Genomic DNA, 807,331 nt, shown 5'->3' with positions numbered 1-807,331 from the left:
CCCGACCATCGAGGACGATTTCAAGGCGCTGATTTCGGCCTTGAAATAAGGGTTTGACCTTTTGAAGAAAATCTTGAGGCCTGGCATCTGCCGGGCCTCAATTCATTTGAGCCGGTGACTTGGGTTTAAGCGAAGGCGGTGTTCAGCGTTTTACGGTCAAGCCCAGGCCGGCCTGGAACTGGCGGGTGCTGTCGCCCACATCCCTCGTCGTCAGCTGATAGCCGACATTGCTGGTGAGATCGAGGTAACGGTTGATGCCCCAGGTCAGCCCGAAAGCGGCGTCGTATTCGACCTCGTCGGCGGCACTGCCATTGGAGGGGTAATTGCGCCAGGTCGGGCCTCCCGTCAGCTTGGCGGTGAGATCGTCGCGCAGCTGATGGCTTACGGTGCTCGTGAGCTGATAGGCGGTGTAGCCGCTGAGGCCGGCCGTGGTGGAGGGCTGGACCGTAGTCGAAAGGCCGACGCTGATATCGGTGCCGCGCTGCGGCGACCAGGCGAGACTGCCGTCGATCGTCGGCGAGTCGACCGAGGCGAGGCGCGAATCGTCGAATTGCGTGTGCTGGTAACCGAATCCGAGCTCGCCCTTGAATTTTTCGCCGAGGTCGAATTCGACGCCGCCCTTGCCGCCATAGCTCTGATTCGAGCGGGCATAGCCGTTGCTGTCGCGCGTCTGGTCGTAGACGGCACGGCCGAGATCGACTTCGACGAAGGGAATGATCGCCGGCGATAGTTCGTAGCCGATGCGTCCGCGCCAGGTTCCGGCCGTCTGGTTGCGGTCGCTGAGGGTGACCGTCGTCCCGTCGGAGAGTACGGCATTGGAATAGACACTGCGTGTCAGCGCCACGGCCGTCGTGCCGCGCAGCAGGCCGAAATCGCGCTCCAGCGAGAGCCCGGCCGTGTACTGGTTGACGGCGGATTGCTTCGAGGCGCCGGCGATCGCATTGGGATCGCTCGTATCCTCGCGATAGAATTGATAGCCGGCGGTGACATGCGCCGTCGTGTCGGCGGGAAGATCCAGACGCAGGTCGGCATTGAGATTGACGGTCGGTTTTTCCTCGCCGGTGCCGCTGATGTTCTTCTGCCAGACGCCTTCGCCGGTGACGGTCAGAGCATGCCGGTCCCAGTCCGAAGTCAGGGTGCTGCGCAAGTCGGTCTGCAGGAAGCCGCGATTGTCCTTGGTGTCGCCGGTGCGATCCCGTTCGACATTGATCGACTGGTTGATCGAAGGCTTCAGAGTGAAGGTGCCGAGCGGGATGCCCTGGACGTCTGCCCGATCCGGATACTGGCGGGCTCTCAAGTCATCAACGCCTGGTTCGCGCAGATTTACGCGGCGCAGATCGTTATCCAGTGTCGAGCCGGTGGTTCTGGGGTCGATACCACCGAGCCGGAGGCGCATATTCGGCGCCGTATCACTGCCGGTCGATGTCTGGTTCGCCGATTGAGCTGCCTGGGTATCGGCCGCAGGCGCGGCATTCGGATCGGTTGGGGATGCCGATGTCGGGGCAGGCAACGTATCGTCGAGGTTCTGGTCGGCTGACAGCGATTGGGCGTTGGCCGGCAGCGGAGCGGCGAATGCGATACCCCAGCCGAGCATGGCGGAACCCGCCCATGCCGCCAGCCGGAAGGCACCATGACCCGCCTTGTCCTTGCCGATGCCCATGTTGTTTATATCTGACCCTGCTGGAAATGACCTAAATTCTTACCCAAGTGTAAAGCTGCGTGGTTAACGCTTGGTTGCCAAGCGATGGCGACAAGAAAGGGTTCGACAATATTTGTCGGGAAGGCGTTGCAGGTTGTCGCATCGCCATAAGTCGATCTTTGGTGGACAGATTTGCAGAAAAGCGTTAGGCCTCGCTCATGAATAAGAGAGCTGTAAGACTCATCGAGAACGGTGCGATCGAATCCGCAATGCGAACGATCGAGACCGAGAGACGGGGCATGGAGGCGCTGGAACGCGCGCTGACCAACGGCTTGGCCGAGCCCTTCAGCCGCGCTGTCGAGCTTATCGGCGATATCAGCGGCCGTGTCGTCATCACCGGCGTCGGCAAGAGCGGCCATATCGGCAACAAACTCGCCGCAAGCCTGGCTTCCACGGGTACACCGGCTTTCTTCGTACATCCGGTCGAAGCCAATCATGGCGATCTCGGCATGATCACGCAGGCTGATGTCATCATCGCCATCTCCTGGGGCGGTGAGAGCGCTGAGCTGCGCGGCATCATCAGCTATTCCCGCCGCTTTTCGATTCCGATGATCGCCATCACCGCGGGGGAGACTTCCACGCTTGCTCGCGAGTCGGATGTCGTCCTGCTGCTGCCCAAGGAGCAGGAAGCCTGCCCGCACGGGCTGGCGCCGACGACGTCTACGCTGCTGCAGCTTGCCATTGGCGATGCGCTGACCGTGGCGTTGCTGGAGGCACGTGGCTTTACGGCCGAGGATTTCCGCACCTTTCATCCGGGCGGCAAACTCGGCGCCAGCCTGTCGCATGTGGCCGATATCATGCACAAGGGCGACCGCGTGCCTTTGGTGAAACTTGGAACCGGCATGCCGGAAGCGGCAATGACGCTATCGAAAATGCGTTTCGGCTGTGTCGGTGTGATCGATGATGATGGCTGCCTGTGCGGCATCGTCACCGACGGCGACATCGCTCGCAATCTCGGCACCAGCCTTGCCGAGATGCGCGTCGACGAGGTGATGACCCGTAATCCGAAGACGGTGAAGGAAACGACGCTGGCGACGAGCGCAATGGCCGTGCTCAACCGTCACAATATCTCGGCACTCATGGTCATAGACGAAGCGCGCCGACCGATCGGCGTCGTGCATTTCCACGATCTGCTGCGGATCGGCGTCGCCTGATCAGACCGGTTCGACGGTGAGGTCGCGACCGTTGCTTGCGACCACCTTGACGCGGGTGCCGACCGGCAGGTCCGGCCCGCTGACAGTCCAATAGGTATCGTTCAGGCGAATGCGTCCCCGGCCTTCGGCGATCGGCTGGTCGAGTGTTGCCGTGCGCCCGACGAGGCTGGCGCTGCGCTGGTTCAGGAACGGTTCGTCGGTCACCTGGTTGTTGTTGTAGAGATAACGGCGGCCAATGAGGGTGACGATGACCGCTGTGGCCGCGAAGACCAATCCCTGTACCTGCCAGATCCAGAAGCTGTTCTCCCAGAAGAGGAGTGACAAGGCGCCGACGATGATGCCGGCGAGCCCGATCCACACGAGGAAGAAGCCCGGCAGGACGAGCTCGGCGGCAAGCAGCACCAGACCCACGAGCCACCAGCTCCAGGGGCCGAGTTCGACGATGAGATTGTCGAACATGTCAGCTCTCCTTCGGCGTCAACGGATTGATCGAGGGTGTCGTGCGGGCGGAGGCGGGGCGCGGGCGGGGCGGCTGCGGCGCGCCATTGCCGTCGCCATTGTCGCCGAAGACTTCGCGAGCGATGGCGCCGATGCCGCCGAGCGAGCCGATGATGGAGCTCGCCTCCATCGGCATCAGTACGATCTTCGAATTGCCGGCAGAGCCGATCGCCGCCAGCGCTTCGGTGTATTTCTGCGCGACGAAGTAGTTGATCGCCTGCACGTTGCCCTCGGCGATCGCCTCGGACACGACGCGGGTCGCTTTCGCTTCGGCTTCGGCCAGGCGTTCGCGCGCCTCGGCATTGCGGAAGGCTGCCTCGCGCTGACCTTCTGCCTGGAGCACGGCGGCCTGTTTGGCGCCTTCGGCACGCAGGATCTGCGCGTTGCGCATGCCTTCCGCCTCGAGAACCTGGGCACGCTTTTCGCGCTCTGCCTTCATCTGCCGCGCCATGGCGTCGACGAGATCCTTCGGCGGCTGGATATCCTTGATTTCAACGCGCGTTACCTTGATGCCCCAGGGCTCGGCCGCCTCGTCAACCACGCGTAGCAGCCGCTCGTTGATGGCGTCGCGGTTCGACAGTAGCTCGTCGAGATCCATCGAGCCCATGACCGAGCGGATGTTGGTCTTGGTGAGGTTGAGGATCGCGCTTTCGAGATTGGTGATCTGATAGGCGGCCTGGGCTGCATTCAGCACCTGGAAGAAGGCAACCGCATCGGCCGAGATGCTGGCATTGTCCTTGGTGATGACCTCCTGGGTCGGCACCGCGAGGACCTGTTCCATCACATTCATGCGCGCGCCGACCGTCTCGATGAAGGGCACGATCAGATTGAGCCCCGGCTCCAGCGTGCGGATATAGCGACCGAAGCGCTGGACCGTGTATCGATAACCCTGCGGTACGGTCTTGATGCCTGCAAACAGCACCAGGATGACCAAGACCACCAGGGCAATCACAACGATGCTGAAACCACCGACGACCATCGAACTCCTCCATGGACGCGCCTGCCTGAGCAGGCTCGCGTCGCGTAAACCGCTACCGTTCGGCCTCCCTATGCTCGGTCGAGCTCATGAGGCGGCAGCTCAATCAGATGTGGTGGGTTAGCATGTTCTCGGCAAGTGAGGAATGGGGCTGCAGCAGGCGTTTTGCTATGAGACAGGTCAACCAATCGTCGTCTGGGTCTTGCGCCCGGCGATTGATATTCATACTTTATATGGAGATTTCCGGCTCCGCTGCCAAGCAGCCTTTCGGGCCAAGCCATCGCGCATCATCAGGGTGAAGCTATGAACTTAGATAGGACCTTGCGGTCGGTTGTGGCCGTGCACGCCTCAATTCCGGAAGACGCCTTTACGGCCGCAACGCTTGGCACCCGCAGGGAGGGCAGTGGCGTTGTCATTCGCGGAAATGGCCTGGTATTGACGATCGGTTATCTGATTACCGAAGCCGACGAGGTTTGGCTGACGACCAATAGCGGCCGTGTCGTGCCCGGCCATGCGCTTGCCTATGATCAGGAGACAGGCTTCGGCCTCGTGCAGGCGCTCGGGCCTCTCGACGTGCCCGCCCTCGAATTCGGCGATACCAACAAGGCAGAGATCGGCGATGAAGTCGTCGTGGCCGACGGGATCGGCCAGTTCGTCGAGGCGAAGATCGTCGCCAAGCAGGAGTTTGCCGGCTATTGGGAATATCTGCTCGACGAAGCGATCTTCACGGCACCGGCCCATCCCTCCTGGGGCGGAGCGGCGCTTGTCGATGAAGATGGAAAGCTTCTCGGCATCGGCTCGCTGCATCTGCAGATGGCGACCCAGAACGGCGACAGTGCCGACATCAACATGATCGTGCCGATCAACCTTCTGATGCCGATCCTGGATGATCTGATCAAGCGCGGCCATGTCAACAAGCCGCCGCGGCCCTGGCTTGGCGCCTTCTCCGCCGAAAGCAACGGCGAGGTCGTCGTCATGAGCGTCACCGAAGGTGGTCCGGCCGCCAAGGCGGGCTTGCGTCGTGGTGACGTCATCTCCGAAATCCGCGACGGCGAGGTCGATGGGCTTGCCGATTTCTACCGCAAGATCTGGCAGAGCGGCCCCGCCGGCTCCGAGATTCCCATGCGGGTGCTGCGCGACGGCCGCGAGGCCTGGATCCGAATCAAGTCCGCCGATCGCGGCAGTTTCCTCAGAAAGCCGCAGCTGCAATAGAGCCGTGTCGCCGGCATCGCTGCCGGCGGTCTGTCACGCCCAGCCGAGCAGCTCCCGCCGCACGACCTTTTCCAGCACGTTCATGCCGTCTTCGCTGTCGTTGAGACAGGGAATATGGGTGAATTTGTCGCCACCGTTGTGATGGAAGGATTCCGCCGCCTGCTCGGCGATCTCTTCGAGCGTCTCGAGGCAGTCCGAGACGAAGCCAGGATTGAGTACGGCAATCCGCTTGGTGCCATCCTTGGCGAGCTGCTCCACGGTCTTGTCGGTATAAGGCTGCAACCATTCCTCCGGGCCGAAGCGCGATTGGAACGTGACCATGAACTGGTCTTCGGAGAGCCCAAGTTTCTCCCGTAGCAGGCGGCCCGTCTTCTGACAGAAACAGTAATAGGGATCGCCCAGCTTGAAGTAGGACATCGGTATGCCGTGGAAGGACACAAGGATCTTTTCGGGCTGCCAGTCGAGCGTCGCAAGGTGCCGGGTGACGGAATTGGCTAGCGCCTCGATATAGGTCTCGTCGTCGTGGTATTGCGGCACGGTGCGGATGGCCGGCTGCCAGCGCATCTTCTGGAGCTTCTCGAACGCCTTGTCGTTGACGGTAGCCGTCGTGGCCGCCGCATATTGCGGATAGAGCGGAAAGAGCACGATGCGCTCGCAGCCATCGTCCTTCAGTGCCTGGATTCGATCCGCGATCGACGGCTGGCCATAGCGCATGGCCCAGTCGACCTTGACGTTGGGCAGGTCGCGCAGCCGCTCGGCCATCAGGTCGGACTGGTTGCGGGTATAGGTGCGCAGATAGCTTTCGTCCTTCTCCTTGTTCCAGATCGTCGCATAGGCCTTGCCGACTTTCCCCGGACGAGTGTTGAGCACGATGCCGAACAGGATCGGATACCATTTCCAGCGCGACCATTCGATGACGCGGCGGTCGGTCAGGAATTCTTTCAGATAGCGACGCATCGAGGAGTAGTCGGTGCCGTCGGGTGTTCCGAGATTGACGAGCAGCACGCCGACCTTGCCGTATTTCACGCTCGGGTGATTGGGCGCAAGCGCGGTCAGGTCTGCTGTCATCGATCGAATTCCTCTCAAGATACGAAGCACTTCACATAAGAACAAAAGCCGGTCCGGGGAAGCCCGGACCGGCTGGTGTAAGCGAGACAAATCGTCCTTACTTGGCCGGAATCCTCAACTTTTCGCCGACCGTCAGGTGATGCGGCTTGATGTTGTGGTTGGCGGCCACGAGTTTGTGCCATTGCTTGGCGTTGCCGTAGTAGGTCTTGGCAATATCCCACAGCGTGTCGCCGGCGATGACGACGTGGGTCGTCGGTGTCTTCGGCGGTTCGCTTGCCTTGGCCTCGGGCGCTGCCGTTGCCGGAGCCGTGGTCGCGGGTGCGGAGGTGGCCGGAGTTTGCGCCGCTGGAGCCGAGGCGGCGGGTGTCGAGGCTGCCGGATCCGAATTTGCCGGAACGGTCGGCGTGGGCGTCGGGTTGACCGGGGTCGTCGTGCTCGGCGTGGCCACGGCGGGAGCCGTCGAGGTCGGCGGCGTTGCGGTTGGCGCTGCGGTGCCGCTGTTGGCGGCGGCCGGTGCCGGCTTTTGCTCGGTTCCGGCCTGCGGCGCCGTTGCGGCGGGCTTCGCCGGCTCCGGCTGAACGGTTGTCGCCGTTGCGGCAACCTGGGTTATGCGGCCATCCGTATAGGGTTTATAGGGATTGTGCGCGCCGAGATAATCGGCGACCACCGATTCCAGATTGGGTCCGAAGTCATAGGCGTTCTTGCCGTCCTTGGCGAAGACCGCATAGCCGTCGCCACCCGCACGCATGTAGTTGTTGCTGACGACGCCGTAGGTCTTTTCCGGGTCGATCGGCTTGAATTCCGTGCCTTCCTGCACGTCGACCGATACGAGGCGGCTGCCTGGCGGCTTCGATTTGTCGAAGCTGTATTTGAGGCCGGCAACCTGCGGGAAGCGGCCAGCGCCGTCGTCGATCTGGCTGAGGCCGTTTTCGAGTGCCGCCTTCACCTCGGCTCCGGTCAGCTGGAAGGTCGCGACCGTGTTCTGGAAGGGCAACACGGTCAGCACGTCGCCCATGCTGACATCACCGGCGCCGATGGACGCGCGCAAGCCGCCGCCATTCTGGATGGCGATGGAAATGCCCTGCGCCTTGGTGCGGTCGAGCATCGCATCGGCGACAAGATTGCCCATTGAGCATTCCTGAACGCGGCAGATTTCACGTGCGCCTTCGATTGGCCCTTGCGAATTGCCGATGATCTTCTTGCGTAGTTCCTGGATCGGCTTTGCCATCTCCTGCACGCGTGCGAGGATCGTCGGATCGGGCTTGATGGAGGCATCGAGCAGGATCGGATCGCCCTTGGCGTCCTTGACAGCGCCGTTGTCGTCGAAGGTGATGACGAGATCGCCAAGATATTTGCTATAGGACGCGGCCTGGACGACGGGGACTTTATAGCCGGCCGGATTGTCAACCATGGTCGGGTAAGGGCCGGCTGCCTTCGGGTCGGTATTCGACAAGAGCGTATGCGAGTGCCCGCCGACAACGACGCTGACACCGGCGATCTTGGCGATCTTCTCGACATCGCGGGGATAGCCGACATGGGTGAGAGCAATGATCTTGTTGACGCCTTGCGACTTCAACGCGTCGACTTCGGCGCTGATAGCGGCGGCATCGTCGGTGATTTTCACATGCGGACCGGGCGAAGCAAGCTCCGGCGTTTCGGTCGTCACGGCACCGACGATGCCGATCTTCTGGCCGCCGATATCGAGCACGATCGACTTCTTGATGCGGTTGCCGAGCTTCGACTGGTCGTCGACCACCAGATTGGCCGTTACGACCGGGAACTGCGCCTTGTCGAGGAAGGCGGCAAGCGGGCCTTCGCCATCGTCGAATTCGTGGTTGCCGACCGTCATGGCGTCGATCTTCATGTCGTTGAGGAATTCGACTTCGGCGGCACCCTTGTAGGTGGTGTAGAACAAGGAGCCCTGGAAATTATCGCCGGCATCGAGGACGACGACGTTCTGGCCAGCAAGGGCGGCACGCCTCTGGTCGATGGCTGCCTTCAGCCGCGCGGCACCGCCAAAGCACTCGTTCTTGGCCTCTTCTGCAGCGGAGCAGGTCGCGTCGAACTTGTTGATCGACTCCACGCGCGAATGGAAATCGTTGAAGTGCAGGATGTTGAGCTGATAGTCCGCGAAGGCGGCGCTGGTGCTCAGCGCCAGCAGCGTTGCGGCCAAAAGACCCACTCCGAAGGGCTGCTTCATCTGTCTCTCCTGTTGGTCATTGCAATCCGGCCCGCCTGTGCCCCCACGGCGGTCCCCCGCGCCGATGTTTTCATTCCGGCGGAGCGAGCGCAAGCAAAAGCTGTTGGCTTCATTAGGATTTTACAAAGCGGCGGAACAGGTCGCCGGATCAGGCGCAGGCCTCGACCGAGGATGCACCGTAGGATTCGCGCAGCGCCGCAACGGCATTCCAGCCGACAGAGCAGAAGACGAGGACACAGCAAAGAGAGGCGACAAGATGAAGGCGCCTATTCCGCCTTCGGTAGAGCAGGATAGTGCCGGCACCGTAGATGAGCAAAGCCGGTACGGCGAAAAGAAGGACGCTCGCCGGGCCGTCGCAATCGAGTGCTTCGATACCCTGCGCACGATAGACGTTGGCTGGAAGGACCGTCGCCAGGATCGCGACGGGGAGGGCTGCAACGAGGATCAGATAGAGAATCAGCAGACCGCGCATGATGCCTTATCCGCCCATCTGGCTTCTATCAGCCCTGGCGATTGAGCGAGAAGTGCCCACCGGTTTCGGAGGTGCAATTGAGCTGGCTGGGATTGGCCAGGAAGCAATTGACCTTAGATGAGGTGCGCTTGATGTTCGAATAGAGATTGATCTGGATCACGCCCGACGGATCGGTCGTGTAGGTTCCCGAGGCCATCTGTTGGTTCGTGCCGTCCGTGGTGTGCGTTTCGAAGCGACCGCCGTTGAAGGTCGAATTCAGGCCATTCGAATCGGCCCAGCTTCCTTCCACGGAATTCATGCGCGGCTGGGAGCCGCCTGGGTTCATTGCCATCGGCGGCGGTCTGGAGCCGCCGAAATCGACGCAGGCAGATAGAGCTGCCGCGGCAGCGAGGAGGGCAAGAACGGTTCTCATCTTCATAATTATCTCCCGCGAATAGAGGCGGTCTAAAGGCGTATCGGTTGCAAGAAAGATGGCGCGACCCTTGAGCTAAAGCAAGACGTCACAGGCGATCTGCTTGATTTATCTGGCTTGCGTAACAAAAATGCCCGCACGACCTGTGCGGGCATTCGGGTCTTGGATCAAGCTAACGCTATACTCTTAGCGAACCAGAATGTTGCGGAACTGCCAGGGATCCTTGGTGTCGATGTCTTCCGGGAACAGGCCCGGGCGACCGTCGAGCGGGGTCCAGTCGGTGTAGTGGCCTTCGACCGGGCCGAGATAGGGCAGCTGCACTTCGAGGCAGCGCTTGTAGTCGACTTCGTCGGCTTCGACGATGCCGGCCTTCGGGTTTTCCAGTGCCCAGACCATGCCGGCGAGCACGGCGGATGTCACCTGCAGGCCGGTGGCGTTCTGGTAGGGAGCGATGCGGCGGGTCTCTTCGAGAGACAGGCGCGAACCGTACCAGTAGGCATTCTTGGCATGGCCATAGAGCAGCACGCCGAGTTCGTCGATACCGTCTTCCAGCTCGTCCTCGTCGAGGACGTGATGAACCGGCTGCGGCGTGCCGCCATTGCCGAACATCTCGTGCAGCGAGAGTATGGCGTCGTTGGCCGGATGATAGGCGTAGTGGCAGGTCGGGCGGAAGGTGACTTCGCCGTCCTTGTCGCGCACGGTGAAATAGTCGGCGATCGAGATCGACTCGTTGTGGGTCACCAGGAAGCCGTATTGCGGGCCGGGGGTCGGGCACCAGGTGCGCACACGGGTGTTGGCGCCCGGCTGTTCCAGATAGATGGCAGCCTTGCAGCCCTTCTTGTGCTTCTTGGCATTCTTCGGCATCCATTCTTCATGGGTGCCCCAGCCGAGTTCGGCCGGCTGCAGGCCTTCGGAGATGAAGCCTTCGACGGACCAGGTGTTCCAGAAGACGTTGAGCGGCTTCGGATGCTTGGTGCGCTGCGTGTCGCGCTCGGCAATGTGAACGCCCTTGACGCCGACCTTCTTCATCAGCTTGGCCCAGCCCTCGCGGTCATGCTGATCCGGCTCTTCGAACTTGAGGCCGATATCCTTGGCAAGGTTGACGAGCGCCTGCTTGACGAACCAGGAGACCATGCCCGGATTGGCGCCGCAGGTGGAAACGGCCGTCGTGCCGCCCGGGTTCTTTTCCTTCTCCTTGCGCATGGTTTCGCGGAGCGCATAGTTGGTGCGGTCGGCATTCTTCAGGTTCTTGTCGAAATAGAAGCCGAGCCAAGGCTCGACGACGGTGTCGATATAGAGCACGTCGAGCTTGCGGCAGAGCTTGACCAGGTCGAGCGAGCCGGTATCGACCGAAAGGTTGACGCAGAAGCCCTGGCCGCCGCCTTCCGTCAGGAGCGGCTTCAGCAGATCCTTGTAATTGTCCTTGGTGACATGCGCCTTGATATGACGGACGCCGTGCTTTGCCAGGATTTCCATATCGGCTGGCTCTTCACGCGGGTCGATGACGACCATCCGGCTCTTGTCGAATTTGAAATGGCGCTCGATCAGGGGCAGGGTGCCACGGCCAATGGAGCCAAAGCCGATCATCACGATCGGACCGGTAATTTCGGCATATACCGGATAGTTGTGTTTCGTCATTCTTTTCTCCTTCGAAAGGCAGGACGCCGTTCGGTTCACGAAATCTAGTTAGAGTTTGCGCGTAAGCGCTGGCAGAGTTTGCGCGAAAACGCGAGGTGAGCGGCTCTAATCATAATTTGATGTCACAATAAAGAGCTGTTCAGGGTTAGCCGGACAAAGTCAAGTGGAGGCCAACATACACGCCTTATGCGACGAGTTTGTTGCCTTCAAGGTTGGTTTTCGCTGACATAACGAAATCGGATGATGCGACGATCGTCCGTCGATCAGGCTTTCAAGCCTTCCAATCCATCCGTGACGGTGGTCAGGGCGATTTCCTGGATCTCGTAGGTTGCGACGCCATGGATAGTGAAGGGGTCGGCAGCGACATAGGCCTCCAGCTCGGCCTTTTCACCGCGGGCGAAGACGACGCCACCGGTGCGCGGCACCTTGCGCCCGGAAGCAAGGAACCAGCCCCTGGCATAGCCTTCCTTCACCCAGGCCATGTGTGGCTCCATGTGCTTGTCGGCTTCGTCATTGCCCTTGAGGTAGGTGAGCGAGAGGATGAACATCAATCAATTCCATAGAAGTTGCGCGCGGATCAGGCCACGCAGGGAGTTTCCAACGTAAAGGGTGCGATCTTTCAGGTCGTCGAGCTGGATGCGACCGACACGGGCCTTGCGCTGGCAGATGAGCTCGGTGCGCAGGACTCCGGCGAGGAGACCGGCAGAAATGGGCGGGGTCCGCAGCAAGTCTGCACTGTCCTCAAGGAAGACCGAGGTGATCGTGCCTTCGCAAATCTCGTCCTTCTCATTGAGCAGCAGCACCTCGTCAGCCTCATCGGGCCGATATTCCGCGCGGGCTGCTTCATAGACCGCGCGGCGCGTCGTCTTGACACGCAGCAGCTTGTCGGAAGAATCGAGCCTTGTCGCGGCGATGCGGACGCGCCAGACGGTGTCGGGCAGCAGCGAGACAAACGGTGCCGTCGTCACCTCCGTTTGGCCTTCCCGGTCCAGCGTCAATCGAACCCTTAATGGTGCGCCGGCGCCGGCAACCGCCTGTTCCAGCTTTCCAAGCACATTCTTCGGGGCTGAAAAGCCGAGGCGGCGGGCTGAGCGCTGCAGCCGGGCGAGATGCAGGCGCAGGCGGACGAAGCCGGTTTCCGGCTCGTAGCGCAGAGTCTCGATGAGGGAAAAATCCTCTAGCGGTCGATCCATCTGTCCCCCACGGCGAAGCGCGCCTTCAGGAGGCATTCCTCGTATTCCGCTTCCGCCGTCGAATCGAAGACGATGCCTCCGCCGACATTGAACACCGCGCGGCCGTCTTGGAAAAGCGTGATCGTGCGGATCGCCACCGAAAAACGCATGGCTCCATCAGGCGAGATCATGCCGATCGCGCCGCAATAGGCATCGCGCGGACTGTCTTCGAGGTCATGCAGGATTTCCATCGCCCGCATTTTCGGCGCGCCCGTTATCGAACCGCAAGGAAAGAGCGCAGCAAGAATGTCGCGGATCGATATGCCGGGAAGCAATTTCGCCTGCACATGGCTGACCATTTGGTGCAGGGTAGGGTAGGTCTCGATTTCGAAGAGTTTCGGCACATCCAGAGTGCCGACTTCGGTGATGCGCGAGATGTCGTTGCGAAGCAAGTCGACGATCATGCGGTTTTCGGCCTGTGTCTTTTCGTCCGCAAGCATGGCGGTGATGATCTCTTTATCCTCGGCGGCGCTAGAGCCGCGCTTGGCCGTGCCTTTCATCGGATGCGTCTCGATCCAGCCGTCCGCGTCCGTGTGGAAGAAAAGCTCCGGCGAGCGCGACAGGATGATCGGGCCGCCGAGATCGACGAGCGCGCCGTATTTCACCGGTTGCCGCTCGATCAGTGACCAGAAGGCGGCGCGCGGATCGCCGTTCCAGCGGGCATGGATCGGCATGGTGAGGTTGGCCTGATAGCAGTCGCCCAGGCGCAGATGCTGGTGCAGCCGGTCGAAGCGCTCGCGATAGGTCTCGAAATTCCACGCGGCTTTCAGCTCCGTCAGGAACTCCTGGTTTTCCTGCCGCTGTGCGGGTTGAGCAAGCGGATGGCCGTCGCCGGCGGGGGCATCGAAAACGCCGAAGCTGAGCAAGGGCGTTTCCCTGTTTTCCTCGGCGAAGGGCGCGAGTTTTTCCTCGAAGAGATGGCCGGCCTCATAGGCCATGTAGCCGGCAAGCCACTGTCCCCGCCGCCTGGCTTCTTCCATGCGATCGAGCGCATCGAAGAATTGTTCGCGCGTATGGGCGACGATGATCTCGGCCGGTTCGGCAAAGAGCATCACCTGTCCTGTGCTGTCGTCCCTGAAGAGGACGTAGGGTATGGCGTCGGCCATGCGCAAGTATCTATCGGGTCGTTGTTATGTCGATTGTCAGGCATGTCCGCCGTTGCTGCAGCTTTGTGCATGGCCCCTCACCCCAACCCTCTCCCCGCCAATGCGGGGAGAGGGAGTTACCACAGCCGCTACACCGTCGTTTGCAAAGACCGATGCGGTGAATGCTGAGCCAATCCCCTCTCCCCGCAAGCGGGGAGAGGGCTAGGGTGAGGGGCCATGCACAAAGCTGCAGCAACGGCGGAGGTGCCTGTCCTGCTTCTCGTCAGTTCAGTTCTTATCTAACGCTTCCAGCTCGTCGATCAGCCCTTCGATCATCGACAGACCCTTGCTCCAGAACGACGGATCGGTCGCATCGAGGCCGAAAGGCTTCAAAAGTTCGGAGTGATGCTTGGTGCCGCCGGCCTTCAAGAGCTCGAAATACTTCTCCTGGAAGCCCTTTTCGGCGTTGCGATAGACGGCATAGAGCGAGTTCACCAGGCAGTCGCCGAAGGCATAGGCATAGACATAGAAGGGCGAGTGGATGAAATGGGGGATATAGGCCCAGTAAGTCTCATAGCCCTCGGAGATCTTGATCGCCGGGCCTAAACTTTCCTCCTGTACGGAGAGCCACAGCTCGCCAATATTGTCCGGTGTCAGCTCGCCATTCTTGCGGGCGGTATGCACCTTGCGCTCGAATTCGTAGAAAGCGATCTGGCGCACGACCGTGTTGATCATGTCCTCGACCTTCTGGGCGAGCATCGCCTTGCGCTCGCGCTTGTCGGTGGTCTTGTCGAGGAGCGCGCGGAAGGTCAGCATCTCGCCGAAGACGGAAGCCGTTTCGGCCAATGTCAGCGGCGTCTGGCACATCAGCGCGCCCTGGCCGCCGGCCAGCACCTGATGCACGCCATGGCCAAGCTCGTGGGCGAGCGTCATCACGTCGCGCGGCTTGCCCGTGTAATTGACCAGTACGTAAGGATGAGCCGAAGGGACGGTCGGATGCGCGAAAGCGCCCGGCGCCTTGCCGGGGCGCACCGGCGCGTCGATCCATTCCTCATCGAAGAAGCGCTTGGCGATCGCGGCCATCTCCGGCGCGAAATTGCCGTAGGCCGAAAGAACCGTGTCTTTCGCATCGGTCCATGGGATCAGCGCATTGGGCGTTTCCGGCAGCGGTGCGTTGCGGTCCCAGAAATTCATCTGGTCCATGCCGAGCCACTTGGCCTTCATCTTGTAATAGCGATGTGACAGGCGCGGATAGGCGTCGCGCACGGCCGCCGCGAGTGCATCAACCACTTCGCGCTCGACGCGGTTGGCCAGATGCCTTGAGTCGGCGATATCTTCGAAGCCGCGCCAGCGGTCGGCGATTTCCTTGTCCTTGGCGAGCGTATTGGTGATCAGTGTGAAGGTGCGCAGATTGGCCTTGAAGGTTTCGGCAAGGGCCATGGCGGCCTTGCGGCGCGCTTCCGGGTCCTGCTCCTGCAGCATGTTCAAGGCGACTTCCAGAGGCTGTTTCTCGCCGTCGATCTCGAAGCGCAGCTCCGCCATCGTCTCGTCGAACAGCCGGTTGAAGGCGGCAGCACTCGTCATGGATTTTTCCAGGAACAGCTGCTCGAGCTTATCGTCCAGCTGGTGCGGCTTGTCCTTGCGCAGGTCGACGATCCAGGGCCGATAGTGGCCGGCGGCGGGATCGTTCGCCATGCAGGCATCCATGACGGCATCGTCGATCCGGTTCAGCTCCAGCGGGAAGAACAGCAGGTGCGCGGCATAGTCCGTCAGCTTTGCCTGGACGTCGCCATAAAGCTTGCCGTTGGCCGGATCGATGGTGTTCGAGAAATAAGTGAGCCCGGCATAGGAGCCCAGACGGCCCATGATATCGTCGAGCGCCTCATATTCCCTGATGGCTGCCCCGAGGCCGGCATCGCCTGTTTTGCTGGCTGCATCGGTAAGCTTGCCCTTCCATTTCTCCTCGAAGGCGACGGACATCTTGCCGGCCTTTTCCATGTCTCCAAGGAACTCCGACGAGGTCGCCGACGGGTAGAGATCGCTGAGCTTCCAGGTGGGAAGGTCGCCAAGCGCCTGGCCGGTCGCCTGGCTTGCCGAGAAATTAATGAGGGAGTGGAGCGAGGTCGGGCTCATGGGCGAAATTTCCTCTGCTTTTATTTTTCGGATCGTCCGATCCGTTCGTGTCTATTCGGCTGGAAAGCCCGCTGCAAGGCCTGATTTTCCTGCACCGAAGGTTGAATCATGGACGGCGTTACATTCGTCACAATGATTAAAATGCGAGGTTTTGGCAAAACTTCATGTTCAAGCCTTTCTGCGAATGTCCGTGTCAGGTTTCGCATGAAGTGAGGCACCAATGACTGTTTATAATAGCGCCAAGGGGGGCGCGCAGATTCTCGTTGTTGAGGATGATCCGATTCAACGCCGTCTGCTGAAGAATGCCATCGAGCGGCACGGACACGTTGCCCATTTGGCAGAAAATGGCCGTCTCGGCCTGGAATTCTTGAAGCGTGGCAACGATCAGATCAATGTGATCGTGCTCGATCTCATGATGCCGGAAATGAACGGCATCGAGTTCCTGGGCGCGCTCAACGATATGGGCATCGACCTGCCCGTCATCGTGCAGACCGGGCAGGGCGGTATCGATACCGTGGTGCAGGCGATGCGCGCCGGCGCCTTCGATTTCGTCGTCAAGCCTGTGTCGCCGGAGCGTATCGCGGCGTCGATCGCCAATGCTCTGAAGCTCGATCAACGCGAGGCGAAGGCCCGCGCCGGGCGCAAGTCGCGCTCGAGCAGCATCACCTTCGACGACATCGTTTCGGCAAGCCCGGCGATGATGCGGGTGATCGATCTCGCTCATCGCGCCGCGCAATCGAACATTCCGGTGGTGCTGGAGGGTGAGTCGGGCGTCGGCAAGGAACTGGTGGCCCGCGCCATCCAGGCCGCCAGCGATCGAGCCGGCAAGCCGTTCGTCACCGTCAACTGTGGCGCCATCCCGCACAATCTCGTGGAGAGCATCCTTTTCGGCCATGAGAAGGGAGCGTTTACGGGGGCGGCCGAGCGTCATGTCGGCAAATTCATGGAGGCCGATGGCGGCACGCTGTTTCTCGACGAGATCGGCGATCTGCCGCTCGAGGTCCAGGTCAAGCTTTTGCGTGCCGTGCAGCAGGGCGAAATCGAGACCGTCGGTGCGCGCGTCGCACAGAAGGTTAATGTCCGGCTGATCTCGGCCACCAACAAGGATCTGATCGAAGAGGTCAAGGCGGGGCGGTTCCGCGAGGATCTCTACTATCGCCTTAACGTCTTTCCGATCACCATGCCGGCTTTGCGCCGCCGCAAGGAAGACATCCCGCATCTGGCACGGGCCTTTGCCGACCGGTTTGCACTGGAGCAGAAGCTCGATCATTCGCTCGGGATCAGCAACGATGCCCTTGCGCTGTTGACCGCCTACGACTGGCCAGGCAATATCCGCCAGCTCGAAAACGCTGTTTTCCGCGCGGTCGTGCTGTCCGAAGGCCCTGAGCTGCTCGACACGGATTTCCCGCAGATCGCCGCGCAGCTGCCCGGCTATTTCGCCGCCGAGCATCCGACCTTGGTTGTGGATAATTCGCATGCCTCTTCGGCCGATCTTCTCGCGGCTGAACGAAGCGAACGGGCCTCTTACGGGGGCGCGCTCGGATCGACTGCAACCACTCCGCTTGCTTCAGTCGATACGTCGGCCGGTGCTTCCGACAATGTCATCGTCAGCACGAACACGTCAGGCGATGTCAGGAAACTGGCGGATGTCGAGGAAGAATTGATCCGATTTGCCCTCAAATTCTATCGCGGGCAGATGAGTCAGGTCGCGAGAAAGCTCGGTATCGGCCGGTCAACTCTCTACCGTAAGTTGAAAGACTACGGCATAGACCCGGATGACCCGCAAAAAAACGCTGCATGAGGGAAAGCTTAACGTTTAGGCAAGCATATTTTGTTACCCGTCGTAAAGCACTTGTTAGTGCATCGTTCACCATGTATGAAGGGGTCGATCATGTGTGGCATTTTTGCCATCGTGTCACCGCAATTGACAGCCATTTGGAACACGATGCGACATTGTCTGTCGGACGGGGATCGAATTGCCGAATTTGAGTGCAAATACCAAGCCTAATAGCTTGAGCTGGCATTCTGCGTGCTCTCACCTATTTAGCAAGGTGGCCAAGGTTGTAGCCGTTGGTCTCCTTGCTTTGGCCGTTTCTACCCCTGTTTTCGTTGGCACTCCCTCTCAGGCAGGCGGTGAAACCCGCAGCCTCAAGATCTACTACGTCCATACTGGCGAAAAGGCCGTCATTACCTACAAGCGCAACGGCAAGTTCGATCCGGACGGTCTGGAGAAGCTGAACCGCATCCTGCGCGACTGGCGCAAGAATCAGCCCACCAAGATGAATCCGCGCCTGTTCGACCTGATCTGGGAAGTCTACCGCGAAAGCGGTTCGCATGAATTCATCTATGTAATCTGCGGTTTCCGTTCGCCCGGCACCAACGAGATGCTGCGCACGCGTTCCGCCCATACCGGCGTTGCCAAGAAGAGCCAGCACATGCTCGGCAACGCGATGGATTTCTATATTCCTGACGTCAAGCTCACCAAGCTGCGCGAAATCGGCATGAAGCTGCAGGTGGGCGGCGTCGGCTACTATCCGACCTCCGGCTCGCCCTTCGTCCATATGGACGTCGGCGGCGTACGCGCTTGGCCGCGCATGGATCGCCAGGATCTCGTCCGTCTCTTCCCGGACGGCAAGACGATGCATATTCCTGCTGATGGCCGGCCGCTGCCGGGCTATCAGCAGGCGGTCGCCGATTACAAGCGCCGCATGTCGTCCGACGATATCCAGATCGCTAGCTCCTCTTCGCCGCGCCGAGGCTTCTTTGCCCGCCTGTTCGGGGGCGGCGGTGCGGATGAGGAAGAGGACAATGCAGATAGCGGAACGACCGCGGCACCGGTGGCTGTCGCTTCGTCTGCGCGTAAAGGCCAGCCGGCTCCGGCTGCGAGTGATGATGGTGACGATAGCGCCGCTCCGGCTCCTGCCCAGGTTCAGGTCGCCAGCGTAAACGCGCCCGTTCCCCAGGTTCGCCCGGCATTTGGCAATCAGCCTGCCGGCAGCGATGTGGCTTCCGCTCTCGTCTCGCCGTCTCGTAACGCTGCTCAGGATGCGCTTGCCGCCGCCATGCCGGATACGGGCGATCAGCCGCAATATGCCGATCTTCGCTCCTATCATGTGCCCGTGCCGGCCTTGCTTGATCGGCGTTCGCCTGGGGATGCCGAAGTTGCATCGGCCGAGGCTGACATGAAAGGTCAGCTGGCTGCTGTTCCGGTGCCGGCGCAACGTCCGGAAGTGGCCGAGAGCCTCCTCGCTGCTGCCGACGCGGATCAGGAAGCCGCCGACGACCAGGCTGACGCAGGCGTGCTTTCGCCCTCGGTCATTGCGGCTCTGGAGCAAAGCCGTCCTGATCGATCGGATGCCGACAATGCGGTTCCGGTGATGCAGCCGTCGAACAACGTCGCCTCCAAGGATCAACTGGCGCCCGCAAGCAACGGTAATGATGCCGCGCAGGCAATTGCTGCCGTCCTGCCGCAGCAGAGACCGGCTCAGCAAATGCCGATGCAGGTGGCTGCGCTCGCGCCGATCCGCAACGAGGTCAAGGCCAGCAGCCGTCGCTTCAACGACGGTTTCGAGCCGACAACGCCGCAGGAACGCCCGATTGCCGCCGGTATTGCGACCAAGGGCGGTCGGCCGAACAAACAGGATGCTGTCGAGGCTGATTCAGGCCGGGCAACGCTGACGACTGCGCCGACGCTGACGGAGAAGATGATCTCGCAATGGGCGATTGCAAAGGCCCGGGTCGAGATCGTGAACCGCCCGGTCAAGGCGCCGCGTTTCGTAAGCCCGACGCTCCGTGCCCAGCCGACCGCCGTTTACACGGATGGTTTCAAGGTGCAGACGGCATCGATCGATCCCGAGCGCTTCAGCGGAACTGCAGTGAACTTCCTTCAGGTGAAGAAGTTCAATTCGGTCGAATAGGCCAGGTATCAACGTCAGCAGCGTTTGAGGGAGCCCTTTTGGGCTCCTTTTTGATTCGGCAGGATGCTATCCGCTTGCCATTACAATCGGGCTTGTTACGCGACCCGCGGGCTGCATGCAAATTTGAGCTGAAGCGCGGGTTTCAGGCACCGCTGTTGCTTGTAAGTGACATTGCGACGGCTTTCAGGTTCGTGTCAGGATTTATGCATCCTTCCCTGATCCGTCATTCAGTTTGGCTTCATTTGGCTCCGTTAGGTCGGCGATTTCAGACCTGATGGATATTCATATTTGACGCGTAAGACGGCAATCATCATTGGCAATGGCAAGCTGGAGCGCGACCTCTCGCAGGTCGTGGACACTGCAGAGTTTGCAATGCGTTTCAACGAGCCGAAAGCCTCGATCGGCATGAGCGGTTCACGCACCGATATTCTCATGCTTGCGGCTTCCAGCAAGCCGATGCAACGCCGATTGACGGACCCGACCTTCCTGACCAGTGCGACGTTCGTGGCGGCCAAGGAGGTCGTGCTTGCCTACCATCCCGACATCATCCGCAAATATCACCCCAAGCCCAATCTTCTCTCGCGCCTGAAAGGCAGAAGAAGCGATTGGACGATGCGGACGATCGAACTGGTCGGTGCTGCCGGCAAGGAAATCCGCATCATGCCGCCGCAGTTCTACATCGAGGGCTGTGAGGAGCTGGGCGTGACCCAATGTCGGATGCGCCAGCTCTTCCCGAGCACCGGCTTCTTCGGCATCCGATACATGCTGTCACGATTGCCTGCTGACGAATGGAACGTGAAGCTGTGCGGTTTCAGCTGGGAGGGATGGAAGCGCCACGCCTGGCTGGATGAACGCCGCTGGGTCGAAGACAAGATGGCGGCCGGCCGCATCAGCATGCTCGTCTAGCCTTCTTTCAGTTGTTCAGACCAGTTGAAAACAACCATTTTCAGTTTCGCCTCAGGTTTGCCTAAGCTCGCTTTCATTCAGGGTTGCTAGAGCCTCGCGAAATATGACCTCGAGGTATCCATTCATGCAAGCCCACGAATTCAACCCGTCTTCGGCGATGCCGCTCGAAAGATCTCATACGGGATTCGAGTTCGCTCCTGCGTCCAATCCGGTCGGTGTTGTTCGGGACGCACCGGGCCAACCTGTCATTCGTGGCTTCATCATCCATCTGGCTCGCGCCCGTGACCGCATGCCGCAGGTCGAAAGGCTTGCTGCGAAGCTTCCGGTGCAAAGCGAGATCATCGAGGCGGTTGATGGCCGCACTCTGAGTGCCGGCGAGATCGACAGCGTCTACCGTCCTCGGCTGCAGAAGCCATATTACCCGTTTGCCATGAGCACGGGCGAAATCGCCTGCTTTCTGTCGCACCGCAAGGCTTGGGCTGCCATCGTCGAGCAGGGGATCGACGCAGGCCTTGTCTTCGAGGATGACGTCGAGATCGACGATGCGTTCCATGCGGCCTTTGCGGCGGCCAAGACCTGCCTCAAGCCGGGTTCGTTCATTCGCTTCCCGTTCCGCATGGGCAAGGAACACGGCCGATGCATTCTCTCCCAGGGGGAGGCTAATGTCATTCAGCCGACGCGGATCGGCCTCGGCATGGTGGCGCAGCTCGTCAGCCGCGACGCCGCCATCCGTCTGCTGGAGGCGACCTCGGTCTTCGACAGGCCTGTCGATACCACCGTGCAGATGAGCTGGTTCACCCGTGTGTCGCCGCTGGCGGTGCTACCGGGTGGCGTGCGCGAAATTTCTCCGCAGCTCGGCGGCAGCACGATCAAGAGCCGCAAGACATTGGCCGAGCGGCTCTCTAGAGAGGTGTTGCGGCCGCTCTATCGCGCGAAGATTGCCCTTCGCTCGCGCCGCGCCGTCTGAGACGATCCACGTGGCTGTTCCGATCCTCGCATATCATCAGATTGCGGCGCCGCCGTCACGCAAGGCGCCGTTTAGAAGCATGGTCGTCCACCCGGAAGCTTTCCGTCGTCAGATGGAATGGCTGAAAAAGCTTGGAATTCAGGGTGTCTCGCTGCGTGAGGCAATGCCTTACATCCGGGGCGAGAAGACCGGCAAAGTCGCTGCCATTACCTTCGATGACAGCTACGCCAATGTCTATGAAAACGCCTTGCCGGTGCTGCAGGAGTTCGGCTTCACCGCCACGAATTTCGTTGTGGCGAACCAGATTGGCGGCAGCAATATCTGGGATGCCCCCCTCGGCGTGGCGCAGGCGTCTTGCATGTCGGTCGAACAGCTGAAGCATTGGCACAGTCTGGGGCATGAGGTGGGATCGCATACGCTCGATCATGTTCGCCTGCCGCAATTGCCCATGGAAGAGGCGCGCCGTCAGATTACGCATTCGCGCGAGCTGCTAGAAGATTTGCTCGACGAGGGCGTCTCGTCCTTCTGCTTTCCCTATGGCGACGAAACGCCGCTCGATCGTGTGCTTGCCTATGAAGCCGGTTACAGCGCCGCGACGACGACGCGCCGCGGTCGAGCGCGGCCGGGTGACGATCCTTTCGGCCTGCCGCGCGCGACCATACGGCGCAACGATAGCTGGCTGCATTTCGTCAAGAAGTGCGTCGTCGGATAGGCAGCGGTTGCCTCATCTGATCAGGGTGCGATTGTGAAGCTGTAGCTGCCGTTGGTCTTGTGGCCATCCGTTGAGAGCACATGCCATTTGACGGTGTATTTGCCGGGTGCGAGCATGTCGACCACGGGTACTGTCAGCGTTTTGTCGCCGTCCGTCAGAGCCGTCCCGCCAGTCTTGATCGTCTTCTTGTTCTCTCCGGTGACTGTCGCGCCGCTGAACTTCAGATTGAGGCTTTCGGTGAAGCTGAGATCGAGCACTGAAGGTGCCTGCTTGACGGTGCTATCGGCGGCAGGCGTGGAGGTTTTCAGGTGAGCGTGTGCAAGGGCCTGGCCTGCGAGAGCGATCGTCATCGTGACTGTGGCGAGAAGCAGCGTCTTCATCCGAGGCATTTTCGTCTCCGTTTCTGGCTTGTCGGCTGCAGCTATTGCTGCTTCTTCGGCGCGGGATCGGCAGTCGGATGACCAAGGCCGTCGTTGAGCGTGAAGGGACCGCCGACCTGATTCTGTGCCGTCGCTGCCGGCGGCATAAGGGTCCAGGTGAAATATGCGATCAGACCGCAGACGCCGAGCAGAAAGACGGTGAGGATCGCCGGAATGGCCCACTCCTTTGTGAACATCGGTGTTTCCGGACGCGATTTGAAAGAGGCACGACGTCCGGTCGCCGTCTTATTGAGCTCTGTCGGCATGGTCGCCTCCATTACTATGCGTCTCGGCTGAAAAATGAGTGTCGATGCCGGCTGTGTCGGCACGATGGGGGCCGAAGGCTGCACGATGGCATATCAATCGGATCATGATCGGTTTCCTTGGGAGAGGTCTGCGCCTCCTGGCAGAGGCTGCCCGCGAGGCTTTCATGGCAAGCTGCTTGCCTGCGTGGCGCGGAGGACGATCCGCCGTCGACACGAAGGCTTGCCGGCCAGGCGACTGCGGCATTGGTCGCAGCGCTGGCTCAGGCAAGTGTTTGGAATGCTGGCGGGGCGCGTGGTCCGCAATTAGGCGGATGGAGCTGGCGGCGGAATGCCGCGGTTTTGGATGGAACCGGACCCTCTCGCACAGACGCGAGATTGCCGCACATTTCGGCCGGCGGACGGGGCAGGAGCGCTACGGCTGAAATTCGGCAGGCTTCGCAGCCCGGCATATGGGCTTTGCCGTGCTGTTTGCCATCAGCGGTCTTCTCGGTCGTGCAGATGATGGGCAGGCTTCCATCCGGCAAGCGGTACTGCGAGAGCTCCAGGGGAGGCAGTTCGGCGGCGCTGGCAAGGGCTGGATGATGCGCGAAACCGACCGACATCAACGCGACGGCGCATAGAATGCGCATCAGTCCTTGCGTTGTCGCGAAGATCCGCTTCTGCACGATCTTTCCTCACTATCTGCCTGGATGAAGCACGTACGACATTCGCCGTTTCAGCTCAATGCGGCAATTTGGTATCCCCGTCGCTGCGCCCGTTTACAGGCTGCGCCGAGGTCGGCTACAGATGGTGGCAAGGGTTCGCGTCGGCGGATTGGCGAACCTCATATCACCAAGTCGCGCGGCTGGACTATTCTCCGGCATTTGCGCGAAAAGGAATTGGAATGCCCATCGAATCCTGGAGAGGCGGCGAGGTCGACGTTGTCGTGATTGGTGCCGGAGCGGCCGGTGTTGGTGCGGCACGGCAACTGCAATTGCTTCGGCCGGATCTCTCGATTGTCCTGCTCGAAGCGTCCGATCGTGTCGGTGGCCGCGCCCGCTCAGTCCATCCGTTCGGGGCCGCTGCCGCCGCGCTGGATCTCGGCTGCGGCTGGCTGCATGGCGCACGCACCAACGCCTGGACGAAGATTGCCGAGGAAGTGGGCCTGACCGTCGATCGCACGCCCGCGCCTTGGAGCGACGGCGGCCATCGGCTGGAGCAGAACGATCCCGATGCAAAGGCTGCGGCTGTCGCCATCAACGACTTCTTCGAGCGGGTCTATAATTATGAGGGCGATGCAGACGCAGATCTCTCGACCATGTTGTCCCCTGATGATCCGTGGGGTGAAAGGATTTACGCCGTCGGCGCCTTCATGACCGGAGGAGAGCTCGACAAGTCCTCGGTGATCGATCTTGGCCGCTACGATCCCGGTCCCGGTCCTGATTGGCGCGTGCGGCAAGGCTACGGCAGTTTGGTTGCGACCTACGGCTTGCCGGTGCCGACCGTTCTCGGAGCCGAGGTCAGTCGCATCGACCACAGCGGCGCCGACCGGGTAGTGCTTGCGACGAGCAAAGGCGAGCTGCGAGCGAGGGCCGTCGTCACCACGGTTTCGACCAATGTGCTCGCGGCCGAACGCATCGCCTTCTGGCCGCCTTTGCCGGAAAAGATCGAGGCGGCGTCTCGCTTGCCGCTCGGCCTGGCAAACAAGCTTTTCATACGTGTCGCCGAGCCTCGGATGTTTCCGGACGATACCCATGTGATGGGATCACAGCATAGCCGCCGGACGGGAGCCTATCAGCTGAAGCCGTTCGGCATGCCAGTCATCGAGGCCTATTTCGCCGCCGATCTCGCGCTCGATCTGGAGCGGGAGGGCATCGATGCCATGTTTGATTTTTCGGTCGAGCAGTTGAAGCGTGTCTTCGGCGCGGATGTCGGCAGGAAACTGTCGCCGCTGGCTGCGTCGGCCTGGGCGGGGGAGCTCTTCTTCGGTGGCTCCTATTCCTATGCGACGCCGGGTGCTTCCGATCTCCGCGACGTTCTGTGCGCGCCCCGTGACGGGCGCTTGTTCTTCGCTGGAGAGGCCTGCTCGAAGGCGCGTTATTCTACTGCACACGGGGCCTATGAAACCGGCGCCGCCGCCGCCGAGGCCATTGCGAAATCGCTCTGATGGAAGCCCGATGAGACCGATAGCCAGCTTGCAAGCGAGAAATAGCGATTCGCCTCATAATTTTATGCAAATCGCTCTTAAACTTGCGTGAGAACAGGCGTAAACGCAATCAAATACCACCCGATTTGATTTACACCATCCTTCGGGAGATGGGCGGCGAAAGCCGCGACAAAAGAAGCATTGGAGGAGCCATGAGCAACAGCGAAACATTAACCTTCGACATCCAGAAAAACCCCAATCCCGCGACGGCAAGCGAGCGGGAAGCGCTGCTGCAGAACCCGGGCTTCGGCCGCATCTTCACCGACCACATGGTGACGATCCGCTATTCGCAGGATCGCGGTTGGCACAGTCCCAAGATCGAGCCGCGCAAGGCGCTTGCTCTCGATCCGGCGACCGTCGTGCTTCACTATGCCCAGGAAATTTTCGAGGGTATGAAGGCCTATCACCTGCCCGACGGCGGGGCGGCACTCTTCCGTCCGAGCGCCAACGCGCGCCGTTTCCACAATTCGGCCGAACGGCTGGCGATGCCAACCCTGCCTGAGAACATGTTCGTCGAGTCGGTTCGCGAGCTGGTCAAGATCGATCGTGAATGGATTCCGACCGCTGAGGGCTCATCGCTCTATCTGCGACCATTCATGATCGGCACCGAAGTCGCGCTCGGCACGAGGCCTGCGACCGATTACGTCTTCTGTGTCATCGCCTCTCCCGTTGCGTCTTTCTTCAAGGGTGGCGGGTCGGCCGTTACGCTTTGGCTTTCCGAGAATTACACGCGCGCAGCTCCCGGCGGCACCGGTGCTGCCAAGTGTGGCGGCAATTATGCCGCAAGCTTGTCCGCGCTTGCCGAAGGCCAGCGTGAGGGCTGCGATCAGGTCGTCTTCCTCGATGCCGTCGAAAAGCGCTGGATCGAAGAGCTTGGCGGCATGAACATCTTCTTCGTCTTCAAGGATGGCTCGCTCCAGACGCCGCCGCTGACGGGCACGATCCTGCCGGGCATCACACGCGACTCCCTCATCAAGCTCGGACGCGACATGGGGCTGACCGTTCGCGAAGAGCCCTATTCGATCGAGCAGTGGCAGGCCGATGCCGAGAGCGGACGCCTGAGCGAAGCCTTTGCTTGCGGCACGGCAGCTGTCGTGACGCCGATCGGCAAGCTGAAGGGCCACAAGCACGGTTTCACCATCGGTGATGGTGAAGCTGGTCCTACGACCCTGCGCCTGAAGGCGGCGCTGACGGACATCCAGTTCGGCCGCGCGCCGGACAAGAATGAGTGGCTGGACCGCCTGTTCTAAGCGGACCATGAACCGATACCCGGCGGGAAAGGCATGTGAGCGCTCCTGCCGGCTCTGACACGAGAGATCGCATCGTCACCCGAAATATCGGAGTTGTTATGATGACCAACGTCAGCGAACGTCCCGGCGCCGCGCCGGGCGAGGGGATCGGCTTTGTCGGTCTCGGCGTCATGGGCCAGCCGATGGCCCTCAATCTGGCGAAGGCCGGCACCAAGCTCGTGGTCTGGAACCGCTCGGCAACCGCCAGCGATCCGCTGCGGGAGGCTGGCGCGACTGTTGCTGTAAGCATTGAGGACGTGTTCGAGCGCGCCCGCATCGTCATCCTCATGCTCGTCAACGAAATGGTACTGGACGAGGTGCTGCGGCGCGGGACGCCGGATTTCGCCAGGCTGGTCTCCGGGCATATCGTGGTGTCGATGGGCTCCAATCCGCCCGACTATTCGCGCGGGCTCGCCGCCGATATCGCCGCCGCCGGTGGACGCTATGTCGAAGCCCCTGTTTCGGGCTCGCGAAAGCCCGCCGAGATGGGACAGCTCGTGGCCCTGCTCGGCGGCGATGCGGATGCTGTTTCCGAGGTGCGGCCGCTGCTTGCGCTCATGTGCCGCGAAACGATCCTGTGCGGGCCGGTCGGCAATGCGCTCCTGATGAAGCTGACCGTCAATCTCTATCTCTGCACGATGCTGGCAGGGCTCACCGAAGCGGCGCATTTTGCCGAGAGCAATGGGCTCGATCTCAAGACCTTCCAGGCCGCCATCGATTCCGGTCCGATGGCCAGCGATCTGACGCGCGTGAAAATTCCGAAGCTTATCTCGCGAGATTTTTCAGTTCAGGCGGCAACGGCTGACGCGTTCAACAGTACGAAACTGATTGCCGAGGCGGCCCGCGCCGCCGGCATGGCGTCGCCGATTCTCGATCTTTGCCGGACCCTTTATGGCGAGAGCGTCGAGCTCGGCAATGGTCGACTCGACATGGTGTCGGTGGTTGCCGCCATCGAGGCCCGTACCGCAGCACTCAGGCGGAGCTGACTAAAGTATAAATTTCCCCGAGCTTATACTTGGGAAGCCGCTGCGCGGCGCCTATGTTGCATGGAGACCTGAACAGACATTTCTGAAAGGAAGCCGGACATGTCTGCCCTTACGGACAGCAATCTTTTTCAACAGCTCGGTTTGAAGCATCCGTTGATCGTCGCGCCGATGGCCGGTGGCCCTTCGTCGGCGGAACTCGCGGCGGCCGCTTCGGCTGCGGGCGCTCTTGGCGCCATGGGCGGTGCCTATTCCAACGCCGCGGCCATCGAAACCTTTGCAACCCAGGTGCGGCAGCGAACCGACAAACCGTTTTCTATCAATCTCTTCATTCCGCATTCGATCCCGGAGGTTGCTGCCGATCGGGTCGAGCGCGCAGTGGAGGCGACCGCACGATATCGCCAGGAACTGGAGCTGCCGTCGCCGCAGCTTGCTCTTCCCTATGAGGAGGATTTCGACGCGCAGTTCGAAGCGGTTTTGCGCCTCAAGCCGGCTTGTTTCAGCTTCGTCTTCGGATTGCTGCCTGCCGATCATGTCCGCGAGGCGAAAAGGGCCGGTATCCCGTTGATCGGCACGGCGACGACGCTCGAGGAGGCGAGGGCGCTGGAAGAAAGCGGCGTGGATGCGATCACCTTGCAAGGCTACGAGGCTGGCGGCCATCGCGGCATTTTTGATGCGAAGGCGGAAGATCCGGAAATCGATCTCCGCGATCTGCTAGCGCAATGCGCCGGCACCATCCGCGTGCCGCTGATCGCAGCCGGCGGCATCATGACCTCAGGCGACATCCGGGCGGCGCTACAGGCGGGCGCGCAGGCCGTGCAGATGGGAACGGCCTTCCTCGCCTGCACGGAAGCCGGGACATCGTCACCTTATCGCAAGAAGCTTCTCGAAATGCCGGAGCGCCGCACGCGGACGACACGCGCCTTTTCGGGCCGTTTCGCACGCGGCATCGAGAACCGTTTCATGGATGAGATGGATGGGAAGCCCGACGCCATTCTTCCGTTTCCGGCGCAGAACAAGTTCACGCGAGACATACGCGGCGCATCGACGGCGAAAGGATCGCCGGATTTCCTGTCTCTCTGGTCGGGAGCCGGCAAGGGTGAGCTCTGGCAGGGCAGTGCTGCTGGTCTGATCGGTCGCCTTTTCGCAGAGTAATGCGCTCAAAAGAAAGGAGCCGGCAAGCCGGCTCCTGATCATCTCGCAAGGCTAAGAGGCCTCGATTATTCCATGCCGAGTGCAGCCATGTAGGTCTGCAGGATGGATTCTTCTTCCAGGCGTTCGTTCGCATCCTTCTTGCGAAGGCGGATGATGGTACGGATCGCCTTGGTGTCGTAGCCGCGGCCCTTGGCTTCGCCCATGACGTCCTTGATGTCGCTTCCAATCGCGGCCTTTTCTTCTTCGAGGCGCTCGATGCGCTCGATGAATTGACGCAGTTCGGCCGCGGCCACGTTCTCGACGCTGTTCTCTTCCATGCACTTCTCCTAAAGGGTCTCAAGGGGTCGCTTGCGGCCGGTCGCGGATGAGATCGGTGGATCACCGATACGGCACATCGCTTCAGGGCTTGCGCGGTATTTCGAATTCGATCGGGCAGATGACGTGCCGCGAATGGCGCGCAAGGTCAAGCCGGATTGGTGAAGGGAGCGTTAATCTTTCGGCTTGTTCTGCTCGAAAGCGGCTTTTTGCACAGGCGAGGCTTCCTTCTGGTGCAGGTTTTTCCAATCCTCGTAGGGCATGCCGTAGATCATTTCGCGCGACTCGTCCTTGCTGACGGGCAGGCCCTTCTCTTCGGCTGCTTCGCGATACCAGTTGGAGAGACAGTTGCGGCAGAAGCCAGCCAGGTTCATCAGGTCAATGTTCTGAACGTCGCTGCGGTCGCGCAAATGTGCGACGAGGCGGCGGAAGGCAGCGGCCTCAAGCTCGGTCTCTTGTTCCTTGGTGAGTGTTGTCATCTCTTTCTCCTCAATTCGCTTCCGGCTCACGCCTCATAAGGGCCGGTGCGCGAAGGATATCGCTTATATTCATGGAGCGCCGGATCGGCATTGATCTCGGCGAAAATCGGTGTCAGCCGGTCGGCCCATTCGGCAACCCCGGCCTTGTCGCCGATCAGATCCTGACGAACCTCCAGCAATGCGTGCGGAATGCCCTTCATCATGCAATGGCGAAACATCGTGTCGTTGCGCAAGGCGCCGTCATAGGGCTCGTTGTCGCCTACTACGAGATTGGTATCGGCGCCGAGCTTTGCAAGAAGCGGCACGACGGCACGGTCGTCGCTGTCCCAGAGCACGCTCGCATGCCAGGGACGCGGCACACCCTTCCACGCCGGCGTGAAGGAGTGCATCGAGAAGATCAGAGGTGCTTTGCCCGTCGCCTCAGCTACCGCGGAAATCGTCTCGTCGACCGCCTTGTGATAGGGCCTGTGGAAAGCCTCGATGCGGTGGTTCCATTCTTCATCCGTGATCGGGTGATTGCCTGGGATAATCGCGCCGTCCGAGATCTTCATAATGAGCGTCGGGTCGTCCTCGCCGCGGTTCGGATCGATCAGCAGGCGGGAAAAGCCGCCGAGCACGCCCGGCACGCCCAGCCGTTCGCAGAGAGAGCGGCAGAGGCTTTCGATGCCGATGTCATAGGCGATATGGCGGGAAAACGCGGCCTCCGGCAGACCTAAGCTGCCATAAGATGCGGGCAGATGCCGCATGGCGTGGTCGCCGAGAATGACCATGCCTTTGTCACGATTACCGGGTATGAATTCAAATGGTCTGAAATCGGTCATACGGATTGTCGGTTATTAAAATTTTCAACTCTTTGTTTGATTGCATGTGCGGATGGAAGGTGCAAGGTTCGCAACTTCGATCGGATGAAGAGCGGCACATGGTGCCGTCACCGTCCCGTGAAGAAAATATAATCGATTAGAGTTGCGTTGACATTCATAGGATGGCGGCGCAAGAAGCAACAACAACGAATAACCGGGAGCCAATTGGAAGCCGTGTCCAGCCAAGTCGCGCCACGTTTCGTTAAGCGGTCAGGCCCGCTCGCCCGAATCGCCTTCCTCATTCTCGCTGCAGCAGCGCCGTTCTTTTTCATGCCGAATGCGGCCCATGCCGATTTCCGAACGTGCAACGGTACGCAGAACCTCGTTGGCGTGGCGATCGGCTATCGCGCAAAGGACGGCTGGGTGACGGAAGGCTGGTGGCAGATTCCGGCCAATACCTGCGCGACCTTGATCGAGGGGCCGCTACAATCCCGCTATTATTACCTCTACGCAGAAGATGCGGCCCGCGGCGGCCGCTGGACGGGCGACGTCGAAATGTGCGTGGCGGAAAATGAATTCAAAATCCCAGGTGTCAAGGACTGCTACGCGCGTGGCTACCAGAAGATGGGATTCAAGGAATACGACACCGGGCGCCAGGCGAGCTGGATGGTTCAGCTTTCCGAGCCCTCGGGCAGCCAAGAAAGCCAGAATTGATGAGACGCAACAGAAAAGTCAAAATCCTCGCAACGCTCGGTCCGGCCTCCTCCTCGGAGGAAATGATCCAGAAGCTTCATGAGGCCGGGGCGGACCTGTTCCGCATCAACATGAGCCATGCCAGCCATGACGTGATGCGCACGCTGATCCAGCGCATTCGCGCCGTCGAAGCGCGCTGTGGTCGTCCGATCGGCATTCTCGCCGACTTGCAGGGTCCCAAGCTGCGCGTCGGCAAGTTTGCTGAAACCAAGGTCGATTTGAAGCCTGGCCAGACTTTCACGCTCGACAATCAGGATATCCCCGGCGACAACACGCGCGTCTACCTGCCGCATCCGGAGATCTTGGAATCGGTTCAGCCCGGCCATCGTCTGCTGATCGATGACGGCAAGCTGGCGCTGCGTGCCGAAAAGTGCGACGGCAAGAGTATCGTCACAACAGTCATTTCCGGCACGAAGATTTCCGACCGCAAGGGTGTGAGCCTGCCCGACACGCTGCTCGGCGTCGGTGCGTTGACCGACAAGGACCGCACCGACCTCGATGCCGTTCTCGCCACCAATGAAGTCGACTGGGTGGCGCTTTCCTTCATCCAGCGCCCGGAAGATCTGACGGAAGTCCGCAAGATCTCGCATGGCCGCGTCGGCCTGATGTCGAAGATCGAAAAGCCGCAGGCTGTCGAGCGCATCGAAGAAATCATCGAACTCTCGGACGCGCTGATGGTGGCTCGTGGCGACCTCGGCGTGGAAATGCCGCTGGAAGCCGTTCCCGGCATTCAGAAACAGCTGATCCGCGCCTGCCGCCGTTCTGGCAAGCCGGTGGTCGTCGCCACGCAGATGCTGGAATCGATGATCTCCGCACCGGTCCCGACCCGCGCCGAAGTCTCCGACGTCGCGACCGCCGTCTTTGAAGGCGCCGATGCCGTCATGCTCTCGGCAGAATCTGCTTCCGGCGACTATCCGGTGGAAGCCGTTTCCATGATGGCCTCGATTGCCGGCACGATCGAGCGCGAGCCGCACTATCCGGGCATCATCTATGCCCAGCGCGCTCTTCCGGAAGCGACCGGCGCCGATGCGATTTCGCTCGCCGCCCGCCAGATCGCCGAGACGCTGAAGCTTGCCGCCATCGTCTGCTACACCTCTTCCGGCACGACCGGTTTGCGCGCCTCGCGCGAGCGTCCGCAGGTTCCGATCCTGGCGCTGTCGCCGATCATTCAGACGGCGCGCCGTCTGTCCGTCGTCTGGGGCATGCACTGTGTCGTTACCCACGATGCGACCGACCTCGACGACATGGTCAATAATGCCTGCCGTATCGTTGCGGAGGAAGGCTTCGGCAAGCCGGGCGACCGCATCATCATTTCGGCAGGCGTTCCGCTCGGTACGCCAGGCGCTACCAACATGCTGCGTATTGCCTATATCGGTTCGGACGGCCAGTCCGGCGTGTGATTGCCGACATCTGACTGCGGCAGCACCCTGAAATATTCGAAACCCGCTGTCGAAAGACGGCGGGTTTTTTCTTTGAAGCGAAGCGCCTGCAATCCCCCAGGCAGGCGGATTGAGAAGGAGATATGCCAATGAAAGTCGGATTTATCGGATTGGGCCAGATGGGCAGCGCCATGGCCGTCAATCTCATCAAGGCCGGGCATGAGGTGACTGTCTACAATCGTTCACGCGACAAGGCAGAGGCCTTGGTCGGCGAGGGCGCGAAGGTCGCCGCAACGGTGGCGGAAGCCTGCGGCGGCGAGGCCGTCTTCACCATGCTTGCCCATGATGATGCGCTGTCGGCGGTCGTGCATGGCGATGGTGGTGTTCTGGCAAGTCTCGGCAAGGGTGCGGTTCATATCTCCACAAGCACGATCAGCGTCGCCATGTCCGAAAGGCTGACGAGGGAACATGCCGCGGCACGCCAGCGCTTCGTTGCCGCACCCGTCTTTGGCCGTCCGGAAGCAGCTGCCGCGGCGAAGCTCTTCGTTGCTGCGGCAGGTGCGCCCGATGCTATCCGGTCGGTCACGCCGCTCTTCGACGCCATCGGTCAGCGAACCTTCGTGCTTGGCGAGGAGCCGAAGTCAGCCAATCTCGTCAAGCTCAGCGGCAACTTCCTCATCGCTTCGGTGATCGAGTCGCTCGGCGAGGCGATGGCTCTGGTCGAGAAGGGTGGCGTCGACCGGCACGCCTATCTCGATCTCCTGACCTCGACGCTGTTCAACGCTCCCGTCTACAAGACCTATGGTGGGTTGATCGCGGACCGCAAGTTCCAGCCGGCCGGTTTCAGCGCGCCGCTCGGCCAGAAGGATGTTCGCCTGGCGCTTGCCGCTGGCGAGGCGCTGAACGTGCCGTTGCCGCTGGCGAGCCTGCTGCGTGATCGGTTCCTGACTTTGCTTGCGCATGGCGGCGAGGAGCTGGACTGGTCGGCGATTGGCGCGCTGGCGGCCAAGGATGCGGGGTTGGTGGGGTAATTATGCAATCATTGGCGATTGCGTTTGTGGAGAGGCACCTCCCTCTGTCACTTCGTGACATCTCCCCCACAAGGGGGGAGATTGGTAACTCGCGGCGCGGATGCCCATCAAACGAATATTGAGTGCGCAGAAACTTTAGTCTGTTGGTTGGAAAAGTGGGAGCGACAAGCTCCAAACGATCTCCCCCCTTGTGGGGGAGATGTCGCGACAGCGACAGAGGGGGTATCAGCGGTTCGGCATAGTGGAAGCTTTGCCAACCAACCAGCCCCTTGCTAACCACTCCGCCACATGCAACCTTCCTCCCTTCGAGAGGAGGGACCCCAATGCATTTCACCACGCTGCTCGCCTTTGCCGCTGTTTCCTTCATCGGTATCGCAACGCCGGGGCCGACCGTGCTTCTGGCGCTCACCAACGGCTCGCGCTTCGGCGTCAGGCGCGCCTTGCCAGGCATGGTTGGTGCGGTCCTCTCCGATGCGGTGCTGATCAGCGCCGTCGCCATCGGTCTTGGTGCTCTGCTGGCGGCCTCCGAATTCTGGTTCTCGGCCCTGAAATGGGTGGGTGCGGCCTATCTCGCTTTTCTTGGCATCATGATGCTGCGTTCGAAGGGAACGATTGACGGCGCCCTGCAGGCGAGCGCAAGCCAATCGAGGGGAACCACCTTTTCCATTGGCCTGAAGAGCTTCATGGTCGCCGTCACCAATCCCAAGGGCTATCTCTTCTTCTCGGCTTTCCTGCCGCAGTTCATTGATCCCTCGGCGCCGCAGATGCAGCAATATGTCGTTCTGGGCGCGATCTTCGCGGCGCTCGATTTCACGATCATGTTTGGCTATGCGGTGTTCGGTTCGCAGGCCGTGCGCGTCCTGAAGTCGGAAGGGGCGAAATGGCTTGAACGCGCCTGTGGCGGCGCGCTTTTGGCACTTGCCGGATCGCTTGCGCTCTATCGTCGCGCCGTCAACTGAAGGCGGAGCGGGCGCTCCGCTCCGCCCCGCCCCTGTGTCTTGCCGAATTCGGGATGGAAAACCGCTCCGCGCTTGTCCTGAAATTGCTTTAGTGGCGGCTTAGCGCCGCTTCGAAAACTTCCCTGTCGACATTGCCGCCTGAGGTGACGGCGATCACGGTATCGCCGTCGATGTCCTTGCCGTGGAAGAGTGCCGCGGCGAGCGCGACGGCGCCGCCCGGCTCCAGCACGATCTTCAGGCGAGTGAAGGCGAGCGCCATGGCCCTTTGTGCCTCCTCATCCGAGACGACGAGGCCGGGGCCGCAGAGGCGCTTCAGGATCGGGAAGGTGAGGTTGCCCGGCTGCGGCGTGATGATGGCGTCGCAGATCGAGCCTTGCAGCGCGGCATTGCGCTCGATCTTGCCAGAGGCCAGTGAGCGGGTGGTGTCGTCGAAATTTTCCGGCTCGCACGGGCGCGCCTTCAGGCCCGGCGCGCGGGATTCGAGTGCGAGAGCGATACCCGAGGTCAGGCCGCCGCCGCCGCAGGGGACAAGGACGCTTGCGGCCGTAATGCCTTCCTCTGCCGCCTGTTCGGCGATCTCCAGCCCCGTCGTTCCCTGGCCGGCAATAACCTGCGGCTCGTCGAAGGGCTTTATGAGGGTCAGGCCGCGCTCCCTGGAAATACGGGCACCAATCTCGTCGCGATCTTCCTTGATGCGGTCATAGAGCACGACCTCGGCGCCGAAGGCGCGGGTATTGGCGATCTTCAGCTTCGGCGCGTCCGTCGGCATGATGATGACCGAGGGCACGCCGTGCAGCTTTGCGGCCAATGCCACGCCCTGCGCATGGTTGCCGGAAGAGAAGGCGATGACGCCTCTGGCACGCACGGTCGGCTCCAGCGCGGAGACGGCAGACCAGCCGCCGCGAAACTTGAAGGAGCCGGAATGCTGCAAGCATTCGGCCTTCACGAACAGGCGGCGGCCGGCAATTTCATCGAGAAAGGGCGAGGACAGAAGCGGCGTGCGGCGCGCCCGGCCGCCGAGGCGAGCGCGGGCGGCTTCGATCATTGCGATATCGACCATGGGGGATCACTCTTCGGATTCAGGAAGACTTTCCATCCATAAAGCGCCCGCCTTTCCTTTAAAACAAGGAGATTGTCTCCATGACATTTCAGGCGACGCCTGGCAGCGAGAGGTGTCCGACATTGTAGGTCTGCAGACCGGATCGGGCCGGATCTTTCGGCGGCTCGGCCAGCAGACGGAAACGCACCAGCGTCCAGTGGGTCGGCTCGAAGGCAGCGACCGAGGCGAGCGCTTCGCCGTTCGGTATGGCCTGTGCCGCTGCCTCGGTCTCCTTCGCGCGGAGTTCGGCAAGCGATGTTTCCGTGTCGATTGCGACCACCTCGCGTGTGGCGAATTTGGCGCGGCGAATGTCCGCAGATGTCTCCGCGTGCCAGGCGATCCAGGTATTGATCTGAGGACGGCCGAAGTTCTCGGTCAGGGCGAGGAAGCCGGGGCCGCAAACGAAGTCGCTGAGGCCTTCCTCCTGCTGCCAGACGTAGAAGGGGGAATAGAAATTCTGCCGGCTCCCTGTGATGGCGTCGCCCTTTCTTGCCGTGAGGTAGGCCTTGAACTTCAGGCCTGGGAGATTGTCGAGCAGCGGGCCTTTTTCGCGGATGCGGCGATCAATGATCGCCATGTCGTAATCCGCGGGGAGGGGGAAATTATATTGCATGGCGATCATCGGTCATTCCTCCAGCCACGTTACGGCGCTTCCATCCTGCGCCGCCTGGATGCTGATATAGGAAAAGGCATTCTCCGGCGCCGCACCGTGCCGATGGCGCTCGTTCGGTGCGAAGCTGATGCAGTCGCCGGCACGCAACTCCTCCGCCGTGCCGCCGAAGCGTTCGGCAAGCCCGACACCGGACAGAACATAGAGGATCTGTCCATGCGGATGTGTATGCCAGCGCGTCATCACGCCGGGTTCCAGCGCACAGCGCATGGCTGTGAGGTCGCCGTTTTCAGTGCTTTCCACGAGCGACTCCACCAGGAAAGAGGCAGTTGCGATGCCTTCCGGCGATGGCCGCATGTTCGTGCCGGCGCGATGTATGGCCGGCGTTCGGGTCGATGTGGTCTGTGGCATCGCTCTCAGACCTGTTCGATCATCTGCGCGCGACCGTCGGAGAAGGACCAGTCCTCGCGTGTCGCCGTAGTGATGGTGATCATGATGTCTTCGGGGCGGACACCGGGGGCGTCTGCAAGAAGCTCGGCAACCCGACGATAGAAAGTCTTCTTGACTTCCGTGCTGCGCGGCTTGCCAATCGTGACGTCGAAGAAAACATAATCGTCCGAACGCGGCTTGCTGGCGAAATAGGTGCGATCGAAGATAAGCTCATGCGGCTCCAACTGGTGAATGGACTGGAAGCGATCTGTCGGCGGCACCTCGAAGGCTTCGACCAGGGCGCGGTGAAAGTTGTCGGACAGTGCCTTCAGATATTCCGGTGACTTGCCGCGCAGAAGGGTGATGCGGGTGAATGGCATGGGATTGCTCCTGTTTTCGTGTCTCTTGACGATCATAGAATGCCAGCAGATAATCATCCTGAAAATCAGATAATTCAGGATAAATAGTCCTAAAAATATGGATGATTACCTATGCGAAAGGTCATCTTCGATCTCGATGTGCTGCGCAGCTTCGTTACCGGCATGGATCTCGGCAGCTATGCCAAGGCGGCCGACAGGCTCGGGCGTTCGACCTCTGCGATCAGCGCTCAGCTCAAGAAGCTTGAAGAACAGGCGGGCATGCCGATCTTCCGCAAGGCGGGGCGGGGGCTGGCACTGACGGAGGCCGGCGAGACCATGCTTGGCTATGCCAGGCGGCTGCTGGACCTGAATGACGAGGCGGCGACCGCGCTGCACGGGGCGGAGCTGGAAGGTTGGGTGCGCCTCGGCTTGCAGGAGGATTTCGGGGAGACGCTGTTGCCGGAAGTATTGGGTCGCTTCGCCCGCGCGCATCCCAAGGTGCGTATCGAGGCGCGCGTGGTGCGCAACGTGGAGCTTGTGGAGAGGGTGACGTCAGGCAAGCTCGATCTCGCGCTTGCCTGGAGCGATGGTTTCCGCACGGCGCATACGGATCGCATCGCCGAGGTGCCGCTTTGCTGGGTTGGCCCGGCGAATAGCGCGGTGCAATGGCACGCCGATAGCGGCGAGGTCATGCCTTTGGCCTCGCTCGAGGCGCCGTGCCTGCTGCGCAACATTGCCACGAAAACGCTCGATCGCGCCGGCATCGGCTGGCGCATATCCTTTGTCAGCCCGAGCCTTGGAGGCCTTTGGGCGGCGACGGCCGCCGGCCTCGGCCTGGCGCTGCGAACGCCACTCGGCCTGCCGCCAAAGGTACGGCAGATGACGCCGGGCGAGGCCGGTCTGCCGGCCTTGCCGAAGCTCGATCTCGTGCTGCATCGCGCCGAGGCGGACGCAAGCCCGGCGACGGAACGCTTGGCTTCGATCATGCTGCAGGCGGTGCGACAGACGATCGAGACCGTGCCGAAGAGCCGGGTATTCGAGGGCGTGCCCGACTACGATGTCGTGACCGTCTGAGAGACGGTACCGGACTCGACTGGCTTTTCCGTCAGGCTGGCGATGCGGATTTCCGCCTGTGCCGCAAGCACTTGCAGATCGCGCGGATGGCCTGCCAGTTGCTCCATGGCTGCAATCGCAACATCCGTCGTCACATAATCCGGCTTGTGACCGAGATTGCGGATGGTAACGAGTTCGGCGTCTGCGATATCCCGTGCAAGTCCGCGCGAGTGCAGTTTCTCCAGCACGACATCGTCGCTGTCGCCGGTGATGATGATCGTGGGGGCTTTGATCTCGCTGTAGCGCGGCGCATGGGCGGAGACATAGGCAAAGAGATTGACCACGTCGATGGCGTTGTTGCGGAAGGTCTGCGGCCGCAGCACCAGTTCCGGTGCTGTCTTCATGATGTAGTCCGCCGGTCGCGCATTCGGGTGGAAGATGCTGAGCGTGCCGGTCTCGACCCGGCGCAAGCCGAGCGGGATGACGAAGAGCTGGGTGAAGAGCCAGCCGAAGACGGGCGTGGCGGCCAGCGTATAGTACCAGTCGACGCCACCGGGCCAGGGATGAGTGGCCGGTGCGAGAAAGAGCAAGCCCTTGGTCTTATCGGGATGGCGCATGCCGAAGGCGGCCGCAATCGCGCCGCCGAAGGAGTGGCCGACGATAATGGCGTGCTTGATGCCGCGCTTGTCCATCAGCCGGGCAATGGCGTCGGCCTGACCGGAGGGAAGGGCGTTTTCGGCAGCCCCGCGTTCGGAATAGCCGTGACCGGGACGATCGACGAACAGCATTTCGGCGCGGCCGCTTAAAGGTGCTGCGAAGGCTGCGAGCTGATCGCGCAGATTGCCGCTGGCGCCGTGGATGAAAACCAGCGTGGGTAGATCCGCGGTCCTGGGGCGCGGCAGATGCACGGCGTTGAGGCGATAGCCGCCGATATCGGTAAGTTCGCCAATATTGGGATAGGCCTGCTCGATGGCACGGGTCTTATAGGCGGAAAAGCCTGCGGCGAGAATGACAAGGAGAGCGACGACGGCGAACAGAGAATCGATCATTGCGGCACGGATCAAATATCTTAAGCCACTAATCTAGCGCATTGTTGTGACTTTTCACCCCATGGGGTGCGGTTTCTGCGTTGTGGGAAGCGGCGGTTGCAAAAATCAGGTGCGGCTGCCGGCAATCTTTTCCGACAGCTTGGCCGCCTCCTCCTGAGCCGATCGATTCGCCGGGTAGACTTCCAGAAAGCGGTCCCAGACCCTGAGAGCCTGTGCGTCGTTGCCGCTTTCGGTCAGGATCGCCGCCATGCCGGCCAGCGCGCCGAAATGGCGCGGCTCGATTCGCAGAACCTGATTGATGTCTTCCATCGACTTGCGATAGTCACCAATGGCGAAATTGAGCGTAGCGCGCCGGTTCCAGCCTTCGACATAGTCGGGCTTCAGCGAGATCACTTGATCGAGATAGTCCATGGCGGCGGCATTGCGCTTGTCCTGAATGGCCTTGTCGGCCCATTGCATCAGGAGATTGATGGTGGCGCTGCCGGAATCGCCGAGCTGGGCATTGATCTGATCCGCAATCAGGCTTGCCTGGTCGGGATCACGCTGCCGTTTCAGCGCGGTGAACAGATTGTCGAGCTGCTGCTTGGGCGACAGGGTGCCCGAGGAATCGCCGGGACTCTGCTTTTCCACAGGGTTCGGCTCATCAGCCAGTGCCGCATGGGGTGCGGAGGCAGTCAGAGCAAGCAGAATCGGCAGGGCTATATATGACAAAGCAAAAACGCGCATGGCGGGCATAGTAGCCCGCCAATGTCGAAGATCAAACCAAATTTGATGCGATCAACTAAAACTGAGGCCCGATCCATGGGATCTGAGCCGCGCGCTATATCAGCCCTGACGAGCCTTGTAGCGCGGGTTCAGCTTGTTGATGATGTAGATGCGGCCCTTGCGGCGGACGAGACGGTTGTCACGGTGGCGCGCCTTGAGCGACTTGAGCGAATTCTTGATCTTCATTTTTCTGATCCGCGATCTCTGAGGGGGAATGTCACATTCGCCCGGGTCTTTAACAATCAAAAGCGCGCTCAGGGCGCGCTCTTTAGGGTGGGGAGCAAATACCCTGTCGACCGTGCGCTGTCAACCATGTCAGGGCTTTTTCCCGCTGCTCTCAGCGTAGAAGCTGTGTAACATGGCCCATCTTGCGGCCTGATCGTGCTTCGGTCTTGCCATAAAGATGCACCAGCGTGTCGTCAAGGCGCAGCCACTCCGGCAGCGCCAGGATGTCGTCGCCGATCAGATTCGTCATGACACAATCCGAATGGCGATCAGGATTTCCGAGCGGCAGGCCGGCGACGGCGCGGATATGCTGCTCGAATTGCGAGATGACGCAGGCGGCTTCCGTCCAGTGACCGGAATTATGGACGCGCGGCGCCATTTCGTTGGCGATCAGGCTGCCATCGGCAAGCACGAAGAACTCGATGCCGATGACGCCGACATAGCCGAGCGCCGTCAATATCTTTTCCGCAGCTTTCCTGGCCTCGGTGGCAGTCTGCTCCGAAATGCTCGCCGGCAGCGTCGATGTGTGGAGAATGCCGTTGCGATGGACGTTCTCTGCCGGATCGTAGCAGGCGACCTTCCCGTCGCTTCCTCGCGCAGCGATGATCGAAATCTCGCGCTCGAAGGATATGAAGCTTTCGAGAATGAGGGGCACGCTTCCCAAGGCTGCATAGCCGCCCTCGGCGCTGTCGGCGGCGGAGCGATAAACGCGCTGGCCTTTGCCGTCATAGCCGAGGCGGCGGGTCTTCAGCACGCCTTGCCCACCGAAATCGGCAAGCGCCGTTTCGAGATCGGTCTGGCTGTCGACGGCATGGAAGCGGGCCGTCGGAATGCTACAGCCGTTGATGAAGCTCTTTTCGGTCAGCCGGTCCTGCGCCATTTCCAGCGCCTTGGGTGGCGGATAGACCGTTACCTGCAAGGCAAGATCCTCAGCGGCGGCCACGGGGACGTTTTCGAACTCGTAGGTCACGACATCGCAGCGCTTCGCCAGCTCGGCAAGCGCAGCTGCATCATCATAGGTGGCGGCGATCTGCGCGTTGGCGACATGGGCGGCCGGGCAATCGACCTGCGGTTCGAGGATGATGGTGCGGAAGTTCAGGCGTGCAGCCGCCATGGCCAGCATGCGCCCGAGTTGGCCGCCGCCGATGATGCCGATCGTCTTCACGTTCATAGGTCGTCCATCGGATATTCGGCGACTGCCGCGCTCTGGCGCGCGCGCCATTCATCGAGCCGGTCGGCGATCTCTTCGTCGCCAAGAGCGAGGACGGCAGCGGCAAGAAGGGCGGCGTTGACCGCGCCGGCCTTGCCGATCGCAAGCGTGCCGACAGGAATGCCCGCCGGCATCTGCACGATCGAGAGAAGGCTGTCCTGCCCGGAGAGCGCGCGGGATTGCACCGGCACGCCGAAGACCGGCAGCGGCGTCATCGAAGCCGCCATGCCCGGCAGGTGCGCTGCGCCGCCGGCGCCGGCGATGATGACCTTGAAGCCCTCGTCCTTTGCGCCCTTGGCGAAGTTCATCAGCCTGTCCGGCGTACGATGAGCGGAAATGATGCGCGCATCATAGGTGATTTCAAGCGCTTCCAAGGTGTCCGCGGCATTCTTCATGGTCTCCCAGTCGGACTGGCTTCCCATGATGATGGCGACAGGCGGTCTTTCGGTCATCATCGTTGCCTTGTGCTCCTCAGGCTATGATATCGGGGATGATCTGGTCTTCCAGCTTGGTCAGCTTGTCCTTGATGACGAGCTTCTTCTTCTTCATGCGCTGGATACGAAGGGCATCGCAGCCCGTCTGGATCATGGCATTGATTGCGGCATCATAATCCTCGTGTTCCTGGCGCAGCCGCGCCACGATCAGCCTGATTTCCGCCTGTTCCTGATCGGCCATGTTCATTTCCCCAGCATATCGCGGAATCGTGTTCGTTCCGCCTCCTGAATTCCGCAAGCTCCTATCACCAAATGGCGGTAACGGGAAGTTATCCTTCATCACGAATTTGCCGCCTATAGGCCACGTTTTCGCCTTCGACAATGGCCGGATATTGTGGCACAGTGGGAGGGTTGACACCTAGGGCCTTGGCGAATGGATGGTCAGGGCCCTTAAAGAGGAAGGAAGGGTCATATGACTGTTCAAGCTCATCTTGAATCGCTCGAAAAGAAACATGTCGCGCTCGAGGAGGCGCTGCATCTGGCAATGTCATCTCCCTCTAGCAATGATACGGAAATAGCCGACATCAAACGCAGGAAACTGCGCGTCAAGGACGAAATCCAGCGTCTGCGTTCCTCCGTTCACTGAGGCAACGCTTCCAAAGTTCAAAAAAGCCATCGATCTTGGGGGCAAGAGAGGCAGATCGAAAGGTCTTGAGGCAATTTCCCAGCCAGGATCAATGAGCATTTCCGTCAAAACGGATGCGCCAGCGTCATAGCGTCGAAAGTAGGGGTTGGCGCAATTTTCCCCATCTTATGCTAGTATCGTCGAAGATGACTCTCGGCTCGCCGTGGTCACCCGGCAAATCTTGCAAGGTGCCGAAATTCGAGGTGCCGGGATGATATCATGACGACAATCGTGCTGGCGGCGTTCATCGAGAGCGGCCGGGTTTTGATGGCGCGTCGCGCCGCAAACAAGCAGCATTATCCGGGACATTGGGATTTGGTTGGCGGCCATGTCGAGGCGGATGAGCCTATCGTTGCCACGTTGATCAGAGAGGCCCGCGAAGAGGTCGGCGTTACACCTGTCATCTTCCGCTATTTGGGCTTCTTCAAAGATAGCCGATACGAAACCACCTATCATTTATATGAAGTCACAGGCTGGTCCGATGGATTGCCCAGATTGATCGGAGACGAACATACCGATTTGGCATGGGTGGCATTGGACGGTGCTAGTCTCGTCGCGCCATTGGCCCATCCAGAAGTCATGTCGTTTTTATCACCGGATTAGAGCCTTTCCGCTTTTCTTTGAATCGCGAAAACGCTCTATCCTTTTGTTTCTACGTAATTCCGGACGGAAAACCGCTACGCACTTTTCCTGGAATTGCTCTAGCTTGAGGAGCGGCAGGCCAAAACCGCCGTTCGTGCTGTCATGCCGTCGCCATTTCCAGAATGCCGCAAAGGCGAAGGGCCTGTTCAGGACCAGAACTGATCCAGCCACAAATTCAGCTTGTCGAAGCCGCGGCTGTTGACCGCGTAGATGCGCTTCGTGCCTTCATTGGTGACGGAAACGAGGTTGCTGTCGAGCAGCGCCTTGAGATGCTGCGAAACCGCCGGGCGGCTGATTGGCAGGCCCTGCGCCAGTTCGTTGACCGTCTTGGGTGCGCGGCGCAACTCTTCCAGCAAATGACGCCGGTTCGGGTCCGCGATGGCTGCGAAAGGGTCCATGGTCGACATGGCGGAAAGCTACGTCAAAGACCAAAGAGCGGCAAGTTAATTGTGCGCTGCATGATAACTAGCGTCCGTTACATCCTATTTTTGTAGCTGCGGAGGCAAGACATTGGAAAAATCGGTCATGTTCTCGTCGGATTTCTTTTTCCAATAGGCGGCTTGCGGTGGGTCTTTGGGCACTCCCTGTCCCTGTTCATATAGCTTGCCGAGCCAAAATGCGGAAAGTGGCTCGCCTTGCGCCGCAGCACTGCGGAACAATTGGGCAGCTCTCGTGTAATCCTGGGGCACGCCGCGACCGGTGAGATACATTTCCCCAAGGGCGAATTGCCCTTTCGCAATGCCCTGATCTGCAAGTTTCTGAAACCAATAGACTGCCTGCGCGTCGTCCTGTTTTACTCCACGTCCGTAAGCATAGAGGCTTCCGAGCATGCCTTGCGCGGCCACGTCGCCGTTGAGCGCTCTATCATGATAGAGTTTGAAGGCTGTTGCGTAGTCGGATTTCAGATAGGCGGTAAACGCTTCATCCGGATCGGCCGAGGCCGCGGTGTGAGCAGTGCAAAGTGCAATGCTCATTACCAATGCCGCTATCATGCGCCCTGATTTCATTTGGTTCATCGCAATTTTTCCTCGCGAGCCATCAGCAGTTCCTCAGCTTTATTTGGGTTGGATTGCGAACGCCACCCTCAGGGTTGCGTCGGCGGCAGTCTTCAACTTTCGGACAGGCCGTGCGTGGGTCAGCGTCTGTTTCCTCTTGTCAGCGAGTTCTAACGGATTTACTCACAAGCATCGAATGGGTGCGCCATCCCTGATAAATGAACGCAAATATGGAAGCTCGCATGACCGTGCCCGAAGACCGTTGCCGCCTCGTTCTCATCGTTCCCGACGTTGCCGATATCGAGCAGCGGGTGACGGCGGTGGCCGATGCCTTAAGGGGTGGGGACGTCGCTTCGGTGATCATTCCCCAGTATGGCCTTGACGACGGGACCTTTCAGAAACATGCCGAAAAGCTTGTGCCGGTCATTCAGGCCGCCGGTGCGGCAGCGTTGATTGCCGGCGACAGCCGCGTGGCGGGCCGTGCCAAGGCCGATGGGCTGCATATTGCCGGCAATATCACCGAGCTTACCGAAGCCGTGGAAAAATTCGTGCCGAAGCTGATCGTTGGCGGCGGCAGCGCAGCCGACAGGCATGGCGCGCTGGAGATAGGCGAACTGCGGCCGGACTATATCTTCTTCGGCAAGCTCGATGGCGACATCAAGCCCGAGGCGCATCCGAAAAACCTGGCGCTCGGCGAATGGTGGGCCTCGATGATCGAAATTCCTTGCATCGTCATGGGCGGCACCGATCCGAAGTCGGCGCTGGACGTCGCGTTGACGGGTGCCGAGTTCGTCGCGCTGCACAAGGCGGTCTTTGCCGATCCTGCGGCAGCCCCCTCGATCGTTGCGGAAGTGAATGCGCTTCTGGACGAAAAAGCGCCACGGTTTGAGGATTGATAGCGATTCATGTCGTCAGCGCCTCGATTCCGCCATCGATCCTTCCTTGCCGTGCTTGCAGCCGGGCTTGCCGCATTTCCATTGCTGGCTGCAGCGCAATCGGGCAGCGGCGATACAGCGTTGCCGGGTGTTTCGCGGCCGGCGGACAAGGGTGCGCGGCCTGATGACAACGCACAATCCGATGACGATACAACTGTGCCGGATGCGCCGCAGCACAACGATAATGTCATGACGCGTCCCCTGGGGGCCGATGCCGGCACCTTCAAGACCGAAAAGATCCAGCCGGGCGCGGAGCCGAAAGCCGATAGTGACATCAAGCCATCCCAGGGTGTCGGCGTTTTCGAGCGCATGGGGGCGAACCTGCCCGACCTGCCGCCGGAAAAGCCCTTCGCCGGCAAGGTGGACGATGCCTATGGCGCCTTCCAGCGCGGCTATTACCTGACCGCTTTTCAGAAGGCATTGCCGCGGGCGCAGCTTGGCGATCCGGCCGCGCAGACCCTGATTGCGGAGTTGATGGCGCAGGGACTGGGGGTCAAGCGCGATACCAAGGATGCGGCCTTCTGGTACAGCAAGGCGGCAGAGGGCGGCGATCCCACGTCGATGTTCAAATATGCGCTGATCCTGATGGAAGGGCGCGATGTGCCCCGCGATCAGAAGAAGGCCGACGAATGGATGAAGAAGGCGGCCGAAGCCGGGCAGCCTTCGGCGGAATTCAACGTGGCTCAGATGCTGACGGCCGAAAATCCCGGTCTGAAGGGCCTGCAGATGGCACTTCCTTATTATGAGAAGTCCGCCGAGCAGGGCATTGCCGACGCGCAGTACGCCGTGTCGCAGCTCTATCTGAACCTTCCCGACTTGCCGCCGGAAAAGAAGGCGCGTGCGCGGGAATGGCTGTCGCGTGCCGCCAATGCCGGCTTCGATACCGCACAGCTCGATATGGGCATCTGGCTGATCAACGGCACCGGCGGCGATCAGGATTTGGAAAACGGCTTCAACTGGATGCGAGTTGCCGCCTATCGCGGCAATGTCGTTGCACAAAACAAGCTGGCGCACCTTTACATCAATGCCATTGGTACGAAGCAGGACCCGGTGGCTGCAGCCACTTGGTACGTCATTTCCCGCCGCGCCGGCCTGAAAGATCCCGAGCTTGAGGACTTTTATCAGGGGATCGAGGATTATCAGCAGAAGGCGGCCATCGACGCCGCCAACAAGTATCGGCGCGCGCGCTAATAGAGAGTCGAATTCAACCCGATCAGAGCGGATCTGACGTCAGTTTGCGCCTGCCATAGCCTCACCACTTGAAATTCCCGCGATTTTATGGTCTTGAGGCCGCCAATCTTTATTTCCGCTGACGCTCCCGCTCCGTCGGGGCCTGCTTTCAGGCCCGATCAGCGCTTTCTGCATTATCCAAGGAAACCCGATGGCCCGTTCTGCTCTTCTCAATGTCATGGTTCAGGCTGCCCTCAAGGCAGGCAAGTCGCTCAGCCGCGATTTCGGCGAAGTGCAGAACCTGCAGGTTTCGGTGAAGGGACCGGGCGATTTCGTCAGCCAGGCGGATCTTAAGGCGCAGAAGATCATCCGCGACGAGCTGATGAAGGCGCGCCCTACCTACGGTTTCCTCGGCGAGGAGGGCGAAGAGGTTAAAGGCACGGACGGCGCGCATCGCTGGATCGTCGATCCGCTCGACGGCACCACCAACTTCCTGCACGGCATTCCGCTGTTCTCCGTCTCGATCGCGCTCGAGCGCAATGACGAGATCGTTGCCGGCGTCATCTTCAATCCGGCGACCGACGAACTCTATACGACCGAGCGTGGCGGCGGCGCATTCCTCAACGATCGCCGCCTGCGTGTCGCCTCGCGCCGCGTGCTGTCGGATAGCGTCATCGGCTGCGGCGTTCCGCATCTTGGCCGCGGCAATCACGGCAAGTTCCTTGTCGAGCTGCGCCATGTCATGGGTGAAGTTGCCGGTGTGCGCCGTCTCGGCTCCGCATCGCTCGATCTAGCTTATGTCGCCGCCGGTCGCTTCGACGGCTTCTGGGAAACTGGCCTGTTTCCCTGGGACATCGCAGCCGGCATTCTGCTGATCCGCGAAGCCGGTGGTTTCGTTTCGGATTTCCATGGCGGTACCGACATGCTCGGCACCAATTCGATCATCTGCGGCAACGAGCATATTCAGAAGGCACTCGCCGAAGTGGTTAAGCGGCCGATCCCGACGAAGTAAGCCATTCCTCCGTTCGCTTTTTCGAATGACAAAACAGTCTGTTGCCAATGGACTGTTTTGTGCTTTCCGTCTCTTCAATTCGGCACAATGTTGCTCTAGTCTCCGCCTGCGGAAGATGCGGTGTCGGAGCGTGTGATGGAAAATGTGAATCTGTCGGATCTCGGATCGACCGACAACGTATCGGGCAATTATGCCTATAAGCTTTCAAGCCCGATGGCCTTCTTCTGGACGATGGTTCTCTTCCTGGTCATCGTCGGCTTCATCGTGGCCATTCTGTTCCGCCAGGCGCAGGTCGCCTTCCTGCACAATCCCGGCCTCAACGGTCTGATCGTCGGCGTTCTGGTCGTCGGCATCCTGCTCGTCTTCAATCACGTGCTGATGCTGAGGCCGGAGGTTCGCTGGTTCAATCATTTCCGTGCCGTCGGCAATGCGGACAAGGTCGGTCGCAATCCGCGGCTCTTGGCGCCGATGCGGGCGCTGCTCGGCAACCGCCGCGCCATGCAGCTTTCCACGGCGACGCTGCGCTCGATCCTCGATTCAATTGCAACGCGCCTCGACGAATCGCGCGATACGTCGCGCTATCTCATCGGGCTTCTCGTCTTTCTCGGCCTGCTCGGCACCTTCTGGGGCCTGATCGGCACCATCGGCTCGATCAATGACGTCATCCAGGGCCTCGATGCCGGCACCGGCGATAGCGGCGATATTCTGAGCGCCCTCAAATCCGGTCTTTCCGGCCCGCTGGTCGGCATGGGCACGGCCTTCTCCTCCTCGCTGCTCGGTCTTTCCGGGTCCCTGATTCTCGGCTTTCTCGATCTGCAGGCCGGCCGCGCTCAGAACCGCTTCTATACTGAGCTCGAAAACTGGCTTTCCTCGGTGACGGATGTGGGTTCCGACATCGCCCCGGTCATTGAAGGCGCGGCGGGCGCCTCCTCGGAAGACGTGCGGGCATTGTCGGACTATCTGCGCAAGATTGCCGACGAGGGCGGCGGTCAGCGCTCGGTGACGGCCATGGCGAACCTTGCGGAAGGCATTCAGGGCCTCGTCAAGAACATGCGTAACGAACAGCAGATGCTGCGCGACTGGATCGAAGCGCAGCAGGAAGAGGCCAAATCGATGCGCCGCACGCTCGATCGTCTTGCGGACCGGATCGGCCACACCGAGAAGACCGGGAGCAAGTAAGCCATGGCGCTCGCCCGCAACCGACGCCATCAGAGAAGCGTCGACTATTGGCCAGGCTTCGTGGATGCGCTGTCCACGCTGCTGATGGCGATCATGTTCCTGCTGACGGTATTCGTCGTCGGCCAGTTCATTCTCAGCCGCGAAATTTCCGGGCGTGACGAGGTGCTCAATCGCCTCAACAGCCGCATCAACGACCTGGTGCAGCAGCTGGCGCTGGAAAAGAGCGGCAAGCAGGACCTGGAAGACGCGGTTGCAAATCTGCAGGCGTCGCTGTCATCGGCGGAAAGCGAACGCTCGCGGCTGCAGGCATTGCTCGCCGCGGGTTCCGGCAACAGCCAGGCGGCGGAACAGCGCGCCGGCTCGCTTTCGCAGGAGCTCGACGCGCAGAAGCAGGTGAGCGCGCGGGCAATGAGCCAGGTTGATCTCCTCAACCAGCAGATTGCCGCCTTGCGCAGCCAGATTGCCGCCGTGGAGGCTGCTCTTCAGGCATCGGAGGCCAAGGACCAGTCCTCACAGGTGAAGATCGCCGATCTCGGGCGCCGGCTGAACGTCGCGCTGGCGCAGCGGGTGCAGGAGCTGAACCGCTATCGTTCCGACTTCTTCGGTCGCTTGCGCGAAATCCTTTCGGACCGCGACAATATCCGCATCGTTGGCGACCGCTTCGTCTTCCAGTCCGAAGTGCTGTTTCCTTCCGGCGCTGCCGATCTCAATCCGGCGGGACAGGCGGAGATGACCAAGCTTGCGGCGGCTCTCATTGATCTCGCCAAGGAAATTCCGCCTGAGATCAATTGGGTGCTGCGCGTCGACGGCCATACGGACAATGTTCCGCTTTCGGGAACTGGCCGTTATCCCGACAACTGGGCGCTGTCATCCGCACGCGCCATCGCTGTCGTCAAATTCCTGATCTCACAGGGCGTTCCCGCCGACAGGCTCGTTGCCGCCGGCTTCGGTGAATTCCAGCCGATCGCCCCCGGCGATACGCCGGATGCCCGCGCCACCAATCGCCGTATCGAGCTGAAACTGACTGAAAAGTAGTCGCTCAACCGATCTTCGGCGAGATGAGATCGAGACGGTGCTGCAGGAATTGCCGCACGGCCTCGCTGTCACTGAGGCCGATTGCGGTTCGATAGGCACTGGAGGCGCTTTCTGCATCTCCAGCCTCGGCGAGCAGGTGGGCGCGCACGGCCCAATAAGGCTGATAGTTGACAGTTTCGCGCTCGGCCATCCGCTCAAGGAGAGCCAACCCCGCAGCAGAACCTTCCACTTTGCCCGTCACCGCCGCGTGGCCGACGCGCGCGCCGGCCGTCGGTTTCATGATCACAAGTGCTTCATAGAGCTTGGCCAGAGCGGCCCAGTCGGTCGCGCCGGAGCGTCGCCGGTCGGCATGCACGGATTGGATCGCAGCCTGGCACTGGAACGGACCGAAACGCCCGAACGCGCCAGCCTTTCGCAACAGATTATCGGCTTCCACGATCATTTCGGCATCCCAAAGGGCCATTTCCTGTTGGTCGAGAGGGACATATCGTCCATTCGCGTCGCGCCGTGCTTCACGACGGGACTGGCTGTAGAGCATCAGCGACAACAAGCCCGCCGCCTCCGGCTCCTGGGGCAGGGTCGCAAGCAGAGTGCGGCCGAGCCAGATGGCCTCATCCGCCAGGGATCTCTGCTTGCCGATCTCTCCGTCGACCCCGTCCCAGCCGAGGCCATAGGCGGCATATATCGCCGAGAGCACGCTTTCCAATCGGTCCGGCAACGCGGATCGCTCGGGAACGATAAAAGGAATATGTGCGTCGCGGATCTTGATTTTCGCCCGCACCAGCCGCTGGCTCATGGCCTGCGGCGAAACGAGGAAGGCCTTTGCGATGGTTGCGGCATCGACGGCCAGTACGGATTGCAGCATCAGCGGGGTGTGAGCCGAACGATCCAAAGCCGGATGAGCGCAGACGAAGAGGAGCTTCAAGCGCTCATCCGGAAAAGTGGAATTGTCGGCATTCATGCGTTCCTCCGCTTCTTCGAAGGCCATCATGATCCTGTCGCGCGCTCCGGCCCTGACATTTTCGTGCCTGAACCCGCGAAGGAGGTTGCGCTTGGCTGCAACCAGCAGCCAGGCTTCCGGATTGTCGGGGATGCCGCGTTCCGGCCAGGTACTCAACGCTGCCGCGATCGCATCGGACAAAGCGTCCTCGGCCGCCGGCACGTCGCGGAAGCGCGCGGCGAGAAAAGCAATCAGCTTGCCGTAGGATTGACGCGCCGCTTGCTCGGCAGCGCGTCGGGCATCCAATGCCATGATGTTACATCTGCAATCGCGGCCGTATCTCGACCGAGCCTTGCTGGGAGATCGGTATGCGCAGAGCCCATTCCAGTGCGGCATCGAGATCCGGCACGTCGATCAGATAGAAGCCGCCAAGCTGCTCCTTACCGTCAGGGAAGGGACCGTCCTTTACCTCATGGTCCTCACCCTGGCGACGAACGACCGTTGCCGTTTCTGGCGCGGTCAATCCCGCGCCTCCCGTCATGATGCCGGCCTGGATGAGCGCTTGCGTGTAGGCGATCCAACCGTTCTTATAGGTCGGATCGGCGCGACGTTCAAAATCCTCGGCTGATTCACGGATGATCAAAGCATATTGCATGAGATAGATCTCCCATTTGCAGTTTTGACGATGGCCGGACGGCGTGCCTGCAAAGCTGAATGCCGGAATATACAACACCGCTGGCAAAACGGCTTCCTGCCGCTTCGACATAATGAGCCTCGAGCCGAGGCGCATTCGACATTCGCGAAAAGATTTTTGAAATTCGCTGCCCAAAAATCAAAACGGCCGGCATACCCAAGGGCAGCCGGCCGGAAATGGCTTTACAGCGGATACTTGACGCGAAGTCTTAGGCCGTTGCGATGGTCTGGTCGTCGATGACGGCGCCGCCGACGTGAGCCTTGATCGATTCGATGGCATGCAGGGCCGAGGCTTTCGCCTTATAGCCTTCCGAACCGAACATGGTTTCGCCGTTCGAGGCCTTGAAGCGGAAGCGAAACTCGCCGGCCTTGTCCTTGTAGACTTCAAATTTATACATGGTTCTCGTCTCCTAGAATCGCGTCAGCGCGGGATAACGCTGAAAATCTAGCTCAACTTTGAAACTATTTCCACAAGGTTGTATTTGGCGCGATTTGCCCGGTTATCGCTATCTCGCGATCAGCATATGTTCCTCGATGCCGGCGTCGAATTGCAGGCGCGCAAGCTTGGCGTAGATACCGCCGTGGCGGATCAGGCTTTGATGCGTGCCTTCCTCGACGATGCGGCCCTGATCGAGCACCAGAATGCGGTCGGCCTTGAGCACGGTCGCCAGGCGGTGGGCGATGACGAGGGTCGTACGCGCCTCCATCAAGCCTTCCAGCGCCTTCTGCACCAGCGTCTCGCTCTCGGCGTCGAGTGCGGAGGTCGCCTCGTCAAGCAGGAGGATCGGCGCATTCTTCAGGATGGCGCGGGCAATGGCAACGCGCTGGCGCTGGCCGCCTGACAGCGTCACGCCGCGCTCGCCGACCTGAGTGTCATATCCTTCTTCCAGGCGCGAGATGAATTCATCCGCCTGTGCGGCCATCGCGGCGGCACGCACTTCGTCGCGCGAGGCGCCAGGGCGGCCGAAGGCGATGTTGTCATGAATGGAGGCGGCAAAGATCGTGGTGTCCTGAGGCACGATGGCGATGCGCTCGCGCAGTGCATCCGGCAGGACGTCGCGCGCATCGACGCTGTCGATAGCGACGCGACCTTTCTGCGGATCGTAGAAGCGCAGCAGCAGCGAAAAGATGGTGCTCTTGCCGGCACCAGACGCGCCGACGATCGCGACTGTCTCCCCCGGTTTCACAGAGAAGGAGAGCCCATGCAGAGCCGATCTATTTGGTCGCGACGGGTAGGAGAAGTGGACATCGGAGAATTCGACGCGGCCCTGTGGCGGCTGCGGCAAGGGCAGGGGATTGACGGGGGCGGCAATGGGGGACACTTCGGCAAGCAGCTCGCCCAGGCGGTCGGCAGCACCCGCGGCCTGGGACAGTTCGCCCCAGACTTCCGACAGGGAGCCGAGCGAAGAGCCGGCGATGACGGAGTAAAGCAGGAACTGGCCGAGCGTGCCGGCCGACATGGTGCCGGCGAGAACATTCTGCGCGCCGACCCAGAGAACCGCGACAATGCTGCCGAAGACCATGGCGATGGCGAAGCCCGTCAGCAGCGAGCGGGATCTGATCGCCGCGCGCGCCGCCCGATATGCATCCTCGACGGCGCTGCCATAGCGCTGAGCGGCGGCGTCCTCGCCGTTATAGGCCTGAATGGTGCGGTTGGCCGCGATGGTCTCGTTGGCATAGGCCGATGCCTGCGCCAGCGTCTCCTGCGCGGCGCGCGAGCGTTTGCGCACCGAGCGGCCGAAACTGACCAGCGGCAGGACGATGATCGGAATGGCGATCAGAACGATGCTCGACAGCTTCGGGCTGGTGACGATCATCATGATGACGGCGCCGAGACAGAGGATGAGGTTGCGCAGCGCGACGGAGGCAGTAGCGCCGACCGCGGACTTGATCTGTGTCGTGTCGGCCGTCAGCCGCGAGACGATCTCGCCCGACTGGTTGACGTCGAAGAAGGAGGGCGACAGCCGCGTGACATGATCGAAGACTTCGCGGCGCATGTCGGAGACGATGCGCTCGCCGATGGAGATGACGAAATAGTAGCGCAGCGCGCTCGCGGCGGCGAGCAGCAGGGCCATGATCATGATTGCGACGAAATAGCTGTCGATCAGGCCACGGTCGGCCTCATCGAAGCCGTGATCGATCATGCGACGGACGGCGACCGGCAGAGCAAGCGAGGTGACGGCGGCGATGACGAGCGATATGATTGCGCCTGCCACCATGCCCCGATATCGCCTGAGATAGGGTGCCAGTCGTCCGAGAGGACGGATTGAACGGTTTTTCTTTTCCTCAGCCTGGCCAGTCTCTGACAAGTCGTCTCCAATCCCCATATCAGCAAGGGACTTGACGTTTCGCCCCTTGTTATCGCCGCTGCCTTCATGTATAGGCACGCCATCTTAATTGGAAGCCGTGGCCTTTAACGGACTGCGGCTTCATTTATTCAATCGGTTCGGTTGCCGCAATGCCTTGCGACAAATGGACCCTGGCATGACAGGAAGATTGTTATGAAGGCCAACATTCATCCCGACTACCACACGATCAAGGTAGTCATGACCGACGGCACCGAATATGAAACCCGCTCGACCTGGGGTTCTGAAGGCGCTGTCATGAACCTCGAAATCGACTCCAAGTCCCATCCGGCTTGGACCGGCGGCAACCAGCAGATGATGGACCGTGCCGGCCGCGTTTCGAAGTTCAACAAGCGCTTCGGCGGTCTCGGCATCTAATCGCATTGCGATTTGCTGTTTGAAAAGAGCCCGGCTTGGCCGGGCTTTTTTGCGTTGATATAATTGTGCGGCGCCTCATCTCGCGCGCCGCAGATAATCGGCCCGATCGAACGGGTTTGCGCCTGCGCGCTCGCGCACATGCCGTAGGCCCGACAGCGGTGCATAATGGTCGAAGGCGTGATCCAGGACGCCGGCTCCTGCCGACAATCCCGGCAATTGCCTTTGGATGGCCTGGATCATCGATGATGACACCGTACCTTCCAGCCGCGCCAATCCATCGTCGATCAGCGATCTTCTCATCGATGCGCCGGATTTCGCGAGCAGGCTGTGCACGGCGGCGAGCGCCGTTGCCGGTATCTCGATGTGAAAATGCTCGATGGGCTCGCAGAGGATGGTTTGGGCTGACAGCAGTGCGGAAGCGAGCACCAGCGGCGTCAGCTTGCGAAAATCCACCGCCGTGCTCGCCGGCGAACTCTGTCGCGCCGCCGTCATGGCGACATGGCAATCGATGATCTGCCATCCCAGGAGACCCTCCTTCAGCGTTTCGAACGTGGCTTCCTCGACAGCGCGATAGAAGCTTGCGGGCATCTGGCCGACCTCCACCTCCAGGGCGAAACTGTTGCCGGCGCCGTCCAGCCGAGGCTCGATGCGCAAGCCGACCGTTGCGAGAAACGGATTGGGCTCCTTGAAGATCAATTCGACGGCGCTTCCGGTTCCAGCCAGCCTTTCGACATAGATGACGGTGCTTTCCTCGAAAGCGATGTCCAGGCCGAACTCGGTTAAGAGGGTTGCCTGGATGACCTCTTTCTGCACCTCGCCGTAAAGCGAGACATAGATGTCGCCCGTCTCCTCATTGCTGCGCAGGTTAATGAGCGGGTCCTGCTCTGCAAGTTGACCGAGAGCCAGCCAGAGTGCGGCATTCTCTGACGGGCGCATGGCGCGGATGCGGGTTTCCAAGGTGGGTGGCGCGAAGTGACGAAGCGTGCCGGGCGGTCTTTCGATGCCGATCCAATCGCCGATCCGGGCATTCGGGAGGCCGCCGACCTTGGAGATCTGTCCCGCGCTGATCTGCGCAACCTTGTCTGTCCGGCCATCGCGGAAAAGCTGAAGGCTGCTGACCTTTGCGGAGCCGTTCGCCGTCTCGATATCGTCGCGAAGACCGATCGTGCCCGATGCCATGTAGAGATAGGCGAGCTTCTCGCCACCCCATCCGCGTTCGATCTTGAAGATTGTCCCGGAAACCGGGCTGTCGGGGTTCGGCTGCCGGCTGGGCAACAGGGTTTCGATCGCCGAGATCAGGGCAGGGATGCCGAGGCCCCGTGTCGCTGCACCGGCAAATGCCGGATGGATCAGAGACTTCGCCACCTGATCGGCAAGGGCCTGTTCCAGCCTCTGCCGCGTCAGGCGCTCCGCGGCCAGAACGTAATCCTCCAGCAAAGCCTCATCGTCGGCTGAAAGCGTTTCGCATAGGCGCGAGAAATGGGGATCGCTTCCGATATCGGCAGCCTCCACGGTGGCGAGCCTGCTGCTACCGGCGTTGCTGACATCAGACATGGCGACCGGACGAACCGCCAACTGGCTCGCAATATCCTCAAGAACCTCATCATAGCGGGCGCCGAGGCGATCGACTTTGTTGATGAAGAACACGAAGGGGATGCCGAGGCGCCGCAATGCTCTGACGAGCACGCGGGTCTGCGATTGCACGCCTTCGACCGCCGAAACCACGACCACGGCGGCATCGAGCAATTGCAGGATCCGTTCGATCTCGGCGATGAAATCCGGGTGGCCCGGCGTGTCGATGAGATTGACAGTCACGTCACCGATGGTGAACGACACCACCGCCGCTGCGATGGTGATGCCGCGTTGTCTTTCGAGTTCGAGACTATCGGTCTGTGTGCTGCCGGCGTCGACGCTGCCGAGTTTGTCGATTATGCCGATGTCGAAAAGGAGCCGTTCCGTAAGGCTAGTCTTGCCCGCGTCTACATGGGCGAGAATGCCCAGATTCAATGTGCGCATGGTCCATCATCTTCTCAGAATTTCGGATGTGATTTTCGTGAGAAGTGAGTCGGCGCATTGGGTCCTCCACGCGGATTCGATGTTGGCTCGCCGTCTCCCGTTTGAGAGGCAGGCGCTCTTTTTTACAGATGTTTCGCGGAATCCGTCAAGCTTTGCCCGATTTCTACTCAGGGCTTAACTCTGTGTGCGGCTTGTTCGGAGTTTGGGATGATTGCCCAAAACAAAACCGGCCGCGCCAGGCACGACCGGTTCGAATTCATTATTTGTAGCGTGGGGCTCAGTTGCCGCCGAAGGCGGTCTGCAACAGGGTCAGCTGCGCCTTGACGCTGTTCTGGTTGTCCGGAACGATTGCGGGTTCCGTCGGACGGTAGATTTCGCGGTCGAGGATGGCGACGCGGTTCTGGAGGCGCAGCGAGCGCTCGACGAGATCGCGGAAGGATTCCGGAAGATCGTTCCAGCCCGGAGCGTTGCGGTCGACATTGAAGCCATCGAGGCGAACCTTGTTCTTTTCGGCAAGTACCTGATCGCGCGACATTTCGCCGTTGTTGACGGCGCGCTGCAGCAGCAGCCAGGAAGCCATCTGCATGAGGCGGGTGGTCAGCCGCATGGATTCGGCGGCGTAGAGTACGGAGGCCATGCGCGGCAGAACCTTGGAAGCGGCGCGGCCCTGGCCATCGAGATAGCCAGCGGTTTCCTCGACCAGCGACATGCCTTCAGAATAGAGTGCCCTGAACTGTGCCGACGATGCGGCGTGGCCAGCAAAGCTGATCGTGTTCAACCCAAGTTCCGACATCGAATAAATCCCTGCTTCACGCAACACTTTTGTTCAGGAAAAGCCGGTCAAGTCCCTAAGAGCTTTCGGCATCCGCTTTTATGACTTTAAGATGGTCATTTTAACTGAAATTCGCAAGGCGATTCTTAAGAAAGGGTTAATCTCCACAGTTTCGGCGAGGTCCGTGATACAGGACAAAAAAGAAGAGCCGCAGAAGCGGCTCTCAAGGTAAAACAGGGAGAAAAATCAGACCAATTCGCCAAGTGGAGGAACTGTCTGAGTCCAGAGCGAATCTGGATGGTCATAGTAATATGTCGTAAAGCTTAATATTCAGTTGAGCATGCATTAATCCTGGACTGCACCGCACAGATTTTGAGCTACAGCCAAGCGCCTTGGAGCACAGTATCAGAAGCGGAAAAGACTATCCGCCGCCTTGCGGCCGGAGGCCTTGGTGGCGATTTCCTCTTCCAGCCGGGCTATCTCGCCCTGGAGCAATGCGACGCGGTTCTTCAGCTCGTCCACGGATAGCAGCGATAGATCGCTACCGATCTCGTGGGCGGACGGCGGCTTGGGACGATCATCATCGAAAATGCTCATTTCGGCTCCTCCTTCCCTCTGCGAGGGGGTCAGGTGCCGTAATTTACAGTTATATCGTCCTTTTTTGAAGTCTCGCTTCGCGCGAGCGCCATGCTCTCCGGCGTGATCATCTGTGCGTTGGCCGACGGCATGGTCGTATAGGCGTCACGATCGCCCGCCGGCTTGGCGGCGCGGCGGCGGCTGCGGAAGATCGAATAGGAGGTAATCAGCACGTGGGCGATGGCGGTGACGAAGAACAGCGAGTAGGGGCCGATGGAAGACATGACCGGGCCGCTCAGCGTCGGGCCGATGATCGTGCCGATGCCATAGAGCAGCAGCAGCCCGCCTGAAACCTTGACGAAATCCTCCGGCGCGGCGAAGTCGTTGGCATGGGCAACGGCGATCGGATAGAGCGTGTTGGCGACGGCGCCATAGACGACGACCATGCCAATAAGGAAGAAGGGGCTGCCGGGCTTCAGCAGGAAGAGCAGAATGCCATCGATCGCGGCGATTGCAGCCATGCCCGCCAGCACGTAACGGCGGTCGATGCGATCGGACAGGCGGCCGGCCGGCAGTTGCATGACGGCGCCGGCAAAGATGGTCAAGCTCATCATCAGCGCGATGTCGCTCTCGGAGAGGCCGGCATTGGCGCCGAAGACGGCGCCGAGCGTGCCATAGGCGCCGTTGGCGATGCCGACGAGCAGAATGCCGATCGAGGCGACGGGGGAGTTGCGATAGAGCGCCTTGAGGTCAAGGCTGACGGCCTTCAGCGGCTGGGGCGAGGCGGCGGTCGACAGCGTCGTCGGCAGCATGGCGACGCAATAGCAGATGCCGCACATCATGAAGAGGATGGGCGTGTGGATATCGGCGAAGGGCACCATCATCTGGCCGGCGACGGCGCCGATCAGCGTGATGCCGATATAGAGCGAGAAGATCGCGCCGCGGCTTTCGTTGGTGGCGCGCTCGTTGAGCCAGCTCTCGATAATCATCGAGGTGCCGGCGGTGCAGAAGCCGGTCACGGCGCGAAGCACCACCCACGAGGTCGCATCGACGACGATGCCTGTCAAAAGCGCGATGATGGCGATGACCGAGATGAAGCCCGAAAAGGCACGGACATGGCCGATGCGCCTGACCAGCTTCGGGGCCGTCAGGCAGCCGAGCACGAAGCCGGTCGCCCAGGTGGTGCCGAGCAGGCCGAGCGTCGTCGTCGCATAGCCTTCGGCCGTACCGCGCACCGGCAGCAGCAGGCTGTGCAGGCCGTTGCCCGTAAACAGGAATAGCGTGCCGAACAGCAGAGCGAGTACCGGCAATATGTTTCTTTTCATGCTCCCCACCTTCATGCGGCTCCATTTTTGGGAGCCGATAAGACAGGATCCCGCCCTGCCTGTTTTCGCTATTGATTGTGTCCCGGATTGCCGCTATCGGCCTGTAGAAACAGTCTGTTGGCGCGGAAAAATGTCCGTCCTATGACGATTAGAGCATGATCGCGAAAGCCGTGCAGCGGTTTTTGGTCGCGGCTGCCCTCACTCTTGCATAAACGGGGGAAAAATAGCGTGACAAAAGCCATAGCGCTGCTGCTCCTGCTCGCCATGGCGGTGCATATCATCAAGCCCTTGGGGCTGCCGGGCCTGAAGCGCAGGGCAGATTTCTGGAAGATCGCGATCTTCGCCTTTGCGATCTGGACGGTGGCACTGCTGATCAACGAGGCGTTTTAGCGCATTTCAGGCCGGGATTCGGGCTCCTGGCCAATCGCACGCCGCTCCCTTAGAGCAGGATCTCGCCGCGCATGACCGAGACGCAGCTGCCTGACAGCAAGACTTCATTTACCGTGCCAGCAGATTTCCTGGCATCAACGCCGATGACGCTGCGTCTTCCCATCTCCACGCCCTGCTCGATGGTGATTTTTATTTCCGCATCCCGTGCCGGCAGCAGCGAAGTCAGATAGGCGCCGAGTGCGGCCGATGCGCTGCCGGTCGCCGGGTCTTCCGTCACATTGTCGAGCGGGGCAAACATGCGGGCACGGATAGCCCACGGGTTTTTGGAGGAACGCACGTAGAGAAAGAGCGAGAAGCCGGTCTTGTCTTCCTTGTGCCGCGCGGCTGCCTCGGCAAAGACGGCCGCATTCGGCCATGCCTTGCCAAGCGTTTCGAGGCTGTCCAGTTCCGCAAAGGCGAAGGGCAGACCGACGGACGCGAAGACTGGCGCGTGGGTCGTGTGGCGGATCGATTGCGGATCGATCTGCACGCAAGCGGCAATCAGCTCGTCAGCAACGGTTTCGCCGATCGTGAGCTTGCCCGGCGCGCGAATGCTTGCGCCTGAGACATCGCCGGCATTACGCAACAAAGTGACCTCCACGAGCCCGGCTTCCTCTTCGAAGATCAGCCTGTCGCCTGTCGGTTTTCCGAAGATCGCTTGCTGCTGGCCGAGAACGAAAGCGGTGCCGACATTGGGATGACCGGCAAACGGGATTTCGGCCGTGGGCGTGAAGATGCGAACACGTGCCGTGTGGCTGGGATTTTCCGGCGGTAGCACGAAAGTCGTTTCCGAATAGCAGAACTCGGTCGCGATCTTCTGCATCGCATCGCTGCTCAGGCCGCGCGCATCCGGGATGACCGCCAGCGGATTGCCGACGAAGCGTTCGGACGTGAAGACGTCGACGGTGACATAGGCAACGGTGTTCATGGCAGCCCCCAGAGCTTCGGTAGATCTGCAAGGATTTAGCCGTTGCTCGGCCAAGCCTGAAAGCTGGAACTTGTGCCCGTGACAAGTTCACTGGAGCAATTCCAGTAAAAGTGCGCAGCGGTTTTCCGTCCGGAATTGCGTAAAAGCAAAAGGCTATAGCGACCTTTTCAGGAGAGGCGCCCTTCACCCCCGACTTGCAAGTTTGCGGCGTGGATGAAGATCGCGTCAATTGCTCTGGAACTGCTTGAGCACGCTGGACCAGAGCTCGACCAGTTCTGCACTGCCTGTGTCGCCGGGCTTCGCACGCACTGCGGTGTGGACGAGAACCAGATGCGTTGTCGGATCGACAAGGATGCGCTGGCCTGCCCGACCATCCAGAAAGAACGTTCGGCGAGGACCGGGCATGAGCCAGGTCTGATAGCCATAGCCCCATGGGTTCGTCTCGTGATTGACCGCAAGGAACGAGCCTTGCTTGACCGGCTGCGTCGCATCCAGCAGCCATTGGCGCGGGATGATCTGCCGGCCGTTCAAGGCGCCATAATGGGCAAGCAGCATGCCAAAGCGGGCGTAGTCCCGAAGCGTCGCACTGAAGCAGCAGTAGCCGACTTCCTGGCCCGTTTTGTCGACCTGCCAGTTCGCGCTGGCTTCAGCGCCCATCGGCTGCCATATGCGGGTCTGAAGGTAGTCCGCCATGCTCATATGGGTGGCGTGGGTGAGGACGAGGCTCAGGCCCTCGGTGTCGAGATTGCTGTAGTGCCAGACTGTATCCGGAGGGGCGACCCGCTTGTTGAACCGTGATACGGCCGTAATGGGGTCGAGCTTTTCCGGACCGAGCAATGAGTTGCTGAGATGAACATTGTCGTCTGGATTGCCGAAATTTTCGGTGAAGGCGATGCCGGAGGCCATATGCAGCAAGGCGCGGATCGGCGTGCTGCCCATCTCGGTGCCCTTCAACTCGGGCACATAGGTCTGCACGGTATCGTCAATGGAGTGAATGGCACCCTCGGAAATCGCAATCCCGATCATCATGCCGGTCAATGTTTTCGCCATGGATTGCGAGACAAGGCGGTCGCGGTCGGTGCGGCCATATTGGTAATGCTCGAACAGGATCGTATCGTTGTGGGCAATCAGCAATCCCGTGGTGGGATTGGTGTCGAGATACTTCGACAAGGAGGCGGTTTCGGTGCCGAAGGTGAACTTGACCGAAATCTCGGATGCGGCGCGTAAGAGCGGCAGTGGATGTTCGGCGGCGGCGATGGTGTGCGTTGGCGCAAGCTTATCGGCGTGACTGAAGTTGCCGATCATGTTGCGTTGCTCGCCGAGCGGCAGACCAACGGGATAGCCGAGTTTCTCACCATACGCCTCTGCGTCTGGTCCGGTCGGGGAAAAGACGGGAACGGCCGTCTGCAACTGTTGGGCGCGAGCAATGTCTATTTGAGCAACTAAGACTACGGCAAGAACAGCAACAAAACTGCGCCAAGCAAGCATATGGCAACCCCTCTATTCGGCCCCTTTATTATAAGTGGGGCAACCTAGTGCCGTGCTTTCGTAACATCCATTTGACATGGTTTGTTTTCCGATATCACAGCAAACCTATTCTTGCCATTGTTGCAGTTTTGACTTGCTCTGTCCTGAACGCTCCGCTGGCTATTGCCGCAAAGCAAAAGCCCCGATCGCATCGCGACCGGGGCTTTTGATTCATTCAAATACTGGCTTGATTACTTACCGGCCTGCAGAACGGCGACGCCCGGCAGGACCTTGCCTTCCATCCATTCGAGGAATGCGCCGCCAGCCGTCGAGACATAGGTGAAGTCGTCGGCAACGCCGGCGTGGTTGAGCGCCGAAACCGTATCGCCGCCGCCGGCGACCGAGGTCAGCTTGCCGGCCTTCGTGCATTCGGCGGCATATTTGGCAACCGCGACGGTCGCCGCGTCGAAGGGGGCGATTTCGAAGGCGCCGAGCGGGCCGTTCCAGACCAGCGTCGTGGCGCGACCGATCCAGCTGTTGATCGCTTCGACCGACTTCGGGCCGACATCAAGCACCATGGCATCGGCGGGGATTGCTTCAATCGCGACCACTTCATTATCGGCGCCAGCCTTGAATTCACGGGCGACGACACCGTCTTCCGGAAGCACGATGGCGCAGCCGGCGGTGGCAGCTTCGATCATGATCTGCTTGGCGGTATCGGCCAGATCATGCTCGCAGAGCGACTTGCCGACATTGGTGCCGCGAGCGGCGAGGAAGGTATTGGCCATGCCACCGCCGATGACAAGCGCATCGACCTTCTTCACGAGATTCATCAGAAGGTCGATCTTGGTGGAAACCTTGGCGCCGCCGACGATGGCGACGACCGGACGGACCGGATTGCCGAGGCCCTTTTCCAGGGCCTCAAGCTCGGCCTGCATCGTGCGGCCAGCATAGGCCGGCAGCAACTGGGCAAGGCCTTCTGTGGAGGAGTGGGCGCGATGGGCGGCCGAGAAGGCGTCGTTGACATAGACGTCGCCATTGGCGGCGAGCGCCTTGGTGAAGGCTGCGTCGTTTTTCTCTTCTTCCTTATGGAAGCGGGTGTTTTCAAGCAGCAGGATGTCGCCATTGTTCATCTTGGCAACAGCGTCGGCTGCCGGGGCGCCGATGCAATCGGACGCGAACAGAACGGCGTGATCCAGCACTTCCTCGACGGCCGGCACGATGAGGCCGAGGGAAAGATCCGGCGAAGGGCCATCCTTCGGGCGGCCGAAATGGGCGAGCAGGATGACCTTGGCGCCCTTTTCCGACAATTCGAGAATCGTCGGGGCGACACGTTCGATGCGGGTCGCATCGGTGACCTTGCCATCCTTGACCGGCACGTTGAGGTCGACGCGCACGAGCACGCGCTTGCCGGTGATGTCGGTGAGATCGTCGAGAGTTTTGAAGGCTGCCATGGGAGGATCCAATATTGTTGGTGGCGAAAAGCGCGCCGACCATACTACGGATGATCGGAGACGCAAGAACCGTTCGGCGTTTCATGGGATCGCTGAACGGTTCTATCTCCTTAGTTTTTTGCAATTTTGAACGGAAAACCGCTGCACAGTTTTCCTGGAATTGCTCAAGCGGTTCAGGCGTCGTTTTTGCCTGTACTCGAATCGTCTGAAACAGCTTCATTCGCGCGCTCGCGCCGCTTCTGCAGATAGGCGCGGATGCTGTTCAGAATATCATGGAAATTGATGAAGATCGGCATGATGGCGGGCGGTTCCACCGCTTCGAGCGACATGCCGACCGATTGGATATGATCGTTCTCGTCGAGATCCCTGACGATGAGTATGATCTCGCCGAGACGAACACGGTCCGCATAGTCGGCCTTGCCGCCGAGACGATGGCGCATGAGCTCCGCGATAGTAAGGCCCTTTTCCTGCTCGCTCAAAAGCCCCGGTCCGTAAGCCGCATCGAGATCTGCGGCCGGGCGCAGCGGGGAGATCGAGAAGGCGCCGAAGAATTCGGCGTCCTCGGGATCGACCGGTGCGCGGCTGGCGAAAAGGCGGTCGAGCAGGCGCGAGTAGTTGGGAGAGACGAAAAGATAGACGATATCGCTTTCGCGCAGGCGGCCGGCATATTGATAGCGCATGGATTTGCCGTCGCGCACGATGAGCGATGGGGTCGCCCAGCGCGGGATGCGCTCGCCGCGAAGGACGGGGCTGTCTTTCACGACACGATAGGAGAGGAGTTCGTGGTTGACCGTGCCGGGCAGGTCGACCTCGACCTTGTCGATTGCTCCCATGCGCGGGGGAACGATGAGGCCAAGCCGGCGCGCCATCGGCTTGATGGTCCAGCCCTGGACGAGCAGCGATACCAGCACGACGATGAAGGCGACGTTGAAATAGGTCTGACCCGCCTGCAGGCCGCCGAGGATCGGCATGATCGCCAGAAGAATGGAGACTGCGCCGCGCAGGCCCACCCATGAGACGAAGCCGGTCTCGCGCTGGGTATAGTCGAAAGGCAGCAGGCAGAGCCAGACGGCGATCGGGCGGGCAATGAAGATCAGGAACAGCGCCAGCGCCACGGCAGGGATGGCGATTGCCGGAAATTCCGATGGGGTCGCTAGCAGGCCGAGAACAAGAAACATGATGATCTGTGCGAGCCAGGTCATGCCGTCCTGGAAACGCTTGATCGAGGCGGATGCCGGCAGCTTGCGATTGCCGGCATAGATGCCGGCGACATAGACGGCCAGGAAGCCGCTGCCGCCGACGGCGCCGGTAAAGGAGAAGACGAGCAGCGCCAGCGCCAGCACGAAGATGGGGGTCAGGCCACGATCGGTTTCCAGGCGGCTGATGATGAGGACGATCATCATGCCGCCGAGCAGGCCGAGGATGACGCCAAGCCCCATCTGCTGGACGAAGGTTGCGAGCATGGCGAGGTTGATGCCGGCGTAGCCTTCGCCACTTGCGAGCAGCTCGACTAAGGCAAGCGTCAGGAAGATCGCCATCGGGTCGTTGGTGCCGGATTCGACTTCCAGCGTCGAGCGCACCTTGTCACGGATATTGATGCCGCCGATGCGCAGCAGGAAGAAGACGGCGGCCGCATCCGTCGAGGCAACGATGGAACCGAGCAGCAGGCCTTGCAGCCAGGTGAAGCCGAGCAGCCAGGTGGTGGCGAGGCCGAACAATGCGGCGGTTACGATGACGCCAACGGAAGCGATGGTCAGCGCCGGCGCTGCGGCGAGCTTGAAGGCCTGGATCGGCGTGCCGTAACCGGAGTCAAAAAGAATGATGGCAAGCGCCAGAGAGCCGAGGATATAGGCGAGATAATTATTGGAGAACTCGATGCCGAGCCCGTCCGTACCGGCGGCAAGGCCGATCATCAGGAAGAGCAGCAGCAAGGGGGCGCCGAAACGGAAGGCGAGGAGGCTGGAGAAGGCCGCAATGAGAATGAGAACCGTGCTGATCAGCACGATGACGTAAAATGCCTCCACCTTGTCTTCCCCTTTCCGTGCGCCACTGCTGGGGCCAAAAGCCCGGAATGCCGGAGGTCTTCCCAGTTTCCATCATGTCGCCGTGCCTGGCAAATTGGCAAACACGGAATTCGTTCGGAGGAGAGTTCATGGATCGAAACTCTTTCCGACGACTGCATCGTCATGATGTGATGCGCCTTGCCAGAACGGCAAAGCGGCTCGAAACGCCCTAGGAGACTTCCAGCTTCGAAATTTACTGGTAAATCTGGACCATAGCAGGGCAGGGGATGAAAAATCGAAATGTTTTTAAGAGGATGCGTGAGCGCGCCTTGTCGGCCGCTCAGACGGCTGTGCGCCTGAAATAGATCGGATAATCGATCACCAGCCCATCCTCGTCGACCGGAAGATCGACAGTGAAATTCCTGTCTTCGGCGGCGTAGCGATAAAGTTTTTCCGGCACGATGCAGGTATAGTGCTGGCCGTCGCGCATCGGCTCGAAGGTGTCGAACGGGATATAGAGCATGGAGAGCCTGGCTGTCCCGCTTTCCGGCGTCATGTCAAGCCGACGGATCGGCAGGCTGTTGGTGAAGGGCGAGCCATAGAGATCGATATCGACGCAGCCGTCGAATTGCGTCAGCGCCGCGCCATCCTCGGTGCGCCAATGTCCCTTGCCGTCCGAGATCAGCGCCAGACGGCGGCCATCGGTGGTTTCGACGGAGAAGGAAAGAACGGCCCAATCGGCGGCGCAGTCGATGCGGTAGGAGACGCCATAGGGCGTGCCGCCACGGCCACCAATGACAATGCCGGCGGCGCGGATAACCGCAGCGCCGGCATTGTCGATAGGAGCGATCGTCAGGTGCTCCAGCCCGTCTCCTTCCATGGGACGCCAGCGGACTGTCGTCGGAAGGAGCGGGCGGAAGGCCATGATCAGATCAGCTTTGCGAAGGCGACGGCCGTGTCGGACATGCGGCTGGAGAAGCCCCACTCGTTGTCGTACCAGGACAGGACGCGCACGAAGTTGCCTTCCATGACCTTGGTCTGGTCGGTCGCGAAGATCGACGAGTGGCTGTCATGGTTGAAGTCGCGGGAAACCAGCGGCTCGTCGGTGTAGCCGAGGATGCCCTTCAGCTTGCCATTCGATGCAGCCTTGATGGCTTCGTTGATTTCGCCGACCGTCGTTGCCTTCTTGGACACGAACTTGAAGTCGACGACCGAGACGTTCGGCGTGGGAACGCGGATCGACGTGCCGTCGAGCTTGCCCTTCAGGTGCGGCAGCACGAGACCAACGGCCTTGGCGGCGCCCGTCGAGGTCGGGATCATGGACAGGGCTGCGGCGCGTGCGCGGTACAGGTCCTTGTGCATGGTGTCGAGCGTCGGCTGGTCACCAGTGTAGGAATGGATCGTCGTCATGAAGCCGTGGTCGATGCCGACGGCGTCGTCGAGTACCTTCACGACCGGCACCAGGCAGTTCGTGGTGCAGGAGGCGTTGGAGATGACCAGATGCTCCTTGGTGAGCTGGTCGTGGTTGACGCCGAAAACGACGGTGAGGTCGGCGCCGTCAGCAGGAGCCGAAACGATGACGCGCTTGGCGCCGGCCGTCAGATGCGCGGCGGCCTTGTCGCGGGCGGTGAAGATGCCCGTGCATTCCATCGCGATGTCGACGCCGAGATCGCGGTGCGGCAGGGTTGCCGGGTCCTTGATCGCCGTGACCTTGATCGGCTTGCCGCCGCCAACGATGATCGTGTCGCCTTCGACCTTCACGTCGGCGGGGAATTTGCCGTGGATGGAGTCGTAACGCAGCAGGTGTGCGTTGGTTTCAACCGGGCCGAGGTCGTTGATGGCAACGACTTCGATATCGGTGCGGCCGGATTCGACGATTGCGCGCAGAACGTTACGGCCGATACGGCCAAAGCCATTGATGGCAACTTTTACAGTCATGAATGTCACTCCCTTTCACTCAGGGTGTTTATCTATTGGATTTGAGAGCGCTTGTCAGCGCCCTCAGGAAAGCTTTGCTTCAGCGGCGGCGACAACGGCTTCCGTCGTGATGCCGAAGTGCTTGTAAACGTCCTTGTACGGAGCGGAAGCGCCGAAGCCCTTCATGCCGATGAAGGCGCCTTCCGGTCCGATGAAGGCATCCCAGCCTTCGCGAACGCCGGCTTCGACGGCGACCTTGACCGGCGAGTTACCGATGACTTCCTTGCGGTAGGCGTCCGGCTGCTCGAAGAAGAGCTCGGTGCAGGGAACGGAAACGACGCGCGTGGAGACGCCCTTGCCTTCAAGAGCCGTGCGGGCGGCAACGGCAAGCTCGACTTCCGAACCGGAAGCGAAGATCGTCACCTTGGCGTCGGCATTGCCGGCCAGCGTGTAGGCGCCGAGTTCGCAGAGGTTCTTCTCGCTGTACTCGGTACGAGCGGCCAGCAGGTTCTGACGGGTCAGCGCGAGGCCGGACGGGCGGTTGGTCGTCTTGATGGCGATCTGCCAGCACTCGGCCGTTTCCGTTGCGTCCGCCGGGCGGAAGAGCTGGAAGTTCGGGATGGCGCGCAAGCTTGCGACCTGCTCGACCGGCTGGTGGGTCGGGCCGTCTTCGCCGACGCCGATGGAATCATGCGTCAGGACGTGGATGGCGCGGATGCCCATCAGGGCGGCGAGGCGGAGCGGCGGACGGCAATAATCCGAGAAGATCAGGAAGCCGCCGCTATAGGGGATGAGACCGCCGTGCAGGGAAATGCCGTTCATCGCGGCAGCCATGCCGTGTTCGCGGATGCCCCAGTGCATGTAACGGCCGGAGAAATCGGTCGGGGTGATCGACTTCATCTGGCTGGTCTTGGTGTTGTTCGACGGCGTCAAGTCGGCGGAGCCGCCGATCGTTTCCGGAATGAAGCCGTTGATGACTTCGAGCGCGTCTTCCGATGCCTTACGGGTTGCGACCGTCGGCTTGGTTTCGGCGAGCTTCTTCTTGTAGTCGCTGATGGCGGCGTCGAAACCGGCCGGCAGCTTGTGATCGAAGCGGCGGGTGAATTCGGCCTTCTTGGCAGCGTCGGCTGCGGCAAGGCGGCCTTCCCAGGCTTCGCGAGTGCCGACGGAGCGTTCGCCGGCAGCGCGCCATTCACCGAGGACGTCGTTCGGGATGACGAAGGGCTCGTAAGGCCAGTTGAGCGCAACGCGGGTGGCGGCAATTTCCTCGGCGCCGAGCGGCGAGCCGTGGACCTTGTGCGTGCCCTGCTTGTTCGGAGCGCCGAAGCCGATGATCGTCTTGCAGGCGATGAGCGTCGGGCGGTCGGACTTGTGAGCGGCTTCGATGGCAGCGCTGATGGCGGCCTGGTCGTGACCGTCGACTTCGATCGTGTTCCAGTGAACGGCCTTGAAGCGCATGATCTGGTCGGTCGAATCCGAGAGAGAGACGGCGCCGTCGATGGTGATGGAGTTGTTGTCCCAGAACAGGATCAGCTTGTTGAGCTTGAGATGGCCGGCCAGCGCGATGGCTTCATGGCTGATGCCTTCCATCAGGCAGCCGTCGCCGCACATGGCGTAGGTGTAGTGATCCTGAAGCTCCGAACCGAATTCTTCGCGCAGCTTGCGCTCGGCGATCGCCATGCCGACGGCATTGGCAATGCCCTGGCCAAGCGGGCCGGTGGTGGTTTCGATGCCGGTGGCGTGACCGTATTCCGGGTGACCGGCGGTCTTGGAGCCGAGCTGGCGGAAGCGCGTCAGCTCTTCGACCGTCATGTCCGGATAGCCGGTGAGATAGAGAACCGAGTAAAGCAGCATCGAGCCGTGGCCGGCCGACAGGACGAAACGGTCACGGTCCGGCCAAAGCGGGTTCTTCGGATCGAAGCGCAGATATTTGCTAAAGAGAACGGTGGCGACATCAGCCATCCCCATCGGCAAACCGGGGTGACCGGAATTGGCCTTCTCGACAGCATCCATGGCAAGGAAACGGATCGCATTTGCCATCCGGTCGTGTTGTTCGCGAGAGTTCATGGGTTTTTCCGCAGTTTTCCGGGTTCGGGGGATGGCCACACGCCTGGGAGGGAGGGCCATCGGTTGAAAGGCGGGTGAAGGGGAGGCGCTCTTTCGAACGCCATTTTCAACGTCGCCTCAGGCGGTCGAGACATAGCAGTTGGGGCGAGCAAGTCAATAAATCGAGGACCCAATCCGGCCCTCTCGGGGCAATTTTTTGACATTTGCCCGTTCACTTTTACAAAAGACGACAATCATGCGACAAGGCCTGTGTAGGCGGCAAAGGCGGCATTCATCCACAGAATAGGGGGGCTGCCACATGACAGCCTTTATTGACGTGCTGTTGCCGAGTTGAATATTGTTGCGAAATCAGACAAGTGGCCGGATGTTTTGATTCGGGCCTTGCGCGGAGATGCGAAGGGTATGACACCTTCAGGCAAAACGGTGGACGCGGCGCTCGCCCAATTGCGCCAGGCGCTTTCGACTTTGGAAAGCGCGGTTGACGGACGGTTCGAGCGGGAACGGGCGCAGAGCGATGTAGAAGGCGAGGTCCGCAGGGTTCACGCCGACCGGTCTCGCCTTGCCCAGGAGTTGGACCAGGCCGAGTTCCGGGCGAACCGGCTCGAGGAGGTCAATCGCGAAGTGTCGCGCCGGCTTGTCACGGCGATGGAAACCATAAGAGCCGTGCTGGACCGCTGATCCCTCGGGAGGCAGCCGTCGCAGTACGGCAATGATCGGAAAGTCGAATGGCACAAGTAACGGTAACGATCGACGGCAAAGCATACCGGATGGCCTGCGAAGAGGGCCAGGAAGACCATCTGACGGATCTTGCCAATCGCTTCGACCGTTATGTCATGCACTTGAAGAGCCAGTTCGGCGAAATCGGTGATCTGCGGGTGACCGTCATGGCCGGCATCATGATCATGGACGAGGTAAGCGAATTGACGCGGCGAGTGTCTTCGCTGGAGGCCGAGCTGGAGACCCTGGCCAGCAGCCGGGATACGACCGTAGCTGCCAATGCGCGGGCCGAGGAGACGCTGGCAAGCGTCATCGATGAGGTGACGACGCGTATTCACGGCATTACCGAGAAGCTTCTGGAGCGGCCGGGCGTCGAGCAGGCCTAAAGCGCTCGCGGCCTACAGCCTCGCTTCTTGCGCTTTAGATTTTTGATTTTGCGTATGTCGTTATCGCAAAATCGCTGCACAGTTTTGCGCGACGTGCTTTGAGTTTATTTCTGCGGATGTCGGCTACCGGCCTCTGGTACAAGACCCGAAACCTCTTTATATAGTTCAAGCGGTCTGCGCTTCCCGACAGGAACCACAATCCCTGGGGCCATACTCGATCCAAAGGGAGCTGTCCCTGACCAGGCCCGTGGGCCTGGACACACGGTGCCCACCTACGTTTGTAGGCACCCAGGATCGTAAACATCCATCGGTCGTCGTGGATCGCTCTTAAATCTTCCCAGCCGATGGCCAAGGAAGGCGCCGCGCAGTTCTTTCGCCGCGCTGACGCCACTCCTCCTCCCCTTAACTTTTCGATCGCAAATAGGCACCACGCTCGAGTTCGGCGCGGTTGGTCGCGCTGCGCAGACGCAGCAGATCCTTGCGGGCGATGAGGCCGACGAGGCGGCCGGTCTGCGGTTCAACGACGGGAACGCGTCCCGTATCGGCATGGATCATGATATCGGCGACGCGACCGACGGTGTCCTCCGCATGGGCGACCGGCAGCGACGTATCCGAGATCACATCATAGAGCGACTGATCCATGAGTTCAGGCTCGCTCTGCCAGCGCAGGGCGTCGGCGCGCGAGATCATGCCCACGAGGCGGTCATTCTCTCCGACGACGGGATAGAAGCGATGCGCATCCGGCTGCTCCGTCATCTGCGTCAGTGCTTCCGACAGGCGCATGGATGCGGGGAGGGTATCCACCTTGGCGATCATGATGTCGCGGGCGCGCGTCAGCTCGAACGGGTCTATGCCGTATTCGCGGGTAATGTGCTGGCCGCGCCGCGCGATCTTTTCCGTCAGAATTGATCGTTTCAGCAGCAGGACGGTGACGGCATAGGCCGCGACCGTTGCGGCGAGCAGGGGCACCAGCGCGCTCGTATCCCCCGTCAGCTCGACGGCGAAGAAGGTGCCCGTCAGCGGCGCACGCATCGTGCCGCCCATCATGGCAGCCATGCCGAGCATCGCCCAGAAGCCGGGGTCACCGGGCAGGACGAGGCCGACGAGCCAACCCAGCGCACCGCCAAGGATGAGCAGCGGCGCCAGAACGCCGCCCGAGGTGCCAGAGGATAGTGCCACCAGCCAGATGCCCGCCTTGACCAGCAGGATTGCCAGGACGGCACCGATGGCGATGCGGCTGTGCAGGAGATCGGCGATGATGTCGTAGCCGACGCCAAGGGCGCGCGGCTCGATCAAGCCGCCAAGCCCGACGATAAGACCGCCGAGCGCCGGCCACCACATCCAGTGAATCGGCAGCTTCTCGAAGGCATCCTCGATCTTATAGAGCAGCGTTGTCAGCAGGCCGGATTGCAAGCCGGAGACAATGCCGAGGCCGGCGGCGAGCACGATGCCCCACCAGGAGAGCGACATGTCGAAATGGGCGGGGAAGAGCGCGCCGCTGCCGATCAGGAACGGCCGCCAGACGACTGAGACGCAGGCTGCGACGGCGACGGGAATGAAGCTGCGCGGCTTCCATTCGAAGAGCAGCAATTCAACGGCAAGCATGACGGCCGCGATCGGTGTGCCGAACACCGCCGTCATGCCGGCGGCAGCGCCGGCAACCAGCAGCGTCTTTCTCTCGGCGGCACTCATATGAAAGAACTGCGCAAAGAGCGAACCGATGGCGCCGCCCGTCATGATGATCGGACCTTCCGCACCGAAGGGGCCGCCGGAGCCGATCGAGATTGCCGATGACAGGGGTTTCAGCACCGCTACCTTCGGCGACATGCGGCTGCCGCCGATCAGGATCGCCTCGATGGCCTCGGGAATACCGTGGCCGCGGATCTTTTCCGAGCCGTACCGCGCCATGAGACCGATGACGAGACCGCCGAGAATGGGGGCAGCCACCATCCAGGGCGAACGCGCCACCATGGCGAAGGAGAGCGGCTCGGTGCTGATCTTGAATAGCCAGACGGCGTTGCTGACGAGCGCGATGAGATTGATGAGCACCCAGGCGGCGAATGCGCCGCCGGTGCCGACGACGAGCGCCATGGCAATCAGTACCAGGACGCGCTTGTCCGTGGTGAAATCGCCATTGTCCTTGCGGGAGGCCCCGCCGGAAAAATCGTGGCCGTGACTTTGTGAGGTGGGTATGTCCTGCATGGGAGGCCTTCTGTGCCAGAGCGCTTTCGCTTTTCTTCGAACGGCGAAAGCGCTCCATCTTCCTGTTTTACGCATTCCGGACGGAAAACCGCTGCGCACTTTTCCTGGAAATGCTCTAAGCGCGCGGCCGCCCTTCAGCCGCTCTCCGCTTCGAGATGGCAAATATATCGTAATGCGATATAAATCAACTGAGCGTATCAGGATCTTTCGGATTCGCTTCCGGCGCTTTAGGTCCTTGATCTTGAGCCTGTCGTTGCCGCAAAACCGCTGAAGATTTTGCGCGACATGCTTTAGGACCGCGAACCGCGGCAATGAGGATAATTTGATGGTGCGACGTTTGGACGAAACCCTTTCTCAGGCGGATTATGAAGCGCTGGCGACGTTGCGCTATACGCTGCGCAAATTCATGGATTTCAGTACCTCGGCGGCGCATGAGGCGGGCCTGCCGCCGCAGCAGCATCAGGCGCTGCTTGCCATCAAGGGAAACGGTGCCGGTGAGGCGATGACGATCGGCATGCTCGCGGAAAAGCTGCTGATCGCCCCGCATACGGCAACGGAACTTGTGGGACGGTTGATTGACGGCGGCTATGTCACCCGCCACCCCGATCCCACGGACAAACGCCGCCAGACGCTGCAATTGACGGAAAAGTCCGAAGAGGTTCTTCAAACGCTGAGCTCGATCCATCTGGTCGAAATCCGAGAAATGGCTCCCAAGCTGATCGAGATCCTCACGCAGCTTCAGGCTGGTGTCCGCAATGATTGAGAGCGCCATTGCCTGATGATACCGGCAATGGCGCGGGGATTATTGACCCAGGCGGATACCGCCGTCGCAGATCAGCGTATGGCCGCTGGTGAAGCCGTTGCCGATCAGGAAGGCGATGGCTTCGGCGATCTCCAGCGGGCTGCCGACGCGGCCGACTGGCGTGCGTGCCGCGAAGCTGGCGAAGGTCAGCTCCTTCTGTTCTTCGTTTAGGAAATCCCACCAGGGCGTGTCGACGACGCCTGGGGAGACACAGTTCACCCGGATGGGCTCGAGTTCCACGGCGAGGATCGGTGCCAAGGCGGCAATGGCGGCATTGATGGCTCCGAGCCCAGCGGTTCCGGGCATGGCCGCCTGCGCCGAGACGGCGGAGACGAAGGTGATGCTGCCCTGTTTCGAAAGATGAGGAAGGCAAGCCTGCGCACAGGCGAAATGCGCCATCGTCTTCTGTTCGAAACCTTTTCTGACATCGGCAAGATCGACGGAGGCAAAGGGGCCAGCCCCGTTTCCACCGCCCAATGCCAGGACGAGATGATCGAGGGGACCGATTGCCTGGAAGGCGGCGGGAAGACCCGTGAGGTCGGCTGCATCCATGGTGCTTGTGGCAACATCGCCCTTCAGGCCCTGCGTTGCTGTTTGCAGTTTCGTGGTGTTGCGGCCTGTGATCGTGACCCGATATCCTTTTTCGAGAAGATGGGCTGCGGTTGCAAGGCCGATGCCGGATGAGCCACCGACAATAACGACGTGTTGAGACGACACGAGTGTCTCCTTTCATGAGACCTAGGGAGTGGTGGGAAGGTTGTGGTTCAAGCCAGGTCGGTGAGGCTGCGGCTGAGCTTTCGCAGCTCGTGGCGAGCAGTCAGGTCATAGGCTTGCGCACTGGCGCGGGAGGGGCGCAATCCGTCGAAATAGAGGCCTGTACGCCCCTTCAGATCACGGCCTGCCGCAAGGTTGAGGATCGCATCGGCGCCTTGTTCGACGGTACTTATCGGTGCAACGCCTGCCTGGCGCACCATGGTCGTATCCATATAGGTCGCCGGATGCAGGCAGTTGGCTGTGACGCCGGAGCCGGCAAGTTCCTCTGCAAGATCGAAGGTCAACATGATCTGCGCCAGCTTGCTCTGGCAGTAGGCACGTACGCCGCTATAGCCGCGCGTCAGCATGACGTCGGAGAAGTCGATGGGCTGCTGACCGGCGGAGGATACATTGACGATGCGGGCAGGGTGGCCAGTCTTCAAGAATGGCAGAAGACGGCGCGTCAGCAGGAAGCCGGCGAGATAATTCACCGCAAAGCGCAGCTCGTATCCGTCCTGGCTCACCTGGCGCCCGGCGCCGTCGCTGGTGCCGATGCCTGCATTGTTGATCAGACCATCGAGGCGGTCATAGTCGCGTTCGATGGTATCTGCCAAGATCCGGACCTCGTTCAGTGACGAGAGATCGCTGATATGGATGGCCGCTTTGCCGCCCGCACCGCGAATCCCGGAAGCGACTTCTTCTGCGCGTGCCACGTTGCGGCCATGTATCAGCACAGTGGCACCGGCAGCGGCCAGCCTTTCCGCAACCCGGCGACCGACTCCGTCCGTCGAGCCCGTGATCAGGATCGTCTTGGCGCTCATGTCCATCATTACTGCCTCCATAATGTCTTCGATTTGATATTTGGCAGCTTGCGGCAAGGGTAAACAGTTCTGACTTTATCCTGGTATCAATACTGCTATGATGAACAATGACCATCAATCAGAGTCAAACCATTCTCGAAGCCAGACGTCGCGAGTTTGGCGCCTTCCTGCGCTCTCGTCGGGAAAAGCTGACGCCTGCAGGCGTTGGACTTCCGGAAGGATTTCGCCGGCGCACGCCGGGGCTCAGGCGCGAGGAGGTGGCGCTTCTGGCCGGTGTCGGCACTACCTGGTACACATGGCTGGAACAGGGCAGGGATGTCCGCCCCTCCGCAGAGGTTCTATCGGCGCTCGCCGACGCGCTGCGCCTCGATCCGGCCGAACGCCGGCATCTCTTTACGCTGAGCGACCGGCCGTCTGCGGAAGTTCCGTCGCGCGGACCTGAGGATGTGCCGGATGCTCTGCGGCGCATGCTTGCGAGCCTTACAGGCCAGCCTGCCTATGTTCTCGGCCGGCGTTGGGACGTGCTGGCCTGGAATGCCGCTGCGGTCGCGCTTTTCGGCGATTATGCCCTGCTGCAGGGCGATGCGCGCAACAGCGTCCATCGGGTATTCACCGATCCGGCTCATCGGCAGCTTCTCGTCGATTGGGAGATCGTGGCGGCGAATTCGCTGGCGATGTTTCGCGCGGACAGTGCTCGTTACGCCGGCGATCCCGATTTCGAGCGGCTGATCACCACCTTGACGCAGGCAAGCCCCGAGTTTCGCGCGTGGTGGCCGAGGCAGGATGTGCTGCGGCCGCTGACAGGTCACAAGCGTCTGCGCCATCCGGAAGGCGGGTTGATGACATTCGAATATACCGCGCTTGCCGTCATGGATCGCGCCGACATGAAGCTGGTGGTCTATACGCCGCTTGACGAGGACGGGACGAACGACCGGCTGAAGAGACTGTTGAGCCGAACTGGTGCTGCCTAAATCCGGGTTCCTTCGGCGGCACTCCTCCCTTTCTTCTTAATCCCCCAGATCCTTTTTCAACTGATCGAGGATGGAGAGGGCATGGCCGGCATAGGCGCTGATCCAGCGATCATGGATCTGCTTGATCGGCAAGCTGTTCAGATGGTTCCAGCGCTCGCGTCCTTCCTTTTTGGCGATCACGAGATCGGCATCTTCCAGCACTTTCAGATGCTGCATCACGGTGCAGCGATCCATATCGGTGAATGCCTCGCAGAGCATGCCGGTGGTTCGCGGCGCATCCCTGAGCATATCGAGTATTTCGCGCCGGCGACGATGCGCAAGGGCCTTGAAAATCAGGTCGCTATCCGATTCGTTTGACATGTTATATTTTTATAACATAATGGAGCTGCTCGCAATGGAGCGATAACGACAAACGGACAACGGAGGAGATGCCATGACATTGAATGTTCGGATTTCAGGACGGATCGGCCGCCAGGTCGGTGAAGTCTTCGATGCTGTCGTCAATCCGAAGAAGCTCTCGAGCTATTTCACGACAGTCGGCGGCGCCAGCGCGCCGCTCGTGGCGGGAACGACGGTCATCTGGTGGAAGAACGCTCCCGTCGAGGTCAATGAGGTCGAGGACAACAAGCGCATCGTCTTTCACTGGGAGGGCGGCACGGGCGAGGATGGCGTCCGCTACAGAACGAAGGTCGAGATGACGTTCGACGCCTTGGACGATGGCGGTACGCTCGTCATCATCGAGGAAACCGGCTGGCGCGAAGACGAGGCCGGTCGCCGCGGCACCTATCTGAATTGCGAGGGCTGGACGCAGATGCTCTGCTGCATGAAGGCTTTCGTCGAATACGGCATCAACCTGCGCGAAGGGTTCTTCCTGAGCGAAATGCGCGGAGAGCCGGCGGAGGCGCCGGATCGCTAAGTTCCGGCAAGCCGTATCGACGGTCATCGCCTTCCTGATCCCCTTTCTGGCCATCGGTCAGCGGCCCGGTGCTGATTTCGGCGCCGGGCCTGACTGTTTCCAGCTTCAGTGGATTCCCTATATTCAGGCTCATCGAGCCTGCGCTCAAGGAAATCGGTTGATGCGGTGAGATGGATATCCATCTCACGTTGTAGTAGGCTTTGGGCAATCGGAAGAAGAGCGGCTTCCGTGCCTGGGGCGTTGAAGATGGGATGGAAAGATCACTTTTGTGTGTGGATAAGCTCAAAAGCCGGGTGAATGACAAAATCCTTTAAATAATAACAGATTCATTGCTGGCGGGACGGGGCCTGCGCCAAAATTGCCAAAATTCAGAATGATGGGAGCGCGCGTCACAACGGGCCTGTCGAAAGAAGTGTATACGGCAACTCGAAGACGCGTCGTCGATATTACTGGATATCCGAACAGTCGGAGCCGGCGAAGATCACTATGAACAGGTAGAGCATGTCGAGCCCAATCGATCTGGAAAATGCCGATGAGGAATTGGAAGAACGTGGCGGTATCGTCGGTCTGCTGAACCGCTATCGGGCGCTGATCGTCGCTCTCCTGACCGTCGCCGTCTTCTGCATAGCCGCCTATGCGATCTACGATCTGACCACGGAAGTGCGTTATGACGACGTCGTCCACGCCTTGACGACGACGAAGATCTCTTCGGTGCTGCTTGCACTGCTGTTTACCGGCCTGAGCTTCGCCTCGCTGATCTTCTATGACCAGAATGCGCTCGAATATATCGGCAAGCGGCTGCCGTTTCCGCATGTGGCGCTGACTTCCTTCAGTGCCTACGCTGTCGGCAACACGGCCGGTTTCGGCGCGCTCAGCGCCGGCGCGATCCGCTATCGCGCCTATACCCGGCTCGGGCTGTCGCCCGACGACATCACCCGCGTCATCGCTTTCGTCACGCTTGCCTTTGGCCTGGGGCTGGCGGCCGTCGGCGCTATCGCGCTTCTGGTCATCGCCGACGAGATCGGCCCGCTGATCGATGTTGACGGCCTGTGGTTGCGGCTGATCGCCATCGTCATTCTTGCAGCGCTTGCTTTCGTCGTCTATGCCGGCCGCAACGGCCGTGAGGTGCGCATCGGGCCAGTCGAAGTTCGGCTGCCGGATTCGCGCACCTGGTCGCGGCAGTTCCTGGTCACCGCATTCGATATCGCAGCCTCTGCCTCCGTGCTCTATGTGCTGCTGCCGGAAACCTCGATCGGATGGCCGGGCTTCTTCGCCATCTATGCGATCGCCGTCGGCCTTGGCGTGCTCAGCCATGTTCCGGCAGGCTTCGGCATCTTCGAGACGATCATCATCGCCTGGCTCGGCAGCTCGGTGAATGAAGACGCCGTTCTGAGCTCTCTGGTCCTTTATCGCGTCATTTACAACGTCATCCCGCTCGTTATCGCGATCGCCGCGATCTCGGTGGCGGAGCTGCGTCGTTTCGTCGATCATCCGGTCGCCTCGAGCATGCGCCGCATCGGCGCCCGCGTCATGCCGCAGCTGCTCTCGGCCTTCGCATTGCTCCTCGGCATGATGCTGGTCTTCTCGAGTGTGACGCCGACGCCGGATCAGAACCTGATCGTGCTGTCCGATTATCTGCCGCTATCGCTGGTCGAAAGTGCGCATTTTCTCTCCAGCCTTCTTGGGCTGGCGATCATCGTGGCCGCGCGCGGCCTTAGCCAGCGCCTGGACGGCGCCTGGTGGGTATCGAGCTTTTCGGCACTGCTCGCCCTGTTCCTGTCGCTGCTGAAGGCCATCGCCATCGTCGAGGCCGGACTGCTGGCTTTCTTCGTCTTCAGCCTCGTCGTCAGCCGCCGCCTGTTCAAGCGACCGGCCTCGTTGCTCAACCAGACGCTGACGGCCGGATGGCTGACGGCCATTGCCGTCATCTGCATCGGCGCGATCGTAGTGCTGTTCTTCGTCTATCGCGATGTCGGATACAGCAATCAGCTGTGGTGGCAGTTCGAATTCGCCGACGAGGCGCCGCGCGGACTTCGCGCGGCCCTTGGCATTTCCATCCTGTCTTCGGCGATCGCGATCTTCAGCCTTCTGCGCCCGGCGACGAAACGCCTGGAGCCGGTATCCGACGATGCGGTGACACGCGCCGTCGAAATCGTCCGCAAGCAGGGCATCGCCGACGCCAATCTGGTGCGCATGGGCGATAAGAACATCATGTTCTCGGAAAAGGGCGACGCCTTTATCATGTACGGCAAGCAGGGCCGCTCGTGGATCGCCTTGTTCGACCCCGTCGGCCCGCGTCAGGCGCTGCCCGATCTGATCTGGCGTTTTGTCGAGGCTGCGCGTGCGGCGGGTTGCCGCTCCGTGTTTTACCAGATCTCGCCCGCACTTCTGTCCTATTGTGCCGATGCGGGCCTGCGTGCCTACAAGCTCGGCGAACTGGCCGTGGTCAATCTTGCCAATTTCGAGCTCAAGGGCGGAAAATGGGCCAACCTCAGACAGACGGCCAGCCGCGCGGTTCGCGATGGACTAGAATTTGCCGTTATCGAACCCCAAGATATACCTGAAGTCATGGATCAGCTTGCCCATGTGTCCGACACATGGCTTGCCGATCACAATGCCAAGGAAAAGAGCTTCTCGCTTGGCGCGTTCGATCCGGACTACGTGTGCTCGCAGCCGATCGGCGTGTTGAAAAAGGATGGTAATATCGTCGCTTTTGCGAATATCCTGATGACGGAGACCAAGGAGGAGGGGTCCGTCGACCTGATGCGTTTTTCGCCCGATGCCCCGAAGGGTTCGATGGATTTTCTGTTCGTGCAGATCCTCGAATACCTAAAGGGCCAGGGCTTTCAGCGTTTCAACCTTGGCATGGCACCGCTATCGGGCATGTCGAGACGGGAATCGGCGCCGGTTTGGGACAGGGTCGGTGGGACTGTCTTCGAGCATGGCGAGCGCTTCTATAATTTCAAAGGGCTTCGTGCCTTCAAATCCAAGTTCCATCCCGAATGGCAGCCGCGCTACCTGGCTGTTTCGGGAGGTGTAAGTCCAATGATCGCGTTGATGGATGCCACATTCCTCATCGGGGGCGGACTTAAGGGGGTCGTGAGGAAATGATCTTGAAATACGCAATGTCATTGGCTTTCGCATGCATGCTGTCGGTGGGCCTGCTGGTGTCGGGTCCGGCACGGGCGGAAGCCGACGATGCCAAATACGATCTGGGCATGATCCCGGCGCCGCACATCATGCGCCCGCAGGGAAAAGTGACAAGCGAAGTCGTACTGATTTCCGATCTTGCTGGCTGGGGCGACAAGGAAAAGGCGGTTGCCGACAAGCTGGTCGCCAACGGTTCGCTTGTGATCGGCATCGATTATCCCTCCTTCCTGGCTTCGCTCAACAAATACGATGTCAAGCAGAATGACGGCTGCATCTATATCGTTTCGGATCTGGAATCGCTCAGCCAGCAGGTGCAGCGTTCCTTTGCCGACAGCACCTATCAGCTGCCCATCATCGCCGGTGTCGGTGCCGGCGGCGCCATGGCGCTGACGATTGCCGCCCAGACCCCGGATGCGACGGTCGCGGGTACGCTGGCCGTCGATCCGACCGCCGGCATCGGGCTGAAGCAGGAACTCTGCACGCCGGCCGAGAAGAAGACCGATGGCGACATGGTCTCCTTCGGCCTGCAGGAAGGCGCCTTGCCGAACCCGATCCTCGTCACCTTCACGGCCAATGCGCCGAAGGATGGACGCGACCACGTCGAGGAGATCCAGAAGGACCATCCCGAAGTCCAGACCACGGATTCGGACAATGCCGACACCTATGCGACGCTTGAGGCATCGCTCGCAGACCTGATGAAGACTATCGACAGCTCCAAGTCGCCGCTTGGGCTGCCCGTCGACATCATGGAGACGACGCCGACCGAGGATACGCTTGCGATCGTCTATTCGGGTGACGGCGGCTGGCGCGACATCGACAAGGAAGTCGGCAGCTATCTGCAGGACCAGGGCATTCCGGTCGTGGGCGTCGATACGCTGCATTATTTCTGGACCGAGAAGGATCCTCAGCAGACTGCAAACGACCTCGGCCGGATCATCGACTTCTACACCAAGCGCTTCAAGGTCAAGCATGTGGTGCTGGTTGGCTATTCTTTTGGCGCCGATGTGCTGCCGGCGAGCTACAATCGCCTGCCGCAGTCTGAAAAAGACAAGATCGTGCAGATGTCGCTGCTGTCGCTGTCGCAGAAGGTCGACTACGTGATCTCGGTCATGGGCTGGCTCGGCGCTTCGAGCGAGGGTAAGGGCGGCGATCCCGTTAACGACCTGAAGTCGATCAATCCGAAGATGGTGCAATGCGTCTATGGCAAGGACGATGACGAGGATGTCGCATGCCCGCTGCTGAAGGGCACGGGAGCCGAAGTCATTGCCATGGATGGCGGCCACCATTTCGACGACGACTATGAGGCGTTGGCGAACCATATCATCAATGGCCTGAAGAGCCGCCTCGGCGAATAATTGCAAGTGGCGCGCGGCACATTGCTGCCGCGCGTCGTTCATCCCCTGCCATCGGCGCAATGTCTTTTCCCCGCAGTCAAACTCAGCATTCGTTTGCTTCTTGTCGCAGCTGCCGCTAGTCGGGGGAGGACTCGCATCGTGAGGCTGCGTTTTGCGGCTGATCACCGTCTATCCAGAAAGGTTCTTCCTTGTCCGCTGCATCGTCTTCTGCCTTCACCAAGACCTATTCCGGCTTCCTGTTCGACATGGATGGCACGATCATCAATTCGATCGCCGCCGCCGAGCGTGTCTGGGGCAACTGGGCGCGCGCTCAGGGTCTTGATGTCGAGAAGTTCATGCCGACCATGCATGGCAAGCGCGGTGTGGATACGATCGGCCAGTTGAATCTGCCTGGCGTCGATCCGGTCGCGGAGGCGCTGAAGATCACCGAAGCCGAGATTGCCGATGTCGAGGGCGTGATCGCGCTGCCGGGTGCTGCCGACTTCCTTGCTTCGCTGCCGCCGGAGCGCTGGGCGGTCGTCACGTCGTCACCCTATCGGCTGGCGCTAGCGCGGCTGGACGCTGCCGGGATCCCGGTGCCGCGTTTCATCGTCACAGCCGAGGACGTCAAGGTCGGCAAGCCTGATCCGCAGGGCTATATCCTCGGCGCGCAGCGCCTCGGCCTCAGCCCTTCGGAATGCCTGGTGTTTGAAGACGTCATGGCTGGTGTCAAGGCGGGCGAGGCGGCCGGTGCCGATGTGGTGGTCATCACCGCGACGCATTCGCATCCGGTCGAGACCAATCATACGACGCTGCAGAATTATGAAAACGTTCGCGCGCATGTGGATGGCAACGGAAAATTGTCGATCGCCCACAAAGGCTGATAGGGCTGGCTCCTTTCTGCGACGATCATATGTCGCTTTCGCGCTTTGCAATGGGCTGCCGGCTCATTATGTTTTCGTGAGATTGTAAATTTTCGCGAAGATCCGATGACCCCCAAAGAGCTGAAAGCCCGATATCGCAATGACTGCCTGGCGGCGCGTGATGCCATTCCGGCGGTAGACCGCATCGAAAAGGGCCTCGCCATGGTCACGCATGGCGGCGATACCATCGATATCAGGCCGGGAGACATCGTCTCCGGCTTCCTGCCGATCCGCTCCGAAGTGGACATAAGGCCGTTGATGGCGCGGCTGCGGGAGCGGGGTGCAAGGCTTTGCGTGCCCATCATCCTCGATCGCAGCACGATCGTCTTCCGGGAACTCGTTGCGGGGGCGCCATTGGTTCCGGTCGGATTTGGGACTTCTGGCCCGGGGCCTGAAGCGGCCGTGCTCGATCCCGATATCATGCTCGTGCCGCTTTCGGCCTTCGATAGAAGTGGCCATCGCATCGGCTACGGCGCCGGCCATTATGACCGCGCGATCGAGCGATTGCAGCAAAAAGGCCTGAATCCGCGGCTGATCGGCATTGCATTCGATTGCCAAGAAGTGCCATCAGTACCCGCTGAGCCGCATGATGTCCGTCTTGACGCGATTTTGACCGAGAGCGGACTCAATTTCGTTTCGGAAGTGATTGGATAGCGAATGCGGCTGCTTTTTCTGGGTGACATGGTCGGCAAGACGGGACGGACCGCGGTATGGGACCGCCTGCCGGGGCTGGTGTCCGACCTCAAGCTCGATTTCGTCATCGTCAACGGCGAGAATGCTGCCGGCGGTTTCGGCATTACCGAAGATATCTTCCTCGAGACGATCAATGCCGGCGCCGATGTCGTGACGACGGGCAATCATGTCTGGGATCAGAAGGAAGCCGTCGTTTTCTGCGAGCGCCACGACCAGTTCCTGCGCCCCGCGAATTATCCGGCCGGCACGCCCGGCCGTGGATCCGGCCTTTACTATGCACGCAACGGTGCCCGCGTCCTCGTGGCCAACATCATGGGCCGCGTCTTCATGCATCCGGAGCTCGACGATCCCTTCAAGTCGGCCGAAGCCATCCTCGATGCCTGCCCGCTGAAGGAGCAGGCCGATGCGATCGTCTTCGATTTCCATGCGGAAGCGACCAGCGAAAAGCAGTGCTTCGGTCATTTCGTCGATGGTCGCGCGAGCTTCGTCGTCGGCACGCATACGCATGTGCCGACCGCCGACGCGCAGATCCTGAATGGCGGCACGGCCTATATGTCGGATGCCGGCATGTGCGGCGATTATGATTCTTCGCTCGGCATGGAGAAGGAGGAGCCGCTCAACCGGTTCATTTCGAAAATGCCGAAGGGACGCTTTGAGGCCGCTTCCGGTCCGGCCACCATCTGCGGCGTCGGCGTCGAGATTTCCGACGCGACGGGCCTGGCCGAAAAGATCGCGCCGCTGCGGCTCGGACCGCGCCTTGCAGAAACCATTCCGGACTTCTGGCGCTGATCGCTGCACGATAATTCATCATCGCCGTATGATGACGCGATTGTGAGCAATCGCGTTTGATTGTTGCTGGACCCGTTTCGGGTCATGCCGCATCCTTCCGGCACAATCAGGCTCGAGGGGATGGCATGATGCCGCGATTTCCTGTCCTTGCCGTATTCTTTCTATCGATGATTTTCGGCGGGAGCGCCGCTGACGCCGAGCAGAGTCCGGTTCGCCCGCAGCCGAGCCAGTGTCAGGCGATTGCGCAATCCCTGCCCAAGGCGACATTCGCCAGCTTTTCTCCTCCCGGTCCGACGCTTGCCAATGACCCTGTCAATGGCCCTAATAGCGGCGACGTGAAGATCACCTTCCTCGGTCACGCAACGCTTTTCATTGAAACGCCCGGCGGCGTTTCCATCGCCACGGACTACAGCGGAGCCTATCCGCCGCCCTATACGCCCGAAGTCGTGACGATGAACAAGGCGCATCCAAGCCACTATACGCTGACGCCCGATCCCGCGATCAAATATGTGCTGCACGGCTGGAGCGATACGCCTGGAGAGCCGGCGAAGATCCGCATGACGGTCGGTGATACGCTGATCCGCAATGTCGTCAGTGACATTCGCACCTGGGGCGGCGGCGTCGAGCCCAATGGCAATTCGATCTTCATCTTCGAGGTGGCGGGCCTCTGCATCGGTCACCTGGGACATCTGCATTTCGAGCTCACCAACCAGCAATATGCCGAGATCGGCAGGCTGGATGTGGTGATGGTGCCGGTCGATGGCGGCCTGACCATGGGAGCCGACAGCATGAGCCGCGTGGTCAAGCGGCTGCGTTCGTCGCTAATCCTGCCCATGCACCGCTGGGGTCCGCCGATCGATCAGTTTCTCGCTTTGTTCGGTCCTGATTTCGATGTTGCCTATGCGCCGACACCAAGCGTCACGGTGTCGCTGAAAACCCTGCCGCGCAAGCCGCTGATCTATGTGCTCAAGGGGCTTTGATCCGGAGGAGCGCCTTTTTGCTCTTCCTGGCGGCTGGTGTCTCGCATGCCCCATTATCCGGCTTTTCACTTGAATGAAGGCCGCTTCGCTCTTATAAGGCAGCCATTCCCAACAAAAGACGTGAACAGGGGTGCCATGGCTGGCCATTCACAGTTTAAAAACATCATGCATCGCAAGGGTCGTCAGGACTCCGTGCGTTCGAAAATGTTCTCGAAGCTGGCGCGCGAAATCACCGTCGCTGCCAAAACGGGCCTGCCCGACCCGACGATGAACGCGAGCCTGCGCCTGGCGATCCAGAACGCCAAGGCCCAGTCCATGCCGAAGGACAATATCGATCGCGCCATCAAGAAGGCGTCCGGTGCCGACACCGAGAATTACGACGCGATTCGCTATGAGGGTTACGGCCCGGGCGGTACGGCGATCATCGTCGAAGCGTTGACCGACAACCGCAACCGTACGGCGTCCAACGTCCGCTCGATCTTCACCAAGGCCGGCGGTGCGCTCGGCGAAACCGGCTCGGTGTCCTTCTCCTTCGACCACGTCGGCGAAATCACCTACAAGCCGACCGCTGGCGATGCCGACAAGGTGATGGAAGCGGCGATCGAAGCGGGCGCCGACGATGTCGAAAGCGATGAAGAAGGCCATGTGATCATCTGCGCCTTCGAGTCCCTCGGCGAAGTTGCCAAGGCGCTAGAAGCGACGCTCGGCGAAGCTGAAACCGTCAAGGCGATCTGGCGCGCGCAGAACAACGTGCCGGTCGACGAAGAAAAGGCCCAGTCGCTGCTGAAGCTCATCGACAACCTCGAAGACGACGACGACGTTCAGAATGTCTATTCGAACTTCGAAGTTTCGGAAGAAGTGCTGGCCAAGCTTTCGGCCTGATCCTTTGAGATCCATCAAAAAGGCCGGTTGCAGCGATGCAGCCGGCCTTTTTGCTTTATGGGTTTGTCGCGCGAGTAAAATCGTCGCGAAAGGTGGAGAGATCCGGTGCGGCGACATCGGATACCGCCCAGAAGACCAGTCCGTCCGCATGCCATTCGACGAAATTATAGCCATCTTTCTCGGCACTGCCGTGAGCACCTGACGCGCCCGGCCAGATGAAGAGATTGATGACATGGCCGTGCCGGCGATAGATCAACGCCGCGACCACCCGGCCGTCGAGATAATCCACTCTGCCGCCGACGAGCGGAAAGCCCTGGGCCGCCAGATCGACCACGGGCGGGGAGAAATCGATCTTGCCGTTGAACCATGGTTTGACGGTATGCTGGTCGGAGGTCAGCACATCGGTCAGATGGTCGGCGAGCATCGAGCGGACGTGGCTGGCAAGAAGCTGATCCTCGATCGTCTGGCTCTGCTGCGGCACGTTCAGCACCAGCATGAGGCTTGCGGCAAGGACGGCAAGAGACGGCACGAAGCTCCATTCGCGAAGCAATCGCCAAGCGCGCTGCCATCGGTTTTCAGTCTGGTTCCTCGCCACGGCGGCGCGCGCCATCATGGCTTGCTCCAGCGAAAGCGCCGCCTGCACGCGGGCATGGACGGCGTCCGGTGCTTGCCATTTCACGCCTTCGCGCGCGGACAGGCGCTTGACCATCAGCGCGTTCTCCATCTCGTCGGCGCATTCCCGGCAAGTGGCCAAGTGCGCCTCGAAGCGGGCAGCATTGGCTGTATCCAGTTCGCCATCGATGAAGCCGTGCAGCAGATCGTTCCATTCGCGGTGTTCATTTTGCTCTCCGCCGCTCATCGTGTCGCCTCTCGTCCTTCGAGGCTGCGCCAGACCTCGCCGAAATCGCGGCGCGCGCGGGCAAGGCGCGACATGACGGTGCCGATCGGCGCGTCGATGATCTCGGCGATTTCCTTGTAGGAGAGATCCTCAAGCTCGCGCAGGACCAGGACTTCGCGCATGGCATCGGGTAGCCGGTTGATCACCTCGCGCACCCGCTGCGTTTCCGACTTGCGGATGAAGGCTGCTTCCGGCGTGTCCTCTTCAGAAGCGGGATCGGTGGAAGGCGAGCCTTCGTCCGTCTCCCTTTCGTCGTTCATCGGCTGTTCGTAGCGCGTCTTGCGCCGGCCCTCCTGCAGCCAGGCATGATAGCAGTTGCGGACGATGGTGAAGGTCCAGGCGCGGGCATCGCCATCGCGAAAGCCGCCAAAGCCGCGATAGGCGCGCAGATACGCTTCCTGCACGATATCCTGCGCAGCATCGGCATCCCGGCACAGGAAGCGCGCGAAATTATAGGCGGCGTCCAGATGGGGGATGATGGTGCGCTGGAAGCGGCGCATCGTCTCATCGGGGGATGATATCGCGCGCTGCGAAGGCGTGGCATTTGCCGTCGGTTCCGCCATCGCCGCGAGGACGGCGTAATCGACCGCTTTCGCCTGTGCAACGAAAGCGCGCAGGCGAGCCAGAAACCGCGCCAGCCTGCGTATCGCCGTGGTTTGCGGCCAATTCCATGCCCATGCGTGGAGTGGGTCGCCAAGCGTCATCGAAGTCATAAATCGGGCGTCTGTCATCATGATCCCCGCAAAACGCCGATGCCGACTGTAAGCCTCGGATAGGGCGCTTGCAATGTTGCCTGAAAGGCTAGATCGCGCTCGCGTGGGTTTTATTCCCGATCGGGTGCAAAAAATCTTAGACGCGGAGTGCGGATGGTCACGATCCTGCTCTCTCAATCCGCGCTCGTCAAAATAATCTGATAAATTTCAAAGCCTTGCTAGAAATCTTCCTGCGGTGGGGAATAAGCGCCCATCGCCATCGATCTTCTTCCTCAGTGGATGGCCGCGATCGCTTGCGACCTCCGCTTGGCCCAAAAGCCATAAACCTGAGGAGATATTGCGATGTTTGACATGACCCGCCGCGCCGTGCTCGGCACGGCCGTAGCTGCGGCAGCCTTCGGCCTGTCGTCGAAGCTCGAATTCATCCCGCAAGCCTTTGCCGCAACACCGCTGGAGCCGACGGTCGGCTTCTATAAATACAAGGTCGGTTCGATCGAAGTCACGGCCATCTATGACGGCATCTGGCGCAAACCGCACGATCCGGCCTTCATCAAGAACGCTTCCGTCGAAGATACCAAGGACGCGCTCTCCAAGGCCGGCCTGACGACGGATTTCATGCCCATTCCGCTGACCGTCGTCGTTCTCGATATTGGCGGACGCAAGATCATGATGGATGCCGGCTCGGGTGTCGGCCAATGGCAGACCAATGCCACGCATCTGCCGGCCAACATGGCCGCCGCCGGCATAGACTACAAGAAGATCGATACGATCATGATCTCGCATTTCCATCCGGACCACGTCTGGGGCCTGATGGAGAAGGGAACGAATGCGGCCGTCTTCCCGAATGCCGAGCTGATCGTCAACGCTGCCGAATATAATTGGTGGACCGATCCCGGCCGCGTCGACAAGCTGGCGGAAGGCCGTAAGGAAGCCGGCCGGCGCATCGCCTCCGTTTTCCCGACGTGGAAGAACTGGAAGCTGGTCCAGGATAATGCCGAAGTGGCGCCCGGCGTACACATGCTGGCCGCCTACGGTCATACGCCCGGTCATTCCGTCTTTCTCATCGATGGCGGTAGCGAACAGCTGATGGTTTCGGCCGACATCATGTATGTGCCGGCGCTGCTCGCGCCTCATCCCGAATGGGAAGGCGCCTACGACCAGGACGGTCCGATGGCCGTCACGACCCGCCGCAGGCTGATCGATCGCGTCATTGCCGACAAGATCAGGATCTGCGGCTCGCATTTCCCATTCCCGGGCTCCGGCACCTTCGTCAAGGACGGCAATGCCTACGGATTCACCCCCACCATCCAGGCCTGAACGGCCAGAAAGAGGAGCAAGTACCATGTTTAGACATGCCATTTTCGGGATCGCCGGCCTCTGCGCCGTCGCCATCCTGCCTGCTACGGCAGGCGTTGCCTTTGCCGTCGACAATATGGAATCGACCGATGCGCCGGACCTCACTTCCGTGCGTGCCAAGATCGATGCGAAGGACTATGCCGGCGCGCTCGCCGAGCTCCGCGACATCGCCGAGGAACACCAGCAGGCCGACGTCTACAATCTGATGGGCTTCACCCTGCGCAAGACCGGCGATTTCAAGACATCGCTGACCTACTACACGAAGGCCCTCGAACTGCAGCCGGATCACAAGGGCGCGCATGAATATCTCGGCGAACTCTATGTCGAGACCGGCGACATGCCCAAGGCTCGAGAGCAGCTTGCGACACTTACCAAGCTTTGCCCGGCGGGATGCGAGGAACTTGAGGATCTGACCAAGGCGATCGCCGCCAAAGGTACCAACTAACCCGCGGCCTCAACCGATCCGGCGGCATTCCACGCGATCAAATCGTAGGGATGCCGCCGCACAGGATCGGAGAGCGCGCGGATATCAACGGGAAGGAGACAAGCCATGGAATTCGAAGAGGAGAGTGCCGTCCTTGTGAATATCGCCGATATGGCACTGCTGTTCGGCCGCGTGCTGCTGTCGCTGCTCTTTCTGGAGGAAGGCATCGAACTTGCCAGCAATCTCGACACAACATTGGAGGCCATGGCGAGGCTCGGCGTCACCGCCCCGATCGCGATTGCCACCATCGTGCTGCAGCTTGGTGCCGGCCTTGCCATTGCGTTCGGGCTGATGACGCGGCTGGCAGCATTGGGACTCGGCCTGTTCTGTTTGTTGACGGCGATGCTCTTTCACACGAACTTCGCCAGCCACAATGAGCTGCTGCATTTCGAAAAGGATTTGGCGATCTCCGGTGGCATGTTCGCGCTGATCGTTGCCGGCGCCGGCAAGCTGTCGCTCGACATGCTCATCCGACGCCATTGGAACACGAGGCTCGTGGCATGAGCCCGTCGGTCGTCCGGTGAACCCGCCCGAAATCGGCTCACCGGAAACCTTTCCATAAACGTCAGGACACTTTTTGGAAGCTTGGAAGCGTTGCGAACAGCTCCACGGACTTCAAGCGCGCCTCGATATCGTGGATCGGCATGGAAATGATGACTTCATCGGCCTCGGTATCCTTGATGAATTGCGAAAGCTTCGCCTCCGCCGTTGCCGGCGAGCCGACTACCGCATAGCGCAGCGTATTTTCCACATTCAGCTTTTCCATCGGCGTCCAGAAATCGTCCATGTCGCTGCGTGGGCGCGGGAAGGGGCCGCGCACGTTGCGGCGGAGATTGACGAATTGCTGTTGTGCGGAGGTGAAGTGATATTGCGCTTCCCCGTCGGTTTCCGCCACCGCTCCCATGACGCCGACCATGACATAGGGCTCGTCGAGCGTGGCCGAAGGCGTGAAGCGCTCGCGGTAGATGACGATTGCATCCATCAAAGCTTCCGGCGCGAAATGCGAGGCGAAGGCATAGGGCAGGCCTAGCATGGCGGCGAGATGGGCGCTGTAGAGGCTGGAGCCGAGGAGCCAGATCGGTACATTGGCGCCATGGCCGGGTACGGCGAGGATGATCTGACCCTCGTCGGCGGGGCTGAAGAGATGCTGCAGCTCGACGATATCCTGCGGGAAGTTTTGCGCGCCAGCCTCGATGTTGCGACGCAGGGCCTGGGCGGTGCGCATGTCGGTGCCGGGCGCACGGCCGAGGCCGAGATCGACGCGACCTGGAAACAGAGCTTCCAGCGTGCCGAACTGCTCGGCAATGACAAGCGGCGAATGGTTCGGCAGCATGACGCCGCCCGAACCGATGCGGATGCGTGAGGTTGCGGCGCCGATATGGCCGATGACGACCGATGTCGCGGCACTGGCGACGCCCGGCATGCCGTGATGTTCGGCGAGCCAGAACCTGTTGTAGCCCAGTTCTTCCGCCTTCTGCGCCATGCGCTTCGAACTGTCGAAGGACTGACGGATGTTGCTGCCTTCGGCAACGGGCGAAAGATCGAGGATGGAAAAGGGAACCATGGCAAGAAACCTGCGTGGTGAAAGGGAGGGTCGCTTGCACATGTAGGAGTGCAGCGCGCCTATTCCAAACCCTGTCGCCGCAATTTCGTCACGATGTTTTCAGCATGGCATCGGCGGTCCAATCTGTGTCTTGTTTTTGTTTTGTTCACATTTTGCTGGCACATGTCAGGCCTGAAAGATAGGTTGGCTTATGCAGAATACGATTCGCATCATCGGCATCGATCCGGGCCTGCGCCGCACCGGTTGGGGTATCATCGATACGCTCGGCAACTCCCTGCGTTTCGTTGCGTCGGGAACCGTGACCTCGGATGGCGACATGGATCTCGCCTCTCGGCTCTGCCAGCTGCACGACGGGCTTGCCGATGTCGTTCACAGCTACAAGCCGGATGAGGCCGCTGTCGAGCAGACCTTCGTCAACAAGGATGCCGTGGCGACGCTGAAGCTTGGCCAGGCGCGTGGTGTCGTGATGCTCGTTCCGGCGCGCGCCGGCCTGCCGGTGTCGGAATATGCTCCGAATGCCGTCAAGAAGGCCGTCATCGGTGTCGGCCACGGCGAGAAGCAGCAGATCCACATGATGCTGAAGATCCTGATGCCCAAGGTCGAGTTCAAGGGCAATGACGCGGCCGATGCGCTCGCGATTGCCGTCTGTCATGCCCATAACCGCGGCGCCAGCCGGCTGCGGCAGGCGGCATTGGCAGGGTAATTTGTTCTTGACTTGTTCCTATGGTAATGATAATTCTTACTGCAGGATCGGAGAGTAAGAATGCGCGTGACATCCAAAGGGCAGGTGACCATCCCCCGTGATTTGCGTGAGTTGGCTGGCATAGAGCTCAACAGTGAAGTCATATTTTCCGTCGAGGATGGAAAGCTGGTTGTTTCGCCCAAGAACGGTAAGCGGGAAATGGAAGATCGGCAGCGGCTCGATCGGTTCATGGCCACTCTCAAGCGCTTGGAAGGTACCGGCGATCAGGATATCGACGCCGAAGCGCTGATGTCGATGACGCGTGACCGGTGAACATGGTCACCATCGTCGATACGAATGTGCTGGTTGATTTGGCGATATCCAATTCAACTTGGCATGGCTGGTCCAGCGGACAGGTTCTTTCCGCTTTCAAACGAGGACCGGTCGTCATCAACCCCATTATCTATGCGGAATTTTCGGTGCGTTACAGCGGTGTGGACCAGGTGGACGAACTGTTGCCGCAAAGCGAATTTCGTCGCGAAAACCTGCCTTGGGCCGCTGCATTTGCCGCTGCTGCGGCTTTCAAGATTTATCGCCAGAGTGGTGGGGGACGCGAGCGTGTTCTTCCCGACTTTCTGATCGGCGCACATGCCGCCATTCGCGGCTACTCGATACTGACACGAGATTCCAAAGGCTATCGATCTTATTTCCCAGCCGTTGACCTCATCACCCCCGAAACCCATCCCTGACGGACTTTATCCATGATCGGCAAGCTGAAAGGCACAATCGAAGAGATCGGCGAAGACTATGTGCTCGTGGATGTGCATGGCGTCTGCTATGTCGCCTATTGCTCGGCCCGAACATTGTCGAAGCTCGGCTCCGTCGGCGAGGCCTGCATTCTCTTCATCGAGACCTATGTCCGTGAGGATCAGATCCGGCTTTTCGGCTTCATGACAGCGCTGGAACGCGAATGGTTCAACATCGTGCAGACGGTTCAGGGCGTGGGCGCCAAGGTGGCCCTGGCGCTGCTGTCGACGCTGACGCCGGCCGAGCTTGCCAACGCAATCGCGCTTCAGGATCGTGCCGCTGTTTCGCGGGCACCGGGCGTCGGCCCGAAGGTCGCCATGCGCATCGTCACGGAACTGAAGAACAAGGCGCCGGCCTTTGCCGGTGATGCGGCCAATATCGGGCTCAAGCAGGAGCTGGGCGAAGGCGTCGCCGCAGCGCCGGTCGCCGACGCCGTTTCGGCGTTGACCAATCTCGGCTATTCGCGCGATCAGGCCGCTAATGCCGTTGCTGCGGCCCTGAAAGCGGCCGGCGAGGGCGCCGACAGTGCCAAGCTGATCCGTCTCGGCCTCAAGGAACTTGCGCGGTGAGGCTTTGCACCTCCCGCAATCCTTACTATTGTCGCAAAGTCGAGAGATCGAGCTTCCGCACCCCTTCGTCGAAGAATGTTTTTGATGCGGCAGATGTGATACTGCCTTCGGTGCTGGAGCTGCGAAACGCATACCGGGAATGGAACTTCTGACATGAGTGAAGCCGCACGTCTGATATCGCCGGAAAAGCGGGGCGAAGACATCGATGCGACGCTCAGACCGCAATCGCTGGACGAGTTTACCGGCCAGGCGGAAGCCCGCGCCAATCTGAAGGTCTTCATCGAAGCGGCCAAGGGGCGCGGCGAAGCTCTAGATCATGTGCTGTTCGTCGGGCCTCCCGGCCTGGGCAAGACGACGCTGGCGCAGATCATGGCCAAGGAACTCGGCGTCAATTTCCGCTCGACGTCTGGTCCTGTCATCGCCAAGGCAGGCGATCTTGCGGCGCTGCTGACCAATCTCGAGGAGCGCGACGTGCTCTTCATCGACGAGATCCATCGCCTCAATCCGGCCGTCGAAGAAATCCTCTATCCGGCCATGGAAGATTTCCAGCTCGATCTCATCATCGGCGAGGGGCCGGCGGCGCGTTCGGTGAAGATCGATCTCGCCAAGTTTACGCTGGTTGCCGCCACCACCCGTCTCGGCCTGCTGACGACGCCGCTGCGCGACCGTTTCGGCATTCCGGTGCGGTTGAGCTTCTATACCGTCGAGGAGCTCGAGCTGATCGTCCGGCGCGGCGCCAGGCTGATGGGTCTCGGCATGACCGACGAGGGTGCGCGCGAAATTGCAAGGCGTGCCCGCGGCACGCCACGCATCGCCGGCCGCCTGCTCCGTCGCGTGCGCGATTTCGCTGAGGTCGCCAAGGTTGAGGCGGTGACGCGGGAGATTGCCGACGAGGCGCTGACGCGGCTTCTCGTCGATAATGTCGGCTTCGACCAACTCGATAAGCGTTATCTCAACATGATCGCAGTCAATTTCGGCGGCGGTCCTGTTGGCATCGAAACCATTGCAGCCGGGCTTTCCGAGCCACGCGATGCGATCGAAGATATTATTGAGCCCTATATGATCCAGCAGGGCTTCATCCAACGCACGCCCCGCGGCCGTGTTTTGACCGCGATTGCCTGGAAACATCTCGGCTTGCAGCCGCCCAAGGACCTGGAGGCCGCGCAGTTCGGGTTGTTCCGGGAGGAAGATTGAATGCTCGGCCGTCGTGCCTTTTTGAAGCTTTTCGGCGGCAGCATATTCGGATTGATGGCACTCGGGGGATATGCCCTCGGATATGAACCGGTCGTCCGTCTGAATGTCACCCGCTATGCCTTGAACCCGCCGGGATGGGCGCCGGGGCTCAAGCTCAGGATTGTCGCGCTTGCCGACTTCCATGCCTGCGAGCCGTGGATGGCCCGCGACCGTATTGCCTCTATCTGCACACGCGCCAACGAGCTTGGTGGCGATATCATCGTTTTGCTCGGCGATTACACCTCGGGGACGGATCTGATCACTGCGCGCGTCGATCATCGCATCTGGGCGGCGGAACTCGCAAAGCTGAAAGCGCCGCTCGGCGTCCACGCCATCATCGGCAATCACGACTGGTGGCATGATTCCGCGGCACAAAGAACTGGCCACGGACCGACCTTCAGCCACCGGGCGCTGGAGGCTGTCGGCATCGAGGTCTATTCCAACCGCGCGGCGCGTCTAGAGAAGGATGGGCAGGGGTTCTGGCTTGCCGGTGTCGAGGATCAGCTTGCCCTGCGCCGGAGCATGCGGTGGAAGCGTCCCTTTACAAGAGGACTCGATGATCTCGGCGGTACGCTGGCACAGGTCAGCGATGCCGCGCCGGTGATCCTTCTTGCCCATGAGCCAGACATCTTTCCTGCCGTGCCGTCGCGGGTGTCGCTCACCCTGTCGGGGCACACCCATGGCGGGCAGGTCAGGATTTTCGGCTGGTCGCCCTATTCGCCTTCGCGGTATGGTGACAGGTATGTCTACGGCCATATCGTGGAGGAGGAGCGCCACATCATCGTTTCCGGTGGCCTCGGCTGCTCCATCGCGCCGGTGCGCTTCGGTGTGCCGCCCGAGATCGTTGTTATCGATGTAGGATAGAGGATCGTGGCGAAACGCAAGCTTATCAGATTGAATGCGGGCAATTCGCGGTTCCAGATGCGGGTGGCGGGCCTTGGATTTCGGGATGGACACGTGCTGGTGCATCGCGCCGTGCATGAGAATTTCTGGACCTTTCCCGGCGGTCGGGCGGAGATCGGCGAGACCTCCGAAGAGACGCTGCGGCGGGAGATGGTGGAGGAGATCGGTGTCGCTGTCGCGGTCGGGCGCCTGCTCTGGTCGGTCGAGAACTTCTTCCATTACGAGGAGATGGACTGGCATGAGCTCGGCCTCTACTACCTGATGGATATTCCAGTGGACTTCCCCTTCGATCCCGATGAGATCGTGCATCGCATCCAGGACGGCGACAACGATCTGGAGTTCAAATGGGTACGGGCGACGCGGGAGGCGCTGGTTGCGCTTGATATCCCGCCCTATTTCATTGCCGAGGAGATCGAGAACCTGCCGACGACTTCGCGCCATCTCGTCTGGCGTGACGGTGATCTCGATAAGGCCTAGGGAGGAGGCTTTATGCCCGCTTTTGATCCGGTTCGCAGCTTTCGCAAGCTGGCATACAACAATGCGTTGGCGAATGTCAGGCTCTATCAGGCCTGTGCAGCGCTCAAGCCTGGCGAATTCGAGGCGAAGCGGGTCAGCTTCTTTCCCTCGATCAAGGCGACCCTCAATCATATCCTGACGGTCGACTGGTTCTATGTCGATGCACTGGAAGGCGGGACGCTGGGCCTGAAGGCCTTCGACATCGAGGAGCCCTATGATCGACTGGATGAATTGAGCCGGGAGCAGGCAGATGTCGATCGCCGCCTGGTGGCGTTCTGCGAAAACGTGACGCCGGAGACGGCCTTGGCGATCATCGATATCCAACGCAGCGGCCGCGTCCAGCGCGAGAGGGCTGATGATGTGCTGAACCATGTGTTCCAGCATCAGACGCATCACCGTGGTCAGGTGCATGCCATGCTGGCGGGAACAAGCGTCGCGCCGCCGCAGCTGGATGAGTTCATCGTCGCCGACGATGCGCGATTCAGGGGCGAGGAATTGGCGGTGCTCGGCTGGGACGAGACGAAACTGATGAGATAGAGCGTTTCCGCTTCTCTTCGAAGTGCAGAAAAGCTCTATCTTATTGTTCCCTCGCGCATTCCGGACGGAAAACCGCTACGCACTTTTCCTGGAAATGCTCTAACTCGCGCGGCGTCGATCAGCCAGTGTCTCTATCGTTTGCCTGAACAGGGCCTTTCCGCCGCCCCGCCATCCCAGGGCCTGGATCTTTGACGTATCCATGGCGTTGACAGCGTCCTGCGGCGCAGATGCGGGCAGGACATGGGGACAGTGTGTCGCCTTTTGGAGATGCCCGAGGATTTCGTGCGTATCCGTCAGAATATCCGAAAGGTTGAAAACCTCGCGGTCGATGCGGCCCGCTTCCGTTTCCAACAATAGGCGGACGGCGCGGCCGAGGTCGCGACCGTGAACTTCCGTTCCGGCGCGGGACGGAACCGGTCTGCCGTTCAGGTAGTCGTCGAACAACTCGTCCCACTTATTGGGCCGCAGGTCGCCATAGATGCCTGTCGCTCTCAGGCTCACGGTCGCAAAGCCGGGCGCGGACAGGGAAAACAGGGCATGCTCCGCGTCGCGCTTGACTTCGCCATAGAGCGTGGTCGGCGTTGGTTCGGTTGCCTCGGTCAACGTCTCTCCGGCGACCCTCTCGCCATAGACGGCGCGTGAAGAGAGAAAGATGCAACGCCGGATGCCGGCCTTTTTCGCTGTTTCGAACAGCTTCACCGTGCCGTCGAGATTGAGGCGGCGAAAGCCGTCCGGATCTTCGCCTTCGCCGCCGCGATATTTGCCGGCGACATGGCTGAAGGCCGCGTGCACGAAGAAATAGGCGTCGTCGAAGGCGCAGCTTTGGTTTTCCGCCGGGTCGAGGCTCAGAGGCACGAAGGAGGTTGGCAGCGGGAAGAGGCCCGATGGAGGCGGGTTGCGTCCGCCGATCGCAACCTTGTATCCGGCCGACAGCAGCTCTTCCACGATATATCGACCGACGAGGCCCGTTCCGCCTGATATGAGGACTTTCATGCCGCGGCTCGCGGATTCGCGAGCGTAGCGATATCGGGCATGTTCCGGCCGGTATGGAAGCTATGCCACAGCTCGATCAGCGGTCTCAGCTGCTCGGCCTTGGGATGGTTTTCCTCCCAGGGCTTTTCATACTGATAGTGCAGGATGGAGACGCTGTTCCAGTTCCAGAGTTCGGGCATGCTGAACCAGACATATTGCAGCATGTTCATGAATACAGGCAGCCCGTGCCAATCCGGGAAAAAAGCTTCGAGGAAGGACTGATCGGTGCGGCGCCAGAAGACGTCGGGACGATCGAGATGCTCCAGCATGTGCTGAAAAGTCGCAAGCGAAGGCTTGGCGACGAAGACGCCGGAATTCAGCCGGTGGAAATCGGCAAGGCTCTCATAGACATTCGGGGCGGCGGAAAATTCCGGATAGTCGAAGAGCCGGTCGACATTGCGCAGCACCAGCGCATCCGCATCGATGAAGACGCAGGTGTCGTATTCGATCAGCTGCCAGAGCCGGAGCTTGCAGAAATTGTCGAGCGGCGTGTGGAAGGAGGGCTTGCGGCCCTTGGTGAAGGGAGCGGCGGCGTGGAGGTTGCTGCGGGCATGCCGCTCGTTGAAGGCGTCCGACAGGGGAAGATGTTCGACTTCGACCAGCCGACAGTCGAGCGCCGCCAATGGGGCAAGGTCGTCTTCGCCGACCCCTTCCGTATGCAGCACGACGATGTCGGCCTTCGTGCCGCTGCGCGCGATGGAGCGTGCCAGCGCAAGAGCGCCCATGGCATAATCGGCATTCGTAACCAGCGTCACGAACGCCTGGCCGGCACGGGGCCGGCTCTGCGCACGCAAGCCCTGCAGCATTTCGCTTCCCGGCATCATGACACGGATTTCAACCTCTTGCCCTCGGGATCGTGATTGACCGTCGCGGCGAGGTCCTTGGTCCAGGCGGAGACGGCCGGAACGCGCGAGCGATCGACGCGATAGGCATATTTCTTGGCGACATCGACGATTTCACCGAGGAGGCCCGCCTCAAGCGTGATCGGCGCCAGCCCGAGATCAAGGAACTTGTCGTTCTTGACGATCAGCTCGTTTTCCGGGGCTTCCTTGCGCGGATTGGGCAGGCGCACGACTTCGGCGCCGCTCATCCTGGCGATCATGTCGGCGAGATCGCGCACGCGATGCGTTTCCGTCATCTGATTGAAGATTTCGACGCGGGCGCCGCGGGCCGGCGGGTTCTTCAGTGCCAGCTCAATGCAGCGCACGGAATCCTGGATATGGATAAAGGCGCGGGTCTGGCCACCGGTGCCGTGCACGGTCAGGGGATAGCCGATCGCCGCCTGGATCAGGAAGCGGTTGAGCACTGTGCCATAGTCGCCGTCATAGTCGAAACGGTTGATCAGTTGCGTGTGCCGGCGCGTCTGTTCCGTATGTGTGCCCCAGACGATGCCCTGATGCAGATCGGTGATCCTCAGCCCGTCATTCTTGGCATAGAACTGGAAGAGCAGTTGATCGAGGCATTTCGTCATGTGGTAGATCGAGCCGGGATTGGCCGGATAGAGGATCTCCTGGCTGACGGTGCGGCCTTCGGTCGTCTCGATGCCGACGGGCAGGTAACCTTCGGGGATGGCTGCGCCGATGGTGGAATAGCCGTAGACGCCCATGGTGCCGAGATGCACGAGATGCGCATCGAGATTGAGATCGACCAGCGCGTTCAGGAGGTTGTGCGTGGCGTTGACGTTGTTGTTGACCGTGTAGTTCTTGTGGCGGTCGCTCTTCATCGAATAGGGCGCGGCGCGCTGCTCAGCGAAATGCACGATGGCATCGGGGCGATGCTCGGCCAGCCACTTCTTCAGAAGTTCATAGTCCTTGGCGAGATCGATAAGGTTGAAATGGATGCGGCGGCCGGTTTCGGCGTGCCAGATGCGGGTGCGTTCCTGGATCGAATCCATCGGCGTCAGCGACTGGACACCCAGTTCGGTATCGATCCAGCGGCGGGAAAGATTGTCGAGGATATGGATCTCATGACCAGCGTCGGAGAGATGGAGCGAGGTTGGCCAACCGATGAAACCGTCGCCGCCCATAACCGCTATTTTCATGAGATGTTTCCTTCTGCGCCGATCCGCGATCCGGCACCATCCCGGATAGTCGGAGTTTATGACAACTGTTCAAAGCTTGCTTGATGGCGGAAGTTCGGCCAAAGAGATGCCGGACATTCAAGGAGATGCGGCAACGATGAACAGCCCCTTTCTGATAGCTGGGGAACTGGAAGCCGGAAGCCACCGGCTGGTGCAGCGAGTCTACTATGAGGATACGGATTTTTCCGGCCTCGTCTATCACGCGCGCTACCTGCATTTCCTCGAGCGGGGCCGTACGGACTATCTGCGCTGTCTCGGTGTGGAACAGCGCGAACTCCTGAATGCCGATGAGGAAGGGCTGGTCTTTGTCGTCCATCGCATGGAAATCGACTTCAAGGGACCGGCACGCATGGATGACGTGCTGACGATCCGCACGGTCACCGAAAAGGCTGGCGGTGCCAAGATGGTATTGTCCCAGGAGATCCGGCGCGACGATACGTTGCTGATCGCAGCCAAGGTCATCATCGCCGTCATCAATGCCAAGGGGCGCCCGCGTCGACTGCCGGAAAGGCTCGCCGTGCAGATGCTGGCGGCATCGGAAAGTGCCAGCTGATCCGGAGTTCGGCTTGTTCCGGGCGGTAGGTGATTACGCCCAGGGAGACGACCGTCTGCAACAGGCAGCTTGCAATAACTTGAGTTTTATGTGAAGGAATTCGCCGCGCAAGCTTTGTCTGCGTTTGCCGCCGGTTTCGCCCGGTCAGTTCTTCCCTGGAGCTAGAATAACCTTCGCCGCCGTTAAATCCTTCATGTTTCGACGCTAACATTCTTTTAACCATAATAGTGTCTTACTGTTTTAGTCGGAGTTTGTGCGGTGCACGCCTTCCTTTGACCAAATTTGACGGCAAGAAGGCAGTTGTAAGCTTGGAAGGCTTGACCAGGGCGTTCAGCGGCGGCTGCCAAACAATTCTTGTGAGATCACTTTTAGCCGCCCGGTCTAGCGCCGGGCGTTTGGATTCGGGGATTTTGGATCAATGGAACAAGTAGCATTGGCAGCGGCCACCACACCGGACATCACCCTCTGGTCGCTCTTCATGCAGGCAGGCTTGGTCGTCAAGCTCGTCATGATCGGCCTGCTGGCAGCGTCCGTATGGACCTGGGCGATCGTCATCGACAAATATCTGAGCTACGCGCGGGCACGCCGGCAGTTCGATCACTTCGAACAGGTCTTCTGGTCTGGCCAGTCGCTCGAGGAGCTCTACCGCACGCTTTCGGAGCGTAACAATACGGGCCTCAGCGCCATCTTCGTCGCGGCCATGCGCGAATGGAAGAAGTCGTTCGAGCGCGGCGCCCGCTCGCCGATCGGCCTGCAGATGCGTATCGACCGCGCCATGGACGTGACGCTGGCGCGCGAATCGGAGCATCTGATCGCCCGTCTCGGCTCGCTCGCGACCATCGGTTCGGCCGGTCCGTTCATCGGCCTCTTCGGTACGGTCGTCGGTATCATGACCTCGTTCCAGGCGATCGCCGGTTCGAAGTCGACGAACCTTGCAGTCGTTGCTCCGGGTATCGCCGAAGCGCTGCTTGCGACCGCCATCGGTCTGGTCGCCGCTATTCCCGCGGTTATCGCCTACAACAAGTTCTCGGCCGATGCCGGCAAGCTCTCGGGTCGCATGGAAGGCTTCGCGGATGAATTCTCCGCCATCCTTTCGCGCCAGATCGATGAGAAGCTGCAGCCGCGTCAGGCAGCACAGTAAGTCGCGGACAGAACCGGAGTAATTCACATGGCAATGTCTGTTGGAGGCAAGGGTGGCGGCGGTGGCCGCCGGGGCGGTCGTCGCGGCGGAGGCCGTGGCGGCCCGATCGCCGATATTAACGTGACGCCGCTCGTCGACGTCATGCTCGTGCTGCTCATCATCTTCATGGTGGCGGCACCGATGATGACGTCGGGCGTTCCGATCGACCTGCCGCAGACGCAGGCAGGCGCGCTCAACGCCCAGACCCAGCCGATCACCATTTCGATCAAGGCCGATGGCCAGGTGTTCATCGGCGAGTCGCAAATTCAGACCACCGAAATCGCGGACAAGCTGAAGGCGATCGCCACCACCGGCTACAGTGAACGCATTTTCGTGCGTGGCGACGGCAAGGCACCCTATGGCGTCATCGCCGACGTCATGTCGCGCATTCAGGAAGCCGGTTACAAGAATATCGGTCTGGTTACGCAGCAGCAGACAACGGATCACTGACGAACCGACATGAAGCGCAGTATTGCTACATCTGCTGTCATTCACATCCTGGTGCTGATCGGCGCCATGGTGACACTGAGTGCGCCGGCGCCTTTGGAGACGCCGGAAAGCACGGCGATGGATGTCGATATCGTGCAGGCGGATCAGTTGCAGCAGGGCGAGAAGAAGGCGCCGGTGACGGACCACGTCTCGCGCAAGCAGACGACGAAGCAAGACCAGGTCGCTAACGCCCAGAATGTCGGCGAGAACAAGGTCGATATCAAAAATCCGGTCATCCCCACGCAGCGGCCGGAAAGTGATACCGCGGCATTGGCGCCGAAGAAGGTGGATGCCCCGGTTCCGCAGGATGATCCGCGGCCGAACGACGTCAAGACCATAGAGCAGAAGGAAACGGAGGCTGCGCCCAAGGAAGTGGCTGCCATTCCGCAGCAGAAGCCGGATGTGACGCCAACGCCGAAGCCCGATCCCACACCGCCGACGCCGAAGGCCGATGCAACGCCGACACCGCCGCCCACGCAGCAACCGACCGAGCAGGCCGAAATCCCGGTGCCGAACAATGTTCCCGTACCGGATGTGAAGCCGCAGCCGACGCCGCCGAAGGCCGTCGAACAGAAGCCCGAGACCAAGCCGACGCCGAAGCCGGATACGAAGGTGGCAGACGCCAAGCCGACCGACAAGACGACGACGCAGAGCACGAGCAAGACCACCTCGGCCGATGACGGCAAGAAGGAGGCCGACAAGAAGCGTCAGACTCCAAAGGCCTCCAGCAAGGGCCTCGACGATGGTCTTGCCGATCAGATCAACGACCTTCTAAACAACACCTCGTCGAAGGGCGGCGCGAAGCGTTCGTCCCAGCAGGCTTCCGCCGGCGCCGACACGCAGGTCGCCTCGCGTGGTGGGATGAAGTCGCTCGGTGCCGGCAAGCTCAGCCAGAGCCAGCAGGACGGTTTGCGTGATCTGATCCAGAAGTACTGGAATCTCCCGCCCGGTCTTGAAGGCGCCGGCGACGTGCGAATCAAGGTGCACTTCAAGCTCGACAAGTCCGGGCAGATCGTCGGTCAGCCGGAAGCGACGACGAACGGTGGACCGGCTTCGACACAAGGTGCCATGCAGTCCGCCGCTGTACGCGCGGTCCTTCGGGCGCAATCGGAGTTCATGACGATCCTTCCGGCGGACAAATATGAGGACTGGCAGGAAGTCGTCGTCAACTTCAGCGCAGCGGATCTGGGGATGTGATGCGGGGAGTGCGGCTTTTGACAAATCACTGTCCCCGTATCGGCATGAGCTTGCTTGTAGCCTTGGGCGTGATGTCGGCTGGTTTCGTGTCGGCGCAGGCTGCAAGCGCTACGCAGCAGCATGGAAATTCGACTGAGGGCCGCATCCGCGAAGATGTCGCGAAGAATTGGAACATGATTCCGGGGCTCCAGGGAGCGAAAGATGTCCGCGTCGGGGTGCATCTTAGGCTCAGCCGAAGCGGAGAGATTGTAGGCGAACCGAAGGTTACCGTGACCGGCGGTCCCAAGGCAACGCAGCAAGCAATGGCTGCTGCCGCGATGCGAGCCGTACTTCGGGCTGCTCCGTTCAATAACCTGCCAATAGATCAATATGACGACTGGAAAGAAGTGACGATTAACTTCGATGCCAGTGATCCAGCGAATTAATGCTGAAAGGCTTGATACATATGATCAGAAACTCCCTCGTCCGTCTCCTGCTGGTGCTAGCAGGCCTGATGGCTGTGGCATCCACCCCGGCCTATGCCGTGGTCGAGCTCAACATCAACAAGGGCAATGTCCAGCCCATGCCGATCGCCATCACCGACCTTCTGTCGAACGATACGCTCGGTCCGCAGATTTCGAGCGTGATCTCCGCCGACCTGCAGCGCTCCGGATTGTTCGCTCCGATCAACAAGCAGGCCTTCATCGAGAAGATCACCAATCCGGACTCGACTCCGCGGTTCCAGGACTGGACGTCGATCAATGCGCAGGCGCTGGTGACCGGCCGCGTGACCCAGGAAGGCGGCCGCCTTCGCGCCGAGTTCCGCCTGTGGGATACGTTCGGCAACAGCCAGATGATCGGACAGCAGTTCTATGCCCAGCCGGACAACTGGCGCCGCGTCGCGCATATCATCGCAGACGCGATCTATGAAAAGATCACCGGCGAGAAGGGCTATTTCGATACCCGTGTCGTCTTCGTCGCGGAAAGTGGCCCGAAGACGGCGCGCAAGACGCAGCTCGGCATCATGGATCAGGACGGCGCCAATGTACGCATGCTGACCGACGGCAGCGACCTCGTGCTGACGCCGCGCTTCTCGCCCAATCGGCAGGAAGTGACCTATATGTCCTTCGCCAACCAGCAGCCGCGCGTCTACCTGTTGCAGCTGCAGACGGGCCAGCGCGAACTGGTCGGCAATTTCCCCGGCATGACCTTCTCGCCGCGCTTCTCGCCGGACGGGCAGCGTGTGATCATGAGCCTTCAGCAGGAAGGCAATGCCAATATCTACACGATGGACCTGCGCTCGCGCACCACGACGCGCCTGACCTCGACCGCTGCGATCGACACCTCGCCGTCCTATTCGCCTGATGGTACGCAGGTTGCCTTCGAAAGCGACCGCGGTGGCCAGCCGCAGATTTATGTGATGAATGCCGACGGCTCAAACCAGCGTCGCATCTCGTTCGGTAACGGCTCCTACTCCACGCCGGTCTGGTCGCCGCGCGGCGATCTGATCGCCTTCACCAAGCGGGCCGGCGGCAATTTTTCCATCGGCGTCATGAAGCCGGACGGTTCCGGCGAGCGGATCCTGACCTCCGGCTCTTACAGTGAGGGGCCGACCTGGGCGCCGAACGGCCGCGTCATCATGTTCTTCCGTGCGCCGTCCGGTGCGAGCGGACCGCAAATCTATTCGATCGACCTGACCGGCTATAACGAACAGAAGATTCCGACGCCGGGCTTCGCTTCTGACCCCGCATGGTCGCCGCTTCTCGAGTAGTGAAGGGCTTGCCACTTTATCGCCGCAAAGTCCTGTGACTGGACCGTTTGGCGACAATTTTAGGACATCATTAACCATACTTGTTGGAAGCGGATTAACCGAACCCGGTTACAGTCTGGCAACCCTGATAGAGACTTAAGGAGAGACCGGCTATGAGCCGCATCGCAACCCCGGCCGTTGGCCATATGCAAAACCTCGCCCGCAACCCGATCATGATCGCGCTTTTCGTTGGCCTTTCTCTGGCTGGCTGCGCTTCCAAGAAGGGGCTGCCGAACGATGCCAACGGTCTTGGCCTGAACGGTGCCGGCAATGCTACTCCAGGCTCGCCGCAGGACTTCACGGTCAATGTCGGCGACCGCGTTTTCTTCGTTGTCGACAGTTCCTCCATCAGCTCCGAGGCAGCACAGACGCTCGATCGTCAGGCCCAATGGCTCGCTCGCTATCCGAACTATTCCATCACGGTCGAAGGTCATGCCGACGAGACCGGTACTCGCGAGTACAACCTTGCTCTCGGCGCGCGCCGCGCTGCAGCAGCGAAAAGCTACCTCGCTTCGCGCGGCGTTCCCGCGAACCGCATGAAGACGATTTCCTACGGCAAGGAACGCCCGGTCGCTACCTGCGACAACGAGTCCTGCTGGTCGCAGAACCGCCGCGCTGTCACCGTGCTCAACGGCGCCGGTTCCTGATAGTCGAAAGACTGATCGAAATGCAAAAGGCGGCCTCGTGGCCGCCTTTACTTTTTTGACCACACTTTGGCCGAACTCCGTTGCTTTTTGAGAGTAATTGTAAAAATCTCCTGTTCGAGCCCTCCGGCCCGAAGAATCAATAGGACAGGAAGATCCATATGAGAAAACTTGTCGTGGCGAGCATGCTTTGTCTCGCTGCCGTTGTGGGCAGCGAGCGCGATGCTTCTGCCTTGTCATTGTTTGGAATCCATCTCGGAGGCCGCGATGCCTCCGCGCAATCGACTTCCGGCAATTCTCAAAGACAAGCGCAATACGGCCAGGCGCCGGTCATCAACGTTCAAAACAGCGATGCCGAAGTACGCCTGCAGCAGCTTGAAGACCAGATGCGCCAGCTGAACGGCCGCGTCGAGGAAATGAGCTATCAGCTGCTTCAGATGCAGGAGACGATCCGCAAGGCGCAGGAAGACAACGAATTCCGCTTCCAGCAGCTTGAAAAGCGCGGTGGCGGCGGTGCTGCTGCGCCGGCAGCCGGCGGCACGATGAAGAAGAGCGAAGCCGATGTACCCGCGCAGAGCAGCGGCGGTCAGCAGGACGATGTTGCCGGCGTTATCACCGATTCGCAGAATGGCAATGGCGCTTCACCGCGCGGCGGCGGCTCGGGCAAACCGCCGAGCGAGCTTGGCTCGATCCAGTTCGACCAGAGCGGCGGCCAGATCGGTTCCTCGATAACGGGGGCCAACAATGGTTCGGGTGCGCCGCCTAGTGCTGGTTCCGGCACGCAGACGGCTTCGCTCGGCAGCGAGAACGACCAATATAGGGCGGCTTATGGCCACGTCCTGTCCGGCGACTATAGCGTCGCCGAACAGGAGTTCCGCCAATATCTCGACAGCTATCCGAGCAGTTCGCGGGCTGCGGACGCGAATTTCTGGCTCGGCGAAGCGCTTTATTCGCAAGGCAAGTATAATGAGGCCGCCAAGACCTTTCTGAATGCGCATCAGAAATATAGCACGTCAGAAAAGGCACCCGAGATGCTCCTGAAGCTCGGGATGTCGCTTGCGGCACTCGACAACAAGGATACGGCCTGCGCCACGCTTCGCGAGGTGGGCAAGCGTTATCCGAAGGCCTCCAAGGCGGTGACTGGCAAGGTTGCCAGCGAAGAGAAGCGGCTTGCCTGCTGATTGCCATGTCGAGTGACGCTGTGACCGGCGGTGCCACAGCTCCCATGCCTGAACGCGCCTTAAGCGAATTTCTGCATTCTCTCTCGAAGCCTGCTCATATTCTGGTCGCCGTTTCGGGCGGCAGCGATTCCACCGGGCTTTTGATCGCCCTTGCCGAGCGGCTGAAATCTCATCCTCACGAAGATATTACCCTCACCGCGGCAACCATCGATCATGGATTGCGCGCTGCGGCAGCGGACGAAGCGCTGGAGGTCGCCGCACTCTGCGCTTCGCGCGGAATTTCCCATTTTGTCCGATGCTGGGAGGGGGAAAAGCCCGAGACCGGCATCATGGCCGCAGCGCGCGAGGCGCGCTACGCATTGCTTGCGGACCTAGCCTCCGACATCTCAGCCGATGTGATCGTGACAGCTCATACGCTCGATGATCAGCATGAGACGATGGCCATGCGCAGCGCGCGCCGTGGGCAGGACGGCCACGGCACAGGTATTGCCGACGCGGTGTTGTTTGACGGGCGGATCTGGATCGTGAGGCCGTTTCTCGCCTGTCGGCGGGCGGATATCAGGGCCTTTCTCGCGGTGCATGGCGTTTCCTGGCTCGATGACCCGAGCAACGAAGACATGAAGTACGAGCGCGTACGCACGCGCATGAATCTTGCGAGCGAGCCGGCGACCGAACCGCCGGCAGATGGTGCCGCCGATCGTGCCGCACTTTCCAGGCGAGCGGCCGCATGGCTGGACGCGCATGTCGCAATCCACGCGAATGCGCTCTGCGTCATAGATCGATCCGCTCTCTCGGCCAATGAGGCGGTCGTTGCCTATGCCCTGTCTTATCTAGCCGCCGCCTTCGGCGGCAGACCCTATGCGCCGGGCCGAGCGCAGATGGAACGCGTTCTCGAATTTGTGAACGGGGCGAATCCGGGCCGGCGTACGGCCGGAGGAGTGGTCTTCGACCTGCGCCGCAATGCGCTCTACCTTATGCGAGAAAGCCGCAACATCACTCCAATTTCCGTTTCTCCTGGCGAGAAAGGCAATTGGGATGGCCGCTTTGAAATAGAGAATTCCGGCTCGACGGTCGTCTGCATCAGTGCCTGCGGAACGGAAAATGCGGCGATTTTTCCACAGACTCTGCCAAAAGGTGTGGTGCGGCGCGCCAGGGCAGCGATGCCATTGGTTGTGGCGCAAGATGGGGCAGGGACGACAAAGGTTGCGCTTCGGCCCCATCTTGCGCCCTTCGACCGCTTTTTGACACGATTCGATCTCACATTTGCCGATCACCTATCGGTCGCTTTTGGACGCGAAACCTATAGGCGGCTGCCGCTTTCGGTCCTATAGACGGAAAAAACATGCGGTAATGCGGTTTGCCTTGGCAACGGCTTGGCGCAACCCTATGTTAGGGATCAAGTAATGCCGTCGCTTAAGCGGCGGAAGTTTCAGTGCTGGGGAGTTCGATGAACCCTAATTTTCGTAATTTCGCTCTGTGGGCAATCATAGCTCTGCTATTGATTGCCCTGTTCAGCATGTTTCAGAACGCGCCGGCACAAACAGGCTCCAGGGAAATACCGTATTCGCAGTTCCTTCGGGAAGTTGATTCCGGCCGTGTTCGTGACGTGACCGTCACGGGCAACCGCGTCGTCGGCAGCTATGTCGAAAACGGCACGCCCTTCCAGACCTATGCTCCGGTCATCGATGACAGCCTGCTTGAACGCCTGCAGACCAAGAACGTCAATATCGTCGCCCGTCCGGAATCGGATGGCTCTTCGAGCTTCCTGAGCTATCTCGGCACGCTGCTGCCGATGCTCCTGATTCTCGGCGTCTGGCTGTTCTTCATGCGTCAGATGCAGGGTGGCTCGCGCGGCGCCATGGGCTTCGGCAAGTCGAAGGCAAAGCTTTTGACGGAAGCGCACGGCCGCGTCACTTTCGATGACGTCGCCGGTGTCGATGAAGCCAAGCAGGATCTGGAAGAAATCGTCGAATTCCTGCGCGATCCGCAGAAATTCCAGCGTCTCGGCGGTCGTATCCCGCGCGGCGTGCTGCTCGTTGGCCCTCCCGGCACGGGTAAGACGCTTCTCGCGCGCGCCATCGCCGGCGAAGCCAATGTGCCGTTCTTCACCATTTCCGGTTCCGACTTCGTCGAAATGTTCGTCGGCGTCGGCGCAAGCCGTGTCCGCGACATGTTCGAGCAGGCAAAGAAGAATGCGCCCTGCATCATCTTCATCGACGAAATCGACGCCGTCGGCCGCCATCGTGGCGCCGGTCTCGGCGGCGGTAACGACGAACGCGAACAGACGCTCAACCAGTTGCTGGTCGAGATGGACGGTTTCGAGGCCAATGAAGGCATCATCCTAATCGCCGCGACGAACCGCCCCGACGTTCTCGACCCCGCGCTGCTGCGTCCGGGTCGTTTCGACCGCCAGGTCGTCGTGCCGAACCCGGATATTGTCGGGCGCGAGCGCATCCTGAAGGTCCATGCGCGCAATGTGCCGCTGGCTCCGAACGTCGATCTCAAGACGCTTGCCCGCGGTACGCCAGGCTTCTCCGGTGCCGACCTCATGAACCTCGTCAACGAAGCCGCCCTCATGGCTGCCCGCCGCAACAAGCGCCTGGTGACGATGCAGGAATTCGAAGACGCCAAGGACAAGATCATGATGGGCGCCGAGCGCCGCTCCTCGGCCATGACCGAGGCGGAAAAGAAGCTTACGGCCTATCACGAAGCCGGCCATGCGATCACGGCGCTCAAGGTTGCCGTCGCTGATCCGCTGCACAAGGCGACGATCATTCCACGCGGCCGCGCACTTGGAATGGTCATGCAGCTGCCGGAGGGCGACCGTTACTCCATGAGCTATACGTGGATGGTGTCGCGCCTTTGCATCATGATGGGCGGCCGCGTTGCCGAAGAACTAACTTTTGGTAAAGAGAACATCACTTCCGGGGCATCCTCGGATATCGAGCAAGCCACCAAGCTTGCCCGCGCCATGGTCACGCAATGGGGCTTCTCCGATCAGCTTGGTCAGGTCGCCTACGGCGAGAACCAGCAGGAAGTGTTCCTCGGCCACTCGGTTTCGCAGTCGAAGAACGTGTCCGAGGCGACCGCGCAGACGATCGACAATGAAGTCCGCCGTCTGATCGATCAGGCCTATCAACAGGCCAAGGATATCCTTACGGAGCATCACGATGGCTTCGTAGCGATCGCCGAAGGCTTGCTCGAATACGAGACGTTGACGGGCGAGGAGATCAAGGCCCTGCTTCGTGGTGAGAAGCCGGCACGTGATCTCGGTGACGATACACCGCCGAGCCGCGGTTCGGCCGTTCCGAAGACCGGCACCAAGAAGGACGGCTCGCTCGGTGCCAAGGGTGATGAGCCTGAAGGCGGTTTCGAGCCGCAGCCACGCTAAGGGCGCAAGGTATTCAATATCGGTTGAGAGGCCAGCCACCTGTTCTAGGTGGCTGGCCTTTTGCTTAGGAGATGGCAGAAGGCGGTAACTCTTCTGATGTTGACCGGCGCCTATGGCAACCGCCGGGTCGGGCAAAGTAATGCGAACGCAGTAGGCTGTGAATTGGACTATTGTCGGTCTCGACCTGGTGCAGTTTTTTAGTGCTTATTAATGGTAACGCGTTGTAATAGGCGTTCTCGGTAATTTAAGTGCCGAGTTTTACAATCTGTGGCATGAGCCACAAGCATCGATGTTTGCAGTGTCGCTTGCCTTGGAGCGGCGATATCGATGCCGCTGCAGTCCCAGTGAGGATGCGGCAACGACAGGAGTGCATATGAAACGTCGTTATTTCGGAACTGACGGAATTCGCGGTCAATCCAACATCTATCCGATGACGCCGGATCTTGCCATGCGCGTAGGTATCGCTGCCGGCACGATCTTCCATCGAGGCAGTCATCGCCATCGTGTCGTCATCGGCAAGGACACGCGCCTTTCCGGCTATATGCTGGAAAATGCCATGGTGGCGGGCTTCACCGCGGCCGGTGTCGATGCCTTCGTTCTCGGCCCGATCCCGACGCCTGCTGTCGCCATGCTGACGCGCTCGCTGCGCGCCGATATCGGTGTCATGATTTCGGCCTCGCATAACCCTTATGAAGACAACGGCATCAAGCTTTTCGGCCCGGATGGCTACAAGCTCTCCGACGATCTGGAAATGAAGATCGAGGACATGCTCGACAAGGACATGTCGGAGCATCTTGCCAAGTCTGAGAATATCGGCCGCGCCAAGCGTATCGACGGCGTGCATGACCGCTATATCGAGCATGCCAAGCGCACGTTGCCGCGCGACGTGACGCTGCAGGGACTGCGGATCGCCATCGATTGCGCCAATGGCGCTGCCTACAAGGTCGCCCCAGCAGCTCTTTGGGAGCTTGGCGCCGATGTTGTGACCATCGGCAACGAACCGAACGGCACGAATATCAATCTGAATTGCGGCTCCACCAGCCCTATCGCCCTGCAGAAGAAGGTGGACGAAGTGCGCGCCGATATCGGCATTGCACTGGACGGGGATGCCGACCGCGTCATCATCGTGGATGAAACCGGCACGATCATCGATGGCGACCAGCTCATGGCCGTCATTGCCGAAAGCTGGGCCGATAGCCAGACGTTGCGCGGTAACGGTATCGTTGCGACGGTCATGTCAAATCTCGGCCTGGAGCGCTTCCTGGATGATCGTGGCATGTCGCTTGCGCGTACGGCCGTCGGCGATCGCTACGTCGTCGAGCATATGCGCCAGCATGATTACAATGTCGGCGGCGAGCAGTCCGGTCACATCGTATTGTCCGACTATGGCACGACGGGCGACGGTCTCGTTGCTGCGCTGCAGATCCTTGCTGCGGTGAAACGTACGGGCAAGCCGGTCAGCGAAGTCTGTCGCCGTTTCGAGCCGGTGCCACAGTTGCTGCGCAATGTCCGTATTTCCGGCGGCAAGCCGCTGGAGGACATTCAGGTGCGACAGGCAATTGCAGATGCAGAAAGCGAGCTTTCCCGTAACGGTCGCCTGGTGATCCGCCCATCCGGCACCGAGCCTTTGATCCGCGTCATGGCGGAAGGCGACGATCGTGGTCAGATCGAACGTATTGTCGGCGGGTTGATCGACGTGATTTCGAGCGTGCGTTCGGCTGCCTGAGCAAACGAAAGAAGTAATTCTGGAATAATACTATAGCCGCCTCATCGAGGCGGCTATAGTATTTTCAGCTCAAGAATGACAGTCAGCCTACTGGAACATTTCTCCAGGATAGGCGCCCCAAAGCTTTTCCTGCCTGACATAGCCTTTGGCGGAATGCTCTCGGACCGAAACTCGGCACCATGTTCCGGTGCAGGATTGCAGCGAAACCAGCACGCGCGGCTGCAGTTCCGCGATCGCCCTGGCGGCGAGATTTGGATCGGTGCGCAGCATGGCGTTCTTCGTCAGCCAGGGGGCGATTACGGCCGTACGTGTTCCAGAGAGCAAGGCGCTGTGCATCCAGCCGGTCACTCCGGTATCATCGCGGACCTGTCGCCAATGGCCGTATTCGTCGATGATTTCCAAGGGAAGACCCGGCTTTGTATAGATCCATTTCGTGGCATAGATCGTCGACGGACCGACGCGCATGCGCGCCTTTTGGGCTCGGAGCGAAACATAACGGGGGATCGGCAAGCCCGTCTCGCGCCCCTTGTTCCACGCAGTAGCCGTGGCGACTACCGGTTCGACAGGCATCGCGCCTGCCAGGGCGGCGGAGCTCAGGAAGATAAGAGCAAGGCCCAGGCCGGCCAATATTGTTCGACGGTAAGTCAACGACTTCCTCCTGAGTTATCTCCCGGCCGAAGTACTGTAATGGCTCGATTCTTGCCAATTGGTTTAGAGAGCCGGGCTTCGGTTCATGCCCAGACATAGCGCTTTTGTGATGAAATGAAGGAAGCAGATAGTCGTATCCCATTCTCTTTATTTAAAAATCAACGTTCTCTAATATATAAAATAAAGTATAATTCCTGAATAAACAGGGTAAATATTCGTAGTTAATCAGGTTTTAACTCCTTTTCATCATTATCCCTGTCATGTCTTTTCAGTTGGCAAGCATTTGCTGTGCCAAGGGCAAGAAATTTGGAGCCAAAGCCATGATGAAAACCCTGATGGGGGCACTTGCCACTTTGCTTGTCGGCACGTCGGCCTTTTCTGCTGATCTTTATACACCGGAACCGGTCCAGCCGGCGCCGGAAGTGACCGTTGCCCAATCCAGCGGCTGGTATCTGCGCGGCGATGTCGGCTATGCCTTCACCAACCTGCGCGGTGCCAACTACTTCCAGGGCTCCAACTCCAGCCTCGTTGATTTCGATCGCGCGAAGCTCGATGGCAATGTCACGCTCGGTGGCGGTGTCGGTTACCAGATCAACAATTACCTGCGCACGGACTTGACGCTTGACTATCTTTTCAAGTCCGACTTCAAGGGCTCCACGAAGGGCGATTGCGGTGCCTGCGGCCCGGGCTTTACTCCGACTGCGGCAACCTCGCGCGACCTTGCCTCGCTGACGGCCTACAGCTTGCTTGCCAACGCTTATGTCGATCTCGGCACCTACGGCATCTTCACCCCCTATGTCGGCGGTGGTCTCGGCGGCACCTACGTCAAGTGGAGCAACCTGAAGAACACTTCCTGCTCTGATGCGAACCCGGATTCCTGCGACGGAACGGTCACGCACAACGGCCGCGGCAGCTGGCGCTTCACCTATGCGCTGATGGCCGGTACAGCCATCGACCTGACCTGCAATCTCAAGGCCGATGTCGGCTATCGCTATCGCCACGTCCAGGGCGGCGACATGTTCGGTTACAATGAGAATGGTGGTCCCGGTTACGACAAGGGTCTGAACCTGCACGAAGCCCGCATCGGTGCCCGCTACACCTTCGGCGGCTGCCAGACCGCAAGCTATATGCCGCCGGCCGATATCCCGGTTCAGCCGCCTGTCTACAAGTAAGCAATATCCATTCCACGTTACTGAAAAGCCGCCCGGTTTCTCTCGGGCGGCTTTTTCTTTTCCCATTCCGTTAAGTAATTCTCCGCCACTTTAAAGCTTCATTAACCATGAATTCCCTATGGTTAATGAAATGAGAATGGCGGCTTCCCGGCATCGGGTCCTCTTTTGAGGGATATCGCAAGGAAGCGCAGGCCAGCCGATTCGACGCGCGGGCGTCACAGCCCGAGGATGGAAGGCGAGGGGTAATGATCCGTTTTGATGCTTTGGCGCTGGCCGCAGCGATGGCAAGCGCATCGGCGGGTATTGCCTTTGCGGCCGATGCAACACCGCCGGAAATCAAGATGCCGGAGGTCAGCGTCAAGGATGCCAAGGGATGGTATGTGCGCGGCGATGTTGGCTATGCGGTCAACGCCAGCCGCACGGATACGAGATTTCGTGCCTATAATCCTGCCGGCAGCGATTACAGCTCGAACAGCTTCGATTCGACGCGCTTTGGCGGCGATTTTTCCGGTAGCCTCGGTGTCGGTTATCAGTTCAATGATCTGTTTCGTGCCGATGTCACCGGCGATTTCTTCAGCGGTGATTTCGACGGCCGCATGTCGAGCAATTCGCCTTGTTCTGGCGGGCCTGGCGGCACGGGCTGCTCCACGAAGGCACATTCATCCTTCAGGGCCGGGAGCCTGATGGTCAACGGCTATGTCGATCTCGGGACCCTGGCGGGTTTCACACCCTATGTCGGTGCCGGTCTCGGTGCCACGCGGGTTTCCTGGAGCAACGTCAATACCATCGGTTCGTGCTCCAACGGCGCATCGAGCTGCGGCGGTGCTGCGTCGGTCAGCGCACGCTATTCCGGTGACAGCGACTGGCGCTTGACCTATGCCCTGATGGCGGGTGTCGCCTATGAGGTCGCGCCGAACGTCAAAGTCGATCTCGGCTATCGCTTCTCCCATATCGCCGGCGGCGAGATGTTTGGCGATTCGGCGGCCAGCACCGGCGGCACCACAGGGCGCGACGGCGCGCTGTCGCGCCATGAAATTCGCGTCGGCTTGCGGATCACCACCTGGTAAGGCCCGATGCCTACGGCGTCGCCAGTACGTAGGCGATGCGCCGAAAGAAATCCAGGGTTCGGAAGATATGGGCGGGAATGCGCTGCCAGGCGGGGGATTTGGCGGCGCGGTAGTCTCGACGCCAGCCGATCATGGTCGTTCTCTGCAGCCGGCTGAAACCGGCAATATTCGTGCGTGTGCTGACGATTGATATCTGCATATCCCAGCCTCGCTCCACGGCGACATCCCAGGGCAGCGACATGATTGCCAGCGATCTTACGATCTTTTCTGCGGCCTCACGCGTGACGAGATAGCAGGCCGTCGAGCCTTGCGGGCCGAAGAGGCAGCGACCGACGATATCTCCCTTCGCGCTGCGCGTCAGGGGGCGGAAACCATTCCAGCGATGATTGACGAGTTTGATCAGGCCGGCCGTGGGTGCGGCTGTCTTTGCCGCCATGGCGCGGGCCAGGAACTCGGTGTCGAGGGCAACATCGTCCTCGATGACGATGGCCATCTCGTCGCCGCTCGCCAGAAATCGCTGCAGCGCCAGCAGATGGCTGCGGTAGCAGCCATACTCGCCGGGCAGGATGGTGCGGCCGTGCCGGCGCTGGAAGCGATCGTGGTCGACATCGATCCATTGATCGCGCGGGATGAGGGCGCCGTCGACGCCGTCAACGCGCTCGAATCGAAAGCCGAACTCATCACTCTGTCGCTGGATCTCCGTCAGCCGTTCCGCTGCCCGGTCGATATTGATAAGATAGACCTGCATGGTCTGTGCAGGCGTGAAAGAGGTTTCGGCGAGTGCAGTAAGAGACATCGAGCACACTTATCATTTCCATCGGCGCAAATCAGCAGGCACCGAGCCTTATATGTTTACGCATCGGCACAGAAACCAGCTTTTGTGAGGCTAATTTTGGCCTAGTTCCATTGCGCGTGCCTTGCATCCCATCAAAACTTTCGCACGAATTCGTGATGAGGGCATCTGCAATTTTTGCTATTGCGCTCTTCGGCAGCTTCCAATATATCCGGCGGCGGGACACTCCTCCCCAACGAGGAGCTTTCTATCTGAGAGGATAGCATCATGACTAAGCTCGCCAAGCCGGACAACCGTCCGAATAATACTCATTTCTCTTCTGGTCCATGCTCGAAGCGTCCCGGTTGGACGCTTAACGCTCTTTCCGACGCGGCCCTTGGCCGTTCGCACCGCGCGAAGGTCGGCAAGGCAAAGCTGAAGCAGGCCATTGATCTTACCCGCGAAATTCTGGAAGTGCCGGCGGATTACCGCATTGGCATCGTCCCGGCTTCCGACACCGGTGCTGTCGAAATGGCACTTTGGTCGCTGCTCGGCGAACGCGGCGTCGACATGCTTGCCTGGGAAAGCTTTGGCGCAGGCTGGGTGACCGACGTCGTCAAGCAGCTGAAGCTCAAGGACGTTCGCAAGCTTGAAGCCGGCTACGGCGAGCTTCCCGATCTTTCCACGATCGATTTTGATCGTGACGTGGTCTTCACTTGGAACGGCACCACCTCGGGTGTCCGCGTTCCGAACGGCGATTTCATCCCTGCCGACCGCAAGGGTCTGACGATCTGCGACGCCACCTCGGCCGCTTTCGCTCAGAAGCTCGATTTTGCCAAGCTCGACGTCGTCACCTTCTCCTGGCAGAAGGTTCTGGGCGGCGAGGGCGCACATGGCGTCATCATTCTGTCGCCGCGCGCCGTCGAGCGTCTGACCACCTACGTCCCGGCCTGGCCGTTGCCGAAGATCTTCCGCATGACCAGCGGCGGCAAGCTGATCGAAGGCATCTTCTCCGGCGAGACGATCAACACGCCTTCGATGCTCTGCGTCGAGGATTACATCGACGCTCTCCTCTGGGCCAAGGATCTCGGTGGCCTGAAGGCGCTGATCGGCCGCGCCGATGCCAATGCCAAGGTCATCCACGACTTCGTTGCCGCCAATGACTGGATTGCCAATCTCGCCGTCAAGGCCGAGACGGAATCGAACACCTCTGTCTGCCTGAAGATCGTCGACAAGGATGTCGTCGCTCTCGATGCCGATGGTCAGGCGAATTTCGCCAAGGGTCTGGTTACGCTCCTCGAAAAGGAAGCGGTTGCTTTCGATGTCGGCCATTATCGCGACGCGCCGTCCGGCCTGCGTATCTGGGCAGGTGCGACGATCGAAGCTTCCGACATGCAGAAGCTGATGCCTTGGCTCGCCTGGGCGTTCGAAACGCAGAAGGCGACGCTCTCCCAGGCTGCTGCCTGAGGTTTGAAGCGTTTATGGCTCCGCCCCGGCGGCGGAGCCCAGCATCCCGAAATTCTCGTGTTTTCATGTAATTCCGACCGGAAAGCTGTTTCACATTTTTCGTGGAATTGCTCGTCTTAGCTGACCCATTTCAGGAGGCCTCCATGGCACCTCGCGTTCTCGTATCCGACGAACTGTCGGAAACCGCCGTCCAGATCTTCCGTGATCGCGGCGTCGAAGTCGATTTCCAGCCGCAGCTTGGCAAGGACAAGGACAAGCTGTTCGAAATCATCGGTAATTATGATGGTCTCGCCATCCGTTCCGCCACCAAGGTGACGGAGAAGATCATCGAAGCGGCGAAGAACCTCAAGGTCGTTGGCCGCGCCGGCATCGGCGTTGACAATGTCGATATTCCGGCCGCTTCACGCCGCGGTATCATTGTCATGAACACGCCGTTCGGCAATTCGATCACCACGGCCGAGCACGCTATTGCGCTGATGTTTGCCGTTGCCCGTCAGCTTCCGTCTGCCGACGCCTCCACCCAGGCCGGCAAGTGGGAAAAGTCGAAGTTCATGGGTGTTGAAATCACCGGCAAGACGCTCGGGATCATCGGCGCCGGCAATATTGGCACCATTGTCATTGCCCGCGCCCTCGGCCTGAAGATGCACGTTCTTGCTTACGACCCCTTCCTGTCGAAGGAGCGCGCCGAGGAAATGGGCGTCACCAAGGTCGAACTCGACGAGCTCTTCGCCCGCGCCGACTTCATCACGCTGCACGTGCCGCTGACCGACAAGACCCGCAACATCATCGACGCCACTGCGATCGCCAAGATGAAGCAGGGTGTCCGCATCATCAACTGCGCCCGTGGTGGACTGGTCGATGAGGCAGCCCTTGCTGCCGCCATCAAGTCGGGTCATGTCGCCGGCGCTGCTTTCGACGTCTTCGAAGTGGAGCCTGCCAAGGAAAGCCCGCTGTTCGGCCTGCCGAACGTCGTCTGCACGCCGCATCTCGGTGCCTCCACGACCGAAGCGCAGGAAAACGTCGCTCTGCAGGTCGCCGAGCAGATGGCCGACTACCTCGTCAAGGGCGCGGTTTCGAACGCCATCAACATGCCCTCGATCACCGCTGAAGAAGCGCCGATCCTGAAGCCCTTCATCAAGCTTGCCGATGTTCTCGGCGCCTTTGTCGGTCAGGTCACGGACGATCCGATCAAGGAAATCGAGATCCTTTATGATGGCGTCACCGCCGGTATGAATACGAAGGCTCTCACGAGCGCCTTGCTCGCCGGCCTGATCCGCAATCAGGTTGCCGACGTCAACATGGTTTCGGCGCCGATCATGATCAAGGAAAAGGGCATCGTGCTCGCCGAAGTCAAGCGCGACAAGACCGGCGTCTATGACGGCTATATCAAGCTGACGGTCACTACCGACAGTATGACGCGCTCCGTTGCCGGTACTGTCTTCTCGGACGGCAAGCCGCGTTTCATCCAGATCAAGGGCATCAACCTCGATGCCGATGTCGGCAACCACATGGTCTATATCGCCAACACCGACGTTCCCGGCATGATCGGCTTCATCGGCACGACGCTTGGCTCAGCCGGCGTCAACATCGCGAATTTCCAGCTCGGCCGCGACAAGCAGGGCGGTGATGCCATCGCGCTTCTCTATGTCGACGGCCCGATCAGCGATGATGTGCTTGCCAAGCTGACGGCGCATCACGCGATCCGACAGGCCAAGCCGCTGGTCTTTGCGGTCGACTGACCTGCCTGTTCCGAGGGGCGGTTGAGCTATCCAGTTTGCTCCTCCCAAGAGCCAAACCCGAAACCCGGCGCGACGCGAGTTGCGCCGGGTTTCCTTTGTGATTGCAAGGGTTGTGGATAAGCTAGGCAGATAGGCTATCGAGCTTCGCCAAACGAGCCTATCTCTTTGCCATGGAGGCATTGCGGAAGACTATTCTCGGGGAAGGGATGGGCACGCCGATCGAATGGCTGGCAAAGCCTGCCTCCGTGGCGATCGTGCTGTTTGCCCGCGCCATCACCGCCGTTCGGGCGATCTGGCCGGAGAGCGGCATGCGCACCCGCCGTTGCGTCTATTTCGCCAACCATTCCAGCCATGGTGATTTCATCTTGATCTGGACTGTCCTGCCGCCGCGTTTGCGCCGGCGTGTCCGGCCGGTAGCGGGCGCCGATTACTGGCTGAAATCGCCGCTGAACAGCTTCATCGGGCGCGATGTCTTCAATGCCGTGCTGATCGAGAGGGATCGCGAGGCACGCAAGGAGGACCCGGTTACGCAGATGACGCAGGCGCTCGATGCCGGTTCGTCGCTGATCCTGTTTCCGGAAGGCACCCGCAATCTCACCGACCAGCCGTTGCAGCCGTTTAAGAGCGGACTCTTTCATCTTGCCCAGGCGCGTCCGGACATTGATCTCGTTCCCGTCTGGATCGACAACCTCAATCGCGTCATGCCCAAGGGCGAGTTCGTGCCGATTCCGCTGATCTGCACCGTGACCTTCGGTGAGGCGCTGCATATCGGCGAGGCGGAGGAGAAGGCGGATTTCCTGAAGAGAGCCGAAGCGGCGCTGCTGGCGCTTGCGCCCAAGCGGGCGGGAGACTGAGCATGGAAGCGGCCAGCGCTGATCTCATTCATCTCGTCCTTGGCATTTTCGGCGTTCTGATCGTCGCCTCGATCATCGGCTATGTGCTGCAACAGCGGCTCTCGCCCGACGGATCGAACGCCGCGATCGAAAACCTGAATGCACGCATCAAGGCCTGGTGGGTGATGGTGGTGCTGATCGGCATCGCCTTCGTTGCCGGGCGTGCCGGCGTCATCCTGCTCTTTGCCTTCTGCTCCTTTGCGGCGTTGCGGGAGTTCGTGACGCTGATCAACACGAAGCGGGCGGACCATTGGGCGCTCGCCGCTGCCTTCTTCGTCGCGCTGCCGGTGCAATATTACCTGCTCTGGGCTGAGCAATACGGCATCTATTCGATCTTCATTCCGGTCTACGCCTTCCTCTTCATGCCGATCATCGCCGTGCTGCGCGGCGACACCGAGCGCTTTCTGGTGCGGATTGCCGAGGTGCAATGGGCGCTGATGATCTGCGTCTTCTGCGCCTCGCATGTGCCGGCGCTACTCACCCTGCATATTCCCGGCTATGAAGGCCGCAACGTGCTGCTGATCGCCTTCCTGGTGATCGTTGTCCAGCTCAGCGACGTCCTGCAATATGTCTGGGGCAAGCTCTTCGGGAAAACGAAGATTGCACCGCGGCTGTCGCCATCGAAGACGGTGGAGGGTTTTGTCGGCGGCGTCATCAGCGCCTCTTTGATCGGGGCGGCGCTCTGGTGGGTGACGCCGTTCACGCCGCTGCAGGCCGGTCTGCTCGCCTTCGTCATCACGCTCATGGGCTTTTTCGGCGGGCTCGTGATGTCAGCGATCAAGCGGGATCGCGGCGTCAAGGATTGGGGGCACCTGATCGAGGGGCATGGCGGGTTGATCGACCGGCTGGACTCGGTCGTCTTCTCTGCGCCGATCTTCTTTCATCTCGTGCGCTACTGGTGGTCGCTGTCATGAGCGGAAAGCTGAAAGCGCTTGCCGGCAGCAGCATCGTGCATGTGCTTTTCGCCTTCCTCGCCATGGGCGGCTGGGCCGTCTTTGCCAATCGCATGCACCCGATGCCGCGGCCGCTGATTGCGGGTTTCGTGCAAGGCGCGCTTTCAGGCTGCCTGACGCTGTTTCTGAAATCCGTGGTCGAAGCTTTGTCGCGGCGATTCAGCGGCCTTACACGCCTTTGGGCGCCGCCGCTGATCGCCTGTCTGGGCTCGGCAACCATCCTGATCGTCATCCATGCGCTGAGCGGCACGCCGGAAATTCTGAGGACCATCGCCGTGCCGTTGCTGGTCTCTTCCAGCTATGCGGTGATCTATAATTATTCGATATCGAGCGGAAGGCTGCGAAACCATGAGAGGTGAGGGGCCATGAGAGAAGAGGGCCAGGCAGGCAAGGGAACCGGCGACAGGCGGCCGCTGGCGAGCCGCAACACGCGATGGGCTCAGACGCTGGCGCGGGGCATGACTACGCTTTCAGTAACGCCGAACCAGATATCGCAGGCGAGCATGGCCATGGCGGCGCTGGCGGGAGCCTCGTTCTGGCTCTCCGGCGTGGCCGGCAGCGTCGGCATGCGCGTAGTCTTGCTGCTCCTTGCCGCCTTGTTCTGCCAGTTGCGCCTGCTCTGCAACCTGCTTGATGGCATGGTGGCGGTTGAGGGCGGTAAGGGCGAAGCCGATGGGCCGTTCTGGAACGAGTTTCCGGACCGCGTCGCCGATATCCTCATCTTCGCTGGCGTTGGCTATGGCATCGCAATGCCCGGGCTTGGCTGGGCTGCCGCCGCTCTTGCGGTGCTGACGGCCTATGTCCGCGAACTCGGGCGTGCCACCGGCAACCCCAGCGATTTCGGCGGCCCGATGGCCAAGCAGCATCGCATGGCGGTCGCGACGGCGGCGGCTTTGCTCTCGATCGTCGAGGCGCTGTGGAGCGGCGGCAGCTGGGTTTTGACCATCGCGCTCTGGGTCGTCGCCATCGGGTCTGCGGTGACCGTCATGCGGCGTGCGGGCAATCTGATCGGACATTTGAAGGCAAAGGGATGATTCGCGATTTCGCCGACCCCTTGCATGGCTTGGCAATCCTTTCTATATCCGTCCACAATTGAGGCTGGCCGCAAAGAGCGACCGAAGGCCCCGCATCATGAAAATTCGCCGCTTTTGCATGGCATGCGGCGGTCAGAAGCATGATCCCGAAAAGTGTGCAGCGGTTTTTGGATCAGATCGTGCGAAATCAAATCGTGAGAGCGTGAAGACTTCTCGAAAAAAGTCATCCCGCTCGGCAGCATCGAAGATCGTTCAAGACTGGCGGCAACGACCGTGAATACACTGGATTTTGATAAGAGGCCGGAAGATACCCGCGTCGTCGTCGCCATGTCGGGCGGTGTCGACAGCTCCGTCGTCGCCGGCATTTTGAAGCGGCAGGGTTATGATGTGCTCGGCATCACGCTGCAGCTCTATGACCATGGTGCGGCCGTGCATCGCGCTGGCTCCTGTTGCGCCGGCCAGGATATCGACGATGCGCGCCGCGTCTGCGAGACGCTCGGCATCCCGCATTACGTGCTCGACTATGAAAAGCGCTTCCGCGAAACGGTCATCAATCCCTTCGCTGAAAGCTATGTCGCCGGCGAAACGCCGATCCCCTGCGTTGCCTGCAACCAGACCGTCAAGTTCGCCGACCTTCTGTTGACCGCCAAGGAGCTCGGCGCCGATGCGCTGGCAACCGGGCATTACATCCGCTCGCGTCCGAATCCATCGCCAGAGCATCCGCACCGCCGCGCGCTCTATCGCCCGGCCGATGCCGATCGCGACCAGAGCTATTTCCTCTTTGCCACGACGCAGGAGCAGATCGATTATCTGCGCTTCCCGCTCGGCGGCATGCCGAAGGCGGAGACCCGCGCGCTTGCCGAGGAGATGGGCCTCGTCGTCGCCAAGAAGGCCGACAGCCAGGACATCTGTTTCGTGCCGCAGGGCAAATATTCCGATGTGATCGCGAAGCTGAAGCCGAATGCGGCGCTTGCCGGCGAAATCGTCCATCTCGACGGCCGTGTGCTCGGCCAGCACGAGGGCATCCTGCATTATACGATCGGCCAGCGCCGCGGCATTGGTGTTGCGACCGGCGAGCCGCTCTATGTCGTCTATCTCGACGCCCGCTCACGCCGCGTCATCGTCGGTCCGAAGGAGGCGCTGGAAACGCATCGCGTCTATTTGCGTGACGTCAACTGGCTGGGTGACGAGCCGCTGCTGCAGGCGGCTTCCGGCGAGGGCTTTGCCTGCTTTGCCAAGGTACGCTCGACCCGCGCGCCGTCCCCGGCCGTGCTGCATGCTGACGCCAGCGGCATCTATGTCGATCTCACGGTCGGCGAGGCCGGTGTCGCGCCTGGCCAGGCCTGCGCGCTCTATTCGGCACCCGGTGACGACGCCCGCGTCTACGGCGGCGGCTTCATCGAACGCTCGGAACGCGAGCCGATGGCAGAGGCTTCTCTGAAGGCACTGCTGGCAAGCCCGGTCGCGGCTTGAAGGGCGGATCATCTTGGTTTGGAGAAACCACTGATTTTTCCAAATCATCCGCTTGACACCAAGCCGAACCGCACCTTATAAGCCGCTCAACCGACGGGCTAGTGCTTTCGAGCGACGGTTCGTTTGACCTTTGCATTTGATGTTCAACATCAAGTGTGGCATGGCGGAGTAGCTCAGTAGGTCAGAGCAGAGGAATCATAATCCTTGTGTCGGGGGTTCAAATCCCTCCTCCGCTACCATATTTTCCTAATGAAATCAAATGCTTACCTCATTTACTGGGTAGGCCGCCGGCTATTTTCTGTTGTGCCTTGCCGAGCGCTATTTCCGTTGATTTTCACGCTTTTCGCCTTCATCTCCCGAAAGACGCTGCGCATCAGAAGCTCTTAGCGATCTGCATGGGTGCATTGGTCCGCGGGGAAGGCGGAAGGTAGACCACTTCAAACAATGGAGGGGACTGCATTCAAGAACCGGATGCTCCAATCCCCTTGGGGCCATCGAGACGGGCTACGTCGTCATCCAAGGTGCGTACCGCCGCTGCCAAGGTTGCCAGTGCCGACATCATGAGGGCATGGTCCTGGCCTTCCTGGGATTGCGACTGGGACAGAGCAAGAGCTCGATCGTGAAGCTGCTGGCTGATTGTATCAAGCCGATCGATAGTGTCTTGGTTCATAGCCGTCTCCTTCGCAGACCAATTCGGCAGAGCGCCATATGCATTGGGAATGCACGGTGCGGCTTGTTTGTTCCGGACGAACTTGATCGAGAGGGCGGTGACTGTGATCCGGGATATCACCGACAAGTCCATATCGATCAGGTTTGATTGGTAGCTCTTCTGGCGTCCATGTTTTGCAGACGCCCATAAGTATTGGTCGGCGAGGGATGCCCTTACACGAACTCGACGCCCATACTGTTGATTTTTCGCCAGCGCACTGCGCAGGCCAATAATCTCTCGTCCGAAAGTTGCAGATTGAAGGCGTTGGGTGCGGCGAGAGGGTTTTCGATTTGGATCATGGCGCCGGTATCGGACAGGTTTCGGACGAGGCAATCGAAGACCGAATGGCCGTCGTTGAATATGATTTTCGCGCCGAGAAGCGTTCGCTTTCGGGTGGCTACCCGGCCTTCGGGTGAGAATGCCGTCATCGCGTCGGCTCCTTGGTTTGTATTTTTTACTAATATGGCATGTTCTAATATCGAAGACGTTAACGGGAAGCGACGAATTGAGCGCTTTCCGTCTATCGGGGTGACGAAGGGGTTGGCCGATATCGGCATATTGCCGGCTGGATGAGGCGAGCGCAGCCCTGTGCATCGGCACCACCATGTCTTCGGGAGGTTGTCCTCGCGGCGTCATCGCAGGCGGAATATCTCAGCAGAGCCGGATGAAGGCAGCCATTGGCGAACAAGTCGCCGTCAATTGCGTTGTATTTTCAAACAGCCAATGGAAATCCATGCAACATGTCTTGCAAGACGAAACACGCTCTGGCACCGTGCCCCCATAGGGGATCGGGATTTTCAATGAGACTGTTTTTGGCAGCGGCCACCATGCTGGTGATCGCCAATTCCGCGATGGCTGCAGACGATGCCGTGAGCAATGCGTTCCGGGTCTGCAAGATGATCGACAATACCGGCTTGTTTACCGCGCCGTGCCAGGTTTCCAGCCGGAGGTACGCCGTCATGGCGACCATAGATCTGCCGAGCGCCGATGCCAGAAAGGCCTGTGCGCAGATTACCGGCGTGGTTACGTCAAAAGGTCTTCATTTCCCAGGTGGAGAATGGACCGTGCAGATCAAATCACCGACCAGCGGCGACAAGTCCATCGCATTTTGCAGATTGCCGAAATAGCCCGGTCAAGCCGAGGCGTTGAGTTCTTCTTCGGCATAGGCGAGCTGCAGTTCCATCTGGACCGCATGCATGAAGAGGCCGGCTTGCCGCGAGATTTCGCCGTCTTCCATTCCCTGTTCGCGCAAGTTGTTGGCAAAGATTGCCATTTCCGAACGCCAGAAGCGGTTTGCCGCCTCGCCGTGTAGCTGCTGAAGGGCTGTGGCACACCGCCTGACATCACTGGTACGCCTGTCGGCCGGGAATGGTAGAAGCGACATATTCTCTCCGTCATCGGCAGGGCGAATCGCCTGCCTCTGTTGGCAAGATCGCCGGCACTCGTTCATAAAAAGTGAATAATGTCAGAGAGATCCCACGTGGCGCGGGAAGGATGGGGTGATTTCACTGCATTACAGATATGCCCGCTTCCCGTGCTGCCTTGATCAAGGCCTCTCTTACGGCTTCGGCGGGGACGGCGCCAAGCATCGCTTCGAGGCAGATCCGCACTGCCGCGACGTAGTCTTCGCCATTTGCCACCGGCCAATGTTCCAGCAGCAGCTCTGCAACCTGGTGCACCGAATTGACGCGGCGGGTTCCGCCGTTCTCTCCCATGACAAGTGTAACAGCTGGAAATGGTCGTAAAGTGTTTCGTTTCAAAACGCATTACCTCCGAAACGTTCATGCTTCGGTAACACTGCAAGAAGCGTTCCGGATCGAACGCTCTCTGGCAGGTATCATCAAGGCTGGTTTCGTCCCCTGTCGTCAGGCGAGCGGTCGCAGATCATTCACTCCCGTAGCGGTCGCTCCAGCGCCGGATTATTGCACAAATCTCGTAGAGCTGGATGGGGCCTGCGTAAGCTTTGCAGGCACGCGGGCGTGGCGGCTTGATGGTCCTAGCCGAGCGGATTTTCATGACAAAGACGTCGGCTCTGCTCTCTGCAGCGGACGCCAATATTGAAGGAACCTGCGGACCAGGAATGCTTCGCGCGTATGAGGATCGACAGCGGAGTCGATATCGCAAGGGCGATCTAATCCAGTACACTGGCTTCGATACAGGCCTCGATGAACACCTTCCTGGCGTATTCGCAAAGAAAGGGGTCGGTCTCGGCTTCGAGGCAAAGGCTTCGGGCCGAATTATATTTTTCGCCTCTGACGGCCGGCCAGCGGAAAAGGAGGTGATTGCGGGCTTCCTTCGGGCTTCGGATTGCCTCCGGCATGCCATAGCCGATGCGCAGATAGACCGGCTCAGGCCAGCGACTGGCGCCGGCACTAAAGATCATTTTCATTTCGACGATGCTCCGACACTGCGACTGAAACTCCTGCCACGGCAAAAAGTTTCGCAATTTCCGGAAAATCGGTCCTCACCACTCTGTGAGAGCGGCGGGGCGCTAAGCGCGGTTAGTCCGCGGGACTATATGGCACCAACAGGAGAAGCACGAGAAGGCGCGCCAAGCCTGCGAAAACGATGCGCAGCACGCCTCGAAACAGGACGGCGAGGAGGATGGCTGCCAATAAAGCGACGATGATGGAGGTTTTACTGGGCAGATGGCCAAGCCTCCCGGGATGGGACCAGGAACCGTTTCATTCGCGAATGGGGTAGGGAAAAAGTAGTATAGCCTACTGGACCACCGGCATCTCGAGGGGGACACCAGCCTCCGACGCTGCGGCGACAAAGCTGTTGCGGGCCTCCAGAGGCTGTCCCTGACCTCTTTCGACGTCGGCACAGACCTGCAGAGCCATCATGAAGGCCTTACCCTCCGCGACAGGCCATGCGTTCAGCAGCATGTCCAACGCTTCTTTCGTGTTGGCGACCGTATAGACTTTTCCGGTGCGCTTGCAGATGACCATGATGGGATAATTCCAGTCTTTATTGTTCATGGCAGAAGGCTCCGATCCGACGCCGCCGAAATTAACGCTACGGTGTGCGAAATCTCAAGTTAATTTCAAGACGATATCTGGAGCAGTTCGGAACTGTTTCAATCGTCGGGAAATCAATTCGAGCGCCGGCGCGATCAACTTTCGCGTCATGACTTTCGACTGCGTGCTTTTCACAGGAAATCATTGCGCGGAGATTACTTGCACGGGGCGATGAGATCATAAAAGACTTGTCGCACAGCGCGGCCGACGGGAGAGGATTATGGGAAGCTTTGCGGAGATCAAGGAGCGCGCCGAGAAGCGCAAAGGTGGCGTCGACGGGCTGAGGGCGCTGATGCCCAAAGCGCCGAACCATGAGACCCTGCGTGCTCTGTCCGATGATCGGATCTTGTCGGAAATGACGTGCTACATTTTCTATGCGGGCTTTGTGCGCAACGTCATCGATTCCAAATGGCCGGGTTTCGAAGCTGCGTTCTCCGGCTTCGATCCCGTCTTCTTGAATCTTGCTCCAGATGACTATTGGCATGATCTGACCTCCGACACGCGGGTCATCCGCAACGGAGCCAAGATCATGTCCGTGCGGGCCAATGCGCAGTTCATCCGCCAGCTTGCCGACGCGCATGGCAGCGCTGGCCGCTTCTTTGCCGATTGGCCGCTTGCGGATCAGATCGGCCTTCTTGCCGTTCTGGACAAGCAGGCGAACCGGCTCGGCGGCATGACGGGTCAATACCTCCTGCGGGCGATCGGTCGCGACAGTTTCGTCATGAGCCACGATGTTCTTGTCTGCCTGCGGCTTTCTGGCGTGCCGATTTCGGAGACCAAGCCGACCAAGAAAGACCTGCGGCTGATCCAGGACCAGTTCAATGCCTGGCATGCCGAGACCGGTCTGCCGCTCACCTATATCTCGCGCATCTGCGCCTTCTCCGTCGGAATGCCGGGAGAAGAGGACGAGGCCTGATTGATCTCATCCATCGAATGATATTGGATCGGCGTCGCAAGACAGGAGGAGCAGAATGACGACCGACAGCAGACCCTTGGCCATCAGCGCGCCGGAGCCGCGCTCGCTCGAGCTGATTTTCACCAGGGATGCGTTGTCGCTCCTTCACGCGAAATATCGCATCATCGAGGCAGACCCGGACAATATCGCCGGACTGGGTGACGCGGTTCTCGGCGAGGCGCGTTACATCATTGGCCAGCCGCCCCTGTCGAAGGAGACGCTCGACCGTATGCCGCAGTTGCGCTGCATCCTGAACGTCGAGAGCAATCTCATCAACAACATGCCCTATGAGGTGCTCTTCGAGCGCGGCATCCACGTCGTCACCACCGGCCAGGTGTTTGCCGAGCCGGTCGCCGAAATCGGCCTGGGATTTGCGTTGAGTCTGGCCCGCGGGATCGTCGATGCCGATCTCGCTTTCCGTGAGGGCAGGGAGCTTTGGGGCGGTGATGGCAATGCGAAGGCGCGGCTCGTTGCCGGCAGCGATATCGGCATTATTGGCTTCGGCGATCTCGGCAAGGCGCTGAACCGCGTGCTTTCCGGCTTCAGGGCCAATATCAAGGTGTTCGATCCCTGGATGCCAGCATCGATCCTGAGGGAGCACGGTGTTCAGCCCGCCGGGTTGGACGAGGTGCTGTCGGGCAGCGATTTCGTTTTCGTGGTTGCCTCGGTCACCAGCGAGAACAAGGGCTTTCTCGGTGCCGATGCCTTCGCGAAAATGCGCAAGGGGGCGGCCTTCATACTGCTTAGCCGCGCGGATGTCGTCGATTTCGATGGGCTGATGGCGGCGGTCGCATCCGGCCATATCGTGGCGGCGAGCGACGTCTATCCCGAGGAGCCGCTCGGCAAGGATCATCCGGTGCGTAAGCTCAAGGGTTTCCTCCGCTCGGCGCATCGTGCCGGCGCACTCGACAGTGCCTTCAAGAAGATGGGCGACATGGTGCTGGAGGATATGGATCTGATGGATCGCGGATTGCCGCCGATGTGCTGCAAGCGCGCCGAACGTGAGACGGTATCGCGCATGCGCTCGAAGCCGGTCACGCGCAACTGATCTTCGGTCTTCACTCCCGGCGCAGTGTCTTGCTGCACCGGGAGTGAATTTATGTCGTCAGGGCTAGCGGCGATCAAGCCGGGTGGCCAGGCGATCGCCCAGCCACTGCATGCCCCAGACCAGAACGATCAGGATGATGACGACGGCGATCATGACGTTCGTCTCATAGCGTTGGTAGCCGTAGCGGATGGCAAGGTCGCCGAGGCCGCCCCCGCCGATCGTGCCGGCCATGGCGGAAGCGCCGATCAGCGTCACCATGGTTACGGTGAAGCCGGCGACGATACCTGGCATGGCTTCCGGTATCAGCACCTCGCGGATGATGGTCCAGCGATTGCCGCCCATGGCGCGTACGGCATCGATCAGGCCGCGATCGACATCGCGCAGCGAGACTTCTGCGACGCGTGCATAATAGGGAATTGCGGCAATGGTCAGCGGCACGATGGCGGCCGTCGTGCCCAATGCCGTACCGACGATCAGGCGCGTCAGCGGAATCAAGGCGATCAGCAGAATGATGAAGGGCACGGCGCGGAAGCCGTCGACCAGGATGCCGAGAACGCGGTTGATCGCGCCTTGCTCGGCGATGCCGCCGCGGCTGGTGACGACGAGGGCGAGGCCAAGTGGCAGGCCAATGATGAGGGAGAGAAGGCCGGAGGCACCCGTCATCCAGACGGTTTGCCAGAAGGAGCGCCAGAGCAGGCCGAGGATTACGTCAGTTGTCATAGCCTAGAACCTCCACCCGGGCGGAGCGGGCTTTCAGAAAATCGCTGACCTGAGTCGGCAGGGTCGCATCGCGCGTCGGGACCGCGACGAAGAAGCGGGCCACTGGCTGGTTCTGGATATGGTCGATGCCGCCATGGACCAGCCGGAAGGAGCGGGGTAGGGCGGCCGAAAGCTCGGCAAAGAGCGCGCCTTGGGCGGCTGGGCCGGCTAGATCGACGCTGAGGATGGCTTCGGTCCCCGATGTCGGTGAAAGGCGGGCGGCGATATGCTCCGGAAGCTGCGGGCGGGCGCCGCTGAGCAGGCTTGCCGCGATCTCCGTTTGCGGATTGGCGAAAACAGTCCATACAGAACCCTCTTCGACAATCCGGCCAGCGTCGATGACCGCGACGCGATCGGCGATCGAGCGGATCACTTCCATCTCATGAGTGATGAGCAGGATCGTCAGGCCAAGCTTGCGGTTGATGTCCTTCAACAGTGCCAGGATGGACCGGGTCGTTTCCGGGTCGAGTGCCGATGTCGCTTCGTCCGACAGGAGAATGGCAGGCCGGGCGGCAAGAGCGCGAGCAATACCGACGCGCTGCTTCTGGCCGCCTGATAGCGCAGACGGGTAGGCCTTTGCCTTGTCGGCGAGGCCGACGAGTTCAAGCAGTTCTCGGGCGCGCTGCAATCGTTCCTGTTTGGCGACGCCCTCGATCTTCAGCGGCAGCGCGATGTTTTCCTCGACCGTCCGGGAGGACAGCAGATTGAAATGCTGAAACACCATGCCGATGCGACGGCGTAGCGGCTGCAATTCCTGTTCCGAAAGGGGGGCGATGTCGCGGCCCTCGATGTGGATCTCGCCGCTATCTGCGCGCTCCAGCCCGTTCAGGCAGCGGATCAACGTCGATTTGCCGGCGCCGCTGCGGCCGATGATGCCAACGATCTCGCCGCGTCGTGCGGTCAGCGATATGCCATCCAGTGCCGGTGTCGTGTCAAACCGGCGGCGGACATCGACCAGCCGGACGATCTCGTCGCCCGTCGATCGTTCAGGCGGGGCCTGTCCGTCTATGGCAGTGGCTGGGGTGAATGAATTCATGATCGTCTCTTCTTAAAAGGCGGACTTCCAGATTGTGGAGGCTATTATACCCCCCTCTGTCACTTTCGTGACATCTCTCCCACGAGGGGGGAGATTGGTAATATTTGGTGAGCCATCACCAGGGAACACGGATCGCATACGCGGATGCTTCGCTGATCTGTTTTGCGGAATGTGCAGCGTACTCCCAACGATCCCCCCTTTTGGGAGAGATGTCACGAAAGTGACAGAGGGGGGTGCACACTCTCCACGAGTTCCATAACCAACGGTAAACTTCATCGCATCCTAACAGGAAAACGCTAAAGGCGGCCTGGGCAAGATGCCCCGGCCGCCCATCGCTCAGCGCTGTCCCCCGCGCCGTCCTGCTATCAATAGGCGCTCTGGCCGGTTCCCTTGTAGACCTTGTCGAATTCCGTCTTGACGGTATCGTTCTGGTAGGAGGCGACCAGCGTCTTAACCCAGGCTTCATTCTCGCTGCCCTGCTTGACGGCGATGAAGTTGCGGTACGGGTTGTCGTTGGTCTGCTCCTGCGCGATGCGATCTTTCGCCGAGAGGCCCGCCTTCAGCGCCCAGTCGGTGTTGACGACGGCTGCGTCAAGATCGTCGATCGAACGGCCGACGATGCCGGCATCGAGTTCCTTGATGTCGACGTTTTTCGGGTTCTCGGCAATGTCGGCGACGGTGGCGAGGATGCCGGTGCCGTCCTTGAGCTTGATGATCCCTTCATGCTGCAGAACGAGAAGGGCGCGGCCTTCGTTGGAGGGATCGTTCGGCACGCCGATGGCGGCACCCTTCGGCAGCTCGGCCACCGTCTTGTACTTCTTCGTGTAGAGGCCGATCGGCCAGATGCCCGTGTAGCCGGCAATGACGATGTGGTAGCCATGCTGCTTGATCTGGTTGTCGAGGTAGGGCTTGTGCTGGAAAGCGTTGGCGTCGATTTCGCCACGCTCCAGAGCTTCGTTCGGCTGGGTGTAGTCGTTGAAGACGACCGGCTCGACCGTCAGGCCCTTCTTGGCGGCTTCAGCGACCACGACGCGCCATACGTCTTCGTCCTCACCGCTCATGATGCCGACCTTGATCGTCTTGTCTGCGGCGTAGGATGGCGTGGCGGTTGCCGTCAAGCCGAACACGGCGACAGCGGAGGCAAGGATGGCGGCAAGGCCGGCGCGGCGGGAAAGGCGCAGCGCGTCGAAACCTTTGGAAAGCTTTTCAGTCATGGGAAATCCTGTTCCAGATGATCGAGATCGTTCTCTCGTTGACGGCTTAATCATCTCAGACGCGTATTCGCGCTGCGAAGCAGGATCATGCGTTGTGCGTTGCAGTTCTGAAAAACTCTTTTCAGTGCAGCGCAAAAGCGCAAACTAATTTTCTATAAATACGGTAGATTATTTATGCGGCAAAATAGGCATTTGCCCAAAAATTAATCGCATCAGCGATGAATGGGGTCCTTCCAAAGGACTTCCTCCGGCTTTTCCACCGGTTCGATGTCGAGATTTACAACCACTGGCTCCTGCCCGGAGCGAACCAAAACGCATTCCAGTGTCTCGTCGCGGCTGGCATTGATCTCCTGGTGCGGCACGTAGGGCGGTACGAAGATGAAATCGCCGGGGCCGGCTTCGGCGACGAATTCCAGGTTCTCGCCCCAGCGCATCCGCGCCCGGCCCTTGACGACATAGATGATGCTTTCGAGATCGCCATGGTGGTGGGCGCCGGTCTTGGCGTTGGCGTGGATGGTCACGGTTCCGGCCCAGATCTTTTCCGCGCCGGCGCGGGCGTGGTTGATTGCGGTCGCGCGGTTCATGCCCGGCGTCTGCGCGGTATTCGGGTCGAGGGCATTGCCCGGTATGATCTTGATGCCATGTTCGCGCCAATCGACGTGTTGGCGCTCGTGATCGTGACCGTCCTGATGATCGTGTTCATGATCGCCGCACATGGTCGTCCTTTCGCCGCTGGAGGGAGATTCGCATGCCTTCCACAGATTCACTTCCATTTCACTCTACGCGAAGCCATTCAAAAATAAAGAGAATTGCAGAAAGTTATCATTGAGGCTTTTCAAGTCGAGATTAATCTATAGACTTGATCAAGTTACATGACCGGTGGGAACATTTCGTGTGCGTCCCGCGTTGCGCCGGTCACAAGATGGTTTGCCGCGCCGTTCCCCCCCAATCAAGGCGCGCCAAACTGGAGAAGCAGCGCTTGGGTCTCGGAGAAGAGACCATCGACTTTCATATATGCGCCGGACTTCCAATTGAAAGGAGACAGACATGTCGAATGCCTTGCCGCCCCTTCATGAGGGTCATGCCCCCATCACTCTGCAGCAGCTTTTCCGCGAAGCGCTCTATGCCTTCGAGGAATGGGACAGCGAAGTGACCGAACCGATCGTAACGTTCGAGGGACGTATCCATCCCATCAGCGTCGTGTTCGAAACCATGCGCGAATGCACCGACATCGTGCCCAACAATATCGTCTCGGCCGTGACCGAGCGGCTGACCAAGCCCTGGGAGGGCGAAGGTCCGCTTGACACGATGACCTTTTCGACAGCCGCCCGCGTGATGGGCGTTCTGGTCCGCAAAAGGTTGCTGGTCGTGAATAACGGCGTCAACGTTGCTGCCATTGCGGCAGAAACCCAGACGGCGGAAACGTCGGATCGCTAATAGCGAAGATTGTTTATGGAAGGCCCGCTGGCATGCACCAGTGGGCCTTTTGGCATTTTATCGGTTGCCCACATCGAATTCGGGATCGACGGGAATCTGCATCGCCGTCACGAGGTGATTGGTCTGTCCGGCCAGTCCGATAACCGCCAGCAGCTCCCCATGCTGGGCGTCAGTCATGCCCTTCGCCTTGGCGGCGGCCGTGTGCGAATGGACGCAATAGCTGCAGCCGTTGGCCGTGGAGACGGCTATGTAAATCATCTCGCGCACGAGCGGGTCGAGCGCGCCCTCCGCCATCATGACCGCTTTCAGCCCTTCCCAGGTGCGCTTCAGCAGGGCGGGATCGTTTGCCAGGCCGCGCCAGAAATTATTGACGAAGTCGGACTTTCTCACCGCGCGAATGTCGTCGAACACCGCCTTGACCGCCGGGATTGCCTCGGCTTCCGCATCGTCGAGCAATTTGACCGTTGCCATTCTCTTCTTCCTTTCAGCAACTCTCATTATGTGGAACCATAATGCATTTCCTGGTGAGATGGGTGGGCGGAGCCTCCATTATCCTCCCTCTTTTCGTTTGCAAAAATCATCCATATGTGAAAATACTATTTACATAAGAAGATTGAGGCTGACGCAGAAACCGGTGACGAGGATAGTCCTCAAGGCGGAGAGGCGCTTTGAGCCGGAGCGATGTCAGGGGAGCTGGAGTATCGATGGCGTTGAAGAAGGACTTGCCGCTGGCCGGGCTTGTCGTCGTCGACATGAGCCAGTTTCTGTCGGGTCCCTATTGCACCCTACGACTGATGGATCTGGGTGCCAGGGTCATCAAGATCGAGCGTCCCGGCGGCGGCGATCTCTCGCGCGGGCTCTATCTCAGCGACGATGAAAGCGGTGATTCGACGATCTTCCACGCGATCAACCGCTCCAAGGAGAGCCTGGCGATCGACCTGAAGAACGACCGCGACATGAGCGCGCTGCGGAAGCTCATCTCCAAAGCCGATGTCCTCGTGCAGAATTTCCGCCCCGGCGTGATCGAGCGGCTGGGTCTGGATCATGAGGCTGCGTGCAAGGTCAATCCGCGCCTCGTTTATTGCTCGATCAGTGGTTACGGCGAAGAGGGGCCTTGGGTCTCACGGCCAGGTCAGGATCTTCTCGCGCAGTCGCGCTCCGGTGTCATGTGGCTGAACGGCGACGAGGGGCAGGGGCCTGTGCCTTTCGGTCTTGCGATCGGCGATATGCTGGCCGGTGCGGCCGCGGCCCAGGGCATTCTTGCGGCGCTGGTGCGGCGCGGGGTGACGGGTGAGGGCGGACTGGTGGAGACTAGTCTGCTCGAGGCGCTGGTCGATCTGCAGGTCGAGGTGCTGAGCGTGCACATGAACAGCGGCAACAAGCTGCCGGAGCGCTCGCATGTCCGCAGCGCCCATGCCTATCTTTCCGCCCCCTATGGCGTCTATCCCGCGTCCGACGGCTATCTCGCCATTGCCATGACGCCGATTTCCAAACTTGCCGATCTGCTCGGCATGGACGAACTCGCGCCCTATCGCGATGATCCGAAAAGCTGGTTTACGGCGCGTGACGAGATCAAGGCGCTGATCGCGGCGCGCATTGCCGCCCGCAATGTCGATGACTGGCTCGCGATCCTCGAACCTGCCGATATCTGGTGCGCGAAAGTGCTGAACTGGCCGGAGCTTTTAGGCAGCGAGGGCTTCCGCGTTCTCGACATGCTGCAGACGGTCGGCCGCGATGATGGCGTCAGCCTGCATACCACCCGCTCGCCCATTCGTATCGACGGGCAGCGGCCGAAATTCGAGCGTGCGGCCCCGCACGTTGGCGAGCATAATGCGGCACTCTGGGAGGAGTTCGACCTTGGCTGAAGGGGTCGAGAGGTCGCGATGGATATAGAAGGAGTTTTCCAATGACGCGCATCACCAATCTTCGCGTTTTCGATTTGCGCTTCCCGACATCGCAGAGCCTCGACGGTTCGGACGCGATGAATCCGGATCCGGATTATTCGGCAGCCTATGTCATCCTCGACACCGACAAGCCGGGCCTCGCCGGCCATGGCCTGACCTTCACCATCGGCCGTGGCAACGACATCTGCTGCATGGCGATCGAGGCGATGCGCCATCTGGTCGTCGGCACGGAACTGGCGACAGTTCTGGAAAACCCCGGCAAATACTGGCGGCATCTGACCAGCGACAGCCAGCTGCGCTGGATCGGCCCGGAAAAGGGCGCGATGCACCTGGCAACCGGCGCCGTCGTCAACGCCGTCTGGGATCTGCTGGCCAAGGAAGCCGGCAAGCCGGTCTGGCGGCTGGTGGCCGAGATGGATGCCGAGCAAATCGCCGATATCGTCGACTATCGCTATCTGACCGACGTTCTCACCCGCGACGAGGCCGTTGCCATCCTGAAGAAGGCGGAGGCCGGCAAGGCCGACCGCATCGCCACGCTCGAACGGGAGGGCTATGCCTGCTACACGACATCAGCCGGCTGGCTCGGCTATGATGACGCCAAGCTGCGCCGCCTGTGCCAGGAGGCGATCGACGCCGGCTTCAACCATGTGAAGATGAAGGTCGGCCGCGATCTCGAAGACGATATCCGCCGTCTGACGATTGCCCGCGAGGTCATCGGCCCCGATCGTTATCTGATGATCGACGCCAACCAGGTCTGGGAAGTCAATCAGGCGATCGACTGGGTGCGCAAGCTCGCCTTCGCCAAGCCCTTTTTCATCGAAGAACCCACAAGCCCGGACGATGTCGCCGGACACCGCAAGATCCGCCAGGCTATCGGCCCGGTGAAGGTCGCGACCGGTGAGATGTGCCAGAACCGCATCATGTTCAAGCAATTCATCGCCGAGGGCGCGATCGACATCGTGCAGATCGATTCCTGCCGCATGGGCGGTCTCAACGAAGTGCTGGCCGTGTTGCTGATTGCCGCCAAGTACGGGCTGCCGGTCTGGCCGCATGCCGGCGGCGTCGGGCTGTGCGAATATGTGCAGCACCTGTCGATGATCGATTACATCGCCGTCTCCGGCACCAAGGATGGCCGCGTCATCGAATATGTCGATCACCTGCACGAGCATTTCATCGACCCCTGCATCATCCGCGACGCAGCCTACATGCCGCCGAGCCTGCCGGGTTTCTCGATCGAGATGAAGCCAGAATCGATTAAGGAATATACGTTCAAGGGCTGATCTGAGACCCGGATCGACCGCTTTATTCCTTGGCAAAAGCTGTGCAATATCTGCGCAATTCTGCCAGGGAATCGATCGATGCGAGTGACTTTTGCTTTTGTCCTGACGCTTCTGTCACTCCTTGCCTATGGAAACGCTCGGGCCGGCGAGCGGGAGCAATTCACCGTTGCGACGGCTGCCGGCAATGTTCTGATCGAAGGTTTTGCCAGTAGTTCAGATAGGTCACGTCCGGCCGTCATCATTCTGAGCGGCAGCAAAGGCTTTGCCTCGCCCGCCTATGATGACCTTGGACGCAGCTTCGATACGGCCGGTATCGACGCTTATCTTGTTCACCTGCTTTCACCCGCCGATGAGCAGGCTATCGTCAGCGCCGACAGCGCACGCGCGCGCATCAACTACTATGTGGCGCGCCGGCCAGATTGGATCGAAACGACCCGCAAGGTGGTTTCCTATTTCAAAAGCCGGCCGCATCATACTGGGCGGGTTGGCGTGCTCGGCATATCGCTTGGAGCGCAAACCGCTGCTGCCGCTTCGGCTGACACCACCGATATCAGTGCGCTTGTACTTGTCGACGGCGCCTTCCCGGAGGGCTATTCGAGGCCTGTGCGCTCCTTGCCGCCACTGCTCATCGTTTGGGGTGACGCCGATCGCACTTTCCCCGTCTCGACAGCACAAAAACTGCGCCAGGTGGCCCAAGGCGTGGGTGGGCCTGTCAGCCTCGACGTCCACAAGGGCGGTGCGCATGACTTCTTTCTGAAGCCGGGGGCGCAAGCGACTGCGGCTCATCGGGGCGTCATTGATTTCTTCCTATCGCAGCTGTCGAAGTGACCTTCGCGGATGCCGCAGGGCGTATGCCCGTGAAAGGCTGCGACGAATTGGTGGAGTGCAATAGATGTGCTTTGGTTGTGCAAGCTGATACCGTTGAAGCGCTCAACTTGAGCGCTTCAACCACTCTTGAACGACCCATACATCTCCATCGTCAAACTCGTGGCCGGCAGGAACCGTTGCAAGTTCGACCTTGGCGCCGCCATCGCGGAGCCGTTCGGCGAGCGGCTGAGCGTATGGGCCGTACAGGTCCTTCTCACCGGCAATCACAAGCACCTCGACATCGGACATATCAACTACCGGCGGATTTTCGAGCGTAGCCATGGAGCGCAGCAGCACAGCCCGGCGGATGAGATGCGGGTGCAGCGACAGCATGGCGTTCAGCAGATTGGCGCCGTTCGAATAACCGATATAGACGATGCGATCTGGATCGATCCCGTAGGCATGCACTGCGCCATCGATAAAGGCGGCAAAGGCTTCGGCTTCGCTGGCGATATCGGCCTGATCGAACGTCATCGGCCCATTGCGGCGGAACCAACGTGGCGCACCTTCCTCGAGCGCGCGGCCGCGCACGCTAAGCAAGGTCGCGTCGGGGTCGATCTTGTGACCGAGCGGCAGCATCGTCGTTTCGTTGGCACCGGAGCCATGCAGCAGGACAAAGACATTGCCGTTCGGCTGCTCCGGCGTGAAGAAGCGATGGATGAAGGGCAGATCGCGATAGATGACGCGCGGTTCGCCGGGCATGGAGAACTGCGGCAGGATCACGTTCAGCTCAGCCAAAAGCTTCGGGCTGTCGCCGGGGGCGAAGAGGCGCGTGCCAAGCGTTGCCTCGTCCTCGTCGATCAACATGCCGGGTGCATCCGTCGCGAGTTCGAACAGGATGCGGCCGGGCTCGCGCACGTAGAGCGAGCGGAAATATTTGCGGTCATGCATCGTCGTTGGCCCGGAATCGATTGCCTGTAGCGCGGTATGGACCGACTGCAATTCCCCGTCGTCGCTGGCGCGAAAGGCGACGTGATCGACCGTGCCCGTGCCCGGAGCACTGGCCCAGAAGCCGCGTGCATCGCGAATGTCGAGGATATCGCCCGATACGGAGATGAGCCGGCTGATCGCTCCGCTGGTGGCAAGCCGCCGGTAGTCGAAATGATCGACCAAAATCGCCCGCGTCTCCTCGGGCGTTTCGCTGAATAGCGTCGCGCCGCGGATGCGGCGGATCGCATGCTCCTGCGGAATGGTATCGCTCGTCCATGGAGCCGGTGCCTGCAGAGCATTGGTCCCCACAAGCTTGACGATGACGCCGTCCGGATCCTTCAGCCGCAGGACAGGTTCGCCGAATTCCTCGGAGGGACCTTCCGGCTTGAGACCGGCGCTTAACGCACGCGTCAGCCAGAAGCCGATACTGGCCGGATCGATGGCAAGCGAGATTTCGCCCACCTGACCGACGCCGGCGCGGCCGGGCGAACCGTCTTCCCAGACGAGAAAGGTAACCAGCGAGCCGGGCGATCCCGTGGCGTCGCCATAGATGAGATGAAGCTGCGTGGCGTCCTCGAAGCCGCCGGTGCGCTTGACGAGACGCAGGCCGAGGAAGCCGACGTAGAAATCGACATTCGCCTGGACCTTGCGGGTGATCAGCGTGATGTGATGGATGCCGGCGACCATGGGATGCTCCAGACTGTTATTTCGTTCTGGTCGCTATTTAGGACGCAGCCACTGTTCAATGCAATGCGCTGTCCGTGGAGGCACTGTTCACAAAAGATGCTATTGCCTGGGTTTGCCAGCGGCGAGCCTCAATGCTCGCCGAGGCTGTCTTCGGGCGGTTTGCGGCGATGGCCGCTGATCTCGGAGCCGGCGGTGCGTGAGAAGCTGGCGTTCCAGATGACTGCTAGCAGCGCGATGGCGGTGACGACGATGAAGGCGACGGAGAAATCGATCATCTGGGCTTTCTCAGCGCCGCGGAATTGCATCGAGCCATGTAAAGCAAGGGCGGCGACGCAAATGCCGAGGGACAGCATCAGCTGCTGGAAGGTCGAGTAGAAGCTGGTTGCAATGCTCATGCGGTCACGTTCGATCTCGTCATAGGCGATCGTGTTGTAGGCCGTGAACTGGAACGACATGAAGAAGCCGCAGAAGAACAGGATCACGAAGATGACGGGCAACGGCCAGTCCGGCTTGAAGATGGCGCACATGCCATAGCCGAGCGTGCCGATCAGGCCGAAGATGATAAGGGCGTTCCGGAAGCCGAGTGTACGCAGGATGCGAACTTGGAAAGGCTTCATCACCATGGAGCCGAGCGCGGTTGCAATGGCGATCTGGCCGGCGGCGGCGGCCGAAAGGCCGAAGCCGAGCTGCAGCATCAGCGGGATCAGGAAGGGATGGGCGCCCTGACTGATGCGCGTCAGTGAACCGGCAATGACGGAAGTGCGGAATGTCGGCACCTTCATCAAAGAGAAGTCCATGATCGGCGATGGATGCTTGCGGGCATGGCGCAGATAGGCGATGCCGAAGAGCAGGCCGATGGAGATCAGGAAGACGGCAAGGTAGCCTTCGCCCTCGCGGCTCGACATTTCGAAGCCGAAGAGCAACGAGCCGAGCGAAATCCCCGAGAGAATGAAGCCTGATAGATCGAAGCGGCCGGTGCGAGGACCCTTTACCTCCTCGATGAACATGCTCACGAGGATGAAGCCGATGATACCGATCGGCACGTTGATGTAGAAGATCCAACGCCAGTCGAGGTAGGTGACGAACAGGCCGCCGACCGGCGGGCCGAGGATAGGGCCGACGAGCGCCGGGATCAGCAGCCAGGACATGGCGTTGACCATGTCCTTGCGTGCGACGCTGCGCATCAGCACGAGACGGCCGATCGGTAGCATCATGGCGCCGCCGAGACCCTGCAGAAGCCGGGCAAGGACAAGGAAGAAGAGGTTTGGCGCCTGTGCGCAGAGAAGCGAGCCAAGAACGAAAACCGCGATGGCGGATCGGAAGACGGTGCGCGACCCGAAGCGGTCTGCGATGGCGCCGCTCGCAGGAATGAAGATTGCGAGGCTGAGGAGGTAGGATGTCAGCGAGATACTCATGGCCGGCGCGCTGACGCCGAAGTCTCTCGCCATGGTCGGAAGGGCTGTTGCGAGCACGGTCGCGTCAAGCTGTTCCATGAACATCGCACTTGCTACGATAAGTGCTACTACACGAAAATTCGGTGCGGCCCGCCGGGTGGGGGCGGCCTGGAATATCTGGTCCGACATTGTCGGGGATCGCTCTCGATGGTGCGGAGGGGTCCTAAGACAGAACCGCAAGTCTGGTCATGGCGCGAAGGCCTATTTGAACGGCGGCTTGTATACTCCCGCTTGCGTGCGATTACCATATGAGAAATCGCAAATCTGATTGATGGGATGAAAAAAATGACGCGCATGCAGGGGCAAACGGCATCAAATGAACGTGAGGTGAATGAATAGGCGCGATATCGCGCCGAAATGCTCACGCTTGGTTTTTTCGCGTAAGATAATGTGCGCGTTTTGGCGGCCGGCTGGCCTAAAGAAGACCGGCGCCGACGATGGCGGCACCGGTCTGATTTATCGGTATTGAGGGGTAGCAATCAATAGCCAGCTGCCAACCCGGAGCCGGCGCGACTGTCTATGGCGCCGTTGTAGCGGGCGCCTCCGCCCTTGGCGATGTCGCTGAGGCTCTTGCCGCCGACAAGGATGCCTGCTGCCTGGCCCCAGATCGGCCAGCTATTGTCGACCTGAACCGTGTAGCCCATGCCGGTCAAAAGCTTGATCGTATCGGGCGAGAGCGCACGCGGCTCCATATAGACCTTGTCCGGCAGCCATTGGTGATGGATGCGCGGCGCGTCGATCGCTTCCTGAATATTCATGCCGAAATCAATGACGTTGATGATCGCTTCGAGCGTGATGGTGATGATGCGCGAGCCACCGGGGCTGCCGATCACCATGAAGGGCTTGCCGTCCTTGGCGATGATCGTCGGGCTCATGGAGGACAGCGGCGTCTTCTTCGGCTGGATGGCATTGGCTTCGCCCTGCACCAGGCCGTAAAGGTTGGGCACGCCGGGCTTGGAGGTGAAATCGTCCATCTCGTTGTTCAAGAGGATGCCCGTGCCGGGCGCGACGACGCCGGCGCCGAACGAGCCGTTCAGCGTATAGGTGACGGCGACGGCATTGCCGTCATTGTCGATGATCGAATAATGCGTCGTCTCGTGGCTTTCGCCGAGGCCCTTCGGCATCAGATCCTTGGAAACGCCAGCCTTATAGGGCGAGATGCCGTCGCGGATCTTCTGGGCATAGGCCTTGTCCAGCAGCTTGCTGACAGGATTGTCGACGAAGTCGGGGTCGCCAAGCGCCGAGTTGCGGTCGACATAGGCGTAGCGCATGGCTTCGACCATGTAATGCACCGTGTCTGCCGAGGCGTAACCAGTATAGGAGAGCGGATAGCCTTCCAGCACATTGAGGATTTCGCAGATGATAACACCGCCCGACGAGGGCGGTGGCGAGGAAACGATCTCATAGCCACGATAATTGCATTTCACGGGCTCGAGTTCGCGAACCTTGTATTGTTCGAAATCCTGGTTTGCGAGAATGCCGCCCCTGTCCTGGCTTGCCTTGACGATGGCATTGGCGACAGGTCCCTTGTAGAAGCCGTCCGGCCCCTGATCCGAAATGCCTGATAGGGCGTTGGCGAGATCCGGCTGTATCAGCTTGTCGCCCGTCGCGAAGGGTTTTCCATCCGCTTTGGTGAAGATCGCTGCGGTGGCCGGATCGCGCGACAGCCACGCCTTGCCCTCATTCAGCTCGGCGGCATCAGCCTGGTTCAGCGTGAAGCCTTCCTTGGCGTAGCGAATGGCTGGCGCCATCAGATCCTGGCGGGATTTCGTGCCGTATTTCTCGCGCGCGGTCTCGAAGCCCATGACCGAGCCGGGGACGCCGACGGCGAGATAGCCATCCGTGCTTGCGCCTTTGACGATATTGCCCTTGTCGTCGAGATACATGCCCTTGGTAGCGGCCAGCGGCGCGCGCTCGCGGAAATCCAGGAAGGTCGTCTTTCCGTCGCGCATGCGGATGGTCATGAAACCGCCGCCGCCGATATTGCCGGCTGTGGGATAAACGACGGCCAGCGCATAGCCGACTGCAACGGCTGCATCGACGGCATTGCCGCCATTTTTCAGCACCTCGACGCCGACATCGGTGGCGAGATGCTGAGCCGTGACTACCATGCCATGCTCTGCCTCGACCGGTGGCGGCGCGGCAGCTCTGGCGGTGACGGAAAAGAGAGCAAATGTGACCAGGGTTACCGACGAAATCGCCCGCTGGCGGAAGTGGCGCATGATGAATGTGTCTCCCATTATTATCTTGGTGGAAATCGCCCTGAGATGACATGGTGTCACGCGCGAAAATGGCGATATCCGCTGTCACAATTTTTTAACGGAGCGATCGGGCCACAGGCCGGAATCCGAAGCACTATGTCTTTCGTGCACTACTGCGAATAATTTCGACCTTCTCACCGCGCAGAAGCGTGCTTCGCACTTGCAAGATTTATTTTATTAGTTGAGCCTATTTTAGATTTTTGCTTGTCGAGGCGAGTATTGCGTGGAGGGTAATCATGGCCGTGACGAAGCTCGATCAATGGAAGAGCGAGCGCAGGATCAAGACGAGGCCGTTGATCGTCGGCGAAAGGACGCATGTCGTCGAAATCGAGTGCGATCATTGCAGCCGGCATTTCCTCCGGTGGGTATCGACTGCAGCCGCCTATTGGCGCTGTGACGATTGCACCGCCATCGTCTAAGTCACGACCGCTTCCGATGGTTACACGATCAGGATGGCGCGAAAGTCGTTGACGTTCGTTCCGGTCGGACCGGGAACGAAGAGATCGCCGATCGCGTTGAAGGCTGTCCAGGCATCATTGTTTGTGAGCATTTCGGCCGGCGCCATTCCCGCCTCGCGCAGTCGCGCCACCGTACCCGCATCGGCAAAGGCGCCGGCATTGTCTTCGCTGCCGTCGATACCATCCGTGTCGGCGGCCATGGCATAAATCCCGGTGTGGCGGTCGATGTCGATCGCCAGCGACAGCAGGAATTCCGAGTTTCGCCCGCCCTTACCCCTGCCTTTCAGCGTCACCGTCGTTTCTCCGCCGGACAAAAGCACGATCGGCTTGGCGAAGGGACGGTTGCGATGAAGCACTTCGCGGGCGATGGCGGCATGTACATGCGCGGCCTCGCGCGCTTCGCCCTCGATGGCATCGGAGAGTATGGCGGCTTCGATACCGGCAGCACGCGCCACCTCGGCAGCGGCCTCCAGAGAGACGCCGGCGGATGCAATGAGATGGACCTCATTGCCGGCAAAGCGCGGATCGTCCGGGCGGGGAGCATCGGCTTCGGTTTTCTCGATATGGGCGAGAACGGCCGCAGGCAGTTCGATGCGGTAGAGGCGGATAAGGTCGAGCGCGTCGGCGCGCGTGCCCGCACCCGGAACGGTGGGGCCGGAGGCCACCAAAGCAGGATCGTCGCCGGGGATATCCGAAACGACGAGAGAGACGACCTTGGCAGGATGGGCAGCGGCTGCCAGGCGGCCTCCCTTGATGGTCGACAGGTGCTTGCGAATGACATTCATTGCCGAAATCGGTGCGCCTGAGGCAAGCAGCGCCTTGTTGACGGCGATCTCGTCCGCAAGGCTCAGCGCACCGGCCGGCGAGGGCAGCAGCGCCGAGCCACCGCCTGATATCAGGGCGATCACCAGATCATCCTCCGTCAGGCCCTCGACGAGTTTCAACAATCGGCGGGAGGCAACGAGACCTGCTTCATCCGGCACCGGATGGGCAGCTTCGATAATCTCGATCTGGCGGCAGGGGGCGGAAAAGCCATATCGCGTCACCACCAGACCTTCCAGCGGACCATCCCAGCATTGTTCCAGCGCGGCCGCCATCTGGGCTGAACCCTTGCCGGCACCGATGACGATCGTCCGGCCCTTCGGCTTTTTCGGCAGATGCGCACGGATGCCGGTCAGCGGATCGGCGGCGCGAACGGCGGCATCGAACAGCGAGGTCAGGAAGGCGCGGGGATCGGAAACGGTCATGTCGAACTGCCTGTCTGCTAGAGCGTTTGTACGCAATTCCGGACGGAAAACCGCTACGCACTTTTCCTGGAATTGCTCTAAGAGCCTGTAACCATTTGGTGGCTTAACTGGCTGGAAGACGCAAGGGGCGGGAACTGCAATTGTGTCCCGCGCGATGAATCCCTATGTAGAGGGAGAGAGTTTCCCGCTTTTATTTCAAGGATTTTCGACATGGCCGAACTGAAAGTGAAGACGAGGCAGACGGGTGCTACCGCCACGGTCGGCCGCACTGGTTTTCCGCATGTGACCTCGGTGACGGGCGGCGAGATCGACATCGTGACCTCACCGTCGCAGCCCGGTTTCAACCCGCTCGATCTGCTCTATTCTTCGCTGTCGGCCTGCCTGGTTCTTAGCGCCCGCATGGCGGCGAGCAGCCTCGGCGTGCTCGACAAGCTTACCGAAGTCACCGCTGTCGTCACAGGCGAAAAGGCCACAGAAGGCCTGTCCCGCGTCGAGAAATTCAACATCGCCTTCACCATCAAGGGCGATTTCGGCGATGAAATCCGCAACGCGATCGCGCACGCCGCCGAGGATGAGATCTGCACGGTGAGCAACACGATCCGCGGCAATCCGCAGTTTTCGACGACGATTTCTGGGTGAGTTTTGGATTGGGTGGTGAAAGCCCCTCATCCGCCCTGTCGGGCACCTTCTCCCCGTTTTGACGGGGAGAAGGGGATAGCTGCACCAGCGCCGTCCCTCTTTTGCTGCAGAGTTAAGCGAGTTACCGGAATAGTCCCCTCTCCCCGCGTGCGGGGAGAGGGCTAGGGTGAGGGGCTACTTCGTCACTTCGCCGGAAACTCAAATCCTTCAAGATAAGGCCCAAGCTCTGGATCGATATCCACCTTCACGGCATTGTTGTAGATCGCCGTCGCGATCATGATGCCGGCGAAAGCCACGAGATTCGCGAGCGTCGGCTCGTCGTAGCGCGCCTTCAACCGCGTCCAGATTTCTTCGGGAATCGCGTTCGAATCCCTGACGATCGCCTTGCCGAATTCGATCAGCAGGGCTTCGTCTTCTGTCGGGACGATCGCTTCCGGCGTCAGGCCGGCATTGATGAGTGCCCGCCGGAAGAAACCGACCGGGATGATCGAGCGGCATTCGATCGCGATGGCATGGCAAAGCAGCCAGACGGCGCGATCGTCGAGCGCCGGGCGCAGCTCTTCGCGCAGGGGAAACCATTCCGCATAGATCCGATGCGCGACAGGCGAGTGCAGCAATGTCCGCTTCATGTTGGTCATGCGGCCGCGCAGTTGTACTTCGCGATCGTGCTCGGCGCGCACGGCGTCGGAAGCGGTCTCATAGTCGATCGGCGTGATATGGCTCATGTCAGTCTCTTTTACTGGGCTCTCTTACTGCGCGGCGTCGGCGGCAGCCTTGAAGAAGCGGTTTTCCGGGCGCGGCAGGCCGAGGTGTTCGCGCAATGTCGTGCCTTCGTAGTCGCGACGGAAGATGCCGCGGCGCTGCAGCTCTGGAACAACGCGGGTGGTCACGTCAAGCAGACCTTGAGGCAGGAAGGGGAAGACGACGTTGAAACCGTCGGAGCCTTCCTCATGCAGCCACCGTTCCATCTCGTCGGCAATGCTCTCAGGCGTGCCGACGAAGGCGAGGCCGGCATAGCCGCCGAGACGCTGGGCAAGCTGGCGTACGGTGAGTTTTTCGGCTTCGGCAAGCGCGATGACGCGTTCGCGGCCGCTCTTGCTGGCATTGGTCTCCGGAATCTCTGGCAGCGGGCCGTCCGGATCGAATTTGGATGCATCGTGTCCCAGCGCGATCGATAGGGATGCAATCGCGCTATCGTAATGCACGAGGCTGTCGAGCTTTGCTCGTTTCGCCTTCGCTTCCTCGATCGTGTCGCCGACGACGATGAAGGCGGCGGGCAGGATCTTCAGATGATCCGGGTTGCGGCCGATCGCCTTCATTCGTCCCTTGATATCGGCGAAGATCGACTTGCCGTCCGCCAAATTGCGGGGCGCTGCGAAGACCGCTTCTGCGGTTTCGGCGGCGAGCTGGCGGCCGGCATCCGATTGCCCGGCCTGCACGATCACGGGCCAGCCCTGCGGCGGGCGGGCGATGTTGAGCGGGCCGCGAACACTCAGTTCCTCGCCCTTGTGCCCAAGCACATGCATCCGCTCCGGATCGAAGAAGATGCCGCTTTCGGCGTCGTGGAGGAAAGCGTCATCGGCAAAACTGTCCCAGAGGCCGGTGACGACATCGTAGAATTCGCGGGCGCGATGGTAGCGCTCGCCATGTTCCATATGCTCTTCCAGGCCGAAATTGAGGGCGGCATCGGGATTGGAGGTGGTGACGATGTTCCAGCCGGCACGACCGCCGCTGATGTGGTCGAGCGAGGCGAAGCGGCGGGCGATATGATAGGGCAGGTCGAAGGTGGTGGAGGCGGTGGCGACGAGGCCGATCCGGTCGGTGACGGCAGCGAGCGCCGAAAGCAGGGTGAAGGGCTCGAAGGAGGTCACGGTGTGGCTGCGCTTCAGAGCCTCGATCGGCATATTGAGGACAGCCAGGTGATCGGCCATGAAGAAGGCGTCGAATTTCGCCTTTTCCAGTTCCTGCGCGAAGCTCTTGATATGCTGGAAATTGAAGTTGGCGTCCGGATAGGCGCCAGGATAACGCCAGGCACCGGTATGCAGGCTGACGGGACGCATGAAGGCCCCGAGCTTCAATTGCTTCTGTTCGGTCATCGGCTCTCTCTCGAAAATCGTCAGGCTGTCACGACGTCCAAACGGCATCGCCAGCGCAATGATGCATTACGACGTAGGCGTGCCGGCCGCACATTCAAAGAGCCGATTTCGTTTATTTGATCGCTTTCGCAGAATATTCATCCGGCCAGCATTTCCGGGCTGTTCTGCCTGGCGAAAACCTTGGTGAGCCAATCTATGAACACCCGAACCCGTGGCGAAAGCTGGCGGCTGCGCGGATAGAGCATCGAGACAGGCGTTTGCGTCGGCGGATAGTCCTGAAGAACATGCAGCAGCTCACGTGATCGCAATGCTTCCTCGGCGTGGTAGCGCGGGACCTGGATCAGGCCGAGGCCGAGCTTGGCGGCGGCGAAATAGCTCTCGGCCGCGTTGACGGAAATGGTCGCCGGCAGGGTGATTTCGCGCACGGCGCCGTCGATCTGGAATTCCAGCGGCAGCAGCCCGCCCGTTGCGGACGAACGGAACCCGACCATGCGATGGCCGTCGAGTGTGTCGGGATGGGCTGGCATGCCGAAACGTTCAATATAGGTAGGTGCCGCCAGCGTCACTTCCTCCAGCATGGCAACGCGGCGGCCGATCATGTCGCTATCCTGCAGCGTGCCGACGCGCAACACGCAGTCGATCCCCTCGCGGATGAGATCGACGAACCGGTCGCCCTCGGTGATCTGCAATTCGATATCGGGGTAGGTTTCGAGGAAGGACGGCAGATTCGGCAGGACGAAATGCCGGGCGAGCGTTCCATGCACGTCGACGCGCAGCACACCCTTCGGCTTCGCACCGGCAAAGGCGCCTTCGGCATCCTCGATATCCGAAAGGATACGCAGGCAGCGCTGGTAATAGGCCTCGCCGTCGAGCGTCGGGCTGACATGCCGCGTCGTTCGCTGCAGCAGGCGTATGCCGAGCCGAGACTCGAGCTGCTTGATGGCATCCGTCACCGTCGAGCGGGGTAGGCCGGTATCCTCAGCCGCCAAGGTGAAGCTGCGCCGCTCCACGACCCGACAGAACACGCGCATGGCATCGAACCGGTCCATATTATTTGTTCGCCAATTTCGGATAGTGATGCCGATTAATGGCCGATTATCCGCCCCGTGAAAAGGGGCATCTTCTCCTCATCGAAACGCGCTGCGGCGCAACCCAACGAAGGATGAGGAAAATGAGCAGCAATTCCAAAAAGGTAGCGATCGTCACCGGCGCATCCCGCGGCATTGGCGCCGCGATCGCCGAGCGCCTGGTCGAGGATGGCTTCACCGTCGTCATCAACTATTCCGGCAGCGAGGCCGCCGCCGAGGAACTGGCCCGCAAGATCGAGGAAAAGGGCGGCAAGGCGCTGACGGCGAAAGCCGATGTTTCCGATGTCGAGGCCGTGCGTCGCATGTTCGATGCGGCCGAAGCAGCCTTCGGCGGCGTCGACGTCCTCGTCAACAATGCCGGCATCATGCAGCTTGCCAAGATTGCCGATGCTGACGACGCACATTTCGACCGTCACATCGCGATCAACCTCAAGGGTACGTTCAACACCCTGCGCGAAGCCGGCAAGCGCCTGCGCGACGGCGGCCGCATCGTCAACTTCTCGACCAGCATCGTCGGCCTCAAGCTCGAAACCTATGGCGTCTATGCTGCGACGAAGGCGGCGGTCGAGCTCATGACCGGCATCATGGCGAAGGAGATGCGCGGCCGCTCGATCACGGTCAATGCGGTTGCTCCCGGCCCGACGGCCACGGATCTGTTCCTGAACGGCAAGAGCGATGAGCTCATCGACCGCATGGCTAAAATGAACCCGCTGGAGCGTCTGGGCACGCCGCAGGATATCGCCGCTGCCGTCTCCTTCCTCGTCGGCCCGGACGGCGGCTGGATCAACGGTCAGACGCTGCGCGCCAATGGCGGCATGATCTGAGCCAACGAGGCGGCAGGTAGTACCTGCCGCCGACCTCCCATCGCATCAATCGTCAACAACGGCCAATCCAGTAAAGGAACACGACCATGAGCAAGCAGGTCATCGTAATCACTGGCGCGTCGAGCGGTTTCGGCGCTCTGACGGCACGCGCTCTCGCCAAGGCAGGGCATACGGTCTATGCGGGCATTCGCGAAACCAAGGGGCGCAATGCGGCGCAGGTCGAGGCGGCAGCGGCATTTGCAAAGGAGAACGGCGTCGATCTTAGAACCGTCGAGCTCGATGTCGCATCGGATGCGTCGGTGGAGGCTGGCATTGCCGCCGTCATCGCCGAGCAGGGCCGCATCGACACTATCATCCACAATGCCGGCCATATGTCCTTCGGCCCGGCCGAGGCCTTCACGCCGGAGCAGTTCGCTGAACTCTACGACATCAACGTGCTCAGCACCCAGCGCGTCAATTGCGCCGTGCTGCCCCACATGCGCAGGCAAGGGAAGGGGCTGGTCGTGTGGGTCTCCTCGTCCAGCACGCGCGGCGGCACGCCGCCCTACCTCTCGCCTTATTTCGCAGCCAAGGCCGCCATGGACTCGCTTGCCGTTTCCTATGCGTCCGAGCTGACCCGCTGGGGCATCGAGACCGCCATCATCGTTCCCGGCGCCTTCACGAAGGGCACGAACCACTTTGCCCATTCCGGCTCACCGGCCGACAAGGTGCGCGCCGCCGAATATGACAACGGTCCCTATGCCGGCGTTCCCGACCTGGCGTTGAAGGGGCTGGCCTCGCTGGAACCGGCCGATGCCGATGCAGCCTCGGTTGCCGCCGCAATCGTCGATGTCATCGATATGCCGTTTGGCACTCGGCCATTCCGTACCCATATAGATCCTTCAGAGGATGGCGCAGAGATCGTCAACGGTGTTGCCGACCGGGTTCGCGCAGAGCTCTTCCGGCGCATCGGTCTGGAGGATCTCTTGAAGCCACACGCAAAGGCCTGAGGCTCGCGCTCGTCCCTCGAACGTGTCAAATCGCCGCTTCTGTGCCACAGAAGCGGCGATCTCTTGCGTGCATCAGGGCTATTTTGCGTTGTACAGCATTCCAAGCCTTAGATTTTCGTACTAAAGCGATTCCTTCAGAGGGTCGGGAGATATCCATGGACGCGAAGGACATTGGCGAAATTGCCAGCTGGCTCATGCAGGCCGGCCTCAAGGGTATGACGGAAGTCGATATCCTCTCGGGTTTCTGCGAGCAGTGCTGTCTGCATGGCCTCAAGCTTGATCGGGCCATGGCGCTGATGGATACGCTGCACCCGGTCTATGAGGGCCGTGCCTTCCGCTGGGACGGCAATCAGGTGATCGAGCGCGAGTTCGAATATGGCCCGTCTCATCAGGGGATCGCCTCCGAAAACTGGCAGCGTTCCGCCTTCTATCACATGCTGACGACCGGTGACGACGAGGTGCGCCGGCGGATCGGCTTCGGAGAACCGACGGATTTCTACGGGCTCGACACGCTGCTGGCTGACGGCCACACCGACTACATCGCCATGATCCACCGTTTCGAAGAGGGCGGTACGATCGGTGAGATGGATTGCTTCTATTCCAACTTTGCCACGGCAGCCGAAGTGGGTTTCCCGGAGGAGGATTTACGCGTGCTGCACAAGCTGACGCCGGCGCTGGCGTTGGCAATTAAATGTACTGGCATGAGCCGCATCGCCCGTACCATTGCCGAAGTCTATCTCGGCGAGGATGCGGCTCGACATGTGCTTGAAGGCAAGATAACCCGAGGTAAGACGGAGCGTATCTCGGCTGCCCTCTGGTTTTCCGATCTCGCCAACTACACGCGCATCTCGGATACGGCGGAGCCGGACGAAATCATCCCGATGTTGAATGCTTATGCGGATGCAGTCATCTCCTCGATCCACGAGGCGGGCGGCAATGTGTTGAAGCTGATCGGCGACGGTACGCTGGCGATCTTCAAGGCCCGGAATTCCGCCGATGCCTGTGCTGCTGCGCTGATGGCGGAATCGCTGCTGCGTCAACGGCTGCGCGATCTCAATTCGCAGCGTCAGATCGAAGGCAGGCCCGTGACCGAGGTCTATCTCGGCCTGCACATCGGCGATGTCTTCTATGGCAATATCGGCAGTATGGACCGGCTGGATTTCACCGTCATCGGTCCTGCGGTCAACGAGGTCAGCCGCATCGCCTCGATGTGCCGGTCGGCCGACCGCAACATTCTGATGTCGGCGAATTTCGTCGAGGCATTGTCAGGTCAGCAGAGCAATGATCTTGTCTCCGTCGGCCGTTACGCGCTGCGCGGCGTCAAGCGGCCGCAGGAACTGTTTACACTGCTCTCTTCGGCCGCCTGATAGTCTGAGCAGCCGTTTTCAGCGACGTCCTGCTGCAAACATCGGTCCGCCCTTGCTTGAGGGGAAGCCATAACCGTTGATCATGACGAGGTCGATATCGCTCGCGCGTGCGGCGATGCCTCGCGAAAGCAGGGCGCTGCCTTCATCGACCATGGCCTTCAGCAGGCGGCTGACGATTTCGTCTGCGGTGAAGCGCTTCGGCACGATGTCCTTCTCGGCGCGGGCGGCGTCGATCATCTCGGTCACCGTTGGATCGACGGTACGCTTGCCGTCGGGATAGGCGTACCAGCCAAGGCCGGTCTTCTGGCCGAAGCGGCCGGCTTCGCAGAGCCGGTCGGCGATGACGACGTAGCGCTCGGCCGGATCGCGGGTTGCGGCCTGCCGTTTGCGGCGCGCCCAGGCGATTTCCAGACCCGCCATGTCGAAGACGGCGAACGGCCCCATCGGAAAGCCATAGGCTTCCAGAGCTGCATCGATCTCCTGCGGTAACGCGCCATCCTCGACCATGTATTCCGCCTCGCGGCGATAGGCGGAGAAGATGCTGTTGCCGATGAAGCCTTCCGCGACGCCGGAGACGATCGGCAGCTTGCCGAGCCGTTTTGCGAGGCCAAGAGCTGTTACCAGCACGTCCGGCGCGGTCTCTCTGCAGTTCACCACTTCCAGCAGCCGCATGATATGCGCCGGCGAGAAGAAATGCAGGCCGACAATCCGTTCGGGCCGCTGTGTTGCGGCGGCGATAACATCTGGGTCGAGATAGCTGGTATTGGTCGCAAGGATCGCATCGGCGCGAACGATCGTATCGAGGCGCTGGAACAGTTCGGTCTTGACGGCGAGATCGTCGAAGACAGCTTCGATAATTATGTCGGCCTGCGCCAGTTGCTGCATGTCTGCTGTGACGGTCAACCGGCTCACGCGGTCCTCACGACCGGCAGCGTCGAGACGGCCGGATTGCACGGCCTTGTCGAGCAGACCTGCGATCCGGTCGCGGCCCTTTGCTGCCGCTTCGGCATTCTGCTCGACGCCGATGACGCGGTAGCCGCCGTTGAGTGCTGAGACGGCGATGCCCGAGCCCATCAGGCCGGTGCCGACGATGCCGATGGTTTCGATCTTGCGCGGGGCAACTGCCTCCAGTCCCTCAACCTTGCCGGCGGCGCGCTCCGCGAAAAAGACATGGCGCAATGCTGCGGCCTCTTCGCTGTCGCGAAGCGCGATGAAGGTACGGCGTTCCTCCGCCAGCCCCTCCGACAATGGAGCGGTTGCGGCGAAACGGACGAGACGGACGGCCTCGGCGGGTGCGCGCTGGCCGCGCGCCTTGCGCAATGCGTCCGCTGCGGCCTTGTCGACGGCTTCGAGCGTTTCCGAAGGGACGGACAAAAGGCCGGTACGGCGCAAGCTGGAGGCGTCTATTGCCTTGATATCCGCAAAGGCATCAGGGAGCAAAGTATCGCCCGATACGCCATCGATGATGCCGAGTTTCAGCGCCTCGGCGGCGGATATGATGCGGCCATTGGCGATCATATCGATGGCGGCGGCGATGCCGGTGAGCCGGGGCAGGCGCTGCGTGCCGCCGGCACCCGGCACGATGCCGAGCTTGACTTCGGGAAGGCCGAGCTTCGCAGTCGGCGCGGCAAGGCGGCGATGGCAGGCAAGCGCCACTTCCAGGCCACCACCGAGCGCCACCCCATTGATCGCGGCAACAACCGGCTTCCCAAGGGCTTCGATGCGGGAGATGACATCAGGAAGATGCGGCTCGATCGGCGGCTTGCCGAATTCCTTGATGTCGGCGCCGCCGATGAAGCTGCTGCCTGCTCCGGTCAGGACGACGCCGGCGACATCCACACTCTGTTCGGCATGATCGAACGCGGCCATCAGGCCGGCCCGGACATCCGCCGAGAGCGCGTTGACGGGCGGGTTGTCGATGGTGACGATAAGGATCCCGTCGGCCAGCGCCGCCGAGATGGTGTCCGAAAAGCGCAATGCCGACATGATATGCCCTGCCTGTCCGATGTTATTCCGGGATCACCGCGGTCGCCTGGATCTCGATCTTGGCGCGATCCTCGACGAGAGCGACCACCTGCACCGCAGCCATGGCCGGGAAGTGCCGGCCGATGATCTCGCGATAGGCCTGGCCGAGCCCCTTCAGGTTGCCGAGATATTCCTGCTTGTCGGTGAAATACCAGGTCATCGATGTGATGTGCTTCGGCTCGGCGCCCCCTTCGGCGAGGATGGCGACGACATTCTTCAATGTCTGGCGCACCTGTTCGACGAAATCGTCACTTTCGAATTCGCAGGCGGCATTCCAGCCGATCTGACCGCCGACGAACACCGTGCGGCCCGTCGCCGCTACGCCATTGGCATAGCCGATCGGCTTGGCCCAGCCTTCAGGTTGCAGGATGGTGTGCATCGGTCGTCTCCAGATGAGAGGTCAGCGCAGCGCGGATGTCATCCGGCCATTCCATTGATGTATGCGTATCGAGCGAGGTGGCGACGACACGGTGTCTGGCCGTCCACAGCACATGGCCGTTTGCCGAGACCTGGTGTTGCAGATCGAGCGAAGAGCGGCCGACGCCGTGCACTGAAAGCACGAATTCGAGGTCGTCGCCCTGCAGGCCGGGTTTCACGAAGGTCAGGTCGAGCCGCACGGTGGGGACACCGATGCGGCGGTCGTCGATCAGCTTTCGCCAGGGAAAGCCGATCGAGGCGAAATAGTCTTCCAGCACCCCGACGAGGATGTTCAGATAGGAGGGGAAATAGGCGATCCCGGAGGGATCGCAATCTCCAAAACGCAGGGGTCTGGTGGTCTTGAACGCCAAGGCGGGCCTCAGTTCGAAAAAGCGGCAATGCCGGTGATGGCGCGGCCGAGGATGAGGGCGTGGATATCGTGCGTGCCCTCATAGGTGTTGACCACTTCGAGGTTGACGAGATGGCGCGCAATGCCGAACTCATCCGAGATACCGTTACCACCCAGCATGTCGCGGGCGGCGCGAGCGATATCCAGCGCCTTGCCGCAGCTGTTACGCTTGAGGATGGAGGTGAGTTCCACCGGCGGATGACCTTCTTCCTTCATGCGGCCGAGACGCAGGCAGCCCTGCAGGCCGAGCGTGATCTCGGTCACCATGTCGGCAAGCTTCTTCTGGATCAGCTGGTTGGCGGCAAGGGGGCGGCCGAACTGCTTGCGGTCGAGCACATACTGGCGCGCCTTGGCGTAGCAATCCTCTGCAGCGCCGAGCGCACCCCAGGCAATGCCGAAACGTGCGGAGTTGAGGCAGGTGAACGGACCCTTGAGGCCGGATACGTTCGGCATCAGGTTTTCTTCCGGCACGAAGACATTATCCATCACGACTTCGCCGGTGATAGATGCGCGCAGGCCCACCTTGCCGTGGATGGCGGGGGCGGACAGGCCCTTCCAGCCCTTTTCGAGGATGAAGCCGCGGATGAGGCCATCCTCGGTCTTGGCCCAGACGACGAAGACATCGGCGATCGGTGCGTTCGAGATCCAGGTCTTGGCGCCGGTCAGGCTGTAGCCGCCGTCGACCTTCTTTGCGCGCGTGACCATCGAGCCGGGATCGGAGCCGTGGTTCGGCTCAGTGAGGCCGAAGCAGCCGATCCATTCGCCGGTTGCGAGTTTCGGCAGGTACTTCTGCTTTTGCGCTTCCGAGCCGAAGGTTTCGATCGGCACCATGACGAGCGACGACTGAACGCTCATCATCGAGCGGTAGCCGCTGTCGACGCGTTCGACTTCGCGGGCTATCAGGCCGTAGGCGACATAGCTGAGGCCGGCGCCGCCATATTCCGGGGAGATCGTCGGACCAAGCAAGCCGAGCTCACCCATTTCGCGGAAGATCGCCGGATCGGTCTTTTCGTGGCGGAAAGCATCAAGGACGCGGGGCGCGAGCTTTTCCTGTGCGTAGGAATGCGCGGTATCCAGCACCATGCGTTCGTCGTCGCTCAGCTGCTCGGTCAGCCGGAACGGGTCTGCCCAGTCAAAAATCTCGCGGCTCATGTGCATATCTCCCATCAATTTGTTTTAAGAAGTTCGCGCGCAACGATGAGTTTTTGAACTTCAGTCGCACCTTCATAGATGCGAAGCGCGCGGATCTCCCGATAGAGTTTTTCCGTTATCTCGCCCGATTTCACGCCGCGTCCGCCAAAGAGCTGGACGGCGCGGTCGATGACGCTTTGCGCGGTTTCCGTCGCCGTCATCTTGGCCATGGCCGCCTCGCGCGTCGTCGGCAAGCGCTGCACGTCGCGACGCCAGGCCGCCCGATAGGTGAGCAGTGCCGCCGCGTCGATGCCGGTCGCCATATCGCCGAGGGCGGCCTGCGTCAACTGAAGGTCGGCCAGGGCGGCGCCGAACATCGGACGTGCGCGTGCGTGCGCCAGCGATTCATCCAATGCCCGGCGGGCAAAGCCGAGGCCTGCAGCGGCGACCGAGGCGCGGAAGATATCGAGCGTGCGCATGGCGATCTTGAAGCCTTCGCCAGCTGCGCCGAGACGGCGCGACGCGGGAATGCGGCAGTTCTCAAAACGGATCGTTGCCAGCGGATGCGGCGCGATCACCTCGATGCGTTCGGCAATCGAGAAGCCGGGATCGTCGGCAAAGACGACGAAGGCGGAAATGCCGCGAGTGCCCGGCGCTTCGCCGGTGCGGGCGAAGACCGTGTAGACGTCGGCAATGCCGCCATTGGAAATCCAGGTCTTCTCGCCATCGAGGACATAGTGGTCGCCGTTAAGACGGGCGGCGCAGCTCATCGCGGCCACGTCGGAGCCGGCATCCTTTTCCGACAATGCGAAAGCGGCAAGCCAATCGCCGGAGCGCACCTTGGGCAGAACCGCCGAACGCAGCTCGGGCGAGCCGGAGAGGCCGATCGCGCCGGTTCCAAGCCCCTGCATGGCAAAGGCGAAATCGGCAAGGCCGTCATGCCAGGCGAGCGTTTCGCGGGCGAGGCAGACCATGCGGGAATCGATCAGCGGTTCGCTGTCCGACGAGCCGGTCGCGGCGGTCAGAAGTCCGGCTTCGCCCAGCGCCTTGACCAACTTGCGGCACGCGCCATCGACATCGGCGTGATCGATCGAAGCCATGAGGCCGGACTTTGCGAAGGCATCGACCTCGGCGGCGAAATGGTGATGGCGTTCCTCGAAGAAGGGCCAATCCAGATGATCGCGGGTTGGGCCGGCGAGGCTGCTTGCTGTCGACATCGCCTCAGTCCCCCTGAAATTCCGGGCGGCGCTTGGCGGCGAAGGCTTCGAAGGCACGACGGAAATCCTGCGTCGCCATGCAGATCGCCTGTGCCTGCGCTTCGGATTCGATCATCTCCTCGATGCCCATCGCCCATTCCTGGTTCAGCATCGTCTTGGTCATGCCATGGGCGAACCAGGGACCATCGGCCAGCGAGCGGGCGAGCCTGACCGCTTCAGCTTCCAGATCGGTGCTGGAGTGCAAGCCGTTATAGAAGCCCCAGGCCTGTCCTTCCGCTGCCGTCATCGAGCGGCCGGTAAAGAGAAGCTCGGCGGCGCGGCCCTGGCCGATGATGCGGGGCAGGATGCCGCAGGCGCCCATATCGGCACCGGCCAGACCGACACGGGTGAAGAGGAACGCAGTCTTTGCTTCCGGCGTCGCGAGCCTCAGGTCGGAGGCCATGGCGAGAATTGCGCCGGCGCCGGCGCAGATGCCGTCCACTGCCGTGATGATTGGCTGCGGGCATTTGCGCATCGCCTTGACGAGGTCGCCGGTCATGCGCGTGAAGGCCAGGAGCTCCGGCATCGCCATGCGGGTCAGCGGCTCGATGATCTCGAAGACGTCGCCGCCGGAGGAGAAATTGCCGCCCGCACCTGTCAGCACGATGGCGCGGATATCCGATGCGTAGGCGAGATCGCGGAAGAGATCGCGCAGCTCGGCATAGCTGTCGAAGGTCAGCGGGTTCTTACGCTCCGGGCGGTTCAGGCGGATGGTGGCGACGCGGCCGTCTTCGCTGACATCCCAGAGGAAGTGCTCCGGCTTATAATCCTTGAAGGGCTTCAGGTGTCCCCGCATCGTCATGTCCCGATCGCTCATCGCGTTCAAATCTCCCCACCGGCAACTGCGATTGCCTGCCCATTGATCGATGCCGCGGCCGGTGAGGCGAGCCAAAGCACGGTGTCGGCGACCTCTTCCGGCTTGACGAGCCGTCCCTGCGGATTGGATTTCGTGAACTCGCCGAGTGCCTGCTCGGCCGTGCGCCCGGTCTTGGCGACGATCGTCTCGATCGAGCGCTGGATGATCGGCGTATCGGTAAAACCGGGGCAGACGGCATTGACCGTGATGCCGGTTTTCGCCAGTTCCAGCGCCAGCGAGCGGGTCAGCCCGACGACGCCATGCTTGGCGGCCACGTAAGCCGAGACGTAGCCATATCCCTTCAGACCAGCCGTCGAGGCGATGTTGATGATGCGCGCGCCGTGGCCGCGGGCTTTCAGGTCGGGAAGGGCTGCCTGCGTCACCACGAAAACACCCGTCAGGTCCACCGAGAGGACGTGGTTCCAGGCCTCAAGACTTGTCTTCTCGAAAGGCGCGCTCGGCGCTTCGCCGGCGTTGTTGATGAGAATATCGACGGGGCCGAATTTTTCGCGCGCTTTGGCAAGACCTTGGGCTACGGCTTCGGGGTTGGTGACATCGAAGCCATCGATCACGAAAGCATGCGCGCCGATCTCGGCGGCAACCGCTTCCAGCGGCTCTCTGCGACGACCGGCGAGGCTGACATGCGCACCTTCAGCGGCAAGCGCCCTGGTGATCGCGGCACCAATGCCGCTGCCGGCCCCGGTGACGAGGGCGTGACGGCCGGCGAGTTTGCCCAAAGTCGTCATCTCATCCTCATTTCGCCGGTGCTGCCGTGGCGGCGCGGGCGAGGTTTGTTTCATACTGAGTCTTGCCGGAAAGATATTGCTTCGGCCAGGGAATGGAAGTCAGGCCGATCTTGGCGGCTTCATGCAGCGACCAGGCCGGGTCCGCCAGATGCGGGCGGGCGACGGCGCAGAGATCGGCGCGGCCGGCGGCAATGATCGAATTGGCATGATCGGCCTCGGAGATCGCACCGACTGCAATCGTCGGGATGCCGATTTCGTTGCGGATCTTGTCGGAGAAGGGCGTCTGGAACAGGCGGCCGTAAACGGGCTTTTCCTGCTTGGAGACCTGGCCCGAAGAGCAGTCGATCAGGTCGGCGCCGGCTTCCTTGAACATGCGCGCGAAGATCGCCGCATCTTCCGGCGTGTTGCCGCCGTCTGTCCAGTCATGGCAGGAGAGGCGGATCGAGATCGGCTTGTCCGCCGGCCAGATGGCACGCATCGCATGGAAGATTTCAAGGGGGTACCGGGCGCGGTTTTCATGGCTGCCGCCATACTCGTCGTCGCGCAGATTGGTCAGCGGTGAGAGAAAACTCGACAGCAGATAGCCGTGGGCGCAATGCAGCTCCAGCCAGTCGGCGCCGGTCTCGACCGCCAGCTCCGTCGAACGGATGAAGTCGGCCTTCACGCGCTCCATATCGGCGCGATCCATGGCCTTCGGCACCTGGCTGTTCTTGAGGTAGGGAACTGATGATGCGGAGATCAGCGGCCATTCACCTTCGGCTAATGGCTGGTCGATGCCTTCCCAGGCGAGTTTCGTCGCGCCCTTGCGACCGGCATGGCCGATCTGGATGCCGACCTTGGCGGCACTGCTCGTATGGACGAAGTCGACGAGCCGCTTCCACTGTGCCGCCTGCTCTTCGTTCCAGAGCCCGAGGCAGCCGGGGGTGATGCGGGCGTCCGGCGTGACGCAGGTCATTTCTGCGAAGATCAGGCCGGCGCCGCCGAGGGCGCGCGAGCCGAGATGGATGATGTGGAAATCGTTCATCACACCGTCGGTAGCCGAATACATTGCCATCGGCGAGACGACGATGCGGTTGACGAGCTTGATATCGCGCAGCTGGTAAGGCGTGAACATCGGCGGCAGGCAGCGATCGTTGCCGACGGCAAGGCCGGATTTCTCGGCGAACCAGCGCTCATAGCCTTCGAGCCAGGTCTTGTCGCGCAGCCGCAGATTTTCGTGGCTGATGCGCTGCGAGCGGGTCAGCATCGAATACATGAATTGCGGCGGCTCAAGCGTATCCGCGTAACGGCGGCCGACGACCTCGAACCATTCCATTGCGTTGCGGGCGGCATTCTGGATGCGGGCGACGTCGACGCGGCGGATTTCCTCATAGGTTTCAAGGACCGCCGGAATCTTGTCCTTCTCGTGGCCGTGGATCTGGAATTGCCGGGTCAGTTCGATCGCATCGTCGATGGCGAGCTTGGTGCCGGAGCCGATGGCGAAATGGGCGGTATGGGCTGCATCGCCCATCAGCACGACATGGGAGTTGCCGTTGAAATGGCTCCACTTGCCGCAGATCAGGCGGTTGAAGTTCAACCAGGCCGAGCCACGGATATGGCGGGCGTTGGTCATCAGCGAGGCGCCTTCGAGCACTTCGGAGAACAGGTTTTCGCAGAAGGCGATGGAGCCGTCCTGGTCGATCTTGTCCAGCCCGTGGGCGAGATAGGCTTCTTCCGTCGTCTCGACGATGAAGGTCGAGGTCTTGTCGTCGAACTTGTAGATATGCGCCTGGAACCAGCCGTGATCGGTGCGGCGGAAATCAAAGGTGAAGGCGTCGAACAGCTTGTTGGTACCGAGCCAGATATAGCGGTTCGGCCGGGTGATCATATCCGGCTGGAAGATCTCGGGATAATGATTGCGGATCCTCGAATTGAGGCCGTCCGAACCGATCACGAGATCGGCGTCCGGATAATCGAGATCGGAATTGACGTCGGTTTCGAAGATCAATTCGACATCCAGCGCCTCACAGCGCTTCTGCAGGATGTTCAGAAGCTTCTTGCGGCCGATGCCGACGAAGCCGTGGCCCGATGTGCGCTGGCGCGTGCCCTTGAACAGGACTTCGATATCATCCCAATGGTTGAAGGCGTCTTCTATTTCGGCCGCGCTCTCCGGGTCCCATTCGCGCATCGAAACCATGGTCGCGTCGGAGAAGACGACGCCCCAGCCGAAGGTGTCATAGGGACGGTTGCGCTCGACGACGCGGATCGAATGTTCCGGATGGAGCTTCTTCATCAGAAGCGCGAAGTAGAGCCCTGCGGGGCCGCCGCCGATACAGACGATGCGCATCGCTTTTCCCTCCTCTTCAGGCCGGAGCCGATCTCGAAATCATTTAAACTTAAAATATCTCGTCACGGCCATTCGTCAAGGGTTTTTCCGCCGGCATAGACGGCCGACCGATGGCCACATTACCACGAAAAATGGAAATTATCTTTTTGAATCAATGGAAAATCAAAAATATTTTAGGCTTAAAATTTCTTGCTTGAACATTGACCGCGTCAGTGCGATCTTTTTCGCAACGCTACAGGCGCTGCGGGGGAAACCAGCCATGATGGCGATTTGATCGATAAGAATGTGGGAGCAAGGCAATGCTTGGACCGACCGGTCATACCGATACATTCACGCGAGACAATCTGCCGCCATTCGACGAATGGCCCGAACTGCTGATGGATGGTTTCGACTATCCGGAATGGCTGAATGCCGGGTTCGAACTCAGCGACCGGATGGTCGAAAAGGGGTTCGGCGACAATGTAGCCCTGATCGGCAATGGCCGACGCCGCACCTATAAGGAGCTGGCAGACTGGACCAACCGCATCGCCCATGCGCTCATCGAGAATTTCGGCGTGCAGCCCGGCAATCGCGTTCTCATCCGCTCCGGAAACAACCCCGCCATGATCGCTTGCTGGTTGGCGGTAACAAAGGTCGGTGCCGTTGCGGTCAACACCATGCCGATGCTCAGAGCAGGCGAGCTTTCCAAGGTTATCGACAAGGCGGAAATTTCGTTTGCGCTCTGTGATACAAGGCTGCTGGAGGAACTCGTCACGGCGGCCAAAGATAGTCAGTTCCTGAAGCAGGTCGTCGGCTTCGACGGCACCGCCAATCACGATGCCGAATTGGACCGCATTGCGCTGAATAAGCCGGTTCGTTTTGAGGCGGTCAAAACCGGTCGGGACGATGTGGCGCTGCTCGGCTTTACCTCGGGATCGACGGGCGTGCCGAAGGCGACGATGCACTTCCATCGCGATATCCTGATCATAGCCGATGCTTATGCCAGGGAGGTGCTGCAGGTGACGCCCGATGACGTCTTCATCGGTTCGCCGCCGATCGCCTTCACCTTCGGTCTTGGCGGTCTGGTCGTCTTCCCGCTTCGCTTCGGCGCATCGACGGCCTTGCTGGAAAACGCCTCGCCGAAGAACATGGTCGAGATCATTCAGGAATATGGCGCGACCATCAGCTTCACCGCACCGACGGCCTATCGCGCCATGCTGGCGGCCATGGAGGAGGGGGCGGATCTTTCCTCGCTGCGCATCGCGGTTTCCGCCGGCGAGACGCTGCCGGGGCCGATCTTCGAGGAGTGGACGCGCAAGACGGGCAAGCCGATCCTTGATGGCATCGGTTCGACGGAGATGCTGCATATCTTCATCTCCAACCGACTGTCGGACGCCAAGCCGAAGAGCACGGGCAAGCCGCTGACGGGCTATGAAGCCCGTATCGTCGATGATGAGATGAACGAGGTTCCGCGCGGCACGATCGGCAAGCTTGTCGTTCGCGGCCCGATCGGCTGCCGATATCTCGCCGACCACAGGCAGGCCGACTACGTGCGTAACGGCTGGAACCTGACGGGTGACAGCTTCATTCAGGACGAGGACGGTTACTTCCATTTCGCCGCGCGTTCCGACGACATCATCCTTTCGGCCGGCTACAATATTGCCGGGCCGGAAGTGGAGGCCGCACTTCTCTCCCATGCCGCCGTGCTGGAATGCGCAGTCATCGGCAAGCCGGACGAGGAGCGGGGCCATATCGTGCAGGCGCATGTGGTGTTGGCTGCTGGCGTCATCGGATCGGATCTGCTGGTCAAGGCACTACAGGACCACGTGAAGGCCCTAATCGCACCCTATAAATATCCGCGATCCGTCGTTTTCGTCGAAGCCTTGCCAAAGACGGAGTCGGGCAAGATACAGCGTTTCCGCCTCAAGTAGCGGAAAAGCCTTTTCAGGCGGCATCCTCTTGTCCTGCATCGCGACCGAGCCAGTTTGGGTCGATCTCCGGCAAGGGAATGGCATCGAGCAGCATGCGCGTATAGGCGGAGGCGGGTGCGGTGAAGACGCGCTCGCAATCGCCTTCCTCTTCGACGCGGCCGTGACGCAGGACATAGACGCGGTCGCAGACGGCGCGGATGACCGAGAGGTCGTGGCTGATGAAGGCCATGGACAGGCCGAGATCGCGCGAAAGTTCTTTCAGGAGATTAAGCACCTGCGCCTGGGTCGAGACATCGAGGCCAGAAACGATTTCGTCTGCCAGCACGAAATCCGGCTTCAGCAGGGCAGCCCGGGCGATGCCGATGCGCTGACGCTGGCCGCCGGACAGTTCATGCGGATTGCGGTTGAGACATGCTTGTGGCAGCGTCACCCGCTCGAGGATTTCGGCGACGCTGCGTTCGGCGTCTTTTCGATCCGAAGCGAGTTTGTGCAGAAGCAGCGGCTCGACGAGGATGCGGCGGATGGTGTGGCGTGGATTGAGCGAGGCCATCGGGTCCTGGAAGATCATCTGCATGCGGCGACGCAACGGCCGCATCTCGGCATCCGGCAGATGGGTGACGTCCCTGCCGTCGAAATGGATAGTGCCCGCATTTACATCGATCAGTCGCAACAAGGCGCGGCCGAGCGTCGTCTTGCCCGAGCCGCTCTCACCGACGATACCGATCGTTTCACCGCGGCGGATATCGATATCGACGCCGTGCAGCACCTTGATGCCATGGCCCGGCGGTCCGAAAAGATGCGGCTTGGCGCCGTAGGTCACCTCGATTCCACGAGCTGACAGGAGATTGTCGGAAACACTCATCGGCCGCCCTCCGGAATGCCGATCTCGCGGCGCAGTTGCTCGAAGACGGCTTGTGGAACCGGCGTCAGCCCGGCATCCGGCCGGTCGTAGCGTGGGCCGGCGGCAACGAGCGATTTCGTGTAGATATGTTTGGGGTGGGCGAGCACCTCGCTCGTGCGGCCCGCTTCGATGACCTTGCCAGCGTATAGCAGGGTCACGCTGTCGCAGATCTGCGCGACGACACCGAGATCATGGGTGACGAAGATAACGGCGGTGCCATGTGCTTCCTGCAGGCCGCGGATCAGCCGTAGGATCTGCTTCTGCACGGTAACGTCGAGCGCCGTGGTCGGCTCGTCGGCAACGACCATTTTCGGCTCGAGTGCGAAGGCGGCGGCAATGAGGATGCGCTGCCGCATCCCCCCGGACAATTCATGGGGATAGGCGCGCAGCACGCGTTCGGGATCGCGGATGTGGACTTCTTCCAGCAGTTTCAGCGCCCGCTGGCGGGCGGCGCTCGATGACATGCCTCGTTTCAGCCGCAGGCCGTCTGTCAGTTGCGCCTCGATGCGGCGGCCGGGGTTGAGTGCCGTTTGCGGATCCTGCGGGATCAGCGAGATATCGCTACCCATGATACCGCGCAACTCCTTCGGCGAGAGAGTGAGGAGATCTCGGTCTTCGAACAGGATTGATCCGCTCGTGATACGGACGCTGCGCGGCAGGATGCCGAGCAGGGCCTTTGCGATGGTCGATTTTCCGGCGCCGCTTTCGCCGACGAGCCCGCGCACTTCGCCACGCTCCAGCGTCAGAGAAACGTCGCGCAGGATCGGCGCGCCGCCGTCGCGGTCGGATACGGCGCTGAGGCCGGCAATGGAGAGGAGTGGAGATGTCATCGGCGCATCACCGGATCGAGGGCGCGGCGCAGGCCGTCACCAAGTTGATTGAAGGCAAGCACCGTCGCAAAGAGCGCGATCAGCGGCACGACCAGCACCCACCAGCCCTGATAGATCATCTGCCGCCCCTCGGCGATCATGCCGCCCCAGGTCGGCGTATCGGAGGCGACCGAGAGGCCGACGAAGGACAAGATCGCTTCGACGATGACGGCGATCCCCATTTCCAGGCTGACGAGGGCAATCAGCACCGGCGTCACGTTGGGCAGGATTTCGCTGAAGAGGATTCTGGCCCGCGAAAAGCCGATCGTATGGGCAGCTGTCACATAATCCATCCGCGCCTGCGCCTGCGTTTCCGAGCGCACGACACGACAGAAGCGTGTCCAGTCGATGATGACGATGGCGGCGATGACCGAGTGTACGCCGGAGCCGAAGACGGCGACGAGCAAGATCGACAGCAGCACCGGCGGAAAGGCCATCCAGATATCGACGAGGCGGGAGATCACCTTGTCGATCCAGCCTCCGTACCAGCCGGCGAGGAGGCCGAGCAATGTGCCGATCAATGCCGCAAGCCCGGCCGCGACGAAGGCGACGGTCAGAGCGATGCGCGTGCCGAAGATGGCGCGGGACAGCACATCGCGGCCAAGATCATCCGTGCCCAGCAGGAAGCCGGGGTCGTACCCCTCGATCCATGCCGGCGGTAGGGTGCCGGACATCAGATCCTGCTCCAGCGGGTCCTTCGGCGCGATGTAAGGCGCGAAGATCGCGAGGATCAGGAGGATGAGAATGAAGCCGCCGCCGAAGATCACCTTGGGTTCGGACAGCAGCGCGCGGATGCGTTTCGTCATTCTGGAGGGCGAGCGCGGCATGGCGGGCGAGGTGACGTCAGCCATGGGCGAGCCTCGGATTGAAGGCCGCGACCAGAAGATCGACCGCCAGATTGACGACAATGAAGAGGGCGCCGAAGACCAATACCAATCCTTGGATGAGCGGCAGGTCGCGGTTGATGACGGCGTCGATCGCCATATTGCCGATGCCGGGATAGGCGAAGATGCGTTCGACGATGACGGTGCCGCCGATCAGGAAGGTGAATTGCACGCCGGTCAGCGCGATGGTCGGGCCGACGGCATTGCGCAGCGCTTCCTGCAGCACGAGACGCAGCTCGGACATGCCCTTCAGCTTTGCGAGCAGGATATAGTCCTGCACCATGGCCTCGGAGAGCGCGGCTTTCAGCACGCGGGCGATGATGGCGGCGAGCGGCAGACCGAGCGCCAGAACCGGCATGACCATATGCGCGCAGATATCGGCGAAGATCGCAAAGCGAAGCGTCAGCAAGCTTTCGAGGAGATAGAAGGGGGTCACAAACTGCGCGTCGATGCTCGGATCGATGCGGCCGGAGAGCGGGAAAAGCGGAAAGAGAACGCCGAGGACGAGAACCAGTGCGAGAGCCCAGACGAAATCCGGCACGGCCAGGAAAAGACCGTTCAGGCTGTCAATGACAGGCTCGAAAATCGTGCGGCGCGCAAGCGTGCCGACGATGGCGACGGCGCCGCCGAGCAGAACCGCCAGCGCCAATGCAGCGAAAGCCAGTTCCAGCGTTGCGGGGAGACGCTCTCCCAGCAGGGACAGCACATCCCGTTTCAGGGAGATCGATGTCCCGAAATCCCCCGTCAGAACCGCTTTCAGCCACAGCCAGAATTGCGTGGTCAGACTGGCATCAAGGCCATAGTGGGCGCGGAGTGCTGCGATGTCAGCCGGGCTTGCGCCCGGAGAGATCATCATCGCGATCGGATCGCCCGGCACGACGCGCAGCAGGACGAAGACGATCACCGCCACTCCGAAGAGGGTGACGGCGGCCATGACCAGCCGGTTGAGAATGGAGACTGCTATCATGCGTTATAAGTTCCGATCGCACGGCTATGGCGATAACGAGTCCTAAGCCCCTCATCCGCCCTGCTGAGCGTGTCGAAGGGCGGACACCTTCTCCCCGTTTTGACGGGGAGAAGAGGATAGACGCACCCGCAGCCTTCCTTCCAGCCGCCTTTCCAGACGAGGATACAGAGGTAGTCCCCTCTCCCCGTCAAAACGGGGAGAGGGCTAGGGTGAGGGGCAAGGCTACGCGCTCAAACCCCGCCGCATCAACTCTTCGACACGAGTGTCGGCTGCAGGGCGCCGGAGACGTTCGGCGTGACCTTCAGGCTCGATTTGTAGACGATCGGCTGGGCATATTGCAGCAGCGGGATCACATAGCCTTGTTCGGCGATGTACTTGATCGCAGCCTTCCAGCCGGCAATGCGCTTTGCCTCGTCCTTTTCGACCCAGAGCGGCCCCAGCATGTCGTCGACATCCTTGGTCTTCCAGGCGGAATGCGGCGAGGGGCCGAACATGGCAAAGCCGGTCGACGTCGTCGGATCGCCGATGGCGTTGCCCCAATTATAGAAGGCGGCCGGGCCAAGCTGGTGCGCGGCGCGCAGCTCGTAGTGCTTGGCGATTTCGTAGACTTCGATTTCAGCCTGGATGCCGACCTTGCGCCACATGCCGACGATCGCCTGGATCATCTCATAGTCTTTTGGCTTGAAGCCTCGGGTCGTCTTGATGCCGAATTTCACCGGCTTTTCCGGCGAGTAGCCGCTGGCGGCCAGAAGCTTCTTGGCCTGTTCCGGATCGTAGGGAATCTTGACCGAAGCGTCGTAAGCCTCGTATTCGGGCGCTTCCAGCGTCGACAGGGCGTTGCCATAGCCGCGCAGGAGCCGCTTGATGATCGCTTCCTTGTCGATCGCCATATTGGCGGCGAGGCGGACGTTCTTGTCGAGCATCGGATCGACATTGCTGATGAAGATCATGCCGATGTCGGAGATCGGGGTCGCAACGCCTGATAGCCCTGACTTCTTCTTCAGTCGGTCGAAATCCTCGTAGGGGATTTCCAGCGTCACATCGGACGAGCCGGATTCGATTTCCGCCACACGGCTCGTCGTATCCGGCACGAATTTGAAGATGACGGTGTCGAAGGCCGGCGTGCCGCCGAAATAGTTCGGATTTGCCTTCAGGCGCAGATAGGAATTGCCCTCGTAGGCATCGACCATATAGGGGCCGGTGCCGATCGGCTTCTTCTCGAAGCCTTGCGCCCCCACCTTGGTATAATAGTCTTTCGGCAGGATATAGCCGGTGAGGAAGGCCATCCACTTGAAATAGGTCGGCTCGAAGCGGACGACGTCGCCGGTGATGCGGTTGCCTTCGACCTTGTAATTGTTGGCGGTCGACCAGATGAACTGGATCGGGTTGCCCGTATCCTGCTTGGCGGCGCGCTCCAGCGACCAGACGACATCGTCCGGTGTGAACTTGGAGCCGTCGTGCCAGGTCACGCCTTCGCGGACGTCCATCCAGACCTTGGTCTTGTCGTCGTTCCAGCCCCAGGCCGTCAGCAGGCCCGGCTGGAATTTCAGATCCGGTCCCTGGCCGATATACTGATCGAAGATCGAGCGATAGATCGCCTGGATCGTCGGGTTGACGGCGGACGGACCGGTCGTCGGGTCGAAGGATGGCAGGTTGACGTTGAAGGCAATGGTCAGCGTGCCGGCTTCGGCAGCTTCCACAGGCGTTCTGCCAGCCAGAATCCCAGTCATGAATGCGGCTGCGCCAAGGCTCAGGGCCTCGCGCCGAGTAAGCGTTGTCATGGTCACTCCGTTCCCCTGTTAAGCGACAGAAAAGCGTGACGCTCAACTGCCGCTGGCGATTTATTGTCGGAATGTTTTAATCTTAAAATACATATTTTGGAGCGGCAAGCGCTTTCTCTGGTGCTTCCGCAAAATCCCGGCCTCCATTCCTCGACCGACTTTGCAGGTTCGCACAAATTTTATGCATACACATATATCTAGCTGTTGAACCTATGCAGCGACCAACGATGTCTCACCGTCGCGCAATGTGCTCGTGCAGCCGATATCGCAAACTGCGGCGGTAAAATCGCATAATTGTTCGTTGACAGTTCAAGGAAGTTCAAAATATGATTTTGCAAATGATTTAAAACAAGCCCACAAGGGCAAAGGGGTAACGTCATGGCCGAGCGATCGTTTGCGCGCGAGGTCGAGGATCTGAAGCTCGGGGAAGGTGATATCTTCCGCGGCGAGGGTATTCTCGCGATCACCAAGGCACTTCTACAGTCCGGTGTCTCTTATGTCGGCGGCTATCAGGGCTCGCCGATTTCGCATCTCATGGACGTGCTGGCCGATGCCAAGGACGTGATGCAGGATTTGGGCGTTCATTTCGAGACATCGGCATCGGAAGCGGCTGCCGCCGCCATGCTGTCCGCCTCCGTCATGTATCCGGTGCGCGGCGCCGTTACCTGGAAATCGACGGCCGGCACGAACGTCGCCTCGGATGCACTTTCCAACCTGTCTTCGGGCGGGGTGACGGGCGGCGCGCTCATCATCATCGGCGAGGACTATGGCGAGGGTTCCTCGATCATGCAGGAGCGCAGTCATGCCTATGCGATGAAATCGCAGATGTGGCTGCTCAATCCGCGCCCGAACCTGCCCTCGATCGTTCAGGCGGTTGAGGAAGGGTTCGAGCTTTCGGAAGTATCCAACACGCCGGTCATGCTGCAGGTGGGTATTCGCAGCTGTCATGTGCACGGTCAGTTCGTTGCCAAGGACAACAAGCGGCCTGCCTATACGCTGAAGCAGGCGCTTGAAAATCCGATTCGCGACGTCAATCGCATCGTGCTGCCGCCAGCCTCCTTCATGCACGAGAAGGAGAAGCTGGAGAAGCGCTGGCCGGCGGCGGTCGACTTCATCAGGAAGCGTCAGCTCAACGAGTATTTCGGTCCTTCGGAAGGCGAAGTCGGCATCATCCTGCTTGGCGGCATGTATAACGGCGTGCTGCGCGCGCTGCAGCAGCTCGGGCTTGCCGATGTCTACGGCAATTCAGCCGTGCCGCTTTACGTCCTCAATGTCGCCTATCCGCTTGTTGATGACCAGATCGCCGAATTCTGCACCAACAAGAAGGCGGTGCTGATGGTGGAGGAGGGGGCGCCTGAGTATATCGAGCAGTCCCTCAATACCATCCTGCGCCGCCGCGACATCCAGACCAAGGTCGCGGGCAAGGATGTCCTGCCCATGGGCGGCGAATATACCGCCCCCGTATTGATGAAGGGCATCAAGAATTTCCTGGAAGTTCACCAGCGCGTGCTGCTCGGCAATCAGCCGCCTCTGCCGGACCCGACGCCGATCCTCAACGATCCGAAGATCAAGGCGTTGGCCGAAGTCGTGCCACCGCGTCCACCCGGTTTCTGCATCGGCTGTCCCGAGCGGCCGATTTTCGCTGCCATGAAGATGGTCGAGAGCGAGCTTGGCCAGCACCACATATCAGGTGATATCGGCTGTCACCTCTTCTCGATCCTGCCGCCCTTTAACATCGGCAGCACGACCATGGGCTACGGGCTCGGGCCGGCAGCGGCCTCGGCCTTTAATGTCGAGGCCGACAAGCGGGTGATCTCGGTCATGGGCGATGGCGGCTTCTGGCACAACGGCCTTGCAACGTCAGTCGGCAATGCCGTCTTTAACAAGCAGGATGGCGTTATCCTCGTCGTCGACAACTACTATTCGGCGGCGACCGGCGGCCAGGACATACCGTCCTCACGTGCGCTCAATCCGCGCCGCAAGACAAACAATTCCATCGTCAATGCTGTCAAGGGCATCGGCGCCACCTGGGTGCGCCAGATCGACAGGACCTATGATGTCGCCAAGATGCGCGATACGCTGCGCGAGGCGCTGACATCGAAGGAACCGGGGCCCAAGATCATCGTCGCTTCCTCGGAGTGCATGCTCAACAAGCAGCGTCGCGTGAAGCCGCAATTCGCCAAGGCCGTCAAGGACGGCAAGCGCATGGTCAAAGAGCGCTTCGGCGTGGACGAAGACGTCTGCACCGGCGATCACGCCTGCATACGCCTTTCCGGCTGTCCGTCGCTGTCGGTCAAGCATACCGACGACCCGCTGAAGGACGATCCGGTGGCGGCGATCGACAATAATTGCGTCGGCTGCGGCAATTGCGGCGAAGTCTCGGAGGCGGCGGTGCTCTGTCCCTCCTTCTACCGCGCCGATATCATCCATAATCCAACGGGGTGGGATCGCTTCGTCGCACGCATGCGCTCGGGCATTATCGGCTGGCTGCAGGCGCGTCGCCGTGCCGGTCGCATCGTCTTTTCGGATTGAGAGGGCGATATGAACGAGCATGTGAGCATGAGTGATCTTGGGACCAACAGGCTTTCGACGGACAAGCCGCTGTCGCTTGCCATTCTCGCCATGGGCGGGCAGGGTGGCGGCGTGCTGGCCGACTGGATCGTCGGCCTTGCCGAAGCCGAAGGCTGGATGGCGCAGACGACGTCCGTGCCCGGCGTTGCACAGCGTACGGGCGCGACGATCTACTATATCGAGATGCTGCCGGCTCGCGACGGGCACGAGCCGATCTTCTCGCTGATGCCGACGCCGGGTGATGTCGATGTCGTCATGGCCGCCGAGTTGATGGAGGCTGGCCGCTCGGTGCTGCGCGGCCTCGTCACGCCGGACAAGACGCTGCTGATTGCCTCGACGCACCGCTCCTTTGCGGTTGCGGAAAAGGAAAAGCCGGGTGACGGCATCGGCAATGCCGAGGTGGTGGTCGATGCCACGGATTTTGCCGCCAAGCGCACCATTGCTTTCGACATGGAGACCATGGCTGTCAGGAATGGCAGCGTGATTTCCGCTTCCATGTTCGGTGCTCTGGCCGGCTCCGGTGCGCTGCCCTTCGGCAAACAGGCCTTTGAGGCGATGATCCGCGCCGGCGGCAAGGGCATCGAGCCCAGCCTCAAGGCTTTCAATGCCGCCTTCGACAGGGTTAAGGAAAAGCCGCGCGATGCGGTTTCGGCGACGCCGCCGAAGCATTTCGATGCGCTGCCTGAGACGGCCGGTCATCCGGCACTCGACCGGCTGGTCAATCGTATTCGCTCCGAATTTCCGGAAGTTGCATGGCCGCTGCTCTTTGCCGGTGTCAAGAAGCTGACCGACTATCAGGACCCGGCCTATGCCGACGAATATCTGAGCCGCGTCGCGGCACTCCATGCGCTTGATCGTAAGGCCGGCGGCGCCAGCAAGGATTTCGCCTTCACCGTGCAGGCGGCGAAATACGTCGCGGTGGCCATGGCTTATGACGATGTCATCCGCGTTGCCGATCTGAAGGTGCGTGGCTCGCGCTTCGAGCGGGTGCGCAAGGAGGTCGGCGCCAAGGACGACCAGATCGTCTACATGACCGAATACATGCATCCGCGCATGGATGAGGTCTGCGGCACGATGCCGAAAGGCATAGGCCTCTGGATCGAAAACCGTCCGAGCCTGTTTGCCCGGCTCGACCGCTTCGTCAACAAGGGCCGGCGCGTTCAGACCGGTACGCTGTTCTGGTTCCTCGGCCTCTACATGGTCTCGGGGCTGCGGCGCATCCGCCGGGGTACGCTGCGGCATGCCCGCGAGGTGGAGCATCGCGAAGCCTGGCTTACAGCGGCATCCAATCTGCTGGCCGCCAATTACGATCTTGCTGTCGAAGTGCTCGGCAACCGCCGGCTCGTCAAGGGCTATTCCGATACGCATGCGCGCGGGCTTTCCAAGTTCGATCGCGTCATGTCCGCCTTGCCGCTTCTTCGCGATCGGGAGGACGGAGCCATCTGGATGAAGCGGCTGCGGCAGGCGGCATTGCTGGACGAGCAGGGTACGGCGCTCGATGGTGCGCTGAAAACGGTCGGCACACTCTGATCCGATCAGGTCAAACGGTCGGGGCGGTTCTTCCGCCCTGCGCGTCCTCGGGACGCAAATAATATCGGCCAAGACCGATAAATCCAAAGGGAACAGTCGCATGGACAACATTCGAAATGGCGCTGCGGAGGCCCTTACAAGTCCCCGCGGCAGAGAAATCTCGCATGCCAAAAGCCTTGTCGTCGTTCTCATATGCTGGCTGGCGATCTTTGCGGAAGGCTATGACGTCGGCGTTCTCGGAGCCATTCTGCCGGCGCTCTCCACCGACAATGTCTGGCATCTTACGCCACTCCAGCTCGGCGCGATGGGCAGCTACACCGTTTTCGGCATGCTTGTCGGCGGTATCGTCGTCGGTACGCTCAGCGAGCTCTACGGCCGCAAACCGATGTTTCTCGCCTGTCTCTCGCTCTTTGCCGTCTGCACGGCGGTCACCGCTTGGTCTCCGACGCCGACTTGGTTCGGTGTTAGCCGCTTTGCGGCCGGTCTTGGACTCGGCGGTATCATTCCTCTGGCGGCGGCGCTGACCATCGAATATTCGCCGACAGCGAAGAAGAACCTCAACTACGGCATCATGTATTCAGGCTATTCGCTTGGGCTGTTCGCCGCCGCGCTCGTCGGCAGGTGGCTGCTGCCGGATCATGGATGGCGGCCGGTCGTCCTCGTCGGCGCTCTGCCGGTGCTGTTCGTGCCCGTCATGGCATGGCTACTGCCCGAGTCGCTTGATTTCCTTGTCGCGAAGGGGAAAGACGAGAGCGCGAGGCGGCTTGCTGCCCGGCTTGGCGTTCGCGTTCCTGCAGGAAGCGCGCCGCGGGAAACGGAGCTCGGCTGGCGAGCCGTTCTGGTCGAGATCTTTTCGCCGAGAAATGCTTTTGCCACCGCTTGCTTCTGGATTGCCCTGTTCATGGGATTGCTCCTTGTCTATGGGCTGGCGCAGTGGTTGCCACAGATCATGCGCAAGAGCGGCTATGATCTCGGCGACAGCCTGCTGTTTCTGGCCGTCTTCAGCTTCACCTCGGCGATTGGCGGCATCGTGCTCGGTCAGTGGGCTGATCGTTTCGGCGTGCGGTTGACCGTGACGCTGTCCTATCTACTTGGAGCAGTCGGTATCGCGCTCCTCGCCTTCAAGGGCTCCATCTGGCTGAACTATACGGTCGTCGCCATCGCCGGTTTCGGCACGGTATCGGCCTCGCTGATCCTCACCGGCTATCTTGCCGCCTACCTGCAGCCCTTCGTGCGGGCCGCCGGCACCGGCTGGGCGCTGAGCTTTTCGCGCATCGGCGCGCTCTCCGGACCGCTGATGGGCGGATACATCGCCAGCCTGAATGTCGGTCCGGAGTGGAATTTCTATGTCTTTGCCATCGTCGCCGCCATCGCGGCACTGGCGACGGCATTCATTCCGAACAAGCGGTGATCCGATCTGAGCGGTGCCAGCCGGGACCGCTCAGATCTCATGCTTCCTGATATTGTGCAGCACCTTGTGCAAGGTCGAGATGAAGCTGCGATACTCGGCTTCATCGACACCGTCGAACATCTGCAGGAACAGATCGTACATGGTTGGCCACACCTTCTCGAAAGCGGCGCGGCCTTCCTCGGTGATGGTGACATCGCGGATGCGCATGTCTTCGGCGCGCGGCTGGCGGCGGATATAGCCCTGCTGTTCGAGTGAGTCCAAGGTGCGGCTCATCGTCGACTGTTCGGTGACGGCAAAGACCGAGAGCTCGTTGATGGTGACGCTCGAGGAAACGCTGAGAACGGCGAGCGCCCGCATCTTCGCGGTCGTCATGTCATATTCGCGCAGTTCTTCCGATAGATTGGCGTTCCAGCGCGCCATCAGCCGGTTCATCAGATAGGGCGCGAAGTGATTGAGGCCGATTTCGCCCATGGTCGGGCGCTTCGCGTTCTCATCCCGCTTGCGCCTCAAAACGGTGCCTGAAAACCGTTCCTCCATCGGCGATCCTCCCTAGGAAACGTATTACTTCAGCGATGATGCGAGCAGGAAGCCGGAGCCCCCACCAAGGCCTGGACCGGGATGCGCGGAAGCGCCGATGTGGTACAGGCCCGATATGTGGGTGCGGTGGTTAACAGATGACTTGAATGGACGCCAGATGAAAAACTGGTCGAGGCCGCAATAGCCACCATAGGGGTCGCCGCCGACGAGGTTCATGTTCATCGCCTCCAGATCACCGGGAGAATAGGCGCGGCGAGCCAGTTTTATGCCGGAGAAGTTCTCGATATGGCTCGATAGCAGCGCCTCTATGCGGTCTGCATAGCGCTCGCGGACCTCTTCCGTCCAGCGGCCGTCCTTCGGCGTTTCGATCTCGCCCGCGGCATCGCCCTTGATATGGCGCGGCGCCTCGGGAAGCTGCAGCCAGAGGATGGATTTGCCTTCCGGCGCGCGGCTGGGATCGAGCGCGACGGGCTGGCCGACGCAGACGGTGGGCTCAGCCGGCAGGAGCCCGCGTTCGCATTCGTTGGCGGCGCGCGAGACGCCGTCGAGGCCGGCTGTCAGGTGCAGCAGCGCCACCTTGCCGAGTTCGGTATTGGCCTTCCAACGCGGCGGCTCGGAAAGCGCGTAGTGGATTTGCATGTCGCCCTTGCCATAGCGGTAGCTGGCAACGCCCGATTTGACCTCCGCCGGCAGTGGATCCGGCCAATCCTTCATCAACCGCTCGTAAAGCTGGTTGGGTGTTGTCGAGCAGATTACCCCGGCCTTCGCCTTCAGCGTTTCACCATTCGCAAGACGCACGCCATCGGCACTGCGATTGTGGTCTGGAATGATGGCCGCGACGTCGGCGTTCACACGAATTTCACCGCCATTGTCGGCAATCAATCGTTCGAAGGCCGCCAGCAGTTTGTCGGCACCGCCCTTGACGATCGGCGCGCCGCCCAGCTCCAGCGCGAAGCCGATTACCTTCAGCATCTCGGCGGAATAGGCGCTTTCTGGCCCAAGGCCGCAATGAAGCACCCAGGGCGCCCAAAGCGCGTGAATATCCTCGGATCTGTAGTTGGTTTCGAGATAGCCGCGTGCCGGCGTCAGGGCGTCGCCAAACCAGGCCGCGAGCTTGCGCAACCCGCGATTCCAGCCCTGTTTTGCAACGGTCTTCAGGGTCGAGCCCGACCATAGCGCGCCGCCGAGCAGGGAAAACAGGAATGGCGCATCGGCGGCAAGCGCGTCCATCTCACGGGAAAAGGTCTGCCCGTCGCCGAGCGACAATTCGTCGAAGGTGGCGATGTTTCGCCGCCGGTCCTTGGAGAAGATCACATGCGAACCGTTGGGCCGCAGCACGCCGGTCGGAAGGTCGGCATGAGCGAATTCCAAACCCCGCGCCTCGAGATCCTTGCCGATGGCGCCATAGGCGGGCGAGGTGAGGAACAGCACCATGGTCGTCGCCATGACGTCGTGGATGAAGCCGGGCTCGGTGATCTCCTCGGTGCGCAGACAGCCGCCGATGCGGTCATTACGCTCGAGAACGAGCACCTTGTGGCCCTTTTTTCCAAGCATCGCGGCAGCGACAAGCGCATTTATGCCACTGCCGACGATGATGTAGTCATGATCGCCCATTGCTGCCGCCCCTCACTGGCAAGATGAACGGAAAGGAGGAACCTGCCCCCAGGCTCCCGCCTTTCCAACCTGTCATGCAATCAATGCCAGTGCGCGAACCGGGGAGCCGGTGCCCTTGACGAACTTCAGCGGAGCGGCGATCAGCACGGCGCCCTTGGCCGGGAGCTGGTCGAGGTTCGAGAGGCTGGCGAGGCCATAGCGATTGGCCTTGTGCATGAGGTTGTGCGCCGGGAAGGGCGGGTTCATGCCACCGGCCGAACCTGCGTCGGTGCCGATCGTTTCCGAACCCCAGCCGATAATGCCCTTGGTGAGCAGATATTCGATCGCCTCAGCCGTCGGACCGGGAGAATGCGGGCCGTTCTCATCGGCATTCAGGAAGGTCTCGGTCGAGCCGTTGCGCTTGTACCAGTCGGTGCGCAAGAGCACCCAGCTGCCGGGCTCGATCGCGCCGTTCTGGGCTTCCCATTCCTTGATGCTGTCGACCGTCAGCAGATAGTCGGGATTGGCAGCGGCCTCCCTCGATCGGTCGATGACATTGACCGGCGCCACGAAATTCTGCGGCGGGATGGTGTCGGTCGTGTTGTTCGGGTTGTCCTTGCCGGTGATCCAGTGACAGGGCGCATCGAAATGCGTGCCGGTGTGCTCGCCGAGTTCCAGCCAGTTCCAGGCCCAGAAGGGGCCATCCTGATTGTATTCGGAAATCGTATGGACCTTGACGTTCGGCGTGTTTTTGCCGAACTGTGGCGGCAGGTAGAGCACCGGCGTATCCGGACCGAGCGGCGCGGTGAGATCGACGACCTTGACGGAGCCCGAAAGCAGGGCCGAGGCGAGGCTAGCGAGTGTGGTAGCGGTCATATTTTTGAGTTCCCCTTGTTGGCGCATGATCCTATGCAAAGAGCCTTTTTGCGGATCTTTTGTTCGGGATCAGGCATGAAGTCGGTATCGCCAGGCGCGGGGTGCCTTTCCTCCTGGCACCAGTTCCGCGCGGCGGCGGAAATGGAGCGAGCCTATGTCACAATATATGATATTGCAAGCATTCTGACGCACTTCCGAGAGCGAAAATGGGTGCTTCTGTCAGTGATGCGAAGATGCCCGTAGTTCGCTGAAAATAAACGTAAAATCGTGATGAAACCTAAGAGAATTCTATTTTCGACTGTGCTTGTTGGCAGCCGTCGGCGTCCATAGGTGCTTGAAGCTTAAAGCTTAAGATGTATGCATGTGACAATAATAATAGTCGACGAAAGAGGGGCAAGCGATGAGTTATGATGCGATCATAGTGGGAGCCGGCCATAATGGCCTGGCAACAGCGGTGCATTTGGCCGCCAAGGGCTGGAAAGTTGCCGTCATCGAGGGCAATGCGGAGCCTGGCGGCGCGGTCAAGACGCGTGAGGTGACGCTGCCCGGCTTCAGGCACGATCTTTGCGCCATGAACCTTTCTATGTTTGCCGGTTCGGCTTTCTTTGCGCAGTATAAAAGCGAGCTGCAGGCCGAGGGGCTGGACTTCGTGCCTGCTGCGGATTGCTTCGCCAGCGTCTTCCGTGACAACACCTATCTCGGCGTCAGCACCGATCTGGAAAAGACCGCCGGTGCGATCGCCGATATCTCGCCGCAGGATGCGGCTGCCTGGCGTCACATGCTCTCTGAGTTCGGTGCAGATGCCCCGCATATATTCGGTCTGCTCGGCTCGCCCATGCCCTCTATGGCCGCTGCCAAGGTCGTCTGGAAAGCCTGGCGTGAGAAAGGGATGGGCTGGGTCTACGATACCGCCCGCATGCTCTTTGCCTCGCCGCGCGATTTTCTTGATGCCCGCTTTCAGAACACCAAGCTCAAGACGATGATGGCCGCCTGGGGGCTGCATCTCGACTTTGCCCCCGATGTCGCCGGTGGCGCGCTGTTTCCCTATCTCGAATCCATGGCCAATCAGGCCTTCGGCATGGTGATCGGCAAGGGCGGAGCAGATACGATCATCAAGGCCATGGCCGCCGTGCTGAAAAGCAAAGGCGGTGAGCTGATGCTCGGCACGCGCGTCGACAAGATCGTCACGTCGGGCGGCAAAGCGACGGGCGTGGTCCTTGCCGATGGCCGCCGCTATGAGGCGAAGCGCGCCGTCATCGCCAACGTCCATCCGCAGATCCTGTTCGGCAAGCTCCTGGATCAGGACCCGGTGCGCCGAGAGTTCGACGGCAAGGTCAAGCGCTTCCGCGCCGGACCGGGCACGATGATGATCCATCTGGCATTGTCGGGCCTTCCGGACTGGACGGCGGGCAAGGCACTGCAGAATTTCGCCTATGTGCATATCGCGCCCGATCTCGAGATGATGTCGCGCGTCTATGCCGAGGCGATGGGCGGCCTGCTGCCGGCCGAGCCTGCTCTGGTGGTCGGGCAGCCTACGGCCATCGATCCATCACGCGCGCCAGACGGCCAGCATGTGCTCTGGATACAGGTGCGTGTTCTGCCGGCTGAATTCCATGGGGATGCCGCCGGCCAAATCAGCGGTGCGAGCTGGGACGAGATCAAGGATACCTATGCCGAGCGCGTCCTCGACATCGTCGAGCGTTACGCTCCCGGCCTGCGCGGCAAGATTTTGAGCCGCTCGGTCTTTTCGCCTGCCGATCTCGAACGCGAGAACCCGAATCTCGTTGGCGGCGATAACCTTTCGGGCAGCCATCATCTCGACCAGAATTTCCTGTTCCGCCCCGTTGCCGGCTATTCGCGATACAAGACGCCCGTGGCATCGCTCTATATGTGCGGGGCTTCGACATGGCCGGGCGCGGGAACGGGGGCCGGTTCCGGCTTCATGTTGGGGAAAATGCTCGCCAAGTGACGGTCCCGTGACTTGACGTTGGAACCTTTGACATTTCAAATATCGTTCCCTAGATCGCTTAGATTGATGATGCGGAACGATAGGCCGAGGCGACGTCATGACAGAGGCAGAGAGTGCAAGCGTTGATTTGGAGATCATCGTTCAGGGAGCGCAGGAAGGCAAAAAGCTCGAACTGCGGCTCTGGCTGCGGATGCTGTCGACAACCAAGTTGATCTCGCAGGAAATCCGCCGTCGCCTGCGCAACGAATTCGGCGCGACCCTGCCGCAATTCGACCTGATGGCGCAGCTCTATCGCGAACGCGAGGGTTTGCGGCTCGGAGAGCTGTCGAAGCGCACCATGGTCACCAACGGCAATGTCACCGGGCTTGTCGAACGGCTCGAAGCGGACGGCCTCGTGCTGCGCGTCACGCCCGATGGTGACCGGCGGGTGACGGTCGCGAAGCTGACGGAGAAGGGTGAGACGTCGTTCAGCGCCATGGCTGCGGCGCATGAGGGCTGGCTGCGCGACATGATGGCGGATGTCGATCCCGCCATCGTCAGCGAACTGTGGCGGGATATCGGCGCGGTGAAGTCATCGGTGAGCAACCATCTTTCAGGCACCGACTTCGATTGATGCTAAAGCATGTCGCGCAAAAGTGTATAGCGGTTTTACGCGACATGCTTCAACGAGGGCCTATCTCGCCCGTTCGCTCTTGAACTTCTTCTCGAGCACGCTGACGAGACGCACCATCGGCCAGAGCAGGATGATGTAGATCAGCGCGGCCATGATGAGCGGCGAAGGATTGGCATAGAATCCTTGCGCATTCTGGCCCTCTTTCAACAACTCCGGCAGCGCCACGGTCGAGGCGAGCGACGTATCCTTGAACATCGACACGCAGTTGCTCGTCGTCGGCGGAATGACGATGCGGACCGCCTGCGGCAGCACGACCTTGTAAAGCGTGATCAGGAAGGGAATGCCGAGGGCTGCGGCAGCTTCGAACTGGCCGCGGGGCACGCTTTCGATGCCCGAGCGAAAGACTTCGGCCGAATAGGCGGCAAGCACGATCGAGAAGCCGAGGATTGCCGACCACCAGGCGGAAAAGCTGATGCCGACGAAGGGCAGCGCGTAATAGATCAGGATCAGCACCACCAGCATCGGCATGGCGCGCATGATGTCGATATAGGCGATCATCAAAAGCTGCAGCGGCTTCGGGGCATAGAGGCGGATCAGGCTGACGATGAGGCCGCCGGTGACGCCGATCAGGATGCTGACCACGCCGAGCGCGATGGTCATCCAAAGCCCGCGCAGCAGCTGCGGGAATGCCGAGATCATGACGTCGGAATTGAGGAAGGTATCGACGAAAGACATTGGCGCTCCCGTGTGCGAGACGAAGATGAGATTTCATTACATTTACGCCGGCCGCAATGGCCGGCGTAAGCTCATGTCAACAATGATCTTTTGATCACGCCTTGGGGATGGGTAATTCGGTAACGGTGGAGGAACCCGCCGGTGCCTTGCCGCCGAACCACTTCTCGTGGATCTTTTCGAGCGTACCGTCCTTCTTCATCGCGGTAATGGCGTCGTTGATCTTGGCAACGAGCGGCGAATCCTTCGTCATCATCAGGCCGTATTGCTCGCCGGTCTTGATGCGATCCTTGATGGCGAAGCCCTTGGTCTTGACGAAGAGATACTGCATGCCGGGAATGTCGCTAACGACAGCATCGATGCGGCCGGCGCCGAGATCGAGGAACATGTCCTGCTGCGAGTTGTAGCCCTTGACGTCGGCAAAGCCCTGCGCTGCCTTGTTGTCATTGACCCATTTTTCACCCGTCGAACCCGACAAGACACCGACGACCGTGCCCTTGAGATCGGCAAGCACCTTGACCGAGCTGCTTTCCTTCGTAGCGACGCCCATGTCGGAATCGTAGTAGGGCTGCGTGAAGGACTGCGACTTCAGGCGCTCCGGTGTGATCGTGATGGACGAGATCGCCACGTCGATGCGCTTGGAGCTGGTTGCCGCGAACAGGGCCTGGAAGCCGTAATCGGCGATGTTAGTGGTCATGCCGGCGCGCTTGGCCGCTTCGTTGACGATATCGACCTCGAAACCTTCGAAGCCGCCATTTGCGGTCTTGTATTCGAAGGGCGGGTTGTTCGGATAGGAACCGACGTTCAAGACATCGGCGGCATAGGCAAAGTGGCTTCCGCCGGCCAGGCCGACGGCGGTCGCAAGGACCAGCAGACTACGACGAGTAATGGGCATTTTCTTGGTCTCCCTCTGGTTATGGCTGCGGGCTTTTCCTCTCACCCGCGGTATTCCCCGTCCGCCCGCTCGGGCGGCCGTATCATGTCATCGCATCGACCATGCGATCGAGCGCGATACGCATCTGTTCGGTTTCGCGGAACGTGCACATGCGCAGGAAGGCACGGGACGCATCGCCGAAGTGATATCCGGGCGCCAGGCCGACGCGGGCCGTCTCGAGGATACGCTCGCACAGCGCCGTCGCATCGGGTTCGCCCTGCAGCGCGAAGAAGGCATACATGCCGCCGCGCGGTTTCTCCGGCAGGATCATGCCCGGTATCTTAGGCAGCTTCTCATAGGCCAGATCGAGGCCGGTCTTGATGCGTCCGCGGATCTCTGAAACCAGCGGCTCGCCTTCGCGTAAGGCGGCGGCAGCACCGGCCTGAACCATGGCCGAGGTGCCGCTGTTGATATACTGCGTCATGGCGCCGAGTTGGTCGGCAATGGCAGACGGGTGCGTCAGCCAGCCGACGCGCCAACCGGTCATTGCCCAGGCTTTCGAGAAGCTGTTGATCGCAATCACGCGATCGCCGTCCTCGGCGACCTGCAGGATCGATGGCGCGATCTCTCCATCGAAATAGAGGCGGGCATAGACCTCGTCGGAGATGATCCAGATGCCGGTGCGGCGGCTGAAATCGAGAAGCGCCTGCATTTCCTCGCGCGACGCCGTCCAGCCCGTCGGGTTGGACGGCGTCGACAGGAAGATGGCGCGCGTGCGGGCGTCGCAGCGGGCGAAAAGCTTGTCGAGGTCGAGGCGCCAGTCGGTATCGAAATCGAGCGATACGGCGCGGGGCTCGCCGCCGATCAGATGGATGGCGTTATGGATGTTCGGCCATTGCGGCGCGACGTAGACGACGTTGGTGCCGACATCGACGAGCAGTTCGAGCGCCATATAGAGCGCCTGCATGCCGCCGGGCGCGACCGTCGTGCGCTCGATCGGGATGGGGCGGCCGTGCCAGTGCGTCTGATAGTCCGACAGCGCTTCGTTCAGGGTCGCGAGACCACGCATGTTGGGAACGTAGAAGGTGGCGCCGTCGTCGAGCGTCTTCTTCGCAGCATCGCGGATGAACTCCGGCGTCACGATATCGCCTTCGCCGAACCAGAGCGGGATGACGCCGCCGAGTTCGCGGGCGCGCTTGGCAAGCACAGCGATATTGTCGGTGCGCATGTCGCGGATCTGAGCGCGGATGCCTTCGAGGGCATCGCGGCCTGATATCGCGTTCGGCAGGTTATGCTGCGGTAGAAGAGACAAGGAATTTCCCCTGGGAATTCGGTATTGAAGGGTTCAAACGGCTGCGGCAGCTTTCACTTGAGCAACCCCTCAATTTCGAATGGTTATCCAAAAACAACTGCATTTCAAGGACAAATTTTAAGCTTAAAAAGTCTACCTTCCTGCTCGATTCCGTGTTGCTCAGCCATGCGGTAACGCTCTGATAAAAATCAGCTTTATTTCTTCTCTCCGCCGTGCCCGCCGGCTCTTGCGGCGCTAACGCCGGCAGCCAGGCTTGCACCGAGAAACATCGTATCGCTTGCGAGCATGAAGAAGCTGATGCCGACTTCCGACCATGCGCCGATATCATCTGCCGAAGGGCGGAAGATGCCGACTGCGCGGCCGGCAGACAAAGCAGCCTTTGTGATTGTGCTGATCGCTGCGTCGAGCCTGTCCTTGCCGGTCGGTCCCATCGCATCGATCGAGACGGAGAGGTCGCCGGGGCCGATGAAGATCAGATCGACGCCGTCGACGGCAGCAATCTCGGCAATATTGGCAAGCCCCTCGGCGGTTTCGACCTGGATGGCCAGCACGAGTTCCACATTGGCCTTGGCGAGGTAATCCGGTATCCGGTAGCCATAGGCCGCCGCGCGGCCCGGGCCGACGCCGCGCGCGCCGAGCGGGGGATAGCGCATGGCCTTGACGGCAGCGTGCGCCTGTTCCGCAGTCGAAACCCGCGGGACGAGGACGCCCGCCGCACCCGCATCCAGAACGGCCGCGATATCTTCAGCCGCATGTCCGGGTACGCGGACCATGGCGGGAACGCGATGAACATCGGCAGCGCGGATCAGATCCTCGATGCGCTCGCGGCTGATCTGCGAATGCTCCCAGTCGATGCAGAGGAAATCGACACCAGAGGCCGCCGTGACCTCGATGGCGACCGGATGCGGGATAGCCGCAAACGTACCGACGAGCAGCTTCTGCTCGATACAGTTCCGGCGGAAATCGCTCATCGGCATCCTCCCATTTCAGCGGTCCTCCGGGCGAGGGATAGACCGAAAAGATACAACTACGAAGCGGCAATCTGCCCTGAACTCAGGGCACCTTCCGTGCCGATCACGCGCCGGCACGAAGGCATTGCGGTGGCGGAGTTGTTCGGGCGCCGCCACCGCTCACAGGCACGGCTTACTTGCGCCGCGCCATGATCTCGGTCAGGACCGCGTCGAACCGAGCGATCTCCTCGACCTTGTTATAATGCACCAGCGACACGCGGATGGCACCCGTTTCCATGGAAAGGCCCAGGCGCTTCATCAGGCGCGGTGCGAACATGTGACCGTCGCGCAGGCCGATGCGCTGCTTGCCCATCTCATCGGCGAATTCCTGCGGCGTGATGCCTGGCATGTTGAAGCAGATCGTGGGAACGCGCTGCTCCAGGCGGTTTTCGTCAGAGATCCCGTAGATGACCGCGCCATGGCGCTTGAGAACGGCGATCATCTCGCGCGAGAGCATCAGCTCGTACTGGCGGATCGCGCCCATGGCGGCGGCAAGCGCCTCGCGGCGGCTGTGATTGCCGGTCGACAGGAAGCGACGGCCAAGGCCTTCGAGATATTTGACCGCGGCATTCATGCCGGCAACGTTCTCGTAGGTGAATGTGCCGACTTCGATCTTGTAGGGCGGTACGTCCGGAATGAAGTCTTCCTTGAAGGTTGGCAGCTTGACCAGCGCGTCGTAACGACCCCAGAGGAAGCCCATGTGCGGCGAGAAATTCTTGTAGCCAGAGCACACAAGGTAGTCGCAGCCCCAGGCCTGCACGTCGATCAGGCCATGCGGGCCGTAATGTACGCAATCGAGGAAGGTTTCGGCACCGGCGGCTTGTGCCAGTTTGCAGACTGCGGCGACGTCGACGATCGTGCCGATCGAATGCGCTGTGACGGTGCAGGCGACGAGGCGGGTCTTGTCGTTGAGCAGCGGCTTCAGATCTTCCACATGCAGTGTGCCGTCCTCGCGCATGCGCCACCAGACGATCTTCGCGCCATCGGCTTCCAGCGCCATCCAGGTGGCAATGTTGGCGTCGTGGTCCATGTCGGTGACGACGATTTCGTTGCGCTCGCCGAGCAACTTGGCAATGCCGAGGCTCACAAGCCGAATGAACGAGGTGGCGTTCTGGCCGAAGGAAATTTCTTCCGGGCGATAGGCGTTCACCAGCATGGCAACGCTTTCGCGCGCTTCTTCCAGATTGCGGTCGACGCCCTGGCTGTGCTGGTATTTCGCCATGCGCTGGACGTTGAAATCGATGAGGTGGTTGGCAACAGCGTCGACCACTGTCTGCGGCACCTGCGCCCCGCCCGCATTGTCGAGAAAGACGAAATCGCCGGCCTTCTGAATGGCCGGGAACATGGCGCGGACCTCGTCGACCGGGAAGCTGTTGTGGCCGGCGAATTGCGATGCGGAAGCGGCGGAGCTCATGGGGATCTCGCTCTGGATGTTGGGATTGAAACCTCAATTTTGATCATTTGATCACAAAATACTTTAAGGTTCAACCAAATTTCTAGATCTCTTTGGGGATGCTTAGCGGCGGCCGGAGCCGGAGCCCTTGCGCGGCTCATCCTGGGTGGCCGGGCAATAATCCTGCAGGATTTCATGGGTGCGTCTGATATCGGCGACGACGCCATCGCGGGCAGCGGCAAAGTCTCCTGCCTTCAGCGCCTTGACGATGGACACATGCTCGCCGGCGGGATCGAGTTCGCCGCTGCGCATCAACGGCTCGACCGAGGCGGAGAGCATGCGCATGTAGGGGCCGAAGCGCAGCCACAAGGTCTCGATGAGCTGCAGCAGCACCTCGGAGCCGGAGGCGCGATAGATGGTGAAGTGGAACTGCTGGTTCTTGGCCATCAGGTCGTAGACGTTGGCGCCGAGGCCGATCACGTGCTGCTCGCCGGCGATGTGCTCAAGTGACTCAATGTCTGTCGGGGTGAGGTTCGGCGCGCCGAGTTCGGCGGCTAGGCCCTCCACGGCGATGCGGGCGCGGCAGAGATCGTTGAGCCGGCCGAGGGTGACGATCGGGATGCGGGCCGAGCCGTTGGCTGCGACTTCGAGCGCATTTTCAGCAGCCAGCCGGCGCAGGGCCTCGCGCACCGGCATGTTGCTGGTTCCGAAGGTTTCGGCGAGCGAGGCGATGGTCAGTGTCTGGCCGGGATCGAAATTGCCGGCCATGAGCGCGTTTCGGAGCTGCTGATAGACGCTCTCCTGGATCGTCGTTCTGGAGGACACCGGTTCCAGGGCTATGCGCACGCTCGCTTCCTTTTCGCTTCGCAGGACCCGTTCATGGTAGAACGAAGGGCAGCCGAAAGGAAAGGGGCCTTTCCGAGCAGCGCTCAGGCTTCCTCTACCTCCCAGCTTGCCTCATCGGCCGGCTCGTCTCTTGCCGGCGCCTTGCGTAAGCCGAGGCCGACGCCGATGAGGGCAAGAGCACCGCCGATGGCGTGGTAGGAATGCAGCTGCTCGCCGAGGAGTGCCCAGGCCAGAGCCGCGACAATGATCGGCAGGAGGTTGATCAACAGCGAGGTACGGCTGGCTCCAAGCTTGTGAATGCCGATCATCCAGCAGAAGGGGGCGATCAATGAGGTCGGGATCGCCGCATAGAGGATCAGCGGCAGGTTTGTCGTCGTAATCGGTGAGATATCGCCCATCAGGAAAACAGGAATCAGCAAAAGGGTCGAAAAGCCGATCTGCCAGAAGAGCTGCTGCCACATCGAAAGCGGCATCGCCCAGCGTCTCAGCATGACGCCGTAGAGCGCATTCGAGAGAACCGCGATAATCATCAGGCCGTCGCCGATGTGGAAGCCGCCGTTGATCAGCCGGACAGGATCGCCTTGAGAGGTCAGATAGATGAGCCCGATCAAAGAGATGGCGCCGCCTGCGATGCTTGGCGCCGTCAATTTTTCAGAGGCCAGCAGGCTTGCGAAAAATGTCGACAGCAACGGCATCAGGGCGAGCATGACGCCCATGTTGACGGCGGAGGTGGTCTTGGCTGCCTCGTAGGCGAGACTCTGATAGATCACCATGCCGAGCGCGCCAAGAATGGCGAGTTTCAGCCAGTGCTGCCGGAGCAGGGCGCGGTTGCGCCACGCCTCCCGGCCGACGAAGGGCAGGAGCACGAGGAAGGCAAGCAGCCAACGATAAAAGGAGATGGAGCCCGGCGAAATCACGCCGGCGGATGCCTTGGTGACGACGGTATTGCCGGACCAGATCAGCACCGTCAGCAGCGGCGCAAGTCCGGCCGCACTGATCATGGATGCGGAAGCGTTCGGCTGGGTGCTCATGTGAATGATCTCTCGTCGTCTTCTGGCTTGGGGCGAAACGAAGGAGGGCGGATAGAGTTCGCCATCCCAAAGACTTTGTACTACCTGTCCGAATTCTGGTATATAGCGAGAATAAGACAAGCAGTAGCGAAATGAGGACATGTCCAGCAGGCCTCCACGCATCGAGGGCGATCCGCCGAATCCGGTTTCCTTCCGCACCGAGAATTATAGAGCGGGCACGGTTTTCCCCAAAAAGAGCCAGCCTTGGGGCGAGCTCAATTATGCGATTACCGGCGTTGCCGACTTCGATATCGAGGGCGTGCGCTATCTGTCGCCGCCGCATTATGCCATCTGGCTGCCGCCGGAGACGATGCACGGCGCCGCGATCCAGCACGATCTGCGCTATGCGACCGTCTATGTCGAACGCGCTCTTTGTGCGAACCTGCCCGATAAGCCTTCCACGCTCAGTATCAGTCCGCTGCTGAAGGCGATCCTGGCGGATTTCGCGGCGCGCGATGTCACCATGCCGGAAACGGCGGAAGACCTGCGGCTCGCGCAGGTACTGGTCGACCAGATCCGACTGGCGCCGCGCTGCGAGAGCTATCTGCCGATTTCTGACGACCCGCTGCTCGGCCCGGTGCTCAATGCCCTGCAGTCCGCTCCCGGCGACCGGCACTCCCTTGCGGAGTGGGCACGCAGGATGGGAACGACCGAGCGTACGCTTTCGCGCCGGTGCCAGGACGATCTCGGCCTTTCCTTCAACGAATGGCGGCAGCGATTGAAGCTCGTTGCTGCACTGTCGATGGTCGAGGCGGGCGAGCCCGTGCATCGGATTGCAGCGCAGTTGGGCTACAGCAACGCGTCGGCCTTCATCGCTATGTTTCGCCGGATGACCGGCACGAGCCCGACGCAGATGCGGTAGGTCTCGGAGCGTTTCCAGGAAAAGTGCGCAGCGGTTTTCCGTCCGGAATGCTCAAAGAAACAGGAAGATAGAACGTTTTCGCGGTTCGGAGAAAAGCGGAAATGTTCTACGGCTCGATCAAAACGATCTCCAGCTTGCGCAGCTCTTCCGGATCGGCCATCGCGTCGATGGCAGTAATCATGCCATCTGCATTGAGGGTGCAGCGAAGGGCGACGCGCAGCTGCCCGCCGATAACAACGATGGCACCGACTGCGCCGTTGATAACCGCCAGCCGCGCTCCTTGTGCGCGACCCTGGAAGGTCTTGGCAATGTCGACGCGGCCGCGGATTTCTCTGGCCGATCCCATGCGAGCCGCAACCGCATCCGGCCGGAAGACGGCTTCGGGATCGAGGACGGCGAGCAGCGCCTGGAGGTCGCCGTCACGCGAGGCGGTGAAGAAGGCGTCGACGACGTGACGCTGGCGGGTGAGATCGGCCTCCGCTGTCGATGGCGTTTCCTGCACGCGGCGGCGGGCGCGGCTTGCAAGCTGGCGTGTTGCGACTGTCGAGCGTCCTAGAATCGGGGAGATGTCATCGAAAGACACGTCGAACATATCGTGCAAGACAAAAGCAAGCCGTTCGGCCGGATTGAGCTTTTCCAGGACCACCAGCAGGGCGAGGCCGACGGAGTCTGCCAGCAAGGCATCCTGTTCCGGGTCGGTGCCGTTGCCGGCCTCATGCACCACCATCGGTTCGGGAACATGGACGGTCAGCGGCTCTTCGCGACGGGATTTGCGCGACCGCAGCAGATCGAGGCAGATGCGGGCGGTGACCGTCGTCAGCCAGCCGCTTAGATTTTCGATGTCGGACGCGTCGCTCTTCATCAGGCGCAGCCACGTCTCCTGAACCGCGTCTTCCGCCTCCGTGCGCGAGCCGAGCATGCGGTAGGCGACGGCGCGCAGATGCGGCCGGTTCGCCTCGAATTTTTCCGCCAGCCATTTTTTCTCGTCCATCGGTCACATCTCCTCACCCTGTTTCGTCAGACCTATGACGAACGAAATCCGGCCGGTGTGACATCGGATCGGCCGGAAATTGCCTCGTCAGGACATGAGCGGCAACAGCGCTCTCACAATCAGAGGAAAGAAATATGCAAGCTCGTATGAAAAATCCCGCCCTCATTCTGCCCGAAACGCTGCAGGCGCTTCTGGCCGTCAGCAATTCGATCAAGGATCGTGGCCTGTCGGAAAACATCATGGACCTCGTGCATCTGCGCGTCAGCCAGATCAACGGCTGCAGCGTCTGCACCGACATGGGCTTTCGCAAGCTCCAGAAAGATGGGGAGACGATGGAGCGTATCGTCGGTGTCTCCGCCTGGCGCGAGATGCCTTATTTTTCGGATGCCGAGCGTGCTGCTATGGCTCTCGGGGAAGCAGCTACCCGGCTCGCCGACCGGCCCGATGCCGTCAGCGACGAGATCTGGAACGAAGCAGCAAAACATTTCGACGAAAAGGCACTATCGGCGCTGATCGTCGCGATTGCGATCGACAATGTCTGGAACCGGCTGAACTCGACGGTTCGGCAGCCGGCGGGGGCTTCCTGGAACTGATTATTCGCAATTGGCGCCACCTTCTTCCCACTGTATGGGGAAGAAGGTGGCCCGCATCCTCAAGCCTCGCCTACTCGCGAGGTCACCAGCAATTTCGCCATCCAGTCCACGAAGACACGCACCTTGTTGCTGAGGTGCCGGTTGGGCGGATAGACGATATGCAGGGGCAGCGATGGTCGGGTCCAGCCGGAAAGAATGGGAACGAGCTCGCCGCTTGCAAGTGCGTCCCGAGCCATGAAGCTCGGAACTTGCGCGATTCCGAGCCCCATCAACGCCGCCTGGAGATAGCTGCGGCTGTCATTCACCGAAAGGATATAGCGCGGGCTGATTTCCAATGCCTCGTTGCCGTGTTCGAACAGGAACGGAATCGTACGACCCGTTTGCGCGCGGAAATAGCTGACCGCATAGTGGCTGGTTTCCAGATCCTCCGGCCGTTCCGGGAAACCATGCTTCTCGATGTAAAGCGGTGCCGCGCAGGTGACGAGGTGGATCTCGCCGACGCGGCGGGCGATCAGCGACTGGTCGCTCGGCATGCCGGCGCGCAGCGCGCAATCGACATTCTCGGCCAGATAGTCGACCAACCGGTCGCCGACGCCAAGGTCAATATGGATATCCGGATAGCGCTGGTGGAAATCGCAGAGCGCCGGCATGACAATCTTCTCGGCAAAGGCGCCGGCCATTTCCACGCGCAGGCGCCCGCTCGGCAGGCTCTGCGAATTGCTGATGCTGCCGTCCAGTTCCTCTATTTCCGAGAGGATCTGAATGGCGCGCTCGTAGTAAAGCGCGCCGTCGGTCGTCACCATGACGCGGCGTGTCGTGCGGTTGAGAAGCTTGGCATGCAGATGCGCCTCGAGCGACTGGATGAGCGTCGTCACCGTCGCCTTCGGCATGGAGAGGGCCGCAGCGGCGCGGGTAAAGTTACCCGTCTCCACCACGCGCGCGAATGCCCGCATTGCTGATAACTGGTCCATTCCATGATGTCCCTCGACCTTCGAAAAAGAGGTCGATTGTTTGTAATCGTGAATAGTCTGATCGAATATAGGCTACTTATTCTCGAAGCGGAATAACAATATGCTGTTTCATAAGTTGTTGCAATGCGGCACGGGGGCGCTGAACCGCATAATCGGGAATATGGTTGCAAAGCACGTCAAACGGCTTTTGGATTGGGTCATATTCACTGGAACAGACGGGATTTGGGTCGATGAGTGCGCCGTGGAAAGATGTTGTGCTGGAAAACGTGCCTACGGGGCCGGTGGAAGCGCGGATCTACAACGGTGAAGGTTTGAAGAAGGCGGCACCCCTTGTGCTCTATCTGCACGGCGGCGCCTTTCTCGATACCTGCCATGCGACCGAGAGACCGGTGGCGGCAAGCCTCGCCGAGGCCGGTGCCATCGTGGTTGCAGCGGATTATACGAGCTGTAATCAGAATGCTTTTCCGAAGGTGCTGGAATGCGCCTACGGACTTCTCGCCTACCTCAGCAACAAGCGGAACATGCTTGCGCTGGGCGGGGCGAAGAAATCGCTGCTGTTTGTCGCCGGTGAGGAATCGGGTGGCAATGTTGCAGCGGGTGTCGCTTTAAAGGCGCGCGATCAAATACCCGGTTCGTTGGACGGACAGGTGTTGATATCGCCTTTGCTCGATCCCTTCATGGGATCAAAATCTTTCCTCCAGGCGGAGGAAAGCGGCATGCGCGAGCGTTGGACGGAGGGTTGGAACCGATACCTGGGTTTCCTGGGCGGTGTCTGTCACCCCTATGCAGCGCCTCGATACTGTTCGCGGCTTTCGGGCCTCGCGCCGGCATTGGTGCTCACGGCCGAGGACGACCCGCTCCGCGACGAGAGCATGGAATACGGCAGCCGGCTGAAAGCGGCTGGCGTCCGTGTTCGCCAGCAAGTCCTCCCCGCCGGGACAGGCTGGCCCACTCTCTATGGCGGGCAGTCGAAGGACAGGGCTTCGTGGCAGCAGGACATCTGCTGCTGTTTCAAGGGCTTTGTCGAAGACGTGCAGGCTTGATCGACTAGGGTATCCCGTTCGCAAGGTATGAGCGCGGATTGGATTGATGTCGAAGGCACGAGACCGGAGCGGTGGTCACGCGGATGCGCGGCGCTTCGGCCCCCGATTTTTTGAGACGATAGGAAGTTTCGGTCCCGTATCCCAAGACGGGGCCAAAGGAGAGACTAACATGAAGTCCAACGATAAGCGCTGGGCCCTGTGGGGCGCCGGCATGGGTGTTGCTGCGGCTGTTGCAGGCGCGGCCTTCTATCTGGAGCTGCCGCGCGGCGCGCAGGCAACCGAGGCCGCCAGCCAGGCGGCGCCGCCGGCTGTCCCCGTCACGGTTGCTGCCGTCGAGCCGCGCGACATCACGTCCTGGCAGGAATTTTCCGGCCGGCTCGAGGCTATCGACCGTGTCGAAATCCGGCCGCGCGTGGCTGGCGCAATCCAGTCCGTGCATTTCCGCGAAGGAGCCCTGGTCAAGCAGGGCGACCTGCTTGTCACGATCGATCCCGCTCCCTATGAGGCGGCCGTCGCCCAGGCACAGGCGCAGGTTGGCGCGGCGAAGGCCACCCTTAATCTGACCAAAGTCGAGGTCGATCGCGGCCAGAAGCTCTTCGACAACAAGACGATCTCGCAGAGCGATATGGACACGCGCGCCAGCAATTACGCTGCGGCGGAAGCCAACCTGAAGGCGGCGCAAGCGACCCTGCAGACGGCGCAGTTAAATCTCGATTACACGCAGGTCCGCGCCCCGATTGCCGGTCGCGTCGGTAAAATCGCTGTAACTGTAGGTAACCTTGTTGCCGCCGGCGCGTCCTCTTCAGCATTGACGACGCTCGTTTCGGTCGATCCGATCTATGCCAGCTTCAGTGCCAACGAACAGACCGTTACCCAGGCGCTGTCTGAACTACCAGCTACCGGGGGTACCGTTCCGCCAGTCGAGCAGATCCCGGTTCAGATCGGCACGGCCAGCGATAACGGCACGCCGATCAAGGGCAAGCTGCAGCTGATCGACAATGAAGTCGATGCGGCAAGCGGCACCGTCAGCGTTCGCGCCGTCTTCGACAATCCCGGCGGTCGTCTCATCCCCGGTCAGTTCGTGCGGGTTCGCATGGGACAGCCGAAGGCCGAGACCAAGCTGCTGATCAGCGAGCGGGCAATCGGCACCGATCAGGACAAGAAGTTCGTGTTCGTCGTCGGGGCTGACAACAAGGTCGAATATCGCCCGATCAATCTCGGCGATACCTCGGACGGCTTGCGTATCGTTACATCCGGCCTGAACGCCGGTGACCGGATCATCGTCAACGGCCTGCAGCGGGTTCGCCCGGGCGCCGTGGTCGATCCGAAGCCGGAAGAAAAGGTCGCCGCCAAGTAATTCATACGGCCGGAGGGCTTAGCTCCCGGCCGCTGTTCCAAGTCTCGATTTTGTAATGCTCGTGGCGCCTCCTGGGCCGCGGGCGCGGACTTCGTGTCCCTTGATTCACTCGTGGAGAGGGTTCTGCCATGAACATCTCAAGATTTTTCGTCGACCGTCCGGTGTTTGCCGGAGTGCTATCGATCCTCATCGTGGTCGCCGGCCTGATCGGTCTGAAGCTGCTGCCGATTTCCGAATATCCGGAAGTCGTGCCGCCGTCGATCGTCGTCACCGCGCAATATCCGGGCGCCAACCCGAAGGTCATCGCCGAAACGGTGGCAACACCGATCGAAGAGCAGATCAACGGTGTCGAAGGCATGCTCTACATGAGCAGCCAGGCGACATCGGACGGTCTGTTGACGCTGACCGTCACCTTCAAGCTCGGCACCGATCCGGACAAGGCACAGCAGCTCGTGCAGAACCGCGTCTCTCAGGCGGAACCCCGTCTGCCGCAGAACGTGCGTGACCTCGGTATCACGACGGTCAAAAGCTCGCCCGACCTGATGATGGTGGTCAACCTCATCTCACCGGACAATCGTTACGACATCACCTATCTGCGCAACTACGCCACCCTGAACATCAAGGACCGGCTTGCCCGTATCGACGGCGTCGGCCAGGTTCGCGTGTTCGGCTCGGGTGACTATTCGATGCGCGTGTGGGTCGATCCGCAGAAGGCGGCCGAACGCGGTCTTGCCGCAAGCGATATCGCCAATGCCATTCGCGCTCAGAACATTCAGGCTGCTGCCGGTATCATCGGCCAGTCGCCGAGTGTCCCCGGCATCGACGTGCAGCTTAACGTCAACGCCCAGGGCCGTCTGACGACGCCGGAGGAATTCGGCAACATCATCGTCAAGAGCGGCACCAACGGTGAAATCACGCGCCTGCGTGACGTCGCCCGCATCGAACTCGGCGCCGCCGATTATTCGCTGCGTTCGCTGCTCGACGGCAAGCCTGCTGTCGCTATCCCGGTCTTCCAGTCCCCGGGCTCCAACGCGATCACCATCTCGGACAACGTCGTCAAGACGATGAACGAGCTGCAAACCGCAATGCCCGACGGCGTGAAGTACGAAATCGTCTATGACACCACGCAGTTCGTGCGCGCGTCGATCGACAAGGTCGTGCATACGCTGCTCGAAGCCATCGTGCTCGTCGTTATCGTCGTCATCCTGTTCCTGCAGACATGGCGTGCCTCGATCATCCCGCTGATCGCCGTTCCGGTGTCGATCATCGGTACTTTCGCGGTGATGTATATCTGCGGGTTCTCGATCAACGCACTCAGCCTCTTCGGCCTGGTGCTGGCGATCGGTATCGTGGTGGACGACGCGATCGTGGTCGTCGAAAACGTCGAGCGCAATATCGAGAACGGGCTCAGCCCGCGTGAAGCGACCTATCGCGCCATGAAGGAAGTGTCCGGCCCGATCATCGCGATCGCGCTGGTGCTGGTTGCCGTCTTCGTGCCGCTGGCCTTCATCTCAGGCCTGTCGGGTCAGTTCTATCGCCAGTTCGCGCTGACGATCGCGATCTCCACAGTCATATCCGCCTTCAACTCGCTGACCCTGTCTCCGGCACTGGCTGCGATGCTCCTGAAGGATCATCATGCACCGAAGGACATGCTGACGCGCGTGATGGATTTCGGGCTTGGCTGGTTCTTCCGCGGCTTCAACAAGGTCTTCCATCGTGGTTCGTCTGCTTACGGCAAGGGCGTCGGCGGCATCCTGTCGGTCAAGAGCCTGGTCATGGTCGTCTATCTCGCCCTCATCGGCGCGACCTACTACCTGTTCCAGGCCGTTCCCGGCGGCTTCGTTCCGCAGCAGGACAAGCAGTATCTGATCGGCTTTGCCCAGCTGCCCGATGGCGCGACCCTCGACCGTACGGATGATGTCATCCAGCGGATGAGCAAGATCGCGCTGGAACAGCCTGGTGTCGAACATGCGATTGCCTTCCCGGGCCTGTCGATCAACGGCTTCACCAACTCCTCCAATGCCGGTATCGTCTTCGTGACGCTGAAGGCTTTCGAGGAGCGCACGACGCCCAATCTGTCGGGCGGGGCGATTGCCATGCAGCTGAACCACAAGTTCGGCGCGATCCAGGATGCCTTCATTGCCATGTTCCCGCCGCCGCCCGTCCAGGGTCTCGGCACGACCGGCGGCTTCAAGCTGCAGATCGAGGACCGCGCCGGTCTCGGCTATCAGGCGCTCGATGAGGCCAACAAGGCGTTCCTCGCCAAGGCCTACCAGACGCCGGAACTGACGGGTATTTTCTCGAGCTACCAGATCAACGTGCCGCAGCTCTTTGCCGATCTCGATCGCGCCAAGGCCGAACAGCTTGGCGTCTCGGTAACCGATGTCTTCGATACGCTGCAGATTTATCTGGGTTCGCTCTACGTCAACGACTTCAACGCATTCGGCCGTACCTACAGCGTGCGTGTGCAGGCGGACGCCCAGTTCCGTTCGCATGCGAGCGATATCGGCCAGTTGAAGGTTCGCTCGGCGTCGGGCCAGATGATCCCGCTGTCCGCCCTGTTGAAGGTCGAGGCCAGCACCGGGCCGGAACGGACGACGCGCTACAACGGCTTCCTTGCCGCCGACATCAATGGCGGGCCGGCGCAGGGCTTCTCGTCCGGTCAGGCACAGGCTGCCGTCGAGAGGATCGCCAGCGAGACGTTGCCTCCGGGCATCGGCTTCGAATGGACTGACCTGACCTACCAGCAGATCCTGGCCGGCAGCTCGGGCATCATCATCTTCCCGCTCGCTCTGCTGCTCGTCTATCTCGTGCTGGCTGCCCAGTATGAGAGCATCAGCCTGCCGCTTGCGATCGTCATGATCGTGCCGATGGGTGTGCTTGCCGCCTTGACCGGCGTCTGGCTGACGGGTGGCGACAACAACATCTTCACGCAGATCGGCTTGATGGTGTTGGTGGGCTTGTCGGCGAAGAACGCGATCCTGATCGTGGAATTCGCCCGCGAGCTGGAATTCGACGGCCGCAAGCCGGTTCAGGCCGCGATCGAGGCCAGCCGGTTGCGTCTGCGCCCGATCCTGATGACCTCCATGGCCTTCATCATGGGTGTCGTGCCGCTCGTCACCTCGACCGGTGCCGGTGCCGAAATGCGCGCTGCCATGGGTGTCGCTGTGTTTGCGGGTATGATCGGCGTCACCTTCTTCGGCATCTTCATGACGCCGGTGTTCTACGTGCTGATCCGCAGCGTCACGGGCAACCGTCCGCTGAAGCAGCATCCGCACAACGACAACGAACATTCGGCGGAGGTACTCCCGATCGCCGCCGAATAAGGGCCGTGCCGAACAGTACTCCAGTGCTCGACAGGCCAAGGCGGGACCGAAAGGTCCCGCCTTTTCACTATCTACGGCCTGTTCCGGATTTGGCCTTTGAAGAATTTGCCGCAAGGCCGCGGATTTCCTTTGCATGCTGGCACCATAGGTTTATCAAGCTCTTGGGTGAATTGATTGACGTACATCGGGCATGAGGAGTGGCTCGTTGGCGCAAGGACCTAAAGGGCGATAGCATACCGCAGGGTCCGCGCGTTCCATTCGGAGGATAGTCTATGAGCGGCAGGAAGATCGCTTTTCTCGGTACCGGTTTGATGGGTGCGCCGATGGCACGACGTCTATTGGCTGCCGGTTTCGCCGTAACCGTCTGGAATCGCGATCATAGCAAGGCGGAGCCTCTGACTGCCGATGGCGCGACCGTCGCGGATACGGCGGCGGAGGCGGCACGGGGAGCCGCAGTGGTTTTTACCATGCTGACGAATGGTGGGGCTGTCGGTGAGGTTCTGTTCGGCAGCGGTGTGGCCGACGTGCTGGAATCTGGAACGATCGTTATCGACAACAGCTCGATATCGCCAGCTGTTGCCCGCGAACATGCCTTCAAACTTGCCGAGCGCGGCATTCGGCACATCGATGCGCCGGTTTCCGGCGGCGTAGTCGGGGCGACTGCCGGAACGCTGGCAATCATGGCCGGCGGCGATGCCGAGGTCATCGACAGTGTTCGCGATATCATGGCGCCGCTCGGGCGCGTAACCAGAGTTGGTCCGAGCGGCACCGGGCAGCTCGCAAAACTCGGCAATCAGCAGATCGTTGCCGTGACCATCGGCGCCGTCGCGGAAGCGATGCTGCTGGTCGAGGCCGGCGGGGGCTCGCGCGAGGCGTTTCGTGACGCCATTCGCGGCGGCTTTGCCGAAAGCCGGATCCTGGAGCTGCATGGCCAGCGCATGATCGAGCGTAATTTTGAGCCGGGTGGAACCGCTCGCAACCAATTGAAGGATCTCGATACGGTGCTGGCGGCGGCGCAGAACCTGTCGCTTCATCTGCCGTTGACCGAAGTCGTTCGGGCCGAGTTTGCCGAATTCGTCGAGAATGGCGGCGGCGAGCAGGATCACAGCGGTTTGCTGCAGCATCTGGAAGACAAGAATGCCCAGGGAAAGGCTTGAGGAAGAGATGAGCGACAAGGGTGCATCCAAGCGTCGTCTGCGTTCGCAGGACTGGTTCGACAATCCCGATCATATCGACATGACGGCGCTCTATCTCGAGCGCTTCATGAACTACGGCATCACACCGGAGGAGCTGCGGTCGGGAAAGCCGATCATCGGCATTGCCCAGAGCGGCAGCGATCTGACACCCTGCAACCGCCATCACCTCGATCTCGCCAAGCGCGTGCGCGACGGCATTCGTGACGCCGGCGGCATTCCGATCGAGTTTCCGACCCATCCGATCTTCGAGAACTGCAAGCGCCCGACGGCAGCACTCGACCGTAATCTCGCCTATCTCGGTCTCGTCGAAGTGCTTTACGGCTATCCGCTCGATGGCGTCGTGCTGACGACCGGCTGCGACAAGACCACGCCGTCAGCGCTGATGGCGGCCTCTACCGTCAATATTCCGGCGATCGTCCTTTCCGGGGGCCCGATGCTCGATGGCTGGCATGAGGGCGAGCTTGCGGGCTCCGGCACGGTGATATGGCGTTCGCGCCGCAAGCTGGCGGCCGGCGAGATCGACGAGGAAGAGTTCATGGAGGCGTCGCTCGCCTCGGCGCCATCGATCGGTCATTGCAACACCATGGGAACGGCCTCGACCATGAACGCCATGGCGGAAGCGCTTGGCATGTCGCTGACCGGCTGCGCGGCCATTCCCGGCGCCTATCGCGAGCGCGGTCAGATGGCCTATCGTACGGGGCGGCGCGCAGTCGAGCTGGTGCTGGAGGATATCAAGCCCTCGGATGTCTTGACGCGCGAGGCCTTCCTCAATGCGATAAGGGTCAATTCCGCGATTGGCGGCTCGACCAATGCGCAGCCGCATCTGGCCGCCATGGCCAAACACGCCGGCGTCGAGCTTTATCCCGACGACTGGCAGGTGCATGGCTTCGACATTCCGCTGCTTGCCAATGTGCAGCCGGCGGGCGCCTATCTCGGCGAGCGTTTCCACCGCGCCGGTGGCGTTCCGGCTGTCATGTGGGAGCTGCTGCAGGTCGGCAAGCTGGATGGCAGCTGTCCGACTGTGACGGGCCGGACGATGGCGGATAACCTGAAAGGCCGCGAGGCGACTGATCGCGAGGTCATCCGCCCCTTCGCCGATCCGCTGAAGGAGCGTGCCGGCTTCCTGGTGCTGAAGGGCAATCTGTTCGACTTCGCCATCATGAAGATGAGCGTGGTCTCGGAGGAGTTCCGCGGCCGCTATCTGCAGGAGCCGGGCCATGAAGGCGTGTTTCAGGGCAGGGCGGTCGTCTTCGACGGATCGGAGGATTATCACAAGCGCATCAATCATCCCGATCTCGGCATCGACGAAAAGACCATTCTCGTTATCCGCGGCGCCGGACCGATCGGCTGGCCGGGATCGGCCGAAGTCGTGAACATGCAGCCGCCAGATGCGCTTCTAAAGCGGGGCATTCGCAGTCTACCGACGATCGGCGATGGCCGTCAGTCCGGCACGGCCGACAGCCCTTCGATCCTTAACGCTTCGCCCGAAAGTGCTGCGGGCGGTGGGCTTGCATGGCTCAGGACCGGTGACATCATCCGCATCGATTTCAATCAGGGGCGTTGCGACATGCTGGTGGAGGAGACGGAAATCGCGCGTCGCAAGGGCGACGGTATCCCGTCAGTGCCGCCGGATGCGACGCCGTGGCAGCGCATCTATCGTCGTTCGGTCACGCAGCTTTCCGACGGAGCTGTGCTGGATGGCGCCGCCGATTTTCGCGACATCGCTGCCAATCCGCCGAGGCACAACCATTGACAGGTGTCGGCGGCCGGCAAGGATTGGAGCGGTGCTGTTAATTTGGGTAGCTTGCGCAGCCATTAAAGTTCGCGAAAGGGAGTAGTGCAACTATAATTGGCTGCGTTAGTTAGTCTCTTCAAGTTTCCGAAGGGGGTGGTGCTCTTTGGCAGGGACGACATCAGGGCGAAGCGAAGAAGAGTTCCAGGACCTTTTGAGGAGGCTGGAGCTGGCGCTGGAGGCGTCTCAAATCGGTGTCTGGCAGCATAATGTCAACGAGCAGGAGCTGCTCTGGGACTCGCAGATGCACAAGCTCTACGGGACCGGGCTTCAGGAGCGCAGGGTTTCTTCCGACGTCTGGATGAACGCGCTGCATCCCGAGGATGTCGAAGGGGCGATCCACGATTTCGATGTCGCGCTGGCCAGGAAGGGTTTCTACAATTCCCAGTTCCGCATCATCCTGCCCGGAGGCGAGGTACGCCATCTGCGTTCGCGCGCGCATTACTATGAGGATGCGGACGGGGCACCTTCCTTCATCGGCGCGGAATGGGACGTCACCGCTGACGTCCTGCTCAATCGGGAGCTGAGCGGTCAAAAGGCCATCGCCGAAGCGCGCGCCATTGCATTGGAGCACAGTCGTGCGCGAATAGAGCATGCCGCCGATCACGATTATCTCACAGGCCTCCCAAACCGCCGCTATTTCGACCGGCGTCTGGCTGAGTTGCACAACGATACGTCTATCGGAACCTTGGCGATCCTCCATATCGATCTCGATGGATTCAAGGAGATCAACGACAAATGGGGCCATGCCGCTGGTGATGCCACGCTGCAGAGCGCTGCCGCCCGCATCTCCGGAGCGATCACTGCCAACGACATCGTCGCCCGAATTGGCGGTGACGAGTTCGTGGCCGTGCTGGTCAATATCGGCAGTGTCGAAAGGCTTCAGGCGATCGCCGACGATATTTTATCGCGATTGCGCCGCGAAGTACGTTTCGGCAACGAGATGCTGAGGATCGGCGCGTCCATCGGCGTGGCGATAGGCGAGACGAGCGGCGCTGGCAATTTGCTGGCAGAATCCGATGTCGCCCTTTTTCAGGCCAAGAAACTCGGCCGCAACCGGGTGGAGTTCTTCACGCCGCAGCTCCAGTCCGATCTGCATGCAGAACGCCGCCTGGCCGACGAGTTGCGATTGGCGCCGGTGCTGCGGCAGATCGAGCCCTTCTATCAGATTCAAGTCGATGCGCAGAGCCGCCGCATCGTCGGACTGGAGGCGCTGGCACGCTGGCGGCATCCGGGAAGGGGATTGCTGAGCCCCGTGGCCTTCCTCAAGGTCGCCGATGAATATGGATTTACCGCGGAGATCGATGCGGCCGTGCTGAAGCGCGCACTGGCGGATCGGGCAGCCTGGGTTTCGCAGGGTCTTTCACCGCCGCGCATCGCTGTCAATATCTCCGGTCGCCGGCTTGCCGATCCCGACCTGATCGATGGATTGCGGGCGCTCAGAATACCGCGCCACGCCATCGCCTTCGAGCTGGTGGAGACCATCTTTCTGGATGAGCCCGACGAGGCAGTGCTTGCCAATATCGCTGGCATCAAGGAGATGGGGATCGATATCGAGATCGACGATTTCGGCTCCGGTCACGCTTCGCTGATCGGCCTCGTCAAGTTGAAGCCGAAGCGGTTGAAGATAGACCGGCAACTGGTAACTGCCGTAACGGTTTCTGAGGAGCAGCGTCGTCTTGTCGGCTCTATCATCGAAATCGCACGCACATTGAATGTCGAGGTGGTCGCCGAAGGGGTCGAGACCGAGGATCACGCGCGCGTTCTGGCCGAGGTCGGCTGCGATGAACTTCAGGGCTACGCTATCGGCTATCCTTCCTGCGAAAGCGAGACTGCGGCTTTGCTGAAATCAGCCGAGGCATCGAGCCCGAGCTGATCGTCAGCCAATCTTGCGGCGTATGCTACTGAATCTGCAGAGCGAGGATCAGGCCGTAGCTGATGGCGCCAAGCGTTAAAAGCGATAGCGTCGCTGCGGCAATCACCCTGCCGCCGGCATGGGCAACGGAGCGGATGTTTACCGACAGGCCGAGCGCTGCCATGGCGATGACGGTCAAAATGCCGGAAACAGTCTCCATCGGTGTCACCAGCGCATCCGGAATAAGTCCGAAAGAACGCAGCGCCATAAGCCCGAGAAAGCCGCAGATGAACCAGGGGACTAGAGAATGGTGATGGCCGTTGCGTTCATCGCTGCCTGAGGCTTCAGCCTTGGTGAGGATGCCGAGCAGGAAGATGACCGGACCCAGCATCAGGACACGGACGAGCTTGACGAGCGTGCCGGTCTGGACGGCGAGCAGGCCAACGGGAGCGGTCGCCGCCAGTACCTGCGGCACCGCATAGACCGTCAGTCCGGCGAGGGTCCCGTATTGCGGCACGCTCATGCCGAAGTGGAAATAGAAAAGCGGCAGCAGGAACACGGCGGCAATGCCGAGGACGGCGGTGAAGGCGAGTGCTGCGGCGATCTCCTGCGAGTCGGCCTCGATCACGGGCGCAACGGCGACGATTGCCGAATTGCCGCATATCGAGTTGCCGCAGGCGATCAGCGTTGCGAGCTTCGGCGGCAGGCCGAGCGCCCGGCCGATGAGATAGGTAGCCGCGATCGACAGCACGACGACGATGGCGATGCCGGCAATCAGCCAGACGCCGGCGCCGCGGATCGCCGAAAGGCTGATGGACGCGCCGAGAAGGACGATGGCGATTTCCAGAAGAAACTTGGCGCTGAAATCGATGCCCGGCTTCATGGACGGCTTCAGCGGCTTGATCGTGCAGACTGCGATGCCGAGGGCGATGGCAAGCACCAGGCTTTCGATCCACCGGCCACCGAGGAGGCCTACTTCAACATGCTCTGCGGCATAGGCCAGAAGGGCTACCGCCGCGGTGAGTGCTAGGCCGGGAAGGATCTCGTTTGCGCGTCGAGCTGGGGACATGGCGTGCCGTCATTCGTTTCTTGTGATTTGGTGACGGCTGGAAAGTCTCATCTGCCGATGTCGACATCCATCGAATATTATCCTATGTTTTGTTCGATAAATTAGAATGATTTCCCATGACCTTTGAACAGCTCGCCATTTTCGTCGCTGTCGCGGAGCGAGAGCATCTGACGAATGCCGCCGAAGCGATCCATCTGACGCCTTCCGCCGTCAGCTCTGCGATCAAGAACCTCGAAGCCTATTACGGCGTCGAGCTTTTCCATCGCGTCGGGCGGAGGATCGAATTGACGGAGACGGGCCGTTCCTTCCTGGGCGAAGCCAAGGCGACGCTGGCGCGCGTTCGCTCAGCCGAGCTCATGCTTTCGGAATTGGGCGGCCTGCAGCGCGGCCGCCTCAGCCTCTATGCAAGCCAGACCATCGCCAGCTACTGGCTGCCACCCTTGCTGATGCGGTTTCACAGCGAGTATCCCGGCATCGAGCTCGATCTGACGATCGGCAATACCCGCACCGTCACCGAGGCCGTCATCGATGGTGCGGCCGAACTGGGTTTCATCGAGGGCGAAGTGGATGCGCCGGCGCTGTCGATGAAGGTCGTGGCACAGGACGCGCTCGTCATCGTCGTGCCGCCGTATCACCCCTGGGCGGACGGACGGCAACTGACCGCTGATGACCTAACCACCGGCACGTCCTGGGTGATGCGGGAGGAGGGGTCGGGCACACGCTCGGAATTCGAGAACGCAGTCGCCAGGCTCGGCGCTTCGCCGCGCGATCTCGACGTGGCGCTCGTTTTGCCTTCGAATGAAGCTGTTCTCTCCGCTGTCGGCGCCGGGAAAAGCGCTGCGGCCATTTCGAGTGCCGCGGCAAGAGCCTATCTCGGGCAGGGGCTGCTGGTTCAGGCCAGTTTCGATCTGCCCGCCCGCAGCTTCCGGCTGCTGCGCCACAAGGAGCGCCATGCGAGCAAAGCTGCACAGACGCTTGAGGTTATGTGCAAGGGCTAAGCTCGCGAGTGATTTGCTTTAAACGAGCACATCGCTCAATTTCATCTGCCTCGGTCCGGCCTTTGGACGCATTAGCGTCGCTAGCCCCGTTGCCGGTTGGCGATGACGAGCTCGATCTCGTTGCGTTCCAGCATGGCGCGAATATCGTCCGGCGGCATGTCGTCGGTGACCAGTACGTCGTAGGTTGTGGGTTCGCTCAGGACGATCGGTGCGCTGCGGCCAAACTTGGCGCTGTCGGCGACGACGATGCGGTTTTCGGCGCGGCTTGCCGCTTCCCGTGAATATTCCGCTTCCTCGAGATCGTGCAGCATGAAGCCCGAGGCCGCGTTGATGGCGCCGACCGAGAGGATGGCGTGGCGCACGTTGAAGCGACGCAGGAAATTGGCGGCTTCCATGCCGAAGGTGCCGCCGTCGTGACCGCGCAATTCGCCGCCTGCAAAGAAGACGCGATTGCCGTTGCGGGTGGCGAGCGCGTGGGCGACGGCGACGGCATTGGTGACGACGAAAAGGTTCTGGTGCTTCTGCAACGCGACGGCGATGAAGGCGGTGGTCGAGCCGACGTCGAGGAAGAGGGCATCGCCATCCTCGATCATGGCGGCGACGGTTGCGGCGATCATCCGCTTGGCTTCGGCGTTCTCGTTCATGCGCAGGTGCAGCGGCGGCTCGTTCATGGAGTCCTTGATATGGACCCCACCGTGTACCTTGGTGACCAGCCCATTAGCCTCGAGGCTGCGGATGTTGCGACGGATGGTTTCTTCGGAAACGCCGAGCCGCTCGGCCAGGAACTGGATGCGGCTTGCGCCGCCGGCCAGGCGCAACTCCTCCAGAATCTCGCGCTCGCGATGATTGGAGTGAAGTGGTGGCTGGGATATGCCCGACATGGTTCCTGATCCTACAAAGGGTATTGATCCCAAAACTTGCATGGCTTTCGAAATGGCCGGCCCATTGTCGCCAAAGGCGTCAACGCACGCGGTCTCGATCCGGTTGCCTCGCGCCTGAGTTTTTAAGACAAATCTCACCTACGGTGAAGCGCGTCTTTCGGATATCCATAGCTGATCTGATTTGAGTTTTGTGCAATAAATCAACAAAAAGCCAAATATTCGTTTCTTTTTGTGGGAGACCCTTGACAGCCTTGCTTTTTGTGGGGAACCTTCAGTCCAAAGGATGCTGAGCAGTAGCACCGGAGGGGGAATGACTGCGACGCCGGAAGACAGGATACATTCTCTCGGCATTTGGCGCGGGCCGATCGAGATCGCCCCGCTTGTCGGTGGCATCACCAATCGCAACTATCTGGTCGGCGATGCAGGCCGCCGTTTCGTCGTGCGGCTGGGTGAGGATATCCCCGTTCACCACATCAGCCGCGCAAACGAAGTTGCTGCAAGCAGGGCGGCCCATGCGGCCGGGCTTTCGCCTGCCGTCATCCATCATGAGCCCGGCATATTGGTGCTTGACTATATCGATGCCAAGCCGCTGTCCGCCGAGGATGTAAGTCATCCTGCATTCATGGAGCGGGTCGTTTCGCTTGTCCGCTCATGTCATCGCGATGTCGCCAGGTATTTTCGTGGGCCGGCGGCGATCTTCTGGGTCTTCCATGTGCTCCGAGACTATGCAGCCGTCCTGAACGCTGGCGATAGCCGGCACAAGCCGCTCTTGCCCTCCTTTCTGGAGATTGCCGAGCGACTGGAACGCGAAGCTGGTCCCTTCGAGATCGCATTCGGTCACAACGATCTGCTGGCCGCGAATTTCCTCGATGACGGCAAACGGCTGTGGCTGATCGATTGGGACTATGCGGGTTTCAACACGCCGCTTTTCGATCTCGGCGGCCTTGCCTCCAACAATGAATTCTCGGAAGCGCAGGAAGAAGCGATGCTGGAGGCCTATTTCGAGGCTGGCGTCAGCGACGACCTGCGGCGACGCTATCAGGCGATGAAATGCGCGTCGCTTCTGCGTGAGACGATGTGGAGCATGGTCTCTGAAATCCATTCCGACATCGAATTCGATTATTCTTCTTATACAGCTGAAAATCTGCGGCGCTTCGAGAGCGCCTGGCAGGATTTTCGCAATTCTTGAGGTGACACGATGAAGGAACTGCCTGCTACCGCAAAAACCGTCGTCATCGGCGGCGGCATCATCGGCTGCTCGACCGCCTATCATCTCGGCAAGCTCGGCTTCACCGATACCGTGCTTCTGGAGCGCAAGAAGCTGACCTCGGGCACGACGTTCCATGCGGCCGGTCTCGTCGGCCAACTGCGCACCAGCGCCAACATCACGCAGATGCTCGGCTACTCTGTCGATCTCTACAAGAAGCTCGAGGCGGAGACGGGGCTTGCCACCGGCTGGAAGATGAATGGCGGCCTGCGCCTCGCCTGCAACGAGGAGCGCTGGACGGAGGTGAAGCGGCAGGCGACGACGGCGCAATCCTTCGGCCTGCAAATGCATCTCCTGACGCCGCAGGAGGCGCTCGATCTCTGGCCGCTGATGGATGTGGACGATCTCGTCGGCGCCGCCTTCCTGCCGACGGACGGGCAGGCCAATCCCTCCGATATCACCCAGGCGCTGGCGAAGGGCGCCCGCATGAGCGGCGTGTCAATCTTCGAGGATACCGAGGTTCTCGATCTGGAGATCGACAAGGGCCGGATCCGCGCCGTCATCACCGAGAGAGGCCGCATCGAATGCGAGCGCGTCGTCGTCTGCGCGGGGCAATGGACGCGGACCTTCGCCGGACGTTTCGGCGTCAATGTCCCGCTCGTCTCGGTCGAGCATCAATATCTCATCACCGAATCCTTCGGCGTGCCATCCAACCTGCTGACGCTGCGCGATCCCGACCGGCTGACCTATTACAAGGAGGAGGTCGGCGGGCTGGTCATGGGCGGCTATGAGCCCAATCCTATCCCCTGGGCGCTCGACGGCATCCCCAAGGATTTCCACTACACGCTGCTCGACAGCAATTTCGATCATTTCGAGCAGATCATGGAACAGGCGCTCGTGCGCGTGCCGGCACTGCAGACGGCCGGCGTCAAGCAGCTGCTGTGCGGTCCGGAGAGCTTTACGCCCGACGGCAACTTCATTCTCGGCGAGGCGCCGGAATTGAAGAACTTCTTCGTCGGCGCCGGCTTCAACGCCTTCGGCATCGCCTCGGCCGGTGGGGCAGGTATGGCGCTCGCCGAATGGGTCGCCAAGGGCGAGCCGCCCTATGACCTCTGGCCTGTCGATATCAGGCGTTTCGGCCGCCCGCATTTCGATACCGACTGGGTTCGCACCCGAACGCTGGAAGCCTATGGCAAGCACTACACCATGGCATGGCCTTTCGAGGAGCATTCCAGCGGCCGGCCCTGCCGCAAGTCACCGCTTTACGACCGGCTGAAGGCGCAGGGCGCTTGCTTCGGCGAAAAGCTCGGCTGGGAGCGGCCGAACTGGTTTGCTGATCTTTTTGCCGGCGAGGAGCCGAAGGATGTCTACACCTACAGCCGGCAGAACTGGTTCGATGCCGTCGGCCGCGAGCACAAGGCGGTGCGCGAAGCGGCCGTGATCTTCGACCAGACCTCCTTTGCCAAATTCGTGCTGAAGGGCAGGGATGCCGAAGCGGCAATCTCTTGGATCGCCTCCAATGACGTTGCCAAGCCCGTGGGTGCCTTGACCTATACCCAGATGCTGAACGACCGGGGCGGCATCGAATGCGATGTCACCGTTGCCCGCATTGCCGAAAACGAATTCTACATCACTACAGGCACCGGCTTCGCCACCCATGATTTCGACTGGATCGCTCGCAATATTCCGCCCGAGATGCATGCGGAACTGGTGGATGTGACGTCTGCCTATTCCGTGTTGTCGCTGATGGGGCCGAAATCGCGCGCAATCTTGCAGGTAGTGACTTCGGCCGACGTTTCGAATGTCGCATTCCCCTTCGGCAAGGTGAGGACCGTTGGCATTGCCGGTTGCCCGGTGCGGGCGTTGCGCATCACCTATGTCGGCGAGCTCGGCTATGAACTGCATGTGCCGGTGGAATATGCCGCGACCGTCTATGACGTGCTGATGGCGGCCGGGCGCGAGCACGGCCTCGTCAATGCCGGCTATCGCGCTATCGAAAGCTGCCGCCTGGAAAAGGGCTATCGTGCCTGGGGTTCGGATATCGGGCCGGACCATACGCCGGTCGAGGCCGGGCTTGCCTGGGCGGTGAAGACGAAGAAAGACGTCGCCTTCCGCGGCCGCGAGGCGGTCGAGCTGCAACTGGCATCCGGCGTGAAGAAGATGCTCGCCTGCTTCGTGCCTGACGATCCCGAGATCGTGCTTCTCGGCCGCGAAACGATCTATCGCGATGGACAACGCGTCGGCTGGCTGTCGAGCGGCGGCTACGGCTACACGATCGGCAAGGCGATCGGCTACGGCTATGTCCGCAATCCCAACGGCGTCACGGAGGATTTCGTGCTGTCCGGCCGCTACGAACTCGATGTCGCGCAGAGCCGCGTACCGTGTCAGGTGGTGCTGAAGCCGCTTTATGATCCTCAGATGGCACGGATCAAGGGGTGATAGCGGAAGGTGGGAATGAGTTATTCCCTCATTGTTGTTCCGGCGTGTTTCCACCGTGGAAATTGCCGAAGTGACGTGCGGCAAACAAAGCGAGTGCGAGCGCGCCGAGACCAACGGCGAGCGCGTCCAATCCGTCATCCAAATGCAGGGAACCAGCCCGGACGAGAAGCAGGTATGCGACCACGAGATTGGCGAAACCCCACAGGACATTGACGGTGGATGACGAAAGTCCCACGCCGCGAGGCTTGGCGAAGGGCGATTGAAAGGGTCTACCGAGAACTCCGCTCACCAGATGCGGAACCGCGTTCATGAGAAAGGCGCCGCCAGCGAATAGAAGCAGGTAGTGCAGCAGGTTCATCTTGAGGATTCCGTTTGGCGAGTTCGTGGTGATAGTATTGGTTACCGCGATATTGGCCGGTCGGCGTTAGTTGCCGGCCGGCAGTCCTCGAACGTTTGCTGAAACGGCCTTATGCGGCAGAATGTTGTGAGGCCGGCTCGATCGGCAGATCGGTGCCGGAGACATCAGCGCCGGGACCCATGACAACGATGCCTTCACCAACGATCCGCCCTGCAAGCTGACCGTTGAAAACCAGATTCCCGTTATTGATGACATTGCGGCCGATCTGGCCGGAAACGACGGCGTTTCCCCCAGCTTCAATAATCAATCCGCCGAGCAGGCCTCCGGATGCAATCAGTTTCCCACCTCGTTTGACATGGGTAACTCCGGTGACGGTGTTGCCGACAACCATAATCTTGGTCACAACTAAATCACCAATATGCTGGACCACTTTCAGCTACTCCCTCGATGTTTCGAATAGATAGTCAGTGCAGCTTACGGTTTTTCTTGGCTCTCGCAATGGGCTTCGATTGGCCGTCATCGCACGTAAGCTTGCCAAATCAAGCGCGGCCTCAGATCGACCCGAAGTTTCTGCGCCTATCGTCTCTCCGGCAAATCCCAAACCTGATAAAGGCTATTGAGCGCCTCCGCCGTATGGCATTCCACCGTCGGCAACTCGGATTCCTGGAGAATTTTTGCATATTTGGCGCCGCTGTTGCGGGTCTTCACCAGTATCCAGTGAATCATCTCCCATTTGATGCTGTCCTTAGCGCCCTCGAGATGTCCCGCGCGGTTCGCGCTGTTGATGAGCGTGCGCTTGAGATAGCGCGAAAAGCGTAGCCAGTGATTGGAGGTGATGAGGATCGCCCCGGTGGCTCGGGCAAAGCGCTGCGGCATGAGGCGCGTATAATTGCCTTCCATAATCCATTGCTCGCCAAGAATGGCCGCATCGTGCAGCGCGGCGAATTCTGCTTCGGGACGCTGCTTCCAATCGGTGTGAGGCAGGTGATGAAGCTGATCGAGATGGATCGTTGGAAAGCCAAGCTTTTTGGAGAGCGCAACCGCAAGGGTTGACTTGCCAGCATTGGACGGGCCGAGCACGACGATGCGCTCGCCAAGGGAATGCAAGGGAAGCATGGGGCACCGGTCGAAAAATTGGGATGGCCTCCAATGGCTGAACCAAGTGCGGTTGTCAACGATCTGCAAACTTGTCGCTGCCATTGATCGCAATCGTCGAGCACGATCGAACCCAAGCCGGTTCGTCCGCCAGAAATTGTGATCTCGCCATTTCCGTATCAGCCATTCCTGACCATATCGCTGCTCCCCCTCAGTCGACATGCCGACAACAGGCCGAGCCGAGAGATGAGGGCGGAAGCGGGCAGCAAGCTGGAGAAGGGCTGGAAAGAGGCGCTGCCTGACGTCAAGCCGTAGCGTGGTCTTGTCCCTGTGCTGAGAGTGATCCCGTGGACATCCTTGATCGAGGCAATCCGGTGCTCTATGAATTTTACCCCTGTCGCAATGAGAGCCAGGGTGCAGTGAGAAGCTTTTTCGATGCAGCCAGGCTGCTGCTTGCCGATCTGGCCTCCAGCCTGTTGTTCGTCATCCTGCTGTCGTTGACGCACAATGCCACGCTTTCGACATGTCTGGCGATTGCGCTTGGTCTTCTCCAGATCGGAATTCAGTTCATTCGCCGCAAGCCCATCGAGGTCATGGAGTGGCTCAGTCTTTTTCTGGTCATCGCCGCCGGCGTGGCGACGCTGCTGACAAATGATCCGCGTTTCGTGCTGTTCAAGCCGAGTGTGATCTATGCGATCATCGGTATCGTGATGTTGAAGCCCGGTTGGATGAACCGATATCTGCCGGCGATCGCGCGCACGGTTGCGCCCGATGTCGCCATTTATGTGGGGTTTGCCTGGGCCGGCCTGATGTTCCTGTCCGCTGCGCTCAATGCAGTTATTGCCCTCATGTTTGATCTATCGACATGGGCGGCTGTCATGCCGGCCTTCGGTATCGGCAGCAAAGTGGTGTTGATGCTGGCCGGGTTTGCTGCGATCCGTCTCACGGTGCGGCGACGCGTGCGCGCCATGCCCGAGGCCGAACGTGACGCCTTGCTGATCTCGACAGGCGAAAGGGCTTAATCGCCGTTGCCGGCAACGGCCATTGCCGGAAAGCTGTGATCTGCCTGCTGCAATGGACGTCCTTTCCTTGACTTGCCGGCGCTTTCGCCCTCAATCGGACTGCTGACGAAAATGGAGGCGTGATCAATGGCCGAAGCGAACATCAAGCTCGAAGACAGCTGGAAAGAGGCATTGTCGCCTGAGTTTGCCAGTCCGTATATGGATGAACTCAAGGCTTTCCTCGTCGAGGAGAAGCAGCGCGGCAAGGTGATCTTTCCCCGTGGCAGCGAGTATTTCCGGGCACTGGATTTAACCCCGCTCGACGAGGTACAGGTCGTCATTCTCGGCCAGGACCCCTATCACGGCTTCGGTCAGGCGCACGGGCTCTGCTTCAGCGTGCGCCCCGGCGTGCGCATCCCGCCGTCGCTGGTCAATATCTACAAGGAACTGGAAACCGATCTCGGCATTCCGCCGGCCCGCCACGGCTTTCTGGAGAGCTGGGCGAAGCAGGGTGTGCTGCTGCTCAACAGCGTGCTGACGGTCGAGGAATCGCAGGCCGCCTCGCATCAGGGCAAGGGCTGGGAGCGCTTTACCGACGCCGTCATCCGCAGGGTCAACGACGAATGCGACGGCGTCGTCTTCATGCTCTGGGGCTCCTATGCGCAGAAGAAGGCCGCTTTCGTCGATACCGAGCGCCATCTCGTGTTGAAATCCGTCCATCCCTCGCCGCTGTCGGCCCATAACGGCTTCTTCGGCTGCCGGCATTTTTCCAAGGCCAACGCCTATCTGGCCGAACATGGCAGGGATCCGATCGACTGGGCGCTGCCGAGCAATCCTGAGGCTTAGCGAGGCGGCACGTCTCGATTGCCCTATGCATCAGTGAACGATCTGATTTTATCGTTCACTCTTTGAAGACAATCCGTTTGGCCATTCGGGGCTATCGAAACACGGCTCACGAGACCATCTTCTGCCCATGAGAAACGCCTGCCGGTGCAGGCGAGACAAGGGGTTTAAGATGCTTAACCAGATCAAAGGTCTTCACCACGTTACCTCGATGGCGGAAGACGCCCGCACCAACAACAAGTTCTTCACGGATACGCTCGGCCTGCGGCGGGTGAAGAAGACCGTGAATTTCGATGCTCCCGATGTCTATCACCTCTACTATGGTGACGAGGTCGGTACGCCCGGCACGATCATGACTTACTTCCCGTTCCCGAAGATGGCGCGCGGTCGCCCGGGCACCGGTGAGGTCGGCAATACTGTTTACTCCGTTCCGGAAGGCGCGCTTGGTTATTGGACCGAGCGGCTCGGGCAGCATGGGGTCGAAGGCCTGAAGGCCGACGAATCCTTCGGCCAGAAGCGCCTGCATTTCGCAGGTCCCGATGGCGATGGCTTCGCTCTTGTCGAGGTCAAGGACGACAAGCGTTTGCCCTGGACGCATAACGGCGTCGATGCCGAACATGCCATCCGCGGTTTCCATTCCGTCGCCATGCGGCTCAGGGATGAAGGCGCTACGGCCGAACTGCTGAAGTATATGGGCTACGAAGTTGTCGATACGCATGAGGGCGTCAAGCGGCTTGCCATTCCCGGCGGCAACGGTGCCGACTATGTCGACCTCGAAACCATGCCGAACATCAATCGCGCGCTTCCGGGTGCCGGCTCCGTCCACCATGTCGCCTTTGCCGTCGAGAACCGCGCAAAGCAGCTCGAAGTGCGCAAGGCGCTGATGGATACGGGCTATCAGGTCACTCCGGTCATCGACCGCGATTACTTTTGGGCGATCTATTTCCGTACGCCGAGCGGCGTGCTGTTCGAAGTCGCCACTAATGAACCAGGCTTCAACCGCGACGAGGATACGGCCCATCTCGGCGAGGCGCTGAAACTGCCCGAGCAGCATGCGCATCTGCGCGGATTGATCGAGCAGCATCTCGAACCGCTGGAAGGCTAATCCGGGAGAAAAGACGATGACGGACAAGAGTTATGTGCACCGGCTGAAGGCCGGTGCATCCGGAAAGCCGATTTTCTTCACCTTCCACGGCACCGGCGGCGACGAGAACCAGTTCTTCGATTTTGCTGCCCGGCTGCTGCCGGATGCGACGATTGTCTCGCCGCGCGGCGATGTTTCGGAATATGGCGCGGCGCGCTTCTTCCGCCGGACGGGCGAGGGTGTCTACGACATGGCCGACCTTGCTCGGGCGACGGACAAGATGGCGGCTTATGTCTCGGAGCTGGCGGCGGAACACGGTGCCTCCCAGGTGCTTGGCCTCGGCTTTTCCAATGGCGCGAACATTCTCGCCAATGTTCTGATCGAGCATGGCTATCTCTTCGATGCGGCCGTGCTGATGCATCCGCTGATCCCGTTCCAGCCGAAGGACAATGCAAGGCTGGAGGGTAAGCGCGTGCTGATCACGGCAGGAGAGCATGATCCGATCGCGCCTGCTCCAGTCACCAAGTCGCTGGCGGAGTACTTTGCGCGGCAGAGCGCCGAGGTCACGCTCGAATGGCATCCGGGTGGCCACGATATTCGTCCCAACGAGATCGAGGCAATCCGTAGTTTCCTCGCGCCTTACGCTTAGAACCTGTGCAAAACATTGGGCCGCGCGGCAGAAGACCTCTGATGCGCGGCCTGCTATTTGCCGATTAGACCTACCATGGCCTTCGCTTGCGAGGCGGCCGCCAGTTTTCCCTTCTGGTCGATGTAGTCTGTTCCGCAGAAGCGGTTGAGATTGGCGAAATCCATGCTGTCCGATTGCGCATGCCTTGCTTCGGCAATAACCATGCGCCAGGCGCAGCCGAGCATCTTATCAGGCTGGATTGCCTGATCGCAGCCTGTACTAAGACATAGGGCGACATGTTTCTGTGCTCGATATCCGCCTGCTATGGCCTCCTCGTAGTCGGCCTTCCAGCTATCGCGGGTATGTTCGCAGCGGGCGGGATTGCTGCTCTGGCTGCACTGCACCGTCTTGTCGACATAGGTTTGCGCCGGCGGCCATAGCGGACCGTCGACCAGGCTGACACAGCCGCACGCGAACAAGGTGGCTGACAGCAGGCGCAATTGATTCTCCTTCGACGAAGTCGCCAGAACCCTAGAGCGATCGTAAATATGTGCAAGATCAATGTGATCTTGCCAACAGCGACGGCGAGACGGCGCTCCCTTGACTACCGGTAGCAACGTGTGGCGTGACCTTCCTGCAACCCCTGACATCTTCCGGCATCCGCGACACGCAACGGCGCAAGCTTTGCTTGTGAGTATCATTGCCGCCCGCTAATGCTCTGCCGCTATAGGGCGGGGGATTTCATCGTGACGCTGGCGGAACAGCAACAATACAGGCTCGGTGTGATCTATGTGGCGCTCTCGGCGCTCGCATGGTCGACCTCCGGTCTCTTCGTGCGAGCGATCCATGCCGATCTCATGACCATCTTGTTCTGCCGCGGTATCGTCTCCGGCCTCGGCGTCTTCGCGCTGTTTTTCTATATCGAGCGCCGCAATGCCTTTCGCATCCTGCGCTCCATGCGCGGCCCGTCGCTGGCGGCGACGATCTTTTCCACCGCTTCCATGATTAGCGGCATCGGCTCGATCTATTATACCTCGGTCGCGGATGCCATGGTCATCTATGCGACCGTGCCCTTCGTTACCGCCGGCGTCGCCTTCCTCTTCATCGGCGAGCGTCCGAATGTGAGGACGCTGGTTGCCAGCGGCATTGCCTTCATCGGCGTACTCGTCATGCTGTCCGGGCACGGGAGCGATGGTGGCAGCTGGCTTGGCAAGGGGCTCGCCGCCATCATGACGCTGACAGTCGCGGCCCTTGCGGTTGTCATGCGCCAGCATCGCAATGTGCCGATGCTGCCGGCCATGGCACTGTCGGCCTGGCTCTGCTCCTTCGTTACCTTCTGGTTCGCTTCGCCGCTTTCGATCTCTGGCCAGGATCTTGGCCTGATCATTGCCTTCGGCATCATCCAGAATGCCATGGGCCTTAGCCTCTACACCTTCGGCTCGCGGCTGGTGCCGGCCTCGGATGCCGCCCTGCTGACGGCGCTTGAAGTGCCGCTGACGCCGCTCTGGGTCTGGATGGTTTTCGCCGAGCGCCCTTCAACGGCGACGCTCATCGGCGGGCCAATCGTGCTTGCCGCGCTGTTCGGACATATCCTGTTGGAAGTACGGCGAAATCGCGCGGTGAAATCGATACGGGCGCACTGACCGTCTTGCCCCTTTCATCACAAAATGCTGATATCGGCCCGGTCATCAGGAGTCGGAATCGATGAAAAAGGTCTTCAATCCCGCATCTGTCCGCCGCCCTTTCGGCAATTACAATCACGGCCTGCTGGTGCCGCCGGGCGCCAGCCTTCTCGTCACCTCAGGCCAGCTCGGAATCGGTCTTGACGACCGGATTCCAGCCGACGTGACGGCCCAGGCCGAGTTGTGCTTCAAGGCTATCGGCGCCATTCTGGATGAGGCCGGCATGAGCTTTGCCGATGTCATCCGCATTGCCGGGTTCGTTACCACGCGCGAGGATTTTCCCGCCTATATGGCCGTGCGGGACCGCTATATTCAGGATCCCAAGCCGGTTTCGACATTGCTGATCGTCGGCGGGTTTACCCGGGCCGAGTTCCTGGTTGAGGTAGAGGTCACGGCGGCGAAGGTGATGTGATGACGATCGGTCCCGAGCATTCGGCCGATCCATCCATGCCGCGCATTCTGGGACTTTACGAGACGCATCTGACGGTTGCCGATCTCCAACGCTCGATCGCATTCTATCGCGATGTGCTGAAGCTCGAGGTCGCGACCGTCATCGAAAGCAGGAATGTCGCCTTCCTGTGGATCGACGACAAAAGGATGGGCATGCTTGGCCTCTGGGAAACGGGCAGCGCTCCGCTTAGAATGCGTCTCCACATTGCGTTCAGAATCTCTCTTGACGATGTCCTTCGTTCCGCTGCCGCTTTGAAGGCTCATGGCGTTCAGCCGAAAGGCTTTAATGGCGAGCCGCTCGATGAGCCGGTCGTTCTGGGCTGGGTGCCGGCAGTTTCGCAGTATTTTTCCGATCCCGACGGGCATTCGATCGAGTTCATCCATGTGCTTGAGGATGCGGCTGATCCGGGTTTCGGTGTGAAGCCCTATTCGCAATGGTTGTCCCGGCCGAAACCGACCGCTTGACGGGCAGCGGCTGAAGCCCCTGGCAATCGGCTTTTCGCCGGCCTCCTTATGGTCTATGCGGGAATACGAGCAATACTGCCGACACGGCCAATGGCAGGCCGCGAAGAGGCGTGAAAGACGCGCATGACACAGAATATCTACGACGATCCGGGTTTCTTCGAAGGTTATAGCCGCCTGCAGCGCTCCGTTGACGGGCTGGCTGGTGCGGCCGAATGGCCTGCCATCCGCGCCTTGATGCCAGATATGAAAGGCCTCGATGTCGCCGATCTCGGGTGTGGTTTCGGCTGGTTCTGCCGTTGGGCGGCCGAACACGGCGCCGCCAGCGTGTTGGGGCTCGATGTCTCGGAAAACATGCTTGAGCGCGCGCGGGCGGAAACTGCGGATGCGCGTGTTCGTTATGATCTGGCCGATCTCGAGAAGCTCCAGCTTCCAATGGCCGGCTTCGATCTCGTCTACAGCTCGCTCGCCTTCCACTATATCGAGGGTTTCGCCGGCCTTCTGGCGACCATTCGCCAAGCACTTAAACCGGGTGGCCGGCTGCTCTTTTCGATCGAGCATCCGATCTACATGGCGCCGCGGCAACCGAAATGGCTCGATGATGCCGAGGATGGCAAGATCTGGCCCCTCAGTGCCTATCAGATCGAAGGGCCGCGGGTGACGAACTGGCTCGCCGAGGGCGTCGTCAAGCAGCACCGCACCATGGGCACGACACTCAACCTCCTGATCAGATCCGGCTTTGCCATCGTCCATGTCGAGGAATGGTCGCCAAGCGATGAGGATCTCGCGGCCCATCCGGATTGGGCGATCGAGCGCGAACGGCCGATGTTTCTCCTGATCTCGACACGGACCTGAGGCCGGCTTCGGCATGTTTGCGCGGCACCCCCGGAAGGCGGTTGTTTTTCCTTTTGTTGATAGATTTTATAGAGAACTAATTGCTCGCGAAGGCCGACTCTCTAAAATGTCGTTTCTTGAGGCGCTTTCATCCTCTCGATAGTGTGTGCTGACCGGCGCAAGTTAGGGGACAGCGGAATGAACATGAAAACCTCCGTGGCGATCGAGAAGGCGGTGCCTGTTGCCGATCCTGATATTGCGCGCACCGAGTTTCGCAACGCCATGGCGCGAATGGCCGCTGCGGTCAACATCGTCACGACCGATGGCCCGGCCGGGCTCGCCGGCTTTGCTGCGACCGCCGTCTGCAGCGTCACGGATAGCCCGCCGACCTTGCTCGTCTGTCTCAACCGCGGCGCTTCGGTTCACCCTGCCGTGACACAAAACGGCGTGCTCTGCGTCAACGTCCTTTCGGAAGCGCACCAGGATCTGTCGCGGCTTTTCGGTGGCAAGACGCCGGTTGCCGAGCGCTTCGCCGCTGCATCCTGGTCGGAGTTATCGACCGGTGCGCCGGTACTGGAAGATGCTCTTGTCTCGTTTGACTGCCGCATCGTGCGGCAGGCAGATGGCGGCACGCACGATATCCTGCTTTGCGAAGTCGATGCCATCCGCCAGCGTGACAACGGTCAGGGGCTTGTCTATTTCGACCGGGACTATCATCCCGCAGGCCAGGCCGAATAGGTCCGTTCGCGTCGTCACGCCAGAAAGTCTTCGATCGCCTTTATGACCAGGGCAGGGTGCTCGCGATGCGGCACGTGCCCGGTGTCCGGCATGATATAGACCGGGCCGCGGCCGGCCGCGATCCGGCGTGGATGCGCTTCGGAGCCATATTCGTCGCGGTCTCCGTGGATGGCGAGTACCGGGCAAGGCAGGCTCTCAAGTGCTGCATCGAGGGTCCATCCGGCCCTTGCCGGATCAAGCCAGGTGTCGATCCATGCATGCAGCACCCAATCGGCCTTGGCGCCGTGATATTTGGCAAGCCTTGCGAAGGTCTCGGCCGACTTGAATTCCTGCTGCGCGATCCGGATGCCCTGCAGGGTCCTGTCCTCCACGAAGGCCTGGGCTGCGATGGTGATCACGGCACGGCAGCGTTCGCCAAACCTTACTCCCGTCTCAACGGCCATGCCGCCGCCTACGCTGTGTCCACAGGCAACGAATTCCCGAATGGACAATTGCTCGCAAAGAAGCGGCACGAAATCCTTCGCCTCCGATGCAATGAAATCCTGCGTCAGAAGGTCGTTGCGGGCATTGGAACGACCAAAGCCCAACCGGTCATAGGCAATGACCCGACGGCCGAGGGAACGGGCGAGTTGCTGCGGAAAATCCCGCCAGAGCATGATACATCCGAGGGAATCGTGAAACAGGATTATCGGTTGCTGTGACCTCAGGACGGCCGGCGTCCATGATCTGGCATAGAGGCGCCCGTGGGAGCTCTCGATCCAATGTTCCGTTTCTGCGATCTCGGTCATTTGCTCAGTAATTTTCCTGATACCACTCGACGAAGCGTTTCACGCCCTCGTCGACTTCGATCTGCGGCTTGAAGCCCGTCAGCGCCACGAGCAGGTCCGGAACGGCGTAGGTATTGTGGACGTCGCCGGGCTGCATCGGCAGCATCTTGCGGATCGCCTTCTTGCCGAGCATTGTCTCGATGGTTTCGACGAAGGTCATTAGCCCGACAGGCTGGCCGCCGCCGATGTTGACGACGCGGAAGGGGGCGTTCTTCGACAGGGTGTCGATGATCGTCTCCGATGCGACCCGGTTTTCCTCCGACGGCACGACGTCGATCAAGCGCACGATGCCTTCGACGAGATCGTCGATATAGGTGAAATCGCGGCTCATCTTGCCTTCGCCGTAAATCTCGATCGGCCTGTCATTCTTGATGGCATCGACGAACTTGAAGAGCGCCATGTCCGGCCGGCCCCACGGGCCATAGACGGTGAAGAAACGGAAAGCGGTCGTGGGCACGTTGAAGAGATGCGCGTAGCTGTGGGCCATCAGCTCCATGCTCTTCTTGGTCGCCGCATAGATCGTCATCTGCTCGTCGGCCTTGTCGCTTTCGGCAAAGGGGATCTTTTCGTTGGCGCCGTAGACGGACGAGGTCGATGCCAAAAGCAGGTGCTTCGGCTGCAGGTTTCTCGCCAGTTCCAGGATATTGAACGAACCGACGAGGTTGGAATCGACATAGGAACGTGGATTTTCGAGGCTGTAGCGCACGCCGGCCTGCGCGGCGAGATGGACGATCACATCAGGTTCGGCGAGCTCAGCCGCGTGCTCTAGTGCCGTCTTGTCCTCCAGCATGCCCGTGACGGCCTTGAAGCCGTTGGAGCGCGCGAGGATGGCGGTGCGCTTCTCCTTGAGCTTGACGTCGTAATAGGGCGTCATGCCGTCGAAGCCGACGACGAAATGGCCCTCGTCGAGCAGGCGCTTGGCAAGATGGAATCCGATAAAGCCGGCGGTGCCGGTGATGAGATAACGCATTGATCGGCCTTTGCTTGAAGCATTTCCAGGAAAAGTGCGTAGCGATTTTCCGCTCGGAATGCGTAAACGCTCTAAAGTGTGGCGTCGCTCGAGGGTCTGCCGACGCTTGTATAGGCAAAGCCGTGCTTTGTGACCTCGTCATGGCGATAGATGTTTCTAAGGTCGACGAGAACCGGTGCCTTCATCACGGATTTGAGCCTAGCGAAGTCGAGTGCGCGGAACTGGTTCCATTCCGTCACGATGACGAGCGCATCGGCGTCGCGTGCTGCGCCATAGGCATCCTCGGCATAGGCGATGTTGTCGATGACCAGGCGGGCATTCTCCATGCCTTCCGGGTCGTAGCCTGTTACCGTGGCGCCGGCATCCTGCAGCGTCTGGATGATCGAGATCGCCGGGCTGTCTCGCATGTCGTCGGTATTCGGCTTGAAGGTGAGGCCGAGGACTGCGATCGACTTGCCCCTGATATCGCCGCCCATGGCCGCGATCACCTTGCGGCCCATGGCGCGCTTGCGATTGTCGTTGATCGATACGGTCGTTTCGATCAGGCGCACGGGGCTGTCGTAGTCCTGAGCCGTCTTGGCAAGCGCCAGCGTGTCCTTCGGGAAGCACGAGCCGCCATAGCCGGGGCCGGCATGCAGGAACTTCGAGCCGATGCGGCCGTCGAGGCCAATGCCGCGCGATACCTCCTGCACATTGGCGCCGACCTTCTCGCAAAGATCGGCCATCTCGTTGATGAAGGTAATCTTCATCGCAAGGAAGGCATTGGCGGCGTACTTAATCAGCTCCGAGGTGCGGCGGGAGGTAAAGAGCAGCGGTGCCTGGTTGAGATAGAGCGGCCGATAGACTTCGGTCATGACGCCGCGGGCGCGCTCGTCGTTAAGGCCGATGACGATGCGGTCGGGCCGCTTGAAGTCCTCGATGGCGGCACCTTCGCGCAGGAATTCCGGATTGGAGACGACGGCGACATCGGCTTGCGGATTGGTTTCGCGCACGATGCGCTCGACCTCGTCGCCGGTACCGACGGGGACGGTCGATTTGGTGACGATGACGGTGAACCCCTTGACGTGCTCGGCGATCTCGCGGGCGGCGGCATAGACGTAAGAGAGGTCGGCGTGGCCATCGCCGCGCCGGGAAGGCGTGCCCACGGCGATAAAGACGACGTCGCTTGCGGCAACGCTCGCCTCTACTTCCGTTGTGAAGGAGAGGCGACCGGCGCGAACATTGTCTGCCACAAGCTGCTCGAGGCCCGGCTCGAAGATCGGTATCTCGCCGCGTCGCAGCGCCTCGATCTTGCTCGTGTCCTTGTCGACGCAGATGACGTCATGGCCGAAATCGGCAAAGCAAACACCCGACACAAGCCCCACATAACCCGAGCCGATCATCGTGATGCGCATGAAATTTCAATCCTTTTGCTGGCGCCAGGCTTCGCGTCGAAACGTAAGGGCGACATGGGCGATTGTCTGCGCTTATACACAGGATCGCGGGTGACGCCTATATGCGATGCCCGGTTTAGGAGAATTGCGACAGAAGTGTCACAAAAGTTTGTTGGTTTTCCTGTTGTCCTATTCGAGTGCTTGCCTTGCTTTCCAAGTGAAACGAAGCCTTTGTACTTTAAGCTTATCATCGCCTATTGCTTGTGATTGGTAGCATGTTGCCACATGATGAATTGGGCGCGGTCGCTCTACAGGGGCGGCGGTGTAATGGGCGGTTCGGGACTATTGCATGAAATCGACTTTTGCCGTGCGGACAATGCGGGCTGGCGAGCTGGAGCTTGCTCTGGAATGGGCTCGGCAAGAAGGGTGGAATCCCGGTATTGACGATGCCCCGGCATTCTGGGAGGCCGATCCATCCGGCTTTCTGATCGGTGCGATCGGCGAGGTGCCGGTCGGCTGTATCTCCGTTGTCCGTTACGGCGAGGCTTTCGCGTTCCTTGGCCTTTACATATTGCATCCCGAGCTTCGAGGCAGGGGATATGGGAAACAGCTCTGGAACAAGGGCATGACGCTTGCCGGCAATCGCATCGTCGGCCTGGATGGGGTCGTCGCGCAGCAGGAAAACTACCGGCGGCACGGTTTTGAGACAGCCTATCGGACACTCCGTTATGGCGGCATCCCCAAGATACCCGAGGTGGATGAACAGCAGGCAAGACAGGTGGTGCCAGTCGTGGATGGCAAGCTTGATGGACTGGTGCATTATGATGCGGAAATCTTCCCCGGACTGCGTCATTCCTTCATCCGGGCCTGGTGCGGTGCTCCCGAGAGGCGTGCATCCTTCATCGTAGGCGGCGGCAGCAGGGTTCGCGGCTACGGCACGATCCGCCGCTGTTTCGAGGGTTACAAGATCGGTCCGCTATTTGCCAACAAGCCGGAGGTCGCATTGGCTTTGCTGAGCAAGCTGCTGGCAAAGGCCAAGGGCGGGCCGGTCTACCTGGATGTGCCTGTCGATAACGCTCAGGCGATCAGGCTTGCTGAAGATTGTGGCTTGTCACCGGTCTTCGAGACGGCGCGCATGTATCGCGGCACAGCGCCGGCAATCCCGCTCGATCGCGTGTTCGGCGTGACGACGCTGGAACTCGGATAGCGGCACACGGCCGGCTCAGTCAGGGCGGCGCCAAGATTAACCTTAACAAACGATTACTCGCGAAACGGCAGGTTTGCACAACCTGAACGGCTGCATGTTCCATGTGGCTGATGTATAGATTTCTCGGGGCGCCAAGGGGGAACTGAACAATGAATGTTCATTTTCTTGTTGGAGTCCGGCTATGCATGTCATGGAAAGTATTAACCGGCAGACCTGGCGTAATCCCTGGGCCTTGCGCGACTATCGCCGCAGTAGTGGCTATCTGAACGAAGGCGAGCGTGCCGCCTTTACTATTGCTGCCCCTCGGATGGGCCGGGGGCGTATTCTCGATATCGGTGTCGGCGGGGGCCGCACCGCGCAGCTCTTGCGAGACTTCGCAAGCGACTATGTCGGCGTCGATTATACGCCCGAGATGGTTGCACTTTGCCGAAAGAACCACTCAGGCCTCCGTTTCGAGCACATGGATGCGCGCGATCTGTCGGCGTTCCGAGATGCCAGTTTCGATATGGTCGTCTTCAGTTATAACGGCATCGATTCCGTCGATGCGGCGGGAAGGCTGGCCATCCTGCGGGAGGCGGCACGCGTCCTTGCTTCCGGCGGCGCCTTCGTCTTTTCGACATTCCACCGCGGCTGGCGTGGCTTCGATGACCGCGTCGACTATCGCCGGCTGGAATGGACGTCCAACCCGGTGCGGCTCGGTTTGCGAACCCTGCGCTATGTCGAGGGCCGCATTTCCGGCACGCTGCGCCAGCGTCGGCTGAGGCCGCTCGAGGAGCGGGCCGGCGAACATGCGATCCTGTTGCATGGCGCCCATGATTTCGGCGTGATGGTCTATGCGACGACGCCGGCGCAAGTCCGGTCGCAACTGGCCGATGCCGGCTTTGCCATGCCGGTGCTGCTGCTCGATCTTGAAGGAAAGCCGATCGGTGCAGTGGCGTCGCCAGAACAGGAATATTTTCATGTCGTCGCCCACAAGCCGGGCCTTTGACAGTCAAGGCCATCGGCCGGATAAGGGTACACTGGAGGCCCCGTCCGGCCGATAGCCGGGAAAATTCCTGTTGGAGGCGCTGATTCGTCATGCAAAAAGCCGAATCTCCTGAGACAACAGGGTCGCTTTCCCAAAAACAAAGCTTTATAGATGCGCGGGTTTGAGCAAGGCGCGCCGCCGCGCGCAGGAAGCGGGAATGGATAAATGACGAATGTTGTAGTGATCGGCTCGCAATGGGGTGACGAAGGCAAGGGCAAGATTGTCGACTGGCTTTCGGAACGCGCCGATGTGATTGTACGCTTTCAGGGCGGCCACAATGCCGGTCATACGCTTGTCGTCGATGGCGTCAGCTACAAGCTCGCGCTGCTGCCCTCCGGGCTCGTGCGCGGCAAGCTCAGCGTCATCGGCAACGGCGTCGTCGTCGATCCCCATCACTTCGTCGCCGAAGTCGACAAGCTGCGCGCTCAGGGCATTGCCGTTACGCCTGACGTGCTGCGCATTGCCGAGAACGCGCCGCTGATCCTGTCGCTGCATCGCGATCTGGATGCCATGCGCGAAGATGCCGCTTCCAACAGCGGTACGAAGATCGGAACGACCCGCCGCGGCATCGGCCCGGCCTATGAAGACAAGGTCGGCCGTCGCGCCATTCGCGTCATCGACCTCGCCGAGCCGGAAACGCTGCCGGCCAAGATCGACCGGCTGCTGACGCATCACAATGCGCTTCGGCGCGGCATGGGCGTCGACGAAATTTCCTTCGATGCCCTGCACACTGAGCTGAGCTCCGTTGCGGAGCATATCCTTCCCTATATCGATCAGGTCTGGCGGTTGCTCGACGAGCAGCGCAAGGCTGGCGCCCGCATCCTTTTCGAAGGTGCGCAGGGTGCGTTGCTGGACAATGACCACGGCACCTATCCCTTCGTGACCTCCTCCAACACGGTTGCCGGCCAGGCAGCCGCCGGCTCTGGTCTCGGCCCGACGGCGCTCGGCTACGTGCTGGGGATCACCAAGGCCTATACGACGCGCGTCGGCGAAGGGCCGTTCCCTTGCGAACTGCATGATGAGATCGGCAAGCACCTGTCGACCGTCGGCCGCGAAGTGGGCGTCAACACCGGCCGTCCGCGCCGTTGCGGCTGGTTCGATGCCGTGCTGGTGCGCCAGACGGTGAAGACCTCGGGCATTACGGGCATCGCGCTCACCAAGCTCGACGTTCTCGACGGCCTCGACGAACTGAAGATCTGCGTCGGCTATAAGCTCGACGGCAAGGAAATCGATTATCTGCCGGCAAGCCAGGCAGCACAGGCCCGCGTCGAGCCGATCTACATCACGCTCGAGGGCTGGAAGGAATCGACCGTGGGCGCCCGTAAGTGGGCCGATCTGCCGGCACAGGCGATCAAGTATGTGCGTCAGGTGGAAGAGCTGATCGGTGCGCCGGTGGCGCTGCTTTCGACCAGCCCCGAGCGCGAAGACACCATACTTGTGACTGACCCCTTTGAGGGCTAAAGTTGCGTATCTATGACGAATCCCGGCCCGGCTGCACACCGGGCATCATGAGAAAGTACTGATGGCGGATTTTGTAGCAGTTATTCGACGGGCCGTTGACGGCCTGACGGACAATACTCCCGAGATGCGGGTCAAGGTTTACGATAGAGCTCGTGGTGCCGTGCAACGGCAGCTCGAGAGCATGAAGCCGCGCCCGCCCGAGGAAATGCTGCGCCGCCAGCTCGACAAGCTTGAGGCCGCGATCGTCGAGGTCGAGGCCGAACATGCCGAGGCATTGCCGGGCGGCGAGGAGCCGCCGGTCGCCGAAGCGCCCGCACTGCGTGAAGAGGTCGCTGTCGAGCCCGTTCAGGACCATCACGCGGCCGAGGACGTGCATTCGGAGCCGCATGCGGAGGAGCCTGAACCAGCTCCCGCCGAAGCGCATGCTCATGAAGAACCCGGTGTCGCACAAGCCGACCACGAGCAACATGCCCATGACGAGCCGGCTGCACATGACGAGCCGGATCACGCGCGTGAGCACCAGCCCGTAGAGGAATGGCGCGAACCGCATCACGAAGAAGAGCCCTATGCTCCGGCCGCCGAACATGCTGGCGTCGAGCACCATGCCGAGCTTCACGAAGAACCGACCCAGGAACCGGTTTATCACGAAGAGCCGCAGGGCCATGCGGGCGAGCCGCAGCATCATGCTGAAGAGGTGTCGGCAGTCGCTGTCGAGCCTGCGTCTGCGCCATCGAAGCAGGCTGACGACGTCATAAGCCAGGTCGAGCAGATTTGGGCGGAAGTGGATGCATCGACCTCCCATGTAGCACCCGAGCCGGCTGCCTCCCGCCACAATGACCCGGTCATGCCGGCCGCGGCTTTTGCGGAAGCACCCTTTGGCCAACCCGTCGAGGGACCCGTCAACGCGAAGGCAGCAGCCACCAACACGGGCTTTGCCTGGGACGCGGATGTCTTCGAGGAAATGCAGCCCGCACCGGGTGCTTCGAAGCCGGTGCAGCAGGCAGCTCGGCAAATGCCGGAAAATGCCTTTGACGATGTCGATCTCTTTGCGGATGTACATCCGTCCCGCAAGCCAGCCTCCGAAGCCGATGCCGCCAATGACGGCTGGCGCGAGCTTAAGGAGCTTGCGGGTTTCGACAAGCGCGCTGAAGACGAACGAGGCGGTGGTGCTGCTGTTCCGCCCGATCTCGACCAGGCGATGGCGGCGAAGCTGCAGGGACGCAGCTTCCGTATGGAGCCGAAGCGCCGTCGTATCAATGTCACCGGTATCATCGTCACGCTCGTCGGCCTTGCGGTCGTCGGAGGCGGCGGCTACGCAGCCTGGCTGAACCGGGATGCGCTCAATAACATGGTGACGAAGCTCGTCAGTTCCGCTCCGAAGAATGCGGCAACTCCCGCGACATCGGATACGGCAAGCAGCAATGCACCGAGCAAAGGCAATGCCGCAACTCCTGCCCCGCAGGCGGCGGCGCCACAGCAGACCAACATGGCCGCTCAGCAGCCGCAGAGTGCCGGTAACACGGATGTTGCTGCATTGGGTGGCGACCCGAACACGGTCAACACCAAGTTCACGCAACGTCTTCTGGCCAACGGCACGGAAGAGGACGAAGGGCCTGCTCCGAACGGGCAGCCCGGCGTCGTGGAAGGCAAGTCCGTAGCCGAACAGAACGTTGCTTCTGCGGCGCCCTCTGCCACAGCAACGCCTGCCGCCAACAATGCCGGCGCCGCCGCTCCGCAGAGCCAGGCGCCCGCGACTGCCGCGCCGAATACGCCATCTGCTTCGACGGATCAGCAGGCGCCTGCCGCCAATCAGCAGCAGCAACAGGCCTCCGCCAATCAGCCGCCGGCCGTGGCGCAGCAGACGCCGCCTGCCACTGACGGGCAGAAGGTTTTCCTCTATGAGGAGCGCCTCGGCCAGACGTCGCCTACCGCCTTCCAGGGCACAGTCACCTGGTCGCTGCAGGAAGGCAAAGGGGCTGACGGCCGGCCGGAGCCTTCGGTGCAGGGTCTCATCACCGTTCCGGATCGTGGCCTGACGGCGACAATCACAGTCTCGCGGAACTCCGACTCTTCGTTGCCTGCCAGCCACCTGATCGAGCTTGCCTTCCAGGTGCCGCCGAATTTCGAGGGCGGAGCGATCGACAACGTCCAGCGCGTTGCATTGAAGGCGACCGAGCAGGATCGTGGCGATGCCCTGATCGCGGTTCCGGCCAAGGTGACCGATGACGTCTACATGGTCGCGCTCAACGACTTCCCGGATGCGCGCAAGACCAATCTCGATCTCTTGAAGAGCCGCAACTGGATCGATATCCCGGTCGTCTATCGCAACGGCCGACGGGCTCTCCTGACCATGGAGAAAGGCCCGACGGGCACCGATGCCTTCAACAAGGCGATTGCGGAGTGGCAGGCACTCGGCGGCGTTGCCTCGAGCGGCCAGTAAGCTCTTCCTAAATCGATGGATATGGAAAAGGCGGGCTTTTGGCCCGCCTTTCTTTTTTCCGTTAAGCCTGCCGAGCAGGAAGTGTTATGCGGTCGCTTCGACCACGCGCAGAGCCTTGGCGCGCTCCAGCGCGTCCTTCTGCACGGCTTCCTGAACCTTTTCGAAGGCGCGAACCTCAATCTGGCGCACGCGTTCGCGGCTGATGTCGAATTCGGACGACAGGTCCTCCAGCGTTACCGGTTCTTCTGCAAGGCGGCGTGCCTCGAAGATGCGACGTTCACGGTCGTTCAGAACGCCCATGGCGCGCGCCAGCATGCGGCGGCGGGTATCGAGCTCGTCCTGTTCGATCAATACGTCTTCCTGGCTGTCGTGATCATCGACAAGCCAATCCTGCCACTGGCCGGAATCGCCTTCGGAAGCCTTGATCGGCGCATTCAGCGAAGCGTCGCCAGAGAGGCGGCGGTTCATCGAAACGACCTCTTCTTCCGAGACATTCAGCTTGGTGGCGATCTCGGTCACGTGCTCCGGTTTCAGGTCGCCGTCGTCGATAGCCTGGATGCGGCCCTTCAGGCGGCGCAGGTTGAAGAATAGGCGCTTCTGGTTGGCAGTCGTGCCCATCTTTACGAGCGACCACGAGCGCAGGATATATTCCTGGATCGAGGCCTTGATCCACCACATGGCATACGTCGCTAAACGGAAACCGCGTTCCGGGTCGAACTTCTTGACGGCCTGCATCAGGCCGACATTGCCTTCCGACACGACTTCGCCGATCGGCAGGCCATAGCCGCGATAGCCCATGGCGATCTTCGCCACGAGGCGCAGATGGCTTGTGACGAGCCTATGCGCGGCCTGGCGGTCGGCATGTTCCGCATAGCGCTTGGCGAGCATGTACTCTTCCTGCGGTTCCAGCATGGGGAACTTGCGGATCTCGTCGAGATAACGATTGAGGCCGGCTTCTCCGGCGGCAATGGACGGTAAGGTATTACGGGCCATGATTGTGCACCCTCCTATTCGAGATTTGGTTCCTTCTGGGGGCGTATTTTGCGCGCCTTCTGCGAAGCGGACCAAGGCGTACGGGTCCTGGGACCCCGCACTGAACCAAGGTAAAGATAAGTACGGCGAAACGGTGATTCAAGGAGGTGGTCACGCAAGTGTTATAGCAGCGTGACCGCAGGTCTCGCCGTGACATCGCCCTTTGGATTACCTTCCCGAATAGTCCGGTGCCATGTGGCGTGACCATATCGACCTCCCAAACGCGGTCGCGTTTTCGGTCAGCACAGGCGCTCGGACTTCGGTCCTTCATAATCGCTATTATAGGGCCGCAGGTTGCAGTCGTCCAGCGGTGGCGCTGCAGAGCCTGTCGCTATCCCCTGAGTGCAGCCGCCAGCTCTTCCATGTCGTCAGGAAGGGGTGCTTCGAAATGCATGACTTCGCCGGTGCGCGGATGCTCGAATTGCAGCATATAGGCATGGAGCGCCTGACGCGTGAAGCGATGGACGGCCTGCTTTGCAGCTTCAGGCAGGAGATTGGCTTTGGTCTTGAAGCCGCCGCCATAAACGGCGTCGCCGAGCAGCGGGTGGCCTATATGGGCCATGTGCACGCGAATCTGGTGCGTGCGGCCCGTTTCGAGATGGCACTCGATCAATGAGGCAAGCGCGGTCGCATCCGGCGTCTCGTGAAAACGCTCCAGCACCTCGTAATGCGTAATCGCCTCGTCGGCATCCTGCGAATCCGGACGCTTGACGGCGCGGCGCGTGCGGTCACTGCTCGACCGGCCGAGAGGGGCGTCGATGGTGCCGACGAGCTGGCGGGGGCGACCCCAGACGATCGCCTGATAGGCGCGTTCGAGCGAGGTCGTCCGGCCGTGATCGGCAAATTGCTGTGAGAGATGCCGGTGGGCGACATCATTTTTGGCAACGACCATCACGCCCGTCGTATCCTTGTCCAATCGGTGGACGATCCCCGGCCGGCGTACGCCACCGATGCCTGAAAGGCTGTCGCCGCAATGGTGGATCAACGCATTGACCAGGGTTCCGGTCCAATTGCCCGCAGCCGGATGGACGACCAGCCCGGCGGGCTTGGAAATGACGATGACGTCCTCGTCCTCGTAAAGCACGTCGAGCGGGATATCCTCGCCCTGAGGCGTCGGATCTTCCGGCTCGGGCAGGGTGATCTCATAGACATCGCCGGGGCGCACCTTGCGCTTGGCATCCGTCACCGGGGCGCCGTTGAGTGTGACGGCGCCGTCCTTGATAAGGCCCTGCACACGGCTGCGGGAAAATTCCTCGCCAATCTCGGCCGTCAGCCATGAATCGAGCCGTCCTTCGGCACTTTCATCGGCGGTTAGGACTTTTCTATTGCCCGCGGCTTCTTTAAAGGGGTCGCTCAAACGTATTTCTCCGGCGCACAAAGCGCTCTATTGAAAGCAAGGACGCATCGATGACGAATCTCGAGCCAGACGATCAAGAGGAAAAGCCCCTCGATCCGGCCCTGGAGAAAGTCCGACGCAAGATGATCCGCCTGCAGATCGTCTCTGCGGCCGTCATGGTGGTGAGCCTTATGGCCGTCTTCGGCGCCGTTGTCTACAAGACGATGAAGCCATCGGCCAAGCCTGCGGGGCAGGTGGCTTCCGGCATCCCCTCCGATGCTCCTGTTGCCGTCACGGCTCTGCTGCCGGCAGGCTTTACGGTGCAGTCCACGGCGCTGTCGGGCAATCAGGTGCTGTTCTACGGAACGCTTGCCAGCGGCCAGCGCCAGGCCATCGTCTTCGACTACAGCGTCGGCCGTATCGTGTCGACCATATCGCTGTCCAACTGACGGCCCGACGATGACGAGCGAGCGGCTCATCGAGATCACGCATCCCGACGATCCGCGTATCGCCGAATTCCGCAATATTCGCGAACGCGATCTGACAGGCCGAGAGAACCGTTTCATCGCGGAAGGGACCGTCGTGCTGCGGCTTCTCGCCGGCGCGCATGCGGCGGCTGGCGATTTCATCGCCGAGAAAGTGCTGCTGCTCAAAAACCGGGTTGCCGGCTTGAGCGACATTACCGACACCATTCCGTCGAATGTTCCGATCTATGTCGCCGAAGCCGAGGTGCTCGACGGCATTGTCGGCTTCCATCTCCATCGCGGTGTTCTGGCACTGGGGCGTAGAACAGCTGAAGGCGGGCTGGACGCCTTTCTGGCCCGCCTCCCGAGACAGGCGCTGGTGCTTGCCGGCTGCGGCATTTCCAATCACGACAATATGGGCTCGATGTTCCGCAATGCCGCGGCCTTCGGCGCGGCGGCGGTGCTGCTGGACGAAAGCTGCTGCGATCCGCTTTATCGCAAGGCGCTGCGGGTTTCCGTCGGCTCGATCCTGACCGTGCCCTATCGCCGGCAATCAAGCGGCGTCGAGCTGCTTGCGGCGCTTGCCGAGCGCGGCTTTGCGATCTGGAGCCTGTCGCCGCGAGGTGCGGTCGATATTCGTGATGTCCCGGCTTCGGAGCGCATGGCGCTTGTGGTCGGCACGGAAGGGGACGGTTTGCCCGACAACATACTTTCTGCCTTCGGCAGCGTACGGATTCCGCAGGCGCCGGGGTTGGACAGTCTCAATGTCGCGACAGCGAGCGGTATTGCCTTGTTCGAGATGGCCGCGAAGAACGGGCTGCGCTTTAGCGCTTAGGGGTGCTTCGGCACTATGGCGGCGACGCGGTCGGCGAGGCTGACACGCGAGCCGGGTTCGGCAGGATCTCGATCCTTGGGTAGGAGATTGAAGATCGGCGAGTCGTCGCCCTCCTTGAGTGCCGTCAGCGCAACCATGTTGGCGGCGATCTTGGCGATCTCTTCGCGCATGGCATCGTCATGCGCCGGCGTGCGGGCCTTCAGCAGGCGATCCGATAGGGCGGCGGCCCGGTTGCGAACCTCTTCCGTCATTTGGGCGATTTCGTCTTCCACTGTTCGTTCCGGTTCCGCCACCCGTGGCGGCTCGGTTATGGTCCCTTGCTCGTCGGCGCTGCCGGCGATTATCGATGCGGCAGCGAGCTTCGGCGTTCTTGCCGGCTTTTTCGGTGGCGTGAGGCCAGCGGCACGCAACGCCTTACCGGCTTCTTTCGATTCCTTGACGGCAGCCTCCAGCCGTTCCCTGAGGCGAATGACATCCTGGGCATGGCGTTCGATCGCGGTTTCCTTGTCGGCGCTGCCGGCAATCTCGCGGTTGAGGCGCTCCTCGAGCCGCTTGTTCTTGTCATTTTCCTGACGCAGCGATTGCTCGGCATCCGTGGCGCGCAGGCTTGCGGCGTTCAAATCCTGGCGCAATGTGTCGCGCTCGTCCCGCAATGTGTTGATGCGCAGCTTGAGGCTTTCGATCTCGGTTTCGCGCGTTGCGAGATCGATCCTGAGATTATCTGCGTCGGCACCCATTTTCGTCATCCGTTTGCGCAAGCCGTCTATATCGGCTTCTTTCTCGGCGCTGGCCTGCTCGGCCGTATGGATGCTCGATTTCAGCTGGCTGATATAGCTCTCTTCGTGGCGCAGGCGCGAGCGCAGTTCGCCTGCTTCCACCTCCAGATCGTCGATGCGCGTCTGCAGCTCCGCGCCACCAGCGGAAAGGCGGCTCGCCTCCTGCTGAAGCTTGCCGTTATGGATCTGCAGCGCGACGGTCTTGTCGCGCTCCTGCGTCAGAGCGTGTTCGGTCCGAGCGTTTTCCGCTGCGAAGAGCGCGCGCGCCATGTCTTTCTGTGCACGCACTTCCTGCGGGCTCAAGGGCATGGTTGCCTTCAGGCGCTTTTCGGTGAACCAGACGATGCGACGATGGATTGCCGGCGCGATGAGAAAGACCAGTAGAGCGGCCGTCAGAAAGCCCAATCCGAACAAGAGAGCAAATTGAATCACGACGCGGCCAGTATCCTGGAGTTATGTTCGATGTCGATAGAATGATTAATCATGGGTTAGCCATGCGGGCAAGCGTTTAACGTGGATATGGTTTATCCGTGCGGAGCGAAATTTACGGAAAGAAAAGGCCCGCAACTGAAGCGGGCCAAGGCGTGCGCTGCTTGGGAGTTCGTATCGAAAGATCGGTTCAGAAGGGATTCCAGGTCGGGTTCGGCGTGACCTTCAGATAACCCATGTTGATGCCGAGGCGTGCGCCGAGGCCGGTGCGGATCGGAACGAGCACGATATTGTTGTTCTTCAGCACTGTCATGCCGAAGCCGGCGACCACGAAGGCCTGGCCGCTGACGCCGCCGAAGCGCGTGTAGACGCTGTTGATGCTCGGCAGATCGTAGACCAGCATCATGACGCGGGTGCCCTGGCCGCCATAGTCGAGGCCGAGAGACGGCCCCTGCCAGTAGAGCGGATGTTCGCCGGCATTCTTGGTGTTGAGCTGGCCTTCGCCATAGGTCAGGCCCGCCAGGAACGCGCCGGAGCCTTCCTGGCCGAGGATGTAGCCGTTCGGCAGGCCATATTGCTGGAACGCCCGCTCGATCACCTTGGCAAGGCCGCCGCTGGTGGAGCCGAAGAAGGAGTGGCCGGCATCGACGATTTCCTGCGCCGAATACTGATTGGTGGGCGCGGCAGAGGCCTGACGGACCGGCAAGGCGAAGCTCACGAATGCGACAATGGCCAGGATCAGGCCGAGGCCGAGCGTCCTGGTGCCGGGGCTTGGCATTCTCTTGAGGAATTCATAGCGCATGAAAGTCATCCGTTCATCATGGTCGGTGCAACAGAGATGAGCGACCGACGCATTCGCCTTGAATGCGTCAAGCATGGCACATCCCCATTTTCAGACCATTCCGCCCATCTATCGCAGCCCGAATCGCGTGCGAAAAAGTCTGATGGTGATGAATGCATTTTGCGTCGATGGTCTTAACAATCGGTTTACCAAATATGGTGTCATTATGGCGCGCGGTACACTGGCTGCGAAACCCTCGGGCAACCTTACCGTGGCAAGGTGGAACTTCTCGCTTTGCCCTGTCAGCATTCAGGAGACAATGAATGTCGAAAAATCCCAATCTCACTCTGACCGGACCGGATCTGGCCGCGCTGCTGTGCAGCCGCGTCTGCCATGACGTGATCTCGCCGGTCGGGGCGATCAACAATGGCCTGGAGCTGCTCGACGAGGGTGGTGCCGACGCCGACGCGATGGACCTGATCCGCACCAGTGCGCTCAACGCTTCCGTCCGGCTGAAATTCGCGCGCCTTGCCTTCGGCGCGTCGGGTTCGGTCGGCGCCTCGATCGACACCGGCGAAGCGGAGCGGGCGGCCAAGGATTTCGCCGCCGCCGAGAAAAAGACCGAGGTCAACTGGGTCGGTCCGCGCGCGATCATCGCAAAGAACCGCGTAAAGCTGCTGCTCAATCTCTTCCTCGTTGCCTACGGCGCCATTCCGCGCGGCGGCAATATCGAAGTGACACTCGAAAATCCGGAATTCGAGGCGAAGTTCACGATCACCGCCAAGGGGCGGCTGATGCGCATACCGCCGAAATTCGCCGAGATTTGCGCCGGCACGCTGGAAGAAGCTGTCGACGCTCATTCGATCCAGCCCTACTACACGGTGCTTCTTGCCGAGGAGAGTGGCATGGAGCTTTCCTACAATGCGACGCCGGAGGAACTGACCTTCGTGGCGACCATGGTTGCCCAATAACGGTCGATCCATCCGCGTTTTCGCCCGCAGTCGGCTGTCGGCTGCGGGTTTATTTTTTCGTGTATCGAAAATTCTGTGCAATCTTTGGGTTGTCCGCTCAATTGACAATGTAGCGGTAACGAATCCTTAGCTTGCTGCTCCTATCGTTTCAATTTGAAGCTGATATCGGACGATGGAGGCTGATGCCAGGGAGCTCACACATGCAGCGGTTCATGATAACGGATACATCGGATGTCGTACGCAAGGTCGGCAAACGAATCCTGTCCGAGCTGGATTTTCTCGTGAGCGAAGCCGGGGACGCCCGCGAAGCGCTGATGCGCTGCCAGGCTGAAATCCCGGATTATCTGATCGTCGATGCCGGCATGGAAGGGGCACTCGATCTCATCACCAGCATTCGTGCCATGCCGAATGGCAAGGACGTGAAGATCTATTATTGCGTTGTCGAGGCCGACCTTCGCAAGCTGATGGCCGGAAAGCGCGCGGGCGCCACGGATTTTCTGCTGAAGCCCTTCGATCGCAAGATCCTGACGGCCATCTTCGGCAATCGCGCCGCAGCCGCCTGATTTGAACGAGATATATCGATGCAAAGCTAGCCGCCCTTTCGAGGCGGCTACTCTTTTGCGCTCCATTTTGGGGCGAATAAAAAATCCCGCCTGAAGAGGCGGGATTTCTGTGTGTCGGCGGTAAAGACGGGAGGCGGCTCAGGCGCTTTCGGCGAAATCGCTGCTGTCGGGCTCGCGCAGCACATAGCCGCGGCCCCAGACGGTTTCGATGTAGTTGGCGCCGCCGGCAGCGTTTGCCAGCTTCTTGCGGAGCTTGCAGATGAAGACGTCGATGATCTTCAGTTCCGGCTCGTCCATGCCGCCATAGAGGTGGTTGAGGAACATTTCCTTGGTGAGCGTCGTGCCCTTGCGCAGCGAGAGCAGCTCCAGCATCTGGTATTCCTTGCCGGTCAGATGCACGCGCTGACCGCCGACTTCGACGGTCTTGGCGTCGAGGTTGACGATGAGCTCGCCGGTCATGATGACAGACTGGGCATGGCCCTTGGAACGGCGGACGATGGCGTGAATGCGGGCGACCAGCTCGTCCTTATGGAAAGGCTTGGTCATATAGTCGTCGGCGCCGAAGCCGAGGCCGCGAACCTTGTCCTCGATGCCGGCCATGCCGGAGAGGATGAGGATCGGCGTCTTGACCTTCGAAAGGCGCAGGGTGCGCAGCACTTCGTAGCCAGACATATCTGGAAGATTGAGATCGAGAAGGATGATGTCGTAGTCGTACAGCTTTCCGAGATCGACGCCTTCTTCACCGAGATCGGTGGTGTAGACGTTGAAACTTTCGGATTTGAGCATCAGCTCGATGCTCTGCGCTGTCGCGCTATCGTCTTCAATTAATAGAACCCGCATAATTGTCCCCTTTACCGCCGCCGAAAGGTCGTCAGCCCCTTAACGCGATACCGATCAAATCACTGCTTGATTTGGAAGCTGCCATGTAATGGTTAACAAATTCTGATTCACTCTGGCAAGTCGTATCGAATTTATTAAATAATTTTTCCATTGCACTGTTTTCCAACGACAATCAGTAAAATCGACTCCTAAAGTATTGCATTAACAACCAACGCCAAGTGATTCATCTGACTCACCAATGCCGATATGCCGAATTCCGACCACAACATTTACCGAGCCTTAAATCATTGCGCCTATCATTAACGATGCCCGTAAACGAAAGGTTACCAGCGGTAGGCTTTTATTAAGATCGCTGGAAATTTTTTTAACCAAGCCGTCTCAAAGCGGTTCGGCGGGTGGGAATATCGAGAGCCGGGGTCTCGCATCACGGGAGTAATGCGTATGAAGTCACGTGAGAGCCTTGTTCGCCTGAAAGAGTTTCAGGTGAACGAAAAACGCCGTCAGCTGCAGCAGTTGCAGATGATGATGGCGGAGTTTGACCGCATGACGAAGGAACTGGAAAGCCAGATCGTCGTCGAAGAGAAGAAGTCCGGCATTTCCGATCCGAGCCACTTTGCCTACCCGACCTTTGCCAAGGCTGCCCGCCAGCGTGCGGACAATCTGCAGGTGTCGATCCGGGAACTGCAGGTTCAGGAAGAGGCGCTGGAAAATTCGCTCGAGGAAATGCAGGCCGAATATGCCAAGGCCGCAGCGCTCGAAGAGCGTGATGGTTCGGGTCCGGCGCGGGCACGCGCCTGAGATCGCAATTCCGTCTCCTCCTTCGGATCAAGCGTTATTGCGTTCCGGTACGGGGTCCATCTTCGGAATGCGGGGAGTATGATGGAAGCGCATGAAAGCTGCGCATGACTGGCCGTGACGGGGCCGGCCATGCGCAGCTTTTGCGTTTTCAAAGACCAATCCGACCGAACGGACGGATTATTGCCCGCTCACTCGTGCATTGCGTGCAACGGGTGACGTCGCGACTAAAACGCTGCATTTCAGAGATTGACGACGTCGCGCCAGTCATCATGACGTTGCGCCTGGGCCTTGAAAAAGGGGCAGAGCGGGATGATCTTCCAGCCGCCAAGCCGCGCTTCTTCGACGGCGTGAAGCGCCAGCGCCTGGCCGACCCCCTTGCCACGCAGGGCATCCGGCACGCCGGTATGATCGATAATGATCAGCTTGGGAGATGTGCGGGAAAAGGTCATCTCCGCCTCATGGCCTTCGACGGTCGCGACATAACGGCCGCCTGATGTGTTGTTTTCGTTGCGGATATCCATGATTTTCTCCCTTGTCGCGTTTGATGCAACAAGGATTGCATGCGCTATGCCGTCTGCCAACCGTCTAGATTGTTAACGGATCGTCTCCGTTTAAGCCGGTGCCAGACATACGGACCGGCTGAGTTTTTACCGCTAGGCGGCTGGACGCTGAGCGGGCTTTTGCTTCGAAATCTGTTCTTTGACAGGTCATCGGAATATGACGGCGCGCATTCGAAATGCGTTGCTCCAAATAATTCGGGCCTCTTTTCAGAAAAGAGGCCCGAACACAAAGTCAAATTAAGGTGGTGCTGTCGCTGCTGTCAGTGGCGATACTGCTGTATGCGGGTCGTCCGGAGGCCAGCCAGGCCATGGGTATTGATGGACGACTGCCAGGAGAGGAACTCTTCGACGGTCAACGTATAACGTTCGCAGGCTTCTTCCAAGCTGAGCAGACCACCACGCACGGCGGCGACAACCTCTGCCTTACGACGAATGACCCAGCGGCGCGTATTCGGCGGCGGCAGGTCTGCTATCGTCAGCGGGCTGCCATCGGGGCCGATGACATACTTCACTCGGGGACGTATCATTTCGGTCATTGGACTCTCTACACACACTCAAGACCACGTGTGGCACTCTAGCTTGCCACATTTAAAAATTGCCTAAGCACATGGTAAGACTTTGCTAATAATTTTAATGAATGTGGCGGAGGGCTGATTTGCGTATGTCCTGCCTGAGCAAAATGCCCAAAAGCCCCTGTTATTTCAGGGTAAATCACATTCATTCTATGATTTTTCGTCAGTAAAAACTTACGCTTCCGGGTCGAAATTGCAGGGACCGGCCTACTGCTTTCAGGCGCGGGAGCAGGCGCAAGAATTGTTTTTTACTTGCAAAAATAAACTTACGCCGACACGCCGTGCTTCTGTCCGCCCCAGCAGATGAAGTGCGGATTGGCAAAGTCGGCATCCTCATTCTGGTCGGTCTTGCCATAGGTCAGAAGGCCACCCTCGACGGTGACGGTCTTGCCGCCTGCCGCCCGCAGCACGGCATCGCCGGCTGCCGTATCCCATTCCATGGTACGGCCGAAACGCGGATAAACATCGGCCTTGCCTTCGGCGAGCAGGCAGAATTTCAGCGACGACCCGATCGACGTGCAGCCGGAAACCGCGTTGTCGGTCAGGAAGCTTTCGGTTGTCGCGTTGCTATTGCAACGGCTGGCAAGCGCCGTCAGCTTGGCAGGGCGCTCTCGCACTGCAATGTTGATGCGGCCGGTAACGGCAAAATGCTTGTCGACCATCAACTTGCGCGCCCTGCCGGGTTCGCCGGTAAACGCTATTCCGAGTGCCGGCGCGTAGACGATGCCGATCACGGGAACGCCGTCCTCGACGTAGGCGATGTTGACGGTGAATTCATCGCGATGCTCGATGAACTCGCGCGTACCGTCGAGCGGATCGACGAGAAAGAAGGCGCGGCCGTGGATATCCGGAACCTTGCCGGCGGACACCTGCTCCTCGGCAATGGCCGGGATATGTGGAAAATCGCGTTCGAGGTGCCTGAGAATGATGTGTTCGGCGCGCTCGTCGGCCAGCGTGACGGGGCTCATGTCCTGCTTCAAGGCAACCGCGTAGCCAGCACGATAGACCTCCAGAATGGCCTTTCCTGCGTCGAGCGCCGCCTTTTCGAATGTTGCAAGCATTTGCTTTTCGTCTTCCGCGCGCCATGCGCGCCTGAATGATCCGAACACTATATATAGGAAGTTGCGATTGCGAAGTTTAGACTTCCGATGTTCCGGCTTTCTTCGCCTTACCGCTTGATCCGGGGTTTAGCAACAGAGCATCGATCACTTTCGTTATGGCCGAGGCTATGGGCGCGCCGGGCCACCTGATTTCCACTCGGCGGACATCTATTGCCACTGCGCATTCGGAAAAGATCTTGTTCTGTTTGCGAAGCTTTTTCGTCCTTTCGGGACTTGTCGTTTTTATTGCATGTGCGAATGTGCCGCCGGGTAGTATCGGGATGAAGGCATGCGATATTCGGCATATCAGCTTCTAAAACAGGCGTTTTCGGGCAATCGTCATTGGCAGCCAGTGTGGCGGACGCCGGAGCCGAAGCCGCATTACGACGTCATTATCGTCGGCGGTGGCGGTCACGGGCTGGCAACGGCCTATTATCTCGCCAAGGAATTCGGCATTACCAATGTCGCCGTGCTCGAAAAGAGCTATATCGGCTCTGGCAATGTCGGCCGCAACACGACGATCATCCGCTCCAACTACCTGCTGCCCGGCAACGAGCCCTTCTACGAATTCTCGATGAAGCTCTGGGAAGGGCTGGAGCAGGATTTCAACTATAATGCCATGGTATCCCAGCGCGGCATCGTCAATCTGTTCCATTCCGATGGCCAGCGCGATGCTTATGCGCGGCGCGGCAATGCGATGCGCATGCACGGCGTCGATGCGGAGCTTCTGAACCGCGAGCAGGTTCGGCGGATGATGCCTTACCTGAATTTCGACCATGCCCGCTTTCCGATCCTTGGCGGTCTCTTGCAGCGGCGCGGCGGCACGGCGCGGCACGATGCGGTCGCCTGGGGCTATGCGCGCGGCGCCGACAGCCGCGGCGTCGATCTGATCCAGCAATGCGAGGTGATCGGCATCCGCCGCGAGAACGGCATCGTCACCGGCGTCGAGACCAATCGCGGCTTCATCGGCTGCAACAAACTGGCGCTTGCGGCTGCCGGCCACACGTCGATTCTCGGCAATATGGCCGATCTTGAGCTGCCGATCGAAACGCATGTCCTGCAGGCGTTCGTGTCCGAGGGGTTGAAACCCGTTATCGACAACGTCATCACCTATGGCGCGGGACACTTCTATATCTCGCAGTCCGACAAGGGCGGTTTGGTGTTCGGCGCCGATATCGATTATTACAGTTCCTACGCGCAGCGCGGCAATCTCGCCACCGTCGAGCACACGATGGAGGAGGGGGTGGCACTCATTCCCGGCCTGTCGCGCGTGCGCGTGCTGCGCACCTGGGGCGGCGTCATGGATATGAGCATGGACGGCTCGCCGATCATCGATCGCACCCCCATCGAAAACCTTTATCTGAACTGCGGCTGGAACTATGGCGGCTTCAAAGCGACGCCGGCCTCGGGCTTCTGCTTTGCGCATCTGATCGCCAAGAACGAGAGCCACGATGTCAGTCGCCTTCTGCGTCTCGACCGCTTCGAGCGCGGCTTTGCGATCGACGAAGGCGGCAAGGGTCCGCAGCCGAACCTGCATTGAGGGCACAATACCAATGGCAAGCTTGATCAACTGCCCGCATTGCGGCGTGCGACCCAAGGAAGAATTCTCCATTCGCGGCGCCTCCGTCGCCCGTCCGGCAGCGACTGCGCCGGACGAGGACTGGAATCGCTACGTCTTCATCCGCGACAACGAGCGCGGCCGGATTGAGGAATATTGGCATCATAGCGCCGGGTGTCGCCGCTGGCTGGTCGTCGAGCGCAGCAATGTCACCCATGAGGTCTTTTCCGTCACCGACGCCGAGGATAAGGCGAAGGAGGCGGCGCGATGACTGCTTATCGTTTGTCGACCGGCGGCCTCGTCAATCGCAGCCGGCCGCTTTCCTTCCAGTTCGACGGCAAGGAGATGAAGGGACTGGAGGGTGATACGCTCGCCGCCGCTCTGCTCGCCAACGACCAGCTGCTGGTCGGGCGCAGCTTCAAATATCATCGGCCGCGCGGCATCCTGACAGCTGGGTCGGCGGAGCCCAACGCGCTCGTCACCATCGGCAAGGATGGCCGCACCGAGGCGAATACACGTGCTACCGTCGCCGAGCTCTATCAGGGTATGGCGGCTGTTAGCCAGAACCGCTGGCCGTCGCTGAAGCACGATTTCGGCTCGGTCAATAGCTTGCTCTCGCCCTTCCTGGGCGCCGGCTTCTACTACAAGACCTTCATGTGGCCGGCGGCCTTCTGGGAGAAGGTCTATGAACCAATCATCCGGCGCGCCGCCGGCCTCGGCAAGGCGGTCATGCAGGCCGATCCGGACCGCTATGAAAAGGCCTGGGCGCATTGCGATCTGCTCGTCATCGGCTCCGGTCCGGCGGGCCTGATGGCGGCTCTGACCGCCGCTCGCGCGGGCTTGCGCGTCGTACTTGCCGACGAGGGTTTCCGGTTCGGCGGCTCGCTGCTTTCGGAAAGGCTGACGATCGGCGGCGCTTCCTCCGATGTCTTCGTCCAGGCGACGCTCGAGGAGCTGCAGAGCTTCGACAATGTAACCTTGATGCCGCGCACGACCGTGTTCGGCTGGTATGATGGCAATGTTTTCGGCGCCGTCGAGAAGGTTCAGAAGCATGTGGCGATGCCATCCCCGGATCTTCCGATCGAGCGCCTCTGGCGCATCGCCGCCAAGCGCGCCATTCTCGCTTCGGGAGCGGAAGAGCGGCCGCTGGTGTTCGGCGGCAATGACCGTCCGGGCGTGATCATGGCCGGCGCCATGCGCAGCTATCTCAACCGCTACGGCGTCGTTGCGGGGCAGAAGGTCGCCGTCTTCACCAATGGTGGCTCGGGCTACCGCACAGCGGCCGACCTTGCCGCTGCAGGCGTCGATATTTCGGCGATCCTCGATACGCGCGCCGCATCGGCGGATGCCGCTCCTCAGGGTGTCCGTGTGGTGCATGGGGCAAGCGTGCATGCGACCAAGGGCAAATATCGCATCAGCGGTGTCATTGCCGATCGCGGCGGCCTGGACGAATTGATTGACTGTGATGCGCTCGCCATGTCGGGCGGCTGGTCGCCGATCATCCATCTTGCCTGCCAGCGCGGCGCCAAGCCGGTCTGGTCGGACGAAAAGCAGGCCTTCATGGCGCCGATCGTCGGCGGCGAGCTGGAGATTGCCGGCTCGGCAGCCGGCATCGAGAGCGTTTCGGGCTGCCTTGCCGATGGTGCGCAAAAGGCAGGGCTGGTCATCGAAAGCCTCGGCGGTGTGGCTCACGCTGTCGATCTGCCTGAGGTCGAGGGCGAGTATGATGCGTCCTTCGCGGCGATCTGGCATGTGCCGGGCGCAAAGGATAAGGCGTTCGTCGACTTCCAGAACGACGTCCATGCCAAGGATCTCGGCCTCGCGCTGCGCGAAGGCTTCGGCCATGTGGAACATGCCAAGCGCTATACGACGAGCGGCATGGCGACGGATCAAGGCAAGCTCGGCAATGTCAACGCCGCCGGCATCATCGCCGGCATGCGCGGCGTCAGCCCGGCTGCCGTCGGCACGACGACCTTCCGACCGTTCTATACGCCTGTCTCCTTCGGTGCGCTCGCGGGCACGGCGCGCGACAAGCATGCGCAGCCAGTCCGGGAATCGCCGCTGCATGGCTGGGCGAAGAAGAATGGCGCGAGCTTCGTCGAGGCCGGTCTCTGGTATCGTTCGTCCTGGTTCGCCCGGCCGGGCGAGAAGGGCTGGCGCGACAGTGTCGACCGCGAAGTCCTGAACATCCGCAATAATGTCGGGATCTGCGACGTGTCGACGCTCGGCAAGATCGAGATCTTTGGCAAGGATGCGGCGGAGTTTCTCAACCGCCTCTATTCCAACGCCTTCCTGAAGCTGCCGATCGGCAAGGCCCGTTACGGCCTGATGCTGCGCGAAGACGGTATGGTCTTCGATGACGGCACGACGAGCCGGCTGACACCAGATCATTTCTTCATGACGACCACGACGGCGATGGCCGGCGAGGTGATGACGCATATGGAATTCTGTGCCCAGACGCTCTGGCCGCAGCTCGACGTTCGTTTTGTCTCGTCTTCTGATCAATGGGCGCAGATGGCGATTGCCGGCCCGAAGGCACGGCTGGTGCTGGAGCAGATCGTCGAGGACGATATTTCCGACGCGTTCTTTCCGTTCCTCGCCGCTGCCGAAGTCATGCTCAAGGGCGGCCTGCGGGCACGTTTGTTCCGCATCTCCTTCTCGGGTGAACTTGCTTATGAGCTTGCTGTGCCTGCCGGCTATGGCGAGGCGGTGGCCGATGCGATCATGGAAGTCGGTAAGGCGCACGGCATCTGCCCCTATGGCGTCGAAGCGCTGAACGTGCTGCGCATCGAGAAGGGGCATATCACCCATAGCGAGCTGGATGGCCGCACCACGCCCGACGATGTCGGACTTGGCCGCATGATGTCGACGCAGAAGCATGATTTCATCGGCAAGAGGCTGTCGACCCGCTTCGGTCTGACCGCCGCCGACCGCGGCCAGCTTGTCGGCTTGAAGCCGATCGACACCACGAAGGAGTTTCATGCCGGCGCGCATATTCTGAAGGAGGGCGCCCGACCTTCGACGGTGAACGATCAGGGCCACGTCTCTTCGGTCTGCTTCTCGCCCACTCTCGGTCATTCGATCGCGCTTGCTTTCCTGAAGTCGGGCCGCGAGCGCATCGGCGAGCGCGTGGTCGTCTGGGACGGATTGCGCGGCGAGGAAGTGGCGGCAGAGGTCTGCAGCCCGGTCTTCGTCGATCCGGACAACAAGAAGCTTCAGGGATGAGGGATCGATGAGCGTCGCGTTTCAGAACAGGCATGTGCTGGAGGATCATATTTCCGGCTTCGAGGCTGCCGCCAATCCGAATCATCTCGCTGTCGTGCGCCGCCCGGCCATCTTCTCCGTGCTTGGCAGGGCGGGAGATCAGGACGACGTTCTGGCAAGCCTGAAGGCGTTGAAGGACGTATCGGTTCGCGATGCCGGACCTAGGGAATGGTTCGTTGTGTCGGAGACGCTCGGCGCCGATAGCGTGGCGCGGGATCTCTTCACGCTCGATCCGGCTCGTGCCTCCTTCTTCGAGCAGAGTGACGGTCGCGTACTGCTTTGCATTTCCGGCCCCAGTGTCCGTCGCATCCTCGCCAAATGCGTGGCCGTCGATCTGCACCCGAAGGTTTTTGCCGAGGGACAATCGGCCAATATGCTGTGCTGCCATGTCGGCGCCAATCTCGCGCGCACTGGCCCCGATCGCTTCGAAATCATCGTGCCGCGTTTCTATGCCGGCAGCGTGTTCGAGGAGATCATGGAGATGGGGCGGGAATTCGCTCTGACGGCCGGTTTCGCGGATTGAAAAGCCTGGCGCCGTCGGACCTTGGATGCCTTGCCGGACGGCTTGCCCTTCTGACGCCCGATGGCGCGATCCGAACAATTGCGATGGCGCAAACAGACATATCGGTTTCGCAGTTCGGGCTATTTGGCCTCCCGGATAGCCTCTAGGTTTCCTCTCAAATACGGCCGGTCGCGCGGGAAGACACCCGGCGGCTTCGTGCCGAAAACAGGGGATTCCCAGATGAAAAGCCATGCCAAGGTCGTCGTCATCGGTGGCGGTGTCGTCGGATGTTCGGTGCTCTATCACCTCACCAAGTTCGGCTGGACGGATGTGGTGCTGCTGGAGCGCTCAGAACTGACATCCGGCTCGACCTGGCATGCGGCCGGCGGCATGCATACGATCAACGGCGATCCGAATGTGGCCAAGCTGCAGAAATATACGGTCGAGCTCTACAAGGAGATCGAGGAATATTCCGGTCAGGACATTGGCCTGCACCTGACCTCCGGCTTGATGCTGGCCGCCACGCCGCAGCGCTTCGACTGGCTGAAGTCCATTCTCGCCAAGGGCCGCTACAATGGTCTTGAAGCGACGCTACTGACGCCGAAGGAAGCGCATGAGATGATGCCGCTTCTCGACCCCGATCAGTTCGTCGGCGCGCTTTACGATCCCGTCGAAGGCCATCTCGACCCCTATGGTACGACGCATGCCTATGCCCGCTCCGCCAAGAAGAACGGTGCCGAAATCTACCTTCACACCAAAGTGGAGGAACTGGTGCAGCGCGAGGATGGCTCCTGGCGCGTCATCACCAATCAGGGTGAGATCATCGCCGAACATGTCGTCAACGCCGCCGGTCTCTGGGCGCGCGAAGTCGGCCGCATGGTGGGGCTGGAACTGCCGGTGCTTGCGATGGAGCATATGTATCTGATCACCGAAGACATGCCCGAGGTCATCGACTTCAACAAGACCACGGGCAAGGAGCTGATGCACTGCGTCGACTTCGATGGCGAGATCTATCTGCGCCAGGAGCGGCAGGGCATGCTGATGGGCACCTATGAAAAGGCATGTCGCCCGTGGTCGCCGGTGACGACGCCCTGGGATTTCGGCCACGAGCTGCTGGCCGAGGACATCGAGCGCATCACGCCGGAGCTGGAAGTCGGCTTCCGCCACTTCCCGGCCTTTAACAATGCCGGCATCAAGCGGATCATCAACGGCCCGTTCACTTTCTCGCCGGATGGCAACCCGCTCGTCGGCCCCGTACGCGGCCTTCGCAACTACTGGTCGGCCTGCGCCGTCATGGCCGGCTTCAGTCAGGGCGGCGGTGTGGGTCTCGCGCTTGCCAACTGGATGATCTACGGCGATCCGGGCTTCGACGTCTTCGCCATGGACGTTTCCCGCTACGGCGACTATGCAACGCTCGCCTATACGAATGCCAAGGTGCGCGAGAACTATGCCCGCCGCTTCTCCATCCGTTATCCGAACGAAGAGCTGCCGGCCGCACGTCCGCTGCTGACCACGCCGATCTACGACAAGCTGAAGGAGGCCGGCGGCGTCTTTGGCGCCTACTACGGTTTGGAGCAAGCCCTGTGGTTCGCGCCGAAGGGTGAGGTCGATCAATTCTCCTGGCGCCGTTCCAACGATTTCGATGTCGTCGGCGCCGAAGCCAAGGCGGTGCGCGAGAGCGTTGGCCTGATGGAAACTTCGGGCTTTGCCAAATATTCGGTCAAGGGACCGGGCGCGGAAGCGTTTCTCGATAGGCTGCTGACCTGCCGTATCCCGGCGATCGGTCGCATGACGCTGGCGCCGATGCTGAAGCATGATGGTAAGCTCATCGGCGATTTCACGCTGGCGAAGTTCGGCGAGGGGGATTTCCTTCTCATCGGCTCCGGTATCGCCGAAGCCTACCATATGCGCTGGTTCGAAAGCCTTCTGCCGAAGGATGGCTCCGTTGAGCTCAAGGCCCTCGGCCTTTCGCTTCTTGGCCTTTCGATCGCCGGTCCGAATGCCCGCAAACTGCTGCAGAAATTGACCCACCAGGATCTCTCCACGGCTGCCTTCCCCTTCATGTCGATCCGCCGCATGGATATCGGCATGGCGCCCGCAATCGTCGGCCGCGTCTCCTATACGGGCGACCTCGGCTATGAAATCTGGATGAAGCCGGAGCATCAGCGCTACATTTTCGACCTTCTGATGGAGGAGGGGGCTGAATTCGGCATCCGGCTCTTTGGCCTGAGGGCGCTAAACGCACTGCGCCTCGACAAATCCTATGGCAGCTGGGCGCGCGAATACAGGCCGCTCTATGGGCCGTTCGAGGCTGGTCTCAACCGATTTGTGGCGCTGTCCAAGGAGGCCGATTTCATCGGCAAGGCGGCAGCCGCGAAGGAGAAGGCGGAAGGCGGCACGCTGCGTCTGCGCACTTTCATCTTGAGTGCAAGAGATGCCGACGTCATCGGTGATGAGCCGATCTATCACAACGGCGCGGTCTGCGGCTGGGTGACGTCAGGCGGCTATGCTCATGCTTCCGGTCTTTCCGTCGCCGTGGGCTACGTGCCGAAGGAAATCGCCGACGAGGCGCAGGGCTGGTCGATCGAATTGCTCGGCGAGCTTTTGCCGGCAAAGCTGCAGGCCGAGCCGCTGTTCGATGCGGATGGCGCCAGGATGCGCGCGTAAAGTCGCGGTCCAGACGACTATTATGGCGGGCCTGACGAGGCCCGTCTCTGACAAAAGCTCTTCAAAGCGCAGGCGTCGTTTGACGGTTTTGGCTAATTTTGAGCCACGACCTGCCGCTTTCGTGTCATTTTTGGTCGGATTCGCATCAGCGCACGGCGATTTGAAAAGAATTTGTCAATTTCTTGCCTTTTTGGCTTCACATTTCCTTCGAAACCAGTATGGAATCGCGGCCATAGGCCTCTAGAAGGAACCTAAAAAAGTAATAAGAGATGTGGTCGTATGACGCCGCATCCAGGGGAAATGATATATGGATTATTTTATCCAGCAGCTCTTAAACGGGCTGACTCTCGGGTCGATCTACGGCCTGATCGCCATTGGTTACACCATGGTTTACGGCATCATCGGCATGATCAATTTTGCCCACGGTGACGTTTTCATGCTTGGCGGCTTCGCCGCTCTCATCACCTATCTGGTCCTCGTTTCGCTCTTTGCCGGCCTGCCAGTTGCGATCATGCTGCTTGTCATGCTGATCGTTGCCATGCTGATGACGAGCCTGTGGAACTGGGTGATCGAGCGGGTGGCTTATCGGCCGCTGCGCGGTTCGTTCCGCCTCGCGCCGCTGATCACGGCGATCGGCATGTCGATCGTTCTGTCGAACTTCATTCAGGTCGCACAAGGCCCGCGCAACAAGCCGATCCCGACGCTTGTGGGTGATGTCTACAACTTCGGCGGCGTTTCGCTGTCCCTGAAGCAGATTATCATCTTCATCGTTACCGTCGTGTTGCTGGCCGCCTTCTGGTATATCGTCAACAAGACGGCGCTTGGGCGTGCTCAGCGGGCGACCGAACAGGACCGCAAGATGGCGGCGCTGCTCGGCATCAATGTCGATCGTACCATCTCGATCACCTTCATCATGGGTGCGGCATTGGCTGCCGTCGCCGGCACGATGTATCTGATGTATTATGGCGTCGCCAACTTCACGGACGGCTTCGTGCCGGGTGTCAAGGCCTTCACGGCTGCGGTTCTGGGCGGCATCGGCTCGCTTCCTGGCGCTGTTCTCGGCGGCCTGATGATCGGCTTCATCGAGTCGTTCTGGTCTGGCAATTTTCCCATCGCGTATAAGGATGTCGCGACATACGGCATCCTTGCTTTCGTTCTGATCTTCAAGCCGACGGGCATCCTCGGGCGGCCGGAAGTCGAAAAGGTATAACGCCATGGCAAATTCAAACTTCGTTGCAGGCAAGACCGCACCCGGCCTTGTCCAGAAGGGGATTACGGACGCCCTCTGGACCGCTGTCATCGCCTTCGGCATGTTCGTCCTCTATATCGGTCTCAAGACCGATCAGAACATGGACAACAAGCTGATCATCGTGCAGCGCTGGGGCCTTCTGGCGATCATCGTTGCAATCGCTGCCGTCGGCCGCTTTATCATGACGGTCTTCGTTCAGCCTTACCTGGCCGCGCGAAAGGCCGCCAAGGCCAAGGTGGTTGAGGTGGAGGGCGAACCCAGCTTCGCCGCCAGGCATTTCAACAAGATCGCGCTCGTGCTCCTGCTCATCTATCCGTTGGCGGCAGTGGCGATCTTGGGTCCGCAGGGGTCGCTGACCTATGTCGACAATTTCGGCATTCAGATCCTCATCTACGTGATGCTCGCCTGGGGTCTGAACATCGTCGTCGGCCTCGCCGGCCTGCTCGACCTCGGTTATGTCGCCTTCTACGCGGTCGGTGCCTATTCCTACGCGCTGTTATCGATGCATTTCGGCCTGTCCTTCTGGCTGCTTCTGCCGATATCGGGCCTTCTTGCAGGGCTCTGGGGCATGATCCTGGGCTTTCCGGTCCTGCGTCTGCGAGGTGACTATCTGGCGATCGTCACGCTGGCCTTCGGCGAAATCATCCGCATCGTGCTGACCAACTGGACCGATGTGACGCAGGGCAGCTTCGGCATCTCCAACATCACCAAGGCGTCGCTGTTCGGCATCTATACCTTCGATATGAAGGATCCGCACAACTTCGTCCGTAGCTTCGGCCTGCCGATCTCGTCGGCCTGGTACAAGATTTTCCTGTTCTACGTCATCTTGTTGCTCTGCATGCTGACCGCCTATGTCACCATCAGGCTGCGCCGCATGCCGATCGGACGTGCGTGGGAAGCGCTGCGCGAGGATGAAATCGCCTGCCGTTCGCTCGGCATCAATACGGTGACGACGAAGCTCACGGCTTTTGCCACCGGCGCGATGTTCGGCGGCTTTGCCGGCTCCTTCTTTGCGGCACGCCAGGGCTTCGTTTCGCCGGAATCCTTCGTGTTCCTCGAATCCGCCGTGATCCTGGCGATCGTCGTTCTCGGTGGCATGGGGTCGCTGAAGGGCATCGCGATTGCCGCAATTGCCATGGTCGGCGGCACCGAGCTGCTGCGCGACATGGATTTCCTCAAGCTGTTCTTCGGTCAGGATTTTACGCCGGAACTCTACCGCATGCTGATCTTCGGCCTTGCCATGGTGGTCGTAATGATCTTCAAGCCGCGCGGCTTCGTCGGTACGCGTGAGCCGACCGCGTTCCTCAAGGAGCGAAAAGCGGTCTCCGGCAGCTTTACCAAGGAGGGCCACGGCTGATGAACGCTGTGACCGCAACCCCCAACGACATCCTGCTGAAGGTCGATCACCTGTCGATGAAGTTCGGCGGCCTGATGGCGATCAACGACTTCTCCTTCGAGGCGAAGCGCGGCGACATCACGGCGCTTATCGGCCCGAACGGCGCCGGCAAGACCACCGTGTTCAACTGCATCACCGGCTTCTACAAGCCGACGATGGGTATGATTACCCTCCATCAGAAGGCCGGCAAGGAATACCTCCTGGAGCGGCTTCCGGATTTCCGGATCACGCGCGAAGCGAAGGTTGCACGTACCTTCCAGAACATTCGCCTGTTTTCCGGTCTTACCGTGCTCGAGAACCTGCTGGTCGCGCAGCACAACAAGCTGATGCGCGCCTCCGGCTACACGATCCTCGGTCTGCTTGGCGTAGGCCCTTATCGGAGCGAGGCGAAGAACGCGATCGAGCTGGCGCGCTTCTGGCTGGAAAAGGCTGATCTCATCGATCGCGCCGACGATCCCGCCGGCGACCTTCCTTATGGAGCGCAACGCCGCCTGGAAATTGCTCGCGCCATGTGCACGGGTCCGGAACTTCTTTGCCTGGACGAGCCGGCCGCCGGTCTCAATCCTCGCGAGTCTCTGGTCCTTAACGAATTCCTTCGCAGCATCCGCAAGGACATCGGCACATCGATCCTGCTGATCGAACACGACATGTCCGTGGTCATGGAAATTTCCGACCATGTCATCGTGCTCGAATATGGGCAGAAGATCGCCGATGGCACGCCGGATGAGGTCAAGAACGATCCTCGCGTGATCGCCGCCTATCTGGGCGTCGAGGATGAGGAAGTGGAAGAGGTGATTGCCGAAGTCGAACACCTCCAAGAGGGTGAACATTGATGGCGGGGCAACCACTTCTGAAAGTCGCGGGTGTCGAAACCTATTACGGCAACATCCGCGCCCTTGCCGGTGTCGATATCGAAGTCAACAGCGGCGAGATTGTCAGCCTGATCGGTGCCAACGGCGCCGGTAAATCGACGCTGATGATGACAATCTGCGGCAGCCCACAGGCGCGCACCGGCTCGGTCACCTTCGACGGCCGCGATATCACGCGCATGCCGACGCATGAGATTGCCCGCCTCCGCATCGCGCAGTCGCCCGAGGGTCGGCGTATCTTTCCGCGCATGACCGTCTACGAAAACCTGCAGATGGGCGCGAGCCTCGACAAGCTCAAATATTTCAACGAGGACGTCGAGAAGATCTTCACGCTCTTCCCGCGTCTGAAGGAACGCCAGTCGCAGCGCGGCGGAACGCTTTCGGGCGGCGAGCAGCAGATGCTGTCGATCGGCCGCGCGCTGATGGCGCGTCCCAAGCTGCTGCTTCTGGACGAGCCGTCGCTCGGTCTCGCGCCGTTGATCGTCAAGGGCATTTTCGAGGCGATCAAGGTCCTGAACCAGACCCAGGGGCTGACCGTGTTCCTCGTCGAGCAGAACGCCTTTGCAGCGCTGAAGCTTTCCGACCGCGCCTATGTGATGGTCAACGGCCGGGTGACGATGAGCGGTTCCGGCAAGGAACTGCTTGCCAATCCGGAAGTGCGCGCCGCCTATCTCGAAGGCGGACATCATTGAGTTTCGTTTCGCGGAGAATTTGAGATGCAGGGACTTCTCTTCGACACCGATACCGGCGGCCGCATGGTCATCCGCGCTGTCATCGTCATCCTCGGTTTCTGGACCGCATGGCGCGCTGGCCGCGCCGTCGCGTCCAACTGGGAAACCTATCCGCTTGTCGTCATCTATAGCTTTCTGATCGGCCTTGGCCTGCAGTTTCTGCACCATGCGCTGTTCAATGGCCCGGTGTTCGACGTCACCATCTACATCATCGATGTCGCGCTTCTACTGATCTTTGCGACGGCAGGATACCGGTATCGACGTACCGATCAGATGGTGAATAATTATTATTGGCTCTATGAAAAGACCTCGGCCTTTTCTTGGAAGAAGAAGAATTGACAGTGCGCCTAAACTAGGCACAGTCTGCGTACAACCAAGAGCGTCACCCAGCCCATAAAAACAGACGGGAACGGGCCGGGTCATGCTTCCAGAGTTCGAAATGTAAGCGTTACCGGCGTGATGATTGGTGGGTATCGCGCAGGGCAGATCAAACGGAACCCGCTTAAAAATTGGGAGTAATAATATGAAGAAGTATCTTCTGTCGGCGGTGGCTTTGTCGGCGATGATCGCTTTTGGCGGCGTTGCGAAGGCCGACATCATTGTTGGCGTTGGCGGTCCGTTGACGGGCCCGAATGCTGCGTTTGGCGCGCAGCTTCAGAAGGGTGCAGAGCAGGCAGCTGCTGACATCAATGCGGCAGGTGGCATCAACGGGGAAAAGATCAAGATCGAACTCGGCGACGATGTCTCCGATGCCAAGCAGGGCGTTTCGGTTGCCAACAAGTTCGTCGCTGACGGCGTCAAGTTCGTTGTCGGTCACTTCAACTCGGGTGTTTCCATTCCGGCTTCGGAAGTTTACGCTGAAAACGGCATCCTGCAGATCACTCCCGCTTCGACCAACCCGCAGTTCACCGAGCGCGGTCTGTGGAACACCTTCCGTACTTGCGGTCGCGACGACCAGCAGGGCGAGGTTGCCGGCAAGTATATCGCCGACAATTTCAAGGGCGCCAAGGTTGCCGTCGTTCATGACAAGACCCCGTATGGCCAGGGTCTTGCCGACGAAACCAAGAAGAACCTCAACGCCGACGGCGTGAAGGAAGTTCTTTATGAAGGCATCACCCCCGGCGACAAGGACTACTCGGCTCTCATCGCCAAGATGAAGCAGGCTGGCGTCGACTTCGTCTACTACGGCGGTTTGCACACCGAAGCCGGCCTTATCATGCGCCAGATGGCCGACCAGGGCGTGAAGGCTCACTTCATGTCGGGTGACGGTATCGTTTCGAACGAGTTGGCTTCGATCGCCGGCGACGCCGTCGACGGTACGTTGATGACCTTCGCTCCGGACCCGCGCAAGAACCCGGCTTCTGCCGATCTCGTTGCCAAGTTCCGTGCTGCCGGCTATGAGCCGGAAGGCTATACGCTGTACTCCTACTCTGCCCTGCAGGTCATCGCTGCTGCTGCCAAGGCTGCCGGCTCCAACGACCCCATGGCCGTTGCCGACGCAATTAAGGCAAAGGGTCCGTTCAAGACGGCTATCGGCGACCTCGGCTTCAACGCCAAGGGCGACATCACCCGTCCGGACTACGTCATGTACAAGTGGTCCAAGGGTTCCGACGGCAAGTACAACTACGCCGAAATCGCGAAGTAAGCTTTGCGATGCCGGTTTTCCGGCATAGGCAAAATCTGGGAAGCCCGGCCATTGGTCGGGCTTTTTCATATTCGCGATAGCGGTTCGCCATTTCCTTCACGCCGAAGCTGCTTTAAGTCTCGCCTGTATCGGCAGGAGGATCGCAGCATGAACAAACCCCGTATTCTCGTGACCCGACGCTGGCCATCGGCGGTCGAGGCGGTGCTTTCGGAGCGTTTCGACACCACTCTGAACCAGGATGACGAGGCGCTCGATGCCGGGCAGCTGCGCGAGGCGCTGCTTACCCATGATGCCGTTCTGCCGACCGTTTCCGATAGACTTCCGGCCGCGCTCTTCGAGGGAGAGGTGATCCGCGCGAAGATCCTCGGCAATTTCGGCGTCGGCTTCAATCACATCGATATCAAGGCTGCCAAGGAAAAGGGCGTGGTCGTCACCAACACGCCTGGCGTGCTGACGGACTGCACGGCCGATATCGCCATGCTGCTGCTTCTTTCGGTTGCCCGGCGCGGCGGCGAAGGCGAGCGCGAAGTGCGGGCCGGTGCATGGACCGGCTGGCGACCCACGCACCTCGTTGGTACCAAAGTGACGGGCAAGACCGTCGGCATTATCGGTTTTGGCCGTATCGGTCGGGCCTTCGCGCAGCGCTGTCACTTCGGCTTCGGCATGGATGTCGTCTTCTACAATCGCTCCGCCATCGATCCCATGGAAGCCGCACGCTATGGCGCCGTGCAATTGCAGACGGTCGAGGATGTTCTGGAAATTGCTGATTTCGTCTCATTGCATTGCCCTGGAGGAGCCGAGAACCGCCATCTGATGAATGCGGATCGCTTTGCCGCCATGAAGCCCGGCGCCTTCCTGATCAATACTGCAAGGGGTGATGTCGTCGACGAGACGGCGCTGATATCAGCATTGGAGCAGGGAACGATCCGCGGCGCCGGTCTCGATGTCTACGAGGCGGAGCCGCATCTTCCCGAGCGGTTGCGGGCAATGGACAATGTCGTGCTTCTGCCGCACCTCGGCAGTGCCACGGAGGAGACGCGCACGGCCATGGGCATGAAGGTGGTGGACAATGTCACCGCCTTCTTTGCCGGACAAGAGCCGCCGGATCGTGTGGCTTAGGCGGGAAAGCAGGGGTATCGATTGTGATACGACGTCGCTGAAGAGACGCGTATCCATAGGGTGAAGGCGTCAACCATTTAAAGTGCTGCTGTGTGTGCCGTTTTCCGGCAAGGAGGGACAGTGTCTGAGAATGACTATGATGCGTTCGCAGCCGCCTATCAGACCGACAACGAGAACAATGCCTGGAATGCCTATTGCGAGCGGCCGGCAATTCTCTCGCTCGCCGGCGACGTTGCCGGATTTCGCGTTCTCGATGCGGGTTGTGGAGGCGGGGCTCATGCTGCCGCTCTCGTCGATCGGGGAGCGATCCTGACCGGTGTCGATGCGAGCGCGGGCTTGCTCGAAATCGCGCGGCATTGCCTGGAAGGGCGGGCGCGATTCTTGCTGGCGGATTTGAACGAGCGCTTACCTTTCGAAAACGGCGCCTTCGATTTGGTCATGGCCTCATTGGTCATGCATTACCTGCGCGATTGGTCGCGGCCTCTTTCGGAGTTCAGGCGCGTCCTGTCCGATGGCGGCCGCCTGATTTTTTCGACGCATCACCCGTTCATGGATCATGATCCGGCCAGCGGTGAAAGCTATTTCGAGACCTATAATTTCAGCGAGACGTGGCGCCGTGGCGGCAAGGACATCACCATGCGATTTTGGCACCGGCCGCTGCATGCCATGTTCGATGCGCTGAAATCGGCCGGGTTTCGGATCGATGTCGTGAGCGAACCGCGGCCGGATCCCAAGGTTAGCACTCTTTTCCCGGAAGCCTACAAGAGCCTGACGACCAAGCCACGTTTCCTCTTCTTCTCGGCGGTGAAAGGGTAATACGCTTCACAGGTAGAGCTTTCCACAGATCTGCTTCTGATACCTGTTCGGCTCACTGAAGCCCACTGCCTTTCTTTTCGGCGTTTGACGAAAAATGCGGCTGATGTGGCCAGCGTCAGGCCGATGTTGCGGGAGATCACATAAGGCACAGGAATTGCTTGCATTTATTCCTTGCCGGGCTTCAATGTCCGGGCTTTGGCATGATGTGATATGTGGAGAGGCTGATGGCAATGACGGCGGCAGGCACGAGACCGCAGAGGGCGCGAGGTCGCGGCCATCTGGCGGCGAAGTCGCTTGGCGGCTGCACGCGTCTGGCTGAGCTCTTTCAGGAAGGGGCGGCCAAGATCAGGCTGCCGGAAACCTTCGATCATTCCATGGAGGCAGTCATCATTAACACCGCCGGCGGTCTGACGGGCGGCGACCGGATGGACTGGAGCATTGCCGCCGCGCCGGGCACGCGCATCGATGTGACGACACAGGCCTGCGAGAAGATCTACAAGGCCTCCGCCGGGACGGCGGAGGTTGAGACGTCCATCAAGGTCGGTAGTGGCGCGCGCGTCGATTGGCTGCCGCAGGAGACTATCCTGTTCGATCGCGCCTCGCTTTCGCGTGCGTTGAATGTCGAGCTTGACGACGCGGCCGAATTCCTTGCCGTCGAGGCGATCCTTCTCGGGCGGAAAGCCATGGGCGAGGCAATGGAGCGGGGGCTGTTTCGCGATCGCTGGCGTATCCGTCGCGGCGGACGGCTGGTTCATGCCGAGGAGTTGCGGCTGGATGGTGATGTGGCCGCATTGACGGCGAAAATGGCGGTGCTTGACGGTCAGGTGGCCTTTGCGACCTTGCTCTATGTCGGTCCGCTGGCCGAAACCTATCTCGGCCGGATCAGGCCGCTCCTTGAAGCACATATGGGAGGCGCCAGCCACTGGGGCGAGAAGCTCGTCGTGCGTCTGGTTGCTGCCGACGGTTTCGCGCTCAGAAAAATCCTCATTCCGATCATTTCCGCCTTGCGCAACGGAGCGCCTGTGCCGAAAGTCTGGAACCTATAGTCTCCGGAGCCGGATGATTTTAGGCCTGCTTGACTAAAATCATCCGGCTCCAAAATCAAAGAAGTAGAGCATGATGCTGTCCGAAATCCCCTGACACTTTTCGGCATCATGCTCTGACAACAGCAATCACATAGGTAGGCGATGAACCTTACTCCGAGAGAAAAAGACAAGCTGCTGATTTCCATGGCGGCGATGGTGGCGCGGCGGCGGCTGGAACGCGGCGTCAAGCTCAATCATCCCGAAGCCATTGCGCTGATCACGGACTTCGTGGTCGAAGGCGCGCGGGACGGCCGCCCGGTTGCCGAGCTCATGGAGGCCGGTGCCCATGTCATCACGCGCGATCAGGTGATGGAAGGCATTGCCGAGATGATCCATGATGTTCAGGTCGAGGCGACATTTCCCGACGGCACCAAGCTCGTGACCGTCCACGAACCCATCCGGTGAGGTTGCCATGCTGGAGCTGAGGCCCAATTGCGAATGCTGCGACAGGAATTTGCCGCCGGAGAGCAAGGAAGCGATGATCTGCACCTTCGAGTGCACGTTCTGCGCCGATTGTGTCGATACCGTATTGAGCGGCGTCTGCCCGAATTGCGGCGGTGATTTCGTCCAGCGCCCCATCCGTCCAGCAGCCTTGCTTGCCAAATATCCCGCTTCGACCAAGCGTGTTCTGAAAGCTGAGGGATGTGCGCCCGTTCGGGCCGCATGAGGAGAAAACCATGATCCCAGGTGAAATCATCGCCGCAGGCGGCGACATCGAACTCAATGCCGGAGCGCCGACCGTGACGCTCGAGGTTTCCAATACCGGCGATCGGCCAGTTCAGGTCGGAAGCCATTATCACTTTGCCGAGACCAATGCCGGGCTTTCATTCGACCGCGACAAGGCAAGGGGCATGCGGCTCGACATTCCCGCCGGAACCGCCGTGCGTTTCGAGCCAGGACAGACACGCTCGGTCACGCTGATCCCGCTATCGGGCAAGCGCGAAGTCTACGGCTTCCGTCAGCAGGTCATGGGCAAGCTGTAGCCTTTGGGGGATTTGATGTTGATGAAATTGCTTGTACCCGCTGCGGCTCTCGCTGCAGCCTTGATCTGTAATCCTGCCTTCGCGCAGAACAATCCGGATGAACCGAAGATCGATTGCGCCAAAGCGGAGGCGCAGACGGACCTGAATATTTGCGCCGCGCTTGATTTCGACACGGCCGACAAGGCGCTGAACGCGCAATACAAGAAGACACGCGCGGCGATGGTTGCCATCGATGCGGATCTCGACAACGACATGAAGGGCGCCGAAAAGGCACTTATCAAGGCGCAGCGTGCCTGGGTGGATTATCGAGACGGCGAGTGCGAGGCGCAAGGATTTCAGGCACGTGGCGGCTCGATGGAGCCGATGCTCGTTTCCGGCTGCAAAGCTGATTTGACCAAGACGCGAACCAAGGAACTGAAGGACCTCGCCGATGGACCGGAGGGCAATCAGTGAGTTCCAGGCGCAGCGTGATGATCGTCGGGAATGGTGAGGTTGCGGCAGGTGCCGCAGCTGTCATCGATGCCGCCGATCTCGTGATCCGTTTCAACGATTGCCGCTCGATGGGGGCCGGCGGCAGCCGGACCGATGTCGTTGCCGTTTGCAACACCGGCCGGCCGGCGCGCGCCATGCTCGGTTCGGCCGAGTGGCGCAAGAGCCCTGCCGTTGCTTCCGCATCCGAGATCTGGAGCGTGCGTGATCCGATCAAATTCGCGGCGCTGCGTGCGCCGCTGGCGATCTCACATCCAGAGCTGGACGATTTCTGCGACGATTATACCGACCAGTTCACCGCCTTCTGTCAGGCAACCGGCAAGCAGCATGTCGTGATCGGTCAATCCATTCACGAAGGTGTCGATGCGGCACTCGCAGAGCATGATCCCGGCTCCTACGTGGTGCCGAGCAGCGGCCTGATCGTGATTGCCGAGGTGATGGCGCGCCATCCCGACGACGATATCGCTATTACCGGCTTCAGCCACACCGGCTGGGAAGAGCATCCCTTTGCCGCCGAGAAACGGCTGGTAGACGCCTACATATCCCTCGGCCGCCTGAGGCGACTTGCCGACACGAACCTCCTCTCTGCCTCCCAAGGAGATTGATTGATGCCCTACAGGATTTCTCGCGCCGCTTATGCCAGCATGTTCGGACCGACCGTCGGCGACAAAGTGCGTCTGGCCGATACCGAATTGTTCATCGAGGTGGAGAAGGATTTCACCACCTATGGCGAGGAGGTGAAGTTCGGCGGCGGCAAGGTCATTCGCGATGGTATGGGTCAGAGCCAGGTGACGCGGGCAAATGGTGCCGTCGATACTGTCATCACCAATGCGTTGATCCTCGATCATTGGGGGATCGTGAAGGCAGATATCGGCTTGAAGGATGGCCGCATCGTCGCGATCGGCAAGGCCGGCAATCCGGATACGCAACCCGATGTCAACATCATCGTCGGGCCGGGCACGGAAGCGATTGCAGGTGAGGGCAAGATCGTGACCGCCGGCGGCATGGATAGCCATATCCATTTCATCTGCCCGCAGCAGATCGAGGAAGCCCTGATGTCGGGCATGACAACCATGCTCGGCGGCGGTACCGGACCGGCACACGGGACGCTGGCGACGACCTGCACGCCGGGACCCTGGCATCTGGCGCGCATGATCGAATCCTTCGATGCCTTTCCGATGAATATCGGCCTGTCGGCCAAGGGCAATGCGTCCGTTCCCGCAGCCCTGGAAGAGATGGTGCTCGGCGGTGCCTGCTCGCTCAAGCTGCACGAGGATTGGGGCACGACGCCGGCGGCGATTGATTGCTGCCTCAGCGTTGCCGACGAATACGACGTGCAGGTGATGATCCACACGGATACGTTGAATGAAAGCGGTTTCGTCGAAGATACGATCGGCGCCATCAAGGGTCGCACGATCCATGCCTTCCACACGGAAGGGGCGGGTGGCGGCCATGCGCCCGACATTATCAAGATCTGCGGCCAGTCGAACGTCATTCCATCTTCGACCAACCCGACGCGGCCCTATACGGTTAATACGATCGCCGAACATCTGGACATGCTGATGGTCTGCCATCACCTGTCGCCCTCCATTCCCGAGGATATCGCCTTTGCCGAAAGCCGCATCCGCAAGGAGACGATCGCGGCGGAGGATATTCTCCACGATATCGGCGCCTTCTCGATCATTTCATCCGACAGCCAGGCGATGGGCCGTGTCGGCGAAGTGGCGATCCGCACCTGGCAGACCGCCGACAAGATGAAGCGCCAGCGCGGCCGCCTGGCACAGGAGACCGGCGACAACGACAATTTCCGTGCGAAGCGCTACATCGCTAAATATACGATCAACCCGGCCATTGCGCACGGCGTCAGCCATGAGGTCGGTTCGATCGAAGTCGGGAAGCGTGCCGATCTGGTACTCTGGAATCCGGCCTTCTTCGGTGTGAAGCCGGAAATGGTTTTGCTTGGTGGCTCCATTGCGGCTGCTCCCATGGGCGACCCGAATGCCTCCATCCCGACGCCGCAGCCGATGCATTACCGGCCGATGTTCGGCGCCTATGGCAAAAACCGGACGAATTCCTCGGTGACGTTCGTTTCGCAGGCCGCTTTTGATGCCGGGCTTGCCGGCAAGCTCGGTATCGCCAAGACGCTGCTGCCCGTCAGGAACACGCGTGGCGGCATTTCCAAGGCATCGATGATCCACAACAGCCTGACGCCGCATATCGAGGTGGACCCCGAAACCTATGAAGTGCGGGCCGACGGCGAGCTCCTGACCTGCGAACCGGCGACGCTTCTGCCGATGGCGCAACGCTACTTCCTCTTCTGAGGGCGTTTCACGGCGCAATGATCGGCCCAATCGGCTGCACATGTAAAAGCCCCGGTTTTACCGGGGTTTTCTTATGCCGTGCACCGAATACAGCATTATCGAAGCAACGATGCAGCAGGGCTGAGGTTAGACCTCACTGTTGCAATTCAGCTTTTTCGGGTGGGCGCCGTTGGCTGTTCACAACTTGGGAAATGCATCGCATTTTAATTGTTACATTAAAGACCTGGAAGCGTCTTCACCCCTATCTCACATGATCGAAATAGTGGGCTGAGGAAGGTGAATCGCATGAAGCACTGGATTTCGCTGCAGGCCGAACTCGGTAGTTTTCAGCAGCGACGTGCGATTTTTATTTTCGCGCTTAAGATGAGTTTCGTCGCGGTCATCATGTCGCTGGGGATCATCCTGGTGCTGCTTTTTGTGCTGCAATGGCTCGATCTTCTACCGCTGCCGATCTTTGAGGCGATGCGCTTTGGTGTTCTGCTGGCATGGATCATCGGAGGCACCGTGTCCGGCGCGCTCGCGGTGCTGGCAGGCTTTTCCATCCATAGGCTCGCGGTTTCCCGTGCCGAGTTCGAGCGGTTGAGCCGCACCGATATGCTGTCCGGTCTGCTCAATCGCCGTGCCTTTACCGAGGCGTTGAATATGGCGGGAGACGGTGCTTCGCTGGCGATTTTCGACCTGGATCGGTTCAAGACGATCAACGATCGTTTCGGGCATGCATCCGGTGATGCGGTAATCGTTGCCGTATCGCGGCTATTTTCCGATGCCTTCACCGGAGAAGACGTGATTGCAAGGCTTGGTGGCGAGGAGTTCGGCGTCATCATCCATGGCGGCGATACGGCCGAGCACATCGCGCGTGTTGAGGAAATCAAGGAGCAGATCGCCGAACATCCGATCGCCATTGAAGGCGGGTCGGTGAAGATCACCATTTCCGCCGGGATTGCCGACATCGGCAAGGATCGCAAGACGGAAGCGGTCTACGCCGCTGCCGACAAGGCGCTTTATCTTGCCAAGACGCTCGGCCGCAACCGCGTCATGCACGAGCGCGAGCGGCTGTCGCAAGTCTGGCATCGCTGCGCCACCGAACACGAGCAGGAGGCGACGACAGATGTCAGGGAGTTGCAACGCTACGTGCAGCGGATGTGAGGCTGCCGCGCATCATTGATGCTTGCGCGGGAGTCGACTATTTTGCATGGTCTGAAAAAGTATTTATTTGGAACAGCCATGCTACGTGTCACCTCTTATCTGCCGGCCGGCACCCCTTCCTCCAATCCGATCGATCGCGTCGTGCTGCCGCATGATCTCAGGCATCTGCGCCGCAAGCTGCTGCATCTCGAAAATGGCGAGATGGTCATGCTCGATCTCAAGGAGCCGGTGCTATTTGCTAGCGGCGATCTGCTGGTGCGCGAGGATGGCGAGCTGATCGAGATCGTTGCGGCAGACGAAAAGCTTTTCGAGATTCGTCCGCGCGACCGCAGGCATCTGATCGAGCTTGCCTGGCATCTCGGCAACCGCCATCTTTCCGCGCAGATCGAGGACGAGCGCATTCTGATCCTGCGCGACCATGTGATCCGCTCCATGCTTGAGGGGCTGGGTGCGACGGTGACCGAAGTCAGCGAGCCTTTCCAGCCCGCGCGCGGCGCCTATCACTCCCATGGCGGTCATTCGCATGGCCACGACCATCATCATGACCATGGGCAAGATCATCATCACCACTCGCACGATTGAACCGTGATGATCGATAGGGCAGTTTCGGATAATGGCGATCTGCAGGCGCTCCTGCGGCTGATGGCCTGGTTGTCGCCGGCGTTTCCTGTGGGATCGTTCGCCTATTCCGGCGGTCTCGAGCGCGCTGTGCATGACAATCTGGTACGCGACAGCATCGGGCTCGAAGGCTGGATTTCCACGCTGATCCGGAACGGTTCGGTGTGGAATGATGCGGTGCTGCTGGTCGAGGCGCATCGGGCAAGCTCGGATATAAAGCGGCTTGCGGCCGTTGCAGAGCTTGCGGAGGCACTGGCCGGCTCGAAGGAGCGCCATAACGAAACCATGTTGCTTGGAGATGCCTTTCTCTCGGCAGCTGCCGCCTGGCCGCACGAGATCTTTTCCACGCTCCCGGCAAGAATGGCCTATCCGGTTGCGGTCGGCGTCATTGCCGGCGCACATGGCATTTCAGTGGAAAAGGCGGCTGCCGCCTTCCTGCACGCGCTGGCCTCGCAGATGGTATCTGCCGGCATTCGCCTTGGCGTCAGCGGGCAGAAAGATGGCGTTGCCGTCCTTGCGAGGCTGGAAGGTCTCTTTGCAGATGTTGCGCGACGGGCTGCCCAATCCAGCCTGGATGATCTTGGAGCTGCGACGGTGCAGGCGGATATTGCGAGCTTGCGCCATGAGATCCAGCGTACGCGGCTCTTCCGCTCATGATGCGTACGAAAATACTGCAACCGAGGCACCATCTACGTCATTCGCCGCTGTGCGGCGGTCGGGTGCTTCGCTATTCTAGAGCCATTCCGCTTTTCTTCGAAAGGCGAAAACGCTCTATCCCTTTACGCAATTCCGGACGGAAAACCGCTACGCACTTTTCCTGGAATTGCTCTGTTGCTTTATCGGAGTTGCGAGCATGAAATCGAGACATGGACCCTTGCGCGTCGGCATCGGCGGCCCGGTCGGTTCCGGCAAGACGGCATTGACGGAGAAACTGTGCAAGGCGATGCGTGACGATTATTCCGTCGCCGTTGTTACCAACGACATCTATACGACCGAGGACGCGGAAGCGCTGGTGCGCATGCAGGCATTGCCTTCGGATCGCATCGTCGGCGTCGAGACGGGTGGATGCCCTCATACGGCGATCCGCGAGGATGCGACGATCAATCTGCAGGCCATTGCCGGTCTGAACGAGCGGCTGCCCGATCTCGACGTTGTCTTCATCGAGTCCGGCGGCGACAATCTGGCCGCGACTTTCTCGCCCGATCTTGCCGATATCACCATCTATGTGATCTCGGTGTGCCAGGGGGAGGAAATCCCGCGCAAGGGCGGCCCCGGTATCACCAAATCCGACCTTCTGGTCATCAACAAGAAGGATCTGGCGCCCTTCGTCGAAGTGGATCTCGACGTGATGGACCGCGACGCTACGCGTATGCGCCAGGCGCGTCCCTTCGTCTTTTCCGACATGAAACGGGGCGAGGGCGTCAGCAAGATCGTCGATTTCCTGAAGGAACAGGGCGGCCTTTGAGCCGCCCAGTCGTTCATTTCATCCGCTAAAGCCGCTCTATTCTGCTGCGAAGGGCGGCAGCTTTAGGACATTCGTGCCCACGGGCCTGCTTCTGCCATCCTTGTTCTCGATGGCCTCAAGCCGCTCCTCCAGGCTGGTGAGCGATAGGCGGTTTTCATTGACGGCGACGGCAAGGCCTTCCTTCGTCACGACTTCATCATCCGCATCCTTCCTGCCGACAAGCCTGCCGAAGAGGAAGCCGAGCAGGCGGGACAGGTCGTCCATGATCAGGAAGAAGGACGGCACGACCACCAGGCTGAGCACGGTGGAAACGATGATGCCGCCGATGACAGCAATTGCCATCGGCGCGCGGAACGAGCCGCCTTCGCCGACACCCAGAGCCGATGGCAACATACCGGCGGACATGGCGATCGAGGTCATGATGATCGGGCGGGCACGCTTGCGGCCGGCTTCGACGACCGCTTCCAGCCGCGGCATGCCCTGGTGCATCATCTCGATGGCGAAATCGACGAGCAGGATGGCGTTCTTCGTGACGATACCCATCAGCATCAGGATGCCGATCATGACGGGCATGGACAGTGCGTTGCCGGTCAGGATCAGGGCCAGCGCCACGCCACCGATCGCCAGGGGCAGCGACAGCAGAATGGTGAAGGGCTGGATCACATCTTTGAACAGCAGGATCAGCACGGTCAGAACGAGCATGAGGCCGAGCAGCATCGCATTGCCGAAGCTCTGCTCCATTTCCTTCTGCACCTTGGTATCGCCGCTTTCGGCCAGATGCACGGTTGCCGGGATCTTGGCGTTGTTGACGATCTCGAGGAAGTGGTCGGACGCCGTATCCAGCGCCACGCCCTGCGGCAGGTCGGCGCCGATGGCGACGACACGGAAGCGGTTGTTGCGCTTGATGGAGGATAGGCCCTCCGAATAGTCGATGTCGGCGACGCTCGACAAGGGCACGGTGGTGCCCGTCGATGTCTTGATGCGCAGGGCACGGATCGCCGCCAGATCGCGGCGCATACCGAGCGAAGCCTGAACGCGGATTGGGATCTGACGATCGTCGAGCGAGATCTTCGCAAGCGAAGCGTCGATATCGCCGATGGTCGCCACGCGGATCGTGTCGGAGATCATCTGCGGCGTGATGCCGAGACGGGCCGCCTCGTCCTTGCGCGGATGGATCTGCAGTTCTGGGCGTGGCAGCGCGCCGTCGGCGCTGACATTGGCGAGCGCCGGATCAGTGCGCAGCTTGGCTTCCAGAATGCCGACCGCCTGGTTCAGATCCTTTTCGCTGCGCGAGAGGAAGTTATAGGTCAGGTCGCGGTCGCCGCGGTCGTTCAGTTTGGTGATGCGGACGTCGGGGATCGAGCGCAGCTTCGCGAAGACTTCCTTTTCGATTTCCCATTGCGGACGCACGCGGCCATGGACGGTGACCTTCGGCAGGTGAGGGCCGATGACGGGTAGCGAGCCGAGGACGTCGTTTACCAGCTTTTTCGCGAGCGACTGGTCGAGCTTGCCGAGCGTCAGCGTCACGGTTGCGCGGCGCAGCTCGAGATCACCCTTCGGTGAAGCGCCGCCGAGCACGAAGACGCTGTCGACGCCGTCGATATCCTTGACGCGGCGATAGATCTCGTTGGTGGCCTGTTCCGTATCATCGAGGCGGGCGTTCGGCGGCAGTTCGGCCGACAGAACGATGCGCGAGGAATCTTCCGGCGGAATGAAGCTGCCTGGGACGAACATGATGAGCGCGAAGACCGAAGCGACCGAGAAGGCGAAGGCGGCAATCAGCGTCGGATAGCGCGTGTACCAGCGTTTCGTCGTCGCCCGCACGAGCCAGCTGTAGCCACGCATGAAATGGCCGTCATTGTCATGATGGTCGTCGACGCCATCTTCGGCGCGCATCAGATAGGCGGCCATCATCGGGGTGATCAGGCGTGCCACAAGCAGCGAAAAGAACACCGAGAAGGCGACCGTCAGGCCGAACTGGATGAAGTATTGGCCCGGAATGCCCGGCATGAAGGAGACGGGCACGAAGACCGCGATGATGGTGAAGGTGGTCGCGATGACGGCGAGCCCGATTTCGTCGGCAGCATCGATGGCGGCGCGATAAGGCGTCTTGCCCATCTTGATGTGGCGGGCGATGTTCTCGATTTCGACGATGGCGTCGTCGACGAGGATGCCTGTTGCCAGCGTCAATGCCAGGAAGCTCACGAGGTTCAGCGAGAAGCCGATCTGGTTCATGATCCAGAATGTCGGGATCGCCGAGAGCGGCAGGGCAACCGCCGATATCAGCGTTGCCCGCCAGTTCCGCAGGAACAGGAACACTACGATGACAGCCAGTATGGCGCCTTCGATCAGCGTGTGCATCGCGGATTCGTAGTTGCCATAGGTGTAGTAGACGGCGTCGTCGATCTTCTCGATCGAGACGTTCGGGTTCTCTGCGCGTACCTTGTCGAGTGTATCGGCCACCAGCTGGGCGACGGTCACTTCGCTGGCCCCCTTGGCGCGGAATACACCGAAGGTGACGACGGGCGCGCTGTTGAAGCGTGAGAAGGACTTCGGCTCCTGGTAGGTATCCTTGATGGCGCCGAGATCGGAAAGCTTGACGAAGCGCCCGTTGGTCAGCGCGATCGTGGTGTCGGCGAGCTGAGCGACGTTGCGGGCATCGCCAAGCACGCGGATTGCCTGCTCGCTGCCGGCAACCTGGCCACGGCCGGAGCCGAGGTCGATATTGGTACTGCGCAGCTGCTGGCTCACCGAGAGCGCCGTTATGCCATAGGCATTGAGCTTGTTGGGGTCGAGCTCGATGCGCACCTCGCGGTCGGCACCGCCATAGCGGTCGACGCGGCCGATGCCGGCTTTGCCCTGCAGGGCGCGCTTGACCGTATCGTCCACGAACCAGGACAGCTCTTCGAGCGACATGTTCGGTGAGGAAACGGCGAAGCTCTGGATCGCCTGGCCGACCACATCGACCTTGGAGACGATGGGTTCGTCGATGGTCGACGGCAGGTTGCCACGGATGCGGTCTATGGCGTCCTTGGTATCCTGAACCGCCTGCGCCGTCGGCACTTCCAGGCGGAAAACGACGACGGTCTGCGATTGACCATCCGTGACGGTCGACTGGATTTCATCGATGCCATTGATGCTGGCGACGGCGTCTTCTATCTCCTTCGTCACCTGCATTTCCAGCTCGGCGGGCGAAGCGCCGCTCTGGGTCACGGTGACGTTGACGATGGGCACGTCGATGTTCGGAAAGCGGGTAATGGGCAGATTGAAGAAGGCGTGTGCGCCCACCACCATCAGCAGAAAGAAGCCGAGGAGCGGGGCGACCGGATTTCGGATGGACCAGGCGGAGAAGTTCATCTTGCCGTTCTCGCTCAGTTGGAAGCTTGCGACGCGTCGCGCACGGGCGTGATGTGGTCGCCGTCGCGAACATAGGCACCGGCCTTGGCGACGACCTCATCACCGGCTTTCAAACCCTTGACGATCTCGACGTAGCCTGCGTCCTGAATGCCGGTCTCGACACTCACGAACTTGACCACGCCGTTTTCAACCTTGCGGGCGGAAGAGCCGTTTTCCTCGCTGTTGACGGCCGTCAACGGCAGCGCGACGCCATCTTCCTGGCGAATGATGATCTCGGCGCTGCCATACATGCCGGCACGGGCCTTCTCGCCATCGTCGATCGTGATATGCACCGCGCCGAGGCGGGTGACGGAATCGACGATCGGGGCGACGAGACGAACGGTTCCGGCAAGCTTTTCGCGGCTGCCTGAAAGCGCGATCAAGGCCTTCTGTCCGGTCGAGATCCTGGTGATGTCGCTTTCGGAGGCATCGACCACCAGTTCGAGCTGGCTGTCGCGGATGATGGTGAAAAGTGGATCGCCATTGCCATTGGCGATGGCGCCGACGCGAGCGTTGCGCGAGGCGACGGTGCCTGCGACCGGCGTCTTGATGCCGGTGCGGGCAAGCTTGAGGTCGGTGTCGGCGATCTGGCTGTCGGTGACCTTGAGGTCGGCTTCGGCGACGGCGATTGCTTGCTCGGCGGAGATCACGCGCGCCTTGTTGGCGGCCGCCGATGCATTGGCCTGTTCGACTGAAGAGGTCGACATCGTGCCTTTGGCACCCATGGTGACGGCGCGGACACGCTGCAACTCGGCCTCTTCCGCGTTGGCGCGGGCTTCGGCGAGCTGTGCGTGCAGCTGTGCAAGGCTTGCCTCGCCCTTCGCCCGCGTTGCCTGCATCTGGCTTTTCTGCAGGATCAGCGCGTCATCGTTCAGCGTCGCGAGCGTGCTGTCCGCCGCGACCTTGTCGCCGACATCGGCGTTGAGCGACCGGATCGAGAGACCGTCCACCTGCGGCTGAATATAGACCTCCTCGACGGCCTTCACCGTGCCGGTCGCAACGACTTTGTCGGTGAGGTGGCGCATCGCGGCCGTGGTGATGACGATTGCGGGCAGGTTCTGCTTAGGTGTCGTAACCGCAGGCTGCTCCGCCTGGGCAGCGGGTGCGGCCAGCAGAGCAAGCAAGATTGCAGTCGTGCTCAGAAGTCTAAACGGCGTGTGGGCCATGCGTCCGGTTCCAGTTCGGCGTTTGGTCAATGGGATTTCGCTGTTGTCCGTCGCGAACACGGGGATCACTGCATGCGAGCCGGCTTCCCCGGCGGATTAACATCCGTCTGTCATGCCTGCAGGTTCCTCATCCTAAAATCGCTTCTGTACATGGGAACGGTTTTCAACTCTCGCAAGATCACGAGAAAATGATTTCGCGGGCATTTCTATCCTTCGCAACCCTGCGAAGCAATCACGGCATTGTGATGTCAGCATTCGAATAGTTGATGGCCGAGGGCTTTTCAGGCAATTGCTGCGAGAAAGCCAGCCTTTTGTTGCTGCTGTTACAAAATGAAAAAAAACGCGCGAGACCGGAAGCCCCGCGCGTTTCCGTGATTCGACGTGCCCTGAGGCTATTTCAGAGCGGCGTCGGTGATTTCGTGCGTGTAGGCGCCAGCCGGCTTCTTGTTGATGATCTTCTGATCGAGCAAGGCTTCGACCGTACGGTCATAGGTCTTCATGTCGAGCTTGCCGTTGCCGATCAGCTTGGCGACCTCGCCTGCCATGCGCTTCTGGTGGTTTTCGTCCTGACCGCCATTGTCCATGACGATTTCGGCGGCTTCGTCCGGATGCTCGACGGCATATTTCCAGCCCTTTAGCGAAGCGCGGACGAACTTGACCATGTCCGCCTTGAACTTCGCATCCTTCAGCTTGTCTTCCTTGACGTAGAGGCCGTCTTCCAGAAGGTCGTTGCCGAGCTTGGTGTAGTTGAAGACGGTCAGGTCTTCAGCCTTGAAGCCGGCATCGATCGCCTGCCAATACTCGTTATAGGTCATGACGGAGATGCAGTCGGCCTGCTTCTGGACGAGGGGCTGCACGTCGAAGCTCTGCTTGAGAACATTGACGCCATCCTTGCCGCCGTCGGTCTTCAAGCCGAGTTTGTGCATCCAGGCGAAGAAGGGATATTCGTTGCCGTAGAACCAGACGCCGAGGGTGTGACCCTTGAAATCCTTCTCCGTCTTGACCGGGCCATCCTTCGGGCAGATCAGTTCCAGGCCGGATTTTTCGAAGGGCTGGGCGATGTTGATGAGCGGCACGCCCTTTTCGCGGGCAACCAGCGCACCACCCATCCAGTCGACGATCACGTCGGCGCCGCCACCGGCGATCACCTGCTCCGGAGCGATATCAGGCCCGCCCGCCTTGATATCGACATCGAGGCCTTCGTCCTTGTAGAAGCCCTTGTCCTTGGCGACGAAGTAGCCGCCGAACTGAGCCTGGGCCACCCATTTCAGCTGCAGGGTCACCTTGTCCGCCGCCATTGCGGCCTGGGTGGCGGCAAGCGTCATGGCACTTGCCATCAATGCGAACATTATTTTTTTCATGTCTTCACCCTTTTCCCTCTGGAGTTATGCCTCGATCCCTTGGAAGGGATCCTGGATTACGTCTGCCCACCGCGGATAGACGGATGCCAGAACGTCACCATTCGTTCGATGATGGCGACGATACCGTAGAAAACGGAACCTGCAACCGCGGCAACCGCGATCTCGGCCCAGACCATGTCGAGGTTCAACCGACCGTTTTCGGTTGAAATGCGAAAGCCCATGCCCGACATGGGCGTGCCGAAGAACTCGGCCACGATGGCACCAATCATCGCCAGGGTCGAGTTGATCTTCAGCGCATTGAAAATAAAGGGAGCGGCAGCCGGCAGGCGCAGTTTGAACAGTGTCTGCCAGTAGCTCGATGCGTAGGTCCGCATCAGGTCGCGCTCCATGTTGCCGGCGGCGGCAAGACCAGTCACCGTATTCACCAGCATCGGGAAGAAGGTCATGATGACGACGACGGCGGCCTTGGACTGCCAGTCGAAGCCGAACCACATGACCATGATTGGTGCGACGCCGATGATCGGCAGGGCGGACACTAGATTGCCGATCGGCAGCAGGCCGCGGCGCAGAAAGGCGAAGCGGTCCGCGAGGATAGCGACGATGAAGCCACTGGCGCAACCGATGATGTAGCCGATCAGAACCGCAGTGAAGATCGTCTGGCGCACATCGATCCAGAGCGTCGGCAGCGAGTTGGCAATCCTTGTGCCGATGGCGCTTGGTGGAGGCAGGAGAACCAGCGAGACGCCGGCGCCACGGGTGACGGCTTCCCAGATGATCAATATCCATATGCCGAAGATCGCCGGGATCAACAGCCGCAGCGAATAGCTGCCGGCGGTCGAGTGCGAACGCATCGACGACAGGACGGTCACGCATCGCCAGGCCAGCAGCCACGCGGCGGCAATCAGAATGAAGAAGGACGCTTGCGCCTTGCCCTCATTGCCGGAAATACCCGCAAGCAGCAGCCATGCCGCCGCATGCGCGCCGAAGAAGAGGGTTGCCGCGCTCAACTCATCGGAGAGACGCATGAAGGAGAGGGCGGCGGCCGCGGCGATGAGAATGAAGATGACGAAGTTTGTACCGCTGCTGACGGGTGCCGTGGCATCCGCTGCCAGCAACGGCAAGGCAGGGATCGCCAGAAGACAGAGGAGAATGGCAAGCACGCCCTGCCAGGAGAACTGAAAGGATCTCATGCCGTTCTGCCTCCCATCGAGCGCTCGACGATGCGGGCGGCGACGCTGACGATGCCGACGAGAATTGCCGCGAGGACGGAGCCTGCGACCAGCGCTGCCCATATGTCGATCGTCTGGCTATAATAGGAGCCTGCCAAGAGCTTTGCGCCGATGCCGGCGACCGCGCCCGTCGGCAGTTCGCCGACGATCGTTCCGACGAGACTTGCGGCGATCGCGACCTTCATCGAGGTGAAGAGGAAGGGGATCGAGGCCGGCACACGCAGCTTCCAGAAGGTTTGCCAGCTGCTGGCATTATAGGTGCGCATCAGGTCGAGATGCATGATTTCAGGCGAGCGCAGGCCCTTCGTCATGCCGACCGTGACCGGGAAGAACGACAGATAGGTGGAAATCAGCGCTTTGGGGATCAGCCCGTCTATCCCAAGAGCACTGAAGACGACGATGATCGTCGGCGCAATGGCGAGGATCGGTATCGTCTGCGACGCGATGATCCAGGGCATGAGGCTGCGGTCGAGCGCGACGAGGTGAACGATGCCGACGGCAAAGAGTACGCCGAGTATGGTCCCGAAGCCGAAGCCGAGGGCGGTCGGAGCCAGCGTCACCCAGGCGTTGTAGACTAGGCTGCGATTGCTTGTCGGCACCCGCAGGAAGGTGTTTTCGAAGACATTCTGCGCCACCTGATGCGGCGTAGGCAAGGTCGGCTTCGGCTGGGACAGCGTCTTGCCGATGAATTCCATCGTCGTCGGGCTGACATTGCCGCGCCGATCCATATCGCGCTGAAACGGTGCGTTGAGGACGACGGCGAAGACGTACCAGAGCAGGATGATCGCCAGGACGATCGTCGTGACCGGCAGGAACTTGTGCTTGAAGAACTGTTCTTTCTCCATGCTCATGCCCTTCCTTGCGTCGGAAGCAGCATGAGGATCATGGCGACGATGCCAAGGCCTACGCCGGCAAGCTGCTGTAGGCTCAGCCGTTCGCCAAAGACGATGAAGGCGATGACGTTGACGACAACGAGCTGCGCGATGGAGGAGGCAGAGATCGCAAGGCCAAGCCCGCCTTCGCGCATCAGCCGCACCATCATCAGATTGCCGATGCAATAGAGCGCGAGCGACAGGATCAGCACCAACATGTTGTTGTTGGTGATATAGGCGCGTGAAGCGGTTGCACCACTGATGAAGATCGCCATTGCGCCGACAAGCCACAGGAGGAATTGAGGGTTCATGATGCTCCTCCGGCCATGGCGCGGCCCCTTATCCGGCCTGTCGGCCACCTTCTCCTCGCTTTGACGGGGAGAAGGGGATGGAGGCGCGTGCGGCCTTCGCAGCGGCGGGTGAGATTGGCGGTCGTGTCCAGGTCGTTCCCTCTCCCCGTGCACGGGGAGAGGGCTAGGGTGAGGGGCCGCCATGCGACGGAGCTATCCATCATCCTATTCCTCATAGCTGTGCCCCGCTCTCAGTCCTTCCCGGACACGGTGGGCGATTTCGAGGAATTCCGGCGTTTCGCGAATGCCAAGCGGCCGCTCCGCGGGAAGCGTCGATTCGATGACGTCGGTGACGCGGCCCGGGCGCGGCGACATGACCACGATCTTGGTGGAGAGGTACACTGCCTCGGGGATGGAGTGGGTGACGAAACAGATGGTCTTGTTCGTCTGCTTCCAGAGCTTCAGAAGCTGTTCGTTCAGATGGTCGCGGACGATTTCGTCAAGCGCGCCGAAGGGCTCGTCCATCAGCAGCAGATCGGCATCGAAGGCCAGCGCGCGGGCGATCGAGGCACGCTGCTGCATGCCGCCCGAAAGCTGCCAGGGAAATTTATGTTCGAAGCCGTTGAGATTGACGAGTTCCAGCGTCCGGGCGATGCGCTTGGCCTGCTCTTGCTTGTCATAGCCCATGATCTCAAGCGGCAGGGCGATGTTCTTCTCGATTGTGCGCCAGGGATAGAGGGCCGCGGCCTGGAAGACATAGCCATAGGCACGAGCCTTGCGAGCATCTTCCGGCGACATGCCATTGACGCTGATGTCGCCCGATGTCTTGCGCTCGAGATCGGCGATGACGCGCAGGAACGTGGTCTTGCCGCAGCCGGAAGGACCGATGAAGGAGACGAAATCGCCCTTGCGAACATCGAGATCGACATTGCTCAGCGCATGCACCGGCCCGTCATTCGTATTGTAGGTGAGACAGAGATTCCGCGCGGAGACGACGGAGGAAGCGGATGACGTCATTAACACCTACCAGTCCTGTTTTCGCCGCACGGTTGGGGCGGATTGCGTGTTATCCTGTTTGGCATTGCCGCAGTCCGGAAAGGCGAGAGCGCCTTGTGGCTGCTGGATCGAGGGGAGCAATGCCATGAGTGTCTCATCGAAGCCCACCTGCCGTATCGTGCGGCCCGGCAGCACCTATGCCGGAAAACAGGGCCTCAGCTATTTCGAAGGGATTGCCGCCGAGACAGTGGGCTCGACGGGGATCTGCATGCACCTTTTGACCATCCCGCCGGGCGCTCGTGCCAAGGCGCATCTTCACGCCTCGCATGAGACAGCGATCTATGCGATTTCCGGGGAGACGCATTGCTGGTTCGGCGAGCGGCTGGAGGAGCACGTCATCGTGCGTGAGGGCGAGATGTTCTATATTCCGGCCGGCGTTCCGCATCTTCCAGCTAATCTCAGCGACCGTCCGGCGACAGCGGTCATCGCCCGCACCGATCCGAACGAGCAGGAAAGCGTGGTCCTGCTGCCGGATCTGGAGCGGTATGTGCCGCGCTGAGCGGTGGATGAGCCGAGGCGCTGATCCCAAGCGTCATACCCCGCTGGCGGGAATGCCGCTGCGCTGAACCTTGCGCGGCGCGGTGACTTCTTTCCAGGTCGAAAGTGCCCGGTTGACAGCGGTAAAGGGGTCGCGCTTGACGAACTCGCCGTGGCCTTCCCTGGTCTTGACCGTGCCTTCCTCGATGGCGACGACGCCGCGCGTCAGCGTATAGCGCGGCATACCCGTCACTTCCTTGCCCTCGAAGACATTGTAGTCGATCGCCGACTGCTGGGTCTTGGCGGCGATGGTCTTCGACCGCTTCGGATCCCAGACGACGATATCGGCATCGGCGCCGACGAGGATCGCGCCCTTCTTCGGATAGACGTTGAGAATCTTGGCGATGTTGGTTGAGGTGACGGCGACGAATTCGTTCATCGTCAGGCGGCCGGTGTTGACGCCATAGGTCCAGAGCATCGGCATGCGATCCTCGAGGCCACCGGTGCCGTTCGGGATCTTGGTGAAGTCGTTGAGGCCGAAGCGCTTCTGCTCGGTCGTAAACGCGCAGTGGTCGGTCGCGACCACCTGCAGCGAGCCGGAGGCAAGGCCGGCCCAGAGGCTGTCCTGATGCTGCTTGTTGCGGAAGGGCGGCGACATGACGCGGCGGGCGGCGTGATCCCAATCCGCGTTGGCATATTCGCTTTCGTCAAGCGTCAGGTGCTGGATCAGGGGCTCGCCATAGACGCGCATGCCCTTCTGGCGGGCGCGACGGATGGCTTCGTGCGCCTGTTCGCAGGAGGTATGGACGATATAGACGGGCGAACCCGCCATGTCGGCGATCATGATGGCGCGGTTCGTCGCTTCGCCCTCGACCTCGGCCGGGCGGGAATAGGCGTGCGCCTCCGGCCCGTTATTGCCTTCGGCGAGCAGCTTTGCCTGCATCTGCGCGACCACATCGCCGTTTTCGGCATGGACCAGCGGCAGTGCGCCCAGCTCGGCGCAGCGCTGGAACGAGGAGAACATCTCATCGTCATCCACCATCAGCGCGCCCTTATAGGCCATGAAGTGCTTGAAGGTGTTGATGCCCTTGTCGCGGACGATGGCCTCCATCTCGTTGAAGACCTGCTCGCCCCACCAGGTGATCGCCATGTGGAAGGAATAGTCGCAGGTGGCGCGGGTGGACTTGTTGTCCCACATGGTCAGGGCTTCGAGCAGCGACTGGCCGGGCGAGGGGAGCGCGAAATCCACCACCATCGTCGTGCCGCCTGCAAGAGCTGCTCGCGTGCCGCTCTCGAAATCGTCCGAGGAGTAGGTACCCATGAATGGCATTTCGAGATGCGTATGCGGATCGATGCCGCCGGGCATGACGTAGCAGCCGGAGGCATCCAGCACCTCGTTGCCCGATAGATTCTGCCCGATTTCGACGATCTTGCCGCCTTCGACCTTGACGTCTGCCTTATAGGTCAGATCGGCCGTGACGATGGTTCCACCCTTGATGACTGTGCTCATGGTGCATGCTCCAGATTTGTGAAGTTCCGATGCTGGGAATCGCGGCCGTCAGGCCACGATCTCCGCCGTCTCGACGACTGCGTGGAACAGCACATCCGCGCCGGCGGCTGCCCATTCCTTGGAGATTTCTTCCGCCTCGTTATGCGAGAGGCCGCCGACGCAGGGGCACATGACCATCGTGGCGGGCGCGACCTTGGCCGCCCAGCAGGCATCATGACCCGCGCCCGAGATGATGTTCATGTGGCTGTAGCCGAGTTTCTCGGCTGCATTGCGCACGGAGGTGACAAGCTTTGGATCGAAAGTCACGGGCTCGAAATGGCCGATGGCTTCCACCGAGCAGCCGACGCCGAGAGCATCCGCGATCTTTTTCGCTTCCGCTTCGATCTTGGCGCGCATGCGGTCGAGCTTTTCCTTGTCGGGCGTACGGATGTCGACTGTGAAGACCACCTTGCCGGGCAGGACGTTGCGCGAATTCGGCGAGAAGAAGACCTGGCCGACACCGCCGACGGCGCCCGGCTGATTCTCCATCGCCACGCTCTGCACCATCTCGACGATCCGTGACATGGCAAGGCCGGCATTGACACGCATCGCCATGGGCGTCGAGCCGGTATGGGCTTCCTTGCCGGTGAGCGTGAATTCCAGCCACCACAAGCCCTGACAGTGGGTGACGACGCCAATTGTCTTGTTTTCGGCTTCGAGGATCGGTCCCTGTTCGATATGATATTCAAAATAGGCGTGCATCTTGCGCGCGCCGACCTCTTCGTCGCCGAGCCAGCCGATGCGCTTCAGCTCGTCGCCATAGGTCTTGCCGTCCGGGTCCTTGCGGCCATAGGCATAATCAAGCGTATGCACGCCGGCAAAGACGCCGGATGCCAGCATGGCGGGCGCAAAGCGTGCACCTTCCTCGTTCGCCCAATTGGTGACGACGATCGGATGCTTCGTCTTGATGCCGAGGTCGTTCATCGTGCGGACGACTTCAAGAGCTGCAAGTACGCCGAGTACGCCGTCATATTTGCCGCCCGTCGGCTGGGTATCGAGATGCGAGCCGACATAGACGGGCAGCGCATTCGGATCGGTACCGGCACGGGTCGCGAACATCGTGCCCATCTTGTCGACGCCGACGGTCATGCCCGCCTTGTCGCACCAGGTCTTGAAAAGGCTGCGTCCCTCGGCGTCGGCATCGGTCAGCGTTTGACGATTGTTACCACCGGCAATACCGGGGCCGATCTTCGCCATGTCCATCAGCGTATCCCAAAGGCGATCGCCATTGATACGCATGTTTTCCCCTGGCGCTGCCACCATGATGCAATCCTCACCTGTTTGTCCTCGGGCATGCAAGGCGCATGCCCGAAATTGTTCCCGTTGGTCTTATTCCAAATTCCCGAGCGTCGTCTTGTTTTTCTTGCCCGGAAAATCGCCAGTTGCCTTTAAGAAACATCTGACGGATAATTTGACCGATTGGTAAACATTACAACTTCCGTGGCGCGGCTCAAGACGAAAAGCACGAAAATTTCCGATAAAATTTCAGGCGATTGCCTAAATGCGATGCATCGACAGGGTGAATGAGGGCACTGCCGAAAGGCTTGGATTTCAAGGAGAAACAGAGCAGACATGGCCATCCCGAGAGCCGCCAAGACACAGCGCCGCACCCGAATCCAGGAAGAGAAAGAGGAAATCATACTGGAAGCCGCGCTCGACGTATTTTCCGTCAGCGGTTTTCGCGGCTCGACCATCGATCAGATCGCTGAAGTGGCCGGGATGTCCAAGCCCAATCTGCTCTACTATTTCCGCACCAAGGAAGCGATGCATCGGGCCTTGATCGACCGGGTGCTGTTTACCTGGTTGGAGCCGCTGCGCGCTTTCGATGCCAACGGCAATCCCGAGAGTGAAATCCGCTCTTATATCCGCCGTAAGCTTGAGATGGCCCGCGATTTTCCGCGCGAAAGCCGGCTCTTTGCCAATGAGATGCTGCAGGGTGCGCCGCATGTGGAAGACGAGCTGCGTGGACCTCTAAAGGCCCTCGTCGATGAGAAGGTGGAGGTCATCCGCGCCTGGGCGCAGGCCGGTAAGATCGCCAAATGCGACCCCTATCACCTGATCTTCTCGATCTGGTCGACCACGCAGCATTATGCGGATTTCGACGTGCAGGTGCGCGCCGTGCTCGGCGACGAGCATTCGGGCGAGGGGCGTTTCGAGGATGCCGCCCGCTATCTGGAGCAGCTTTTCGTCGACGGGCTTCGGATTCGGGGACCCCGCGCTTAGAGCGCCACATGTTTGCAAGGACGCCTATTTTATTGAATTTTCCCAAGTCCCTCGAATTTTATCGCGTTAAGGGTGTGGTATCGATTCGTGCTCTATTCGGTTGATCTACGTATAGTATAGATATTGATTTTAGTCGGTCATTGGCCTATGAAAAAGATATGGACGAAGAAGGATGTTGCCTTTCATTTTGTGAATGAAGCCACATCTCATCCCGTATGCACGGTCGAAATTCAAACGCCGGATGGTGTGATTTCGGTGATGGCTGAGCCTCAGATGATCGGGAACACATTCTATCTTCGCGGCTTCCATATCCAGGGTGAGGACATTTCAATGAACGACCTTGGAGCGCATCGGCTCAGAAATCTGGCGGAGATCGCCATGGAGGAAATGGAGTGCCATGAACTCGTCGTTGAAGGAGCGGTTCGAACGACTGGGGCCGGTCGAGGACGTAAGCCGCGGCCAGTCCGGTTCACCCGTCGCGATATCCCTGCATTTTGACCAGCCGGTAAAGGGTTTCCGGTCCATTTCCGCGGTCCGTGCCTTGGTGAAAGGCGGGATGTCCATGCTGACGGCGAAGAAGGCTATCGAACGAGCGATGGAAAAGGGACAGGTAACCATGCTCGTCCCACATGTAGAAAGCCAGGCCGATCTCGCACGCGAACTGGAGAAAACCGGGCTCGTTGTCAAGGCGGTCGCTGTACGTCCGATCGACGTCAGGGAAATTCGCCAGAAAATCGGTCTGACCCAGGAGCAGTTCGCGCTCCGCTTTGGCATCGATCTGGAAACGCTCCGCAATTGGGAGCAGGGTAAACGTTCGCCGGACAAAACAGCGCAAAGCTATCTGCGCGCCATAGAACGGATGCCGGAAGAAATCCAGGCAGCTCAGGAAGACCCTATTCTCAAGTTTTAATAATGAAAACATCCGCCCGGACGTGCCGGGCGGATTTGCTTTTCATATCCGCGCTGTTACTCCGCAGCCTGCCGCGCCATCGGATTGTTCGGATGGGTCGTCCAGTTGGCGTAGTTCGGGTCGACGACCTTGCCGGTGCGCTTGTCGAGCGAACCTGCCGGCAGTTCTTCCATGGTGATGCAGTTCTCGACGGGACAGACGTTGACGCAGAGATTGCAGCCAACGCATTCCTCTTCAATCACCTCGAAGCGCCTGACGCCATCGACGAAATTGGTGATCGCCTGGTGCGAGGTGTCCTCGCAGGCGATGTGACAGCGGCCGCACTTGATGCAGGCATCCTGGTCGATCTTCGCCTTGGCGATGTAGTTGAGGTTGAGATACTGCCAGTCGGAGACGTTCGGCACGGCGCGGCCGGTGATGTCGTCCAGGCTGCGGTGACCCTTCTCGTCCATCCAGTCGGAAAGGCCCGTAATCATCTCTTCGACGATCTTGAAGCCGTAGGTCATTGCTGCCGTGCAGACCTGCACGTTGCCAGCGCCGAGCACCAGGAATTCCGCCGCATCGCGCCAGGTGGTGATGCCGCCGATGCCTGAGATCGGCAGGCCGTAGGTTTCGGGATCGCGGGCGATCTCGGCCACCATGTTAAGCGCGATCGGCTTGACCGCCGGGCCGCAGTAGCCGCCATGGCTGCCCTTGCCGCCGACGGTCGGGTTCGGGGCGAAGCTGTCGAGGTCGACAGACACGATGGAGTTGATCGTGTTGATCAGCGATACCGCGTCCGTGCCACCGGCCTTGGCGGCGCGGGCGGGCTTGCGGATATCGGTGATATTCGGCGTCAGCTTGGTGATGACGGGCATGCGCGTGTACTGCTTGCACCAGCGCACGACCATTTCGATATATTCGGGCACCTGTCCGACCGCGGAACCCATGCCGCGCTCGGACATGCCGTGCGGACAGCCGAAATTGAGTTCGATGCCGTCGGCGCCGGTCTCTTCGACCAGCGGCAGGATTGCCTTCCAGGCCTGTTCCTCACAGGGCACCATGATCGAGGCGATCAGCGCTCGGTCCGGCCAGTTCATCTTCACCTGCTTCATTTCGCGCAGGTTGGTGTAGAGGTCGCGGTCGGTGATCAGCTCGATGTTGTTGAGGCCGAGCAGGCGGCGGTCGGCGCCCCAGATCGCGCCGTAGCGCGGGCCGTTGACGTTGACAACAGGCGGTCCTTCCTCGCCGAGCGTCTTCCAGACCACGCCGCCCCAGCCCGCCTTGAAGGCGCGCTCGACATTGTAGGCCTTGTCGGTCGGCGGCGCGGAAGCCAGCCAGAACGGGTTCGGGGACTTGATGCCAACGAAATTATTGCGGAGATCTGCCATGTCGGTTCTCCCTTCAGGCGACGGCAGCGGCCGACTTCACGGCAGCGAGCGCACGGTTGATGGATTCGGCCGCGTCGCGACCCTGTGCCACGGCCGAGACCGTCAGGTCATCGCCGCCAAGCACGCAGTCGCCGCCGGCCCATACGCCTTCGATCGAGGTCCGGCCTTCGCCATCGATGGCGATGCGGCCGGATTCCATGCGCAATGCGCCGAGGCCCGAAGCTTCGAACGTCTGGCCGATCGCCTTGAAGATCTGATCGGCGGCAATGATGCCGACATCGCCGGTGGCGATGAGCTTGCCGTCGCGCAGTTCGGTATATTCGACTTCGATGCCGGCGACCTTGCCGTCCTTGTCGACGATACGCTTCGGAGCCAGCCAATGGCGGATGATGACGCCCTTGGAGGTGGCCAAGTCCTGCTCGAACTCGGAGGCGTTCATATGCTCTTTGCCGCGGCGATAGCAGATCGTCACTTCTTCGGCGCCAAGCAGCTTGGCCTGCACGGCCGCGTCGATCGCGGTCATGCCGCCGCCGAGGACGACGACGCGGCGGCCGATGGCTATATCGGCCTTGCTGCCGGCCTGGCGAAGCTCGGCGATATAGGCGACGGCATCGGCAACGCCATCGAGGTCTTCGCCTTCGGCGCGCAGCGCGTTGACGCCGGCAAGACCGAGGCCGAGGAAGACCGCATCATATTGCTGGGAAAGGTCGGAAAGGCTGAAATCTCGGCCGAGCGCCTGGCCGTTCTTCACCTCGATGCCGCCGATGGCGAGTACGTAATCGACTTCCTTCTGGGCGAAATCGTCGACTGCCTTGTAAGTGGCGATACCGTATTCGTTCAGGCCGCCGGCCTTTTCGCGGGCGTCGAAGATGGTGACGTCATGGCCGTTGACGGCGAGACGATGGGCGCAGGCAAGACCGGCCGGGCCGGCGCCGATGACGGCGATCTTCTTGCCGGTGGAAGCGGCGCGCGAATAGAACTGCTTGTTTTCGGCCATGGCGACATCGGTCGCATAGCGCTGCAGCCGGCCGATCTCGACCGGGCGCTCTTCGGCAGTGTTGCGCACGCAAGCCTGCTCGCAGAGCTGTTCGGTGGGACAGACGCGGGCGCACATGCCGCCGAGGATGTTCTGATCGAAGATCGTCTTGGCCGAGCCGATGGGATTACCCGTCGAGATCTGGCGGATGAACATCGGAATGTCGATGGAGGTGGGACAGGCCGTCATGCACGGCGCGTCGTAGCAGAAATAACAGCGGTCGGATGCGACCAGCGCCTCATGCTTGTTGAGGCGCGGATGAAGATCGGAAAAGTTTGCATCATATTCGGCGGGCGTGAGCCTGCCTTTATGAATCCCAGTTTCCAGTCGTCCCATTGAAGTTCCCTCTTATAGTAAACGGCTAGTACTGGAACGGTAACTCAGCTTAAAAAATTTATCAAACGGTAAAATTTTGATCGCAAAGCGTGCCGCAATAGGCATTCTTGCTCGGGAATGAGAACATTTTCGATCACTGGGTCTTGCGTTCTAACATTATGATTTAAATTGATTTTCATCTCCCATGGAGAAGGCGCTTTACGAGCTTTAGGCCTCGGGATGGTCGCGAGCGCCCGCCAGTGATTCGAGAGCAGTCATGCCTGCGGCCGCGCTGAAATGTGAAAAGCTGATGAATTTTTTTAGCTCTGCGTGGAACCAAGGCTCTGCAGCATCGTTATGCCGGTGTCCTGATGATGATCGCATCTCCTGATGCACGCCCAATACGTCTCAGGACTCTACTCACGGTCCCCTCCCGATGAGTGCAAAGCAGCCAGTGCGCCGCCCTCGCACTGGCTGTTTTATTTTGGCCCTGCCGTCCGCCTTAACGGCGTCTCAGGATTTCATATTCAGTTTCGGGAATGGTGAGCCGATAGCCGATGCTGCCGTCGTCAATGGCGAAGTCGGCGCGACCGTTCATGGAGGTCGGCACGACGCGCTCGAGCACCGTGCGGCTGAAGCTATTGTCCTCGAATTCATGATCCGTGGGCGCATAGAAACGCTCAGACCAGGCGACCTCAATCGCCTTCTTGCCGTCGAGCTCGGCTTCCTTGCAATTCAGCGTGATGCTCGTGGCGCCCGTCGAGATGGCGCCATGCGACGCGGAATTGACGATGAGTTCATGCAAGGCAAGCCCCAGATGCACGGCGGCATTGGGCGTCAGATGGGCATTGATGCCATAGATCGGCATGGGCACGCCGGCATCGGGCCAATAGGGGGCAAACTGCTTTTCCGCGAGTTCGAACAAATATGCGCCGCGCCAGCTGGAATCAGTGATGAGATCCTGCGAATTCGACAGGGATTGCAGGCGGCCGCGGAATTTGATGAGGAAATTGTCGACGGAAAGTGTGTGGCGGGCGGTCTGCGTGGCGATACCCTGAATGATGGCGAGCAGGTTCTTGGAGCGATGCGACAGTTCGCGCAGCAGCGACTTCAGCACTTTTTCGCGGTGGCGGCTCTCGGTAATTTCGGAGATGACAGACAGCACGCCCTGCGGCTTGCGCCCGCCGATCCGTTCCATTTTCAGCTCGTAGACGCGTGCGCCGTCGCCACTGGCGATCTCAACCTCGGCGGTGGCTGGCTTGCCGCTTTCAAGCACGCCCCGCTTCAAACGCAAAAGGTGCTCGCCATCCTTTTCTCCAAAGAGATGCGAGTCATTGCCGCCTATGATGACAGACGACTGCAGATGGTCCGGCAGATTGTCGGCATAACGGATCGACAGATTTACATCCTGGAACAGGATGGACACATTGGCGCTCGCAAGCGCCCGCTCCATCAGAGCGGCTTTGCCTTCCAAACTCAAAGGCGCGCCGGGTAATGGTTCAGACGTATTCACCGGCTTGCCTTTCACACGCAATTCGAGAACCCCGCCGATAGGGCATTCTCACTCGTAACAACTTGAACCGACCTATAGAATCGCCGCGGATAACAGTCGGTAAACCGGCCGTTTCGAACACAAACGCCCGGTTATGGTCTTTGTTCCGCCGGAGGGTTTTCACTTGGATCAGGCGGCCACCTTTGTGGTTTCGTTAAAGAAGAGCGCCTGGCTGATGAGCGCCTTCACCATGTCTGGATTGAAAGGCTTGGTCACGAGGAAGGTCGGCTCCGGCCGCTCGCCGGTCAAAAGCCGCTCCGGGAAGGCGGTGATGAAGATCACCGGGATGCTCGCCGTCTTGAGGATGTCGTTGACGGCATCGATGCCCGAGCTGCCATCTGCAAGCTGAATGTCGGCAAGCACCATGCTCGGCTTTGTCGCATTGTAGAGCGCGACCGCTTCGGCATGCGTCCGCGCGATACCGGTAACGCGATGGCCGAGGCTTTCCACCATCTGCTCGATATCCATTGCGATCAGCGGCTCGTCCTCGATGATCATGATATCCGTTGCCACCTGGCGCGAGATTTCCTGGGAGGCGGTATCGAGCAGGTGCATGGCGTCGCTTTCCGAAACGTCGAGGATATCGGCGATCTCGCCGAGGCGGAAACTTTCGACCGATGCAAGCAGGAAGGCCTGGCGCGCAAGTGGCGAGACCTTGGAAAGGTTTACGGATGCCCGCTGTTCCCAGGCGAAAGGAGAGGCTGGCTCGGGAATCTGAAGTGTCACGGAACCGAACAGCTTTGTGAACAGTTTATAGAGGGCGACACGGTCGCTGTCCGTGTCCGGAAAGATGGAGATGTCAGCAATGATGGCTTCCAAAACCGCAGCAACATAGGCGTCCCCCGACGTCTGCGTTCCGGTCAAAGCACGTGAATAACGCCGCAAATATGGAAGATGCGGCGCAATGCGTGTGGAAAGTGTCATCAATGGCTCCCGCCTTTATCAAATTCTCATTAAATACAGCCCAGAGGCCGCAATGACTAACAAACGTCAGTTGAGTAAAAAAGTTCCTCTTTGTCGGAACTTTTTTTAGGCAGTCGCATTACAATGCTTACAATCGGTGGACCTCAACCTTTACGATTCGTTAGGCAACTGTTTTGAGTGAGGTCAACTGCTCCCGGGCGGGGAGGCAAGGGCGCGCCTTATTCATGAACGCGAGACAATTGAGAAGCGAGCAGGCTAAATGACCATCCAGAATCACGAGGACGCAGACAAGAAGGCATCGGACCTGCGTGCGATGGATATCCTCGATCCCAATAATCAGATCGGCAACCGGCTGCGTTCGTTCTATGCTGCCATGCAGGACGAAGCCATTCCTGATCGCTTCCTGGATCTTTTGGAGAAGCTCGATCATGCCGAACGCTTGGCTTCCGCAAAGGTCTCCGAATAGGAGGTGGGCGCCATGGAAACGCAAACGAGCTTCAAGCGCGAACTTCTCGCCGCCCTGCCGAGCCTCAGAGCCTTCGCCATTTCTCTGACCGGTCGCCACGATCGGGCCGACGATCTCGTCCAGGACACGATCATGAAGGCCTGGGCGAAGCAGGACCATTTCGAGATGGGCACCAACATGAAGGCCTGGCTCTTCACCATCCTGCGCAACGAGCTCTACAGCCAGATGCGCAAGAGCGGCCGTGAGGTGCAGGACAGCGACGGCGTATTCACCGAATCGATGGCGACGCATCCCTCGCAATATGGCGCCGTCGACCTGCAGGACTTTCGCAAGGCACTGGACCAGTTACCGCCGGATCAGCGCGAAGCCATCATCCTGGTGGGCGCTTCCGGCTTTTCCTATGAAGAAGCCGCCGAGATTTGCGGCTGCGCAGTCGGCACCATCAAGAGCCGCGTTAACCGTGCGCGCCAGCGTCTCCAGGAATTGCTGGATATTTCCGGCGAGGCGGACTTCGGCCCGGATGCCACCTCGGCACCACTGACCTCCAAGGCATTTGCCTTCTGACAAAAAAAGCCCGGTCTTTCGACCGGGCTTTTTCATTTGATACTCCGGACAACTTCTCTTCTTTCGTTCGCGGCTTGGCGCAACGGGGCCATTCGGTCCTTGCCCGGCACCTCCGTGCCCTGCGAGCAGCCGGCTCAATCGTCTTCGTCGCTCGATCCGAACAGGTTGCCGAAGATGAGCGCGGCGGCAATGGCCGCAGTCATCAGCGGCTGTTTGCGGACCAGGCCTAGAACTGCTGCTGCCGCGGACTCCATAGCCAGCCGACGCTCGCGGGCTCGCCGTTTCTCCTGCTGGTTCATGATGGCCATGATGACAAGCACGATCAGCCCGAGCAGTAAGGCGCCTGCTGCAATCAGCAGGGCCGAAACCGCAGCGCCGTAGATTGTCGCAAGCCAGATGGCTGCTGCAATCAGGGCGAAGGCATAGGCCGTCAAAAGAAGGAGAACGGCAATGGCAATGAAAATACCGTTGCGCTTGGTCCGCGCAACGGTACGGTTGAATGTGCCTGACAGAAGCAGGCCGAGGATCGGAGCGATCATTCCGCCACCCTAGCGGCGAGACAGAAGCAGAGCGACGGCAAGTCCGAACGCAGCTGCCGCTCCAATAGTGGCGACGGGATGCTGGCGCACTGTTCTGCGCACTTCGCGCGACCCCCTTGCATAACCGCGCTGCAGATCGTGCAGGAGTTCCTCGCCTCGAACCGTCAGGTCATCAAAACCGGACTCGGCGCTTGCACGCCATTTCTTGCCTTGCTTGGCGCCGTTCTCGCCGATCAGCTTGGCGAAGGCTGCAACTTCTTCGCGCAGCGATGCGATCTGATCCTCGATACTTGCTTCGACATCCTGCAGGCTGCTGCCATTGCGCTTGCCGCGCCCCGAATGGAGAATGGATGTAGCCATGTTCAGCTCCCTTTCGCTTTGCTTGGGCGCCAACGGCGCCTGTTACCCGCATTCGCCGGAAACGATCCGGCACACTAAGCTATCCTGCGTTCGAAACATTGATTTCGATCACTTGATCTCAACGCGCGGATGCAACAAAAAGTTCCGAGACGTGCGGGGCAAGGGACGATCAGTCGATCAGCGCGCTATGGGCGAGGACGAAGGGGGAGCCGTCGGCGGGAACGCGGTTGACACGCAGATTGCAGCCGAAAACGTCCTGAAGATGCCGGTCCGTCAGTACGTCCCCGACCGGACCCTTTGCCTGCAATCGGCCGTTCTTGAGCAACACCATCCGGTCGGCGAAAAGCGCGGTCAGGTTGAGATCGTGCATGACGGCGATGACGCCGCCGCCGCGCCGGCAGAATTGCCGGGCAAGCGTCATGATGGTGAGCTGGTGGCTGATATCGAGGCTGGAGACCGGCTCGTCGAGAAGCAGCCAGCAGGGCTTGCCGTCGATGACAGGTTCGGAAATCTGGCAAAGCACACGCGCGAGCTGGACGCGCTGCTGTTCGCCACCGGAGAGCTCCTGGTAGAGACGGCCCTCGAAGCCGCCCAGATCGACGACGGCAAGTGCCTCAGTCGCGGTGCGGTCAGCCTCCTCCGGATGACGGTTGCGCCCGCTCGTCAGGCCCATGCGGACGATCTCGCGGACGGTAAAGGGGAAGGATATCGAGCTTGCCTGCGGCAGGACACCGCGCATTTCGGCAAGCTGCCATGGCTCCAAGGCCTTGATTTCAGCACCGTTCATGTGGACGGCGCCGTTATAGGCAAGCTCGCCGGAGATGGCTTTCATCGTGGTGGTCTTGCCGGAGCCGTTCGGCCCGCAGATTGCCGTCAGCGTGCCGGCCTCGGCTGTGAAGGAGACATCCTCTACGACCGGCTTGCCGGCAAGCCGCACACTCAGATTGGAGACATCGATCATTCCAGGCTCACAGGCTGAGGCGCGAGCGCTGCCGCAGCAACATCCACAGGAAGAAGGGACCGCCGACGCCGGCGGTCAGAATGCCGATCGGCAGTTCGGCCGGAGAAACGATGGTGCGGGCGACCACGTCGGCTACGACCAGCAACGAGCCGCCGAGCAGCGCCGAGGCAGGCAGGAGGAAGCGATGGTCGGGGCCGATCACCATGCGCAGGATATGCGGGACGATGATGCCGACGAAGCCGATGCCGCCGCTGACGGCGACGGAGGCGCCGACCACCGCGGCGACGCTGACGATGGCGATATTCTTCAGCCGCTGCACTGATATCCCCATGTGAAAGGCTGCTGCTTCACCGAGTGTCAAGGCGTTCAGCCCACGGGCCATGAAGGGAAGGGGCAGGAGGGAAAGGATGATTATGGGGCCGGCGCCCGTGACCTTGCTCCAGGTCGAGCCCGCCAGTGAGCCCATGCTCCAGAAAGTGAGGTCGCGCAATTGCCGGTCGTCGGCCATGTAGATGAGGATTCCCGTCGCCGCAAGGGCGAGCGAGCCGAGTGCAATACCGGCCAGTAGCATGGTCGCGATGGATGTTTGCCCGTACCGGGTCGCGACTTTGTAAAGCAGTATCGTTGTTGCCAGACCGCCGATGAAGGCGGCGATGGGCAGAGCGAAGATGCCGAGGAGATGCGCGACGGGGGCAAGCACGCCGCCGCCGAGGACGATCATCGCAACTGCACCGAGACTGGCGCCTGCTGAAACGCCGATCAGGCCGGGATCGGCGAGCGGATTGCGGAAGAGGCCCTGCATGACCGCACCCGACACCGCAAGCCCGCCGCCGATCAGGAAGCCGAGCACGGCGCGGGGCAGACGGATATCGAAAATGACGATGCGATCGCGGATGCTGAGCGTACTTTCCGCGCTGCCGCTCACCATGCCCGCGATCACGTCGACGACTGAAGCATTCGATGCGCCCGTGGTGATCGAGAAGAGAAAGGCAACGGTCGAGACGAAGACGAGGCCGGCGATGACGAGGATCGCAAGTGCGGTGCGATCCCCTTGGCGACGGCGTGCCGTGGTTTGCGACATCTGCTTCAGCCCCGCCATGGCATCGTTGAATGCCACGTCAGCCCCCGTAGATCGCTGCGTTCAGCTCACGAATGGCGCTGGCCGTGCGCGGTCCGAAGCCGAGCAGGTGCAGTCCGTCCATACGCACGATTGCCTTGTGGCTCGCGGCCGGCGTCAGTGAGATGGCCGGCTGCTTCAGCAGGTCTTCGTTCGACATCGACAGCGGCCCCTCGCGATCCATGATCAGGATGACGTCGGGCTTGGCTTCGATGATCGCCTCGTCCGTCACCGACTTGTAGCCGGAGAAGCCGCTGATCGCATTGATGGCGCCTGTCAGCTTGATGATGCCATCGGCAGCCGTATCGCTGCCCGAAGCCATGATCTTGCCGTTCTGGTTGCTCAGCACGAAAAGCACGCGCTTGCGCTCGGCCTCCGGGCGTTTGGCGGAATCTTTGATCGCGGCGTCGAGATCGGCGGCGACCTTGGCCTCCAGTGTCTTTGCCTTGTCCGGCACGCCGAGCAGCGCGCCGACGACGTCGATCTTCTTCAGAATGCCGTCGCGATCGTAATGCTGCGGCACGGTTTCGAAAGGAAGGCTAGCATTGCGAAGCACGGCCAAGGCTTCCGGCGGGCCGGAGCCTTCGACGGCGATGATGGCAGTCGGATTGACGGCCAGGATGCCTTCCGGCGACAAAGCGCGCATGTAGCCGACATCGGGAAGCTTGGTCGCTTCCTTTGGATAAAGGCTGGTGGAATCGCGGGCGATGAGCCGCTTTTCTTCGCCAAGCGCATAGACGATTTCGGTGACATCGCCGCCGATGGAGACGAGGCGCGAAGTATCCGGCGTCTTGGTCGTTTCGGCGGCGCGTGCGTGACGCACGAAGCTGCCGAGCCCGGCGATCGGATTGGCCGGCACGAGCGGCAAAGTCATCACCACTATGGTCAGCGCGATTTCCCACGGCCTGATGCGCTTGAGGTTCTTAAACATCGTCATGGACCATCTCTCATGCAGCGACACTGGCGCCGGCTCTCGTCAGGCTTTCAAGGATGGCGCGCCAATCGGGGCGCTCATCGAAGCCTTCTTTCCGCTTGCCGAAGAACTGGATGATCATCTCGCCCTTGGCGTTATAGGCTTCGAGCGAGGTGACATGGCCGTCCTTGGTCGGCTTGCGCACGACCCATGCCTCGGCGATGTGGTCCTGACGCAGGTGCAGGTGGAAAGTCGGGTCCATGACGTTGATCCAGGGACCCATGGTCTGCACATTGACGATCGGGCCGGAATGGATCTGCACGGTGCCCTCGTTGGCAACGAAGCACATGATCGGCAGGCCTTCGCGCACGCAAGCGTGCATCATCTCGGCGACCGCGCCGCCATCCAGCTTCCACGCGTAATCGTCGCCGACAGCGCGGATCGCGTCCTGGCGGCCGATCTTCAGCTTCTTCAGCATGCCGAAGAATTCATGCGTGTCGGTCATGCGGTTCCAGTGGTCGCGCAGTTCGTCACGGCTGACGTCACCGTCAGTCGCGCCGTTGTCGTAACCCGAGCGATCCTCGGAGAATTCCTGTGACTGGTCTTCGATGCGCAGCTCGGCGACCATGGCGTGATAGGCCTCGACATTCGAGGCAGGGCGCAGATGCACCTTGTGGACGGCATCGCCGGCCTTGTCGAAGAACTGCAGGCTCAGCCTCCTCTGATCACCATCGGCCTTGGTGACGGCAAAGCCATGTACCCAGCGCTTCGGGAAGATGCGCAGGTCGATATTTTCGCCAAGCACGATCGCCGCCTGGGCGCCGAACTTCATGTTCTCGTAGACGCCGATCTTTTCGTGTACGGCGCTTTCGTTGCGCGACAAAGCCATGATTTCGCCGAGCGAGGCGATCCGCTCCAGGAAGCGATCGACGCTGGCATCGATGCGGACGGCGGTAATGCCGACTTCAGCCGCGACAAGGGCAGCTTCGGAAATCTCGAGGCGGGCAGCGATGTCGCGCTCGCGCATCTTCGGGTTATCGGCGCGGAAGGCGCGGATTTCGGCGGGGGTCGGGCGAGTCGTCTTAGTCATCTGTCATGCCTATTTGTTGAGTATCAGCTTGCCTTGGCGCGTAATCTTCATGCGGTAGATGACGCCTTCATGCTTGATCATGATTTCGGTCTGGCCCCGGAAAATATCCGTGCTGTCGACAATTCTTACCTGCGGTGCGGCCGCGTATTGCTCCGGCGGCGTAGGGGTCTTCTCAGCAATCATCCTGTTTAGTTTTGCCTGAAAATTCATCGGGGGCCGAACCGCTGTCCGGCCAAATTTATCTTGACTCTCATACTCATGGTTTCATAAAGACGCAATAGGAGACTTATAAAGTCAAGTTTAAAAATTTCGACGCTACACGCCAGGGCCGTTGGCCAAGCAGACACGCGTCAAAACATATTCAGGAGAGATGTCGATGCTGACGAAAACCATCTTGGCGCTCGCTGCTGCGGGTGTATTCGCCGCGGCATCTTCCGTCCCTGCCTTCTCCCAGGATACGAATGCGGCGCCTGCTCCTGCGTCGGCAACTCCAGCGCCAACAGCCTCTCACAAGCTGAATGTCGAGCTCAATGCGCTCGCTCCCTCGCAGAAGGGCTGCATGATGACCTTCGTTGCCGAAAACGACATGGCGACGCCGATCAACAAGATCTCCTTCGAGCTCGCTTTCTTCAATGACAAGAACGCCGTCGATCGCGTCACCGTTCTCGATTTCCGTGACCTGCCGCTCGGCAAGAAGCGGGTGCGGCAATTCGACATGCCGGGCGTGAAGTGCGAGACGGTCTCGCGCATCATCATCAACGACACGCCGGTCTGCGACGGACCGGCGGCGGGTGAGTGCAAGGCCGCATTGACGACCCGCTCGCAGACTTCGGTTCCTTTCGAGGGCTGATGCGATGGCAATGCGCTCGGCCAAGGTTTCCATGGAGCGCCGCGCCAACGGCGGCTTGAATGACAACTATCCGAGCGTACTGCCCGGCCACGAACTTGCCGGTCTTGAAGGCGTGCCGCGACCGCCGGCTGCCGAAGCCGTGGCGCATTACAGCCGTTTCACGCAGATCAGCTCCTATCCAGATCATCCAAGCGAGGCCGCACCGGTTGAGACGGCAGAGCATTTGCCTATGGACGCGCAACCTGAAAGGTTGCGAGAGGCCTCGACAGGACGCAAGGCATCGTTGCTTTTCTCCGGCATAGGTTCATGCCTGTTCCATGCCGCCATCGTTACAGTGCTGTTGTTTGCCTTCGTCGCGGCGCCTGAAGATGCGCAGGAGGAGGCGGGCGATACTGTCAGCGTTATCATGATCGGCAATTCCGATGCGGATCAGATGGCGATGGGTGAGGAAAACCCACAGACGGAGCCGGAGCAAGTGACGGCCGAGGCCGTACAGCCGCAGACGGTTCAACCTACCGAGGTGACGCCTGAACAGGCGCAGCCGCCTCAGCCCGATGTTGTCCAGCCGCAGGAGGTGGAAACGCAGCAGGTGCAAGCCGCTGAAACCGTCCAGCCTGTCGAGCAGACCCAACCGCCGGAAGTCGCGCCGGAACAGCCGCAAATCTTGGCGACGCAGGCACCGGCCGAGACGACGGTGATCCAGCCCGCCGAACCGGTGCAGCCCGTCCAGAATGACGTCGTCGAAGTACAGCCCGTAGAGACGCAGCCCGAGGTCGTGAAGCCCGTCGAAAGACCGAAGCCTGTGGAAAAGCCGAAGGTCGTCAAGAAGCCTGTCCCGAAAATCGCGAAGATGAAGTCGGGTTCGCGCGGCGAGAACGAGCAGGATTCAAAGAGGGGATCGGTTGACGGTGCGGAGACCGCTCAATCCGATACCAATTCGCAGCTGAATGCTCGCAAGACCGGCTCAGGTGATGCGGCAATTGCAAACTATACCGGCAAGGTTCAAGCTCGCATCAAACGCTACGTGCAGCGAGTACCATCAACGTATGGGAAGGGCCTGACGCTTGTTGTGCGTTTGACCATTGGTTCGAACGGCGAGCTTCGATCTCTTTCCGCAGTGCGCAGTTCGGGGGATTCTGGCTTGGACCAAGCCGTGCTTGAACAAGTGCGGAACGCGGCGCCGTTTCCGTCGTTGCCTTCCGAATGGGGTAAGCCGACTTGGACATTCACACAGCCGGTTCAGGTCGGAGGGCGATAACGGTCGCGGCTCCTGCCTTAAAATATGATGAAAACTCTCAACTTTATACTTTACTATAAAACTCATGTTTACTAAGGTCGCGTCACGCTTGGTGGAATCGAGCGTGCAAGAGCAACCAGCAAACGGGTGATGTATGGCGCGTAAGGGGAAGAAGGATTTTGGCCGCGAGAGCCGTGAAGCGCAGACGACGGCGCAGGTTTCCGGAAAATCCACTCTCGATGTACGCAGCTTCCTCTATGTAGGCGGCCGTGATTGCCAGGTGGCGCATTTGCGCCAGATCGCCAGCAACTTTGGTGCCGAACTGATCCATCATGACGGCGGCCTGCGCGAGGCGGTATCCCGCATCGACACCGTGCTGCCATCCGTCGACTGCGTCTTCTGCCCGATCGATTGCATCAGCCATGATGCCTGCCTGCGCGTGAAGACGGGCTGTAAGAAGTTTGGCAAGGCCTTCATCCCCTTGCGCAATGGCAGCAAGTCCAGCCTCGAACGGGCACTGCAGACGATGAAAGAACGAGACGCTTCCAGATGATCGATAATGGCCCTGAGGGGTTTATGCTGATCGGCCTGCACAAACTGGCCGCACAGAATGGCGACGGGCTTGTGCCCGAACTCTACGAATTGCTGATGCGTCGCGCCGAGGAGCAGCGACGCGCGGCGAATGTCGCGACATTTCCTGCCTGGAAGACGCGGCAGCCTGGAGAGGCGCTGGATCAACCCTTGGACGAAGTAAGCCGCGATGGCGCGAATGTCATTGCCTTTGCGTCTGACGTGGATAAGACTGTCGCCCGCCGCAAGAAGGTCTGATCGTCGAACGAGGTTGCCATGTACATCGCCATGAACCGCTTCAAGGTCGTCATCGGTTTGGAGGGCGAATTCGAAGAGGTGTGGAGAGGGCGGGACTCACGGCTGTCGGACGTGCCCGGCTTTCTCGAGTTCCGACTGCTGCGCGGCAAGGCGAATGTCGAGGAGGGCTATACGCTGTTTTCCTCGCACACCATCTGGCACAGCGAAGATGCTTTCATCGACTGGACGAAATCCGAGCATTTTCGCGCGGCGCATCGCAATGCCGGCGACAACAAGCGGCTCTATTGGGGGCCGCCGCAATTCGAAGGCTTTGCGGTCGTTCCCGGCATTTGAGCCGGGATTATCACCGATATAAGTGCCCCTGAGGGCTGGCGTCACGCCTTTGCCGGGCTCGTCCTGAAGAAGGCGCCGAGCGCTATCACGGCCCAGCCGGCGATCATGCCCATTCCGCCTGTCGGGGCGGCCATCGGAAACAGCGAGCTTCCGCCGAAATGCCTGCTGATGAGATCGCCGGCGAAAATCAGCGTTCCCAATCCCAATAGGACGGCAGCGATCGGCGCAATGCGGATGCGGTCGTAGCCGGCGTAGAGTGCCAAGAGGGCAGGGGCGTGGGCGAGGCTCATGGTCGAGGCCGCGCCGAGGAAATGCGTGTCGCCGCCATGGGTCGCGGCCGCGGCTAGCGCAACGCCACTGGCGCCGAGGATTCCAGCGATAAACAGGGTGGCCGGACGGATTATGGTGCCGATGGTCATATCTTCCTCATTCCCTGTTTTGCATGTGAAAGGCCAGACGTTCGACTGGCTCCCAGATGATGGCCCGCAGTTTTTCGTTCTCGATGGTTTCGTCCATGGCGCGGCGGAAGCATAGCAGCCATTCGTCGCGCTCTTTCGGGCCGATGGCGGCAACGAAGTGACGGCTGCGTAGGCGCGGATGGCCGCGCTTCTCGATATAGAGCTGCGGCCCGCCGAGATAGCCGGTCAGATATTCGTAGAATTTCTCCTGCGAACCTTCGAGGCTTGACGGGTGCACGGCGCGGCAATTGGCTGCTTCAGGCAAAGTATCCATCAGCTCGTAAAAGCGTGATGTCAGCGCTCGCACGGTTCGGTCGCCGCCGATCGCTTCGTAAAGTGTGATGGTTTCTTCGCTCAAGCCCCAGGCCTCTGTTTGCGATGTCCTACATGGCAACTCACGGGCGATGCCGCAACCGTCGGAATGGCCGGTGCGGCGTTTCGGCGCTGCTTATTTTGCTGGTCTCAGCTGGAAAGCGTCGCTTTCTCCCGGAATGAGTTCGAGCGGCCACACGCTCTGGCGCGATGTCCTCGGGTATTCCTCGCTGTAGGCTGGCATGCTGGAAAGCAGGATTTCGGCCAGTTCGACGCCAAGGTCGTGCAGCGAGGTCCGAAAGCAGGTCAGCGCCGGCTGCAGGAATTTGGCGCGCGGCGCCTCGCGAAAGCTGACCACGGCGATGTCCTGCCCCGGAATGATGCCGGCCTCCATGACGCGCCGGTAAAGGCCGATCGCCATCAATTCATAGATAAGGATTACTGCGGTTGGCCGGCTTTCAAGACGCAGCAATTCGTCGCCTACCTGATAACCGCCCTGTTCGCTCGATTTGGCACGGATGACCAAGGCTGGGTCATAGGGGATGCCATGCCGCTCGAGGGCATGGCGATAGCCATCCACGAAGACGAAGCCGAGATTGATCTCGCTCGCGGGCGCGCTGATGGCGATACGGCGATGCCCGTGCGCCACGAGCCGGTCGACGGCGCAATTGACGACACCGTCGAAATCGAGGTCGGCCCAAGGATGCTGTGCGCCCGAGAGGCTGCGGCCGAGCGCTGCAAACGGGATTTTCGCCTTGGCGAGCAGATCGAAGCGTTTGTCGACCCGCTGCGTCTCCGAAATGATCATCGCATCGGCAATACGCCGCGCCACCATGCGCTTGAGATATTCATAAGGGTCTTCGTCATGGGGGCAGGGGAGCATGATCAAATCGAGATTGTGCCGCGAGAACACGCTCTGCAGGCCGCCCGTCACGGTCAGGAAGAAATTGTCGCTGTTTTCGACCGTTTCCCGGCTGGACTGGATCATCAGGCCGATGACGTTGGTGGTGCCCTGTCTCAGGCTGCGCCCGGATTGGTTGGCCACATAACCCAGTTGCTCAGCGGCGGCGAGCACGCGCTTGCGGGTCTCCTCGTTCACATCCGGCTTGCCGTTCAATGCGCGTGATACTGTGCCGATCGAGATATCGAGATGCTCGGCAAGCTGGCGAATTCCCTTCATCGGCCGCGGTTTTCCTCCATGCGCCATTTTCCGTGGTCCTCCTCTATTGACACAGGAAAATCTTTTCGCATAGTATCGTAAACGTTTACGGAGCGCGTGTCATGAGGGGTAATGCACGGCCCGCTGGAGGACATCGTGAAATTTAATGCCATTTTGTGCGGGTGCGGAGCTATGTCCAAAGGCTGGCTCAGGGCCATCGCCTCGACGCCGGCGCTTGCCGAATCCATTCAGGTTGTCGGCCTGGTCGATCTCAATCGAGCGACCGCCGAAAACCTTGCGAAAGAATTCTCTCTCGAAGGCGCTGTAGTCGGCTCCGACCTTGCCGAGGTCATCGCTGCGACCAAGGCGGACCTGGTCTTCGACATTGTCATTCCAGCCGCGCGTTTCGGTGTGGTTTCGACGGCGCTGAAGGCTGGCTGCCATGTCCTGAGCGAAAAGCCGATGGCGACGTCGCTGGCTGAGGGTGCCGCCCTGATCGACCTTGCCGCCAAGGCCGGCAAGATCCATGCGATCATCCAGAACCGTCGCTACATCTCCGGTATCCGTCGCTTGCGACGTTTCGTGGAGGAGGGGGCAATCGGCGAGCTGACCGGTGTCCATTGCGACTTCTTCCTCGGTCCGCATTTCGGCGGTTTCCGCGAGGAAATGGACAATGTGCTGCTGCTCGACATGGCGATCCATACCTTCGATGCTGCCCGCTTCGTGTCCGGCAAGGTGCCGCTCTCGGTCTATTGCGTCGAAAAGAACCCTGTCGGCTCCTGGTACAAGCATGGCTCATCGGCGCACGCGCTCTTCGATTTTTCCGACGACGTCGTCTTCAGCTATCGCGGCTCATGGTGCGCCGAGGGACGGCGCACGAGCTGGGAAAGCCAATGGCGGCTCACCGGCAGTAAGGGCATGCTGACCTGGGACGGAGAAGAGAATTTCGAGGCTGGCGTTGCCGGCAACGAGCCGGGCCTGCTGCACGGCTTCACCCTGATCGAAGTTCCCGGGCCGAAGCATGAGGAAGAAACGCATGGCCATGCCAGCGTCATCGCCTCCTTCATCGAAGCAATCAAGACAGGCAAGCCGCCCGAGACGGCAAGCGGTGACAATATTCGCAGCCTTGCCATGGTTTTAGGCGCTATCGAGAGCGCCAAGACGGGCCGGCGCGTCGATATCTCAGCACAAGGACAGTGACATCATGACAAATCCGGCAAAAGCCATCCGTATCGGCACGATGGTCAGAGCTACAAACGAGGACGCCGCCAAGAACATCGCCAAGATCGCTGATCTCGGCTTCGAAAGCTTCGAACCCTTCTTCTGGCAAACCACCAACGGCCAGAACCTTGCGGATCTCGGCAAGCGCTGCCGCGATGCCATCGGCGACCGCGACATCACCATTTCGACTATCGGCATGTTCGGCAATCCGCTCGAAGAGCGAGAGATGGATCTGCAGACGCTGCAGGGTTGGAAGGACTGCATCGACAACGCCCATCATTTCGGCGCAACTTGTGTTGCCGGCTTCACCGGCCGCATCCGTAACCAACCGCTCACCGACAGCCTGCCGCGCTACAAGCAGGTCTGGAGCGAGCTTGCCAAGCGCGCTGCCGACAAGGGCATCAAGATCGCCTTCGAAAACTGCGCCATGGATGGCAACTGGGCGACCGGCGACTGGAACATCGCGCATAACCCGGATGCCTGGGAGCTGATGTTCAACGAGACCCCGGACGACAATCTGGGTCTGGAATGGGAGCCGTGCCATCAGATGGTCTATCTGATCGAGCCGCTGCCGCAGATCCGCAAATGGGCGAAAAAGATTTTTCACGTCCATGGCAAGGATGCGACGATCCGTTGGGATGTCATCAAGGAGCACGGTATCTTCGGCAAGGAGAAGTTCGTCTTCATGCGCACGCCGGGCTTCGGCGACAGCAATTGGACCGACATCATCTCCGAGTTGCGCCTTGCCGGCTGGTCCGGTTCCATCGATATCGAAGGCTGGCATGATCCGGTCTATCGCGATGCGCTCGAAATGACTGGCCAGGTTCACGGCCTGAACTATCTCAAGAGAAGCCGGGGTGGTGAATTCGTCGAGTAAGGCGCGCATTTGCGAATCTGCATCGATTTAGGAGGCAAGTTGTGCGTTAATGAAGTGCCCGGAGCGGCTGACGTTTCGGGCAGGACGGGTACCCAAACGGAGGAACTGCCGAGCGTCCGCTCCTTGTCCCATGCGACAGGCGGGCGCTTGGTGCAGGTAAGAGGAAAACGCCGATGGCAGCGCGGGCCATGTCATCGGACAGATACCGTCACGGTTCGCATGGTGGAGGAGAATATATGAGTATTTTTTCGAAGCTGGCGATAACAGCCGGCATGTCGCTTCTGTTGGCTGCCGGTGTAGCGCAAGCCCAGAACAAGACATTTAACGTCTGGTGGTACGAACTGCCCGACACGCCTCAGGCCGTGGCCTGGACGAAGGCACTCGGCGTATTCAAGACCAAGCATCCCGATGTAACAGTCAATTTCGAACAGAAGACCTTCGATCAATTGCAGAAGGCCGGCAGTCTCATTCTCAATTCCGATCAGGCTCCCGACGTACTCGAATACAACAAGGGCAACGCCACGGCGGGCCTCGTCGCGTCACAGGGCCTGCTGACGCCGCTCGACGACCAGTTCAAGGCACGCGGTTGGGACAAGGTCCTCAACGAAACGAACACGCAGCTCAGCAAATATGACGCGAACGGTGTCTATGGCTCGGGTCCGATCATCGGTATTCCGGCTCTCGGCGAGTTCGTCTCGGTCTTCTACAACATCGACATGTTTCAGGCCGACGGCTTGAAGGTGCCGACGACGTTGGCTGAGTTCGAGGCGACTCTCGACCACTTCAAGCAGAAGGGCATTACGCCGCTTGCCTACGGCACGGTGGATTCGAACGCGCAGCATCTGCTGTATACGCTGGCGCTCACTCAGGCAGACGATACCTGGGTCAAGAATTATCAAGGCCTCAAGGCGCCGCTCGACACCAAGCCCTTCCTCTTCGCCGCTCAGAAGATCGCCGACTGGGTAAACAAGGGCTACATTTCCAAGGATTCGACCGGTCTCAAGGGGACGGATGCGGCCAACGTCTTCTCTTCCGGCAAGGCCCCGATGTTCGTCAGCGGCACCTGGAATAACGGCAATTTTGCCAACACCATCAAGACGTTCAAATGGAGCCAGTTCCTTTTCCCGACGCCGAAGTACACCGTCGGCTCGACTGGCAGCATGTTTATGGTGCCGAAGAGCGCCAAGAACAAGGATCTTGCCTATGACTTCATCGATCTGGTGCTCAGCAAGGAAAACCAGAACGAACAGGCAAATCTTGGCGGTGTGGCCATTGATGCAGATCCGGCTGCCATCACCGATGAGGTCGGCAAGCGCAACGTCGAGCTCTTCAAGCAGATTTCCGGCAAGGGTGGCCTCGGCTTCTACCCGGACTGGCCGGTGCCTGGTTATTACGAACTCCTGATCCAGGCGACCACCGGCCTGGTGAACGGCTCCACGACGCCTGATCAATTGGCTGCCCGGCTGAAGAAGGCCTACGACGACGTGCAGGCAGCCCAGTAACCCATCGGCGACAATCACAACGGCGGGACGGCTCCAAACGCCGCCTCGCCGTATCGGACTGGAGGAATTCGATGGATAAGTCGAGGAGCGCCGGCAGGGCGGGATACTATTTCTACATGATCCCCGGCATGCTGGGGTTTGCGGTCATAGTGCTCATTCCGCTGATCGCCAATTTTGCGATCAGCTTCACGACATGGAAGGGCGGCGTCATCCCACCCCGTTATGTCGGTTTTGATAATTATGAGAGGCTGCTGCAGGATGCCGCCTTCTGGGGCTCCATCCAGCATACGCTGCTGTTCATCATCTCGATGACGATCGTGCCCATTCTTTTGGGGTTGGTGCTGGCGGCAGTGCTGTTCGACTATATCAGCGCACAGTTCAGCGAGACATGGTCGAGCTTCTTTCGCGCAGGCTTCTACCTGCCGCAGATCCTGCCGCTGACCGCAGCCGGCGTCCTTTGGGGATGGATACTCAACCCGATCGGCATCATCAATGCGGTGCTGAAGGCGATCGGCCTCGATTTCATGGCGAAGAACTGGCTGGGAGATGCGAGCTACGCGCTCTGGGCGGTTTCGGCCGTCATTGTCTGGGTGCAGGTCGGCTATTGCCTGGTGGTCTTCATGTCCGGATTGGCGCGCGTCGATCCTTCGCTCTATGAGGCCGCCGAGCTCGACAATGCGAGCTGGTTCGGCCGTTTCCGCTCCATTACGATCCCCATGCTCATGCCTGAGATTTTCGTGGTTGCGCTGACGACGCTGATTGCGGCGCTGAAAGTCTTCGCGCCGATCTACGTGCTGACCTCAGGCGGCCCGGACAATGCGACGACGGTGCCGTCCTATCTGTCCTATTATCATTTCTTCACGACGAACCGCGTCGGCTATGCGGCAGCGATTGCGACCCTGCAGACGATCATGACCATCATACTCGGTGTGGTTTTCCTGCGCATGCAATCGAGACAAACCGAGGGAGGGCACTGATATGGCGGTCACATCTTCGATTTCCGCTTCGGTCGCCTCGGCGGATCATCGCCAAAAGAGAGGGTTTGGCCGCTGGGTCGTTTTGGCCATCCTGATCGTTTTCCTTGCTGGGACGCTGTTTCCGTTCTTCCTGGCGGCTTTCAACGCCATCAAGACACCGACCGACTATGCCGCCAATGGTCCGCTTGCCTTCCCGCAGACGTTCGACCTGACGGCGCTCAAGAATTTCTGGGTGACGGTCAATTTTCCGCTCAAGCTCTTCAACAGCATCCTCATCAGCGGATGTACGGCGATTCTGGCCGTCGTTCTCAGCCTCCTCAACGCCTATGCCATCGGCATCGGCCGGGTGCGCGGTGGACAGGCCATGCTGGTAATCCTGCTGATTTCCATCATGGCGCCGCAGGAGGCGCTGGTCTATCCGCTCTATTACATGGCCAAGCAGGTCGGCCTGTTCGACTCGATGCTGTCGGTGATCCTGATCATCGGCGTCCTGCATACGGCTTTCGGCACCTACCTTCTTTCGTCCGTCATGTCGACATTCCCGCGCGAGATCATCGAAGCGGCGCAGATCGACAATGCCAGCCGCTGGCAGATCCTCTGGATGGTCATCGTGCCGGTGCTCAGGCCGACGCTTGCGGTACTTGCGACCTTCTTCTTTATCTGGACCTGGAACGAGTTCCTGATTCCTCTGGTGTTCCTGGTCTCCAACAACAACCAGACGGTCTCCGTCGCCATGGGCGTGCTGTCGGGTGCCAATACGCAGGAGCCGACCGCGATTGCGGCAGCCTCGTTGCTCGGTATCCTACCGACGGTGATCTTCTTCCTTATTTTCCAACGGACCCTCACGCGCGGCGTTGCGGTAGGTGCCGTCAAATAACCAATGCGGAAGTCCCGTTCCGGCGATAACAGCCGGCGGGGCACGATGAATGGCAGGTCCAACGCAGTTCTAATTTTCCGCAGGAGGCGTAAAGTGGCAGGTATCAATATCAAATCCCTCACCAAGCATTTCGGTGCCGTGCAAGTTCTGAACGACATCGACCTGACGATCGAGCGGGGGGAATTCGTCGTCTTCCTCGGTGGTTCCGGCTGCGGCAAGTCGACCTTGCTGCGCATGATCGCAGGTCTGGAATCGATCACCAGTGGCGAAATCTGGATTGGTGGAAAGCGGGTCGACCAGCTGCCGCCCGGCGAGCGCGGCGTGTCGATGGTCTTCCAGTCCTATGCGCTTTATCCGCACATGACGGTTCGCGACAACATGTCCTTCGGCCTGCGCAATATCAAGACGCCGAAGCACGAGATTGCCAGGCGCATCGAGGAGGCTGCGAAGATCCTGGAAATGCCGCATCTGCTTGATCGCAAACCTTCGGCGCTCTCGGGCGGCCAGCGCCAGCGCGTCGCCATCGGCCGCGCCATCGTGCGTGAGCCCGATGTTTTCCTGTTCGACGAGCCGCTGTCGAACCTCGATGCCGGCTTGCGTACCCGCACCCGCGTCGAGCTTGCCCAACTGCATGAGCGGCTGGGTGCGACGATGGTGTTCGTCACCCACGATCAGGTGGAGGCGATGACGCTTGCCGACCGTATCGTGCTGCTCAACAACAAGAAGATCGAACAGGTGGCGTCGCCGGTCGAAATCTACACGCGCCCGGCGACACGCTATGTCGCCCAGTTCGTCGGCTCACCCGGCATGAACTTTATCAACATAGCCGGTCTCAGCGAGGCAAGCGGGCTGGCGACGGCGACGTTGCCGGATGGCTCGGTCATCAAGACGGCTGTCGCGCTCAACGGCCTTGCGAATTCCGGGCTGACGCTCGGCATCCGTCCGGAGCATCTGGTCGTCACGACGGCCGAGAAAGGCGATATTGGCGGCCAGGTCGAGACCGTGGAGCGCTTGGGCGACCGCTCGCTCGTCCACGTCCGGCTCAAGGACGGCTCTAAGATCATCGGCACCGATCCCGGCATGACGACGATTGCGACCGGCTCGCCGATCGCCTTCGCCGTCGAGGCAGCCAAGGTCAGTATCTTCGATGAGAAGGACGCTGCTCATCATTCCGTAAACTGAGGAGGACGCAACACGAAATCATCCGTAAACAATTAGGTCTAGATGTCGCCGATTAGAGCGTTGACGAAACCGTCCAACTGGTATGTTATGTCGCCATGTCCACTGCGCACCATAGGAAGAAGCAGCCTTTGTTCGTCCGCCAGCAGTTGCTGGAGGTGGCGGCGCGTCTAGCTTCCGAAAAAGGGATGACGGCGGTGACGCTGGATGCCGTTTCCGGCGCCTCCGGTGTCAGCAAGGGTGGTTTGCTGCATCATTTCCCCAGCAAGAACATGCTTCTGGAAGCACTGTTTGATAGCCTGCTGGAGCGGCTGGATGCCGCGATCGAGGAAGCGATGCGCGCCGATCCGTTGCCGCATGGTCGTTTTACTCGCGGTTACCTGCATGCCTGCCTGGCCCTGCGCGATCAGCCTGAGGGTACGAAGGATTGGGCACAGGTGACGATGGTGCTGCTCACCGAGCCGCAATTGCGGCAGCGGTGGCACGAGTGGGTGCGCGAGCGCAGCGAAGAATATGTCGGCACGGATTCCTCGGTGGATGCAGCAATCGTCAGGTTGGCGGCCGACGGGATATGGCTTGCCGACCTGCTCGGCAGCCACGACATGGACGAGCGCGCCCGTCAAAGGCTGATCGACCGGCTGATCGAGCTCACACAGCTCTAACCCTATCGGAGATAATGGAATGGCGAACGCATCGGTCTATGCAATGCTGCTGGTCGCGATCGTGCTTGAAGTGATCGGCACGACGGCATTGCAGATGTCGCAGCAGTTCACGCGGCTTGCTCCGACGATCGTTGTGATGATCTGCTATGCGGCGGCTTTCTATTGCCTTTCGGTAACGTTGCGGGTCATTCCGGTGGGCATCGCCTATGCCATCTGGAGCGCGCTCGGAATCGTGCTGATTTCGATTGTGGGTGTGGTGCTTTTTCGCCAGAAACTCGATCTCGCCGCCATCATCGGTCTTGCCTTGATCATCGCCGGCGTGCTCGTCGTCAACCTCTTTTCAAAATCCGTGTCGCACTGAAAACAGAGGTGTTGTTCATGGTTGTTTTTGCCTTTGTCAAATCGCTTTGGACGCATTATGTCTTGCGTCACATGGGCTGACAGAGGCTTGGAATACGGCGCTTTCCCAAAGCGCTTTGGATCGCATAACCTATTCAATTCTAATGGTATCAGAGGAGTGCCGTAATGACTATTCGTGCCGTCGTTTGGGGCGAGAACATTCATGAGCAAACAAACAAGGTCGTCGCCGAGATCTATCCGGAAGGCATGCACAACACCATCGCCAAGGCGTTGAACGCCGATGCCGGTATTCAGGCAACCACTGCAACGTTGCAGGAGCCAGAGCACGGCCTCAGCGAGGCCCGCCTGAAGGAAACCGACGTCCTTTTGTGGTGGGGCCACAAGGATCACGGCGCCGTCCAGGATGAGATCGTCGAGCGGGTGGCAAAGCGCGTGTGGGAGGGCATGGGCCTCATCGTCCTGCATTCGGGCCATTTCTCCAAGGTCTTCAAGCGCTTGATGGGCACGCCCTGCGCGCTGAAGTGGCGCGAAGCCGGCGAGCGCGAGCGCCTGTGGGTCATCAACCCCCGCCATCCGATCGCAGCCGGCCTCGGCGAGCATTTCGAGCTCGAGAACGAGGAAATGTACGGCGAGCAGTTCTCCGTTCCAGAGCCGCTGGAAACCGTGTTCATCTCCTGGTTCCAGGGCGGCGAAGTCTTCCGTTCAGGCATGACCTGGCGCCGTGGTGCCGGCAACATCTTCTATTTCCGCCCCGGTCACGAGACCTATCCGACCTATCATAATGGCACGGTCCAAAAGGTTCTGATCAATTCCGTAAAGTGGGCTCATAACCCGCTCGGCACCCAGACCAGCATTCATGATGCGCCGAACGTGCCGGTCGAAAAGGCACTGGAGCCGATCGTCGAACGCGGCCCGAAACTGCACCAAGCCGGCGAAGCCGGTTATCGCTGAGGTATCAGATGCGTCTCATAGTAGTTGGCACGGGCGGCATGGCGAAGAACCATGTGGAGCATTTCGCCCGCATTCCTGGCGTCGAAATCGTCGGCGCCGTCGATACGGATGCGACGAGGCTCACCGCCTTTTGCGATACGTTCGATATCAAGCAGCGCTTTCTGTCTCTGGACGAGGCGCTGGCCTGGGGCGAGTTCGATTCCGTGACGAATGTCACGCCGGACAAGGCTCACAATCCGACGACGCTGCCGCTGCTTGCCGCCGGCAAGCATGTTCTCTGCGAGAAGCCTCTCGCGGAGAATTATGAAAAGGCACTCGAGATGACGGAAGCTGCCGAAAGGGCAGGGGTCGTCAATATGGTCAACCTGACCTATCGCAACGTCGCGCAGCTGCAAAAGGCGCGCGAGATGGTGATCTCGGGCGAGATCGGCACGGTCAAGCATGTGGAGGCGTCCTACCTGCAGAGCTGGCTCGTCTCGAAGGCCTGGGGTGATTGGCGCAGCGAGTCCAAGTGGTTGTGGCGCCTGTCGACCGGGCACGGCTCGAACGGCGTTCTTGGCGATATCGGCATCCATATCCTCGACTTCGCCGCCTATGGCGCGGCCACCGACATCGATCATGTCTTCGCCCGCCTGAAGACCTTTGCGAAGGCTCCCGGCGAGCGCATCGGCGAATACACCCTCGATGCGAACGACAGTTTCTCTATGTCGGTCGACTTCGCAAACGGTGCGCTCGGCGTTGTGCATGCGAGCCGCTGGGCAACGGGACATCTGAACGAGCTGAAGCTTCGCATTTATGGCGAGCGTGGCGGCCTGGAAGTGAACCACAGCCCGAACGGTTCAGAGCTGCGTGGTTGCCTGGGCGATGACACGGAAACGGCGACGTGGAGGGTCATCGAGGTGCCGCCGGTCCCGACCAATTATCAGCGCTTCGCGGATGCCGTCATGAATGGCAGCAGTCAGGACCCAAGCTTCCGGCACGCTGCCAACTTGCAGCGCGTGCTGGATCTTGCCATGGTAACGGAAATCGAACGGCGCGAACTGAAGGTCTGATCCCCCAGGCCATCTTCAGGCACAGCCTTGGGAGTGCACGCATGTCGACCGAGGAAAAAGTTGCCAACCACTATACGCATGGATCGCTGGAAACGGCGATCCTGCAAAGCCTTGCGGCCGATGGCAAGGATATCGACAATTTGCGCATCCGCGACCTAGCGGGTGTGGATGAATTTCATCTGGGCCGTCATGCGGCAACGGTGGATTTCGCCAGGGACCTCGATCTTTCCGCCGGTCTGCGGCTTGCCGATATCGGCTCTGGGCTCGGCGGGCCTGCCCGCCATTTTGCGGACTCCTACGGATGCATCGTATCGGGCATCGATCTCACGGAGGAGTTCGTTCAGGTTGCCAATTCGCTGACGGCTCGTTGCGGCCTGGCGGATCAGGTCTCCTTTCGCCAAGGGAGCGCCTTGGCGCTACCCTTCGAAAGCGGCAGCTTCGACCGTACGACGCTCATCCATGTCGGCATGAACATCGAAGACAAGGCGCGACTGTTTGCGGAGATCCGGCGCATCCTGACGCCGGGCGGACGTTTCGGCCTTTATGAGATCATGCAGATGCGCGATGGTACCTTGCCCTTTCCGATGCCCTGGGCGATGGAGCTGGAGACAAGCTTCGTGCGCAGCCCCGATGAATATCGTCTTTTGCTGGAGGGGGCTGGTTTCGCGGTGGAACTGGAGCAGGACCGTAGTGCTCTGGCTATCCGGCTGGCACATGAGGCGCGCGCCAAGGCTGCGGCGGGCGGACAGCGGGATCAGGGTTTCCGCACGCTGATGGGGCCGCGGGCAGGGGAGCGAAGCAGCAATGTCAACACATCGGTCGAAGCCGGTCTGCTTGCGCCAATCGAGATGATTGCGCGGGCGGTGTGACAGAATGCGTCCGGAGTGTCCGGCGGGGCTCATTGACAGCGGGGTGGCTGTTTCTATATTGAAAATCCAACGGTAATGGATTTCTGCCGGGCCATGGTGGCCGAACCGCTGCTCTGATCTTCCCAGGGAAGCTGATGACTCCTACTCAAAGCGCCTGAAAGGCGAAGGAGTAGAGTCGTGCCTGTTTTCTTGCCGTTATCTCACCCATGTGTCTTATTCACTGTCCCCGGAAGACCGCCCGTCGGCTTCGCGGGAGGGGCAAGCTGATGTCCGCATCCGCCTATTTTCACCATCGCTTTCAGCAGTTTCGCAGCCTGTTCAAATGGATCCTTCTGGTCGTGCCGATGGCTGTTGTCGTCGGCTCGCTCTGCGCCCTGTTCCTGTGGAGCCTCGACAAGGCGACGGCAACGCGTTTTGACCATCCCTGGCTGATCTTCCTGATGCCGGTTGCCGGCTTCCTGATGGTGCTGGTTTACCAACGTTTCGGCCGCGGCTCGGAAGGCGGCAACAATCTGATCGTCGATCAGATTCATGAGCCTGGCGGCGGCGTGCCGCTGCGTATGGCACCTTTCATTCTTGTCTCGACGGTCCTGACGCACCTCGTCGGTGGTTCGGCCGGGCGTGAAGGGACGGCCGTGCAGCTGGGTGGCAGCATTGCCAGCGCCTTTGCCAAAATCTTCCGGCTCAGCCACGCCGAGATCCGCATTCTCCTGATGGCGGGCATAGCAGCGGGTTTCGGCGCGGTTTTCGGCACGCCGATCGCCGGTGCGGTCTTCGCTCTTGAAGTCCTGACGATCGGGCGCATGCAATATGAAGCGCTGATCCCGAGCCTTGCGGCGGCAATCGCCGCCGACTGGACCTGCCATGCCTGGGGCATTGAGCATATCCAGTATCAGATAGGCTATCTCGCCGGCACGCCGGCCAGCACATTCCATCTCGATGCACTGCTGCTCATCAAGGTCGGTATCGCCGGCGTGATCTTTGGCTTGATGGCGCGCTCATTCAGCGAGGTCTCGCATGGAGCGTCGGCGGTGTTCAAACGCTTCTGTGCCTATGCGCCGCTGAGGCCGGTCATTGCCAGCGTGATTCTGATTGGTCTCGTCTATCTTCTCGGCACGCGCGAGTATCTCGGGCTCGGCGTATGGTCACCCAATCCCGGAGATGCGACGATCCTTGGCTTCTTCGATCAGTCCCATATCGATTATTGGAGTTGGTTCTGGAAAGCGGTCTTCACGATCGTGACATTAAGTGCCGGCTTCAAGGGCGGAGAAGTGACGCCCTTGTTCTTCATCGGTGCCGCGCTCGGCAATGCACTTGCGGCCATTCTCGGCGCGCCGGCCGATCTTTTCGCGGGATTGGGTTTTGTCGCCGTCTTTGCTGGTGCCACCAATACGCCGCTTGCCTGTATGATCATGGGTATCGAGCTCTTCGGCGCTACGCATACCGTCTATCTCGCGGTCGCCTGCTTCCTCGCCTATATCTGCAGCGGTCATACCAGCATCTATCTGTCGCAGCGGCTTGGTATCGCCAAGAGTGCAGCCTCCGGACAGATCCTCGGCGATGTGCCGCTTCGCCACATTCGCGAACGCGGCTTGCAGGCGCGCAGAGAAAACATTCATAAGATCGAAAAGGTTTGACGCAAGGACGGCTGGAGGTTGTCGTGCTCTATCTTGTCGTGTTTCTCGGAGCTGGATTGGGCGGCGCATTCCGTCTCGGTATCAACGAGCTTGCTGCACGTCTACTCGGGATCGAATTTCCGTTCGGCACGCTCATCATCAATGTGCTCGGAGCGTTCATCATGGGGCTGCTGACGGAATACTTCACCTTTCGCGGCGGTATGTCGCAGGAGGTGCGATTGTTTCTGACAACGGGCGTGCTAGGTGGATTCACGACGTTCTCGACCTTTGCGCTGGAAAGCGTCACGCTCTGGGAGCGTGGCCAATGGATGCCGTCCGTTGCCTATGTCGCCCTGTCTGTTTCCCTGTCGATAGGGGCTTTGATAGCAGGGCTTGCAATTGTCCGGCTAATAATTCAGGCTCAAACGGCATAGCGATGAAGCGTCGGCAAATTTCGCCGCATTTTTGCCGATTCTGGGGTGAATCCCTCTCGAGAATCGTCGGAGTTTCTGTCCACGACAAACCACCGCTCGTTGCGAACGGACTCTCTTGCGAAATTCGACTAATCAACTCATATAATCGGCTATTGTGATCACCGCATAACAAAGGAGTCGGGCGTCAATCGGGAAGTAACGGACGAATATCCCAAGATTCGATCCTGTTGCCCCACCGGGATTTGTATGCAAATTCCCTCGGCCAAGACTTCCTCCCTGGACAGCCCTTAAAGATAGACATGACGGAGAGTCCCTTGAGCGCACCTGCTCCCACTTCCAACCAATCTCCTGCTCCGGAACAGACTTTCGGCACGGCTGGCATCGCGCCGATGGATCGCCCGAGCGCCATGACGCGCTTTTTCATGGGCATCGTCGCCTGGGCCGAAAGCCTCAATCTGAAATACGCCAAGCTCGGCAACCCGCCCGTTTACGACACCGCGACGTTCCCCTGGGCGGCGGAGATCGAGAAGGATTTTCCGGCCATTCGCGCCGAGCTTGAGAAGGTGCTGCTGCGCCAGAGCGAGCTGCCGACCTTCCAGGACATCTCCACCGACGTGAAGACCATCTCCACGGATACCCGCTGGAAGACCTTCTTTCTCCTCGGCTTCGGCGTGAAGTCCGAGCAGAACATCAAGGCATGCCCGAATACCTGGAAGGCCGTTCAGAAGATCCCCGGCCTGACGACGGCGATGTTCTCGATCTTCGAGCCCGGCAAGCATCTTCCCGCCCATCGTGGCCCCTATAATGGCGTGCTACGCCTGCATCTTGGCCTGATCGTGCCGGAACCGAACGAGAAGCTCGCCATCCGCGTCGACAAACAGGTTTGCCATTGGCAGGAAGGCAAGGCGCTGATCTTCGACGACGCCTATGAGCATGAAGCCTGGAACCATTCCGACAAGACCCGCGTGGTGCTCTTCGTCGATTTCGTCAAGCCGCTGAAATTCCCGGCCCGCTTCGTCAACTGGGCCTTGATGAACCTGGCAATCTTCACACCCTTCATCAAGGAAGGCCTCGACAATCACAAGGAATGGGAAAAGAAGTTCTACGCCGAAGCAGAGGCATTCAGAAATCGTCCGAAGCCCTGACCTGATTGGCTGCCTAATATAATAAAACCCCGGAATCCGTGAGGGATTCCGGGGTTTTATTTTTTATTGATCACGGACAGTCGTCAGGCAGGCTTATCCGTCTCTTCGGTGTCGTCGTAATATTCTTCTTCCTCGGGCTGGTTGGCATTGGTCTTGCCATCCAGATTGCCGAGCAGCGCCGAGATGGCATTGTCGCCATCGAAGCCGGCTTCCTTCAGCAGGCGGTCGAGGATCGGCTTGTTGGCCTGGTAGGAGAGCAGTTGGCCGGCCAGACCTTCGCCAAGGCCGACGCCGCTGCCGCCGGTCGTGCCGCCAGCGTTGCGGCCGAGCATGCCGCCTGTGTCGAAGATGCGGATATCCGAGATTTTCTCGATTGGCTTCACCGCTTCGGCGAGGGCGGCGGGCACGATGCGGATGCGCTCGCGGGTGATCTCGAACTCGATGATGGCGGGGCTCAGCTTGTTGCGCGCTTCGTTGAGCAGTGCCTCGCTTTCGGCCGTCGCCTTGCCGGTTTCGAGAATACCCTTGGCCTTGATGATGGCGGCATCGGCTTCTGCTGTTGCCAGCGTCTTGATGGCGTCGGCCTGGTCGGTCGCGGCCTGCTTTTCAGCTTCAGCGGCGATGGTGACGGCGGTTGCCTGGGTCTGGGCGCGCTTTTGCGCGTCGATCACGGCAATCTGCTTTTCACGCTCGGCGATCTCGACGGCCTTGGCGGTGCCGACCTTTTCTTCCGCGGCGATGGCAAGTGCGCGGGCTGCTTCAGCCTTTGCCTTGGCTTCCGACTCCTCGCGGCTCTTGTTAGCGACCGCGATGGCGCTTTCCTGCGCGACGATCTGAATATCGCGGCGGGCTTCAGTATCGCGCTGCTGCACGGCGCGGGTCGAGTCGATGTTGGCGGATTCGCGGGCCTGCTTTGCCGTCGCCTCGCGTTCGGCGATCGCCTGCTCGGCGGCAATGCGGGCTTCTTCTTCCGCACGCTTGGCGGCCTGTTCCTGCTGCGCGGTTTCTGCGCGGGTCGCGGCAGACTTGTTGGCGATATCGCGTTGCTGGTTCAGCTCGGCCTCGCGCTTGGTCCGCTCGATGGCCAGCGATTGCTGACGGGCCTCCAGGTCCTTTTGTGCGATCGCGACTTCGGTATCGCGAACCACTTCGTTGCGCTCCTTCTTGCGGGCTTCGGTGACGCGAGTGAGCGCGGCAAGACCATGGGCGTCGAAGAAGTTGTTGGCATTGAAGTGTTTGATATCGGTCTGGTCGAGGCGCGTCAGCGACACGGATTCCAGTTCGAGACCGTTGGACTGCAGGTCGGAACCGACCGCATCCTGCACCGCCTTGACGAAATCCATGCGCTGCTCCTGCAGGGCGTCGAGGCTCATCGTGGCCGCAACCGAGCGCAAGCTGTCGACGAACTTCGCCTCGATCAGCTGACGCAACTGCTCGCTGTCGTTGGTGCGGTTGCCGAGCGTCTGGGCGGCAAGAGCGATGGAGGAACTGTCCGGCTTGACGCGAACATAGAACTCGGCGCCGATATCGACGCGCATGCGGTCCTTGGTGATCAGCGCGTCATTCTCGCCGCGCTGGACTTCCAGGCGCAGAGTTTTCAGATTGACGCGGGCGATCGAGTGGAAGATCGGCAGGACGACGGAGCCGCCGTCGAGCACGACTTTCTGGCCGCCGAGGCCGGTGCGCACATAGGCTTCATCGCGGCTCGAGCGGACATAGAGCGAGGCAAGGACGAAGCCGATCCCGAGGATCAGAACGAGGCCGATGCCTGCGGGAAGAAGAAGGTCGTAAAGGCCGTTCATGGATGTTGCTCCGTAGAGGATTTGTCGTCGGACCTTACAAGATCCGAGGGGGCGGAAACTGCGATGAAGATGTCGGCCTTGCGGTCGACAAGCAGAACTTGGGCGCCGATCGGCAAGGGGCTTTCACCCTTGGCGGCGCAGGCGCGCAGCTGATGCCAGTTGCCATGCGCATCCTTGACGCTGACGCGGCCGGGCAGCCCCTGATCCAGAGGTCCGATGGAGACCGTGCCCGTGCGGCCGACGAGGTCACCGGTGTCGACGGCATAAGTCTCATCGCGCGGCACGATCCTGGCGATCGTACGTGTCGATCGTCGGACAAGCGGGATCGTGACCAGGAGCGCCGGCACTGTAGCGACGATCGCCGGCAGCGGCGTCCAGATCATGTCGGCCACTGTCTGAATGGCAAAGCCCGTCACGGCGAAGATGCCCAAGGCCAGCATAATGAGGATCAGCAGCGGCACGCCGCCGATATTGATCCAGGACAGCAGGCCGGCGAGGACACCATCATGACCTTCGAAATGCGGCTTGCCGATGAGTTCGCTCAGCGAGAAGCCGAGCAACATCGACAGGATTTCGATGACGGTCAGTCCAACCAGGATCATTGCCGCAATGGCAAAGGGCGCACATTCGGGTGCGAGAAAGAGGTGCATCGTTTACTGGCCATTGGCCTTGAAACGGGCAAGGCGTGCTTCGATGGCCTGCTCCCGATGCAGGCGGTCTAACTCATCGAGTTCGGCGCTGGTAGCGGGCTCACCAGAGGGAACACCGGTCAGCCGCGAGACGGCAGCAGCAGCGCGTGCCGCACCGGCGGTTGGCGTCGGCCGCGGATGTCCGCCCGTTGCTTCCTCCGGCGTATGGCGCGCGACGCTGCGCTTGAAGTCAATCAGGCGTGCCTCCGCCTCACGGCGGGTGGCAAGGACAGCCTGGAGCGCCTTCTGACCCTCATCGATCTGTGCATTAGCATCCGCCAACGCCTTGTCGAGCGCGGCGGTTTGGGCTTCGAGATCGATCTGGCGCGCAACGCCGGCCTTGGCGAGGTCCTCGCGATCGGCCGTGATCGCAAGCCGGATCTTTGCTTCAAGTGCATCGAGGTCTTCGACAATCTCGTTGCGTCGCGCCTGGATGCGGTATTCCTCGGCGCGCGCCTTGCCGAGATCGGCGCGCGCTTCATCGGCGGCCGCATCGATCTCGCGCAGCGCCTGCTCGATGACGGCAACCTTGTTGGCGCCTTCTACGGTGTCGACTGCTGCATTGGCGAGGCCTGCGATCAGTCGTCCCATGCGGGAAAGAATGCCTTCATGCATCGTCATGTTATCCTCCGTTCGGGGAGAGTTTGGTGTTACCCCGATGTAAATCGCGTAGTGGCCGCCATCGGCGATCAGATAGGCAGGGATATTGCTGTCCCAGCCTTTGAAATAGCCGGCCACGTCGAAGGGCACGGCAATGCGGCCGCGCACCGTCGAGATTGTTAGGTCTGACGGACCCTTGATGGCAAAGAGCTTTTCATCGAGCGGCAGCCTGTTCCAATCGGCAACCCCGCCTCGATTGGCCGCAAAATCACGCAGGCCGAGCGTTACGAGGCGCGCGGGCAAGGCGGTGCGTTCGCGGATCGTTTCATAGGCGAGATCATGAAGGGTGACGAGATTCGCGCCGGCTCTGTCCGGAACGATTTCCGCCAGGAGTTTCATCATCTGCCCGTATGCGGCAAAGGTCTCGTCCAGAGCCTGTCGCGCTGCGTCATCGGGAGCGAGATCGTATCGCAGACGAGAGCGGTGCGTTGGTGCGTGTGCCTTAGCCATGCATTTAAGTAAAGCACCGCTCCGGTGCTTTTCAAGGGAGCTGCGTGGGAAATATGAATGAATTGTAATGAAGGATTGGCCGTATAGGTTGCGAAAATTTGATGCTTCGCGCCGCCTATTGGCGATAACTCAGCTCCAAGCTTCGCGCATACGTAGTGATGATGATCGGGAAATACCATATGCAAAGCGCGGCCGATTGACCGCGCTGCACAGAATTTAAGATGGACCGCTTGGGGTCGAGTTTTGGTTACTTCACGGTCCGCACGATCGCAGCGCCTGCCGTCATGCCGCCGCCGAAGGCCACGAGACCGAGGTTGAGCGGTTCGGAACGCTCATGGGCGACATGCAGCATGGCAAGCGGAATGCTTGACGAGCTGGTGTTGCCGTAGGTCTCGATGACGCTGAGGGCCGGGCGGCCGCTGCGCTTGGCAATCGTATCGATGATGCGCTGGTTGGCCTGATGCGGCACCAGGAGATCGAGATTGGCAAGCTCGATGCCGGCGTCGACGCAGGCATTTTCGATCGAGCGTGTCATCGAATGCACGGCTTCGGTGAAGACCGAACGGCCGTTCATGGCGATGACGCCATCGTCAGGCAGCGGAACGTAGAGCAGATCGCCCGGCTCCGGACGGCCGCTGACGATCGGACGGCTGGCGGTGAAGAGCGGGTTGCGCGCCATGTCACGGCTCGTCACGAGGCTGGCCGTCGCGGCGTCGCCGAAAAGGATCGCTGTCGAGAAATCATTCATGTCGAGCAGCGGCGACAGGACTTCCGAGGTGATGATCAGCACCTTGGCGTCGTTCTGCTGCGCAATGAAATCATAGGCTTGTTGCAGGGCGTAGAGATAGCCGGAGCAGGCCGCGCCCATGTCATAGGCGGCCAGCGAGGGGCGTACGCCGTCTTCGGCAACGGCAACCGCGACGCGGCTTGCAAGAGACGGCGTGGCGATGTCAGGCGTTCCGGTGGCGGCAATCACCAGATCAATATCGTGGATCGAGATCTGGTTCTGCTTGAGGAGATCGCGCGCGGCCTTTGTCGCAAGGCTCAGCGTGCCTTCCTCAGGTCCGACCCAGAAGCGGCTCTTGATGCCGGTCAGCGCGAGAATTTCGTCGGCGCGGCGGTTCGGCCAATTGTGGATGATTTCTTCGTTGGTAACGCAGCGCGCGCCCGTTGCAAAACCGATGCCGTTGATGGCGACTTCAGAGAAGCTGCCGGTATGGCGGCGCAGGGTCGGGATGACATGCGACTTCAGGCGCCGCAGCACGAACTTGTTCTGGATTTCGGAGGCGAGCGCGAAGTTCTGCTCGCTCAGATCGCGGTTGGCATCAACAGTCAGAAGCGGGCTGTCCGTGGCGATCTGGTCGCCGATCTTGGCGAAGACTTCCTGCACGACACCGCCGATATTGGCGCAGATTTCGACCGAGGCCTTCGTCGCTTCGACGACGGCAACGAGCTGGCCAACTTCGATCTTGTCGCCGGGCTTGACGAGCATATCGGTCACCAGAACGTTTTCGTCGGCCGGGCCGGAGCCGATCGCCTTGATGGCTGCCGTCGGGCCGCTATCGTCCTCCTCGTGCCAGGTCACCTCGCATTCGAGGACCTCGGCCATCAGGTCGACGAGCTTGCGGTAAGACGGCAAGGTTTCGAGCTGATTGCGGAAGTTGAAGGGGATGTGTGCGTCAGAGCGGGCAAGCCTGCGTACGACGACAGGCACGTCGGTCTTTTCGGTGACGGTCGCGATGATTTCGGCACCCATGCCGACGGTGCGGTTGTCTTCATGGACGACGATCAAGCGGCGGGTTCGGCGTGCGCTCGCCAGCACTTCCTTTTCGTCCCATGGCGAAATCGAGCGGAGATCGATCACCTCGACCGAGAAGCCCTGGGCCTCGAAAGCACTTGCTGCATTGGCGCAGAGCGAAACGGTATTGCCGTAGCTGACGAGCGTGATGTCACGACCGCGCGCGACGTGGCGCGACAGGCCGGGATGGACGAAATGCTTGTCCAGATCCTCGGAAGTGCGGCCGTCGGAATTGTTGAGAACGGCCTTCGGATAGAGGAAAACCGTCGGGCGCCGCGATTCGAAGGCGGCATTGAGCAGGCCGGCCGCATCGCCGGCGCTGGAGGGCATGACGACGTCGATGCCGGGCGTATGCGCCAGCATCCCCTCGAAGCTCTGCGCATGGAACGGGCCGAGGCCGGGCTTGTAGCCGCCGCAGCTCACCATCAGGATGACGGGCGCTTCCCAGGCGCCATTGCTGCGCCAGAACATGCTACCCATTTCCGAGACGATCTGGTTATAGGCGAGCGGCAGGAAATCGGCGAACTGCAGGAAGGCGACGGGGCGCTGGCCAGCCAGTGCGCGGCCAACCGCCGTGCCGACGATCGTCGACTCGGTGAGGGCGGCGTTGCGCACGCGGTCGGGATATTTCGTGCTGAGGCCGCGGGTGACGCCGAAAACGTCCCCCTTCGGGTCCTCGATATCCTGGCCGAACAGGACGACATCGGGATTGGCGGCCAGCTGCTTGTCGAGGACGACATTGAGCGCCTCGCGCATCGTCAGCGTCGACGCATTTTCATTGCCGCGATATTCCGCCTTGCCATTGAACGAGGCGGGGTAGGGAGCCTTTGCATCCGGCTCGACCTTCGGGGCGTCTTCCTTGCGTGCAAGGGCAGCTTCCGCCTGCACTTCGGCAATCAGTTCCTGTTCGATTTTCTGCAGGGCATCGGCGTCGACACCCGCCTTCTGCAGCATTGCTCGCAGGTTCGGCAGCGGATCACGCGAAGAGCCTGCCTCGATTTCGAGCAGCGTGCGATAGGTCTTCTGATCGTCGGCGTTGGTGTGATCGGAAAGGCGCTCGACGTTCAGAAGCACGATGCTCGGCGTGCGGTTGTTGCGGCTATGGCGGACAGCCTTGCGGAAGGCCTCGCGCGATGCGGTCAGGTCGTCGCCATCCGTGCGGATGATATCGACACCATAGAAAGAGGAGGCCGGGCCAGCTGGCAGGTCGAAGAATGTCTGCTTGCTCGTGCGCGTCGAGATGGAGAAGCTGTTGTCCTCGATGACGAAGACAACAGGGTACTGGCTGCGCACGGCTTCGGCGACGGCTTCGAGGAATTCGCCCTGCTGCGTGGTGCCGTCGCCGGCGCAACAGATGGCGATCGGCATGCCGGGCTTATGCTTCAAGGAGGCGGCAACGCCGACGGCGTGCAGCGCATTGTTGCCGACGGGGCCGACGATCGACGTAATATTGAGAGCGCGGGAGGAAAGATGCGCGCTCATCTGCCGGCCGGCGGAATGGGAATTGGCTGTCGCAAGCAGGCTGGAAAAGAACTCACGAATGGGCATGCCGCGCGCCAGCATCAGGGCCTTGTCGCGATAATGCAGATGCAGCCAGTCGTCGTCCTGAAGGAATTCGTTGAGAAGCGCCGTGGACTCGTGGCCGGCGCCGGAAACATGGAAATGTGCTATGCCTTGCTTGATGAATTCTCGCTCAAGGCGATCTATTTCTCTGGAAATGAAAAATATTCTGTGAAGTTGCTTAAGGTATTCTGTGGCAAACCTCCCTTCCATCTCAATGATTTTCCTGATCTTTCGTCTGAATTAAATGCTCGGAGTTAGGTAAACCCCCAGCCTGCCTTTTTCAATACACGTTAAATGACAAGATCTTCTCAGTTTGAAACCGAAATACGCATATTGCGGGGCTGCAATTTTTCACGATGTTTCTGTCCACAAGGCATGCGCGACAAAGCACCCGTCCAAACGCGAAACTGGTGCGCCTTTCGCGCGTTTTGTCAGCCTGATTTGCGCATAGAGGCGGCTTCACGTTGCCTTTCAGCGGCAGCTTTTGCGGCCTGTTCTTCCTTGAGAATCAGTTCCTTGGGCTTCTTGCCGATAATCTCCTTGCGGCCCTTCCTGGAGAAGGGCTGGGCAAGCTGGGCGAGGAAACCCTTGGCGACCTTCCCCGTGATGCCGATATCGGTCGAGGATGGACGCGGCGGGTTGTAGAAGGTGCCGAGAAGCTGATCCCAGATCACGAGGTTTTCCCCATAATTCGTATTTCCCTCGGCAAGAATCTTGGAATGATGCCAGCGATGAAGGCGCGGCGTCGAGAATATGAGGTCGAGTGGGCCGGTGCGCATGTCGACATTGCAATGGGTCAAAAGACCAATGAAAGCCGTGACCGCGCCGATCCAGAGAAAGACCGGCAGCGGTGCGCCGAGCAGGTAAAGCGGAATCTGGCCGAGGGCTATCTTGAACAACGTGTCGATGACGTGGAAGCGGCCGGTGTTGATGACCCAAAGGCGTTCGACGCTGTGATGCAGCGCGTGGAAGCGCCATAATGACAGATGCTCATGCGCCAGGCGATGCGCCATATAGAGGCCGAATTCGGCAACGACGAGGCCGAGTACCACCTGGAACGCCATAGGCCATTGATCCGGCCAAAAATGCGAATGATAGCTCAGCGCCGGCTGCGCGACCGTTGCAACGGCCATCGGAAAAGAGGTGCCGATCGCAGCGGCGATCTGCACGCCGCCCTTGTTCAGCAGCGTATGGGCAATATCGTTGAAGGTCTCGCCATCGCGCTTCTGCCAGGTTTTCTCGTAGGGCATCAACCGCTCGAAAAGGGCAATCACCGCCACTGTCGACAGATAGACGACGTTAAACCAGAGCAGATGCATATTCGACTCGAAGGCGAAATATGCACCGGTCAATCCGGCGCAGAAGATGGCGGGCCACAGCAGGGAGGAAACAGCAGCGTAAAGACGCGAACTGCTTTGAAATGTCATTCCATCATCCTCAGATTCTAGTCGGCGGAAAATTTGCGCCTGAGTATGCGTGATATGTAGCGCGATGATTGTGGAGTCGAAAGCGAAATTTTTCCGTTCGCCGGGGATAGACAGCTCCATGGGAGATCAAGACATGCGGATAGAGCAGGCGGCGGACGAGCATCTGGAGGCGTGGGTGCGATTGCGCACCGAGCTTTGGCCCGATAGTTCGTTCGAACGTCATCGTGCGGAACTGGCGCAATTTCGCGCTAATGAAAATGCCGTTGCGTTTCTTGCGATCGATCGTGCCGGTCATGTCGTCGGTTTTGCTGAAGCGACATTGCGGCACGATTACGTCAATGGCTGCGAGACCTCGCCAGTCCTGTTCCTGGAAGGCATCTATGTGCGGCCGGAACATCGACGGGAGGGGGTGGCGCAGGCGCTTTGCCAGGCGGTCGCCGCCTGGGGACGTTCGGCCGATTGCACGGAATTCGCGTCGGATGCCCTGATCGACAATCTTGCGAGCCACGCCTTCCATACGGCGCTCGGCTTCGTCGAAACCAGGCGCGTCATCTATTTTCGTAAGCTCCTATAGATCGGGGCCACAGGAACTGAGCCTAGGCGAATGTCAGCTTCGTCTTCTGCTGGCCGGCTTCGTCAAAATTCTCCGGGGCCAGCCAGCGTTCGTAGCCAGCCTTCAGACGCGGCCAATCGGCATCGATCATGGCAAACCAGGCGGTATCGCGGTTCTTCCCCTTGGCGACCATGTGCTGGCGGAAAATGCCTTCGTAAACGAAGCCGAAACGTTCGGCTGCCTGCTTCGACGGTTCGTTGAGGTTGTTGCACTTCCATTCGAAGCGGCGATAGCCGAGCGTGTCAAATACATAGGATGCGAAAAGATAGAGCGTTTCCGTCGTCACGCGGCTGCGGGCGATGGCGGGTCCCCAAAGGATGTTGCCGATCTCGATGACGCCATGCGTGTTGTCGATGCGCATCAGCGCCTGTCGGCCCTCGGCGTGTCCCGTCCGTTTGTCGATCGTCGCGAAGAAGAGCGGATCGGCGCTGGATGCGGCTTTCTCGAGCCAGGGCGAGAAAGCAGCTTGGTCGGCCGGCGCATCCTCGAAGAGATAGCGAAAGCGATCTTCCGCGCCGGGAGCTCGTGCCGAGGCAAAGAGGTCGTCGCCATGACGGGCCGCATCGAGCGGCTCGATCCGAGTGTAGCGGCCTTCAAGGGTGATACGCTCGGGGCGGGCTACGCCCTTCCAGTTCGTCAGATCCATGTCAAAATCCTTTGGTCATCAAATGCAGCTTAGAGCAATTCCAGCAAAAGCGCGAAGCGGTTTTGTGCTCGGAATTGCGTAAAAACAATGCTCTAGCGAAGTCGGCCCGATTGTATCAGCTCCGCCACGGATGGTGGCAGTTCTATCTCGTAGGGCAAGCCGGGCGCCGGCTGCGGCGATACCAGACGGCTTTCGATCGGCAGGACGCCGGCCCAGACCGGATGATTTGCCTCGTCGATATCGCCAGGCGGGCCGTTGCGGACCTTGGCCGAAGCCTCCTCGATTTTCATCCACATCACGGAGGTTGCCTTGACCTCCTGTTTGGTCATCGGCCGCAAGCTGTCCCAACGACCGGGAAACAGGTCTTCGACGAAACGGCGCAGCGCATCCGTCTTCTCCTCGACATCATCGATCAAGCGAGCCGTGCCGAAGACCATGGCAGAGCGATAGTTGACGGAGTGATTGAAGGCGGAACGGGCCATCACATAGCCGTCCATGATGCTGCACGTCAGGCAGACAGGCATATCTTCGGCGGCGCGCAGGAAGCGGCTCGCCGACGAGCCGTGCCAATAGACATGATCGCCTTCGCGCCAGTGCAGGGTCGGCGTTACATAGGGCGCGCCATTGATAACATAGCCGACGTGACAGAGCGGGGCCGCATCCAGAATGGCGTGAACATCGGCATGGGCGTGGCTGCCGCGCTTCGGGCTGCGCCGGACGCGAGTGCGCTCGGTCGTTGGGTAGTCGTTGGTGTCGGGCGGATAGAGATCGGCCATGTCATCCTCGTCGATTGAGCGTTGATCTCTGTCAGCAAAGAGGTAGGCTATAAACGACCAGTTTTTTGATTTTTAGCAGACCAGTTGAGGTTTCATGGTAGCGGTGGCGCAATGGCCGGCACTCGACCGGAGTTCGGGTGACCTGGAGGGACAGGTCTATCGCTTGATGCGCTATCGTATCCTGCATGGTCAGATGCCGGCAGGGCAGCGTGTTCCTTCAACCCGGACGATGGCCGTCTCGCTCGGCGTGGCGCGCTCGACCGTCGTCAACGCCTATGATCGCCTGAAGGCTGAGGGCTATCTGCAGTCCGCGACTGGTGCGGCAACGCGCGTCGCAGCCTTTCCGTCGGCCCCCTTGTCCGGGCAGGCTGCTGCACCACTGCCGAACCAGCCCCGCATTACGGAGTTCAAGACCGGGGGATTGTTCGAGCCTGGCGTACCTGACGTTTCGGCTTTTCCCCATGCCGCCTGGGCGCGCTGTCTCGGCGCTCGGGGCCGTTCTTTGCGAGTGCATGATCTCGGCTACAGCGATCATGGCGGTGTGCGCGAGCTACGCGAAGCCATCCTTGAACATATCGCGGCGACGCGCGGCGTGATTGCCCGTCCCGAACAGGTTGTCATCGTCCCGTCGACGGGCGCTGCGATCGGGCTTCTCGCGAGCGTGCTGATCTCTCCCGGGGATCCGGCCAGCGAGGTCGTCTGGATGGAGGAGCCCGGTTATGCCAGCGCGCAGGCGATCCTGCGGATGGCGGGAGCCAATCTCGTGCCGGTGCCTTGCGATGTGGAGGGTCTCGACATCGCGCAAGGTGCCGGGCCATCGCCGCGTCTGATCTACGTTACCCCTTCGCACCAATATCCGACCGGCGTCACCATGAGCCTGCCGCGCCGTCTCGCCCTGCTCGAATTCGCCCGCGCCAACGGTGCTATCGTGCTGGAGGACGATTACGATAGCGAGTTCCAGTATGCCTCGCGCCCGATCGCCGCCTTGCAGGGCATCGATCGCGGCGAAGTCGTCGCCTATGTCGGCACCTTTTCGAAAACGCTCGCGCCGGGGCTGCGTGTCGCCTATGCCGTCGTGCCTTCCAGGCTTCTGGCGGCAACCGAGGCGGTGCAGCGGCTCAGAGGCACCATCGTGCCTGTTCATATCCAGGCGGCCCTTGCCGATTTCATGCGCGAGGGACGGTTTCGTGCGCATCTGAGGCACATGAATGCCATTTATGCCGAGCGCATGGCGGCGACCGTCGAGGCACTCAATCGTCATTGCGGCACCTGGCTGGAGATTGGAGCGGGTGGCGGCGGACTGCAGCTCGCGAGCTGGTTCCGCAATACCAAGACCGATGATGTCGCTGTCGTACGGACCATCAATTCCAACGGTTTCGCGGTGCGACCGATATCGGCGCTGTATCTCGGCGATGCGCGACCCGGACTACTGCTCGGCATCGCCCGCATGGAGGCGGAGGCCGCCGATGCGGCAGCAGCCAAAATTGCCAAGCTGCTTGCGATTGTGACTGTCAGCGCCTGAGAAACATCGCTCTGTATTCACGTGGGGTCATGTCCTTCAGCGCCTTGAACTGCCTGTTGAAATTGGCGAGCGAGCTGTAGCCGACGGCATCGCTGATGTGGTGGATGGCCTGATCGGTGGAGGAGAGGCGGGCGCAGGCGTCGCCGATGCGCATGCGCATGAGATAGTCCGATATCGTCCCGCCGGTATGGCGGCGAAACATGCGGTGCAGGCCGGAGACGCTGAGTGCCGCGATATCGGAAAGCTCGTCGAGGTTGATCGCACGCGCATAGTGAAGGTGCATATGGGTCAGGACGCGGTCGATACGCTCGCGGCTTTCCTTGAGATCCGGAGCCTGGGCCGGCGCGCTTGCAAGCGGTGTCGCCTGCCGATCTTCCGCGACCCTCACCAGAATGCCGAGCAAAGCCAGAAGGCGTTCCACGGGCGGCTTTTCGAAAATGGTTTCGAAGGCGGAGCGGACGGCTGCGGCGGTCGCCTCCGAAAAGCGCAGGCCGTTGTCTCCACGCTGCAGCATTGCCTCGATCGAGCGGAATTCGACGGCGCCGCCCGTCATCTGCAAAAGCCATTCGCGATTGAACCAGAGCACCAGCGCGACATGCGGCTTTTCCTCCTCGATCTTGGCGCGCGAAACCCAGCTGTGCGGCAGGTTGGGTCCGACAAGAACGAGATCGCCGTCGGCATAGTCGCCGCTGTGATCGCCGATGAAGCGCTGCCCGATGGAGTTCAACGTCAGCGTCAGCTCGAATTCCGGATGGTGGTGCCACTGGAAGGGGATGCAGTCGTCGAGCCTACGGTTCAGCATGCTCCAGGATGCTTCCGGCGAACGGGGCAGGACTTCGAGATAGGGCCTCATGGGGCGTCCATGGTATTATTGAGGCCAGAATAGTATCAGAATTCGCCAGAGCCGGGCAACATCAAAACTCCGGTTCAAGCTACAACTTCTTCCGTCACCCGAGAACAAAGGGGCCAGCGAGATGGAGGAAACCGATGCAGCCTGCCTTGAAACGAGACGCTCACCCGACCGCATCTTCGGTCACGACGCAACTGAAGGACATCCAGAAGGCGTTGCCGCTCAGAGTGCTGTCAAAGGACGACTGGCAGCATTGGATCACGAGGGGCTATGTGATCGTGCGCCAGGCGGTGCCGGCGGCGAATGTCGAGCGGCTTGCCGACGTTTTGTGGCGTTTTGACGAGAAGGACCCGAACGATCCCACCACCTGGTATGCGCCGCAGCGGCGCGAGCACAAGATGAAGGAACTCAACAACACCGGCATGCTGGAGATCTACAATCACCAGTATCTCTGGGACAACCGGATGGAAAAGCGCATCTACGATGTCTTCGTCGACATCTGGGATCGGGAGGATCTCTGGGTCACCATCGATCGTGCCAACCTCAACCCGCCGAAGAAGGTGAAGGGCAATCCGAACGGCTTCATCCACTGGGATGTCGATACCTCGATCCGTCCTCTACCGATCGGCGTCCAGGGCGTTCTGAGCCTGAAGAAGCAGGATGGCGATGTCGGCGGGTTTCAGTGCGTTCCGGAGCTTTTCGAGCATTTCTACGAATGGGAAAAGATGCAGCCGGCCGATCGCGATCCGATGCACCCCGACATGACAGGTCTTTCGGTCGTCAATATCGACATGGAACCCGGCGATCTCATGATCTTTAACTCGCTGCTGGCGCATGGCGTCCGCCCCAACCATTCCGACAGCCGCGTCCGCATGGCGCAATATGTCTCCATGCATCCGGCGGAATACGACAATGTCGCCGAGCGCGAGGAACGCATCCGCCTGTGGCGGGAGCTGGACTCGCCGAAGCGCGACGCCTTTCCCGGCGATCCCCGCGAATGGGAAAGGCACAATGCGACGACGGCCGAACTGACGCCGCTCGGCGAGAAGCTGCTAGGCCTCAAGCCCTGGTAAGCGGCTGAAGGCCGACCTCTTTAAAAACATCGAGCGGCTACAGGCCGCTCGAAACGCTTGTAAAGTCTGGCGGATTGTGCGTTGGTCAGACTTCGTTCCAGCGGCGGATGACCGGCTCGGTCAGATCGTGCTCGTAGCCGAGCACGCTGATGCTCGTGGTGTCGAGGACAAGATGCTCACCGCCTTCAGGCGGCAGGCCGACCCAGCGGGCGGCGAAGACGCGCAGGAAATGGGCGCTGGAAAAGATCAGGACGGAGCCGTTGATGGCGCGAAGTTCGCCGATGATCCGATCAGCGCGCGCACCGACATCAGCGGCTGATTCACCGTTCGGGCAGCCATCGCGAAAGACCTGCCAGCCCGGGCGTTCGGCAAGGATCGCCTTGGTGGTTATGCCCTCATAGGCGCCGTAATCCCATTCCGTCAGGTCGTCCTTGACGACGCGCCGGTCACCGAAGCCTGCCAATGCGCAGGTGTTTTGCGCGCGCTGCGACGGGCTGGACCAGACGGCTGCGAAATCGATCGCGGGCAGGCGGCCCGCGACCTTGCGGGCGGCTTCCTCGCCGGCAGCTGTCAGGGGAATATCGGTCCGGCCGGTGTGCCTGCCGGAAAGGCTCCACTCCGTCTGCCCGTGCCGTACGAGATAGACTTCGGGATAGGCGCTGCTCATGCCGTTTCTCCTTTTCGCTGGGCGTGCGGGATTCTTCGCATCTGCGAAAGCTTCTGTCGAGAGCTAAACCAGAGTGGCAGCTGACGCGGCAACCCGCTGCAAATCAGCTGCATAATTCCTTAAATCGGCATCGATTTAAGATGAAATTATGCAGCAGTTTTAAAGTGCTACAGCGTCCTTTGCGCGTCATATATGACGCGCGGCGCCGTAGAGCCTTGCAGAGGGTTGTGAATCTCAACGTTTCACGGCGCGGCGGACGCTATAGAGCAGGATGGCGAGACAACCGACCAGCAGGAGAAGGCCGCCTGCGAGCGGCGGCATGGCGAGAAACTCCACCGCGCCGGCAATGATGAGAATGAGGATGAGGCAGAGGGTTGCGAGGCTGCCATCATCGATGAACATGCCGATAAGCTCGGACAGGGCGATGCGCAAAACGGTCATTGGGCTGCCTTTGCTGCTGGGTTGCCGCGCAAGCCGCGGATGATGGCGTAGGAGGCGAGCGAGACGATCGCGAAGATGGCGATCAAGGCGAGATCTTCTCCCGGCCAGTGCGCGCCGATGCCTTCACCGGTCCAGAAGATGCCGAAGCTGGTGAGCATCAGGCCGACGACGAATTTGAGGGTGTTTTCGGGCACGGTGGCGAGCGGACGATGCACCAGAAGCCCGATCAGCATGACGAGCACGAAGGCGGCAAGGGCGCCGAGGCCGGCATAGAGCGTGAGGCCATGCGCGCCGCCGACGGCGATGACGATGAAGACCACTTCGACACCTTCGAGCAGCACCGCCTTGAAGGCGGCGAGGCCGGCGAGATAATCGGCGCGGCGATCCGTGGACTGTGCCTGCAATGCAGCCGTCTCCTTCGAGAAGGCTGCTTCCTCGTCGTGCAGGGCGATGACGCCAAGCGAGCGGAGGATGGCTTTTCGCAGCCAGCGCATGCCGAACAGGATGAGGAGAACGCCGACGACGAATTGCAGCGTCTCGATCGGTATCAGCGCCAGCAGTGGCCCGAAGATGAGAACGAGGGCGGCCAGCACGGCAAGAGCAAGCGCGGCGCCAGTGAGCGCCGGCCGCCAGCTTCGCGTGACGCCGACCGCAAGGACGATGGTGAAGGCCTCCACGACCTCGACGAAGGAGCCGAGGAAGGATGCCGTCACGGTGGAGAGAATGGGTGTGAGGCTGTTCATGAATTGATTCCCGAATGACGGTTAGGGCTTTGAATGTGAATGGTATTTTCCGGACGTTTGTTCTTCATGTCTTGGATGAGTTGTGGCTTGGCCAAACGCCGATGTGGCGTGCGCGCTGTACTTTGGCGTCGTTCATCTGCGTTTCCTCGTGCCGCGCTTGCTCCATGTCTTGTCGATGGCGCCTCGTAGCTGGCTGAGCCGGTCAAGGCTGTCGATGGCGACGTCCCTGCCCTTGGCGGCGAGTGCGACGATCAGGGATTCGATCAGCACCATCGTGCCGCCATGCATGGCGAGGTGACCGGCATTGCCGCGCGGGACGGGCAGGACTTCAGCTACCCTATCGGCAATCAGCAGGCCGAGATCATCGCTGATCAGGATGACCGGCACATCATGCTTGCCGGCCTGCTCGAGCAGCACTTCGACTTCGCGATAGAGCGGCGCATAGGCGATCATCAGCACCACGTCGCCCTTGCCGATCCAGAGCAGGCGATCCGCAAGTGCGATGCCGGAGGCCGAGAGTGCGTTGGTCGGCAGGCCGATGCGGTTGAACTGCAGGCTGGCATAGTCCGCCACTGCACCCGAAGGGCCAATGCCGAAGACATGGCGTCGCGCGGCGTTCGCGAGATTATCGACGCAACGCTCGAAGCTTGCGGCAAATTCCTCGCGTCGCAGAACCTCCAAAGCCTGCTCGTGCATGCCGATGACGTGGTGAAGCGCATCGCTGGCCTGGCTGCCGGTTTCAGCCAGCGTGCGTTGCATCCGCGTTCCGGGGGACGGTGCTCCCGTCAATTCCTCGAGCAGGGCGGCTCGCAGCGTCGACAGGCTTTCGAAGCCAAGGGCGCGCGCGGTGCGGACAACCGTCGCGTCGCTGGTGCCGGCGAGCTGCGCGATCTGGGCGGCTGAGTTCAGCAGGACAGCCTGCTTCTGATCGACGAAAAAGCGGGCGATGCGCTGCTCTGCTGGAGCGAGTGTCTCGATCACGCCGAGAACGCGATCTTCGAAAGTGCGAGGTTTCTGCGTCTTCTCTACCATCTGATATCTTTATGTAGTAAATGCTACCAATTAGATTATCTGTAGCATTTACTTCGAAAAGATGACAGAGCAAAAGAAAGAGCGCTTCGCCGTGTTGCGAAGCGCCCGCTGATTTGATCGAACGACGAGAAGGAATATCCGGCCGGGATTACGCTGCGAGCGCAGCGCGCACTGCCGGGATCACCTTCTGTCCATAGAGCTCGATACAGCGCAGCATCTTCTCGTGGCCGAGTGCGCCGGCGCTGTACTTCAGCTGGAAGCGGTTGATGCCGAGCGTCTTCACGACCGGGGCGAGTTTGGCGGCGACCGTTTCCGGCGAGCCGACATAGAGCGAGCCCTTCTCGATCTCGTTGTCGAATTCCGCGCGCGTCATCGGCGGCCAGCCACGTTCGCGGCCGATGCGGTCGCGCATTGCCTTGAAGCAAGGCCACAGCTCCTCGCGCGCCTGTTCGTCCGTTTCGGCGATGTAGCCCGGCGAATGGATGCCGATCGGCTGCACAGGCTTGCCGAGCTGTTCGAAGGCGCGGTGATAGAGGTCGACATAGGGCTGGAAGCGATAGGGGCTACCGCCGATGATCGCTAGCATCAGCGGTAGATCGTAATGGGCGGCGCGCACCACCGATTCCGGGCTGCCGCCGACGCCGATCCAGGTCTTCAGCTGGCCGCTCTCGATGGTCGGGAAGACCTTCTGATTGCGTAGCGGCGGCCGGATGCTGCCCTGCCAGTTCACCGGCTCGTTCTTGAGCAAGGCCGCGAACAGATCGAGCTTTTCCTCGAAGAGCTGCTCGTACTGCGACAGCTCGAAGCCGAACAGAGGGAAGGACTCCGTGAACGAACCGCGGCCGAGAATGACTTCGGCACGGCCGTTTGAGACAGCGTTCAGGCTGGAGAAGCGCTGAAACACGCGGATCGGGTCGTCCGAGCTCAGCACGGTTACAGCCGATCCCAGATGAATTTTCGATGTGCGACTGGCGATGGCCGCGAGGATGGTCTCGGGCGAGGAGACGGCAAAGTCCTCGCGGTGGTGTTCGCCGATGCCGAAGAAGTCTATCCCGAGCTGATCGGCGAGAACGCCTTCCTCGACGACGTTGCGCAGCACCTGCGCATGCGGCAGCGGCGTGCCCTTGTCGTCAAAGGTCACGTCGCCGAAAGTATCTAGGCCGAATTCGACATTATTTGTCGTCATGATTTTTCCTGTCATATGTCGAAATGATAATGTTGAGACAGCATGTAGTGCCGTTGCTGCTCATCAACTACCCGGAAAGTTTCGGCGGAAATCTTCGAGGAATTCGATATGCGAAGGTGGCGGCCGGCGTTGTCTTCGGCCCGGCTGCCGCCAATATTAGCCTTGGCGACATCACGTCGTTTGGGCGCAAATGGAGGAAGCAAATGGTCGTGCTGAAAAAGATCAACCTTACCAAAGCTTTTGCAGCATTCGATGAGACGTGGAGTCCGCATATTGGCGGTGACATCAATGATTTCCAGATCAAGCTTACGAAACTTGATGGCGCCTTCCATTGGCACCATCATGAAGAGGAAGATGAGCTGTTTCTGGTCGTCAAGGGTACGCTGCGCATGAAGCTGCGCGAAGAAAACGGCGGTGACATCGTCCTTGGACCCGGCGAATACATCATCGTTCCGCATGGCGTGGAGCATTGCCCGGTCGCCGAACCGACCTGCGAAGTCGTGCTGTTCGAGCGCAATACGACGCTCAATACCGGCAATTTGGAAAACGAGCGGACGATCCGCGAGCCCAAGCGTCTTTGAATGATCCCGATGGTCCGGCGGCCTCCCATCACGAGGGGCCGCCGGACATCATTCAGTCTGTCAGTTCAGCGCCAGCTTGTTCGACGGCGTGCGGCAGGCGGCAAAGACGTCGAGCGAGGGATCATACACCTTCGTCGACACATCCATCATGCCGAGAACGCTGTGGAAGATATTGTCATGGGAGTAGGTGCCCTCGGCAGCACGCTTCGAGAGACATGCCATATCGAAACCGGCAGCCTTGGCGAGATCGTCGGCCATCCACACCAGCATCGGCACATGCGTCTGCTGCGACGGTGCGATGATATAGGGCGTGCCGTGCAGATAGATGCCGTTTTCGCCCAGTGACTCGCCGTGGTCGGAGAAATAGAGCACCGAGCCGGATACCGAATCGGAGCGCTGCTTCAGCTTGTCGATGACCATGGAGACGATGTGATCCGTGTAGAGGATCGTATTGTCATAGGCATTGGTAATTTCCTCCTGCGAGCAGGAGCTGAAGTCGTTGGAGCGGCAATCCGGCTGGAAGCGACGGAATTCTTCCGGATAACGCTGATAGTAGGCCGGGCCGTGGCTGCCGAGCTGGTGCAGCACCAGCACGCTGTCGCCCTTCACCTTGTCGAGCCAGCCGTCGACCTTGTCGACGAGGATCTCGTCTTTGCACTCGCCATCCTTGCAGAAGCGCGGATCGGCAGAGGGCGGCAGATAGGTATAGGAGACGCGATTGGTCACGTCGTAGCTGCCGGTGTCGTTATCCAGCCAGGTGATATCGACCTTGGCATGGGTCAGCACATCGAGCAGGTTCTCCGTCTCAAGTCCCTTGCGATGCGAGTACTGTGCTCGCGTGTACACCGAGAACAGGCAGGGTATGGAGGTGGCCGTTGCCGTTCCGCAGCTGCTTGTATTCGGGAAATAGACGACGTTGCGCTTTGCCAATTCCGGATTGGTCATCTTGGCGTAGCCGCCGAGCGAAAAGTTCTGTGCGCGGGCCGTCTCTCCGGCGACGATGATCGTCACGCGCGGCTTGCCCTTGTCGACGACACCGACCCGGTGGGCATCCGTGCCGAGCGGCTGCGCGACGACATTTGCGTTCCTCTGCGTATCGATGACGTAACGCACCGCGCTGGTGATCGGGATCACCGGATTAAGCGTATCCATCAGGTCGCGATGCGCACGGCCAACACCGGCGTAAGTCTTATAGAAGGTCGTCCCGGCGATGACGAAGATCGTCGAGCAGGCGAGGATGACTGCGGTATTGTAGGCGAGCTTCTTGAGGATGGGGCGGTGGACGATCCGGACCCACGCGACGACAAGCGACGGCAAGACGCCCGTCAGCAAAACATAGGTGATGAAGCGCGTCGTGATCAGGTGGCCGCTTTCCGCGCCCGTCGAAACGGCCGCATTGCGGATCATTTCCTTGTCGATGATGACGCCGAACTGGTCATTGAACCAGGAAGATACCGATGCCACCAGAATGAAGAAGATCAGGACCGGCTTCGTGACGTACTTAGCGGAGAAGAGCGTGAAGAGCGCCATGATCGCCGCAGAGATGCCAATGACGAAGGCGGCGAAGGCTGCGGGCTCGGCGATGAAATAGCCGTAAGCCTTGGTCCAGAACATCCGATTTGTCACAAGAAGTACATAAAGCGTGGCTATAAGACATAGTGTGATACTGCCGATTGCTGGCCTGAACTTCTGTTGGCCAGATAATGCTTTTTCGTTAGTCAATGGTCGTCTCCGAGGCATGGGCTATCGGCTGGGCGCCGGGAAACCCATCGCTGCAGGGTGTGCTTTGGCTGTTAAAGCCGGCCACCATGGTCACCAATCCTGACATTTACCTGAATGACAAGTTCTTGTGCAGGGCTATTTCGAGCCTGAATTTCGGTTGTCATTCCTTTTTACCGGCTTCATATCCAAGGTTCAGGTCGCCGTCAGAAATAGGCATCATAGCTGCTTGATTGCAACTGGGGATGCAATCGTGCGGCTTCTACTGGTCGAAGACAATATACTCATAGGCAATGCCGTGCACGATCATCTGCGCGCGGACGGGTGGTCCGTCGACTGGTCAATGGAGTTGGAATCCGCCAAGGTCGCCATCGCCGCCGAAGCTCACGACGTGATGCTCCTTGATCTTCGATTGCCCGATGGTAGCGGCCTCGACCTGCTCAAGCTCATGGTAGCGCGCGGGGAAACGACCCCGGTCATCGTCATGTCGGCCTATGATCAGCTGTCGGACCAGATGATGGCTATGAATATTGGCGCCGTCGACTATCTCGTGAAGCCCTTTGCGTTGAGCGAGATGGCAGTTCGTGTGCGCAAGGCGGCGAGGCGCAGCCGCCTGATCCGTATGCGCAATGCCGGCTGAGCCGATTGCTTTCAGGACCGGGCTGACGTTCCCGACCGCAGGAGATCGATGACCGCAATGGCTGCGGCAAAGACCACCAAGGACAAGAGCCAGCCGAGGACCGCGTCGGATAGATAGTGGGCTCCTGTCATCACGCGCATCATCGGCATCATGATCGAGACGACAGCAAGGGGAATGCCGAGCGGAAAACGCAGGCGCGGCGGTAGCAGCAGGACAAGGCAAAGCAACCAGCCACCGGACGACGCCTCGCCGGAGACGAAGGAACAGTTTCCAAGACACCGGCCGGCAAACGAACCCGCCTGGACGAAATCCAGCGAGCCGCCGAAGAGATCCGTGCTGCGCGGCCTCGGCCTGCCGCTGTAGCTCTTGAGCAGCGTGTTGACGATAAGACCGCAGCCGATGGCGAGCGATATCAGTGCAGCGATGTACCGATCCGTTTTCAGCGTCCGCCAGCCTGTGCCGTATTTGCGCCAGGACGAAATCAAGATGGCAATCAGAACGACGATGGCGATGTAGGGTAGGGCGAGCGTCACATCTCGCACGATCTCGAAGATAGGGTTCTTGGCCAGGTCGAAGACGCCGCAGACTTCATTCGGAATTGCAGTCGACGCACAGGGCGTAGCGGTGAAGACACTCTTGGCAACGACGAGATCGATGCTGGGAAAATGATAGAAGACAAACAACAGCGCCCACCAGAGCGCGAAGAGCGCGAGAAACACAAAAGAGGATCTGCTGACAGGCGCGTTCCGTTTTGTGTAAGCAATGGAGTTGTCGTACATCAGAGACGCCGGCCACTGTCTGAACAGGTTCAAAATGAGTGCTCGCCCGCGTTGTGAGAATGTCAAACGACCACTATCGGGCGTCTATTATGACAGAAGCCTGACAACAGCCTGAAAGTCAAATGGTCGCGAAAATCGGCCGGAGCTCCACAGGCTCGCCGGATTGATTCCGGCGAGATGATCGGGCCTTTATTTTACCTTGTGCAGCGAGCTATTCGCCCGTCTTGAAATAGGCTTCCAGCCGGTAGCCATCGGGGTCGATAACGAAGGCGGCGTAGTAGAACTGGCTGTAGTCGGGCCGGATGCCCGGCTTGCCATTGTCTTCACCGCCATTGGCGATCCCGGCGGCATAGAAGGCGTCGACCGCTTCCTGGCTTGGCGCCACGAAGCAGAAATGCAGGCCGGAGCCACGATCAGCTGGTACGGGGCGCTCCACCTCGCTGACCCAGAACTGCGCGCGCTCCGCACCATATCCGACAGTGCCGTCGAAATTGGTCACGCGTTCGTAGCCAAGAGGAGAAAGGGCTGCGTCATAAAATTTTTGCGCACGCGCCAAGTCTTTGACGCCGATCGAAATATGGTCGAACATGAAAACAAGCTCCCGCCGTGTTGTCTGCGAAAGGTTCCTCAAAGCCGCGCTTCTGGGGAAGCGCCAACCTTCGAAAGTCCGCAGGTCGAATTCGCCTCACCATCTTGCAACGGTTATGGGAAGTCAACAAAACGAAGCGATAGGCTGTCGGCTCGCTCGATCCAGGTGTTTCGTCTATAAGGCGGTCGGAGGAATGCCGTTGCCGATGAGATGAACGGGCCGGGAGTGGAATTTGCCGATATTCGGCCGTGATCCGAATTTTTTCGAAACGACTGTCGATTTCCAGAGGGCTGCTTCGTCGTCAATATGAGCGGGCTTGTTGAGCGGCAATGGTGCCGCACCTCGCTTCCGGAGGACACTTCCCATGCGTTTCATGTCTATCGTCACCTCTCGCGACCACATGCATCCGACGCCGGAGCTTTTAGAAGCCATGCACAAGCTCGCCGACCGGGAAATCAAGGCTGGCCGCATGATCGATACGGCGGGGCTGATGCCGCTTGCGACCGGCGCCCGCGTCACGATCAAGGATCGTAAGCTCAGCGTTATCGACGGTCCCTTCGTCGAGGCCAAGGAGGTCGTCGGCGGTTATGCCATCTTCGAGCTGCAGAGCAAGGAGGAGGCCGTCGCACTGGCGGTCGAATTCATGCAGCTGCACAAGGATTTCATGCCCAGCTGGGAAGGCACATGTGAAGTACGCGCCTATTTTGACCCGAGTGCTGAGGATGTATGCGATCCGCTCGCCGAAGCAAGGGCATGATGCCCTCTGTTCGTAACCGGGGCGGGCGGCCTTGACGGCCGCCGGCACTCATCGAGCGATACTGGCCGTCTGGCGGATCGAACAACCGCGGCTCATCACCAGCTTGGCGCGATTGTTGCGCGACGTGCCGCTGGCGGAGGATCTCACTCAAGAAGCACTGATCGTGGCTTTGGAGCGATGGCCGCAGACCAGCATCCCCGAGCGGCCGGGAGCTTGGCTAATGACCACGGCCAGGCGTCGGGCGCTGGACCATTTGCGTCGTCGGCGAATGCTCGATCAGAAGCACGAGATGATCGTTCGAGAGATGGAGGAGGAAGAGCAGATCATGCCCGATCTTGATACCCCTCTCGATGACGATATCGGCGATGAAATGCTGCGCTTGATCTTCACGGCATGTCACCCACTGATCTCGCGCGAGGCACGGGTGGCGCTGGCTTTGCGGATGATCTGCGGCCTGACGACCGAGGAAATCGCCAGAGCGTTTCTCGTATCGGAAGCGACGATCGCGCAGCGGATCGTCCGCGCCAAGAAAACATTGTCGGAATCGGGGCTTTCCTATGAGACGCCGCACGGTGAGGAGCTGTCGCAGCGCCTGGCCTCGGTGCTGGAGGTCGTCTACCTGATCTTCAACGAGGGCTATACGGCTGCACGCGGCGAGGATTGGCTGCGGCTGCAACTATGCAACGAGGCGCTACGGCTGGGGCGAATATTGACGTCCGTGGCGCCGCAGGAGCCGGAAGCACATGCGCTGCTGGCTTTGATGGAGCTGAATGCGTCCCGCGCGGCGGCAAGGGCCGATACTGACGGCAATCCGATTCTACTGCTCGATCAAAACCGCGACCGCTGGGATCGACTGCAGATCCAGCGGGGTCTGCAGGCCTTGCGACGGGTGCAGGAGCTTGGAGGTGTTGGCGGGGCCTACGCCTTGCAAGCCGCGATCGTCGCCTGTCACGCAAGAGCGGGAACGGCCGATGAAACCGATTGGACGCGGATTGCCGATCTTTATGCAGAACTTGCCGGGCTTGTTCCATCCCCGATCGTCGAACTCAATCGCGCCGTCGCCGTCGGCATGGCCGAAGGTCCTGAGGCGGCATTGGAGATCATTGAAAGCCTCCGCGATGAGCCTGCATTGAAGGACTATCATCTTCTGCCGAGCGTTCGCGGCGATCTTCTTTTCAAGCTCTGTCGATACGACGAAGCGCGGCGAGCCTTTGAGACGGCAGCCGCGCTTGCTGAAAATCAGAGGGAGCGTGATTTCCTGATGCGCCGTGCCGTCGAAGCTGCAGGCGCCGGAAAGGATTGACCCGCCCGCGAGGCGGGTCATCTTGCTTTGAGCTATTCTGCAGCCTGATAATTCGCGGCCCTTGCAGCGGATGAACGCGGACCGACCGCGGCCAGCAGGGTGATGGCAGCGGCAAGGATCGTCACGAAGCCGATGCCGGCGATGTAAGGGTTCCAGCCGAAGTTTGGAGCTGCACTGAAGACGGCTGATGCCGCCGCCAGGATGATGCCGCCGCCGATCTGGAAGGAAGCAAACAGCATGCCCGAAGCCAGGCCTGATTCATCGTCACCAACGTCGGAGAGGGCCGCGACCTGGATTGAGGGATAGGTCATGGCATAGCCGACGCCGAGCAGGAGCTGTGAGATGGCGACAAGCACTATCGTATCGATATGCCCGGCCGACAGTACCCAGAAGAGATAGCTGATGGCCTGCAATCCCACGCCGAAGGTCATGAGAAGGGTCGTGCCGCGGTTTTGGCCGATCGTCGCAAAGCGCGGTGCCAGGAACATGACACAGGTGCCGCCAATGGCGAAGGCAAAGCCGGTGGCAAAGGCCGACCAGCCGACGACGGTCTGGTAATAGAGCGTCGCAATGAACTGGAAGCCGACATAGGCTCCCTGGTACAGCGCAGCGACGGCATTGGCATGGCTGAGCTTGGTGCGACGGAACATGGCAAGCGGCACCATCGGATCGTGATGACGCGATTCCACGACCAGGAACAGCACGATCAGGATCAACGCGGCAAGGAGCGAGCCCCAGGTCGCGAAGGCCTGCCAGCCATCGGCGGCGGCATTGGTGACGCCAAAGACGAAGAGCAGCAGGCCAGGCGTGATCGTCAAGGCACCCGCCCAGTCGAAGCGGGCGTGCGGGCCGTTTCGTTTGTGGTCGGCCGGCAGGACGAGCGGGGCGACGATCAGCGCCAGGATGGCGACGGGTGCGCCCATGACGAGCGTCGCGCGCCAGCTGATGAGGGTCGCCGCTCCACCCAGCACCATGCCGAGCACGAAGCCGGCGGCACCGGTGGAGGAGAAGACGCCGAGCGCCTTGGCGCGAGCATTGCCTTCGCCGAACACGGAGAGAAGGAGAGCGAGGGCGGCCGGAGCTGTGAAGGCGGCAGCGATGCCCTTGATCAGGCGTGCGGCGATCAGGGTCGGGGCGCTATCGACGAAACCACCAGCAATGCTGGCCGCGGCAAATACGGCGAGCGACCATAGGAAGACGCGGCGGTGGCCGAAGAGATCGGCGACGCGGCCGCCGAGCAGCAGGAAGCCGCCATAGCCGAGCACATAGGCACTGACGGCCCATTGCAGCGAGGTCGCCTGCATGCCGAGTTCTTTCTGGATTGCGGGCAGGGCCACCCCAATGGTGGAGACGTCCATGGCGTCGAGGAAATTGGCGGCGCATAGCAGCAGCAACGCCAATCCCGCCCCGCTTCGAGTTTGGGAAGAAGTCATCGGGATCGTTCCTTTCTAGGCTGCCACCTCTTGGGAGGTTGAAAGCGGCAGGGAACGAGAAAATGTACATCTTCAAACCCTATTGCAAATTGATAGTAACCATGTCAGGTATTACTGGTGATGATGAATGATGCGACACTTCGAAAAATCGATCTCAATCTGCTGCTCGCCTTCTCCGTGCTGATGCAGGAGCGGAATGTGAGCCGTGCGGCCGAGCGGTTGCTGCTCGGTCAGCCGGGCCTTTCTGCAGCGCTCCGCCGGCTGCGCGAGACGCTGGGCGACGAATTGTTCGTGCGCGTCGGGCGCGGTTTGCAGCCGACACCACGGGCGCTTTCGATCGCGCCGGCAATCGAGGATGCGCTGTCCGGCATCGAGCGCGCCATTCGCCCGCCGGCAGCTTTCGACCCGGCAAACTGGCACGGCGAGTTCCGCGTCGGGCTCTGCGATAATCTCGAATCGTCCTTCTTCGGACCGCTGGTGGCGCGGTTGCGTCAGCTCGCACCGCACGCGCGGCTGACCAGCGTGGCGTTCGACCGGCGTGACGCCGTGCGGCTGCTGGACGAGGGCGCCTTCGACTTCAGCATCTCGGTGCATGACGAGCCAGCTTCCTGGCATGTTCGGGCTCCCCTGTTCGACCAGGCTTCGCTCTGCATCTACGATGGTCGGCATCTGAAATGTGCCACACCGCTGAGCCTGAAGCACTTCGCGACCGCGCCGCATGTCACCGTTTCGCTGGAAGGCGCCACATCGACGGGCGTCGATGTCACTCTTGCACGCCTCGGCCATCGTCGTCAGGTCGTGGCGACGGTTCCCCGTTTTTCCGCGCTGCCGACGACGCTGCGGGCCATTCCGGCCATTGCGACGGTTCCCGAAGCCATTGCCCGCTGCATGGCGCAATTGCACGATCTGACGATTTCGGAGCCGCCGTTCGAACTGCCCGCTGATCCCGTGACCATGCTTTATCGGCGTGTCGATCAAGCCGACAGCCGCTCGGTGTGGTTCCGCCGCCTTTTCGTTGATGTCGTGAAGGAAGCGCTTGAGGCGAGTGGGTGCCGCATGGGTGTTTCCACGGATGCCTGCTGTTATGAGCCGCTACCTCTGGCCGAAGCCGTCTGATCCCCAAGGAAAGCAATCGCCATGATCCGGCAAACCCAGCGTCTGGTCCTGCGCATGCCGGAGGAGCGGGATCTGGATTTCGTGGCCGCACTCTTTGCCCGGCCAGAACTTGTTGCTCACCGGCCCGATCCGACGCCGGATTCTCCGACGGAAAGTGCGCGAAGGCTGGCCCGTGATCGCGCGCACTGGCGCTTGAATGGATTCGGGCGTTGGGCGATCGAAACGGATGACCGGCTGATCGGCTTTGGCGGCGTTACCGTTTCGACGGAATTCGACGGGCTCAATCTCTCCTACCACCTGCACCCCGATTATTGGGGAAGCGGCTATGCGACTGAACTGGTGCGGGAGGCTTTGGCCTTCGCCTGTCACGACCTGCAAGCAAAGCGCGTCGTCGGCCTTGTGCGTCCTGTCAATGTCGCCTCCCGGCGCGTGCTGGAAAAATGCGGCTTCGGTTTCGAGCGCGAAATCATGCTGCATGGCGCGCCGACGCATCTTCTTTCGTACCGGATCACTGCGGCTGATGCGGACGAACCGGTTTAGCCGTCGGGGTAGGGCATGCCGTCCTTGTGTACGAAACGCCCATCCGTGCTGGAGCTCATCATGTCAACGTCCGAACAGGTGATGAGGTCCGTCGGCGAACGCGAGCCGGCCTCGAGATAGATGGCTGTGGTACTCGACTTGTTGATCATGTGATGGCCGTTGTCGGAACCCTTCGGGAAGGCGGCGCAATCGCCCGCGCGTAATATGGTTTCGCCATCGTCCTCGACCAGCGTCAGCTCACCTTCCAGCACGTAGACGAATTCATCCTCCTCCGAATGCCAGTGTCGTTGGCTCGACCAGTTGCCCGGCGGCAGCCGCATGAGATTGACGCCGAAATCCTTGAGGCCGCCGGCATTGCCCAGCCGCTGCCGGATGCGCTCTGTGCAAGGGTCGTTGAATGGAGCGGGATAACGCGTGCCTTTGATTTCCGGCACGGCTGCAACATCGATCTTCGGCATGATGATCCTGCCTCGATTTGCCATGGGTGGATATGCTGTCTGCGTAGCTCGAATTCTACCAAGATTTATCTCGGTCAGTCCAGCATCCTATCTGGCATTATATTCTCGCGATATCCTCGCGAAGTGCCTGGCAAACCACCTCTATTTGCTGCCTTTTGTCATGTATCTGTCATCGTTCATACACATGTGCGTCGTTTAGGCAACACAGTATATGTACATGCTGTCACATACGTTCGGCCCCTCATTTCGATCCTTGTAAAAGCGAGATCTCAGTCACAACTTCCTGCTCGGAAGCGAAGCGTCGTGCTTCGGACTAGCCACTGAAACTTGACCTCGAACGGCCCCCAGGTTCGTCTGTCGCGCAAGTTCATTTGAAGAATGGAGTTACCATGAACATCAAGAGCTTGCTTATCGGCTCGGCTGCGGCCCTCTGTGTCGTATCCGGCGCTCACGCGGCTGACGCCATCGTTGCCGCCGAACCGGAGCCGCTGGAATATGTGCGCATCTGCGACGCGTTCGGCGCTGGCTATTTCTTCATACCCGGCACGGAGACCTGCTTGCGGGTCGGCGGCAAGGTTCGCACCGAAGGCCAGTGGAAAGATCCTTACAATCGCGACAGCAACTTCGGCACCAAGTGGCATACCCGCGCCGAACTCAATCTCAATACCGCGACCGACACCGAATATGGTCCGCTGAAGACCGAAACCATCGTTCGTTGGGACTGGAACGACGGCGGTTCGACCTCCACGAACCTGCTGTGGGCCTACATCACTCTCGGCGGTTTCACTGTCGGCAAGACGGACTCGCAATATAACCAGTTCGTCGGCTATGCCGGCGACGTGATCCAGGACGACGTCATCTATGACGGTCCGTATGAATTGAACCAGCTGACCTATAATTATGACAGCGGCACCGGCTTCACGGGCGTCATCTCGCTCGAAGACAGCAACTCCGGCACCACCACCAGCGCCTACGGAGGCAGCTGGCAGCTTTCGAAGGCCGACCACTACGCTCCGAACGTTGTCGCGGGCCTCGGCTACAAGGCCGGCATGTTCGGTTTCAAGGTCGTCGGCGGCTATGACTCGATCGTCGAGGAAGGCGCCATCAAGGCTCGTGTCGACGCCGACTTCGGCTTTCTCACGGCCTTCTTGATGGGCGGCTGGAACACCGATGGTGACAAGCTCAACCAGTATGCCGGCTCGAACCAGAACGTGTCTGCCTGCACGACCTCCGATGGCGTCGTTCACGGTGCGAAGTGCGGCTGGGGCGACTGGGCCGTCTGGGGCGGCGTCGGCGTTCCGATCAACGACAAGCTGAAGTGGAATGTTCAGCTTGCCTATACCGACTCGAAGATTTTCGAAGCCACGACCAACGTCAAGTTCAACCCGGTCAAGAACCTGCTGGTCGAGCCGGAATTCACCTACGTTCACTATGATCTGCCAGGCGACGATACCTTCTCGGGTATCCTGCGCTTCGAGCGGACCTTCTAAGACTTTCGGCTCAGGCTGACCTTCACAGAAATGAGGCCCGGTCTTCATATCGGGCCTTATCTATCTTGACGGACGATTTTTAAATCTCCGTTCGGCCCGCATCCTGCCGACAGGCACCATGCGGTGCATCGTGACCTCCAGCGCATTCGTCCCCAAACGGGCGCCGGGTCACGCTTGGCAGTGGTCAAACAGCCGATAAAGGGAAGTCGGCTCATTGTCATAAATCCAATGCTAATCAACGACTATCTCATTTTCGATAGCGCCCTTCAGCGCGACCAAAGGAAGCCCCATGAAGACGATCATCATACTTGCCGCAATTGGAATGTTCTCCACGAATGCGATGGCCATGTCGGCCTATAATTCCAAGTCGATGACCTGCGCCGCCGTGCATGAAAAGGTGGCTCAGGAGGGATCGATCGTGCTGAGATACCCCTCACACCATCCGGGCCTGATGATGTACAACCGGACGGTGTCCAATTCGATGGCTTGCCTCGGACAGGGTTCGATGGCCAGCGCCAGTGTGCCGACGAGCGACGATCCCAGCTGCAAGATCAAGACCTGCAGCTTTTCTACGGGCAAGGGCCCGAACAAGAACCACTGAGCTGGAAGCAGGCTGATTATCATTACAAATCAGCCGCCAGGCCTCTTCGGATCGCAATATCGTTACGGAAGGAAAGCTCCTGCCGTAACGATATTCTTGTCAAGTTTTCAGGCCGAAACTGGCGGGCAAGGAGCATTTCATCGCGCATCCGGCAGGATGAAAGCGAGAACGCGTATGTTATTATCGCACCCATGAATGGCTGATATGATCAGCGTTGCGGCCCGCGCGCTCTGTAAGCTGACAGCAGATCGCTCCGCCGAAAAGATATCGGCGTTCCTGCCAGGCATATGCGACAGCATCTTGAGTCTCGCGGGAGTTACTTCTTCGCGAAAATCACTCAGACAAACATGATGTTGCCCTTGGCCGTCTGGCATAGCTGGACCAGCTCGTTCGTTGGTCGAGCAGATAAACCTCTAAATATCCATGGCCCTGAACTCGTTGCAGTGGCAGCAGCGATCTGCATTAGCTCAGCATGTGGGCGTGAATAAAAATGGTGCACAGGAGAGGATGAAACTGAGCATCGCTATGTCGTCACTATGCCTACTCATTTCTGAGATCAGCTTCGGATGTTGAAGCCCGCCTTGTAGCCCACACCGGCCCTACGCGGATTTTCGATAACCCGATTTCTTGGCGCCCGGTAGACAATTCATGGTTGCGCTAATGATCCAAATGGATATTCTTAAAAGAAAAGGTAATAGGTACGAGGCGATGGCCAAAACACTAGGTCACAGGGGTTCAAAGCGTGCTTCTCAATCCAAACTGCCGCCTCGAATAAAACTGTTCCGCCCGATTAGCTGGTACGACGGGATAACAGCTAGATCTGTCGGCGCGTACGTTTCCCATATGTTAATGGAACTCGGCCGCCTCGGTCTAGATATCGATGACATTGAGAGCTGCTCCAGACCGCCAAACAGGGAGACCGTTCTTTCCGACCTGATCGAGTGGCTGAGCGACCACCCGGGCAAGGCCTTTGCGCAACTCGCCAATTGGCAAACCTTAGATCTTGCGCAAATTCGATCGCGTCTTGAACAGGATCGATCTACCAAGCCGCGCATCGAGCTGTCAGCGCATATTACCAAGATGAACAATTTGTCTGTGCGGTGGCATCCAGGTGGCTGGAGAGACACGGAATTTGATTGGCATCGAACCAATCATAGCTACTTCAATCTGATTACCCATAGAAAATGGCACCAGCCGCCAGATTTTCATTGGTTCACCGGTGATGAAGAGCCGACGTTCTACAGCCGCCCTTCCAATGAGCTCATGTACATCCGAGGAGTGGGGAATCTTCGGCCGGAGCCATGCGACAGTTATGGCCCCTATGCGATTTACAATGCCGATGTTGTCGACTCCATCCTGATTTGTGCTGTGCGCGCAGCCTATGAGGGTCTACTCGAACAGCTTGCACGCAACTTCGAAGTCACTGCAGTCAACGCCTTTGATTTTAAAGTCCAAGATGAGGTGGATGACGCTGATTCCTCTCCGTACCGGCGTGAACTTCATCGTGTCGTGGCCTGGAGCATCCAGGATGCTGCCGAACTCAATGCTCGCCGTGAGCGGGATGCAGCGGTCGCGCAGGATAGGCGCGACCGGGCTGAGTTTGCCGGTATGGCTGAGATCTACGGCTTTTCGCTCGAGATGTTCGTCGCGGCACTTTTACACGCCTCTTCGAAGAAGCCGTCTGGGCCGGTCCCCTCCAGAGAGCACATAAATCGGAATACCGCCAAAAACCTGCGCAATGCTGGCTTTTCCATAGACGCTGGAGGTGTGCGTCGCGTTCGCCAACTCATCGATCGTTACAACCCTAAAGCTCTGTCGGAGTTGTTGCGCCCTGAGGAGACATCGCCAGCTGCGCCGTTGCCCAGCGTCAGTTCTCGCCTCCACGAAAACGAAAGATGAGCCTGAAGCAATTTACAGATATCCGCACGGAGAAACGATTGAATCTCGACCGAACTACGCAGATCGCTGGGCTATCAATCAAGATTGTGCGGGACGCAATCCGAGAGATGAACCGCCACGATATTAACGATCATGGATGGAGCGTCGAGCGATTGGGAGATCATCTCAAGATTTCTGCAACCCATGCCGAATGGCTATGCGATACTCTGCAGCAGCAAGGGATTCTCGAGCGTGCTCCTCAGCCGGATACGCGCTGGCACTCGCTCGGCATGTATTATCGCTTAGGTCCCGTAGGTACCCGCTTTACGAATGCTAGTCTGCTCAAACGCATTGATCGCACCCGGGTTGACAGGCTCCTGGCTGAGCTTTTAGAGCGAGTGAGAGAGATCAACGCCAATGGCGATCTTTGCTACTTCGTCAACGAAATTAGATTATTTGGCAGCGCTCTCGACAAAAAGGGTATGAGCTTCTCGGATGTCGACATTTGTTATGTATTGGAGCGCCGCAAAACGCCACCCCAGTACAAGGAATGGACGGACTGGAATATCGCGCGGGCAGAGCAAAGTCATCGGCAAAGTATTCAGTATTTTGAGATGCTTAACTACGGCGAGACGGAGGTAAAGCGGCTACTCAAGAATCGTAGTCCTTACATCTCGCTGCATAGTCTTGATGATGTGGTGGGTATCGGAGCAGATAGCGTCCGCGTTTACGTCGCGCCGGAAGGTGCTATCGAGGCGGAAGGTGCTCGTATGTCGGGGGAGGTGTTGTCGCAAGCTTCAATGAAGGCCGCCATCAAGAACGCTGCTACGAGAAACAAAGGAAAGTCTACCTCGACCATCATTACCGCTGAAAAGCCGAGGGATCGCTTAATCCGAGCAATTAAGTCGTTAGCCTTCGATATATTGTGCACCATTGATGAATCGGCGCCGCTGGAGGCTCTTGAGCGCAGCGTTGAGGTCGCGCATGAGCGCATTCAAGCATATCGTCGAGAAGGTGGGGCGGAGCAGGTAGAGGACATTTTACATAAGGCTTTGTCGATCGATATCACTGAGCAAGAAAACGTCGCCGAAACTGGAAGATTCGTATTTTCCGAAGATCGCGAACGATGGGCTAATGACGGTACCGATGCCAAGTTAGCAGCCAAGCGCGGCATGAAGCATGCCGTTATCGAGCAGCTCAAATGCACTATAACAGATCGGCAAAATTCGGATCTCGGCAATGGCATGATTGGCCAGTTCGAAGCTTACCGGCTCGCCCAATACGACGCATGGAAATATCAGCAAGAGCACGGCTATGATTGGTATGGCCCGGAACGCCTGTCCGAGCGAGCGGTCGCGACGATCCGAAGAATAGCAAACGGTACAGACGAGAAGCTCGACAAGCAGGCGCTCAAGACGCTGAGCAAAAATGGCTTCATCAAGCTGTTCCGCAAAACAAAATGGCGTCTAACCGCCAAAGGCGAGAGAGCGATTAAATACCACTATGAGCGCGATGCATGGTTGAAGGAGCGAAACGAGATTGGGGACGACAGTCGAACTTAGTGACACCGTTAGCTCTGGGTTCGAATCCTGCATGGTGTGCAGATCCTGCAGGCTATTGAAATTACTAGGAAAAAATGGCGCACCCGACAGGATTCGAACCTGTGACCTTTGGAATCGGAATCCAACACTCTATCCAGCTGAGCTACGGGTGCATGCCGTGGCGGTTTTGAATCGCCTGTCCGATGGCTGGTTCTTAGCCTAGGAAGCGCTTGGCTTCAATGCGGAAAATTCAGGAAAGCGTGAGATCGGACGTTTTGGTGGGGAAGGCCGCGGGCTTTTGGCGCGCGGCCTTGTCGTCATCGGCGATTTCGGCTCATTCCTTCATGGCGCCGGGGCCGGGGGTGGCCTTTGGCGGCACCTTGCCGAGGATGATCATGCCGAGGACTTCGTCCTTGGTGACGTCTTCGGTGCGGGCGTGGCCGACGACCTGGCCGTTCTTCATGACCGAGACGCGGTCGGCGAGGTCGAAGACGTCGTGTATGTCGTGGCTGATGAGGAAGATGCCGATGCCTTCCTTCTTCAGCTGCTTGATCAGCTCACCGACCTGCGCCGTCTCCTGGGGGCCGAGTGCCGCCGTCGGCTCGTCCATGATCAGGATGCGGGCATCGAAGAGGATGGCGCGGGCGATCGCGACCGACTGGCGCTGGCCGCCGGAGAGTGCCTTCACCGGCTCCTTGAAGCGCTTGAAGTTGGGGTTGAGGCGTCCCATCACTTCGCGTGCCTTGGCCTCCATCGCGACGTCGTCGAGCGTGCCCCAGCGGGTCTGCAGCTCGCGGCCGAGATAGAGGTTGGCGGCGGCGTCGACATTGTCGGCGACGGCGAGCGTCTGGTAGATCGTCTCGATGCCGTATTTCTTGGCATCGCGCGGGCTGCGGATATCGGCGGGTTCACCGTTGATCAGGATATCGCCGCTGTCGCGCTTGTAGGCGCCGGAGAGGATCTTGATCAGCGTCGACTTGCCGGCGCCGTTATGGCCGAGGAGTGCCACGACTTCGCCGGGATAGAGGTCTACCGAGGCGTTGTCGACCGCGTGGATGCCGCCGAAGGAGATGGAAATGTTCTTCATTTCCACAAGCGGAGTGGTTTGATCCGTCATGGTTCAGAATTCCTTTTACTTGGCGCGCGAGCGATAGACGATGTCGAGCCAGACGGCGATGACGAGCACGACGCCGACGACGACGTTCTGGATCGGCGTGTCGACATTGGCGAGACCCATGCCCGATTGCAGCGATTGCATGACCAATGCGCCGAGCATGGCGCCGGCGATGGTGCCGCTGCCGCCGGCCAGCGACGTGCCGCCGATGACGGCCGCAGCGATGGTGAAGAGTTCGTAGGTCGTGCCCTGCGAATTGGCGGCGGCATTCAGGCGGGCCGTGGAGATAGCTGCAGCGACGGCTGCAAGCAAGCCCATCAGCGCGAAGATCCGCACCGTCACCCAGCGGGTCTTGATGCCTGCGAGTTCCGCTGCTTCCGGATTGCCGCCGATCGCGAAGACATAGCGGCCGAAGCGCAGGCGGGTGGCGATGAAGGTCATGATGATACCGATGCCAACGGCGATCAGCACGGGTACCGCGATGCCGTAGGGGATATCGAGCCCGGTTTCCGGCCAGGGGATATTGTGTTCTGTCGCATATTTCTTGGCGATGCCGACCGGCCAGTAATAGATGTTGAAGACGTAGATCGTGACGAGGACGAGGGCGGAGCCGAGGATGGCGAGGAAATATTCGGCCCAGAGCGGTCGGCGCGGGAAGTTGAAGCGCTTGCGCTGATGGCGTCCGCCGATAATGCCGAGAACGATGAACACGCAGGCGAGCGCGCCGAGTATCCAGCTCCACGTTGCGCCGATCGAGCCTTCGGCGCCGCCGCCCATGATGCGGAATGTGGCATCGAGCGGCGCAACAGTCTGGCCGCTGGTGACGTACCAGGCAAGGCCGCGCCAGGCGAGAAGGCCGCCGAGCGTGACGATGAAGGAGGGGACATTCAGGAAAGCGATGATGACGCCCTGGAAGGTGCCGATCAGCGTGCCGACGACGAGGCCGCAGATCAGCGTGATGACCCAGGTCCAGGAGCTGTCGAAGCCGAGATAGGTGGGAAGGTACTTCGCCTGGATGACACCCATGATCATGGCGACGAAACCGAGCAGGGAGCCGACGGAAAGGTCGATGTTGCGGGTGACGATGACGAGCACCATGCCGGTCGCCAGCACCGCGATCTCGCAGGTCTGGACGGAAAGGTTCCAGAGGTTTCTGGGGGTCAGAAAGAGGCCGCCCGTATAGACGTCGAAGCCGATCCAGATGATCAGCAGCGCGCCGATCATGCCAAGCAGGCGCGTATCGATTTCGGTCGCGCGCAGGAAGCGCGTAAACGCACCTTCCTCTGCCTTGCGCGGACCGCTCGATGTTGTGGAATGTGTCATGTCGGCCATCGCTTTGCCGTTCTCCCACTTGTTGGGCGCAGGCCCGCGAATGCTCTTTCTTGATCGCTGGGCAGTATCCGCGCTGGTCACAATAGACGTCATCGCTCGCCCATCCGGTTTCTCCCGGTTCCACGACCGCCGTCCGGCAGGTCGATCGGATATGCGATGACGCAACACATGCGGGAGGCCTTCATTCCCATTCTGGGCTTGGTTGCGGGCCTCTCATCCGCATTCGACGCCGCAACGGAGAGCCCCTTGCGGCGTCGGCATTATCTTCGGGTCAACCCTTCAACCCGGGTGCTTACTTGCAGGCAGCGACGCTGCCGGCCTTGACGCCCTGGCAGGCTTCAGCCTTGGAGATCCAGCCTGCGTCGATGACGACATTCAGGTTGTCCTTGGTGATCGGGATCGGGGTCAGGAAGACCGACTTCATTGCGACATGCTTCGGGCCGCCGTTGAAGGTCTGGACGCCGTCGATCTGGTCCTGGGTCTTGCCGCCGGCAAGAGCAAGGGCGATTTCAGCGGCGCGCTTGCCGAGTTCACGCGAGTCCTTCCAGACCGAAACGGTCTGCGTGCCGAGCGCGATGCGGTTCAGGGCTGCCTTGTCGGCATCCTGGCCGGAAACCGGTACGGAGCCTGCGAGGCCCTGGGCATCGAGGGCAGCAACAGCGCCGCCGGCGGTGCCGTCGTTGGAGGCGACGACCGCGTCAACCTTGTTGTTGTTGGCGGTCAGGAACTGCTCCATGTTGCGCTGTGCGTTCTGCGGCAGCCAGCCGTCCGTGTAGGCTTCGCCGACGTTCTTGATCTTGCCGGCGTCGATGGCGGACTTCAGCACTTCGATCTGACCGGAGAAGAGGAAGTCGGCGTTCGGATCAGACGACGAGCCCTTGATGAAGACGTAGTTGCCTTCCGGCTTTGCCTTCAGAACTTCGCGAGCCTGCATGCGGCCCACTTCCTTGTTGTCGAAGGTGATGTAGAAGGCGGCCGGATTTTCGATCAGGCGGTCGTAGCCGACAACCGGAATGCCTTCGTCGGCAGCCTTTTCAACGGCGGGGCCGATGGCGTCGGAATCCTGCGCCAGGATGATGAGGGCATTGGCGCCCTGCGAAATCAGCGACTCGACGTCCGTCAGCTGCTTGGAAGCGGACGACTGGGCGTCGGCGGAAATGTACTTGGCGCCGGCTGCTGCGAGCGCCTTCTTGATGGCTGCTTCATCCGTCTTCCAACGCTCTTCCTGGAAGTTCGACCAGGAAACGCCGACGACGAGATCCTTGGCGAAGGCAGCCGTCTGCATGGTCAAAACGATGGCCGCGCCCGCAGCCAGCTTGATGAAAGCTTTCATGTGATCCTCCCGATTGAATGCGACCGCACGTATCCTGAACTCCCGTCGGCCGCGGCGAAAATGCTGACAAGAAAAGCTTTGGACTTTTTTCTCGACAGTCGAGAAATTTAGTGTCAGAGATTTTTTCAGCTGTCAACACCCGCACTGCCAGGTTTCATCGGTCATCCGAAAAAGCTATTACGGGCTGCGGAGGAGGAGGGTTGAATGAGCAGGGAGTTTGCCAATGCTGGCCAAATCGAGCACCGAATTGGTCCGTCAAAAGAACAGCGCTTTGGTCTTGTCGGCGCTGCGTCGGCATGGCCCGCTCGCCCATACCGAGCTTTCTGATTTCACCAAGCTTTCCTCCGCGACCGTATCGGTCATCACGGCGGATCTGGAGCGGGCGCAGATCATCGAAAAGGCGGAACAACAGGCTGGCAGCGGCCGCGGCCGGCCACGCGTACTGTTTTCGCAGCGGCGCGATTGCGGCTATCTGATCGTCGTCGTCATTTCGTCGGATGCCGTGCAATATTCCCTCGTCGACTATACCGGCCGGCTGATAGACCGCTTTACCGAGGACAGGCAGCAGAACGCCACGGGCGTCGAGCGCTTCGTGGCCGGATTGCGCGATGCCTTGAGCCGCATCGTCACCCGCTCGCAATTGCCGCGCGACAAGGTGCTGATGATCTCGATCAGCAGCAAGGGGCTCGTCGATGCGTCCGAGCCGGTGCTGCGCTGGTCGCCGATCTTCGGGCGTGAGGAAATCGATTTCGCCGCCGTGCTTCGCGACGAATGGTCGGCGCAAATCATTCTCGGCAACGAGACCCTGCTGGTGGCTGCGGCCCTGGGGCGGCAGGAGGAGACCAATAAGCATGGTGATTTCCGCGCGATGGCGGCGCTGTCACTCGGTCACAGCATCGGGCTTGGCATCGTGCGGCGAGACCACGAAGGCAATCACCAAATATCGGCGCCGAATTTCGGGCATATGATGCATGTGCCGGGCGGCGGTCTTTGTCGCTGTGGCGCGCGGGGATGTATCGAGGCCTATGCCGGTTTCTACGCCATGCTGCGCACGGCCTTCGACGTGCCGCTTGACACGATCCCCGCGAAGTTTGTGCCAATCGCCGAGCTCGACAAGATCGCGGCTAGTGCACGCCAGGGCGGGCGTCGCAACGTGCTGGCTTTTCGCCAGGCCGGCCTGGCGCTCGGCAATGGCCTTTCGCGTGTCTTGAGCCTGCATGAGCGGATGCCGATCGTCATCACGGGTCCGGGCGTACGCTACTACGATCTGCTGATCGAGGGCATAACGGAAGGTTTGGCGGAATCGCATGTCGTGCGCATGGAGGGCATGCCGGAGCTGCGCGTTATCGTCGACGAGCCGACGCTCGTCTTCGAAGGACATCTGAACCGCGCATTTTCGATCATCGACAATGATATCGTGAAGAGGGGAGCTTCGGTCGTGGAGTTGCGCGATCAGGCGGGTTGAGAGGCGATAAAGGCAGGACGTGGGCATGTGCCCGACCGCTGCTTCGCCAGCTCGATCAATCCGTCAAGCCCAGAGGCTGATCATCCTCGCGGACCTGCAGGATGCGATCGATCAGGCCCCATTCCAAAGCCTCCTCCGCCGTCATGAAATGGTCGCGGTCCATGGCACGTTCGAACTCTTCATAGGAACGACCGCAATGCTCGGCATAAAGCCGCGTCATGCGATGCTTCGTTCGTCTCATTTCTTCAGCGTGGATAAAGATGTCCGATGCCTGTCCCTGGAAGCCGCCCAATGGCTGGTGAATATGGATGCTGGCGTTTGGAAGTGCGCTGCGCTCGCCCGGCTGGCCCGACATCAAGAGGAACGAGCCCATGGAACGAGCCGTGCCCATGCACAGTGTATACACCGGCGCACGAATGTAGCGCATGGTATCGTACATCGCGAGACCACTGGTCACCACGCCACCGGGGGAGTTGATGTAGAGATGGATCGGTCTCTTGGGATTTTCGGCCTCAAGAAACAGTAGTTGCGCGCAGACGAGGGCCGAGACGTCATCGTTCACCTCGCCATTCAGGAAGATGATCCTCTCGCGCAGCAGGCGGGAATAGATGTCGAAGGACCGCTCTCCTCTGCTGGATTGTTCCACGACCATAGGGACGAGTTGCATCGCTTCGCGCATCGGCGACCTCCAATGTTCTTGAAATTGTTGCTAGATTTGGCGCGTCAGGCGGCGCGCATGACGGTCAGGCTGTTGTTGTTTGCCGCAGTCCTCTCGGCTTCGCGAAGCCGCACATCATCAAGTTCATGGATGATCCGCAGGCTCGTGCCGCCGTTTGCATTCGAAGATATTTTGAAAGTCACGGTGCTTTCGAGGAAAGGCGGCGTGTCGTCCCGCAGTCTGTAGCGGACCTCTTCGCCCGGTGTGATCGATATTGCCTCGGGCTCAGCCAAAGCTTCCTTCGGCAGCCAGTTTTCCCGAAGCTCGGGGGTGCTGATTGCACGCCAGACCTTCTGTGGCGGCTCGCTGAATTCATATTGCAGTTCGATGGCGTTTTTCCGCGAGGGGATATTCGGATGGTTCATTGGTCCATATCCTTCAACAAGACCTCGAGAGCTTCGATGCGGGCGGGCCAGTAGGCGCGGTATTTCGCCAACCATTGGGCAATGAGGGTAAGCCCCTCCGGATCGACTTCGTAATTCACGAAACGCCCCTGTCGTTCTTCCCTGACCAGTCCGGCACTCCGCAGGACAGCAAGATGCTGGGACATTGCCGGCTGGCTAATATCAACACCTTCGCGCAGGGCGCTGGCGTTCATGCCGCCTGTCGCCAGCTTCTCGAAGATGGCGCGGCGGGTCGGATCGGCCAAAGCCCGGAATATCTCATTCTCTATCATGAGGACAGATAAGCATAGACTTATGTGATTCGCAAGATGTTTCCGCAGGAGTACCATCGAACTCCGAGGCGAAGCGGGCATAAAAAAGTCCGCCGCGAAGCGATTCGCGGCGGACTTCTTGGGAGAACCGTATTCCCTGCGGGAACCGGGATTGCTTAGTCGATCTTTACCAGGCGGCCTTCCTTGACCGACTGCAGAGCGGCATCCGCCAGCTTCAACGCGGCCAGGCCATCGGTGCCCGACGGCGTGATGGCGCCGCCCTTTTCGACTGCAGCGATGAAGCTTGCGATCTCGTTGGCATAGGCTTCCGTGTAGCGCGTCATGAAGAAATCATGCAGCGGCGGGCGGGTGTAGCCATCGCCATTGGCGACTTCGATGGAGAAGGGGCGCTGGTTTTCGGCTGATACCATGCCCTTCGAGCCGTGGATTTCGATGCGCTGATCGTAGCCATAGGTGGCGCGGCGCGAGTTGGAGATGATCGCCTGCTTGCCGGATGCCGTCTGGAGGATGACGGAAACGCTGTCGTAATCGCCGGCTTCGCCGATCGCCTTGTCGACCAGTACGGCGGCGGTTGCGGTCACGGCCACCGGCTCTTCGCCGAGCAGGAAGCGCGCCATGTCGAAATCATGGATCGTCATGTCGCGGAAGATGCCGCCGGAGCGCTTGATGTAGTCAACCGGCGGGGCACCGGGGTCGCGCGAGGTGATCGTCACCATCTCCACGATGCCGATGCGGCCTTCGTCGATGGCCTTCTTCACCGCCATGAAATGTGGGTCGAAGCGGCGGTTGAAGCCGACCATCAGCTTGCCCTTGGTTTCCTCGACGACCTTGATGCAGGCCTTGACGCGGGCGACGTCGAGATCGACAGGCTTTTCGCAGAAGACGGCCTTGCCGGCACGGGTGAAGCGCTCGATGAGATCGGCATGGGTATCGGTCGGCGTGCAGATGACGACGGCATCGATATCCTTGGCAGCTTCGATCGCCTCGATGGTGCGCACTTCGCAGCCATAGGCGGCCGAGATCGCTTCCGCAGCCGCGGGGAACGCATCCGCGACGGCGACCAGCTTGGCGTTGGCATCACCGCTGACGGCTTTCGCATGCACCTTGCCGATGCGTCCAGCACCGAGCAGACCAAATCTGACAGTCATTTCTACCTCCCTGGATTCGGAATAAATGGACCGAATATAAATTTCTATGGAATTTTCATTCCATTTTCCGGCGGCGACGTCAAGCCGCATGGACTTCACAATTCTCAAAATCGCTGTTCGATATCGGCTTAGCCGAAATCCACCTGCGAAACCTTATTTTATCCGGACGGCTTCACAATTTTCCTGATGATGCGCTAAAGACATGTCTTCTTGAACAGGCAAAAGAGACCCATGCAACTGATTGATCCCAGCCATCCGCTCTACAAGCCACTTTGGGTGCGCATCCTCATCGTGGCCGTCTGCTTTGGTTGGGCAGCCGTCGAAACCCTCGGTTCGCAGCCATTCTGGGCGATGCTGTCGGGTGCGCTCGGCGCCTATTCGGCCTGGATGCTGCTCTTGAATTTCAAGCCGCAACCGCCCGAAGCGGCAAGCGAAGCAAACCCACAGGACGATGCCGGCGAAGATGATGAGCCACCATCGGAGGACAAGAAATAATCACCGCCTGAGGCGGCGTATGGCTTCGTCGATCAGTTGGTTGGCGAGCGTCATGCGCGTCGTCGCTTGTTCGCGGAAAAGGGCGGCGACGCTGTCTGGATGATTGGCCTTGGCGAAGCTGCGGCGTTTTTCCTGCAGGGCTTCGCGCGTGAGGTCGGTGGTGATTGCGAGCTCGGCAGCGACCTCTTCCCGCGACGTTCGGGCCAGATGTTCTGGCATGACCGGCGGCTGTGGTGCCTGCGGCGCAGGTTCGGGCTCCGGCTCAATTTCAGGCAAAATGATGGGATCGCCAAGGTTATCACGATAGGCTTCGTCGGGCCGTTGCGTCTCGGGCGTCTCGCCACCCAGCACCGTTGCTGCAAAGCTGACATTCAGGCCGCGGATGCGATGCGCGGCCTCTTCCTGTTCTGAAACCTCCTCTTCGCTGTCGAGGCGGTCGAGCACGGATTGAAACAATGATTGCTTGAACAGCATGCGTGATCTCCACGCCAAGCTTCATAGGAGTGGAAGTTGGCGCGGAGCTTATGGCTTGCATTTATGTCGGCGAGAGATGGCGGCTCTCTTCCAGGATCATGTCATGCAGCAGGCGCGCGCTCGGCGGCATGGCGCGTTCGCGGGCTGTAATCAGGCTGTAGGGCCTGACGTCGATATCGAAATCGATCGGCAGGATAGAGGATTCTCCGGCCTGAGACGTTTGTCCGCAGATGAATTGCGCCATGTCGAGCGCGATCGGCGCGATCGCATCGGTCTTGCAGACCACCGCAAGCGTCAGAAGCAGGGACGAGGTATTGACGACATTTTCCGGCAGCGGCACGCCGGCGGCGAGGAAAATATCCTCCACCTTGCGTCGCAGCAATGTTCCTGGCGGCTGGAACACCCAGTCGTAACCGGCCAGATCATGCAGGCCGGCAACACCCTTTTCAAGCAGCGGATGTCCGTTGCGAACCACCAGACAGGCTTTTTCAACGCCGATCTCATGGGCGGTGAACAGGCGCGGATCGAGATCATCCGGGATGCGGCTGATAATGAAGTCGTGACGGGCGGCGAGCAGTTCGCGCGCGAGCACATTGCTGTTCTCGACCTCGATATTGATCTCTATGCCGGGATAGGTGCGCGTCACGCGCTGGATGGCCGGGACGACAAGGCTGATCGCCGGCGCAGTCACCGCTCCCAGAAAGACCGAGCCGCCCTTGCCGGTCCGCAAGGCGCCAAGCTCCCGACCTGCCTCGCGCAGCTCCAGCAGGATCTTGCGTGCCCGCTTGGCGAGCGCGAGGCCGAAAGGGGTCAGCATGACGCCTCTGGCGACCCGCTCGTACAGCGGGCTTTTGACAATCGACTCCATTTCTGAGAGCATGCGTGAAGCCGCAGGTTGTGACATGTTCATGGACTCAGCGGCCGCGGAGATTTGCCCGTGATCCTCGATCGTGACGATCATGCGCAGGTGATTGAGCTTCAAACCGGCTTTCAGCAGTGCATCATCGCGAAAACTGTCGGAATGAATCTCAATGCCATCGCTCACATAATCGTTATATATTTTCTCCATAGCGGCCAAATTTCCCATTCATCGGCAAAAAAGTACTATTTTTTAACATTATACCAAACTTGGTATATGTTTAGCCAGTTATTCTATTTGACAGTTATACGAAATCGTACGAGTTTGCCGATTGTGCGCTGGGTACAGCTCATAAACCGTGAGAGCGTGGAGGAGACCTACTTCGTTTCTCACAATTAGAAGTAAATCATTCCTTCTACGGAACCTGCCGCAGTTTCGGGCGGGCATTTTTTGTCCGCCACATTATCAACAAGGGAGAGAGTAATGAAATCCATTATCTCATTGATGGCCGGCGCTGCGTTCGGCGTCGCTACGCTGGTGGTACCTGCCTTCGCGGCGGACAAGGGCACGGTAGGCATCGCTATGCCGACCAAGGCTTCGGCTCGCTGGATCGATGACGGCAACAACATCGTCAAGCAGCTCCAGGCTGCCGGCTACGGCACCGACCTGCAGTATGGCGACGACGACATCCCGAACCAGCTCTCGCAGATCGAGAACATGGTCACCAAGGGCGACAAGGTCCTCGTCATCGCTTCGATCGACGGCACCACGCTGTCCGACGTTCTTCAGAAGGCTCACGATGCCGGCATCAAGGTCATCGCCTATGACCGCCTGATCCGCAACAGCGGCAACGTCGACTACTACGCCACGTTCGACAACTTCAAGGTTGGCGTTCTTCAGGCTGGCTCGATCGTCGATGCCCTGGGCCTCAAGGATGGCAAGGGTCCGTTCAACATCGAGCTGTTCGGCGGTTCTCCGGACGACAACAACGCCTTCTTCTTCTATGACGGCGCAATGTCGGTCCTGAAGCCTTACATCGACAGCGGCAAGCTGGTCGTAAAGTCCGGCCAGATGGGCATGGACAAGGTCGGTACGCTGCGTTGGGACCCGGCAACGGCCCAGGCTCGTATGGATAACCTGCTGTCGGCCTACTACACCGACTCTCACGTCGATGCCGTTCTGTCTCCGTACGACGGTCTGTCGATCGGCATCCTCTCCTCGCTCAAGGGCGTCGGTTACGGTTCCGGCGGTGTGAAGCTCCCGATCGTTACCGGTCAGGACTCCGAAATTCCGTCGGTCAAGTCGATCATCGCTGGTGAGCAGCACTCCACGATCTTCAAGGACACCCGTGACCTCGCCAAGGTCACCGTCAACATGGTCAACGCCCTGATGGAAGGCAAGACGCCGGAAGTCAACGACACCAAGACCTACGACAACGGCGTCAAGGTTGTTCCGTCCTACCTGCTGACCCCGGTCGCAGTCGACAAGACCAACTACGAGAAGATCCTCGTCGAAGGCGGTTACTACAAGGCTGATCAGCTGAAGTAATCTTCCGACATAGCGGTCAGGGCTCGCCGAAAATGCGAGCCCTGGCTTTGATATTTAAGACGATCGCGCGGTCTGCTATGTTCGGTCGCGGCGTTGGATACGGACAATGGACAATACCATCCTCGAAATGCGGAGCATCACCAAGTCGTTCCCCGGTGTGAACGCCCTGGAAAATGTCAATCTGAAAGTCCGTCAGGGCGAGATTCATGCTTTGGTCGGCGAAAACGGAGCCGGCAAGTCCACTCTCATGAAGGTGCTCTCGGGTGTTTACCCGGCCGGCACCTACGACGGCGACATCTACTATGATGGCGCGGTCCGCCAGTTCAGGACCATCAAGGACTCCGAAGAAATCGGCATCATCATCATCCATCAGGAGCTGGCGCTCGTTCCGCTTCTGTCGATTGCCGAAAATATCTTCCTGGGCAACGAAGTCGTCGCCAATGGCATGATCAATTGGCAGGAAACCTTCACCCGCACCAAGCAACTCCTTGCCAAGGTCGGCCTCAGGGAATCTCCGAATACGCTCGTGACCGACATCGGCGTCGGCAAGCAGCAGCTCGTCGAGATCGCCAAGGCCTTGTCGAAAAGCGTCAAGCTTCTCATTCTCGACGAGCCGACGGCATCGCTCAACGAAAGCGATTCCGATGCTCTCCTCAATCTCCTCATGGAGTTCCGCAACCAGGGCATCACCTCGATCATCATCACGCACAAGCTCAACGAAGTGCGCAAGGTGGCCGATCAGATTACGGTATTGCGCGACGGCATGACGGTGAAGGCGCTGAACTGCCACGAGGAAGAGATCAGCGAAGACATCATCATTCGCAACATGGTCGGCCGCGAGCTCGCTGACCGCTATCCGCCGCGCTCGGTGCCGGTCGGCGAGACGATCTTCGAAGTCAAGAACTGGAATGCGTTCCATCAGCAGCACCGCGATCGTCAGGTTCTGCACAATATCAACGTCAATGTGCGCAAGGGCGAAGTGGTCGGCATTGCCGGTCTGATGGGTGCGGGGCGCACCGAATTCGCGATGAGCGTCTTTGGCAAGTCCTATGGCCACAAGATCAGCGGCGAGGTGTTCGTAGACGGCAAGCAGGTCGATACCAGCACCGTTCGCAAGGCGATCGACGCCGGTCTTGCCTATGTGACGGAAGACCGCAAGCAGCTCGGCCTCGTTCTGACGAACAATATCTTGCACAATACGACGCTTGCCAATCTGATGGGCGTCTCCAAGGCAACGGTCATCGACGACGTACGCGAGCTGCAGGTGGCGACGAACTATCGCGCCAAGCTGCGCATCCGTTCGTCCGGTGTTTTCCAGGAGGCAGGCAACCTATCCGGCGGCAACCAACAGAAGGTGGTGCTGTCGAAGTGGCTGTTCTCGGATCCGGACGTCCTGATCCTCGACGAACCGACGCGCGGCATCGACGTCGGCGCCAAGTACGAAATCTATTCCATCATCAACCAGCTTGCCGCCGACGGAAAGGGCGTTCTGATGATCTCATCGGAAATGCCTGAGCTTCTCGGTACCTGCGACCGCATCTACGTCATGAACGAAGGTCGAATCGTTGCCGAACTGCCGAAGGCAGAGGCAAGCCAGGAGAGCATCATGCGCGCTATCATGCGCTCAGGGGAGAAACAACAATGAGTTCGGCCAACCCAGCCACAGAAAGCAGCCACGTCGTTTCGATCGGCGATCATATCCGCAACAACATCCGCGAATACGGCATGTTGATCGCGCTCGTCGTCATCATGCTGCTGTTTCAGTATCTCACCAACGGCGTTCTGTTCAGGCCGCAAAACCTGACCAACATCGTGCTGCAGAACTCGTTCATCGTCATCATGGCGCTTGGCATGCTGCTGGTCATCGTGGCCGGCCATATCGACCTGTCGGTCGGTTCGGTGGTTGGCTTCGTTGGCGCGGTTGCAGGCGTATTGGTCGTGCAGATGCATATGAACCTGGCGCTCGCGACGGTCATTTGTCTTCTGATGGGGGCCGCGGTCGGCGCCTGGCACGGATATTTCATCGCCTATCATCGCATTCCATCGTTTATCGTCACGCTTTCCGGCATGCTGGTCTTCCGCGGCCTGACCTATGCCATCATCAACACGACGGGCAACGGCAGCAGTATCGGCCCGTTCCCGCCGGCGTTCCAGATCGTCGCGACCGGCTTCCTTCCCGATTTCATGGACATGGGCGGCATCCATTCGACATCGATCTTCCTGACCATTGCCATCCCGATTGTGATGTTCCTCCTTGCGTGGCGCGGTCGCAGCGTGAACGAGAAACATGGCATCGATGTCGAGCCTTTCAGCTTCTTTATCGGCCAGAATCTTGTAATCGCCGCCGCGACCATTTTCATCGGCTACCAGATCTCTTCCTACAGAGGCCTGCCGAACGTTCTTGTTCTCATGCTGCTGTTGATCGCCCTCTACGGTTTCGCCACGCAGCGCACGACGATCGGCCGCCGCATCTATGCCATGGGTGGCAATGAAAAGGCGACGAAGCTTTCGGGTATCGATACCCGAAAGCTGACCTTCTACACCTTCATCAACATGGGTATCCTCGCCAGTATCGCCGGCATCATCATCGCGACGCGCCTGAACTCGGCCACCGCCAAGGGCGGCGACGGTCTCGAGCTTGACGTGATCGCGGCCTGCTTCATCGGTGGTGCTTCGGCTTCCGGCGGCGTCGGCAAGGTAACGGGTGCGGTTATCGGCGCCTTGATCATGGGCGTGCTGAACCAGGGCATGTCGATCCTCGGCTACCAGACGGACTCCCAGAAGATGATCAAGGGTGCAGTGTTGCTCGCTGCCGTGTTCATCGACGTCTACAACAAGAACAAGGGTTGATCGCTCAAGCGATCAACCGAGGCTTTTAAAACCAAATCCATGACAGAGCCGGCTCTCGATGAGAGCCGGAACGGGATCCTGCATCCGATCTCTGTCTGTTAGGAAAGGATGAAAGACATGCTCATCTCGCAGATAAAGGGTTCGAACGGCGAGATCGTCGTCGCCGTCCGCAACGATCCCGGCGAAACTGCCAAGGCCGTCGTCAACGGCGGCAGCGTCTACAAGCTTGCAATGGAAGCCGCCGACAGCGGCAAGTCGCTGGCGTCGGTCATCGAGGCCCATGGTCTCGGCGAGGCGATCAATCTCGACAAAGTCTACGCCGAAGGCCGTTTCCTGCCGCCGATCACGCATCCCGACGCCGCGCATCTGCACCTGACCGGCACCGGCCTAACACATCTCGGCTCGGCTGCAACGCGCGATTCCATGCACAAGAAGACGACGGAAGCCGCCGAAGAGACGCTGACCGACTCCATGAAGATGTTCAAGATGGGCATCGAGGGCGGCAAGCCGAAGGCGGGCGAAAAGGGCGTGCAGCCCGAGTGGTTCTACAAGGGCAATGGCTATGGCGCTGCGGCTCCGGGTGCCGCGCTGGTGTCGCCTTCCTTCGCGCTCGATGGCGGCGAAGAGCCTGAAATGGCCGGCATCTACGTCATCGCCAAGGATGGCACGCCATTCCGCATCGGCTTTGCCCTGTCGAACGAATTTTCCGATCACGTCACCGAGCGGATCAACTATCTCTACCTCGCCCATTCCAAGCTGCGCCCGGCGAGCTTCGGTCCGGAAATCCGCGTCGGCGTAGCGCCGGAGGATATTCGCGGCACGTCCCGTATCAAGCGCGGCGACAAGGTGATCTTCGAAAAGCCGTTCCTGTCGGGCGAGGCGAACATGTCGCACACCTTCGCGAACCTTGAATACCACCACTTCAAGTACGGCATCTTCCGCGTTCCCGGCGATGTGCATGTGCACATGTTCGGTACCGCGACGCTTTCGTTTGCCGAAGGCATCAAGCCGGAAGTCGGCGATGTCTTCGAAATCGAGGTTGGCGAATTCGGCCTGCCGCTGCGCAATCCGCTGGCAGTCGATGCCGAGGAGGACGTGGCTGTTCGCCAGCTGTAATTTGTCGAGCCCGGCCGCTAGGGATCGGCCGGGCAGTTTCAATACGATCCAGGAAGGCATGACGCCATGAGCATTCATCAGAACTTGATCGCCGGGGAGTGGACTGGGACGACGGGGAGCGAGAACATCAATCCGTCGGATACGAACGAGGTCGTCGGTCTTTATGCGAGCGCGAGCACGCAGGATGTTGCCGATGCGATTGCAGCTGCCAAGGCCGCCTTTCCGGCCTGGTCGCGCTCCGGTATTCTCGAGCGTCACACGATCCTGAAGAAAGCTGGCGAAGAGATCCTGGCCCGCAAGGACGAACTTGGCGCGCTGCTGGCTCGCGAAGAGGGCAAGACCCTGCCAGAGGCGATCGGCGAGACCATCCGCGCCGCGCAGATCTTCGAATTCTTCGCCGGCGAGGCGCTGCGCCTGGCGGGTGAGGTATTGCCGTCCGTGCGTCCGAACATCGGTGTCGAGATCACCCGTGAGCCGCTCGGCGTCATCGGTGTCATCACGCCCTGGAACTTTCCGATCGCCATTCCGGCCTGGAAGATCGCGCCGGCGCTCTGCTACGGCAACACCGTCGTCTTCAAGCCGGCCGATCTCGTGCCCGGCTGCTCCTGGGCGATCGTCGATATCCTCAATCGCGCCGGCCTGCCGAAGGGCGTCCTGAACCTCGTCATGGGCAAGGGTTCGGTCGTCGGCCAGGCGATGCTCGATAGCCCGGTTCTCTCGGGCATCACCTTTACCGGCTCGGTCGGCACGGGCAAGCGCGTGGCGCTGTCTTCGGTCGAGCATGGCCGCAAGTACCAGCTGGAAATGGGCGGCAAGAACCCGATGGTCGTGCTTGACGACGCCGACCTGACGGTTGCCGTCGAAGCGGCTGCCAACTCCGCCTTCTTCTCGACCGGCCAGCGCTGCACGGCCTCGTCGCGCCTGATCGTCACCGAGGGCATTCACGACCGGTTCGTGGCGGCGCTGACGGAGAAGCTGAAGACACTCAACGTCGACAACGCCATGAAGTCTGGCACGCATATCGGCCCGGTCGTCGATGCCAAGCAGCTGAAGACGGATACCGACTATATCGAGATCGGCCGGCAGGAAGGCGCCAAGCTTGCCTTCGGTGGCGAGCTCGTCAACCGCGACACGCCCGGCTTCTACCTGCAGCCGACGCTGTTCACCGAGGCGACGAACCAGATGCGCATCAGCCGCGAAGAGATCTTCGGGCCGGTTGCCTCGGTCATCCGGGTCAAGGATTACGAGGAAGCCTTGGCCGTCGCCAACGACACGCCGTTCGGGCTTTCCTCTGGCATTGCGACGACGAGCCTGAAGCATGCGACGCATTTCAAGCGCAATGCGGAAGCGGGCATGGTGATGGTCAACCTGCCGACGGCGGGTGTCGATTTCCACGTGCCGTTCGGCGGCCGCAAGGGCTCGTCCTTCGGACCGCGCGAGCAGGGCAAGTATGCCGCCGAGTTCTTCACAACCGTCAAGACCGCCTACACGCTGGCCTGACCATCGAATTCAAAGCCCGGGCGCGAACGAGGCGGCTCGGGCGACACAAAAGGTACCGAGACTATGAAAAAGAAAGCTGAATGGCCGCGCAGACTGCGCTCCTACGACTGGTTCGGCGGCACCGGCAAGAACGCGATCATGCATCGCTCCTGGATGAAGAACCAGGGCCTGCCGGCCGATACGTTCGACGGTCGTCCGATCATTGGCATCTGTAACACCTGGTCGGAGCTGACGCCCTGCAACGCGCATCTGCGCGACCTTGCAGAGCGCGTAAAGCGCGGCGTTTACGAAGCGGGCGGCTTTCCTGTCGAATTCCCGGTTTTCTCCGTTGGCGAAAGCACGCTGCGTCCGACGGCGATGATGTTCCGCAACCTGGCGGCCATGGACGTCGAAGAAGCGATCCGCGGCAATCCGGTCGATGGCGTCGTGCTGCTCGGCGGCTGTGACAAGACCACGCCGAGCCTGCTGATGGGTGCGGCTTCCGTCGACATTCCGGTCATCCTCGTTTCCGGTGGTCCGATGCTGAACGGCAAGTGGCGCGGCAAGGATGTCGGCTCCGGCACGGCGATCTGGCAGTTTTCGGAAATGGTCAAGTCCGGCGAGATGTCGCTGGATGAATTCATGGATGCGGAGCAGGGCATGGCCCGCTCGGCCGGCAGCTGTATGACCATGGGTACGGCCTCGACCATGGCGTCTATGGCCGAAGCGCTTGGCATGACCTTGCCCGGCAACGCCGCTATCCCGGCCGTCGATGCACGCCGCCGCGTCATCTCGCAGCTTTCTGGCCGTCGCATCGTCGACATGGTCAAGGAAGATCTGAAACCATCAGACATCCTGACCAAGGAAGCCTTTGAAAACGCGATCCGCGTCAACGGCGCCGTCGGGGGTTCCACCAATGCCGTTCTGCACCTCTTGGCACTTGCCGGCCGCATCGGCGTCGATCTGTCGCTGGATGATTGGGATCGCCTCGGCCGCGAAGTGCCGACGATCGTCAACCTGCAGCCGTCGGGCAAGCATCTGATGGAAGAGTTCTACTATGCCGGCGGTCTGCCCGTCGTCATCAAGGCGGTCGGCGAGATGGGCCTCTTGCACAAGGACGCCATCACCGTCACCGGCGACACGATCTGGGCTGGGGTCAAGGATGTCGTCAACTACAATGACGACGTGATCGTGCCTCGTGAGAAGGCGCTGACCCAGTCGGGCGGCATCGCCGTTCTGCGCGGCAATCTCGCGCCGAAGGGCGCTGTCCTGAAGCCGTCGGCCGCTTCGCCGCATCTGATGCAGCACAAGGGCCGTGCCGTTGTCTTCGAAAGCATCGAAGACTACCACGCTCGTATCAACCGCGACGATCTCGACATCGACGAAAACTGCGTCATGGTGCTGAAGTATTGCGGCCCGAAGGGTTATCCGGGCATGGCCGAAGTCGGCAACATGGGCTTGCCGCCGAAGGTGCTGAAGAAGGGCATCACCGACATGATCCGCATTTCGGATGCGCGCATGTCCGGCACGGCCTACGGCACCGTCATCCTGCACACCGCGCCGGAAGCTGCCGATGGCGGCCCGCTGGCGCTGGTTCAGAATGGCGACATCATCGCCGTCGACGTTCCCGCCCGCACCATCCAGCTCGAAGTGTCGGACGAGGAACTGGCAAAGCGTCGCGCCGCCTGGGTTTCCCCGGTCAAGCCGCTCAACGGCGGTTACGGCGGTCTCTATGTGAAGTCGGTCATGCAGGCCGACACCGGCGCCGACCTCGACTTCCTCGTCGGCCCGCGCGGCTCGGAAATTCCGAACAACCGCGACAGCCACTAGGCCTTGAACTGGTAAATTCGTTACGCATAATTAATCCCGGCACTCACAAGGAGTGCCGGGATCGCTATTATACTTGAGCCCAGCCGCCATCGACGCACAGTTCGCTGCCCGTCACGTAAGACGAGTCATCGGAGGCGAGAAACAGGACGGCTTTCGCGATCTCGTCGACTGTGCCACTGCGGTGCATCGGAATTTGGGCGTGCACCTGGGTCTTCGTCTGCTCGATCATCTCCTCGCTCACTCCTGCTTTCCGCGCTTGATCGGTATCGATATAGCCAGGTGCCACGGCATTCACGCGGATACCCTTTCCGGTCAGTTCGACGGTGAGCGACCGTGCCAACGAGCGGATGGCGGCTTTCCCGGCCGAATAGACGCTGACATACGGACGACCCTGCGTGCTCAGGGTTGATGTGTTCAGGATTATCGAGCCGCCGGAGGTCATGAGCGGCAGAAGCTTCTGCACCGTAAAATAAGTCCCTTTGAACGTGTTAACGACCGTGAAATCGAATTCCTCCTCCGACATGTATTCAAACATGTTTGGTCGTGCGCCGCCGGCATTCGCAAAGACGATATCGACCCGACCATGCTTGTTCTCGACATAGTCGCGAAGTGCTTCGATATCCGACATCCTGGAAATATCGCTGCGGATCGCGTCGGCACCATGCCCGATGCTTTGTGCCGCGGCATCGAGCGTCACCTGATCGCGGCCGGTAATGACGACCTTTGCGCCTTCGCGTGCAAATAGCTTGGCGGTCGCCAGCCCTATTCCTGAATTGCCGCCGGTGATAACAGCGATCTTATCGTCCAATTTACCCATATTCGTCTCCAATACGTCTCTGAATGCGCCCGACGTAAACCGCACTATTGCTGGAGTAGCGGGGCCGGAAGTTATATATGAAGCATCATTCAGGTTTTGGATTCGCTTATGGAAAACGGCCTCCGACCACTGCTAAACCCCCGGAAATCCCCGCGTCAGGGCCGCTCCATCGCAACCGTGGACGCGATTTTCGAAGCAACCATTCAGGTTTTGTTGAGTGATGGTCTAATTCGTTTCAACACCACGCGTGTGGCACGTCGTGCGGGCGTTTCGGTAGGGACGCTCTATCAGTATTTCCCCAATAAGCAGGCTTTGCTTTTTGCCGTGCTGGAGCGGCATCTTGTGATGCTTGCCGAAGCGATAGAAAAGGCGTGTGACGAAACTCGTCATGCTACCGTCGAGACGATAGCTGAAGCCATGGTAAAAGCTTACCTCCAGGTGCAAATAGCGCGGGCCGAGGTTTCTCCGGCGCTCTACCGTATCGGTTTGGAACTCGATGCTCGAAAGCTAATTGAGTCGGCGATCCAGCGCAGTACAGGGGCTATCGAGGCAACCCTGTCCGGTGCCGTTGATGGCCGCTTTGCCGATGCGGGTTTGATTGCACAAACACTGATCGCAACCCTTTATGGAACCGTTCCGGCCTTTTGCCATAAAGTCTTGAGCCCTGGTGATGGCATCGAAGCGGAAAGGCAACTGACCATCATGTTTCGTTCCTACCTTGTCGCGCACAGGGTAGAATAGAGAAAATCAACTGTAGTTCCGGCGTCGGGATGCCTGGCTAACGATAGAGACGTCCGGCTTTTCTTCCCGGAGATGCCGGTATCAGCTCTGGCTCTGACTCTGCCCCTGGCTCGCGACCGTCACCTTGACGATAAGGGTCTCACCCGGCGTGCCGACGCGCATGCCGGAAACCGGCGCCGCGTCGCGATAGCAGAGGCCGGTCGCGATGCGGACATAGCGAGCATCGGGGCAGACGTCGTTCGCCGGATCGAAACCGACCCAGCCGAGGCCGGGAATATGTGCTTCCGCCCAGGCATGCGTGGCTGCCTGCTCGTTCTTGCCTTCCATCATCAGATAGCCGGAGACATAGCGGGCCGGGATCTGCAATGCCCGGGCGCCGGCGAGGAAGATATGAGCGTGATCCTGGCAGACGCCGCTCTTTGCCTCCAGTGCCTGTTCCGCCGTCGTCTCGGTGTCGCTGGTGCCCGGCTTGTATTCCACGGTTTCGTGGATCGCCTTCATCAGCGCATGCATCTTGCCGAGCTCATTGTCGCCGGAAACGCTGCGCAGCAGTTCCTTCGTCAGCTTTCCTGCCTTCGTGCGCGGCGATTCCCGCAGGAAAAGCCAGAGCGGGCTAAAGCTTTGATGTAGCCCGATAACGCCGTTGAGATCCTGCGTCTCGATTTCGCCTGTCGCGATGATCTTCGTTGCGTCCTGCTGTCCATCGAGAGAAACGAGCGTGGTGCGGTTGCCGAACTGGTCGTCATACTCCACTTCCGGCTTGGCGCCTTCGACCGTCAGCTTCCAATCGATGACCGTCTGTCCGACGCCGGTCAGCGGCGTCAAGTGCAGCCGCTGCAGCGAGAATTGGGCCGGCTCGTCGTAGCGATATTCCGTGATATGGTTGATCGTCAATCTCATGATATCGCCCGCCTACTCGTAGAACCGATAGCCGTCGGAAATCTCGGCGCCCAGCTTGTTGTTGCGGGCAACGAAATCTTCGAGGAACTCATGCAGGCCCTGATCCATGATGCGCTTGATCGTCAGCTTCTGCAGCGACTGGCGGATGGCCTCGGCGGTATCGTGCGCCGGCAGCTGCTTTTTGTATTCGGCGCTGAGGTAACCCAGATTGCTGACAATCTTGTCGTAGCAATAGGCGAGCGAACGCGGCATCTGGCCGTTCAGGATCAGGAAGTCGGCAATATTGGCCGGCTTGTATTCGGGATCGTAGGCCCATTTATAGGCCCGATGGGCCGAGACCGATCGCAGGATCGATTCCCATTGCGCATTGTCGAGCGAGGAGCCGACATGCGAGACGGATGGCAATAGCACGTAATATTTCACGTCGAGGATGCGGGCCGTATTGTCGGCGCGCTCAATGAAGGTGCCGATGCGGGCGAAGTTATAGAGCTCGTTGCGCAGCATCGAGCCATGGAAGGCGCCGCGGATTAAGCCGGCACGCTGCTTGATGACATCGATTGTTTCGGGCAGTTCGGCCGTCTTCAGCTTCTTGCCGAGGAGCGACTTCAGCTCGATCCAGCACTCGTTGGTTGCTTCCCAAGTGTCGCGGGTCAGCGCGGTGCGCACCATGCGGGCATTGTTGCGGCCGTATTCGATGCAGGACATGACGCTCGACGGATTGGAGCGGTCGCGCATCAGATAATCGATCGCGTCGGCACCCGTCAGCTTGTTATGCACTTCGTCATAGGCTTCGCGCACGCCGGCGCTTTGCAGGACGCCATCCCAGTCGTCATCGACGGCGTCGCTGCGGGTCAGCGACATGCGCTGGCCGGCATCGACCAGGCGGGCTATGTTTTCGGCACGCTCGATGTAACGGAACATCCAGTAGAGGCCATTCGCGGTTCTTCCCAGCATGTCCGATCAGTCCTCCAGAACCCAGGTGTCTTTGGTGCCGCCGCCCTGGCTGGAATTGACCACCAGCGAGCCTTCCTTCAGCGCCACGCGGGTCAGCCCGCCGGGGATGATCCGTACCTTGTCGGAGACAAGGACATAGGGCCGCAGATCGACATGCCGAGGCGCAATGCCCTTGTTGACGAGGATCGGCACGGTCGACAGCGAAAGGGTCGGCTGCGCGATGTAGTTGTTCGGCTTGCTCTTGAGCTTCTCGGCAAAGGCCGTCCGCTCCTTCTTCGTTGCAGTCGGTCCCACGAGCATGCCGTAGCCGCCGGAGCCATGGACTTCCTTGACGACGAGATCGGCGAGGTTATCGAGCACATATTGCAGGCTGTCGGGCTCCGAACAGCGCCAGGTCGGCACGTTCTCGAGGATCGGCTTGCGGCCGGTGTAGAATTCGACGATCTCGGGCATGTAGGAATAGATCGCCTTGTCGTCGGAAATGCCGGTGCCGGGCGCGTTGGCGATGGTGATATTGCCGGCGCGGTAGACATCCATGATGCCGGGAATGCCGAGCGCGGAGTCCGGGCGGAAGGTGAGGGGATCGAGGAAATCGTCGTCGACGCGGCGATAGAGCACGTCGATCGCCTCATAGCCCCGCGTCGTACGCATCTTCACCTTGCCGTCGATGACGCGCAGATCCGAGCCTTCCACAAGCTCGACACCCATCATGTCGGCGAGGAAGGAATGCTCGTAATAGGCGGAGTTGTAGATGCCGGGCGTCAGCACGGCGACGCGTGGCTTGCCTTTGCAGCCGGGAGGGGCGAGTGACGCCAGGCTCTGGCGCAGCAACAGCGGATAATCCTCGACGCGCTGCACCTTGTTCTGGTGAAACAGCTCGGGGAACATCTGCATCATCGTTTCGCGGTTTTCCAGCATGTAGCTGACACCGGACGGTGTGCGGGCGTTATCCTCGAGTACATAGAACTGGTCTTCGCCGGTACGCACGATATCGGTGCCGACGATGTGGGTGTAGACGCCGCCGGGCGGGCGGAAGCCGATCATCTCCGGCAGGAACGCGTCGTTCTTCTCGATCAGCTCGCGCGGAATACGGCCGGCGCGAATGATTTCCTGCTTGTGATAGATGTCGTGGAGGAAGGCGTTAAGAGCAACGACCCGCTGTTCGATGCCCTGGGCCAGTTTGCGCCATTCGCGGCCGGATATGATGCGGGGGATGATGTCGAAGGGGATGAGCTTTTCGGAGGAGTCTGCGTGTCCGTAGACCGCGAAGGTAATGCCCGTTTTTCGGAAGATGGTTTCCGCATCGCGGGATTTGGCAATGAGGTGGCCTCTGTCCTGGCCTGAGTACCACTCGAAGTATTTCTCGTAAGGCGCGCGCGGACTTTCATCCGCAGTAATCATTTCATCAAATGCCAAAGGTGCGGTCCCCGTGTTTTTACCCATTTGAATACAACGGTTTTTACAATGCAAGAACTATGCGCAGTTGCCATCGCGAATTTCGCAATATCGAAAAATGCCGGATTTACAGGCATTTAAGAGTAAGGTGGCTGTTGCTTGCCGGGTCTTGTCGCAATGTTTGGATCAAAATTTGAGCATCTGCTTCTTTTGCGGACTGAACGCCTGGGTAGTGGCGGAAGTTTCTGAAACCAGGGCGGTGGTTCGCCGGACATGAAGAAAAATTGATTACTGTTTTCAGCAGATCGATTTTGACCGCTCAACCGCCATCGGCTATCAGCCTTCAGTCCCTCCGCGCGACACCCTGAGTTCGACCAGGATTCCGGCTCCGAAGCGCCAAACATATCGGTCCGATTTCCATGTCCCTCGATAAACTTGCACCGGCGATTTTCGTTTTGCTATGGTCCACCGGCTGGATCGTTGCCAAATATGCCTCGTTGCATGCAGGCCCTTTCACCTTCCTGATGATCCGCTACAGCCTGTCGGCGCTTGCTTTCGTGCTGCTCTGTTCGATCGCCGGCGCCAAATGGCCGCGCGACTGGTCGAGCGTGTTTCGGGCCGTCTATTCCGGGATCTTCCTTCATGGCATCTATCTCGCAGGCCTCTGGTGGGCGATTGCCGAGGGCGTGCCGGCCGGCATTTCCGGCATCATTGCAGCGCTGCAGCCGCTGATGACCGCCATGGCGGCGCCGCTCCTCGTCGGCGAGCGGCTGCAGCCGGTCCAGAAGCTCGGCCTGCTGCTTGGTTTCCTCGGCATTGCCATCGCGATCTCGCCGAAGCTCCTGGCGACGGATACGGCCAATCTCTGGCAATCGGCGGTGCCGCTCGTCGTCAACTTGCTGGCTATGGTCTCGGTGACTTACGGCACGCTCTACCAGAAGCGGCACCTGCAGACCGGCGACCTCAGAACCATCGCAACCTTGCAATATGTCGGCGCGTTGATTGTCACCGTGCCGCTCGCCTTCATCATCGAAGGTCTGCGTTTCGACGGCACGCAGGAGGCCATTTTCGCGATGCTCTGGTCGGTCTTCGGTCTGTCGATGGGCGCTGTCGGTCTGCTGCTCTATCTCATCCGTCGGGGGCAGGTTTCGCGCGCGGCATCGCTGATCTACCTGATGCCGCCGGCCGTCGCCATCGAGGCTGCGATCGCTTTCGGCGAGCCGCTGACGCTGCCGATCATCATCGGCACCGTCATCGTGGTCATCGGCGTCTATCTGACCAACCGGCGTACTGCGGAAGTGGTGCCGGAATAGGTTCGTATCATCTTTAAAAAGAAAGGGGGCCGTTCGGCCCCCTTTTTATTACATCAAGCACGCTCGCGGCGCTGACCGCCGTTGCCGGGGCCGCGGCGGCGCATGCGGCCGTTGCCGCCATTGCGCTGTTCACCCTGGGCGCCGCGCTCTTCGTTGTGGCGGCCTGCGGGGCGGCCATGGGAATGGCGCTGTCCGCGATGGGCACCGCCCTCATGCGAGGCGCCGTTGCCGTTGGACTGGCCGTTGTGCTGCTTGCGAGCGGGACGGAAGTCCGAGGTGGAGGCGAGATCGTTGTCGGGTTCCGGGCGCGGCGTCGGCTCGTTGCGGCGCTGGCCGCGGAAATCGGCGTTGCGATTGTTTTCGCGCTGCGGCCGGTCTTCGCGCGGGCGGCGTTCCTGGCGCTCGCCGTTCTGGCCACGGGCTTCGCCACCTTCCTTGTCGAAGAACGGACGACGGGCCGGACGTTGCGGGCGGCCTTCGCCGCGCTCCCGTCCCTGGCCGCCCTGGCCTCTGCCTTGACCGCCATTGCCCTGAGCGCCGCGGCCCTTGCCGCGAACGGGGCGACCGCGATCGGCCGGAGCCTCGCCGCTGGCAACCGCAATCTCGATGCCCATCAGGCGCTCGATGTCGCGCAGCAGGCGGATTTCATCCGGGGCACAGAAGGCGATGGCGATACCATCGCGGCCGGCGCGCGCCGTGCGGCCGATGCGGTGAACATAGGCGTCAGGAACTTCGGGCAGATCGAAATTGTAGACATGCGAAACGCCGGGAATATCGATGCCGCGGGCGGCAACGTCGGTCGCGACGAGAACGCGGACTTCACCATCACGGAAGCCCTTGAGCGCGCGTTCGCGCTGGCCCTGGCTCTTGTTGCCATGGATGGAGGCGGCGGCAAAGCCGACGTGATCCAGATGCTTCATCAGCTTCTCGGCGCCATGCTTGGTGCGCAGGAAGACGATGGCGCGGCCATCCGGATTGGCCGAAATCGTTTCCTTGAGAATCTCGGTCTTGTGGTTCTGGCCGGCTACGAAGTGGACATATTGCTCCACCTTGTCGGCCGCCTTGCCCGGAGGCGAGACTTCGACCTTGACCGGATTGGTCAGGTAGTCGGAAGCGAGATCGGCGATTGCCTTCGGCATGGTGGCCGAAAACAGCAGGGTCTGGCGCTTGGCCGGAACAAGCTTGGCGATCTTGCGGAGATCATGGATGAAGCCGAGATCGAGCATCTGATCGGCCTCGTCGAGGACGAGGTGAGTGACATGGCCGAGCGAGAGGGCACGGCGATTGATGAGGTCGAGAAGGCGGCCGGGCGTCGCGACGAGGATGTCGGTGCCGCGCTCGAGCTGAAGCTGCTGCTTGTTGATCGACGCGCCGCCGACGACGAGGTTGATCCGCAGCGGCGACTTGCGCACGAAGAGGCGGAGGTTATCGGCGATCTGGTTCACCAGTTCGCGGGTCGGGGCGAGGATCAGCGTGCGGACGGTGCGGTTGTCGGGGCGCTTGGCCTCCTTCAGCAGCATTTCGATGATGGGCAGGCCGAAAGCGGCCGTCTTGCCGGTGCCGGTCTGGGCGAGGCCGATGAGATCGCGGCCCTCAAGAACGAGCGGGATCGCCTGCGCCTGGATCGGCGTCGGCGTAGCGAAGTTGTTCTGCGACAGCGTATCGACGATCTGCTTGGAGAGACCAAGCGAGTGAAAATCGGTCAATTCAATACCTTTCGGGGGCGCCAAAGCAAATAGGCCGGGTCGCACCATGCGGTCCGGTCTGTCTCTGGCGTCAAGAACCCCGCGTGAAGTGGGAACTTGTAAGTTGGAAATAGCTTTCCAGCGCATCCGGCCGCAGCGCATTGGCGCGGCCTCATTCATAAAGCGCTTTTGTCCTTCTCTTGCGTACAGACTGTCCCGCAGGGCACGCTCACGCGGCGGCCGGAAGGTGAAAGCTGGAGCGCATTTGGTCTTAAATGCCGCCAATGTCAAGGGGTGTGGGCGAAAGCTTTTCAACAGACAGACGAAAATGCCGCCGGAAGTCCGGCGGCATCGAAGATCGGAGGCGACTGATGGGGAACTTCGTTGGCACCTTGCGGCGCCATCAGGCTTTAACGGCAAACCTCGACGCGATAGGGCCGGCCCCAGCCGTCGTGGCGCCATGCCCAGTAGCAGCTGGGGTAGGGGCGCACATAGACCCGCTCGTAGACCGGACCGTCATAGTAGGCCGGATAGGCCGGATAATAAGCCGGGTAGGCCGGCCGGGCGGCCCCGGCCACCAAGGCGCCGCCGACGACACCCGCGGCGAGACCGCCGAAGAAGGCGCCACGATCGGAGGCGCTGGCAGTGGTGGTGGTTACCGTGGCGGCGCTGCCAAGCGTCAGCGCGATCAAACTGGCCGTCGTTAATGTGCGAAGCACAGACATTGACATCCCTTTCCCAAAAAACACGGGGCTCCCAGCCGAAGCCGAGTTGGACGTTGCGTGCGAAAGGGGGCGAAGTCGCGGCCAAAAAATGGGTCGCGACATTAAATTTCGTTCATGATTTGAGGCGTAAAAGCTCTTTGTTTTCAACTAGAAATCGGTGGGAACGCCACCCTCTGCCTTGCGTCTGGCGACAAAGGCGTCGAGCTCTTCCTCGATTGCCGGATCGAGCGGGGGGCGTTCATAACGCGCCAGCGTTTCCTTATAGACGCGGTTGGCGTGATCGTAAGTTGTAGGCCGGCCGGCTTCCGCCCAGGTTTCGTTGTTTCGCCAGTCCGACAGGATCGGCGAATAGAAGGCGGTTTCGTAGCGGGCGAGCGTGTGCGCCGTGCCGAAATAATGGCCGCCGGGACCGACATCGCGCACGGCATCCAGCGCCAGAGCATCGGCGCTGACATCGAGCGGCGTCAGGAATTCGGCGACCATCTGCAGCATGTCGACATCGAGGATGAATTTCTCGAAAGAGGCGGTAAGCCCGCCCTCGCTCCAGCCGGCTGCATGCAGGACGAAATTGCCGCCGCCCTGGGTCAGCGCCCACAGCGACAGCGCCGATTCGTAGGCTGCCTGGGCATCGAGCGTATTCGAAGCATTCGTGTTGGAGGTGCGGTAGGGGATGCCGTAGCGGCGGGCGAGCTGGCCGCCTGATATCACCGCCTTCATATATTCCGGCGTGCCGAAGGCGGGCGCGCCCGTCTTCATGTCGACGTTCGAGGTAAAGCCGCCATACATGACCGGCGTCCCCTTGCGCACCATCTGTGTGAAGGCGATGCCGCAGAGCGCCTCGGCATTCTGCTGCACCAGCGCGCCGGCGATCGTCACCGGTGCCATGGCGCCTGCCAGCGTGAATGGCGTGACCACCACGACCTGGCCGCGCGACGACATTTCGATGATGCCCTGCAGCATCGGCCCGTCGAGGCGCAGCGGCGAGGAGGAATTGATGATGGTGAAGAGCGAGGGTTCGCGTTCCATCTGCTCCATGCTGATGCCGCGGCCGATGCGAGCGATCTCGATCGCGTCGAGATTGCGCTGCTTGCCGAGCGAATAGCAGTGGAAGGCCTTGTCGGTAAGCTTCACGATATCGGAGAGGCAGTCGAGATGGCGCACCGAGGCATGGATATCGATGGGTTCGACCGGATAGCCGCCGGTCATGTGGATGACGTCGAAGGATTGGGCGAGCTTGATGAGCTTGCGGAAATCCTCCTGATTGCCAGCTCTCCTGCCGCCTTCGCGGTCGGCGACAAATGGGGCGGAGGCAACCTGCGCGAAAACGAGATTGCGGCCACCGATTTCAACATTTCTCAGCGGATTGCGGGCATGCAGGGTGAAGTTCGATGGGACGGAAGCGATGAGCTCCATGATCATATTGCGGTCGAAACGTACGCGTTCCGTGCCTGACGTGACATCGGCGCCGGCAGCCTTCATGCGCTCGCGCGCTTCCGGCAGGATGATATCCATGCCGATTTCTTCGAGGATCGTCAGCGAGGCGTTGTGAATGTCGTCGAGCGCTTCGGGCGACAGGAGTTCGGTGCGCGCGAGATTGTTGACAAGATTGAGATATTTCGTGCCACTCGGTTTGCGGCTGCGTTCGGCTCCGCGCCCTCCGGCCCGCCGCCGCCGTTCGCCCGTCGCCGTTGCGATCTGGGCTTCGTTCAAGGTCAGGCTTTCTTCGTCGCTCATGGCGCTCGCTCCCAATGATCCGTTGACGGATTCTTGGCAGAGTTTCCCCCGGCGTGCCGCCGTCGTTTGCGACCAAGGCATGACCGTTATAGGATAGCGCGTGGTCTGAACGCGACGTCGGCGCGACGGTTAAACATGGTTAAGGCTTTGTTAAAGCCAATCATGCTAGAGCGTCGTTTCATGAACTATCATGCGCGGTGAAAAGAGAGGCTCCGTTTGACCTTGGACGGTGAACTGCTTGACATAGCGTGCCGCCGGATCGCCCATCTGGACAGGCCCGCCTACATCAAGAACAGCGAGCTTCGTTACGTCGCGGTCAACGATGCCTATGCGCGGTTTTTCGGGCACGACGTTTCCGATTTCATTGGCAATCGCAGCCATGATCTTCTCGATGCCGGCGAAAGCGCCGACAGAGAAGACAGGGAGCGCCGAGCTCTGGTCTTCGGCTCTGAAGAGGTGGCGCTGTGCTTTGATGGATCGGGTCGTCAGCGCTCGCGAATCCAGATCGAGAGTTTCTCCCCTTCGGAAGACCGCGTCTACATTTTCGGCGTGTTTCTTGAAGCGCCCGCCAAGACGCTGCATCACGACCTTGACAATATTCTTCGCTCGATGCCGATCGGCGTCCTGATCCATGACAGCAATTATATCGTGGAATACGTCAATGACGCCTTCTACGATATCTGGGAATTCTCGAAGGAGGATCGCTTCGAAGGCCGTCCCTATCGGGACCTCATCGCAAAGCACTACGAACTGGCGCGTTTCGGCTTCGACGGCCGCAGCATCGACGACATCTATCAGGCACGTCTGGCGGCATTGCGCAAGGCGGGCGAGCATCTGCAGACGGAGATGAATTTTGCCGACGGCAAGTCGGTCATCATCGATGCCCGCCGCATTTCCAACGGCCGGACGCTCATGTCCTATACGGATATTTCCTCCGTCAAGCGGCAATTCCAGGAGATCACTGAGACACGGCTGGCGCTGGAGCGCCTCGGCGAGCTTATGGCCGATGCCATGCAGGCCATGTCCCAAGGGCTGCTGATCGTCCAGGACGGTACGATCATGCTGGCCAACGATCGGCTGAAGGACATGCTGAAGCTGCCGGCAGAGCTTCTCGAGGTCGGCAAAGGCTGGTCTGCGGCCTTCGACTATTGTGCGGAGCGCGGCGACTTTGGCGATGACGCCGAGGCTGTGCGGACATCTTGGGGGGAAAGCATTGCTGTCGGCAAGCCGATCTCCTGCGTGTTCCAGATCACAGGCGGGCGCTGGATGCAGCTCGGCGCCGCAATCGGCGAGCATCGCCGCTGGACGGTGGTGCTGACCGATGTCACCGAAATGAAGGAGCGCGAGGCGGATTTGCAGCTGCTCCTGGCGCGCAGCAATGCCGCGGATCGGGCGAAATCGGAGTTCCTGACCCATATGAGCCATGAAATCCGCACGCCGATGAATGGCGTCCTTGGCATGGCGGAACTGCTCGGCAAGACGGATCTCGATGCGCGGCAGAAGACCTTCGTCGATATCATCGTCAAATCGGGCAATGCGCTGCTGACCATCATCAACGATATTCTCGATTTTTCCCGCATCGATACCGGCGAAATGCATCTGCGCAAGATGGCATTCGATCCTGCCGAGGCCGTCGAGGACATTGCGACGTTGTTGGCCGCGGCCGCATCGGAAAAGAATGTCGAGCTGATGGTGCGCATCGCTCCCGGCATGCCGGCGGCGATGCTCGGCGATGCCGGCCGTTTTCGACAAATCGTGACCAATCTCGTCGGCAATGCGATCAAGTTCACCGAGCGCGGTCATGTGCTGGTGGAGCTGGACAGCCAGCCGGCGCCGGGCGACACCGTATTGCTTGTCCTCCGTGTCGAAGATACGGGCATCGGCATTCCCGACGAAAAGCTCGATACGATCTTCGACAAGTTCTCGCTGGCGGATTCATCCTTTGCGCGCCGGCTTGAGGGATCGGGCCTGGGGCTCGCCATCACGGCCGGTCTTGTCGATCTTTTCGGGGGCTCTCTGTCGGTGGAGAGCGAATGGGGCAGAGGATCGGTTTTCACGGTCCATCTGCCGATGCCGCTGGTTGTCGCACGCGGCAAAGTCGCGGAGCTGCCGGCCAATGTGAGGGATGCCAGAGTCCTGATCGTGGAAGACGACGCGATCCATCGGGGCATCTTGACCGAACAGTTGACGCAATGGGGTTTCGACGGGCATGTCGCCGAGGACGGCAAGACTGCGCTCGCCATTCTGGATGCTGCCTTCGATATGGGCATATCGGTCGATGCGATGATCGTCGATTACAGTATGCCCGGTATGAATGGCTATCAGGTCGCAAGCGCCGTGCGTGCCGATCCGCGTTTCTGCGCGCTGCCGATCGTGTTCCTGACATCGATGGGCGCCGCCGGTTGCGATAGGGAGTTCGCCGCCGTCAATGGCCAGGCACATCTGATGAAGCCCGTGCGCGCCAATGTGTTGCGCGGCACGATTATCGATGTCGTGCGCGCATCGCGACGGAAGAAACTGGGGGAGCGATCGGCTCCCGTTGAACGTCGGCTCCCGATAGAGGCAGAAGCCGCAGCCGCGATCGAAGCCACCGATCAGATAACGTCGGCCAAACCCGGCAACGCCATCGACGTCCTTGTTGCCGAGGACAATGAAGTGAACCAGATCGTCTTCACGCAGATCCTGCAGCCGACCGGGCTGCGGTTCCTCGTCGTGGAGAACGGCCAGGCGGCCGTGGACGCATGGCGCCAGTTGCGGCCGTCGCTGATCCTCATGGATGTGTCCATGCCGGTCATGAACGGTCATCAGGCGACCCGCATGATCCGGCAGTTTGAGACCCAGGCCGGGCATGGATGGCATGTACCCATCGTCGGGGTCACGGCGCAGGCGCTGGATGTCGATCGCATCGCATGCATGCAGTCAGGCATGGATGATTGCATGTCCAAGCCGATCAGCCCCGAACTTCTCGAAACGAAGATCCAGCGCTATCTGGGCGATACCGCCTTCCAGGCTGATCGCTCCAAGAACTAGAGTTCAAGTCGATAGACAGGACGCAAGGCTGGACGACAGCTTCCCGCCATTGCGAAGGCCGGCACTTTCAGCCGTCGGTCGAAGTGGTAACGGACTCCCATGCTTCGATCTCCTGTTTGAGGCGCTCGATCCTCTCGGACACAAGTGCAAGGGCATCGCTGCCGAGCAGGAGTTGCGGCGGAGGAGCGTCGGATTCGATCAATTTCAGAACGGCTGCCGCGAGCTTGTCAGGATCGCCGAGTTGCCTGCCGCTCTTGGACTGTCGTGCCTGCCGGATCGGATCGAACAAGGTGTCATAATCCGCGATTGATCGCTCAGTCCGGATCATCGATCGTCCGGCCCAATCGGTCCGGAAGGAGCCGGGGCAAAGGGCGGTCACTCGGACGCCGAATGGCGCCATCTCAGCACGCATGACTTCCGAGATGCCCTGGAGGGCAAACTTGCTTCCGCAATAATAGGCGATGCCGGGCATGGTGATCATGCCGCCCATCGAGGTGACGTTGACGATGAAGCCGCGACGTCTTTCACGAAACCTCGGCAGGAAGGCTTTGGCGACCGCAACTGCGCCGAAGACATTCACGTCGAACTGCCGCCGCATTTCCTCAAGGGGCGACTCTTCGAGGATTCCCTCGTGACCGTAGCCGGCATTGTTGATCAGTACGTCAACCGGCCCGTGATCTTCTTCGACCTTACGAACCACGTCGGCCATCCGGTCGAATTCGGTTACGTCGCAACGGACGGACCGAGCCGCCGGCAAGCGTTCTGCAAAGGCTGCTCGCGAATCTTCGGAGCGGACGGTACCGATGACCCTATGGCCCTGGCGGCTCGCAGCGGCCGCAATCGCGAAGCCAAAGCCTGAATTCGCCCCGGTGATGAAGAAGGTCTTCTGTGACATGATTGGTATTCTCTTCTTGATTGATCGATGCCATGACTAATAATCTTCAAAGACGCCAGTAACGATCGCGAAAACTATGAGTATCTTGCCAAATCCTATGAAGATGACGGATGGAGGGGCGAAGCGCCAGGAGTTGGTGGAGCTGGCGGGGCTTCTTGCTCCCAGCCAAGGATACAATCCAACGGCGTTTGCCGGCGTCCGCATTCTCAGGACCGAGGCGATCCTTCATGACGTCCCCGTGCTCTATAAGCCGGGTGCGGTATTCGTTCTGCAAGGCCGAAAGCAGGGCATGCTTGAAGGCGAGGTCTATCTCTACGATGAGGAACACTATCTGGCCGTGTCGGTGCCCGTTCCATTTCGGATGGAATCGTCAGCCAGTGCAGAACGTCCCTTGCTTGCCGTCTATGTCGAGTTCGACATGCTGCTGGCTGCCGAAATCGCCTCGGAAATGGAGACGCGGCGTCCTGAGCCGACAGCTGGCCGAGCGAGAAGTCTGATATCGAGCAGAATGGAGCCGATGATCGAGGATGTCGTGCTGCGTCTGCTGCGGGCATTGCGCGATCCCGTCGAGCTTGCGGTTCTGGGAGCGGGCACCCTGCGCGAGCTGCATTACCGGGTGCTCGTCGGTCCGCAAGGCGGCGCGATGATCTCGGCGCTTCAACAGCAGGGCATTTCCGGGAAGATCGTTGGAAGCCTTACCCGATTGCGCGAGACCTACAGTTCCGAGATCTCGGTTGCGGCGCTGGCGCGAGAGGCGGGCATGAGCGTTCCCTCCTATCACGTCCATTTCAAGGCCCTGACGGGAAGCAGTCCGATACAATATGTGAAGGCGATGCGGCTCCATGAGGCACGGTTGATGATTGCGCGTCAGGACAAGACGATCGCAGAGGTGGCGGCATCGGTCGGCTATGCCAGCCCCGCTCAGTTCAGCCGAGATTTCAAACGACACTTCCGGCGTACCGCCTCGCAGGAGGCCAGCTGGGTTCGCCAGCATCTTGGCGAGTTGGTATGAGCCCTCAATGGTCGTCTTCCGGCCCGGCGACTGAAATCCGGCCTCAGGCAGGCTTGGTGCCGCAGAGCATTTCGCGCTTGCCGGCAAAGCCCTTGCGCCGCTCCACGACAAATCCCGCCGCCTGCAGGTTTCGCCGCACGAAGCCGGCGGCTGCATAGGTGGCGAAAGTGCCGTTCGGAACGGTCTTGTCGTGGAGCATCCGCATGAGTTCCGGCGACCACATGTCGGCGTTGCGCGACGGTGCGAAGCCGTCGAGATACCAGGCATCGAAGCCCTGCTGGGCGTCGCGCACGCCTTCAAGGGCCGGTCCGCAGACGACGCTGAGGCGCGTATTCGCATCGAGCTCGAGCGACACGACACCCTCGGGATGGTCCGGCCAGGCGGCGACGAGCGCTTGGCGCTCCCGGTCGATTTCAGGCCAATGCGACAGCGCGCGGTCAATCTCCTCGGCCCGCATCGGGTAGAGCTCGAAGGACATGAAATGCAGCTCCGAACCGGGGAGCGCCCATTGCCGCCACTGGCGCCAGGTCTCGCAGAAATTCAGGCCGGTGCCGAAACCGAGTTCGCCAATGAGGAAATTCTGTCGTCCCTGCCAACGGTCGGGCAGACCATTGCCGGCCAGGAAGACGTGGCCGCATTCCAGCCGCCCGTCCGTCTGGCAATAAAAATGGTCGCCAAAGGCCGTCGAATAGGGCATATCGCCGTCGCGCCATTCGAGCTCCGGGCTTGCCGCATTGGTTTCGGATGCTTCTGTCCGATCGGAAACTGGATCTGTCATGGAAAGAGCCGATAATCTTCTCAGACCCGCCGGTCAATCGTCCGTCGATCTACTGATCGTCGGCGGCGGGATCATGGGGCTGTGGGCGGCCGTTCATGCCGAGCGTCTCGGTATCCAAGCATTGCTCGTGGAAGCCGGCCGCGTCGGACAGGGAGCGAGCGGCGGCCTGCTTGGCGCGCTGATGCCGCATATGCCGGATAAATGGTCCGAGAAGAAGCAGTTTCAGTTCGATGCCCTTGTCGCGCTGGAACAAGAAATTGCCGGCCTGGAGGCCGAGACCGGGCTTTCGGCGGGTTACTGTCGCGCCGGTCGCCTGATCCCGCTGCCGAAGCCGCATCTGCGGCAGATCGCACTCGGTCATTCCCGGGATGCGGAAGCGCATTGGCGGCATGGGGAGCGCCGGTTTCATTGGCACGTGCTCGATGCAGCGCCCGTTGAAGGCTGGATCGAAGCTTCCTTCGCGGAAAGCGGATTTGTGTACGATACCCTGGCCGCGCGCGTCGCGCCCCGCGCCTTGCTGGAGGTGCTTTGCAAATCTCTGGCTGGGGCAAGGCATGTCCGGCTCGCCGAGGGCGTTGCCGTGGAGAGCATCGATCCTGACAAGGGTCTCGCACGCACGAATGAGGGCGACATTCGCTTCGGCCGTTGCATCCTTTCTGCCGGCTATCGTTCGTTTCCAATCCTTGATGAATTGACGGAGGGACGCAAAACCTCGCTCGGCCAACCGGTCAAGGGCCAGGCGGCGATGCTGAAGGCCGATGTCGACGGTGGCTTGCCCGTTATCTTCCGTGATGGCCTTTATATCGTCCCGCATGAGAATGGTTTGGTCGCGGTCGGCAGCACGAGCGAGAATCGGTTTGGCGACCCGTTGACGACGGATGGGCAGCTCGACGATCTGCTTGTGGGCGCGCGCGCCATGGCGCCGGTGCTCGCCGGCGCGGAGGTGGTTGAGCGTTGGGCTGGCCTGCGTCCGAAGGCCGTGGATCGCGACCCGATGGTGGGCGCTCATCCCGATCATCCCTCGTTGATCGCATTGACAGGTGGCTTCAAGGTGAGCTTCGGGCTGGCGCATCGGCTGGCGGAGGCGGCCGTGCGGGAAGCGGTTGGGGCGCCCGCTTGCTTCAAGTTGCCGCAGAGTTTCACTTTAGCGAGTCATATTTCAGTCATATCACATAAAACGTGAATTTACGCCTCTTTCGGGTCGTCAATCTGTCACGCAAATCACCTATCTCCTTGGCCATCGGTGCCGGTTCGGCCTACCTGATGTTACGCGCCTTGGAGGAATTTTATGCGGTACGCCATTTGCTTCACACCGTCTGCGAGTGATCCGCTGACGCTTGTGGCGGCGAATTGGCTCGGCCGCAATGTCTATTCCGGCGAGATGGTTGATCCACCTGCGATCCGCGGGCTCGGCATTCACGAGATCGCCTTCTACACCGCTGTTCCGCGCCGCTATGGCTTCATGGGGCTTCTGAAGGCGCCGTTCCGGCTGGCGGAGGACATGTCAGAGGCTGGGTTGCTGCGCGATCTGATGCGGTTTTCCGGCACGGTTGCGCCCTTCGAAATTCCAAGGCTCGAGGTTGCGCGGCTCGGCGGTGCGCTGGGTCTCGTTCCTTCCGTGCCAAGCCAACAGATGCATTTCCTGGCGGCGTCGCTGGTGCAGACCTTCGATCAATACAGGGCTCCCTTGAGCGAAGCGGAAATCGAGCGCATCGATCCCGATGGCCTGTCAGCGACGCAATTTGCCAATCTGCATCGTTGGGGGCATCCCCACGTCATGGATGAGTTCCGCTTTCAGATGATGCTGACGGGCACAGTGAGCCCCGCCGATATGGCGCGTATCGAGCGTGCTTTGCGCGAGTTTTTCGAACCGTCCCTGGCTGCGCCCGTTCCCATAGCCAACATCGCGCTTATGATGGAAGACGGGGCGGGCGGTCCCTTCCGCGTGCACTCTCTGCATCCAATGGGAAAGGTCAGTGCGCGCAAGATCGCTTAAAGCGCGTTGCGATCTTTTAGATTCGCTTCCCGCGCTTCAGGCGATCTTGCGCATGTCGTTATCGCAAAACCGCTGCACATTTTTGCGCGACATGCTTTAGATTAGCGACTGGCGCGTGCCAATACCCCGCTTTGACGCGAAAGTGATTTTCCGAGTTTCCGTCTCGACTTTCCCGGCATGGATGCTACCGTTCCGCGATCAGAGAAGGTGCATCCAATGTCGGAAATCTATCCCCGTAATCTCATCGGCTACGGCCGCAATACGCCGGACCCTAAATGGCCTGGCGATGCCCGCGTAGCAGTGCAATTCGTGATCAACTATGAAGAGGGTGGGGAAAGCTGCATTCTCGACGGCGATCCGGGTTCCGAAAACCTGCTCTCCGAGATTGTCGGAGCTGCTTCCTGGCCAAACCAGCGCAATCTCAACATGGAATCGATCTACGAATACGGCTCGCGCGCCGGATTCTGGCGGCTGTGGCGCATGTTCACCGAACTCAAGGTTCAGGCGACGGTCTATGGCGTGACGCTCGCCATGGCCCGCAACCCGGAAGCGGTCGCCGCCATGAAGGAAGCCGGCTGGGAAATCGCCAGCCACGGCTATCGCTGGCTGGAGTATAAGGACTTTTCAGAGGATCTGGAGCGCAAGCACATTCTCGAGGCCGTGCGGTTGCATACCGAACTCACCGGCGAGCGGCCCTACGGCATGTACCAGGGCAAGCCGTCCGATAATACGCTGCGGCTCGTGATGGAGGAAGGCGGTTTCCTCTATTCCTCCGATTCCTATGCCGACGATCTACCCTTCTGGGTCGATGGTCTGAACGGCAAGCCGTTCCTGATCATCCCCTATACACTCGAAACCAACGATATGCGCTTTGCGACGCCGCAGGGTTTCAATTCGGGCGACCAGTTCTTCACCTACCTCAAGGATGCCTTCGACACGCTCTATGAAGAGGGCAAGCAAGGCAGCCCGAAGATGATGTCCGTGGGCTTGCATTGCCGCCTTGTCGGTCGCCCCGGCCGCGCCGCTGCGTTGCGGCGGTTCATCGAATATGTGCAGAAGCATGACAAGGTCTGGATCCCGAAGCGCGTTGAGATCGCCAACCACTGGTATGAGAATCATCTTCCAGGGGGAGCGCGCTGACATGATATCGCGGGACGATTTTATCGGCCGCTTCGGCGGCGTCTTCGAACATTCGCCTTTCGTGGCCGAGCGCGCCTATGATGCTGGTGCGATCGCCGAGCCGCTAACCTCCGGCGGCGTGCATTCCGCGCTGGTGCGGGTTTTCCGTGCCGCAAGCGAGGCGGAGCGGCTTGGCGTGCTGCGGGCGCACCCGGATCTTGCCGGCCGGCTGGCGATTGCCGGCGAGCTGACCGAGGACAGCCGCAAGGAGCAGGCCGGCGCCGGGCTCGATCGGCTGAGCCCTGAGGAGCACGCCCGGTTTACCGAGCTCAATGCCGCCTATGTGACGAAGTTTGGCTTTCCCTTCATCATCGCGGTCAAGGGGCTCGGCAAGGACGATATCCTGGCTGCCTTCGAAACCCGGATCGACAATGGTCGGGATGCGGAACTCGCGACGGCGGCAGCGCAGGTCGAAAAGATCGCGCTGCTGCGCCTGCAGTCCATGCTTCCCGAAGCGTGACGGGCGGCCCTCGGGCCGCCATCCTCTCCCATACTTGCTTCCGCATAGGTTTTTTCGCAGAAAGTACGAGCTATTTTTCAGTTCGTTCATGGCCTAGTATCCACGGGTAGGATGCTGCGGTGAGGCCATGAAAGCATTGTCCAGAGATAGAAGAGAGCAGGTGGTCGGCGATGCCGAGCGGCGTTTCAGCGCGCAGAGATTGCATACTGTCTGCGAAGTGAAGCCCGCATGAGTCTGGATCCGCTGATCACCTATCTCGAGCGCATGCAGCTTACTGCATCCGAAATCGGCCAATTCCTTCGGGGGATCGATCAGGCCACATTTTCCAACAATGTCGAGAAACAGCGTGCCATCGGCATGGATCTTCTGCTGATCGGCGAGGCCGCCACACGCATAGCAGAAGAATATCCGGAGTTTGTCGTTGACCATCCGGAGCTGCCTTGGCATGTGATGCAGGACTTCCGGAATCGGATTGTGCAAGGGTATGTCGACATCGAGTTGGCGACCCTTTGGGGCATCGCCCACAAATCAGTTCCGGAGTTGCTCCTGCAATTGGACTCCATTCGCCACTGGCGAGCGGAAGGCGAATAATCAGTCAATGACACAGCATCTCGACATCAATCCTTTGACAAAGGCCGCGTTCGCACCCTTCGGTGATGTGATCGAGGCCGATCCGGCAACCATGCGATACATCAACGGTGGCACGACAGAGCGCTTTCATGCGTTGTCCAATGCCGAAGCTGCCGGGGATGGGGCTCGGGTTATCCTGAACCTCTTTCGCGGCCAGCCGCGCGCGTTTCCTTTCTCGATCGACATGATGGAGCGGCATCCTTTCGGCAGCCAGTGTTTCGTGCCGCTGAACGGCCGGCCGTTTCTCGTCGTTGTTGCAGAGGATGAGGGTGGCAAGCCCGGCAGGCCGCAGGTCTTCCTGGCGCGGGGTGAGCAGGGCGTGAACTATCGGGTCAATGTCTGGCACTATCCGCTGATGGCGCTGGACGAACAGAGCGATTTTCTTATCGTGGATCGCGACGGACCGGGAAACAATCTGGAAGAATACTTCTTCGATACGCCCTTTACCATTGGAGCACCGACGCTATGACCGGATTGACCACCCATGTGCTCGATACTGCCCTTGGCAAGCCGGCTGAAGGTCTGGTGATCGATCTTTTCAGGGTTGAGGGCGAGGCGCGCACGCATCTGAAGACGGTTGTGACCAACTCCGACGGGCGCGTGGACGGTGGTCCCATCCTGATCGGTGACAGCTTCGTTGCCGGCACCTATGAATTGCTGTTCCGCGCTGGAGACTATCTGCGTGTCAGCGGCTCCAAGCTGCCGGAGCCGGCTTTTCTCGATCTCGTGCCGATCCGGTTTGGTATCGCCGATACGACGGCGCATTATCATGTGCCGCTGCTGATCTCCCCCTACGGCTATTCCACCTATCGCGGGAGTTGAGATTTGCGCTTTGCAGCCATAGCGGACATTCACGGCAACCACCTTGCGCTCGAAGCGGTGCTTGCGGATATCTGCAGCCAGGGCATCAGCGATATCGTCAATCTCGGCGATTGCTTCAGCGGGCCACTGACGGCGGGGAAAACGGCGGATCTCCTGCTTGGGCTCGATGCCATAACCATACGCGGCAATCATGATCGGTATCTGATCGATCGGGTGCCGGAGGCGATGCATGTCTCGGACAGGGCCGCGCATTCGCAACTGACGGAACGCCATCTCGATTGGCTGCGTGGCTTATCCTTCAGCGCAGTTCATCTAGGTGAAGTCTATCTCTGCCATGCGACGCCGGCCAATGATAATGTTTACTGGCTCGAATCCGTCTCCGCGGACGGTCAGGTCTATTTGAGGCCTTTGGAAGAGATTGAGGCGTTAGCCGCCGGTATCGATTTTCCGCTGATCTTGTGCGGGCATACCCATATTCCGCGTGCCGTCAGGCTTTCCGATGGCCGCCTGATCGTCAATCCCGGCAGCGTCGGCTGCCCGGCCTATGACGACGATCTGCCCTTTTACCACAAGGTAGAGGCTGGCCATCCTTTCGCCTCCTACGCAATTTTGGAGAAGGTGGGGGATCATTGGCTGCCGGTTTTCCGGCAGGTCGCCTATGATCACATGGCGATGGCGAAGCTCGCGGCGCAGAATGGCCGTGAGGAGTGGGCGAGCGGTCTGGCTACGGGCTGGCTGCGTTAGAAATCAGCCAAAATCGACCGATCCACCGCTCTGATATCCCGCTTGCCGCAGAGCGCCATGGAAATATCCAGCTCTTTGCGGATGATTTCGAGCGCGAGCGTCACGCCTTCCTTGCCCATGGCGCCGAGGCCGTAGAGGAAGGGGCGGCCGATGAAGGTGCCCTTGGCGCCGAGTGCTACGGCCTTCAGCACATCCTGGCCGGAGCGGATGCCGCCATCCATATGCACCTCGATCCTGTCGCCGACGGCATCGACGATGTGAGGCAGCATGTTGATGGAGGAATGCGCGCCATCGAGCTGCCTGCCGCCATGATTGGAGACGATGATGGCGTCGGCGCCGGTATCGACGGCCGCTTTCGCATCCTCGACATCGAGGATGCCCTTGATGACCAGCGGGCCGCCCCATTGCTCTTTGATCCAGGCGACATCGTTCCAGGAAAGTTTGGGATCGAACTGCGAGTGCGTCCAGTGCGACAGCGTCGTCATGTCGGATATATCCTTGGCATGACCGATGATATTGCCGAAGGAGCGGCGCCTGGTCTTCAGCATGCCCATGCACCAGCCCGGCCGCGTCGCCATCTGCCACAGGTTCTTTGCCGTCATTTTCGGCGGTGCCGAAAGCCCGTTGCGAATGTCGTTATGGCGCTGGCCGAGGATCTGCAGGTCGGCCGTCAGCACGAGCGCCGAGCATTTCGCCGCCTTGGCGCGCTGGATCAGGTTCAGAACGAAATCGCGGTCTTTCATCACGTAGAGCTGGAACCAGAAGGGCTGCTTCGTCACTGAGGCGATGTCCTCGATCGAGCAGATGCTCATCGTCGAGAGCGTGAAGGGAATGCCGAATTCCTCGGCGGCACGCGCCGCCAGCATCTCGCCATCGGCGTGCTGCATACCAGTGAGGCCGGTCGGCGCCAGCGCCACCGGCATGGAGGCTTTTTGCCCGACCATGGTGGTTGCGAGTGACCGATCGGACATGTCGACGAGGACGCGCTGGCGCAACTTGATCTTGGCAAAATCCGCCTCGTTCGCCTGATATGTCGACTCGGTCCAGGAGCCGGAATCGGCATATTGGAAGAACATTTTCGGCACGCGCCGCTGAGCAAGCGTTTTCAGTTCTGCGATGGTAAGCGGCGCGGTCATGGCTCTTTGCCTTCTGGATGGTTACATGGGGGCAGGTTCGGATTGCCTCATTGCAGGATCGATTTCATCGGCTTTCCGGCGACATAGGTTTCCACGACGGCGCGGTCGTCGCCCATGGTCTGCAGCAGGAACAGCTCTTCGGTGAGGCTCTTCGTCACTTCCATCTTCAGCGCCATGGCCGGCGTTGCAGCGGCGTTAAGGACGATCAGATCGGCTTCGGTACCGGCATCGAGCGTGCCGATCTTGTCGACGAGGGAGAGGGATTCAGCATTCCCTCGCGTCATGTAATAGTAGCTTTCCAGCGGATTCAGGCGCTCGCCGAGCAGCTGCTGGATCTTGTAGGCCTCATCCATGGTGCGCAGCATGGAATAGCTGGAGCCGCCGCCGATATCGGTGGCGACACCGATACGCACGGGTTTTTCGCGGCGTGCCAGCGCCTTCAGCGGGAAGAGGCCAGAGCCGAGGAACAGGTTCGAGGTCGGGCAATGCACCGCAACGGCGCCGGCATCGCTCATGGCATCGGCTTCGCGCTCCGAGAGGTGAATCGCATGGCCGAACAGGCTTTTAGGGCCAAGCAGCCCGTAGCGCGCGTAGATATCGGTGTAGTCGATCGCTTCCGGATAGAGCTCGCAGGTGAACGTGATCTCGTCGTGGTTCTCGGAGAGATGCGTCTGAATGTGCAGATCGGGGAATTCGCGGGCGAGAGTGGCAGTCGCTTCCATCTGCGCCGGCGTCGAGGTAATGGCGAAGCGCGGCGTGATGGCGACGTGGTTGCGGCCCTTGCCGTGCCAGTCTGATATCACCTGGCGGGTCTCGTCATAGCCCATTTCCGGCGTGTCGAGCAGGCCCTGCGGCGCATGGCGATCCATCATCACCTTGCCGCCGACCATGCGCATGTTGCGCCGCATGGCTTCGGCAAAATAGGCATCGGCGGAGGTCTTGTGCACCGAGCAATAGGCGACGGCCGTCGTCGTGCCGTGGCGGATCATCTCGTCATAGAAATGCTTGGCGATCCGCTCCGCATGGGCGCTTTCGACAAAGCGGCATTCCTCGGGGAAGGTATAGGTGTTCAGCCATTCCAAGAGGTTGGCGGCATAAGAGGCAATCACCTGCATTTGCGGGAAATGCAGGTGCATGTCGATGAAACCGGGCAGGATCAGATGCGGGCGATGGTCGATTTCGACCACGCCTTCCGGTGCCTGCGCCTTGATATCGGCATAAGGGCCGGTCGCGACGATCATGCCGCTCTCGATCAGCAGGCCGCCGTCGCTTTCATAAGCGTAGCTGTCGGTATCATCGAGGCTTTGCGGCAGGCGCTTGAAGGAAAGCAGTCGGCCGCGCAGAAGGGTGGTCATTGGCTTTTTTCTCCGATGGAGCTTTCGAACCAGGCGACCAGCAATTTGCGTTCCTCGGGCGTCACCTCGGTGACATTGGCGGGAGGCATGGCGTGGCTGCGGCCGGCCTGGATATAGATCTCCCGGGCATGCATAGCGATTTGCTCGTCATTTTCCAGCATCACACCCTTTGGCGGCCGGACAATCCCCTCATAAACGGGTTCGGCTGAATGGCACATGGTGCAGCGCGTCGAAACTATCTCTTTGACGGACGAGAAATGTATATCCGAGGCAAACGGCTGGAAGGCGGGAGGGATTGCATTGGCCTCCTTCTCGCCGGTCAACACTTTGGGAACGGTCGAAAGCCACATGATGACAATGAATAGGATGACGGTGACGATCCAGGTCCAGGTTGGATGACCCTTGCGGGCATGCGTCGTGTTGAACCAGTGACGGATGGTGACCCCCATGAGGAAAACCAGCGCCGCAATCACCCAATTATAGGCTGTGCCGAAAGCCAACGGATAGTGGTTCGACAGCATGAAAAAGATGACAGGCAGCGTCAGATAGTTGTTGTGCAGCGAGCGCTGCTTGGCGATACGGCCATATTTAGGGTCGGGCGTGCGGCCGGCAATGAGGTCTGCGACGACGATCTTCTGGTTGGGAATGATGATCATGAAGACGTTCGCCGACATGATCGTCGCGGTGAAGGCGCCGAGATGCAGGAAGGCGGCGCGACCGGTGAAAAGGTGCGTGTAGCCCCAGGCCATGAAGACCAGCACGGCATAAAGCACGATCATCAGCCCCCAGGTGTTGTTGCCAAGCGGGGACTTGCAGAGCAGATCATAGACGATCCAGCCGCCGGCAAGCGAAGCCAGCGAAATCAGGATCGCGACGGGAACGCTGACATCGAGCACATGTCGGTCGATGAGGAAGAGGTTGGCACCGACGTAGTAGACGATGCACAGCATCAGGAAGCCGGAAATCCAGGTGAAATAGCTCTCGTATTTGAACCAGGTCAGATGCTCCGGCATCTGTGCCGGGGCGACGAGATATTTCTGGATATGATAGAAGCCGCCGCCATGAACCTGCCATTCCTCGCCATGGGCGCCGGGCGGAAGATGCGGGCGCTTCACCAGCCCGAGATCGAGCGCGATGAAGTAGAAAGACGAACCGATCCAGGCAATGGCGGTTATGACGTGGAACCAGCGGGCGGCAAAGGCCAGCCATTCCCACGCTATGGCGTATTCATACATTCAGTTCCCCTTTTTCTTCCTCCGACTCCGCACCTTGCAAAATGTTGGCGGCGGAGGGAAGGGGAGAGTTTGATGCGCCAGCAAAAAGCCTGACCTTGTTTAGTGCACGGACCGCATTAGATCAGATTATGGCAGTTTTTAATAAAATGCCCTCGGCTGCTTGGAGCGGGCCGTGTCCGCGGCGGCCGTCAATTTTTCGACGGAGAATTGCCCATGCGTGGTGTTCTGGCCTTCGTCTTTTTTGCCTTTGCAAGCTCCGCCCTGGCGCATGATGCGCCCTCCGGATGGTCCTATGATCCCTATTGCTGTAATGGCGACAGCACGACCGGCGACTGCGAGATGATCCCGTCGCGCACGGTCACCATCGTGCCGGGTGGCTATCGCGTGACGCTCAATCCCGGCGACCATCGCTACATCACGCACGCGCATATTTTCAATCTGCCGCAGAGCAAGGCGATGCATTCGCCGGATGGCGCTTATCATCTCTGTCTGTTTCCGGACGAGAATACCCCGCGCTGTTTCTATGCGCCCGATATGTCCGATTGAGTGTTATTGCAGCGGCATGCCGAATTCGCTGAGGAGCCAATCCCTGAAGGCGCGGATACGCGGCGTATGACGCCTGTTTTCCGGATAGGCGATCCAATAGTCCGTATTGTCGGACGAAAGAATGTTGAAGGGCTGGATCAACCGACCGGAAGCCAGATCATCCGCATAGAATTCCGGGGTCAGGATGGCGACGCCCTGACCGGCCAACGCCGCGCTCGCCTCGAAGGACTGGGCGCCGAGCCTGCTTCGCGGCCGACCCTGAAGACCGGGGTCGGGAACGCCTGCCTCCTTAAACCATTGGACCCACCATGGGTCGCCCGCGTCGATGATGCGGAGCTTCAGGAGATCGGCCGGTTCATGTATGCCGCCGACCGTCTCGGCAAGCGCCGGGCTCAGCATCGGCGTGAAATAGACCTTCATCAGCAGGTGCGCACGCAATCCCGGCCACTGGCCACGCCCGGCGCGGATGGCGATATCGGAGGGCTCACGGGCGAAGTCGATGATCGAGCCGGATGTATCCAGCCGAACGGCGATATTGGGATGCTTCAGCTGAAACGACCCGATATGGCGGGCCAGCCACTGCGAGGCAAAGGTCGGGGTCGAATGGATGCGCAGCGTCGTTTCGGCATCGCCGCTGATCGAGGCCATGGCCTCCTGCAGCAAGGCAAAGGCTTCAGCCACTTTCGGTGCAAGCTGCTCTCCGGCCTCGGTCAACAGGATCTGTCGCGGACGACGCAGGAATAACGGCTCGCCCACGGTCTCTTCCAGCAGCTTGATCTGATAGCTGACCGCGGTCTGGGTCATGCCAAGCTCTTCGCCGGCCCGCGTGAAACTGCCGTGCCGGGCGGCGGCCTCGAAGACGCGGAGCGCATTCAGCGGGAAGCGCTTGGAGAGCTTCATGGATAAGTTCTCTTTATGTATGCAGACGATAGTTCGATTGGAATTTCAGCATTTTTCGCGACAAACTGCAATCCATATCGTTGATTGGATTGAGGTGTTGCCATGGATTGTTATGTCGTGGAGTCGGTGAATGCGGTCAAGCCCACGCTCTTGGCGCGTCTTTTGGAGTCGGTGACGCAGGTCTTCCTGAAGCATGGTGAGCCATCGCCGAATCTGGATCTTGACGAGATGCCGGACCGGCTGAAGCGCGATCTTGGATTTCTCGATGGGCGCGAGCCGCATTATGACGACAGGCGGGTGTTGTAGGCAGAATTGACCTCCGGATACTGGCGCTTTCAGCGCCGATCTGGATGAGCGTCGCGTGCAGTGCTCGCATGTGAGGCTTTGAGGAACGAGGTCAAAAAGTGAGAAAGCCAGGGTGTGGAGAGTGCCTACCCCCTGCTGTCACTTCGTGACATCTCCCCACAAGGGGGAGATTGGCAGCCCGTGGCTTATACGAGCATCAAACGCGGTCCTTTGTTTCGTGGCAGATTCATGCCGTGACAAAAGCCCCTGGCCAAAGAATCACATCCCTTTCAGCCTTTCGACCGCCATCAGCACCCGTTCCGGTGTCGCGGGGGCATCGAGGCGCGGGCAGACGCGATAATCTGCAACGCTGGCGACCGCCATCGAAAGAGCCTCTAGTACCGATATGCTGAGCATGAAGGGCGGCTCGCCGACGGCCTTCGAGCGGCCGATGGTGGCTTCCGTATTCTCCGACCATTCGGCAAGACGAACGTTGAAGATCTTTGGACGGTCGGAGGCGAGCGGGATCTTGTAGGTCGAGGGTGCGTGCGTGCGCAACCGGCCCTCGGCATCCCACCAGAGCTCCTCGGTCGTCAGCCAGCCCATGCCCTGCACGAAGGCGCCCTCGACCTGGCCGATATCGATCGCCGGATTGAGGGAGTGACCGACATCATGGAGGATGTCGGTGCGGTCGATCAGGTACTCGCCGGTGAGCATGTCAATCGACACTTCTGAGCAGGCGGCACCATAGGAGAAATAGTAGAAGGGTGTGCCGCGGCCGGCCTTGCGGTCCCAATGGATCTTCGGCGTCTTGTAGAAGCCGGAAGCCGAGAGCTGGACGCGGGCGAAATAGGCCTGCTTGACAAAATCCGGGAAGGGGATTTCCTCTTCGCCGACGCGCACGCGGTTCGGCAGGAACTGCACTTCCTCAGCGCCGACACCCCATTTTTCAGCCGCGAAGGCGGTCAGCCGCTCTTTGATCTGCCGCGCGGCGTCATAGGCTGCCATGCCGTTCAGATCCGAACCGGAAGACGCGGCCGTCGCGGATGTGTTCGGCACCTTGCCTGTCGTCGTTGCGGTGATCTTCACGCGGTCGATATCGACCTGGAAGCTGTCGGCCAGAACCTGCGCTACCTTGGTATAGAGGCCCTGGCCCATTTCAGTGCCGCCATGGTTCAGGTGAATGGAGCCATCCTGATAGATATGCACCAGCGCGCCCGCCTGGTTGAAGGCGGTCATCGTGAAGGAGATACCGAATTTCACCGGCGTCAGCGCAATGCCCTTGCGGATGAAGCGGCTGGAGCGGTTGAACGCGATGATGGCGTTGCGGCGCGCCTGATAGTCGGCGGTCTGTTCCAGCTCATCGACGACGCGGTTGATGATGTTGTCGGTGACCTCCTGATGATAGGGGGTCAGCGTCCGGCCGGAGCCTGGCTGGCCGTAGAAATTGGCGCGACGGATTTCGAGCGGGTCCTTGCCGAGCGCATAGGCGATCTCCTCGATCATGCGCTCGCCGCCAACCATCCCTTGCGGGCCGCCGAAGCCGCGGAAGGCGGTGTTGGAAACGGTATGCGTCTTCAGCGGTTTCGAGACCAGATGCACATGCGGGTAGAAATAGCTGGAATCCGCGTGGAACAGCGCGCGGTCGGTGACCGGGCCTGAAAGATCGGAGGAGAAGCCGCAGCGCGCGGCATAGGTGGCGTCGACGGCATGGATGCGGCCTTCGTCGTCGAAGCCGACTTCGTAATCCACCAGGAAGTCGTGGCGCTTGCCGGTCGCGCTCATGTCCTCGTCGCGGTCGGGCCGGAATTTCACGGCGCGTCCGAGCTTCTTGGCGGCGACGGCTGCGAGCGCCGCAAACTGGTTACCCTGCGTTTCCTTGCCGCCGAAGCCGCCGCCCATGCGGCGCACGTTGACCGTGACGGCATTGGACGGAATGCCGAGGACATGGCCAACGATATGCTGGATTTCGCTCGGATGCTGCGTAGAGGACCAGACCGCGACCTCGTCGTCCTCGCCGGGGATCGCCATGGCGATATGGCTCTCGAGGTAGAAGTGTTCCTGGCCGCCGATGCGCATCTGCGCCTTGATGCGATTGACGGCATTGGCCATCTCGGTTTCGGGTTCGCCGCGCTTCAGCGTCATCGGCTCGTAGACGAGCGGCGCGCCGTTGGCGAGCGCGCCGTCGATATCGCTCCAATGCGGCAGGTCGCGATAATCGATCCTGGCGAGGCGGGCCGCGCGACGGGCGGCATCGCGGGTCTCGGCGATGACGGCAAAGATCGGCTGACCGTGGAATTCGACCTTCTTTTCGGCAAGCAGCGGTTCGTCATGCATGCCGTTGGAACTGGTGTCATTGACGCCTGGAATATCGGCGCCGGTGAAGACCCAGACGACGCCGGGATAGGCTTTGACGGCGGCGAGATCGATGCCGGCGATCTCGGCGTGGGCGCGGTCGGAAAGGCCAAGCGCGCCGTGCAGCAATCCCGTGGGCTCGGGGATATCGTCGATGTAATCGGCGGCTCCGGTGACGTGCTTGTGCGCGGAATCATGTTTCAGCGAGCCGTGCATGGAGCCGTTGATGACCTTGCGCTCTTCGAAGGTGGATTTGTCCATGGCTCAGGCCTCTTCAGCCGCAAAACGCTTCAGTTCCTGCGGCGCACCGGCCGTTTCCAGGTAGAAGCGAAGGAGAAGATTTTTCGCGGTCAGCTGCCTGTATTCGGCGGAAGCGCGCCAATCGGTCAAAGGTTTATAGTCCGCATCGAAAGCGGGGCGGACGGCGGTAACGGTCGCCTCCGTCCATGGCTTGCCGACCAACTCGGCTTCGACCGTGCGGGCGCGCTTCGGCGTGCCGGCCATGCCGCCGAAGGCGATACGGATATCGGTGACATTGCCGGCATCGTCCAGCTTCAGATGAAAGGCACCGAGCACGGCGGTAATGTCCTCATCGCGGCGCTTGGTGATCTTGTAGACGGCAAAATGCACATCGTCGGCCGGGTAGGGGACAAAGATGCTTTCGACGAATTCGCCGGGATTGCGGTCCTGCTTGCCGTAGTCGATGAAGAAATCTTCCAGCGGCAGGCTGCGGGTGCCGGCTGCCGAACGAAGCTTGACGGTAGCGCCAAGGGCGATCAGCGGCGGCGGGCTATCACCGATCGGCGAGCCGTTGGCGATATTGCCGCCGATGGTGCCCATGTTGCGTACCTGCTCGCCGCCGATGCGGTTGATGAGGTTGGCAAGAGCCGGGATTTTTTCCGCGATCACGGTAAAGGCACGGCTGTAGCTGGCGCCGGCGCCGATGGTCAGGCCTGTATCTTCAACCGTGATTTTCTGCAGATCCGTCAGATGATTGATGAAGACCACAGGATTGAGCCGGCGCATCTGCTTGGTAACCCACAGGCCGACATCTGTGGAGCCGGCGACGACGGTTGCATTCGGCTCTTCGGCCATCACCTGCGCCAATGCGGCAACGGAGTTGGGTACGATGAGGCGATCCTCGCCTTCGGCAATCTCGATGGTATCGCCGCCCTGCATCGCCCAGAGGCGAGCGATGATATCGGCTCTGGTCTTTTCGAGGGGGTCGAAGAGCGCGCTCGGCCGCTTCTGGCTGACCTGCTCTGCCGCCTTGACGATGGGCTCGTAGCCAGTGCAACGACAGAGATTGCCTTGGAGCGATTTTTCGATCTGCGCCCGGCTCGGCTTTTCCGTGGTCAGCCAGAGGCCATAGAGCGACATGACAAAGCCCGGCGTGCAGAAACCGCATTGCGAGCCGTGGCAATCGACCATCGCCTGCTGCACCGGATGGAGGGTGCCGTTTTGCGCGGCAAGATGCTCGACGGTGACGACATGGGTCGCATGCAGCGAGCCAACGAAGCGGATGCAGGCATTGACGGATTCATAGTGCAGCCCGCCATCGATCAGGCGTCCCACAAGCACCGTGCAGGCGCCGCAGTCGCCTTCCGCGCATCCTTCCTTCGTTCCCGTCAGGCGCCGCTGGAGGCGCAGGAAGTCGAGCAGCGTCTCGGTGGGGCGCAGGTTGGATAGCGTGATATCCTCTCCGTTGAGGATAAAGCGAATGCTGTCGCTCATGTCGTTCCCGTTTTTTTCTATAGGTCCGGGCCGGACGCGCGAACGAATCCGGCCCTAACCGTCAATGGTTATTCCGCGGTCCAGCCACCGTCAATCGAGACATGCGTGCCGGTCACCTGGCGTGCCTCGTCGCTCGCAAGGTAGAGCGACAGGGCGCCGATTTCTTCGGCCTTGACGAACTCATGCGTGGGCTGGGCCTTAAGGATGACCTCGTTCTTGACCTGCTCCTCGGTCATGCCGCGGGCCTTGGCCGTGTCCGGGATCTGCTTTTCGACAAGCGGGGTCAGGACGTAGCCGGGGCAAATGGCGTTCACCGTGACGCCGAATTCGGCAAGCTCGAGCGCCGCCGTCTTGGTCAGACCCAATATACCATGTTTTGCCGCGACATAGGCGGATTTGAAGGGCGAGGCGACCAGGCCATGGGCTGAGGCGATGTTGATGATGCGGCCGTATTTCTTCGCCTTCATCAGCGGAATAGCGGCGCGGATGGTGTGGAAGGAGCTGGAGAGATTGATTGCGATGATCTGGTCCCACTTCTCGATCGGGAAATCCTCGATCTTCTCGACATGCTGGATGCCGGCATTGTTGACGAGAACATCGACGCTGCCGAAGGTGGAGTTGGCCGTTGCAATCATGTCGGCGATCTCGGCGGGCTTCGTCATGTCGGCGGGATGATAGATCACTTTGCCGCCGCCGGAGGCTTCCAGCTTGGTCTTGATCGCGTCGATCTCCTCCGGCTTTCCGAAGCCGTTGATGACGACGTTATCGCCCTTGGCGGCGAAGGCCGTTGCGATGGCGAGGCCGATACCGCTCGTGGAACCGGTGACGACAACTGTTCTAGCCATGATCTTCTCCTTGGACAGCGCAGCTTTCTGCTGCAATGCAAAACGGACTGAGCTTACTGCATAATTCCTTAAATCGGGATCGATTTAAGGATAAAATTATGCAGCAGCTTTAAAGTGCTACAGCGACCTTTGCGCGTCACATGTGACGCGCGGCGCTGTAGTCCCAAACAGTCGGATCTGGCAATCGCATTGCTGCCAGTCGCTTTTGCGGCGCTTTGACCCACGGCGTTGCACCGCAAAGCGCGTCCTTCAGCGAAAAATTTCGTTTTGCTTTCTTTTCACATTCGTTTTGCTCGCGTATCTGTTGTTTCGGGATACAACAGGCGGGAGGACTGTATGAGCGGTTATGTCTTGGCGATCGATCAGGGAACGACGTCGACGCGAGCCATCGTTTTCGACGGCAAGATGAAGGTTGCCGGTGTCGGACAGAAGGAATTCACCCAACATTATCCGAAACCCGGCTGGGTCGAACACGATCCGGAAGAGATCTGGTCGTCCGTCCTCGCCACCGTCCGCAAGGCGATCGAAGCTGCCGGCATCACCGCCAAGGATATTGCAGCGCTCGGCATCACCAATCAGCGCGAGACCGTCGTCGTCTGGGATCGCGAGACCGGCAAGCCGATCCACAATGCCATCGTCTGGCAGGACCGCCGCACGGCGAGCTATTGCGAAAAGCTCAAGCGGCAGGATCTGGAAAAACTCTTCACACGCCGCACCGGCCTGCTGCTCGATCCCTATTTCTCCGGCACCAAGCTCTCCTGGCTTTTGGCCAGTGTTAAGGGTGCTCGTGCCCGCGCCGCCAAGGGCGAGCTTTGCTTCGGCACCGTCGATACCTTCCTGATCTGGCGGCTGACTGGGGGCAAGAGCTTCGTCACCGATGCCACCAATGCCTCGCGGACGCTGATGTACAATATCGGCTCCAATGAATGGGAAGGGGAGTTGCTGGATATTCTTCGCGTTCCCTCGGCGATGCTACCCGAGGTGAAGGATTGTGCCGCTGATTTCGGTGTTGCCGATCCTTCGCACTTCGGTGCCGCAATCCCGATCCTCGGCGTTGCCGGCGATCAGCAGGCGGCGACGATCGGCCAGGCCTGCTTCGAACGCGGCATGATGAAATCCACCTATGGCACGGGCTGCTTCGCGCTTCTCAATACCGGCACGGACATGGTGCGCTCCAAGAATCGCTTGCTGACCACCATCGCCTACCGGCTGAACGGCGAGACGACCTACGCGCTTGAGGGATCGATCTTCATCGCGGGCGCCGCCGTGCAATGGCTGCGCGACGGGCTGAAGGCCATCCAGCGTGCCTCGGATTCCGGTGAACTGGCAGCCAAGGCCGATCCGCTGCAGGAGGTCTATCTCGTGCCGGCCTTCACCGGCCTCGGCGCACCGCATTGGGACCCGGATGCGCGCGGCGCGATCTTCGGGTTGACGCGCAATACCGGACCTGAAGAAATCGTCCGGGCAGCGCTGGAGGCTGTTTGCTACCAGTCGCGCGACCTGTTGGATGCCATGCACAAGGATTGGCGCAATGGCAGTGGGCAGCATACGGTGCTGCGCGTCGACGGCGGCATGGTCGCATCCGACTGGACGATGCAGCGGCTTGCCGACCTGCTCAATGCGCCGGTCGATCGTCCGACGATCCTCGAAACGACAGCGCTTGGGGCTGCCTGGCTTGCGGGCAGCCGGGCCGGCGTCTGGCCGGATCGCGCCGGTTTTGCCAAGGCCTGGGCGCGCGACAAGCGTTTCGAGCCCGACATGGATGACAAGACCCGAAATGCGAAGCTCAAAGGCTGGAAAAATGCGGTCTCGCGCACCTTGAGTACACGGCAGGGATGATCAGCCTTCGTTGGCTGCTCACCCTAGGTTATATTCTGTAAGATTTCTTTATTTTGCTTATATAAGTGCGCGCAGCGATACTCGTCTTATTCGTGGTTCGGGGAGGGTTCCGGGCCGCGCTTCGCCGGACAGAGCCGTTTGAGGACGGACGCCTTCTTAAGAGACGATAAAGCGAATAATGGCTGCTCAATTTTCTGAACTGAAAAAACATTACTATCGGCAGATCAAGTATCATCTGACCCGGCCGAAACCGCCGATCCTGGCGGAACGCTTCAGTGGGCCTGTTCTCGTCGTTGGTTCAGCGCCCGTCTCGAACAAGCCCATGGATTTCGATGAGAGCTTCCGGGTCATCACCATCAATGGCTCGCAGACGGTGACGAAGGGCTGGGGCATAAAGGTCCCCGACGTGACGCTCGTCCAGTTCAATCAGATCGAGGGAACGAATACCAATGCCGTTGAGGTGCGCCGCGTGCTGAACGGCGAGCGCACGAAGATGCTCTATGTTCTGCTGTGGCGGAAGGAGCTTCAGCGGCTGGAAGATGGGCTAAAGGCTTTCAATTACGGCTACGACAAGCTTGAGATCGTCGATCGCTACAAGCGCATGGCGCTGCTCGACCGGGTCGGCGGGGTGAAGTGCAGCGAGCTTGGTGCGGACGACAAATGCTCCAACGGTATCAACGCGGTGCTCTTCGCGCTCTATAACGGCGCGACCGAAGTCATCATCACCGGCATCAATCCTGATTCCGGCGGGCATGTCTACAACACGGAAAACCTCGCCCGATTGCATGTCCGCAAGGACCGCGAGGTTCTCGAACGGCTTCTCGAGCGCGGCTATCCGGTGTTCACTAGCGATCCGGCTGTGTCGCGATCGATCGGCCTTCCTTTATGGAAGGGCAAGGCAGAGGTAGGGCGCGTCCAGGGAGCGGCCGCTCAGAAGACGAGAGCGGAACTGAAGCAGACGGTTGTCGCGAATCCCTCGCTGGGTTGATGCCCATGCAGCTTAACGACGGCTGACGGTTGTCGACGATTCATGCCAAGATCACGGTATAGAATCACTCGATTGCACAGAGGTCAGTCCAATGCTGATGCCGCCGCCACTCCGGCCGGGCGATAAGGTGCGTTTTGTGTCGCCCGCAAGTTCGCCCGAGAAGGACAGAGTTCTGCGGAATGCCGAAATACTGAAAGGCTGGGGGCTGGACGTCGATTTCGGTGAACATGCCTTTAGCAAGTGGAGCTATCTCGCCGGCACCGACGAGGAGCGGCTGGCGGATCTCAACGCTGCATTTCGAGATCCCGAGGTTCGGGCGATCTTCACCACGCGTGGTGGCAAGGGATCTTACCGGATCGCCGATCAAGTGGATTTTGCCGCAGCCCGGCGCGACCCCAAGTTCGTTATCGGCTTCAGCGACATCACCGCATTGCATTTGAGCCTGCTGAAACACTGCGATCAGGTCAGCATTCATGGCGCGCTTTTCATCGGGCCGAATGAAGAGAGTGTTAGTCCCTACACGCACGACGCGCTGCGGCAGGCAGTGATGACAACGCAGGACATCGTGATGGCCGCGCGTCCGGAAGAGCCGACCTCGCGGCTGACCACAAGCGGAACGGCCAGAGGCCGGCTGATCGGCGGCAATCTCGACATGGTGGCGACATCCGCCGGTTGGGCGCTGCCGGACATGAACGGCGCAATCCTCCTGCTTGAAGCCATCGGCCTGTATATCGGCCAAGTCGATCGGCAGATGACGATGCTGCGCAAGGCAGGATACCTCAATGGGCTGGCAGGCGTTGTCATCGGACAGTTTACCGATTTCGAATTCGATCGTCCTCATTCGGTGATCGATATTCTGCGCGAACATCTTGCCGAACTCGACGTGCCGGTGCTCGGCGGCTTGCCACTCGGACATGGCGATAGCCCGGCAAGCGTTTTCATCGGCTCCATCGCGGAGTTCGATGCAAAGGCGGGGACGTTGGCGATCCGGCGCGGCAATGTCTGATTACCCGCTGAATATTTTTTGACGCAGCCTGTCGGTGCGGATGATACTCCTTCGTCTTTACAGGAGAAGGAGGTCCTCATGCTCTATGCGATCCTATGCTACAACGACGAAGATACCGTGTTCGCCTGGTCCAAGGAGCAGGAGGAGGCAACCATGGCGCGGCTGATTGCCGTGCAGGAGCCACTCAGGGAGGCCGGCAAGCTTGGGCCGGTCGCGCGACTGATGCCGACAACGGCGGCAACGACCCTGCGCAAGGGCAAGAACGAGCCGCTCGTCATCGATGGTCCGTTCGCAGAGACCAAAGAGCAGTTGCTGGGCTTCTATGTCATCGACTTCGAAACACTTGACGAGGCGATTGAGTTCTCGAAGGAGCTGGCCGCGGCCAATCCCGGCGTCGGCTCCTATGAAATTCGTCCGCTCTACGTCTTTCGACCCGGAACGGTTGCCACATGACGGATATTGCCTGGATCGACATCACACTTACCAATGCCCGGCCGCAGGTGCTGGGTGCGCTGCTGCGCTATTTCCGCAATCTCGATACCGCCGAGGAGGCCTTTCAGGAGGCCTGCCTTCGGGCGTTGAAGACTTGGCCCGAGAAGGGGCCGCCGCGCGATCCCGTCGCCTGGCTGATCTTCGTCGGGCGCAATAGTGGTATCGATACGGTGCGCAAGCAGGCGAAGCTGCAGAGCCTGCCGGACGAGGAGGCGATCTCCGATACGAGCGATGTCGAAGGCGACCTGGCCGAACGGCTCGACGGTTCCGGATATCGCGACGATATTCTCCGGCTGCTGTTCATTTGCTGCCATCCGGATCTACCGGCGACGCAACAGATCGCGCTGGCGCTGCGCATCGTTTCTGGCCTCTCGGTGCAGCAGATCGCCCGTGCTTTCCTGGTCAGCGAGAGCGCAATGGAGCAGCGAATCACCCGGGCGAAAGCGCGTGTAGCCGCAGCCGGCGTTCCCTTCGAAACGCCTGGCGCCATCGAGCGGAGCGAGCGGCTCGCGCTCGTCAGCGCGATGATCTATCTCATCTACAATGAAGGCTATTCGGCCGGCGGTACGCATCGCGAAGCCGCTGCCTTCGCCGACGAGGCGATCCGGCTTGGTCGGCTGCTGTTGCGGATCTTTCCCTCCGAACCGGAAACCATGGCGCTGCTGGCGCTGATGCTTCTGCAGCAATCGCGCAAGGCGGCGCGGTTCGATGCCGACGGGCAGATCATCCTTCTGGAAGATCAGGATCGTTCGCTCTGGGATCGGACATCGATAGACGAGGCTCTTGCCCTTCTCGACAAGGCACTCCGCCATCGCCAGCCCGGCCCCTATCAGGTGCAGGCGGCAATCGCGGCTCTGCATTCCCGAGCAAAGCGGGCTGAGGATACGGATTGGGAAGAGATCAATCTTCTATACCAGATGCTGGAACGGCTGACGCCATCTCCCGTCGTCACGCTTAATCGCGCGGTCGCGTTCTCAAAGCTCAAGGGGCCGGAAGCGGCTCTGGCGCTGATTGCGACGCTGGAAGCGCAGCTCGACAGCTACTTCTATTTTCATGGCGTCAGGGGTGGCCTGCTCGTGCAGCTCGGCCGCTCGCAGGAAGCGCGCGTTGCTTTTGACAGGGCGATTGCGCTTGCCCGTTCGCCCGCCGAGGCGGCCCATATCCGCCATCAGCTTGATCGCCTGAGCGCGGATGCCGTTGCAGCTGCAAAATAATTGAAAAATCTGCGTCTGCGTTGTCGGGAATCGACGGTCGCGAACGTCATTAGAGTATAGGCCGAGCAGGCCGCGTCAAACAGCAAAGAGGAACAGAACCATGAGTGAGCAGACCGAGCGCCACGAGCTTTCCTTGACCCGTGTCATCGATGCGCCGCGCGAGAAGATTTTCCGCTGCTGGACCGAAGTGGAGCTGATCAAGCAATGGTTCGCGCCGCTGCCGTGGACGGTATCGGCTGCCAGCGTGGATGTGCGTGCCGGCGGTTCGAGCTCGATCACCATGCGCAGCCCCGAGGGCGAGGATTACCCAGGCAATGGTGTCTATCTGGAAGTCGTTCCGAATGAGCGGATCGTCTTCACCGATGCCTTCACCAGCGCCTGGGTGCCGTCGGCGAAGCCCTTCATGGTGGTGACAATCCAGCTCGACGATCTCGGCAGCGGCAAGACCCGTTACACCGCCACGGTTCTGCATTGGTCGGCCGAGGATCGCGAAGCGCACGAGAAGATGGGCTTCCATCAGGGATGGGCGCAGTGCGCCGATCAGCTCGCCGCGCTGGCAGCGAAGATCTGAATTTCCGATAGAATTCCGGGGGATATCGCAATGTCTTATGCAGTCGATTCATCTGTGCCTTCGGTCACGCGCGCCCAGCGCGTGGCCGGCATGATCCTCAGTGGGTTGGTCATCGCCTTTCTCGTGTTCGATGGCGTCATCAAGCTCGTTCCGCTTTCCGTCGTCACGGAAACGATGGCGGGGCTTGGCTATTCCGCCGATCCGGCGCTGGCGCGGCTTCTCGGCGTCATTACGCTTAGCTGCGCCATTCTCTATGCGATCCCGAGGACTTCGGTCCTCGGCGCCATCCTTCTGACAGGTCTTCTCGGCGGGGCGATCGCGACGCATCTGAGGGTCGGCAGCCCGATCTTCTCGCATCTGTTGTTTGGCGTTTATCTCGGCGTGATCGCCTGGGGCGGACTTTATCTTCGCTATGAAGCCGTTCGGAAAATGATTCCGTTCTTTCAGCGAAGCTTTTGATTTCGGATTCAATTTGCTAAGGCTCGCCCATCTAGAGCACCTCGACATTTCAATGAAATGTCGAGGTGCTCTATCTATTTGTCTCTGCGCAATTCCGGACGGAAAACCGCTGTTCACTTTTCCTGGAATTGCTCTGGCGAGGGGAGCGAGCCATGCCGCAAGTGATCATCGCACCGGTCAGGCAATCGGATGCGGACGAGCTGATTGCCGCCAATATTGCCAGCCGCGCTCACCATGTGCCATGGGCCTATCCCTTCCTCGATCGCGACGGTTTTGACACCTGGTTCGGTCAGACGGTGACGGGGCCGAATATCGGTCTGGTGGCGCGCGATCCCGGCTCCGGCGGCATCGTCGGCGTCGTCAATATCAGCCAGATGGTCTGGGGCGGCTTTCGCAGCGCCTTTCTTGGCTATCATGGCATGGTGGGCTTTGCCGGCCAGGGGTTCATGACTGAAGCGGTACGTCTTGCCGTCGCGCACGCTTTCGATGCGGTCGGCCTGCATCGGGTAGAGGCCAATATCCAGCCGGGCAACCATCCTTCCATCGCGCTGGTCACGCGGATCGGTTTCCGCAAGGAAGGGTTTTCGCCCAAATATCTGAAGATTGGTGGCGTGTGGTGCGATCATGAGCGCTGGGCATTGCTCGCGGACGATCCGCGTTCCTGACTTCTTTCGGATTTCGAAAGCCGCGCCATCTGGCAGAAATCCTCAGAAAGACATTGACTGTGCAGAGTGAAGGGGCGAAAGCCACATAAAGCCTCTCGCGAACCGTTGCGCAGGGCGTCGGAGTGCCGGAAGCCGTAAATGATCGTTTCGACCGAAGAAGAACTGACCAAACTGAAAGATATCGGTCGCATCTGCGCCAATGCTTTGCAGGCCATGGCTGCGGCTCTGGAGCCGGGCATCACCACGCTGGAACTGGATGCCATCGGTCGCAAGGTCTTGGAGGATGCCGGCGCACAGTCAGCGCCGGAACTGGTCTACAAGTTTCCTGGCGCGACATGCATCAGCGTCAACGAGGAAGTGGCGCATGGCATTCCCGGCCCGCGCGTGATCAAGGCGGGGGATCTGGTCAATCTCGATGTCTCGGCGGAGAAGGATGGCTTCTTTTCCGACACGGGTGCATCCTTTACCGTGCCGCCGGTCAAGCCTAAGATCGAGCGCCTGTGCCGTGACGGCAAGAGGGCGCTCTGGGTCGGCCTCAATCAGGTGAAGAGCGGTTCGCCGCTTGCGAAGATCGGACAGGCCGTCGGCGCCTTCGCGCAGAAGAACCGCTACACGTTGATCGCCAATCTCGCCAGCCACGGTATTGGCCGCTCTCTGCACGAAGAGCCCGCCGAGGTTTCTACCTGGGCGGACCCTTCCGAGACCCGGATCATGGAAGACGGCCTGGTTTTCACCGTCGAGCCGTTTCTCTCGCTCGGTGCGACCTGGGCTGAGGGCGGTGACGATGCGTGGACGCTCTATGCCGATCCGCAGGCACCCACGGTCCAGTACGAGCATACGATCATTGCCACTCGCAACGGGCCTATCATCCTGACATTGCCAGACAAGTGATGTCCTAAAGCGCGTCGCGAATCTTTCAGATTCGTTTCCTGCGCTTCAGGTCCTTGATTTTGCGCATGCCGCGCAAAACCGCTGTGCACTTTTGCGCGGCATGCTGTAGCTCAATCGTCGGACTTCGGCTCGCCCTCGGTTTTGGTTTCGCCGCGGATGATGTCGGCGGCGGCGCGCTCGAGGATATCAGCGATGCGCGCACCTTCGGCCTTGCTCCACGGGAACTTCGAGCGAAGAGCCGAGCGCAGCAGATGGCGAGCGCGATGAACGTCGCCAGCGCCGTGGCGATCGAATGGATTGTCGCGGCCGTCCTCATCGCCGCCGTCGAAAACCTCGCGGACGCGGGCCATCTTCTCACCGATGGAGGTGAGCTTGGCGAGCGTTACCTCGACCAGATCACGATTGTCATCGACGCGCTTCTGGCCGCTTTCGGTTATGCGGTAGAGCTTCTTCGTGCCGCTGACCTCGACTTCGGCCTGGCCGGTTTCTTCGAGATAGGTCAGCGCGGGATAGATGACGCCTGGGCTTGGCACATAAAAGCCGCCGGAGCGCTCTTCGAAGGTCTTGATCAGTTCATAGCCGTGGCGTGGCTGCTCGGAGAGCAGGGCGAGAATGATAAGCTGCAGATCGGCTGCATCGAACTTGCGGCCGGTGCGAAATCCGCCGCCGAACATGCCGCCCTTGAAGCCTCTCATGAAGTCTCTCCTGTGCTCGCCGCGCGATTCACGGCCTCGACCCTGTCGTAGGATATATGCCTCGACGATGTCAAAGCCGTCTCCGAACATGTTGCGATCTCTAAAGCCTCTCATGTCGTTTCTCCTTGAAGTGTGAGAGTTTATATCGTTAGTCATGTCGTAAGATATATATCGTAAGATAGCATTCTGCAAGAGGGGCGATGTGCGGATGGGGTGATCGGCGAAAGGAGACGTGCTCTTAAGGAGGAGGCGCTCATCCGATGGGTGAAAATTCGCTGCTGAACAACTGCATCACGATCGTGGGATAAGCGGTTACATCTACGTAAGAATAGGGCTCTGCCGGTTGCCGCCCCCGGCGAACTGTCTTAGGCTCGCCGCAAATTGACGCCATTGCGGTCGTTCGAACAAACAGGAAGCCTAACCGTCGTGTTTCATTCTTTCTTCCCGAATCCGAGATTGTTTTTTTCCTCATCGGTCGTTTGGGCGCTCGTCTGCGTCTTCCTATGGTATTTTGTCGGCGCGCATGTTGTGGCGTCCATGGGCTATCCGCCGCTGCAGGAAGAACAGCAGCCGGTCGGAGCGGCTTTCTTTGTTACTCCCACTAATTTCTTGTTTTACCTTTACTTTATTCTCTGCGCCGCGGTCTTTTGCAGTTTTTGGCATGTGGTTTCGAAGAGCAATCCCTGGATCGCCTGGTCCGTGTGGGGCTCTGCTTTCATCGTCTTCATCACCTATTTCGGTGTTCAGATCGACGTAGCGGTAAACGTATGGCGCCGGCCTTTCTTTGACCTCCTGCAAAATGCGCTCGGCGGAAAGCCCGGCGTTACGGATGGGGATTTCTACGGATTGCTCTGGGCGTTCACGCAACTCGGTCTGGTGGGCGTCGCGGTGAGCGTCGTTTCATCGTTCTTCCTGAGCCACTATCTCTTCCGTTGGCGTTGGGCGATGAACAATTTCTACATGTCGAAGTGGGAAAAGCTCCGGCACATCGAAGGTGCATCGCAGCGCGTCCAGGAAGACACGATGCGCTTTGCGACCAATCTCGAAGGGCTTGGTGTCAGCCTGATCGGCTCCGTCATGACACTCATCGTCTTCCTGCCGATCCTGCTGGAACTGTCGAAATATGTGACTGATCTGCCGATCATTGGCGCAATTCCATATTCGCTCGTCTGGCTGGCGCTGATTTGGTCGGTATTCGGCACGTTCCTGCTGGCGCTCTTCGGGATCAAGCTTCCCGGGTTGAATTTCCGCAATCAGCGTGTCGAGGCCGCCTATCGAAAGGAACTTGTCTACGGCGAGGATCGCGACGATCGCGCGCAGCCACCCACCGTGAAGGAACTCTTCTCCAACGTCCGCCGCAACTATTTCCGCATGTATTTCCACTATGCGTATTTCAATGTGGCTCGTTATTCTTACGGCCAGCTCGATGCGATCTTCCTTTACTTCGTGCTCGTGCCGACCTTCGTGGCGCACAAGATCACGCTCGGCATCTGGCAGCAGATTGCGACGGCCTTCGGCCAGGTGAGCAACTCATTCCAATATCTCGTCAGCTCCTGGACGACGATTATCGAGCTTCTGTCGATCCACAAGCGTCTGAAGGCCTTCGAGGCAGCGATCGACGATGCGCCGCTGCCGCCGATCGATCAGCGCTACTTGGAGCGTGAAGCAGGTGTCATTCACGCGGATGGCTGACGACAAAAGGCCCCGGGAACGGGGCCTTTTTTAATGGGAGAACTGGGATGTTAGGCTTGCAAGGTACGGCGGGGCCTCTCCTTGCCGCACCGCCGGCCCTTCGCTTCGGCTCAGGGCGTTCGTCGCTGCAATCGATCCACTGGATCGATTGCTCGGCCTCTGCCCGACCGTTCCTCACCCCTGCTGCGGCCTGCCTCTTGCCGCGATCAGCGGGATCGCTTCGGAATAGCTGACGCAGGCGACATCTTGTCTATGGCAGACATCGCTGACGAAGCGGTCGAGGGCGCGCCAATAGGCGCCGTCGTTCATTTCGACGAAATGGAAGCCGAGCTGCAGCGGAATGCGCTCGCCGTCATATTGCTTGCTGAAGGCAGCCTCGAAAGCCTGGAAGGTGCGGTCCTCGTAGGTCTTGGCGTTTGCCTTGTCCTCGACGCCCTTGGAATGGCGGACATAGAGATTGTAGTCCATGCCGATGACCAGGCGCTGCTCGGGACCTTCGGGGATCAGTGGCAGGCCGAAGCGATAGATGCCGTCGACCACCTGCGGCAGGGCAGGTCCCTTGGTGACAAGGCTTGCATCATATTGGAAGCCCATTTGCTTCTCAGCCGGCACAAGGCCATCGCTGGTGGAAAGGTAGGGTGCGCGGAATCCCTTGACGTCGTTGGTGGCGAAATCTTCCCAGCCCTGGGGCTCCTTGTCGGCGAGGCCGACATTCTTCCAGGCGTCGCGAAGGGCGACGCGCGCATTCATGAATTCTTGGCTCCAATCGGCGGCACTCCAACCCTTGCCATCGAAATGGCCGCAGGCATGGCTTGAGATGTCGTGGCCTTCCTGATGGGCGCCCCAGATGTTGGCGATGCGAGTGCGGACATCGTCCTCGCTCTTGGCGAAGCCGACATTCGATTTGCCTGGCCGCTGCTTCGGCCCCTGATAGGCTTTTGCTTGCGCCTTGTTCATCAGGAAGGTGCAGGACAGAAAGTAGGTGAAATGCGCGCCGTTGCGCGAAGCGATCTCGCGGCTCTTGGTCCAGAGCGCATTATCATGAGCGCCATCGAAGGAGATCATCACGAGCTGCTTGGGCTTGCCATCGGCTTGGGCGGCTGCGGGCAGGCCTAAGGAAATGGCGAGAGAGAGACAGATAGCTAAGCGAAACATGGGCACCGAACACTGATTGGATCGAGCACGGCTTGCCAGGCTCATCTGGCGATATCGGGTGGCGTGCTCCGGGTCGCTTCCTTCCTTTCGCGCAAATGCGGCGAAGCTGCGGTGATGCTGGCATTTTTTTACGGCAGCCGATAAGGATGTCACTACAAGACCATAGAGGATTTTATCCATGGCATTGCTCATTCTCGGCATTGTTCTTTTTCTCGGCCTCCATCTGATACGCGTCGTGGCGCCCGGCCTGCGGACATCGTTGATCGCAAGCCTCGGCGAAGGCGGCTGGAAGATCGCCTATTCGATCGCAAGCATCATCGCACTGATCGTTCTGATTTACGGCTTCGGCCAGGCGCGAGACATGACGCCGATCTGGTCGCCACCGTTCTGGATGAGCCACATAACCATCCTGTTGATGCTGTTTGCCATGATCTGTCTCATCGCCTCGCTGCTGCCGGCGGGGCATATCGCAGTCAGAACGAAGCATCCGATGGTGCTATCGGTGAAGATCTGGGCGCTGGCGCATCTTCTGTCGAACGGCGACGGCGCGGCCATCCTGCTCTTTGCCGCCTTCCTCGCCTGGGGTGTGATCCTGCGCATTTCGCTCAAAAGACGCGAGCGGGCCGGCGAAATCACCCTGCGTCCCTTCGTCTCGGCGAAATACGATCTCTATGCCGTTGTCATCGGCGTCATCGTCTGGGCCTTGATCATTTGGAAGCTTCATGCGTGGATTATCGGGGTTTCGCCGCTCGTTATGTGACGATTTCTGCCATTCCCCCTTACATCAGCCGCAAAATGGAGTAGAAGGCCCAACTAACCCCTAAGCTTTTTTGGAACTACTTGGCCTGGGCCGGAGACGAGAATGGCATTTAATGACGATAGCTTCATCCGCGAGGTGAACGAGGAACTGCGCTCGGACCAGTTGCGGTTCATATGGCGCCGTTTCGGCAAGCTCATCATCGGTTTGGCCGTGCTCATCGTTCTCGCCACCGCGGCCTATAGCGGCTATCGCTATTGGGCCGGCAATCAGGCCGGCAGCGGCGGCGATCAGTTCCTCGCCGCGCTGACGCTTGCCGATCAGAACAAGACGGATGAGGCGCTCGCCGCATTCGCCGCCATCGAAAAGACTGGCCCTGGTTCCTATCCGGTGCTGGCCCGCCTGCGCGCCGCGACATTGCAGGCACAGAAGGGCGACAAGGCTGCGGCCATCGCCACGTTCTCGGCGGTCGGCAAGCAGACGGACCTCCCGGTCGTTATCCGCGATGCGGCCCGCCTGCGCGCTGCCTACCTGCTCGTCGATACCGGCACTTACGATCAGGTCGCCGCCGAAGCGCAGGAGCTCGCCGTCCCGGCTGACGCGTTCCGCCATTCGGCGCGCGACGTTCTCGGCCTTGCCGCTTACAAGGCCGGCGATTTCGCCAAGGCCCGGCAGTGGTTCCAGGCGATCGTCGACGATCCGCAGAGCCCGCGCAATGTTGCCAACCGTGCCCAGATGCTGCTCGATCTCATCACTGCATCCGGCAAGGCTCAGGTCGCAAAAGGCTGAAGGATCGCTAAATGAGCTTTACGGTCGCGATCGTCGGTCGCCCGAATGTCGGCAAGTCCACGCTGTTCAACCGTCTGGTTGGCAAGAAGCTGGCGCTCGTCGACGATACGCCGGGTGTCACGCGTGACCGTCGCCCCGGTGACGCCAAGCTGATCGACCTGCGCTTCCGCATCGTCGATACTGCCGGTCTCGAAGAAGCCGGCGAAGAGACGCTGGAAGGCCGCATGCGCGCCCAGACGGAAGCGGCGATCGACGAAGCCGACCTGACGTTGTTCGTCGTCGATGCAAAGATGGGCCTGACCCATGTCGACAAGACGCTCGCCGAAATGCTGCGCAAGCGCGGTCGGCCCGTGGTGCTCGTCGCCAACAAATCCGAAGCGCGCGGTTCCGACAGTGGCTTTTATGATGCCTATACGCTCGGGCTTGGCGAACCTTGCCCGATCTCGGCGGAACACGGCCAGGGGATGATGGACCTGCGCGACGCGATCGTCGAGGCAATCGGTCCCGAGCGTGCCTTCCCGGAAGAGGAGGACGAGGCGGAGACGAATGTCAGCATTCCACGTCCGGCTGTCGGCGAAGACGGCGAGGAGATCGACGAGGAACCGGCTTATGACGAAACGCGCCCGTTGCGAGTTGCGATCGTCGGCCGTCCGAATGCCGGCAAGTCGACGCTCATCAACCGCTTCCTTGGCGAGGACCGACTGCTGACCGGCCCGGAAGCCGGCATCACCCGCGATTCCATTTCCGTCGACTGGAGCTGGCGCGGGCGAACGGTGAAGATGTTCGACACCGCCGGCATGCGCCGCAAGGCGAAGGTCACGGAAAAGCTCGAGAAGCTTTCCGTTGCGGATACGCTGCGCGCCATTCGCTTCGCCGAAACCGTCGTCATCGTCTTCGACGCGACCATTCCCTTCGAGAAGCAGGATCTGCAGATCGTCGATCTCGTGATCCGCGAGGGACGTGCTGCCGTGCTCGCCTTCAACAAGTGGGACATGATCGAGGATCGTCAGGCCGTGCTTGCCGATCTGCGCGAGAAGACCGAGCGGCTATTGCCGCAGGCGCGCGGCATTCGCGCCATCCCGATTGCTGGCCAGACAGGTGAGGGGCTTGACCGCCTGATGCAGGCAATTGTCGATACCGACAAGGTCTGGAACAAGCGCGTTTCAACCGCTCGTCTCAACCGCTGGCTCGAGACGCAGCAAGTGCAGCATCCGCCACCGGCGGTGTCCGGCCGTCGTATCAAGCTGAAGTATATGACGCAGGTGAAGGCGAGGCCGCCGGCTTTCATGATTTCCTGCACGCGCTCGGATGCGCTGCCGGAGTCCTATGTGCGCTATCTGATCAACGGTCTGCGTGCAGACTTCGCGATGCCCGGCGTGCCGATCCGCATCCATTTCCGCTCGTCGGAAAATCCATACGAAAACAAGAAGAAGCGGTAATTCGCCGAAGCGCCCTATCGGGAGATAGGCGCGCTTCAAATCAGGCGGCGTTCCGGCTGAGCGCCTCACGCAGCGTCGTGATTTCCGCCTTCAGTCGTGCCAGTTCGTCGACCGTTTGCTCGGTGGCATCGAGAATGCACGGAGGAACGCTTGCCGCCTTTTTCTTCAGCGCCCTACCTTCGCTGGTCAGCTGAATCAGCACCTGGCGCTCATCTTCCTTGCTCCGGATGCGTTTGATGAAGCCAGCGGCCTCCAGACGCTTCAATAGCGGTGTCAGCGTGCTTGATTCCAGGAACAGCTTTTCACCGATGCCGCCGACGGTCTGGCCATCTTGTTCCCATAGCGTCACCATGACGAGATATTGCGGATAGGTGAGATTGAGCGCGTCCAGCATAGGTTTGTATAGCCGATTCATCGCATGGTTCGCCGAATAGAGCGCGAAGCAGATGAAGTTATCCAGCTTTAGGTGGTCGTCGGTCATCCCAAGTCCTCCCTGAGAGGTCTAATGTAAGTCGTGCGATAAATAATTGTACACCCAAATTTTTGCTTGGGCTACGGCTTTCTTCCGTTTTTTGGAAAGGCGGCTTGCAGGAGAGTAGGTTCCCGCAACCTCTCGACTATCATCTGTACCTTTGAAGATAGTCATCCCTGCAGTTCTCAAATTCGATCCACATGGACGTCAGCTGTACAGAATATCCAGCAGCTGAGGACATATTATGTCTCATTCATACCGAACGCGCCGATGTTGCGATCAATCAAAAGTTGTTCTTGTCAAACATAGACTTAGTGGTCACTCTCCCGCCACACCGAAGTCCGACGGGGTCTTGTTTGCCAATGAGACGCCCGCTTTTGTCTCCGTCGTTGAGAAGGAAACTGACTTTGCTTTATTCTGAGATCGGGCAGCTTGAGAAGATACATGGAGATGAGCGCGTATCTGCGAAGAAGGGGGAGGCGGGATGGATGCTCTATGGTCCCTATGCAATCCTTTCCCCAGGCCGTTACGTCGTCGAGTTTGAGATCGAGGGTGATCCGTCCACGCCGCCGGAAGCGGTATGTTGCAGCATCGATGTCGCGACCGAATTCGGTACTCGGCTGCTGGCACAAAAGGAGCTGACCGAAGCTGATTTGCGGCGATCGGGCAAACGCGTTGCCCTGGAGTTCGATGTGGATGCGGAAGATGTCTTCGAATTCCGGATCGCTTCAACCGGGATCGGAGCGCTCGCCGCGCGGGCCTACCGTCCACTCAAGCGAATTGATCGCCAAAGCGGCCGGATGCTGGATATCATTCTGCCGGAGATGGCCAATCCGTTCTTTCTTGCTCATCTCGACGAGTTCAATTTCTTCGAGAAGAACGGCTTTACCTTTCAGGTCACGGCGCAGAAGGTTATTGCTGAATTCTCCGGAACCCGCTTCCATGTCAATAATGCCGAAGACTTCCAGGTTCTGAACGAGATTTTCATTCACAACGAATATAATTTCATCACCGGGCGCGACAAGCTTGTCATTGATATCGGCATGAACGCCGGTCTGGCGTCGCTCTTCCTGGCGAGGGTCCCCTCTGTGCGGGAGGTACATGCATTCGAGCCGTTTTCGCTGCCCTATGCTCGAGCGCTGAAGAATTTTGCGCTGAACCCGATGACTGCCGCCAAGATCAGGCCGAACCAATTCGGACTGGGCGAAAAAGACGATCAGATGGAGGTCATGGTCCGCCCCGATGCGACGATCGGTATCTCCGTGAGAGGGGCGGATACGGGCAGGCCGGAGACGATCCATATCAAGGAAGCGGCCGGCGTCATCGGGCCGCTTGCCGAGCATGCTCGAAGCGCCAACATGGATCTCGTCATCAAAATGGATTGCGAGGGATCGGAGTTTGGAATTTTCGAGGCTCTGGCGAGGCACGGTCTTTTCGGATCGATCAATGCCATGGTGATCGAATGGCACAAATGGTGGTCCAAAGATAAGAACCAAATGACACTCATCGCTCCGTTGCTGGATGCGGGCTTCATCGTGCTGGATAAGACGCAGCTATCCAATCCTCATGCCGGGTTATGCTATGCCGTCAGGGCAGCGCGGTGATCGTTGATGGCATGCGAGGATTGAGCGGCAATTTCACCGGCGATGCCGATTGTCCGGGAGTTCAATGCTTGTCGTGGACGTGCAACCGACCTCGATGGTTGGCAATCCGGACGTTGCCGATGAATTGCGCCGTAGCCGCCTCCCAGGAATAGTTGAGTGCCAGCGAGCGGGCGGCATCGCGAGAGCAGGAGAGTGCGGCAAGGCAGGCTGTTGCCAGATCCGCATCCACGACGCCGGCTGTCCTGTCGGCCCCCAGAATGTCCGCGGGGCCGGTGACCGGGTAGGCCGCGACCGGAACGCCGCTTGCCAGTGCCTCCAGAATGGCATTGCCGAAGGTGTCGGTCTTCGATGGGAAGACGAAGACGTCGGCCTGCGAATAGGCGTGCGCCAGTTCCTCGCCGAATTTCGCGCCCAGGAAATGAACATCCGGATAGAGCTTCTGCAGTTCCGCCCGCGCGGGACCATCACCCACCACCACTTTCGATCCAGGCAGGTCGAGATCGAGGAAAGCGGGCAGGTTCTTTTCCAGCGCCACGCGACCGACAGTCATGAAGATCGGGCGGGGTAAGCCGAAGGGATTGTCCTCCAGCGGGTGCGGCCGAAAAAGGTGGGAATCTATGCCACGGCTCCAGGGCAGCAGATTGCGGATGCCGCGCAACTTGAGCTCACCTGCAAGGCTGGGCGTTGCCACCATGCAGCCGTAACCCGCATTGTGAAACCATTTGACGAAGGCGTAGAGCCAGCTTTCCGGTATCGGCAGGCGTGCGGCCACATATTCGGGAAAGCGGGTGTGATAGCTCGTGGAAAAAGGCATACCGTTTCTTAAGCACCAGCGCCTTGCCGTGAGTCCGAGCGGACCTTCGGTGGCAATGTGGACATAAGTCGGCCGAAGTGCCTCTATTCTTGCGGCGATCTTGCGATAGCTGGCGATCGAAAGCCGGATTTCTGGATAGGTCGGGCAGGGGATGTTGCGAAAGCCGTCCGGCGTGATCATCGAAACCTCGACGCCGATGCGCGTCAGTTCCCGATTGGTGTTTTCGATCGAGCGGACGACGCCGTTGACCTGCGGATGCCAGGCGTCGCTGACAATGAGCAGCCGTTCGGGTACCGCGACAGGAGTCGCCGCCTGCGCCCAGGTGGTTTGATCAATGTCTGACAAGCGTTGCAACATGCCCAAAACAGTCCATCCGCACCGCATCCTCATGATGACGGTGCCAGCGATTGCGGTGTTTCAAACATGATTCCCGCGCCCACTCTATTGTGGGGGGTGTCCATGATGGAAATATTACAGTGCTTATTTGACTGATTTCAGCTTTTCGGGTGAGACGAGCGCACCGTATTCCTGAATGACCTTTGCCGCGATCTTGGCGGCGAAGCCGGCCGCGGCAACGGCATCCTTGTGCTGCAGATAGTGAGCCAGAAAAGCGCCATTGAAGCTGTCGCCGGCGCTGGTCGTGTCGATCACCTTGACAACCTTGACCGCTGGGACGAGCGTCTCGTCTGTGCCATCGCCAATGGTCGCGCCGTCGGGGCCATTCTTGACGACGACCATGGCGGCTCCGTATTGCCGGTAGCGGCGTATGGTGGCGCTGATCGAATCGTCGCCGAAATGGGCGGCTTCATCATCGAAGCTCGGCATGACGAGCGTCGCGGCGCGCCCACCCTCCGCGATCATCGTGTGCATCGCGTCGAGGCTGGACCAGAGGCGCGGCCGCAGGTTGGGATCGAAAGCGACCAGCTTGCCGGCGGCCTTGGCGCGGCGCAGTTCCGCAAGCAGGGTGAAGGCGTCTTCGCGCGACAGGATTGCCAGCGTGATGCCAGAGAAGTAGAGCACGTCGGAGGCTTCGATCGCAGTGCGCAGCGCATCGCCATCGGCGGCAAGCTGGCGGGCCGCAGAACTGTCGCGCCAATAGCTGAAGGAGCGTTCGCCGTCCTTCAGATTGATCATGTAGAGGCCTGGCGTCTTGCCGCGGAGGCGGCGGATGCTTTCCGTGCCGATGCCGGCGCCGCCCATGAAGGCGACCATCTCTTCGGACATGGCGTCGTCGCCGAGTGCAGTGAAATAATCGATCGACCAGTCTGCGGGCAGGCAGGCGCGGGCATACCAGGCTGTGTTGAACGTGTCGCCGGCGAAGCCCTTGCGCAGGTGTCCGTCATCGGCCTGCGACAGTTCCACCATGCATTCGCCGATCGATAGAAAACGCCCGCCCAAGACTGCCTCCTGCATTTTGTCTTGGTGCTGCATACGCGCAAGCGGCAGCTGGGGCAAGGTGGACGGCGGCAGCCGCCGTCCACTTTTCCTGGAACTGCTCTATGGCCGATCCATGTGATAGCAGGCCGCCGTCTGACCCGGACGCACCTGCTCGGTCGGGGGCATTTTCGTGCGGCAGACATCGGTCGCCTTCCAGCAGCGGGGCGAGAAGACGCAGCCCGGCGGCGGGTTGAGCGGCGAGGGCGGATCGCCCTGCAGGCGGATGCGCTCGCGGCCGCGTGCAAGCTTCGGATCGGGGATCGGCGCAGCGGAGAACAGCGCCTGCGTATAGGGATGCGCCGGATGGTCGAAGACCGTCGCGGCTTCGCCGGCTTCCACCACCTTGCCGAGATAGAGCACCAGCACGTCGTCCGAGATCAGGCGTACGACGGAAAGGTCGTGGCTGATGAAGATCAGGGTCAGACCGAACTCCTTGCGCAGGCGGCGCAGAAGCGTGATGACCTGGCCCTGGATCGAGACGTCGAGGGCCGAGACCGGCTCATCGCAGATGATGAGCTTCGGCCGGGTGATGACGGCACGGGCGATGCCGATGCGCTGTGCCTGGCCGCCCGAGAACTCGTGTGGGTAACGGTTGATCATCTCGGGGACGAGACCGACGGCCGCCATGATCTCGCGAACGCGATCCTGACGCTGCGCGCGGCTTAGTTTCGGTTCGAAGACGGTCAGTGGCTCGGCGATGATGTCACCGACGGTCATGCGCGGATCGAGCGAGGCGATCGGATCCTGGAAAATGATCTGCATGTCGCGGCGGGCGGCGCGCATCTCTTCCTCGGTGAGATCGAGCAGGTTGCCGCCCTGCCACATGATACGACCCTTCTGCGCCTTGATGAGCCGCAGGATCGAGCGGCCGAGCGTGGACTTGCCGCAGCCGGACTCGCCGACGATACCGAGTGTGCGTCCGGTCTTCAGCTCGAAGCTGACATCGTTGACAGCCGTCAGGATCATCGGCGGCTTGAAGAGGGATTTCGATGGTAGCTCGAATTCGGTCGTCAGATGCTCGACCTTCAGAAGCGTTTGCTCAGCCATGGACGAGGCTCCGTTCCTGATTAGCCGAAAGGGGATGGAAGCAGGCCGTGCAGCGTCGCGACGCAAGTTGAGCGAGCGGCGGCGCCGCATCCAGACAGTCGTCCTGCACATGGGCGCAGCGCGGCGAGAAAGCACAGCCGCGCGGCAGGTGCATCAGGTTCGGTGGCCGTCCGGGGATGACGGTGAGATCGTCGACATCCTGGTCGGGGCGCGGAATCGCCGAATGGAGCGCCGCCGTATAGGGATGGGCCGGGCTTTCGAACAGTTCCTCCACCGGCGCTTCCTCGACGATGCGGCCGGCATACATGACGGCAACGCGATCGGCGAGGCCGGCGACGACGCCGAGGTCATGGGTAATCATGATAAGCGCCGTGTGCATTTCCGCCGTCAACTCGTTGAAAAGATCGAGGATTTGCGCCTGGATCGTCACGTCGAGCGCTGTTGTCGGTTCGTCGGCGATGAGCAGCTTCGGTTTGGTCAGCAGCGCCATGGCGATGACGATGCGCTGGCGCATGCCGCCGGAAAGCTCGTGCGGATAGAGATTGAAGCGGCGTGTGGGGTCGGGAATGCCGACCCGCTTCAGCATATCGAGCGCCGCTGCCGAGGCGGCGCGCGCAGTCAGGCCACCATGAACCTCGAGCTGTTCCGTCAGCTGCCGCGAAATGCGCAGTGACGGATTAAGGGCGGTCATCGGGTCCTGGAAGACCATGGCCATGTCCTTGCCGCGGACATGGTCGAGTTCACGCGGTTTCAAGGTCAAGAGGTCCTTGCCGTCGAGCAGTGCCTGGCCGCTGGTGCGGCCGTTTTTGGCGAGCAGGCCCATCAGGCCAAGGAAGGTCTGGCTCTTGCCGGAGCCGGATTCGCCGACGACGGCGACACGCTCGCCGCGGCCGATCTTGAGGTTCATCTTCGAGACCGCCGCCACTTCGCCTTCTGGCGTGCGGAAGGTGATCGAATAGTCTTTGAGTTCGAGAAGTGTGTCTGTCATGTCAGCGATCCTTTGGATCGAATGCGTCGCGCAGACCGTCGCCGATGAAGAGCAGGCTCATCAGCAGCGCAACCAGGAAGCCGGCCGGGAAGAACAGCAGCCAGGGCGTCGTTTCCATGCCGGCAGAGCCTTCGGCAATCAGCGTACCGAGAGACGTCAGCGGTTCCTGAACGCCGAAGCCGAGATAGGAGAGGAAGCTCTCCGTCGCGATGATTTCCGGGATGGTCAGCGTCGCATAGATGACGACCGGGCCGACGAGGTTCGGCACGATGTGCTTGAGGATGATCTTGAACGACCGCTGCCCTGAGGCGCGAGCGGCCTCGATGAATTCGCGCTGCTTGATCGACAGGGTCTGGCCGCGCACGATGCGGGCCATGGTCAGCCATTCCAGCGCACCGATCGCCGCAAACAGCAGGTAGACGTTACGGCCGAAGATCACCATCAGCAGGATGACGAAAAGCACGTAGGGCAGGGCGTACATGATGTCGACGAAGCGCATCATGATCGCATCGACGCGGCCGCCGAAATAGCCAGCGACTGCGCCGTAGAGCACGCCGATGACGACCGAAACGAGGGTTGCCACCAGGGCGACGGTCAGCGAAACGCGCGTGCCGTAGAGCGTGCGCGCCAGCAGGTCACGGCCGTTGCCGTCTGTGCCGAAATAGTGGCCGGCGGCGAAGTCCGGAGCGCCGCGGAACGAATTCCAGTCCGGATCTTCATAGTTGAAAGGCAGGAAATACGGGCCGAATATGGCGACCAGAACCAGCACTGCCAGCACGATCAGCGACAGAGCCGCAGCCTTGTTGCGCAGCAGGCGACGCATGGCGTCGCCGGTGAGGGAACGCCCCTTGGGTGCGAGCCCCTCTGCCGAAAGCAATTCCGCTTCCAGCAATTCTCTCTTGGCGGAATTGAGGATCATCGCATTCTCACTTTCGGATCGAGCCAGGCATAGGCGATGTCGACCAGCAGGTTGAGGACCACGATCAGGACCATGTAGAAAATGACCGTACCGAGGACCATGCCGTAGTCGCGGTTCAGTGCCGCGCCGACGAAGTAGCGGCCGACGCCGGGCAGGCCGAAGATACTCTCGACAACCAGCGAACCGGTGAGGAGGTAGCTTGCCGCGGGTCCGAGATAGGACACGACGGGCATCATGGCCGGCTTCAATGCGTGGCGCATGATCGTCAGCCGCGGGCCGATGCCCTTGGCCTTGGCGGTGCGGATGAAGTTCTGGCTCATCACCTCGATCATCGAACCGCGCATCAGGCGTGAGATGCGGGCCGCATGCGGCAGCGTCAGGACGATGATGGGCAGGATCAGGAACCTGATCGAACCGTCGCCCCAGCCGCCGACGGGCAGCCAACCGAGCGTATTGCCGAAGACGAGCTGCAGGATCGGAGCGATGAGGAAGCTCGGCATGACCAGGCCGATGAGGAGGCCGCCGCCCAGCCAGTAGTCGGCCGCGCGGTTCTGATAGAGCGCCCCAAGACAGCCTATGAAGACGCCGACGACAGTCGCGAGCACGAAGGCGACGCCGCCGATAGTCAGCGTATAGGGGAAGCCGGACATGATCTGCTGGGTGACGGTGAAGTCCTGATTGGCGAAGGAGGGGCCAAGGTCGCCCTTCATGACGTCGCCGACATAGATCAGGTATTGCTCAACCAGGGGCTTATCGAGGTTGTAATGAGCCGCGAGGTTGGCTTTGACTTCCGGCGGCAATGGCCTTTCGCCATCGAAGGGGCCGCCGGGAGCGAGGCGCAGAATGAAAAAGCACACTGTCACGGCAATCCACAAGACGGGAATTGTCGACAGCAAACGACGGAGAGCGTAGCCAAACATGGTCTTAGACGGCTCCCTCCCGGTTGTGTCCGGGAGGGAGCCTGTTCCCAATTATTCTTTGATCGACAGCCAGCGCGTGCGGTGGATGTCCTGAATGTTGTCGACGAAGCCCTGGACCTTCGGGGCGACGATGTTCTGGGAAACGTAGTAGTAGATCGGGATTGCGGCGCTATCGTCGAGGGCCAGCTGTTCGGCCTTCTTGTAGATTTCGGCGCGCTTCTTCAGATCTATCTCTTCATTGCCTTGCTTGATGAGGGCATCGTAATCCTTGTTGCTCCAGCGGCCGTAGTTCATCTCGACGCCGGTCGACAGAAGGTTCAGGAAGTTGATCGGGTCGTTGTAGTCAGCGAGCCAGCCGGCACGGCCGATCTGCACTTCACCGCGCTGCATTTCATCGTAATGCACCTTGGTTTCGGTGTTGTAGAGCTCGATATCGACGCCGAGCGGCTTCCACATGGCGGCGATCGCAACGGCGATGCGCTTGTGGTTGTCGTTGGTATTGTAGCGCAGCTGCGCCTTCAGCGGATGGTCAGGGCCGAAGCCGGCTTCCTTCAGAAGCTTCTTGGCCTCTTCAACCTTCTGCTTGTAGGGCTCGTCCTTCCAGCTGACATAGGCGGGGTCGCCATAATTGGCGGTGCCCGGCGGCACCCATGAGTAGGATGGCAGTTCACCGGTGCCGAGGATCTTCGGGCCAATAACTTCGCGGTTGACGGCCATGGAAAGCGCCTGGCGGACACGCTTGTCGCTGAAGGGCGGCTTGGTGGAGTTCAAGACGTAGTAGTAGGTGCCAAGGAACGGAACCACATGCGCCTGGCCGGGAAGATTCTTCTGAATCCACTCGAACTGGTCTGCGGGGAACGACGTCAGGATATCGAACTCGCCGGCACGGTAGCGCTTCAGCGCGGCTGCCTGGTCTTCCAGCGTGTAATAGTTGACGTTGTCGATCTTCACATCCTTGGCGTCGTAATACTGGTCACTCTTGACCATGCTGACGTGCGAACCAGGCACCCATTCGGTGGGCTTGTACGGACCGTTGGTGACGATATTGCCGATCTTGACCCATTGGTCGCCCTTGGCTTCAACCACATGCTTCGGCAGCGGATAGGCCGTGTAGTGCATCAAGGCGTTGAGGAAGTAGGGAGTGGGGTTCTCAAGCGTGATTTCCAGCGTCTTGTCGTCGATCGCCTTGACGCCGAGCTGGGTCGGATCCTTGATTTCGCCCTTGTTGATCTTTTCCGCGTTCAGGATCGTGTACTGGAGATAGGCGTATTGGGCGGCGGTCTTCGGGTCCATCAGGCGCTGGAAAGCAAAGACGAAGTCCTGTGCCGTCACCGGCTGGCCGTCGGACCACTTGATGCCGTCACGCAGCTTGAAGGTATAGACCTTCTGATCGGGCGAAATGGTCCAGCTTGCAGCCTGGCCGGGGATTGGATTGTCCTTGGGATCTTCGGTCACCAGTCCTTCGAAGATATCGCCGTCGATGCGGTTTTCCCAGTCGCCGGAAATTTTTTGCGGATCGAGCGAAGTCGGGTCGCCGCCGTTGTGGATATTGAGGGTCGCGGCATGCGCTGACACGCTCAATATCGTGCTGACGAACGCCGCAGCGATAAATTTCCTGGTCAAATGAGCCATATGTTTTCCCACCTTTCTGGAGTTATTGTCCTTGTTTTACAAGGGTGTTTTTGATCCGCAGGTGACCCGTACGTGCAGGTCAATGCGCGAAGTTATCGAAAGCGACGTCGCTTTCAAGTCAAAAAAAGTCGGACATGTTTAGCGTGTGAACTTTCATAGTGATAATTCTCTAAAATTGATACTGCGAATTTATCCGCCCGCTGGTTGAACTTCCTGGATGGCCGATTGCAGCTTGCCGCCTGCGCCCGAGTGTGCAAACTGAGGAACCTTGTGCGATATCGAGGCGGTTTGATGAAATCGACGAGTAAAGCGGCGGGAGCCGACTGGTGGCGCGGGGCAGTGATCTATCAGGTCTATCCGCGGTCGTTTCAAGACACGGATGCCAACGGGCTTGGCGATATCAAGGGGATCACCCGACGCCTGCCTCACATTGCCGCACTCGGGGTCGATGCGATCTGGCTGGCGCCGTTCTTCACCTCACCCATGGCCGATATGGGTTATGACGTCGCCGATTACTGCGACGTCGATCCGATCTTCGGCACGCTTGCTGATTTCGACGAGATGATGGCGGCAGCGCATGAGCTGGGGCTCAAGGTCATCATCGATCAGGTGATCTCGCACACGTCGGACCGCCACCCATGGTTCGTGGAGAGCCGCGCAAGTCGCGACAATCCCAAGGCGGACTGGTATGTCTGGGCCGATCCGAAGCCGGATGGCACGGCGCCAAACAACTGGCTGTCGATCTTCGGCGGTCCCGGCTGGGAATGGGACGGCGTGCGCCGGCAATATTACCAGCACAACTTCCTCACCTCGCAGCCGGACCTGAACTTCCATAATCCGGAGGTCCAGGATGCCGTGCTGGCGGCGGTGAAATTCTGGCTCGATCGCGGCGTCGACGGCTTCCGCCTGGATACGGTCAACTACTATTTCTGCGACAAGAAGCTTCGCGACAATCCGCCGGCGCTTGTCGCAACGGGTGGGCTCGATGCGCCCGAAAGTAATCCCTACGGGATGCAGAACCATCTCCACGACAAGACGCAGCCTGAGAATATCGGTTTCCTGAAGCGGTTCCGAGCCTTGCTCGACCAGTACGAGAACCGTACGACCGTCGGCGAAGTGGGCGACGGAGCACGCTCGCTGGAGACGGTCGCGGCCTATACCAGCGGCGGCGACAAGCTGCATATGTGCTATACGTTCGACCTTTTGGGACCGGATTTCACGCCAGCGCATTTTCGCCGCTGCGTCAGCGATTTCCAGGACAATGTCGTCGACGGCTGGGTCTGCTGGGCCTTTTCCAACCACGACGTCCAACGCCATGTCAGCCGTTTTGCCAAGACGGAAGAAGAGCAGCCGCGTGTCGCGAAGCTTGCCATCTCGCTGCTATCGACGCTGCGCGGCTCGATCTGTCTCTATCAGGGGGAAGAGCTTGGCCTGCCCGAGGCGGAGCTTGCCTTCGAGGATCTGCGCGATCCCTATGGCATTCGCTTCTGGCCGGCCTTCAAGGGGCGTGACGGATGCCGCACGCCGATGCCCTGGGAGGCGAGCCGCGCCCATGCCGGCTTTACGACCGCCGACAAGTCATGGCTGCCGGTTCCCTACCAGCATGCGGCGCTCGCCGTCGACAAGCAGGAAGCGGACGAGGATTCGGTGCTGCATCACTACCAGCGGACGTTGGCCTTCCGTGCCGAGCATGCGGCCTTGCGCGATGGCGACATGACCTTCCTTGACACGGAGGAAGACGTTCTCGCCTTCACGCGCTCCAAGGGAGGGGAGACGCTGCTGTTCGTCTTCAATCTTTCCCGCAAGCCGGTGAAGGTCGCACTTCCCAAGGATATCAAGCTTGCCAAGACGATCGCCATGCCAGGGTTTGGCACGGCGGATGCCGGAGCGACAGTGGCGCTTGCCGCACTGGATGTCTATTGTGGCAAGCTTGCCTGATCAGCCGATCAGCATGAACTTGTCGACATCGACAAGGCCCCGGTCCGATATCTTCAGATGCGGGATGACGGGCAGGGGCAGGAAGGCGAGCTGCAGGAAAGGTTCCTCCAGCGTTGCGCCGAGCGCATAGGCCGCCTGGCGCAGGTGATGCAGCGTATCGCGCACGCTCTCATAGGGTTTGAGGCTCATCAGGCCTGCGACCGGCAGGGCAATTTCGCCTGTCACGACGCCATCCTCGACAACGACGAAACCGCCGTTGATATCGCTCAGGCGATTGGCGGCAAGCGCCATGTCATCCTCGTTGACGCCAACGACGCAGATATTGTGGCTGTCATGACCGACGGTCGAGGCGATGGCGCCTTTCTTCAATCCAAACCCCTGGACGAAACCGTTTGCATGGTTGCCGTTCTTGCCGTGCCGCTCGACGACGGCGACCTTGATGATGTCGTTGCCGAGATCGATATCGGTCTGGTTGCCCTTGGTCGGCAGGCGATAGCGGCGATGTTCGGTGATGATCTTGCCGGGTGTCACGCCGATGACGGAGCTTTCGCCTTCGGTGACCGGCACGCCGAAATCGGCGGCATTGATCGGGCGGGCCTTGACGCTATCAAGGCCGACCGGAGCAATGGCATTGCGGGTCGCGAAGAGTTCGGCCGTCACCTGTCTGCCAGCGGAGAAGACGATCTCGGCCTTGCAGTTCTCAAGGCTGTCGATGACGACGAGATCGGCACGCCAGCCGGGCGCCACGAGGCCGCGATCGCGCAGGCCGAAGGCGCGGGCAGCCGAGATGGAGGCGGCGCGATAGATCGCCAGCGGTTCAACGCCATGGGCGATCGCCGTGCGGATCATGTAATCGAGATGGCCCTGTTCGGCGATGTCGAGCGGATTGCGGTCGTCGGTGCAGAGTGCCAGATGCGGCGACAGGCGCTCGGTGATGATCGGCATCAGCGCATGCAGATCCTTGGAAACGGAGCCCTCGCGCACCAGCACGTGCATGCCTTTGCGGATCTTCTCCAGCGCCTCTTCTGCCGTGGTCGATTCATGCTCCGTGCGAATGCCGGCCGAGAGATAGCCGTTAAGGTCGTTGCCGCGCAGCAGCGGCGCATGGCCGTCGATATGGCCGCCCTGGAAGGCTTCAAGCTTCGCCATGCAGACGGGATCCTTGTAGACCACGCCGGGGAAATTCATGAATTCGGCAAGGCCGATCACCTGCGGATGATTGCGGAAGGGCAGGAGAGCTTCGATCGGCAGATCGGCGCCCGAGGTTTCCAGATGCGTCGCCGGCACGCAGGAGGAAAGCTGGACGCGGATATCCATGATGGTTTCCAGCGAACAGTCCAGGAAGTAGCGGATGCCTTCGGTGCCGAGGACATTGGCGATCTCATGTGGATCGCAGATGACGGTGGTGACGCCATAGGGCAGGACGCAGCGATCGAATTCGAGCGGAGTCACCAGCGAGGATTCGATATGAAGATGGGTATCGATGAAGCCCGGCACGACGATGCGACCGGAAATGTCGATCTCTTCACGGCCCCTATAGTCTCCGCATGTGCCGACGATACGATCGCCGCAAATGGCGATATCCGAGGCGACCAGCTCGCCCGTCACCAGATCGAAGAAGCGGCCGTTTTTCAAAACGATATCCGCGGGTTCCCGGCCGACGCCTTGGTCGATATAGCGTTCGAGTTTGGTGGTCATGATGCTTTCCTGCATTCGGTGTGATTCCGTATTGCCTCTCACCCTAACCCTCTCCTCGTTCTACGAGGAGAGGGGATCTGCCCGAATGTGTTGATAGAGCTGTGTTTCGAGCATTCGATAGAACCCCCTCTCCCCGCTTGCGGGGAGAGGGCCGGGGTGAGGGGCTATTTCAGAGGCACGGTCGGAAGAAACTTGAAGTCACGAGCCGCTACGGCTTCTGTCAATCTGCCTTCGCAGATGGCCACGATGGTTTCGAGAACGGATGGCATGGCTCTAAGCACATCAACATTCCAGAAGCGCGCGACAGACCAGCCCTCTGTAGTCATGAATTCATCGCGAATGGCGTCGCGCTTACTATTTGCATGTTGGCTACCATCAATCTCGATGACCAAGGTTCGCTCACGGCAGGCAAAATCGGCAAAATAGGGACCGATCGGAAACTGCCGAACGAATTTGAAACCATTCAGTCGTCGGCTACGAAGTTCCGTCCAAAGTTTTGCTTCGGCATCATTATCCGCTTGCCGAAGGCTGCGTGCGCGATTTGTTGTTTTAGGTTCTGGGCCGCGCATCTCATGGTCCGTTGGGAAAAGCCCCTCACCCTAACCCTCTCCCCGCAGGCGGGGAGAGGGGACGCCCTCGAATTCACCGATACACTTTGCCTTATTAAGGCGAGGTGCTGCGATATGAGCCTCAGATATTATTCTGCAAGATCTCGCGAAGCTTGCCGAACAGCTCGTCGATATGGTGCTTTTCGATGATCAGCGGCGGCGAAAGGGCGATGATGTCGCCGGTGGTGCGGATCAGCAGGCCTTTCTCGTAGGCTTTCAGGAAGGCGGTGAAGGCGCGCTTGGTGGGTTCGCCGGCGATCGGGTCGAGCTCGATGGCGCCAATCAGGCCGGTGTTTCTGATGTCGATGACGTTCGGGCAGTCTTTCAGGGAGTGCAGAGCGTCGGCCCAGTAGTCGGAAAGCTCGGCTGCGCGGGTGAGCAGGCCTTCTTCCTTGTAGGTGTCGAGCGTCGCAAGCGCCGCAGCTGACGCGATCGGATTGCCGGAATAGGTATAGCCGTGGAAGAACTCGATCATGTGCTCGGGTCCCTGCATGAAGGCGTCATGGATTTCCGAGGTGACGAAAACCGCACCCATCGGGATGACGCCGTTGGTCAGGCCCTTGGCCGTGGTGATCATGTCCGGCTTGACGTCGTAATACTGGGCAGCAAAGGGGGTTCCGAGGCGGCCGAAGCCGGTGATGACTTCATCGAAGATCAACAGGATGCCGTGCTTGGTGCAGATTTCACGCAGCTTCTGCAGGTAGCCCTTCGGCGGGATGAGGACGCCGGTGGAGCCGGCAACCGGCTCGACGATGACGGCAGCGATGGTCGAGGCGTCATGCAGCGTGACGATACGCTCCAGCTCGCTGGCGATATCGCCGCCATGCTCGGGCTCGCCGCGCGTGAAGGCATTCTTGCCGGGAAGATGCGTATGCGGCATGTGATCGACGCCCGTCAGCAGCGTGCCGAACATCTTGCGGTTCGTGACGATGCCGCCGACGGAAATGCCGCCGAAGTTGACGCCGTGATAGCCGCGCTCGCGGCCGATGAGACGGAAGCGCGAGCCGTTACCCTTTACGCGATGGTAGGCAAGCGCAATCTTCAGAGCCGTCTCAACCGATTCCGAGCCGGAATTCGTGTAAAGAACGTGGTCGAGCCCCTCAGGGGCAATATCCACCAGGCGGTTCGCCAGCTCGAAAGCCTTCGGGTGGCCGAGCTGAAAGGCGGGAGCATAGTCGAGCTCACCTGCCTGCTGGCCGATCGCTTCGGTAATCTTCGGGCGGCAGTGCCCGGCGTTGACGCACCACAGGCCCGCAGTTCCGTCCAGTACCTGCCGGCCGTCATGGGTGGTGTAGTACATATCCTTGGCGCTGACGAAGAGGCGCGGTTCCTTCTTGAATTGGCGGTTGGCCGTAAACGGCATCCAGAAGGCGCGCAAATCGTTAGGGGTGGCATTCAAACGGTCCGACATGCTGTTCTCCAATGGCCATTCGGGGGCTCATTTCCCGACCGCGGCGGCGCGCCGCGCGATTATATTTACTGCTTGGTCAAATTATCAGCCGACCTATTGGCGTCAAGGCAAAGATGGGGTCGGAGAAGGGAGGCAAGCGGTCCGGCAGGGATTGGATTGTTGCGTATTCACGCACTGGGCGAGGACGTGTCGGCAGGCGGGCCATGGGCTCGTCTGGACATGAAAAAACTGGCAAATCCGAAGATTTGCCAGTTAAAGCAGTAAAACACCTGGTAATGAAAGCAAGTCGATCTTTCAGGGTCTAAAGTGTCCCCCACGGATCGTCTGTCGACAGGCCTTGAGCTATTTAAGGCTCTTAAGCAGCCGATCTACTTTTTTCCGGCTCGCAATAAATGTCTTCCAGCGTTTCGAGAACACGGATCACGGATTCCGATGTGCTGGAGTAGTAAATCGTTTGAGCGTCACGACGCGTCTTGACCAGCTTCTGAGCGCGAAGCTTCGAAAGATGCTGCGAAAGCGCTGATTGGCTCAGTCCGACCTGATTGGCAAGAACGCCAACAGGAACTTCACCCTTAACAAGACTGCAAAGGATCAAAAGACGCTTCGGGTTCGCCATTGCTGATAATAATGCTGCCGCAACATTAGAGTGTTCGGCCAAATCTCTTGTCTTCATCTGTTAATCTTCCCAATGCGGAGCGTACATCAGAAACTGTGCTATTTCCAACCCGGCCCTAACCGATATCTAACAATACCAAGAGGGGTCGAAGATTGTATATACCTAAATTTAAGGTATCGAGTATGCTGTTTTAGGTATGTACGTATGACGCATCGGCGATAACGTGAAGGTCCCCAACGTCCCATCCGGGGGCTTAATTAGACCAAAATAGGTCGATTCTTATCGTTTCGGAGCCGCAAATATGCCAATTTTGGTCACAGCGGATTTGCAACCTGCCTATATTGGCCGTTTCTACGTCAGGCTGTCGACCTACTAATTCTCGCACTATTGTATGATTTTATTGCAGCCGGATTTTGGTTTCGGTTTAAAGCATCCTCAGGTCTTCTGAGGACAAGATATAAGCCCTTCCGAAGCCTCCGTTCAGGCTGGCATCGAGCGGAACGAGGCGGAAGAAGCAGAAATCCGGGAAGTCGATATAGAGCTTGGATTTCGGGTGACGATCCAGAAAGAGCGTTCGAATGCGATCGTGAGCTTGACTTTGCCGATCGATGCGCTCCGCGCTGCAGCGCAAGGTCAGTCGCGGATGAGCGAGAGGGTCGCCCTTGCCCGGATCGCCAAAGAGCGTCGAAGCACGGCTGTCCTTCATCAAAGCCTTGGTATGTGAGGAGAGACCGGAGACCAGAATGACCGGAGCGCCGTCGGCATCCATGGCGACCAGGACGCGGCTGACGGAGGGAAAGCCGGTTTCGGGGTCTATGACGGCCAAAGCCGCATGTGCGGCTTTGTTCATGAGGTTGCGCGCCTGAATGCGCGCATCCCCATCCGTTTCCCTGATCACCGATGGTTTATCGTTCATTCGCTGCTCCATGAATTGCGGAGCAGTTGCGAACGACTACTCCCTTCGCCGATGGCTGGTCAGGCCCGATACCACGTCTTGCGCCGAGATCGTTCCGATAATCGTGCCATTGTCAACAACGCCGATATTACCCGGCTGGCGTGTCAGAGCGTCAAGAATATCGACAAGCGGTGTCGCGGCGGTTGCCGTGGCGGTGACGGAACCGGCATTGGCCGAATGTCCGACACCTTGCTGCATGACGTCCCGTGCCGTCAGCATGCTGATCGGGTTCATGTGCTGTACGAAGTCGGCCACATATTGGTCTGCCGGATTCTTGACGATCTCCTGTGGCGTTCCGCACTGGATGATGTGGCCGCTTTCCATGATGGCGATGCGGTTGCCGATGCGGAAAGCCTCGTCCAGATCGTGGCTGACGAAGAGGATCGTCCGCTTCAGGCGACGCTGGAACTCCAGAAGCTCGTCCTGCAGGCGGGTGCGGATCAGCGGGTCGAGGGCGGAGAACGGCTCGTCCATGAGCAGGATCGGCGCTCCGGTCGCAAAAGCGCGCGCAAGGCCGACGCGCTGCTGCATGCCGCCCGAAAGCTCGTTGACCTTGCGATTGGCCCATTGCGTGAGGTTGACGAGCTGAAGCTGCTCGTCGACCCGCTTCTTACGCTCGGCGTCCGGCATGCCGGCAAGCTCAAGCCCGAAGCCGACATTGTCGGCAACCGTGCGCCAGGGCAGAAGCGCGAACTGCTGGAAGACCATCGAGACGGTATGCATGCGCAGATCGCGCAGCGCCTTGGGGCTGCAGGAATAGGGGCTGACGGGACCGTTGTTGGTGTTGACGACCACATTGCCGCGTACGACGGGCGCAAGGCCGTTGACGGCGCGCAGCAGCGTTGATTTGCCGGAGCCGGACAGGCCCATGAGCACCAGGATTTCGCCTTCCTCGATTTGTAGCGAGGCATTTGCGACGCCGAGCACCATGCCCGTCGATTTGCCAATATCGTCGCGCGACTTGCCTTCGTCTACGAGTTTCAGTGCGGCATCGGGACGATCGCCAAAAATGATGCTGACGTTTTTGAAATCGACGGCGACGGTCATGAGCGGTCTCCTTCGCCGGGCGCGCGGAACATACGGTCGAGAATGATCGCCAGAATGACGATACAGGCGCCGGAATCGAAGCTCTTGGCGACGTTGACGCTATTCAGTGCGCGCAGAACAGGCACACCGAGACCGGGAGCGCCGACGAGAGCGGCGATCGAGACCATCGAGAGCGACAGCATGATCGTCTGCGTCAAGCCGGCCATGATCTGTGGCGTCGCAAAGGGAAGCTCGACCTTGCGCAGAACCTGGCGTGGCGTCGCGCCGAAGGATTCGGCCGCTTCCACCAGTGAAGGGGGAGTAGAGATGATGCCGAGGCGCGTCATGCGGATTGGTGCGGGAAGGGCAAAGACGACGGTGGCGACCAGGCCCGGGACCATGCCAAGGCCGAGCAGGATCATCGCCGGCACGAGATAAACGAAGGTCGGGATGGTTTGCATCAGATCGAGGATCGGCCGCATGATGGCATAAAGCCAAGGGCGTCGGGCTGCCGCGATGCCGAGAGGGACGCCCACCAGCATGCACACGAAGGTAGAGGCCAACACCAGCGCCAGCGTCTCGGTCGTTTCTTTCCAGTAGCCCTGGTTGATGGTGATCAGCAGGCCGATCAAGGTGAGGACGGTGATCGTCACGCTCCGGCGCATCCAGTAGGCGATTGCCGTGAAGACAACGACGACGATCAGCGGATGCGGTGCCTGCAAGAGGAACAGCAGTCCGTTGATTCCGTGCGCGACAACGAAGGAAAGGCCGTCGAAGAACCATGTGACATTGCTCGTCAGCCAGTCGACGACGGCTTTGGCCCATGGCCCGATGGGGATGCGGTAATCGGTTAACCAGTTCACGTCTTTGCCCACGATTGGGGGCGGCGTTTCCGATTGTTACATATGCTGCCGGAGGTGCCGCCGAAGAATAACGGTCTGTCACGCCACACGGATCATTGTCCGGGTCGATGGCGGGACGCGAAAGCAAGCAGTCCGTTCAAGGAAGAGAAAGGGGCGGTTTGGCCGCCCCTCCATCCGTCCTCGTGTTACAGGCCGAGCTTGGCCTTGACCGCCGCCAGGCCGTCACCGCCATCCTTGGTAGCGACACCGGCGAGCCACGGCGTGATTGCTGCCGGGTTGGCCTTCAGCCATTCCGTCGCTGCGACTTCCGGATCCTTGCCGTCATTCAGGATCTTGCCCATGATTTCGTTTTCCATCGGCAGCGAGAAGACGAGATTCTTGACGAAGGCGCCGACGTTCGGGCATTCCTGCAGATAGCCGGCCCGGACGTTGGTGTAGACGGTCGCACCACCGAAGTTCGGTCCGAACACGTCGTCGCCGCCGGTGAGATAGGTCATCTTGTAGGTGTTGTTCATCGGGTGCGGAGCCCAGCCGAGGAAGACGATCGGCTTGCCTTCCTTGTCGGCGCGGGCGACCTGCGCGAGCATGCCTTGTTCGGAGGATTCGACCACCTCGAAGCCCTTGAGGCCAAAGGTATTCTTGTCGACCATGTCGATCACTAGACGATTGCCATCATTGCCCGGCTCGATGCCGTAGATCTTGCCGTCGAGATCGTCCTTATGGGTGGCGATATCCTTGAAGTCCTTGATGCCGAGATCTGCGCCCTTTTGGTTGGTCGCCAGCGTATACTTGGCGCCTTCCAGATTGGCGCGGACGGTCTCGACCGATTTGTCCGCAGCGAAAGGTTTGATGTTTTCGGCCATGGAGGGCATCCAGTTGCCGAGGAAGACATCGATGTCCTTGTTCTTCAGCGACTGATAGGTCACCGGCACGGCGAGTACCTTGACATCTGTGTCGTAGCCAAGCGCCTTCAGGAGAATGGAGGCGGTTGCGGTGGTCGAGGTGATATCGGTCCAGCCAACATCGGCAAAATGTATCGTGCTACAGCTTGCCGGTTCTGCTGCGGAGGCCGTGGTGGCGCCCAATGTCAGTGCGGAGAGAGTTGAGGCGAAAGCGAATGCAGTAAGGGTCATTTTTATCATTGCGTGACTCCCAGTCTAACGTTCCCAAGCAACCATCAATAACTGACATTTTCAAGCGACCACAGTGTATTTGCGGCGGTTTGAGGGGGCTGAATGCGACGCCCGTCTTTTTCTGTCCGCCGATGGCCAAGGCTTTTGCCCTTGGGCGAGGTACGCCGGAATCCTGTGGTTTTCGCTGAGACGATCTTTCCTTATCGCCGCGCAGCACCCATGAAGCATTCAAGGAGAATGTCATGGCCAAGCTCTACTTCCATTATTCGACGATGAATGCCGGCAAATCGACGATGCTGTTGCAGGCTGCCTATAATTATCAGGAGCGCGGCATGCGCACCGCAGCCTTCATCGCGGCGCTGGACGATCGCGCCGGGCGTGGCACGATCGCCTCGCGCATCGGCCTGACGATGGATGCCTTGCCCTTCGAAACCAGCGATGATCTCTATGCGATGGTCGATGAAATGCATGCGAGCGAGCCGCTTGCCTGCGTCTTCGTTGACGAGGCGCAATTTCTGACACGCGAGCAGGTCTGGCAGCTTGCCCATGTCGTTGATCGCCTCGGCCTTCCGGTCATGACCTACGGGCTGCGCACGGATTTCCATGGGCGCTTGTTTCCGGGGTCGCAGGAGCTGCTGACCATCGCCGACGAATTGCGTGAGGTGCGCACCATTTGCCATTGCGGGCGCAAGGCGACGATGGTCGTGCGCCTGGATGCCGCTGGCAAGGTTGTTCACGAAGGGGCACAAATCGAGATCGGCGGCAGCGACAAATATGTCTCGCTTTGCCGTCGCCATTGGGAAGAGGCGATCACCTGCGAGTGAAGCGCGGCCCGCGGGCTTTCGATAGCGCTGCTGGCTCTTTTCAGCATATGGTCATCTCTCGAGATCGAGCTGACCGGGTGGGATGATGAAATTGCTATGTCTGATGTCGATGGCCGTCTTGCTTGCCTCGACCTCTTCCGTGCTTGCGGATGGCGATGCGATTGCAGGTGCCGTCGTTTTCAAGAAATGCGGTGCCTGTCACACGGCGACCGGGCCAGACAATCGCGTCGGCCCCTCGTTGATGGGGGTTGTCGGACGACCCGTCGCAAGCAAGCCGGATTATGCCTATTCGCCGGCGATGAAGGCATTCGGGGCGGATGGCAAGGTCTGGGATGAAGCGCTGCTGCGGAAATATCTGCCGGCGCCGCAATTCCTCGTCAAAGGCACCCGGATGTCGTTCCCAGGTCTGAAAAGTGACAGGGACCTCGACAATCTTATCGCCTATTTGAAGAATCCTGCCGCCGCCCAATAGTTTTCGAGCATTTCCTTCGCCTCAGGAAGCGGCTAGTCTCGCGTCCAAGGTAGGGGAGGGAATGCTTTCATGGTCAGGCCTCATTCCTTCGATGGCATGCTCGATAAGGCGCGAACGACGCTTGATGACGCCATGAACGACGCGAATTCGGCCGTGGCGACGCTCGCTGGCCATGCCAGGGGCGGCGAGCGCATCGAAGTCGTCAATTTTTCCGTCGAAGAAGCCTCTGTCCGCGAAGCGGTCGAACTCCTCGACCGCTGGAAATCAGTCGCCCTGTCGCTGGTCAAGGAGCTGGATCGCGCGACCGAGGAGGCGGATCTGCAGCATCGGCGATTGTTCAATGAGAAGGTCGGTCTTGAAAATGCCAGCCTGCTCAGCCGGACACTGGCGCGGGGACCCATGAAACCAGAGGCTATCATCGCCGATCTCGATGCGGTCCTGGCTGCATCAGCCGAACTCGATCTTCTTTTCAAGCAGGCAAAGCCCGTATTCTCCCGATGCTTTCATGACTGCGAACTTCAACTCGAAGGCGTGATCGAACGTCGGCGGAAACTCGATTTCGATATAGAGGAAATGCAGCGCCGGGCCGATGGCCTGGCGGAAAGGCTCATGTATCAGCGGCGCAACCGCCCATCCTCGCGTCATGCCGATCTGCAGTCCGAACTCGAGGCTGATTATCGTGCTCTGCTGGCGGAGCAGGATGATATTCGGCGGCAAGAACAGGAGCTTCAATCCCGCCGGACGGTGCGACAGCGCCTCATAGACATTTATGAAGGCCTGGCGGTTGCTCTGAATGGGCAGATCGCCGCCATTGGCGCCATGGCCGCCAAGCTGACCATCGATATCGAGCAGCGGATCGCCTTGCTCAAGGCGTTGGCGATAGAAGCGGAGCCAGCATCGACCACGGTTTCGCGAACGGCAGCCGTTGAGAGCCTGATCCAGGCGTTCGAGGCAAATGTGCTGGCGGGGCATGATCTCGCCGCGCGCAAGGCTCATGTCGATGCCGTCTTCAAAAGACGACTGGAGCCGCATCTGTTACCGGTGGCCACGGACTTGCGCGGGGTGACGGAAGAGGCGCAACCTGAGGGTTGATTGCCGCCCGGCACTGAAAATTCCATGCGGACGGTTGTTGTTTTTCCCAAGAACACATATTTGCTGGAACGTGAATGGCGATAAGGACTTAATGATCCGAGGACCGCGGCGATTTTCGCGACGTCCATTGCGCATGTTTGGTGTGGTGCGTCCTTAGCGTGTCGGCGGGATGCGCGGTACGGTTTAGGAGGCGTGTCCATGCTTGACTCGATCACGGCGTTCTTCAAGCGGATCTGGGCCGCAATCGTGCGATGGCTGGGATTGGTTTTCGTTGGGCTTAGCTGGCCATTTCTTGCCGCGCATGGCTGGTATCGGCAGCGCAACTGGCTGATCAAGCTGCCGGTCGCCGCCTTCGTGACGCTGATGGCGCTGCTTTATATCTATTTCGTTTGGCAAACGCAGGTCTGGACCGGGTTCAATCCGGCCTATCCGGACGTCTACAAATTCTCCGAGCGCAAATATTCCGCCGGGCAGGAGTTGCCTGCAACCGATGGCCAGCAGGCGGCCGCGACAGCGCCCAAGACCTGCCAAACCTCGGCTGTCGTCGATGTTGCCACTGACCTGATCGACTTCAACGTCAACCAAAATGCCTGGATCTCGTCGATGCTGCTCTACAAGCTCGGCTTCTTCGGCATATCTTGGGATGACACGCCTTTCCTTGACAACAAGGCTTCGTTTCAGCGCGGCATCAACTCCGTGGTTCGCCGCACCTCGGCGGAGCTGGTGGATACGCTCGGCCGTGTGCGTGGGACCTCCGGGATAAACGGCGACTTGCAGAAGGCGCGGGGCAACCTGCAGTTCGACGAGTCGAGCTGGTATTTCGGCCTGCATCCCTTCGGACCGAAGACGCCGAGCCCGAGCTATTATCGTGCCGCAATGACCAATCTGCGCAGTTTCAATAGCGACCTTGGTAACTGCAAGGCGATTTTCGACGGGCGCGCCGACAATCTTCTGCAGTTCGTCGACCATATTGCCAACGATCTCGGCAGCACGGCAGACATATTGGCGAAGCGTGCCGGGGATCACAGCTATGGCTGGCTGGACATGCGGGCCGACGATCGTTTCTGGTTCGCCTATGGTCAGCTCTACGCGAGCTACGGCATTCTGACCGCAGCTCGCTCGGATTTCCAGCAGGTGATCGCCGAGCGCAATGTCGGCACGCTTTGGGCTGACGTCACGACGCAATTGCAGACGGCCTTGCGCATTCAGCCCTTCATCATTTCCAATGGGCCGGAAGACAGCTCCTTCATGCCGAGCCATCTCGCGACCATGGGCTTTCATATTCTGCGGGTACGTTCGAGCCTTGTGGAAATCCGCACGGTTCTGGGCGGTCGCTAAACAAGGGTAGATCGTCTGCCCATCCCGGCGCGAGAGGCACGCATCGACGCTGAGCCCGGTCTTTGGGCTCAGTCTGGAGATCGCTTGAATGAGGGCTCGCTTAGCTGATCAGCTTCAGGCGGATGGCTTTTGCGACGAGCTGCGTGCGGTTGACGCAATCGAGCTTCTTGATCGCGTTCATCATATAGGCATTGACCGTGTGGTCGGAGAGGGTGAGGATCTGACCGATCTCCACCGAAGTCTTCCCTTGAGCGGTCCAGCGAACCACTTCCAGCTCACGTGCCGAAAGCGAGTGTGGCGCGGCACTATCGTTTCGCTTGAGGCAATTATAAGCATCGAGCGCCTGCAGCATGATCAGAGTGAGCTCGTTGATCTCACTCTGGCCGAGACTGTTGCGATTGCCCATGAACCAGAAGACGAGGCGTTGACCATCCGGAGCATTGACCGGAATGATGACGCTCATCGGGCAATTGTAGTTGATCAGGAGCGCGCGTAGTTCGCGTGGCAGATCGGCGTCGGGTTCGACATCTTTTTCCAGCAGATGCCAGGAGCGCGGCATCACCGAATCGCGTGTGCGCAATAGCATTGGACAGCGGCGAACGAGCTGGTGGCGATCGAATTCGCGTACGAACTGGGCTGGCACTGTCCCTTCGATGAGCAACGGCGTCATCATCGTGTCGTCGGGAACCGGGGCGTTCATGAGAGCCATATGGCTGAAGCCAAAAGCTGACCCCGTTCGTTCCAGGGCCAGTGCAAAGGCCGCTTGTGTCCGAGCAGCAGCCAACTCGGCAGAAAGCAGCAATTGTCTCTCGGCAGTAATGATATAGGACATATGAGTTGAAGCGCCCACAGCGTGTTATCGTTATCAAATACCGGATTTATGAGTGAATGCTAGACGCAAAAATACCACAGGACCAGAAATAATTTCATTTTCATATATTTTAATATTCGGACATGTAAAATTACACAAATCTTCGCCCAAAATGGTCATTAATCGTAAAAATAGCGTTTCCACTGGCCTAATTTCGACGGAATCATATATTTTGCGTCGCTCTCGGCAGTTAAGGAGCAGCCTGGCGGAGGTGCATTTGCGAGATCAAAATGAGGTCTGAATATGCATTTTGGACCGGGTGGTCCGGGGCGTCGGAGGGGCAGGACTTGATCCAAAACTGTCTCACGCCTAGCGTTAGGATTAACGGTTTATAACGAACATCAGTTCGGTTCCATCGCATGTTCCTGAGATCCGACGGCGGCCATTTTCTTGTCGCCAGTTTTTGGATGCGTGCAAGCAGTCAGGAGTTTCATCAAATGATGCGTTGCCGCGTCGGCGCGCCTTGCGAAGGCCCAAAGCGGTTGCTATCGGTCTTGCCAAAGTAATCGCTTGCAGGCGTATGGCTCATGAATTCTCGCTTCTTCCCGCAGCTTGCGGCGCGCTGCTGTCAAACGCTGTTGTGGTTCGTCACCAGCGTTTCGCTTCTGCTTGTTTCGCCTGCGCTTGCCGAGGCGGCTGGCGTCGCCGGTGGTACGCCGATGCGGTTTTTGCTCGTTCACGGCGAGATGGGTCAGTGCCGAGCCGATAACTCCTGTCCGGACTGGATCTCCGCCGAAGGGCAGATCATGGCGGATACGCCGAGGAAGTTGCAGAAAATCCTGAAGCAGGTCGGCAATCGCAAATTGCCGATCGTCGTCAGCTCGCCAGGCGGCGATGTCAAGGCGGCGATGGAGATGGCTCGCATCATTCGCAAGCAGAAGCTTTCGATCGCAATCGGTCGCACCCGCTCGCGGGCATGTCCCTATGCCGAGCCGATCTGCTCGGCAGCCTTTGCCAAGGACGGCTCGATCACAGGTCAGCCGTTTTCCTATGGCGCAATCTGCTTTTCGGCCTGCCCGTTGTTTTTTGCAGGCGGCGTTCAGCGTGTTTCCAGCCCCTTTGCGCTCCTGGGCGTTCATCAGATCACCACGACCTACAGCGAGGTGCGCGTCCAGTACCGCACCGAATATGAGATGGTGGACGGCAAGCGCAAGGTCATCTCCAAGAAGGAGATCGGCCGCAAATTCGTCGGCAAATACGATACGACGAAGCTCGACAAGGCGCAAAGAGCCAGGCTGGTCAGCTTCCTCGACAAGATGGGCATAGACCGGGGACTTGTCGATCTGATGCTTGGAACCGACCCGAACGGCATTCATCTGATTTCGCAGATGGATGCGTTGAGGCTGAAGCTGACGACGGAGCTTGCCGATGCCGATGCCCTGGTCTCGGCTCGCAACTGCAAGGAAAATCAATCGATTTCCGATTGTGTCGCGCCGACCCCGCCGACGACCGATACGCCGATGACCAGCGCATCGGCAATGGCCGGCAAGTAGCTGCCGGTTCGGCCTCAGCTATCCTTGGCTTTGGCTTTTGCCATGATTTTCTCCAGGAAGCCCAGGAGCAGCGCCGAGATGACGAAGGCCAGATGGATGATCGTGAACCACATCAGCTTGGCGTTGTCGTATTGAGTGGCGTTGAGGAAGATCTGCAGCAGGTGGATCGAGGAAATCGCGACGATCGAGGAGGCGACCTTGATCTTGAGGCTGCCTGAATCGAGCTTGCCGATGAAGGAAACCTCGCCTCCATTTTCGGCTTCGTCGAAGCGGCTGACGAAATTCTCGTAGCCCGAAATCATCACCATGACAATCAGGCTTGCCACCAGCGCGGCGTCGATGAGACCGAGAATGGCGAGGATCATGTCAGCTTCGTCATATACAAAAACGTTGATCGCAACCTTGTAGAACTTATAGGCAAACGAAACGGCGTAGACGGCGAGCGAGGCGGCAAGGCCGAGATAGAAGATCACCAGGAGCCAGCGACTGGAGAGGATGATGCGCTCGACCAGCAATTCCAGGGACTTCATATCTTTTTCTTTCCTTCTCTGTTTTCATCGGATGCCGAAAATAGGCATGCTGCCGTCTTGAGACAAGGCGTTACGTTTCGGCAGGGAGAGTGCTTTGCCACTATTCACACCCGATACATATTGGTTTATCCCGACAGGGAAATGACCGTATGTTTGGGGGCGAGACTTATGGCGACGATCGTGGCATCCGATATAGAGATTGCGCGCGCGGCAAAGAAGCTGCCGATTATGGAGATCGGCGCAAAGCTCGGTATTCCTGCGGAAGATCTCGCACCTTACGGCTACGACAAGGCGAAGATTGGTGCCCAGTTCATTGCGGCGCAGGCCGGCAAGAAGGATGGTAAGCTGATCCTCGTCACGGCGATCAATCCGACGCCGGCGGGCGAGGGCAAGACCACCACGACGGTCGGCCTCGGCGACGGCCTGAACCGGATCGGCAAGAAGGCGGTGGTTTGTGTGCGCGAGGCGTCGCTCGGTCCCTGCTTCGGCGTGAAGGGCGGGGCGGCCGGCGGCGGCTACGCGCAAGTCATTCCGATGGAGGACATCAACCTCCACTTCACCGGCGATTTCCATGCGATCACGTCGGCCCATAATCTGCTCGCAGCGCTGATCGACAATCATATCTACTGGGGTAACGAGCAGAATATCGACATCAGGCGCATCAGCTGGCGCCGCGCGATGGACATGAACGACAGGGCGCTACGCGATATTGTGTCGTCGCTCGGCGGTGTTTCGAATGGCTTTCCGCGCGAAGGCGGCTTCGACATCACTGTCGCCTCGGAGGTGATGGCGATCCTCTGTCTGTCGTCCGATCTCACGGATCTGGAAAAGCGGCTCGGTAATATCATCATCGGCTATCGCCGCGACCGCACGCCGGTTTATGCCCGCGATCTGAAGGCTGACGGTGCCATGGCCGTGCTCCTGAAGGATGCGATGCAGCCGAACCTCGTGCAGACACTGGAGAACAATCCGGCGCTGGTGCATGGCGGCCCCTTCGCCAATATCGCCCATGGCTGTAACTCAGTAATCGCGACGCGCACCGCTCTCAAGCTTGCCGATTACGTGGTGACGGAAGCAGGCTTCGGCGCCGATCTCGGTGCGGAGAAGTTCTTTGACATCAAATGCCGCAAGGCAGGACTCTCGCCGGATGCTGCCGTCATCGTCGCGACCGTGCGGGCCTTGAAGATGAATGGTGGCGTCAAGAAGGACGATCTCGGCAAGGAGAATGTCGAGGCTCTGGTCAAGGGTTGCGCCAATCTCGGCCGGCACGTCGCCAATGTCCGCAAGTTCGGCGTGCCTGTCGTGGTCGCCATCAATCATTTCGTTTCGGACACGGAAGCCGAAATCGAGGCGCTGAAGAATTATGTGGCACGCCTTGGCGCCGAGGCGATCCTCTGCCGTCACTGGGCGGAGGGCTCGGCTGGTATCGTCGACCTCGCGCACAAGGTGGTGGAGCTTGCCGAATCCGGCCAGGCAAAGTTCCAGCCGCTCTATCCGGACAATCTGCCGCTGCTGGAGAAGATCGAGATCGTTGCCTCGAAGATCTACCACGCAGGCGAGGTCACGGCCGACAAGTCCGTGCGCGATCAGCTCAGATCCTGGGAGGACCAGGGCTACGGACATCTGCCCGTCTGCATGGCGAAGACGCAATATTCCTTTTCGACCGATCCGAATGTCCGTGGCGCGCCCGAGGGCCACATCGTGCCCATTCGCGAGGTGCGGCTTTCGGCAGGGGCCGGCTTCGTCGTCGTCATTACCGGCGAGATCATGACCATGCCGGGCCTGCCGAAATCGCCGGCAGCCGAGAGGATTTTCCTCAATGATCAGGGATACATCGAGGGACTGTTTTAAGTTCAGAATCTGATTCAACGCACCTCCTTGCGGCCGCTGGCTTTCGCCGACGTAAATGTTGGCGAGTGATTTTCGTTGTCTGCCGGCATTGCGATATTTCGCCCATTGACGCTGTCGAGTTTCGAAACAAATCTGTAGCGGATGACCACCGACGCATGCCGGGATGGAGGCAGATCGTGACGGCAGACAATCGCGCCAGCCTGGACGAAATACGGTCCTTTCACGCCCAGATGATGATGGCGGCCACCAATTCGTCCGATGAGCGGCTGGAGCAGGCATTCCATCTCATTCGGCGCGAGGCCTTCATGGGGCCGGGACCCTGGCATATCCGTGTGAACAGGGGCTATCTGCGGACGCCAAGCGACGATCCCATCTATCTCTACCAGAATGTTCTGGTCGCTCTGGACAAATCCAAGGGCATCAACAACGGCGAGCCCTTTCTCCATGCCGCTTTCCTGGGTGCCGTGGCTGCCAAGCCCGGCGAGACCGTTGTGCACATTGGTACGGGAACGGGATACTACACCGCGATCCTGTCGACGCTTGTCACGCCCGGCGGCCACGTCCATGCCGTCGAGATCGACGAGGCGCTGGCCGAGCGCACGCGTGATAATCTCTCGTCGTTCGAGAATGTTTCTGTCATCTGCGCCGATGCGACGGCGCTGGAGCTGCCGGAGACCGATCTGATCTATGTGAATGCCGGTGCCGTCGCGCCGCCGGTGTCATGGCTTCAGGCATTGCGGGCGGAAGGCCGGATCATTCTGCCCTGGCAGGCAAACGACAAGGTCGGGCTCGCCGTCCTGATCTCGCGCAAGGAGCAGGGTTTCAGCGCCCGTGCCTTGATGCCGGCCTATTTCATTCCCTGCATCGGCGCGTCCGATCGAGCACAATCCACGAGAACGCCAAATGGCGGCGAGGCTCGCTCGATCCAGTCGATCTGGCTGACGCGCGACCGCGAACCGGATGAGACGGCTGTTGCGGTCTATCGCGATCTCTGGTTTTCGAATGCGGCGCTCGGAGCTTGATCGGCGTGCGATGACACCAGCGATGCGTTGCTAGTGACAGTAGCGGAAGCCGCCATTCCTTGCGATGACATCGAGATGGAAATGGGTTTCGTGCGCGGCGTCACTCTCGGGGTCGAGAACGGTTGTGAAATAAAGGCAGGCCGAGGCACTCGCCGCCCTCTGGAATGCGCCCGTCAGCGTCGGATCTTCGCGCCGGGGTTCGATTGCAATGGTCTTGCCGTTTTCGAAGGTGAAGCTTGCGACATCGATGGCATTGCCGCGGGCATGTTCGGAAATCTTGCCGGTGGAGGCATTGTTGCGCAGCCGGCAGACATAGGTCGAGGCCTGGTTGATGGTGACGATCTTGCCATTGTCCAGGGCGGCGGCGGAGGGGATGACACTTTCCTTCACCCATTGGGCTAGGGCGAGAGCGGCTTCGCAGCGCATTTTCCCTTCCGGCTTGAACTCTATTCCCGGCAATGGGGAGCTCAGCGTAATCGGCTTGTCGATGCCGCAGCCATTGCCGTCGTCGATGCGGGCGATCTCGTTGAAGGTTGCTCCGATGGCGGTCAGCTCCTTCAGACAGGCCTGGTGCTCGCTGTCCGGTTCGGAAGCGATGGTCAGAGGCGGACGGGGAGGGCCTTGCATCCGTTGGCCGCTTGTCTCCTCTTCCGCCTGCGGCGCCGGCTTGTCTTCCGGTTGAGCTGTTGGCTTTTCCGTTGGAACAATAGTTTTGTCCGGTGATGCAGCGGGTTTTTCTGCCGGAATCGGTGCTTTGCCATCCGGCTCGACTTGTTCCTTGTCCGGTTTTTGTTCTGGTATCGGCCCGGTTTGCGGGAGAGAGGCGGCCATGAGAAAGATGGCGACAGAAGCTAATGAAACGATTCTAAACAGCATCAAGTAATTCAGCCAATTCTAATGATGATGCCAATAGAACGCGCGAGGCTGTCATTTCGTTGCAATTCAGCAACGTTCGTCTCTTGTCTTAAAAGATGACAATTTTATTCATGATTATGGGTGCCCTATATATTGACAATAATACTCATGTTTTTTATGCGGCAGAAAGAAGGCGGAATGTTTCCCGTCCGTTAACAAAACTAACCTAGCCAGCCCCTTGCCTGCTTTCGACGCAGCAACCAGCCAGCCCGGTGAAGCAATTCGAAAGGAATGGTTATGGTTGTCCGGCGCTCACGCTCGGTCCTCTTGGCATGCACGGCGTTTCTGGCCCTTGGGCTGGCCACGACATCTTTTGCGCAGACCGCAGCTCAGAATGAAGAGGCGACGAGCGATGCCGCCAAGGGCGATCGCGTCACCAATCTGAAACCGATTGTCGTGAAGGGCAAAGGCAAGGCAAGCAAGGATGTGCTTGCCGACTCCCCGACCGCCAGCGAAACGACGGCCAAGGAAATCGACGAAAAGCAGATCACGCGCATCGAGGATCTCGGCCGCAGCACCGAGGTCGGCGTCGGCTTCAACCGCACCACCGGCGGCGTCAACATTCGCGGTCTCGGCGACAGCCGCGTGCTGACGACGGTCGACGGTATCCAGATCCCTTTCCTTCTCGATGCATCTCGTGAATCCGACGGCGGCATCAACAGCTTCGATTTCAATGCGCTTTCTAGCGCCGACGTCGTGCGCGGTGCCGATTCGAGCCGCGCCGGTTCGGGCGCCCTCGGTGGAGCCTTCGTGCTGCGCACGCTGGAACCGGAAGATCTGATCACTCCCGGCTCCACCTGGGGTGGCGTCTTCAAGTTCGGCTATAATGGTGATGACCGGAGCATCGGCGGTGCCGCAGCCGTCGCCAAGCGCATCGACAACACCGCCGTTCTCTTCCAGGGCGGCTACACGCACGGTCACGAGCTTGAGAACAATGGTGACGTCGGCGGCTATTCGACCAAGCGTACCGAGGCGAACCCGGCCGATTACAATCAGAAGAGCGGCCTCTTCAAGATCCGCCAATACACTGACGTCGGCACCTTCGGCATTACGGCCGAGCACTACAACAAGGATAAAGACACTGACCTGATGACCCTGCAGAGCCCGACCGGAAACTTCCGGCCCGGCAATTACAATGGGACAGACAATATCGAGCGCAATCGCGTTTCGCTCGATTACAAGTATGAAGCCGATAGCGCCGATTCGCTGCTTGATACGGCCAATGCCGTTTTCTACTGGCAGAACCTGGTGCGCGAAACCGGTACCTCAGGCTACCGCTACACGTCCGTTATCGGCGACTATTCACGCCTTAACGAAATGGAAGACCGCAGCATCGGCTTTAGCGGCAACGCATCGAAGTCTTTCGACACTGGCAGCCTGCATCACCAGGTCACGTTCGGTCTCGATGTCGCCTTCGACAAGGTTCATCAGTATTCGGCCGGTAAGGATAGCTGCAGCAACCCGCGTTGGCGCGCCACGTGTGCGTTCCTGCACACCAACCAGTCCGATATGCCCGATGTCGACGGCAAGCGCGTCGGCGCCTTTATCGACGACAAGATCGAGCTGGGCTCCAGCAACTTCTACCTGACGCCGGGCCTGCGCTTTGACTGGTATGACTATTCTCCGAAGAACACGGCCGCCTATCGCGATAGCGCCAACTACAATGGTCTGCCGTCAGGCCAGTCCGACAGCCGTATCTCGCCGAAGCTGCGCGCCTCCTATCAGCCGCAGGACAATGTCGAGATCTATGCACAGTGGGCGATGGCCTTCCGTGCGCCTAACGTCAGCGAACTCTACGTGAACTACGGCGTCCCTGGCGGCTATGTCAGCTATGGCAATCCTAACCTGAAGCCCGAAACGAGCAACGGCATCGAAATCGGCACCAATCTCGGCGACGACGATTTCGGCGGCCATGTCGGCGCCTTCTACAACAAGTACAAGAACTTCATCGATACGCTGAACTATCGCGATCCCACAGGCACTTATCCGCTCGGGATCACCGAATACTTCAACCGTGCCAACGTCCGCATGTTCGGCGTCGAGGTCAACGCGCATAAGAAGTTCGACAACGGCATCCACGTCAAGGGCGCGCTTGCCTACGTGAACGGCAAGGATTCCGATACGGACCAGTGGATCAACTCGGTTGCTCCGGCAAAGGCGGCCTTCACGGTTGGCTACGCCACGGAAGTCTGGGGTACGGACCTGACCTTCATCACCGCGGCTCGCGAGGCGAAGAAGACGGGCGATACCCTGCAGACCCCCGCCTACGGCATCTTCGATCTGACCGCCTGGTGGGAGCCGGAACAGGTGAAGGGCCTCAGCATTCGCGGCGGCGTCTACAACATCTTCAACAAGACCTACTACGATGCGCTGAACGCGCCGTCCTACAGCGGCACGCTGACCCAACCCGCATCCTATTATTCCGAGCCTGGCCGGACCTTCAAGCTGACGCTGACCCAGCGGTTCTAAGCCACCTCATCGATGCAGCAAACTCGGGCGGTGCGTCGGCATCGCCCTCTTTTTTGCCCTCTTGCGTGGCATCGGGAAAATTGCGCAATTGTAAATCGCAGGCTTCGATGCTATTTGACGCCCACAGTCTTCAACCCGTCGAGAGAAAAGAGAGGAGGACCATATGACCAAGATAGTCTGGCATATTCGCCAGTTCGGTCCGACTCGTGCCCTGCAGATGCGTTTGCAGGGCTGATCAGAGGCTGTTACTCACTCATTCCTTCTGGTCTGCCCCCTTGGGCGACGTGAGCCTCTGCATCTGCGCGGCCGCGTCATGACATGTTTTCGAGCATTGGCCTGCTAGTGGCTATCGACATCGGCGTAACGCGGCAAAAGGAGCCGCCGGCGATGTCTCGGGATGCTCGATCGAGACCGGAAAAGACCATGACTCTGATCAATCTCCGCAATCTGGGCGTCACGATGAGTGCGCCGCTGTTTTCTAACCTCAACATCACTGTGGATGCGGGTGATCGCATCGGCATCGTCGCCGCGAACGGGCGCGGGAAAACGACGTTGCTCAACTGCCTGGCCGGCAGGCTGGAGCCGACGATGGGCGATATCACCCGTGCCCGCGGCTTGCGTGTCGGCTATGTCGAGCAGAACGTGCCGGCGAGCTTACTTGCTGTTTCCTTCTATGATGCTGTCCTTCAAGCCTTGCCGAAAGAACAGGTGGAAAGCGAAAGCTGGCGCGTCGATGTCACCCTCGACTCGCTTGATGTACCTGCGGCGATGCGGGAGAGGACGCTTGCCCAGCTCAGCGGCGGCTGGCAGCGGCTTGCCATGCTTGCTCGCGTTTGGGTCACTGAGCCGGACGTATTGCTGCTCGATGAGCCGACCAACCATCTCGATCTCGACAAGATCGCGTTGCTGGAAGATTGGCTGAATGCCTTGCCACGAGACGTGCCCGTCATCATCGCCAGCCACGATCGCGCCTTCCTCGATGCGGTCTGCAATCGGACTTTGTTTTTGCGCCAGGACCAGTCACAGACCTATGCTTTGCCGTATAGCCTGGCGAGGGCGGCGCTAGATGAGGTCGATGCGTCGGACGAGCGTCGCTACCAGAAGGAGATGAAGACGGCACAGCAGCTGCGCAAGCAGGCGGCCAAGCTCTACAATCTCGGCGTCAATTCCGGCAGCGATCTTCTGACCGTGAAGACGAAACAGCTGAAGGCGCGGGCCGAGAAGCTGGAGGACAGCGCGAGGCCGGGCTATCGTGAGCGCTCTTCCGGCTCCATCAAGCTCGCCAATCGCGGCATCCACGCCAAGGTGCTTTTGACGCTCGAGGATGCCTCGGTGACGACGCCTGACGGCACACTGCTGTTCAAGACGGGCCAGCAGTGGATTTGCCAGGGCGATCGCATCGTGCTGCTTGGACAGAATGGCGCGGGCAAGACGCGGTTCGTTGAAATGATCCGCAAGGCCATTGCCGATCCATCGAGCGGCGGTGCGATCAAGCCGACGCCGTCTCTTGTGCTCGGCTATAGCGATCAGGCGCTCTCGAATCTCGGCCAGAAGGACACGCCGCTCGGCATGGTCACTCGCCTGTTCGAGTTGGGCGAGCAGCGTGCCCGCACGCTGCTGGTCGGTGTCGGCATCAACATCGACATGCAGGGCAAGGAGATCGGCCGTCTGTCCGGCGGGCAGAAGGCGCGGCTTGCCATGCTGGTGCTGCGGCTGACCAATCCCAATTTCTACCTGCTGGACGAGCCGACCAACCATCTGGATATCGATGGGCAGGAGGCGCTGGAGGGCGAGCTGACGGCAAACGAGGCAAGCTGCCTTCTCGTTTCGCATGATCGCAGCTTCGTGCGTTCGGTCGGCAATCGCTTCTGGCTGATCGACCGGAAACGATTGGTCGAAGTGGATGGGCCGGAAGAGTTCTTCGAAGTGGCCAGAGGGCAGGAATAGGAAGGCCAGAAGTCCCTTCAGACGGCCAACTGACCCGAAAACAGATTGGCCGCCATGAAGTCTACGAAAACGCGGATCTTCGGGGACAGGTAGCGGCTCGTGGGCCACAATACACGGAAGATGCCTGTTTTCGCGATGTGGTTTTCGAGCAGCGGCACAAGTCGGCCGTTGGCGATTTGCGTCCCGACGGCAAAGGGCGGCAGGCATGTGATGCCAAAACCGTTTTCGGCGAGGTGGATGAGCGGCTCGATGGTGCTTGCGATTGTCGTCGTCGGCAAGGCGAGCCTCAACTCCTCCCCATCCCGCATCAGGGGCCACGGCTCCAGTCTGCCTGTGCTGGGATAGCGGTGATGCAGGCATTTGTGCCGAAGCAGATCTTCAGGTGTCAGTGGCGTGCCTTCCGCCTTCAGATAGTCCGGTGAGGCGACGATCCGGAAGCGGAATGTGCCGAGCTTGCGGCTCATCAGTCTCGTATCCCTGACATCGCCAGTCCGGATGACCGCATCGAATCCTTCCTCGATCACATCGACTAGCCGGTCGGTAAAATCCAGATCCAGCGTGATATCGGGATAGGCGAGCATGAAGGCTGATATGGCCGGCATCAACAGCATCCCTGCGAGAGGAAGGCTGACGCGAAGATGGCCGCGAGGCGCTGTATGCGATTTCGAAAGTTCCGCCTGAGCCGTGTCGAGCTCGGATATGATCCGCCGGCAGGTATCGAGAAAGAAACTGCCTTCCTCGGTCAAGGTCATGCTGCGGGTCGAGCGGTGGAAAAGGCGGACCCCCATCTCCTGTTCGAGCCGTGCGATTGCCTTGCCGACGGCGGAGCTGGAGAGACCAAGTCTTCTGGCGCCGGCAACGAAGCTGCCGCCCTCCGCCGTCTGTACGAAGATGCCGAGCGTTCCAAGCCTGTCCATCATTCCTCCGATTGCGGAAATTAATTCCGGTCTCATGCGAATATCGGATTGTTTATCCGCTATCTCGATCCCGATATCCAGTACCCGCACGGCAAACGAAGCCGCTTTTCGAAAAGGAACCGCAATGGATACGATCTCCACCCAATTCACCGTTCAACCGGAGCCGACCATCTTCGTGGTCAATGTCATTCACGCTCATCCCGGTAAGCAGGAGGAAGCCTTCCGGGTGATCCAGGATGTCGTCCACTATGTCGCTGAACGGAAGGAAGGATTCCTCTGGAGCAATCTTGCCAAGAGCACGGATGGTCTGACGGTTGTGAATATCGAAGCCATCAAAGGCGCCGGCAATGTCGACGAATTCTTCTCCGATCCCGTCTTTGTCGAGAAATTCCGCAGGCTCGATGACGTTTCGACGAGCGAATTCCATACTTACACCGTTGGCGATCTGGTCCTGCCGAAGCTCGGCCACCCCGAAGGTATTTCACCTGGGCAGCCATGATTGATAGCGGGCGGATGCCGCCTTTTCGTTGCTGGAAACTTTCCTGCCATCTTCCGCTTGCGCATCGAGGCATCTCACGCTAACAATTCCCGCCATGAACATGTCCTTGAACAACATTGCAGTTTGGTGGTGGGCACGCTGAGGCGGCCTCGACCAATCGTGTTCAAAGACGACGAGTGAGCCGCCCGAGATTTCGAGGCGGCTTTTTTGTTATACTGGCCGCCTGTCATCCGGGCCTGACAACGGAGTGAGGAACAATGGTAACGATCCTTCGGGATGATGGTGCGGAAATCTATGAGACGAAGGGCGGGATCACCGTTACCCGGCAGCGCCGGCCGACGCCCTATGCGGATGCCGTGTCGTCATACATCGACAAGCTCGACGAACGCCGCGGCGCGGTCTTTTCGTCGAACTACGAATATCCCGGCCGCTATACGCGTTGGGATACCGCTGTCGTCGATCCCCCGCTCGGTCTTTCCTGCAATGGGCGCGATGTCTGGATCGACGCCTATAACGAGCGCGGCGAGGTCATTCTCGGCTTCATCACCGAAAAGCTGAAGACGGTTTCCGAGGTTGTGCTCGGCACTTCGACGTCCCGCCGGCTCGATCTCACGGTCAAGACGCCAGATCGTGTCTTCACCGAGGAAGAGCGCTCGAAGATGCCGACGGTCTTCACCGTGTTGCGCGCTGTGACCGATCTCTTCTATTCGCAGGCCGATGCCAGCATCGGCTTCTATGGCGCCTTCGGTTATGATCTGGCCTTCCAGTTCGACGCGATCAACCTGAAGCTCAAGCGCCCTGATGACCAGCGCGACATGGTGCTCTACCTGCCGGACGAAATTCTGGTGGTCGACAACTACTCCGCCAAGGCGTGGATCGATCGCTACGACTTCGCAAAGGACGGCCAATCGACGGAAGGCAAGTCCGGCGAGATCGCTCCCGAACCGTTCCGCCACACAGACGCCATTCCGCCCAAGAGCGATCATCGTCCGGGCGAATATGCCGAACTGGTGGTCAAGGCGAAGGAGAGCTTCCGCAAGGGTGATCTTTTCGAAGTGGTGCCCGGCCAGAAGTTCATGGAACGGTGCGACAGCAAGCCCTCCGATATTTCGAAGCGCCTGAAGGCGATCAACCCTTCGCCCTATTCCTTCTTCATCAATCTCGGCAATCAGGAATATCTGATCGGCGCGTCGCCGGAAATGTTCGTGCGCGTGTCCGGCCGCCGCATCGAGACCTGCCCGATTTCGGGCACGATCAAGCGCGGCGACGATCCGATCGCCGATAGCGAGCAGATCCTGAAGCTGCTGAACTCCAAGAAGGACGAATCCGAGCTGACGATGTGCTCCGACGTCGACCGCAACGACAAGAGCCGCGTCTGTGAGCCGGGTTCGGTCAAGGTCATCGGCCGCAGGCAGATCGAGATGTATTCGCGCCTGATCCACACGGTCGACCATATAGAAGGCCGTCTGCGTGACGATATGGACGCCTTTGATGGCTTCCTCAGCCACGCCTGGGCCGTCACCGTCACCGGTGCGCCGAAGCTCTGGGCCATGCGCTTCATCGAGAGCCACGAGAAGAGCCCCCGCGCCTGGTATGGCGGCGCGATCGGCATGGTCGGCTTCAATGGCGACATGAACACCGGCCTGACGCTGCGTACCGTCCGCATCAAGGACGGCATTGCCGAGGTGCGGGCCGGCGCGACGCTGCTCAACGACTCGATCCCCGAGGAAGAAGAAGCCGAAACCGAACTGAAGGCCTCCGCCATGCTTTCCGCTATCCGTGATGCCAAGACCGGCAATTCCGGCAAACAGCAACGCGACGTCGCTTCCGTCGGCAAGGGTGTGAAGATCCTGCTCGTCGACCACGAGGACAGCTTCGTCCATACGCTTGCCAATTACTTCCGCCAGACGGGTGCCACGGTCTCGACGGTGCGTACGCCGGTGCCGGAAGAGGTCTTCGACCGGCTCGATCCGGATCTCGTCGTGCTGTCGCCGGGTCCCGGCAATCCGAAGGATTTCGATTGCAAGGCGACGATCAAGAAGGCGAGGGCGCGCAACCTGCCGATCTTCGGCGTCTGCCTGGGCTTGCAGGCACTCGCCGAAGCCTATGGCGGCGAGTTGCGCCATCTGGCGATCCCGATGCATGGCAAGCCCTCGCGCATCCGCGTGCTGGAGCCGGGCCTGGTCTTCTCCGGCCTCGGCCGCGAGGTGACGGTTGGCCGCTATCACTCGATCTTTGCCGATCCGTCGAGCCTGCCTCGCGAGTTCATGATCACGGCCGAGAGCGAGGATGGCACGATCATGGGGATAGAGCATGTGAAGGAGCCGATCGCGGCCGTGCAGTTCCACCCTGAATCGATCATGACGCTCGGCGGCGATGCCGGCATGCGGATGATCGAGAATGTCGTGGCGCATCTGGCGCGGCGGGTGAAGACAAAGGCCGCCTGAGGCCAGCGTTTAGAGCTGGAACATTTGATAGCCCCATGCACTCGGGAAAAGTGCATGGGGCTATTTCATGCCTTGAAAGAGCCAACAAACCGCTGAAGAGATTGATTGTTGGCGGGGGCTTTCAGTCGGTGATCCCAAGGATATTCAAAGGCGTTTTCTTCGCCGTGCTTACCGTCGTGGCGCTCGTTTGCCTCGGCATCGCCGTGCCGCGTCCGTTCTGGCATGATCCGCCGGCTGTGAAAGCCGAACGATCCCTGCAAATCCTCATGCTCAGCAACCCGATCCATACGGATATTGCCATTCCCGTCGACGGCGATCTCCTCACCCGTTTCGCCTTCCTGCGGACAGCCGGGCTTGATCTCGACAATCCCAACCTGCGCTATCTCGTCTTCGGCTGGGGCGGCCGGAGCTTCTATACGGAGACGCCGACCTGGGCCGATTTGAAGCCCGGACCTGTGCTTAAAAGCTTCGGTCTCGACCGCTCCGTCATTCATGCGGAACTGGCGGGCGATATTCCGTTGGATGCGCCTGTTGTGACGGCGATCAACATCGATCCGGAAGGCCTTGAGCGGCTGAAGCAGTTCATCCTTGCCAGCTTCGAACGGGCCGACAGCAAACCGGTTGCCCTGCCTGGCAGCAACTACGGCCCGAACGATGCTTTCTTCGAGGCGCGGGGATATTTCAACGCGTTGATGGGATGCAATACATGGACAGCCGCCGCGCTCCGGCAGGCGGGTTTGACCTCTGGCCTGTGGACATCGTTGCCGTGGATGCTGCGAATGTCCCTGCACCTGTATAATGAAGACGAGCGGTTTGCGGCCAGCCGCACTTTGCCCTGAGGCGGTTTGACTTGCCGCAGGTTGTACCCTAGTCTCCGCATCGTTCCTGTGGGGCACATCGGCATTCGGCCGAAAGGGCTAGGCCTGCCCGCTGATATCACTCAGCAGGAGTCCGCCTATGCCAACCCTCGATACCTATCGCAAACAAGCCAAGCTCTTGATGCGCTGGCACCGTGAGCGCGACTATTCCATCGGCGGAAGAGTTCGAACGCTCGACCGTTTCAAGACAATGACGGATCGCGAAATCCTGGCGATGAAATTTCCTTTGACGCTGGCGCAGGAGATTGTTGCGGTCGAAGCCGGTCACAAGAGCTGGGCCGAGTTGAAGACCGTCGCGGTGGATGCGCCGAAGGTGCCGGCCGTCAGAGCGGAGCCGCCGATCTTCAAGAGCGTCATCCCGATCCTTTTCGTGCGGGATGTGACCGTCAGTGCTGCCTTCTTCCGGGAGAAGCTGGGTTTCGAGCTAGATTTCCTGCACGGCTCACCGCCATTCTACGGGGCGGTGTCGCGCAATGGCATCTGGATTCATCTGCGACTTGTTCAGGAGCCGTATTTCGCAGTGGCTGTGGCAAAGGAGAAATCGCTGATTCTCGCTTCGATCGAGGTCTCGAATGTTCAGGGACTGTTCGAGGAGTTCAAGGCGAGGGGTGTGGAGTTCGCGCAGCCGCTGACCAAACAAGCTTGGGGCGGCACGGATTTCCATGTACGCGACCCGGATGGCAACGTCATTTCTTTCGTCGCGTTCCGATCCTGACGTTTGAATTTGGCGAGGGCCGCCGGAAATTGGCGGCCCTTACATATCCTCGCAGTCCTGCCAGCCTTCCTCGAAGACGAGCTTTTCAAGCGGCAGACGCTCGCGCCATCCTTTCACGGCAAGCTCCGGCATGTCGTAGAGCTCGTCGACATAGCCGATACAGAGCCATGCAACGATCTTAACATGCTCGGGTATGCCGAGGATCGTCTTGATGGCATCCTCGTGGAAGATGCTGACCCAGCCGACACCAACGCCTTCGGCCCTTGCGGCAAGCCAGAGGTTCTGGACGGCGCAAACGGTCGAATAGACATCGGTATCCGGATTATGCGTGCGGCCGAGTACGACCGGGCCGCCGCGCCTGGTGTCGCAGGTGATGCAGATGCTGAGCGGCGCCTTGCGGATGCCCTCCAATTTCAGCCGCTGATATTGCGCGCGGCGGTCGCCCTCGAACATCGCGCAGGCTTCCTCATTGGCCTGATGAAAGGCCTGCCAGACGCGTTCGCGCGTCTCGCCCTGACGGATGAGGATGAAATTCCACGGCTGCATGAAGCCGACGGATGGTGCGGAATGGGCCGCCTCGAGCAGACGCCTGACGAGATCGTCGGGCAGGGGATCAGGCCGGAACTGGTCGCGCACATCTCGCCGGGTCTCGATCGCGCGATAGACGGCGTTGCGCTCCACCTCCGAAAACGCGCCGGCTGCGACCAGGTGATCCGACACGCCTGCGGGAGCGTCGGCGATGGAGGGTGCGGCATCGGCAGTCTTTTCAAGAGCGGACATGTTCAACCATGATTTTTATAAGAGGCGGCGCGCCGGCCGATATTGTCGACCCTTGCACGCCAGGCTGAAGCACAGCTTAGTGCTGGATTGCAAGCCAAACTACCAGTACGATTTTTCGCAGGCGAGCGCATTATCGGCTTCCAATTGTCGCGGAACGGCGATCTGCGCAAAGTCTTCCTCATGTTCCGCGAGTGGACTGCCCAAATTGCATCTCGTTCGATCCGCAAGTCGAGGATGGATTGTCGTGCGAAAGGACATGTCTCCTTTGACAAATGCGACACGGTGATCCATATGAGCGGTCAATGAACCGCCTGCGCGAAAATTCGCGCGGGCGGTTTTGCATTTCAACGGCGCCTTTTTTGCAATTCATTCGCATAAGCACGGCGCGGGACACTGGAGAAGGGCATGAGCGCTCAAGGAAACGATACGATCAGGCGGCTCGCCCTTTGGGGCATTCCGCTGTCGCTCGGCGTCATGGGGCTGAAGATGCTGGCCTGGTGGCTGACGGGCTCTGTGGCGCTTCTGTCCGATGGCCTGGAATCGCTGACCAATGTCGTCGCGGCCTTCATCGCCTTCTTCGTCATCCGCTATGCCCAGAAGCCGGCCGACCACGATCACCCCTTCGGCCATCACAAGGCGGAATATCTTTCCGCCGTTACGGAAGGCGTCATGATTGTCGTCGCCGCGCTGATGATCGTGCAGGAAGCCGTTGGGCACCTCGGTAATCCGCAGCCGATGCAGGCGCCGGTGCTAGGCCTCGCCATCAACTTCGTCGCCGGCGTCATCAATGCAGTCTGGGCCGTCACGTTGATCCGCGCCGGCCGGGCGTATCGCTCGCCGGCACTGACGGCAGATGGCCAGCATATCATGTCCGATGTCTATACCTCGGTCGGCGTGCTGATCGGCCTGCTGCTTGCGATCGGCAGCGGCTATCCGATCTTCGACCCCGTGCTCGCCATACTCGTCGCCATCAACATTCTCTATCAAGGCTGGAAGGTCATCTCCCATTCCATCGATGGGCTGATGGATAAGGCCGTCTTGCCGGCGGAGGAGGCGGTCATCAAGGATGCGATCGCGGGGAATGCCGAGGGCTCGCTTGGCGTGCACGACCTGAAGACGCGCAGGGCGGGGGCCGTGACCTTCGTCGATTTCCATATGGTCGTGCCCGCCGCCATGCCGGTACGTGAGGCGCATCGCATCTGCGATCGCCTTGAAGATGCCATACGGGCGATCCATGCGGGCGCCGAAATAACCATTCATGTGGAGCCGGAGGGCGAGAAGGCCCATGGTATCCGCGTCAAAGTGATCAAGGAGACCTGAGATGCCAAAGACCGATGTGTCCGGCCTGTCGATGCTCGGCAACCAGACGAAGACCGCCAGCAATCCGGAAGAAGCCGTTCTGGAAAAGGTGCCGTCCGGCCATGCCGGCACGGATTATGTCGTGCGCTTTACCGCGCCCGAATTCACCTCGCTCTGCCCGATGACGGGACAGCCGGATTTCGCCCATATCGTCATCGATTACATCCCGAACGAATGGCTTGTCGAATCGAAGTCGCTTAAGCTCTTCCTGCATTCCTTCCGCAATCACGGCGCATTCCACGAGGATTGCTCTATCTATATCGCCAAGCGCCTGGTGGATCTGCTGCAGCCGAAGTGGCTGCGCATCGGCGCCTACTGGTATCCGCGCGGCGGCATTCCGATCGACGTCTTCTGGCAGACCGGCAAGCCGCCGGAGGGCGTCTGGCTGCCCGACCAGGGCGTCCAGCCCTACCGTGGCCGAGGCTGAATAAAAAAGCCGCCATCTGGGGATGGCGGCTTTTTTCTAATGTCGTTGCGGCACGCGCTCAGGCAAACGAGCTGTCGTCACCGTTGTCGGACGAATCGTCATAGTCGTCGTCCTGAGCGTCCTGCGCAGCATCCTGGGCGTAATCGGCTGCGCTCTGGTCATTCTGATCGCTACTATCGTCATTGCCGAAATAGTTGTTGTTGATGATCGTCTCCTGCACCGGCTGTTCGGCTGCGTTGGCTGCCGTGCCTCCGAACAGGCCGCTGCCAGCATTGCCGCCGAAGAGACCGCCGCCTGTGCCGCCGAGATGCGGGCTGAAGAGGCTGGAGAGCGATTCCGCCAGCATCACGCCGCCAGCCACGCCGGCCGCCGTGCCAAGCGCACCGCGCAGGAAGCTCCCGCCGGCCGAGGGAGCTGCTGCCTGCTGGCTCCACGGGCCTGACGGCTGTGGTTGCGGCTGCCCGGCCCACGGGCCGGGCTGAGGTGCATTGCGGGCATAGTCGTCATAAAGGCGACCCTGCTGCGGATTGCCACTCTGTGGCGCTGCGGCGCGCTGCTGTTGCTGGCCGCCGCCAAAAAGCGAGCCAATTCCGCCGAGGAAACCGCCGCTCTGGCCCTGCTGGTGATTGTCGGCGCCTTGCTGCTCGAGCTCGTGTACACGGGCCTCGAGCAGCTGGATGCGATCGGCCGCAGCCTTCATGCCCTGTTCCTGCATGATGACGGCCTGCGCCAGGAAATAAGGCGCATAGGGCTGGTCACGGACCGACTGGTTGATGAATGTCTCCGCATCGGCGTCGCGCTGGGTATTGGATGCACCGCGCACGCGATCGAAGAGAGAGGCGAGTAATTGACGTTCTTCTGGCGACATGATGGCCTCCTTGGCTATCTGTGCTGTAAATTGGGGGCGCGATCTCTAACCGCGCCAACCTGACGTAGGATCCAATCTCGGCTTTTCAAAGCCATTCAAGTTACATTTCGGTAATCCGCAACCATAACACCATGTTGTCAGTCGCTATTCCCGCCTTGTCTTTTTCCGGCATTGTTTTACGCATTGAGTCGCACTATGTGCGGTGAACGACGCATCATGCTGGAGAGTTGAATGAACGACGAAGACGAACAGGAAGACAAGAAGACCGAGCAGCCCTTGGGCAAGGACGCGGAGGCGAATCTTTTCAAGTCGCGTTCGATCTTCATCTATGGCGGCATCACGCAGGAACTGGCGCAGAAGGTCTGCTCGCAGCTCGTGGCGCTTTCCGCCGCCAGCGACGATGATATCCGCATCTACGTGAATTCGCCCGGCGGCCACGTCGAATCAGGCGATTCCATCCACGACATGATCAAGTTCATCAAGCCGAAGGTCTGGATGATCGGCACGGGCTGGGTCGCCTCTGCAGGAGCGCTGATCTATGTTTCCGCTCCCAAGGAGCGCCGTATTTGCCTGCCGAACACGCGCTTCCTGCTGCACCAACCGTCCGGCGGCACGCGCGGCATGGCCTCTGACATCGAGATCCAGGCACGCGAAATCATCAAGATGAACGAGCGTCTGAACAAGATCTTCTCGGAAGCCACCGGCCAGCCGATCGAAAAGATCGCCAAGGACACCGACCGCGACTACTGGCTTTCCGCCGAGGAAGCCAAGGCCTACGGCCTGGTCTCGCGTATCGTGACCTCGCAGGCGGAAATCTGATCTAGCTGGTTTTCCCGATTGAATTGAGCGCCCTCGCTTGCCGGAAGGCTGGCGGGGGCTTTGTTTTGGGATGATGGATTGCTTACTGCTACCGGAAAAGGGAGCTGGCGGCGAGAGAACCCACCGCCAGCCTTCGCCACCAGAGGATTGCAACGTTTCCGGGATGGCGAATTGGAAGGTTGGAGCTACGACCTTGCGGGAATTTGCTGATCGCCGCCTAGGGGGTGATCTCTACTGGTGTTCCGTCAGGCATTGTGACAACAGCTTCGTAGAAGCCGTCGCCGGTGATCCGGGGGCCGGATTTCAGGCAACCGTCTGCCCTGCATCGCTCCGCCAGCACATCGACGGCGGCCTTTGTGCCCAGCGCCAGGGCGATATGGTCCCAGCCGATGCGCTCGTCACATGCATCGGCTGAAAGCCAAGGCCCGGTCATCAGTTCGATCTGATCGCCGCCCGCAGGCAGAGAGACGAAGCGGGAGGTGAAGCCCGGGCGGCGCTGGCTGTGATACGGCTCGCCAACGGTCGCATCGAAGTACTTGATCCAGAACGCTGCGGCGGCATCGATATCACGTGTCCATAGAGCTGTATGAGCGATGCGCATCAGTCTCCTCCCGATCCTGAGTGCGGGTCACGATGCCGGCGCAAAGAGGTGCGGCGCAGAGGAGGAGAGCGAGCCCCCAGAAAGAGCCGGGCAGGCCGATGTGATCCGCCACGAAACCGACGCTCGCAGGCCCGATAAGAACGCCCGCATATCCGCATGTCGTGATTGCCGCGACGGCAAGACCAGATGGCATGACCGTTTGTGTGCCGGCCTTTCGAAATAGCACCGGCACGATGTTGGAGGCGCCAAGGCCGATCAGCAGGAAGCCGCTCATGGCAAGAATTGAGAAAGGGCTCAGCAACAGAGCGACGAAGCCGGCGATTGCGACGAGTCCGCCCCAGAGCATGATCGCCCTGTCGCCAATTCTTGCCGTGACCGCATCGCCGGCAAATCGTCCAATCGTCATGGCGATGGCAAACAGCATGTAGCCGAGGCCGCCATGGCTGGCGTCGACCCGGCCCTGCGTGGTCAGAAGCAGGGCGCTCCAGTCAAGGATTGCACCTTCGACGAGGAAAGTGATGGCGGCGAGGGCAGCCAGCAGCAGCACGAAGCCGCGGGGCATGACGAAGAACGGTGCGTCGTCCGCTTGAACGGTGCGCAGCAACCGCGGCCAGGCGATGATCATGGCGATCACCATCACCGCCGAGCTGAGAAGCGTGGCGACGAGCGGCCCGGCCTTGACGGACAGAAGCAGGGTGACGAGCAGAGAGCCGATGAAGCCGCCGATGCTGAAGAGCGCATGGAAACCGGACATCAGCGGCCGGTCCGCGCCTTTCTCCACCTCGACGGCGTGAATATTCATGGCGACGTCGAGCGATCCGAGGCAGGCGCCGAAGGCGGCGAGCGCAATGCCGAGGGTGAATGGTGTGCTTGCTACAGCGAGCGTCGGCAGGATGGCGGCAAGACCGAGACCACCTGCGATGATGATCGGCTTGCTGCCGTACCGCGCGCTCAGCATGCCGGTCGCAAGCATCGCTGCCACCGAGCCGAGACCGAGGCACAGCAACAGCATGCCGAGAACGCCGTCATCGACGCCGAGGCGCTCCTTGGCAAAAGGGACCAGGGGAGCCCAGCAGGCGAGGGCAAAACCCGCGACCAGAAAGGCAAGTCGGGTTGCCAGCCGGGTTTCCGGCCGATCGGTGGTTTGCATGGTCATTCCTTGTCTTTCGAGATCAGGAGGATGAGGCGACGTCGCTCGCTTTCACGAGCGAAAAGCCGACATCGGCAGCCGCTTTTTCGTCAGTGGCGGGCAGGTCATCCTCGACAACAAGCCAGTCGATATCGTCGGCGCCACCGATACGGTGCGGCGCACGTTCGTGAAATTTCTCCGAGGTAATCAGGGCGATGCGGGCTGCGCTTCTCTTCAGCAGCGTCCGTTTGAAGATCGCATCTGCATGTTCGTACACGCTGATGCCGTTTCTTGCCGAAACGGCGCAGACACCGAGGAAACAGCGGTCGATATTCATGGCTTCAATAGCCGCAACGGCGGATGCATCGACACTGCCGCCGACGACCGGATCGACCGCGCCGCCGATCAGGACGAGCGGGATATCGCCGCGCTTCATGACGGCGCTGGCGATGTCGATGGAATTCGTCGCGATCGTCACGTCAAGGTCCTTCGGCAGAAGATCGACCATCGCAAGATTGGTGCTGCTGCTATCGATGAACAGAAATTCGCCCGGCTCGATCATCGCGACGGCGGCCTTGGCCAAGGCTCTCTTGCGGCCGGATTCCCGTCCGACGCGTGCGGCCATGGGCTGTGACGGTGTCAGCAGGGGGAGCGCACCACCATAGACGCGGCGGCATTTACCCTCGGCGGCGAGCGCCCGCAGATCGCGACGCACGGCGTCTTCGGACACGTTGAATTCGGCTGCCAGAGCTGCGGCAACGATTTGCCGCCCCTCTGCAAGCCGCGCTTCGATGACGTCCCGGCGGGACAATGGAAGTGAATTGCTCATGAATTTGCAATAACGTGCATAAATAAGATAGTAAATATGCATGTTTATGCACGATTTGACTCCGCGGCGACACATTCCGCGAGGGATTTGCCCAATGAGACTGCCATTTTGCTCGAAAACAGCACTTGCACGCCCGATGCTTGTGATGCTCCATGCGCGTTCAATCGATCCTCGTGAACTCTTCGAGTCTCCATCGCCATGCTCAAAGATTTTTCCGTTCAAAGCCTGTTCATGGGATGCCTTACGGCTTTTGTCGGCTTTGCCAGCTCGTTTGCCGTCGTCTTCCATGGCCTGCAGGTGGTGGGCGCTTCGGATGCACAGGCGGCGTCCGGCCTGACGGCGCTCTCCGTCGCGATGGGCGTCTGCGCCATCGTGCTCAGCATGGCGACAAGACTTCCGATCAGTATTGCCTGGTCGACGCCGGGAGCCGCATTGCTCGCAAGTGCAGGGGCGATCGAGGGCGGCTTTCCGGCGGCAGTCGGTGCGTTCTTCATCTGCGGCATATTGATCGTCATCGCCGGGCTGTTCCGCCCGTTCGGCCGGGCGGTCGCCTCGATCCCGGCGCCGCTCGCCAATGCGATGCTCGCGGGCGTGCTGATCGGCCTTTGTTTCGCGCCGGTGAAGGCGATCGCCTTCAATCCCGCCTTTGGTCTGCCGATCATCCTCGCCTGGATCGTCGTTGGCTCGTTCAAGCGGCTATGGGCGGTGCCGGCGGCCCTTGCGGCCTTTGCCCTGGTGCTGGCCTTCGGCGTCAAGATACCGGATGGCGCCTTCGCTTCGCTCGAACATTCGCTGTTGCCGACGGTCGAGTTCGTGAAGCCTGTCTTCACGCTTGCCGGCATCGTGTCCATTGCGTTGCCGCTGTTCATCGTGACCATGGCATCGCAGAATATTCCCGGCATCGCGGTGCTGAAGGTGCATGACTACGATCCCAAGCCCGGTCCGTTATTTGCAGTTACCGGCGTGTTCTCGCTTCTTGCTGTTCCCTTCGGCGGCCACGCCGTCAATCTCGCGGCGATCACCGCGGCCATGTGTGCCGGGCAGGATGCGCATGCCGATCCGAACCGCCGTTATTGGGCGGCGATCATCGCCGGCATCGGTTATGTCATCCTTGGATTGCTGGCGAGTGCCGTCACGGCTTTCGTGGCGCTCGCGCCGCCGATCCTCATCGAGGCGGTTGCCGGTCTGGCGCTGGTCGGCGCGCTCTCCAACTCCGCCCTGAACGCCTTCCAGCAGCCGGAATCGCGTGAGGCCGCCGCTATCACTTTTCTGGTGACCGCATCGGGCGTTTCCTTCGGCGGGATCTCCGGCGCTTTCTGGGGCTTGATCGCCGGCGGGCTGATGCTGGCGCTGTCGCGCGGCGTGCAGATGCTGAAGAAATGAGCGAGGGGTTGCTTCTTTCCGATCCGGCGGCTATAAGCGCGGCCATGAAGATGACTGGCGCAAAGATTTCCGAACAGATTGCACGTGGGCGCGTTGCCCTGCGTGACAATACGCGCGCCCTTACTTCGCTTCTTCTCCTCGGCCTTACGCGCGGTTGCCGGGTCCTTTGAGGAGCGCCCGGCGGCCGAAAAGCCCGCTGGCCATCGCTCCTCGCGACTTACCCTAAAATCGACAGCTTACCCGCAAAGGGTCCGCATTTATCATCGCCAAGCCGCATCCGATCGGCTAAGACGCGGGATAAAATGACGGGAAAGGAAGAGACGAGACCATGGACGCGAACAGCCATTCCCCCAAAGGCATGCCCGAAGCGACGGTGAAATACCGCGCCTATCCCCAGATCAACATTCCCGACCGGACCTGGCCGTCCAAGGTCATCACCAAGGCGCCGGTCTGGTGTTCGGTGGACTTGCGTGACGGCAACCAGGCGCTCGTCGATCCGATGGGCCACGATCGCAAGGCGCGCATGTTCCAGCTGCTGCTGGACATGGGCTTCAAGGAAATCGAGATCGGCTTCCCCTCGGCTTCGCAGACCGACTTTGACTTTGCCCGCTGGTGCATCGAGCAGGGCAATGTGCCCGCCGACGTATCGCTGCAGGTTCTCGTCCAGTGCCGCCCGGAATTGATCACCCGCACCTTTGAAGCGCTGGAAGGCGCCAATAAGCCGATCGTGCATTTCTACAATTCCACCAGCGAATTGCAGCGCCGCGTGGTGTTTGCCAAGGATGTGCAGGGCATCAAGCAGATCGCCGTCGATGCGGCCAAGATGATCAGCGACATGGCCGCCAAGGCCGGTGGTGGCTATCGCTTCGAATATTCGCCGGAGAGCTTCACCGGCACCGAGCTGGATGTTGCTCTGGAGATCTGCAACGCCGTCATCGACGTCATGAAGCCGACGCCTGATAACAAGCTGATCATCAACCTGCCATCGACCGTCGAAATGGCAACGCCGAACATCTATGCCGACCAGATCGAATGGATGTGCCGCAATCTCGATAACAGAGAAAACCTGATCATCTCCCTGCATCCGCACAACGACCGTGGTACGGGCATTGCTGCCGCTGAACTGGCGCTGATGGCCGGCGCCGATCGCGTCGAAGGCACGCTGTTCGGCAATGGCGAGCGTACCGGCAATGTCGACGTCGTCACCATGGCGCTGAACATGTTCACGCAGGGCGTCGATCCGGAGCTGGATTGCTCGAATATCGAGCGCATGAAGGAAGTCTTCGAATATTCCAACCAGATGGCGATCGGCGAGCGTCACCCTTATGTCGGCGAGCTGGTCTACACCGCTTTCTCCGGCTCGCATCAGGATGCGATCAACAAGGGCATGAAGGCCGCCAAGGTCGCCAATGATCCGGTCTGGGAAGTGCCCTATCTGCCGATCGACCCGCAGGATGTCGGCCGCACCTATGAGGCGATCATCCGCATCAACTCACAGTCCGGCAAGGGCGGCATCGCCTACATCATGCAGCAGGATTACGGCCTGAACCTGCCGCGCAATCTCCAGGTGGAATATCGTGAGGAAATCCAGCGCATCACCGACGAGGAAGGCAAGGAATTGCCCTCCAAGCGCATCTACGAGCATTTCATCGAGCGTTATGTGACGCAGCCGGACGCGCGGATCCGCTTCGTCGATCACCACACCTTCGCCGATCCCGAGCACAAGGGGCAGCGCATCGTCGCGGCAGAGATCACCGATAAGGGCGAGGTAAAGCGCATCGAGGGCAGGGGCAACGGCCCGATTGACGGCTTTATCAACGCGCTCTCGATCTATCTCGGCGTGCCGATGTCGGTGGAGGATTATTCCGAGCACTCGCTCCAGCACGGCTCCAATGCCGCGGCGATCTCCTATGTCGAGGTCTCCTATCCGGGCGGCAAGCTCTTCGGCGCCGGCATCAACACCAATATCGTTGCCGCATCTCTAGAAGCGATCGTTTCGGCGGCGAACCGGGTGCTTGCCATCAAGGCAGCATAAGGCTCAAGTTTAGCTGCAGCTCTGATTTGAAAAGCTCCCTCGATTGTCGAGGGGGCTTTTTGTTGCGCGTCAGTCGGCTGCCGGCTCGTCGTCTTCGATGAATCCGCCGGATTGATGCGACCAGAGCGTCGCGTAGATACCGTTTCGGGCGATCAGCTCCGCATGTGTGCCGTCCTCGACGATGCGGCCGTGGTCGAGCACGACGATGCGGTCCATGCGCGCGATGGTCGACAGGCGATGTGCGACGGCGATCACGGTCTTGTCTTCCATGATGCCGTAAAGCGTATCCTGGATTTCAGCTTCGACTTCCGAATCGAGGGCCGAGGTTGCCTCATCGAGCACCAGGATCGGAGCGCCCTTGAGGATGGCACGGGCGATCGCCACGCGTTGCCTCTGGCCGCCGGAAAGCTGGACGCCACGTTCGCCGGCATGGGCATCGAGGCCCGTGCGTCCCTCCTGATCCCGCAATTTTGCGATGAAGTCGCTTGCGGCAGCCTTCTCGGCCGCAGCGAGAATCGCATCCTCCGAAAAGCGGGGATTGCCATGGGCGATATTATCGCGAATGGAGCGGTGAAGAAGCGACGCCTCCTGGCCGACCACGGCAATCTGCCGGCGCAGGCTGTCCTGCGTCACTCGGCGAATATCCTGCCCGTCGATTTCAATGATGCCTGCCTCTGGATCGAAGAAGCGTAGCAGCAGGTTGACCAGGGTCGATTTGCCGGTGCCGGAGCGACCGACGAGGCCGACTTTTTGGCCGGCTGCAATTCGAAGCGAAACGTCGTCCAGCCCGCCATCCCCCTTGCCGTAGTGATGCGTGACCTGCCGGAAGACGATCTCGCCGTTGGTGACGGCAAGCGGCGTTGCGTCAGGCGCGTCGGTAATCGCAAGTGGCTGCGAGACGGTCAACAGTGATTGCCGCATGGCGCCGAGATGGGCAAAGAGCGAGGAAACGGCATCCAGCATCCATTCGGCCATGCCGGTTATGCGAAAGCTCAGTGCCAGGGATGCCGCGATCAGCCCCAGCGGTGCGCCGCCGGACTGCCACAGCACGACCGCATAGCCGACGAGCGCGACGATCAGGAAGCTGCCGAGGAACAGCATGCTCGAGTTAACAAGTACTTCGAGCTTCTGCACTCGAACGAATGTTTCGCGCGTTTGAGAGAAACGACGACGGGCTTCCCCGTCTTCCGCCTTTGCATCGGCGAAGAGCTTGATGAGGTCGATGTTGGCATAACGGTCCACCAGCATGCCCGTCAGTTCGGCATAGGCTCCCTGGTATTGCGCGGAAGCTTTCTGAAGGCGAGGGATGACATAGGCCATCAGGCCGAGATAGCAGAGGAGCCAGACCGCCAGCGGCCAGATGAGGCGCGGGTCGATCGCGGCCATCAGCCAGAGTGAGCCGGCTACATAAATCGCGACAAAGGAGAGCGTGTGCAGGACCTGATAGGCCGCACCAGTCGCTGCCGTACCTATGTCGCGCACCTGGCTGGCGATGCGCCCGGAAAAATCCTGACGAAACCAGCCGACTGATTGTCGAAGGACATGACGGTGAGCCCGCCAGCGGAACAGGGTCTCGGCATTGGGTCGGAATGCGATGTCATCCAGGCTTTCGCGGAGATAGCCGGCGAGCGGCCGGCCGATCAGGACGAGGGCTGCTGCAGCGAGCAGGCTCAACCCCTCGGATGCCCAAAAATCCTCCCGCCGGGCTGCCGCAAGATTATCTACCAGCCGGCTGGAATAGCCGATGAGCCAAATCTCGATGATGGCGCCGATTACAGTCAAGCCGAGGCTCATCGCCATGACTGTGCGAAACGGGCGAAGATTGATTAGGAGATAGCGCCAGGTCTTTGATGATGGTTGCGGCTCGTCATGATCCTGAAATGGATCGGCAAGCTCTTCGAAGCGACGAAACATGAGTGCCCTCCACGGGCGAATGATAGCAATCTGATGGTCGGGCCGATTAAGCAGCCCTTCACGGCACTGCTTTTCAGCGGTGGTTTCCTGTGCCGTGATTTTTCATCAGAGTGCTCTCCTCATTGGTCGCTGCAACCTCTATAGCGTGTACAGGCGCCGATGTCAGCAGGCAATTCTACCATGATCGTTCGACATAGGGGGCGAGCGCCGTCTGTGCTTACGCGGCCCGCGTCGAGGTCGTCCGACGATGTGTGTCTTAACGGTGTATTTTGCTCAGGCTTTGCCCTTGGCAAGCGCATCGCGCTGCTTCGTCAGACGCTCGAGCTCCTCTTCCTGCTCGGCTATCCGTTCAGACGTCCGCTCTTCGTCGGCGGCGCCGGAAAAGGCTGCTGCCTGCTCGATCAGTTCGCGAAGATTTTCCCTTATCGCCGCGATACGCCGGTCGATTTCCGGAATGGTCAGCAGAACGTCGGACATGTCGAAACTCCAGCAAGAATATCGGACTCGTGCGATTGCCACCGCCCATTATCCATCGACCGGCTGGTAGCCGCAAGCGGCAAAGCGCATGGAAGACCTGTCAGATTTCCGAGGATACCCGGTTGGCGATCTGGTCGAGCATCGCATCCGAGGAGGGGCCGACGATCGCATAGGTCGCGCCGTTGCGATGCCAGGATACGATGCTGATATCGTCCTTGATGGTTTCGCTGAAATCATCGTCGGCAACGCCGTCCGTCTTGGTAAAGCAGATGGCGACGACATCGCCGTCGAGATTCTTGTAGATCAGCTGGCCGACCGGCTTGCCGCCTGCGATGAACATACGCGCGCCCTGGAAGACGAGGCCATCGGGGGCAAGGTCCGGAAAATTGAATTTGACCCCGACCGTGCTCGCCAGCCATTTGGCGATCTCGTCCAGCTGGCTTGCCTGAAGTTCAACCATATGCTGCGGCTGGCGCGAATAGATGCGGTGATAGGCGGCGATATCATCCAGCCAGTTGCGCGTCATAACCTGTGTCGGGATCGCCGGAGGACTTGCCGGGACGTCGGCTGGCTGCATGCCGAAAAGATAACCGATGCCGCCGCCGACGGCGAACAGGATGAGGGCAGCGGCCAGCGATTGCTTGCCCGTAGGCGCGAGCTTCAATGATTGCCGGGTAAGGCGCGGAGAGGGGTCCCGGGTCTTCGGAGGCTGCGCACTCTTGATGGAGCGAACGAGCGCCAACGGCACCGGCTCCTTCAGAACCTCTTCGAAAGCCTTGCGGCCGACATCGGAGCCGTGCTTCAGCTCATCGAAAATACGCCGTGCATCCGCGTCGGAAGCAATGAGCTTTTCCAGCTCTTCCTTTTCTTCGCGGCTCATCTCACCATCTATGAAGGCGGACAAGCGGACTTCGAGCGGCGTTTTCTTCATGTCTTGCAATGCTTAAAACCTTCGAGGCGAGCGACTATGACCCTGGGAGGCAAGGTAAAGGCGTGCGCTGGAGAGCCTTGACATCACTGCCGACAAAGGGATGCCGAGGACGTCGGCGGCCTGCTTGTAGCTGTGCCCCTCGACATCGACCAGCAGGAAGACACTGGCAAGTCCTTCTGGCAAAGATGTGACGAGGCGATGCGCTTCACCGGCTTCTACAAGATTTAAATGGGTGCCGGATACCGGCTCACCCTGTTCCAGTGCGTTGCCCTTTGCAGCCGGGCGCAGCTTGTGACGTCGTGTTTCGTCGACCCATTGGTGCCGGGCCATGGTATAGAGCCAGCTTTCCAACTTGCCGCCGCTGTTCCAGAGATGGAACTTGGCTATGCCGCGCTGACAGACGTTTTGGACAAGCTCGTCTGCCTCTGCCAGATCACCGGTCAGCGTCACGGCAAAGCGGCGAAGCTTCGGAAGAAGGCCGACCAGATCGCGTCTGATATCAATGGCTGCTACCGGCGTTGGCATGATCGTTCCAGGAAGGCGTTGGAGGTTGTTACATCGACAATTTGCTTCCGCGATGGGCAGCCTTCCCCGTAAGAAAGGTGATGCGAGCGGAATAATCGTCCTGTGTTGGTATGAACCATTTCTGTGCCGTTTCGCAAGTCTTCAAAAAGCGCCTGCGCGTTTGACTGTCATTCTTACCGCGGTGATCCCACAATGTATCGAGCTGCACTGTCCCGATGCTGGCCCAAGCCTTCCGAGATGCAGCAACCAGGCTGGATACAAGCCCCGAAAGCCGACATGCGGCGCTCCCTGTCACGACCTCAAAATCCGTCCCGCACCTCGGGATTTCAACGGTTCGATTGTAGCTCCGTATCTTAGAAAACGCTATCGAAACGATGCGGACCGCGACGCTAAAAGGCTCATCATGTCGCCAAAATATCGAAGCCTTCGGGATCGACGCCGCTGCCATTATCGTTGAGGCTGTAGCGTTCCGCCTTCAGTTCCCAGGCCCCAGGACGGCCGGCGATGGTGAAGAGATTATAGGCAGCGCGCGGCTTCAATCCACCGACGCCTTGCGATGCGGAGGCGATCCCGACGACGGGAACTGCACCCATGTGGCCGCGCAGCCAATGCAAGGTGTTGAGGTGTGTATGGCCATGTAGGACAAGTTCGGCGCCGCCGGTCGAGATGACGGCTGCAAAACGGCGAATGCCGATCATCCGCTTGTAGAAGCTGGTTGCACCCCGAATCGGCGGGTGATGGATCATGACGACGCGAAAGAGCCCGGCATTCCCGGCTGCACGCAGGATGTTCACCGTCTCGCGCGCCTGGCGCGAGGAGTAGAAGCCGCTTGCAGCAAAGGGCGGGGTGGCGACGGCTGTGGAGCATCCCACAAGCGCGACCTGCCCGCGGATACGCAGATAGGGAAAAATGCGCTGGTCTTCCTGCCATTCGGCGGGCGCACGATCGCCTTTGACATACGGATACCAGGAGCGCATGGCCTTTTCGTAGGCGCCGGGCACATAGGCATCGTGATTGCCGGGTACGACTGAGGTGTGGAGGGGATCGCCGACGGTCTTCAACCATTCGGCTGCTGTCTGGATCTCCATGCCGCTTGCAAGATTGACGAGATCGCCAGTTACGGCCAGATGATCGGCCTGTTTCGCCCTGATGTCGTCAAGAAGCAGGTCGAGCGTATCGCCAAAAAGATGCTTGCGCCGGTTCCGGTGCCAGTTCACAAATCCGGTAATGCGTTTGGAGGCGAGTTCTCTGATCGAAAGACGTGGCAGCGGACCAAGATGAACATCGGAAATATGCGCGAGCTTGAACATGGGATGAGACATAGCCCACTCTATTGTCAAAACAAATACATCCCCAGCCCGATTGCAGATCGAGATGCCGGGGTTCAGGCATGAGCGAAGACAACCGACGCGATGAAAGGCAAAGTTTAGCCGTGCGTTTGTTCGGTCGCGCGCTGCATGTCTATTTCGTGCTGACCCGCAGCATGACAATCGGTGTGCGCGCTGCCTGCTTCGATCGCGAAGGGCGGATTTTTCTGGTGCGGCATTCCTATATCGCTGGCTGGCACATGCCCGGCGGCGGCGTCGAACGCCATGAGACGGTGGAGCAGGCGCTCGAAAAGGAGCTGCGCGAGGAGGGCAATCTGGTGATCTCGGGCAAGCCGCAGCTCTTCCACGTCTATTTCAACAATCGCACCAGCAGGCGCGACCATGTGGTTTTCTTCCGAGTCGAGGTCACGCAAACCAGCCCGCGCAAGCCGGACCGTGAAATCGTCGAGAGCGGGTTCTTCGCGATCGATGCGTTGCCGCCGGGTACGACGAAAGCAACTTACCGTCGGCTTAGAGAGCTGGAAGGAGCGGAGGCTCCCTCCAGCTATTGGTAGCTGCTGGCCTCTGGATCAAGCCGCCTTTGCCAGCTGCTCCCGGCCATGCGGGCGATCGAAGTCGAGTTTGGGGCCGGCCGGCACAATCCCCGTGGGATTGATGGTCTTGTGGCTGCCATAGTAGTGTTTCTTGATGTGCTCGATATCGACCGTCTCGGCAACGCCGGCGATCTGATAGAGATCCCCGAGATAGGCCGAGAGGTTGGCATAGTCGGCGATGCGGCGGATGTTGCATTTGAAATGGCCGACATAGACCGCGTCGAAGCGGACGAGCGTCGTGAACAGGCGCCAGTCGGCCTCCGTCAGCCGATCTCCAAGCAGGTAACGTTGCGTCGCCAGCCGGTCGTCCAGCATATCGAGGGTTTCGAAGACTCGAAGTGCATTTTCCGCATAGGCTTCCTGCGTCGTGGCAAAGCCCGCCTTGTAGACGCCGTTGTTGACCGTGTCGTAGATGCGTTCATTCAGAGCATCGATCTCGCCGCGAAGGTCGGCGGGATAAAAATCGGCCTTTGAGCCGGTCAGGCCATCGAAGGCGGTATTGAACATGCGGATGATTTCGGCGGATTCGTTGCTGACGATCGTGCCGGTCTGCTTGTCCCATAGAACCGGAACGGTCACTCGGCCGGAATAATGCGGATCGGCCTTGACGTAGATTTCCCAGAGCGCCTTGGCACCGAAAAGATGGTCGCTGGTGCCGCCGTCCTTCCCGTTGAGCTCCCAACCATTTTCCAGCATCAGCGGATCGACGATCGAGACCGAGATCAGATCCTCGAGCTTCTTCAGCTTGCGGAAGATGAGAGTCCGATGCGCCCAGGGGCAGGCGAGCGAGACGTAAAGATGGTAGCGTCCGGCCTCCGCCTTGAAGCCGCCCGTACCAGTCGGGCCGGGGCTGCCATCTGCAGTCACCCAGTTTCGAAATTGCGACGCGGCGCGCTTGAAATGGCCCTTCGTCTCTTTGGTGTCGTACCAGACGTCATGCCAGACGCCGTCTACCAATATGCCCATTGCTCGATCCTTTCGGAGGTGCTGGCGAAAACTGGTTGTGAACATACGGCATGCCGGCCGGATTTCGAGGCGGCAAATGATGAACACTGCGTTGCATCCGTTGCGGAAGGCTCACCCCTTGGCACCGGCGCTGGAATAGACATGATGCGGACATGATCGTGCATCAATAGATGGCAGGATGCATTTTGCATTGGACGCGCCGAATATTTCCTGCTATCCGGCTTTTCACACTTTAAGGACCCCTTGGCATGAAAGTAACCAGAAGCCTGCGACGACGCCGATGATCTTGAACGCTCGATGAGCGCTTTCGGGAATAATATCGTCCGTCTATCTGGTTTTCTTGGGCTAATGTACAAGCACGATCTGGTCTACCTCACCGAGGATGCGTCGCACGACGCTGCTATCGAACTCATCAACGAAGAAGCTTTCGGTCCGGGGCGGTTTACCCGCGCCGCTGCTCGTATTCGCGAACAGGGGCCGCATGATCGGTCGCTGTCCTTCATCTGCGCCGACGACGGCGAGACGATCGCCTCCGTGCGGATGACGCCGGTGCTGGCCGGATCGGTCAAGGGACATCTGCTCGGCCCGCTTGCGGTACGCCCCTCGCACAAGAACAAGGGCATAGGCCGCGAGCTCGTGCGGATCGCGGTGGCTGCTGCCAAGCGCAAGGGATCGGAAGCCGTCATCCTCATCGGCGACCCGCCTTATTATTGCCCGCTCGGTTTCGAGAAGGTCGCCTATAACGCGCTGACTTTCCCAGGCCCCGTCGATCCCAACCGGGTGCTGGTCGTGCCGATTGCCGGGGATACGCATGCGCGGCTGCACGGTTCGATCATCTGGCGCGATGATTCCGCTTCGGCGAGCGAAGCCGAAGACGACGATCTGGACGATGTCGTGCAGCTCACCGCGATTGCCGTCTAGAGCGGTTTCGCGGAAACGCAAAACCGCTGCGCACTTTTCCTGGAATTGCTCTAAGGCGCTATCACCGAAAGATTGCCCCGCTTGAATTTCAGCGGGGCGACAACTTCTTCTGCAGAAAGAAACGGCTTCGACCGACTGGGAAATCCGGCAGTTCGCCGAAGACCACATAGCCTTGCCGCTGATAGGCTTTCAACGCCTGGGGGTTGAAAGTATCGATCCAGGCACCGAAGCAGCCGCGCGTGCTTGCCTCCGTTTCCGCCGCATCCAGCAGCTTTCCGGCCATGCCTTGGCCACGCAGGGTTTCCGGCACGAAGAGCCATTGCGTAAACAGCCATCCCCAAGCGGTGTAGCCGGAGATGCCGCCTATGGTTTTGCCGGCATCGTCGCAGATCAAAACCGCGAGGGATTGCCGACCGGACGGGCCGACGTCTTCGGTGTTGAAAGCCGTCAAGCCTGCGCTGATGGCCGCGAGTTCGCTTTCCGATGGTGTATCGGTCACTTCGATCTTCATCATATTCACCGTCCTTCGCGCCACCATGTGGCGGAGAAGGCAAAGAGGAGGGCGGCGACGCCGGCAAAGCCCGCAAAGAGCGGCAGGGTATTGATCCCCTTCAGCACGGTTTCGTCAGTCATGCGGATTGTCAGGCGCTGCCCATCGGCGACACGCACGGCACCGCGCACCGGCAGGACCTGCGGCACCACGACGCTGCCGTTAGTGCCGGCAACGCGAGTTACGAGACCCTTGGTCTTCTGTGCCAGCGGCTTCAGCGTCTCGGTGGTCGAGATCATCGCCTTGAATTCCGGAGCGTCGATGGCGCCGATATGAACCAGTGTCGACAGATTGCCGTTGGCGATCTGGTAGAGGCCGATCTCATTCATATGTTTCTCGGCCTGATAGAGACCCGGTTGCGTCTGCTTCAGCGGTAAGGTCTCGCTCTGGCCCGATGGCGTTTTGATCGTGACCGGGCCGGGATCGTCGCCGATCGTCTGGCGCGTCACCTGCAGTGTGCGTCCGGCGGCATTCGCGGTCAGGGCTTCTTCTTCCAGCGCCGGCTCCTTCAGCAGCCAGTGGGCAATACGGCGGTAGAGTGACACATGCGGGCCGCCGCCCTCGAAGCCGCGCGCCCACAGCCAGCCTTCATCCGAGAGCAGCATGGCGACACGGCCCTGACCGACGCGGTTCAGCACCAGCAGCGGACTATTGTTGGCGCCGACCATCACGGTCTGGCCTTGCGGCTTCTCGACATCGACACTGCGGAACCAGCGGCCCCAATGCGGCGGCTCGGTGTCGGAACCATCCAGGCCGCGTGTCACAGGGTGCTTTTTGCCCTGATCCGAGAGGCGCGGATAAAAGGCCTTTTCAATCATCTGACCGGTCGGCTCCGCTGGCAGCACCGAGGCAAGCGGCGTCAACGCGATTGAGCTACCGCCGGCATGTTCGGGACCGGCCGCGACCAGCAGAGCGCCGCCGTTTTCGACATACTGCGCCATGTAATCATAATAGATCGTCGGCAGGACGTTCTGACGGTCCTGATAGCGATCGAAGATGATCAGGTCGAACGAGCTGATCTTGTCGACGAAAAGCTCGCGTGTCGGGAAGGCGATCAGCGACAGTTCGTTGATCGGCGTGCCGTCCTGCTTGTCCGGCGGGCGCAGGATGGTGAAATGCACGAGATCGACGGATGCGTCCGATTTCAGAAGATTGCGCCAGGCGCGCTCGCCGGCATGCGGTTCACCCGAAACAAGGAGGACGCGCATGTTCTGGCGTATGCCTTCGATCAACTGGACCGTTTGATTATTGATGGCCGTGACTTCGCCCGGCACCTCGGCGACGGCGAATTCGAGAACGTTGTTGCCGGCGCGGGGCACCTTGAAGCTGAAGGGGGTGTCCTGACCGGGCGTTGCCTGCAGGCTTGCGATCTCGTCGCCATTCATCTTGACCGTCACCGCTGCGGTGCCGCCCGGGCTCTTGCCATCATCGACGACCCGGAAGACGAGCTGTTGTTCATCGTTGACGATACCGAAGCGAGGCGCGCGCACGATCTCGATGCGGCGGTCGAATTCATCCGGCTTCCCCGTGATCAGCCCGTGGATCGGCGCGTCGAAACCGAGCTGCTGATTGACGCCGGGGATATCGTGAATCTGGCCGTCGGTCAGGAAGATGGCGCCGCCGATGCGGGCTGGCGGCACGTCCGCGATGGCGGAGGAGAGGGCAGAGAAAAGCCGTGTCGACGGCGAATCCGATTCCGCGGGATCGCGGAACTCGACGATGCGGGGCTCGATGCGCGGGAATTGCGCGAGCCGATCCTTGAGCATTGCCAGGGCTTGATCCGTCATCTTAGCGCGTTCAGGCGTCTGCTGGCTGAGGCTGCGATCGACGACGACAGGAACGATCGTCGTCAGCGGATCGCGATCCTCCTGCATCAGCACCGGATTGGCGAGTGCCGTCAGCAAGGCTATGCCCGCCAAGGCACGAATCCAGCCGCCGCGCAGGCGCCTGTAGATGGCAAGCGTCGCGATGGCGAGCGTCAGCACCGCCAAAGCGGCAAGCACGGGCCAAGGAAGGAAAGGGGCAAAACCGATATTCATATTATTGCCCCAAGCGCTGCAGGATATCGGGAACGTGGACCTGATCGGACTTATAGTTTCCGGTCAGCATGTACATCATGATGTTGACGCCCGTGCGGTAGGCATATTCGCGTTGGGTCTCGTCCGAGGGCACGGTCGGCAGCAGCGGCGAACCATTGTCATCCACGGCCCAGGCGCCAGCAAAATCATTGCCCGTGATCATGATCGGCGTCACGCCATCGGACGTGGCGACGGCATTTGCGTCGCGACGCGCATCCTGACGCGCCTCCACCCAGAGCGGGCTGTCGGCATAGCGGCCGGGGAAGCTTGACAGCAGGTAAAAGGATTTGGTCAGCACATGCCCGGCCGGCACCGGCTCCAGGGGAGGGATATCGAGATTGGCGAGAATCTGCTGCAGGCGCTGACCATTCGGGCTCGGCGACGAAGTGTCGCCCATCGTGTCGATCGCGTCGCGCGTGTCGAAGAGCACGGTGCCGCCATTGCGCATATAGGCATCGATGCGGTTGATGGCGTCGCTGGACGGCATCGGCGCGGTTGCGGAAATCGGCCAGTAGATCAGTGGGTAAAAGGCAAGCTCATCCTTGGCAGGATCCACGCCCACCGGCGGGCCGGGCTCGAGCGTCGTGCGATAGGTGAGGTAGTCGGATAGGCCGGCAAGCCCGCGTTCCGAAACGTGATCGACGTCCGTTTCGCCAGTGACGACATAGGCAAGATGTGTCTTGTCCAACCGCGAGAAGATGGCGTCATCGCCCGGTTTGGAATCGTCGGCGGACGCACCTGTCGGATGAAGGAACACGGCAAGCGAGGCGGCCAGCATCAGCATCGCTGCGCCGCCCGCAATCGTCTTGGCTGATCTGCCCAGGCGTGGGAAGGCGCCGTTCATGAACAACACGATGATGCTGTCGGCCAGCAGGATGAGGAAGGCGAGGGTGAAGAGAATCGGCTTTGCCGACCATGCTTCGCCGCCGATAAGGCCCTCGTGTGCGACCGCACCGGCTGCGGAAGCATCCAGCGGCTTGAGTGCTGTGCCGCTCGGCAAGGTGTTGAGCGCGCTGAAGCCCTCTTCGGAGCCATAGAGGCCGGGCGGGTTGTCGAAGCTGGCGACTGCGGCTCCATTGCTGCGCGGCTCCAGCGGGCGGGCGCTGCCGATCTCGCTGGTGAGCACGCCCTTGGCGGTCAAAAGCCGAAAAGGCGGCATGGCTTCACTGGCCTTCGCTGCAGCCCCTTCCGCCGAGGCGACGCCGCCGGCACGCGATAGCTGCACGATCCGGCGCAGCATTTCGACGAAATCACCCGATATGGGCAGATCGGACCATTGTGGCTCGGCGCTGACATGGAAGAGCACGATGCGGCCGGCCTGCATCTGCTTTTCGGTCACCAGCGGCGTGCCGTCGGCAAGGCTTGCCCAGGTGCGCTCGGCCAGATCCGGCGTCGGCTCGGCCAGGACCTGCCGCTTGATCAGCACATCCTTCGGCTTCGGCATGCCGGCGAAGGGGCCGAAGGACGGGAAATCGGCGAGCGGTTGTGGCTCGGCCCAGGAAAGGGCGCCGCCGAAGGTGCGCTCGCCCTGCCGCAACGTCACGGGAACCAAGGGGTCATCGGCAGGTGCGCCCGCCAGGCGTGGTCCGGCGAAGCGGACGAGCGTGCCGCCATTCTGGATCCACTTCTCCAGCGGCGCATAGGTTTCCTGCGGCAGGCGGCCGACATCGGCCATGATGATGACCGAGGGATTGCCGGCGAGCAGTTCGGGAATCGATCTTGCCAGATCGGCGCTGTTTGGCTGCGTCAGGTCGGCATAAGGCTGAAGCGCGCGCTGGATATAGTAGAGCGGCGACAGGATCGGCTGGAATTCGTCCGCGGCCTGACCGGAGAGGAGCGCCACGCGGCGGCGGCGGAAACCATCGTCGAGCAGATAGACGCTGCCGGCGCTTGCCTGGCGGTCTACGCTGATGCGGGCGAAATCATTGCGCATTTCGAAAGGGGCGGCTATCGAACCGGTCGCAACCGTCTGCCCGCCCGCGAAGTCAAGCGAACCGGCGGCAAGCGGCCGTCCTTGATTGTCCTGCGCGGTCAGGCCAAGGCGCATCGGGCCGGTGCCGTTCAGCCGCGTTGCCGTGACGGTCATGTTGCTGGCGGTATTGGCAGCGCCGGTGAGCGCGACAATGTCCTGGCCATTGCCTTCGATCAGCCGCAGCTCGCTTGGCTGCAGAGCGGCGAGCCGGCTGATAATATCGTCGTTGTCCTTGCTCTCGATGCCATCGGAGATGAAGGCGACCGTGCCGGGCTTGCTGCCGTTGAGTGCCGCCTTCATGGCATCCGCAGCGCGCCCACGATCCGGCACCAGCGGCCTCGGGTTCATCGCATGCAGCTTGTCGCGGGCCGATGTTGCCGCGCCCGGTGTCGCGTCATTGCCCTGTTCGGCGGTGAAGGCGATAGAGACCGGAATCCCCTTGGCGTCGGCATCGTCGATCAGCGCGTCGGCGGTGCGCACCCGGCGCTCCCAGTCAGAGACGCTCGCCCAGCTATTGTCGATCATCAGCACCAGCGGACCGCTGCTCGACAGCGTGTTGGTGCGCGGGTTGAACATCGGATTGGCAATGGCGAGAATGACCAGCGCGGCTAGCAGCATGCGCAGCAGCGTCAGCCACCAGGGGCTTCGCGCCGGCGTTTCCTCGCGCTTCAGGATGCTCGCCAGGATGCGGAGCGGCGGGAAGACTTCCGTCCGCGGCTGCGGCGGGGTCAATCGCAGCAGCCACCAGATCGCCGGGAGCAGAATGAGCGCCGCGAGAATGGCCGGCGATGCGAAGGCGAAGGAAAGACCGCTCATGGCTGCCCTCCGGACGCGACCCTGGCAGGCATGCCTGAGAGATACATGTGCACGGCGACCAGCGCTTCCGAAGCCAGCCGGTCGGTGCGGTGGCTGACGAAGGTCCAGCCGAGATGGCGCAGCGACTGGCCGAGATTTTCGCGGCGGGCGAGATAGGCGCGCTGATAGTCGTCCCGCAGGTTTTCCGCGCGGCCGGCGATCAGCTTCGAGCCCGTTTCGGGATCGCTGAATTCGGTGCGTCCGCTATAGGGAAAGAGTTCTTCGGCGGGGTCGGCAATTTCGATCACATGACCGCGTAGCCCCCGGCGGGCCAGTGGTCCGATCCTGCCCATGACGCTGTCGGCATCATCAAGAAAATCGCCAATCAGCACGATATCGCTCCAGCCGCGGATCATCGCCGTCTGTGGCAGGCCGCCTTCGAGCGGCGTGTGCATGAGGGCGGCGGCGAGACGTTCGGCTGCGTTGCGGGTCGATACCGGTTCCATGACGCCGGGGCAGCCGATGCGCTCCCCCGAGCGGGACAGGATTTCCGCCAGCGCCAGCATGATGACAAGCGCGCGGCCTTCCTTGGAGGCATGGCCATAAGTCGATTTATACATCATGGATGGCGACAGATCGGCCCAGAGCCAGATCGTGTGCGCGGCTTCCCATTCATGATCGCGGATATAGGTATGATCGTCGCGGGCAGAGCGGCGCCAGTCGATGCGCGACAGGCTCTCGCCTTCGGTATAGGGGCGGAATTGCCAGAAATTCTCGCCGATGCCGCGCTTGCGGCGGCCGTGCCATCCGGCAATGACCGTGTTGGCGATGCGCTTGGCTTCGACGAGGCAATCCGGCACGAGGGCGGCACGACTACGGGCTCGGGAGAGGGCATCATTGCCTGAGGTCGGTCTGACGGTCTGTCCGATGGATGCCACGCGCTATACTCTCCTCGACATCCGGGTCACGACTTCGACTGCTTGACCAGCCCTGCAATGACATCGCGCACGGACATGCCTTCGGCGCGGGCTGCGAAAGTCAGCGCCATGCGGTGTTCCAGTACTGGCTCGGCAAGCGCGTGAACATCGTCGATCGACGGCGCGAGCCGGCCTTCATAGAGGGCGCGGGCGCGGGCGCAGAGCATCATCGCCTGGCCGGCGCGCGGGCCTGGACCCCAGGCGACGTGCTTGTCCGTCGAGGCGTTGCCCTGGCCGGGGCGGGCGGAACGCACCAGGGACAGGATCGCGTCGACGACGCCGTCGCTGACGGGCATCTGGCGGATGAGCTGCTGGATTTCCAGAAGGCGCTCGGCATCGATGACCGCTTGCGGCGTCGCTTCGCTCAGACCCGTGGTTTCGAGCAGGATGCGGCGCTCGTCGGCAAGTTCCGGATAATCGACGTCGACCTGCAGCAGGAAGCGGTCGAGCTGGGCTTCCGGCAGCGGATAGGTGCCTTCCTGTTCCAGCGGGTTCTGGGTTGCGAGAACGTGGAACGGAGCGGGCAGGTCGTAGCGCTGGCCGGCGATGGTGACGTGATATTCCTGCATGGACTGCAGCAGGGCCGATTGCGTGCGTGGTGAGGCGCGGTTGATTTCGTCGGCCATCAGCAACTGCGCGAAGACCGGGCCTTTCACAAAACGGAACGAGCGACGGCCGGTCTCATCCTGGTCCATCACTTCGGAGCCGAGAATATCCGAGGGCATCAGGTCCGGCGTGAACTGTACGCGATTGGAGGCAAGGCCGAGGACCGCACCGAGCGTGGTGACGAGCTTCGTCTTCGCGAGACCCGGCACGCCGACCAGCAAGGCATGACCGCCGGCGAGCACCGCGAGCAGCGTGTTCTCCACGACGCTTTCCTGGCCGAAAATGACCTTCGCTACCTCTTCGCGGACGCGGGCTATATCGCTGAGCGCCTTTTCGGCAGATGCGATGATGGCCTGTTCGTCGAGGCTCGTTTCGGTCGATTTGATCATGCCCATTTGAGTCTCCAATGGCAGAAAACGGTGCGCGCGATTCGCAGACGTTACACATTTCCCTCATAATCAATACAACTTATCGCCAGCAAGATAGCTGACAAGCACGTTTCAAATGACTATCTCGTGAGAACTGTCATATTCCTGACTAACGACCAACCGGGACAGAAGAATGGCAACCGAGGAAATCAGGTCAACGGGCGACGCCGCAAGCCTCGCGGCGCTGATTTCGCGCGCGGCCAGCGATAGCGGCGCCTCCAAGAAGGGGTTGCCGCCCGTCGATCGCTGGAATCCACCGTTCTGCGGCGATATCGACATGGAGATCCGAGCAGACGGCACCTGGTTCTATCTCGGGACGCCGATCGGCCGCGCGCCGCTGGTGCGGCTGTTTTCCACAGTTCTGCGCAAGGACGCCGACGAAAAGACCTATCTCGTCACGCCTGTGGAAAAGGTCGGCATCCGTGTCGTCGATGCGCCCTTCGTGGCTGTCGAGATGAGCGTGACGGAGCGCGACGGCAAGCGCGTCCTGACATTCCGTACCAATGTCGGCGATGTCGTCGAGGCGGGCAGGGATCATCCGATCCGTTTCGTCATTCGTGGCGAGAACGATGAGCTGAAGCCCTATCTGCATGTCCGCGGGCGCCTGGAGGCCCTGGTGACGCGTGCGGTCATGTATGATCTCGTCGAACTGGGTGAACCCGTTGAGATTGCCGGCCGCGAGATCTTCTGCGTGCGTTCCGGCAGCTCTATCTTCCCCGTCATGCCGGTTGCCGAACTGGATGCGCTCACTCGATGAATGAATTCCCTCTTTATTCCGCGGACGAGTTCCGCCGTCGCGCCCTCCATCAGAGCGGAGCGCCGGTGGAGCTTGCATGGCGTGACCATGGCGATCACATCCTCAATCCCGAGACCATATCGCAGGTGGCGGACTTGAAGCTGAAGGATGCCGCCGTGCTCGTGCCCGTTGTCGACAGCGGCGACGATGCCAAGGTGATCTTCACGCTCAGGACATCGACGCTGCGCAAGCATTCCGGCCAGATCGCCTTTCCGGGCGGCGCCATCGATCCGGAGGATACGTCGCCGGAAATGGCGGCAGTACGCGAAGCGGGCGAGGAAATCGGGCTTGCCGACATATTCATCGAGCCGGTCGCGCGGTTGCCGCATTATCTGGCGGCGACCGGCTTTCGCATCACCCCTATTCTCGCCGTGGTGAAGCCGGGCTTTCGTCTGGCTCTTAATCCGACCGAGGTGGAGGACGCCTTCGAGGTGCCGCTCTCGTTCCTGATGGACCCCGATCACCATGTCACCGACACGATGCTCTGGCAGGGCACCGAACGCCATTTCTATCGCATGCCCTATGGGCAGCGCATGATCTGGGGCATTACCGCGGGTATCGTCCGCACGCTTTATGAAAGGCTCTATACATGACGTCCGTTGCCGATCATGCTTGGTTTCGCGATGAGGCATTGCAGCGGGTGCTGGCGCTGCTCGATGCCGATGGCGGCGAGGGGCGTGTGGTTGGTGGTGCCGTACGCAATAGCCTGATGGGATTGCCTGTCGCCGATATCGATATCGCAACGACGCTGTTGCCTGAAGCCGTTGTCGAAAGGGCCGAGGCGGCGGGTATCAAGGCGGTGCCGACTGGTATCGCGCATGGTACCGTCACTCTGGTTATTGACGGGAAGCCATTTGAAATCACGACCTTGCGACGTGACGTTGAGACGGACGGGCGCCGGGCCGTGGTCGCCTTCAGCCAGGATTGGCAGGCGGATGCCGAGCGGCGCGACCTGACGATCAATGCACTCTATGCGTCTGCCGATGGCGAGGTCGTTGATCTCGTGGGTGGGCTTGCCGATCTGGAGCGGCGCAATATTCGCTTCATCGGCGATGCGGCAACACGGATTGCCGAGGATCACCTGCGCATCCTGCGTTTCTTCCGCTTCTTCGCCTATTATGGCAGCGGCCGCCCCGATGCTGATGGCTTACGCGCCTGTGCGGCCGCGAAGTCGAAGATTTCGACACTCTCGGCCGAGCGCGTCTGGTCCGAAATGAAGAAGCTGCTGGCGGCTCAGGACCCGGGCAGGGCGCTACTCTGGATGCGCCAGATCGGCATATTGACCGAGGTGCTGCAGGAAACCGAGAAGTGGGGGATCGACGCCATTCCCGGGCTTGTCTCCACCGAGCAGGCCCTCAAATGGCCAGCGGAGCCTCTGCTTCGTCTTGCCGCCATCGTGCCGCCTGATGCGGAAAGGCTCGCCAGACTTGCGGAGCGGCTGCGCCTCTCGAAAGCCGAAGGCGCCTATCTCCAGGCCTGGGCGAATTCGCCGATCATCAAGGATGATATCGCGGAAGCGGCCTTCGATCGCCTGCTTTATCGTCATGATCCATCCGGCGTGGCCGTTCGCCTGAAGCTGGCGCTGGCAGTTGCCCGCACCAAGGCGGAGGATGATTTCGAGGAGATGGCTCGCGTTGCGCGGCTTGGGAGATTGCTGGAACGTATTGCCAAATGGAAAAAGCCCGGTTTCCCGCTCAATGGCGCAGATGCGCTCGCTGCCGGTGTCAGCGCCGGGCCGCGCGTAGGCGAGCTTCTAGGCAAACTCGAGCAGGAATGGCTCGACGGGAATTTTACGATGAGCCGAGCAAACCTTCTCGCCCGACTCAAGGATCTGGCCAACGCCTGATAATGAGGCCTGATCTGCGGCACTGACTGGGCGAACCGCCAATCAGGCCGCGTTGGCCTCGTCGCGAATCCGTGCCTTGATATTGTCCACCATGTTTTCGCGGATGATGGTTTCGCCATGCGCTTCCCGCATGTGCTCGACGGCTCGGCGAACCACCTCGGAGTCGTCCTTGGCGCGGGTATGCCAGGCGCAGCCGGGCACGAGCGTACCACATTCGAACAGTCGCATATCTTCCTCCTCATTTCTCAATAATTTCGCATCCCTTCATGCGAAGTGCATGAAGGCCTTAACGCAACGGATGAGAAAAGGTTTCTGCCGTCCGGCAAGTCTCTCGCTTGCCGGAGGCGGTGTTCCGGACATCAGTCCGGCATTGCCCAGGATTTGAAGCAGTCCGACGATTGATATCGGGTGATGGGTACTTGCTTGGCAGAACGATCGGCCGCGAAGCGGGCGATATCGCTTGATGATTTGCCTGCCAATTGCATCCTCACCTGCTCTATAAAGCAGGAAAGCGGTAAATCGGACCCACTGCGGGTCCGCATATCCTCGGCCAGTCGGATAATGAACTCAGGACTATCGACTGTGCGCGAAAGTTTCTGTTCTTTCGAAGCTTCCGTGACTTGTTTCTCTGCTGCCATTACAACCTCCTCCGATTGAAACGAGCATTAGATCACTTAGGCACTCCTCCCGCTGATTTCAGGGCGTTGTCCGATCATTTAATGTTGAACGTCTCAAGCGCATCGCGACCTTTCAGATCCGTTCGCCGCGCTTGAGGTTTCTCGCATACTGTGATCACAAAGTTGCCGCCCAACTTTGCGCGACGTGTCTCAGGGCCAACGCACCACCGGCGGCAGGGACGATAGGATCGACTCCACGTTGCCGCCTGTCTTCAGCCCGAATATTGTACCCCTATCGTAGAGCAAATTGAACTCTACATAGCGTCCGCGGCGAATTAATTGTTCGTCGCGATCCTCTTCCGTCCATGCTTCGTTGAAATTGGAGCGGACGATCCGTGGATAGACCATTGCGAAGGCGCGACCGACGTCACGGGTGAAGGCAAAATCCGCGTTCCAGCCGCCGGCTTCTTCGGTTGAGTGCAGCCAATCGAAGAAGATGCCGCCGATTCCGCGCGGCTCATTGCGGTGCTTGAGGAAGAAATATTCGTCGCACCAGCTTTTGTAGTGCTGGTAGTCGGCGACGGCGTGGCGGTCGCAGACGATCTGCATGGCACGGTGGAAGAGGGCGCTGTCGGGATCTTCCTGGGTGCGCCGGCGGTCGAGCACCGGCGTCAGGTCGGCGCCGCCGCCAAACCATTGGCTCGTCGTCACCACCATGCGGGTATTCATGTGTACGGTCGGCACATTCGGATTGACGGGATGGGCAATCAGCGACAGTCCCGAGGCCCAGAAGCGGGGATCTTCTTCGGCGCCCGGAATCTGGCTGCGAAAATCGGGAGAGAATTCGCCATAGACGGTCGAAGTGTGGACGCCGACCTTTTCGAAGACGCGGCCTTCCATCATCGACATGCGGCCACCGCCGCCCTGGCCTTTGTCCCTCTGCCAGTCCTTGGCGATGAAACGGCCCGGTTCCTGGTCGGAAAGCGGGCCAGTCAGCTCGTTCTCCAGCTGCTCGAATTCCGCGCAGATCGTATCGCGCAGGCCTTCGAACCAGTGTCGCGCTGCCTCTTTCTTTTCTTCAATATCCTCAGGTAATCCCTTGGGAAGATTGGGTCGTTCCATTCATGCTCTCCGACGGTGCGAGCAGCCGGCGGCCCGCGATTCGCACTGTATGTATCGTGAGTTGGAATATCAGCAAGATTGCGGCGCAGCCAGTGCAGCAACGTCGCAGGAGAATCGACTCGCAAATTTCACAATGCGGTATTATGTTCCCTCTCTCAAAGGCGAGGTTTTATCATGAGGATACCTGGACCGCCGCCCCTGGATGGGTTGAGAAACAGAATATTCCGTTACCGGCAGGAACACCCTGCAGGCGGAAAGAGCGAATTCGTTCGCGAGACCTTTTGTCTGAGCCGCCCCGAAGCGCGTGAAAAGGCGCGCGAATGGTTCGATGAATTCCCGAAAGCCGCCTACTGGACCGAAGTTGAAAGCTGGCGTCAGGTCGACGGAGATCGCATCGAATTCACCATGCGGCGCTTGCCATCGGCGGATTGAAACCGAACGACATGGCATCCGCATCGACGGGTCATGGGCCAGAAGTGCCTTCGCGCTTTCTCGCGGCTGGCTGGCGATGTGTCGCCAGCTCAATGCGGCTTGGGTGATTGTGGATCATCCGACGGGCCGGATGCGGGCGGCTGAGCGCTTGTCATGGGGCCTGCGGAGAAAGCTTTCTTGACCTTCTCGATCGTGGCGGTGCCGCCAGCCGGAGGTGAGGGGAATTTTGTCTCTGGCGTTGCCGGCGGTTCGGCTATGGCACCGAGCTTTGCAGCTTGATGTTCTTCTGCCTTCTGATCTTCGACGATCGGCGATGCTGCCAGGATCTCCATCAGCGTGATGGTTACCGGTAGGTGGCCGCCCAAATCCGTGTTCGTGTGGTGCCATGCGTGCTCGACGCGCCGATCGGCATGAATGAACGCTCGGGAGTTGATCTCGCCGAACCAGTCCCATTCGCCCATCACATCGACGACATCGGTGAAGACAGGCGGCATGGCGATGCGCGTGCCGATCGTCACGATCTTCGTATGTCGAGCCAGTTCGGCGATCCGCCCTTCATCCTGCTTCCAGAGATTATGCAGTGCGGCCGATAGTACGAGATTGCCCTTGGAATGGCCGGTCAGCAGGCGGAAGGAAAGGCGGGGATCGGCGAGAAGCGCCTGCACGGTTCTCGTGTCGAGACTATTGCGGGCGGCCGTTGCCTTCCCCTGTGCTCCGACCTTGGGACGGCCGGCAAGGTCGTCCAGGCTTTCGAGAAAGGGCCGCAGGCCTTTCAGATGCCCGAAGAAAAACAATCCGCCGAGGGCTTCAGTGATGACATCGGCTATGCCGTAGCCAGAGACGACGACTGCGACCGGCGCGTCCACCGCATCGGCCACGTTGCGGGCGAAGGCGGCGGCACCGAGCGCCGAGCCGCCGATGCCTGCAACCGCAAGCGCCCGGGCATCGCCGCCACCGCGCAGGACGAATTCATCGATGGTTTCGCAGAGGGTAAGCGTCCCGAGACCGCTCGGCGGAACGAGCATGATCGCGCCTTCGGCAGCCAGGGAGTCGCTGATATAGAAGGCCTCCTCCGGCGTGATCACCGTGACGTCATAGAAGAGCGCATCGAGCGCAAGATTGCGCTGGCGCAGGCCTTCGAGAGCGAGGTTACGGGCGGGAGAGCGCTGGAGCCGTTCGGGGAGGCTCATGCTGCGTGCGAACTGCGTAAGGGAAAGCGTGAATGCCGTCTGGAACATGGGTCACCTCGCCAAGGCTGCCTGAGTTAGAGCATTCCAAGACCAAGCTTCTCACACTTTATTCGGCGTGCCAACGGCTATTCGGGTGCGACATTCAGGCTCGGGCCGAGAGCGGCGACCATTCTATCTGCCGCAGCGCTTCACCTGAAATCATGGCGGCGGACATTGCGACATTGATGGAGCGTTGGCCCTCGATCATCGGGATCAGGATACGACCGTCCGCTCTTTCGTGCACATGGTCCGGCACGCCGGCGCTCTCACGGCCGAAGAGAAGAATGTCGTCGTCGCAGTAGGTAAAATCGGTATAGCGCTGTGCCGCCTTCGTCGAAGCCAGCACCAGCCGTCGCCCGCTTTCTTGCCTCCACGCCTCGAAGCGCTCCCAACTGACATGTCTGGTCAGCGTGACGGCGGCAAGATAGTCCATGCCGGCACGCTTCAGATTGCGGTCGGATATGTCGAAGCCGGCCGGCTCGATGATGTCGACGCCGAGGCCGAGGCAAGCGGCGAGCCGCAGGATCGTGCCGGTGTTGCCGGGAATATCGGGCTGGTAAAGGGCGATGCGCAGTTTTGTCATGTGCTGCAACTAACGAAATCGCCTGGATTTGTCTTCGGTTTTTCGCGAGCCCTTCATTTCCGTGATGCCTCCCATAAACAGAATTGAAGGATTTAGCCCATTTTTCAGGCATATTTCGCTTTTCAAACAGGAAAAGTCGCGCTAAAAGACGGGCGCTCTACAACTTGCGAAAGAAGGAGGCTCAGATGGATATCTTGTTTGTGATGATGCGCCTCCGTGCCGTGAACCCACGGATTTGACGAGCGCTACAAGGCGCGTATTCGCAAGTACCCCCCTTCTTTAAGTCATCGCGCGGCCGGCATGGCCTCGTTGTTTTATCACCCGACCACCATATGAGTCTGCGATCTTTCAGCGCAGTGGGTGGTCGAAGGGTCGAGTCTCTGGAGCATTTCAATGTTTAGCTGGTTCGAACGCCGACTAAATCCATTTCCGACCGAGGTGCCGGATACTCCGCCGCGTGGCCTCTTCGCATTCTGCTGGCACTATTCCAAGCCGGCGCTGCCATGGCTGATCGCCATGAGCATCCTCACCATGTCGATCGCGATCGGCGAAGTCGCGCTGTTCCAGTTCCTCGGCGATATCGTCGACTGGCTGACGCATGCGGATAAGGCGACCTTCCTGCAGACAGAATGGCACAAGCTGTTCTGGATGGGGGCAATGGTGCTGATCGGCTTGCCGGCTGCGGCGATCCTCGACAGCTTCATCATGCATCAGGTGCTGCTCGGCAACTATCCGATGATCGCGCGCTGGCAGATGCACCGCTTCCTGCTGCGCCACAGCATGACCTTTTTCGCCAATGAGTTCGCCGGCCGCGTCGCCACCAAGGTGATGCAGACCTCGCTTGCCGTGCGTGAAACGGTCATGAAGATCCTCGACGTCTTCGTCTACGTGTTCACCTATTTCCTGTCGATGATCCTCGTCATCGCGGCGGCTGACTGGCGGCTGATGATCCCGATCCTGGTCTGGCTTGGCGTCTATGTCGCCATCGTCGCCTATTTCGTGCCGGTACTGCGCAAGATTGCCGCGCAGCAGGCCGATGCGCGCTCCACGATGACGGGCCGCGTGGTCGACAGCTACACCAACATCGCGACGGTGAAGCTGTTTTCACATGCGGGCCGAGAAGAGAAATACGCCAAGGCCGGCATGGAGGAATTCCTCGATACCGTGCACAAGCAGATGCGCAAGGTGACGCTGTTCCACGCCTCGGTCTATTTCAACAACTGCGCGGCGCTGTTCATCGTCTCGGCATTGTCGATCTGGTTCTGGCTCAGCGGTTCGATCTCGGTCGGCTCCATCGCCATTGCCATCGGCCTTGCCATGCGCGTCAACGGCATGTCGCAGTGGGTGATGTGGGAAGTCTCGGCGCTGTTCGAAAACATCGGCACCGTCTATGACGGCATGGAGATGATGACGAAGCCGCACGATATCGTCGACAAGCCGGCGGCATCGTCGATCGCTGCCAAGCAGGGTGCGATCCGCTTCGACCACATTCGCTTCCACTACGGCAAGGCGAAGGGTGTCATGGAGGATCTGAGCCTCGATATCCGCGCGGGCGAAAAGGTCGGCCTTGTCGGCCGGTCCGGTGCCGGCAAGACGACGCTGATGAACCTGCTGCTGCGCTTCTACGATTTGGAGAGCGGCCGCATCACCATCGACGGCCACGATATCGCGGGGGTCACGCAGGACAGCCTTCGCTCGATGATCGGCGTGGTGACACAGGATACGTCGCTGCTGCACCGCTCCATCCGTGACAATATCGCTTACGGCCGTCCGGACGCGACCGATGAGGAAATCATCCAGGCAGCCAAGCGCGCCAATGCCTGGGATTTCATCGAAGGTCTAGTCGATATGCATGGCCGCACCGGGCTAGATGCGCAGGTCGGCGAGCGCGGTGTCAAACTGTCAGGCGGCCAGCGCCAGCGTATCGCGATCGCCCGCGTCTTCCTGAAGGATGCACCGATCCTGGTACTCGACGAGGCAACCTCGGCGCTCGATTCCGAAGTGGAAGCGGCGATCCAGGAAAACCTCTTCGCGCTGATGCACGGCAAGACGGTGATTGCGATTGCGCACCGCCTGTCGACACTGACCGAGATGGATCGCCTTGTCGTCCTCGATAAGGGCCGGATCATCGAGATGGGCACGCATCAGGAGCTGGTCCAGGAGGGCGGCATCTATGCCGAGCTCTGGAGCCGGCAGTCCGGTGGGTTCCTCGCCGACCACGAAGAGGTCGAGGCGGCAGCGCAATAATGAACTGGGCAACTGGGGTGCTGTGGCCCCCAGTTGCTATTTTCCCGAGCGACTATTTTCAAGAAATCCAAAACGCAACGAAGAAGTCTGGAAGACGACGCTGCGAGCTAGAGCGCGTTGTGATCTTTCAGATCCACTTCCCGCACTTTCAGTCGTCGATTTTGCGCATGTCGTTATCGCAAAACTGCTGCACACTTTTACGTGACATGCTCTAACGGCTCGCCAGAGCAAGCTGCACTGCGAGCACTCCGAAGGCGGTTGCGAAGCTTCGGCGCATCCACGACTGAACAGTCGGATTTGAGACGATATGGCGGCGCAGGTAGGCCGCAAACACACCATACGCTGCGAAAATGAAGAAGGTGAGCGCCATGAAGACCAGGCTGAGCTGCAGCATCAGCATGATCCGATTTGTCTTATCCGGCGTCACGAATTGAGGCAGGAAGGCGAAGAAGAAGATCGACAATTTTGGATTGAGCAAATTGATCAGGACTGCCGAGCCAATCACCTGCTGCGTACTCTTGTCGGTCGGTGCGCCGTCGATACGCAAAACACCTCGTTCCCGAAACATCGACCAGGCCATGTAAAGCAGATAGGCGACCCCGAGCCATTTGAGGCCTTGAAACGCCGCAGCGCTGGCATGCAGAAGCGCGGCAAGGCCGCTTATCGCGGCGAGCAAATGCGGGATGATGCCAAGTGTGCAGCCGAACGCGGCGACTACGCTCGCCCTCATGCCACCCGATAATCCGGCCGCAAGCGTGTAGATTGCGCCGGTGCCGGGGGACGCGACGATGATGAGGGTCGTTATCAGGAACTCCATGCTCATGCGTTGGCCCCCATGGAAGGTTGGCACATCGGCGGCAAGGCTTGAGCCGATGTGTTTCCTTCAAGCGGCGATCCACGCAAGACGTCCGGGCGGTTCGTCGGAGGTCCGATGCGCGTTGACGATGGATGCAGTGGATGCGTCGCGTCGGTCTTAACGGAAATAGGAGGCATGAATTTCACTCGGTGATGACTTCGAGCAATATCGCCTCGTCGTCTTCGTCGGTCTTGAATGAAATTGCAGGTCAATCGCCAGCTCGCGCACACCTCTCAAATCATAAGGCACCGTATTCTAACGAAAATGTAACCTTCTCAATGACACACCTTTACTTTCCGGATCTCCGGAAATTCCCTATATCGCTTCCATGTTCATCCGTTCCGTGTTCCGTCTGTTCGAGACGTGGATTGACCCCTATTACCGCAGCGGCGATCTTCGACCGCCGCGGTCGCTCAGTGCCTTCATCTGGTACTATGTCGGCCAGGCCAAGGGACCCTTCCTGGCGATGGCAGCGCTTGGCGGCGCGGTTGCTATGCTTGAAGCCGCGCTCTTCTGGTTCGTCGGGCATCTTGTCGACATCCTCGACAAGGTGAAGCCGGGCGAGGGGTGGAGTGGACTGCTCGCCGGTCATGGTGCGGCGCTGCTCGGCATGGTCTTCGTCGTGCTTGTCGTGCGTTTCGTCGTCGTCAGCCTCGGCGCATTGGTCGAGGAACAGGTCGTTGTCCCGGGTTTTCTCAACCTCGTGCGCTGGCAGGCCTATCGGCATGTCGCCAGGCAATCGGTCGAGTTTTTTCAGAACGATTTTTCCGGTCGCGTCGTCACCAAGGTCTGGTCAGCCGGGCAGGCGACCGGCGATCTGGTCGTATCGCTGCTGCAGGTGGTCTGGTTCATCATCATTTATGCCGCCTCGACCATTGCGCTGGTCGGCGGGCTCGACTGGCGGCTGGCGCTCGTCATCGCGGTCTGGATAGGCATCTTCTCCTTGCTTGCCCGCCACTTCGTGCCGCGCATCCGACAGCATGCCCGCAACGCGGCCGAGGCATCCTCGATGCTGAACGGCCGCATGGTCGATGCCTATGCCAATATCCAGACGCTGAAGCTCTTCGGTCGGGAAGAGCGGAACGATCATTACATCCGCAACGGCTTCGACCGCTTCCAGGCGGCCGTCATGCCGTTCACGCGGTTATTGACCGGTGTGCGTTCGTCGCTGGCGCTGCTTTCAGGCGTGATGATTACGACCATCGGTGCGCTGGCCGTTCATCTCTGGCTGATGGGCGAGATTTCCACCGGCGGCGTCGCCTTCACGCTCAGCATGGTGCTGCGACTGAACATGCTCTTCGGCCGCATGATGTCGCAGTTCAACGCCATCATGCGCAATCTCGGCACGATCCAGAATTCGGCCGAAATGATCTCGGAGCCGATCGGCCTGGTCGACCGGCCGGAGGCCAGGGATCTGAGGATCGCCGGGCCTGAAATTCGCTTCGACAACGTCACCTTTCACTATGGGCGCGGCGGCGGCATCATCGACAATTTCTCCCTCAACGTGCGCCCAGGGGAGAAGGTCGGCATCGTCGGTCGCTCTGGGGCAGGCAAGACGACGCTCGTCAATCTGCTGTTGCGCTTCTACGATCTCGAAGGCGGCCGCATCCTGATCGATGGCCAGGATATCGCTGCCGTCAGGCAGGAGTCGCTGCGTGGCGCCATTGGCATGGTGACGCAGGATACGGCGCTCCTCAATCGTTCCATTCGCGACAACATTCTCTTTGGCCGGCCCGATGCCAGCGACGAGCAGATGGTGGAGGCGGCAAGGCAGGCGGAGGCGGATCGCTTCATTACCGCTCTCGAAGATCAGAAGGGGCGTACCGCCTATGCTGCCCATGTCGGCGAGCGTGGCGTCAAGCTTTCGGGCGGCCAGCGCCAGCGCATCGCGATTGCGCGCGTAATGCTGAAGGATGCGCCGATCCTGGTGCTCGATGAGGCCACATCGGCGCTGGATTCGGAAGCCGAGGCCGTGCTGCAGTCCAATCTCGACGCACTGATGAAGGGCAAGACCGTTCTTGCGATCGCACACCGGCTGTCGACCATCGCCAAGCTCGACCGGCTGATCGTCATCGACAAGGGCGAGATCATCGAAGACGGCACGCATGACGAGCTGATCGCGCGGGGCGGCCTCTATTCCGAACTCTGGGCACGCCAATCCGGTGGCTTCATCGCCGCGGATGCCGACTGATCCACGCCGAGACCCGCCGGATTATTGGTGCCGAGGCACGCTGAACTCGGTCATCAAGCCGAAATGGTTCGAGCCCATCGCGTCGCGGATCTGCTTTACGGATATCAACCGAAGCGGCGCGCGGGCAAAGACGTGATCGATGGTGATGCCGTAAGCGCCAGCCGCGATCGGCCAGGTGGCAGGTTCGGGGAAGGCGTGGCGAAGGCCGGTTGCTGCCAGGAAGTCGCGCATGTCGGGTGTGATGACCGAGGCATTGAAATCTCCTGCGAGGATCAACGGCCCTTTCACCTCGTCGAGGGCGGGGGCGAGGAGACCAAGCTCGATCTGGTGGAACGCATCGAAATAGGGCTTGCTCAGATGAACGGAGGCGAAGTTCACGGGCTGGCCGTCCATGTCGATGGTGGCGAGAATGAAGCGATTGTCCCAGAGGCTGCCGAGGCTGCGCATCAGCTGGGTCTGCAAGGGTCTTTTCGAGAGCAGCAGGGAATCGCAATCGGTGGTCATCACGCCGCAGCCGATACGGTTGGGATAGACTTTCAAGATGCGGTCCATCTCGGAAAAGATCGGTCCCGCCTCGAAGATTTCGACGACGTCGGCCTTCGAGGCGATGATGAGATCGGCGATGCGGGGACCGTTTTCGAAATTGCTGTCCTCGATGTTGAAGGAGAGCAATCTGAAATGGTCGCCACTCGCCTCCGCCGAAGCGACGAGCGAAGACGTCGTGTATTCCTGTAGCATGAGGACCGAGTGAACCAGCAGGATGCTTCCGGCCGCGGCCAGGAAGAGCGCATACCAGTGGCGCTTGAAGGCGAATGCGATCAAGGCAAGCAGGATCGCAAACAGGCTGATATGGGTCTGCAGACTTTCGAAAAAGGCCAGCACCCAGGAATCCACGACGTAACGCGCCGCAAGGATGCCGACCGCCAGTGTGGCGAGAACGCATAGAACGCAATAAATCGTGTGTCTCATGAGAAGTTCTCGTGCTTCATTCCCGCTGCGTTGTACGCGCAAGACAACGAATGCAATCCTCCATAAATCGTGAGGGAAATCCACTTGGATTTAAGAGGTAAAGCGTAAGTCCTGTGAGGGTGCGAACGTGCTGATACTATGTCATCTTTTGCAATGCAGCATTGAAATCATTGTCTATTTTGCCCTGCAATATGAGAAAATACTATAGAAATCCCCAGTTTTTTCATGGGCTTAACTTTTCGCGTTATTGCAGGAGGAGTGTAGGCTCCGGCCTTGCGACGCAATAGCGCAGTTTTGCCGCGACATTGTGCCCTTACCCCTTGCCAAGACTGGACATAATTTGCGATCAAGCTTAGAACGCAGCGGGTTACGGAGGAATCTATGGCGGAATTATGGTCGCATTGATTCGCCGTTAGTGAGAGGGGTACCACGGTTTTGCCGTGGTTTGCGGGAAGAGGATGTGCAGCGTTGAGCGAGCATAGTACGACAGTTGAGTCCACCGGCGAGCCGACTCGTCGCGATTTCCTTTATTTGACGACAGGTATGGCCGGCGCCGTTGGTGCAGTCGCCGTCGCATGGCCGTTTATCGACCAGATGCGGCCGGACGCATCGACGCTCGCTCTTGCATCCATCGAAGTCGATGTGTCGAGCCTTGAGCCCGGCATGTCGCTGACGGTGAAATGGCGCGGTAAACCCGTCTTCATCCGTAACCGCACGCAGAAAGAAATCGACGACGCCAAGGGCACGCAGCTTTCGGACCTGAAGGATCCGGTTGCTCGCAACGCCAATCTGCCGGCTGATGCACAGGCAACCGATCTTGCCCGTTCGGCTGGCGACGGTAAGGAAAACTGGCTCGTCATGATCGGCGTCTGCACCCATCTCGGCTGCATTCCGCTCGGTCAGGCAGGGGAATATGGCGGGTGGTTCTGTCCCTGCCATGGCTCGGTCTACGATACCGCCGGCCGCATCCGCCATGGGCCTGCACCGATGAATCTTGCGATTCCGCAATATGCGTTTACGTCGGAAAAGAAGATCAAGGTCGGTTGAGGGGGAGCTGAAACATGAGTGGTCATTCGTCTTACGAGCCATCGACAGGGCTCGAAAAATGGGTCGACGCGCGGCTTCCACTGCCGCGCATGGTCTATGATAGTTTCATCGCCTACCCGGTCCCGCGCAACCTGAACTATGCCTACACGTTCGGCGCCATGCTGGCCGTGATGCTGGTCCTGCAGATCCTGACCGGTGTCGTGCTCGCCATGCACTATGCGGCCAACACCGCAATTGCCTTCAATTCGGTCGAAAAGATCGTCCGTGACGTCAACCACGGCTGGCTGCTGCGCTACATGCACGCCAACGGCGCGTCCTTCTTCTTCGTGGCCGTCTACCTGCACATCGCCCGCGGCCTTTACTACGGCTCCTACAAGGCGCCACGCGAAATCCTCTGGATCCTCGGCGTGATCATCTACCTCCTGATGATGGCGACCGCCTTCATGGGTTATGTTCTGCCCTGGGGCCAGATGTCCTTCTGGGGTGCGACCGTTATCACCGGCTTCTTCTCGGCCTTCCCATGGGTCGGCGATTGGATCCAGACCTTCCTGCTCGGCGGCTTCGCCGTCGACGATCCCACGCTCAATCGCTTCTTCTCGCTGCACTATCTGCTGCCGTTCATGATCGCAGGCGTCGTCATCCTGCACATCTGGGCACTGCATGTGACCGGCCAGACGAACCCGACCGGCGTCGAAGTCAAGCTGAAGACCGATACCGTACCCTTCACGCCCTATGCGACGCTGAAGGATGCGCTTGGCGTTTCCATCTTCCTGCTGGTTTTCGCCTACTTCGTCTTCTACCTGCCGAACTTCCTCGGTCACGCCGACAACTACATCCCGGCCAACCCGCTGAAGACGCCGGCCCACATCGTTCCGGAATGGTACTTCCTGCCGTTCTACGCGATGCTGCGTTCGATCACCTTCAACATCGGCCCGATCGACTCCAAGCTCGGCGGCGTTCTGACGATGTTCGGCGCGATCATCGTGCTGTTCTTCCTGCCCTGGCTCGATACGTCGAAGATCCGTTCGGCCGTCTATCGTCCCTGGTACAAGCTGTTCTTCTGGCTGTTCATCGCTGATGCCATCCTCCTCGGCTGGCTGGGCTCGCAGCCGGCGGAAGGCATCTATACCACGGCCGCGCAGTTCGCGACGCTGTTCTACTTCCTGTTCTTCCTCGTCATCATGCCGGTGCTCGGCATCGTCGAGACTCCGAGGCGCATTCCAAATTCGATTACGGAAGCGGTTCTTGAGAAGCAGGGCGGTAAAGTTGCCGCTCCGGTTCAAGCATAACCGGCGATAGAGGAAGAAAACGATGAAGAAGATTATTGTCGGCCTTCTATCCCTGACGCTCATCGGCGGCTTCCCGACTGCCGCGGTGATCGCCGCGGAAACGAAGCCCGCCGCCGAAGCCGAAACGCCGCATTACCCGCTGAAGGAGCCGCGCGAGCAGCATTGGACCTTCTCCGGCCCGTTCGGCTATTATGACAAGGCGCAGCTGCAGCGTGGCCTCAAGGTCTATACGGAAGTCTGTTCCGCCTGCCATTCGATGAAGCTGGTGGCTTATCGCACGCTGGAAGACCTCGGTTATACGGAAGCACAGGTAAAGGCCTTTGCTGCCAATTACGAAGTGCAGGACGGCCCGAACCCGCAGGGTGAGATGTTCACCCGCAAGGCGCTTCCGTCTGACCATTTCAACTCGCCGTTCCCGAACGACGAGGCTGCCGCTGCCTCCAACAACGGAGCAGTCCCGCCCGACATGTCGCTGCTTGCCAAGGCACGCGAAATCGAGCGCGGCTTCCCGCAGTTCATCTTCGATATCTTCACGCAGTATCAGGAAGGTGGACCGGACTACATCTACTCGCTGCTGACAGGCTATGAAGAGCCGCCGGCCGGCTTTAAGGTGCCGCAGAGCTCGCATTACAATCCGTATTTCGATGCGGCCGCGACCTTTGCGATGCCGAAGCCGCTTTCGGACGGTCAGGTGACTTACGACGACGGCTCGCCGCAGACGGTGGACCAGTATGCGCGTGACGTCTCCGCCTTCCTGATGTGGACATCCGAGCCGCATCTGGAAGATCGCAAGCACCTCGGCTTCATGGTCATGGTGTTCCTGCTGATCTTCTCGACGCTGATCTATCTCACGAAGCGCTCCGTCTATGCCAAGGCCGGTGCTCACTGAGTATTGCGATGTTTCAATGAAAAGGCGGCCCGTCGGGGCCGCCTTTTTTGTTGGTATAGCGCCCCGGTCTTGATAGGGTGCGGCCGGCCCTATCATAGCCTGAGAGTACATATTTCATGAACACTATCGCTTCGGAGCTCGCCGCCAGCATCCGTTCCATTCCGGACTATCCCAAGCCCGGCATCATCTTCCGTGACATCACGACGATGCTTGGCGATGCCAGGGCGTTCCGACGCGCCGTCGATGCGCTGGTGCATCCCTATGCCGGTTCCAAGATCGACAAGGTCGCCGGCATGGAAGCGCGCGGCTTCATTCTCGGCGGTGCGGTGGCGCATCAGCTGTCGTCCGGCTTCGTGCCGATCCGCAAGAAGGGCAAGCTGCCGCACGATATCGTCCGCATCGCCTACAGCCTGGAATATGGCGTCGACGAGATGGAGATGCACCGCGATGCGGTCAATCCTGGCGAAAAGGTCATTCTGGTGGACGACCTGATCGCGACGGGCGGTACGGCGGTCGGCGCCACGAAGCTTCTGCGCCAGATCGGCGCCGAAGTGGTCGCAGCTTGCTTCGTGATCGACCTGCCTGACCTTGGTGGCCGCAGGAAGCTCGAAGAGCTCGACGTGCCCGTGCATACGCTGGTGGAATTCGCCGGTCACTGACCGGCCTGGAAGATGGGCGGGGTCATCACGAGCGGTCCCGCGGATTTTTATTCAAAAGCCAGCACTGTGCTTTCGAAGCGCAAAGCCGGCAGGCTATCCTGGTTCACCCCGTCACAGGCGAGCGTATAGAGCGTCCAGCCAGGGCGCGAGGCAAGAGGGCGGCTGCCGAGGATTGCCACGCCATAGGTGATCGTATCGCCGGCAAAGACCGGCCTCAGCCATTGCAGGTTCTTGAAGCCGGGCGAGGGGCCAAGATTGGGTGGCGTCTTGCCTTCGGCGATCAGTCTTGCCGTTTCGGACTTCCAGAAATCGACGAAGCTGCGCATCCACATGGAGCAGCTGTGCCAACCGGAGGCGCAGAGGCCGCCGAACAAGGAATGTTTGGCCGCTTCCGCATCCATGTGGAAGATCTGCGGATCGAAGCGCGAGGCAAAGTGGACGATGGCTTCGGGTGTGAAGGTGTGGCTGCCGATCTCGATGCGTTCACCGATGGCATAGAGGTCGCTCATTTTCATGCCGAAACCTCCGCGCCGGCGCGCATGCGGATCATGGTCGCGTTTTCTCCAAGGCAGACGAGCTCGCCGCGCTGGTTTTCGACTTCATGACGGAATTTGACGATGCCGATGCCGGGGCGGGAGCGCATGGCGCGCGCCTCGACCACGATGGATCGGCCCGACAGTGTATCCCCGGCCAGAACCGGCTTCTTCCATTCCATGAAATCGATGCCCGGTGCGCCTTGCGCGTCGGCGGCGAGAATGTAGGAATCGCACATCATGCGCATGAACACCGCCGAGGTATGCCAGCCGGAAGCGGCAAGGCCGCCGAGAATGCTGGCGCGGCCGGCTTCTTCATCCAGATGCATCGGTTGCGGATCGAATTCACTGGCGAATTCAATGATCTCCGCCGCGGTCATATGCTTCGGGCCGAGGGCAAATTCTCGTCCTGGCTGGAAGTCTTCGTAGACGAGTTTCGTCATGTCTTCTGTCGTCCTCCACGTCTCGTTCATCGGCAATCGCATAGCCTGCAGTGGCGGTGCAAGCATTTTCATGCTCGTGACAAGGTGTGGCCAAAGATGATTGTCCATCGACGACTGACAGCCCTTGATTGTGGGTCAACGATATGTTGAGGCTTGGCGGTGATGAAATGAAGCGAGAGCGAGAATGAGCGAACTCAAGGTCGCACTGGAAGATGCTGCCGGCGAAGGGATTATTTCCTCGGGCCAGGCCGAACGATTGCTGCCCTACCTCACCACGAGGAATATCGGCATCCTGCCGGCGCAGGCTCTTTCATCGCAGCACGGGCAGGACGATCCCAATCCGCTGGAAGATACGGAAGCGCCGCGTTTCGTGCGTGGCTTTCACGATGTACTCATCACCATCGGCGTCATCGTGCTGCTCATCGGGCTATGGGGATTGGCAAACCGCTATGCACCCATACTGGCGATTGTCGTGCTTGCCGAGATCCTGGTGCGCCGCCAGCGACTGGCGCTTCCGGCCGTGGTCTTGACCGTCGCCCTCGCCGTCTGGGTTTTCTATACGGTGGTGACCTATGTCAGCTCGACACCGGCGCTCAGCAATAATTTCACGATCGGCGCAATCGTGCTGGTGGCGCCATTCCCGCTGTCTCTGGCCTTGTTTTACTGGCGCTATCGGGTGCCGCTGTCGCTGGCACTCTTCCTATTTTCGTTGTTCGGCCTGTTTCTCGCCGCGGTCTTCTATGTCGCCGGTACGGTGACGGGGTCTTCGAATGTGCCGGCTGATTACCCGATCCAGACAATGATAATCTTGCTGATAACCGCTCTCGGCAGCTTTGCATTGGCAATGCGCTACGATCTCAGCGACCCGCAGAGAGTGACGCGCCGCTCCGACGTAGCCTTCTGGCTGCATCTCGCAACGGCGCCGGCCTTGCTTTATTCCACGATCCTGTTGGCATTGCGCCTTGAGCTTGCCAGCAGCGGTACCGTCTTCACCAATCTCACCGACGCCCTCTTTGGGGGGTATCTGCAAGCGGTGACCGTCCTCGTGGCGGTGCTGGTGATGATGCTGATCGGCCTGGTCATCGATCGCCGCGCTTTCGTGACCGCAGGTCTCGTGTCGCTGGGCCTCGCGACCGCGGCCATTCTCCGGCACAACAATGCCGGCCTCGACAAGGTGGGCTTCCTGGTGCTGATGATTGTCGGTCTAGTCGTGCTTGTGATCGGCATCGGCTGGACCGATCTGCGCCGCATCGTCGTGCGGCGCCTGCCTGCCGGCGTGCAGGCCAGATTGCCGACGCTGAGATGAGCGTCGGCAACAAGGAGACGATCAGGTGTTGAAGCGGAAGTGGATGACGTCGCCGTCCTGGACGACGTATTCCTTGCCTTCGTCGCGCGCCTTGCCCGCTTCCTTCGCACCGGTTTCGCCGTTGTAGGCGATGTAATCGTCATAGGCGATGGTGTTGGCGCGGATGAAGCCGCGCTCGAAATCCGAATGGATGACGCCGGCCGCCTGCGGCGCCTTGGTGCCCTGTTCGATCGTCCAGGCGCGCGTTTCCTTCGGACCTACGGTGAAGTAGGTGATGAGGTGCAAGAGCTTGTAGCCGGCGCGGATCAGACGGTCGAGACCAGCTTCGTCGAGACCAAGCGCGGAGAGGAATTCCTTCGCCTCTTCGTCCGGCAGCTGCGCCACCTCTGCCTCGATGGCAGCGGAGATGATGACGACTTCCGAATTCTGCTCCTTGGCCATGGCGGCGACGGCTGCCGTGTGCTCGTTGCCGGTCGCGGCATCGCCCTCGGCGACGTTGCAGACGTAGAGCACCGGGTGCGAGGTCAACAGGTTCAGGCCCTTGAGGATGCGGGTCTCTTCGGCGTCGAGCTTCGACAGCAGCGTGCGAACCGGCTTGCCTTCCTGCAGCAATGCGAGCGACGCATCCATGATCGGCAGCATCGCCATGGATTCCTTGTCCTTGCCGGTGGCGCGCTTGCGCGTCTGCTCGGTGCGGCGCTCAAGGCTCTCCAGGTCGGCGAGCATCAGCTCGGTCTCGATCGTTTCCGCGTCGGCGACCGGATTGATGCGGCCTTCGACGTGGGTAATGTCGCTATCTTCGAAGCAGCGCAACACGTGCACGATGGCATCGACTTCGCGGATGTTGGCGAGGAACTGGTTGCCGAGGCCTTCACCCTTCGACGCGCCGCGCACGAGGCCGGCGATGTCGACGAAGGAGATGCGCGTCGGGATCAATTCCTTCGACTTGGCGATGTCGGCAAGCTTGCGCATGCGCGGATCGGGAACCGCGACTTCACCCGTGTTCGGCTCGATGGTGCAGAACGGATAGTTTGCCGCCTGTGCTGCCGCCGTCTTGGTCAGCGCGTTGAACAGAGTGGACTTGCCGACATTCGGCAGGCCGACGATACCGCATTTGAAACCCATGGCACCTTGTCCATATCTTGAAAATCTTTGCTGTGCCTATGGGGGAAGGGCCGTTGCGGGTCAAGTCTTGTGCGGGCAAAGAGCCGCTTTTCTGCTAATGGAAGGGCTGAGAGCGGGAAACGGCCACATTGTCTCCCTCACACGACCATCCTTGAAGGATGTGGTGCGCTGCACTATAATCTCCCCATTAGCCCAAAACCCTTTCCCCTGTCGTCAACGGTGATGCCGATGAGTGACAATGATGTTGTCCTGAAACCAAAGCCTAAAACAAAGCCGAAGGTCGAGAGGCCGAAGCTCTACAAGATCATTCTCGTGAACGACGATTACACGCCGCGGGAATTCGTCATCATGGTGCTCAAAGCCGTCTTCCGCATGAGCGAGGAGACCGGCTATCGCGTGATGATGACGGCGCACAAGCTCGGGACCTGCGTCGTCATGGTCTGCGCGCGCGACATTGCCGAGACGAAGGCTCAGGAAGCGGTCGATCTTGCCAAGAGTGCCGGCTTCCCGCTGATGTTCACGACAGAGCCGGAAGAATAGGCGCAGTCATAGTCGCTAGGTGGGCCGGCGGATCTGGAAGCCGGTCTTGTCCTGCGTGAAGCCGCAATTGGCATAGAAGCGCAGCGTCGCGGGATTTTTCGAGCCGGTCAGCAGCATGATCTTATAACAGTTCCTCTCCCAGGCGCTTGCAAACGCTTTGCGGAGGACCGTGCCGGCAAGGCCGCGCCGGCGGTAGTCGGCGTGGGTCACCACATTCTCGATCAAAGCATAGGGCGCGCCGCCGCGTGTGAGATTTGGGATGACGATCAGTGTCACGGAAGAGACGGCCTTGTCGCCGTCAAAGGCGGCGAAGATCGTCATGCCGGGATGGGCGAGGATTTCTGCAAGGCGGGTCGCCGCCAGCTGTAGATCCAATATCGGATCTTCCACGTTCAGATGCCGGTAAAGTGCAAGCAGCGTCGGCAGGTTCGCCATCGCGATCGGCCGGATGACGATATCTGCGGTATCTTCGACTGCTGCGTCCGACATCTCAATTGTCCTTCTTGCCGAACATCCTCTTCAGCATTTCCGCCATGGGACCGGTTTCCGGGATCTTCGGCTGGCTGTGATTGCGCGCCTGATGGATATGGGACTTCGCCGGCGCCTTCTTTTCCTGCTTCGGGGTGTCGTCTTCCGCCTTGCCGCCGAGGGCAAGCGCGATCTTGTTCATCAGCTGCGAATCCTCGCCACGCACCAGCATGTCGGCATTGTCGGCAAGTGCGTCGAAAAGGGGCTCGAGCCAGCTTTGATCCACCTTGGCGAAATCGCCGAGAACGTGATTGTGCACGAGCTCCTTGGCGCCGGGATGACCGATACCAAGCCGCAGGCGGCGATACTCCTTGCCGCAGTGGGCATCGATGGACTTGATGCCGTTATGGCCGCCATGACCGCCGCCGGTCTTCAGCCGCGCCTTGCCAGCGGGCAAATCGAGTTCGTCGTAGATCACGACGAGATCCGACGGCTGGAGCTTATAGAAGCGCATGGCTTCGCCGACGGATTCACCTGAGAGGTTCATGAAGGTCTGCGGCTTGATGAGCAACACCTTCTGGCCGCCGAGTTCGCCTTCGGCAATCTCCGCCTTGAATTTCTTCGACCAGGGCGAAAAGCTGTGGCGACGATAGATCGCGTCCACGGCCATGAAGCCGATATTGTGGCGGTTGCCCTGATATTTGGCGCCGGGATTGCCGAGACCCGCGATGAGAAGCATGTGCTTCACCCTTCGAAAATGCCGATGCCCTTCACCACAGCGATTTGACGGCAAAGTCAAGGTGGGATGCGGTCAGTCGCCGAGGTGCAGGCCGTACTTCAGGAAAATCTGCTTCTGCGTTCCGTCGGCGACCAGCGCATTCAGCGCCGCCTGCATCCTGTTGAGGAGTTCGGCCGGGAAATCCTTATGGCAGGCGATTCCCATCGGCTGTTGCGAGAGAAGGGTCACCTTCTCCACGGCATTGCCCTCTTTTTTCAGCTTGTCGAAATAGAATTCCGAGATCGGCATCAGGTCGATGCGGTCGCTCATCAGCTTCTTGAGCGCGGCCTTGAAATCGCTGCCGACATCGATGCGCGGAAAATCATTTCGGCGCAAGATAGTCTCCGTGTAGTCGTCCCGCCATGTGCCGACGAGATATTTCCTTGCCTCGTCGATGGTCGTCGCGACAACCTTCGAACCACTGTGCTTGATCAGGATATTTCGATCGATCAACAATGGTTGCACCCATTTGAAGAGCAGATCGCGTTCTTCGTTGTGCGCCGTGGCGAAGACGCAGGTCATGGGTTCGGCCAGCGCCTGATTGTAGGCACGAGCCCAGGGCATGACGGTAATCGTGTAATCGACCCCGATATCGGCCATGATCTTTTCCACCTGCTCGGTGGTCGCGCCGACAGGCGTCTTGCCTTCGCGGTAGTTGAAGGGCGGATATTCCTCGGTGGTGAAATGAACGGTTTCGGCGTGGACGGAGGAGAGAAGGGTGAGCGAAAACAGGCCGGTAGCAATCATGAGCAGCAGTTTTCGCATGCGGTTCCTCATCGCTATGACGCTTGCGCTACGGGGGAAGGGTGATGTTGCTGCGAGCCGACCAGCGCCCTCACCAGATGGTCTGGATGCAGCGGCCGATAGAACAGATAGCCCTGGCCATAGTCGATACCCATGGCACGCAGGGTAGCGCATTCCTCCTCGGTTTCCACGCCTTCCGCAATCACCGTGCAATTCATCTTGTGCGACAGTGTGGTGATGCTTTCGACCAGCATGCGGCTCTTGGCGCTGACATCGGAGGCAGTATCGTTGATGGCGCGGATGAAAGATTGGTCGATCTTGATAATGTCGACCGGGAAGCGATTGATATAGCTCAGTGACGAATAACCTGTGCCGAAATCGTCGAGCGCGATGCGGCAGCCGTAGCGGCAGATCTCGTTGATCACCATGCGCGTCTCCGGATTGTCATCCATGAGCACAGCCTCGGTGATTTCGACGACGATGCGCCGGGCAGCAATTTCGTAGCGTGATAGCAGGGCGGCAATGCGCAGCGGCAATTCCTGCTCGAACTGCAGCGGCGAGAAGTTGATGGCGAGATAGGTATCCTGCATGCCCTCGATCCGTGAGAGGCGAGCAAAATCGGCGATGGCCTTCTCCATGATGCGGTTGCCGATGCGAATGATCGAACCGGTTTCTTCGGCGACCTCGATGATGCGGCCAGGGGGCAGGATGCCTTTTTGTGGATGGTGCAGACGCATCAGCGCCTCGAAGCCGGCGATCGAGCGGTCGTCTATATTCACGACGGGTTGCAGGTAGGCTTCGAACCAGTCTTCGTTGAGGCCGGTTTCGATATGGTTCTCCAGTTCGGCGCGGCGGCGGGAATCGTCCAGCATGCCGTTGTCGAAAATCTGTGCGCCGTTCTTGCCATCGCGCTTCTTGGCATACATGGCGATATCGGACTTCAACAGCAGTTCAGCCGCATTGGCGGCCTGACGCGGGTAGATTGCAATGCCGATGCTGGCGCTAAGGCGGGCATCGCCGATGAAGGGTGCCTCGAAGACCTCCGCGATGAGGGCCGCCATGTCGATCGCTCTCGCTTCCGCATTCTCGGCCAGCAGCAGCATGGCAAATTCGTCGCCGCCGAGGCGCGCGGCAATGTCACCCGGCTTCAGGCATTTCTGCAGGCGCGATACCAATTCGCGCAGTGCCGCATCGCCGGCGGCGTGGCCCATATTGTCATTGATCCATTTGAAGCGATCGAGATCGATGAAGAGGCAGGCGAGTTCGCGCCTGCGCAGATCGGCTTCATTGATCTTTGCGTCCAGCGCACTCTCGAAGCCCTGGCGGTTGAGAAGGCCGGTCAGGTGGTCGGTAATCGCCTGTCGCAGATTACGGTCTTCCGACTGCTTGAGTTCGGTGACGTCGGTCATGACGGAGAGCGACAGGCCATCCTGGATCGCGGTTGTTTCGAGGATCAGGACATCCATGACCCGCTCATCTCGGCAAAGGAATTTCACCGTCACGGCGAGGCGGGCGGCACTGTCGGGGTTGCCGCGTTTGCGCTCGATATATTGTACGCGCGAATCCGGCAGGATCAGACTTGCAAACTCGCGGCCGATCACGTCGGCGCGATCGTAGCCCGTGGTGGCGAGCCAATAGTCGCTAACGGCAGCGATGCAATCATTCTTGTCGAGCGAGAAAAGCATGGCGGGTGTCAGATTATAGGTATCGGTCGCCCGGCGATGAGCGAACTTCAGCTCGGTTTCCTCGCGCTGCAACTTGCTCTGCATGTCATTGAAGCTGCTGGCAAGGCGGCCCATTTCGTCGTTCGACTGCCAGTCGACGTGGTGACGCGAGCCGAGCCTCCGTGTGGCCTCGATGGCATGCGTCAACCGCATCAGCGGTTGGATAACGAAGATGCGGTTACCGATCAGCGCCGCGCCGAAGACCGTCAGTACGGCGAAGATGAAGATGGAGATGAAGACGATCTCCTCACTCTTCAGGCCGTCGAAGAGGCCTAGCTGGGGATAATAGACCGTGATGGTGCCGAGCCGTTTCGCACCATCGACGCCGTTGTAGATAATCGGCCGATCAACCGACTCCAGATTGCCCTTGTAGGATTTCGGGATGGTCGATTGCGTGACGTCGAGCTGGCCGGAAAGATCGCGGACGTTGACGCGGACGATCGCGCCTTCGGCGACTGTCGTCGCGCTGATCTGGGTCACGCTGTCTTCGTCCAGGTCCCATAGCGGCTTTGCGAGGGCCTGGGCATTGGCCACGAGGAGAACGGTTATGTGATCCTTGATTTCCTTTTCAGCGCGTTCGGACGACAGAAAAAGGAAAAGGATGAAGAGCGGCGCTACGAAAACCAGCAGCGCACCGCAAACGATCGCGAAAAACCTGTTTTCGACCGAATGGCTCATAGTTCCGTTAGCTCCCCAGTCATAGACCAGCGGATTTAGGGGGCACCGCTTTCTACAACTCTTTCGCGCAGATTTTCATGAATCCGTTAAATGTTGCTGAAACTCTGGGGTTAATGGAAATCAACTATAGTATAGATTCCAAGACATTCTTATTTTTACTTTCTCTAATATTTGTTTCCGGACATGAAAAAACCCGCCGTCCCGAAGGGGAGGCGGGTCTCAATGCTTCAGGTCGAAGATGCCAATCAGGCGCTGGCTTCTTCGCCGCCTTCTGCTTCTTCTTCAGCAAGGCCAGCTGCCGGAGCAACGATCGTTGCGATCGTGAAGTCGCGGTCGGCGATGACCGGGGTCACGTTCTTCGGCAGCTTGACGGCCGAGATGTGGATGCTGTCGCCGCTCTTCAGGCCGGTGAGGTCAACGGTGAAGAATTCCGGGATCGCGTCAGCCGGGCAATGAACTTCGACTTCGTGGCGAACGATGTTCAGCACGCCGCCAGCCTTGAGGCCCGGGGACTTCTCGTGGTTTTCGAAGTGAACCGGGATTTCAACGGTGACCGCGGTGTTGCCGGAAACGCGCAGGAAGTCGACGTGGACCGTGAAGTCACGGACCGGATCGAGCTGGTAGTCCTTCGGCAGAACCTTGATCTTCTTGCCGTCGACGTCGATCGTTGCGATCGTCGTGAGGAAACCGCCGGCGTGGATGCGCTTCGTCACCTCATTGGTGTTGAGAGCGATGGAAATGGGGGCCTGCTTGTCACCATAGATGACAGCGGGGATCAGACCATTGCGGCGAAGTTCACGGGCGGACCCCTTACCAACCCGTTCGCGCGCCTCGGCCTTGAGCTCGTAGCTTTCGTGGCTCATAGCTATTCCTTTCGAGGTTATTTGGAGAGTTCATTCGCTCGGTCATACGCCGTATCGACTGAACTGGAGGAGGGCATGCCCTGCCTCATCCGCGTTGCCTCCAAGGGTGTCTACGCGGACGCGTGGCGTATAATACAAAGTGCTCAAAGGTGCAAGCACCTCCGGAATGCGAAGCTTTGTGGTGACATTGCAACTGCCGCGAACAAGCCTGCAGCGCCATTTCTATCAACGTCTTGACATATACCCTCAGCCCCATCAACAGTCGAATCCAATCGATTAGGGTCAGAAGGAGAGGTCGGGCATGCGTTCCAGGACAATCGCCGCCGCGGTTTTTTCCATGGGTCTTGCCGGCGCATCACAGGCAGCCGACGTCAATGAGCAAGGCGCCAAGGAACTCCGCAACATCCTGACCCATTCGCTTTCGCAGGACCTTGCCCGCAGCGATTTCGTAACCGTCAAACCGGCCGGCGATCAATATCAGATTACCTACGATCTCGCGAAGTTCTTCGACAAGATCAATTCGAGCGCGTTTTCGGTAACGGGTTTCAAGCCGCTCTCCCTTTTTGCGCAGCCCGTCGAACAGGGAAGGTGGCATCTGACAGGCGACAATAGCCTCGATGTCGCGCTCCATTCGCCGACCTCGGACATTGCCTATTCGATCGCCTCCAGTTCCTTCGACGGCATTTTCGATCCTGCCATCGAAATGATGCGGTCGATGGGTATCAAGAGCAGCGGCGTGAAATTCTCAAGCGCCGGCAGCGGCCCGAAAAGCGGGCGCAAGATCGATGCCACCATCGACAGCGCCTCATTTGCCCATACGGTCACCGACAGCAGCGAGGCAGGCAAGGTCGATCTGCAATTGCAAGGCACGCTGCAACGCTTGCGCGAGCAGTTTACGGTGCGACCGGACGCTGCTCCCATCACTTTCAGCGCGGATAGCGTCGATACCAACGTCACTGCAACGAGCTTGCCGGTGAAGGATCTGCGCGCGCTCATTCGTTTCTTCGTTCAACACGTCAAGGCCAAGCAGCTGTCGCAAAGCGGCAGCGAGAAGTTCGAGCAGTTGGTGCATCAAGCCCTGCCGGTTTTCGGTTCGCTCGGCAAGACCGTGACCGTGAATAACGCGCTGGTGGCGACGGAGAAGGGCAAGGTCGGCGTCAAGCGCATCGACTATAGTTTCAAGATGGACGGTCTCACCAAGGCGTCGAACGTCAATCTGGAACTGAGGGCTGAGCAGTTCACGCCGGATGCCGATCTCGTGCCGGCTGCCTTTACGCCTTTCCTGCCCGCGACGCTGGATGTTCAACTCGGCGTGCCCAATATCAACTTCGCCGGCCTCATCGATGCCGGGCTCGATTCGATTGCCACACGGGCGACGCCGGTTTCCGGTGAGGCGCTGAAGCGCACGATGTTTCCGAGCGGCTACGGAACGCTGGAGTTCCCGAAGATCAGCGCAAGGTCTGACGTCTACGATGTCGAGGTTTCCGGCGAGCTGAAGGGTTCGACCAAGGCGCATTCCAGCATCTCGCTGCAGGCGACGATCCTCGCGCGCGATTTCGACAAGACGGTAGCCGCCATTCAGGAGGCCGCCAAAGCCCAGCCTCGCTTGAACAGCGTTTCCTTTAGCCTGCTGGCTGCCAAGGGTTTTGCCAAGACCGACCCGGACGGCCGTCTGCGCTGGGACGTCACGATAGATGAAGACCGGACGGTGACGGTCAACGGACAGGTGATGAAGAAGCCTTGAGGTTTGAGGATAAGCCCATGTACCAGGGCGATGACAAAGTTCCATGCGAAGGGCCGGTCGGTCTTTTCCAGATTTCCACGTTTCTTTTCCATCACATTTGGGGGTGAATTATGCGTTTCAAAGCGGTTGCCACGGCGGCTGTTCTCGCTGCCGGCGTGGCCGGCGTTGTGCAGGCTGCCGACGTCAGCGAACAAGGCGCCAAGGATCTTTACGGCAATCTGACCTATTTCCTGCCCGATGATATCGCAAAGAGCGGCGCGATTTCGGTGAAGCCGGTCAGCGCGCACTATGAAGTGACCTATGATGTACAGAAGCTCCTCGACAAGCTGAATGTCAGCGGTTTCGACATCAATGGCCTCAAGCCGTTGCTGATGCTGGCGACGCCGCTCGATAGCGGCCTCTGGAACATCGAAGGCAACAATGCCTTCGATGTGACGGCCCGTTCGAAGCCCGGAAGCGGTTCCGACAGCGAGTTTCGCTATGCCTTGGCGTCGTCGACCTTCCAGGGTGTTTTCGATCCGGCACTTCATTATCTGCGCTCCATGGATATGAAGGGCAGCGGCTTCACGTTGTCGACAAAGACCACTGACGAAAACAAAAGCGTCCAGAAGAATGACGCTACGGCCGACAGCGTCGTCTATACGCTGTCATCGGCCGACAGCGGTGAGCCGGGCAGGCTCGATCTCAAGATGAACGGCAGCCTGCAATCGCTCTACGACAAGATTTCGTCCGACGACGCGACGCTCGGGGAAATCAAGATCGCGGCGATCGATTTCAATGTGGGGGCGACGAAACTGCCTTTGAAGGCCGTGAACTCCCTGCTGCAGTTCGTCTCCGAGCACAAGGATCAAAAGACGCTTTCCGATGCCGACAGCAAGGCGGTCAAGGCCTTGTTGATGAATGCCATGCCGATCATCGGTTCCTTCGAAGAGTCCGTCGCCATCAAGGATATCGCGGTCACGACGCCTTTCGGCAACGGCGGCCTGCAGAAAATGGGCTATTTCTTCAAGGTAGCCGGGCCAGCCAATGCCATGAATGCCGATTTCGGATTGGACGCCGAAAAGCTTGATCTGGAAACGGGCCTGGTCCCTGAGGACTATATCGCCTTCATCCCTGATGCGGCCGATATCCAGGTACAGGTGCCGAACCTGAATTTCTCGGCTTTGGCGGACGTTTTCCAGCAGGTCGATTTCAAGAATCCGGAGAGCGACCCGGCAATGGACGAGAAGCTGCAGAAGGCCATGTTTCCCGATGGAACGATGACCATCAACTTCCCGAAGATCAGCGCCGTCTCGGGTCTCTATGATGTCGAAGCTTCCGGCAGCATGCGTGGCTGGCTGAACGAGAAGGACCGCGTCGCCATGAAGATGACGGTTCTTGCCCGTGATCTCGACAAGACGATTGCTGCCATCCAGGAAGCTGCAAAGACGAAGGCCGATCTTTCTCAGCTCTCTTTCGGTCTGATGATGGCCAAGGGCTTTGCCAAGACGGATACCGACGGACGCTCGCGCTGGGATATCGATCTTTCCGATGACGGTCACGTGACGGTCAACGGCCAGGTCATGAAGTAAATCACTCCGAAGTCAGAATGCGATCATGTTTGTCCTGAAGCCGCTGAGCCAACGCTCGATCTCTCTTCTATGGGCCGGCCAGGTGCTGGCGGCGACAGGCTCCGAATTCTACATGGTCGCAGTCGTCTGGATTGCCGCTGACTTCATTGGCAGCAATGCGGGATATGTTTCCGCATTGCAGTCCGGAGCGCTGCTGTTTGGCAGCCTGTTCGGCGGTATCGTCACGGATCGCTGGCGGCACAGCACGACGATGATATCAGCCGATCTGCTGCGTGCGGCTTTATTGCTGACACTATCGCTGGCGGGGATCTTGCATCTGATGAGCCTGCCGCTGTTGATCGTGCTTGCCGGAAGCATCGCGTTGCTGACGTCGACTTTCGATCCGTCGCTGCAGGCGACCTTGCCAACGATTGCGGTCGATGCCGAGGTTCGACATGCAACCAATGGCCTTTTCGACGCTACGCGTCGCATGGCGCGCATTCTCGGTCCAAGCCTGATCGCGCTCGTGAACGGGCTCCTGCCGAAATCCCAGTTCTTCACGGTCACGGCCGCCACCTTCATGCTCTCGGCGCTTGCCGTGTGGTTGGCGGTGGCGAAACTCCCCACGGCGCCGCGGCGTCGCGATTTCTCCGGAATGGCGGCTGTCGTGGACGGCATTCTCGGCGGGTGGCGCGCAGCGCGCGGCCATGCGGCAATTCTCTACGGCCTCTTCACTAACCTGATGGGAAACGTCGCCTGGGCGATGGGGATCCTGCTCGGCATGATCCTGCATTTGCGCGAAACCAGCGCCGATCCGCTGACCGACTACAGCCTGATGATGACGGCTTACGGCGTCGGCAACCTGGCCACCAATCTGATCCTCGGCAGCGTCAAGCCGCGCCGGCCGGTCGTCTGGATCATCGTGGCGAAGCTCATCTTCGGATCGGGGGTTTTCCTGTTGCCGCTGATGCATGATCGGATATCGCTGATGCTCGTGGCGTGCTTCGCGGCGATCAACGGCCCTTTCGAGAACCTTGCCATGCTGCATCTGATGCAGACGCGCAGCGAGCCGCATCGTCTGGCGCAGGTCTATCGTCTATTGATGTGCGCGATCTTCACCGGCTTGCTTCTGGCCTATCTGATGTCGCCGACCCTGTTTGCATGGTTCGGCATCGGGCCTTCGATCATGGGCTCGGGTGCGGCCGTCTTCATCTCGGGTCTGGTGGGGATAGGCCTGCTCGCATGGAAACAGGCGCATCCCGCGCGAGCAAAGGCCACCTGAGGCGGCCACAAGCTTCAGTCGAACAGGCTCGAAACCGATTCTTCCTGGCTGGTGCGGTTGATGGCTTCGCCGATGAGGCTCGCCGTCGTGATCACGCGGATATTCGGCGCTGACAGCACGGCGGTCGTCGGCTGGATGGAATCGGTGATCACCAATTCCTTCAGTTTCGAATTTGCCACGCGGGTCACCGCGCCGCCGGAGAGAACGCCGTGTGTGATATAGGCAGTGACACTTGCCGCACCCTGAGCAAGCAATGCCTCAGCAGCATTGCAGAGCGTGCCGCCGGAATCGACGATATCGTCAATCAGGATGCAATCCTTCCCAGCCACCTCGCCGATGATATTCATCACTTCGGACTCACCCGGGCGGTCGCGGCGCTTGTCCACGATCGCCAACAGACAGTCGAGACGTTTTGCCAGGGCGCGAGCGCGCACGACACCGCCGACGTCGGGTGAGACAACCATGACGTTGCTGATATCGTAGTTGGCCTTGATGTCGCGGGTCAGAACCGGAATCGCATAAAGATTGTCCGTGGGTATATCGAAGAAGCCCTGGATCTGTCCGGCGTGGAGGTCGAGCGTAAGGACACGGTCGGCGCCAGCCTCGGTGATCAGATTGGCGACCAGCTTGGCCGAGATCGGCGTGCGCCCCGAGGCGCGGCGATCCTGGCGGGCATAGCCGAAATAGGGGATGACCGCGGTTATGCGCCGCGCCGACGAGCGGCGCATCGCATCGATCATGATCAACAGTTCCATAAGATGATCGTTGGTCGGAAACGATGTCGGCTGGACGAGAAACACATCCTCGCCGCGTACGTTTTCCTGGATCTCTACGAAAATCTCCTGGTCGGCGAACCGACGGACGCTAGCTCTTCCCAAGGGAACGTTGAGATAATTGCAGATCGCTTCGGCAAGATGCCGGTTCGAATTGCCTGCGAAAACCTTCATTGTGGCCCGCCTATTACCAACCTGATAGCCGCGCTTTTAACCGCCTTGCTCTCGAATGCAAGGGGGAGAGGCGCGTTACCTTTCATATTTCTGAAAAGCTTGTGGCTATCCACCGTTGGATTCGCGCCAGGAATTGAATTCCGACATGGTTTTGGTGGCAATTTTCTGCATGACCGTCGGGGGAACGGCCGACCAGGGGTCGCCGCGCTTCAGGGGCGCGCTTTCCGAACCCTGGATGCGGTGGACGCGGTTGCCGTTACTATCCAGCACGTCCCAGACATAGGTTACAGAAATCTGCGGCCCATCTTCAAAGGCGGAAAGATAGCCTTTGAGGATATAGGCGGCGCTGGAATCGCTTGAACTCTTGATCGTCAGGCCGAGCGAGCGGGCATCGGCACCAAGCTGGCGCGACAGCGGCGTAACGGCTTCCACGGGCGCGCCGATGATCGGCAGGAAGCGGACGCTGTTGCCGCCGGCCGCGGTTGGGGGTGGCAGCGATGCCTGTTGCTGATCCGGCTGCTGTTGTTCCGGCTGAGGATCGTCGGCAGTCTGTTGCTGCTGAGGTTGTGGATCGTCCGACAGACGCCGGTCGGCCTCGCGTTGCTCGTCGGCTTCCGAAAACTGATTGTTAGATGGAGCGATGGAGGCGGTCCGGGAACCATCGAGCGGGCGAGAGGCGTAAGGATTGCTGCCACTCGACCTTAGCGCCGATGCCTGGTCATCGAGCGTGCCGCTTCCGCCGTAGCTTTGCTGCTGATAGGCCTGCTGGGAGGTTTGCTGCTGATAACCGTAACTATCCTGCGTGTCCTGATAGACCTGGCGGCGCTGCGGCGCTGAAGCCATTCGTTCGACATCCCGCTGGGTGACCGGGCTGGAGCCGACATCGCCGATGGCTTCGGGCGGCGTCAGGGCGTCCGTGGTATTGCAGGCGGAGAGCGCGAGGCAAAAGCCGGCGACAGTCAACGTTATCCTGACCAGTCCCATTGACGCGATCCTTTCTCCCGACGTCTTACCGTCCAGGATCGCTATCTTACGCCCCTAACGGTTAAGAAATTCGAGAGGGTGGCGCGAAAGGGCCTTCGGCGCCTGCGAGGTGGTCAGATAGGTCTGTCCAAGGGTCATGGCGGTACCGCTGTCGGAATCCATGATGATCATGTGCACGAAGAGCGACATGTTCTCCTGGATCTCCTGCGGATTGCCCATATGGAACATCTCGTGCTCCATCCAGGAGGGTGAGAAGCGGGCGCCGAGGGAGTAGCCGCAGGCATTCAGCCGGTGGCGGGCAAGGCCGCGTTCGTCCATGATCCTGGCGTGCATGTCGAAGACGTCGCCGAAGGTGTGTCCCGGCATCAGGATCGTTTCGATCGCCTGCAGGGTTTCCAGGCAGGCACTGAAGAGCTCGCGATGGCGGTGGCTGGGAGTGCCGATGACGACGGTGCGCATCATGGCGGCATGGTAATGGGCATCGACACCGGCCCATTCGAGCGTCAGCTGGTCGTTGGCGTCGAGCTTTCGGCGGCCGGACTTGTAGCGGCAGAGCAGGGCTTCCACACCGGAGCCGATGATGAATTCGTTGGCGGGATAATCGCCACCACCTGAAAAGACTGCGCCCTGCATGGCTGCGAGGATATCTGATTCATCAGCACTCGGCTTGGCTAAAGAGAGGGCGGCATCTAAGGCATCGTCGGCCAGCGCGGCAGCGCGTTCGACATGAGCGATTTCCGCCGGGCTCTTGGTCAGGCGCAGACGGCTTACAAGATAGGAGGCGTCGATGATCTGTCCGAAGCTCGCAAGCTGATGATCGAGCAGGCGAGCGATGCGGCCCGTCATGCCATGGGTGTCATATTCGATGCCGATACGGGCGCCGAGAAGATCGAGGTCGGACAAAAGCTCCTTGAGATCGAGCGTCGGATCGGCGTTGACGCGATCGACCCAGATACGGATGTCGGTAATGACAGAGGTAAGTTGCGCCTGGCGCAGATCAGCCGAGCGCGTCAGGAGCGTCAGCGATCCATCCGCCTTGACGACCAGCGTCTGGAAAAAGCAAAAGCCGAACGTATCGTAGCCGGTCAGCCAATACATGCTCTCCTGTGCAAAGAGCAGCATGGCATCGAGCTTTTCTTCCTGCATCCTCGCAAGCAGCCGCGCCAGACGAGCCTCGAATTCACTGCGTTCGAAATGCAGGGCCATGTCAAGCTGCCTCCCCGATGGCGATGGCGGAAATCTGGCGCCCATAATCCGGCTCCTTGGCATGCGTCGTGCGCCGATAGGAGAAAAAGCGCTCCGGGTCCGGATAGGTGCAGAGGTTCAGGCTTTCAGCGGTGACGCCGGCCTTGCGCAGCCGATCGACCGTGAGGGACGGCAGATCGAACATGGCATGGCCGTCGCGCTCCGAAGGAGCGAAATATTGGGCATAGTCGGGATCGTGGGCGAGGAAGCGTTCGACGAATTCGGGACCGACTTCATAGCTTGCCTGGCTGATCGAGGGGCCGAGGCAGGCGATGATTGCCTCGCGTTTCGCGCCGAGTGCTTCCATCGCAACGATCGTGTTCTCGATCACGCCCGTCAGCGCGCCCTTCCAGCCGGCATGGGCGGCGCCGATGACCCGATTTTCCGGATCGGCGAAAAGGATGGGGCCACAATCGGCGGCAAGCACACCAAGCGCGATGCCCGGCGAGGCCGTCACCATCGCGTCGGCCTGCGGTCGGCTGCCGTCATAATGGGCGTCGATGGTCACGACGTCGGGTGAATGGATCTGATGCACGGTGGCAAGCCGCTCGACGGGCAAGCCGAACCAGCCGGCGACACGACGGCGGTTTTCCTGCACGTGCGCGCGTTCGTCATGCGAACCGAGGCCGACGTTCAATCCGCGATAGAGACCTTCCGAAACGCCGCCGACGCGGGTGAAATAGCCATGACGAATGCCGGAAGTCTCGGCGGCGCTCAGCAGCGTGCTTGCAAGTGGTGTCGGCAACGAGAGTGTTCCTTAGATATCTTGGTTCAGCCTGTCGTGCGATGAATAACGCAGCCGCGGCGAAGCAGTTCGATCGTCGGGGAATGTTGGCCCAGGCCGCCGCGCCCTGTCAATCCGCAAGGATTGTTGGCCGAACTATCAGCTGATGGGCCGAAAGGGCAGGAGGTCGATCGCCGGGCTGGAGACCGCCAGCACCTTGAAAAGCTCTCCCATCTTGCCTTCGCCGGCACCCGCAAGCCGCTCCACGGCGACGCGAATATTCTCCTGCGTTGCCGCATCCTGGTCGCGGCCGAGAGCGGCGGCGCGCTCCAGCAGGCCGAGCCCGACGAGGAAATCGCCCTGATGACAGCAGCCGTTGATATGCAGGCCCGACGCGAGCGCCGTTTGCGCCAGATGCTGGAAATCGACGTGGCTGGTGAGATCCGCCTCGCCCGGATGTTCCAGCGGCGGGTCGTATTCGTGCATACGCACGGCCTGCAGCGTGTCGCCGAAACCCGTCGTCATGTGACCGTAGTCGATGGCAAGCGCGGTGCCGCCATGGGATGCCAGCCGGTCGCAGATTGCCGTCATGACGGCCTGGCGAGCGGGGGCGATTTCGAAAATCGTGCCGATCGGCGGCGGGTCGCCCTCCGGAAGAAGAGCCGGATCGAGCGCGGCCACGCCCGCCGTGAAACTCAGTTCGTCATTGACGTCGAGGCCGACCGTGCGCTCGCGGAAGCCATTGGCGGTGCGGACGAACTGACGGATCGGAATGGCGTCGAAGAGTTCGTTGGCGGCGAGCAGGGTGAAACCTTCAGGCACTTCGCCAAAGTCCGTATGCCAGGAGATTTTTGCGCCATAGGCTTCGAGGGTCTGGCGCTGGAAGCCTTGCAGGCGCTCGCTGGTCTCGACGAGATGCACCGTCATGACATCGTAGAGCGGCGGCGCGAGCTTGCCGATGACACGCAGCATGTCCGACATCATCGTGCCGCGGCCAGGTCCGATTTCGACGAGGCGCACATCGGCAGGCGTTCCGTGCCGCTGCCAGGCATGCACCATGAAGACGCCGATCATCTCGCCGAATAGCTGGCTGACTTCCGGCGCTGTGACGAAATCGCCGGACTGGCCGAAGGGTTCACGCGTCTTGTAATAACCATGCACCGGATCGGCGAGGCACAGCGAAAAATAATCCGTGATGCTCAATGGCCCGTTTGTGCGGATGATGGCTTTGATTTTTTCCCCGAGCGCCGTCGTCATTCTCTGCTTTCGCTAATGCGTGGCCCAGACAGACTGGGAGCCGTTCCTACAAGGACCACGCGATATTGAACCCTACCTCAAGCCATCTGCCTTGCAGCTGCCTGCCGTGCACGGATGACTGCCCACAGGCCGATGGCGACCATCGGAAGCGACAGCACCATACCCATCGTCAGCCAGTTCGTGCCGAGAAGATAGCCGAGCTGCTCGTCAGGCTGACGGAAGAATTCGACAAAAATACGCGAGAAGGCATAGCCGATCACAAAAATACCGCTGACTGTGCCCGGCTTTTTCAGCGCCAGCGCCCAGCGCGTGAGGATGAAGAGCACGAGGAACAGTATAATGCCTTCGATGCCGGCCTCGTAAAGCTGGCTGGGGTGGCGCGGATCGGGACCTGCAGGGCAGACGCCGTTATGGGCGGCGATCACATGCGGGCTGCAGAAGACCATCGCCCAGGGAACGTCGCTCACCCGGCCCCAAAGCTCGCCGTTGATGAAATTGGCGATGCGGCCGAAGAACAGGCCGATCGGCGCGACGGCGGCGACGATATCGAACAGGCTCCAGGCTGGGATCTGGTTGCGTCTTGCAAACAAGATCATGGCGATAGTCGTGCCTATTAATCCACCGTGGAAGGACATGCCGCCATTCCAGACCTCGATGGCGCGGATCGGATTGGCCAGCACCGGATCGAGATCGTAGAAGAGGATATAGCCGATGCGACCGCCGAGAACGATGCCGAAGGCGACCCAGAGGATGAAGTCATCCAGGTGCTGGCGCGTCATCGGCGCGGTATCGCTCAGCCAGAGCTTGCCGTTATCGACCAGCCGCCTTGCGTAGAACCAGCCGAGCAGAATGCCAGCGACATAGGCAAGTCCATACCAATGAACTGAAATCGGACCGAGGGAGACGGCGACCGGGTCGATGTCCGGAAACGGCAGGATGGCGGCGAGATTGGCGGATGTCAGCAAGATCGTCAGGCCCGTTGCAGCATGTTCCCGAAAGCACCGTGCCATTTCGGGGCAGGATCATGCTAAATATCCAAAATGTGCGCGGAACATGGCGTTCGCTGTCGAAACGGTCAAGTCGATTGTTGATCCGGCCGAGATCGGGGCTCCGGTTGTCCAGTCCTATCTCAATTTGCTTGCATCGGCCCCTTGGAAATCTTACCTCAGCACTATCTGGCCCGTATCGATGCCTGACCGTTGAGGGCCGACGGCCGCAAGGAGATTGCCATGAGCACTGGACCGAACCGAATCTTGGATGAATTCGCCAAGCTGATGACCGATGCCGCCGGTGCTGCCCAGGGCGTGCGCCGCGAAATCGAGACCGCCTTCAATGCCCATGCCGAGCGCTGGCTGAACAGCATGGATATCGTCAAGCGCGAGGAATTCGAAGCCGTTCGCGAGATGGCGATCAAGGCGCGCGACGAAAACGAGGCGCTGCTCGCGAGAATCGAAGCGCTCGAAACCAAGCTTGCTTCCAAGGGCAAATAAGCCTGGACTTCCGTTTGCAGATCGGCGCGGCACTCGTTTGCCGTGCCTTTTTCCTCTGAAAATTTCCGTCTGTTTTTCCACCTGTGGACATAGGCAAAAAAGCCAATTGCCAGAGTCGGTTATGACTCCCTTCTGAATAGACGTCGGAAGAGCTTTCCACAGTGCCGTTTCCAAAATCACCACTCAGGGGCTGGCATGCCGGGCATGCCACTATACACTGATTTTAAATGATGATTCGAAACGGACTTGGTAAGCCCCGGGCATGGTGGAAGCGTTAGTCTGGCAGCCGTTCAACATCATCCCGAGTATGTTTCCGGAGTAAAATTGTTTGCGTTCTTTCAGTGTTGAGCCACGGGAAAACTGCAACCGATCCGGTCAAGAAGGTGCTGCATGAGCCTTATGGAAATGGAAGCCGAACGACAATCAAATCCGGTCGACATGATCGAATTCGTTGCTGCCAACAACGACTGGTCGTTCGAACGGTCCGGCGAGGACGAAATCGCCATGACCGTCGAAGGGCGATGGACCGACTATCACGTCTCGTTCTCCTGGATGGAGGAATTCGAGGCGCTGCACATAGCCTGCGCGTTCGATGTCAAGGTTCCGGACCCGCGCGTCAATGAGGTGATCAAGCTCTTGTCCTGCATCAACGGGCAGGTGCTGATGGGCCACTTCGATCTGTGGCGCCAGGAGGACATCGTCATCTTCCGCCAATCGCTGCTCCTGTCGGGCGGGGCGGAGCCTACCAACCGGCAGGTGGAGGTGCTGCTTTCCAACGCGCTTGACACCTGTGAGGCTTACTATCAGGCTTTCCAATTTGTTGTATGGTCCGGGCTCGATGCAAACCGCGCCATGGAAGCCGTACTTTTTGAAACGGTAGGCGAAGCGTGACATGACAGGTGAACAATCCGCCAATGCATTTGCATCCTTCGGGCCGATCGTCCTGATCGGCGCGGGCAATATGGGTGGCGCATTGTTGACGGGGTGGCTGAAAAGCGGCGTGCCGGGATCGTCCGTCATCGTCGTCGACCCAAATCCGGCCGAAGCGATGCGCAAAATGATTGCGGATGCCGGCGCAAGTCATGTCACTGAGGTTCCGAAAGGCGTGGCGGCGGGAGTTCTCTTCATCGCCGTCAAGCCGCAACTGATGGACGCGGTTCTGCCGCCGTTCAAGCCGCTTGTGGGGGAGACGACGGTCGTCGTCTCGATCGCGGCCGGCAAAACTCTCTCTGCGCTTGAAACGCATCTAGGCGAAGCGGCGATGGTGCGCGCCATGCCGAACACGCCCGCCATGGTTGGGCGTGGCGTGACGGGTGCTTTTGCCAATGAGCGCGTGAGTGATCGCCAGCGGCAGCTGGTCCAAAACCTGTTGAAAGTGTCCGGTCCGGTCGAGTGGGTGCCCGGTGAGGCCGATATTGATTCGGTGACTGCAGTTTCGGGCAGTGGGCCTGCCTATGTTTTCTATCTCGTGGAATGCATGGCGGAGGCGGGCCGGAAGCTCGGCCTGCAGGCGGACCTCGCCATGCGCCTTGCACGGGAAACCGTCGCGGGGGCTGGTGAATTGTTGCACCAGTCTCCCGACGACGCTTCGCGCTTGCGCCAGAACGTGACGTCTCCAGGTGGGACGACGGCGGCGGCGTTGAGTGTTTTGATGGCAGAGGACGGCATGCAGCCCTTGTTCGATGCGGCTCTCGAAGCGGCGCGCAAACGGGCGCAGGAACTGGCCGGCTAGCAATTTCAGGAAAAGTGCATAGCGGTTTTCCGTCCGGAATTGCGTAAAAGCGAAGAGCTGGAACGGTTCAGCAGTTCCACGAAACGCTGAACCGTTCCAGGTTTTCGATAAAGGGCAGGATATGACGGAAGAGATCACCTATGGCGATTTCGAGCGGGTGGATATCCGTGTCGGGACGATCATCGAAGCGGAAATTTTTCCGGAAGCGCGCAAGCCCGCTTACAAGCTCAGGATCGATTTCGGGCCGGAGATCGGCATCAAGCGCTCCTCTGCGCAGATTACCGTACATTATACGCCTGAAACCCTTGTCGGCCGGCAGGTGCTGGCTGTCGTCAATTTTCCGCCACGCCAGATCGGGCCGGTTCGCTCCGAAGTGCTGACCCTCGGTTTCGAGGACGAGTCCGGCGCGATCGTTCTGGCCGCCGTGACCCAACCGGTGCCGAACGGCAAGAGGATGATGTGAGCGGCGCCCCTTTCGCAGTCGAAAGGGAAGGGTTCAGTGAATATCCCTTGAGACCGGGTCAGTCAGGCTGAAATCGAGAAATTCCGCCTCGAAGCCTTCACGTTGCGGCGAGCAGAAGGCTGGACCTGCCAGCACCTCTTCCAGTGTGGGATCGAACCAGGCAAGCCTCGCCATGCGCCACTCGCTCATCCGGTCGGTGCGATACTGGATGAAGAGGGCGTCCCCGTTGCGTGTGACGCGTGCGGACAAGGCATCGAACTCATGATCGAGCCGGAAGGCAGACCAATCGGAGTTGCCATTGGTAACCACGACGCTGAAATGCTTGGCGCCGTCGGTATATTCTATCCCGCATTTCATCCAGTGCCTGGCATCGTGGCGGATCATCAGGCCGGCCTGATCGTAAAGCGCGCGATAATGCCCGATGAAGGTTACTTCGGCGGTGAAATCGCCGCGGCGGGGCATTCCGAGAAAATGACCGTCATCGCGGTGGAAACCGTAGTAGGTTTCCTGCCAGAAATCGGTCTTGTTGCCGGATTGGACGAACAGGCGTCCCTGGTTCACCTCCCACATCGGCGGCGCATTCAGCCAGTGCATGCCATCGATATCGATCGGCATATGATCTCTCCTTCAGGCAGGAATGCGGATGGTGGCACGCAGGCCGCCGAGCGGGCTATCGCCGAGCGTGACATTGCCGCCATGGCTGCGGGCGATGTCGCGTGCGATGGCAAGGCCGAGGCCTGTACCTGACTTGTCGAGATTGCGGGCCGAATCCAGCCGGAAGAACGGTTTGAAGACATCATCCCGCGCCGCGACAGGAATGCCGGGGCCATCATCATCGAAGATGATCGTCAGCCATTTGGCGCTGTGTCTGGCTTCGATGCGGAGGCTGTTGGCGTAGCGCCGGGCGTTGGTGGCGAGGTTCGTCACCAGGCGGGTAAATGCATTCGGCCGGACGGAGATTTGATTGTCACCGTCGATGGAGAAGCTCATGGACTTACCGTGCAGCGTGAAGTCCTGCTGGATCTTCTCGAAGATATCGCTGAGCTTGAATTGCCCGACGTCTTCTTCGGCCTCGCCGCGTGCGAAGGCCATATAGCCCTCAAGCATGCTTTGCATGTCCTCCACATCTTCGCTGAGGTCGACAAGATCCGGATTTTCACCGACAAGGGCGAGCTGCAGCTTGAAGCGGGTGAGGACCGTGCGCAGATCGTGGCTGACGCCGGACAGCATCGCCGTGCGCTGCTCGATCTGCCGTTCGATGCGTTCGCGCATCAGGATGAAGGCAAGGCCCGCGCGGCGTATTTCGTCGGCGCCGCGGGGAGAGTAGTTTTCCAGCCGCTGTCCCTTGCCGAAGCTTTCGGCCGCTTGCGCCAGTGCCAGGATCGGGCGGATCTGGCCTCGCAGGAACAGGACGGCGATACCGATCAACACCAGCGAGGTGCCGACCATCCAGAGGATGAAGATATGCGTATTCGATGCATAGGTCTGGCTACGCTTGGCAAAGACGCGCAGCACCTTGTCAGGAAGTTTGATGCGGATCTCGACCAGACTGGAGTTGCCGACGGTATCGATCCAGAACGGCAGATTGATCTGATCGCGGATTTCGTCGCTCAGAATGCCATCGAGGATCGAAAAGAAGGGTTTTTCGCCCGGTGGCGGCAGCTCGCCACCGGGCTCGATCGAAATGGCGAGATCGAGCTTCTGGCGCGCCATCTGGGTGATGGCTGAATAGTCGGCATCCTGCGGATAGGTCTGAATGATAGTGATGATGGCGGCGATGTCGCGTGTGGTCGCCATCGACAGGCGCTGCGTCACCATCTGCCAGTGGCGCTCCATGAAGACGATGGTGACGACCGCCTGCAGGATGATCATCGGCAGGATGAAGATCAGCAATGACCGGGCATAAAGGCCGGTCGGCAGGACATAGCGACGCATCCAGCGCGAAAGCCACCGTAATCCGTTGGACGGCGTATGATCCTGGTCGCGTCTGATCGAATCGAATGTCACCATCACCTGGTCCCGCGGAGCCGATCTCAGTCTATGCTAAGGCGGTAGCCGATGCCACGCACCGTCTGCAGCCAGATTGGGTTGGCCGGGTCATCTTCAATCTTGCGGCGCAGCCGGTTGATCTGCACGTCGATCGTCCGCTCGCCCACTTCTGCATCATTGCCGATGAGCTCGTGGCGCGGGATCGTCTCGCCGGCGCGCTTGGCAAACAGCAGCATGATTTCCTGCTCACGATCGGTTAGCCGGATGAGTTCCGCCGCCTTCTTGAGCTCCTTGCGGGTGAGCGAAAACGTGTAAGGTCCGAACATCACAAGCTCGATCTTCGGGGAATCGGCGGGCGCGTTGCGACGCAGGATATTGTTGACGCGCAGCACCAGTTCGCGCGGGTCGAAGGGCTTTGGCAGATAATCGTCCGCGCCAGCCTCGAGGCCTGCTATGCGGGAGTCGGCTTCGGCAAGTGCTGTCAGCATGATGATCGGAATGTTCTTGATCGCACGCAGGCTCGCCGTCAGCGCAATGCCGGATTCGCCGGGCATCATCACATCCATGATGATGAGATCGAAGTCCAGCCCTTCCAGCTTGCGACGGGCTTCGGCGCCATCGGCGGCAGCCGTGACGCGAAAACCCTTCTCCATGAGATAACGGTTGAGGAGGGCACGGATACGCGTGTCGTCGTCCACCACCAGAAGATGTGCTGCGTCATCCGAGATTACTGCTTTTGTCGTCATTCGGTCCGTCTCGATCCTGTCCTACCCATCGATTGAGTTGACGCATTCCGCACCGGCCCCACGGGCAGGAGTGCCATCATTTCTCGGTCTGCATTCCCCTCAGGAAACGCTTCACGCTTTCGCGCGTCGCTTCAGATGCGCCTTCGAATGCCCTTTCAATGCGGCGCGATTGCGGCTCGGCAAGCGCCAGCGCCAGATCGCGACCCGCTTGGGTCGGGTACAGTTTGCGCTGCCGCCGATCCTCCGGACCTGCGACCTGGCGAATATAACCCGAATCGATCAATTGTTTGAGAACCCGCGCCAAACTCTGTTTGGTGATCTGCAATGTTTCCAGCAGGTCCGCAACCGTCATGCCGGGTTCGCGGTTAACGAAATGGACGACGCGATGATGAGCCCGGCCGAAACCACTCTTGACGAGGATCTGGTCCGGATCGGAGACAAAGTCGCGGTAGGCGAAGAAAAGCAGCTCGATAATTTCGAAATCAATGCTTCCTGCGTTCTGCATCGGTGTGCCCAGCAGTTCCGTCTTTGCCGCATTCTGGCTCATCTGTCGTGGCACCGTGGCATTTCCTTTCCTATAATGGAGCATTCGGGAAACTTCCGTAAAAATATGTCAGCTCTATTGACGCATTTTTACGCCGTCACCCGCCTTCGCACAATGCCGCGTGGCTCGAACGGGACTGCTCTATCGGGAAATTAAGCGCGCTCCCGCAAAAACTCCAACATATCCTGCATTTTTATCTATCCCACTCGCGCATAAGGGGTGGTGAATATAACGGATGGCAACCCAAGGGCATTGCGGCGGGATCGTCTGAGGACAATAGGACGAGAGACAGGCGCCCTGGCTTATAAGAGCCGCGCATATCCGACCGTCGAAGACGGCAAAGATCGTGAAGGCAGCATCTTTTCCGTGCCACCTACGTCAAGGCACGGGCGAGGTGCGCCTGTTGCCAAACAGAATTGCGTATCGATCCGCACAAGCCGGGTAATTGCTAGGCCCGGCTTGTGCGATCCGATCTAGTTACGACTTGCGGCCGAGAACGGCGCCGACGATCCCGGAGAGCACGCCACCAGCCACCAACGACGATATGCCTTGCGCGATGAGGCCGGTAAGAGCTTCGCTGCCGATCAGGTTCAGGATCAGGCCGCCGCCAAGGCCACCCACGGCCCCGGCGATCGTTCTCGCAACGAGATTGATCCCGTCCTGCTTCAAAACGGCGCTCGCGGCGTTGCCACCGATCGCACCGGCAATCAATTGCGTGATGATAGGCCCTAGACTTTCCATGACTGCCCTTCTCCCATAGTTCCGGAGACGCTTCCGGATGCCCTCTCGCGGCGTCCCGGATCGATACCAGGGAGCGGCGATAATCCTCATCGATATTAGGATTACATCATGCACGGATCGCTGGAAATAGAAGGGCAACTCAAACGGGAGAATTTCCTAATAATTTCAGGGGAAATCCGTGGTTTGGACATGCGGCCGTCCAGCCGCATGTCAATTTCGCCATCTTGCGCGGTCTTGGCGGGCGAATCAGCGATAGACGTACACGATGCGGCGTGTGCCCGGATCGACCAGTACGGGTTGGTGGTTCACCTCGACGTAGCTGTATTGGTAATCTGGGATGCGGTGAACTTCCACGCTTTGCGGAACCATGGCGCCGACCGTCAGATCGCCGCTCAACTGAACCGTATCGACCGGGTTTTCGTCGATATAGGTCCGGACTTCCTCAGGAGGGGTTACTGCCGCGATATCGCCGTCGTTCTGGTCGACGGGACCCAGCAATTGATCGTTCGGACCGGGTTGAACGCGCTGGACGCTGCCGGTCCGGACCGGATCGGTCTGTTCATAGGTGATGGTGGGGATGCCCAGATCATCCCGATGGTCCTGGACGACGACCGAGGTGCCATTCTGTTCGACGCTTAGATATTGCGCATAGACCCAGCCGCGCATGCCATTGACGTCGACCCGGCACCAGCGGCTACCTTCGACGCATCCGTCCAGCGTTGCTTCCGATCCTCGTGTGGCGACGCCGACCGTCGGGAATTCCGCACCCGGCCCGGAACGAACTTCTATATCCGTGGCGGTGGTTGCGGCCATCTCGGCCTGGGCGAGACCCGCACTGCCGAGAAGGACAAAGCCGGCCAGCAATAGATTTCTTTTCAAGGACATTGGTTTTCTCCTTCTGTCTTGAAAGACTTATCTTCAACGTTTCGAGTGCCTGAGTGTTCCGGTTTGCCGGACGCCAACGGACTATCGTTCGACGAGGAGGGGAAATAACCATTTGAAGTAGATGGGTATTCTCGGATATCAAGCTTCGCTTGCAGGCGTTCGCACGACTTTAAAGGTTCGGGGGCTGTTTTGCGTGATGTTTGCCGCTATACCGGCAGTACGACGATCAAACAGACGAGGCGCTCTATGGGCATGCTCCAGGCCGGCATCATTCCGGTGACCCCTTTCGAACAGAATTGCACCATCCTGTTCGATCCGGAGACGAAGGAGGGCGTGGTGGTCGATCCGGGCGGCGATGTTGATATCATCCTGCAGACGGTGCGCGAGAACGGTATCACCCTGAAGGCCATCTGGCTGACACACGGCCATATCGATCATGCTGGCGGTGCCGACGAGGTGCGCGAGGCACTCGGCATCGAGGTGATCGGCCCGCATGAGGATGATCGCTTCCTGCTTGAAGATATCGAAGCCAAGGGCAAGATGTTCAACATCAGTGGCGTGCGCAACGTCACGCCGGACCGCTTCCTGAAGGAGGGTGACAAGGTCTCCTTCGGCGAGCATGAATTCGAGGTTTTCCATTGCCCCGGCCACGCGCCCGGCCATGTCATCTATGTCAACCGGAAGCAGGGCTTTGCCCATCTCGGCGACGTACTGTTCAACGGCTCGATCGGCAGAACCGATCTGCCCGGTGGCAATCACCAGCAGCTTTTGGAATCGATCCGCGACAAGGTCTTCCCGTTGGGCGATGAAGTCGGTTTCATCTGTGGCCATGGGCCGGGCAGCCGCATCGGCGACGAGCGTCGCAGCAATCCCTTCCTGCGCGGGCTATAAAGAAAGCGCCGCTCGAAAGCGGCGCTTCGGTTCCTCGTCTTATGATTCTGGTGCGGCCGGAAATCAGTCGGCCGTGCAGAAGTGGCGCATGCCGTCATAGCCGACATAGGTGCCGGAACGGCTGTCGAAGCTTCTGTAACGGTCGTAGCAATAGCGCATCCAGGCGGGCGACCAGGGACGCAGGCCGTATGCCGGGGGCGGCGCGTAATAGCTGACGTCACGCTCGACATAGACGCGGCGCGGTGCTGGGCGATAATAGTAACCGGGGGGAGGTGCGTCATAGCCCGGATCGACATAGGCCGGGGCCGGTTCAACATAGCGGGGCTGGCTGGCAATGGCGGAGCCGACGATCAGGCCGGTTGCGAGCCCGGCAGCACCGAGCGCCCAACCATCACGGTTGCGGTGGCGCCAATATTCATCAGCGGAAGCAGCGCTGATGGAGGTGACCGTCAATGCTGCGGCGACGGCGGACATGACGAGCGTTTTGCCGAGTATGGTCATTGGCCTATCCTCTAACGGAAGCGGGACAAAAGTCATTCCCGCTCTTTCATGGGAGGCAAATTATACGTGGCAAACTGAATGCAGACTGAATGACAAAACCCGGCATTGCTGCCGGGCCTCAACTCGAATTTGAAAGCCGTAAGGTGTCTTAGCCAGCAATCTGCAGATTGACGGCCTTCGGTCCCTTGCCGCGGCGATCCGGTTCCGTGTCGAAGCTTACCTTCTGGTTTTCCGACAATCCTGCCAGACCAGAAGCCTGAACTGCAGAAATGTGTACAAAGATGTCCGCACCACCCTTGTCCGGTTTGATGAAACCGAAGCCCTTATCGGTATTGAAAAACTTTACAGTGCCAGTCTCGGCCATGCCTCAGGTCCTTTTCTCTCTGCCCACCATCCACACGGGCAGCATTACTTGTATTGCCCTTGCGGGCGCTTGCAGGCAGTTCTCGAAATTTGAAGGAAAAGGTCCCCGTAACTCGGCGTGATCTCGATGCGATGTTTGCCACCCCGCTTCTTGATCAAGCTGACCGGAATATTAGCGTTTCCGGCGCGCAATTCTATTAGGACTTCCCATGCTCTAAAAATGCCCGAACACCATTGAGAGTGCTGTGTTTATGGGAAATTGGCAAGCAAAAGTTTTTTAACGTGGCACAACAGGCACAATACCGTAACGCGAATATGTTAAGGCGATTCGCAAATTTTCCCACTTTGAAACAAGTTTCTAAGGGTTTTGCATCGCTCGCGATATAGTTTTGGCGAAATTTCCCCAAATCCGCTGGTGTGAACGACCGTTTTCGATCGTTCGAAAAATTTTGGCAAGCCGCATGGAGGAGCGGCTAAAACCGCGCATTTCCGGCGCTTTTTACGCAGTTGCGTCGCGCCGGCGAGCCAATTCCGGCACCAGTTCCACCGCCAGCATCGCTGTAAACATCAAGGCGCAGCCGGCATAGCCGAGCGGGCCGATGGTTTCGCCGAGAAGCAAGGCGCCGAGCGAAGCGCCGAACAGTGCCTCCGAAGACAGGAAGATCGCGGCCTGCGGCGCGGTCGTATAACGCTGGCCGATGATCTGCAGCGCAAAAGCCAGGCCGGAGGAAAAGATGCCGACATAAAGGATTTCGCCGAGTGTGGCACTTATATCGGCGAGACTGATCGGCTCGATGGCGACGGCAACCGCAAGAGCAAGGACAGCGGTGACGGCAAATTGCGTGGCGGAAATGCCGAGCGGCCGGCCGGTTTCGTTGACGGCAGAGCCGGCAAGCGTGATTTGAGCTGCCCAGAAGAGGGCACAGATGACGGTCAGGAAGTCGCCGATGGTCAGGCGCGAGAAGGAGCCACCCGAGAGCAGGTAGATCCCGCAAAGCGCCATCAAGGCTGCGGGCCAGATGACCCAATGCGGCGAACGGCGCAAGAAGATAACGGCAATCAGCGGCACGAAGACCACGTAAAGGCCGGTTATGAAGCTGGAATTCGTGACCGTCGTCGTCAGAAGGCCGAGCTGCTGTGTTGCCGCGCCGCCAAAGAGCGCGATCCCGATCAGCACGAAGGAGAGCCAGTTACGTTGCGTCAACGGCCTAGCGGCTTTCCTGTTTTCCATCCACACGAAAGGCAGGACCACGAGGGTTGCTACCGCAAATCGCAGGCCGATGAACCAGAAGGGTCCGATCGACTTCATCGCTGTCGATTGCGCAACGAAACCGCCGCCCCAGATCGCGGCGGCAAGCAACAACAACAAATTCGCCTGTATGCGAGACATCTGCATCCTGCGGGAAGGGGAGGAAGGGTGAGGCGACCGTTAGCAGCTGCTTTTGCTTGCGGCAAGGCCGAAAGATGACCGAAGCGAAGCGCTGACGGCTAGCTTGCAGCCCTTGAAACCCTCAGAAGCGAGCCGTTGTCTTCATCGGTTGTGATCAGCAGCGCGCCATCGGGCGCGACCGTGATATCACGCGGGCGCCCGAATTTACCGTCAAACATGCGCTCCTGTTCAGTGATCTTGCCTTTGCCATCCTGGCTCAGCCGCGATAGCAGCTCGAACTTCAGCGCGGTCACCAGGAAGTCGCCGTTCCATTCGGGAAACATCTTGCCGCGATAGACGACACCAGCACCTGGCGCGATCGAAGGGTCCCAATAGAAGCGAGGCTGTTCCATGCCCGCTTTGGCGGTCCCGATGCCGATCTTGGTGCCGTTATAGTTGACGCCGTAGGAGATGATGGGCCAGCCGTAGTTCTTGCCGGCCTCGGGCGTGTTGATTTCATCGCCACCCCTGGCGCCGTGTTCGACCGTATAGAGCCTGTTCATCGCACTGTCGAAAGTAATGCCCTGCGGGTTGCGGTGGCCCTTCGACCAGATTTCAGGCAAAGCGCTCCTGCCATCTTTGAACGGATTGTTGGCGGGGATGCTGCCATCGGCTTCTATGTGGATGATGGAGCCGGCGTCGTCGTGAAAGTCCTGGGCGCGGTCCTGCTGGCCACGATCGCCGAGGCTGACAAAGAGGCTGCCGTCGCGATCAATCGCAATGCGCGAGCCATATTGGATGTTGCCGCGCGACAGCTTGTTCATCACGAAGATGCGCTTCACATCCGTCAGCTGCTTTTCGTCCGGCGATAATTTGGCGCGAAAGACGGCCGTGCCGCTTCCGCCTTCGCCTGCCACGGAGGCAGTGAAATAGAGGGTACGATTGCTGGAGAATTTAAGATCAAGGGCTATGTCGAGCAGACCGCCCTGGTCGTGCGCATAGACCTCGGGGACACCGGAAATCGGGGCTGAAACCTTTCCATCGCGGACAAGGCGCATGCGGCCCGGCCGCTCGGTCACGAGGTAGGCGCCATCCGGCAGCACTTCCACCGCCCAGGGGTGTTCAAGCCCTGTCGCTATCCTCTCGACCTTGACGGTCACCTTTTGCGTTTTGATGGTCTGCGCCGGCTCGGCAAGAGCCGATGTTGCCGACAGTATGGCGCAAGCGATCAAGGCGATCGAAAATCCCGTTCTTCCCGGCTCCGTTCTCGTAGCGCGCATCTATCCGACCTCCCCAATAGCCTTGTTTTCGCAAGGTGGGACCTATCGATTGCCATTCAAGGTCGATTACGGAGCCGATAACGTCTTTGTGTTCTTGCTTGCGGCGGAGGCAGGCCCTTTGGGCCTCTCTAGCCCTTCTGCAAATCGAAGCGCTCGCCATGCAAGGAGCGCACGGCTTGTGTCTCCAGAAGCGCATGTCAGGGAAGTATTTGATCTGCATTGGCAATTTGCATGGTCTTCAGAATCTGATTCAGGCGCTTCACGTGATGATTCAAGTTCGCATGGATTGCCGGAGTCTGCCCGCAATCGATCAAGCCCGGGCGAAAGAGGCGTATCGTTTTCCCAGGCAGGCTTCCAGAGCGTGATGCCGAAAAGTGTGGGCGGTTTTCGGGCGACATCACGCTCTATTTCTTTGATTCTAGAGTGGATTCAGATTTTAGGTCGAACAGACCTAAAATCATCCGGCTCTAGCCGGATAAGAGAAGCTACGGCGTATGGCCCGGAAAGCCATGAAATAAAGCCACTGTGACGCCTTTGTGCTTGAAACGTCGGCCCATATTCGACATAGAGCTTAGCGCAGAAATCTGGTCCGCAGGCTTTCTGCCATTTTCAACCGAATAGGACCGATCACCATGGCCTTTCTTGCCGACGCTCTTTCCCGTGTAAAGCCTTCTGCCACCATCGCCGTTTCCCAGAAAGCGCGCGAGCTGAAAGCAAAAGGACGCGACGTGATCGGCCTCGGTGCCGGTGAGCCGGATTTCGATACGCCCGACAATATCAAGAAGGCCGCCATCGACGCGATCAATCGCGGCGAAACGAAGTACACGCCGGTTTCCGGCATCCCGGAACTGCGCAAGGCGATCGCCGCCAAGTTCAAGCGCGAGAACAATCTCGACTATACCTGGGAGCAGACGATCGTCGGCACGGGTGGCAAGCAGATCCTGTTCAACGCCTTCATGGCGACGCTGAACCCAGGCGATGAAGTCATCATCCCGACGCCTTACTGGGTTTCCTACCCGGAAATGGTTGCGCTGTGCGGCGGTACGCCTGTTTTCGTCGCGACGACGCAGGCCAACAACTTCAAGCTCCAGCCCGCCGATCTCGAGAAGGCGATCACGCCGAAGACCAAGTGGTTCATGTTCAACTCGCCGTCCAACCCGTCGGGCGCTGCCTATTCGCATGCCGAGCTGAAGGCGCTGACGGACGTGCTGGTCAAGCATCCGCATGTCTGGATCCTGACCGACGACATGTATGAGCACCTGACCTATGGCGAGTTCAAATTCGCCACACCGGTCGAAGTCGAGCCGAGCCTCTATGACCGCACGCTGACGATGAATGGTGTTTCCAAGGCCTACGCGATGACCGGCTGGCGTATCGGCTACGCTGCCGGCCCGCTGCAGCTCATCAAGGCCATGGACATGATCCAGGGTCAGCAGACCTCAGGCGCGACCTCGATCGCCCAGTGGGCTGCCGTTGAGGCGCTGAACGGGACGCAGGACTTCATTCCACAGAACAAGAAGATCTTCGAAGGTCGCCGCGACCTCGTCGTATCGATGCTGAACCAGGCGAAGGGCATTTCGTGTCCGGTTCCGGAAGGTGCCTTCTACGTCTATCCGTCCTGCGCTGGCCTGATCGGCAAGACGGCGCCGACCGGCAAGGTCATCGAGACGGACGAGGACTTCGTCTCCGAGCTGCTGGAATCGGAAGGCGTTGCCGTCGTTCACGGCTCCGCCTTCGGCCTCGGCCCGAACTTCCGCATCTCCTATGCGACTTCGGAAGAGCTGCTCGAAGAAGCTTGCCGCCGCATCCAGCGCTTCTGCGGCGCCTGCAAGTAAGCAATCCATAATCGTTCAATTGAAAAGCCCGCCAGAGATGGCGGGCTTTTTCGTATTCAGGTTGCCGGTTTCATCTTCATTCGTTGATTCAAGCGTTTCGCAATTTGAATCCGCCGGTCGTCGCAAGTCCTTGAAATCGGGATCAAAGACCGAGTGCCGTCAGCATGATGAAGGTGGCGAACAGGATGAAATGGGTCATGCCTTCGATGGCGTTGGTTTCGCCGTCGTTGAGGTTGATGGCGGCGACGATCAGCGTGATCATCACCATGACCGTCTGTACCGGCGACATGGCCATGATGAAGGGCTGGCCGGTATAGAGCGCGATCGCCTCCATGACGGGCACCGTCAGGATAACGGTCGAAAGAGACGCGCCCAGGGCGATATTGACTGTCGCCTGCATGCGGTTTCTGAGGGCTGCGCGCAGTGCCGTCAGAATTTCCGGTGCTGCCGAGATGGCGGCGACGACGATGGCCGCGATGGCGGGCGGTGCGCCGGTGCCCTTTAGGCCGGTATCCATGAAAGCAGACATGAATTCCGCCAGCACGCCGATCAGGACGACGCCGATCAGGATTGTTACGATCGACGTCGTCGTGGATTCCTCTTCGTGATGCTCTTCAGCATCGGCGACTGCGAGTTTCTTTTCCGTGCGCGGATAGCTGTAGCTGAAGAAATAGCTGTGCCGGCCGACCTGCATGCGCAGGAAAAGAGCGTAAAGCGCGATCATCGCGGCGATGGTGAAGGCGGAATAATAGTGCCATTTCGCGTCGGGGATGAATTCCGGCACGATCATCGAAATGCCCATGGCAGTCAGGATCATCACGCCATAGGTCCGGCTGGAATCGTCATTATAGGGCTGTTCGCCATGCTTTAGCCCGCCGAGAAGGGCGGCGAGGCCCAGGATGCCGTTGATATCCAGCATGACGGCGGCGTAGATCGTGTCGCGCACCAATGTCGGCGAACTCTCGCCGCTCATCATGATGGCGAGGATGATGACCTCGACCGCAACGGCCGAAAGGGTGAGGATCATCGTGCCGTAGGGATCGCCGACCTTGACGGCAAGGGTTTCGGCATGATGGGCGACGCGCATGGAGGCCAGTACAATCGTTGCGATCAATGCCGCGGCTGCCAGCATCGCCGCGCCTTGGCCAATTTCCAGTACGGAATGCTCGCCGATATAGGCGACAACGGCAATTGCCAATGCCACCAACAGGTTTTTCTCCTGCTTAAACCACTTCGCTGTGATCACTTTCCCCACCTTTGCGCCGATTCACGGTTGCACTCTAAAGCAAGGATTTCGCACATCAAGCTTGCGGGGAAGAGGGCGAAATTTGCAGTTAACGCAGTTTAATGGAATACTGCGCGGATAGGTCTGCCCAACGACAATGCCGCGGCATCCTCGAACCCGTCTCAGATGCACGCGATCCTGTCGGCAACGTCCGGTTCGAAGGTCTTGGCAGATGAGAAGGAGGGTCTGAATGATCAAGGTCGTTTACGAAATCGTGCCACATGACGGTGGATGGGCCTATCGTTTCCGCGATGTTTATTCGGAGGCGTTTCCGACGCATTCCGAAGCTGTGGAGGCCGCGCGCATCGTTGCGGCTGAGCAGCAAATCGGTGGGGATTCAGCCGAAATCAGCTGGCAGGACGAGAGTGGCAAATGGCATGAGGAATATGCCGATGGCGGTGACCGCCCGGAAACGGAAGTCATCGATGGCCAGATGCATTTTCCGCCGGTCGATACTGCCCCTGGCGCTTAGCCCTTCGGTTTGTCTGATGCCTTTTCCATGATCGCGTCGACGAAGTGACGTTTGTCGGCGGTGTAGCGATCGCCATCATGCCGATGGATCTCGGCGAGCTCCAGTTTCAGCGCGGCATAGGCAGACGCCTCTGCCGGATGTGTCCGAAGATAATCGCGGAAGATCACCCTGCGCTGGTGTGTCCGGTTGTTGGGTGGGCAGAGATAGATGCGCTCCGGCGGTCTGCCGTCCCGCCGCATGAAAGCCCATACGTCGTCATCATAGCGATTACCGCGGGGTTCGTAATGCTCCTCCAGAAGAATCTGTGTCGCCGCAGGGACGTCGGCTGAGCCGCGCAGGATAATGTCGATGTCGATGAGCGGTTTTGCGGCGATGCCGGGAATGGATGTGCTGCCGATATGCTCGATCGTCACGATGTAGGGCGCCAGCAATCGTTCGAGCTTTTCGCGGATACGTTCGTAATCTTCCGGCCATCGTGGGTCGTACGGCACTAATTCCACCGCTGTTCCCATGGTCAAGATCCGTTCCCAGCGCTGTTTTCCTTTGTGTAATCAAGCAATCCCGTCACCAGGGCATCGAATGTCACGCGGCAGCGTGGCGATGTCTTCAGGTTTTCATGCATGACGATCCAGGTGTCGATCTGCACCTCGATCTCGGGCAGCAGCTGCACGAGGTTCGGATCGCGGTTTGCCAAGGGGATTTGAAGGAAGCCAATGCCGATGCCGGCACGCAGCGCATTGTGAAGCGCGATACTGTGGTCGGAGCGAAAACTGAAAAGAGCACCTTCGAGCATCGGATAACGCTTAGTCATCATGCGTATATAGGCAGTCTGACGATCGAAGCCGATGAGCTTGTGCCGATGCAATTCCTCGATCGTTGTCGGTTTGCCGTACCGCTCGATATAGGTGCGGTGGGCGAAGAGGCCGAGTGAAATGATGCCGATATGCCGGGCGAGCAATGCTTCTTGCGCCGGCGCGATCATGCGCACGGCGATGTCGGCCTCGCGCTGTAGCAGATCTTCCACCGTATCGGAGGCCGAAAGCTCCACGATCAGATCGGGGTATCGTGCCTGCAGCCTGGCAAGGATCGGTGGCAGGACTTCCGTGCCGATGACCTCGCTGGCGCTGATGCGCACCGTGCCGCTGACCTTGTCCCTCGAGCCGGACGCTGCCCGCAACAGGGCGGCGGTCGTGCTCGCCAGTGTTTCGGCATAGGGTTTCAGAACGAGCGCGGCATCGGTCGGCAAGAGGCCCTGTTGGGAACGTGTGAACAGCTCCGCGCCGACCGATTGCTCCAATGCGTCGATATGACGGCCGACTGTCGGCTGCGTCAGACCGAGTTCACGCGCAGCAGCCGACAATGAGCCATGCTCCAGCACGGCGAGAAAGGTGCGATAGAAATCCCAGCTTGGTTCAGATGATGATGCCATACATTTATGTATATCATGTGCAGATTTTTCGGCAATTTCGTTTACAGACAGTTGGAAGCATAGTCAGCCCATCGAAACAGATGGAGATGACCATGAGCAACCAGACAGAAAATACCAAAACGGCCCTGATACTCGGCGCTACCGGCGGCATCGGCGGTGCTGTCGCGGACGGGCTCGCCCTTCGCGGCTGGCGTATCCGGGCGCTGAACCGCAATGCCGCCGAGGCGGCTCGCCGCCAGCCGGAATTCGACTGGTTTCAGGGCGATGCCATGCAGGCGGAGGATGTTCTGAAGGCGGCGCAAGGTGCCGATGTCATCGTGCATGCGGTCAATCCTCCCGGCTACCGCAATTGGGGCAAGGTTGTCCTGCCGATGCTCGATAATACCATTGCCGCCGCCAAGGCCGTCGGCGCCCGCATCGTGCTGCCCGGCACGGTCTATAATTTCGGTCCGGATGTGTTCCCGAATGTGACCGAGGACAGCGCGCAACGGCCGAAGACCCACAAGGGCGCCATTCGCGTGCAGATGGAGCGGCGTCTACGGACGGCTGCGGAGCAGGGCGATACCCCGGTTATCATCGTTCGCGCCGGCGATTTCTTTGGCGGTGCGCGCGCCAATAGCTGGTTCTCGCAGGCGATGGTGACGCCGGGCAAGCCGATTAGTTCCATGACCTATCCGGGCAAGCGCGGTGTCGGTCACCAATGGGCCTATCTGCCCGATGTCGCCGAGACCATGATCCGGCTGATCGAGAAGGGTGACGAGCTGCCGGCCTTTGCAGTCTATCACATGCGCGGCCACTGGGATGGCGACGGCAGGCAGATGATCGAAGCCGTGCAGCGCGTGCTTGGACATAAGGTGAAGGTGAGGGCATTTCCCTGGTGGATGGTGCCGCTGGCGGCCCCCTTCGTGACGTTGATGCGGGAACTGCGTGAAATGAGCTATCTTTGGGACGTACCGCTCGAGATGCGCAACGACAAGCTGCTGGCCGTGCTGGGAGAAGAGCCGCATACGCCGATCGATGAGGCCGTGCGTAGCAGCCTGGCCTCGATCGGGTGCCTGCAGGCCGCGTAAGCTTGCCCCGGCCGAGCCCTTGCCTCGTCAGTCCGACCTATTCGCCGATTTCAAACGCCGATATGGAAAGCCCTCGCAACCCAGGTTGCGAGGGCTCCTTGCTGATATCAGAATCTGGCTGAAAGATCCGAATCAGGCTGCTTCGTCGAGCGTCGGATAATCGGCATAGCCCTTTGCGCCGCCGCCATAGAGCGTCGCCTGGTCCCACTGGCTGAGCTGTGCGTTTTCCCTCAGGCGGCGAACGAAATCCGGATTTGAGATGAACGGCTTGCCGAAGGCAACGACATCGGCCTTGCCGCTTTCGACGGCTTCGATCGCCATTTCGCGGGTATAGGCATTGTTGACCATCCAGCCAGCCGTGCCGCCTGCGGCCTTATAGGCTGCGTGCAGGGCGTCGTAGTCGAAGGGCAGGGAGTCGCGCTTGCCGCCCGTCTGGCCTTCGATGACGTGGATATAGGCGAGGCCGTACTTCGCCAAACCTTCGACGACATAGGTGAAGAGCTGCTGCGGAGCCGGATCGCTAGCATCGCCGGATGACGTTACCGGCGAGAGGCGGATCGCGGTGCGGCCGGCGCCGACTTCCTTGGTGACAACATCGACCACTTCGAACAGGAAGCGGGCACGGTTTTCGATCGAGCCGCCATATTGGTCGGTGCGGTCGTTGACATCGCCACGCAGGAACTGGTCGATCAGATAGCCGTTGGCACCGTGGATTTCCACGCCGTCAAAGCCGGCATCGATCGCGGCGCGAGCCGCCTTGCGGTAATCCTCGATGATACCGGGGATTTCCGAGGTTTCGAGCGCACGCGGCTCGGAGACGTCGGCAAAGGCGCCTGTGCCGTCGCTGTTGACCAGATAGGTCTTCGAGTTTTCAGCGCGCCTGGAGGTCGACGAGACCGGCTTGCCGCCATTCGGCTGCAGAGTCGTGTGGGAGATGCGGCCGACATGCCACATCTGCACGACGATCTTGCCGCCGTTGGCATGCACGGCATCAGTCACCTTCTTCCAGCCGTCCAGCGCTTCCTTGCTGTAAAGACCGGGAACGTCGGCATAGCCCTGACCCTGATGGGTGATCGCCGTTGCCTCGGTGATGATGAGGCCTGCGCTGGCGCGCTGGGCGTAATACTTGACGTTCAGGTCGTTCGGCACGGCATTTGGCGAGCGGTTGCGCGTGAGCGGCGCCATGACGATGCGGTTGGCAAGGGAGATATCGCCAAGCTTCGTCGGTTCGAACAATTTGGTCATGGGTCGTCCTTTCTATATTGGGGGAGGAGAAGGAGGGAGGGAAAGTATCAGGACGAGGCGAGCGCTTCGCCCTTGGGACGTACGGCCGCGAATGTCAGCAAGACGGTCAGGAAGCCGAGGATTGCCATAGCCGAGCCAGCGAGCGGCACCTGAGCCAGAGAAAAGCCTTCGTCGATGACAACGCCGCCGATCCAGGCGCCAAGCGCATTGCCGGTGTTGAAGGCGCCGATATTGATCGTGGATACGAGATTCGGGGCATCCTTGCCGAAGTTGACGACATTGATCTGCAGTGCCGGCACGGCTGCGAAAGCTGCGGCAGCCCACAGGAAAAGCGTGATCTCGGCGCCGATGAGCGAGTGGATGGTGACGCTGAAGATCGCCGAGGTCACCGCGATCGCCAGGAAGACGCCGGCAAGCGCGGTGCCAAGACGCCAGTCCGCCAGCTTGCCGCCGATCAGATTGCCAATCGTCAGACCGACGCCAATCGAAAGCAGCGTCCAGGTGACTGTTTCGGGCGAGACACCGGTGACATCACGCAGCATCGGAGCGATGTAGGTGAAAAGCGCGAACATGGCGGCCGAGAAGAACACGGTCGTCAGCAATGCCAGCCAGAGGCCAAGGCCACGTAGCGCTGCAATTTCGCGGCCAAGGCTGCCCTTGCGAGCCTCCTCATTCCTGGGCAGCACGGCGATGAGACCGGCGATCGAGGCGACGCCGAGCAGCGTGACGATCCAGAACGGTGCGCGCCAGCCAAAAGCCTGGCCGAACGCGGTGCCGAGCGGTACGCCAAGCACGTTGGCGAGTGTCAGGCCGGTGAACATCAGAGCGACCGCACGGGCCTTGCGGTCTTCCGGCACCAGGCTGGCGGCAACCACCGAACCGATGCCGAAGAAGGCTCCGTGGCAAAGCGCAGTGACGATGCGGGCGACCATCAGGACCCAGTAATTGGGTGCGATGGCGCAAAGGAGATTGCCGAGAATGAAGAAACCCATCAGCATGATGAGTGCCGAGCGCCGGCGCAGATGCGCGGTCGAGACCGCCATGATCGGCGCGCCGATCGCGACGGCCAGAGCATAGCCGGTGACGAGCCAGCCCGCCTGCGGAATCGTCACGGCAAGGTCCGAAGCCACTTCGGGCAGCAGCCCCATGATGACGAATTCGGTTGTGCCGATGGCGAAGGAGCTGAGGGCGAGTACGAGAAGCGCAAGAGGCATCTTCAGAGTTCCTTCTGCATGGCTGCGAGGAATTCGGCGATCGTTTCCTCGTTGCGCTTGTAGAAAATCCACTGGCCGAGGCGCCGCGTCGTCACCAGGCCGGCGCGATGCAGCGTGCTCAGATGGGCCGATACGGTCGACTGCGACAGGCCGCAGCGCTCGAACTGGCTCGCACAGACGCCCAGCTCGAGAGGATGTTCCTGAGTCGGGAAATGGGCGTATGGATCTTTCAGATGATTGAGGATTTCGAGCCGGGCCGGGTTGGCCAGCGCTTTCAATATCTCGTTCTTGTCCATGGCGTTCACCGCATGAATATCGAATAATTTCGATTTATGTATCGATTGTTTTCGATATATCAAGGGCGGCGCAAGATATTATTTTCTGCAAGGCAGCCGGAGCGCGTGGTTAGAAATTGGGCAAAAAAAGAGGGCCACCGGAATAAACCAGGGCCCTTATAGGTGTGAAGGTCAAAACCTCCAGAGGGGAACAGCCAATGCGGTGGAACTGGGAGGAAAAGCCACCGTGTGCATCAGCTGTGTGCGTTATGATGCTAATTTGTGCAGTGCGCAATGCTTTTTTGTGCATGGCAGTTATGCGTTTGCAACGTCAGGGGCAAAAGGGCAAAAAAAAGGGCCGCCGGAGTAAACCAGGGCCCTATAGGTATGAAGGTCAAAAACCTCCAGAGGGGAACAGCCAATGCGGTGGAACTGGGAGGAAAAGCCACCGTGTGCATCAGCTATGTGCGATATGGTAGTTAAATGTGCAGGCTTCAACTCTCATTTGTGCATATCAGCTATGCGTCATATGCGTGGCTGATATACTAGCCATAAAAAGAGTTCGTTATCAGTGACTTACCTTCGTCAGAAATTCCAGTTACGGGCTTTCGCTACGATAAAATCGCGAAAAACCTTGAGCTTGGCCGCGTTCTTCATTTCGTCGGGATAGCAGAAGTATGTGTCGAAGGATGGGACGTCTGCATTGATTGCCAGCTGAATGAGGCCAGGGTCACGGCCGACGATATAATCCGGCAGCACGGCGATACCAATACCGAGCAGGCAGGCGCGCTTAATCGACGTCTGGCTGTTGATCTGCAGATGCGGCATGCGCTTGTTGTCGGATGATCGGCCGGCGATCTCCAGCCAGTTGACGTCGAGCAGATAGTTCGGTGCCGGCTCGCCGAAGCTGATGATGCGATGTTCGTCCAGATCTTCCACCGACTGCGGCTCGCCGTAGCGGTTGATGTAGGAGGGGGCTGCATAGACGTGCATATGCACGGTGAAGAGCTTGCGTTGGATGAGATCCGACTGCTGCGGCTGGCGCAGCCGGATGGCACAATCCGCATGGCGCATGTTCACATCCAGCTCCTCGTTATCGAGGATGAGCTGGATCGACATATCGGGATAGAGCTGCAAGAATTCCTGGATCTTGTCGGTGAGCCAGCCCTGGCCGAGGCCGACTGTCGTCGTGACACGCAGCTTGCCGCTCGGTTTGTCGGTCGTCTCGGTCAATTGCATCTTGACCGTTTCGAGCTTCAAGAGAACGTCATGGGCCGTGCGATAAAGCAGCTCACCCTGTTCCGTCAGGATGAGGCCGCGCGCATGGCGATGGAAGAGTTTTATGCCGACGTCCTGCTCGAGAGCGCTGACCTGTCGGCTGATGGCTGATTGGGACAAGTGCAGCTTATCGGCCGCGTGCGTGAACGAACCCGCTTCGGCAGCCGCGTGAAAGATACGCAGCTTATCCCAGTCCAATGGCATGCCGTTTCCCCTCATCGGCTGCATCACTCCGCAGCCACGGCGACGGGCATGTGCCCGGTCAGATAACGTTCCGCCTCAAGTGCGGCCATGCAGCCCATTCCCGCTGCCGTGATCGCCTGCCGGAACGTATCGTCGGTCACGTCACCGGCGGCATAGATGCCTTCGACGCTGGTTGCGGTCGAATCCGGAGCGGTCCAGAGATAGCCATTATCCTTGAGCCTCAGCTTGCCCTTGAAGAGCTCAGTCGCCGGCGCGTGGCCGATGGCAACGAAGACACCATCGATCGACGTTTCGGTGATCGCGCCGGTGCGAACATCACGAAGGCGTGCGCCGGTAACGGATGGCGGCATCGGCGGCTTGGCCGGCGTGCCGGTGATCTCGGCAACCTCGGAATTCCAGAGGATCTTGACGTTTGTCTTGGCGAACAGGCGTTCCTGCAGGATCTTTTCCGAACGGAAAGTATCGCGGCGATGCACCACAGTTACCGATTTGGCAATGTTCGAGAGATAAAGTGCTTCCTCGACGGCGCTGTTGCCGCCGCCGACCACGATGACGTCCTTGTTGCGATAGAAGAAGCCGTCGCAGGTGGCGCAGGCGGAGACGCCGAAGCCCTGAAAATGCTGTTCGCTTTCGATGCCGAGCCACTTCGCCTTGGCGCCGGTCGCAATGATGAGGGTGTCGGCCGTCCAGATCTGTCCGCTATCGGTATGGGCAACGAAAGGACGCTTGGTGGTATCGACTTCGGTCACGAGGTCGTTGACGATCTCGGCGCCGACATGCTGTGCCTGCTGAAGCATCTGCTCCATCAGCCATGGTCCCTGGATCGGATCGGCAAAGCCCGGATAATTCTCGACATCGGTCGTGATCATCAGCTGGCCGCCCTGTTCGAGACCAGCGATCAGAACCGGCTGCAGCATCGCGCGCGCGGCATAAACCGCGGCGGTGTAGCCGGCTGGGCCGGAACCGATGATGAGCACCTTTGTGTGGCGGGCAGGCATAGTCAGTCCTTTCAATTTCGGCGATTGGGAAACCGCGGCTTCAAGCGCGCAAAGCAGGCGATTTCGCGATCTGCCGCTTCATTTATGATTGCCTTATGCATTTATTCAAGGGCAGCCTTGCATTACACACAGAGCAAATCTGCTTTGTGTAAGAATCAACTACGCGAGAGAAACTTTCTTGCGTATTTTCCTGCCTTATATAGAAGCTGGCGAGGGGGAATTAAAGAAAGGCAAAAAAGTGCTTCGCGCTGAGCTCGATGCCATCGATATCAAGATTCTGCGGGAACTCCAGCGGGACGGACGCATGACCAACGTCGAGCTCGCAGACCGAGTTGGCATTTCGGCACCGCCATGTCTGCGCCGCGTGCGCAAGCTGGAAGAGGCTGGCATCATCGAAGGTTATCACGCCATGCTGAACAGCCCGAAACTGGGCTTCGATCTCGTGGCTTTCTGCATGGTCGGCCTGAAGCATCAGTCGGAAGCGAACCTCAAGGCCTTTGCCAGCGCAACCTCGGCATGGCCGCTGGTTCGGCAGGCATGGATGGTTTCGGGCGACAGCGATTTTCTGCTGCACTGCGTTGCGGAAAACCTCACGCGTTTCCAGGATTTCGTCATCGAGGTTCTGACGGCGAATGAACATGTGGACACCGTGCGCACCATGCTGACCATCCGGCAAGTTAAGAAGCTCGGCCTGGTGGAGCTTTAGGCGAATGGCAGATCGCCCCTGGCATCGATCGCTGATCAAGTCCGGCGTGCGCCTTTTTTTGGGTGGCTCGCGGGCTCATGTGCAGGACTGGTTTCCGGGGCTCAGCATCGTCCGCAGCCAGAATGTCAGCGAAGTGCTTTATCGGGGCATCAAGGTTGCGAGCCTTGCTGGCATGGACCGTCTGCGCGAACGTTGCGGCGATGCGGTTTACATCGTCGGCTCAGGCCCATCAATTCGCGATTGCGATCTCAGTGGTCTCGAATTTCGCAGCGCGATTCTTCTGAACGGGGCTATTGGCCTGTCAGGAGATCGGATCGCCGAGCCATTGGCGATCGCTGTCGAAGATGAGCGTTTTGTCTGGCGGCATCTCGACATGCTGCGCGAGAAGGTTGCTCCAGGCTCGCTTTGCCTGTTTTCCGTGGCGGTGCTGCGCGCGCTTTGCGAGATCGACAAAAGCTGGCTGGCGGACAAGACCATCATTCTGATCGATGATATCCGCAAGCCTTATGGTGCGCGCCGCCGCTCGGTCGACGATCTCAAGAAGCTGCAATATGTCAGGCTGGATGCCGAGGGTTCGGCAGGTTTTTCGCTTTCTCCGGACCGTGGGGTCTTTCTTGGAGGCTCCGTCGCCGTCTCGGCTTTGCAATTTGCTCTTTATTGTGCGCAGCAGCAGGTCGGCTTCCTGGGGATCGATATATCCAATGCCGGCGAGCCCCGCTTTTATGAGACTCCCAGTGAGATGGCGTTCTCCGGCATTGCCCGGGCCGAGGGGCGTATCATCGAGCATCTGGTGCTTGCGCGGCAGATTGCCGCTGAACGCGGCGTCTCCTTCGTCAACTATTCCCGCGTTTCGGCGTTGCGCAAATATGATTTTGGCTACGACGACAGGTTTGCATTGAAGTCGCAGGCTTGATCTTTGCCGGAGCCGGCAGGACCGGCGAGCCCGATTGAAATTAAGGTTGATGGAATGAAGCTTATGCGCTGGCTGAAACCCAAGGCGTCCGACGCCAAGAAGCTGTCCATCGATCCGCCGGAACCAAGGGCAGGGCGCCACGGCATCGCCATCGCCGCCTGCGTCAAGAACGAAGCACGCTACATCGAGGAGTGGGTGCGCTTCCACAAGGCGGTCGGCATTCGTCATTTCTATATCTATGACAACGGTTCGACGGACGAGACCTGCGCATTTCTTCGAAGCCTGCTCTCTGAAGACGCATTGACCATCATTCCCTGGGCTGGGCGTATGCGCGACGCTGCGACGTCGGCGATGCTGAACGGTCAGGTCATCACTTTTGCTCACGCGATCCTGAATTTCGGCGGCGACTATCGCTGGATGGCGTTCATCGATGTCGACGAGTTCCTTCTTCCGAAGGATGCGAAGACCGTCGAGCAGGCGCTGGAGGCGGTCGGCAATTTTCCGAATGTCTCGCTGCCCTGGCACATGTTTGCCACCAGCGGTCATGAGACGCCGCCAGACGGGCCTTTGGCGCTGAACTATACGATGCGCGGCGCCGATCCGATGACAACGAAAGAAAATGTCAGCAATTTCAAATGTATCGTCGATCCGTGCGAGGTGAGCGAAGTCAGCGTCCATCAGTTCCAGACACGGGCGTACGGCGATCTGACGGCCAACGACGCCGGGAAGCGGTTTACGCGGCGGGCGCGGAAGTCGCCCGAGTTCTATTCGAACCGCTTCCTGCAGCTTAACCACTATTATACGAAATCCCGGCAGGAACTGATGGAGAAGCTGGCGCGGGGATGGGCCTATGACAGCAGTACGACGAAATATCGGGACAAGGTCCTGTCCATCGTCAAAAGCATCGAGGAAGATATGGTGGAGGATCGTTCGATGATCGATTTCATCGGGCGCAACCGCATCGATCTCGGTCGCTGACCAAGCCGCTCACTTGTTGGCGACGAGCAGCCGCTTGTAGACGTCGCCGATGGCGTTCGCTTCCTTTTCCAGCGCGAACTCGCTGCGCACATGGCGCACGGCATTCTCACCCTGGCGCAGCGCTTCCTCTGGATTGGCGAGATAGAAGGCGATCGCCCTAGTCAGGGCTTCGCCATCGCCTGCCGGCACGACGGCACCGGTTTCGCCCGGAACGATCATCTCGGCATAGGCGCCCGCATCCGATGCGACAACGGCGGTGCGCGAAGCCATGGCTTCGAGCGGCGTTAGGCCGAAACCCTCGTTGCGGGAGGGGGCGACATAGAGAGTAGCGCGGCGGTACCAGGGCTTGATGTCGTCGACTTCGCCCATGAAGCGGATGCGATCGGTAAGGCCCGCATCTGCCACCATTTTTTCCAGTTGCTCGCCAAAGCCGCGATGCTCTGATGTCACGCGGCCGCAGACGACGGCGGTCCAGTCGGAATAGCGCGGCAGGAGCTCGATCATCGCCTTGACGAATAGATCCGTGCCCTTCTGATGGCGGACGCGACCGAAGCAGCCGATCAGATAGGTGCCGGGCAGGCCGGTTGCAGCCATGCGGTCGTCGGGTTTTTCCGGCGGATGGAAGCTGTTGAGGTCGACACCGTGCTGGATGACGGTGTGCGGCACTTCAAGAAAGCTGCCGGAGCGGGTACTGGTGGCGATCACGGAATCCATGCGGCGGATGAGCCAGCGCGTATAACCGGTATGGCGGCGCTGGGCCGCCGAGGTGAAGACCAGCTTCAGGCGCATGCGCAGCACGGAGCGCAGCAGCAGACCGACAAGCATTTCATTGTTGCGGCGGGCGTGCCAGATGCGCACGCGATAGCGGCGTGGCTTCGTCCAAAGGCCGGGAAGCCGGCGCCAGCCGAGCCTCGGCAGGTCCTCCGGCAGGCCGGGGCCGAGCGTGGCGATATGGTAACCGAGCTCGACCTGCTTGGGGATGAGCTGCACGATCGTCGAGGTAACGCCAGAAAGCCGGCGTTTGAAATTCGTTGCTATGATTTCGATCTCGCGGAGATCGCCCGCATGCGCTGACTCGCGATCGCGCACGGGCAATCAGCCCCAGGTGATGGAGAGAATTTCGTAGCCCTTGGCGCCGCCAGGGGCATTGACCTCGATGGAATCGCCGACTTCCTTGCCGATCAGGGCGCGGGCGATCGGGGAGGAGATGGAGATGCGGCCTGCCTTCACATCGGCTTCCTGATCGCCGACGATCTGGTAGATCTTCTCTTCTTCTGTATCTTCGTCGACAAGCTTCACCTTAGCGCCGAACTTGATCTTCGAGCCGGACATCTTGGTGAGGTCGATGACTTCGGCGCGCGCCGTCAGGTCTTCAAGCTCGGTGATGCGGCCTTCGTTGTGGCTCTGAGCTTCCTTGGCTGCATGGTACTCGGCATTTTCGGACAGGTCGCCATGGGCGCGTGCTTCCGCAATTGCCTCGATGATCCGCGGGCGCTCTTCCTGCTGACGCCAGCGCAGTTCTTCCTGCAGCTTGACGAACCCGTTCTGTGTCATCGGTACCTTTTCAACCATTTTTCTTGTCCTTCACTCCCTGTGTTGCTCTGCTGCAGACACAAAAGAAAACAGGTCCCGAAGCGGTACTTCGGAACCATCCAGAGTCATTATTCTTTCACCTATAGCAGATTGCGACAGACGAAAGCCAGAAAATTCGAAGGTTTAAGGAAAGCTCCCGTTGAAGCTCCTTGCCCGCTCGATCGCCTGATTGCGCAATTATGAACGTGAGCCGGCTATCCCGCCCACGTCCTTTGCAGCTGATTTATGCGCCTCAAAAATAGCTCTGCAGCGGTTGTACTTCGAGGTTGCCGGCCTTCAGTGCCTTGATCGCCATGGCGGCTGCTTCGGCGCCGGCCATAGTGGTGTAGTAGGGCACCTTCTGCATCAGCGTGGCGCGACGAAGCGACTTCGAATCCGAGATCGCCTTGTTGCTGTCCGTCGTGTTGATGACGAGTTGGACCTGGCGGTTGCGGATGGCATCCTCGATATGCGGCCGACCTTCCAGAACCTTGTTGATCTTGGTCGCCTCGATGCCGTTTTCGGCCAGGAAGCGCTGGGTTCCGCCGGTTGCGAGCACCTTGAAACCCTGTTCGGCCAGCATGCGGATGGCGGGCAGTACGCGCGGCTTGTCGTCGTCGCGGACCGAGACGAACACCGTTCCGTCGCGCGGCAGTTCGACGCCGGCGCCGAGCTGCGACTTGGCGAAAGCGAGCGCGAAATCGGTGTCGAGGCCGATGACTTCGCCCGTCGAACGCATTTCCGGTCCGAGCAGGGTGTCGACGCCGGGGAAGCGGGCGAAGGGGAAGACGGCTTCCTTGACCGCGATGTGCTTCAGCTTGCGCGGATCGGGCTTTTCGCCATAGGCGGCGAATGTCGCGTCCAGCTTCCCGCCGGCCATGACGCGGGCGGCGATCTTGGCGATCGGCGCGCCGATGGTCTTGGCGACGAAGGGGACCGTGCGCGAGGCGCGCGGGTTGACTTCGAGCACGTAGACCGTACCGTCCTTGATGGCGAACTGGACGTTCATCAGGCCACCGACGTTGAGAGCCTTGGCCATGGCCTTCGCCTGGCGTTCAAGCTCGTCGATCATCGCGGCGGAGAGCGTGCGAGGGGGGAGCGAGCAGGCGGAGTCGCCGGAATGAATACCAGCTTCCTCGATATGCTCCATGATGCCCGCGACATAGACGTCGGTGCCGTCGGAGAGGCAATCGACATCGACTTCGATGGCGTTGGCAAGGTAGCTGTCGAACAGAAGCGGGTTCTTGCCGAGCAGCGTGTTGATCTGGCCGGTCTTGTCGTTCGGATAGCGCTGCTTGATGTCCTCAGGCACCAGTTCCGGAACCGTGTCGAGCAGGTAGGTCTGGAGCTGTCCTTCCGAATGCAGGATCTGCATGGCGCGGCCGCCGAGAACGTAGGACGGGCGCACGACCAGCGGGAAGCCGATTTCGGAGGCGACGAGGCGAGCCTGCTCGACCGAATAGGCGATACCGTTGTTCGGCTGGTTGAGATCGAGCTTCATCAGGAGCTTCTGGAAGCGGTCGCGGTCTTCGGCAAGGTCGATCGCGTCTGGCGCGGTGCCGAGGATCGGGATGCCATTCTTTTCCAGCGCTTCGGCGAGCTTCAGCGGGGTCTGGCCGCCGAACTGGACGATGACGCCGACGACTTCGCCCTTTTCCTGTTCGGCGCGCAGGATTTCGATGACGTCTTCCGCCGTCAGCGGCTCGAAATAGAGCCGATCCGACGTGTCGTAGTCGGTCGAAACCGTTTCCGGGTTGCAGTTGATCATGATCGCTTCATAGCCTGCATCCTTCAGCGCGAAGGCGGCGTGGCAGCAGCAATAGTCGAATTCGATGCCCTGGCCGATCCGGTTCGGGCCGCCGCCGAGGATGACGACCTTCTTGCGGTCGGAAACCTGCGCTTCGGAACGGGCAGCGCCGACGAAAGGCGTCTCGTAGGTCGAATACATATAGGCGGTCGGCGAGGCGAATTCGGCGGCGCAAGTATCGATGCGCTTGAAGACCGGGCGGACACTCAGCGAATTGCGGAGTTCTGCGACTTCCTTCGGGCGCTTGCCGGTGAGGGTCGCGAGACGCGCATCGGAGAAGCCCATGGCCTTCAGCATGCGCAGGTTGGCGGCATCCTGTGGCAAGCCGTGCTCACGGATACGGACTTCCATGTCGACGATGTTCTTCAGCTGCTCAAGGAACCAAGGGTCGATCTTGCAGCCTTCATGCACCTCTTCGATGCTCATGCCCTGGCGCAGGGCCTGCGCGACCATGCGCAGGCGGTCCGGCGTCGGCGTGCCGATGGCGGCGCGGATGGCGTTCTGGCTGCCTTCGCCTTCCTCGATGCCGGGGATTTCGATCTCGTCGAGACCGGTCAGACCGGTTTCGAGACCGCGCAGTGCTTTCTGCAGCGATTCCGCGAAGGTGCGGCCGATCGCCATGACTTCGCCGACCGACTTCATCGCGGTCGTCAGAACCGGAGAGGCGCCGGGGAACTTCTCGAAGGCGAAGCGCGGGATCTTGGTGACGACATAGTCGATCGACGGTTCGAAGGAGGCAGGCGTCGCGCCGCCGGTGATATCGTTTTCCAGTTCGTCCAGCGTGTAGCCGACGGCGAGCTTGGCCGCGACCTTGGCGATCGGGAAGCCGGTTGCCTTCGATGCCAGTGCGGACGAGCGCGACACGCGCGGGTTCATTTCGATGACGACGAGGCGGCCATCCTTCGGATTGACGGCGAACTGCACGTTCGAGCCGCCCGTTTCGACGCCGATCTCGCGCAGGACCGCGATCGAGGCGTTACGCATGATCTGGTATTCTTTATCCGTCAGCGTCAGCGCCGGGGCGACGGTGATCGAGTCGCCGGTGTGGACGCCCATCGGATCGATGTTTTCGATCGAGCAGATGATGATGCAATTGTCCGCGGTGTCGCGGACGACTTCCATCTCGAACTCCTTCCAGCCGAGTACTGATTCCTCAACCAGCACTTCCGTGGTCGGGGAGGCATCGAGGCCTCCGCCGACGATTTCGAAGAATTCCGAGCGGTTGTAGGCGATACCGCCGCCCGTGCCGCCGAGGGTGAAGGACGGGCGGATGATGGCGGGCAGGCCGACGTGGTCGAGCGCCTGCGCGGCAACGGCCATGGCATGGCTCATATAGCGCTGCTTGCGGTCGCTTTCGCCGAGGTTCCACTGATTTTCGAGCGCGTCGAGGGCCTTGTCGAGCTCGGCACCGGACAGCTGTGCCTTGAGCTTGCTGCGCTCGGCCTCATGCGTCTTGCGGTCGGCATCCTTGATGTCGGTGGCGTTGGCCAGCATGGAGCGTGGCGTTTCAAGGCCGATGCGGGCCATGGCCTCGCGGAAGAGGGCGCGGTCTTCGGCCATGTCGATGGCTGCGGGCTTCGCACCAATCATCTCGACATTGTAACGGTCGAGCACACCCATGCGCTTCAGCGACAGCGCGGTGTTGAGTGCCGTCTGGCCGCCCATGGTGGGCAGCAGCGCATCCGGGCGTTCCTTGGCGATGATCTTGGCGACGACTTCAGGCGTGATCGGCTCGACATAGGTCGCATCCGCCAGGCCCGGATCGGTCATGATCGTTGCCGGATTGGAATTGACGAGGATGACCCGGTAGCCTTCCTCTCGCAGTGCCTTGCAGGCCTGAGTGCCCGAATAGTCGAATTCGCAAGCCTGTCCGATAACGATCGGTCCTGCACCGATAATGAGGATCGATTTGATATCTTGGCGCTTCGGCATGGGCTCTCATCCGTTTTTTCGTTGCGCAAAAAGCCGGCCAGGGTGGGAGATCACCGGTCGGGGCGCATGGGCAATATTTTCAGGCTAGAAGCGGCTTATAGGCAAATGTATTTGCAAACGGAACCCCATAAATGGCGGAATCGACATGAATTCTGCCGACTTTGTCGCCATTAGCCGAAACGACGCCGGACATCTTCGGCATAAGAGCGGCTGACGGGCATCTCCGCGCCGTCGCGCGCGATCACGAAAAGCTTGCCATTGTCGCGTTTCAGGCTCGCGATATGGTCCGTCGCGACCCAATGCGATCGGTGCAGGCGGATACCTTCTATGTTGCCGATTTCCATCAGGGCGTCGCCGAAGCGCAAGAGGATGAGTTCGCGGCCGCGTGTTGTCACGACCTCGGTGTAATGGTCGCGAACGGTGAGCCTTATCAGCGCTCCGCGGTTTTCCGGCTTCAAACGCAAGAGAATCGGCGGCTGAGGTGTCCGGGGCCGAATCTCGGGTGCAGAGGTGGACATTGTCTTCGCTTCCGCGAGATCCGTTCCCGCAGCTGCCATCGCGATCTGCCGATGCATGGTCAAATAGGTGAGGATACAGAAGAGGGCGCAAAGCGGTATGGAGCCCAGCGATTGACGTAGGCTGCCGCTCACCGTGGGCAGCGTGCCGAAGAAGGCGAAGTCGACAAGCGTGATGCCGAAGCCGATCGGCAATGCGGCGGCGACGGAGCCGATCATCATCCGGGCGAACATGCCCGCCACATGTCTCCGTAGCAGGATTTCGGCGACGACGGAAAATACGATTGCGATGGACCATGCCATGGCATGAAGGGCGAGCCAGTAGCCGAGCCGGGCTCCCGGCATGAGCCGGTCAAGGGTGCCGTACGGTCCGGTCAAGGCGAAGATCAGGACGATGGTGACAAAGGTCGCCCAGAAGCGCGGCGAACGCTGGATGACCTGCAATTCACGAAGCGTGGACTGCAGAAAGGTGTGATCCACGAAGATTTCCCGTTCTCTTGCGCAATTTCGATTGAGAGAACAACACTATCGCGGAAAGGCTCTATAAACTCAACCGGATATAGATGATGACCTTTGAGCCGCTTCTTGATGCCCCAATCGCGATCCAGATCCATGTCGCGGCGGCCGTTCCGGCCGCCTTGCTCGGAGCCTATCTCCTTCTCAGGCCCAAGGGGACGCCAAGGCATCGCCTGCTCGGCAAGATATGGTTGGTCCTGATGGTCGTGACCGCACTATCGAGCTTCTTCATTCATCAGATCAATATGTTCTATGGCTTCAGTCCGATTCACATGCTCTCGATACTCGTTCTCTTCGGTTGTTGGGGAGCGATCGCCAATGCGCGCAGGCACAATATCGAGGCGCATAAGCGCATCGTCAGAAGCCTTTACTTCGGTGGCATCGTTGGTGCCGGAGCTTTTACCTTTCTTCCGGGGCGGATCATGAACAGGGTGGCTTTCGATGGCGACGAAACGGCGCCGTTTCTGGTCGCGATAGCTATAGCCATTGCGCTTTTATGGTCCGCGTCCAAAGAAATATGGCGGCGGCGGCGTTTAAGCTAATGTTCTGTCGATAGCCAACTGGCTTTGTTACACTTCCTGGATATATAAATGCCTCAAGGGACTTTGATTTTAGGCATCGCCAGGAGGTGCACTATGGATTGGAAGGGGCGTCGGCAATCCGACAATATCGAGGACGAACGCGGCTCATCGCCTATGAGCGGCGGCGGCGGTGGCGGCTTCCGGTTTCCCGGCGGGGGGATTGGCGGCGGCGGTTTGAGCTTCCGTACCATTATCGTGCTCATCGTGATCTTCCTGATCCTGAGAGCCATGGGCGTCGACGTTATCGGCCTGCTGCAGCAAAGTGGCATGCTGGAGGGCGGCGGCTCCGGATATCAGCAAAGCACCTCCAATAGCAGCGGCGGCGGTCAGCCGGCCAATGACGAGATGAAGCAGTTCGTTGCGACTGTTCTTGCCGATACGGAAGACACCTGGACCGGTATCTTCAAGTCGATGGGGCAGACCTATACGGATCCGAAGTTGGTGCTGTTCTCCGGCAGCTTCCCTTCGGCTTGCGGCCAAGCTTCGGCGGCAACCGGCCCCTTCTATTGCCCGAGCGATCAGAAGGTCTATCTCGACATGGCCTTCTTCCAGCAGATGAAGGATCAGTTCGGCGCATCCGGCGATTTCGCGCAAGCCTATGTGATCGCACATGAGATCGGCCATCATGTCCAGGACCTGCTCGGTATCCTGCCGAAGTTCAATCAGGCCCGCCGCAACATGAGCGAAGTCGACGCCAACAAGATGTCCGTGCGCATCGAACTGCAAGCCGATTGCTTTGCCGGCATCTGGGGCAAGTTCACGCAGCAGAAGGGCATCCTGCAGACCGGCGATCTTGAAGAGGCGCTGAATGCTGCGCAGCAGATCGGCGACGATACGCTGCAGAAGCGCACGCAGGGTTATGTCGTTCCCGACAGTTTCAACCACGGCACCTCGGCGCAACGCGTGAAGTGGTTCAAGCAGGGTTTCGATTCCGGCAAGCTCTCGGATTGCGATACTCTCAACAATCCGGTCTGATCTTGCTTGTCCGCTCGCTGAGCATCGGCTAGCGGGCAAGTCGTTTTCCGCATTATTTCTCGCTGTCGAGATGTGTCAGCTGTGCTTCCGGATAGCGGCCGCCGGCCGCGGCATCTTTCGGGATCGCGCGTTCGATCGCAGCCATGTCGGCCTCAGACAATTCAACCGAAAGCGCTCCCAAGGCTTCCGTAAGGCGATCACGGCGGCGGGCGCCGATAACAGGGACGATCTCCGTGCCCTGGGCTGCGACCCAGGCGATGGCGATCTGGGCGATGCTGGCACCCTTCGCCTCAGCGATTCCTCGTAGCGCTTCCACCAATTCCAGGTTCTTTTCGACGTTTCCTGCCTGAAAGCGCGGGCTCATCGTGCGGAAATCGCCCTTTTGGACATTATCCTTCTGCCAGTGGCCGCTGATAAGGCCGCGGGAAAGAACACCATAAGCAGTGATACCGATGCCAAGTTCGCGGCAGGTTGGCAGGATCTTGTCCTCGATGCCGCGCGAGATCAGCGAATATTCGATCTGTAGATCGACGATCGGATGCACGGCGGCGGCGCGGCGTATGGTGTCAGCGCCGACCTCGGACAGGCCGATGTGCCTGATGTAGCCTGCCTTGATGAGATCCGATATCGCGCCGATCTGGTCTTCGATCGGTACATTTGGATCTAGACGGGCGGGGCGGTAAATGTCGATATGGTCGACGCCGAGGCGCTGCAGCGAATAGGCGACGAAATTCCGGATCGCCGCCGGGCGGGCGTCGTAGCCGAGCCATGCACCGGAAGGATCGCGCAGGGCGCCGAACTTGACGCTGAGCAGGAGATCGTCTCGGTTCAGCCCCTTGATGGCTTCGCCGATCAGCATCTCATTGTGGCCCATGCCATAGAAATCGCCCGTATCGAGCAAGTTGATGCCGGCATCGAGCGCGGCGCGGATGGTGGCGATGCTCTCGGCGCGGTCGGACGGGCCGTACATGCCGGACATGCCCATGCAACCAAGGCCGAGCGCGGATACCTGCGGCCCCGTCTTTCCCAATTGATGCTTTTTCATCGTTAGTCTCCTTGGTCGAAGGCGCGCCCATTTTCTTGCAGGCCTCTGTCGATGCTGTTTTACTCGATCGTGCTCTGTGCGATAATCCGGGTAAATTGAAACAGGTTGTTTGGAATTTCGCACAATGGATGACTTGCCGCTGGCCGATCTGGTTGCCTTTACCGCCGTTGCCCGCGAGCGCAGCTTCCGGGAAGCGGCACGCAGGCGCGGCGTTTCCGCCTCGTCGTTAAGCGAAGCGGTGCGGCGTCTGGAGGAACGGCTGGCGGTGCGCCTGCTCAATCGCACGACCCGAAGTGTGACGCCGACGGAGGCGGGAGAGCGGCTGATGGAGCGCCTGACGCCGGCCATGAGCGAGATTGCCGTCGCCCTCGACGACATCAACAGCTTTCGCGATAGCGTCGGTGGGACATTGCGGCTGAATGTGCCGACAGTCGCCGCCACGGTTGTCATGCCCGACATTATAAGCCGCTTCCTGAAGGAATACCCGGCAATATCAGTGGAAATCGTCGCCGAGGACACGTTCATCGATGTGGTGGCCGCCGGCTACGATGCCGGCATCCGCTACGACGAGAGACTGGAAAAGGATATGATCGCCGTACCGATCGGGCCGCGGCGCCAGCATTATGTTACGGCCGCTTCGTCAGACTACCTTGCGACCCATGGCACGCCTAAGCATCCGCGCGACATACTTGAGCATCGCTGCATCCGCCATCGGTTCCTGAGCGGCACGGTGGCGCCGTGGGAATTCGAAAGGAAAGGGGAGACGATCTTCATCGCGCCGCCGATGGTCGTCTCGACCAATTCGATCGAGATCGAGCGCAATGCGGCTGCCGCGGGGTTGGGCATCATCCGCACTTTTCGGGAGTTCCTCGCGCCGCAGATCGCCAGTGGAGAACTGGTGCCCATCCTCGAAGAGTGGGACACGGAGTTCTCCGGCCCGTTTCTTTATTACGCGAGCCGCAGGCATATGCCGACGCCGCTTCGGGCCTTCGTCGACTTTCTGAATCGCGAGCAACGGCGGGGTCGCGGCACATAGTCGCTTTTCTGCCAAGGATCAAAAAAAGCGGTCAATAAATCAATAAGATTGAAGCGTTCACGGATTGTTTCTGCCAAAATCTTTATGTATGGGGGACACTCCGGTTTTTCGTTCACGTTCTGTCTCTTTCATCGAGGCGGAGCCGCCCAAAGGCATCTCCATGATCGATCAGAAATTCGCCCGCCGAGGCCTGTTCCTCGTCTTCCTCATTCTCTTCCTGGACGTCATCGGCATCGCCATCATCATGCCGGTCATGCCGAAATATCTGGAAGAGCTGACGGGCGCGTCGGTCAGTGCCGCGGCGACCGAGGGTGGCTGGTTGCTGCTGGCCTATGCCGCCATGCAGTTCCTATTTTCGCCGTTGATCGGCAATCTGAGCGATCGTTATGGTCGCCGGCCGCTTCTGCTTGCTTCCGTGCTGACATTTGCGATCGACAATTTCATCTGCGCGATCGCCGGCACCTACTGGATGCTGTTCGTCGGCCGCATTCTTGCCGGCATCAGCGGCGCAAGCTTTTCGACCTGCTCGGCCTATATCGCCGACATCAGCAATGACGAGAACCGCGCGAAGAATTTCGGCCTGATCGGCATGGCCTTCGGCGTCGGCTTCGTCCTTGGTCCGGTCATCGGCGGCTTTCTTGGCGAATTCGGGCCGCGCGTGCCTTTCTATGGCGCTGCGGCTCTGGCGTTCCTGAATTTCGTCGGCGCCTATTTCCTGCTGCCGGAAACGCTGGATGCCAAGCATCGCCGACCCTTTGAGATTGCGCGAGCCAATCCGTTTGGCGCGCTCCGGCAGATGCGGCGCTATCAGGGCATCGGCTGGGTCTGTGTCGTGATGTTCCTGAACTGGCTGGCGCACGGCGTCTATCCGGCCGTCTGGGCCTTCGTCACCTCTTATCGTTACGACTGGAGCGAAGGACAGATCGGTTTCTCGCTCGCTGTCTATGGGATCGGTGCGGCAATCGCCATGGGTCTGGCGCTGCCGCGGCTGGTGCCGGTGCTCGGCGAATGGAAAACGGCGCTGCTCGGGCTGATGTTCTCCTGCCTTGGCCTGTTGGGCTATGCCTTTGCATGGCAGGGATGGATGGTCTACGCGGTCGTTGTTCTGACCGTGATCGAAAATGTCGCGGATGCGCCTTTGCGGTCGATTGCCGCCAGCAAGGTGCCGCCCTCGGCGCAGGGCGAGCTGCAAGGCGCACTCGGCAGCCTGACGAGCATCACCGCGATCATCGGCCCCGTGCTGTTCCCCTATCTTTTCCAATACTACACAGCGCCGACAGCGCCCGTCGTCTTTGCCGGCGCACCGTTCATCATGGGAGCGATCCTGGTTGCCACGGCGCTGATCGTGCTTCTGACCAAGGTCCGCAAGACCGAACCGGCTGTCGTTTCGCAGTCGCAAGCAGGTGAGGCGGCCTAAAAATTCATCAGATATTTTGATGTTCTGATGAATTCTTTAGCATCATAGGCCTGCCTGCTGGCTTTTTGAGCCAAGTTGCGGTAATGCGGCAGGCTCGCGCACCCTTGGGTAGGGCGGTTCGCGCGGTTCTAAAGATCGAGTCTTCGCTATGGATATGCCGGTACCTGCGCGCCCGCTCGCGCATGACAATGATAATTCGTGGTCTGCACATGTCCGCGCAACGCTCGCGCTGGGCATTCCGCTAATCGGAGCGCAATTGGCGCAGCTCGGGATCAACACCACCGACGTGATGATCGTGGGCCGGCTCGGTGCCGAGCAGCTGGCGGCGATGGTGCTTTCCGCGCAATTTCTGTTCACGATCCTGGTTTTCGGTTCGGGTTTTTCCATCGCGGTCATGCCGCTGGTGGCGCAGGCCTATGGCAGAGGCGACGTTACCTCGGTACGCCGTGCGCTGCGCATGGGCCTATGGGTCGTAACAACCTATTGGCTGTTGGCACAGCCGGCCTTCTTCTATTCCGAAGAGATTCTGCTCGCGGCCGGACAAAAACCCGACGTCGCGAAATTGGCGAGCGGCTATATCGACATCGGCCACTTCGCCGTGTTGCCGGGGCTGCTCTATAATGTCATCCGGGCGCTGGTGAGCGCCATTGGCCGCGCCGGCATCATCCTCAAGGTCACCATTGCCATGCTCGTCATGAATGCGGTGCTCGCCTACATTCTGGTGCTTGGCCATTTCGGCCTGCCGGCGATGGGCCTGCATGGTGCGGCCATTGTTTCCGTCGCCGTGCAGACCGCCGGCTTCCTCTTCATCGTCGGTTACGTTCAGGCCCACCAGGAAACGCGTCGCTATGAGATCTTCGTCCGGTTCTGGCGGCCCGACTGGAATGCCTTGTGGGATGTCATCCGACTTGGCTTTCCGATCGGTGTGACGGTTCTGGCTGAGGTCAGCCTCTTCACGGCTGCCTCGTTGTTGATGGGTCAGATCGGCACGATCGAGCTTGCCGCTCATGGTATCGCTCTGCAGTGGGCGTCCATCGCCTTCATGATCCCGCTCGGCCTCAGCCAGGCGGCGACCGTACGCGTCGGTGTCGCCCACGGACAGGGCGATCATCTCGGCCTTAAGCGCGCGGCCATCGTGGTGCTCGTCGTTTCGTGCTGCATCGCGCTTTGCGGCAGCATCCTGTTTGCGACTGTGCCATCCTGGCTGGCAAGCTGGTTCCTTGACATCCACTCGGCCGAAGCGTCGCAGGTGCTGGCTTTTGCCGCTCCGCTGATCGTCGTGGCCGGGCTGTTCCAACTCGTCGATGGGCTGCAGGCGATCGCAAGCGGTCTGCTGCGCGGTCTGAAGGATGCGCGCGTGCCGATGATCATGGCGCTGATCGCCTATTGGCCGATCGGCTTCTTCCTGGCCTGGCTGCTGGCATTTCCGGTCGGCTTCGGCGGCATCGGTATCTGGTTCGGCTTCCTGATTGGCCTTGCCTCCGCGGCGGCGATGCTTTGCGCGCGGTTCTATATTCTGGTGCGCTCGGACAAGGCGGCCAGCTGATTGCGGCAGCCTGCCTTGCACTACAAGACTACTGACAAAAATTGACAGCATGATCGTCTATATCTGTCTCATACCAGAGACGGGAGACGACCATGATATTCAAGGCAAGCAATCATAGTGATGCCGCGCTTTTCCCGCGGGAAGATCAGATCAATCGGGGGGCGGCCGTACGCCTCCTGCCACACGCCAACAGCTCGTCCCGGCGACGGGAGCCGGAGCAGAAATCCTACTGGCTGGCGGTGGCCAGCGCCGAGCACGTTCGCATTGGGCGCCAGCATGGCTTCATGCAGGTGAACCACGGCAAACGAGCCCCCTTGCAGCGCATCAAGCCGGGCGACGGCATCGTCTACTACTCCCCATCCGTCAAAATGGGCGAGAGGGACGGCTTTCAGAGCTTCACCGCTATCGGCTTTGTCCGTGAGGGTGAGCCTTATCTTGGCGAAATGGGTTGCGGAAAAGCCTATCGCAAGGATGTGGACTGGCTGGACGCGCCCGAACAACCGCTTCGGCCATTGCTGGGCTGGCTCGATTTCACCCAGGACAAGAATTGGGGCTACAAGCTCAGATTCGGTCTCGTTGAATTCGGACAATCCGACTTCGAGTTCCTCGAGGAAATCTTGATGAGCGAGCTTGAAGTGGTGAAGCAGCGCCGCCTACAAGCCTGAGTTTCGACAAGCATGAACCAATGTGACGGCAGACCTCCCAAGTTGACGCGCAAAAAGAAAAGCCCCGGATTGATGATCAATCCGGGGCTTTTCTTATGCGATTGGGTCGTCGACGTTATCAGGCTCGTTCTGCCAGAGCGGACTCGCCCTTCTTTTCGCGCACCAGATTGATGAAGCGGCGGAAAAGATAATGGCTGTCCTGCGGGCCGGGAGAAGCTTCCGGGTGATGCTGGACGGAGAAGACCGGCTTGCCGGCGACGCGCAGGCCGCAATTGCTGCCGTCGAAGAGCGAAATATGAGTCTCCTCAACGCCTTCCGGCAGCGACTTCGAGTCGACCGCGAAGCCATGGTTCATCGAGACGATCTCGACCTTGCCCGTCGTGTGGTCCTTCACCGGATGGTTGGCGCCGTGATGGCCCTGGTGCATCTTTGCCGTCTTGGCGCCGAGTGCGAGGCCTAGCATCTGGTGACCGAGGCAGATGCCAAAGAGCGGGATTTCCGCCTTCAGCAGATCCTTGATGACAGGTACGGCATATTCGCCGGTTGCAGCCGGATCGCCGGGGCCGTTGGAGAGGAAGATGCCGTCCGGCTTCAGGCCGAGGACTTCGTCCGTCGATGCTGTCGCCGGCAGGACGGTGACCTTGCAATCGAGGCCGGCGAACAGGCGCAGGATGTTACGCTTGACGCCATAATCGAGGCAGACGACGTGATATTTTGCGTTGTCGGCGCCGAGTTCGCCATAGCCTTCGTTCCAGACCCAGGGCGTCTGCGACCATTGCGAAGACTGGCCGGAGGAGGCGACCTTGGCAAGGTCGAGACCTTCGAGGCCACTCCAGGCCTTGGCGTCCGCCTTCAGCTGATCGATATCGAAGACGCCGGTCACGTCATGGGCGATCACGCCGTTCGGCATGCCGTTTTCGCGGATCCAGGCGGTCAGCGCGCGCGTGTCGATGCCGCAAAGACCGATGATGCCGCGCGCCTTCAGCCATTGGTCGAGATGTTTGGCGGCGCGGTAGTTCGAAGGGTCGGTGATATCGGCCTTGAAGATGACGCCGACTGCGCCGTGGCGGGCGGCGGGCGTCAGGTCTTCGATATCTTCGTCGTTGGTGCCGACATTGCCGATATGAGGGAAAGTGAAGGTGACGATCTGACCGAGATAGGAGGGATCGGTCAGGATCTCCTCGTAACCCGTCAGCGCCGTGTTGAAGCAGACTTCGGCCTGGACCTTGCCGGTCGCGCCGATGCCCTTGCCCTCGATCACGGTGCCGTCGGCAAGAACGAGCAGGGCGGTCGGCTTTTCAGTGGTCCATGGGGCTGTCGCGGTCATAGTCATCCCGTTTCCGGCGTCGAGCGCGGCCTTGAACAGACCGTCGGCTTCCGCCATGTTTGTAGCAAGGTACAGCCGGCGACCCAGGTCGCGGCTTGAGATCTTCCTATCGATCTAATGTGCAGGTGATGGACATAGCTAAACAAGGCGAGCCGGTCAATGCGCGCTTTTGCTTTCCTATCAAGGAATTCGGGCTCCGGGCCACAATTGCATTGATCGACACTGTTGGTCTAAGAGACAGGCAAGATGATATAGGTGGCCGGGTCGATCGTTGCCGGCCTGCTTCAAGGAGTTAAAGACATGATCCGCGAGACCCTTTCCAACGCCCAGAAGGATGCCATGAGGGCAAAGGATACGGCGAAGCTTTCGACCGTTCGTCTGATCCTCGCTGCCATCAAGGACAAGGATATCGCCAATCGCGGTCTCGGCAAGGAACAGGCGAGCGAGGATGAAATCCTGCAGCTGCTCGCCAAGATGATCAAGCAGCGCGAAGAATCGGTGAAGATCTACATCGACGGCGGCCGCCCGGAGCTCGCCGACAAGGAACGTGAAGAAATCACCGTCATCCAGGGTTTCATGCCCGAGCAGCTTTCCGAAGAGAAGGTGCGCGAGATTTGCGTTGCGATCGTCGCGGAACTCGGCGCGCAGGGCCTGAAGGATATGGGCAAGTGCGTTGCCGCCCTGCGCGAGCGGTATGCCGGCCAGATGGATTTCGCAAAGGCCTCGGCTATCCTGAAGGAACTGCTGAAGTAAAACTCTGCTTCACCTTCGGCATACGGACCGGCCGTGTGCCGAAGGTATTTTGCCAGGCGGCGTCTATGATGGCGAGTTTCCCCGCCTGATAGTTCCGATATTCCTCGATGAACGCGGTGGAGAGCCAAAGCTGGCTCCGTCCCGGCGATCCGGTCCATCCGACGCTTTGCATTTTTATGGCCTTGTTCATGAGCCGCTTTGCGTTGGTTCTTGAGATGAGAAACCGGCTACAGATATCCGTAAAGGCTACCGGCCCGATGATCGCTTTCCGAGTCGTCGGGTTGATCGTGCCGATGCGGGAGATCAGATAATCCATGATGATGCCGCCTGAATTTGCCCAGGTGAACAGATCGAACGTTTCTCCCGGATGGCGCAGGTCGCCACTCTCTATTATGCCGACCGAGATGGGGGGCTGTAGCAGGCCGATGAGTTCCGGTTTTTTGCTAAATAGGGCGTTGCGCTTGCCGCCATCCAATCGATCCAGCACCGAAAGATGGATACCCATCCATTTGGCAAGCTGTTTTGCAGCCTCTTCCGTGGGCTGCATTGGCCGCGCGCGTCGATCGCTTGCAACAGGCAGGTAACGCAGAAAACCGAGAGCCAGCATCTCCTGAATGAAGCTGAGCGCGGTGTTGTGGCTGGCGATTTCGTGTTCGACGATATAGTTGGCGAAGCGATTGGCATGGATGCCGGGCGGTTCTCCGTCGATGCCGCCGCTATAAAGGGCGAAGCCGGCGAGCGCCATCAGCCAGCGTTGTTGTGAAGCAAAGACAGAGCATACGCTCTGATTCTCATCATAAGTGGATATAATCTCTCGTGTATAACCGAGGATTTCTGTGAAAAATTTGGGGTCCTGAGCAAGTTCCTTCGCGGATAAAGACATGCAACCGTCTCCGATCAACTGAACAAATTTTCAAATTGTCTGACGAGATAATTACTAAGATCGCATATACGTAGATAATAAAAGATATCGATCGATATCGTTGCGTCAAGATACTCGCGGCGATGAACCAAAGATGTTCCGCAGCATATCTTGGATACTCGTACTGTCGCGAAATTGAGATGGCCCGAAATTAGAGAAGGCAGGAGCTGGGGGAGCTCCTGCCTTCTTGCGCTTTGCTGACGTTTGATTACGCAGGGTGGGGCCCAAAAATCAAACGTCTTTTGCAAAGGCACTCAGGTGGGGCGGCGCCGGGGGTAGGGATGGTGCCCCACCTGAGTATCTGCTGAACTTATCTGAAAATCCTGATCTGCTGGGGCAAAGCCAACGCCTGCGGCGGCAGTTCGGACATTTGAACCTTTACGCCTGCCGTAAGGGCAGGAACTTTCATATTCGCCGGCAACTGATATCCCGCACCGGCATAGAGCACATTCTTTTCGCTGGCGCCGCTATCCATCGTGGCCGAGCTATAGGTAGCCGTGGCGAAGATGGCTGCTGCTGCCAAGGGTACGATAAGAACGCGCATTTCCCTCTCCTAAACTGAAAGCCCGTACCTGGTGGCTTCCGGTTCGTCAGGGCGTCTCGGCATGTCGCGTCGCAAAGAAGTTTCTTCGCCGGCTTGTCTCGCCCTGTGAGAAGAACGCTATTGCGGCGCACACCAACAATCAAATTACAAAAAAATAATGTTTGGCTTACGAACCTTGCCGCAAATGCGCCTTCAGAGAGTGTCCCCAGGGCGTGATCGCTTTGCAGCCGTTGATTGTCTATGGTGCCGAGCTTGTTCGCGTTTATCGACTGCAGGCTGTGCAAGCCTTTGCTTTTTTGCAGATTTTTGCGTACGAAATAGTTACTTTCGTGCGCGCGATTACGCCAGTTCCGGTCATGGTGAAGGGATTTTGGGGCGCTTCGGGCCTGTCAAACGCAGCCTGGGATTTCGACGCGAATGCGGATGAATGCGCTGTTGTGTTCACGGAGTTGTGATCGTAGGGCGAAAATGCAATCGCCGACAAAGGGCTGTGAATAGCGTGGGAGGCGGCCGGGTCGTCGTGGCAATGCCCTCCATTCCTGTTTATATGGGATGAGCCAGAGGTAGCCATGCGATTTTCCAATACGTTTCTCGACGAGATTCGCGACCGCGTTTTGATTTCGGACGTGATCGGTCGTCGTGTGACCTGGGATCGGCGCAAGACGAATGTGCCGCGTGGCGATTACTGGGCCTGCTGCCCATTCCACGGCGAGAAATCGCCGAGCTTCCACTGCGAGGATCGCAAGGGGCGCTATCATTGCTTCGGTTGTGGCGTGACGGGCGATCATTTCCGCTTTCTCACCGAATTGGAGGGCTTGAGCTTTCCGGAAGCGGTGCAGCAGATCGCCGATATGGCCGGCGTTCCGATGCCGGTTGCCGACCCGATGGAGGCGAAAAGGGAGAAGGAACGCACGTCGCTGCTCGATGTCATGGAGATGGCGACTCAGTTCTTTCAGGATCAGCTGCAGACCGCCAATGGCGCGAAAGCACGTGCCTATCTGCGTGACCGCGGGCTCAGCGGCCGCACGATCGAAACCTTCCGCTTGGGATATTCGCCCGATAGCCGCAACGCTTTGAAAGAACACCTCGCCAGCAAGGGCGTGCTGAAGGAGCAGATTGAAGCTTGCGGGCTCGTTGTCCATGAGAACGTGCCGGTCTCCTATGACCGCTTCCGCGACCGCATCATGTTTCCGATCCTGTCGTCGCGCGAGAAGGTGATTGCCTTCGGCGGCCGCGCCATGTCGCCGGATGCGCCGGCGAAATATCTGAATTCCAACGAGACGGAGCTCTTTCACAAAGGCAACGTGCTCTACAATTTCACCCGTGCGCGCCGCGCTGCCCAAGGTGCCGATGGCGCCGGCACCATTATCGCGGTCGAAGGCTATATGGATGTCATCGCGCTGCATCAGGCCGGCGTCGAGAATGCGGTCGCGCCGCTCGGCACGGCCCTGACAGAGAGCCAGCTCGATCTCCTCTGGAAGATGACGCCGGAGCCGGTGCTCTGCTTCGATGGCGACGGTGCCGGTATCCGTGCAGCCAATCGCGCCGCCGATCTGGCGCTGCCGCATATCAAGCCGAACCGGACCGTGCGCTTTGCTCTGTTGCCCGATGGCAAGGATCCAGACGATCTCGTGCGGCAAGACGGACGTGCGCCCTTCGACAAGGTGCTGGCGCAGGCAAAGCCGCTGGCCGACCTGATATGGACGAGAGAGGCCGGCAGCGGCGCTTTCGAGACGCCGGAGGCGCGGGCGGAGCTGGAAGCGCGGTTGCGACGCATCGTGTCCGTCATTACGGATGAAGATGTAAAGCGCCAATATCAGCAGCTAATACGCGACAAACTATTTTCATTCTTTCAGGCAAAGCGCGGGCCTCGAAGTCCTCAAGATTCTAAGGAAAAGATAAAAAACTCGCATAAAATGGAAACTCGTGGCGGGGCTCCTTTGGAGCCGGGGAAATTTGCAAGCCAAAAGCTACAACAAAATGCGACGTACAACACAGTTCGATTGCTTTTGCGTGAGTCTGTTCTGGCGTTAACATTGGTCAACCACCCCCAGCTCTTGCTGGAAGAATATGACGAAGTTGCCGCTATTGATTTTGATAATCGTGATCTTCAGCGCCTATTGTCAGAAGCGCTCGCTTTTGCGGCAATCACAACAGGTCCTCATTTCAACCGGGAGCGGTTAGGTGAACGGCTCGACGAGGGCGGGTTCTCCTCGCTGCTGGCGAATATGAATCAGCAGGTACGCAATGCCCGTCTGTGGACGGCAACCGAGGAAGCCGCCATGGAGGACGCGCGTGAGGGCTATCGTCAGGCGCTGGCGCTCCACAAACGTTCGAAAGCATTGCGCTGGCACAAGATCGAGCTGGAAGGCGCTATTGCAGAGGCGACCGAAGAAGGCGACGGTGAAGCGATCGAGCCGTTGATTCGCGCCCTGCAAGAAGTGCAGCTCGAGGCGCTGCGTCTGGAAAATCAGGAAGCGATCATCGATGGCTTCGGCGTGCTTTCCGGTCGTGTCAAAGGTGCCGCTGGAAAATAGGGAATAGATGCCTCAATCTGAGAGACAAGAGCCGCGATTTTCCGCGGGCGACGCATTATTCGATGAGCGCATGGGTGCGTTGGCGCCGCTCGATATCCTCAAGCGCGTCTACGGCTACTCGGCCTTTCGCGGCAAGCAGCAGCAGGTAGTCGAGCATGTCGTCGCTGGAGGCGATGCGGTCGTGTTGTTTCCGACCGGTGCTGGCAAATCGCTCTGCTTTCAGATCCCTGCGCTTTGCCGCGACGGTATCGGTATCGTCGTCTCGCCGCTGATTGCCCTGATGCGGGATCAGGTGGAGGCGATGAAGCAGCTCGGCATCCGCGCGGCTGCCTTGAATTCGTCGCTGTCGCGCGAGGAGGCGAGCGATGTCTATCGCACCATTTCCGCAGGCAAGCTCGATCTGCTTTATGTGACGCCGGAACGCATCGTGACGGAAGGCTTCTGCCAGATGCTCGGCAGGACGAAGATCGCGCTTTTCGCGATCGACGAGGCGCACTGCGTCTCTCAATGGGGGCATGATTTCAGGCCGGAATATCGCGATCTCGGCAGGCTTGCCGAGCTTTTTCCCGGCGTTCCGCGCATCGCGCTGACGGCGACGGCCGACCCGCACACCCGCGACGACATCATCGAGCGGCTGGGTCTCGACGATGCCAAGGTCTTCACAACGAGTTTCGATCGTCCGAACATCACCTATGAAATCGTCGAGCGCGATCAGCCGCGCCAGCAATTGCTGCGTTTTCTCGAGGGTCATCGCGGCGACAGCGGCATCGTTTATTGCCTCTCGCGTGCCAAGGTCGAGGACACGGCGGAGTGGCTGAACGGGCAGGGTGTTCGCGCGCTACCCTATCATGCCGGCATGGATCGGTCGCTTCGCGACACCAATCAGGACGCCTTCCTGAAGGAAGAAGATCTGTGCCTCGTGGCAACGGTCGCCTTCGGCATGGGCATCGACAAGCCGAACGTGCGCTATGTTGCCCATCTCGATCTGCCGGGTTCTGTCGAAGCCTATTATCAGGAGACGGGTCGTGCCGGGCGCGACGGTCTCTCCTCCAATGTCTGGATGGCCTATGGCATGGCCGATGTCATCCAGCGGCGTCGAATGATCGACGAGGGTGGTGCATCCGAGGAAATCAAGCGGGTGGAACGGGCAAAGCTCAATGCGCTGCTTGCGATCTGCGAAACCGCAGGATGCCGGCGACAGTCGATCCTCGCGCATTTCGGCGAGGCGCATGGCGGCGGTTGCGGCAATTGCGATACGTGCCTGAAGCCTGTCGAGACCTGGGACGGCACGGAAGCGGCCATCAAGGCGCTCGCCGCGGTCTATCGTACCGGCGAGCGTTTCGGCACCGGCCACGTCATCGATGTGCTGATCGGTACGATCAACGAGAAGACCGAACGCTTCGGCCATGTCGATATGCCTGTCTTCGGCGCAGGAAAGGATATTCCTTCCCGCACCTGGCAATCGATCTTCCGGCAATTATTGGCAAACGGTTTCATCAGCATCGATCACACGGCCTTTGGCGCCATGAAGCTGGAAGAGCAGGCGAGGGCGGTGTTCAAGCGCGAGCGGCAGGTCTTCTTTCGCAAGGACCGGCCCGAGCCCGGCCGTCGCGGCAAGAAGGCGGGGCGACCGGAGAAGCAGGCGCACGGTCTGGCCGGCGAGGACCAGCTCCTCTTCGATGCGCTGCGTGCCGAGCGCACTCGGATTGCCAAGGAATTGGGCGTGCCGCCCTATGTCGTCTTCCCGGATACGACTCTGATCGCCTTTGCGACGGAGCGGCCGGGCAGCCGCAAGGCTCTGCTTGAGATTTCCGGTGTCGGGCAGTCGAAGCTTGAACGCTACGGCGATGCATTCCTCGCTGTAATTTCGGAATTCAGCAGCCGATGACATGCTGAAGCCCGACGGTCGATGCGCTACATCCGCACCGTCATGCCGCCATCGACGGTCAGGACGTGGCCGTTGACGAAGGAGGCGGCGTCGCTGGCAAGGAATAGCGCAGCCCCCGCAATTTCGTCCGGACGCCCCCAGCGCTGAACCGGGATACGTTGGCGCACGAAGGGGATCAGTTCTTCGTTCGCGGCCATTGCGGCATTGGTTTCCGTTGCGAACCAGCCTGGAGCGATGGCGTTGCTGGTGATGCCGTAAGGACCGAATTCCACCGCCATGCCGCGCATGAGGCCCGCCAACCCCTGCTTGGCAGCGGGATAGACACAATCACCCGGCATGACGACCTGTCCGCTGATCGAGGTGACCGAGATCAGCCGCCCATGACTGTTTCGCTTCATCAGGCGGGCGGCGTCGCGGGAGAGCATGATCGAGGCGGCGAGATCGGTGTTCAGCAAGGTGAGGATCGCCTCGTCGTCGAAATCGGCCAGAGCGCGCCTGTCGCGGGCGCCGACATTGTTGATCAATATGTCGAGCCGGCCGTGGCTCTTCTCGATGTCATTCATTGCCTCACGCTGTGCGTCGCGGTCGGAAATGTCGAAGGCGGCAGCTTCTGCCGAGCCATCTCTTGCTCGGATGATCTCGACGGCCGTATCCAACGTAGCCGCGGTCCGCCCGTTGATGATGACGTGCGCGCCGGCATCGGCGAGCGCCTTTGCCATCTCAAATCCGAGTCCGCGTCCGCCTCCGGTAACAAGGGCAATTCGCCCTGCGAGGGAGAATCTGTGAAATATGTTCATAGCGCTCTCTTATCTTGAGACCGATGGCAATCTGGCGCAAAATATTGGACTCAGTCAAGTAATTTTTGCGATGGAAGCTGATGAAGTTTGACCAGGAAGTTGCGCGCAAGCGGGTCGGTTTGACAGATAATATCGAAACTGCGCCCTATCGCGCCGACGTCACCGTGTTGCGCATTTTTGCCGCTGCTGGGTGCAGCAAGCGGCCGGATCCTATGTTATTTCTTGATTAATTAGGCACTTTGACCAGCATCGGAATGCGACCATGACTTCAGCGTTCATATCCCATTTGCGCAATGAACTTCTCGGCCTGAAAGAAGCCGGCCTCTACAAGGCCGAGCGTGTCATCACCTCCAAGCAGGCCGGCGAGATCGCCGTGCTTGGCGGCGCGCGCGTTCTCAATTTCTGTGCCAACAACTATCTCGGCCTTGCCGATAACGAGGAGCTCGCCGAGGCCGCGAAGAGGGCACTCGATCGCTATGGCTATGGTATGGCCTCGGTTCGTTTCATCTGCGGCACGCAGGAGGAGCATAAGCAGCTCGAGGCGCGGATTTCGGCCTTCCTCGGAATGGAAGCGACGATCCTCTACTCCTCGTGTTTCGATGCCAACGGCGGGTTGTTCGAGACGCTGCTGTCGGAAGAGGATGCCATCATTTCGGATGCCCTTAATCATGCCTCGATCATCGATGGTGTGCGGCTCTCCAAGGCAAAGCGCTTCCGCTATGCCAACAACGACATGGCGGCCTTGGAAGAGGAACTGAAGAAGGCCGAAGGGAGCCGCTTCAAGCTGATCGCCACGGACGGTGTCTTTTCCATGGACGGTATCATCGCCAATCTCGGCGGCGTCTGCGATCTGGCGGAAAAATATGGCGCAATGGTCATGGTCGATGACAGCCATGCGGTCGGCTTCGTCGGCGAGCATGGCCGGGGATCGGCAGAATATTGCGGCGTCGAAGGCCGGGTGGATATCATCACCGGCACGCTCGGCAAGGCGCTCGGAGGCGCATCCGGTGGTTATACGTCGGCCAGGGGCGAGATCGTCGAATGGCTGCGGCAGCGCTCGCGTCCTTACCTCTTCTCCAATACTCTGGCGCCGGTCATCGCGGCTGCATCGCTGAAGGTCTTCGATCTGATCGAGAACGGCAGCGAGTTGCGTGCGCGGCTCCGAGGCAATGCGGAACTCTTCCGCAGCGAGATGACGAAGCTCGGCTTCACGCTGGCCGGCGCTGATCACCCGATCATCCCCGTCATGCTCGGCGACGCGAAGCTCGCGCAGGACATGGCGGCGCTGATGCTGCAGAAGGGCGTCTATGTCATCGGCTTCTCCTTCCCTGTCGTGCCGAAGGGCCAGGCGCGCATCCGTACGCAGATGTCGGCCGCCCATTCCAAGGCTGATGTCGAAAAGGCGATCGCAGCCTTTGCGGAGGCCGGAAAAGAACTTGGAATCATTTGAATTGGTTGGAGAGAACCGATCATGTCGAACATGATGAAAGCGCTGGTCAAAGCCAAGCCCGAAGTCGGGCTGTGGATGGAGCATGTCCCGGTGCCCGAGGTCGGGCCGAACGATGTTCTGATCCGGGTCAAGAAGTCGGCGATTTGCGGGACCGATGTCCATATTTGGAACTGGGATCAATGGGCGCAGAAGACCATTCCTGTACCGATGGTCGTCGGCCACGAGTTCTGCGGCGAGATTGCCGAGATTGGTTCTGCCGTGACGAAGTATCATGTCGGCGAGCGGGTCTCGGGCGAAGGCCATATCGTCTGCGGCAAGTGTCGCAATTGCCGGGCGGGCAGGGGTCATCTCTGCCGCAACACGCTCGGCGTCGGTGTCAACCGCCCAGGCTCCTTCGGCGAATTCGTCTGCATTCCCGAATCCAACGTCGTGCCGATCCCGGACGATATTCCGGATGAGATCGCGGCGATCTTCGACCCCTTCGGCAATGCGGTCCATACCGCGCTTTCCTTCGATCTGGTCGGCGAGGATGTGCTTGTGACCGGCGCAGGGCCGATCGGCATCATGGGGGCGATGGTTGCCAAGCGCTCCGGCGCCCGCAAGGTCGTCATCACCGATATCAATCCAACCCGGTTGGCGCTTGCCCGCAAGGTCGGCATCGATCATGTCGTCGATGCTTCCAAGGAGAACCTTGCCGATGTGATGAAATCCGTCGGCATGACCGAAGGTTTCGACGTCGGCCTGGAAATGTCGGGTGCTGCACCTGCCTTTCGCGACATGATCGACAAGATGAACAATGGCGGCAAAATCGCCATTCTCGGTATTGCGCCGGCCGGCTTCGAGATCGACTGGAACAAGGTCATCTTCAAGATGCTGAACCTGAAAGGCATCTATGGCCGCGAGATGTTCGAGACCTGGTACAAGATGATCGCCTTCGTTCAGGGCGGCCTCGATGTATCGCCGGTCATTACCCACCGCATCGGCATCGATGATTTCCGCGATGGCTTCGAAGCCATGCGTTCCGGCAACTCCGGCAAGGTGGTTATGGACTGGAATTGATGCCATTTGGACACACTTCCGGCCTCGGCAATACCTGCCGATGCTGGAAATGTGCGGCTTTGTTTAGAATCCTCTTGTCATCGCGCGGGGACTTCCTAAATACGGGAAGCAATAAATTGCGGCGTGCGAAGCCTGTGGATAAGGCTTTTTCGCGTATTTAACGGGCTTTTTTGCTGGAAAAGCTTGACGAGAACTAAAATTCTGGGAATCACCGTTTGTCTTCGGAAAGAACGGTAAACTGGATCGAGCGGATCACCTAATATCATGGCCGGAAATCCAAACGCAATCCAGCTTTGCACTCCGGTGGCGGTGATCGTGGTTAATCGGGCATTAAAGGTCATTCCGTTAGGTGTTCGTCGGTGAGTCGCGGCTGGTGCAGGGCGCGCCAGTCAGTGTGAATGTTTCACCGCGTGTAAGTTTGCAGCGTCAGGGAAAGCGACGATATAGAGATGGCAACAAAGGTCAAAGAGAACGAAGAAGCTGAAGTCGAACGCGACGGCACCTCCGACGGCCCGCTTCTCGATCTTTCCGATGACGCGGTCAAGAAGATGATCAAGGCCGCGAAGAAGCGCGGCTACGTGACGATGGACGAGCTCAATGCCGTTCTTCCGTCCGAAGAAGTGACGTCCGAACAGATCGAAGACACGATGGCCATGCTTTCGGACATGGGCATCAACGTCATCGAGGACGAAGACGTCGAAGAGGCAGGTGCTGCCTCGAACGACGACGACGATGCCGGCGGCGACGATGAAAGTGAAGGCGGCGAGCTGGCCCCCTCCACCGGTTCCGCGCTTGCGACGGCCAAGAAGAAAGAGCCGACCGACCGTACGGACGACCCGGTGCGCATGTATCTGCGCGAAATGGGTTCCGTCGAGCTTTTGTCGCGCGAAGGCGAAATCGCGATTGCCAAGCGCATCGAGGCTGGCCGCGAAACCATGATCGGCGGCCTCTGTGAGAGCCCGTTGACGTTCCAGGCGCTGATTATCTGGCGCGACGAACTCAACGAAGGCACGACGCTGCTGCGCGAGATCATCGACCTCGAAACCACCTACTCCGGTCCTGAGGCCAAGGCTGCACCGCAGTTCCAGAGCCCGGAAAAGATCGAGGCCGACCGCAAGGCTGCCGAAGAGAAGGAAAAGGCACGCCGCGGCCGCGCTCCTTCCGGTGACGACGACATCACCAATGTCGGCGGCGAAGGCCTGCCGATCGAGGAAGAGGAAGAGGACGAAGACGAATCCAACCTCTCTCTCGCCGCGATGGAAGCCGAGCTTCGCCCGCAGGTGATGACGACGCTCGACATTATCGCCGAAACCTACAAGAAGCTGCGCAAGCTGCAGGACCAGCAGGTCGAGCAGCGCCTGTCGGCTTCCGGCACGCTGTCCTCCGCCCAGGAGCGCCGCTACAAGGAACTCAAGGATGAGCTGGTCAAGTCGGTCAAGTCTCTGTCGCTGAACCAGAACCGCATCGACGCTCTGGTCGAGCAGCTCTATGACATCAACAAGCGTCTCGTTCAGAACGAAGGCCGCCTGCTGCGTCTCGCTGAATCCTATGGCGTCAAGCGCGACAGCTTCCTGGAACAGTACCAGGGCGCCGAACTCGACCCGAACTGGATGAAGTCGATCGGCAATCTGGCTGCTCGCGGCTGGAAGGAATTCGCCAAGAGCGAAAACACGACGATCCGCGACATCCGCCAGGAAATCCAGAACCTTGCGACCGAAACCGGTATTTCGATCTCAGAATTCCGCCGCATCGTTCACATGGTGCAGAAGGGCGAACGCGAAGCACGTATCGCCAAGAAGGAAATGGTCGAAGCCAACCTGCGCCTCGTCATTTCCATCGCCAAGAAGTACACGAACCGCGGTCTGCAGTTCCTCGACCTCATTCAGGAAGGCAATATCGGCCTGATGAAGGCGGTCGATAAGTTCGAATATCGCCGCGGCTACAAGTTCTCGACCTATGCCACCTGGTGGATTCGTCAGGCGATCACCCGCTCGATCGCCGACCAGGCACGCACGATCCGTATTCCGGTGCACATGATCGAAACGATCAACAAGATCGTTCGCACGTCGCGCCAGATGCTGCACGAAATCGGCCGCGAACCGACACCGGAAGAACTCGCCGAAAAGCTCGCAATGCCGCTCGAGAAGGTGCGCAAGGTGCTGAAGATCGCCAAGGAGCCGATCTCGCTCGAAACCCCTGTCGGTGACGAAGAGGATTCGCATCTCGGCGATTTCATCGAGGACAAGAACGCGCTTCTGCCGATCGACGCCGCTATCCAGGCGAACCTGCGTGAAACGACGACCCGCGTTCTGGCATCGCTGACGCCGCGCGAAGAGCGCGTTCTGCGCATGCGCTTCGGCATCGGCATGAATACCGACCACACACTCGAAGAAGTGGGCCAGCAATTCTCGGTGACGCGCGAACGTATCCGTCAGATCGAAGCCAAGGCGCTTCGCAAGCTCAAGCATCCGAGCCGCTCGCGCAAGCTCAGAAGCTTCCTCGACAGTTGAGGTCTGGCGCAAGCCAGTATCGGTAGTTTACGAAACAAGGCCCGGCTCGCGAAAGCGAGCCGGGCTTTTCATTGACGATATGGGCATCAGGGGGTGAACATGACAAGCAAGCCGCAATTCATGGAAACATCCATCCCGGTCCGGCTCCGCGATGCGTTGGCTGGATACGAATGGCGGCAGGATGGGCTTGGCCGCTCCTCGGCCCATGTCTTCCGGCTTGAAGCCGATGGACGCGCGCCGGTCTATCTCAAGACCGAGCCGCTCGATCCCCTGGGCGAGCTGGTCGGCGAGGTTGAGAGATTGCGATGGCTGGCCTCGCAGGGTCTTGCCTGCCCGGATGTCATTGCCCATGAGAGGGACGGCGAACGTGAATGGCTTTTGATGAGCGCTCTTCCCGGCAGCGATCTCGTCAGCGCGGAGTGGTTACAGCCGCTCGATCGGGTACGGCTTTTGGCGGGTGCTTTGCGGCGATTGCACGCCGTCGATATCGCTGCATGTCCCTTCGATCATCGGCTGGAGAATAGAATTGGTGCTGCAAGGGCGCGCTTGCTTGCCGGCCGCGTCGACGAGGACGACTTCGATGAGACCCGGTTGGGAAGGTCGGCAGAGGATCTTTTCCGTGAGCTTGAGGCCAAGAGACCGTCAACGGAGGATTTCGTCGTCACCCATGGCGATGCATGCCTTCCGAATTTCGTAGTCGATGGCGATAGATTCAGCGGCTATATCGATTGCGGCCGTCTCGGCATTGCCGATCGTCATCAGGATATTGCGCTTGCCTGCGGCAGCATCGCATACAATTTCGGGAAGGAATTGGTTGCCGAGTTTTTGAAGGCTTATGGCGATTTTGAACCGAAGGCTGAAAAGATGGCATACTATCAGCTGCTGGATGAGTTCTTCTAGCGATGGAAGCGGTCGTCCTTGCGCCGCGATCACGCAGGTTTGTTTTTGCGCCATTGCGGATCGCGCGCAGGCCTGACAAGTTCGATTTCGACAGATGCCTCTTTCGCGGTGCGTGGTCGTGTACCATATGTCAGCGACCGAGAAGTCCTCTGATCTTTTAGCCGGCAAGGATCGAATGAATCGATGCGTTGTTTTCGCCTGATTGCTTTCTCTTCGCGAGCCATCCGCTGAACGATGGAAAAGGTTGCGGAAAAACGGGATAGGGAGATAAGGCCGGGCTTTGTCCTGTCGATCCTTCTGCACGTCCTGTTTGTCGCGATTTTTCTGCTGCCACTATTGCCGGCGCCGCCGGAGGCAAAGCCCGAGCAGAGCGTCAATGTCGAGCTGGTGCCGCAGCAGGAGGAAAAGCAGGAGCTTGCGACGAAGGCGAACGAGAAGCCCGACCAACCTCCCACGCCCACGCCGAGACCCGACGAGAAGCCGGCGCAGCAGACGGCTGAAGCTCAACAGGAGCCGCAGCAGCCTCAGGGAAAAAAGTCGGATGAGCAGCCGCCAAAGCAATCCGACCCTCAGGGCAAGGAGCCGGCTGAGAAGCCTCCGGCCAAACCCGATGAGGCCAAGGCTGATAAGCCGGTAGAGCAGGCCGAAAAGCCCGCAGCCAAACCAGACGATCCCGGCGCTGAGAAGCCGGTCGAAAAGGCTGAGCAGAAACCCCCTGTTGTAGACGTGCCTGTTCCAGACATGGACGGCGATCAGAAGAATCCAACCACTACACAGCAGGCCGACGCTTCGGAGCAGCGGAACGATATGCCTCCAACGCAACCAAGCAATGCCGCGGCGGAGCAACAGGCAGCTGCACAAGCGCCAGCAATACAACAGGCGCAGGATGCCCAGCGGCAGGCTGATGCCAAAGACCAGACGGTCAATGCGGCTAAGCCACCGGCGAGCGATTCGACCAACACGGCCCCATCATCGGTGCCTGATGTTCTTGCGACCAGCGAGCCTTCGGATTTTCAGGTGCAGCAGCGGCAGGCGGCGGCGTCTGACCTGAAACAGCGGGTGCCTTCCGAGCAGGTCGAGAATGAAGCGAAAGACCTGCCGCAGATTGTCGTTCCGGCGGTAAAACCTTCTCCCTCTCAGCAAGCTTCTCAAGGTCAGACCACTTCGAGCACTCAGAGCGATCAGACCGAGGGCGCTGCTTTGGTAACTGAAGCGCAGCCTAAATCAGACGCGATCAAGATGGCTGTCCGCGCGGAAAAGCTTTATTCAGGGGCCGAGATGGCTCGACTGTCGAAGAGCAATTATGATGCCTGGAAGAAGATGCCACGTAGAGAGCGCGTTTCGTATCTTTGTCGCAGTGAAGCGCTAGCTCAATTTGGGCATGAATTTAACGCGCCAAATTATGTCAATTCGGCATTCTCGCCTACTATGCTAAGTGACACTGGTGTCTCCGCGGACGGGTTAGCGGTTCCGACCTCGAAAGGTTGGTATAGAATTGCCTTCAGGTGCAAAGTTGATGATGCCGCTTTGAAGGTCACGGCTTTCTCATACACGAACGATGGACGTGTCCCCAGAAATCAGCTTGAGAGGCTCGGTTTGCCTGTATTTTGACGAAGCTGACAATCACGCTTCCAACTGAAACAATAGTTTATTCCCGACCCAATCGAAATCTCGCTCATTTCATCATACAATTGCCTGTATCTCACTGATTCAGTGTCCTCCCATCGCATTTGTCTCAAGATTCCGATGTCCTCGATTACAGCCGATTCCAGTTCCGCGGCCGCGGGCCGCTCCGCCCTGCGTGGTGTCCTTGTGGCATTTGCGTCCTATGCCGTCTTTGCCTTCAGTGACGCCTCGATCAAGATCCTGCATGGGGTGATCCCCTCCTATCAGGTCGCCTTCATCGGCGCGTTGTTTGGCCTTGCCGCCGTGCCGTTTCTGAAGAAGCGGGAGGATGGCTGGCTCGATATGGTGAGGACATCGAACCGTCCCCTGTGGCTGCTGCGCTTCGTTTGCGGCGCGACCGGCGCCATCTGCTCCGTCATTGCCTTCACCATGCTGCCGATGGCGGAAGCCTTTGCGCTGCTCTTCCTGCTGCCGTCCTTCGTGACCATTCTTTCCGTGATCTTTCTCAAGGAGGATGTGCGCTGGCAGCGCTGGACAGCCGTCATTCTCGGTTTTGTCGGTGTGCTGATCGTTCTGAGGCCTGGCTTTCGCGAGCTTTCGGTCGGGCACCTCTGCGCGGCGATCGGCGGTCTTGCGGCGGCAATCTCCATCGTCATCAACCGCGCGCTTGGCTCGAAGGAAAAGCGCATTTCGCTCTATGGGGCGGGCCTTTTCGGAACGCTCATCGTGAGCGGCTTTCTCATGCTCTCCGAAGTCACCATGCCGACGCCGACGCAGTGGATATTCCTCGCGAGCTATGGCCTGCTTGGCGCGTTCGGCAATGTTCTGCTGCTGACCGCTGCACAGATGGCGCCGGCCAATCTGGTCGCGCCGCCGCAATATAGCCAGATGCTCTGGGCGATCGCCTTCGGCTACCTGTTGTTCAACGACAGCATCGACACGCCGATGGCTCTCGGCATCGTTCTCATCATCTTTTCCGGCCTGCTGACGCTGGCGCGGGAGCGCAAGCGCGGCACGCCGCTGCCGACCGCAGTTGCCGGCAATACGCAGGCGGCATTGGCGACGGCAGAGGATGAAAAAGTGGGCGGAAGCGCTTAAAGCGTTGATTCCAGATTGCGGGCGAGCAACATTGCCCCATTGGAGGCGATGCCATTGCTGGCGCGGCGATACTGGCGGTATGGAAGGCGATATTGATGAAGTCAGGCCAATTCCGAATATACCGCTCTCGGCTTGCCGGCATCGAGGCAGTCCGGGCCGAAACCGGCCACAGCTTCCCCAAGCATACGCATGATCAGTTCGGCATTGGGGTTATCGAGGCTGGCGCGCAGGTTTCACTCAGCGGGCGAGGGATGGTGCAGGCCGAGGCCGGGGACGTCATCAGTGTCAACCCGAACGAGGTGCATGACGGCATGCCTGTTGGCGAAAGCCGCGCCTGGTCCATGCTCTATTTCGATCCCCGGCTGATTGGCGATCTGTTGCGTGATGTCAGTGAAGGCAAGTTCGGTGCGATGGAATTCCCGTCGCCTATCATGCGTGATTGCAAGATGGCCGGGCATTTCAAGACCCTGTTTTCGCTTGTGATCGACGACACGACTGAGGGTTCCCTCTTGCGGGATGGGCTGCTGCTGTCGCTCCTCGCTGCCGTGATGCGTGAAGGAACGGGCGGTTTGCGTGCGGATGCCGTTCCGGCTGATATCAACCGGGCGTGTGAGCTGATCGATGACGATCCTGCTGCTCCCCTGACCCTTGCCGAGCTGGCGGAGTTGTGCGGCTTGAGCCACTTCCGGTTCCTGCGTGCTTTCACCAGGGCGACGGGTCTGACGCCCCATGCCTACCTCATGCAGCGCCGCATTCACGAAGCACGGCGGCTGATTGCGGCGGGCACATCCCTCGCGGAAGCGGCCTTTGCCAGCGGCTTTTCCGACCAGAGCCACATGACGCGCCTTTTCGTCCGCAATTTCGGCGTTTCGCCCGGCGCCTATGCGGCCGCCATCGGCTGAAGCTTCTGCAATTTTATTCAAGACCGGAGGACGATGACGGGGTTTTCTGCTGCGCCAAGCAGATACCCATAAGGAGATGCCATGTTTTTCCGCCATTCGAACGAGATGTGGAGCGAGTTTCCCGAGCTGGTTCCCGGCGTGTTGTTCGCCGAAGGGATTACCTCGACTGTTGATGTCGGCGATCGGATCGCCGGATATCATGCGATCGCCGCAGATCGGCTGATGCAAGGCCCTGAGGGCGAGATGGCTGAAATCCAGGCTTGGCGGCGAAGTTTCTCCAAGATGGGACTGAAGCCGACGCAATATCGCTGCGCATCCGAAGCTCTGCTTCGCCGTTTTCGCCAGGAAGGGTCGTTACCGCGGCTGCATCCGCTTGTCGACCTCTGCAATGCCATCTCGATCGCTTTCGCCATTCCCATCGCTGTTTTCGATCTCGCGAAAATATCTGGCGATCTCGAGGTGCGGCATGCGAGCGGCAGCGAATCCTATTTGACTTTTTCCGGTGAGACGGAGCATCCCGAGGCGAGGGAGGTGATCTTTGCCGATGGAGCAGGGCAGGCGCATGCCCGACGCTGGACCAATCGCCAGAGTGGCTTGTCCGCGGTACGCAATGATACACATTCGGTGCTGATCATCGCTGAGGCACTGCACGAATCGGCAGGCAGCGATGTTGCGACGCTGATGAATGCGATCGCGGCGGAGCTAACTGCCCTCTGGTCGGTCGAGGCCAAGCGGGCCATCCTCAGCCCGTCCTCACCGCGATTTGATCTGTCGCCCGCGATGAATTTGCAACTGCAGCAAAAACGAGATTGACAGAAGGCGTGTTCAGGCAGAGCACGGACTATAGAATTTCCGACTGTTGAGAAGCATGTCTGCGAGCGTCCGTGCCGGCAGACGAAGAAGGCTCATGGATACCCTGCAGAACCTTGACCGGCCAAGTGTGCTCGGTCACCCCGGCTATCGTTCATTCGCCGCATCGCGCGTCTTTTCCTCGATAGGTTTTCAGTCGGTGACTGTCGCCATGGGCTGGATGATCTACGACCAGACCCATAGCGCCTTCTTTCTTGGCCTTGTCGGCTTCTGCCAGTTTTTGCCGATGGTCGTCCTGACCTTTGTCGTCGGGCATGTCGCCGATCGGTTCGACCGGCGCCGCATCGGCCTTGCCTGCCAGCTGATCGAAGCGCTGACCGCGCTGGTATTGGCTGTCGCCGTCTGGCAGCATTGGATAGGACCTGCCGGCATCCTAGCCGCCGTTGCCGTCATGGGTGCGGCGACGGCCTTCGAGCGTCCGACCATGGCGGCGCTGCTGCCCAATATCGTGCCGTCTTCCCTGCTTCAGGTCGCCATCGCCACGTCGACTTCGATGATGCAGACCGCTTTCATCATCGGGCCGTCGCTTGGCGGTCTGCTCTATGGCATCAGCCCTGTTGCGCCGTTTGCCGTTTCGGCGGTGCTCTATGTGATTGCCAGTTTGAACGTCATTTCGATCCGGGTCGAACGAGAGCAGCCGTCATCGCGGGAGCCGGTGACGCTGAGCTCCGTCTTTGCCGGCGTTTCCTTTATCAAGAGCCGCCCGGTCATGCTGGGAACGATCTCGCTTGATCTCTTCGCCGTGCTGCTGGGCGGCGCCACGGCGCTGCTGCCGATGTTTGCGCGCGATATTCTGCATGCCGGACCTTGGGGATTGGGCTTGCTGCGCGCCGCGCCTGCGATCGGTGCGCTTGTGATGTCGATCTGGCTGGCACGTCGGCCGCTGCAGAGCGATGTCGGCAAGAAGATGCTGTTTGCCGTGCTCATCTTCGGGGTCGCGACTATCATCTTCTCGCTGTCGAGCAACATCGTCCTTTCGGTCGTCGCGCTCTTCGTTGTCGGCGCTTCCGATACCGTCAGCGTCGTTGTGCGCAGTTCGCTCGTGCAGCTCTTGACGCCCGATGCCATGCGCGGCCGCGTCAACGCCGTGAATTCGCTCTTCATCGGCACATCCAACCAGCTCGGTGAATTCGAGTCGGGGATGCTTGCCAGTGCACTTGGACCTGTGTTGACCGGCATTGTTGGCGGCGTCGGGACCATTGTCGTGGTGCTGCTCTGGATGCGTCTCTTTCCGGACCTGACCAGAGTAAAGACGCTCAGAGGCTAGCGACGTCCATCATTGGGGCGCTCTTCCATAGGGTTGCTCATCCCTACATCCCGCAGCAGATGTTGGTTTGCCTGAGATAGCATGTCTCGCTTCCGGCCGCCTTCGATATGCGATCGTCGTTCCGTGCCGCCTTGTCGGATCAGGAGCCGCATGACCCAGTGTTGCAAGCTGTTAATATGAAGAATGTTCATCTATCTCTGACCTCGAAGTATTTCGTCAATAGAGAGATGCGCCCCCAATATGGTGATGTACAATGAAGCCTTGCGCTATGAAGCATGAGGGATTTTCATGGGAAAGAGACCGCTACCACCGCTCTCGGTGCTTCAGACATTCTGCGCCATTGCCGAGACCGGCGGCTTCGGTCGCGCCGCTGAGCGGATCGGGCAGACGCAGACGGCCGTCAGCTATCAGCTCGCGCAGCTCGAAGGATGGATCGGAGGGCGATTGTTCGACAGAGGCCGAAACGGCGCGCGGCTGACGCCCCTGGGCGCCCGCCTGCATCCCGCAGTTGCCGGTACGATTTTCGAATTGGAAACGGCGCTCTATCATGCGCGTGCGAGTATTTCGGTTCGCAGCGTTGCGGTCTCCGTCTCACCAGAATTTTCCAGCCAGTGGCTGGCGGCGCGCTTGCCGGATTTCTGCCAGCATCATCCGGAGATCGAGATGAAGATGGTCGTGGGTTATCAGCGTCCGGATTTCCAGCCTGGCGGCGCCGATCTGGCGATCTGGCTTGGCCGCGCCGAAACTGGTCTCATGCAGGAGGAGTTGCTGACGGACGAGGAGCTTGTCGTCAGTTCACCCGATTTATCCGCGCGACTGCCGCCGCGCCAAGCCATAAGCGCTGCTCCGCTTCTGCGATATGCCGGAATGCGGCATACGAGCCTCGACTGGCAGCGCTGGTACGAGCAGATCACCAGTGGGCCGGATGGCGAAGCGAATCCGCATTTCGACATTGCACGGGCAGTCGAGGAGGCGCCCTTGTTCAATTCCTTCACCGAGATGCTGGAGGCTTGCCGGCAGAGCCGCGGCTTCGCTCTCGTCCGAAGCTCGTTGGTGGCACGCGATCTTGCCGAGAAAAAGCTGGTCAGGTGTTTTGTCGAGGTGCAGCCGGCGGCCGTCAGCTACAATCTGGTCTATCCGCCGAATGCCCTGTTGAACCCGGCCGCGGCTCTGTTCCGCAGCTGGCTGCTCTCACAGATCCGGTCGCCGAGCTAGCACAGGATGCCCCTCAATCGCGCAGCCGGATGAGACCGGCCTCGGTGGGAGCAAAACCGAGCCCTCGATAGAAGCCGGCGAGATGCGGTTCGAAGTCGACATGCAACCATTCTGCGCCGCGTTCGCGGGCCAGAATTCTCGCGCGCTCGACCAGAGCGCTTGCGATACCTCTTCGCCGAAAATCCGGATCGACGCAGGTGTCGAGAATGAAAGCATGAATGCCACCGTCCCACGCGACATTGACGAAACCCACTAGCCTTGCGCCCGCGAATGCACCCACATGCGCGAGGTTTCGGGAGAGAATGGGCTGAAAATCCCGCGGAGAGGGGTTGTTCCATGCGGCTGCCCACAGGGCATTGAGCACCTCATTTTCGAGCTTCGGATCATTCTGGTATTCTATCGTCATTGGCAATCCTCCGCGGGATCGTTCAGTGAATTCGGTACCGTTTCGGACCGGCGAGATGGTGTGCGGGAAATATCCACAGCCAATGTCGGATCTGGTTGCCGTCAATCGTCCTTTAAAAGTGAACATAGAACAGAGGAGGCAGAAATGTCCTATGTCGATGGTTTCATCGTTGCCGTGCCCAAAGACAAAATCGAGGCCTACAAGGCACTCGCGCAAAGGGCCGGGGAGGTCTGGCGTGAATATGGTGCTCTCAACTACGTCGAGGCCATAGGTGACGATGTGCCCTATGGCGAACTTACCTCTTTTCCGCGTGCGGTGCAGGCAACGGAAGATGAGGTCGTGGTGTTCTCATGGATCACCTATGAATCACGGGAGAGCCGTGATGCGATATTGGCGAAGGTCATGGCCGATCCGCGTTTGAAGGACGACATGGAAAACATGCCCTTTGATGGCAAACGCATGATCTACGGCGGCTTCAAGATCGCTATTGAGCTATAATCGGGAACAGTGGCCGGACTTGACATTCCGGCCACTGCGCCCGACCTGATGCGGATCGCAATCGCCATGCTCGGGGAATGCCATGCCACAAACTGTTGTCACGCTCTCGACCCATGGCCAGGGGCTCTACGAATTCACCGATAAGGCGACGGAATTTGTTCGTACCGCGGCGCCCGGTGGCAAAGGGCTTCTGACTGTTTTCGTCCGCCACACTTCCTGTTCCCTCCTTATTCAGGAAAACGCCGATCCTGATGTGAAGACTGATCTCAAGGCCTTCTTCAGCCGACTCGTGCCGCCATCGTCCGATCCCTCGATGCGCTGGATCGTGCACACGATGGAGGGACCGGACGATATGCCGGCGCATATCAAGGCGGCGCTGATGCAGGTCTCGATCGGCATTCCGGTGATGCACGGCCGGCTGGTGCTCGGCACCTGGCAGGGCATCTATCTCTTCGAGCATCGCGACCGGCCACATCGGCGCGAAATCGTGCTGCACCTTTCCAGCTGATCTCCGGTATTTTTGCGTCAACCGGTTGTTAACTGTCATGAATACAATCTGAACGGACAATTCGCGTTCGGTTCAGCTTGGCCGACCTTACGTGGCCTCAATCCCAAAGGTATTGGCCGATACGGGATTGTAACGATCCGTAGCAAGGATTTGAAGGAGAAGCACCATGACCAATCTTTTCGCCAAGGCAGGTATTGCAGCCATCATCGCGCTCGGCGCCATTTCCGCAACGGCCGTCACGGCCTCCGCCAACGATTTCCATCCGGGTATCCAGGAGGCTCGTTATGACCATGGACATGGACGCGGTCGCATGTGCTCGCCGCGCCTCGCCGTCGAGAAAGCACGCGACATGGGTCTGCGCCGTGCCCGCATCGACAATGTCACGCCGCGCCGCGTTGTTGTCGAAGGGTTCGGTCGTCGGGGTCCTGATCGGGTTGTCTTCGCCAATGCACCGGGTTGCCCACTGATCCGCCGCTGATCGCAGCGCTCCCCCAAGTTTTCCACATCTATTCGATGGATTCGAAGCCGCTTCCGAAAGGGAGGCGGCTTTATTTTTTATGTTGTGCTATTATTGGACGTCTGGTTTCCCTTTAGCGTTCAATGTAGCTGAATAGTGGATGAATGCCTGATTCTGGGCTCATTCAGCATAGCGCCGTTACCTCTCGGGCACTCGCTCAGCAAATATTGCAGGCATGAGAGAGAAGCCTTCTGCTTCATGGAGAACATAATGAAACAAATGTTGGCAAGGTTGGGGGTCGCCGCCTGCGTCGCAGTGACTGCGTTGTCGGGCACGGTGGATTTTGCCGCCGCACAGGGTGTGGATATCTATGTCAACCCGGGCCGTCATCGCCCCCCACCGCCGGATTATGATCGCCCGCCGCCGCGCTTTGATCGTCGTGGCTGTGATCCTCGGCAGGCCGTGGATGTTGCTCGCAGCTATGGTCTGCGCCGCGCCCGCGTCGTGGACGTGACGCCGCGCCGCGTCGTCGTTGATGGTTTCGGCCGGCGCGGGCCGGATACGATGATGTTTGCCAATGTTCGCGGTTGCCCGCTGCTAGGCCGCTGATAGGCAAAGCGGGCGCCTGAGGCGCCCGCTTTTCATTTTCTGACCTTTTCGCCTTTTTGGCGGGGGCCGCGGAACCGCTCTTTGCTCGACCTTATTGGATTTGAGCGAAGGGCGGTTTTGTTTTGGCTATTGCTGGATCGCGTAGGTGATGCTCACCGATGCGTTATATTCGTTCTCGCCGGTTGCGACGGGAACGGCTTTGTCCATCGGCGCGGATGCGGCCATGGCGCGCATGTAGGGCTGCGGCGGCGTTGCAACGCCACCCTCGTGGATGGCAACGACGCGACCAAGCTTGACGCCGGCGGCATCGGTCAGGGTTTTCGCCTTGGCCGCAGCATCGGCGACCGCCTTCTTGCGCGCTTCTTCAAGCGCGGTATCCGGCTTGTCGTTGGTGAACTCGATATTGCCGCCCTGATTGATGCCGAGCTTGACGGCCTGATCGAGCAAGCTACCGAGCTTGGAGAGGTCACGCACACGAATGGTCAGGCCGTTGGTCACCTGATAGCCGGTCAGAACCGGTGGCTGGTTATGGCCGTCCTTGTCGTTCGGATAGGTATATTGCGGCTGAATGGAAAAGCCGGAGGTCTGCAGGTCGCGCTCGGCGATGCCGCTCTCCTTCAACGTCGCCAAAACGGCGCCCATGGCCTTGTTGTTCTGATCGAGCGCATCCTGGGCCGCCTTCGCCTGCTGGACGACCGACAGCGTCACCACGGCCATGTTGGGTGCAATGGTTGCATGTCCCTCGCCGGTGACGGTGATGACCGCCTCGCGCGGCTTGGCATCTTCGGCAAAGGCTGTAGCCGCAGGCACGAAGAAAGTGGCGCTGACAAGAGCGGCAAGAGCAAAATCTCTGGTTTTCGTCAGAAGCATGGTTCGTTCCTTGGTTGATAATCCCTCAAGATCCGCTTTTGCGGATTGATTGTGAAGGTATTACGGCAGTCCCTTGTCGGAAAACAGAAATTGGGTTAGAGCCAAGTCGTCTTCGGGGAACCATTGCTCCGGAGTCGCGAGCGCGGAGTCTTTTCTTGCGCCGGGCCTGTAGCTCAATGGTTAGAGCCGGCGGCTCATAACCGCTTGGTTGGGGGTTCGAGTCCCTCCGGGCCCACCATTTCCCCTATATATTTAGCCGGCATCAAACCCTGGGTGATATGCGACTGCGCCAATGGGCGGTGTTCCCTTGAATACGATCCGTTGAAAATATTCGGGCGGCACGTCGGCGTATCGCAGAGCGGGATCACTCACGAAACCGAAGCGGATGTAATAAAGCGGATCGCCGAGAACGACGCAGCCGCTTGCGCCCCGTTCTCTGAGCTGCGCCAGCCCGCTTTCGATCAGCTGCTTTCCGATACCTTGTCCGTGCCGGTTAGGTCGGACCGATACAGGCCCGAGGCCGAACCATCCCGGAATTCCAGACCCGATCGTGACAGGGGAAAATGCCAGGTGGCCGACGATCTCGCCACTGCTATTATCGAGAGCGACGAGGGAATGGGTCAGCGCGCCGGCAGTTCGCAGAGCGTCAACGATCGCTGCCTCCGTGCCGGAGCTATGCGCCGCGCCCTTGAATGCGGCGGTGATGATTTGGCGAATGGCATCGATGTCCTCAGGCTTTTCCGCACGTAAAGTAATCAAGACTATCGACCTTCCGCATGAATGAGTTCGGATTGGCTCTTCGGTAGCACAGTCATGCATCTCTAGAGCAGGCTGCAAAGCGGTTTACGAGATCAAGCTATAATTGTCGCTTGGTCTCGCAATTACTGTGATCAAGCCCAGGTGTTTGCTCGGTCGATTGATGAAGGGTGCGGTGCCACAGATATAGCAGAAACTCGGAGTGTCATCGCCGCGTATATCCCGAAGAGCCTACCTGAAACGGGTCTGGAGATAGAACATGTGCCTCTATTCAACCCGCCGCCTTTTCAGACCTTCGCGATATGGATCCCTGTGCCATTGCTCCTTGCTTGGAACGAGCGACAGCCATCTATCCATATCGAGAGCGGGATCGGCCTCGCGGATGCGGCGTACGAGCATGCGTGCCTCGTCCTGATGGCCCAGCATCGCCAAGCTTGCCGCCGCGAGCCTGGGATCGATCATCTGGCTGATATAATCAAACGCGGTCTGGAATTGGCGAGAGCATAATTTGCCCCGGTGGCCGTCCAAAGGTAGGAATCCGGATTGATGGGGTGGAGTTCCATCGCGCGCTGGATTTCTTCCAGAGCCAGACCGGGGCGGGAGACGTGGATCAGCGTGTCCACATGGTCGGCGACGACATCAGCGTGATACGGGCCGAGGACTTCTGCCATTTCCAACGCTTCCACGCTTTCTTCGATAGCTACGAGGAAGAGCTTGGCAATACCAAGTTCGCGATAGCCGTCCGGCAAGTCGTTGCGAATTGAGACAGCGCGCGCGGCAAAATCCTCTGCCGATTTCAGCAATTCGTCATCACCGCCCGCAGTCAGCAGCCATTCCTACGACTAGGTACGGGCAACAGAGCTGAGTGCCGGTGCGAAGTCGACACTCTCGCTCAGCGCGGTTTTCAGCTCCTCGCGGGCGCGCCGCATGTTCGGCAGGGGCAAGCGATGGAGATATTGCTGTCCAACAAGATACTGACGGTAAGCGAGGGGGTTATCTTCGAAATGAGCACGTGCCATCTCATGACGCTCGACTTCCGCCGCGGCGGCGAGCACGATCTGTCGCGAGATTTCGTGCTTGTTGCGGGCAAGATCCAGCGTGGCGAAATTGAAGCGCTCCGCCCACAGGATCTCGCTGCCTGGCAGGGAGATGAGTCGTGTGAAAAGCGACAGCTCGTCATCCGGCCCGCTCAATTGGGTTTCCAGGACATAATTGATGTCATATCGCTCAGAAAGCGCAGTTTGGTCATCGGTCTGGCGGCTGATCTGGGTAGCGGAATAGGGGGCAATCACGCGCAGGCTGTGTAGGGCGCAAAAGCCGAGCGTGATGTCTTCGATGAGAGAAGAGGCGATCATGGGCGCAGCGCCGTCGGGGCTGTCGTTGCCTGGCGGCAGCAAGGCGAGGCGAGGTATGCGCAAGATGGGCTGGGTGGCGGCATCCTGCTCGGATACAGCGGTCGAATGCGAGGGAACGGCTGGTGTCGGAGCGCTAGGCCATGCCGCGAGGGCTGCTGACCATGGTGAGACGAGATCCTTACGCCGCGCGAATATACGTTTGAGCTGTTCGACGCCACCTTCTGCGTCAAATGCCTTCAGCAATATACGATGTGTGGCCTCGTCTTGCGGCTCGGCTTCGAAAAGAAGGAGAGCAGCCTCCTTGATGAGCGCGATATCGCCAGACGCGACCGGAAGCTTTACAGCGGCATGCAGCGTTTCCTTCAACGCGGTGAGGTGGCGTCTTCTTGCGCCCTCTCGCCAATCGATGAACGCTCTGGTTTGACAGTTGGCTCTTTCCAGAAATTTTAATTGCGCGCGCTCCGTTAAGGAGGCGAGGTGCTCGGCCGGATTCTTGGCCGGGCTTACGCTCATTGGGACAATATCGCTCGCGATCGAGCCATCTGCTAGGTGGATGTCGGTATCGTCAAAGGTCAGAAGTTCGATGTTCAAGTCCGATTGCCGGCTCTTGATACGAGAAACGAGCTTGCGAAGGTTCGTCAGCAAATTCGCCAAGTCGCCTTCACCCCAGAGAAATCGCGCCATGCTTGTTCTGCTGACGGATTTGTTATCGTTCGCGAGCAGATAGGCAATAATCAGAAGCGCCTTCTTCGGAAACGCTATTTGGTGTTCGTCGCTGTCCAAAAGAGCGATTTCACCAAAAGTTCTGAGTAAAAATTTCATCGCGCCTTCTATATTGCTTTAGATATATAATGGCCGTCGTCTTTCGAGGCTCCGCCTGGATAAACGCCGAAACGAAAGTGGAGTCGGTTATATATTTCTGATGCAAGGCATGAATATTTGCAAATTAACTATTCTCTTGCCTCTATTTTGAAAATTATTGTTGCATAAAAGCTTAGCTTTTCGGCTCCATTTCTCATGGAGCACGGCAGGCCGTTTCGCATATGAGCTCGCGGGGAAACCCTTCTGGCTGATTGAAGGATACCTTCCTTGATGCGGTTGGCCGATCGGAAAATTGATTGCCGCAGCAAGGCCTGGAGATTTATGGACTTCCGCATGCGCGCTGGCGGCAAACCCGTTAAACCAGGGTTTCCGTTGCTCGCCACCGGGCTGTCCACTATCGAGATCGCGCGGCATATACTTTGGTATAATGGCGGTGCACCATCGCCTGATTGACCGCTCTCGGTGGTTGTGACAATACGGCGATGTCTTCGCAACGTGATGCGAAGGCTAACGAAACCAACAGATCAAGAAACCAATGGACAGCTACCCTAGTCGCTGTCCGGTTGTGGCGTCATGCCGCATCCGGACGGTCATCACAACAACCTGGACCGCTGCCGGCATCCGCCGGGCGAGCGCCGGTCGGGCCTAGCCTGTTCGGCTCGCCCTTCGGATCCGCCGTCAGGCGGGCCGAGGAGGTGAGCCATGAACAACATCGTTCTTTTTCGTGGACGCAAGTTCGCACCCAAGTTTTCCGCCCCGCATGTTTTTGCCGCTTCGACCGGCATCCGTCCGGCTGAACGCTCCGTATCGTCGCATCGTCCGCGTCTGATCGCCGTCTGGCACACCAACTCCCAGACCGGGAAGCTGGAGTGTTTCTGGACGACCGAGGACGAGCCTGTCCTCGATGAGGACGGCAGCCGTCGCGCGGCTTAAGCGTCCACCTCAAACAAGCGCACCGATGGTGTCGCGGATGCGGCGCCATATGGTTCGCCCAAGCTGATAACATCCTGTTCTCAAAGGGTTATTATATGGTTTTCCTTGCTAACGATCGACGCGAGCGTAGTGCCGTTGCTGCGTTGGCTGGCGCACGTATCCTGCCAAATGGCTATGATCTCGCCGCATTCGCTTTCATTGCTGCCATCGCCTATCTTACGCTTCACGGCATAGCTGAAATGCGCGCGCCGCTGGCCGGCCTTTCCACGACACCCTTGTCGCTCGACCCGGCCTATCTGCCCGAATACGCCCTGCGCACGACTTTGCGGATGATGGCAGCCATCGTCGCTTCGCTCATCTTCACATTCGTCGTCGCAACGCTTGCAGCAAAAAGCCGTCGTGCCGAAAAGATCATCATTCCTGCTCTCGATATTCTGCAATCGGTACCGGTGCTCGGCTTTCTGACCTTCACCGTCACCTTCTTCATGGGGCTTTTCCCCGGAAGCCAGCTTGGTGCGGAATGCGCTTCGATCTTTGCGATCTTCACCAGCCAGGCATGGAACATGGCCTTCTCCTTCTATCAGTCGCTGCGGACGGTTCCGCGCGATCTTGACGAGGTCAGCCGTGGTTTCCGTCTGTCGAGCTGGCAACGTTTCTGGCGGCTCGAGGCTCCTTTTGCAGCACCCGGTCTCGTCTGGAACACGATGATGTCGATGTCCGGCGGCTGGTTCTTTGTGGTTGCGTCCGAAGCGATTACGGTTGGCGATACCACCGTGCAGCTTCCGGGTCTCGGTTCGTGGCTTGCTGTTGCGATCGACACGCAGGATTTTGCCGCCGTAAGCTGGGCAGTGCTCGCCATGGCGGTCGTCATCCTTCTTTACGATCAGCTGCTCTTCCGCCCGATCGTCGCCTGGGCAGACAAGTTTCGCTTCGAGCAGACGGCAGGACAGCAGAAGCCGCGTTCCTGGGTCTATTCGTTGATCCGCCGTACGCGCCTCCTGAAGCATGTCACCACACCTTTGGCTGCTGTATGGGGCCGATTGATGCTCGTGCGGCTGTTGCCGGTGTCGCGTGCGGTTGCAAGAGAGCGAGACGGACAGCGTGCCGTCAGCTGGGCTATCGATATTGCCTGGTATGCCGTGATCGCAGTCATCGGCGCCTGGAGTGTCTGGGATGCGGTTTCCTATCTCAGCCAGACGCTCTCCTGGGGCGATGTCTGGATCGCTTTTGCCGGCGGGTTCGTGACGCTCATTCGCGTTGTCGTTCTTATTGCGGTTGCCAGCGTCATATGGGTTCCGGTCGGCGTCTGGATCGGTCTGCGTCCTGCTGTTGCGGAGCGCGTCCAGCCTCTGGCGCAGTTCCTGGCAGCCTTTCCCGCAAATGTGCTCTTTCCCGTTGCTGTGGTTGCTATTGTTGCGACGGGCGTCAGCCCGAACATCTGGCTCTCGCCGCTGATGGTGCTGGGCACACAATGGTACATCCTGTTCAACGTGATCGCCGGTGCGAGTGCGTTTCCAACCGATCTGCGGGAAGCATCCTCGGTCTACCGGTTGCGCTCATGGACCTGGTGGCGGCGAGTGATGCTGCCGGGGATATTCCCTTATTACATCACGGGAGCATTGACGGCTTCCGGCGGCTCATGGAACGCGAGCATCGTCGCTGAATTGGCGAGCTGGGGCAACACGAAACTCGAAGCCTTCGGACTGGGATCATACATCGCGAAAGCGACGGAAGCGGGCGATTTTCCGCGAGTCATCCTCGGTATCGTCGTGATGTCGATCTTCGTCACGCTCTTCAACAGAACGCTCTGGCGGCCGCTCTACGTCTTCGCCGAACGCCGCATGCGCCTCGATTAATTCAAGATCGGAGAACCGAATATGGAAAACGTTGTCATCTCCAAGAAGACCGATATTGCAAGGAATGCGCCGCTGGTTCTCGCCAAGCAGGTGTGCCAGGCCTACGACAAGGGGGCGTCCGGCTCGCTCGTCGTGCTCGAAAATGTCGATCTGCAACTCTATCCCAATGAGATCGTTGGGCTGCTCGGTCGTTCTGGTTCCGGCAAGTCTACGCTGCTGCGTGCGATTGCCGGCCTGATCCGCCCAAGCAAGGGCGACATCACTTTCGAGGGCCGGCCGGTCGTCGGCCCCAACTCCGATGTTGCCGTGGTTTTCCAGAGCTTTGCGCTCTTTCCCTGGCTGACCGTATTGCAAAACGTCGAACTCGGTTTGGAGGCGCAAGGCGTTGCGCCGTCCGAGCGACGCAAGCGTGCGCTCGCCGCCATTGACCTCATCGGCCTCGATGGTTTCGAAAGCGCCTATCCGAAAGAGCTGTCTGGCGGCATGCGCCAGCGTGTCGGTCTTGCACGGGCGCTCGTCGTCCGGCCGAAGGTTCTGCTGATGGACGAACCCTTTTCGGCGCTCGACGTGCTGACGGCAGAAACGCTTCGCACGGATCTGCTCGATCTGTGGTGCGAGGGCCGCATGCCGATCGAGTCGGTCCTGATGGTTACCCACAATATCGAAGAGGCCGTGCTGATGTGCGACCGCATTTTGATCTTCGGATCGAATCCCGGCCGGGTAATCGCCGAGATCCATGTGGATCTGCCGCAGCCGCGCAACCGGCTCGATCCGGCCTTTCGTATGCTTGTCGAAGACATCTATGCTCGCATGACGGTGAAGACTGGCGCACCGACGCGCGAGGGGCTTTTCCCTGGCACAGGCATTGCCATGGCGCTGCCCCGCGTATCGACCAACCTAATGTCAGGTCTGATCGAGACGGTTGCCGCGGAGCCCTATCGCGGACAGGCCGACCTGCCGCCGCTGGCCACCCATCTGCATCTCGGCATCGATGACCTCTTTCCGGTTGCGGAAACGCTTCAGCTGCTGCGTTTCGCCGATCTGGAGGGGGGCGACATCAAGTTGACCGCGCCAAGTTTACGTTTCTCCGACAGCGATGTCGATGAACGCAAGAAGCTCTTCGAGCAGCATTTGGCAACCTACGTGCCGCTGGCTGCGCACATCCGCCGCGTGCTCGACGAGCGACCCACCCACCGCGCGCCCGCACGGCGCTTCCGCGATGAGTTGGAGGATTACATGTCCGAGGATTATGCCGACATCACTCTCAAGGCCGTCACGAACTGGGCTCGTTATGCGGAATATTTCGCCTACGACGAAAACGCCGATCTGTTCACGCTAGAGAACCCGAGTTGAAACCTTCAGCTGGAACGAATGCGAAAGGGTCACCGCCGGCTGAGGCGGTGACCGGCCCCCTTGTATTTCTGGATTTGATAGGCCGCCAAGGCAGGACTTAGCGCATGAGATCCGGCAGATCGCCAGTTTTGGCGGTCTGAGGTCGCGCGGCCTGTCTGGCTGCGGGACGGATTGACATGCCCAGAGACAACGAAGAATTCGGCCGTTTCCTGGAAGCGCTCAACAGGAACAAGTTAAATGGACTGGATAAGGGAAAGCGCCGCCAATCCCGCGCCCATACGCGCTTCGGCGCACGAATGGTGCGGCTGAAGGACCTTACCAGTTTGGTATATATGATAGCGCTTCTCTGGAGCGCACATTGGCTTATGCGGTCGGCTACACGCTTGTTCTTCAACGGATTTTTGTCCGCCAGCAAGACGCGCACGCTGCTCCGCTGGGCAGCACGCCTCAACAGGGCGAGTCTAGCCGTTCTCCGGCGGAGCCAGCAACGGCGTCTCGTCAGCCGTTATGCCGGAAACGATAACAATGACCGCCGTGCTTGATCAGGCCGTCATCTCATCAAGTGCGCTACCGGTATCTGGCGCTGTTTGCGATAGCCGGGCGTGTGCGGGCCTAAGCTCGCGTCAGGTGCAGGGGATGCTATACGAGAGGCAGGCCAAAGAATGCGGCAGTTGTCTTGAGGCTCAGGGTCAGGCAGTTTGCAGCTTCTGCACGCAACGCTGCGGGAACGGTGATGCAGGGATGCAAGGGATGAGGCGCGAATTTCTGAAATATCTTTTCGAGATGCCCTTGCTTTGGCTTGGCATTGCGATCCTCGCCGGCCTCATTTTCATCGGTGATACGATCACGGATCTGGAGATTGCCTTCGCCGTTCTCTACGTTTCGGTGATCTTGCTGGCGGTATATTCCGGTCGAACCGGAGCTATAGCGATGGTCGGGATTGCATGTGCGGCTTTGACGATCATCAGCTATTTTTTGACGAGCCATGGCGCTTCGCAAGCAGGCCTGATCAACAGTACTCTTAGCCTGGTCGCGATCGGCGCGACCACTTACCTCGCAATCAGGATTGAAATGCTCGACGCCAGGGCGAGACAGGCACAATCGGAACTTGCACGCATGTCGCGTCTCATGATCGTCGGCGAGTTGGGTACATCGATAGCCCACGAAGTGAGCCAGCCGATCACCGCAATTGCCGCCAATGGCAGTGCTGCACTTCGATGGCTTTCTGCAACACCGGCTGATCAAGATGAAGCCCGCCGCGCTATCGAGCGAATTGTAGCGGATGCCGGGCGCGCAGGCGATGTCATTGCCCGTGTCCGGGGGCTCGTGGCGCGCTCGTCGCCGTCTAGCGACACGATCGATCTGGTCGAGGCGATCAATGATGTACTGGAACTCGTCCGCAGCGAGATCCGCCGGAATCAGATCCTGTTCCGCACCGAATTGGCTGGCGATCTGCCATTGGTGGCTGGCGATCGTGTCCAGCTTCAACAGGTGATCCTCAATCTCATCATGAATGCGATCGAAGCTCTGGCGGAGGTCGATGTGGAAATCCGTGAGCTGCTCGTCAGCGCCGCGGCAGACGAACGGAAAGTGACCGTCAGCGTGCGCGATACTGGCGGCGGCATGCCGGCCGAAATGCTCGACAGGATATTCGAAGCCTTCTACACGACGAAGCCGAAGGGCATGGGAATGGGGCTTGCTATCAGCCGGTCCATTATCGAGGCGCATGGCGGGACGATCTATGCGGCGCCGAATTTTCCGCACGGAGCCGTCTTCGGTTTTACCTTGCCGCTCGGTGGAAAGGCAAAGGGGTAGGGAATGCAGGGGCAGCAGTCGACCGTTTATGTAATTGACGACGACCCATCCGTGCGCGATGGGCTGGACAGCTTATTGCGCTCCGTCGGCTATGATACGCGTGGCTTTGTATCGCCCCGGGATTTCTTGGCGTCTCCCCGGTCTGAAAGACCAGCCTGCATCGTGCTTGATGTTAGGATGCCGGATGCGAGCGGTCTTGATTTTCAGGATGAACTTGCGCGAATGGGTTATGTGATCCCGATCATTTTCCTTACCGGTCACGGCGACGTGCCGATGTCCGTCAGGGCGATGAAAGCGGGCGCGGTTGAGTTTCTTCTAAAGCCGTTCCGTGAGCAGGATCTGCTCGATGCTATCAGGCAGGCGCTTGAAATCGATCGCGCCCGGCTGCGCAAGCAGGCGGCGGAGGTCGACCTTCACGAGCGGTTTTCGACGCTCACGCCGCGCGAACGCGAGGTCATGGCGCTCGTCGCGCGAGGCCTCCTCAACAAGCAAATCGCCGCCGAGATCGGCCTCAGCGAAATAACCGTGAAAGTCCATCGCGGTCAGGCTATGCGCAAGATGCGGGCTGATTCCGTCGCCGACCTTATCCGTATGGCCGATAGCTTGGGGCTGACAGATGGTAAAGCCAACGATGCAGCGCCTGGGCTCCGCTAATCTTACCGCGTTTGTCCCAGTCGCAAGCATTTCATGGCTTACGAGTGCGGTGTCGCCCGTGTCGTGAGTTCAGTTTTGCGGAGTGGTGAGCGTTCCCTGATGAAAGATCATCTGCCATCGTCCATCGATACGCTGCCAGATCGAGCTCCTTAGAGTGTGTCGCTCCAGGTCCTTCTCTCCGGCCTGTCGGATGCTTCGATAGGTGACGAGGACGGCATCCGGCGAGATCGGTCGGAAGGCATAGTCGCGGGAAATAATGGATGGAGCGGCTTCTTCCGACTTTTCTGCAGCCAGAAGGGCGATGTGTTCATCTCTATCGTCATAGACCGTTCCGGAGCTGCCGAATTCAATGAAGCCTTCCGCCAGCAGCTCCGCCACGATCGCCGGCGATTGCCGGATTTCAGGGAGATGCAACTTCTGTTCCAGTAGGCGGATCTCTTCAAGCTCGTATTGGGGGAGGTTCATAGTTTTAGCGACCTCCTATGAGTATTGATGTTTGCATGTCGTGAACCTCAATATGGCGTTGCGAACGCCTCCAGTTTTTTCTCCTGTTCGAGCTTGCAGTTTTGATCATGGTCGGTCTCCCTAGATTGCTCCAATGCAGAGACGAAAAGTTCTGCGGCGTGGCAACCTGCCTGTGTCTTGTCGTCTTCGATGACGGCAGCTATCCGCCGAAACAATTCTGACTCGAAGCCGCCGGCATTGTGCGAGGCATTCGGCCGCACCAGCCTGGCACCGCCATCCAATCTGATTGCCGATACGTAGAATTCATCCTCGTAATCGGCTCCCGCCGATGTCAGTTCAGCGCGCCCGTATAATAGCAATCCGGTTTCCCAACGATCGCATAGGCGGATGCTGAGCTCATCGAACGAATATTCGCAGGAAAACTCCAGAGCGTACACCATCATTCTCCCGTCTTAGCGATCGACGATATCCTGGCAATACCGGTTTCCCTCAAGGTATCTGCCAGCGCGATGATGAAAGCATTCGGCTTTCTTGGCATGAATGACACTCTCCCTTCGACGGCCCTGCAGCCCTTTCAGTCGTTGCGCCTGGCGTGTCCGGTTTCGCTGACTTCAAGCGAGATCCTAAGCTTGCCCGGGCTCATTCCATTCAGGACCAATGGCTCCTATCGATGAGATTGGCATTCAACATAATATATGTCAACACTATTTATGTTTATTTGAGCGATTGGAACACCAAAGGTGTTTGCGGCCTATATTGCTTTCTATTTGCGGGCGATGTGGCCGCAGATTCGGCCGATGATGGTCAGTCGATCCAGCTCGACGGTGAAGGTCTCTAGCGCTGGATTGTCGGAAATGATCTTGACTTGGCCCGGATGGGTGAAGGGAACTCGCTGCAGGCGCTTGATCTGTGGTTCGGTATAGCCGTCGCTGATCGCGTAGACGGTATCGGTGGTCATTTGGTTCTGCGAGAGATCGACGATAACGCGATCGCCCGGCATATAGGTGGGCTGCATGGAATCGCCGACGACTTCCATGATGATCGTATGGTTCGGTGAAGCCTTTGCCTCGTTTCGGAGATAGCCAGTGGGGATAAGCCATTCCGCGACGATCTTGTGCCCGGCGACATTGCCCGAGCCGACGGGGAGATTGATGACTTCGCCGACAATGCCACTACCGGCGCCAAGTTTGACATCCACTTCCGGTGTTGCGCCTTCGATCTGCGGCTTCCAGTGCTCACGGCTGTAACTGAGTTCGTCGCCACTCTCGGCAAATCCATCCTGATCCTGCTCGTCAGGGTCGAATGACATGACGATATTCGGTGTCGGGCGTGCGGTTTTGCGCAGGCCTTCGCCAGTCAACAGATAGGCCGCAGTCGTACCGAATTTCTTGGCGTAGCGATTGGCGACCTCGGCGCTGAATTCGTTCTGACCGTTTTCATGCGCGCGATAGGTGGACAGACTCACGCCCAGCGCTTCTGCCGCCTTCGTGGCTGATGGATAATTTGCGGCTTCGCGGGCCGCTCTTAGTCGTTCGCCCATAGATTTCTGCATCTCTAGACCCTTGCAAAATTTTTGACATAAATCATGTTGACATCGCTATTATTATCAACATAATTTGTGTCTATCAAGATGCTGATGCGCAAATTGCAACTTGGCAGATGAGTGGATTGACGCTGCGTACGGTGACTAATGTTTTTAGAGGTGAAGTCATGATCACAAACGGCGGGAGTAGGAGGGCTGGATATTTCGATCGTTTCTGGGGATGTCCTGGCTGCCTCCGAACTCTGTCGATCGCGGAGATTATCGAGCTGCATTGCGAGGATTGCCATGCGGCCGTCGAACCTCAGGAAATGGTGGAGACCAGGTCCTTTTCGAAGGCAATCGATGAGGAGATGCTGTCATGATCGAAATGCTTCAGGGCTTTCTCGCTTGCATCGGCGCGTCGTTGTTTTTCGTCGCCATGATGATCGCGATAAAGTCGGTCATTTGGAGATCGCCGGTGTTACCCTTTGAGGATGAAGATACTGGTGCGCCGGAAGGGGATCAAATCCACTTTCGGATCGCGGAAGATCCGCGCGTTCGCTGAAAAACTACCCAGTGAAGGTTCGCGGCCAATAGCGAGCACTGAAACCTTAAACCCAATCGGAAACTCTACACGAAAACCTGGTCTCGTCGGCCGGGGGAGGTTGTTATGAACGAATTTCAAATCGGAACAGAGACCGTAGCCGGCGGCCATCTCGGCTGGATCCGCAAGGTTCACCGAGCGACAAATGAGATCCTCCGGGATAATCGAGGTGAGCCGATCGTCTTTGCGACGCAGGATGCAGCGAAGGCTGCGGCCGGCGAGGCGATGGTTGCTTATCTCAATACGCCGATGCTGCGCGATGGAGCGCGGGTCGAGGCCCTTTCCAAGGCGGAGGCCTTCTTCAAACCCAGATCGGCCAAGGTTGCCGACGCCACCCAGGGCGTCGTCTGATCTTCCCGATGACATGGATGAGGTCTCAAATTCACCGACGAAAGGAGTTGAGCGGCTATGACCAAAGGTAGGCTAGATCTTCTTCTCGATGGGCTGGGCATCAAGCTGGTTCCGGTCCATCGGCGCCGCGCTCCGGCGGAGAGCCACGCGCGCGGCACGATGCAGGAAATCCGCGGCCGTTACGGCGATGGTCATCTGGTCTTCGTCTTGCGGTGTATCCGGCAGACCGGGAGCAATCGCGACGAACTCTGGTCGGACACGATCGGTGCGGTATCCGATGTTCTCGCGCAGCGCCAGGATTGGGCGCTGCAGCGTCCCGGCGATCTTTTGGGTGCCTTTGACGATATTGCGCTTGCCACATTGCGCACGGATGCGGTGGCGCGGCGGCCTTGGCCCGTTCGGGCGACATTGCGCACGCTAATCTATCAGGAATTGGAGAAACGACTTGATGCACCACTCCGCCTTGCAGTTTGACGATCTATCCCAGCGCGCGGCCGAGATCGCTGACTTGAGCCTGATTATCCGTGCACGTTTCATCGAGGCTGCCGATACGATGGTTCATCTCGATGTGCGCGGCGTCCGGCCCGACAGGATGCGGACGCTCTGGCCGGAGGTTTTGCCCGAATCGACGGATCATGCCGATATCCGGATTCGCTATCGTCCGAGCGCTGCGGCGATCAGCCGGGCAGAAGAGGTTTTACAGGAATGGCTACGCGTTCATGTCGGGGACGAGGAGCGGCGTATCCTGCTTTCGCGATGGTCTATTTGCCTTGCTGCGCCTCATATTGCCGGCTCGTTTCGAGATTTCTGCGCTCGAACCGGGCGCGTGCGGCGCACGGCCGAACGACGCATTCAGAGCGAATTCCAGAAGCTTGCCGGCATGCTTTTCGCTGCCTCACCCATGCTACAGGAGCCGGATTGGTCGCGCATATCACCGATGATGCCGAACGCGCCCGGTGGGTTTGATCGGGTAAAGCCTAAGGCGCCGACACATGAAACACATTGGTTGCCGGATGATGCACGGCCCGTTTTCGATGCAGCAAGTCCCGAACTTGCCGAGTTGGCCAAACGATTGGAGCGCGGGAACCGTAGGCGCGCCAGGATGAAAGCCTAACGCGACGTAGCGACGATTACGGTCCGAACCCGAATAATCGCTACGCCTTGCCAATATCCCCGCTTGGTGACTTGTTTCACTCAAATGCAAAGATGCCGGCCGGCCGTGCCCTCGTGGTCTCTTCGCCAAAGTCTGGGACAGCATATTCTGCAAGAAGCCGAAGTCGCGATTTCGGCAAATGCGCGCGCCATGGATCGCCGATCAGGATCACGATTCCTTCTGCCAGGCAGCGATCCAGAAATACTGCAACCTTTTCCGCAAGCTCGGCTTCATAGAAGAGATCTCCGACGCATATGACATCGACCTCTGGCGGGTCGCCTGTTGTCAAATCGGCGAGTATCAAGTCGACTCTCATTCCGTTGAGTGCCGCATTCAGCTCGGTCGCTGCGATTGCGTAAGGGTCGATGTCGGTGGCATGGACCGTCGCGGCACCTGCCTTTGCGGCTGCAATTGCAACAATTCCCGAACCCGTACCAAGATCTAGCACGCGGCGACCGGCCACGTCTTTCGGCCGGTCCAAAAGATAACGGGCCAGGACCAGGCCTCCTCCCCAATAGTGCGCCCAGTAGGGCGAGCCGAATTGCGGATCCCGTTCCGCGAGGCGTCGCAGGCCGCTTTGTGAGCCTGCTTTATGCAGGCGAATATCCGGAATGCCGGGAACGGGCAGGACCGGGAGATTGACGGCGATAAACCGCCGAACCCAATCATTATTCACCAGATCATCCGAACCGCGATCCTGCGGCGCCAGCGGGCTCATGCGGATCAACTTGGAGTTTCCCTTTACGGAAATTCTATCGCCCATGGCAACGGTTCCTTGAGGCCTAAGCTGTGAATCGAGGTTTATCTGGTCCAGTTCGTCGGACTGTACGGTTATGTATTTGCAAGTAGTTTCAAACCCTTATTCGCATTCCTCGTCAAGGTTCTCATTCCTTGCACGGCAAGAGCTCTTCAAGGGTGTCGCCAACTGCGCCGAAATGGGGTATCTATTTTGGCATGATGAGAACAGTTGCAGCGACGCACTGACGATCGCAAGTGTTGTTTTGAACCGCTTGTTTTCTTTCAAAATTCCATCGGAAATCTGAAGCATGACCAATGCCGACAAGCCAGTCGCGCCGCGCAAACCGCGTGCGCGCCGTCGCAAGGCCGTTTCCGCCGAAGACACGCCGCTTGATTACATGCTGAAAGTGATGCGTGACGATGAGGCGGATCAGAAGCGGCGCGATGAAATGGCAAAGATAGCGGCCTCCTATGTCCATCGGAAACCTAGCGAACGCTCTGGCGCCGGGGCCAAGGGAGGCCACGGCGTTACCATCGACTTAACCAATGCCACGGATGAGCAGCTTGCGATACTCGAGTCCCTCTTCGGTCCGCTTGTCGGATCCGGCGACGATGATGGCGGCGATCCAGGAGGAGAAGGCGAGGCGGAGCGCTGAGCGCGAACGGGTCGAGGTTGCCGCCCAGATTGCCTTGGATGCTGAACGAATTCGCGCCAATTGCCAATCATTGACCGGCTTCGTGCGGGAAGCCTGGCACGTTGTCGAGCCCTCCGTCGAGTATGTCCATGGCTGGCACATCGATGCTATCTGCCGACATCTCGAGGCGGTTACGTCGGGCGAGATTACGCGTCTCCTGATCAACGTGCCTCCGGGTACGATGAAGTCGCTCCTGTGCGGTGTCTTCTGGCCTGCTTGGGAGTGGGGTCCGAAGGGCAAGCCGCAGATGCGTTATCTCGGCGCTTCCTATTCGGAGCACTATGCCAAACGTGACAACAGGCGCATGCGCGACCTCGTTGCCTCCGAATGGTATCAGGCGCTCTGGGGCGATCGGGTCAAGTTGACGAGAACCAGCGAGATGGCTTTCGCCAATACCCGTACGGGCTCACGTCAGGGTGTGCCGTTTTCGAGGCTGACCGGTGGTCGCGGTGATCGCGTCATTGTCGACGATCCTCATTCAGTGGATGGAGCGGAATCCGAGGCAGAGCGTTTGTCCACGGTTCGTACATTTCGTGAATCCGTGCCGACGCGACTTAACGATCCCCAGCGTTCGGCGATCGTCGTCGTGATGCAGCGACTGCATGAGGCAGATGTCTCCGGAACCATTTTAGCACTCGGGCTTGGCTATGAGCACCTGATGCTGCCGATGGAGTTCGAGCCGGAGCGGCGTTGCCGCACTTCGATCGGATTTGTCGATCCGAGGGCGGAGGAGGGCGAACTGCTCTTCCCGGAGCGTTTTCCTCAAGCGGTCGTCGAGCGCGACAAGATACCGTTGGGTAGCTACGCCGTAGCCGGTCAGTTCCAGCAGCGGCCAGCTCCGCGTTCCGGTGGTCTGTTCCAGCGCGGCGATTTTGAAATCGTGGAGGTACTGCCCTCCGGTGCAAAGCGCTGTCGTGCCTGGGACTTCGCCGCTTCGAAGGCGCGTCCGGGTCGCAAGCTGGACTGGACCGTAGGTCTGCGGATGGCCTTGGTCGGTGGCGTTTTCTACGTCGAAACTATTACGCGGGGGCGCTGGTCGCCCGCCGAGGTGGAGCGCAATCTCAAGAACGTTGCGTCGCAAGATGGGCCGACGGTGACGATCCGGATGCCGCAGGACCCAGGTGCGGCCGGCAAGGCCGATGCGGAAACCAAGATCAAGCTGCTCGCGGGTTTTCCGGTAAAAGTCATATCTCCGACCGGTGATAAGGCGACACGCGCCAAGCCGGCCTCGGCGCAGGCGGAGGCGGGGAACGTCAAGCTTTTGCGTGGGGACTGGAACGAGGCATTTCTCGACGAGATCTGCGCTTTTCCGAATGGGCAGTTCGACGACCAAGTCGATGCCTTCGCCGACGCCTTGAACGAGCTCGCGCTGAGTTCATCCTTCAGCTTCACGAATTTCTAGGCTCGCGGCGCGGGTCTTTCATCACATCGCTATCAAAGGACAATCCATGGGGCAGGTATTCTCGATGGTTCGCGACGGCTTGGTGAGCCTTGCATCCCGCATGGGCACCGAACGCGACAAGGCGGCATCGGTTTTCTACACGCAGCCGATCCTGACGGACGAGCAGATCATCGCCGCCTATCGCGGCTCCTGGCTGCCGCGCAAGATCGTCGATATCCCGGCGCTGGATAGCTGCCGGAAATGGCGAAACTGGCAGGCTGCAAGTGATCAGATCGGCTTGATTGATGCCGAAGAGCGGCGGCTCAATCTGCGCGGCAAAGTGCTGGAAGCATCAACGAAGGCACGACTATTCGGCGGTGCTGCTCTTTTCATCGGCTCCGAAGATGCCGATCCGGCATTGCCGCTCGAGGCGGAGCGGATCGGTAAGGGCGGTATCAGGCACCTCACCGTGCTGACACGCCGCCAACTCGCCGCTGGAGACATCGACAGTGATCCCGCGTCGGAATGGTATGGCAAGCCGAGATACTACACGCTGACTGGCGCCAATGGCATGCAGGTGACAATCCACCCATCACGCCTTGTCATTTTCAAGGGTGCCATGACGCCCAATGAAGAGTTCGGCGGGATAGGCCACCATGTCTGGGGTGAAAGCGTGCTGGCCGCGACCTTCGACGCGATCAAGAACGCCGACAGCACGGCGGCCAACATCGCCAGCCTCGTCTTCGAGGCGAAGATCGATATCATCAAGGTCCCGCAGTTCTCAGCCAATATCGGCAACCAGGCTTATGAAGATGCAGTGCTGCGTCGCTATGCGCTAGCCAATACCATCAAGGGGGTCAATGGGACGCTGATCCTCGATGCCGAGGAGGAGTACGACAGCAAGAGTGCGCCGCTTTCCGGTCTCACGGATATTCTGATGGCTTTCCTGCAGATCGTAGCCGGCGCGGCCGACATTCCGGTCACGCGATTGCTTGGTCAATCGCCAGCGGGGATGAATGCGACAGGCACTGCCGACATGAAGAAAATTGGTTCGATCTGCTGCCGGGGCCGGCGGAGGTCAATCGGATTCTTGACGCTCTACGCAGCAAAGTTGGCCTCAACGGAGATTTCGGCAACTGGGAGCGAGCCGGTAAATACGAGGATCTCGCAAAGATCATGGGCCGTGCTGAACTTTGCCATGCAAAGGGACGTTATTCAGCAACAGGTCTCGATGCAGAGGATTATGTTCGTTGCATCAAGCTTTCCAACGCGGCCGGTTATCAAGGTCCTTTCACGCTGATCTACGACTCGACATATCATGGGGATGAATGGTCAGGGATTCTCGAAGAGCGAGACTGCATCGCCAATGTCTTCAAAGAGAAGTCGGCATAAAATAGCGGTCGCTACCGCCACGTTTTGCAGATGCACTAACTGGGCAAATTGTGTCCGGGTTTTAGAGTCAAAGCTGGATGTCTGGGCGAGGCATCAATGAAAATCGTAGTTATGCAAGGCGCCAAGCAATCGATCTTGTGTTTGATAGCCGGCGTTGTAGAGGTCAATGGCTACATTGGCTGCCGACAGACCCTCCTGACTTTGTAATGTGATGCTACGTTCAGCACACCAGGCAAAGAGGGCGCCTGCGAGGACATCGATGTCATCGGCGTAAAGCGGCGCATTGACCATCATAGACATTCGCTACACCATTCATTGTTGGAGCTTGGTATCGGCGGGGTGAAGCGAACACTGCTTTGGTTTTGAAAATTTGCAACCGAGTTCATCGCGCGACGTTAACGGCAGCCTGATATGGGACAGACTGTGTGTGTCTTAACAAGACACAGGCCTATTTCTCGGCACATCATTGATGATTTTGATGCCCGCCGGGCGCCACAGAATGAGTAAGTCTGTCACCTGTATCGTGTGGTGCAACAAGCAAGAGGGCGCCGAGCGTAATTGCTAGCGCCACCAAGAGGTATAACACGAGTCTTGGCCTGGAAGGCATCACTGATGGATGGGGTGCGACGCCTTAACAGCTGCCTCGATCAACTCTTCGGCGTATAAAAGCGCCGATGCCGTATCTTCTCCGTCGAGTTTCAAATCCTTGCATTTGTGATGCATGGCTCTGCGAATCTGGGCTAGCAACGCTGCATCGATATCGACTTCGCCTTCGTCGAACACATGCGTTAGTGCGGACTGAGCGACAATTTCCAGGACCGCAACCCGCCCTTCAATTTCACCCAGAGAGGGTATCGCGTTCCTCTTCACATGCTGCTTGCAATCGCGATGGGTAGTAAGCATTTCGGTCACCTCCTTCACGAAAGAGGATAACTATCGAGAAAGGAAAAAGTTCGGCCATTTCTCAAAAAAAACGCACTATCGCAGAGCGCCTAGCCCTCTAGATCTAGAGGCAATATATCCTCGGCTGCCTGGTCACTTCATGGGGCAAAGGCTGAGGTCCGACAATACATCGGCACAGTGGGGCGAACGACGAAAATCATCGTAGTAAAGGGTCCACACGGTGGTGTCGGCGGCGCGGTAGGGGCCGAATTTGAAATATTGATTCTTTCCCAGTCCGTGATCGGCATGTCCTATATGGCCGGTAACCGTAACGATCCATTTGTTGTTGGCGAATATCTCAATATGGCCCGAGCCATCCGGGCCTGGTTTGCTGTAAATGGCGAAGTCGATCCAGCCTGATGCCGGGGTCGGCAGCTTGTTACCACGATTTATTACTTTGATAGCGTTTGTGCAGCCGGTAAATTCTTGCCCGTCGGATTCGGCCCAATTGTCATCGGTGGCCACCAGTGCACGCATTTGGTTTGTATCGGGACGGAACCAGACCGGCGCTTCGTCGTCGCTACAGGCCTTGCCGTTATTTTCGGGCTCGTGTTTCTTGATAGGTGCAACGTAGTTGGTTTCAACGGTTGCGAAGAGTTTGCCATTATTGAGCCGCAGTGCGAGGAAGGGGCTGAAGTCCCCCTTGGCGTTCGGCCCGATTTCCCGTTTCCACTGCGCGATAAGGTAGCGATGGTCGCCTGAGGGTATGGGATCGGCGAATTTTACGGCGAAGCCGTACCAAACGCCCTGGTCGTATGGCACGCGATACTTGGTGCGCTCCCAGATTTCCGCCCTCTCGCTGCAGTTTGCTTTACCTGGCGGGCAGAATGGCTTGACGCTCAACTTCAACGCGCCCGCTCCGGTACGTTTTACTTCCGACTGAAATTCGACCGTTCCCGCCTTTTGTTCGAAATTATCGCGATAGTAGAGGTGGCCAGTGGGAGCGAAATCTGTGCCGTCGAAACCGTCATGCAGCACCATTTGCGACGGGCTATCAGCCAGAACCGGCGTTGCGGCACAGGTGCAGGCCAGGATGGCGGGCAGTGCGTATTTTGCATTCATGCGGGAGTGTTCCTGTGACGTGACTTTCGTAAAGCTTTATCAATGACCTGTTCGCTTCTCGCAGGCAAGCGAGAGCAGCGTTACTTCAACGCCGGATTGATGGCCCTCAAGTCAATTCCAATTATTTCCGGGAGAGCTACAGCCTGTGAATGTGATGATTGATGGTGCAACTTTAACCGCATGTTAGACGCTTTGCGGTTCATATCCCCGCGCAATTGGGCTTTGGTTGCGGCTATCAACGCCCCGGACATGACTGTTCGTCGCTGCGACCTCATCGACGTTTGGATGTCGGTCATGACATAAACCGGCTGAGGGTCGCTGTTGGGGACCGCCTTTGGCAAATGGGGAACTAGAGCTGGCCAGTCGAGAGGCTCAGCTACGACGAAAAATCGTGATCTTGACATCGCATGCGTTTTTGCGCGGCTATCGTAAAGCGTCAATCCACTTCATTGCATCCTGCTGGGCCGAGCAGGGGCATGAAGTTCATTTTCTCACTATCGGCCACAGCTGGCTCACCTTGCTCAAGGATCGCCGGCGCTTTCGTGCTTTGTCTCAAGATCAGGCGAATCGGTTTCAGACTATCGCTGCCAATTTGAGAGCCGGCGCCTATCTCCCCCCACTGCATGCTTTCAGTTCCGGCAACCGCTTTCTCAATGCAGCTAGCCCGGTGCTCTTTTGGCTCTATGGCAGCTATTTCCCGCCCTTTGCGCACCGCGTTATAGCCCACGCAGATCTGGTGCTGGTTGAGAGCGGCTCCGCGCTCGCTTTCTTAGCCAAGGTCAAGAAACTAAATCCAAAGGCGCGGATTTTGTATTTTTGTCGCGACCTGCTGAGAACCATCGGGGCCACGTCGGCGCTGCAGGATATCGAAGCTCGGCAGATCGCCCACTTTGATGCGATTTGCGTTCCTTCGCAGCGGCTTGGGGCCATGCTTCCCCCGGGCGGACGTGTACGGGTTATCCCGCAGGGCGTTGATGCAGCCCTGTTCGATCGCAAGCAGCCATCTCCTTACATACCCGGCAGCCGGAATGCGGTTTCCATCGGCAATATGCTTTTTGACCAGACTTCCGTCGCTGCGATGGCTGCTGCCGCGCCGGATGTGAATTTCCATGTTTTTGGCGCCACATGGAATGGTTGGGCTCGACCGAATATCACGATCTATGGCGAAAGGGATTTCGAGAGCATCATCCCTTACCTGCAACATGCTGATTTTGGCATTGCTCCATATCGCTTGACCGCGGATGAGGTCTATCTCGCAGAGTCAAGCTTGAAACTCGCGCAATATAGCTATTGCGGCCTGCCGATCCTGTTACCCGATCTCGTTCCTTTTACCCGCGCCAATTGCATTGCCTATAGATTGGATGGCGAGGCCGCATGGCGAGAGAAGATCGATGCAGCGCTGGCCATGCCGCGCTCGGCGGCTTTCCGCGACGGAATCATTACCTGGGACGAAGTTGCGCGGCAAACCCTGGCTGCCGTATATGAAGCCCAATGATCGCTCAGCCGGGTGCAAGGAAGCTCAGCAGTCTGCCAGCGAAGGGACGTGATCCGATCGGCAATTTTCCGCCGGCCGTCGCCATCAGAATTTCTATGTCTTCGGGCGTAATCAAGCGCAAGAAACGAATGGCCAGCAGATAGGTGATTGCTCCGGCGGGAATGGCGCTTAAAAGTGCCGGCAGCCCGTCGAGGCTGTAAACGCCAAAGCTTGCTGCGCCCGCACAGAGAGCTGCTGCAAGAACCGTTTTCGCCAACGCGGTTAAAGGGACAGAGACTCGAACATGTTTCCAGGCCATCCAGCCAAGCAACACAAACGTCAATGTCACCGTCATCGCGCGAGCTAGAGCCGCACCTTCCAAGCCGAGGGACGGCACGAGAGCGGTTAGTAAGGATATCGTTGCAGCAGCGCTTGTAACCTGCACGCGTAGCAAAATGGCGCTGCGCCCAGATGCGCTGATGATACCCCAGGGGATCACGGATATGCCGGCAATCCATACGAAGGCTAACAGTGTGGCTGCGGCCGGCACGGCGGGCTCGAAAGCATCGCCAAAGATCAACGGTAAAAGTTCAGGCATGATGGTTGCGCCACCCATGCTGATCGGTAGCATGACCAGGGCGACTATCCGGATGACGCGCCTATAAGCTGCATTAAGAGATTGCTGATCGCTTTTTGCATGGGCTTCGGTGAAATGGACGATTAATGCCGGCGATATCTGGAGCATGATCTGTTCGATGAGGCCAGCTAGACCGAGCCCGGCAGCGAAGTAGCCGATACTGGCTGGAGAGAGAAAAACGCCGAGAAAGACGAACTCAATGCGGGAGAGAATAAGGATCTCGACGAGATCGCTGAACCAGATGTATCGGCCATAGCGCAACATTTCCGGGGATAGCGTTTCCCGCGAGTATTTTGCGGTGGGGTCGACATAGTCGCGCAATTTCAATGCTTGCGGCAGATAGCGGGCGACATAGCCGATCAAGGCTCCCGTCGGGCCGAGCAACCAGGCCCCGATGAATACAAATGGGATCTGCATAGCTCCGCCCAACAGGGTGGTTCGGGCGGTTTGACCGAACCGATTTCTTCCGCGTGCCACGGCTGTAGAGAACACGTAGAACGCATAGCTAAGGAAGAGGAGTCCCGTGACCAGCCAGAACCAGGCATGCCGCGCATCGTGATAAGCGTAGGTGATCGCGGCAAAGAGAAGAATGCCCGCGCCGATCATGCTGACCGATATAAGGAAACTTCGGAGCGCAGTCCGGACCAGCACTTTCCACCCATCATCATTGCCCGCGAGACCGCCTGTATTACGCAGCAGGGTCTGAGGCAGGCCCATATCAGCCAATGCGGCGGCTGAGGTGGCGATCCATAATGCGTAGGCGACTTTGCCGGACCCCTCGGGGCCGAGCAGCCGGGCTGCGATAATGCTGCTCGCAAAGCCTGCGGCAAGGGAGATGGATGTTGCTGCCAGGCTAATCAACGAGCTTTTGAGGAGATTGGATACGAACGCGCTCATGGCCATCTATCTTGAAGGCTTACGCATAACCTTGTGTTAAAGGGCGGCTGATAGTTTTCACTTGCTTTCTAGTTGAAATTCGAGACCGTCACCATGACAGATCGAGCCGCCGACCGAGATGGATTTCTCATTCCGGGATATCTGCAGAAGGGATTGCGCGAGCGAGCGCACAACCTGCTCTGGCGGCTTATGTCGCCTTTGCCCGATAAGCCCTATTGCGCACTTAAGTATCGCGCCATTCGCGGCAAGTTTCCGAATTTGTCATCCCCTCAAACCTTTACCGATAAGGTTCAGGCACGCAAACTATATGATCGCAACCCTCTCTTTCCGCGTTTCGTGGACAAAGCCGACGCCAAAGTCCTGATTGGAGAAAGGGTTGGCAGCCAATATGTTATCCCGACGCTTTGGGTTGGGAGCGATCTGACGGCCGTGGATTGGGCAGAGATATCATTGCCGGCTGTTGTCAAGCCGACCCATGCGAGCGGTGTCGGGCGATTTCTCTACAACGAGGCTGATGTGGATCGGCTCCTCAAGAATGATCCATCGGTCGATTGGCTGGCAATTGATCATGCGTCCTACAACAGAGAATGGGCTTACAGCCAGCTGAAGCCTCGTATTCTCATCGAAAGCATGCTGCTCGTCGATGGACGGGTTCCGTGGGATTACCGGCTCTTTACGTTCGGCGGGAAGGTCTCGCATATTGAGATCGACATACGCGAAAATGGTCGAGGCTATTCGTGCAACTATACGCCCGACTGGCAGAAGCTGCCATTCTATGATCGGGATTATCTCGGTCTCTATCCAGGCGAAATAGCACGTCCGCCGCGACTCGAGGAGATGATCCACGTCGCTGAAACGGTCGCTTGCGATATCGATTTCGTGCGCGTCGATCTCTATGCATCGGCGGAGTGGGTGCGCGTCGGGGAGCTGACCTTCTACCCGGGTGGAGGTTTCGAGGCGTTCGAGCCGGAAGAGTATGATTTCTCGATTGGCCAGAAGTGGCAGCTCGGCTTCGAAATACCGAAGAGATAGGTGGACAAATCATTCTCTCCGCGTTTCATAGGCCGATCTATTTTCTAGAGAAGGTTTTCCATGACGATCGACCAGGACCTTGTTCGTATCGAGCTGCAAGAGGAAACGCTGCGTTTCGATGCTTTTGACCTTTCGACCGCCTGGGTGCTTGGCAAGCTGTTGCGCGACCTCGCCAGCGAGCGCAACATGGGCGTTGCGATCGATATCACACTGCATTCCATGCCGGTTTTCTATATAGCCTTGCCCGGCTCGACACCTGACAATTCCAACTGGATTCGCCGGAAGCGTAATATGGTGCTGCGTTACTTCCGCAGCAGCTATGCGAGCACGTTGCGGCTGCAGCAGCAGGGCAAGACGATTGAGGACAACGGGCTCTCAAGCACCGAATACGCTGCATCTGGTGGCAGCTTTCCGATCTTCGTCAACGGCACGGGCTGTATCGGTGCCGTCACGGTTTCCGGGCTACCACAGCGAGAAGACCACAATCTCGTTGTTGAAGCCCTTGCTCTGACCCTCGGTCACGAACTTCACAATCTCAGCCTCACTTAGAGGGTTGAGGCGGCGCCAGCCTTGGAGCGGGCGCCGCTCCGAATTTTAGATTTTGCCGCCAGCCTCGGCGATGACCTTGGTCAGGCTGCCCGTTGCCGGGAAGAGAGGGATCAGGCATGCCTGCAAGGCATGATAGATATCGCCTTTGCCAGGGAACAGCGTATGAGCAGGAGCGAGATTTTCCGTCAGTTCCTCGTGCCAGCCGCCATTGGTGCGATCGATGAAGGCTTGGCCAATAACGCTCCAGATCTTGCGGTAGCTTTCTTCGTGGAAATCGCTCGGGACGTGTTCGTTCAGATAGTGAGCGGCACCGGCTCCTTCGCAAGCGGGCCACCAGAGTTTGTTGCGTTTTGCAGGCACATCTTCCCAGTCGAGCGTGTAGAAGAACCCGTTCTTCTCGCTGTCCCAGCCGAGTGACATGGATTGAGAGAAGAGGCCCTTGGCCGCTTCCGGCATCCAGCCATGACGCTTTTCCCCCAACGACCATAGCTGCAGGATGAGGCGTGCCCATTCCAGCCAGTGTCCCGGTGTCGTGCCCGATGGGCGAAACATCTCGTTGCCGCGGTAATTCTTATCCAGGACCCAATCGGCGTTGAAATGCTCTGCGACACGCCAGCCGACAGAGCCTGCCGAGCGGCGGATGACGAGATCGGCGATGCTTTCCGCCTTTTCGAGATATGCCTTGTCGCCCGTTGCCTCGAAAGCGGCCATCAACGCTTCCGTCAGATGCATGTTGGAGTTCTGGCCGCGATAGGTGCCGCCGTCGATCAACGACCAATCCCGATTAAATTCCTCGGCAATCGCTCCGTGCTTTGCCTCCCAGAACTTCGTGTTCAGGATCTCGGTGATATCGGCGAGCATGCCATCGGCCAACGGATGGCCGATCGTCTTTGCGGAAGAGGCTGCAAGCAGCACGAAAGCATGACCGTAGCCCTGCTTGCTGGAATCGACAGGGCCGTCATTGTTCAGCGACCAAAAGTAGCCGCCATGCTTCGTGTCTCGATGATTGTTCCACAGATAGGTCATGCCGTGATCGACAATCTCGTTTGCGCCGGGACGGCCGAGCAGAGATCCGATCGAGAAGCAATGCACCATTCGGGCAGTCGAATGAATGCCGCGCACGGGATTTACTGAATCCAGCGGTTTGCCGGCATCATTCATGTCGTAAAAGCCACCCTTGGGATTGACGGCGCGATACTGGAAGAAGTCAAAAAGCGCATCGGCTTGGTCTAGCAGCCAACGCCTATGGTAGGCGCGCGTGCTCCAGTTTCCGAGCGTTGCGGGTTCAACCTGTATGTTCATGCCGTCCTCCTGGGATTCTTTCTTCAAGCCTATAGCTCTGCCCGATAGTGCTGTCATCGCATAACGGATGAAACTGTGTCGCTGTCCTCATCTTGTCCATGGGGCATGCCGACGATCGGTTCCGATCGCTCTTATTTTCCGAAAACACCTCGAACTGTGGAAGCATTGTCCTTGCGTTGACGCCGCTTAAAGCATAGATATGTTGACATAAAGATATCTTTATGTGATCTGAGTGCGGAGTCGCAATCAGGCCAGAGGAATTCGCTTATGTTTGACAATCTTTTTGGTTCGGAAACGGCGAAGCGCGACGGCAGCGAGGTGTTCAAGGCCCTGCGAGAGGCGGCGAGCGAGCGAATCCTCGTGCTTGATGGTGCCATGGGCACGCAGATTCAGGGCCTTGGCTTTGATGAAGACCAGTTTCGCGGCCATCGGTTCATCGGCTGCGCCTGTCATCAGAAGGGTAACAACGACCTCCTCATTCTGACGCAGCCCGATGCCATCGAAGAGATCCATTATCGCTATGCTAAAGCTGGAGCCGATATCCTCGAAACCAACACCTTCTCTTCCACTAGCATTGCGCAGGCGGACTATCAGATGGAAGGTGCGGTTTACGACCTCAACAAGGAGGGCGCGGAAATCGTGCGCCGCGCGGCGATCCGCGCCGAGCGCGAGGATGGCAGGCGCCGGTTCGTCGCGGGCGCAATCGGTCCCACCAATCGAACCGCCTCCATTTCCCCCGATGTCAACAATCCCGGCTATCGTGCTGTCAGCTTTGATGATTTGCGTCTCGCCTATGGAGAGCAGATCGACGGCCTGATCGATGGTGGCGCCGACATCATTCTGATCGAGACGATCTTCGATACGTTGAACGCGAAGGCCGCGATTTTCGCTTGCGAGGAGCGCTTCGAGGCCAAGGGCATCCATTTGCCCGTCATGATTTCCGGCACGATCACGGATCTCTCCGGCCGCACGCTGTCGGGGCAGACGCCGTCGGCATTCTGGAATTCCGTGCGCCATGCCAGCCCGTTTACGATCGGCCTCAATTGTGCGCTCGGCGCCAACGCGATGCGGCCGCATTTGCAGGAGCTTTCGGCTGCTGCGGATACCTTCATCTGCGCCTATCCGAATGCCGGTCTGCCGAACGAATTCGGCCAATATGACGAAACGCCCGAGATGATGGCGGCGCAGGTGGAGGAGTTCGCTCGCGAAGGTCTGGTCAATATCGTTGGCGGCTGCTGCGGCTCCACGCCCGAGCATATTGCCGCTATCGCTCAGGCCGTTTCCAAATATCCGCCGCGTCAGCTTGCCGAACATCGCCCCTTCATGTCGCTCTCCGGGCTGGAACCGTTCGAGCTCACCAAGGACATTCCGTTCGTCAATGTCGGCGAGCGCACGAACGTTACCGGCTCGGCGAAATTCCGCAAGCTGATCACCAATGCCGATTATACTGCTGCCCTTGCCGTGGCGCGCGACCAGGTCGAGAATGGCGCGCAGGTCATCGACATCAACATGGATGAGGGCCTGATCGATTCGGAAAAGGCCATGGTGGAATTCCTGAACCTCATCGCCGCTGAACCGGACATCGCCCGTGTTCCGGTCATGATCGACAGCTCGAAGTTCTCGATCATCGAGGCAGGATTGAAATGCGTTCAGGGCAAGCCGATCGTCAATTCCATATCCTTGAAGGAAGGCGAGGAGAACTTCCTCAAGCAGGCTCGCTTGATGCGCATGTATGGTGCGGCTGTCGTCGTCATGGCGTTTGACGAGCAGGGGCAGGCGGACAGCTATGAGCGCAAGGTGGAAATCTGCTCGCGCGCTTATAAGTTGCTGACGGAAGTAGCAGGCCTGCCACCGGAAGATATCATCTTCGATCCGAATATCTTTGCGGTCGCAACGGGGATCGAAGAGCACAATAATTACGGTGTCGACTTTATCGAGGCGACCCGGACGATCCGGAAGACCATGCCACTGGTCCATATTTCCGGCGGCGTCTCAAACCTGTCCTTCTCGTTCCGCGGCAATGAACCCGTCCGCGAGGCCATGCACGCCGTGTTCCTCTATCACGCCATCCAGGCGGGCATGGACATGGGTATCGTCAATGCCGGGCAATTGGCTGTCTATGACAATATCGACCCGGATTTGCGGGAGGCTTGCGAGGATGTCGTGCTTAACCGCCGCTCGGACAGCACGGAGCGTCTGCTTGAGATCGCTGAACGCTTCCGCGGTGCCGGCAGCAAGGAGGCGAAGGCGCAGGATCTTTCCTGGCGCGAATGGTCGGTCGAGAAGCGGCTCGAACATGCGCTGGTCAACGGCATTACCGAATATATCGAAGCCGATACCGAGGAAGCGCGTCAGGTTGCCGAGCGGCCGCTGCATGTCATCGAAGGCCCGCTGATGGCCGGCATGAATGTCGTTGGCGATCTCTTTGGTTCGGGGAAGATGTTCCTGCCGCAAGTCGTGAAGTCCGCCCGTGTCATGAAGCAGGCCGTCGCCGTTTTGCTGCCCTACATGGAAGCCGAGAAGCTTGCCAATGGCGATGATAGCGAGCGGAAGTCCGCCGGCAGGATTCTGATGGCGACTGTCAAGGGTGACGTGCACGACATCGGCAAGAACATCGTTGGCGTTGTTCTCGCCTGCAACAATTACGAGATCATCGATCTCGGCGTCATGGTGCCGGCGACGAAGATCCTGGAGACAGCCGTCGCCGAAAAGGTCGATATTATCGGCCTGTCAGGGTTGATCACACCATCTCTCGACGAAATGGTGCATGTTGCTTCCGAGATGGAGCGGCAGGGCTTCGACATTCCCTTGCTGATCGGTGGTGCCACGACCAGCCGCGTCCATACCGCGGTGAAAATCCATCCAGGCTATCACCGAGGGCAAACCGTCTACGTTACGGATGCGAGCCGGGCCGTTGGCGTCGTATCAGCGCTGCTGTCGCCCGATGCGCGGCAGGGCTATATCGACACCGTTCGGGCTGAGTATTCCAAGGTCGCTGCTGCCCACGCACGCAGCGAAGCGGAGAAGGTACGGTTACCGATCGCAAGGGCACGTGAAAATGCGGAGAAAGTGGATTGGTCGAGCTACAAGCCGGTCAAGCCGCAGTTCTTCGGGACCAAGGTATTCGAGAGTTACGATCTTGCCGAACTTGCGAAATATATCGACTGGACTCCGTTCTTCCAGACCTGGGAATTGAAGGGGCGTTTCCCGGCAATTCTCGAAGACGAGAAGCAGGGCGAGGCGGCGCGGCAGCTCTATGGCGATGCGCAGGCGATGCTGGAAAAGATCATTGCGGAAAACTGGTTCCGCCCGCGTGCGGTCATCGGCTTCTGGCCGGCGGGTGCCGTCGGCGATGACATAAGGTTGTTCACGGATGAAAGCCGCAGCGAAGAACTCGCCACTTTCTATACGTTGCGCCAGCAGCTGTCGAAGCGTGATGGCCGGCCGAATGTCGCCCTGTCGGACTTCGTGGCGCCGGCTTCCAGCGGTGTCGGTGATTATGTCGGCGGCTTCGTCGTCACGGCCGGCATTGAAGAAGTCGCTATCGCCGAGCGCTTCGAGCGTGCCAATGACGATTACTCCTCGATCCTGGTGAAAGCACTGGCCGACCGCTTCGCGGAAGCCTTTGCCGAGCGGATGCACGAGCGGGTGCGGCGGGAGTTCTGGGGTTATGCTCCGGACGAGACTTTCTCAAGCGAGGAACTCGTTCTCGAAGCCTATGCCGGTATTCGTCCGGCGCCAGGTTATCCGGCTCAACCTGACCATACCGAAAAGGACACGCTTTTCCGCCTTCTGGACGCCGAAGCAGCAGCCGGCGTGAAACTCACGGAAAGCTATGCGATGTGGCCAGGTTCGTCCGTCTCGGGCATCTACATAGCTCACCCGTCCTCCTACTACTTCGGCGTTGCCAAGGTCGAGCGCGATCAGGTGGAGGACTATGCCGGTCGTAAGGGCATGCCGGTGGCCGAGGTAGAGCGCTGGCTCGGCCCGGTCCTCAATTATGTGCCGGAGAAGCGCGAGGCCGCGGTCGACGACGCAGCCTGATTGCGAGTCGTTTCAACGGCTTGCAGTGCTTAGCTTAGAATTTGATTCTGCATGCAAAAGCCGCCCCAGTCATCTTGGCTGGGGCGGCTTTTTTTGATTCCGGCATTTTTCGGTCTCGCGGATCTGAGCTAGTTCGCGCCGATGGTCAGTTCTGCGACGAAATCATAGGCATCGCCGCGATAGAGCGATCGTGTGAATTCGACGGCCCGGCCAGAGCCGAGATAGGAGATGCGCTCGATCGAGAGGCCGGCAGCGCCGACGGGAACGCCGAGCAATCCGGCGTCCGCCTCTTTCATGTTGGTCGCCGATATGCGCTGAACGGCGCGGACGGGGCGCACCTGACGCTTTTCCAGTTCCGCATAGAGCGATGTCGTGACCACCGATGGATCCGGCAGAAATTCGCCGGAGACACTGGCGTGCTCGATCGCCAATGGCTGATCGTCGGCGATGCGGAGGCGGCTGAGCCGCGATACCTTGGTGTCGGCTGCAAGACCGAGAATCATCATTTCATCCGGGGAGGGCGTATGGATACCCTTGTGCAGCCATTCGGAACGAGCCGTCATCCCGCGTCGGGCCATGTCCTCCGTAAACGATGTCAGCTGCGACAGCCGCTGTTCCACCTTGGAAACAGGTTTTGCGACGAATGTTCCCGAGCCGTGGCGACGGACAAGAATGCCTTCGGCCACGAGGTCGTCGATCGCCTTGCGTACCGTGACGCGGCTGACCGCTGCAAACTCCGCGATGTCACGCTCCGGTGGAAGTGCGTCTCCATGTTTCAGCCTACCGACCTTTACGGCCTCTTCGAGCGTACGCCGGAGCTTGACGTAAAGCGGACCCGTGCCGCCTCCAGAAAGGCGCTCCGGCGAGAAGATCGCGCTCAAATCTTCGGTCATGCCTTGTTTTCCTCTCCACCCCGCAGCAATTTCGCCGCCAGTTCTACGGCGCCGCGCAGAACATCTCCTCTTGGTTCAGCGAGAATCGCCTTGTGGCGCTCATCAAGCCAGGGACGATAAGCTTGGGCAAGGCCGCCGAGAAGGCAGATCGAAGGGCATTCCGGCCAAAGCAGTGCATCCAGGCTCTCAGCTATCGATCTTGCCGCCGTCTTGACGATATCGATGGCGACCACATCCTCCATTCCGGCATATTCGAACACGATCGGTGCATATCGGGCGAAATCCTTGGGCTTGGATGCATGCGCAAATTCGACGATACGTTCCGGATCGTTGCCGTATTCGGCCATGATCGATGCTGTAAGCGCTGAACCCGCCCTCACTTTGTCATGGGCCAAGACAGCTCTCTCGAGCAGGTCACGCCCGAGACGGGCGCCGCTCGCCTGGTCGCCAATGACAAAACCCCAGCCACCGATACCCCAAATCCTGCCATCGCGACGGGCGTTGTAGACGGAGCCGGTGCCGAAGGCGCCGATGATCCCATCGGCGTCGCCAAGCGCGCCCTGAAGCGCTGTCGTCGCATCTGTGACGACACGCGTGCTTTTAAAGGGCAGGGCGCTTTCGACCTGCTTGCCGTAGTTGCCGACATTGGCTCCGGCGGTTCCGATGACGGCAGGCAGTGTTTGCAGCAGTTCAGGGGCGAGCCCGGCATCAATCAATGCCTGCTTTGCCGAGGCGACGATATGGATCAGCGAGTTTTCCAGATCGGAGAGGATGTTTGCCGCACCGGCCTTGCCGGTGCCGAGCACCTGCCCGCGGTCATCTATAACCGCTGCCCGGCAACTCGTGCCGCCGCCATCGATACCAATTGCAAACTGCCCCATCATGCCTCCGGATGCCGCCTATTCCCTGTTTTTTCATACAATACCAAAAAAATACCATTTACCAATAGGCAAGGCAGGCATTTTTGTCTGATAATATCCTATTGAATTATCTAAATAAATTAATCGGCCTACATCTTTTTGCTCCTGAAAGTTAAATTCGGCTGGACAATTGGTATTTTTTTGGACTTAATTCGGAGCAAGGGAACAGTATGAACGGACATCGGCAAGGCTGGCGGAAAAACAACAGCCGGTAGATGAAGCAGAATGGTGTGCATCTCGTCGTTGCGCCAGGCCGCTGGGATCAGGAGGATCTCGATTCGACGTTTGTCATAGTTTCCCACGCGGTTCTTGCTGTGTCTCCGTCCGGTGGCGGCGGACGGCAATTGATCGGGCCGATCGGGCGCGAAGCCTTTGAAGCCTTTTGCATGGGGGATCGGCAATTCTGGCGGTTCCCATGGGGCGCTGACCGTTTCCTCGGACAGGCCAGCGGATTTTCAGATCGAGAACAGCGCCTTGCCATGGCGCGGAAAACAGGAGAGGGAAATGAAAACCAATATTCTGAAAGGCTTGCTTCTTGCATCGAGCCTGCTGACCTCAGTCAGCCTCGCGCATGCGGCCGACGTGACGCTGACGGTTGAAAGCTGGCGTAACGACGACCTGCAGATCTGGCAGGAAAAGATCATCCCGGCTTTTGAAGCGAAGAACCCGGGCATCAAGATCGTCTTCTCGCCGACGGCGCCTACCGAATACAACGCATCGCTGAACGCCAAGCTCGATGCCGGTTCCGCAGGCGACATCATCACCTGCCGTCCGTTCGATGCTTCGCTCGACCTCTTCAACAAGAAGCATCTTGCCGATCTGACCAAGCTTAAGGGTTTGGAAAACTTCTCGGCTGTCGCCAAGGCCGCGTGGTCGACCGACGACGGCAAGTCGACCTTCTGCGTGCCGATGGCTTCGGTCATCCACGGCTTCATCTACAACAAGGACGCCTTCGACAAGCTCGGCCTCAAGGTGCCGACGACGCGCGATGAGTTCTTCGCCGTTCTCGACAAGATCAAGGCCGATGGCACCTACATCCCGATGGCCATGGGCACGAAGGACCTCTGGGAAGCCGCAACCATGGGCTACCAGAACATCGGCCCGAACTACTGGAAGGGTGAGGAAGGCCGAAAGGCTCTGATTTCTGGCAAGGAAAAGCTGACGGACGCGCCGTGGGTCGATCCTTACAAGGAACTGGCCAAGTGGAAGCCCTATCTCGGTGACGGCTTCGAAGCTCAAGGTTACGCTGACAGTCAGAACCTCTTCACGCTCGGCAAGGCTGCGATCTATCCGGCTGGCTCCTGGGAAATTGCTCTCTTCAACACCCAGGCGCAGTTCAAGATGGGCGCATTCCCGCCGCCGGTCGCAAAGGCTGGCGACACCGCCTATATCTCCGACCATCCGGATATCGGCGTCGGCTTGAACACGAAGAGCAAGCATCAGGAAGAAGCCAAGAAGTTCCTCGACTGGGTCGCTTCCGACGAATTCGCTACCATCTACGCCAACTCTCTGCCGGGCTTCTTCAGCCTGAACTCGCATCCGGTGAAGATGACCGATCCGCTTGCGCAGGAATTCGTTTCCTGGCGCGACAATCACAAGTCGACCGTTCGTTCGACCTATCAGATCCTGTCGCGCGGCACGCCGAACCTTGAAAACGAGACCTGGACCGAATCCGCAAACGTGATCAACGGCACGGATACCCCGGAGCAGGCCGGCGCGAAGCTCCAGAAGGGCCTCGACAGCTGGTACAAGCCGGGCAAGTAATGACTGCATAATACGGGCGAGGGGTCTTCAAGGCTCCTCGCCCTTTTCGTTATCTTGAGTAATTGGATCGGCGATCATCTCGCCTTTGCATTCGACACGCCCGATGTCGCTTCCATCCGGCTTAAGAGCCGGGGCAACGGACGGATTTGAACCTTTGAGCTGCCGTCTCATCAAGCAGCCAAGAAAAACAGGCAGAAAGCCATGAGCGACGCTGCGACATCAGATGCCCTTGAGGTCATGCCGATCAGGCGCTCCAAGCGCTGGCATATCCTCGTTTTCCTTTTCCCGGCCTTCGTCGTCTATACGGCGGTCATGATCCTGCCGCTGATCGAGACATTGCGGCTGTCGCTTTACAACGTCGTCGACAACCAGTCCGTCTTCGTCGGCCTGAACAATTTCAAGGTGCTGTTCGGCGATGACCGCTGGTCGCATGATTTCTGGAATGCGCTGCGCAACAACCTGATCTTCTTCGCCATTCACATGTGCGTGCAGAATCCGATCGGTGTCGCTTTGGCTGCACTCCTGTCCTTGCCGAAGCTGCGCTTTGTCGCCTTCTACCGCACAGCCATCTTCCTGCCGACGCTGCTCTCCTTCGTCGTCGTCGGCTTCATCTGGAAGCTGATCCTCTCGCCGCTCTGGGGTGTTGCGCCCGAGCTTCTGAATTTCATCGGCCTGAAATCGTTCTTCGCTCCATGGCTCGGCAGGCCGAGCACGGCGCTGATTACCGTCGCGCTGATTTCGGTCTGGCAATATGTCGGCATTCCGATGATGCTGATCTATGCCGCGCTGCTCAACATCCCCGAAGAGGTAATCGAAGCCGCCGAATGCGATGGCATCACCGGCTGGAGCCAGTTCTGGAAGATCAAGCTGCCGCTGGTGCTGCCCGCTATCGGCATCATCTCGATCCTGACCTTCGTCGGCAATTTCAACGCGTTCGATCTGGTTTATACCGTGCAGGGCGCCTTGGCGGGGCCGGATGGTTCGACCGATATTCTCGGCACGCTGCTCTACCGCGTCTTCTTCGGCTTCCAGCTGCAGTTGGGCGACCGCTCGATGGGCGCGACGATCGCGACGGTGATGTTCCTCATCATCCTGGCCGGCGTGTCCTTCTATCTTTTCATCGTCCAGCGGCGCATCCGCCGCTACCAGTTCTGAGGAGCGCGATCCATGTCCAAGGCACGCACTTCCCTTGTCCGCACCGGCTTTGTCCATCTGGCGCTCATCGCCTATACGCTCGTCGCCATCTTCCCGGTATTCCTGACCGTCATCAACTCCTTCAAGGATCGCGCCTCGATCTTCCGCGCGCCCTTGAGCGTTCCGACACCATCCTCCTTCAGCATGATCGGCTATGATACCGTTCTGAAGCAGGGGGACTTCCTCACCTATTTCCAGAACAGCTTCGTCGTGACGATCGTCTCGATCATTCTCACGCTGCTGTTCGGAGCGATGGCGGCCTTTGCGCTGTCGGAATATCGTTTCCGCGGCAATACGGTGATGGGTCTTTATCTGGCCATCGGCATCATGATCCCGATCCGTCTCGGTACTGTCGCGATCCTGCAGGGCATGGTCGCCGCCGGCCTCGTCAACACGCTGACGGCCCTGATCCTGGTCTATACCGCGCAGGGCCTGCCGCTGGCGATCTTCATCCTGTCCGAGTTCATGCGGACGGTTTCCGACGACCTGAAGAATGCCGGCCGCATCGACGGTCTCAGCGAATATGCGATCTTCTTCCGACTGGTGCTGCCATTGGTCCGTCCGGCCATGGCGACGGTCGCCGTCTTCACCATGATCCCGATCTGGAATGACCTGTGGTTCCCGCTGATCCTTGCCCCGAGCGAGGCGACCAAGACGGTGACGCTCGGATCTCAGATCTTCATCGGCCAGTTCGTCACCAACTGGAATGCGGTGCTGGCGGCACTGACGCTCGCCATCCTGCCAATCCTCATCCTTTACGTCATCTTTTCGCGTCAACTCATTCGCGGCATTACATCCGGAGCAGTCAAGTGAGCGTATCTGAAAAGCCGATCCGCGTTCTCGTTGCCGGCCTTGGCAATATGGGTCGCAGCCATGCGCTGGCCTATCACCACAATCCGGGCTTCGAGATCGTCGGCCTCGTCAACCGCTCCAAGCGTGAACTGCCTGAGGAGTTGCAGGGATATACGGTCCATCCGGATTTCGAGACCGCGTTGAAGGAGCTGAAGCCGGACCTCTGCTCCATCAATACCTATTCCGACAGCCATGCCGATTTCGCCATCATGGCCTTCGAAGCCGGTTGCCACGTCTTCGTCGAGAAGCCGCTGGCCACGACGGTCGAAGATGCCGAGCGTGCGGTCGCGGCTGCGAAGAAGGCCGGCAAGAAGCTGACGATCGGCTACATCCTTCGCCATCATCCCTCGTGGATGCGGTTGATTGCCGAAGCGCGTAAGCTCGGCGGCCCCTATGTGTTCCGCATGAACCTCAATCAGCAATCGAGCGGCCCGACCTGGGAGACGCATAAGGCGCTAATGCAGAACACTTCGCCGATCGTCGATTGCGGCGTGCATTATGTCGACGTCATGTGCCAGATCACCGATGCCAAGCCCGTCGAAGTACGCGGCATGGGCCTGCGGCTGACGCAGGAGATCAAGCCGGACATGTATAATTACGGCCATCTGCAGGTGATATTCGAAGACGGTTCCGTCGGCTGGTACGAAGCCGCCTGGGGTCCGATGATTTCGGAGACGGCGTTCTTCGTGAAGGACGTGATGTCGCCGAACGGTTCGGTCTCGATCGCCATGGATCAGAATGCCAAGTCTGACGATATCGACATGCACACGAAGACGTCGGTCATCCGGCTGCATAGCGCCGAGACTGGTCCGAACGGCCAGTTCATTCCGCCGGATCAGGATCTGCATATGGATGGCGAACCGGGCCATCAGGAGCTCTGCGACTTCGAGCAGGCCTTCATGCTGAAGGCCATCCGCGAGGATATCGACCTCAATCGCCATATGGACGATGCCGTTCAATCGCTGCGCATATGCCTTGCCGCCGATGAGAGCGTGCGCACCGGCAAGCCCGTTTATCTATAAGGACAAAAGACTGTGGGATCGCTTCAACTGAAATCCATCCGCAAGGCCTATGGTACGCATGACGTGCTGAAGGGCATCGACCTCGAGGTAAAGGATGGTGAGTTCGTCATCTTCGTGGGTCCTTCCGGCTGCGGCAAGTCGACCCTCCTGCGCAGCATCGCCGGTCTCGAGGACGTGACCTCCGGCGCCGTGCTGATCAACGGCCAGGATGTGACCGTCACTCCTCCGGCAAAGCGCGGCATCTCGATGGTCTTCCAGTCCTATGCGCTCTATCCGCATCTGACCGTCAAGGACAATATGGGTCTGGGCCTCAAGCAGGCCGGCACGCCGAAGGCCGAAATCGACAGCCGGGTCGAGAAGGCGTCCGGGATGCTGTCGCTTGCGCCCTATCTCGGCCGCCGCCCATCGGAGCTCTCCGGTGGCCAGCGTCAGCGTGTCGCAATCGGCCGTGCCATCGTGCGCGAACCCGAGCTTTTCCTTTTCGATGAGCCGCTCTCGAACCTCGATGCGGCGCTGCGCGTCCAGACCCGCCTGGAGATCGCCCGGCTGCATCGCAGCCTGAAGGCGACGATGATCTACGTCACCCACGACCAGGTCGAGGCGATGACGCTTGCCGACAAGATCGTCGTGCTCAATGCCGGTGCGATCGAGCAGATCGGTTCGCCGATGGAGCTTTATAACCGTCCGGCCAATACCTTCGTTGCCGGCTTCATCGGCTCGCCGCAGATGAATTTCATCCCTTCAGAACGACTCGGCGAAAGCGGTGCCAAGACCGTTGGCATCCGCCCCGAACATATCACGCTGTCGCGCGATCAGGGCACATGGGCAGCCAAGGTCATCCATGTCGAGCATCTCGGTGCCGATACGATCATCTATCTCGAATCCGAGGCCACCGGTCTTCTGACTGCGCGTCTTTTCGGCGAACATAAATATGAGCCGGACGAGATGGTCTATGCGACGCCGGATGCGAGCCAGATGCATCGTTTCGATGCGGATGACAAGGCGATCCGAGCGTAAACGGCCCCGCCGAGACGAAGTGACGAACTTCGTCTCGGCTATCCCGTCATTGTGTGACCTGTATCGTCATTTGCCTTGCGGCTGCGAGGGATTGTCTGCCGCCAGAGCGGCCCGCTCGATGGCTTTGGCTATTTGGGCGGAAAGGGCGGGATCGGAGACGGCGCGGGCAAGCGTTAGGCCGCCGCTCAGCGTTGCGAGAAGAACGATGGCACGATCTTCCGCCGTTGTTTCTCCGGAGCTTGTGCTCTCCGGCAGGCCGGCGGCGACATCCGCGATCAACTTTCTCAACTCTACCGTATAGACGCGGCGTGTTTCCTCATCGGCCCGCATCACGTCGGGGGAAAGGCTCGGCAGCGTGCAGCTGTCGCCGAGATCGCAGGTCCGCTTGTAGCCGAGATAGAAGCCGGCAAGCGCCTTCAACCAGTCTTTCGGCTGGTTTTGCCTGAGTGTCAGGATCGCTTGACGCAATTCCTCCAACCCTTCCACGACCGCGGTGCGAAACGCTTCGCTCTTGGACTTGAAGTGTCCGTAGAATGCGCCGTTGGTAACGCCGGCCGCTTTCGTCAGCGCGTCGATGCCCGCGCCGCCATAGCCTTCCTTGCGAAAGACTTGCCCCGCCGCCGCGACGACCCGCGTCCGGGTTTCTTCCTTATGTTCGGCGCTGTAGCGCACTGCCGCCTCCATTAAGAGTGATCTCTCTTTATCTGTTGCATAGAGAGTGATCGATGTGTATCGTTAAAGAGTGATCGGTATATATCATTTGCCGGCGCAGGTCCAACAAGGAGATATCCCATGCCTATTACACTTACCGTATCCGAAGGGCTGCTTTCCTCCGAAGCGCAGGCGCAAGCTTTCGCCGGATTGACAGATGCCGTCCTCGACGTTGCCGGATTGACCGGGAATGAATTCATGACGGCCAATGTCATCGGTTCGATCAATGTGCTTCCGGCAGAACATGTGCTGGCGGCCGGAAAGCCCGTTGCCGCGGCCTTTATCGAACTCAAACTGCCCGAAATCGCACTCGCGACTGCCGACGCCAAACGTGCTTTCATTGCAAGGGCGACCGATGTCGTCGAGCGGGCCGCGGAGGGGCGGATCAAGCGCGAGCACATCTGGTCGAATATCGTCTATGCGCCCGAGGGTGCCTGGGGCATTGCGGGACAAAGCTACAGCAATGCCGATCTTGTCGGCGCCATTGCGAGCGCCGCAGCGCCCGCAGTCGACGCTCATCGCGCCTGAGATGAGTTAATCGGTAACAATACCGGGCGGCCGCGTGGGCCGCTCGTTCGGCAACAAGGGGAGGCAGGAGATGCAACTCGCCAATTATCTGTTTTTCACGACGCATTGTGAGGACGCGCTTGTCTTCTATACGACCTGCGGGCTTGGCCAGGTGACGCTGTTGATCCGGCACGGTGCGGATGGGATACCGCTTGCCCACGAGGCAATGCGGGGCAGGGTAATGCATGCTCGCTTTGAAGGACCAGGCGTCATGTTCTTCGCTTCGGACAATCACGACGCAGAGCCGATGCGAGGTTCCGCCCATATGCTCATGACGGATGACTGGGAGAGCACTGAAAGGATGTTTGCCCGATTGGCTGAAGGCGGCACAGTGACGACGCCGCTCGCCGTCCAGCCTTGGGGTAGCTATTACGGCAAGCTGACGGATCGGTTCGGCGTGCAATGGATGGTGGATTGCGTGCAGTAGGCGAGGGCCGATCACGATTAGAAGATTGTCGCCACTAGTCCGGTCGTCCGGACGAATTCATACGGCTGTCATGGGACTTCGCTATCAAGGGTTCAGTCAACTCCAACAGCGAGCCCATCATGACAAACGCAGCCTCCACTTACGCAACCTGGCACAAGGATCCGCAGGGCGATACCGCAATGGCGGAATCGCACAGCCCCTATTGGCGGCATTTCATCGAGACGGTGCCAGAGCGGGATTTCTCCTCGAAGACTGTCCTGGACTTCGGCTGTAACCGGGGCGGCTTTCTGCGGCTGCTTTATGCCATGCGGCCGTTCCGACGCGGCGTCGGCATCGATATCGCTTCGGAGTCCGTGGCTGCCGCTGTGGAAGCTGTCGGCAACATGCCGCTGCAGTTTCATGTGACGACTGATTTATCGCCTTTTGCCGACAGCTTCGACGTTGCCTTCAGCTATGAGGTGATCTATCTGCTGCCGCAACTGAAAGAGCATGCCGAGGGGATGTTCCGTGCCATGCGCAATGGGGGCGTCTACTACGCTGTGACCGGCTGCCACAATGAAATGCCGCTTTGGCCGAAATGGCTTGAGCTTATCGGCAACAACAGTAATGCGCCGATGCAGGATCGCTCTCCGCAGGACTATATCGAGGCGTTCACGGCTGCCGGCTTCGATGTTTCTGTCAGGCGTTTCGGCTATGACGGTTTCGTGCGCGCAACCAAGGACCGCAAATATTATCCGAGCATTCTCGACGCCTTGAGCTATCCGGCCGAATACAAGCTGTTGTTCCGGCTCGAGAAGCGCATCTGACATGGAGACGATCGACCGCAAGGGCGGCAGCGCCCTCTGGCATCAGATCGGCGAGATCCTGGCGGCTGATATTGCCGCCGGGACTTTCGCGCCCGGAGAGAAATTGCCGACCGAGCCCGAGATGATGCAGCGCTTCGGCGTCAGTCGATTCACCGTGCGTCAGGCGCTGGGCCATCTGGAACAGCGTGGGCTGGTACGTGCCGAGCAGGGACGGGGAACCTTCGTTCACAGGGGCGTGCTCGACTATACGCTGTCGAAGCGCACGCGCTTTCACAAGAACCTGATCGAGCAGGGTTTCGAGCCGGGTGGCGAGTTGCTCGTCCATGAGATCGTGCCGGCGACGGAACGTATTGCCAGCTATCTGAAGCTGGCGGTTGGGGTAATGGTCATCCATCGTCGCGGCGTCATGACGGCTGATGGCATTCCGGTCGAATTGGGCGATTCCTATTATCCGGCCGAACGTTTTCCCGACTTCGACAAGGCCAGATTGCAGCATGCGACGATCTCGGCGGCACTCGCCAGCTATGGCGTCACCGACTATGAGCGCTTGTCAACGGAGATCGAGGCGCGCATGCCGACGGCGGACGAGGCACGGATCCTGCGCCAGCCGAAATCCGCGCCGCTGCTGGTGACGCGCAAGGTGGATGCGGATACCGACAGGGTGCCGATCACCTATTCGGAATCGGTCTGGCCGGCTGAACGCACCACATTCAATCTCGATCTGCGATAGCAAGGTTGCGGCGGGTCTGCCCATTTGGAGCGCCGCGCTCCGTATCAGCGATGGGACAGGATATTGACGACCTTGCCGAAGGGATCGCGGACATAGAACCGGCGGACACCCCAGGGTTCGTCTGTCAGGTCATACAATATTCCGAAGCCCATGGAGGTGGCGCGCTGATAGAGCGCGTCGACATTATCGACTTCGATGGAGAGATCGGGGACGAGCGTTCCCGAACCGCCTTCGCTGGCAACGCTGATCTGCGGTACTGTTGCCGCTTCGGACGCGAAGGTGACGATCCAGCCGTGATCCATGACGATATCGAGGCCGAGCAGGTCTTGGTAGAAAAGACGGGCCGTGGCGGGATCGGCGGTAGGCAGGTTCGGGATGATGCGTAGGACGGTCACTGACGTTTCTCCCTTTTAAAGGTGGAGGCGGGCTTTCGCTGCGCCTCCACCATGCTGGTCAGACCGTGACGGCCGGCAGCAGCTTGGCGCGCTCCGAAAGGATATGGCGGCAGGCGCTGGCCACTTCACGGCCCTTGATGATGAAATGTTCCTTGAAGAACTGGATATGGGCTTCCGACTCCTGGAAGTGATGCGGCGTCAGGACTGCAGAAAGGATAGGCACACCGGTATCCAGCTGCACGCGCATCATCGCATCGAGAACGGTATTGGCGACGAATTCATGGCGATAGATGCCGCCGTCGACAACGAAAGCGGTGGCAACGATTGCGGAATAACGGCCATTGCGGGCGAGCGTCTGTGCATGCAGCGGAATCTCAAGCGCGCCGGGTACATCGAAGATATCGATCGGCGATGCGCCTTCCACCGTCTGCCATTCGGCAACGAAGGAGTCGACCGAGCGATCGACGATGTCGGCATGCCAGCGAGCCCGAATGATCGCAATGCGGCTCGGCTGGGTAGAAATCGAAATGGTCATGAATTTTGCCTTTCAAGGGTTGTTGTCAATTATCCCTTGGGCGAACACGCATGAACGCGGCACTCCCCGTACGGAGGAGGTGCGACCCTGCTTGCTCTCTTCCATCCGGACTATACCGTCGGCTCCGGTATTTCACCGGATCTGCTGACCCTTCCGAAAGCTCGGAAGGCGCTCGCGGGCTCGGGGAAGATCCCCATACCGCCGGTGGGGAATTGCACCCCGCCCTGAGAACGCGTGGACTATAGATGCTTTCCCTCATGGAAATCAAAGAAAAACGCCGGGCTTTTGACCCGGCGTTTGCGAATAATTTTTCAAAGTTTACCTGCGGCGCAGGGGCCATTCTCAATCCTGAATGACGAGCAGGTCGGACGAGGCGAAGCGCAGCGTCACCTTCTCGCCAACGCTCGGAGGCATCATCCCCGGGCTGTTGAACATGTCGAAGGAAATCGTGTTGCCAGCGACATTCATGCGGGTGCGAATGACCGAACCCAGGAAGTGCGCCGACGAGACTTCGCCGGTCAGCGCCGTGTCGCCCTTGGCCGATTCCGCCAGAGAGCCGGCTTCCGGACGCAGGGCGAGCGATACGGTATCGCCCGGCTTGTAGGCCGTGACCGACTGCTTCAGGGTGACGCCCTGATCGCCAATCATGATGCGATTGCTGTCCGGATCGATGACCTTGCCTTCGATCAGGTTCAGCGTGCCGACGAAGGACGCGACAAAGCGGGTTGCCGGCGTGTTGTAGATTTCGAAAGGCGTGCCGATCTGGTCGGCACGGCCGGCATTCATGACGACGATACGGTCGGAGATGGACAGAGCTTCTTCCTGATCGTGTGTGACGAAAACCGTGGTGATGCCGAGCTGCTGCTGGATGGCGCGGATTTCCTCGCGCAGCGAGATGCGGATCTTGGCGTCGAGGGCCGAAAGCGGCTCGTCAAGCAGGAGGACCTGCGGCTTGACGGCGATGGCGCGGGCGAGCGCCACGCGCTGCTGCTGGCCGCCGGACATCTGGTAGGGGTAGCGGCCGGCGAGATGATCGAGCTTGATGAGGGCAAGCATCTCCTTGACGCGCTTGTCGATGTCGGGCTTCGCCATGCCGGCGACCTTGAGGCCGAAGGCGACGTTGTCATGCACCGTCATGTTCGGAAACAGAGCATAGGCCTGGAATACCATGCCGATATTGCGCTGGTTCGGTTTCAACGCCCGTTGATCCTTGCCGTTGATCGACAGGGTGCCGGCGGTAGGATTTTCGAAACCGGCGATCATCCGCAGCACGGTCGTCTTGCCGCAGCCCGATGGTCCGAGGAAGGAGATGAATTCTCCTTTTTCGATGTTCATGTTGAAATCGTGAACGACGTGGACGTCGCCGAAGGACTTCTTGATGTGGGTGAGTTCGAGAAAAGCCATGGTGAGAAGCCTTACGCCTTAACCGGAGCCAATTTGGAGAAGCGGGAAACGAGCTGCAGAAAGCCCATGCTGAGCCAGGTCACTGCAAGCGCGATGATGGCCAGTGCCGAGGACTGGTAAGCCTGGTTGGCGCCGACGAGCTGCATGTAAGGGCCGAAAGCCGGCCGATTGAGCAATGACGCCATCGTGAATTCGCCCATGACGATCGCCAGTGTGATGAAGGCGCCGGAGAGAACGCCGCTCATGACATTGGGGAAGATGCAGCGGAACATGATGGTCGTCCACTTCGCGCCAAGGCTTTCCGCCGCTTCCGTCAGGGTGCCGACATCGATCGTGCGCATCGCCGTATCAACCGAACGATACATATAGGGGAGCGACAAGACAATATAGGAGCAAACGAGAAGGAAGTTCGTGGTCTGCTCGAAGCCTGTCAGGGGCAGGATGGACGACGAATTGTAGAGGCGCAGATAGCCGAAGACGATGACGATTGCCGGGATGACGAGCGGCATCAGCGTGATGAATTCGACGATCGGGCGCAGCTGCGGCAGGCGAAGCCGGACCCAATAGGCCGTGGGCACGACGAGCAGCATGCCGACGATGATGGTCAGCACGGCCATGAGCATGGAATAGCCGAACGCATAGAGGAAGTGCGCATCGGAAAAGACCGATGCGTAGGCGTCGAAACTATAGGCGTCGCGGCGCATGCGCAGCGAGAATTCCAGCGTGCCGATGAGCGGAACGATGAAATAGATGGCGCCGATGACGACCGCGATCCAGGCGAAGAATTTCTGCAGCTTCATTTCTGCCACCGTTCTGCGCGCATGCGCATGATGATGTAAATGACGTTGGAAATACCGGTGATGACGATCATGCCGAGGGCCATCGCATAGCCGAGATTGGCGTTGTGCAGGACGTCACCGCGGATCTGCGCGTAGAGCTGGATCGGGATGATGTTCAGCGAGCTGCCGGTCAGGGCGATTGCAGTCGCGATCGCGCCGAAGGCGTTGGCGAAGAGCAGTAGGGTCGTGCCAAGCAAGCTCGGCCAGAGGATGGGGAATGCCACCATGAGCCAATATTGCCGATTGGTTGCTCCAAGGATGGAGGCGGCTTCGCGCCATTCCTTCTTCATGCCGTCCAGAGCGGGCGTGATGATCAGCACCATCAGCGGGATCTGAAAATACATGTAGGTGACGGTCAGGCCGATGAAGCTGTAGAGATTGAAGCCCGTCGCATAGAGATTGAAGCCCAACCAGTCTCTCATCAACACGGTCACGAGGCCGAGGCGGCCGATCGTGGCGATGAATGCGAATGCCAGTGGCACGCCGGCAAAGTTGGAGGCGACGCCGGAAAAGGTCAGGAACGTATGGCGTACCCAGTTCGGCAAGCCGCCCATGACCAAGGCCCATGCAAGGTAGAAGCCGATCAGCGCGCCACCAAGAGAAGATGCGACCGAGACCTTGATGCTGATCCAGTATGAATCCCAGATCGATTTGGTGAAAAGATCGCCGATATTCTTCAGCGTCAGGCTGCCGTCGGGCGTTAGAAAGGCGCCCGCGATCAGATAGATCGTCGGGAGAATCAGGAACAGCAGCGCGAAGATCAGGAAGGGCGCTATGCCCAGCCAGTCGACAACCACGCGCTTGTTGATCATGGGAGTGGAACTGACTGTCGATGTTGTGACGATGCTCATGATTGGCCCAATCCGCGGCGTCAGAAAACGGAAAACCTCCCCGCCGAAGCGGGGAGGTCATGTTGGCTGAAATTACTGCACGTTCGAACCGACGACAGAGTCCCACTTGGTGGTGATGGCGGCCTTGCCGGCATCCTGCTCGTCGAGCGTCGGGAATACAGCCTTTTCATAGGCGGCAGCCGGCGGCAGCTTGTCGAGAAGCTCCTGGGGGACCTTCTTGTTCTTCGCCAGGTCGTTGAAGCGGATCGGGTGGCAATAGCCCTTCAGCCAGCCGATCTGTCCTTCGTCGGAATAGAGGAACTCCATCCAGAGCTTGGCAGCGTTCGGATGCGGAGCAAAAGCCGAGATCGCCTGAACGTAGACACCGGCGATAACGCCCGAAGCCGGAACGGTGACGTCAACCGGCGGGTTGCCGTTCAGGCTGTCGCGCCAGGAAAGACCGTTGTAGTCCCATGCGACAACGATCGGTGTTGCGCCCTGTGCGAGCGAAGCCGACTTGCCGATAACCGGAACGAAGTTGCCGGCCTTGTTCAGCTTGGCGAAATAGCCGAGGCCGGCTTCACCGACCTTGGTGGCATCCTTCTCGCCGGCAGCGAGGCCAGCGGCGTAGACTGCCTGAACGGCCTGGTTCGACGTGCGCGGGTCACCTGCGAGCGAAACGGTGTTGGCATATTCCGGCTTCAGGAGGTCAGCCCAGTCCTTCGGCGGGTTCTTCACGACGTCCTTGTTGGTGACGAAGGAGAGAACGCCGTAGTAATCGCCATACCAATAGCCTTCGGCATCCTTGGCGCTGTCCGGAATGGAATCCCAGGTGGAAACCTTGTACGGCTGCAGCAGGCCTTCCTTCTTGGCGGTCGGGCCGAAGGAGAGACCGACGTCGATCACGTCCGGAGCCTGCGGGCCGGTGTTGCCCTTGTTGGCGCGGATTGCTTCGACTTCATCGCCCGAACCGGCATCCGGGTTCAGTTCGTTCACTTCGATGCCGTACTTCGCCTTGAAAGCAGCGATCAGGTCACCATAACCGCACCAGTTGTGGGGCAGGGCGATGGTGGTCAGCGTGCCTTCCTTCTTGGCGGCAGCGATGAGATCAGCGCTCGGTTCTGCGGCCGCAATAGCCGTCGAAGCGACGAGCATCGCGGTGGAGATTGTCAGAAGACGATGAATTTTCGAGATCACTGCATTTCCTCCTTTTGGGTTTTCAGTGTCTGGCGTTGCTGTTAATGACGTTACATGAAGGTTGTGTGACGACTTCAAAGCGTTGCGTTTGCTGAAAACGCAGTCGATTTTTGCTTCTAGTCGACAAGTATGACAGTCGCTGTATTTCACCATGCTCAATGCATCGTTATTTTGTGTTTTCATTCCCCTTCAGCTTAGCTTGCGAAACAACTTTGTTTGTTCGAAAAGACCTTCCAGTGTCTTCATGCGCTCGCTTGTCTCGTCCCATGTCGAGCTTTGTACGGCTTCGATCAGGGCTTCGACGATGAAGAGGGTGACAACCGACGAATCCCAGGCGGATGGCGCCTCGATCTGCACGCGAAACGTGTATTTCGCATGCTTGGCGGCGGGCGTTGCCCACTGGTCGGTGAAGACGATGATTTCGGCGCCGCGCCGGCGGGCGGCGGCGGCCAGATTGACCATTTCCTGCTCGTAGCGCCTGATATCGAATATGACGAGCAGATCACCCGGATTCATGTTCAGGACATATTGCGGCCAGGCGCTCGAATTGGAAGAAAGCAGCGTCGTATTGGGCCGAATGACCTGCATATGGGTGAAGAAATACTCGGCAAGCGCCCCTGTGATGCGCCCACCCACGAAATAAAGCCCGCGTTTTCTTTCCGACAGCAGCGCTGCAACGCCGTCGAACGTCGCCACATCGATATCGGACAAGGTCTGCCGCAGGTTCCCCATGATGGCATCGGCGAAACGATTGAGGATATGTGTACCTGGCGCGTTGGATGCCCAACGATCGTGCTTTGTCAGTGGGTTGGAGATTGTCGCCTCAACCTCTTGATGAAGATGGGCCTGGAAGTCTGGATAGCCCTTATATCCAAGTTTCTGCACCATGCGCGCAACTGTCGGGGTCGAGACCCGCGCATTCTCGGCAACAGTGGTGATGCTGCCCAGCCCGGAAACTGGGTAGTTGTCTAACAGGCTCTTGGCGAGCTGCTTTTCGGCGCGCGTCAGCGTGTCAAAGCGCGCGTTGATCACGTCCGAAACTGTCTTCGACGCATTGTTCACTCGATTTTTGCTCCCCGGGACGGTCTGATGCCGCTTTCCTCGCAGGATATAACAACGCTGTCACAATTCGAGTCAATGTCACAAATGAAGAAATAATTTCAGTTTCCAGTTGACAGCGACGAAAACCTGAAGAATTCTTTTCTTATAAACATTTTATTAATCGGCAATGGGGCGTCTCCGATGCTTGCGCAGCAAGGCATTTTGACGAAGGCGGATGGCGATTGTGTTGCGGTCGAAAGACCGGACGGAAGCAGTGCGGTTCTGCTCGTCTGCGAGCATGCCTCCCGCGCCCTTCCGGAGCGGTTCGGCGATCTTGGGCTTTCCGTCGAGGCGCTTTCCAGCCATATCGCCTGGGATCCGGGTGCACTCGCGGTTGCAAGAGGAATTTCCGCCGGCTTGAATGCTACTTTGGTTTTTCAGCGTTTCTCCCGACTGATTTATGATTGCAACCGGCCGCCGGAAAGCGCTGGCGCCATGCCGGAGACGAGCGAGATCTATACGATCCCCGGCAATCAGCATCTGGGCGAGGCGGATAGGAAGGCGCGCACGGAAGGGCTCTACATCCCGTTTCACGATCGTATTCGGGCGCTCTTGAAGGAGCGGGCGGCGCGCGGACAAAAAACCGTGATCGTGACAATCCACAGCTTCACGCCGATCTATAATGGCAAACCACGGGCGGTGGAGCTCGGCATTCTGCATGACGAAGACCATTGGCTGGCCGATCGCATGCTGGATGCAGCGGCTGAAGCGCCGCTCTATCAGACAGAGCGCAACCAGCCTTACGGACCTGAAGATGGCGTCACCCATACCTTGAAGCTGCATGGGCTTGCCAATGGTCTGCATAACGTAATGATCGAGGTCCGCAACGACCTCATTCGAGATGACGTCGGCCAAGGGGTCATGGCCGATTATCTGACGGGGCTTCTCCAGAGCAGTCTGGAAGCCTGAGCATAAAAGAAAAAGACCCCGGGGAGCAGTTCAACCGCGATCAGGCCGCATGGCGAAAAGCCGGTGGTCAATGTGACACATGGTTCTCCGCAATCCCGCGGACGACCGGGCTTTAGGGGGAATGGCATGTCTGATTATTCAGAGTTAGACAAGAAGCAGGATGTTCACATCCTGCACTCCATGGGCTACGCCCAGGAGCTGGAACGGCGCATGAGTTCATTCTCGAATTTCGCCATTTCCTTCTCCATCATCTGCATTCTATCCGGCGGCATCAACTCGCTCGCACAGGCAACGTCGGGTGCAGGCGGTGCAGCGATCGGTATCGGATGGCCGCTCGGCTGCCTGATTTCGGGTGTTTTCGCGCTCTCCATGGCGCAGATTTCCTCGGCCTATCCCACGGCGGGCGGCCTCTATCACTGGGGTTCGATCCTCGGCAACCGGTTCACCGGCTGGTTGACGGCCTGGCTCAATCTTCTCGGCCTGATCACCGTGCTCGGCGCGATCAATGTGGGTACCTGGGGCTTCTTCAGCGGTTCCATCGCCCCCTGGTTCGGCATCGCCGTCGACACCAACACTTCGGCCGGTTTTGCCAACCAGATCATTTTCGTCGCCATCATCACCGGCGTGCAAGCCTTGATCAATCACTTCGGCATCAGGCTCACGGCAAAACTGACCGACATGTCCGGCTATCTGATCTTTGCCGCTGCAATCGCGTTGACCATCGTCTGCCTGATTGGCGTGAAGAGCTGGGACATCAGCCGCATTTGGACTTTCACCAACTATTCCGGCACGCCGGAAGGTGATGCTTCCGTTTGGCCGAAGATGGACAATATCTGGTATGTCTTCGCCCTTGGTCTGTTGCTGCCGATCTACACGATCACGGGGTATGACGCGTCGGCGCATACGTCCGAAGAGACCGTAAAGGCCTCCAGCTCCGTGCCGCGCGGCATGGTGTCCTCGGTCTGGTGGTCGTCGTTGTTCGGCTACATCATGCTGCTGGCCTTCCTTCTGGCCATTCCGGACATGAACGAGGCATCGAAGCAGGGCTGGAACGTCTTCTTCTGGACGATCAACAGCATCACCAATCCCGTCGTCGCCAATATCCTCTACGTTGCGATCTTCATCTCGCAACTGCTGTGCGGCCTTGCGACCGTGACATCCGCGTCGCGCATGATCTATGCCTTCTCGCGTGACGGCGGCCTGCCATTTTCGAAGTCGCTCGCCAGTGTCAGCCCGAGGTTCCGCACGCCCTCCATCGCCATCTGGACGGCTGCGATCCTCGCGGTCCTGTTCGTCTGGGGCGCTTCGCTCGTGACCATCGCCGGCTCTTCGGCCTATACCATCGTCGTGTCGTGCACCGTCATCTTCCTGTTCCTTTCCTTCACCGTGCCGATCGTCCTCGGCATCAAGGCGATCGGAACTGCGAAATGGCCGAAGATGGGGCCTTGGAACATGGGTATCGGCGCCTATAAACTGGTCTCGGTTCTGGTGGTCATTGCCATGGCGATCATCTTCATCATCGGTGTGCAGCCGCCGAATGAATGGGCCCTCTACATCACGATCGGCTTCCTGGTGCTGACAGCAATCATCTGGTTCGCCTTTGAGAAGCGCCGTTTCCAGGGGCCGCCGATTGGTGACACGATCACCAAGCGTCAGGCCGATATCGCCGCAGCCGAACGTGCTGTCGGCGAGGTGTGATCCTCATACAACAATCAATCCGGCAGGGGCCGCAGCCGCGGCCCCATCCAACTTGACGAGCGGCTCCGGCAATTGATCCGGCAACGCCGCCGGCCGACCCACTTCTATCTTTCAGGCGGACCAAATCATGAGCAGCTATACGTTCGACGACCTCAAGCGAGATGTGGCCGAAGGGCGCATCGACACGGTTCTGGCATGTCAGGTCGACATGCAGGGCCGGTTGATGGGCAAACGCTTCCAGGCGGAATTCTTCATCGAAAGCGCCTGGAGGGAAACGCATAGCTGCAACTATCTACAGGCGACCGATATCGAGATGGAAACGGTCTCCGGCTACAAGTCGACCAGCTGGGAGAAGGGCTATGGCGACTATACGATGAAGCCGGATCTCGCGACGCTGCGTCGCATTCCCTGGCTCGAGGGCACGGTGCTCGTTCTCTGCGACGTGCTTGATCACCACACCCACGAGGAAGTCGCGCATTCTCCGCGCGCCATCCTGAAGAAGCAGGTGAAGCGATTGGAGGCCATGGGGCTAAAGGCCTACATGGCCTCGGAGCTCGAATTTTTCCTGTTCGACCAGAGCTATGATAGCGCCCGCGAGTCCGGCTATCGCAACATGAAGCTCGCCAGCGGCTATAATGAAGACTACCACATCTTCCAGACCACCAAGGAGGAAGAGGTGATGCGGGCAATCCGCACCGGCCTCCAGGGGGCTGGCATCCCGGTTGAGAATTCCAAGGGCGAGGCATCCGCCGGCCAGGAGGAAATCAACGTTCGCTACGCCGATGCGCTCACCATGGCCGACCGCCATGCGATCATCAAGAACGGCTGCAAGGAGATCGCCTGGTCGAAGGGTAAGGCGATCACCTTCCTCGCCAAGTGGAACTACGGAGCCGCCGGCAGCTCCTCGCATATCCACCAGTCGCTCTGGAGCCTCGACGGCAAGAGCCCGAAGTTCTTCGAAGAAGGCGGCAAATACGGCATGTCGCCGATGATGAAGCACTATGTCGCCGGCCTTCTGACCCATGCCAGCGAGATCACCTACTTCCTGGCGCCCTATATCAATTCCTACAAGCGCTTCATGGCCGGCACGTTTGCGCCGACCAAGGCGATCTGGAGCAAGGATAACCGCACGGCCGGCTATCGTCTCTGCGGCGAGGATACCAAGTCGATCCGTATCGAGTGCCGCGTCGGCGGCTCGGACCTAAATCCGTATCTCGCTTTCGCGGCTCTGATCGCCGCCGGTATCGACGGCATCGAAAACAAGCTTGAGCTCGAAGCGCCCTTCGTCGGCGACGCCTATGGCGCGCGCGAAGTTCGCGAGATACCGCGCACCTTGCGTGATGCCGCGACGGCGCTGACGACATCGAAGATGCTGCGCGCCGCCTTTGGCGACGATGTCGTCGATCACTATACCCGCGCTGCCGAATGGGAGCAGGAAGAGTACGATCGTCGTGTCACCGATTGGGAAGTGGCGCGCGGATTCGAAAGAGCGTAAGGCTTTTGCGATCTGCCTCTTGCCCGATTTTCATTTTATGATCGGGCGGGGGCGCTGGGATGTTTTGTCTGTCCGCCGTTTCTCCTTTGAATGCTGCTGCTTGTGCAACATCCCGGCAATCAATTGGATGACCAAGAAAACAGGAATTCGATCATGACCATGATCACATGCGTCTCCCCGGTAAACGGAGAGGTTTATGCCGAGCGTCCGGCGCTATCGCTGGATGCCGCCAAGGACGTCGTGGCACGCGCCCGCAAGGCGCAGAAGGATTGGGCGCGCCGCCCGTTGGAGGATCGTGTCCAGCTGGTGCTCAAAGGTGTTGCCCGGCTTAACGAGATGGCCGATGTGGTCGTGCCGGAACTCTCCTGGCAGATGGGGCGCCCGATCAAGTATGGCGGCGAATATCGCGGTTTCAACGAGCGCTCCAACTATGTCGCCTCGATCGCTGCCGATGCAATGGCGCCGCTGGTCGTGGAAGACAGCGCCAATTTTGCCCGCCGTATCGAGCGCGAACCGCATGGTGTCGTCTTCGTGATCGCGCCTTGGAACTATCCTTATATGACGGCGATCAACACAGTCGCTCCGGCCCTGATGGCCGGCAATACCGTCATTCTCAAGCACGCAAGCCAGACGCTCCTTGTCGGTGAGCGGCTCGTTCAGGCTTTCGTCGAGGCCGGAGTTCCTGCCGACGTCTTCCAGAATGTCTTCCTTGACCACGATACGACCTCGGCGCTGATCGCTGCCGGTAGCTTCAACTTCGTCAATTTCACCGGTTCCGTCGAAGGCGGTCGGTCGATCGAGCGTGCCGCTGCCGGCACCTTCACCAGCCTCGGGCTGGAGCTTGGCGGCAAGGATCCGGGCTATGTCATGGAAGATGCCGATCTCGACGCTGCCGTCGATACGCTGATGGACGGCGCCACCTTCAATTCCGGTCAGTGCTGCTGCGGCATCGAGCGCATCTATGTGCATGAATCGCTCTACGACAGCTTCGTCGAGAAGTCGGTCGCCTGGGTTTCGAACTACAAGCTCGGCAATCCCCTCGATCCCGAGACGTCGCTCGGCCCGATGGCGCATAAGCGCTTCGCCAAGGTGGTGCGTGAACAGATCGCCGATGCGGTTGCCAAGGGCGCCAAGGCGCTGGTCGATCCCAAGCTCTTCCCGGCCGATGATGGCGGCGCCTATCTCGCGCCGCAGATCCTCGTCAACGTCGATCATTCCATGGCTTTCATGCGCGAAGAGACCTTTGGCCCGGCCGTCGGCATCATGAAAGTGAAGAGCGATGCGGAAGCGCTGGAACTCATGAACGACAGCCCCTATGGCCTGACGGCCTCGCTGTGGACGAAGGATGTCGAACGCGCCTCGCGCATCGGCCGTGAGATCGAAACCGGCACCGTCTTCATGAACCGCGCTGATTATCTCGATCCTGCTCTGTGCTGGACCGGCGTCAAGGAAACCGGCCGCGGCGGTTCGCTGTCGATCATCGGCTTCCATAACCTGACGCGCCCGAAATCCTATCACCTGAAGAAAGTAACAGCATGAGCACTATCTCAGCCAATTGGAGCTATCCGAACGCTTTCAAGCTCGGACGCGGCCGCATCAAGGAACTGGCGGACGCCTGCAAGAGCCTGGGCATGAAGAAGCCGCTCCTGGTCACCGACCGGGGGCTTGCCTCGATGGCGATCACCAAGACGGCCTTGGACATCCTGGAGGACGCAGGTCTCGGACGGGCTCTGTTTGCCGATGTCGATCCGAACCCGAACGAGAAGAACCTCGAAGCTGGCGTGAAGGCTTTCAAGGATGGCGGGCATGACGGCGTCGTCGCCTTCGGCGGCGGTTCCGGCCTCGATCTCGGCAAGTGCGTCGCCTTCATGGCGGGCCAGACGCGGCCGGTCTGGGATTTCGAAGATATCGGCGACTGGTGGACACGCGCCAGCGTCGAAGGCATCGCGCCGATCGTCGCTGTACCGACAACGGCTGGTACCGGCTCGGAAGTCGGCCGCGCCAGCGTCATCACCAATTCCGCCACCCATGTTAAGAAGATCATCTTCCATCCGAAGTTCCTGCCCGGCGTCGTCATCGCCGATCCTGAGCTGACGGTCGGCATGCCGAAGGTCATCACGGCGGGCACGGGCATGGATGCTTTCGCCCATTGCCTGGAAGCCTATTCCTCGCCCTTTTATCATCCGATGTCCGCCGGTATCGCGCTGGAAGGCATGAGGCTCGTCAAGGAATTCCTGCCGCGCGCCTATCGTGAAGGAACGGATCTCGAAGCCCGCGCCAATATGATGAGTGCCGCCGCCATGGGCGCCGTCGCTTTCCAGAAAGGCCTTGGCGCCATCCACGCGCTCTCCCATCCGATCGGCGCCGTCTACAATACGCATCACGGCATGACCAATGCCGTCGTCATGCCGGCCGTCCTGCGTTTCAACCGCAAGGCCATCGAAGAGAAGATCGCACGTGCCGCAGCCTATCTCGGCATTTCGGGCGGTTTCGACGGCTTCTATGATTATGTGCTGCAGCTCCGTGCGGAACTCGGCGTGCCGGAGAACCTTTCGGCCATGGGCATTGCGCCCGATCGGATTGACGAGCTCTCCGCTATGGCCATCGAAGATCCGAGCGCCGGCGGCAATCCGGTGGCGATGACGTTGGAAAACACCAAGGCTTTGTTCCGGGATTGCTTCTGATACGGTCCTAGGTATTTCCTGGCGCGCCGGACGAAAGTAGTGGTGCGTGAGGCACATCAAGGCAAAGAAAAAGCCGCCGAGGGAGCTCGGCGGCTTTTTTGTGAAATCATGCCTGCAGATCAATCTACGAATTCGACGACGACGCCCGGCTTGACCATCTTGGCGAGCTCGGTTGCATCCCAGTTCGTCAGACGCACGCAGCCATGGCTCTGCGTCTTGCCGATCCTCGATGGGTCCGGCGTGCCGTGAATGCCGTAGGTCGGCTTCGACAGAGCCATCCAGACCGTACCGACCGGGCCGTTCGGGCCTGGCGGGATGTTGAGAACCTTGTCGTTTCCGGCTTGTTGGAAGTTGATCTTTGGATTGTAGGTATAGCCCGGATTGAAGGCGACGCGCTCAACCGTGACCGTGCCGGACGGTGAAGGCGTGTCGGCGGAGCCGATGCTGGCCGGGTAGGCTGCGATCAGCGTGCCGTTGGCATCATAGGCGAAAACCTGCTTGCGTCCCTTGTCCGCCAGGATCTTGGCGACCGTGCCGGTCTTGCTGGGACCTGTATTGACAACCTTGATGGTGCTGCCGGGAACGGTGAAATCGACACCGGGATTGAGCGCCTTCAGATAGCCCTCATCCATGTGAAAGCGCTCGGCCAGCATTTCCGTCGTCGAGGTGTAGCCGAGCGACGGCATCTGTGCCTTCGCCGCATAGTCTTCAGGGATCGAGGCGACATAAGGGCCAGCGGCGTCAGCGGCCGTGATCGTATAGTTGACGATCGGCATGCCGCCGGACATGCGCAGCTGCTCGAGGATCGCGTCTGTGTTGTTCGGATCGAGCGTCTGGCCGGTCATCTGCTGATAGGCATAAATCGCCTTGGTGACATTCGCACCCATGCGGCCGTCGATAGCGCCCGGCGAAATACCCTGCCGCGCGAGGAAGATCTCCAGCGCGGTGATCTCCATCTTCGACTTGCCCTTGAGCGTGATGACGGGTTCGGCTGCCGGTTTGTTGACGATGTCAGGCGTGCTCTGCTGCGGATCGATCGATGCGTAATCGTTGCCGTTCTGGTTTGCCTGGCCTTGCTTCGTGGCGGGCAATGGCTGATTGTCGAGCGGCTGGCGCTGGATATCGTTGTCACGCGGAATGCCGCCGGTGACTACGCTGCGATCCTGCTGATCGTACCCATTGTTGGGAGCGCCGTCGTAGTTTCCGTAGCTGTCGGTACGATACTGACGATAATCTTGATAGTCGCCATTGTTGGAAAGCTGCGTATCGCCATAGCGGCCGCCATTATTGCCATAGGTATCGCGCGCAGGGGCGCGGGGATAATAGGTGCTCGCCTTCATCTCGGTGGCGACGACATTGCCATAGGCATCGATCAGAACCCGGCGGCCGCGTCCGTCGCGCGCCATGGAGTATCCACCACCATAAGGATACTGGTCGAGGATCCGGCCGTCAGGAGTGACGAGAACCGTGTTACCGTTGCCGCTGCGATAATATTGTGCCTGTGCGTCCGTGAGCGCGAGCGAGGACACAGTGGCAGTCAATGCCAGGGCAAAACTCAATTTTACGAACCGGTTCACGTCTGTCGAATCCTCGGGATAGTCGTTCGGCTGACACACACATGGCAATTTTGACGCCAGTATGGAGATTTAGATTATCATGCTGAATAAAATATAAAAATTTATGTGATCAAGGCTTCAAGTTAACATTTGGTAAGCCAAATAACCGTTTATTTCAGCCGCGCGCCACCTTGGGACAACGCTCGCCGCGCGGAGCCGATCAGGGAGGACTTTAGAGATGATCGATTTTTCTGCGGCCAAGGGGCCGAAATTGATGCTGGACGAAGGCTCCGTCATGGACATCGGCGCCTGCATCGTCGAGGGCAACAATCTTGCGCCCGGAAGCGCCGTTCCCGATGATGGCGATCCGCGTATCAGTCATTCCGTGCAAGGCTTCCTCTTCACCTGCGGACCGGATCATATCCGCCATCCCGAGCCGATGTCCGGCGCATATGAGGGCAAGCGCTATCCGCTGCATGGTTCCTTCTCGTCTCATCCAGCCAAAATTCTCTGGACCAAATTCGAAAATGGCAACGCGGAATGCCGCGCGGATATCGATGTCATCACCGCCGAACGCCGCACCGCAAGGCTGGAACGTCTTTGGCAGATCGATGGCGCAACCGGCGAGGTCTCGCTTGCCGATCGCATCGTCAATACAAGCACCGAGGCGATGCCGGTCTTCCTGATGTATCACATGAATATCGGCGGCAAATGGTTCGACAATGGCACGCGCCTTGCCGGACAGATGCTGGAGAATGGCGGCTTTCCCTGGACCTTCGGTGAGGAGGGAGGCGATATCTTCTGCGTGCCGGCGCAGGATAAGGGAGAGGATTGGGCGGAGATCAACCTTGGCCCAATCGCGGCCATCGGCGGCAAGACTTTGAGGGTGCGCTTCGGTACCGATACGCTGCCGTTCCTGCAGGTCTGGCGCAATCAGCGCGCGCCTGCGCATGTGCTTGGCATCGAGCCGGTTTCGCATCGCTGGGTCTCCCGTGCGGAACTCGAGGAGGCGGGTGAATTCAATATTCTCCAGCCCGGTGAAGCCCGCAATTTCATGCTCAACTTTGCCTTTGTTTGAGAGCGGGCCGTGGTTGACGCTCGCCCTGTCGCGGCGTAGATCAAGGCCACGGTTTTAGAGAGGACATGAACCATGGATATCCGCCCGATCGACGATGAATACTCGGTGTCCGGCCAGATTGCCGTAGAAGATCTCGACCAGATCAAGGCCCTGGGTTTCAAGTCCATCGTCTGCCATCGTCCGGATGGCGAGAGCCCGGATCAGACGCCGTTTGGCGTCATCGAAGCCCGTGCCAAGGAACTCGGCCTGGAGATCACCCATGTGCCTGTAGGCCCGATGGGCGTGACCGAGGAGGCCGTGCAGGGCATGGTCGATGCGCTGGACGAGTTTCCGCGACCGATGCTCGGTTATTGCCGTTCCGGCGCACGCTCGACGGCAATTTATCAGAAGACGCACCACATTCGCGGCTGAACGGCTGTTTCCTCGGCCCTTTAGATTGCAGGGCAGGCTATGGGCCGTGCCCTGTGTACCTGTCGAAAACAACATCAGGAGAAGACCATGAGCATCAAGCGTATCGACGTCGGCGCCCGCATGAGCGGCGCAGTCATCCACGGCAACACTGTTTATCTCGCCGGTCAGGTTGGCGAAGGCGAAAGCGTCACCGATCAGTGCAAGTCTGCGCTGGCTGAAGTCGATCGTCTGCTTGCTGCAGCCGGCTCCAGCAAGTCGAAGATCCTGCAGACGCTCATCTATCTCTCCGACATTTCCTACTTCGCCGAAATGAACGCTGCGTGGGAAGCCTGGGTCGATCCGGCCAACACGCCGGCCCGTGCGACCAGCGAAGCCAAGCTCGCAGCGCCGAAGTACAAGGTCGAATTCATCGTGACCGCAGCGATCGACTAAGTCGGCTCAGCCTAATTTATGAAAGGCCGTTGGGCTCGCGCTCAACGGCCTTTTGTTTGAGCGATTTCCGTCAGGGTTCGGGAAGGCGTGATCGCTTCCGGATCGAGCGCGATCTCGATGATCGCCGGCTTGCCGCTGGCACGCGCCCGCGCGAAGGCCGGGCCAAACTCTTCCGTTGCCTTCACCGTCTCGCCATGGCCGCCATAGGCGCGTGCCAAGGCCGCGAAATCCGGATTGTCGAGTGCCGTGGCGCTGACGCGGCCGGGATATTCCCGCTCCTGATGCATGCGGATGGTGCCGTACATGCCGTTGTTGATGACCAGGGCGATCAGCGGCAGGTCATACTGGACGGCAGTCGCGAATTCTTGCCCATGCATCATGAAACAGCCGTCGCCGGCAAAGCAGATCACTTCACGCTCGGGAAAGAGCTGTTTCGCAGCGACCGCTGCCGGCAGGCCATAGCCCATCGAGCCGGAAGCCGGAGCTGACTGCGTGTTGAAACGGCGGAAGCGATGGAAGCGGTGCAGCCAGGTCGCGTAGTTGCCAGCGCCATTGGTGAAGATCGTATCGTCAGCGGTATTGGCTTCGATCCAGTCCATGATGCGGCCCATATGGACCGCGCCGGGGCTCTTTTCCGGTGTCTTCGACCACGCAAGATAGGCGGCGTGCATGCGCTCAGTGCGCTCGGCCCATGGCGTCTCGTGCAGTGGGGCCAAATCCGCGAGCGCCGCGACGAAATCCGCCGGGCTGGCACAGATGGCCAGGTCAGGCCGATAGACGCGCCCAAGCTCGGACGGGTCCGGGTGGATGTGGACTAGCTTTTGCTGCGGGTAGGGGATGTCGACCAGCGTATAGCCGGAGGACGGCATTTCCGAGAGGCGGCCGCCAAGGAGGATCAGCAGATCGGCTTCCTTGATTTCCTTTGCCAGCGCCGGATTGATGCCGATGCCGACATCACCGGAATAGTTCGGGTGCAGATGGTCGAACAGCATCTGGCGGCGGAAGGAGCAGCCGACCGGCAGCCTGAAACGCTCCGCAAACTGCCTGATGCCGGCAACGGCTTCCTCGGTCCAGCGCGTGCCGCCGAGAATGACCATCGGCCGCTCCGCCGCCGCAAGGCGCTTGTGAAAGTCAGCAAGCTGGTTGCGGCTCGGATGAGCTGCAACAGGGACATAGGGCAGCGCCTCCGGCGCCTCGACCTCATCGCGCAGCATATCCTCGGGCAGGGTCAGCACGACCGGGCCGGGACGCCCTGATGTGGCCACCGCGAAGGCTCGGGTGACGAATTCCGGAATGCGGGCGGCGTCATCGATCTCGCCGACCCATTTGGCGAACTCGGTAAAGGCGCGGCGGAATTCCACTTCCTGAAAGGCCTCGCGTTCGCGGGCATCGCGCTGGACCTGGCCGATAAACAGGATCATCGGGATCGAATCCTGCCGTGCGATATGAAGGCCGGCGGAGGCGTTCGTGGCGCCGGGACCGCGGGTGACCATGCAGATGCCTGGTTCGCCGGTCAATCGGCCCCAGGTGTCCGCCATCATCGCCGCGCCGCCCTCCTGGCGGCAGACGAGCACCTTGATATCGCTATCATGCAGGGCATCGAGCACGGCGAGAAAGCTCTCGCCCGGCACGCAGGAAATGCGCTGCACGCCATTTGCCTTCAAAGCTTCGACGATGAGTTGGCCGCCCGTTCGTTTCATGTCCTCGCCTTTCCCTCCAGTTTCGCCAATTCGGCGAGAACCTCCTCCTGATGCTCCCCAAGGCGCGGGCTCGGCCGCGTATAGGTCAATGGTGTCTCCGACAGCACGATCGGCGTGCGTACGCTCGGGATTATCGTGCCGGCACCGTCTTCAAGATCGATCCTCAAGCCGCGCGCCTTAATCTGCGGGTCGGCGAACATATCCTCGATCGTATTGATCGCGCCGGCCGGGACGGCATTGTCCTCGCAGGCTTTCAGCAGATCCGCCTTGTTCCACTTCAGCGTCTCCGCCGAGATGAAAGCCCGAACCTCGTTGCGGTTTGCGACGCGGGCCTTGTTGGTCGCATAGCGCTCGTCGTCGGCATGGAACCCTATGCCGAGGATGGTGCAGAGGCGCCGGAACTGACCGTCATTGCCGACGGCGAGAATGAGATAGCCGTCGGCCGTCGGCACGACTTCATAGGGGGAGATATTTGGGTGGGCGTTGCCGAGCCGCACTGGTGGCTTGCCCGAGATCAGGTAGTTCATGTTCTGATTGGCAAGCACTGCCGATTGCACATCGAGCAGCGCCATGTCGATGAGCTGTCCTTCGCCGGTCTTCAGCGCGTGGATCAGGGCGGCCTCGATTGCCGAGACGGCATAGATGCCGGTGAAGATATCGGCGATCGCCACGCCCGCCTTCACAGGCTGTCCTTCCGGCTCGCCTGTGATCGACATGAAACCGGACATGCCCTGGACGATATAGTCGTAGCCTGCGAGGTTGGCATAGGGGCCAGTCTGCCCGAAGCCGGTAATCGAGCAGTAGACGATGCGGGGGTTGATCTTCCTCAGGCTCTCGTAGTCCAGCCCATATTTGACAAGGCCGCCGAGCTTGAAGTTCTCAATCACCACGTCGGCCGTCTTTACCAGCCGGCGCACCAGATCCTGTCCTTCCTCGGTCTTGAGATCTGCCGTGATGGAGCGCTTGCCGCGATTGGCGGAATGGTAATAGGCGGCCGAGAGATTTTCGCCATCCTTGCCTTCGACGAAGGGAGGCCCCCATTGCCGGGTGTCGTCGCCGCCATCGGGATTTTCCACCTTGATGACATCGGCGCCGAGATCAGCCAGCATCTGCCCGGCCCAGGGGCCGGCGAGAACGCGGGCAAGCTCAATGACACGAATACCGGACAGCGGAGGTTTCTTGGTCGTTTTCTCTGTCATGTCCGTCCGCTCTCCCGCTTAGGGCGTGAATGCTGTTTCAGATGTATCGGATACGGGCCTGGAAGCAAAGCGTCGCTCGCGCCAGAGGATGTAGAGGCCGGAGCCGATGATGATGAGGATGCCGAGCCATTTGATCGCATCGGGGAAATTGTCAAAGACGAGCCAGCCGAAGATCGTTGCCGAGACGATCTCGAAATATTGCAGCGGTGCGAGCGTGGAGGCCGGCACGGCGCGATAGGCGTATACCGTCAGGATACCGGCGGCGGCTGCAGTGGCCCCGACACCGAAGAGATAGAGCGTGGCTGTCAGATCCGGCATGACCGGATCGAGGACTACAGCCCCGGTCGCCCGGCCGATGGCAAGCAGGGCGACGCTGAAGCCGGTGCCCCATAAGGCGGTCTGGAACTGCATCGACCAGGCATCCTCGCTATGAGAGACGACGCGCGTGATCATGACGTAGACGGCGATGCAGAGTGCTGTAACGACGGGGAGCAGGGCGACGAATCCGACCTCCTGAAAGCTTGGCTGGATAATCAGCATCGCGCCGAAAAAGCCGACGGCGCAGGCCGTGTAGCGGCGCCAACCGATAGTTTCCTTCAGGAAGATGCTGCTCAGGATGGTGAGCATCATCGGCTCGACGAAGAAGATGGCGATGGCATCGGCGACCTCCATCACCTGCAACGTGGTGACGAACGACACCATGGACAGCGTCAGCACGGCGGCACGGATGGCATGAACGCCGCTGCGGCGCCATGTCCAGACGCCCCATTGCCAGCGCATCGCCATCATCGGCAAGGCGAAGAGGCCCTGAAAGATGAAGCGGGCGGCAGTGACTTCGCCAGGCGGGATTGTGGCTGCGGCGAGCTTGGAGAAGATGTCGATGATCGGCGAGAGGATGACGGAGAGAAACATCATCGCCAAACCGAAGGTCAGCTCCGATTGCGGCAATCGGACCGAGGAGCCGCTGGAGGTATTCATTGCGGAATTTCCTTGAGAATCAGGTCCTTGCAGTCGCGGTTCTGCACCAGTCGGCAAAGCGTGCGATGGCCTGGTCGGCACCGATTTCGTTGAGCGTCTCGTGCCGCATGTCGGGATAGATCTCGGTTGTGATACGAGAGAATCCGGCTCTTTTCAAATGGTTTGACAGCCAGGAAATTGCTTTGCCGTTATCAGTCGCCGGATCCTTGCCGCCGCCGACGAGATGGATCGGCATGTCGCGCCCGAGACGGTCGAGATGGGTCTTCTGCGGCGCGCGGAAAGTCAACTCGAATAGATCGAGCCAGAGCGAAACGGAGGCATCGAAGCCGCAAAGCGGATCGGCGATATATTTGTCGACCTGCTCGGGAATGCGCGAGAGCCAGTCGAACTCGGTGCGCCGGTTGGCGATCGATTTACCCCAGGCGCCGAAAGTCAATTTCGGCAGTGGCCCGCTCGGCACGTCCGATCCCTTGAACATGCGCTCGGTCTTGAGAATGAGTTGAGCTGCGCGGCCGGCAAGACCCGGATTGAAATTGGAGTTCCAGACGGTAACGGCATCGAACTTGTCCGGATGCGTGACGACTGTGTTCAGGCTGATCAATCCGCCCATGGAATGACCGAACAGGATGATCGGCAAGCCGGGATAGTTGCTTACGGCAAACTCGCGCATGGCGAGCACATCGGTGATGACCTGTGTGCCCCCATCTCTTCGAGCAAAGCGGCCGATGGGGGCATCGGGGGCGGTCGTCTCGCCATGGCCGCGATGGTCATGGGCATAGACATGAAAGCCGTGGGCGGCCATCGCACCCGCAAAGGCCTCATAGCGACGGGAGTGCTCGGCAAGGCCATGCGATATCAGCAGGATACCACGAGCATCGGTCGCCGCCGGCAAATGATGATAGGCAAGGGTCGCGCCCGTCGGGCTATTCAGGCGCTGTGTCTCGGCGAACATATATTCGGTCCTCCCCAGTTGGACGAGAGGTTATCATCGGCCCGATTGCAATGGATAGGTGCCGAAGCTCACAGAAATAAATCTTTCCGAGCGCTGCGATTCAGGATTGCGCGCTTTCGAGCAAACTGCTTATTTGTTCCCATAATGTTCTAGTTGGAGGCAGGGAATGAAGCATTGGCTTCGGGTATTCGCGGTTGCAATCCTTTCGATCGGCACCGTGACGGGCGCCATGGCGCAGGAACATAGCCGTGGGCGGACACGCTTTATCCTGGCGGCAAGCTGGGAGCCGGCGTTTTGCGAGACGAACCAGAAGAAGGCGGAATGCCGGAACCAGTCGTCGGATAATCATGATGCGACGAATTTCTCGCTGCACGGTCTCTGGCCGATGCGGCAGGAATATTGCGATGTTTCCGAGGATCTGAAGCAGGCGGATCGTGGCCGCGACTGGAAGGACCTGCCTTCCGTGCAGCTTTCCCAGGACGTGAAAGCGAAGCTCGACAAGGTGATGCCGGGCACGCAATCCGGCCTCGAGCGGCATGAATGGATCAAGCACGGCACCTGCACGAAGCTCAGCGCCGACCAGTATTTTGCCATCGCTGCCGGCTTGATTGCCGAGCTCAATACGTCTGCCGTGCGTGATCTTTTCGCGCAGAGTATCGGCAAGGAACTGGATGCCGAAAGCATCAAGGCCGCCTTCGACCAGAGCTTCGGCGAAGGCGCCAATGCGCGCATCAAGATGAGCTGCCGCCGGGTCGGCAATGTCAGGATGATTTCGGAGCTGACCATCGGTCTCTCGGAAGATGCGATCGATCCCCTGCAAGGCAACGAGCCACGGCTCGGCAAATTGATCCAGGGCGCCGGCAGCACTTCCTTCGGCTGTGATCGCGGCGTGGTGGACGCGGCTGGTTTCTAGCCTAATCCGCTCTTTGCGACGCGGATAAATGCCCTCGGACAAGGTTTCGCCGTTGCCCGAGGGCCGGGTTTCGCCTACATAGCGGCACAATTCGCAATGTTATCCGCCCGTGGAGTAACCCAAGCTATGGCACGTCAGTTTATTTATCATATGGCCGGACTGAATAAGTCCTATGGCGCCAAGAAGATCCTCGAGAATATCCATCTCTCCTTCTACCCCGACGCCAAGATCGGTATCCTTGGTCCGAACGGGGCGGGTAAGTCGACGGTGCTGCGCATCATGGCCGGCCTCGATAAGGAATATACCGGCGAAGCTTGGCTGGCCGAAGGCGCGACCATTGGTTACCTGGCGCAGGAGCCTCAGCTAGATCCCAACAAGACGGTTTTCGAAAACGTTATGGAAGGCGTTGCCAAGAAAACCGAAATCCTCAATCGCTACAACGAATTGATGATGAACTATTCCGACGAGACTGCGGAAGAGGGCGCCAAGCTCCAGGACATCATCGACAGCCAGAATCTCTGGGATCTGGAAAGTCAGGTCGAGATGGCGATGGAAGCGTTGTGCTGCCCGCCGCGCGATGCCGAAATCACCAGCCTTTCCGGCGGTGAGCGCCGCCGTATCGCGCTTTGCCGCCTGCTTCTCGCTCAGCCGGACCTGCTGCTGCTCGACGAACCGACCAACCATCTCGACGCCGAGACCATCGCCTGGCTGGAAAAGCACCTGCGCGACTATCCGGGTGCCGTGATGATGATCACCCACGACCGCTACTTCCTCGACAATGTTACCGGCTGGATTCTCGAACTCGATCGCGGCCGTGGCATTCCCTACGAAGGCAACTATTCCGCCTATCTGCGGGCCAAGGCCAAGCGCATGCAGCAGGAAGCCCGTGAAGAAGCTGGCCGTCAGAAGGCTATCAGCCGCGAACAGGAATGGATCGCCTCCAGCCCCAAGGCCCGTCAGGCCAAGTCCAAGGCGCGTATCAACGCCTACGAACAGCTGGTCGATGCTGCCGAAAATCAGCGTCCCGGCGATGCGCAGATCATCATTCCGGTCAGCGAGCGTCTCGGCCAGGTGGTGATCGAGATGGAGGGCATCACCAAGGGTTTCGAAGGCCGCACGCTGGTCAACGATCTATCGATCAAGCTGCCGCCCGGCGGCATCGTCGGCATCATCGGTCCGAACGGCGCCGGCAAGACGACGCTGTTCAAGATGATCACGGGGCAGGAAAAGCCGGATTCCGGCTCGGTCCGTATCGGCGAGACGGTGCATCTCAGCTATGTCGACCAGAGCCGCGACGCACTTGACGGCAATAAGACGGTCTGGGAGGAAATCTCTGGCGGCGCCGAAGTCATCAAGCTCGGCAAGTTCGACATGAATTCGCGCGCCTATTGCGGCGCCTTTAACTTCAAGGGCGGCGACCAGCAGCAGAAGGTCGGCAATCTCTCTGGCGGTCAGCGCAACCGTGTTCACCTGGCCAAGATGCTGAAGGCTGGCGGCAACGTGCTTCTGCTCGACGAACCCACCAACGACCTCGATACGGAAACGCTGGGGGCGTTGGAAAGCGCGCTCGAAAACTTCGCCGGCTGCGCCATCATCATTAGCCATGATCGCATGTTCCTCGACCGTCTGGCCACGCATATCCTGGCCTTTGAAGGCGAAGGCCATGTCGAATGGTTCGAGGGCAATTTCGAAGATTACGAGCAGGACAAGATCCGCCGCCTCGGCCCCGATGCCCTCAATCCGGGCAGCCAGGCACACAAGCGACTGACGCGCTAGGCTCTCGGTTTCGCTCTTCGAAAACCCCGGCTTGTCCGGGGTTTTTGTTTGCCTATCGGCGTAACCGGATATTCCGTTTTCGTCAGAAACTAACAGATTTCCGACGTCGAAATAGCGTCGCGAGCGATTGGCTCTTGCAGATCGCGCCCAAATCACATAAAGATATCTTTATATCTTGATTGGGTGTGGAATGACGGATCTGGTTAAACTCGGCTTGGATGATGTGGTGGATGTGCTGAAGGCGGTCGGCGAGCCGACGCGGCTGCGTCTCCTGGCACTCCTCGCGGCCGGCGATCTCACTGTCACCGATCTTACCGAAATTCTCGGCCAGTCGCAGCCGCGTATTTCCCGACATTTGAAACTGCTCGGCGAAGCCGGCCTGATCGATCGTTATCAGGAGGGTGCCTGGGCTTATTTCCGTTTGAAGCAAGAGGGCAAAGCCGTCACGCTGGCGCGCGCTCTGCTGCGCCACACCGCCGAGAGAGATACGGTGCTGCTGCGCGATGGCGAGCGGCTTACCTCGGTGAAGCGTGTTCGGGCTGAACGTGCGCAGGCCTATTTCAGCCGGAACGCCGCTGAGTGGGACGAGTTGCGTCGCCTCCATGTCGCGGATGAGGATGTCGATAAGGCGTTGATCGATCTGATCGGTCCGCAGCCGATCGACTCCTTCCTCGATCTCGGCACGGGCACGGGCCGGATGCTGCAGCTTCTGACCGGCCATTACCGCCGCGCTATCGGCATCGATGCCAGCCGTGACATGCTGGCGGTTGCGCGTGCCAATCTCGACCGGGCCAACATCACAAGCGCCTCCGTACGTCATGGCGATATTTTCAACCTGCCGCTCGAACAGCAGGATTTCGACCTCATTACCATCCATCAGGTGCTGCATTTCCTCGATCAGCCTGAGATCGCCATCAACGAGGCGGCGCGAATGCTGCGGCCCGGCGGCCGGCTTGTCATTATCGACCTCGCGCCGCACGGGCTTGAATATTTGCGTGACGAGCATGCGCATCTGCGCCTCGGCTTCTCGCATCAGACCATGTCGGATTGGCTGAAACTGGCGGGGTTGGATGTCGAGCGCGTACAGGACCTTCATTCGGGGAAGGAAGGCGGTCAAGCGCTGACCGTCACCATCTGGCTGGCGCGCGACCCGCGGTTGCTGATTGCGTCCGACCAGGGCCACCAGTCATCCCCCATTCTTGCCGGGAGAGTTTGACATGTCTTCGAGATCAGAAAGCCGTAATGACGGTATCCGCATCTCCTTCGAGTTCTTTCCGCCGAAGTCGGAAGAGGCCGAGCAGCAGCTGTGGAACACCGTTGAGGAGCTCAGCGATTGGGAGGCTGAGTTCGTTTCAGTCACATATGGGGCAGGCGGCTCGACCAAGGCGCCGACGCTTTCCGCTGTACGCAAAATGATCCATGAGACGCCGTTCACGACAGCATCGCATCTGACCTGCGTCGGTGCCACGCGCGAGGATACGCATCGGGTGATCGACGAGTTTCTCGCCGCGGGGGTTCGCCGTTTCGTCGCCCTGCGCGGGGATCCGCCTGGCGGTGTCGGCGCGGCCTATCAGCCGCATCCGGGCGGCTATGCCAATGCCGCTGAACTGGTGGGGGCTTTGCGCGAGCGCGGCGATTTCGATATTTCCGTCTCCGCCTATCCGGAAAAGCATCCGGAAAGCCGCGATACGGCAGCTGATATCGACATGCTGAAGCGCAAGGCGGAGAACGGTGCCGACAGGGCGCTGACCCAGTTCTTCTTCGATAATGATGCTTTTGAGCGGTATCATGATCGCGTCCGTGCGGCTGGCATCGAGATTCCGGTCGTGCCGGGTATCATGCCGATCCAGAATCTGACTCAACTGAAGCGCTTCGCCGGCGCCTGCGGCACGAATATTCCGTCCTGGCTCGACGAGCGTTTCGATGGTCTGGAAGAGAATACCGAAGAGCGTGCCAGAGTTGCCGCCGACGTTGCTGCCGAGCAGATTCAGGACCTGATGCGCCGTGGTATTCACGAATTTCATCTCTACACGATGAACCGTTCAGCGCTGGTTTCTGCCGTGCTCGAACGGCTGGGTCTTGAGCGTAAGGTGGACGCACGGGCCGGGGCCGCCGCCTAAAGTGTGCCGCGCACGCTAATAAAAAAGCGCATGTCCGGCCGGGACATGCGCTTTTCTAGTGAAACAGGCGTTTTGTTAGCTTTTCGGAGTTTGGTCGTCTGCAAATTTCACTAAAGCCATCAGATGAAAAGCATCGTCACGACGAAAGCGAAGGCCGCACCGACCACAAGGACGTTGATGGATCGCGTTAATCCCATGTCTTCCTCCTCAGTCAGCCGTTAAATTTTATGTCGAAAATGTGTTGTTTGGAAAGAACATTCGATGCTGCGGCGCGGCATGGAGTTCGCGACGTGATTCATGAACTTGCGGCAACGATTTGATATTAATTTATAAATGTCGATTGTTGGCTCAATGACGGGCTGTGAATAAATATTAATATGCTGTGACTGCGGACCATCCGAGTGGAGCACGAGATCATGTTTCGTGCGTCCTGGCGCCGCGTTTCATCCACATGAAAAGCCGTCCATCGAGGACGAGCAGACCTGCTGCTATGAGCAGCATGCCGGCGATTTCCGCAGGACCCATCCGCTCGCCGAGAAAGAGGAAGCCGAGCAATAGTGCGCTTGGTGGCACCAGCAGTGTGACGAGCGAGGTATTGGTGGCGCCGGCAAGCTTGATGATGCGAAAGTAGAGAATATAGGCGAAGGCGGTCGATAGCAGCGCCAGGCCGAGAATGGCGGCAATCGCCGCCAGCGGAGGGGTGGCGAGCGTCCAAGGCTGGTCGATCACCAACGCGACCGGCAGCATGATGAGCGAGGAGCCCGTCAACTGGCCCGCTGCCACAACCGGCGGCGCTATACCTTTGAACTGTTTGGCATAAATCGCTGCAAATCCGTAGGAGATCGCCGCGAGGATCGGCAATGATAGCGCCCAGAAGGGAACGGAGCCGCTGCTTGTAACGCTCGGGCCGAGCAACACGATCGTTCCGAGTAGACCGGTGAGGCAGCCAACCAGCTTGGCCGATGTCAGGCGCTCGTCCGTTGTCAGCTGATTGCCGATCAACACGGTCCACATCGGCGTCGTCGCGTTCAGGATGGATGCAAGCCCGGCGCCCATCTGCGTCTGGCCGCAGAAGATCAGCGCATGTGGTATCGCGTTGTTGATCAAGCCCAACAGCAGAAATTGCCGCCAGTGCTGCCGCAGCGACTGATAGATGCCAAGGCGACCGGCAAGGTAGACGTGCAGCGCCACCGCCGCCAAGAACAGACGCAGCAGGACGAGCGTGAAAGGCGGCACATGGTGAACCGCGATGCGTGCGAAAAAGAACGAGCCGCCCCAGATCAGTCCAAGCAACAATAGAAGGCCCCAGGTCGAAGCGCTCATTCGATGTTCGCCATTCATGACATCTCTCCTCTCTTTCGATGCATCTAAACCGGAAGAGTGCGGGCTCTCCACCCGTTTCTTGCTGCTTTGAGGTTGTGGATGCTCACGGTTACGAGGGGGCAGATACAAAAAAGGCGGCCAGGAGCCGCCTTTTCGATCGATCTATGGGAGAAATCAGAGCGCGTTGAGCAGCGCCGCCGTCGCCCAGCCGTCTGCCGGCAACCCCAGACGGAACTGTTCCTTCTGGATGGCGACACGCGTGCCGGAACCCAGAATGCCGTCGATCTTGCCGACATCGTAGCCGCGGGCGACGAGCTTGGTCTGAAGCGCCTTCATGTCGACATCGTTGAGGCCTGCCTCGGGGTTGCCCTTGTTATAGGGCGGAGCGCCAGCAAAGCGGGTGGCGAAATAGGCTGCCGAGGTCGTGTAGATGAAGGACTGGTTCCAGCCGAGAAAGGCATTGTAGTTCGGATAGGTCAGGAAGGTGGGGCCTTTGCGGCCCTGCGGCATGATAAGCGCGGCCGGCAGCGAGGCGAAATTCGTATTGCCGTCACGCGGCTTGACGCCGAGCTTGAACCAGTCACCGGCCGTCAACGTGCCGCCGATGCCGGATTTTTCCCAAGGCAGGTTGTCTGGTACTGAAACTTCCTGCAGCCAGGGTTGATCGCGAACGAAGCCGAGACTTTGGAGAAATTTTGCCGTGGTCAGAATCACGTCAGGCGCGCTGGTCTTCAAGTTGACGTGGCCATCGCCATCGCCATCGGTGCCGTAAGCAATGATCGAGGGCGGGAGCATCTGCGTTTGGCCAATTTCCCCAGCCCACGCGCCGGTCGTCGTTGCCGGATCAGCGTCGCCGTCCTGCACCATCTTGATCAGGGCGATCAGTCGCGGGCGGAAAGAATCCGGCCGGCGGCAATCATGAGCGAGGGTGACCAAGGCGTTGCGGGTGTTGAAATTGCCCTGAACAGCGCCGAAATCTGTTTCCATTGCCCAATAGGTTGTGATTACGGCCGGAGGAATACCATAATCCTGTTCAGCCTTTGCGAAGACGTCGGCATATTGCTTCATCTTTTGACGGCCGATGTCTAGGCGGCCCTGGCTGACGGTGCGTTGCGAGAATTCCAGGAAGGTCTGGCGGAAGACGCCCTGATTACGGTCCATGGCAAGGACCTTAGGGTCGATCTGCGCGCCGGCGAGGGCCTTGTCGGCGGCGGCTGCATCCGTGCCACCGGCAATCGCCTCAGCCTTTACGCCGGCCAGAAAAGCCGCGAGATCGCCGCCGCAGGCTGCTTTTGGCGTTGCGTCGCTGCTCGCCGGCGGCACTGCGGCTGGAGCCGCGCTTTGAGCCAATGCCGTACCGGTCATGGCGGAAGCGAAGAGCAACGCAAGAGCGCCGCGTCGAATGGTGTGACGATCCATGAGCGATCCTTCCTAGTGATAGAATAGGGTCGCTTTCACAGAAGATTGTGACATAAGCAAGAGTGAAATGGGCTCAGTATTAAGAATTTCCCTGCTTCTCTACTGCAGCCACCCAGTTTTGCCAGTTCTGCTCGGAACCGGCAAAAACATTGATGTCCGTCGGGCCTTTGATGCCGGGGATAACGCCGGTCGAGGTATATTGCCAGAAGGCCCAGCTGCGGTCTGCATAGGTCTCTTTCGGATGCTTGGCGACCGAGCGGACCCAGAAGTGATAATCCTTGAAATAGCCGGCAAGATTCTCGCGGTGGAAGTCGACCGAAGTATAGATGATCGGGCGCTTGCCGTAATAAGCCTGCAGGCGATCCATGAACCGCTTGATTTCCGTTCGCACCGTTTCGGGAGCCGGCCTGGTCTTGCAGGTCGGGGAGCCAGGGTTCCATTCAACGTCGACGACGGGAGGAAGCGCCATGGCATCCTTCGGTACGTTGCGGATGAACCAATCGGCCTGCTCGTCGGCCGTGGAGCAGAAATAGAAGAAATGATAGGGCGCGTGCAGCAATCCCGCAGCGCTGGCCTCATTCCAATACTCGGTGAAACGAGGATCGATCCGATCCTTGCCTTCCGTCGCCTTGATAAAAACGAAGGCGACACCGGAACCCTTGACGGCTTTCCAATCGATATCGCCCTGCCATTTGGAAATATCGATGCCATGGATGGGGTGACGCTCGGGATGATCGCGGCCGAAATCCTGGGGTTTCGTATCGGCGAACCTGGTCTTGGGAAGAGCCGCCGTCGATAGGGCATCATAGCCCGTCGTGCAGCCATTCAAGAAAAGGGCGAGCGGCAGTAGGCATGCCAGAAGCCGGCGCATGGATATCCTGTTATGGCGCGAGTGATCTTGCTGCCCCAAGACTTGGCTTCCGTAATATGGTCCCCGATAATCCGAAAGAGCGGCAGACCAGACTGTTGCCAGCTGATCTTGCCAGTTTATTCACCATATCAACGTAAAAAATGCGTTATCTTCAAGCAAATTCTTATGCCTGGTGCCTTCAGAGGCCGGATTTTGCGCTGGAATCTGTCGCCGCTCAAGCGCCGTGCCGGGTTGCCACCGCCCGCCAGGCATATCCGCGGCCGATCCTTTCGGTTCTCACCGACATGCCTCGCGCTGCAGCTTTTTCTTCGAGCACCGTCAGAAGATCGGCGCGGGGAGTGACGTGGAATTTCTTCAGCCAGCCTTTGAGTATGGCACGGAACCAACCAGGCAATCCTTCCTGCTGGCCGAAATCGACGATATGAAGCTCGCCGCCGGGTGCGACCGCATCGAGCGAAGCGTCGATGGCATTCTTCCAGTCCGGGATCATCGAGAGCGCGTAGGAAATCATCACGCGATCAAACCCGCCTACGCTGAAATCGGCTGGCGAAAAGGCTGTGGCATCGGCGACGCGGAAATCCGGCATCTGCTTCAAGCTGCGGAAATTGGCACGCGCCGAGATCAGCATTTCCTGCGAGATATCAAGGCCATAGAGCCGAGAGGAGGGGAAGCGTCGATAGGCGAGCAGCATATTGCGACCCGTGCCGCAGCCCACTTCCAGAAGCGAGCCGCCGACTGGCACATTCAGCTGTTCGATCGTTCGATCACGTCCGAACAGGTAATATTTGCGGGTAAGGTCATAGATGTGACGCTGATAGCGGTACATGCCGTCCATCAGCTTGGCGTGGTTGTTTGCGCTGGTTTCTATGCCTGTATCCGCCTGGCTCACGCTTTTTTCCCGTAGATGTGGAAGCCGCCGTAGATGGCCGAGCGGTCACGAGCATTGAGCTCCTGCGAACGCTCTTCGAAATAGACCCACTGGTCGCGGATCGCTGGAGAAAGACGACCCTCAATGATGCTCTTTTCCGCAGCCGTGCGGAAGATGACGCGGGCGTGCTCGCGCGCCGTGCGGGTGATCTCCGCCCAGAGGCCATTGAGCTGCTCGTCGGTCATCCAGTCCTGCGCATCAAGCAAGATGTAGCGATCGCGCGAGGCTGCCGGTTTGGAAGCGAGAAGCTCGGTGAAATTGGCGTGATGCACGTCGACACGATCGGCATTGGCGCGGATCGCGGCATAGTGTTCCGGCTTGAGATAGGTGGGCAGGGGACCCTGGTGCTGGGCAGCGTAGCGGCGCGAGAATGCCTGCCAGGCAAAGTAATTGTCGCGCATCGGGAAGTGACAGGCGAGCTTTTCCAGGCGGTGTTTCAGCACGGCCGAAATGGAATCGTCGCCCGCAAGGCTTGCAAGCTCATCATACTGCTGCGGCGGGATGCCGAGGCCGAAGAGCGAGCTCTTGCGACCGAGCAGCCAGCGAACCGCCCGCTTGTCGAAGATCGGTGCGATTTCCTCTTCGAAGAACTGACGCTGCTCGCGCATGGTGCGGGCTTCCGTCATCTTGGCGAGGCGAACGCCGTGCAGGCGTGCCAATATGTGGGCGGCGCCGATAAAGCGGCCGAGAAGGCCGGTCTTGTAGATGTTGCGGTTGAAGACCGTGATGCGCCTACGGCCATAGAGATCGCGGCCGTCCCAGTAGTTGGCGGTTGCCGTGTCGAGGCGCGGCGCGATGAATTGGTCGTAGGCCTGGCTATTGGCCGCGATGTCAGGCGTTCCGAAGAAGCGCACCAGGTCCGCATGGCCGGGAAGCAGACGGAAAGCCGCAAGCTTCAGCTTGTTCAGTGCGATGTGGTGGCGATTGAGATCGACGACATCGATGGATGCAGGATTTTGCGAGAGGTAGGCGAGCATGTTGCAGCCGCCCGAACCGATGGTGACGATGCGATGATGCGCCTGCAGCTCCATCGCCTCCATATCGATATCCGGATCTTCCCAGATCTGCGGATAGACGAGGCCGGAAAACAACATCCCGAACAGGCGCTCGGAGAGGCCAGCTTTAGACAGTGCCTTGTGCTGCAGCAGAGCGTCCTTGAGTTTCCGGTTCTTTTGGAGACCGGCATCCGGGGCGAATTCCGTCATCTGAGTCTTGTCACCGATTTGTGAAGTTCAGGGCGTGTAACCCGGCAATGCTACAGTCTGATGACGCGGGCTGTTGGCAGATTTCGCGGAAATGGACCGTTACGCAGATTTAACGGGCTGCCATCACGATAGGCCTTTCATCTTGTTACGTTTCCTGATTGTCTCCGCCTACCTTTTTGGAGGGTATGCAACATGCGTTTGATATCGAGAGTGATCGGGGCTCTTATTGTTTTGCTGCTGATCATTGTCGCCGGCGGGGCCATTTGGCTGTCTGTTTATCCGCCGGAATTGCTCAAGGTCGGCGATGGCTATGCCGCAAAGATTGTCTGCTCCAACACGTTCGTCGCCAAGCGAGACCCGGACAAGGTACTGGAAGAGGATGTGCAGGCTCCCGGCAATCCCGCATTGAAACTCATTCGAGTCTATGTGGACCGAGAGGAAGGAGTTGTCACGGCCCGCTTCCTCGGATTGTTTGCGCCGAACCGTGCGCTCTATCGCGGTGCGCTTGGCTGTGCGCTGGTGCCGGACGGCGATCTGCAGGCGGCTCGCAGCGCCGTCTTTCTCAACAAGGTCAAGGCGCCGAAGAGTGATGCCGTGTGGCCGGATGGGGATACGGTAAACCTTGGCCAGGGCGACGAAGGGACGAAGCTTGCCAATATCGTATCGAATTCTGACCTCGCCGGGCCTGCCATGCGCGCAATCGTCGTCGTCAAGGATGGCCGCATCGTCGCCGAGACTTATGGCGACGGGTTCGGCAAGGGAACGCCGTTGATCGGCTGGTCCATGACGAAGACCGTCAATGCAGCCATCATCGGTCGTTTGATGCTGGCTGGCCGCATGTCCTTCGACGATCAGAATCTTCTGCCGCAATGGAGCGTGGACCCACGCAAGGATATCAAACTCAGCGATCTTCTCGCCATGGAGAGCGGCCTTGCCTTCAACGAGTCATATGGCACCGTGTCGGACGTGACGCGTATGCTCTACCTCGACCCGGACGTGACCAGTATCGCAGCCGACGCGCATCAGTTGGCTGCCCCTGGCGAACGTTTCAGCTATTCCAGCGGCACGGCAGCGCTGCTTTCGCGCCTCTGGATGAACCGGCTGCCCAATCTGAGCGCTGCCATCTCCTATCCGCGTGAAGCACTTTTCGGGCCGCTCGGCATGTACAGCGCCGTTTTCGAGGCCGACGAGCGCGGCACCTTCGTCGGCAGTTCCTATCTTTACGCCAACGCCCGCGATTGGGCACGTTTTGGTCTCTTTCTGCTGCAGGATGGGGTTTGGAATGGGCACCGCCTGCTGCCGGAAGGTTTTGTCGGCGCCATGCGCACGCCAACGAAGGCTTCCGAGGGCGTTTACTCGCAGGCTCAAGCCTGGCTTGCCGGCCCCGGCGGCTCCAATGCGCAATTTGGCCTGCCTGCGGATACCTTCTGGATGACCGGTCACGACGGCCAGACGATCGCAATCGTGCCGTCTGCCAATCTTGTTGTCGTGCGGATGGGGTTGACGCCGACCTGGGCGGATTATCGGCCGCAAATCCTGGTAAAGCGGATCATGGATGTGATAAAGCCGGCCTCCACGTAGGCCGGCTTTCACAATATCCCGATAGATCAGTAATTGCCGTTGGCGACGTCCGTCAGGCCCTTGCGTTTGGCATCGTAGTAGTAGCCGCGAGCGTAGAGCTGGACCGCATTGGCTTCCTTGTTTTCTGCCTTGCTGTCGGCCGTCATCCATGCGCCGCGCAGATATTTGGCGGCGTATTTGATGTTGGTTTCGGCATCAAGGAGGCCGGACGCCGGGCCTTCATAGCCCATCGACTTGGCCGTATTGTACTTGATCTGCATGAGGCCGAAATATCCGGCGCGGTTATAGGCCTTCGGATTGTAGCGGCTTTCGCGGTGAACGACGCGATGGATAAGGGATTCCGGAATTTCGTAGAGCTTGGCGTATTTCTGGATGAGCTTCGAAACGTAGCTCTTTTCCGCAGCCGGAACATCGGAATCGTAATTCGGCGTGTTGGTGGTGGTCATGACAGCCGGAACGACCGTCGGGCCGCTGCTGTCGAAATTGAAGTCGTAATGCATGCGGTTGTCCGCATAGCGCTGAACGCCGATCTGAGCGGGGGTGGCGAAGGCGACTTCTGCCTGTGCCATCGAATCTGGACGCGGCGTCGGCACTGCGACTTGAATGGCTGCCACATCCGATGTCATCGGAATGGTCGGCTCGCCCTGGGCCGTGGATGCGGAAACCGGCGTGAGCGCGGCATCGCCGGGGCGTGCCGGATTGGGCATGGGAATTGCAACCACGGAAGGCACCAGGGGCACATCGGATGCCGCGTAGGCCGCAGCCGTCGATGTACCGGCGGCAGGCGCACCCGTCGCAGCTGCGATTGCGGCCGTGCCCTGATTGGCAGCATTTGCTACCGGCGCGCCGAAGCGCCCCTGTGCCGCGTCCATCTGCTGCTGGCTTACCGCTGCAGCAGCAACATTTGCCGTACCCGGAACAACACGACCGGACTTTACCATTGCCGTCTGTTGCGGCCGCTGCGGACCGATGAAGGTCGGCGATACTGCCGCTATTGCGACGCCGCCTGCGGGCGCGGCTGTGCCAGTTGCGGTTAGGGTCGTATTCGGATGCGGCACGTTGGTGTGTGCCGACGGGAGTTCTGCCTGAGACGTCTGTTGCTGCTGAGTGCTTGCGCACCCGGCAAGAGCGCCGCACATCATTGCCGATAAGGCAACGCTGCGCTTCAGGCTGGGAAATCCGATCGTTACCATTCTGTCACTTTCGAAAAAACCAAACCTAATTTCGATGCAATTCGGCCACAGGACCGCCAAATTCGGTCACAGGATCGATAAAATTATGAATCCCCATTAACCTATCCGTGATCGCCCCGCAACCCTGCACCGCCTCAGGCGGCCATCCGACGGTATCCGGCGGTCACTGCGCCGGCTGCAATCAACAGGGTTCCGCCCGTTCTGTTAACGGCGCGTTGCACGCTTGCCTTGCGAATGAAGCCGCGTGCCATGTCGGCGACGAACACGTAAATGAGCGAGTTCAAGGCCGCCAAAGTCAGAAAAGTTGCCTCTAGAATAAGCGTTTGCTCAAGAAATGGTTTTGACATGTCGAGAAATTGCGGAACGAACGCAATGAAAAAGACGATGCTCTTCGGGTTGAGGGCCGTCACAACATATGCGTGTAAGAGAATTTTTAACGGTTTTTCCTCTGGGAGATTGTCATTGTCGCCCAGCGGACCCTTCACAATCGGGGCTCTCCAGAGCTTGATTCCGAGGAAAACGAGGTAGGCTGCGCCGATCAGCTTAAGAATCGTGAATAGTGTCGCTGATGTGGCAAGAAGGGCGCCGAGACCGGCAAGCGATGCGGTCATCGCGGTGAAATCGCCAAGCGTGACGCCAGTCACCGTTGCCAGCGCCGTCTTGCGGCCGTGGCCAAGCGCATAGGATATGACAAGGAGAATGGTCGGACCCGGTATGGCCAGCATGATGCAGGACGCGGCGGCGAAAGCGAGCCAGGTTTCGATGGACATAGAATCCTCCTCAATTCCTCTTCCGCCGCCAGCAAAGACATCGGATTTGCGATCCGTCAATCCGCTTGATTGTCAATCAGGCCGCTTGATTATCAATCATACCGTTTGATCACAGATCAGTCCGGTTGGTCACCGATGAGTCAGACCTGTGTGTATTTCTGCCCGATATGGTCCATGACTTTAGCGAACCAGGGAGCGGAAATATCGAAGGCCTTGCCGCCCTTGATGCGCGGGAATTCGATGACGCGAAGCTTGCCGCCCTGACCTTCATCATGTCCGGTGACGCCCGATACCTTATTCAGCGCACTTTCCACGGCAAGATCGACCATGCCCTGGATCAGGCGAAGGTCTTCGCCGTTTGCCGGCGCCGAGCGTGCGAAATAGCCTGACTTCTGTACCATGGAGCGTTCTGCGCCGATGATCGCTGCGAACTGTTTCTGGAACCAGCCGCCGACATTGATCGTATCGATCTTCACATGGCCGAAGGCATCGCGCTTGACGGCTTCGCCTGAGGCTTCGCGTTCTGCGACGATCGCGTCGAGGCCTGCGCCTTCTGAAACAAACAACGTCACCTGGCCGGTCTTTTCCATGATCGCGCGCAGACGTTCGCCTTCCGCCTCGATGTCGAAGACCATTTCCGGCAGATAGAGGCCGTCGATACGCTTAAGTTCGGCATTCATCATGAAGCCGTCGACATATTCATTGGCGCTGGTCTTCTGGATGTAGGCGCGTGCGGTCGCTGCCGTCAGCCAGCCACAGTGGCGGCCCATCACTTCATGAATGACGAGCGTTTTCGGTGCCGCGGTCTGTTCGTTGCTGACATTGTCGAAGAAGTCAGCGCCGACTTCGGCGGCCGTCCAGGCGCCGAGCGACTGGCGGATCGGCACGACGTCATTGTCGACGGTCTTCGGCAGGCCGACGACGGTCAGATCATAGCCGTTGGCGCCGAGATAGGCGGCAAGATCCGCGGCAGTCGTGTTGGTGTCGTCGCCGCCGATCGTGTGAAGGATGGTCACGCCATCGGAAGCCAGTCGCTCGGCTGCGACGCGCAGCGGGTTTTCGCCTTCCTTGACCAGGCCACGCTTGACGCAGTCTGCGATGTTGGTCAGCTTGACGCGGCTGTTGCCGATCGGCGAGCCGCCATAGCGATGCAGCAGATAGGCGCGTTCGCGCATGGCCGGCGTCACCTCGATGCTGTCTCCCAGCAGAACTCCCTGGTAGCCAGAACGATATGCGATGATGTCGAGATCAGGCGCCACGTCGCTATAGCGCTGGATCAGCCCGCCAACGGCAGACGAAAGGCAGGGCGCCAATCCACCGGCAGTGAGCATTGCGACTTTCTGTTTGGCCATGGGGATCCTCCTTGCAGTCAAGCTGCTTCATTTCAATGGTTGCGGTGGAAATGGATGCGACAGGCGGGCAGGGGTGTAAAGTAAAGAATTTAAGAAAACAGCGGTTTGTTTCGTCTTCAAAAGCCGGGCGAGGGCGATTGAGCGACAGTTCGCATCTGCAGCATCATTACCAAATTGTGAAAAGTGTTTTCGGACTTGCGACGAATGGACTGCTTGCATTGATAGGCATTATTTGATCAAGGTGTTCTACTGTTTCAGTAGGATATAGAGACCGGCATGTCGTTCTGGGAAAAATTGCTGAATGCTATCGGTAGCACTGCCGGCAATGCCCTGTCGGCGGTCGTCGAAGCTATTCGCACCGTCTTTGAAGGCGATCCGGAAACGCGCCGTAAGGTGGCATTTTCCGTTGCGATAATCGCTCTTTCCGCCAAGATGGCGAAAGCGGACGGCGTTGTGACGGAAAACGAGGTCAATGCGTTTCGCGAGATCTTCGAATTTCCGCCCGATCAAGCGAAAAACGTCGTCCGTCTTTATAATCTGGCGCGTCAAGATGTGGCCGGTTACGAAGCCTATGCGGAGCGGCTGTCCTCTCTTTGCGAAACCTGCACGAAGAATTGTCCTGTGCTGGAAGACGTGCTCGATGGTCTCTTCCATATCGCCAAGGCAGATGGTCTGATCCATGAGAAGGAAATGGACTTCCTTCAGCATGTCGCCGAGATCTTTCACATGAGCGAAGAGCGGTTCGAGCAGATCATGGCCCGTCATGTCAACGTTGGCGGTCGCGATCCATACAAGGTGCTCGGTGTGTCGCGCCAGGACGATTTCCCGACGATCCGTCGTCGCTACCATGGCCTCGTCTACGAGAACCATCCGGATCGCCTTGTGTCGCGTGGGGTGCCGGAAGAGTTCCATGCCATCGCCAATGAGCGTATGGCGGCTCTGAATGCGGCTTATGCCGAGATCGAGAAAGAACGCCGCGCAGCATGAGTGCATTCAAGGCCGATTTCGCTCGCGCCCATGTGCAGCCTTCGCCGAACCATGGCGAGAGGCGGGATGGGCGTCGGCCAGATATCATCCTCCTGCATTATACCGGTATGGGTACGGCCGAGGGTGGGCTCGATTGGCTCTGTCGTCCGGAGAGCCAGGTTTCGAGCCACTATTTCGTCTTCGAGGATGGGCGCGTCATGCAGCTTGTTCCCGAAGAGCGCCGAGCCTGGCATGCGGGCAAGAGCTCGTGGCATGGCGAGACCGATATCAATTCATCGTCGATCGGCATCGAGATCGCCAATGCCGGCCATCCCGGCGGACTGCCTGAATTCCCTGATGCGCAGATCGAAGCAGTGATCGAACTGTGTCGCGATTGCGGCCAACGCTGGGCAATCGCGCCAGAACGTGTGCTTGGACACTCCGATGTTGCGCCTGTGCGCAAGGTCGATCCGGGTGAAAAATTCCCGTGGGCGCGGCTGGCTGCGGCAGGTGTCGGGCATTGGGTTGAGCCGGCTTCGATCACCGGCGGACGGTTCTTCCAGAAGGGCGATGTAGGTCAGCCGATCGAGGCTTTGCAGTCCATGCTGTCCCTTTATGGTTACGGCACTGAAATAAATGGCGAATTCTCAGAAAAGCTGAAAGGGGAGGTCGAAGCCTTCCAACGGCATTTCCGGCCTGAGCGTATCGATGGTATCGCCGATTTTTCGACGATTGATACGCTGCATCGTCTCCTGTCGGCGCTACCCCGTTATTCCTAGCTCTTGCAGCTTTGTCGTCCGTCTTTATAGCCGGCTATTGATGCAAAAAAGCGTAACTCCCTGCTACGCCACATCTTTTCCCTATTATCTCCGCATTGCATTGGTCTAACGACGCTCGCTGAACGGCGGTCGCGCCGTCTGGGTTTGTGTGTCGCGCGGCCGTAGACGACTAATGGGGACTGTGCATTCCGGCGGCTCTTTTTGCCTCCAGCCGGACGTGACGGCTTGTGCCGTCCGCGGTCCCGCCCCTGGAGACAAAAGACTACATGAAAAATTTGATTGTTGCGGCTGCAGCATGCGTGGGCGTGCTGCTGGCGGGATATGATTGTGCCTTTGCGGGCCAGCGTCATGCAAAGCAGAAAACGGTTCCTCTCAAGATCGTCAGCCGCACTACCGGCTTTCCGGTTCCCAATGTTCCCGCCGAATTGCGCGATGCAGACACCTCCTTCGCACGGCAAAATCGTTATTCCGCATTGATTGCCAAATATGCCAAGCAGAATGGCGTTGCCGTTGAACTGGCGACCGCCGTCGTCAAGATCGAAAGCAATTTCAATCCGAAAACCCGGGGCAGTGCCGGTGAGATCGGACTTATGCAGATCAAGCCGGCAACCGCCCGGCTGATGGGATATACCGGAGGGGCCAAGGGGCTCTACGATCCCGAGACGAATATCAGATTCGGCATGAAATACCTGGCCATGGCGCAGGATCTCGGTGGCGGTCCGACCTGCAACACCATCCTCAAATACAATGCCGGGCATGGTGCCACGCGCATGAACCCGATCTCGAAGCGCTATTGCGGCAAGGTACTGGCGCTTCTGGACTGACGTCCGCTGCGTCAGGAATTACGGGGTAGGGCGGAATCGTCTTCCATGCTATCGAACCACTATTGTTTGCGAGGATCATAGCATGGCAGCGGATTTCAGGTTCATCGTCGTTGGCCGGGGCATGATGGGGGCAGCGGCTGCCCGTCACCTGGCAAATCAAACGGACGGCATCGCCGTCATCGGGCCGGATGAACCTGAAGATCGCGCCAGCCATCAGGGCGTATTCGGCAGCCATTACGACGAGGGCCGCATCACCCGGACGATCGATCCCGATGCCGATTGGGCCCGCCTAGCGAACCGTTCGATCAGCCGCTATGCGGAAATCGAACGGGATAGCGGCATCCAGTTCTATGCGCCGGTCGGTTGCCTCGTCACCGGTCCGAAACGGGGCGGGGAAACCACCTATGTCGGCGACGTCCTCGAAGCCGCCGACCGGCTCGGCGTTCAAACGGAAATCCTCGGCGATGCGGAGCTTGGGAATAAGTTTCCCTTCTTCTCCTTCGCATCGGGAAGCGAAGGTGTCTTTGAACCGCGTGGGGCAGGTCATATCAGTCCTCGCCGGTTGGTGAAGGCGCAGTCTCTGCTGGCGGAAAAAGCCGGCGCGCGCGTCATCAAGCAGACGGTGCTGTCGATCCGCGACGAGGGCGGCCTTGCAGTCGTGACGACCGCCGAGGGCGAGACATTCAGCGCCGAAAAGATATTGCTCGCAGCCGGCGGTTTCTCCATTGCCGAGAATCTCTTGCGGCAGCCGGTTGAGATGAAGGTTTATGGCCGAACGGTTACTTTCTTCGAGGTCAGCGAGACGGAGGCTGAAGCGCTTTCCGGCATGCCGTCGCTGATATCTAAATCAGCTGATGATGTGGACAGCATCTATATGCTGCCGCCGATCCGCTATCCGGACGGCAAATATTACATGAAGATCGGCGGCGATCCCGACGATCTGCAATTCACGACCGAGGCGGAGCTGCGCGCATGGTTCCGCACAGCCGGCCGCGACAAGGCGCGCGAGCATCTGGTGCGGATATTCCACCGGCTCGTTCCTGGCGTAAAACGACCTCCGGCTTTTACCAATTCCTGCGCTGTCTCCTATTCGCCGAGCGGCTACCCCATGATCGGATACACCTCTTCGCCGCGCGTTGCGGTTCTGACGGGCGGCTGCGGCACGGCTGCCAAGAGTTCGGATGAAATCGGCAGGCTCGGGGCGGAGCTGCTGCTCGCAGGTCGAATCAAGGACGAAGGCTACAGCACGGATTTCTCAGCGCATTTCCGCAACTGACATCCGCTCTTCACAAATCAGCATATTTCGATGGCAATTACGGGCGGTCTCGGTTAATGAGCCTGTGCCAGTTGGCCGGGCAGCCGCGCTTCATCAATGCCGAAAGGCGATGAGGTGAGGAAAGTCCGGGCTCCACGGAAACACGGTGCCGGATAACGTCCGGCGGGGGCAACCTCAGGGAAAGTGCCACAGAAAGCAAACCGCCCGGTCTCAGGATCGGGTAAGGGTGAAAGGGTGGGGTAAGAGCCCACCGCGTCTCTGGAAACAGCGGCGGCACGGAAAACCCCACCGGGAGCAAAACCGAATAGGGATGACACGGAGCGCGCAAGCGCTCCAGCCTGTTTCCGGGCCGGTCATCCGGGTGGGTTGCAAGAGGCGTCGCGCAAGCGCCGTCCCAGATGAATGGCTGCCACGTTCCGGCTTCGGTCGGAGCCATACAGAACCCGGCTTACAGGCCAACTGGCAAATCATCGCGTCACTTCGAAAGGCGCGTCCGACGCTTCCGCGAAATAATTTTGGACGCTGCCGAATGCCCTGAGTTTCTGGGGTTCTCGGCCTCGGTGGGCGAGGGTTTTCGCTTGTGAAAACAATCCGTTTCGGGACGTCTCCTGAAGCCGATCCTAACCTTTCGTTAAACTTAACGTCTTATGAATATTCAGGCTGCGGCCACGTCTGACGTGGCTTCATCCCATTGACGCCCATATGGTCCCATGGTATCCCAAAACAACACTGCACAAGGGCAAATCAGAGCCCAATCATCGCAAAGCCATGATTGCTCCCGTTCTGGGGGTGTCGGAAGGGCGTCGGCTCTTTCGGCTTGCGAAGCTGTGTCCGATTTTGGCTGTGCCTGCGAGCGAGTAGCGGCTTGCGGGTCATGGGGGACGGGTGTTTCGCGTCATGAGCCGCTTCCTGTCAAATGCGACCAACCGGATCGATTCCAAGGGGCGGGTTTCCGTGCCTGCGGCGTTTCGTTCCGTGCTGGCCGAGCGCAATATCCAGGAGTTGTACTGCTTCCAGGATTTTGTGTTTCCGGCGATCAGTGTCGGCGGTCTCGATCTGCTCGATCGCTTCGAGCGGCAGATTGCGGCGGACGATCCGTTTTCGCCGGCGGCGAACCAGATGTCGCTCCTCATTCACGGGGGCGGGGTCTTCATGAAGCTCGACGCCGAAGGGCGGTTGATGGTCACGGATTTCATTCGCGACTTCACCGGAATTGCAGGCGAAGTGACCTTCGTCGGGCGAGCGGATCATTTTCAATTGTGGCGACCGGAGGCTTTTCTGGCCTTGCAGTCGCAGGCACGAGAGGAGCGCAGGCTGGCGGGCAGGCGCTCGGAATAGAGCGAGGAAGCGGAATGGCGGCGAATTCAGGCGGAGGTTCTTCTGACGCCGGTGGCGGACCAGTTCGTCACATTCCGGTTCTTCTTTCGGAGGTGATCGAGGCGCTGGCTCCGGCGCCCGGCAAAATCATTCTCGATGGAACGTTCGGAGCTGGCGGCTATACATCGGCCATCCTCAAGGCCGGTGCCAATGTGATCGCGCTCGATCGCGATCCGACGGCGATCGCTGCAGGGCAGGCGCTCGTTTCGGCCCACGCCGGCCACCTCAATCTTATTCAATCGCAGTTTTCCGAGTTGGCCGATCATGCGCCGGATGGCGGCCTTGACGGTATCGTGCTCGATATCGGCGTCTCGTCCATGCAGATCGACGAGGCCGAGCGCGGCTTTTCCTTCAGCAAGAACGGCCCGCTCGATATGCGGATGTCGGCAAGCGGCGTGTCGGCTGCCGATGTCGTCAATCGCGCAAAGCTTGCCGATCTCATTCGCATCTTCGTGTTTCTGGGCGAGGAAAAGCAGGCGCCGCGCATCGCGCATGCAATCGAGAAGCGCCGTGCGGAGGCTCCTTTCGTGACCACCCGCGATCTGGCCGGGTTGATCGAGGTCGTGACGCCGCGAAAGGCGAAGGACAAGATCCATCCGGCTACACGCGTCTTTCAGGCCTTGCGCATTTTCGTCAATGACGAGCTCGGCGAACTGGCCCAGGCATTGTTTGCGGCAGAGCGCGCCCTCAAGCCGGGCGGCCGCCTGGTTGTCGTCACCTTCCATTCGCTGGAGGACCGGATCGTCAAGAAGTTCTTCGCCGATCGCTCGGGTCGTGCTGCCGGGTCGCGGCACATGCCGATCGTGAACGAGCGGCCTGCCACCTTCGAGCCGGTCGGCAAGTCGATGATTTCTGCGAGTGACGCTGAGGCGGAGGTCAATCCGCGCGCTCGTTCGGCCAAGTTGCGTGCGGGGGTTCGCACCTTGGCTCCGGCGGAGGCGGCAGATCTTTCGATCTTCGATCTGCCCAATCTCGCCAGTCTTGGAAAGCTTGGGGGCTGAAATGCTGAAGACCTTTGACATCGTGCTGATCGGCGTCATGACGGCCATGGCCAGCGTGACCTATACGATCAAGCATCGTGCCGAGCTGAAGCTGGAAGAGGTTCATCGCCTCGAATCCGAAATCAAGCTTGAGAGGGATACGATCGATCTCCTCAAGGCGGACTGGGCGCTGGTTTCCCAGCCGAACCGGCTTGAGCGCCTCGTCAATAACTATAATAGCGAACTTCAGCTGCAGCCGACGCTCTCGACGGCGATCGTTCAGCCGAGCGAATTGCCGATGCTGCGCTCGCAGCTTCCGCCGCCAACGGTAACAGCCTCCAACGATCCGAAAAGCGGCAAGGCGGGTGGCGCCAAGAGCGGCGCATCGACCGCCTCGAGCAATGGCGATACGACGGATGCGCAGATCAGGAAGGCGATTGCCGATGTGGCCGCCGCTCCGGCGCCACGACCGAAACCGCCGGCTCTTGCCAAGCGTAAGAAGCCGGATGTCGACAACATGGCAACGGGATCGGTGAGGGAATAATGTCTTTTCTTTCTCGCATCATGGTTCTGAAGAGCAAGGCCCACTTCTCCACCGACGGCAACAACCGCCCAAGCGATGGATTCTCCCGTTCGAGCTTCGAGGGCGTGCGCAAACGCAAGTCCAATCAGGCAAAAAGCCGCGTCGTCCTGCTAGTGGCAAGCTTCGTTGCCGTCTACTGCGTGATCGGCGGTCGGCTCGCCCAGTTCGCCATGACATTGCCGGATATGACATCAAGCATTCTGCCGCCGGATCGTCTGATGGCCTCGCGTCCAGACATCGTCGACCGCAACGGCGCGCTGCTTGCAACAGACATCCGTACCGTCTCGCTGTTTGCCGAGCCGAACAAGATCATCGACGTAGATGAGGCCGTCGAGGAGCTGCGCAAGGTCTTGCCAGATCTCGATACCAAGTCGACCTATAAGAAGCTTTCAGCAAAATCCTCGCACTTTGCCTGGCTTCGCCGCCAGCTGACGCCGAAGCAGCAGAGCCAGATTCTGGCGCTCGGCATTCCCGGCATCGGCTTCCGCCCCGAGAAGCGTCGCTTCTATCCGGGCGGTACGACCGCTCCTCACATCCTGGGTTACGTCAATATCGACAATCGCGGCGTTGCCGGAATGGAGAAATATATCGACGATCAGGGGCTTGCCGATCTCGCTGCTGCTGGCATGACCAACGATCAGCCGCTGCAGCCGGTGAAGCTTTCGATCGATCTGCGTGTGCAAGGCATTGTCCGCGATGCGGTCGTCAACGCCGTCAAGAATTTTCAGGCCAAGGGCGCAGGTGCCGCGGTCCTCGACGTCCACACTGGCGAGGTTCTCGGCATGGCCTCTGCTCCCGACTTCGATCCCAACTATCCGAACGAGGGCGCTACCGAAGGCTGGCTCAACCGCATGACGAACGGCACGTTCGAAATGGGGTCGACCTTCAAGACCTTCACCATGGCCATGGCGCTCGATGATGGCAAGGTGACGTTGCGTGATGCCTTCGATGCCACTAATCCGATCCGCATCGGTGGTTTTACCATCAAGGATTTCCACGGCCAGCGTCGCGTTTTGACCGTTCCTGAAATCTTCCAGTACTCCTCGAACATCGGCACGGCCAAGATCGCCGATATCGTCGGTATCGAAGGCCATAAGGAATTCCTCACCCGTATCGGTCTGCTCTCGAAGATGCAGACCGAATTGCCCGAGGTGAAAATGCCGTCGCAGCCGCGCGTCTGGAAGAAGATCAATTCTATCACGATCTCCTTCGGTCACGGTGTCTCGACGACACCGCTGCAGACAGCTGTCGCGGGAGCGGCGCTCGTCAATGGCGGTAAGCTGATCGAGCCGACCTTCCTGCCGCGCACGCGCGACCAGGCCGACGCCATCGCCAAGATGGTCGTCAAAAAGAGTACCAGCGATGACGTGCGCTTCCTGCTCGAGTTCAACGGCACCAGGGGCTCGGGTCGCAACGCCCGCGTTCCCGGCTACAATGTCGGCAGCAAGACCGGCACGGCCGATAAGGTGGTCAACGGCCGGTATTCCAATACGCTGAACTTCAACACCTTCATGGCCGTGTTTCCGATCGACAATCCGCAATACATCGTCATGACCTTCATCGACGAGCCGAAGAGCGGCGAGCGCGGCGGCGGGACGATTTCGGCCTTCACGGCCTTGCCGATCGCCCGTGATATCGTCGCCCGCGCGGCGCCGATTCTCGGGGTGCAGCCCAGTTTTGGAAAAGATGACTCGGCCTTGCTGGCGTCTTATTAAGCGTGAAAGAATACACACGTCGATTCGCGAGGGGCGGACTGATCGAGAAGGCGAAAAGTACATTCGATGAACTTGCGGGATATTGCCGGAAATACGTTTCCGGAACTCAACACACAAATTGGCGGGGCGCTTGGCGATCTTGAGATAAGCGGGATCTCCGCGGACAGCCGAAAGGTGGCGCCGGGGATGGCATTTGTCGCCGTTGCCGGGACGAAGGCCGACGGCGCAAGTTTCATCGCCGATGCCGTTGCGCGCGGTGCCTCCGTCATCGTTGCAAGCCACGACGCCGGTGCCGGCAATGTGCCATTGCTGCAGGTTGGCGAGCCGCGCCGGTTTCTCTCAGTTGCCGCTTCCCGCTTCTACGGACGCCAGCCTGAAACGATGGTGGCGGTGACGGGAACGGCCGGGAAGACCTCGGTTGCTTCCTTTACACGCCAGATCTGGGCCTATGCCGGTCATCCGGCCGCGATGATCGGCACGACCGGTGTCGTTTCGCCGACCCGTAACGAATATGGTGCGTTGACGACGCCCGACCCGGTGTCGCTGCATAAGCTGCTGGCCGAACTTGCTGACGAGGGTGTCACGCATGCGGCCATGGAAGCATCCAGCCACGGCCTCGACCAGTTCCGGCTCGATGGCGTGAAGCTCGCCGCTGCTGCCTTCACCAATCTTGGCCGTGACCACATGGACTACCATCCGACGGTCGAGGACTATATGGCCGCCAAGATGCGGTTGTTTCGGGATTTGCTGCCAAAGGGCTCGCCGGCCGTCATTTTTGCCGATGATGCCTGGTCCCCTCAGGCAATCGCCGCCGCCCGCGATGCGGGGCATGATGTCCGCACTGTCGGGCGCAAGGGCGATTTTTTGACGTTGAAGCGCGTCGAGCACTTCCGCCACAAGCAGATCGCCGAGGTTCATGTCGGCGACGACATCTTTGAAGTTCATATCCCACTGGCCGGCGATTTTCAGATCGCCAATGCGTTGGTTGCAGCTGGTCTTGCCATCTCGACCGGCGTTGCTGCACCAGTCGCCATGGCGGCACTTGAGAAGCTCGTCGGTGCGTCGGGCCGGCTGGAGCTGGTCGGGCATACGCATGACGGCGCGCTTGCCTATGTCGACTATGCCCACAAGCCGGATGCGCTTGAGAACGTTCTGAATTCAGTACGGCCGTTCACGACGGGCCGCGTCATCGTCGTCTTCGGCTGTGGCGGCGACCGCGATCGCGGCAAGCGTCCGATCATGGGCGAGATCGCCTGCCGTCTTGCTGATGTCGTCGTCGTTACCGACGATAATCCACGCTCGGAAGATCCGGCAACGATCCGTGAGGAAATCATGACGGCTGCAGCCTGCGCGACCGAGATCGGTGATCGCGCCGAAGCGATCCGCAAGGCAGTCGGGCTGCTGAAATCCGGCGACACGCTGATCGTCGCCGGCAAGGGGCATGAGGAAGGTCAGACGATCGGCGGCGTGACGCTGCCGTTCTCCGACCATGCCGAATTGCGCAAAGCATTGGAGGATTTGAAGTCTTGAGCTGGTTATGGACAACTGAGGATTTGATCGCTGCAATCTCTGGCCGCTCCTTCGGAGCATTGCCCGAGGGCATTACGGGCATTTCCATAGACAGTCGTTCCATCCAGCCGGGCGAGGCTTTTTTCGCCATCAAGGGTGATCGCGTCGACGGTCACGACTATGCCAATATCGCCATGGCGAACGGCGCAGCCTTCATCGTCATCAGCGAGGCGCGCCTGCCGGCAATGGGCAGTCTGACCGTGCCGAAGGTGGTCGTGGATGATGTCCTGGCGGCGCTTGCACGGCTCGGTGTTGCCGCCCGCAAGCGTACGCGGGCGAAGATTATCGCCGTCACCGGTTCGGTCGGCAAGACGACGACCAAGGAGATGCTGCGCCGTGCGCTGACGCCATCAGGCAAGGTGCACGCCTCCGTTGCCTCCTTCAACAATCATTGGGGTGTTCCGCTGACTTTGGCGCGCATGCCCGAGGACACCGATTTCGGCGTTTTCGAGATCGGCATGAACCATCCCGAAGAGATCAGGCCGCTTGTCAAGATGGTGCAGCCTCATGTGGCGATCATCACCACGATCGCGCCGGCCCATCTCGGCAATTTCAATAGCATCACCGAAATTGCCGCCGCGAAGGCGGAAATTTTCGACGGTGTCGTGCCGGGCGGCCATGCCATTCTCAATCATGACAACGATCAGTTCGAGATGCTGGAAAAGGCTGCGGTGGCGGCCGGCATCGAGCATGTGCATAGCTTCGGCCAGCACGCGAAGGCCGATGTGCGCCTCGCGGAGTTCAATGCTTCGGAGGAAAATTCGACGCTTTGGCTGACGATCGGCGGCGAGACGATGGAAGTGGCGCTTGGCGCACCTGGCCGCCATATCGCGGAAAATGCACTTGCCGTGCTCGGCGCGGTCATGCTCGTGGAAGCCGATCTCGATCAGGCGGTCGATGCGCTGGCCGACCTGCAGCCCGAAAAGGGCAGGGGTCAACGCCACAAGCGCGCGATCGGCAACGGCTACTTCACGGTGATCGACGAGAGCTACAACGCCAATCCGGCATCAATGCGCGCGGCCATCGCGCTGCTGGCGACGACATCGCCGCATGCAGGGCCAGGCGGACGGCCGGGCAAGCGAGTCGCCATGCTCGGCGACATGCTGGAAATGGGGGATTACGCTCAGCGCGTGCATGCCAACCTTGCCGGGCCGCTACTTGCGGCCGGCATCGAGCATGTCTGGCTGGCGGGTCCGGAGATGGCGGCTTTGAGGGATGAGCTGCCGGAAAGTGTTCATGTCGAATATCACGAGACGACTGAGGAGCTCTCGGAATTCGCGCTCAATTCTGTCGCCCCCGGCGATGTCTTGATGGTGAAATCGTCGCTGGGAATGGGGTTTGGAAAGATCATTGCGGGTTTGCTTGACAAGTTTCCCGCATTTTCCGACACGGGCCTCCACACCCATCAGGGGCTTTAGAAAGGGCTCTTATGCTGATCTGGCTTGCCGAACTGTCGGACCATATTCATTTTTTCAGTACCCACTTCAGATTCCTCAATCTGTTCAGATACATCACGTTCCGTACCGGCGGTGCCCTGTTCACGTCAGCGTTGATCGTTTTTCTCTTCGGGCCGCGAATCATCGCCTCCTTGCGCGTACGTCAGGGTAAGGGGCAGCCGATCCGCGCCGATGGTCCGCAGACGCATTTCAAGAAGGCCGGCACCCCGACCATGGGCGGCCTGATGATCCTCGCCGGCATCGTCGTCTCGTCGCTGCTTTGGGCTGATCTCGCCAATGTCTATGTCGTTGCCACCCTGCTAGTGACGCTCGGCTTCGGCGCGATCGGCTTCTATGACGACTATCTCAAGGTGACCAAGCAGAGCGACAAGGGTTTTTCCGGCCGCGCGCGTCTTGGCATTGAATTCGTGATTGCCGCGATTGCCGTCTATTTCATGATGACGACCGCGCTGTCCTCCGGCCCGGCCGGTTCGACCTTCGGCTCGTCTGTCGCCTTCCCCTTCTTCAAGAGCCTGCTGCTCAATCTCGGCATGTTCTTCGTGTTCTTCGGTGCATTCGTCATCGTTGCCGCCGGCAATGCCGTCAACCTGACGGACGGTCTCGACGGGCTCGCGATCGTGCCTGTGATGATTGCGGCCGCTTCGTTCGGCATCATCTCCTATCTCGCGGGCAACTTCGTCTTTGCCGACTATCTGGCGATCAATTTCGTGCCTGGCACGGGTGAGCTTGCCGTTGTTCTCGGTGCTGTCATCGGGGCGGGTCTTGGCTTTCTCTGGTTCAATGCGCCCCCGGCCGCCATCTTCATGGGCGACACGGGCTCTCTGGCACTCGGCGGAATGATCGGCTCGGTTGCGGTTGCCACCAAGCACGAGATCGTCATGGCGATCATCGGCGGCCTCTTCGTGCTTGAGGCGCTTTCCGTCATCATCCAGGTCGGCTTCTTCAAGATGACCAAGCGCCGTGTCTTCCTGATGGCGCCGATCCACCATCACTTCGAAAAGAAGGGTTGGACGGAAAGCCAGGTCGTCGTGCGGTTCTGGATCGTCGCCGTCATCCTGGCGATGATCGGCCTCTCCACTCTGAAGCTGCGGTGAGGCAAGAATGATCCCCGTCACCACGCTGAACGGAAAGAAGGTCGCTCTCTTCGGCCTCGGCGGCTCCGGCTTTGCCACGGCGCGCGCGCTTGTCGCCGGTGGCGCTGATGTGACTGCCTGGGACGACAATCCGGACAGTGTGGCCAAGGCGGCTGCGGAGGGAATAAAGGTCGCCGATCTCAGGACGATCGACTGGAATGGTCTTTCGGTCTTCGTTCTGTCGCCCGGCGTGCCTCTGACGCATCCGAAGCCCCATTGGACCGTCGATCTTGCCCACGCAGCCGGTGTTGAGATTATCGGCGATGTCGAGCTTTTCGTGAGGGAGCGGCGGGCGCATGCGCCGGATTGCCCGTTCATCGCCATTACCGGAACGAACGGCAAATCGACGACGACGGCGCTGATCGCCCACATCCTGCAATCGAGCGGTCGCGACACGCAGCTCGGCGGTAATATCGGTACCGCAGTGCTGACGCTCGATCCGCCAAAGGCGGGCCGTTTTTATGTCGTCGAGTGCTCGTCCTATCAGATCGATCTGGCGCCGACGCTCAACCCGTCTGCCGGCATTCTGCTGAACCTGACGCCCGATCATCTCGATCGCCATGGCACGATGCAGCATTATGCCGATATCAAGGAGCGTCTCGTCGCCGGCAGCGACATTGCCGTCGTTGGCATCGATGATAGCTATTCCTCCCTGATCGCCGACCGTATCGAACGGGCGGGCGGCAAAGTGATGCGGATTTCGCGCAGGCATGCTTTGGCGGATGGCCTTTATGCAGAGGGCAGCCGCATCCTGCGGGCATCGAACGGTGCGGCGAGCGAGATCGTCAATCTCGACGGCATCCAGACCCTGCGCGGCAGCCACAACGCGCAGAATGCGGCGGCGGCCATAGCGGCCTGCCTTGCCGTCGGCGTTTCGGCCGAGGAGATCCGAGCCGGGCTGAAATCGTTCCCCGGCCTCAAGCATCGCATGCAGCCGGTCGGAAAGCGCGGCCGTGTAGTCTTCGTCAATGATTCCAAGGCGACCAATGCGGATGCGGCCGCACCCGCACTTTCAAGCTATGAGAATATCTACTGGATCGCTGGCGGCCTGCCGAAAGAGGGCGGGATCACCAGCCTTGCGCCGCTCTTTTCGCGCATAACCAAGGCCTATCTGATCGGTGAGGCGGCACCTGCCTTCGCCGCGACGCTCGGCGATCAGGTGCCCTATGAAATTTCGGGCACGCTGGAGCGCGCCGTTGCGCATGCTGCCGCGGACGCAGACAGGGACGAACATGAGTCGGCTGCGGTGATGTTGTCACCGGCTTGCGCAAGCTTCGATCAGTATAAGAATTTCGAGGTCAGGGGCGACGCCTTCGTCAGCCATGTCGCTGCGATCGATGGTGTCACCATGCTGATCGGTTCAGCAGCTGGAGGCAAATGATATGGTAAGCCGCGTTGAACGTGGGGCCTTGGCCGAGTGGTTCTGGACCATCGACCGCGTATTTCTCGCCCTTTTCATCCTCTTGATCGGGATCGGTTTCATGCTGTCCTTCGCGGCGTCGCCCGCGGTGGCGGAGCGCATCGGGCTCGAGCCGTTCCACTTCGTCAAACGTCACGCCTTGTTCCTCGTCCCGGCGATCGCGGCGATGATCGGCATTTCCTTCATGACGCCCAGACAGGTGCGAAGGACTGCCGTCATTCTGCTGATCGTGTCGCTGGCGATGATGCTTTTCGCGCTTTTCTTCGGTATCGAAGTCAAGGGCTCGCGGCGTTGGGTCAATATTGCGGCCTTGTCGATCCAGCCTTCGGAATTCATGAAGCCTGCTTTCGTCGTCGTCTGCGCCTGGCTGTTTTCCGAACATGCGCGCCAGCCCGAGATTCCTGGCAATCTCTTCGCCATCATTCTTTTCGGCATTGTCGTTGCCTTGCTTGTCGCGCAACCTGACCTTGGCCAGACGATCCTGACGACCGCCGTCTGGGGCGGCATGTTCTTCATGGCCGGCATGCCCTGGCTGTGGATCATCGTGCTCGGCGGTCTCGGCGCGGGCGGTTTCGTCACCGCTTACTACGTCTTCGATCACGTCGCGCAGCGTGTGAACAAGTTCCTGACGGGGGAGGGTGATACATTCCAGGTCGACACCGCCAAGGAAGCGATCGTTCACGGCACCTGGTTCGGCGTCGGTCCTGGTGAAGGTACCGTCAAGCGCATCATCCCGGATGCCCATACCGACTTTATCTTCTCGGTTGCGGCCGAGGAGTTCGGCGCCATCTTCTGTATGGTACTCGTGCTGATCTTCGCCTTCCTCGTGCTGCGCGGCCTGTCGCACGCCTATAAGGAAAAGAACGACTTCAACCGCTTCGCCGTCGCCGGCCTCGTGCTGCAGATCGGTATCCAGTCGATCATCAACATCGGCGTGAACCTGCAGCTGCTACCGGCCAAGGGCATGACCCTGCCGCTGATTTCCTATGGTGGCTCGTCGATGACCGCGATCTGCGTGACAGCAGGCTTCATCCTGGCGCTGACGCGTCACAGGCCGGAAAAACGGGCGCAGGATCGTACCATGTTCCGCGTGACGCATGGTTTGCCGGCGGAGTGATCGTCTTGGAGTTGCCGTTTATTTGCTCTTCATATCTCCCGCCTGCTCCTCATTCTGCGGTCGCTTTTCACAAAGCGTCAGTCTATGAGGAAGGTTTGGCCCGCGCCGATGACGCGGTCGAGGCAGCTTCCTATATTAGGGAGATGCCCCGAGTAGTGGGGTATTCGCGGGAGCGAAAATTATGAGTAAAGGCATTGTCCTTCTTGCCGCCGGCGGAACCGGCGGTCACGTTTTTCCGGCCGAGGCGCTGGCCTACAAGCTGAAGGAGCGCGGCTATTCCGTGCACCTCGTCACCGACAGCCGTGCCGAGCGCTATGCCGGCAAGTTTCCGGCCGATGAGATCCATGTCGTGCCCTCGGCAACGATCGGTTCGAAGAACCCCGTGAAGGTCGCGAGCGCCCTCTGGACGCTGTGGACCGGCATGCGCGCAGCGCGCAAACTGATCCAGCGCCTCAAGCCCGTCTGCGTCGTCGGATTCGGCGGTTATCCCACGGTTCCGCCGCTTCTGGCCGCGACGCGCATGGGCGTACCGTCCATGCTGCACGAGCAGAATGCTGTGATGGGCCGCGCCAACAAGATGCTGGCGACGCGCGTGCGTGCGATTGCGGGCGGCTTCCTCACGGACAACGGCGCGTTTGCCGAGAAGACGGTGACTACGGGCAATCCTGTGCGCCCGGCTGTCATCGAAGCTGCAAAACGCCCCTATGTGCCGTCCGGCCCGGAAGATCCGTTCAATCTCGTCGTCTTTGGCGGCAGCCAGGGCGCTCAGTATTTCTCGAAGGCCGTTCCGACCGCGATCAGCCTGCTTGAAGAGCCGCTGCGCAAGCGCCTGCGGATCACCCAGCAGGTGCGCCCCGAGGACATGGAGACGGTCAACAGCTGTGCAAGAAAGCTCGACATGGGTGCCGATGTCGCGCCGTTCTTCAATGATATGGCCGAGCGTATCGGCGCTGCGCATCTGGTTCTCTGCCGCTCCGGTGCCTCTACGGTCTCCGAGCTTGCGGTCATCGGGCGCCCGGCGATCCTGGTTCCCTATCCGCATGCGCTCGATCACGATCAGGCGGCCAATGCCGCGGCATTGGCTGCAACCGGCGGCGTGAAAGTTATCGCGCAGTCGGAACTGACGTCGGAGAAACTTTCCACCATTCTGCGCGGCGCCATGACCATGCCGGAAAAGCTCGCAAAGATGGCTGCATCAGCCAAGCAGGCGGGCAAGCCGGATGCGGCAAACTTGCTTGCCGACATGGTTGAGGCTATTGCCGCGGGACGTTCAATTCAGCAATTCAAGGGGGCAGGCGCATGAAGCTGCCGAAGGCAATCGGCCTTGTGCATTTTATCGGTATTGGTGGCATCGGAATGAGCGGCATTGCCGAGGTGTTGCATAACCTCGGCCATCGCGTGCAGGGTTCCGATCAATCGGAGAGCGCCAACGTGCAGCGGCTGCGCGACAAGGGCATTCCGGTCCATATCGGCCACAAGGCTGAGAACCTCGGCGATGCCGAAGTCGTTGTTGTCTCTACGGCCATCAAGAAGAGCAATCCCGAGCTCGTCGCCGCGCGTGAAAAGCTGCTGCCGGTCGTGCGCCGTGCCGAAATGCTGGCCGAGTTGATGCGTTTCCGCAATGCCATCGCCATTGGCGGCACGCATGGCAAGACGACAACGACCTCGCTCGTGGCGACGCTGCTCGAAGCCGGCGGCCTTGACCCCACAGTCATCAATGGCGGCATCATCAACGCTTACGGCACCAATGCACGCATGGGCGCTGGCGAGTGGATGGTGGTCGAGGCCGATGAATCCGATGGCACCTTCCTGAAGTTGCCTGCCGACGTCGCCGTCGTCACCAATATCGATCCGGAACATCTGGATCATTACGGCAATTTCGATGCCGTGCGTGCCGCCTTCCGGCAGTTCGTCGAGAATGTGCCATTTTACGGTTTCGGCGTGATGTGCATCGACCATCCGGAAGTGCAGTCGCTGGTTGGCCGCATCGAGGACCGCAAGGTCATCACCTACGGCGAAAATCCGCAGGCGGACGTGCGTTTCTCGAATGTGCGCATTGATGGCACGCGCTCGCTATTCGATATCGAAATCCGAAGGCGCCGCACGGGCAAAGTGATCCAGATCAAGGATCTCGTCATGCCGATGCCGGGCCGTCACAACATTTCCAATGCAACGGCTGCAGTTGCCGTCGCCAACCGGCTCGGGATTTCGAGCGAGGCGATCGCCAAGGGGCTAGCGTCCTTCGGCGGTGTCAAACGCCGCTTCACGCTGACCGGCGAATGGAACGGGGTCAAGGTCTTCGATGACTATGGCCATCACCCCGTCGAAATCAAAGCGGTGCTGAAGGCGGCGCGTGAAGCCTGCAAGGGCCGCATCATCGCCGTTCATCAACCACACCGCTATACGCGCCTGTCGAGCCTCTTCGAAGAATTCGCCGCCTGCTTCAACGATGCCGACAGCATTTTCCTGGCGCCTGTCTATGCCGCCGGCGAAGATCCGATCGAGGGCGTAGATTCGCAGACGCTGGTTTCGCGCATCAAGGCCAGTGGTCATCGCGATGCACGCTATCTGCAGTCACAGGAAGATCTTGCCGTCATGGTTGCAGAGATTGCGCGACCAGGTGATTTTGTGGTTCTCTTGGGAGCTGGCAGCATCACATATTGGGCAGCATCATTGCCAAAGGAATTGGAAGGCCTCTCGGGTAAGTCCGCATGAAACAGGTAGATGGGGAAAAGCTTCTGGCGTCGCTCGGCGACGGCGTAAAGGACATCAGGGGACGGCTGACGCCGGATGCTCCGATGGATCGTGTGACGTGGTTCCGCGCCGGTGGGCTGGCGGAACTGATGTTCCAGCCGCATGATACGGACGATCTCATCGCATTTCTGAAGATCCTGCCGGAAGACGTGCCGCTGACGGTCGTCGGCGTGGGCTCGAACATATTGGTGCGTGATGGCGGCATTCCCGGCGTTGTCCTCAGGCTTTCGGCCAAGGGTTTCGGTTCCGTCGAGCTTGCTGGCGAGAACCGCATCCTGGCCGGCGCGATATGCCCGGACAAGCATGTCGCAGCCATGGCGATGGACAACAGCATAGGCGGTTTCCATTTTTACTATGGCATTCCGGGGAGTATCGGCGGTGCTGCACGGATGAATGCAGGCGCCAATGGCGCCGAAACCCGCGAGCGTGTCATTGAGGTCCATGCGGTCGACCGTAAGGGTAACAAGCACGTCCTGACCAACGCCGAGATGGGCTACTCCTATCGTCACTCCGATGCTTCCGAAGATCTGATCTTCACGCATGTCCTTTTCGAAGGCTACCCGGAAGATCGAGCCAAGATTCGCGCGGAGATGGATGCGGTGCGCGCTCATCGCGAAACGGTGCAGCCGGTACGTGAAAAGACTGGCGGCTCAACCTTCAAGAATCCGGACGGTCTTTCTGCCTGGAAGCTGATCGACGAGGCGGGTTGCCGCGGTCTGGTTATCGGTGGCGCGCAGATGTCGTCGCTGCACTGCAACTTCATGATCAACATGGAGCAAGCCACAGGCTACGATCTGGAGTATCTCGGCGAGCAGGTGCGTCGCGAGGTTTTCGAAAAATCCGGTGTCAAGCTGGAATGGGAAATCAAGCGCCTCGGCCACTTCATGCCGGGCCGGGAAGTCCGTCCGTTCCAAGGTGTGACGACGGAGTAGGTCCGGGCTGCAATTGGCGCCAACCTGATAAAATGAATCAAGAAAAAGGCCGGGTTTTCACCCGGCCTTTTCAATTGCTTATGCTTGTTTGCTCAGATTTCGTCATTGCCCGAGAGCAGGATGCCGATCAGCGAGAGCATTGCTGCGCCGGCGAGGTAATAGCCGACATAGACCAGGCCATAGTTGGTCGCGAGCCAGGTGGCGATATAGGGCGCCAGCGACGCGCCTACGATGCCGCCAAGATTGAAGGTCATCGACGCGCCGGTATAGCGCACGGTGGTCGGGAAGGGGGCCGCCAGCGCGGCGCCGATCGGACCATAGGTGAAGCCCATCAGAGCGAGACCGATGATCGAGCAGGCGAAGGCACCGGCAAGGCCAGCCGTCAGCAGCGACGAATAGAACAGGCCGAAGATCAGGATGCCGATCGTCGTCAGGATGAGAACCAGACGGCGTGAATAGCGATCCGACAACAGGCCCGAGAGCGGGATCATCAGGCCGAAGAAGACGACGCCGACGAGCTGGACGACGAGGAACTGACCCTGCGAATAGCCGAGACCGGCCGGCAGCGGACCGTTGCCCGGAGGCCTGGTGCCCCAGCTGAGCGTAAACGCCGTCATCAGATAGAACAGCACGAAGGTAGCGACCGCGATGATCGTGCCGAGAATCAAGCTGCGGAAATGCGAGCGGAAGATGACTGCGATCGGAACGGAAACCCGCTCTTCCTTCTCGATAGCCCGCTGGAATTCCGGGGTTTCGGTGATCTTCAGGCGGACATAGAGACCGACGGCAACCAGCACGATGCTGATCAGGAAGGGAACGCGCCAGCCATAGCTCAAAAAGTCCGCATCGGCCATGGTTTCGCGCAGGATGAGGAACAGGCCGGCCGAGAGGATGAAGCCGATCGGTGCGCCGAGCTGCGGGAACATGGCATACCAGCTGCGCTTGCCTTCCGGAGCGTTTTCCGTGGCGAGCAGCACCGCGCCGCCCCATTCGCCGCCGAGGCCGAGACCCTGACCGAGGCGGCAAAGCGCCAGCAGAATCGGTGCGAGAACGCCGATCGATTCATAGGTCGGCAGCAGGCCGATCACGATCGTCGACAGGCCCATGGTCATCAAAGCTGCGACCAGCGTTGCCTTGCGGCCGATTCTGTCGCCGAAATGGCCGAAGATCATCGCGCCGATCGGGCGCGCGAAGAAGGCGATGGAGAAGGTTGCGAAGGACTGCAGCGTTGCAGATGTCGGATCGCTTGCCGGGAAGAACAGCTTCGGGAAGACGATAACCGCCGCCGTTGCATAAACATAGAAATCGAAAAATTCGATCGTTGTGCCGATGAGGCTCGCGATCAGAACACGTGCCGGGGAATTCGCAACAGCATTGTTCGATGACGAGGGGGTCGGCGATAAGGGAGATATCGCGTCAGTCATGTTCCCACCAATTCAGATGATGCTAAGGCGCGCTTAGCGGATAAAAATTGTCCTTAGCGTAATTTTTGTTCAACGCAAACGCTAACTGCGCAAGAAATCAGCGGTTGCGTGCTATTATTTTGCCGTAATTGTTGATTCGTGAGCAATCAGTCGGGCGTTTGTTATTGGAGAGGCGTGCTCCGGCGAGTCCTTGCCGGAATCTTTTTCACCAATGGCCGATTCTCGCTTGGATTGCGGGCTGAGGAGAAGGGTTTCATGCAGAAAAAACTCATTGCTGAGTTTCTTGGGACGTTTTGGCTCGTATTTGGCGGCTGCGGCAGTGCAATCTTTGCAGCGGCATTTCCGAGCCTTGGTATCGGTTTTCTAGGTGTTGCCTTTGCGTTTGGTCTGACCGTGCTGACTATGGCTTTTGCCGTCGGCCGCATATCGGGAGGACACTTCAATCCGGCTGTTTCGGTCGGCCTGACCGTCGCTGGCCGCTTTCCCGGCGGGCAGCTCATTCCTTATATCATCGCGCAAGTGATCGGTGCGATCGTCGCGGCGGCGGTGCTCTATCTGATTGCCAGCGGCAAGGCTGATTTCCAGCTCGGCGGCTTTGCGGCGAATGGCTACGGGGAACATTCCCCTGGTGGTTATTCCATGGTGTCGGCATTGGTGGCCGAGATCGTGCTGACCCTATTCTTCCTGGTCGTGATTCTCGGCTCGACGAGCAGCAAGGTCCCGGCCGGCTTCGCGCCGATCGCCATCGGTCTGGCGCTGACGCTGATCCATCTGATCTCGATTCCGATCACCAACACGTCGGTCAATCCGGCCCGTTCGACGGGGCAGGCCCTGTTCGTCGGTGGTTGGGCTCTGCAGCAGCTTTGGCTGTTCTGGGTCGCGCCCATCGTCGGCGGAGCGTTGGGTGGACTCGTCTGGAAACTGGTCGACGACAGCGAGTGATATCGGTGTCATTTTAAAGCCTTGCGCCCCGCATCGATCCCTTGATGCGGGGCTTATTGTTTAAAAAAATCTAAATGTAGCAATTTCAAAAGTAGCAACTCCATGATTCCAATGGCAGAATTCTTTAAGTCGGTTTGATTCGAACCATTCGGCCATCGCCAGGACGGCGGAAAGTTAACGAAAGTAAACGCTTCATTAACCTTAATGTCGTTCTAATCGGCCTATTGAAAGCGGGGCGAGAATCGCGGTTAGGCGAAGCCCTGCAAACGCAAAGTAGAGACCGTGGAGTCGGGGGTATTGATGGGTGGCAAGCATGTGGCTGTCCTTTTGGGCGGATTTTCCTCGGAGAGGCCCGTCAGCCTTTCTTCGGGAAAGGCATGTGCCGATGCCCTCGAAGCGGAAGGCTTTCAGGTTACTCGTGTCGATGTCGATCATGACGTCGCGAGCCGTCTGGCCGAGCTGAAGCCCGATGTCGTCTTCAATGCGCTGCATGGGCCTTTCGGTGAGGATGGCACCATTCAGGGCATTCTGGAGTATCTGCAGATCCCCTATACGCATTCCGGCGTGCTTGCCTCCGCTCTTGCGATGGACAAGTCCCGTGCGAAAACGGTTGCGGCGGCGGCGGGCATTCCGGTCGCCAGCTCAATCGTCATGGACCGCTTCGCTATTGTCGGTGAACATCCGATGAAGCCGCCTTATGTCGTCAAGCCGGTGCGCGAGGGTTCGAGCTTCGGTGTTGTTATCGTCAAGGAAGATCAGGCGCATCCACCGCAGATCGTCACGTCCTCCGAATGGCGTTATGGCGACGAGGTGCTTGTGGAGCGCTATATTTACGGGCGTGAGCTGACTTGCGGTGTCATGGATGGCAAGGTTCTCGGCGTTACGGAGATCGTGCCGCTCGGCCACAGCTTCTATGATTACGACGCCAAGTACGCCAAGGGTGGGTCAAAACATGTCTTGCCGGCGGAAATTTCACCGAATCTTTACCAAAACATACAAACATTATCGTTAAGGGCGCATGAAGCTATCGGCTGCCGCGGTGTTAGTCGATCTGACTTCCGTTTTGACGATCGCTTTTCCGAAGAGGGCGAACTTGTCTGGTTGGAGATCAATACTCAGCCCGGCATGACTCCTACCTCCCTGGTGCCTGAAATGGCCGCGCATGCCGGCTACTCTTTTGGTGAATTTCTCCGGTGGATGGTGGAGGACGCGTCTTGTTTGCGCTGACGGTCAAAAATATGAGGCGGTCCCGTCATCGCGTCCCGCTCGCCATCGACGACGTCGAGGACGCGTTCGTCCTGCCGCGTCCGCTGCGTCGCGCTGTTCGTTTCCTGGTGAGCCTCGGCTCGGGTCGCATCAATATTCCGGCTCACACGGGTACGGTTTCCGCCCTGGTCCTCCTCGCGGCGACCGGCCTTTACGGCATGTCCGTCGGCGGTCATACCCAGGCCGTGGCGGAGGCAACGACCTCTGCCGCGGGTTTCGCGATCGAGGATGTGAAAGTCTCCGGCAATGACGAGACCTCCGAAATCGAAATCCTGCAGCTGCTCGGTCTCGACGGCACGACCTCGCTCGTCGCCCTAAATGCCGATGCGGCCCGCCAGAAGATTGCGAATCTGCCGTGGGTTCAGAATGTCGAGGTTCGCAAGGTCTATCCGCGGACCGTCGAGGTGAAGCTGAAGGAGCGCAAGGCCTATGCGATCTGGCAGCACGGTTCAGAGCTTTCGCTGATCCAGAAGGACGGTAGCGTGATTGCGCCGCTGCGCGACAACAAATTTGCAAAGCTGCCACTCTTCGTCGGTCGCGATGCCGAAACCGCAGCTGCCTCCATCGACGACCAGTTTGCAAAATGGCCCGATGTTCGCAGTCATGTGAAGGCTTTCGTGCGCGTCGCCGGCCGTCGCTGGGATCTCTATCTGGATAGCGGCGTGATCATCAAATTGCCGGAAGACAATATCGATGGTGCGCTCGCGCGGCTGACCAAGCTCGACAAGGACGAAAACCTTCTCGAGCGCGATATCGCTGCCATCGATCTTCGTATCGATGATCGTACCGCCATTGAGTTAACTCCGGATGCCGCAGTTCGTCGCCAGGCCGCAGTCGATGCAAGAAACAAGGCTTTGAAGAAAGCAGGTCAGGATACATGAGCTTATTCGGTTCGTCCCATTTCGGCCTGCCTCGGTTGAAACCGCTATCTTCGAAGCGGTCGCATATCGTGTCGGTCCTCGACATCGGCTCGACGAAGGTCGTCTGCATGATCGGCCGGCTGACACCGCGCGAGGAGAGCCAGGTTCTCCCGAACCGCACACACAATATCGAGATCATCGGTATCGGCCATCAGCGCTCCCGCGGCATCAAGACCGGCGTGATTGCCGATCTCGACGCCCTGGAAGGGGTTGTCCGGCTTGCAGTCGATGCCGCAGAGCGTATGGCTGGCCTCACTGTCGACAGCCTGATCGTCAATGTCTCGGCCGGCCGCCTCGGCAGCGATATCTACACCGCGACCATCGATCTCGGCGGTCAGGAAGTCGAAGCCAATGACCTGAAGAAGGTTCTGGCCGCGGCCTGCCAGCAGTCGGTTCGCCAGGAGCGCGCCGTGCTGCATTCGCTGGCGACGGGTTACTCCCTTGATGGCGAGCGCGGCATCCGCGATCCGTTGGCGATGTTCGGCGATGCACTTGGTGTCGACATGCATGTGGTGACGGCAGAGCGTGCAGCGCTTCGCAATCTCGAGCTCTGCATCAACCGCGCGCATCTTTCGGTCGAAGGCATGGTGGCAACGCCTTATGCCAGTGGCCTTGCGGCCCTCGTCGACGACGAAGTCGAACTCGGCTGCGCCGCGATCGACATGGGCGGCGGCACGACGACGATCTCGGTCTTTGCCGAAGGTAAGCTGGTGCATACCGATGCCGTCAGCCTCGGCGGCCACCATGTCACCACGGACCTTGCCCGCGGCCTATCCACCCGCATCGAGGATGCGGAGCGTCTGAAGGTCGTTCATGCCTCGGCGCTCGCGAATTCTTCGGAAGAGCGAGAACTGATTTCCATCCCGCCGATCGGCGAAGATGAGCGTGACCAGCCGACGCAGGTGCCGAAGGCGCTTGTATCGCGCATCGTCAAGGCTCGCATCGAGGAAACCCTCGAGCTCATTCGCGATCGCATCCAGCGTTCGGGCTTCAGCCCGATCGTCGGCAAGCGCGTCGTCCTGACCGGCGGTGCCAGCCAGCTGACCGGCTTGCCCGATGTGGCGCGTCGGGTTCTTGCCCGCAATGTCCGCATCGGTCGTCCGATGGGCGTGTCTGGTCTGCCGACGGCAGCCAAGGGGCCGGCTTTTTCGACAGCGGTCGGTCTGATGATCTATCCGCAGGTCGCAGACATGGAAACACATGCGCCGAGCAGCGGTCTGCTCTCGTCGTTTGGGGGTAACAACAGCCGGATCGGCCGCGTCGGCCAATGGCTGAAAGAGAGTTTCTGAGTGCCTGATCCCGGAAATTCATTCCGGGGCAAGCATCAGGCAAGTGAAATCGAGTGAATTGGCCGGCGTGGCGATGCGGCCATAAAGAGAAGGAACGGGTACAATGACTATCAAGCTGCATAAGCCAGATATCACCGAGCTTAAGCCGCGAATCACCGTGTTCGGTGTTGGTGGCGGTGGCGGCAATGCCGTCAACAACATGATCACGGCAGGCTTGCAGGGCGTCGATTTCGTCGTCGCCAACACCGACGCGCAGGCGCTGACCATGACGAAGGCGGAGCGGATCATCCAGCTCGGCGTCAACGTCACGGAAGGTCTCGGCGCCGGCTCGCAGCCGGAAGTCGGTCGTGCAGCTGCCGAAGAGTGCATCGATGAGATCATCGATCACCTGAACGGTACTCATATGTGCTTCGTGACCGCCGGCATGGGCGGTGGCACGGGTACGGGTGCTGCACCGGTCGTTGCGCAGGCCGCTCGCAACAAGGGCATCCTGACCGTTGGCGTCGTTACCAAGCCGTTCCACTTCGAAGGCGGTCGCCGCATGCGTCTCGCCGAAATGGGCATCCAGGAACTGCAGAAGTCGGTCGACACGCTGATCGTCATTCCGAACCAGAACCTCTTCCGCATCGCAAACGACAAGACGACTTTCGCCGACGCGTTCTCGATGGCCGACCAGGTTCTCTATTCGGGCGTTGCCTGCATCACCGACCTGATGGTGAAGGAAGGTCTCATCAACCTCGACTTCGCCGACGTCCGTTCGGTCATGCGCGAAATGGGCCGCGCCATGATGGGTACCGGCGAAGCTTCCGGCCAGGGCCGTGCAATGCAGGCTGCCGAAGCCGCAATTGCCAACCCGCTGCTCGACGAAACCTCGATGAAGGGCGCACAGGGTCTGCTGATCTCGATCACTGGTGGTCGCGATCTGACCCTGTTCGAAGTCGACGAAGCCGCGACCCGCATCCGCGAAGAAGTCGATCCCGACGCCAACATCATCCTCGGCGCCACCTTCGACGAATCGCTTGAGGGCATCATCCGCGTTTCCGTCGTCGCAACGGGCATCGACCGCGCGATGAACGAAGCTGCCGACCGGGGTATGGAATTCCGCCCGGCCGCAAAGCCCGCTATGCGTCCTTCCGCGGCCGCCGCTCCGGTAGCGGCCGCAGCTCAGCCTGCCCATGTCGCGCAGGCCCCGATCGCACAGGCTGCCGCTCCGGCTCCTCGTACCGTGGATCCGGTTGCTCAGACCATTCGTGCGGCAGAGGCCGATCTGGAGCGCGAACTGGAATTCCAGATGGGCCGCCAGGCGCAGGTCCAGCAGCAGCCGGTCATGCCGCAGGCCGCAGCGCCGGAAGATAATTTCCGTCCGCAGAGCCGCATCTTCGCAGCCGCTCCGGAAGCTCAGCCGGTCCGTCAGGCCCCGGTTCAGCCGCAGCAGCAGGCGCCTGTCATGCATCAGCAGCCGGTCATTCGCCAGGCTCCCGAGCAGGTCCGCATGCCGAAGGTCGAGGATTTCCCGCCGGTCGTTAAGGCCGAAATGGAACACCGCGCCCAGCCGGCCGTCGCCCAGGCGACCGAAGAGCGTGGTCCGATGGGTCTGCTGAAGCGAATCACCAATTCGCTCGGCCGCCGCGAAGAAGATCCGGCTTTCGACGACATGATGGCTCCAACGAACAACGCCGCTCCGCAGCAGCGTCGTGCACCGTCGCCGGAAGCAAGCCTCTATGCTCCGCGTCGCGGCAATCTCGACGATCACGGTCGCCAGGCTCCGCAGGCGCGCATGGCAAGCCATGAGGACGATCAGCTCGAGATTCCGGCCTTCCTGCGCCGCCAGTCGAACTGACCCGCAATGGGCAGCCTTTTAATAGGTTGCTAACCATCCTGATAAAATCCGGGGCCGCAAGACCCCGGATTTCCTTATTTTATACCTGTTGTCATATTTAAAATTATCCAATGAATTCAATCGGCTGCTTTCGTAACAAAACGAAAGAAACAGTGATTTGGAATGCGATGCCCTGGCGCGTATGTAGATACCAAGCAAGCCCGCTGAATCACATTCGATGACGAATGTATGTGAGGTGCGTGGCATAGTTAACAGACTGAACCGGCGATAAGGGTAAGTGTCCGAAGATGACCGCCCGGCCTGGATCAGATAGACGAAGGCAGAATTACATGGCAATTGGATTGCTTGGTTTTCAGACCACCATTGCAAACCCTGTGACACTTTCCGGTATTGGCGTTCATTCCGGTGCCAACGTGTCGATTACCTTCTATCCCGCCGAAGCCGGCACCGGTGTCGTTTTCCAGCGCCTGCACGATAATGGCGATGTGACCGAACTTCGCGCCGTTTCCTCGCAGGTCGGCAATACGGATCTCTGCACGGTTCTCGGTTTTTCTCCGGCGCGCTCTGTCGCAACGGTCGAGCACGTCATGGCAGCGATCTACGCGATCGGCCTCGATAACGTCGTCGTCGAGGTGTCCGGTGCGGAAATGCCAATCATGGACGGCAGCTCTTATCCCTTCATCGAGGCGATCGAGCAGGTGGGCATCGTCTCGCTCGGCGTCAAGCGTCGCTACATCCGCGTCATCAAGCCGGTGCGGATCGAAGCCGGCGGCTCCTGGTGCGAGTTCCGCCCCTATGACGGCACGCGCTTCGAAGTCGAGATCGATTTCGAATGCCCGCTGATCGGCCGCCAGAAGTGGGAAGGCGATCTGACCGCCGAGACCTTCAAGGCAGAACTGTCGCGCGCTCGTACCTTCGGCTTCATGCGCGATGTCGAGCCGCTCTGGGCCTCGGGCCATGCGCTGGGTTCGTCGCTGGAAAATTCCGTCGTCATCTCGGATGACAACACTGTCATCAACGTTGAAGGCCTGCGTTACCCCAAGGATGAATTCGTCCGCCACAAGACGCTTGATGCCGTCGGCGATCTGGCTCTGGCCGGCGCACAGTTCATCGGTTGCTACCGTTCCTATCGTGGCGGTCATCGCATGAATGCGAATGCCCTGAAAGCATTGCTTAGCGACGCTTCGGCTTACGAGGTCGTCGAAACCTCTGCACCGCGTCAGCGTGGTCACGGTCGCGAGTTCATCGCAGTCAACGCTCCTGAATTCGCTCCCTGGTCGGCGTGATTTTTTCGGGATTGGAATGAGAAAAAGCAGCCGCTCTGATGAAGGGCGGCTCTTTTTTTGACGGACGACTCATTGGGTTCGTCTTCGGTCGCGAGGTGGCGGCAGGATGGTGCGGGCCGATATGGGAAATGCCTGTCAAAACAGTGATTAAAGGCTGCGGATATGCAGTCTTTGCCACAAAAATGCGTTAATGCACCATCAATGCGTTGCCCTGATGGTGTTTTTGCGGCTAGAAACGCCAGCGAGAGAGAACGCCGTCTCCGCAACGACGGCTATGGGACAGTCATCCGATGGGTTTTGCAAGGTCTGAACGCATGAATATCACAGCACGGGCTTTGCTCGTATCGCTCCTTCTGGCCGGTACCGGTGCGGTGGTGACGGGGTGTAATACGAAAAAGGATATCGACATCACCAAGCTCGGTGTCGAGACCGATCCGCCGGAGATGCTCTACAATCAGGGTCTGGCCAATATCAAGGCTGGCAACATGACGGAAGCCGGCAAGAAGTTCGATGCCATCAACCAGCAGCAGCCCTTCTCCGAGTGGGCGCGCAAGGCACTGGTGATGAGCACCTTCGTGAAGTACCGTACAGGTCGCTATGATGACGCGGTGCAGACCGGCAATACCTATCTCAAGCAATATCCGGGCTCGGAAGACGCCGATTACGTGCAGTACCTGGTCGGTTCGTCCTATGCCAAGCAGATCGTCGACGTCACGCAGGACCAGCGTGCGGCACAGCAGACGATCGAGGCGATGACCAAGCTGGTCAATACCTATCCGAAGTCGCAATATGTCAGTGACGCTCAGGAAAAGATCCGCTTCGCCCGCGACCAGCTCGCCGGCAAGGAAATGCAGATCGGCCGTTATTATCTGGAGCGCAAGGATTACCTCGCAGCAATCTCGCGCTTCCGTATTGTGGTGGAGCAGTATCCGACGACGAACCAGATCGAAGAAGCTCTGGCGCGACTCGTCGAGGCCTATTATGCGATGGGTATCGTACCCGAAGCGCAAACGGCAGCTGCCGTTCTCGGACACAACTATCCGGACAGCCGCTGGTATAAGGACTCTTATCAGCTGCTGCAGAAGGGTGGCGTGGAGCCGAGCGAAAATTCGGGCTCGTGGATTTCCAGAGCGGGCAAGAAACTTCTTCTTGGGACGTGAGATTGAGCGAAGATGCTGATCCAGCTTTCGATCCGCGATATCGTTTTGATCGAGCGGCTGGATCTTGCCTTCGAGTCCGGACTTTCGGTGTTGACCGGCGAGACGGGTGCGGGCAAATCCATCCTGCTTGACAGTCTGTCGCTGGCCCTTGGCGGGCGCGGCGATGGCGGGCTTGTGCGCCATGGCGAAGATCGCGGTCAGGTGACAGCGGTTTTTGATGTCGATACGCAGCATCCCGCCCGCAAACTCCTGCGCGAAAACGACATCGACGATGACGGGGACCTGATTTTCCGCCGGGTCCAGTCGGCAGACGGCCGAACCAAGGCTTTTGTCAATGATCAGGCGCTCAGCGTTCAGCTCATGCGCCAGGTCGGGCAGCTCCTCGTCGAAATTCATGGTCAACACGATGATCGTGCACTCGTCGACACGGATGCGCATCGCACTTTGCTCGATGCCTTCGCCAATCTCGCCGATGAAGCGCAGGACGTCGGCAGGCTCCACAAGGTCTGGCGCGATACCGATCGCACGCTGAAAAAGCACAGGGAGCAGGTGGAGCGGGCCGCTCGCGAGGCGGATTATCTCCGCGCCTCCGTCGAGGAGCTGGAAAAGCTCTCGCCACAGGATGGCGAAGAGGACGAACTTGCCGAGAAGCGCTCGCGAATGATGAAGGCCGAGCGCATTGCCGGCGATATCGCCGAGGCTTCCGAGTTCCTCAATGGCAACGCGTCGCCCGTGCCGCATATCGCTTCGCTGGTGCGCCGGCTGGAGCGCAAGAGCCATGAAGCGCCCGGCCTGCTGGAAGATACCGTCGCACTGCTCGACGCCGCTCTCGACCAGCTTTCCAACGCGCAGATGGAAGTCGAGACTGCGCTGCGCAAGACGGAATACGATCCGCGCGAACTGGAGCGCGTTGAGGAGCGTCTGTTCGCGTTGCGCGCAGCCTCGCGCAAATATTCGGTGCCTGTCATCGAATTGCCGGCATTGGCGCAGCGCATGATTTCTGATCTTGCCGATGTCGACGCTGGCGAAGAGCGGCTGGCCCGGCTCGATGCCGAGCTTGCCGCCGCCAAGACGGAATACGATGTTGCCGCTCGCAGCCTGTCGGAGAAGCGCCGTCATGCTGGCGAGGCGCTTGCTGCGGCTGTCATGGCGGAATTGCCGGCCCTGAAGCTTGAGCGCGCGCGTTTCATGGTGGAGATAACAAGCGATCCCGAAGCCGGAACGGCCGATGGCATCGATGTCGTCGAATTCCACGTGCAGACCAACCCCGGTACGCGTCCAGGCCCGATCACCAAGGTCGCTTCCGGAGGCGAGCTGTCGCGTTTCCTTCTGGCGTTGAAGGTTGCGCTTGCCGATCGCGGCTCGGCGCCGACCCTTGTCTTCGACGAAATCGACACCGGCGTCGGCGGTGCGGTCGCGGATGCGATCGGCCAGCGGCTGAAACGGCTGTCCGATCGCGTGCAGGTGCTGTCGGTCACCCACGCACCTCAGGTCGCAGCCCGCGCTGCAACGCATCTGCTGATCTCCAAGGGACCGGTCGCGGATGGCTCGGAAAAGATTTCCACGCGCGTTGCCACCATGGAACCGAAGGATCGTACCGAGGAAATCGCCCGCATGCTCGCAGGCGCTTCGGTGACCGAAGAGGCGAGGGCGGCTGCCAAGCGCCTATTGGCAGGCAACGGTTGATCGTTTCCTGCGGTGCTGTCCATGCAGCAAATGCCAGCGACTACCTGCCCGAAGCGGATATAGCAGCCAGGCCAGCTGCTATGGCTGCGACGCGCCTGAACTGCGTCGTCTGTCGCTGACATCTCGCTTCGGTCTTTCGACGATCTTGCGTCATATATCCTTCATCGTCCCCGGTTAGGCAGGCCAGAATCCGGAGACTGCCAATGCACTCGACTGCACAGCCAAATCGCCCCAAAATCGCGGAAACCGTCATTCACTCGACGGCGAGCATAAGGGATTCGAGCATCGGCAGATGCTGTGAGATTTTGGCGGACACATCTCTGCACACGGCAGAGCTCGGGGATTTCTCCTATTTGGGGCCGCGCTGCATTGTCGGTGATGCAACGATTGGAAAGTTCTGCGCCATCGCGGCAGAGGTCAGGATTGGCGCTCCCAATCACCCGATGGACCGCCCGTCCATGCACCGCTTCACCTACTGTCCGGAATATTACTCGGCGGACGCCGTGCGGGACCATGCCTTTTTCGATCGGCGAAAGGAAGATCGTGCTGTCATCGGCAATGATGTCTGGATCGGTCACGGCGTGATTGTTTTGCCGGGCGTCAAGGTTGGAAACGGTGCCGTGCTCGCGGCAGGTGCGGTCGTCACCAAAGATGTCCAACCATATACGATTGTCGGTGGTATTCCCGCCAAATTCATTCGAGAGCGGTTCACGCGAAGCGTCGCAGAGAGACTTATTTCCATCGCCTGGTGGGATTGGTCTTTCGAAACCATCATGGAGCGGCTCGCCGATTTTCAGTCAAGCGACATCGAAGCCTTTTGCGAGCGCTGGTCCTGATCCGCTCCTGGCGACTTTGCTGTCAGCGTTTGGCCCGGTTGCTTTGCGGAAACGGGTACAGTGCCCTTACAATGAGGGATGAAGGACAGCGGCACGACACAGCTTGCCACTGCGGTTCCGTAAGATTCCGGGACGGTTGACGGACGAACTTTTGCGCGACATGCACTAGAGCTGGCACTTGGGATCGATCATATCCTCGGCCGACCCGCGGGATTTGTGTGCTTCGTTTATTCTTGCGAGAATATAGAAACCATGCTGTCCGTCCGGCAATATCGAGCCAAAGACGCCAACCACGACGTTTTCCATATTTGAGCGGGCGCCATCAACGCCGTCTGCGACGAGCTTCAATGGGTTTAAATTCGTGAGGTCGTCGGCCGCATGGAAGGTTGCCCACCAACCTGCTTTGGTCTTCAGGTTTGTAAATCGGCCGCTTTCAATCTCCGTCGCATGACTCTTCAACAGAGCCGTAAAGCGAGGCGTCTCGCAGCCCATGTGGATATGAAGCCGATCTTGCGTGCGCCAACTGGCAGCGTTTATCGCCAGTGCAAAATTCTGTGGCGAAGCCTTCATTACACGCGGATCGATTGCTGACAATTCTCTCCACGCTTCGCCGAAATAGTTCGGCGCTCCCGCAGCCAGAAGGCGTGGATCTTCGATACCGGGCACGTCGGCGAGCGGTGCAAGAATGGTTCGCTCTTTGTCCGCCGGCTCACGAAGAACAACATACGAAGACATCGGGTCCTGCGACTGGACTATCTTGAGGCACGGATATGGTGAGCCTGTCAGGGTGGAGTTGATCTCGCACGCTCTAACGACCAGCCCCAAAGCAGAGCGGCTGACGAATGAGCTCATGATCATAACTGCAATAACGAGAGAAATAGAGAGAAGGGTAAGACGATGCTTCATGCGTGATGTCGAATTTCCGCTGATGATCCAATCATTTCCAGAGATCTGGTTCTCATAATAGTCTACCTTAAATCCCCTGCGATAGACACGGAAGAGCCCCAGTCTCAGGAATTGGATGGAGAACTCCACTAAGGCTGTCTGAACGCCGATATTTCCCGCATCTGTAACACCAAGGACGACCGATCATGGCGTAAAGTTGTCGTGAACTCCACCGTCACCGTTGTTGGTCGGCGATTGAACGGCGGATTTTTTCCCTTTGTTTTTACGTGCGCCGGGCTGAAAACCGCTTCGCACTTTTCGCGGAAGTGCTCTAAAACATCTTCGAAATCGGGAGTGTAGATTCATGAGCACCGAACAGAAGCCCGTGGAAGATTTGAGCGAAGAGGAGGCGGCCGCGGCGCTTGCTTACTTGGCTGCGGAGATCGCGCGCAACGACGCGCTTTATCATGGCAAGGATGCGCCGGAGATTTCGGATGCGGACTACGATGCACTGAAGCGGCGCAATGATGCGATCGAGGCTCGGTTTCCCGCATTGATTCGAGCCGACAGCCCCTCGCGCAGGGTAGGGGCCGCGCCGTCGGAGACCTTTGCGCCGGTTATCCATGCAAGGCCGATGCTCTCGCTCGACAATACGTTCTCGCAGGAGGACGTGGAGGATTTCGTCGCCAGCGTCTATCGTTTCCTCGGTCGCCTGCCGGACAATTCGATCGCCTTTACCGTCGAGCCGAAGATCGACGGTCTTTCCATGTCCATTCGCTACGAGAACGGCCGGATGGTCAGCGCTGCGACGCGTGGTGACGGCACGACGGGCGAGAATGTCACCGCCAATATCAGGACCATCCAGGAAATCCCGCAGACTCTGCCGGCAGGCGCACCCTCGGTTGTCGAGGTGCGCGGCGAGGTCTACATGGCCAAGAGCGATTTTCTGGCGCTCAACGCGCAGATGGAGGCGGAGGGGAAGCAGACCTATGTCAATCCGCGCAATACGGCTGCCGGCTCGCTGCGTCAGCTCGACGCGAAGGTGACGGCCAGCCGCAAACTGAAATTCTTCGCCTATGCCTGGGGCGAGATGTCCGATATGCCCGCCGACACGCAATATGGCATGGTGCAGATCTTCAAATCCTGGGGCTTCCCGGTCAATCCGCTGATGGAGCGGCTAAGCTCGGTCGCTGACATTCTCGGTCATTACGAAGAGATCGGCCTGCAGCGCCCAGATCTCGACTATGATATCGACGGCGTTGTCTACAAAGTCGACAGCTTGGAACTGCAGGCCCGCCTTGGCTTCCGTTCGCGCTCGCCGCGCTGGGCGACGGCGCATAAATTCCCCGCGGAACAGGCGTTCACGCGTCTGGTCGGCATCGATATCCAGGTTGGCCGCACCGGCGCGCTGACGCCGGTCGCCCGCCTCGAGCCGATCACGGTCGGCGGTGTTGTCGTGACCAATGCGACGCTGCACAATGCCGATTACATCAAGGGTATCGGCAACAAGGACGAGCTGATCCGCGACGGCCGCGATATCCGCGTCGGCGACATGGTGATCGTGCAGCGCGCGGGCGATGTCATCCCGCAGATCGTCGATATCGTCATGGAGAAGCGCGAGCCGTCGAGCACGCCTTACGAGTTCCCGAAAGTGTGTCCGGTCTGCGGCAGCCATGCGGTGCGCGATATCAATGAGAAGACCGGCAAGGTCGATGCAGTTACGCGCTGCACAGGCGGTTTCATCTGCCGGGCGCAGGCGACCGAGCATCTCAAGCATTTCGTCTCGCGCAATGCCTATGACATAGAGGGCCTGGGCTCGAAGCAGATCGATTTCTTCTTCGAGAGCGAGGACCCGGCGCTGCAGGTGCGGATCGCGCCGGATATTTTCACTTTGGAGAGACGTCAGCAGACGTCGCTTGCGAAGCTGGAGAATATCGACGGCTTCGGCAAGGTCAGTGTCGGCAAGCTCTATGCCGCGATCAACGAGCGGCGGCAGATCGCCTTGCATCGCTTCATCTTCGCGCTGGGCATCCGCCATGTCGGCGAGACGACAGCCAAGCTGCTGGCGCGCTCCTATGGCACTTATGCGGCCTTCGAGGCAGGGATGAAAGAAGCGGCACCCCTTAGCGGCGATGCCTGGAACGATCTCAACAATATCGAGGGTATCGGCGAAGTGGTGGCGCGAGCCATCGTCGAATTCTACAAGGAGCCGCGCAATATCGAAGTTATCGCCAAGCTCCTGGAGGAAGTTCAGCCGCAAGAGGCAGAGCAGCCGGTGACTTCTGGCAGTCCAGTCGCCGGCAAGACGGTCGTCTTTACGGGCTCGCTGGAAAAGTTCACCCGCGACGAGGCCAAGGCGAAGGCGGAGAGCCTTGGAGCCAAAGTTTCCGGTTCGGTGTCGAAGAAGACGGATATCGTCGTGGCCGGGCCGGGTGCGGGCTCGAAGCTCGACAAGGCGCGCGAGTTCAACGTCCAGGTCATGACTGAGGACGAGTGGCTGGATTTGATCGGCTGATGATAGCAGGCGGCGGAAACACAATCCGCCGCCTCTCTATTGTTCAGAATTTCAGGCGCGCCATCGTGAATGCATCGACATATTTGCCGTTGCGGAAACCGAAAGCGCGCAGACGCCCCTCGGTTTCGAACCCGAATTTTTCGTAGAGGGCGATCGCCCGCGCATTGTCGACATAGACGGTCAGTTCCAGGCGCTTGATCGCCAGCCAGTTGTCGGCGGTATCGACGAGGGCGCCCAACAGCGCGGAGCCGATGCCGCAGCCCGTAAAATCGTCATGCACGCCCATGCCGATGTTGGCGCTATGAATCCGCCGGCCGACAAGTCGGTTCATGCCTGCATTGCCGACGATCTGCCCGTCAAGCACGGCGACAAGGCCGGTCGAGTTGGGCGACGACTTCTCCAACCATTGCCGTGTTTCCTCGACGCTTTGAAAGGGCAGGCGAAGCGTACCGGCGCGGAAGCCGGGGAGGTTAGCGATTGTCGCGATCCCTTCTGCGTCGGACGGGCGCGAGGCACGAATCTCGACTGCGCCGATTTTGCCTGATCGTCGTTTGGCGGGTTCTTGCTCTTCGAAAGACATGGGCTCTCCTTGATATTCATGAGGAGAGCAAGGAAACTTCAACCCTGCTCGCCTCGGCAGGGTTGAGATGGATCGCAGTCAGCTCAGCGCAACGCAGCTTCCACTCCCCCTGCAGGGGGAGAGATGGTGTGAAGGTGCATCACTGTGGCGCGGTTTGCGATCATGGGCGGATGATCTGATGCGATCTGAAGGTTGTCAATCGTTCGTTGCACGAATTCTTGATCGCTGTGTCACCGAAGCGGAACGGAATTGCCTCGTCTTACGTATGGCTTGACAGGTAACTATTTGGTTGCCTATAAATAAGAAAAGGCAACCAAATGGTTTCATATCAGTGAATGATGATGCAGTCTTCAAGGCGCTGGCGGATGCCAGCCGGCGACAATTGCTCGACAGGCTCCATGAGCAGAACGGGCAGACCTTGAATGCGCTCTGCGAGGATCTGGATATGAGCCGCCAGGCGGTCGCCAAGCATCTTGCCATTCTAGAGGAGGCCAATCTGGTTTCCTCGGAGAAGCATGGACGGGAGAAGCTGCATTTCATCAATGCGGTCCCGATCAACGGCATCGCCGAACGCTGGATCAACAAGTTCGAACGCCAGCATCTGAGCGCGCTTTCGGCCTTGAAGAAGGCGCTGGAAGACGAGGGCGGTCAGTGAGATCAAGAAGCAATAAAATTCAAACAAGGAGAAATGACATGACCGGAAGCAAATTCGTCTACGTCACCTTCATCCGCACCACGCCGGAAAAGCTCTGGTCGGCGCTGACCACGCCGGAATTCATTAAGCAATACTGGTTCGACATGGTCCACGACACCGAGTGGAAGGTTGGATCGCCCTGGAAAATGCTCTTTCCGGATGGCAGGGTCGCCGACATGGGCGAAATCGCTGAGTTCGACCCGCCACGGCGGTTCGCCATCAACTGGCGCAACGAGTGGCGCCCGGAATTGAAGGCCGAAGGCTGGTCACGTTGCGTGATGGAGCTGGAGCCGGCGGATGGCGTCGTGAAGTTGACCGTCACCCATACGATCAAGGTCGAAAACTCCAAGTTCATCGAGGCGGTTTCCGGCGGTTGGCCGAAGATCCTGTCCAACCTCAAATCGCTGCTGGAAACCGGAACGGTCGCAATCAGCCAGAAATGAGATGATGCGTTACCTGAGTGTGTTCGGACGTCGTTGCTTTGGCGGCGGCGTCCACCGTGCAGATTGCCGCGTATCGATCGTAAGGCGTTGCTGCGCGGATATAAGCCGTCCCACCTTGCATCGCTCATGGGCCATCTTACCTTAGCCAAGCCGCTCTTGCTCCCGGCGGCTGTTGTTGGAGGATGATCGATGCGTTCACCCAAATTCTTTGCCGCCGTTGCCGCGTCTTTTTTGGCTCTGGCGCCCGTTTCCGCTTCCGCCGAAGTTGTCGGCAAGGTCGGTGTGGACTGGACGGGCAATGATATTCTGATCGATGCCGTGCCGGATCCCGAAGTCACCGGCGTCACGTGCCATGTGACCTATTTCGACCGCAGCGTGATCGACCGGCTGCGCAAGGGCAACTGGTTCGAAGATCCTTCCAACAATTCCATCGCCTGCCGTCAGACTGGCCCAATCGAGATCGGCAATATCAATCTGTCCGAGAGCGGTGAAGAGGTGTTTCGCGCCGGGTTGTCGCTCATCTGGAAGAAGCTGGTCGTCACCCGTATCTATGACAAGAAGAACGATACGCTGGTCTATCTCATCCATTCGCGGCAGTTGACGGATGGTTCCGCCAAGATGGCCATTTCGACAATCCCCTTGTTCGGCCAGCAGGTTACGTGGAAGAATGGCAAGCCGAAATGACGGTATTTCCATACCTCTAAAATAACTCGTAGAAAGATAATACCAAAAAAAGTCATACTCTTGGGTTGTCGAATTCCTTCTAGTTGCTTTCGGTTTGCACCTTTTTGATGCAATTTCGAAGGCGAACAGCGAGGCGACTCTCGCCCCTGTTCACGGCCTGCAAGACCGTGTCGTTGGCTACACCCCTGCCAAAACCGGTTACATAAAAAGCGATCGCCCTGGAGCTTGGCTTCAGGGCGATCTTCTTTTTGGTGAGCTAACTTATTGAAATCAGGCTGCCTGCGCCAACTGATCCGCAATGACCGTATCGAGGTTGAGGAAGCAGACCATGGTCTTTTCCAGCGCCACGATGCCGCGGCAGAAGGCGCGCTGTGCCTCGGGGATGATTTCCGGAGCCGGCTGGAGATCTTCGCTCTTGATCGACATCATATCCGACACCTGTTCGACCAGCAGACCGACCAGCTTGCCGGCAATATCCGTGACGATGATCGCCGAGCGCTCCGAAGGTTCCGTCATCTTCATGCCGAGACGGCAGGCCATATCGATGACCGGGATGACCGCGCCGCGCAGGTTGATGAGACCGAGGACGTAAGGCGGCGTGTGCGGCATCGGCGTCACTGGCGCCCAGCCGCGGATTTCGCGGATAGCCATGATGTCGATGCAGAATTCCTGATCGCCAAGGTGAAAAGAGACGATTTCCAGATAGGTGCCCGATTGCTTGATGGCGTTCGTCATGTTCGAGAACTTCCCGTTTGGCATCGCCGCAAGCGACGCTCGCGATTGAAAAGAGAGATCGGCTGGAGCGGCTTGGGCAGCGGCAGCGTCCGGTGCTTTGGCAAAAAATACGCCTGGCGTTCCGGCGGGCGTCATGCCCTTCTGGGATAAAGAGGTTTGCCGCGCTTTCGGGCGGCGGGCGAAGTCGAGTTCGACCTTTGACGCAGATGTTGGCGCGGACTGGTTAGGATTGGTTTAACATGAATGCAGATTTCGCCTTACCGGACCGAGAAGAGCGGGAAAGCGGACCGAACGGGGCTTGAAAGATCTCCATTTCCACCCTGCGACGATTTCGGCCTCTTCTGAACATCTTCTTGAATTGCGTCCTCCACTTCGAGCCGTTACATCGGCAGGTGAGTTGGCCGTGCGCATCTGGGCGCGGTTGCCGGGGGTTGGTGAGGAATGGCAGACATGAGAAGCGTGCGGATTGCAGTTTGGGTGGCCGTGTTGATCGTGGCGGGACTATTGGGCTGGTTTAGCTTTGGTGGCGGCAAGTCACCTGAGGTAGCCGCGTCCGGGCCTTATGGCGTGCCCTTTACGCTCGTTTCCCAGAGCGGCCAGCCGATCAGCGATCAGGCGTTCCGCGGCAAGCCGTCGGCCGTTTTCTTCGGCTATACGCATTGCCCCGATGTCTGCCCGACGACGCTGTTCGAGCTGAACGCCTGGCTGCAGAAGGTCGATCCTGATGGTAGCAAGCTCAATGCCTATTTCGTGACCGTCGACCCTGAGCGCGATACGCCTGCCATCATGGACCAATACGTCTCTAACGTTTCCAAGCGCATCACCGGAATTTCCGGCGATCCCGCCAAGGTGATGGATATGGTCAAGGGATTCCGTGTCTATGCCAAGAAGGTGCCGGCCGACGACAAGCAACCGAATGGTGACTACACCATGGATCACACCGCTTCCGTCTTCCTGCTGGATTCGCAGGGCCGCTTTGCCGGTACCATCGCCTATGAAGAGGACCCGGACGTGGCGGTGAAGAAATTGGAGAACCTGGTCAAGAAGGGATAGGGCCTGCATGGGCGAGGGGATTGGCGGAGAGGGAAAGTCGAGATCGATCCTGATCGTAGGGGCTGGGCCGGTTGGTCTTACTGCCGCTCTGGAGCTTGCCCGTCGCGGCTTCTCGCCGCGGATCGTCGATGATGGCACTGGTCCGACGCCGCTCGAGGAAAGTCGGGCGCTCGGCGTTAATGCTCGCACGCTGACGCTGCTGTCTGCTTCCGGCGTTGCGGAGCGTATCATCGCCGATGCGCAATCGATCGAGCAGTTTCGTGTCCGTTCGGCCGAGAAAGTCTTGATCCAGCTCGATACCCGCCAGCTGCAGGGCCGCTTCAGTGCTATTCGAGCCCTGTCGCAGGGGCAAACCGAGCGCCTGTTGATGGAGGCGCTGTCGTTCTATGGCGTCGCGCCCGAATGGCGGACCGCGGTGATGGCGGAGGCCATATCGGACTTTCAGAGGCCGGAAGTGACACTTCGCCGGGCTGACGGCACATCGGAAACCGTGCGGCCGGATATATTAATCGGTGCGGATGGAGCCCATTCCGTCGTGCGCAAAGCGCTCGGCGCCGGCTTTCCGGGCGAGGCGTTGGAGGCGTCCTTCTATCTTGCCGATTTCCGTTATGCCGGTCCGGTCGATACCCGTTTTGGCGAAGTCTCGATCTTCGATCCCGGCATGGTCGCGCGCTTGCCCGTATCGGCCGACATCATCCGCTATATTTCGACGCTCGAAGATTTCGAACGCCGCATCGCTCATCCGTCGGCCGTTGCGGAAAGAACCTGGGCCTCGCAGTTCCGCATTCACTTCCGGCATGTCGAGCCGATGGCCAAGGGCAACGTCTTTCTTGCCGGCGATGCAGCGCATATTCATTCGCCGGCCGGCGCGCGCGGCATGAACCTCGGTATCGAAGACGCCTGCTGGCTTGCGTGGCTCATTGCGGAAGGTCGCGAACAGGAGTATTCGGCCTTGAGAATTCCTGCCGTGAAGCAGGTATTGAAGCAGACCTATAGCCTGACGCGACTGGTGACCATGGAAAATCCGCTGGCGATCGCCGCGCGCAATCTGTTTGCGCCGCTGTTCTTGCGCTTCGGTCCGGCTCGTCGGACATTGCTTCGAAGCGTTGCCGGCTATGATACGCCAAGGCCACCCTGGATCGACTGGGCCGAATAGGAACGAGAAAGAGCGACGAGTTGAGTGAAATCCGCCTTTATGTAACGACGACCGAGAAAAAGGCCGAACAGGTCATGGACCTGATGACGCCGGTATTCGAAGACGAAGAATTGCCGATCGCAACGACGGAAATAGACGAGAAGAACGATATCTGGGAAGCGTCGATCTATCTGTATACCGCGGATGAGGAAGAGGTCCGCGGTCGTTTCGAAGCACTGCTGAAGCCTGCCTTTGCAGATCTCGCTATCCAGAAGGAGGTGCTTCCCGATATCGACTGGATCGCCAAGTCGCTGGAAGGGTTGAAGCCCGTGCGCGCTGGCCGCTTCCTGGTGCACGGTTCGCATGATCGCGACAAGGTCGGTCCCAGCGATATCGCCATCGAAATCGAAGCGGGTCAGGCATTCGGCACCGGTCATCATGGGACGACGGCGGGCTGCCTGGAGACGATCGAAAAGGTTGTCGCGAGCCGTCGCGTGCGCAACGCGCTCGATCTCGGGACGGGCAGCGGCGTGCTCGCGATCGCGGTGCGCAAGCTGCGCAACATTCCGGTTCTGGCGACCGATATCGATCCGGTCGCTGTTCGTGTCGCGCGGGAAAATGTCCGCAGCAACGGCATTGCCTCGGGGATCGCGCTTGAGACGGCACCGGGATTTCACTCCACGGCCTTTTCCCGTCATGGGCCGTTCGACTTGATCATCGCCAATATTCTGGCGCGACCGCTCATCAAGATGGCGCCGCAGCTTGTGGCCCATCTGGCGCCGGGCGGCTCCGTCATTCTTTCGGGCATCCTCGCCGAGCAGCGCTGGAAGGTTCTGGCGGCTTACAACGGCGCGAACCTTCGGCACGTACGCACGATCTGGCGCAACGGCTGGGTCACGATCCATCTTGACCGGCCTTGAGCCGCTCACCTCTTGCAATTGCGATTGCTGAAACAAAAAAGGCGGTGCCGAAGCACCGCCTTGAGACCGGTTTTCACCGATCTTGCCCGCGAGCGTGTGGAGGAGGAGTGCTCAAGCGGGCTCTAAGCGTTCTGATCATAATCCGAGAGGGAGGAGGAGAACCGGATTGCGATCGACTTGGAACGCGTAGATCGTAAACTTCTTAGCGGCGATCGCCGCGGCTTGCGCCGATTGCCTTGGAGGTTTCGACTTCGAGCTGACGAAGTGAACCGACGGAATGGCGTACGGTACGACGCTCGCCAGCCAGCGCCGGGCTAACATATGCGGAGCGAGAGATAGGCATTGTCTTAAGTCCTTAGTTTGAGCTGGTTCTTCGTGAACCCTGTTTGATGCGCCGGATATAGCGACTCGCTCGTCTGAGTGGCAGGGGGGAGGTTTCATGGGAGCTATGCGCGATATGCATATTTCGTGCCGTGAAGTTGTCATATTCGGTAGGTGATGCTCACGAAATGGGCGGATTCGTTAACGGCCAGAGATGGGATCGAGCGCTCTCATATGGTGCGATGTTGTCGTTGTTTCGCATATCGTCTCAATGATCTAAAATCACGTCGCACTTCCAACCATCATGCTCTAACATACTGGCACCATTCGGTTTCACGGATTCTCCACCAGTCTCGGATCAGCTCATGTTTCAGTCTTTCGACGTCACTTCCACCCCGCAATTCGGCCGCGAACGTGTTGCCGGTCTGCGTGTCGCCTTCGGTGATCTCGGCATTGACGGCTTCCTCGTGCCGCGAGCCGACGAGTATCAGGGCGAGTACGTGCCCAAATGCTCGGAGCGCCTCGCATGGCTTACGGGTTTCACTGGATCGGCAGGTGTTGCGCTTATCACACACTCCCAGGCCGTGGTGTTCGTGGATGGCCGTTATGTGACGCAGCTTGCTGAGCAGGTGGACCGCAGCGTCTTCAGCGGTGGCGATCTGGTGAACGAGCCGCCGCACATCTGGCTGCCACGCCATGCCAAGAAGGGCTTCCGGCTCGGCATCGATCCGTGGCTGCATACGGGCGCGGAAGTGCGCCGGCTGGAAAAGGCGCTGGCCGAGATCGACGGCAAGCTCGTCTTCCTGCCCCACAATCCGCTTGACAGGCTGTGGACGGATCGTCCGGCCGAGCCGCTTGGCGGCGTCATCATCCAGGATATCGGTCAAGCCGGCGTTCTGGCCAGGGACAAGCTTGTGGCGATCGCCAATGGCCTCAAGGAAAAGAACCTCAAGGCCGTGCTGATCACCGATCCGTCCTCGGTTGCCTGGATCTTCAATATCCGCGGCAGCGACGTGCCGCACACGCCGCATCCGTTGGCGCGTGCCATCATCTATGCGGAAGGGGAAGCGGCACTCTTTCTCGACAAGCGCAAGACCAAGGTCGAGGCGGAAGCCTATCTGACGCAGATCTGCAAGCAGCTGCCCCCGTCCGAACTTACCAGGCGTCTGGCCGCTGCGGCTGAGAATGGCGGGCGAATCCTGGTCGATCCGGATCTTGCGTCCTACGCCTTGACCGATATCATCCGTCGCGAGGGCGGAGAGGTCGTGGAGGGCAATGACCCTGCCAAGCTGCCGCGCGCCTGCAAGAACGCCGCTGAAATCAATGGTTCCGCGGCTGCGCACCTGCAGGATGGCGCCGCCATGGTCGAGTTCCTCTACTGGCTCGAGACGAGCAAGCCTGGAACGGTGACGGAAATCGTCGCGGCAGAGCGGCTGGAAGCCTGCCGCGCCCGCGTCGGCGAAAGCATGCAGAACCCGCTGAAAGACATTTCCTTCGATACGATCTCCGGGGCCGGCGAGCACGCAGCGATCATGCATTACCGCGTGACAACGGCGAGCGACCGGTTGATCCAGGCCGGCGAGCTGTTCCTGATCGATTCAGGCGCACAATATATCAACGGCACGACGGACATTACACGTACCGTCGGTATCGGTTCCGTTTCCGAAGAGCACAAGCGTCTCTTCACGCTGGTGCTCAAGGGGATGATCGCGATCAGTACGGCACGTTTCCCGAAGGGCACGCGCGGTTGCGATCTCGATCCGCTGGCGCGCATCGCGCTCTGGAAGGCGGGCGTCGATTTCGCCCATGGCACAGGCCACGGCGTCGGCTCCTATCTTTCCGTGCATGAGGGGCCGCAGCGCATCGCGCGTCTTGCCGTACAGGAGCTGCTCCCCGGCATGATCCTTTCCAACGAACCCGGCTACTATCGTCCGGGCCATTTCGGCATCCGCATCGAGAACCTGATCTACATCCGCGATCCGGAAGAGATCGAGGGTGGCGACATGCCGATGCTCGGCTTTGAGACGCTGACCTTCTGCCCGATCGATCGCAGCCTGGTGCTCGTCGAACTGCTGACGCATGAGGAACTGCACTGGCTGAACGAATATCACATGCGGACGCGCGAGGCGCTGATGCCGCTGATCCATGATCACGATATCCGGGCATGGCTGGAGAACGCTACGCTCGCGCTCAGCCACTGAGACGTATGAACCCCATCCCGCCTCGAAACGGGATGGGGATCTCTCAATGCATCAAGTACCGATGGAATGGCGCCATGCCATCACGACGATCCATCCGGCGACGAGCATATAGGTCGACGGGTAGCGCAGGCCGACGAGGAGGGCTGCGAGCATCGCCACCTTCGTATCCCAACCACCGACGAAGAAAGCGGGTGCGACGAGGGTCGTAAGGACAGCGGCGGGCACGGCATTCAGCGCGGCTTCGACGCGCGGCGGAATGCGCGTCATCTTGACAATGAGGATGTAGCCGCCGATGCGCGTGAGGAACGTCACGACGGCTGCGGCCGCGATCAGCAGGACCATATGCGAATTGAAATCGAGCATGGTCAGACCTCGTGACTTTCATGAGCGATATCAGGCTTGCGGTTCGCTTTCACCGGCGGCAGTACCGCGGCAAGGGCGACGCCCGCCAGCGCACCGATGCTGACATGCCAGGGCGAGCCGACATAACGGTGTGCGATTGCCGATGCCACGGCGCTGGCGGCAACCACCGGCAGGAAATTGTCTCTCTTGCGGAAGCCCATGACGATGCCGAGGAAATAGATCGGCAGCAGGATGTCGAGGCCGATGGCTTTCGGATCTCCGATCAGGCTGCCTAGAAGGCCGCCGATCAGGCTGATGATCACCCAGGGAATATAGACCATCGCCGCAAAGCCGATGTACCAGGCGAAGGTCACGGACTTGCCGCTCTCGTGGCGCTTGATCGTTTCTGCAAATTGCGGATCGACCAGCAGGAAGAAGGTGAAGAACTTCTCCACCCCGGAAAAGTGCCTGATGTAGCGCGCGATCGCCGCCGAATAGAGCACATGGCGGAAATTCACCGCCAGGATCGACAGCACGATGAGCCAAGCTTGGACATTGTGGCCGAAGAGATCCAGCCCCACCATCTGGCTGGCGCCGGCATAGACGGTGCCGCTCATCAGGGTCAATTCGCCGAGTGACATGCCTTGGTCGCGTGCCAGTGCACCGAAGAGGGCGCCGAAGGGCGCTGCAGCGAGGCCGACGGGAATGCCGCCCTTCAAGCCTTCAAGAAATTCCGCGCGACTCATGGTCCGCTTTGTCCTTTGTGGAAAATCCGACGCTTTCGCCCGGATGCCGTGTCGAGGGCGCACATTCCGCATGGGAAACAACGATAGTTGCACCCCTTGCGCATTTGTTGCCGCGCTGTTCAATGGCGGGAGGTGTAAGCCGTGCCTGTAGAACCAGCAATTGAATTTCCTTGATGGATCAATTGATTTCCTTGATCCAGGTCCTTGGGTGCGCTTGTGAAATGGGAGATGGGCAAGATGAAGAAAATCACTTTTGCGAAGGAGGAGAAGGCAGCCATGGTCGCCCGCCTCCAGCGCTATTTCGCCGACGAGCTCGACCAGACGCTCGGCACGTTGCCCGCAGAATTCCTGCTCGACTTCTTCACATCCGAGATCGGTCCTTATTATTACAATCAAGGTCTGCGGGATGCTCATGCCGCATTGGTAAGCAAGATCGAGGATTTCGGTGAGGCGATCTATCTGCTGGAGAAGGAGCCGGCCAAGAGCTGACGGCGCCTCATTTCTTCGGCTGGAAGGTGTGCTCAACAGCCGGGAAAGTGCGGGCCTTCACTTCCTCGGCATAGGCTTCCGTCGCTTTCGAGATCATGGGCGCCAGCTCTGCGAAATGCTTGACGAAGCGCGGCTTGAAATCGTTGAACAGGCCGAGCATGTCGTCGGAAACGAGGATCTGCCCGTCGCAGGCGGCAGATGCGCCGATACCGATGGTGGGAATGGCGATGGCGGCGGTAATCTCTCGGGCGAGCGGCTCGATCGTGCCTTCGATCACCACGGCGAAGGCGCCGGCTTCGGAAATCGCTTTAGCATCGCGTCGGATCTTGTCGGCTTCCTTCTCCGAGCGGCCAAGCGAGCGATAGCCGCCGGTCGTGTTCACCTGCTGAGGCATTAGCCCGACATGACCGAAGACCGGAATGCCGCGAGAAGTCAGGAAGGAGACGGTTTCAGCCATTTCCTCACCGCCCTCCAGCTTCACGCCATCGCAGCCGGTTTCCTTGAGGATGCGCGCGGCATTGCGAAAGGCTTGCTCCTTTGATTCCTGGTAAGAGCCGAAGGGCAGGTCGACGATGACGCAGGCATGCTTGGCGCCGCGCATGACGGCCTGGCCATGGGCGATCATCATCTCCATCGTGACGCCGACAGTCGTTTCCATCCCATAGAGCACCATGCCGAGGGAATCGCCGACCAGGAGCAGGTCGCAATGCGGGTCGAGCAGGCGGGCGATTGGCGTCGTATAGGCTGTCAGGCTGACGATCGGGCGCGTGCCTTTCATCTGCTCGATGGCGGCAGGCGTCGTGCGCTTGGTGTGTCCGACGGTGCTCATCTCAGGCGGTCCTTTCGTTGGTGGACGGCCTGCGACGGATGACACTGTTGTCAAGCAGGCGGGTGGTGCCGATGCGGACGAATAACGCAACGAGGATCGGCTGCCCTTGCAATTTGCTCAGCGGCTCCAGCGTTTCGGGATGACGAACGGCGGCGACTTCCACAGTCGCAAGCGGTTCGTTACCGATGAAGGCCCGTAGTGCTTCTTCGAGTGCGGCGGGGTCATCCGCGCCGAGATCATAGAGTTTTTCGGCTTCCGCCAGTGCCTTGGGAACGATGACAGCAGCAGCGCGCTCTTCCTTCGTCAGATAGACGTTGCGCGAAGAGAGCGCCAAGCCATCGCTATCGCGGACGGTCGGTACCGGCACGACGCGAACGGGCTGTGCGAGATCCTCGACCATGCGGCGGATGATTGCCACCTGCTGGTAATCCTTCTCGCCGAAATAGGCGTTGTCGGGCTGGACAATATTGAAGAGCTTGGTGACGACGGTGGCAACACCGGCGAAATGGCCCGGGCGAACCGCACCTTCCAGCTCCGCGCCGAGCTTCGGCACGTCAACGACGGTTTGCATCGGGCGCGGATACATGTCGATGACACCGGGTGCGAAGAGAAAGTCGACGCCGGCATCACGCAGCATGGCACTGTCACGCTCGAGATCGCGCGGATATTTCGCCAGATCCTCGTTGGCGCCGAATTGCAGCGGATTGACGAAAATGGAGGTGACGACGTCGTCGTTCTCGGCTTTGGCGCGGGAAACCAGTTCCATATGGCCTGCATGCAGGTAGCCCATGGTCGGCACCAGGCCAATGCGCCTGCCGGCCTTGCGATGTTCGCCAAGCCTTTCGCGCAGGGCGGCTATCGTGTTGATGACATCCATGGTGGCGCTCCTCCGCAAGCTACGCCCGTTCCAAGCTGCCTGCTTCCATCCCTCGAATTGGCCGCGACTTCTAACGTGTGCGGTGCAAAAAGGCAATTCAAGCAGGCTTGCGGGCAGCAACGGCAAATCCGCATTGCGCTTCATCGATTTTGCCAACAGGCGCGGCACTACCTCGTCCGGATTAGCGCTTTCCTCAATCTTTTGCTGTTAGCTGCCAGCATGGCAAAGATCGTGGCGTTGGCTGCATATTTCTATCAGGCGGCAGTGGCTTTCGGGCTACTGATCGCGGTGGCGCATCTGCTGGCTCCGGCGGATTATGCTGCCTATTCGCTGTTCATCTCGATCAGCCAGTTCGCCGCGATTTTCTGTTTCGAATGGGTCCGCTTTGCCTGCAGCCGCTTCTATCCTGGGCAGGGGCCTGGAAGCGAGGCATTGGAGCGCAAGGCGCTGACGGTGGAATTTGCGGTGTGCTCGGCAATCTGCCTGATTGCCGCCTCGGCTTCGATCTTCTTTTCGGTCTCGGCAGAGATTGCCGTGCTTGGCGGCCTGGTCGCGATCTTCCAGGGCGGCAGCGACCTGCATCTTACCATGCTGCGCTTCCGTCAGGAGTTTCGCGTCTTTTCGCGGCTGCAGGGGTCGCGCGCTACTATTCTGGCAATCGGTACACTTGCGGGTACTGCCATTGCTCCGACTTTCACTTATACCGTCGTCGGTCTGTTGGTCGGCTATCTTGCCTATGGACTCCTTGCGGCGTTTCTGACCCGCAACAGTCTTCACGAGGCGGCTTCGTTCGAGAAGGCGCTGGTGCCCAAGCATTTTGTGTATGGCAGCGTTGCGGCGAGTGCCTCCGTTATCGGCATGCTGTCGCCGTTGGGATTGAAATCGATCCTCACGGCAACGCTGGGGGCGGGTGGTGCCGCCGGTGCGCTTCTGGCGCTTGATCTGCTGCAGAGACCCTTCGTCCTGATCGTTTCTGCCCTGCAGGCCATTCAATATCCCGATGTCGTCACGACCTATGATCGCGATGGGAGAACGCCTGCCTTTGCCAAGCAGCTCGGACAGTATTACTCGCTGCTGACCGGTCTCACGCTCATGACCGCCGCCGGCATTTTTGCGCTGCTGCAGCCTGTCGGGCAATTGGTCATCGCTGCCGGTCTGCGCAATGAGTTTCTCTCCGTTGCCCCCTTTGTCATCGGTCTTGCGACATGCCGTGCGCTGACGGCCAACATGATGCCCACGCCTGCACATCTGCAGCACCGGCTGTTGACGATCTTCCTGCTTGCAGCGCTGGATTGCGTACTGCTGAACGCGGGCACGCTCATCGGCGGCTATCTCGGTTCTTTCGGCGACGTTGCCCTTATGGCCGGTGGTATGATCGGCGCGCTGTGTGCCATGGCGATCGGCGTGAAAGTGATGATGTCTCTTGCCTTCGATTTTGTCTGGCCGCCCGTCGTCTTCTCCGCTATCGGCCTCGCCGTCCCAGTGCTGGCGACGGCCGGTTTCGGCTATTCGCTATGGATATCGGTGGCAGTCGGCGTAGTGGGTGGCGCGCTCTTCTGTCTGCTTGGCCTCTACAGTTACTTCGTCACGATGTTCCGGCCGCAGTCCGGGTCCTGAAGTCTCTTAGAGATCTTCCAGAATGGACAATACGCGATCGGCGCTGCCGTCCCAGGAGAAGCGCGTGACGTTCTCATGGCCGCGTCGGCGCAGATCCTGCCGCAATGCCTCGTCAGTGGCGATCCTTCGCATGGCGGAGACAAGCTCATCCTGTCGGAAGGGATCGAAGTAGAGTGCGGCATCGCCCGATGCCTCGCGCACGGCAGGAATATCGGCCGCAAGCACCGGGCAGCCCTGCGTCATGGCCTCCAGCGGCGGAATGCCGAAACCTTCGTAGAGGCTCGGGAAAACGAAAGCCGTGGCATGGCGCTCCAGGGCGGCGATTTCCGCGTCCTCGAGCCGGCCGGGAAAGAGCAGGCTGCCGTTCGATTGCTGGCCTTCCGATTTGAAGACGGTCGGCGCGGAGCCGCCGACGACCACGAGCTTCTGATTGTCATCCTTGAGCGCCTCGAAGGCGTGGATGGCGAAATCGAGATTCTTGTTCGGCTTCATCGTCCCGACGAGCAGGAAGAAGCCGTTCGTCTTCAGGCCAAGCCGCTCGATGACGGCTTCATCTGGCTCGATGACGGCGTAGTGATCGACGGCATTGTAGACGACGTCGATGCCGGCCGTGGGAACCCGGAACACGGAGGCGAGTTCCTGTCGCGAGAATTCGGAGACGGTGCCGATCTTGGCGGTGCGTGTCAGCACCGTGCCGAGCGCTCCATGCAGCAGGCGGTAGCTGCGCTTGAAGGACTGCGGATGGCGGAAGATCGTCACGTCATGGATGACGACAGCTTGGCGGCGATGCAGGAGCGGACCGCTGCCGCCAAAGCCGATGAGCCGGCTGCCGCGTGAGCGGGAAAGTAGGGATGTCTGTTCCCAGACATGCCCAGGCCCGGTGCCGAAACGATCGATTTCGATAGCGGTGAGCCTGATGTCGATGGGCGTGTTGCGCGGCACGGCCAGACGCCAGCGTGCGCCCTTCAGCGAGGCGGGCAGGGCGCCTGAGGAAATCTTGCGGTCGAGCGCCAAGGTGAGCTCGCGCGCGAAGCGCTGCACGCCTGACAAGGGCTGGCCGAGGAAACGCCCGTTGATGACAATCGACTGCACGCCAAGGATCCCGATATCTCAGAGCAGTTCCAGGAAAAGTGCGAAGCGGTTTTCCGTCTGGAATTGCGTAAAAACAATGAGATAGAGCGGATCAGAGATTCCATGAAAAGCTGAACCGTTCTATCGATCGGGAACAGCTTGCATCATTTTGTTTAGGGAAGGTTTAGCTTGGTCGGCGCGATTTTACGCAAGCACGTCCTTGCTGCTGGCAATAGCGACACCGCGGGCTCGCATGGCGTCGATCGCGGCCTTGACCCCGGCGGGGTCGATGCCTCTGCTCGCATCTTCGATGAAGCGGACGGTGACGCCGGGCAGCATTTCGACCGCATCGAGCGCCGAAAACTTGACGCAGTAATCGGTTGCCAGCCCGCAAAGATCGAGTTCGGTGATGCCTTTGTTGCGCAGGTAGGCCGCCAGGCCGGTCAGGGCTGCCTGATCATTATCGCGGAAGGCGGAATAGCTGTCGACCGCAGGGTTCTGGCCCTTCTGCTGGATGAAATCGACGGCGCCAAGATGGAGGTCGGGATGAAACTCGGCGTCCTTGCTGTTCTGGACGCAGTGGTCGGGCCACATCATCTGGGGCTTGCCCGAGAGCGTGCCGACTTCGAAAGGCTTCTTGCCCGGATGGGCGGAGGCGAAACTGCCATGGCCGGCTGGATGCCAGTCTTGCGAGGCGACGATCAAATCGTATTTACCGCTGTCGATGAGTTTGTTGGTAACGGGCACCACCTGATTGCCATCCGGCACGGGGAGATTTCCGCCGGGGCAGAAGCCGTTCTGGATGTCGATGAGCAGCAGCGCTTTCATGGGCCTATCCTTCCGATTTGTTGCGCTGCACGATGCCAAGCGACGCGTTTCGGATCAAGCCCTTTGCACCCCGCCGAGGGAGGCGGCGAGGCGCGATGGTTTGCAAAGGCTTACGCCGGCTTGTGGCCCTTGAGGCCATAGAAGGCGATGTAGACGTAGCAGATGATCGGCATCAGGAAGGCAAGGTGAATGCCGATCGTATCGGCAAGGCCGCCCTGGATGACCGGCAGGATCGCGCCGCCGACGATCGCAAGGCACAGGATGCCTGAGCCCTGGCTCGTATATTTGCCAAGCCCGTGCAGCGCCAGGCTGAAGATCGTCGGGAACATGATCGAATTGAACAGGCCGATCGCCAGTACAGACCACATGGCGACATGGCCCGTTGTCAGCACGGTGACTACGAGCAAGATGATGACTGCAGCGGCATTGAAGGCCAGTGCCTTGCCGTCATCGATATGGCGCATGATTGCCGAGCCGACGAAACGGCCGATCATGGCGCCGCCCCAGAAATAGGAGACGTAGTGGGCAGCATCGGCCTCGGAGAGATGGGCGATATCAGGCTGGCTCAGAAAGTTCACAAGGAAGCTGCCGACGCTGACTTCGGCGCCGACATAGAGGAAGATGCCGACGGCGCCGAGCACGAGATGGCGATACTGCCAGGCAGAGCCGCCACCGCGCATCGGCTCGATGGTCTCCTCATCTTCGACCTCGGGAAGCTTGAGAGCTGCGAAGACGGCAGCGAGTACAAGGAAGGCTGCGGCAAGCAGCAGGTAGGGGAATTTCACGGCGCCGGCTTCGGCAAGCCTGATGGCATCGAGCTGTTCCGGTGTCGCGTTGGCAGCTGCAACGGTCGCGGCGGACAGGATGAGCATGGCGCCAAAGTACGGTGCAATCGTGGTGCCGAGCGAATTGAAGGCCTGTGTCAGGTTCAGGCGGCTGGCCGCGGTATCCGGCGGTCCCAATACGGTGACATAGGGATTGGCGGCGACCTGCAGGATCGTGATGCCGGTGGCGAGCACGAAGAGCGCGCCCAGGAAGAGTGCATAAACGCGGTAGCTGGCCGCCGGGATGAAGAGGGCGCAGCCGACTGCCGCGATCGCGAGGCCGACGACGATACCCCACTTATAGGTGATGCGCTTCACGAGCGCTCCGGCCGGCAGCGATACGATGAAGTAGGCGCCGAAAAAGCAGAGCTGGATGAGCATCGCTTGGGTATAGTTAAGCTGAAAGACGCTCTTCAGGTGCGGCACCAGAATGTCGTTCAGGCAGGTGATAAAGCCCCACATGAAAAAGAGTGAGGTGAGTGCGATAAGCGCGAATTGGTAATTGCCCTGGCCATGGTGTGCGGATGCACGCGCGCTGGTGGGCGCAGAGCTTGTTGCTGAGCCAGCCACTTTTTTATCCTCGGTTCTTGTTATTGCCAGGCTTCGATAGCGACCCGGGCGAAAAGCCCGAACGGGCCGGAAGAAGGACTGGCAGCGGCTTGCCGAGATGCCTGCAGGAAACGCAGAGCCCCGAAGCCGCTTAAATCGATATAATCGATTAGGCTCATATTGGTAGCATGCTAGAGATGCAGATTCTGCAATGCTGCAATGCAATCGCTTGCAAAGACGGAGTATCTAGCCATGCCTTTCGGCTTTCGGGCCGCACACCCGATTGTTGCAGGTTGCGGACGTCAGTCGAGGCTGTGCAAATAGCCAAGAACGGCGCGTTTCACACGCAGAGCCAGCTGATTTCTATCCTGATCGCCATGTTCGCCGGCGGCATCGACCATTCCCTTGATGATCGCGACCACATCGCGGCTTGCCACCTCGATATCCGGCTGCGGCGGCAGATCCGATCGCAGCAGTGTCGCACGCGTAAGCTCGAAGAATCGCTTCTTCACCGCTTCGGTGGCGGCATCGAGCGGCAGGCGCGCTTCCTCGAAATCGAGCAAGCGGGCTAGTGCCGGCCGGCGAAGTTGTTGCTCGACGCAGGGGAGGATCAGCGCCGACAGGGCCTCATTGCCGGTAGGCTTGTCGGCGGCGATTTCCGCTTCTTCGACGAGGCGGGAAGTCTCGCGCAGGATCAAAGCGCCGATCAACGCATCCTTGCGCGGAAAGTATTGATAGAGCGAGCCGACGCTGACGCCGGCCTTCTCCGAGACGGCGTTGGTGGAAAAGGCCTCATGGCCACGCTCTTCCAAAATGCGAGCCGCAGCCTCCACGATCGCTTCGACGGTCGCGAGCGAGCGGGCTTGTTTCGGCGCTTTTCTCGGCGCGGGACGGCTCTTCAGAGGGTTCTCGGACATGATCCCGGAATGCGAGTAGCAAAAAGCGAATTATCGCTCATATTACAGATCACGACCCAACGACACAAGCGTTCCAGCCATACCCGGGATTGAGTTCCCTCGGCGTGTTCGAGAGCGCATGCGCGTGCATTGCTCAACGTTGGGCAGGAAGAACAAAGGAGAAAATACATGTCCGACGAAATCAAAACCGCAATCGTCACCGGCGCATCGAAGGGCATCGGGGCTGCCATTGCGAGGCAGCTTGCCGCCGATGGCTTTCGGATCATCGTCAATTACGCATCGAGTTTGGGAGGGGCCGAGGATGTTGTCGCTGGTATCGAGGCGGCGGGTGGCCGCGCGATTGCCGTCCGTGCAGATGTCGCCGATGCTTCGGCCGTGGCGGCATTGTTCGACCGTGCCGAAGCCGAGTTCGGGAGGGTCGACGTGCTCGTCAACAATGCGGGTGTCAGCAAGTTTTCGCCATTGGCCGAGGTTTCGGACGAGGATTTTCAGCAGCAGATCGCGGTCAACCTCACGGGCACCTTTAACGGAATGCGCGAGGGTGCAAAGCGGATGCGCGACGGCGGCCGCATCATCAATCTCTCCACGAGCATCATCGGACACTACTCCCCCGGCAACAGAGTCTATGCAGCGACGAAGGCGGCGGTGGAAGCGATGACGCATACACTCGCCAAGGAACTCGGCACGCGCGGCGTTACGGTCAACGCCGTCGCGCCGGGGCCGATCGCCACCGACTTACTGTTCAAGGGCCGATCCGAGGCGCTAATCCAGCGGCTGATAAACGACATTCCGCTCGGCCGTCTCGGACTGCCGGAAGACATTGCGCAGATCGTGTCGTTTTTGGCCGGCCCGCAGAGTGGTTGGGTCAACGGTCAGATCATCAGGGCAAACGGCGGGCGCAACTGAAATGGAGCGGCGGGTGCGCAAGAGCCTTTGTGGCGACATGACCCTCCATCGTCGAAAATAAAGCGAGATCAAATGGCGCCACCGCGAGACCGACAGTCCCTCGCGGTGGCTTTTATATTACAGGCTGCCGCGCTCAGTCGAATGCCAGTCCTTCTTCGGCAATGGATTTCCTGACGGCGTCGCGTTGCCGCATGCGGGCATACCAGGCTTCGAGATTATGCAATTCGTCGAAATGAATGCCGGCCTTGTAGTAGGATTTGAGCCACGGCGCCTGGCCCCAGCCCGTCAGCGCAAAGAGATAGGCGTCGGCAACCGTGAAGTTTTTCCCCATCAGGAAGGGGCGGTCGGCGAGGTGCGCATTGACCCATTGAAACCGCTTTTCAAGCTTCGGCCTTGCCGTGTCGACATAGTTTCCCGCCAGCCGCGCATAGAGAAGTGGGATGAAGCCCTTGTGAATTTCCGTCGAGAGGAAGCCGAGCATTTCCTGCAGCCTGTAGCGCGCCATCGTGCCGGCGGCAGGCGCCAAGCCGGCCTCGGGTTTCAAATCCGCAAGATACTGGACGATGGCCGGTCCTTCCCCCAGACGGCTGCCGTCTGCGAGTTCGAGAACGGGAACATAGCCGTTCGGATTGACGCCATAGAAATCCAGCCCCGTCTCTGTCTTGTGGCTGGTGTGGTCGACCTTGATCAGTTCCACGTCCAGACCAAGTTCGTTGATGACGATATGGGGCGAGAGCGAGCAGCTGGCGGGCATGTAGTACAGTTTCACTAGGAATCTCCATGGTGTTTCTTACGCCGGCTCCCCTTGGAAAGCTGGCTGCCGAACCATGTAATCCACCTGGTATAAAATCGTAAGAACGGAAAAGTTTGACATCTAGGTACAAAAATTATACCGCCTCGAGTATGAGGTATGCCCGATGAAAAAGACCGTGACTGGCTGCTCCGTCGAGGAGGCGATGCATTTGCTGGGAGGTCGCTGGCGGCTGCTGATCGTCTCCTACCTGGTCGATGGCCCCCAGCGCTTCAACGAATTGCGGCGGCTGATGCCCGGCATCTCGCAGAGAATGCTGACGCTCGATCTGCGGGCGCTGGAGGAGGCAGGCCTTATCCGGCGCACGGTTTATCCGACTGTTCCGGTGAAGGTCGAATATTCGCTGACGGAGGATGGGACCCGGCTGGAGAAGGTGGTAGCCGTGGTCAAGGAATTTGGACTGTGGCTGAAGGACCGGGATGTGCGGATGAGCGAGGAGCTTCACCAGAGCTCCTAGTATAAATCCCGCCAATCGGGATTTGTTTTTTCGATCAGCTCGACCTTCCATTGGCGATACCAGCGTTTCAACGATTTTTCCCGCTGTATGGCTGAAACGATGTCGGCGTGGTCCTCATACCAGACGAGTCGCGTGCAGCCGTATTTCCACGCGAAGCCAGGCGTTAGAATCCCATTGGGTTACTGTTATTATTCGCCGCTCTTCTATCATCTTCTTCTCTCTCGATAAGTACCTGTTCCCATATGCGATACGTCGTCGAGATCATTTCGTTAAGCTGATCGAAGCTAAATAATTCCAACCCATCATCGGTACGGCGCTGTAGTATCCGAGTTCCATCATCCAATTTTCTAAACTGATAGATGGCCAGGGCTACATTCTGTAAGTCTGGATCAAGAGCCCGCGTGCGCTCATGCATAACGGAAAACGCAAAGCGTCTAGCTTCTTTATTCAAACGCTTGGTAAGGCGATAATCGTGAAAACTGACCTCTGGCTGCTCGCCTACAATTGAAATGTAATCCGGCCAAAAACGTACGGACTGTCCGAAACCAATCGCCCAGTTAGGCATCAAGCGATCGCGCGAGAATACCTGTTCATGCTGAGCAAAATCGTAGAGGGCCTTTGCTACACTTAAATTATGCTCATACTCAGCAGTATGACGGGAATGTTTCTGAATAATCTCGCAAACCTTCTGCCAAGGCGTAGGCTCGGCTCTGCCAAACAGAGGTATTTGACGATTGAGAATATCCGGCTGCGCCCTTCGAACGGGATCATAGGTATGGGGAGGGCGTCCAAACTTATGTTTCTGCAAGAGAACCCATTGGTCGGCGACCGGTAGAACAGCGATCCGCGCGAGGTCAGTTTCAGCCAAACGGCGTGTCTTCATCGGGTTCCCTTTGTGTCGACGATTTTCCAATCGCCAATTTTAAGAACTTGAATCTCTTCTTTGTAACATCGTCCGTGATTCGTAACCCAAGATTTGCATTAATTTTTGAGTTTTCCACAGTATAATGCCAAGGCCCATTTGGCGCGTGCGATAGATCGACCAATTGCCCTGCTGATAAACTAGAGAGGTTCACCATTACCGATCTAATTACTCTTCGTGCAGATTTGTCCGAAATTGGGTCGATCACGAAGCTGGCCCCAGAGACAACGTCATATCTGGAAGCCCTACCTTTAATTGGATTAGCCCCGAACTCTTTGAAGGATTTGTATAAAGCTGGGTGAACCGGGCCGTAAGTCCAAGCCTCAAAGTAACCGCTTACCAGCGGCCTCTCATGTTCGAGTAAGAAAAATGCGTGACAAAAATATATTAGTTTCTGCAGAACAATGTTCGTCACCGGGCGCGCATCTTCCTCTGCGAGCTCTAGAACGTAGTTAGCGATAGCTCTCGGATCATGCATTTTATATATCTTGCGGCAGTCAGCTAAAGATGAGATCGTTCCCTTATACCCTCTCCACAAACCCGTCCAGTACGCGCTTCTGCCCGGCGCGGTCGAATTCGATGGTCAGCTTGTTGCCCTCTATCTCCGAGACGTTGCCGTTGCCGAACTTGATGTGGAAGACGCGGTCGCCGATGGCGAATTTGGAGGGTTCATTGGAGGTGGATTTGACCACCAGTTCGCCGTCGATGGTGCGCACTTTCGGGCCGCTTTCGCCGTAGCCGATGCGCTCGACGGCGTGGCCGGAGCGGCTGCCCCAGTTGTCGCGCGTCGCGTCGTTGCGGTTGGCCTGTGCGCGTTTCCAGCCGGGGGTGGAATAGGCGTTGGCGAAGGGATCGGCCTTGTCGAAGCGTGACTGGCCGTAGCCGCCGCGGCCATACCCGCCATAGGATTGCTCGACTTCGGCGACCTGAACATGCGTTTCCGGCAGCTCGTCAAGGAAGCGGGAGGGGATGGTCGACTGCCAGAGGCCGTGGATGCGGCGGTTGGAGACGAACCAGATGTGGCAGCGGCGCTTGGCGCGGGTGATGCCAACATAGGCGAGGCGGCGCTCTTCCTCGAGGCCGGCACGGCCGCTTTCGTCGAGCGCGCGCTGGTGAGGAAACAGGCCTTCCTCCCAGCCGGGCAGGAAGACCGTGTCGAATTCCAACCCCTTGGCTGAATGCAGCGTCATGATGGAGACGGCGTCGAGATTTTCGTTCTGCTCGGCATCCATGACGAGGGCGACATGCTCGAGGAAGCCACGCATGGATTCGAAACTATCCATGGAGCGAATGAGCTCTTTCAGGTTTTCCAGGCGTCCCGGTGCTTCCGCCGATTTGTCGTTCTTCCACATATCCGTATAGCCGGACTCTTCGAGGATCTGCTCGGCAAGCTCGGTATGCGGCGTATTTTCGAGCAGGCCCTGCCAGCGGCGGAAGGATTGAACGACGTCGAACAGCGCCTTGCGCGCCTTCGGCTTCATCTCGTCCGTTTCGATGATATCGGCCGCTGCCGCCAGCATCGGGATATCGCGCACACGGGCGTAATCGTGCAGGGTGCGCACCGTGGTGTCACCCAGGCCGCGCTTCGGCGTGTTGATGATGCGTTCGAAGGCGAGATCATCGGCCGGCTGGCAGACAAGGCGGAAATAGGCCATGGCGTCGCGGATTTCGAGACGCTCGTAGAAGCGAGGGCCGCCGACGACGCGATAGTTGAGGCCGAGCGTGACGAAGCGGTCTTCGAATTCGCGCATCTGGAAAGAGGCGCGCACGAGGATCGAAATGTCGTTGAGATTGTGCTTGTTGCGCTGCAGCTGCTCGATCTCTTCGCCGATCGCGCGCGCTTCCTCCTCGGAATCCCAGGAGGCGTGCACCTGCACCTTGATGTCGTCGGGGTCGGAGCGATCGGTGAACAGCGTCTTGCCGAGCCGGCCCTCATTATGGGCGATCAGGTGCGCGGCGGCTCCAAGAATATGCTCGGTGGAGCGATAGTTGCGCTCGAGCTTGATGACCTTGGCGCCCGGAAAATCCTTCTCGAAGCGCAGGATGTTGTCCACTTCGGCGCCGCGCCAGCCATAGATCGACTGGTCGTCGTCGCCGACGCAGCAGACGTTCTGTGGCTCACCCTTCTGCCGCTGTGCCAGCAAGCGCAGCCACATGTACTGCGCCGTGTTGGTGTCCTGATATTCGTCGACCAGGATATAGCGGAAGCGCTGGTGGTAATCCTTGAGGATATCAGGATTCTGCCGGAACATATTGATCGGATGCAGCAGGAGATCGCCGAAGTCACAGGCGTTCAGTGTCTTCAGGCGGTTCTGGTAGGCGGCATAGAGTTCGCGACCCTTGCCGTTGGCAAAGGCGCGAGCATCGCCTTCGGGAATATCGGCGGGGCTGAGGCCCTTGTTCTTCCAGGTATCGATCATGCCGGCAAACTGCTTGGCCGGCCAGCGCTTGTCGTCGAGCCCTTCCGCCTGGATCAACTGCTTGATCAGACGGATGACATCATCGGTATCGAGAATGGTGAAGCTGGAGGTGAGGCCGACCAGCTCGGCATGACGGCGCAACAGCTTGACACCGATGGAGTGGAACGTGCCGAGCCAGGGCATGCCTTCGACCGCGCCGCCGACGAGCAGCGCGATACGCTCCTTCATCTCGCGTGCTGCCTTGTTGGTGAAAGTCACGGCGAGGATCTGGCTGGGGAAGGCGCGGTTGGTGGAGAGGATATGGGCGATGCGGGTGGTCAGCACGCGCGTCTTGCCGGTGCCGGCGCCCGCTAACACCAGAACGGGGCCATCAAGCGTTTCCACGGCTTCGGCCTGCTCGGCATTGAGGCCGGAGAGATAGTCGGGTCGTCGGCCGCTATCGCGTGCTGCCATGGCGCGGGCCGCGATACCGCCGCCAATGCTGCCGGAGGCCGGCGCAGAACGGCGCGGTGCCGTGTGCTCCGGCTCCTCGTCAAAGAAGGGAATATCGTCATGTCCAATGGTCATGCCGCCCAATGTAATGATTCTACCCCGAAAGGCAAAAGAAACGGCCCGAAACTAGAACAAAAAGTGCACATTCACAGTGTATAATGCGCGCTGGAAGGTCGTTTTTCATGGCGCATTGGGTATGCGCGACACCCCGATAAAACGTCTCGTTGTCCACGCCAAGATTACAACTTTGTCATAATCTGTGGCAAAACTTGCCGCATATGCTCAAAAACACGATATTGCAGCAAATCGGGCACAATCTTGGATTATAGAGCCGCCTGATCCGATTTTTGGCCCTGGTAAGTGCGCTGGGTGAGAAGGGCCATACAGAAAACCAACGACGCGATTTCATCGCCTCTGACACAACGAGCCGGAGACGTGCATGACCGCCTGGAAGCAGCTTTCCTTGTCTTTTTTCTTGCTGGCAGCCGGCATTGCCGCTGTCGTGGCCTTCGTGCCGAGTGCAGCGGGCCTGCTGCAGAAGGTCGGCGTTCCCGAGACGATCGTGGCGTGGATTGCACCACGCGATGGCGCGGCCGACGGAAAGGCGGAGACGAAAGCGAGTTCCGGCGGACGGCGCGGCCAGAACATACCGCTTGTCGTCACGGAACCTGTGGTCAGCGGCATCGTCAATGATCGCCTGAGCGCGATCGGTACCGGTGATGCCATCCGTTCTGTCGTCGTCATGCCGCAGGCGGCGGGCACGATCCGTGAAATTCTCATCAAATCCGGCGACAGGGTCAAGCAGGGCCAGGTGCTGGCGCGTCTCGACGACGACGAGCAGATCATCGCGCGCGGCCAGGCGGAAGTAGCGCTGAAGAGCGCCGTCGAGAAATCCCAGCTCTATCGCAATATCAAATCCACTGTCTCGCGCATGGATGTGTTCGATGCCGAGATCGTGGAGCAGGGCGCGAAGCTGGCGCTGCAATCGGCGGAGCTGGCTCTGAAGCGCCGCGATGTCGTCGCGCCGATCGACGGCATTGTCGGTATCGTGCCTGTCGTCGTCGGCGACAACGTCACGACGGCAACCAACATCGTCATGCTGGACGACCGTTCGGAAATCCTGGTGGATTACTGGGTGCCGGAACGCTTTGCAAACACCGTCAAGGTAGACCAGCCGGTGGAAGCGACGTCGGTGGCGCTGCCGGGGCGAGCATTCACAGGCGCCGTCGAGGCCGTCGACAATCGCGTCGATGGCACGAGCCGGACGCTGCGCGTGCGCGCCCGCATCGACAATGCCTCCGATGAATTGCGCGCCGGCATGTCCTTCAATGTCGGCATGCGCTTTGCTGGCGAGACCTATCCTTCCGTCGATCCGCTTGCCGTGCAATGGGATGGCGCGGGTGCGCATGTCTGGCGCGTTGTCGACGGCAAGTCCTCAAAGGTGCGCGTCAGCATCGTGCAGCGCAATCCGGATGCCGTTCTTGTCAGGGGCGATCTTCACAATGGCGACCTCATCGTCGTCGAGGGATTGCAGCGCGTGACCGAAGGCGGGGAGGTTCGCTTCGCCCGCGATGTCGCTCAGGCCAGTGAGGTCATCACCCAATGATGACCGATGGCAATGATACGGTGGATGCCGGCTCGGCTGCGGCCAAGCAGTCCTTTACCGCGCTTTTCGTCCGCCGGCCGATCCTTGCGCTGGTCTTCAACACGCTTCTGGTCGTTGCCGGTCTTGCCGCCTATTTCGGCGTCGAGGTGCGCGAATTGCCCGATGTCGACCGTCCGGTCGTCACGGTCAGAACCGTATTCGATGGTGCGTCGCCGCAGACGGTTGATCAGGAGCTGACAAAGATCATCGAAGGGGCGGTCGCTCGTGTCAGCGGTCTGAAATCGGTCTCCTCCAGCTCGTCCTTCGGGCAGAGCCGTGTAACGCTTGAGTTTTCGGATGCGACGGACCTTTCGGTCGCCGCCAACGATGTTCGCGACGCCATCGGCCGTATCGCCGAACAATTGCCGGATCAGGCCGATGCGCCGCAGATCGTCAAGGCGGATTCGGATTCGCAGCCGATCATGCGCCTTGCCGTCACGTCGACGACGCTGACGATGGACGACCTGACGCAGCTGGTCGACAAGGAAATCAGGGATAGGCTCGCTTCCGTCGAGGGCGTTGCCGATGTCGAGCTTTATGGCGACCAGGAAAAGATCTTCCGCATCGACGTCTACCAGGCGGCTCTTGCGGGCAGGGGCCTGACGATCGGCGACCTGACGACGGCGCTTGCGACCGCCGCGCTCGACGTGCCGGCCGGATCGCTGAAGAGCGCGCGCCAGGATATCGTCGTGCGCGCCACGGCAGCGCTGCAGACGCCGGAGGATTTTTCCCGGCTGATCATTAAGGATCGCGTGCGGCTCTCCGATGTCGCGACCGTGACGCTCGGACCGCGGGACGGCACGACCGCATTGCGCTCCAACGGCGTGCAGGGCGTCGGCCTCGGCATCATCCGCCAGGCGCAGTCGAACACGCTGAATATCTCCGAGGGCGTGAAGGCCGTCGTCGCGCAGCTCTCCAAATCGCTGCCCGAGGGCACCCGCATCGCCATTACCAGCGATGATGCCGTGTTTATTCAGGGAGCGATCCATGAAGTCGTGCTGGCACTGGTGCTTTCCGCATTGATCGTGACCGTCGTCATCTATCTTTTCCTGCGCGACTGGCGGGCGACGCTGATCCCGGTCGTCACCATGCCGGTGGCACTCATCGGCACGCTGGCCGCGCTCTACATGGTCGGCTTCTCGGTCAATATTCTCACGCTGCTGGCAATCGTGCTTGCGACCGGCCTCGTGGTCGACGATGCGATCGTCGTGCTGGAGAATATCGTGCGGCGCAGGGCCGAGAAGATCGGGCCGCGCGCTGCCGCCGTGCTTGGCACGCGCGAAGTCTTCTTCGCCGTCATTGCGACAACGGCCACGCTTGCCGCCGTGTTCATTCCGCTGTCCTTCCTGCCGGGGCAGGTGGGCGGTCTGTTCCGCGAATTCGGCTTCGTGCTTGCCTTCTCCGTCGGCCTCTCGTCGATCGTTGCGCTGACGCTCTGCCCGATGCTCGCTGCGCGGATGCTGACCAAGGAGATGCGCGAGGAGCACGGAGCGCTCGGTCGCTTCGGTGAGCTTTTTTCCAGTGTCTATCGTCGCACGTTGCGCGCCTGTCTCAACACGCCTTTTGTCGTCATCGTGTTCTGCGTCATGTTTGCGGTTGCCGCTGTTTTCGCGTTCATCAACGTCAGAAGCGAACTGACGCCGAATGAAGACCGCGCGATGGTCATGCTGCGTCTCACCACGCCGCAAGGCGCCGGTCTCGATTACACCAAGGATCAATTGCAGCGCGTCGAAGAGCGGCTGCAGCCGCTGATGAAGAGTGGCGACATCCGGAATATCTATGCGATTTCAGGCATGAACAGCCAGAAGAACAGCGGTTTCATGGTGCTGACGCTGGCGCCCTGGAGCGAGCGCCATCGCACGCAGCAGGACATCGTTGCGGATATCAATCGCGCCATGGCCGGGGTGCCTGCCCTTCGCGGCAATGTCATTCAGGCCAACAGCCTGCGCATCCGAGGCGCCGGCAGTGGCGTGCAGATGGCCCTTATCGGCAACAATCACGAAGCGCTGACCGAAGCTGCGCTGAAGCTGGTGCAGGAACTCGACAAAACAGGTCAATTCGACACGCCGCGGCTGAACAACGAGCCGACGCAGGCCCAGGTCTCCGTCACCATCGATCGTGAGCGCGCTTCCGATCTCGGGGTCGATATCACGGGTCTTTCGGTCGCGCTGCAGTCGCTGCTGGAAGGGCGCTCCGTCGTCGACGTATTCGTCGCCGGTGAATCCTATCCAGTGCTTTTGACCTCCACGATGCGGCCGATCGACGATCCCACCGATCTCGAAAACGTCTTCCTGAAGACCGGCGACGGCAAGATCGTGCCGATGTCTGTCATCGCGTCGCTGAAGGAGAATGCCGTTGCGCCGCAGCTGACCCGTGAGCAGCAGCTGGCTTCGGTCGCGATCACCGCCGGTCTAAAGAATGGCATGTCGCTCGGGCAAGCGGTCGAGGAAGTCACCCGCATCGCGACGCCGCTCCTGCCGCCGGGTTCGCGGTTGATGCCGCTCGCCGAAGCGGCAACGCTGGAAGAAAATTCCAGCGGCATGATGCTGACCTTTGGCTTTGCCATCGTCATCATCTTCCTGGTGCTGGCTGCGCAGTTCGAAAGCGTGCTGTCGTCGGTCATCATCATGTCCACCGTGCCGCTCGGCCTTGCCTGCGCCGTCTTTGCGCTCGTCATCACCGGGTCTAGCCTCAACATCTACAGCCAGATCGGCCTGGTGTTGCTTGTCGGTGTCATGGCGAAGAACGGCATCCTGATCGTCGAATTCGCCAATCAGCTGCGCGACAAGGGAGAAGGTGTGCGTGAGGCGATAGAAAAGGCCTGCGCGTTGCGCCTGCGGCCGGTCATGATGACGATGATCGCTACCATCCTCGGCGGCGTGCCACTCGTCTTTGCGGAGGGCGCGGGTGCGGAAGCGCGCGTCGCGCTCGGATGGGTGATCGTTGGCGGTCTGGGGTTTGCGACCCTGGTCACGCTCTACATCACGCCGGTCGCCTATCTCTTGATCGCCCGCTTTGCAAAACCGCAGACGCATGAAGAGCAGCGGCTGCATGACGAGATGTCGGACGCTGCGCTGCGCGCGAAGCTCACCAGTCTTCGCGCGGCGGAGTAGGCCGGAGCGGGCCGGTTGCGCCCGTTGCAGGCGTTGCGCTTATTTATGGTAAATCAGCCGTATCGTTTAGCGCTTTTTTAAGCATGTTTGCTAATCATAGCGGTATGTAACCGCTGGAGCGCAGGCGTTGTTTTTGCCTCGCTTCCCCGTTCGCCGACACGCTCGGCCCGCGCGCATGAGCGCCCGCGGCAAGGTTTCAATGTCTCCTTGTATTTGTTGCGTATTGTTGCGTCCGGAGTTCATGTGCCGTGAGTATTTTTTCGACCTTCATCAGGGTCAATCCCTCTGTGAATACAGCGCTGGAAGTGCTGAGGGACACCCAGACCAAACTGGGTAATGCCGAACGACAGATGTCGTCGGGCCTGCGGGTTCAGTCGGCCAGAGACAATGCCACATATTGGAAAATCTCGACTTTGACGCATACGGACATCGGCGCGATTTCGTCGGTTCAGGATGCGCTTGGTCTCGCAGCTTCGACGGTCAGCACCGCCTCCACGGGTGTTAGCAGCGCGATCGACGTCGTGACGGAAATCAGGACGAAGCTCGTCAGCGCCTATGAGACCAGCGTCGACAAGACGAAGCTCAATGACGAGATCACCGAGCTCAAGCAGCAGCTGCGCACTGTAGGGGAGTCGGCGACCTTCAACGGTGTCAACTGGATTGTGTTGCGTGACGGCGCCGATCCGACCGATCCGCACGAAGTGCCGGGCTCCCTGATCCGAGGCAGCAACGGTACGGTTTCGATCGGCATGTTGAGCTATGCGGGCGTGAGTTCGACGAGCGGCCCGATCACCTCGGTCGATGCGCGTTATCTGATCGATGACCAGTCAAGCGGCACGGGCGGATATGGCGTGCTGACGTCGACGTCCTTCGCGACAGAGGCCGGGGCTGCCAAGAATTATGTGCTCGTCAGCAGCCAGAACGGCAATACGAGCGGCCAGGTGGAAATCTCGCTCGATGCGAACACGACCCGGGGCGCGATCGTGGACATGGTCAACACCGTGACGGGGATGCTGAACCAGCTCAAGACGATCGGGTCCGCCTTCGGCTCCCTCGAATCGCGTATCAGTCTTCAGACCGAATTCGCCAAGAACCTCACCGATTCGCTGACCAGCGGCGTCGGCAAGCTTGTGGATGCCGATATGGAGCAACAATCGAGCAAGGTTCTGGCGCTGCAGGCTCAGCAGCAGCTCGGGGTGCAATCCCTGGCGATTGCCAATGCGAGCTACAATACGGTTCTGCAACTCTTCCAGAATCACTGATTGCCGGCGGGGCGCCGCTGAATTTGATGGGGCCGGCAAATGGGCGGCTCCATACTTCCGGATGCGTCGACTTCGTCGAAAAGCTTCACCGATAGGCTATGCACAGGGGACAAAGGTCTGGATAAGATTTCTCTTCATGATATTGCCGCAATGCTTCATATCTGCTGCGGCCATCGAACCGGAGAGCGATGATTCTATGATCAAGAAAATTGCCATTCTTGCCCTAGCGGCAGGTTTTTTGAACGCATGCACCACCACCGATCCCTATACGGGTGAGCAGAAAGTTTCCAACACGGCGGGCGGTGCAGCGATCGGTGCCGGTGTTGGCGCCGTTGCCGGTCTTCTGATCGGCCATTCGCCGGCCTCGCGCCGCAATGCCGCGCTGATCGGCGCAGGCGTCGGTGCGCTCGCGGGTGCGGGCATCGGCAATTACATGGACCAGCAGGAATCCGAGCTGCGCGCGCAGCTGCAGGGCACCGGCGTTTCGGTGACACGCGTCGGCGACCGCATCATCCTCAACATGCCGTCGGCCATCACCTTCGATATCGACCAGGATGCGATCAAGCCGGAATTCTTCGCTACGCTGAATTCCGTAGCGATCGTTCTGCGCAAGTTCAACCGCACGCTGATCGACGTCAACGGCCATACGGATTCGACGGGCAGCCTGCAGCATAACCAGGATCTGTCTGAGCGCCGCGCCGGATCGGTTGCCTCCTACCTCGGCAGCCAGGGCATCGACCAGCGCCGCATGTCGGCCATCGGCTTCGGCCCGTCGCAGCCGGTTGCAACGAATGCTAACGAGGCTGGCCGCGCCCAGAACCGTCGCGTCGAGATCCAGATCGCACCGATCACGCAGAACGGCTAAGCCTTCTCAACAAAACGGCCGGGTCTCACGATCCGGCCGTTCTCTCTGCGCGTCCGATCACGCATGCATGCTTGCGCCCTTCGTGATCTTGTCGACGGTTTTCTTGTCCGCGCGCAAGGCGATGCCGACGACCTTGGCGTCTTCGGGCGCGAATTCGGAAAAGACGGCACGGTTTGCGACGTCATGGCCGGTCGCAAACATTTCCTCGATAAAAATGGAAGAGGTCACGCCACGTTCGAGCGAGCGGCGATGAATGGCGGCGATATTCTCCTGATCGGCAGACAGAACGATGACCGGCTGGATCGACAATGCGTTGTAGACGTTGCCGGCACGATCGCGATAGGGTTCGCCGATGATGTCGGGATGTTGCCCGGCGATGCCTGTCGACAGGAAGGCAGTTACGTTCAGCTTTTGCCAGGATTGAAGGTCGCTTCGCAAAACGATCGCGATTTTGGTATCGAACATCGATGGTCACTTTCATGCAGTCTGGGAATGGGACATTGCGCGACGATGTAGCCGGACAGATCTTCGAGGGTCTTGAACGTTTGTGCGTGACGCCGGAGGCCAACCGCATCCTGTCTGCGCCGGCCTATCCGGGTATCGAACGCATCCAGGCGCAATTCCGGGGCGATGCCTTCGATCTGCACCGGCACGATACGTATGCGCTTGGCGTCACCATGCGGGGCGTGCAGACGTTCCGCTATCGCGGCGAGCAGCGCTACAGCCTCCCGGGGCGGGTGATCATCCTTCATCCGGACGAGCTGCATGATGGCGGGGCGGCGACTGAGGACGGCCTGGTCTATCGCATGCTGTATCTGGAACCCTCGGTTCTGTTTCAATGCCTTGAGGCGGCCCGCGTCGGACTGCCTTTTGTCGATGATCCGATCGTCCGGGATGATCGGCTCGCCGGGCTGTTGCTGGCGGCCCTTGGCGAGCTCGATCGCGAACTCGATGATCTCTTCGTCGACGATTTCGTCTCTCGCCTCACGGACGGCCTCGTCCGGCATGCTCGTTTGCCGCAACGACCTTTGGGCAGCATTGCGTGGGGGCAGGTGAAGGTAGCACGCGATTATCTCGAGGCGAATAGCATGCAGGATGTGAGATCCCAGGAGCTGGAGCGCATCACCGGCCTTGATCGCTTTGCGCTTGCACGGCATTTCCGTGCGGCCTTTGCTACCAGTCCGCACCGGTTCTTGCTGATGCGGCGGCTGCAGCAGGCGAAGGCGATGATCGGCGTGGGCGAGCCGATTGCAGAGGTTGCCGCCGCAACCGGGTTTGCCGATCAGAGCCATCTGACCCGGCATTTCAAGAAGGCGTTCGGCATCGCACCGGGCGCATGGCGCAACATGGTGCGGGGAGCGGGATAGCGGCTCCGCCGGTCTTCAGTGAAGGCCGAGGAACTGCTTGAGTTCCGGCGTTTGCGGATTGGCGAAGACTTCGCCGGGCGGTCCGATTTCGTGCACGCGGCCTTGATGCATGAAGACGACGCGTGAGCAGACGTCCCGCGCGAATTTCATCTCGTGGGTCACCATCAGCAACGTCATGCCTTCGCTTGCCAGTTCGCGGACAACAGCGAGAACCTCGGCGACCAGCTCCGGATCCAGGGCGGAGGTGATTTCGTCGCAGAGCAGTGCGATCGGCTGCATGGCGAGTGCTCTTGCGATGGCGACGCGCTGCTGCTGGCCGCCGGAGAGTTCATCCGGATAGGCGTCGAACTTGTGCCCGAGGCCGACACGATCGAGCATTCGCCGCGCCATGGCTTCGGCGTCGGCCCTGGTGGTCTTCTTGACGACCATCTGCGAGAGCATGACGTTGCGTCCCGCGCTTAGATGCGGGAAGAGATTGAATTGCTGGAAGATCATGCCAACCTTCAGCCGCAGCGCCTTCAGGTGCAGGTCATCGGGCAGGAGCTGTGCACCTGCGACCGAGATCGAGCCGTCATTGATCGTTTCCAGCCCGTTGATGCAGCGCAGCAGCGTCGATTTTCCCGAACCGCTCTTGCCGATGATGGCGATGACCTCGCCGGGCTCGACATCGAGGTTGATGCCTTTGAGGACCTCGTTGGCGCCGAAGCTCTTGCGGACTTCAGTGATTTCGATGAGCGACATTGAGCTTCCTCTCCAGGATCTGGCTGCTTTTCGACAGCGGCCAGCACAGGGCGAAATAGATGAGCGCGACGAAGCCGTAGACGGTGAAGGGCTGGAAGGTCGCGTTGGTGATGACGGTGCCGGCCTTCGACAGCTCGACGAAGCCGATGATCGAGGTGAGGGCCGTGCCCTTGACGACCTGCACGGAGAAACCGACCGTCGGCGGCACGGCGATACGCAGTGCCTGGGGCAGGATTACGTGACGCATCTGCTGGATATAGCCCATGCCCAGGCTGGCGGAGGCCTCCCATTGCCCTTTGGCGACTGACTCGACGCAGCCGCGCCAGATTTCGGTAAGGAAGGCAGCCGACCAGATGGTGAGTGCGACGCCGGCAGCCAGCCAGGCCGGCACGTCGATGCCGAAGAGTCCGAGACCGAAGAAGGCAAGAAAGAGCTGCATCAGCAGCGGCGTGCCCTGAAACAGCTCGACGAAATATCTGACGGCGACACGGCCGGCCTTTGCCTTGCCGATGCGCAGGAACAGCAGAATTGCGCCGACGATGGCGCCGCCGGCGAAAGAGACGAGCGAGAGGAGGATCGTCCAGCGCGTCGCCAGCAGCAGGCCGCGCAGAATATCCCAGGTGGTGAACTGGATCATTGGCGAACCCTGCGTGGAAAGATCAACGTGCCTATAGCCGCAAGCGCTTGCCTGAGCAGGATCGCGAGCGCGAGGTAGATCGCCGTCGATACGAAATAGGCTTCGAAGGCGCGGAAGGAGCGCGACTGGATGAAGTTTGCCGCGAAGGTCAGGTCTTCGGCAGCGATCTGCGAGACGACCGAGGAGCCGAGCATAACGATGACGACTTGCGATGACAGTGCCGGCCAGATGCGTTGCAGCGACGGCACGAGGACGACATGCCGGAAGGTTTCGAACCGTGTCATGGCAAGGCTGGCGCCGGCTTCGAATTGGCCGCGGGGTGTCGCCTGGATGCCGGCGCGGATGATCTCGCAGCTATAGGCGCCGAGATTGATGACCATGGCGAGATTGGCGGCGGTCATCTCGTTCATCTGGACGCCGATGCCGGGGAGGCCGAAGAAAATGAAGAAGAGCTGGATCAGAAACGGCGTGTTGCGGATCAGCTCGACATAGATGGCGACGAAGGGCTTGAGCCAGGATGGGCCGAGCGCGCGAGCCCAGGCGCAGGCGATGCCAAGGATGATGCCAAGCACGGCACCGATAAGGGTCAGCTCCACCGTGACGAGAACGCCCTTGACCAGTGTGGGATAGTATTCGGCGAGCCAGCCGAAGTCGAAATGATAACGCATGGGATGAAGCCTCGCTCTGACCGATCACGCCGCCGAACGGCGCGATCGGTCGTGCGTTGATCAGAAGCCGGCCGGCAGGTCGGCGCCCAGCCACTTCTGCGACATCTTGTTGAGCGTCCCATCCACCTTGGCGGCGGCGATGATCTCATCGACTTTTTTCTGCAGCGCCGCTTCGTTCTTGTTCATGCCGATAAAGCAGGGGGAGTTGGTGATGAGGAATTTCATCTCGGGCTTCTTCGGCGGGTTCTTTGCAAGAATCGCTGCCGCGACGACGTTGCCGGTCGCAACCAGCTGGACTTGTCCGGACAGGAAGGCCGAGATGGTGCCGTTATTGTCTTCGTAGCGCTTGATCGTCGCATCCTGCGGCGCGACCTTGGTCAGCGCCAGATCCTCGATCGCGCCACGGGTGACGCCGATCGTCTTGCCGGAAAGGTCTTCCGGCTTGGCAGCTGCCACATCGCCGGGGCCGAAAACGCCGTTGAAGAAGGGCGCATAGGCGTCGGAGAAATCGATAACCTTTTCGCGATCCGGATTCTTGCCGAGGCTTGAAATCACCAGATCAACCTTGTTCGTCTGCAGATAGGGAATGCGGTTGGCGCTGGTGACCGGGACAAGCTCCGTTTTGACGCCGAGTTTTTCGCCGATCAGGTTTGCCATATCGATGTCATAACCCATCGGCGCCATGTCCGTACCGACGCTGCCAAAAGGCGGGAAATCCTGCGGAACGGCGACGCGGAGCGTGCCGCGAGAGGTTATGTCGCTCAGGGTATCCGCCCGAGCTGCGTCGGGGGCGGAAATCGACCCCATCGCGAGCATCGCGATGCCGAGTGCCATGAGCATTTGTCTGCGCTTCATCGAATATCCTTCCAATCGGGCTGTGTGAAAGCTGGAAGGCAAAACGCAAGACCCGTGCCAGTCGCTGCGGCAATGCCGGCACTCCCGTCGATTGCGGATCCAGACCTCCAGATTGTTCATCCCCAATGATCAGTTTATGTCGCGTTCTGCTGAAAAAATGGGCAATTTCTGTCTGCGGTGTTTGCTGATGTCCTTGTCCGCCTGTGTCGCTCAAGTTGGCCTGGATCGAAGCCAGATCAAAGATTGCGAGGTGGGAGGGTGCGACAGTTGCGGTTGACTTTCATCACTGGACAGCGCCGCGCTGATGTCCCATAGAACCGATAAAAGGGTTAACACCCTTCGACGATCGCGATGGGAGATTCGGATTATGGTTCTGGCTGATGCGAAGGCGGGGGCACGTAACGAGGCGGGGATAGCAGCCGTTCTCGGCATTCTCAAACAGGCTTTCGGAGAGCGCTTCCAGACCGGCGAGAGTTTTCGCGCCCAGCACGCTCACACCACGACCTATATCCCATCGCAGCTCCCGGACGGCGTGGTTTTTGCCGAAACGCGGGCAGATGTGCAGACCGTCGTCAAGACATGCGCTGAGCACAAGGTTCCGGTCATTCCCTTCGGCACGGGCTCTTCGCTCGAAGGCCAGGTGAATGCGCCACAGGGCGGCATCTCCATCGATTTCAGCCGCATGAACCGCATTATCGAGGTCAATGCCGAGGATCTGGATTGCACGGTAGAACCTGGCGTCACGCGCGAACAGCTCAATACTTATCTGCGCGACACCGGTCTGTTCTTTCCGATTGATCCGGGTGCCAACGCCTCGATCGGCGGCATGGCATCGACGCGGGCATCGGGCACGAATGCCGTGCGCTATGGCACGATGAAGGACAATGTTCTGTCCGTGACCGTGGTCACCGCCAATGGCGAGGAAATCCGCACCGCTCGACGAGCGAAGAAATCATCCGCCGGTTATGATCTGACGCGACTTTTCGTCGGTGCCGAAGGCACGCTCGGCGTGCTGACCTCGGTCACGCTGCGCCTGCAGGGCATTCCGCAGAAGATCGCCGGCGGCGCCTGTGCTTTTCCTGATGTCAAGTCGGCCTGCGATGCCGTCATCATGACGATCCAGATGGGGGTACCCGTCGCGCGCATCGAATTGCTGGATGCCATGCAGATGCGGGCCTGCAATCGCTATTCCGGCCTGACCTATGATGAGAAGCCGACGCTTTTCCTCGAGTTCCACGGCACCGATGAGACCGTTGCGCTGCAATCGGCGCAATTTGCCGAGATTGCGGCCGAATGCGGTGGCGGCGAATTCCTTTGGACAAGCAATGCGGAGGAGCGCAACAAGCTCTGGAAAGCCCGCCACGATGCCTATTGGGCCTGCCGCGCGCTGGCGCCGGAGCTGGCTGCCCTGTCGACTGATGTCTGCGTGCCGATCTCGCGGCTTGCCGAATGCGTCGCGGAAACCCAGGCCGATATTGAGGCGCACGGCCTGCTGGCACCCATCGTCGGCCATGCCGGTGACGGCAATTTCCATGTGCTCGTCCTGTTCGACGACAAGACCCCGGAAGGGATCGCCGTCGTCGAGAATTTCGTCGCCCGCCTCAATGCGCGTGCGCTTGCCATGGACGGCACATGCACGGGCGAACATGGGATAGGGCAAGGAAAGATGGCATTTCTCGAGCAGGAACTTGGCGATGCGGTCGATCTGATGCGCCAGATCAAGGAGTCGCTCGATCCGGATGCCATTTTCAATCCGGGGAAGATATTCCGCAGGCACTGAAAGATGGAATATTTTCATGATCTTGGCTTGCTACAGGCACGAATGACGCTAGGCTGCAGCCGCACTTTCCGGTTTTTGTCATGAAAAGCCACATGCATGCGCTAGATGGGTGGCATACCTCTTAAAAAGAGCTGCTGTCATCGGCAGGGATCGGGTAGAACTGTGCATATTCTAGGTTATGCCGTGTATGCGCTCTGATAAGCGACACCTGCATATGTTGGGAATGAAGATTGGAGACGATACGCGTTGTTAGGTAAGGTCCTGGTTTTTCTGGGTGGATTGCTCGTGGTGGTGCTGTTCGTGGCGCTGCTCGCTCCGCTCTTCATAGACTGGACCGATTTTCGCAAGAATTTCGAGGATCAGGCGAGCCGCATCATCGGCAAGAAGGTGACCGTTCACGGCACCGTGGATGCCCGCCTCCTGCCGTTCCCGTCGGTGACGCTGCACGATGTCCGTGTCGGCCAGGAACCTGATGGCACGCCGCTGGTGCAGATCGCCGAATTCTCCATGGATGCGGAGCTTGCGCCTTTCCTTTCCGGTGAAGCGCTGATCTTCGACATGCGGGTATCCAAGCCCAAGGTGCGGCTGCGGCTGCTGAAGGATGGCACACTCGACTGGATGCGTGGTAGCCAGCCGGAAATTCCTGCAAAATCCGTAGTGCTCGAAAGCGTTCATGTCGAAGACGGCGATATTCTCTTCATCGACGAGCAAACGGGCAGGACCCGGCATGTTACGGGCCTGAACGCCCAGATGTCGGCAAGATCGCTTGCCGGTCCATGGCGCATCGAGGGCGATGCGGCGCTCGACAATGAGCATGGCAATTTCACTGTTTCCAGCAGCCAGCCCGATGACAACGGCGTCCTGCGCGTTCGCACCCGGCTGATGCCGGATCGCCATCCACTTAATGTCGATCTCGACGGCGAGTTGAAACTGGTCAACAGCAAGCCCGATTACATGGGTTCCTTCACGGCCGGAGTCAACGACAAACAAGCCCATGATTCAGCCGATCAGAAGGCGCAGCCCCGCATCAAGGGCCGTTTCGAGCTGACGAATGATCGCATTCGCGTTCCCGAGTACCGTCTCGAAGTCGGCGCCGATGACGATCCCTATGTCGTGACCGGCGAGGCGACGCTGGACACGGGTTCCAAGCCGGAATTCCTGTTGACGGCCGACGGGCAACAGATCGACGTCAACCGTCTCGGCAGCAACAAGGGCACCAACGGTAAGACCAATCGCAACCCGGCAATTTCGGCGCGGCAACGCTTGAACAGTCTGATTGCGATCGCTGCCGAAATCCCCGTGCCACAGGTTCCGGGCAAGGCGACCTTTCGGCTGCCGGCGATCGTGGCAGGCGACACGACCATACGCGACGTGCAGCTCGATCTCGAGCCGGCGGGAACGGGATGGAAGATCGATCATGCGATCGGCATGATGCCTGGACGCACGCAGGTCGAGGCGCGGGGCAATCTCATGCTGCGCGGCGAGCCGAATTTCATCGGCAATCTGGTCGTCGCGTCGAACCAGCCCTCAGGGTTGGCATCATGGCTTGTAGGGTCCGTCGATCCGTCGATCCGGCAGCTGCGCCAGGCCGGATTCTCCGCCGATGTCAGCCTGCAGCATGACGAGCAGCGCTTTGAAAACCTTGAGATCGCCATTGGTTCGGCCACGCTGAAAGGTCGGATCGATCGCCAGAGCGGGACGGACAAGGCCCCGCCAAAGCTTGCCGTCGACCTGATCGGCGATGCCCTCGACCTTGACGCGCTGAGGGCACTGACCGGGCTCTTTACCGGCCAGGATGCCGGGGAATCCCTCTTCGATCACCGGATCACGGCGCATCTGCAGGCCGGAAAATTCATGGCTTTCGGCGTGCCGGCCGATAATGTCGATACCTCATTTTCCGTCGCCGACGGTGCTCTGACGCTCGACAAGCTTTCGGTGCGCAACGTTGCCGGAGCCGAAATCACCGCAACCGGCCGCGCCGACGGTTCGCCTTCCGACTACAAGGGATCGGGCGAGATCACCTTCAAGGCCGCCGATCCGGGGCCGTTCTTCGAAATGCTGCGCCAGCATCTGCCGCATCATCCCGTCATGGACCGGTTGGTGCGCAATGCCGCATGGTATGGAAACACTGCGCTTCGCGGCGCAGTGACGCTCGGCGGCGATCAGGACAACGCGCTGACGGTGACGCTAGCCGGCGTTTCCAACGGCAGCCGCGTCAATTTCGATTATCGCATGTCCGATCTTTCGGCTTTCACGGGCAAGGGCACCACGACCCTAGAAGGAACGCTGGAAAATTCGGTGACGTCGATCCTGTTCGGCCAGGCGGGTCTCGATCCGTTGCCCGTCGAAGCCGATGCCAATGGTCGTCTGACGCTAAAAGTGTCTGCAAGCGGTACCGATCCGGCGGATGCCGCTCTCACCTTTGCGACCGACAAGACGTCGTTTACCGCAAACGGCAAGGTGGATGTCCGTCCCGCCACCTTCCTCAATGGTAACATAGCGCTATCGCTCGAAAGTGCCGACATCGATCCTTATTTCGTAATGAACGGTATCGGCATTCCGCAGATGGGCGCCGGCTTGCCGGTCAAGTTCCAGGCCAATGCCGCGCTGAACCCGGACAAGATCGTGTTTTCGGACATGAAGGGGCTGTTTGCCGACAACAACATGTCCGGTACACTGACCATCGATCGGAAAGCACCGAATCTCAAGGCATCAGGCGAATTGTCGCTCGACAAGGCGGATCTCGATTGGCTGGCGGAAGCCATCTACGGGCCGATGAGCGATCCGAAAACGGGGGCTCTCAATCAGGATAAGCTCGGCCTGCCAGCTTTCAGCGGGATGGATATCGGCGTCAAGCTTTCCGCAAAACAGGTATGGCCCGGCATATTCGGTCCCATTTCGAATTTCACCGCCAATGTAACCTATAAGGGCGAAGAATTGCGGCTTAACGATCTGACGGGCGGCTGGAATGGCGGCACGCTGACCGGAAGCGCGATGTTCGCCAATTCCGACGGTACCGGCCTGCTGCAGACGAAGCTCAGCCTCGCCAATGGTGATCTTGCAGCGGTCGCCTGGCAGCGCGACGGAGCGCCGCTTGCCACAGGTCGCTTCGGTCTTGCGATGAATGCCGAGGCAAGCGGCAAGAGCATTGCCGACCTTGCGGCCAATGCCAGCGGCTCGGGCGAAATGAAGCTTGGCGAGACGCATGTGCGTGGCCTCAATCTCTCGGTTCTGCCTCCGCTCCTTTCGGCGACGGATCAGATCCAGGGCGATATCACCGCCGCCAAGGTGCTGCCGATCGTGCAGACGTTGCTCAACAATGGCGAAGCGGTCCTTCCGGCCACGACCATACCCTTCAACATCTCCGCGGGCGTGGCGCGGGCTACGAATATTGCCGCGAGCAACGATCTGGCAAAACTTTCGGGCAATGCTGAAATCAGTCTGCCGGATGAGCGTATGCGCGGCTCTCTCGGCATCGATTTCAATGCCGGCGTCGAAGCGCTGAGCGGGGCGGAGCCGGCCTTGCGCCTCGATTTTGCCGGACCGCTGGCTGCACCTGGTCGGACAATGGACGTAACAGATGTGACCAGCTTCCTGTCGGTCCGGGCATTCGAGCGTGAACGCCGGCGTGTCGAGCGCCTGCAGGCCAATGTGCTTGAGAAGCAACGGCTGCGGCGTGAGGTAGCGCTTTACAAATATGCGGCAGGCGTGCGCGAGGCCCAGCGCCAGCGCGATGCCGCCATCGAGCAGCAGCGCCGTGCGGAAGAGGAACGGTTACGCGATTTAGCCCGGCAGGCGGCGGCGCAGAAGCAGGCGGAGGAAGACGCACGCGCCAAGCAGGCAGCGGAGGAAGCAGTCAAGGCCAAGGCGGCGGCTGACGCGCGAACCAAGGCGGAAGCTCAGCATCCGCTCAATAGTCCTGCTCCGCAAACGACGGCACCTTTGAACTTCAATGAATTACCGGGAGTTGCCCAGTAGGCTGGGCAATTGCGAACCGATCCGTATCGAATGAAGTAAGCGTACTCGCGAGGTTGCCGCAAGCCCCGTGCTAGAGCCTTTCCGCTTTTCTTCGAATCGCGAAAACACTCTATCCTTTTGTTTTTACGCAATTCCGGACGGAAAACCGCTACGCACTTTTCCTGGAATTGCTCTAGCAGATCAATTGCGATCTTTCAGCCATTTGAGGACATAGAGGCGGAGCGCGGAGGAGAGATTGCTGCCGGCTTCGCGTCCGTCATCGATCTCGGAGATTAGCGCTGCGAGCGACATGCCGCGCGCGTTGGCGATAGCCTTCAGTTCTGTCCAGAAGGCATCTTCAAGGGAAAAGCTTGTGCGATGGCCATGCAGCGTCGCGGAATGTTTACGGATCATCGGCGGATCGATCAAAAATCGGAAATGGTGGGATATTTCTGAAAGTGATTCAAAATGCGGAAGTAAGCAACTGATTTCTGAAGTTTTTTATCTCGGGGTCTAAACTAGTCTTCGGTCTTCTTGGTCTCGATTCGCCCAGCCTCGTGCGTCTTTGCGGCCTTTTCGTTAAGTGTCGTCGTCAGCTTCTTCTCGGCCTTGGTTCGCCCGAAAGCGATACGGTTCTGCTCCGCCTGCTTTTCTTTGTCCGAGCGGGCCTGCTTCTTGCGAAACTGGCGCAGATTGACGATTTCGGCGCTCATCGATCTCTTCCATTGCCGATATGAAAAGGGGGAAGCGAATGCTTCCCCCCCAATGCCTACTGCTTCTTGCGGAATGCGTCGAGAGAGACGACCGATCCCGGCTTCTTTTCTTCGCCTTCCTTGGCTGCTGCCGTCGGCGCCTCTTCGCCTTCGACCGGCACCGGATAGGCGGTTATCTCGCTGGAGGAGGTCTCTTCTTCTTCGTCGGCCAGCGGTACGTCGAATTCCAGCTCGAAATTTACGGAAGGGTCATAGAAGCCGCGGATGGCGTTAAAGGGCACGACCAGCTTTTCAGGAACGTCGGAGAACGAGAGGCCGATCTCGAATTGGCTTTCGCTGATCTTCAGATCCCAGAACTGGTGCTGGATGACGATGGTCATCTGCTCGGGATACTTCGCCTTCAGGTGCTGCGAAATGCGCACGCCGGGGGCTCCAGTCAGAAAAGTGATGAAGAAATGGTGGTCACCGGGCAGGCGGCCTGTAGCGCCGACCTCGGTCAGCACCTTGCGGATCACTCCACGCAGGGCGTCCTGTGCCAAAATGTCGTAGCGGATATGATCCTGCCCCATGCTTTCCTGTCTTTCGTTGGCCATGTTTTTTATAGGCTTATGCCACGCTGAACGCCGCCGGAAAAGCCCTATGCGCGAGTCACCGCATGTCGATCTATAATATAGCACTGGAGAAGAAGGTGAAGGCTTCTGTTGCCAGGTGCCTTCGAACCCCGCCTAAGAGTGCGACCCCTTAGGACTTTATTTGAAGTGTCACACCGCGATTAAGCAGCGAGACGAGCTTCCGCATAGTTGTCGTTTGCAACTACAATTTTAGCCCGATAACGGCGGTACAATGCCGAGCGAAAAGTCGATCTTTACACCCTTGTCGATCCTGTTTCGCCCCCATCAAAAGCCGGTCTGACGCCAGTCTTGCCGGCCGGTTTTTGGTGGAGGCGCCGGGTACCGCCCCCGGGTCCAATAGGTTTATTACACCGCTCATTTATCGCCATAGCCGGCCCGAAGACCGGCAAGGGTGATATAGTGTTTTCCGCAGGCGAAGGGAAGGGCAATTGTCATAAATGCTTCGCGGAAACATCGGTTTGTCTATGAGGCCGCAAGATTTGCCTGAATTACGTTTCGCCGCGGTTGGTTTCGTATCGGCTTGTCATTAAAATCGCGAAAAAGGAATCGGCGGGTTGCTGTTTGGGCAAGCCTCATGGCCGGAAATTTCAAGCGATTTCGGAGCGGAAGATGGCTCGTCACCCTGAGTATCAATATCTCGACCTGATGGCGCATCTGCTCGACCATGGTGATCGCCGGATCGACCGTACCGGCGTCGGCACCTTGAGCGGCCTCGGCGCCATGATGCGTTTCGATCTTTCGAAGGGGCAGATTCCGATCTTCACGACCAAGCGCGTCTACTGGAAGCTCGCCGTCAAGGAAATGCTCTGGTTCCTGACCGGCGACACCAATATCCGCAATCTGCTGAAGGAAAATGTACGGATCTGGACCGACTGGCCGCTCGCGAAATATCGCAAGGCGACCGGCGAAGATATCGATCAGCTTGCCTTCGAGAAGCGTGTTCTCGAGGATGAAGCTTTCGCTCTCCAATGGGGCGATCTCGGCCCGGTCTATGGCAAGCAGTGGCGGCAATGGCGTGACGCCGAGGGTCGCGTGCATGACCAGCTCGCTACAGTCATCAAGGACCTCAAGACCAATCCCAGCAGCCGCCGCATGATTTTCCACGCGTGGAATGTCGGCGAGCTTGCCGACATGGCGTTGCATCCCTGCCATATGGTCTATCAGTTCCATGTATCGAACATCGCGGCTGAGGGGGGCAAGCGGCCGCGTCTCAGTCTTATGGTTTTCCAGCGCTCCTGCGATCTGTTCCTTGGCAATCCCTTCTTTTCCGGTATCGAATCGGTATCTTCGATCGTAAGTACCGGTAATTCCACGATTCATTGAAAATGACGATAGTGTACCGGTCCTCTAGGCGAATCCCGGCGGGGTTCACAGCGCACGATGGTTACAGTGGTAGTGACGAGTGGTCGCCGACGTTACATTCCTGCTCTCCATAGAAGGCGTGCGTAGCTGTATTGCCGCAGTCCTGACTTTGATGCTCAGAGAGTGATGCCGTGTGTTTCGCTGCTCCCATCGGACATCACGCAGTCATATTGCAGTGAGTCCAATCAATCGGCGAGTGCGTAAAAATACGCATTCCCATATAAGTTGTGTTATCTTCGTCTCTTTCAATCCCAGACCGGTTGTTTTGTCCAATTTTGGGCGTCACGATCGCGTAAGACTCAAGGAAAGATTCATGACCCGTCATCCGGAATACCAATATCTCGACATCGTCGAGCACGTACTGAGCAAGGGCGACAAGCGTATCGATCGAACAGGAGTCGGGACGCTTGCTTCGTTCGGTGCGATGATGCGGTTCGATATGTCGGACGGCACATTCCCGGTTTATACAACGAAGCGCGTTTACTGGAAGACGGCGGTTAGGGAGATGCTCTGGTTCCTCACCGGCCAGACGAACATCCGGTCCCTTCTCAAGCAGAACGTCCGGATATGGACCGACTGGCCGCTGGACAAGTATCGGAAGGCGACCGGCACTGAGATCAGCCAGGAGGACTTCGAAGCTCGCATTCTCGATGACGAAGAGTTCGCACTAGAGTGGGGTGACCTCGGCCCAGTCTACGGAAAGCAGTGGCGGCGCTGGGTCGGCCCGGACGGGCGAGAGTACGATCAGATCGCGACGATCATCGAGACACTTCGGACGAATCCGGCGAGCAGACGTATGTTGTTTCATGCCTGGAACGTAGCGGATTTGGACCGTATGGCCTTAAATCCATGCCATAATTTCTATCAATTCTTTGCGAGCGGGATCCGCGGAGACATTGGGGAGCAGCCGCCGAAATTATCCCTGATGACTGGCACCAGGAGCAACGATTTGGGTCTCGGAAATCCTTTTAATGTGTGTCAACAGGCGGCGCTTCTTGCAATGGTTGCGCAGCAGGTGGACATGGTTCCGCACGAACTGATATGGGTCGGCGGCGACGTCCATCTCTACCTCAATCATATCGAGTTGGCACAGACGATCCTGAAGCGGGAACCTCGGCCGTTCCCTAAGCTTCGACTGCTTCGGCGTCCTGACAGCATCGATGGATACCGGATCGAGGACTTCGAGGTGACGGGATACGATCCGCATCCCGCCATCGAGGCACCGGTCGCAGTCTAGCGATGGCTTCGCTTCTGGCCAGCAGGCTTCTTGAAGAGCTTGAGAAAGATCGGAAGCGAGGAGAGATAATCTGGAACGAGCTTGGTTCGGTGAACCGGACCGCATATGCGCGCCGTCTCGGAGTGACGAAAAATGCTCTCCCTCTCGCAGTGTTCGCACAGTTCGATGACCTTGGCGCCAAGAAGGTCTCGACTGAAGAAACGCTGCGATCAATGCTTCTTGAAGATTTTCTAAACGGACGCGTCGTTTTTTCGAAGTCCGGGTTCATAAGCAAGCTGCACTACGCCCGGCGTGCCGGATGCAGCAATACGCAATATTACAAAGAGTTGTTCGAAGAGTACGAGGCTAAGCTCGGTGAGATCAAGACAAAGGATCTTCTTTTCGGGCTTCTGTCACGGGATTTCGCCGACGGTACTTTGAAGTTCAGTCGAGGCGGAAAGATTGACCGCACACATTACGCTACGCAGCTTGGTGTCACCAAATCGGCGCTCACACCGCACATTCCGGTGTTCGACTCTTTCGAAGGAAAGCTTGGTGGCGCCAAGCGCTATCGCGACGACGACCTCCAGCGCATGGAGGAGTGGCTCGAAGCTCGAATGGCGGACGGTACGCTTAGGGCTCGCCGTGGAGGCGGACTGGTAAGGGCGCAGTTCAAATCCGCATTCGGGATTACCCACTCCGACTTCGAGACACGGTTTCCGGAGATTAGCGCCCTCTTGGAGAAATACGACATCCTCGTCGACCAGTGCGAGGCGGCGAGAAGTGCCGAGGCCGTTCATGGCCAAGCGAAAGAGGAGCAAGCCGCGGGAAATAAAATTGCGTCACGTGTCCGAAAGCCAGATTCTGCCAGGGCGCTGCTGTCTGAAAATGCCCAGATTCGCACAAAGGTTGACGGCCTTTCCCGAGGGGCCGTTGTCCGCGCGAAAGACGATGAGGTCCATTCATCGACCGAGATGGAGAATGAGAAGCACCGTGATGGCGGAGGGCAGCCTGCAACGGAAATCAAACCGATTGGTAGTGACACAGTCTTCGCCGTAATCGACGCAGCGGTGACGGCGGATCTCGGACACGGCAAGCTTCGGCTTCTTTCCGACGGTTCCGTCGACCGCAATTTCTATCTCGCTCAGGCCTTGGTTACGGTATCGGGCATCGACGACAATGTCTTTGCTCGCTACGCGCAGCAAGTGAAGGCGTACCGCGAGCGGCACGGCACCGGCATTGCAGCAATCGCCGATGCGAAGTCGGCCCATTTTGTACCGGATAGTGCCGCCGCGACGGACAGAGATGGATGCTCTGATGTCGCGGAGGGTCGCCGGGGCGTCGCGGCACTGGATTTGAATGACCGAAGTGAAGATCGAGCCGCCGGTAACGGCTGGCCTAGTGATTTTTCGCAGGTCATCCAAGACAAGAAGGGTGGAACTGGCAGCCACCAGGATGTGCCGGACGGACGCGGTGGAGATTGGCTGGGACCTCTCCTTGTGTTCTTTCCGCAACTGAAGCGCCACCAAGAGTATCCGCCTGACAGCCCCCTTGGCCGAGCCGTATCCATTCTGAACGAAATGGTCCTCGGACCAGGGCTGCCTCGAACCGCAGACGGAGGCTTGAACAGATCTGAACTCCAGAACATACTGCGCATCGGCCGGTTGGAGCTTCCCGCCTATGATAGCATCCTTGTCGACTACGATATCGCAACAAGGTTCGTCTCGAACGATCGGTTTAGCAATGAGGAAAGGTCGAACACTCCTCCTCCGCCTCATCCTTCGCTAGTTCGCCACCAGAATTACACTCCATCCAGTGCATTTGGTCGAGCCGTCGCCGTGCTAAACGCCATGGTCAGTGGTGACGGACTGCCTCGTGCCTCCGACGGGACGTTGGACGAGATCGCCTTGGCGCGCGGCCTAGGCATAGATCATCGTGCACTTGGATCCTATCGGCACATTGTTCGCGACTACGAAGTCGTCGACAGTGCGGTGAACACGACCACTGAACAGGCGCTGACGATACCCAAAGAGGACAAGCCTGCTTCGAAGGCGGGTGCTGCCGCTGCCGCGGACGGAACTCCGGTCGGGAATGATCTTTCAAAATCGACCCTAGGCTGCGATGAAATCGAATCCGCTCCTCCATCCATTGTGACAACAGACAATGTGACATCTGCTGATGAATCACTTCGACTGAATGGTCAGGCCGCCGAGCACCTGACCGAAAAGATTCTGGAAAAGGTCGACGTCACGCCCGCCGCGGAGCAACAGTCGAACTCTGAGAACCCGCGCCTCTCGGAGCATCCGAGTCTCCGCAAGCACCAACCCGCCGAGACGATCTTGTCTCCTGCCGCGGCCGAGGTGGTCTCATACTATCCGATGTTGGAGAAACACCAACGCTACGGTCTGGACAACACCAGAGGACGACTGGTCGACATACTCAACAGCTACCTGGCGGCTGGTGGAATACCGCGCAGTCGGAGAGGAAAGATCGACCGGCGCGCTCTGACGCGGAAGTTTGGGTTCTCGATCACGGCAATGACCCACTACGTCGACATTCTTCATGACTACGAAGAGGCGACGGGGGGACTCCAGAACATTCACGAGGCGAAGGTTCCGGAAATGGAAGCGTGGCTCATTCAGTCGATGGAGGATGGAACGCTGGAGACCCGTGACGGCAGGGTTGAACGGAGAAGCTTCTACCGGCGCTTCGATATGGCTGACACAAACGCTGTACTGGTACGCAATCCCCGCGTCCTCGCTCTGATCGAGAAGTACGATCGCTTGATCGTTTCGAGCGGCTACCTCTCCAAGTCCATCGGAGCCGAAGTCGATCTGCTTGTTGCAAGTCTCCATGACAATGCCGAGATCGCCAAGACCGGATTGTCGTACAACCGCACGGCGCTTTCGTCGAGGACCGGCATTTCGATGGGCCGCATCGTTCGGTCTCCGTTTAGAGAGGTCATTGCCGAAGCGGACAGAAAGCTTCGGGCGCAGGTTGAGGCCGACGAGCTGTGTCACGTCTTCGCGGGGCGGCTCTTCTCCTTTAGGACATTGCAGGACCTCGGATGGTCCAAGCAGTTCCTCATAGGCGTAGGCAATGCCTTCCGGCGCGGTTTCCAGGCAGCCGGCCAGAATGCGGCAAAGGACGCCTACAATTCGCTGTTGGAGATGTTGCGGTTTTTCGGGTCTTCCGAGGAGCCGACTTGCCGCAAGGTGAAACACGGTCTCAGCACCGGCGGCGTCAGGTCGGTTGCTGCCGCGGACTGGACATTCGCAACTCAGTTGTACGCCTCGTGGGTTAATGAAGATCAAGAGCTGAAAGGCAGTACCCCGGACACGAAGCTCAACAACGCAACTAGGGTGATAAGGCGTGTCTCGAACTACGGCGCTCTCCCGGAACTCGATCTACCGCTCCGCGGTAAAGGAGAAAAGTCCGGGCATCGGCGGACCATCGCGCAGGGGCCAAAGACCGAGGAGGGGGTGGACGACTACCTCGCCTTCGCCACGGCGATGCTTCGCGAAGCTGCCAAGCTGCGTGAATTAGACATCGAACCAGACGACGAGGCCGGCTTCCTAAAAACCCTGCGAAAGGAGCTCACCGAAGACAAGGCCCGCCTCGACGACACGCCGGCGACGATCATCCTGCGTGTCCTCAAGCGCAGAATGACTCTGATCGAAGATGCGTTTGCCGAAGTCTACCTCCGATGGCGGCGGCACTGGGATCGCGGTCGCGAGCTGCTCGCTGTCGGCGAGGAACTGGGCGATGGCTGGGAGGAATTGCTTGTCGCGGGTTCCCGCCACGAGCATCGCCGCCGTCTCGACATGAGACGATACTTTCCCCTCGACGAACCGGACCGTGCCCTGGCCAATCTCGTCCGGCTTATCGCCGACCGCTTCGGCGGGCTATATCCGAAAGACGAGGTGACCTTTGGTAAGTTCTTCGTCAAACGAGCGCTCGAGTTCGGGGGAAAACCGCACATCGAAGGATACGTCACGCCTCATTCCGACGCCGTGGGCGCGGCGGTGATCCTCTATCTCGCGAGATCGGGAGCCAACATGGCCGTGGGGCGGACCCTTTTCGCTGGCGCGATGGAGCCTTCCGAGATCGCCGGCTGCGTGCATATCACCGGCGAGAAGGCGCGGGCTCGCGGAAAGCCGATACATGCCCATCTGGACGAACGGTCTCATGCCGTCGAGGCCATGAAATGGCTGGTCGGCTCGCTTGCGGATCTGCGCGCCACACTGGACGTGGACGAAAGCAGACTTCTCTTCGTCGGGAACTTTAGAACTCGCTCCAAACCTCTGGAGGAATATTGGATAAGAGACCTCTTCAAGAGGATAGTCGCAGGTATACCGGAACTCGCAGATCTCGGGCTGACCCCATCTATGTTGAGGCCGACGGTGCTGCTCATCGCTGCCCTCGAAGGCGACGCCAGCGCGCATGTTGCCGCGACGCTCGGGCAGCACGGACTCAACGTCAGTCAGGGCTACACGAACCATCCGCCGACCCGCTACCTGCGCGACATGGACATCCGCAAATTCATGGACAATTGGGAGACGCTGGTCGTCTACGCCGAGGAGGATGCACAGGCCCTGCTTGGCGTCCCAAAGGACGAGATGGAGAAGAGGGTGACGGCCCTTGCGGAGACCGGTCTGGGAACGCTCTGCCGCGATCGCAATGGGAGGCCGGGAAACGAGGGAAGCGCCTGCACGCAGCTCGATTGCTGGAACAATTGCCCGCAGTTGATCGTGATCGCGCGAAAGCAGGACCTCGCCTTCATGATCATATGGCGAGCCTCTCTGATTGAGGCGGAGGAGGAATGGGTCCGCGACCGGCCGGAGCGCTGGCATTCGGTCTGGCTCCCATGGCTGATCTTCATCGAAGTCGTCGAGAAAAAGATAACCTTCACCGCCATGGCGCGGGTCTGGCGCGAAGCGCAAGCCCTGGCCGATCAGGTGATGGCACATCCCAACTTCAGACACAGGAGGCCGTTCTAGTGGCGCAAAGAGTTGCCGGGCTGACCACCGCGTCCGCTCCCCGTCGTATCCTCGATCGCACGGCCAAATGGCTGGACGCTCCCTACGAAGCGGACGAATGGACGGTCAAGGACACGAAGGGAGAAGGCAAGCCGCAGACGTTCAGCTTTCGCGTGAGGCTTCCGAGCGGCAGGGTCCTGACCGACGAGCCAGAGCTCTACGCCACGGTGAAGGAGTTCGTCTTCTGGATTCGCGAGGGCAACTACACGCAGATCCACGACGCCGACAGGCACCGTCTCTATGCGGTGTCGGTGATGCAACTCGCATATGGAATCGCCGCCCGTGGACACAAGTCGTTTGCGAGACTGACTTCGGATGATGTCGACGCGATCTGTGAAGCGAGCGCGGCTGGAAAAGACGGAGTGACATCGGCTTCAAAGCTTCTTCGAGCTGCCCTTGATAAATTTCAGAGTTGGGATGACGTTCCTGGCATCTATGCTCAGAAGAATGTCTTCGACTTCAATCGCATTATTGACGACCTCCACCTTCCGCGAGACTGGGGCAGGACATCCTTGCACAGGGAAATCAACCAGGCTACGGCGCGGTTGAATGGCAAGACCTTGTTGCGATCCGGGACGGGAACCGTGACCGCCCAGAACGTTCACGTGATCACGACAGTCTTCGAGGCGATGTTTCAGTTGCGCCATTTCATGGCCGCGCCCTCGATCAATTTCATTCCTTTCCCGGAGGGGGCATCGCAGCGCGCCAGAGCTTTGGGCGCGACGACCGAGCCGACCCCGATCGCGCCGCCCGAGCTCGTCCTGAAGTTCCTTTCGGAGAGCGCCAACTACATCCAACGCAACGCGCGGGAGGTTGCGTCAAGATATCTCGTGGCTTGGCGCTCCAGGGACACCGAAGCCTGGAGCCGCGAGCTGGCGTCCGAAATAAAAGCGCAGGTCAAATGGATTGTCGCCGCGGCGTTCGTCTTGATAGCAGCGTTTACCGCGCGGCGCCTGGAGGAAATCCTGAAGCTTCGCCGTAACTGCCTGGCCGGAAACGATTTGGACGGCTGGTGGCTGAACGTCTATATCGAAAAGTCCGAACGCAAGTGGACGTGGATCCCCATTCCAAGGATCGTCGCCCGAGCGGTCGAGGCGCTGCGCGCTTTCGACGTCGACAATCCCGACGACGGTCAGAATCTTTTTACGCTGAACGATCCGGTCAGCGGCCGCCGGATTAAGCTGAAAGCGACGATCAAGGGCCTTGCCCACAAGTTCGGGGTTGACAGTTACGTGGACCGCGGTGGAAAGACGCTCGCCTGGGAATGGACGCCCCGACAGTTCCGCCGCTTCTTCGCTGTGCTGTTCATATACCGATACCACGGAAAGAAGGAGACGCTCGCCCATCACCTCAGGCACTACGATCTCGAGACGGCGAACGACTATCTGCGTCTCGACCCGGAAACGTCCGCGATCTGGCTGAAGGAGATGGCGGGCTACAAGATCTTCGTCGCGCGTCGGATCGCCGAGGGCGACAACGAACTGGTCGGCGCCATGGGTGACCGTCTGAAGAAGTTTGTTCAAAGGCTTCGCCGCAAGTTCGAGGAGACTGTGAAGATCGTTCCGGAGCGGATGGCCGCGATCGTCCTGCGCTCCATGTCGAAGCATCATCTTGTCCTGACGCCGAAGCCATGGGCGACCTGCTGCTGCCCGCATACGGAAGGGGGATGCGAGCGTGCCGTATGCAGGAAGGAAGCTGGCTTTGAGCAGGGCGCGGTCGGCCCCGATTTCGCGGCGGCCGGACCCGCGATCTGCCCTGCGTGTCCCTGGGCGCTGATCTCGCAAGGAAATGTCGGTTACATCGAGCTGGAGATCGAGGAACTCGAGGCGGGTGCGGTGCAAGCTTCGGGCATCTTCGCCGAACTAGCGTCCGAGAAGGTCGTGGTGCTTTCGAAGTACCGCGAATCCTTGAAACGCTGATGCTCAAACAAGGGGAGGAAATGTGTGGTCCAGAGCCTTTCGACACGCATAGCGGCTCGTCTCGAACTGCTGGAGAAGTGGAACAAGAACGGGGTTCCACTAGGCGTCGATCGTCCACGAAGCCTCAACGCGGCCCGAATGTGGAATGATCCCGCGAACGGTATCCTTGCCATCGGTTCGAAGACGAAGTTCACGATGACGGATCCTGATGTCGGAGTCCAGGTCAAGAAGATCAAGCGCCTGATAGACGCGCTCAATGCAAAGGAGGGCGGTGAGAAGGCCAGTTCCGCGACTAGGAAAACCTCCAAGCGAACCTACAGGCCTGAAAAGATCCGACGGCTCGAGGCTGAACACGAAACGGAGTGCCTAAGGCGCGAACTCTCCAAAGTCACCGGTCAGTGGCATGAGGTCCGTTACCGCCTTGAGGAAAAGGAGAAGAGGGCAGGGTATTTGGAAAGGATCAATTCCGAGCTGCACGACACCAACAAGGAACTCAACGAACGGATTCAACTGCTGCTTCGGCACCTACAACGCCGCGGACTGCGGGAGGTATGAGATGTCTGAGGAGCAAGCTGATACCAAGCGGACATCCGCCAAGGTCCTAGAGGAAAGACTCCGGAGACTCTTCGACGCGGACTTCGATGGGGAGGAGCCATTGTGGACGCGGAAGGGCCTGAGCCGCCCATGGCTCGCCCGCCTGATCGGCTGCAAGGCCGCCACGCTGAGTTCCAGTCCCCGGTTGAAAAGGCTGGTCGGCGGATGGGAGGGGCCAAGGATCGAATCGAGGCGGCAACGCGCTTGGCAGTCGTCGCCGAAAGAGGCGGACAACGTCGTGCTGCTACGATTGCCCAGGCAAGACGGACGGATAATCAGCTCCACCGTCAAGCTCCACAAGCATATCTGGGAGGTTCCGACGCTCGTCTGGCCGTCCGGTCTCGACGAGGAGGTCAACGACTGGTTCCGATATCTCATCGTAAACCTGAAAAGGGCTTGGTCGACGGTGGAGGAGACGGCGAAGCATATGAGGCAATTCATAAAATATCGCCGAAAGAGGCGGGTTCCTCTCAGGGCGGTGAATGACGACTTCCTTCTGAACTGGCAGGGAGATTTACGCGAAGGGGATACGAAGAAGCCGCGGCGGAATGCTCTGTTGCGGACTGTCCACTCCTTCTTCAAATGGGCCGAAGAGCACGGCATCATCAGGCATATGATTCAGATCGGCCGCCCCAGCGCCTATGCGGAATCCATGCTTGCCTACGAATTTCCAATCTCGTCCCATGAGGTCACTGTCCTCACATCCAAAGGTCGGAAGCGGGTATTCTGGGTGTGGCCATTCCTTGAAAAGGGCGACGGCACGAAGTACGGGCGCAGATACACTCCGACCTTCAAGGAGATCGACCGCATCTACGCCTTCACTGACGTCCAGCGCCATGGCATGCGCAACGTCCTCATCATGAACTGGGCACTGCGGACCGGAGCGCGGGTGAGCGAAATCCTCTCGATCCGGCTGCAGGACCTTCCGGCTACCGAAGAAGAAATCGCCGAGCTGATTGAAAAGGACCAGTGGATCATCAAGCTCAGGAAGCGCAAGCGACGATCAAACGGCGGCGTCTTGTATGCTCCGGCGGACCTAATCTGGGACACGCTCAACCACATTCGGAACGAGCGGCAGGAGATCGCGTCGGCGAAGGGCGGGAAGGAATCTGATGCCGTGTTTCTATCACAGCGGGGTTCTCCTCTCGTGCCCGACAGCGTCTCCCGCATATGCGCCGAGCTGTTCCGGGCAGCCCTGGTGTACAACGCGAACATCCATCGGCTTCGAGCGAGGTTCGCACACAACGCGGTGGAACTGACTCTGCGGCACCTGGAAGAGGCCGGCGTTTCCCTCGATCCTTCGTCTGGGTGGCACGAGACCGCATTGATCATCACGGCGCAGGTCATGGGACACAGTTCGCCGCGTTCTCTTGCGCCATATCTGCACGACATCGTGTTTCGACGAGCGGAGGAAGCCCGACTCAAGTCGCAGGACGCGGCCGCTGGCTTCGACGCCGCCAGTCCGGCGCGCAGGCAGGATCTGCTCGATACCGTCGAGAGCGCACGGAAGTTCCTGGAAGGAGGCGAGGACGGCAAGGCTTGGACGCTGCTCCGTCGTGTGACGAACGAGATCGACCGCGCCAGGCTCTTCGAGGATGCCTGGACGATTGCCGCGTAACCACTGTCTGGGCGACCTCTCTAAGGGGTTGTTCCCGCAGACGATCCGCGAGGAATGTCTCCACTAACCGATTACAGAGTACAGCTCTACACCCGGATATATTCGCGCATCGGCTCGGCAGCCGCGACGACGGTTTGAGCCGGTCGCGCTCCGCATTCAAGAGTCCATAAGGCGGTTAGCGAAGTCGCTTCCGCATTCCACCCCCCTGCTGCAACGACCCCAAATACGGGTTCAACCGACCTCTTCGAGGACATGTCTCTCATGGGGAGTCCAAAGTTTGGGGCAAGCCAGTTGCGTTGGTTCAGGGTGCCAAACTCTCAGAGAAGCGTGGTCTCGCTAGCGAGCCTGTCGTGCAGTTTGGATACTGAACCACATTTCTGGACGAGATGGCTGAGCTACTTCAGGAGTGCTGCGCTCTCCGCATCATAATCGTTCTGAAGAAAATCCGTCTGGATTCCCCATCCTGACTTCGGTCCCGGCTCGATGAATGAGATGCCCTTCGCCGAATAGTGGCGCATGAGTTTTTCAACGCTCGCGATACCGGCACTACCATTTTCCGCTTTGAAAATCGTCTTCGCACTGATCTCGGAATCGTCAGCGACCTCGGCCTGTGTCTGACCGAGGAGAAGGCGAGCAGCGACGAGTAGGCGTGGCGGCGGTCTCATAAGGATTGAGTGTCATCAAATCCCCCAGTGTGCAAATAATTGTTGACATATACCAATCCATGGCACAAAACGACAAATAAATCGTCAAAATATACCAATGAGTCGCACAAGGACTCGATGTCCTTTGACGACGCCGAATCGATGTCAACGAAGGAGCCGATCGACCATGTTCCAATGGATAGACAGCCGCGCAACGGAGCGCCTGCTTGAAGATATTCGCCGAGTGAACGCAGGAGAGTTTGAACTGAGCGATATTGCCAATGCGCCGTTCCTCCATGGCTATCGGGCCGTCCTTGGGCGCGCCTACGCGTTGTCGGGAATTGTAAGTGGCCATCCTCGACTCCAAGACGGCAAAGAGATCATTACTAGCCAGCTCTTCTACCTGGATCCCGATAAGGGAATCGCCCGGACAATGAACAATTGGTATCGCCTCTCCAAATGCGATCAGAGCAGGGGGAATTAGAATGCGGTTCGTTGATGCAAAGCTCAGAAACCAAAAGCTCTCGAAGGATGCCGGCGTGTTCCTGGCTGGGTGCGGTCTTGCTCGCGCTGCGAAAGCCATCGGACGGCTCCGTTGTAGCATCAATGGCTTTCTGGTCTTTGTTGTTCCTCCGGGACATCGTGCCGAGGAGTACAAGGCCGCCGCATTGGTAATCCTCGACGCCGTGCGCGATAGATGGGCGGATGACTGGGTTGATAAGGAGATTAGGGTGCGTCTTGCGAACCCGGTTCGAAGAAAAGGCACTCTCCACAGGCCGACATCGATCTTCGATCTGGAAGGCCTCGACATTCTGGTCGCAAAAAATATCGCCGAAGTTCCGAAGGAAGTGCGCTTTGCGGCGACCGCTGTTCTGTTCGTCGAACCACCGACCGCACAGCACATCAATGCCGCCAGGCGCATATCGGGGAAGGCCCCAATCTCAGATGTCGTTGCGTCCGAGGTGGCCAAGCGTCCTCAGAATGTCATTCTCGCGACGGTCCTGAAACAGACCTTCGCCGAAGATGCGTTCAATGAGATTGACGATCTCGGCAGGTTGGACACGGTTGGTCCCAGTCTTTTCGAATTGCCGGGGTACGACGAGGTCAAGCCTTGGGCTAGGGACCTGGTGGAGAATGTTTCCCGCTGGCGCCAACGGAAGCTCGAATGGAAGCTGGCTCGAGCAGGGATCCTCGTTTCGGGGCTTCCTGGAACAGGCAAGACTCTATTCGCTTCGGCGCTGGCAAGTGCGCTTGAGATGAGGCTGGTCTCCGTAACTGTCGGCGCCTGGCAATCGGCTGGTTCGCTCGATGACATGCTTGCAGCGATGCGGACGACCTTTGAAAGCGTGAACGACGGAAAGGGCGCCGTTCTTTTCATCGACGAAATCGACGCGATAGGCACGCGGCTCGCCCGACCATCGGGACATCATAACGACCAGTATTGGCAAGTCGTGGTCACGGATTTCCTGACGCTGCTGTCAAGTCTCGGCGAAGGCGTCGTCGTGGTCGGTGCCACGAACTATCCTGACTGGATTGACCCCGCGATATTGCGCGCCGGAAGGATTGACGACCACTTTACGCTTTCCCTGCCCGATAGGCTGACGAGGGCTAAAATCCTTAGCTATCACGCGGGTGGGCTACTGCCCCTCGAATCCTTACTCGACATTGCCGAGGACCTCGAGGGAAAGCCCGGTGCGGATCTCGAGCGGTTGGTTCGCGATGCTCGCACGGCCGCAAGGAATGATAACCGAGAACTGGAACTGCGCGACCTGGAGGCCCAGCTTCCGGAGAAATCGCTCTATACTCCAGAGCAGTTGCTCAGGCTCGCTGCACACGAAGCTGGGCATGCCCTTGTTGCGCTCGGTCTTGGTCACGCGACCGCTGCGACGATCGAGATTAAGTATGCCTTCGACCCGAATGCGGATGATTTTGTTGGCGGGCTCACAACATACGAGCTGATACCCGACTATTTTCCGACGGAAACGACCCTGTTGAATCGGATTGCTACATCTTTGGCGGGAATGGCTGCCGAGTTTGTCGTGTTCGGTGATCGATCGGTGGGGTCAGGTGGCTCGATGGGCAGTGATGTCGAGCGGGCGACCGCCATCGCAAGGCGCATGATAGGAAGCTATGGATTTGGCAGGTCTCCGATTTTCATGGGGACCGTTAAGGACCTCGGTGACAAACCACTTCCGGAGAAGATGGAATCCGAAGTCGCGCAATCCCTCGAGAAGCAGTGGAAGCGAGTACTTGCAATGCTGAAGGAGGAGCGCGAACGAATCCTTACACTGGCAGCCGATGTCGTAACGTACGGCACAGTGAAGATTGAGCGGAGCGGATTGGCGAAGGCGGCTTAGAGCTGGGCGGGCAGCCGCGCCGACGCGTTTGGGACGTCGGCGGCCCATTGATCGCAATTTCGTACTGCGACGATGAACTCGTGGTGGAGTCGGAGCGCTAACATGCCGAAAGCCAATTTGTCACATGATAAACGGGACGATGACGGCAAGGCTGAGAAATCGGGGCCGATTGGCGGATCGGAGTCAGGGGGCGAAAGGTCCAGTGACCCGCCGCCAAAAGCGAGACTTCCGGGCCAGATCGAACGCAAAATCGTAGGTCAAGGCAAACGCAGGGAAGCCCTCAAGAAGTGGAAGAAAGACAAGGACTAACCAAATCCGTTCGGCCCGCTCGGGGCCCTTTGCGCACAGAATAGACCGGTGTGCCCGGTCGCTTTGGATTCATGACAAGTAGCTTTAATGCTCGATGGGACTTATCCTGTCGACGCAGGGGCTGGCTACTGCTTCCGCTCGAGCCCGTGCGGTGATTGGTCATTCTCAATCCATGATGGACTGACGATTGCCGCCATCGGTAGGCGGGAGCAGGTGCGTCGCCTAGCTCCGGGTGTTTCGATTGGAATTGATCGAATCTCATCTAACTGCAGCCGGTGGCCTTGGATCGCTGGTTCAAAATTGTTGTGGGAAGACGTTCAAGGTTCGTCACGAGCCTATCTGTCACGGACTTTGCCGCCATGGTGCATTTTCGCTCATTCCGAGCGGACTTTTTTGGAGGAACTTTGCGACGGGATCGGCATTCATTTCCTTGTTGCTTGGATTCAGAGACAGTCTGGAATGCTGAAGGAGGCTACTGTGATCAAACCGCTGATTTTATTTGGCCTTGTGTTGATGCCGACGGCGACCTTCGCGCAATCAGCCGATCTTGAAACAACCTGCAAAATCGTGGCTAAGAACTTCTTCCTGTCGGAGAGCCTCGCAATTGGCGCCGTCCAATCCTTTCCGGAACTGAAGCCGCCTGGCGTGCGGATGGCTTATTCTACCCGTCAAGGGACGTCCCCTGCGGAAATGACCGACACTTTCGAATGCGAATTCGACAAGCCCGACAAACCCCACAATCTCGCCAAGTTCTGCGTATCAACAATCTGCTATACGCCTGGTGATAGCGATGCTGATCGCAAACGACGCTTCGAGGAGATGCGCATTCTCCTGCAACGAGCTGAGAAGTAATCACGGAGCCGAGGCGGCCACGAAGCGGCGTGTGCTATCGACTGAGTTCACGATCGCCTGAGATATCGCCAGCTTGCCAAGCTGCCAAAGAGCTGAATGCTCCCACCGCAAAGCATGGCTGCAATAAAGCCTGCGGCGGGTTCGCGCAGGAATGCGTAGACCGATCCGAGGGTGGCCACGCCGATGGTTGCGCCAACCATGCGAGCGACGTTGATCAGTGCGCTTGCAGTTCCGGCGCGTTCGGGGGCGACGCTGGAAACCGCGACTGCTGTAAGAGGTCCTGTCGCCATGCCCATCCCGATGCCGGTCAGGAGCAGACCAAATTCTTCCCCGATCAGAAAATCGTAAGCAAGTGCGACGCCGAGCAGGAGGTTTCCCAATCCTATTGTCGTCAACCCGATGCTAATGGTGTGCCGTTTTCCCAGATATTCTGAAAAGAAGCCGGAGAAAGGTGAAATCGCCACAAAGCTGAGCGCCATCGGCAGGAGTGCCAGTCCGACCCCGGTTGGAGCCAGCCGATCCAGACTGAGGGACGCGAATGGGAACAGAAAAAGTGTCCCATACATGCCGAACGTCATTGCGGCCGTTCCGGCCATCGCACCGTTGAACTGCCCAGTGGAAAACATCGATACCGGCATGAGAGCTTGCTGACCCAGGCGCCGTTCCGCCACAACGAAGAGCGACAGCAAACCGAAGCCGCAAAGCGCCAACAGGATGGTCCAGATGACCGGAAAATGCGAGGACTGAATTGCTGCAAGGGTGATGCCTGCCAGGGAGGCTATGCCCAACAACTGCCCAGGCGCATCGAAGGTTCTTCCGTCTCGGTCCGCACTTTCAGGAACCCAGCGCAATGCGCCGATAGCGGCCATTACACTGATCGGAACGACGACGAGGAAGACGGCGCGCCATCCGAAATTGTGGATCAGATAGCCGCCAAGGGTTGGACCGATGGCAAGCGACATGCCGTTGCAGCCGGCCCAGATGCCGAGGGCTCGGCCACGAATCCGCTCGTCGGGATAAATCACTCGAATGAGGGAAAGCGAGGCTGGTATCAGGAGGGCTGAGCCCAACCCCGTTACCGCTCTGGCGCCGATCAGGATAGCGGTCGTTGAAGCCAAGGCGCATCCAAGGCTTGCGATTGTGAAGATGATGCAGCCGATCGTGAAAATCAGGCGACGTCCATAAAGATCGGCAAGTAGGCCGCCGCTGATGAGAAGGGCGGCGTAGACAAGGTTGTAGGCATCGACGACCCATTGCAATTGTGTCACTGAAGCCTGAAGACTCTTGCCGATCGGCTGAACCGCCAGGTTGACAACCGATGTGTCGACTTGCGCAACGATCACGCCCAGGCAAAGAACGGTGAGGGAGGCGGGGTAAAACTTCGAGTGTAGCGCATCGTGCTGTGTCTGCGATTGCATGACGGTTCCTCTCGGAAGCAAACGTAGTGCGACTTGATTGGTTTCATTTTGAGGGCGTCGAAGAATCGCAGAAGGGCTGAAACGCGAAGACGGTTGAAGCGTTTGATGTCTTCAAGATCTCCAATATTCGAAAAGTGCGCACGCTTCCCTTGGTAACGGCCAGGCGGTTGGGGCCCTTTCGATGGCGAAATGCGCGACATGTTGGGACATGGAACGAAATGTTCATCGGCGCTGTTCCCACACGAGAAAATCGTTGTGATGACTCTTCTGCAGGAGGACGCGTTGCTAAATCTGACGGATAGCATGCCCCTGGATTTGAACTGGCTGGATATCACCGTCCGCCTGCTGCTGGTTGTCGCCGCCGCGGGTCTGATCGGTATCAATCGCGAGATGGGCGGGCACGCGGCCGGGTTTCGCACCACGATCCTGGTCGGGCTTGCCGGATGTCTGACGATGATCCAGGCCAATCTGTTGCTGTCGACATTGGGCAAGACGCCGCAGTCATTCGCCTCGATGGATGTGTTGCGCTTCCCGCTCGGCGTGCTGACTGGGGTCGGTTTCATAGGTGGTGGCGCCATTCTCAGACGGGGTGATCTCGTGACCGGTGTGACGACGGCGGCAACACTTTGGATCATGACGGTCATCGGCCTGTGCATCGGCGGTGGTCAGCTCGTCATCGGCTTGGCCGGTGCCGTCATCGCCTTTGTTGTGCTGTCGCCGCTCAAATGGCTCGACAGGCTGATCCCGCGCAAGCAGAAGGCACGTCTCGTGATCGAGTTTCCGCCGGACGCCGGCGTTGCGATTACCGACATACAGACCGCGCTCGAACCGCGTGGCTATGCCTTCTCCTTCGTCAGCAAGACCACCGGCCCGACCGCAGCCACGGCGCATGTCTCCTATGACGTGCGCTGGAGGCAGGCTGGGACGGATGGCGGTGGTGCGCAATTGCTTGCCGCTCTTCAGGAGCATCACAAGATCATATCCTTCGAGATGCTGACAACGGGGACGTGAGAAGAGCCCAAAGCTCGGAACATTCCGATGTGGCGGCGGTTGTCCCTTATCAGACATGATGTGAATTCCATGAGCCATGGAGAGAACGATGACCGAAATCAGCAACAAGGTATCGGCAAAGAGGCCACCGGATCGCAATGATATCCGCACCCTGCAGGCGCTCGATCAGGCAGCGGGTGGTTCCGGTGACATCGTGCCTGAGGAGGAAGACGGCGGCTCGACTGCGATCCGACCCGACCATGGGACCGACGATGCGCGCTGCGAAGATTCGGCCGAATGCGACGCGCAGCGCCAACGGACCGCCGATGGGGTCTCCACAAGGATTGCCGATCTCAAAACAATTCCTGGCGGCTCCGCATCCGTTCGGCCAAGAACAGACGCGGAAATTCGGGCGGAGATCATAAGCAGATTGGAAGCGGACGGTCTGTTAGATGCCGCCGGCATCTTCGTAACCGTGAGTCACGGGCGCGTCATCATCGAAGGCTCCGTCGACAATCATGAAGCCAAGCAGCGGGCGGAGGCGATTTCCCGTCAGGCAAGCGGCATAACCGGCCATGATACCAATCTTGCCGTTCGAACGCGGCGATAGGCGGGACGGTCACGATGCGTGGGCTGCTGATCGTCATTGTCTGCCTGATGATCGGATCGGTACTGGCCATTCTCGTCATAAAGGCGTTTGCCACTGGCGACAGGCGGGAGTCGACCGTTCCCAAAGGGCCGATCGAGCAGCCCGAGCCAAAGCCCTGACGAGAGGCCTCTATTTGCGCGGCTGCTGTTTATCCTGGGAGCCATCTTGCCCATGTTTCGGATCGCTAGGCTTGATGACGGGCGTTTTTCCGACCTCTGGCGCAGGCTTTTCCATCTGACTGTCGCCGACGGCCGGCGGCTTGAGCACGCCACCGCAATCCGACAGTTTTTGACTGGGATTGCCGTCCGGTGCGGGAGCTGCCTGCCTGGTTCCAGTCTGATTGTTTTCGGTCGGCCTATTTGTGTCGGTGGCCTTGCAGCGGTCGTCGTTTGGCACCTGTTGAGCGGATGCGAAGCTCGATGTAAGCCCGGTTGCAACTGCCGCCACCAGCAGCATGCTGCGACATCTGGGCAGCGTCCAACTGCTCAGATGCCGCGGCCGGTCAAACCTGCGTCGAAATGATAGTGTCGACGCCGATCGTGCCATCGATGACGCCGCGCTGGTGATATTCTTTGCCATTGTTCACCTCGATGACGGTGTAGAGCCTCTCATTGCGAAAGACGCTTGCCATCCTGGTCGTCTTGTCCTCCGCGGGTGCCGCGTCGATATCCATGAAGTCCAGCTCTCGTTCGGCAGCCACGATGCGAGCGTCGCCAGCGGTGCGGGCCGCCACGAGGACCTCGCCATGCGGTTTGGCATCCAGCCAGTTGGGATCATCGTCGGCCGCTATCGGAACCAGACGGTAAAGCTTGAGTCGCTCGTCCATTTTCCACCTCCTTGAAGTGTTGGAAAGGCTACGGATCGGATGGATAGGAAGCTCGGCTGCCGTTTCGTTGGCTATGGAGAGAAAGCGGAAAAATCTCCATATTCTTCAGCACCATCGCGTCCACTTGGCACGATCTGCAACCTCATAGGGCTAACGTCCGGTTGTCGGCATTGTTCCGGTTTAGAGTCAACCGGATGCGGCGCCTGGTGGAACCATCTCCAGGCGTCCCGGTTAGGTCCATACGGCATCCCCAACATATGGAGGTTTGCAATGGCATTCCAGGAACCAGAAAAGCGCAAGGAGCAGAAGCAGACATTGTCTGCAACGGAAGCACGCCAGGGCATACGCGGTACGCACCTATTCAGTATCTTGATTACTGCATTGATTTTGGCGGCAATCGCATGGGCTGGAGCTGAGGTTTGGGGACGGTATATCGAACTGAACAAGCCTCAAACCTCAGCGCCGCCGATCAGCTCTTCCAGCGGACAGCCGCAGGGTGGCACGATCGACAATAGCCCACCCGCGGGCCAATCCGCTCAACCGGCGCCGACTGACCGAACGGAAAATAATCAGCAAGGCACGAAGAACACACCCGCCCGGCCGAGCCGCGATGGAACGCAGAACTAACCCTGGCGCTCAAGGTGCGAGTATACCAAATGCGAGATGGGGAATTGCGGTCCGCTCTATCCAGCCCATGGCCTCGGCGTTGATTGTTGCGTCACACGAACCGCACTGGTGGATGCTTGCGAAAAAGGAGATGCAAGATGGAAATCTATCATCAATACCGCAAGAACGAGACACCTCCCGGTTCCATCGTGGTCAAGTTCTATCATTCCGGCGGCCAGGTCAGAGGATTCCTGCGTGAAATCGGCCAGGCGGGTCAAGACGATGTCATCTTTCCCGGAGAGGAGCTGGAACCTGATGAAGCCTTTCGAGCAGCGCGAAACAAGTTCGCTGACGAGCGCGCCCGACCCATCTTTGTCGAGCTGTCGGAAGGTGTGGCCTGGAATCCGGCGTGGGGCTCGCTCGTATGAAACCACCGTCGTGCAATAGTCAGTCTGAGGTCGGCAGGCTCTCCGTGAGCTGCTCCAATGGCTGTGCCGCATATCGGGTAGACACAAAGATTCGACGCGGATTGAGCAGGGCGCAAATATAACGTTTTCCGTCTTGCCCTGCGCCTGAGAGGCGTTGGGACTAGGCTCATTTCTCACTATGGGCTCCGGCTCCGGCAAGAACCGGGGCCGGTTGTAAAATGCTAGGTGACATTGATGGACGGCAGGAAGGACATGACCTCGTTGCGTCGCCTGGGGGCCAGTACCTCGATTTCCTGTTTCCAAAAGGTCTCGGCTTCGGGCGGGTCCTGCTCCCAGCTTTGGGTCGACAGGATATTATCGTCCATGACCAAAAGCCTATGCCCGCCGAGCCGAAGATACTCGTTTGCAAGCTCCTGTGCGCTGTTCTTCATGACCGTGCTCCTCGATTAGCCCGCATCGCCAGCAATCCGCATTCGGGTTATCCAAATCAGGTTCAGCGGAACATTCCGGCGGTGACGCGGATTGGCCCACGCGGGCCGACACGGCCCGAGAGCCGTGCAAGTTTCGCTATTGTTGACAGTTTTTGTTCGTCGTGTTGTCGCTCGACTGACTGCCCTGCATGTCATTGCCCTGTGTCGTGTTCTTACCGGTTTTCATGGCGTTGCAATCCTGCGACTGGCCGTTCGAATTCGGGGTGCCGTTCGTACCGGTCGAGCCGTTGTTCGTGGTGCTGCCATTTCCCTTGGACGTGCCGCCATTTTGCGAACCTGTGCCGGCACCATTGCCGCTGCCGGAGCCACCGGTGTCCGCGCCGCCTGAGCCGGACTGCTGCGCCATGACGGCCGTGGTCATGCCGATCGACAAGGCACAGACTGCGATCATTTTCATCAACATGGAACATTCCTCTCTTCAGTTTGCCGCCTTCGAACTCGGCAATGGAGCGGTTGTTTCCAAGTTTTTTGATTTTTGTCCTCAAAGAGATCATCAGCATCGAAAGACGCCCATGCGGGAACAAGCTGATCCCCCGCAAGTTAGGTGTCTTTTCCATCGGAGTAAAGTTAGGTGTCTTTTCCATCGGAGTGCGGACCATGTCGTCCTACAAGGATCGTCCTATCATCAGCGATTTTCAATATCCGGGCGAGGCCCCGGATGGGGACCCATTCATGGGAACGATCAACAACGAACTCGCAGACAAGGGCTTTCTCGTCACAAGCACGGACGAGTTCGTCAGTTGGGCGCGCACCGGATCGCTGATGTGGATGACGTTCGGCCTTGCCTGCTGCGCAATCGAGATGATGCAGATGTCCATGCCGCGCTATGATGTGGAACGCATTGGCGCCGCGCCGAGAGGCAGCCCGCGGCAGTCGGATTTGATGATCGTTGCCGGCACTCTTTGCAACAAGATGGCACCGGCACTGCGCAAGGTTTACGACCAGATGCCGGAGCCACGCTATGTGATCTCCATGGGCTCATGTGCGAATGGCGGTGGCTATTATCACTATTCCTACTCGGTAGTGCGCGGCTGCGATCGGATTATTCCAATCGATATCTATGTTCCCGGCTGCCCCCCGACCGCAGAGGCACTACTTTATGGCATTTTCCTCCTCCAGCGCAAAATTCGCCGCAACGGTACGATCGAGCGATAATCGACGGCGACCAGCGTTACTCATGTGGCGAGAGCGCCGCGTTCTCATGATTATTTAGACTTTCATGGAACAAGCGCAGGATGCAGTCGTTCTCCTACAAGAGATGCAAGGTGCATCCAAGTCCCCAAGATCGCTCGGGAGCGTCCCGGCATCGCAATCGACGTGGCAGACAACAGGTCTCGTTACATCACGATCAATCAAGGCTTTCTCCGACGTCCGCAGGGCACCGGTGCCGGTCTAGCGCATCTGACGGCAGCCGAAGCCACGCATTGCACGCCAATGCTGGAACTGTTGTTGCGCGCATTTTTCAGGGAGAAAATTGTGACCGATACCTCCAGCACAACCGATCTGCAAAACGAAATAGTGGAGCTTATTCCGGCCCTTCGCGCATTCGCGCGCACATTTCATAGAAACGCCAACGACGCCGATGATCTGGTGCAGGAAACTCTTGCGAAAGCGCTGTCCAATCTCAATCAATTCGATCATGGCACCCGGCTGAAATCGTGGCTGTTCACGATCATGCGCAATACGTTTTGCACGAAGTTCCGCATTGCCAAGCGTGAGGCTCCCGGCAGCAAGAAATGTGTTTCGGGCGTCGGAGCAGCCCCGCCTTCGCAGGAATGGACCATAAGAGCCAAGGAAATGGAAGAGGCCTGCAATCTCCTGCCGGAGCCTTATCGTGTCGTGCTTGAATATGTGGTCATAGAGGGGCGCTCCTATGATGCCGCCGCCGAGAAATTTGGCTGTGCGATCGGGACGGTGAAAAGCCGGCTCAGTCGAGCCCGGCGGCAATTGGCAGCCCACCTTGATGAAGACAGGCATTGATGATCCCGCCCTTCTCCTCATTGCACTGCGTCGGAATGCACGGTGCTAGGTATCCATGTCCGGGGTGCCGAACAGTGCCTTGGCAATATGCTCAAGGGCGACTGGCCTCTTGGATAATACAAAACCCGTAAATTTCATGCCTGCATCGATTGGCTCTCCGCCAAGAGCGAAGAGATAGGGAATCTTTTGCCTGTCGAGCTGCACGACCAGGGGAAATACCTGTTCCGGCTCGAGATTCAGGTCGAGTATTGCCGCGTCCACGTCATTTGCCTCGATGAGATCGGACGCATATTCGAGATCATGGACTGGACCAACTACCATTGCCCCGAGCTCACGCAGTTTTTGGCGCACCTCGTCGGTTAGAAAGTAACCGCTCTCTGCTACCAGGAGCCGTTTCCCCGAAAACATCTGACAAAAGAGAGGCGCTGAACCGTCCATTTCTCGATCCGGATTGAGCCCTGCTTATAGGCGTCGGCGCGTGAACCGAACGTGAACCATGGCTCGCGTGCGGCAACGGCTGGCTTTGTACGCTCATCAAGAGGGGCCTTAGGTGAGCAGGAATGAGAGGAAATCCTTACCCTCAGATACGAACAAATGCCGTCGGCAAAGGTTTCCGGACTTGATGCGATAATTCCTGGAAAGCAGTCTCGGATAGGGTCGGTTTCGGGAACAAACAGCCGCGCATATGGTTCGAGCCCAGGAGAGGGGCATCCACGACACGGGAGGGCCGGATGCATAATGTGATTGATGTGGAATTCAAAATGCTCTGGTCGATGCCAGTCTGCCTTGCGACCAGCAGTCGAGACAACTGTCTGATCCAGGGGCCAGAGGATGCGATCCATTTCCTGTCACGGCGATGGCCTTGCGAGCGGAGCACTTCCTACGCGCGTGCGACAGAAAGATGCATTGCGGCGGTTTCGCACAAAATTCCCGTCGAGGCATCCCGAGCCGCTTTTGTGATTGCCTGCCTCGACGCGCGCTTGATGCCGGGAAGGAGGCCGTCGTGAAGACGAGCAACGATGATGCGATTTCAGAAAAGGACGCCTACGAGCTCGGCCGGAAGGCCTTTGAAAAGGGAGTGAGCAGTGACAACAACCCATTTCCAAAGGATGATCATCGCTGCGATCAATGGGCGCATGGATTTATGGATGCGCAAAAGATCCGTAGCGATCAGCACGTGCCTGGCCATCCGTCAGACTGACAGGGTCCGATCGCCGGGGTGCAGCACGCATTCTACGCTCGATGCGCGAGTGGCGCGTCTTGCTCCCACATCAGCAGAAACTTTCGCGTGACGGCCGGTAGATTGTCATCGAGCCATTTGGCCATGGCCTGCTCTTCGACAAGGCTATCCTGCAGCGCGCTTTTTGCCTCGCCAAAATTTCCGGCATCGGCGATCGTCAGTAACGACTTATACGTGGCGATCTCGTAGTTCTCGAACGCGAAGTCGCCAAATGCATCCTTCAATACCGCGTCGCCCGAGCCAGTATAGCTCATCACCGTCGTCGGCGTGGTGTAGGCCAGGATCATGTCCTTGAGGTCGAGATAATTCGCGTCCATATCCTTGAGGATGTGCTCAAGTCGGCTGATTTGATCTTCCGTCTCGTCGATATGCTGCTCAATCTTTGCCGCCACCTCCGGATAATGTTCCAGGCGTGACAGTTGCGGTCTCATTATCCCCAATGCCTGATTTTCCATCGCATAGGCATTGCGAAGGCCGATGACGAACATGTCGTGGATCTCAGTCTGTGCCATGGCATCCTCCATTGGTTGGCGGTCATTGCCCGGCAACCTCCCGAACAACGGGGGCACACCGGTTTTCCGTGATCGTCGAACGTGAATGCTTGCCGATATCAGCCGCTGCGTTCCTTCTCGTTGAGTTCGATCTGGCCTTTTTCGGCCAGGATCGCCAGGGCGATATTATGCTGCGCCTCGTTCATCTCTTGCACGGTCACCAGCGTTCCCCCGCGTTCCAGAGCGGCCGCATAAGCTGCGCGCTGTTCTTCATGGAAGAACATGCCCGTTAGGGCGTCCAGAAAACCGATGTGATCGATTGGGGCGGTATCTGGTCGATTGCCTGGCGTCATGGTGATCGCATCCCTGGGGATGCCGGCCTCCATCAGTGCCTGGGCGGCGGCCTCCGCATCATATTCGTCGTCGAAGAATGCGCTGAGCGCAAAGGAGCCTGGTTTGCTTTCGGGTGTCATTGCGATCTCTCCTCTTCAGTGTTGCTATTGTCCTAACGAATGCCGGGGAGGTGGGTTCCCTACGCGATCGGCTTGCATCCATGGAACAAACAGGACGGCGGCTAGTTGATCGTCGGAGATGCTGAAACCATTGCGAGCTCCCCAATGCTCGAGAATCTTCGTTCGGCCGGCGCAGGCCCTGCGCTAGCGTATGAACATGCAGACGCCGATAGACTCGGTGAACTGCATGAGGATGCGCGATCGTGCAGGCGATGCGAACTTTATCGCAACGCCACGCATCTCGTCTTTGGCGAGGGACCGGAGACGGCCGACATCGTGTTGGTTGGGGAGCAGCCCGGCGACAAGGAGGATCATGCCGCCCGACCTTTCGTCGGCCCGGCAGGCCAGTTACTCGATCGCTGCCTTAAAGAGGCGGGCGTGGATCGGGACCGTTGCTACGTCACCAACGCCGTCAAGCATTTCAAATACCAGATGCGCGGCAAGAAGCGCCTGCACGCAAGGCCGAATGCCGGCGAGGTGCAGCGTTGCGCCTGGTGGCTCGGCGCGGAACTCGAACTCCTGAAGCCGAAGCTGGTGGTCGTACTTGGTGCAACGGCCGTGTCCTCGCTGCTCGGCTCGAAGGTGAGGGTCCTGCGCGACCGCGGCCGTATCCTGCATCCGTCTACGAAGTTTGACGTTCTCGTCACCATCCATCCCTCAGCGCTTTTGCGGATGAGGGAGGTGGAGGAAAGGGAAAAGAACCGGCTCGCCTTCGTTCAGGATCTGAAAAAGATCCGGCGCTTTCTGCGCCACTGAAACCCTCTCTGCCGGCCATCGCACGCCAGCGCTACGAGGACAACATGCAAAGGTCATGTCATGGCTGACAATCAACCCTCGACTATGGATCAGAGGCCGGATAGGCCGGGACAGCAAGCTTTGGACGAAACTGATCGTCGAAAGAAGGCGGAGCGAGAGCCCAAGCGAGCCTCTCTCCTTCGCCGCCATCCATGGTGGATCGTGTTCGGCGTTGCGGTATTGATAGCACTGATCGTCGCTTCATGGTTCGTCTGGAAGATCTATTTCTACCCCTATGAGACGACGGACGACGCCTTCGTGGATGCCCGCAGTTTCGCAGTCGCCGCCAAGGTCTCCGGCTATGTTGCCGAGGTTCCGGTGACGGATAATCAGCATATCAAAATTGGCGATGTCATCCTGAAGATCGACCCGCGCGATTATCAGATCGCGCTCGATCAGGCGAACGGGCAGGTCGAGGTCGCCAAGGCTTCCATCGAGAGTGCAAGTGCGCAGATCGAGGCGGCCAGCGCCTCGGTCGACGTCGCAAGGGCGCAACAGAATTCCGCCAGCGCGGCTCTGCAATTTGCGCAGCAGGAATCCAATCGCCAGCAACAATTGGTCAAGACCGGCTCCGGCAGCGTGCAGGCAGTACAGCAGGCGGCGGCGACCTTGCAGCAGGATCAGGCGAGCCTCGCCCAGATGCAGGCGAACGTGACCTCGGCGCTGAAGAACAAGGCGGTTTCGGAAGCCCAGAAATCCAGCGCGCTTGCAAGCCTGAAACAAGCGCAGGCGCAGGCGGAAGAGGCTCAGCAGAACCTGAATTATACGACGATCACCGCGGCCCAGCCGGGCCGCGTCGTTCGCCTTACCGGCGCCAAGGGACAGTTCATCGATGCGGGCCAGGCGATCTCGACCTTCGTTCCCGATGAAGTCTGGATCACGGCGAACTTCAAGGAGACGCAACTGACGGACATGCGGCCAGGCCAGCCGGTGGATCTGACGATCGATGCCTATCCGGATCATACGCTCCACGGCAAGGTCGCTTCCGTCCAACCGGGCTCCGGCACGGCCTTCTCGCTGCTGCCGGCCGAGAATGCGACCGGCAATTATGTCAAGGTCACCCAGCGCGTGCCGGTAAAGATCATCGTCGATAAATGGCCGGCAGATGTCGCCATCGGCCCCGGCATGTCCGTGGTGCCGACCGTGACCGTGCGCCCGAGACATTGACATGAGCGGGGCAAGCGCAACGGCCGGCGGAGCGGGAGCATCCTCCGCAGGCGCGACGAATCCCTGGCTGATCGCCATTGTCGTATCGCTGGCAACCTTCATGGAGGTGCTCGACACGACGATCGCCAATGTGGCGTTGCGTTACATCTCCGGTGGTCTTGCCGTCAGCTCCGACGAAGCCTCCTGGGTGGTGACGACCTATCTCGTCTCGAATGCGATCGTGCTCGTTGCCAGCAGCTATTTTTCCGAGCGCTTCGGGCGACGACGTTTCTATCTTCTGTGCCTTGCAACCTTCACAATTGCGTCCGTTCTGTGCGGCCTATCCTGGAATCTCCAGACATTGCTGATTTTCCGGATGATCCAGGGCTTTGCCGGCGGCGGCATGGTGCCGACGTCGCAGGCCATTCTGGCCGACGCATTTCCTCCGGCAAAGCGGGGTCAGGCCTTTGCCCTCTTCGGTGTCGCCGTCGTCGTCGCCCCAGTCATCGGACCGACTTTGGGCGGTTATCTCTCCGACAATCTCTCGTGGCACTGGTGCTTCCTCATCAACGGTCCCGTCGGCATATTCGCGTTTGTGTTAGTCTATGCGCTGCTGAAGGAATCGCATGAGACGCAGCGCAAGCGCGAGGAGTTTCGTCGCGAAGGAGTGCGCTTCGACATTATCGGCTTCCTCCTGGTCGCGACATTTCTCGGATCGTTGGAGCTGGTCCTGGATCGAGGCCAGACGGATGACTGGTTCGGTTCCACGTTTATTATCGCAATGACCGGGATATGCGTGCTGGCCCTTGCTCTCGCCATCCCATGGGTTCTGACGAGGACGAATCCCATCATCGACGGATGGTTGCTCGGCACGCGGCAGTTCGGATCCTGTTTTATCGTCATGATGGCGACCGGTGCGATCCTGATCGCAACGACGCAGTTTCTTCCGGAGGTCGTGCAGCAGAATTACGGATATACCGCGACCTGGGCCGGTCTTGCCCTGTCGCCGGGCGGACTTGTGACCATGGTCATGATGTTCGTTGCCGGTCGCGTGAACTCCCTGGTTCAGCCGAAATATCTGATCGCCATCGGAGCCGCGATCATCGCAGTGTCGATGTGGCAATTGACCCGGCTCTATCCTGGCCTGAACTTCGGCTTCTTCGTATGGTCGCGCCTCTATATTGGGCTCGGCCTGCCACTGATCTTCATCCCGATCACGTCGGCCTCCTACTATGGCCTACGACCGGAGCAGACCAATCAGGCGTCCGCCATGATCAATGCAGCCCGCAACATCGGCGGCTCGATCGGCGTCTGTATCGCGTCGAATGTGCTTGCCCACCGCGAACAATGGCATCAAAACCGGCTGGTCGAGCACATCACGCCGTCCGCGCCCGCCTATCACGGGACGCTGCAGACCATGACGCGCTATTTCGCGGAGAGGGGCGCGACGATGCCGGATGCGCAGTCGCAGGCGACCGCCTGGATCGGACAGCAGGTGCAGATCCAGGCGAGCTTTCTGGCCTATATCGATGTGTTCCATGTGCTGATGCTGATCGTGCTCTGCGCCATTCCGCTCGCCTTGATCCTCAGCAATGTCGATCTCAAGGAGGGAGGCGGGGGCGGCGTGCATTGATGCTGAATTCTGCCGACAGTCCTCTCGGGGGAACCATGCCTGTCGGTGATCGTTCCCTTCGTACTGGAGGAAAATTCATGGCGCCGCGGTCATTCTGGAAAGGCTACCTCAAACTGTCCCTCGTGACGTGTCCTGTCGCCATGACACCTGCGATCACCGACAATGAGAAGGTTCGCTTCCACACGCTTAACCGAAAGACGGGCAATCGTGTCGTCAGCCAATATATCGATTCAGTCACGGACGGCGTGGTCGACGAGGACGATGAGGTCAAAGGATATGAGCGCGGCGAGGACGACTATGTGATGCTCGAGGATGACGAACTCGATGCGGTCGCGCTCGAAAGCACCCGGACGATCGATATCGACATGTTCGTGCCGCGCGACAGTCTCGAATGGATCTGGTTCGATACGCCGCATTACCTGACACCCAACGATGCTGTCGGCGAGGAGGCCTATTGCGTCATCCGCGACGCGATGGCCGCGAGCGGCATGGTCGGCATCTCCCGGCTCGTCATGTATCGCCGCGAGCGGGCCGTCATGCTGGAACCGCGAGATAGGGGGATCGTCCTTTGGACCTTGCGGTTTGGCGACGAGGTCCGGGACGAAAAGGATTACTTCGAGGGTATCGACGCGAAACCGGCCGAGGCCAAGCTGATGAAGCTTGTCGAAGAGCTGATAAAGGAGCGTACGAAGCCATGGGATCCTGAAATGGTCTCCGATCCCGTCCAGAACAAGCTTCTCGATATCATCGCTTCCAAGAAGAAAGGTCGCAAGCGCCCCCCGAAGGCGAAGATGGACGAGACGCCTGCGCCAGACAATGTCATCAACATCATGGATGCGCTCCGAAAGAGCCTTTCGCAGGAAAAGAGCGCCAAGAAATGATAGTCCACATGGCACGATTTCCCTCGGAAAGGCGGGCATCTGTCACGAACCGCGTTTGCGCTTCCCGTCGGGCTGAGGCAACGGTTTGGCAGCACGCCTGAAGTCGGCCCAGGGATCAGATCTGAGCGCCGCAAGCCGTGTCGGCACGTTGAGCACGGTGAAATAGTCCGGGCCAATTGCCGGGCTCAACTCCTCCCAGGACAAAGGCATGGAGACTGCTGCTCCCGGACGTGCGCGGGTCGAATAGGGAGCGACGGCGGTCGAGCCGCGCTGGTTTCTGAGATAATCGATGAGGATCTTGCCGCGGCGCTTCGACTTGGTGATCGTCGAGACATAGCGATCGGGGGCCTCTGCCGCCATCGCATCGGCGACATCCTTGGTAAAGGCCTTGACGACCGGCCATTCGGCCTTGGCGACCAGCGGGCAGACGACATGCAATCCTTTGCCTCCCGATGTCTTGACGAAAGGTACGAGGCCCGCCCGTCTCAGCCGTTCGGCTGTTTCCTCGGCCGCGACGATGACTTCGCGCCATGCAACGTCCGGACCGGGATCGAGATCCATGACGATCATGTCAGGCCTTTCCCAATCGCCGACCATCGATCCCCAGAGGTGGACTTCGAGGACCGCGGCCTGCACGAGGCCAATCAAGCCATTCACGTCATCAATGCTCACATAGGGCTCTTCGTCCTGCGGGTCCTTTGCCAGCGCGATATTCTTGTTCATGCCCTTCCAGGCATGTTTCTGGAAGAAGTGCTGGCCGCCGATCCCGTTCGGGCAACGCACCAGCGCGAGTGGCCGTCCCACGACGAAAGGACCCATATAGCGCCAGACCTCGCTATAGTAGTCGGCAAGCCCGGCCTTGGTCACGCCTTCGTCCGGCCAATAGAGGCGATCGGGGTGGGTGAGGGATACACTGCTTCTGGGAGGCTTTTGGGTCGAAGCTTTCGTCGGAGATTTCAGTGTCTCCCGAACGATGTCGAGCGGTTTCTTGTCTTCTCTAAGGCCTCGGAAAGAGGCATGGCGCAGGTGGCCGTCGGCGGTCCAGGCGCGAAACTCTACTTCTGCCACAAGGTCCGGCCGTACATAGCGGACGCCGCGATTTTCCTCCGCGGTCAGCTTTGTGGCAAAGGGGTTTTCCTCCGCCTTCATGCGGGTCAGCTTCTGGAAGAGCTGCTCGGCGACGGTGTGCGTATAGCCCGTGCCGACGCGGCCGACATGCTCCAGCTTGCCGTCCTCGTAGACGCCGAGAACCAACGAGCCGATCGCCTTTCGAGATGTCGTCGAAGGCACAAAGCCTCCGATGACGAATTCCTGCCGTGACGAACATTTCGATTTGACCCATGTCTTGCCGCGGCCGGAGCGATAGGGATCGCTGGCGACCTTGGATACGATCCCTTCCAGGCTCAACCGGCAGGCATGGCTCAGCAGCAGGTTTCCGTTTTCATCAAAATGACTGCTGAAGCGAAGGGTCCCGGTTTCGGATGGAATGATCTTCTGCAGCAATTCCTTGCGGCTGATCAACGGGCAGGCGGTCAGGTCATAGCCATCGAGATAGATGAGATCGAACGCGTAGAAGACGAAGCGGTCGCTGCGCCCTTCGCTAAGGTCGGCCTGGAGGGTGGAGAAATCAGAGGCGCCGGCCGCGGGCTCGACGACCAGTTCGCCATCGATGATCGCCGTGCCGACCGGAAGATCCCGGAATGAGGCGAGAATCTCCTTGCCGAATTTTTGCGTCCAGTCGAGACCGCTGCGGGTCAGTAGCTTGATGCGGCTCGCCTCGATGCGAACCTCGAGCCGATAGCCGTCGAATTTGATTTCGTGGAGCCAACGTTTACCCGAGGGCGGCTTGGATACCAGCGTCGCCAAAGCCGGCTCGATGAAGGAAGGCAGCGCTGCCTTCCTTGCGCCCTTCAAGGGAGAGGGATCGACAGCCTCTGTATCGCGTTCTGGTTCCGACTTGCTCGACTCAAGGGAGCCGTTCTTCGGTTTCGCCGTTCTGCGATCGATCTTACCCGTTTTGGATGACCAGCCCGGCCTCTCGTTCTCGACCTCATTGATAAGCCGTCCCGTCTTGGCCGATTCCGGTCGTTCTTCCAGGATGTCGGGGGCTCTTTCGGGGCGAGCCGCATTGTCCTCCCCCTTGATCAGCAGCCAGTTTTCGCGCTTCTCGCGGGGTTTTCCGGCCATGCGGATCAGGTGCCAGCGCCCGCCGAGCTTTTTACCGTGGAGCTCGAATTCGAGATGTCCCTTGGTCAGTCCCTTGTGCGGATCGCCAATCGGCGTCCAGGAGCCTTTATCCCAGACGAGAACCGTGCCGCCGCCGTATTCGCCCTTCGGGATCGTGCCTTCGAAACCACCGTATTCGAGAGGATGGTCTTCGGTCTGCACCGCGAGCCGCTTTTCGCCGGTCACCAGGCTCGGTCCCCTGGTCACGGCCCAGCTCTTCAGCACGCCGTCGAGTTCAAGACGAAAATCATAGTGTAGGCGGCGTGCATCGTGCTTCTGGATGACGAAGCTGCTGCCGGCGGCGGCGGCTTTTTTTCTGCTTGCGCGACCTTTCGGCTCGGATGTTTTAGTAAAATCACGCTTACGGTTGTAGATTTCCAATGCCATGGTCAGCTCGCCTTGCGTTGCGTCCGTGAAGAGGATGGCGCGCGAGATTTCGTTGCTTTCTTGGACCTGGGGCTCGACCTCGCCTTTGCCTTGCTTTTGCCATCCAGCCCGGCGCTCTGGCGTAGGGCTTCCATGAGATCGGTAACCTTGGCAGGTGTCGCTGGCTCGCGCTGTGGGATCGCCTTGCCCTCGATCTTGGCTTTCACGAGATCGGCAAGGGCCGCCTCGTAGCGATCATCGAAATCGCCTGCGTGGAAGGTCCCTGTTTTCGTGTCGATGATGTGTTTGGCAAGATCGAGCATCTCGCCCTTGATCGTCATGTCCGGAACGTCTTCAAAGGCTTCCTTTGCCGGGCGCACCTCGTAATCGAAGTTCAACGTGGTGGCGATGAGCCCCTTGCCGTGAGCGCGGATCAACATCTTTCGCACGCGGCGGAATAGAACAGCCTGGGCGATGGCGGCAACCTGCTTCTTGCGCATGCCCTCGCGGATCAGCGTGAATGCCTCTTCCGCTGCCGGGGCCGAAGGAGCGAGATAATACGGCCGATCGAAATAGACGTCGTCAATTTCAGCACATGCCAGAAAGGCCTTCACGTGCAGGATCTTGTCGCTCTCCGGCACCACGGCGGAAATTTCCTCAGGCTCGAGGACGATATAGTCGTCCTTGTTGAGCTCATATCCCTTAACCTGATCTTCGCGCGGCACCGGCTTTCCGGTCTCGCCGTCGATGAATTCGCGCCTGACGCGGTTTCCGGTTTCCCGGTTTAACGTGTGAAAGGAAATCCGCTCCGAAGTGGAAACCGCCGTATAGAGCGCGACTGCGCAACTGACCTCTCCGAACTTCAGGTATCCCTTCCATTGCGCGCGCGGACTCATAGGCTGGCTCCTGTGAACGATAGGAGTCAAACGAGCTTTGGTCCTCCATTGTTCCGGTTTTGAATATTGTCCGCGAAGGGTTCTCCACCGGAACATTCAGGTCGCGGTGCCGTTTTGGCTGGAGGAGGACAATCATGACACAGCAATTGTGGAGCAAGCCAATCACGGTCGAAACGAGCAAGCCCGGTCAGCGCTTGACGATTGTCAACACCGAGGCCGCCACCTATTATCTTTTGCGAAGTTGGCCCGCAAAGTCGCACGGAATTGCCTTCAAAAACGCGAAGCGCACGTTGATTAGCGCGCACGAAGGCCATGTAGAGGCGCTCGTAGCGAGAGCCGCATTCCTTGCTGCGCTCGAAGAAGGTGGCGTCGAGATATTTGAGGCGTGATCAGCAGGCGGGCGGCGTGCTCAAGGTTTCCCGCGACGCAAGGGATAATCCGTGTAACCATTTGGCCCGGTACCGTAGAAAGTTTCGGGATCAGGCTTGTTAAATTCGCTGTCTCCTGAAGCAAAGCGCGCCACCAGATCAGGATTGGCCAGAAACAAAGTGCCATAGGCCACGGCATCGACATCACCTGAAGCGATAGCATCCATTCCGCTGACCTTGTCAAATCCCGTATTGGCGATGAATGGCACCGTCGTCATCGGTCGAAAAGTCTTGGCCACATGCGAGACCTGGACACCCGACTCCAATTCCTTCCTGTTCGGTTCCAGCATCGTCAGATAGCCGACTTTGCGACGATCAAGTTGCCTGACGAGATAGCCAAACGTTTTGAGTGAATCGCTGTCGCCCATCCCATAAAGGGAAGTCGACGGCCCCAGTCGGATGCCTATCCGGTCGGTTGACCATGCGTTTGCCATTGCTTCGATTGTCTCAAGCATAAACAACGAACGGTTCTCGATCGTGCCGCCCCAACGATCGGTGCGTCTATTGCTGACGTCTTGCAGGAATTGATCATGCAGGTATCCATTGGCGCCATGCAACTCGACACCATCGAATCCTGCGATGCGGGCATTGCGGGTCGCCTGTGCGAAGTCCTCGATAATTTTCGGAATCTCGGCAGCGGCGAGTTCATGTGGAATTGGGAACTCCGCCTCGTGGTCGGGAAACTTGTACTTGCCCTTCGCCGGCAGAGGGGGAGGGCGCGACCGGCAATTCTCCGCCCCGCATTTCCGGATGTGCGACGCGGCCGCAATGCCAGAGCTGGCAATAGATTCGGCCACCGGCCGCATGAACCGCATCGGTGACCACCTTCCATCCTTCGATCTGATCCTCGCGCCAGATGCCGGGGCCGTTAATCACGCCCTTGCCTTGCGCTGATACCGCTGTGCAGTCTGTCACGATCAAGCCTGCCGCCGCACGCTGCGCAAAATATTCGCCCATCAAGGATGTGGGCACGTTCTGGGCTGTTGCGCGCGTGCGGGTCATCGCTGACATCCAGATACGATTGGGAACCGCAAGGCCGTTCAAGTCCATTGGAGTAAATAGATTGGCCATATCAATCTCCTGCCAGGAGGCACTGGGTCTCAGTCGAGACCTAAGTTCTCCCAGGCACTCACGCGGTTGTGGACGAAATCGAAGTTCGCCTGTTAGCGTCAAAGTTTCCATCCGATGGTCTTTTCCAGCGAGCCATCGATGGGGCGGATCTAACATTGCCAACCAGCAAATGTTCCCGACGATGCTGAACCTGTCAGCACGCCTCCTCTTCAAACTGTCTGTCTGTCCGCGGCTCGCGGCAATCTTCGATTTTGATGCTGACAACTCATCGGCAGTATTCAATCCAATAGTGTTGAATCCTTGGACCCCGCTGATCTCAAACGGCGTACCAAACCCGGCTTCAGCCGATGGCCGACGAGCTGCGAAGGAGCCTCAAGGATTGAGCAGGCACCACAATCAAGTCCCTGAAGTTGCATCGATTTAATGTCGAATGCTTGTGCGGAACAAACAGGAGGCAAGTGGAGTTCATTCGCATCGGGCCGCGACTGACAGAAAATGTCCGAGTTCCGGCATCCGCTTGGAGGCGGCCATGAGCGACTATCAGATGGATGACAAAAGTTCGGTCGTTGAACCTTCGAAACCGCGGATACTGGAAATCCTTGGGCCTGGTCTGGTCACCGGTGCCTCGGACGACGATCCGAGCGGAATTGCGACCTATTCGCAGGCCGGAGCGCAATTCGGTTACATCGCGAACTGGACGCTCGTCCTTACCTACCCGCTAATGGTTGCCGTGCAGATGATCAGCGCCCGCATCGGCCGAACCACTGGCCGAGGTTTGGCGGGCAGCATGGCGAAATGCTATCCCCGCTGGGTTGGAGTGAGCGTTACTGTCCCGCTCTTGGTTGCCAATGTCATCAATCTAGGCGCGGATCTCGGTGCGATGGGAGACGCGGCTCATTTGCTGTTGAACGGCAATTCACTGATTTATGTCGCGGGCTTCGGCGTGATCTGCATCCTTTTGCAGGTTCTCCTCAAATACAAGCGCTATGTGGCCGTCCTGAAATGGTTGAGCCTGGCGCTTCTGTCCTACATCGCGACCCTGTTCGTGGTGCATGTCGATTGGTCGAGCTTCACTCGAGGGCTGCTGCTGCCGACGTTCAAGGCGGACCCGAATTACTGGTCGATGATCGTTGCGATCTTTGGAACGACGATCAGCCCCTATCTGTTTTTCTGGCAGGCATCTCAGGAAGCCGAAGACCTGAAGGAAAAACCCCGGCAGGAAGCGTTGGTGAAGCATCCGCAGGAAGCGAAAAAGGCGGACGCTCGCATCACACTGGATACGCTCATCGGCATGGCGGCATCCAATATAGTCGCGCTGGCAATCATAACGACGACCGCAGCCACGCTTAACAAGGCTGGTGCAGCGAATATCGAGAGCTCCGTTGATGCGGCGAAGGCGATTGAACCTTTGGCCGGACACTTCGCCAAGATCGTCTTTGCCACAGGTATTATTGGAACGGGTCTTCTGGCTGTGCCAGTTCTCGCCGGTTCGGCTGCCTATGCGGTCGGGGAGGCGGCTCGATGGAAGGTTGGGCTGTCGCGCGAGCCGAGCGAGGCGAAGGCCTTCTATACGACGGTGGGGTTGGCGACCGTGGTAGGCATGCTGCTGAACTTCACGCCTATCCCGCCGATGAAGGCCTTGTTCTGGAGCGCTGTGATCAATGGTGTCGTCGCCGTTCCCGTCATGGCGATCCTCATGCTGATTGCTTCCAATCACCAGGTCATGAAGCAGTTTGTTATCCGCGGCGGATTGAAAGCACTTGGATGGATCTCGTGCGCCGCGATGTTTGCTGCCGTGATCGGCATGGCCGTGACTGCATTTTTCTGAGGCCGGTCAGGAACCAATCCTTTGGTCGTCTGTTCGGTGAGCGAGGCCGAGGAGGTCTCATAATCAAAATGATCTCGCCATACATGATGGAGGACCCCAATGGCATCCGAGAAGACTTTGAACGATCTCTTTCTCGAAACGTTGAAAGACATCTATTACGCCGAAAAGCAAATTCTTCGGGCATTGCCGAAGATGGCGCGCGCGGCCCAGGCTGAAGAGGGCAAGCAGGGCTTTCTTCATCATCGCGATGAGACCCAGGGTCATGTCGAACGTCTGGAGCAGGTGTTCGACATGCTGGGAAAGCCGGCACGCGGAAAGACTTGCGAAGCAATCCAGGGCATCATCGCAGAGGCCGACGAGATCATGGAGGAGTTCAAGGGCACCCCGGCGCTCGATGCAGGCCTCATTTCCTCGGCCCAGGCCGTTGAGCACTATGAAATCGCCCGCTACGGCACCCTCATCGAATGGGCAAAACAGCTTGGGCTCAAGGACGCCGTATCCCTTCTGCAGCAGACCCTGAACGAGGAGAAGGCCACCGATCAAAAGCTGACCAAACTCGCGGAAACTGCGGCAAACGCGAAGGCGAAGAAAGCGGCATAAAGCACCGGTTTCCATATTTCGATGCGTCGCGACAGCGGCGCATCGTCGGAGTTTGAATACCTTCCACTTTACGGCGCGAGACAATGAATGCGCATGAGTGACGGAGAGATACGCGGCGGGAAGCCGCAAGCGACTGCCTCTTCCATACGTTGAAATTGCCTTGCGTTTTCATTCAAGCGGCGTCCGAACCCCGCTCAGCCTGTAGGACATGTGAAGGGATTCGCAGCAGGATCTTCAATCCGGAAGGATTCCACTGGCGGTCGATGGCCCCGTGCAGAGAGCCGATCGTCGCGCGTTCAAGCTGCGACCCGAATCCTCCGGGACCCTCAGGCTCGGCGATCGAAGGTCCTCCGAATTCAGTCCATGTCAGGACAAAGTCGTCATCACAGCTAATATTGATCGCAATCCTCCCGTCCTGACTGGAGAGCGCCCCGTACTTCACCGCATTTGTTGCGAATTCATGCAACAACAGGGCAAGCGACGTCAGAATTGCGCCTCTAACAGGAACATCCCGCCCATCTAGGGACACGCGGTCGGTGCAGCCATCCTGATGAGGCGCGAACAGCGCGCTGATGAGAGTAAAGAGGGTCGTGTCGTGTGACTGGACGCCGGCGCTATTTGCACCGGGCAGAGTCAACTCATGGGCGATCGCAAGTGCATTTGTACGGGCTCTCAGATCACCTGCGAATTCCTTGATCGAGCTTGATGTGCGTTCACTTAATCCGATCACAGCACCGACGACCGCGAAGATGTTCTTGATGCGGTGGTTCATTTCCCGCAGCAGCAACTCCTGGCGCTCAGCGGCGCGCTTGCGCTCGGAAATGTCGCGCGCCACCTTCGACGCTCCGATGATATTCCCGAGATCGTCGCGAACCGGAGACGCGGTCAACGAGATCTCAACCAGGGTACCATCCTTTCGGCGTCGGATCGTCTCGTAGTGATCGATCTTTTCTCCCGCCCTGATAGCGGAGATGATTGTTTCTTCCTCGCGAAGTCGATCCTCGGGAACGATGATCGTGATATGCTCGCCAATCGCCTCTTCCGCGGTGTATCCGAACAGCCGTTCGGCACTCCTGTTCCAGCTCGTAATGATGCCATTGATGGATTTGCTGATGATCGCGTCGTCCGAACTCTCGACGATTGCCGCAAGGAAGGCCTGAGCGGTGGGGGCGTTGGATCCAAGCTGCTCCAGCAAAGTATTCCTGGTTTGTGCAGTGCGTGAGGGCGCATTCTGAAAAACGGCGGCCTGCGCCTCCTGAACCCTCTGGGTCGACATGGATTTCCTCCTAAGCTCGTTTCGCCGTCGGCTAACCATGATCATTCGAAGAGGTCTTTGGCGAAACAATCTATAAGTAGGCGGACTAGCCGAATTTTCCAGATTTGGCAGGGCTCGAGCAAGCAATACGGTTCATCATCGCGACTTTGCCGAGTAGTTTGCATCGCCGGAGGCTGTTTCAGCGTCCCGCGTCCGAGCCAAGTGAAGTTCGCGGGACAGGAGCCAACAGGCTTTATTTTCCGAGTTTCTTGGCCATTTCCAGGTGATGCTGCAGTGTGGGTGTCGTATTTGCCGCCCATGCTTTCAAGGCAGCGTTGTCTCCTTTTTCTCCATATCGCTTGAAAAGGTCGACGGCACTGGCATGAGCCGAACGTTGGTCCGAATCATAGCGCTGATTGAATTCCTTTCCTTGCAGCTTTTGGAGTCGGGTCAGCATCTTTTTCTGAGTGGACGTCATTTCGGCGGGAAGCATTGCGTTCGCCTTGCCACTCGTCACCAGGTCCTTCAACTGCATGGTTGTTTTTTGATGGTCGTCGACCATTTGCTGAGCAAAAGTTTTTGTCTGGTTATCGCCGCGCTGCAGAGCCTGCTTGCTGGCTTCGATTTCGAACATGTCGCTGCTCGCAGCCTCGCTGACGAAATCCTGCGTCGTTGGTGCGGCGCCGACAAGGGAATTGACGCCTGTCTTTTCTGCGGCTGATTGGGCAAATGCTGTGGTGGCCAGGAGCAGGATTCCTGCAGTAATGGTTGAGCGTTTCATGGCGTTCTCCTTTCTTCCGTCTTCGAACTTCGAAAGGGCCAAAACGTTCCAGAGTAAGTTGCACATATTGGATGTCGGTTAGGATGGAGATGATCGTGGAGACCAGCCACGGCTGGCCTCAATGATCGCATGCTCTTTCGTCTTCTGCCTCAGCGTCTCATCACATTCATGATGAGCGACACGACGAAGAAGATCAGGAAGATAAAGAACAGGATCTGTGCGATGGATGCGGACGCGCCCGCTATGCCGCCGAAGCCAAGGGCACCCGCGATCAAAGCCACGACGAGAAATATCAATGCATAATAAAGCATTTCGCTCTCCATTGGTTGATGGAAGGAGAACGGGAACGGGAGTGCTTTGTTCCGTGGATAGGAGACGGCGTCACGCCGCTATTATCACCTGTTTCCTCCAGGCCGTCTGGCCTCCGCTGTCGGGCGGAGGTGGTTCGGCAGCGTCCAGATACATCTTGACCGGCGCTGTAAGCACAAACCAAAGGCTAGCGCCAAGCAGGAAGATGCTTGCCGTCGGATCGGCCACGGAAACACAGAAGGGGAAGACGGTGGCGGTCAGCAAAACCGTCAGGCGTGTCGCCCATTCCGCCTCGCGTTTGCGAGCGGCTGAGGCCGCCAGCGCCTGGTAGGATCGGGTATCGTAACTCCGCCCTGTCCAATCACGTGCGAATAAGCGCAGTGATGGAACGGCGAGCAAGAGGAGCGTGCCTAGGGCGAAAAGATAGGTCGGACCACTCAGAAGCAGACTGCTTGTCGACAGAAGGGCAAGGATGACGACGAGATTCAACAAGGGGCCGAGTTTCTGTGGGGAATGGCCCGTCCGCTTGTGCCATAGCCGCATGCCTGCCGATCCGCCGGCAAGCAGCGGACGATCGATGTAGCGATTGAGGAATTCCATGTTGCGCCCTTCCAAAGTCAGCCTGGCAGACACCAGAAAAATCCGGCGTCAGCATGGCAGGATTGAAAATCTGGCGGGGCGATCGACGTTCCAGCGTGTTTCCCTTCCCTGAAGGAGGAACAATCCGTTGTGCACAGGGTTCATTCGCTATCCAGCCCGATCGAGCATTCGATTTCCCGGCATATCCGTCTGCAAGACACGCCAACGATCCAGAAAGCCCTCCACTGTGAAGCATCTTGACCAAGCCATCCACATCGCACTCGAGGCACACGAAGGGCAGACGGATAAAACGGGTCGACCGTTTTTTGAACATTGCCAACGGATCGCGCTTCTCGTTTCCGGCGACGAGGCTCGCACCGTCGCCTATCTTCATGATGTCGTTGAGAAGGGAAGAGGATGGACGCTCGACCGTCTGAAAGCGGAGGGTTTCCCAACAAGGATTTTATCAGCCGTCGACGCCTTGACCCGGCGGCCGGACGAAGCGGACGATCAATTCATCCATCGCGCGGCAACGAACACGTTGGCTCTCCCTGTCAAACGGGCCGACCTCGAGGACAACCTTTGGCAAAGCCAGCGGATTGGAAAGGGTGCCGCAAAATATCGGCACGGCTTGGACATCCTGCTCGAAATGACGAGCAGAAAATAGGAGCTCGTCTTCGACGGCAGCTCGGCTTCCGATCCCGAGAACGAACCCGCTTGCGACATTCAAAGATCGCGACCGAAATCCTTCCGGAGTTCGATCTTTGCTTTTTCCAATGTTGCCCGACGGGATTTCGAAAGCTGATTGCCTGCCCGATTGATATAGAAGTTCAACATCGACATGGCGGATTGAAACGGACTGGATTTTCGACGCTTGCTGCTTTCGGCGGATTCCTTGAGTGAATCGGCAATCTTCTTGGCGCTGCGTTCGTTGAATACGCCTTTCTTCAGATCCATGGCGTCGCTGTTCTCAGTGACGTTCTGTGACCATTTCTTCGATTTACCTTTGGGCATTGCTGCGCTCCTCGTTGAATTCGCGGTGTCGCGGGCAACCCGAGACGCTGAGTTTGCCGGTGCTGAATTCCGAACACGCGAGTTGCCTTCATGTTCCAGGTCACGAGCGCGAACATTTCCCCTGAGCAATCTTGAAGAGACGGCGGATGACATTAGTTTCGAGCCAGCACCTGTCGCGCCCGACCGAAACAATAGTTGCCGAGGGAGCTGCCGATTGAGCGAAACCGAACGCGAGCTTCGCTATGCGTCCTGGCACAAGGATGCCGTCATCTACCAACTCCATGTGAAGTCGTTCTTCGACGCCAATGGGGATGGGTTTGGCGATTTCGCCGGATTGACGTTGAAACTGGATTACCTGGTATCGCTTGGTGTCAACACGATCTGGCTTTTGCCGTTCTATCCATCTCCTCGCCGCGACGATGGCTATGACGTGCTCGACTATGAAAGTATCAGCCCGGAATTCGGTACTCTCGACGATTTCAAAAGATTTGTGGATGCCGCCCATGCCCGCAAGCTGCACGTCATTACCGAACTGGTCCTCAACCATACCTCGGATCAGCATCCCTGGTTTCAGCGTGCCAGACATGCAGCAGCCGGGTCGCCGGAACGGGATTTCTACGTCTGGTCCGAGACGGACGACAAGTTCGCGGAAACGCGGATCATTTTCGTCGATAGCGAGCGATCCAACTGGACCTGGGACCCGGCTGCAGGCGCCTATTTCTGGCATCGCTTCTACTCCCATCAGCCGGACTTGAACTATCACAACCCCGCGGTCATCGAAGCGGTTTTGGATATCATGCGCTTCTGGCTCGATCTCGGCGTTGACGGATTTCGCCTTGATGCCGTTCCGTATCTCGTTGAGCGAGACAACACCAATAATGAGAACCTTCCCGAAACGCATAGGCTACTCAAGCGCATCAGAATGACGCTCGAAGTCAGCCATCCCGGCGTCATTCTTCTCGCGGAAGCAAACCAATGGCCGGATCAGGCTCGGGAATATTTTGGGGAAGGGGACGAATGCCACATGGCCTTCCACTTCCCGCTGATGCCGCGGATGTTCATGGCGGTTGCAATGAGAAATTCCGAGCCGATCATCACCATGGTCCGGCAGACCCATGGCATCCCCCCGGATTGCCAGTGGGCCATTTTCCTCCGGAACCATGACGAGTTGACCTTGGAAATGGTCACCGAGGACGAGCGCAATTTTCTATGGAATACCTATGCCGCCGATGAGCGGGCGCGGCTGAATCTCGGCATCAAACGCCGCCTGTCACCGCTGATGGACCAGGATCGGCGCCGCATCGAGCTTCTGCACATGCTGTTGCTTTCCTTGCCTGGCAGCCCGGTGCTCTACTATGGCGACGAGATCGGCATGGGCGACAATGTCGATTTGGGGGATCGAGATGGTGTCCGCACACCGATGCAATGGTCCAGCGGCAAGAACGCCGGATTTTCCAGCGGCGATCCAGCGACCCTTGCGCTGCCACCGATCGAAGATGCCCGGTTCGGCTTACAGGTAATTAACGTCGCTGCACAGGAAGACGATCCACATTCTCTTCTGAATTGGGTCCGTCGCATCCTGGCAATCAGATCGTCACATCCTGCCTTCGCAAGGGGAGCGATTCACTTTGTTGACACCGACAATCCCGCCGTCATCGCATATGTCAGAGAGTATCGCGGGGAAAGCGTTCTTTGCGTCGCGAACTTGTCAAATATTGCTCAGGCCACCATGCTCGGCCTGCGTCAATATGCGGGTAGAAGTCCCAGGGAATTGTTTGGGAAGGCGACATTTCCAGCCGTAGGCAAGCTTGATTATCCGATCATGTTTCAGCCCTACGGATATTTCTGGCTTCAGTTGAAGCCTTGAACAAATAGGCTTCCAGCGACCGAGCTCTGGTCGCTTCAAAAACCTGAACGTAAGTCTCTTTTCTCCTTGCAGTTGTTGCCGATCTTCCTTGGTGCTTCCCTTTGAGCACAAGGCTTTCGCCATCGCCTCAATCAATTTGCCCTTCATAGAGAAGACTGAGAGCCCTCCGTTCTTCCTCAGGCATGTCACGGCTAAAAGAGCCGATGGCGGTTAAGGCGGCAAGCTGATGAAGTTTGACAAAGTCGATCACACCGCTTCGGTAAAGCTTGATAAGCTCCGCCGCAAAGGCTTCACGGTTCACTTCGTTCAGGTTGAACCACGGCTGAGCGATCACGACATCGAAAATTCTTTGTAGACTGTCGATTTCCTCTGGCCGAAGAATGCCTTCGACAAGGTGATGATAGCGGCGCATTTGGTTCCTCCCGCCATAGGCCATGGCAAACGAAAGCCCGGCGATCCCTATCGTCATAGATAGACGCGCTTCGTCGGTGCGAACAAGCACAAGATAGTCGTTCGCGCATATATGATCTATGAGCGGATAGTAGCAGGCTTTTGCTGCTTTGCTGCGCGTGATTTGGACGCCGGCCACGAATTCAGGAAACTACGCGAAAGGGCGCCCATGCTCACGGCGCTCCACAATTGCCAAGTAGTGCAATATCGGCCGATCTTGGGGCCGCCCTCCTTGCCAGAGGTCAAGTTGCCTTTCGGTATGGTCTTCTATCCTCCAAGAGCCGCAAAAGCAGGTTCCCTTTTTTCTGGCGATGAACAAGATCGATATCGCTGACAAGCTTTGCGCCACCTTCACGGCGCTCCAGGGTAATCTTGCGGCTATGGAAAGCTTCCAACTCGGCTCGATGTGCGACGCTGATAATGGTGACCTTGGGCAATTCGCGGATCACCATCTCCATCATCTTGTCCTGGCTCTTCTCATCAAGTGCTGACGTTGCCTCATCTAGCACGATGATATCGGGATCGTGTAGCAGAAGACGCGCAAAGGCGAGCCTCTGCTTTTCGCCGCCCGACAGCGTCTGGTCCCATGGCGCGTCTTCCTCGATCTTATCGTTCAGATAGTCGAGACCGACCTTCTCAACGGCGGACCTGATCTCGTCCACTGTCCAGTCGTCGGCCGCACGCGGATAGGCAACGGCGCGGCGAAGCGTGCCCGACGGTATATAAGGCCGCTGGGGCAGCATGAACAATCGGCTATCGGGATGGACGTCGACGCTGCCATGACCCCACGGCCAGAGACCTGAAATTGCCCGTATCAGCGTGCTTTTGCCCGTGCCGGATTCTCCGGCGACCAAAACACGTTCGCCCGGATCGATCTCTACCTCCGTTTCCTTGACCACGGAGGTGCCGTCGTCGAGCGTTACGGAGAGATCGTTGAGGCGTAGCATCGCTTCGCCTTCGGTTTCACCGTGCTTGATGCGTCCGAGGGAATCGCTCTTTTCAGCGCGCTCCAATCCGTCAAGCGACGTCATGAGTGAGGCGACGCGGTGCGCGGAGGCGTTCCAGTCGGCGAGGCGCGGATAGTTGTCGACCAGCCATCCGAATGCGGTCTGAACGATGGCGAAGGCGGAGGCGGCCTGCATCACCTGACCGAGCGTCATGCTGCCCTCAAGAAACTTCGGCGCGCAAAGCAGGACCGGCACAACGGGTGCGATCAGCATGGACACCTGCGACACAAGGGTCGTGCGCATATATTGGTGGGCGAGCAGCGCCCACTGTTTCAGGACATTGCCGAAGGTCCGCTCGAGGTCATTGCGCTCCTCCTCTTCACCGCCGAGCAATGCGATGCTCTCACCGTTTTCGCGGACATGCGTCAGCGTGTAGCGAAATTCGGCTTCCACCTGGTTCTTGACCTCGGAAACTTCGACGAAATGGCGGCCGATGACAGCCATCGAGGTGGACGTGATGACGGCGTAGAGGACCGCGGTGACGACGAGAAAGCCTGGGATTGTAAAAACTGAACCGGCGATCTGGAAGGTCAGCGCGCCGCCGATGGTCCAAAGCACCACGATGAAGGTCGTAGCTGACACGAAGGCGGAGATAACGCCGGCGATGAAATCGACCGGGGATTCCGTGGCGATCCGTAAATCCTCAGAGAGACGTGCCTCGGGGTTCTTGTGGTCGTCACCGCCGATGAGATTCAGTTGATAATAACGGCCGTTGGCGAGCCATCGGGCGATGAGAGCGGTCGTGAGCCAGAAGCGCCATCGTCTTTGGATCATCATGCGAACGTAGACCTGTATCGTCACGAGCGCGACACTGCCGAGCACCAGCGGTGGGAACACGACACTTAGGAAATAGACCGTATGAGCGTTGCGCTGCTCGATAGCGTCAAAAATCGAGCGGTTCCAGATATTGATACCATACTGGAAGCAGACGTTGAGGCCGATCAACGAAAGCAGTCCGATCGAGCATGGCCAGGCAAGGCGGTCGCCACGACGGCTCCAATAGCCGCGTGCGCTTATCCAGAAACGCGTGAGAAGATAGCTTTTCCGTGCCCGCTCGGTTTCCTCGGGGGTCAAATCCGGGTCGGGTTCGACTATATCTGGCGGCAGCTCGACCTCGGCAGTCGAACTCTTCTCTTGGGGCGACCTCTCTACATCAGCCGACTTGGTATCGTCGGCCAATTTCGGACTGGATTTAGCATCAGTCATAAGCACAAAAACGGGCCAAAATTCAAAAAGTTTCACCGTTCGAATGATGAACGCGTCCTGTCGACAGATTGTGTGATGGTTCAGGGAACCGTCGACCGCAAATAGCGTTTCAAAGTCAGGAGGAATTTGTTATGTGCCCGCAAACGCCGATCACAGGCTCAGTCTTCGCACCCGCGCTTGGGCTACCGAATCCGATACAATACTATCCCGAGCAATCGCCACGTCTTCCGGCTTTAGAAAGCGAAAAGAAGGCGTATGAACAGGGAGTCGAGGCTGGAAAATGCGAAGCGGAAAACAGAAAGAACCCTTATCCCGAGAATAGCGAACAGGCCAAGGCTTACGAGCATGGCTACCTCGACGGTCAGAAAATCCGGTTCGAAGATATATCGTGACGACTAAAGATTGCAGTAGCGGCTTCGGCATTTCTAGCAATGAGTCGATGTATTGGCTGCTCCGCTGCCGGGCTCCCCTATCGTCGAGCACGGTAGCGGGAACATAATACGTATCTCCTTGTTGGATCACCACGCGTCTTGATGACGCCCAACAATTGGAGACCGGTTATGGCAAAGACAGTTGGCGATTTCATTGTACAGCGCCTCTACGATTGGGGTGTGCGATGCATTTTCGGCTACCCCGGAGACGGCATCAATGGTCTCTTCGGTGCACTGAATCGAGCCAACGGAAAAATCGAATTCATCCAGGCCCGCCATGAGGAAATGGCGGCCTTCATGGCATCGGCCTATGCCAAGTTCTCAGGCGAGCTGGGCGTATGCATCGCGACGTCGGGGCCTGGTGCAACTCACCTGGTGACCGGTCTTTATGATGCGCGACTGGATCATCAGCCGGTGTTGGCGCTTGTTGGCCAGCAGGCCCGTCGCGCGATCGGCGGCCACTACCAGCAGGAGGTGGATCTTGCCTCGCTTTTTAAGGACGTCGCAGGCAACTTCGTCCATCAGGCGTCCGCCCCCTCTCAAGTTCGCCATCTGATCGACCGGGCAGCCCGCATTGCCCTTGCAAATAAGACTGTCACCGCCGTCATCTTGCCAAATGATCTACAGGAAATCCCCTATGAGACGCCGCCGCGCAAGCATGGCTCGGTCATGTCAGGCATTGGCTATGTCGCGCCCAGAACTGTGCCGCATGAGATCGATCTGAAGCGCGCCGCGTCGGTGTTGAATGCCGGAAAGAGAGTTGCGATGCTCGTTGGCGCTGGTGCACTCGGTGCCACCGAAGAGGTTGTCGCGGTCGCTGATCGATTGGGGGCAGGGGTGGCAAAAGCGCTGCTCGGCAAAGCTGTCCTGCCGGATGATCTTGCCTGGGTCACAGGCTCAATCGGACTTCTCGGCACCGAACCGTCGTGGGATTTGATGCGGGATTGCGATACGCTGCTGATGATCGGTTCTGGATTTCCCTATTCGGAATTCCTGCCGGAAGAAGGCGATGCACACGGGGTTCAGATCGATATCCGGCCGGACATGCTTTCGCTGCGCTATCCCATGGACGTGAATCTTGTCGGCGATGCGCGGGAAACCTTGCAGGCTCTCCTGCCACTCCTTGAGCAGAAGCAGGATCTTTCATGGCGCAAGGAGATCGAGGAGAGGGTCGGCGAATGGTGGCGGACGCTGGAGGCGAGAGCCCATGTCGAAGCCAATCCCATCAATCCGCAGCGTGTCGTCTGGGAGCTATCGCCTCGACTTCCTGACGAGGTCATCGTCACCAGTGATTCCGGCTCGTGCGCCAACTGGTATGCTCGCGATCTTCGATTGCGACACGGTATGATGGCCTCGCTTTCCGGCGGTCTTGCGTCCATGGGAGCGGCGGTGCCTTACGCGATCGCAGCCAAGGTGGCCCATCCAGATCGTCCAGTGATCGCCCTAGTTGGCGATGGGGCGATGCAGATGAACAATATGGCGGAGTTGATCACCGTAACGAAATACTGGCGGAGCTGGCCTGATCCCCGAATGATCGTCTGCGTCTTCAACAACGAGGATCTCAATCAGGTGACATGGGAGCAACGCGTCATGGAAGGCGATCCTAAATTCGAAGCATCGCAGCGTATTCCCGATGTTCCCTATCATCGCTTTGCCGATATGATCGGGCTGCATGGCATATTTGTCGATCGACCAGAGGCGTTGGGGCCAGCCTGGGACGAGGCGCTTGCTTCGGAGCTGCCCGTCGTGCTCGAGGTCAAAACCGATCCGGAGGTGCCGCCGATGCCGCCGCATATCACCTTCGAGCAGATGCGCAATCTGAGTGCTGCCTTGTTGAAAGGAGACCCCGAGGAGAGCGGTGTCGTCAAAGGTACTTTGAGGCAAGCGCTCAGCGCCTTCCTTCCGGGGCGCCGATAGTTATTGAGCAATCGACGAGCCGGAAAGGACCCTGCTCGGAACCGCAGCAGGGTTGGGTCTCAAACTGAAGGTTGTCGGTTGCGCGCAGTGGGCTTTTTTGCGTCCAGGGAACCCGCTTGATCAATCGGCGTTATTCGAGCATGAACCGGATGCTCTCCAAAGTCGGTGTTGCTGCGGCGGCGGCGGAAGCGAAGCTCACGTCCGCTTTGATTTACATTCCCGGCCTTGACGTGGGCATTACCCGAAAGCCGGGAAAGCATGGATTTCTCTACTATTCGCCTGGCGGTCGCCGGATTGTAAGCCGGTCCGAGGTCGCGCGCCTAGACGCACTGGCGATACCTCCCGCCTATACGAACGTCGTGATCTCCACGAATCCTCTGTCTCATCTTCAGGCTGTTGGAACAGATGCGCGTGGTCGCAAACAATATCGCTATCATCCGGATTGGCAGTCCGAACGAGATCGTGCGAAGTTCGACCGTCTCGTGGATTTCGCGGACTGCCTTCCGGATCTCCGGCAGCGGGTGGACGGAGATCTGCACTCCCGAGGCCTGACCATGGAAAAAGCTCTGGCGACCGTCGTCTGGATGCTGGACAATCTTTACATTCGGGTCGGCAATACGGCATACGCCAAAGCAAACCGATCATACGGGCTCACCACACTCAAAAGCCGGCATGTGCAGGTGGAAGGTTCAGCAGTCAAATTTCGCTTCAAAGGCAAGTCCGGCAAGGAATGGAATCTGATCCACTACGACCGCCGCATCGCCAATGTCGTGCGATGCCTGCAGGAACTGCCGGGACAGCAGCTCTTCAAATATGTCTGCGATGAAAACGACTGCCGTCAGATCTCGTCTCAGGACGTGAACGCCTACATCCAGGAGACGGTCGAGAATGATTTCAGCTCGCGCCAGTTTAGGACCTGGGGCGCGACCTGCATGGCTGTTGCGTTTTTGGCTCCGCTCGACGTCGAGGCATCCGAACGGGCGATCGCGCGCCAGATCAACGAGGCGGTCGATGCGGTGGCTTCAAGACTCGTCAATACCCGTTCCGTCTGCAGGTCCTCCTATATCCATCCGGCGGTCTTCGAAGATTTCAGGGCGGGTGTCCTTGGCGATGTCCTCAAGTTTAGGACAAGGAGCAAACGGCTTCTGCAGTGGATGGATTTGGAGGAAATTCAGGTTTATCGATGGCTCAAGAGGCGGACGGTAGACCGCGTCCTTCCGCAAAGTTAAACGACACCTGCCAATCAGAGGGCTTGGCAGGTGTCGCCTGGTCGCCGACGGAGGCGCTATCGGCGACATCAAGGATGCGTGGCGATCAGGCAAGCATTCGAACATGGGGCTCGCGGTCCCAATATCGCTTGGAAGCCGCCCCGATGAAGGCGCCGAGATCCACGACGCCGGCATCAGGGTGAATGCCGGCCTTGTCGAGCAGCGGTTTCGCAGCCGCGTCATGGCCAATCGCCTTCAAGTGCCCGAATGCGTCCATCACCCATTGTATGGCCGCTCCCTCGTTCATCAAGGACGTTGCTCCCTCCCTGGAAAGGATGACGGCGACGGCGTCGAAAAGTTGAGACGGCGAACCAAGGAGCTGTCCGTCGGCGCGGATCGTATTGCCGTCGGAAAGTTTCGTCTCCCCGATCTTCGGAGCCACGATGAAGGGCTTTGCCTTGGCATCGTTCAGGGCCTCGACGAGATCGGAGATCGCCTTGGCATCGCTTCCCGCAGCGATCAGGATTCCTATCTGGCGCCCCTCCAACGTCTCCTTCATGTTCCTGTGGATGGAGAGCGCTGTAGATGCGTCGAGTTCGATTGGTTCGCGCGCCGGCGAGTTCTTGGTGGGCCCGACAAGTCCGAGCCCCGCGGCAACGCGACTGGCGAGGCCGGCATCGACATTCATCAGGTTCCCGACCATGCGCGGCGGCACATGCTGCAATTGCACCTTCGACAATTCGAAGACGAAGGCCGATGCGATATGAGCCTGTTCCGACGGCGTCTGTGACTTCCAGAAAAGACGCGCCTGGCTGTAATGGTCGGCGAAGAGTTCGGCGCGGACGCGCAGCTTGTTGCCTGCTTCATCTTCAACCGCCCGGTGTTCATAGGTACTAAAACCCGTCACCGGACATTCGCGCGGTCCGCCCGTTTCACCGTTCTCGCCGAGGCTGTTCGGTTCGTAATTGGCGCGGCCTTTCGGGACCTGCATTTGCATCTGCCCATCGCGCTGGAAGTTCATGACAGGACATTTCGGTGCATTGATCGGCAACTGATGGAAATTGGCTGTCCCGAGACGGGATTTCTGTGTGTCGAGGTAGCTGAACAGGCGCCCTTGGAGGAGGGGATCGTTGGTGAAATCGACGCCTGGCACAATGTTGGCCGGGCAGAATGCCACCTGTTCGGTCTCGGCAAAGAAATTGTCCGGGTTGCGATCAAGGACGAGGCGCCCGACCATCCTCAGCGGTAGAACTTCTTCGGGAATGATCTTGGTGGGATCCAGAACATCGTAGGGAAGGCTTTCGGCGAAGGCTTCGTCGAATAGCTGCAGACCCAATTCCCATTCCGGGAAATGCCCGGCGGCGATCGCCTCGAAGAGATCGCGACGGTGATAGTCGTTGTCGGCTGCCTGCAGCTTCAGCGCCTCGTCCCAGACCAGCGATTGAATCCCGAGTTTCGGTCTCCAGTGAAACTTTACAAATGTCGATTTGCCCGCATCGTTCACGAAGCGGAAGGTGTGAACGCCGAATCCTTGCATCATGCGCAGCGAGCGAGGAATGGCGCGATCCGACATCGCCCACATCAGCATATGCGTGGATTCCGGCATCAGCGATGCCCAATCCCAGAAAGTGTCATGAGCGGAAGCGGCTTGCGGATAAGCTCTGTCCGCTTCCATCTTCACGGCATGAACAAGGTCTGGAAACTTCATAGCATCTTGAATGAAGAACACGGGGATATTGTTGCCGACCAGGTCCCAATTGCCTTGCTTGGTATAGAACTTCACGGCAAAGCCACGGACATCGCGCGGTGTGTCCACCGAGCCCGCGCCGCCGGCGACGGTGGAGAAGCGGACGAAAACTGGCGTTCTTTCGCCTTTCCGCTGAAAAAGATCGGCGCTCGTGATATCCGAAAGCGGCTCATGGAGCTCAAAGAAGCCATGCGCGGCCGAACCGCGAGCATGCACGATCCTTTCGGGAATGCGCTCGTGGTCGAAATGGAAGATCTTTTCACGCAGGACAAAGTCTTCAAGCAGCGTCGGGCCGCGCACTCCTGATTTCAGGCTGTTCTGATTGTCCGAAACCCGGATGCCCTGATTGGTCGTCAGGTGCTCCGCGCCGTCGTGAGGACCGCTTTCGGGGATGTGCTGATGTGTCTCTCCGCCGCTGCCGCGTGACGTTTCAAAGCTCTCTTCCGTCGCCATGATATCCTCCTTCTGCCGCCGGTACCGCTGACCGAACCTCTCCCGGTCCGGAATGTTCCTGCTGCCTGGAGGCTAACGGCCGTCAATTTCAAAGCTTGATCAGTGCGATGCCGAGATCCCTTTGGTGCCGACGATGCAGCTCTGCCGGCGTTTCGACGATGGTTGCTTCCAAGGTCGGATGGACGATGCCTTCGAGGAAGTGGCCGCCGCGTGTCGAGCCATCCTTGAGGCCCAGGACAGCATGGAGGTGGAGACTCGCCTTGCCATCGTCGCCCATCGCAATGTCACCGATCAGGCTCAGCACTTCGCATTGCTCCGCAACCGGGATGTTGCGGTAGCTGCGACCGGCAAAATCGAACCAGCCGACGGTCGCGCTTTCAAATGCACCGATTGCGGTGATCGAGGCTGCGGTCAAACGCTGTTCGGTTGCGAATGCGGCAAGCGTGGAGAATGCCTCCTCATTCGTGTCGAGAACGACGACATAGGTCTTTTGCCCGTTTTGAAGTTCGATTTTCTTATGATGCATGGCATCGCCTCCATGTTGGCTGTCGCGATCTGTGCGTGCCGAGGCTGCTCCTGCCGTTGACGGCAGCCCCGGCACAGTCACTTGTCGGCCTTGAGGCGCATCGGCGTATCCTGTGGATGACGGCCGATCCGGACCCTCACTAGGTCGACGGGTTGAAACAACGACGCGGCTTGAAGGTTCCGCTGTTGGGTGCCTTCTTGGTGGAGAATTCCACTTTGCGACGGGAACCGCGGAGCCTTGCAAAGGTTAGAGGACAAACATCCGAGCGATATGACCCGACAAGGAGGACGCATATGTCAACGCATCCGAAACCGCCATTTTCATCACAGCAGCAGCCCATGCCAGGCTATACCGCTGCCATGCACCCGACGCCCGATCACGGCGAGAGGACGTATCGCGGATCGGGCAGGCTCGCTGGCAAGAAGGCTGTCATCACCGGTGGCGACAGCGGCATCGGCCGCGCGGTCGCGATCGCCTTCGCGCGCGAGGGCGCCGATATTCTGATCGCTTATCTGAGCGAGGACGACGATGCTCACGAGACCGGAAAATGGGTCGAGGATGCTGGCCGCAAGGCGGTTTTGGTGGCCGGCGATATTCAGGAACCCGATCATTGTCGAGACATCATCGAGAAGGCGGTGACTGAGCTTGGAGGGATCGATATCCTTGTCAACAATGCCGCGCATCAGGCGACATTTCACGATATTGGCGATATCACCGACGAGGAGTGGGAACTGACGTTCAGGGTGAATATCCATGCTATGTTCTATCTGAGCAAGGCCGCCGTGCCGCACATGAAGCCGGGCAGCGCGATCATCAATACAGCGTCAATCAACTCTGATACTCCGAACCCGACTTTGCTCGCCTATGCCACCACGAAAGGGGCTATCCAGAATTTCACCGCTGGGCTGGCACAGTTGCTCGCGGAAAAGCACATTCGCGCCAATGCCGTCGCGCCCGGACCTATCTGGACGCCACTGATCCCGTCCACGATGACGCCAGAGGCGGTCGAGAATTTCGGAAAACAGGTGCCGATGAAGCGACCAGGTCAACCGGCTGAACTGGCGACGACCTATGTCATGCTCGCCGATCCACTCTCCAGCTATGTTTCCGGCGCCACCATCGCCGTCACCGGAGGCAAGCCTATCCTTTGATTTCGGTGAAGGTGCTCATTCCAGGAACATTCCGGGCGAGAAGCGGTTCGATCTTATCGATTCGCTGATGACGTAGATCATCCACAGCTTCCAGCGAAAAGATGACAGGAGAAAATAATGAACAGCAGACCACCACCGGTTCCCGAGGAAAATCGAAGCGATAAGGGGGTTGGCGATCACGCCAAACCATCGATATCCGATCCCCATAAGCCTGACACGTCCGTCGATCCCGACAAGAAGGGTCAGCAGGGAAATAGCAGGATCAACACCAGTCACCAGGGCCATCAGCAGGATCGATAGGGAGGTGCCAATGTCCACATCAACCAAAACACCGGCCAGCATTCGCCAGGGCGGTCCGGGAGCATCGCACGAAAACGCCAAGGCGCTCTTGAATATTCCAAAGCCGCCGGCCGAGCCAGACAAGCGAGACCGCAGCAAGGTTTCGGGTGGAGGCGGCGAACGGGATCGCCATCACAGCCACGATCCCAAGCGCAAAGGTGGCAAGTAGGCGAGCTAGCGCTGTACTTCGGCTCACTCGAAAGCTGTGCGAAAGGCTTGATGTCTCAATTCAGCCCAGGCCAGCTTGAATCGGTCGCCCGTCGGCTTCCTCCTCGGGAGTTTGAGTTCAGGATTCGCCGTGTCCTCCAACGTTCGAGGTGTTCGCTCGGAATAAAACATATCGATAAATGATTGGCGAGCGCTCCTCGCAGGAATAAATATTGGAGACAGCGACATGGTCGATCAAGAACTTCGGGCTATACATCCACATCGCCCCATTCACTCGCTCTTCATTCCAATTCCAATGGTTTGCTTCCTTGCTACATTGGCAACGGACCTGGCTTACTGGGGGACGGCTGAAATCATGTGGGCTGATGCCTCCGCATGGCTGCTTGCAGTTGGCTTGCTGTTCGGTTTGTTTGCCGTAATTGCAATGGTCATCGATGCGCTCGGCCGGCGACTTTCCTCAATGCATGGGCCAGTCGGGCTATATTCGATCTGCAACGCTCTTGTCCTTGTCCTGTCGTTCTTCAACGCGCTGGTTCACAGCAGGGATGCATGGACTTCCGTCGTTCCGAGCGGCCTCATTCTTTCATCCGTGGTGGTCGTGCTCGTCCTTTTCAGCGGCTGGATAAGGCAGGCATTGATTTACCAACGAGGTCCAGGGGTTGAAAGATGAACATCAGGACAGGTAAACCAACTGGCCACCTCTACTTTTCTGCACTTGTCTGCGGCACAATCCTCACGCTTTCTGGCTGCAGTCAGAACGAACAAGATCCGAAGGATCAGGTCGGACCAAATCCAACACTGCCGGCCCAGACACAATATCTCATTCCGCCAATGCACGTCGCCAAGGTGATCGGTTGGCAAAACGGTGAAAAGCCGCAGGTAGCGAAAGGGCTGCAGATCAAGGTTCTCGCGACCGGGTTGAAGCATCCGCGTTCGGTTTATGTGCTGCCGAATGGCGATGTTCTTGCTGTGGAATCTGTAGCGCCGCCCGCGGCATCGATCAAACGGCCCAAGGATCTGATCATGGGCTGGATCGAGTCAATGGCGACATCTGCCGGCAACAACGAAGGAAGCAATCGCATAACCCTGTTGCGCGATGCTGACGGGGATGGGGTTGCCGAAACGAAGAGTATTTTTCTCGACCATCTCGACTCTCCCTTCGGCGTCGCTCTTGTCGGTAGCGACCTCTATGTCGCGGAGACGGACAAGGTCATGCGTTATCCATACAAGACAGGGGAGACGAGCATCCCCGATCCGGGAACGAAACTTACCGATTTGCCCGGCGGTCCGATCGATCACCATTGGACCAAGAGCCTTGTAGCGAGCCCAGATGGGTCGCTGCTTTATGTCGGTGTCGGATCGAACAGCAATATCACGGAAAACGGCATACAGGCTGAAATGGACCGGGCCTCCATCTGGGAGGTCGATAGGGGAACGGGCCGCCATCGCATCTTCGCAGATGGATTGAGAAACCCGAATGGTCTTTCCTGGGAGCCGCAGACGCACGCCCTCTGGGCAGTCGTCAACGAGCGCGATGAACTCGGTCCCAATCTCGTGCCGGACTATATGACTTCGGTGAAGGAGGGCGGCTTCTACGGTTGGCCGTACAGCTATTTTGGCAAGAACGTCGATCCGAGGGTCATGCCACAAAGGCCGGATTTGGTTGCGAAGGCGATCGTTCCGGATTACGCGCTGAGTTCGCATGTCGCGCCTTTGGGTATGGCCTTCTATACCGGTGGCAGTTTGCCAGACACCTACCGCGGCGGTGCTTTCGTTGGCGAGCATGGGAGCTGGAATCGCCATCAGTTCAACGGTTACAAGGTCATTTTCGTACCATTCGCAGAGGGTCGACCAAAAGGCCTTCCGCAGGACGTCGTGACCGGTTTTTTGAATGCAGACAACGAGGCGAGGGGGCGGCCGGTAGGCCTAGCGGTTGACAAAGCCGGCGCTCTGCTAATTGCCGACGACGTCGGGAACACGGTTTGGCGCGTTACCGCGGCAGCGCCGTGAAACCGATCACCGGCGATGCCGGAAATGCAGGCCTCGCTTGCGTTTCGCGGTGTCCGTAGGCCGTTGCCGAACAGCAATCGGCGGCTGGATGTGCAGTCTGACCGACTTATCAGCGTCCCTCGCGCACCATCCTCTTCCGCATGGCTTTGCGATGTCTGCTGACAGCTTGCGCCTTTTCCCGAATACGTCGTTCCGACGGTTTTTCGTAGGCGCGTCGTTCCTTCATTTCCCGGAACAGGCCCTCGCGCTGCATCTTTCGTTTCAGCACCTTGAGCGCCTGCTCTACATTATTGTCTCTTACGAGAACCTGCATCTTGTTCTCCTTGTTATCGCCAGTGGTAAGTGGGAGGCCGTCAACCGAGTTGCTTGGCAATCAATTTTTGAAGCTCGCTGCGGGTCAGCAAACAGGGGTAGGGCTTCCAGTTTTTGTCGTCGGCTCTCTTGTCAACCTCACCGAATTCACGCGGTTTCGCTGCCGCGTCTGCGGCAATTACGTTTGATTTGTTCAATAAAATCTCCTCAGCCGGCCATGAGGCCAGCCCTTAAGTCAATGGATGGTGGAAACGCCCGTCACTTTATCGAACGGAGGGCAAAGAACGGACCCTTAAGGGAACCAGGGCGATTGAGGACTGGTCGGCCATTGCAGCGCAGTGGCGCAGCGGAATCGCAATTCTCTTGGCAGTAGATGGGGACTGAATGGCGACGTTACAAGGACGAACTAATTTGCGAGCTTCCAGGACATGCCAGGCCGCATGTCACACATCCGGCGGAATATGGGAATCGACACTGATCGTCTTCAGATTATTGTGAATCTTGACGACACCAGGCGTAGACAGTCCGAGAGCTTCCACCTGTTCGGCAACCGCCTGCGTTTCGACGTCGCCTTCCAACGTTACGATGCCGTTGTCTGCATGAACCTCAATGCTGTCTGCATCGATGTCTTCGCTCTCAATGAGGCGTTCGGTAATCGTCGCTTCCAGTTCATCGTCATCGATGCGGCTGGGTGGAAGTGGCCCAATCGTGTGGGCCGTGTCTTCCTCGAGTCCGTCCGCATCTGCGGTATCCCCAATCACGCCCGAATTAGGTTCCTCGTCAAAATTTGCCGGGGTGGCGCCATATTCCCGATTTTCCGGATCGGGCGAACTCAAACCGCTCTCATCCGAATACGGCCAGCCATCGCGATTGTCGCGATCCTGATAGTCGCGATAATCCTCTTCTCGTGGCAGGATTTTGGATTTGCGAGGCTGCGTCATGGCCAATCTCCTTTTCTCCCAACTCAATAAACCGGATAGCTCGGATTTAGTGGTGCTTGAAATACTGCACTTCGCGCTCGTGCTTCTCGGCCGCCTGGCGGCTCTTGAAGGTTCCGAGGTTTCTGCGCTTGTGCGTCTTGGGATCGACCTTGCGTGAGTAAAGACGATATTCACCCGATTTTAGTTTGCGGATCATGGCAGCTTCTCCTTCTACGGATATAACTTCCAGGAGTGGCTCAGGTTCCGAGCGAGTTGGCGTCAACCGGTTGTGGGTGCGGCGATACAAATTCACTTCTTGGGGAATGCGAATATTGACAAAACTACTCGAAGCATAGCTAGGTTACTCTACCTAGGGGAGAAATTATGACTTTTACTTTTGATCTTTCAAATTTTCTTGCGGGCTTAATTGCGGGTGGTGCGGCGAGTGCACTCATCACATTCCAGCTTACAAAGAACTTGCGGTCAGGCACGAACGGAAACTCGGTGGATCAAAGTCGAGCGAGCGCTCGGGGTGATATCATCGGGCGCGACAAGACAACTACGCGCAAGTAATGCCGATGAATACAGTCGATCAAAGCAAAGCTCGTGCCGAACGCGATGTAATTGGACGCGATAAGAACGTCACGATAGAAGCTCCAAAGACGATGGTCGAAAAACTGCTTCATCGCTTGAAGCAACAATACGACTCGAGTGATGAAACAAAGATCACGATTGATGAGCTCGCGCGCTACCATGCCCGCCGGGCTCAGGATGGCGTCCAGGGGCTCGAGGACAAGCTTAGGGCGGCCAATATGTCTCACTACTACGATGAGGCTATCGAGAAGAAGGAGATGTTCGCGAAGCTTCTTGAGCGATGGTCATTGTATTCTTCGGCCCAGTCGATCTTCGTCCATATTCTCGCCAAGACCGAGAACGAGTTTTCTCACGTGATCTATCCGCAGATCCCGAAGTTGTCCGAGCACGAGATGAACGTGATGGTCATGGATCGCATCGTCAATCCAATTGTTGAAGAGTGCAACAGTGAGTTGATGATTATTAGTCACAACATTGTTCTGGGAATGGTTTATTGGCTGGCCGAGCAGTGCTTCATACGGTGGCACCACAGCCCAAGAGCTGTGGCATGACCCAGCTATCATACAACGAGGCCTTCGATCCCTACCATACGGTTTTCAGGTACTTGAGACTGTACTTCGGGTGCAACCTTCGGGAAGCTGTGCCCTTCGATAAGTTTAGGATCCTCGATTTCTATCTGCTTTATCCGTTCAGATTGCAGAACCTGCAATTGTTTTCGGATGACACGGGCTGGCGATCGGTCAGCAAGGCTTACTCGCGACTTAAGCCATACGGTGAGTTGCCGGATGACAATTCCTTGTTCGACCGCATGGCGCCTTTCCAAAAGACCGCCGCCGAGAGCATGGCAAAAGCCGGGATTATTCGCGAAGAAGCCTGGGAGCGAAACCAGATCCTGTTTGCTGGCGAGCAAGTTGGGGTGGAACTTGAAGGCCGGTGTTCCGAGCTAAATACCTCTATGGCCGACTTTATCTCGATCCTATGTCAGATCAATAGCCGATACGCCCTCTATGGGAAAGACGGTCTGAAAGCCCGCAGCAAGTTACTGGAATACAGATATGATCCGATTTGAGCCCTGCCTGATTGTCCGGCGCCTAGTGGTCAAACGCGGTGCGTATATCGCCTATGACGAGCAGTTCCACGCAGGGGTCAACGTCGTCCGCGGCGATAATTCCTCGGGCAAGTCTACCATACTCAATTTCATATTCTTTGGCTTGGGAGGAGATCTCAGCAAACTCGACTGGAGTGATTATGCATTGTTGTGCGACCACGTCTGGATCGAGGTCGAGTTCAACGGCAATCCTGCCGTTCTGCGTCGGAAGATTGACGTGTCGGCTCAATCGGACATGGAGATATTCGGCGGACGTTACGAAGCTGCGGCGGCCGCGCCAATCGAATCTTGGCTGCGGTACTCGTATGCGCGCTCTCAAAACAAAGAGAGCTTCTCTCAAGCGATCTTTCGGCTGCTGGGAATGCCCGATGTCGCAGTTGAGGGGACTTCGAGCATAACGATGCATCAGGTCCTCCGGCTGCTTTATGCTGACCAACTTTCCCCCACCGATAGTCTCTTCCGGTTCGAAGGCTATGACCCGGAGAATCTGCGTGAAGCTGTAGGGAACCTTCTATGCGGTGCCTTCGACACTGCAATCTATGAATCCCAGCAGGCACTCAGAGCGAAGGAGAAGGAATTTCAGGAGGTCTCTGCGGAACTCCGGAGTATCTTTCGTGTCGTAGGCGGGGAGGAAAGCCTCGGACAGGAGTGGGTCACGCAGAAGCGCGCCAGTCTTATTGCGGACAAGGATCGTTTGTTGAACGAGATCGCGAAGAAGGAAGAGGAGTTCTTTTCTTCGTCAACGCTCCAGAGATTGAGCCTTAAGCAGCAAAACGAACTCTATAGCGCGGTCCAGCGACTGCAACAGGATCTCGTCGAAGCCCAAGAAGCCCAGGGTGGAATTGAATTTGAAATTTCCGATTCCGAATTGTTCATCGAGAGCCTGAAGCGGAAATCCGAAGCGTTGAGGGACGCCCGGCTTGCCGCCAAGCTTGTTCCCGACGTGCATTTCGCTACGTGCCCTGCCTGCTATGCAGAGCTTCTTGAAGCGGACGAGCACTCCTTCGCATGTCACCTGTGTAAGACGCCGATCGACCCAGAACGGGCGAACGAGCAAGTTACCGGGATCATCAATAATCTTTCCATACAAATTAAGCAGTCCGAGCGTCTTCAGGTAATCCGCGGAGACCGATTGAAGACCCAGGTCACAAAGGTCGAGGATATCAAATCTCGCTGGGCTGCGAAGTCGCGTGAGTTGTCGGCGATTGCAGCCCGGCCGACCTCAAAGGTCAGAGAGGAGATCAGGGAACTCCATCGGCAACTTGGATACCTCGATCGGTCCATTGAGGATGTCGAGGCGCAGTTCAAACTGGCGAACAAGATCGGTGATCTCTCGCAGAGGAAGGCGAACCTCGGATTGGACATCCAAAACTTGGAAAACCGGATTGCGACGTTGAAGAGAAATCAGACCGATAGGATACGAGTGGCTCGTAGCGAAATCGAGCGCGAGACAATCAAGCTGCTGAAGGGAGATCTCAAGCGCCAGGACTCGTTCGTCGATCCGAAGAGGGTGGAGTTCTCTTTCGGAAAAAATACGATCACAGTTGACGATCACACGTACTTCTCAGCCAGCTCCCGCGTGGTGTTGAAGACGGCCTTCCTTGTTGGCTTTCTGGCCGCGGCGTTGCACGACAAGGACTTCCGGCATCCTCGTTTCCTCATGATCGATATCACCGAAGACAAGGGTATGGAGCAGGCCCGAAGCCATAATTTCCAGAAGCAGGTCATTGAGATATCAAAATCAACGGATGTGGAACATCAAGTCATATTGGCGACTGCAATGCCTTGGAGCCAAATCCCGGAAGATCTCTTCGTTGGAAAATTCTCGACACTCGAACACGGCACCTTGAACATCATTCGACCTGTTACGTAGGATTTGCGATGGGAAAACGGCAGTTGATTGAGATTGGTGGCGAGACGTTCGGTACTCAAGCGGAGGCGCGTGAGCGCTTTCGAGGTATTCTCTACAAGTACGGCCTAAACCAGAAGGTCGATGAAGTGGACGACCGGTTTCTAAGGCTGGCGCTGCTGCGGCATCCAGAATATGCCGCGAAGATCGGAGCTGGTGTCAGACATTTCGAAGTCCGATTGGCAGACTATGGAACTCGGTGCTTTTGGGTCGTCCGTGTTGACGGCACAGTCGCGCGATTTTCATTCAAAGAATGCTATCGACCCTTATAGGGCGGGAGCCTCGAGCGGTGCTAGAGATTCCTTGGTGTGCCTTTGGCAAACCACAGCCCCATGAACTCGGAACGGCGCGGATATATCATGCCTTGTAGTCCGCCACATCCCGTGTCATAGATCTCGCATGAAGAACGAACGGAGTTTCTCTTTCGGCATGATGATGCTGCGCTCATAGCGTGGCGGAACTCGTGCGTCTTCATCAGCGCCCACCGCCCTCGAGGCGGTTTTTCTTTGTCTGCACATCCGTCTCGCGGGCTTACGCACAGCCAGCAAAGGATGACCGCAATGACCAGCTTCTACCTATCAACCTCCATCCCCTATGTGAATTCGTCTCCGCATGTCGGCTTCGCGCTCGAGCTTGTCCAGGCGGACGCTCTCGCGCGGCACAGGCGGCTCCTCGGGGATGATGTGTGGTTTCAGACCGGAACCGACGACAACAGCCTGAAGAACGTCCGCGCGGCTGCCGCGGCAGGGGTTTCGACTGCGGATCTCGTCGCCAGCAACTCCGGCCGTTTCGAGCGACTTGCCGCAGCGCTCGACGTCGTACCTGATACGTTTGTCAAAACTTCATCGGATCCGCGGCACGAGCCGACCGTGCGTGCCCTGTGGAATGCCTGTCTTGCCAATGGCGACCTCTATCGCAAGTCCTACAGTGGTCTCTACTGCGTCGGATGCGAGCAGTTCTACGACGAGGAGGAATTGGCCGGAGGATGCTGCCCCGAACACGGAACCATACTAGAAGCCGTTTCCGAGGAGAATTGGTTCTTCAGGCTTTCGCGATACGAGCGGCCACTGCTCGATCTGATCAAGAGCGGAAGACTTGAGATCGTCCCAGATCACCGTCGCCACGAGGTTCTGTCGCTTCTGCGTTCCGGTCTTCACGACCTTAGCGTTTCCCGCAGTGCCGTTCGCGCAGGCGGATGGGGCATCCCGGTCCCGGATCATCCCGAGGATGTCGTCTATGTCTGGTTCGACGCCCTCGCAAACTATTTGTCAGGCATCTCCTTCGAAGAAGACCCGGATGGCTTCGAACGTCGCTGGTCGAATGTCAGAACGCGCTGCCACCTCATCGGGAAAGGCATATCGAAGTTCCACGCTATCTACTGGCCAGCCATCCTGCTCTCGGCGGGGATTGAGCTGCCCACGCGCATTCTCATCCACGGTTACCTCACGGTGGATGGACGGAAGATTGGCAAGTCGTTTGGCAACGGCATCGATCCCGAACCCATCATTGCCGATTACGGAACGCCCGACGCGCTTAGATACTATCTTCTGCGCCACATTCGTCCCTTCGATGACGGTGACTTTTCCAAGAGCCGCCTTCAGACGGCATGGAACGGAGAACTCGCCGACCAGATCGGAAACCTTGCCAGCCGCGTGCTCGCCCTCATAGACAGACAGTGCGACGGCATCGTGCCTCGTCTCCGCCGAAACGAGTTCACGCGATCCACCGATCAGCTCACGGATGACGTGCTGGCAGCGTGGGATCGTCGTGAGTTTCACTCCGCGCTGAGCCTGATACTCAGGCACGCGGCAGCGGCGAATGCCCGGCTCGTGCGGAAGGCGCCGTGGACGGATGCGAAAAGGCTACTCCACAGCACTGGAGAGGAGGCGTCGGAGCTTTCTTCGAGGATCGAGGACAGCCTCGCCGAGCAGGTCCACGCGCTTTGCACGATTGGACGATTTTTGTTTCCATTCCTGCCATCATCATCGGAAGCCCTTCTGGCGAAGTTCGGCCTGCAAGCTCCTCGGCTCTATGGCGAGGAACTGGTTTCCGATGGCCGGAGTATCGCTCCTGGCGACGTTCTCTTCCCGAAGAAGCAACTGATGGTGTCGGTATGAGGTCCCTCCGAGGGAACCATGTTGAGCAAGTGCGCGATATGTAGCGTCCACTGAATGTCGAGGTAGATCCGCTGTCCGGAGATAACAGCGGCCCAATAGCCAAAGACGCGATAGTTACGCTGGGGAACACGTATGTCCGAAAGGTCTGCTGTGACCAGGTGAAATCTCCGCCTAGCGAGACGCCACGGCAAGCGGCTCGACCATGATCGCCTCGATCCCCGAGGCCTCGTCATCGAAGAATGACCGCCGCGCTTTTCCCAGACGGTAGTCGTCCATTTGTGCTCGTAGCAAAACCACTGGGCTTCACCGTACCCCACCTCGTATCCAAGCCCACCCCATTTTACACATCCGGGGAACTCGCAGAAATGATCTGCGAGCGTCATCTTGTCTGCAGAGCGTGCGATCTTTGCGGTATCGTCAGCCATGGAGAAATCCTTGAAAGATGAGCGCGTTCGGCTCCGGGATATTAGGTTTCTGAGGCGGAATGGATTTTTGGGGCAGGCCCAGATTTCGCGGCGAGAATCCCTGACGGAATGCACAAATTCGCCCGTGATGCACGGCGCGACTTCGCTGGAGTCAAAGACAGGCCAACAATGGTAAAGCCGGGAAGACGAAATCGTTTCCTTGGAAAAACAGAATCGCAGCTCGCCTTAGGCAGAGAGTTGGGCTCACACGTGAAAGACCTTCTTGCCGCTCTAAGGCTAAAGCCGACGGGAGCCCTGTAGGCCGTCCGCCCGCGCCGCTGCGATATGGGGGTCTCCACGACACGGGCGGACTACCAATGGAGCAAGGGGAGATTTCCATCGCAAGTAAATGGGTATCGTTGACCATTGGAGGGGTGTGGCTCAACATCACAAGAAGGAGCATAGAGGTCTTTAATGATACCGAAAATTGACGGTAAGAAACATGACGTCGGAAAACCCTTCAACATCTGCCAGCAGGCGGCCTTGCTGGCCATGGTCGCGCAGCAGGTCGATATGGATCTCGGAGAGGTGGTCTGGTCGGGCGGGGACGTTCACCTCTATCTCAATCATCTGGATGCGATTCGTGAGCAGCTCAGCCGTGAACCGAAGCCGTTCCCGACTTTGCGCCTGTTGCGCCGGCCCGACAGCATTGACGATTATCGCATCGAGGATTTCGAGGTTGTGGGCTACGAGCCACATGCCGCGATTGCGGCCGAAGTCGCGGTTTAGGCATTCCGGCCGGCAACGAGCACGGCGCCTGTGACGAGCAGCGCTGTTCCGACGAGCTGCCATACGCCAAAGCCGGCCGTCGTCTTTCCGGATATTGTGGCATCGAATGCCAGGCCGGCCAGCAGCTGGCTGGCGACGAGTACGGCGATGGTGGGCGCCGCGCCAAGGCGTTGATATCCCAGGATGCCGGCAAAGACGAAGAACGAGCCGAGCAGGCCTGGTAGCAAGGCCCACGGCCTGATGGCACCGACGGCTTCCGCAAGGCCGGCGAGGCCGTTGCGCGAAATCAGGATCGCAAGCAATGCCGACAAGCCGACAGAGGAATTGATCACGAGGGCGATGAGCACTGTCGACGCCGACTGGGTGATCCGTACCATCAGCGCGTTCTGCAGAACCAGAGATATGCCGGCGAGAATGAGCGTTGCCACAGTGATCGGCATGGTGCTTCTGCCCTCAGGCCATCGGTTTGGAGTCGGGATCGGTGCGCTGATCAAGCAACAGCTGCAGGAAGGCCAGATCGAGCCAGCGCCCGAACTTGGTGCCGACCTGTGGCAGAAGGCCGACCTGCTGGAAGCCGAGCTTTTCGTGCAGCCTGATCGAAGCCTCATTACCGGCCTCGATGCCCGCGACCATCGCATGCTTGCCGATCGACCGGGCGCGTTCAATGAGTTCGATCATCAGCGCCTTGCCGATGCCGCCGCGATATTGATCGTTGCGGACATAGACGGAATGCTCGACCGTATGGCGATAGCCGTCGAAGGCGCGCCAGTCGCCGAATGAGGCGTAGCCGATCACGTCGCCTTGATCATCGGTCGCCACCAGTACTGGATAGCCGAGCTTATGCCGGTCCAGCAGCCATTGTTGGCGATTGGCGATATCGACCTGCGTTTCGTTCCATATCGCAGCGGTGTTGGCAACAGCGTCATTGTAGATCGCAGTTATCCCCGCAATATCCTCGTCTCTCGCATCGCGAATTTGCATCGGCGGCTCCGTGGTCATCCACTAAATTGGATGGGTATTTGGTTCGGCGTTCCACTCTGTCATACACCGATTTTTGCATTCGTCTACTATGTTATTACAAAAATCCAACAAATCGAAAGCAATGAGATCAACGGCGCATCATGCGCGATCTGATGAAATATAGCACCATTTCAACAACTAAATAGGCTCTTGAATTCAATTGTCGCCGGATCGCTAAGTTTGGATGGCGCGATCTTTCAAAGGCGTCTGACATTGATTGTCTTTCCCATATTTGTCTACTATAGTGACGGAATGTCTCAACTTGATAATATCGACAGGCGCATCGGCGCACGCATTCGCATCGAACGGGAGAGCCGCGGCTGGTCGTTGACGGAGCTGGCCGAGCGCTCGACCGTATCCCGTGCCATGATCCACAAGATCGAGCGCGGCGAGAGCAGCCCGACGGCAACGCTGCTCGGCAAGCTCTCCGGCGCCTTTAGCTTGAGTATGTCGACCTTGATGGCGCGTGCGGAGATGCAGCAGGGACGTTTTCTCCGGAGGCAAGAGCAACCTGTCTGGGTCGATCCGCAGACGGGCTATGAACGCCGGCACGTTTCCCCGAAGTCGGACCTGCCGCTCGATCTCGTCCGCATCGAATTGCCTGCGGGGGCGGAAGTTCCGATGCCCGCGTCGGCCTATGCCTTCATGCGGCAGCTGATCTGGGTACTGGAGGGACGGCTGACCTTTCTTGAAGGAGACGCCAGGCATCTGATGTCGGCGGGCGATTGCCTGGAACTCGGTCCACCGACGGATTGCGTCTTCAGGAATGAAAGCAAAGTGCCCTGCACCTATGCCGTCCTTGTGCTTCGCAACGCGTGAGGCGGGGCGCTAAACTTAGCGTTACCGCACGGCATTCCGCTCGTCCGGCCGGGCGATAGGCGATATGGTGCCACCTTCCTCAAGCGGAGAAGGAGATTGGCCGTGGAGATCGCAGTCATAGGAGCTGGCGCCATGGGGAGTGCCATCGCTCGCCGTCTGGTCGAAAACAGGGCGAGAGTGGTCACCTATCTTGAAGGGCGCTCGGCTTCGACTGTCGAGCGCGCGAAAGCAGCAGGCATGGAGCCGGTCGGGCTGGACGCGATTGCCGCGTCGCGTCTCATTCTTTCCATCGTTCCGCCGGCCGAGGCGGTTGCCGTGGCCAAGCAGGTCGCCGCCGAGCTCCGCCGGCACGGCAGCAAGACGACTTTCATGGATTGCAACGCGATCTCGCCGAAGACCATGACCGAAGTTGCGGCGATTTTCGGCAGCGACTGCGGCGTGGTGCTCGATGGCTCCATCATTGGCGGTCCGCCGAAGCCCGGACAGAAGGGACCGAAGCTTTATGTGAGCGGCGATGCCGCCAACGACAGTGGCGTGCTTGTGGAGCACGGGCTACAGGTTCGTCGCATCGACGGCGCGATCGGCGCGGCTTCGGCATTGAAGATGTGTTACGCCGGCATCAACAAGGGCGTCACTGGCCTCGGCACCGCCATGCTGCTTGCCGCGATCCGCTCCGGCGCCGATGCGGCGTTGAAACGCGAGCTTCAGGAAAGCCTGCCGGATCTCGATGCAAAATTCGTCCACGGCATTCCCGACATGTATCCGAAAGCCTATCGCTGGGTCGCGGAGATGGAGGAGATTTCCGAGTTTCTCGGCGAGGATGATCCCGCCGCCTTGATCTTCAAGGGCATGGCCGGGCTCTACCGAAAGATGGCCAGGGATCGGGAAGAGGGAGGTCTTTTGGCAGATCAGCTCGATAAATTGAATAGCGGCAGCTGATCCATGGCCATGACAGGTGCGTTCCATCTGCCGTTGCAGCCATCATGATGTAAAATCGCCGGGCCGATTCGCATTGGTGTCGGCGAGGCAGACCGAGGAAGACGCATGACACAGCCGATCAAGACCATCGTCGTTGCCGTATCGCGCAACGGCATTATCGGGCGCGAAGGCGATATGCCCTGGCGACTGTCATCCGATCTCAAGCGCTTCAAGGCGATGACGCTCGGTAAACCCGTTATCATGGGGCGCAAGACGTTCCAGTCGATTGGCAAGCCGTTACCCGGCCGCCCGAATGTCATCATTACTCGCGACGCCGGTTTTTCGGCTGAGGGGATAGTCGCGGTCCATTCGCTCGATGAAGCGATCGAGGTTGCATCCCGTCTGGCTAAAGAAAGCAATGTCGACGAAATCTGCATCATCGGCGGCGGCGAAATCTATCGGCAGGCGCTCGATCTCTCCGATCGATTGCTGATCACGCATGTCGAGGCGGATGTGGAAGGCGATACGTCCTTTCCAGAGATCGATAGCGATATCTGGCAAACGGATAGCGAGCTTGCCGTTCCGGCAGGCGAAAAGGATACTTATCCGACGCGTTTCGTTAGCTATTTAAGGCGAAAAGCATAAAAGCTGCCCCCAAAAAGCAAATATTTTCCAATGAATCCGACGAACTTCCTGAAGTCGCGTTGAAAGCAGGTGCTTCGATACCTATAACGGGAAACGATCGCCACCGCCTGCGGAGTTCAAGCCATGAATTTCATGGGTTTGGAGCGATTTCGGGAGTCAACAGATAAAGAGGTTTTGATGCCTTGGAGCAATCAGAATGGCGGCGGCGGCGGCCCATGGGGCGGCGGTGGCGGCGGCGGAAATAATCAGGGACCTTGGGGGCAAGGACCGAACCGGCCGCGAGGTGGCGGCAACGGAGGACCTCCGGACCTTGAGGATATCATTCGCCGTGGTCAGGACCGATTGAAAGGTTTCGTGCCCGGTGGCTTCAATGCAGGCGTCGTCCTTATCATTGTCGCGGTGATCGGCATCTTCTGGCTGATTCAGTGCATCTACACCGTGCAGCCGGACGAGCGGGGCGTTGAACTGCGCTTCGGCAAGCCGCGCGAGGAAGTTTCGATGCCCGGCCTGCATTTCCATCTGTGGCCGATGGACCGCATCGAGTTCGTCAAGGTTACCGAACAGCAGCGTAATATCGGCGGCCGCTCCACGGCCGGTTCGACGTCCGGATTGATGCTGACGGGCGACCAGAACATCGTCAACGTGCAGTTCTCGGTTCTCTATACCGTGACCAATCCGCAATCCTATCTGTTCAATCTCGAAACCCCCGACGAGACGCTGCAGCAGGTTGCGGAAAGTGCCATGCGTGAAGTCGTCGGTCGCCGTCCTGCTCAGGACATTTATCGCGACAAGCGTCAGGAAATCGCGACCGAGGTCAGAAGCATTATCCAGGATACGATGGATCGCTACGGCGCCGGCATTTCCATCAATGCCGTGCCGATCGAGGATGCGGCTCCGCCGCGTGAAGTGGCCGACGCGTTCGACGAAGTGCAGCGTGCCGAACAGAACGAAGACCAGCAGGTGGAAGAGGCCAATCAATACGCTAACCAGCAGCTCGGTCAGGCTCGCGGCCGCGCGGCCCAGATCCGCGAAGAGGCGGCTGCCTACAAGGATCGTGTCGTGAAGGAAGCTCAGGGTGAGGCGCAGCGCTTCATCTCGATCTACGACGAATACGTCAAGGCGCCGGAAGTGACCCGCAAGCGCCTGTTCCTGGAAACCATGGAGTCCGTCATCGGCAATTCCAACAGCATTATCATCGACGACAAGCAGGGTGTCGTGCCTTACCTGCCGCTGAACGAAATCGGCAAGCAATCCACGACACAGGCGGGCAAGCCCGCTGCTGCAACTCAGCCGGAGGCCAAATAATGACGTCCAGCCGTTTGCCAGCCATTCTTATCGCGCTTGCGGTAGTGCTGCTGCTCATTTACTCGTCGGTGTTTGTGGTCAATGCCAGAGAGCAGGCGATCGTCCTGCGCTTCGGTCAGATCCGGGAAGTCAAGACGGAGCCAGGCCTGTACTTCAAGCTTCCCTTCGCCTTCATGGACGCCGATCGCGTGCAGTATATCCAGCAGCAGGAACTGCGCTTCGATCTGGACAATATCCGTGTTCAGGTTTCGGGCGGTAAGTTCTACGAAGTCGACGCCTTCGTCGTCTACAAGATCGCCGATGCGCGGAAGTTCCGCGAAACGGTTTCGGGCGATCGGGATGCGGCGGAATCGCGTCTCAGAACCCGCCTTGATGCTTCGCTGCGCCGTGTCTACGGCCTGCGCAGCTTCGATGCGGCGCTCTCCAGCGAGCGCGCCTCGATGATGACGGAAGTGCGCAACGATCTGCACCGCGATGCCGAAACGCTCGGTCTCAACATCGAGGACGTCCGCATCCGCCGCACCGACCTGACCCAGGAAGTGTCGCAGCAAACCTACGACCGCATGAAGGCCGAACGTCTGGCGGAAGCCGAACTGATCCGCGCCCGCGGTAACGAAGAAGGTCAGCGCCGGCGTGCAGTCGCCGACCGTCAGGTCGTCGAGATCGTTGCCGATGCGCAGAAGGATTCGGAAGTGTTGCGCGGTGAAGGCGAAGCCGAGCGAAATGGCATCTTCGCCGATGCCTCGAAGCGTGATCCGAACTTCTATGAGTTCTATCGTTCGATGGCCGCCTACAACAAGGCACTTGCCTCGGGTGGCAAGACGCTCGTTCTGCCGCCGAATCAGTCGGACTTCTTCAAGTACTTCGACAGTCCGGCAGGTTCTGCGCCCAAATCGGGGGCTCCGGCGCTCGCCAACCCGACGCCGCCTGCGAACTGACGTCGATCTCAAGCAAACGGAAGGGCTGCCCCCGGGTGGCCCTTTTTTTATGGCGGATTGCATCACCTTCAGCCTGCAAGCATCGGCGGCGGGAGGTTCGGGGATTTCTCAAAAAGGTGATTTCACGCTTCATCATTCCGCCTTATGTTGATGCTTATACAAGTTTTCCCTTTTTCGATGAGGATGCCTGATGGCTTCGACCAATCGCCTGCTTTTCAGCCGTTCGTTTGCCTTGCTTGCGAGCATCGCGCTGATTGCCGGCCCCATTGTGGGCGTTACCGAACAGGCTTATGCGCAGACGCAAAACAGCGGTGCGGCCGCAGGCGCTCAGGCGCCCACCACCACCAATAACCAGACGCCGCCGGCAGCATCTCCCACAATCACGACGAACCCGGCGATGAATGCGGGGCCGGCATCGGTCGCCGATCTCGCTTCCGGATTGCTCGATGCGGTGGTCAATATTTCCACATCGCAGAAGGTCAAGGATGAGGGGAATGGGCCGGCGACTCCGAAGGTGCCCGATAACTCGCCCTACCAGGATGAATTCAACGATTTCTTCAACAACAAGAAAGACGACGACAGCAATCGCAAGGTGAGCTCGCTCGGCTCCGGTTTCGTCATCGACCCTTCCGGCTATATCGTCACCAACAATCACGTCATTGAAGGGGCCGACGATATCGAGGCGATCTTCCCGAACGGCACGAAGCTGAAGGCCAAGCTGATCGGCACCGATACGAAGACCGATCTTTCGGTCCTCAAGGTCGAGCCAAAACATCCGTTGACGGCCGTCAAGTTCGGCGATTCCTCCAAGATGCGGATCGGCGACTGGGTGATGGCGATCGGCAACCCCTTCGGTCTCGGCGGATCGGTCACCATCGGCATCGTCTCGGCGCGCGGCCGTAATATCAACGCCGGCCCCTATGACAATTTCATCCAGACAGATGCGGCGATCAACAAGGGCAATTCCGGCGGTCCGCTCTTCAACATGAAGGGCGAGGTGATTGGCATCAATACGGCGATCATCTCGCCGAGTGGCGGTTCGATCGGCATCGGCTTTGCCGTGCCGTCCGAATTGGCCGAAGGCGTCGTCAATCAGCTTCGCGACTTCGGCGAGACGCGCCGCGGCTGGCTCGGCGTGCGCATTCAGCCGGTAACCGATGATGTCGCCAACAGTCTCGGCCTTTCAGAGGCTAAGGGCGCGCTCGTGGCTGGTGTCATCAAGGGCGGTCCGGTCGACAACGGTTCGATCAAGGCGGGTGATGTCATCCTCAAATTCGATGGCAAGGATGTGGACGAGATGCGCGACCTGCCGCGTGTCGTCGCCGAAAGCCCCGTCGGCAAGGAGGTCGATGTCGTCATCTATCGCGATGGCAAGCAGCAGACCGTCAAGGTGACGCTCGGGCGGCTGGAGGACAGCGACCAGGCGGCAGCCGCAAGCACCGACAAGAACAAGAAGCCGCAGCTCGCACCCGACGATAAAGGCAATAGCGACGGCGTCATCAATCCCGACCAGGGAGACGATGGTGACGACGACGGCATGGACGGGCAGGATCAGGGTGGTGATCCGCAGCAATCGCCGCAGGCTCAGCCGCCCGCGCAGGCGACCTCGAATATCCTTGGAATGAAGCTCTCGACACTGACGGCGGAAAACCGCAAGAGCTTCGGCATTGCCGACAGCGTCGATGGCGTCGTCATCACCGAAGTAGCACCAGGCTCAGCGGCCGCTGAAAAGGGGTTGAAGCCTGGCGACGTCGTCGTCGAGGTCGCTCAGGAGTTCGTCCAGACCCCGAGTGCCGCCGCGGACAAGGTGGCCTCGCTGAAGCGTGAGGGACGTCGCAATGCGCAGATGATGATCGCGTCTCCGAATGGTGACCTGCGCTTCATCGCTGTCGCGTTGGAGTAGATTCAGCTCCCGGCTTGCTCCGTCTGCTGCGCGCGCCACTCGGCGGCGCTCAGGCGGTGGACGACGTGACGCTTCAGGTGCGGATGTGTCTCGCGGATTTGCGGATGGTCGAAATCCCAAGCCGGATTGGGGTGCATGCCGATCTTGTGCATCACAGCAAGCGCTCGGCGGTTGTCATGCACTGCGACGGACAGGATTTCTTCGAGATTCAGGATGGTGAAAGCGTGACGCATAAGGGCCAAGCCGGCCTCGGTTGCGTAGCCGTTGCCCCAATGGCGCGCTGATATTCGCCAGCCGATCTCAACGGCATCTCTCGGCAAATAAGGGGTGAGCTCCACCCTGGACAACCCCGAGAAGCCGATTGCCTCGCCGCTATGCTTCAGCACCAGAACCAGAAAATCGAAGCCGGGTTCGCAGATGAGGTTCCGGATCATGGCGAAGATGGTGTCGGCATCCTCACGGCTGCGGCTGAAGGGAAAGAATTCGAGAACGGCCGGATCGGAGCTCAGCTCATAAAACAGCTCGCGATCCTCTGCCAGGCATGGCCGCAGGATTAGCCGAGATGTTTCGATTGTCGTCATCGCCCGGAGCGCCACTCGGCCGAGGTCAGGCGGTAGAGGACATGGCGCTGCAAATGGGGATGGGTGTCGGGAACGTTGGGGTGATTGAAATCGCCTCCCTCGACGCGGTGCATGCCAATCCGCTCCATCACTGCGGTGGACCTGACATTGTTATGCACGGCGAAGGAAACGATTTGGTCCAGGCCATGTTTCCCGAAACCGTGGGCAAGGAGCGCGCGCGCTGCCTCGCTGACCAATCCTTTGCCCCAGTGCCTTGCCACCAGCCGCCAGCCGATCTCGATCGTTCCGACCGGGACGAAGGGCTCCAGATGATCCGTTCGCATCAGCCCGCAATAGCCGATTGCTTCGCCGCTTTCCTTCAGCTCCAGCACGTAGAGGCCGAGCCCGGTTTCCGTGATCATCGATTGAACCCGATCGAAGAAGGCATCCGCCTCCGTTCGATTGCGGCGAAACGGAAAGAATTCCATGACCATTTCGTCGGAGTTGATCTCGTAGGCCAGGTCGCGATCGGTCTCGCGCCAGTTGCGGATGATGAGGCGATCGGTTTCGGTGATAATCATCTGTGGCCTCCGATATCAGCGACTTGCGCTGCTCTATGGTTTAACGAAGTCCGTCTTGCGATAGCCCTGGATGTACAGCAGGGCAGTCAGATCGCCGTGGTCGATGCGCATCCTGGCTTGTGCGGAGACCGTCGGCTTGGCGTGCAGCGCGACGCCAGCGCCGGCGAGCTGAAGCATGCCGAGATCATTGGCGCCGTCGCCGACTGCCATGGCGTCATCAGTGGAAATGCCGAGCTTTTCGGCAATATCGTTCAACGCATCCACCTTGGCCTGCTTGCCGAGAATCGGCTCCTCGACGAGGCCTGTCAGGATGCCGTTTTCTTCGAGCAGGATATTGGCCCGGTTTTCGTCGAAGCCAAGGGTCGCGCCGATGCGGCTGGTGAAGACGGTGAAGCCGCCGGAAACAAGGGCGGCGTAATAGCCCTTCGCTTTCATGGTGGCGATGAGTTCGGGACCGCCAGGTGTCAGCGTGATGCGTTTGGCGATGACATCATCTACGACGGAGAGCGGCAGTCCCTTCAAGAGAGCCACGCGCTCGCGCAGGGCCGGCTCGAAGGCGATCTCACCGTTCATGGCGCGGGCGGTGATGTCGGCCACCTTCTCCTTGAGGCCGACTTCGGCGGCGAGCTCGTCGATGCATTCCTGGCCGATCATTGTGGAATCCATATCGGCAATCAGCAGCTTTTTGCGGCGGGTGTCTACTTCCTGGATCACCAGATCGATAGGCTCGCTGCCGATCACGGCCAGAATATTGGCTTCCGCGGCCTGCGGGTCCGTATCGTCGCGAAGCGCAATATCGCAGGCAACGCCGTCGGCCAGCCAGTAAAGCCCGGACGCCTTGACGGCTTCAGCCGCTTTCTCTGCGATGGACGGAACAAGACCGGGGTTTGACGGATTGGCAATAAGCGTGGCAACGAAGGCCATGAGCAGAAACCCTATGAGCAATATCGACGCGATCCTGATAACCGGGCCGACCGCCAGCGGCAAGTCCGCACTGGCGGTAGAATTGGCGCGTTCGCATGATGGCGTCGTTATCAATGCCGATAGCATGCAGGTCTACGACACCCTGCGCGTACTGACTGCGCGGCCATCCGAAGCCGATATGGAAGGCATTCCGCATCATCTTTACGGTCACGTTCCAGCTGGCCAAGCCTATTCGACCGGTGTCTGGCTGCGCGAGGCCGGGGCATTGATCGAGCGACTACGCGACGAGGGCCGCATGCCTGTCTTTGTCGGGGGCACCGGGCTTTATTTCAAGGCGCTGACGGGCGGGCTTTCCGATATGCCCGATATTCCGCCCGATATCCGCAATCAGCTCCGCGGCCGCCTGCTGGCGGAGGGGCCGGAAGTGCTGCATCGCGAGCTTGCGGAACGTGACAATGCCGTTGCGGAAACGCTGAATCCGCAGGATGGGCAGCGCATCGTTCGCGCCCTGGAGGTGCTCGAAGCGACGGGCCAGTCCATCGCCGCTTTTCAGGGCAAGACCGGGCCAATGATCATCGATCCAGACCGCGCGCGAAAGATCGTGGTTTTGCCTGAGCGCGCTATCCTGCATCAGCGTATCAACAGCCGTTTTGAGACGATGTTGGCCTTGGGGGCGGAAGCCGAGGTGCGGGCTCTGTTGGCTCTGGATCTTCCGCCGGAAATGCCTGTCATGAAGGCTATTGGTGTCGCGCAGATCGCCGCGATGTTGAGGGGAGAGATGACGCGTGCCGAGGTCGTCGAAAACGGGGCTGCAGCGACGCGGCAATATGCCAAGCGTCAGATGACCTGGTTCCGCAATCAGATGAACGAGAGCTGGGAACGCTTGAGCCCGTAGTTCGCGAAGGGCCTCAGTCCTTGTCGTAAAGGCTGCTCAGGGGCTTCTTCAGAATGCTGTCCCGCAATGACAAGCCGGATTCCCGCCGCAGGGATGGGGCAGTTTCCCTTGGCGGCAGCGAGCGTGCGCCTCCTTCATCGCTGCGGAATTCGCGGCGCAATTCGGCAAGCTTGCTGTCGATTGATGTTTGCGAAGGAACTGCGGGTTGCGGTGCGGCAGTGCGCGGCAGCATGTCGGGACGGTAGGGTTCGATCGACGGCGGATTCGGCTCCGCCTGATACCGGGTCGTCTGCTGGACGGGCACATCGTCGAAATCGTCCCCGATATCGGTCATCGGTGCAGCATTGTAGTTCTGCTGCAGAGAGCCGAGATCGGGGCCGGAAATCGAGCGCATACGGCCGATGATCGTGCGCAGATCGACCGTATCCGGCGAATCCTCGCTGGTTTTCGCGACGCTGCCGCTGGCTTTTGGCAGCAAATGCCGTTCGACCTGGGAAAAGCGCATGCGCATCGGGACTGCGATGGCCTCGCCGAAGGCGATCGCTTCGCCATTGCCGATCGATGAGAGAAAGCTGGTCGTCGAGATCGAGGAATTCGGGATGGCCGAGCGGATGATTTCCTGGTCGTGGTCGTTGGCAAGACGCATGGCAAAGAGCGTTGAGCACTGCGAAAGGATCGTCTGGTCAAGCTCGCCCGGGCGCTGGGTGATGATGCCGAGCGAAACGCCATATTTGCGGCCTTCCTTGGCGATGCGGGCGATGGCCTGGCGCGTCGGGAAGAAGCCGAGGTTCGGATCGGCAGGGATATAACGGTGCGCTTCCTCGCAGACGACGAGCATATGGATCGCGCCGTCGCTCCAGAGCGCCAGCTCGAAGGCCATACGGCAAAGCACGGAGGCGACGGAATTGATGACTTCCGATGGGATGCCGGCGAGCTGGAAGGTGCAGATCGGCTTGCCGTCGCCCGGAATGCGGAAGATCTTGGCGATGGTCTCCATGATCGTATCGGTGATCGTATTGTTGGAGAACATGAAGTGATAGCGGGGATCGTTGATCGCCGAGATGATGCGCATCTTGAGCGACCGCAGATGCGGCTTTTCCTGACGGCCCTCAAGGCGGCCGATGCGCTCGTCGATCAGTGCGAGCAGATCGGCCATGCGGTATGGGACCGGCGTATCCGCCGTTACCGAGGCCTTTTCCGTCTGGCGGCGCATCAAGGTTGAATCGCTGCCGCGGAAAGCGCGCCTGGCTTCGGGAATAAGATCGCGCAGCGCATCCAGCTCTTCCGGTATCGCGGGGCGGCCACGGAAGACGACTTCGCTGAATTCCTCAAGCCGCATCAGCCAGAAGGGCAGGTCGAGCGTATCCGTGTCGATAACAACGGCATGCTTCGGAAAGGCGGCGGCGAACTCGTTATGCGGATCGAGGATCAGCACACGCAGTTTCGGATCGGCGCTGATCGCCTTGTGCAGCAGCAGCGAGACGGCCGTCGATTTTCCGACGCCTGTCGAGCCGACGACCGCGAAATGCTTCGCGAGCATCGAGGGAATGTGGATGGCAGCGTCGATGCTTTCGTCCTGCGTCAGCTTGCCGATGACACAGCTGCTGCCCTTGCCGGCATCGAAAATGCGCATGAGGTCGGCGGCGCGGATACGGTGTGCGATGGCGCCGAGATAGGGGTAGGCCGATATCCCGCTCGAAAATTCCTCGCGGCCATCCGGGCCGACGCGGACCTCGCCCAGCAATTCGACTTCGATGCGGAAGAGATTGTCCTGCCCTTCGCCCCAGCCGACGCTTTGCGTGTTCATCGAATAGACGAGGGCGGCCACGCGGTTCTTGCCGACGCTGATGGAAATCAGCCGGCCGACCGACCAAAGTTCGGTCAGGTCCGTGCCGCCGGCCTCGGCCACGGCGGCGATCGTCGCTCTAGAGCCATTGCACGCGACGACGCGACCGAGGAAGCGATTTCCCGGTTTCAATCTGTCGCGGCGATCAAGATCTCCAGCGTTGCCTGATGTCTGCAGATCGTTATTCAGCAAACAGTTACCCCAATCATTAGTGGCTGGAGCATAGAGACGGTGGCTTAATAAAACCCTGTCGACCACCCACGCTTTTTATAGGGTTTCCGCGGGGCCGCGATTTTTTATTGCTTCACGCGTTGACGCTTCGAAATTTTCTGTCTATCACTTCGGCCCATGAAAAACTCGATCGTTCTTATCGTGGTGGGAAGGCGCATGGGCAGGATGGTGTAACCATCCGGCGATAGCCACCCATGCGCTAGATGACAGGCTCCCCAAGGGGCCTTTTTTTATGCCCGAAATCGAGATTTCATCTTTCCAAACCTCCAGCAGACAGCGGAACAAACGTATGACCGGCACAGATAATCAGGCGAGCGGCAATCGAATGACAGGCGCGGAGATCGTGTTGCAGGCGCTCCGGGACAACGGCGTCGAACACATTTTCGGTTATCCGGGCGGCGCCGTGCTTCCGATCTATGACGAGATCTTCCAGCAGGACGACATCCAGCACATTCTCGTCCGTCACGAGCAGGGCGCCGGCCATGCGGCCGAAGGCTATGCCCGCTCCACCGGCAAGGTCGGCGTCATGCTGGTCACCTCCGGTCCGGGTGCGACCAATGCCGTCACCCCGCTGCAGGATGCCTTGATGGACTCCATCCCGCTCGTCTGCCTGAGCGGCCAGGTTCCGACGACATTGATCGGCTCCGACGCCTTCCAGGAATGCGATACCGTCGGCATCACGCGGCCCTGCACCAAGCACAACTGGCTGGTCAAGGACGTCAACGAGCTGGCGGCCGTCATTCACGAAGCTTTCCGCATCGCGCAATCGGGTCGTCCGGGTCCCGTCGTCGTCGACATTCCGAAGGACATCCAGTTTGCGACCGGCACCTATACGCCGCCGGAAGCGCATCATGTCCAGAAGAGCTATCAGCCGAAGATCCAGGGCGATCTCAACAAGATCAACCAGGCGATCGAGCTGATGAAGAATGCCCGTCGTCCCGTCATCTATTCCGGCGGCGGCGTCGTCAATTCCGGCCCGGAAGCCTGCAAGCTGCTGCGCGAGCTGGTCGAGCTGACCGACTTCCCGATCACTTCGACGCTGATGGGCCTCGGCGCCTATCCGGCATCCGGCAAGAACTGGCTCGGCATGCTCGGCATGCACGGTTCCTACGAAGCCAACATGGCGATGCACGATTGCGACGTCATGGTTTGTATCGGTGCGCGTTTCGACGACCGTATTACCGGCCGCCTGAACGCCTTCTCGCCAAACTCGAAGAAGATCCATATCGATATCGATCCGTCCTCGATCAACAAGAACGTCCGTGTCGATGTCGGCATTCTCGGCGATGTCGGCAATGTTCTGGAAGACATGGTTCGCCTGTGGCGTGCGCTGCCGCAGAAGCCGGCGGCGGAGCGCCTGGGTGACTGGTGGGGCGATGTTGCCCGCTGGCGCGCGCGCAATTCCTTCGCCTACAAGCCGAGCGACGATGTCATCATGCCTCAGTATGCGATCCAGCGTCTTTATGAGTTGACGAAGCATCGCGATACCTACATCACGACCGAAGTCGGTCAGCACCAGATGTGGGCGGCGCAGTTCTACGGCTTCGAACAGCCGAACCGCTGGATGACCTCGGGCGGCCTCGGCACCATGGGCTACGGCCTGCCGGCAGCACTCGGTGTTCAGATCGCACATCCGGAAAGCCTGGTCATTGACATCGCCGGCGACGCCTCGATCCAGATGTGCATTCAGGAAATGTCGGCTGCGATCCAGCACAATGCGCCAATCAAGATCTTCATCCTGAACAACCAGTACATGGGCATGGTTCGCCAGTGGCAGCAGCTGCTGCATGGCAACCGCCTGTCCAACTCCTACACGGAAGCGATGCCTGATTTCGTCAAGCTCGCCGAAGCCTATGGTGCCGTCGGGCTGCGCTGCGAAAAGCCTGGTGATCTCGATGCCGCCATTCAGGAAATGATCGACGTCAACAAGCCGGTTATTTTCGATTGCCGCGTTGCCAATCTCGCCAATTGCTTCCCGATGATCCCCTCGGGCAAGGCGCACAATGAAATGTTGCTGCCGGACGAGGCGACCGACGAAGCGGTTGCCAACGCCATCGACGCCAAGGGTCGCCAGCTGGTTTGATCGATAGCTGAGGCGCGGCGGTTGCCATGCCCCAGCCGATCCCGCTGGCATACCGAACAAGAACCGAGGAAACGGAACAAGGATAATGAACGCACACCTTCAACCCACGGGCTCCGCCTACTTCATTTCGCCCGAAACCGCAGCGGCTGAGAGCCATACGCTTTCGGTGCTTGTCGACAACGAGCCAGGCGTTCTTGCCCGCGTCATCGGCCTCTTCTCCGGCCGGGGCTACAACATCGAAAGCCTTACGGTTTCGGAGACGGAGCACCAGGCGCATCTGTCGCGCATCACTGTGGTAACGCGCGGCACGCCGCAGGTGCTGGAGCAGATCAAGGCGCAGCTTGAGCGCATCGTTCCCGTTCACCGCGTCGTCGATCTGACGGTGCGCGCCCGCGAACTCGGCCAGGAGCGGCCGATCGAGCGCGAAGTGGCGCTGCTGAAAGTGACCGGAAGCGGTGAGATGCGCGCCGAGACGTTGCGGCTGGCCGATGCCTTCCACGCCAAGGTGGTGGACGCGACCGTCGAGCATTTCATTCTCGAAATCACCGGCAAGTCCTCGAAGATTGACCAGTTCATCGCCATCATCAAGCCGCTCGGCCTCATCGAAGTCTGCCGCACCGGCATTGCCGCGATGAACCGTGGTTCGCAGGGAATGTAAGACCCTGCGGCGCGGATCGGTTTTCCGTTCGGAATTGCGTTAGAAATCAGAGCGGTTCAGTGCTTCCGTGGAACGCTGAACCGCTTTATCTTTGTGGCGGTCGGCCTGGGTCGGCGATGTTGTTTGCAGCGGAGGAATAGGGTGGCAGTCCTTGCCGGCGAGACTTTGCTTGAGATCGGCAGAAAGCCATGGCATCCGCCTGATGATATGCGTCTCGGCGCTGCGTTTTTTGTCCGCGGCGATTTTCCCTGGCTTGGACATTATTTTGGCTCGCAGAAACTGGCCTCGGTCCTCTCTCCTGGAATAGGCGGTGTCGTCTCCTGGGGTGGCCGTGCGCCGGCGAAGCTAGCGGACAGCGTTGCGCGGTTTCGCCATCTTCGACACTGGCATCTGGAGGATGGTTTTCTTCGGTCCATGGGGCTCGGCAAGTCCGGTGCCATTCCGCTGTCGATCGTCATTGACGATCTTGGCTTGCCCGTCGATGCCGGTCGGCCGTCGCGGCTTGAGCGATTGATAGAAGGCGCAGGAGAGGCAGGCGAGCTTGGCCGCGCCATTCGCGAGCAGATCGTTCTCAACAGGCTTTCGAAATACAATCATCTCCCACATCGCCCGCCCAGCATTGAGCGAATGACGAAGCGGCGCATTCTGCTCGTCGACCAGGTCGTCGGCGACGTTTCCGTCGGCCGTGCACTCGGCTCAAAGGCTTCTTTCGAGAAAATGCTTGCTGACGGGCTGGCGAGCGATGCGCAATGCCTGATCCGTACCCATCCGGATGTGATGGCCGGACTTCGTAAGGGGTATCTTACGGATGGCGCTTCGAAAGGCGATGCAATGCTTGTCGGTGACGAGGTGTCGGTGGCATCGATCCTCGAAGTCGTCGATGAAGTCTGGACGGTTTCCAGCCAATTCGGTTTCGATGCGTTGCTGCGTGGCATCCCGGTTCGCTGCTATGCCGCACCCTTTTATGCCGGCTGGGGTGTGACTGAGGATCATTTCGGCGTCCATACCAAGGCCGCGCTTGCCGGCCGCCGAACGAAGCTTCGGACCGTCGATCAGATCGCTGCCGCCGCCTTTTCGCTCTATCCGACCTATCGCGATCCGGCAGACTGGCGGGAGATCGACGTTTTTCGGGCGATCGAGCTGATCGTCGCGCAGCAGAAGGCCGCTGCCTGAACCTACAGCATGTCCAGTGACTTCTTTCGCGACGGCGGCGGGAAGGCGGCGTCGAGGATAGCCCAATCTTCGTCCGTGATGTCGATATCGATCGAGTCGCGGTTCTCCTCGATGCGCTGGGCGTTCGAGGATTTCGGGATCGATATCACGCCGTCGCGCTCCAGTAGAAAGGCGAGGGCAATCTGGGCCGGTGTCGCCTGATAGGTCTTGGCGACGCGGATCAATTCCGGGTGATGGAGCAGACGGCCCTGTTCGATCGGCGAATAGGCCATGATCGGAATGCTGCGCTCCTGGCACCAGGGCAACAGGTCGTATTCTATGCCGCGCCGGGAGAGATTGTAGAGCACCTGGTTGGCGGCGACATTGCCGCCATTCGGCACGGAAAGCAGCTCATCCATATCGTTGACATCGAAATTCGAAACGCCCCAGGCCTCGATCTTGCCCGCAGCCTTCAGACCTTCGAAAGCTTCTACCGTTTCTTCAAGCGGGTAGTTGCCGCGCCAATGCAGCAGATAGAGATCGATGCGATCGGTGTTCAGGCGCTTCAGGCTGCGTTCGCAGGCTTCGACCGCGCCTTTGCGGCTGGCATTGGCGGGATAGACCTTGCTGACAAGAAAAACCTCGTCGCGACGGCCTTCGATAGCCTTGCCGACCACTTCTTCGGAACCGCCATCGGCATACATTTCCGCCGTGTCGATCAGCGTCATGCCGAGATCGAGACCGGTTTTCAGGCTGGTGATCTCGTCCCGGGTGGTCGCGGCGCTCTCGCCCATATTCCACGTTCCCTGGCCGAGTGCCGGAACCATGATGCCGGAAGGAAGGGTGACGGTTGGGATGGGTTCGCGCATGGTCATTCCTCACTGCAGAAAACCGAAGGATAAGGGCATTCGACCGGATTTCAATCGACATCCGTCATGTCACCGTGACAATCACCCTATGGCTTTCGTATGGCTGGCGAACTAATGTCGCACGGCCATGCGTCGTTACATTTTGTGCGCATGAAGAAGAATTTTGGATGCCGCCCTGTCACGATACGGTGTCCTAGGAGGCATCATGGCGCTGGATACATTTCTGGCTCTTCTACTTTTCGCATTCACAACCTCAATCACGCCTGGGCCGAACAACATGATGTTGTTTGCATCCGGTGTGAATTTCGGTTTCCGCCGTACCATTCCGCACATGCTCGGCATCGGCGTTGGCTTTCTCTCGCTGTTGCTCGGTGTTGGACTCGGCCTGGGTGCTGTGCTGCACACCGTGCCGCTGCTCTATACCGTGCTGAAATTCGCCGGCGGCGCCTATCTCGTCTGGATCGCCTGGAAGATCGGCACGTCCCGCAGCCTGACCGAGAGCGAGGGCTCGGCGCAGCCGATGAGCTTCATCAGCGCCGCCGCATTCCAGTGGGTCAATCCCAAGGCCTGGGTGATGGCAGTCACCGCCATGGCGACCTATACCAATGAGCAGCTCTACCTCGTCACCGTCCTTCTTGTCGGGCTGGCATTTGCTGCGGTCAATCTGCCGAGCGTTTCGACCTGGGCCGGCTTCGGTTCGGCGCTGCGCGACTGGCTTTCTGATCCCGTCCGGCTCAAATGGTTCAACATAACCATGGCTATCCTGCTGGTGCTCAGTCTCTGGCCGATGCTAAAGTAGTCGCAAAGAGACAGGAGACAGCCATGTCCCACGGACACTCGCATGATGACGACGATCATCACCATCACCACGACAACCACTATTCGGACATGCAGGCGCGCATGAAGGCGCTCGAGACGCTGCTGACGGAAAAGGGGCTGATCGACCCGGCGGCGATCGACCGTATCGTCGAGACCTATGAGACGAAGGTCGGGCCGCGCAACGGCGCGCAGGTGGTGGCAAAGGCCTGGAGCGATCCCGATTTTGCCGATTGGTTGCGGCGCGACGCAACGGCGGCGATTGCCAGCCTCGGTTTTACCGGCAGGCAGGGCGAGCATATGCGCGCCGTGTTCAATACGCCGGAAACGCATAACCTGATCGTCTGCACGCTGTGCTCCTGCTATCCGTGGGCCGTGCTCGGGCTTCCGCCGGTCTGGTATAAGGCGCCGGCCTATCGGTCGCGCGCGGTGATCGATCCGCGCGGCGTGCTTGCCGAGTTCGGCCTGACCTTGCCGCAGGAGACGAAAATCCGCGTCTGGGATTCGACTGCCGAACTCCGTTATCTGGTGATCCCGGAGCGGCCAGCCGGTTCCGAAGGCATGGATGAGGCGGCGCTCGCGGATCTCGTCAGCCGCGATGCCATGATCGGAACGGCAATTGCCAAAACGCCGGAGGCCGCGCTATGAACGGCCCGCACGATCTTGGCGGCCAGATGGGTTTCGGCGCTGTCGCGCCGGAGCCGAATGAGCCTTATTTCCACGCCGAATGGGAAAAGCGCGCGCTCGGCATCACGCTTTCCTGTGGCGCCTTCGGTGCCTGGAATATTGATGAAAGCCGGCACGCGCGCGAAAACATTGCGCCGGCGAGCTATCTCGGCGCCAGCTACTACGAGATATGGACTCGTGCTGTTGATACGTTGCTCGAGCGGCATGGCTTTGCCACGTCCGAGGAGCTGCGCACGGGTCATGCGATCGAACAGGGCAGAGCGCCGAAGCGCGTTCTGAAGGCTGATATGGTCGATGGCGTCTTGGCCAAGGGCGGCCCTTGCGACCGACCGCTCGATTCAGCGCCGCTTTTCGCCGTCGGCGATCATGTGCGGACGAAGAATTTCAATCCGACGGGCCATACGAGATTGCCGCGCTATGCCCGGGCCAAGGCGGGTGTCGTCGAGGCTGTGCAGGGCTCTTTCGTCTTCCCGGACGACAACGCTCACGGCCGCGGCGAAAATCCGCAATGGGTCTATACGGTGGTCTTCGATGGCGGCGAGATCTGGGGCGAGGGTGCCGATCCCTCGTTAACGGTCTCGATCGATGCCTGGGAGAGCTATCTTGAGCGCGTGTGAGGTGCCGTCGCCTCTGGCGCAATCGCCTGGATTGCCGAAGTCGGCCGATGGCGAGCCGGTCTTTCCAGAACCTTGGGCGGCGGATGCTTTCGCGATGACCGTTCATTTGCATGAGAAGGGCCTGTTTGCCTGGAGCGAATGGGCTGAGCAGTTGTCGACGGAACTGCACAAGCCGGGCCGCGCGCCTGACGGCAGTGATTATTTCGATTGCTGGGTGGCTGCACTGTCAGGGCTGCTGGTCGCGAAGGGCATCGCCGATGCGGATACGATCCTGACTCTGCAGCAAAGCTGGCAACGTGCGGCGGAAGCAACACCACACGGCAAGCCGATTGCGCTGGAGAATGATCCACAGCGTTAAAGGATGAGCTTCCTCGGGCCATCCTCGTCCTTCGAGGCTCCGGTCTGCGTCCTCCGCACCTCAGGATGAGGATGGAGCCGATGCCGCATTCGATGAAGCCGATTTTTATCGACACGGAGAAAGACT

General features: G+C 59.6%; 784 protein-coding genes, 3 tRNA genes, 3 other RNA genes, 7 pseudogenes and 2 riboswitches. Of the genes and pseudogenes, 428 read left to right on the top strand and 369 right to left on the bottom strand.

All coding sequences use genetic code 11. The features are described from left to right. Window positions 1–142: 142 nt before the first annotated feature. Window positions 143–1,660, bottom strand: a complete 1,518-nt coding sequence (locus tag AC13Q5_RS10565) for an outer membrane beta-barrel protein (protein WP_488501621.1) — start codon at window positions 1,658–1,660, stop codon at window positions 143–145. Window positions 1,661–1,857: 197 nt separating this feature from the next. Here AC13Q5_RS10565 and AC13Q5_RS10560 point away from each other — a divergent pair, with 197 nt between their 5' ends. Next, window positions 1,858–2,853: a KpsF/GutQ family sugar-phosphate isomerase gene (locus AC13Q5_RS10560; RefSeq protein WP_075851625.1), complete on the top strand. Its 996-nt coding sequence runs from the start codon at window positions 1,858–1,860 to the stop codon at window positions 2,851–2,853. On the opposite strand, the gene AC13Q5_RS10555 is transcribed toward AC13Q5_RS10560, so the two are convergent. Next, a complete protein-coding gene (locus AC13Q5_RS10555; protein ID WP_457878929.1) occupies window positions 2,854–3,312 on the bottom strand; it encodes an NfeD family protein in 459 nt (152 codons plus the stop codon). 1 nt (window position 3,313) lies between these two features. Further along, window positions 3,314–4,330: an SPFH domain-containing protein gene (locus tag AC13Q5_RS10550; RefSeq protein WP_457878930.1), complete on the bottom strand. Its 1,017-nt coding sequence runs from the start codon at window positions 4,328–4,330 to the stop codon at window positions 3,314–3,316. A 300-nt stretch (window positions 4,331–4,630) separates the two neighbouring features. On the opposite strand from AC13Q5_RS10550, the gene AC13Q5_RS10545 reads away from it, so the two are divergent. Continuing rightward, window positions 4,631–5,539 carry a S1C family serine protease gene (locus tag AC13Q5_RS10545; protein WP_075851622.1) on the top strand — a complete coding sequence of 303 codons (909 nt, stop codon included), beginning with the start codon at window positions 4,631–4,633 and terminating at the stop codon, window positions 5,537–5,539. Window positions 5,540–5,572: 33 nt separating this feature from the next. On the opposite strand, the gene hemH is transcribed toward AC13Q5_RS10545, so the two are convergent. From hemH to AC13Q5_RS10500, 9 genes are all read right to left on the bottom strand, one after another. Next, window positions 5,573–6,607: a ferrochelatase gene (gene hemH / locus AC13Q5_RS10540; protein ID WP_488501620.1), complete on the bottom strand. Its 1,035-nt coding sequence runs from the start codon at window positions 6,605–6,607 to the stop codon at window positions 5,573–5,575. Window positions 6,608–6,704: 97 nt separating this feature from the next. Next, window positions 6,705–8,807, bottom strand: coding sequence for a 5'-nucleotidase C-terminal domain-containing protein (locus AC13Q5_RS10535; RefSeq protein WP_488501619.1), 2,103 nt, complete (start codon window positions 8,805–8,807; stop codon window positions 6,705–6,707). 148 nt (window positions 8,808–8,955) lie between these two features. Beyond that, complete coding sequence (locus tag AC13Q5_RS10530; protein WP_457878932.1) at window positions 8,956–9,279, bottom strand: hypothetical protein; 324 nt, start codon at window positions 9,277–9,279, stop codon at window positions 8,956–8,958. Between the two features lie 28 nt (window positions 9,280–9,307). Continuing rightward, the gene (omp10, locus tag AC13Q5_RS10525) at window positions 9,308–9,697 is read right to left on the bottom strand and encodes an outer membrane lipoprotein Omp10 (protein WP_075851618.1); all 390 of its coding nucleotides are present in this window, start codon (window positions 9,695–9,697) and stop codon (window positions 9,308–9,310) included. Window positions 9,698–9,877: 180 nt separating this feature from the next. Further along, entirely contained in the window at window positions 9,878–11,329 is a 1,452-nt protein-coding gene (locus AC13Q5_RS10520) for a homospermidine synthase (protein WP_488501618.1), read from the bottom strand. A gap of 263 nt (window positions 11,330–11,592) precedes the next feature. Next, window positions 11,593–11,877, bottom strand: coding sequence for a YciI family protein (locus AC13Q5_RS10515; RefSeq protein WP_488501617.1), 285 nt, complete (start codon window positions 11,875–11,877; stop codon window positions 11,593–11,595). A 3-nt stretch (window positions 11,878–11,880) separates the two neighbouring features. Next, window positions 11,881–12,522 carry an aminotransferase class IV family protein gene (locus tag AC13Q5_RS10510; RefSeq protein ID WP_488501616.1) on the bottom strand — a complete coding sequence of 214 codons (642 nt, stop codon included), beginning with the start codon at window positions 12,520–12,522 and terminating at the stop codon, window positions 11,881–11,883. Continuing rightward, on the bottom strand, window positions 12,507–13,667 hold the full coding sequence (locus AC13Q5_RS10505; protein ID WP_488501615.1) for an aminodeoxychorismate synthase component I: 1,161 nt from the start codon (window positions 13,665–13,667) through the stop codon (window positions 12,507–12,509). Before AC13Q5_RS10505 ends, AC13Q5_RS10510 begins: the two co-directional genes overlap by 16 nt. 267 nt (window positions 13,668–13,934) lie before the next feature. After that, window positions 13,935–15,779: a M3 family oligoendopeptidase gene (locus AC13Q5_RS10500; RefSeq protein WP_488501614.1), complete on the bottom strand. Its 1,845-nt coding sequence runs from the start codon at window positions 15,777–15,779 to the stop codon at window positions 13,935–13,937. A 220-nt stretch (window positions 15,780–15,999) separates the two neighbouring features. Between AC13Q5_RS10500 and AC13Q5_RS10495 the strand changes: the two genes are divergently transcribed. From AC13Q5_RS10495 to AC13Q5_RS10475, 5 genes are all read left to right on the top strand, one after another. Continuing rightward, window positions 16,000–17,580: a sigma-54-dependent transcriptional regulator gene (locus AC13Q5_RS10495; protein WP_488501613.1), complete on the top strand. Its 1,581-nt coding sequence runs from the start codon at window positions 16,000–16,002 to the stop codon at window positions 17,578–17,580. Between the two features lie 175 nt (window positions 17,581–17,755). Beyond that, window positions 17,756–19,696: a peptidoglycan L,D-endopeptidase MepK gene (locus tag AC13Q5_RS10490; protein ID WP_488501612.1), complete on the top strand. Its 1,941-nt coding sequence runs from the start codon at window positions 17,756–17,758 to the stop codon at window positions 19,694–19,696. A gap of 288 nt (window positions 19,697–19,984) precedes the next feature. Continuing rightward, window positions 19,985–20,602 carry a hypothetical protein gene (locus AC13Q5_RS10485; RefSeq protein ID WP_457878939.1) on the top strand — a complete coding sequence of 206 codons (618 nt, stop codon included), beginning with the start codon at window positions 19,985–19,987 and terminating at the stop codon, window positions 20,600–20,602. A gap of 124 nt (window positions 20,603–20,726) precedes the next feature. Then, window positions 20,727–21,569 (top strand): glycosyltransferase family 25 protein, encoded by an 843-nt coding sequence (locus tag AC13Q5_RS10480; protein WP_488501611.1) that lies wholly within the window; start codon window positions 20,727–20,729, stop codon window positions 21,567–21,569. Between the two features lie 10 nt (window positions 21,570–21,579). Beyond that, window positions 21,580–22,281, top strand: coding sequence for a polysaccharide deacetylase family protein (locus tag AC13Q5_RS10475; protein WP_457878941.1), 702 nt, complete (start codon window positions 21,580–21,582; stop codon window positions 22,279–22,281). Window positions 22,282–22,301: 20 nt separating this feature from the next. Here AC13Q5_RS10475 and copC read toward each other — a convergent pair whose 3' ends face one another. The 3 genes from copC to AC13Q5_RS10460 all read right to left on the bottom strand — a co-directional run bounded on the left by copC (window position 22,302) and on the right by AC13Q5_RS10460 (window position 23,631). Continuing rightward, entirely contained in the window at window positions 22,302–22,670 is a 369-nt protein-coding gene (gene copC / locus AC13Q5_RS10470; protein WP_075851607.1) for a copper homeostasis periplasmic binding protein CopC, read from the bottom strand. A gap of 32 nt (window positions 22,671–22,702) precedes the next feature. Next, window positions 22,703–22,897 carry a hypothetical protein gene (locus tag AC13Q5_RS10465; protein WP_143525382.1) on the bottom strand — a complete coding sequence of 65 codons (195 nt, stop codon included), beginning with the start codon at window positions 22,895–22,897 and terminating at the stop codon, window positions 22,703–22,705. A gap of 329 nt (window positions 22,898–23,226) precedes the next feature. Next, window positions 23,227–23,631 (bottom strand): hypothetical protein, encoded by a 405-nt coding sequence (locus tag AC13Q5_RS10460; RefSeq protein WP_342194902.1) that lies wholly within the window; start codon window positions 23,629–23,631, stop codon window positions 23,227–23,229. Between the two features lie 218 nt (window positions 23,632–23,849). On the opposite strand from AC13Q5_RS10460, the gene AC13Q5_RS10455 reads away from it, so the two are divergent. From AC13Q5_RS10455 to AC13Q5_RS10440, 4 genes are all read left to right on the top strand, one after another. Further along, window positions 23,850–25,112, top strand: coding sequence for a flavin monoamine oxidase family protein (locus tag AC13Q5_RS10455; RefSeq protein WP_488501610.1), 1,263 nt, complete (start codon window positions 23,850–23,852; stop codon window positions 25,110–25,112). 191 nt (window positions 25,113–25,303) lie between these two features. Continuing rightward, a complete protein-coding gene (locus AC13Q5_RS10450) occupies window positions 25,304–26,401 on the top strand; it encodes a branched-chain amino acid aminotransferase (protein WP_075851604.1) in 1,098 nt (365 codons plus the stop codon). 101 nt (window positions 26,402–26,502) lie between these two features. After that, on the top strand, window positions 26,503–27,426 hold the full coding sequence (locus AC13Q5_RS10445; RefSeq protein WP_488501609.1) for an NAD(P)-dependent oxidoreductase: 924 nt from the start codon (window positions 26,503–26,505) through the stop codon (window positions 27,424–27,426). Between the two features lie 99 nt (window positions 27,427–27,525). Then, a complete protein-coding gene (locus tag AC13Q5_RS10440) occupies window positions 27,526–28,578 on the top strand; it encodes an NAD(P)H-dependent flavin oxidoreductase (protein WP_488501608.1) in 1,053 nt (350 codons plus the stop codon). A 65-nt stretch (window positions 28,579–28,643) separates the two neighbouring features. Here AC13Q5_RS10440 and AC13Q5_RS10435 read toward each other — a convergent pair whose 3' ends face one another. The 3 genes from AC13Q5_RS10435 to AC13Q5_RS10425 all read right to left on the bottom strand — a co-directional run bounded on the left by AC13Q5_RS10435 (window position 28,644) and on the right by AC13Q5_RS10425 (window position 30,193). Next, window positions 28,644–28,895 (bottom strand): DUF2312 domain-containing protein, encoded by a 252-nt coding sequence (locus AC13Q5_RS10435; protein ID WP_015341059.1) that lies wholly within the window; start codon window positions 28,893–28,895, stop codon window positions 28,644–28,646. 171 nt (window positions 28,896–29,066) lie between these two features. Next, window positions 29,067–29,372: a DUF1244 domain-containing protein gene (locus tag AC13Q5_RS10430; protein ID WP_075851601.1), complete on the bottom strand. Its 306-nt coding sequence runs from the start codon at window positions 29,370–29,372 to the stop codon at window positions 29,067–29,069. 26 nt (window positions 29,373–29,398) lie between these two features. After that, window positions 29,399–30,193 carry an N-formylglutamate amidohydrolase gene (locus AC13Q5_RS10425; RefSeq protein WP_457878949.1) on the bottom strand — a complete coding sequence of 265 codons (795 nt, stop codon included), beginning with the start codon at window positions 30,191–30,193 and terminating at the stop codon, window positions 29,399–29,401. 204 nt (window positions 30,194–30,397) lie between these two features. On the opposite strand from AC13Q5_RS10425, the gene AC13Q5_RS10420 reads away from it, so the two are divergent. The 4 genes from AC13Q5_RS10420 to AC13Q5_RS10405 all read left to right on the top strand — a co-directional run bounded on the left by AC13Q5_RS10420 (window position 30,398) and on the right by AC13Q5_RS10405 (window position 34,294). After that, window positions 30,398–30,886, top strand: coding sequence for a DUF1036 domain-containing protein (locus AC13Q5_RS10420; protein ID WP_069613236.1), 489 nt, complete (start codon window positions 30,398–30,400; stop codon window positions 30,884–30,886). After that, on the top strand, window positions 30,886–32,325 hold the full coding sequence (gene pyk, locus AC13Q5_RS10415) for a pyruvate kinase (RefSeq protein WP_075851599.1): 1,440 nt from the start codon (window positions 30,886–30,888) through the stop codon (window positions 32,323–32,325). Before AC13Q5_RS10420 ends, pyk begins: the two co-directional genes overlap by 1 nt. A gap of 128 nt (window positions 32,326–32,453) precedes the next feature. After that, window positions 32,454–33,335 (top strand): NAD(P)-dependent oxidoreductase, encoded by an 882-nt coding sequence (locus tag AC13Q5_RS10410; protein ID WP_488501607.1) that lies wholly within the window; start codon window positions 32,454–32,456, stop codon window positions 33,333–33,335. Window positions 33,336–33,658: 323 nt separating this feature from the next. Then, window positions 33,659–34,294, top strand: a complete 636-nt coding sequence (locus tag AC13Q5_RS10405) for a LysE family translocator (protein WP_488501606.1) — start codon at window positions 33,659–33,661, stop codon at window positions 34,292–34,294. An 88-nt stretch (window positions 34,295–34,382) separates the two neighbouring features. Here AC13Q5_RS10405 and AC13Q5_RS10400 read toward each other — a convergent pair whose 3' ends face one another. The 4 genes from AC13Q5_RS10400 to AC13Q5_RS10385 all read right to left on the bottom strand — a co-directional run bounded on the left by AC13Q5_RS10400 (window position 34,383) and on the right by AC13Q5_RS10385 (window position 36,812). Then, window positions 34,383–35,354 (bottom strand): threonine ammonia-lyase, encoded by a 972-nt coding sequence (locus AC13Q5_RS10400; protein ID WP_488501605.1) that lies wholly within the window; start codon window positions 35,352–35,354, stop codon window positions 34,383–34,385. Between the two features lie 88 nt (window positions 35,355–35,442). After that, on the bottom strand, window positions 35,443–36,015 hold the full coding sequence (locus tag AC13Q5_RS10395) for a DUF4865 family protein (protein WP_488501604.1): 573 nt from the start codon (window positions 36,013–36,015) through the stop codon (window positions 35,443–35,445). Window positions 36,016–36,018: 3 nt separating this feature from the next. Continuing rightward, window positions 36,019–36,414: a cupin domain-containing protein gene (locus AC13Q5_RS10390; RefSeq protein WP_488501603.1), complete on the bottom strand. Its 396-nt coding sequence runs from the start codon at window positions 36,412–36,414 to the stop codon at window positions 36,019–36,021. Between the two features lie 5 nt (window positions 36,415–36,419). Next, window positions 36,420–36,812, bottom strand: coding sequence for a tautomerase family protein (locus AC13Q5_RS10385; protein ID WP_488501602.1), 393 nt, complete (start codon window positions 36,810–36,812; stop codon window positions 36,420–36,422). Window positions 36,813–36,923: 111 nt separating this feature from the next. Between AC13Q5_RS10385 and AC13Q5_RS10380 the strand changes: the two genes are divergently transcribed. Beyond that, window positions 36,924–37,865 carry a LysR substrate-binding domain-containing protein gene (locus AC13Q5_RS10380; protein WP_488501601.1) on the top strand — a complete coding sequence of 314 codons (942 nt, stop codon included), beginning with the start codon at window positions 36,924–36,926 and terminating at the stop codon, window positions 37,863–37,865. Here AC13Q5_RS10380 and AC13Q5_RS10375 read toward each other — a convergent pair. From AC13Q5_RS10375 to AC13Q5_RS10350, 6 genes are all read right to left on the bottom strand, one after another. After that, window positions 37,844–38,893 (bottom strand): alpha/beta fold hydrolase, encoded by a 1,050-nt coding sequence (locus tag AC13Q5_RS10375; RefSeq protein ID WP_488501600.1) that lies wholly within the window; start codon window positions 38,891–38,893, stop codon window positions 37,844–37,846. The genes AC13Q5_RS10380 and AC13Q5_RS10375 overlap by 22 nt on opposite strands. A gap of 105 nt (window positions 38,894–38,998) precedes the next feature. Then, entirely contained in the window at window positions 38,999–39,628 is a 630-nt protein-coding gene (locus AC13Q5_RS10370; RefSeq protein ID WP_075851590.1) for a tetratricopeptide repeat protein, read from the bottom strand. Window positions 39,629–39,718: 90 nt separating this feature from the next. Further along, entirely contained in the window at window positions 39,719–39,844 is a 126-nt protein-coding gene (gene ykgO / locus AC13Q5_RS10365) for a type B 50S ribosomal protein L36 (RefSeq protein ID WP_003582204.1), read from the bottom strand. A gap of 151 nt (window positions 39,845–39,995) precedes the next feature. After that, window positions 39,996–41,054 carry a 5-(carboxyamino)imidazole ribonucleotide synthase gene (locus AC13Q5_RS10360; RefSeq protein ID WP_488501599.1) on the bottom strand — a complete coding sequence of 353 codons (1,059 nt, stop codon included), beginning with the start codon at window positions 41,052–41,054 and terminating at the stop codon, window positions 39,996–39,998. Continuing rightward, window positions 41,051–41,545, bottom strand: a complete 495-nt coding sequence (gene purE, locus AC13Q5_RS10355) for a 5-(carboxyamino)imidazole ribonucleotide mutase (RefSeq protein ID WP_075851911.1) — start codon at window positions 41,543–41,545, stop codon at window positions 41,051–41,053. The genes AC13Q5_RS10360 and purE overlap by 4 nt, the downstream gene beginning before the upstream one ends. Before the next feature lie 19 nt (window positions 41,546–41,564). Further along, window positions 41,565–41,768 carry a YdcH family protein gene (locus tag AC13Q5_RS10350; RefSeq protein WP_075851912.1) on the bottom strand — a complete coding sequence of 68 codons (204 nt, stop codon included), beginning with the start codon at window positions 41,766–41,768 and terminating at the stop codon, window positions 41,565–41,567. A 231-nt stretch (window positions 41,769–41,999) separates the two neighbouring features. On the opposite strand from AC13Q5_RS10350, the gene AC13Q5_RS10345 reads away from it, so the two are divergent. Further along, window positions 42,000–42,173: a YdcH family protein gene (locus AC13Q5_RS10345; RefSeq protein WP_047629072.1), complete on the top strand. Its 174-nt coding sequence runs from the start codon at window positions 42,000–42,002 to the stop codon at window positions 42,171–42,173. Between the two features lie 258 nt (window positions 42,174–42,431). Beyond that, window positions 42,432–42,815, top strand: a complete 384-nt coding sequence (locus tag AC13Q5_RS10340; RefSeq protein ID WP_075851588.1) for an NUDIX hydrolase — start codon at window positions 42,432–42,434, stop codon at window positions 42,813–42,815. A 185-nt stretch (window positions 42,816–43,000) separates the two neighbouring features. On the opposite strand, the gene AC13Q5_RS10335 is transcribed toward AC13Q5_RS10340, so the two are convergent. Both AC13Q5_RS10335 and AC13Q5_RS10330 read right to left on the bottom strand, forming a co-directional pair. Next, the gene (locus tag AC13Q5_RS10335) at window positions 43,001–43,261 is read right to left on the bottom strand and encodes an ArsR/SmtB family transcription factor (RefSeq protein WP_015341040.1); all 261 of its coding nucleotides are present in this window, start codon (window positions 43,259–43,261) and stop codon (window positions 43,001–43,003) included. A 75-nt stretch (window positions 43,262–43,336) separates the two neighbouring features. After that, window positions 43,337–43,870, bottom strand: coding sequence for a tetratricopeptide repeat protein (locus AC13Q5_RS10330; RefSeq protein ID WP_457878960.1), 534 nt, complete (start codon window positions 43,868–43,870; stop codon window positions 43,337–43,339). Window positions 43,871–44,091: 221 nt separating this feature from the next. Between AC13Q5_RS10330 and AC13Q5_RS10325 the strand changes: the two genes are divergently transcribed. From AC13Q5_RS10325 to AC13Q5_RS10305, 5 genes are all read left to right on the top strand, one after another. After that, window positions 44,092–44,745 (top strand): thiamine phosphate synthase, encoded by a 654-nt coding sequence (locus AC13Q5_RS10325; RefSeq protein WP_075851909.1) that lies wholly within the window; start codon window positions 44,092–44,094, stop codon window positions 44,743–44,745. A gap of 9 nt (window positions 44,746–44,754) precedes the next feature. Then, the gene (locus AC13Q5_RS10320) at window positions 44,755–45,975 is read left to right on the top strand and encodes a tetratricopeptide repeat protein (RefSeq protein WP_075851587.1); all 1,221 of its coding nucleotides are present in this window, start codon (window positions 44,755–44,757) and stop codon (window positions 45,973–45,975) included. Window positions 45,976–46,165: 190 nt separating this feature from the next. Further along, window positions 46,166–46,966 carry an inositol monophosphatase family protein gene (locus AC13Q5_RS10315; RefSeq protein ID WP_075851586.1) on the top strand — a complete coding sequence of 267 codons (801 nt, stop codon included), beginning with the start codon at window positions 46,166–46,168 and terminating at the stop codon, window positions 46,964–46,966. Window positions 46,967–47,101: 135 nt separating this feature from the next. After that, the gene (locus tag AC13Q5_RS10310; protein WP_075851585.1) at window positions 47,102–48,145 is read left to right on the top strand and encodes a flagellar motor protein MotA; all 1,044 of its coding nucleotides are present in this window, start codon (window positions 47,102–47,104) and stop codon (window positions 48,143–48,145) included. Window positions 48,146–48,148: 3 nt separating this feature from the next. Then, complete coding sequence (locus tag AC13Q5_RS10305) at window positions 48,149–49,180, top strand: peptidoglycan -binding protein (RefSeq protein WP_075851584.1); 1,032 nt, start codon at window positions 48,149–48,151, stop codon at window positions 49,178–49,180. Window positions 49,181–49,184: 4 nt separating this feature from the next. Here AC13Q5_RS10305 and AC13Q5_RS10300 read toward each other — a convergent pair whose 3' ends face one another. The 4 genes from AC13Q5_RS10300 to AC13Q5_RS10285 all read right to left on the bottom strand — a co-directional run bounded on the left by AC13Q5_RS10300 (window position 49,185) and on the right by AC13Q5_RS10285 (window position 53,140). Beyond that, window positions 49,185–50,432: an RNA polymerase sigma factor gene (locus tag AC13Q5_RS10300; RefSeq protein WP_488501598.1), complete on the bottom strand. Its 1,248-nt coding sequence runs from the start codon at window positions 50,430–50,432 to the stop codon at window positions 49,185–49,187. Between the two features lie 4 nt (window positions 50,433–50,436). Beyond that, window positions 50,437–50,775, bottom strand: coding sequence for a YciI family protein (locus tag AC13Q5_RS10295; protein ID WP_075851908.1), 339 nt, complete (start codon window positions 50,773–50,775; stop codon window positions 50,437–50,439). Window positions 50,776–51,022: 247 nt separating this feature from the next. Continuing rightward, a complete protein-coding gene (locus AC13Q5_RS10290; RefSeq protein ID WP_068400257.1) occupies window positions 51,023–51,211 on the bottom strand; it encodes a YegP family protein in 189 nt (62 codons plus the stop codon). Window positions 51,212–51,319: 108 nt separating this feature from the next. After that, complete coding sequence (locus AC13Q5_RS10285) at window positions 51,320–53,140, bottom strand: ABC transporter transmembrane domain-containing protein (protein WP_488501635.1); 1,821 nt, start codon at window positions 53,138–53,140, stop codon at window positions 51,320–51,322. Between the two features lie 174 nt (window positions 53,141–53,314). On the opposite strand from AC13Q5_RS10285, the gene rpmE reads away from it, so the two are divergent. Next, a complete protein-coding gene (rpmE, locus tag AC13Q5_RS10280; protein ID WP_034503571.1) occupies window positions 53,315–53,536 on the top strand; it encodes a 50S ribosomal protein L31 in 222 nt (73 codons plus the stop codon). Window positions 53,537–53,611: 75 nt separating this feature from the next. Here rpmE and AC13Q5_RS10275 read toward each other — a convergent pair whose 3' ends face one another. The 4 genes from AC13Q5_RS10275 to AC13Q5_RS10260 all read right to left on the bottom strand — a co-directional run bounded on the left by AC13Q5_RS10275 (window position 53,612) and on the right by AC13Q5_RS10260 (window position 58,225). After that, on the bottom strand, window positions 53,612–55,552 hold the full coding sequence (locus AC13Q5_RS10275; protein WP_488501597.1) for a GTP-binding protein: 1,941 nt from the start codon (window positions 55,550–55,552) through the stop codon (window positions 53,612–53,614). Window positions 55,553–55,829: 277 nt separating this feature from the next. Continuing rightward, window positions 55,830–56,345, bottom strand: coding sequence for a protease adaptor protein RcdA (rcdA, locus tag AC13Q5_RS10270; protein WP_047629085.1), 516 nt, complete (start codon window positions 56,343–56,345; stop codon window positions 55,830–55,832). A gap of 384 nt (window positions 56,346–56,729) precedes the next feature. Beyond that, on the bottom strand, window positions 56,730–56,921 hold the full coding sequence (locus AC13Q5_RS10265; protein WP_488501596.1) for a DUF1192 domain-containing protein: 192 nt from the start codon (window positions 56,919–56,921) through the stop codon (window positions 56,730–56,732). A 29-nt stretch (window positions 56,922–56,950) separates the two neighbouring features. Next, complete coding sequence (locus AC13Q5_RS10260) at window positions 56,951–58,225, bottom strand: MFS transporter (protein ID WP_488501595.1); 1,275 nt, start codon at window positions 58,223–58,225, stop codon at window positions 56,951–56,953. Between the two features lie 228 nt (window positions 58,226–58,453). Here AC13Q5_RS10260 and AC13Q5_RS10255 point away from each other — a divergent pair, with 228 nt between their 5' ends. Continuing rightward, a complete protein-coding gene (locus AC13Q5_RS10255; RefSeq protein ID WP_167459809.1) occupies window positions 58,454–58,615 on the top strand; it encodes a hypothetical protein in 162 nt (53 codons plus the stop codon). Window positions 58,616–58,664: 49 nt separating this feature from the next. Here AC13Q5_RS10255 and AC13Q5_RS10250 read toward each other — a convergent pair whose 3' ends face one another. The 7 genes from AC13Q5_RS10250 to tkt form a co-directional block, all read right to left on the bottom strand. Continuing rightward, complete coding sequence (locus AC13Q5_RS10250; RefSeq protein ID WP_488501594.1) at window positions 58,665–59,582, bottom strand: PhzF family phenazine biosynthesis protein; 918 nt, start codon at window positions 59,580–59,582, stop codon at window positions 58,665–58,667. Window positions 59,583–59,807: 225 nt separating this feature from the next. Beyond that, window positions 59,808–61,070: a serine hydrolase domain-containing protein gene (locus AC13Q5_RS10245; RefSeq protein WP_488501593.1), complete on the bottom strand. Its 1,263-nt coding sequence runs from the start codon at window positions 61,068–61,070 to the stop codon at window positions 59,808–59,810. 230 nt (window positions 61,071–61,300) lie between these two features. Then, window positions 61,301–62,503: a phosphoglycerate kinase gene (locus AC13Q5_RS10240; RefSeq protein ID WP_457878015.1), complete on the bottom strand. Its 1,203-nt coding sequence runs from the start codon at window positions 62,501–62,503 to the stop codon at window positions 61,301–61,303. A gap of 173 nt (window positions 62,504–62,676) precedes the next feature. Then, window positions 62,677–64,527 (bottom strand): potassium/proton antiporter, encoded by a 1,851-nt coding sequence (locus AC13Q5_RS10235; protein ID WP_488501592.1) that lies wholly within the window; start codon window positions 64,525–64,527, stop codon window positions 62,677–62,679. 319 nt (window positions 64,528–64,846) lie between these two features. Further along, window positions 64,847–65,431: a putative glycolipid-binding domain-containing protein gene (locus AC13Q5_RS10230; protein WP_488501591.1), complete on the bottom strand. Its 585-nt coding sequence runs from the start codon at window positions 65,429–65,431 to the stop codon at window positions 64,847–64,849. 2 nt (window positions 65,432–65,433) lie between these two features. Beyond that, a complete protein-coding gene (gap, locus tag AC13Q5_RS10225; RefSeq protein ID WP_047629093.1) occupies window positions 65,434–66,444 on the bottom strand; it encodes a type I glyceraldehyde-3-phosphate dehydrogenase in 1,011 nt (336 codons plus the stop codon). Window positions 66,445–66,507: 63 nt separating this feature from the next. After that, window positions 66,508–68,490, bottom strand: coding sequence for a transketolase (gene tkt / locus AC13Q5_RS10220; RefSeq protein ID WP_488501590.1), 1,983 nt, complete (start codon window positions 68,488–68,490; stop codon window positions 66,508–66,510). A 402-nt stretch (window positions 68,491–68,892) separates the two neighbouring features. Here tkt and AC13Q5_RS10215 point away from each other — a divergent pair, with 402 nt between their 5' ends. The 3 genes from AC13Q5_RS10215 (at window position 68,893) to ssrS (ending at window position 69,920) form a co-directional block, all read left to right on the top strand. Then, window positions 68,893–69,168, top strand: coding sequence for a DUF4164 domain-containing protein (locus AC13Q5_RS10215; RefSeq protein WP_488501589.1), 276 nt, complete (start codon window positions 68,893–68,895; stop codon window positions 69,166–69,168). Window positions 69,169–69,215: 47 nt separating this feature from the next. Further along, window positions 69,216–69,593, top strand: a complete 378-nt coding sequence (locus tag AC13Q5_RS10210) for a cell division protein ZapA (protein WP_075851572.1) — start codon at window positions 69,216–69,218, stop codon at window positions 69,591–69,593. A 168-nt stretch (window positions 69,594–69,761) separates the two neighbouring features. Beyond that, window positions 69,762–69,920, top strand: a non-coding RNA gene (gene ssrS, locus AC13Q5_RS10205) — 6S RNA. A gap of 75 nt (window positions 69,921–69,995) precedes the next feature. On the opposite strand, the gene AC13Q5_RS10200 is transcribed toward ssrS, so the two are convergent. After that, the gene (locus tag AC13Q5_RS10200; RefSeq protein WP_488501588.1) at window positions 69,996–71,795 is read right to left on the bottom strand and encodes a chloride channel protein; all 1,800 of its coding nucleotides are present in this window, start codon (window positions 71,793–71,795) and stop codon (window positions 69,996–69,998) included. Window positions 71,796–72,120: 325 nt separating this feature from the next. On the opposite strand from AC13Q5_RS10200, the gene AC13Q5_RS10195 reads away from it, so the two are divergent. After that, the gene (locus tag AC13Q5_RS10195; RefSeq protein WP_083961270.1) at window positions 72,121–72,558 is read left to right on the top strand and encodes a MarR family winged helix-turn-helix transcriptional regulator; all 438 of its coding nucleotides are present in this window, start codon (window positions 72,121–72,123) and stop codon (window positions 72,556–72,558) included. Between the two features lie 39 nt (window positions 72,559–72,597). On the opposite strand, the gene AC13Q5_RS10190 is transcribed toward AC13Q5_RS10195, so the two are convergent. Together AC13Q5_RS10190 and AC13Q5_RS10185 are read right to left on the bottom strand one after the other, a co-directional pair. Next, window positions 72,598–73,314, bottom strand: coding sequence for an SDR family oxidoreductase (locus AC13Q5_RS10190; RefSeq protein WP_488501587.1), 717 nt, complete (start codon window positions 73,312–73,314; stop codon window positions 72,598–72,600). A gap of 47 nt (window positions 73,315–73,361) precedes the next feature. Beyond that, on the bottom strand, window positions 73,362–74,177 hold the full coding sequence (locus AC13Q5_RS10185) for an SDR family oxidoreductase (RefSeq protein ID WP_488501634.1): 816 nt from the start codon (window positions 74,175–74,177) through the stop codon (window positions 73,362–73,364). A 101-nt stretch (window positions 74,178–74,278) separates the two neighbouring features. Between AC13Q5_RS10185 and AC13Q5_RS10180 the strand changes: the two genes are divergently transcribed. Beyond that, window positions 74,279–75,142 carry a helix-turn-helix transcriptional regulator gene (locus AC13Q5_RS10180; RefSeq protein ID WP_488501586.1) on the top strand — a complete coding sequence of 288 codons (864 nt, stop codon included), beginning with the start codon at window positions 74,279–74,281 and terminating at the stop codon, window positions 75,140–75,142. 36 nt (window positions 75,143–75,178) lie between these two features. On the opposite strand, the gene AC13Q5_RS10175 is transcribed toward AC13Q5_RS10180, so the two are convergent. Further along, the gene (locus AC13Q5_RS10175) at window positions 75,179–75,502 is read right to left on the bottom strand and encodes an ArsR/SmtB family transcription factor (RefSeq protein ID WP_488501585.1); all 324 of its coding nucleotides are present in this window, start codon (window positions 75,500–75,502) and stop codon (window positions 75,179–75,181) included. 73 nt (window positions 75,503–75,575) lie between these two features. Between AC13Q5_RS10175 and AC13Q5_RS10170 the strand changes: the two genes are divergently transcribed. The 8 genes from AC13Q5_RS10170 (at window position 75,576) to AC13Q5_RS10135 (ending at window position 84,809) form a co-directional block, all read left to right on the top strand. Further along, window positions 75,576–76,058: an SRPBCC domain-containing protein gene (locus tag AC13Q5_RS10170; RefSeq protein WP_075851567.1), complete on the top strand. Its 483-nt coding sequence runs from the start codon at window positions 75,576–75,578 to the stop codon at window positions 76,056–76,058. Between the two features lie 501 nt (window positions 76,059–76,559). After that, complete coding sequence (mprF, locus tag AC13Q5_RS10165; protein WP_457878006.1) at window positions 76,560–79,169, top strand: bifunctional lysylphosphatidylglycerol flippase/synthetase MprF; 2,610 nt, start codon at window positions 76,560–76,562, stop codon at window positions 79,167–79,169. Next, the gene (locus tag AC13Q5_RS10160; protein ID WP_488501584.1) at window positions 79,166–80,563 is read left to right on the top strand and encodes a virulence factor; all 1,398 of its coding nucleotides are present in this window, start codon (window positions 79,166–79,168) and stop codon (window positions 80,561–80,563) included. Before mprF ends, AC13Q5_RS10160 begins: the two co-directional genes overlap by 4 nt. A gap of 188 nt (window positions 80,564–80,751) precedes the next feature. Then, entirely contained in the window at window positions 80,752–81,426 is a 675-nt protein-coding gene (locus AC13Q5_RS10155) for an HAD family hydrolase (RefSeq protein ID WP_488501583.1), read from the top strand. A gap of 105 nt (window positions 81,427–81,531) precedes the next feature. Then, window positions 81,532–82,119, top strand: a complete 588-nt coding sequence (locus AC13Q5_RS10150) for a 5-formyltetrahydrofolate cyclo-ligase (RefSeq protein WP_488501582.1) — start codon at window positions 81,532–81,534, stop codon at window positions 82,117–82,119. Between the two features lie 3 nt (window positions 82,120–82,122). Then, window positions 82,123–82,947, top strand: coding sequence for a TIGR00282 family metallophosphoesterase (locus AC13Q5_RS10145; protein WP_472515763.1), 825 nt, complete (start codon window positions 82,123–82,125; stop codon window positions 82,945–82,947). 125 nt (window positions 82,948–83,072) lie between these two features. Then, entirely contained in the window at window positions 83,073–83,927 is an 855-nt protein-coding gene (locus tag AC13Q5_RS10140) for an MBL fold metallo-hydrolase (protein WP_488501581.1), read from the top strand. Window positions 83,928–84,062: 135 nt separating this feature from the next. After that, window positions 84,063–84,809 carry a YebC/PmpR family DNA-binding transcriptional regulator gene (locus AC13Q5_RS10135; protein ID WP_457878003.1) on the top strand — a complete coding sequence of 249 codons (747 nt, stop codon included), beginning with the start codon at window positions 84,063–84,065 and terminating at the stop codon, window positions 84,807–84,809. A gap of 55 nt (window positions 84,810–84,864) precedes the next feature. Here the strand turns inward: AC13Q5_RS10135 and AC13Q5_RS10130 are convergent, their stop codons facing one another. Both AC13Q5_RS10130 and AC13Q5_RS10125 read right to left on the bottom strand, forming a co-directional pair. Continuing rightward, on the bottom strand, window positions 84,865–85,668 hold the full coding sequence (locus AC13Q5_RS10130; protein WP_075851562.1) for an anti-sigma factor family protein: 804 nt from the start codon (window positions 85,666–85,668) through the stop codon (window positions 84,865–84,867). Then, complete coding sequence (locus AC13Q5_RS10125; protein WP_488501633.1) at window positions 85,665–86,420, bottom strand: sigma-70 family RNA polymerase sigma factor; 756 nt, start codon at window positions 86,418–86,420, stop codon at window positions 85,665–85,667. The genes AC13Q5_RS10130 and AC13Q5_RS10125 overlap by 4 nt, the downstream gene beginning before the upstream one ends. A gap of 342 nt (window positions 86,421–86,762) precedes the next feature. Here AC13Q5_RS10125 and AC13Q5_RS10120 point away from each other — a divergent pair, with 342 nt between their 5' ends. The 3 genes from AC13Q5_RS10120 to AC13Q5_RS10110 all read left to right on the top strand — a co-directional run bounded on the left by AC13Q5_RS10120 (window position 86,763) and on the right by AC13Q5_RS10110 (window position 88,764). After that, on the top strand, window positions 86,763–87,737 hold the full coding sequence (locus AC13Q5_RS10120; RefSeq protein ID WP_488501580.1) for an MBL fold metallo-hydrolase: 975 nt from the start codon (window positions 86,763–86,765) through the stop codon (window positions 87,735–87,737). Between the two features lie 25 nt (window positions 87,738–87,762). Continuing rightward, window positions 87,763–88,221 (top strand): tetratricopeptide repeat protein, encoded by a 459-nt coding sequence (locus AC13Q5_RS10115; protein WP_488501579.1) that lies wholly within the window; start codon window positions 87,763–87,765, stop codon window positions 88,219–88,221. Window positions 88,222–88,326: 105 nt separating this feature from the next. After that, window positions 88,327–88,764 (top strand): DoxX family protein, encoded by a 438-nt coding sequence (locus tag AC13Q5_RS10110; RefSeq protein ID WP_488501578.1) that lies wholly within the window; start codon window positions 88,327–88,329, stop codon window positions 88,762–88,764. A 61-nt stretch (window positions 88,765–88,825) separates the two neighbouring features. On the opposite strand, the gene AC13Q5_RS10105 is transcribed toward AC13Q5_RS10110, so the two are convergent. Then, on the bottom strand, window positions 88,826–89,824 hold the full coding sequence (locus tag AC13Q5_RS10105) for an LLM class flavin-dependent oxidoreductase (protein ID WP_488501577.1): 999 nt from the start codon (window positions 89,822–89,824) through the stop codon (window positions 88,826–88,828). Between the two features lie 190 nt (window positions 89,825–90,014). On the opposite strand from AC13Q5_RS10105, the gene ruvC reads away from it, so the two are divergent. The 8 genes from ruvC (at window position 90,015) to AC13Q5_RS10065 (ending at window position 95,071) form a co-directional block, all read left to right on the top strand. Next, complete coding sequence (ruvC, locus tag AC13Q5_RS10100; RefSeq protein WP_015340996.1) at window positions 90,015–90,527, top strand: crossover junction endodeoxyribonuclease RuvC; 513 nt, start codon at window positions 90,015–90,017, stop codon at window positions 90,525–90,527. A 60-nt stretch (window positions 90,528–90,587) separates the two neighbouring features. Continuing rightward, window positions 90,588–90,839 (top strand): AbrB/MazE/SpoVT family DNA-binding domain-containing protein, encoded by a 252-nt coding sequence (locus AC13Q5_RS10095; protein WP_075851557.1) that lies wholly within the window; start codon window positions 90,588–90,590, stop codon window positions 90,837–90,839. 2 nt (window positions 90,840–90,841) lie between these two features. Continuing rightward, complete coding sequence (locus AC13Q5_RS10090) at window positions 90,842–91,255, top strand: type II toxin-antitoxin system VapC family toxin (protein ID WP_075851556.1); 414 nt, start codon at window positions 90,842–90,844, stop codon at window positions 91,253–91,255. Window positions 91,256–91,267: 12 nt separating this feature from the next. Further along, the gene (gene ruvA, locus AC13Q5_RS10085) at window positions 91,268–91,882 is read left to right on the top strand and encodes a Holliday junction branch migration protein RuvA (protein WP_075851555.1); all 615 of its coding nucleotides are present in this window, start codon (window positions 91,268–91,270) and stop codon (window positions 91,880–91,882) included. 153 nt (window positions 91,883–92,035) lie between these two features. Then, window positions 92,036–93,076, top strand: a complete 1,041-nt coding sequence (gene ruvB / locus AC13Q5_RS10080; RefSeq protein ID WP_075851554.1) for a Holliday junction branch migration DNA helicase RuvB — start codon at window positions 92,036–92,038, stop codon at window positions 93,074–93,076. Further along, a complete protein-coding gene (locus AC13Q5_RS10075; RefSeq protein WP_488501576.1) occupies window positions 93,077–93,979 on the top strand; it encodes a metallophosphoesterase in 903 nt (300 codons plus the stop codon). A 6-nt stretch (window positions 93,980–93,985) separates the two neighbouring features. Then, window positions 93,986–94,495 (top strand): NUDIX hydrolase, encoded by a 510-nt coding sequence (locus AC13Q5_RS10070; RefSeq protein ID WP_488501575.1) that lies wholly within the window; start codon window positions 93,986–93,988, stop codon window positions 94,493–94,495. Between the two features lie 12 nt (window positions 94,496–94,507). Further along, window positions 94,508–95,071 carry a DinB family protein gene (locus AC13Q5_RS10065; RefSeq protein WP_488501574.1) on the top strand — a complete coding sequence of 188 codons (564 nt, stop codon included), beginning with the start codon at window positions 94,508–94,510 and terminating at the stop codon, window positions 95,069–95,071. Between the two features lie 99 nt (window positions 95,072–95,170). Here the strand turns inward: AC13Q5_RS10065 and AC13Q5_RS10060 are convergent, their stop codons facing one another. Genes AC13Q5_RS10060 through AC13Q5_RS10050 form a run of 3 tightly spaced genes read right to left on the bottom strand, consistent with a single transcriptional unit; the run spans window position 95,171 to window position 98,144 of the window. Continuing rightward, window positions 95,171–96,064 carry an NAD-dependent epimerase/dehydratase family protein gene (locus AC13Q5_RS10060; RefSeq protein ID WP_488501573.1) on the bottom strand — a complete coding sequence of 298 codons (894 nt, stop codon included), beginning with the start codon at window positions 96,062–96,064 and terminating at the stop codon, window positions 95,171–95,173. Beyond that, window positions 96,061–96,909, bottom strand: coding sequence for a glycosyltransferase (locus AC13Q5_RS10055; protein ID WP_488501572.1), 849 nt, complete (start codon window positions 96,907–96,909; stop codon window positions 96,061–96,063). The genes AC13Q5_RS10060 and AC13Q5_RS10055 overlap by 4 nt, the downstream gene beginning before the upstream one ends. A gap of 14 nt (window positions 96,910–96,923) precedes the next feature. Beyond that, window positions 96,924–98,144, bottom strand: coding sequence for an NAD-dependent epimerase/dehydratase family protein (locus AC13Q5_RS10050; RefSeq protein ID WP_488501571.1), 1,221 nt, complete (start codon window positions 98,142–98,144; stop codon window positions 96,924–96,926). Window positions 98,145–98,280: 136 nt separating this feature from the next. Here AC13Q5_RS10050 and ybgC point away from each other — a divergent pair, with 136 nt between their 5' ends. The 11 genes from ybgC (at window position 98,281) to glmM (ending at window position 110,333) form a co-directional block, all read left to right on the top strand. Further along, a complete protein-coding gene (gene ybgC / locus AC13Q5_RS10045; protein WP_488501570.1) occupies window positions 98,281–98,736 on the top strand; it encodes a tol-pal system-associated acyl-CoA thioesterase in 456 nt (151 codons plus the stop codon). 418 nt (window positions 98,737–99,154) lie between these two features. After that, window positions 99,155–99,877 carry a protein TolQ gene (tolQ, locus tag AC13Q5_RS10040; protein WP_075851548.1) on the top strand — a complete coding sequence of 241 codons (723 nt, stop codon included), beginning with the start codon at window positions 99,155–99,157 and terminating at the stop codon, window positions 99,875–99,877. A gap of 27 nt (window positions 99,878–99,904) precedes the next feature. Next, entirely contained in the window at window positions 99,905–100,366 is a 462-nt protein-coding gene (gene tolR / locus AC13Q5_RS10035) for a protein TolR (protein WP_075851547.1), read from the top strand. A gap of 9 nt (window positions 100,367–100,375) precedes the next feature. Next, entirely contained in the window at window positions 100,376–101,602 is a 1,227-nt protein-coding gene (locus AC13Q5_RS10030; protein WP_488501569.1) for a hypothetical protein, read from the top strand. Between the two features lie 44 nt (window positions 101,603–101,646). Continuing rightward, the gene (locus tag AC13Q5_RS10025; RefSeq protein ID WP_488501568.1) at window positions 101,647–102,027 is read left to right on the top strand and encodes a hypothetical protein; all 381 of its coding nucleotides are present in this window, start codon (window positions 101,647–101,649) and stop codon (window positions 102,025–102,027) included. Window positions 102,028–102,047: 20 nt separating this feature from the next. Continuing rightward, window positions 102,048–103,352, top strand: coding sequence for a Tol-Pal system beta propeller repeat protein TolB (gene tolB, locus AC13Q5_RS10020; protein ID WP_075851545.1), 1,305 nt, complete (start codon window positions 102,048–102,050; stop codon window positions 103,350–103,352). 152 nt (window positions 103,353–103,504) lie between these two features. Continuing rightward, window positions 103,505–104,038 carry a peptidoglycan-associated lipoprotein Pal gene (pal, locus tag AC13Q5_RS10015; protein WP_047629123.1) on the top strand — a complete coding sequence of 178 codons (534 nt, stop codon included), beginning with the start codon at window positions 103,505–103,507 and terminating at the stop codon, window positions 104,036–104,038. Window positions 104,039–104,196: 158 nt separating this feature from the next. Beyond that, on the top strand, window positions 104,197–105,216 hold the full coding sequence (gene ybgF / locus AC13Q5_RS10010) for a tol-pal system protein YbgF (RefSeq protein ID WP_075851544.1): 1,020 nt from the start codon (window positions 104,197–104,199) through the stop codon (window positions 105,214–105,216). 5 nt (window positions 105,217–105,221) lie between these two features. Beyond that, a complete protein-coding gene (tilS, locus tag AC13Q5_RS10005) occupies window positions 105,222–106,547 on the top strand; it encodes a tRNA lysidine(34) synthetase TilS (RefSeq protein ID WP_488501567.1) in 1,326 nt (441 codons plus the stop codon). 116 nt (window positions 106,548–106,663) lie between these two features. Then, a complete protein-coding gene (gene ftsH / locus AC13Q5_RS10000) occupies window positions 106,664–108,607 on the top strand; it encodes an ATP-dependent zinc metalloprotease FtsH (RefSeq protein WP_075851542.1) in 1,944 nt (647 codons plus the stop codon). A 373-nt stretch (window positions 108,608–108,980) separates the two neighbouring features. Continuing rightward, window positions 108,981–110,333, top strand: coding sequence for a phosphoglucosamine mutase (gene glmM / locus AC13Q5_RS09995; protein ID WP_075851541.1), 1,353 nt, complete (start codon window positions 108,981–108,983; stop codon window positions 110,331–110,333). Window positions 110,334–110,420: 87 nt separating this feature from the next. On the opposite strand, the gene AC13Q5_RS09990 is transcribed toward glmM, so the two are convergent. After that, window positions 110,421–110,981, bottom strand: a complete 561-nt coding sequence (locus AC13Q5_RS09990) for an SH3 domain-containing protein (protein ID WP_488501566.1) — start codon at window positions 110,979–110,981, stop codon at window positions 110,421–110,423. Window positions 110,982–111,301: 320 nt separating this feature from the next. On the opposite strand from AC13Q5_RS09990, the gene AC13Q5_RS09985 reads away from it, so the two are divergent. Both AC13Q5_RS09985 and AC13Q5_RS09980 read left to right on the top strand, forming a co-directional pair. Continuing rightward, window positions 111,302–112,153, top strand: a complete 852-nt coding sequence (locus tag AC13Q5_RS09985; RefSeq protein WP_075851539.1) for an outer membrane protein — start codon at window positions 111,302–111,304, stop codon at window positions 112,151–112,153. A 245-nt stretch (window positions 112,154–112,398) separates the two neighbouring features. Beyond that, on the top strand, window positions 112,399–113,220 hold the full coding sequence (locus AC13Q5_RS09980; RefSeq protein ID WP_488501565.1) for an outer membrane protein: 822 nt from the start codon (window positions 112,399–112,401) through the stop codon (window positions 113,218–113,220). A gap of 10 nt (window positions 113,221–113,230) precedes the next feature. On the opposite strand, the gene AC13Q5_RS09975 is transcribed toward AC13Q5_RS09980, so the two are convergent. Then, window positions 113,231–114,016 (bottom strand): glycosyltransferase family 25 protein, encoded by a 786-nt coding sequence (locus AC13Q5_RS09975; RefSeq protein WP_075851537.1) that lies wholly within the window; start codon window positions 114,014–114,016, stop codon window positions 113,231–113,233. A gap of 264 nt (window positions 114,017–114,280) precedes the next feature. On the opposite strand from AC13Q5_RS09975, the gene AC13Q5_RS09970 reads away from it, so the two are divergent. From AC13Q5_RS09970 to AC13Q5_RS09935, 8 genes are all read left to right on the top strand, one after another. After that, the gene (locus AC13Q5_RS09970; protein WP_488501564.1) at window positions 114,281–115,459 is read left to right on the top strand and encodes a phosphoserine transaminase; all 1,179 of its coding nucleotides are present in this window, start codon (window positions 114,281–114,283) and stop codon (window positions 115,457–115,459) included. A gap of 143 nt (window positions 115,460–115,602) precedes the next feature. Further along, complete coding sequence (serA, locus tag AC13Q5_RS09965) at window positions 115,603–117,198, top strand: phosphoglycerate dehydrogenase (RefSeq protein WP_075851535.1); 1,596 nt, start codon at window positions 115,603–115,605, stop codon at window positions 117,196–117,198. A gap of 206 nt (window positions 117,199–117,404) precedes the next feature. Continuing rightward, the gene (locus AC13Q5_RS09960) at window positions 117,405–118,052 is read left to right on the top strand and encodes a lysophospholipid acyltransferase family protein (RefSeq protein WP_457877986.1); all 648 of its coding nucleotides are present in this window, start codon (window positions 117,405–117,407) and stop codon (window positions 118,050–118,052) included. 2 nt (window positions 118,053–118,054) lie between these two features. Then, window positions 118,055–119,005, top strand: coding sequence for a phosphatidate cytidylyltransferase (locus AC13Q5_RS09955; protein ID WP_488501563.1), 951 nt, complete (start codon window positions 118,055–118,057; stop codon window positions 119,003–119,005). Continuing rightward, entirely contained in the window at window positions 119,002–119,403 is a 402-nt protein-coding gene (locus AC13Q5_RS09950; protein WP_488501562.1) for a hypothetical protein, read from the top strand. Before AC13Q5_RS09955 ends, AC13Q5_RS09950 begins: the two co-directional genes overlap by 4 nt. Window positions 119,404–119,409: 6 nt before the next feature. Continuing rightward, window positions 119,410–120,078 (top strand): CDP-alcohol phosphatidyltransferase family protein, encoded by a 669-nt coding sequence (locus AC13Q5_RS09945; RefSeq protein ID WP_488501561.1) that lies wholly within the window; start codon window positions 119,410–119,412, stop codon window positions 120,076–120,078. 273 nt (window positions 120,079–120,351) lie between these two features. Continuing rightward, window positions 120,352–121,551 carry a tRNA 2-thiouridine(34) synthase MnmA gene (gene mnmA, locus AC13Q5_RS09940; protein WP_457877983.1) on the top strand — a complete coding sequence of 400 codons (1,200 nt, stop codon included), beginning with the start codon at window positions 120,352–120,354 and terminating at the stop codon, window positions 121,549–121,551. Window positions 121,552–121,713: 162 nt separating this feature from the next. Continuing rightward, a tRNA-Met gene (locus AC13Q5_RS09935) sits at window positions 121,714–121,790 on the top strand. A gap of 221 nt (window positions 121,791–122,011) precedes the next feature. On the opposite strand, the gene AC13Q5_RS09930 is transcribed toward AC13Q5_RS09935, so the two are convergent. Both AC13Q5_RS09930 and AC13Q5_RS09925 read right to left on the bottom strand, forming a co-directional pair. Next, on the bottom strand, window positions 122,012–122,221 hold the full coding sequence (locus tag AC13Q5_RS09930; protein WP_488501560.1) for a hypothetical protein: 210 nt from the start codon (window positions 122,219–122,221) through the stop codon (window positions 122,012–122,014). 212 nt (window positions 122,222–122,433) lie between these two features. Next, on the bottom strand, window positions 122,434–122,688 hold the full coding sequence (locus AC13Q5_RS09925) for a PilZ domain-containing protein (RefSeq protein ID WP_092712235.1): 255 nt from the start codon (window positions 122,686–122,688) through the stop codon (window positions 122,434–122,436). A 384-nt stretch (window positions 122,689–123,072) separates the two neighbouring features. Here AC13Q5_RS09925 and AC13Q5_RS09920 point away from each other — a divergent pair, with 384 nt between their 5' ends. Next, on the top strand, window positions 123,073–123,387 hold the full coding sequence (locus tag AC13Q5_RS09920; protein ID WP_488501559.1) for a hypothetical protein: 315 nt from the start codon (window positions 123,073–123,075) through the stop codon (window positions 123,385–123,387). Window positions 123,388–123,392: 5 nt separating this feature from the next. On the opposite strand, the gene AC13Q5_RS09915 is transcribed toward AC13Q5_RS09920, so the two are convergent. From AC13Q5_RS09915 to AC13Q5_RS09900, 4 genes are all read right to left on the bottom strand, one after another. Continuing rightward, window positions 123,393–123,644, bottom strand: a complete 252-nt coding sequence (locus tag AC13Q5_RS09915) for a DUF6074 family protein (protein ID WP_488501558.1) — start codon at window positions 123,642–123,644, stop codon at window positions 123,393–123,395. 121 nt (window positions 123,645–123,765) lie between these two features. Continuing rightward, a complete protein-coding gene (locus AC13Q5_RS09910) occupies window positions 123,766–124,020 on the bottom strand; it encodes a DUF982 domain-containing protein (protein ID WP_069611805.1) in 255 nt (84 codons plus the stop codon). Between the two features lie 371 nt (window positions 124,021–124,391). Then, on the bottom strand, window positions 124,392–124,649 hold the full coding sequence (locus AC13Q5_RS09905) for a DUF982 domain-containing protein (RefSeq protein WP_075851526.1): 258 nt from the start codon (window positions 124,647–124,649) through the stop codon (window positions 124,392–124,394). 331 nt (window positions 124,650–124,980) lie between these two features. Continuing rightward, complete coding sequence (locus tag AC13Q5_RS09900; RefSeq protein ID WP_075851525.1) at window positions 124,981–125,241, bottom strand: DUF982 domain-containing protein; 261 nt, start codon at window positions 125,239–125,241, stop codon at window positions 124,981–124,983. Between the two features lie 259 nt (window positions 125,242–125,500). Here AC13Q5_RS09900 and AC13Q5_RS09895 point away from each other — a divergent pair, with 259 nt between their 5' ends. Together AC13Q5_RS09895 and AC13Q5_RS09890 are read left to right on the top strand one after the other, a co-directional pair. After that, on the top strand, window positions 125,501–126,196 hold the full coding sequence (locus AC13Q5_RS09895; protein WP_488501557.1) for a DNA-3-methyladenine glycosylase I: 696 nt from the start codon (window positions 125,501–125,503) through the stop codon (window positions 126,194–126,196). A gap of 55 nt (window positions 126,197–126,251) precedes the next feature. Then, window positions 126,252–127,283 (top strand): hydroxyacid dehydrogenase, encoded by a 1,032-nt coding sequence (locus tag AC13Q5_RS09890; protein ID WP_488501556.1) that lies wholly within the window; start codon window positions 126,252–126,254, stop codon window positions 127,281–127,283. A gap of 63 nt (window positions 127,284–127,346) precedes the next feature. On the opposite strand, the gene AC13Q5_RS09885 is transcribed toward AC13Q5_RS09890, so the two are convergent. From AC13Q5_RS09885 to AC13Q5_RS09870, 4 genes are all read right to left on the bottom strand, one after another. Continuing rightward, complete coding sequence (locus tag AC13Q5_RS09885) at window positions 127,347–128,003, bottom strand: methionine ABC transporter permease (RefSeq protein WP_457889217.1); 657 nt, start codon at window positions 128,001–128,003, stop codon at window positions 127,347–127,349. Then, window positions 127,993–129,078: a methionine ABC transporter ATP-binding protein gene (locus tag AC13Q5_RS09880; RefSeq protein WP_488501555.1), complete on the bottom strand. Its 1,086-nt coding sequence runs from the start codon at window positions 129,076–129,078 to the stop codon at window positions 127,993–127,995. The genes AC13Q5_RS09885 and AC13Q5_RS09880 overlap by 11 nt, the downstream gene beginning before the upstream one ends. Window positions 129,079–129,443: 365 nt before the next feature. Then, complete coding sequence (locus AC13Q5_RS09875; RefSeq protein ID WP_488501554.1) at window positions 129,444–130,292, bottom strand: MetQ/NlpA family lipoprotein; 849 nt, start codon at window positions 130,290–130,292, stop codon at window positions 129,444–129,446. 212 nt (window positions 130,293–130,504) lie between these two features. Then, the gene (locus AC13Q5_RS09870; RefSeq protein ID WP_457879724.1) at window positions 130,505–131,008 is read right to left on the bottom strand and encodes a cupin domain-containing protein; all 504 of its coding nucleotides are present in this window, start codon (window positions 131,006–131,008) and stop codon (window positions 130,505–130,507) included. 331 nt (window positions 131,009–131,339) lie between these two features. On the opposite strand from AC13Q5_RS09870, the gene AC13Q5_RS09865 reads away from it, so the two are divergent. Then, the gene (locus AC13Q5_RS09865; RefSeq protein ID WP_075851519.1) at window positions 131,340–131,729 is read left to right on the top strand and encodes a BRA0787 family protein; all 390 of its coding nucleotides are present in this window, start codon (window positions 131,340–131,342) and stop codon (window positions 131,727–131,729) included. A gap of 57 nt (window positions 131,730–131,786) precedes the next feature. On the opposite strand, the gene AC13Q5_RS09860 is transcribed toward AC13Q5_RS09865, so the two are convergent. Beyond that, window positions 131,787–132,200, bottom strand: coding sequence for a carboxymuconolactone decarboxylase family protein (locus tag AC13Q5_RS09860; RefSeq protein WP_075851518.1), 414 nt, complete (start codon window positions 132,198–132,200; stop codon window positions 131,787–131,789). A gap of 233 nt (window positions 132,201–132,433) precedes the next feature. Between AC13Q5_RS09860 and AC13Q5_RS09855 the strand changes: the two genes are divergently transcribed. From AC13Q5_RS09855 to AC13Q5_RS09845, 3 genes are all read left to right on the top strand, one after another. Next, on the top strand, window positions 132,434–133,594 hold the full coding sequence (locus tag AC13Q5_RS09855) for a CaiB/BaiF CoA transferase family protein (protein WP_488501553.1): 1,161 nt from the start codon (window positions 132,434–132,436) through the stop codon (window positions 133,592–133,594). A gap of 41 nt (window positions 133,595–133,635) precedes the next feature. Beyond that, window positions 133,636–134,913: an L-fuconate dehydratase gene (locus AC13Q5_RS09850; RefSeq protein ID WP_457879722.1), complete on the top strand. Its 1,278-nt coding sequence runs from the start codon at window positions 133,636–133,638 to the stop codon at window positions 134,911–134,913. Between the two features lie 78 nt (window positions 134,914–134,991). Next, window positions 134,992–135,741 carry a dienelactone hydrolase family protein gene (locus AC13Q5_RS09845; RefSeq protein ID WP_488501552.1) on the top strand — a complete coding sequence of 250 codons (750 nt, stop codon included), beginning with the start codon at window positions 134,992–134,994 and terminating at the stop codon, window positions 135,739–135,741. A gap of 102 nt (window positions 135,742–135,843) precedes the next feature. Here the strand turns inward: AC13Q5_RS09845 and AC13Q5_RS09840 are convergent, their stop codons facing one another. The 3 genes from AC13Q5_RS09840 to ggt all read right to left on the bottom strand — a co-directional run bounded on the left by AC13Q5_RS09840 (window position 135,844) and on the right by ggt (window position 141,073). Next, the gene (locus tag AC13Q5_RS09840; RefSeq protein WP_488501551.1) at window positions 135,844–137,397 is read right to left on the bottom strand and encodes a VOC family protein; all 1,554 of its coding nucleotides are present in this window, start codon (window positions 137,395–137,397) and stop codon (window positions 135,844–135,846) included. Between the two features lie 128 nt (window positions 137,398–137,525). Continuing rightward, entirely contained in the window at window positions 137,526–138,980 is a 1,455-nt protein-coding gene (locus AC13Q5_RS09835; RefSeq protein WP_488501550.1) for an MFS transporter, read from the bottom strand. Between the two features lie 350 nt (window positions 138,981–139,330). Then, window positions 139,331–141,073 carry a gamma-glutamyltransferase gene (gene ggt / locus AC13Q5_RS09830; protein WP_488501549.1) on the bottom strand — a complete coding sequence of 581 codons (1,743 nt, stop codon included), beginning with the start codon at window positions 141,071–141,073 and terminating at the stop codon, window positions 139,331–139,333. A gap of 275 nt (window positions 141,074–141,348) precedes the next feature. Between ggt and AC13Q5_RS09825 the strand changes: the two genes are divergently transcribed. After that, window positions 141,349–141,531 (top strand): hypothetical protein, encoded by a 183-nt coding sequence (locus tag AC13Q5_RS09825; RefSeq protein WP_075851511.1) that lies wholly within the window; start codon window positions 141,349–141,351, stop codon window positions 141,529–141,531. Between the two features lie 20 nt (window positions 141,532–141,551). Here AC13Q5_RS09825 and AC13Q5_RS09820 read toward each other — a convergent pair whose 3' ends face one another. Next, window positions 141,552–142,817: a glycerate kinase type-2 family protein gene (locus AC13Q5_RS09820; RefSeq protein ID WP_488501548.1), complete on the bottom strand. Its 1,266-nt coding sequence runs from the start codon at window positions 142,815–142,817 to the stop codon at window positions 141,552–141,554. Between the two features lie 210 nt (window positions 142,818–143,027). Here AC13Q5_RS09820 and AC13Q5_RS09815 point away from each other — a divergent pair, with 210 nt between their 5' ends. Beyond that, complete coding sequence (locus tag AC13Q5_RS09815; protein WP_075851509.1) at window positions 143,028–143,456, top strand: OsmC family protein; 429 nt, start codon at window positions 143,028–143,030, stop codon at window positions 143,454–143,456. Between the two features lie 182 nt (window positions 143,457–143,638). On the opposite strand, the gene AC13Q5_RS09810 is transcribed toward AC13Q5_RS09815, so the two are convergent. The 3 genes from AC13Q5_RS09810 to AC13Q5_RS09800 all read right to left on the bottom strand — a co-directional run bounded on the left by AC13Q5_RS09810 (window position 143,639) and on the right by AC13Q5_RS09800 (window position 146,601). After that, entirely contained in the window at window positions 143,639–144,181 is a 543-nt protein-coding gene (locus AC13Q5_RS09810) for a carboxymuconolactone decarboxylase family protein (protein ID WP_488501547.1), read from the bottom strand. Window positions 144,182–144,205: 24 nt separating this feature from the next. Further along, window positions 144,206–145,552, bottom strand: a complete 1,347-nt coding sequence (locus AC13Q5_RS09805; protein WP_075851507.1) for an LLM class flavin-dependent oxidoreductase — start codon at window positions 145,550–145,552, stop codon at window positions 144,206–144,208. A gap of 137 nt (window positions 145,553–145,689) precedes the next feature. Then, the gene (locus AC13Q5_RS09800) at window positions 145,690–146,601 is read right to left on the bottom strand and encodes a LysR family transcriptional regulator (protein WP_488501546.1); all 912 of its coding nucleotides are present in this window, start codon (window positions 146,599–146,601) and stop codon (window positions 145,690–145,692) included. A 122-nt stretch (window positions 146,602–146,723) separates the two neighbouring features. On the opposite strand from AC13Q5_RS09800, the gene AC13Q5_RS09795 reads away from it, so the two are divergent. The 3 genes from AC13Q5_RS09795 (at window position 146,724) to AC13Q5_RS09785 (ending at window position 149,820) form a co-directional block, all read left to right on the top strand. Then, window positions 146,724–147,464 carry an SDR family oxidoreductase gene (locus AC13Q5_RS09795; protein ID WP_488501545.1) on the top strand — a complete coding sequence of 247 codons (741 nt, stop codon included), beginning with the start codon at window positions 146,724–146,726 and terminating at the stop codon, window positions 147,462–147,464. An 86-nt stretch (window positions 147,465–147,550) separates the two neighbouring features. Next, window positions 147,551–148,453, top strand: a complete 903-nt coding sequence (locus AC13Q5_RS09790; protein ID WP_488501544.1) for an SDR family oxidoreductase — start codon at window positions 147,551–147,553, stop codon at window positions 148,451–148,453. A 155-nt stretch (window positions 148,454–148,608) separates the two neighbouring features. Continuing rightward, entirely contained in the window at window positions 148,609–149,820 is a 1,212-nt protein-coding gene (locus tag AC13Q5_RS09785) for an adenylate/guanylate cyclase domain-containing protein (RefSeq protein ID WP_488501543.1), read from the top strand. 18 nt (window positions 149,821–149,838) lie between these two features. Here AC13Q5_RS09785 and AC13Q5_RS09780 read toward each other — a convergent pair whose 3' ends face one another. The 8 genes from AC13Q5_RS09780 to AC13Q5_RS09745 are packed head-to-tail and all read right to left on the bottom strand — an operon-like array spanning window position 149,839 to window position 158,986. Beyond that, entirely contained in the window at window positions 149,839–151,806 is a 1,968-nt protein-coding gene (locus tag AC13Q5_RS09780) for a 3-hydroxyacyl-CoA dehydrogenase NAD-binding domain-containing protein (RefSeq protein WP_488501542.1), read from the bottom strand. 22 nt (window positions 151,807–151,828) lie between these two features. Continuing rightward, entirely contained in the window at window positions 151,829–152,224 is a 396-nt protein-coding gene (locus tag AC13Q5_RS09775) for a RidA family protein (protein WP_075851502.1), read from the bottom strand. Next, the gene (locus tag AC13Q5_RS09770; RefSeq protein ID WP_488501541.1) at window positions 152,202–152,633 is read right to left on the bottom strand and encodes an acyl-CoA thioesterase; all 432 of its coding nucleotides are present in this window, start codon (window positions 152,631–152,633) and stop codon (window positions 152,202–152,204) included. The genes AC13Q5_RS09775 and AC13Q5_RS09770 overlap by 23 nt, the downstream gene beginning before the upstream one ends. An 8-nt stretch (window positions 152,634–152,641) precedes the next feature. Next, a complete protein-coding gene (locus AC13Q5_RS09765; protein ID WP_075851500.1) occupies window positions 152,642–153,829 on the bottom strand; it encodes an acyl-CoA dehydrogenase in 1,188 nt (395 codons plus the stop codon). An 8-nt stretch (window positions 153,830–153,837) separates the two neighbouring features. Then, window positions 153,838–155,019, bottom strand: coding sequence for an acyl-CoA dehydrogenase family protein (locus AC13Q5_RS09760; RefSeq protein WP_488501540.1), 1,182 nt, complete (start codon window positions 155,017–155,019; stop codon window positions 153,838–153,840). Window positions 155,020–155,023: 4 nt separating this feature from the next. Next, the gene (locus AC13Q5_RS09755) at window positions 155,024–155,875 is read right to left on the bottom strand and encodes an enoyl-CoA hydratase family protein (protein WP_488501539.1); all 852 of its coding nucleotides are present in this window, start codon (window positions 155,873–155,875) and stop codon (window positions 155,024–155,026) included. Between the two features lie 5 nt (window positions 155,876–155,880). Continuing rightward, a complete protein-coding gene (locus tag AC13Q5_RS09750; RefSeq protein WP_488501538.1) occupies window positions 155,881–156,660 on the bottom strand; it encodes an SDR family NAD(P)-dependent oxidoreductase in 780 nt (259 codons plus the stop codon). 7 nt (window positions 156,661–156,667) lie between these two features. Continuing rightward, window positions 156,668–158,986 carry a bifunctional salicylyl-CoA 5-hydroxylase/oxidoreductase gene (locus AC13Q5_RS09745; protein ID WP_488501537.1) on the bottom strand — a complete coding sequence of 773 codons (2,319 nt, stop codon included), beginning with the start codon at window positions 158,984–158,986 and terminating at the stop codon, window positions 156,668–156,670. On the opposite strand from AC13Q5_RS09745, the gene AC13Q5_RS09740 reads away from it, so the two are divergent. Continuing rightward, window positions 158,979–159,260, top strand: a complete 282-nt coding sequence (locus tag AC13Q5_RS09740) for a hypothetical protein (RefSeq protein WP_488501536.1) — start codon at window positions 158,979–158,981, stop codon at window positions 159,258–159,260. The genes AC13Q5_RS09745 and AC13Q5_RS09740 overlap by 8 nt on opposite strands. A gap of 25 nt (window positions 159,261–159,285) precedes the next feature. Then, entirely contained in the window at window positions 159,286–160,896 is a 1,611-nt protein-coding gene (locus AC13Q5_RS09735) for an AMP-binding protein (protein ID WP_488501535.1), read from the top strand. 13 nt (window positions 160,897–160,909) lie between these two features. Here the strand turns inward: AC13Q5_RS09735 and AC13Q5_RS09730 are convergent, their stop codons facing one another. From AC13Q5_RS09730 to AC13Q5_RS09710, 5 genes are all read right to left on the bottom strand, one after another. Continuing rightward, window positions 160,910–161,758, bottom strand: coding sequence for an ATP-binding cassette domain-containing protein (locus tag AC13Q5_RS09730; RefSeq protein ID WP_488501534.1), 849 nt, complete (start codon window positions 161,756–161,758; stop codon window positions 160,910–160,912). Further along, on the bottom strand, window positions 161,755–162,627 hold the full coding sequence (locus tag AC13Q5_RS09725) for an ABC transporter ATP-binding protein (protein ID WP_488501533.1): 873 nt from the start codon (window positions 162,625–162,627) through the stop codon (window positions 161,755–161,757). The genes AC13Q5_RS09730 and AC13Q5_RS09725 overlap by 4 nt, the downstream gene beginning before the upstream one ends. Beyond that, window positions 162,624–163,517 (bottom strand): ABC transporter permease, encoded by an 894-nt coding sequence (locus AC13Q5_RS09720; RefSeq protein WP_488501532.1) that lies wholly within the window; start codon window positions 163,515–163,517, stop codon window positions 162,624–162,626. Before AC13Q5_RS09720 ends, AC13Q5_RS09725 begins: the two co-directional genes overlap by 4 nt. Then, window positions 163,510–164,517, bottom strand: coding sequence for an ABC transporter permease (locus AC13Q5_RS09715; protein WP_488501531.1), 1,008 nt, complete (start codon window positions 164,515–164,517; stop codon window positions 163,510–163,512). Before AC13Q5_RS09715 ends, AC13Q5_RS09720 begins: the two co-directional genes overlap by 8 nt. A 245-nt stretch (window positions 164,518–164,762) precedes the next feature. Next, a complete protein-coding gene (locus AC13Q5_RS09710) occupies window positions 164,763–166,298 on the bottom strand; it encodes an ABC transporter substrate-binding protein (protein ID WP_488501530.1) in 1,536 nt (511 codons plus the stop codon). A 378-nt stretch (window positions 166,299–166,676) separates the two neighbouring features. Here AC13Q5_RS09710 and AC13Q5_RS09705 point away from each other — a divergent pair, with 378 nt between their 5' ends. From AC13Q5_RS09705 to AC13Q5_RS09695, 3 genes are all read left to right on the top strand, one after another. Then, window positions 166,677–168,830 carry a thiamine pyrophosphate-dependent enzyme gene (locus AC13Q5_RS09705; RefSeq protein WP_488501529.1) on the top strand — a complete coding sequence of 718 codons (2,154 nt, stop codon included), beginning with the start codon at window positions 166,677–166,679 and terminating at the stop codon, window positions 168,828–168,830. Between the two features lie 9 nt (window positions 168,831–168,839). Further along, window positions 168,840–170,399 carry an indolepyruvate oxidoreductase subunit beta family protein gene (locus tag AC13Q5_RS09700; RefSeq protein ID WP_488501528.1) on the top strand — a complete coding sequence of 520 codons (1,560 nt, stop codon included), beginning with the start codon at window positions 168,840–168,842 and terminating at the stop codon, window positions 170,397–170,399. Window positions 170,400–170,499: 100 nt separating this feature from the next. Further along, window positions 170,500–171,810, top strand: coding sequence for an MFS transporter (locus AC13Q5_RS09695; protein WP_488501527.1), 1,311 nt, complete (start codon window positions 170,500–170,502; stop codon window positions 171,808–171,810). A 30-nt stretch (window positions 171,811–171,840) separates the two neighbouring features. Here the strand turns inward: AC13Q5_RS09695 and AC13Q5_RS09690 are convergent, their stop codons facing one another. From AC13Q5_RS09690 to AC13Q5_RS09680, 3 genes are all read right to left on the bottom strand, one after another. Next, window positions 171,841–172,347: a MarR family winged helix-turn-helix transcriptional regulator gene (locus AC13Q5_RS09690; RefSeq protein WP_075851489.1), complete on the bottom strand. Its 507-nt coding sequence runs from the start codon at window positions 172,345–172,347 to the stop codon at window positions 171,841–171,843. Between the two features lie 24 nt (window positions 172,348–172,371). Continuing rightward, window positions 172,372–173,961 (bottom strand): phytoene desaturase family protein, encoded by a 1,590-nt coding sequence (locus AC13Q5_RS09685; RefSeq protein ID WP_488501526.1) that lies wholly within the window; start codon window positions 173,959–173,961, stop codon window positions 172,372–172,374. A gap of 72 nt (window positions 173,962–174,033) precedes the next feature. Beyond that, window positions 174,034–174,816, bottom strand: coding sequence for a cyclase family protein (locus tag AC13Q5_RS09680; RefSeq protein WP_488501525.1), 783 nt, complete (start codon window positions 174,814–174,816; stop codon window positions 174,034–174,036). 400 nt (window positions 174,817–175,216) lie between these two features. On the opposite strand from AC13Q5_RS09680, the gene AC13Q5_RS09675 reads away from it, so the two are divergent. Both AC13Q5_RS09675 and AC13Q5_RS09670 read left to right on the top strand, forming a co-directional pair. Beyond that, window positions 175,217–176,785: a phytoene desaturase family protein gene (locus tag AC13Q5_RS09675; protein WP_488501524.1), complete on the top strand. Its 1,569-nt coding sequence runs from the start codon at window positions 175,217–175,219 to the stop codon at window positions 176,783–176,785. A gap of 97 nt (window positions 176,786–176,882) precedes the next feature. Then, complete coding sequence (locus tag AC13Q5_RS09670) at window positions 176,883–177,398, top strand: MarR family winged helix-turn-helix transcriptional regulator (protein WP_075851485.1); 516 nt, start codon at window positions 176,883–176,885, stop codon at window positions 177,396–177,398. A gap of 60 nt (window positions 177,399–177,458) precedes the next feature. Here AC13Q5_RS09670 and AC13Q5_RS09665 read toward each other — a convergent pair whose 3' ends face one another. The 7 genes from AC13Q5_RS09665 to AC13Q5_RS09635 form a co-directional block, all read right to left on the bottom strand. After that, window positions 177,459–178,133, bottom strand: coding sequence for an amino acid ABC transporter permease (locus AC13Q5_RS09665; protein ID WP_075851484.1), 675 nt, complete (start codon window positions 178,131–178,133; stop codon window positions 177,459–177,461). A 94-nt stretch (window positions 178,134–178,227) separates the two neighbouring features. Next, window positions 178,228–179,025, bottom strand: a complete 798-nt coding sequence (locus AC13Q5_RS09660) for an ABC transporter substrate-binding protein (protein ID WP_488501523.1) — start codon at window positions 179,023–179,025, stop codon at window positions 178,228–178,230. 82 nt (window positions 179,026–179,107) lie between these two features. Then, window positions 179,108–180,316: a pyridoxal phosphate-dependent aminotransferase gene (locus AC13Q5_RS09655; RefSeq protein WP_488501522.1), complete on the bottom strand. Its 1,209-nt coding sequence runs from the start codon at window positions 180,314–180,316 to the stop codon at window positions 179,108–179,110. A 194-nt stretch (window positions 180,317–180,510) separates the two neighbouring features. Continuing rightward, window positions 180,511–181,287 carry an HpcH/HpaI aldolase family protein gene (locus tag AC13Q5_RS09650; RefSeq protein WP_488501521.1) on the bottom strand — a complete coding sequence of 259 codons (777 nt, stop codon included), beginning with the start codon at window positions 181,285–181,287 and terminating at the stop codon, window positions 180,511–180,513. A gap of 172 nt (window positions 181,288–181,459) precedes the next feature. Further along, complete coding sequence (locus AC13Q5_RS09645) at window positions 181,460–182,740, bottom strand: cysteine desulfurase-like protein (protein ID WP_488501520.1); 1,281 nt, start codon at window positions 182,738–182,740, stop codon at window positions 181,460–181,462. Window positions 182,741–182,842: 102 nt separating this feature from the next. Continuing rightward, window positions 182,843–183,565: a GntR family transcriptional regulator gene (locus tag AC13Q5_RS09640; RefSeq protein WP_488501519.1), complete on the bottom strand. Its 723-nt coding sequence runs from the start codon at window positions 183,563–183,565 to the stop codon at window positions 182,843–182,845. Window positions 183,566–183,648: 83 nt separating this feature from the next. Beyond that, entirely contained in the window at window positions 183,649–184,596 is a 948-nt protein-coding gene (locus AC13Q5_RS09635; protein ID WP_075851478.1) for a DMT family transporter, read from the bottom strand. A 139-nt stretch (window positions 184,597–184,735) separates the two neighbouring features. On the opposite strand from AC13Q5_RS09635, the gene AC13Q5_RS09630 reads away from it, so the two are divergent. Further along, on the top strand, window positions 184,736–185,497 hold the full coding sequence (locus tag AC13Q5_RS09630) for an AraC family transcriptional regulator (protein ID WP_488501518.1): 762 nt from the start codon (window positions 184,736–184,738) through the stop codon (window positions 185,495–185,497). A gap of 106 nt (window positions 185,498–185,603) precedes the next feature. Here the strand turns inward: AC13Q5_RS09630 and AC13Q5_RS09625 are convergent, their stop codons facing one another. Then, window positions 185,604–186,488 (bottom strand): sigma-70 family RNA polymerase sigma factor, encoded by an 885-nt coding sequence (locus AC13Q5_RS09625; protein WP_488501517.1) that lies wholly within the window; start codon window positions 186,486–186,488, stop codon window positions 185,604–185,606. 134 nt (window positions 186,489–186,622) lie between these two features. Here AC13Q5_RS09625 and AC13Q5_RS09620 point away from each other — a divergent pair, with 134 nt between their 5' ends. Then, window positions 186,623–187,081 (top strand): carboxymuconolactone decarboxylase family protein, encoded by a 459-nt coding sequence (locus AC13Q5_RS09620; protein WP_488501516.1) that lies wholly within the window; start codon window positions 186,623–186,625, stop codon window positions 187,079–187,081. Window positions 187,082–187,140: 59 nt separating this feature from the next. On the opposite strand, the gene AC13Q5_RS09615 is transcribed toward AC13Q5_RS09620, so the two are convergent. Next, entirely contained in the window at window positions 187,141–188,052 is a 912-nt protein-coding gene (locus AC13Q5_RS09615) for a LysR family transcriptional regulator (RefSeq protein ID WP_457889166.1), read from the bottom strand. A gap of 230 nt (window positions 188,053–188,282) precedes the next feature. On the opposite strand from AC13Q5_RS09615, the gene AC13Q5_RS09610 reads away from it, so the two are divergent. The 6 genes from AC13Q5_RS09610 to AC13Q5_RS09585 all read left to right on the top strand — a co-directional run bounded on the left by AC13Q5_RS09610 (window position 188,283) and on the right by AC13Q5_RS09585 (window position 198,642). Then, a complete protein-coding gene (locus AC13Q5_RS09610; RefSeq protein WP_075851470.1) occupies window positions 188,283–189,095 on the top strand; it encodes an alpha/beta hydrolase fold domain-containing protein in 813 nt (270 codons plus the stop codon). A 169-nt stretch (window positions 189,096–189,264) separates the two neighbouring features. Further along, window positions 189,265–190,452: an efflux RND transporter periplasmic adaptor subunit gene (locus AC13Q5_RS09605; RefSeq protein ID WP_457889165.1), complete on the top strand. Its 1,188-nt coding sequence runs from the start codon at window positions 189,265–189,267 to the stop codon at window positions 190,450–190,452. Between the two features lie 128 nt (window positions 190,453–190,580). Next, a complete protein-coding gene (locus AC13Q5_RS09600; protein WP_457879683.1) occupies window positions 190,581–193,778 on the top strand; it encodes an efflux RND transporter permease subunit in 3,198 nt (1,065 codons plus the stop codon). 272 nt (window positions 193,779–194,050) lie between these two features. Further along, on the top strand, window positions 194,051–194,935 hold the full coding sequence (locus AC13Q5_RS09595; protein WP_075851464.1) for an NAD(P)-dependent oxidoreductase: 885 nt from the start codon (window positions 194,051–194,053) through the stop codon (window positions 194,933–194,935). 7 nt (window positions 194,936–194,942) lie between these two features. After that, window positions 194,943–196,727: an IlvD/Edd family dehydratase gene (locus tag AC13Q5_RS09590; RefSeq protein ID WP_488501632.1), complete on the top strand. Its 1,785-nt coding sequence runs from the start codon at window positions 194,943–194,945 to the stop codon at window positions 196,725–196,727. 145 nt (window positions 196,728–196,872) lie between these two features. After that, complete coding sequence (locus tag AC13Q5_RS09585; protein WP_488501515.1) at window positions 196,873–198,642, top strand: bifunctional diguanylate cyclase/phosphodiesterase; 1,770 nt, start codon at window positions 196,873–196,875, stop codon at window positions 198,640–198,642. A 25-nt stretch (window positions 198,643–198,667) separates the two neighbouring features. Here AC13Q5_RS09585 and AC13Q5_RS09580 read toward each other — a convergent pair whose 3' ends face one another. After that, the gene (locus AC13Q5_RS09580; RefSeq protein ID WP_457879682.1) at window positions 198,668–199,690 is read right to left on the bottom strand and encodes a YeiH family protein; all 1,023 of its coding nucleotides are present in this window, start codon (window positions 199,688–199,690) and stop codon (window positions 198,668–198,670) included. A 116-nt stretch (window positions 199,691–199,806) separates the two neighbouring features. Between AC13Q5_RS09580 and AC13Q5_RS09575 the strand changes: the two genes are divergently transcribed. Beyond that, window positions 199,807–200,688: a LysR substrate-binding domain-containing protein gene (locus AC13Q5_RS09575; protein WP_457879681.1), complete on the top strand. Its 882-nt coding sequence runs from the start codon at window positions 199,807–199,809 to the stop codon at window positions 200,686–200,688. Window positions 200,689–200,768: 80 nt separating this feature from the next. On the opposite strand, the gene AC13Q5_RS09570 is transcribed toward AC13Q5_RS09575, so the two are convergent. Continuing rightward, window positions 200,769–201,569 carry a DeoR/GlpR family DNA-binding transcription regulator gene (locus AC13Q5_RS09570; protein WP_075851457.1) on the bottom strand — a complete coding sequence of 267 codons (801 nt, stop codon included), beginning with the start codon at window positions 201,567–201,569 and terminating at the stop codon, window positions 200,769–200,771. Window positions 201,570–201,879: 310 nt separating this feature from the next. Between AC13Q5_RS09570 and AC13Q5_RS09565 the strand changes: the two genes are divergently transcribed. Together AC13Q5_RS09565 and AC13Q5_RS09560 are read left to right on the top strand one after the other, a co-directional pair. Beyond that, window positions 201,880–202,758: a phosphotransferase gene (locus AC13Q5_RS09565; protein ID WP_488501514.1), complete on the top strand. Its 879-nt coding sequence runs from the start codon at window positions 201,880–201,882 to the stop codon at window positions 202,756–202,758. A gap of 9 nt (window positions 202,759–202,767) precedes the next feature. Then, on the top strand, window positions 202,768–205,215 hold the full coding sequence (locus AC13Q5_RS09560) for a GcvT family protein (RefSeq protein WP_488501513.1): 2,448 nt from the start codon (window positions 202,768–202,770) through the stop codon (window positions 205,213–205,215). A 28-nt stretch (window positions 205,216–205,243) separates the two neighbouring features. Here the strand turns inward: AC13Q5_RS09560 and AC13Q5_RS09555 are convergent, their stop codons facing one another. From AC13Q5_RS09555 to AC13Q5_RS09545, 3 genes are all read right to left on the bottom strand, one after another. Beyond that, window positions 205,244–205,573, bottom strand: a complete 330-nt coding sequence (locus tag AC13Q5_RS09555) for a hypothetical protein (protein WP_075851451.1) — start codon at window positions 205,571–205,573, stop codon at window positions 205,244–205,246. 109 nt (window positions 205,574–205,682) lie between these two features. Then, on the bottom strand, window positions 205,683–206,003 hold the full coding sequence (locus AC13Q5_RS09550) for a hypothetical protein (RefSeq protein WP_488501512.1): 321 nt from the start codon (window positions 206,001–206,003) through the stop codon (window positions 205,683–205,685). A gap of 146 nt (window positions 206,004–206,149) precedes the next feature. Continuing rightward, a complete protein-coding gene (locus AC13Q5_RS09545; RefSeq protein WP_488501511.1) occupies window positions 206,150–206,758 on the bottom strand; it encodes a P-loop NTPase family protein in 609 nt (202 codons plus the stop codon). Between the two features lie 257 nt (window positions 206,759–207,015). On the opposite strand from AC13Q5_RS09545, the gene AC13Q5_RS09540 reads away from it, so the two are divergent. From AC13Q5_RS09540 to AC13Q5_RS09525, 4 genes are all read left to right on the top strand, one after another. Continuing rightward, entirely contained in the window at window positions 207,016–207,690 is a 675-nt protein-coding gene (locus tag AC13Q5_RS09540; RefSeq protein WP_488501510.1) for an inner membrane-spanning protein YciB, read from the top strand. Window positions 207,691–207,816: 126 nt separating this feature from the next. After that, window positions 207,817–208,515 carry a uracil-DNA glycosylase gene (gene ung / locus AC13Q5_RS09535; RefSeq protein WP_075851446.1) on the top strand — a complete coding sequence of 233 codons (699 nt, stop codon included), beginning with the start codon at window positions 207,817–207,819 and terminating at the stop codon, window positions 208,513–208,515. Window positions 208,516–208,684: 169 nt separating this feature from the next. Beyond that, window positions 208,685–209,617 carry a VOC family protein gene (locus AC13Q5_RS09530; RefSeq protein WP_488501509.1) on the top strand — a complete coding sequence of 311 codons (933 nt, stop codon included), beginning with the start codon at window positions 208,685–208,687 and terminating at the stop codon, window positions 209,615–209,617. Between the two features lie 16 nt (window positions 209,618–209,633). Continuing rightward, window positions 209,634–210,245, top strand: coding sequence for an alpha/beta hydrolase (locus AC13Q5_RS09525; protein WP_488501508.1), 612 nt, complete (start codon window positions 209,634–209,636; stop codon window positions 210,243–210,245). A 53-nt stretch (window positions 210,246–210,298) separates the two neighbouring features. On the opposite strand, the gene AC13Q5_RS09520 is transcribed toward AC13Q5_RS09525, so the two are convergent. Next, window positions 210,299–210,724: a hypothetical protein gene (locus tag AC13Q5_RS09520; protein ID WP_075851441.1), complete on the bottom strand. Its 426-nt coding sequence runs from the start codon at window positions 210,722–210,724 to the stop codon at window positions 210,299–210,301. A 246-nt stretch (window positions 210,725–210,970) separates the two neighbouring features. Here AC13Q5_RS09520 and AC13Q5_RS09515 point away from each other — a divergent pair, with 246 nt between their 5' ends. The 5 genes from AC13Q5_RS09515 (at window position 210,971) to rutF (ending at window position 214,390) form a co-directional block, all read left to right on the top strand. Next, entirely contained in the window at window positions 210,971–211,867 is an 897-nt protein-coding gene (locus AC13Q5_RS09515) for a DMT family transporter (protein ID WP_488501507.1), read from the top strand. A gap of 61 nt (window positions 211,868–211,928) precedes the next feature. Then, complete coding sequence (locus tag AC13Q5_RS09510) at window positions 211,929–212,318, top strand: RidA family protein (RefSeq protein ID WP_457879672.1); 390 nt, start codon at window positions 211,929–211,931, stop codon at window positions 212,316–212,318. Next, window positions 212,318–212,821 carry a VOC family protein gene (locus tag AC13Q5_RS09505; RefSeq protein WP_488501506.1) on the top strand — a complete coding sequence of 168 codons (504 nt, stop codon included), beginning with the start codon at window positions 212,318–212,320 and terminating at the stop codon, window positions 212,819–212,821. The genes AC13Q5_RS09510 and AC13Q5_RS09505 overlap by 1 nt, the downstream gene beginning before the upstream one ends. A gap of 123 nt (window positions 212,822–212,944) precedes the next feature. Beyond that, entirely contained in the window at window positions 212,945–213,673 is a 729-nt protein-coding gene (locus AC13Q5_RS09500; RefSeq protein WP_488501505.1) for a class I SAM-dependent methyltransferase, read from the top strand. A gap of 177 nt (window positions 213,674–213,850) precedes the next feature. Next, window positions 213,851–214,390 carry an NADH-dependent FMN reductase RutF gene (gene rutF, locus AC13Q5_RS09495; protein ID WP_075851433.1) on the top strand — a complete coding sequence of 180 codons (540 nt, stop codon included), beginning with the start codon at window positions 213,851–213,853 and terminating at the stop codon, window positions 214,388–214,390. Between the two features lie 14 nt (window positions 214,391–214,404). On the opposite strand, the gene AC13Q5_RS09490 is transcribed toward rutF, so the two are convergent. The 3 genes from AC13Q5_RS09490 to AC13Q5_RS09480 all read right to left on the bottom strand — a co-directional run bounded on the left by AC13Q5_RS09490 (window position 214,405) and on the right by AC13Q5_RS09480 (window position 217,581). Continuing rightward, window positions 214,405–215,178: an alpha/beta fold hydrolase gene (locus AC13Q5_RS09490; protein ID WP_488501504.1), complete on the bottom strand. Its 774-nt coding sequence runs from the start codon at window positions 215,176–215,178 to the stop codon at window positions 214,405–214,407. 4 nt (window positions 215,179–215,182) lie between these two features. Next, complete coding sequence (locus tag AC13Q5_RS09485; RefSeq protein WP_488501503.1) at window positions 215,183–216,187, bottom strand: NAD-dependent epimerase; 1,005 nt, start codon at window positions 216,185–216,187, stop codon at window positions 215,183–215,185. A gap of 71 nt (window positions 216,188–216,258) precedes the next feature. Beyond that, a complete protein-coding gene (locus AC13Q5_RS09480) occupies window positions 216,259–217,581 on the bottom strand; it encodes a UDP-glucose dehydrogenase family protein (RefSeq protein WP_075851427.1) in 1,323 nt (440 codons plus the stop codon). Between the two features lie 328 nt (window positions 217,582–217,909). Here AC13Q5_RS09480 and AC13Q5_RS09475 point away from each other — a divergent pair, with 328 nt between their 5' ends. The 4 genes from AC13Q5_RS09475 (at window position 217,910) to AC13Q5_RS09460 (ending at window position 223,695) form a co-directional block, all read left to right on the top strand. Further along, window positions 217,910–218,767: a GNAT family N-acetyltransferase gene (locus tag AC13Q5_RS09475; protein WP_075851425.1), complete on the top strand. Its 858-nt coding sequence runs from the start codon at window positions 217,910–217,912 to the stop codon at window positions 218,765–218,767. Between the two features lie 181 nt (window positions 218,768–218,948). Further along, on the top strand, window positions 218,949–219,755 hold the full coding sequence (locus tag AC13Q5_RS09470; protein ID WP_488501502.1) for a class I SAM-dependent methyltransferase: 807 nt from the start codon (window positions 218,949–218,951) through the stop codon (window positions 219,753–219,755). A gap of 204 nt (window positions 219,756–219,959) precedes the next feature. Continuing rightward, window positions 219,960–221,255 carry an adenylosuccinate synthase gene (locus tag AC13Q5_RS09465; RefSeq protein WP_075851421.1) on the top strand — a complete coding sequence of 432 codons (1,296 nt, stop codon included), beginning with the start codon at window positions 219,960–219,962 and terminating at the stop codon, window positions 221,253–221,255. 61 nt (window positions 221,256–221,316) lie between these two features. Further along, the gene (locus tag AC13Q5_RS09460; RefSeq protein WP_488501501.1) at window positions 221,317–223,695 is read left to right on the top strand and encodes a hypothetical protein; all 2,379 of its coding nucleotides are present in this window, start codon (window positions 221,317–221,319) and stop codon (window positions 223,693–223,695) included. Window positions 223,696–223,779: 84 nt separating this feature from the next. On the opposite strand, the gene rpoH is transcribed toward AC13Q5_RS09460, so the two are convergent. Both rpoH and AC13Q5_RS09450 read right to left on the bottom strand, forming a co-directional pair. Next, a complete protein-coding gene (rpoH, locus tag AC13Q5_RS09455; protein WP_075851418.1) occupies window positions 223,780–224,688 on the bottom strand; it encodes an RNA polymerase sigma factor RpoH in 909 nt (302 codons plus the stop codon). A gap of 370 nt (window positions 224,689–225,058) precedes the next feature. After that, window positions 225,059–226,084 carry an RluA family pseudouridine synthase gene (locus tag AC13Q5_RS09450; protein WP_075851416.1) on the bottom strand — a complete coding sequence of 342 codons (1,026 nt, stop codon included), beginning with the start codon at window positions 226,082–226,084 and terminating at the stop codon, window positions 225,059–225,061. Window positions 226,085–226,134: 50 nt separating this feature from the next. Between AC13Q5_RS09450 and AC13Q5_RS09445 the strand changes: the two genes are divergently transcribed. Both AC13Q5_RS09445 and AC13Q5_RS09440 read left to right on the top strand, forming a co-directional pair. Then, entirely contained in the window at window positions 226,135–226,512 is a 378-nt protein-coding gene (locus AC13Q5_RS09445) for a hypothetical protein (RefSeq protein ID WP_457879665.1), read from the top strand. Window positions 226,513–226,522: 10 nt separating this feature from the next. Continuing rightward, window positions 226,523–227,362 (top strand): TrmH family RNA methyltransferase, encoded by an 840-nt coding sequence (locus tag AC13Q5_RS09440; RefSeq protein ID WP_488501500.1) that lies wholly within the window; start codon window positions 226,523–226,525, stop codon window positions 227,360–227,362. Here AC13Q5_RS09440 and AC13Q5_RS09435 read toward each other — a convergent pair. Both AC13Q5_RS09435 and AC13Q5_RS09430 read right to left on the bottom strand, forming a co-directional pair. Beyond that, window positions 227,359–228,570 carry a hypothetical protein gene (locus tag AC13Q5_RS09435; protein ID WP_488501499.1) on the bottom strand — a complete coding sequence of 404 codons (1,212 nt, stop codon included), beginning with the start codon at window positions 228,568–228,570 and terminating at the stop codon, window positions 227,359–227,361. The two genes, AC13Q5_RS09440 and AC13Q5_RS09435, sit on opposite strands and share 4 nt — an antisense overlap. Before the next feature lie 187 nt (window positions 228,571–228,757). Then, entirely contained in the window at window positions 228,758–229,369 is a 612-nt protein-coding gene (locus AC13Q5_RS09430; RefSeq protein WP_075851889.1) for a DUF1134 domain-containing protein, read from the bottom strand. Between the two features lie 302 nt (window positions 229,370–229,671). On the opposite strand from AC13Q5_RS09430, the gene chpT reads away from it, so the two are divergent. Both chpT and AC13Q5_RS09420 read left to right on the top strand, forming a co-directional pair. Then, on the top strand, window positions 229,672–230,319 hold the full coding sequence (chpT, locus tag AC13Q5_RS09425) for a histidine phosphotransferase ChpT (protein ID WP_075851410.1): 648 nt from the start codon (window positions 229,672–229,674) through the stop codon (window positions 230,317–230,319). Window positions 230,320–230,519: 200 nt separating this feature from the next. Next, a complete protein-coding gene (locus AC13Q5_RS09420) occupies window positions 230,520–230,882 on the top strand; it encodes a response regulator (RefSeq protein WP_075851409.1) in 363 nt (120 codons plus the stop codon). Between the two features lie 138 nt (window positions 230,883–231,020). Here the strand turns inward: AC13Q5_RS09420 and ctrA are convergent, their stop codons facing one another. Continuing rightward, entirely contained in the window at window positions 231,021–231,722 is a 702-nt protein-coding gene (gene ctrA / locus AC13Q5_RS09415) for a response regulator transcription factor CtrA (protein WP_069611718.1), read from the bottom strand. 441 nt (window positions 231,723–232,163) lie between these two features. Between ctrA and AC13Q5_RS09410 the strand changes: the two genes are divergently transcribed. Then, on the top strand, window positions 232,164–232,520 hold the full coding sequence (locus tag AC13Q5_RS09410; RefSeq protein WP_075851407.1) for a flagellar export protein FliJ: 357 nt from the start codon (window positions 232,164–232,166) through the stop codon (window positions 232,518–232,520). Window positions 232,521–232,759: 239 nt separating this feature from the next. Here the strand turns inward: AC13Q5_RS09410 and AC13Q5_RS09405 are convergent, their stop codons facing one another. The 3 genes from AC13Q5_RS09405 to cysQ all read right to left on the bottom strand — a co-directional run bounded on the left by AC13Q5_RS09405 (window position 232,760) and on the right by cysQ (window position 234,713). Continuing rightward, window positions 232,760–233,041, bottom strand: a complete 282-nt coding sequence (locus tag AC13Q5_RS09405; protein WP_075851405.1) for a GNAT family N-acetyltransferase — start codon at window positions 233,039–233,041, stop codon at window positions 232,760–232,762. 299 nt (window positions 233,042–233,340) lie between these two features. Beyond that, a complete protein-coding gene (sciP, locus tag AC13Q5_RS09400) occupies window positions 233,341–233,616 on the bottom strand; it encodes a CtrA inhibitor SciP (RefSeq protein WP_004107124.1) in 276 nt (91 codons plus the stop codon). Window positions 233,617–233,918: 302 nt separating this feature from the next. Continuing rightward, window positions 233,919–234,713 carry a 3'(2'),5'-bisphosphate nucleotidase CysQ gene (gene cysQ, locus AC13Q5_RS09395; protein ID WP_075851403.1) on the bottom strand — a complete coding sequence of 265 codons (795 nt, stop codon included), beginning with the start codon at window positions 234,711–234,713 and terminating at the stop codon, window positions 233,919–233,921. 328 nt (window positions 234,714–235,041) lie between these two features. On the opposite strand from cysQ, the gene AC13Q5_RS09390 reads away from it, so the two are divergent. The 24 genes from AC13Q5_RS09390 (at window position 235,042) to ureG (ending at window position 258,675) form a co-directional block, all read left to right on the top strand. Next, a complete protein-coding gene (locus AC13Q5_RS09390) occupies window positions 235,042–236,292 on the top strand; it encodes a sarcosine oxidase subunit beta family protein (RefSeq protein ID WP_349956131.1) in 1,251 nt (416 codons plus the stop codon). 13 nt (window positions 236,293–236,305) lie between these two features. Continuing rightward, on the top strand, window positions 236,306–236,581 hold the full coding sequence (locus AC13Q5_RS09385; RefSeq protein WP_075851399.1) for a sarcosine oxidase subunit delta: 276 nt from the start codon (window positions 236,306–236,308) through the stop codon (window positions 236,579–236,581). Next, complete coding sequence (locus AC13Q5_RS09380) at window positions 236,578–239,535, top strand: sarcosine oxidase subunit alpha family protein (RefSeq protein ID WP_488501498.1); 2,958 nt, start codon at window positions 236,578–236,580, stop codon at window positions 239,533–239,535. Before AC13Q5_RS09385 ends, AC13Q5_RS09380 begins: the two co-directional genes overlap by 4 nt. A 7-nt stretch (window positions 239,536–239,542) precedes the next feature. Then, window positions 239,543–240,097 carry a sarcosine oxidase subunit gamma gene (locus tag AC13Q5_RS09375; protein ID WP_488501497.1) on the top strand — a complete coding sequence of 185 codons (555 nt, stop codon included), beginning with the start codon at window positions 239,543–239,545 and terminating at the stop codon, window positions 240,095–240,097. Between the two features lie 219 nt (window positions 240,098–240,316). Beyond that, window positions 240,317–242,743 (top strand): GcvT family protein, encoded by a 2,427-nt coding sequence (locus tag AC13Q5_RS09370; protein WP_488501496.1) that lies wholly within the window; start codon window positions 240,317–240,319, stop codon window positions 242,741–242,743. 307 nt (window positions 242,744–243,050) lie between these two features. Beyond that, window positions 243,051–243,953, top strand: a complete 903-nt coding sequence (locus tag AC13Q5_RS09365; RefSeq protein ID WP_075851394.1) for a branched-chain amino acid ABC transporter permease — start codon at window positions 243,051–243,053, stop codon at window positions 243,951–243,953. A 4-nt stretch (window positions 243,954–243,957) separates the two neighbouring features. Next, on the top strand, window positions 243,958–245,349 hold the full coding sequence (gene livM / locus AC13Q5_RS09360; RefSeq protein ID WP_075851392.1) for a high-affinity branched-chain amino acid ABC transporter permease LivM: 1,392 nt from the start codon (window positions 243,958–243,960) through the stop codon (window positions 245,347–245,349). After that, entirely contained in the window at window positions 245,349–246,221 is an 873-nt protein-coding gene (locus AC13Q5_RS09355) for an ABC transporter ATP-binding protein (RefSeq protein ID WP_075851391.1), read from the top strand. Before livM ends, AC13Q5_RS09355 begins: the two co-directional genes overlap by 1 nt. Beyond that, the gene (locus AC13Q5_RS09350) at window positions 246,221–246,949 is read left to right on the top strand and encodes an ABC transporter ATP-binding protein (protein ID WP_069611708.1); all 729 of its coding nucleotides are present in this window, start codon (window positions 246,221–246,223) and stop codon (window positions 246,947–246,949) included. The genes AC13Q5_RS09355 and AC13Q5_RS09350 overlap by 1 nt, the downstream gene beginning before the upstream one ends. A 24-nt stretch (window positions 246,950–246,973) precedes the next feature. After that, on the top strand, window positions 246,974–247,327 hold the full coding sequence (locus AC13Q5_RS09345; RefSeq protein WP_075851390.1) for a DUF6867 family protein: 354 nt from the start codon (window positions 246,974–246,976) through the stop codon (window positions 247,325–247,327). Window positions 247,328–247,511: 184 nt separating this feature from the next. Further along, entirely contained in the window at window positions 247,512–248,633 is a 1,122-nt protein-coding gene (locus tag AC13Q5_RS09340; protein WP_075851389.1) for a branched-chain amino acid ABC transporter substrate-binding protein, read from the top strand. Window positions 248,634–248,780: 147 nt separating this feature from the next. Beyond that, on the top strand, window positions 248,781–249,752 hold the full coding sequence (locus AC13Q5_RS09335) for a 2-hydroxyacid dehydrogenase (RefSeq protein ID WP_488501495.1): 972 nt from the start codon (window positions 248,781–248,783) through the stop codon (window positions 249,750–249,752). Window positions 249,753–249,872: 120 nt separating this feature from the next. Then, window positions 249,873–250,568, top strand: a complete 696-nt coding sequence (locus AC13Q5_RS09330; protein WP_488501494.1) for a class I SAM-dependent methyltransferase — start codon at window positions 249,873–249,875, stop codon at window positions 250,566–250,568. Window positions 250,569–250,792: 224 nt separating this feature from the next. After that, window positions 250,793–251,614, top strand: coding sequence for an urease accessory protein UreD (locus AC13Q5_RS09325; protein ID WP_488501493.1), 822 nt, complete (start codon window positions 250,793–250,795; stop codon window positions 251,612–251,614). 141 nt (window positions 251,615–251,755) lie between these two features. Continuing rightward, a complete protein-coding gene (locus tag AC13Q5_RS09320) occupies window positions 251,756–252,058 on the top strand; it encodes an urease subunit gamma (RefSeq protein ID WP_034503828.1) in 303 nt (100 codons plus the stop codon). A gap of 7 nt (window positions 252,059–252,065) precedes the next feature. Beyond that, window positions 252,066–252,320, top strand: coding sequence for a DUF1272 domain-containing protein (locus AC13Q5_RS09315; protein WP_075851384.1), 255 nt, complete (start codon window positions 252,066–252,068; stop codon window positions 252,318–252,320). Between the two features lie 10 nt (window positions 252,321–252,330). After that, entirely contained in the window at window positions 252,331–252,636 is a 306-nt protein-coding gene (locus AC13Q5_RS09310; RefSeq protein ID WP_069611701.1) for an urease subunit beta, read from the top strand. A gap of 21 nt (window positions 252,637–252,657) precedes the next feature. Beyond that, window positions 252,658–253,089, top strand: coding sequence for a lysozyme inhibitor LprI family protein (locus AC13Q5_RS09305; RefSeq protein ID WP_457878402.1), 432 nt, complete (start codon window positions 252,658–252,660; stop codon window positions 253,087–253,089). Between the two features lie 17 nt (window positions 253,090–253,106). Beyond that, entirely contained in the window at window positions 253,107–253,730 is a 624-nt protein-coding gene (locus AC13Q5_RS09300) for a Urease operon accessory protein (RefSeq protein WP_457878414.1), read from the top strand. 3 nt (window positions 253,731–253,733) lie between these two features. Then, on the top strand, window positions 253,734–255,446 hold the full coding sequence (gene ureC / locus AC13Q5_RS09295) for an urease subunit alpha (protein ID WP_075851381.1): 1,713 nt from the start codon (window positions 253,734–253,736) through the stop codon (window positions 255,444–255,446). A gap of 285 nt (window positions 255,447–255,731) precedes the next feature. After that, window positions 255,732–256,592, top strand: coding sequence for a GGDEF domain-containing protein (locus tag AC13Q5_RS09290; RefSeq protein ID WP_488501492.1), 861 nt, complete (start codon window positions 255,732–255,734; stop codon window positions 256,590–256,592). Between the two features lie 78 nt (window positions 256,593–256,670). Next, complete coding sequence (ureE, locus tag AC13Q5_RS09285; RefSeq protein ID WP_488501491.1) at window positions 256,671–257,174, top strand: urease accessory protein UreE; 504 nt, start codon at window positions 256,671–256,673, stop codon at window positions 257,172–257,174. A gap of 6 nt (window positions 257,175–257,180) precedes the next feature. Then, the gene (locus AC13Q5_RS09280) at window positions 257,181–257,867 is read left to right on the top strand and encodes an urease accessory protein UreF (RefSeq protein WP_488501490.1); all 687 of its coding nucleotides are present in this window, start codon (window positions 257,181–257,183) and stop codon (window positions 257,865–257,867) included. 196 nt (window positions 257,868–258,063) lie between these two features. Beyond that, on the top strand, window positions 258,064–258,675 hold the full coding sequence (gene ureG / locus AC13Q5_RS09275) for an urease accessory protein UreG (RefSeq protein WP_075851373.1): 612 nt from the start codon (window positions 258,064–258,066) through the stop codon (window positions 258,673–258,675). Between the two features lie 36 nt (window positions 258,676–258,711). On the opposite strand, the gene AC13Q5_RS09270 is transcribed toward ureG, so the two are convergent. The 7 genes from AC13Q5_RS09270 to AC13Q5_RS09240 all read right to left on the bottom strand — a co-directional run bounded on the left by AC13Q5_RS09270 (window position 258,712) and on the right by AC13Q5_RS09240 (window position 268,006). Then, window positions 258,712–262,032 carry an efflux RND transporter permease subunit gene (locus AC13Q5_RS09270; protein ID WP_488501489.1) on the bottom strand — a complete coding sequence of 1,107 codons (3,321 nt, stop codon included), beginning with the start codon at window positions 262,030–262,032 and terminating at the stop codon, window positions 258,712–258,714. 14 nt (window positions 262,033–262,046) lie between these two features. Then, window positions 262,047–263,237 (bottom strand): efflux RND transporter periplasmic adaptor subunit, encoded by a 1,191-nt coding sequence (locus AC13Q5_RS09265; protein WP_488501488.1) that lies wholly within the window; start codon window positions 263,235–263,237, stop codon window positions 262,047–262,049. A 392-nt stretch (window positions 263,238–263,629) separates the two neighbouring features. Beyond that, window positions 263,630–264,598: an ABC transporter substrate-binding protein gene (locus tag AC13Q5_RS09260; RefSeq protein WP_075851367.1), complete on the bottom strand. Its 969-nt coding sequence runs from the start codon at window positions 264,596–264,598 to the stop codon at window positions 263,630–263,632. Window positions 264,599–264,654: 56 nt separating this feature from the next. Further along, complete coding sequence (locus AC13Q5_RS09255) at window positions 264,655–265,788, bottom strand: ABC transporter permease (protein ID WP_075851365.1); 1,134 nt, start codon at window positions 265,786–265,788, stop codon at window positions 264,655–264,657. Continuing rightward, on the bottom strand, window positions 265,785–266,672 hold the full coding sequence (locus AC13Q5_RS09250; protein WP_488501487.1) for an ABC transporter permease: 888 nt from the start codon (window positions 266,670–266,672) through the stop codon (window positions 265,785–265,787). Before AC13Q5_RS09250 ends, AC13Q5_RS09255 begins: the two co-directional genes overlap by 4 nt. A gap of 2 nt (window positions 266,673–266,674) precedes the next feature. Then, window positions 266,675–267,010 carry a hypothetical protein gene (locus AC13Q5_RS09245; protein WP_488501486.1) on the bottom strand — a complete coding sequence of 112 codons (336 nt, stop codon included), beginning with the start codon at window positions 267,008–267,010 and terminating at the stop codon, window positions 266,675–266,677. Between the two features lie 204 nt (window positions 267,011–267,214). Then, window positions 267,215–268,006 (bottom strand): ABC transporter ATP-binding protein, encoded by a 792-nt coding sequence (locus AC13Q5_RS09240; protein WP_113229984.1) that lies wholly within the window; start codon window positions 268,004–268,006, stop codon window positions 267,215–267,217. A 124-nt stretch (window positions 268,007–268,130) separates the two neighbouring features. Here AC13Q5_RS09240 and AC13Q5_RS09235 point away from each other — a divergent pair, with 124 nt between their 5' ends. Beyond that, entirely contained in the window at window positions 268,131–268,544 is a 414-nt protein-coding gene (locus AC13Q5_RS09235; RefSeq protein WP_075851359.1) for a cupin domain-containing protein, read from the top strand. A gap of 33 nt (window positions 268,545–268,577) precedes the next feature. On the opposite strand, the gene hydA is transcribed toward AC13Q5_RS09235, so the two are convergent. Together hydA and AC13Q5_RS09225 are read right to left on the bottom strand one after the other, a co-directional pair. Then, entirely contained in the window at window positions 268,578–270,032 is a 1,455-nt protein-coding gene (gene hydA / locus AC13Q5_RS09230; RefSeq protein ID WP_075851357.1) for a dihydropyrimidinase, read from the bottom strand. A 48-nt stretch (window positions 270,033–270,080) separates the two neighbouring features. After that, the gene (locus AC13Q5_RS09225; protein ID WP_457878411.1) at window positions 270,081–271,334 is read right to left on the bottom strand and encodes a Zn-dependent hydrolase; all 1,254 of its coding nucleotides are present in this window, start codon (window positions 271,332–271,334) and stop codon (window positions 270,081–270,083) included. 309 nt (window positions 271,335–271,643) lie between these two features. Here AC13Q5_RS09225 and AC13Q5_RS09220 point away from each other — a divergent pair, with 309 nt between their 5' ends. Further along, entirely contained in the window at window positions 271,644–272,294 is a 651-nt protein-coding gene (locus AC13Q5_RS09220) for a TetR family transcriptional regulator C-terminal domain-containing protein (protein WP_457878412.1), read from the top strand. Between the two features lie 397 nt (window positions 272,295–272,691). Beyond that, entirely contained in the window at window positions 272,692–273,204 is a 513-nt protein-coding gene (locus AC13Q5_RS09215) for a helix-turn-helix domain-containing protein (RefSeq protein ID WP_083961266.1), read from the top strand. Between the two features lie 56 nt (window positions 273,205–273,260). Here AC13Q5_RS09215 and preA read toward each other — a convergent pair whose 3' ends face one another. From preA to AC13Q5_RS09195, 4 genes are all read right to left on the bottom strand, one after another. Next, window positions 273,261–274,574 carry an NAD-dependent dihydropyrimidine dehydrogenase subunit PreA gene (gene preA, locus AC13Q5_RS09210; protein WP_488501485.1) on the bottom strand — a complete coding sequence of 438 codons (1,314 nt, stop codon included), beginning with the start codon at window positions 274,572–274,574 and terminating at the stop codon, window positions 273,261–273,263. Window positions 274,575–274,587: 13 nt separating this feature from the next. Continuing rightward, on the bottom strand, window positions 274,588–275,946 hold the full coding sequence (locus AC13Q5_RS09205) for an NAD(P)-dependent oxidoreductase (RefSeq protein WP_488501484.1): 1,359 nt from the start codon (window positions 275,944–275,946) through the stop codon (window positions 274,588–274,590). 481 nt (window positions 275,947–276,427) lie between these two features. Then, window positions 276,428–277,378 (bottom strand): sensor histidine kinase, encoded by a 951-nt coding sequence (locus AC13Q5_RS09200; RefSeq protein ID WP_488501631.1) that lies wholly within the window; start codon window positions 277,376–277,378, stop codon window positions 276,428–276,430. Window positions 277,379–277,606: 228 nt separating this feature from the next. After that, the gene (locus tag AC13Q5_RS09195) at window positions 277,607–278,401 is read right to left on the bottom strand and encodes a response regulator (protein ID WP_069611680.1); all 795 of its coding nucleotides are present in this window, start codon (window positions 278,399–278,401) and stop codon (window positions 277,607–277,609) included. Window positions 278,402–278,660: 259 nt separating this feature from the next. On the opposite strand from AC13Q5_RS09195, the gene AC13Q5_RS09190 reads away from it, so the two are divergent. Next, window positions 278,661–278,867 (top strand): NepR family anti-sigma factor, encoded by a 207-nt coding sequence (locus AC13Q5_RS09190; protein ID WP_075851348.1) that lies wholly within the window; start codon window positions 278,661–278,663, stop codon window positions 278,865–278,867. Window positions 278,868–278,879: 12 nt separating this feature from the next. After that, window positions 278,880–279,431, top strand: a complete 552-nt coding sequence (locus tag AC13Q5_RS09185; RefSeq protein WP_004107036.1) for an RNA polymerase sigma factor — start codon at window positions 278,880–278,882, stop codon at window positions 279,429–279,431. A 134-nt stretch (window positions 279,432–279,565) separates the two neighbouring features. Here AC13Q5_RS09185 and AC13Q5_RS09180 read toward each other — a convergent pair whose 3' ends face one another. The 7 genes from AC13Q5_RS09180 to hemP form a co-directional block, all read right to left on the bottom strand. Further along, on the bottom strand, window positions 279,566–279,970 hold the full coding sequence (locus AC13Q5_RS09180) for a hypothetical protein (protein ID WP_075851346.1): 405 nt from the start codon (window positions 279,968–279,970) through the stop codon (window positions 279,566–279,568). Window positions 279,971–279,979: 9 nt separating this feature from the next. After that, window positions 279,980–280,330, bottom strand: coding sequence for a glycine zipper domain-containing protein (locus tag AC13Q5_RS09175; RefSeq protein ID WP_075851345.1), 351 nt, complete (start codon window positions 280,328–280,330; stop codon window positions 279,980–279,982). A 169-nt stretch (window positions 280,331–280,499) separates the two neighbouring features. Beyond that, window positions 280,500–281,291: a heme ABC transporter ATP-binding protein gene (locus AC13Q5_RS09170; RefSeq protein WP_075851343.1), complete on the bottom strand. Its 792-nt coding sequence runs from the start codon at window positions 281,289–281,291 to the stop codon at window positions 280,500–280,502. A gap of 7 nt (window positions 281,292–281,298) precedes the next feature. Then, window positions 281,299–282,390, bottom strand: a complete 1,092-nt coding sequence (locus AC13Q5_RS09165) for a FecCD family ABC transporter permease (RefSeq protein ID WP_488501630.1) — start codon at window positions 282,388–282,390, stop codon at window positions 281,299–281,301. Between the two features lie 19 nt (window positions 282,391–282,409). Beyond that, window positions 282,410–283,345, bottom strand: coding sequence for a heme/hemin ABC transporter substrate-binding protein (locus AC13Q5_RS09160; protein WP_488501483.1), 936 nt, complete (start codon window positions 283,343–283,345; stop codon window positions 282,410–282,412). A 10-nt stretch (window positions 283,346–283,355) separates the two neighbouring features. Further along, entirely contained in the window at window positions 283,356–284,411 is a 1,056-nt protein-coding gene (locus tag AC13Q5_RS09155) for a hemin-degrading factor (protein WP_488501482.1), read from the bottom strand. 9 nt (window positions 284,412–284,420) lie between these two features. Next, on the bottom strand, window positions 284,421–284,621 hold the full coding sequence (gene hemP, locus AC13Q5_RS09150; protein ID WP_425298642.1) for a hemin uptake protein HemP: 201 nt from the start codon (window positions 284,619–284,621) through the stop codon (window positions 284,421–284,423). A 166-nt stretch (window positions 284,622–284,787) separates the two neighbouring features. Here hemP and AC13Q5_RS09145 point away from each other — a divergent pair, with 166 nt between their 5' ends. The 5 genes from AC13Q5_RS09145 to hmuQ all read left to right on the top strand — a co-directional run bounded on the left by AC13Q5_RS09145 (window position 284,788) and on the right by hmuQ (window position 287,659). Continuing rightward, window positions 284,788–285,261, top strand: a complete 474-nt coding sequence (locus AC13Q5_RS09145) for a hypothetical protein (RefSeq protein WP_488501481.1) — start codon at window positions 284,788–284,790, stop codon at window positions 285,259–285,261. 4 nt (window positions 285,262–285,265) lie between these two features. Continuing rightward, on the top strand, window positions 285,266–286,519 hold the full coding sequence (tolA, locus tag AC13Q5_RS09140) for a cell envelope integrity protein TolA (RefSeq protein WP_488501480.1): 1,254 nt from the start codon (window positions 285,266–285,268) through the stop codon (window positions 286,517–286,519). A gap of 133 nt (window positions 286,520–286,652) precedes the next feature. Continuing rightward, window positions 286,653–287,051 (top strand): DUF2325 domain-containing protein, encoded by a 399-nt coding sequence (locus AC13Q5_RS09135; RefSeq protein ID WP_075851337.1) that lies wholly within the window; start codon window positions 286,653–286,655, stop codon window positions 287,049–287,051. Beyond that, a complete protein-coding gene (locus AC13Q5_RS09130) occupies window positions 287,048–287,326 on the top strand; it encodes a hypothetical protein (protein WP_488501479.1) in 279 nt (92 codons plus the stop codon). The genes AC13Q5_RS09135 and AC13Q5_RS09130 overlap by 4 nt, the downstream gene beginning before the upstream one ends. Before the next feature lie 18 nt (window positions 287,327–287,344). Next, window positions 287,345–287,659, top strand: a complete 315-nt coding sequence (gene hmuQ, locus AC13Q5_RS09125) for a heme-degrading protein HmuQ (protein WP_075851334.1) — start codon at window positions 287,345–287,347, stop codon at window positions 287,657–287,659. Between the two features lie 41 nt (window positions 287,660–287,700). Here hmuQ and AC13Q5_RS09120 read toward each other — a convergent pair whose 3' ends face one another. The 3 genes from AC13Q5_RS09120 to AC13Q5_RS09110 form a co-directional block, all read right to left on the bottom strand. Next, window positions 287,701–288,078, bottom strand: a complete 378-nt coding sequence (locus AC13Q5_RS09120; protein ID WP_075851332.1) for a DUF423 domain-containing protein — start codon at window positions 288,076–288,078, stop codon at window positions 287,701–287,703. A gap of 7 nt (window positions 288,079–288,085) precedes the next feature. Next, complete coding sequence (locus AC13Q5_RS09115; RefSeq protein ID WP_457878061.1) at window positions 288,086–288,475, bottom strand: group II truncated hemoglobin; 390 nt, start codon at window positions 288,473–288,475, stop codon at window positions 288,086–288,088. Window positions 288,476–288,565: 90 nt separating this feature from the next. Beyond that, a complete protein-coding gene (locus tag AC13Q5_RS09110; protein WP_143525376.1) occupies window positions 288,566–289,609 on the bottom strand; it encodes a substrate-binding domain-containing protein in 1,044 nt (347 codons plus the stop codon). A gap of 135 nt (window positions 289,610–289,744) precedes the next feature. Here AC13Q5_RS09110 and AC13Q5_RS09105 point away from each other — a divergent pair, with 135 nt between their 5' ends. The 14 genes from AC13Q5_RS09105 (at window position 289,745) to olsC (ending at window position 303,310) form a co-directional block, all read left to right on the top strand. After that, window positions 289,745–290,788 carry a Gfo/Idh/MocA family protein gene (locus AC13Q5_RS09105; RefSeq protein ID WP_488501478.1) on the top strand — a complete coding sequence of 348 codons (1,044 nt, stop codon included), beginning with the start codon at window positions 289,745–289,747 and terminating at the stop codon, window positions 290,786–290,788. Window positions 290,789–290,792: 4 nt separating this feature from the next. Further along, window positions 290,793–291,686: a sugar phosphate isomerase/epimerase family protein gene (locus AC13Q5_RS09100; RefSeq protein WP_075851328.1), complete on the top strand. Its 894-nt coding sequence runs from the start codon at window positions 290,793–290,795 to the stop codon at window positions 291,684–291,686. A gap of 236 nt (window positions 291,687–291,922) precedes the next feature. Further along, entirely contained in the window at window positions 291,923–293,188 is a 1,266-nt protein-coding gene (locus tag AC13Q5_RS09095; RefSeq protein ID WP_488501477.1) for an ABC transporter substrate-binding protein, read from the top strand. Between the two features lie 71 nt (window positions 293,189–293,259). Then, window positions 293,260–294,165 (top strand): carbohydrate ABC transporter permease, encoded by a 906-nt coding sequence (locus tag AC13Q5_RS09090; protein ID WP_075851326.1) that lies wholly within the window; start codon window positions 293,260–293,262, stop codon window positions 294,163–294,165. 1 nt (window position 294,166) lies between these two features. Then, window positions 294,167–295,042: a carbohydrate ABC transporter permease gene (locus AC13Q5_RS09085; RefSeq protein ID WP_075851325.1), complete on the top strand. Its 876-nt coding sequence runs from the start codon at window positions 294,167–294,169 to the stop codon at window positions 295,040–295,042. A 93-nt stretch (window positions 295,043–295,135) separates the two neighbouring features. Beyond that, window positions 295,136–296,224 carry an ABC transporter ATP-binding protein gene (locus tag AC13Q5_RS09080; protein WP_075851324.1) on the top strand — a complete coding sequence of 363 codons (1,089 nt, stop codon included), beginning with the start codon at window positions 295,136–295,138 and terminating at the stop codon, window positions 296,222–296,224. 95 nt (window positions 296,225–296,319) lie between these two features. Beyond that, on the top strand, window positions 296,320–296,883 hold the full coding sequence (locus tag AC13Q5_RS09075; RefSeq protein WP_488501476.1) for a TetR/AcrR family transcriptional regulator: 564 nt from the start codon (window positions 296,320–296,322) through the stop codon (window positions 296,881–296,883). A 19-nt stretch (window positions 296,884–296,902) separates the two neighbouring features. Next, window positions 296,903–297,244, top strand: coding sequence for a DMT family transporter (locus tag AC13Q5_RS09070; protein ID WP_174172159.1), 342 nt, complete (start codon window positions 296,903–296,905; stop codon window positions 297,242–297,244). 164 nt (window positions 297,245–297,408) lie between these two features. Continuing rightward, complete coding sequence (locus AC13Q5_RS09065) at window positions 297,409–298,194, top strand: ThuA domain-containing protein (protein WP_488501475.1); 786 nt, start codon at window positions 297,409–297,411, stop codon at window positions 298,192–298,194. An 8-nt stretch (window positions 298,195–298,202) separates the two neighbouring features. Then, window positions 298,203–299,246, top strand: a complete 1,044-nt coding sequence (locus AC13Q5_RS09060) for a Gfo/Idh/MocA family protein (protein ID WP_075851318.1) — start codon at window positions 298,203–298,205, stop codon at window positions 299,244–299,246. A 41-nt stretch (window positions 299,247–299,287) separates the two neighbouring features. After that, complete coding sequence (locus AC13Q5_RS09055; protein ID WP_488501474.1) at window positions 299,288–300,115, top strand: class I SAM-dependent methyltransferase; 828 nt, start codon at window positions 299,288–299,290, stop codon at window positions 300,113–300,115. Between the two features lie 62 nt (window positions 300,116–300,177). After that, a riboswitch (Fluoride riboswitch) is annotated at window positions 300,178–300,266 on the top strand. Between the two features lie 115 nt (window positions 300,267–300,381). Further along, window positions 300,382–301,752, top strand: coding sequence for a voltage-gated chloride channel family protein (locus AC13Q5_RS09050; protein ID WP_488501473.1), 1,371 nt, complete (start codon window positions 300,382–300,384; stop codon window positions 301,750–301,752). 23 nt (window positions 301,753–301,775) lie between these two features. Continuing rightward, window positions 301,776–302,165, top strand: a complete 390-nt coding sequence (gene crcB, locus AC13Q5_RS09045; protein WP_075851883.1) for a fluoride efflux transporter CrcB — start codon at window positions 301,776–301,778, stop codon at window positions 302,163–302,165. Window positions 302,166–302,464: 299 nt separating this feature from the next. Beyond that, window positions 302,465–303,310, top strand: coding sequence for an ornithine lipid ester-linked acyl 2-hydroxylase OlsC (olsC, locus tag AC13Q5_RS09040; RefSeq protein ID WP_488501472.1), 846 nt, complete (start codon window positions 302,465–302,467; stop codon window positions 303,308–303,310). Window positions 303,311–303,393: 83 nt separating this feature from the next. Here the strand turns inward: olsC and AC13Q5_RS09035 are convergent, their stop codons facing one another. The 5 genes from AC13Q5_RS09035 to olsE all read right to left on the bottom strand — a co-directional run bounded on the left by AC13Q5_RS09035 (window position 303,394) and on the right by olsE (window position 311,699). After that, window positions 303,394–305,112 (bottom strand): flotillin family protein, encoded by a 1,719-nt coding sequence (locus AC13Q5_RS09035; protein ID WP_488501471.1) that lies wholly within the window; start codon window positions 305,110–305,112, stop codon window positions 303,394–303,396. Next, window positions 305,109–305,762: an OB-fold-containig protein gene (locus AC13Q5_RS09030; protein ID WP_488501470.1), complete on the bottom strand. Its 654-nt coding sequence runs from the start codon at window positions 305,760–305,762 to the stop codon at window positions 305,109–305,111. Before AC13Q5_RS09030 ends, AC13Q5_RS09035 begins: the two co-directional genes overlap by 4 nt. Before the next feature lie 3 nt (window positions 305,763–305,765). Beyond that, a complete protein-coding gene (locus tag AC13Q5_RS09025; RefSeq protein ID WP_488501469.1) occupies window positions 305,766–306,911 on the bottom strand; it encodes a PspA/IM30 family protein in 1,146 nt (381 codons plus the stop codon). A 247-nt stretch (window positions 306,912–307,158) separates the two neighbouring features. Continuing rightward, window positions 307,159–310,482 (bottom strand): thiamine pyrophosphate-dependent enzyme, encoded by a 3,324-nt coding sequence (locus AC13Q5_RS09020; RefSeq protein ID WP_075851308.1) that lies wholly within the window; start codon window positions 310,480–310,482, stop codon window positions 307,159–307,161. Window positions 310,483–310,703: 221 nt separating this feature from the next. Continuing rightward, the gene (gene olsE, locus AC13Q5_RS09015) at window positions 310,704–311,699 is read right to left on the bottom strand and encodes an ornithine lipid hydroxylase OlsE (RefSeq protein ID WP_488501468.1); all 996 of its coding nucleotides are present in this window, start codon (window positions 311,697–311,699) and stop codon (window positions 310,704–310,706) included. A 133-nt stretch (window positions 311,700–311,832) separates the two neighbouring features. Between olsE and aac(6') the strand changes: the two genes are divergently transcribed. Continuing rightward, window positions 311,833–312,273, top strand: a complete 441-nt coding sequence (gene aac(6'), locus AC13Q5_RS09010) for an aminoglycoside 6'-N-acetyltransferase (protein ID WP_075851305.1) — start codon at window positions 311,833–311,835, stop codon at window positions 312,271–312,273. A gap of 22 nt (window positions 312,274–312,295) precedes the next feature. Here aac(6') and AC13Q5_RS09005 read toward each other — a convergent pair whose 3' ends face one another. Together AC13Q5_RS09005 and AC13Q5_RS09000 are read right to left on the bottom strand one after the other, a co-directional pair. After that, a complete protein-coding gene (locus AC13Q5_RS09005; protein WP_488501467.1) occupies window positions 312,296–312,958 on the bottom strand; it encodes a GNAT family N-acetyltransferase in 663 nt (220 codons plus the stop codon). A 92-nt stretch (window positions 312,959–313,050) separates the two neighbouring features. Next, window positions 313,051–313,734 (bottom strand): pyridoxamine 5'-phosphate oxidase family protein, encoded by a 684-nt coding sequence (locus AC13Q5_RS09000; RefSeq protein WP_488501466.1) that lies wholly within the window; start codon window positions 313,732–313,734, stop codon window positions 313,051–313,053. Between the two features lie 94 nt (window positions 313,735–313,828). Between AC13Q5_RS09000 and pdxR the strand changes: the two genes are divergently transcribed. Next, window positions 313,829–315,256: a MocR-like pyridoxine biosynthesis transcription factor PdxR gene (gene pdxR, locus AC13Q5_RS08995; protein ID WP_488501465.1), complete on the top strand. Its 1,428-nt coding sequence runs from the start codon at window positions 313,829–313,831 to the stop codon at window positions 315,254–315,256. On the opposite strand, the gene AC13Q5_RS08990 is transcribed toward pdxR, so the two are convergent. Then, on the bottom strand, window positions 315,246–316,109 hold the full coding sequence (locus tag AC13Q5_RS08990; RefSeq protein WP_488501464.1) for a helix-turn-helix domain-containing protein: 864 nt from the start codon (window positions 316,107–316,109) through the stop codon (window positions 315,246–315,248). The two genes, pdxR and AC13Q5_RS08990, sit on opposite strands and share 11 nt — an antisense overlap. 134 nt (window positions 316,110–316,243) lie before the next feature. Here AC13Q5_RS08990 and AC13Q5_RS08985 point away from each other — a divergent pair, with 134 nt between their 5' ends. Next, window positions 316,244–317,179 (top strand): phytanoyl-CoA dioxygenase family protein, encoded by a 936-nt coding sequence (locus AC13Q5_RS08985; protein ID WP_488501463.1) that lies wholly within the window; start codon window positions 316,244–316,246, stop codon window positions 317,177–317,179. 85 nt (window positions 317,180–317,264) lie between these two features. On the opposite strand, the gene AC13Q5_RS08980 is transcribed toward AC13Q5_RS08985, so the two are convergent. The 5 genes from AC13Q5_RS08980 to AC13Q5_RS08960 form a co-directional block, all read right to left on the bottom strand. Then, window positions 317,265–317,846, bottom strand: a complete 582-nt coding sequence (locus AC13Q5_RS08980; RefSeq protein ID WP_488501462.1) for a histidine phosphatase family protein — start codon at window positions 317,844–317,846, stop codon at window positions 317,265–317,267. Window positions 317,847–318,080: 234 nt separating this feature from the next. Then, window positions 318,081–318,287, bottom strand: a complete 207-nt coding sequence (locus AC13Q5_RS08975) for a hypothetical protein (RefSeq protein ID WP_075851294.1) — start codon at window positions 318,285–318,287, stop codon at window positions 318,081–318,083. After that, on the bottom strand, window positions 318,284–319,030 hold the full coding sequence (locus AC13Q5_RS08970; protein ID WP_075851292.1) for a COG4280 domain-containing protein: 747 nt from the start codon (window positions 319,028–319,030) through the stop codon (window positions 318,284–318,286). Before AC13Q5_RS08970 ends, AC13Q5_RS08975 begins: the two co-directional genes overlap by 4 nt. A gap of 132 nt (window positions 319,031–319,162) precedes the next feature. Then, the gene (locus AC13Q5_RS08965) at window positions 319,163–320,062 is read right to left on the bottom strand and encodes a MurR/RpiR family transcriptional regulator (protein ID WP_488501461.1); all 900 of its coding nucleotides are present in this window, start codon (window positions 320,060–320,062) and stop codon (window positions 319,163–319,165) included. 148 nt (window positions 320,063–320,210) lie between these two features. After that, on the bottom strand, window positions 320,211–321,248 hold the full coding sequence (locus AC13Q5_RS08960) for an LLM class flavin-dependent oxidoreductase (RefSeq protein WP_488501460.1): 1,038 nt from the start codon (window positions 321,246–321,248) through the stop codon (window positions 320,211–320,213). Between the two features lie 29 nt (window positions 321,249–321,277). Between AC13Q5_RS08960 and AC13Q5_RS08955 the strand changes: the two genes are divergently transcribed. Beyond that, window positions 321,278–321,829: a cupin domain-containing protein gene (locus AC13Q5_RS08955; RefSeq protein WP_488501459.1), complete on the top strand. Its 552-nt coding sequence runs from the start codon at window positions 321,278–321,280 to the stop codon at window positions 321,827–321,829. 60 nt (window positions 321,830–321,889) lie between these two features. Here AC13Q5_RS08955 and AC13Q5_RS08950 read toward each other — a convergent pair whose 3' ends face one another. Further along, window positions 321,890–323,569 carry a phosphoethanolamine transferase gene (locus tag AC13Q5_RS08950; RefSeq protein ID WP_075851285.1) on the bottom strand — a complete coding sequence of 560 codons (1,680 nt, stop codon included), beginning with the start codon at window positions 323,567–323,569 and terminating at the stop codon, window positions 321,890–321,892. Between the two features lie 232 nt (window positions 323,570–323,801). Here AC13Q5_RS08950 and AC13Q5_RS08945 point away from each other — a divergent pair, with 232 nt between their 5' ends. After that, window positions 323,802–324,188, top strand: coding sequence for a response regulator (locus AC13Q5_RS08945; RefSeq protein WP_457878042.1), 387 nt, complete (start codon window positions 323,802–323,804; stop codon window positions 324,186–324,188). Between the two features lie 11 nt (window positions 324,189–324,199). Here AC13Q5_RS08945 and AC13Q5_RS08940 read toward each other — a convergent pair whose 3' ends face one another. Together AC13Q5_RS08940 and AC13Q5_RS08935 are read right to left on the bottom strand one after the other, a co-directional pair. Further along, window positions 324,200–324,907, bottom strand: coding sequence for a phosphatase PAP2 family protein (locus tag AC13Q5_RS08940; RefSeq protein WP_244557755.1), 708 nt, complete (start codon window positions 324,905–324,907; stop codon window positions 324,200–324,202). A 271-nt stretch (window positions 324,908–325,178) separates the two neighbouring features. Beyond that, window positions 325,179–325,556, bottom strand: a complete 378-nt coding sequence (locus AC13Q5_RS08935; protein ID WP_075851282.1) for a VOC family protein — start codon at window positions 325,554–325,556, stop codon at window positions 325,179–325,181. Window positions 325,557–325,920: 364 nt separating this feature from the next. Here AC13Q5_RS08935 and AC13Q5_RS08930 point away from each other — a divergent pair, with 364 nt between their 5' ends. Continuing rightward, window positions 325,921–326,313 (top strand): YciI family protein, encoded by a 393-nt coding sequence (locus AC13Q5_RS08930; protein ID WP_075851279.1) that lies wholly within the window; start codon window positions 325,921–325,923, stop codon window positions 326,311–326,313. Between the two features lie 31 nt (window positions 326,314–326,344). Further along, on the top strand, window positions 326,345–327,616 hold the full coding sequence (locus AC13Q5_RS08925; RefSeq protein ID WP_488501458.1) for an RNA polymerase sigma factor: 1,272 nt from the start codon (window positions 326,345–326,347) through the stop codon (window positions 327,614–327,616). A 32-nt stretch (window positions 327,617–327,648) separates the two neighbouring features. On the opposite strand, the gene AC13Q5_RS08920 is transcribed toward AC13Q5_RS08925, so the two are convergent. After that, window positions 327,649–329,049 carry an MFS transporter gene (locus AC13Q5_RS08920; RefSeq protein ID WP_075851277.1) on the bottom strand — a complete coding sequence of 467 codons (1,401 nt, stop codon included), beginning with the start codon at window positions 329,047–329,049 and terminating at the stop codon, window positions 327,649–327,651. A gap of 120 nt (window positions 329,050–329,169) precedes the next feature. Between AC13Q5_RS08920 and AC13Q5_RS08915 the strand changes: the two genes are divergently transcribed. Next, on the top strand, window positions 329,170–330,165 hold the full coding sequence (locus AC13Q5_RS08915) for a LysR family transcriptional regulator (RefSeq protein WP_488501629.1): 996 nt from the start codon (window positions 329,170–329,172) through the stop codon (window positions 330,163–330,165). A 21-nt stretch (window positions 330,166–330,186) separates the two neighbouring features. Further along, window positions 330,187–330,705 carry a GNAT family N-acetyltransferase gene (locus tag AC13Q5_RS08910; protein WP_075851273.1) on the top strand — a complete coding sequence of 173 codons (519 nt, stop codon included), beginning with the start codon at window positions 330,187–330,189 and terminating at the stop codon, window positions 330,703–330,705. On the opposite strand, the gene AC13Q5_RS08905 is transcribed toward AC13Q5_RS08910, so the two are convergent. Then, a complete protein-coding gene (locus AC13Q5_RS08905) occupies window positions 330,702–331,163 on the bottom strand; it encodes a cupin domain-containing protein (protein WP_488501457.1) in 462 nt (153 codons plus the stop codon). The two genes, AC13Q5_RS08910 and AC13Q5_RS08905, sit on opposite strands and share 4 nt — an antisense overlap. A 389-nt stretch (window positions 331,164–331,552) precedes the next feature. Here AC13Q5_RS08905 and AC13Q5_RS08900 point away from each other — a divergent pair, with 389 nt between their 5' ends. From AC13Q5_RS08900 to AC13Q5_RS08885, 4 genes are all read left to right on the top strand, one after another. Then, window positions 331,553–332,653: a porin gene (locus AC13Q5_RS08900; protein ID WP_488501456.1), complete on the top strand. Its 1,101-nt coding sequence runs from the start codon at window positions 331,553–331,555 to the stop codon at window positions 332,651–332,653. Window positions 332,654–332,942: 289 nt separating this feature from the next. Then, window positions 332,943–333,254, top strand: a complete 312-nt coding sequence (locus AC13Q5_RS08895) for a hypothetical protein (protein WP_488501455.1) — start codon at window positions 332,943–332,945, stop codon at window positions 333,252–333,254. Window positions 333,255–333,914: 660 nt separating this feature from the next. Further along, entirely contained in the window at window positions 333,915–335,153 is a 1,239-nt protein-coding gene (locus tag AC13Q5_RS08890; RefSeq protein ID WP_488501454.1) for a hypothetical protein, read from the top strand. Then, on the top strand, window positions 335,150–336,694 hold the full coding sequence (locus AC13Q5_RS08885) for a nucleotidyltransferase domain-containing protein (RefSeq protein WP_488501453.1): 1,545 nt from the start codon (window positions 335,150–335,152) through the stop codon (window positions 336,692–336,694). Before AC13Q5_RS08890 ends, AC13Q5_RS08885 begins: the two co-directional genes overlap by 4 nt. Before the next feature lie 75 nt (window positions 336,695–336,769). On the opposite strand, the gene AC13Q5_RS08880 is transcribed toward AC13Q5_RS08885, so the two are convergent. The 4 genes from AC13Q5_RS08880 to xylF form a co-directional block, all read right to left on the bottom strand. After that, window positions 336,770–336,846 (bottom strand) — tRNA-Arg (locus tag AC13Q5_RS08880). 161 nt (window positions 336,847–337,007) lie between these two features. Next, complete coding sequence (locus AC13Q5_RS08875; protein ID WP_069612788.1) at window positions 337,008–337,790, bottom strand: ATP-binding cassette domain-containing protein; 783 nt, start codon at window positions 337,788–337,790, stop codon at window positions 337,008–337,010. A gap of 15 nt (window positions 337,791–337,805) precedes the next feature. Next, entirely contained in the window at window positions 337,806–339,119 is a 1,314-nt protein-coding gene (locus tag AC13Q5_RS08870) for a sugar ABC transporter permease (RefSeq protein WP_075851248.1), read from the bottom strand. A gap of 292 nt (window positions 339,120–339,411) precedes the next feature. Further along, on the bottom strand, window positions 339,412–340,452 hold the full coding sequence (gene xylF, locus AC13Q5_RS08865; protein WP_075851247.1) for a D-xylose ABC transporter substrate-binding protein: 1,041 nt from the start codon (window positions 340,450–340,452) through the stop codon (window positions 339,412–339,414). Between the two features lie 223 nt (window positions 340,453–340,675). Between xylF and AC13Q5_RS08860 the strand changes: the two genes are divergently transcribed. Continuing rightward, the gene (locus AC13Q5_RS08860; RefSeq protein WP_075851245.1) at window positions 340,676–341,917 is read left to right on the top strand and encodes an ROK family transcriptional regulator; all 1,242 of its coding nucleotides are present in this window, start codon (window positions 340,676–340,678) and stop codon (window positions 341,915–341,917) included. Window positions 341,918–341,972: 55 nt separating this feature from the next. On the opposite strand, the gene AC13Q5_RS08855 is transcribed toward AC13Q5_RS08860, so the two are convergent. From AC13Q5_RS08855 to iolG, 4 genes are all read right to left on the bottom strand, one after another. After that, complete coding sequence (locus tag AC13Q5_RS08855) at window positions 341,973–342,596, bottom strand: ATP-dependent Clp protease proteolytic subunit (protein WP_488501452.1); 624 nt, start codon at window positions 342,594–342,596, stop codon at window positions 341,973–341,975. Between the two features lie 44 nt (window positions 342,597–342,640). Beyond that, complete coding sequence (locus AC13Q5_RS08850) at window positions 342,641–343,000, bottom strand: SRPBCC family protein (RefSeq protein WP_075851242.1); 360 nt, start codon at window positions 342,998–343,000, stop codon at window positions 342,641–342,643. Further along, window positions 342,997–343,311, bottom strand: a complete 315-nt coding sequence (locus AC13Q5_RS08845) for an ArsR/SmtB family transcription factor (protein ID WP_075851240.1) — start codon at window positions 343,309–343,311, stop codon at window positions 342,997–342,999. Before AC13Q5_RS08845 ends, AC13Q5_RS08850 begins: the two co-directional genes overlap by 4 nt. A gap of 155 nt (window positions 343,312–343,466) precedes the next feature. Continuing rightward, a complete protein-coding gene (gene iolG, locus AC13Q5_RS08840; RefSeq protein WP_075851876.1) occupies window positions 343,467–344,459 on the bottom strand; it encodes an inositol 2-dehydrogenase in 993 nt (330 codons plus the stop codon). Window positions 344,460–344,690: 231 nt separating this feature from the next. Here iolG and AC13Q5_RS08835 point away from each other — a divergent pair, with 231 nt between their 5' ends. Next, window positions 344,691–344,954 (top strand): hypothetical protein, encoded by a 264-nt coding sequence (locus AC13Q5_RS08835; RefSeq protein WP_075851239.1) that lies wholly within the window; start codon window positions 344,691–344,693, stop codon window positions 344,952–344,954. Here AC13Q5_RS08835 and AC13Q5_RS08830 read toward each other — a convergent pair whose 3' ends face one another. Both AC13Q5_RS08830 and AC13Q5_RS08825 read right to left on the bottom strand, forming a co-directional pair. Further along, a complete protein-coding gene (locus AC13Q5_RS08830) occupies window positions 344,955–345,428 on the bottom strand; it encodes a hypothetical protein (RefSeq protein ID WP_457878990.1) in 474 nt (157 codons plus the stop codon). It abuts the gene before it with no gap. Window positions 345,429–345,489: 61 nt separating this feature from the next. Continuing rightward, window positions 345,490–346,497, bottom strand: a complete 1,008-nt coding sequence (locus AC13Q5_RS08825; protein ID WP_075851235.1) for a LysR family transcriptional regulator — start codon at window positions 346,495–346,497, stop codon at window positions 345,490–345,492. A 273-nt stretch (window positions 346,498–346,770) separates the two neighbouring features. Between AC13Q5_RS08825 and chvE the strand changes: the two genes are divergently transcribed. The 6 genes from chvE to araD all read left to right on the top strand — a co-directional run bounded on the left by chvE (window position 346,771) and on the right by araD (window position 355,110). Then, window positions 346,771–347,835 (top strand): multiple monosaccharide ABC transporter substrate-binding protein, encoded by a 1,065-nt coding sequence (gene chvE / locus AC13Q5_RS08820; RefSeq protein WP_075851233.1) that lies wholly within the window; start codon window positions 346,771–346,773, stop codon window positions 347,833–347,835. 106 nt (window positions 347,836–347,941) lie between these two features. Next, window positions 347,942–349,480, top strand: coding sequence for a multiple monosaccharide ABC transporter ATP-binding protein (mmsA, locus tag AC13Q5_RS08815; protein WP_075851231.1), 1,539 nt, complete (start codon window positions 347,942–347,944; stop codon window positions 349,478–349,480). Continuing rightward, window positions 349,477–350,685 (top strand): multiple monosaccharide ABC transporter permease, encoded by a 1,209-nt coding sequence (gene mmsB / locus AC13Q5_RS08810; protein ID WP_075851230.1) that lies wholly within the window; start codon window positions 349,477–349,479, stop codon window positions 350,683–350,685. Before mmsA ends, mmsB begins: the two co-directional genes overlap by 4 nt. Window positions 350,686–350,802: 117 nt before the next feature. Continuing rightward, a complete protein-coding gene (gene araD1 / locus AC13Q5_RS08805) occupies window positions 350,803–351,801 on the top strand; it encodes an AraD1 family protein (RefSeq protein WP_488501451.1) in 999 nt (332 codons plus the stop codon). Window positions 351,802–351,867: 66 nt separating this feature from the next. Beyond that, window positions 351,868–353,301 carry an aldehyde dehydrogenase family protein gene (locus tag AC13Q5_RS08800; protein WP_488501450.1) on the top strand — a complete coding sequence of 478 codons (1,434 nt, stop codon included), beginning with the start codon at window positions 351,868–351,870 and terminating at the stop codon, window positions 353,299–353,301. Between the two features lie 63 nt (window positions 353,302–353,364). Further along, entirely contained in the window at window positions 353,365–355,110 is a 1,746-nt protein-coding gene (araD, locus tag AC13Q5_RS08795) for an L-arabinonate dehydratase (protein WP_075851228.1), read from the top strand. A 67-nt stretch (window positions 355,111–355,177) separates the two neighbouring features. Here the strand turns inward: araD and AC13Q5_RS08790 are convergent, their stop codons facing one another. Beyond that, window positions 355,178–355,927 (bottom strand): SDR family oxidoreductase, encoded by a 750-nt coding sequence (locus AC13Q5_RS08790; RefSeq protein WP_488501449.1) that lies wholly within the window; start codon window positions 355,925–355,927, stop codon window positions 355,178–355,180. A 108-nt stretch (window positions 355,928–356,035) separates the two neighbouring features. On the opposite strand from AC13Q5_RS08790, the gene AC13Q5_RS08785 reads away from it, so the two are divergent. Further along, on the top strand, window positions 356,036–356,668 hold the full coding sequence (locus AC13Q5_RS08785) for a TetR/AcrR family transcriptional regulator (protein ID WP_488501448.1): 633 nt from the start codon (window positions 356,036–356,038) through the stop codon (window positions 356,666–356,668). A gap of 81 nt (window positions 356,669–356,749) precedes the next feature. Here the strand turns inward: AC13Q5_RS08785 and AC13Q5_RS08780 are convergent, their stop codons facing one another. The 3 genes from AC13Q5_RS08780 to AC13Q5_RS08770 are packed head-to-tail and all read right to left on the bottom strand — an operon-like array spanning window position 356,750 to window position 359,938. Continuing rightward, a complete protein-coding gene (locus tag AC13Q5_RS08780; RefSeq protein ID WP_075851225.1) occupies window positions 356,750–357,568 on the bottom strand; it encodes a transglutaminase family protein in 819 nt (272 codons plus the stop codon). A 12-nt stretch (window positions 357,569–357,580) separates the two neighbouring features. Beyond that, the gene (locus tag AC13Q5_RS08775) at window positions 357,581–358,522 is read right to left on the bottom strand and encodes an alpha-E domain-containing protein (protein WP_488501447.1); all 942 of its coding nucleotides are present in this window, start codon (window positions 358,520–358,522) and stop codon (window positions 357,581–357,583) included. Between the two features lie 6 nt (window positions 358,523–358,528). Beyond that, window positions 358,529–359,938 carry a circularly permuted type 2 ATP-grasp protein gene (locus AC13Q5_RS08770; protein WP_075851223.1) on the bottom strand — a complete coding sequence of 470 codons (1,410 nt, stop codon included), beginning with the start codon at window positions 359,936–359,938 and terminating at the stop codon, window positions 358,529–358,531. 398 nt (window positions 359,939–360,336) lie between these two features. On the opposite strand from AC13Q5_RS08770, the gene AC13Q5_RS08765 reads away from it, so the two are divergent. Beyond that, the gene (locus AC13Q5_RS08765; RefSeq protein ID WP_488501446.1) at window positions 360,337–361,230 is read left to right on the top strand and encodes a DMT family transporter; all 894 of its coding nucleotides are present in this window, start codon (window positions 360,337–360,339) and stop codon (window positions 361,228–361,230) included. A gap of 53 nt (window positions 361,231–361,283) precedes the next feature. On the opposite strand, the gene AC13Q5_RS08760 is transcribed toward AC13Q5_RS08765, so the two are convergent. From AC13Q5_RS08760 to AC13Q5_RS08750, 3 genes are all read right to left on the bottom strand, one after another. Then, the gene (locus AC13Q5_RS08760) at window positions 361,284–362,984 is read right to left on the bottom strand and encodes a DEAD/DEAH box helicase (protein ID WP_488501445.1); all 1,701 of its coding nucleotides are present in this window, start codon (window positions 362,982–362,984) and stop codon (window positions 361,284–361,286) included. Window positions 362,985–363,325: 341 nt separating this feature from the next. Continuing rightward, the gene (locus AC13Q5_RS08755; RefSeq protein ID WP_488501444.1) at window positions 363,326–363,640 is read right to left on the bottom strand and encodes a hypothetical protein; all 315 of its coding nucleotides are present in this window, start codon (window positions 363,638–363,640) and stop codon (window positions 363,326–363,328) included. Between the two features lie 147 nt (window positions 363,641–363,787). After that, complete coding sequence (locus tag AC13Q5_RS08750; RefSeq protein WP_488501443.1) at window positions 363,788–365,374, bottom strand: trimethylamine methyltransferase family protein; 1,587 nt, start codon at window positions 365,372–365,374, stop codon at window positions 363,788–363,790. A 216-nt stretch (window positions 365,375–365,590) separates the two neighbouring features. Here AC13Q5_RS08750 and AC13Q5_RS08745 point away from each other — a divergent pair, with 216 nt between their 5' ends. Continuing rightward, window positions 365,591–368,404, top strand: coding sequence for a response regulator (locus AC13Q5_RS08745; RefSeq protein WP_488501442.1), 2,814 nt, complete (start codon window positions 365,591–365,593; stop codon window positions 368,402–368,404). Window positions 368,405–368,471: 67 nt separating this feature from the next. Here AC13Q5_RS08745 and AC13Q5_RS08740 read toward each other — a convergent pair whose 3' ends face one another. After that, window positions 368,472–369,299 carry an oxidoreductase gene (locus tag AC13Q5_RS08740; RefSeq protein WP_075851214.1) on the bottom strand — a complete coding sequence of 276 codons (828 nt, stop codon included), beginning with the start codon at window positions 369,297–369,299 and terminating at the stop codon, window positions 368,472–368,474. Between the two features lie 76 nt (window positions 369,300–369,375). Here AC13Q5_RS08740 and AC13Q5_RS08735 point away from each other — a divergent pair, with 76 nt between their 5' ends. Next, window positions 369,376–370,311 (top strand): AraC family transcriptional regulator, encoded by a 936-nt coding sequence (locus tag AC13Q5_RS08735; protein WP_457878981.1) that lies wholly within the window; start codon window positions 369,376–369,378, stop codon window positions 370,309–370,311. Window positions 370,312–370,354: 43 nt separating this feature from the next. Here the strand turns inward: AC13Q5_RS08735 and mnmC2 are convergent, their stop codons facing one another. Beyond that, on the bottom strand, window positions 370,355–371,089 hold the full coding sequence (gene mnmC2 / locus AC13Q5_RS08730; protein WP_457878980.1) for a tRNA (5-methylaminomethyl-2-thiouridine)(34)-methyltransferase MnmC2: 735 nt from the start codon (window positions 371,087–371,089) through the stop codon (window positions 370,355–370,357). On the opposite strand from mnmC2, the gene AC13Q5_RS08725 reads away from it, so the two are divergent. The 8 genes from AC13Q5_RS08725 (at window position 371,088) to AC13Q5_RS08690 (ending at window position 376,920) form a co-directional block, all read left to right on the top strand. Next, window positions 371,088–372,272, top strand: a complete 1,185-nt coding sequence (locus AC13Q5_RS08725) for an NAD(P)/FAD-dependent oxidoreductase (protein ID WP_457878979.1) — start codon at window positions 371,088–371,090, stop codon at window positions 372,270–372,272. The two genes, mnmC2 and AC13Q5_RS08725, sit on opposite strands and share 2 nt — an antisense overlap. A gap of 105 nt (window positions 372,273–372,377) precedes the next feature. Continuing rightward, window positions 372,378–373,085, top strand: coding sequence for a DUF1045 domain-containing protein (locus AC13Q5_RS08720; RefSeq protein WP_075851206.1), 708 nt, complete (start codon window positions 372,378–372,380; stop codon window positions 373,083–373,085). A gap of 216 nt (window positions 373,086–373,301) precedes the next feature. Next, window positions 373,302–374,225, top strand: coding sequence for an allantoinase PuuE (puuE, locus tag AC13Q5_RS08715; protein ID WP_075851204.1), 924 nt, complete (start codon window positions 373,302–373,304; stop codon window positions 374,223–374,225). Window position 374,226: 1 nt separating this feature from the next. Then, window positions 374,227–374,724, top strand: coding sequence for a 2-oxo-4-hydroxy-4-carboxy-5-ureidoimidazoline decarboxylase (gene uraD / locus AC13Q5_RS08710; RefSeq protein WP_488501441.1), 498 nt, complete (start codon window positions 374,227–374,229; stop codon window positions 374,722–374,724). Window positions 374,725–374,988: 264 nt separating this feature from the next. Next, entirely contained in the window at window positions 374,989–375,315 is a 327-nt protein-coding gene (locus AC13Q5_RS08705; protein WP_488501440.1) for a HepT-like ribonuclease domain-containing protein, read from the top strand. 7 nt (window positions 375,316–375,322) lie between these two features. Beyond that, window positions 375,323–375,823 (top strand): ureidoglycolate lyase, encoded by a 501-nt coding sequence (locus AC13Q5_RS08700; RefSeq protein ID WP_075851198.1) that lies wholly within the window; start codon window positions 375,323–375,325, stop codon window positions 375,821–375,823. Further along, window positions 375,820–376,176 (top strand): hydroxyisourate hydrolase, encoded by a 357-nt coding sequence (gene uraH, locus AC13Q5_RS08695; RefSeq protein ID WP_488501439.1) that lies wholly within the window; start codon window positions 375,820–375,822, stop codon window positions 376,174–376,176. Before AC13Q5_RS08700 ends, uraH begins: the two co-directional genes overlap by 4 nt. 3 nt (window positions 376,177–376,179) lie before the next feature. Then, window positions 376,180–376,920, top strand: a complete 741-nt coding sequence (locus AC13Q5_RS08690; RefSeq protein ID WP_488501438.1) for a metallophosphoesterase family protein — start codon at window positions 376,180–376,182, stop codon at window positions 376,918–376,920. On the opposite strand, the gene AC13Q5_RS08685 is transcribed toward AC13Q5_RS08690, so the two are convergent. Genes AC13Q5_RS08685 through AC13Q5_RS08675 form a run of 3 tightly spaced genes read right to left on the bottom strand, consistent with a single transcriptional unit; the run spans window position 376,917 to window position 380,646 of the window. After that, window positions 376,917–378,056 carry an alpha-hydroxy acid oxidase gene (locus AC13Q5_RS08685; RefSeq protein WP_488501437.1) on the bottom strand — a complete coding sequence of 380 codons (1,140 nt, stop codon included), beginning with the start codon at window positions 378,054–378,056 and terminating at the stop codon, window positions 376,917–376,919. The two genes, AC13Q5_RS08690 and AC13Q5_RS08685, sit on opposite strands and share 4 nt — an antisense overlap. Before the next feature lie 47 nt (window positions 378,057–378,103). Beyond that, window positions 378,104–379,411 (bottom strand): guanine deaminase, encoded by a 1,308-nt coding sequence (guaD, locus tag AC13Q5_RS08680; RefSeq protein ID WP_488501436.1) that lies wholly within the window; start codon window positions 379,409–379,411, stop codon window positions 378,104–378,106. Next, window positions 379,408–380,646, bottom strand: coding sequence for a urate hydroxylase PuuD (locus tag AC13Q5_RS08675; protein ID WP_488501435.1), 1,239 nt, complete (start codon window positions 380,644–380,646; stop codon window positions 379,408–379,410). The genes guaD and AC13Q5_RS08675 overlap by 4 nt, the downstream gene beginning before the upstream one ends. A gap of 213 nt (window positions 380,647–380,859) precedes the next feature. On the opposite strand from AC13Q5_RS08675, the gene AC13Q5_RS08670 reads away from it, so the two are divergent. Then, window positions 380,860–381,192, top strand: a complete 333-nt coding sequence (locus AC13Q5_RS08670; protein WP_075851186.1) for a hypothetical protein — start codon at window positions 380,860–380,862, stop codon at window positions 381,190–381,192. A gap of 3 nt (window positions 381,193–381,195) precedes the next feature. Here the strand turns inward: AC13Q5_RS08670 and AC13Q5_RS08665 are convergent, their stop codons facing one another. After that, complete coding sequence (locus tag AC13Q5_RS08665) at window positions 381,196–382,092, bottom strand: LysR substrate-binding domain-containing protein (protein WP_488501434.1); 897 nt, start codon at window positions 382,090–382,092, stop codon at window positions 381,196–381,198. Between the two features lie 102 nt (window positions 382,093–382,194). Between AC13Q5_RS08665 and AC13Q5_RS08660 the strand changes: the two genes are divergently transcribed. Beyond that, entirely contained in the window at window positions 382,195–382,398 is a 204-nt protein-coding gene (locus AC13Q5_RS08660; RefSeq protein ID WP_075851182.1) for a hypothetical protein, read from the top strand. Window positions 382,399–382,656: 258 nt separating this feature from the next. On the opposite strand, the gene xdhB is transcribed toward AC13Q5_RS08660, so the two are convergent. From xdhB to AC13Q5_RS08645, 3 genes are all read right to left on the bottom strand, one after another. Next, window positions 382,657–384,993, bottom strand: coding sequence for a xanthine dehydrogenase molybdopterin binding subunit (gene xdhB / locus AC13Q5_RS08655; protein ID WP_488501433.1), 2,337 nt, complete (start codon window positions 384,991–384,993; stop codon window positions 382,657–382,659). A gap of 3 nt (window positions 384,994–384,996) precedes the next feature. Next, window positions 384,997–386,466 (bottom strand): xanthine dehydrogenase small subunit, encoded by a 1,470-nt coding sequence (gene xdhA, locus AC13Q5_RS08650; RefSeq protein ID WP_488501432.1) that lies wholly within the window; start codon window positions 386,464–386,466, stop codon window positions 384,997–384,999. Between the two features lie 68 nt (window positions 386,467–386,534). After that, complete coding sequence (locus AC13Q5_RS08645; protein WP_075851874.1) at window positions 386,535–387,311, bottom strand: 3-hydroxybutyrate dehydrogenase; 777 nt, start codon at window positions 387,309–387,311, stop codon at window positions 386,535–386,537. Between the two features lie 336 nt (window positions 387,312–387,647). Here AC13Q5_RS08645 and glpK point away from each other — a divergent pair, with 336 nt between their 5' ends. The 9 genes from glpK (at window position 387,648) to map (ending at window position 395,436) form a co-directional block, all read left to right on the top strand. Further along, a complete protein-coding gene (glpK, locus tag AC13Q5_RS08640; RefSeq protein WP_488501431.1) occupies window positions 387,648–389,150 on the top strand; it encodes a glycerol kinase GlpK in 1,503 nt (500 codons plus the stop codon). Window positions 389,151–389,328: 178 nt separating this feature from the next. Further along, window positions 389,329–390,138 (top strand): membrane-anchored protein, encoded by an 810-nt coding sequence (locus tag AC13Q5_RS08635; protein WP_488501430.1) that lies wholly within the window; start codon window positions 389,329–389,331, stop codon window positions 390,136–390,138. A 136-nt stretch (window positions 390,139–390,274) separates the two neighbouring features. Further along, entirely contained in the window at window positions 390,275–391,144 is an 870-nt protein-coding gene (locus tag AC13Q5_RS08630; RefSeq protein ID WP_488501429.1) for a S66 peptidase family protein, read from the top strand. 78 nt (window positions 391,145–391,222) lie between these two features. Beyond that, window positions 391,223–391,597: a YciI family protein gene (locus AC13Q5_RS08625; protein ID WP_075851172.1), complete on the top strand. Its 375-nt coding sequence runs from the start codon at window positions 391,223–391,225 to the stop codon at window positions 391,595–391,597. Then, window positions 391,594–392,850, top strand: a complete 1,257-nt coding sequence (locus AC13Q5_RS08620; RefSeq protein WP_488501428.1) for an RNA polymerase sigma factor — start codon at window positions 391,594–391,596, stop codon at window positions 392,848–392,850. The genes AC13Q5_RS08625 and AC13Q5_RS08620 overlap by 4 nt, the downstream gene beginning before the upstream one ends. 100 nt (window positions 392,851–392,950) lie before the next feature. Continuing rightward, window positions 392,951–393,421, top strand: coding sequence for an SRPBCC family protein (locus AC13Q5_RS08615; RefSeq protein ID WP_457878420.1), 471 nt, complete (start codon window positions 392,951–392,953; stop codon window positions 393,419–393,421). 30 nt (window positions 393,422–393,451) lie between these two features. Further along, window positions 393,452–393,880: a DoxX family protein gene (locus AC13Q5_RS08610; RefSeq protein WP_041677615.1), complete on the top strand. Its 429-nt coding sequence runs from the start codon at window positions 393,452–393,454 to the stop codon at window positions 393,878–393,880. Between the two features lie 152 nt (window positions 393,881–394,032). Then, on the top strand, window positions 394,033–394,545 hold the full coding sequence (locus AC13Q5_RS08605) for a GNAT family N-acetyltransferase (RefSeq protein WP_075851873.1): 513 nt from the start codon (window positions 394,033–394,035) through the stop codon (window positions 394,543–394,545). 138 nt (window positions 394,546–394,683) lie between these two features. Further along, a complete protein-coding gene (gene map / locus AC13Q5_RS08600; RefSeq protein WP_075851166.1) occupies window positions 394,684–395,436 on the top strand; it encodes a type I methionyl aminopeptidase in 753 nt (250 codons plus the stop codon). Between the two features lie 110 nt (window positions 395,437–395,546). Here the strand turns inward: map and AC13Q5_RS08595 are convergent, their stop codons facing one another. Further along, window positions 395,547–396,131 (bottom strand): PadR family transcriptional regulator, encoded by a 585-nt coding sequence (locus AC13Q5_RS08595; protein WP_075851164.1) that lies wholly within the window; start codon window positions 396,129–396,131, stop codon window positions 395,547–395,549. Window positions 396,132–396,557: 426 nt separating this feature from the next. On the opposite strand from AC13Q5_RS08595, the gene sbmA reads away from it, so the two are divergent. Beyond that, window positions 396,558–397,823, top strand: a complete 1,266-nt coding sequence (gene sbmA, locus AC13Q5_RS08590) for a peptide antibiotic transporter SbmA (RefSeq protein ID WP_457888911.1) — start codon at window positions 396,558–396,560, stop codon at window positions 397,821–397,823. A gap of 174 nt (window positions 397,824–397,997) precedes the next feature. Here the strand turns inward: sbmA and AC13Q5_RS08585 are convergent, their stop codons facing one another. Beyond that, window positions 397,998–398,978 (bottom strand): polysaccharide deacetylase family protein, encoded by a 981-nt coding sequence (locus AC13Q5_RS08585; protein ID WP_488501427.1) that lies wholly within the window; start codon window positions 398,976–398,978, stop codon window positions 397,998–398,000. A 178-nt stretch (window positions 398,979–399,156) separates the two neighbouring features. Here AC13Q5_RS08585 and AC13Q5_RS08580 point away from each other — a divergent pair, with 178 nt between their 5' ends. From AC13Q5_RS08580 to der, 3 genes are all read left to right on the top strand, one after another. Continuing rightward, entirely contained in the window at window positions 399,157–399,738 is a 582-nt protein-coding gene (locus AC13Q5_RS08580; RefSeq protein ID WP_488501426.1) for an NnrU family protein, read from the top strand. 102 nt (window positions 399,739–399,840) lie between these two features. Continuing rightward, window positions 399,841–400,524, top strand: coding sequence for a tetratricopeptide repeat protein (locus tag AC13Q5_RS08575; protein ID WP_488501425.1), 684 nt, complete (start codon window positions 399,841–399,843; stop codon window positions 400,522–400,524). Window positions 400,525–400,535: 11 nt separating this feature from the next. Next, window positions 400,536–401,963 carry a ribosome biogenesis GTPase Der gene (der, locus tag AC13Q5_RS08570; protein WP_488501424.1) on the top strand — a complete coding sequence of 476 codons (1,428 nt, stop codon included), beginning with the start codon at window positions 400,536–400,538 and terminating at the stop codon, window positions 401,961–401,963. 40 nt (window positions 401,964–402,003) lie between these two features. Here der and AC13Q5_RS08565 read toward each other — a convergent pair whose 3' ends face one another. Next, entirely contained in the window at window positions 402,004–402,444 is a 441-nt protein-coding gene (locus tag AC13Q5_RS08565) for a MarR family winged helix-turn-helix transcriptional regulator (protein WP_457878425.1), read from the bottom strand. A 191-nt stretch (window positions 402,445–402,635) separates the two neighbouring features. Between AC13Q5_RS08565 and AC13Q5_RS08560 the strand changes: the two genes are divergently transcribed. Further along, the gene (locus AC13Q5_RS08560; RefSeq protein ID WP_488501423.1) at window positions 402,636–404,039 is read left to right on the top strand and encodes an FkbM family methyltransferase; all 1,404 of its coding nucleotides are present in this window, start codon (window positions 402,636–402,638) and stop codon (window positions 404,037–404,039) included. A gap of 61 nt (window positions 404,040–404,100) precedes the next feature. Here AC13Q5_RS08560 and AC13Q5_RS08555 read toward each other — a convergent pair whose 3' ends face one another. The 7 genes from AC13Q5_RS08555 to AC13Q5_RS08525 form a co-directional block, all read right to left on the bottom strand. Next, complete coding sequence (locus tag AC13Q5_RS08555; RefSeq protein ID WP_075851153.1) at window positions 404,101–405,210, bottom strand: glycosyltransferase family 4 protein; 1,110 nt, start codon at window positions 405,208–405,210, stop codon at window positions 404,101–404,103. 123 nt (window positions 405,211–405,333) lie between these two features. Next, a complete protein-coding gene (locus AC13Q5_RS08550; protein ID WP_457878427.1) occupies window positions 405,334–406,251 on the bottom strand; it encodes a sugar kinase in 918 nt (305 codons plus the stop codon). 99 nt (window positions 406,252–406,350) lie between these two features. Next, on the bottom strand, window positions 406,351–407,337 hold the full coding sequence (locus tag AC13Q5_RS08545; protein WP_174180407.1) for an ABC transporter ATP-binding protein: 987 nt from the start codon (window positions 407,335–407,337) through the stop codon (window positions 406,351–406,353). Continuing rightward, a complete protein-coding gene (locus AC13Q5_RS08540; protein WP_488501422.1) occupies window positions 407,330–408,325 on the bottom strand; it encodes an ABC transporter ATP-binding protein in 996 nt (331 codons plus the stop codon). The genes AC13Q5_RS08545 and AC13Q5_RS08540 overlap by 8 nt, the downstream gene beginning before the upstream one ends. A 1-nt stretch (window position 408,326) precedes the next feature. Then, window positions 408,327–409,244, bottom strand: coding sequence for an ABC transporter permease subunit (locus tag AC13Q5_RS08535; protein WP_075851149.1), 918 nt, complete (start codon window positions 409,242–409,244; stop codon window positions 408,327–408,329). Continuing rightward, entirely contained in the window at window positions 409,241–410,164 is a 924-nt protein-coding gene (locus tag AC13Q5_RS08530; protein ID WP_075851148.1) for an ABC transporter permease subunit, read from the bottom strand. The genes AC13Q5_RS08535 and AC13Q5_RS08530 overlap by 4 nt, the downstream gene beginning before the upstream one ends. 51 nt (window positions 410,165–410,215) lie before the next feature. Then, entirely contained in the window at window positions 410,216–411,796 is a 1,581-nt protein-coding gene (locus tag AC13Q5_RS08525) for a peptide ABC transporter substrate-binding protein (protein WP_075851147.1), read from the bottom strand. A 291-nt stretch (window positions 411,797–412,087) separates the two neighbouring features. On the opposite strand from AC13Q5_RS08525, the gene bglA reads away from it, so the two are divergent. Beyond that, entirely contained in the window at window positions 412,088–413,734 is a 1,647-nt protein-coding gene (gene bglA / locus AC13Q5_RS08520) for a beta-galactosidase BglA (RefSeq protein ID WP_488501421.1), read from the top strand. Here the strand turns inward: bglA and ade are convergent, their stop codons facing one another. The 8 genes from ade to AC13Q5_RS08480 all read right to left on the bottom strand — a co-directional run bounded on the left by ade (window position 413,735) and on the right by AC13Q5_RS08480 (window position 422,044). Continuing rightward, complete coding sequence (gene ade / locus AC13Q5_RS08515) at window positions 413,735–415,432, bottom strand: adenine deaminase (RefSeq protein ID WP_488501420.1); 1,698 nt, start codon at window positions 415,430–415,432, stop codon at window positions 413,735–413,737. Between the two features lie 164 nt (window positions 415,433–415,596). After that, the gene (locus AC13Q5_RS08510; protein WP_075851145.1) at window positions 415,597–416,001 is read right to left on the bottom strand and encodes an endonuclease domain-containing protein; all 405 of its coding nucleotides are present in this window, start codon (window positions 415,999–416,001) and stop codon (window positions 415,597–415,599) included. Window positions 416,002–416,122: 121 nt separating this feature from the next. Beyond that, window positions 416,123–417,451, bottom strand: a complete 1,329-nt coding sequence (gene aptA, locus AC13Q5_RS08505; protein WP_075851144.1) for an omega-aminotransferase AptA — start codon at window positions 417,449–417,451, stop codon at window positions 416,123–416,125. Between the two features lie 355 nt (window positions 417,452–417,806). Beyond that, window positions 417,807–418,124 (bottom strand): ArsR/SmtB family transcription factor, encoded by a 318-nt coding sequence (locus AC13Q5_RS08500; RefSeq protein WP_015340680.1) that lies wholly within the window; start codon window positions 418,122–418,124, stop codon window positions 417,807–417,809. A 367-nt stretch (window positions 418,125–418,491) separates the two neighbouring features. Then, the gene (locus tag AC13Q5_RS08495) at window positions 418,492–418,983 is read right to left on the bottom strand and encodes a HugZ family pyridoxamine 5'-phosphate oxidase (protein WP_075851143.1); all 492 of its coding nucleotides are present in this window, start codon (window positions 418,981–418,983) and stop codon (window positions 418,492–418,494) included. A 36-nt stretch (window positions 418,984–419,019) separates the two neighbouring features. After that, on the bottom strand, window positions 419,020–420,069 hold the full coding sequence (choV, locus tag AC13Q5_RS08490; protein WP_488501419.1) for a choline ABC transporter ATP-binding protein: 1,050 nt from the start codon (window positions 420,067–420,069) through the stop codon (window positions 419,020–419,022). After that, window positions 420,066–420,911: a choline ABC transporter permease subunit gene (gene choW, locus AC13Q5_RS08485; RefSeq protein ID WP_075851871.1), complete on the bottom strand. Its 846-nt coding sequence runs from the start codon at window positions 420,909–420,911 to the stop codon at window positions 420,066–420,068. The genes choV and choW overlap by 4 nt, the downstream gene beginning before the upstream one ends. Window positions 420,912–421,096: 185 nt before the next feature. Beyond that, on the bottom strand, window positions 421,097–422,044 hold the full coding sequence (locus tag AC13Q5_RS08480; protein WP_425298667.1) for a choline ABC transporter substrate-binding protein: 948 nt from the start codon (window positions 422,042–422,044) through the stop codon (window positions 421,097–421,099). A 242-nt stretch (window positions 422,045–422,286) separates the two neighbouring features. Here AC13Q5_RS08480 and AC13Q5_RS08475 point away from each other — a divergent pair, with 242 nt between their 5' ends. The 4 genes from AC13Q5_RS08475 to AC13Q5_RS08460 all read left to right on the top strand — a co-directional run bounded on the left by AC13Q5_RS08475 (window position 422,287) and on the right by AC13Q5_RS08460 (window position 425,770). Continuing rightward, window positions 422,287–422,868, top strand: coding sequence for a thymidine kinase (locus tag AC13Q5_RS08475; protein WP_457881732.1), 582 nt, complete (start codon window positions 422,287–422,289; stop codon window positions 422,866–422,868). 85 nt (window positions 422,869–422,953) lie between these two features. Beyond that, window positions 422,954–423,340, top strand: a complete 387-nt coding sequence (locus AC13Q5_RS08470; protein ID WP_488501418.1) for a c-type cytochrome — start codon at window positions 422,954–422,956, stop codon at window positions 423,338–423,340. 69 nt (window positions 423,341–423,409) lie between these two features. Next, window positions 423,410–424,432, top strand: a complete 1,023-nt coding sequence (locus tag AC13Q5_RS08465) for a hypothetical protein (protein ID WP_488501417.1) — start codon at window positions 423,410–423,412, stop codon at window positions 424,430–424,432. A gap of 198 nt (window positions 424,433–424,630) precedes the next feature. Then, window positions 424,631–425,770, top strand: a complete 1,140-nt coding sequence (locus AC13Q5_RS08460) for a DUF2333 family protein (protein ID WP_457881726.1) — start codon at window positions 424,631–424,633, stop codon at window positions 425,768–425,770. 100 nt (window positions 425,771–425,870) lie between these two features. Here AC13Q5_RS08460 and AC13Q5_RS08455 read toward each other — a convergent pair whose 3' ends face one another. After that, window positions 425,871–426,602, bottom strand: coding sequence for a helix-turn-helix transcriptional regulator (locus AC13Q5_RS08455; RefSeq protein ID WP_075851137.1), 732 nt, complete (start codon window positions 426,600–426,602; stop codon window positions 425,871–425,873). A 566-nt stretch (window positions 426,603–427,168) separates the two neighbouring features. On the opposite strand from AC13Q5_RS08455, the gene AC13Q5_RS08450 reads away from it, so the two are divergent. Beyond that, entirely contained in the window at window positions 427,169–428,134 is a 966-nt protein-coding gene (locus tag AC13Q5_RS08450) for a COG3904 family protein (protein ID WP_488501416.1), read from the top strand. Window positions 428,135–428,148: 14 nt separating this feature from the next. Here the strand turns inward: AC13Q5_RS08450 and AC13Q5_RS08445 are convergent, their stop codons facing one another. Continuing rightward, a complete protein-coding gene (locus tag AC13Q5_RS08445; protein ID WP_075851135.1) occupies window positions 428,149–428,664 on the bottom strand; it encodes a TIGR00645 family protein in 516 nt (171 codons plus the stop codon). A gap of 168 nt (window positions 428,665–428,832) precedes the next feature. Between AC13Q5_RS08445 and AC13Q5_RS08440 the strand changes: the two genes are divergently transcribed. Both AC13Q5_RS08440 and AC13Q5_RS08435 read left to right on the top strand, forming a co-directional pair. Further along, on the top strand, window positions 428,833–430,515 hold the full coding sequence (locus AC13Q5_RS08440) for a formate--tetrahydrofolate ligase (RefSeq protein ID WP_488501415.1): 1,683 nt from the start codon (window positions 428,833–428,835) through the stop codon (window positions 430,513–430,515). Window positions 430,516–430,691: 176 nt separating this feature from the next. Next, window positions 430,692–431,537, top strand: a complete 846-nt coding sequence (locus AC13Q5_RS08435) for a protein-L-isoaspartate O-methyltransferase family protein (RefSeq protein WP_488501414.1) — start codon at window positions 430,692–430,694, stop codon at window positions 431,535–431,537. Window positions 431,538–431,567: 30 nt separating this feature from the next. On the opposite strand, the gene AC13Q5_RS08430 is transcribed toward AC13Q5_RS08435, so the two are convergent. Beyond that, a complete protein-coding gene (locus tag AC13Q5_RS08430) occupies window positions 431,568–432,413 on the bottom strand; it encodes an extensin-like domain-containing protein (RefSeq protein ID WP_488501413.1) in 846 nt (281 codons plus the stop codon). A gap of 276 nt (window positions 432,414–432,689) precedes the next feature. On the opposite strand from AC13Q5_RS08430, the gene AC13Q5_RS08425 reads away from it, so the two are divergent. Together AC13Q5_RS08425 and AC13Q5_RS08420 are read left to right on the top strand one after the other, a co-directional pair. Next, entirely contained in the window at window positions 432,690–434,921 is a 2,232-nt protein-coding gene (locus AC13Q5_RS08425; protein ID WP_488501412.1) for a TonB-dependent hemoglobin/transferrin/lactoferrin family receptor, read from the top strand. A 423-nt stretch (window positions 434,922–435,344) separates the two neighbouring features. After that, entirely contained in the window at window positions 435,345–436,868 is a 1,524-nt protein-coding gene (locus AC13Q5_RS08420; protein WP_488501411.1) for an ABC-F family ATP-binding cassette domain-containing protein, read from the top strand. 17 nt (window positions 436,869–436,885) lie between these two features. Here the strand turns inward: AC13Q5_RS08420 and AC13Q5_RS08415 are convergent, their stop codons facing one another. Continuing rightward, window positions 436,886–437,785, bottom strand: coding sequence for a LysR family transcriptional regulator (locus AC13Q5_RS08415; protein ID WP_488501410.1), 900 nt, complete (start codon window positions 437,783–437,785; stop codon window positions 436,886–436,888). Between the two features lie 124 nt (window positions 437,786–437,909). Between AC13Q5_RS08415 and AC13Q5_RS08410 the strand changes: the two genes are divergently transcribed. From AC13Q5_RS08410 to AC13Q5_RS08395, 4 genes are all read left to right on the top strand, one after another. Then, entirely contained in the window at window positions 437,910–438,284 is a 375-nt protein-coding gene (locus AC13Q5_RS08410) for an antibiotic biosynthesis monooxygenase (protein ID WP_488501409.1), read from the top strand. Window positions 438,285–438,541: 257 nt separating this feature from the next. Continuing rightward, a complete protein-coding gene (locus tag AC13Q5_RS08405; protein ID WP_075851127.1) occupies window positions 438,542–440,731 on the top strand; it encodes an anthranilate synthase in 2,190 nt (729 codons plus the stop codon). A gap of 128 nt (window positions 440,732–440,859) precedes the next feature. Beyond that, on the top strand, window positions 440,860–441,570 hold the full coding sequence (locus AC13Q5_RS08400) for a TIGR02117 family protein (RefSeq protein ID WP_075851869.1): 711 nt from the start codon (window positions 440,860–440,862) through the stop codon (window positions 441,568–441,570). Between the two features lie 118 nt (window positions 441,571–441,688). Then, window positions 441,689–442,324, top strand: coding sequence for a glyoxalase superfamily protein (locus AC13Q5_RS08395; protein WP_488501408.1), 636 nt, complete (start codon window positions 441,689–441,691; stop codon window positions 442,322–442,324). 39 nt (window positions 442,325–442,363) lie between these two features. On the opposite strand, the gene bluB is transcribed toward AC13Q5_RS08395, so the two are convergent. Beyond that, the gene (gene bluB, locus AC13Q5_RS08390; protein WP_488501407.1) at window positions 442,364–443,104 is read right to left on the bottom strand and encodes a 5,6-dimethylbenzimidazole synthase; all 741 of its coding nucleotides are present in this window, start codon (window positions 443,102–443,104) and stop codon (window positions 442,364–442,366) included. A gap of 405 nt (window positions 443,105–443,509) precedes the next feature. Between bluB and AC13Q5_RS08385 the strand changes: the two genes are divergently transcribed. After that, complete coding sequence (locus AC13Q5_RS08385; RefSeq protein WP_457881706.1) at window positions 443,510–444,424, top strand: cation diffusion facilitator family transporter; 915 nt, start codon at window positions 443,510–443,512, stop codon at window positions 444,422–444,424. Window position 444,425: 1 nt separating this feature from the next. Beyond that, window positions 444,426–444,890, top strand: a complete 465-nt coding sequence (queF, locus tag AC13Q5_RS08380; protein ID WP_488501406.1) for a preQ(1) synthase — start codon at window positions 444,426–444,428, stop codon at window positions 444,888–444,890. Between the two features lie 58 nt (window positions 444,891–444,948). Here queF and AC13Q5_RS08375 read toward each other — a convergent pair whose 3' ends face one another. Continuing rightward, window positions 444,949–445,758 carry a DUF2076 domain-containing protein gene (locus AC13Q5_RS08375; RefSeq protein ID WP_488501405.1) on the bottom strand — a complete coding sequence of 270 codons (810 nt, stop codon included), beginning with the start codon at window positions 445,756–445,758 and terminating at the stop codon, window positions 444,949–444,951. Between the two features lie 231 nt (window positions 445,759–445,989). Here AC13Q5_RS08375 and AC13Q5_RS08370 point away from each other — a divergent pair, with 231 nt between their 5' ends. Beyond that, entirely contained in the window at window positions 445,990–446,577 is a 588-nt protein-coding gene (locus AC13Q5_RS08370; protein ID WP_112340662.1) for an ATP-dependent Clp protease proteolytic subunit, read from the top strand. Between the two features lie 217 nt (window positions 446,578–446,794). On the opposite strand, the gene AC13Q5_RS08365 is transcribed toward AC13Q5_RS08370, so the two are convergent. Genes AC13Q5_RS08365 through AC13Q5_RS08355 form a run of 3 tightly spaced genes read right to left on the bottom strand, consistent with a single transcriptional unit; the run spans window position 446,795 to window position 449,136 of the window. Next, a complete protein-coding gene (locus AC13Q5_RS08365) occupies window positions 446,795–447,178 on the bottom strand; it encodes a VOC family protein (RefSeq protein ID WP_075851123.1) in 384 nt (127 codons plus the stop codon). Further along, window positions 447,144–448,328, bottom strand: a complete 1,185-nt coding sequence (locus AC13Q5_RS08360; RefSeq protein ID WP_488501404.1) for an MFS transporter — start codon at window positions 448,326–448,328, stop codon at window positions 447,144–447,146. Before AC13Q5_RS08360 ends, AC13Q5_RS08365 begins: the two co-directional genes overlap by 35 nt. A gap of 22 nt (window positions 448,329–448,350) precedes the next feature. Continuing rightward, window positions 448,351–449,136, bottom strand: a complete 786-nt coding sequence (locus AC13Q5_RS08355; protein ID WP_488501403.1) for a DeoR/GlpR family DNA-binding transcription regulator — start codon at window positions 449,134–449,136, stop codon at window positions 448,351–448,353. A 198-nt stretch (window positions 449,137–449,334) separates the two neighbouring features. Here AC13Q5_RS08355 and AC13Q5_RS08350 point away from each other — a divergent pair, with 198 nt between their 5' ends. Beyond that, entirely contained in the window at window positions 449,335–450,519 is a 1,185-nt protein-coding gene (locus AC13Q5_RS08350) for a benzoate/H(+) symporter BenE family transporter (RefSeq protein WP_075851122.1), read from the top strand. Window positions 450,520–450,847: 328 nt separating this feature from the next. Further along, the gene (gene leuA, locus AC13Q5_RS08345) at window positions 450,848–452,554 is read left to right on the top strand and encodes a 2-isopropylmalate synthase (RefSeq protein ID WP_488501402.1); all 1,707 of its coding nucleotides are present in this window, start codon (window positions 450,848–450,850) and stop codon (window positions 452,552–452,554) included. Window positions 452,555–452,623: 69 nt separating this feature from the next. On the opposite strand, the gene AC13Q5_RS08340 is transcribed toward leuA, so the two are convergent. From AC13Q5_RS08340 to AC13Q5_RS08320, 5 genes are all read right to left on the bottom strand, one after another. Beyond that, window positions 452,624–454,468: an ABC transporter ATP-binding protein gene (locus tag AC13Q5_RS08340; protein ID WP_488501401.1), complete on the bottom strand. Its 1,845-nt coding sequence runs from the start codon at window positions 454,466–454,468 to the stop codon at window positions 452,624–452,626. Between the two features lie 273 nt (window positions 454,469–454,741). Further along, the gene (locus AC13Q5_RS08335) at window positions 454,742–454,945 is read right to left on the bottom strand and encodes a hypothetical protein (RefSeq protein ID WP_075851119.1); all 204 of its coding nucleotides are present in this window, start codon (window positions 454,943–454,945) and stop codon (window positions 454,742–454,744) included. Between the two features lie 100 nt (window positions 454,946–455,045). After that, window positions 455,046–455,885, bottom strand: coding sequence for an anti-sigma factor family protein (locus AC13Q5_RS08330; RefSeq protein ID WP_488501400.1), 840 nt, complete (start codon window positions 455,883–455,885; stop codon window positions 455,046–455,048). Window positions 455,886–455,888: 3 nt separating this feature from the next. Further along, the gene (locus tag AC13Q5_RS08325; RefSeq protein WP_075851117.1) at window positions 455,889–456,401 is read right to left on the bottom strand and encodes an RNA polymerase sigma factor; all 513 of its coding nucleotides are present in this window, start codon (window positions 456,399–456,401) and stop codon (window positions 455,889–455,891) included. 401 nt (window positions 456,402–456,802) lie between these two features. Continuing rightward, entirely contained in the window at window positions 456,803–457,741 is a 939-nt protein-coding gene (locus AC13Q5_RS08320) for a metallophosphoesterase family protein (protein ID WP_488501399.1), read from the bottom strand. 50 nt (window positions 457,742–457,791) lie between these two features. On the opposite strand from AC13Q5_RS08320, the gene AC13Q5_RS08315 reads away from it, so the two are divergent. Then, window positions 457,792–458,283 (top strand): NUDIX domain-containing protein, encoded by a 492-nt coding sequence (locus tag AC13Q5_RS08315; RefSeq protein ID WP_488501398.1) that lies wholly within the window; start codon window positions 457,792–457,794, stop codon window positions 458,281–458,283. Between the two features lie 15 nt (window positions 458,284–458,298). Here AC13Q5_RS08315 and AC13Q5_RS08310 read toward each other — a convergent pair whose 3' ends face one another. After that, window positions 458,299–459,288 carry a glutathione S-transferase family protein gene (locus AC13Q5_RS08310; RefSeq protein ID WP_488501397.1) on the bottom strand — a complete coding sequence of 330 codons (990 nt, stop codon included), beginning with the start codon at window positions 459,286–459,288 and terminating at the stop codon, window positions 458,299–458,301. Window positions 459,289–459,636: 348 nt separating this feature from the next. Between AC13Q5_RS08310 and AC13Q5_RS08305 the strand changes: the two genes are divergently transcribed. Continuing rightward, the gene (locus AC13Q5_RS08305) at window positions 459,637–460,209 is read left to right on the top strand and encodes a GNAT family N-acetyltransferase (protein ID WP_488501396.1); all 573 of its coding nucleotides are present in this window, start codon (window positions 459,637–459,639) and stop codon (window positions 460,207–460,209) included. 88 nt (window positions 460,210–460,297) lie between these two features. Here the strand turns inward: AC13Q5_RS08305 and AC13Q5_RS08300 are convergent, their stop codons facing one another. Genes AC13Q5_RS08300 through AC13Q5_RS08280 form a run of 5 tightly spaced genes read right to left on the bottom strand, consistent with a single transcriptional unit; the run spans window position 460,298 to window position 467,582 of the window. Then, complete coding sequence (locus AC13Q5_RS08300) at window positions 460,298–460,723, bottom strand: GNAT family N-acetyltransferase (protein ID WP_488501395.1); 426 nt, start codon at window positions 460,721–460,723, stop codon at window positions 460,298–460,300. A gap of 2 nt (window positions 460,724–460,725) precedes the next feature. Continuing rightward, window positions 460,726–462,798: a hypothetical protein gene (locus AC13Q5_RS08295; RefSeq protein WP_488501394.1), complete on the bottom strand. Its 2,073-nt coding sequence runs from the start codon at window positions 462,796–462,798 to the stop codon at window positions 460,726–460,728. Window position 462,799: 1 nt separating this feature from the next. Then, window positions 462,800–465,625, bottom strand: a complete 2,826-nt coding sequence (locus AC13Q5_RS08290) for a DUF4159 domain-containing protein (protein WP_488501393.1) — start codon at window positions 465,623–465,625, stop codon at window positions 462,800–462,802. Continuing rightward, window positions 465,622–466,542, bottom strand: coding sequence for a DUF58 domain-containing protein (locus tag AC13Q5_RS08285; protein ID WP_075851109.1), 921 nt, complete (start codon window positions 466,540–466,542; stop codon window positions 465,622–465,624). Before AC13Q5_RS08285 ends, AC13Q5_RS08290 begins: the two co-directional genes overlap by 4 nt. A 26-nt stretch (window positions 466,543–466,568) precedes the next feature. Then, on the bottom strand, window positions 466,569–467,582 hold the full coding sequence (locus tag AC13Q5_RS08280; RefSeq protein ID WP_488501392.1) for an AAA family ATPase: 1,014 nt from the start codon (window positions 467,580–467,582) through the stop codon (window positions 466,569–466,571). Window positions 467,583–467,748: 166 nt separating this feature from the next. Between AC13Q5_RS08280 and AC13Q5_RS08275 the strand changes: the two genes are divergently transcribed. From AC13Q5_RS08275 to AC13Q5_RS08265, 3 genes are read left to right on the top strand one after another with little or no spacing between them, the layout of a single operon-like run. Beyond that, window positions 467,749–468,372 carry a DUF1285 domain-containing protein gene (locus tag AC13Q5_RS08275; RefSeq protein ID WP_457888854.1) on the top strand — a complete coding sequence of 208 codons (624 nt, stop codon included), beginning with the start codon at window positions 467,749–467,751 and terminating at the stop codon, window positions 468,370–468,372. Further along, entirely contained in the window at window positions 468,369–469,004 is a 636-nt protein-coding gene (locus tag AC13Q5_RS08270) for an NUDIX hydrolase (RefSeq protein ID WP_488501391.1), read from the top strand. The genes AC13Q5_RS08275 and AC13Q5_RS08270 overlap by 4 nt, the downstream gene beginning before the upstream one ends. Continuing rightward, window positions 469,001–470,257 (top strand): CCA tRNA nucleotidyltransferase, encoded by a 1,257-nt coding sequence (locus tag AC13Q5_RS08265; RefSeq protein WP_488501390.1) that lies wholly within the window; start codon window positions 469,001–469,003, stop codon window positions 470,255–470,257. Before AC13Q5_RS08270 ends, AC13Q5_RS08265 begins: the two co-directional genes overlap by 4 nt. A 42-nt stretch (window positions 470,258–470,299) precedes the next feature. On the opposite strand, the gene AC13Q5_RS08260 is transcribed toward AC13Q5_RS08265, so the two are convergent. The 3 genes from AC13Q5_RS08260 to hemF all read right to left on the bottom strand — a co-directional run bounded on the left by AC13Q5_RS08260 (window position 470,300) and on the right by hemF (window position 471,996). After that, on the bottom strand, window positions 470,300–470,485 hold the full coding sequence (locus AC13Q5_RS08260) for a DUF1059 domain-containing protein (RefSeq protein ID WP_488501389.1): 186 nt from the start codon (window positions 470,483–470,485) through the stop codon (window positions 470,300–470,302). A gap of 131 nt (window positions 470,486–470,616) precedes the next feature. Then, on the bottom strand, window positions 470,617–470,895 hold the full coding sequence (locus tag AC13Q5_RS08255; RefSeq protein ID WP_488501388.1) for a hypothetical protein: 279 nt from the start codon (window positions 470,893–470,895) through the stop codon (window positions 470,617–470,619). Between the two features lie 189 nt (window positions 470,896–471,084). Continuing rightward, on the bottom strand, window positions 471,085–471,996 hold the full coding sequence (hemF, locus tag AC13Q5_RS08250) for an oxygen-dependent coproporphyrinogen oxidase (RefSeq protein WP_075851102.1): 912 nt from the start codon (window positions 471,994–471,996) through the stop codon (window positions 471,085–471,087). 174 nt (window positions 471,997–472,170) lie between these two features. Here hemF and AC13Q5_RS08245 point away from each other — a divergent pair, with 174 nt between their 5' ends. Continuing rightward, window positions 472,171–472,428 (top strand): hypothetical protein, encoded by a 258-nt coding sequence (locus tag AC13Q5_RS08245; RefSeq protein ID WP_083961260.1) that lies wholly within the window; start codon window positions 472,171–472,173, stop codon window positions 472,426–472,428. A gap of 89 nt (window positions 472,429–472,517) precedes the next feature. On the opposite strand, the gene AC13Q5_RS08240 is transcribed toward AC13Q5_RS08245, so the two are convergent. After that, the gene (locus AC13Q5_RS08240; protein WP_488501387.1) at window positions 472,518–473,666 is read right to left on the bottom strand and encodes a hypothetical protein; all 1,149 of its coding nucleotides are present in this window, start codon (window positions 473,664–473,666) and stop codon (window positions 472,518–472,520) included. A 94-nt stretch (window positions 473,667–473,760) separates the two neighbouring features. Next, window positions 473,761–474,240, bottom strand: coding sequence for a tRNA (cytidine(34)-2'-O)-methyltransferase (locus tag AC13Q5_RS08235; RefSeq protein WP_075851100.1), 480 nt, complete (start codon window positions 474,238–474,240; stop codon window positions 473,761–473,763). A 393-nt stretch (window positions 474,241–474,633) separates the two neighbouring features. Between AC13Q5_RS08235 and AC13Q5_RS08230 the strand changes: the two genes are divergently transcribed. Continuing rightward, window positions 474,634–476,487 carry an ABC transporter ATP-binding protein gene (locus tag AC13Q5_RS08230; RefSeq protein ID WP_075851099.1) on the top strand — a complete coding sequence of 618 codons (1,854 nt, stop codon included), beginning with the start codon at window positions 474,634–474,636 and terminating at the stop codon, window positions 476,485–476,487. Between the two features lie 211 nt (window positions 476,488–476,698). Here the strand turns inward: AC13Q5_RS08230 and AC13Q5_RS08225 are convergent, their stop codons facing one another. After that, window positions 476,699–477,310, bottom strand: a complete 612-nt coding sequence (locus AC13Q5_RS08225; protein ID WP_488501386.1) for a LysE family translocator — start codon at window positions 477,308–477,310, stop codon at window positions 476,699–476,701. Window positions 477,311–477,671: 361 nt separating this feature from the next. Between AC13Q5_RS08225 and AC13Q5_RS08220 the strand changes: the two genes are divergently transcribed. Then, complete coding sequence (locus tag AC13Q5_RS08220; protein WP_488501385.1) at window positions 477,672–479,534, top strand: ABC transporter ATP-binding protein; 1,863 nt, start codon at window positions 477,672–477,674, stop codon at window positions 479,532–479,534. 21 nt (window positions 479,535–479,555) lie between these two features. Here AC13Q5_RS08220 and AC13Q5_RS08215 read toward each other — a convergent pair whose 3' ends face one another. Next, window positions 479,556–480,503, bottom strand: coding sequence for an endonuclease/exonuclease/phosphatase family protein (locus AC13Q5_RS08215; RefSeq protein WP_488501384.1), 948 nt, complete (start codon window positions 480,501–480,503; stop codon window positions 479,556–479,558). A gap of 468 nt (window positions 480,504–480,971) precedes the next feature. On the opposite strand from AC13Q5_RS08215, the gene petA reads away from it, so the two are divergent. From petA to AC13Q5_RS08195, 4 genes are all read left to right on the top strand, one after another. Beyond that, the gene (gene petA, locus AC13Q5_RS08210) at window positions 480,972–481,550 is read left to right on the top strand and encodes a ubiquinol-cytochrome c reductase iron-sulfur subunit (protein WP_075851094.1); all 579 of its coding nucleotides are present in this window, start codon (window positions 480,972–480,974) and stop codon (window positions 481,548–481,550) included. Window positions 481,551–481,564: 14 nt separating this feature from the next. Next, on the top strand, window positions 481,565–482,839 hold the full coding sequence (locus AC13Q5_RS08205) for a cytochrome b (protein ID WP_075851093.1): 1,275 nt from the start codon (window positions 481,565–481,567) through the stop codon (window positions 482,837–482,839). Window positions 482,840–482,861: 22 nt separating this feature from the next. After that, the gene (locus AC13Q5_RS08200; protein WP_488501383.1) at window positions 482,862–483,728 is read left to right on the top strand and encodes a cytochrome c1; all 867 of its coding nucleotides are present in this window, start codon (window positions 482,862–482,864) and stop codon (window positions 483,726–483,728) included. A 116-nt stretch (window positions 483,729–483,844) separates the two neighbouring features. Beyond that, window positions 483,845–484,387 carry an adenine phosphoribosyltransferase gene (locus AC13Q5_RS08195; RefSeq protein WP_075851091.1) on the top strand — a complete coding sequence of 181 codons (543 nt, stop codon included), beginning with the start codon at window positions 483,845–483,847 and terminating at the stop codon, window positions 484,385–484,387. A gap of 47 nt (window positions 484,388–484,434) precedes the next feature. Here AC13Q5_RS08195 and AC13Q5_RS08190 read toward each other — a convergent pair whose 3' ends face one another. Further along, window positions 484,435–484,902: a MaoC family dehydratase gene (locus AC13Q5_RS08190; RefSeq protein ID WP_488501382.1), complete on the bottom strand. Its 468-nt coding sequence runs from the start codon at window positions 484,900–484,902 to the stop codon at window positions 484,435–484,437. Then, entirely contained in the window at window positions 484,899–485,363 is a 465-nt protein-coding gene (locus tag AC13Q5_RS08185; RefSeq protein ID WP_488501381.1) for a MaoC family dehydratase, read from the bottom strand. Before AC13Q5_RS08185 ends, AC13Q5_RS08190 begins: the two co-directional genes overlap by 4 nt. Window positions 485,364–485,547: 184 nt before the next feature. Here AC13Q5_RS08185 and AC13Q5_RS08180 point away from each other — a divergent pair, with 184 nt between their 5' ends. Then, on the top strand, window positions 485,548–486,669 hold the full coding sequence (locus AC13Q5_RS08180; RefSeq protein WP_488501380.1) for a hypothetical protein: 1,122 nt from the start codon (window positions 485,548–485,550) through the stop codon (window positions 486,667–486,669). 21 nt (window positions 486,670–486,690) lie between these two features. On the opposite strand, the gene ychF is transcribed toward AC13Q5_RS08180, so the two are convergent. Continuing rightward, entirely contained in the window at window positions 486,691–487,794 is a 1,104-nt protein-coding gene (gene ychF / locus AC13Q5_RS08175) for a redox-regulated ATPase YchF (protein WP_075851087.1), read from the bottom strand. Window positions 487,795–488,022: 228 nt separating this feature from the next. On the opposite strand from ychF, the gene clpS reads away from it, so the two are divergent. Then, window positions 488,023–488,334 (top strand): ATP-dependent Clp protease adapter ClpS, encoded by a 312-nt coding sequence (gene clpS, locus AC13Q5_RS08170; RefSeq protein ID WP_112340697.1) that lies wholly within the window; start codon window positions 488,023–488,025, stop codon window positions 488,332–488,334. Between the two features lie 15 nt (window positions 488,335–488,349). Here clpS and AC13Q5_RS08165 read toward each other — a convergent pair whose 3' ends face one another. The 5 genes from AC13Q5_RS08165 to AC13Q5_RS08145 all read right to left on the bottom strand — a co-directional run bounded on the left by AC13Q5_RS08165 (window position 488,350) and on the right by AC13Q5_RS08145 (window position 493,589). Then, on the bottom strand, window positions 488,350–488,823 hold the full coding sequence (locus AC13Q5_RS08165; protein ID WP_488501379.1) for a GNAT family N-acetyltransferase: 474 nt from the start codon (window positions 488,821–488,823) through the stop codon (window positions 488,350–488,352). A 1-nt stretch (window position 488,824) separates the two neighbouring features. Next, on the bottom strand, window positions 488,825–489,541 hold the full coding sequence (gene pth / locus AC13Q5_RS08160; RefSeq protein WP_457881662.1) for an aminoacyl-tRNA hydrolase: 717 nt from the start codon (window positions 489,539–489,541) through the stop codon (window positions 488,825–488,827). 72 nt (window positions 489,542–489,613) lie between these two features. Beyond that, complete coding sequence (locus AC13Q5_RS08155; RefSeq protein ID WP_488501378.1) at window positions 489,614–490,345, bottom strand: substrate-binding periplasmic protein; 732 nt, start codon at window positions 490,343–490,345, stop codon at window positions 489,614–489,616. A 14-nt stretch (window positions 490,346–490,359) separates the two neighbouring features. Then, window positions 490,360–492,726 (bottom strand): EAL domain-containing protein, encoded by a 2,367-nt coding sequence (locus AC13Q5_RS08150; RefSeq protein WP_488501377.1) that lies wholly within the window; start codon window positions 492,724–492,726, stop codon window positions 490,360–490,362. A gap of 245 nt (window positions 492,727–492,971) precedes the next feature. Continuing rightward, complete coding sequence (locus AC13Q5_RS08145; RefSeq protein ID WP_075851082.1) at window positions 492,972–493,589, bottom strand: 50S ribosomal protein L25/general stress protein Ctc; 618 nt, start codon at window positions 493,587–493,589, stop codon at window positions 492,972–492,974. A 301-nt stretch (window positions 493,590–493,890) separates the two neighbouring features. On the opposite strand from AC13Q5_RS08145, the gene AC13Q5_RS08140 reads away from it, so the two are divergent. The 3 genes from AC13Q5_RS08140 to AC13Q5_RS08130 all read left to right on the top strand — a co-directional run bounded on the left by AC13Q5_RS08140 (window position 493,891) and on the right by AC13Q5_RS08130 (window position 498,165). Beyond that, entirely contained in the window at window positions 493,891–495,333 is a 1,443-nt protein-coding gene (locus AC13Q5_RS08140; RefSeq protein ID WP_488501376.1) for a hypothetical protein, read from the top strand. Between the two features lie 110 nt (window positions 495,334–495,443). Then, a complete protein-coding gene (locus AC13Q5_RS08135) occupies window positions 495,444–496,904 on the top strand; it encodes a hypothetical protein (RefSeq protein ID WP_488501375.1) in 1,461 nt (486 codons plus the stop codon). Window positions 496,905–496,929: 25 nt separating this feature from the next. Beyond that, window positions 496,930–498,165 carry an MFS transporter gene (locus AC13Q5_RS08130; protein ID WP_075851079.1) on the top strand — a complete coding sequence of 412 codons (1,236 nt, stop codon included), beginning with the start codon at window positions 496,930–496,932 and terminating at the stop codon, window positions 498,163–498,165. 14 nt (window positions 498,166–498,179) lie between these two features. Here AC13Q5_RS08130 and AC13Q5_RS08125 read toward each other — a convergent pair whose 3' ends face one another. The 6 genes from AC13Q5_RS08125 to lgt all read right to left on the bottom strand — a co-directional run bounded on the left by AC13Q5_RS08125 (window position 498,180) and on the right by lgt (window position 504,287). Continuing rightward, window positions 498,180–499,112: a ribose-phosphate pyrophosphokinase gene (locus AC13Q5_RS08125; protein WP_488501374.1), complete on the bottom strand. Its 933-nt coding sequence runs from the start codon at window positions 499,110–499,112 to the stop codon at window positions 498,180–498,182. Window positions 499,113–499,217: 105 nt separating this feature from the next. Next, window positions 499,218–500,096, bottom strand: coding sequence for a hypothetical protein (locus AC13Q5_RS08120; protein WP_488501373.1), 879 nt, complete (start codon window positions 500,094–500,096; stop codon window positions 499,218–499,220). Window positions 500,097–500,150: 54 nt separating this feature from the next. Continuing rightward, window positions 500,151–501,302 (bottom strand): M24 family metallopeptidase, encoded by a 1,152-nt coding sequence (locus tag AC13Q5_RS08115; RefSeq protein ID WP_488501372.1) that lies wholly within the window; start codon window positions 501,300–501,302, stop codon window positions 500,151–500,153. 1 nt (window position 501,303) lies between these two features. Next, window positions 501,304–502,086, bottom strand: a complete 783-nt coding sequence (pgeF, locus tag AC13Q5_RS08110) for a peptidoglycan editing factor PgeF (protein ID WP_488501371.1) — start codon at window positions 502,084–502,086, stop codon at window positions 501,304–501,306. Window positions 502,087–502,224: 138 nt separating this feature from the next. Beyond that, window positions 502,225–503,322 carry a class I SAM-dependent methyltransferase gene (locus tag AC13Q5_RS08105; protein ID WP_075851074.1) on the bottom strand — a complete coding sequence of 366 codons (1,098 nt, stop codon included), beginning with the start codon at window positions 503,320–503,322 and terminating at the stop codon, window positions 502,225–502,227. Between the two features lie 77 nt (window positions 503,323–503,399). After that, window positions 503,400–504,287 carry a prolipoprotein diacylglyceryl transferase gene (gene lgt / locus AC13Q5_RS08100; protein ID WP_075851863.1) on the bottom strand — a complete coding sequence of 296 codons (888 nt, stop codon included), beginning with the start codon at window positions 504,285–504,287 and terminating at the stop codon, window positions 503,400–503,402. Window positions 504,288–504,551: 264 nt separating this feature from the next. Here lgt and AC13Q5_RS08095 point away from each other — a divergent pair, with 264 nt between their 5' ends. From AC13Q5_RS08095 to AC13Q5_RS08080, 4 genes are all read left to right on the top strand, one after another. Beyond that, window positions 504,552–504,812, top strand: coding sequence for an accessory factor UbiK family protein (locus AC13Q5_RS08095; protein ID WP_015340603.1), 261 nt, complete (start codon window positions 504,552–504,554; stop codon window positions 504,810–504,812). Between the two features lie 390 nt (window positions 504,813–505,202). Continuing rightward, a complete protein-coding gene (locus tag AC13Q5_RS08090) occupies window positions 505,203–505,703 on the top strand; it encodes a type III secretion system chaperone family protein (RefSeq protein ID WP_069612651.1) in 501 nt (166 codons plus the stop codon). A 1-nt stretch (window position 505,704) separates the two neighbouring features. Further along, complete coding sequence (gene proC / locus AC13Q5_RS08085) at window positions 505,705–506,544, top strand: pyrroline-5-carboxylate reductase (RefSeq protein WP_075851073.1); 840 nt, start codon at window positions 505,705–505,707, stop codon at window positions 506,542–506,544. Between the two features lie 121 nt (window positions 506,545–506,665). Beyond that, entirely contained in the window at window positions 506,666–507,007 is a 342-nt protein-coding gene (locus tag AC13Q5_RS08080; RefSeq protein WP_488501370.1) for a tRNA-binding protein, read from the top strand. Window positions 507,008–507,040: 33 nt separating this feature from the next. Here the strand turns inward: AC13Q5_RS08080 and AC13Q5_RS08075 are convergent, their stop codons facing one another. From AC13Q5_RS08075 to AC13Q5_RS08050, 6 genes are all read right to left on the bottom strand, one after another. Next, the gene (locus AC13Q5_RS08075) at window positions 507,041–507,622 is read right to left on the bottom strand and encodes a DUF1349 domain-containing protein (protein ID WP_075851071.1); all 582 of its coding nucleotides are present in this window, start codon (window positions 507,620–507,622) and stop codon (window positions 507,041–507,043) included. Window positions 507,623–507,634: 12 nt separating this feature from the next. Further along, complete coding sequence (locus AC13Q5_RS08070; protein ID WP_488501369.1) at window positions 507,635–509,017, bottom strand: ATP-binding protein; 1,383 nt, start codon at window positions 509,015–509,017, stop codon at window positions 507,635–507,637. A 23-nt stretch (window positions 509,018–509,040) separates the two neighbouring features. Further along, the gene (locus AC13Q5_RS08065) at window positions 509,041–509,742 is read right to left on the bottom strand and encodes a response regulator (protein WP_075851069.1); all 702 of its coding nucleotides are present in this window, start codon (window positions 509,740–509,742) and stop codon (window positions 509,041–509,043) included. Between the two features lie 76 nt (window positions 509,743–509,818). Next, window positions 509,819–510,289 (bottom strand): MarR family winged helix-turn-helix transcriptional regulator, encoded by a 471-nt coding sequence (locus tag AC13Q5_RS08060; RefSeq protein WP_208621518.1) that lies wholly within the window; start codon window positions 510,287–510,289, stop codon window positions 509,819–509,821. Between the two features lie 474 nt (window positions 510,290–510,763). Next, entirely contained in the window at window positions 510,764–511,027 is a 264-nt protein-coding gene (locus AC13Q5_RS08055) for a hypothetical protein (RefSeq protein ID WP_075851067.1), read from the bottom strand. A gap of 246 nt (window positions 511,028–511,273) precedes the next feature. Next, entirely contained in the window at window positions 511,274–511,912 is a 639-nt protein-coding gene (locus AC13Q5_RS08050) for a DUF1236 domain-containing protein (protein ID WP_457881978.1), read from the bottom strand. A gap of 246 nt (window positions 511,913–512,158) precedes the next feature. On the opposite strand from AC13Q5_RS08050, the gene AC13Q5_RS08045 reads away from it, so the two are divergent. Further along, window positions 512,159–512,803 (top strand): MBL fold metallo-hydrolase, encoded by a 645-nt coding sequence (locus AC13Q5_RS08045; protein WP_075851065.1) that lies wholly within the window; start codon window positions 512,159–512,161, stop codon window positions 512,801–512,803. Window positions 512,804–512,866: 63 nt separating this feature from the next. On the opposite strand, the gene AC13Q5_RS08040 is transcribed toward AC13Q5_RS08045, so the two are convergent. The 4 genes from AC13Q5_RS08040 to AC13Q5_RS08025 all read right to left on the bottom strand — a co-directional run bounded on the left by AC13Q5_RS08040 (window position 512,867) and on the right by AC13Q5_RS08025 (window position 516,316). Then, entirely contained in the window at window positions 512,867–513,304 is a 438-nt protein-coding gene (locus AC13Q5_RS08040) for a BA14K family protein (protein WP_075851064.1), read from the bottom strand. A gap of 148 nt (window positions 513,305–513,452) precedes the next feature. Continuing rightward, window positions 513,453–513,668, bottom strand: coding sequence for a cold-shock protein (locus tag AC13Q5_RS08035; protein ID WP_004116423.1), 216 nt, complete (start codon window positions 513,666–513,668; stop codon window positions 513,453–513,455). Window positions 513,669–514,166: 498 nt separating this feature from the next. Continuing rightward, complete coding sequence (locus AC13Q5_RS08030) at window positions 514,167–515,057, bottom strand: DMT family transporter (protein ID WP_488501368.1); 891 nt, start codon at window positions 515,055–515,057, stop codon at window positions 514,167–514,169. A gap of 98 nt (window positions 515,058–515,155) precedes the next feature. Then, a complete protein-coding gene (locus tag AC13Q5_RS08025) occupies window positions 515,156–516,316 on the bottom strand; it encodes a PQQ-dependent sugar dehydrogenase (protein ID WP_488501367.1) in 1,161 nt (386 codons plus the stop codon). 632 nt (window positions 516,317–516,948) lie between these two features. On the opposite strand from AC13Q5_RS08025, the gene AC13Q5_RS08020 reads away from it, so the two are divergent. Beyond that, window positions 516,949–518,151 (top strand): pyridoxal phosphate-dependent aminotransferase, encoded by a 1,203-nt coding sequence (locus tag AC13Q5_RS08020; protein ID WP_075851060.1) that lies wholly within the window; start codon window positions 516,949–516,951, stop codon window positions 518,149–518,151. Between the two features lie 142 nt (window positions 518,152–518,293). Here the strand turns inward: AC13Q5_RS08020 and AC13Q5_RS08015 are convergent, their stop codons facing one another. Then, window positions 518,294–519,397 carry a calcium:cation antiporter gene (locus tag AC13Q5_RS08015; protein WP_488501366.1) on the bottom strand — a complete coding sequence of 368 codons (1,104 nt, stop codon included), beginning with the start codon at window positions 519,395–519,397 and terminating at the stop codon, window positions 518,294–518,296. A gap of 229 nt (window positions 519,398–519,626) precedes the next feature. Here AC13Q5_RS08015 and AC13Q5_RS08010 point away from each other — a divergent pair, with 229 nt between their 5' ends. Continuing rightward, entirely contained in the window at window positions 519,627–519,908 is a 282-nt protein-coding gene (locus tag AC13Q5_RS08010; RefSeq protein WP_075851058.1) for a DUF2188 domain-containing protein, read from the top strand. On the opposite strand, the gene AC13Q5_RS08005 is transcribed toward AC13Q5_RS08010, so the two are convergent. After that, window positions 519,905–520,426, bottom strand: a complete 522-nt coding sequence (locus AC13Q5_RS08005) for a GrpB family protein (RefSeq protein WP_488501365.1) — start codon at window positions 520,424–520,426, stop codon at window positions 519,905–519,907. The genes AC13Q5_RS08010 and AC13Q5_RS08005 overlap by 4 nt on opposite strands. Next, the gene (locus AC13Q5_RS08000; RefSeq protein WP_488501364.1) at window positions 520,423–521,337 is read right to left on the bottom strand and encodes a LysR family transcriptional regulator; all 915 of its coding nucleotides are present in this window, start codon (window positions 521,335–521,337) and stop codon (window positions 520,423–520,425) included. Before AC13Q5_RS08000 ends, AC13Q5_RS08005 begins: the two co-directional genes overlap by 4 nt. A 92-nt stretch (window positions 521,338–521,429) precedes the next feature. On the opposite strand from AC13Q5_RS08000, the gene AC13Q5_RS07995 reads away from it, so the two are divergent. After that, window positions 521,430–522,407: an SDR family oxidoreductase gene (locus AC13Q5_RS07995; protein ID WP_488501363.1), complete on the top strand. Its 978-nt coding sequence runs from the start codon at window positions 521,430–521,432 to the stop codon at window positions 522,405–522,407. A gap of 132 nt (window positions 522,408–522,539) precedes the next feature. Here AC13Q5_RS07995 and AC13Q5_RS07990 read toward each other — a convergent pair whose 3' ends face one another. From AC13Q5_RS07990 to trxB, 5 genes are all read right to left on the bottom strand, one after another. Continuing rightward, window positions 522,540–523,652 carry an alkene reductase gene (locus AC13Q5_RS07990; RefSeq protein WP_488501362.1) on the bottom strand — a complete coding sequence of 371 codons (1,113 nt, stop codon included), beginning with the start codon at window positions 523,650–523,652 and terminating at the stop codon, window positions 522,540–522,542. Window positions 523,653–523,699: 47 nt separating this feature from the next. Beyond that, a complete protein-coding gene (locus tag AC13Q5_RS07985; RefSeq protein ID WP_488501361.1) occupies window positions 523,700–524,866 on the bottom strand; it encodes an MFS transporter in 1,167 nt (388 codons plus the stop codon). Between the two features lie 2 nt (window positions 524,867–524,868). Beyond that, the gene (locus AC13Q5_RS07980) at window positions 524,869–525,162 is read right to left on the bottom strand and encodes an ArsR/SmtB family transcription factor (RefSeq protein WP_075851052.1); all 294 of its coding nucleotides are present in this window, start codon (window positions 525,160–525,162) and stop codon (window positions 524,869–524,871) included. A 564-nt stretch (window positions 525,163–525,726) separates the two neighbouring features. Further along, window positions 525,727–526,623, bottom strand: a complete 897-nt coding sequence (locus tag AC13Q5_RS07975) for a LysR family transcriptional regulator VtlR (RefSeq protein ID WP_075851051.1) — start codon at window positions 526,621–526,623, stop codon at window positions 525,727–525,729. A gap of 23 nt (window positions 526,624–526,646) precedes the next feature. Beyond that, a complete protein-coding gene (gene trxB, locus AC13Q5_RS07970; protein WP_075851050.1) occupies window positions 526,647–527,621 on the bottom strand; it encodes a thioredoxin-disulfide reductase in 975 nt (324 codons plus the stop codon). Window positions 527,622–527,859: 238 nt separating this feature from the next. Between trxB and AC13Q5_RS07965 the strand changes: the two genes are divergently transcribed. The 3 genes from AC13Q5_RS07965 to AC13Q5_RS07955 all read left to right on the top strand — a co-directional run bounded on the left by AC13Q5_RS07965 (window position 527,860) and on the right by AC13Q5_RS07955 (window position 530,218). Then, a complete protein-coding gene (locus AC13Q5_RS07965; protein WP_488501360.1) occupies window positions 527,860–528,327 on the top strand; it encodes an Lrp/AsnC family transcriptional regulator in 468 nt (155 codons plus the stop codon). Window positions 528,328–528,331: 4 nt separating this feature from the next. Further along, on the top strand, window positions 528,332–529,240 hold the full coding sequence (locus AC13Q5_RS07960; protein ID WP_075851049.1) for a glycosyl transferase: 909 nt from the start codon (window positions 528,332–528,334) through the stop codon (window positions 529,238–529,240). 63 nt (window positions 529,241–529,303) lie between these two features. Further along, the gene (locus AC13Q5_RS07955; RefSeq protein WP_488501628.1) at window positions 529,304–530,218 is read left to right on the top strand and encodes a glycosyltransferase family 92 protein; all 915 of its coding nucleotides are present in this window, start codon (window positions 529,304–529,306) and stop codon (window positions 530,216–530,218) included. A gap of 9 nt (window positions 530,219–530,227) precedes the next feature. On the opposite strand, the gene AC13Q5_RS07950 is transcribed toward AC13Q5_RS07955, so the two are convergent. The 4 genes from AC13Q5_RS07950 to AC13Q5_RS07935 all read right to left on the bottom strand — a co-directional run bounded on the left by AC13Q5_RS07950 (window position 530,228) and on the right by AC13Q5_RS07935 (window position 536,524). After that, on the bottom strand, window positions 530,228–531,307 hold the full coding sequence (locus tag AC13Q5_RS07950) for a glycosyltransferase family 4 protein (protein WP_488501359.1): 1,080 nt from the start codon (window positions 531,305–531,307) through the stop codon (window positions 530,228–530,230). A 6-nt stretch (window positions 531,308–531,313) separates the two neighbouring features. After that, window positions 531,314–531,790, bottom strand: coding sequence for a transcription elongation factor GreA (gene greA / locus AC13Q5_RS07945; RefSeq protein WP_075851048.1), 477 nt, complete (start codon window positions 531,788–531,790; stop codon window positions 531,314–531,316). A 253-nt stretch (window positions 531,791–532,043) separates the two neighbouring features. Then, on the bottom strand, window positions 532,044–535,529 hold the full coding sequence (carB, locus tag AC13Q5_RS07940; protein WP_457881969.1) for a carbamoyl-phosphate synthase large subunit: 3,486 nt from the start codon (window positions 535,527–535,529) through the stop codon (window positions 532,044–532,046). 170 nt (window positions 535,530–535,699) lie between these two features. Further along, on the bottom strand, window positions 535,700–536,524 hold the full coding sequence (locus AC13Q5_RS07935) for a LytTR family DNA-binding domain-containing protein (protein ID WP_488501358.1): 825 nt from the start codon (window positions 536,522–536,524) through the stop codon (window positions 535,700–535,702). An 86-nt stretch (window positions 536,525–536,610) separates the two neighbouring features. On the opposite strand from AC13Q5_RS07935, the gene AC13Q5_RS07930 reads away from it, so the two are divergent. Together AC13Q5_RS07930 and ypfJ are read left to right on the top strand one after the other, a co-directional pair. After that, window positions 536,611–537,102 (top strand): DUF2306 domain-containing protein, encoded by a 492-nt coding sequence (locus AC13Q5_RS07930; RefSeq protein WP_488501357.1) that lies wholly within the window; start codon window positions 536,611–536,613, stop codon window positions 537,100–537,102. A gap of 93 nt (window positions 537,103–537,195) precedes the next feature. Further along, the gene (gene ypfJ / locus AC13Q5_RS07925; protein WP_488501356.1) at window positions 537,196–538,116 is read left to right on the top strand and encodes a KPN_02809 family neutral zinc metallopeptidase; all 921 of its coding nucleotides are present in this window, start codon (window positions 537,196–537,198) and stop codon (window positions 538,114–538,116) included. A 52-nt stretch (window positions 538,117–538,168) separates the two neighbouring features. Here the strand turns inward: ypfJ and AC13Q5_RS07920 are convergent, their stop codons facing one another. Continuing rightward, window positions 538,169–539,161, bottom strand: a complete 993-nt coding sequence (locus tag AC13Q5_RS07920; protein WP_488501355.1) for an aldo/keto reductase — start codon at window positions 539,159–539,161, stop codon at window positions 538,169–538,171. 124 nt (window positions 539,162–539,285) lie between these two features. On the opposite strand from AC13Q5_RS07920, the gene AC13Q5_RS07915 reads away from it, so the two are divergent. The 4 genes from AC13Q5_RS07915 (at window position 539,286) to AC13Q5_RS07900 (ending at window position 543,825) form a co-directional block, all read left to right on the top strand. Then, complete coding sequence (locus AC13Q5_RS07915) at window positions 539,286–540,197, top strand: LysR family transcriptional regulator (RefSeq protein ID WP_488501354.1); 912 nt, start codon at window positions 539,286–539,288, stop codon at window positions 540,195–540,197. A gap of 160 nt (window positions 540,198–540,357) precedes the next feature. After that, entirely contained in the window at window positions 540,358–541,614 is a 1,257-nt protein-coding gene (locus AC13Q5_RS07910; protein WP_075851859.1) for a TCR/Tet family MFS transporter, read from the top strand. Between the two features lie 148 nt (window positions 541,615–541,762). Beyond that, the gene (locus AC13Q5_RS07905) at window positions 541,763–543,160 is read left to right on the top strand and encodes an MATE family efflux transporter (RefSeq protein WP_488501353.1); all 1,398 of its coding nucleotides are present in this window, start codon (window positions 541,763–541,765) and stop codon (window positions 543,158–543,160) included. A gap of 92 nt (window positions 543,161–543,252) precedes the next feature. Continuing rightward, window positions 543,253–543,825 carry an EVE domain-containing protein gene (locus AC13Q5_RS07900; protein ID WP_457888798.1) on the top strand — a complete coding sequence of 191 codons (573 nt, stop codon included), beginning with the start codon at window positions 543,253–543,255 and terminating at the stop codon, window positions 543,823–543,825. A 118-nt stretch (window positions 543,826–543,943) separates the two neighbouring features. On the opposite strand, the gene carA is transcribed toward AC13Q5_RS07900, so the two are convergent. Further along, complete coding sequence (gene carA, locus AC13Q5_RS07895; protein WP_457881984.1) at window positions 543,944–545,152, bottom strand: glutamine-hydrolyzing carbamoyl-phosphate synthase small subunit; 1,209 nt, start codon at window positions 545,150–545,152, stop codon at window positions 543,944–543,946. A 300-nt stretch (window positions 545,153–545,452) separates the two neighbouring features. On the opposite strand from carA, the gene AC13Q5_RS07890 reads away from it, so the two are divergent. Then, window positions 545,453–545,905, top strand: coding sequence for a GatB/YqeY domain-containing protein (locus tag AC13Q5_RS07890; RefSeq protein WP_488501352.1), 453 nt, complete (start codon window positions 545,453–545,455; stop codon window positions 545,903–545,905). Here the strand turns inward: AC13Q5_RS07890 and AC13Q5_RS07885 are convergent. Beyond that, window positions 545,880–546,788 (bottom strand): hypothetical protein, encoded by a 909-nt coding sequence (locus AC13Q5_RS07885; RefSeq protein ID WP_488501351.1) that lies wholly within the window; start codon window positions 546,786–546,788, stop codon window positions 545,880–545,882. The genes AC13Q5_RS07890 and AC13Q5_RS07885 overlap by 26 nt on opposite strands. Before the next feature lie 349 nt (window positions 546,789–547,137). Then, window positions 547,138–547,371, bottom strand: a complete 234-nt coding sequence (locus AC13Q5_RS07880) for a hypothetical protein (RefSeq protein ID WP_075851038.1) — start codon at window positions 547,369–547,371, stop codon at window positions 547,138–547,140. Between the two features lie 212 nt (window positions 547,372–547,583). Here AC13Q5_RS07880 and AC13Q5_RS07875 point away from each other — a divergent pair, with 212 nt between their 5' ends. The 4 genes and pseudogenes from AC13Q5_RS07875 to recQ all read left to right on the top strand — a co-directional run bounded on the left by AC13Q5_RS07875 (window position 547,584) and on the right by recQ (window position 551,796). Next, window positions 547,584–547,826: a hypothetical protein gene (locus tag AC13Q5_RS07875; protein ID WP_488501350.1), complete on the top strand. Its 243-nt coding sequence runs from the start codon at window positions 547,584–547,586 to the stop codon at window positions 547,824–547,826. Window positions 547,827–547,940: 114 nt separating this feature from the next. Further along, window positions 547,941–549,228 (top strand): annotated as a pseudogene (dnaG, locus tag AC13Q5_RS07870) (DNA primase); the annotation flags it as partial. A gap of 149 nt (window positions 549,229–549,377) precedes the next feature. Continuing rightward, a pseudogene (locus tag AC13Q5_RS07865) lies at window positions 549,378–549,908 on the top strand (DNA primase); the annotation flags it as partial. A gap of 7 nt (window positions 549,909–549,915) precedes the next feature. Then, window positions 549,916–551,796 (top strand): DNA helicase RecQ, encoded by a 1,881-nt coding sequence (gene recQ, locus AC13Q5_RS07860; protein ID WP_488501349.1) that lies wholly within the window; start codon window positions 549,916–549,918, stop codon window positions 551,794–551,796. A gap of 26 nt (window positions 551,797–551,822) precedes the next feature. On the opposite strand, the gene AC13Q5_RS07855 is transcribed toward recQ, so the two are convergent. After that, window positions 551,823–552,593 (bottom strand): SDR family oxidoreductase, encoded by a 771-nt coding sequence (locus AC13Q5_RS07855; protein ID WP_075851034.1) that lies wholly within the window; start codon window positions 552,591–552,593, stop codon window positions 551,823–551,825. Between the two features lie 80 nt (window positions 552,594–552,673). Between AC13Q5_RS07855 and AC13Q5_RS07850 the strand changes: the two genes are divergently transcribed. From AC13Q5_RS07850 to tdh, 3 genes are read left to right on the top strand one after another with little or no spacing between them, the layout of a single operon-like run. Further along, a complete protein-coding gene (locus AC13Q5_RS07850) occupies window positions 552,674–552,823 on the top strand; it encodes a hypothetical protein (RefSeq protein ID WP_159444762.1) in 150 nt (49 codons plus the stop codon). 32 nt (window positions 552,824–552,855) lie between these two features. Then, window positions 552,856–554,043 (top strand): glycine C-acetyltransferase, encoded by a 1,188-nt coding sequence (locus tag AC13Q5_RS07845; protein WP_488501348.1) that lies wholly within the window; start codon window positions 552,856–552,858, stop codon window positions 554,041–554,043. Window positions 554,044–554,064: 21 nt separating this feature from the next. Beyond that, window positions 554,065–555,102, top strand: coding sequence for an L-threonine 3-dehydrogenase (gene tdh / locus AC13Q5_RS07840; protein ID WP_075851032.1), 1,038 nt, complete (start codon window positions 554,065–554,067; stop codon window positions 555,100–555,102). Between the two features lie 95 nt (window positions 555,103–555,197). Here the strand turns inward: tdh and AC13Q5_RS07835 are convergent, their stop codons facing one another. Further along, complete coding sequence (locus tag AC13Q5_RS07835; protein ID WP_488501347.1) at window positions 555,198–555,443, bottom strand: hypothetical protein; 246 nt, start codon at window positions 555,441–555,443, stop codon at window positions 555,198–555,200. A gap of 108 nt (window positions 555,444–555,551) precedes the next feature. Between AC13Q5_RS07835 and rpoD the strand changes: the two genes are divergently transcribed. From rpoD to AC13Q5_RS07795, 8 genes are all read left to right on the top strand, one after another. Next, the gene (gene rpoD, locus AC13Q5_RS07830; protein ID WP_075851031.1) at window positions 555,552–557,612 is read left to right on the top strand and encodes an RNA polymerase sigma factor RpoD; all 2,061 of its coding nucleotides are present in this window, start codon (window positions 555,552–555,554) and stop codon (window positions 557,610–557,612) included. 99 nt (window positions 557,613–557,711) lie between these two features. Then, window positions 557,712–558,512: an APH(3')-II family aminoglycoside O-phosphotransferase gene (locus tag AC13Q5_RS07825; protein WP_488501346.1), complete on the top strand. Its 801-nt coding sequence runs from the start codon at window positions 557,712–557,714 to the stop codon at window positions 558,510–558,512. 234 nt (window positions 558,513–558,746) lie between these two features. Next, a complete protein-coding gene (locus AC13Q5_RS07820) occupies window positions 558,747–560,123 on the top strand; it encodes a DUF930 domain-containing protein (protein ID WP_488501345.1) in 1,377 nt (458 codons plus the stop codon). Window positions 560,124–560,258: 135 nt separating this feature from the next. After that, window positions 560,259–561,236 carry a DMT family transporter gene (locus AC13Q5_RS07815; protein ID WP_488501344.1) on the top strand — a complete coding sequence of 326 codons (978 nt, stop codon included), beginning with the start codon at window positions 560,259–560,261 and terminating at the stop codon, window positions 561,234–561,236. A 95-nt stretch (window positions 561,237–561,331) separates the two neighbouring features. Further along, on the top strand, window positions 561,332–562,138 hold the full coding sequence (locus tag AC13Q5_RS07810) for an AraC family transcriptional regulator (protein WP_488501343.1): 807 nt from the start codon (window positions 561,332–561,334) through the stop codon (window positions 562,136–562,138). Between the two features lie 81 nt (window positions 562,139–562,219). Next, window positions 562,220–562,951, top strand: a complete 732-nt coding sequence (locus AC13Q5_RS07805; RefSeq protein ID WP_488501342.1) for a B3/B4 domain-containing protein — start codon at window positions 562,220–562,222, stop codon at window positions 562,949–562,951. A gap of 94 nt (window positions 562,952–563,045) precedes the next feature. After that, window positions 563,046–564,275 (top strand): MFS transporter, encoded by a 1,230-nt coding sequence (locus tag AC13Q5_RS07800; protein WP_488501341.1) that lies wholly within the window; start codon window positions 563,046–563,048, stop codon window positions 564,273–564,275. A gap of 288 nt (window positions 564,276–564,563) precedes the next feature. Next, window positions 564,564–565,490 carry a LysR family transcriptional regulator gene (locus tag AC13Q5_RS07795; RefSeq protein ID WP_488501340.1) on the top strand — a complete coding sequence of 309 codons (927 nt, stop codon included), beginning with the start codon at window positions 564,564–564,566 and terminating at the stop codon, window positions 565,488–565,490. Between the two features lie 13 nt (window positions 565,491–565,503). Here the strand turns inward: AC13Q5_RS07795 and AC13Q5_RS07790 are convergent, their stop codons facing one another. Continuing rightward, window positions 565,504–565,896, bottom strand: coding sequence for a GNAT family N-acetyltransferase (locus AC13Q5_RS07790; RefSeq protein WP_488501339.1), 393 nt, complete (start codon window positions 565,894–565,896; stop codon window positions 565,504–565,506). A 144-nt stretch (window positions 565,897–566,040) separates the two neighbouring features. Here AC13Q5_RS07790 and AC13Q5_RS07785 point away from each other — a divergent pair, with 144 nt between their 5' ends. From AC13Q5_RS07785 to AC13Q5_RS07770, 4 genes are all read left to right on the top strand, one after another. After that, entirely contained in the window at window positions 566,041–566,394 is a 354-nt protein-coding gene (locus AC13Q5_RS07785; protein ID WP_457881950.1) for a DUF1428 domain-containing protein, read from the top strand. Between the two features lie 82 nt (window positions 566,395–566,476). After that, the gene (locus tag AC13Q5_RS07780) at window positions 566,477–566,902 is read left to right on the top strand and encodes a secondary thiamine-phosphate synthase enzyme YjbQ (RefSeq protein ID WP_488501338.1); all 426 of its coding nucleotides are present in this window, start codon (window positions 566,477–566,479) and stop codon (window positions 566,900–566,902) included. A 166-nt stretch (window positions 566,903–567,068) separates the two neighbouring features. Continuing rightward, the gene (locus AC13Q5_RS07775) at window positions 567,069–567,380 is read left to right on the top strand and encodes a hypothetical protein (RefSeq protein WP_075851021.1); all 312 of its coding nucleotides are present in this window, start codon (window positions 567,069–567,071) and stop codon (window positions 567,378–567,380) included. Between the two features lie 249 nt (window positions 567,381–567,629). After that, window positions 567,630–567,968, top strand: coding sequence for a hypothetical protein (locus tag AC13Q5_RS07770; RefSeq protein WP_075851020.1), 339 nt, complete (start codon window positions 567,630–567,632; stop codon window positions 567,966–567,968). 126 nt (window positions 567,969–568,094) lie between these two features. On the opposite strand, the gene AC13Q5_RS07765 is transcribed toward AC13Q5_RS07770, so the two are convergent. Continuing rightward, window positions 568,095–568,838, bottom strand: a complete 744-nt coding sequence (locus tag AC13Q5_RS07765; RefSeq protein WP_488501337.1) for an SIMPL domain-containing protein — start codon at window positions 568,836–568,838, stop codon at window positions 568,095–568,097. Between the two features lie 162 nt (window positions 568,839–569,000). On the opposite strand from AC13Q5_RS07765, the gene AC13Q5_RS07760 reads away from it, so the two are divergent. After that, window positions 569,001–569,076 (top strand) — tRNA-Ile (locus AC13Q5_RS07760). A 14-nt stretch (window positions 569,077–569,090) separates the two neighbouring features. Here AC13Q5_RS07760 and AC13Q5_RS07755 read toward each other — a convergent pair. From AC13Q5_RS07755 to AC13Q5_RS07745, 3 genes are all read right to left on the bottom strand, one after another. Continuing rightward, on the bottom strand, window positions 569,091–569,594 hold the full coding sequence (locus tag AC13Q5_RS07755; RefSeq protein ID WP_488501627.1) for a GNAT family N-acetyltransferase: 504 nt from the start codon (window positions 569,592–569,594) through the stop codon (window positions 569,091–569,093). Between the two features lie 458 nt (window positions 569,595–570,052). After that, a complete protein-coding gene (locus AC13Q5_RS07750; protein WP_488501336.1) occupies window positions 570,053–570,397 on the bottom strand; it encodes a tetratricopeptide repeat protein in 345 nt (114 codons plus the stop codon). 39 nt (window positions 570,398–570,436) lie between these two features. Then, entirely contained in the window at window positions 570,437–571,771 is a 1,335-nt protein-coding gene (locus AC13Q5_RS07745) for a hypothetical protein (RefSeq protein ID WP_488501335.1), read from the bottom strand. Between the two features lie 702 nt (window positions 571,772–572,473). On the opposite strand from AC13Q5_RS07745, the gene AC13Q5_RS07740 reads away from it, so the two are divergent. The 5 genes from AC13Q5_RS07740 to AC13Q5_RS07720 all read left to right on the top strand — a co-directional run bounded on the left by AC13Q5_RS07740 (window position 572,474) and on the right by AC13Q5_RS07720 (window position 578,382). After that, window positions 572,474–572,704 carry a hypothetical protein gene (locus tag AC13Q5_RS07740; RefSeq protein ID WP_488501334.1) on the top strand — a complete coding sequence of 77 codons (231 nt, stop codon included), beginning with the start codon at window positions 572,474–572,476 and terminating at the stop codon, window positions 572,702–572,704. Window positions 572,705–572,799: 95 nt separating this feature from the next. Then, the gene (locus tag AC13Q5_RS07735) at window positions 572,800–574,560 is read left to right on the top strand and encodes an ABC transporter permease (RefSeq protein WP_488501333.1); all 1,761 of its coding nucleotides are present in this window, start codon (window positions 572,800–572,802) and stop codon (window positions 574,558–574,560) included. A 21-nt stretch (window positions 574,561–574,581) separates the two neighbouring features. Beyond that, the gene (locus AC13Q5_RS07730) at window positions 574,582–575,913 is read left to right on the top strand and encodes an ABC transporter ATP-binding protein (protein WP_488501332.1); all 1,332 of its coding nucleotides are present in this window, start codon (window positions 574,582–574,584) and stop codon (window positions 575,911–575,913) included. 750 nt (window positions 575,914–576,663) lie between these two features. Next, complete coding sequence (locus AC13Q5_RS07725) at window positions 576,664–577,728, top strand: sensor histidine kinase (RefSeq protein ID WP_457888774.1); 1,065 nt, start codon at window positions 576,664–576,666, stop codon at window positions 577,726–577,728. 3 nt (window positions 577,729–577,731) lie between these two features. Further along, window positions 577,732–578,382 carry a response regulator transcription factor gene (locus AC13Q5_RS07720; RefSeq protein ID WP_488501331.1) on the top strand — a complete coding sequence of 217 codons (651 nt, stop codon included), beginning with the start codon at window positions 577,732–577,734 and terminating at the stop codon, window positions 578,380–578,382. A gap of 69 nt (window positions 578,383–578,451) precedes the next feature. Here AC13Q5_RS07720 and AC13Q5_RS07715 read toward each other — a convergent pair whose 3' ends face one another. From AC13Q5_RS07715 to AC13Q5_RS07705, 3 genes are all read right to left on the bottom strand, one after another. Next, the gene (locus AC13Q5_RS07715; protein ID WP_488501330.1) at window positions 578,452–578,847 is read right to left on the bottom strand and encodes a nuclear transport factor 2 family protein; all 396 of its coding nucleotides are present in this window, start codon (window positions 578,845–578,847) and stop codon (window positions 578,452–578,454) included. Window positions 578,848–578,894: 47 nt separating this feature from the next. Further along, window positions 578,895–579,287 carry a hypothetical protein gene (locus tag AC13Q5_RS07710; RefSeq protein WP_488501329.1) on the bottom strand — a complete coding sequence of 131 codons (393 nt, stop codon included), beginning with the start codon at window positions 579,285–579,287 and terminating at the stop codon, window positions 578,895–578,897. Window positions 579,288–579,610: 323 nt separating this feature from the next. Next, window positions 579,611–580,399 (bottom strand): XRE family transcriptional regulator, encoded by a 789-nt coding sequence (locus AC13Q5_RS07705; protein WP_075851009.1) that lies wholly within the window; start codon window positions 580,397–580,399, stop codon window positions 579,611–579,613. A gap of 349 nt (window positions 580,400–580,748) precedes the next feature. Here AC13Q5_RS07705 and AC13Q5_RS07700 point away from each other — a divergent pair, with 349 nt between their 5' ends. From AC13Q5_RS07700 to AC13Q5_RS07685, 4 genes are all read left to right on the top strand, one after another. Beyond that, on the top strand, window positions 580,749–580,934 hold the full coding sequence (locus AC13Q5_RS07700) for a hypothetical protein (protein ID WP_488501328.1): 186 nt from the start codon (window positions 580,749–580,751) through the stop codon (window positions 580,932–580,934). Between the two features lie 105 nt (window positions 580,935–581,039). Beyond that, a complete protein-coding gene (locus AC13Q5_RS07695) occupies window positions 581,040–581,324 on the top strand; it encodes a hypothetical protein (protein WP_457881937.1) in 285 nt (94 codons plus the stop codon). A gap of 57 nt (window positions 581,325–581,381) precedes the next feature. Next, entirely contained in the window at window positions 581,382–581,798 is a 417-nt protein-coding gene (locus tag AC13Q5_RS07690) for a hypothetical protein (protein WP_075851006.1), read from the top strand. Then, window positions 581,773–582,438, top strand: a complete 666-nt coding sequence (locus AC13Q5_RS07685; protein WP_457881936.1) for a DUF6362 family protein — start codon at window positions 581,773–581,775, stop codon at window positions 582,436–582,438. Before AC13Q5_RS07690 ends, AC13Q5_RS07685 begins: the two co-directional genes overlap by 26 nt. A 76-nt stretch (window positions 582,439–582,514) precedes the next feature. Here AC13Q5_RS07685 and AC13Q5_RS07680 read toward each other — a convergent pair whose 3' ends face one another. Beyond that, entirely contained in the window at window positions 582,515–583,195 is a 681-nt protein-coding gene (locus AC13Q5_RS07680; protein ID WP_457881982.1) for a class I SAM-dependent methyltransferase, read from the bottom strand. 328 nt (window positions 583,196–583,523) lie between these two features. On the opposite strand from AC13Q5_RS07680, the gene AC13Q5_RS07675 reads away from it, so the two are divergent. From AC13Q5_RS07675 to AC13Q5_RS07665, 3 genes are read left to right on the top strand one after another with little or no spacing between them, the layout of a single operon-like run. After that, the gene (locus tag AC13Q5_RS07675; protein WP_075851004.1) at window positions 583,524–583,871 is read left to right on the top strand and encodes a hypothetical protein; all 348 of its coding nucleotides are present in this window, start codon (window positions 583,524–583,526) and stop codon (window positions 583,869–583,871) included. Continuing rightward, window positions 583,828–585,312, top strand: a complete 1,485-nt coding sequence (gene terL / locus AC13Q5_RS07670) for a phage terminase large subunit (protein ID WP_488501327.1) — start codon at window positions 583,828–583,830, stop codon at window positions 585,310–585,312. The genes AC13Q5_RS07675 and terL overlap by 44 nt, the downstream gene beginning before the upstream one ends. A gap of 46 nt (window positions 585,313–585,358) precedes the next feature. Then, window positions 585,359–586,591, top strand: coding sequence for a DUF1073 domain-containing protein (locus tag AC13Q5_RS07665; protein WP_488501326.1), 1,233 nt, complete (start codon window positions 585,359–585,361; stop codon window positions 586,589–586,591). A 185-nt stretch (window positions 586,592–586,776) separates the two neighbouring features. Here AC13Q5_RS07665 and AC13Q5_RS07660 read toward each other — a convergent pair whose 3' ends face one another. The 3 genes from AC13Q5_RS07660 to AC13Q5_RS07650 all read right to left on the bottom strand — a co-directional run bounded on the left by AC13Q5_RS07660 (window position 586,777) and on the right by AC13Q5_RS07650 (window position 588,687). Next, a complete protein-coding gene (locus AC13Q5_RS07660) occupies window positions 586,777–586,983 on the bottom strand; it encodes a hypothetical protein (protein ID WP_488501325.1) in 207 nt (68 codons plus the stop codon). A 306-nt stretch (window positions 586,984–587,289) separates the two neighbouring features. Further along, window positions 587,290–587,586, bottom strand: coding sequence for a hypothetical protein (locus AC13Q5_RS07655; protein ID WP_075850977.1), 297 nt, complete (start codon window positions 587,584–587,586; stop codon window positions 587,290–587,292). A 132-nt stretch (window positions 587,587–587,718) separates the two neighbouring features. Further along, window positions 587,719–588,687 carry a polysaccharide lyase family 20 protein gene (locus AC13Q5_RS07650; RefSeq protein WP_075850976.1) on the bottom strand — a complete coding sequence of 323 codons (969 nt, stop codon included), beginning with the start codon at window positions 588,685–588,687 and terminating at the stop codon, window positions 587,719–587,721. A 391-nt stretch (window positions 588,688–589,078) separates the two neighbouring features. On the opposite strand from AC13Q5_RS07650, the gene AC13Q5_RS07645 reads away from it, so the two are divergent. Continuing rightward, entirely contained in the window at window positions 589,079–590,182 is a 1,104-nt protein-coding gene (locus tag AC13Q5_RS07645) for a GumK N-terminal domain-containing glycosyltransferase (RefSeq protein ID WP_488501324.1), read from the top strand. 4 nt (window positions 590,183–590,186) lie between these two features. Here AC13Q5_RS07645 and AC13Q5_RS07640 read toward each other — a convergent pair whose 3' ends face one another. After that, on the bottom strand, window positions 590,187–591,695 hold the full coding sequence (locus AC13Q5_RS07640) for an oligosaccharide flippase family protein (RefSeq protein WP_488501323.1): 1,509 nt from the start codon (window positions 591,693–591,695) through the stop codon (window positions 590,187–590,189). Window positions 591,696–591,788: 93 nt separating this feature from the next. Between AC13Q5_RS07640 and AC13Q5_RS07635 the strand changes: the two genes are divergently transcribed. Further along, window positions 591,789–592,727 carry an ATP-grasp fold amidoligase family protein gene (locus tag AC13Q5_RS07635; protein WP_457881907.1) on the top strand — a complete coding sequence of 313 codons (939 nt, stop codon included), beginning with the start codon at window positions 591,789–591,791 and terminating at the stop codon, window positions 592,725–592,727. 60 nt (window positions 592,728–592,787) lie between these two features. Continuing rightward, window positions 592,788–593,276, top strand: coding sequence for a heme-degrading domain-containing protein (locus AC13Q5_RS07630; RefSeq protein ID WP_488501322.1), 489 nt, complete (start codon window positions 592,788–592,790; stop codon window positions 593,274–593,276). A gap of 45 nt (window positions 593,277–593,321) precedes the next feature. On the opposite strand, the gene AC13Q5_RS07625 is transcribed toward AC13Q5_RS07630, so the two are convergent. Continuing rightward, on the bottom strand, window positions 593,322–594,578 hold the full coding sequence (locus tag AC13Q5_RS07625; protein WP_488501321.1) for an AGE family epimerase/isomerase: 1,257 nt from the start codon (window positions 594,576–594,578) through the stop codon (window positions 593,322–593,324). Between the two features lie 267 nt (window positions 594,579–594,845). Between AC13Q5_RS07625 and metH the strand changes: the two genes are divergently transcribed. Next, window positions 594,846–598,622, top strand: a complete 3,777-nt coding sequence (gene metH, locus AC13Q5_RS07620; protein ID WP_488501320.1) for a methionine synthase — start codon at window positions 594,846–594,848, stop codon at window positions 598,620–598,622. A gap of 128 nt (window positions 598,623–598,750) precedes the next feature. Here the strand turns inward: metH and AC13Q5_RS07615 are convergent, their stop codons facing one another. The 3 genes from AC13Q5_RS07615 to AC13Q5_RS07605 form a co-directional block, all read right to left on the bottom strand. Beyond that, complete coding sequence (locus AC13Q5_RS07615; RefSeq protein ID WP_047631969.1) at window positions 598,751–599,515, bottom strand: GntR family transcriptional regulator; 765 nt, start codon at window positions 599,513–599,515, stop codon at window positions 598,751–598,753. Beyond that, the gene (locus tag AC13Q5_RS07610; RefSeq protein WP_488501319.1) at window positions 599,512–600,396 is read right to left on the bottom strand and encodes a glucosamine kinase nucleotide-binding domain-containing protein; all 885 of its coding nucleotides are present in this window, start codon (window positions 600,394–600,396) and stop codon (window positions 599,512–599,514) included. The genes AC13Q5_RS07615 and AC13Q5_RS07610 overlap by 4 nt, the downstream gene beginning before the upstream one ends. Window positions 600,397–600,524: 128 nt before the next feature. Then, a complete protein-coding gene (locus AC13Q5_RS07605; protein WP_488501318.1) occupies window positions 600,525–600,836 on the bottom strand; it encodes a hypothetical protein in 312 nt (103 codons plus the stop codon). 103 nt (window positions 600,837–600,939) lie between these two features. Between AC13Q5_RS07605 and AC13Q5_RS07600 the strand changes: the two genes are divergently transcribed. The 5 genes from AC13Q5_RS07600 to AC13Q5_RS07580 all read left to right on the top strand — a co-directional run bounded on the left by AC13Q5_RS07600 (window position 600,940) and on the right by AC13Q5_RS07580 (window position 606,284). Then, window positions 600,940–602,199 carry an ABC transporter substrate-binding protein gene (locus tag AC13Q5_RS07600; RefSeq protein WP_488501317.1) on the top strand — a complete coding sequence of 420 codons (1,260 nt, stop codon included), beginning with the start codon at window positions 600,940–600,942 and terminating at the stop codon, window positions 602,197–602,199. Between the two features lie 201 nt (window positions 602,200–602,400). Next, window positions 602,401–603,354, top strand: a complete 954-nt coding sequence (locus AC13Q5_RS07595; protein ID WP_457881902.1) for a carbohydrate ABC transporter permease — start codon at window positions 602,401–602,403, stop codon at window positions 603,352–603,354. A gap of 12 nt (window positions 603,355–603,366) precedes the next feature. After that, the gene (locus AC13Q5_RS07590; RefSeq protein ID WP_075850967.1) at window positions 603,367–604,206 is read left to right on the top strand and encodes a carbohydrate ABC transporter permease; all 840 of its coding nucleotides are present in this window, start codon (window positions 603,367–603,369) and stop codon (window positions 604,204–604,206) included. Continuing rightward, a complete protein-coding gene (locus AC13Q5_RS07585) occupies window positions 604,203–605,267 on the top strand; it encodes a Gfo/Idh/MocA family protein (RefSeq protein WP_488501316.1) in 1,065 nt (354 codons plus the stop codon). Before AC13Q5_RS07590 ends, AC13Q5_RS07585 begins: the two co-directional genes overlap by 4 nt. Before the next feature lie 12 nt (window positions 605,268–605,279). Beyond that, window positions 605,280–606,284: an ABC transporter ATP-binding protein gene (locus AC13Q5_RS07580; RefSeq protein ID WP_075850965.1), complete on the top strand. Its 1,005-nt coding sequence runs from the start codon at window positions 605,280–605,282 to the stop codon at window positions 606,282–606,284. Between the two features lie 66 nt (window positions 606,285–606,350). Here the strand turns inward: AC13Q5_RS07580 and AC13Q5_RS07575 are convergent, their stop codons facing one another. Continuing rightward, window positions 606,351–606,956, bottom strand: a complete 606-nt coding sequence (locus tag AC13Q5_RS07575; RefSeq protein WP_488501315.1) for a TetR/AcrR family transcriptional regulator — start codon at window positions 606,954–606,956, stop codon at window positions 606,351–606,353. 120 nt (window positions 606,957–607,076) lie between these two features. Between AC13Q5_RS07575 and AC13Q5_RS07570 the strand changes: the two genes are divergently transcribed. From AC13Q5_RS07570 to phnF, 4 genes are all read left to right on the top strand, one after another. Continuing rightward, window positions 607,077–607,523, top strand: coding sequence for a tautomerase family protein (locus AC13Q5_RS07570; protein ID WP_488501314.1), 447 nt, complete (start codon window positions 607,077–607,079; stop codon window positions 607,521–607,523). Window positions 607,524–607,593: 70 nt separating this feature from the next. Continuing rightward, entirely contained in the window at window positions 607,594–607,989 is a 396-nt protein-coding gene (locus AC13Q5_RS07565) for a VOC family protein (RefSeq protein WP_488501313.1), read from the top strand. A 119-nt stretch (window positions 607,990–608,108) separates the two neighbouring features. Next, the gene (locus AC13Q5_RS07560; protein WP_488501312.1) at window positions 608,109–608,795 is read left to right on the top strand and encodes a class I SAM-dependent methyltransferase; all 687 of its coding nucleotides are present in this window, start codon (window positions 608,109–608,111) and stop codon (window positions 608,793–608,795) included. Window position 608,796: 1 nt separating this feature from the next. Next, the gene (phnF, locus tag AC13Q5_RS07555; RefSeq protein WP_488501311.1) at window positions 608,797–609,525 is read left to right on the top strand and encodes a phosphonate metabolism transcriptional regulator PhnF; all 729 of its coding nucleotides are present in this window, start codon (window positions 608,797–608,799) and stop codon (window positions 609,523–609,525) included. 44 nt (window positions 609,526–609,569) lie between these two features. Here the strand turns inward: phnF and AC13Q5_RS07550 are convergent, their stop codons facing one another. The 7 genes from AC13Q5_RS07550 to AC13Q5_RS07520 form a co-directional block, all read right to left on the bottom strand. Continuing rightward, window positions 609,570–609,920, bottom strand: coding sequence for a VOC family protein (locus tag AC13Q5_RS07550; RefSeq protein ID WP_488501310.1), 351 nt, complete (start codon window positions 609,918–609,920; stop codon window positions 609,570–609,572). Between the two features lie 58 nt (window positions 609,921–609,978). Further along, the gene (locus AC13Q5_RS07545) at window positions 609,979–610,455 is read right to left on the bottom strand and encodes a 6,7-dimethyl-8-ribityllumazine synthase (protein ID WP_075850959.1); all 477 of its coding nucleotides are present in this window, start codon (window positions 610,453–610,455) and stop codon (window positions 609,979–609,981) included. Window positions 610,456–610,544: 89 nt separating this feature from the next. Continuing rightward, window positions 610,545–610,691: riboswitch (FMN riboswitch) on the bottom strand. Window positions 610,692–610,797: 106 nt separating this feature from the next. Next, window positions 610,798–611,859 (bottom strand): ABC transporter ATP-binding protein, encoded by a 1,062-nt coding sequence (locus AC13Q5_RS07540; RefSeq protein WP_075850958.1) that lies wholly within the window; start codon window positions 611,857–611,859, stop codon window positions 610,798–610,800. Between the two features lie 11 nt (window positions 611,860–611,870). Continuing rightward, on the bottom strand, window positions 611,871–612,659 hold the full coding sequence (locus AC13Q5_RS07535; RefSeq protein ID WP_075850957.1) for an ABC transporter permease: 789 nt from the start codon (window positions 612,657–612,659) through the stop codon (window positions 611,871–611,873). Continuing rightward, on the bottom strand, window positions 612,656–613,549 hold the full coding sequence (locus tag AC13Q5_RS07530; RefSeq protein WP_457881897.1) for an ABC transporter permease: 894 nt from the start codon (window positions 613,547–613,549) through the stop codon (window positions 612,656–612,658). Before AC13Q5_RS07530 ends, AC13Q5_RS07535 begins: the two co-directional genes overlap by 4 nt. A 72-nt stretch (window positions 613,550–613,621) precedes the next feature. Further along, window positions 613,622–614,725 (bottom strand): ABC transporter substrate-binding protein, encoded by a 1,104-nt coding sequence (locus tag AC13Q5_RS07525; protein ID WP_075850955.1) that lies wholly within the window; start codon window positions 614,723–614,725, stop codon window positions 613,622–613,624. Between the two features lie 189 nt (window positions 614,726–614,914). Further along, window positions 614,915–615,787, bottom strand: a complete 873-nt coding sequence (locus AC13Q5_RS07520) for a MurR/RpiR family transcriptional regulator (RefSeq protein ID WP_075850954.1) — start codon at window positions 615,785–615,787, stop codon at window positions 614,915–614,917. Window positions 615,788–615,967: 180 nt separating this feature from the next. Here AC13Q5_RS07520 and AC13Q5_RS07515 point away from each other — a divergent pair, with 180 nt between their 5' ends. The 5 genes from AC13Q5_RS07515 to AC13Q5_RS07495 all read left to right on the top strand — a co-directional run bounded on the left by AC13Q5_RS07515 (window position 615,968) and on the right by AC13Q5_RS07495 (window position 622,612). Next, window positions 615,968–616,735: an N-formylglutamate amidohydrolase gene (locus AC13Q5_RS07515; RefSeq protein WP_488501309.1), complete on the top strand. Its 768-nt coding sequence runs from the start codon at window positions 615,968–615,970 to the stop codon at window positions 616,733–616,735. A 126-nt stretch (window positions 616,736–616,861) separates the two neighbouring features. Then, window positions 616,862–618,433: an amino acid permease gene (locus AC13Q5_RS07510; RefSeq protein ID WP_488501308.1), complete on the top strand. Its 1,572-nt coding sequence runs from the start codon at window positions 616,862–616,864 to the stop codon at window positions 618,431–618,433. Between the two features lie 127 nt (window positions 618,434–618,560). Beyond that, entirely contained in the window at window positions 618,561–619,928 is a 1,368-nt protein-coding gene (locus AC13Q5_RS07505; protein ID WP_488501307.1) for a glutamine synthetase family protein, read from the top strand. A 153-nt stretch (window positions 619,929–620,081) separates the two neighbouring features. After that, window positions 620,082–621,467, top strand: coding sequence for an aldehyde dehydrogenase family protein (locus tag AC13Q5_RS07500; RefSeq protein WP_457881893.1), 1,386 nt, complete (start codon window positions 620,082–620,084; stop codon window positions 621,465–621,467). Continuing rightward, window positions 621,464–622,612 carry an iron-containing alcohol dehydrogenase gene (locus AC13Q5_RS07495; RefSeq protein WP_075850951.1) on the top strand — a complete coding sequence of 383 codons (1,149 nt, stop codon included), beginning with the start codon at window positions 621,464–621,466 and terminating at the stop codon, window positions 622,610–622,612. Before AC13Q5_RS07500 ends, AC13Q5_RS07495 begins: the two co-directional genes overlap by 4 nt. A gap of 119 nt (window positions 622,613–622,731) precedes the next feature. Here the strand turns inward: AC13Q5_RS07495 and AC13Q5_RS07490 are convergent, their stop codons facing one another. Next, a complete protein-coding gene (locus tag AC13Q5_RS07490; RefSeq protein WP_488501306.1) occupies window positions 622,732–624,189 on the bottom strand; it encodes a L,D-transpeptidase family protein in 1,458 nt (485 codons plus the stop codon). Between the two features lie 217 nt (window positions 624,190–624,406). Between AC13Q5_RS07490 and AC13Q5_RS07485 the strand changes: the two genes are divergently transcribed. The 3 genes from AC13Q5_RS07485 (at window position 624,407) to AC13Q5_RS07475 (ending at window position 626,089) form a co-directional block, all read left to right on the top strand. After that, window positions 624,407–625,246, top strand: a complete 840-nt coding sequence (locus AC13Q5_RS07485) for a DUF4432 family protein (protein ID WP_488501305.1) — start codon at window positions 624,407–624,409, stop codon at window positions 625,244–625,246. 72 nt (window positions 625,247–625,318) lie between these two features. Continuing rightward, a complete protein-coding gene (locus tag AC13Q5_RS07480; protein ID WP_488501304.1) occupies window positions 625,319–625,657 on the top strand; it encodes a protein tyrosine phosphatase family protein in 339 nt (112 codons plus the stop codon). An 87-nt stretch (window positions 625,658–625,744) separates the two neighbouring features. Beyond that, complete coding sequence (locus tag AC13Q5_RS07475) at window positions 625,745–626,089, top strand: RidA family protein (RefSeq protein ID WP_075850948.1); 345 nt, start codon at window positions 625,745–625,747, stop codon at window positions 626,087–626,089. Window positions 626,090–626,130: 41 nt separating this feature from the next. Here AC13Q5_RS07475 and AC13Q5_RS07470 read toward each other — a convergent pair whose 3' ends face one another. From AC13Q5_RS07470 to AC13Q5_RS07455, 4 genes are read right to left on the bottom strand one after another with little or no spacing between them, the layout of a single operon-like run. Beyond that, window positions 626,131–627,789 carry a thiamine pyrophosphate-binding protein gene (locus AC13Q5_RS07470; protein WP_488501303.1) on the bottom strand — a complete coding sequence of 553 codons (1,659 nt, stop codon included), beginning with the start codon at window positions 627,787–627,789 and terminating at the stop codon, window positions 626,131–626,133. Next, window positions 627,786–628,988: a succinate--glutarate CoA-transferase gene (caiB, locus tag AC13Q5_RS07465; RefSeq protein WP_488501302.1), complete on the bottom strand. Its 1,203-nt coding sequence runs from the start codon at window positions 628,986–628,988 to the stop codon at window positions 627,786–627,788. The genes AC13Q5_RS07470 and caiB overlap by 4 nt, the downstream gene beginning before the upstream one ends. 18 nt (window positions 628,989–629,006) lie before the next feature. Beyond that, entirely contained in the window at window positions 629,007–629,966 is a 960-nt protein-coding gene (locus tag AC13Q5_RS07460) for a DMT family transporter (RefSeq protein WP_488501301.1), read from the bottom strand. Between the two features lie 19 nt (window positions 629,967–629,985). Continuing rightward, window positions 629,986–630,918, bottom strand: a complete 933-nt coding sequence (locus AC13Q5_RS07455; RefSeq protein WP_488501300.1) for an alpha/beta hydrolase — start codon at window positions 630,916–630,918, stop codon at window positions 629,986–629,988. Window positions 630,919–631,084: 166 nt separating this feature from the next. Between AC13Q5_RS07455 and AC13Q5_RS07450 the strand changes: the two genes are divergently transcribed. From AC13Q5_RS07450 to metF, 4 genes are all read left to right on the top strand, one after another. Beyond that, a complete protein-coding gene (locus AC13Q5_RS07450) occupies window positions 631,085–631,831 on the top strand; it encodes a ribonuclease T2 family protein (protein WP_488501299.1) in 747 nt (248 codons plus the stop codon). A 126-nt stretch (window positions 631,832–631,957) separates the two neighbouring features. Continuing rightward, the gene (gene ettA / locus AC13Q5_RS07445) at window positions 631,958–633,607 is read left to right on the top strand and encodes an energy-dependent translational throttle protein EttA (protein WP_488501298.1); all 1,650 of its coding nucleotides are present in this window, start codon (window positions 631,958–631,960) and stop codon (window positions 633,605–633,607) included. Window positions 633,608–633,797: 190 nt separating this feature from the next. Further along, window positions 633,798–634,823 (top strand): ArsR/SmtB family transcription factor, encoded by a 1,026-nt coding sequence (locus tag AC13Q5_RS07440; RefSeq protein ID WP_488501297.1) that lies wholly within the window; start codon window positions 633,798–633,800, stop codon window positions 634,821–634,823. 1 nt (window position 634,824) lies between these two features. Continuing rightward, window positions 634,825–635,727, top strand: coding sequence for a methylenetetrahydrofolate reductase [NAD(P)H] (metF, locus tag AC13Q5_RS07435; protein ID WP_457881883.1), 903 nt, complete (start codon window positions 634,825–634,827; stop codon window positions 635,725–635,727). A 414-nt stretch (window positions 635,728–636,141) separates the two neighbouring features. Here metF and AC13Q5_RS07430 read toward each other — a convergent pair whose 3' ends face one another. The 5 genes from AC13Q5_RS07430 to AC13Q5_RS07410 all read right to left on the bottom strand — a co-directional run bounded on the left by AC13Q5_RS07430 (window position 636,142) and on the right by AC13Q5_RS07410 (window position 641,473). Next, window positions 636,142–637,068, bottom strand: a complete 927-nt coding sequence (locus AC13Q5_RS07430) for a DMT family transporter (protein WP_488501296.1) — start codon at window positions 637,066–637,068, stop codon at window positions 636,142–636,144. A gap of 156 nt (window positions 637,069–637,224) precedes the next feature. Further along, the gene (locus AC13Q5_RS07425; RefSeq protein ID WP_075850938.1) at window positions 637,225–638,469 is read right to left on the bottom strand and encodes a lytic murein transglycosylase; all 1,245 of its coding nucleotides are present in this window, start codon (window positions 638,467–638,469) and stop codon (window positions 637,225–637,227) included. A 79-nt stretch (window positions 638,470–638,548) separates the two neighbouring features. Further along, entirely contained in the window at window positions 638,549–639,340 is a 792-nt protein-coding gene (locus tag AC13Q5_RS07420) for a glycoside hydrolase family 25 protein (RefSeq protein ID WP_488501295.1), read from the bottom strand. Between the two features lie 214 nt (window positions 639,341–639,554). Beyond that, a complete protein-coding gene (locus tag AC13Q5_RS07415) occupies window positions 639,555–640,229 on the bottom strand; it encodes a class I SAM-dependent methyltransferase (RefSeq protein WP_488501294.1) in 675 nt (224 codons plus the stop codon). After that, a complete protein-coding gene (locus tag AC13Q5_RS07410; RefSeq protein WP_488501293.1) occupies window positions 640,226–641,473 on the bottom strand; it encodes a BtaA family protein in 1,248 nt (415 codons plus the stop codon). The genes AC13Q5_RS07415 and AC13Q5_RS07410 overlap by 4 nt, the downstream gene beginning before the upstream one ends. A gap of 192 nt (window positions 641,474–641,665) precedes the next feature. Between AC13Q5_RS07410 and AC13Q5_RS07405 the strand changes: the two genes are divergently transcribed. Next, on the top strand, window positions 641,666–643,054 hold the full coding sequence (locus tag AC13Q5_RS07405) for a serine hydrolase domain-containing protein (RefSeq protein ID WP_075850935.1): 1,389 nt from the start codon (window positions 641,666–641,668) through the stop codon (window positions 643,052–643,054). A 26-nt stretch (window positions 643,055–643,080) separates the two neighbouring features. On the opposite strand, the gene AC13Q5_RS07400 is transcribed toward AC13Q5_RS07405, so the two are convergent. From AC13Q5_RS07400 to AC13Q5_RS07390, 3 genes are all read right to left on the bottom strand, one after another. After that, the gene (locus AC13Q5_RS07400; RefSeq protein ID WP_488501292.1) at window positions 643,081–644,247 is read right to left on the bottom strand and encodes a transglycosylase SLT domain-containing protein; all 1,167 of its coding nucleotides are present in this window, start codon (window positions 644,245–644,247) and stop codon (window positions 643,081–643,083) included. 134 nt (window positions 644,248–644,381) lie between these two features. Beyond that, entirely contained in the window at window positions 644,382–645,017 is a 636-nt protein-coding gene (locus AC13Q5_RS07395) for a LysE family translocator (protein ID WP_075850933.1), read from the bottom strand. A gap of 140 nt (window positions 645,018–645,157) precedes the next feature. Further along, window positions 645,158–646,369 carry a pyrophosphate--fructose-6-phosphate 1-phosphotransferase gene (locus AC13Q5_RS07390; protein ID WP_075850932.1) on the bottom strand — a complete coding sequence of 404 codons (1,212 nt, stop codon included), beginning with the start codon at window positions 646,367–646,369 and terminating at the stop codon, window positions 645,158–645,160. 276 nt (window positions 646,370–646,645) lie between these two features. Here AC13Q5_RS07390 and AC13Q5_RS07385 point away from each other — a divergent pair, with 276 nt between their 5' ends. From AC13Q5_RS07385 to murB, 17 genes are all read left to right on the top strand, one after another. Continuing rightward, the gene (locus AC13Q5_RS07385) at window positions 646,646–647,356 is read left to right on the top strand and encodes a TerB family tellurite resistance protein (protein ID WP_488501291.1); all 711 of its coding nucleotides are present in this window, start codon (window positions 646,646–646,648) and stop codon (window positions 647,354–647,356) included. Continuing rightward, complete coding sequence (locus tag AC13Q5_RS07380) at window positions 647,353–648,114, top strand: N-acetylmuramoyl-L-alanine amidase (protein ID WP_488501290.1); 762 nt, start codon at window positions 647,353–647,355, stop codon at window positions 648,112–648,114. Before AC13Q5_RS07385 ends, AC13Q5_RS07380 begins: the two co-directional genes overlap by 4 nt. Window positions 648,115–648,380: 266 nt before the next feature. Continuing rightward, the gene (locus AC13Q5_RS07375; RefSeq protein WP_075850930.1) at window positions 648,381–648,938 is read left to right on the top strand and encodes a lytic transglycosylase domain-containing protein; all 558 of its coding nucleotides are present in this window, start codon (window positions 648,381–648,383) and stop codon (window positions 648,936–648,938) included. Window positions 648,939–649,020: 82 nt separating this feature from the next. Then, the gene (locus AC13Q5_RS07370; RefSeq protein WP_488501289.1) at window positions 649,021–650,214 is read left to right on the top strand and encodes an NAD(P)/FAD-dependent oxidoreductase; all 1,194 of its coding nucleotides are present in this window, start codon (window positions 649,021–649,023) and stop codon (window positions 650,212–650,214) included. Window positions 650,215–650,281: 67 nt separating this feature from the next. Further along, window positions 650,282–650,681, top strand: an RNA gene (gene rnpB, locus AC13Q5_RS07365) — RNase P RNA component class A. Between the two features lie 430 nt (window positions 650,682–651,111). Continuing rightward, window positions 651,112–651,552: a division/cell wall cluster transcriptional repressor MraZ gene (gene mraZ, locus AC13Q5_RS07360; protein ID WP_488501288.1), complete on the top strand. Its 441-nt coding sequence runs from the start codon at window positions 651,112–651,114 to the stop codon at window positions 651,550–651,552. Between the two features lie 14 nt (window positions 651,553–651,566). Next, window positions 651,567–652,592, top strand: a complete 1,026-nt coding sequence (rsmH, locus tag AC13Q5_RS07355) for a 16S rRNA (cytosine(1402)-N(4))-methyltransferase RsmH (protein ID WP_488501287.1) — start codon at window positions 651,567–651,569, stop codon at window positions 652,590–652,592. A 1-nt stretch (window position 652,593) separates the two neighbouring features. Continuing rightward, entirely contained in the window at window positions 652,594–653,115 is a 522-nt protein-coding gene (gene ftsL, locus AC13Q5_RS07350) for a cell division protein FtsL (RefSeq protein WP_457881874.1), read from the top strand. Further along, the gene (locus tag AC13Q5_RS07345) at window positions 653,115–654,869 is read left to right on the top strand and encodes a peptidoglycan D,D-transpeptidase FtsI family protein (RefSeq protein WP_075850925.1); all 1,755 of its coding nucleotides are present in this window, start codon (window positions 653,115–653,117) and stop codon (window positions 654,867–654,869) included. Before ftsL ends, AC13Q5_RS07345 begins: the two co-directional genes overlap by 1 nt. A gap of 66 nt (window positions 654,870–654,935) precedes the next feature. After that, window positions 654,936–656,399, top strand: a complete 1,464-nt coding sequence (locus AC13Q5_RS07340; RefSeq protein ID WP_075850924.1) for a UDP-N-acetylmuramoyl-L-alanyl-D-glutamate--2,6-diaminopimelate ligase — start codon at window positions 654,936–654,938, stop codon at window positions 656,397–656,399. Beyond that, window positions 656,396–657,856, top strand: a complete 1,461-nt coding sequence (locus AC13Q5_RS07335; protein WP_488501286.1) for a UDP-N-acetylmuramoylalanyl-D-glutamyl-2,6-diaminopimelate--D-alanyl-D-alanine ligase — start codon at window positions 656,396–656,398, stop codon at window positions 657,854–657,856. Before AC13Q5_RS07340 ends, AC13Q5_RS07335 begins: the two co-directional genes overlap by 4 nt. A gap of 11 nt (window positions 657,857–657,867) precedes the next feature. Continuing rightward, entirely contained in the window at window positions 657,868–658,989 is a 1,122-nt protein-coding gene (gene mraY, locus AC13Q5_RS07330) for a phospho-N-acetylmuramoyl-pentapeptide-transferase (RefSeq protein ID WP_075850922.1), read from the top strand. Between the two features lie 7 nt (window positions 658,990–658,996). Then, entirely contained in the window at window positions 658,997–660,409 is a 1,413-nt protein-coding gene (murD, locus tag AC13Q5_RS07325) for a UDP-N-acetylmuramoyl-L-alanine--D-glutamate ligase (protein WP_488501285.1), read from the top strand. 1 nt (window position 660,410) lies between these two features. After that, complete coding sequence (gene ftsW, locus AC13Q5_RS07320; protein WP_015340353.1) at window positions 660,411–661,565, top strand: putative lipid II flippase FtsW; 1,155 nt, start codon at window positions 660,411–660,413, stop codon at window positions 661,563–661,565. A 181-nt stretch (window positions 661,566–661,746) separates the two neighbouring features. After that, the gene (gene murG / locus AC13Q5_RS07315) at window positions 661,747–662,868 is read left to right on the top strand and encodes an undecaprenyldiphospho-muramoylpentapeptide beta-N-acetylglucosaminyltransferase (RefSeq protein WP_488501284.1); all 1,122 of its coding nucleotides are present in this window, start codon (window positions 661,747–661,749) and stop codon (window positions 662,866–662,868) included. Beyond that, window positions 662,865–664,280 carry a UDP-N-acetylmuramate--L-alanine ligase gene (gene murC, locus AC13Q5_RS07310; RefSeq protein WP_075850919.1) on the top strand — a complete coding sequence of 472 codons (1,416 nt, stop codon included), beginning with the start codon at window positions 662,865–662,867 and terminating at the stop codon, window positions 664,278–664,280. Before murG ends, murC begins: the two co-directional genes overlap by 4 nt. Further along, window positions 664,277–665,251, top strand: coding sequence for a UDP-N-acetylmuramate dehydrogenase (murB, locus tag AC13Q5_RS07305; RefSeq protein ID WP_488501283.1), 975 nt, complete (start codon window positions 664,277–664,279; stop codon window positions 665,249–665,251). Before murC ends, murB begins: the two co-directional genes overlap by 4 nt. 92 nt (window positions 665,252–665,343) lie before the next feature. Here murB and AC13Q5_RS07300 read toward each other — a convergent pair whose 3' ends face one another. Beyond that, window positions 665,344–666,675, bottom strand: coding sequence for an MFS transporter (locus AC13Q5_RS07300; RefSeq protein ID WP_075850917.1), 1,332 nt, complete (start codon window positions 666,673–666,675; stop codon window positions 665,344–665,346). Window positions 666,676–666,930: 255 nt separating this feature from the next. Between AC13Q5_RS07300 and aqpZ the strand changes: the two genes are divergently transcribed. The 9 genes from aqpZ (at window position 666,931) to AC13Q5_RS07255 (ending at window position 677,900) form a co-directional block, all read left to right on the top strand. After that, a complete protein-coding gene (gene aqpZ / locus AC13Q5_RS07295) occupies window positions 666,931–667,617 on the top strand; it encodes an aquaporin Z (protein ID WP_488501282.1) in 687 nt (228 codons plus the stop codon). Between the two features lie 300 nt (window positions 667,618–667,917). Further along, entirely contained in the window at window positions 667,918–668,844 is a 927-nt protein-coding gene (locus AC13Q5_RS07290; RefSeq protein ID WP_075850916.1) for a D-alanine--D-alanine ligase, read from the top strand. Then, a complete protein-coding gene (locus AC13Q5_RS07285; protein WP_488501281.1) occupies window positions 668,832–669,764 on the top strand; it encodes a cell division protein FtsQ/DivIB in 933 nt (310 codons plus the stop codon). The genes AC13Q5_RS07290 and AC13Q5_RS07285 overlap by 13 nt, the downstream gene beginning before the upstream one ends. Next, on the top strand, window positions 669,761–671,092 hold the full coding sequence (ftsA, locus tag AC13Q5_RS07280) for a cell division protein FtsA (RefSeq protein ID WP_075850914.1): 1,332 nt from the start codon (window positions 669,761–669,763) through the stop codon (window positions 671,090–671,092). The genes AC13Q5_RS07285 and ftsA overlap by 4 nt, the downstream gene beginning before the upstream one ends. Window positions 671,093–671,195: 103 nt before the next feature. Continuing rightward, window positions 671,196–672,932 carry a cell division protein FtsZ gene (ftsZ, locus tag AC13Q5_RS07275; RefSeq protein WP_075850913.1) on the top strand — a complete coding sequence of 579 codons (1,737 nt, stop codon included), beginning with the start codon at window positions 671,196–671,198 and terminating at the stop codon, window positions 672,930–672,932. 329 nt (window positions 672,933–673,261) lie between these two features. Further along, window positions 673,262–674,218, top strand: a complete 957-nt coding sequence (gene lpxC, locus AC13Q5_RS07270) for a UDP-3-O-acyl-N-acetylglucosamine deacetylase (protein ID WP_075850912.1) — start codon at window positions 673,262–673,264, stop codon at window positions 674,216–674,218. Window positions 674,219–674,508: 290 nt separating this feature from the next. Continuing rightward, the gene (locus AC13Q5_RS07265; RefSeq protein WP_208621505.1) at window positions 674,509–675,378 is read left to right on the top strand and encodes an outer membrane protein assembly factor BamD; all 870 of its coding nucleotides are present in this window, start codon (window positions 674,509–674,511) and stop codon (window positions 675,376–675,378) included. Between the two features lie 12 nt (window positions 675,379–675,390). Further along, window positions 675,391–677,064 carry a DNA repair protein RecN gene (gene recN, locus AC13Q5_RS07260; protein ID WP_488501280.1) on the top strand — a complete coding sequence of 558 codons (1,674 nt, stop codon included), beginning with the start codon at window positions 675,391–675,393 and terminating at the stop codon, window positions 677,062–677,064. 203 nt (window positions 677,065–677,267) lie between these two features. Then, window positions 677,268–677,900: a DapH/DapD/GlmU-related protein gene (locus AC13Q5_RS07255; protein WP_488501279.1), complete on the top strand. Its 633-nt coding sequence runs from the start codon at window positions 677,268–677,270 to the stop codon at window positions 677,898–677,900. Window positions 677,901–678,065: 165 nt separating this feature from the next. On the opposite strand, the gene AC13Q5_RS07250 is transcribed toward AC13Q5_RS07255, so the two are convergent. After that, complete coding sequence (locus tag AC13Q5_RS07250; protein WP_488501278.1) at window positions 678,066–678,806, bottom strand: CDP-diacylglycerol diphosphatase; 741 nt, start codon at window positions 678,804–678,806, stop codon at window positions 678,066–678,068. A 343-nt stretch (window positions 678,807–679,149) separates the two neighbouring features. Between AC13Q5_RS07250 and ligA the strand changes: the two genes are divergently transcribed. Further along, a complete protein-coding gene (gene ligA / locus AC13Q5_RS07245; RefSeq protein WP_488501277.1) occupies window positions 679,150–681,300 on the top strand; it encodes an NAD-dependent DNA ligase LigA in 2,151 nt (716 codons plus the stop codon). A 43-nt stretch (window positions 681,301–681,343) separates the two neighbouring features. Here the strand turns inward: ligA and AC13Q5_RS07240 are convergent, their stop codons facing one another. Continuing rightward, on the bottom strand, window positions 681,344–681,880 hold the full coding sequence (locus tag AC13Q5_RS07240; RefSeq protein WP_488501276.1) for a GNAT family N-acetyltransferase: 537 nt from the start codon (window positions 681,878–681,880) through the stop codon (window positions 681,344–681,346). Between the two features lie 331 nt (window positions 681,881–682,211). Here AC13Q5_RS07240 and AC13Q5_RS07235 point away from each other — a divergent pair, with 331 nt between their 5' ends. From AC13Q5_RS07235 to AC13Q5_RS07225, 3 genes are all read left to right on the top strand, one after another. After that, on the top strand, window positions 682,212–682,535 hold the full coding sequence (locus AC13Q5_RS07235) for an ArsR/SmtB family transcription factor (protein ID WP_488501275.1): 324 nt from the start codon (window positions 682,212–682,214) through the stop codon (window positions 682,533–682,535). 38 nt (window positions 682,536–682,573) lie between these two features. After that, complete coding sequence (locus AC13Q5_RS07230; protein WP_488501274.1) at window positions 682,574–683,017, top strand: SRPBCC family protein; 444 nt, start codon at window positions 682,574–682,576, stop codon at window positions 683,015–683,017. A 189-nt stretch (window positions 683,018–683,206) separates the two neighbouring features. Continuing rightward, window positions 683,207–683,701, top strand: a complete 495-nt coding sequence (locus AC13Q5_RS07225; protein WP_457881861.1) for a CreA family protein — start codon at window positions 683,207–683,209, stop codon at window positions 683,699–683,701. Window positions 683,702–683,971: 270 nt separating this feature from the next. Here the strand turns inward: AC13Q5_RS07225 and AC13Q5_RS07220 are convergent, their stop codons facing one another. Next, a complete protein-coding gene (locus tag AC13Q5_RS07220) occupies window positions 683,972–684,436 on the bottom strand; it encodes a chemotaxis protein CheW (RefSeq protein ID WP_069612836.1) in 465 nt (154 codons plus the stop codon). Between the two features lie 450 nt (window positions 684,437–684,886). Between AC13Q5_RS07220 and AC13Q5_RS07215 the strand changes: the two genes are divergently transcribed. The 3 genes from AC13Q5_RS07215 to AC13Q5_RS07205 are packed head-to-tail and all read left to right on the top strand — an operon-like array spanning window position 684,887 to window position 687,544. After that, entirely contained in the window at window positions 684,887–685,489 is a 603-nt protein-coding gene (locus tag AC13Q5_RS07215; RefSeq protein ID WP_075850902.1) for an SCO family protein, read from the top strand. 7 nt (window positions 685,490–685,496) lie between these two features. After that, on the top strand, window positions 685,497–686,645 hold the full coding sequence (locus tag AC13Q5_RS07210; protein ID WP_488501273.1) for an FAD-dependent oxidoreductase: 1,149 nt from the start codon (window positions 685,497–685,499) through the stop codon (window positions 686,643–686,645). 20 nt (window positions 686,646–686,665) lie between these two features. Then, window positions 686,666–687,544, top strand: a complete 879-nt coding sequence (locus AC13Q5_RS07205) for a 50S ribosomal protein L11 methyltransferase (protein WP_488501272.1) — start codon at window positions 686,666–686,668, stop codon at window positions 687,542–687,544. Window positions 687,545–687,746: 202 nt separating this feature from the next. Here AC13Q5_RS07205 and AC13Q5_RS07200 read toward each other — a convergent pair whose 3' ends face one another. Beyond that, on the bottom strand, window positions 687,747–687,887 hold the full coding sequence (locus AC13Q5_RS07200) for a hypothetical protein (protein WP_167459807.1): 141 nt from the start codon (window positions 687,885–687,887) through the stop codon (window positions 687,747–687,749). A 343-nt stretch (window positions 687,888–688,230) separates the two neighbouring features. Here AC13Q5_RS07200 and AC13Q5_RS07195 point away from each other — a divergent pair, with 343 nt between their 5' ends. Continuing rightward, entirely contained in the window at window positions 688,231–690,066 is a 1,836-nt protein-coding gene (locus tag AC13Q5_RS07195) for an aminopeptidase P family protein (protein ID WP_488501271.1), read from the top strand. 51 nt (window positions 690,067–690,117) lie between these two features. Here AC13Q5_RS07195 and AC13Q5_RS07190 read toward each other — a convergent pair whose 3' ends face one another. Both AC13Q5_RS07190 and AC13Q5_RS07185 read right to left on the bottom strand, forming a co-directional pair. Beyond that, window positions 690,118–690,429 carry an AzlD family protein gene (locus AC13Q5_RS07190; RefSeq protein WP_488501270.1) on the bottom strand — a complete coding sequence of 104 codons (312 nt, stop codon included), beginning with the start codon at window positions 690,427–690,429 and terminating at the stop codon, window positions 690,118–690,120. A 2-nt stretch (window positions 690,430–690,431) separates the two neighbouring features. After that, window positions 690,432–691,154 carry an AzlC family ABC transporter permease gene (locus AC13Q5_RS07185; RefSeq protein WP_457881856.1) on the bottom strand — a complete coding sequence of 241 codons (723 nt, stop codon included), beginning with the start codon at window positions 691,152–691,154 and terminating at the stop codon, window positions 690,432–690,434. Between the two features lie 237 nt (window positions 691,155–691,391). Here AC13Q5_RS07185 and AC13Q5_RS07180 point away from each other — a divergent pair, with 237 nt between their 5' ends. After that, window positions 691,392–691,643: a DUF2164 domain-containing protein gene (locus AC13Q5_RS07180; RefSeq protein ID WP_488501269.1), complete on the top strand. Its 252-nt coding sequence runs from the start codon at window positions 691,392–691,394 to the stop codon at window positions 691,641–691,643. Window positions 691,644–691,650: 7 nt separating this feature from the next. Here AC13Q5_RS07180 and panB read toward each other — a convergent pair whose 3' ends face one another. Both panB and panC read right to left on the bottom strand, forming a co-directional pair. After that, the gene (panB, locus tag AC13Q5_RS07175) at window positions 691,651–692,472 is read right to left on the bottom strand and encodes a 3-methyl-2-oxobutanoate hydroxymethyltransferase (protein ID WP_488501268.1); all 822 of its coding nucleotides are present in this window, start codon (window positions 692,470–692,472) and stop codon (window positions 691,651–691,653) included. A gap of 1 nt (window position 692,473) precedes the next feature. Further along, a complete protein-coding gene (panC, locus tag AC13Q5_RS07170) occupies window positions 692,474–693,349 on the bottom strand; it encodes a pantoate--beta-alanine ligase (protein ID WP_488501267.1) in 876 nt (291 codons plus the stop codon). A 219-nt stretch (window positions 693,350–693,568) separates the two neighbouring features. On the opposite strand from panC, the gene AC13Q5_RS07165 reads away from it, so the two are divergent. Further along, window positions 693,569–694,966 (top strand): hypothetical protein, encoded by a 1,398-nt coding sequence (locus tag AC13Q5_RS07165; protein WP_488501266.1) that lies wholly within the window; start codon window positions 693,569–693,571, stop codon window positions 694,964–694,966. Window positions 694,967–694,972: 6 nt separating this feature from the next. Here AC13Q5_RS07165 and AC13Q5_RS07160 read toward each other — a convergent pair whose 3' ends face one another. The 4 genes from AC13Q5_RS07160 to AC13Q5_RS07145 all read right to left on the bottom strand — a co-directional run bounded on the left by AC13Q5_RS07160 (window position 694,973) and on the right by AC13Q5_RS07145 (window position 699,155). Further along, complete coding sequence (locus AC13Q5_RS07160; protein WP_488501265.1) at window positions 694,973–696,058, bottom strand: glycosyltransferase family 4 protein; 1,086 nt, start codon at window positions 696,056–696,058, stop codon at window positions 694,973–694,975. Between the two features lie 183 nt (window positions 696,059–696,241). Then, a complete protein-coding gene (pncA, locus tag AC13Q5_RS07155) occupies window positions 696,242–696,865 on the bottom strand; it encodes a bifunctional nicotinamidase/pyrazinamidase (RefSeq protein ID WP_488501264.1) in 624 nt (207 codons plus the stop codon). Window positions 696,866–696,975: 110 nt separating this feature from the next. Further along, window positions 696,976–698,259 carry a sugar MFS transporter gene (locus AC13Q5_RS07150; RefSeq protein WP_075850891.1) on the bottom strand — a complete coding sequence of 428 codons (1,284 nt, stop codon included), beginning with the start codon at window positions 698,257–698,259 and terminating at the stop codon, window positions 696,976–696,978. A 281-nt stretch (window positions 698,260–698,540) separates the two neighbouring features. Then, on the bottom strand, window positions 698,541–699,155 hold the full coding sequence (locus AC13Q5_RS07145; RefSeq protein WP_488501263.1) for a TetR/AcrR family transcriptional regulator: 615 nt from the start codon (window positions 699,153–699,155) through the stop codon (window positions 698,541–698,543). Between the two features lie 168 nt (window positions 699,156–699,323). Here AC13Q5_RS07145 and AC13Q5_RS07140 point away from each other — a divergent pair, with 168 nt between their 5' ends. Continuing rightward, window positions 699,324–700,061 carry an SDR family oxidoreductase gene (locus AC13Q5_RS07140; protein WP_488501262.1) on the top strand — a complete coding sequence of 246 codons (738 nt, stop codon included), beginning with the start codon at window positions 699,324–699,326 and terminating at the stop codon, window positions 700,059–700,061. 133 nt (window positions 700,062–700,194) lie between these two features. Here AC13Q5_RS07140 and gstA read toward each other — a convergent pair whose 3' ends face one another. After that, complete coding sequence (gene gstA, locus AC13Q5_RS07135) at window positions 700,195–700,830, bottom strand: glutathione transferase GstA (protein ID WP_075850888.1); 636 nt, start codon at window positions 700,828–700,830, stop codon at window positions 700,195–700,197. 148 nt (window positions 700,831–700,978) lie between these two features. Between gstA and AC13Q5_RS07130 the strand changes: the two genes are divergently transcribed. After that, a complete protein-coding gene (locus AC13Q5_RS07130; protein ID WP_075850887.1) occupies window positions 700,979–701,329 on the top strand; it encodes a winged helix-turn-helix transcriptional regulator in 351 nt (116 codons plus the stop codon). Here the strand turns inward: AC13Q5_RS07130 and AC13Q5_RS07125 are convergent. The 4 genes and pseudogenes from AC13Q5_RS07125 to AC13Q5_RS07110 all read right to left on the bottom strand — a co-directional run. Then, a pseudogene (locus AC13Q5_RS07125) lies at window positions 701,326–701,493 on the bottom strand (GIY-YIG nuclease family protein); the annotation flags it as partial. The gene AC13Q5_RS07130 and the pseudogene AC13Q5_RS07125 sit on opposite strands and share 4 nt — an antisense overlap. Then, window positions 701,493–702,212, bottom strand: a complete 720-nt coding sequence (socB, locus tag AC13Q5_RS07120; protein WP_488501261.1) for a type VI toxin-antitoxin system SocB family DNA replication inhibitor toxin — start codon at window positions 702,210–702,212, stop codon at window positions 701,493–701,495. The gene socB and the pseudogene AC13Q5_RS07125, both read right to left, overlap by 1 nt. Then, entirely contained in the window at window positions 702,190–702,729 is a 540-nt protein-coding gene (gene socA / locus AC13Q5_RS07115) for a type VI toxin-antitoxin system SocA family antitoxin (RefSeq protein WP_488501260.1), read from the bottom strand. The genes socB and socA overlap by 23 nt, the downstream gene beginning before the upstream one ends. Window positions 702,730–702,772: 43 nt before the next feature. Next, window positions 702,773–705,238, bottom strand: coding sequence for an ATP-dependent helicase (locus tag AC13Q5_RS07110; protein WP_488501259.1), 2,466 nt, complete (start codon window positions 705,236–705,238; stop codon window positions 702,773–702,775). Between the two features lie 364 nt (window positions 705,239–705,602). Between AC13Q5_RS07110 and AC13Q5_RS07105 the strand changes: the two genes are divergently transcribed. From AC13Q5_RS07105 to AC13Q5_RS07090, 4 genes are all read left to right on the top strand, one after another. After that, window positions 705,603–706,769: an efflux RND transporter periplasmic adaptor subunit gene (locus AC13Q5_RS07105; protein ID WP_488501258.1), complete on the top strand. Its 1,167-nt coding sequence runs from the start codon at window positions 705,603–705,605 to the stop codon at window positions 706,767–706,769. Next, window positions 706,766–709,921, top strand: coding sequence for an efflux RND transporter permease subunit (locus tag AC13Q5_RS07100; RefSeq protein WP_488501257.1), 3,156 nt, complete (start codon window positions 706,766–706,768; stop codon window positions 709,919–709,921). Before AC13Q5_RS07105 ends, AC13Q5_RS07100 begins: the two co-directional genes overlap by 4 nt. A gap of 248 nt (window positions 709,922–710,169) precedes the next feature. Next, window positions 710,170–711,183 carry a flagellin N-terminal helical domain-containing protein gene (locus AC13Q5_RS07095; RefSeq protein WP_457881844.1) on the top strand — a complete coding sequence of 338 codons (1,014 nt, stop codon included), beginning with the start codon at window positions 710,170–710,172 and terminating at the stop codon, window positions 711,181–711,183. 196 nt (window positions 711,184–711,379) lie between these two features. Beyond that, a complete protein-coding gene (locus tag AC13Q5_RS07090) occupies window positions 711,380–712,048 on the top strand; it encodes a YiaD family glycine zipper/OmpA-like lipoprotein (protein WP_075851843.1) in 669 nt (222 codons plus the stop codon). 57 nt (window positions 712,049–712,105) lie between these two features. On the opposite strand, the gene AC13Q5_RS07085 is transcribed toward AC13Q5_RS07090, so the two are convergent. Further along, window positions 712,106–712,513: a DUF2000 family protein gene (locus AC13Q5_RS07085; RefSeq protein ID WP_075850881.1), complete on the bottom strand. Its 408-nt coding sequence runs from the start codon at window positions 712,511–712,513 to the stop codon at window positions 712,106–712,108. Window positions 712,514–712,527: 14 nt separating this feature from the next. Between AC13Q5_RS07085 and AC13Q5_RS07080 the strand changes: the two genes are divergently transcribed. After that, the gene (locus AC13Q5_RS07080) at window positions 712,528–713,415 is read left to right on the top strand and encodes an AraC family transcriptional regulator (protein ID WP_075851842.1); all 888 of its coding nucleotides are present in this window, start codon (window positions 712,528–712,530) and stop codon (window positions 713,413–713,415) included. Window positions 713,416–713,430: 15 nt separating this feature from the next. Here AC13Q5_RS07080 and AC13Q5_RS07075 read toward each other — a convergent pair whose 3' ends face one another. Genes AC13Q5_RS07075 through AC13Q5_RS07060 form a run of 4 tightly spaced genes read right to left on the bottom strand, consistent with a single transcriptional unit; the run spans window position 713,431 to window position 716,295 of the window. After that, the gene (locus AC13Q5_RS07075; protein WP_488501256.1) at window positions 713,431–714,156 is read right to left on the bottom strand and encodes an amino acid ABC transporter ATP-binding protein; all 726 of its coding nucleotides are present in this window, start codon (window positions 714,154–714,156) and stop codon (window positions 713,431–713,433) included. Then, window positions 714,134–714,793: an amino acid ABC transporter permease gene (locus tag AC13Q5_RS07070; RefSeq protein WP_488501255.1), complete on the bottom strand. Its 660-nt coding sequence runs from the start codon at window positions 714,791–714,793 to the stop codon at window positions 714,134–714,136. The genes AC13Q5_RS07075 and AC13Q5_RS07070 overlap by 23 nt, the downstream gene beginning before the upstream one ends. Then, window positions 714,790–715,461 carry an amino acid ABC transporter permease gene (locus AC13Q5_RS07065; protein WP_488501254.1) on the bottom strand — a complete coding sequence of 224 codons (672 nt, stop codon included), beginning with the start codon at window positions 715,459–715,461 and terminating at the stop codon, window positions 714,790–714,792. The genes AC13Q5_RS07070 and AC13Q5_RS07065 overlap by 4 nt, the downstream gene beginning before the upstream one ends. A 60-nt stretch (window positions 715,462–715,521) precedes the next feature. Further along, window positions 715,522–716,295 (bottom strand): transporter substrate-binding domain-containing protein, encoded by a 774-nt coding sequence (locus AC13Q5_RS07060; RefSeq protein WP_488501626.1) that lies wholly within the window; start codon window positions 716,293–716,295, stop codon window positions 715,522–715,524. Between the two features lie 388 nt (window positions 716,296–716,683). On the opposite strand from AC13Q5_RS07060, the gene AC13Q5_RS07055 reads away from it, so the two are divergent. Together AC13Q5_RS07055 and AC13Q5_RS07050 are read left to right on the top strand one after the other, a co-directional pair. Next, window positions 716,684–718,096, top strand: a complete 1,413-nt coding sequence (locus tag AC13Q5_RS07055) for an FAD-binding oxidoreductase (protein WP_488501253.1) — start codon at window positions 716,684–716,686, stop codon at window positions 718,094–718,096. 246 nt (window positions 718,097–718,342) lie between these two features. Continuing rightward, window positions 718,343–722,074: an AsmA family protein gene (locus AC13Q5_RS07050; RefSeq protein WP_488501252.1), complete on the top strand. Its 3,732-nt coding sequence runs from the start codon at window positions 718,343–718,345 to the stop codon at window positions 722,072–722,074. A gap of 180 nt (window positions 722,075–722,254) precedes the next feature. On the opposite strand, the gene AC13Q5_RS07045 is transcribed toward AC13Q5_RS07050, so the two are convergent. The 4 genes from AC13Q5_RS07045 to ssrA form a co-directional block, all read right to left on the bottom strand. Then, on the bottom strand, window positions 722,255–722,467 hold the full coding sequence (locus tag AC13Q5_RS07045; protein ID WP_075851841.1) for a ribbon-helix-helix domain-containing protein: 213 nt from the start codon (window positions 722,465–722,467) through the stop codon (window positions 722,255–722,257). Between the two features lie 104 nt (window positions 722,468–722,571). Further along, window positions 722,572–722,766 carry a DUF4169 family protein gene (locus AC13Q5_RS07040; protein WP_075850874.1) on the bottom strand — a complete coding sequence of 65 codons (195 nt, stop codon included), beginning with the start codon at window positions 722,764–722,766 and terminating at the stop codon, window positions 722,572–722,574. A 56-nt stretch (window positions 722,767–722,822) separates the two neighbouring features. Continuing rightward, window positions 722,823–723,335: an SspB family protein gene (locus AC13Q5_RS07035; protein ID WP_075850873.1), complete on the bottom strand. Its 513-nt coding sequence runs from the start codon at window positions 723,333–723,335 to the stop codon at window positions 722,823–722,825. 118 nt (window positions 723,336–723,453) lie between these two features. Further along, window positions 723,454–723,824, bottom strand: a transfer-messenger RNA (tmRNA) gene (gene ssrA, locus AC13Q5_RS07030). A gap of 183 nt (window positions 723,825–724,007) precedes the next feature. On the opposite strand from ssrA, the pseudogene thyA (AC13Q5_RS07025) reads away from it, so the two are divergent. The 6 genes and pseudogenes from thyA (AC13Q5_RS07025) to AC13Q5_RS07000 form a co-directional block, all read left to right on the top strand. Further along, a pseudogene (thyA, locus tag AC13Q5_RS07025) lies at window positions 724,008–724,661 on the top strand (thymidylate synthase); the annotation flags it as partial. A gap of 412 nt (window positions 724,662–725,073) precedes the next feature. Further along, a complete protein-coding gene (thyA, locus tag AC13Q5_RS07020; protein WP_488501251.1) occupies window positions 725,074–725,997 on the top strand; it encodes a thymidylate synthase in 924 nt (307 codons plus the stop codon). 2 nt (window positions 725,998–725,999) lie between these two features. Then, window positions 726,000–730,976 (top strand): hypothetical protein, encoded by a 4,977-nt coding sequence (locus tag AC13Q5_RS07015; protein ID WP_488501250.1) that lies wholly within the window; start codon window positions 726,000–726,002, stop codon window positions 730,974–730,976. Continuing rightward, window positions 730,976–732,934 carry a hypothetical protein gene (locus AC13Q5_RS07010; protein ID WP_488501249.1) on the top strand — a complete coding sequence of 653 codons (1,959 nt, stop codon included), beginning with the start codon at window positions 730,976–730,978 and terminating at the stop codon, window positions 732,932–732,934. The genes AC13Q5_RS07015 and AC13Q5_RS07010 overlap by 1 nt, the downstream gene beginning before the upstream one ends. Window positions 732,935–732,958: 24 nt before the next feature. After that, window positions 732,959–733,489 (top strand): hypothetical protein, encoded by a 531-nt coding sequence (locus AC13Q5_RS07005; protein WP_488501248.1) that lies wholly within the window; start codon window positions 732,959–732,961, stop codon window positions 733,487–733,489. A 1-nt stretch (window position 733,490) separates the two neighbouring features. Further along, window positions 733,491–735,146, top strand: a complete 1,656-nt coding sequence (locus AC13Q5_RS07000) for a tyrosine-type recombinase/integrase (protein WP_488501247.1) — start codon at window positions 733,491–733,493, stop codon at window positions 735,144–735,146. Window positions 735,147–735,541: 395 nt separating this feature from the next. On the opposite strand, the gene AC13Q5_RS06995 is transcribed toward AC13Q5_RS07000, so the two are convergent. Beyond that, entirely contained in the window at window positions 735,542–735,811 is a 270-nt protein-coding gene (locus tag AC13Q5_RS06995) for a hypothetical protein (RefSeq protein WP_488501246.1), read from the bottom strand. Window positions 735,812–735,977: 166 nt separating this feature from the next. Between AC13Q5_RS06995 and AC13Q5_RS06990 the strand changes: the two genes are divergently transcribed. From AC13Q5_RS06990 to AC13Q5_RS06975, 4 genes are all read left to right on the top strand, one after another. Next, on the top strand, window positions 735,978–736,274 hold the full coding sequence (locus AC13Q5_RS06990) for a DUF6634 family protein (RefSeq protein WP_488501245.1): 297 nt from the start codon (window positions 735,978–735,980) through the stop codon (window positions 736,272–736,274). A gap of 1 nt (window position 736,275) precedes the next feature. Beyond that, the gene (locus tag AC13Q5_RS06985; protein WP_488501244.1) at window positions 736,276–738,147 is read left to right on the top strand and encodes an AAA family ATPase; all 1,872 of its coding nucleotides are present in this window, start codon (window positions 736,276–736,278) and stop codon (window positions 738,145–738,147) included. Between the two features lie 102 nt (window positions 738,148–738,249). Beyond that, a complete protein-coding gene (locus AC13Q5_RS06980) occupies window positions 738,250–738,456 on the top strand; it encodes a hypothetical protein (RefSeq protein ID WP_488501243.1) in 207 nt (68 codons plus the stop codon). 477 nt (window positions 738,457–738,933) lie between these two features. Continuing rightward, a complete protein-coding gene (locus tag AC13Q5_RS06975; protein ID WP_488501242.1) occupies window positions 738,934–739,308 on the top strand; it encodes a hypothetical protein in 375 nt (124 codons plus the stop codon). 47 nt (window positions 739,309–739,355) lie between these two features. Here the strand turns inward: AC13Q5_RS06975 and AC13Q5_RS06970 are convergent, their stop codons facing one another. Further along, the gene (locus tag AC13Q5_RS06970; RefSeq protein WP_488501241.1) at window positions 739,356–740,726 is read right to left on the bottom strand and encodes an MFS transporter; all 1,371 of its coding nucleotides are present in this window, start codon (window positions 740,724–740,726) and stop codon (window positions 739,356–739,358) included. Window positions 740,727–740,984: 258 nt separating this feature from the next. Here AC13Q5_RS06970 and AC13Q5_RS06965 point away from each other — a divergent pair, with 258 nt between their 5' ends. From AC13Q5_RS06965 to AC13Q5_RS06955, 3 genes are all read left to right on the top strand, one after another. Next, complete coding sequence (locus tag AC13Q5_RS06965; protein WP_488501240.1) at window positions 740,985–741,737, top strand: MgtC/SapB family protein; 753 nt, start codon at window positions 740,985–740,987, stop codon at window positions 741,735–741,737. A gap of 88 nt (window positions 741,738–741,825) precedes the next feature. Further along, window positions 741,826–742,326 carry a BON domain-containing protein gene (locus tag AC13Q5_RS06960; RefSeq protein WP_488501239.1) on the top strand — a complete coding sequence of 167 codons (501 nt, stop codon included), beginning with the start codon at window positions 741,826–741,828 and terminating at the stop codon, window positions 742,324–742,326. Window positions 742,327–742,340: 14 nt separating this feature from the next. Beyond that, on the top strand, window positions 742,341–742,484 hold the full coding sequence (locus tag AC13Q5_RS06955; RefSeq protein ID WP_488501238.1) for a hypothetical protein: 144 nt from the start codon (window positions 742,341–742,343) through the stop codon (window positions 742,482–742,484). A gap of 10 nt (window positions 742,485–742,494) precedes the next feature. Here the strand turns inward: AC13Q5_RS06955 and AC13Q5_RS06950 are convergent, their stop codons facing one another. Then, entirely contained in the window at window positions 742,495–742,821 is a 327-nt protein-coding gene (locus AC13Q5_RS06950; RefSeq protein WP_488501237.1) for a hypothetical protein, read from the bottom strand. Between the two features lie 46 nt (window positions 742,822–742,867). After that, complete coding sequence (locus AC13Q5_RS06945; protein WP_488501236.1) at window positions 742,868–743,191, bottom strand: hypothetical protein; 324 nt, start codon at window positions 743,189–743,191, stop codon at window positions 742,868–742,870. 270 nt (window positions 743,192–743,461) lie between these two features. Between AC13Q5_RS06945 and AC13Q5_RS06940 the strand changes: the two genes are divergently transcribed. Together AC13Q5_RS06940 and AC13Q5_RS06935 are read left to right on the top strand one after the other, a co-directional pair. After that, window positions 743,462–743,818, top strand: coding sequence for a hypothetical protein (locus AC13Q5_RS06940; RefSeq protein ID WP_488501235.1), 357 nt, complete (start codon window positions 743,462–743,464; stop codon window positions 743,816–743,818). Between the two features lie 137 nt (window positions 743,819–743,955). Continuing rightward, complete coding sequence (locus AC13Q5_RS06935) at window positions 743,956–744,225, top strand: hypothetical protein (protein WP_488501234.1); 270 nt, start codon at window positions 743,956–743,958, stop codon at window positions 744,223–744,225. Between the two features lie 221 nt (window positions 744,226–744,446). Here the strand turns inward: AC13Q5_RS06935 and AC13Q5_RS06930 are convergent, their stop codons facing one another. Beyond that, the gene (locus AC13Q5_RS06930) at window positions 744,447–744,656 is read right to left on the bottom strand and encodes a hypothetical protein (RefSeq protein WP_488501233.1); all 210 of its coding nucleotides are present in this window, start codon (window positions 744,654–744,656) and stop codon (window positions 744,447–744,449) included. Between the two features lie 136 nt (window positions 744,657–744,792). After that, on the bottom strand, window positions 744,793–745,119 hold the full coding sequence (locus AC13Q5_RS06925) for an oxidoreductase (RefSeq protein ID WP_488501232.1): 327 nt from the start codon (window positions 745,117–745,119) through the stop codon (window positions 744,793–744,795). A gap of 194 nt (window positions 745,120–745,313) precedes the next feature. Between AC13Q5_RS06925 and AC13Q5_RS06920 the strand changes: the two genes are divergently transcribed. Next, entirely contained in the window at window positions 745,314–745,871 is a 558-nt protein-coding gene (locus AC13Q5_RS06920; RefSeq protein ID WP_488501625.1) for a NuoB/complex I 20 kDa subunit family protein, read from the top strand. A 279-nt stretch (window positions 745,872–746,150) separates the two neighbouring features. Next, entirely contained in the window at window positions 746,151–746,696 is a 546-nt protein-coding gene (locus tag AC13Q5_RS06915; protein ID WP_488501231.1) for a sigma-70 family RNA polymerase sigma factor, read from the top strand. Window positions 746,697–746,741: 45 nt separating this feature from the next. Here AC13Q5_RS06915 and AC13Q5_RS06910 read toward each other — a convergent pair whose 3' ends face one another. Then, window positions 746,742–747,134 carry a response regulator gene (locus AC13Q5_RS06910; RefSeq protein ID WP_488501230.1) on the bottom strand — a complete coding sequence of 131 codons (393 nt, stop codon included), beginning with the start codon at window positions 747,132–747,134 and terminating at the stop codon, window positions 746,742–746,744. Between the two features lie 293 nt (window positions 747,135–747,427). On the opposite strand from AC13Q5_RS06910, the gene AC13Q5_RS06905 reads away from it, so the two are divergent. After that, window positions 747,428–747,703, top strand: coding sequence for a DUF982 domain-containing protein (locus tag AC13Q5_RS06905; RefSeq protein ID WP_349962512.1), 276 nt, complete (start codon window positions 747,428–747,430; stop codon window positions 747,701–747,703). Further along, on the top strand, window positions 747,700–747,897 hold the full coding sequence (locus AC13Q5_RS06900; protein WP_488501229.1) for a hypothetical protein: 198 nt from the start codon (window positions 747,700–747,702) through the stop codon (window positions 747,895–747,897). Before AC13Q5_RS06905 ends, AC13Q5_RS06900 begins: the two co-directional genes overlap by 4 nt. A gap of 32 nt (window positions 747,898–747,929) precedes the next feature. Here the strand turns inward: AC13Q5_RS06900 and AC13Q5_RS06895 are convergent, their stop codons facing one another. After that, window positions 747,930–748,484, bottom strand: coding sequence for a ferritin-like domain-containing protein (locus tag AC13Q5_RS06895; protein WP_488501228.1), 555 nt, complete (start codon window positions 748,482–748,484; stop codon window positions 747,930–747,932). A 62-nt stretch (window positions 748,485–748,546) separates the two neighbouring features. Continuing rightward, on the bottom strand, window positions 748,547–748,900 hold the full coding sequence (locus AC13Q5_RS06890; protein WP_488501227.1) for a hypothetical protein: 354 nt from the start codon (window positions 748,898–748,900) through the stop codon (window positions 748,547–748,549). A 144-nt stretch (window positions 748,901–749,044) separates the two neighbouring features. Here AC13Q5_RS06890 and AC13Q5_RS06885 point away from each other — a divergent pair, with 144 nt between their 5' ends. From AC13Q5_RS06885 to ku (AC13Q5_RS06870), 4 genes are all read left to right on the top strand, one after another. Next, window positions 749,045–749,695: a UdgX family uracil-DNA binding protein gene (locus tag AC13Q5_RS06885; RefSeq protein WP_488501226.1), complete on the top strand. Its 651-nt coding sequence runs from the start codon at window positions 749,045–749,047 to the stop codon at window positions 749,693–749,695. A 60-nt stretch (window positions 749,696–749,755) separates the two neighbouring features. Continuing rightward, window positions 749,756–750,901, top strand: coding sequence for an HlyD family secretion protein (locus tag AC13Q5_RS06880; RefSeq protein WP_488501225.1), 1,146 nt, complete (start codon window positions 749,756–749,758; stop codon window positions 750,899–750,901). A 1-nt stretch (window position 750,902) separates the two neighbouring features. Beyond that, complete coding sequence (locus tag AC13Q5_RS06875) at window positions 750,903–752,513, top strand: DHA2 family efflux MFS transporter permease subunit (protein ID WP_488501224.1); 1,611 nt, start codon at window positions 750,903–750,905, stop codon at window positions 752,511–752,513. Between the two features lie 77 nt (window positions 752,514–752,590). After that, window positions 752,591–753,394, top strand: a complete 804-nt coding sequence (gene ku, locus AC13Q5_RS06870) for a non-homologous end joining protein Ku (protein ID WP_488501223.1) — start codon at window positions 752,591–752,593, stop codon at window positions 753,392–753,394. 42 nt (window positions 753,395–753,436) lie between these two features. On the opposite strand, the gene ligD is transcribed toward ku (AC13Q5_RS06870), so the two are convergent. Beyond that, a complete protein-coding gene (ligD, locus tag AC13Q5_RS06865) occupies window positions 753,437–756,007 on the bottom strand; it encodes a DNA ligase D (protein ID WP_488501222.1) in 2,571 nt (856 codons plus the stop codon). Between the two features lie 2 nt (window positions 756,008–756,009). Next, the gene (gene ku / locus AC13Q5_RS06860; protein WP_488501221.1) at window positions 756,010–756,882 is read right to left on the bottom strand and encodes a non-homologous end joining protein Ku; all 873 of its coding nucleotides are present in this window, start codon (window positions 756,880–756,882) and stop codon (window positions 756,010–756,012) included. Window positions 756,883–757,016: 134 nt separating this feature from the next. Between ku (AC13Q5_RS06860) and AC13Q5_RS06855 the strand changes: the two genes are divergently transcribed. Beyond that, a complete protein-coding gene (locus AC13Q5_RS06855; RefSeq protein WP_488501220.1) occupies window positions 757,017–757,271 on the top strand; it encodes a DUF982 domain-containing protein in 255 nt (84 codons plus the stop codon). A 20-nt stretch (window positions 757,272–757,291) separates the two neighbouring features. Here the strand turns inward: AC13Q5_RS06855 and AC13Q5_RS06850 are convergent, their stop codons facing one another. Both AC13Q5_RS06850 and AC13Q5_RS06845 read right to left on the bottom strand, forming a co-directional pair. Next, a complete protein-coding gene (locus AC13Q5_RS06850; RefSeq protein ID WP_488501624.1) occupies window positions 757,292–758,017 on the bottom strand; it encodes an oxidoreductase in 726 nt (241 codons plus the stop codon). Next, a complete protein-coding gene (locus AC13Q5_RS06845) occupies window positions 757,956–758,321 on the bottom strand; it encodes an oxidoreductase (RefSeq protein ID WP_488501623.1) in 366 nt (121 codons plus the stop codon). The genes AC13Q5_RS06850 and AC13Q5_RS06845 overlap by 62 nt, the downstream gene beginning before the upstream one ends. 589 nt (window positions 758,322–758,910) lie before the next feature. On the opposite strand from AC13Q5_RS06845, the gene AC13Q5_RS06840 reads away from it, so the two are divergent. Together AC13Q5_RS06840 and AC13Q5_RS06835 are read left to right on the top strand one after the other, a co-directional pair. Further along, window positions 758,911–760,209, top strand: coding sequence for an NRAMP family divalent metal transporter (locus AC13Q5_RS06840; RefSeq protein ID WP_488501219.1), 1,299 nt, complete (start codon window positions 758,911–758,913; stop codon window positions 760,207–760,209). Between the two features lie 99 nt (window positions 760,210–760,308). Beyond that, window positions 760,309–760,809 (top strand): YciE/YciF ferroxidase family protein, encoded by a 501-nt coding sequence (locus AC13Q5_RS06835; protein ID WP_488501218.1) that lies wholly within the window; start codon window positions 760,309–760,311, stop codon window positions 760,807–760,809. A 172-nt stretch (window positions 760,810–760,981) separates the two neighbouring features. Here AC13Q5_RS06835 and AC13Q5_RS06830 read toward each other — a convergent pair whose 3' ends face one another. The 4 genes from AC13Q5_RS06830 to AC13Q5_RS06815 all read right to left on the bottom strand — a co-directional run bounded on the left by AC13Q5_RS06830 (window position 760,982) and on the right by AC13Q5_RS06815 (window position 763,787). Beyond that, window positions 760,982–762,085 carry a PAS domain S-box protein gene (locus AC13Q5_RS06830; RefSeq protein ID WP_488501217.1) on the bottom strand — a complete coding sequence of 368 codons (1,104 nt, stop codon included), beginning with the start codon at window positions 762,083–762,085 and terminating at the stop codon, window positions 760,982–760,984. Between the two features lie 232 nt (window positions 762,086–762,317). Further along, the gene (locus AC13Q5_RS06825; protein WP_488501216.1) at window positions 762,318–762,845 is read right to left on the bottom strand and encodes a DUF4142 domain-containing protein; all 528 of its coding nucleotides are present in this window, start codon (window positions 762,843–762,845) and stop codon (window positions 762,318–762,320) included. Window positions 762,846–762,994: 149 nt separating this feature from the next. Further along, window positions 762,995–763,156 (bottom strand): DUF1328 domain-containing protein, encoded by a 162-nt coding sequence (locus AC13Q5_RS06820; protein ID WP_488501215.1) that lies wholly within the window; start codon window positions 763,154–763,156, stop codon window positions 762,995–762,997. Window positions 763,157–763,226: 70 nt separating this feature from the next. Beyond that, window positions 763,227–763,787 (bottom strand): hypothetical protein, encoded by a 561-nt coding sequence (locus AC13Q5_RS06815; protein ID WP_488501214.1) that lies wholly within the window; start codon window positions 763,785–763,787, stop codon window positions 763,227–763,229. A gap of 193 nt (window positions 763,788–763,980) precedes the next feature. Between AC13Q5_RS06815 and AC13Q5_RS06810 the strand changes: the two genes are divergently transcribed. Then, window positions 763,981–764,400 carry an HD domain-containing protein gene (locus AC13Q5_RS06810; RefSeq protein ID WP_488501213.1) on the top strand — a complete coding sequence of 140 codons (420 nt, stop codon included), beginning with the start codon at window positions 763,981–763,983 and terminating at the stop codon, window positions 764,398–764,400. Between the two features lie 59 nt (window positions 764,401–764,459). Here the strand turns inward: AC13Q5_RS06810 and AC13Q5_RS06805 are convergent, their stop codons facing one another. Beyond that, the gene (locus AC13Q5_RS06805) at window positions 764,460–764,747 is read right to left on the bottom strand and encodes a DUF3175 domain-containing protein (protein WP_488501212.1); all 288 of its coding nucleotides are present in this window, start codon (window positions 764,745–764,747) and stop codon (window positions 764,460–764,462) included. A 214-nt stretch (window positions 764,748–764,961) separates the two neighbouring features. Between AC13Q5_RS06805 and treS the strand changes: the two are divergent. After that, window positions 764,962–766,608: pseudogene (gene treS / locus AC13Q5_RS06800) on the top strand (maltose alpha-D-glucosyltransferase); the annotation flags it as partial. Between the two features lie 133 nt (window positions 766,609–766,741). Here treS and AC13Q5_RS06795 read toward each other — a convergent pair. Together AC13Q5_RS06795 and AC13Q5_RS06790 are read right to left on the bottom strand one after the other, a co-directional pair. Further along, on the bottom strand, window positions 766,742–767,026 hold the full coding sequence (locus tag AC13Q5_RS06795; protein ID WP_488501211.1) for a hypothetical protein: 285 nt from the start codon (window positions 767,024–767,026) through the stop codon (window positions 766,742–766,744). Window positions 767,027–767,289: 263 nt separating this feature from the next. Beyond that, window positions 767,290–769,277: pseudogene (locus AC13Q5_RS06790) on the bottom strand (ABC transporter ATP-binding protein/permease); the annotation flags it as partial. Between the two features lie 131 nt (window positions 769,278–769,408). Here AC13Q5_RS06790 and AC13Q5_RS06785 point away from each other — a divergent pair. The 3 genes from AC13Q5_RS06785 to AC13Q5_RS06775 all read left to right on the top strand — a co-directional run bounded on the left by AC13Q5_RS06785 (window position 769,409) and on the right by AC13Q5_RS06775 (window position 772,854). After that, window positions 769,409–769,669 carry a hypothetical protein gene (locus tag AC13Q5_RS06785; protein ID WP_488501210.1) on the top strand — a complete coding sequence of 87 codons (261 nt, stop codon included), beginning with the start codon at window positions 769,409–769,411 and terminating at the stop codon, window positions 769,667–769,669. 168 nt (window positions 769,670–769,837) lie between these two features. Further along, on the top strand, window positions 769,838–771,625 hold the full coding sequence (locus AC13Q5_RS06780) for a thiamine pyrophosphate-requiring protein (protein ID WP_488501209.1): 1,788 nt from the start codon (window positions 769,838–769,840) through the stop codon (window positions 771,623–771,625). Window positions 771,626–771,765: 140 nt separating this feature from the next. Continuing rightward, entirely contained in the window at window positions 771,766–772,854 is a 1,089-nt protein-coding gene (locus tag AC13Q5_RS06775) for a DNA topoisomerase IB (protein ID WP_488501208.1), read from the top strand. 85 nt (window positions 772,855–772,939) lie between these two features. On the opposite strand, the gene AC13Q5_RS06770 is transcribed toward AC13Q5_RS06775, so the two are convergent. After that, a complete protein-coding gene (locus AC13Q5_RS06770; RefSeq protein ID WP_488501207.1) occupies window positions 772,940–775,033 on the bottom strand; it encodes a catalase in 2,094 nt (697 codons plus the stop codon). Between the two features lie 88 nt (window positions 775,034–775,121). Further along, window positions 775,122–775,559: a PPC domain-containing DNA-binding protein gene (locus AC13Q5_RS06765; protein WP_488501206.1), complete on the bottom strand. Its 438-nt coding sequence runs from the start codon at window positions 775,557–775,559 to the stop codon at window positions 775,122–775,124. A gap of 293 nt (window positions 775,560–775,852) precedes the next feature. Here AC13Q5_RS06765 and AC13Q5_RS06760 point away from each other — a divergent pair, with 293 nt between their 5' ends. The 5 genes from AC13Q5_RS06760 to AC13Q5_RS06740 all read left to right on the top strand — a co-directional run bounded on the left by AC13Q5_RS06760 (window position 775,853) and on the right by AC13Q5_RS06740 (window position 779,227). Beyond that, window positions 775,853–776,710, top strand: coding sequence for an SDR family oxidoreductase (locus AC13Q5_RS06760; protein ID WP_488501205.1), 858 nt, complete (start codon window positions 775,853–775,855; stop codon window positions 776,708–776,710). 117 nt (window positions 776,711–776,827) lie between these two features. Next, window positions 776,828–777,010 (top strand): hypothetical protein, encoded by a 183-nt coding sequence (locus AC13Q5_RS06755; protein ID WP_488501204.1) that lies wholly within the window; start codon window positions 776,828–776,830, stop codon window positions 777,008–777,010. 10 nt (window positions 777,011–777,020) lie between these two features. Further along, window positions 777,021–777,218: a hypothetical protein gene (locus AC13Q5_RS06750; protein WP_488501203.1), complete on the top strand. Its 198-nt coding sequence runs from the start codon at window positions 777,021–777,023 to the stop codon at window positions 777,216–777,218. Window positions 777,219–777,443: 225 nt separating this feature from the next. Further along, complete coding sequence (locus AC13Q5_RS06745) at window positions 777,444–777,887, top strand: DUF2231 domain-containing protein (protein ID WP_488501202.1); 444 nt, start codon at window positions 777,444–777,446, stop codon at window positions 777,885–777,887. Next, window positions 777,884–779,227, top strand: a complete 1,344-nt coding sequence (locus AC13Q5_RS06740) for a PQQ-dependent sugar dehydrogenase (RefSeq protein ID WP_488501201.1) — start codon at window positions 777,884–777,886, stop codon at window positions 779,225–779,227. The genes AC13Q5_RS06745 and AC13Q5_RS06740 overlap by 4 nt, the downstream gene beginning before the upstream one ends. Before the next feature lie 109 nt (window positions 779,228–779,336). Here the strand turns inward: AC13Q5_RS06740 and rpsU are convergent, their stop codons facing one another. From rpsU to AC13Q5_RS06720, 4 genes are all read right to left on the bottom strand, one after another. Beyond that, on the bottom strand, window positions 779,337–779,540 hold the full coding sequence (gene rpsU / locus AC13Q5_RS06735) for a 30S ribosomal protein S21 (protein WP_488501200.1): 204 nt from the start codon (window positions 779,538–779,540) through the stop codon (window positions 779,337–779,339). Window positions 779,541–779,580: 40 nt separating this feature from the next. Next, complete coding sequence (locus AC13Q5_RS06730; RefSeq protein ID WP_488501199.1) at window positions 779,581–779,736, bottom strand: hypothetical protein; 156 nt, start codon at window positions 779,734–779,736, stop codon at window positions 779,581–779,583. 246 nt (window positions 779,737–779,982) lie between these two features. Further along, window positions 779,983–780,480: a BON domain-containing protein gene (locus AC13Q5_RS06725; RefSeq protein WP_488501622.1), complete on the bottom strand. Its 498-nt coding sequence runs from the start codon at window positions 780,478–780,480 to the stop codon at window positions 779,983–779,985. A 46-nt stretch (window positions 780,481–780,526) separates the two neighbouring features. Continuing rightward, the gene (locus tag AC13Q5_RS06720) at window positions 780,527–780,676 is read right to left on the bottom strand and encodes a hypothetical protein (protein ID WP_488501198.1); all 150 of its coding nucleotides are present in this window, start codon (window positions 780,674–780,676) and stop codon (window positions 780,527–780,529) included. A 361-nt stretch (window positions 780,677–781,037) separates the two neighbouring features. Between AC13Q5_RS06720 and AC13Q5_RS06715 the strand changes: the two genes are divergently transcribed. The 6 genes and pseudogenes from AC13Q5_RS06715 to AC13Q5_RS06690 form a co-directional block, all read left to right on the top strand. Beyond that, on the top strand, window positions 781,038–781,604 hold the full coding sequence (locus AC13Q5_RS06715) for an ABC-three component system protein (protein WP_488501197.1): 567 nt from the start codon (window positions 781,038–781,040) through the stop codon (window positions 781,602–781,604). Continuing rightward, window positions 781,601–782,122, top strand: coding sequence for an ABC-three component system middle component 5 (locus AC13Q5_RS06710; protein ID WP_488501196.1), 522 nt, complete (start codon window positions 781,601–781,603; stop codon window positions 782,120–782,122). The genes AC13Q5_RS06715 and AC13Q5_RS06710 overlap by 4 nt, the downstream gene beginning before the upstream one ends. After that, the gene (locus AC13Q5_RS06705) at window positions 782,109–784,034 is read left to right on the top strand and encodes an AAA family ATPase (RefSeq protein WP_488501195.1); all 1,926 of its coding nucleotides are present in this window, start codon (window positions 782,109–782,111) and stop codon (window positions 784,032–784,034) included. The genes AC13Q5_RS06710 and AC13Q5_RS06705 overlap by 14 nt, the downstream gene beginning before the upstream one ends. A gap of 8 nt (window positions 784,035–784,042) precedes the next feature. Next, entirely contained in the window at window positions 784,043–784,342 is a 300-nt protein-coding gene (locus AC13Q5_RS06700; RefSeq protein ID WP_488501194.1) for a DCL family protein, read from the top strand. A 288-nt stretch (window positions 784,343–784,630) separates the two neighbouring features. After that, window positions 784,631–786,187: a methionine--tRNA ligase gene (gene metG, locus AC13Q5_RS06695; protein ID WP_488501193.1), complete on the top strand. Its 1,557-nt coding sequence runs from the start codon at window positions 784,631–784,633 to the stop codon at window positions 786,185–786,187. Window positions 786,188–787,098: 911 nt separating this feature from the next. Next, window positions 787,099–787,380, top strand: a pseudogene (locus AC13Q5_RS06690) (thymidylate synthase); the annotation flags it as partial. Here the strand turns inward: AC13Q5_RS06690 and AC13Q5_RS06685 are convergent. Further along, window positions 787,377–787,820 (bottom strand): DMT family transporter, encoded by a 444-nt coding sequence (locus AC13Q5_RS06685; RefSeq protein ID WP_488501192.1) that lies wholly within the window; start codon window positions 787,818–787,820, stop codon window positions 787,377–787,379. The pseudogene AC13Q5_RS06690 and the gene AC13Q5_RS06685 overlap by 4 nt on opposite strands. A 13-nt stretch (window positions 787,821–787,833) precedes the next feature. Continuing rightward, complete coding sequence (locus AC13Q5_RS06680) at window positions 787,834–788,361, bottom strand: GNAT family N-acetyltransferase (RefSeq protein WP_488501191.1); 528 nt, start codon at window positions 788,359–788,361, stop codon at window positions 787,834–787,836. A 291-nt stretch (window positions 788,362–788,652) separates the two neighbouring features. Here AC13Q5_RS06680 and AC13Q5_RS06675 point away from each other — a divergent pair, with 291 nt between their 5' ends. The 6 genes from AC13Q5_RS06675 (at window position 788,653) to AC13Q5_RS06650 (ending at window position 794,928) form a co-directional block, all read left to right on the top strand. Next, window positions 788,653–789,219, top strand: a complete 567-nt coding sequence (locus AC13Q5_RS06675) for a helix-turn-helix domain-containing protein (RefSeq protein ID WP_075850870.1) — start codon at window positions 788,653–788,655, stop codon at window positions 789,217–789,219. A 102-nt stretch (window positions 789,220–789,321) separates the two neighbouring features. Then, window positions 789,322–790,158, top strand: a complete 837-nt coding sequence (locus tag AC13Q5_RS06670; RefSeq protein ID WP_488501190.1) for an NAD(P)-dependent oxidoreductase — start codon at window positions 789,322–789,324, stop codon at window positions 790,156–790,158. Between the two features lie 105 nt (window positions 790,159–790,263). After that, window positions 790,264–790,782, top strand: coding sequence for a dihydrofolate reductase (locus AC13Q5_RS06665; RefSeq protein ID WP_488501189.1), 519 nt, complete (start codon window positions 790,264–790,266; stop codon window positions 790,780–790,782). 177 nt (window positions 790,783–790,959) lie between these two features. Beyond that, window positions 790,960–792,087: an FtsH protease activity modulator HflK gene (gene hflK / locus AC13Q5_RS06660; RefSeq protein WP_075850867.1), complete on the top strand. Its 1,128-nt coding sequence runs from the start codon at window positions 790,960–790,962 to the stop codon at window positions 792,085–792,087. Next, window positions 792,087–793,025, top strand: a complete 939-nt coding sequence (hflC, locus tag AC13Q5_RS06655) for a protease modulator HflC (RefSeq protein ID WP_075850866.1) — start codon at window positions 792,087–792,089, stop codon at window positions 793,023–793,025. The genes hflK and hflC overlap by 1 nt, the downstream gene beginning before the upstream one ends. 190 nt (window positions 793,026–793,215) lie before the next feature. Continuing rightward, window positions 793,216–794,928 carry a DegQ family serine endoprotease gene (locus tag AC13Q5_RS06650; RefSeq protein WP_075850865.1) on the top strand — a complete coding sequence of 571 codons (1,713 nt, stop codon included), beginning with the start codon at window positions 793,216–793,218 and terminating at the stop codon, window positions 794,926–794,928. 2 nt (window positions 794,929–794,930) lie between these two features. Here AC13Q5_RS06650 and AC13Q5_RS06645 read toward each other — a convergent pair whose 3' ends face one another. The 3 genes from AC13Q5_RS06645 to serB are packed head-to-tail and all read right to left on the bottom strand — an operon-like array spanning window position 794,931 to window position 796,993. Continuing rightward, window positions 794,931–795,509: a GNAT family N-acetyltransferase gene (locus tag AC13Q5_RS06645; protein WP_488501188.1), complete on the bottom strand. Its 579-nt coding sequence runs from the start codon at window positions 795,507–795,509 to the stop codon at window positions 794,931–794,933. Beyond that, window positions 795,506–796,069, bottom strand: a complete 564-nt coding sequence (locus tag AC13Q5_RS06640) for a GNAT family N-acetyltransferase (RefSeq protein ID WP_488501187.1) — start codon at window positions 796,067–796,069, stop codon at window positions 795,506–795,508. Before AC13Q5_RS06640 ends, AC13Q5_RS06645 begins: the two co-directional genes overlap by 4 nt. A gap of 33 nt (window positions 796,070–796,102) precedes the next feature. Then, on the bottom strand, window positions 796,103–796,993 hold the full coding sequence (serB, locus tag AC13Q5_RS06635; protein ID WP_488501186.1) for a phosphoserine phosphatase SerB: 891 nt from the start codon (window positions 796,991–796,993) through the stop codon (window positions 796,103–796,105). A 13-nt stretch (window positions 796,994–797,006) separates the two neighbouring features. Between serB and miaA the strand changes: the two genes are divergently transcribed. Then, complete coding sequence (gene miaA, locus AC13Q5_RS06630; protein WP_488501185.1) at window positions 797,007–797,888, top strand: tRNA (adenosine(37)-N6)-dimethylallyltransferase MiaA; 882 nt, start codon at window positions 797,007–797,009, stop codon at window positions 797,886–797,888. Between the two features lie 13 nt (window positions 797,889–797,901). Here miaA and AC13Q5_RS06625 read toward each other — a convergent pair whose 3' ends face one another. Then, window positions 797,902–799,926 carry an ATP-binding protein gene (locus AC13Q5_RS06625; protein WP_488501184.1) on the bottom strand — a complete coding sequence of 675 codons (2,025 nt, stop codon included), beginning with the start codon at window positions 799,924–799,926 and terminating at the stop codon, window positions 797,902–797,904. 328 nt (window positions 799,927–800,254) lie between these two features. Between AC13Q5_RS06625 and AC13Q5_RS06620 the strand changes: the two genes are divergently transcribed. The 3 genes from AC13Q5_RS06620 (at window position 800,255) to AC13Q5_RS06610 (ending at window position 803,879) form a co-directional block, all read left to right on the top strand. Further along, window positions 800,255–802,048: an acetolactate synthase 3 large subunit gene (locus AC13Q5_RS06620; RefSeq protein ID WP_075850858.1), complete on the top strand. Its 1,794-nt coding sequence runs from the start codon at window positions 800,255–800,257 to the stop codon at window positions 802,046–802,048. Between the two features lie 85 nt (window positions 802,049–802,133). Next, entirely contained in the window at window positions 802,134–802,706 is a 573-nt protein-coding gene (gene ilvN, locus AC13Q5_RS06615) for an acetolactate synthase small subunit (RefSeq protein WP_075850857.1), read from the top strand. A 141-nt stretch (window positions 802,707–802,847) separates the two neighbouring features. Next, window positions 802,848–803,879, top strand: a complete 1,032-nt coding sequence (locus AC13Q5_RS06610; protein ID WP_488501183.1) for a capsular polysaccharide export protein, LipB/KpsS family — start codon at window positions 802,848–802,850, stop codon at window positions 803,877–803,879. A gap of 2 nt (window positions 803,880–803,881) precedes the next feature. On the opposite strand, the gene AC13Q5_RS06605 is transcribed toward AC13Q5_RS06610, so the two are convergent. Then, window positions 803,882–804,727 carry an aldo/keto reductase gene (locus AC13Q5_RS06605; RefSeq protein ID WP_075850855.1) on the bottom strand — a complete coding sequence of 282 codons (846 nt, stop codon included), beginning with the start codon at window positions 804,725–804,727 and terminating at the stop codon, window positions 803,882–803,884. Window positions 804,728–804,932: 205 nt separating this feature from the next. On the opposite strand from AC13Q5_RS06605, the gene AC13Q5_RS06600 reads away from it, so the two are divergent. Genes AC13Q5_RS06600 through AC13Q5_RS06585 form a run of 4 tightly spaced genes read left to right on the top strand, consistent with a single transcriptional unit; the run spans window position 804,933 to window position 807,205 of the window. Further along, window positions 804,933–805,526 (top strand): LysE family translocator, encoded by a 594-nt coding sequence (locus AC13Q5_RS06600; protein WP_075850854.1) that lies wholly within the window; start codon window positions 804,933–804,935, stop codon window positions 805,524–805,526. A 23-nt stretch (window positions 805,527–805,549) separates the two neighbouring features. Next, entirely contained in the window at window positions 805,550–806,191 is a 642-nt protein-coding gene (gene nthA / locus AC13Q5_RS06595) for a nitrile hydratase subunit alpha (protein ID WP_488501182.1), read from the top strand. Continuing rightward, window positions 806,188–806,847 carry a nitrile hydratase subunit beta gene (gene nthB, locus AC13Q5_RS06590; protein ID WP_488501181.1) on the top strand — a complete coding sequence of 220 codons (660 nt, stop codon included), beginning with the start codon at window positions 806,188–806,190 and terminating at the stop codon, window positions 806,845–806,847. Before nthA ends, nthB begins: the two co-directional genes overlap by 4 nt. Beyond that, on the top strand, window positions 806,834–807,205 hold the full coding sequence (locus AC13Q5_RS06585) for a nitrile hydratase accessory protein (protein WP_488501180.1): 372 nt from the start codon (window positions 806,834–806,836) through the stop codon (window positions 807,203–807,205). Before nthB ends, AC13Q5_RS06585 begins: the two co-directional genes overlap by 14 nt. Window positions 807,206–807,331: the final 126 nt, after the last annotated feature.

This window comes from Martinezella sp. CNPSo 3964, assembly GCF_057784375.1.
This window is presented reverse-complemented; position numbering and strand designations above follow the sequence as displayed.

Coding starts and splice junctions, on each gene's coding strand:
- AC13Q5_RS06950 (WP_488501237.1), bottom strand. CDS start 742,821: ATGCTGCTGGTGGCGGCAGTTGCAACCGGGCTTACATCGAGCTTCGCA.
- AC13Q5_RS07505 (WP_488501307.1), top strand. CDS start 618,561: ATGAGCAGCTATACGTTCGACGACCTCAAGCGAGATGTGGCCGAAGGG.
- AC13Q5_RS09595 (WP_075851464.1), top strand. CDS start 194,051: ATGAGCGGCAGGAAGATCGCTTTTCTCGGTACCGGTTTGATGGGTGCG.
- AC13Q5_RS07370 (WP_488501289.1), top strand. CDS start 649,021: ATGGCAGCGGATTTCAGGTTCATCGTCGTTGGCCGGGGCATGATGGGG.
- AC13Q5_RS08895 (WP_488501455.1), top strand. CDS start 332,943: ATGAAGACGATCATCATACTTGCCGCAATTGGAATGTTCTCCACGAAT.
- AC13Q5_RS08425 (WP_488501412.1), top strand. CDS start 432,690: ATGGTTGTCCGGCGCTCACGCTCGGTCCTCTTGGCATGCACGGCGTTT.
- AC13Q5_RS10505 (WP_488501615.1), bottom strand. CDS start 13,667: ATGGCCGACGCCATACCCTACGTCCTCTTCAGGGACGACAGCACAGGA.
- AC13Q5_RS07825 (WP_488501346.1), top strand. CDS start 557,712: ATGACAAGCAAGCCGCAATTCATGGAAACATCCATCCCGGTCCGGCTC.
- ligD (WP_488501222.1), bottom strand. CDS start 756,007: ATGGCATTGGAAATCTACAACCGTAAGCGTGATTTTACTAAAACATCC.
- nthB (WP_488501181.1), top strand. CDS start 806,188: ATGAACGGCCCGCACGATCTTGGCGGCCAGATGGGTTTCGGCGCTGTC.
- AC13Q5_RS09605 (WP_457889165.1), top strand. CDS start 189,265: ATGAAGTCCAACGATAAGCGCTGGGCCCTGTGGGGCGCCGGCATGGGT.
- AC13Q5_RS09870 (WP_457879724.1), bottom strand. CDS start 131,008: ATGTGCGGCGATCATGAACACGATCATCAGGACGGTCACGATCACGAG.
- AC13Q5_RS08115 (WP_488501372.1), bottom strand. CDS start 501,302: ATGGCCCTGCATTTCGAACGCAGTGAATTCGAGGCTCGTCTGGCGCGG.
- AC13Q5_RS07835 (WP_488501347.1), bottom strand. CDS start 555,443: ATGACCTTTAATGCCCGATTAACCACGATCACCGCCACCGGAGTGCAA.
- AC13Q5_RS10410 (WP_488501607.1), top strand. CDS start 32,454: ATGAAAGTCGGATTTATCGGATTGGGCCAGATGGGCAGCGCCATGGCC.
- AC13Q5_RS09985 (WP_075851539.1), top strand. CDS start 111,302: ATGATGAAAACCCTGATGGGGGCACTTGCCACTTTGCTTGTCGGCACG.
- AC13Q5_RS08300 (WP_488501395.1), bottom strand. CDS start 460,723: ATGATGAAGATCGAAGTGACCGATACACCATCGGAAAGCGAACTCGCG.
- AC13Q5_RS06685 (WP_488501192.1), bottom strand. CDS start 787,820: ATGCCGATCACTGTGGCAACGCTCATTCTCGCCGGCATATCTCTGGTT.
- AC13Q5_RS07090 (WP_075851843.1), top strand. CDS start 711,380: ATGATCAAGAAAATTGCCATTCTTGCCCTAGCGGCAGGTTTTTTGAAC.
- AC13Q5_RS06940 (WP_488501235.1), top strand. CDS start 743,462: ATGGCATTCCAGGAACCAGAAAAGCGCAAGGAGCAGAAGCAGACATTG.
- AC13Q5_RS09280 (WP_488501490.1), top strand. CDS start 257,181: ATGATCGATAGGGCAGTTTCGGATAATGGCGATCTGCAGGCGCTCCTG.
- AC13Q5_RS07230 (WP_488501274.1), top strand. CDS start 682,574: ATGACCGGAAGCAAATTCGTCTACGTCACCTTCATCCGCACCACGCCG.
- AC13Q5_RS07410 (WP_488501293.1), bottom strand. CDS start 641,473: ATGACGGAATTCGCCCCGGATGCCGGTCTCCAAAAGAACCGGAAACTC.
- AC13Q5_RS09100 (WP_075851328.1), top strand. CDS start 290,793: ATGACAAATCCGGCAAAAGCCATCCGTATCGGCACGATGGTCAGAGCT.
- AC13Q5_RS08395 (WP_488501408.1), top strand. CDS start 441,689: ATGCCAACCCTCGATACCTATCGCAAACAAGCCAAGCTCTTGATGCGC.
- AC13Q5_RS08405 (WP_075851127.1), top strand. CDS start 438,542: ATGGTAACGATCCTTCGGGATGATGGTGCGGAAATCTATGAGACGAAG.
- AC13Q5_RS09730 (WP_488501534.1), bottom strand. CDS start 161,758: ATGAGTGTTTCCGACAATCTCCTGTCAGCTCGTGGAATCGAGGTGACC.
- AC13Q5_RS08035 (WP_004116423.1), bottom strand. CDS start 513,668: ATGGCCGAGACTGGCACTGTAAAGTTTTTCAATACCGATAAGGGCTTC.
- AC13Q5_RS10240 (WP_457878015.1), bottom strand. CDS start 62,503: ATGGCAGCCTTCAAAACTCTCGACGATCTCACCGACATCACCGGCAAG.
- AC13Q5_RS10305 (WP_075851584.1), top strand. CDS start 48,149: ATGGCGCTCGCCCGCAACCGACGCCATCAGAGAAGCGTCGACTATTGG.
- AC13Q5_RS08750 (WP_488501443.1), bottom strand. CDS start 365,374: ATGAGCGACGAAGAAAGCCTGACCTTGAACGAAGCCCAGATCGCAACG.
- AC13Q5_RS09980 (WP_488501565.1), top strand. CDS start 112,399: ATGATCCGTTTTGATGCTTTGGCGCTGGCCGCAGCGATGGCAAGCGCA.
- AC13Q5_RS09765 (WP_075851500.1), bottom strand. CDS start 153,829: ATGCACATGAGCCGCGAGATTTTTGACTGGGCAGACCCGTTCCGGCTG.
- xdhA (WP_488501432.1), bottom strand. CDS start 386,466: ATGAGCGACAGCATTCGCTTTATCCTCAACGGAGAGGATATCACGCTA.
- AC13Q5_RS06840 (WP_488501219.1), top strand. CDS start 758,911: ATGAGCGACTATCAGATGGATGACAAAAGTTCGGTCGTTGAACCTTCG.
- AC13Q5_RS07850 (WP_159444762.1), top strand. CDS start 552,674: ATGAAGTTTGACCAGGAAGTTGCGCGCAAGCGGGTCGGTTTGACAGAT.
- AC13Q5_RS07420 (WP_488501295.1), bottom strand. CDS start 639,340: ATGCGCCGGCTTCTGGCATGCCTACTGCCGCTCGCCCTTTTCTTGAAT.
- ilvN (WP_075850857.1), top strand. CDS start 802,134: ATGAACGCACACCTTCAACCCACGGGCTCCGCCTACTTCATTTCGCCC.
- AC13Q5_RS10345 (WP_047629072.1), top strand. CDS start 42,000: ATGACTGTTCAAGCTCATCTTGAATCGCTCGAAAAGAAACATGTCGCG.
- AC13Q5_RS09430 (WP_075851889.1), bottom strand. CDS start 229,369: ATGCGCTATGAATTCCTCAAGAGAATGCCAAGCCCCGGCACCAGGACG.
- AC13Q5_RS07745 (WP_488501335.1), bottom strand. CDS start 571,771: ATGAAATTTTTACTCAGAACTTTTGGTGAAATCGCTCTTTTGGACAGC.
- AC13Q5_RS07035 (WP_075850873.1), bottom strand. CDS start 723,335: ATGGGGCAGGATCATATCCGCTACGACATTTTGGCACAGGACGCCCTG.
- AC13Q5_RS10430 (WP_075851601.1), bottom strand. CDS start 29,372: ATGACAACACTCACCAAGGAACAAGAGACCGAGCTTGAGGCCGCTGCC.
- ureC (WP_075851381.1), top strand. CDS start 253,734: ATGCCCTACAGGATTTCTCGCGCCGCTTATGCCAGCATGTTCGGACCG.
- lpxC (WP_075850912.1), top strand. CDS start 673,262: ATGGCAATTGGATTGCTTGGTTTTCAGACCACCATTGCAAACCCTGTG.
- AC13Q5_RS09060 (WP_075851318.1), top strand. CDS start 298,203: ATGCGTCTCATAGTAGTTGGCACGGGCGGCATGGCGAAGAACCATGTG.
- AC13Q5_RS08835 (WP_075851239.1), top strand. CDS start 344,691: ATGCAACTGATTGATCCCAGCCATCCGCTCTACAAGCCACTTTGGGTG.
- AC13Q5_RS07535 (WP_075850957.1), bottom strand. CDS start 612,659: ATGAAGCTGCAGAAATTCTTCGCCTGGATCGCGGTCGTCATCGGCGCC.
- queF (WP_488501406.1), top strand. CDS start 444,426: ATGCCAAAGACCGATGTGTCCGGCCTGTCGATGCTCGGCAACCAGACG.
- AC13Q5_RS09475 (WP_075851425.1), top strand. CDS start 217,910: ATGAAATCGACTTTTGCCGTGCGGACAATGCGGGCTGGCGAGCTGGAG.
- AC13Q5_RS08580 (WP_488501426.1), top strand. CDS start 399,157: ATGGCATTGCTCATTCTCGGCATTGTTCTTTTTCTCGGCCTCCATCTG.
- AC13Q5_RS09885 (WP_457889217.1), bottom strand. CDS start 128,003: ATGACAACTGACGTAATCCTCGGCCTGCTCTGGCGCTCCTTCTGGCAA.
- AC13Q5_RS09895 (WP_488501557.1), top strand. CDS start 125,501: ATGGGAAGCTTTGCGGAGATCAAGGAGCGCGCCGAGAAGCGCAAAGGT.
- AC13Q5_RS10215 (WP_488501589.1), top strand. CDS start 68,893: ATGACACCTTCAGGCAAAACGGTGGACGCGGCGCTCGCCCAATTGCGC.
- AC13Q5_RS10115 (WP_488501579.1), top strand. CDS start 87,763: ATGTTTAGACATGCCATTTTCGGGATCGCCGGCCTCTGCGCCGTCGCC.
- AC13Q5_RS07910 (WP_075851859.1), top strand. CDS start 540,358: ATGATCGATCAGAAATTCGCCCGCCGAGGCCTGTTCCTCGTCTTCCTC.
- AC13Q5_RS07600 (WP_488501317.1), top strand. CDS start 600,940: ATGAAAACCAATATTCTGAAAGGCTTGCTTCTTGCATCGAGCCTGCTG.
- tkt (WP_488501590.1), bottom strand. CDS start 68,490: ATGAACTCTCGCGAACAACACGACCGGATGGCAAATGCGATCCGTTTC.
- AC13Q5_RS09220 (WP_457878412.1), top strand. CDS start 271,644: ATGGCCATCCCGAGAGCCGCCAAGACACAGCGCCGCACCCGAATCCAG.
- AC13Q5_RS10435 (WP_015341059.1), bottom strand. CDS start 28,895: ATGGAAGAGAACAGCGTCGAGAACGTGGCCGCGGCCGAACTGCGTCAA.
- AC13Q5_RS10120 (WP_488501580.1), top strand. CDS start 86,763: ATGTTTGACATGACCCGCCGCGCCGTGCTCGGCACGGCCGTAGCTGCG.
- AC13Q5_RS08010 (WP_075851058.1), top strand. CDS start 519,627: ATGATCAAGGTCGTTTACGAAATCGTGCCACATGACGGTGGATGGGCC.
- map (WP_075851166.1), top strand. CDS start 394,684: ATGATCGTTTCGACCGAAGAAGAACTGACCAAACTGAAAGATATCGGT.
- ftsL (WP_457881874.1), top strand. CDS start 652,594: ATGCTGAAGACCTTTGACATCGTGCTGATCGGCGTCATGACGGCCATG.
- AC13Q5_RS08225 (WP_488501386.1), bottom strand. CDS start 477,310: ATGAGCATGGAGTTCCTGATAACGACCCTCATCATCGTCGCGTCCCCC.
- AC13Q5_RS06775 (WP_488501208.1), top strand. CDS start 771,766: ATGAACCGGATGCTCTCCAAAGTCGGTGTTGCTGCGGCGGCGGCGGAA.
- AC13Q5_RS07685 (WP_457881936.1), top strand. CDS start 581,773: ATGCACCACTCCGCCTTGCAGTTTGACGATCTATCCCAGCGCGCGGCC.
- AC13Q5_RS10395 (WP_488501604.1), bottom strand. CDS start 36,015: ATGATCGCCATGCAATATAATTTCCCCCTCCCCGCGGATTACGACATG.
- AC13Q5_RS08105 (WP_075851074.1), bottom strand. CDS start 503,322: ATGACGACGGCGCTCGGGGAAAAAATCAAAGCCATCATCCGCACAAAC.
- aptA (WP_075851144.1), bottom strand. CDS start 417,451: ATGTCGGACCGTTTGAATGCCACCCCTAACGATTTGCGCGCCTTCTGG.
- AC13Q5_RS07805 (WP_488501342.1), top strand. CDS start 562,220: ATGTTTTTCCGCCATTCGAACGAGATGTGGAGCGAGTTTCCCGAGCTG.
- AC13Q5_RS08480 (WP_425298667.1), bottom strand. CDS start 422,044: ATGACCCTTACTGCATTCGCTTTCGCCTCAACTCTCTCCGCACTGACA.
- AC13Q5_RS10510 (WP_488501616.1), bottom strand. CDS start 12,522: ATGGATCGACCGCTAGAGGATTTTTCCCTCATCGAGACTCTGCGCTAC.
- AC13Q5_RS09650 (WP_488501521.1), bottom strand. CDS start 181,287: ATGAGCGATTTCCGCCGGAACTGTATCGAGCAGAAGCTGCTCGTCGGT.
- AC13Q5_RS06960 (WP_488501239.1), top strand. CDS start 741,826: ATGACCGAAATCAGCAACAAGGTATCGGCAAAGAGGCCACCGGATCGC.
- AC13Q5_RS09130 (WP_488501479.1), top strand. CDS start 287,048: ATGATCGATAATGGCCCTGAGGGGTTTATGCTGATCGGCCTGCACAAA.
- AC13Q5_RS08065 (WP_075851069.1), bottom strand. CDS start 509,742: ATGACGACAAAAGCAGTAATCTCGGATGACGCAGCACATCTTCTGGTG.
- copC (WP_075851607.1), bottom strand. CDS start 22,670: ATGCCTCGGATGAAGACGCTGCTTCTCGCCACAGTCACGATGACGATC.
- AC13Q5_RS10375 (WP_488501600.1), bottom strand. CDS start 38,893: ATGATCGATTCTCTGTTCGCCGTCGTCGCTCTCCTTGTCATTCTCGCC.
- preA (WP_488501485.1), bottom strand. CDS start 274,574: ATGGCAGATCTCCGCAATAATTTCGTTGGCATCAAGTCCCCGAACCCG.
- AC13Q5_RS06835 (WP_488501218.1), top strand. CDS start 760,309: ATGGCATCCGAGAAGACTTTGAACGATCTCTTTCTCGAAACGTTGAAA.
- AC13Q5_RS10370 (WP_075851590.1), bottom strand. CDS start 39,628: ATGCCCGCCATGCGCGTTTTTGCTTTGTCATATATAGCCCTGCCGATT.
- AC13Q5_RS07375 (WP_075850930.1), top strand. CDS start 648,381: ATGAAAAATTTGATTGTTGCGGCTGCAGCATGCGTGGGCGTGCTGCTG.
- AC13Q5_RS06795 (WP_488501211.1), bottom strand. CDS start 767,026: ATGCGCCGCTATCATCACCTTGTCGAAGGCATTCTTCGGCCAGAGGAA.
- AC13Q5_RS10310 (WP_075851585.1), top strand. CDS start 47,102: ATGGAAAATGTGAATCTGTCGGATCTCGGATCGACCGACAACGTATCG.
- rpsU (WP_488501200.1), bottom strand. CDS start 779,540: ATGCAGGTTCTCGTAAGAGACAATAATGTAGAGCAGGCGCTCAAGGTG.
- AC13Q5_RS07180 (WP_488501269.1), top strand. CDS start 691,392: ATGAAGAAAATCACTTTTGCGAAGGAGGAGAAGGCAGCCATGGTCGCC.
- AC13Q5_RS07385 (WP_488501291.1), top strand. CDS start 646,646: ATGTCGTTCTGGGAAAAATTGCTGAATGCTATCGGTAGCACTGCCGGC.
- AC13Q5_RS08735 (WP_457878981.1), top strand. CDS start 369,376: ATGAGTATCTTGCCAAATCCTATGAAGATGACGGATGGAGGGGCGAAG.
- AC13Q5_RS10145 (WP_472515763.1), top strand. CDS start 82,123: ATGCGGCTGCTTTTTCTGGGTGACATGGTCGGCAAGACGGGACGGACC.
- AC13Q5_RS07045 (WP_075851841.1), bottom strand. CDS start 722,467: ATGATCCGTAAACATTCCGCGACGCTGCATGGCCATCGCACAAGCTTT.
- AC13Q5_RS08270 (WP_488501391.1), top strand. CDS start 468,369: ATGAATGAATTCCCTCTTTATTCCGCGGACGAGTTCCGCCGTCGCGCC.
- AC13Q5_RS09505 (WP_488501506.1), top strand. CDS start 212,318: ATGACGATCGGTCCCGAGCATTCGGCCGATCCATCCATGCCGCGCATT.
- AC13Q5_RS10560 (WP_075851625.1), top strand. CDS start 1,858: ATGAATAAGAGAGCTGTAAGACTCATCGAGAACGGTGCGATCGAATCC.
- AC13Q5_RS10295 (WP_075851908.1), bottom strand. CDS start 50,775: ATGCAATATGCTTTGATCATCCGTGAATCAGCCGAGGATTTTGAACGT.
- AC13Q5_RS07265 (WP_208621505.1), top strand. CDS start 674,509: ATGGGTTTTGCAAGGTCTGAACGCATGAATATCACAGCACGGGCTTTG.
- ruvA (WP_075851555.1), top strand. CDS start 91,268: ATGATCGGCAAGCTGAAAGGCACAATCGAAGAGATCGGCGAAGACTAT.
- AC13Q5_RS07630 (WP_488501322.1), top strand. CDS start 592,788: ATGACGATCGACCAGGACCTTGTTCGTATCGAGCTGCAAGAGGAAACG.
- AC13Q5_RS07300 (WP_075850917.1), bottom strand. CDS start 666,675: ATGACTGACGCGATATCTCCCTTATCGCCGACCCCCTCGTCATCGAAC.
- rpmE (WP_034503571.1), top strand. CDS start 53,315: ATGAAGGCCAACATTCATCCCGACTACCACACGATCAAGGTAGTCATG.
- AC13Q5_RS07730 (WP_488501332.1), top strand. CDS start 574,582: ATGGAAAACGTTGTCATCTCCAAGAAGACCGATATTGCAAGGAATGCG.
- AC13Q5_RS08240 (WP_488501387.1), bottom strand. CDS start 473,666: ATGTTCCAGACGGCATTCACGCTTTCCCTTACGCAGTTCGCACGCAGC.
- AC13Q5_RS07425 (WP_075850938.1), bottom strand. CDS start 638,469: ATGGATCGTCACACCATTCGACGCGGCGCTCTTGCGTTGCTCTTCGCT.
- ureG (WP_075851373.1), top strand. CDS start 258,064: ATGAAATCGAGACATGGACCCTTGCGCGTCGGCATCGGCGGCCCGGTC.
- AC13Q5_RS09470 (WP_488501502.1), top strand. CDS start 218,949: ATGCATGTCATGGAAAGTATTAACCGGCAGACCTGGCGTAATCCCTGG.
- AC13Q5_RS08030 (WP_488501368.1), bottom strand. CDS start 515,057: ATGTCTCGCATACAGGCGAATTTGTTGTTGTTGCTTGCCGCCGCGATC.
- AC13Q5_RS09950 (WP_488501562.1), top strand. CDS start 119,002: ATGAGCGGAAAGCTGAAAGCGCTTGCCGGCAGCAGCATCGTGCATGTG.
- puuE (WP_075851204.1), top strand. CDS start 373,302: ATGTCGGAAATCTATCCCCGTAATCTCATCGGCTACGGCCGCAATACG.
- hflK (WP_075850867.1), top strand. CDS start 790,960: ATGCCTTGGAGCAATCAGAATGGCGGCGGCGGCGGCCCATGGGGCGGC.
- AC13Q5_RS07695 (WP_457881937.1), top strand. CDS start 581,040: ATGAACGAATTTCAAATCGGAACAGAGACCGTAGCCGGCGGCCATCTC.
- ypfJ (WP_488501356.1), top strand. CDS start 537,196: ATGGATTGGAAGGGGCGTCGGCAATCCGACAATATCGAGGACGAACGC.
- miaA (WP_488501185.1), top strand. CDS start 797,007: ATGAGCAATATCGACGCGATCCTGATAACCGGGCCGACCGCCAGCGGC.
- AC13Q5_RS08985 (WP_488501463.1), top strand. CDS start 316,244: ATGCAGCCTGCCTTGAAACGAGACGCTCACCCGACCGCATCTTCGGTC.
- AC13Q5_RS07985 (WP_488501361.1), bottom strand. CDS start 524,866: ATGCCTCTTGCGCTTCTCGTACTCGCCCTCAGCTCCTTCGCCATCGGC.
- AC13Q5_RS08255 (WP_488501388.1), bottom strand. CDS start 470,895: ATGGCAGCAGAGAAACAAGTCACGGAAGCTTCGAAAGAACAGAAACTT.
- glpK (WP_488501431.1), top strand. CDS start 387,648: ATGAGCGGTTATGTCTTGGCGATCGATCAGGGAACGACGTCGACGCGA.
- AC13Q5_RS08075 (WP_075851071.1), bottom strand. CDS start 507,622: ATGCCGATCGATATCGATGGCATGCACTGGCTGAATGCGCCGCCGATG.
- AC13Q5_RS07885 (WP_488501351.1), bottom strand. CDS start 546,788: ATGTCTTTATCCGCGAAGGAACTTGCTCAGGACCCCAAATTTTTCACA.
- AC13Q5_RS10340 (WP_075851588.1), top strand. CDS start 42,432: ATGACGACAATCGTGCTGGCGGCGTTCATCGAGAGCGGCCGGGTTTTG.
- AC13Q5_RS08445 (WP_075851135.1), bottom strand. CDS start 428,664: ATGAAGTCCCTGGAATTGCTGGTCGAGCGCATCATCCTCTCCAGTCGC.
- AC13Q5_RS07715 (WP_488501330.1), bottom strand. CDS start 578,847: ATGAACCTCCCCCAATACGAGCTTGAAGAGATCCGCCTACTGGAACAG.
- AC13Q5_RS08850 (WP_075851242.1), bottom strand. CDS start 343,000: ATGAACCATCCGAATATCCCCTCGCGGAAAAACGCCATCGAACTGCAA.
- ftsZ (WP_075850913.1), top strand. CDS start 671,196: ATGACTATCAAGCTGCATAAGCCAGATATCACCGAGCTTAAGCCGCGA.
- AC13Q5_RS08585 (WP_488501427.1), bottom strand. CDS start 398,978: ATGTTTCGCTTAGCTATCTGTCTCTCTCTCGCCATTTCCTTAGGCCTG.
- AC13Q5_RS09865 (WP_075851519.1), top strand. CDS start 131,340: ATGTCGAATGCCTTGCCGCCCCTTCATGAGGGTCATGCCCCCATCACT.
- AC13Q5_RS09345 (WP_075851390.1), top strand. CDS start 246,974: ATGCAGGGACTTCTCTTCGACACCGATACCGGCGGCCGCATGGTCATC.
- AC13Q5_RS09530 (WP_488501509.1), top strand. CDS start 208,685: ATGCTTAACCAGATCAAAGGTCTTCACCACGTTACCTCGATGGCGGAA.
- AC13Q5_RS09480 (WP_075851427.1), bottom strand. CDS start 217,581: ATGCGCATCACGATGATCGGCTCGGGTTATGTGGGGCTTGTGTCGGGT.
- AC13Q5_RS07210 (WP_488501273.1), top strand. CDS start 685,497: ATGGGCGAGGGGATTGGCGGAGAGGGAAAGTCGAGATCGATCCTGATC.
- AC13Q5_RS07440 (WP_488501297.1), top strand. CDS start 633,798: ATGACGGATCTGGTTAAACTCGGCTTGGATGATGTGGTGGATGTGCTG.
- proC (WP_075851073.1), top strand. CDS start 505,705: ATGACAGGTGAACAATCCGCCAATGCATTTGCATCCTTCGGGCCGATC.
- AC13Q5_RS10335 (WP_015341040.1), bottom strand. CDS start 43,261: ATGTCGACCATGGACCCTTTCGCAGCCATCGCGGACCCGAACCGGCGT.
- AC13Q5_RS09635 (WP_075851478.1), bottom strand. CDS start 184,596: ATGAGCACCCAGCCGAACGCTTCCGCATCCATGATCAGTGCGGCCGGA.
- clpS (WP_112340697.1), top strand. CDS start 488,023: ATGAGTGACAATGATGTTGTCCTGAAACCAAAGCCTAAAACAAAGCCG.
- AC13Q5_RS07430 (WP_488501296.1), bottom strand. CDS start 637,068: ATGAATGGCGAACATCGAATGAGCGCTTCGACCTGGGGCCTTCTATTG.
- AC13Q5_RS10210 (WP_075851572.1), top strand. CDS start 69,216: ATGGCACAAGTAACGGTAACGATCGACGGCAAAGCATACCGGATGGCC.
- AC13Q5_RS09485 (WP_488501503.1), bottom strand. CDS start 216,187: ATGCGTTATCTCATCACCGGCACCGCCGGCTTTATCGGATTCCATCTT.
- AC13Q5_RS06780 (WP_488501209.1), top strand. CDS start 769,838: ATGGCAAAGACAGTTGGCGATTTCATTGTACAGCGCCTCTACGATTGG.
- AC13Q5_RS08615 (WP_457878420.1), top strand. CDS start 392,951: ATGAGTGAGCAGACCGAGCGCCACGAGCTTTCCTTGACCCGTGTCATC.
- murG (WP_488501284.1), top strand. CDS start 661,747: ATGAGTAAAGGCATTGTCCTTCTTGCCGCCGGCGGAACCGGCGGTCAC.
- AC13Q5_RS06645 (WP_488501188.1), bottom strand. CDS start 795,509: ATGACGACAATCGAAACATCTCGGCTAATCCTGCGGCCATGCCTGGCA.
- AC13Q5_RS06650 (WP_075850865.1), top strand. CDS start 793,216: ATGGCTTCGACCAATCGCCTGCTTTTCAGCCGTTCGTTTGCCTTGCTT.
- hemH (WP_488501620.1), bottom strand. CDS start 6,607: ATGACAGCAGACCTGACCGCGCTTGCGCCCAATCACCCGAGCGTGAAA.
- AC13Q5_RS09975 (WP_075851537.1), bottom strand. CDS start 114,016: ATGTCTCTTACTGCACTCGCCGAAACCTCTTTCACGCCTGCACAGACC.
- hydA (WP_075851357.1), bottom strand. CDS start 270,032: ATGAGCACAGTCATCAAGGGTGGAACCATCGTCACGGCCGATCTGACC.
- AC13Q5_RS07455 (WP_488501300.1), bottom strand. CDS start 630,918: ATGTTCGCCGAGACACAGCGCCTGAATAGCCCGACGGGCGCGACCCTT.
- AC13Q5_RS09555 (WP_075851451.1), bottom strand. CDS start 205,573: ATGAACCTGCTGCACTACCTGCTTCTATTCGCTGGCGGCGCCTTTCTC.
- AC13Q5_RS07855 (WP_075851034.1), bottom strand. CDS start 552,593: ATGAACATATTTCACAGATTCTCCCTCGCAGGGCGAATTGCCCTTGTT.
- AC13Q5_RS10060 (WP_488501573.1), bottom strand. CDS start 96,064: ATGAAAGTCCTCATATCAGGCGGAACGGGCCTCGTCGGTCGATATATC.
- AC13Q5_RS10325 (WP_075851909.1), top strand. CDS start 44,092: ATGACCGTGCCCGAAGACCGTTGCCGCCTCGTTCTCATCGTTCCCGAC.
- AC13Q5_RS10515 (WP_488501617.1), bottom strand. CDS start 11,877: ATGTTCATCCTCTCGCTCACCTACCTCAAGGGCAATGACGAAGCCGAC.
- AC13Q5_RS10500 (WP_488501614.1), bottom strand. CDS start 15,779: ATGAGCCCGACCTCGCTCCACTCCCTCATTAATTTCTCGGCAAGCCAG.
- ung (WP_075851446.1), top strand. CDS start 207,817: ATGGCCGAAGCGAACATCAAGCTCGAAGACAGCTGGAAAGAGGCATTG.
- AC13Q5_RS08785 (WP_488501448.1), top strand. CDS start 356,036: ATGGAAAACGGCCTCCGACCACTGCTAAACCCCCGGAAATCCCCGCGT.
- AC13Q5_RS07225 (WP_457881861.1), top strand. CDS start 683,207: ATGCGTTCACCCAAATTCTTTGCCGCCGTTGCCGCGTCTTTTTTGGCT.
- AC13Q5_RS10065 (WP_488501574.1), top strand. CDS start 94,508: ATGCCCGCTTTTGATCCGGTTCGCAGCTTTCGCAAGCTGGCATACAAC.
- AC13Q5_RS06890 (WP_488501227.1), bottom strand. CDS start 748,900: ATGACACCCGAAAGCAAACCAGGCTCCTTTGCGCTCAGCGCATTCTTC.
- ku (WP_488501223.1), top strand. CDS start 752,591: ATGGCGCCGCGGTCATTCTGGAAAGGCTACCTCAAACTGTCCCTCGTG.
- AC13Q5_RS07290 (WP_075850916.1), top strand. CDS start 667,918: ATGGGTGGCAAGCATGTGGCTGTCCTTTTGGGCGGATTTTCCTCGGAG.
- serB (WP_488501186.1), bottom strand. CDS start 796,993: ATGGCCTTCGTTGCCACGCTTATTGCCAATCCGTCAAACCCCGGTCTT.
- serA (WP_075851535.1), top strand. CDS start 115,603: ATGGCACCTCGCGTTCTCGTATCCGACGAACTGTCGGAAACCGCCGTC.
- carA (WP_457881984.1), bottom strand. CDS start 545,152: ATGACCGCGACAGCCCCATGGACCACTGAAAAGCCGACCGCCCTGCTC.
- AC13Q5_RS10025 (WP_488501568.1), top strand. CDS start 101,647: ATGAGCTTGCTTGTAGCCTTGGGCGTGATGTCGGCTGGTTTCGTGTCG.
- AC13Q5_RS10150 (WP_488501582.1), top strand. CDS start 81,532: ATGACCCCCAAAGAGCTGAAAGCCCGATATCGCAATGACTGCCTGGCG.
- AC13Q5_RS08295 (WP_488501394.1), bottom strand. CDS start 462,798: ATGAATATCGGTTTTGCCCCTTTCCTTCCTTGGCCCGTGCTTGCCGCT.
- AC13Q5_RS09825 (WP_075851511.1), top strand. CDS start 141,349: ATGGCCGTGACGAAGCTCGATCAATGGAAGAGCGAGCGCAGGATCAAG.
- pyk (WP_075851599.1), top strand. CDS start 30,886: ATGAGACGCAACAGAAAAGTCAAAATCCTCGCAACGCTCGGTCCGGCC.
- AC13Q5_RS08870 (WP_075851248.1), bottom strand. CDS start 339,119: ATGGCCGACATGACACATTCCACAACATCGAGCGGTCCGCGCAAGGCA.
- AC13Q5_RS07130 (WP_075850887.1), top strand. CDS start 700,979: ATGAAAAAGACCGTGACTGGCTGCTCCGTCGAGGAGGCGATGCATTTG.
- hflC (WP_075850866.1), top strand. CDS start 792,087: ATGACGTCCAGCCGTTTGCCAGCCATTCTTATCGCGCTTGCGGTAGTG.
- AC13Q5_RS07485 (WP_488501305.1), top strand. CDS start 624,407: ATGATCGATTTTTCTGCGGCCAAGGGGCCGAAATTGATGCTGGACGAA.
- AC13Q5_RS09820 (WP_488501548.1), bottom strand. CDS start 142,817: ATGACCGTTTCCGATCCCCGCGCCTTCCTGACCTCGCTGTTCGATGCC.
- AC13Q5_RS10545 (WP_075851622.1), top strand. CDS start 4,631: ATGAACTTAGATAGGACCTTGCGGTCGGTTGTGGCCGTGCACGCCTCA.
- AC13Q5_RS07785 (WP_457881950.1), top strand. CDS start 566,041: ATGTCCTATGTCGATGGTTTCATCGTTGCCGTGCCCAAAGACAAAATC.
- AC13Q5_RS08775 (WP_488501447.1), bottom strand. CDS start 358,522: ATGCTGGGAAGAACCGCGAATGGCCTCTACTGGATGTTCCGTTACATC.
- AC13Q5_RS08665 (WP_488501434.1), bottom strand. CDS start 382,092: ATGAAGCTCTCCAAGCGCTTCCCGCTGAATGCGCTCCGCGTCTTCGAG.
- AC13Q5_RS08525 (WP_075851147.1), bottom strand. CDS start 411,796: ATGGCTCATTTGACCAGGAAATTTATCGCTGCGGCGTTCGTCAGCACG.
- AC13Q5_RS08980 (WP_488501462.1), bottom strand. CDS start 317,846: ATGAGCAGCGCCTATCCCGAAGTCTATCTCGTACGGCACGGGCAGACG.
- AC13Q5_RS09440 (WP_488501500.1), top strand. CDS start 226,523: ATGACGAGCGAGCGGCTCATCGAGATCACGCATCCCGACGATCCGCGT.
- AC13Q5_RS06620 (WP_075850858.1), top strand. CDS start 800,255: ATGACCGGCACAGATAATCAGGCGAGCGGCAATCGAATGACAGGCGCG.
- AC13Q5_RS08200 (WP_488501383.1), top strand. CDS start 482,862: ATGAAGAAGATTATTGTCGGCCTTCTATCCCTGACGCTCATCGGCGGC.
- AC13Q5_RS10400 (WP_488501605.1), bottom strand. CDS start 35,354: ATGGTCGATATCGCAATGATCGAAGCCGCCCGCGCTCGCCTCGGCGGC.
- AC13Q5_RS10135 (WP_457878003.1), top strand. CDS start 84,063: ATGGCTGGCCATTCACAGTTTAAAAACATCATGCATCGCAAGGGTCGT.
- AC13Q5_RS09570 (WP_075851457.1), bottom strand. CDS start 201,569: ATGTCGGGCATATCCCAGCCACCACTTCACTCCAATCATCGCGAGCGC.
- AC13Q5_RS09160 (WP_488501483.1), bottom strand. CDS start 283,345: ATGACGATGTTTAAGAACCTCAAGCGCATCAGGCCGTGGGAAATCGCG.
- AC13Q5_RS10075 (WP_488501576.1), top strand. CDS start 93,077: ATGCTCGGCCGTCGTGCCTTTTTGAAGCTTTTCGGCGGCAGCATATTC.
- AC13Q5_RS10425 (WP_457878949.1), bottom strand. CDS start 30,193: ATGACCGATTTCAGACCATTTGAATTCATACCCGGTAATCGTGACAAA.
- AC13Q5_RS09725 (WP_488501533.1), bottom strand. CDS start 162,627: ATGACATCTCCACTCCTCTCCATTGCCGGCCTCAGCGCCGTATCCGAC.
- AC13Q5_RS08825 (WP_075851235.1), bottom strand. CDS start 346,497: ATGGAGAAAATATATAACGATTATGTGAGCGATGGCATTGAGATTCAT.
- AC13Q5_RS08530 (WP_075851148.1), bottom strand. CDS start 410,164: ATGTTTGGCTACGCTCTCCGTCGTTTGCTGTCGACAATTCCCGTCTTG.
- AC13Q5_RS07065 (WP_488501254.1), bottom strand. CDS start 715,461: ATGCGTTATCATTTCGACTTCGGCTGGCTCGCCGAATACTATCCCACA.
- AC13Q5_RS09325 (WP_488501493.1), top strand. CDS start 250,793: ATGGCAATGACGGCGGCAGGCACGAGACCGCAGAGGGCGCGAGGTCGC.
- AC13Q5_RS09860 (WP_075851518.1), bottom strand. CDS start 132,200: ATGGCAACGGTCAAATTGCTCGACGATGCGGAAGCCGAGGCAATCCCG.
- AC13Q5_RS09750 (WP_488501538.1), bottom strand. CDS start 156,660: ATGACGACTTTGGGCAAACTCGCCGGCCGTCACGCCCTCGTCACCGGG.
- murD (WP_488501285.1), top strand. CDS start 658,997: ATGATCCCCGTCACCACGCTGAACGGAAAGAAGGTCGCTCTCTTCGGC.
- uraD (WP_488501441.1), top strand. CDS start 374,227: ATGATATCGCGGGACGATTTTATCGGCCGCTTCGGCGGCGTCTTCGAA.
- AC13Q5_RS09270 (WP_488501489.1), bottom strand. CDS start 262,032: ATGAACTTCTCCGCCTGGTCCATCCGAAATCCGGTCGCCCCGCTCCTC.
- AC13Q5_RS09250 (WP_488501487.1), bottom strand. CDS start 266,672: ATGGAGAAAGAACAGTTCTTCAAGCACAAGTTCCTGCCGGTCACGACG.
- AC13Q5_RS09000 (WP_488501466.1), bottom strand. CDS start 313,734: ATGGCCGATCTCTATCCGCCCGACACCAACGACTACCCAACGACCGAG.
- AC13Q5_RS08265 (WP_488501390.1), top strand. CDS start 469,001: ATGACGTCCGTTGCCGATCATGCTTGGTTTCGCGATGAGGCATTGCAG.
- der (WP_488501424.1), top strand. CDS start 400,536: ATGAGCTTTACGGTCGCGATCGTCGGTCGCCCGAATGTCGGCAAGTCC.
- AC13Q5_RS09755 (WP_488501539.1), bottom strand. CDS start 155,875: ATGAGCGATCGGGACATGACGATGCGGGGACACCTGAAGCCCTTCAAG.
- AC13Q5_RS06955 (WP_488501238.1), top strand. CDS start 742,341: ATGCGTGGGCTGCTGATCGTCATTGTCTGCCTGATGATCGGATCGGTA.
- AC13Q5_RS08185 (WP_488501381.1), bottom strand. CDS start 485,363: ATGACGAAACTCGTCTACGAAGACTTCCAGCCAGGACGAGAATTTGCC.
- AC13Q5_RS08915 (WP_488501629.1), top strand. CDS start 329,170: ATGATGAATGATGCGACACTTCGAAAAATCGATCTCAATCTGCTGCTC.
- AC13Q5_RS07105 (WP_488501258.1), top strand. CDS start 705,603: ATGACCGCCTGGAAGCAGCTTTCCTTGTCTTTTTTCTTGCTGGCAGCC.
- AC13Q5_RS08290 (WP_488501393.1), bottom strand. CDS start 465,625: ATGAGCGGTCTTTCCTTCGCCTTCGCATCGCCGGCCATTCTCGCGGCG.
- mprF (WP_457878006.1), top strand. CDS start 76,560: ATGTCGAGCCCAATCGATCTGGAAAATGCCGATGAGGAATTGGAAGAA.
- AC13Q5_RS07930 (WP_488501357.1), top strand. CDS start 536,611: ATGACCTTTGAGCCGCTTCTTGATGCCCCAATCGCGATCCAGATCCAT.
- AC13Q5_RS09035 (WP_488501471.1), bottom strand. CDS start 305,112: ATGAACGGCCTTTACGACCTTCTTCTTCCCGCAGGCATCGGCCTCGTT.
- AC13Q5_RS09500 (WP_488501505.1), top strand. CDS start 212,945: ATGACACAGAATATCTACGACGATCCGGGTTTCTTCGAAGGTTATAGC.
- AC13Q5_RS10480 (WP_488501611.1), top strand. CDS start 20,727: ATGCAAGCCCACGAATTCAACCCGTCTTCGGCGATGCCGCTCGAAAGA.
- AC13Q5_RS10260 (WP_488501595.1), bottom strand. CDS start 58,225: ATGAAAAGAAACATATTGCCGGTACTCGCTCTGCTGTTCGGCACGCTA.
- AC13Q5_RS07995 (WP_488501363.1), top strand. CDS start 521,430: ATGAGCAACCAGACAGAAAATACCAAAACGGCCCTGATACTCGGCGCT.
- AC13Q5_RS09135 (WP_075851337.1), top strand. CDS start 286,653: ATGGCGCGTAAGGGGAAGAAGGATTTTGGCCGCGAGAGCCGTGAAGCG.
- AC13Q5_RS08920 (WP_075851277.1), bottom strand. CDS start 329,049: ATGACTTCTTCCCAAACTCGAAGCGGGGCGGGATTGGCGTTGCTGCTG.
- AC13Q5_RS09350 (WP_069611708.1), top strand. CDS start 246,221: ATGGCGGGGCAACCACTTCTGAAAGTCGCGGGTGTCGAAACCTATTAC.
- AC13Q5_RS08740 (WP_075851214.1), bottom strand. CDS start 369,299: ATGTCACAGAAGACCTTCTTCATCACCGGGGCGAATTCAGGCTTTGGC.
- AC13Q5_RS07635 (WP_457881907.1), top strand. CDS start 591,789: ATGACAGATCGAGCCGCCGACCGAGATGGATTTCTCATTCCGGGATAT.
- AC13Q5_RS06935 (WP_488501234.1), top strand. CDS start 743,956: ATGGAAATCTATCATCAATACCGCAAGAACGAGACACCTCCCGGTTCC.
- AC13Q5_RS06605 (WP_075850855.1), bottom strand. CDS start 804,727: ATGCGCGAACCCATCCCAACCGTCACCCTTCCTTCCGGCATCATGGTT.
- ade (WP_488501420.1), bottom strand. CDS start 415,432: ATGACCACCAAACTCGAACGCTATATCGACCAAGGCGTCGGCCGGGAA.
- AC13Q5_RS09370 (WP_488501496.1), top strand. CDS start 240,317: ATGAAAAGCCATGCCAAGGTCGTCGTCATCGGTGGCGGTGTCGTCGGA.
- hemP (WP_425298642.1), bottom strand. CDS start 284,621: ATGAATTTTCAGGCAAAACTAAACAGGATGATTGCTGAGAAGACCCCT.
- AC13Q5_RS07470 (WP_488501303.1), bottom strand. CDS start 627,789: ATGAAACGAACGGGCGGCCAACTCATCGTCGAAGCTTTGAAGGCAAAT.
- AC13Q5_RS10385 (WP_488501602.1), bottom strand. CDS start 36,812: ATGCCATTCACCCGCATCACCCTTCTGCGCGGCAAGTCACCGGAATAT.
- murB (WP_488501283.1), top strand. CDS start 664,277: ATGAAACAGGTAGATGGGGAAAAGCTTCTGGCGTCGCTCGGCGACGGC.
- AC13Q5_RS10160 (WP_488501584.1), top strand. CDS start 79,166: ATGATCTTGAAATACGCAATGTCATTGGCTTTCGCATGCATGCTGTCG.
- AC13Q5_RS07650 (WP_075850976.1), bottom strand. CDS start 588,687: ATGAATGCAAAATACGCACTGCCCGCCATCCTGGCCTGCACCTGTGCC.
- AC13Q5_RS10535 (WP_488501619.1), bottom strand. CDS start 8,807: ATGAAGCAGCCCTTCGGAGTGGGTCTTTTGGCCGCAACGCTGCTGGCG.
- AC13Q5_RS08540 (WP_488501422.1), bottom strand. CDS start 408,325: ATGACAGACACACTTCTCGAACTCAAAGACTATTCGATCACCTTCCGC.
- AC13Q5_RS09075 (WP_488501476.1), top strand. CDS start 296,320: ATGTCCACTGCGCACCATAGGAAGAAGCAGCCTTTGTTCGTCCGCCAG.
- AC13Q5_RS08955 (WP_488501459.1), top strand. CDS start 321,278: ATGTTGAGACAGCATGTAGTGCCGTTGCTGCTCATCAACTACCCGGAA.
- AC13Q5_RS10095 (WP_075851557.1), top strand. CDS start 90,588: ATGCGCGTGACATCCAAAGGGCAGGTGACCATCCCCCGTGATTTGCGT.
- AC13Q5_RS08565 (WP_457878425.1), bottom strand. CDS start 402,444: ATGACCGACGACCACCTAAAGCTGGATAACTTCATCTGCTTCGCGCTC.
- mraZ (WP_488501288.1), top strand. CDS start 651,112: ATGAGCCGCTTCCTGTCAAATGCGACCAACCGGATCGATTCCAAGGGG.
- AC13Q5_RS09835 (WP_488501550.1), bottom strand. CDS start 138,980: ATGTCGGACCAGATATTCCAGGCCGCCCCCACCCGGCGGGCCGCACCG.
- AC13Q5_RS09915 (WP_488501558.1), bottom strand. CDS start 123,644: ATGTCGCTTCTACCATTCCCGGCCGACAGGCGTACCAGTGATGTCAGG.
- AC13Q5_RS09265 (WP_488501488.1), bottom strand. CDS start 263,237: ATGGCCCACACGCCGTTTAGACTTCTGAGCACGACTGCAATCTTGCTT.
- AC13Q5_RS09155 (WP_488501482.1), bottom strand. CDS start 284,411: ATGACTAAGACGACTCGCCCGACCCCCGCCGAAATCCGCGCCTTCCGC.
- AC13Q5_RS09020 (WP_075851308.1), bottom strand. CDS start 310,482: ATGGAAGGGAGGTTTGCCACAGAATACCTTAAGCAACTTCACAGAATA.
- AC13Q5_RS09225 (WP_457878411.1), bottom strand. CDS start 271,334: ATGGTGGCAGCGCCAGGGGAAAACATGCGTATCAATGGCGATCGCCTT.
- AC13Q5_RS08970 (WP_075851292.1), bottom strand. CDS start 319,030: ATGAACAGCCTCACACCCATTCTCTCCACCGTGACGGCATCCTTCCTC.
- AC13Q5_RS08245 (WP_083961260.1), top strand. CDS start 472,171: ATGAGGATACCTGGACCGCCGCCCCTGGATGGGTTGAGAAACAGAATA.
- AC13Q5_RS08845 (WP_075851240.1), bottom strand. CDS start 343,311: ATGATAGAGAATGAGATATTCCGGGCTTTGGCCGATCCGACCCGCCGC.
- AC13Q5_RS10315 (WP_075851586.1), top strand. CDS start 46,166: ATGGCCCGTTCTGCTCTTCTCAATGTCATGGTTCAGGCTGCCCTCAAG.
- AC13Q5_RS08535 (WP_075851149.1), bottom strand. CDS start 409,244: ATGATCCTCAATTCCGCCAAGAGAGAATTGCTGGAAGCGGAATTGCTT.
- livM (WP_075851392.1), top strand. CDS start 243,958: ATGGCAAATTCAAACTTCGTTGCAGGCAAGACCGCACCCGGCCTTGTC.
- pncA (WP_488501264.1), bottom strand. CDS start 696,865: ATGAAAGCGCTGCTGCTCATCGACATCCAGAACGGCTTCTGCCCCGGC.
- carB (WP_457881969.1), bottom strand. CDS start 535,529: ATGCCGAAGCGCCAAGATATCAAATCGATCCTCATTATCGGTGCAGGA.
- AC13Q5_RS08460 (WP_457881726.1), top strand. CDS start 424,631: ATGCTTGACTCGATCACGGCGTTCTTCAAGCGGATCTGGGCCGCAATC.
- AC13Q5_RS09645 (WP_488501520.1), bottom strand. CDS start 182,740: ATGAGCTCCGCCGCTTCCGCATCGCAATTCGCCGGCCACAACAGCTTC.
- ftsH (WP_075851542.1), top strand. CDS start 106,664: ATGAACCCTAATTTTCGTAATTTCGCTCTGTGGGCAATCATAGCTCTG.
- tolA (WP_488501480.1), top strand. CDS start 285,266: ATGGCAATGCGCTCGGCCAAGGTTTCCATGGAGCGCCGCGCCAACGGC.
- AC13Q5_RS09355 (WP_075851391.1), top strand. CDS start 245,349: ATGAACGCTGTGACCGCAACCCCCAACGACATCCTGCTGAAGGTCGAT.
- AC13Q5_RS08145 (WP_075851082.1), bottom strand. CDS start 493,589: ATGAGCCACGAAAGCTACGAGCTCAAGGCCGAGGCGCGCGAACGGGTT.
- socB (WP_488501261.1), bottom strand. CDS start 702,212: ATGAAGACACGCCGTTTGGCTGAAACTGACCTCGCGCGGATCGCTGTT.
- uraH (WP_488501439.1), top strand. CDS start 375,820: ATGACCGGATTGACCACCCATGTGCTCGATACTGCCCTTGGCAAGCCG.
- thyA (WP_488501251.1), top strand. CDS start 725,074: ATGACCCGTCATCCGGAATACCAATATCTCGACATCGTCGAGCACGTA.
- AC13Q5_RS07820 (WP_488501345.1), top strand. CDS start 558,747: ATGGAAAAGGTTGCGGAAAAACGGGATAGGGAGATAAGGCCGGGCTTT.
- ykgO (WP_003582204.1), bottom strand. CDS start 39,844: ATGAAGATCAAGAATTCGCTCAAGTCGCTCAAGGCGCGCCACCGTGAC.
- AC13Q5_RS08260 (WP_488501389.1), bottom strand. CDS start 470,485: ATGCGACTGTTCGAATGTGGTACGCTCGTGCCCGGCTGCGCCTGGCAT.
- AC13Q5_RS07255 (WP_488501279.1), top strand. CDS start 677,268: ATGCACTCGACTGCACAGCCAAATCGCCCCAAAATCGCGGAAACCGTC.
- AC13Q5_RS08095 (WP_015340603.1), top strand. CDS start 504,552: ATGAGCACTGGACCGAACCGAATCTTGGATGAATTCGCCAAGCTGATG.
- AC13Q5_RS08420 (WP_488501411.1), top strand. CDS start 435,345: ATGACTCTGATCAATCTCCGCAATCTGGGCGTCACGATGAGTGCGCCG.
- phnF (WP_488501311.1), top strand. CDS start 608,797: ATGGAGACGATCGACCGCAAGGGCGGCAGCGCCCTCTGGCATCAGATC.
- AC13Q5_RS07690 (WP_075851006.1), top strand. CDS start 581,382: ATGACCAAAGGTAGGCTAGATCTTCTTCTCGATGGGCTGGGCATCAAG.
- AC13Q5_RS07890 (WP_488501352.1), top strand. CDS start 545,453: ATGATCCGCGAGACCCTTTCCAACGCCCAGAAGGATGCCATGAGGGCA.
- AC13Q5_RS07655 (WP_075850977.1), bottom strand. CDS start 587,586: ATGCTTACTACCCATCGCGATTGCAAGCAGCATGTGAAGAGGAACGCG.
- AC13Q5_RS06830 (WP_488501217.1), bottom strand. CDS start 762,085: ATGTCGACCCAGAGGGTTCAGGAGGCGCAGGCCGCCGTTTTTCAGAAT.
- AC13Q5_RS09720 (WP_488501532.1), bottom strand. CDS start 163,517: ATGGCTGACGTCACCTCGCCCGCCATGCCGCGCTCGCCCTCCAGAATG.
- AC13Q5_RS07510 (WP_488501308.1), top strand. CDS start 616,862: ATGTCTGATTATTCAGAGTTAGACAAGAAGCAGGATGTTCACATCCTG.
- AC13Q5_RS10550 (WP_457878930.1), bottom strand. CDS start 4,330: ATGGTCGTCGGTGGTTTCAGCATCGTTGTGATTGCCCTGGTGGTCTTG.
- AC13Q5_RS10565 (WP_488501621.1), bottom strand. CDS start 1,660: ATGGGCATCGGCAAGGACAAGGCGGGTCATGGTGCCTTCCGGCTGGCG.
- AC13Q5_RS09200 (WP_488501631.1), bottom strand. CDS start 277,378: ATGGAGCGGGCGCTTGCGAGCGCCAATGTGTCCATCCTGTTCCAGGAT.
- ctrA (WP_069611718.1), bottom strand. CDS start 231,722: ATGCGGGTTCTATTAATTGAAGACGATAGCGCGACAGCGCAGAGCATC.
- AC13Q5_RS09055 (WP_488501474.1), top strand. CDS start 299,288: ATGTCGACCGAGGAAAAAGTTGCCAACCACTATACGCATGGATCGCTG.
- AC13Q5_RS10175 (WP_488501585.1), bottom strand. CDS start 75,502: ATGTCAAACGAATCGGATAGCGACCTGATTTTCAAGGCCCTTGCGCAT.
- AC13Q5_RS08705 (WP_488501440.1), top strand. CDS start 374,989: ATGCAGCTTACTGCATCCGAAATCGGCCAATTCCTTCGGGGGATCGAT.
- AC13Q5_RS08315 (WP_488501398.1), top strand. CDS start 457,792: ATGAGCGAAGACAACCGACGCGATGAAAGGCAAAGTTTAGCCGTGCGT.
- AC13Q5_RS08415 (WP_488501410.1), bottom strand. CDS start 437,785: ATGGACAGGCTTGGAACGCTCGGCATCTTCGTACAGACGGCGGAGGGC.
- AC13Q5_RS09565 (WP_488501514.1), top strand. CDS start 201,880: ATGACTGCGACGCCGGAAGACAGGATACATTCTCTCGGCATTTGGCGC.
- AC13Q5_RS08375 (WP_488501405.1), bottom strand. CDS start 445,758: ATGTCGCCAGAAGAACGTCAATTACTCGCCTCTCTCTTCGATCGCGTG.
- AC13Q5_RS09365 (WP_075851394.1), top strand. CDS start 243,051: ATGGATTATTTTATCCAGCAGCTCTTAAACGGGCTGACTCTCGGGTCG.
- AC13Q5_RS09810 (WP_488501547.1), bottom strand. CDS start 144,181: ATGAGCCATATCACGCCGATCGACTATGAGACCGCTTCCGACGCCGTG.
- murC (WP_075850919.1), top strand. CDS start 662,865: ATGAAGCTGCCGAAGGCAATCGGCCTTGTGCATTTTATCGGTATTGGT.
- AC13Q5_RS09380 (WP_488501498.1), top strand. CDS start 236,578: ATGACTGCTTATCGTTTGTCGACCGGCGGCCTCGTCAATCGCAGCCGG.
- AC13Q5_RS09630 (WP_488501518.1), top strand. CDS start 184,736: ATGTCCAGCAGGCCTCCACGCATCGAGGGCGATCCGCCGAATCCGGTT.
- terL (WP_488501327.1), top strand. CDS start 583,828: ATGATGGCGGCGATCCAGGAGGAGAAGGCGAGGCGGAGCGCTGAGCGC.
- AC13Q5_RS06745 (WP_488501202.1), top strand. CDS start 777,444: ATGGTCGATCAAGAACTTCGGGCTATACATCCACATCGCCCCATTCAC.
- AC13Q5_RS07340 (WP_075850924.1), top strand. CDS start 654,936: ATGAACTTGCGGGATATTGCCGGAAATACGTTTCCGGAACTCAACACA.
- olsE (WP_488501468.1), bottom strand. CDS start 311,699: ATGACATTTCAAAGCAGTTCGCGTCTTTACGCTGCTGTTTCCTCCCTG.
- AC13Q5_RS08975 (WP_075851294.1), bottom strand. CDS start 318,287: ATGACCGTTTTGCGCATCGCCCTGTCCGAGCTTATCGGCATGTTCATC.
- AC13Q5_RS08930 (WP_075851279.1), top strand. CDS start 325,921: ATGCGTTTCATGTCTATCGTCACCTCTCGCGACCACATGCATCCGACG.
- AC13Q5_RS07215 (WP_075850902.1), top strand. CDS start 684,887: ATGAGAAGCGTGCGGATTGCAGTTTGGGTGGCCGTGTTGATCGTGGCG.
- AC13Q5_RS07720 (WP_488501331.1), top strand. CDS start 577,732: ATGCAGGGGCAGCAGTCGACCGTTTATGTAATTGACGACGACCCATCC.
- metG (WP_488501193.1), top strand. CDS start 784,631: ATGACCAGCTTCTACCTATCAACCTCCATCCCCTATGTGAATTCGTCT.
- AC13Q5_RS08125 (WP_488501374.1), bottom strand. CDS start 499,112: ATGAAGGTTTTCGCAGGCAATTCGAACCGGCATCTTGCCGAAGCGATC.
- AC13Q5_RS10390 (WP_488501603.1), bottom strand. CDS start 36,414: ATGCCACAGACCACATCGACCCGAACGCCGGCCATACATCGCGCCGGC.
- AC13Q5_RS06715 (WP_488501197.1), top strand. CDS start 781,038: ATGAATACAGTCGATCAAAGCAAAGCTCGTGCCGAACGCGATGTAATT.
- AC13Q5_RS07060 (WP_488501626.1), bottom strand. CDS start 716,295: ATGGCACTCGGCATCGCGATGCTCGCGATGGGGTCGATTTCCGCCCCC.
- AC13Q5_RS07140 (WP_488501262.1), top strand. CDS start 699,324: ATGTCCGACGAAATCAAAACCGCAATCGTCACCGGCGCATCGAAGGGC.
- AC13Q5_RS07900 (WP_457888798.1), top strand. CDS start 543,253: ATGATATTCAAGGCAAGCAATCATAGTGATGCCGCGCTTTTCCCGCGG.
- AC13Q5_RS07770 (WP_075851020.1), top strand. CDS start 567,630: ATGAAACAAATGTTGGCAAGGTTGGGGGTCGCCGCCTGCGTCGCAGTG.
- AC13Q5_RS07540 (WP_075850958.1), bottom strand. CDS start 611,859: ATGGCTTTTCTCGAACTCACCCACATCAAGAAGTCCTTCGGCGACGTC.
- AC13Q5_RS08155 (WP_488501378.1), bottom strand. CDS start 490,345: ATGCGAAAACTGCTGCTCATGATTGCTACCGGCCTGTTTTCGCTCACC.
- tdh (WP_075851032.1), top strand. CDS start 554,065: ATGTCGAACATGATGAAAGCGCTGGTCAAAGCCAAGCCCGAAGTCGGG.
- AC13Q5_RS06725 (WP_488501622.1), bottom strand. CDS start 780,480: ATGACGCAGCCTCGCAAATCCAAAATCCTGCCACGAGAAGAGGATTAT.
- AC13Q5_RS07665 (WP_488501326.1), top strand. CDS start 585,359: ATGGGGCAGGTATTCTCGATGGTTCGCGACGGCTTGGTGAGCCTTGCA.
- AC13Q5_RS06700 (WP_488501194.1), top strand. CDS start 784,043: ATGGGAAAACGGCAGTTGATTGAGATTGGTGGCGAGACGTTCGGTACT.
- AC13Q5_RS07250 (WP_488501278.1), bottom strand. CDS start 678,806: ATGAAGCATCGTCTTACCCTTCTCTCTATTTCTCTCGTTATTGCAGTT.
- AC13Q5_RS08495 (WP_075851143.1), bottom strand. CDS start 418,983: ATGAACGATAAACCATCGGTGATCAGGGAAACGGATGGGGATGCGCGC.
- AC13Q5_RS09405 (WP_075851405.1), bottom strand. CDS start 233,041: ATGGATATCCGCAACGAAAACAACACATCAGGCGGCCGTTATGTCGCG.
- AC13Q5_RS08890 (WP_488501454.1), top strand. CDS start 333,915: ATGATCCAAATGGATATTCTTAAAAGAAAAGGTAATAGGTACGAGGCG.
- AC13Q5_RS07185 (WP_457881856.1), bottom strand. CDS start 691,154: ATGAGTCGCGCGGAATTTCTTGAAGGCTTGAAGGGCGGCATTCCCGTC.
- socA (WP_488501260.1), bottom strand. CDS start 702,729: ATGCATGATCCGAGAGCTATCGCTAACTACGTTCTAGAGCTCGCAGAG.
- AC13Q5_RS09840 (WP_488501551.1), bottom strand. CDS start 137,397: ATGGTCGCCGGCATCCATCACATCACGCTGATCACCCGCAAGGTCCAG.
- AC13Q5_RS09790 (WP_488501544.1), top strand. CDS start 147,551: ATGAGCAAGCAGGTCATCGTAATCACTGGCGCGTCGAGCGGTTTCGGC.
- AC13Q5_RS09625 (WP_488501517.1), bottom strand. CDS start 186,488: ATGGACGAGAAAAAATGGCTGGCGGAAAAATTCGAGGCGAACCGGCCG.
- AC13Q5_RS08905 (WP_488501457.1), bottom strand. CDS start 331,163: ATGCCGAAGATCGATGTTGCAGCCGTGCCGGAAATCAAAGGCACGCGT.
- AC13Q5_RS09785 (WP_488501543.1), top strand. CDS start 148,609: ATGGACGCGAAGGACATTGGCGAAATTGCCAGCTGGCTCATGCAGGCC.
- AC13Q5_RS09610 (WP_075851470.1), top strand. CDS start 188,283: ATGAGTGCGCCGTGGAAAGATGTTGTGCTGGAAAACGTGCCTACGGGG.
- AC13Q5_RS09670 (WP_075851485.1), top strand. CDS start 176,883: ATGACAGAGGCAGAGAGTGCAAGCGTTGATTTGGAGATCATCGTTCAG.
- ftsW (WP_015340353.1), top strand. CDS start 660,411: ATGGTAAGCCGCGTTGAACGTGGGGCCTTGGCCGAGTGGTTCTGGACC.
- AC13Q5_RS09525 (WP_488501508.1), top strand. CDS start 209,634: ATGACGGACAAGAGTTATGTGCACCGGCTGAAGGCCGGTGCATCCGGA.
- AC13Q5_RS06945 (WP_488501236.1), bottom strand. CDS start 743,191: ATGGACGAGCGACTCAAGCTTTACCGTCTGGTTCCGATAGCGGCCGAC.
- AC13Q5_RS07495 (WP_075850951.1), top strand. CDS start 621,464: ATGAGCACTATCTCAGCCAATTGGAGCTATCCGAACGCTTTCAAGCTC.
- AC13Q5_RS09170 (WP_075851343.1), bottom strand. CDS start 281,291: ATGATCGATGTCTCCAATCTGAGTGTGCGGCTTGCCGGCAAGCCGGTC.
- AC13Q5_RS07660 (WP_488501325.1), bottom strand. CDS start 586,983: ATGTCTATGATGGTCAATGCGCCGCTTTACGCCGATGACATCGATGTC.
- AC13Q5_RS08990 (WP_488501464.1), bottom strand. CDS start 316,109: ATGAGGCCCTATCTCGAAGTCCTGCCCCGTTCGCCGGAAGCATCCTGG.
- pal (WP_047629123.1), top strand. CDS start 103,505: ATGAGCCGCATCGCAACCCCGGCCGTTGGCCATATGCAAAACCTCGCC.
- AC13Q5_RS07775 (WP_075851021.1), top strand. CDS start 567,069: ATGACCAATCTTTTCGCCAAGGCAGGTATTGCAGCCATCATCGCGCTC.
- pdxR (WP_488501465.1), top strand. CDS start 313,829: ATGGTAGCGGTGGCGCAATGGCCGGCACTCGACCGGAGTTCGGGTGAC.
- ruvC (WP_015340996.1), top strand. CDS start 90,015: ATGCAGAATACGATTCGCATCATCGGCATCGATCCGGGCCTGCGCCGC.
- AC13Q5_RS08355 (WP_488501403.1), bottom strand. CDS start 449,136: ATGAGCAATTCACTTCCATTGTCCCGCCGGGACGTCATCGAAGCGCGG.
- AC13Q5_RS08205 (WP_075851093.1), top strand. CDS start 481,565: ATGAGTGGTCATTCGTCTTACGAGCCATCGACAGGGCTCGAAAAATGG.
- AC13Q5_RS06640 (WP_488501187.1), bottom strand. CDS start 796,069: ATGATTATCACCGAAACCGATCGCCTCATCATCCGCAACTGGCGCGAG.
- AC13Q5_RS10250 (WP_488501594.1), bottom strand. CDS start 59,582: ATGAACACCGTTGCCTATGTCACCGTCGACGTCTTCACGTCCGAACGC.
- xylF (WP_075851247.1), bottom strand. CDS start 340,452: ATGAAAGCTTTCATCAAGCTGGCTGCGGGCGCGGCCATCGTTTTGACC.
- AC13Q5_RS09190 (WP_075851348.1), top strand. CDS start 278,661: ATGACCATCCAGAATCACGAGGACGCAGACAAGAAGGCATCGGACCTG.
- AC13Q5_RS09880 (WP_488501555.1), bottom strand. CDS start 129,078: ATGAATTCATTCACCCCAGCCACTGCCATAGACGGACAGGCCCCGCCT.
- AC13Q5_RS06600 (WP_075850854.1), top strand. CDS start 804,933: ATGGCGCTGGATACATTTCTGGCTCTTCTACTTTTCGCATTCACAACC.
- AC13Q5_RS08625 (WP_075851172.1), top strand. CDS start 391,223: ATGCTCTATGCGATCCTATGCTACAACGACGAAGATACCGTGTTCGCC.
- AC13Q5_RS07530 (WP_457881897.1), bottom strand. CDS start 613,549: ATGAGCATCGTCACAACATCGACAGTCAGTTCCACTCCCATGATCAAC.
- mmsB (WP_075851230.1), top strand. CDS start 349,477: ATGAGTTCGGCCAACCCAGCCACAGAAAGCAGCCACGTCGTTTCGATC.
- AC13Q5_RS09925 (WP_092712235.1), bottom strand. CDS start 122,688: ATGACGGCATTCTCACCCGAAGGCCGGGTAGCCACCCGAAAGCGAACG.
- AC13Q5_RS09180 (WP_075851346.1), bottom strand. CDS start 279,970: ATGATCGCTCCGATCCTCGGCCTGCTTCTGTCAGGCACATTCAACCGT.
- AC13Q5_RS07040 (WP_075850874.1), bottom strand. CDS start 722,766: ATGAGCGCCGAAATCGTCAATCTGCGCCAGTTTCGCAAGAAGCAGGCC.
- AC13Q5_RS07165 (WP_488501266.1), top strand. CDS start 693,569: ATGGCAAAGATCGTGGCGTTGGCTGCATATTTCTATCAGGCGGCAGTG.
- AC13Q5_RS09675 (WP_488501524.1), top strand. CDS start 175,217: ATGAGTTATGATGCGATCATAGTGGGAGCCGGCCATAATGGCCTGGCA.
- AC13Q5_RS10130 (WP_075851562.1), bottom strand. CDS start 85,668: ATGAGCGGCGGAGAGCAAAATGAACACCGCGAATGGAACGATCTGCTG.
- AC13Q5_RS09195 (WP_069611680.1), bottom strand. CDS start 278,401: ATGACACTTTCCACACGCATTGCGCCGCATCTTCCATATTTGCGGCGT.
- AC13Q5_RS10455 (WP_488501610.1), top strand. CDS start 23,850: ATGCCCATCGAATCCTGGAGAGGCGGCGAGGTCGACGTTGTCGTGATT.
- AC13Q5_RS09070 (WP_174172159.1), top strand. CDS start 296,903: ATGGCGAACGCATCGGTCTATGCAATGCTGCTGGTCGCGATCGTGCTT.
- AC13Q5_RS08195 (WP_075851091.1), top strand. CDS start 483,845: ATGAACACTATCGCTTCGGAGCTCGCCGCCAGCATCCGTTCCATTCCG.
- AC13Q5_RS09145 (WP_488501481.1), top strand. CDS start 284,788: ATGCTGACGAAAACCATCTTGGCGCTCGCTGCTGCGGGTGTATTCGCC.
- AC13Q5_RS09065 (WP_488501475.1), top strand. CDS start 297,409: ATGACTATTCGTGCCGTCGTTTGGGGCGAGAACATTCATGAGCAAACA.
- AC13Q5_RS09005 (WP_488501467.1), bottom strand. CDS start 312,958: ATGGATCTGACGAACTGGAAGGGCGTAGCCCGCCCCGAGCGTATCACC.
- AC13Q5_RS09510 (WP_457879672.1), top strand. CDS start 211,929: ATGAAAAAGGTCTTCAATCCCGCATCTGTCCGCCGCCCTTTCGGCAAT.
- AC13Q5_RS10105 (WP_488501577.1), bottom strand. CDS start 89,824: ATGGTTCCCTTTTCCATCCTCGATCTTTCGCCCGTTGCCGAAGGCAGC.
- AC13Q5_RS08385 (WP_457881706.1), top strand. CDS start 443,510: ATGAGCGCTCAAGGAAACGATACGATCAGGCGGCTCGCCCTTTGGGGC.
- AC13Q5_RS08335 (WP_075851119.1), bottom strand. CDS start 454,945: ATGTCCGACGTTCTGCTGACCATTCCGGAAATCGACCGGCGTATCGCG.
- AC13Q5_RS08040 (WP_075851064.1), bottom strand. CDS start 513,304: ATGACCATACTCGGCAAAACGCTCGTCATGTCCGCCGTCGCCGCAGCA.
- AC13Q5_RS10245 (WP_488501593.1), bottom strand. CDS start 61,070: ATGCTTGCTTGGCGCAGTTTTGTTGCTGTTCTTGCCGTAGTCTTAGTT.
- AC13Q5_RS10140 (WP_488501581.1), top strand. CDS start 83,073: ATGATGCCGCGATTTCCTGTCCTTGCCGTATTCTTTCTATCGATGATT.
- AC13Q5_RS07345 (WP_075850925.1), top strand. CDS start 653,115: ATGTCTTTTCTTTCTCGCATCATGGTTCTGAAGAGCAAGGCCCACTTC.
- AC13Q5_RS09240 (WP_113229984.1), bottom strand. CDS start 268,006: ATGACGTCATCCGCTTCCTCCGTCGTCTCCGCGCGGAATCTCTGTCTC.
- AC13Q5_RS09955 (WP_488501563.1), top strand. CDS start 118,055: ATGGAAGCGGCCAGCGCTGATCTCATTCATCTCGTCCTTGGCATTTTC.
- AC13Q5_RS07400 (WP_488501292.1), bottom strand. CDS start 644,247: ATGGTAACGATCGGATTTCCCAGCCTGAAGCGCAGCGTTGCCTTATCG.
- ggt (WP_488501549.1), bottom strand. CDS start 141,073: ATGCGCCACTTCCGCCAGCGGGCGATTTCGTCGGTAACCCTGGTCACA.
- AC13Q5_RS09320 (WP_034503828.1), top strand. CDS start 251,756: ATGAACCTTACTCCGAGAGAAAAAGACAAGCTGCTGATTTCCATGGCG.
- AC13Q5_RS08935 (WP_075851282.1), bottom strand. CDS start 325,556: ATGTTCGACCATATTTCGATCGGCGTCAAAGACTTGGCGCGTGCGCAA.
- AC13Q5_RS07055 (WP_488501253.1), top strand. CDS start 716,684: ATGGTTCTGGCTGATGCGAAGGCGGGGGCACGTAACGAGGCGGGGATA.
- AC13Q5_RS08885 (WP_488501453.1), top strand. CDS start 335,150: ATGAGCCTGAAGCAATTTACAGATATCCGCACGGAGAAACGATTGAAT.
- AC13Q5_RS07980 (WP_075851052.1), bottom strand. CDS start 525,162: ATGGACAAGAACGAGATATTGAAAGCGCTGGCCAACCCGGCCCGGCTC.
- AC13Q5_RS08635 (WP_488501430.1), top strand. CDS start 389,329: ATGGCTGCTCAATTTTCTGAACTGAAAAAACATTACTATCGGCAGATC.
- AC13Q5_RS10555 (WP_457878929.1), bottom strand. CDS start 3,312: ATGTTCGACAATCTCATCGTCGAACTCGGCCCCTGGAGCTGGTGGCTC.
- AC13Q5_RS09315 (WP_075851384.1), top strand. CDS start 252,066: ATGCTGGAGCTGAGGCCCAATTGCGAATGCTGCGACAGGAATTTGCCG.
- AC13Q5_RS08950 (WP_075851285.1), bottom strand. CDS start 323,569: ATGCCTCGGAGACGACCATTGACTAACGAAAAAGCATTATCTGGCCAA.
- greA (WP_075851048.1), bottom strand. CDS start 531,790: ATGGTTGAAAAGGTACCGATGACACAGAACGGGTTCGTCAAGCTGCAG.
- AC13Q5_RS07085 (WP_075850881.1), bottom strand. CDS start 712,513: ATGTTCGATACCAAAATCGCGATCGTTTTGCGAAGCGACCTTCAATCC.
- aqpZ (WP_488501282.1), top strand. CDS start 666,931: ATGCAGAAAAAACTCATTGCTGAGTTTCTTGGGACGTTTTGGCTCGTA.
- AC13Q5_RS08455 (WP_075851137.1), bottom strand. CDS start 426,602: ATGTCCTATATCATTACTGCCGAGAGACAATTGCTGCTTTCTGCCGAG.
- AC13Q5_RS08700 (WP_075851198.1), top strand. CDS start 375,323: ATGACACAGCATCTCGACATCAATCCTTTGACAAAGGCCGCGTTCGCA.
- AC13Q5_RS08180 (WP_488501380.1), top strand. CDS start 485,548: ATGAGCGAACTCAAGGTCGCACTGGAAGATGCTGCCGGCGAAGGGATT.
- AC13Q5_RS08620 (WP_488501428.1), top strand. CDS start 391,594: ATGACGGATATTGCCTGGATCGACATCACACTTACCAATGCCCGGCCG.
- AC13Q5_RS08130 (WP_075851079.1), top strand. CDS start 496,930: ATGTTTGTCCTGAAGCCGCTGAGCCAACGCTCGATCTCTCTTCTATGG.
- AC13Q5_RS07570 (WP_488501314.1), top strand. CDS start 607,077: ATGCCTATTACACTTACCGTATCCGAAGGGCTGCTTTCCTCCGAAGCG.
- AC13Q5_RS09705 (WP_488501529.1), top strand. CDS start 166,677: ATGGCCGAGCGATCGTTTGCGCGCGAGGTCGAGGATCTGAAGCTCGGG.
- AC13Q5_RS09245 (WP_488501486.1), bottom strand. CDS start 267,010: ATGAACCCTCAATTCCTCCTGTGGCTTGTCGGCGCAATGGCGATCTTC.
- AC13Q5_RS10450 (WP_075851604.1), top strand. CDS start 25,304: ATGAGCAACAGCGAAACATTAACCTTCGACATCCAGAAAAACCCCAAT.
- AC13Q5_RS08140 (WP_488501376.1), top strand. CDS start 493,891: ATGCGTTCCAGGACAATCGCCGCCGCGGTTTTTTCCATGGGTCTTGCC.
- omp10 (WP_075851618.1), bottom strand. CDS start 9,697: ATGAAGATGAGAACCGTTCTTGCCCTCCTCGCTGCCGCGGCAGCTCTA.
- AC13Q5_RS07740 (WP_488501334.1), top strand. CDS start 572,474: ATGAACAACATCGTTCTTTTTCGTGGACGCAAGTTCGCACCCAAGTTT.
- AC13Q5_RS10320 (WP_075851587.1), top strand. CDS start 44,755: ATGTCGTCAGCGCCTCGATTCCGCCATCGATCCTTCCTTGCCGTGCTT.
- AC13Q5_RS06720 (WP_488501198.1), bottom strand. CDS start 780,676: ATGATCCGCAAACTAAAATCGGGTGAATATCGTCTTTACTCACGCAAG.
- ftsA (WP_075850914.1), top strand. CDS start 669,761: ATGAGCTTATTCGGTTCGTCCCATTTCGGCCTGCCTCGGTTGAAACCG.
- AC13Q5_RS09740 (WP_488501536.1), top strand. CDS start 158,979: ATGCGCATCGCTTTTCCCTCCTCTTCAGGCCGGAGCCGATCTCGAAAT.
- AC13Q5_RS09660 (WP_488501523.1), bottom strand. CDS start 179,025: ATGCCCATTACTCGTCGTAGTCTGCTGGTCCTTGCGACCGCCGTCGGC.
- AC13Q5_RS10330 (WP_457878960.1), bottom strand. CDS start 43,870: ATGAACCAAATGAAATCAGGGCGCATGATAGCGGCATTGGTAATGAGC.
- AC13Q5_RS07080 (WP_075851842.1), top strand. CDS start 712,528: ATGCAGTCTGGGAATGGGACATTGCGCGACGATGTAGCCGGACAGATC.
- AC13Q5_RS09420 (WP_075851409.1), top strand. CDS start 230,520: ATGCAGCGGTTCATGATAACGGATACATCGGATGTCGTACGCAAGGTC.
- AC13Q5_RS06665 (WP_488501189.1), top strand. CDS start 790,264: ATGACACAGCCGATCAAGACCATCGTCGTTGCCGTATCGCGCAACGGC.
- bluB (WP_488501407.1), bottom strand. CDS start 443,104: ATGTCCGCTCTTGAAAAGACTGCCGATGCCGCACCCTCCATCGCCGAC.
- AC13Q5_RS06910 (WP_488501230.1), bottom strand. CDS start 747,134: ATGGACGGTTCAGCGCCTCTCTTTTGTCAGATGTTTTCGGGGAAACGG.
- AC13Q5_RS07675 (WP_075851004.1), top strand. CDS start 583,524: ATGACCAATGCCGACAAGCCAGTCGCGCCGCGCAAACCGCGTGCGCGC.
- AC13Q5_RS08475 (WP_457881732.1), top strand. CDS start 422,287: ATGGCCAAGCTCTACTTCCATTATTCGACGATGAATGCCGGCAAATCG.
- pth (WP_457881662.1), bottom strand. CDS start 489,541: ATGCTTCTCATCGCGGGTCTCGGCAATCCCGGCGCCAAATATCAGGGC.
- AC13Q5_RS08545 (WP_174180407.1), bottom strand. CDS start 407,337: ATGGCTGAGCAAACGCTTCTGAAGGTCGAGCATCTGACGACCGAATTC.
- trxB (WP_075851050.1), bottom strand. CDS start 527,621: ATGCCTGCCCGCCACACAAAGGTGCTCATCATCGGTTCCGGCCCAGCC.
- AC13Q5_RS06990 (WP_488501245.1), top strand. CDS start 735,978: ATGTTCCAATGGATAGACAGCCGCGCAACGGAGCGCCTGCTTGAAGAT.
- AC13Q5_RS07610 (WP_488501319.1), bottom strand. CDS start 600,396: ATGGGGCAGTTTGCAATTGGTATCGATGGCGGCGGCACGAGTTGCCGG.
- AC13Q5_RS08090 (WP_069612651.1), top strand. CDS start 505,203: ATGAGCCTTATGGAAATGGAAGCCGAACGACAATCAAATCCGGTCGAC.
- AC13Q5_RS07405 (WP_075850935.1), top strand. CDS start 641,666: ATGCGTTTGATATCGAGAGTGATCGGGGCTCTTATTGTTTTGCTGCTG.
- mmsA (WP_075851231.1), top strand. CDS start 347,942: ATGGACAATACCATCCTCGAAATGCGGAGCATCACCAAGTCGTTCCCC.
- AC13Q5_RS08725 (WP_457878979.1), top strand. CDS start 371,088: ATGGAAAGAGCCGATAATCTTCTCAGACCCGCCGGTCAATCGTCCGTC.
- AC13Q5_RS08780 (WP_075851225.1), bottom strand. CDS start 357,568: ATGAGATTGACGATCAACCATATCACGGAATATCGCTACGACGAGCCG.
- AC13Q5_RS10405 (WP_488501606.1), top strand. CDS start 33,659: ATGCATTTCACCACGCTGCTCGCCTTTGCCGCTGTTTCCTTCATCGGT.
- AC13Q5_RS06930 (WP_488501233.1), bottom strand. CDS start 744,656: ATGAAGAACAGCGCACAGGAGCTTGCAAACGAGTATCTTCGGCTCGGC.
- ybgF (WP_075851544.1), top strand. CDS start 104,197: ATGAGAAAACTTGTCGTGGCGAGCATGCTTTGTCTCGCTGCCGTTGTG.
- AC13Q5_RS08595 (WP_075851164.1), bottom strand. CDS start 396,131: ATGAGAGGCTTCAAGGGCGGCATGTTCGGCGGCGGATTTCGCACCGGC.
- AC13Q5_RS10200 (WP_488501588.1), bottom strand. CDS start 71,795: ATGCAGGACATACCCACCTCACAAAGTCACGGCCACGATTTTTCCGGC.
- recQ (WP_488501349.1), top strand. CDS start 549,916: ATGCCTCAATCTGAGAGACAAGAGCCGCGATTTTCCGCGGGCGACGCA.
- AC13Q5_RS10110 (WP_488501578.1), top strand. CDS start 88,327: ATGGAATTCGAAGAGGAGAGTGCCGTCCTTGTGAATATCGCCGATATG.
- AC13Q5_RS09215 (WP_083961266.1), top strand. CDS start 272,692: ATGAACTCGTCGTTGAAGGAGCGGTTCGAACGACTGGGGCCGGTCGAG.
- AC13Q5_RS07075 (WP_488501256.1), bottom strand. CDS start 714,156: ATGTCGCTCATCGAAATCACTGAAGTCCGCAAGAGCTTCGGCGCCAAC.
- AC13Q5_RS08560 (WP_488501423.1), top strand. CDS start 402,636: ATGGACGTCAGCTGTACAGAATATCCAGCAGCTGAGGACATATTATGT.
- AC13Q5_RS08470 (WP_488501418.1), top strand. CDS start 422,954: ATGAAATTGCTATGTCTGATGTCGATGGCCGTCTTGCTTGCCTCGACC.
- panC (WP_488501267.1), bottom strand. CDS start 693,349: ATGGATGTCATCAACACGATAGCCGCCCTGCGCGAAAGGCTTGGCGAA.
- ureE (WP_488501491.1), top strand. CDS start 256,671: ATGCTACGTGTCACCTCTTATCTGCCGGCCGGCACCCCTTCCTCCAAT.
- AC13Q5_RS09680 (WP_488501525.1), bottom strand. CDS start 174,816: ATGACCGCTACCACACTCGCTAGCCTCGCCTCGGCCCTGCTTTCGGGC.
- AC13Q5_RS08660 (WP_075851182.1), top strand. CDS start 382,195: ATGGATTGTTATGTCGTGGAGTCGGTGAATGCGGTCAAGCCCACGCTC.
- bglA (WP_488501421.1), top strand. CDS start 412,088: ATGAAATCGACGAGTAAAGCGGCGGGAGCCGACTGGTGGCGCGGGGCA.
- AC13Q5_RS07450 (WP_488501299.1), top strand. CDS start 631,085: ATGAAGCATTGGCTTCGGGTATTCGCGGTTGCAATCCTTTCGATCGGC.
- AC13Q5_RS09850 (WP_457879722.1), top strand. CDS start 133,636: ATGACGCGCATCACCAATCTTCGCGTTTTCGATTTGCGCTTCCCGACA.
- AC13Q5_RS08685 (WP_488501437.1), bottom strand. CDS start 378,056: ATGACCGCGCCGCTTACCATCGCAGAACTGAAAACGCTTGCTCAGCGG.
- AC13Q5_RS08410 (WP_488501409.1), top strand. CDS start 437,910: ATGGATACGATCTCCACCCAATTCACCGTTCAACCGGAGCCGACCATC.
- AC13Q5_RS09255 (WP_075851365.1), bottom strand. CDS start 265,788: ATGAGATCCTTTCAGTTCTCCTGGCAGGGCGTGCTTGCCATTCTCCTC.
- AC13Q5_RS09715 (WP_488501531.1), bottom strand. CDS start 164,517: ATGATAGCAGTCTCCATTCTCAACCGGCTGGTCATGGCCGCCGTCACC.
- AC13Q5_RS09900 (WP_075851525.1), bottom strand. CDS start 125,241: ATGAACAATAAAGACTGGAATTATCCCATCATGGTCATCTGCAAGCGC.
- AC13Q5_RS08765 (WP_488501446.1), top strand. CDS start 360,337: ATGTCCCTCGATAAACTTGCACCGGCGATTTTCGTTTTGCTATGGTCC.
- AC13Q5_RS10180 (WP_488501586.1), top strand. CDS start 74,279: ATGACCATCAATCAGAGTCAAACCATTCTCGAAGCCAGACGTCGCGAG.
- chvE (WP_075851233.1), top strand. CDS start 346,771: ATGAAATCCATTATCTCATTGATGGCCGGCGCTGCGTTCGGCGTCGCT.
- AC13Q5_RS08430 (WP_488501413.1), bottom strand. CDS start 432,413: ATGCTGTTTAGAATCGTTTCATTAGCTTCTGTCGCCATCTTTCTCATG.
- AC13Q5_RS08910 (WP_075851273.1), top strand. CDS start 330,187: ATGATCCGGCAAACCCAGCGTCTGGTCCTGCGCATGCCGGAGGAGCGG.
- AC13Q5_RS09290 (WP_488501492.1), top strand. CDS start 255,732: ATGAAGCACTGGATTTCGCTGCAGGCCGAACTCGGTAGTTTTCAGCAG.
- araD1 (WP_488501451.1), top strand. CDS start 350,803: ATGCTCATCTCGCAGATAAAGGGTTCGAACGGCGAGATCGTCGTCGCC.
- AC13Q5_RS07810 (WP_488501343.1), top strand. CDS start 561,332: ATGAAGTCAGGCCAATTCCGAATATACCGCTCTCGGCTTGCCGGCATC.
- AC13Q5_RS10275 (WP_488501597.1), bottom strand. CDS start 55,552: ATGCGCACATTGAATCTGGGCATTCTCGCCCATGTAGACGCGGGCAAG.
- AC13Q5_RS09615 (WP_457889166.1), bottom strand. CDS start 188,052: ATGGACCAGTTATCAGCAATGCGGGCATTCGCGCGCGTGGTGGAGACG.
- AC13Q5_RS09575 (WP_457879681.1), top strand. CDS start 199,807: ATGACCTTTGAACAGCTCGCCATTTTCGTCGCTGTCGCGGAGCGAGAG.
- AC13Q5_RS06825 (WP_488501216.1), bottom strand. CDS start 762,845: ATGAAACGCTCAACCATTACTGCAGGAATCCTGCTCCTGGCCACCACA.
- AC13Q5_RS07110 (WP_488501259.1), bottom strand. CDS start 705,238: ATGACCATTGGACATGACGATATTCCCTTCTTTGACGAGGAGCCGGAG.
- AC13Q5_RS07920 (WP_488501355.1), bottom strand. CDS start 539,161: ATGAAAAAGCATCAATTGGGAAAGACGGGGCCGCAGGTATCCGCGCTC.
- AC13Q5_RS07595 (WP_457881902.1), top strand. CDS start 602,401: ATGAGCGACGCTGCGACATCAGATGCCCTTGAGGTCATGCCGATCAGG.
- AC13Q5_RS09120 (WP_075851332.1), bottom strand. CDS start 288,078: ATGACCATCGGCACCATAATCCGTCCGGCCACCCTGTTTATCGCTGGA.
- AC13Q5_RS08280 (WP_488501392.1), bottom strand. CDS start 467,582: ATGGGCATGATCAAATCGACCGAAACGAGCCTCGACGAACAGGCCATC.
- AC13Q5_RS07070 (WP_488501255.1), bottom strand. CDS start 714,793: ATGATCCAGTTCACCACCTGGGATATTCTGCGCGGCCTGCTGCTGGCG.
- AC13Q5_RS09695 (WP_488501527.1), top strand. CDS start 170,500: ATGGACAACATTCGAAATGGCGCTGCGGAGGCCCTTACAAGTCCCCGC.
- AC13Q5_RS08365 (WP_075851123.1), bottom strand. CDS start 447,178: ATGCGCATCGCTCATACAGCTCTATGGACACGTGATATCGATGCCGCC.
- AC13Q5_RS10465 (WP_143525382.1), bottom strand. CDS start 22,897: ATGTTCACAAAGGAGTGGGCCATTCCGGCGATCCTCACCGTCTTTCTG.
- AC13Q5_RS08790 (WP_488501449.1), bottom strand. CDS start 355,927: ATGGGTAAATTGGACGATAAGATCGCTGTTATCACCGGCGGCAATTCA.
- AC13Q5_RS06875 (WP_488501224.1), top strand. CDS start 750,903: ATGAGCGGGGCAAGCGCAACGGCCGGCGGAGCGGGAGCATCCTCCGCA.
- AC13Q5_RS07680 (WP_457881982.1), bottom strand. CDS start 583,195: ATGAGCCCGCTGGCGCCGCAGGATCGCGGTTCGGATGATCTGGTGAAT.
- AC13Q5_RS08000 (WP_488501364.1), bottom strand. CDS start 521,337: ATGGCATCATCATCTGAACCAAGCTGGGATTTCTATCGCACCTTTCTC.
- AC13Q5_RS09185 (WP_004107036.1), top strand. CDS start 278,880: ATGGAAACGCAAACGAGCTTCAAGCGCGAACTTCTCGCCGCCCTGCCG.
- mnmC2 (WP_457878980.1), bottom strand. CDS start 371,089: ATGACAGATCCAGTTTCCGATCGGACAGAAGCATCCGAAACCAATGCG.
- AC13Q5_RS10530 (WP_457878932.1), bottom strand. CDS start 9,279: ATGCGCGGTCTGCTGATTCTCTATCTGATCCTCGTTGCAGCCCTCCCC.
- AC13Q5_RS07145 (WP_488501263.1), bottom strand. CDS start 699,155: ATGTCCGAGAACCCTCTGAAGAGCCGTCCCGCGCCGAGAAAAGCGCCG.
- AC13Q5_RS06855 (WP_488501220.1), top strand. CDS start 757,017: ATGACACAGCAATTGTGGAGCAAGCCAATCACGGTCGAAACGAGCAAG.
- AC13Q5_RS09890 (WP_488501556.1), top strand. CDS start 126,252: ATGACGACCGACAGCAGACCCTTGGCCATCAGCGCGCCGGAGCCGCGC.
- AC13Q5_RS06915 (WP_488501231.1), top strand. CDS start 746,151: ATGCTGGAACTGTTGTTGCGCGCATTTTTCAGGGAGAAAATTGTGACC.
- AC13Q5_RS08605 (WP_075851873.1), top strand. CDS start 394,033: ATGCCGCAAGTGATCATCGCACCGGTCAGGCAATCGGATGCGGACGAG.
- AC13Q5_RS06710 (WP_488501196.1), top strand. CDS start 781,601: ATGACCCAGCTATCATACAACGAGGCCTTCGATCCCTACCATACGGTT.
- AC13Q5_RS07475 (WP_075850948.1), top strand. CDS start 625,745: ATGAGCATCAAGCGTATCGACGTCGGCGCCCGCATGAGCGGCGCAGTC.
- AC13Q5_RS09600 (WP_457879683.1), top strand. CDS start 190,581: ATGAACATCTCAAGATTTTTCGTCGACCGTCCGGTGTTTGCCGGAGTG.
- AC13Q5_RS06995 (WP_488501246.1), bottom strand. CDS start 735,811: ATGAGACCGCCGCCACGCCTACTCGTCGCTGCTCGCCTTCTCCTCGGT.
- AC13Q5_RS09805 (WP_075851507.1), bottom strand. CDS start 145,552: ATGACCGAACAGAAGCAATTGAAGCTCGGGGCCTTCATGCGTCCCGTC.
- AC13Q5_RS09795 (WP_488501545.1), top strand. CDS start 146,724: ATGAGCAGCAATTCCAAAAAGGTAGCGATCGTCACCGGCGCATCCCGC.
- AC13Q5_RS09410 (WP_075851407.1), top strand. CDS start 232,164: ATGAAGTCACGTGAGAGCCTTGTTCGCCTGAAAGAGTTTCAGGTGAAC.
- AC13Q5_RS07710 (WP_488501329.1), bottom strand. CDS start 579,287: ATGGTGTACGCTCTGGAGTTTTCCTGCGAATATTCGTTCGATGAGCTC.
- AC13Q5_RS08755 (WP_488501444.1), bottom strand. CDS start 363,640: ATGTCTGTGCTTCGCACATTAACGACGGCCAGTTTGATCGCGCTGACG.
- AC13Q5_RS09385 (WP_075851399.1), top strand. CDS start 236,306: ATGGCAAGCTTGATCAACTGCCCGCATTGCGGCGTGCGACCCAAGGAA.
- AC13Q5_RS08220 (WP_488501385.1), top strand. CDS start 477,672: ATGTTCATCCGTTCCGTGTTCCGTCTGTTCGAGACGTGGATTGACCCC.
- AC13Q5_RS08165 (WP_488501379.1), bottom strand. CDS start 488,823: ATGTCGGACGCAGCAGTCGAAGATACCGCAGATATCGTCATCCGGCCG.
- AC13Q5_RS09960 (WP_457877986.1), top strand. CDS start 117,405: ATGGGCACGCCGATCGAATGGCTGGCAAAGCCTGCCTCCGTGGCGATC.
- AC13Q5_RS08060 (WP_208621518.1), bottom strand. CDS start 510,289: ATGAGCCAGAATGCGGCAAAGACGGAACTGCTGGGCACACCGATGCAG.
- AC13Q5_RS06805 (WP_488501212.1), bottom strand. CDS start 764,747: ATGCCCAAAGGTAAATCGAAGAAATGGTCACAGAACGTCACTGAGAAC.
- gap (WP_047629093.1), bottom strand. CDS start 66,444: ATGACTGTAAAAGTTGCCATCAATGGCTTTGGCCGTATCGGCCGTAAC.
- AC13Q5_RS09970 (WP_488501564.1), top strand. CDS start 114,281: ATGACTAAGCTCGCCAAGCCGGACAACCGTCCGAATAATACTCATTTC.
- AC13Q5_RS10290 (WP_068400257.1), bottom strand. CDS start 51,211: ATGTATAAATTTGAAGTCTACAAGGACAAGGCCGGCGAGTTTCGCTTC.
- xdhB (WP_488501433.1), bottom strand. CDS start 384,993: ATGGACAAATCCACCTTCGAAGAGCGCAAGGTCATCAACGGCTCCATG.
- AC13Q5_RS06675 (WP_075850870.1), top strand. CDS start 788,653: ATGTCTCAACTTGATAATATCGACAGGCGCATCGGCGCACGCATTCGC.
- AC13Q5_RS08575 (WP_488501425.1), top strand. CDS start 399,841: ATGGCATTTAATGACGATAGCTTCATCCGCGAGGTGAACGAGGAACTG.
- AC13Q5_RS06885 (WP_488501226.1), top strand. CDS start 749,045: ATGCTCGAGAATCTTCGTTCGGCCGGCGCAGGCCCTGCGCTAGCGTAT.
- AC13Q5_RS09445 (WP_457879665.1), top strand. CDS start 226,135: ATGACGAATCTCGAGCCAGACGATCAAGAGGAAAAGCCCCTCGATCCG.
- AC13Q5_RS07100 (WP_488501257.1), top strand. CDS start 706,766: ATGATGACCGATGGCAATGATACGGTGGATGCCGGCTCGGCTGCGGCC.
- AC13Q5_RS06980 (WP_488501243.1), top strand. CDS start 738,250: ATGCCGAAAGCCAATTTGTCACATGATAAACGGGACGATGACGGCAAG.
- iolG (WP_075851876.1), bottom strand. CDS start 344,459: ATGACTGTCAGATTTGGTCTGCTCGGTGCTGGACGCATCGGCAAGGTG.
- AC13Q5_RS07195 (WP_488501271.1), top strand. CDS start 688,231: ATGTTTCAGTCTTTCGACGTCACTTCCACCCCGCAATTCGGCCGCGAA.
- recN (WP_488501280.1), top strand. CDS start 675,391: ATGCTGATCCAGCTTTCGATCCGCGATATCGTTTTGATCGAGCGGCTG.
- nthA (WP_488501182.1), top strand. CDS start 805,550: ATGTCCCACGGACACTCGCATGATGACGACGATCATCACCATCACCAC.
- AC13Q5_RS10285 (WP_488501635.1), bottom strand. CDS start 53,140: ATGGGGATTGGAGACGACTTGTCAGAGACTGGCCAGGCTGAGGAAAAG.
- AC13Q5_RS09590 (WP_488501632.1), top strand. CDS start 194,943: ATGAGCGACAAGGGTGCATCCAAGCGTCGTCTGCGTTCGCAGGACTGG.
- AC13Q5_RS06820 (WP_488501215.1), bottom strand. CDS start 763,156: ATGCTTTATTATGCATTGATATTTCTCGTCGTGGCTTTGATCGCGGGT.
- panB (WP_488501268.1), bottom strand. CDS start 692,472: ATGAGCACCGTCGGACACACCAAGCGCACGACGCCTGCCGCCATCGAG.
- AC13Q5_RS08230 (WP_075851099.1), top strand. CDS start 474,634: ATGTTTAGCTGGTTCGAACGCCGACTAAATCCATTTCCGACCGAGGTG.
- AC13Q5_RS10185 (WP_488501634.1), bottom strand. CDS start 74,177: ATGGACATGAGCGCCAAGACGATCCTGATCACGGGCTCGACGGACGGA.
- AC13Q5_RS08830 (WP_457878990.1), bottom strand. CDS start 345,428: ATGCTGTTCAAGCAATCATTGTTTCAATCCGTGCTCGACCGCCTCGAC.
- AC13Q5_RS09780 (WP_488501542.1), bottom strand. CDS start 151,806: ATGTCGGCATTGCGCTTTTCGGACACCATCTCGGCGGCGCTGGCCGAC.
- AC13Q5_RS07000 (WP_488501247.1), top strand. CDS start 733,491: ATGTCTGAGGAGCAAGCTGATACCAAGCGGACATCCGCCAAGGTCCTA.
- AC13Q5_RS08760 (WP_488501445.1), bottom strand. CDS start 362,984: ATGGTGCGACCCGGCCTATTTGCTTTGGCGCCCCCGAAAGGTATTGAA.
- ybgC (WP_488501570.1), top strand. CDS start 98,281: ATGAACAGCCCCTTTCTGATAGCTGGGGAACTGGAAGCCGGAAGCCAC.
- AC13Q5_RS10380 (WP_488501601.1), top strand. CDS start 36,924: ATGCGAAAGGTCATCTTCGATCTCGATGTGCTGCGCAGCTTCGTTACC.
- AC13Q5_RS07615 (WP_047631969.1), bottom strand. CDS start 599,515: ATGACCGAAGATTTGAGCGCGATCTTCTCGCCGGAGCGCCTTTCTGGA.
- AC13Q5_RS09090 (WP_075851326.1), top strand. CDS start 293,260: ATGGATAAGTCGAGGAGCGCCGGCAGGGCGGGATACTATTTCTACATG.
- AC13Q5_RS07480 (WP_488501304.1), top strand. CDS start 625,319: ATGGATATCCGCCCGATCGACGATGAATACTCGGTGTCCGGCCAGATT.
- rcdA (WP_047629085.1), bottom strand. CDS start 56,345: ATGTCGGAACTTGGGTTGAACACGATCAGCTTTGCTGGCCACGCCGCA.
- AC13Q5_RS07515 (WP_488501309.1), top strand. CDS start 615,968: ATGCTTGCGCAGCAAGGCATTTTGACGAAGGCGGATGGCGATTGTGTT.
- AC13Q5_RS09710 (WP_488501530.1), bottom strand. CDS start 166,298: ATGACAACGCTTACTCGGCGCGAGGCCCTGAGCCTTGGCGCAGCCGCA.
- glmM (WP_075851541.1), top strand. CDS start 108,981: ATGAAACGTCGTTATTTCGGAACTGACGGAATTCGCGGTCAATCCAAC.
- AC13Q5_RS08215 (WP_488501384.1), bottom strand. CDS start 480,503: ATGAGACACACGATTTATTGCGTTCTATGCGTTCTCGCCACACTGGCG.
- ruvB (WP_075851554.1), top strand. CDS start 92,036: ATGAGTGAAGCCGCACGTCTGATATCGCCGGAAAAGCGGGGCGAAGAC.
- AC13Q5_RS08025 (WP_488501367.1), bottom strand. CDS start 516,316: ATGCGCGCTACGAGAACGGAGCCGGGAAGAACGGGATTTTCGATCGCC.
- AC13Q5_RS08325 (WP_075851117.1), bottom strand. CDS start 456,401: ATGCCAACGCCGGTAGCAGCCATTGATATCAGACGCGATCTGGTCGGC.
- AC13Q5_RS09855 (WP_488501553.1), top strand. CDS start 132,434: ATGGCGTTGAAGAAGGACTTGCCGCTGGCCGGGCTTGTCGTCGTCGAC.
- AC13Q5_RS09335 (WP_488501495.1), top strand. CDS start 248,781: ATGAACAAACCCCGTATTCTCGTGACCCGACGCTGGCCATCGGCGGTC.
- rpoD (WP_075851031.1), top strand. CDS start 555,552: ATGGCAACAAAGGTCAAAGAGAACGAAGAAGCTGAAGTCGAACGCGAC.
- AC13Q5_RS10350 (WP_075851912.1), bottom strand. CDS start 41,768: ATGGCCGATCAGGAACAGGCGGAAATCAGGCTGATCGTGGCGCGGCTG.
- AC13Q5_RS07960 (WP_075851049.1), top strand. CDS start 528,332: ATGGCAGATCGCCCCTGGCATCGATCGCTGATCAAGTCCGGCGTGCGC.
- AC13Q5_RS09760 (WP_488501540.1), bottom strand. CDS start 155,019: ATGTCGACAGCAAGCAGCCTCGCCGGCCCAACCCGCGATCATCTGGAT.
- AC13Q5_RS06750 (WP_488501203.1), top strand. CDS start 777,021: ATGTCCACATCAACCAAAACACCGGCCAGCATTCGCCAGGGCGGTCCG.
- AC13Q5_RS09300 (WP_457878414.1), top strand. CDS start 253,107: ATGATCGTCGGGAATGGTGAGGTTGCGGCAGGTGCCGCAGCTGTCATC.
- AC13Q5_RS07795 (WP_488501340.1), top strand. CDS start 564,564: ATGGGAAAGAGACCGCTACCACCGCTCTCGGTGCTTCAGACATTCTGC.
- AC13Q5_RS08855 (WP_488501452.1), bottom strand. CDS start 342,596: ATGCGCGAAGCGATGCAACTCGTCCCTATGGTCGTGGAACAATCCAGC.
- AC13Q5_RS10125 (WP_488501633.1), bottom strand. CDS start 86,420: ATGACTTCGATGACGCTTGGCGACCCACTCCACGCATGGGCATGGAAT.
- AC13Q5_RS08360 (WP_488501404.1), bottom strand. CDS start 448,328: ATGCAAACCACCGATCGGCCGGAAACCCGGCTGGCAACCCGACTTGCC.
- AC13Q5_RS07240 (WP_488501276.1), bottom strand. CDS start 681,880: ATGTCTTTCGAAGAGCAAGAACCCGCCAAACGACGATCAGGCAAAATC.
- AC13Q5_RS08050 (WP_457881978.1), bottom strand. CDS start 511,912: ATGTCCTTGAAAAGAAATCTATTGCTGGCCGGCTTTGTCCTTCTCGGC.
- AC13Q5_RS09875 (WP_488501554.1), bottom strand. CDS start 130,292: ATGACTGAAAAGCTTTCCAAAGGTTTCGACGCGCTGCGCCTTTCCCGC.
- AC13Q5_RS06965 (WP_488501240.1), top strand. CDS start 740,985: ATGACTCTTCTGCAGGAGGACGCGTTGCTAAATCTGACGGATAGCATG.
- AC13Q5_RS08235 (WP_075851100.1), bottom strand. CDS start 474,240: ATGACAAAACTGCGCATCGCCCTTTACCAGCCCGATATTCCCGGCAAC.
- AC13Q5_RS09815 (WP_075851509.1), top strand. CDS start 143,028: ATGGCCGAACTGAAAGTGAAGACGAGGCAGACGGGTGCTACCGCCACG.
- AC13Q5_RS07915 (WP_488501354.1), top strand. CDS start 539,286: ATGGATGACTTGCCGCTGGCCGATCTGGTTGCCTTTACCGCCGTTGCC.
- AC13Q5_RS09085 (WP_075851325.1), top strand. CDS start 294,167: ATGGCGGTCACATCTTCGATTTCCGCTTCGGTCGCCTCGGCGGATCAT.
- hmuQ (WP_075851334.1), top strand. CDS start 287,345: ATGTACATCGCCATGAACCGCTTCAAGGTCGTCATCGGTTTGGAGGGC.
- metF (WP_457881883.1), top strand. CDS start 634,825: ATGTCTTCGAGATCAGAAAGCCGTAATGACGGTATCCGCATCTCCTTC.
- AC13Q5_RS09775 (WP_075851502.1), bottom strand. CDS start 152,224: ATGCACACCATCCTGCAACCTGAAGGCTGGGCCAAGCCGATCGGCTAT.
- AC13Q5_RS09700 (WP_488501528.1), top strand. CDS start 168,840: ATGAACGAGCATGTGAGCATGAGTGATCTTGGGACCAACAGGCTTTCG.
- AC13Q5_RS09580 (WP_457879682.1), bottom strand. CDS start 199,690: ATGTCCCCAGCTCGACGCGCAAACGAGATCCTTCCCGGCCTAGCACTC.
- AC13Q5_RS06970 (WP_488501241.1), bottom strand. CDS start 740,726: ATGCAATCGCAGACACAGCACGATGCGCTACACTCGAAGTTTTACCCC.
- AC13Q5_RS06755 (WP_488501204.1), top strand. CDS start 776,828: ATGAACAGCAGACCACCACCGGTTCCCGAGGAAAATCGAAGCGATAAG.
- AC13Q5_RS10230 (WP_488501591.1), bottom strand. CDS start 65,431: ATGGCCTTCCGCCCGCTCCTTCCGACGACAGTCCGCTGGCGTCCCATG.
- AC13Q5_RS08370 (WP_112340662.1), top strand. CDS start 445,990: ATGAACGACGAAGACGAACAGGAAGACAAGAAGACCGAGCAGCCCTTG.
- AC13Q5_RS09460 (WP_488501501.1), top strand. CDS start 221,317: ATGGCGGATTTTGTAGCAGTTATTCGACGGGCCGTTGACGGCCTGACG.
- AC13Q5_RS09305 (WP_457878402.1), top strand. CDS start 252,658: ATGAAATTGCTTGTACCCGCTGCGGCTCTCGCTGCAGCCTTGATCTGT.
- rsmH (WP_488501287.1), top strand. CDS start 651,567: ATGGCGGCGAATTCAGGCGGAGGTTCTTCTGACGCCGGTGGCGGACCA.
- tolQ (WP_075851548.1), top strand. CDS start 99,155: ATGGAACAAGTAGCATTGGCAGCGGCCACCACACCGGACATCACCCTC.
- AC13Q5_RS10495 (WP_488501613.1), top strand. CDS start 16,000: ATGACTGTTTATAATAGCGCCAAGGGGGGCGCGCAGATTCTCGTTGTT.
- AC13Q5_RS09050 (WP_488501473.1), top strand. CDS start 300,382: ATGTCCGCATCCGCCTATTTTCACCATCGCTTTCAGCAGTTTCGCAGC.
- AC13Q5_RS09665 (WP_075851484.1), bottom strand. CDS start 178,133: ATGTCTTTCGTCGATACCTTCCTCAATTCCGACGTCATGATCTCGGCA.
- AC13Q5_RS09390 (WP_349956131.1), top strand. CDS start 235,042: ATGCGATATTCGGCATATCAGCTTCTAAAACAGGCGTTTTCGGGCAAT.
- ettA (WP_488501298.1), top strand. CDS start 631,958: ATGGCACGTCAGTTTATTTATCATATGGCCGGACTGAATAAGTCCTAT.
- AC13Q5_RS08720 (WP_075851206.1), top strand. CDS start 372,378: ATGCGGTACGCCATTTGCTTCACACCGTCTGCGAGTGATCCGCTGACG.
- AC13Q5_RS08045 (WP_075851065.1), top strand. CDS start 512,159: ATGGGCATGCTCCAGGCCGGCATCATTCCGGTGACCCCTTTCGAACAG.
- AC13Q5_RS08800 (WP_488501450.1), top strand. CDS start 351,868: ATGAGCATTCATCAGAACTTGATCGCCGGGGAGTGGACTGGGACGACG.
- AC13Q5_RS08465 (WP_488501417.1), top strand. CDS start 423,410: ATGGTCAGGCCTCATTCCTTCGATGGCATGCTCGATAAGGCGCGAACG.
- AC13Q5_RS09235 (WP_075851359.1), top strand. CDS start 268,131: ATGAGTGTCTCATCGAAGCCCACCTGCCGTATCGTGCGGCCCGGCAGC.
- AC13Q5_RS07560 (WP_488501312.1), top strand. CDS start 608,109: ATGACAAACGCAGCCTCCACTTACGCAACCTGGCACAAGGATCCGCAG.
- AC13Q5_RS09930 (WP_488501560.1), bottom strand. CDS start 122,221: ATGAACCAAGACACTATCGATCGGCTTGATACAATCAGCCAGCAGCTT.
- ligA (WP_488501277.1), top strand. CDS start 679,150: ATGAGCACCGAACAGAAGCCCGTGGAAGATTTGAGCGAAGAGGAGGCG.
- AC13Q5_RS07800 (WP_488501341.1), top strand. CDS start 563,046: ATGGATACCCTGCAGAACCTTGACCGGCCAAGTGTGCTCGGTCACCCC.
- AC13Q5_RS08190 (WP_488501382.1), bottom strand. CDS start 484,902: ATGAAAATGAGCGACCTCTATGCCATCGGTGAACGCATCGAGATCGGC.
- AC13Q5_RS10055 (WP_488501572.1), bottom strand. CDS start 96,909: ATGCTGCAGGGCTTGCGTGCGCAGAGCCGGCCCCGTGCCGGCCAGGCG.
- AC13Q5_RS08610 (WP_041677615.1), top strand. CDS start 393,452: ATGTCTTATGCAGTCGATTCATCTGTGCCTTCGGTCACGCGCGCCCAG.
- AC13Q5_RS07955 (WP_488501628.1), top strand. CDS start 529,304: ATGCGCTGGCTGAAACCCAAGGCGTCCGACGCCAAGAAGCTGTCCATC.
- purE (WP_075851911.1), bottom strand. CDS start 41,545: ATGACCGAAAGACCGCCTGTCGCCATCATCATGGGAAGCCAGTCCGAC.
- AC13Q5_RS08960 (WP_488501460.1), bottom strand. CDS start 321,248: ATGACGACAAATAATGTCGAATTCGGCCTAGATACTTTCGGCGACGTG.
- AC13Q5_RS08510 (WP_075851145.1), bottom strand. CDS start 416,001: ATGCGCGGCCCAGAACCTAAAACAACAAATCGCGCACGCAGCCTTCGG.
- AC13Q5_RS06985 (WP_488501244.1), top strand. CDS start 736,276: ATGCGGTTCGTTGATGCAAAGCTCAGAAACCAAAAGCTCTCGAAGGAT.
- AC13Q5_RS06740 (WP_488501201.1), top strand. CDS start 777,884: ATGAACATCAGGACAGGTAAACCAACTGGCCACCTCTACTTTTCTGCA.
- AC13Q5_RS09905 (WP_075851526.1), bottom strand. CDS start 124,649: ATGAAAATGATCTTTAGTGCCGGCGCCAGTCGCTGGCCTGAGCCGGTC.
- AC13Q5_RS08055 (WP_075851067.1), bottom strand. CDS start 511,027: ATGGAAAGTCTAGGGCCTATCATCACGCAATTGATTGCCGGTGCGATC.
- AC13Q5_RS10265 (WP_488501596.1), bottom strand. CDS start 56,921: ATGAGCATTTTCGATGATGATCGTCCCAAGCCGCCGTCCGCCCACGAG.
- AC13Q5_RS07765 (WP_488501337.1), bottom strand. CDS start 568,838: ATGCTTCTGACGAAAACCAGAGATTTTGCTCTTGCCGCTCTTGTCAGC.
- AC13Q5_RS07815 (WP_488501344.1), top strand. CDS start 560,259: ATGTCCTCGATTACAGCCGATTCCAGTTCCGCGGCCGCGGGCCGCTCC.
- AC13Q5_RS09340 (WP_075851389.1), top strand. CDS start 247,512: ATGAAGAAGTATCTTCTGTCGGCGGTGGCTTTGTCGGCGATGATCGCT.
- AC13Q5_RS10445 (WP_488501609.1), top strand. CDS start 26,503: ATGACCAACGTCAGCGAACGTCCCGGCGCCGCGCCGGGCGAGGGGATC.
- AC13Q5_RS08450 (WP_488501416.1), top strand. CDS start 427,169: ATGAATTCTCGCTTCTTCCCGCAGCTTGCGGCGCGCTGCTGTCAAACG.
- AC13Q5_RS10170 (WP_075851567.1), top strand. CDS start 75,576: ATGACATTGAATGTTCGGATTTCAGGACGGATCGGCCGCCAGGTCGGT.
- AC13Q5_RS07780 (WP_488501338.1), top strand. CDS start 566,477: ATGCCACAAACTGTTGTCACGCTCTCGACCCATGGCCAGGGGCTCTAC.
- AC13Q5_RS07625 (WP_488501321.1), bottom strand. CDS start 594,578: ATGAACATACAGGTTGAACCCGCAACGCTCGGAAACTGGAGCACGCGC.
- AC13Q5_RS07395 (WP_075850933.1), bottom strand. CDS start 645,017: ATGTCCATCGAAACCTGGCTCGCTTTCGCCGCCGCGTCCTGCATCATG.
- AC13Q5_RS08555 (WP_075851153.1), bottom strand. CDS start 405,210: ATGTTGCAACGCTTGTCAGACATTGATCAAACCACCTGGGCGCAGGCG.
- AC13Q5_RS10520 (WP_488501618.1), bottom strand. CDS start 11,329: ATGACGAAACACAACTATCCGGTATATGCCGAAATTACCGGTCCGATC.
- ku (WP_488501221.1), bottom strand. CDS start 756,882: ATGAGTCCGCGCGCGCAATGGAAGGGATACCTGAAGTTCGGAGAGGTC.
- AC13Q5_RS07705 (WP_075851009.1), bottom strand. CDS start 580,399: ATGCAGAAATCTATGGGCGAACGACTAAGAGCGGCCCGCGAAGCCGCA.
- AC13Q5_RS08340 (WP_488501401.1), bottom strand. CDS start 454,468: ATGTTTCGTCGCTTCGAAGAGCTTGCCGATCCATTTCAGGATCATGAC.
- hemF (WP_075851102.1), bottom strand. CDS start 471,996: ATGGAACGACCCAATCTTCCCAAGGGATTACCTGAGGATATTGAAGAA.
- rpoH (WP_075851418.1), bottom strand. CDS start 224,688: ATGGCCCGTAATACCTTACCGTCCATTGCCGCCGGAGAAGCCGGCCTC.
- AC13Q5_RS08675 (WP_488501435.1), bottom strand. CDS start 380,646: ATGTATGAATACGCCATAGCGTGGGAATGGCTGGCCTTTGCCGCCCGC.
- chpT (WP_075851410.1), top strand. CDS start 229,672: ATGTCGAAAAATCCCAATCTCACTCTGACCGGACCGGATCTGGCCGCG.
- AC13Q5_RS07700 (WP_488501328.1), top strand. CDS start 580,749: ATGATCGAAATGCTTCAGGGCTTTCTCGCTTGCATCGGCGCGTCGTTG.
- rutF (WP_075851433.1), top strand. CDS start 213,851: ATGAACATGAAAACCTCCGTGGCGATCGAGAAGGCGGTGCCTGTTGCC.
- AC13Q5_RS08135 (WP_488501375.1), top strand. CDS start 495,444: ATGCGTTTCAAAGCGGTTGCCACGGCGGCTGTTCTCGCTGCCGGCGTG.
- AC13Q5_RS08350 (WP_075851122.1), top strand. CDS start 449,335: ATGCTCAAAGATTTTTCCGTTCAAAGCCTGTTCATGGGATGCCTTACG.
- AC13Q5_RS08310 (WP_488501397.1), bottom strand. CDS start 459,288: ATGGGCATATTGGTAGACGGCGTCTGGCATGACGTCTGGTACGACACC.
- AC13Q5_RS07200 (WP_167459807.1), bottom strand. CDS start 687,887: ATGCCTATCTCTCGCTCCGCATATGTTAGCCCGGCGCTGGCTGGCGAG.
- AC13Q5_RS06765 (WP_488501206.1), bottom strand. CDS start 775,559: ATGCATCATAAGAAAATCGAACTTCAAAACGGGCAAAAGACCTATGTC.
- AC13Q5_RS07380 (WP_488501290.1), top strand. CDS start 647,353: ATGAGTGCATTCAAGGCCGATTTCGCTCGCGCCCATGTGCAGCCTTCG.
- AC13Q5_RS09095 (WP_488501477.1), top strand. CDS start 291,923: ATGAGTATTTTTTCGAAGCTGGCGATAACAGCCGGCATGTCGCTTCTG.
- AC13Q5_RS08500 (WP_015340680.1), bottom strand. CDS start 418,124: ATGAAGACAAGAGATTTGGCCGAACACTCTAATGTTGCGGCAGCATTA.
- AC13Q5_RS09490 (WP_488501504.1), bottom strand. CDS start 215,178: ATGACCGAGATCGCAGAAACGGAACATTGGATCGAGAGCTCCCACGGG.
- AC13Q5_RS07725 (WP_457888774.1), top strand. CDS start 576,664: ATGAGGCGCGAATTTCTGAAATATCTTTTCGAGATGCCCTTGCTTTGG.
- AC13Q5_RS09205 (WP_488501484.1), bottom strand. CDS start 275,946: ATGGGACGACTGGAAACTGGGATTCATAAAGGCAGGCTCACGCCCGCC.
- AC13Q5_RS10300 (WP_488501598.1), bottom strand. CDS start 50,432: ATGGCATTGGATGCCCGACGCGCTGCCGAGCAAGCGGCGCGTCAATCC.
- AC13Q5_RS06705 (WP_488501195.1), top strand. CDS start 782,109: ATGATCCGATTTGAGCCCTGCCTGATTGTCCGGCGCCTAGTGGTCAAA.
- AC13Q5_RS10195 (WP_083961270.1), top strand. CDS start 72,121: ATGGTGCGACGTTTGGACGAAACCCTTTCTCAGGCGGATTATGAAGCG.
- AC13Q5_RS08120 (WP_488501373.1), bottom strand. CDS start 500,096: ATGGGACTGGTCAGGATAACGTTGACTGTCGCCGGCTTTTGCCTCGCG.
- AC13Q5_RS09025 (WP_488501469.1), bottom strand. CDS start 306,911: ATGGCTAAGGCACACGCACCAACGCACCGCTCTCGTCTGCGATACGAT.
- AC13Q5_RS06680 (WP_488501191.1), bottom strand. CDS start 788,361: ATGCAAATTCGCGATGCGAGAGACGAGGATATTGCGGGGATAACTGCG.
- sciP (WP_004107124.1), bottom strand. CDS start 233,616: ATGACCGAAATGATACGTCCCCGAGTGAAGTATGTCATCGGCCCCGAT.
- AC13Q5_RS07545 (WP_075850959.1), bottom strand. CDS start 610,455: ATGACCATTTCGATTTCTACCCAGCCGAGCCGCATTGCGATCATTCGG.
- AC13Q5_RS09945 (WP_488501561.1), top strand. CDS start 119,410: ATGAGAGAAGAGGGCCAGGCAGGCAAGGGAACCGGCGACAGGCGGCCG.
- AC13Q5_RS09620 (WP_488501516.1), top strand. CDS start 186,623: ATGCAAGCTCGTATGAAAAATCCCGCCCTCATTCTGCCCGAAACGCTG.
- AC13Q5_RS09465 (WP_075851421.1), top strand. CDS start 219,960: ATGACGAATGTTGTAGTGATCGGCTCGCAATGGGGTGACGAAGGCAAG.
- AC13Q5_RS09735 (WP_488501535.1), top strand. CDS start 159,286: ATGCTTGGACCGACCGGTCATACCGATACATTCACGCGAGACAATCTG.
- AC13Q5_RS08275 (WP_457888854.1), top strand. CDS start 467,749: ATGGCAACCGAGGAAATCAGGTCAACGGGCGACGCCGCAAGCCTCGCG.
- AC13Q5_RS07565 (WP_488501313.1), top strand. CDS start 607,594: ATGCAACTCGCCAATTATCTGTTTTTCACGACGCATTGTGAGGACGCG.
- AC13Q5_RS09175 (WP_075851345.1), bottom strand. CDS start 280,330: ATGGCTACATCCATTCTCCATTCGGGGCGCGGCAAGCGCAATGGCAGC.
- AC13Q5_RS07015 (WP_488501250.1), top strand. CDS start 726,000: ATGGCTTCGCTTCTGGCCAGCAGGCTTCTTGAAGAGCTTGAGAAAGAT.
- AC13Q5_RS07905 (WP_488501353.1), top strand. CDS start 541,763: ATGGATATGCCGGTACCTGCGCGCCCGCTCGCGCATGACAATGATAAT.
- AC13Q5_RS09845 (WP_488501552.1), top strand. CDS start 134,992: ATGCGAGTGACTTTTGCTTTTGTCCTGACGCTTCTGTCACTCCTTGCC.
- AC13Q5_RS10440 (WP_488501608.1), top strand. CDS start 27,526: ATGTCTGCCCTTACGGACAGCAATCTTTTTCAACAGCTCGGTTTGAAG.
- AC13Q5_RS09560 (WP_488501513.1), top strand. CDS start 202,768: ATGAAGGAACTGCCTGCTACCGCAAAAACCGTCGTCATCGGCGGCGGC.
- AC13Q5_RS10050 (WP_488501571.1), bottom strand. CDS start 98,144: ATGAAAATAGCGGTTATGGGCGGCGACGGTTTCATCGGTTGGCCAACC.
- AC13Q5_RS09110 (WP_143525376.1), bottom strand. CDS start 289,609: ATGAAGGGAATTCGCCAGCTTGCCGAGCATCTCGATATCTCGATCGGC.
- AC13Q5_RS07735 (WP_488501333.1), top strand. CDS start 572,800: ATGGTTTTCCTTGCTAACGATCGACGCGAGCGTAGTGCCGTTGCTGCG.
- AC13Q5_RS07190 (WP_488501270.1), bottom strand. CDS start 690,429: ATGCTCGATTTCAATTCGCATATGGTCCTGCTGATCGCGGCCGCAGCC.
- AC13Q5_RS09030 (WP_488501470.1), bottom strand. CDS start 305,762: ATGCACCTCTTTCTCGCACCCGAATGTGCGCCCTTTGCCATTGCGGCA.
- AC13Q5_RS06925 (WP_488501232.1), bottom strand. CDS start 745,119: ATGTTGATGAAAATGATCGCAGTCTGTGCCTTGTCGATCGGCATGACC.
- AC13Q5_RS09165 (WP_488501630.1), bottom strand. CDS start 282,390: ATGGCGGGGCTGAAGCAGATGTCGCAAACCACGGCACGCCGTCGCCAA.
- AC13Q5_RS06880 (WP_488501225.1), top strand. CDS start 749,756: ATGGCTGACAATCAACCCTCGACTATGGATCAGAGGCCGGATAGGCCG.
- AC13Q5_RS10090 (WP_075851556.1), top strand. CDS start 90,842: ATGGTCACCATCGTCGATACGAATGTGCTGGTTGATTTGGCGATATCC.
- tilS (WP_488501567.1), top strand. CDS start 105,222: ATGTCGAGTGACGCTGTGACCGGCGGTGCCACAGCTCCCATGCCTGAA.
- AC13Q5_RS08080 (WP_488501370.1), top strand. CDS start 506,666: ATGACGGAAGAGATCACCTATGGCGATTTCGAGCGGGTGGATATCCGT.
- choV (WP_488501419.1), bottom strand. CDS start 420,069: ATGACCGTCGCCGTCGATTTCAAAAACGTCAGCATCATTTTTGGCGAT.
- AC13Q5_RS07590 (WP_075850967.1), top strand. CDS start 603,367: ATGTCCAAGGCACGCACTTCCCTTGTCCGCACCGGCTTTGTCCATCTG.
- metH (WP_488501320.1), top strand. CDS start 594,846: ATGTTTGACAATCTTTTTGGTTCGGAAACGGCGAAGCGCGACGGCAGC.
- AC13Q5_RS07790 (WP_488501339.1), bottom strand. CDS start 565,896: ATGACGATAGAATACCAGAATGATCCGAAGCTCGAAAATGAGGTGCTC.
- AC13Q5_RS08875 (WP_069612788.1), bottom strand. CDS start 337,790: ATGACGGATCAAACCACTCCGCTTGTGGAAATGAAGAACATTTCCATC.
- AC13Q5_RS09745 (WP_488501537.1), bottom strand. CDS start 158,986: ATGCGCATCGTCTGTATCGGCGGCGGCCCCGCAGGGCTCTACTTCGCG.
- tolB (WP_075851545.1), top strand. CDS start 102,048: ATGATCAGAAACTCCCTCGTCCGTCTCCTGCTGGTGCTAGCAGGCCTG.
- AC13Q5_RS09800 (WP_488501546.1), bottom strand. CDS start 146,601: ATGGACCGGTTCGATGCCATGCGCGTGTTCTGTCGGGTCGTGGAGCGG.
- AC13Q5_RS09690 (WP_075851489.1), bottom strand. CDS start 172,347: ATGGAGGAACGGTTTTCAGGCACCGTTTTGAGGCGCAAGCGGGATGAG.
- AC13Q5_RS07845 (WP_488501348.1), top strand. CDS start 552,856: ATGACTTCAGCGTTCATATCCCATTTGCGCAATGAACTTCTCGGCCTG.
- AC13Q5_RS10360 (WP_488501599.1), bottom strand. CDS start 41,054: ATGAACGTGAAGACGATCGGCATCATCGGCGGCGGCCAACTCGGGCGC.
- AC13Q5_RS06760 (WP_488501205.1), top strand. CDS start 775,853: ATGTCAACGCATCCGAAACCGCCATTTTCATCACAGCAGCAGCCCATG.
- AC13Q5_RS08860 (WP_075851245.1), top strand. CDS start 340,676: ATGCTGGCCAAATCGAGCACCGAATTGGTCCGTCAAAAGAACAGCGCT.
- tolR (WP_075851547.1), top strand. CDS start 99,905: ATGGCAATGTCTGTTGGAGGCAAGGGTGGCGGCGGTGGCCGCCGGGGC.
- AC13Q5_RS06905 (WP_349962512.1), top strand. CDS start 747,428: ATGCATAATGTGATTGATGTGGAATTCAAAATGCTCTGGTCGATGCCA.
- olsC (WP_488501472.1), top strand. CDS start 302,465: ATGACGGAGAGTCCCTTGAGCGCACCTGCTCCCACTTCCAACCAATCT.
- AC13Q5_RS07220 (WP_069612836.1), bottom strand. CDS start 684,436: ATGACGAACGCCATCAAGCAATCGGGCACCTATCTGGAAATCGTCTCT.
- araD (WP_075851228.1), top strand. CDS start 353,365: ATGAAAAAGAAAGCTGAATGGCCGCGCAGACTGCGCTCCTACGACTGG.
- AC13Q5_RS07390 (WP_075850932.1), bottom strand. CDS start 646,369: ATGGCCAAACAGAAAGTCGCAATGCTCACTGCCGGTGGATTGGCGCCC.
- AC13Q5_RS06770 (WP_488501207.1), bottom strand. CDS start 775,033: ATGGCGACGGAAGAGAGCTTTGAAACGTCACGCGGCAGCGGCGGAGAG.
- AC13Q5_RS07500 (WP_457881893.1), top strand. CDS start 620,082: ATGACCATGATCACATGCGTCTCCCCGGTAAACGGAGAGGTTTATGCC.
- AC13Q5_RS08965 (WP_488501461.1), bottom strand. CDS start 320,062: ATGGTAGAGAAGACGCAGAAACCTCGCACTTTCGAAGATCGCGTTCTC.
- AC13Q5_RS08305 (WP_488501396.1), top strand. CDS start 459,637: ATGTACAAGCACGATCTGGTCTACCTCACCGAGGATGCGTCGCACGAC.
- AC13Q5_RS10030 (WP_488501569.1), top strand. CDS start 100,376: ATGAAGCGCAGTATTGCTACATCTGCTGTCATTCACATCCTGGTGCTG.
- cysQ (WP_075851403.1), bottom strand. CDS start 234,713: ATGCTTGCAACATTCGAAAAGGCGGCGCTCGACGCAGGAAAGGCCATT.
- guaD (WP_488501436.1), bottom strand. CDS start 379,411: ATGACCACCCTTCTGCGCGGCCGACTGCTTTCCTTCAAGCGCCTGCCG.
- AC13Q5_RS08150 (WP_488501377.1), bottom strand. CDS start 492,726: ATGAGCCATTCGGTCGAAAACAGGTTTTTCGCGATCGTTTGCGGTGCG.
- mraY (WP_075850922.1), top strand. CDS start 657,868: ATGCTGATCTGGCTTGCCGAACTGTCGGACCATATTCATTTTTTCAGT.
- AC13Q5_RS08900 (WP_488501456.1), top strand. CDS start 331,553: ATGAACATCAAGAGCTTGCTTATCGGCTCGGCTGCGGCCCTCTGTGTC.
- AC13Q5_RS06920 (WP_488501625.1), top strand. CDS start 745,314: ATGTCGTCCTACAAGGATCGTCCTATCATCAGCGATTTTCAATATCCG.
- leuA (WP_488501402.1), top strand. CDS start 450,848: ATGGACGCGAACAGCCATTCCCCCAAAGGCATGCCCGAAGCGACGGTG.
- caiB (WP_488501302.1), bottom strand. CDS start 628,988: ATGACAGAGAAAACGACCAAGAAACCTCCGCTGTCCGGTATTCGTGTC.
- AC13Q5_RS08645 (WP_075851874.1), bottom strand. CDS start 387,311: ATGGCTAGAACAGTTGTCGTCACCGGTTCCACGAGCGGTATCGGCCTC.
- AC13Q5_RS08020 (WP_075851060.1), top strand. CDS start 516,949: ATGGCCTTTCTTGCCGACGCTCTTTCCCGTGTAAAGCCTTCTGCCACC.
- AC13Q5_RS07460 (WP_488501301.1), bottom strand. CDS start 629,966: ATGAATACCTCCAGCGGCTCCTCGGTCCGATTGCCGCAATCGGAGCTG.
- ychF (WP_075851087.1), bottom strand. CDS start 487,794: ATGGGTTTCAAATGCGGTATCGTCGGCCTGCCGAATGTCGGCAAGTCC.
- AC13Q5_RS09685 (WP_488501526.1), bottom strand. CDS start 173,961: ATGGGCGATCATGACTACATCATCGTCGGCAGTGGCATAAATGCGCTT.
- AC13Q5_RS08670 (WP_075851186.1), top strand. CDS start 380,860: ATGCGTGGTGTTCTGGCCTTCGTCTTTTTTGCCTTTGCAAGCTCCGCC.
- AC13Q5_RS09375 (WP_488501497.1), top strand. CDS start 239,543: ATGAGCGTCGCGTTTCAGAACAGGCATGTGCTGGAGGATCATATTTCC.
- AC13Q5_RS09310 (WP_069611701.1), top strand. CDS start 252,331: ATGATCCCAGGTGAAATCATCGCCGCAGGCGGCGACATCGAACTCAAT.
- AC13Q5_RS07640 (WP_488501323.1), bottom strand. CDS start 591,695: ATGAGCGCGTTCGTATCCAATCTCCTCAAAAGCTCGTTGATTAGCCTG.
- AC13Q5_RS06785 (WP_488501210.1), top strand. CDS start 769,409: ATGTGCCCGCAAACGCCGATCACAGGCTCAGTCTTCGCACCCGCGCTT.
- AC13Q5_RS07990 (WP_488501362.1), bottom strand. CDS start 523,652: ATGACCAAATTGTTCGAACCGACGAAGCTTGGCGATATCTCCCTTGCC.
- AC13Q5_RS09260 (WP_075851367.1), bottom strand. CDS start 264,598: ATGAAAAAAATAATGTTCGCATTGATGGCAAGTGCCATGACGCTTGCC.
- AC13Q5_RS08440 (WP_488501415.1), top strand. CDS start 428,833: ATGGCGACGATCGTGGCATCCGATATAGAGATTGCGCGCGCGGCAAAG.
- AC13Q5_RS07975 (WP_075851051.1), bottom strand. CDS start 526,623: ATGCCATTGGACTGGGATAAGCTGCGTATCTTTCACGCGGCTGCCGAA.
- AC13Q5_RS07880 (WP_075851038.1), bottom strand. CDS start 547,371: ATGCGCGTTCTTATCGTACCCTTGGCAGCAGCAGCCATCTTCGCCACG.
- AC13Q5_RS06845 (WP_488501623.1), bottom strand. CDS start 758,321: ATGTCAGCGATGACCCGCACGCGCGCAACAGCCCAGAACGTGCCCACA.
- AC13Q5_RS08070 (WP_488501369.1), bottom strand. CDS start 509,017: ATGGTGACATTCGATTCGATCAGACGCGACCAGGATCATACGCCGTCC.